Below are 922,746 nucleotides of genomic sequence, written 5' to 3'. Positions count from 1 at the left end.
GGCAATGATCACGGACTTCATGGCGCAGGGTCATTTTTCCCGGCACCTGCGCAAGATGCGTACGCTTTACGCCGCCCGGCGCGGCTACGTGGTGGATGCCCTGGCCGAGGTGCTCGGTGACCGGCTGTACGTACAGCCGCAAGCGGGCGGTATCCACATCCTTGCGCATTTGAAGGGGCGGGAGAGCGACCGGCGCCTCACGGCGGCGGCCGCCGCGAAGGGCATGGCCATCCGCGCACTGAGCGACTGGCGTGTCGGCAAGGCAGCGCATGGCGGGTTGTTGTTGGGATTTGCTAACTTCATGCATGCCGACGCGGCGGCGGAAGCCGTGCGGCGCCTGCGCGAGATATGGCCGGCGCGATAAATGCCGGGCCCTTTCGCGGCCCCATTCGAGTGCGCGCTAACCATCTTGGTACAGCGAACATGCGCAAAGTTGGTCCTTTTGCAGCGCAAATGCCGGGCCCATCCTGCTGTGCTCCCCTTCCCCGGCGCTGCCCCGATGGCCCAACCATGTCGCATCGCGTTGTCTGGCGTTACCGCCGCGACGCTCCTCCTACTCGCCGCGTGCCACCCTTCAGCCAACGGGCCAGCGGCATCGGCACCGCCTGACGTTGGCATCGCCTCGCTGGTCACCCGCCCCATAAGGGCTGCGGATGAATTCAACGGCCGGCTCGAGGCAATCCAGTCAGTCGAGATACGCCCGCGGGTCAGCGGGTACATCGATCGCATCGCGTACACCGAAGGCGCCGAGGTGAAGGCCGGCGACCTGCTGTTTGTGATCGACCCGCGCCCTTACCGCGATGCGTTGAGTACCGCACAGGCTCAGCTGGAAAGCGCACGCGCCGCATCGCGACTCGCGCAGAGCCGGTTCGCACGGGCCAGCAAGCTCGTGGAAACGCACTACATCTCCCGCGAGGATTTCGACACAAGCAAGGCCACGCTGGATCAGTCCTCGGCGGATGTGCACAGCGCCGAAGCCGCCGTGGCCACGGCGAGCCTCAACCTTGCGTTCACCCAGGTGCGTGCACCGGTTGCGGGCCGCGCGGGTCGCGCCCTGCTCACGCTGGGCAACCTCGCCCGGGTCGACGACAGTCTGCTCACCACCGTGGTATCGCAGGACGAGATGTACGTTTACTTCGATTGCGACGAGCACAGCTACCTGCGCTACGGCAGCGGTACCGACCATTCGGCCACCGCGCACATCGCACTGGCCGACGAGGATGGCTTCCCGCGCACGGCCAGGGTCGATTTCCTGGATAACCGCCTTGACCCGGCCACCGGTACGATCCGTGCGCGCGCGATCGTTCCCAACCCGGGCCACACGCTCACCCCCGGCCTGTTTGCCCGCGTGCGTTTTGAAAGCGGCGCACCTGTCGATACGCGGCTGATCGACGAGAAAGCGGTACTCACCGACCAGGACCGCCGTTACGTGTACGTGGTCGATGGCAAAGGCCAGGCCGTGCGCAAGGAAATCACGATTGGGCGAGCCATCGCAGGCATGCGTGTAGTGACTGCGGGCCTGGACGATACGGACAAGGTGATCGTCACGGGCGCACAAAAGGTGTTTTATTCCGGCATGCCTGTGCATGCGGTGCCCACTCCGCCTGTGGCACCCGCGGCGGATGCCACGGCGCTCGCGACGCACGAGGCACACTGACGATGGACTTCTCCAAGTTTTTCATCGACCGGCCGATCTTCGCCATCGTCCTCTCCGTGATCATTTTTGCCGCCGGCCTCATTGCCATTCCCTTGTTGCCCGCCGGCGAATACCCCGAGGTGGTGCCCACCAGCGTGGTGGTTCGAGCCACCTACCCGGGCGCCAACCCCAAGGAGATTGCCGACTCGGTGGCCGTACCGCTGGAGGAGGCCATCAACGGCGTCGAGGGCATCATGTACATGAAGTCCGTCGCCAGCTCGGATGGCAGCCTGCAGCTGACGGTCACGTTTAATCCCGGCATTGATGGCGATACGGCCGCGGTCCGCGTGCAGAACCGTGTCGCGCAGGCGCAGAGTCGCTTGCCCGACGATGTCCGCCTGTTCGGCGTCACCACGCAGAAGCAATCACCCACGCCGCTCATGTACGTGAGCGTGGAATCGACCGACCGCCGCTTCGATCGGTTATATCTCCGCAACTACCTGACCCTGCACGTCAAGGATGAACTCTCACGTCTTCCCGGCATTGGCGATGTCGGTCTCTACGGGTCCGGCGATTACGCCATGCGCCTGTGGCTGGACCCGCGCAAACTCGCCGCCCGTGGGCTCACCGCCAGCGATGTGGTCAACGCGGTGCGCGAACAGAACGTGCAGGTATCCGCGGGGCAGCTCGGCGCGGAGCCTTCGCCGAAGAAGAGCGACTTCCTGGTGTCGATCAACGTCCGGGGCCGGCTGCGCAGCCCCGAAGAGTTTGGCGACGTCGTCCTGAAGAACGATGACCAGGGCCGTGTCGTTCGCATCGCCGACGTGGCCCGCGTGGAGCTGGGCTCGAGCGACTATACGACGCGGACCAGTGTCGACGGCCACGAGAGCACCAGCGTCGGCATCTTCCTGACGCCGGGCGCCAACTCGCTGGCGGTGGCCAGCGCCGTGTATGCGAAGTTCAATGAGCTCGCGAAGTCGTTCCCGCCGGGTGTCACCTGGCGGCCGGTGTGGGATCCCACGGTGTTCGTCCGCGAATCCATCGATGCGGTGGGCCATACCTTGCTGGAAGCAGTATTGCTGGTCGTCCTTGTCGTCATTCTCTTCCTGCAGAGTTGGCGCGCATCGATCATCCCGCTGGTCGCCGTGCCGGTATCGATCGTCGGTACGTTCGCCTGGCTCCTGCTGCTCGGCTACTCCATCAATACGCTGACGTTGTTTGGGTTGGTCCTCGCCATTGGCATCGTGGTCGACGATGCGATCGTCGTGGTCGAGAACGTGGAGCGCTACATCGAACAAGGCATGTCGCCGCGTGATGCCGCGCATCAAGCCATGCGCGAGGTATCGGGCCCCATCATCGCGATCGCCCTGGTGCTCTGTGCGGTGTTCGTGCCGATGGCGTTCCTCTCGGGTGTCACCGGCGAGTTTTACAAGCAGTTCGCGGTCACCATCGCCATCTCCACCGTGATCTCGGCCATCAACTCACTCACGTTGTCACCGGCCCTGGCCGCCAAGCTGCTCCGCGGCCACGATGCGCCAAAGGATGGGCTGACCCGTGGCATGGATCGCGTGCTGGGCGGGTTCTTCCGCGGGTTCAACCGGTTCTTCGCCCGTTCGTCAGAGGGCTACCACGGCGTTGTCGGGCGTACGCTCGGCCGGCGCGGCGTCATCTTTGCCGTGTACGCCGCGCTGCTCTTCGCGGCCGGCGTGCTGTTCCAGGTCGTGCCCGGCGGTTTTATACCGACCCAGGACAAGCTGTACCTGTTCGCCGGCGCGAAGCTTCCCGAGGGGGCATCGCTCGCCCGCACGGCCGACGTCACCAAAACCATCAGCGACCTCGCCAGTAGTGTCGATGGCGTGTTGATGACGAACGGGTACGCGGGCTTGAACGCGCTGCAGGCCACCAACACCCCGAACCAGACCGCCTCGTACGTCATCCTGAAACCGTTCGGCGAACGTACGCGCTCTGCCGCGGCTATTGCGGCAGAGCTCTCGGGCAAGCTCGCCAGCATCAAGGATGGGTTCGCCTACGCGTTGCAGCCACCGCCCATCCAGGGCCTCGGCAACGGTTCGGGCTATTCGCTGTACCTGGAGGATCGTGGCGGGCTGGGCTACGGCGCACTACAGGAGGCCGTGAACGCCTTCCAGGCCGAGGTCGCCAAGACGCCAGGCATGACGTTCCCCGTGACCAGCTACCAGGCCAACATCCCCCAGCTGGAGGTGAAGGTCGATCGGCAGAAGGCCAAGGCGCAGGGCGTCGCGCTCACCGACCTGTTCGATACCTTGCAGGTTTACCTGGGTTCCGCGTACATCAACGACTTCAACCTCTATGGCCGCGTGTACCGCGTGATGGCGCAGGCCGACGCGGAGTTCCGCCAGCAGACGGCGGATATTGGCAACCTGTACACGCGTAACAACGCCGGTGGCATGGTGCCCATCAGCTCCATGGTGACAGTCACCCCTACCTACGGCCCCGATCCGGTCATTCGCTACAACGGCTACCCGGCGGCGGACATCATAGGCGATACCGACCCACGAATCCTTTCGTCGGGCCAGGCCATCGCCACGCTGCAGGCGATCGCCAGCAAGGTGCTACCGCGCGGCATCACGCTCGAATGGACCGACCTTAGCTACCAGCAGGTGACCCAGGGCCATGCGGCGGCCGTGGTGTTCCCGGTCTCGATCCTGCTGGTGTTCCTTGTGCTGGCCTCGCTCTACGAGAGCTGGACGCTGCCGTTGGCGGTGATCCTGATCGTGCCGGTGTGCCTGTGTGCCGCGCTGTTCGGTGTGTGGCTCACCGGCGGCGATAACAACGTGTTCGTGCAGGTCGGCCTGGTGGTGCTGATGGGCCTGGCCTGCAAGAACGCCATCCTTATCGTGGAGTTCGCCCGCGAACTGGAGATCCACGGGGCCAGCACGGTCGATGCGGCGCTGGAAGCATGCAAGCTCCGCCTGCGGCCCATCGTCATGACCTCCATCGCGTTTATCGCGGGCTCGGTACCGCTTCTGCTTGGCCACGGCGCCGGCAGCGAGGTGCGCGCAGCGACGGGCGTCACGGTGTTCGCCGGCATGCTTGGCGTCACGTTGTTCGGGTTGTTCCTGACGCCGGTGTTTTACGTGGCTTTGCGTAAGGTTGCCGGAACGACGCCCGCAACCTGGGTGGAGCTTGAACAGCACTAAGCTCGCGTGTGGTGACTGGCGGGAGCCCGAAAGGGCTCCCGCCGCAGCGCTTCAATGTACCCGCGGCGGCAGGATCAACATCGCATCGCCATAGCTGAAGAAGCGATACCGCTGCAGGACCGCGTAGCGGTATGCATCGAGGATCACTTCCTTGCCGGCCAGTGCGGAGACCAGCATGAGCAGGGTCGATTGCGGCAGGTGGAAGTTGGTGACCAGCGCATCGACGCTGGTGATCTTGTAGCCGGGGAAGATGAAGATCTGGGTTTCGCCGGCGAACGGGCGCAGCACGCCCTCAACGGTGGCGCTTTCCAGCGCGCGCACGACGGTGGTGCCCACCGCGATGACACGACCACCGGCGGCGCGGGTGGCGCGAATCTTTTCAACCAGCTCCGCACCCACGTTCAGCCACTCGCGGTGCATGACGTGGTCCTGCACGTTCTCCGCGCGCATGGGCTGGAAGGTGCCTGCGCCGACGTGCAACGTGACGTAGCCGAAATCCACGCCCTTGTTGCGCAGCTTTTCCAGCAGCGCTTCATCGAAATGCAGGCCGGCGGTGGGTGCGGCAACCGCGCCAGGCTCGCGCGCGAACACAGTCTGGTAGCGCTCCATGTCCGAGGCATCGGCACCACGCTCGATGTACGGCGGCAGCGGCATCTCGCCCAGGCGGCTGAGCAGGCGTTCCAGCGGCTCCTCGATCTCGAAGCGCAGCATGAAGAATTCGCCGTCGCGGCCCATCACGGTGATGTGGGTGCCGTCGGCCAGCTCGATGATGCCGCCCTCCTTCGGCTTCTTGCTGACGCCCAGCTGGGCGCGCGCCTCGCGAGCGCCGGTGACGCGCTCGATCAGGATCTCGACCGCGCCGCCGGTGTCCTTGCGGCCGTACAGGCGCGCGGGCAGCACGCGGGTGTCGTTGAACACCAGCAGGTCGCCGGGCTGGATCAGGTCCGGCAGGTCGTAGAACTTCCGGTTCGCCTTCGAGCGCGCTTCCACATCCACCACCAGCAGCCGGCTGCCCGAGCGCCGCTCGAGCGGCGCCTGGGCGATCAGGTCGGGTGGTAGATCGAAGTCAAAATCGGATTTCTTCACGTCACTGGCCGGGGGAACAGACGGGGGCCTGGGATTATGGCGCAATCCGGCCCCGGCGGCGCCGGATGACCACCCAGGCCAGCCCGCCCACGACGGCCAGGCCCAGGCCGATCTCCAGCGGCAGCCAGCGGCGGATGACGTGTTTCACGGCCGCCGCCTGATGGGCCCGCTTCAGGGTCCGGGCCCGGTCAAAGTCGGGTTCCTCGCAGCTCCAGCCGAAATCCCCGGCCCATTCGACGTACGGACCCTGCTTCACGTACCGCTCGTAGTACTGCCCGGCGCGGCGCTGGCGTTCGTTGGGCGCCTTGCCCTCCTCGCCATCGGCGGCCTGGTTGTAGTCCGGCGGGCCCTCGAGCATCCAGTGCGTGGCCTGGCACAGCGTGGCGGCGAAGGCCTGGGAACGGGGTGGCAACAGGTCGGCCGCCGACACGGCCTTGTCGGCGGCTAGGTAGCGGTAGTGCAGGCGGTAATCCGGGCTGGATACGCTCGCGTTGAAGCGCTGGCGTTCGCCATCGGTAACGTCGGGGCCTTTCAGGGATTCGGCAGTCTGCCCGCTTCCGCCCTGGTAGCTGCCGCCGTTATCAAAGAAATCGGGGCTTTGTTCGTACCCCAGCAACTCCATGCCGTCGTCGCGGGCGATCTTCGCGGCGGCATAGCGTGCCTGGGCTTTGCCGATGTCCGTCCAGGCGCTGTCGCTCTCGTGTATCGCGTCGGCATAGGCTTTCGCCCTGGCCGCCAGGTCGACATCGCCGAAGCGCTTGTCGCCCGCCGCGGGGAAATAGGGATACGCATCGTCATACCGCCCAGCGCGCATGAGCCGGCGGGCGAGCAGATAGCGCAGGCGGTCGTCGATGCCCGTGGTGGCATACGCCGATCGCTGGTCGTTAGCCGCCGGTGCTGGCGAATACGCCGGCGCGTGTCCATCGACGAAGGTCTTCAGCTCATCGACGGTGAGTACGCGTTCAGCGACGTAAGCAGCATCGTTGCCATAGCCGATGCCCGAACCGCTGAGTTCTTCGTAGGTGTTGCCATCGCCGCCCACGGCCTTCGCCGCTTCGTACAGCCGCGTCATCGCCTCGGTGTACTCCCCGCGCGAAAGCGCCAACACACCGCGCTCGCCCATCAGCAGATGGACATTGCCGGCCTCCAGCGGGGCCTTCGGATCATCGGCCTTCGGGAAGGCCTTCGCGGCCGCAGCGTACGCATCGGCCGCGGCCGCACGGTCACCCTTACGCAGCGCCAGCTTGGCACGCACCCAGCTCGCCAGCGGGCCATCGGCCTTCGCCAGCAGTTTCTCGGCATCGTCGTAACGGCCAAGCTCATAGCTCAGCGAGGCCAGGCGATCGGCGGACGCGACCTTGTCGGTGCCGTTGGCCAGGATCGCGTCGACCAGTTGGGTGAGCGCAGGCATCGGTTTGCCATCACCGGTCTGTGGCGCCACGCGGGCAAGCGCATAAGCCACCAGCAGGCGCTGCGACACCGGGCCATCGATGATCGCCGCGGCCTGCCCGTCGTTGGAAAGCACGGAGGCAGCGATGGCGGAAAGCGAATCCACCGCCTGGCCTGAGCCATGCCCTGCCTGCGCGGCATAAAGCGCGATAGCGTGTTTGAGATCGGCCGGTGCCACATCGGCGGTGCATGCGTCGTTGCGGGCGAACGCGACCCAGCCGCATAGCATCTTATCGACAAAAAGGCTTAACCGTGCTTCCTCACCAAAGCTTGCGACACCCAATCCCTGCGCATCCGTGGCGCCCGCAAGAACGCGGGCGCGGGTTTGCTGGAAGGCCTTCGCCGCGGCCTCGCGCGCACCCGCAAACGCAGGCGTCCCCGCAGCCTTGATCGCACGCAACGCCTGCACCTTGCCCAGCATGTAAGCCGCCCACGCGCCGCGCGCCTTCGACTGTTCCGGCGGCAGCGCCAGCACTTGTTCGAAGCTGGCCTGCGCGGCATCGAGCGACACCGTATCGAAGGTCGTGCACACGGGATGTTCGGTGGGTTCACCCGAGTCGTTATCGTCCGGCGTAGGTGGGCATGCCGCCGTGGCCAGGGTGTAGTCCACCGCTCCAGCGGTGTAGCGCCGCACATCCTCAGGCAAGCCCTCGCCTGCCGCGTACGCGGCACTGCCCGAGGCGGAACCCATCACGCTCTTCACCCTGGCCGCCTGGCCGGCCGGCAAGTCCGGCCGTACGGGTGCATCGCCCCAGCGTGGCGTTTCCACCGCCTCCAGCGCGTCTGCACCTGGCAGCAGATGCTGCGCCTCGAAGGTGAAGGTGTTCTGGGGCGCGGCCTTGAGCGTCCCTGCGCGGTCATCCAGCAGCTGCGTTGGGAATTCCGGACCGCAGGCCCAGGCCACGGCACCGATGGCGGCAAGGGCAAGGCCGGCGGCGAGCGCGTTGTGCTTCATCATGAAACTTGGGTTCCCTGCAGGGTGAGCGTAGTGAAGGTGCCGGGGCGGCAGCGGGCCCAGCCGATGGCGCGCGTCGTATGCGCACGCAACGGCCGGGCCAGGGCGGCCACCAGGATCGGTGTGGTGCTGTTCGGTTCGAGGCGGTAGCCATCGATGCCGTCGGCGAGTTCGCAGCCAGCGGGCAAGGCCACGCGCGCGGGTGCCGCCGCGTCGGCGGCAGCGGGATTCTCCAGCAGCACATCGCTTGCGCCGTTACCCGCATCGCGCAGGTGCAGGCGAAGTGGCGCGCGATCCAGCTGATTGGTGACGACACCACGCCATGTGGCCAGGCTCCACGCGCGCGTATCGTCTGTGGTCGGCAGGCGGAACCAGACGATGCCGGCAAGCCCGCGCGGCCGGTCGGCGGAGAGGTGCTGCACGAACGCAAGCACCGTATCCGCCGACGCATAGAGCTCGGAGGACACAGCGCCCGCCGCAAGCGCGGCCTGTTCGCTTTCCACCGCGAGCAGCGTGCCGTCCTCGTTCCAGCTCACCCGCGATCCGTAGGTAGGCAACGCCACGCGGAATGGCTTGTGCGTGTGCCTGGCGTAGTTCGATACCCAGTTCGCTGCGACATCGGCGTTGAACAGGCCCGCTTGCGGGGCCTGCACGGCGTGTACCTGCAACACCGATTCATCGGGAATGGCGAGCACGGCGTCCAGCTCGGACGAGCCGATCCATGTAGGCAACGCCGTGATCGAAAGCGGCGTCTTGCCCAAGGCAGGTTTCAGGTCGCGCAGGAATGCCGCATACGCAGGCAGGCGCGCCGTCGGGCAGTCGTAATCAATCTCCACGCCCGCCGCTTGCGGCCAGTCCGCGGCGATGCGGGCAATGCGCTCGCGCAAGGCCGCGGCGTCGAACGTCGCCAGCCGTCCATCGATACGCACCACGAGGATGAGGGGCCGCCCCGAGGCCGCCAGGCTCTCCCGATCAGGGGCGAACACCTGGAAGCGGCCATCGCGTGATGCCTGTGCCACCAGCACCCGCCAGTCGCGGACGACATCGTGGGAGGCATCGACCGCGCTGCGCAATGAAGGCGTCCATTGGCGCTGCCAGATGTATGCATCGTGGGTGAGCGGCGCAGGCGCGCGGCCGCAGGCTATGAGCAGCGCGATCGCGAACGCCAGTGCTGAAAAACGAACGATGGGCGCCAATCCGGTGGCCTTACGGGTATAGGTGATCGCACAGGAGCATCGCGCGCAAGCGCGCTACCACAGGGGCGTGGTGGCGCGATTATAGCCAGCCTTTCTGGCGGGCCAGGCGGTAGGCCTCGATGCGGTTGGCAGCGCCGAGCTTGCCGATGGCCTCGGAGAGGTAGTTGCGTACGGTGCCGTGCGAGAGGTTGAGCTGGGTGCCGATGTCGCTGGCGGACTGCCCTTCCCCGGCAAGGCGCAGCACCTGGCGCTCACGGTCGTTCAGGGGGTCTGCTTCGGACCATGCTTCCAGTGCGAGCTGCGGATCGATCGCGCGGCCACCGCGGTGGACCAGGCGCAGCGATTCGGCGAGGTTTTCGGCCGGGGCATCCTTGAGCAGGTAGCCACTAACGCCCGCATCCAGCGCGCGGCGCAGGAAGCCCGGGCGGGCGAAGGTCGTGACGATCACCACCTTGATCTGCAACTCGTGGCGGTGCACGCGCTGGGCGATCTCCAGCCCGGTGAGGCCCGGCATTTCGATATCGGTGACCAGCACGTCCGGCTTCAGGCGCTGCAGTTCGCGCCAGGCGGATTCACCATCGGCCGCGGAGCCCAGCACTTCGATATCCGATTCCAGGTTGAGCAGCGCAGAGAGTGCACCGCGCACCATGGCTTGATCTTCAGCCAGAAGGACGCGGATCATGCGGAACGCTCCGTCAACGCGGGCACGAGGGCCAGCGCAATCTGCAACTGCGTACCCTGCTTCACGGGTGATTCGATGGCGAGACGCCCGCCGATCTGACTGACTCGCTCGCGCATGCCCGATACCCCGTTGCCATGCGCGGCGAGGCCGCCGCATCCGTTATCCGTGATTCGCATCGAGAAATCCTGTCCGTTTCGGGTAATGGTGACGCACGCCTCGGTGGCACGCGAGTGGCGATGGATGTTGGTGACGGCTTCGCGGAGTACCAGGGCGAGCGCAGCTTCGGCCTTGGGCGGCAGCTCCATGCGTTCGGGTGTCACGACGCTGAGGGAAATGCCCGATGCTTCGAGCATAAGCCGCGCAGAAATAAGCTCACTGTTGAGGTCGCCGGCGCGCATGCCGGTCACGGCGCTGCGCACCTCACCCAGCGTGTGGCGAGCGACTCGCTCTACTTCTTCCATTTCCTGCTGGGCACGCGCGGGGTCAGCCAAGGCAAGGCGCCGGGCCAGCTCCGACTTGAGGGTGATCAGCGACAACGTGTGGCCCAGCAGGTCATGCAGGTCGCGGCCGATGCGCTCACGCTCGGCCATGCGGGCCAGCCGGCTCACTTCGGCCTGGCTCAGGCGCAGCTGCACATCGCGGCGCGCGCCACGCACGTAAAGGAAGTTGCTGAAGCCTGCCGCAAGACCACCACCGGCGATGATCGCCGCGTGGATCAGCGGCACGTTGAACAGATAGGCCCAGGCGAGGGCGGCCAGCGTGGCGACGACGAGACCGATCAGCCAGACGCGCACGCGCTGGGCATAGGCCAGCAAGGTCACGCCGATCACGACGTAACCCAGGGCCAGCGGATTCACCGGCCACAGGACGAAGCCTACGGCGATGATCGCGCCAGCGTGAAACGGCAGGCGGTTGAGGGGCTGTATGTACACGCCGATATACGCCACCAGATACACCGCGATGGAGATGAGGGTCGGCCCGAACCATGACCAATCAAAACCCTTCAACGCCAGCGGCGCCTGGATGAGCGCGATCAACCAGAACACCTGCAGCCCTGCCTGCCAGCGCAGGTAGGTCGGCGAACGCAGGGTGCCCAGCAGGGAATCGGGCCGTGGGGTCCACCACGCGCTCACGAGGCAAGCCTCCGTGGCTCCTCGGGCAACTCACGCCGGTCGTCGGCCGTCAGCGGTACGCGGATAAGCACCTTGGTGCCCTTGCCCTTTACCGATTCGAAATTCATGGTGCCACCCAGGCCGCGTACACGTTCGCGCATGCCGCACAGGCCATTGCCTTCCGCGCCAGCGGTGCCCCGGCCGTTATCGGCGATACACAAGGTGAGCTCGTTACCCACGACCTGCACCTTCGCATCGGCGGCGGTGGCCTCAGCGTGGCGGTGGATGTTAGTGACGGCTTCACGCAGCACCAGCGCCAGCTGGTTCTCCATGCGTGCGGGAAGTACGGGAACTTCCGTGATGTAATCAAAAGCGATGGATGACGAACCAAGAAGCAGACGCGCAGAAGCCAGTTCCGCTGCAAGGCCGGTGGCACGAATGCCGGTGACCGCGGAGCGCACCTCGGCCAGGGCGTGCCGCGCGACACGCTCGGCCTCCTCCATCTCGCGACGGGCCGCTTCCGTATCGCGATCGAGCAGGCGGCGCGACAATTCCAGTTTCAACGTAATCAGCGAGAGGGTGTGGCCCAGCAGGTCGTGCAGGTCCCGGCCGATACGTTCGCGCTCGGCAGTCGCTGCCAGCCTGCGCACCTCATCGTGGGAGAGTTTGAGTTCCCATTCCTTCTGCCCGTTGATCCGCCAGAGCAGGTTCGCGATGGCGACGAACAGGTACACCATGCCGAGGATGAGCGTCGGCTGCCAGCCCCAGTCGCGCAGGACATTGGCAGCAACAATATAGCCAACAAGTACCGCGACGACACGCGCCACGCACGCCCGGGGCGAACCGGAAAACGCCATGAAGGAACCGGCGAAGATAACGTACGACGTGCCGCCGGCGGAGTTCACGCCCAACGTCGCGTAGCCCAGGAGCGCCATCGCCAGCCCGTACCACGGGGTGTGCCGGCAGGGCCGGATGTACGCCAGTGTGTAGAGCGCCAGGAATGCCGTGAACGAAACGAGGGTGACCCACCACCAGTCACCACTCGTGTTGCCATTGAAGCCGACATCGGCAAACGCCCAGACCACCCACACCAGGTTGAACAGTGAGGCAATGCGCGCCTTGCCCCGGCCTTCCAGGCGACGCCAGAGCGAATCAGGGGCCGGCCTAAACCACGAGGTGGACATGCGCGCTTCCGGGAGGGGGCTGGCAACCATGCTACTTCAACCGTGGCGAGCCAGACGACGGGCCGCGAGGGTGAGGAACGCCGCCGTGAAGGCCGCCAGTGCCACCACGTGGATCCAGTCCCCGCCCTGCCCCATGCCGATCGCCGAGAGCGCCAGCTGGTCCAGGTGGTAGGCCGGCCACAGGGGTGCAATGGCCTGGATGAACTTCGGCATGACCGAGAGCGGGAACCAGAGGCCGGAGAGGAAGGCCATGGGCAGGTACACCAGGTTCACCAGGCCCGGCGCCGACTGCCCCTTGGCCAGCGTACCCAGCAGCAGACCCAGCGAGCAGAAAGCGAGGACACCCAACACCTCGGTCACGAAGAACGTGGCCACCTGGCCCGCGGTGAGTTGCACACCACCACCGAACCGGGCAAGGCAAAGCATGAGCATGGTGACCACCGCAGCCATCATCAGGGCCATGCACATCTTGCCAACAAGGTAGGCGCCGGGCGGCATCGGCAGCGCGCGCTTCAGCGTGAGCAACCCATGCTCACGATCGATAGCCAGCGACACACCGAAGCCGAACAGGCCCGGCGCCATGACCCCGAACGTGCCGTACGACGCCAGCAGGAAGCGAGCCCCATCCGGTGAGTTCTGGTGCGCCAGGATGATGCCGAACATCAGGTAGAACACCGACGGGAACAGCATGGTCGGCAACAGGAAGCCTGGAAGGCGCAGGTAACGCAGCACTTCCGCACGTGCTTCCTGCACATAGGCGTTGAACACCTGGCCCGTGCTCATCACCGGCGTGGCGGTGCTTTCGATGATGTTCATGCGGCCTCCTGCGCGGCATCGGCCGCTTCGCTATCGCGGGTGATTTCAGTGAAGGCTTCGGCCAGGCCGGCACGCTGCACTTCCAGTTCGGCCAGGTCGGCATCGATCGCGAGCAACCGACGCACGACCGCTTCGGCCTGCTGCGTGGCGATCACCATGTGGCCCTGTTGCAGCGAAGCCGTGTCCACTTCCGGCCATGCCGCGATGGATTCAGCTGGCACGCTGGTGATGCAGCGGATCCGTCGCACAGAGACATGGGCACGCAAGGCATCCACCGTGCCTTCGGAGATAACGCGACCACGCGCGATCACACAGACGCGATCGGCCAGGGCCTCAGCTTCTTCGAGGTAATGCGTGGTGAGCACCACCGACGACCCGCTGGCCACCAGGCTGCGAATCGATGCCCAGAGCGCCTGGCGTGCGGAAAGATCGAGCCCGACCGTCGGCTCATCGAGGAACAGGAGTTCCGGGTTGCCTGCCAGCGCCATGGCGAACTGCACGCGGCGCTGCTGCCCACCGGAAAGTGCCGCGTAACGGCGATCGAGCAAATCAGTGATGCCGGCGATCGTCGCGCACTCGGCGACGGACCGCGGGTTCGGATAGTAGCTGGCGGTGACGCGGATCAACTCACGCACCTTCAGCGTTGGCGGCAGGTTGGCCGACTGCAGCATCACGCCGATGCGACGGCGCGCGTCGATGTCCTGCGGATCCTTGCCGAACAGGGAAACGGTTCCCTGGTCGGCGCGGTGCAGCCCGAGCAACAGGCTGATGCTGGTCGTCTTGCCGGCGCCGTTCGGCCCCAGCAGTGCCAGCAGTTCACCGCGATGAATGGTGAGGTTGATCCCGTCCAGCGCGTTAACTGCGCCGTAACGCTTGTGTACGCCTTCAAGGCGGGCGATGCAGGTGTCGTGGCTCATGGTGTCCTCCCTTGCGTCGCAACATAAACGGGCGCAACCCCTTGGCGGCAGTCGTTTGCGTCATTGTGCGGATGTGACAAGCGTCACCCGGGGGTTACGGGGCCAAAATGCGCATGCTATGCTCGGCCAATAATCCCTTTAAAGATAGATAGTTAGGGATATATCGAAGGATATGGGCCATGCCGGATCGCGCCGTCGCGCGCTCCAGAAATACACGGCGGCGATGCCGCTACCACTGTTAGGGCGAGGAAGCTTTATGCACGTCATCGGTACCCTGCGCGAGATGCGCGACTTCGGCGGCAAGGCCCGCACCACCGGCCTGCCCGATGCCACCATCGAGCGCTTTGCCGCCCATGACGCCAGCCTGCGCCAGGCCATCGAAGAAGCCGCCGCTTACCACAAGGGCCTGCAGGCCGAGATGGGCGATTTCCTCCGCATGGATGAAGACGCACAGATCCACCACCTGCAGTGCGGCCTGGTGAACTTCTACCCCGATGACGGCGTGAATCCGTATGTGCCCGCCGCAGCGCGTGGCCCGTGGGTCGTGACGCTGAAGGGCGCCGTGCTGCATGACGATGGCGGCTACGGCATGCTCGGCTTTGGCCACAACCCGGAGCACATCATTGAAGCGATGTCGCGGCCGCAGGTCATGGCCAACGTGATGACCGCGAACGTCTCGCAACTGCGCCTGTGCGAAGCACTGCGCAAGGAGCTGGGCCACACCCGTGGTGGCAGCCCCTACTCGCATTTCCTCTGTCTGAATTCCGGTTCGGAATCGGTGACGCTCGCCGGCCGCATCGCCGACGTCAATGCACGCCTGATGACCGATCCGGGCGCACGCCATGCCGGCCGCACCATTAAACGCCTGGCCGTGAAGGGTGCCTTCCACGGTCGCACCGAGCGCCCGGCCATCTATTCGGATTCATCGCGCCGTAACTACCAGCAGCACCTGGCCAGCTTCCGTAACGAGGACACGCTGATCACGGTTGAGCCGTACAACGTCGCCTCGCTCAAGGCCGCGTTTGCCGAAGCCGATCGCAATGGCTGGTTCATCGAAGCCATGTTCCTCGAGCCGGTCATGGGCGAAGGCGACCCGGGCCGTGCGGTGACGCCGGAGTTCTACGCCGCCGCCCGCGAGCTCACCCGCGAACACGGCACCCTGCTCCTGGTCGATTCGATCCAGGCCGGCCTGCGTGCCCACGGCGTGCTTTCGATCATTGATTACCCCGGCTTCGAAAAGCTGGATGCACCGGATCTGGAGACCTTCTCCAAGGCGCTCAACGCCGGCCAGTACCCGCTGTCCGTGCTCGCCGTTTCCGAGCGCGTGGCCGGCCTGTATCGCAAGGGCATCTACGGCAACACCATGACCGCCAACCCGCGCGCGCTGGATGTGGCCGTGGCGACCATGGCCGAACTCACCGACGACGTGCGCAAGAACATCCGCGAGCGTGGCAAGGAGTTCCTGCAGAAGCTCGAGGGCCTGAAGAACGAACTGGGCGGACTGATCACCAAGGTGCAGGGCACCGGCTTGCTCTTCTCGTGCGAACTGGCGCCGGAGTTCAAGTGCTACGGCGAAGGCTCCACTGAGGAATACATGCGTGAGCGCGGCATCGGCGTGATCCACGGCGGCGCCAACTCGCTGCGTTTCACCCCGCACTTCCGTGTCACCAGCGCCGAAGTGGACCTGATTATCGACGAGGTCCGCCACGCCCTTAAGGAAGGCCCGCGCCGCGCGACCGAACAAGCAGCATAAGCCCCCGCATTGCGTAGGAGCCCACCCTGTGGGCGACGCTTTTCGTACATTCGCCACAGGGCTTGTGAGCTCTCCGCGAAAAGCGTCGCCCACAGGGTGGGCTCCTACGGGTTGAGAAAAAGCGTAAGCTGGCCCGCGCCGGGATGGCCGGCGTCACGTAGGGGTTCGCCATGCGCGTGCAGTTTCGTGTCCTTGCCGTTTCCGCCCTCCTCGTTTTCGCCGGCTCCGCCCTTGCGGCAGGCCAGGCCAAGAAAGAGCTGACGCCGCAGCAACAGCGGATGTCCACCTGCAACACCCAGGCCACCGGCAAAAAGGGTGATGAGCGCAAAGCGTTCATGTCCAGCTGCCTGAAAGGCGAGCAGCCAGCGGCTCCGGCCAAGATGACCCAGCAGGACAAGATGAAGGCCTGTAACGCCGACCCGAAGGCCAAGACCCTGAAGGGCGATGAGCGCAAGGCGTTCATGAGTTCGTGCCTCAAGGGCTGACCAACACACGCCGGTGTAGGAGCCCACCCTGTGGGCGACGCCGTTCGCAAAGCGTATCAGGGCCTGCGGCTCTGTCGCGAAAGATGTCGCCCACAAGGTGGGCTCCTACAATGCGGCGCTGCGCGATGCGACAATGGCGTATCGCCAACCAATATCGTCCGTGCCCATGAAAATCGTCGAAGTCCGCCACCCCCTCATCCAGCACAAGCTTGGCCTGATGCGCGCTGCCGGCATCAGCACCAAGGAGTTCCGTGGACTCGCCTCCGAAGTCGCCGCCCTGCTCACCTACGAGGCCACGGCGGATATGGAAACCGAGTGCAAGATGATCCAGGGCTGGGCCGGCCCGGTCGAAGTCACCCACATCAAGGGCAAGAAGGTCACCATCGTCCCCATCCTGCGCGCGGGCCTGGGCATGCTCAGCGGCGTGCTGGAAATGATCCCCGCGGCCAAGGTGAGCGTGGTGGGTCTGCAGCGTGATGAAGAAACCCTGCAACCGGTGGCGTACTACGAAAAGCTCAGCGGCCGCATGGATGAGCGCACCGCCATCATCGTCGACCCCATGCTGGCCACCGCCGGCACGCTGGTCGCGACCGTCGACATGCTGAAGGCGGCGGGTGCCAAGCGGATCAAGGGTCTGTTCCTGGTCGCCGCGCCGGAAGGCCTGAAGCGGATCGAGGCGGCCCACCCGGATATCGAGATCTATGTCGCCTCCATCGACGATCACCTGAACGAGCTGGGCTACATCCTGCCGGGCCTGGGCGATGCCGGTGACAAGATCTTCGGCACGAAGCAAAAACCCGAATAACCCCCCGTAGGAGCAACTGTCTTTAGGCAGTCCTCCACTCGGCCTGATCACGGACCATCGCATTGATGGCCGTGATTAGCTGTCGCATGCAGGCCACGACCGCCACTTTTGCGACTTTCCCACGCGCTCGTAGCGCGTCGTAGCGGAGCTTAAGAGGGCTGTTCGTGGCGTTGATAGCCGCCCAGGTGGCCATGTAGAGCACTCGCCTGACGATCCAGCGGCCGGCGCGTACGCGTCGGGGGCCGTTGCGATGGCCACTTTGATCAACGTACGGCGCGACGCCGACCAGAGCAGCGACCTGCTTGCGGTCCAGCTGGCCCAGTTCCGGTAGGTATGCGATGAGCGTGGCCGCGGTCACCGGTCCGATGCCCGGGACGCTGCACAGGCGGGAGTGCGGATCGACCGCCTGCATGGCTGGCTTGATCGCCTGATCCATGGCCGCGATCTGCGCCTTCGCCGCCTCGATCATCGCTTGGAGAGCGCGTTGCGCGGCGGGTAACGTCGCCTGAGCCAGCCGGCGGCGATTGTCATCGCGCTGGCTCACCAACTGCTGGCGGCAACGTACCAGATCGGCCAGTTGCGCCCGTTCGGGCGGTGTCGGCTGGTAGGGCTCCGGATCGATGGTCTTGGCCATGCGGGCCAACGTTAAGGCATCGATCTTATCGTTCTTGGCGAGGTTTCCAAGCGCTGCGGCATATGCCCTGGACCGGTGCGACGCCAGGCGCGTCACCTGGTAGCCGGCTGCCGCCAAGGCTTCCACGATGGCCCGTTCGTAGCCTCCTGTCGCCTCCAGCACGATGTGCTCAACGGCACTGGGAGACAACACCTTCAGCAGCCTTTCCCGGCCCACCGGCGTATTGGCGAAGCGCTCGTGACGCCTGGTCGATAACCAGACCACATCCAGTGTGGCCTTTCCCACATCAACACCGATATGCATGCCCATGGCGTCTCTCCGGAGTAGGATCGGGAGTGAGAGCACCTCCACCAGCCCCGGCTTGTGAATTCGAGGTAGGACTCGAGCAACTGTTCGGGCTTGGTGAAGGGAGTGCGGCAGCCCTTGCTCCTACACGTGCTCCTGGCACCGGCCATCATCGGCTTGCCGCACTCCGCTCTCACCCATCAGCCTACGCCGCGGCAAAGACACAAGGCCACCCTGTGGCCGACATCTTTCGCAGGAACGCCACAGGTCCTGCCGCCTCCTTGCAAAAGATGTCGCCCACAGGGTGGGCTCCTACCGCGAGGGGTGATAGCGCGGGAGTGGGGTTCGTCACACCGGCTGTCACAAACTTGCGGCAGAATCCTGCGGCGGACCTGACAGGGGGAGCGCCGCCGCAGGGGATTGCGGGCGTCTTGGGTCGCGTACAACTCAACGACTCGAGGGGATTTTCGAATGCGTTCGACCAAACAGCAGCGCGCCCTGTGGGCGGCGCTTGCCGGCCTTATGGCCGCTTCGTCGCTTCAGGCGGCAGACCTTTCCATCACCCAGTTCCGCGTCCGCGGCCCCGCTGGCGGCAACGACGAATTCGTCGAAGTCCAGAACAGCGGCACCGCCCCGCTGGATGTGTCGGGCTACAAGCTCAACGCCTCCAACAACGCGGGCACCACGGGTACCCGTTTCACGTTCCCGGCCGGCGTCACTATCGCCCCCGGCTGCTACCTGCTGCTGGCCAATACGGCAAGCTCGGGCTATTCCGGCAGCGTGGCGTTCGACCAGAAGTATTCGACCGGCGTGACCGATGACGGCGGCCTCGCGCTGCTGGATGCCTCCGGCACGGTGATCGACCAGGTCGGCCTGAGCGCCGGCTCGGCCTACAAGCTCGGCACGCCGCTGGCGAGCCTGGGCAGCACCAATGGCGACCAGGGCTACAGCCGCAAGACCAACGCCGCGGGCTTCCCGCAGAGCACCGGCGATAACTCCGCCGATTGGGTGAAGGTCGCCCCCACCACCCCGCACAACAGCGCCAGCACCTGCGTTGCGCAGGGCCCGAGCCTGTCGATCGCCGACTCGTCCGTCAGCCTGCGTAACGCGGATGACGTGCCGATGCCGTTCACCGTGACGCTGAGCCAGGCTGGTGCCGCGGACGTGACCGTGCACGCGGCCACCGCCGACGATACGGCTACCGTGGCCGCGGGCGATTACGACGCGGTGGATGCCGACGTCACCATCCCGGCCGGCCAGACCACGGCCACCGTCACGGTCAACGTACACGGCGCCAAGGCCGCCGGCCCCGACAAGGCATTCAAGGTCAACCTGACCAATGCCTCGGGCGGCGTCGCGCTGGCCAAGGCCACGGCCGTGGGCGCGATCCTCAACGAGATCCCGGTCGCCGCCGAAATCTGGCAGATCACCGGCCACGACCAGGTCTCGCCGTTGCTCGGCAAGCGCGTGGCAACCAAGGGCAACATCGTCACGGCGGTGGGCCCGGCGGGCTTCACCATCCAGACCCCGGACGCGCGCGCCGATAGCGACCCGCTGACCTCCAACGGCATCTACGTGTTCACCAGCAGCGCACCGACCGTGAAGGCCGGCGACCAGGTGGATGTGGAAGCCACGGTCGACAACTACTTCAACCTGCCGGAACTGAAGAACGCCACCATCACCACCACGATGCACGGCGCACGCCTGCCGGCGGCGGTGGTGTTCAACGACAAGGTGCCGTCGAACGATCCGAACGCCCTCTCCTGCGGCACGACGAACTTCCAGTGCTTCGTGGGCATGCGCGTCACGATCAACAGCGGCATGATCACCACCGGCAACCTGCGCTTCAGCAACGAGCCGTTCGCCGAGGTGTACATCACCGCCAACGGCCAGCGCTCGCTGCGCAAGCCGGGCGTGCGTTACACCGTGCCGGTGCCCGATGGCGTGAACCTGCCGAACTGGTCGGGTAACCCCGAAGTGCTGAAGATGAACACGGCCGACTTCGGTGCCGTGGCCGCGAACACCCCGTTCAACGCCGGCACCACGTTCAAGGCCGAAGGTGTCATCTCGTACGCGTTCGGTGCGTACACCTTCATCCCGAGCAAGATCACCATCACCAAGGCCAACCCGCTTCCGCGGCCGGTCGACAACAAGCCGTTCTACGCCGTGCGCGTCGGTGCGTTCAACATGGAGCGCTTCTGCGATTCGGACTTCAACACCACGTTCACCTGCAGCGGCGGCAGCACCGAGCCGACGCCGGACGAAGTGAAGCTGAAGACCCAGCGCCTCTCCGCGTATGTCGGTAGCGTGCTGAAGCTGCCGGATATCCTTTCGGTAGAAGAAGTGAAGAGCCTCGCCGTGCTGCAAGGCCTGGCCAAGCAGCTGGGTGATGATTACCCGGCCCAGTACGAAGCGTTCCTGCAGCCGGGCCACGACCCGAGCGGCATCAACGTCGGCTTCCTGGTCCGTACCGATCGCGTCCGCGTGGTCGATGTGCGCCAGCTTGATGCGGATGCCATGTGGGACGATGGCGGTACGCAGTCGTACCTGCACGACCACCCGCCGCTGCTGCTCACGGCCGATGTGCCGTCGATCATCGGCCGCATGCGCATCAACGTGATCTCGGTGCACCCGAAGGCACGCCAGAACGTGGACAAGACCGGCACCACTGCCGATCGCGACCGCCAGAAGCGTTTCCTCCAGGCCCAGTCGCTCGCGAAGCAGGTGCAGTTGCTGCAGACCGACCGGAAGAACCTGCTCACCCCGATCATGGTGGTGGGTGATTTCAACTCGTACCAGTTCAGCGATGGCTTCACCGATGTGGTGGGCCTGATCTCGGGCAAGTACGACGATAGCCAGAACCTGCTGAAGCTCGGCAAGAACATCGTGAAGCCGGCCCTGTGGAACGCCGTGGACTCGGTGCCCGCCCAGGATCGCTACTCGTTCCTGTTCACCGAGAACTTCGGCAACATCCAGGGCCAGGCCCCGCGCTCGGTGCCCACGCACCAGGTGCTGGACCACGCGCTGCTGAACACCGTGGCCCGTGGCCTGTTCCTGCAGATGCAGTACGGCCGGGGCAACCTGGATGCCCCGGTGCAGACGCTGGATGATGCTGCCAAGGAAACCGGCGTGAAGAAGGCGCTCGGTTCGTCCGACCACGATGGTTTCGTGGTGGACCTGCTGACGCTGCCGTCGATCCTGTTCTAAGCGAGAAACAAAAAGGGCGCCCGGCTAACCCCGGGCGCCCTTTTTTGTGCGTTCCTGTAGGAGCCCACCCTGTGGGCGACGCTGTTCGCGAAAGGCAACAGGCCCTGTTGCGACGTGGCGAAAGATGTCGCCCACAGGGTGGGCTCCTACCTGGGTAAGGTTATGCGCTGAACTGATCGGTGGCGCGGACCAGCTCACGGGTGATGCCCGGCTCGAACGCCGAATGCCCGGCATCCTGCACCACGCGCAGCTCGGCTTCCGGGAACGCACGGTGCAGATCCCATGCGCTACGCATCGGGCACACCACGTCGTAACGGCCCTGCACGATCACCGTGGGGATGTGGCGGATCTTGCCCACGTCACGCAACAACTGACCATCCACTTCGAAGAAACCGGCGTTGACGAAGTAATGGCATTCGATGCGGGCGAACGCGAGCGCAAACTCGTCTTCGCCGCTGGAGGCCATGTGGCCTTCATCCTGGTAGAGATAGCTGGTCGCCGCTTCCCACACCGACCATGCACGCGCCGCGGCAACGCGCGTCGCGGCATCCGGGCTGGTCAGGCGGCGGTGGTAGGCACTGATCAGGTCGCCGTGCTCGGCCTGCGGAATGGCCGAGAGATAGGTCTCCCACGCATCCGGGTAGAGCTGGTCGCAACCGGACTGGTAGAACCACTCCAGCTCGCTGCGGCGGAGCATGAAGATGCCACGCAGCACCAGCTCGCTCACCTGTTCGGGATGCGTCTGGGCATAGGCCAAGGCCAGCGTGGAACCCCACGAACCGCCGAACACCTGCCACTTGTCGATGCCCAGGTGCTTGCGCAGGCGCTCGATATCGGCCACCAGGTCCCAGGTGGTGTTGTCAGTGAGTTCGGCATGCGGCGTGGATTTGCCACAGCCACGCTGGTCGAACAGCACGATGCGGTACTTCTTCGGATCGAAGAACCGGCGGCAACGCGGGTTGGTGCCACCGCCCGGGCCGCCGTGCAGGAACACCACCGGCTTGCCGTTCGGGTTACCGCTCTGCTCGTAGTAGAGGGTGTGCAGGTCGGAAACCTTGAGCGAACCGGTCTCGTACGGCTCGATCGCGGGGTACAGGTCGGGGGATTCCTGGGCCATGGTGGGGTGGTGCCTTGGGGGATAGGGGGACGATAAGGGTAACGCCTGAGGGAAGCCTGTTGCGAGCCGGGGCCCCGGAGGCCCGGAGGCCCGGAGGCTAAAGCAGCTTCCCGGGGTTCATCACCCCATTCGGATCCAGGACCGCCTTGATCCCGCGCATCAATGCAATCTCCTCGGTGGAACGCACGCTCCCCAGCCAGGGCTTCTTCACCAACCCAATCCCATGCTCCGCCGAAATGCTTCCCTCGTGCCGTTCCAGCGTCTCCACCAGCAACGTCGTCACGTGCTCGCACTGCTCCACAAACGCCGCGTAATCCAGCCCTTCCGGCTTCAGCACGTTGATGTGCAGGTTGCCATCGCCGATGTGGCCGAACCACACCACATCGACATCCGGGTAGCCCTCGGCCAGCAATGCCTGCATCTCCGCCATGAACGCCGGAACCCGCGAAATGCGCACCGATACGTCGTTCTTGTACGGCTTGTACTTCGCCAGGCTCTCCGTGATGCCCTCGCGCAGGCGCCACAACGCCGCGGCCTGTGCATCGGAGGACGAGATCACGCCATCCACCACCCAGCCCTGCGCCAGGCAGGCCTCGAAGAAGGCCAGCGCATTCGCCTCGGCCGTTTCATCGGCCGCATCGAATTCGGTGACCACATAAAACGGATAGGTCTCATCGAACGGGGCCTGCGCACCATGCGCCAGCACGTGGTGCAAAGCGCGATCGGTGAAGAACTCAAAGGCCTCCAGACGCAGCTTGCCCTGGGCCTCGGCAAACACCTTCATCAATGCATCCATGGCCGGCACCGCCAGCAGCATCACCTGCGAGGCCGGCGGCGGTGACGTGAGCGCAAGGGTTGCCTCGACCACGATGCCCAGCGTGCCTTCCGAACCGATCACGAGATGGCGCAGGTCGTAGCCCGAGGCGTTCTTGATGAGGCCCTTGTTGAGGTCCAGCAGCTCGCCGCTGCCCGTGACCACCTTGAGCCCTGCGACCCATTGCCGCGTGTTGCCGTAGCGAATAACCCGGATGCCGCCAGCGTTCGTGGCGATGTTGCCGCCGATCTGGCACGAGCCGCGCGCGGCGAAATCTACCGGGTAAATGAGCCCGTGCTCGCGCGCCGCGTTGTGCACCGCCTCCAGCGCGATGCCCGGCTGCACGGTCAACGTGCGGTCCACGTCGTTGAACGCCAGCACCTTGTTCATCCGGTCCAGGCTGACCACCAGTTCACCGTTCGCAGCCACGGCACCGCCGGAAAGCCCGGTGCGGCCGCCCGAAGGCACCACCGCCACGCCATGCCTATTTGCCCAACGGACGATCCCCTGCACCTCCGCGATATCGCCCGGAAAGGCGATCGCCAGCGGCGCCGGCGTCCAGCGCCGGGTCCAGTCACGGCCGTGGTGCTCCAGGTCGCCCGGGTCAGTGGAAAGCTTCAGCCCGGGTAGCTGGCTGGCAAGGTCGGTGAGGCGTGGATCGCTCATGGGGCTCTCGGATAAGGGGCCCCCCGAGGGTGCCAGCGCCGCCGCCAGCCGTCCACTGCACTGCAACATCCCGTCGCCGTTCTGGCATAGTGGGGGTTCGTTGAATCGCCAGAACGGGCAAGCCATGAAGCGCACGTCGTACCCCAAAGAGGATATCAAGGTGCTGCTCCTGGAGGGCGTCAGCCGCAGCGCGCTGGATACCTTCCGCCAGGCGGGCTACACCCAGATCGAGTTCCACGAGAAGTCCCTGCCCGAGGACGAGCTGCGCGAACGTATCGCCGACGCGCACATCGTGGGCATCCGTTCGCGGACGCACCTCACCGCCGAGGTGCTGGCCGAGGCGCGCCGGCTGATCGCCGTGGGTTGCTTCTGCATCGGTACCAACCAGGTGGATACGGCCGAAGCCGAACGCCTGGGCGTACCCGTGTTCAACGCGCCCTACTCCAACACGCGCAGCGTGGCCGAACTGGTGATCGCCGAAGCGATCATGCTGATGCGCCGCATCCCCGAGAAGAACGCCCAGTGCCACCGCGGCGGCTGGTCCAAGTCGGCTGCGGGCAGCTTCGAAGTGCGCGACAAGGTGCTCGGTATCGTCGGCTACGGCCACATCGGCACTCAGGTGGGCGTGCTCGCCGAATCGCTGGGCATGCGGGTGATCTTCCACGATATCGAAGCCAAGCTTTCTCTTGGCAACGCGCGCCCTGCGTCGAGCCTGGAAGACCTGCTCGAGCGTGCCGACGTGGTGACGCTGCATGTTCCCGAGACTCCGCAGACCAAGCTGATGATCGGTGCGGCCGAGATCGCACGCATGCACCCCGGCAGCATGCTGATCAACGCCTCGCGCGGCACGGTGGTCGATATCGATGCGCTGGCGGCCGCTTTGCAGTCCAAGCACCTGGCCGGTGCCGCGATCGATGTCTTCCCCGTCGAACCCAAGGGCAACGACGATCCCTTCGTCTCGCCACTGGTCGGCATGGATAACGTGATCCTCACCCCGCACGTCGGTGGCAGCACCGGCGAGGCACAGGAAAACATCGGAATCGAAGTCGCCTCGAAGCTGGTGCGCTACAGCGATAACGGCAGCACGCTCTCGGCGGTGAACTTCCCCGAGGTCTCGCTGCCCGGCCATCCGACCAGCCGCCGCCTGCTGCACATCCACCGCAACATTCCCGGCGTGCTTTCACGCGTGAACGATGTGTTCTCGCGCGCGGCGGTGAATATCGATGGCCAGTACCTGCAGACCTCCGGCCAGGTGGGCTACGTGGTGATCGATGTGAGCACCACGGAAGAACACGCTGCCGCGTTGCGCAACGAGCTGGCCGCGATTGAGGGCACGCTGCGCGCACGCGCACTTTACTGAGGTTTGCTCGCAGGAACTTGCCGGTTCAATTCGGCCCCCGCCCTGCACTACCCTGCGGAAAATCCAAAGGGAAGTGAACATGGCTGTTCTGTTGAAGTGGTCGCTCGCGCTCGCCATCGGCAGCGCCTTCGCCACGGCCGCCTCCGCGGCCACGCTCGATCCAGCGCTGTTGCCCAAGGTACGTGCGGCAACTTTTGAAGTCGTCGCGGCGAAAGCCGATGACAGCAAGGTGACGTATGAGAAGCCGTTGCCGCTGGACCAGCTGCCGTTCCAGGAACGCAACGACCACTACAGCTCCCTGGGCACGGCCTTCGCGATCGGCGATGGCCGTTATGTCACCGCGTTCCATGTCTTCATGGAGGGCGTGGATAGCCTGCAGGGCCCGCTCATGCTGCGCGATGAGCAAGGCCACGTCTATGCGATCAACCAGATCCTCCGCGCATCGCCACAGCAGGACTTCGTCGAGTTCAGCCTGACCAAGGGCCCCACCGTCGATCCACTTCCTGTCGAGCGCGCGCCTGCCGTCAATGAAGCGGTTTTCGCCGTAGGCAATGCGCTGGGCACGGGCGTGGTATTGCGCGATGGCTTGTACACATCCGACACCCCCGAGGAAGTGGACGGCCGCTGGAAGTGGCTGCGCTTCTCCGCCCCGGCATCGCCCGGCAACAGCGGCGGCCCGCTGGTCGATGACAAGGGCAAGGTCATCGGTGTCGTCCTGCGTAAGTCGCCGAACGAGAACCTTAACTTCGCCCTGCCGATCGGGCAGGTGCTCGATGCATCGGATCACAGCGCGACCGTCGATGTGCCCGAACACTTTTCCGTGCCCTTCAGCCACGAGACCCGTAACAGCCGGCTGAAGGCCACGGTGCCGCTGCCGATGGCGTACGCGGACTTCACCCAGCGCATCGGCGAAACCTTCGACAATTGGGCGCATACCGAAGCGCAGGCGTGGATGAACGGCCATAACGGCACGCTGTTCCCCGAGGGCAAGGCCTCACACGACCTGCTCACCCGTGGCCCGTGGACCGACAGCCTACCCGCCATGGTGACCCAGGACAGCGATGGCAACTGGGTGCGCAAGCAGCCCGCGCGCAAGCGCACGCCCACCGCCGACCAGGGGTTCGTCGAAGAAACCGCGTACGACCAGACCGTGGTCTGGCACATCCATGCCAACGCGGATAAGCCCGCACTTGGCGCTGGCGGCCGTGCCGTCATGGACCTGTTGCTCACCCAGGGCCTGCTCCGCCGCGACGTGGGCCCGGACAAGGTAAGGGTGACCTCGCTCGGGGCGCCCTACGCCACCGAGACGATCACTGATCGTCAGGGCCGCACGTGGACGATGCAGACCTTCGGCCTGCCTTTCATGAACGGCTGCCTGGTGCTGGCCAGCACGCCCACGCCCGACGGGGCCGTGGGCATGTTCCGTTTCGCCATGGCGCGTGACGCACGGCAGATCGCGCTGCAGCTGCGACTCATGGCCGACATGGAAGACATCGCATTCCACGGAAGCGTGCCCCAGTGGCAGGCCTTCCTCGCCAACGGCGCGCCGGCCACGGTGCTACGTGACGCAACGGTACGCCGGGAAGGCAACGTCGTGACCGTGGCCGCCGATGGCATGAAGGCCACCTGGCCTGCCGACCTTGTGCCGCTCGAGGGCCGTGCTGAAGTGGCCATCGAGCCAAGCTGGACCTACGAGGACAGCAAGCCGGCGCTGCACGTACGCACGCTGGTGCTGCAGCAACGCGATACGCCCGAGCCGCTGGTCAAGCTGGACCGCTACGAGCGCTATTTCGAGGACTCACAACCCCAGGCGCAAAGCCTATGGCACGACCTGATGACCCACGCACACCCGCGCGACGGGCAGCCGGTGGACAAGGACGACCGGCGCTTCATCGTCCAGGTATACGACCCGGCCCATCCGGACCGAGCCCAGCACGCGTTCGTGCTGACCTACGCCGTGGGTGGCAAGGCCAGCGACGATGACATGCGGGCGCGGCTGAAACAGGCGGCGGCCGGGGTGACCGTGCCCGACGCGAAGCCTTCGGCACCCTAGCCAGGGTAGCCGCCACCGGGCGCCATCACGGCGCCCGCAACCCGTCTTCAAATCGCCCCCATGGGTCGCGTACGCTGTAGCGACCAACCAGGGGAAACGAACATGGCTGTTCTGATGAAACGGACTATCGCCGCCGCGGTGGCGCTTGCCTGTGCTGCCACCGCCGCCCACGCGGCCACGCTGGATGCGGCCCTGCTGCCCAGGGTAAAGGCGGCCACCTTCGAGGTCGTCGCGGCCAAGGCCGATGACGGCAAGGTGGCCTACGAGAAGCCCCTGCCGCTCGACCAGATGCCGTACCAGGAGCGGACCGACAAGTACCAGTCGATCGGCACCGCCTTCGCGATTGGTGATAACCGCTTCGTCACGGCCTGGCACGTGTTCGCCAGCGGCGTGGGCAGCGTACGCGGCCCGCTCTCCTTACGCGATGAGCAGGGCCACGTGTTTGCCGTGGACAAGGTGGTGAAATTCTCGCCCCAGCAGGATTTCGTCGAGTTCAGCCTGAAGCAGGCGCCCACCGTGCAGCCGCTTGAGGTCGAACGCGCCCCCGCGATCAACGAAAACGTGATTGCCGTGGGCAATGCGCTGGGTACCGGCGTGGTGTTGCGCGATGGCTTGTACACCTCCGATACGCCCGAAGAAGTGGACGGCCGCTGGAAGTGGATGCGCTTCTCCGCCCCCGCCTCACCGGGTAACAGCGGTGGCCCGCTGATCGATGACAAGGGCAAGGTGATCGGCGTCGTACTGCGCAAATCGCCCAGCGAGAACCTCAACTTCGCCCTGCCGATCAGTGCCGTGCTCGATGCCTCGGAAAAGGCTGCCAGCATCGACCTTTCCATGGATTTCGGCACCACCTACAGCCCGCAGACCCGGCACAGCCGCCTGCGTGAGCAAATGCCGCTGCCGCTTAGCCAGGCGGAGTTCTACACGCGCATTGCCGCTGTCTCCGATAACGCGCTGGCGAAGGAGTCGCAGGCATGGCTCAAGGAGCGCACCGATTCGCTCTGGCCGCAGGGTGAGAAATCACACGAACTCCTGACCCACAGCCCATGGAGCGGCGGCGTGCCCGCGCTGGTGGTGCAGGACAACGGCGGTGTGTGGATGCGCACGGACAAGGATGATTCCCAACGTTCGCAGCTACCGAACAAGGGCTACATCGACCGCTCGACGCTGAACGACACCGCGCTGTGGCACATCCACTCCGAAGCCGACAAGCCGGCACTGACCGGCGGCCGCGCCGTCGGTGACACGCTGCTGACCCTGGGTTTCATCACACGCAAGGTCGGGCGCGAGAGCATCAAGGTCACCTCGCTGGGCGAACCCGCTTCGACAGAATCCTTCACCGACCGCCAGGGCCGTACCTGGCGCGTGGACGCGTTCACCATCCCCTACTTCGATATGTCGCTGCTGACCGCGACGACGCCGACGCCCGACGGTGCGGTCGGCATGATCCGCATGGCCGGCGCGGGCGATATCTTCGAGGAGACCCTGAAGATGCGCATGATGGCCGACATGGAGGACATCGCGTACACCGGCACGCTCGCGCAGTGGCAGGCATTCCTCGCCCACGGCCCGCGCCCGCTCATGCTGCGCGATGCGGTGTTCGGCCAGGATGCCAAGGGCGTGACCCTGTCCGTCGATGGCGTGAAGGCCGGCTGGCCGGGCAGCATCGTCCCCTATGGCGGCCGTTCGGAAGTGTTCGTGGCAGGTGGCTGGAGCGTGGAAGACGGCAAGCCCGTCGTGCGCATGCAGCACCTGAGCCTGAGCCAGCAGGAAGCACCGAACGCCATGGTCTACATCGATCGCTTCCAGCGCCCATTTGCCGACTCCTCTCAAGACGCCAACAACCTGTGGGATGAACTGGGCAGGCATGCCCATCCGCGCGACGGCAAACCCTTCGAAAGCGACGAATGGCGCCTGATCAGCCGCGTGTACGATCCGGCCCAGCCAAAGACCGCCAGCTACATCTACACGGTGAGCTACGCCGTCCGCGACAAGGCGGCCGACGACGACATGCAGAAACGCCTCGCGGATGTCGTCCACGGCACATCGTTGCCAGGTGCATCCCCCGCAGGTGATGCCACGGCGACAGCGGCAGCAACCAAGGCGCCTGCTGGCCCTTGATACCTGAAGATCGAGAGATGAGCGGTTCATTCGCGTTCGCGAATGCATGTTTTTAGCGGCTTGCGCCGCCTACGGCGTGGTGGGTTGAGGAAGCTGCGGGTGGGCAGGCCCTTGGGTCCGCCAGTCGCGGACCTTCGGACCGGGCCGTAGGCGCCCTCTTCGCTAACCGCGAATCGCCCGGCGGCCCTCCGCTCATGTCGGCCCCAAGGGCCTGCCCACCCGCGCACCCCACGTCGAGGTTTGTGGTCGGAGAGCCACACGCGTGCGGTCCACCACCTATAGGAGCGCGCTCGCGCGCGATAGCCCACGCAGCGATGACGCCGCAGAGCTACATCGCTCCCTCGATCGGCGCAAGACACGAACGACGGGGCGGTAATGACAGCGCTGGACGCCTGGATTCAACACCGCGTTCGGCATCGCCGCTTCGTGAGCTGATCGTGCGCAAGCGCGCTCCTACAGGGAGGTGAGCGGCGTCGTGCGAGCTTGTGCCACACCAAACGAGACGTAGGGATTCGGTGGCGGGCAGGCCCCTGGGGCCGACATGAGCGGAGGGCCGCCCGAGCTAACGATGATCGCGAGGGCGGTGCCTACGGCCCGGTCCGCAGGTCCGCGACTGGCGGACCCAGGGGCCTGCCCGCCGCCGATGGCGACTCCCACCCAGCCTAAGGCGGCGCTAGCCGCTAAACACATGCGTTCGCGAACGCGAATGAACCGACGACGTGGCGCGATGAAGCATGTGCTCACGGAAATCCGTGAAGAACCTTTTCTTTAGGCTGACGTTCGGACACTTCGGGCAATGCTTTCGCGGTTACCAACGGCACATCACATTACCGCGTCATGGATCTCTAAAACGCGGTTCTTCGAGAAAAGCAGCAATCGCGTCAGCGGCTTCGACGACCTCTGCCATGCCGCCGTATGCGAACAAGGATTCCTGCTGTGCCTCTGGAATGTGCTGCTTCGTAAACTCAATGCTGGCACGAGCGGCAATCAGGAACGCCTCCAGCGCCTCTCTTGATTCGGGAGAAAGCGTCGCCCGAGGCGCGACATACGGTACCTGCATTTCTTTCGGATTTAGACGCGGATTTGCATCCCAGATTGGCTTGAGGACATTGGTGAAGCTATTGCCGACGAACCTTCCGACGAGCTTGCCATAGACATTGACCTGGCCGAGGCTCTGGTGGGACATAACGACCCGAAGTGATGCTTCGCATTGCGCGGACGCATCAATGAAACGGCGTGATATTTCTTGAGCGACGTCTTCGGGAAGCATCGGTGTGGTCCTTGATCGAAAACTGGCGGCGAACGAGGTATGCGGCCAGTCGCGACATGGAATTAGCCCTCGGCGACGACGCGATGGCGCCCGCGTTCCTTCGCCTTGTACAACCGGGCATCAGCCACGCCGATGAACGGTAGCACGCTGTCGCCCTCGCCGGGCACCAGCGTGTTCACACCCGCGCTGAGGGTCAACCGTTTGTCGTGGCCCACGCCGGCGTGCGGAATCAGTGCCTTGTCGACCAGATCCAGGCAGCGCCAGGCCATGGCCATGGCGGCGGCTTCATCGGTGTTGGGCAACAACAGCACGAATTCCTCGCCGCCGAAGCGGCACAGGAGATCGTCGGGGCTACGCACGCTCCCGGACAGTGCACGAGCCACGCGCTTCAGGCACTCATCGCCTTCCAGGTGGCCGTAGTGATCGTTGTACTGCTTGAAGTAATCGATATCGAGCACGACCACCGATAGCGGCTGACGGTTCTGGCGCGCATCGCGCCAGCGGGCATCTACCACGTTATCGAAGCGGCGGCGGTTGGCCACGCCGGTCAGGCCGTCCTTGAAGGACAGCTCTTCCAGCTCGCGCTGCATGTCGAGAAGCTTTTCTTCAGTGCGCTTGCGCTCGCTGATATCGAACATGAAACCGATCAGCGCGTTTGGCGTACCGTCCTCGTTGCGCACCACGTGCACCACATCGCGAATCCAGACGAATTCGCCATCCTTGCGCAGCGCGCGGTAGTCGGCTTCATGGTCGATGCCAGCCTGCGATTGCGATACGCAGAAGTTGAACACCCACTCGCGGTCCTCGGGGTGCATGCGGTCGGCCCAGTCCTGCACGGTCTGCCACGATTGCGGCGACCAGCCCAGCAGCTCTTCGATCTGCGGGCCGATGTAGGCAAAGCGCAGCGTCGCCCACTCGATCTTCCACGGGATGGCACGGGTCGATTCCAGCAAGGTCTTGTAGACCCCGATGTCCTTGGCAAGGATCGCGTCGTCAATACTCATGTTGGTGCCCGTGGTGACAGCGTCTGGTACGTCTTCGGCCAGGGCCACGCCTTCCAGCGGCAGCCCGGCCAGCAGCTCGAGGATAGCCAGTGTTTCCTCCGGCGCTTCCGCCAGGGCCGCACAGCCATCGGGTACATGGATGTAGATGCGAGGCGCCCCACCCTTCTCGCCGCGGACATTCTCCATGAGCCACATGACGCTCTCGGGGAGGCTACGGCGCAAGGTCTCGTGGTCGTAACGGCCACGCATCCCCGCCCCGGCAAGGTACACCTCTTTCACGATGCTGGGCACTTCCAGGCCACGCAGGGCTTCCTGGCAGGGGCTGGGGGTGTAGAACCCTGCCGCGTCCAGGCGGCCCACGGCAGTCACCGCATGGTCCGGCCCAGCCCATGCGCCTTCCGGGGCCTCGCCCAGGGAGAGGTCCAGGAAGAACGGGTCGACGTGCTTGAGACTGGCCACCCTGGCCTTGGCCTGGGCAAGCGCCTCGCGGGCGCGTTGCCGTGCTTCCGTACCTGACATTGTGAAACCCCCATGGCCGGCGGCCATGCCCAGTTGCGTCTTCCCTTATCGGCCGGAACGGGGGCGTCTTGAGAACTTCGTCACATTTTGCCCCGGTCCGCGGGGTGAAGGCCGGACTGCCGACCCGCCTGGGGGCAGCAAATCCACCGATTTACAGGGGAGGACTGGCAGGGGTAACGTCACCAGACCCGACCCCGGTTGCATGGAGAGATCTCATGGCTTTCGGCAGGACCTGCGCACTGGCCCTCGTGGCCGCCCTTTGCCTTTCCCCCCTGGCCGCCACGGCCCAGACAGGGGTTGGCGCGCGGCTCAACTACGCGGAAAAGCAGCTGCACAACAAGTTCGTCCTGGCCGACAAGGACAAGGATGGCTTCGTGACCAAGGAGGAAGCCGAGGCCGGCAACATGCCAGCCACGGCCAAGAACTTCGATGCGATCGATACCACCAAGCGCGGCAAGGTCTCCGAAAAGGAAATCCAGCAGTTCATGCTGAAGCACATGGCCGACAAGGCCGCCACGCCGCCCAAGTAACGGCTCAGTGCAGCCCGGCGAAGCGGAACGGCTTCGCCGCGGCGAACTGGCCCGAGACCTCGCCGGCGAACGTATTCCTCTGGTCCGGCCCCAGGTCGAGCTTGCGCACCCCGGCGGCCTCCGCGAAATCGATCTTCTTCAGGTCCACCCAGAAGGTGTTGGGCGTGATCGTCGATTCGAACAGATACAGCCGGCGCTTGTGATCGAACACCGTGCGCCAGCGGGTCGACGAGATATTGGGCTGGTCGGGCGTGGTGATCCCCAGAGGCACCGAGGCATTTCTGATCACGGAGAAAACGCTTGCCAGGGCGAGGTCCGGGTCTTCGCTCTTCGGGATGGCGTTGATGTAGAACGATGCGCGGGCGAAGCGATCGGCCGAGCGGTTCGTACCCGGTAGCATCACCGTGCCCCCTATGCCCTCCCAGTAGGTATTCAGCGCTAGCTGCTCATCGAACGTCGGTGAGTTGGTCATCACCTGGTATTTGCGATCGTGGTGGATCACCTGCTTGCCACCGATGTATTCGACAATGGCGCTATCGCCGCTCGCATCGGACATGGATAAATGCAACGTCGCCAGGCGTGGCTCGCCGGGCACCTCGTCCGTAATCACGACGAAGGGCTCCTTTTCCAGCGCCTTCACCGCCTCATCCACCGTCGCAAAGTTATCCAGCACGTACTGCGCCCACATGGCGATGCTCAGCGTATGGTCGCCGCGCCGGGGCGTCGGGTAGGTCGATTCCACGAGCCATAGCACGTTGGCCATCAAGCCCTTCTCGTTCGCACCATCGGTGGTCGAGACGTCGTACCCGCTGGCGATGACGCTGCCGTACTTCGCGGTCCACGCCACCGAACCCGGGCCGGCTTCGCCCGTTCGCTTCATGCCCCGAGGGAAAATCCACAGGTTGGTGCCGACATCCACCTTCCAGTCCATGGAGCGGGCGGTAATGACATCGTCGTTCGCGCCGAGGTAGACGACGCGCGTGCAGGCATCCGCCACCATGGGCGCCGCGAACATCGCCAGGGCGGCAGCGCCCAGCCCGTGGAGTACAAAGCGCTTCAATGCATTCATGGTCGTCACCTCACGTATCCTGTTTGAGCACTTCGACGACGTAGTGCTGGCTGCCGTCGTGGTCGTATTCCACCAACAGGCCATGCACGTCGGATTCAAAGCCGCGGAAATGGTGGTTCTGGTCGCGGGCCAGGGCCAGCGATTCCGTTTCGCGAAGAACGTCATGTTTTCCGGCATGGTGCCATGGGCGTGCATGCATGCGGTTAGGAAAAATTACCTAGGGACTGCGCGGTCGGTCCGATCTGGCTGGCATCGAACCTGCTGTCGGTCTGACGCCTGGCACTGGAATCGGGCACGGTACGGGCGCCGTGCAACACGAATTCGTGAAACGGGAAAGCTGGACCTTGAGACTCTACGTAAAGTGAAACGCGCGTTCGCGGCGTTACTCGAGATCTCGCCCGCAACATTCAAGGATGAAGGCCTGAGAGCGGAAGTTGCTGAAGTTCTGACGAATTCCGGCATCGAGCCACTACCCCGGCCTTCTCACCCGGAGCCCTGAACAGCGAAACTCATTGACGCTCGCGAAAGCGCATCGATAGGATCGATCCTGTCGGGAACAATCGACCTGCGAGTCTGCAACGAGGGGCCTCCAGGCCCGGCAGTTGCAGCAGGTGGAGCTCGCGATGACAAGCACTCCCAACCTTGCCCCATAGCCTGAAAGCGAAAGCTTTCTTCGGCCCTGTCCTTGGAAGCCCCTGCGTTTATGCGTGGGGGCTTCGTCGTTTCAGGACGATGCGGTGCTACGGCAGCATCGCCCTCACGAGGCTTCGCTGATGGCCAGTGCCGCTTCCTCACGCTTGAAGCGGCGCAATGCCATAGCGCCACGTACCGCGTTGATGAAGGCAAGCAAGATGGCCGCGGCGAGTGCCAGGCCGGTCAGGCTCTTGGGCTGCGTCGTCCACTGGTAGATCTTTTCCAGCGAGAAGAAGGCGAGTCCCACCCACGCACCGATGAACGAATAGCGCCAGATGCTTATGCCGATCACGGCGAAGATGACGCCATCGATCATGGCGGCGCCGGTGAGGCCGACCGACTTTCCTAATCCGGGCGCGGCGAACATGATCAGTGCACCGATGCCGATGTTGATAGCCGCTACGAACCAGGCAGCGAACGCGCCGCCCTTCATGGCTTTCTGTGCATCGGCGCGGTTGGTCAGCTCCGAAAGCCAGTAATGCTTGTTGCTACCCTTGCTTGCCATCTCGCTCCCCCCAATCCATGTGCGGACGCATGCAGCGGCACGTTGCGCGCCACCAGGTGGTGTCCGATCGCCCCCTTGGGCGCCATGCCGGCGCCAGCTGCCGCAGCATAGGCGGAACGCAGGCAAAGAAAAAGGCGCCCCAGTGGGACGCCTTTTCGAATAATGGTCGGGGTGGCGAGATTCGAACTCGCGACCACTACACCCCCAGCGTAGTGCGCTACCAGGCTGCGCTACACCCCGACGAGCTAACGATTGTAGCAGCTTCGCCCTGCCCTGCGGAAGCAGGATCAGCGGCGGAGCAGCGTAAGTACTTCTTCCAGTTCCAGGCGAACCTGGCGCACGATCTGGTGCGACATGCTGGCTTCCACGCGGGCCTGGGGGCCCTCGAGACGGGCGCGGGCGCCCGTGATGGTGAAGCCTTCGTCGTACAGCAACGAGCGAATCTGGCGGATCATGAGCACATCGTGGCGCTGGTAATAGCGGCGGTTGCCGCGGCGCTTGACGGGCTTGAGGGCGGGAAACTCCTGCTCCCAGTAGCGAAGTACGTGCGGCTTGACGCCGCAAAGCTCGCTGACCTCACCAATGGTGAAGTAGCGCTTCGCCGGAATGGCGGGGAGTTCGGTGTTATTCCCTGGATCCAGCATAGCCCTCGACTCTTACCTTGAGTTTCTGGCCAGGACGGAAAGTGACAACCCGCCGGGCCGAGATGGGGATTTCCTCGCCGGTCTTCGGATTACGACCGGGCCGCTGATTCTTCTGCCGCAGATCGAAATTGCCGAAGCCCGACAATTTCACCTGTTCACCCCGTTCAAGGGCTTCGCGGACGACCTCGAAATAGGCGTCTACGAATTCCTTGGCCTCACGCTTGTTGAGGCCCACGTCGAGGAAAAGCCGCTCGGCCATTTCCGCCTTGGTCAGCGCCATCTTATCCTCGCAATCTCGCCTTGCATGTTTGCTCCAATGCCTTCACCGCGTCTGCCACGCAAGCGTCGGCATCGTCGTCGGTAAGGGTGCGTGAAGCGTCCTGTAAAATCAAGCCCATAGCGAGACTCTTTCGCCCTTCCTCGACGCCCTTGCCCACGTAGCGGTCGAACAGGCGAACCTCCTTCAGGACCTCGCCCAGGGCGGCGCGCACGGCACCCTCAACGCTTGCCCAGGCCACGTCTTCGGGCAGGTCCATGGCGATATCGCGGCGAACCGCCGGGAAACGTGCCACGCGGGAGGCGCTGGGCATGCGCCGCGACAGGATCGGCGCCAGCGCCAGTTCCATCACGTACACATCCGGACCCAGGTCCAGGGCCTTGGCCAGGGCCGGGTGCAGCGCGCCCAGGAAACCGGCGGACTGGCCATCGCGCAGCACGCGGGCGCTACGGCCCGGGTGCAGCCACGCTGGCAGGCCCTCGGCATCCACCGACCACAGCGGGGCCTCGCCCGTGTGGGCGATGAGCGCATCCAGGTCACCCTTCAGGTCGAAGAAATCGACCGGGCGCGTGACTTCGCCCCACTGCTCCGCGCGGGCGCTGCCGGAGGCGACGACGGCCACGCGGCCGATCTCGTCCGGGGCACCGCCGGTAGCGTGGAAGCTCCGCGCCACTTCGAACAGACGTACGCGGTCCTGCTGGCGCGCGCGGTTATGTCGCAGGGCCTCGACCAGGCCCGGCAGCAGCGAGGTGCGCATCACGGCCAGGTCCGCCGAAAGCGGGTTGGCCAACGGCACCCAGCCGGCATCCAGGTGCCAGGTCTTGAGCAGGTCGGCGCTGACAAACGAAAGCGTCACCGCCTCGAAGTAGCCCCGGGCCGCGAGCTGGTCGCGCAGGGCCATCTCCGGCAGGCGCGCCTCGGCCACCGGCTCCAGCGCGATCTTGCCCGCCGGCGTGGTGGTCGGGATGCGCTCGTAGCCGTGGATACGGGCCACTTCCTCGATCAGGTCCTCTTCGATCTCGATATCGAAGCGGCTGCTCGGCGGGGTGACCTTCCAGCCATCCGCGATCTCTTCGACGCCCATACCGAGGGCGGTGAAGATGCGAGTGACCTCGGACGCGGCGACGTCGATACCCAGCACGCGACGCAGGCGGGCATGACGCAGCAGCACCGGTGCGTGTTCGCGCAGGTCTTCGCCACGCTCGGCCACGACCACTGGGCCAGCGTTGCCGCCGGCGATCTGGATCAGCAACTCGGTGGCGCGCTCGATCGCACGCTTGGGCAGCGCCGGATCCACGCCACGCTCGAAACGGTGCGAGGCGTCGGTGTGCATGCCGAGCTTGCGGGCACGGCCCATGATGGCGGCCGGCGCGAAGTGCGCGGCCTCCAGGAATACGTTGCGGGTGGCATCGGTCACGCGCGAATCGAAGCCGCCCATGACGCCCGCGACGGCGAGGGCCTTGCCTTCATCGGCGATGACGACGAACGAGGGATCGAGCTTCGCTTCGCTGCCATCGAGCAGCTTGAGCGTTTCACCCTGCTCTGCGTGGCGCACGACGACCGAGCCGGCGAGCTGGTCGTTGTCGAACGCGTGCAGCGGCTGGCCCAGCTCCATCATCACGTAGTTGGTGACATCGACGACCGGGCTGATCGGGCGCAGGCCCGAACGACGCAGGCGCTCAGCCATCCACAGCGGCGTCGCCGCGGTGGTGTCGACGCCTTCGATAATGCGGCCGAGGTAGCGCGGGGCATCGGCACCCGCTTCAAGCTTCACGCCACGCGTGCTGCCGATGGTTGCGGCCACTTCGGTCGTACCGGTCGCCTGCACATGGCTGCCGAACAGCGCGGCCACGTCATGGGCCAGGCCGTTGAGGCCAAGCACGTCAGGGCGGTTCGGGGTGATCTTCAGCTCGATGCTGGCGTCGGGCAGGCCCAGGTACTCGGCAAGCGCCTTGCCCACCGGCGCATCGGCCGGGAGCTCGAGCAGGCCCGACGCATCGGCATCGATACCCAGCTCCTTCGCGGAGCAGAGCATGCCGAACGATTCCACGCCACGCAGCTTGGCCGCCTTGATGGCGATGCCGCCCGGCAGGCTGGCACCGACGGTGGCCAGGGGCACCCGGATACCGACGCGGGCATTCGGCGCGCCGCAGACGATCTGCAGCAACTCGCCCTGCCCTGCATCCACCTTGCATACCTGCAGGCGGTCGGCTTCGGGGTGCTTGGTGGCTTCGACGATCTCGGCAACGACCACGCCGCCGAGGCCATCGCCCAGGGCGGTGACCTCTTCGACTTCCAGGCCCGACATGGTCAGCGCATGCACCAGCGCCGCGCGATCCGCGTCGATGCTTACCAGTTCACGCAGCCAGTTTTCAGAGAATTTCATGGGAGCGACTCGTATGCGTTAAGGGCAGCGTGGGATCAGGCGAACTGGCGCAGGAAGCGCAGGTCGTTCTCGAAGAACGCACGCAGGTCGCTGACGCCGTAGCGCAGCATGGCGAAACGTTCGACGCCCAGGCCGAACGCGAAGCCGCTGTAACGCTCCGGATCGATGCCGCAGTTCTTCAGCACGGTGGGGTGCACCATGCCGCAGCCCAACACCTCGAGCCAACGGGTACTGCCGTCTTCGGCATCCCAGCGGATATCCACTTCGGCCGAGGGCTCGGTGAAGGGGAAGTAGCTGGGGCGGAAGCGCATCTCGAAATCGCGCTCGAAGAAGGCACGGATGAATTCGGCCAGCGTGCCCTTCAGGTCGGCGAAGCTGGAGGTCTCATCGACCAGCAGGCCTTCGATCTGATGGAACATGGGCGAGTGGGTCTGGTCGGAATCGCTGCGGTACACCTTGCCCGGCGCAATGATGCGGATCGGCGGCTGCCGCCCCTGCATCGAGCGGATCTGCACCGGCGAGGTATGCGTGCGCAGCAGGCGGCCGTCACCGAAATAGAAGGTGTCGTGCATGGCGCGCGCCGGGTGGTGCGGCGGGAAGTTCAGCGCTTCGAAGTTGTGCCAGTCGTCCTCGATTTCCGGGCCATCGGCGCGCTGGTAACCCAGGCGGCCGAAGATGTCGGAAATGCGCTCGAGGGCACGGGTGATGGGGTGGATGCCACCGTATTCGCCATCGCGGCCCGGCAGGGTCACGTCGATGCGTTCGGAAGCCAGGCGGCGGTCAAGCTCGGCCTGTTCCAGCGCCTGCTTGCGGGCGCCGATCGCATCCATCAGGCGTTCCTTGACCCGGTTCACCTCGGCGCCGCGCGTTTTGCGCTCTTCGCCGGTGAGCTGGCCCAGGGCCTTGAGGGCGGCGGTGACCGCGCCGTTCTTGCCCAGCAGGGCGACACGCACGGTATCCAGCGCCTCGAGCGAGGCTGCCGATTCGATATCGCGCAGGGAGGCGTCGACGTTCTCGATCGATTCCATCGGTTTTCCTGGAGTGCAAAAAGAAATGGGGAGAAGGCAAGGCCTTCTCCCCACGTCATCCATCATCGCGCGATAAAGCTACCGCGCGTGGTAAAGCGGATTACGCAGCCAGACTGGCCTTGGCCTTCTCTGCGATAGCGCCAAACGCCTTGATATCGTGCACGGCGAGGTCGGCGAGGACCTTGCGGTCGACCGAGATGTTCGCCTTGGCCAGACCATTGATCAGGCGGCTGTACGACAGGCCGAACTGGCGGGCTGCTGCGTTGATACGGACGATCCACAGCGCGCGGAACTGACGCTTGCGCTGCTTGCGGCCGATGTAGGCGTACTGACCGGCCTTGATGACGGCCTGGTTAGCTACGCGGAATACCTTGCGGCGGGCGTTGTAGTAGCCCTTCGCACGGCCGATGATCTTCTTGTGACGACGACGGGCGGTAACGCCGCGCTTAACACGTGCCATGACTTAGTCTCCCTTAGAGATACGGCAGCATCCGAGCCACACCCTTGGTGTCGCACGGCTTGACGTGGTTGGGAGCGCGCAGGCCGCGCTTACGCTTGGTCGACTTCTTGGTCAGGATGTGCGACTTGAAGGCGTGACCGGCCTTGAACTTGCCGGATGCGGTCTTGCGAAAACGCTTCGCAGCCGCCCGGTTGGTCTTGATCTTGGGCATCGGAATGCTCCCTTTTCAGGTTTCTGACTGATCCGGCGGCGGGCCCAGGGGCCAGCGCTTTCCTTCCTGCCGGGGACGGTTCACGGCCCATCCATACGGGCCGAGCCGACGATGATACGTGCGTAAAGCGTGAAGCGTCAACCGTCAGACGGCGGGCACCGCCCTGTCCTGGCGATTCGCAGGCCGGGCAGCGGCCGGCTCACAGGCCCGGCGCAGCCGGGCCGACTAACAAAAAGGGCGCCGGAGCGCCCTTTTCGTGATCAGACCTTTTTCTTCGGGCCGATCATCATGACCATCTGGCGGCCTTCCAGGCGGGGGAAGGACTCCACCACGCCGTCTTCGCCGATATCGGTCTGGATCTTCTTGGCCAGGTTCTGGCCCAGGTCCTGGTGGGACATTTCGCGGCCACGGAAACGGATCGTGACCTTGACCTTGTCGCCCTCCTCAAGGAACTCGCGCATCTTGCGGAGCTTGATGTCGTAATCGCCCACGTCGGTGACCGGGCGGAACTTCACTTCCTTGATTTCAACCTGCTTTTGCTTCTTCTTGGCAGCCGAGGCCTTCTTCTGGGCTTCGAACTTGAACTTGCCGTAATCCATGATCTTGCAGACCGGCGGATCGCCGTTCGGCTGGATTTCGACGAGATCGAGACCGTCCTCCTCGGCGCGGCGGATGGCTTCACGGGTATCCATGATGCCCAGCTGCTCGCCCTCAGGACCCAGTACGCGCACTTTCGGCACGCGGATCTCATTGTTCTTGCGATTGCCCTTGTTATCGGTCGTAGCGATACCGCTATCCTCCAGAAGAATTATCTCAATACCGGACCCGCGGCCTAGCGGCGGGTCTCGGCTTCCAAACGTTCGGCGAACTGGGCCACGGTCATGTTGCCCAGGTCCTCTCCGCCGCGGGTGCGTACCGATATGGTACCCGTTTCCTTCTCGCGATCGCCGACCACGATGAGATACGGCACCCTCTGTAGCGTGTGCTCGCGGATTTTATATCCGACCTTTTCGTTGCGCAAATCAGAGTTCACCCTGAAACCTTGTCCGCCAAGGGCTTGCGCTACGTCTTGCACGTAATCGGCCTGCGCGTCGGTGATGCTGAACGCCACGGCCTGAATGGGGGCGAGCCAGGTGGGAAGCAAGCCGGCGTGGTGCTCGATCAGGATGCCGATGAAGCGCTCCATGGAGCCCACGATCGCCCGGTGCAGCATGACCGGGTGCTGGCGCTGGCTGTTTTCATCCACATACTCGGCGCCCAGGCGCTCGGGCATCATGAAATCCACCTGCATGGTGCCCACCTGCCAGGCCCGGCCGATCGAGTCCTTCATGTGGTACTCGATCTTGGGGCCGTAGAAAGCGCCCTCGCCCGGCAGCTCTTCCCACTCCACGCCGGCGGCGGAGAGGGCCTTGCGCAGCGCATCCTCCGCCTTGTCCCACACCTCGTCCTTGCCGATGCGCTTTTCCGGGCGCAGGGCGATCTTCATGGCGATGTCGTTGAACCCGAAGTCCTCATAGACCTTCATCGCCTGGGCGTGGAATGCCGCCACTTCGCCCTCGATCTGGCCGGGGGTGCAGAAGATGTGGCCATCGTCCTGGGTGAATGCACGCACGCGCATGATGCCGTGCAGCGCGCCCGAGGGCTCGTTGCGGTGGCAGCCACCGAACTCGCCGTAACGAATCGGCAGGTCGCGGTAGCTATGCAGGTTGGTGTTGAAGATCTGGATGTGGCCAGGGCAGTTCATCGGCTTCAGCGCATACGTGCGCTTTTCCGACTCGGTGAAGAACATGTTCTCGTGGTAGTTATCCCAGTGGCCGGATTTCTTCCACAGGCTCACGTCCATGATCTGGGGGCCGCGCACTTCCTGGTAGCCACTCTTCTTGTACACGCCGCGGACGTACTGCTCCACGGCCTGCCAGATGGCCCAGCCCTTGGGGTGCCAGAAAATCATGCCCGGCGCTTCTTCCTGCATATGGAACAGGTCGAGCTGCTTGCCGATGCGGCGGTGGTCGCGCTTTTCGGCCTCTTCGAGCTGGTGCAGGTAGGCCTTGAGGTCCTTGTCGTTCAGCCACGAGGTGCCGTAGATGCGGGTGAGCATCTCGTTGTTGGAATCGCCACGCCAGTAGGCGCCGGCCACCTTCATCAGCTTGAACGCGCGCAGCTTGCCCGTGTTGGCCACATGCGGGCCGCGGCACAGGTCGGTGAACTCACCCTGGGTGTAGAGCGAGAGCTCTTCGTTCGCCGGGATGCTTTCAATGATCTGGGCCTTGTATTCCTCGCCCATGTTGCGGAAGAACGTGATCGCCTCATCGCGGCTCTTCACCGAGCGCGTGACGGGGATCTGCTCTTTCACGATCTTTTCCATCTCCGCCTGGATGGCCTCGAGGTCATCCGGGGTGAAGGGCCGCTCGTACGCGAAGTCGTAGTAAAAGCCATTGTCGATCACCGGGCCGATCGTGACCTGCGCGCCGGGAAACAGGCGCTGCACGGCCTGGCCCAGCAGGTGGGCCGTGGAATGGCGCAGGATATCGAGTGCCTCGGGGCTCTTCTCGGTGATGATCTCGAGCTTCGCGTCGTGGTCGATGCTGAAGCTGGAGTCCACGAGCTTGCCATCGACCTTGCCGGCCAGGGTGGCCTTGGCGAGGCCGGCGCCAATCGAGGCGGCGACATCCTGTACGGAAACGGGGTGGTCGAACGGCCGCTGGCTGCCGTCGGGTAGCGTGATCTGGATCATGGGAGCGAATTCCGGGCAAACAAAAAGGGCGCCATGCGCCCTTCGGGTATCAACGAAGACGTGGCGGGGGCTCAGGTTGGAAAGCGCGTAGTCCGCATGTCGCACACTCGGCCGGCGTTACCGCGGGCCACCTTTTCGTTGGGGTTACTGCCTTAAAACTAAGTCTTGCAGGGGCAACTGTCAAATAAGAGATGTAGGAGCGCGCTTGCGCGCGATAGGCTCACCCCAGCCTGCCCAGCAACCCCGAAGCCCGCTTCGTCTTCCGCCCCACCGCATACGCCAGGATGTCGGCCGCCGCCAGCAGCGTGAAATGGCGCCGCGCGCGAGTGACGCCGGTATACACCAGTTCGCGGGTAAGCACGGGCGAGGGCTCCGGCGGCAGGGCCAGCGCCGCGTGCTCGAACTCGGAGCCCTGCGATTTGTGCACCGACATGGCGTACACCGTTTCAATGGCCGTGAGCCGGCTGGGTGTGACGAAACGGAGCCGTTCACCGCCCGTGTCGTCCATGACGAGGAACGCAACGCGCAGCACGTTGCCGCCCTGCCCGTCCGGCAGCGCCAGCGTGACGCCAATATCGCCGTTCATCAGGCCCAGCGCGTAATCGTTGCGAGCCACGATAACGGGCCGCCCCTCGAACCACCCACCCAGGGCCGCCGGAATGAGCTGCCGCTCGAACAATCCCTGCACAATGCGCTCGTTCTGGCCCGCTACGCCAAGATCACCCTGGCGCGTCGCGCAAAGCAGCTGGAACCGGCCGTAGGCTTGCAGCGCGCCCCGGCCCCACGCGGCATGGGCGTCATCACCGGCACCGGCGGCCGGCCGGTTCGCCTTGATCCACTCCAGGTAGTGCCGGTACCCCGGGGCGTCGCCGCGCCCATCGATGGCGAGGGCGGCTACACCTGCCGCCGTGGCCCCAAGCCGGGCGATGTCGGCGAAACGGCCGTCGAACGCCGTGGCCACCGCCCGGGCATCGCCCTGGTTGATCGCGGTCGCCAAGGCGCCGATACCACTATCGCTACCGAAACGCCGGCTGTGGCGAAGCATCGTGACCCGCTGGTCGAGGCGCCACGCCGAGGCGTCGTCCGTCCATGCCTCGACATCGGCACCCGCCACCTCGCGAAGCCACGCACGCGTCCCAGCGTCGTAATGGCCTGCTTCGGCGCGGGCACAGAGATCGCCGAGCACCGCACCCGCCTCCACCGACGAGAGCTGGTCCTTGTCGCCCAGCAGGATAAGCCGGGCGCCCCGCGGCAGCGCCTCGAATGTCGCGGCCATCATCTCGAGATCGATCATCGAGGCCTCATCGATGACGAGCACATCCAGATGCAACGGGTTGTCGGCGTTGTAATGGAAGGTACGTGTGTCGGGCCGGCTGCCAAGCAGGCGATGCAGCGTCGTGACCTCTGCCGGGATGCCTTCGCGCACCGTCGCGTCGACATCCAGCTCAGCCACCTGCGCGGCAATGGATGCGTTGAGGCGAGCTGCCGCCTTGCCCGTGGGGGCGGCCAGGCGGATACGCAGGCGTGGTTCACCACCCTTCGCCGCCAAGGTCTGCAACAAACCGAGCAAGCGCACGACGGTGGTCGTCTTACCCGTGCCCGGGCCGCCCGTGATCACGGCAAAGGCACTGCGCACGGCGATGGCGCAGGCCACCTTCTGCCAGTCGATGCTCTTCTCGCCGCTAGCGAACAGGCGATCCAGTTCGCCGCGCAGGCCGGGCAGGTCCGGTAGCGGCGTGAGGCGATCAAGAATGGCCTCCGCCACGCGTGCTTCATCACGCCAGAAGCGGCGCAGGTAGAGCAACGTGCCATCAAGCACGAGGGGCGCCGCGGTGTCGCCGGCGGGCGAGGCGACCAGGGGCGTACCCGCGAGCCACGCTTCGGCGTCGGCGAGGCCTGGCTCACGTTCTCCCAGGGTCGCGATATCGACGCAGATATGCCCGTCGGCAAGTTCGCGGCTGAGCAGCGCCGCCGCAGCGAGGACGCGCGCATCGACGTTCGGGTCAAGCGTGCCAAGAAAACGCGCGAAAGCACGGTCCATCGGCCGCAACACGCCGTTGCCGGTGGCTTCGTCGAGCCAGGCATGGATGTCGGCGATCATGCGCCACCTCCCTGGAACAGGCGATCCATGGCCTCGATCATCACCTTTGGCGGACGCTCCACGTGCACGCCATGGCCGTGGCCATCGACGCCGCGAAGATAAAGGTACACGGCACCGCCGATATGAATGTCGTAGTCGTAAACCGGACCTAGACGCGTGCGCAGCAAACGATGCAACGCGAGCAGGTAAAGCGCGTATTGCAGCTCGTAGCGCGCATCGAGAATCGAGGCGCGCATCGCCTCCGGCGTATAGGCGTGCTCGTCCGGCCCCAGCCAGTTTGATTTGTAGTCGGCGACATACCAGCGACCGTCATGCTCGATGATGAGATCGATGAAGCCCTTGAGCATGCCGTTGAGTGTGTCGCTGGCGAGTGCGGGGCGCGGGGCGCCATCAAGCGTGTACTCACGCACGATGCGATCGAGCGCCAGGGCATCGACGCGACGGGCTTCGAACAGGAACTCGAGCTCCGCGCGATAGCGCGCCGGATCAGCGAGCTCACTGAGCGCGACCGCCTTGCCATCGGGCAGCGCCATGGGCGTGCGGAGCAACACGAGCAGCCAGTCGGTGAGCAGATCGATCGATCCCTCCCAGCCGCGTCGCTCGCAGCGGCGCGCGACGGTATCGCGCAAGCGCGCGGGATCGTACGCGATGGCGGCGAAGCCTTCCTCGGCGATCCACTCGAGCAAGTCGTGCAGGAAGGTGCCCGCATCGGCGCCACGATGGAAGGCGTGGATGCTGGACGGATCGGCGATGAGCGCCACCGGCTCGGCCACATACTCGACGATGACATCATCCGTGGCGGTTTCCGGCGCAGGTGCTTCCGCTTCCGGCTCGCTCTCCTCATAGCGCAGGCCGCTATAGCTGGCGATACGCCATGGCTCGGCCCGCGGCAGGTGGGGCTCGCGCGGCGGCAACAATGCGTCGTGTCGCGCCGGCGGCGTGTAATGCGCATCGTCCGGCGCCGGCATGTAGGCCACGTCAATCGATGCGTTGCCGCGCGCGAGTGCCGAGAGCAGGCCGGCCAGCTCGCCGTTGGTGATGGCTTTGCCGCCCTTCAGCAGATGGCCGAACGCGCTGCGATGCACCTGCGGTTCTTTCACTCGCCCCGTATCCGCGACGGGCGCGATACCGAGCCAGCACGCATGCCGCGCACGGGTCAATGCCACGTAGAGCAGGCGCAGGTCCTCCTGCAGGGCGGCGCGCTCCGCGGATTCCTTGGCCTTTGCCGCCGCATCGCCACCGGCTGAGGCGCTCACGAGTTCAAGCGCCATGCCTTCGCCATCGTGGTAGCGGTAGCCCTGCCCGGGCCGGGCCTTGCCGACCGCGGCGATGAACGGCAGGAAGACCAGCGGGTATTCCAGGCCTTTCGACTTATGGATGGTGATGACCTTCACCAGGTCGTCATCGCTCTCCAGCCGCACCACCTGATCATCACCATGGTGCGTGGCGGTGTCGGCGATGCGCTCGGCCAGGTAGCGGATAAGCGCCTGCTCGCCATCGAGCGTGGCCGCCGCCTGCTGGAGCAGCTCGGCAAGGTGCAGCACGTTGGTGAGTGCGCGCTCACCGTGCGAAGCGGATGCAAGCAACCGCGCCGGCAGGTCGAATACGTGCAACAAGCGGTGCAACATCGCGAGCACGCCCGCGTGGCGCCATGCCTCGCGCAGTGCGAAGAACTGCTGTCCACGCGTTTCCCAGTGGCGCTCATCGGCGTTAAGCCGCTCGAGTTCGCCGAACCCCAGGTGGAGCGTGCGCGTGGCAAGCGCCGCACGCATGGCGGTATCCGACGAGGGTTCCGCCACGGCACGCAACCAGAACAGCAAATCACTGGCCTCCGCGCTCTCCCAAACCGAATCACGGTCGGACAGGAACACGCTGCGGACGCGACGCTCCGATAGCGCGGCGCGAAACGCCGCCGCCTCCGCGTGGCTGCGCACGAGCACCGCGATATCGGCAGGCCTCAGGGTGCGCATGGCACCACCGGCGTCAGTGAACCCGGCATCGCCCCGAGACGCTTCGTCCAGCAGGCGCACGATTTCGCTGGCGCAGGCGGCGGCCATCTCGGTGCGGTACATGCGCACGCCCACGGGCGTATCGTTATCGAGGAGCCATAGGTGCATGGCGGGCTGGGCCACGCCAGCGCGAACGAAGTGCTCGGCGCGCCCTCGCGCAAGCACAGGGGAGAATGGCAACCCGCCATCGGCAAAATGGAAGGCGCCTTCGGGGTGGCCTTCGCCATGCACGAATAGCGCGTTCACGGCATCGACCATGCCCTGCGTGGAGCGGAAGTTCGTATCGAGGCTGTAATGCGGTGCCACGGCCTCGGCGCGCGCCGCGAGGTAAGTGTGGATATCTGCGCCGCGAAACGCGTAGATGGCCTGCTTCGGATCACCGATTAGCAGGAGCGCGGTTTCCGGCGCCGCAAGGTAAACCGCGCGAAAGATACGGTACTGCAGGGGATCGGTGTCCTGGAACTCATCGATGAGCGCCAGCGGATACTGGCGCCGGATGGTCGCGGCCAGCTCACCGCCGGAGGGGCTGGCCAGCGCGCGATCGAGCCGCAGCAGCAGGTCGTCAAAGCCGATCTGGGCGCGGCGGCGCTTCTGCGTCGCGAAGCGATCCCTTACCCATGCCACGGCATCCGCCAGGATGGCATGGCGCACCGGCACCGCGGTCGCCTGCCATTCGCTCCAGTGCTCCAGGGCCCCAAAAGCCGGGTGCTCGGGGCGCACTTTGTTCTTGCTGGTGCCCTTGGTAAGCCGGCTTGTCGAATAGCGGGCGATGTCGAAACCCGCCACGTCGCCCGACCATGCCCAACGCCGCATCGCCGCCATATCGGCAGGCATGCGGTCGGGCTTGTACGAATTGTTGTTCAGCGCCTTCGATACCGACGCCTCGACCAGCATGGCACTGATGGCATCCGCATCGTCGCGCCACGCACCCGCGGCGTCGGTGAGGCGCCGCGCGTCTTCTTCGTACCAGGCACGGCGGGCAGCCAGGATCGCGCCGATGCCGTCGCCAGCTACAAGCGGCTCGCCATCTACGCGCAGCGTCGCTTCGCCACCGGAGAGCAAGGGCATGAGTGAGCGAAGCAACGCATCGGGCGTGCGCCACTCCGCCTGCACGGCGGCGAGCATGGCTTCGTCGAGCGGATAGAACGCCTGGCGCCAGTAGTCGCGCACGCACTCGGCAAGGAGCTCACTTTCGTCCGGCTCCAGGGTTTGCGCAAACGCGTGGCCACTTCCGAACGCATGCTGCGTGAGCATGCGCTGGCTCCAGCCATGGATGGTGAAGATAGCGGCCTCGTCCATCCACTGGGCCGCCAGTTCAAGGCGCCGGGCGCAAGCCGGCTGTTGGTCGGCCGGGTACGTCGCGATGAGTTCACCGAGCAGCGGTTCACTCGAACTGCCGGCCCGGAACGCCACCGCAGCTTCGACGAGGCGTGACCGGATACGCTCACGCAGCTCCTGCGTGGCGGCCTCGGTGAACGTCACGACGAGGATCTGCGGCGGTAAGAGGGGCTGCGGCAGGCCGTGCCCGAGCACGGCGCGCACGTAAAGCGCAGCGATGGTCCATGTCTTGCCCGTGCCGGCGCTCGCCTCGATAAGGCGAACACCCTCAAGCGGAAGAGCCAGCGGGCGCAGGGGTTCGATGGCGTGGCTCATGCCTTCTCCACCTCGAGCGCGCGCGCGAGATCCTCGTACGGCGCCAGGTGCCGGGCGAAGCCCGCCGCCAGCATGGCGTCGAAATCGGGCCACGCACGGGCGAGGTAGGGATCGCCATCGATCTCCCCGCGGCTGAAATCGTCACCCGGCCCGTACACCCGACGGGCGCTGGTCTCCGCATCGCCGAACCATTCGCCCATCCATCCAAACGCGGCCTTCATCGCCACGGGCAAGGGCTGCTGCATACCCGTGCGCCATGCGCGCACCAGCGTGCCCAGCGCAGCGCGCGCATCCGACTGGGCCATGGGCCGGATGACAATGGTGGCATCGGGGCCGATATAGCGGGTTTCAATCGCGTGGCCTGCCGCCTGGGCCACGAGGTGGTCCACCCAAGGCATGACGACGCGGTGGGCCAACGGGCGCTCCTTGTCATCGAGCACCGCGGTCGGCGATACCAGCAAGGCCGCGAGTTGGCCCTGCCCGTTCGCGCGGAGACCCGCGAGCCAATCCTCGATGACGATGCCTTCGCATTCGACCCGCACTTCGTACTTGCCGGCTTCTACCGGCCAGCGCCCGCGCTCGACCACGACGCGCTCGTACACGGCGGAGGCGGATTTCTGGAGGTCGCGCTTCACCGGCGCCGCGAAGCCGCCCATGGGCAGCACGCCGCTGCGTTGCAGACGCGCGGTGGCGGCGCCCATGGCGGCCTCAGCGGATGGCTCATCACGAAGAGCAGCCCTGATCAGCGCATCGGTCATCGCGAAACGATCGAGGCCGCCGATGGCGAACGGCTCGAGCGCCTCGCTGGCGACATCGGGCATATCGAAACGGACACCCAGCCGGGCCTGGAAGAATTCGCGCACGGGATGGCGAAGAAAGCGGCGCAACGTCGCAAGACCGATTGGACGATCGACGGGCCAGGGCGGCAACGCATCGTCCACGGCCAACCCTTCCCTGCCGTGGATATGCCGCCACTCATTTGCGTACGTGAACAAGCGTGCATCGCCCGCACGGAAATACACCGGACTGAACGGTTGCAGCGGATGTTCAACCGTGAGCCGTTCAAGCAATGCCCCGCCATCCGCATCAGCCCACGCCGCGTGCAGGTAATCGCGCAACTGGCCAACCAGCACGGACGGCGCGCGTTCGGCGTTATCGCGTGCGCTTCGGCCTACCCAGCCGATGTGTAGCGCATCCCGCGCCGACAGCAGGGCCTCGAGGAACAGGTAGCGGTCATCTTCCCGGCGCGAACGGTCGCCTGGGCGCCACGCGCCAGCACGCGCCATCAGGTCAAAATCCATCGGCGGCCGCGCGCGCGGGTACGCGCCATCGTTCATGCCCAGCAGGCACACGAGGCGAAACGGAATGGCGCGCATGGGCATCAGTGTGCCGAAGCTGACGGCCCCCGCAAGAAAGCGCTTCGACAGGCCACCATCGTCGATCTGGCCCAGCCATGCTTCACGCACGACATCGACCGGCACCGGTTCATCGAATCCCGCTTCGAAGCAGGCGCGCTCCCATGCATCGAGCGCATCGAGCAGCCGCTGTTCGCGCATGCGGTCGTCGGGATCGGTGGCGTCGAAAAAATCGCGCATAAGCGCACGGAGGCGCTCACCCCACGCAGCGGCCGGTACCGGCACGGCCATCGCGCGCCAATGCGCCCCCAACCGCTCGAGAAGATCGGCCAGGGGCCCGATCAGCGCGGCATCGAGGCCACCCACCTCGCCGTAGGGCTCGATATCGCCCCACGCCTCACCCTGCCCCACGGCGTAGCCGAGCAGCATGCGGCGGAGGCCAAAGAGCCACGTGTTCTGTTCCAGTGCGGGCAGCCCCAACGATGCGCGTTGCTCAGCATCGAGCCCCCAACGGATACCTGCCCCCTCGACCCAACGGTGGAGCAACGGTAGGTCGTCCTCAGCCAAACCGAAGCGCTGGCGTAACGCAGGTACATCGAGCAGATCAGCGAGGTCGCCCGCACCGAAGCGGGATTCCGTCATGCCCAGCAGCATGTCGAGCGCCATGACCAGCGGTACCGTGCCACGCGACGCGCGGTCAGCGATGCTATAGGGGATGTAACGCGGATCGTCGCGCGGCACCCGGCCAAACACGGCATCGATGTGCGGCGCATAGGTATCGATATCCGGCACCATCACGATGACGTCGCGGGGCAGGATAGGTTGGCCCGTGCGCCCGGAGGCCTCAAAGCGCGCCAGTAACTGGTCGTGGAGTATCTCGACCTCCCGCTGGGGCCCATGGGCAACATGGAACGCGATGGAATCATCGTCGGCAGCCACCGGCGCGCCCTGCGCGGGCAACGGATCGAGATCAAGGATGGCGGCCTGGACCTGGCCCAGCAGCGACGTTGTGTCGGGCTCTTCGAAGAAATCGATGCGCTCATCCCACGCGGTGAAGCGCTTGCGGTACGAATCCGGGTGATCGAACTCATCGAGCATGCGGATGTAGTCGCGGCCCTGCTTGCCCCAGGCAGCGAGCAATGGGTTGGCGTAGAGGTGCAGATCGGCCTCGGCCGGCAACGGCGGCATGCCGGGCTTGGCCGCCTGGCGGCGGCGCTCCGCGCGCAATAGCTCGCGGTCGTCGACAATATCGGCCCAGTAGTGGCGGCACGGGTTCAGCACCACGAGTACGACTTGCGACCAGCGCGATAGCGCGGAAAGAGCCTCAAGCGTTTGCCGCGGCAGCGACGACATACCGAAGACGACGATGCGTCGCGCCAGCGCGCGCGGCCGCTCGGGCGCAGCGGCGGCGGCTTCCAGGAAACGGGCATGCACGGCGGCGCGGTGCCCATGGGCTTCGGCCGGGCCAACGTCGCCGAGAAGGCGGCGCCACAGGGCCGCCTGCCAGCGATCGTTTTCAGCCATCGCGGATTCGCCACCACGCGCATCGCGCATCACGTCGCGACCGGCCGCCCAGTCATCAAGCCAGTCGGCGCGATACACCTGGTAGCCGTCATAAAGGTCAGCCAGCCGCTCGGCCAGCTGGTGGCATTTGCGTGCATCGCTGCCATCGCCGAGGAAGGCAGCCAGCGGTTCAAACACGGGTTCCCGCGCGAGCGCTGGCAGCAGGCGCATCAGGCGCCAGATGAGCCGTGATTTATCGAACGGCGATTCGGGCGGCACGGCGTCGCGCCCCAGTACGGCGCGATAGGCGTCCCATAGGAAACGCCCGGGCAGCTCGACGTTTACCGATGCGGCGATGCCCAGGCCGCCTTCCGATTCGGCACGCGCCAGCGCCAGCCGGAACCACTGCGCAATGCCATTGGATTGGACGAGGATGCGCTCGTCTTCGAGCGGGCGCAGCGGTGCCTGGCTCAGCCACCCCACCAGGATGTCGCGCAGATCTTCCAGGCGGTTGCCGTGCAGGACCATGAGGCCCGGCTCGATGGGGTGCGTATCGCTCAAGCGCCAGCTCCGTCGGTGAGGTGGATGACACGGCGAATCATGGCGGGTCGTGGTCTCACGCGGAGAGACCTCAGAAAGGCTTCGCGACCACGAGGTAGACGATGGCCAGCAGAACCAGCACCGGTAGCTCGTTGCCGATACGCAAGGCCTTCGACGATGGCAACGCGCCGCCAGCCATGCTGCGCTTCAACGCCCTGCCCGCCCAGATGTAATAAGCCAGCATGAACGCCACCAGCGTCAACTTGGCATGCAACCAGCCGCCGGTGATCCCGAAGTACAGCCAAAGTGCAAGGCCGAACAGGAATGCCAGGCCGAACATGGTGTGGCCGAACTTGTAGAGGCGGCGACCCATAAGCTCCAGGCGCGCCTTGACGGCGGCGGGCTCACCCTCGGCTTCCTTGATGTTGACGAGGATACGCGGCAGGTAGAACACCGTGGCCATCCAGGCGATGACAAACACGATGTGCAGGGACTTGGTCAGCAGGTAAGCCATGGGCACCACATCCTTGGAAAGGCCTGAGTGTAGCTGGAGTGGCCGCCCGCCGAGATGCGGCAGGGAGCCTCACAAGACGTGCGAGATCCGGTAGAAGGCCTGTGCGCCGGCAAACCCCACGGTGCCGCCCAAGGCAGCAATAGCGGTGATCATGCCCCACAGGCGGTGGCGGTAACGGATAAGATCCTGGACATCGCCCTCGACAACCCGCAGCCGCTTGTCGATCGTTTCAACATCACGGTGCACGATGCTCACGGATTGTTCGACATCACCGACGCGCTTTTCGAGCCGCTCCAGGCGGCAATCGATGCGCTGAAAGCTCTCGCTGGTGCGGGAAGCGTGTTCATCGAAGCGGGATACGAAGGCATCGAAGCGGGCATCGGAGCGTGCCATGCGCTCCTGCAGGGACGTCCAGTCGGCGGCAGACAGGGTCCAATCAGTCATGGTCAGGGCACTCAAAGGAAGGAGTACCCAGCATCCGCTAAGCACCCAACCGCATACAGTCTGCGCCGCTCAACAGATGGCGTAAGGAAAGGCCTACAGGATCAAAAGCGGTCGGACGTCGCGAGATAACGCCACTGGCCCGGCTCGAGCCGCCCCATGGGAATGCGCCCGACACGAAGCCGCTTCATGCCCAGCACGGTCAACCCCACCTCGGCGCACATGCGCACCACCGTCTCGGGCGAGACTCGCTTCATCGCGAAACGGAGGTGCTTCTCGTTCTGCCAGCTCACCTTGATCGGCGGCAGCGCGTAGTTATCGAGAACGAGCCCGTGGTTGAGCAAAGCCAGGCCGTAGGGTTTCAGTTCACCCGATACCTCGACGACCAGCTCCTGCTCGATGCGGTCGATATCCTCTTGCAGGCGACGCTTTACCCGCCAGTCCTGGCTGAAAACCAGCATGCCGCTCGCCGACTCGGGCAGGCCGAGCGCGGGCTCCAGCTTTGCAAAGTGCCGATGCAGCAGGCGAATTCCCGAGGGGTCGTCATCCACGTGGTTTTCGACCCGGATCAAAGCTCGGGCCGCCTCGACCGAAAGCCCTGCCGGCTTGTGCAGGACCATCGAGGCCGGCTCGGGGGGCGTCAGCCTGGCAGCCGGGTCGATCTCGATGCGCTGATCCTGCACCTTGAACTGCGGCTGCTCGACGACCACGCCATCAACGCGTACCCAGCCGCCTTCGATATACATCTCCGCCTCACGACGCGAGCACGGCACGATGGCGGCAATACGTTTGGCGAGGCGCTCGGGTTCGGTCATCAGCGTGGCCTGAGGGTTGAACCGTGCCGAAAGGCAAGAAAAAAGGAGCCTGCGGGCTCCTTAGTCGTTTTCTTCAATGCCACTGCCCTATTGAAGGAAGTGGTGGGCGGTACAAGGATCGAACTTGTGACCCCTACCATGTCAAGGTAGTGCTCTACCGCTGAGCTAACCGCCCGAAGAGCTGCGCAGTTTACCGATGACCGGGGGCTGGCGCAAGAGGGGCCGGATAAATCGCATCCCGCCCCTCCCCGGCTCACCGGAGCGCCCGTTCGCGCAGGCGGTGGATCTCGTCGCGGACCTTGCCGGCCTCCTCGAATTCGAGGTTCTGGGCGTGCTTGTACATGCGCGCCTCCAGCTTCTTGATCATCGAACCCACCTGCTCCGGGTTGAGGGCACTGTAGTCCGCCGCGGCTTCGGCCACCTTCTTCGCTTCCTTGCCCTTCTTGCCCTTGCCGCGCGAGCCCAGGTCCGATCGCGCCCCCTCCATGATGTCGGCGATACGCCGCACGACCGTCTTTGGCGTAATGCCGTTGGCCTCGTTGTAGGCGATCTGGCGCTCACGGCGGCGTGCCGTCTCGTCCATCGCCTCCTTCATCGACCCAGTGATCTCATCGGCATACAGAATGGCCTTGCCACGCACATTTCGCGCCGCGCGGCCAATGGTCTGGATGAGCGATCGGGTAGAACGCAGGAAGCCTTCCTTGTCCGCATCCAACACCGCGACGAGCGACACCTCGGGCATATCCAGGCCTTCGCGCAGCAGGTTAATGCCGACCAGTACGTCGAATTCGCCCAGGCGCAGGTCACGGATAATTTCCGTACGCTCCACGGTCTCGATATCCGAGTGCAGGTAGCGCACTTTCACGTCGTGTTCGGCGAGGTAATCCGTTAGGTTCTCGGACATGCGCTTGGTGAGCGTCGTGACCAGTACGCGATCGCCCATGGCGATGCGCTTGCGGATCTCGCCAAGGAGGTCGTCCACCTGGGTGCGGACGGGCCGCACTTCCACTTCCGGATCAATCAGGCCCGTCGGGCGCACCACGAGTTCAACGATGTTGTCGTCCGAATGCTCCAGTTCGTACTTCGCGGGGGTCGCCGAGACATAAATGGCACGCGGCGCCCGGCGCTCCCACTCATCGAACTTGAGCGGGCGGTTATCCATGGCCGATGGCAGGCGGAAGCCGAACTCGACCAGGGTCTCCTTGCGGGAACGGTCGCCCTTGTACATGGCACCAAGCTGCGGCACGGTGACGTGCGATTCATCGACCACCATCAGGGCATCCGGCGGCAGGTAATCGAATAACGTGGGCGGCGGTTCGCCTGGCCCGCGCCGGGTCATGTGCCGGGAGTAGTTCTCGATGCCCTGGCAGAACCCCACCTCGGCCATCATCTCCAGATCGAAGCGAGTACGCTGTTCCAGGCGCTGGGCCTCGACCAGTTTGTTATCCCGATAAAGCTGCTCCAGCCGCTCGGAGAGCTCGACCTTGATGGTTTCCATCGCGTTGAGCACGCTTTGCCGCGTCGTCGCGTAATGCGTTTTCGGATACACCGTCCAGCGAGGCACCTTGCGCAGCACTTCGCCGGTCAGCGGATCGAACAGCGACAGGTTTTCCACATCGCCGTCGAAGAGCTCGATACGCAGCGCTTCCGCTTCCGACTCCGCCGGAAAAACATCGATGACTTCGCCGCGCACACGGTAGGTACCGCGTCGCAGCTCCATCTCGTTGCGGACGTACTGAAGCTCGGTGAGCTGGCGAATCAGCGCGCGCTGGTCCACATGATCACCGCGCGACAGGATGAGCCGGAGGCTCATGTAATCTTCCGGGTCGCCCAGGCCATAAATCGCCGATACCGTGGCAACGATCAATGCATCCTTGCGCGACAGCAAGGCCTTGGTCGCTGCCAGGCGCATCTGTTCGATGTGATCATTAATGCTCGAATCCTTCTCGATGAAGGTATCCGACGCCACCACATACGCCTCGGGCTGGTAGTAATCGTAGTAGCTGACGAAATACTCCACCGCGTTGTTCGGGAAGAATTCCTTGAACTCGCCATAAAGCTGCGCGGCCAGGGTCTTGTTCGGCGCAAGGACGATCGTCGGCTTCTGGATTTTCTCGATCACGTTGGCGATCGTGAACGTCTTTCCCGAGCCGGTCACGCCGAGGAGTGTCTGGGAGGCCAGGCCGGCTTCGAAGCCATCGGTCAGGCGGCGAATGGCCTCGGGCTGGTCACCGGAGGGCTGGTACGGTGAGACGAGCTGGAAACGGTCAGTCATGGCCGACAATATGCTGGCGAAAGCGTTGAGTTTAAAGGCACTGCGCCTACACGGCGTGAGGTGGAAACCTGACATACCAGGCGAGTTCGTGGCGCCATCCTCGGCCCTCCTCCCTGGGCCGCCTCATGCATCGCTCCCAACGCGCCTTCACCCTGACCGAACTCGCGGCCACGGCCCTCATTCTCGCCCTGGCGGCCATGGTGGCCGTGCCCTCACTCGCGAGCGTCATCGCCCACGCCCGGCTGCGCACCGCGGCCGAAGCCCTGGCGGATGACCTGTCTGCGGCACGGCGGGCCGCCATCACGCGCGGCGGCGGCGTCACGCTCTGCCCCAGCCGCGACGGCCACCATTGCTCACATCGCGGCCGCTGGGAGCAGGGGTGGATCATCCAGCATGGCAGCGTCGTGCTCTCGGCCCATGATGCCCTCGCCCATTCCCTTGCCATCCACGCGTCAGAGTCGCGCGACCGCATCGGCTTCGACGCTGGCGGCAGGTCGCCCGGCACCAATGCCACCATCACCCTGTGCGTGCGAAAACGGCCCGCCACGGCGATTTCCGTGGTCAATTCGGCAGCAGGCCGCATCCACTCGGGGCCCGCCGAAGCCGCCTCCGCAGCCGCCTGCAGCCGGTCGCGTGAAAACAATCGTTAAGAATGCTTGACAGCCCCCGGCAACATACACAAAATACGTGGCTCCCCGCCCGAATAGCTCAGCCGGTTAGAGCACTTGACTGTTAATCAGGGGGTCGTTGGTTCGAGTCCAACTTCGGGCGCCAGATTTGAAAGGCCTTGCAGCGATGCAAGGCCTTTTTCTTTGCTCACGACAGCAGCCGTCCCGTCACGGCTTAGCCGCCGTTGCACCGCTGGATGCGACCGCAGCCGTGGCTGCCCCGGTGTTGGCATCGAGAAACCGGAGCAGGTGGGCGTAGAAGTCCTCCAGGTGCGCCTGGCTCACCAGCCCATGCCCTTCGTACGGGTATTCCAGGTAGATGGGCGGGTGCCCCGCTTTCACGAGCGCATCGCGCATCGCCTTCGCATGCTCGATCGGCACGCGACCATCCAGCGTGCCGTGGGCAAGCATGACCGGGATGGTGATGGACGATGCCATCGCCACCGGTGAGCGCCCCGCCAACTCGGCCTTGTCCGTTCCGATAACCCGGCGCAAATAGTTCACGCCGTACTTGTAGCGGTGCGTATCGCCCCACGAATACATCTTGCCCAGGTCATACACGCCAGCCTCGCCCACGGCGCAGCGGTAAAGGCCAGGCTCCCGTGCCGCGCCCATGAGGGCCGCGTAGCCGCCGTAACTGCCGCCAAAGATGCAGACGCGCCGGCCATCGACCAGCTTGTTATCGATAGCCCAATGCGTGGCGTCCGTCACATCATCCTGCATAGCGCCGCCCCACTGCCGGTAGCCGCGCTGCTGGAAATCCAGGCCGAAACCACTGGAACCCCTGAAGTTCACCCGCAGCACCGCATAGCCGTGCTGCGCCAGCACCTGGACGTCGCGGTCGTAGCTCCAGTCATCGCGTTCGTAGTACGGACCACCATGAACCATCACCACCATCGGCGGAAGCTGTGCGCCGGGCGCCGGCATGGTCAGGAAGCCGGTAAGCGGCAACCCATCCCTCGCTTTGAATGAAAACTCGTCCGTGCCGCGCTGGCTGGATGCATCGATCCACGGCTTGCCATGGAAAAGCAGCTGCGCATGCTTGGTGGATTTGTCGAACAGGTAGAACGAACCAGGGTCACGATCGCTGGTGGTTTCGATCACCAGCCAGTTCCCGTCAGCGGTCGAACTCACGACTGTTTCCATACTGTCGGGAAAGGCTGCGTTGAGCGCGATGCGCCACTGGCTGTCAGTCTGCTTCGGGTCGAAAAAGTGCTGTACCGGGCGCCCCGGGCCAAAGTTGGCGCCGATAGGTTCGATCTGGTCCAGGCTGGCAACGATGGAGAGCGGATCCGAGCGGGTGTCGCTGAGCACCACCTGGCGCGAACCGTCGCCCAGGTCGTAACGCTCAAGCACGTTCGTGCCCTGCGGCTTCTCGCTGATCAGGTACGCGTAGCGATTATCGCGGCTAACGCCGACGGGCTGGCTGAAGAAGTGTGCATCCTTGTCATTGCCCACCTTCTCCCACCCGCCTTCACCACGGCGCACGTAAAGCTGCTCCTCATTATCTTCCGTCACCGCCCAGGCAAAACGAGGCTGGCCCGTGTGGTCGATCAGGAAATCGGTACCCCCTTCAATGGGAGAAATAGCGACCGATTCGCCCGTGCCTGTCAGGTGTGTGATATCGAGCTTGACGAGTTCCATGTGGCATTTGCCATCAATGGTCTTACAACGCTCGACGAGCACGTGCTTGTCATCACCCTCGATCGTTCCGACGAAGTTGCTGGACAGCAGCTTGGGATGCTTCTCGTGGATATTCAGCAGGTAGAGCTGCGGCATGACCGTGGGCGAGGCATAGTCGCCACTCACTCGATTCGCCGAAATGATGAGCTGCTCCGGCCCCAGCCAGTCAAGCACCTGTACCTCGGCGCGCTCGCCGGGATCCACCTGGCTCACAGCCTTGAGCGTCTTCCGGTCGAGAAGCGTCACCAGCGTCCCGTCGTTTTCGCGATGAGCGATCGCGAGATACGCCCCATCGGGTGAAATGGCCACCTGCTCGTACTGCGCCCGGCGCAACAAGCCCTTCGTCACCTCATCCGCCGCGACCGCATCGCCTTGCACACTGCCGCCGAGCGCAAGGCCCAGCCACATCACTGCAAACATGGGATTCCCCTCCCCTGAAGGTGCCGAAACTATGCGGCAGGCGCGGCGTGCCGCGCAACGTGCCCGCTACGCCTGGGCTAGCTCTCGAGCTGGGTAATGGACGCTACCTTCCCGTCGATGATTTCGACCTGGACGCTTTTCCCGCCCTGGAAATACTCCAGGCGGTACCCCTTGAGGCCACCTCTACCGGTTTCGATGGGCGTTTCGCGATCGGGCTTGCCCGCCACCTGGCGAAGGCGCCCTTCGCTATCGCCCGTACTGACGACCTGGGAATGGACGCGCCAGGTATCCGAGGCGGCTGCAGGGAGGGCGAGGGCTGCGAGAAACAGCCCGACGATGACTCGCTTCATGCGTATCTCCTTGTCATGGTGAGGGGGAGCCTACGCCGCCCACTCGGCAGCAACAAGTTGCGAAGGTATCACCGCCACAGGTGGCGTTCAGCCCGCTCGCCGCACTTGCAGCACATGACGCCGTAATCTGCTTTCACCTAGATTGGCCAGGTGTCATCCCCCGGGAGAGCCCTCGCATGCCGATTCGCCCCCTTGGCCGGACCGCCCTCATCGCCGCCCTGGCGTGCGCAGTTGCGGACATCGCGGCGGCGGCCACCGTACCCACCGACAACCCGCGAATCACCGCCATGGATAACGCCGTGGACGCCGCGGCGGCGAGCTTTTTCAGTAGTCGCTGCCACGCGGGCCTGTCCATCGCCGTAGTCACGAAAGATGGCAGCCATGTTTATAACTACGGGGTTGCGAACCGCGAAACCGGAACGCTCCCACGGGCCGATAGCGTGTATGAGATTGCCTCGGTCACCAAGAGCTTCACGGCGACACTCGCGGCCTATGCCGTGCACAGCGGCAAGATGTCGCTCGACGGCGATTTTCGCGGTTATCTTGCAAGCCCCTACCCCAACCTGGCCCGCGACGGGCACCCCATTACGCTGGCAACGCTGCTTACGCACCGATCAGGCATGCCACGGGACATCCCCGATACGGACGCGGTTTTCGCCGCCAAGAATCCACGCACCCTTCCCGCGGCGCTCATTCAGCTCGCCCAGGGGCAGGATGAAAGGACGTTTCTCAGCGCGCTGCGGAAGATGCCCTTGCGCAGCACACCGGGTACGGCCGAACAATACTCAAACGCAGGCTTTCTTCTGATTGGCGCTGGCCTTGAACATGTCTATGGCATGCCCTACGAAACACTGCTCAGGAAACGGATTCTTGAACCGCTGGGCATGGCATCCACCACGCTAACGCTTGCTCCGGCCTTGAAGGCGCGCGAGGTGACTGGCTATGACATGTTCGGCCAGCCCACGCCCGATCATCCTGCGAACGCGGGGGCCGCCTGGGGGCTCTGGTCTACGCCCGAGGACCTGGCCCGGTACGTTCGCTGGCAGCTGGACAGCGCAAACCCGGTGGTCACCCTCTCCCACCGGGCGCTCGTCCACGGCGCCGATGAGGATGTCGCCATGGCCTGGCACCTTGAACAGGCGAAGGGTGAACCCGTCGTTTCACACGGCGGGGGAAGCTTCGGCACATCGAGCCAGGTGGTACTGTTCCCCCGCAGCGGGCAAGGCTTTGCGTTGCTAGCCAACGACACATGCAAAGGCACCGAAGGTGCCCTGAAGACACTGGCGATCGACGCTCATTCTGGCGCCGCGCCGTGAGACCACGGGCACCGCCTACGCGCAAAGCCAGCGAAAGCTGACATACGCAAGGCAGCGAATTTCCTACGCTTCCAGCATGGAAATTCGCTATGACCAGGCCAAGCACGGCCGCAACCTCAGGGAACGAGGCCTCTCATTCGACGACGTGGCTCAATTCGATTTCTCAACTGCGCTCGTGCGTCGCGACGCCCGTATGGACTATGGTGAGGAGCGCTTCGTCGCCCTCGGTCTCATCGACATACGCGTTCACGTCGTTGTATTTACCCGCTCCTTCCGTGGGATACGTGTGATCAGTTTCCGCAAGGCCAACAAACGTGAGGTACGCCACTATGAAAACAACCAAGCCTTTGACAACGCGCGAGGGTGAGCTGCGCGAAAACCTTACCGACTACGAGCTTTCTCTCTTCAAACCAGCGGCTGAGGTACTCCCGCCGGATCTTCAGAAACTACTTGGCGTCACATCCTCCGTGCTCACCTCCTGAGCTAAGCCTCAGGGCTTCGATACATTGGGGTTCCCGGCGATGTACCACCGCCACAGCAGGTCGGTACCCTCGCGGATTCCAATGCGTGCCGAGCCCGGGACGTTCTCCGGTGCCGGCGTCCCGTCATCGAGCACGGTGTAACCATCGCGTGCGCGAACAAGATCGATGCCATTCTGCTCGCCCGTGATGCCAAGTGCCTGGGTGAGCCTCGCCGGCCCGCTGCACAGGTCCTTGTCGCGACGGATCTTCGGCCGGGCAGCACGCATCAGTTCGATACCCGCGATGGGCTCCAGCGCGCGAATGAGCACGCCATTACCCTCCCCCTCGTCGCCACACACGGTGTTGGCACACCAGTGCATGCCGTAGGTGAAGTACACATACATGTGCCCGGCGGGGCCGAACATCACTTCGTTACGCTTCGTCTTGCCACGAAACGTGTGAGCCGCCGGATCAATCGCACCCACGTACGCTTCGACTTCAACAATGCGCCCGGCTCGGCCATCCGCGCACGCAAGCACCTTGTTCAACAGCTGCGGCCCCACCTCGCGGGCATCGCGCTCGAAGAAGGAACGAGGAAGGATCTCGCCAGGCCAGGCCGTACGACGCCGCGCCATCAGGTTTCCGGCGCCTCGCCGTCGGTATCGGGCTCGGGCCCGGGGCGCTCCACCGGTTCGTGGTCGTACGGCGGTGGCGCGGTGCCTGGAAGCGGCAGATCGGTATCGGGTACGGGGCGGTGGGGTCGCGGCATGGGGTCCTCCTCGCGCCGCCACCGGGGCGCCGCGCATCCCACCATGCTACCCAAGGATGCGCGGCAGCGTGAGCGGGCGTCAGAAGACGCCGAGCAACCAGCAGATCAGGATGATGGCGAGAATGACGCCGATGCCGCCGCTGGGGCCATAACCCCACGAGCGCGAATAGCCCCAGGTCGGCAGGCCGCCAATCAGGGCAAGGATGAGGATAACGAGCAGGACGGTGACGAGCATGGGCGCCTCCAGGTAGCTTGGGTGCCTGCATCCTCACCCGCGACCCCGTCTAGGCCCTGTGACGTTCACAGGGGCGCCTGTGTCACGTTCAGCTAATGGCAGGGCGGCGTTGCGCCGCCCTGCCCTGTGTGTCACGTACGAACGACGTAGCAGGGCTCGTAGGCCGTGCCACCGGGGAGCTTCATGCGGTGCTGCTCGACGAACGCCTTAAGCAGGTCGTCGAGGGCACGCATGATCTCCGGCTCGCCATCGATCACGAACGGGCCGTGCTCGGCGATGGCGCGCACGCCCTCCGGCTTGACGTTACCGGCCACGATGCCCGAGAACGCGCGGCGCAGGTCGGCCGCCAGTTCGTGGCGCGGGCGATCGCGATGCAGGGCCAGGCCCGACATGGCGTTGTGCGTCGGCGGGAACGGCTGCTGGAACGGCAGCGGGATATCCAGCGCCCAGTTGAAGAAGAACGCGTCCTTGTTGTCCAGGCGGTGGTTGCGCACCTTGTCGATGCCCGAGACCATCGCATGCGCGACCGCCGCCGGATCATCGATGATGATCTTATAGTGCTCAGCCACCGAATCGCCCAGGCACAGGCGAAGGAAGCGATCGATCTGCTCGAAGTACGGCGCCGAATTGCGCGGGCCGGTGAAAATGAGCGGGAACGGGATGCCCTTGTTCTTCGGCAGCAACAGGATGCCGAGCATGTACAGGATCTCTTCCGCCGTACCGACGCCACCCGGGAACACGATGATGCCGTGGCCCAGACGGACAAACGCCTCGAGGCGCTTCTCGATGTCCGGCATGATCACCAGGTTGTTGACGATCGGGTTGGGCGACTCGGCCGCGATGATGCCCGGCTCGGTCACGCCGATGTAGCGGTTGCCCTTGCGGCGCTGCTTGGCGTGGGCAATGGTCGCGCCCTTCATCGGGCCCTTCATGGCACCCGGGCCGCAACCCGTACAGATATCCAGGCTGCGCAGGCCCAGCTGGTAACCCACGCGCTTGGTGTACTCGTACTCATCGCGCGAGATGGAATGACCGCCCCAGCAGACCACGAGGTTCGGATCGACCTGCGGGCGCAGGATGCGCGAGTTACGCAGGATCTCGAACACGCTGTGGGTGATGCCCACGCTATCGTCCAGATCAAACGCACCCGCTTCGAGCTGGGTCGACACGTAAACGATATCGCGCACGACGGCGACGAGCAGCTCGTTGATACCGCGGATGATGCGGCCATCGACGAACGCCTGCTCCGGCGCATTCTTCAGCTCGATCTTGATGCCGCGATCTTCCTGCAGCACCTGGATATCGAAATCCGGGTACTGCTCGAACATCGAGCCCGGATCATCGGAAAGGTTGCCCGAGGTGAGCACCGCCAGCGCACAGCGGCGCAGGAGCTGGTGCAGGCCCGACCCGCTGGCATCGCGCAGACGCGCCACTTCGTTACGGGAGAGGATATCGAGGCCGCCGGCCGGCGAAACACGAGCGCTGACCGTCTTGCCGGTGATCGGCTCCCCGAAATGCTGAGCATTCATTGACTTACATGTCCTTCTGACCGCGAATTAGCGGCGAACCCCGCTCCGGAAAGGGAGCGGACTGCCTAGGATCACGCGGGGCATTGGCGGGGGTCAAGTCCGCCGTGGACCCCACAAAAAAACCGGCACCCTTTCGGATGCCGGTTTTCCGGTTCCTCGTAAGGCCTAAGCCCTGCTTAGAACGTGTAACGCACCGTCAGCGTGGCGGACCAACGCGAGACCGGGTTCAGCTTGGTCGCGCTGTTGTCGGTCGGCGCGTCGTAGACGGCCTTCGCACCCGGCTGGTAGTTGCCCTGCGCGTCGGTCGGCAGCTGGTAGATGTACTCGCCCTGGGCGTTCACGCCGCCGAAGTTGGCCAGCGTACGGGTGTACGGGAAGCCGACATACGACTGCTGGCCCCAATCCTTGTTCACCAGGTTCAGGAAGTTGTAAACGTCGAGGCGGATCTCGCCCTTGTTGCCCTTGAAGATGCCCGGGATTTCCTGGCTCAGGCTCAGGTCGAGCTGGTTCACCCAGGCCGAGACCGCATCGTTGCGACGAGCCACCTTGCCCTGGTTCTTGCGCAGGTTGCTATCGTTCTGAATGTAATCGTAGAACTGGTTGACGAGAGCCTGCGAAGCCGCCGCGCCGGACGTGGTGGTGAACACCGTGCCGTCGTTACGGGTCGGGATGTAAGCCAGGTCGCGCGAGTACGAGTCACCATTTGCATCGTTACCGAACACCCAGCTATACGGCACGCCGGAGTGGCCGTCGTAGAACGCGCTGATCGTGGTGGCGTAATCGCCGAAGAAGTTGTGCTGCCACGCGATCGAGGCGTTGAGGCGCCGTGCGATGTTGGTGTTGGAGGTGGACGCCACGTCTTCGTTCGGGTTGTACCAGGCATTGTTCGAGTAGTTCGACGACGCCTGGCTGCTCGTGCCCGGGTTCACTTCCGTCGCATGGCTACCGGTAGCCGCGATGCTCCACGACCAGCCGTTTTCCATCGGCTTGGTGAACGACAGGGTCACCGTGTCCGCACCACCCTTGTGGGTGTTGGTCAGATAGGTGACGGCCTGGGCGAAGCGGCCATCCGCGCGGTAGCGGTTGCGGTTGGTGCTGGCAGCCGTACCCGTCGGATTCGTACCGCAGGCGCTCGTGTTCGCACCGCCCACCGGGGTCGAGCCGCCGATGCAACCGTAATACGTGAAGCGGCCATCCGGCATGATGCCCGTGGCGTCGCCGATGTTCAGGTTCTGGTAGAAGATCCCATCCTGCACATCGAGGTGCTGGTACTCGATCGTGCCGATGATGCCCTGCCACGGCAGCTCGCGATCAAACGCGATCGACGACTTCCAGACGCTCGGCAGCTTGAAGTTCTTGTCGACGGTATCGACAGCCATCTGCGGCTGGGTACCCGCGCCGCTGGTCGGCTGGTTGAACGGGTCGGCGCTGAACTGCGGGCACGCAACGGTCTGGCTGCCGAGGCGGCAGTTCGGGCCGTTCACCGTGGTGCGGTCGTACGAGTAGGTGACGATGTTGATACCGTTGTTCTGGTACGGGTTCGTCATCCACACCGTCGGCGGATCGGACTGGAACAGGCCAACGCCACCGCGCAGCTGGGTCTTGTACTCGCTGTCGAAGGTGTAGTTGAACGACAGGCGCGGCTCGACGAGCTTGCTACCGTTGATCGTGGCCGCATTGCTGAAGCCGTACTTCTGCTCAAACGTCGCGTTATAGAGCGGCTTGTCGTCGGTCAGGTACTTGTTCACGCGGAAACCGAACTGCACCGACAGGTTGTCGGTCGGCTGCCAGGTATCCTGCAGGAAGAACGTGTGGCGACGCAGCTCCCACTGGGCAGCGATGTCGTTCAGGCTATAACCCTTCGCCGGCTGGTACAGCGAATAGTTGCTGTACAGGCCATTGGCGAAGCTGTCGATGCCGTTGCCGAAGGTGTACGCACCGAACTCGGTGCGGCCGAACAGGTTATAGATGCGGGTACGCTCCCACTCCAGGCCACCCTTGATGGTGTGGTCGTCGAGGTACAGCGTGCCGACCCACAGCGCGTTCAGGGTCTTCACCGACGCGGCGTTGTAGTGCGAGAACTGGTCTTCACCCAGGTTGATCGTCGGGCCAGTGTTGCTGGTGGCCGTGGTGCCGCTGTTGACGCGCACACCAATCTGCGGCTGCTGGGTATCGACCGAGCGGGCCAGGCTGTAATCGCTGTAGCCGACCTTCGTCTCCGACGAGAACACGTCGTTCCAGTCGTCAAACGACTGCAGGGTGTAGTTCTTGATATCGGTGTTGACGGTGTACCAGTAGCTGGAAAGGCCGATGGTGGAAGCGCCGTTACCCTGCGGGTTGGGCTTCACTTCCTTGGTACGCGAGTACGCAAGGTTCATGCGGTGGCCGTCGGTGATGTTCCAGTCGAGCTTGCCGGTGTAACGCTTGTCGGTCAGCGTGCCGCCGTTCGCGCCGAGCGAACCCGGCACCAGGCCCAGGCCCGTGGCCGCTGCGATCGTGCGATCGAGATCCGCCTGCGAGACCTTGTTGTTGGTCGAAGCGGCGAGCGAGGGGTCGAGGCCGTTCACGGCGCCCGAGCTCAGGCCGGTCACTTCTTCCTTCTCGTAGCTGGCGAAGAAGAACAGCTTGTCCTTGATGATCGGGCCGCCGATCGTGGCACCGGCCTTCCAGTTACGGTCGAACTCGGTGTAATCGCGGTTGGCGCCGTTATTGATCCAGCCGGCATCGCCGACCATGCTCGAGGCGTTCTTGAAGCCATAGTAAGCCGTACCGTGGAACTCGTTGGTACCCGACTTGGTGACGGCGTTGATTTCAGCGCCGATCGTGTCGGAGCTGGCATCGTAGTTGGCGGTCGAGATGTTGTACGAATCGATCGTGTCCATGGCGACCGGCGAACCGACGGTCGGCAGGCCCGTGCCGTTCAGGCCGAACGGGTCGCCCACGCCAAGGCCATCGACCTTGATGCTGTTCATGCGGGCGTTCTGGCCGTTGGCCGAGATGGCGCCGGTGCCGTGGTCGACGTTCACGCGCGGGTCGAGGCGCGCGATGTCGGCGATGTTGCCGCTCGGCGTCGGGGTGGCCTTCAGCTGCGCCTGCGAAATGTTGGTGCCCAGGCCCTTGTTCTCCGACGAGAACTGGCCCGACACGGCGGACACGGTGACGGCACCGAGCGCGGTGGCTTCAGCGGCGTTGGCCGCGGCGCCCGCGGTGAGGTTCACGGCGGTATCGGCGCCGAGCTGCAGGTAGACCTGGTCCTGGCGAGCCGACGGCTGGCCGTCCTTCGTGGCGGTCACGTCGAACGGACCGCCGACACGCAGGCCCTGGGCCGCGTAACGGCCGTTGGCGTCCGTGGTCGTCGTCTTGGTGGTGCCCGACGGCTCGTGGACGATGACGACGGTGGCGTTGGCAACCGGCTGGCCGGCGCTATCAAGGACACGGCCGCTGATCGTCGACGACGTCTCCTGGGCGAAGGCGGCGGGCGACGCGATAAGCGACGCGATGGCCAACGGCAGGAGTTTGGCGCGGATACGCTTCTGCATGTAACGAACCTCACAATTTCGCGAGAAAAAAAGCTGGAAAGAAGGGCGTCGCAACACGCCCAACCTCTGGAAGGCAACAACGATTCTTCGGTTTTCCCCTGACCCTCAGGCGTCGCCCAGCGGTCGCGGATGGCACTAATGGGGTGTCGCAGGATGCTGCGACCCCGTAAACATTAGATGAAGTTTATTACATCGGCGTAACAAGTTGCGATAGGAAAAGGTCGGGGTCGCGACCATCCCCCGCCATTACTTAGATCGATCAATAGCTTATAACTTCATGATTTTGCGAGATATCGTGATCTTGCGAGTCCCGCAAGCGACGGCCTGCCGGCGGGCCTGCGTCGCGTGTCATATGAGATCTGGACGTTAAAAAAAAGCGCCCCTCCTTGCGGAGGGGCGCCTTATCAGGCCAGGCCTGGATCGGTGCGCTTAGAAGAACGAGGCGCCGAAGGTCACCATGACCGTACGCTCCGGGAGCACCGAGTAATACGGGGCCGAGGCGTAAAGGACCACGCCATTCGGATCCTTGATCTTGCCCGGGTTCGACGCGAGCGAGGACGTGGCGTTCGAGGCGTAGGTCAGCGCCTTCTTGTCGGTCAGGTTGTACACGTTGAGCTTGATGTACGGCTTGCGGAACAGGGCCGAGAAGTCGTCGAAGTTCCAGCCGGCATCCAGGTTGAAGGTGGTGTAGCCACCCACGCGCTCGGTGTTGGACCAGTCACCCCAGATCGAACCCTGGTACTTGGCGTTGATCGCGGCCCAGAACGGACCATTGTCGTAATTGAAGCTGACGTAGCCGGCATTACGCGGGGCGTTGATCAGGGTCTTGCCCTTCGTGTAGTAGATGCCGTCGCCCAGCGTGTTCAGGTCATCCTGCATGCGCGACTGCAGGTACACGTAGTTCGCGTAGAGCTTGAAGTGCTCATCGAACTTGTAGCTGCCTTCCAGGCTCAGGCCGCGGTTATGCACCTTGCCCAGCTGGGTGTACACGGTAAGGCCGGTGGCCTCGTCGTAGCCCGACACCTGCTTGTTGTTGAAGTTGGCAGCGAAGGCGTCGACGCTGAACGACGCGTTGTCGCCGTAGAAGCGCCAGCCGAGGTCGGCCGAGGTCGAGGTTTCCGGCTTGTTCGGCAGCGGGTTGGCGTTGTTCGAGCCGGTGCCGTACAGGGCATTGCTCAGCACCGCGCCGTTGATCGGGGCGCGGAAGGTCTTGCCGATGCCGAAGTACAGCTGGTTCTCGTCGTTGATCTGGTACTTGGCACCGAACGACGGCGTCCACTTGTGGAACGTGCCGGTCGGCGATGCGCCGTAGGCCGCGCTCTTGGTGCTGGTCTTGCCGGCGGTGGTGATCGTGCCATCCGAGTTCGGGAACTCGACGATGTCGCCATCGCGCTTGGACCACACGTAGGCCACGCTACCGGTCAGGGTCAGGGCATCGGTCGGGTTCCAGTTATCCGACACGAACGCCTTTTCGTTGGTCGTGGTCGTGTACTGCTGGTACGACATCTGCGGGGTGCCATCCGGGTACGTGATACGCGAACCCTTGCGTGCCCAGATGTCGTACGGGATGCCGGTGCTGTAATCGGTCGGGATGAACGCCTGGTTCTGCTGCTGGCGCGGACGCTCGGCCCACACGCCGTATTCCAGGCTGTTGGTGTCGCTCAGGTCCTGGTTGAACTTAATGACGATACCCGGGCGGTAGGTAACCGAGGTGCTGTACGAGTTGACCAGCGCGGTGCCGCCGACCTTGCCGTCACCGTTCACGTCATACGGCACGGTCTTGTAGTAGTTGCCACCGGTCGCACCGGCGTATTCGGTGAACGTGGTGCCCGAGCCGCCACCGCCGAAGCCGTACTGGAAGTACGGGATCACCGACAGGTGCAGGTCGTTGGACAGGCTGAACTCGCCGTCCAGGCTGGCCAGGTAGTTACGGAACGGGTTCTGGTGGAGCATGTAGAAGTTGGTGTCATTGCTGCCCGGCTTGTAGATGCCGGTGTAGCTCTGCTTGTACTCCGCCGCCGCCTGCGCCTTGGTGAGCGACTCGTAGTTCGTCTTCACTTCGCGGTTGTACTGCACCGAAGCCGTGATCGAATCCTTGTCGTCGATCTGCCAGACCGACTTCGCATCGATCTTGGTGACCTTCGAGGTGCCGCGACCGCGCCACAGGTGGGTTTCGTTATTGGAGTACGAGATCCACGAGCGCACCGGGCCGGTGTCGCCGGTGTTCAGGCGGAAGAAGGTGCGGTGGTAGCTGTTGCTGCCCAGCGACTGGCTGAAATCCAGGCCGGCGGTGTGCGACGGATCGAGCGTGACCCACGCGATCGAGCCACCGGCGGCACCCGGGATCGGCGCGCTGTTGTCCGGGTAGCCCTGCTGCACGGTGACGTCACCCATGTTTTCGGTGTCGCCGTACTCGGTCGGGTAGATCTTGTAGTTGCCGCTGTCGTTGATGGGCACGCCGTTCACGGTCACGCCCACTTCGTCGAGCGGGAAGCCGCGCACGGTGGCGTTACCGTCGTTGGTACCGGTGTAATCGTCCGTGGACGAGATGACGCCCGGGATCGATTCGATGATCTGGGTGAAGTTGGCGCCCGGCGCCGCCTGCACGATGGCATCACGGGAAATGGTCGAAACGGCCTTCGGCGCGTCCTGGATGGTCATCAGGCCGCCGCCGAGCGACAGCGAGCTCGCCTTCACCTGCACGGCGCTCATCTGCTCGGCGTCACGGCGCGTGGCGTTGGCGTTGGAGGTGTTCGAGGTGGTCGTGACGGTGGCGCGCTGCGTGTTGGCAGTGGCCTGGTCCTGGCTATCCTGTGCGGCGACGCCGCCGGCCACGAGGCAAAGCGAAAGAGCAATCGCTGCCGAAAGGGAATTGCGATTCATCGACTGGTTTCCTGGTGTGATGCAAGTTGTTGGTAACGGGTAAATCGAAAAATATTTCTAATGTCGCTATTAATTGCGATTAATTGGACTTCGTTAGTTATTACGTTGGCGCAAGAAAAAACGCTTTCTCCGGACGCAGCAATGCGCTCGGTACGCGTACCGAGCACAAAAGGTCCTTGTTAGCGCCGCCCGCTGCGGCAACCCTGGTTGAAAAGCGGGAGGTCCCTGCCCTGAGATAATCAATAGGCTAGCATCACACAATGACAATTTGTCGAAACGTTGATGCTTTTTTCATGCGGAGCGATTCGGCTTTTCCTACGCCCACGAGATAATCGGTTTCTTGCTTCCGGCTGGCTCGCCTTCGGCTTTGCGCTGGTGAATCAGTTCATTCGCTGGCGCGAATGCGTGTTCTTAGCGGCATCCGCCGCCTCGCTCTTGTGGGCGCGAGGCCGAGAGCCGTCGGTGCCCACCCTCGCTGCTCAGACAGGTCCTCCGCGTTCGTACCGGAGTGCGCCTGCGGCGCAGATGTACTTAATTGGCCTACGGCCGCTCTCTTGTGCGGAACTCGCCTCGAGGGTGGGCACCGACGACTCTCTTCACCCATGAGGCTTCATGGGGGCGAGCTCGTATCTTGTGTGGCCATGCCCTTGTAGGAGCAACTGTCTTTAGGCAGTCCTCCACTCGGCCTGATCACGGACCATCGCATTGATGGCCGTGATTAGCTGTCGCATGCAGGCCACGACCGCCACTTTTGCGACTTTCCCACGCGCTCGTAGCGCGTCGTAGCGGAGCTTAAGAGGGCTGTTCGTGGCGTTGATAGCCGCCCAGGTGGCCATGTAGAGCACTCGCCTGACGATCCAGCGGCCGGCGCGTACGCGTCGGGGGCCGTTGCGATGGCCACTTTGATCAACGTACGGCGCGACGCCGACCAGAGCAGCGACCTGCTTGCGGTCCAGCTGGCCCAGTTCCGGTAGGTATGCGATGAGCGTGGCCGCGGTCACCGGTCCGATGCCCGGGACGCTGCACAGGCGGGAGTGCGGATCGACCGCCTGCATGGCTGGCTTGATCGCCTGATCCATGGCCGCGATCTGCGCCTTCGCCGCCTCGATCATCGCTTGGAGAGCGCGTTGCGCGGCGGGTAACGTCGCCTGAGCCAGCCGGCGGCGATTGTCATCGCGCTGGCTCACCAACTGCTGGCGGCAACGTACCAGATCGGCCAGTTGCGCCCGTTCGGGCGGTGTCGGCTGGTAGGGCTCCGGATCGATGGTCTTGGCCATGCGGGCCAACGTTAAGGCATCGATCTTATCGTTCTTGGCGAGGTTTCCAAGCGCTGCGGCATATGCCCTGGACCGGTGCGACGCCAGGCGCGTCACCTGGTAGCCGGCTGCCGCCAAGGCTTCCACGATGGCCCGTTCGTAGCCTCCTGTCGCCTCCAGCACGATGTGCTCAACGGCACTGGGAGACAACACCTTCAGCAGCCTTTCCCGGCCCACCGGCGTATTGGCGAAGCGCTCGTGACGCCTGGTCGATAACCAGACCACATCCAGTGTGGCCTTTCCCACATCAACACCGATATGCATGCCCATGGCGTCTCTCCGGAGTAGGATCGGGAGTGAGAGCACCTCCACCAGCCCCGGCTTGTGAATTCGAGGTAGGACTCGAGCAACTGTTCGGGCTTGGTGAAGGGAGTGCGGCAGCCCTTGCTCCTACACGTGCTCCTGGCACCGGCCATCATCGGCTTGCCGCACTCCGCTCTCACCCATCAGCCTACGCCGCGGCAAAGACACAAGGCCACCCTGTGGCCGACAGCTTTCGCGATACTGCCGCAGGGCCTGTGCGCTCGGCGAAAAGATGTCGCCCACAGGGTGGGCTCCTACAAGATGTGCCACGAATTAATGAATGAACACGCACGGCTCGTGTAGGAGCGTGCTTGCACGCGATCAGCCGACGCAGCGGTGACGCCATAACGCATCACCGCGCGACGATCGGCAAACGCTGCCACAACACCGCGCTTGCTGATGCACGCCACACAGCTACCCCCTGTCCGCAGACGAAGCAGCTGTCCGCCCACGCATGCCCGAACGCACCAATCTGCCCGCAGACAACGCCGTGGCTCTCCACTCACCCAACCTCATGGGTCAAGAGAGCCGTCGGTGCCCACCCTCGAGGCGAGTTCCGCACAAGAGAGCGGCCGTAGGCCAGCCTTACATAGTGCTGGCCCATGGCTCGCTAACGGGGCGGCGGTTGTAGGAGCGCACCTTGTGCGCGAATCAAAGGCACGGCGGCGCAGCCGCAGCATCCGACGCGAGGGTGGGCACCGACGGCTCTCGGCCTCGCGCCCTCAAGAGCAAGGCGGCGGATGCCGCTAAGAACATGCATTCGCGCTAGCGAATGAACCGCATAAGAAAGGCCGCGATTGCTCGCGGCCTTTTCCCTGCTTCGTTGGCTTATCGCGTGCAAGCACGCTCCTACAGGTGCACGGGCGTTCGCGACGCCTTAGTCCTGCTTGCCCAGGTAGCGTGCGCGCTTGGCCGGCTTCAGGCTCAGCAGGTCCAGCATCACCAGGCCATCCACGCAGCCCGCGAAATCCGGATCCTCGCCAAACGCCAGGAACTGCACGCCCTCCGGATCCACCAGATCCACATACTGGCGATACAACACCGGCAGCGTCACACCCAGCGCATCCAGCCGGTTCTTCAGCTTACCCAGGCCACCCGCTGCATCGAGCCCCTCAAGCTCCGCACGCACCTGCGCTAGCGTCTCCTGCGGGATCACGAACGGCTGGCGAGCCGCCGCCAGGCCCTGCACGCCAAAGAAATGCTGGTGCGCCGCCGCGATCCATTCACGGCCCTCGCGCGGAATCGCCGCCGACATGCTCACCGGGCCGAACAGGTAACGGACATCCTTATGCCGCTGCAGATACAGGCCAATGCCCTGCCACAGTTGATCCAGCGCGCGCGACCAGCGCCAGTAAGCCGGGGCGATAAAGCTGCGGCCCAGCTCAAGGCCCTGAGCCAAACGCGATTCCAGCGCCGGCGAATAATCAAACAGGCTCGAGGTATACAACGAGCTCATGCCACGCTCGGCGATCAGCTTGCCGCCATGGCCGAAGCGATACGCACCGACGATGCGCAGTGCCTTCTCGTCCCACAGCACCAGGTGCTCGTAATACGGATCGTAGGCGTCGAGGTCGCGACGCTTGCCGGTGCCTTCGCCTACCCGGCGGAAGGTCAGCTCACGCAGGCGGCCGATCTCGCGCAGCACCGCGCTATCGCTGGAACCCTGCACCAGCAAGGCCTTCTTGCCGCCGCCCAGCTCAGCCAGCACTTCAGCATTGGCTAGCTCGGCGACCACACGCTCGATCGGTTCCGGATGAGCAAGCGGTGTCTGCCCACCGAAGACCAGGCCACGCTGCTGGCCCACGCGGTACACGTGGCGGCGCATCAGCTTGGCAGCGCGCTCGGAGGAACCGCCGCTGACCTGCTTCAATTCGTCGGCATCGACGAGCTTGCCGATGCGGATGCCCAGGCGCTGCTTGCCCGAGGTGGCCTCGCGCGGAAGCATGGCCGTGCTCAGCGGCTTGGCCAGCATGGAGAGGCCATAGAACGCGACGGAGTTACGTGCGTTGATATGCACGGGCAACACCGGGATCCCGGCCTTCGCCGCGATACGGGCGAAGCCATCGGACCACTTGCCATCGCGCACGCCGCTGGCGCGCACGCGGGAAACTTCACCCGCCGGGAACATCACCAGCACTTCGCCCGCCTCGATGCTGCGGAACAAAGCGCGCATGCGCGAGGTGGCACCCTTGCCGAAGATATCGACGGGCAGCAACAGCGGTTCCATCTGCGGCACGGCGGCCAGCACATCGTTGCCAAGGATGCGGATGTCGCGGCGCACCGAGGCGATGAGCTGGACCAGAGCCATGGCATCGACCATGCCCAGCGGGTGGTTGGCCACGACGATCAGCGGGCCTTCCACGGGAATGTTCTCGCGCTCGCGCTCGGTGACCCGGCAGCTGACGCCCAGGTGCTCAAGCACGCGCTCGGCGAACTCAATGCCCTGGGTATCGCGCAGCGCCTCGAGCACGCCGTTGAAGCGTTGTTCGTGGGCCAGCGTACCGAGCAACCCGGTCAGCGGCTTGCGCAGCTTGGGGTGCTGGGCCAGCCATGGCATGCGTTCCTGCAGGGTGCGATCGATGCTCAGCATGATGTGGCTCCCTTAGACGTCGGACGGTACGGGCCGTGCGGGCGTGGTGCGGAGTCGTGGTTTGTCATAGTGCCTTTGAACACCCTTCGTGGCCCCATCCCGGGGCTTTGCCCATGCCCGGGGCCGGGTCAGTCCCGGCCTCGCCCATGCTCGCGGGCAATTATGACAGTTACCCTACCGCCACGTATGTTCATACGGCAATGTGCAAATAGGACGAGAGCCCGCCCAGGAACATCTGCACCGAAAGGGCGATGAGCAGCATGCCCATCAGGCGCTCCATGGCGGTCAGCACGCTTTCACCCAACCATTTGAACAGGAAGGTGGAACTGAGCAGGATGATCGACGTGGTGAGCCACGCCAGGAACAGCGCGATACCCCACTCCGCCGTGCGGCCCGGCTGGGAATTGGTGAGCAGGAGCAGTGCCGCCATGGCGGACGGGCCGGCGACGCCGGGAATGGCCATGGGCACGATGAACGGCTCGCCCTCGCCCGGCTTGCCAAACACCCCGCCTTCCACCGGCGGGAACACCATGCGGATACCGATCAGGAACAGCACGATACCGCCACCGATGCTGACCGACTCCTGGCGCAGCTGCAGCAGCTTGAGGATGAACTGGCCACCCAGCAGGAAGGCCACCAGCACGCCCAGTGCGATCAACAGCTCGCGGATCATCACCTTGCGGCGCCGCTGCGGCGGTACGTCCTTCAGCAGGGCAAGGAAGAGCGGGATGTTGCCCAGCGGATCCATGATCAGGAACAGCAGGATGCCCGCGGATAACGTCGTCATCTGCGTTTCCATGGGGACGTACTCCTAAAAGCGGTGAATCAGTGGGTGTGGCGGATATCCAGGACCGTGCCTCGCGCATCCGCGCCAGCACCTGAAAGCAGATACACGATGGCTTCGGCCGATGCCGTGGGCAGAGGCCGTTCGAGGGTGTTCTCGCCGTAGTAGGCGGCGCGGCGCAGCGCGGTACGCATGGGCGGCGGCAACAGGGCATGCACGCGCATGGCGCCGCCACGGTGCTCGGCATGCAGCACGGCCGCCATGCGCTCCACGGCCGCCTTGGAGACGCCGTAGCCACCCCAGTGCGCGCGGGAGACCAGCTCCGGATCATCGAAGACAAACACCACGGCACTGTCGTCGCCGCGGGTAAGCAGCGGCATGCAGGCCTGGGTCAGTGCGAACGGCGCCGAGACATTGACCTGCATGGCGCGCAGCCAGTCATCCGGCTTGTGCATGGCCATGGGGGTGAGTTCGTTGAAATGGGCCGCGGCGTGGATCACGCCATCGAGCCGGCCGAACTCCGCTTCGAGGCCATCGGCCAGTGCGGCGAAGACCGCGGGCGTGGCGCTCTCCAGATCGAGTGGATGGATGACCGGTTCCGGGCCGCCCAGGGCGACCAGGTCGTCGTACAGTTTTTCGAGCGGGCGAACCTTTCGGCCGGTGATGACCACCGTGCCGCCGGCACGCACGATGGCGCGCGCGGTTTCACCGCCCAGCCCGCCCGTGGCGCCGGTCAGCAGGAATACCCTGCCAGCGAGCACGCCCGGCGCGAGCGCCCAGCCCTCGGGCAGGCGTGCGGAAGGCAGCATGCTCACGATTCGGCCCCGGCCACATCCGCGGCCATGCGCTTGAGTTCACCCGCCGCATGCAAGTCTTCGACGATGTCGCAACCGCCGATGAACTCCCCTAGCAGGAACAACTGCGGGAACGTGGGCCAGTTCGAGTAGTGCGGCAGGCCGGCGCGGATGCGCGGATCGGCCAGCACGTTCACCGGATGGAACGTCGCGCCCGCCGCCTCCAGCGCTTTCACCGCACGATCGGAGAAGCCGCAGGTGGGGAATTCGGGCGTGCCCTTCATGAAAAGCACGATCGGATGTGCCGCCACGATGGCCTTGATCTCGTCTACGACGTCCATAGGTCGGGTTTCATCATTAGAATGCTGAATGTTTCATAGTGTAGCAGCCGCGCGGGCCGCGCCCTGCTTCATCCCTTTTCCCCCAGCCACCGCTAAGGAGCCCAGACATGGCGTTCGAACTTCCCCCGCTTCCGTATGAGAAGAATGCCCTGGAGCCGCACATCTCCGCCGAAACCCTCGAGTTTCACTACGGCAAGCACCACCAGACCTATGTCACGAACCTCAATAACCTGGTCAAGGACACCGAGTTCGAGGGCAAGAGCCTGGAAGACATCGTGAAGACCTCCTCGGGCGGCATCTTCAACAATGCCGCGCAGATCTGGAACCACACCTTCTACTGGCACTCGATGCGCCCGGCCTCGCAGCAGGCCGAGCCGCCGGCGAAGCTGGCCGATGCGCTGACCAAGGCGTTCGGCTCGGTGGACGCGTTCAAGGCAGAGTTCAGCAAGCAGGCCGCCGGCAACTTCGGTTCGGGCTGGACCTGGCTGGTGCAGCGCCCGGATGGCGCCCTGGCCATCGTGAACACCTCCAACGCCGCCACGCCGATCACCGGCAGCGACAAGCCGCTGTTCACGGCGGACGTGTGGGAGCACGCGTATTACATCGATTACCGCAATGCCCGCCCGAAGTACCTTGAGAACTTCTGGGCCATCGTGAACTGGGAATTTGCCGCCAAGAACATGGCATAAACCCGTTTACGTACAAAAAAAGGCCGGGCACGTCGCCCGGCCTTTTTTGTAGGAGCCCACCCTGTGGGCGACGCTGTTCGCGAAACGCAACAGGGCCTGCTGCCTCGCGACAAAAGATATCGCCCACAGGGTGGGCTCCTACATGGGTGATGTCGCCCACAGGGTGGGCTCCTACATGGGTCAGGCCAGTGCGTCGATCGCGGGCTGGACCTGGCTTTCGCGGCCCAGGCCCTTGCCAGCCGCCGCCAACTTCTCGCGCAGGCTGCCGGCATCCGGGGCGCACACGGTGGCATGGCCTACCTTGCGGCCCGGGCGGGCTTCCTTCCCGTAGTCGTGCCAGTGGCCGTCGGCCACCGTCAGCACCGGCGCCGGATCGGGCATCTCGCCAATCCAGTTAAGCATGGCGCTGGGGCCGCGCACGCCGGTATCGCCCAGGGGCAGGCCCAGCACGGCTCTTACGTGGTTCTCGAACTGGCTGGTGTGCGCGCCTTCGATGGTCCAATGGCCGGAGTTATGCACCCGCGGCGCCATCTCGTTGCCGAGCAGGCGGCCATTGCACACGAACAGTTCCAGGGCAAACACGCCCACGTAATCGAGCGTTTCGGCCACCTTGCGGGCATGGGCGTTGGCCTCACGCTCCAGCTCATCGGTGGAACCCGGCGCGGGGGCCAGGCTCAGCGACAGCACGCCATCGACGTGCCAGTTGCGGGTGAGCGGCCAGCTACGGAACGAACCATCGCGGCCACGCACCGCCACGACCGAGACTTCGCGATCGAACGGCACGAAGGCTTCAAGGATCAGGCCCACCTTCCCCGCCGCCTCACCCAGGGCCGCCCAGGCCGCGTCGATATCGGCGGCGGTCTTCAGCCGGAACTGGCCCTTGCCGTCATAACCCAGCCGGCGGGTCTTCAGCACGGCAGGAGCGCCAATGCGCTCCACGGCGCGGACCAGTTCCTCGCGGGTATCCACCGGTTCGAAATCGGGGGTGCCGAGGCCGCATTCGCGGAACAAGTTCTTCTCGCTCAGGCGATCCTGGGCCACGGCGAGCGCACGCGGGCCCGGGAACACGGGGACCTTGGCGGCCAGGCGCTCGGCGACCGCCGCGGGGACGTTCTCGAAATCGAAGGTGACGACATCCACCCGCTGCGCGAACGCGTCCAGGGCCGCGTCGTCGAACCAATCGGCCACCACCAGCTCGGTGACCTGGCCGGCGCAGGCATCCGCGCTGCCATCGACCACGAGCGTACGCACGCCCAGCGGCGCGGCGGCGAGGGAAAGCATGCGGGCCAGCTGCCCGCCACCGAGGATGCCGACGGTGGGGAGCTTGCGGTTCACGTGCGCGGATCCGGGTTATCGAGGACGGTGTTGGTCTGTTCGGCGCGGAAGGCATCCAGCGCCTGGGCCACGGCCGGGTCGTGCAGGGCCAGCACCGAGGCGGCCAGCAGGGCGGCATTGGTGGCGCCCGCACGGCCGATGGCCAGCGTGCCGACCGGAATGCCGGCCGGCATCTGGGCGATGGAGAGCAGGGAATCCATGCCATTCAAGGCCTTGGACTGCACGGGCACGCCGAACACCGGCAGCGCCGTCTTCGCGGCGAGCATGCCCGGCAGGTGCGCCGCGCCACCGGCGCCGGCGATGATCACCTGGATGCCACGGCCGCGGGCGCCGTCGGCGTAATCGAACAATAGATCGGGGGTGCGGTGGGCGGAGACGACGCGCACCTCGTGGACGATGCCCATGCGGGTCAGCATCGAGGAGGCGTGCTCCATCGTTTCCCAGTCCGAACGCGAACCCATTACCACGCCGACGCGCGGTCCGGAGGCTTCGCTACCCTTGTTGGCAGTCATGGCCGGAGCACCCAAAAGTCGTTATTGTACGTACATTCGATTTAATAAGGTTGGCCCACCCGGGCCGCATCCATGGACAAGCGTCTCATCGACATCCTCTGCTGCCCTGTCAGCAAGCGCCCCCTGCGCCCCCTCACCGCCGCCGAGCGTGACCAGCTCAACACCGCTATCAAGGCCGGATCGGTCGATACGGTGGCGGGTGAAAAGGTGGCCGAGCCCCTCTCCGAAGGGCTGATCACCACCGACGGCCAGGTGGTCTACCGCGTCGACGATGGCATCCCGGTCATGCTGCCCGAATCCGGCATTGGCACCACGCAGCTGGCAGGGTTTGCGGCAGACGCAGGTCGCGCGCACAATCCGTGACGAAGGTCACACTTTGAGGCCCTAGTTCCCGCACAATGATTCCCTCAGGCGGGGGCCTAAGTTTTTTCCAGGATGCGCGATGAGTAACGCGAGCGAACCGTCGAACGTGGTCGATCTTAGCCAGCGCCTGGACCCGCGCAGCGACCGCGTGGGCGCGCTCCTGGCAACGGTTCGCGGCCTGGCGACCAAGCGCCTGCACGCGCTGGCCAGCAACATGTTCGAGAACATCGACGACGCCCTGTTCGATCTGGCTGAAAAGGCAGAGAACAACGCGGCGCAAACGCAGTTCTTCGATGGCATGCGCGAAGTGCGCAAGAAACGGGCGATCGTCGAGCGCACCTTCCTCGGCCAGGTCGCACGCGATCTGGCCGATTTTTCGGCGGGACGCCTGCGTGCCCCCGAGACGGATTCGCATACCCGCCCCCTGGCCAACATCGAACTCAGCCTGGTCGGTGAAAACGAGCTGGAAGAATCGCTCGCCGTCACCTCCATGGTGGGCAAGAACGAGCAGCGCCTGGCGCGCGCCCTGTTCGCCGTGAACCAGCGCCTGTCGGTAATCTGCGGCGGCAACAAGATGGATGACGCCAGCAACCCGGTGGGCCCGGCGTCGCTGGCCAACGCCTTCCGCCAGGCCTTGCGCGAGCTGCTGGTGGAAGTTCGCGTCAAGCTCATCATCTACAAGCTGTTCGATCGGTACGTGCTCGCCGGCATCGACGAGCTCTACGACGACATCAACAACGAACTGGCCGCAGCCGGCGTCCTGCCGCAGCTGCGCCACGAGATTTCTACGCGGCGCAGCGATGCGCCGGCACCCACCGGCCCGGATTCCACGGCGACGCCTGTAGCGCACGGGCCGGCCGCACCGGTCACCGATGCGGCGGCGGCGGAGTTCATGCACTCGTTGCATGCCCTGTTCTCCGCACGGCGCGGTGCCATGCCAGCCGATATGTCCGGTGCGGGCGTAGCGGCCTCCGGCGTGCCGATTCCCCTGGGCCCCCTTCCGAGCCCGGCGGAACTGCTCGGAGCGCTCACGCTCCTGCAGAGCCAGATTTCGGTATTGCCGGCCAGTGCAGCGCACCTTGCCAGCCAGGGCGAGATGGCCCGCGACGTGGCCCAGCTCAAAGAGCAGCTGCTGACGCAGATCGGCCAGTTGCGTGGGCAGCACACCGCGCACGTCTCCGGCGTGGATGAAGACACGATTGACCTGGTGGGCATGCTCTTCGAGTTCATCCTCGAAGACCGCAACCTGCCGGCCGAAATGCAGGTGCTGCTTGCCCGCCTGCAGATTCCTTACCTCAAGGTCGCCCTGCTCGATCGCCGGATGTTCGCGCACAAGTCGCACCCGGCGCGCCAGTTGCTCGATGCGCTGGCCGATGCGGCCAAGGGCTGGTCGGCCGAGGGCGACCGTGATGGGCGCCTGTTCGACAAGGTGAAATCGATCGTCGAGCGACTGTTGCACGAGTTCGATGACGACATCGCGATCTTCGATCGCCTTGCCGCCGAGCTGCAGGAATTCCTCGATGTCGCCCGCAAGCGCGCCGAGCTTGCCGAGCAGCGCGTCGCCGAGTCGACGCGCGGCCGCGAAAAACTGGAACAGGCACGCCGGCGCGCCGCGCAGGAAATCGTGGGCCGCACGGCCGGCGCGAACCTGCCTCCGCTGATCTATGGCGTGCTCACCCGCGCGTGGGCCAACTACGTCGTACTCACCCTGCTCCGCCAGGGCGAAGAATCCACCGAGTTCGCCGATTCGCTTCGCTTCATCGATCACTTCGTCGCCAGCGCACGGCCGGTGCACGATACGAACAGCCGCCGCGACCTGCGCGCCTTGCTCCCCGGTATCGAGCGCTCGCTGCGCCGCGGCCTGGCATCGGTCGCGTTCCAGGAAGCCGATACCGAACAGCTGCTCGCCCAGTTGCACGCGTTCTACCGCACGCAGCTTGGCGAAACCGCACCGGAGACGGAAAGCGGCACGCTGGTCGCCAGCGTCATGCCCTTGCCCGAAGCCATCCAGGCCATCGAAGAGCCGGTGCTCGAGCCCGAGCCGGAAGACGAAGGCGAAGTGCTGGCCGACGAGGCCTTCGATGAGCGTTACCTCTCGCAGGCACGCGAACTCAAGGTAGGCCAGTGGCTGGAATTCACGGCCGACGATGGCACTACGGATCGCGCCAAGCTGTCGTGGGTCAGCCCGATCAGCGGCCGCTTCCTGTTCGTGAACCGCCGCGGCCTGAAGGTCGCCGACCATAGCCTCGCCGGCCTCGCCCAGGCGTTTGCCCAGGGCACGGCCCGCGTGCTCGATTCCACGCTGCTGTTCGATCGCGCCATGGATGCCATCGTCGAGCGGCTGCGCACCCCAGAAAACGCTTGAGCCGATGACCCCTCCGAACCTCGCCGGCGCGTTGCCGCCGGCTAGCGAGATCCTCGCCGATATCGACCGCGCCTTCGCCGAAGATATCGGCCCGGGCGATGCCACCGCCGACCTGCTCGACCCAAACGCCAGCGCTACCGCGGTGCTCACGTGTCGTGAGGACGCCGTACTGTGCGGCACGGCATGGTTCGATGCCGCCTTTCGCAAGCTCGATCCTGCCGTGCAGATCGAATGGCTGGCGGCCGATGGCGACCGCATCGCCGCCGGCTCGGCTATCTGCCACATCGCCGGCAAGGCACGCGCACTGGTCACCGCCGAGCGCTCCGCCCTGAACTTCCTGCAGTTGCTCTCGGCCACGGCCACGGTGACGTCGCGCTACGCTGATGCCATCGCAGGCACGAAGGCGCGCGTGCTCGATACCCGCAAGACGATCCCCGGCCTGCGCCGCGCCCAGAAGTACGCCGTGCTGTGCGGTGGCGGCACCAATCATCGCATCGGCCTGTTCGATGCCATGATGCTGAAGGAAAACCACATCATCGCCGCCGGTGGCATTCCCGCCGCCGTGCGCGATGCGCGCCGCATCCACCCTTCCCTTCCGCTGATCGTGGAAGTGGAGACGCTCGACGAGCTGGCCCAGGCCCTACAGGCCGGCGCCGATCGCGCGCTGCTGGATAACTTCACCCCGGCCATGCTCAAGGAGGCGGTGGAATTCACCGCGGGCCGCATGCCGCTGGAGGTTTCCGGCAACGTGGAGATCGATACGATCCGCGCGATCGCCGAAACCGGTGTCGATTTCATCTCAAGCGGCGCGCTGACCAAGAACGTACGCGCCATCGACCTGTCGCTGCGCCTTAACCTGTAATAGCGCCAGCGGGCCACTTGTGGTGCGCGCGCTCCGGCCACACACTGGCCCCATGAATTCTGTATCCGATCTTTTCTGGCTGCTGGGTCTGGCTGCGTTGATCGCGAGCTGGTATCGGCTGACGCGGGCACGTGAAGTGGCCGTGCGCGCAGCGACGGCACTGTGCAAAAGGCATGGATTACAGCTACTTGATCAATCCGTTGGCCTGCGCGCCATTCGCCTGCAAGGCGTGGATGGCGGCCGCCGGCTCGAACGCTGCTATGCGTTCGAGGTGAGCGAGGATGGGCAAAGTCGGCAGGCCGCGAAAATCTGGATGGCTGGCGACGAAGTGGCCAGCTACTCCCTGCCCCACTCGGGGAACCCGGAGCTGGAGACCGTAGTGGCAACGGAAACCGGGTTGCCGGGCAATGTGATCTCCCTGGCGGACCGCCGCCGACTGCACTGATGAAAAAGGCCGCCCTGGGGCGGCCTTTTCGTTACTTCACCACCCGCAGGTGCGGGGCGCCGCGCTTGGGCCGGTCATCGTCGCCGCCCGTAGCCGGGGTTTCGGCGGCTTCGTCGGAAGCCTCCACCGCCGCGGCCGCGGCATCGTTCTCATCGGCCGGGAACATCATGCCCTGGCCGTTTTCCTGGGCATAAAGCGCCAGCACGGCAGCAACCGGAATCACGATGTTCTGGCTGACGCCCGAGAAACGGGCCTGGAAGGCAATGCGATCGTTGCCAAGATCGAGGTTGGCCACGGCGCGCATGGCCAGGTTCAGCACGACCTGGCCGTTTTTCACCACGTGCGAAGGCACCTTCACGCCCGGCTGGCCGGCATCCACCAACACGTACGGGGTCAGGCCGTTATCGCTGATCCAGTCGTAGATGGCACGCAGCAGGTAAGGGCGATTGGAAGTCATGCCCTGGGTTTCGTTCGTATCCATTACAGCATCCTCGTCGTACCCGCCGGTTGGTCGGGGGAACACCCAGGCCCCGGCAGGGCAAGGTTTCGATGAGAGTTTAAGGGATACGGCCGGTCAGGGCTAACCGGGATTGAAATCGAAGTCCGGCCGCATGGCCCGCTCTTCCGGGGTGAGGCTCCGCGCGAAGCCCTGGCTATGGAACAGCCGCTCACCGTAATCGACGATGGCCTTGCCGCTGGGGCCCAGGTCGACACCCAGTGACGGGAGCCGCCAGACCACCGGCGCGACCAGGCAATCGATGAGACTCATCTCAGGATTCAGGAAGAACTTGGAGGCCTTGAACAGCTCCGCAGCCAGCAGCAGGTGCTCGCGCAGGCGCTTGCGTGCCGCGGGGGCATCGCGGCCGCCCTCCTGGATCGTCTCGATTTCGGGCAGCCAGTCGTTCTCGATACGCCAGGTGGCCAGGCGCAACCGGGCCCGCGAGAGCGGATCGATCGGCATCAACGGAGGGTGCGGGTACCGCTCATCCAGGTACTCCACCACGATCAGGGTGTCGTACACGGTCAGGTCGCGGTCCACGAGGGTGGGCAGCGTCCCGTAGGGATTCAGCTCAAGGAGATCCGGCGTGGGCTCATCCGGTTTCAGGATGATCCGGTCATACGCGACGCCTTTGGCGGCCAGCACCAGGCGCGTACGGTGGCAATGGATATCGTCTGCGCTCGTGTAGAGCGTCAGCGCCGTGCGCGAACGAGCATTCTGAACCATGCTTTCGATCTCCCTCCCTTCTTCGCCGAAACGGAACGGGGCGACCCTGCGGCCGCCCCGGGGACATCAATCAGTGACTCTCGTGGACGTCCTTCCAGTATTCATGCTTCAGAAGGTACAGCAGGAAGGTCAGGCCGGCCAAGAACAGCAGCACCCAGATGCCGACGGACTGGCGCTCCAGGGCGGCCGGCTCGGCGGTGTACTCGAGGAACGCCGTGAGGTCGCGGGTAGCCGCCTGGAACTCTTCCGGGGTCATGCTGCCCTTGGTGTGCAGTTCGAGGCGTTCCACCGGGGCATCGGCGCCGGCCTTGCCCTCGGCGTGCACCGCCACCTGCAGACCCTGCAGCTCCCACAGGGGGTTGGGCATGGAGGCGTTCGGGAACACCGTGTTGTTCCAGCCCACCGGGCGGCTCGGGTCCAGGTAAAACGAGTTCAGGTAGTTGTAGATGAAGTCCGGGCCCTTGGCGCGGGCTTCCAGGGTGAGGTCCGGCGGCTCCTTGCCGAACCAGCCCTTGGCGCTTTCCGCAGGCATGTGCGAGATCACCGTCTCGCCGAACTTGGCGCCCGTGAAGTTGAGGTTCTTCATCACCTCGTCTTCGGTCAGGCCCAGGTCGGTGGCCAGGCGTGAATAACGCACGTACTTCAGCGAGTGGCAGCCCACGCAGTAATTGAAGAACAGCTTGGCGCCCCGCTGCAGGGAGGCCTGGTCGTACACGTTCGCGCCCGACGGCGGAAGGTCTTCACCTTCGGCGGCAAGGGCAGGAACGGCAACGGCGGCAAGGCCCAGCGCAAGGGCAAGGGAAGAGAGGTAGCGCTTAATCATGCGTCGTCACCCGTTCCGGAACCGGCTTGGTCTTCTCGAAACCAAAGCGCGTGTAGATCCATACGAACACGAAGAAGCCGAAGTAGCCGAGCACCATGAGCCGACCGAACGCGTTTTCCCACGTCGTGACATCCACGCCCGGGAACCATTCGGGGATGAGTTCGGCGGTGACGCCCGCACCGACCAGGCCCAGGGCCAGGAACGAGATGACCAGCACGGCCAGGGCGATGCGGAAACCGAACCCGCGGTACCGCACGGAGCGCACCTCGCCCTTGTCGATCCACGGCAGCAGGCCCAGCAGCAGGATGGCGCCGAACATGCCGAGCACACCCCAGATGGCCGTGCCGAAGAACGACGGGATCATGCGCAGGATTGCGTAGAACGGCGTGAAGTACCACGACGGCTTGATGTGGCTGGGCGTGACCAGGTTGTTCGCCGGCGTGAAGTTATCGTGCTCCAGGAACCAGCCGCCGAACGTGGGCGCGAAGAAGATGATGAACGCGGCGATCATCAGGAAGAAGCCGACGCCAAACGAGTCCTTCACCGTGTAGTACGGGTGGAACGGAATGGCATCCTTCGGCTTGTCGGGCGACCAGCGGTTGCCCTTCGGGCCATGCTTCACATCCACGCCATCGGGGTTGTTCGAACCCACCTCGTGCAATGCGGCGAGGTGCAGCACGACCAGCAGCAACAGCACCAGCGGCAGCGCGATCACGTGCAGTGCGAAGAAACGGTTCAGCGTGGAATCGGCCGGCAGGTAGTCACCCATGATCCACTGCACCAGCGTATCGCCGATGAAGGGAATGGTGCCGAACAGCGAAATGATGACCTTGGCGCCCCAGAACGACATGTTGCCCCAGGGCAGCACGTAGCCCATGAAGGCCTCGGCCATGAGCACCAGGAAGATGAGCATGCCCAGCACCCACACCAGCTCGCGGGGCTTCTTGAACGAGCCGTACATGATGCCGCGGAACATGTGCAGGAACACCACGACGAAGAACAGCGAGGCGCCGGTGGAGTGCATGTAGCGGATGAGCCAGCCCCACTCCACGTCACGCATGATGTACTCAACCGAGTTGAAGGCTTCCGCCGCACTCGTCTTGTAGTTCATGGTGAGGAAGATGCCGGTGACGATCTGGTTGACCAGCACCAGCAGGGCGAGCGAACCGAAGTAGTACCAGAGATTGAAGTTCTTCGGTGCGTAGTACTCGGTCATGTGCTTCCGGTACATCGGCATGAAGCCCGGGGCACGCTCGTTGAACCAGTTCCCAAGACGCGACAATGTGCTGGCCATCAGCTCTTCCCCTCCGGATCCACGCCGATCTGGATGTGCGTGTCGTCAATGAAGTGATACGGCGGCACCGGGAGGTTCTTCGGAGCCGGAACACCACTGAACACGCGGCCGGACAGGTCGTAACGGGATTTATGGCAGGGGCAGTAGAAGCCGCCCTTCCAGTTCGCGTCGAAGGGCTCGGGCTTGATATCGGGCACGAAATCGGGAACGCAGCCCAGATGGGTGCACAGGCCGATGACGACCAGCCACTCGGGCTTGATGGAACGGGTTTCGTTCTTCGCGTACTCCGGCTGCTGGCCGGCATCGGAAGAGGATGGATCGAGCAACCGGGGTTCGAGGCCCTTGAGCTGGGCCAGCTGGTCCTTTGTACGGTTGACGACGAAGACGGGAAGGCTGCGCCACGCGAAGGTGACTTTCTGCCCAGCGTCGATCGCGCTGATGTCTACCGTGACAGGCGCCCCCGCCGCCTTGGCTCTTGCAGATGGTTCCCACGACTTGATGAAGGGCACGATCGCCGCAACCACCCCCACGCCACCGACAACGGCCGTCGTCGTGGTAAGGAAGCGACGGCGCCCGTGATCGACGACTTCTTCGTTCGCCATCAGGCTCTCCGGAACTTTGCCATTGAGGTTTGCGGACCCCTATCGCCGGTTCGTTCGGAAATCGGCTTCCGCAAAATTACGTCAGTGTAACGTCAGCACCAGCCACGTACAATAAAGTGAACAAACCCCTGCCGGATGTAAAGACTTGGCAGCTAACTCCCCGCCAGGACGCGGAAAATTCGGCCACTCATGAACCAAGCTGCCCGCACGTTCACCTTCGTCGCCCGCTTCGTCGTGCTTGGCCTTGCCATCGCCTTCGTCATTGGCCTGTTCTGGCCAGGCAGCGGCGCGTTCTTGCGGCAGCGCATCGCGGGGCATGAAGAATCGGCCACGCCGGCAGCCATCGCGCCGGTGTCGTATGCCGACGCCGTGGCGCAGGCGGCGCCTTCCGTCGTGAACATTTACGCGAACAAGCTGGTCACCGAGCAGCCCCGCCAGCTCTATTCCGATCCCGTGTTGCAGCGCATCTTCAGCGTCCCGACGGGCCCGGTGCGGACGCGGCGCCAGCAGAACCTCGGTTCGGGCGTTATCGTCAGCGATGATGGTTATGTTTTGACCAACAACCATGTCATCGCCAATGCCGATGACATCCAGCTGCTGCTCTACGACGGCCGCGTGGCAAGCGCCAAGGTGGTGGGTTCCGACGATGAAACGGACCTGGCGGTGCTGAAGGTGGATGCCGGCAACCTTCCGGCCATCAAGATGACCGATGCCGATAGCCGTCCCCGCGTGGGCGATGTGGTGCTCGCCATCGGCAACCCGTTCGGCATTGGCCAGACCGTGACCATGGGCATCGTCAGCGCGATCGGCCGCCAGCTCAACCTGTCCAGCCTGGAAAGCCTCATCCAGACCGATGCGGCCATCAACTTCGGCAACTCAGGCGGCGCCCTGGTCAACGCGCATGGCGAGCTGGTGGGCATCAACACCTCGCTGATCGGGCAGGCCGTGGGTGCCGAAGGCATTGGCTTTGCCATTCCGGTACAGAGTGCCCGCGATGTGCTCGACCAGATCATCAAGACCGGCCACGTGGTGCGCGGGTGGATCGGCGCCGATTACGGCCCGGTGCCCGTCTCGGCCGAGAGCGGCCTGCCGTCGGCAGCGCGTGGCGTGGTGGTGAACGATGTCTCGCCAGGCGGCCCCGCTGCGCTGGCCGGTATCGAGCAGCGCGATGTGCTGTTGAAGATCGGCGACGAGGACATCCTGGATGCCTCGGACCTGCGGCGGCATGAGGCGTCGCTGAAGCCCGGCGTCGCCGTGGAGGTTTCCGGGTTGCGCAATGGGCAGCGATTTGCCCTATCGGTGGTGCCGACACAACGGCCGCCGACGTCGCCGGTGCAGACCCAAGCCCCCGGCACCCCGTAGGAGCCCACCCTGTGGGCGACATCTTTTCGCGAGAGAGCACCAGGGCCTGTGACGCGATGGCGAACGGCGTCGCCCACAGGGTGGGCTCCTACGGGGCGATCAGCATGACGCGTCGTGGAGGTGGTGCTCAGGACCCCCGCTCAGCCAACGGAACCCCGGTACCCAGCCGCCTCAGGCCTTCTGTATAGCGCTTGCGCAACAACCCCACGCGCTCGACGTACACCTGGGTTTCATCGTACGGCGGCACGCCGTTGTAGCGCTGCACCGCCCCCGGCCCCGCGTTGTACGCCGCGGCGGCCAGCCGCTCGTTGCCGTTGAACGTCTGCAGCAGGATGGCCAGATAACGCGCGCCGCCGCGAATGTTCTGCGCCGGATCGAACACGTCCTGCACGCCCATGTCGCGGGCCGTTCCGGGGATCAGCTGCATGAGGCCCTGCGCGCCGGCAATGGAAAGCGCCCGAGGATTGAAGCCGCTCTCCGCGTGGATCACCGCGCGGAGCAGCGCTTCATCCACGTGATATTCCAGGCTGGCCGAGCGAATCACATCGCCGAATGACGTGAGGTTCAGTGCCACGCTGTTGAAGTCGATCCGCGAATGGACATCGCAGGCCACGCAGGTGGCGATATAGGTGAAGAGCATCTTCACGCTCTTACCTGCCCCGCCCGCCTGCGGAATATTGGTGTACTCCACCCCGCCATCGGCCCGTGTGATCCGGTACACCGCGCCGCGCAGTACGCGGGAGCCCTTCGGTGCTTCCGGTGCAGGGGCGGCGGCCAGGTCGGCCGATGCGGATTCCTTGTAGTCCCAACTGCCCTTGGGTGCCGTGATGGCTGGCAGGGCCGCCTTCGCCGCTTCGGCCCGCGCCTCGGCATCGGTCACGACGCCTCCTGTCACGCCCGCGAGCGAGGTCACGGGCTCGTCCGGGCCGACCACACCGCCCGACACGCCTTTGAACGAAGGGGCCACCGGTCCGGCACCCGTGGCGACAGCAACCGACGGAACCGCCGACGCCAGCGGCAGATCCGACCCGGGCGCGGGTGCGGCGGAGCGCGCCGGAGCGGTGGCGCCATTCGAACCCGCCGGCCGCGCGGGGCGAGCCCCGGGGGTACTGCCGATGCGCTTGCAGTCCTTGTAACCGGCCGTGCTGCCCGAAAACACCGTTTCGCCCGTGCTGCCCGTGCACCGGTACAGGCTGCCCGCGAAGGCAGGGGCACTGGCCAGCCCCGAAAGCAGGATGCAGAACGCCGCGGCCCTTCTCAGGACCGGCACTAAGGCAAGGAAACGGCGGGCGTGATGGCCGGCGCTTTCCCCTGGCGTCGCGTCGTCAACCATGGCCGCGATTGTCCGCCACGGCCGGGCCGCCAGCAAGGGTGAAAGACGTGATGTTCTTCACGCAAGTCATTGATCCTCCGCCGCCATCTGGCGCCTGCCCCGCCCCCGGCGTAAACTGCGCGGTTCGGTAATAGGCCACGCAACACGGTACCCAAGCCCCATGAGCGGCAAGCTTTTCATCAAGACCCACGGCTGCCAGATGAACGAGTACGACTCGGCCAAGATGGCCGATGTACTGCGCGCGTCCCACGGCCTGGAGTTGACCCAGGACGAATCGGAAGCCGATGTCATCCTGGTCAACACCTGCTCCATCCGCGAGAAGGCCCAGGAAAAGGTCTTCAGCCAACTCGGCAAGTGGAAGGAACACAAGAAGAACGGCAAGCCCGTGCTCATTGGCGTGGGTGGCTGCGTCGCCTCGCAGGAAGGCGATGCCATCCTGAAGCGCGCACCGTATGTGGACCTGGTCTTCGGCCCGCAAACCCTGCACCGCCTGCCCGAGATGATCGAGGCCAAGCGTGCCAGCGGCAAGGCGCAGGTCGATATCAGCTTCCCGGAAATCGAAAAGTTCGACCGCCTGCCGGAACCCCGCGCCGAAGGCCCCACCGCCTTCGTATCGATCATGGAAGGCTGCTCGAAGTACTGCTCGTACTGCGTGGTGCCCTACACCCGCGGCGAAGAGATCAGCCGCCCGTTCGACGATGTGATCGTCGAAGTGGCCCAGCTCGCCGAACAGGGCGTGCGCGAAGTGAACCTGCTCGGCCAGAACGTCAACGCGTACCGTGGCCCCATGCACGATGGCAGCGTGGCGGATCTGGCGGTGCTCATCCACGCCATCGCCCAGATCGATGGCATTGGCCGTATCCGCTTCACCACCTCGCACCCGCTGGAGTTCTCCGATTCGCTGATCGAGGCGTACGGCAGCGTGCCGCAGCTGGCCAACTACCTGCACCTGCCGGTGCAGGCCGGCTCGGATCGCATCCTGTCGGCCATGAAGCGCGGCTACACCGCACTTGAGTTCAAGCAGAAGATCCGCAAGCTGCGCGCCGTGCGCCCGGATATCTGCATCTCTTCCGACTTCATCGTGGGCTTCCCGGGTGAAACCGAGGATGATTTCCAGAAGACCATGAAGCTGATCGACGATATCGGCTTCGACCAGAGCTTCTCCTTCATCTTCTCGTCGCGCCCCGGCACGCCGGCGGCCAACCTTGCCGATGAAACGCCGGCCGAGGAAAAGCACGCCCGCCTTACGCGCCTGCAGGCTGCGATCAACGAAAACGCACGCAAGATCAACGAGGCGATGGTCGGCACCGTGCAGCGTGTGCTGGTGGAAAAGCCGAGCCGCAAGAACCCGAACGAAATGACCGGCCGCACCGAGAACATGCGTTACGTGAACTTTCCCGGCCATCCGCGGATGATCGGGCAGTTCGTCGACGTCGTGATCACCGAGGCCATGAGCAACTCCTTGCGTGGCCGCGTCCGCCTCGATGATGAGGTCGCTCTCGCTTCGTAGGAGCCCACCCTGTGGGCGACGCCGTTCGCGACGGCGCCACAGGGCCTGTTCCGCCGAGGCGAAAGATGTCGCCCACAGGGTGGGCTCCTACGAAGCCACCGATCAGCCATAAATCTCCAGGGCTCTATGAATCCAGGTCTTTCCCAACGCGATTTCGCCCTCGATCCCGAGGACAATGCCCGTCTCGCCAACCTGTGCGGCCCCCTCGATGAGCACATCCGCCAGATCGAGCTGCGGCTCGGCATCGAGATCGACCACCGGGGTGCCCTGTTCCGCGTCATCGGTGACGAGGCGGCAGCGAAGGCCGGCGAGCAGGTCCTCCGCGCGCTCTACGCCGCGACCGAGAACGAGACCCTGAATGGCCAGGTGATCAACATGCACCTGGCCGAGTCCGGCATCGACGCGCTCAACGAGCAGGCGGCCGAGTCGGCGCAGGAAGTGGTGATCAAGGTCAAGCGCGGCGTGATCAAGGGTCGCGGCCCCAACCAGGCCCGCTACCTGCACGCCATCAACACCCACGACATCAATTTCGGCGTGGGCCCGGCCGGCACCGGCAAGACCTACCTGGCCGTCGCCAGCGCCGTCGAGGCGCTGGAAGCCAACCGCGTGCAGCGCGTGCTGCTGGTACGCCCTGCCGTGGAAGCCGGCGAAAAGCTCGGTTTCCTGCCGGGCGATCTCAGCCAGAAGATCGATCCGTACCTGCGCCCGCTGTACGACGCGCTGTACGAGATGGTCGGTTTCGAGAAGGTCGCCAAGCTGATCGAACGCAACGTGATCGAGATCGCGCCGCTGGCGTATATGCGCGGCCGCACGCTCAATGATTCGTACGTCATCCTCGACGAAGCCCAGAACACGACCGTGGAACAGATGAAGATGTTCCTCACCCGCATCGGCTTCGGCTCGGTGGCGGTGATCACGGGCGACGTCTCGCAGGTGGACCTGCCCCGCCACATCCGCTCGGGCCTGCGTCATGCCATCGAGGTGCTGCGCGGCGTCGATGGCATCAGCTTCACCTTCTTCACCTCCCGCGACGTGGTCCGTCACCCGCTGGTGGCCAAGATCGTGCGTGCCTACGAGGCATTTGAAGACAAGCAGGACGAGCGCCAGTGAGCCAGGTGGATGTCGCGGTGGGCTACGCCACCGCCTCGCGCAAGGGCATCCCTGCCCCGGCCAGCTTCCGCCGCTGGGTGGAGGCCGCGCTCAAGGGAGCGCGCCGGCGCAAGGCCACCGAGGTGGCCATCCGTATCGTCGATGCCGAGGAAGGCCAGGCCCTGAACCTGCAGTACCGAGGCCGCGATTACGCCACCAACGTGCTCTCGTTCGAGGCCGACCTGCCGCCCGGCGTGGACCTGCCCCTGATCGGCGACCTGGTGATCTGCGCCCCCGTGGTGGCCCGCGAGGCCGCCGAACAGGGCAAGAAGGCCAACGACCACTGGGCCCACCTCACCATCCACGGCACCCTGCACCTGCTGGGCTACGACCACATCGTGGATGCCGAGGCCGAGGCGATGGAGGCCCTGGAGACCCGCGTCCTGGCCGGCCTGGGCATCGCCGACCCCTACACGGTCCCCTGAACCGTCATGGAAATTCCAGTAGACTGACCCTTCCGCCCGGTTTGGGCCGAACATCAAAGAGTAATGAACGAGGACCCTGGTAGTACCAACGGCCCGGCTCACCGATCGTGGTGGGACCGACTGGGCCATCTGTTTTCCAGCGAGCCGCGCAACCGCGGTGAACTGATCGAGGAGCTGCGTACCGCACAGGTCAATGGCCTCCTCTCCAACGACACCCTGACCATGGTCGAGGGTGCGATCAAGGTGACCGAACTCAGCGTTGACGATGTCATGGTGCCGCGCGCCCAGATCGTCAGCCTCCCAGTCGATGCTCCCCTCCCCGATATCCTCGCCGCCGTGGTCGAGTCCGGCCATTCGCGCTTCCCCGTGCATGGCGAAGACAAGGATGAAGTGCTGGGCATCCTGCTCGCCAAGGACCTGCTGAAGTACTTCGGCAAGGCCGAGTGCAACGATATCCGTGGCCTGCTCCGCCCCGCGGTGCTCATCCCCGAATCCATGCGCCTGAACGTGCTGCTGGCGGAGTTCCGCCTTACGCGCAACCACATGGCGCTGGTGGTCGATGAATACGGTGGCGTGGCTGGCCTCATCACGATTGAAGACGTGCTGGAGCAGATCGTCGGCGAAATCGACGACGAGCACGATGACGAAGAAGATCCCGTGCTGGTGCAGCCGCTGGATAACGGTGCGCTCACCGTCAGCGCGCTCACGCCCATCGCGGATTTCAACGAAGAGACCGGTGCACATTTCTCCGACGAGGAATACGACACCATCGGCGGCATGATCACCTCCGAGTTCGGCCACCTGCCCTCCGTGGGCGAGGAGATCGGCGTGGGTGAATTCCTGTTCCGCGTCACCGAAGCCGACGACCGGCGCGTGCAGCAGTTCCATGTGACGCGAGTCAACGGCGCAGCCTGATGCAAGATCCCGTAGGAGCCCACCCTGAGGGCGACATCTTTCGCGAACGAGCTGCAGGTCCTGTCGCTTTCCCGCGAAAAATGTCGCGCACAGGGTGCGCTCCTACCATCGATTGATCACCGGACATTTGACGCACGATGCGCCACGCCCTGCTCTTCCTCCTCGCCCTTTGCCTCGTCCCCTCACTGGCCCGCGCCGGCATCGTCGACGCGCCCGCGTCGAACATCGAGGTCTCGCTGCTTACTTATGGCCCGGGCGATATCTACTGGGAGCGCTTCGGCCACGATGCGTTGGAAGTGCGTGACACGGCGAGCGGCGAAGCCATCGCCTTCAACTACGGCGTGTTCGATTTCGACCAGGATGGCTTCATCCTGAATTTCGCCCGCGGCATCATGGCGTACCGCATGGATGCCGAAACCACGGCCTCCGATGTGCAGTTCTACAAGGGCGAAGGCCGTTACGTGCACCGGCAGGTGCTGGCGCTGGACGAGCCGCAAAAAGAAGAGCTTCGCCGCTTCCTGCTGTGGAACATCCGCCCGGAAAACGCGGGCTACAACTACGATTACTACCTGGACAACTGCACCACGCGCGTCCGCGATGCGCTGGATGCCGCGCTGGGCGGCGCGCTGCACCGCCAGTGGAGTGCACAGCCGGGCGGCATGACCTACCGCGAGCAGACCTCGCGGCTGATGAGCAACCAGGCGTGGCTCATGCTCGGCATGGACCTCGGCCTCGGCCCGTTCGCCGACCAGCCGATGACGTCATGGCGCGATGCCTTCCTGCCGATGGAACTGGAAGCCCTGGTTCGCACGACCCAGGTGAATGGCAAGCCCTTGGTGCTGAAGGAAGAAACCCTGGCCGACGCCACACTGGTGCCGCCGCCGGACAAGGCGCCTGACCTGCGCTGGCCACTGCTGATCGCCGGCATCGTGCTCGCCATCCCGCTCGCCCTGCCCGCCGTGACGCGCCACCGCGGTGCCCGCGGCGTGTTCGTCGCCGCGGGCACCCTCTTCACCGTGTTCGCCGGCGTGGCGGGCCTGTTCATGCTGGGCCTGTGGACACTGACCCTGCACCGCTCGGCCTGGGGCAACTTCAACCTGCTTGCCTACCAGCCGTTCGCGCTGCTGATCATCCCGGGCATCTGGCGCCTGCGCCGCGCGGGCCGTCCGATGAGCCGGCTGGCCTCGCGTGTCACCGGCAGCTCGTTCGCCGCTTGCGTCATCGGCTTGCTTCTACACCTCTGGCCGGATTTCCCGCAGCGGAACATGCCCTGGCTGCTCTTCGCGCTGCCGTGCTGGGCCGCCCTTTTCGCCAGCCTGTGCCGGCGGCACGATTGATCACACCTTCGCGGGTTTGATCAGTTCGGCCACCAGTTTGTCGGCGCTGGTAAAGCTGTACGCCGTTTCCTCCAGATAGGAGGAACCCCAGCCCTTTAGGTGATCAATGTAGGCCACACCCTTGTCGAAGTTTTGTTGGCTAATCACCTCACCCTCATTGCTGAACATGCAAAGCATGCGCATCTTGTCGCCGCACACGCCGCTATTGAGTGTCAGTACAGGGATCGCTGGCACACGCATCGCCGTCTTGCGATACCAGCGGTTGAACGCATAAGGCTGCCTGTGTAGCGAGTTTGGCTTTTCGCGCTGTGCCCATAAGGCTTTCGCATCGGTCAGGAACAGGCGGATTCGGTAAAAGTCGTGCACCTTCCTCGCGAAGGCGACCAGCACTTCGATCGCGGAAAACGCGATTCCCGCGATCGCTCCCGCGACCCCTGCGGTCAGCCCTTCCAGCGCCAGCGCTGTGCCGCCCTTCAGCACGTTATAGACCTCGCCCGCGAGCGATAGATCCATGCCACGCTTGATGCCATCGATCGTAGTGGTGGGCACGCCCGGAACCAGGGTTACGCCCTTTCCGCGAGCATGAACCACGAAGCGTTCGCCGCCGACTTTAACCGCCGTCACGAGCCCCTGGGTCGCTGCCACGCCATTGGCAAGGAATGGCGATATCTGGTCCATGACCTTCTCAGCGATGTGATCGCAGACGGTCTGCAATCCGCCGGGAATCGCCTTCCAGATCGCTTCAGTCTTGGTACCTTCACCGTCATCCTCGCCGTTAGCCCGCTGGGTGAATATGGCCTGTGTAACCGAGGCGGCGATGCCCTTGAGCGCGTTTGAAACCTGTTGGCGCTTCGCCGTGCGTTCGGCTGACCCAGCGGCGTAGGGCGTGAAACACGTCCCCGCGTCGGTCGTACGCTTTACCGCCGTGCCGAGCGTTCCGGAGCCCTTGCCGGCCATATCGATCAGGCCGTTGGTAATGATCCGGTACTTGCCCTCATCGCAAGCAAGGTTGCCAAACAGATACAGGATGCCAAGGCGAGCGTTGACCATGCCCTCGCTCATGAAATCGGGGATACCAAAACCCTTATCGGTATCGCCCGCACCCTGGATGGCGTTGTAGAGCGCGGTGATCGTGAGCTTCTTGTTACGGTCGCTCTTCTTCCAGGCACCGGCGCCACCGCTCTTGTCCTTGTAGCTGGTCCAGTCCAGCAACGCGTTTCGCATGGCCGTGAGGGACGCCTGCGATGGTTTCGCGGTGTACGCCTCCACGGCTTTATCGAGAACGGCGAATTTCGCCTTCCCGGTGGGATCGGTGATGGACACGGTGAGGTTCGTGTCCTTTTTCCACGTGGCGTAGGTGAACGGGAGGGTCGGCAGGGCCGGGCTTTGCGGTGCCATGGGTTCGTTCCTTGAGTTGGGGTCCTTGGTCGCGGTGCTGTACGGGTCGTAATTTCCTGCCCGTCACAAAACGCACCACCCCACTACGGTATATAAACCCGCGAATGGGCCCTATCGGGCCGCGTCCCAGCTGTTTCGTGGGGCTACGCTTACGTCCATCGGCATTTGTCCGATATGGCGTTGCCGCCTTCATCCACCCACGGCATCATCTCCTCATGGCTACCCTCTCCCTGATCCCCGAACCCACGCCCGTCGACCACGCCGGCGGCATGATCGTTAACTGCGTCGCTTACCGAACCAACGGCAAGCGTATCGGCGATATCTCGATCGACGCCATCAGCGATGTCTTGAAGGAGCCCGATACGTTCGTGTGGGTCGGGCTGCATGAGCCTGATGAGGCGCTACTCCTCAAGTTGCAGGAAGAATTTGATCTTCACGACCTGGCGATCGAGGATGCGCAGCTTGCGCACCAACGCACCAAGATCGAAACGTACGGTGATTCACTGTTCATCGTGGCGCAGACGGCCCAGCTGGTCGGCGGCAATATCGCGTTCGGTGAAACGCAGATCTTCCTGGGCCGCCGTTACTTCATGACGGTGCGCCACGGCGCGTCGCTTTCGTACGCTCCTGCGCGGCGCAGCTGCGAACAGACACCTGAGCTACTGGCCATGGGGCCGAGCTATGCGCTCTACGCCGTACTCGATTTCATCGTGGATAACTTCCTGCCGATCGTGCGCGATTTCCGGGAAGAGCTACACGAACTCGAAACCGATATCTTCGCGGAAACGTACAACAGGCAGACGATCAAGCGCCTGTACGACATGCAGCGCGAACTGATGACGCTGCGCCTGGCAGTCGTGCCGCTTCAAGATATCGTGGCGCAGCTTACGCGGCTGCATCCGCACCTTATCCACGATGAGTTGCGCGCCTATTTCCGCGATATCTACGATCACGTTTTCCGCGTCAACGAATCGATTTCCGCCATGCGTGAAATGCTGGGTGCAGCGATCGGTGTGAACCTTGCATTGGTCACCTTCGGCCAGAACGAAGTGATGAAAAAGCTGGCTGGCTGGGCCGCCATGCTCGCCGCGCCGACGCTGATCACCAGCTGGTATGGCATGAACTTCGCGCACATGCCGGAGCTGGACAAGCCGTGGGCGTATCCTGCCATTACCTGCCTTGTGGCGTGTATCGTCGGCGGTATATTTATCGCCCTGAAGCGCAACCGCTGGTTCTAGCACCCGACGAAACCCCTCCCCACCGCGCAAAGGTTCCGGTTCACCATGAAGAAGATCATCAACGATCCGCGCCATGTCGTCCGTGAAATGCTTGAAGGTTCGGTCGCGCGTTCGCCGGGACAAGCATTGCTTTCGAACCAGAACGTGGTGGTGCGCAAGCAGCATGACGGGAACGCCACCGTGGCGATCCTTTCCGGCGGCGGGAGCGGCCACGAGCCGGCGCACGCGGGCTATGTCGGCGAGGGCCTGCTGGCCGCGGCCATCGCGGGTGATGTCTTCACCTCACCCAGTGTCGACGCGGTGCTCGCCGCGATTCGCACGGTGGGTGGCAAGGCTGGCGCCGTGCTGGTGGTGAAGAACTACACCGGCGACCGGCTCAACTTCGGCTTGGCCGCCGAGATGGCGCGCAGTGAAGGCATTCCTGTCGAGATCGTGACGGTGGCCGATGACGTTGCGCTGCGCGATACCGTGGCACCCGATCGCCGCCGCGGCATCGCGGGAACGGTGCTTATCCACAAGGTGGTCGGCGCCGCTGCGGCGGCGGGCAAGTCGGTAACCGCCGTCGCCGAACTGGGCCGCCGCGCTGCGACGGGCCTGGGTTCCATGGGCGTGGCGCTCGGCTCGTGTACGGTGCCCGCCGCCGGCCACCCGGGTTTCGAGCTGGGTGACACCGAAATTGAATATGGCCTGGGTATCCACGGCGAGCCGGGCGTGCGCAAAGGCCCCATCGCCCCCGCGGATGGCCTGGCCGAGACGGTGCTCGCCACGATCGTGGAGGATCTGGCACTTACGAGCGGCCAGCGCGTGGCCCTGCTGGTGAATGGCCTGGGCGCCACGCCGCCCATGGAGCTCGATATCCTGCTGCGCGGCGCCCTGAACAACCTCAGGGCCCGCGGCATCGAGGTGGTCCGCGCATGGTGTGGAAACTTCCTCACCGCGCTGGATATGCCCGGCGCCTCGCTCTCCGTGTTGAAGGTGGATGACGAACTGCTCGCGCTCCTCGATGCCCCCGCCAGTGCGCCAGCGTGGCACGGCGGTGGCGAGCTCAACGATGCGCCGATCAAGGACGTACCTGCGGCACCGGGCGAAGCCACTACGACCGGATCACCCACACCGGCAGGCGATGCCGTGCGCCGCGCAGCCCATGCCGCCGCCCAGGCCCTGCTCCAGGCCGAGGATGAGCTCACCGAGCTGGATGCCAAGGCAGGTGATGGCGACCTGGGGGCCAGCCTGCGCCGCGGCGCCGAGGCCGTGCTCACCCTGCCCGACCACGCCTGGCACACTCCGGAAAGCGCCTTGCGCCACATGGCCGATGCGATGCGGCAGGCGATCGGCGGCAGTTCCGGGCCGTTCTACGCCACCGGCTTGATGCGCGCCGCCCGCGATCTCAACGGCGTGGCCGATCCGACCCCGCGGCAATGGCATGCGGCGCTGGTGGCCGCCGCCGATGCCATCGCCAACCTCGGTGGCGCCAAAGCCGGGGACCGCACCATGCTGGATGCGCTCTACCCCGCTGCCGATGCCTACAAGGCTGCGCTCGACGCCAACATGGCGCCGTTCGAAGCGCTGGAAGCACTGCACCTGGCGGCCACCCGCGGTGCCGAAGAAACCGCGACGCTCAAGGCCCGGGCGGGACGTGCCGCCTACCTGGGCGACCGCGCGCTGGGCATCGCCGACGGCGGTGCAGTCGCCGTGGCCATCTGGATGGGCGCCCTGCGCTAAAGCCGTTCGAATCAGAAACAAACACTGCTTTCTGGAAAGACCCACATGCCCGCGCCCCGGACCATAAGCACGCCGGCCATTCCGGCCGGGGCTTATCTCCAAAGGGCACACCATGAAAGCGAATACCTTCCTCGCGGGCGCGCTGTTCGGCGCGGTCATCTCCGTCGGCTGCGCGGCCGTTGCGCAAGAGCGCCCGTACGTCGATATCGGCGAACGCCACGGCAACCTGCGCGATGCGCAGCAGCACATCGTCGCCGCGTGGCAGGCGCTCAGCCGTGGCCAGCAGGCCAATAACGACGAGCTGGGCGGCCACGCCGGGCGTGCCAAGGAGCTGTTGAGCCAGGCCGATACCGAGGTGCGCCTCGCGGCCGATGTGGCCAACGAACATAACCGCAACTGGTAATGATCGCGATCGCTGCCCCTGTAGGAGCGCGCTTGCGCGCGATAGGCCGTGCCGCGGCCTCGATCGCGCGCAAGTGCGCTCCTACACGAGCGTGGCTGGTTTTGCTTTGGGTTGCGGGTGCTGCACACGCGACGGAACTGCGCGAGCCGAAGCAGTACACCTATGGCGCGGATGGCGTTACCACCGTGACGCTTACCGCCGCCGAGACCAAGGTGATGGTGGGCGATACACCGTACACATCGCTGGTATTCAACGGCGATTACGATGCGCCGCTCATTCGCACGCGGCCGGGCGGCACGATTCGCCTGACGCTCGATAACCAGATGGATGAGCTTACGAACCTGCATTTCCACGGCATGCAGGTCTCGCCGCTGGATGAAGGCGACAGCATTTTCAGGGATACCGATCCGCACACCAAGGGCCGGTACGTGCTGCGCCTTCCGGATGATCATTCGCCCGGCCCTTACTGGTACCACAGCCATTTCCATCGCGGGGCCGAGCGCCAGGTATCGGGTGGCCTTTCGGGCCCCATCCTCGTGGATGGCCTGAAAGACCAGTTCCCGGAGTTGCGCCCGGTACGCGAGCGCATCCTCGTGCTACGCAATTTCCAGAAGACCTTTACCGGCCGGCTCGCCAGCGAAATCGTCACCGGCTCGCCGTCCATCCGTACGATCAACGGGCAGTTCCAGCCGGATATCTCGATCAAGCCCGGCGAGACGCAGCTGTGGCATATCTTCAACGTGGATGCGAACCAGTACTTCCGCATGCACCTCGCCGGCCTGCGCGTGCAATTGCTGTCGCAAGATGCGGATACCGTCGTCAAGGATGTGACCATCGACGAAATGCTGGTGGGGCCATCGGCGCGCATCAGCATCCTTGTAACGGGACCGGCCCCTGGCCGATACCCGCTGACGATGAGTGCCGCGAATACCGGCCCGGCGGGCGATACCTATGCTGCAACCACGCTCGGCACCCTCGTTTCTACCGGCGATAGCGTGCCCACCGTACGCATCACCAGCGCTTACCCGCAGGCGCGCGACCTACGGCAGGATCCCATCGCAGCCAGCCGCCGTTTTGTGTTCCAGGACGCCGAGGACGACGGCAACGCGTTCTTCATCAACGGCCGCCGCTTCGATCCCGGCCGCGTGGATACCACGGTGAAGCTGGGCGATACCGAGGAGTGGACGCTGTTCAATCCAAGCCAGGAGCTGCATCAGTTCCACATCCACCAGCTCGATTTCCAGGTCACCAAGATCAACGGCAAGCCAGTGGATTTCATTGGCTACCGCGATAACGTGTTCATTCCCGCACTCGGCTCGATCACGCTGCGCATTCCGTTCACCGACCCGGTGATCCTGGGCAAGTTCGTTTACCACTGCCACATCATGGAGCACGAAGACGGCGGCATGATGCAGGTGATCCAGGTCGTCAAGCCGGAGGATTACGCGCAGGCGGTGAAGCTGGAACCGCTGGGTGGCATCTATGGCGATAACCAGACGTGTGCGTACCTGCGCAACACCGGGCGTGAGGCGATCGACAAGACGGCGCCGGTGAATGCGCGGCCGCTGGGGGGTGCGCAGTGAAGGTTTCGGCGAGCACCCATCGCGCGCGAGCGCGCTCCTACAGGGGCCCGCGCGTTCATGTAGGAGCGCGCTTGCGCGCGATAGTCGGAGCGACCGCGTTGCTACTGTGCGGTACCGCCACCGCCTCCAGCGGCCGCTACCCCGGCTTCGGCATCGATTACGGCACGGCCATCCAGTACGACTTCAGTGGCCTGAAGGCGCAGGATCAATCAAACAAGGTCACCACCAACGGCTACTTCGATATCACCAACGACCTGCATTTCCGCTTCAACACGAATAACGAAATCTGGCTGAGCACGGAAATCAGCCCGGTCACCTCGGCGCGCCCCGGCGAACGCCGCTGGCTGGGTGGCACCGGCCTGCAGGTGGCCGACCTCAACTGGTATCACCAGGGCGAAGAAGATACCTGGCGGCTGGGCAAGCTCGACCTGCCCTACGGCCGGGCGCAAACGGCCGCACCGGGCCTGTACACCGGTGGGTTCGTGGCCCCCTATGCCTTAGGCGGCGTGATCGGGGGCAGCTACGCCCGGCGCTTCTCGTCGTACACACTCGGTACGCTGGCGCCCAGCATCAGCGTCTATGCCGCCGATACCTCGATTCTCAGCACGGCGTTCTTCCGGCCCTCGACCCAGGCACGCCGCTCCGATGGTGGCGCCACCAATACCGGCAAGCCCAATAACGTGGCGGCGGTATTGAACTGGCGCGCGCCCGCCGCGCTCCCGTATATCGAAGTGCAGCTGGGCTACATGGCCAACCATAAGGGCGATACCAGCGCGGCGAACCCCACCGCGGCGAACGAACAGTCGCGCACGGCATCGATCCGCTACCTCATCCCCATTCCGGAAACGACGTTGCTTTCGCCCACACTGGCGGCGCGCTACGTGGACCTTGTGCCCTTCGTGGAATACGTCCGCACGAACAATGAAAACGGCGTGCCCGGTTACGACACGTCCTATCTCACCACCTCGCTCACCCTGGACACGGGGCGTTTTGCCTGGGGCCTGACCCACACCAACCGGCACATCTCGCCCGCGGGCAGCGGCAGCAGCACCGAATACCTCACCGAAGCCAGTGTGGTGTACCACCTGACCGGGTTGATCGATGTCGCGCTCTCCGGTGGCCGCTCGCGGCAGGCGGGGCAGACCTCGAACCTGCTGGGTGTGCAGCTCGTTTTGAACGGAGCGTTCTGATGACCCGCTGGCTCGCCTTTTTTGGCCTGCTTTCCGCCATGCCCGCGCTTGCCGCGGATATCGATGTAGGTGGCCCCTTCCACCTGCTCGACCAGGATGGGCACGCGGTCTCTGACCAGACGTATCGCGGGCAACCGCTATTGATGTACTTCGGTTACACGTCGTGCCCGGATGTCTGCCCGGTGGATGTCGCGAAGATCGTCCAGGTCGCGCGCCGTGTTCGCGGAAGCACGGGTATTGCGGTAACCCCTGTTTTCGTCACCGTGGATCCGGCGCGTGATAACGCCGCGCGCATGAAGGCGTACGTGCGCGCCTTCGGGCCCGAGGTGGTTGGCCTCACTGGTTCCGAATCGCAAATCAGGCAAGTGACGGATGCGTACCACGTCTATTTCAACAAGGTGCCCGCGGAAGGCGGTTACCTGATGGATCACTCCACCGTGCTGTATCTGGTAGGCGCTGACGGCACCTTACTGGATCACTACGGACGCAAGCTTCCCGAACAGGATGTGGCAGCCCGCGTGGCGGCCACGCTTGAGGCGCACCGGTAACCGCGCCACACCCCTGCCGGCCGCGCCGGCGCAACCACGTACCAGGAGCCACCCATGTTCACGTCACCGCGCTACACCCTACTCGCCCTCGCCCTGGCCGGCGCCACCGCATTCACCACCGCAGCGCTTGCTGATGGAAGCAAGGATTACCCTTCGTTTGCGTCCATTTCCAAGGGCCAGAAGATGATTGATCGCGATGCGATCACGCCAGCGCTCGAGAAGAAGTACCCGCGCCTGGAGGGGATGAAGATGCACTGGGACGACGCGGACCTTGACCACGACGGCAAGCTCAACCAGGCCGAGTACGACGCGTACGCATCGCAACAGCACTGACGCGTGATGCGTGCGGGTGGGTGCGCCGGGTATCCCCCGATAGCCGGCCGCCCGCCTCCGATTCGCCTTCACAATCGCAAAGGGGCATGATCTTGCGGTTTCGGCAAATCCGTGGCTACTATTTCGACAGGATGACGCCAGCCGTCACTTCGCGGGGATGCGCGAAGGCTGGCAGCCAGATCCAGGGGGTCAACGGTCTCGCCTAGAGGGAGAGCGGCCGTGGCGATGCGTCGTGTCGAAAATCACAGAGATGGCCTGGAAGGTTGTTTCACGGATGACACAGACCCTGTTACACCCCTTCCCGTTGTCCAACGGGAACTGGCATGGCGCATGCCTTCTGTACCCCGACGGTGCACTGAACCGGTCATTGCCTCGCGCTGGACCTCGCCGCCCGTGGGTGGGCTCATCGCGACCACACCGCCTGGTGCGCATGTCGTTGCCATCTTCCTGAGGGCCACGCGCGGCGTCATTTGCGTCGATGGGCGTCCGTGGCACGCGGGAGCGATCCCTGCGGGGACGGCCGTCGTGACGGCACCCGAGCAGCAGGTCGCCGCCGAGTTCTTCGAACCGGTGGATAGCCTGCACCTGCGCATGGAAAACGCGTTTGTAGCGGCCGACGCTGAGCTTGCCCGCGAGATCGCCGCCACGCCGTTGCAGGCGGGCATCTACCGCGATGAAGCCGTCGACAAGCTCGCCCGTGCCCTGCTCGCTACGCATGATGCGGGATGCATGACGCGATGTGCGGAATCCCTCGGCAAGCCCATCGTGGCGCGCCTTCGCCACCTCAGCGCCAATGGTTCTCGACGACACCCGGACCAGCACCGAGGCATGCTGCAGAACTGGCGGCTCGTCAAGGTTACCCACTACGTGGATGCGAATCTCGGCAAGCGCATCACACTGGCGGATATTGCGCGTTCCGCCGGGCTATCGCCGATGCACTTTGCGGCGCGCTTCCGTGCCGCCACCGGGCATAAACCGCATGAGTACCTGCAGCTATGCCGCATAGAACGTGCGAAGCGGTTGCTGGCGGAAGGCAACCGCTCACTGATCGACATAGCGATGGAAGTAGGCTTCCGTACACAGGCGCACTTCACCACTGTGTTCAAACGCTTCGCCGGACGCACACCCCACTCCTGGCGCACAGGCCTGCACGACTAACCCGCTCTTCGTAGGAGCGCGCTTGCGCGCGATCCAAAATTACGAAACATCGGATTGCAAAGCGAACACGCCGCACGCTACGCTTCTCCACGGAGCCGCCGCAAGGACGCTCCTAAAGGAATCATCAAGCCGGTGAAAGATGATTCCCGCCCCCTTCCATGAAGGGCCCGACCAGGAGTGGGTATAAAGAGCCGCCGGTGTGCGAAAAGAAGAGGGCCCCGCTTCAAGCGGGGCCCTCTTTCTATGCATCGTTATAGATGGCGGAGGACAATCGCCGTGAGCGATTCCTTGCGTTGATGCGTAGGTAAGCGCTGATCGCACTGCCTTACAAACGATGTCCGTCATTCTTACAGACATCACCGCAGCAATTTGCTACGGTCGTTTCGTTGCCCGCGCGCGCTCATCATGCATACCGCGGAGGCAACCATCGCCCTCAGGCGATGAAAGCGCGGGCCAGGGGTGTTAGACCACCCCTGACCCACTAGCCACAACCAACTAATCAGGAGTTGATGATGGGTGTTACCGATCATACGGCACTCGCTCGCCCGCTGGATCCCCCCGGCGGCACCTCGATGGTGAACGGGCCGCCTGCGTAGCCTGCAGGCACGGTTGAAGAACCGCTGCGGCACCATCGCTTGAGGAAATTCTTGATCGAATGAGGCAGGCGTTGCGCCTGGAACGCCTCATGGATGGTTGTCGCCGCGACTACGTCGTCAATCACGCCGCCCGGTGCCCGGTCTCGGGTAGCCGGAGGAATCGCGATCCTTATGGTCCGCGGTATGGCAGGTGTTTGCCTGTTGTGCCGCGTCAGGGCACGTCGCGGCGAAACAAGGGAAGTCGTTATGCAATCGATGAACGCACTATGGAAGGCACAACACACCGGCGATACCGGCGCGCTCGTTATCGCTATCCGCCGCCAGCGTCCCGGCCCAGATCTCCAAAACATACTCAGCCCAGATTCTTGACCGGCTCATCGGGCAGTGGGATGTGGTCAATCAGGACGGGGAGTCCAATCCGGCTCGAATAGACGGGGATGCCGCGTGATGTCACCTGCGCCTGGATCAGCGCTATCAGCTCGTCGACGCTGTCGTAATCGCCGCGGAACGCCAGCCGCCAGGAGCTCATCCTTGTGTCGGTGCAGACGCGGTATTCCCTTGCACGGAACCGGCCCATGTCGAGGCAACGTATGCAGGTAATGTCACTCCAGGCGATGTACCCGGAACGAAATCCGTAATACTGTCGCGCCAAACCGTCGGCCGTCACAACGATGGAGGGAAACAGGAAGATCGCCGGAACCACGTAGGCCGCGACGAAACCCATGGCGATGGCATAGGTGCCGAGGCGATGCGCCCAATCATCCGATGGGCGAATTTCATGGCCCGCAAAGACGAGGGCCATGATCAGGACGCAGAGCGCGAGCATCCACATGATGACCCTATCGCCTGTTTTGAATACCCATTCGTCGCGTTGCATGGCTCCCCCGGCCCCACCCCGGCACGGACGCGTGGTCGGGTTCGCGAATTTTAGCGATACGGCTCACCTGAGTCTGTAGGATTTCACCTATGTGGATTCAGCTTTGATGATGCCGAACAAGCTGCCTCGGGCAGGCCCTAGGTATCCGGGATGCGGGAATCGTGACCGTTGTGCACGATGAGCACCGGCACGCGCCAGTCCTTCACGCGGTTGATCGGGTCGAAGCGTCCGTACTTAACCGGGTGATCGTACTGGGTGCCACCGCTTTCCTTTTCTTCGAACCAAAGTTTTTCAGTTTGGACTTCTTATTTGGCAGCAGAACGTAATGGATCGAATCCCAGCACCCCATCCGTGCCCTGAAAACGGGAACGTTCCGACGTAGCATTCCGGTGCAGAGAACGCTAAGAAGGCCTTCGATCCAACGTAATCGTTGCGCAGCGTCATGCCTGGCCACCGGTCGTACGTTTTTGCCCGTACAGCAGTTAACACCAAGCTCTGCTACCGCCCCCATCGAAAAATCGCGAACGTCCAGATGATAAGTCCATCTACCGGTCTTAATCTGCGCATCGTCAGTGGACGGTCAATGACGGTGATCGGCATTCGTAGGCACGCCCCGCTTTTGCGACCAGCACAGTCACCTTCAACGGCCGAGGCATACCTTCCATGCTGAATAGAGTGCTAAAGCCCGAGTTGAGCAGCGACAGGCCATACAACTTCGCCACGTCGCTCCTCGGTACGGTGCGCGCATGGACTAAATGACGAACGCCAGATTCATCGATGACCATTAGCGCTGCCGCGTCGGCCGGCATGCCGCCCGCCTTACTCATCGCAAAAGTCCCTGTCAGCGCGATAGTGCTGCCCGCGGCCACGATGGAGTCACCTCGAAGCGGATCACCATTAAACGTTTGAATAACGCAATCACCACCGCCTTCGAAATGAGCTGACGTTATTTCTGCCTCATCAAGGAAGGACGCCTTGGCGGTGCTTTCTGGAATGCGAAGCCGATGAATGCTTATCTCGAAATAATCCTCGAACCACATCGCTCCATCATCGACATCGATGGCAATGCGCTCCGGCACACGGCGCTTGGATGTCGCCGCGAAGCCATTGGCGAGGAAGGACAGCAGCTCGCTAGTACTTCCAATCGTTGGTGAAAGCAAAAAGCCGGTTTCCATCATGCCAGGAACGACCCGATAACTGACGGTGTACTCAGGGTACATAGCAATCAGATGAACCGAAGGCTGCTTGAAAACGATTGAACGCAGCCGTCCAAGCCAGGACGACTTGAGCTTGATTGTTACCCACAGGGGCGAATCGTCTGGAAGCGTAATCAACTCCCCCAGCGCCGGACGCGCCTTGATGACTTCGGCACCCAGGGATAACTCCGCCGCCTGCCCGGTGCGCTCAAGAACGACGAAATCAGATACCCGGTCAACGGGCCGGTAGGCGCCGAGGAGCCATCGCCAGCTTGCGCCGTCGTCGAGCGATGGATAGTGCGAATCAATGGTGTTGATTTGCCAGTAGACCCTTTCCGGACCGCCCTTCTTCAGGTGCTCCACGTTGCGCCAGATAAGCGACGGCGTATAGGCCGAGTAGCTCTGGATGACCGGCCTTGGGGACCACCGCTCTCCACTTAGCGGCACCAGCGATGCACCCACGCTGTAGACGTCCGCAGACAGTCCATCGGACTGAATTCCGGAGAGGCTGTTTATGAGCCCGATAGCACGACGATATTGAAGCTTCAAGAGCGGCGAACCGTTCAGCCGATCGATCCCCATGGCCGCTGAATCAATTATTGCATTCGCGGTGCGGCCGATAATGGCCTGTGGCGACATCGGCTCCAAACGAGCGAATACCGCGATCGCGAGTGACCCAGCCAGCATCGCCGCCGCGCGCCATGGCCACGAGCGCATCACAGAGACAACATATATGGCGACGAGAAGCACCGAGGCCGCTGCAATAGCCGAGTGTAAGTCGTCATGACGAACGAGGCCCGCCTTCAGCCCGATGAATAGCGTCAACATCGCACCGAGCCAGATGTGCAGGCGCGGCCGCTCTGCACCCAGGTACGCGATACAGAGCAACCCCGAGGCAATGGCGAGAAGTACCATGTCGGCCACGGGGCCCGAAATGGACATGGCGTCGCCGTAGCCGGCGATAATCTCTGCCTGCGATGCAAAATACGACGGGAGCGCGCCTAACGGCTGCCCAGCGATGCACCACGCACACGCGATTCCTACAAAAAAAGCCAACGGCAACAGGATCGCGTGCAAGCGCCCCGTGCGGCGGACGACCAACGCCGCCATGACAACTCCAGCCACCGCTGGAATAGTGAAGCTTGCCTTTATCAAGGGCAGCAATGCGCTGGCAACCACCACTGCATACAGCAATGTGATCCAGGCTCGGCGATCGCAGGATTGACCACCCGACGCCAGGAGGACGAGCAGCCATGGCATGCCGATGAAAAGCGCATCACTCATGCCGGGCATCGCCCCGATCACAGGTAGGCCGAGCAGCCATAACCGATGATGGCTTGGCACGCTGACAACCACGGCCCCGAGCATTGGCAGTGCAAGGCAGCATGCGCCCGCCAACGCCAGATGATCCGTATCGGGCGAATACATGCGCGTGTAAATCGCGGCATAGGGGCCCGTCGTAAAGACGAAGTCTTGTCCAAAGACCAGCTCGCGCGCCGTAGCCGCATTGCTCGCGATGCGCCACGCGCCATCAATCGTGAGATCGGGCATGATCGGAGCGAGCGGCAATAAGATCAAAAGACCGCCGGCCACTGCGAAGACTACCGCGATCCATTGCGCTAGGCGCGCCAGATCGTTACTCCCCTGTTTCACGTCACTCCTTAGCCAGGCACACACAAGAACGGCGGCCCAGCGGGCCGCCGTTCGGCGGAACAACTGCAAATTTACTGCGCAACTCCAGCAGTAGATGTCCACTGCTTAAGCCACGCATTCACCGTCTCATGCCACTGCACGCTGTTCTGCGGCTTGAGCACCCAGTGGTTCTCATCCGGGAAGTGCAGCAGCTTGCTGGGGATACCACGACGCTGGAGCGCCGTGAAGGCGCCCAGGCCCTGGGTATCCGGGATGCGGAAATCGTGACCGCTATGCACGATGAGCATCGGCACGCGCCAGTCCTTCACGTGGTTGATCGGGTTGAAGCGCTCGTAGTTTTCCGGGTGATCGTACTGCGTGCCACCGTTTTCTTTTTCTTCAAACCAGAGCTCTTCGGTGTCGTAGTACATGGCGCGTGCATCGAAGACGCCATCGTGGTCGACGAAGCACTTCCACGGCTGGTTCCAGTTGCCGGCCATCCAGTAGACCATGTAGCCGCCGTAGCTGGCGCCGAGGGCGCACGCACGGTTGCCGTCGAGGAAGCTGTACTTCTGCAGGGCGGCGCTCCAGCCGGCCTTCAGGTCTTCGAGCGGCTTACCGCCCCAGTCACCCGAAATCGCATCGGTGAAAGCCTGACCGTAACCGGTGGAACCGTGGAAGTTGACCGTGACCACGGCAAAGCCCTGGCCGGCGTAGGTCTGCGCGTTCCAGCGGTAGCTCCAGCTATTGGTCATGGCACCCTGCGGGCCGCCATGGATGATGAAGGCGACCGGGTAGGTCTTGCCCTTCTTGTAGCCGACCGGCTTGACCACGTAGCCCTGCACGGTTTCGTTGTTCCAGCCCATGAAGGTGAAGAACTCGGGCTCGCCGACCTGGGCGGCCTTCATGCGCTTGGCGTTGTAGTGGGTGATCTGCTTGAGACCCTTGCCCTTCAGGTCCGCCGTGTAGAGATCGGCCGGGCGCTTCAGGTCATCGCGCGAGAGCAGGATCCTCTTGTCGCCGATGGCGAAGGCGCTGACGCTGCCATCGGTGACCAGGGTTGTGACCTTGCCGGTGGCGGCATCGATGGCGAACAGCGGGTGCTGGCCGTTGTCATCGGTGGTTGTGTAGAGGGTCTTGCCGTCGGCAGAGATCTGCAGGGTGCCAGCGGAGCGGTCCCACTGCGGGTCCACTTCGTGCTTGCTACCGCTGGCCAGGTCAAGGGCCCAGATACCGAAGCGGTCGGCTTCCGAACCCGGCTCCTTCATGGCCGTGTAGTAGAGGGTCTTGCCATCGGGCGAGACCAGTGGGTTGGCGTCCCAGGCCTGGTTTTCAGCGGTGAGGTTGGTGGGGTTGGCCGAGCCATCCGCGGGCACGCTGAAGATATCGAAGTTGGTGGACCAGGGTTCGGTCTTGCCGGCGATGCGGGCATCGAAGAACACGGTCTTGCCATCGGGCGAGAAGGTGAACTCATCTTCGCTGCCGAACGGCTTGCTCGGCACGTCGCCATCGATGCCCTTGCTCAGCAGTACGGGCTGCGAGGTGGCCTTGGCGTCGGCGATGTAGAGCTGGGCGCGGCGGCCGTCAGCCCAGGTATCCCAGTGGCGAACGAACAGCTTGTCGTAGACGGTGCCGGTGGACTTGTCCTTTTCACGGCCGTCCAGGCGCTCTTTCGTGCAGCTGAGGTCGGCGCAGTCGGTGAAGACCTCGTAGCTCAGGAGGATCTTCGAGCCATCGGGGGAGACCTTGTAGGCGTTCACATCCAGCGGTGCATCGGTGATGGCATCGCCCGCCGCCACGGTCAAGGCCAGACCCTTGCCGCCCTGTCCCGCATCAAAGGCGCGGTGGAACACCTGCGCGGTGCCATCCTTAGGCGCCACGTAGTAGATGGATCTACCATCAGGCGCCCAACGAGCAGATGACCCCTTCTCGATGACCTTGACCGCCTGGGGCGGCTTATCCAGGTCCATGACATACAGGGAGGTCACGCCCTTGTTCGCCGCGTAATCGGTGGCGCGCACCGCGAATAGCGCATAGCGGCCATCCGGCGAAAGCTGCGGGTCGCCCACCCGGTCCATCATGACCAGGTCGCGGATGGAGAAAGGGTGGGTGGCCGTGGTGTCGGCATCGGCCGCCACCACGGGGCCGGCGGCCAACGCGAGCGCAAGCGCGGCAAAGCGGAGTTTCATGAAAGCGTTCCTTGGGTGAGTCGCATGGCGACGGTACGGGCACGGCCGCGCGGGCGCAACCATGCCGGAGGGGTACGCTAGACTCGGCGGTACGCCAAAGGGGAAAGCCGTTGAACGAGACACGCACCGCCACCCGCCGCCCATGGGGCGAAGCCGGGGTACTCCTGATCGTCGCCGTGGCCGCTTTTCTGATCCGGATCTGGTACGCCAATACCACCATCGTCGAGGATCCGCTGCGCGGTGATGCCCTGCAGTACTTCAAGTACGCGGTGAACCTGGTGCAGCACCACGTCTTCTCTGGCGCGCCGACCAACGTACCGATGCCGCCGCCGGATACCTTCCGCGACCCAGGCTACCCCGCGCTTATGGCCGCCACCGGCGCGGCCCTCGGATGGGGCGAGCCCTTCTATCACGCCATGCTCCTGATCCAGGCCGCGCTTTCAGCGGCCACGGTGTATTTCTACGGCGCCCTGGCGCGGCGCCGGCTTTCGTTCCGTGCCGGGCTGGCTGTCGCCGTCGCGGTGGCGTTGTGGCCACACCTGATCAGCATGTCGGGCTACCTGCTCAGCGAGACGCTCACGGGCTTCTTCATCGGCGCGGCCTGCTACACGCTGGAGATTGCGCTGCGCAAGCAGCGCCCCATGCCAGGCCTGCTTGCGGGTGCAAGTTTCGCCGGTGCAGCGCTCACCAATGCCGTATTCGCGCCGTTTGCCCCGCTGCTGGCGTTGTTTGCCCTGTGGCGGATGCCCACACAACGGCGGCTGTGGCTTTGCCTGCTGGTCGCCTCGGTATTGCCCGTGGCCGGCTGGATGGTGCGCAACGCCACGGTGCCCGGCAGCACGACGGCGACAAGCCGCGTGGCCATGAACTTCGTGCAGGGCTCCTGGCCCGAATATCACGAGCAGTACGCCGCCATGACCATCGACGCCGACGCCGCCGAGACCATGCGGACCATCGATGCGGAGTTCCGGCTGGTGGCCAGGTCCCCGGCGGAGGGCCTGCGTGCCGTGGGTGGCCGGCTTGCCGCCGCGCCCGGCCATTACACCGCCTGGTACCTGCGTAAACCGGTTGAATTGTGGGGCTGGAACATTGGCATCGGCCAGGGTGATGTGTACGTGTTCGCCACGACGCACTCCCTCCTGGCCGTCAATCCAGTGCTCCGTGCAACCAGCGGCGTCTTTTTCGTGGCCTCCCCGCTGATCATGCTGGCGGCGCTGGTGGGGGCGATCCTTGCCCTGCTGCGGGGGATTCGCTGCGAACCCATGCTGTTCGCGGTGGCCAGCCTGGCCGGTTATGCCACGCTCGTTTACACCCTGCTTCAGGCAGATGCCCGCTACGCCACGCCACTGCGCGGAGTGGAGGTGTTGCTTGCCGCGAGCGCGGTGATCGCCGCATGCCAGGCCCTTAAGGCACGGCAAGGAAAGCTGAATCCTCGCGAAGAAAGTGCCCCATAACGTCACATGCTGACCATGGGCGTCACTTGAACAAGGGTGCCTGTGACCGGATCGCCAGTTGCGATGATTTGCAGTTGCAAGCCGCGCCAGCCTGTGCAGAATCGGCCTCGCTCGCATACTGCGGGTCGCCTCCACCATGGCATGTTTAGTGCTTTCAGTGGGGTGAGCTTCCTGGTCAACCTCGAACGATGATGAGGGGGAAACCGGATCAGCCTAGGAGATCCGGCGCTAGAGCTCAGGGGGCATCACACAACAAATGGTTAGCTAACCAATTTCGAGGAAGTTCCATGAAGAACATTCAGAAAGGCTTTACCCTGATCGAACTGATGATCGTGGTTGCGATCATCGCGATCCTTGCCGCTATCGCTATCCCGCAGTACCAGGACTACACCAAGCGCTCGAAGGTGTCGGAAGGCCTGGTCCTGGCAGACGCCGCCAAGCTTGCTGTCGCTGAAACCTACCAGTCGAAGGGCGGCTGGCCGGCCACCAGCGCAGCTGCTGGCTACCAGACCGCGAAAACAACGTACGTTTCTGAGCTCAAGGTCGACACCAAGGGCGTGGTCACCATCACCTACCAGCACATTGATGCTGCCGGCATCGACGGCAAGACCATCCTCCTGACGCCGACGGCCTCTCAGGGCGCGGTCCAGTGGGATTGCAACGGCGCCGCTGGCCTGGGCGGCGGTTCGGGCACCGTCATTTCCAAGTACCTGCCGGCCAACTGCCGCAAGTAATCGCGTTAACGCGTCAATCGTCGCTACGAACCTTTATGGATCGTAGCGGCCATGGAAGGCTCCTTCGGGAGCCTTCTTTTTATCGGACAGTGCGTGCCTTACAGGGGGCATGACAGGGGAGCAGACCATGGGCAAATTGCCGAAAGGCTTCACTCTCGTCGAATTGATGATAGTGGTGGCGATCATCGCCATCCTGGCTGCGATCGCCATTCCGCAATATCAGGATTACACAAAGCGAGCCAAAGTGTCCGAGGGGCTCCTGCTGGCCGATGGAGCGAAGTGGGCTGTCGCCGAGACGTATGGCTCGAAGGGCGTGTTCCCGTCAACGAGCAATGGAGCAGGCTACCAGACGGGTAGCAGCACTTACGTCAGCCAGGTGGCGGTCATGGCAGGCGGCGTCATTGAGGTCACCTACCGTCATATCGACAGCGATGTTGATGGTAAAACCTTTACGCTGACGCCAACCGCGAGCAATGGCATCATCTTATGGAGTTGCAACGGCCTAGGCGGCTTCGGCACGCCAGGCACCCTGAGCGCCAAGTTCCTGCCCGCTACATGTCGTAGCTGATCCACCGGCTCCGGCGGATCGCACCATACCGGAGACCACTTGTCCATTCTGAAAGCCACTGAAGCCTCATCGCTGCGTCTACGTATTGCCGCAGCCTTCCTTGCTTCCCTTCTGCTAACCGTCGCGATCTACGCCTCGGGCTTACATGGCCCCTTCCTGCTGGACGACATTGGCAACCTCGAGCCGCTGAAGCGCTGGACTGACGGTCAACTGGGCTGGCAGGGCGTTGTGTATGGCAACCGCTCGGGCCCCGGTGGCCGCCCTTTGAGCATGCTGACATTCCTTGTCAACGCCTGGTTCGATCGCTCTCTCGATACGTTTGCCTTCAAAGCCACCAATCTCGGCATTCATCTCGGATGCGGCCTCCTGGCGTTCGTCCTTGCCCGGTTGATCGTCCTGAAGACAGGCATCGAACGATCCACCGCAAACTGGTTGGCGGCATTTATCGCCGTCGCGTGGCTTTGGCTGCCAATTCAGGCCAGTACGGTGCTGTACATCATTCAGCGCATGGCGCAACTGGCCGTGCTACTCGTGTTTGCCACGCTGATCGTATTCATGATCGCGCGTCCGCGCATCGAATCCGGATCGCGCCTCGCCATGGCGGCGCTCTGGCTTGCCGTACCTGCCCTGACCCTGCTGGCTGGCGCAGCCAAGGAAACGGGCGTCCTCGCCGCTCCGCTTGCGGCCGCACTGGAGTACATCCTGTTTACCCGCAGCACTCGGCCCGCACAGGTCAGGCTGTTCTTTGCGCTCACAGTCATCCTGCCGCTCCTGCTCGGGGCAGCCTTCGTGGTAATGCGACCGGACTGGATCACCGGGGGCTACGCTGCACGCGACTTTGACTTGCCACAGAGGCTGATGACTGAGCCCAGGATATTATGGAGCTACCTGCAGGCGAGCTTCTTCCCAATTGGCGCGCGGATGGGTCTGTTCCACGACAATTTTCCAATTTCGACGAGTCTATGGACACCCGCGTCGACCGCAATAGCCTTGCTGGGCTGGATGGCCGCTCTCGCCTGCGCATGGCTGCTGCGCCGGCGCGCTCCGTTGTTCACCCTCGGCGTGGCAGGCTTCCTGATCAGCCACTCTATCGAAGGCGGCCCGATCGGACTGGAGCTCTATTTTGATCATCGCAACTATGGCGCCTCATTTTTTGCGTTGCTGGCCGTTATTGGGCTTATCCGGCTTGCAGTAGGCACCAGTGCAATCAAACCACGCGTCCGCCGCGCGCTTTCTGCCTGTGCCGTCGGGTGCGTCGCCATCTACGGTCTGGGTGCCTGGAATCAAGCCCAGGGTTGGAGCGATGAAACGACGTTCTATGCAGTTCAGTATGGATACAATCCAACCTCGGCACGCCTGCTCTCCAACCTCACCGGCCGAGCCATGATGGCGCATGATCTGGACGGCGCGCTCCACTTCATCAACGAGGGCGAGCGGAACAGCCCGCCTACGGAACGGGCTACGTCAACGATCTGGCGTCTGCTCGCCTACTGCGAAGTCAACAGCGAGTCCGCGCCGGACACCTTGTATCAGGAGTTTGCGCAGCGGGCGAACGGCCGCATAAGCAACTACGCGATGACCGGGTGGGAGCTACTCGCAACCCGGATTTCCCAGGGCTGCAGCGCGGTCGATGCGGCGCGCATCGCGGCGACAGCCTCCGCATGGCTCGCCGAGACTCCACAACCTGGTAACGCTCAGGCGGTGTGGCGCACACGCTACAACACGGGCCACATGCTTGCCGATCTCAACCGGATCGAAGAAGCTCGTGCCATGGTTCGCCAGGCATGGCGGGACAGCGAGCACAACAACGGCATCGGTGTCCTTCTTTTCCAGCTAGATGCCTCGCTCGGCGACGTAGCCGGCTGCCAGGAGGTACTGACCGCGCTCGAAAAATCCGAGGGGGGTCCCGACCACCGGCTCGACGAAGCCATTCACACCTTCCGTAGAGCGCTGCAGAATGGCGAGATCGGGCGAACTGCGCCGTGAGTCAGTGGGCCCGATTTGCAAAGACGCGATGGACGCTGCTCACGCTGCTTGTCCTTACCTGCGTCACGGCCATCGTATACGTACCGGGCCTTGGCGGGGGATTCTTGTTCGATGACTACCCGAACATCGCAGACAACCCAGCGGTGCAACCCGAAGAGATCTCGGTGGCTTCCCTCGCCCGCGCGGCGATGTCCTCGCCTTCGAGCGAGTTGAAGCGCCCCTTGTCGTCACTCACCTTTGCAATGGACTACCTGAGAGCAGGCGAACTCTCGCCGTCTGCCATGAAGGCGACCAATATCGTCATTCACGTTCTGAACGGGATCCTGCTGTATTTCCTGATCGCGCTGCTGCTTCACCATCAAGCCGGCTGTTCCGATTGCCATAATGGTGAACGCAGCATTGCATGGCATGCGGGATTGCTCGCATTGGCTTGGTTGCTGCTGCCGATCAACGTGACATCAGTGCTGTACATCGTGCAGCGCATGGAATCTTTGGCCAACCTGTTCGTTCTTGCCGGACTGGTGGGCTATGTAAAGACGCGCTTGCGTATGGACCGCGGCGTTCGTCATTTTGCAGTGGCGTGCGCATGGGCGACGCTGCCTGCCGGTCTTGGCGTACTTGCCAAAGAAACTGCGGTATTGCTGCCGCTCTATGCGTTTTGTGTCGAGGCGCTCGTCTTCCGATTTCGATCAGGAACCTCATCCGCGGCCATCGATCGTCGTCTCGTCGGGTTTTACATGGTGGCGCTGGGAGCTCCAATCCTGGCCGGCCTCGCATGGATCGGACCAAGCCTTCTCGATCCGCGCACCTGGGCCACTCGCGACTTCACCCTGCACACGCGCTTGCTCAGCGAAGCGCGCATCGTTCTCGACTACCTTCACTGGACAATCGCACCCGGCCCTGGCGACCTCAGCTTCTACCACGACGATTTCGTCGCAAGCAGCGGCTGGCTTACGCCACCGTCGACACTTTTCAGCGCGCTAGGCCTGCTGGCCCTGGTCGTCACCGCGTGGTGCATTCGCCGCGCGCTGCCCTTAGCTTCGCTTGGTATCGCATGGTTCTTTGCGTGTCACACCCTGACAGGCACGGTATTACCGCTTGAACTGATTTACGAACACCGCAACTACTTCGCCAGCATCGGCGTCGTTCTCGCGGTCACTGAACTAGTTCGCTACGTTGAACAAGTCGTTCGCTTGCGAACGCCGAGCGCCCGCCTAGTCTGGGCTATGCCGCGCATCGCGGGAGCAGGTCTCCTGGCTTGGTCTGCAGGGCTGACGGCATACACTGCAATCGCCTGGCGTACTCCGCTCTCAACAGCGGAAGAGCTCGGCGCGCGCGGCCCTTACTCGCCGCGAGGGCAATACGAACTCGGTCGCGCGTATCTCATTGCCTCGCGCTACCGCCCAGGTTCAGTACTGGTTCTGAAGGCGGAACGTGCACTTGAGCGCGCGGCCGCCCTGCCCGATTCGCCGATCCTCGCGGAGCAGGCACTCGTGTTTATGAACGGGCACATGAAGGTGCCGGCAAAGCATGCGTGGTGGGAGAGCATGCGCAACAAGCTTGCGTCACGCCCCGTCACCGTGCAGGACGATAGTGCGCTCATCTCACTCGCCAGCTGCCTGGAACAAGAAGCATGTGACTTCGACGCCGGGGAGCTGGACAAGACCTTCCGCATTGCCTTGAACAAGCGCACCGCCAGTCCGCGCCTGAAGGCCTCCTACTCTGATTTCGTCGCATCGATCCTGAAGGATGATGCGCTCGCACTGCGCATGATGCAGGCTGCCTCGGCTCAGGCGCCCCAGGAGCCGGCATATCATATCCGCGTGGCCCACATGCTAATCGCTCATGGCGACGTGGAAGGCGCCCAAGCGGAAGTCAGCGCATTGCATGACCTCAACGTTGGTGGACGATTTGATACCGAGCTTCGTAAGCTAGATCAATCGATGTCACGGGCCACAAGCCAGAAGCAGCCATGACCCTCGCCTCGCGCCTGCGAGCCCTCGTCCCTTCCGCTTCGGTGCTGCGCACCTCGATGGCGACATCCGCCGTGCTGACCGCCAGGCTGTTTACCCAAGCAGCCACCCTTGTGCTGTTAACGCGAGCGTTGGGCCCATCGGGCTACGGCGCCTTTGCATCCGCCGCTGCCATCGCAGTCATGCTCGGCATCCTCCCTGGCGCAGGGGCGGGCTACGTCCTGCTATCTCGCATCGAGCACGATGACACAGCACCCCGTGATGTATGGAGCTATTCCTGGCCAATCATCGGCATTGTCGGCACCCTGCTCACCCCAATCTTTGTCGGTCTCGCCCACCTGGCTGCAGGGGACGCCTGTCTCTCGGCTGGCCTGCTCGTACTGATGGCGATGAGCGAGCTGCTGGCCAATCCCTTCATTCTCACGCTTAGCTTTGTAATGCAGGCTCGCGGACGCGTTACCTTGAGCCAGGTAATGCAATGGCTGCCACTGGCACTCCGTGTCGCAGCGGTGGCGATCGCAATGAGATTCGCTGCACCCGACAGGCTAGCCGCCTACCTCACGCTCCAGTTTGCCGGTTCGCTAGCCTGTGCATGGATGGCGTGGCGGGTGGCGCGACTGATGGGCGACCTGCATTGGCGCCCCCGCCGCGCTCGCGGTAGTGAAATGCGCCAAGGCGCGTCGTACGCGCTGATGAACCTGATTGCTCTCAACCCGGCCGAGCTGGATAAGGTGATCACCCTGCGCGTGCTGGGTGCGCATGATGCCGGCATATATGCAGCGACCGCACGCATTGTCGGCGCCATGGTAACCCCAGTTACAGCTCTCTTGCTGTCTGTACAGACGCGCCTGTTCGGCCGAAGCGCGGAGCGCATGGGCGACCGGCACCGCATGATTGCCCAGGTTGCCGTAGCAGCCCTCGTCTGGGGCGCAGTCAGCATGGGGATCCTTGAAGCATCGAGCCCTTGGCTTCCGCGACTCTTCGGCGCTCCCTACCTGGCCATTGCGCAGCTGATGCACTGGCTCGCCCTTGCCGCCCCGCTGATCTCGCTGCGCATCAGCGCGGGCACCATCCTCGTATCCCTCGGGCGTCCGCTCCACCGGATCTGCTTCGAGGTCGGCGGCGTGGCCGTACTGTGCGCCGCCATGGCGTGGCTCGCTGCGCGTCACGGTGCCACGGGTGCGGCGATCGCGCTAATTATCGCCGAAGGGGCGATGAGTCTAATTGGCTGGGGGATGGTCGCGAGATTGATTGCTGTCCACCGCCGTGAGCGCGCGCTGGCCGAGGGCCCAGCCATCTGACAGCGCTCGCCAGGGAACCCATGATCGATAGCGCAGCGACCGTAACGAGGCGCGCAGGGTAAGAAATACCACCCGACCTGAGAGGAATATTCCACGCTCAAATCCACGTCGCGCAAGCCGGCGAGCGAGGATGACGTGTGCAGCGACCATGTGCGTTTCATAGAAGACGCTGCCGAGCCCGGAGGCACCGGCGCCTACGTGATCAACCTGCGCACCGGCAGCAAATGCGACCGGACGGCCATGCCGGGCAAGCCGGTAGCTAAACTCAACATCCTCGCCGTACATGAAAAATGTTTCGTCGAAGACATCACTGGCAGCTGTCTGTGACGACAGCAACATGCAGCAACCACTCACATACGGAAAGCTACCCGCGAGAGGTGACGGAGACAGCAAGCCCGTCGCCCGCTGGTAATAAACCAGCGTCAGCGATTTACCGGCGTGGCAAATCTCCGGATAGGCCAACGCTGCGCGTGGCTCCAAATCCAGGGTGCGCCCCAACGAGGCAAGCGCGCCAGGTACTAACGTCGCGTCGTTGTTGATCAGGAGGACCCGTCCCCGCCATGCTTCTTCGCGAAGCAGCGCAAGCCCACCGTTTACCCCACGAGCGAAACCGAGATTGGTCGGGTTGACATGCACGAGTACCCTGGCGTCACCAACGAATGCCTCGCGCAAGCGCGCCGCACTTTCACCGCCATCTTCCGAATTATCGACTACGAGTACGCGTGCGACACCTTCGGCGAGCATTGCACGGACGCAACGCACAGTCCTTGACGGGCTGCGGAATTCCAGCGTGATCGCGGCCACTGGCGTGCTCACCGAGGCTTCCTTGCCGTTATCACCAGTTCTTCGGCTCCTGTTGCCCATATAGAGGCAATCAGGTCAATCAGTATCGAGGGCAAGCCAATCCGCGACACTCCGCGGCGGCGGGCGGTCAATTTTGATTGATCGAGGATGTATCGCGCGCCCCTGCCCCGCCTGAGGAAACGAATGTCGACGAACCCCGCTTCATGAAGCACGGTACACAGGGCCTTCGCGGTAAAAACTATAGTGTGCCGAGGTACTTCCAGGCCACGCCAGTCGCGTCCGTACCAACGGCGCCCTGGCGCCTTGGCATTGGGCGTGGCGATCCACAACATACCGTCGGGGGCAAGCATTCCATGCGCATGCCGCAGTGCACTAAGCGGATCGGCCACGTGCTCGATCACGTGGGACAATGTCATCGCATCGAAGGAGCGGCTAGTGCGGTACGCCTCGAATGACGAGGTCACGACATCGCAGCCCGCCGTGCGCGACACGTTCGCGGCGGTGGCATCGGGTTCAACGCCATAGGCGTCCCATCCTGCGCGCGTCGCGCGACGCAGGAACTCTCCGTTTCCACTACCCACGTCGAGCAAAAGCCCGTGGCGACTAGGGAGATGTCGAAGGAAATAGTCCAGTTGCTGACGGAGCGGCGGCAGCAGGCGGAAGACCGCATACCCCCAGCGATTACCTCTGCCGTCGGGCCGCGCAAAGCGGCGATCAAGATAACCCTCGACCATGCTTGCAAGCCCGGAGGCCGGTCGCTCCGGCGCACGGACCACAGGGGCTTCGTGCGTGTAATAGGTGGCGTAGGCCAACGCCAGTCCGCTGCCGGCCGGGCGGGGATCCAGGAACAGCGATGAGCAGCGTGGGCATTCGCGCATCCGCCATGTACCCGGTACCCCGCCGAGCACGTCTTCCACGTCATCGAACACAATTTTCGCGGGAGCCCGCTCCGCGCAGGCGGGACAGGCAGGCACGGGTTCGAGCGCATCGCCCGGCCACCCGTTTCCCGCTATGATCTGACCCGTCATCGTTGACCTTCCGGCTGTGGGTGTAACGATAGTGAAGTTTAGCAAGAGCCGCCTAGTCCACAACGCCGATGCCCTTCATTACCGCGATCATTCCCGTCTACAAGGAGCCCACCCGGGCGCTTAGGACAGTGCTTGGCCTGCTTGCCTGCGATCGGGGTCCGCACGAGCTGGAAATCGTTGTGGTGGACGACGGCTCGGGCGACGACACCGCCGAGCAACTCCGGGTCGATCTGAAGGGCCGGGCGCGTGTTGTCGCACACAACTCCAACCGTGGACGCGTAGAGGCACGCAATACCGGCATGCGCGAAGCCCAGGGCGAGCTGCTGCTTTTCTTGGATGCCGATTGCGTGCCCGTGGATCGCGGCTATCTCATCGCCCATGCCGCACAGGTCGGGCCTGGGCGCTGCTCTTCCGGGGTGGTCCGCACGACGGGCACTGATTTCTGGGCTAAGTACCAGCGCCGAGCTGCGGCCCGTCGACTGCGCGCCGCGGGCGTCGCCACGTTTACCAGCGCCAATGTCATGATGGCACGCGACGACGCGATGGCGGTGGGTGGGTTCGACCCGGCTTACAGGGGCTATGGCTTCGAGGACCGTGATTTTGCCCTGCGGCTGACCGCGGCAGGTGTCAACATCGCGTTCAACACCGGCGCCGTCGTCACGCATGAAGCTCCCCTGGATCTTTCAACGGTCTGCGCGAAGATGGCCGATGCGGGCGGGGCCAATTCGCGCCTCTTTTCGCAGCGTCACCCAGCGCCTTACGCCGCTCTCGGTTACGCCAGCCTCGACGCAAGGATGCACCCTTGGCTGCGAGCAATCCATCCGTTCACAGAACCAGTGCGTCGTTTCGTCCTGCGCCGCGGTGATGGGCTGCTGCAGACGAGTCGGCTTCCGTTTCGACTGCGCGCACTGCTGGCCGGCATCATGTCAGGCCTGAGCTTTCTTCATGGCTCGGCGGACGATGCGTCGCGTATCGCCAGCAACGCATCACGGTAACGAGCAGTCACCGCCTCCCAGTCAAAACGATCAAGCAACGCCTGGCGCCCGGCAACAGCATCAGGAAGCGAAGGCGACTCGAGGCGCCGCATGATCTCGCTAGCTAGCGCGTCGGCATCTCCGGGAACCACCCTGCTTGCGCCCGGCATCTCTGCGAGTACGTCGCGCGCTGCAGGCACGTCCGACGCGACCACCCCTAACCCACAACCGAGTGCCTCTACCAGCACGAGTCCCAAGCCTTCCTGGTCACCCGATGTCGCCGGACGAAACGGCGCGACGAAAAGTGATGCACGCCGATACATATCGACTAGCGCCCGCCCGGCCAGCGGGCCGGCGAAATCGACGGCGCCAGCGATACCGAGTTCCTCGGCTAGCGCGCGTAACTGGGCCATCAGCGGGCCGTGGCCTACGATTGTAAGGCGAGTAGCGGCTCGTTCGGCGATAACACGTGGAAGGGCGTGCAACAAGATATCGATGCCCTTCTTTTCCACGAGGCGACCGACGAACAACAGGTGGTCTTTATCGCGGACCAACGATAGATCCGGCGTAAAGCGCGCTTGCAAATCGGCTCCCATGGGTGACACAGTCACCTCAGGCACGCCAAGCTGACGAACGGCTTCGTCGGCCATAGCGTTACTCACCACCGCAAACCTGCGTGCTCCGAGCGCAACCCAACGCTTTAGCCGCACTGCCAGCGGTGCTCGTAGCGCGAAGAGGTCTGCGCCGTGAGAGGTTAGTAAATAAGGCGCACCGAGGCAGCGTGCGATCGCCCCCGGCGATACCAGCCAATGCGCATGCACGATTGTGCCGGGACGCAACAGCCGCCGCGCAGCAAGCCATTGCCCCATTGCGAAACTGGGCACGAGCAGCCACTTCCAAGGAGCCCGGCGCAAATTGGTGACAATTCCGCCATCATTGACCAGCGTTTCGAAAGCGGCCGGTGCATAGCGGTAGCGCACGACATCCACGCCATCGAGAATCTCACGCACCGCAGCACCCGGCGCGTGCGGGACTACCGCCACGACATCGAAGCTGCTCGTCAGACGCCGCGCAAGTTCATGAACAAAGGACGGCTCATGGTCATCCTTCCAACGGGGGTACGTGGACGCCAATACGATCAGCTGCGGACGCACCGGCCGTTCATTCATCACGACGATACGTCAACGACGTTATCTGCTCCGATACCAGTCCAATAAGGAAAACGATGACTGCGGCGCTCCACATGAGTGCACTGCCGTTTGTCAGCCGCCCATCGAGCAGGTAGGTTCGGGCGTAATTAGCCGTACCCAGCATGAAGAACACGACACTTACCGGGCCAAACAGTTTTAATGGCGAATAAAGCGTCGCAATCTTGAAAATGATCAGGAGAAAGCGGATGCCATCCTTGAATGGACGAATATGACTCTTGCCGACGCGCTCGGCCGCCTTGATGGGCTCATAGGCAACACCATAGGCACTTCGGAAGAACGCCATGGTGCTCGTGGTCGGATAAGAGAAACCATTCGGCAGCAGATGAATGAATTCGCGGAAGCGGGCCGCTCGGGCTACCCTGAAACCAGATGTGAGATCCGCCACGACGTGCCCCGTCATCCGGCTGGCCAGCCAGTTGTATAAGGTGTTGGCCACCCCGCGGCCGACACCCGCCTGGCTTTCCCAGGAGCGGGCACCCACGACCATGTCGAAGCCTTCCTCCATGCGACTGACTAGCCTCCGGACATCGGCCGGATCATGCTGCCCGTCACCGTCCATGAACACCAGGATGTCGCCCGACGCGGCGCGTGCGCCGCGCTTGATGGCCGCACCGTTGCCCATTGAGTAAGGCGAGGACAGGCAGGTCACGCCGGTGCGCTCGCAAACCGCGCGGGTATCGTCGGTCGAGCCGTCGTCCACCACGATAATCTCGGCTTCTGGCTGGGCGGCAGCAAGGCGCGGCAAGAGGTCTTTTAGGGCCGCCGCCTCGTTCTTTGCGGGCAGGATAATGCTGATACGACTCAAGATATGTCCCCGTTGGCCGACGCATAATAAGGCAAAGGTCGCGCCGAGAGGCCATGCGCCCTCAAGAAATCTTGGATTTCACGGGTTCGACGTGACCCTCATCATATTCTGGAGTAGATTCAGCGCCATACCCTGGGGACCGGACCGACCATGGCAACACAGATGCACCAGCCCACGCTCGCGGGCCTGACCGGCATGGCCCGACGGCTCGTGACCGAAGGCGTCCTTGGCGAAGCCGAGGTTCGCAAGGCCGTTCAGGATGCCGCCGACAAGCGCACGTCGCTTTCGGCGTGGCTGGTCGACCACCACCTGGTCGACAGCGCCAAGCTCTCCCAGGTGGCGTCGGCCGAGTTCGGCATGCCCCTCATGGATATCGGGAACATGGTCCCGGGTAATATGCCCATGGATCTGGTCACCGAGGCCCTGATCACCAAGCACCAGGCCCTGCCCCTGTTCAAGCGGGGAAAGCGCCTGTTCGTCGGCATCGCCGACCCCATGCAGTCGCATGCCCTTGATGAAATCAAGTTCCACTCCAACCACATGGTGGAGCCGGTACTGGTTGAGCGCGGCCAACTCCGCCGCATCATCGATAGCGCGCTTTCCGCGGCGAATGCCAGCGTACCCGCCTTTGATACCGGCGAGTTCGACGAACTATCGCTGGACGCCGGCCCGGACGATGGCGATGGCACCACGGGCATCGATGCGAATGCGAACGACGATGCGCCCGTCGTCAAGTTCGTCAACAAGATCCTGGTGGATGCGATCAAGCGCGGCGCGTCCGATATCCATTTCGAACCGTTCGAATCCGTTTACCGCGTGCGCCTGCGCATGGACGGCATCCTCAGGATCGTCGCCTCGGCCCCTATCAAGCTGGGTAGCCGCTTTGCTTCCCGCCTGAAGGTAATGAGCGGCCTGGATATCGCCGAACGCCGGGTGCCGCAGGATGGCCGCATCAAGCTCAACCTGACCAAGACCCGCGCTATCGATTTCCGCGTCAGCACCCTCCCTACGCTGTTCGGTGAGAAGATCGTGCTCCGCGTGCTCGATGGGTCCTCGGCCAAGCTGGGCATCGACAAGCTCGGCTACGAGGAAATCCAGAAAAACCTCTACCTCGATGCCATCGAAAAGCCTTACGGCATGGTGCTCGTCACCGGCCCCACCGGCTCAGGCAAAACCGTATCGCTGTATACGGCGCTGAATATCCTGAATACGGAAGGGCGCAACATTTCGACGGTAGAGGACCCGGTCGAAATCCGCGTCGAGGGTATCAACCAGGTACAGCAGAACGTCAAGCGCGGCATGACCTTCGCCGCAGCGCTACGCTCGTTCCTGCGCCAGGATCCGGACGTGATCATGGTCGGCGAAATCCGTGACCTTGAAACCGCGGAGATCGCGGTAAAGGCCGCCCAGACCGGTCACATGGTGCTTTCCACCCTGCACACCAACGATGCGCCGCAGACCATCGCCCGCCTGATGAACATGGGTATCGCGCCCTACAACATCATCTCGTCGGTGACCCTGATCATTGCCCAGCGCCTGGCCCGCCGCCTGCACGACTGCAAGCGCGAGATCACCCTTCCGCCTACCGCCCTGCTCGCCGAGGGCTACACGCAGGAGGAGATCGACGCGGGCATGACGATCTACGAGGCCGTGGGTTGCGATGGCTGCAACGAGGGCTACAAGGGGCGCGTCGGCATCTACCAGGTCATGCCGATGGTCGAGGATATCCAGAAGATCGTGCTTGAGGGCGGAAACGCCATGCAAATCGCGGAGGTCGCCCGCCGGGCGGGTATCAACGATCTTCGCGCCTCGGCACTGCTCAAGGTGAAGAACGGCGTCACCAGCCTGACCGAAATCAACCGCGTCACCAAGGACTGACACCCGCTGGCGGCATCCGGCGCACTGATCTTGTGCGCCAGACGGCAGAAAGGCTTCCACCAAAGCTTCACACTATAATAAAAGTCAGGGGCGCCAGCCGGGGCTGGCGGCCTGGAATATCACCCGGGGGGAACACCGCGTCATGGCAACCGCCACCGCTACCAAGAACGCGCGCGCCGTTGGCGCGTCACGTGCTGCCGTCAACCAGCTGACCACGTACGACTGGACCGCACTGGACAAGCGCGGCAAGCGCATGAAAGGCGAGATGCAGGCGAAGAATGCCTCGCTCGTCAAGGCGGAATTGCGCCGGCAGGGCATGAACCCCCAGCAGGTTCGCGAACGCAGCAAACCGCTGTTCGGCGGTAGCGGCAAGACCGTCACGCCCAGGGATGTGGCGATCTTCAGCCGCCAGATCGCCACGATGATGGCGTCGGGCGTGCCCATGGTCCAGGCCTTCGACATCATCGCGAATGGCCAGAAGAATATCCGCTTCAAGAACATGCTGACCGAGGTGAAGACGAGCATCGAAGGCGGCGCCGCCCTGCACGAAGCCCTTGCGCTCTACCCCGTGCAGTTCGATGAGCTGTACCGCAACCTGGTCCACGCAGGTGAGTCGGCGGGTGTGCTCGATACCGTGCTCGATACCGTCGCGACCTACAAAGAGCGCATGGAGAGCATCAAGTCCAAGATCAAAAAAGCGCTGTTCTACCCGATCATGGTGCTGGTCGTGGCGCTGCTGGTGTCTATCATCCTGCTGCTCTTTGTCGTACCTGTGTTCGAGCAGACCTTCGCGGATGCAAAGACATCGCTACCCGCCCCCACCCAGTTCGTGGTGTCTGCATCGCGCTTCATGCAGTCGTACTGGTGGGCAGTAATCGGCATTATCGTCGGCTCTGTGTTCTCGCTGATCTTCTTCAAGAAGCGGTCGCAGAAATTCGCGCATTTCCTTGATCGCTTCTCGCTGAAGTTGCCAGTTATCGGCGATCTTCTGCACAAATCTGCGATCGCGCGTTTCGCCCGAACCCTGGGTGTTACGTTTCACGCTGGCGTGCCGCTAGTGGAAGCGCTGGATGCCGTCTCTGGTGCCACCGGTAGCGTGGTTTACGGCGATGCCGTGAAGCAGATGCGCGATGACATCTCGGTGGGTCACCAGTTGCAGCTGTCCATGCGCCAGGTGAACCTGTTCCCGAACATGGTGGTGCAGATGACCGCCATCGGCGAAGAATCCGGTGCGCTGGACCACATGCTGTTCAAGGTGGCCGAGTTCTACGAGGAAGAGGTGAACACCGCGGTGGATACGCTCAGCAGCCTGCTCGAGCCGTTCATCATGGTGATCCTCGGCGTCCTCGTCGGCGGCATGGTGATTTCGCTGTACCTGCCCATCTTCAAGCTGGCCGGCACGGTCTAAGCGCTCCGCCGCCTAAGCAAGGCACAATAGGAACCCTTCGCCCCCGGGCGGAGGGTTTTTTCTTGGGATTACGGACTTTTCATGCCTGATTTGCCCCTCGCCCTCTGGGTGGCCTTCGCCGGTGCCCTCGGCCTGCTCGTCGGCAGCTTCCTCAATGTGGTGATCCTGCGCGTTCCCGCGCGCATGCAGGCCGATTGGCGCCGCCAGGCCCGCGAGGTGCTGGAACTGCCCGAGGTGGATGAACCGCGGCCGCCCGGCGTGGTGGTGCAGGGTTCGCACTGCCCCAAGTGCAAGCACCCGCTCGCTGCCCACGACAACATCCCTGTGCTGGGCTGGTTGTTGCTACGGGGGCGCTGCCGTTACTGCAAAGAGCCCATCTCAAAGCAGTACCCGCTGGTGGAACTGCTCTCGGGCCTCGCCAGCGCGGCCATCGTGTGGCGGTTCGGCCCTACGGCAGGGGCCCTCGCCGGGCTGGTGTTCACCTGGTTCCTGATTGCGCTGGCGGGCATCGACGCACGCACGCAGCTGCTCCCGGATGAGCTCAACTACCCGCTGCTCTGGATCGGCCTGGGCCTTACCCTGCTCCCGGGCTGGCAGCCGCTGCCGGTGGCGCCGTCGTCGGCCATCCTGGCGGCGTTGATCGGCTACCTCAGCCTGTGGAGCGTCTACCAGGCGTTCCGCCTACTCACCGGCAAGGAAGGCATGGGCTACGGCGATTTCAAACTGCTCGCCGCGCTGGGCGCGTGGATGGGGCCGATCGCCCTGCTCCCGATCATCATGCTCTCCTCGCTGATCGGTGCGCTGGTGGGCGGTTCCATGATGCTGTTCTTCAAGCACCAGCGCGATGTGCCCATTCCGTTTGGCCCGTACATCGCGGCGGCGGGCTGGGTGTGGCTCATGGGTGGCAATCGCATCCTGGGCGCGTACATGCACCTCACCGGCCTGCAATGAGCCGCTTCGTCGTCGCGCTGACCGGGGGTGTCGCCGCGGGCAAGAGCGCGGTGGAGCGCTGCTTCGAGGCGCTCGGCGTGCGCGCTTACGATGCCGACGTGGCCGCGCGGGCGGTGGTGGAACCGGGCTCGGAAGCACTGGCGGAAGTGGCCCGTGTGTTTGGCGCCAATGCCCTGGACAACGAGGGCCGCCTTGACCGCGCCGCCATGCGCCAGCGGGTGTTTGATGACCCCGGGGCACGGACGACGTTGGAAGGCATCCTGCACCCGCGTATCCGGACGTGGCTGCGCGAGGCCGCGGAGGCCGACACCGGCCCGTACTGCCTGCTTTCGATTCCGCTGCTGGTGGAGAACCGCGCGCACTATGCGTGGGTGAACCGCGTGCTGGTGGTGGATGCGCCGGAAGATGTGCGCATGGCCCGGCTTATGCGCCGCGACGGCATCGATGAAGCGCTGGCCAGGAAGATGATCGCGGTGCAGGCCACGCGCGAGGCACGGTTGGCGATCGCGGATGATGTGATCGAGAACCATGGGGATGAGGCGGAGCTGGCGGCGCGCGTGGGCGCGTTGCACGCACGTTACCTGGCGCTCAGCCTGTAGGAGCCCACCCTGTGGGCGACGCCGTTCGCGAGCCCGCTACAGGTCCTGCGTCGTTATCGCGAGAAGATGTCGCCCACAGGGTGGGCTCCTACGGTCGCCAACCGCTGGGCCACGAACTCCTCGGCCGGCATCGGGTGGCCGATGTGGTAGCCCTGCACCATGTCGCAATTCATCGCTTCGAGGCGCTTCAGCGTCTCTTCGTTCTCCACGCCTTCAGCCACGGCTTCGAGCCCCAGGCGGTGGGCCACTTCGATCATGGCCCGCACCACCTGCTCGGTACGCGCATCGCTCACCATCGCATCCACGAAGGTGCGATCGATCTTGAGTTCCGTGGCCGGGAAATGGCGCAGGTAGGCGAACGAGGCATAGCCGGTGCCGAAATCATCGATGGCGACGCGGATGCCACGATCACGCAGGCGGCGCAGCACGCGCACGCTCATGTCCAGGTCGGTCAGCAACGCGGTCTCGGTGATCTCCACGATCACCGAATCGGCTGGCACGCCCCAGATATCCAGCGCACCGAGCAACTGCTCGGCAAAGCCCTGCTCGGCGAACACGCGCGGTGAAAGATTCACCGCCACATCGAGCGGGCGACCACCACGATGCAACGCCGCCGCATGGCGGAGCGACGCGTTGAGGCTCCACCGGGTGAGCGGAACAATGAGGTCGCTGCGCTCGGCGAAGGGCACGAAATCCGACGGCGGCACTTCGCCATAGGCAGAGGTCTTCCAGCGCGCCAGCGATTCCACGCTGACCACCTTGCCACGGCGCAGGTCGTACAGCGGCTGGAACATCACGTCGAGCTTGTTGGCGGCGATATCGTCGCGCAGCTCGCCGTACAGGATTTCCACCGGCGTGGATTCGGGCTCGTAGCAGGCGAACGGCTCGCCGATGCGCACCGCCTCGTCGTGGGCCAGCTCGGCGCGGCGGAACAGCAGCTCCGCATCGGTGCCATGCGGCGGGCACAGCGCCACGCCCACCACCGCGCGCCCGTGCCAGTTGCGGTCGCCGTGGACAAGCGGGGTATCGTCGATGGCGCCAACGATACGCGTGGCCGCCAGCAGCGCGTGGGTGCGGTTGCGCACGGTCGGCAGCACGATAAGGAAGCTGTCATCGGTGGCGAGGTACACCAGGTCGACGTGGCGCACGACACCGACGATGCGCTCGCGTGCCGCCAACATGATCTCATCGCCAAATTCATAGCCATGCCGCAGCTGCGCTTCGCGCATGCCACGCAGGCGCACCACCAGCACGGCGCATAACCCCGGCTCCTGGCGGGCGCGATCGATGCGCGCCTGGACGGCGGGCAGGAGATGGGCTAACTCACTCATGCCAGGAAGTACTCAGAAGGATCAATGCCATAGCTGCCGGCCGGCAGCGTGCGCTGGATTTCGCGGTGGACGCCCTCGGCCTGGCGCATCAGGTCGACAATGCGGAAATCGTCGAGCTCCACCTTGTCGGCGCCCGTCAGGATCGCCACGCGCGGTTGCAGGCGGCGGGACTGGTTCTGGACCATCACCACCGCGACCTCGCCGGTGTTCAGCTCCACCAGTGAGCCCGTCGGGTAGACGCCAAGGCAGGCCTGGAACTGTTCCACCAGCTCGCCCTGGTACTCGCGATCGCGGCCCTGGTACAGCTGGCGCAGCGCGAGGTGTTGGGACACCGCCGGCCGGTACGGGCGCGGCGTACACATAGCGTGATAGGTATCGATGATGGCGGCCATGCGGCCGACTAGGGGAATGGCCGTCCCGGCCAGGCCATCCGGGTAACCGGTGCCGTCAAAGCGTTCGTGGTGGGTCAGCACCATGTCGCGCACTTCCGGGTCGGTTACCCCCGAGGCATCGAGAATGGCCCCGCCCTCTTCCACGTGGTGGCGGGCCAGGTCCCATTCCATGTCATTCAGTGGGCCCTCGCGCTCCAGGATCTCGCGGGGGAGCTGGGCCTTGCCCACATCCATCAGCAGGCCGCCCGCCGCCAGGCTCACGATGGCATCGCCGTTGAAGCCCATATGCCGGCCAAACGAGGCGGCCAGGGTGCTGCAGCCCACGGCGTGGCGGAACGTGTAGCTGTCGTGGCGGCGCAGGCTCTCAATCCAGAAGAAGGCATCGCCGCTGCGCAGCACGCTGGCCACCATGGGCCTCACGGCGTCATCCAGCGCTTGCGGATCGATCGACTTGCCGGCGTGGATATCGGCGACCAGCTGTTCGGCGAATTTCGACACCGTCTCGAACGCCTCGCGGGCCCGGGGCATCTCGTCGTCGAAGGAAGCGGTATCGGTGTAGGCGTGCTGGGTGACCAGGCGCGTATTCAGCGGCACGCGGGCCGTTGGTGCCACCACCGCCGCGGGCTTGACCACGGAAGGCGGCATGAGCCGGGACGGCGTGACCTGCCGCTGGGTATCGACAAAGACGTACTTGCAGAATTTTGCGAGGTTATCGATATCCTCGCGCGAGGTGATCGGCACCCCCTGCAAAGGGAACGGGGTATCCGACCACTCACAATCCAGGCGACTGACGAACATGCCGATCTGCAGATCGGACACGAACACGCGTCGCTCCACCAGGTCGTACGCCACCTTCCCTTGCCTCCTTCTCGCTGGGAATCCCCACGCCGTTCGGTATGTATCGGCCAGGGGGCGGCGTACTGTAGGGGTAGCCGCGTAATAAAACCATGCCACCCCCGGTCTATTGGCTTGTCCCCTGCCGGAGAACCGCCATGCGCCGCCCGATCCTGCTACCGCTCGTGCTTGCCGCCCTCACCGCCTGCTCGGCCGCCGCGGCCCGCGACGAGGGCCTGAAACTGCCCGCGCCCGCCGTGGATGCGGCCCGCGCGCCCGGCGAGGCCACCGCGGTATTCGCCGGCGGCTGCTTCTGGGGCGTCGAGGGTGTATTCCAGCATGTCCGCGGCGTGAAAAGTGTGCGCGCCGGCTACTCTGGCGGTGATGCGGCCCATGCCAACTACGATGACGTCAGCGATGGCGACACCGGCCATGCGGAATCCGTGCGCGTGGTGTACGACCCCGCGCAGGTGACCTACGGCCAGCTCCTGCAGGTGTTCTTCTCCGTGGCCATGGACCCCACGACGTTGAACCGCCAGGGCCCCGACAGCGGCACGCAGTACCGCTCCGCGATTTTTTACGCCACGCCGGAACAGGAAAAACTGGCGAAGGCCTACATGGCCCAGCTGACGGCCGCGAAGGCCTTCAACGGACCGATCGTGACCCAGGTGGTGCCGCTCAAGGGCTTCTGGAACGCCGAGGATGAGCACCAGGATTACATGCGCCTGAACCCCGACGCGATGTACATCGCCATCAACGACCGACCGAAGGTGCTGGCCCTGCAGCGCATTTACCCGGACATGTACACGCCCGCATGGGCCAACGGGCGATAAAACCTATGTAGGAGCCCACCCTGTGGGCGACGCCGTTCGCGGAAGAGCGGCAGGCCCTCTCCCCGTGGTGACATCGCGAAAAGATGTCGCCCACAGGGTGGGCTCCTACCGCGGCAGGTGGTGTTGCGTCAGCGCTGCATCGGCAGGTCGAGGCCCTGCTCTTTCGCGCAGGCGATGGCGTCGTCGTAGCCGGCATCCGCGTGGCGCATCACGCCCGTCGCGGGATCGTTCCAGAGCACGCGCGCAATGCGCTTGTCGGCTTCTTCGCTGCCATCGCACACGATGACCACGCCGCTGTGCTGGCTGTAACCCATGCCCACGCCACCGCCGTGGTGCAGGCTGACCCAGGTGGCGCCACCGGCCACGTTGAGCATGGCGTTCAGCAGCGGCCAGTCGCTCACGGCATCGCTGCCATCGCGCATGGCTTCCGTTTCACGATTGGGGCTGGCCACCGAGCCGGAATCCAGGTGATCGCGGCCGATCACGACCGGCGCCTTGAGCTCGCCGTTGCGAACCATCTCGTTGAACGCCAGGCCCAGCTTGTGGCGCAGGCCCAGGCCTACCCAGCAGATGCGCGCCGGCAAGCCCTGGAAGCTGATGCGCTCGCGGGCCATGTCCAGCCAGCGGTGCAGGTGCGGATCGTCGGCGATCAGTTCCTTCACCTTGGCGTCGGTCTTGTAGATGTCTTCCGGATCGCCCGAGAGCGCCACCCAACGGAACGGACCGACACCGCGGCAGAACAGCGGGCGCACGAATGCCGGTACGAAGCCCGGGAATGCGAAGGCATCGGTGAGGCCTTCATCCTTGGCCATCTGGCGAATGTTGTTGCCGTAATCGAAGGTCGGCACGCCCTGCGCGTGGAACGCGAGCATGGCCTCCACGTGCTTGCGCATCGAGGCTTTGGCCGCTTTCGAGGTACCGGTGGGGTCGCTCTTGCGGCGCTCGAACCACTCATCCACGGTCCAGCCCGACGGCAGGTAGCCGTTCACCGGATCGTGCGCGCTGGTCTGGTCGGTGACGGCATCGGGGCGAACGCCGCGGCGCACGAGCTCCGGCAGCACATCCGCCGCGTTGCCAAGCAGCGCGACCGACACAGCACGGCCCTCGGCGGTGTAGCGGGCGATACGCGCCAGCGCATCATCCAGATCGGTGGCCTGCTCATCGACGTAGCGGGTCTTGATGCGGAAATCGATGCGGCTCTGCTGGCATTCGATGGTGAGCGAGCTGGCACCGGCCAGGCTCGCGGCCAGGGGCTGCGCGCCACCCATGCCACCCAGGCCTGCGGTGAGCACCCAGCGCCCAGCCAGGTTGCCGTTGTAATGCTGGCGGCCCATTTCCACGAACGTTTCGTACGTGCCCTGCACGATGCCCTGCGAGCCAATGTAGATCCACGAGCCCGCGGTCATCTGGCCGTACATCATCAGGCCCTTGCGGTCGAGCTCGTTGAAGTGCTCCCAGTTCGCCCACGCGGGTACGAGGTTGGAATTGGCGATGAGCACACGCGGTGCATCCGGGTGCGAGGGGAACACGCCCACCGGCTTGCCCGATTGCACGAGCAGGGTCTGGTCATCGCGCAGTTCACGCAGGCTGCGCAGGATGGCGTCGAAGCATTCCCAGTTGCGCGCCGCGCGGCCAATGCCGCCGTAGACCACGAGCTCGGCCGGGTTTTCGGCGACGTCCGGGTCAAGGTTGTTCTGCAGCATGCGGAACGGCGCTTCGGTCTGCCAGCTCTTGCAGGTGAGTTCAGCGCCGCGCGGTGCGCGGACGGTGCGAGTGGTATCGATGCGCGTGAAGGCCGACATCGGGGGCTCCGTGGGGGTGTGGAAGCGAATTCCCGATTATGGTCTGCCCGCCGCCACGGGGCCATCTGCGTCGCAGCACGTTAATACACGCGGGTTACGGGCGGGTGGTGGCGTTCGCGGGCTGGGTGGCCTGCTTGTCCTGGTACCGGCGGGCCGCTGCATCCTGGCGGGCGCGGTATTGCTGCTGCTGTGACTGGTCGGCGTTATCGAGCTGGTTGCGCAGGGCCGGGTCGGTGGCGCTGTTGCGCTGCTGGTTCAGGTTGTTCTGGCGCAGTTGCTCCTGCACGGCGTTCTGGTTCTGCCGGTTGATGAGTTGCTGCTGGTTGGCCTGCTGCTGCCACCGCTGGCTCGGTGACGCCACCGGGGTGTAGACCTTGGGCCGCGGCGCCGGTTTGGCCGCCGGCGCCGGTGGCGTCGCGGCCTGGGCAAAGGCGGCCAGCGGAAGCGCCGCGAGCAGGAAGAGCATGAACTTGCGTGATGCGTTGGTCATCTGACTCGTCCATCATGGAAGGATTGTCGTTAGAACCAGAGCCTAAGCCTCCCCCCATGAATGCCATGTTTTCCCGCCTGCCGCGCCTCTTCACGGCGCTGATGCTGGTGGCCCTGGCCGGGTGCGCCACGCGCCCCGCGAGCCCGGCCACGGCCCCTGCCCACCCTGTCCTGCTGGTATCGATCGACGCTTTCCGCGCCGATTACCTGGACCGCCACCTGACCCCTACCCTGCAGGCCATGGCCGATGACGGCGCACACGCGCCTTACATGCTGCCGTCCTTCCCCTCGCTCACATTCCCCAACCACTACACGCTGGTGACCGGTCGCGTGCCGGACCGCAACGGCATCGTGAACAACACCATGCGCGACCCCGCGCTGGGCAAGTTCAGCCTGGGCAACCGTGCCGCGACCAGCGATGGCCGTTGGTGGGCCGAAGCCGAGCCGATCTGGGTCACCGCGCAGAAGCAGGGCCTGCACACCGCGACGATGTTCTGGCCCGGCACCGAGGCCGAGATCCACGGCGTGCGCCCGGATCACTGGATCCCGTTCGACGATTCGCTCACCTCGAAGGCGCGCGTGGACCAGCTGCTTGCGTGGATCGATGCGCCCGGCCCGAAGCCCGCGTTCGAAACCCTCTACTTCGATGCGGTGGACCATGCCGGCCACGAGCACGGCCCGGATTCGCCGGAAGTCGATGCCGCGTTGCGCGAGGTGGATGACGCCATGGCCTACCTGGTGGCGCAGCTGCGCCAACGTGGCCTGTACGACCGCATGAACATCGTGGTGGTGTCCGACCACGGCATGGCCGACGTGCCCAAGGGCAATATCGTCTTCTCCGATGAAGCGACCGACCTGGGTGCGCTCGATACCGTGTCGTACGGCGTGATGGCGACGTTCGCCCCGCGCGAGGGCCACGATGCAACGGCCGCCGTGGCCCGCCTGCTCGCCCCGCACGAACACATGCATTGCTACCGCAAGGAAGACCTGCCGGCACGCCTGGATTACGGCCACAACCCGCGAGTTCCGCCTTACCTGTGCCTGGCCGATGTGGGCTGGTCGATCATCAGCCACGCCGACCTTGCGAAGCGCAAGGACCCGATGTCACGCGGTGAGCACGGTTACGACAACCAGGACCCGAGCATGCGCGCCCTGTTTATCGCCCACGGCCCGGCGATCGCCCGCGGCGCCAGCGTGCCGCCGTTCCAGAACGTGGATGTCTACCCGCTGCTGGCCCATCTGCTCGGGATCGCCCCGCTGCCGAACGATGGCCACCTGGCGGATGTGAAGGCCGCGTTGGTTTCGCCCTAGCGGCACCATGGCGGGGGGATGCCGTAGAATCGGGCCATGCGCCAGATCTATACCTCTCCCCGCCAGGACAATATCGACCGGGTCGTCGCGTTGCTCACCGAGCACGCGATCGAAACCACGGTGACCAACCGGTCGACGTGGAACCGGCCCACGTACCAGCGCTTCAGCTATTCGGAGCGCCACAACGATCGCGATAGCTGGCCGCAGGTGTGGGTCAAGCATGCCGACGACTTCACCAAGGCCCGCGCCCTGCTGAAGGACATCGGCATCGACCCTGTCGTGCGCTTCCAGGAAGAACTGCGCGTGCACCGCACGCCCGACCGCCGGCCACCGCAGCAGCGCACCGCCGCGCGCTACCGCCTGATGATCCTTGCCATCGTGGCCGGGGTGATGCTCATGGTGGTACTGAAGGCCACCCAGGTCCTCTGAATGGACGGCGCCGCCGCCCACCTTCCCGCCCACCGCCTGTTGCGCGAACGCACCCGCGCCGCCCACGACGCCGCCGAAGCCACGGCGGGCATGCAAGCCCTGATGTCGGGGGCGATGGACGACGCCGGTTATGCGGAGCTGCTGGCGGCGCAGCGGCGGTTGTTCCGCGAGTGGGAAGGTGAACGCGCGGCGGCTATCGCTGCGATTGCCACGGTGTGGCCCTACGAGTCACGCATCCCCGCCCTCGACAACGACATCGCCGCACCGGGTGGTGTCCTTGCAGGAGCGACCTTGGGCGCGATTACAGGTCCCGAAACCGCCACAGATCCTGTGGCGCCCTGCGAAAAGATGTCGCGCGCAGGGCGCGCTCCTACAGGGGGGTGCGGTGTGGACGCGGGGGGTGGGGATGACGCGGCGGCCGAGGTAGTCGCTGTGTTCTGGGGCGAGCTTTATGTCATCGAAGGCTCGGCCCTGGGCGGCCAGGTGATCGTGCGCCATCTTCGCCAGCGCTTTCCCGCGCGGCCCCATCACTATTACGGCCTGGGCGAACACGCCCCGGGCCGCTGGCGGCGGTTCCAGGATGCACTGGACCGCGCGCTGCCCGATACCGCCAGCCAACAGCTTGCCCTCGCCGGCGCGCAGCGTATGTTCGCGCGCTTCCAACGCACGCTCCAGGATCCCGGCCACCATGTCTGACCTGCCCGACCTCACTGCTTGCGACCGCGAACCCATCCACATCCCCGGCTCCGTGCAACCGCACGGCGTACTCCTCGTGGTCGATGCCACCTCGCAACGCGTGCTACAGGCAAGCGAGAACGCCGTGGATTTGCTTGGCGTGGATCTCGATGCGCTGCTCAATGCGCCGCTGCGCGATGTGGTGACGCTGCCCTCGCAGCTGTTTGATGACGACGAGCGTCCCGCCCATACACCGTGGTCGCCCGTGAGTTTCCCGCGCGGCCACCGCAGCGGTAACTGGCGCGCCTCCGTGCACGCCTACGACACGCGATGGCTGATCGAGATCGAGCCACGCGAGGCGTATTTCGAAGACGATCCGATCCGCGTTGCCTACGACCTCACGCACAAACTGGAGAACGACGCGACGGTGGAGCGTGCCTCGCAGCGCGTCGCACGGGCCGTACGCAACCTGCTCGGCTACGACCGGGTCATGGTGTATCGCTTTGACCACGACTGGCATGGCGAGGTCGTGGGCGAAGCGCGCAACGACGAGCTCGAAGCCTACCTCGGCCTGCACTACCCCTCGACCGATATCCCCGTGCAGGCGCGGGCGCTGTACCTGCGCAACCGCGTGCGCCAGATCAGTGATTGCAAATACGTCCCCTCGCCCATCGCGCCCGCGCACGATCCGCAAACCGGCGAGGCAACGGACCTGTCAGACGTCTCGCTGCGCAGCGTGTCGCCCGTGCACCTGGAGTACCTGGGCAACATGGGGGTCACCGGCACGCTGGTTGCGTCCATCATCACCAGCGGCCGCTTGTGGGGCCTAATCGCGTGCCACCACTACAGCCCGTTCTTCGCCGACCACCAGATGCGCGAGGTGGCCGATGCCGTGGCGCGCGCGTTCGCGTCGCGTGTGTCGGCGATCGAGGAGCTGGCCAAGATCGAAGTCGAATCCACCCTGCTTACCGTCCGCGAAAAACTCATCACGGCGTTCAACGAGAGCGAACGGATCGATGCGGAACTGCTCGCATCGCTCGCACCGGAGCTGCTCGAGGTGGTGGATGCCGATGGCATCGCCGTGTTTGCCGGTGACCGGGTCATGCGCCACGGTAACCTGCCCGATGCCGCGGCGCTGCTGCGCATCCGCGACACGATCGGCGCGCACGAGCATGCCAGCTCCCCCGATGGCATCGCCGGCGTGGTGCATACCGACGAGATCAGCAAGGCGTTCCCCGCGCTGGATGATCCGGCCGTGACGGCGCTCGCCGCCGGCGTGATCTTCATGCCGCTGCAAGCCGATGCCCACAACGCCGTCGTCTGGATGCGTGCCGAGCAGGTACGCAACGTGCGCTGGGCGGGCAACCCGGCGCTGGCCAAGCTGGAAAACATTCCCGGCGCCCGCCTGTCGCCCCGGCAGAGCTTCGCCTCATGGCAGGAAACGGTGCGCGGCCGCTCCCGGCCCTGGTCGCGCCAGCACCTTGATTCGGCGCGCAGCCTGCGCGTGCTGATCGAAATGATGGAGCGCAAGCACTACCAGCAGCAGTTCGAAACCTTGCGCGCATCGCTGGATAGTTCACCGGGGAAGTGATCCACGCGGACGCGGACCCGGCAGGCGAGCTATAACATGACGCCATGACCGACCGTGTCCGCCTGTTCCAGACCCTGCCGCACGCCTGCGGCTACTTCGCCGAGAGGACGGCGCAGAACCTCGTGGTCGATCCGGGCGCACCCAACCTCGATAAGCTTTACGGCCCGGCGCTGGCCAAGGGCTTCCGCCGCGCCGGCGGCCACCTGTACCTGCCGCAGTGCGCCGCATGCCAGGCCTGCGTGCCGTGCCGGGTGGATGCCGACCGTTTCAAACCCGACCGAAGCCAACGCCGCTGCCTGGCGCGCAATGCCGACCTCACCGTGGTGGAGGCCGCGCCGGGGTTCACCCACGAGCGCCACGCACTGTACGAGCGGTACCTGCACGCCAGGCACAGCGGCGGCGGCATGGATGCGGCCGATGCGGACGATTTCCAGCGCTTCCTGGCGGCACCCTGGAGCCCCACCCTGTTCCTGGAGTTCCGCAAGGGTGAGCGCCTGCTCGGTGTCGCTGTCACCGATGTGGCGCTTGCCGGTGTCTCCGCCGTGTACACCTTCTACGATCCCGATGAGATGGAGCGTGGCCTCGGCACCTGGGGCATCCTGCAGCAGGTGGAGCTGGCGCGCCGCCGCGGCATCCCCTACGTGTATCTGGGTTTCTGGATCGCGGGCCACCCGAAGATGGATTACAAGCGCCGCTTCCACCCGCTGGAAGTGCGCCGCCATGGCCGTTGGATCGAAATGCCCTGAACGGCGACAATCGCGGGCTCCCCCGCCCGCCTGGAATGCCATGGGTCCGCGTCGCATCGTCTGCCTTACCGAAGAGCCCACCGAGACCCTGTACCTGCTGGGCGAGCAGGACCGGATCGTGGGCATCAGCGGGTTCACCGTACGGCCCCCGCAGGCGCGGAAGGACAAGCCCAAGGTCAGCGCGTTCACCAGCGCCAAGGTTGATCGCATCCTCGAGCTCAAGCCCGATATCGCCATCGGCTTCTCCGATATCCAGGCCGATATCGCCCAGGCCCTGATCAAGGCGGGCGTGGAGGTCTGGATTTCCAACCACCGCAGCGTCGAGCAGATCCTCGATTACATCCGCCGGCTGGGCGCGCTCGTGGGCGTGCCGGCCAAGGCCGACACCCTGGCCGATACGCTGGCCCGCGGGCTGGATACGGTGCGCGAGGCGTCGTCGCGGCTGTCGCGGCGGCCCACGGTGTATTTCGAGGAATGGGATGAGCCGCTTATCTCCGGTATCCGCTGGGTTTCCGAGCTGATCGAGATCGCCGGTGGCGACGAGGCGTTGCCGCATCGTGCGGTGCAGGGGCTGGCGCGGGACCGGATCATTGCCGACCCCGCCGAGGTGATTGCCACGGCACCGGACGTCATCATCGGCTCGTGGTGCGGCAAGCGCTTCCGCCCGGAACAGGTGGCGGCGCGCCCAGGCTGGGCGGCCGTACCGGCCGTTCGCGACGGCGAAATCCACGAGGTGAAATCGCCGCTGATCCTGCAGCCAGGGCCGGCCGCGCTGACCGATGGCCTGGGCGAACTGGTCAGGATCGTGCACGGCTGGGCTGCGCGCCACGCGTAATCGGCATATACAGCCTTCACATTTGTGAAAGTGTGACGCGAATCACGATTATTGCCGGCTTTGTGCATGCCGCGCACCGTATAGTCGTCGCGGGATGCCGGAGGGGGCTTCCCCGGCTTCACCACAAGCCGTCCCGGAAGCACACCCACTGGCGACGCGGGAGGTACCGTGGCGGACATCCCGGCGTACTCGACGCGCAGCCTCACTGTGTGGTGTGGCGGTGTGTTCGCGGGCGTGTCCCTGGCCCAGGTGCTGTCGGCCGCCCTATGGAACCATCAGTACGGCACGCACATCGTCTGGTTCCCCGGCGCGGTCTTGCTGGGCGCCCTGCTCGCCAATGCATGGCGCCGATGGGCGGCCCTTTCCCTGAGCGCGATGGTCGGCCTGGTCGCCACTGGTGCCGCGTTCGGGCTGCCGTTGGGTGACACCACGCTGGTCATCGCGGCTGCGTTGCTGCTTGTACCGGTCGCCGCGTGGCTGCTGCGGCACATACCCGATGGCCTCACCCGCCTGGATGATTTCTACCGGCTAGCCGCGCTCGTACTCGTCGCGGTCGCGGCATTGCCGACATGCAGCGCCGCGCTGGTGGAGCATGCCAGCCGCTACACCTCCTTCCGCGGCACCGTGCTCAGCGATTTCTCCAACATCGCGATGGCGCATTCGCTGGGCTACGTGCTGTACCTCCCCGTGTGGATCAGCTTGCGCAACCCCGATGCCGCCGTGCGGCACTCCGGCCCCATCTCGGTATTTTTCATCGTGTTCATGGCGTTGTGCTTGGCATTGCTCGGGGCCATCTGGTTCACCCTGGGCGGCCGGCCTGGCCTGGTGCCGGTGATGTGCCTGGCACCGGCACCGGTGGTGATCTTCGCCATCGTGCGTGCGCAGATGACCGGCAGCTCCATCACCATTTTCATCATCGCGTTGCTGGCGGCGCACCTGAGCGTGCATGGGTATGGCCCGTATATCGCCGACACCGCGCCCAACAGTACGCTGGCCGTGCAGCTCTGGAGCTTGCTGGCGGCGCTTTGCGCATTGATTCTTTCGGTAGTGGTGGAGCAACGCTATTCCAGCCGCCGCGCGCTGGGCCGTGCGCACGCTGACCTGCGTGAACTCGCCGGCCGCCTGATCGCGACGCAGGAACAGGAGCGTGCACGCCTCGCACGCGACCTGCACGATGACATCAACCAGCGCCTGGCCGCTTCGTCCATCGGCTTGTCGGCACTGCGCCGGCAGGTCGATCCTGCGTTGCACGGCGAGGTAAATCACCTGCGTGAATTGCTGGTATCGCTCTCGGAAGACGTGCGCCAACTTTCCCGCCAGCTGCACCCCAGCGTGCTCGAACATGCCGGCCTGCGCGATGCGCTGGAAGCGCTTTGCCACGCGCCGCGCCGCGTAAACACGCTGGAAATCGTGCTGATCGCCGATCGCGGCGTGGACCGGCTGCCCAACGATGTGGCGCTGTGCTTCTACCGCGTGACGCAGGAGGCCATCGCCAACGCGCTGCGCCACGCCTCGGCCACCCGGCTGACCGTCAAGGCCTCGGTGGACGTGGAAGGTGCATCGCTGTGGATCTTCGATAATGGCCGCGGGTTCGACACGGAGGAAGGCGCGCACGCGCGCCCCGGCCTGGGCTTGATCAGCATGAACGAACGCGCCAAGCTCCTCGGCGGCCGGTTTGAACTACGCAGCGCACCCGGCAAGGGCGTGGACCTCTGGATGCATATACCGCTGGATCCGCCATGACGACTGAAGCACTCCCCCGCGTCGTATACGCCGATGACCACCGCATGGTGGCCGAAGGTATCGAGCGCCTGCTGGCCGGCACCTGCGAACTGGTGGCCATCAGCCAGGATGGCCCGGGGCTGCTGGACCTGGTGCGCAGTGAAAAGCCCGACCTGATCCTGTCCGACGTGAACATGCCCGGCGGCAGTGGGCTGGATGTGCTGAAAACGCTGCGCGCCGAAGGCGACCGCACACCCTTCGTGTTCCTCACCATGCACGCCGAACCCGCGCTTGCGGCCACGGCCATGCGCGCTGGCGCGAACGGTTATGTGCTGAAAGTGTCGGCCGGCGAAGAATTGTTGACAGCGCTACGACACGTTTTTGCCGGATCCACGTATGTCACGCCGTCGCTCGGCACGCATTACCTGCATGCCGATACGCTGGGCATGCAGGAACTGACACCCAAGCAACTGGAAGTGCTGCGGCTGGTGGGCGGTGGCTTGCGCTCGAAGCAGATTGCCGAGCGCCTGGGGCTGTCGGTGCGCACGGTGGAGGCGCACAAGTACACGATCATGCAGATCCTGGATGTGCACAGCACGCTGGAGCTTGTACGCAGGGCCGAGGATCTCGGGCTGCTGTTCTAAGCGGTTAAACGGCGTGCGCGGGCCGTAGATGTACTGATGCGGCCGCCGCGATGTGGCGCGAGGATACAGGTGAGCGTTTACCCCGCCCGCCGCGCTACGGACATCCCTGGCCCACCACCACCCCCGGTGGCCACCACGGCGGGCGGGCTTCTTTTCATGCCCGCTCAGTGCCCGGTAACCGTCACCGTGATCTTGCGCTGGTGCGCCTCGTGGCGGTGCTCGTAAAGAAACACCCCTTGCCACGTGCCGAGCAACGGCTTGCCGTTATGGACGGGTACCGAGAGCGACACCCCCGTGAGCACCGACCGGACATGCGCAGGCATGTCGTCCGGGCCTTCATCCTGGTGGCGGAACAGCGGATCGCCATCGGGCACGAGCCGGGCGAAGAACCGTTCGAGATCGGCAACCACCGTGGGATCGGCGTTTTCGCCAATCAGCAGCGAGGCGCTGGTGTGCTGCACGAACACGTTGGCCAGGCCCGTACCCACACCGCTGGCCGCCACGGCCTCCGCCACGCGGCCGGTCACTTCGCTGAGCGAACGCCCGCGCGTGTGCACCGTGAAGGTGGTCTGGGCGATGTGCTGCACGGGTTGGGCACGGCTCATGGCAACCTCAGGGATAGAGCAGGCGGGTGGTCCAGCTTGTACCGTGGTCGCTGTGCACGATGCGTTCGTGCAGGCGGAACGTGGCGCCATACCAGAATTCGATGCGGTCGGGCGCTACGACATAGCCGCCCCAGTGATCCGGGCGCGGTACGTCGCGGCCGGCGAATTCCTTCTCGAAGTGCGCCACGCGGTCTTCGAACGTCTGCCGGTCCGGCAGCTCCTGGCTCTGCTTCGATGCCCATGCGCCGATCTGGCTGCCGCGGGGGCGGCTGGCGAAATAGGCATCGGAAACCTCGGCCGAGGTTTTCGTCACCCGGCCCTCGAAGCGCACCTGGATCCCCTCGCGAATCTGCTTCCAGTGGAAGCACAACGCGACCTGGTCGTGCGCCGCGATCTGTGCCGCCTTGTCGCTTTCGTAATTGGTGAAGAACTGCAGCCCGTGTTCGTCGATGGCCTTGAGCAACACGATGCGCGAATGCACGCGACCGGTGCTGTCGACCGTGGCCAGGTTCATCGCCGTGGGTTCACGGTCCCCGCTGGCCTTCGCTTCATCGAGCAGGCCGCGGAAGGTGGTGAGGATCTCTGGGGTCAGCATGAGGGTGGGGTAAGCTCGTGCACCATGGAATCCAACGATGCTAGCACGCTGGCCGAGGCGGTCCTCGGGCGTTTCGCCGCAGCGATCGCGCAGGCGGCGCAGCCCTTTATCCTCGGTATCTCGGGCCTGCAAGGCAGCGGCAAGAGCACGCTCGGCGCGGGCCTGATCGCGGCCGCCGGCCGGCGTGGCTGGGGCGCGGTCACCGTGTCGCTGGATGATGTGTACCTGACCCACGCGGAGCGGCTCGCGCTGTCGGATGCCGTGCATCCGTTGCTGCGCACCCGCGGCGTGCCGGGCACGCACGATCTCCCCCTGCTCGCCTCCACGCTGGATGCGCTGGGCAAGGCCTCGCCCGAGCGACCGGTGGCCGTGCCGCGCTTCGAGAAGGGGCGCGACGATCGCTACGACGAGGCGCTTTGGCCCACCGAGGCCGAGGTACCCAGGCTTGTCGTACTCGAAGGCTGGTGCCTTGGCGTGGAACCGCAGGATGGCGCGGCACTGGTTGAGCCGGTGAACGCGCTGGAGCGCGACGAGGATCCCGACGGCACCTGGCGGCGCTGGGTCAACGCGCAGCTGGCAGGCTACCTGCCGCTCTGGCGGCGGATCGATGCCCTTGTCGTCCTCGCCGCGCCGTCCTGGGATGTGGTGGCGCGCTGGCGCGGCGAGGCCGAGGAGCCCCTGCGCGCCCGGGGTGAACCACGCGCGATGGATACCGCCGCCCTCGCCCGCTTCCTGCAGCACTACGAGCGGCTGAGCCGCCACGCGCTTGCCACCCTGCCGGCGAAGGCCGACCTGCTGATCCCCCTGGCGGCGGACCGCACGCCCGCCCTGCATGCGCCCTGGAGCACCCTCCGGTAGAAGCCCACCCTGTGGGCGACAGCGTTTCGCGAAAGAGCCACGTGATCTGGTGTCTCGATGCGAAAAGATGTCGCCCACGGGGTGGGCTCCTACACGAGGGCGGCGTAGCCTTCGCGGGCGTCGGGCCAGGTGCAGCGAAAGCCGCTGGCGCGAAGGCGCGCATTGCTCAGGCGCTTGTTGCCGACACCGGCCGGGGGTGGGCCATCGGGCGGCGGCGGGCTGCCGACCAGCGTGGCCAGGTCGCCGTAAAGCACATCGATCGGCAGGGGCGTGTCATCGACGCCCAGGTACACCGGCGCGGGATCGGCCAACCGCGCCACGTGGACCAGCGCGGCCGCGGCATCGTCGACATGGATACGGTTGGCATAGACGCCCTGCCCGCGCGGCACGGCCGCCTTGCCCTCGCGAAGGCGATCCAGCAACTGGGTGCGGCCAGGTCCGTACAGCCCGGCCAGCCGAACGGAGACACCGCCTACACTCGCTGTTCCGAGCCAGTGCTCGGCCTCCAGCAGGATCCGGCCGTTGAAGCCTGGCGGATCCGGGGGCGTGTCTTCATCCACCCAATCGCCGCCATGCTCACCGTAGACCGCGGTGGAGGACGCAAAGACGGTTCGCGCCGGGGCAGCGGGCAACGCCTCGACAAGATGGCGCAGGCCATCGGGAAAGATGGCGCGATACGCGGCCTCATCGCGCGCGGCGGGCGTCGGCGCGTAAACCACCGTGGCCACCTTCGGCAGGGCCGCCAGGGAGCCCGGATCCGTGAGGTCGCCACGAACCCATGTCACTCCGGGAGGCGCAGCGCCCGGCGGGTGGCGGCGCAGCGCGAACACCGGGTGGCCCAGCGCCGCGAAGCGGCTGGCTACGCGCATGCCGACATCGCCGGCACCGGCAATGAGCACGGCGGCATGCATGGGTGTCGAGCTTGTTGCTAGCATGGGAGCGATGAATCCTTCGCCTAACCTGTTCCTGATCGGCCCCACGGGCGCCGGCAAAACCACGATCGGCCAGCGCCTCGCGGCGCATTACGGCCTGCCCTTCGTCGACCTGGATGTGGAGATCGAGAAGCGCTACGGCGTCACGATCAGCCACATGTTCGAAACGCAGGGCGAGGCTACCTTTCGTGCGCGGGAAACGGCGCACCTGGATGAGTTTAGCCTTCACCAGGGCGTCGTGCTCGCGACAGGCGCAGGGGCGGTCATGGCGGGCGTGAACCGGGAAACGCTGATGACCCGCGGCACCGTGCTCATGCTGGCGGTGGATGTGGACGAGCAACTGGACCGGCTTGAGCACGACACCGTGCGTCCCATGATCGCCGGCGGTGATCGCCGCGGCCGCCTGGAATCCCTGGCCGGCACGCGCAACCACGTTTACGAAGAAGTGGCCGACCTGATCTTCCACGGCCGCCACGAAAGCGTCGACGACGCCCTGCCCCGCGCTATCGCGCTGCTCGATCGCCACTGGAGGCGCGCCTGATGCAAACCGTGAATGTGGAACTGGCCGGCCGCGACTACCCGGTGTGGATTGGCCCCGGGCTGCTTACCGACAGTGCGCGCTGGCGTGCACGCATCCGTGGCCGCCACGTGCTGGTGGTGAGCAATACCACCGTGGCGCCACACTACCTTGGCATGCTGGAAAAAGGCCTCGATGGGCTGACGTGGTCGGTGCACCTGCTCGATGACGGCGAAACCCATAAGACCTTCGCCAACATGGGCAAGGTGCTCGATGCACTGGCCGCGCTCGGTGCCACGCGCGACGCCTGCGTGGTCGCGCTGGGCGGTGGTGTCGTCGGCGACCTGGCCGGCTTTGCCGCCGCGTGCTGGATGCGTGGCATCGATTTCATCCAGGTGCCGACGACGCTGCTGGCGATGGTGGATTCGTCCGTGGGCGGCAAGACCGGCGTCAACCTGCCCGCCGGCAAGAACCTGGTCGGCGCGTTCCACCAGCCACGTGCCGTCGTCGCCGATATCGATGTATTGCGGACGCTCCCGCAGCGCGAGTACCTGGCCGGCGTCGCGGAAATCGTAAAGGGTGCGGCGATCGGCGACGAGCCGTTCTTCGCCTGGCTCGAAGCCAACGCCGATGCCCTCGCCGCCCGCGAACCGGGCGTGCTGGTCGAAGCGATCGCACGCAAATGCCGCTACAAGGCGGGCGTCGTCGCGCGCGATGAAACCGAACAAGGCGAGCGCGCGCTGCTCAACCTGGGCCACACGTTCGGGCATGCGCTGGAAACGGCCGGTGGGTACAGCGAGATCCTGCACGGCGAAGGCGTCGCGATCGGCATGGTGCTGGCCGCACGGCTTTCAGCGCAGTTGGGCATGGCCCCGGCGGCGGATACCGCGCGGTTGCTGGCGTTACTGCAGCGCCTCGGCCTGCCCACCGAACCTTCGCGTGCACACGAAGCCAGCCGCATCCTCGACCTGATGCGGCTCGACAAGAAGAACACGGCGGGCACGCTGCGGCTCATCCTGTGGCGTGGCGTGGGCAAGGCGGAGATCGTGGCGGGCGTGGCCGACAGCGACGTGCTCGGCGTGCTGGCAGCTGCCGCCGGCTGATCGCGCGCAGGCGCAACGGCCGGCTGGGGCCGCGCCGCCGTGTACAGGAATCGCGCGCAAGCGCGCTCCTGCAGACGCAGGCCCGCGGCCACGGCGCATTGGCGCCCCCATGAATCGCCTACAATGGCGGTTTCCTGCGTCATCCCAGGTCGGTGCAATGCGGATTTACATGCAAACCATGCCCGCGGCAGGTGCCGAAGCACCCCGCTACGTCCAGATCACGCTGGAGCAGGACCTGCTCGGCGGCTGGACCCTGTACCGCGAAAGCGGCACCCAGGGCGGCAAGGCCACGCTGAAGCGCGATGTGTACCTGGAGCGCGATGCCGCGCTGGCCGCCTTCGAGAAGGCGCGCGACGCCCAGATCAAAAAGGGATTCAAAGTGATGTTCAGCCAGGGTCAGGAGTCGGCGCATGGCCGCTGAGCTCCGTAACGATCGCTTCCTTCGCGCATTGCGCCGCCAGCACACCGATACGACGCCGATCTGGGTCATGCGCCAGGCGGGCCGCTACTTGCCGGAGTACCGCGAAACGCGCGCCCGTGCCGGCAGCTTCATGGGCCTGGCGACCAACCCCGAATACGCGTGCGAAGTCACGCTGCAGCCACTTGAGCGCTTTGACCTCGACGCCGCGATCCTGTTCTCGGACATCCTGACCATCCCCGATGCGATGGGCCTGGGCCTGTCGTTCGAAGCCGGCGAAGGCCCGCGCTTCGCGCGCCCGGTGCGGGATGCCGCGGGCATCCACGCGCTGGCCGTGCCCGACATGGATGGCGAGCTGCGCTACGTCATGGATGCCGTGCGCCTCATCCGCCAGGAACTGGGTGGCCGCGTGCCGCTCATCGGCTTCTCGGGCAGCCCGTGGACGTTGGCCTGTTACATGGTCGAAGGCGAAGGCTCACGCGATTTCGCCAGGGTGAAGGCGCTGGCCTGGAACGAGCCCGCGCTGGCCCACAAGCTGCTGGATACCGTGGCCCGTTCGGTCGCCGCGTACCTCATCGCCCAGGCGCGCGCCGGCGCGCAGGCACTCATGGTGTTCGATACCTGGGGCGGCCTGCTGGGCCCTGCCCCGTTCCGCGAGTTCTCGCTGCACTACATGGCCCAGGTGGTCGATGCGGTGAAGGCCGACCCCGCGTGCAACGGCATCCCGGTCATCCTGTTCTCCAAGGGCGCCCGCGGGCAGCTCGAGGCGTTGGCCGATACCGGCTGCGATGGCCTGGGTGTCGACTGGACCATCGATATCGGCGAAGCGCGCAAGCGCGTGGGCGACCAGGTGGCCCTGCAAGGCAACCTCGACCCGGCCGTGCTGCGTGCCTCGCCGGAAATCGTCGCGCGCGAAGCCCGCGCTGTCCTGGATAGCTTCGGCGATCACCCGGGCCACGTGTTCAACCTGGGCCACGGCATCACACCGGAAGTGGACCCGGAAAACGTGAAGGTGCTGGTCGACACCGTGCACGCGCACGGCCGCAAGATCCGCGGGGGCTAAGCGAAGGCAACACACAACGTAGGAGCCCACCCTGTGGGCGACAGCCTTTCGCCGGACGGCCGCACGACCTGTGGCGCTGTCACCTGTGGCGCTGTCACGAAAAGATGTCGCCCACAGGGTGGGCTCCTACATCGTTATGTGCAGACGGGTCAGTAGCGGTTGGGGCCCGCGATGTGGCACTTGCCCAGCTCCGTGCGCGCTGCCATGGCGCCGGTCTGGTCGCCGGCCTGCATGCGCATTTCGTAAATCGTCTGCTGGTTGCGGGCGCACAGGCTGCCCGATTTCGGGCCCATCTCGAAGGACTGCTTCGCCAGCTTTTCCGCCGCCGGGTAATCCTGCTTGCGCACGGCGATTTCGGCGCGGTCCTGGATCAGTTCCGGCGCCTCGGGCGCCATCTTCAGGGCCTGCACGAGCTTGGCATCGGCATCGTCGTACTTGCCGGCGCGCTCGTCGGCCTGCGCGGATTGTTCGAGCCCCTTGACGCCCGGATCGCGCAGCGGCGCGACCTCGATAGCCGATTTCTCGCGCTCACCCGCGGCGCGGATCTGGGCGACGATATCGTAGGTGGGCTGGCTGGGGCGGGTGGCCTGCGGCGGGGCGGGCTGGCTGCATGCGGCGACAAGCGCGGCAGCGGTAAGGGCGCAATAACGAAGGCGAAGCATGGTCAATCCGTAGGATTACTGGGAACGGGCGGCTGGGCCGGAGGCTGCTGGCTGTCGCCGCCGCCGAACATACCCTTGAATTGCTGCCAGAAACAGCCCTGTTCTTCTTCGGGCATGTAGTCCTTCATGAACGGGAACTGCCGGGCCCCTTCACAGGTGGGCTCGGTGCGCTTGCCGGTCTGCGTGTTCATCCACGCCATCTCCAGGCCATCGCCGGGCTGGGCGGCAAGCGGCGTGGTCGGCAGCTTGCGGAACAACTCCTGCCACACCCGCATGCTACCGGTGGCGCCGTACAGCCCAGTGGGCTTGTTATCGTCGCGACCCATCCAGACCACCGCCAGGTGCTCCCCGGTAAACCCGGCAAACCAGCTATCGCGCTGGCTATCGCTGGTGCCGGTCTTGCCGGCGGCATGCAGCGAGCCCAGGCTGGAGTTGCCAATGGCCGCCGCCGTGCCGCTGGTCACTACCTGCTGCATGGCCCAGCGGATAAGGCGGGTCGGCTCCTGGTACTCGCCCGGGCCGGGCTTCACGTCGTAACGCTTGATCGCCTGGCCCTTGTTGTCCATCACGCCGCGCACCGCGACGAGCGGCAACGCATGGCCATCGGCCGCGATGTATTCGTACATCTGCGCGACCTGAAGCGGTGACAGATCCACCGCGCCCAGCAGCAGCGACGGGCTCGGGTTCACATTCTCCAGGCCAAACGATTCGAGGAAGCCCTTGATGCGGGGCAAGCCCACGTCCAGGCCCAGATGCACCGTGGCGAGGTTCCACGAATGCACCAGCGCATCGAGCATCGGCACCTGGCCATGGATTTCGTGATCGTCGTTCTGCGGCGTCCACATCGTGCCATCGGGCTGGCGCATGCTGATCGGCGTGTCATCCACGATCGTCGCCAGCGACCACTTCGACGGCTGCGACAACGCCACGAGGTACACGAACGGCTTGACCAGCGAACCGATGGAGCGGCGCGCATCGAGCGCACGATTGAAGCCCTGCTCGCCCGGCTCACGCGAGCCGACCACGGCCAGCACGCTGCCATCGGTGGTATCGGTGACCACGGCAGCGGCCTGCGAGGCGGCACCGCGCTTACCCAGGGCCTTGGTGGTCGTGATAATCGCCTGCTCGGTATACAGCTGCGCGGCGGGGTCGAGCGTCGTGAAGATGCTCAGGCTGCCGTTGCGCAGCGCGTCTTCATCGAAGTCGGCCAGGATCTGCGAACGCACCAGCTGCATGAACGCCGGGAAGCGGTTGTGCGGCAGCTGTGCGTTGACCGCAATGCCCAAGGGTGTGGCCTGCGCGGCCTTGGTGGCCGCATCGTCCATCAGCCCCGTTTCGTTGAACTGCTGCAACACCAGGTTACGGCGTTGCAGCGCGCGCTCGGGGTAGCGGCGCGGGTCGTAGTAGCTGGGGCCCTTCACCAGGCCGATAAGCAACGCGATCTCCTGCGGGCGCAGCTCTTCCATGCGCCGGCCGAAGAAGAATTCGGCGCCCGCCGCAAAGCCGTGCACCGCCTGGTTGCCTTGCTGGCCAAGGAACACTTCGTTGACGTACGCCTCGAGGATCCGGTGCTTCGGGTAGTGCGCTTCCATCAGCAGCGAGAGGATGGCCTCGTTCACCTTGCGCAGGTAGTTCTGGCTGCGGTCCAGGAACAGGTTGCGCACCAGCTGCTGGGTGAGCGTCGACCCACCCTGCACGGTGTGGCCCGCGCGGATATTGGCGAACGTCGCGCGCGCGATCGCGGAGAAATCCAGGCCGATGTGGTGGTTGAAATCACGATCCTCGACGGCCTGCAGGCCCTGCACCAGCAGCGGTGGCACGTTCTCCAGCCGCACGATGCGGCGCTCTTCCTGGTCCGCGCCGTAGAAGGTGGCAATGCGGGCCGGATCCAGGTGGATGGCCTTGATCGGCTTGCCGTTGGCATCGTCGGTGACCGAGGCGATCTGGCCATCGGCCAGCGAAACGCGCAGGCGATGGGCGAGCTCGCCGCCATCGGGGCCTGCGTAGCCGCGCGAATTGATGATGAAGCGCGAGCCGTTCTTCGAATAGCTCCCCTGGACCTTGCCTGCACCATCCGGCGTATAGCCGGCAAACGTGAGCTCCAGTTCAAGCGCCGCCGGCGTCATCGCCCGCCCCGGCTCCAGCATGAGCGGGCGCGCGTACACGCGCGTGGGCACCGCGAACACCAGGTCGTTGAAACGATCCTGCAGGCGTGCGTTGAGGATGAGCGTGTACGGCAGCAGGAACCCGAACAGCAGGCCCATGACAAGCCAGAAGGGAATGCGCAGCCAAGGCCAGCTGGCACGCAGGAGGGAGCCTAGACGGTGCAGGAATGCCAACGCGGGGAGATCCTGGGGAAAGGGACGTCACCGGATGATAGGGGCATGTGCCCGGCGGACATCTGAACGGATGCTGGCAAAGCGATGGCTACGCGCCGCTTTGCCAGGTGGCGGGCACCGGGTGGAACGGCCGCGGGTGGATACCCAGCACGGATTCCAGCTCGGCATTGTCGGCGATCAGGTCGCTATCGAGCCGGTCCACGGCCCCACGCAGCGCCGGGCGCAGGGCGCCCGCCAGATCGAGCACCACGCGCGGCACCGGTGCGGGGATCGTGCTGACGCCCGCGCTCCGGCGCATGCGGCGGAACATCTCCCCGGCGGTGAGACGCTCACCCCCGCCGATCGGGAAGGTCTTACCCCTGGCCCGCGCGTTGCCCAGCGCGGCCACGAAGGCTGCGGCGATATCGTCCGCGTGCACCGGCTGGCGCTGCCCGCGCGCGGCCGGCAAGGGGAACACGCGGCGGCGGATGGCGGCGCGCACGATGGGGCTGATGCTCTGGTCCATGCCGGCACCATAAACCAGCGTCGGCCGGAACAGCGTCCAGGGCATGCCCCGCGACGCGCAGAACGCGATCAGCCGGGTCTCGGCATCACGCAGGCGCAACGAAAGCTCACGCTCGTATGGCACATCGGAATCGCGCTTGGTTTCGGCGCTCATGGAGGAGGTGGCGATGACGTGCGGCGTGCCCTCGAGCCGCGCCTGGGTGAGCCAGGTCGCGAGGCCATCGAGCGGTCCGGAGGACAGGATCGCGGAAAGCGGGGGCAACGTCGGCATGGCTTCCGGCAGGTGGCCGCGTACCCAGCGCGGATCATCGGCCGGCGCGTTCCGGCTCAAGCCCAGCCATTCGCAACCGATGGCGTCGAGGCGCGGCAGGAGGAAATGCCCCACCTGGCTTGACGCGCCGATGACCAGGACCGTCATGCGCCGTCAGCGCCCCGTGGCAATGCGCTCGTAGGCGCTTTGCAGGCGGGGATCATCCGGTGCATACCGGCGTGCGCGGTCAAGCGCCTGGAACGCACCCTGGCGATCGCCCTGCGATGCGCGCTGCAGCGCGTTATCGATCCACGCGCTGCCCAGCTTGTGCCGCAGATCGCCCTGCGAGGCATCGCCCGGGGCAAGATCGGAGAGCGTGGCGTAGAGGTCTTCGGCACGCTTCACGTTGCCGCTGGCCACGGCCTGCTGCATCTGGGTTTCCACCTGGCCCGGCAGGCCCTGCAGCCCGGCCCGGGCGGAGGCATCGTTGCCATCGATGGAAAGTGCGTTGCGGTACAGGTCGTAGGCGCTGTCCCCGGGCGGATCCATGATGTCGCCGCGCGCGGCGGCCTGCTGGGCGCGGCGCACGAGGGCAGCCACACGGGCTTTCTGCTCCGGGCTCACATCCAGCGACGCCTGTGCCGGTGCGTCATCGCCCGCCACCGGCGAGGAACGCCCGCCCGTTGCCACGGTGGGCAACGCCTTGCCGCCGCCCGCGATACGCGCGCGCGCCGCGGCCAGCTCTGCCGATTTCGGCGCCAGCTTCGCCGCCTGGTCGAGCAAGCGGTTCGCCTGGTCATCGTCCTCGCTATCGATAGCCGCGTTCGCCTGCACGATCAGCGCCTGGGCGACCTGCCCCAGCCCGGCCTTCGCATCGGCGTTGTCCGGATCGGCGGCGAGCGCCGCACGAAACCGCGCGAGCGCATTGTCATCGCCATCACCGGTAAAGCGGCCGGCACGCATGGCTTCGTTGCCCTGTTGCACGAGGGTCGCGACCGCCTGGTCATCCTGCTTGCGATTTTCGGCGAGCGCGGCACGCAGCGAGGGCAGATCACCGTAGCCCGGTACCAGGATGGCGATGCGATCGACAATGGCATTGGCCTTGGCGCGATCGTTATCGGCGATGGCCTGGCGCGCCTGAGCCGCCAAACCATCGCCCACCTTGTCGAGACCACGCGCGGCGACCGCGTTCGTGCGATCGGCATCGAGGACGCGGCGGTAGAGGGCACCGGCACCGTCATCGCCATCCAGCTTTCCGGCGGCCAGGGCCTGCTGTGCCTGGTCGATCAGCGATTCAGTCTGCTTTTGCGGGTTACGCGCCTGCGACAGCCGTTGCGAGAGCTGCTCCACGTCGTTGCCGCCACCCAAAAGTTCACGGGCGACGTTGAGCGCGGCCTCGGCCTCATCGAGCCGGCCGGCGGTGAGCGCCGCGTCAGCGCGGCTGACCTCGGCCTGGCCGACGCGGCGCAAACCATCGCGGGCCTGGTCGCTGTCGGGCTGCTGGTCGCGCGCCTTCTCGAACAGTTCGCGGGCGCTGTCGCCGTCGGTGCCGTCGAGCTTGCCCGCTTCAAGGGCTGCATTGGCCTGGGTAAGCGTGTCGTTGAGCTCGGTGCTGGGCACCAGGTTGCGCAGGCGATCCTGCTGCAGGTAAAGCGCGGTAGCCACACCGATAAGCACGAGGACCAGCACCGGGATAAGCCAGCCACGCTTGCGGGGCTGGCGCGGCCCGCGCGAGCGTGGCGGTGGTACGGCACCACCTCGGCGTGGTTCATCCACGATGATGTGCGGCAAGCCGTCATCGACCGGCGGCGCCGGCTTGTCCAGGTCATCCAGGCGACCGAGCGTGGGTTCGGTGCGTTCGTGGTGGTCGCGGCGTCCGCTCATGGCCATTTATCGTCCATAGGAGCGGGCCAGCTTAACATTCAGGCGTGAACGGACGTTGTAGGCCGTTACAGCTCGACGCGGATACGGCTGGCGGCACGCTTCGCTTTTTCCAGCGCCTCATCCACTGTCCCGGCCCGGGCCAGGGTCACCGCCATGCGCCGGCGGCCACGCACCTCGGGCTTGCCGAAGATCCGCAACATCGTGCCGGTTTCGGCGAGGGCATCGGCAATGCCGTGGTAGGTCGGTGCATGGCCTTCGCCCTCCACCAGCACGGCGCACGACGCGGCGGGGGCGAACAGGTGGATCTCGGGTACCGGCAGGCCGAGAATGGCCCGCGCGTGCAGGGCAAACTCGGAAAGATCCTGCGAAATGAGGGTCACCAGGCCGGTATCGTGCGGCCGCGGGCTCACTTCCGAGAAGATCACTTCATCGCCGCGCACGAAGAACTCCACGCCGAACACGCCCCAGCCACCCAGCGCGCTGGTGATGGCATCGGCCTGCTGCTCGGCGGACTGGCGAGCCTTATCGCTCATGGGCTGCGGCTGCCAGGATTCGCGGTAATCACCGTCTTCCTGGCGGTGGCCGATGGGCGCACAGAACGAAACGCCGTCGCGATGGCGCACCGTCAGCAGCGTGATCTCGTAGTCGAAATCGATGAAGCCTTCCACGATGACGCGGCCCTTGCCTGCGCGGCCACCGGATTGGGCGTAGTCCCACGCATGGCCCGCATCGGCCGGCGTGCGTACCACGCTCTGGCCCTTGCCGGATGAGCTCATCACCGGCTTCACCACGCACGGCGTACCCAGCTCAGCGATCGCCTGGTCGAAGGCTTCGCGGGTATCGCAGAAGCGGTAGGGCGATGTCGGCAGGCGGAGCTCTTCCGCCGCCAGCCGGCGGATACCTTCGCGGTCCATCGTGAGCCAGGCCGCCTTCGCGGTCGGAATGACCTTCAGGCCCTCCTGCTCCATCGCCACCAGTGTGGGCGTATGGATGGCCTCGATCTCCGGCACCACCAGGTGCGGTTTCTCTTTCTCGATCAGCGCGCGCAGGGCCGCCCCATCCAGCATGTCGATCACGTGGCTGCGGTGGGCCACCTGCATGGCCGGCGCATTGGCGTAACGATCCACCGCGATCACCTCGACGGCAAAGCGCTGCAGTTCGATCGCCACTTCCTTGCCCAGCTCGCCGGAGCCCAGCAGGAGCACCCTCAGGGCGGTATGCGATTGGGGGGTGCCGAAGGTTTTCATGAGGGCGGGGTTCCAGGCGGGAAAGCGCCCATTCTACCGGGGTGGGCCCCTAACGAATGGGGGGCTTGACTCAGCCGATGAACGTGGTGTGATGCAGCTGTCCCCGACAATCCGGAAGTACGCCCATGAGACGCTCACGCGCTGTTCTCGCCGTACTGCTGTGCCTGGTCCCGGCTTACGCGCTGGCCACGGAAACCTGGATGACCGTCATGCTCGACGGCCGCAAGGTGGGCAAGCTGAAAATCGACCGCGAGGCGGGGCCGGACAAGGTCACGACCACGCAGGTGCTCGATTTCCGCCTTACCCGGATCAAGACCCCGCTGGAAATGCGCACCGAGCTGAAATCGGTGGAGTCGGCCGGGGGCTCCCCGCTCGCGTTCTACGCGAAATCGTCCATGTCATCGCAGGACAATCTGGTGCAGGGCGAAGTGCGTGACGACGGCGCCTTCCAGGTGGCGAACACCGTAGGCGGCCAGTCGCGGGTGAACCTGCTGATATGGCCTACCGGTGCCGCCCTCGTCGAAGGCCAGCGCCTGACCATGGTGCGCAACGGTTTCCGCCCAGGCACGAGCTACCAGACGCGCAACTTCGACCCGGTGAAACAACAGGTCGCGACCGTCGATGTGGTAGTCGTGGGCGACGAGGCCGTGGACCTGCCGCAAGGCAGGGAGACGCTACACCACCTGAAGCAGACCCTCGCCGGATCCAACGGCACGCAGTACGTGGATGTGTGGGTAAACGACCACGGCGATGTCCGCCGCGGTATCGCGCCGCTGCTGGGCTTCCGCATGGAAATGGCGGCCTGCGATGCAACGTGTGCCAACGCGCCCGACCAGGATGTGGACTTGCTGCGGGCCGCCATGGTCGAAGCGCCACGGCCCATGGCCAACATGCGCCCCGCCCCCGTCCGCTACCTGATCAGCATACGCGGCAACCATACCAATCCGTTCATTGAAACGGATGAGCAGCACGTGCATGAGATGGGCGACAACCTTTACCAGGTCGATGTGGGCTTTGCCGTACCGCGCAGCGACGAACCCGGCCCAGGCACGGAAGACACCGCCGCGAACCCCTGGGTGCAATCGGATTCGCCGGATATCCAGGCCCTGGCAAAGCGCGTCGTCGGCGACGCGCCCACCGACCTCCAGCGCATGCGCCGGTTGCGTTCGTTCCTTTCCGACTACATCAACGAGAAGGGGCTGGACGTGGGTTACGCCTCGGCACTGGAAACGATCCGGAGTCGGCGGGGCGATTGCACCGAGCATGCCGTGTTGCTCACCGCGCTTGCCCGTTCCCTGGGTATCCCCGCGCGTGTCGTTACAGGCATCGTTTACGTCGACCGGTTCGGCGGTGCATCGCGCGTATTCATCCCGCACGCATGGACCCAGGCGTGGCTCGGCAACCGCTGGGTCAGTTTCGATTCCGCCCAGCGTCGCTTTGACTCCACGCACATCGCATTGGGCACCGGTAGCGGCGACCCCTGGCGCTTCTTCCGTTCGATGAGCGTGCTCAGCAGCATCCGGATCGAACGGGCAACGCCCGCATCCGCGCTGATGGATATGCCGCTGCCCAGTTCTGGCGACGGTGCGGGCGTGGGTGGAGGCGGCAAGGGCGCGGCTGGGGCGGATTGACTTCTGATATCACTTAGATATCATCCGCCCCACACTCCCAGGGGCCGCCACCATGAACGAACGTCCTGCCGCGTCACTTCCCGGCATTCCGTCGCTTGTCGTCCTGATCCTGGCCGGCCTCGCCGCCGTGGCATTCGTGCTCAAGGGGGCCGACATGCACGGCGCGCCCCTGATGCCCTTTGGCGGCGCCCTCGTGCTCGGCTTCCTGGCGTTTCTTGCGAAGGGTTTTTTCCAGGTCCAGCCCAACCAGGGCCAGGTCATGCAGCTGTTCGGCCGCTATAGCGGCACCGAGCGCCGCGAGGGCCTGCGCTGGACCAATCCGTTCTATTCGCGCCGCCCCGTCAGCTTGCGCGTGCGCAACTTCGAAAGCAGCCGGTTGAAGGTCAACGACAACGACGGCAACCCGATCGAAATCGCGGCCATCGTCGTGTGGCAGGTGGTGGATACCGCCGAGGCCGTGTTCTGCGTCAACGACTACGAAAACTTCGTGCAGATCCAGAGCGAATCGGCCCTGCGCCAGATGGCGCAAAGCTACGCGTACGACACGCATGACGATGGCCGCCCTTCGCTGCGTAGCCACGGCGATGAGGTGAACAACCACCTGGGCCGCGAAGTTGAAGCACGCCTGATGAAAGCGGGCGTCCAGGTCGTCGAAGCACGGATCAGCCACCTGGCCTACGCCCAGGAAATCGCCCAGGCCATGCTGCAGCGCCAGCAGGCCAGCGCGATCGTCGCCGCACGCAATCGCATCGTCGAAGGCGCGGTCGGCATGGTGGCCATGGCGCTGGAGCAGCTGCGCGCGCAGGGCGTTGTTGAACTCGATGAAGAGCGCAAGGCGGCCATGGTCTCCAACCTGCTCGTCGTGCTTTGCGGTGACCGCTCAACCCAGCCGGTGGTGAACACCGGATCGCTGTATAGCTGACGCGTGGCGGCGGAGAAAAAAGCCTATCCGCTGCGCATCAGCGCAGCCGTGCTCGAGGCCATGCAGAAGTGGTCCGACGATGAGCTGCGTTCGGTAAACGCGCAGATCGAATACGTACTGCGCGACGCACTGCGCCGCGCAGGCCGCCTGAAGGCACCCTCCGAAGATTCGGAAGACCCCCCGTAGGAGCCCACCCTGTGGGCGACATCTTTCGCGAAGGAGCAACAAGACCTGTCACGACAAGGCGAAACGCCGTCGCCCACAGGGTTGTAATGGCCGGCCTATTCTGGACCACCCACTAGGAGCGGATAGCCGCCCGCCGTTCGAATTCGGCGGGCGGAAGATAGTCGAGCGTGGAGTGTAGCCGCTCGTGGTTGTAGTACCGGGCCACGAAGTCGATCACGTCGGCCCGAACCTCATCCCTGGATAGGACGTCCTCCTCAAGCCACTCATGCTTGAGGGACCGGAATATCCGTTCCACGACGGCGTTGTCCCAGCAATTGCCCTTCCTGCTCATGCTTTGGATCGTGCCGCGTGCGGCCAGGTGCGAGACGAACGCATCGGACGTGTACTGACAGCCCTGATCGGTATGAAAAATCAGGCCAGGCGCGGGCTCGCGCGATGCGAAAGCCAAATGACTCGCTTCCAGCGCCAGTCGCGTGTCGGCCACGGTGCTGGTCGCCCAGCCGATGATTCGGCGGGAAAAGAGGTCAACGACAATCGCGAGGTACAGCCACCCCTGCCTGGTGGGGATGAACGTGATGTCCCCGGCCCAGACGACATTGGCGTGGGCAGGATCAAACTGCTGAGCCAGGACGTTGCCAGCCGGTGCGGGTTTGGTGTTGCGGGCATAGTGCTTGAAGCGCCTTTTTCGCCGAGGCAGATCCAGGCGACGCATGAGCGTTGCCGCCTTTTCCCGTCCCAGATCAAAGCCCTTCTCACGCAGGTGCTTGGACATCATTCGTGCGCCCAGGTGGCCGCGGCTCGCGCGATGAATCCTGCGCGCGGCCTTGGCCAGCGCGTGACTCACGGGTGCCGGAGGCCTGGGCTTGGCGTAAAAACTGCTGCGCGGCCAGCCCAGAATCGCCAGCGTGCGTCGAATCGACAGCGTCCCTCTCACCTTCTTGATGACCTGCGCGGCTTCAAGATTTTTGCGAGGTGAGAGGGCAACTGTTTTTTTAGGACATCGCGCTCCTCGGCAAGGACCTCGCGCGCTCTTTCTGAAGCCGCCAGTTGCTCCCTGAGCTCTTCGATGAGGAGCGCCTGGGCGGCTGTCGTGGCCGGGATCGCGGCCTGCTGCTGTCGCCACTCCTCCACCCAGCGCCTTAACGCTGTGGGACCCACACCGGTTATTTGCGCGGCCTGAGGCGCGCTATAGCCCGCCTCAACCACCAGTCGAATAGCCTCAGCCTTGATGGCCGGCGAAATTATCTTGAAACCCATGGATCACCTCGCAGGAAATTTTGCTCCTACTGGGTGGTCCAGAAAAGGCCGGCCATCACAGGTGGGCTCCTACAAAGGCCGTCGTAATGCGAAGGCGGCGGCGATCCACCCTGCGATAAACGCCACGCCACCGATGGGCGTGATCGCGCCGAACCAGCGCGGCGCGCCAAGCGCCAACGCGTAAAGGCTGCCTGAAAACACCACGATGCCGGCGCCGAACAACACGACCGCAGCCCTTCGCGCACGCCCTTCCGGCAAGCCAAGGACGGCAGCGAACAGCGCGAGCGCGTGCCAGAAGTGGTACTCCACGCCGGTGTGCCAGATAGCGAGGCCATCGGCATCGATCACGCCGCGCAGGGCATGTGCGCCGAAGGCACCAAAGGCCACCGCACTGGCGCCGGCAAGGCCGACAGAGAAAGCGGTGGAGGCGTTGACAGGTTGTCGCATTCGGGCAGTTCCCAGGGGCCGCCCTGCCGTCAGCGCAGCAGGGTGGCGTATGCTTCGGCGGATTGTTCCCCGGAGTGTCGCATGAAGCCGTCCCTGTGCCGCCGGGCCTTGCTGGCCCTGCTCGCCCTCGCCGCCCTGCTGCCCCTGGCTGCCTGCCAGCGCGAGCCGCAGCCGGAATGGCGGCTCAATGATGTGGCCGGCCACCTGCCCGATCTGGATTTCCGCCTGACCGACGACAACGGCAAGGCCGTTACCGGCGCGGATTTCCGCGGCAAGGTAGCCATCATGTATTTCGGCTACACGCATTGCCCGGATGTCTGCCCGTTGACCCTCACCCAACTGCACGTGGTGCTGGATCGCCTGGGCGCACCGGCCGACAAGGTCCGGATCCTGTTCGTCAGCGTCGATCCGGCACGCGACACGCCGCAGGTCATGCACGCGTACGTCAACGCGTTCGACAAGCGCGCCGTGGGCCTGGTGGGTTCACAAGGGGATGTGGAAGCACTGGCGAAACGTTACCGCTCGGCGTTCACCCGCGAGCCGGACCGTGGCGATGGCAACTACGAAGTGAGCCACAGCTCCGCGATCTATATTTTCGATGGCAACGGCAAGGCACGCCTTCTCGCCACGCCGTCGGCCTCCCAGGACGATATCGTCCACGACCTCCACCTCCTCACCGCCACGGAGCCTTGACCGTGATGATGCGCACGCTGCTCGTTACTGCCCTGCTCGCCACCAGTGCCGCGAATGCGGCCGATACCACCGCGGTCAAGGCTAGCGGCGCCTGGATCAGGGTGTTGCCGGGCGGCCTGCCCGCCGGCGGCTATGTCACGCTGGAAAACAGCTCGGACAAGGGTGTGGCCGTGACCGGCGCCGAAAGCGCCGACTACGGTGACGCCATGATCCACAAGAGCAGCACGGAAACCGGCATGGGCCGCATGGAAATGGTCGATAAGGTACCTGTGCCCGCGAAGGGCAAGGTCGCCTTCGCACCGGGTGGCTACCACGTCATGCTGATGCAGCCGAAACACCCGGTGAACCCGGGCGACAAGGTCGTCGTCACGTTCTCGCTCTCCGACGGCACGACGCTGCCGGTGACGTTCGAGGCGAAGCCCGCGAACGCCACGGGGCCGTAAGACAGCTACTTCGTGAGGAAATCGGTCGGCACGTCGTGCACACCAATCTCCTCGCGGAACAATTCCTCGACCGTGGCCGTGGGCGGCCCATCGTGCAGCCACACCTCAAACTGGTCGATGGCCGCAGCCGGACCGTAGGCCACCACCTCCACGCTGCCATCGATCATGTTGCGGGCATGCCCGGTGAGCTTGAGCTTCACGGCCTCCTCGCGCGCCGATGCACGAAAGAAAACGCCCTGCACCTTGCCCCTCACGATGAAGCGCGCAGCGTTCATTCTCATTTCCCCTTGGCAATCGCCTCATTGAGTTTCGCGGCATCCACCGGGCCCACGAAGCGCTTGGCCACGTGGCCATCCGGCGCGATGAGGAACGTGGTCGGTAGGCCCTTCGGGCTATCGAAATCCTTGGGCGGTGCCATCACGTCGACCTGGGCGATGGGATACACCACGGTGTGTTTGGCAAGGAACGCGCGAATATCCTTCGCATCGGTGTCCTCGAAAGCCAGGCCAATGGCGACGACATCCTTGCGCGACTGCACGAAGGCCGAGATATCCGGCATTTCCTTGATGCAGGGCACGCACCAGGTAGCCCAGTAATTCACGATCACCCACTTGCCGCGCTGCGCGGCCAGGTCGAACGGCTTGCCGTCCAGCGTAGTGACCTTCAGTTCGGGTGTGGTGGTGGACGCCATGGCGGGCGCGGCAACGGCAAGCGCCAGGGCGGCGATAAGACGCGGGATCATGCGGTGACATCCTCGTTGGGGACGGTAGGCGGTGGGAAGAGTTCATCGAGCCGGGCGCCCAGCGTGGCATCGAGTGCCACGGCGAGCTGGTCCAGCAGCACCATCAGGTCGGGCGGCAGGCGGATGCCCAGCCGGTCGACCTGCTCGCGTGGGTGCAGCGGCAGGCGGTATTGGGTGCAACGGTAGACGCGCATCAGTTCGGTGGCATCCAGGCTGCGGCTAAGCATCCAGCCACCGGATTCGCAGCGCTGGATCATGTCCGCCCGCTGCAGGTCCTCGAAATAACACGCGATCGCGTTGCTCGGCAGGTAGGGTTCGTTGAGCCGGACGGTCGCCGGGTCCACGCTATCGCCGGTGCGCTGGGCGTTGACGAAATGCTGCAGCACCACCAGCAAGCCGATGAACTCGGCCCCCTCCGGCAACGCATCATGCGGTCGCGTGTATTCGAAGGCGGAGATGGACGCGGCGATGGATGCCCCGAGGATCACGATGATCCACGACAGGTAGATCCACAGGAGGAAAATGGGGATGGCTGCCAGTGCGCCGTAGATCTCTTCATACGTCGGTGCATTGCGGATGAATTCCGTGAAGCCCCAGCGCGCGAACTCGAACAGGATGGCGCCAAGCAACGCACCGATCGCCGCGTGCCGCCACGAGACGCGGCGGTTCGGCACCATGGTGTACATGAGTACCAGGGTGATGAACGTGATGACGAAGGGCAGCAGGTTCAGCAAGCCGCCCTGCGTGGCGATCTGGTCCGCCGCCTCGTGCAGCATGGGCAACGCGGTGAGGTACGACGACAGCACGAGGCCACCGACCACCAGGATGGGGCCGAGCGTCAGTGCCGCCCAATACAGCAAGAGGCGCGAACCCCACCCACGCGGCTTGCGCACGCGCCAGATCCGGTTGAGGCGATCCTCAATGCTGACCATCATCGAGACGGCGCTGAACAGCATCACCAGGATGGAAATGCCGGTGAGCTGGCTGGCCTTGTCGGCGAACGCCAGCATGTATTCCTGGATCTTGATGCCCGTGGCGGGCACGAAGTTCTGGAATGCATAGTTGGCCAGGCTACCGCGCCATTCGGCGAACACCGGAAACGCAGAGAGGATGGCGAACACGGCCACGGTGAGAGGCACCAGCGATACCAGCGTGGTGTACGACAGCGCGCCAGCCGTCTCGAAGCACTTGTCGTCAACAAAGCGCAGCCAGGTGAAACGGGTGAAGCTCAAGGCGCGGTCGCGATCGAAGCGCGGCATGGGCATCCTTTGTAGGTCCCGGAAGATTGGGAACGTCCTCGTAGTTCTGCGAGACTAGCGCCTTCCAAAAGGCGCCCGTCCATGTCTCACGACATCCTCGTACTCTACTACAGCCGTTCCGGCCACACGGCCCAGCTCGCCCGCCTTGTCGCCCGCGGCATCGAGGAGGTGCCCGGCATGCGCGCCCGCCTGCGCCAGGTGCCGCCGGTGGCGCCCGTGACGGAGACGGCCATGCCACCCGAGCCCGACGAAGGTGCGCCGTACGTGACCCGGGCCGACCTGGTGGAGTGCGTGGGCCTTGCCATCGGCAGCCCGACACGCTTCGGCAATATGGCGGCGCCGCTCAAGTACTTCCTCGACACCACGGGTGCCGAGTGGGCCTCGGGCGCACTGGCAGGCAAGCCGGCGGCGATGTTCACCTCGACCAGCACCATGCATGGCGGCCAGGAGGCGACCCTGATCTCGATGGCACTGCCCCTGCTCCACCACGGCATGCTGATCGTCGGCATTCCCTACACCGAGCCCCTTCTTTCCACCACGACCAGCGGTGGCACGCCGTATGGCGCAAGCCACGTGGCCGGGCACCGCGGCGATAACGACATCAGCGAAGACGAGCGCCAGCTCGCCCGCGCGCTGGGCAAGCGCCTGGCCGACGTGGCCCGCCGCCTTGGCACTCCGGCATGACGCATGGCGTGACGGGCCTGCAGAAGGCCGGCCTTGGTGCGTGGGCGGCTTTGCTGGGCGTGCAGCTGCTTTGGTACACGGCCTACCCGCCCGTTTCCATCCCGGTCTGGGTCGCGCTGCTGATCACGGTGCCGCCACTGCTGCTGCCCTTGCTGGCGTTGCGCAATGTCACCAGGGCCCTGTTGTGGGTGGGCATCCTGGCCTTGTTCTACTTCTGCCACGGCGTCTCCGAGGCGTGGAGTTCCACGGGTGATCGCTGGCTGGCGTTCGTGGAGATCGTGCTGTGCCTGCTGTTGATCGGGACGCTCGGCGCCGGCGTACGTCGCCGGTAGCCCCGCCGTCCGATGCTGCGCAGCGTATCGACGTACGCGCCCGCACGGTGCACCCTAGGGCGGTCTGCCAATGGAGAGGTGCCACGATGGGTTTCCTGCAGGACGCGCCGCGGCTGGCGCACCCGTTTCGCGAAGATCGCGTGTTGGATGCATGGCTTGGCAACGTCTTGCCGGTCGATCGGCTTGCCGCGTGCGCGCCCGACCTGGATGCCCTGGGTGATTACGCACTCGATGCCTACGACCGACGCCAGCGCACGCCCCGCACCGAACCCGTATTGACCCAATGGGACGCCTGGGGTGCGCGCGTGGATCGCATCGCCCTCACGCCCGCGTGGGAAGAAGGCCCGGGCATGACCACGCGGCACGCCGTACTGGCTTCCGGCCATGGCGAATCGCCCTGGTCGCGCGTGGAAGAATTCGCGCGCGTGTATCTTTATCACCCCGCCAGCGAGTTCTACTGCTGCCCGTTGGCCATGACCGATGGCGCGGCGACGGCGTTGAAAGCCTCGGGTAACCAGGCCGTGATCGAACGCGCGTTACCGCATTTTCTTAGCCGCGATGCATCGACCTTCTGGCTTTCGGGCCAGTGGATGACAGAGACACCCGGTGGCTCCGACGTGGGCCGCACTGAAACCATCGCGCGCCAGGATGCCAGTGGCCAGTGGCGCCTGCACGGACGCAAGTGGTTCAGCTCGGCCGTGGTCGGCGAGGCCGCGCTGGCCCTGGCACGCCCGGAGGGCGCGGGCACCGGCACATCGGCGTTGGCATTGTTCTATGTGGAAACAAAGGGTGAGGACGGTGCCTGGCAGGGCATCACGATCGACCGCCTGAAAAAGAAACTGGGCACCCACGAACTGCCTACCGCGGAGATCCATCTGGACGGCCTGCCCGCCACCCCGGTCGGTAGCCTCGAGCATGGCGTGCGCCAGGTAGCACCGATGCTCAACGTGACACGTACGTGGAATGCCGTATGCGCCGTCGCCAGCATGGCCCGCGCCATCGCGCTCGCACGCGACTACGCCACGAGGCGCAGTGCCTTCGGCCTGCGCCTGATCGACCAGCCGCTGCATGCGCGAACCCTCGCCGACATGCAGGCCACCTTCGAAGGGGCGTTCTCGCTCGCGTTCTATGTCGCTGAACTGCTCGGGCGCACCGAGCGTAACGAGGGCGAGGTGCACGAGCATGCCCTGCTTCGCCTGCTCACGCCGCTGGCGAAACTGTGGACCGCGAAGGCATCGATCGGCGTGGTCTCCGAAGCGCTTGAGTGCTTCGGCGGCGCAGGCTATATCGAAGACACCGGCCTGCCCCAGTTGCTGCGCGACGCGCAGGTCTATGCGATCTGGGAAGGCACCACCAACGTGCTGTCGCTGGATATGCTGCGCGCGCTGGGCGCCAGCGGCGTCGCCCCGCTCCGAACCGCGGTGCAACAGCTGCTTCCTGGGGATTCGGCCGAACGCCAGATGATCCTGGCGACGCTCGATACCACCGAAGCCCTGCTGGGGGACGTGGTAGGCGACCGGGCATCGCTGGAGGCCTCGGCCCGCGGCATCGCCTTCACCCTGGCGCGCTGCATGGCCGCGGCCCTCCTGGCCCGTTCGGCCGGCTGGGGACATGCGGCAGGCGATTCACGCCCCGCTGCCGCGTGCCGCCGGTTCATGGCGCGGGGCCTCGATCGCCTCGCCCTGCCCGCCAACGACGACGATATCCTGCTCGCCACGGGCGCGCCTGCCACGTAAACCCCGCCGGGGCGGTAGAATGGCCGCCCGCTTCGCCACGCTTCCCAGGTCAGTCCATGCAGCATCTCACCATCGTCACCACCGGCGGCACCATCGACAAGGTCTACTTCGATGACAAGTCGGATTACCAGATCGGCTCCCCGCAGATCGGCGAGATCCTGACCCAGCTGGGCGTGGCGTTCCGTTTCGACGTGATCCCCATCCTGCGCAAGGACAGCCTGCACGTCACCGACGAAGATCGCGCGCTCATGCGCAGCACCATCGAAGCCCAGCCGCACCGCCACGTGCTGGTCACCCATGGCACCGACACGATGGTCGAGACGGCCGCCGTGCTCGAGGGTATCCCGGGCAAGGTGATCGTCCTCACCGGTGCGCTGAACCCCGCGCGCTTCCAGGGCTCCGATGCCGTGTTCAACATCGGCTGCGCCGTCGGCGCCGTGCAGTCGCTGGAGGATGGCGTGTACATCGCCATGAACGGCCGCGTGTGGGATCCGAAGAAAGTACGCAAGAATCGCGACGCGAACCGCTTCGAAGCCGTCTAACGGCGCGCTCGCTCCTCCGCAACGGCATCCAGTGTCGCGCCGGCATCCAGCATGCCCGCACCGCAGGTGTGCGGGCAGCGTGCCGGCCGCGCGTTATCGACCAGATGCCTGGTGAGGGCCGCCACATCGAGCGCGGGGTCGGCCGAGCGCATCAACGCCACCACGCCGCTGACCAACGGCGCGGCCATCGATGTTCCTGCCATGTAGCCGAACACACCACGCCAGTGGGTACGCGAGCCCTGGTCGATGGCTGAAATGAGATCGTCGGTGCGCAGGCCGCTCAGGGATCCGCCCGGTGCAGCCAACGTCACGCTGTCACCGTGGTTCGAATACCACGCCAACGATGCGTGGCGATCCAGCCCGGCCACGGTAATCACCCCGGGGCAGTTCGCGGGCGCGAAGGCGGCAGCGGCTACGCCTTCGTTACCCGCGGCCACGACCACAGCGACGCCTCGTGCTCGCGCCTGCGCCAGCGCATCCGCGAGCGCTTCGCCACACGCTCCCGCCGTGCTCAGGCTCAGGTTGATGACATCCGGGCGGCGCAGCAATGCGGGCACGCCGCGGACCTCGCCACCAGAGGCCCATGACAACGCATCGATCATGTCCGAAAGGCGGCCGCCACAATGACCCAGTACGCGCACGGGAATTATCTTCGCCTCCGGCGCCACGCCGACGATGCCCAGGCGGTTCCCGCGTCGCGCGCCGGCCAGTGCCATGACATGCGTGCCGTGCCATGACGAGCGGGCGCCAATACGACGCCCACAATCGCCGGGATCTTCCCAGTCGCCTTCATCCGTAGGGTCGGCATCCCGCCCATCGCCATCGCGCGCACGTGCCTCGTCGCTGATGAAGTCGTAGCCCGGGAGCAGTTGACCATCGAGGTCCGGGTGCGGCGTACTCCCGGTATCCAGGACGGCGATGACGGCACCCTCGCCGCGCGTGTATTTCCAGGCGACCTCGGCATCGATGCCTGCCTTGGGATCATGCAATGACCACTGGCGTGAGTAGAGCGGATCGGGCAACGCGGCGGGACGGATGATGCGATCCTCTTCCACGCTGACGATACCGGGGAGTCGCGCGAAGTGCGCGGGGTTGCCATCCTCGATATCGAAGACGTCGGCGCCCGTTGCGAGCGTGGCGATATGCCTGGGCTGGCCGGCATCGATCGCGCGTTTGTGGCGTGTCGTGGGTTCGTCGGATTGGCGCGCTGCCGCGGCGGATGCGGAATCGGCGAAGCGTACGATGAATTGCGTGGCGCTGGCAGGCACCGTGACAAGCATGGCGAGGGTGAGCAGAAGACAACGTCGGTACATGGGGTGGGCTCCGTGGGGCGGAGGTACCACGGTAGGCATCGGCCTTGGCCCGGCGTAGATGATGGCGCCCGTTTCCATGTGTAGGCTTGCACCGTTCGTGTGCTGCGCATCTCGCGATCGGCGCCGTGCTTTCATGCCCTGCCTCGCGTTAGCGAAGCGGTTCATTCGCTTTCGCGAATGCATGTGACCAGCGGCTTGCGCCGCCTCGCTCTTGTGGGCTTGAGGCGAAGAGCCGTCGGTGCCCACCCTCGCGTCGGATGCTGCGGCTGCGCCGCCGCGCCTTTGATTCGCGCACAAGGTGCGCTCCTACAACCGCCGCCCCGTTAGCGAGCCATGGGCCAGCCCGATGTAAGGCTGGCCTACGGCCGCTCTCTTGTGCGGAACTCGCCTCGAGGGTGGGCACCGACGGCTCTTTTGACTCATGAGGTTGAGTGGTGGGAGAGCCGCGGCGTTGTCTGCGGGCAGATTGGTGCGTTCGGACAGGTATGAGCGGACAGCGGCTTCGTCCGCGGACAGGCGTGGTTGTGTGGCGTGGATCGGCGGAAACGGCGTCGTGGCGCCGTTTGTGGGTTGTGGTTTGGGTTGGCACGGCGGATGCAACGTCTCGGGTAACGGGGCCTGGCCCCACCTTATCCACCTCACGGAGCATTGCCATGAAAGCTGAAACCTTCCTGCTCAAGTCCTTCTTCGTTGCTGCCGTGCTGACCTGCGTGTTGGCGATGGGGTCGTTTGTCACGGCCAGCCCGTCGCAGCTGCCGGCGAACGTGGTGGCCGTCGCGCGTTGATGGGTTGCGGCGTCATCGCCGCGTCGGTTGATCGCGTGCAAGCACGCGCCTGCACGAGCAGGGCGCATCCGTTCCGCAAATCGCGGTACCCCATGTAGGAGCCCACCCAGTGGGCGACATCTTTTCGCCGAGCGCGCAGGCCCTGCGGCGGTATCTCGAAAGCTGTCGGCCACAGGGTGGCCTTGTGTCTTTGCCGCGGCGTAGGCTGATGGGTGAGAGCGGAGTGCGGCAAGCCGATGATGGCCGGTGCCAGGAGCACGTGTAGGAGCAAGGGCTGCCGCACTCCCTTCACCAAGCCCGAACAGTTGCTCGAGTCCTACCTCGAATTCACAAGCCGGGGCTGGTGGAGGTGCTCTCACTCCCGATCCTACTCCGGAGAGACGCCATGGGCATGCATATCGGTGTTGATGTGGGAAAGGCCACACTGGATGTGGTCTGGTTATCGACCAGGCGTCACGAGCGCTTCGCCAATACGCCGGTGGGCCGGGAAAGGCTGCTGAAGGTGTTGTCTCCCAGTGCCGTTGAGCACATCGTGCTGGAGGCGACAGGAGGCTACGAACGGGCCATCGTGGAAGCCTTGGCGGCAGCCGGCTACCAGGTGACGCGCCTGGCGTCGCACCGGTCCAGGGCATATGCCGCAGCGCTTGGAAACCTCGCCAAGAACGATAAGATCGATGCCTTAACGTTGGCCCGCATGGCCAAGACCATCGATCCGGAGCCCTACCAGCCGACACCGCCCGAACGGGCGCAACTGGCCGATCTGGTACGTTGCCGCCAGCAGTTGGTGAGCCAGCGCGATGACAATCGCCGCCGGCTGGCTCAGGCGACGTTACCCGCCGCGCAACGCGCTCTCCAAGCGATGATCGAGGCGGCGAAGGCGCAGATCGCGGCCATGGATCAGGCGATCAAGCCAGCCATGCAGGCGGTCGATCCGCACTCCCGCCTGTGCAGCGTCCCGGGCATCGGACCGGTGACCGCGGCCACGCTCATCGCATACCTACCGGAGCTGGGCCAGCTGGACCGCAAGCAGGTCGCTGCTCTGGTCGGCGTCGCGCCGTACGTTGATCAAAGTGGCCATCGCAACGGCCCCCGACGCGTACGCGCCGGCCGCTGGATCGTCAGGCGAGTGCTCTACATGGCCACCTGGGCGGCTATCAACGCCACGAACAGCCCTCTTAAGCTCCGCTACGACGCGCTACGAGCGCGTGGGAAAGTCGCAAAAGTGGCGGTCGTGGCCTGCATGCGACAGCTAATCACGGCCATCAATGCGATGGTCCGTGATCAGGCCGAGTGGAGGACTGCCTAAAGACAGTTGCTCCTACAACGGCATGGCGTCACGAGATACGAGCTCGCCCATCACGCCACCTCATGGGTGAAGAGAGCCGTCGGGGCCCACCCTCGAGGCGAGTTTCGGAGGCGAGGCCGACGGGAGGGAATAGCCCGCAGGGGGACGGCCATGGATGGCCGTTCCTCTTTGACAAGACAGGACGTCTCGTCGAAAAGCCCCTCACGGCGGCCGGTTCGCGGCCGTAGGCCAATTAAGTACATGGCCGCGTAGCGGCATCCTTGTCGAACGCTGGAGACTTGTCTGAGCAGCGAGGGTGGGCACCGACGGCTCTCGGCCTCAAAACCTCAAGAGCGAGGCGGCGCAAGCCGCTAGAAACATGCATTCGCGAAAGCGAATGAACCGATTCACTAGCGCGAAGCCGAAGGCGAGCCCAAAAGAAAAGGGCCAGGACAAAGTCTGGCCCTTTTCCCGGGAGTGACACGTTTGCTGTGGGGCTTACGGCGTCCAGGTCGCCTTGAGCGAAACGCCCGAGAACGACGAGTAACCACGCACCTTCACGTAGTACGTGCCCGCCTGCGTCGTCGCAAAGCTGCACGACTCCGCATTACCCGTCTTATACGGGCGGCAGTTATAGCTCGACGTCGTCGGGGCCGAACCGAACTTCACATACAGGTCCGCATCGCCCGTGCCACCGCTCGTCGCGATCACCAGGTTCTTTGCACCCGCCGCCACCGTCACGGTATAGCTCAGCTCCTGGCCCGACGTACCCGAAAGGCCCGTCTTCGCCGTACCGTTCTGCAGCGCCGTGCCCGTACCGCCACCACCACCGGTGGAGCACGCCACACCCACGCCATTGAACGCCGCGACCACATCAGCCGCTGCATAGCCCAGGTCGGTCGCCGCACTGGCCACACCGCAGGCGCCGGTGTTAAAGGTCGACGTCGCCGTCCAGTACACGGCGTTCGCGCGAGCAAACGCCTTGAACGCCTTCACCGTATCCCAGCCGCTGGTCTTCGCCAGCAGGCAGAACGCCTTGTTGTACACACCCGACGAGTAGTGCACATCCAGGCCGTTGTAGTAATCCGATGCGTTGCCGATCGAACCACCATCCTGCGGCGGGTTACACATATAGCGAAGCGCCGTACCGATGCCCGCACTGCTCTTCACGATATCGGCGCCCACGAGGAAATCGTTGGTGCCGCGGTCGTAGTACTCCGCCGCTTCACCCGCGATATCCGAGTACGCCTCGTTCATGCCGCCCGACTGCCCGTCGTACTCCAGGTTGGAGTGCTGCTCGGTGTAGCCGTGGCTGATTTCGTGCGAGGTGACATCCAGCGCCACCAGCGGATAGAACGTGCTGGCCCCATCGCCGAACGTCATCGAACTGCCATCCCAGAAGGCATTCTCATAGCTCGAGCCGTAGTGCACCTTCATGATCAGCACCTGGTTGAGCGGCGGCGCACCCGTGTACGAGTTGTACATGTCGTGCACCACGCCACCGAAGTGGTGGGCATCGTTGATCGGGCCATAGCCTCCGTTCACCGCATCGCCACTGGAGGTGGGACAGGTGAAGCTCCACAGCGTGCCGCTGCCGGAGGTCGCCTTCTTCATGTTGTAGGTTTTGACGTTGGTGTTCTGCATCGTGCACGTGGTGCCCGACTGGGTCACGTTCAACGCCGGCAAGCCATTGGCGCCCCATGTGTACTGGCCAGTCTTGCCGTTACCACCCGGGCCCGTGGCATCGGCGTAGGTCAGGCCATCCCACTGCTTGATCACTTCACCGGTGTTCGCATCCACGATCGCGGTGGGGCGCGACGGGTGGTCACCGCCGTTGAAGAACGAGGTGAGGTACACCAGGCGTGCCGGCGCGCCATCGCCCGGGTAGACATAGAGGTCTGCCTTGGCGTTTTCCGGCTTGACCGCCGCGCTGCGCAAGGTCGTCGCCTGCCGGGTCAGCACGGCCACCGCCGCGGCCTGGTCCAGCTTCGGTGCCACCGAGGCCAGGTCCACCTGCAAATCCGACGAGACGACGCCGTCGGCGACCAGCGCGTTGCCCTGCGCATCCTGCTCCACGGCAATGCTGCGGCCGTAGACCGGTACGCCCTTGAAGGTCTGCTGCATGCGCACGGTCTGCGTACCCTTTACCGTAGGCAATGCGTTCTTCGCAACGAACGCATTGTCGGCGGAAAGGCCAAGCTTCGTGGCCAGTTGGCTGGCCGGCGCGGCTCCCAGGTTCTGCGCGCGCAGCGCCTGCTCGGTCGCCGCGGAAGCGGCCGAGGTGGCGGCGATGCCGACGGCAACCGCCAGGAGTTTCAAGCGAACATGACTTGCCATTACGTTCCTCCTCCGGGAATGGGCAACACGAAGCCATTGCGGCCGTGGTGGACCACATTCCGAACGATGATGATTTCGCGCCGCAGCGCGAATGCCCGTGTGACTTGCGATCCCCCCAGACCGAAAGTCCTTGTCAACGTATCGCAAGATATAGCGGTCGACTACCTAGGGGTTTCCCTAGGTCGTGAAAAAACGCGATGCTATGCACGAAACGGAAGGGGCGCACCGGCGCTGCCGTTATAAGGGGAACCACGATGGCCAGCACCATGCTCGATATCGACGCCGACCTCGCCTTGCGCACGCCGGTGGTGAGCGCCTCGTTCCGTCTTACCTCGGAACGGCACGTGCTCGACCATCTCGTACGTGAATTCCAGATCGAAGGCGGCCAATGCTGGCAAAAAGGCGATGCCGAGGAAGGCACCGACGTGGCCCGGCGGGCCTACGGCTGGAGCGTCACCCTGCCGCCGCAGCGCACCTACTCCGTGGATACGGCGATCAGCGAGTTACTGCTGCGCCTGGCGCCGGAGCGGGACACGATCGTGCAGCTTGTCCGGATGATGGAACTGGACGCGCACGTCTGCCTTGAAGTGAAACTGGCCCCAGGGCACTTGCCGGTTTTGCATGCTTCACCGGCGACCATCGCCGCGATGGCCGCGTACAACGCGGCATGCAGCGTGGAACTTCTCGAGCTCTGAGCGGGGCTCAGAGCATCCCGGTTTCGAGCTTCGCGGCGTCCGACATCATCGACTGGTTCCAGGGCGGATCGAACACCAGGTCGACGTCGGCTTCCATCACCGTCGGGATCAGTTCAAGCTTGGTGCGCACGTCATCCACGAGGATGTCGCCCATGCCGCACCCGGGCGCGGTCAGCGTCATCTTCACGTACGCCTTGCGGCTGCCTTCGTCACTGGTTTCCAGGCTGACGTCATACACCAGCCCGAGCTCCACCACATTGATGGGGATCTCCGGATCGAAACACGTGCGCAATTGCTGCCACACCAGTTTTTCGACGTCTTCGTCGGAGGCATCCGCTGGCAGCTCGATGGCGCGCGGCGGCTCCTTACCGAGCGCATCGGCATCGTTGCCGGCGATACGGAACAGATTGCCCTCCACGTACACGGTGAAGCTGCCGCCAAGGGCCTGGGTGATGTAGCCGATCTGGCCGGCCGGGAGCGTCACCGTCTCACCTTGCGGCACCATGACCGCCTGGCAGTCACGTTCGAGGGTGAAGGGCTCGCTGCTGAGGCTGAAACCGCTCATGGGTGTCCTGTGGGGGCGGCCCCGGGGCCGCAAAGTCGTCAATTATGCGCCCGCCGGGGCCCGGCGGTCAGCATCCACCCTGCAAGGTTTGGGCGGCAGGTGCCGCCCTCAAGAGCGCGTAAGGCCCCGGCCCGCTATCATGCGGGCGTTTCCCCTGCCCCGGTTCCCATGCGCCTTCCGATTCCCTGCCATGGTGGCTAGCCCCATCCGCCGCCTCATCAATGTCGTCTCTGGCCTGCTCGGCGCCGTCCTGTTCGGCTTTGCCGCCGGTGCGACGTGGATGGTCCCCTCCATGATGTTTGGCCGCGCCCTGCCCGCGCTGGCCTTGCCCGTGGGATGGGCCCTGGGCTATGTCGTACGCCGCTGGCTCCGGTTCGAAGGCGTCCCGGGCGCCATCCTGGCCGCCGGCGCCACGCTCCTCGCCTCCGCATACGTCGGCTGCCTCGTGGCTGCCGCAACCATCGCCGGCATGATGGGGGTGGGCTTCGCGCGGGCCATATCCGATGCGGGGCCGGCCATGCTGGTGTCCCTCGCCCGCCTGGCCCAGGGGCCGGCCGACCTTGGCCTGTACGTGGCCGGTGCGATCCTCGCCGCCCTGGTGGCCTGGCCGCTGGGCCGCCGCCGTGGCTGACTTCACCCGCGGTAAATGCCTACGTTGGAAGATACCCAGCCATGGCACGTCAACCAGCGGTCGCCGACCGCGTTTAGCAGGGTGAAACCAGGCCGTATGGAGCACGAGGATGGCAAGACCGACGACGCGGAGAAAGCCGTGAACGGCTCGCTCGCGCTCGACAGTGCCCCCCTCGAGGACCTGCGCGATATCCCGGCCAGCATGGATGCGTTCCTGGCCGCGATCGAGCGCCGGGCGTGGCGCATGGCCGAGATCCATCTTGGTAACCGCGATGACGCGCTGGATGCGGTTCAGGACGCGATGCTACGACTGGTAAGGCATTACGGCGAAAAGCCCGCGCAGGAATGGACACCGCTGTTCTGGGGCATCCTCCGCCGGCGCATTGTCGATTTGCAGCGCCGCCGCAAGGTTCGCTCGATCGTCGTGGGCTGGATCGGTGGCGGCGTCGACGACGATGGAGCGGAGCTTCCCGCCTGGGAACCGGCCGATGACGCGCCCGACCCGTCGGTAAGGCTGCAGGATTCGCAAGCCTACGGCGATATCGTCGAAGCGGTTCGCAAATTACCGCGACGCCAGCGCGAGGCGTTTACCTTGCGCATCATGGAAGGCCTGGATGTCGCCGAAACCGCCCAGGCCATGGGCTGCTCGGACGGTAGTGTAAAGACACATCTTTCGCGCGCGATGCATGCGCTGCGCGAGCAACTGGAGGCATGGCGATGAGCCAGCACGATCGTGAACTTGAACGCCGGGCCAGGGATCTTTACCTGCGCGCCAGCCGTGACGTGGACCCGGCCATGGCCGGGCGGCTGCGCGCTGCACGGCGCACGGCGCTGTCCAGCCCTGCCCAGCACACCACTGCCCGCCGTATCCTGATCCCCGCCAGCGCGTTCGCCGTTGTCGCCCTTGCCACCCTCATGGTGTGGCAGCCGCTTGGTGGCTCGTCGTCGGCTCCGCCCGCCGCCCTTCAGGCCATGGACGCCACCGACCCGACCGATCTGCCACCGGACGCCGATAACACCGACCCGGCGCTTTACCAGGACCTGCAGTTCTACAGCTGGCTTGCGTATAACGACACCGGTAGCCAGGCCCGGAACAACAAGTGAGCACCATGCGCCGCCTCGCTCTTCCCCTTGCCATGCTGCTCATGCTCGGCACGCCGTTGGCCGCCAGCGCGCAGGCCGCCCCTCCGCCGCCATCAAACGACTGGCAAGGGCCGGATGACCACCATCCGTTGCCGCCACCGCGCCCGTGGAGCCAGCTGTCTGCGGACGAAAAGGACATTCTCTCGCCACTGGCGAAGGACTGGGATACGTTCCCGCCCCAGCGGCAATCACGCATGCTGGATAAGGCCCAGCGCTGGCGCGGGTTGCCGCCCGAGCGGCGCGCGGAAATCCGCGACCGCATCGCGCACTGGCAGCAGATGACGCCGGAAGAACGCGCGCAGGCGCGCCGCAACCAGCAGAAGTTCAACGATCTTTCGCCCGACCAGCGGCAGAAGCTGCATGAGGCCTTCGAGCGTTTCCGTACCCTGCCGCCCGACCAGCGTCGCGCCCTGGTGGAACAGTGGCGCAACCAGACCCCGGAACAGCGCCGCCAGGCGCTGGATCACCTGGGCCCGAACGACGCCCTGCCGCCGCCCCCGCCCCCTCGCGACCGCTAACCCGGTCTTCTGGATACATGGGTGCAGGAGCGGGTGGTAAAATGGGCGGATGAACCAGCCCAACCTGGATAGTCTTAACGCCCGCCGTTCCGTGCCCTCGCGCCAGCTCGGCGAACCCGCTCCCGACGACGCCACCCTGCACCGCCTGATCGAGGCCGCGATCCGCGTCCCTGATCACGGCAAGCTCGAGCCATTCCGTATCCGCATCCTGCGCGGCGATGCCAAGCGCAGCTTCGGTAACACGCTGGCGAACATGGCGATCGCCGCCAATCCCGATCTTTCCGAATCCAAGCGCGAGAAGGAACAGCGCCGCTACGAGCATGCGCCCCTGGTGCTCGTGGTTTCCGCCCGGATCGACGCCGACAGCAAGGTGCCCGAACTCGAGCAGAACCTTACCGCGGGCTGCGTCGCCTACAACCTGCTGCTGGGGGCGCAGGCCCTCGGCTACGGGGCGCAGTGGCTCACGGGTTGGGCCGCCTACGACCGCGATGTGGCAAAGCTGCTCGGCATGAAAAAGAACGAGCACGTCATTGGCTTCATCCACGTGGGTACGCCCGGCATGGAAGCGCCGGAACGCGATCGCCCGGCCTACGACGATATCGTGAGCGCATGGCAGCCGTGACCGGCAGCGATACCGTCCACCTCGTGGATGGCAGCCTGTATGTATTCCGGGCATGGCATTCCATGCCCGATGAATTCCATGACCACGAGGGTGAGCCGGTCAACGCCGTACACGGCTTCACCCGTTTCCTGTGTGAGTTGCTCGAACGCAGCCGCGCCGAGCACATCGCCGTCGCGTTCGATGCCTCGCTGACCACCTCGTTCCGTAACGCGATCTACCCGGCTTACAAGGCCAACCGCGAGCTGCCGCCGCCCCAGCTCGTGCGCCAGTTTGCACTGTGCCGTGAGATATCCGCGGCGCTGGGCATCACGGTCCTCAACGATCACCAGTACGAAGCCGATGACCTGATCGGCAGCGCCCTGTGGGGCCTGCGCGTGCATGGGTTCCGCGGCGTGATCGTGTCGGCCGACAAGGATTTTGGCCAGTTGCTGGGCGAACACGACCAGCAGTGGGATTTCGCCAAGGATGTTCGTTGGGGCGCGGCTGGTGTGTTCGACAAGCTGGGTGTGCACCCGCACCAGGTTGCCGATTACCTGGCCCTGTGTGGCGATGCGGTCGATAACATCCCGGGCGTACCGGGCATCGGCGGCAAAACGGCCGCCGCCCTGCTTGCACACTTCGGCAGCCTGGATGCGTTGCTCGAACGTATCGATGAAGTGCCCTACCTGCGCATTCGGGGCGCGGCGGCGTGCGCCGCCCGGCTGCGCGAACATGGCGAACTGGCGCTGCTTTACCGCCGGCTCACGCGTATCGCGCTGGACGTAGCGGTGGCCGAAACCGCCGATGCGCTAAGCCGCCGCCAGGGCGATGCCTCGGCCGTGGATGAGCTCTGCGAGCGCATCCGCTTTGGCCCCATGACCCGAAGCCGCCTGCGCGCCCTGCTTTAAGACTGAAGGAGCGCGCCGCGGGCGTCACACGGCCGAGATCGTTTTTCGACGATACTTGCCGGATTGCCCAAGGAGCCCGCCATGCAGACCAGCCCGCTGCCCCACGCCTCGCCCATCCCTGATGACGCCAGCCTGCCTGAAGAGACGTTGTACACGGGCAAGTGGCTGACCCTGAAGAAGCGCGGCCGGTGGGAATACGCAGCGCGGAACAATCCGGGTGGTGCGGTGATCATCCTGGCGGTGACGCCCGACGACAAGGTGATCTTCGTCGAGCAGTACCGCGTATCGATCCTGGCCAACACCATCGAGATGCCCGCAGGCCTGGTCGGTGACCTGGAAGGTGCCGAGGACGAGGACGTCTTGCTGGCGGCGGAGCGCGAACTCGAAGAAGAAACCGGCTACCGCTGTGGCCGCATCGAGTTCGTGCATGAAGGCCCGTCGTCATCGGGCATGAGTACCGAGATGATCGCGTTCGCCCGGGCGTGGGACCTGGAGAAGGTCGGGGCCGGTGGCGGCGACGACACCGAGAACATCATCGTGCATGAAGTGCCGCGCGCCGAAGCCGGCAAGTGGCTGTTCGATCGCGCGGCGGAGGGCTTTTCCATTGACGCCAAGCTGTTCGCCGGCCTGTGGTTCATCGACCACCCTGAGGCGCACACGCGCTGACGCCAGACGGCTTACGACTGGGTCGGATAGATGCTGAACTCCACATCCTTGATCCTGATCGCCGCCCCGTTGTCGATGGCGGGATCGGCGTAGGCGTTACCGAGCGCAGCGAAGCTGACGTATACGTAGTGCGGCTGGTAGCCGGTCTTCCTGCCCGGCGCCTCGACGGTGATATAGCCCATGCCATGGCGATCGACCGAGAGCTGGACCTCGCGTAACGCCATGGCATGCTGGTTCTTGTCATCCGCGAGCCAGACCTTCACCGTCAGGTTGTTGTCGAACAAACCCTGGCCCCGCTCCATGCGTGCGTTGAATTTCACCGCGTACGTCAGTCGGGACCCTTCGGTCGACGCATCGAGCGGCACGATGGCGCGGGCCGTGGCGGCCTGGCGCCGGGTGACGACCAGCGGCTCCTTCGAGGGGATGCCCCCCGCGCCACCCCCGTACCACGTACCGCGCATGTAGCACCCGGTTGCCAGGTGGGCGCCAATGGAGGTTGTGCAGCCCGGCAACGGTGCATGGGGTGGCGTGGCGTTCGCGGTGGGTGCGAACGCGGCAGCGCTCAACAGGGGCAGGAGCGCGGCGAGATATCGCTTGGACATGGGGAAGTTCCTTCTCGGGTGGGGACACCGGCCGTCCAGCCAGCGGGGCGTCACAACGTAGCCCGACCCATTTGTAGCCGAATACGCGGATGGGATTACTACCGGCGGCCGCTGCCGCGGCAATGCCCTACACGACATCGCGGCTTCCGCCGTCACGGGCCCGGCCACTGCACCGCACGGCCGTTTTCCCGCCTGTCAATTCTTGTTCCCACCCCCACTCCCGGTTAGCCTTTCCCATGGCCTGAACCGGCACCCCGCATGACCGTCCGCTTTGCCCACCTCCACCTCCACAGCGAATACTCGCTGGTCGACTCGACGATCCGCATCAAGCAGCTGATCGCCGCGTGCGTGCGCGCCGGCGTGCCGGCCGTCGCACTGACCGACGAGAACAACATGTTCGGGCTGGTGAAGTTCTACAAGCAGTGCGTGGCGGCGGGTATCAAGCCCATCGGCGGTTGCGATATCTGGGTTTCCAGCCCGGATGACCCGCGCCCGTGGCGCCTTACCCTGATCTGCCAGGACCGCGATGGGTACCTCAACCTGTCGCGGCTGGTCTCACGCGCCTGGCGTGAAGGCCAGGGCAGCGGCCGTGCGCTGGTCGATGCCAACTGGCTCACCGCCGAAGCGGTGACCGGCCTGATCGCGTTCGCAGGCCGCGAAAGCGAGGTCGCGCGCATCGCCCTTTCCGCCGGGTTGCCGGCCGCCGGTGCGCGGTTGGGCTTGCTTGAGCACCTGTTCCCCCAGCGCCTGTACCTGGAACTGACCCGAACCGGTCGCGAAAACGAAGAAAACTGGGTGCGCGCCGCCATGGCCCTGGCCGGCGAGCGGAGCTTGCCGGTCATCGCCAGCAACGATGTGCGCTTCCTCGAGCGCTCGGGCTTCGAGTCGCACGAGGCGCGTACCTGCATCAACCAGGGCCGTGTGCTGGCCGACCCCAAGCGCCCGCGTTTCTACAGCGAAGAGCAATACTTCAAGTCGGCCGAGGAAATGGCCGAACTGTTCGCCGATATTCCCGAGGCGCTCGAGAACACGATCGAGCTGGCCAAGCGCTGCAACCTGGAACTCACCTTCGGCACGTATTACCTGCCCGATTTCCCGGTGCCCGAAGGCCACACGCTCGACACCTACATCCGCGAGCAGGCCCAGAAGGGCCTTGAGGAGCGGCTGGCGGTGAATCCGCTCGCGCCGGGCAAGACCCTGGAGGATTACCAGGCGCGCCTCGATCGCGAAGTGGATGTCATCATCCGCATGGGGTTCCCCGGTTACTTCCTGATCGTGGCGGACTTCATTGGCTGGGGTAAGGATAACGGGATCCCCGTCGGCCCGGGCCGTGGTTCCGGCGCGGGTTCGCTCGTCGCATGGGTTCTCAAGATCACCGACCTGGATCCGCTCCAGTTCGAGCTGCTGTTTGAGCGCTTCCTCAACCCCGAACGCGTGTCGATGCCCGACTTCGACATCGACTTCTGCATGGATCGCCGCGATGAGGTGATCGACTACGTCGCACGCAAGTACGGCCGCGACCACGTCAGCCAGATCATCACCTACGGCTCGATGGCTGCGAAGGCGGTGCTGCGCGATTCCGGCCGTGTGCTCGGCATGGGCTACGGCCAGGTCGACCGCCACGCCAAGCTCATTCCCGCCCGCCCGCTCGACCTCACCCTGGGCGATGCCCTGGGCCGCACCGAGAAGTCGAAGAAAGAACCCGAGCGCGTGGTGAAGGAGTTCTGCGACATCTATGAAACCGAGGAAGAGTCGCGCACGCTGATCGACCTGGCGTTGAGCCTGGAAGGCCTCACCCGCAATGCTGGCAAGCACGCCGGCGGCGTGGTGATCGCGCCCACCCCGCTCACCGATTTCGCCCCGCTGTACTGCGAACCGAGCGGCGAAGGCGTGGTGACGCAGTACGACAAGGACGACGTCGAAGCCGTGGGCCTGGTGAAGTTCGACTTCCTCGGCCTGCGCACGCTCACCATCATCGACTGGGCCGTGAAGGCCATCAACAAGCGCCGTGCCACCGAAGGCACCGAGCCGCTGAACATCGATACCCTGCCGCTCGATGACCCCAAGGTCTACGACCTGCTGAAGAAGGCGCAGACCGTCGCCGTCTTCCAGCTCGAATCGCGCGGCATGCAGGGCATGCTGAAAGAGGCTCAGGCGGACCGTTTCGAGGACATCATCGCGCTGGTGGCACTGTACCGCCCGGGCCCGATGGACCTGATCCCCAGCTTCTGCGCCCGTAAGCATGGCAAGGAAGCCGTGGAGTATCCGGACCCGCGCGTCGAGCCCATCCTGAAAGAGACCTACGGCATCATGGTCTACCAGGAGCAGGTGATGCAGATGGCGCAGATCGTGGGGGGTTACACCCTCGGCGGCGCCGACTTGCTCCGCCGCGCCATGGGTAAGAAGAAAGCCGAGGAAATGGTGAAGCACCGCGCGACATTCCGCGAAGGTGCCGCCAAGGACGGGATCGACGGTGACAAGGCCGATTCGATCTTCGACCTCATGGAGAAGTTCGCCGGCTACGGCTTCAATAAATCGCACGCGGCCGCCTATGCGCTCGTGTCCTACCAGACCGCGTGGCTGAAGGCGCACTACCCCGCCGAGTTCATGGCCGCGACGATCTCGTCGGACATGGATAACACCGAGAAGGCCGTCACCTTCCTCGATGAAACGCGTGCGATCGGTATCAAGGTGCTACCGCCGGACGTCAACGCATCGGAGTGGATGTTCGAAGCCGTTGAGCCGCGTGTGGTGCGTTACGGCCTGGGCGCGATCAAGGGCGTGGGCCAGGGCATCTGCGAGGAAATCGCCGCCGAACGCAAGGCACGTGGCCCGTTCAAGGGCCTGGTGGACTTCTGCCAGCGCATCGGTTCTAACAAGCTCAACAAGCGTGTGATGGAAGCGCTGGTGCAATCCGGTGCGCTCGATGCCCTGGGCGAGAACCGGGCCACGCTGGTGTCGCACATCCCCGAAGCCATGCGCGCTGCCGACCAGGAGGCGAAGAATCGTGCCTCCGGCCAGGTGGATATCTTCGGCAACGCCTTCGGCGATGCCGAAGCACCGAGCATCATCGAGCTTTCCGGCTCCGTGCCGGAATGGCCGCTGGAGCAATTGCTGCAGGGTGAGCACGATACGCTTGGCCATTATCTGTCCGGCCACCCGACCGACCCGTGGACAACGGAGCTTTCGCAGCTATCCAGTTGCCCGATCGGCGAAATCCCGCACCGCTACCAGCCGCCCAAGCCACGCCGCAACGATGACGAGGAAGGCAGCCGCTTCCGGCGCAGCCCGGAAACGCCGTGGACGGTGGCCGGCATGGTCGTGGGCATGCGCAAGCGCGGCGATAGCGACGCCTTCGTGCAGATCGAAGATGCCACGGGCCTGCTCGAAACCAGTTTCTTCCGCGAAGTATTCACCGATGCGGCGCCGCTGCTCACCCGCGGCAACATCATCGTGGTGGAAGGCGGCCTGCGCATCGACGATTTCGCCGGAGGGTACCAACTGCGCGCACGCAAGGCCTACTCGCTTTCGGACGCCATGGAGCACTTCGGCCGCCTGCTGACGTTGAAGCTCAACGGTGTCGATGAGGAGTTCCCAAAGCACCTGAAACACGCGCTGATGGGTTTCCGCGGCGGCCGTACGCCACTAATGCTCGCGGGCTATCGCAATAGCGTGGGCCAGGCCAGTCTGGAGCTGGGCGACGAATGGCGGGTGCGTGCCCTGCCCGACCTGATGCGAACGCTACGCGGCTTGCCGGGTGTCCTCAGCACCGAGCTGCGCCTGGTGCGGCCCGCGGACTAACGATGCGGCGCCGGTCCTGGGCCCGGCGCCGCATCCGCCGTCATCGTCACCAGCGCGGCGTTACCTCAGGCAAGGGATCATCGGGGGTGGCGCGCACGATCACCACATCGGCAACAGGTGTGCGTCCCAACCCATCTTCAGCAGTGATCCGTATATCCATCGCGGACATGTCCTGCCCCCGCGGCGCCTCGATCCATGCCATCAGTTCGGACCGTGGATCATCGGTGACCTGGGCGACCTGCACGGCGCGGTTTGCCTGCGCCACTACCTTGTCGCCCGATCTCAACGCAACGTCCATCCGAACGCGGGTGCTGCCTGTCCACGTGCCGACATGAGCGTGCACGCCGTAGACGACGGGTTCGCCCGAGCCTGTCGAAGGCAACGTGACTCGTTGCTCCACGCCATCACCCGACTGCAGCAGCACAAACTGCTCACCGGCCTGAGCCTGGCCACCACCACGTCGGCCGGGATCAATGTAGCGCCACGGCGTGATGTGTTCGGCGACCGAATGGGGCGGAGCGAACGATGGAAACGAATAACCGTGGGAATGGCTATCGCCCTCAGGACCGCCAAAATCCCCGTTAGGCACGCTGATGAGGCAGGCATCCTTCCACGTCGCGTGCCTGCATTCGGGCAGGCCGCCGAACGGTGCGTGCCCCGGAATGGTGAGCGCGAACGCGGGCGCCGCCACGCCCATGGCGATGCCGAGCCCCAGGGCATGTATCGCCAGAGGCCACGCCGCCTTCCTGATACGTATTGAACGGTTCATGTCATTACCTTCCATGGGAACCAACGGGGTTCTCGATCAGCGATTCTTCTTCGTCTGGGTCAGGACGACTTCATCGATATATATGGGATGACCTTCTCCCGAGGGGCGCTCGAACTCCACGCGCAGCGATGCCGGAACGCTGAAAGGGGATGCCTTCATAGTGAATGGTTCCATGCGATCACCTTCCGGCTGGCTAGTGATGTTTGCAAGCACCACCTCCTGCCCCGTGACCATGATGCCAATCAGGCGCGCGGTCATGGGGCCACGCGCAGCGTAGCCAAGGCTTGATGCTTCGAACGAAAGCTCATAGGTCGGTAGCGCGGCACCGAATGTGTTGGCCGGCTGCGGGGCATGCACCGTTTGCCGGACGAAGGCGCCCGGCTCTACACCGATGGCAATGCCCGTGTATTGACGATTCACCCAGGTGCCTATCACCGGCACCGGGCCGCTGGTTTCCCAACCGGACACACGCGGGAACACCGTCATCTGCGTGTGATAACCCGGCGGCTTGGTCTGAAAGTCGTGATTCTGCAGCTCAATCTCGCAGTTCTCGTAGCCGAGTGGCGGCATGCTTGCCGGGCAACGGACCAGTTCGTCGCTGCCTCCCGCAAACACCGGCGTGATGCTGGCGCACAACAGGGTCGCAACCAGCGAGGCACGGGACACGCGAATAACCAATGATGTGCTCATGACGATCTTCCTTGAATGTGATTGAAAGCGGCATCTTCTGACACCGGCGGGAGTCGAACCCGCAGCTCGATCGGAACACAACATGTGCGTGGGTGGAGCGAGGCCTACACCCGAAGCGACAATCTCCTACACAAGCGCGCGGAATTTCCCCACAACGAAGCGACCCAACGGGGTCGCTTCGTTGTGGGGAAATTCCGCGGTAGGGACTAGCGCTGGCGAATCACCTGCACGTCATCGATATACACGGTGGCGCCCGCATTGCTGTCCTTGCGCACGATCTGAATCACCATAGCCGTGGCGGGACCGCGTGACGCGTCGAAGCCACCGGATGGCCGCGACCACACCCCTCCGACCGTGTAGGCGCGCGAAAAAGCCTCGTACGCCCCGTCAGCGCCCACGAGCATCACCGACACCTCGATGCCTGCGTCGCCCCCTTCCGAGCGTGCGAACAGTGAGGGGATGAAATAGGGAGCGCGTTCCATATCGTCGTTGCCGCCTGAGAGCGGTACGACCTGACTGACCGAACCACCCGGCGCCAATACCAGCTTGGGATTGGCGGTGTCGTCGATGCTCACGGTGTGCGGGTTGAACAGGTTGGGCATCCAGTTGACGAGCGAGCCTTCGCCATCGAACCCTGCATTCAGGATACTGACCAGACACTCCGTGGGCTGGCTGCCGGATGATGGGCACACGGGCAGGTCGTCGCCGTGGGGCGTGGTTGCCGAGGCGGGTAAGGTGATGAGCGCGGTGGCGAACGCCAGCGCACGTGCGGTTATACGAAACACGGGAAGACTCCTTGTCGTGAACCAGGGCCGGTCCATCCGGCCCATCTGTTGGGGCCTGAGCAGGGTACGCGGGACTCACTGGCCTCAGCGGCCCACCTACGCGCTTAGCTCCCAACTCCCACGGCAATTGACGGCATTCGCCTACACGAGGGGTACACCGAGTCAACGAAGCCTTCGGATTCATAGGGTTACGACCGAAGGCGTCACCGTACGTGAGCGCACGCCACCTACCGCGCAGCCCGGCTATAATGCTCAGTCTTGCCCGGATGCTTCGTACTCCATGAATCCTAACTTCCTCGATTTCGAACAACCCATCGCCGAACTGGAAGCGAAGATCGAAGAACTTCGCCACGCCAGCAGTGGCCAGGCGTTCAACATCGACGAGGAAGTGGGCCGCCTGCGTGAGAAGCTGAAGATCAAGACAGCTGAGATCTTCCGCAACCTTACGCCGTGGCAGGTCAGCCAGGTGTCGCGCCACCCGGCGCGCCCGTACACGCTGGATTACATCCAGGGCATGTGTGAGGAATTCCACGAACTGAAGGGCGACCGCATGTTTGCGGATGACCAGGCCATCGTAGGTGGCCTGGCCCGTATCAACGGCCGTTCCATCATGATCGTGGGCCACCAGAAGGGCCGCGACACCAAGACCAAGGTGAAGCGTAACTTCGGCATGCCGCGCCCAGAGGGCTATCGCAAGGCGCTGCGCCTGTTCAAGCTGGCCGAGCGCTTCAACATGCCGGTGTTCACCTTTATCGACACGGCAGGCGCATGGCCGGGCATCAACGCGGAAGAGCGCGGCCAGTCCGAGGCGATCGCCCGCAACCTGCTCGAAATGGCTGAACTGCGTGTTCCGGTCATCTGCACGGTCACGGGTGAAGGCGGCTCGGGCGGTGCGCTGGCTATCGGCGTAGGCGATCGGGTCAACATGCTCCAGTACTCCACCTACTCCGTCATCACGCCGGAAGGCTGCGCCTCCATCCTCTGGAAGAGCGCTGACAAGGCGAAGGATGCCGCCGAGGTGATGGGCCTTACCGCGCCGCGCATCCTCGAGAATGGCCTGATCGACAAGATCGTGCGCGAGCCGCTGGGCGGTGCCCACCGCAATCCGCAATCCATGGCCACCCGCCTGAAGGCAGTCCTGCTGAACCAGCTCGATGAGCTTGAAAAGCTTCCCGTCGACGAGTTGCTCGAAAAGCGCTACCAGCGCCTGCGCGGCTTCGGGGCCTACACCGAGTAACCAGCCCCCGGGCTGCGCGCACGCCGATGTCACGGCGGCGCGCTACCATGGCCGCTCGCCACCAGGGAGCCGGCCATGGCCAACGATGTCACCCACAAGCTAGCCGTCCTGATCGACGCCGACAATGCGCGGCCAGCCATCGTGGATGGCCTGCTCGCCGAGGTGGCCAAATACGGCACGGCCCACGTCAAGCGCATCTACGGCGACTGGACCGGGCCCAATCTCAATGGGTGGAAGGCCGCCCTGCTCGATCACTCCATCCAGCCCATCCAGCAGTTCGCCTATACCTCGGGCAAGAACGCCACGGATTCGGCCATGATCATCGATGCGATGGACCTGTTGTACGCCGAACGCTTCGACGGCTTTTGCATCGTATCCAGCGATAGCGATTTCACCCGGCTCGCCTCACGCATCCGCGAGGCCGGCCTCATCGTCTATGGCTTCGGGGAACTGAAAACACCGAAGGCGTTCGTCTCGGCATGTGACAAGTTCATCTACACCGAAGTACTGGTCAGCGCGGACGACGATGATGACGACAAGGCCATCAAGGCTCCGCTCTCGGTTAGCGAGCTGCGGGGTGACACAAAGCTTCTCAACGCCGTGCGCAACGCTATCAAGGATGCGTCGGATGAGAACGGGTGGGCTGCGCTGGGTGGCGTCGGCAGTATCCTGAGCAAGCGCATGCCTGATTTCGATTCGCGCAACTACGGCTATGCCAAGCTAAGCGGCCTGATCCACGGTATTGGCCTGTTCGACGTGGAAGAACGCCAGCACGGCAGCGCCAAGCACGTTTACGTCAAGCTACGCGCCAAGGGCAAATGAGCATCGCGCTTTCCGACCACCTCTCCGCCGCGCTGGCGGACCTGGACGACACGCCGCTCGTCGTCGCCTATAGCGGCGGTCCGGATTCCACCGCACTGCTGCATGCGCTGGCGATGCACGCGCCCCGTCCTGTCATGCGGGCGCTGCATATCGATCATGGCCTGCATGCCGAAAGCGGGGCGTGGGCCGTGCATTGCCGTCGCTTCTGCGAATCCCTGGACGTGCCGTTCGAATCGGTGCGTGTCAGCGTGGACCTGAGCCGGGGTGAAGGTGTGGAGGGCGCAGCGCGCCGTGCACGCCGCGCTGCGTTCGCCGCATCGCTGCGCCCGGGTGAACGCATGGTGCTGGCGCACCACCACGATGACCAGGTCGAAACCGTACTGCTCAAGCTCATGCGCGGCGCGGGCCCGGAAGGCCTCGCGGGTATGCGCGAACGGCGCGCCATGGGCGCAGGCGAGCAGTGGCGGCCGCTGCTGGGGCTACCCCGCGACGCCTTGCTGGACCATATCGCCCTGCATGCCCTCCATACGATTCACGATCCCTCAAACGACGATCCGCGTGTCGCGCGTGCGTGGTTGCGCAGTACGGTATTGCCCGCCCTGCGTGAGCACTGGCCGCATGCGGGCCAAAGCATCGTCCACAGCGCGCGGCTGTGCGGCGAGGCTGCGGCCTGCCTGCGCGATGGCTGGATGGAAGCCTACGGCCGCCTGCGCGGGCCGGATGGCAGTCTCGATGCCCCTGGCTGGCTCGCGTTGCCCGACGCGTGGCGCGGCCCCCTGCTGGACCAGTGGCTGCATGCGGCTGGCCTGTCGGCGCCCACGACCGCCCAGCGTGACACGCTCGAGCGGCAAGCACGCGAAGCGGCGGCCGAGCGGCTCCCGCTGGTCGGCTGGCTGGATACGGAAGTCCGCGTATGGCGTGGCAAGCTGTGGGCCATGCCCCGGCAGAAGCCGTTTGATACGGCCTGGTCATCGCCGTGGCGTGGGGAACCACTGGCCCTTCCCGGCGGCGGCTCACTGACACTTGGGGGCCGGCGGTTGCCAGCGGCGGTCACCGTCCGTTACCGGCAGGGTGGCGAATCGCTCAAGCCGGCGGGCGATCGCCACACCCGGGAGCTCCGCGACCTGCTCCAGCGCGGCGGGGTGCCCCCTTGGGAGCGTCCGCGCATGCCGCTGGTCGTCGATGGCGATACCGTCCTGGCCGTGGCGGACCGGTGGCTCAGCGAAGCGGGGAAACCCCTGTTCGATGCCGCTGGCGCCCTCCCCCTGTGGCATCGCGGCGATTGATCGAAACGCCCATGTGAGCTAGTTTTGCCGCCATGCCGAAGTCCCCTGCCGCCGCCGTTCCCGCCTCGTCCATCGCCGAGTTCGAGCATTCGCTCGATGAACTCGAGCAGTTGGTCACGCGCATGGAAGGGGGCGAGCTGAGCCTGGACGATTCGCTGAAATCCTTCGAGCGCGGCATCGGCCTTTACCGGCAATGCCAGACCGCGCTGGAGCAGGCCGAACTCCGTGTCCGCCTGCTGCTCGATCCCGAAGCCCCCGATACCGCCGAACCCTTTGACTCCCGCAACGACTGACCTGCCGGCGCCGCTCAAGGCGCTGGCCGGCCGGGCTGATGACGCGCTGGCGCGCGTGCTGCCCGGCGATGACCTGCCCCCCGTCGAACTCCACGGTGCCATGCGCTATGCGGTACTTGGCGGCGGCAAGCGCCTGCGCCCGTTGCTGGTGTATGCGGCCGGCCACGCGCTGGGCAATGACGGCCCGGTCCTCGATGCCCCGGCCTGCGCGGTCGAAATCATCCATGCCTATTCACTGGTCCACGACGACCTGCCGGCCATGGACGACGACGACCTGCGCCGCGGCCGGCCTACGTGCCACATCGTGTACGGCGAAGCCATGGCCATCCTGGCGGGCGATGCCCTGCAGGCCCTGGCCTTCGAAATCCTGGCGGAAACGCCTGAGGGCGATGACCCGGTCCAGCGCATCGCCATGCTGCGCACGCTCGGCGCGGCCTGTGGCGCCGAGGGCATGGCCGGTGGGCAGGCGTTCGACCTTTCCGCCGTCGGCCGCAAGCTGACGCTGGAGGAACTGGAGCGCATGCATGCCTACAAAACGGGCGCGCTGATCAGGGCGTCAGTACGTTTGGGCGCGCTCGCCGCCGGTTGCCGTGATACGGCACTCCTGGAACGGCTCGACCGCTACGGCCATGCCGTGGGGCTGGCCTTCCAGGTACGGGACGACATCCTGGATATCGAAGGCGAATCGGCGGTGATCGGCAAGACGGCCGGAAAGGATGCCGCGGCGGATAAGCCGACATTCCCGTCGATCATTGGCCTCGAAGCTTCGCGCGCCCGTCTCGCGGCATTGGTCAACGAGGCGCTGGATGCCATTGCGCCCCTCGGCGAACGCGGTGAATGGCTTGCTGAACTAGCGAGATATTCCGCGCATCGCGGGCATTGATCACGCTGCTTCATGGCAATATGCGCACATCGCGCGCAAGCGCGCCCCATCAGGGGGGCGCGAACATGCTTAGAGAACGTAGCGTGGCTTGCTCAGGTACGCATTTAAGCAGGGACGCCACGCTTCTGTATGGAGGCGCTCACCAACAAAAAAGGCCCGCTTCTGCGGGCCCTTTCTGATGCGTTGTAGGCAGAATTCAGTTGATCAGCCGCAACGTATACGGATACCGGTACGTGTTATCCGAACTCACCTTCAGCGCGGCGACGATGCAGAACACCACGTTCGCGATCCACGCCAGGAAGACGATCAGACCACCGATCAGGATGATCGTAAGAATGCCGCCAATGAAGTAGGCCAGCACGATAGTGATCTGGAAGTTCAGCGCTTCCTTCGCCTCGCGCACGAGGTACTGCTTGTCCTCGCGATCCTTGAAGACCAGCCAGACGATGAGCGGGACGATCACGTGGAACACCAGGCCCGACAGATGCGTCAGCATCGCGATGTTCTTGTCGTCGGAACTGGGAGCCGCCACCGGTGGCGGTACCGGATCGTACGGCGGCGGGGCGGGCGGCGGTGGAACCTGATCGGACGGGGTACTCATGGCACGACTCCCTGGGCGATGTCGGCTCCACTCTCCCTTTGCCCCGTGCCCATGTCAACAAGACTTGCGGCACGGGGGCTGGAAGTCATGCCCCGCGGCGGCCCCTTTACTCGCCCGCGATCGTCATGTTTTCGATGAGCCATGAGCCGGTGAGGATGTGCGAGCGATAATCCACGTCGCCCCCCACCGCCACGAGGTTCGCGTACATGTCGCGCAGGTTCGCGGCGATGGTGATTTCTTCCACCGGATATGCAATTTCGCCGTTTTCCACCCAGAAACCCGAGGCGCCACGGGAATAATCGCCCGTGATGATCGACACGCCCTGCCCCATCACCTCGGTAACCAGCAGGCCGGTGCCAAGCTTTTTAAGCATGCCCTCGAAGCTTTCGCCGCCATGGCCCACCAGCAGGTTATGGACACCGCCCGCGTTACCGGTGGACTGCAGGCCCAGCTTGCGGGCGGAGTAGCTACCCAGGATGTAGCGGGAAAGCACGCCATCGACGATGAGCGGCGCATCCACGGTGGCCACACCTTCGGCATCGAATACCGAGGAGCCCAGGCCCCGCAGAATGAGGGGTTTCTCATCAATGGTTAGCCACGACGGGAGGACCTGCTTGCCCACGTGATCGAGCAGGAAGCTGGAGCGGCGGTAAAGCGACCCGCCGCTCACGGCGCCCAGCAGGTGGCCGATGAGGGAGCGGGCGATCTCCGGGGCGAACAGGACGGGTGCCTGGCGAGTGCTGAGGCGGCGGGCGCCCAGGCGCGACAGGGTACGCTCGGCAGCCTTCCGGCCCAGCGCCGCGGCATCCATGAACTGGGTGGCATCACGTTGGCTGTCGTACCAGTAATCGCGCTGCATGCCCTCGTCGTCGCCGGCGATCAGGGCCACCGACAGCGAGTGCCGGGTGCCGCGCTCGCGGCCCAGGAAACCGTGCGAGTTGGCGTACACCGACAGGCTCTGGCCAGCATTGACGCTGGCGCCATCGGAGTTGGTGATCCCATCCATGTCACGGCCAGCGTTCTCGATATCGCAGCCGAGCGCGATGGCGGCATCCACGTCGATATCCCAGGGATGCCACAGGTCCAGGTCCGGGAACACGGTGGCCATGCGGTCCGCATCGGCCAGACCGGCCGCCGGGTCTTCCTCGGTGAAGCGGGCGATGGCGCAGGCCTGGTCGATCGTGGCCTGGATCGAATCCGGGTTCAGGTCGGCCGTACTGGCCGAGCCCTTGCGCTTGCCGAAAAACACCGTGAGGGCGAAGCCCCGGTCGCGGGTGTGCTCGACGGTTTCCACCTCGCCCAGGCGCACGTTCACGTTCAGGCCTACATCCACGCTGGCCGAGACCTCGGCCTGGGTGGCGCCCGCGGCGCGCGCCCGGCGGATCGTATCCTCGGCCAGGCTGGCGAGGCGGTCGAGGTCCTGGTGGCTGGTGTCGCGGGTGGAAACTTGGCTCACGTGGGCTTCCCGGGGGCTGGCGGTTAGAATGGCAGGCCGCAGGCGGCCAATATCCCTTAATGGGGTCGCGCCGCCCGAATCCAAAGCAACGCACCGCCCATGGTGCCATGGAAACCTTATGAGCATCCGTGTCGGCTATTACCGCCACTTCAAGGGCATGCCCTACCGCGTGCTGGGCACCGCCCGGCACAGCGAAACCATGGAGGAGCTGGTGGTGTACCAGGCTCTGTATGGCGAACACGGCCTGTGGGTGCGCCCCGCGGCCATGTTCGCGGAAACCGTAGAACACGAGGGCCGCGTGCAGCCGCGCTTTGCCTTCGAAGGTGAGGAGGCAACGCCATGAGGCCCTGGGACGATCGCCCGCAGAAGGATGACGAGGAAGATTTCGGCCCGAGCCGCAGCGAACAGCGCCGCAATGCGCTGGATATGCTGAAGCTGGCCAACCAGTTGGTGGAGCTACCGCCCTCGCGCATCCCCAAGCTGAACCTGCCCGAAGACATCATCGACGAGATTGGCCGTACGCGTAAGGTCACGGCGCACATCGCGCGCAAGCGGCAGATGGCGTACCTGGCCAAGATGATGCGCCGGCATGGCGATGAGGCATTTACCGATGCACGCGCCGCGCTCGGCGAGGATCGCGACCGCCAGCGTCAGGAAGCAGCACACGTGCACCGCCTGGAAGCGGCACGCGAAAAGCTGCTGGAAGGTGGCGATGCCGCACTGGGCGAGCTGTTCGACAAGCACCCGGAACTGGACCGCCAGCACCTGCGCTCACTGGTGCGCCAGGCCCGCGCCGAACGCGAAGCCAACAAGCCGCTGCATGCATTCCGCGAGATCTACCGGATCCTGAAGGAACTGGAAGCCTCCGAGGAATGATGTAGGAGCCCACCCTGTGGGCGACGCTGTTCGCGAATAAGCCACAGGGCCTGTAAGGCATCGCGAGAGATGTCGCCCACAGGGTGGGCTCCTACGACAACAGCCACGAAAAAGGGCGGTGGGTTTCCCCACCGCCCTTTCGTTTTACCTGACGCTCGTTACCAGCCAATCCCGAGTTCGAGATGTTCCGGCTGCGGCTCAATCAGCGTTGAGCTCTGGTCGGACACATCGTCGTACGCGAAACCGTACGCCTTGCCGTTCACGCCATGCAGGTGCCAGAACCGCGAATAGTAGTTCGCCGGCGACTGCTGGTAGAACGACGCGGGGTCCTTCCACTCGGTGTTGTCTTCCATGACGTGGCGGTTGAACGCCGCGCAGATCTGCGCTTCGAGCTGGCCTTCGACGCCCCAGGGGTCGTTCGAGCGGGCCAGTGCGCCCTTGCCTTCCAGCACATCCTGCGTGGTCGGCTTCTGCACGTTGAACAGCATGCCTTCGGCTTCGTTGGCTTCCTTCGTATCCGCCCAGTTGGTGTGGCGGAACGTGAGGACGCCATCCACCACGGTGCCTTCGAACTGCTTGGCACCGATGGTCATCTCAAGCACATGGGACTGGTAGTAGGTCCAGGCGCTGTCGATATACGCGTCGAAGTAGTGCTCCTGCGGCTGGCCCACGTCGAACTGCGCCTTGCCCGGGGCAAGTATGCGGATCGGGTCGGCATCGGCCAGCTGGAACTCGGCCGGCACTTCCTGGTTGTACGCCGCGAAGATCTCGGCGCGGGTCTGGGTGATGCCCGAGTTCACATGGCGCGTCTTGTTACCGCCATACACATCCAGCGACAGCGGGATGGAGAACTGGTCGACCTGCGTCGTGTTGATGAAGATCGCGTCGTTGTTCCAGGTGAACTCGTACCAATCGTAGTACACGCCGATGTTCGGGTCGGTGGCGTTCAACGGGTTGGGACCCGCAAACCCGATCGTATCGTCGGCAGCTTTCAGGATCTTGATGTACATCGGCTCGCCGACGGACACGAAGATGCGGCCCGAATCCATCTTCGGCAACTTCAACAACTTCGCCTGGGCCAGCGTGAAGAAGTAATTCGGGTAGTTCTGGCCATTCTTGGTGAGATGGCCGGCACCGTCGTTGTCCTCCACCTTCGCGGGCGTCAGCGTGCCATCCGGCTTCACCCACGAGAACACCTGGGTAACCGGATCGCGGCCGATGACAGCGACATAGACCTGGTCGTCGCGCCACTTGCCGTTGGTTGCGTTACGCAGCTGGGTACCGATGAAGCCGGGGTACGTGTCGTAGTTGAAGCCTTCCGACGGATCGTTCCCGACCGGCTGCTGCGGCTGCGTCGGATCGGTGCCATCCACCGTGCCGTACACTTCCATTTCCCACAACGAGTAGCCGTACTGCGTGTTGCGGGTCTGGCCGTGCATGCGCACATAGCGTGCCGAAACCGGCGTAAAGGTCAGCGTCTCGACGCCACCGTTGCTGCCGATCTTTGCATCCGCCACCTGCCACGACTGCCCATCGAGCGAGACCTCGATCAGGTAGTTCACGGCATGGGCGTTCTCCCACGTCAGCACCACCTTGTTCACCGTCTTCACGGCGCCAAGGTCCACGCGCACCCACTCATCATCCGTGAACAGCGAAGACCAACGCGTACCGGTGTCGCCATCGGTCAGGTTGGCGGCCTTGAACGCGACCGGGTTCTCCTCCGAGGAGGCGAGCACCGGCTGGTGCAGGGCCAGGTTGGTGTCGGACGACACCGGCGGCGGGGCCTGCTGGGCAGGCTGCTGCACGGCGAGCGTCGCGGGCTGGCTGGTCGCACTGTGGCCAGCCGCATCGGTCACCACCACGTCATAGCTGCCCGCGTTGGCGAGCGAGGCCGTGAACGAGTACGTGGCCTGGTTGGCGCCACCCACGGCGGCACCGTTACGACGCCACTGGTAGCCCACGTTGCCGTTGGCCTTGACGCTGACCGCGAAGGTCACCGGCTGGCCGGCGGTCACGGACTGCGCTTGCGGCTGGCTCACGAAGGTGGGCGCAGCAGCGGCATACACTTCGAACTCGTACAGCGAGACGCCGTAATCGGTGTTCTTCGCCAGGCTGGTCATGCGCACGTACTGTGCGGTGACCGCGGAGAAGTCCACGCGTTCCACGCCACCCTTGCCGGCGACCGGCTGCGGGGTGACCGCGGTGTAGTTCACGTCGTCGTTCGACACTTCGACGATGTACGACGTCGAATGCGCGCGTTCCCAACGCAGGAGCACGTGGTCGAAGGTTTTCTGCGAGCCCAGGTCCAGGCGGATCCACGCCGTCGGCGTGAACTTGGAACCCCAACGCGTGGTGAAGTCGCCGTCCACGGCGCCCTTCGGGCCGAGGTAACCGTCGTCTTCATTGCCACTGGACGTGGCGCCCGCGCCCACGGCGATATTCACGCCGCCCTGGCCATCACCCGGCGTACCCGGGCCATCGGGGTTATCCGGCTGGCCCGGATCGTCACCGCCATTACCCGGCTGCGTGGCCGTGCCCTGCTGCCATGCCGGCGGGTCGAAGCCATCGGTGGAGTTATCCACGCTGATGGTGGCGAACTTGCTCTGGGTCGTGAGGCCCTTCGCGCTCACCACGCGCACCATGTACTGCGTGCCGTTATCCGCCGCGGCGAGTGCCGGGGTGGCGTAGTTGCCATCGGTCGTCGACGAGGCAAGCTCATCCACGAACGTGCCATCGGCCTGCGGCAGGTGGCGGTACCAGTTGTAGGCCAGCGGGCCATCACCGGTCGCCGTCACGCTGAGGTGTGCCGAGCGGCCCACACCCGCCTTCTGCGCCGCCGGGTCCGCCGTGATCGCCGGGGCCACCACCGTGGTACCGGTAACGCACAGCGCGTGCGACGGGTTGTTCTCCGCCACGAGGCGGAACACCGAACCATCCGAAGCCACCTGGTACGCGTACTGCGTGTCGGTCGGGTCGTTGGTCGAGGTCCAGATCGTCCACGCCTGCGGGAACGCATTCGTCGACAGGTTCTGGCCGGCCACGGCCAGCGCCTCATCCAGGGTCGGCAGGCGTGCGGTAGCGGCCTTGCAGTCCGCGGCCGCATTCGACTGCTTGTACTGTGCGCCCTGGTCGGCCAGGCCACGCTGGGCACGCTCCCAGGTCAGGCCACTGAAGTGGTCCACGACATGGTTGGTGTCCTGCACGGCATAGCGATCACCATCCTGGCAGCAGGTCGGCGAGTCATACACTTCGAACTCGTAGAACGAGTAACCGTAGTCCGTGGCACGCTTGATACCCTGCATGCGCACATAACGAGCCGAAACGCGCTTGTCCGTCATGTCCTCGGTGCCACCGAGGCTGGTGTCGTTCTCGACCCAATCCTGGTAACCCGTGTCCTTGTCGTTCGAGTACTGGATTTTGTACTGAGCGGCGTGGGCATTTTCCCACTTGATCACCACGCGGTTGAACGAACGCACGGCGCCGAGATCGACGATGAAGTACGCCGCATCGTTCTTCTGTTCCGACGCGAATCGCGTGCCCTTGTCGTCGCCATCGACGGCATTGGCAGGCGCGGTGCCCTTCGGATCTTCTGCACCGCTGGCGTAGGTCACCTTCTGGCGGGCCAGGTTCGCACCCGGCGGGGCCAGGGTCAGTGCGGCGGCATTGCTGGTCGCGGCGGAAGCGTCACCGAGGATATTGGTGACCACCACCGTGTAGTTGCCAACATCGCTGAGGCTCACATTGGACACCGTGAGCGTGGCGCTGTCGTCGCCCACCGGCTGGCCATCATGCGACCACTTGTAGTGGAACGGCGACGAACCGGCGACGGACACCGTGAACTGGGCGCTCTGGCCCGGGTTCGCGCGCACATTGCCCGGCTGCCCGGTAATGACCGGCGGACGCGCGGCATTCACCGTGAGGTGGGCCGGCGTAGACGGGACATCGCCCAGCGGGTTGGAAACCACGACGGCATAGTCGACGTTGCCGTCGGCCGCGGTCAGCACCGGGGTGTCGTACGTGGGGCCGTTGGCGCCGGCGATGGCCGTGTTTCCGCGCATCCACTGGTACGTCACCTTCGGCGAACCGTTGGCGCTGACCGCGAAGTGCGCCTGCTGGCCCACGTCCACGCTCTGTGCCTGCGGCTGCTGGCTGATCACCACATGCTGCGCCGTGAACACCTTCAGGAGCGCAGGGGTCGATTCCTGGTCACCCTTGGCGTTATGCACCACCACCGTGTAAGCCGCGCCATCGTCGGTCATCGCCGCATTCGGCGTGGTGTACGTGGCCGCATTGGCGCCCGGGATTTCCTGGCCGTTACGCTTCCAGGTGAAGCTGAGCGGGGCTTCGCCCGTGGCGGTCACCGAGAAATGGCCCGGGAAACCCTGGGTCACATCGTCCTCGATCGGGTTGGCGATGATCGCCGGCGGACCCGACGCGCCCTGCGATGCCTTCGGCACGGCCTGGACGTTGAACGACGCCGTGCCTGGCAACAGGCCTGCGGCCGTCGCGGTGACGGTCACGGTGCCCGTGTCGAACTTCGTACGCAGCGCGATCTTCTGCAGGCCACCTTCGAACTTCAGTTCGTGATCGCCCGGGGCATGGTAGCCGTGGATCGGCTCTTCCGTGCCATCACCGTTCATGGTGTGGCCACCGGCCCAGTCCACCAGCTGCTGCGTGCCACCCTGGTAGGTGACCAGCGAGGCACCGCCGGTGACTTCGAAGTTCACGTTGACATCGGCACCCTCCGGCACGGTGTTGCCATCCTTGTCGACCACGCGGGCGACAATGAAGGCGGCATCCGAACCGTTGGCGGTGACGGCGAACGCCGTACCATCCGGCTTCACCAGTTCCGGCACCACGCTCAGTGCGATGTGGTCGGCCTTGCCGGCAGTCGTCAGCGTGTCCTGCACCGGCGAGCCGTTGGCGTCATCAACCACGGCACCCAGTGCATCGATGCACTGCGCGGTCGCGGTACCCGCCTGCCACGTGAGGTTCCAATGCACCTGGCCCGGAAGACCGGTGGTCTTCTGCGCCTGTGCCGAACCCTTGATATGGCCCGTATCCGGATCCTTGCCCGAGTTCTCGACGTCGTAACTGGCCTGGTCGATCGAATCCCAGTTGTTGGGCTTCTGGTCGCTACCCTGCGGCACGCCATTCACCAGCAGGCGCACGGCCGGGCAGTTACTGAACGCGTTCACCTGGATATCGCCAGCGCGATTCCAGTGGTGCGCCAGCTTCACTACCGGCTTCACTTCGAACGGCGTCCACACCGACTGGTAGATGTAATACATCATGCGGGGGAAGCGGTTCTGGTCGACCATGGAGCTGCCGATCGAACGCACGTTGTGCACGAACTGCTTCTCGCCGGTGTCCTTGGCGATGGTGAAGTGCGTGGCGTCCTCGGTGCCCTCATCGAACTCGATGGTTTCACCCGGGGTATCGGCGAAATACCACTGGGCCATGCCGAAGGTGCCTGCCTTGCGGCCCTTCGAGTACGGCACCAGGTAATTCAGCGCGTACGACAGCTCGTAATCGAACGCGTGGCGCTGCGAACCGATGCCCCAGTATTCCGCGCCCCATGCAGGCTTGTTCGGGTACTGCTGGTGAACGCCCTCTTCGCACCCGGCCTTGCTGCAGCTCAGGATGTCGCCGTTGGCCGGGTCCGGCGAACGGTCGGCGGCGGCGCGCGGCGCAATGCTGTCCCAGTTACGGGCCATCGTGCGCAGTTCCACCGCGAAGTTGGTGTCCATCTTGCCGTTGTTGGATTCCCAGGCAAGGATCGACGGATGGTTGCGGTCGCGGATCACCAGGTCGCGATGCAGTTCGCGCTTGATGTTCCACATGTTCACGCAGGCGTCGTCGCCGGCGGTGCAACGGTTGGAGAAACCGTTCTCACCATCGCCGCTGGGCTGCACGATGAACACACCCAGCGCATCCGCGGCCTCGACAAACTCGGGACTGGACGGCGAATGGCCCGGGCGCCACAGGTTGCCACCGGCGGCAGCAAGCTGCTGCAGGTCACGCCACTGCTGCTCCTCCGGCACGGACGAGCCGAGCGCCGGGTAGTCGTAGCGGCCGGAGGCGCCCCAGGTGTATTGCTTCTTGCCGTTGACGTACGGGAAATCCTTGTCCCACGTGATCACGCGAATACCCAGCGGGCTCTGCTTCGCGTCGACCACGGTACCGTCGATGCTGACCGTGTGCAGCACCTTGTACATGTACGGCTTGCCGTAGATGCTGTTGTTCGGATACCACAGCGTCGGGTTGCTCACCGTCAGCTTTTCGTCGAACACCGGTGTCGTATCGGCCGGTGCCACGTGCGGCGCCAGCTGCTTCTGCTGCTGGTCGGTGGCGACCACGTTACCCGCCGCATCCACGATCTGCGTGGTGAGCGTTACCGTGACCGGTACCTCGCGATCGTTGACCACGTTGGTCTGCACGCGTACCACGGCGCTCTTGTGGTCATCGCTGAGCGATTCGGTGCCGACGTAGGTGCCCCAGGTGTTCTGGCCGGCGTAGACGTTTTCCGGGATATGCACGAGGTTGGTGACGTGCAGCTTTACCGGGCGGAACAGGCCGGCTTCGGCCTGGCCGAAACGGAACGAACCCGAGAAGCCCGGGTCCTGGAAGAAACCGCCGCCGCTACGGCTTACCTTCACCGCGATCACATCGGTACCGTCGTACTTGAGGTACGGCGTCAGGTCGACGATGTGCGGAATGAAGCCGATGACGTGGGTGGCGTTGGCATCCACCTGGCCATCCTGGTTGAGCGCGCCCGTGCCCTTGATGAAGTGGCCGTTGACGTACACGCGGTCGCCCGTGTGCGCACCTTCGAACTCCACCATCACCTTGCGGCCGGCGTAGCTTGCGCTGTCCTTCAGGGTGGTGCGGTACCAGCTGGTTTCGCCATCGAGGCTACCCTGGCCACCGCCGGATTCCTGGTTGATGAAGGTGGTGAAGTCGTTCGCGGCATGGGGAATGCCGACGGTTTCCCACTTCGAATCATCGAAGTTGATGGCTGCGCCATCATCACCGTTCGGGACCTGTGCGTGGCCCGTCTGGTCCTGGTACTGCTTGATGTATTTCCACGGCTGCGCGCCGAGGTTCACATCCACGCGATCGGATGGCGCGAGGGTCACGGCGTGTGCCGTCACCGTCGCGCTCAGGCATAACGCAGCGAGTACCGCGGATAACCGCGCTCGCTTCGCATGCCCCGGGGGTGCTGCGGGGTGCATTGTCATGGAGGAGAGTCCCCTGTGGATTGGCCCGTTTGCAGCGGCGTTCCACGCACGCACGACACCGCCGGCCGGCGCATGCGCCAGCCGTACTTCGTCGTTTCGTGATAAGGGTGGGAGTCAAATTCCCGCCACGCGCCAAGGGCCCGTGGCTATTGGATATTTGGCCGTCCATACGCCGTCTGCGGGCGGATCATCGCGCCGCAGCAATGACGATCACAATACTAAAGTGCGCTCTAATTGAAGCTTTTCGTACCGTACGCTCGCGTTCCGTGACGTGAGTCGCGCTTGTCATACAAATGCACGTTTCGTCCTAGACCCTTAAAAAACGTGTAGGAGCCCACCCTGTGGGCGACGTCTCTCGCGAAGGGCAGCAGGACCTGTTACGTCTCGCGAAAGATGACGCCCACAGGGTGGGCTCCTACCAGGGATGGGCGCTTAAGCGGCGGTGCCGCCCACGGTCATGCCATCCACGCGCAGCGTCGGCTGGCCAACGCCTACTGGCACGCTCTGGCCATCCTTGCCGCACACGCCCACGCCTTCATCCAGCGCGAGATCGTTGCCGATCATCGAGACACGCGTGAGCACTTCAGGACCGGCACCCACCAGCGTCGCGCCCTTCACCGGACGCGTCACCTTGCCATCTTCGATGAGGTAGGCCTCGCTCGCGGAGAAGACGAACTTGCCGTTGGTGATATCGACCTGGCCACCACCGAAGTTCACCGCGTAAAGGCCACGCTTTACCGAACGGATGATCTCTTCCGGTTCACGATTGCCCGCAAGCATGTAGGTATTGGTCATGCGCGGCATTGGCAGCTGTGCGAACGATTCGCGGCGGCCGTTGCCGGTGGACTTCACGCCCATCAGGCGTGCATTGAGCTTGTCCTGCATGTAGCCCTTGAGGATGCCGTTCTCGATCAGCGTGGTGCACTCGGTCGGCGTGCCTTCGTCATCGATGCTGAGCGAGCCGCGGCGACCCGGTAACGTGCCGTCATCCACCACGGTGACACCTTCTGCCGCCACACGCTGGCCGATACGGCCGGCGAACGCCGAACTGCCCTTGCGGTTGAAGTCACCTTCCAGGCCGTGGCCGATGGCTTCGTGCAGCAGCACGCCGGGCCAACCGGGGCCAAGCACCACGGTCATGCTGCCGGCGGGTGCATCCACGGCCTCGAGGTTAACCAGTGCCTGGCGGACGGCCTCCTCGGCGAACGCCAGGGCACGGCCGTTCTCCATGAGCTCTCGGTAACCATAGCGGCCACCGCCGCCGGAATGGCCCTGCTCACGACGGGTACCCTGCTCGGCGATCACCTGCACGTTCAGGCGCACCAGCGGGCGCACATCGGCGGCCAGCGTGCCATCGGAGCCGGCGACCAGGATGGTATCCATGGTCGCCGCGATGCTCACCACCACCTGCTTGACGCGCGGGTCGCGCGAGCGGGCATAGGCATCCACCTCGCGCAGCAGCGCGATCTTGTCTTCATTGGGCAGGCTTTCGACCGGGTCGATGGCCGGGTACAGGCCACGGCCTGTGGCCAGGGCCAGCGGCTTTCCGGCACCGGCACCGCCCTGGGCGATCGCGCGGGCGGCGCGTGAGGCCTCGAGCAGCTGCGGCAGCACGATTTCATCGGAATACGAGAAGCCGGTGCGCTCGCCGGAAATGGCGCGCACGCCCACGCCCTGTTCGATCGAGTGGCTGCCATCCTTCACGATGCCCTCTTCCAGCACCCAGGATTCGCTGCGCGAATGCTGGAAGTACAGGTCCGCCGCATCGATGGAGGGGCCCATCAGTTGCGAGAAGACGCGGTCGAGGTCGGAGGAAGCGAGGCCGCCCGGGGCGAGCAGGCGCCGTTCGGCGAGGGTGATCAGGGAATCCATCAGGGCTGCCGGTGGTTAAACGAGTAGGTCCCCAGAATGGGGGCTAAGGCAGGCAGCTTAAACCCCGGGGGCTGGGCTGGCGAATCCGGTACCCGCGCGGCCAGGGGTACCGGCCGGCGAATGGTAGGATGAGGGCCGCATACCAACGGTAAGGAAAGCCGATGAGTCAGGGGAAAAAACGGGCTGTGGCCCGACGTGTTGCCACGGCGCCGGCGCGCCGTGCGGAAGCCGTGGTCGACGAAACGGTCGAGCTGCTTCACGCCAGCGGGTCGCTGGATCCGGGCAAGGCCATGGTCAGCACGGCCATCGCCATCTCACTGGCCTTCCTGTCGTTGCTGGCGGTCATCGCCTTTCATTTCCCGCAGTACCTGACCACGCCCGACCTGCGCCACAAGTACTCGGTCGATGTGCTCCGCCAGTTGCTGCTGGGTGCCTTGCTGGTATCCGGCGGACTATCGCTTGCGAACGTGATCCTCGGCCGGCGTCGCAACCTGAACATCGGCGCGTTCGTACTGGTGTTGGCCGCTGTCGCACTGGGTGGCGCCCGCGTGCCCGTCGGCAGCTTCCCCGATCACACGCCCTACATCGGCCTGGACTGGTTCATCCTCGACCTGCTCGGGTCCACCCTGGTTTTCGTGGTGCTCGAAAAGCTCTTCCCGCTCTATCGCGGCCAGTCGGTGTTCCGGTTCGAGTGGCAGACCGACATGAAGCACTTCGCGGTGAACCACTTCATCGTCGGGCTCGCGCTGCTGATCGTGAACTTCCTGATCCACCACGCGTTCGGCTGGCTGGTGAACAGCGACTTCCAGCGCATGGTGGCGTCGATCTACTTCGTGCCGCAGTTGCTGCTGTGCATCCTCGTGGCGGACATGGCCCAGTACTGGACCCACCGCGCCTACCACGAGGTGCCGTTCCTATGGCGATTCCACGCCGTGCACCACAGCGTGAAAACCATGGACTGGCTCGCCGGTTCCCGCCAGCACATGCTCGAATTGATCTTCACCCGCGTCTGCGTACTCGCCCCGCTGTACGTGCTGGGCTTCAGCGAAGCGGTGATGAACGCGTACATCATCGTGGTCGGCTTCCAGGCCGTGTTCAACCACGCCAACGTGCACCTGCCGTGGGGACCGCTGCGCTACCTCATCGTCACGCCGGACTTCCACCACTGGCACCACGCCTCCGATGACGAGGCGATCGACAAGAACTACGCCGCGCACTACGCGTTCCTCGATAACCTGTTCGGTACCGCGGTGAAGTCGAAAAAGGTGTTCCCTGAGAAGTACGGCGTCGTCGGCGATTACATGCCCGATGGATTCGTGAAGCAGCAGATGTTTCCGTTCCGCAAGCAGAAGATGTAACCGGGCGGATCGCGCGCAAGCGCGCTCCTACGGGGGCGCGCGTATCGCTTGGGCGGTAGGAAGGATGAGTTCGCGCCAGCGAACGAACCGCCTAGGGGGCGGGCTGGCGCGGAGGCGTCGCCGTTGAAGGCAGCCCCTTGTCGATTGGCGTAAACACCGGTTTATCCCACGTGCCGGTCACGTGGTAGCGCTTGCGCGCTGCCTGGTTCAGGCCATGACCCAGGATGCCCTGCACCGCCAGGCCCGCCGCCGCACCCACGGGGCCACCCGCGAGCGCGCCCACGATAGGCAGGCTGTTACCCACGTGCGGTACCACCAGCACTTCCTGGTCGTAATCGCGCGCCTTCAACCCCGCGCGGCCCGTGATCGAAATCTCCGCGGCAGGGGCGCGAATCTTCAGGTTCTGCGTACTGGCATTGCCATTGGCGAAATTGAAATCGCCCGTGATCGAATCAAAGCCGAAACCCTTGCCAAGCACATCACCGAAATCCAGCGCCATGCGCCGCGGTAGTTCCGTGATCGATACCAGGCCAAACAGGCGGCCCACGCCCGGTTGCACCTCGAGAATGCGGCCGTTGGCGACATTGATCTTCAGCGTGCCATCCATGTTGGCCAACGCCAGCGCCGAAGGGCCACCCGGCCACGTCGCATCCAGGCGCGCCTCGGTACGCCCACCGGACATGATGCCGGCGAACCCGAGCGCATCGAGCATGCGCGCCACGTCTTCGGAGGCGAAATCCATCGACAGGTGCGTGTGGCTCGTCTTTTCGTCACCGTTCCAGTCACCCGTGGCGGTGATCTGGACGTTCTTGGATTGCGCGCGCAACTGGTCGATGTGCAGGCCTTCGTCGGTCGGCCACGTTTCCAGGCGCGCTTCACCGAGCCGCGCCTTGCCCAGGCGCATGTCGCTCACCTGCAGGTGCAGCGGCGGCAAGCTCGATGGAGCAACGCCCGCTTCGTTCGTGTCAGCGGGTGGCTTGCCGTTCTTGTCCTTGGCTTCTTCCGCATGCGCCACGGTGACGGCCGCCGTCGCGACCTGCCCCGCTGTCGCACGCCCCTTCTTCGCCGCATCAGCCGCATCATCCGCCGAGGGCCAGTAGATCCGGTCCATGCGCGCGGTGATGCCACGCCGGCGCAGGTCGTCGTTCGGCACCGTCATGGCGCCGGCAAGGCCATCGCTATCGACGCGCAAGCTGAGCTCACGCGAACCCGGGCGAGCGACGATATGCATGTTGCTGAAGTGCTGGCCGAATACTTCGGCATCGTCGGTGACCAGGTCGAGGCCGGTCAGGCCAGGGCCCGCCGATCCTGTCGACAGGCCGACCACATACTGGGTCCACCCCGAGACATCGAGCTTCTCGGCGTGGCCACTGAACAGGTACCCCTGCGCGGGCATGACCTGCGGCGGCGTGGTGCCCAGGTTGAACGCGGCCGCGAGCGGCATGTTGTTCTGGGAGTTCGCCAGGCGCAGGCGGCCACGCACGATGTCACCCAGGGCGATGTCCAGCCGTGCACCATCGATGGGCAGCGCGAGGCGAACGGAAAGCGGCTGCACCTGCGCCGCGGGTTTCTTCACCGGCGTCGGCATCAGCATTTCAACGCCACGCAGGTCGGAATCCACCGCCAGCACCTGGCTGAGCTCGCCCTTGTCACCCGCATGGGCCAGGTCGAAACCCACGCGGAAATTGCCGCGGCCCTTAGCGATATCGGCCAGCCATTTCAGGTCGGGATAATCGGAAACCATCTCCTCCACGGTGAACGCGCCGGTGACGGCCGCACTCAGCACCTTCGCCGGGTCCCCCGTGCCACCGGCAATCGCAAGGTCCAGGTTGGCCGGCTGCCCGTGGAACTGCGTCTTCAGGCCGGTCGCCGTGAAGCCCTTGCCATCGAACGCCATGGACCCGGTGATCTTGTCCAGGCGAAGCTTCCACGCCTCCGCGACGAGATCCGCATCCTTGATGCTGGCCTTGCCCTCCAGCGTGAAGTCCTTTGCTTCCTTCAGCGGCATGAGCAGGTTGAAACCGAACTCACCCGTGCCACCCAGCTTCAGCTTGTCGAGCTCCTCGCGACTACTGCTCGCGATGGGGCTGTTCTTGATGAAGTCCATGAAGCTGCCGCCCGTACCCGCGCCACTCACACGCAGGTCGAGCACGCCATCGGCGAAATCAGGAATGGCGGCCGTGGCCGAGCTTACCGCCGTGCCGAGCGAATGGCCTTCGCTGGCTTCGACAAACATGCCGTTATCGACGAACGTCGCCGTCGCCGTAAGGCCCTCGGCCCTGGGCCAGCCCGTGCCGTAGTCGAGCACGGTATCGTCGATCAACGCGCGTGCCTCGAACCGCCCTTCCTGGTTCTTGAACGGGAAATCGCGCACGTTGCCGCGGATCATCGCGGAGCCGCCGACGATGTGGCCCGATACGAGCCCACGGTTGAGCCAGTTCTGCGCGCTCTCGGACATCGAATGGATAGGCCAGAACAGCTTCGCCGCCGGCACCTCGCCTTCGCCCAGGGCCACGTACATGTCCATGAACAGGCCGGTGTCGTTAGCGGGCACCACCATCTCGCCACGTGCCTGGCCACCGTAGCCTTCGCCGCGGAAATCCAGCGCATCCACGCCGATGTGCCAGCCGGCATCGTCGTTGAAAACCGCGATATCGCCACCTAGCGCCGACATGACGAACGGCTTGCGGAACACGCCGGTGGCATCGACCGTCGTGGCTTGTTTGGGTAGCGAGAGCACGATGGCCTCGTTATCGCCGAACACCTCGCCGCTCAGCGTGCTCAGGCCTGGCAACTTGCCACTGGCATCGATGCCGAGGCCGGAGAACGCGGCGTGCGCGAAGCGCAGGCCATCGACGGAATTCCAATCGGCGCGCAGCTGGTCGAAGCGGCCACGTGGCTTGCCACCGCCGAGCCAGCGCGCAAGGGCCGGTGACACCTGCGGCAGCAGCCCGGCCCAGGGCGCCAGCGGCGCCAGGTCGAGCTTGCGGGCCACCAGCGTCCCCTCGCTGTGATCGCCGTTGGTACGCAGCACGATGGCCGCATCGCTGCCATCACGGCCCATCCAGTCGATGCGCTGGCCGTTCGCAAAACGGTGCAGGTCGACGATACCGTGCAGGCCGGCGGTACTGACCGTACGTGCCGGGCCACGTACGGCGAGGTTATCCAGGTCGATACTGGACGTGGCGCGGACCACGTGCGCATCGCGCCAGTCCAGCCAGGTTTCGAAGCGGCCCTTGCCGCCGGCCAGCGCGTAGCCGCCCGCGACGAAGTCTCCGGTCAATGCCGCGAAATCGACATTGGCGCCTTTGACGTACACCTTGCCACTCGAACCATCCGCGGCGAAGCGCCCTGCGGCCGTCAACAGGCCCGCGGCGTTTTCACGGCGCAGGCTACCGCCCACGCGGACCACCTGCCCCTGCAGGCTCAGGCGAAGCTGATCGGCGACCAGGCCGAAATCGTGGTGGGTGGTTTCATCCGCGATATCGATGTGCGTGTTGGTGAGCCACAGGTCCACCGACATGTTGCCGAACGATACTTTCTGGGTCGTGCCGCCCGCGGCGAAGCCATCGATGCTCCAGCGTCCATCCGGCGCACGGCGAAGGCCGAGCCGCAAATCCTGCAGACGAAGGTTGATGAGGTGGCGCGACGGCAGCACCAGCCCGCCAAAATCAAGCTTCACCGCGGCCTGCGGCAGACGCAGCGGCGGCGAACCGGGATCACCACCGATGGTGACATCGCGCATCACGAACAGCGGACCGGTCGGGCGCCAGAACCCCTCCAGCGACGCAAACTGCACCGGCTTGTGCACCTTTTCGCTCAGCATCGCCGCAATACGCGCGGGGTACCGCGCCGCGAGCGGCAGCAAAAGCTGGCCAAGCGCCATCACGATCGCGAGCGCGACCAGCACGCTTGCGACCAACCCTATGAGGAAAAACCGCAGGCGTCGTGCGCGATGGCGCCAGGCCGGATTCACCGGCCCGCCCGTGAACCAACGGGCGGGCGGCCAGGGACCGGCCGTTGCCCATCACGGCCAGGGCCGCTGCTACAGGAGAACGACATCGAACTGTTCCTGCGAGTAGTGCTCTTCCGCCTGGAAGCGGATGCTCTTGGCGATGAATTCCTCGAGTTCCGCCACGGCCGCCGATTCCTCCTCGAGGATACGGCCCACCACTTTCGGGCTTGCCATCACCAGCAGCTTTTGCGCGTTGAACTGTCGTACTGCGCGCGTGATCTCACGGAAAATCTCATAGATGACGGTTTCGGCCGTCTTCAGCGTGCCGCGGCCGCTGCACGCGGGGCACGGCTCGCACAACTGGCGCTCCAGGCTTTCGGTAGTGCGCTTGCGGGTCATCTCCACGAGGCCCAGGGCCGACATGGGGTAGACCGTGGTCTTGGCATGGTCGCGGGATAACCCCTTCTCGAGCATGCGAAGGACCTGGCGCTTGTGCTCGTCGTCCACCATATCGATGAAATCGATGATGATGATGCCGCCCAGGTTGCGCAGGCGCAGTTGGCGGGCAGCCGCCTGCGCCGCCTCCAGGTTGGTGCGGTAGACCGTTTCCTCGAGGTTGCGGGTACCGAGGTAACCGCCTGTATTCACATCGATGGTGGTCATGGCTTCGGTCTGGTCCACGATGAGGTAACCGCCCGACTTCAGCGGCACCTCCTTGCGCAGCGCGCGCTGGATCTCGTCTTCCACGCCGTACAGGTCGAAGATCGGCCGCTCGCCCGAGTAATGTTCCACGCGGTCGGAAAGCACAGGCATGAATTTCTGGACGAATTTGACCGTTTTCTCGTAGGTCTCGCGTGAATCCACGCGCACCTTCTCGATGCCGTCGTTCAGCGAATCGCGCAGCGAGCGCAGCGGGAGCGAAAGCTCCTCGTACACCCGCTCGCCGACCTTCGCCTTCTGGATGTTCTCCTGCACCACGCGCCATACCTTGCCCAGGTAGGTCACGTCGAACGCCAGCGATTCTTCCGACTGCCCTTCCGCATTGGTGCGGACGATATAGCCCAGGTGGTTCTCGCCGATGAGTGGCGTGATGATGTCCTTCAGGCGCTGGCGCTCGGCCTCTTCCTCGATGCGCACCGAAACGCCCAGCGTGCGCGAATGCGGCAGCAGCACGAGGTAGCGTGACGGGATCGAGAGGTGGGTGGAAAGCCGGGCGCCCTTGCTGCCGATCGGGTCCTTGACGACCTGCACGACGATTTCCTGGCCTTCATGCACCAGTTCGCTGATCGGCGGTACCGGGCCGTGGCCATTCGATTTGCCACCGTCAGGCGCATCGGTCGGTGGCAACGACGGGCGCACGATATCGGACGCGTGCAGGAACGCGGCGCGCTCGAGGCCGATCTCGACAAAGACCGCCTGCATGCCGGGCATGACGCGCTGCACGCGCCCCTTGTAGACATTCCCCACGTAGCCGCGCTTGGTCGCCCGCTCTACGTGCACTTCCTGGAGCATGCCGTTTTCGACGATCGCCACCCGCGTCTCACGCGGCGTGACATTGATCAGGATTTCCTCGCTCACCGGCACCCCTTTTCCTTAAGCCATCGCGCTTTATAGCTGCGTGGCGGCAACATGTCACTGACCCCGCAAGAGCTGCGAAGTTTCGTAGAGCGGCAGCCCCATGACGCCAGAATAGCTGCCGGAGAGGTGTTCGATGAAAGCGGCGGCGCGGCCCTGGATCGCATACGCGCCCGCCTTGCCCATGCACTCGCCGGTGGCGACATACGCGGCGATGGTGGCGTCATCCAACGCGGCGAAACGTACGGTGGATACCGAGGTAGCGGTGCGTTCCGTGCCCGGCTGCACCAGCCAGGCAACCGACACCACGCGGTGCTCACGGCCCGCGAGGCGGCGGAGCATGTCGGCGGCATCGGCGGCATCGCGCGGTTTGCCGAACACCTCGTCGCCCAGGATGACCTCGGTATCGGCGCCAAGCACGCGTGCGCCTGGCTCACCCGCGACCAGCGCAAGGCCCGCCAGCGCCTTGTCGCGCGCTACGCGGCTCACATACGCCTCGGGTGGCTCCCCGGGCTGGCGAACCTCCTCGACATCCACGTTGAGCGTGCCGTGGTCCTCGCCAAGCTGATCGAGCAGTTCACGGCGGCGTGGGGATTGCGAGGCAAGGTAGAGCACTAAGCGATCCCTCAGGCGCGATGGTAGGGGTGGCCGGCCACCAGCGTCGTGGCGCGGTACAACTGCTCGGCCAGCACCAGCCTGACCAGCATGTGCGGCAAGGTAAGCGGGCCAAGTGACCAGCGTTGGTCAGCACGCGCGAGCACCTCCGGCGCGTGCCCATCGGGGCCACCAATGAGGAAGGCCAGGTCGCGCCCACCCATGCGCCACTGCTCCAGCTGTACGCCCAGCTCCTCGCTGGACCACAGCTTGCCGCGGCCATCGAGGGCAATGACGTGGATATCGCGCGGCAACGCCGCAAGGATGGCGGCGCCTTCATCCACGATCGCACGCGCATCATCGCGGCCCTTGCCGCGGACGCCCGGCTTGATCTCGATGAGCTCCAGCGGCAGTTCGTGCGACAGCCGCTTGCGGTATTCGGCGAAGCCTTCCGCCACCCAGGCGGGCATGCGTTCGCCGACCGCGATAAGGCGCGCCTTCACGGCGCGATCAATCGTTGGCGGCGGCGTCGGGGGCGTCGTCGCCCACCGTCCACAGGCGCTCGAGGCCGTAGAACTCGCGAATACGCGGGAGCATGACGTGGACGATGATGTCGCCCAGGTCGACCAGCACCCATTCGGCTTCGGTCTGGCCTTCGACGCCCAGCGGCATGACGCCGGCTTCCTTCGCGAACTTCACCACCTCGTCGGCGATGGATTTCACGTGGCGGGCCGAGGTGCCGGAGGCGATGAACAGGGTGTCGGCGATGGAGGTCTTGCCACGAACGTCGATTTCTCGGACGTCCTTGGCCTTGAGGTCTTCAAGGGCCGCGATCACGCGCTTGCGGAGAACTTCGTTGCTGGCGGCGGACTTGGCCTTGCGGGATGCGGACGAACTCAAGATACGGAAACCTCGTGCGGCGGAATGCCGGGGTGGCGCCAGTATACCCCCGGGCGGGCCAGGCTGCGTGTAGGAGCGTGCTTGCACGCGATGCAACCTTGCGGCAAGCCCCGATTGCGCTCAAGCGCGCGCCTACAGGAGGCGGGCGATTACAGGGCCAGGGCGCGATACGGCTCGAGGAGGGCCGGGTCGCTGAAGCAGGTCTCGGGCATCAGGAAGCGGGGCTCGTTGCCCGCGGCAAAGGCTTCGCGGATCGCCGTGGCGGCGATATCGAGCGGGGTGATGGCGATATCGATCACCTGGCCCGCCGGGCCATGCAGCCGGGTGACCCGGCGGCCTTCGACGAAGGCGGCCAGTTCTGCCGGAAGTGCGTGGTCGCTGCCCGGGCGCGTCAGCACGCCGATGTGGGCCAGGGTGAAAAGCTCATGCCACAGGTGCCATGCGGCCAGGCCGGCGAAGGCATCGGCACCCACCAGCAGGACCAACGGCCGCTCCGGCCCTATCTCGGCGCGCAGGGAGGCCAGCGTGTCCACGGTGTAGGACGGGCCGTCACGATCCAGTTCACGGGTATCGATGGCAAGCCGCGATTGCCCCTTCAGTGCCGCGTGCAGCAAGGCGACGCGCCCTGCAGCGTCGGCAATGGGGGGCGGCCGGTGCGGCGGCGTGCGCGCGGGCACCATCCGCACCTCCGCATCGAGCGCCTCCGCCGCCTCCCAGGCCGCCCGGAGGTGGCCGTTGTGCACCGGATCGAAGGTACCGCCAAGGATGGCGAGCGGACGCGTATGGCTCATGCGAACGCAGCCGCGGCGCGGGGCTCGGCAATCGCGGCGATGAGCCGTTCGGCTTCCAGCCACGGATCGCCTTGCTCACGCCCCTTGGCCATGCGGTCGATCCGGGCGGCGCGGGCCAGGCAGGCCAGCCAATGCTCGCGCGGTGCACGGCGCAGCGCCTTGCGGAACAACTGCTCGCGCGCCGGCCACAGCCGCTCCACCTTGGCCTGGGCCGCGAAATCGCGGGCATTGGCCAGGCGCAGCGCCAGCTGCAGCTGATTGACCAGCCAGCCCATCAGCGCGATCAGCTCATCGCCTTCGGCGTGCAGCCCGGCAAGGATGCGCAGGGCGCGCCCACCATCACCGGCGAACGCGGCATCGGTGAGTTTGAACGCATCGAAGCGCGCGCTGTCGGCCACCAGGCTCTCCAGCGTCGCGGCATCGAGCCGGCGGTCCCCGGCCAGCACCACCAGCTTGTCGATCTCCTGCGCGGCGGCGAGGAGGTTGCCTTCCACCCGTTCCGCCAGCATGGCGACGGCATCGGGCGTGGCTTGCAGCCCACGGGAAGACAGCCGCTGGCCGATCCATTGAGCCCATTCATTCGGGCGGGGCGCGTTGAAAACGACCTGGATACCGCCCTGGTCCACGGTCTTGGTCCAGGCGGCTTCGTGTTTGCTACTCCACTCCGTGGCAGAGATCAGCAACGTGGTATCCGGCGGCGGGTTATCGACAAAGGCCGTGATAGCGGCACCGCCGTCCTTGCCCGCGCGGCCACCCGCCAGGCGCAGGTCGAGGAGACGCTGCGTCGCAAACAGGGAAAGTCCCGCGGACGAACGGGCGAGGTCATCCCAATCAAAGCGGCTATCGGCTTCGAGCACTTCGCGCTCGCTGTAGCCAAGCCGGCGGGCCATGGCGCGCAGGGCGTCGGCGGCTTCCAGCACCAGCAGCTCCTCGCCCACCAGCAGGTACACCGGCGCCATCCGGTCGCCGGCAAGGTGCTTATGCCACTGGGCGGGCTGCATGGGCACCGCGCGTCCGCCCTTTACTGAGCGGACGGCGCCGGAGCCGCATCGACCACCGGCGGGTGGTTGCGGGCGGCCTGCAGGCGGAACAGGATCGACTGGACCATGTCGCCGATCAGGCTGCGCTGCAGCTCTTCGGTCTGCGCGGCCGTGCCGATCGTGTTGGTCGCGTCGTAGCTGAACTCGCGCGACATATCGACCTGCTGCGGGGCCACCAACAGCGTGCCATCCGGGCCCTTGGCGTTGAATTCAACGTGGTAACGCACGGCGTATTCCGTGACGCGCGCCGTTCCACTAACCGTAAGCGAATCGGTGCGGAACGAGTTCTGGGTGATTGCCAGCTCGGCGATGCCAGCGCCCGGCTTGTCCACCACCGTGGCGTTGGAGTTCTCCAGCGCACGCGACAGCTCACGTTCAAGGCGGCCACCCCCGACCACGGTGAGGTGTACCTTCTCCATGCCCGCGGGCAAGGCCGCCGACTGGCGCAGGTGGAATCCGCACGCGCCCAGCAGGGCGGTAGCGGCGACGACCAGGGCGATACGGAGAACGTTCGGGCTCATGGTTATCCTGCGACGATGTTGACGATCTTGCCGGGCACGACGATCACCTTGCGCACGGTCAGGCCTTCCAGCTGGGCCGCCACGGCAGGCACGGCCCGCGCCATGGCTTCGGCCTCGTCCTTCGAAGCGGCAGCGGGCACGTCGATGGTAGCGCGAAGCTTGCCATTTACCTGCACCGCATAGGTCAGCGAATCGCGGACCAGGGCGGCCGGGTCGACGGCCGGCCAGCCGGCGTCTTCGACCAGCGCCTCGCCGTGGCCCAGCGCCTGCCACAGGGCATGCGACACGTGCGGGGTGAACGGGTTGATCAACTGCACCACGGCCGTAAAGGCTTCCTGGCGCAGGGCAACGCCCTCTTCGCTCGTGTCATCGAACTTGTTCAGCGCATTCAGCAGTTCCATCAGCGCGGCGATCGCCGTGTTGAAGGACTGGCGGCGGCCGATATCGTCGGTGACCTTCTGGATGGTCTCGTGCAACTGGCGGCGCAGCGTCTTGCGCGCGGCCTCGCCGGCCGGGTTCGCGCCCTGCCCCTTGCCACCTTCGGCATGGGTGGTCACATCGCGCCACAGGCGGCGCAGGAAGCGGGCCATGCCTTCCACGCCCGCCTCATTCCATTCCAGCGACTGATCGGGCGGCGCCGCGAACATGGAGAACAAGCGAACCGTATCGGCGCCGTACTTGCCGATCATCGCCTGCGGATCCACGCCGTTGTTCTTCGACTTGGCCATTTTCTCGATGCCGCCGATCTCCACCGGCTTGCCATCCGAACGCAGCGTGGCACCGACGATGCGTGCCTTTTCATCGCGCTGTACATCGACGTCGGCCGGGTTGAACCAGGTGAACTGGCCGTCGGCTTCCTTACGGAAATAGGTCTCGGCAATCACCATGCCCTGGCACAGCAGGTTGGTGGCCGGCTCGTCGCTCGCGACCAGGCCTTCATCGCGCATGAGCTTGTGATAGAAGCGGAAATACAGCAGGTGCAGGATCGCGTGCTCGATGCCACCGATGTACTGGTCCACCGGGGTCCAGTACTTCGCGCGGTCATCGACCTGGGCGTTCGCACCCGGGCTGGTGTAGCGCGCGTAGTACCAGCTCGATTCCATGAAGGTATCGAAGGTATCGGTTTCGCGCTCGGCCGGCCCACCGCAGTTCGGGCACGTGGTCTTGCGCCATGCCGGGTCGGCCTTGATCGGCGACTGCACGCCGGAGAACTCCACGTCCTCGGGCAGTACGACCGGCAACTGGTCTTCCGGCACCGGCACCGCATCGCACTGCGGGCAGTAGATGACCGGGATGGGGCAGCCCCAGTAACGCTGGCGGCTGACGCCCCAGTCGCGGATGCGCCAGTTCACCCGGCGCTCGCCACGACCGGCGGCTTCCAGCTTCGCGGCAATGGCGTTGAACGCCTCGTCGAAATCCAGGCCGTCGAACTCGCCGGAGTTCACGAGATAGCCGTGCTCCGTATAGGCACCGGCCTCCTGGATGCCGGCCTCGAAGGCCTTGACCGTTTCCACGGCAGCCGACGGCGCATAGGCGTCGGTGCGGCCGCCTTCCAGCGCGTGCTGGGTGGCGTCGGTACCTTCGCCCTTGGCCAGATCGCGCTTTAGCTCGGCCAGGGCATCGACCACGCCACGATCCACGACCACCATCTTGATCGGCAGCGAGTACTTCTGGGCGAACTCCCAGTCACGCTCATCGTGGCCCGGCACGGCCATGACCGCACCCGTGCCGTAGCCCATCAGCACGAAGTTGGCCACCCAGACGGGTACCTTTTCGCCGGTGATCGGGTGCACCGCATCGACGCCGGTGTAGTAACCGCGCTTTTCCTGGGTTTCCAGCTCGGCCTCGGACACACCGCCGGCCTTGCAGCTTTCGATGAATTCAGCGAGGCCGGGGTTGCCTTCGGCAGCACGCGCGGCGATCGGGTGCTCGGCGGCCACGGCCACGTACGAGACGCCCAGCAGGGTGTCGGGGCGGGTGGTGAATACCTTGAGCGGCTCGGCCTGGCCTTCCACGTCGAAGGTGATCTCCAGGCCCTCGGAGCGGCCCAGCCAGTTGCGCTGCATGGTCTTCACGGCATCCGGCCAGCCCGGCAGGGTATCCAGGCCGTCGAGCAGTTCCTGCGCATAAGCGGTGATCTTGAGGAACCACTGCGGGATCTCGCGCTTTTCGACCACGGCGCCCGAGCGCCAGCCCTTGCCGTCGATGACCTGCTCGTTGGCAAGCACGGTCTGGTCGACCGGATCCCAGTTGACGACGCTGTTCTTGCGGTAGACCAGGCCCTTTTTCATGAGCCGGGTGAACATCTGCTGCTCCCACTGGTAGTACTCGGGGCGGCAGGTGGTGACTTCGCGGGTCCAGTCGTAGGCGAAGCCCATGCGCTTGAGCTGCTCGCGCATGTGGTCGATGTTCTTGTAGGTCCACTTGGCGGGCGCGGTCTTGTTCTTGATCGCGGCGTTTTCGGCGGGCAGGCCGAAGGCATCCCAACCCATGGGCTGGAGGACGTTCTTGCCCTGCTGGCGCTGGAAACGGCTGATGACGTCGCCGATGGTGTAGTTGCGGACGTGGCCCATGTGGAGGGCGCCCGAGGGGTACGGGAGCATCGAGAGGCAGTAGTACTTGGGCTTGCCGGTGTCTTCGGTGACTTCGAAGGCACGGGTGTCGCTCCAGTAGCGCTGGGCGGCGGTTTCTACGGCGTCGGGGGCGTAACCGCCCTGCTCGCGCGTGGCCTGGTCGTTGCTGTCCTGCATGGTGTCTGGTACCGGATGGGTGCTCGGGTGGCCGGCGCGGGAACGCGGCGCTCAATCGCGGGAGACTATCCCACGGGATATTGGGGGGCAACCTCGGGTTGCTGTCCAGCGGCATTTCAAGGGGTTCATTCGCTTTCGCGAATGCATGTGACCAGCGGCTTACGCCGCCTCGCTCTTGTGGGCTTGAGGCGAAGAACCGTCGGTGCCCACCCTCGCGTCGGATGCTGCGGCTGCGCCGCCGCGCCTTTGATTCGCGCACAAGGTGCGCTCCTACAACCGCCGCCCCGTTAGCGAGCCATGGGCCAGCCCGATGTAAGGCTGGCCTACGGCCGCTCTCTTGTGCGGAACTCGCCTCGAGGGTGGGCACCGACGGCTCTTCGCCTCAGCCCCACCAGAGCGAGGCGGCGGATGCCGCTCAACACACGCATTCGCGAAAGCGAATGAACCGATGCACTAGCGCGAAGCCAAAGGCGAGCCTTACCGGCAGGTACCCGGTTGGCCGGCGGCAAGCGAGCGGCTGGCGGTGGCGATCTGGTCGGCGAGCTGGCTGATGGCGCGCTGGTGGGCATCCACCAGCGTGTCGTAGCTGCCGCCCGCCGGTTCCACCACGCGCGACGCGCAGTTCGCCGACTGCTCACCTGATCGCACCGACCACGACGCCTCGAGCGTCGCGTTGCCGCCCAGTTCCGAATCGAAGCGGCGCACATCCACCTGCACCGCCACCACCTTCGCATCCTTCGCCCGCGGCAAGCCGTGGATATCGTGCGTACCCAGGCGCGACGACAGGTCCGCCGCCAGCGCCGAGCGGATCTCATCGCCCAGCGGCGAGGCCCAGCGCTCGCCATCCAGCACGCTCACCGACGAACTGCCCGAGCGCAACACCATCGACGGCTGATCCACCTGCGGCGGTACGCCCACCGCCAGCACATCGATCGCAAACGGCGCCGAGGACGCCACGGCCGCGGTGGCCGGCGGCACCAGCGTGTGGAAATGCACCGGTGCCGACGAACACGCCGCCAGCGTCGCAACAATGAGCGCCGAAGCGGCGAAACGGGTGAACGTCATCATGGCTGTCCTTCCTTGCCCTGCTTCGTAGACGGCGGCGCACTGGCCGGCGGCGGTGCATCGGCGCCACGGCCGCGCAACAGCGCCTCCGGGTGGCGGCCCAGGTAATCAGTGAACGCACGCACCGAGCGGACCGTGCGCTGCAGTTCTTCCAGCGTATTGGCGATGTTCTGCTGCAACGGCGAGTTCTCGCTCAAGGCATCGTTCGCGGTGCCCACCGTTCGGTTCACACCCTGCAAGGTCTTCTTCGCCTCGGGCAACAGCTCGGTATTCACCTGGTGCAGCGTGCCGTTCAGCTCCTTCAGGCTGCCATCCACGTTCTTGCCGATCGAATCGAACGGGATCTTCGAGATCTTGTCCACGATGCTCGACAGCTGCTCCTGCAAGTGATCGAAATCACCCGGCACGGTCGGCACTTCCAACGGCTTGCCGTTCGCATCGAAAGGCACCTTGGCGGCCTTCGGATCCACGTCCATCGCGATGTAGAGCTGGCCGGTGAGCAGGTTGCCCGAGCGCGCCTGCGCACGCAGACCGTGCTCGACCAGGCCCTTCATGATCCGCGGGAACAGCGTTTCCGGATCCCCGCCCAGCACCTGGGCCAGCTTTTCGTGGGCCTTGCCCAACCGCTGCGGGTAAACCAGCGCGCCCACCACCACCGGGAAGCTGTGCTTCTCCGGGTCGTAATCGAGGTTCACCGAAACGACCTTGCCCACCTTCACGCCGAGCAACTCGACCGGGGCATCCACGTTCAGCCCCCGGAGCGAGTGTTCGAAGCGCATGCGGATATAGCGCGGCTTGCCGTCTGGCGGCGCCAGGGCCGTGCCCTGGTCGGCAAACAGGGTGTACTCGCTCATTTCCGGTGCCGGGGTCTCGTCATGCGGCCCGAGCGGATCCTGGAACGCGACGCCACCCGCGATCACCGTAGCAAGTGACTGCGTGTTCAGTTTAAGGCCATCGGCACCCAGCGATACGTCCACGCCGCTGGCATTCCAGAAGCGCGAATCCTTGGTGACGAAGCGATCGTTCGGGCCATCCACGAACAACTGGAGCGAAACACCCTTGCCGTCCTTGTCCAGCTCGTACGACACGATGCGGCCCACCTGGATACGGCGGAAATACACCGGCGAACCGATATCCAGCGAGCCGAGGTCGGCCGTATGCAACTGGAAGCGGCGGCCCGGCGCCCCGTGGGTGACCGCAGGTGGGGTCTCCAGGCCCGTGAAGTCGCTCTGGTCCTCCTCCGAGGTGCCCGTATCGGCACCGATGAACGCGCCGGAAAGCAACGTGTCGAAGCCGGATACGCCGCCGGCACCAATGCGTGGGCGTACCACCCAGTAGCGCGTGCCCTTGGTGGCAAACTCCGACGCGTTCTTCTCCAGGTCGATCTGCACCCGGACATGGGTACGGTCTTTCGACAGCCGCATGCTGGTGACCTTGCCGATCACCACGTTCTTGTACTTGACCTGGGTCTTGCCGATCTCGATACCTTCGCCCGTCTGGAACGTCACCTCGATCTGCGGCCCGGCCGAGATGAAGTGGTTGACCAGCAGCGAAATGCCCACCAGCGCGGCAATGATCGGCACCAGCCAGATCAGCGACACGCCCATTTTCGAGCGGCGCACTTCGGGCTGGGGCAGGTCTTCGCCTTCCGGCGTGTTCCCTTCTTGCATGTGGCTCATTTCGCCTTCCTTTTGTCCCATATCAGGCGGGGATCGAAACTCATCGCCGCCAGCATCGTCAGCACCACGACGATGCCGAAATAAATCACGCCCGGCAGCGGCTCAACGCGCGAGAGCACCTTGAAATGCACCAGCGCGGAAAGGATCGCGACCACGAACACATCCAGCATGGACCAGTAGCCCACCAGCTCCACGAAACGGTACAGCTTGGCGCGCTGGCGCGGCCCGTAATCGCTGGCGCGCTGCACGGATACGAGCAGGTAGCCCATGATGCAGAACTTCAGCACGGGCACCACGATAGACGCCGTGAAGACGATGATCGCCAGGTCCGGCGAACCGTTCCGCCACAGCTCGAACACGCCACTCAGGATGGTGTTGTCATCCTTGCTGAACAGGCTCTGCGTCCGCATGATCGGGAACAGGTTGGCCGGCAGGTAAAAGATGGCGGCCGCGACCAGGAACGCCCAGGCGCGGGAGATACTGCCGGTCTTCCGTGCATGCAGCGGGTTATGGCAACGCGGGCAGCGCGCATGCGGGTCATCGGTGTAGGTGGTGACCAGCCGGCACACATGGCACCCCATGATGCCCAGGTCCTTCGCGCGTAACAGTTCGCTCACCGCCGCACCTCACGGGTGACATCCCACAAGTTGCGCGGATCGTGGCTGGCGAAGACCGTGATCAGCACCGTGAGGAACCCAAAGGCCCACACGCCGATACCGGGGACCACATCGAAATACGTGTGCGCCTTCACCACCGCCACCAGCACGCCCAGCATGAACACTTCGATCATGCTCCACGGCTTGATGTGGACCAGGGTGGACATGGCCAGCCCGAAGCCCGGCGCCCGCCAGCCCCGGCGACCATAGGCCAGTACCCAGCCAAACAGCGCGATCTGCACCAAAGGAAAGAAAAACAGCGTGAGCGCCGTAAGCGCCGCCACGATCTGCGCGCCGTCGTTCCACATGGCGATGACCGCACCCCACAAGGTGGTATCGGCAACCATGCCGGAGAAACCCAGGGTGACGATGGGCGAAACATTGGCGATCACGAACACAATGGCAGCCGCCACGATCAGGGCGTACTGGGCATCCAGGCCGAGCCACTGGTGGCGTTCGAGCACGGCGCCGCAGTTCACGCACTGCGCCACCTCGCCGCGCGCCAGATGGCGCCGCTGGTAAACGGTATCGCAGTGTTCGCAAATAATGAGGTCAGGAGCTTTTTGCATGCACGCCGGCGCGGTAAGGCCGGTATGGCCCGGCGATATGATCGCAAATCCGCGTAAACGGCGCATGACGGACCCATAGGGCATGCTCCTAAAGGGCCACACGACCTTGATATGCTGCCGAACTTCCCCGATTTAGGGGACATCTTTCCCCATTCCGCAGGAGCCCACCGTGAGCAGCGCCCAGACCCATAGCGACCACGTCTTCGACGCAACCACGGCCAGCTTCGAGAACGACGTCATCCAGGCCTCGCTGCAGACCCCCATCCTGGTCGACCTGTGGGCCGAATGGTGCGGCCCCTGCAAAACCCTGGGCCCCATGCTGGAAAAACTGGCCGCCGAGTACAACGGCGCGTTCCGGCTGGCCAAGATCGATGTGGACGCCGAGCAGCAGCTTGCCGCCATGTTTGGCGTGCGCAGCATCCCCACCGTCATCCTGATCAAGGATGGGCAGATGGCCGATGGCTTTGCCGGCGCCCTGCCCGAGGGCCAGCTCCGCGAATTCCTGACCCGCAACGGCATCGCGCCGGCAACGGGTGATGAGGCCGCCGAGGCCGATGCCGTGGAAGCCGCGCCGGAAACCGCCGAGGAGGCGATCAACCGCCTGCAGCAGGCCATCGCCGCCGATCCGGCCCGGGCCGAGCTGAAGCTCGACCTGGCCCTGGCCCTGCTTCGTGCCGGCCAGGTGGAACCGGCCCAGGCCGAACTGGATGCCCTGCCCGCCAACCTGGCCACCGATGCCCGGGCCGTGCGCCTGCGCAACCAGCTCGACCTCGCCCGCGCACTCGCAGGGGCCCCTTCCCTGGCCGACCTGCGCCAACGGGTCTCGGCCAACGGCGATGACTGGGAGGCGCGCGACCTGCTGGGCGTCCGCCTGTTGATCGAGGGCGATGCCGCGGCTGGCCTCGACCAGTTCCTCGACATCCTCAAGCGCCAGCGCGACTGGAAGGACGGCCAGGCAAAGAAGCGCCTCCTGGCCGCCTTCGCCACGCTGGATGATGCCGAGTTGGTCGGCACCTACCGCCGGAAGATGGCGTCGCTCGTTTTCTAAGCGCCGGGGTCAATCGACCGCGAACGCCGCCTGGGCCTGCTTCTCCAGGTCCAGGTACTGGTCCTTGCCCACGCTGACGCCCACGCCAAGGATGGTGCCGCCAGTGAACGCACCTGGCGAGGTGTACTCCTGGCTGACGTTGTCACCGCTATCGCAACCGACGCATAAGCCATCGCCGGAGAGCGTGAACTTGCCCGGTTGGGTCCGCATGGGACCTTCGGCGACGACCTTTTCGTTGACGTACAGCTTTGCGTGACCAATCGATTCGCCGTACTTGCCCGCCTTCTCGCGGATGAACTCGGCACCCAGGGTGTATTTACCCGGCTTGAGCTCACCCGAGACCAGTTGCTGCTCCGGTTTGATGCCGAGGAAGTTGTAGACGTAGTACAGCTTCTTGTCCTTGATAAAGAGCGCATGGCCACCGAAGCGCGAGCCATGCGCGAACAGCACGCCGGATGCCCTGGCATCGTCGATCTGCACATCGGCCAGGATCTTGAAGGAGCGCCCGCGGGTGTTCACCGCCACGCCTTCCGGTACCGGCGAGGTGCCCGGGTAGTAGATGTACGTGTCGCGCGGTGGTTCCGCCTGGGGCCGTTCAATCCCCAGCAATTCCACCGCACTGCGGTCATCCAGGGGCAGCACCTTGTTCGCATCCGCCTCATCGAACCACGCCTTGATCAGGGCCTTGAGCTTGTCAGGGTGCTCGCTGGCCAGGTCCTTTGATTCGGAGCGGTCCTCGTCGACGTGGTAAAGCTGCCACACGTCCTTGTCGAAATGACCTGCGCTGGAAAGCGGGGCATGGATGGCAACTGCCTTCCAGCCATCCTCCCATAGCCCGCGCGTACCGAGCATGGCGTAGTACTGCCGCTTCTTCGTCGTCGGCGCATCGGGTTTGCTATCGAACGAATAGCGCATGGACACGCCCGAAAGCGGGTATTGCTCGACACCCCGGTATACCTTGGGGAATGTGAGGCCGCATACATCAAGAATGGTAGGCACGATATCCACGCTATGGTGGTACTGGTGGCGGATTTCGCCGCGCGCCTTGATGCCTTTCGGCCAGGAGATGATCAACGGATCGCACGTGCCGCCGGCGTAGTTCGAATACCGCTTGAACATCTGGAACGGCGTGGAGAAGGCAGTGGCCCACCCCGTGGCGTAGTGGTTGTAGGTATCGGGGCCACCAAGCACATCGAGGTATTTCATGTTCTCCGACAATTCATCGGGGAAACCATTGAAGAACTTGTTCTCGTTGACCGATCCATTGGGTCCACCCTCGCCGGAGGCACCGTTGTCCGCGCAATACATGACAAGGGTGTTATCCAGTTGGCCGCTCTGCTCGAGGTAATCGATGATGCGGCCGACCTGGACATCGGTGTACTCGGAGAACCCGGCATACACCTCGGCCATCCGGGCGAATAGCTTCTTCTCATCGCCATTAAGCTCACTCCACGGTCGCACGGCATCCGCATCGGGCAGTACATCGGCCGGCAATGGGTTGATCGGCGTCATCTGCGTCCCCTTGGGCATGACACCTTTTTCGATCATGCGTTTGAGCACCCAATCGCGATAGGCCTCGTAACCGTCATCGAACTGGCCCTTGTACTTGTCCGCATACTCCTTCGGCGAGTGGTGCGGCGCGTGATTGGCGCCGGGGCAGAACCACATGTACCAAGGCTTTGAGGGGTTGCTCGCCTTTTGATCGCGCAGCATGCCGATCGCCTTGTCGGCGAGGTCCTTCGAAAGGTGATAACCCTCGTCCGGGCTATAGGGCTGCTCGATAAAATGATTGTCTTCGACCAGGTCCGGATACCACTGGTTGGTTTCGCCGCCAAGAAAACCGTAAAAGCGATCGAACCCCTTTTGCACCGGCCACTCGCTGCGGCTACCGCCGGAGGCGATGTCCTGTTCGGGCACGTTGTGATCCTTACCCAGCCAGAACGTACTGAAACCATTTTCCTGAAGCACCTGCCCGATGGTGGCGCATTCGGCGGGCAGCCGGCCGGAATAGCCCGGAAAGCCATTGGCCGCTTCGGTGATCGCCCCCATGCCATTTAAGTTGTGGTTGCGCCCGGTCAGGAATGTCGAGCGCGTCGGCGAGCAGAGCGCGGTGGTATGCCACTGTGAATACATCAGGCCGTTATCGGCCAGGCGCTGGGCCGTCGGCATGTTGATCTTGCCACCATACGGTGACCACGCCGCCATGCCAGTGTCGTCGTAGAGGATCACCAGTACGTTCGGCGCACCCTCAGGTGCTTTCGCAAGGTCGAAGGGCGCCCAATCGGCCTTCGAGCTACGGACATCCAGATCAATCTTTCCGCTGAACTTCTTTGCCATGGCGTGCTCCTCGGGATGGGACTACCGGTCCGGCAAAGTTTCCGCAGGGCCACCCATCCGTGCGTCCGTAGATCCACCCACTCACCCATACGCCATTTACGAAGCGCGTGGGCCGACGCCTTCCACCGAAGGCCACTAGGTAGTTTTGCGGACAGGGGTTACGCACATCTGCGCTTCCGGCCGCGTGGGTGCGGCCGGATGCTGCAACCGACATCGGCACTGGAGACGTCCCGTGAGCAAACGACTGTTCGCGATACTGCTGCGCAACGTGGTCGTTGCCATGCTGGCATGGAGCGCGCTGGCTGCAAGCGCTCAAAATTCGGGCGCGCAGGCCGCCGGGAGCACGTTCCCGAAGGAACAGCTCGATCAGTTCATGGCACCGGTGGCGCTCTACCCGGATGCCCTGTTGTCGCAGATCCTCATGGCGTGCACCTATCCAGCGGATGTCGCCGACGCCGCTGCGTGGTCGAAACAGAACCCCAAGGCCACGGGCGATGCCGCCGTCAAGCAGGTGGCGTCCAAGCCCTGGGACCCGAGCGTGCAATCGCTGGTCGCGTTCCCGCAGGTGCTGGCACAAATGGGCGCGCAGCCGGATTGGGTGCGCAACGTGGGCGATGCGTTCCTTGGCCAGCCCGATGACGTGATGGCATCCGTGCAACGGCTCCGCGCACAGGCGCAAAAAGCCGGTTCGTTGCAATCCAACGAGCAGCAAAAGGTCATCGTGCAACAGGCGACACCGCAAACCACGGTGATCCAGATCGAGCCGACGAATCCCCAGGTGGTCTACGTGCCGACGTACAACCCCACGGTGGTGTACGGCGCGTGGGCGTACCCCTCCTACCCACCACCGTACTGGCCACCGCCGCCCGGGTATCAGTATCCCGTCGGGACGGCGCTTGCGCGTGGCCTCGCGTTTGGTACCGGCGTCGCGATCGCCAACTCGCTGTGGGGCGGGTTCGATTGGGGCCACAACGACGTGCACATCAACGTCAACCGTTACAACAACATCAACGTGAATAACCGCATCAGCGGTAACGGCAACGTCAACTGGAACCACAACCCGGCGAACCGTCGCGGCACGCCGTATCGCAACCCGGCAACCCAGGCGCGCTTCAACCAGGGCGTGGGTGGCGCGCAACAACGCCAGGCCTTCCGGGGCAACGACGCTGCACGCAACGCAAACCGCGACCAGGCCCTGCAGAGCTTCAACCGTTCCACCGGTGGCGGCGCATCGCCCGCGCTCAAACGCGGTGACGCAGGAAACCTCGGAAACCGGGGCGCGGCGTCCGCCAACCTGGGCAACCGTGAGGGTGCCGCGGGCAACCTTGCCAACCGTGACAACCGCGGCGCCAACGCTGGCAACCGGGATCTTGGTAACCGTGGCGCAACCGATCGCTCACCGGGTAACCGCCCGGGTGCCAGCGGCGGTGGCGTACAGCGCCAGGGCGGCGGCGAGGCCCGCGCCAACGCATTCTCCGGTGTCCGCTCGCCCGGTGATGCCGGCGCCGCACGTCAACGCGGCCAGTCCAGCCTGCAGCACAGCGCAGGCGGCCGCCCCGGTGCCGGCGCGGGTGCCGCGCATCCCGTCAATCGCCAGGTGCCCAACCGCGCCGGCGGATTCCATCGCCGCTAGGAGCTCGCCATGACCATGACTGGCAAAACCCTCGCCCGTACGCTGCTTGCCGCCAGCCTGTTGGCCTGTGCCGGCGCATGGGCCGCCGCGGCAAGCTACCCCACCGCCGATGCCGCGGCCGATGCGCTTGTCGCCGCGCTGAAGGACCACGACGACGCCGCGCTCGCAAAGGTGCTGGGCAACGACTGGCGTACCTACATACCGACCGACGGCGTGGAGCGCGCCGATGTCGATGCCTTTGTCGATGACTACGCGAGCAGCCACCGCCTGGCGACCGAAGGCGGCACCACGCACATCACGGTAGGCGCCTCCGGGTGGCAGTTGCCCATTCCCCTGGTAAAGGATGCGCAGGGCTGGCACTTCGATGTGGCCGCGGGCCACGAGGAAATCGTCGCCCGCCAGGTGGGGCACAACGAGATGGCCGTCACCAAGGTATTGCTCGCCTACTACGACGCACAGCGCGAGTACGCGGCCAGCCTGCACGACAAGGACACGATCCCGCATTACGCCGCGAAGCTGCGGAGTACGCCCGGCCAGCACGATGGCCTGTACTGGCCACCCGAGCAGGGCCAGCCCGAAAGCCCGCTCGGGCCCTACCTGGCACCGGACAAGGTCGCCGGCGAAACCTACTACGGCTACCGCTACAAGATACTGACGGCGCAAGGGCCCTCCGCACCCGGCGGCGCGTACGACTACATGACGGGCAAGACGATGGCCAACGGTTTCGCGCTTGTGGCGTGGCCGGCCCACTACGGTGAAACCGGCGTCATGACCTTCGAGATCAGCCACGACGGCCAGGTGTTCCAGAAGGATCTTGGCAAGGACACCGACGCTGCCATCGCGCGGCTGACCCGGTTCGATCCGGATTCCAGCTGGACCGAAGTACCGGTAACCCCCTGAGCCCATGAACCGCAGCAGGCACGCCATGCAACGCCAGCCACTCGACTATTCGTTCGAGATCGCCACCATTCGCCACGTTGGCGACAACGATGCGGCGTGCTTCACGGCCGATGCCATCGTGCGTGATGCCGCCGGCAACGAACTGGTTCGCCTTCCCGGCAAACGGATGCACAGCTACGTGGAAGCCGCCGAGGATGATGCCGTCGATGCGGCACGCCAGGCGATACGGCGCTTGCGCAAGGGCGAACCGCCCGGCAGGGCATGACGGGCGTGCATGATGAGGCCGTGCGCCGCGTTATCCATCCTGGCCGGATTCGCGGTCGCGTGCATCGCCCCGATAGTGCGCGCCGGGGATGACACGGCACCGCCCAGGGAGAGCTACTGGCAGCTCATCCACGACCGTGACGATCACGCCATCGATCTGTCGCGCTGGCTGCTGCAGCACAAGGGTGCATTGATCGTCCCCATCGTGATCACCGAACCGGCGGTGGGGAATGGTGGAGGTGCTGCCGCCGTGTTCTTCCAGCCGGCGAAGCAATCCGATACGTCCAGGGCGGATGGAGAGCGCATTCCACCCAACATGTACGGGTTCGGTGCGGCGAAAACCGAGAACGGAACGTACGGCGCCGTCGCGGCGGGCGAGTTCCATTTTCGCGACGACCAGTGGCGGTACAAGGGGGCGGTGGGCAAGGTATCTGCCAACCTCGATTTCTACACGAAGGGCTTGTTCACTGGCCCACGGAAGATCGGTTACAACCTCGATGGCTGGTTCTCCTTCCAGCAGGTGCAACGGCGTATCGGCAAGCTGCCGTTTTATATCGGTGCGCGCTGGCTCTATGTCGACCTGGATAGCAGCCTGAATGTGGAAGGCAACCGCCAGTTCTTCAAGCCACGCGACTTTGCCAGCCGTTCGTCAGGGGTTGGCCCGGTGTTCGAGCTGGATACGCGCGACAACACCCTGACCCCATCGCGCGGCACGCTGGCCATGCTGGAGGGTACGTACTACGCCTCGGCGATCGGCAGCGATACGACGTTCCATGCCTGGCGCGCGCATGTGCTCAATTACACGCCCGTGGGCGAGCGCTTCATCCTGGGCCTGCGTGCCGATTACCGCACCACGTCGGGGAGCACCCCGTTCTACCAGTTGCCGTCAATCGACCTGCGTGGCATCTCGTACGGGCGCTACCAGGACCGCACCGTTGGCATGGTGGAAGCGGAGTGGCGCTGGAACGTGACCCGGCGCTGGGCCGCCCTGGTGTTCGGCGGCGCCGGCCGCGCATGGGGCCAGCGCGCCAGTTTTGGCGATGCCACGACCGAGACCACCCGGGGCGTTGGCTTTCGCTACCTCATAGCACGCGCGCTTGGCCTGTACGCCGGCGTGGATTGGGCGTGGTCGCACGATGACCACGCCTGGTACCTGCAGGTGGGCAGCGCCTGGCGCTGATGCCCCGGAGAATACGATGAGCAACGACACTGAGAAATTCGTTTACGTCCCCGCCTCGCTCCTGGGCGATCGCCCGGACCCGGCCGTGGAGCTCTCGGCGCGGCGCACCGGCATGTCGTTCCAGCGCACGCGCATGAGCACGGACCGCACGCTCATGTCGATCATGCGCACATCGGTGTCGCTGATCAGCTTCGGCTTTACCATCGCGCAGTTCTTCCAGCACCTGCGCAGTGCGAAGCTCCTGCCCGAGGACAGCAGCGCGCCCCGTCACTTCGGTATCGCGCTGGTTTCGCTGGGTGTATTGATGCTGGTGCTTGGCATCGCCTATCACATCCACTACATGAACTACCTGCGCCGCGAACGCACGGCCATGGCCCATGAGGGCCTTATCCACGGCGAATCACCCTACCCGGTCTCGCTCACGCTGCTGGTGTGCTTCGTGTTGCTGGTGATCGGTGTGCTCGCGGTCATCAGCCTGGCCGGGCACGTGGGTCCGTTCGGTTAGGTACCGCGTTTCACAAGCCTGGCCGCAGCAGCGAACCAAAGGTGAGGTAGACCGCGGTGTGCCCGCCCGCGGCGTGGCCCACGCCAAGGAACACAGGCCCCAACGGCGACTGCAGACCGGCGAAGATGCTGCCGGCATAAATGAGCGAATCCAGCCGCACATCGTTCTTGTCGCGCCACGTGTTGCCTGCCTCCAGGCTCATGCCGATGTAGATGGGCGTCGAGAAAATCGCATCCAGATTGCCGGTGCGCCGGTACAGGACAGCGCGGCCCAGTGCCGCCTGGGTGCCGTAGAGCGAACGCTCGCCGTAGCCGGACAGGTTGAGGAACCCGCCCAGGAAGGCCTGCGATTCGAAGAAGTTGGTGTTATCCAGCGCGCTCGATGCGCGCAGCCCCAGCAACAGGTGGTAGCGGCCCGTGCTTAGCCCCCAGTCGGGGATCCAGTCGGCGACCAGCCGGGCAACATCGCCATCCACCTTGCCCCCCATGAAGGTGCGGAAGCTGGTGTAGCGGAAATTAAGATGGCTCCCTCGTGTTGGAAACTGCGCGTTATCAAGGCTATCCCAATCCAGGCCGAGGCCCAGCGAGGCGTAGTCGGACGTGCCATTGGGGAAGGTGGAGGGCTCCCCCACGCGCAAATCACCCGAATCGCGCCCCCTGGCCACCGATGCGGAAATGCGCCAGTACGAGCGCGGCGTCCAGCCCAGTTCGAGTTCGCCCGCACGCCGACGGATCTGGTATTCCGCCAGTTGCTTGTCGCCCTTGCCGTCAAAGACCGGCACCTCTTCGTTGCGCGCGGTGAGCGTGGGCATGACGTACACCGAAGAACCCTGGCCGAACGGCTGGAAGAACTCCGAGCGAATGCCGCCGATGCGGCCGCTCCATAAGGTATTGCGCCACTCACCCCCACTGTCGTTGAGGTTGGTCGCGGTGATCTCGGCCGAGAGCAGGTACTCACTGCGACCGTTGAAGTCGTCATCAAGCTGGAAACCCATCTTCCCGTAGATCGGTCCCCAGGCCTTGTCGACCGGGGTCAGCCGGATGCCGCGGTCACCGTCGCGTTCCACCAGGTGGTAATCCACCTGCTGGTAGCTGCCCTGGCCGTAGATCGTGCCAATGCGGGCTTCGACATCCTTGGGGTCGAAGGTCTTGCCGACCTCGGGCTGCAGCTGGTTGCCGGCGAACATGCCGCTGTGGGTGTGGCGGTCATCGACATCGATGAAGGCCACCAGTTTCGGGTCGAAGTTGCGCTGCCGGTGGCTTTCGACGAACGCCTGCCACGCCTGGGGTGATGCGGAGAGCGCGCGTAGCCGGGGTAGTGCCGCCTCGGCGGCCGCCCGGCCAATCGCAATCGCTTCCTCGGCGCGGTTGAATTCACCCGCGCCCAGCTTGCCGAGCGCGGGTCGGATCAGGATGTCCTGGCTGGAAAGTGCTTTGAGTTGCCGGTCGGTCTTTTCCGCCATAAGGGCGCTGACCATCTGGTTCAGCAGCGCCACCGGATTGCTGAGCTGCGACTCTTCAGCCAAGGGCGAGCCCACATCGACCACGATCAGCCGGTCCGCGCCCATGTCGCGAACCACATCGATGGGCACGTTATCCATCAAGCCACCATCGACCAGGAGCCGGCCCTCCACGTTTGTCGGCGCGAATGCGCCCGGCACCGACATGCTGGAACGGATGGCCAGTGGCAGGTCGCCGCTGGCAAACACCACCGGCTTACCGATGACGATATCCGTGGCGACCGCGCGGAACGGAATCGAAAGATCGTTGAAGTCGTGCACGTTCCATGTGGATATCAACAGGCGCCGCAGGAGCAGCAACAGCTTTTGACCCTGCACCACCCCGGCGGGGGTCACGATGTGGCCATTCTTGTAACCCACCTCGAAGTTCAGCAGGTAGCGGTAATCCGCATCCTTGCGGTGCATGGGTTCTTCAGCGCGATCGGGGTCATCGGAGAACAGATCCTTCCAGTCGAGCTGCCCGATCACACGCGCCATTTCATCGGCGTTATAGCCGGCGGCATATAGTCCGCCCACGATCGATCCCATGCTCGTGCCGGCGACCCTGCAGATGGGGATGTGCTCACGCTCAAGCACCTGGATGACCCCGATGTGAGCCGCGCCGCGTGCGCCACCCCCGCCGAGCACCAGGCCGATACAGGGCGAAGGCTGTAGCGATGCCGCATGCACCGTCGTCACGGACGTGAAGGCAATGAATGCAGCGACCGCCAGCCGTGACCTGCGCATGTGCGCTTCTCCACCCGGGAATTACCGCAGTTTCCATCGGGGAAGCAGGCCAGGGCAGCGAAGAAAAAGCCGGTACGGCTACGCAGAACTACTTAGTAAAAACTGCGACTTACAACGAAGTTTGCCCTTTTCGAACATCCTTGCACTCGCTAGTATCCATCAAGGCGACGCAGGGGCCGCCAGTGGAACATCACACCGAAAAAGGAAGTGCGCCTCACGGCGTGCGGGAGCGACGGTGATGGCAACACGGGCATCCGACCACCGGCAGGTTGCCACCTGGTGCGCGATCACATGCGCCGGGGTTGTCGCCGCGCAACTAGTTTCCACCGCACTGTGGGACCACCAGAACGGTACGCACGTCGTCTGGTTTCCAGGTGCGGTCCTGCTGGGCGTACTGCTGGCCACCCCACGAGCGATGTGGATCGCCTTGCTCGCCTCGGGCTACGCGGGCCTGGTCGCCACGGTAAGTGCCTTCGGCTGGCCCCTGCCCGATGTCGCCCTGGTGGCGTTGCCCAACGTCGCCCTCATCCCGGTTGTCGCATGGTGCATGCGGAAGGTTCCACGGCGCATGCCACCACTTCAGGATTTTCGCATGCTGGTAGTGTTCACCCTGCTGGCGATCATCGCGCTGCCCGCCGCCGCGGTAGCGTTGACCACCCTGCTGGCCCGGTTTACCGCATTGAGCGAGATGCTGCTTTCCGGGTGGGAGAACCTGATTACGGCGCAGGCGCTTGGCTACGCCCTGTACGTCCCGGCATGGTGTAGCTTGCGCGCGCGGGAATCGGCGCTGCGTGATAGTGGTGGCGTCGATATTGGCTTCCTCATCCTGCTGGTGCTCGCCATCGTCATGCTGGTCATTCTCTGGTACGCCTATGGCGACCAGGAACAACTCCGGCCGCTGCTGTGCGTGGCCCCAACACCCATCGTGATCGCCGCCATCTTCTTTGCCCAGATGCCCGGCAGCTCGCTGACCATGTTCAGCATTGCGGTGATCGCTGCGCACATGACATCGCGTGGGCACGGCCCGTTCACCATCGATTCCGCCCAGGGCACTACGCTGGCGCTTCAGCTATGGACGTTGCTGGCATCCATTTCCGCGCTCGCCGTCGCGGTGCTCGTGGAACAGCGCTTCGCGGGGCGGCGCTCGCTGGTTGCCGCCCATATCGAACTGCGCGAGCTGGCGGGGCGCCTCATCGCCACGCAGGAGCAGGAGCGCGCCCACCTTGCGCGCGACCTGCACGATGACATCAACCAGCGGCTGGCCGCGGCATCTATCGATCTTTCGACGCTGCGCAAGCGCCTGGCACCGGAGTACACCGAGGATGTAAGCGGCTTGCAGGACCGGATCGTGGCGCTATGCGATGACGTGCGCCAGCTTTCCCATCAGCTGCACCCCAGCTGCCTGCAGCACGTGGGCCTGCGCAGCGCGCTGGAGAACCTGTGCAGGCACCCCAGCGGCCATGCATGGCCGCGGGTGCGCGTACTGGCCGATGATGCCGTCAACGAGCTCGGACCTGACATTGCCCTGTGCTTCTACCGTGTCGCGCAGGAGGCGCTGGCCAACGCCGTACGCCACGCCGGTGCCAGCGAGATCACGCTACGGGCGATGGTCGATGAAGGGATCGCCACGCTGCAGGTCCTCGACGATGGCCAGGGCTTTTCCGCACCATCTTGCCCCGCGGCACGCACGGGCATCGGCATTACCAGCATGAATGAACGGGCGAAGCTGCTGGGGGGCAGCTTTGATATATCCAGCGCACCTGGGAAGGGAGTAGATGTATGTATCCGGATTCCGACGACAACGATGTGATGTGTGCGACGCGAGCGCGCGTCGTCTTCGCCGATGACCACCGCATGGTGGCCGAAGGCATCACACGCCTGCTGGACGAACGCTACGATCTTGCGGCACTGGCCCAGGATGGCCACGCCCTGCTTGCCCATGTGCGTAGCGAGGATCCGGACCTGGTCCTTTCCGATATCAACATGCCCGGGTGCAACGGGCTGGATGTGCTGAAGATCCTGCGCGCCGAAGGCAATACGGTGCCTTTCGTCTTCCTCACCATGCATGCCGAGCCCGCGCTGGCAGCGGCAGCCATGCGCTCCGGTGCCAATGGCTATGTACTGAAACTCGCCGCAGGCGAGGAACTGCTGCTGGCCCTGCAGCAGGTGCTGGAGGGCCGTAGCTACGTCACGCCATCGCTGGGGGCGCGCTACCTGCGTGGCCACCTGGGCGAACTGCACGAGCTGACGCCCAAGCAACGCGAAGTACTGCGGCTGGTGGGCACCGGGCTGCGCTCCAAGCAGATCGCCGCGCAGCTGGGCCTTTCCGTGCGCACGGTGGAGGCACACAAGTACACGATCATGCAGATCCTGGACGTGCATAGCACACTGGAACTGGTGCGGCGATCGGAAGAGTTGGGGCTGTTTTTCTAGGTCTCAATGCGCGTAGATCTACGCAGTGGGTTGCGCGTGCGTTTACGCTGTCGGCGGCCATGGCATGCCGCCACAGTCGGGCCATGGAAGCCCGTGCCGCGCCTGCCCGCCGCCCTACCCTCGTGCTGGCGGAAGACCACCCGACGATCGCTCGCGTGATCGCCGGGTTGCTGGCGGCCGAGTTCGATCTCCTCGCCGCCGTCACCGATGGCGAATCGCTGGTCACGCTTGCCTCGCGGCTGCGCCCGGACGTGGTCGTCACCGACATCGGCATGCCGGGCATGGATGGCATCGAGGCCGCCAGCCACCTGGTTCGCTCACTGCCGGGCTTGCCCGTGGTATTCGTCAGCGTCCACGACGACCCTGAGATCGTCCGCCATGCGCTGGCCGTGGGGCGGGGCTTCGTCATCAAGGCAGCAGCGGGCGATGAGCTGGTGGACGCCGTACACGCGGCGCTGCGCGGTGAGGCGTTCGTCTCCCGCTGGCTCGGGCGGTAAGCCAGGCCTGTGTTGATGGCGTACCGCGGTTCATCGCTTCCTGCAGGAGCGCGCTTGCGCGCGATGGGTGCTCGCGGCGACGTCCATCGCGCGCAAGCGCGCTCCTGCAAGAGCGGCGGTTATGCCAGTGGGGGGAAGGCGGTGATACGCAGTTTCGCGCCCGCGTAAGGCACCAGTTTCAACGTCGTTTCCGGTTCGTCGGTGACCACCACTTTCTCAGGTACGGGATCCGCAGCCCCCTCCTCTGCCTTCCACGCCACCGGCCTGCCACGCACGCTCAATGTGACGGCCGGTGATGCGCCTGCGAACGGACGCGCGCCAATCGGGTGTTCCTCGGCCTTCGCTTCAACGCCTACGCCGTAGTTCCACGCGGTGGTGGGATAGACCTGCCAGTCGTTGGTCAGGCCACGCGGGCGCCACTTCACCCACGCCTCGCCGATAGGCAGCGAAAACACCAAAGGACCCCGGGTGAACGTCACCGCCTGATTGAAACCGCGCTCGGTGATTACCTCAGCCGGGAACGACAAGGCGATCCGGTCACCCCGCCTCCAGGTGCGCTCGATCGTGTGGAACCCCGCGTCGGCCTTCACCGCGACGGCTTCGCCGTTCACCGAGATGGATGGCTTTTTACACCACGCGGGAATCCGCAGGCGGAGAGGAAACGCCAGCGGGTGCTCCGGCGTGAGCGTGATCGCTATATCCCCGCGGAACGGGTAATCGGTCGCCTGATCGATCGCCACCGGCACATCGCGCACGACCGTCGAAACATGGCACGGCGCGTAAACCGTGGCGGCCAGCCCGCGATCGCTGGTCGCCATCCACAGGGAGGCTGTCAGCTTCGGCCAGCCCTGGTGGAAGTTCGCGGTGCAGCAGCCGAAGTGCGGATCGAGGCCGAAGATATTGGCCTCGGGACCATTCGTGGTCCACGGGCGGCGGTGCAGGCTTACCTCCACCTGGTTGGGCTGCTGGTCGTACTGGTGGGCCCACATGTCGTCGGTAAAGGTGCCGGGCAGCGCGTTGTACGCGATGCGTTCAATGCGATCGCCAAGCGTGGCATCGCCCGTGATCGCCAGCGACATCTCCAGCGAGTACATCGCCTCGACCACGGTGCAGAGTTCCACGCCCTGCGACGGACTGCGCCCGGCAAGGTGTTCGTCGCACGAGAACATGCCATTCGGCAGGCCGTGGTAGGTATCGAGCATCGCGAGCTGGTGATGGATGGCGGCGCGATCGTCCGCGCTGCGCGATACCAGCGACCATACCGGCGACGCTTTCAGCGCCTGGCCGTTGTTCACGCCATGCACCTGCAGCCCGTCGTCGACCATGAACACGTCGCCGCCGTTATGCATCTTCGCTTCCAGCGCCTTCACGTCCACCTTCTCCTTGAACGGAAAGTTGGCGAACATGCCCTGCCAGTCGTAGCCCTGCTTCTTCAGCAGGTGCGCCAGCTCCAGCAGCTTCGGGTCCTGCGTGCGTGTGTAGAGCCACAGCACCACGGCCACTTCGTCCTGCCAGCGCATGCGGCCCCAATCGCGCAGGGGGCGCTCGGGCATGGCCTGGAGCTGGTAATGGAAGTAGTTCGTCATGAACGGCATGACCCGGGCATCGCCGGTGAGCTCCTGGTACTGCGCGAGCACCTTCAGCATCACCATGCGCGGCCACCAGTCGTTGTTGCTGCGCGGGCCGAACATGCCGTTGGGCTGCGCGCTACCGAGCGTCCAGTCGATGAAGCGCTGCGCCTTGGCTTTCAGCGGCGCTGAATCGAGCTGCCAGGCCAGCGGGAGCAGGCCATCGAGAAAGTACGGGCCACGTTCCCACGATTCGCCCTTGCCGCCGAGCCAACCGCTCTCGGGGCCAAGATCGGGCCAGGTCTCGTCAACATGGCCACCAAGGCCATCGGCCTGGACCTGTAACTGGCGGCGGAGCCAACCCGCCGGTGCGATCGAGCCGGCGGGGAGGAGCTGCAGCGGCTGGGGCGCCAGCGGCGCTGGCGGGAACATCGGCGCGGCAGGCGCGACCTTGCCGGGCGTTGCTCCGCCTGTCGTGCGCGGGGTGCCTGGGGCGCCCGAGGCCGCGGCCAGCGGTACGAAAGAGGCCAGCGTGCCCATGGCGGAAGCGCGCAGGAAGGCGCGGCGGCTCGTTACGGCGTCACCCATCGATCGATATCCCGTGGTTGTCCCGGTCATCGATACTGGCAGGCGCAAGGGCTTACGTCACCCCTTGGGCTTCTTCTTCCTCACATACAACTGCTTGCGCACCGTGGCGATGAGCTCGCCCGACGCCGTCCGGATATCGGTATCGAACCAGCGCAGGTGCTTCTGCCCATCCGCGCACTCGGCACGGATCTCTTCGAGCATGGCGTCTTCCACGCGGAATTCCGCATAGACGTCTTCACGGCCAGGTGCCACGAAGCGGATCTCGCCGGCCTGGTCCCACACGATGTAGTCGTTACCCAGGCTCTTCAGCACCATGATCATCCAGAACGGATCGGTCATGGAAAACAGGTTGCCGCCAAACTGGGTCCGCACGTAATTGCGGTTATACCAGGCGAGCTTGAGCTTCACCTTCGCGTAGCGGTAATCGTCGAACCGCACGACGCGGATGCCGGCAAACAGGAAGGGCGGCCAGGCGTTGAGGATGCGCCGGAGGGTGGGAGCTTTCATGCCTGCCATCGTAGCGGCGCGGAGGCCCCCGCCGAAGCCCCCCGTTTCAAACGCCCGTGACCTCTGGCATATACGTCGCCGGTGCCAGCCGTTCCACCATCGGGGCTTCATCCGCCGCCGGGATCCGCCCCATGCGTCTTGCCCTTCGCCGTGCCTCGCTCGCCTCCGCCCTTGCGCTCGCTATCGCCGCCCCTTCCGCGTTCGCGCAGGATCTTCCCGCCCCGGTGAACCAGCCCTACAAGGGCAACCTGTCCGTCACCGTGGACCTGACCGACCAGGCCCGGCACCTGCTGCATGTGAAGGAGAGCATCCCGGTTTCCGCGGGCCATGCCATCCTGTATTACCCGAAATGGATCCCGGGCGAGCACGGCCCCAGCGGCCCGTTGGCCAATGTGGCCGGCCTGCAGATCACCGCGAATGGCAAGAAGATCCTGTGGCGCCGCGACCTGAAAGAGATGTTCGCGTTCCACGTCGACGTGCCCGAGGGCGTGGACAAGCTCGACCTGAGCTTCGATTACCTGGACTCGGCCACGCCGCATTACATCCCGCTGGAGTTCAACGAGGTCTCGTTCTACCCCGCCGGCTACTACACCAGCCAGATCATGATCGAGCCGACGGTGAAGCTGCCTGCCGGCTGGAAGTTCGCCACTGCGCTGGAGACCGCATCGCAGGATGGCGACACGGTTAAGTTCAAGCCGGTGAGCTACGAGAACTTCGTGGATTCGCCGCTGATCGCCGGCCAGTACTTCAACCGGGTAGACCTTGCGCCCGGCCAGTCCGTACCGGTGCACCTGGATATCGTCGGCGAGACCGCGGAAAGCGTGAAGATCACTGACAAGCAGATCGCGCCGCAGCGTAACCTGGTAGTGCAGGCGAACAAGCTGTTCGGTGCGCACCACTATGGCCACTATGATTTCCTGCTGGTCGTGTCGGACCACACGGGCCACTTCGGCCTTGAGCACCACCAGTCCAGCGACGATCGCCTGTTCGCGAACTTCCTGACCGACCCGAAGGTGCACGCTGCCGCGGGCACGCTGCTGCCCCACGAATACATCCATTCGTGGAACGGCAAGTTCCGCCGACCTGCCGATCTGTGGACCCCGACGTTCACCGAGCCGATGCAGGACGACCTGCTGTGGGTGTACGAAGGCATGACGGATTACTGGGCGGGCGTGCTCACCGCGCGCTCGGGCATCTGGACCACCGACCAGTGGCGTGATTCGCTCGCATCGATCGCGGCGGACATGGGCGCACGCACCGGCCGCCAGTGGCGTTCGCTGCAGGATACGGCCGATGGCATCCCGCTCTCGTCGCGTGGCTCGTCCGGTTGGGTCAACTTCCGCCGTAGTTCGGATTACTACCCGGAAGGCCAGATGCTGTGGCTGGACGTGGATACGAAGATCCGCGACCTTTCCGGCGGCAAGCACACGCTGGATGAGTTCGCCAAGGCCTTCTTCGGCATGGATAGCGGCAGCTATGTACCCAAGACCTACACCTTCGACGACGTGGTGAAGACGCTCAACGACGTGCAGCCGTACGACTGGGCGAAGTTCCTGCGTGAACGCCTGGATTACACGGGCGATACCATGCCGGAGAAGGGTATCGAAGGCGGCGGGTGGAAGCTGGCGTTCGATGACAAGCCGAGCGAGTTCGCGAAGACCCAGGAATCCCTGCGCAAGGCGATCAACCTTGCCTACTCGCTCGGCATTACCGTATCGGACAAGGGTGAAGTGCGCGATGCGCAGTGGGAAGGCGTCGCCGCGAAGGCAGGCCTCGTCCCGGGTGTCACCATCGTCGCCGTGAACGGCAAGGACTTCTCGGGCCAGGTGCTGAAGGATGCCGTGGCCGATGCGAAGAACACGACCACGCCGATCGAGTTCCTGGTGAAGAACGTGGATGACTACCAGACCGTGAAGGTGGATTACCACGGCGGCCTGAAGTATCCCCACCTCGTGCGCGGCGAAGGCAAGGATCTGATCGGCGCCATCGCCACGCCCAGGAAATAAAAGACATGTAGGAGCCCACCCTGTGGGCGACATCTTTCGCCTCTCCGCATCATGGCCTGCAGCCTTGTCGCGAAAGATGTCGCCCACAGGGTGGGCTCCTACCGGCTTCAGCCCTGCACGGGGAGCGTCACGACCACCCGCAGGCCACGCCCCGCGTCGCGATCGAGCAGCTCGACCGAGGCGCCATGCAATTCCGCTGCGCGCTGCACGATGGACAGGCCAAGGCCGTAGCCCGTGCCGTGCGTATCCGCGCCCCGCTGAAAACGACCGAACATGCCGGCGCGGCGCTCCGCGGGAATGCCCGGGCCATCGTCCACCACCTCCACCACCGCGTGGCCATCGCGGCGCTCGATGCTTAGCGCGACCTGGCCCCCTGCCGGGACATGGCGGAACGCATTGTCGAGCAGGTTGCGCAGCAAGGCACCCAGCGCCACCGGGTAACCCTCGACCACCAGGCCATCGTCCAGCCGCTCGATCGAAAGCTCGACATTCCCGCGCGCGATGATCGGGGAGAGTTCCTCGACTACGTCGAGAGCCAGCGCGGCCAGTTCCACGCGGGCCCTCGGGCCCGATGCCGCGCCCGCTTCCAGGCGCGCAAGCGCCAGCAACTGCTCCGTACGGCGCGCGAGCGACACCAGGCACTCACGCGCAGCCTCGAGCGCCGCCTGGGCCTCGTCGGGGCGCGCGGAAGCAAGCGCGTTCTCGAGGTTGATCATCGTCGACGCCAGCGGCGTCCGCAGTTCGTGCGCGACATCCGCGCTGAACCGCCGCTCACGTTCCAGCGCGCTCTCCAGCCGGAAGATCTGGTCGTTCAACGCCGCCATCACCGGCTTCAGTTCTTCCGGCGCATCGGCGAGGTGGATGGGCTCCCGGCTCCCCGGTTCGCGCTCGGCGAGCGCGCGGGCCAGGTCCTCCAGCGGGCCGAGGCCGCGGCGGATGGCCCACCCCACCAACAGGGCAAGCAGGGGCAGGCCCAGCAGCGTGGGCAGGCCATGCTCCAGCCACAAGGCGTGGGTGATCTCGTGGCGGCTATCGTAACGTTCGCCCGCGCGTATCGTGATGCCCTGCTCTTCCATGATCAGCGTGAAGACCCGCCAGGTGTAGCGGCCATGGTTAATGTCTTCAAACTGGCCATCGGGCACGTGGGTGCGCGGCACGCCCGAAAGGTTCTCCGTCGCCATGAGCAAGGTGCCATCGCGGTCGAACACCTGGAACCCGACTTCGGATTCATAGGTGCGCCCCTGCACCATCAGTTCGGGCGGATGGTTGGAGACACTGGGGACCAGCAGGCGCGCCGTGCGTTGCTCACGCAACTGCTCCACGCCAATGCGGTTGACCAGCACCTCGAGCGTCCGCGCCGCCTGGGCGAGGCGGCCGTCCGATAGTTCATCCACCTCTTCGAGCGTGCGTTGTGCGCTCAGGATGCCGAGCGGCAGTAACACCGCGGCGAGCACGCCGATGATGAGCAGCAGCAAACGCGAACGGAGGCTCAGTGACCTCACGTCGGTTCCCGCGGCACCATGTAGCCGAAGCCACGCACAGTCTGGATTGCTTCAGGGCTCAGCTTGCGGCGCAACGCGTGGACCAGCACCTCGAGGGCACTGGTGCTCACCGCGTTATCGGGGCCATAGAGCGTGGTTTCCAAGGCTTCGCGGCGAACGATCCGCCCTGCCCGTTCCATCAGGGCCTGCAGCAAGGCGAACTCGCGCCGCGTCAGGTCGACCTTGCCACCACGCCAGGTTACGTCGAACGTGCCGAGGTCGAGGCTGAGCGCGCCCGCCTCAAGCCGGTTCACCGCCTCGCCGCGCGCGCGGCGGGACAGCGAGCGGATGCGTGCCGCCAGTTCATCCAGGTGGAACGGCTTGACCAGGTAATCGTCCGCGCCCGCATCCAGCACCTGGATGCGCGCATCGAGCTGGTCGCGCGCGGACATCACGATCACCGGCGTGGTCACGCGCAGGCGGCGTGCCTCGGTCAGCACATCCAGCCCGTCGCGGCCGGGGAGGCCCAGGTCCAGCAGTACGAGGTCGGCCTCCTGCTCACGCAGCGCCACCAGCGCTTCCTCGCCATCGCGCAGCCAGGTAATGGTGTGTGCCAGCCGCTCCAGCGCACGGCGGATGGCATCACCCAGCTGGGCATCGTCTTCGACGAGGAGGATGTGCACGCGGGCATGGCCTTGGAATGAGGGACGCTGCAGATTATCGATAGGGCCAGCTTAGCGCCTCCTTACACGGGGCCACCGTCCGTGAAACGGGCAAGCTCCTCGAGCCGCTCACCGGCCCGCCGCACCGAACCGCCTTCGGGCGCCTTGATATACCGGGAAAGGAAGAGGAAGCCGCCAAGGCAAAGGAACCCCGCCAACACATTGAACGCCATGAAGACAGGGCGCGCAGCCACGATATCCACGCCCAGCCATGCAAACCCCCAGACCAGCATCGGCACCCACATGAAACACCCCACGACGCCAAACCAATAGCCCTCGCGAATCCGCCAGGCCCGCAGTTCGGCCACCCGCTTCTGCAGCGTGAGCACCGGTGCGGTCTCGGTGGCGCGGGCGGCAAGCACCAGGTTGCGCGCTGCCGCCACGATCATGGCGATGCCATAGGCATGCAAAAGCAGCCCGGCCACCAGCGGCCCTGTGGCATCGCGGTTATCGACCCAGAACGATCCGGCTGCCAGGGCCAAGCCGGCTCCCAGTACGGCCTGCATGGCCTGGCCCCAGCGCAGCGGACGCAGCTCCGAACGCACGCCGGAGACGGCCCGCCCGGCAACCAGCGAGACCTCCAGCGCCGACAGGCGCCGATCCAGGATCGCCCAACCCTCTTTCAGTTCATCAAGTTCCATGCGGCACTCCCTTTTCAACCGGCGCCGGGCCGGCAAGCTGCCGGCACAGGCGCTGCTTCAGGCGCGCGATACGCGTACCCACGTTGGTTTCGCTAAGGCCCAGCACGGCAGCGATCTCGGCGTAAGGCAGCTCCTCCAGGTACAACAGGGCCAGTGCGCGTTCCAACGGCTCCAGTGCCTCGATCGCCCGGGCCAGTTGCGCCAGGCGCTCGTCCGGCTCGGTGATGGGCATGCCGCCTTCCAGGGCATCGAGTGCGTCGGCGCCCAGCATGGCCGGCTTCTCCCGTTCGCGCCGCGCGTGCGACAGGCCAACGTTCAACGCCACCCGGTACATCCACGTCGCGAACGGGCGCGCCGGGTCATAGCTGCCGAACGAGCGCCACACCTGCAATGCGATGTCCTGCGCAAGGTCCTGCCGGTCATCGGCGTCACGCGCGTAGACGGCCGCCACCTTGAACACGATCCGCCGGTGCTCGTGCAGCAAGGCCTCACATTGTCGTCGGCGTCCTTCGTCGCTCATGGCCCCTCCTCTTTCCCCCATGATTCGCCCGGCGCGGAAAAAAATCACACAATGGCCGGATTCCCCGTCCCGGAAGGTTCCATGCGCGCCACACGCCTTTTCCTTGCCCTGCTCGCCGCCGCCCCTTTCACGCTCCACGCGAAGGATGCCTGGATCACCCCGGCCGAGGCTTCGGGCTTCCACACCACGCCCTCCTACGCCGATACCCTGGCCTACCTGCACCGGGTAGTCGATGCTTCGCACGGCACCGTCACCATGCAGACCTTCGGCACCACGCCGGAAGGCCGGCCCATGACCGTCGTGGTCGCGGCAAAGGATGGCGACCTGACGCCGGAGAAGGCACACGCCGCCGGCAAGCCCATCGTGCTGCTGCAGGCGGGCATCCACCCGGGTGAGATCGAGGGCAAGGATGCGGGGCTGATGCTGCTGCGTGACTTTGCCGTGACCGGCAAGCTGGCCCACCTGCTCGACCACGCCGTGCTCGTGTTCATCCCGGTGTACAGCGTGGATGGCCACGAGAACTCCGGCCCTTACTTCCGCATCAACCAGAACGGCCCGGATGAGATGGGGTTCCGCGGGCAGTCGCAGTACCTCAACCTCAACCGCGATTACGTGAAAGCCGATGCGCCGGAGACGCGCGCCTGGCTGCAACTGTGGAATACCTGGCAGCCCGACCTGCTCATCGATATCCACACCACCGATGGTGCCGACTACCAGTACGACTTGACCTACTACACCGAGGACGCGCACAAGCTGCCGCCCTCCGTCACGGCGTGGCAGAAGGCCGTGATCGAAGGCGAAGCAATCCCGGCCTACGAGAAGATGGGCCACCTCGCGTCGCCCTACCTGGAATTCAAGGACGGCCGGGATCCGACCCAGGGCATCGAGAACTTCGGCTCCGGCCCGCGCTTCTCCACCGGCTACGCGGCGATCCGCAATCGCGCGGGCCTGTTGATCGAGACGCACATGCTTAAGCCGTACCAGGTTCGCGTGCAGGGTACGTACGATGTGGTGCGCGCGGTACTCGGCAACATCAACAAGGACCCCGCCGCGCTGCTGAAGGCGTCGAAGGACGCCGACACTTGGGCGTCGTCACTCGCCGCCCATGCCGATGCCTCTGTACCGGTCACGTTCAAGGCCGATCCGACGCCCAAGCCGTTCACGCTGAAGGGCTTTGCCTTCACCCAGACGAAGAGCGATATCTCCGGCGATACATGGATCCAGTACGACCCGACAGAGAAAAAGACCTACGCGATCCAGAGCTGGCTGGACCTGCAGCCCGATGTGGCCGCACCACTCCCTGCGGCGTGGGCCATCCCGGCGCAGTGGACCGAGGTCATTGCCCGGCTCGATGCTCACCATATCCCGTACACGACGACGCATGCCGCCGTGAAGGTAGCCGCCACGCAGGACACGCTTACCAACCCTACGTGGGCGGAAAAGCCGTTCGAAGGCCGCCACATGTTGCGCGATGTCACCATCACGCCCGCGACCACGGCGATGACCCTGCCCGCGGGCACCGTCATCGTGCGCGCCGATAATGCGGACGCCGTGCTGGCCGCGAACCTGCTGGATGCGCGGGCGCCCGATTCGATGTTGCGCTGGGGATACCTCGATGCGATCTTCGAACCGAAGGAATACGGCGAGCCGCGGGTGATGGAAGCCCTCGCGCGCAAGATGATCGCGCAGGACCCGGCCCTGAAGACCGAGTTCGATGCAAAGGTAGCGGCCGACCCTGCCTTTGCCAAAAGCCCGCGTGCACGCCTGTCGTTCTTCTTCGAACGCAGCCCGTGGTACACCGCGCAGAAGGTAGGCGCCTACCCCATACTGCGCCTCGACAACGCCGCGCTACAGCAGATCAAATAGCCCGTGTAGGAGCCCACCCTGTGGGCGACAGCTTTCGCATTGCGGCAGCAGGGCCTGATGCCTTTTCGCGAAAGCTGTCGCCCACAGGGTGGGCTCCTACGGTTACGGTCCTCGTCAGGCAACCACCTCGAACGGCCGCATCATCTCGTTGGCCTCGTGCTCGGCCAGGTGGCAGTGCCACGCGTAGCGCCCCGCGTAGCCATCGAACGTCGCCACGATGCGCGTCACCATGCCGGGGTAGGCCTGCACCACATCCTTCCAGCCCTGCTCGTGCGGCGGCGGGGGCTGCGCGGGCCCGACATAACGAATGGTTTTCTTTTCCATGTACTCGTCGACGTCGTAAGGGCGCCGGTCGAGGATCTGGAAGCGCACCAGGTGCAGGTGCACCGGGTGGGTATCCTCGGTCAGGTTCACCAGGTTCCACATCTCGGTGGCGCCCAGCTTCACCGTCTCGGTCACCGGATCCTGCCAGCGCTTGCCGTTGAGCAGCATCAGCATGGGTGTAGCGACGCAATCGCTGTACTCGTCCAGCGTCATCTCGCGCGTCTTCGCCGCACTCGCCTCAGTGAAGCGCGTGACGTCGCGCAGCGCATCCGGCACGCGGCTATCGTCCTTCACCTGGCCCTGCCCCACTGCGAAGCGCATCAGCGGCAGCGCATCGTTCATCAGCTCCACCGTGCCGCCACGCGTCGTGGCGAAATCGACCACGATATCGGCGCGTTCGCCCGGGGCAAGGAAGATGGCGCGCAGCGTGGCCGGCGCAGCGAGCAGGCCCTGGTCGGAGCCAATCACCTGGAATGGCCGGCCATCCTTGAAACGCAGATGGTAGAAGCGCCCGTTCGCCGCGTTGACGACGCGCAGGCGGTAGCGGCGCGGCTGCACATCGGCACGCGGGAGGATCGCACCGTTGACCAGGGTCAGGTTGCCGAACACTTCCGGCACCCACGGTGCGCTGGCGTCGCCGGAATCGGGGTAATACAGCCGGCCATCCTCACGCAGCCAGCGGTCGGCGATCACCAGGGGTAATTCGAACTCGCCCGAAGGCAGGCCGAGCGAGCGTTCGTGCTCATCGCGCAGCAGGTACAGGCCCATGAGGCCGGCGTACATGTTCAGCCGGTTAATGCCCATCGCATGGTCGTGATACCAAAGCGTAGCTGCCTCCTGCGCATTCGGGTAATGGTGGCGACGGGATTTCCCCGGCACGTACCAATCCTCCGGGTAGCCATCATCCTTGCGCGGCACCTTCGCGCCATGCAGGTGGGTGATCGCACGGACGAGGGGCTTGTCGGCTTCCGCGCCGCAGATGTTGTGATCCACCGGCAGGAAGTGTTTCGTGGGCAGTGCGTTGTCCCATGCCACATCGAAGGCCTGGCCACTGCGCGCCTCGATCGTCGGGCCCGGGTAGCTGCCGTTGTACGTCCACAGTTCGGTGGGCGGCAGGTCGCGATGCAGCTTCTGGCTGCTCGCAGCCATGCGCACGGTGAGCAGCTTGCCCGGCTCGGGGCGCAACACCGGCGGGATGGGCAGTGGATCGACAAAGGCCGCCAGCTTCGCCGGATCGACCAGGCCCGGCATGTGCGTGCTATCGCCCATGGCATGCATGCACAGGTCGTTACCAACCTTTCCCGCCGGAGCGGCCTGCATATGCTTCATGTCGTGTGCAAAAAGCCGCGACGGGATCCATCCCGCCGCAGCCGCGCAACCCACCGTCTTCAGGAAACGACGGCGATCAGCCATGCTTGTTTCCGTACGGCCACCCGGCAGGCTGGCCGGTCTTCTCGTCCAGGATCAGCTTGCGCTCGAACAGGCGCGGCAGGAAGAAATCGAACATCGAGTCGATACGGCCTGCCGTGGCATCGCTGGAACCGCCACCCAGGCGCTTGCCTTCGAGCCAGTTGTCCTCGATGAAGCGGGTGATCGAACTCTGGTCCGTCACGCTGTGGTCCACGAAGTTGTCGCGGGCCCACGGCGAGACCACCAGCAACGGCAGGCGCGGACCAAAGCCGCAGCGGCCCATCGCCGGCGTCTTGCCATCGATGCCCGGCAGTACGGTGCGGCCCTTGCAGACGCCATCGCCGTCGAGCGCATCCGTGGTACCCGTCGAGCCGTGCACGTGCGGCGGATCCTGGTGGTCGTACCAGCCATCGGAGTCGTCATACGCGATGACCACGGCGGTGTCCTTCCACTCGCCGCTCTGCTGCAGGGCGTTGATCACCTTTACTACGAAAGCCTGTTCATCCAGCGGATCGGAGTAACCCGCGTGGCCGTCCTGATACGCAGAGGCCTTCAGGAAGCTCACCGCCGGCAGGTTGCCCGCATCCAGCGCATCGTAGAAATCCTCGATGTCATACTGGTGGTTCGCGGCATCGGTCTTGCCGATCGTCGCCACCGAGGTCGGGCGGGCATGGGTCGGGTTGGCCGTCGACGGGTAGTACTGGAACGGCTGGTGGTGCGGGCTGTAGTCGTTCGAATTGGTGTTGGTCACCGCCGAGAGCGTGCGACGCGCACAACCCGTGCTGCCATCGGCATTGGTGCGGGTGAGGTCAAAGCCACCCTGAAACCAGCCCCAGGTGATGTTGCGATCGTTCAAAAGGTCGCCAATGTTGCGGCCGCCCATGGTCGCCTGGTTCGATGTCGGCGACGAGCACACGTCACCGATCGGGTCCGGATCGCCGATCATCGTCAGGCCACCGTGGCCATCATCGGTTTCTGCGCCGGTGCCGTTGAGCGTATCGATCACGCCGGCGGTCTGGCCGGAAACCAGGTTGATCGCACCTGGCGAGGACGGGCCGAATACCGTGCCGTAGCTGTTATCGCTCATGGCGAAATGCTGGGCATAGTTCCAGAAGGCGGTGACGGTGTTGCCGTCGTAGTAGCCCATGACCTGGCCCTTGCCCTCTTCCGAGGCCTCACCGCCCGGCAGCGCTTCACCGTGGCCGGTGTAGAGCGGGAACAGGTCCATCTTGCCGCCGTGGAAGGCGCGCTGCTCCGAGGTGTAGCCGTGGTCCTGGTCGGCCGTGGCCGCCTGCGCGCGGGTCAGCCGGAACGGGTTGATGGCCGCATCGGCATTGGCGCTGTTCTTCGCGTTCGGGTTATTGGTCAGCAGCTTGCGGTCCAGCCCGTTGATACCCGGAGTGAACGGGCGGGCATAGAACGTCGGTTCGCCACGCCCGTTGGCGGCATACGGATACGTTCCGAAGTAGTGATCGAAGGAGACGTTCTCCTGGAAGATCACCACGATGTGCTTGATGGGCGTGGCGGTGCGCGGGTCGTTGCCGTGCCCGCCGTGGCCCCAGCCAAACCCGAGCGCGCTGCTTGCGGCGTCCGCCGGGGAATTTTGCTGGGCGACCACCAACGTGGCGGCCGATAGGGACAGCACGCAGGCGATGCCTGCGGCCAGGATCTTGCGCATGACAGTGGCTCCTCGGTGGTTGTAACGCCGACTGGCTAGAGGCCGCATCCCCTGTCATGCGGTCAGGGGGAGCGTAGGAACCTGTTATGACAGGCGCAGGACAAAACGACCCCTCTGCTGAGTTTTTTCTCAAACCATGACTTTCGTCACGGTCGGCCCCTTCCGGGCCGCGCAGGGACTATCCTCGGGCGGGGGCGGCGCCGGGGAGTGCCGTTTGATGACCATCCACTGAGGGATATCCATGACCAAGCAGTACCTGAAGCCGCTCGCGCTGGCGCTGAGCGTCGCGCTCGCCGGCACCGCCTGCAGCAAGCAAAACGATGCCGACACCGCCGCACCGGCTGCGAACACGCCCGCTGCCGCCAGCACCGCCCCGGCCGCGGCCGCCGCGCCGGCCAAGCCCAGCTTCGACATTGCCGACCTGGATACCGGCATCAACGCCTGCGACGACTTCAACGGCTTCGTCAACAGCAAGTGGGTTGCCGCCAACCCGATCCCGGAAGACCGCACCCGTTGGGGCGCGTTCGACCAGCTGGCTGAAAACAGCCTCAACACCCAGCACGACATCGTCGATGCCGCCGACAAGGGCGCCGATAGCGCCAAGGCTGGCTCGATCGAGCAGAAAATCGGCCTGATCTACCGCTCGGGCATGGACGAGGCCGCCATCGAGAAGGCGGGCGTCGATCCGCTCAAGCCGGAACTGGCCAAGATCGATGCGCTGAAGACCCCGCAGGACATCGCCGATTTCCTGGATGCCAGCTTCAACGACGGCAATGGCTACGTGTTCGGCTTTGGCTCGGGCGCGGATTTCCAGAACGCCAAGGTCCAGATCGGCTACGCGCAGCAGGATGGCCTGGGCCTGCCGACCAAGGATTACTACACCGACCCCAAGCAGGCGGATAACCGCAAGGCTTACGTCGATTACATCGCCAAGACCCTCTCGCTCGCCGGCGTCGCCGATGCCGATGCGAAGAAGCAGGCCGATGACATCATGAAGTTCGAAACCCAGCTGGCCGCGGCCTCGCTGGCACCGGTGGAACTGCGTGCGCCGGAAAACCAGTACCACTTCGTTTCCGTGAAGGACGCGGACAAGATCACCCCGCACTTCAACTGGGAGAAGTTCTTCGCCGCCCAGGGCGTGACGATCGACAAGGGCTTCTCGCTGTCGCAGCCGAAGTTCTTTGCCCAGTTCGACAAGATGCTGGCCAGCACCCCGGTCAGCACGTGGCAGGCGTACCTGCGCTTCCACGCCATCGACAGCGCCTCCCCCTACCTGTCGAAGAACTTCCAGGACAACAAGTTCGATTTCTACGGCAAGACCCTTGCCGGCCAGCCGCAGCAGAAGCCGCGCTGGAAGCGCGTGCTGGGCACCGTGAACTCGTCGATGGGTGAGGGCCTGGGCCAGCTGTACGTGGCCAAGGTGTTCAAGCCGGAAGCGAAGCAGCGCGCGAACGAGCTGGTCGACAACGTGCGCAACGCCCTCAAGGCGCGCATCGAGAAGCTCGACTGGATGAGCGACGAGACCAAGCAGAAGGCCATCGCCAAGTGGAACACTTTCCTGCCGAAGATCGGCTACCCGGACAAGTGGCGCGACTGGTCGGGCCTGGAAGTGTCGGGCACCAATTACTTCGGTAACGTGGAAGCGGCCAGCAAGTTCAACTACCACTACGACATCGCGAAGATCGGCAAGCCGACCGACCGCCTGGATTGGGGCATGACCCCGCAGACGGTGAACGCGTACTACAACCCGACCGACAACACGATCAACTTCCCTGCCGCGATCCTGCAGCCGCCGTTCTTCGATGCCAACGGTGATGACGCGATCAACTACGGCGGTATCGGCGCGGTGATCGGCCATGAAGCCAGCCATGGCTTCGATGACGAGGGCAGCCAGTTCGATGGCGAAGGTAACAACAAGAACTGGTGGAGCAAGGAAGACCGCACCAAGTTCGATGAGCGCACCGCGAAGCTGGTCAACCAGTTCAACGAGTACGCGCCGATCAAGGACAAGCCGGACCTGCACGTGAACGGCAAGCTGACCCTGGGCGAGAACATCGCTGACCTGGGCGGCCTGAACGTGGCGTACGACGCGCTGCAGGAGGCGCTGAAGAAGAACCCGCAGGAAGCGAACGAGAAGATCGACGGCTATACGCAGGACCAGCGCTTCTTCCTGAACTGGGCACGCGTGTGGCGCGGCAGCGTCCGCGAGAAGCAGGCGATGCTGTACCTGAACGTGGATCCGCACGCACCGGCATCGCTGCGCGCGATCGGCGCCCCGTCGAACATGGAGTCGTTCGCGACGGCGTTCCAGTGCAAGCCTGGTTCGAAGATGATCCGCGAGGGCGACAAGCAGGTGAAGATCTGGTAACTCGCGTTAGCGAACCAGCTCTGCGTTAAACCAAGGCGCCGCATGCGAATGCGGCGCCTTTTTCGTTGTTGCGTTCAGGCGGGCTCGCCTTCGGCCTCGCGCTAGCGAATCGGTTCATTCGCTTTCGCGAATGCATGTAACTAGCGGCTTACGCCGCCTCACCCGTGTGAGCGTGAGGCCGAGAGCCGTCGGTGCCCACCCTCGCTGCTCAGACAGGTCCTCCGCGTTCGTACCGGAGTGCGCCTCCGGCGCATATGTACCTATTTGGCCTACGGCCGCTCTCTTGTGCGGAACTCGCCTCGAGGGTGGGCACCGACGGCTCTCTTCACCCATGAGATGGCGTGCGGGCGAACTCGCATTTTGTGCGGCCATGCCCTTGTAGGAGGCCACCCTGTGGCCGACAGCTTTCGCGACACCGCCGCAGGGCCTGCGCGCCTGGCGACAAGATGTCGCCCACAGGGTGGGCTCCTACCGGGCGGTATCGCAATCGTATGAATGGATGGACCAGGCTCGTGTGGGAGCGTGCTTGCACGCGATCAACCTACGCAGCGGTGACGCCATAACGCATCACCGCGCGACGATCGGCAAACGCTGCCACAACACCGCGTTTGCCGATGCACGCCACACGACTGCCCCTGTCAGCGGACGAAGCCGCTGTCCGCCCGCACATGCCCGACCGCACCGATCAACCCGCAGACAACGCACCGGCTCTCCCACCACCCAACCTCATGGGTCAAAAGAGCCGTCGGTGCCCACCCTCGAGGCGAGTTCCGCACAAGAGAGCGGCCGTAGGCCAATTAAGTACATATGCGCCGCAGGCGCACTCCGGTACGAACGCGGAGGACCTGTCTGAGCAGCGAGGGTGGGCACCGACGGCTCTCGGCCTCACGCCCACCAGCACGAGGCGGCGCAAGCCGCTGGTCACATGCATTCGCGAAAGCGAATGAACCGCTTCACTGGCGCGAGGCCGAAGGCGAGCTGCTTCCCCGCTCCGTCGGCTTATCGCGCGCAAGCGCGCTCCTGCACATCCCATCGATGATATACACGAAGTAATTGCAACTCGTTCTCATTCTCTTTACGATACGCGTTCTGTAGGTGTCGCACCCTGCGTTTACTAGGGACAACCCGAGCCACTTCCCACCGCGGGCCACCGGCCTGCGCGGGTCCGCTCGTGCCTGCGGCAGCCCAAACCTTTTCCAAATGCCCCTCCAAGGAAAGCGTCCATGGCCCACATCAAGAGCCGCAAGCACCCCGTGCCCGCCGCGCGCACCGTCGGTGCCGCCGTCCTCCTCACCCTCGCCCACACCGCTGCTGCCGCCGATGCGCCGCCCCAGCAAGCCAAGGTGAACGACGCCCAGGCCCTCCCCGGCATGCAGGTCGAAGCCGACCGCTCCTCGGACTACCGCGTCGAAAAAGTCTCCTCGCCCAAGTTCACCCAGTCCCTGCTCGATACCACCCAGAGCATCCAGGTGATCGGCAAGGAACTCATCCAGCAGCAAGGCGCCACCACCCTCACCGAAGCCCTGCGCAACAGCCCGGGCGTTGGCACCTTCTACGTCGGCGAGAACGGCACCACCAACACCGGTGATGCCATCTACATGCGCGGCTTCGACACCTCCGGCAGCATCTTCGTCGATGGCGTGCGCGATCTGGGCACCGTCTCCCGCGATGTGTTCAACATCGAACAGGTCGAAGTCACCAAGGGTCCGGACGGCACCGAGTACGGCCGCACGGCCCCCACCGGCGCTATCAACCTCGTCACTAAGCAGCCCGTGCTCGGCAACGGCATCAGCGGCAGCGTGCAGGGCGGCAGCGGTTCGCGTGAGCGCGCCACCGCCGACCTCAACCGCCAGATGGGCGATACCGGTGCCTTCCGCCTCAACGTGCTGAAGCAGAACAGCGGCGTCGCCGGCCGCGACCAGGTGGAGCAGAACCGCTGGGGCATCGCACCCTCGCTCGCGTTCGGCCTGGGCACGCCCACCCGCGTGTACCTCGATTACCTGCACGTGAAGCAGCGCAACACACCCGATGGCGGCATCCCCACCATCGGCCTGCCGGGCTACACCTCCCCGGACACCCGCGCATTCCTCAACGATGCCCCGAAGGTCGATACCGATAACTTCTACGGCACAGCGCAGGACCACGACAACAACACCCAGGACCTGTTCACCGTCATCGTCGAGCACGATTTCAACGACAAGGTCGCCATCCACAACACCTCGCGCTGGGGCCGTACGCAGCAGGATTACCTGCTGACCTCGTTCATGGGCAGCACCGCCAACCTGCTCACGCCCAACCCGACCGATCCCTCCACCTGGACGATCGCGCGCAGCTCGCCGACCTTCAAGCACCAGTCCAACCGCATCGCCACCAACCAGACCAACGTCACGGCGTCGATCGGTGATGGCCCGGTCACGCATGACATCAGCGCCGGTATCGAGCTCACCCAGGAAGTGGCCAAGACCGTCGGTATCGCCGCACTCACCGGTAGCACCTGGCCGGCCGCCAACCTGTACAAGCCGTACTCCGACGTACGTGGCCTGCGCTACGCCGAGAATGGCGCCAGCAGCTACGGCAAGACCAACACGGCTGCGGCGTACTTCTTCGACACGATCAAGTTCGGCGAACAGTGGCAGGTGAATGCGGGTGTTCGCCTGGATCACTACAAGACCGACTTCAACAGCCTGGTCGTCTGCGGCGCGCGCAACGGGCCGACCTGCGGTCGCCTGCCCACGGGCAGCATCGTGCCGGGCGTGGATGCCAAGACCAGCGACAACCTGAAGAACTACAAGCTCGGCATCCTCTACAAGCCGGCGGCGAACGGCAGCATCTACGCGAACTTCGCACAGTCGCAGCAGCCCCCGGGCGGCAATACGCTCACGCTCTCCAGCTCGACCAACAGCGCCGATAACCCGAGCTTCGATCCGCAGAAGGCGCGGACCGCCGAAGTGGGTACGAAGTGGGACCTGTTGGGTTCCAAGCTGCTGCTGACCGGCGCGCTGTACCGCACCACCGTCACCAACGACCTGGTGCAGGATCCGACCGACCTGCTGTACTACCAGATCGGAAAGAAGCGCGTGACCGGCGTGGAAATCACGGCCGTGGGCAAGATCACCGACGACTGGGCGATCAGCGCCGGCTTCACCACCATGAATGCGAAGGTGGAGACGGGTACCAACGTTTCGCAGGACGGCAGCTCCGACCTCGCTTACACGCCGAAGCAGGCGTTCACGCTGTGGAGCACCTACCACTTGCCATTCAACCTGACGGTCGGCGGTGGTGCGCGTTACAACGGCGAGATGAAGCGCGGCACCGACGGTGCCGTGGGTACGCCGGACCATACCGAGAGCTACTGGGTGTTCGATGCGATGGCCAGCTACCCGGTCAACCGCAACTTCGACCTGCAGCTCAACGTGTACAACCTGTTCGACAAGAACTACGTGGCGGCGATCAACAAGAGCGGTTATCGCTACACTCCGGGTACGCCGCGTTCGGCCATGCTGAGCGCCAACTTCCGGTTCTGATCGCCCCGAGGGTTATCCATCATGCTCCTGCACATTCCCGACGTGCTCACCTCAGAAGAGGTCGCAGGGATGCGAAAGCAGATGGACGGTGCCGGGTGGACCGATGGCAGGGAAACTGTCGGTCCGCAGGGCGCCAGGGTTAAGCGGAACCTGCAGCTTCCGCAAGCGTCGCCGTTGCGCAAGGCGCTCGGTGACCAGGTGGTGGCGGCACTTGGCCGCCACCCGCTCTACCACGCGGCGGTGCTTCCGCTGCGTACGCTCTCGCCCCGTTTCAACCGCTACGAAGGCGGCGGCGAATACGGGTTCCACATCGATGGCGCGGTGATGGCGGTCGATGGGGAAGCCCATGTGCGCAGCGATGTCTCCTGCACCGTGTTCCTCGCTGATCCCGACGAATACGACGGCGGCGAACTCATCATCAGCGACCTGTACGGCGAGCACGAGGTAAAGCTGCCCGCAGGCGATGCGGTGGTCTACCCCTCATCCAGCCTGCATCGCGTCACGCCGGTAACACGTGGCGCGCGCATTGCGTCGTTCTTCTGGGTGCAGAGCCTGGTGCGTGACGACAGCGCACGCCGCCTGCTGCTTGAGATGGATACGGCCATTCGCAAGCTCTCCACGGATGGCGCCGACCAGGCATCGATCCTGCAATTGACGGGCGTTTACCACAATTTGCTGCGTCGCTGGGCAGAAACGTGAGCCAACGGGCCGTTTTCGTCCCGGCTTAACGAAAAGGTAGGCATGCGGCCCCCGGGGCGGGATAATCGTCCGCCCCACCCAAGCCGTACCCCAATCAAGCATGTTCCAACCCGGTCAACGCTGGATCTCCTCCGCCGAACCCGAGCTCGGTCTCGGCACCATCCTCCGCGTCGAAGGGCGTGGCGTGCAGGTTCTGTTCGCCAAAGCGGGCGTTTTGCGCCCCTATGCCGTCGACAGCGCCCCGCTTGTTCGCGCTGAATTCCGCGCCGGTCAGCGCGTATCCGGCAAGGGCATCGCTTTCCTGGTGGAACGCGTGGAAACCCGCGAAGGCCTGCTCGTCTACCGCGGCGAAGGCCGTGAGCTGGAAGAAGGCCAGCTGGATGACGAACAGGCCATGTCCCAGGCGGATGACCGCCTGATCGGCGGCCGCACCGATACCAACGACAAGTTCGATCTGCGCGCGGAAGGCCTTCGCCGCCGTGCGGAGGCGCGCAAGGCCGCCTCGTGGGGCCTGGAGTCATCGCGCATTGGCCTGGTGCCGCACCAGCTGCGCGTGGCCGGCATCGCGGCGGCACGCCGGCCGCCCCGCGTGCTGCTGGCGGATGAAGTGGGCCTGGGCAAGACCATCGAGGCGGGCATGATCCTGGCCCGCCAGCTTGCCGCCGGCCGTGCCGAGCGCGTGCTGGTACTGCTGCCGGAAACCCTGGTGTACCAGTGGTTCGTGGAGTTGCTGCGCCGCTTCAACCTGTCGTTCTCCATCTTCGATGAAGAACGCTGCGAAGCGATCGAGCAAGGCAACGATGGCCGTAATCCGTTCGAAGACGAACAGCTCGTCATCGCCGATTTCGCCTTCCTGGAAAGCGCCCCCAAGCGTGCGCGCCAGCTGATCGAGGCCGGCTGGGACCTGATGGTGGTGGATGAAGCGCACCACCTGGAGTGGACGCCGGAAGGCGCCAGCCCGCGCTACCAGCTCGTGGAAGAACTGGCCGTGGCCACCCCGGGTGTCATCCTGCTCACCGCCACGCCGGAGCAGCTCGGCCGCTCGGGGCATTTCGCCCGCCTGCGCCTGCTCGATCCGCAGCGCTACAGCGATCTCGATTCGTACCTCGCGGAATCCGCGGATTTCGCGCCCATCTCCGAACTGGCTTCCACGCTGGCGGACGGGCGGCCGCTGGATCCGGCGCAGCGCACCCTCATCAGCGAACGCTTCAAGGGCGATCGTGAAATGGCCGCCCTGCTCGATCGGCCGAATGGCAGCGCCGCGCTGCTTGCCGCGCTCATTGATCGCCACGGCACCGGCCGCGCCATGTTCCGCAACCGCCGCGCCGGCATCGGCGGCTTCCCGCGCCGAGTGCCCGAACTGCTCGAAATCGACCCGGGCACGCTGGTGCCTGGCCGCCGCGAGGCCCTGCTGGCCGAATTCCGCTCGGATATCCAGCAGCCGCCCGCACCGCTCGAGGTCGATTACGCCGACGATCCGCGCATCACGGAGCTGATCGGCCTGCTCGACGCGCACCCCGACGACAAGTTCCTGCTGCTCTGCCGCAGCCAGGGCAAGGTCATGGCGATCGAAGATGCCCTGCGTACGCGCAGTGGCGTCGGCGTGGCCCGCTTCCATGAAGGCCTCGGCATCGTGCAGCGCGACCGCAATGCCGCGTTCTTCGCCCAGCCCGATGGCGCTCGCCTGCTGATCTGTTCGGAAATCGGCTCCGAAGGCCGCAATTTCCAGTTCGCGCACCGCCTGGTCATGTGGGACCTGCCGCTCGACCCGGATCTGCTCGAACAGCGCATCGGCCGCCTCGATCGCATTGGGCAGAAACACGACATCGTGATCCACGTGCCCGTGGTGTCGGAAAGTGCGCAGCACATCCTTGCCCGCTGGTACGACGAAGGCCTGGATGCGTTCCGCACCAGCCCTGCGGACGGCCGCGAACTGCTCCGTCGTTTTGGCCCGCTGCTTGCCACGTTGGCGGATGAGCACGCGCGCGAGGACGACAACCGCGACCAGGAGCTCGATGCCCTCATCGCCGAGACGCGGGGCGCGCACGAAGAACTCTCCGCGCTGATCCACGCCGGTCGCGACCATCTGCTGGAACTGGCCGCCAGCCGCGATCCGCACGCCGATGAACTCGCCAGCAGCTTCGCCCGCGACGACAACGATCCGTCGCGCGATGCCTTCATCCAGCGCCTGTTCGAAATGTACGGCGTGCATGCCGAAGAGCTGGCGAAGGACATCACCCTGCTCGATCCGCAGTACCTCTCGACCGATGGCTTGCCTGGCTTCGCCGAGGGTCCGCTCTCGGTGACGTTCTCGCGCGATACCGCGCTGGCCCGCGAAGACCTGCCGCTGCTGCGCCTGGACCACCCGATGGTGCTGGCCGCGGTCGACCTGCTGGTCTCCGGCGAAACCGGCAATGCCGCGTTCCTCGTCGATGACAACCTGCCGGTACGCACCGCGCTGCTGCAGTCGGTTTACGTCCTGGAAGTGGTTGCCGATCGCAAACTCGATGCCGGCCGCTTCCTGCCGACCACCCCGCTGATGATTTCGGTGGACACCAAGCTCACCGAGCGTCCGAACTTCCGCCCCAGTGACGTGGCGTTGCGCCGTGCGGCCGATCGCAATATCGACGTGGCCCGCTATCGCAAGTTCCTGTCGAAGCTGGTTCCGCCGATGCTTGAGCACGCGAAGGACCTGGCGGAAGGCCGTGCTGAAGTGCTGAAGATTGAAGCGGTCGAGATGGCCACTGCCGTGCTGGATGGCGAGTTCAGCCGCCTCCTCGCCCTGCGTAGCGTGAACCCTTCGATCACCGAAGCGGAGATCCAGGCCGTCGCGGCCGAACGCAGCGCCCTGCTCGATGCCCTGCCCGAGGCGCGCCTGCGCCTGGATGCGGTGCGTTTCGTGGTAAGCCCGGACTTCCTCGCGCTGCGCTAGGCCGGATCAATAACCAGGGCGTGGCGGCCTGACGCCCCACGCCCACAGCAGCACCAGGCCAGCCACCAGGCCGCCCAGGTGTGCGAAATGCGCGATACCCGCCAACGTACCGGTGACGCCGAAGAACAATTCGGCGGCACCGTACAGCGTGACGAAAAGCCATGCAGGGATACCCACCGGGATGGGAATAAGCATGAGCTTTTCCTTCGGAAACAACATGGCGAACGCCGCCAGCAGGCCGAAGATGGCGCCTGACGCGCCGACCGTCGGGTACATCTTGTCAGGCTGGAAGAAGTACAACACCGCCAGTTGCGCCACGCCCGCCGCCACCAGGCACACGAAGTAGTAAATCGTGAAGCGGCGCGCGCCCATCACGCGCTCAAGCAGGCCGCCAAACATGTACAACGCGTACATGTTCAGCACGATGTGCATGACACCGCCGTGCAGGAACGCATAGGTGACCAGCTGCCAGGGCCGGAAGCCCAGCCCCAGCACGTTGCCGCCCACGTTCACCGCGATATCGTGGCCCACCGGCCACAACGCGAGCCACTGCGTGACCGCCAGCGTGTTGTCGTCGTCAAGCAGTTGCTGCAGGACAAACAACACGATATTGGCGATCAGCAGGTTACGGGTAACCGGTGGCAAGCGCGGGGACATGGGAGCTCCGAGGGGTGATGCTGGATCAGGCCGACAACGGGGTCGGCTGCAGGATTTCGATCCAGTATTCGTCCGGGTCGCGGATAAACGCAATGTGGCGCATGCGGCCGTCGGTCAGGCGCTTCTGGAACGTGACGCCCAGGGCCTCGAAGCGGGCACAGGCCGCGTTCACATCCGGCACGCTGACGCACAGGTGGCCAAAGCCGCGCGGCTCGGTGTTGCCGTTGTGGTACGGGGTGGTCGGTTCGTTCTCGGTGCCGTGGTTGTGGGTGAGCTCCAGCACGCCCGGCTGGCCCAGCACCCAGCGCTTGCGCTCCTCATCGTCATCGGGAATGACCGAGCGATCGCCGACGAGCACCAGGTAGACGATGGTGAACTTCGCCTCCTCGAACACGTTCTTGTACACGGGCGTGAAACCGAGCACGCGGGTGTAGAAATCCAGCGACACGTCCAGGTCGCGCACGCGGATCATGGTGTGGTTGAAGACATACCGGCGGGTGGCGATATCCGGCGATTCCGTGACGCCCGGCAACGAGGTCAGATCGGAAAGGGGCATGGGGAGAGGCTCCTTGGGGGACAAACTCCAAGGGTGGCCGCACCGCCCGCCCAATTCAAGCGCGGCAAAGCGCCGCTACACAAATAAGGCGAATACCTACACGGCCGCGCGGGCGCCGCCTTCACGAATCGACAGGGCCACAAGTACTGCGGCCAAGGCCGCATACGCGCCGACAAACTGCCACACCAGCGATCGCGACATCGGATCGAGCAGCCACGGCAGGTACACAGCGCCGATGGGCTGCACGGAATGAATAATGCCGAAGGCGGTAAGCACGCCGCCCAAAGCGACGATGCCGGCGGCCTTGCGCACATGGCCGTCGATCATCGCCACGACAAAGCTGGCCCACACCATCGAGGTGATGATGAAGCCGTTGCCGAGTATCACGATGGTGGCCATGGCGGATACGCCATGCGATCCATCGGCATACAACGCCGCGAAGTGCGCGGGGTCCACGATGGATGGATCGCCGAGCTTGATCGCGACCATGCGTGCGATGGCCGGAAAGAAACTGAACACCACGGCGGCCGCGTAACGTAGCGGCACCGCTTCGAACGCCTGCACCGTGATGCCGATGGCGACGAACACCAGGATAGGGGCCAGCACGGCGACCGGCAGCAATTCGACCAGGTTGGACAGGTAACCAAAGATGCCGCCGAGACCGATGATGAGCCCCGTGACCAGCGTGTACCCGGTACGTGCGCCCATTGCCTTGTAGGCCGGCTGGCCAATGTAGGGCGTGGTCTGCGCCACGCCACCGCACACACCAGCGACCAGCGTCGCCAATGCCTCGACCAGCAGGATGTCACGCGTGGGGTAATCATCACCGGCAGCCCGGGCGCTTTCCGTCACGTTGATACCGCCGACGACCATCAGCAAGCCGAACGGCAGGATCAAGGGCAGATACGGCACCGTGGCAGGCAGCCCCGCGATAAAACCCAGCGACGGCCACGGGAAACCGAGGCGCCACTCCCACGCGGCCGGGGCGTGATAACCGGTGCCGAGCAGGCCGAGTGGCCCCAGCGAGTAATACAGCGCGACCGCCACGACACCTGCGGCCAGCACACCCGGCGTGCCGAACGGCAACCGGCGCTTCGCGACGAGTGCATAGAGCACGATGCCAAGACCGGCAAAGCCCACCACCGGCACGCGCAGGATTTCGACCAGCGGCAGGAAGCCCATCAGCACAAGCGCGATACCGGCGATAGAGCCCAGCAAGCCGGCACGCGGGACATTGCGCTGCACCCACGCACCAAAGAACGACAGAATGAACTTCAGCACGCCCATGACCACCAGCGACGCCATGCCAAGCCGCCAGGTGGCCTCACCTGCGGTGGCCGGATCCATGCCCGCCGCACGATAGCCAGCGAAGGCCGGCCCCAGCACCAGCAAGGCCATGGCGATGCTGGTGGGCGCATCTAGCCCCAGCGGCATGGCGGTGACATCCGCCCTACCCGTCCTGGCGGCCAGGCGTCGGGCCATCCAGGTGTACGCAAGGTTCCCCAGCAGCACGCCCAGGGCTGTCCCCGGGAACATGCGCCGGTAAACGATATCCGCGGGCATGCCGAAGATGCCGATCAACGCGGTGGCGAGGAACGCCAGGATGGAGAGGTTATCGACGACGAGGCCAAGGACACCGTTGAGGTCGCCACCGCCGAATGCGCGGCGACGGGCAGGAGCGCTGGACGCGACCATCAGAACGACACCTCTGCAGGCTGGGTCACGCGCAGCACCGACTGATCGCCGGTCTTCGCTTTCCAGGCGGCGCGGATCGCTTCGATAGCCGCGCGATGCGCGGGGGTATCGGCGTAGAGCAACACCAGGAGCTTCGACCGCAGCCGCTCAGGCTCGGCCTGGTCCTTGCCCTGCCACTGGCCGTAGGCGTCTACCACGGTAAGCCCATCGGGGAACCGCGGCGTCACGTCGTGATCGAGGAAAGCCCGCCAGCCGGATTCGTCGACACCGCCATTCGCCCCCTCCATCCCCAGCCCGAAATAGAGTTCGGTACGTAACCAGCCCGTCGTGCTGCCCGGGTGGGCGGCGTCGCCTGCCAGCGTGGCCGAGGCTGCGACATGCCCGCTGCCAGGGGGAGAGGACGTTGCGCAGCCTGCAAGGAGCAGCAGCGCGACGAAGGCAAGACCTGCGATCGATTTCATGCGGGTTCCGGGTAGGCCGTGGTCATGGCCATCCAGAAGGCCAGACATCCGTGCGGTCGGCACAGCCTACACTGCGATGCAACAAATGTCGCATCGGCCGCCTGATGCGCGCCGCGCTCCTCAGAACGCCCAGGACAGGGTCAGGCTGGGCCCGCTCAGGCGGGTATCACGCAGGAACGCCAGGGCACCATGCTCGTGATATTCGAGATCCCGATAGGCCAGTGACACATCGCCCCAGCGAAAGGCATAGCCGATGCCGGCCATGTATTGCTGGGTACGGTCGGAACTCCCCTTGCCGATGTCGAAGTAGTACGGAATGAACACCGCGCGATTCGGGAAAGGTGTCCAGCGGCCACGGATACCGATGACCGCGTCGGTGACATGGGTCTGCCGGTTGAGGTGGCCGCTATCGGAAAGACCATACCGGCCTCCCGTGCCCGCTATGCCGAAGTTCCAGCCCACGTTACCCTTCAGCCATAAATAGCGCGTGCCCAACAGCACATCCGCATAGCCCTGGCTGCTGTGCCCCAGGGTATACAGGCCGGCCAGTGTCACCAGGCCGCCCTTCGCGTTCCAGCGTGTATCCAGGTGCGCATCAGCACCGATCCAGCGCCCGTTGACCTGCGCGATGCGCCCGTTCTCGTCGGAGAACTTCGCCCAATCCACATCGGCATAAACACCCCAGCGGCCCTTGCGTACGGTCATGTCCATCATGAACGCGCCACTGAGCTTGCTCAGCAAGCTGCTGCCGGAGCGATTGATGAACGTACCGCCGTTCGGCAAGCGGTAACGCATGCTTGCGGAGATGCCCGGCAGCCAGCCGTACACCGACACGGTGGTGTGCCAGGAGCCATCCCATAGGTCGGTATCCGACGCGAGGCTGGCCGTGGGCCATGCCAGCAGCGCCATGCACGTGGCGGCCACGGTGAACGAAAAGCGCAGGCGCATGCTCACGGGCGAACTCCTGGCCACGAAGGGCTCGCGGGATACCAGCGTGTGCATTGTCCTGACCACGGCTTGCACGGACAGCGCACTTCTGCCCACGACAGGTACGGGAAAACTACCTAAGCAGCCACACGCGCCGCCCGTACATCTACGCAGGTACGGCCGCGTACCCTTTCGCTGGGGCATGTCGACACAGCCTCCTAGCCTTTAGCCTCGCGCGGCACCCGCGCCCTGTGAGGAGCGCTTGACCATGGCAACGGAACGATCCCCCCACGCAGCGACCCCGGCCGATCCCCACGCGGGCGAACCGCTATCCAACATCTTCGCCCGCGGCCGTACGCACATGGCGAACGAACGTACGCACCTGGCGTATCTGCGCACGACGGTCTCGTTGATCGGATTCGGCATCACGATAAATCGCTTCAGCACCTACCTGATCCAGAACAACCAGGCACCCACCGGCGGACGGCCCATGCTCCGCGATGCAAGCAATGCGGGCTACGGGATGGTCCTGCTTGGCCTCGCGCTGTTGATCTGGTCGCTGTTGCGTTACTGGCATGTCAGCAAGGAAATCGAGAGCGGCCACATGAAGCCCCGCCATCGCGCCACCAGCCTGTTTACGCTGGGCCTTCTGCTGATGGGCGGCTTCACCGCGCTTTGGTTGTTCTCCGATACGAAGTAGGTAGAAGTACTCACCGGCCAAGGGAGCGAATTACGATTGTTCAACGGTAGTGGCGCGCGCCAGCATGAGCTTCCCTCGTGCCCATCGAACCAGGAGCGTGCCGTGGCTGAGAAGAAAGCGAAAGCAAAGAGCGGTGACAAGCCGAATATCCTTGTCATCTTCGGTGATGACATTGGTATCCCGCAGATCAGTGCTTACACGCGCGGGTTGATGGGATACCAGACGCCTAACATCGACCGAATCGCCAACGAAGGTGCAATTTTCACTGACTCGTATGGTCAACAAAGTTGCACGGCTGGCCGCGCATCATTCATCCTCGGCCAGGAGCCATTCCGTACGGGTCTGCTCACCATCGGCATGCCAGGTGACCCACACGGTATCGCTGACTGGATGCCGACGATTGCCGATGTAATGAAGACCGCTGGCTACACCACGGGGCAGTTCGGCAAGAATCACCTGGGTGACCAGGATCAACATCTTCCCACCAACCACGGCTTCGACGAATTCTTCGGTAACCTCTACCACCTGAACGCGGAAGAAGAACCGGAAGGTTATTTCTACCCGAAGGACCCACAGTTCAAGAAGAAGTTTGGTCCACGCGGGGTGATTCACTCAACCGCCGGCGGGAAGATCGAAGACACGGGCCCGTTGAACAAGGCACGCATGCCCACGGTCGACGAAGAGTTCCTCAAATCGGCCAAAGGTTTTATAGAGAAGAGCGTGAAGTCGGATACCCCCTTCTTCGTGTGGTTCAACACCACGCGCATGCACATCTTCACCCACCTGAAGAAGGAATCCGTGGGCAAGACAGGCATGGGTCTGCATGCGGACGGCATGGCGGAGCACGATGGCCATGTCGGCCAGCTACTCGATCTTCTGGACAAGCTGGACATCGCCGAAAACACGATCGTGCTTTACACGACCGATAACGGTGCCGAAATCGCCATGTGGCCGGATGGCGCAATGACGCCATTCCGCGGCGAGAAGGGGACGACGTGGGAAGGCGGCATGCGCATTCCCATGATGGTGCGCTGGCCAGGCGTCATCAAGCCCGGGACAGCCTATAACGATGTCATTTCTCTGATCGACTGGTTCCCCACCTTGTGTGCGGCGGCGGGCGTCGACGATGTCGTGGGCAAGATGAAGAAGGGATTCAAGGCCGGTGCCAAGACCTTCAAGGTGCATCTGGATGGGTACGACTTCGGACCCTATTTCCGCGGTGATGAAAAGCGCGGACCGCGTCACGCCCTTTACTACTTCGACCAGGGCGGCAACCTCAACGCCGTTCGCTATGACGACTGGAAGGTGAGCTTCGCTGTAGCCAGCCACGGCAACATCGCCACCGCCAAGCGCGAAACACCCTCCTGGGCACTGATTACCAACCTTCGCATGGACCCGTACGAACGCGGCATGGAAGAAGGCGGCAAGGCCCTGGAATTCTTTGGCCAACAGATGTGGCTTCTCGTTCCCATCCAGGCCCAGATCAAGCAGTTCTTCTCCGATTTCGCCGACTATCCGTATCAACCAGGCTCCTCACTCAACCCAAGCGGTATCAACTACAGCCTGCTCCAGAAGGAAGCGGCGCTGAAACGCTTGAAGGAGCTCGAGACCATGCGGACCAACTGAGCGTGCTGCTTGCGAGGAGGCTTACCAGCCTCCTCGCGTTGCCGGGATGCATGGCATGGCGACCTTTTCATCAACTCGGGTGATCGGCGTGGTGGCCTTTACGGTGGCGCTACTTTTCAGTGCCACCGGCTGCGGCATTCGCCAGGCTGTATATGCACCGCAGGGTTACCAGGCGGTCGAGGAAGATGGCTCGTTCTTCCACGACGAGTCGGGCGTCACCATCCGGATGCCGATGCTTGTGGTGAACAAGAGCGACATCACCTTGCATCCGGCGATCACCATCCAGCCCCATGACCATGATGTGCGCGTGATCTCGGCAAGCTGGCTTATGGATGGCAAGGAACTGGCCCCGGTAACGCGAGTGGACAGCAGCAAGCCGGTCAGTGCCCGCGAACCGCTCGACCTGCACTGGAACATAAAGGCCATGGGCAAAGCCGTGCCGACGCTGGGCGATACGTCGTCGATCCGGTTGGTCCTGCGTATTGATGGCCAACCACACGAGCTGCGGATCAAACTGAAACGGCGCGATCGTATCTAGGCATCACGGAGGCCATCATGTGGCGCAGGCTGCTTTACCCATTCGCCATCCTGCTCTTCCCCGCCGCGGCGCTGGGACAGTCAGCATCCGCGGGGAACGACGCCGCCGACCTCGCCCAGAAGCTGTCAAACCCGGTCGCCTCCCTCATCAGCGTGCCGTTCCAGTTCAACTATGACCAGGGCCTCGGGCCTGGCCAGAATGGCCACCGGCTGACCATGAACCTTCAGCCCGTCGTTCCCGTATCGATCAGTGACGACTGGAACATGATCTCCCGCACCATCCTGCCGGTGGATCGACAGGTCGGCGTATCGGGCCGCGGCGAAGACCAGTTCGGCCTGGGCGATACCACGCAGAGCCTGTTCTTCTCACCCAAGGCGCCCACCGCGGGTGGCACCATCTGGGGGATTGGGCCGGCTTTTCTTCTGCCCACGGCCACCGACGACAAGATTGGCAGCAAGAAATGGGGTGCGGGACCTACCGCGGTCGTACTGCGGCAATCGCATGGCATCACGTATGGCTTTCTCGCCAACCAGATATGGTCGGTCGCCAGCGTGGGTGGATACCGCGATCGCCCGCCGCTGAGCAGCCTGTTCCTGCAGCCGTTTATCTCGTACACCACGCCCAGCGCGTGGACCTATGGCGCCAACCTGGAATCGACGTACGACTGGCACGCACGCCAGGCGTCGGTGCCCATCAACCTGACGGTCGCCAAGCTCACCAAGGGCGCCGGCATGCCTATCAGCCTTACCGGCGGCGTTCGCTACTGGCTGCACGGCGCCGATGCGGGGCCGCATGGCTGGGGTTTCCGCGCCGTGGTCACCCTGCTCTTTCCCAAGTGACCCGGGGCGCCCATGTCGACCTGCCGCTCCCGCCTCGCCACGTTGCTCGTCGCATGGTGCATGGCCGTGTCGATGGGCACCGCATTCGCGCAGGAACCCGCCGCCGCTGCATCGGTTACGCCCGCCGCCGCATCATCGTCCGCCACGGTCGAGCAGCCGCCTCCCGCGCCGATCATGGTGTGGAACCGCAAGATCATCGACCTGCACGCACCGTTCCACGGCACGCCGGCACAGGAACGGGCACGTGGCGCCAGCAACCGCATCAATGCCCTGTTGGACGCGCTACACCCCGATGAGCTGACCGTGGGCTGGACCGAGATCGGCGCCGAACACGGTGCCGTGGTGCGGGGAAACAACGTGGTGCTGTTCGCGGTATTGCCCGGCGATGTGGAAAGCGATGACCGCCCGACCATGGAAGCGGCGGCAAACGACGCGTTGAACCGCCTGCGTGGCGTGCTGGCCGAGCGCGACGAAGCGCGCCGCCCGCAGCAACTCGTCCGCGCCATCGCCCTGGCAATCGCCGCGAGCGCCGCCCTCGTCCTGGTCTGCTGGGGCCTTGGCTGGATCAACCGGCGCGTACAGGCCACACTCATTCGCATTGCACAGGCGCGGTTGAAGCTGAGCTTTGGCGGCTACGATCTACGCCCGCTGATGTGGTCGTTGCTGCGCCGGACGGCAGGCTTGCTGCACTTGCTCCTGGTCCTGTTCGTGGGCTACCTGTGGCTTAGCTTCGTACTGCGCCAGTTCCCCTACAGCCGCCCGTGGGGCACCCGCCTTGGCGGTTACCTGGTGGACGTGGGCGCGGGTGTCGCCACCGCGTTCGTCAGCCAGATTCCCAACCTCATCACGCTGGTGGTGATCTTCCTGGTGACCCGAGGCGTCGTCCGTATCGCCGGCGCCTGGTTCCGCGCCGTGGAGGCGGGCACCGTGCAGGTGCATTGGCTCGAGGCACCGACGGCCGCGGTGACGCGCCGCCTCGTTGGCTTTTTCATCTGGCTGTTCGCGCTTATCGTCGCCTACCCCTACATACCTGGCGCACACACCGACGCGTTCAAGGGCGTCAGCGTGTTCCTCGGCCTGATGCTGTCGCTGGGTTCCGCCGGCATCGTGAACCAGGTGATGAGCGGCCTGGTCGTGCTGTATTCCCGCGCCGTGCGCGCAGGCGATTTCATCCGCATCGGCGACCATGAAGGGACCGTGCTTGCCCTTGGCGCGCTGTCGCTGAAACTGGTGACGCGCAAGCGCGAGGAAATCACCGTGCCCAACTCGGTGCTCTCATCGTCGTCGCTGCAGAACCTGACCAGGCAATCGGGCAAGGATGGCCTGATTCTCACGACATCGGTCACGATTGGCTACGACACGCCGTGGCGCCAGGTGGTGGCCTTGCTGGAGCTGGCCGCGTCACGCACCGAAGGCCTCCTCGCGGCCCAGCGGCCGTTCGTGCTGCAAACCTCGCTTTCGGATTACTACATCGAATACCAGCTCAACGTCGCCACGATGCAACCATCGCTTCATCTCAAGACCGAGTCGGCGTTGAACCGCAACATCATTGATGCCTTCAACGAGTTCGGCGTGCAGATCATGTCGCCGCACTTCCACCACCAGCCTGACGAGAAGGTATGGGTCCCCGCAGGACAGTGGCATGCGCCACCGGCGGGACCTGCGCAGGGAGGCCGCGATGAAGCATGAGGCATGGGCCCGAACCCTCGTCGCCGCCGGCATGATGTGCTGCGCATACCACTGTGCCGCCGCCGACGGCCAGATCGTCAACGCGGCCGACGCCAGGCTGCAGAAACGTGCCAGTGGCGTCATGGCCTTGATGGGTTATTCGCAGACACCGGATGTCACCTCCGGTGCGCTGTCGATCAAGAATACCGCGACCGGCAATCCGTCCTTCAACAACACCTCGCTCGGCGGTGGCTTCACCATCAGCGATAGCGTGCCGTTATACATGGAAGGAACGCTGGGCTGGGCGCGGTACGATCCCAAGTTCGTCGCCACCCAGGGCTCCGACTCGCGGGTCATCCCGACCAAGTGGAACAGTGCGATCGCCACGGTCGGCGTGGGTTGGGATTTCCGCCTGGCCGAGCATCTCGTGCTTCGGCCGATCGTCAATGGCAGCTATGGCCGGGTACGCAGCGACATATCCATCGGCAGCGAGGTCATCACCAACCGCACGGACGTGAACCTGGATTTCCTGGCCCACGGGCACCTTGACGCCGCTGGCATGGGCGGTTCCATGATGCTCGACTACGAGAACTACCAACCGAAGCACGAGATCGACGTCGAGCTTCGTTACACGGATATCCAGCTGCACAGCGTCAACAATTCCTACCGCGCGGTCAGCGGCCACGCACGTAACCAGAATGCAAGCCTGTGGGCACGCTGGCGTGCCCCCATCGATGGCTGGCACGCGCTCGGCCGGCCTTTCCGCTACGTGCTGGAGTTCGCGCATACCACCTACCTTGGCGACGAAACCGATGTGGTCGGCATCAACCACCTCACCTCGTTCGGCGTAGGCGTGGAGCTGGATAGCAGCAAGTACAACCCCCTATGGATCTCGCGTACGCGCGCGGTGGTGCGGTACGTCTATGGCCAGAACGTCCATGGTGTCTCGCTGGGCATCGCGGTGACGTTCGATTGAGTGCCGCCGGCTAGAAGCCACTCTCGCGCAGGAAGGCAGCCGCGACGCGTGTCACACCTTCGCCGAGCAGGCTGCGCCGCTCACCCTCGATCCGCAGGCGCCCTCGCCATTCACGCGTACCGGGTGGCGCCCGCTCCAGGGCCACCACGACGTGGAAGACCGGCACGGTCGGTACCAGCTTGTCATTTTCGCGCGAGGTGGCGAGTGGCCCGCCGTACCGCGCCGAGAGCATCGGTTGCCCCAGCGACGAGACACGCGTCGTGGCTATGGCGGTCACCGTGCCCCGGATGGGCGATACCTCCCCATCCGGGAAGAACAGTGCAGGCGCACCCTCCCGGATGCGCTGGACATCGTCCTGGCGGACATAGGCATCCACTTCCCAGTGATGCGTATCCACCAGAACGCCCAGCGGCAAGCGCGTGCCAACCCACTGCCCGCTGCGCCACTCCGGGCTCACATCCAGCCAGCGCCCCGCGAAAGGTGCGGTCAGCGTCATTCGGTGGATCTCCGCGCGCGCGGCCTGCGCCTCATCCACTTGCACGCCCAGGCGCTGCAAGACGGGGGCACGCTCACCCGCGCCGTCGGGCGCGGCCATGAGCCCGGCAAGCTGCGCCTCCAGCACCGCAGCCCCTGCCTCGCTGCTGGCCAGGCGCAAGCCGATGTCGGGCTGTTCAAGCACCACCAGCGCATCGCCCTGCACCACGCTGCCCACGGGGCGCACCGACGATAAGCGCGCGGGAAACGGGGCGAATACCTTCAACTGGTGCGCCGTACGGGCCACGCCATAAGCAGGCACGTGGCTGTTCCACGGCAGTACCAGTGCAATGACCGCCAGCAGGGCCACGCCGGCGGCGATACGGCGGCGCGACCGGCGCACGCGGTGGCGTTGGGACCACGCATAGCGCACCTCGCTGGCGATGGGCCGCGCGATGAACCAGGTGACCTCCACCACGAAAAGCACGATCCCCAGCGCCTTGAACACCATGAGGTAAACGGCGACGGCGATGGCAAGGAACAACGCAAAGCGATATACCCACGTCACCCAGGCAAAAGCGATCAGGAAGCGCCGCCGAGCAGGCGGGAACGGTTCGGGCCACGCCTCATCCAGGCCGAGCAGGCCGCGGCGAAGCGCGGTTCGCGCCAACGCCGATGAGCGTTCGTGCAGGTTGGGCATATCGAGCAGATCGGACAGGATGAAGTACCCGTCGAACCGGGTGAAGGGACTGGCGTTGAGGGTGAGCGACAGCACCCAGCCGGTGGTGGCCAGGTAAAGCAGGCCGCTACGGAGTGCGCCCGGTTCACACAAGGCCCAACCCAGCGTGGCAAGGCCCGCCAGGGCCATCTCGGTCACGATGCCTGCGCTGGCCACTGCGAGTCGCTGCCGTGCGGTGGGCAGCTTCCACGCTTCGCTGGTATCGGTGTACAGCATGGGCCACATCACCACGAACGCTACGCCCATGTGCGCCACGCGCAGGCCAAGGCGCGTGGCGACGATAGCGTGGCCCAGCTCATGCATCGTCTTGCCAACCACCAATGCGCCAGCGAAGCCGAGCAGGCCTTCGGCGGAAAACGCGTCGGCGACCGCCGCACGGAACGTATCCCACTGGTGCGCCACCATGACCAGCCCGGCCAGCGTCGCCACGATAAGCACCAGGGCCACCCACGGCGTGAACAGCCAGCCAAGCTGCCGGGCCAGCCAGCGCAGCGGTACCGCAGGGCGCACCAGCGGAATCCGGAAGAACAGGTAGTGGTGCAACCACCAACGCCAGGTCAGCCACTGCACGCCTTCGCTCGCCGCAGCCATTCGCCGCACGGCATCGGGCCCGGGACGCACCAGGTGGTGGTTTTCGAGGAAGCGGCGCAGCGCCTCCACTTGCCGCGCATCGACGGCCAGCGACGTTTCCCGGGCCACCCGCTCGGCCACCGCGCGGGCCGACGCCCCCCAGCGCAAGAGGCATTCGAACTCGAGCCAGCCGATACGGTAGAAGCGGTTCACCACCGGGTCCAGGATCATCCACGCGGGCTCGCCGCTCGCACCGCTCGACGCTTCGCTAAGGCTCAGGTCGTCACGCAAGGGCGGCAACGGCAGGTCAGCGAGCGTCTCCATCACCACCCTGTCCATGCACGCAACGCCGAGATGGGGCGCCGCAGGAGGTAATAGCCCAGCACGACGCGTTGCCCGTACAGCTTGGCGGTGCCGTGCAGACCTAACCGTGCATGCGCGGGTAAGGGCGCATCATCGATGCTCGCCAGCAACCGGTAGGCGACGACACTGTCATCCGTGGGCCTGGCTTCGTAGCTGGTCTCGACGATGTGGCCATGCAGGGGTGCAAGCGGATACGCCGAGAGGTACAGGGTGATGCGCGCACCGGGTTCGAGTGAGATGGCATCCGCGACGGGAAGCTGCACCACGACCCCGGGAATTCGAGGATCGGCCACTTGCAGCACGCGCTCGCCCGTTGTCACCGGCCGGCCCAGCCAGTCGTTGGGATCCGCGTAGACGGCCACCCCGGCACGTGGCGCCCGTGCCACTGTACGTTTCAGCTGAGCGGTCACTTCCCCCAGCTCCGCACGGCGCTGCTGCGCGCGGCCCTGTAACAAGGTGAGCTGGCTCTTGCTTTGCGGGCTGTCGAACGCCTGCTGTGTCGCCGCGGCGAGTTCGGCGTCGGCTACATCCACTTCGCGCGAGAGCACGGTCGCACGGCTGCGTAACGTCGTTTCGTCCAGCGCGAACAGCGGGGTGCCTGCCGCTACTGGCTGGTTGGGCCGCACGAGCATGCGGGCGATGACGCCATCGATCGGTGCGCTGATGACATCGGCCTCGCGGGAGATGATTTCGGCAGGCGCGAGTGCGGTCTGCCGCACCGGTACCAGCATGAGCAAGGCCAGCAGCCCCGCCGCGATCACCCACTGGCGGCGTGAGATCCGGCGCCGGCGCCGGTGCCGCCCCGCGAGAGCCTCCCAGCAGTACGCGAAGGTGCGCCATACACCGCGCAGCACATCGGTCAGCGGCAACGCGGGTGGCGCATCGAGCAGGAAAACCAACATGCCCATGCGCGACCCATCGCGCGCGTGCATCGGCACCACGAACGCACCCGCGGGCCACCATTCGCGCCAGCCTTCATCCACGCGCGGCGTCGCCACCACCGCATCGCGGGCGATCCATACCGGCTGCCAGCCATTGGCCTGTGTCGCGAGCCAGGGAACGGCCGCACCCAACCAGACCAGGTAGGGCGAATCCTCCACCGGCGTCGCCAGGCCCGATACGCAGAGCATGCGCCACGCATCACCGCGGTGCTCGAAGACCAGTGCCTGATGGAACGGCAGCAACGGGTACAGCTCGTTGGCCATGACGAACGCCAGCGCGTTAAGGGTCTGCGCATCCATGGCGTGGTCGCGCAGGCTATCCAGGTCCAGCAGAAGGCGCGCTGGGGATAGTGGCGCCGTCACGGCGGCGTGCCCGGCAACTGTGCCACCCCGCTCATGCCGGGCCGTACCTCCGCATGCGGTTCATCGAAACGCGCCTCGAGTTCGATGGTCTGCGCCACCGCATCGACGCGGGCGTTGATCGCGCTGATATGCGCTGGATAGGTCTTGCCGGTCTCCAGCAGGCGCACGTGGATCGGCAGGTCTTCCTTCAGCCGCGCCAGCCATGGCGACGGCACGTTCAGGCGAATCTTCAGGTCGCCATCACTGACGAGGTCGAACAGCGGCGTTCCCTCCGCCACGGTCTGGAAAGGCTTGACGTACACCTTGGCGATGCGTGCCGCGAAGGGTGCACGCACCTGGCAATAGCCCGCCTGGGTCGTGGCCAGGCTACGGGCACCCGTGGCCTTCTCCACATCCGTTTCGGCCTGGGCCACCTCGACGTCACCCACTGCATTGAGCTTGCGCATGCCCTGCTTCGCGGTGAGGTTCTGCCGGGCCATACCCAGTTCGGCGACAGCAACCTTCGCCCTTGCCTGTGCCTCGGCGCAATCGAACTGGGCCAGCAGGGCACGGCGCTCCACGCGCGTACCGAGCGAGGTGCGGAGGTCGCCGAGCGTACCGGCCATCTGTGACGAGAGCGTCGTCTCCAGCGCCGCGGTCACCAGGACGCGAATATCACCGGGCGATGGCGGCGGGGCATCCGCCGCAACGGCACAAGGCGAGACGACCGCCAGCACGGCGACGACCGCCAGGCGGCCGGCCTCATGGCGTGGCGGGCGCACGGGGCGTCTCCACAGGTGGCTGGAGCACCTCGCTACGCTCATACTGCGCCATGGTCTGCTGGATCGCGGCAGCCACGGTCTTGATGTCGTGATCACGGATCGCTTCGGGGAATACATCGAGGCCGACGGAGTTGTACAAGCGCCCCCAGGCGGCCTGCGCATCCGCGTAGGCCGCCTCGCGCTGGTAGCGCGAGAGCAGGTAACGACCTTCGGCGCGGATCACTTCCAGGTCCGACCCGAGGGCCGTGCCGCGTGCCGCCTTCGCGTAGTCGTAGAGCCGGCCATCAACACGCAGGCTCTCCTCGGCGAACGCCATCTCCTGGCGCGCTAGGTCGTAACGCAGTACGCCGACGCGTACCTGGGTAAGCACCGCCATGGATAGCGCGATGCGACGCATGTCACTGGCCTGTTCCTGCGATGCCTGCGCACGGTTCAGCGATGGCAGCTGCAACAGGCGTAACAGGTTGAGCGAGACCTGCAGGCCGGTCTCCGACCAATGGTTGTTGTACAGGTACTTGTTGGAATCGTATTGCGCGGAGGCTGTCACGCTGACATTCGGCCAAAGCTGTGCCTTGGCGATGGCGATATCGTTCAGGTCCACGCGTTTGCGATACCACTCTTCCATGATCTCGGGACGCTGTTCCAACGCCACCTGCTCGAGCTGGGCGGTATCGGCCACGGCGCCGGGTAACGGAGCGTCCGGCGTATCGGCCAGCGCCATGGGCGAACCGGGTGGCAGCGACATCAGCGCGGCGAGTTCGGCCTGTGCGAATTCCAGGTCCTGGCGCCGCTCGGTCAGCAGGTACACCGCATCGAGCAGCGACCGCTGGTAGGCCAGCACCTGTTCCCGTGGCGCGAGCCCTTTGGTCTCGGCCTCGCGCGCCTGGGCCAGCGCCTGTTGCGTGCGCGCCAGCAACCCATCCACTTCCGGTAGCAGGCGCTGCGCACCCAGGGCGCGCCAGTACGCGTTACGCACATCCTGCAACACGTTCTGCGCCACCTTGCGCCGGCGCTCTTCGGCCATCTGGATCTGATCGGCCTTCTGCTGCGTGCGGTAATACGCGACGCCAAAATCGAGCAGGCTCCAGGTGAGGCCCAGGCTATCGAGCGTTCGGTAACGCTCTTCCGACGTCGATGCGCGCAGGCTCTCCTGGCGGTCCTCGATCCCGATGGAGGTGCCCCCCGAATCGTTGCTGCGGCCGACGTAACCGGCCGACGCCACCAGCCGCGGCAACATCTCGTGGCTGGAGACATCACGCAGGTCGGCGGCCAGCGCGCTTTCCATCAACTTCAAACGGTAATCGAGGTTGTACTTCAGTGCGCGGGCAGCTGCCTCGTAAAAGGTGATGGGGCCGGTGACGGGCTCCTGGCCTGCGTACATCACCTGCTGGTCGGCCGCGATCCGTGCCTTCATGTCGTCCGCGGTGTAGGGGCGAGGCTGCGTGCCCGCGCACCCGGCCACGAACACGGCCAGCGCCACCACGGCAAGCGGCACGCACGGCCATCGCGGCGCACGATCGTTCGCCGCATGGCTCTCAATGGGTGAATGACTGGCGCGCACGCGCGGCCTCCTTTAGCTGGCGCGGGAAGCTTTCCGCTGTGTTCCGGTCCTGTGCGGCGGGCCATGCCACATCGCGCCCCCACAGGCCTTCCGCGGTGCGCGCGAATAGCGAGGGATCCGAGAGCAGGCCGTCCGCGCTCAGGCTCACCCTGCCGTGGCGGCTGAGGAACCGGGCCAGGTCGACATCACTGCGCTCCTGGCTCTGGCGTACGGCGTGCCCGACGTACTGGCCAGCGACATGGCCCAGCCCGGCACCGATCGATGCGCTGCGCCCGCGCTCCACGCGAAGCTGCACGAAGTCGCCCGCGGTATCGGGCAGGGCGATGCCCTGGAAGATGGCATCCCGCTCGACCGCCGGCCCGACATAGACAATCGGATCGACATCCGGGAGTCCCTCGCCACTGAATCGCTGGCCATCCCTTTCGCCGGGGTTCGGCCCGATCGGCCCGAACACGGGATGATACGGCGGCGGTATGTACGGCGCAGCGATATCCAGGTCGATGGTAAGCAGCGCCTGGGCATCCGCACCGGCAAGGTCGCGCGCGGTGTAGATGAACGTATCGTGCAGTACGCGGCCCAGGCCCGCCGCGGCGAGCACCTCGGTATTGGTCATGTCGATGGTGTAGGTGTAACTACCGTCGGCCTGCAGTACCAACGTGCCATAGCGCCCAGCCAACGTTTGCCCTGGCATGGCGGACGCACCTGCCGCCGCGTCGTCGCCTGCTCGTACGGCCACCACCTGCCGGCTGTCACCGGCATCGACATCGCTATCGTTGGACAGGACATTCCCGCGGGTTTGCGGCGCCGGGACCTGATCGTCCGCTATACCGTGGTCATCGCGTGCCACCGGGTTATCGTTCGCGCCGCGAATCGTCACGACCAGCCGCGCCACCGACGTCGCGCCAGCGGTATCGCGCATGGTGTACGTGAATGACTCATCGAGTGTCTCCGCGCTCGTCCGTAACGCCTGTACCGCAGCGTTATCGTTATCCACGTCATAGAGGTAGGAGCCATCGGCCTGAAGCGTCAGCCAGCCATAGCGCCCCACCAGCCGCTCGCCCGCCGCAGCGGCACTACCCGCCTGGCTGACGACGCTGATGACCGTGCGGGATTCACCGAGGGCAACGCTATCCACATCCGTGTCGTTATCGAGCACGTTGCCGGTCGGTGATACGCCCGGTGACTGGTTGGCCACGCCGCCTGCTTCCACTGCCGTCGCCACATCATCGTGCGCTACCGGCGTGTCATTGCTGCCATTCACGGTGATAACCAGCTCGGCCGTGGCCGAGGCGCCCCAGAAATCCACCACGGTGTAGGTAAACGTATCCACCAGGTGCTGGTCAGCGGTGCGCAGGGCCTGCACGGCAGGCAAGCTATTATCAAGGACGTAATGCCAGGTACCGTCGGCGGCCAGGCTAAGGTCGCCGTACTGGCCACGCAGGCTCGTGCCGATCACACCCGCCTGGCCCGCATCATCGGCGCCGCCGGTGCGCACGGCCGTGACCTTGAGGGCATCGCCTTCCCTGTCGGTGTCGTTGCCAAGGACATTGCCGCTGGGATCAAGCCCGGGCGTCGCATTTTCGATACCCCCCGCCTCGATGGCGGTGGCCGCATCGTCATGCGGGGTGGGAGCACTGTTCGTCCCGCGCACGAGTATGGTGAGCTGGCCAAGATCCGTCAGGCCACCCAGGTCGCCGACCCGATAGGTAAAAACGTCGGTGACGAACTGCAAGGGTCCGAGCGCCTGCAACACCGGATTCGATACATCGACGAGATACTGATACGTGCCGTCGGCGCCGATACGCAATGTGCCGTACAAGCCCGTAACCACGGTGCCATCGCTTTGCCCTGTACCGGGTATCACGCCGGCGAGCGCACCTGCGGCGCCTTCATTCCCCGCACGCACCCCGGTCACGGTCAGGATGTCCTGGGCATCGACATCGCTATCGTTCGCCAGCACGGTGCCCGTGGGATCGCGACCGGTGCCACCCGGGTTGGGGGCTACCGCGTACGCCAGGTCATTGCGTGCCACGGGCGCGTCCCATGCGCCGGTGATCGTCAGGGTAAGCTGCGCGGTGTCCAGGGCGCCCTGCCCGTCACGCATCTGGTACGTGAAGGTTTCCTGCAGCGATTGGCCCGGCCGCAGCGCCTGGACAATGGCTAGCGAGTTATCGACGGTGTAGTGCCAGGTGCCATTGGCATCCACGCTCCACGTACCGTACGTGCCGGCCACCTGCGTCACGCCACTCACTGCCATGAGCGTACCGCCATCGCCCTCGGCACCGGCGCGCGCACCGACCACCGTGCGCGCGTCACCCGCATCGACATCCGTATCGTTGGCCAACACATTACCCGTGGGGTCCACGCCCGGATCGGCATTGGCCGTGCCACCGGCTTCCGCCGCCTGGGCCGTGTCATCCACCGCCACGGGTGCGTCGTTGCGACCGTGGATGGTGATGATCACCGTAGCCGTACTGACGGATCCCGCGGCATCCCGCACGGTGTACGTGAAGGTATCGACGAGTTGGTCGCTATCCAGCCGCAGGGCCTGCACTTGCGCGTTGGTGTTATCCACCGTGTAGTGGAAGTTACCATCGGCGGCGAGCGTGAGCGTGCCGTAGCTGCCCGCGATGCTGCCCCCCGCCGAAACCGTGTTGGCACCATGCGCCACCTGGGTCACTACCAGGGTATCGCCTGGATCCGGATCGCTATCGTTTGCCAGCACGTTACCGGAAGGATCCACGCCCGGCGTGCCATTGGCGATCCCTCCCGCTTCGATCGCATCCGCAGGGTCGTCAACAGGTGTCGGTGCATCGTTCGCGCCGTGGATCGTGACCACCAGTTGGGCACGGTCCGTCAGGCCACGCGTATCGGTCACCTCATAGGTGAAGGTTTCCGTGATGGTGGCACCGGCGGGCAATGTCCTCACCGTGGCATTGGTGCTATCGGCATCGTAACGGTAGGTACCATCCGCGCCGATGTGCAACGTGCCGTACAGGCCGGTGATGAGCGTGCCATTGGCCGCGGATGTACTCGCCCCGACGACGGACCAGGCACCTGGCGCGCTCTCGGGCCCTGTACCGATATGCGTCACCGTGAGCGCGCCGGCCACCTGGTCCGGCACGTCCACATCCGTGTCGATCCCGTTACCGCCCGGCTGCGTGGGCGTGCCGGGCCGACTCGCCACGTGCAACACGTCGCCTGTCGCGGCCACGGCCGGCGTCGTGCCATCATCCGACCCCGCCTGCGCGTTACCCACGTCATCGCTCGCCACGGGGTTATCGTTGCTGCCTTCGATGGTGACCGCGAGGTTCGCCAGGTCATCGAGCCCGCCGGTATCCGTCACGCGGTAGCTGAAGGTTTCCTGCAAGGTGTCGCCCGCGACCAGGCCCTGGACGATCGCGTTGTTGTTGTCGACCACGTAACGCCACGAGCCGTCTGCGCCGATGACCAGCGTGCCGTATAGGCCGGTTACCGATGTACCGTTGCCACTGGTCGTACCGGCGGCAACGTCGACGAACCGGCCTACGTCCGTCTCCGGTTCGGCACGAATGCCGGTCACCGTGCGCGTCTCGCCCAGCGCCACGCTATCCACGTCGGTATCGTTGGCAAGCACGTTACCCGTACCGTCGCTGCCACCGCTGGCATTGGCAACCCCGCCCGCCTCCACCGCGACGCCGGCATCATCCTGGGCGACGGGGGTGTCGTTGGCGCCGTGGATCGTGACGGTCAATGTAGCCGCACTCTTCGCCCCCGCCAGATCGGCCACGGTGTAGTCGAAGACATCGGCCAGAACCTGGTCTGGCAAGCGCAGCGCCTGCACCGCAGCGTTGTCGTTATCCACCACGTAGCGGTAGCTGCCGTCGGCGGCGATGAAAAGCGTGCCGTACCGGCCAACGATCGCCACGGGCGTGTCGCCACCTGGCACGACACCCGTCGACGCTCCCTGCGCCCTGACGCCGGCGACGAGGAGCACATCGCCATTGGTGGCGATATCCACGTCGGTGTCATTCGCCAGCACGTTGCCGGCCGGGTCCACGCCCGGTGTACCGTTCGCGTTGCCGCCCGCTTCGGTAGCGTCATCCGTATCGGCTACGGCCACCGGTGCATCGTTTACCGGCGTCAGCGTGATCTGCAGGCTATCGGTGTCGCTTAATTCATCGGCGGGTTGGCTGGGAATACCGTCACCGTTCGCATCACCGGTGTTGCCACGGTCGCGCGTCTGCACGGTGAGGGTATCGTTGCCGTTGTAGTCCGTGTTCCCGAGGTAAACCAGGCTTGCAAGCGCCGCATTGAGCATGTCCAGCGTACCGCTGAGCGTGACCGACGCGGAACCATTGGCGCCGACGACCAGTCCCGCTGGCAGGTTAGTTACCGTCAGCGTGCCATGCAGCACGGTGATCACGACGTCCAGCGTGCCAGCGCCGGCATCCACGTCACTTACGCGAATGGGCGCGATAGCCAGTGGCGTATCCTCCAGGCCGGCTTGCGCGCCGGGCAGGTCATTCACCGGCGCATCGTTCTGCTGCACGAAGCCGGCATCGGCCGTGGCCGACGCGGCCTCGCCCAGCGATACGCCCACCGTACCCACGGGCGTCGCGGCATCGCTATCGATTCGGACGCGGAGCCCACCCAGCGCCGCATCGGTAATCGTCCCCGCAGGTACATCAATGCGGTACACACCCGCGGGCAGCACGCCGAAGGCATAACGGCCATTCAGCCCCGTGGTGGTCGTGAATACCTCGTTGTCGCCGGTTGTCGCCAGGTCGCCGTCCGCGCCCGCCCAGGTGAGTGTCACGTTCTGGCCCGCCAGCGGCGTTCCATCGGGCGTTGCGTCTTGCGTGGGGCTGAAGGTGTCGTCCCATAAGGTGCCCTGGATCAGGCCAAGGCCCGCGCCTTCGTTGCGCCTGTACGTATTGGGGCCGACGCCACTGCCTGTGCGTTCGCCATCCGCCGCGCCGTCGGCGCCCACCGCCGACCCCGCATAGGACGTGAAGGATTCGGGCAGGCTGCTCCATGTCAGCGTCGCATCGGTATCCGGTGTCGTGACGTTGTTCGGCAGCGCCAGGTGGTAGTTCACCTGCACGGCCACGCCCGGATCCAGGCGATCGAAGGTCACGACGATGCCATTCACGGGATCGACCGTGACCTGCACGCCCGCGGGAAGGCTGGCCACATCGCCGTATGTGCTGCCGCCGATCGTGATGCTGTCGAACACGTACCCACTCCCTCCCGGAAATGCGTCGACCAGCCGCACGTCGTACGCCGGGGCACTTCCGGCCTGGGTGAAACGAATCGCAATCGCGGCCGTGCCGGTACTGCCACCCGGGTTGGGATCAAACGCCGTAATGCGTTTATCCAGGTTGTTGAAGGCGGCTTCCACGATGCGCTCGTGGATGGTCGTGGAGGTCGCCAACACGGTGCTGCCCGCCCGCTCGGTGGCCGTCGCACCGAGCACCGCACCAGCCACGACGGACGCCTGGTTCGCCACGCGCGCATTGAACTCGATGACGACACCTTCCAGGTCCGCATCGGAATCGCTGTTGGTGAGGGTCCCCAGGTGGAAGGTCACCACGGTGTTGCCCTGGGCATCCGTGGTTACCTCGTATTGAACGCGGCTGAGCACCCCCGTAAGCGTATCGTTCGAGAGGCTGGCCGTGAGCGGCAGCGACACATCGCTGTCCTCGTTGCCGACGATCTGCAACATTCCACCGGTAACCAGCGCGGTGATGGTCGTAGTAATGCCGTTGTTGGATACGAACGCAATCCGTACCGTACCGTCATCGATGAACGACAAGCCATTCTGTAACGTCACCGAGACACTGTAGTCGGCCGTCGTACCTTCGCCGATCGCCGAGACGGCACGATAACGGATGACCTCGCCCACCGTGACGTCTTCGCTATCGGCATTGGTGGGGTTGGCTGGGAGCGTGCTATCGAGGCCGCCGACCCGGGAAAGAAACACCCCACGCGCCACCGGAACAGCACTGACAGCGTCGCTGCTGTAATCATTAAGCACGCCGCTACCCAGGGTGCCATCGGTGCCGGTGCGCTCGCCCGCATCACTACCATCCAGGCTGGTCCAGCGTACCGAGGCGGTGTTATCGATGGCATTGCCATTGACCGCATCGGCCGTGACCTGGCCGCTGAAGCGCAGCACGATGCTGCCACCCTTCGGGATGTCGATCACCGAACCATCGGCATTCCGCAGCACGCCATTGACGATGACAAAGCCGGCATCGGGTGCGCTACTGCCATCATGCGTGGCGCCCCCCGCATAGGTGACACCCAGCAGGACGATACCCTGCAATGTCGTCGGCAACGTGTCACTGAAGGTAATGTCATAAGCGTTGAAATCGCTCGCGCCTGTGCCATTACTCAGGGTGATTTCGTAGGTGAGCGTATCGCCTTCGTCCACGCCGATCTGGGGAACGGGGCCGGCAGTCTGCGAGATGACCACGGTAGGCTCGCGTACCGTCACCGTCGGCAATGTCCCGGTGGCCGCGACCTGGCGCTCCGTGGCCGAACCACCCACGACATCCCCATCCGGATCGGTGTACGCCAGCTGGGCATTGGTTTGCAACACGCGACCTGCCTGGTTATCCAGCGTATTGCTCGCCACCAGGCGCACGCGGATGACGAACTGGTTATTGCCCTCCACGTTGTCGCCTGCCGCCGAGCTCGCACTGAACATGAAGCGGCCGCTCACGCCATCGGCACCCGGTGTTCCGCCAACACCGCTGAAACTCGCCAGCGTGACCGTGCCGTTGAAATCGGCAAGCAGCGCCTGGCTTCCACTGCGCGTGGTGATAATGAGGTACCCGGTGCCGTTGAATGACGTATCCAGGCGCATGCCCGCCGGGATCAGGCTATCGATATCGAGACTGGCCGTGGTGCCTTCGGGCAGGGTCACCACGATGTCGTAGAGCATCGATTCGCCAATGACGAGGTCGCTGCCCGTGGTATGCGCCGCACTGGAATCCGTGTCATCCAGCGTGCCACCCGCGTAAACGACTCCGAGGGAGGGTGCCGCCACCTGCTCGATGGCGTTGTCCGAGAGATCGACCGGGGTGAAGTCGGCGCCACCATCGACGCTCGCGTAATGGGTAAGCGTCGCCGTGCTCCCCAAGGTGCTGCTGGCTGGCACGTTGCCATCCACGACCGCGTCGTAGGTAATGACGATCACGTTGGCGCCCGTGCTATCGGCCGCTGTCCCAGGGCGACCGGCGGTTAGCGTCGCCACGCCCCCGGCATCCAGGAACGTGATGGTGTTGCCCGTCACGCTGTAGTCGATCCCAAGCGTGAGCAGCGTGCCGTCGCCGCGATAGACGCTGAGGTTCGCCGCCCCCAACGAGCCACCGACGAACTGCATGCCCGCCGGAAGTACGATCGACGTGACGACATCGAACGCATCGCCCCCGCCCGTATTCTCCAGCGCTGTGGCCATGCGCAGGACATCACCGGCATCGATGCCGTTGGCGTCACCCTCTACCGCCGTCGTATCGATGACGGATCCACTGAACGGCACCCCGGTGCTCCCCGGCGCTGCCCACGTACCGCTTCCCCCATCCACCGTGCCGTGGCTCGTCGACACCACCCCATGGCCGATCGATACCACCGGTTCGGCGATTGATTGAATCGAGGCCACATCCGACGAGAGCAGATGGTTGGCGGCGATCGTCGTCAGCTGGTCGGATTGCGCGAGCACGCTGAGTGAACGCTGGTCGGCGAACGCCTGGTCGCCAACGCGCAACGTGAAGGTCAGCACGATGCGGCTTCCGCCTATCGCGCTGGTGGTGTAATCGCCGAAATCAAACACCACGGCATTACCGGCCGCACTCGTGACGGTCACGCTCGTATCGCCGTTCGTGTTGCCCGTGGCGAACTGCCACTGGCCCACCCCCGTGCCCTGGCTCCAGGTTATGCCGGTGATATCGAACAGGGGCAACGGCATGTAACCCGTCAACCGGAACTGCTCGTAATCACCCGTGGTGAGGTCGTAGCTGAGTTGAAAGGTCACCACATCACCGGGATGAAGATCGCCGGATGACGGTGTCGTGCCGTTGACCGAAACCAGTTCGATATCCACCGTGGAGGTGGGTACGGTGGCCACCGAGGCATCCTGGTCAGTCACCGTGGCACCGGAAAGGTTGACGTCGTCCACCAACACGGTCGCGTTGAGCGTCGCGTTGTTACCCACGCTATCGCCTTCGTTGATTTCACTCTGCCGGTAAGCCGATACGTATGCCTGGCCGACCAGCGCCAGGTAGGTGACCTGGAGCTGGGTGGCGCCCTGCAGCGCCTCCTCGAACGCCAGGTCGCCCGCCAGCGCGCCGGTATCCAGCCCCGCGGCCCGCAGCGATTGACCTATATCGAAGATGAGCGACGTGCTGCCATCGGCATTCGTCGTGCGTAACGTGATCACCCCGACGGTGTAGGTCGCGCCGGCAAAGGTCACCGTCATCGTCGGTGTGCCGACCAGGGTCTGGCCGTCGCCCAGCGCATCGCGCACGGTGAACTGCCCTTCGCCTATGCTGTTCTGGCCCAGTGCGAAATAATCCGATAACTGCACCTGCACCGTGTAACTCAACGTATCACCCGGCGTGGGCCCGGCCGAACCGGTATCGGTTTGCACCGTCACCTGCTTGTAGAGCGCGGCCGCCTCGACCAGGAATTGTCCGCTTGTACCGGTGCCGCTGAGGTCCACCGGGGTGCCATCGGCCTGCCGGTCGCGCGGATCCAGTGGCTGCCATTCGCCGGTCGCCGAACCACCGGCGACGGCGACCTCGTGCGGCGCCGCGGTCTCCGGATCAATCACCGGATTGCCGTCGGCATCCGCTTGCGGCACATAGAAGCGCACGGTGGTGTCCACTGCACCGGTGAGGGACGCGTAGCTCACGGTAAACGAATCAATGGCAGCCCCGGCGGTGAGCGTCGCCTGGATCGCGGCCGCCGAGGTCAACACGCGCCCGCCATGCAACGTCACCGATTCGACGGTACCGCCAGCGCCTGGTGTGATCGCGGTCACCCGCATCTCAACAGGAATATCCTGGGTGATCACGACATCGGAGAGGCTTTGCCCCGGGGCCGCCGTGGCGGTTAGCGTAAAGCTGCGCTCATAGTTCGGGCCGGTCACCGTCTTGCCATCGGGAACATCCAGCACCTGAGTGAGTGTCACGACCGTGGGGTGCACGGCCAGGTCATGTAACTGCGCTTCGATCAGGCTCGGATCCACCGTGGGATTGTTTGCTGCATCGTTGCCAAGCTCGAACCCACCCCGCGCCCGCAGTACCAGATCGGGGGAGCCATCGGAGAAGCTGGTATCGGCCAGGTCGCTCACGTGCACGGTCACCTGGATATCGACGGCCGGCAGGTCAGGTGAAATATCCGCGTAGGGCAGCTGCACGACGATCACCTGGTCACCGGCGCGCATGCCGTAATCGCTGGCGTGCAGGATCACCGCCTTACCCGTCGCATCCAGGGCAAGCGGATGCGTGGCGTTGCCGCTGGCATCAAACGTCAGTGTGTAGGTCTTGACCGCCTGCCCGAGGTACGTGGCGGAAACGAAGGACAGGCCATCGTCGCCATCACGGCCCGTCGCCGGCAGGAACAGATCAATATAGGGCGCGTAGCCGACCTGCGCGCTGGTGTTATCGAACGAGGCCGTGAAGGTGACGTTGCCCCCCAAAAGGGCATCGGTGGCTGCTTCGGAGAGGGTGACGGTGGGTGCAGCGCCAGGCGCGGCGGCCACGGCGAGCGGACGGGCCGCGCTATCGGCCTTTTCGCTGGGGCTATCCGGCGACCGCGGCGCCGCCGCGGCGGCGTGCGTGGTGGTATCGCCCTGCCCCGCCGGCACCGCCCTGGAAACCGCCTCTGCGGCTCCGACGGTAGCGGCGGGCGCGGCGTCATGACTGGCGGCGTGTTGATGATCGGCCGCGACGGCCGCCGCGCCATCAAACATGATGCGCGGCTCAAGGGCCAATGCATGGGAACGTGGCAGTAAGCGCTCCATGCGAGGATGGTTGCGCTAAGCCGGGCCGCCGGAATCCGTAAAAAGGCGGACCCGACCTGCGCAGAATTCCCGAAAACTACACCAACATCCCCACGATGTGATCCACGACCGAATGGAACGGCACCGCGGCCAGCCACAGCGGGGCGAAGGGGAACACGCTGGCCAGCGCCAGCGCCACGAGCGTGGGGTAATCCACCAGCAACAGCTTCATCTCGAAGGCGTTGGCGGCAATGCCGTACAGATCGGTGGTCGCCGAAAAATCCGGCCGCTCCAGCGTGGTCATATCCACCGGCGTGCGCCGGCCGAGCCAGCGTTGCTCGAACACCAACCCCATGTTCCGGCATAGCTCACCGTACTCAAGCAGCCCTTCATGGCGTGCAGCGACCAGCACCCGGGCAAACAGCAACGGTGGGCTCGCGAATACGGCGATCGCGAGGCCCGCCGTGATCAGCGGCGTGGCCTCGTGGCCAATCGCGGTGACGCCTTCCAGGACCAACGAATGGCCGAGGGTGGCGGCCACGACCACCGCCAGCGGGATGACCACGGGAATGAACATGCGCGGTGAATCGGCCAGGAAGCCGAGCCCTGCCGCCCCATCAGGGTGCGCGGGCACGAGCACCAGGCCCACGCGCGCCAGCCACCAGAGCAGGCGCACCCAAAGCAACCAGCGCCACGCCCAGCTCAATATCAGCCCCAGCAGGATGGGCAGGCTCACCAGCAGGTGCCACCACCCCGCCAGCGAGAATGCGCCTGTCCCCGCCTGGCGCTGCCAAGGAGCCCACTGCGGTGCGGGCAGCACGAGGTACATGGCGACCATGGTGACGTAGACCACGGCGGCGATGCCCAACGTGGGGATGAGACCGGCGCTTCGCCGACGCGTCGCCACGGCGATCTCGCGGTAAGCGTCGCGCATGGAAGGTGGCAGTAGCGATGACTCGAGGAAATACCGCCCCAGGGCATCCGCGCGCGGGAGCACGATGTAGTCGGCGATCACCAGCAACGGTACCGCGACCAGGTACCTCACCTGGGCCGTGATATCCCGGAAGAACAACGCTGCCGCACCGTGCTGGGTCATGACCAGCAGCGCCAGCGGCAACCACGCCAGGCCGACCAGGAACACGCAGCGCCGCACCGCCTCGTGGCGATCCTCCGCCCGGATGAGCCGAGCCCGTCGCATCAGGCTGACGTGCATGGCCTCGGCGAAAAGCAGTGTCGACGTCATGATCCACTCCGCTCAGGGCGCGACGTTTGCCACGTTCGCAGGCTCCGGTGGTGGCGCCGGCACCTTGATCGCGGGATCGAACACGGTTTGCCAGTCGTTCTTCATGCTCACCACCTGGAAGTGGTAGCGCGCCGCCGCGGCCAGCGATTCCCCGCCCTTTTCCGCGTACGCGAACTCGCGGCCCGCATCGTCATGGTTGATCAACAGCGCGAACGACGGCCCTCCACGGTCCATGGCATAGCGCATCATCGCGACATCGCCCACGCCACCGACGTTGCCTGCGACGAACACCGGATGCCGCCCCAGTGCGAGGTTGATGACGGGCGGCTTGCCTTCGCGATCCGTCACGTGTTCGACCTTCCCGGTGTAGGCAAGCACCACCTTGCCGTCGCGTTCCTCCAGGCGGGTCTGCAGCGCGCTGCCCATGACCCGCTCGGGCGGTATGCCGAAGATCTCGCGCGACATGCCGCGCGTGTACGCGATGGGTGATCCGCTGCAGATCCATGTCTGGAAGCCATTGGCTTCCAGGTAGCGAAGCAGCTCCACCATGGGCCGGTACGCGAGCCGCGTATAGGGCACGTGGTAGCGGGCATTGGGTAGCGCACGCTCCTCGCTGGCCATGGCGGCCGCCACCTGATCGGCATCGCGCCCGTCGATGGCCGCCGCGACCACCTGCGCCAGGCCGCTTTCACCCTGGGCCAGAACGCCATGCAGATCGCCCTTGAGCAGCGCGGCCACGGCGGGCTCGTTGCCCAACTCCGGATGCTTCGCCACGGCCGCGCGCACGTCGGCCACCACGGGCAGGACAGCGCCCGGCGCGGGCCGTTCGGTCATGAGCGTCCCATCCATGTCGAACACCGCGATGCGCGCTTCAGGCGGGATAAAACCCGCGCCACCCTGTTGGGTCGCCGCGGTGACAAAGGCGACGATGGCATGCCGCGCCGGCCCGTCGTTCCATGAGGGCAAGACGTCGGCCGCCGTCTCGACGTGGGCGCGCCCCGACGTAGCCAGGACAACCAGCAGCACGGCGGAGGCCACCGTATGACGCAATTCCCAGCGGTAACCGATCATGAGAGCCTCTCCGCCCGCGCGTCAGCGAATGATCCCGTCCGCCTTCATCTTGGGAATCAAGGTGGATGAAAGCTGTTGTGTCGTACGCGGTATATCGGTGCTCAACACACCACGTGTCGTCACGGTCCAGATCAACTTGTCCGCGCGCGGATCCCAGACGCTGGTCTCCAGCGTAACGAGTGTCGTCTGCGTGACCTCGGGCGTGCTCGCCCACGCGCCGCCATACCAACCGTAGAACCCGCCATAGCCAGGGCCGGTCGGCGTGACATTGATCCGGTCTTCCACGCGCTGCACGCGCGTCACCAGCACGGCATCGCTGCCGGTGCTCTTCACCACATCACCCAGCTTTGCCGAGCCGCTATCGCCGGGAGGGATAGACGCATAGCTTGCCGAGGCGCGCACGCCCGCGGCGGTCAGGTCACGGACGAACGTATCCTCGAACAGGCGCCGTGTCGTATCGCTGCGCGATACACCAATGACAAGCACGTTCGTCGCTGGCGGGCCCGACCAGGCGGGATCCTTCCACTCATTGGTAATGCTTACCGACGCGCAGGCGGCGACCACCAGCGAAAGAGCGAGTGCGGCAACGGCTTTCATGGAATCCTCCCTTTCGATCACTCAGGTATGCGACGTCGGCCCCGGCGATATCTCGCTGATCAGGCCAACCCGGATGGCTTCGCGCACGAGCGCGACGCCGCTATGCACATGGAACAAATCAAGCAACGACTGGCGGTGGCTCTCGACCGTGCGCACCGAGATCGCGAGATCCGCAGCGATCTCACTGGCACGCATCCCGCGGGCCATGCGTTCAAGCACCTGGCGCTGGCGTGGCGTGAGCCGGTGGGCGGGGGCAGGCGCATTGAGCAGCGCGGCCATCAACCCAGGGCTGGCGTAGCGCAGGCCGCGAGCGACCTCACCCACCGCATCGAGCAATTCGTTGCGAGGCGATTGCTTCTGTACATAGCCCCAGGCGCCCGATTGCATTGCATCCTGCACGATCAGCGGCTCCTCATGCGCCGAAAGCACGATGAAGCGAATGCCGCCACGCGCCTGCAGGCGTCGCAACGGTTCAAGGCCCGGCATGTCGGGCAGGTCGATATCGCCGACCACGATGTCGCCGTTTTCCACCAGCTCGAACAGGCGTTCCGCGGAATGCACGACCTTGACGCTCAGGACGTGCGGTTCAAGCAGCGCCGCGACGCCTTCGGCCACCATGCGGTGGTGGTCGGCCACCACGACGTGGATGGGGAGGCGTTCGTGATCGAGCGAAGACATGGCGGCCGACACGCGCGCGTTACAAGGCAAACGCGACGTTCAGGACCAGCGGCTCGCCCTTGAGCCGGTTCTTGACGTCGAATTCCTTCACCCAGCGAAGGGTGAAATCGATGCTGCTCTCCTTGCTGAAGGATTTTTTGAAGGCGAGCGCCGGACCCACGCCGATCGAATGGCCTGAGAAACCGCCGAGGCGGTCCGCGGTTGGGCCCTTGTCATCCTCGAGCTGCTGGATCCACCCTGCCACCGCACCAAAGCCCCAGCCCGATGGGGTTCGCTGCATGAGCATCAGGTCAAGGCGAAACACGGCACCGTTCTTGTAATCGGTGGCGTGGTTCTTCGAATAGAAATCCACGCCCGCCAGGCCGCTGAATTCGAGCGAGGCCTTGTTGAAGAGGTGCGTGTACCCCACCGCGGGTGAGTACGTCCAGATATTCAGGCCCTTGTTCGCCAGCCGGCCCTTCTCGTAATCCGCGGTAGGTGCGTAAACGTAAACACCGAACGACCAGTGCTCCACTTCGCTCACGTGGTAGCTCGCGATAACAGGGGCGAAGTAAAGATCAAACAGGCCCGAAGCCCGGTCGTTCACCGTACGCTGCGCCGCGCCGACGGCAAGCGAGGCGCTGGCGGTAGGGCGAATGTACGGGACGGTAAACATGCTGGCGTAGTTCCAGCGCCCTTTCCCGGTATCCCATATGTACGCGAACGTGGCGGCGTACAAATCGATCTTGGCGTGGAGATCAAGCGCGGCGACGCCGGCGATGGGCACTTGCCGGCTACGCCCGATATCGCCGTCATAGTTGATGTAACTCACCGAGACATTCAGCCCGGGGGTCGGCGGGATGATGCCGACATACGGTGTGATTTGCGCGGCCGAGATGGAGCGGCCCATGGCGCCTTCGGTGGCATGCGTACCACCCACTGCAAGGAGCGCGATCGTTGCGCAGGCGACTCGAGCCTTCATGGTGGCATTCCGCGCGGTTGGCAAGTTCTTGCAGAGTGCGTTCCGCGAACGGCGGCGTTAAGCGAATTTCCACCCAGTAGCGGTAGGTAAAACTACGCGGCGATGGACCATGCCGGCGAAATGCCGTGCCGCGCATTCGTGCACGGCGTTGCCGGTGCTCCGTAGATCTACCAGTGTCGTTGCCGTAGATCCTCGGTCGCAGCTACCGGCGGCCCATTTCACCATGGCCATGGGCCGCCACCGGTGGCGGGCGATCACCGAGGGCACGGGCATGGACTTCACCGAGCAGGCGCATGCGTGGATCGAGATGGCCGCGCTGGGCGTCGAACTACTGGCCACCGTGCTGATCATCGTCGCCATCCTCGCCGCCACGGCGATGTACCTGGCCACGCTGGTTCGCGATGGACTGGATCACCCCACCGAATACACCCAGTACAAACAGCGCCTGGGCCGCGCGCTGCTGCTGTGCCTCGAGATCCTGGTGGCCGCCGACATCGTCCGCACCATCGCCCTGGATAGCACGCTCATCAGCGTGCTGGCCCTTGGCCTGCTCGTCGTCGTTCGCACCTTCCTGAGCTGGTCACTCATCCTGGAAGTGGAAGGCCGCTGGCCCTGGGAGGGAGAGGCGAAGAAGGACAAGGATGAAGCCCGCCCTACACCGCCTTACCCACCCTGAGGAACTGCCATGTCCCTTGTACTCCCGGCCCGCCCGCGTGACACCGCGACAGCCCACGAAGGCATGCTCCGGATCGAAGGCGGCACCTACCGCATGGGTTCGGAGAACTTCTACCCGGAAGAGAAGCCCGTGCACCGCGTGCGTGTGGATACCTTTCTGATCGACCACACGCCGGTGACCAATGCGCAGTTCGCCCGCTTCGTGGCCGCGACGGGGCACGTCACGAGCGCCGAGATCGCACCGCGCGCCGAGGACTACCCGGGCGCACTTCCGGAGATGCTTCAACCGGCGTCCCTGGTCTTCGTGAAGCCGGACGGCCCCGTGCCCATGCAGCTGGGCCACTGGTGGCGTTACGTGTTCGGTGCCGACTGGCGCCACCCCACCGGGCCCGGCAGCAACCTCGATGGGCTGGAGGAGCACCCTGTGGTGCACGTGGCGGCGGCGGATGCCGAGGCCTACGCCGCGTGGGCGGGCAAGCGCCTGCCCACCGAGGCCGAGTGGGAATATGCCGCGCGGGGTGGCCTGGATGGCGAGGACTACGCCTGGGGCAGCGAGCTGGCGCCCGGCGGCCGCATGCTGGCCAATACCTGGCAAGGCCGCTTCCCGTACGAGAACACCGCCGAGGATGGCTTCGAGCGCACCTCGCCCGTCGGTACGTATCCCGCGAACGGCTACGGGCTGCACGACATGATCGGCAATACCTGGGAGTGGATGTCGGACTGGTATAGCGCCCGCCACGCGGATGAGGTGGCACGCGCCTGCTGCGTCCCGGCCAACCCGCGCGGCGGGTGCATGGAAAACAGCCACGACCCGCGGCCCGGCGAGCTGGTCATACCGCGCCGGGTACTGAAAGGCGGCTCGCACTTGTGCGCGCCCAATTACTGCCAACGCTACCGGCCCGCGGCCCGCTACCCCCACCCGGTCGATACCTCGACCAGCCATATCGGCTTCCGCTGCGTGGCCGACCTGCCCAAGGCGCCTATGCCATGACTACCGTGCTTGCGTTACTCCAGGACGCCATTCCCGCCGTGACGGCGCCGCCGGCGCAGCAGGCTCTGAACCTGATGCAGGCGTTTATCCTGCTGTTCGTCGTGATGGGGCCGCCGCTGAAGACACCGCTGGTGTATCACCTGCGCATGATGCCGTTCGATCACGCCACCCGGCGCAGCATGGCGATCAAGACCGCCATCCTCGCGGCCGTGGCGGTCCTCATCGGCGGGTTCCTGGGGCAGCTACTGCAGAAGAACTGGCAGATATCGCCCGCGGCCATGTTGTTCGCCGGGGGTTTGATCTTCCTGATTGTGTCGCTGCGGACCGTGCTTGAGCAGTACAGCGCACCCGCCCACCCCCAGCCCGTCGCACCTGGCAGCGTGCCGCCCAAGCCAGAGGTGCCTAGCGCATTCGAGCTGGCCGTACCCATGATCGTGACGCCCTACGGGCTGGCCGGCCTGATCACGCTGCTGTCGTACAGCCACTCGACGGAGCGCACGATCGCGATCGTGCTGCTCGTGTTGCTGGTCATCTTCCTGCACCTGCTGGCCATGCTGTTCGCGGGCCCGATCGTGCGAACGGTCGGCCCGATGCCCTTCCGCCTGTTCGGCGTGGTGATCGGCTCGCTGACGGTGGGGCTATCGGTACAGATGCTGATCCTGGCCTACCACACACTGGCCGCCGCCCCGCCATCCTGAGTGTCCCGCACAGGCGACAAAAAAAGAGCCCGGCTTTCGCCGGGCTCTTTTGTGTTGCCACCGATCAGGAACGGATTACTGCTGAACCTGCAGTTCCGTGCGACGGTTACGAGCGCGGCCTTCGGCCGTGTCGTTCGTGTCGATCGGGTTGTTCTCGCCGTGGCCGATCGGGCCTTCCAGGCGATCGGCAGCGATGCCGTGCGAGGTCAGGTAATCGAACACGATCTTGGCGCGACGCTCGGAGAGCGACTGGTTGTAAGCATCCTTACCGACGCTATCCGTGTAACCGGCAACCGTGACCTTGACCTGCGGGTAACGCTGCAGGGTGTCGACAGCCTGGTCGAGGACGCCCAGCGACTCGCTGGTCGGCTCCTGCAGGGCCGGGCCGATGTTCGTCTCGCCCTTCTTCGGACGGTCGAACTTGAAGTTGACGCCGCGCAGGTCGATGACGACCTTCTGCGGGCAACCGTCCGGACCGACGATCGTGCCAGCCGGGGTGGCCGGGCACTTGTCGTCGCAATCGTTCACACCGTCGCCATCGCTGTCGAGGGTGGAGCAATCCGGGGCAGCCGGGGGCGGAGCAGCGGCCGGGGCCGGAGCTGCCGGCGGCTCGCCGAAGCGCGAGACGATCGAGAAGCCGAGGAACCAGTCGCCGTAGCCGTTCTCGCTATCCTGGGTCTTGTCGTCGAAGTCGTAGCGGTAGCCAGCTTCCACGCGGAAGTCGGAGCTGTCGGTCAGGGTCTTGGACACGCCAACGCCCAGTTCAGCCGCCGGCGACCAGCCCTTGTCGGACGGGTTGTGGTGGTACGAACCCATCACGCCAGCGAGCAGGTACGGACGCCAGCTGTCCCACGCACCAGCGTAGAAGCGAGCGGCAACGCCGTAGCTGTTGTTCGACCAGTGGCCGGTACCGTCGTTATCGCGCTTGGTGCGATCAGCGAAGATATCGATCGACGCGTTGCTGGAGATGAACTTGCCGACGCCGAGGCCGTAGTAGACCTGGCGGCTGTTGGTGTTGCGGTCGGTGTCGTTGTAGTAACCGCCAACCGTCGGGGCGATGTACCAGCGGCCGTCATAGCCGTTACCCGCGTCAGCGGATTCCTGCGCATGGACGGCACCCACGCCGCCCAGGGCCAAGCCGATCAGCAAAAACAAGCCCTTACGTTTCATCGGTGTCTCCTCATTATTGGTATTCGCGTCCGCGCTCCACCCCAGACGGAAATCGCGCGTCAAAACTCTTGTCGAATCCGGGGACTTCTGCTGTCCCTCGCTTTGTTACCCCTTCAACGGGCGGCGGCAGTTTAGCAAAAATCCAACAATTGGGCGCATGCCGCCGCCAGCCGTTCATACTTGAGTCACGGCCATTATCAAGCCGTGAAGAGCGTCATGAACTCGTGAATGGGCATGGCATCGAGTTTTTCGGGGTTCTGGGTGACGTTAAGAACCTTCTCAACCCGCTCCGCCGGCCACTCGGCACGGAGGGCGGCCTCGAATTTCTTGAGGAGAACGGGAATGCCTTCGGCCCGGCGATTACGGTGCCCGATCGGGAAGTCGATCGAGATTTTTTGCGTGCTCGTGCCGTCCTTGAAGAAAACCTGCACCGAATTGCCGATGTAACGCTTTTCAGGGTCGAAATAATCCTTGGTGAACTGCGGATTTTCGACCACAGTCATTTTCTCGCGAAGGGCATCGATTCGCGGATCGGCGGCAATATTATCGTTGTAATCATCAGCCATGAGACGGCCAAAAATCAGGGGCACGGCGACCATGTACTGGATGCAGTGGTCACGGTCGGCGTAGTTGGCCAGCGGGCCGGTCTTGTCGATGATGCGGACGCCGGCTTCCTGGGTCTCGATTACGACCTTTTCGACCTGGTCGATGCGCGAGCCGACCTCGGCGTGCAGCTTCATGGCGCACTCGACGGCGGTCTGGGCGTGGAACTCGGCCGGGAAGCTGATCTTGAACAGCACGTTCTCCATCACATAGCTGCCGAACGGGCGCTCGAACTCGAACGCGTTGCCCTTGAAGGCCACGTCGTAATAGCCCCAGGTCTTGGCCGACAGGGCCGAGGGGTAGCCGACCACGTTGCGGTACACCGCGTTGATGGCGTGGGTAACGGCACGGCGGCAGGCGTCGCCGGCGGCCCAGCTCTTGCGCGGGCCGGTGTTCGGCGCGTGGCGGTAGGTGCGCAGGGCGCCATTATCGATCCAGCTGTGCGAGACCGCCGTGGTGATCTGCTCCTTGTTGCCGCCCAGCATGGCCGTGGTGACCGCCGTGGAGGCCAGGCGCACCAGGATGACGTGATCCTGGCCGACGCGGTTGTAGCTGTTCTTGAGGGCGTAGCAGCCCTGGATCTCGTGGGCCTTGATGGCGTAGCCGAGCACATCGCGCACGGTCAGGGCCTTGCCGCCTTCCTTCACTGCCTTGCGCGAAAGGTAATCGGCCACCGAGAGGATGGCGCCGAGGTTATCGGAGGGGTGGCCCCATTCGGCCGCCAGCCAGGTGTCATTGAAATCGAGGTAGCGGACCTGTGTGCCGATGGCGAACGCGGCCTGCACCGGGTCGAGGACGTGCGAGGTGAACGGCACGCGCACGCCGTCTTCCATGCTGGCACCCGGCACGATGGGACCCAGGTGCTTCACGCAATCCGGGAACTTCATGGCCAGCGCCGAGCAGGCCAGCGAATCGAGCAGCATGTAGCGCGCGGTGTCGTAGGCCTCCTGCGAGTCGATCTGGTAATCGGCCACGTAGTTGGCGATGTCCACCATCGGCTGGTCCGGGTCGGGACGCGTGGCGGAACGGATATCGTGTGCGCTCATGGGCTTCACTCGCGAGGGGGTGGTTGGGAAAGCCGGTGATTTTAACCGGTCACCCCCCGGGGGTGTCTTGCCGCGCCGCAGCTGAAACGGGAGAATGCCCCCACTACAACCCAAAAGGGAGTAGTTCCGCGGGGCAGTCCGGCCCCGTGCGCGACGTATCGTCAATACGGGTGCCACAGCACCCCGGGCGTCGCGGCGGCTCACGCTTTACGCCGGGAACGAGACTTTTGTGGTGACGGCGGGCGCGCGTGCCCGCCGCCGCCGCATTGGTCCGCCCACCACGCGCTAAGGCAGCCCCATGGATTTCCTCACCCCCGAATTTTTCTCCGGCCTGGCGGCCATCATCCTGCTGGACCTGGTCCTGGCGGGCGATAACGCCATCGTCATCGCGCTGGCCGCGCGCAACCTGCCCCGCGACCTGCAGAAGAAGGCCGTGTTCTGGGGCACCTTCGGCGCCGTGGCCATCCGTATCCTGCTCACGTTCGCGGTGATCTGGCTGCTCAAGCTGCCCGGCCTGATGCTGGCGGGCGGCATCCTGCTGGTGCCGATCGCCTGGAAGCTGCTGAAGCACGACGACCACGACCCCGATATCGCGCCCGCCAAGGGCTTCTGGGCAGCGATACGGACCATCGTGGTGGCTGATGCCCTGATGGGCCTGGATAACGTCCTGGCGATCGCTGGCGCGGCCAAGGGCCACATGGTGCTGGTGGTGCTGGGCCTGGCGATCAGCGTCCCCCTGGTGGTCTGGGGTTCCACACTCATCCTGCGCCTGATCGAGCGCTTCCCTATCGTGATCTACATTGGCGCCGCCGCCATCGCGTGGACCGCAGCCCGCATGATCGCCCACGACCAGCTGCTGGCCCCGTGGTTCGACGCACGCCCCTGGGCCCCGTGGACCCTCGATGCGCTGCTCGTCATCGGCGTGGTCGCCCTCGGCTGGCTGGCCCAGCGCAAACGCCCGGCCACCGTGTAGGAGCGCGCTTGCGCGCGATGAAAAAAGGCCGCCCGAAGGCGGCCTTGGATTCCCCCCGGCAAGGGCGGCAGGCCATGCGGCCTGCCGCCAACCGGCTGGTCAGAACCGGAAACGCACGTAGGCGGCCGGTCCGTTGAGCTTCATGTCCAGGTCGAGATCGTAACGCCCCTTGTCCTGGTGGAGCTTGATGCGGGTGTAGGCGTATTCGGCGCCGAAGCCGACGTTCTGCCACGGGAACCATTCCAGGCCAACGGCCGTGTCATAGATGTGGCCGTTGAGCTGGCCACCGTTCTTCTTCACGCCCGAGGCGTTGATGTACATGCGCCACTGATCATTGAACGCATGACGCCAGCCGAGCTGGAGGTTGGGCGCCCACGCATCGAGGTCGGTGGATGAACTCTGCGATTCGGTCTGGCCCAACGCGGTCACCGACGCATCGATGCTGCCCCGGACCTTGTAGTACGCGGCACCCAGACCAACGCCGAACACATCGTCACCGGTCCCGAACCACCACTTGTAGGCGGCGCTGCCGAAACTGAACTTCAGGTCGCCCTTGGCGAAGGCCGATGCCGTAACCGGCTGGCCGAGTACGTTCACGGACTCATTGAACGTCTTGGAGTGCGAGCGATCCACCTCGTACCAATCGAAGGCGAAGCCCTGGTGTTCCCCGATCAGGAAGTCCAGGCGCACGCGCGGCACCGTCTTGTGTTTCTTGAAATCCAGATCGTCTTCGAGGTTCACGTCACCACTGCTGTTCAGGATACGGGTCTGACCGCCAAGCGTGGTGTCATTGCTGGTGTAGTAACCACCCACCCACACACTGATGTTATCGAGCGCGGGTGACTGGGATTTCTTCGTGCTGTCCTGCGCATGCGCGGCGACACCGACGAAGGCGAGCGAAGCAAGTGCGAGGCCCGTAGCGGCCTTGCCGTAGCGGAATGTGCGAATGCGCATGTAAGAAAAACTCCCTGCCATTTCTGTCGTTAAGTAAAACCCCCGTTTGAAAGCTTAACGATCCCTTGTGTGTGCAGGGCGTGCATGGGAACTCCTGAATGTTTGAAACGTGTTCAGGATCACATCAATGAACATGTCGTGAAAAAAGCATCGGCGACAGGGCCGGACCCACCAGACAAAAAGGCCAGGATGCGAGGATCCTGGCCCTTCTGCATGCTCCCCTGGTGAGAGCGACCCTGTCGGCGATGCTCTGCCTACAAGGTAATCGGCACACGCACCGTCACCGTGGTGTCAGGCGTGTCGCGCGTCACACCCACGCCAAGCGTGATGTTGAGTGTTTCCTTTTCATTGAAACGATACGAGCCACCGATCAACAGCGAGCCCAGCGTAGCGCGGGCGGAGCCCGGCAGCGGGTGGCCATCCTGTTGCGTGCGGCCAACGAAGGCCTGGTCGTAGCCGATACTGATCGATGCCTTCTCGTTCAGCGAAAGGCCCATGCCGACGCTGATATCCGCGATGTCACCGGCCTTGATATCGCCCAGGAACTGCTTGCCCGCGCCAAGGACGTTGCGGCTGACATCCTTGCGTTCAAAGTTGTGCAGGTAGCTGAAGTTGCCGAAAAACACGACCGGGTCGGATGGGTACAGCCATGTCAGGCCGAGCTGTGCAGAGTAGAAGCCCGTGCCTGTCGGGTTCTTCAACGGCAAGCCGGTACCGGTGTAGTTCGCCACGCAGCGCGTCACGCAATCGCTGGTCACCTCGAACGGGTCTTCACCGGTGCGCGATTTGGCACGGAACCATCCAATGTAATACGGCTTGTCGGCACCGCCATCGTTCAGCTGGTAGCGCAACGTGGCTTCCACGTCGCCGATGCCCTTGCCACTGGTGGTGAACAGCCGGTCTTGCGCCGTGCCGGTGAAGATCTCGCGGCTGATCGTATCGGTGTGCGAATCCACATAGGGCACGCGCACTTCCAGTTCCATGCGGTTGGTCAAGCCGTAGCGGAATGCCAGCGCACCGGTCTGCGTGGTCTGCTTCACCTGGCGCACGTCGACCAGGCCGATCAGGATGGCCGGGATCACCGTGTACCCGACGAGGGCGACGCGATCGCTCGACGAATAGCCGTACTGGTACGACGGCTCGATGATCAGCTTGTTGCGCGGCGTGAGCACGCCGGGCTGGTCGAAGATCGGCGCCACCTCGGGCGGACGCTCATCCTGTTCGGGCCGCTTGCCCACGGGTTGCGTGGCGGCCACGGGCTGGGAAACCGGCGCGGCGGGCGCGCCGGGTGCTGGCGTACCCGCCGGCACCTGGTCCTGCGGCGGCGCTGCCGCCTGCGAGCCTGCGCCTGGCGAGCCCGCTGCCCTCGCCTCCTCCAGCGCGGTCATGCCGACCGCCTTGCGCAGCTCGTTGTACTGAAGTTCCTGTGAAGCGAGTTCGCGCTTCATCTGCTCCAGCTCGGCGAGCTGCTCGGCCATGCGGCTGCGCATCGCATCGATCTTGCGGCCCTGCGACTCGATCTTCTCGCGCAGGGCCGGATCGACCGTCGCGGATTCCTGCGCCAGGCACGCGCCGATCCACATGGGCAGCACCGCTAACGAAAGCGCGCCCACACATGTCTTTGCCTGCATCACCCTGCCATTGCGATACATGCTTTAGTTCCCCCGGAACTGGATCACCGCATCCTTTATGGCTTCATCGACACGAATGTTCTGCAACATGTGCGCGGTGTTGACGGATGCATCGATCGTGGTGGTGGCCGTAATGGCCTGGTTGTCCAAACTGTTCTGTATCACCAGCCCCGGGGCGGCCGAATTACCTGGCAGCACGGCGGTCGCGACCGTCGACGGGAGCCCGACCACCTGGCTCGACGAGGCGGCCTGGGATGTATTCGAGGCGCTGGCAGAAACCGGCACGGTGATCGCCGCCTGGGACGCCGCCGCGCTGTTGGCCGCGCTATCGCTGGCCGTGGTCACCGGGTTGATCGACACCACGGTCGTGCGCAACGCATCGGCAAGGGCATTCGCCTGGTCGACGCTCATCTGCGCAACATTGGGAATGTTGATCGACGTGCGGATGGCCTCGACACCGTTCACCAGCACGGTGCGCTCCAGCGCGAATGACGCGCGCAGGTTATCGCCGTAATCGAAGCCGCCCCTGATGGTGTCCAGCCGCGCATCGGACACGGCATAGTTCACCGGAAAGTCTGCTGCGTGGAGGGATCCGGAGGCGCCGCACAGGATGGCGGCTGCAATCAGAAGTTTTCGGGTGCTCATATATCCCCCGGTCCGCGCTTGGGCATCACGATGGGTCCAAGGCCATTGCGCTCTATGCCTTCGGCCATCGGTGCCGCGGGCGCGACTGCCCAGTCGCGCGGACTGTTGAAGATGGCGCGGTCGCGTTCGTTGTGAATGACGAAGACAATGTGGTTCTTCCACATGTCGTCGAAGCGCCGCCTGGACATGGACCGCGTGCCGCGTGCGGGATCGCCGATCAGTACACGGTCGTTCTTGTAGCCCTTCACGACCACGAAGTGGTGGTACCCACGCTCATCGATGAGAACGATGGCGGGAATGCCCTCTTCATCCAGCTTCTCTAGCGGGACCTGGAACCCGTCGGCTTCGAAGCCGCGTGATGCCAGGAAGCGCTTGATGTCGAGTAGCGAGAAGCCTTCGCGGTTGATCTTGCGCCGGTCGCCGTTCGAGTACATGACATCGAAGGCCGACTGCTCATCGACCGGGTAGGCATACTGGTACGTAAGCAACGTCGCAACAGCGGCCGATCCGCAGCTGAAATCGTACTTCTGCCGGATCGTGTTGCGAAAGCGGGCCTCTTTCAGGCTCGTCAGCTTCATCGGGTACGACGTACCCGGGCTGGTCTGCACCTCCGCCTTGCTGGCCATCGCGAACGGGCTCGCCAGGGCGAGGAAGACGGCAAGGGCGCAGGCTGCCTTCATCAGTTCATCTTCACGTTGACGATCGTGCTGTTCTGGATCAGCACGTTGTTTCCGGTGTTCTGGACGGCGGTATTAATACCGGCGGCGTTACTGAACGCGCTGCCGCCAATGCTCGGATCGCCATTGCCGATGCTGAAGTTGGTGTTGTTGCCTACGGTGCCCGTGGTCTCCTGGTCGGTAATGTTGTTGACATGGGTATCGGTACCGCCCGTCATGTCCTTCAGGGCTTCGACGGGAGTGGCCGCTCCGAACGATGGCGGCGGCTGGTCGCCGGGGGGCGTCGCGTACACCGCTCCGGTGCCGAACGCAGCGACGAACAGGGCAAGTGCCACGTTCGCTTTGTGGGGTCGAAACAACGGCATGGGTATTCTCCTGCAGGCTGGGGATCCCCTTCGGGTACCACGGGGTGCCTAGCGGCACCCCGTGGCTCCGTCGCTACCTTTTTCTGCCAGTTACGGCGAGCTACCCACGCTGAGGTTGGCCTGCACGTTCACGCCCTGCTGGATAAGCGCGTTCGCACCGGAGTTCTGTGCGAAGTTGCCGATACCGGCAAGCGTTGCGCCTGCGCCGTCCATCGACTGGTGAGCATCGAAGGCACCGGTGCTGACCATGTTGGAGCCGCCTGCACCACCCGCACCGCCTGCACCACCGGCGTTGCTTCCGCCCGTGCCACTGCCGCCAGCGCCCGCGGCGCCGCCGTCACCGGACATGGCCGTCGCCGTGCCGCCTGCACCACCCGTGGAGGATCCGCCCGTGGAGGTCGGGGACGAATCACCAGAGGCGTTGGAGCCGCCCGTGCTGGCGGATGCGCCGCCGGTGCTGGCCGTTGAGCCACCCGTGGACGTATCCGCGCCGCGACCGTTGGCACGCGAGTTCGCATTGCCACGTCCCGCGTTGCCGCCATCGCCACTGGTGTCGCCGCCCCAGGCAAGGCTCTTGCCGGATGCATCACCACTGGAGGTGTCGGCATCGCCGCCGACCGCGCCATGCGCGCTCGCACGACCACTGTTGCCGCCGTCGCCGCCGCTGCCGCCGCGACCACTGGCGCCCCAGGCGTCGCCGCCCGATCCACCGCGTGCACCGTTGGCATTACCGGTATTGGCGGCGATGTTGCCGAAGTTGTACGTGCTGTTTCCCGACACTTCACCACTGAGGGTTACGTACGACACGGCATTGGTCGTGTTGAACGAATTGGCGGTCGTGTTGGTCGTCGTATTGGTACTGGTGTTGGTTGAGTTGTCGTTAGCGCTATCGGTCCAGGTCTTGGCAACCGAATGACGCTGTGCCGAAGAGCCTGCGCCTCCGGTCTGGGTATCGTCGGCCATGGCCGGCAACGCAAATCCGATAGCTAGGCAGATCGCCGAAGCGATGAGGGTCTTACGCATGGGAGAATCTCCTGTGAGCGAGCGACGTGAACCCCTGTTTCTTTCCGGAAACCCAGTCGTCCTGCCAACGCGCCGGGTCACAGGAGGGAGCAAGTTGCGTGCCTTCGGTCTTTCATAGGGCGAGATCGCGTCGCAGCGCGGTTTGCGCGGTTTTCGCAAACTGAATGGATCGATGCCCTTGTAAAGGGCCTGATACAGCCCGTAACGCCGGTGGGGCGCACTTCGCTGGTGCCTGCCGCGGCAGCCTTTGCTGCGCCAGCCCTTGCCCTGCGGCCCGTCAACGCGGATCATTCGAACGATCGTTTGAACCGGAGCCGCCGCCCGTGTCCTACCCGCACCTCCTCGCCCCGCTCGACCTCGGTTTCACCACCCTGCGCAACCGCGTGCTCATGGGTTCGATGCATACCGGGCTGGAGGACAAGGCGGCCGATTTCGACAAGCTGGCCGCCTACTTCGCCGAGCGGGCGGCCGGTGGGGTCGGCCTGATCGTCACCGGGGGTATCGCACCCAACCTGCGCGGCTGGCTGAAACCCATGTCAGGCACCCTGGCCATGCCCTGGCAGGTGGCCCGCCACCGCAAGGTGACCCAGGCCGTGCACGCCGAAGGCGGCAAGATCTGCATGCAGATCCTGCATGCAGGCCGCTATGGCTACCACCCGCTCTCCGTGGCGCCCTCGGCGATCAAATCGCCGATTACCCCGTTCACCCCGCGCGCCCTGAGCGCCGGCGGCGTGGAGCGCACCATCAACGCGTTCGTACGCAGTGCGAAGCTTGCCCGTGATGCCGGCTACGACGGCGTCGAGGTGATGGGTTCGGAGGGCTACCTGATCAATCAGTTCCTCACCACGCGCACCAACCAGCGCACCGACCGGTGGGGCGGCAGCGCGGAAAACCGCATGCGCTTCCCCATCGAGATCGTGCGGCGCATGCGCGAGGCGGTGGGCAAGGACTTCATCATCATCTACCGCCTGTCCATGCTCGATCTGGTGGATAACGCCCAACCATGGGACGACATTGTCACCCTCGGCCAGAAGATCGAAACAGCGGGTGCCACCATCATCAACACGGGCATCGGCTGGCACGAGGCCCGTGTGCCAACCATCGTCACCAGCGTGCCGCGCGGCGCCTTCACCTGGGTGACCCAGCGCATGAAGGGCAACGTGGGCATTCCGCTGGTGACCACCAACCGCATCAACATGCCGGACGTGGCCGAACGCATCCTGGCCCAGGGCGATGCCGATATGGTCTCCATGGCGCGTCCGCTGCTGGCCGATCCGCAGTGGGTCAACAAGGCGGCCGCGAACCAGGCGGTCACCATCAACACCTGCATCGCCTGCAACCAGGCCTGCCTTGATCATGTGTTCGCGAACCGCAAAGCCTCGTGCCTGGTGAACCCGCGTGCGTGCAACGAGACCGAACTGAAGATTCTTCCCACTTCAGCGAAGAAACGCGTGGCCGTCGTCGGTGCGGGCCCCGCCGGGCTCGCCGCCGCCACCACGCTGGCCGAACGCGGCCACGCGGTCACGTTGTTTGATCGCGCCACGGAGATCGGCGGGCAGTTCAACATGGCGAAGCGGATCCCCGGCAAGGAAGAATTCCATGAAACGCTGCGCTACTTCGGCCACCGGCTCGATGCGACGGGCGTGGAGCAGCGGCTGGCCACCGAGGTGACGGTGGATTCGCTGGCGGCTGGCGGCTTCGACACGGTGCTACTCGCTACGGGTGTCACGCCGCGCGCACTGGGTATCGAGGGTGCGTCGCATCCAACGGTCTTGTCGTACCTGGATGTCCTGCACGGTAACAAGCCGGTGGGTGCGAAGGTCGCGATCATCGGCGCGGGTGGTATCGGCTTTGACGTGGCGGAGTTCCTGACCGAAGCAGCACCCTCCCCTACCACTGACGTGGCGCGCTGGTCGAAGGAATGGGGCGTGGATATGTCCATGGCGACGCCAGGCGGTTTGATGCCGGCGACGCCGGAGAAACCCGAGCGCCAGGTGTGGCTGCTACAGCGTACGGAAGGCCGCCCTGGCGGGCGCCTGAACAAGACGTCAGGCTGGGTGCATCGCGCGACGCTGAAGAACAAGAAGGTACAGATGTTCGGCGGCGTGTCGTACGAGCGCATCGATGATCAAGGCCTGCATGTGACGATGGCTGGCGAGAAGCACGTGTTGCCGGTGGATAACGTGATCGTGTGTGCGGGCCAGGAGCCGAACCGTGCGTTGCATGATGGTCTGGTGGCGCGTGGCGTAAATGTGCACTTGATCGGCGGCGCAGATGTAGCGGCCGAGCTGGATGCGAAGCGCGCGATCGACCAGGCAACGCGATTGGCCGCTGCCCTCTGACGACAGGCTCGCCTTTGGCTTCGCTTCAGTGAATCGGATCATTCGCTACTGGCGAATGCGTGTTCTTAGCGGCATCCGCCGCCTCGCTCTTGAGGGCTCGAGGCCGAGAGCCGTCGGTGCCCACCCTCGCGTCGGATGCTGCGGCTGCGCCGCCGTGCCTTTGATTCGCGCACAAGGTGCGCTCCTACAACCGCCGCCCCGTTAGCGAGCCATCGGCCAGCACTATGTAAGGCTGGCCCACGGCCGCTCTCTTGTGCGGAACTCGCCTCGAGGGTGGGCACCGACGACTCTTTTGACCCATGAGGTTGGGGGTTGGGAGAGCCGCGGCGTTGTCTGCGGGGAGATCGGTGCGTTCGGGCATGCGTGGGCGGACAGCTGCTTCGTCTGCTGACAGGAGCGGTCGTGCGGCGCGCATCGGCAAACGCGGCGTCGTGGTGGTGTCTGCTGCTCGTCGCGCGGTGATGGGTTACGGCGTCATCGCTGCGTGGGTTGTTCGCGTGCAAGCACGCTCGTACACGATCCCTGCGTGTCCATTCATTAATTCGCGGCACATCTTGTAGGAGCCCACCCTGTGGGCGACATCTTTTCGCCGAGCACGCAAGCCCTGCGGCGGTACCGCGAAAGCTGTCGGCCACAGGGTGGCCTCCTACAACGGCATGGCGTCACGAGTTACGAGCTCGCCCATCACGCCACCTCATGGGTGAAGAGAGCCGTCGGGGCCCACCCTCGAGGCGAGTTTCGGAGGCGAGGCCGACGGGAGGGAATAGCCCGCAGGGGGACGGCCATGGATGGCCGTTCCTTTTTGACGAGACAGGACGTCTCGTCGAAAAGCCCCTCACGGCGGCCGGTTCGCGGCCGTAGGCCAATTAAGTACATGGCCGCGTAGCGGCATCCTTGTCGAACGCTGGAGACTTGTCTGAGCAGCGAGGGTGGGCACCGACGGCTCTCGGCCTCACGCTCACACGGGTGAGGCGGCGTAAGCCGCTAGTTACATGCATTCGCGAAAGCGAATGAACCGCTTCACTAGCGCAAGGCCGAAGGCGAGCCATAAAAAAACGGCCCCGCGAGGGGCCGTCTTCATCATTACCGATCAGCGCTTCTCGATCGGTACGTACGTCTGGTCTTCCGGACCCGTGTAATTCGCGCTCGGGCGGATGATCTTGCCATCCTGGCGCTGCTCGATCACGTGCGCGCTCCAGCCGGATGTGCGCGCCATCACGAACAGTGGCGTGAACATCGCCGTCGGCACGCCCATCATGTGATACGCCGATGCCGAATACCAATCCAGGTTCGGGAACATCTTCTTCTGTTCCCACATCAGCTTCTCGATCTTCTCCGACACCTCGAACAGGCGCGGATTGCCGCCGTCCGTGCACAGCTTGCGCGCGATTTCCTTGATGATCTCGTTGCGCGGATCGGACACCGTGTAAACCGGATGACCAAAGCCAATGATGATCTCCTTGCGCTCCACGCGCGCACGGATATCGGCTTCCGCCTCGGCAGCATCGCGATAGCGCGCGATAATTTCCATCGCTACTTCGTTCGCACCACCATGCTTCGGACCACGCAGCGCGCCAATGGCGCCGGTGATGCACGAGTAGATATCCGAGCCCGTGCCGGCAATGACGCGCGCCGTGAACGTGCTGGCGTTGAACTCGTGCTCGGCGTACAGCACCAGCGAGCGATCCAGCGAATGCGAATGCAGGTCGCTCGGCTTCTTGCCGTGCAGCAGGTGCAGGAAATGCGCGGCGATCGATTCGTCGTCCGTCTCCGTTTCGATGCGCTTGCCGTTATGGCTGAAGTGGTACCAGTACAGGAGCATGGAACCGAAGCTGGCCATCAGGCGATCAGCGATGTCGCGCGCACCGGTGAGGTTGTGGTCGTCCTTCTCCGGCAGCACCGTACCGAGCACCGATGCGCCCGTGCGCATCACGTCCATCGGGTGGGTGGCGGCGGGCAGCAGTTCCAGCGCGCTCTTCACGGGGGCCGGCAGGCCACGCAGGCGCTTGAGCTTCGCGCGGTAGGCATTCAGCTCCATCCAGTTCGGCAGCACGCCGTGGACGAGCAGGTAGGCCACTTCCTCGAACGAGCCCTTCGCGGCCAGGTCGTGGATATCGTAACCACGGTAATGCAGATCGTTGCCACTGCGGCCGACCGTGCACAGCGCGGTATTGCCCGCCGCGACGCCGGAGAGCGCGACGGACTTCTTCGGCTTCGGGCCGGTGGTAGTGGTTGCGGTGTCGCTCATGCGTGACTCTCCTTAACCCTTCTGCGAGAACAATGCGTCGAGACGACGCTCGTATTCGTGGTAGCCGATGCGGTCGTACAGTTCCTCGCGCGTCTGCATCGTATCGATGACGTTGCGCTGGTGGCCGTCGCGGCGGATGGCGGTGTACACGTTCTCGGCGGCCTTGTTCATGGCGCGGAACGCGGAAAGCGGATACAGCACGATGCCCACGCCGACGCTGCCGAGCTCCTCGGTGCTGAACAGCGGGGTCTGGCCGAATTCCGTGATGTTGGCGAGCACCGGCACGTTCAGCGCGTCTGTGAAACGCTTGTAGGTCGGCAGGTCATAAGCGGCCTCGGCGAAGATCGCATCGGCGCCCGCTTCGGCGCAGGCGATGGCACGCTCGATGGCGGCGTCGACGCCATCCACGGCGATCGCATCGGTGCGGGCGATGAGGAAGAAATCGGGATCGGTCTTCGCATCGGCTGCGGCCTTGACCCGATCGACCATCTCGCCCGCCGTAACGATCTCCTTGCCCGGGCGATGACCGCAGCGCTTGGCGCCGATCTGGTCTTCGATATGGCACGCCGCCGCGCCGAACTTGATCAGGCTCTTGACCGTACGGGCGATGTTGAACGCACTGGGGCCGAAGCCGGTATCGATATCGACCATGAGCGGCAGGTCGCACACATCGGTGATGCGGCGGACATCGGTCAGCACGTCATCGAGGGTATTGATGCCCAGGTCGGGGAGCCCGAGGGAACCTGCGGCCACGCCGCCGCCCGAGAGGTAGATGGCGCGGAATCCGGCGCGCTTGGCCAGCAGGGCATGGTTGGCGTTGATGGCACCGATGACCTGCAGGGGCTTTTCAGCCGCCAGGGCGGCCCGGAAGCGGGCGCCGGCCGAGGGGGGCAAGGGCATGGAAAGTCTCCGCGTAAAGACCGCCATTTTAGCGCGGGCGCCCGGTAAAGGATTGTTGCGCTGCGGTGGCGGCCCCTGAGCCCCGCCATGCTCCAGGCGGCGTTGCCCTGCAGGAGCGCGCTTGCGCGCGATAGGCCTAGCCCAGCCGGCGCCCGCAATCCGGCCCGCGCGCAATGGCCCGCCGAATCTCCTCCAGCGCGTTGGGATCATCCAGGGTAGAGAGGTCCCCCGGATCCGTTCCCTGCATCAGCGCCTGCAACGAGCGCCTCAGCAGCTTCCCCGAGCGCGTCTTCGGCAATGCCCCCACGACGTATACGCACCCGGGCCGCGCCAGCGCACCGAGCAGCTCGACCACCCTTCGTTCCATCGCCTTCGCGACATCCTCCGGGTGATCGGTCACGCCCTGCTTCAATGTGGCGAAGACGGCGGGCAACTGGCCCTTCAGTTCATCCGCCACACCCACCACCGCAACTTCAGCCACGGCGCCCAGCGTCGCCACGGATTCCTCGATCTCGCGCGTGCCAAGACGATGACCGGCCACGTTGATCACATCATCGGTACGGCCGAGGATGAACGTGTAGCCATCGGCATCGCGCACCGCCCAGTCGAGCGAGCTGTACAGCAGCTCCTTGAAGTGACCGAAATAGCTGCGCTTGTAACGTTCGTCGTCGCGCCAGATGGTGGTGAGGCAACCGGGCGGCAGGGGTGGCTCGATCACCAGCACACCCTTCTCGCCTGCAGGCTTGTCGTCGCCGGTCGCATCATCGATCACGCGCATGCGATAGCCAAAGGTGGGAAATCCGGGCGAGCCCGGCTTCACCCGCTTCATGTCCAGGCCCGGCATCAGCGAAAGCGCGGGCCAGCCGGTCTCGGTCTGCCAATAGTTATCGATCACGGCCTTGCCGGTGCCACCGGTCAGCCACTCGTAGGTCGGCTGGTCCAGCGGCTCACCCGCCAGGAAAATCCATCGCAGCGCCGACAGGTCGTACTTACCCAGCCACGACGCATCCTGCTTCTTCAGCATGCGGATGCCCGTGGGCGAGGAGAACATCGTGCGTACGCCGTACTGTTCGCACAGCTTCCACCAGATGCCGGGATCGGGAAGGATCGGCGTGCCTTCGTAGAGGATGGCCGTGCAGCCACCGATCAAGGGGCCGTAGACGTTGTACGAGTGGCCGACCGCCCAGCCGACATCGGAGGTGCACAGGATGGTCTGGCCGGGTTGCAGGTCGAAGATGCTGGTCATCGATAGTGCCAGCGCGACGGCGTAGCCGCCCACGTCACGCTGGACACCCTTGGGCTTGCCTGTCGTGCCCGACGTGTACAGCAGGTAGCTCGGCTCGTTGGATTCGAGCCACACGACGGGAACCGCGGTGCCCAGGCGGCCCGCACGACGCGTGGCGTAGTCGACGTCGCGGCCGTCCACCCAGGCCATATCCGGGTCGAGGCCGCGGTTGACGACAAGGACGTGTGGCGGGGGCGCCGTGGCCTCGCGCAGCGCGGCGTCCACCAACGGCTTATACGGAATCACCTTGCCGGCACGCATGCCGGCGTCCGCGCAGATCAGCAGTTTCGGCTCGGCGTCATCGATACGCAGGGCAAGGTTGTGCGCAGCAAACCCGCCGAACACAACGGAGTGAATGGCACCGATGCGCGCGCAGGCGAGCATGGCGAACACGGCTTCGGCGATGTTGGGCAGGTAGATCACCACGCGTTCGCCCTTGCCCACGCCCAGGTCGGTGAGCACGCCGGCGAAGGCATTCACTTCCGCATGCAGCTCGCGGTAGGTGATCTCGCGCGTGGTCGCGGTTTCCGTGGAGACCGCGACGATGGCGAGCTGGTCGCCACGTGCGGCGAGGTGACGGTCGATCGCGTTGTGGCAAAGGTTGGTGGTGCCACCGACGAACCAGCGGCGGAACGGCGGGTTCGCCTGGTCGAGGATGCGCTGGGGCGGTGTGCGCCAGTCGATGAGCCTGGCCTGCTCGCCCCAGAAGGCCTCAGGCTCATCGACCGAGCGGCGCCAGCTTTCCTCGTAGCCCATGTACGTGCCTCCGGTGGGTTACCCGAGGGTAAACGACTGGGGCCCGGTGGGCGCTGCTACGTTGGTCGTAGGGTGGATCAATGTGCCGGCAAGCGCCCCTGCGGCTTGCCCTGCCCCGGCCGCGCCGTTTCATACATCTCCCAGGCGATCTTTTTCAGCAATGCCTGGCGGTCGTCGCCTTCCGTGTACAGGTCGAAATGCGTCTTGCCGGGCAGGAACTCGATATCGCTCTTCGCTTCCAGCTTATCCAGCGTGTCTTTGAGTAATTTCGCAGAACCGTCGAGGTAGAACGTATCGGCGGTACCCACGATCAGGTGGATCTTCCCATCGAGGTCCGGCTTCAGCGTGGGCCACTGCGTGCGCAGGCGCTGGGCGATGTCGTAATGGTCGCGCCAGTAGGCCACGACGTTCGCATCCACCGCACCCGTGTCGCGGTTGAACATTTGCATGGGGCGGCCATCCGCACCGCGTGGCGAGAACACCCACTCAAACGAGGCCAGCTGGCCGCCGTAGGCACCGAGCACGCGCTCCAGGCGGGCGAACGTTTCGAACGTGGATATCACCTCGCCCTTGTCGCGCACCAACGGGATATCGGTGCCATCCGCATGCTTGTAGGCGTTGGCGTTCGGCGCGTACAGGTCGATGCCGGTGAAGTCGTGGAAATCGCTGGGATCCGGCGAAGTCGACCACGTGCCACCAAAGATCTTCGGGTAACGGGTCTGCAGCCACAGCGTGGCCCAACCGCCCGACGAGTGGCCGTTCAGGAAACGGCCGCTGGTTTTGCCGTCCATGCGGTAACGGGTTTCCAGCCACGGGATGTACTCCGTGGTGAGCGCCAGGCCCCACGGGCCGTTGTTTACCGAATCGGCGAATTCGTGGGTGCCTGTCGGGCCCGACTCATCCAGCAGCACCCAGATCATGGGTGGCATCTGGTTCTTTGACATGGCATCCCAAAGCGTCGCGATCGTGCCGGCGAAGCGATCGAAGCCGCCGCTAAACCCGTGGGTGAGGTACACCACCGGGTATTTCGCATTGCCCTGTTCGTAGCCCGGCGGCGTGACCACCCAGGCGCGAATCGATAGCGGGCGGCCCGCGAACGCGGTAAGCGCCTTGCTTTCCAGTATCTCGGCGTGGGCGTGCTTGCGCGCCTCCGGCAGTGCATCGCGCACGGCCTGGGGTGCCGAAGGCGGCAGCTGCCATACATCGCGCTCGGGCACGACCTTGCTCAGCTTCAGCGTCGGAATGCTCCCGCCCGCGGTGATCTTCACTGGCGTGACGTCGCTGATCAGGTCACCGCCCTTGCGGCCGCTGTAGTTGTAATCGTGGCCCACATCCAGCACGGCCTGGAACAGGTAGTCGCCGGGCGGCAAGCTGGAGAACCCCGAAGGGAACGCCTCGCCATCCGCATCGACATCGACCGACTGGCCCGGTGCGATCCAGGTCACTTCACGCCCGGCGACGGACACCGCCTTGGGCTGGAAGGGGTTGGTATCGACGGCCTCGACCTTGCCATCCTTCGCGGCCGCCTTGGCTTTGTCGGCCGGCGCGGCAAAGATGAGCAGGCGACCCGAAGTGCCCTTATCGGTCGCGCCATCCAGGCTGACACGGACGATACGGTGTGCAAGCGGCGCACTATCCGCATGGGCGGCAGCGCCGCAGGCGAGGAGCGCCAGCGCGAAGGCGGCGCGAACGGGCGTGTGCTTCATCAAGGGTTCCCCTCTTCCAGCCGCGACGCGGCGACGGGTTCGATCCTGCCACGGGCCCCCATGGTGAGGAAATGCCGGATGGCATGCCCCGCCAGCCGGCGTGTCATCCCGTGGCAACATGGGCCCACCGCCACCACCGAGGGACCCTGCCCCCATGGATGCCGATTGGATCAGCCGCCACGCGCTCTCGATATGGGGCGTATTGCTCGCCGCAGCGCTGCTGGGTGCCGACGTGACCTGGCGCCGTGCGGTACAGCGGCGCGAGGGCCTGGACCCCGCGGCGCGGAGCTTCCTGCGGCCCATGACGGCGACGGCCGTCTTCGTCGCCATGCTGGTCATCGCCACGGTGATCGCCGTGGAAGTACGCGAGCAGGCGGGGCTGACCGTGTTCGATGCATCGCTGGCCAGCGACCTGCGCGCCAACCTGCCCGTTCCCGTCCTGCGCGCGATCGCGTGGCTCACTCAACTGGGCAATTCCACCGTGCTCGCCATCGTCTCGGTCATCGTCGCCGTGGCGCTTGCCCTTCGCCGCCATGGGCGCCTGGCCATGACGTGGCTATTCACGCTGGCCGGCACGGTACTCATCAACACCGCGCTGAAGGGGTGGTTCCAGCGCGAGCGCCCGTTGCACGATCACGGCTTCGTGGTGGAGCGCAGCTATAGCTTCCCGAGTGGCCATGCCTCTGGCTCCATGGTGTTCTACGGCATGCTCGCCTACGTGCTGCTGGTGGTATGCCCGCCGCGCCTGCACCGTCCCATTGTCGTCGCCGCGGTTGCCGTGATCACACTGGTCGGGATCAGCCGCATCCTGCTCCAGGTGCATTATTTCAGCGATGTGATGGCGGGCTACGCCACCGGCCTGGCATGGCTCACGCTATGCGTCGGCGGCGCCGAGTACTTCAGGCTACGCGATGGCCGCGCTGCCGCCCGGTAATTTCATGCGATCAACACGTGGTCAATGCTGTCGTTGGCGCCATGCCCAACGACCTACCCCTGTCGATCGTGATGAATGCCGGCTCAGGCCGTGGCGATAGCGACGCCGCGCGCGAGGTGATCCGCGGCACGCTCGAAGCCGCGCGCCGACCGCACCAGTTCTTCCTGATTGACGATGACAACCCGATCGACGACGTGATCGCCAGGGCGACCGCGCACGCGAAGCAGCAAGGCGGCGCATTGGTGGCATCGGGTGGCGACGGCACCATCAACGGCGTGGCCGGTTCGGCATGGCGCGAACAGTTGCCCATGGGCGTGCTGCCGCAAGGTACGTTCAATTTCTTCGGCCGCACCCACAACATTCCCGCCGATCCGCGCGAGGCCACCGAGGGGTTGCTACGAGGCACCCCGCGCAATGTGCAGGTGGGCATGGTAAATGACCGGCTGTTCCTGGTGAATGGCAGTCTCGGGCTGTACCCGCAGGTGCTCGAGGATCGCGAAGCCTGGAAGCAGCGCTTTGGCCGCCACCGGCTGGTGGCGCTGTGGTCCGGGCTTGCCACGATGATGCGCGGTTACCGCTCGCTGCGCATCGAAGTGAGCGATGGCTCGCGCACGCGCCATGTGCGCACGCCCACGTTATTTGTCGGGAACAACGCGTTGCAGCTGGAAAAGATCGGCCTGCCCGAGGCGGCCGACGTGTTCCGTAACGATGGCACGCTGGCAGGCCTGGTACTGAAGCCCATCGGTAAACTGACCATGCTCGGGCTGATCCTGCGCGGTGCGTTGGGTAAGCTCGGTGATGCCGAGAACGCGGTCAGTTTTCCGTTCCGCGAGATCACGGTGACGCCAAAGCATCGCCGCGAGCCCTTCAAGGTGGCCGTCGATGGCGAGATTATCCAGCTCGATCCGCCGATCGTCTTTCGTTCCGCACCGCGCCCCCTGGTGCTGATCACCGAGGGATCGCGCCAGCCCGGGGAGGACCCGGGTTGAGCCTGCTCATCCAGATCTCGGATCCGCACTTCGGCACGGAGCGGCCCGATGTCGTGGCCGCGCTTAATACACTGATCACGTCGATGGCGCCCGATCTGGTGATCCTTTCCGGCGATGTAACGCAACGTGCCCGACGAGCGCAATTCGATGCCGCGCACCGCTTCATCGCCAGCTACGACCGCCCCACGCTAGCCATACCGGGCAACCACGATGTGCCGCTGCTCAATGTGTTCGCGCGCGTCTTCAATCCCTTTGCTGGCTATCGGCGGGTGTTCGGCAACGACCTTGAGCCGGTTCACGCCAACGCGGATGCGCTCGTGATCGGCGTGAACACCGTGCGCGCACGCCGGCACAAGAACGGCGAGGTGTCCGGTGCGCAGATCGAACGCGTGTCCGCGCGCCTTCGCTCCGCTGATGCGGGGCAGTTGCGCATCGTGGTCACGCACCAGCCGGTGCATGTGATCCGCGAAAAGGACATCGCCAACCTGCTGATCAACCACGAGGCCGCCATCAAAGCGTGGGCCGCCGCCGGTGCCGACCTTGTGCTCGGCGGGCATATCCACCTGCCCTACGTGCGGCCGCTTAACAATGGCACGCGCCAGTTGGCGCGTGAGCTGTGGTCGGTACAGGCAGGCACGGCTACGTCAACGCGCATCCGCGAGGGCATCAGCAATTCCGTGCACGTGATCCGCCACGATGCGGCGGCGGACAGGGCCGCATGCGTCGTCGAGCAATGGGATTTCGATGAAGGTGCCCTGGCGTTCAAGCCCGGCCCCATGACCACCATTCCCCTGGATCGACACCTGTAGGGGCGCGCTTGCGCGCGATAGGGGTTCTCGCAAGCACCCATCGCGCGCAAGCGCTCCTACACGTACTGCATTTTTCTCGAGATGCCGCCATCCACCGTGAAATTTTCACCGGTGATGAACCCGGCCTGCGACGACAGCAGGAAGACGGCGAGCGCGCCGATATCCGGTGGCACGCCGGCGCGCCCGACCGGGTGCTGCGCGTGATCGGTGGCGGAGAGCTTCGGCTTCTTCCGTAGCGATGGCTTCTTCCAGTCATCCACCACGATCCAGCCTGGGTTGATGGCATTCACCCGTACGGGCCCGGCACTTATCGCCAGCGCATGGGTAAAGGCGAGCATGCCGCCCTTGCTTGCCGCATAGGCTTCACTGTGGGGTTCCGACTGGTGCGCGCGGGTCGAGGCGATATTGACAATGGCCCCGTTGGCTTTCGTCAACGCCGGCAGCGCGTGCTTGCAGCAAAGGAACACGCCGCCGAGATTGGTCTCGATGCGGTGCTTCCAGTCCGCCCAATCCATCGCTTCGATGGGCTTGTTGTGCGGATCGGCGATGCCCGCGTTGTTCACCAGCCCGTCGATGCGGCCGAAGCGGCGCAACGCGCCAGCGACGAAACGCTTCACGCTCGCTTCCTTCGAGACATCCAGGGCCAGGAATGCGGCGCGGTCACGCACGTTCCATTCCTTCAGGCACGCGGCGCCGGCTTCGGCATCCAGGTCGCCGATCACCACGCGGCCGCCCGCCGCCAGCACCGCCTGGGCAATGCCCTTGCCCACGCCCTGCGCACCACCGGTGACCAGGACAACCTTGCCGGGCCATTCACTGGCGCCTGCAACGGGCAACGGGGCGGCGTGCGTGGGATCGACCATGGCATGGCTCCGGACAAGGGGACGACGTGCACTCTATACCGGCAGCCACATGCACGTTACGTCGAGCGGTAGTAATCCACGACCGGGTAGCGACGCGCATACAGGCCAAACGCCAGGGCCGCGATGCCGGCGAACGCGGCGAAGAAGAACATCTGGAAGGCGGTCGCGCCCATGCCCGTGTGGGCAATGCCCGCCAGTACCGCATCGTTGCGCACACCCGCGTTGGCCAGCAGCACCCAGAGATTGCCGACGGTCACGCTGAGGGTCCAGAAGCTCATGAGCGTCCCCTTCATCGATGGTGGTGCCTGGCTATAGGCGAATTCCAGGCCCGTGGCAGAGACCAGCACCTCGCCCATCGTGAGGAATACGTACGGGAGGATTTGCCATGCGATATGCACGGGGCTACCGCCATCCAGCGCGAGCTGCAATGCACCGACCACGACCCATGCGATGGCCGAGAACACGATGCCCGCAGTCATCCGCCGCAGCGCGGTGGGCTCGATGCCGAGCCGGCGCAACAGCGGATACAGCACGAGGTTGTTGAACGGGATCAGCAACAACACCAGCGCAGGGTTCACCGCCTGCATCTGCGCGGGATGCAGCCACGAGGGCGCCTGCATGGCGTTGGCCTGTAGTACCCATGTCGAGGCCTTCTGATCGAACAACGACCAGAACGGCGTGACCAGTGCAAACACCACCAGCACACGGAGCACGACAGCCACGCCATCGATCGCTTCGGCAGGGTGCATGCCGCGTACTCGCTCCAGCTGGAGCCGGGTACCGATGACCATGCCTGCCAGCAGCAGCACCAGTGCGACGCATAGCGTGGCAACGATACCGAGCGTGGGCATGAGCGCCAGCGAGGCCAGCGCCAGCGCGACCGACGCGGCCGCGACGATCAGCCCCGGGCGGCCCTGTCCCGGCGCGTGCGCAAGCAAGGCGCTCTTCACGACTTGCGCGAACCCATGGGGATCATGGCGCGTAGGTGGCAGCATCACGTAGTGCTTGCGGCCCATCCAGAACACGATCGTAGCGATGAACATGAGCACGCCAGGCAGGCCGAACGCGACCTTCGCGCCGTACTCGCGCAGGAAAAACGGCATCAGCAGCGAGGCGAGGAACGAGCCAACGTTGATGATCCAGTAGAAGGCATCGAACACCACCTTCGCGAGCTGGCGGTTGCTCTCATCGAACTGGTCACCCACGAACGCGGCGACGCAGGGCTTGATGCCACCCGCGCCTAACGCGATAAGGCCCAGCCCCGTGTAGAAGCCCGCCACGCTGTGCTCAAACAGGGCCAGGTAGAGGTGGCCCACGCAGTACACCAGGCTCAGCCACAGCACGGTGCGGTATTTGCCAAGGAACCGGTCGGCCAGCCAGCCGCCCAGCAGCGGGAAGAAGTACACGCCGATCACGAAGGCATGGAACACATCCTTCGCCGCTCCCGCCCGGGCCGCTTCGGGCAGGTAAAGCAGGAGCGAGGTCACCAGGAAGGGCGTGAGGATGTTGCGCATCCCGTAGAAGCTGAAGCGCTCGCAGCCCTCGTTACCGATGATGAAAGGCACCTGGCGGGGCAGGCGTGCCCGGGGGGCGGCTTCGATTTCCAGAGCACTCATGGACTTACCGGGCGATGGCCACAAAGGGCAGGATCCTAAACGAAACACTGAGGCCGGCCGCGTTACCCTTGGGGCCTGACCACGCCCGGAGCGACCATGCACCCCATCCCCACCGGTCTCATTGGCTACGGCACGGCAGGCGCTTTCTTCCATGCGCCGCTTATCGCGGCCGCGGAAGGCCTCCGCCTGGCGGCGATCGGCAGCCGTCGTGTCGACGAGATTTCCCGTGACTTCCCGGAGGCACGGGCGTACGAAAATCCTCAAGATTTGATCAGCGACCCCACGATCGAGCTGGTCGTCATCGCCTCACCCAACGATACGCACGCAGCCCTCGCCCGCGCGGCGCTCGACGCGGGCAAGCACGTGGTGGTGGACAAACCATTCACCCTCAATGCGGCGGAAGCCGAAGCGCTCATCGCCCTGGCCGCCGAGAAGCGCCGGTTGATCTCGGTGTTCCAGAACCGCCGCTGGGATAACGATTTCCTGACCGTGCGCCGCCTTGTCGAGGATGGCCGGCTGGGTGACGTGGTCTATTTCGAGGCGCACTTCGATCGTTTCCGCCCGGAGATCAAGCAAGGCTGGCGGGAAACCGAGGTACCGGGTTCAGGCCTTCTCTATGATCTGGGCGCCCACCTAATCGACCAGGCCCTGGTGCTGTTCGGGATACCGCGTGCCGTCACGGCCGATGTCACCCGCCAGCGCGCCGCCGCCAAAGTGGATGATTACTTCCACGTCGTGCTCGATTACGGCCACCGCCGCGCCGTGCTGCACGCCTCGGTGCTGGTGCGCGATCCTGGCCCGCGCTACCTCGTGCACGGCGATGGCGGCAGCTTCGTGAAGTACGGTATCGATGGCCAGGAAGCCGCGCTACGCGAAGGCAAGCGACCGGGCGGCCCCGGCTGGGGCGAGGATGATCCCGCGTTGTTCGGGCGCTTTACCGATGCCGACGGGACGACTACCACGATCGATACGCTGCCCGGACGTTACACGGCGTATTACGACGGCGTGGCAGCGGCGATTCGCGGGGAGCAGGAATTGCCCGTGCTTGCGCATGAGGCGCGTGATGTGATTCGCGTGATTGAAGCGGCGCAGATTTCAGCGCGCGACCGCCGGACCGTTTCGCTCTGATCGAGATGACGCCGGCTCAATGATCCCCGGTGGCAACCGCGCGTGACTGATCGGCCACCCACCCGGACCACGAGGGTGCGAACAGGCGTGAGCCGCATAGCCCGGCGTATTCCATGGCCAGCAGGTTGTGGCATGCGGTAACACCGGAGCCGCACATGTGCACCACCTCGTCCGCCTTATGCGGGCCGATGATCGCTTCGAAGGCCTTGTGCAGCTCTTCCGGCCGGCGGAAGAAGCCGTGGCCATCGAGGTTATCGGCGAAGGGCCGGTTGCGGGCGCCCGGCACGTGGCCCGCGACCGGATCGAGCGGTTCGACCTCGCCGCGGTAACGCGGCGTCGCGCGCGCATCGAGCAGCACGATGCGGCCACTGGCGAGCCCGGTGGTCAGTTCGTCCACTGTTGCGGTCCCGGCCGGGTCAAAGCGGAGCTCCACGCTGGTTGGCGCACGCGTGGGCACGACGCTATCCACCGGCAATTTCGCCGCGATCCACGCGGGCCAGCCGCCATCCAGCACGGCGACGTTATCGAGCCCTGCCAGCCGCGCGAGCCACCAGAATCGTGCGGCGGCCAGCGCACCACCGGCGCCATCGTAGGCAACGACCTGCACATCGGGGCGCCAGCCGATGCGCGACAGGAAGGCCTCGAATGCATCGCGGTCCGGCAGCGGATGGCGCCCGCGTTCATCCACGGGCGTCGGCGTCGGCATATCGGCCAGTTCGCGATCCAGGTCAGCGCGTACGGCGCCCGGGATGTGCGACTCGGCGTAGTCGCGGTCGCCCTTCGCGGCATCCACGAGATCAAAGCGGCAATCGACGAAGAGCACTTCATCGGGTGGGAGGTTCGCGGCCGTCGCCGCATCAATCAGGGTGCGCGAAATCAACATGGCTGGTGGCCCATTCGCTTAAGCAGGTTGAACAGCATGGCCGCGGTGGCACCCCAGATGCGGTAGCCCGCGTGCAGGAACTCGACCATCTCGCGGTTATGCCCGCGGAAATCCATCCGGTAGCGGCGCAGGTTCGCCGGATCGGTGAAGAAGGCGAACGGCACTTCAAAGACCTCCGCCACCTCACCGGGATCCGGCTTCAGCGGCGCATCCGCCGCGATGCGCGCGACCACCGGCGTCACGCTGAAACCGCTGATGGTTTCCATGGCCTCCAGGTAACCCAGCGGGGTGACGAAGCGCTCTTCCAGCCCGATTTCTTCGCGGCTTTCGCGCAAGGCCGTGGCGATCACATCGGCATCCTCGGCCTCGACGCGCCCACCCGGGAAGGCCACCTGCCCGGCGTGTTGCTGCAAGGTATCGGTACGCAGCGTAAACAGCACGTTCTGCTCGCGATCATCACGAATGCCAATCAGCACCGCGGCGCGCCGCCGGGGTACATCGCCGATCAGGCGCACCATGTCATCGTGATTCCAGCCGTGCGGGCCCGGGGGCGCTTCCAGCGGAAGCAACGCACCGTGCAAGCGCGCCAGAAGCTCGTCCATCAGCCCGCCTGCCGGTGCGGTAGCACCTCGTCCATGATCCACAGCTTCTGCTCATCGCTGAGCGTGCGCCACGCGGCGATCTCACCGCCCGTGCGCAGGCAGCCCTCGCACAGGCCGCGCGCATCCAGCCGGCACACACCGGTGCAGGGCGTCAGGGGCAGGCTGGTGGGCGGCGGGGGAAGCATGGCCATATCGGCGGCCATTCTAGCGCGAGCGGCCTACTGGCGGATGTCGACCAGTTCGATCTCGAACACGAGGGCTTCGTTGGGGCCGATACGCGGCAACTCACCGCGCTCGCCATAGGCCAGCTGCGGCGGAATCACGACCTTCCATTTATCGCCCACGTGCATGCGCGGGATCACATCCTGCCAACCGGGGATCACGCGGTTGACGGTAAACGTGACGGGCTTGCCGTGCGCGTAGGAGCTGTCGAATTCCGTGCCGTCGATCAGTGCACCGCGGTAATTGACCACGACCGTGCTGGTGACCTGGGCCTGCGGACCGCGCCCCTTGGCCAGCACGTTGTACTGGATGCCCGAGGGCAACGTGACCACGCCAGGCTTGACCTTGTTCTTCGCGAGGAAATCCGTGCTGCGCTGCGCATTGGCATTGGCCACGCGGCGGAACTCCACCATGGAATCACGCTGCACCTTGGCGTCGAAATTCACCAGCTGCTGTTGCATGACATCGATGGGAACGCCTGGCGCGCGCTTGGCATAACCGTCCTGCAATGCTTTCACCAGGATGGCGATATCCACGTCGGGCTGGGCGCTGTTCGCGAACTGGGTACCGATCTGGTAGCCAATGGCGTAAGAAAGCTTGGTCTTGTCGATCGCCGGCGCACCCGAGGCCGGCGCCGGGGGCGCAGACTGGGCAATGGCCGTGCCGCAGCACAAGCCCATGGCGATGACAAACAGACGCGAGGGTGACATCCCAATCTCCGTGGACCCGGATCCCCGGGCACGCGTGGAGGATAGTCCATTGGCGCGGCCCGGTGCCCGTTAGGGGTAAGACGCCATTCGGGGGGCAAGAGTTCCCCTGCTACCATCCGCGGTTTCCCCCCACGCCGGAATTCACCATGGCCTTCCGCACCCTCGCTACCGCCGATCGTGGCGCCGTCCGCACCATCACCATCAACCGTCCCGAAAAGCTCAACGCCCTCAACCGCGAGACGATCGGTGAGCTGTCCCTGGCGTTCCGCCAGGCCCAGCAGGACGATGCGGTGCGCGTGGTGGTGCTGGCGGGCGCAGGCGAGAAGGCGTTCGTGGCGGGCGCCGACATCTCCGAGATGACCGCATGGTCACCCGTCCAGGCGCAGGCCGCCTCGCGCGCAGGCCAGGAACTGATGTCGTCGATCGAGCGCCTGGGCAAGCCCGTCATCGCGAGGATCCAGGGCTTCGCCCTCGGTGGTGGCATGGAACTGGCCATGGCCTGCCACCTGCGCGTGGCGAGCGAGAAGGCGAAGTTCGGCCAGCCGGAGATCGGCCTGGGCCTCATCCCGGGCTTCGGTGGCACGCAGCGCCTCACGCGCCTTACCGGTCGCGGCGTCGCGCTGGAGTTGTGCCTGCTGGGCCAGCAGATCGACGCGGCACGGGCCGAGCGCCTGGGCATTGTCACCCGCGTGGTGCCCGCCGATGAACTGGATACCGCGGTCGATGCCATGGCCGATCAGCTGGCCGCTGCCGCACCGCTCGCGCTGAAGGGCATCCTGGAGGCGGTGATCGAGGGTGGCGAGTGTGCCATCGATCAAGGCCTGGCGTTTGAAACGCAGGGCTTTGCCATTGCGTTCTCGACCGAGGATATGCGCGAGGGGACATCGGCGTTCCTCGAGCGCCGCAAGGCGGCGTTCAAGGGGCGCTAAGCGTCAGGGATGCCCGCGGTAATTCTTTTCGCCCGCTGTAATGCGCACATCCAGCCGGTTTTCCGGCGGCGCCAGCGGGCAGGTCGCATACGGCGTGAACGCGCACGGCGGGTTGCGGGCTTCGTTGAAATCGAGCACCAGCTTGCCATCCTTCGCCAGCGGCGTATCGAGGAAGCGTGCGGCGCCGTAGGTCTCCTTGCCGCTGGTGCGATCGGCAAACACGAAGAACAGCGAGTTCGGCTCTTCCTGGATCGGATAGAGCTCGAAGGTCTGGCCGTCGCGGGTAAATACCGCCTTGCCCGGCACCTTCTCCTTGTCGATCGTGCCCAACACCGAACCGATCTCCAGTTCGTGCGGGGGATCGAACGGCACCCAGTCGGCGACGACACGCCACGACGGATCGATCGCGAAGTAATCCAGGCCGAGGAAGTGCGTGCGCGTTTCCGCGTTCTCGTCCTTCACGCGTAGCGCCTTGCGCCCATCGCGAGCGATCACGAAGAACTGGGCGGAGCCGAAACGCACTTCCGTGGGCTTGTGGCCCGGGGAATCGTCGACCAGCGTGGCGCGTTCCACCTCACGGCCATCGACCAGCGCCCCGCTGTTCTTTGCCAGCTCGATCGTCGCGTTGCCGGTATCGTCCAGCGTTATGGTGCCAAGGTGGGCGGGGCCGGCCTTCAGCACGATGTCGTTATCCGCGGCGCTGCCGATGCGGTTGGCACCGGGCTGCAACCATTCCAGGCCAATGAGGCTCAGCCAGCCATCCGGGGCGGTGAGGGCTGCGAGGCGTGCGGCGCGGGCTTTCTCGACCGAGGCCGTCAAGGATTCAGCAGCGGGGACTTGGGTCGTGGTCATGGCGAATACGGTGGCAAGGGCTAATGTGCGGATCATAACGACCTCAAGTCTCCTACAGGGTCGTGAATCAGCGACCGCGCAGGAAGAGTTTGTCGAGTTCGGCGAGGGAGAGTTGTACCCACGTTGGCCGCCCATGGTTGCACTGGCCGCTGCGTTCGGTGGCTTCCATTTCGCGCAGCAACGCGTTCATTTCCGGCACGCCCAGGCGCCGGCCAGCACGCACCGAGCCGTGGCAGGCCATCGTCGATAGCAGTTCGTTTTCCAGTTCTTCAAGGCGGCGCGAGCTGCCGTGCTGCGCCAGCTCGCTCAGCACATCGCGCGTGAGCTGCGCCACATCCGCGCCTTCCAGCAGCGAAGGAATACGGCGCACGACGACACCGGACGGACCACTACGCGAAAGCTCCAGGCCCCAATCGGCCAGTGCTTCAGCGTGCTCTTCCGCTGCCGCGGCTTCCTTCGCACTTACCGCGATCGACAACGGCACGAGCAACATCTGCGAACGCAGGTTCGCCGTGACACGGCCGCTCTTCAGCTTCTCGTAGGTAATACGTTCGTGCGCGGCATGCATATCGACGAGCACCAGCCCATGCGCGTTCTCCGCGAGCACGTAGATGTTCTTCAGCTGCGCGATCGCATAGCCCAGCGGCGGTACGTCATCGCCCTGCTCCGGATCCTGCGCCAGCGTAGGCGACCACGATGTGGACGGCCGCGGTGCGAACGCGGTGGGCGCACCATGGCCAGCGCCGCCCATCAACGTGGCGTAATCCGCCAACGGTTCTTCGCGCACGCCGAGGTTCAGCCGCGACTGGCTGGCCTGTTGCGGCCACGCCGGCATGGATGGCATCGGCTGCGATGTACGCACGTCGTAGGCACCCGACGCCGCGGCAGCCACCGGCATCGGTGCCTCGTGCGCCGCCGCGCCAGCGCGCGTCTGTGACAGCGCTTCATGCAAGGTACGGAACAGGAAATCGTGGATGAGGCGCTGCTCGCGGAAGCGCACTTCGCTTTTTGCGGGGTGCACGTTGACGTCGACGCCTGCCGGATCGACATCAAGGAACAGGACGAAGACCGGATGCCGGCCGTGGAATAGCACGTCCGCATACGCCTGGCGCACGGCGTGGGCCACGATGCGATCACGAACCAGGCGGCCATTCACATAAAAGTACTGCTGATCCGCCTGCGAACGCGACGCGGTCGGCAGGCCCACCCAACCACTCAGGCGCATGCCCGCCGCCTCGTGCTCGACGCGTAGCGCCTGGCTCGGGAACTCGGGGCCAAGCACTTCGGCGACACGCGCCAACGCGGCGTGTTCATCGCGCGCGGGCTTGAGCAAGCGCACCGGCTTGCCGTTGTGGGTCAGCCGGATGTCGACGCCTTCGCGTGCCAGCGCCAGCGACTTGAGCAGGTCATCGATGTGCGCGAACTCCGTGCGCTCTGCACGGAGGAACTTACGCCGGGCGGGCACGTTGTAGAACAGGTCGCGCACTTCAATCGTGGTGCCGGGCGGATGCTGCGCCGGGCGTGCATCGGTATACCTGCCGCCGTCCACTTCGATACGCCACGCCGCATCCTGCCCGGCGTGCCGGGAGGTGAGCGAGAAGCGGGCCACCGACGACACCGACGCGAGCGCCTCGCCGCGGAAGCCCATGCTGGCCACCCGCTCGAGGTCATCGAAACTGGCGATCTTGCTGGTGGCGTGGGAGGCCACGGCCAGTGGCAGTTCCTCGCGCGGAATGCCGCCACCGTCGTCGCGCACGCGGATGAGCCGCACGCCGCCTTGCTCGATATCGACCTCGATGCGGCGCGCGCCGGCATCGATGCTGTTCTCCACGAGTTCCTTCACCACCGAGGCGGGACGCTCGATGACTTCACCCGCCGCGATCTGGTTGATCAGCTCGGGAGGAAGGGGACGGATGGGCATGGGCGTGGCCTGGCTATCACTTACAAGCCAGAAGGATAGCCCAACGGGGACCCCGGCCGCTTAGCCGGACGGGATCACCATGACGGAGCCGACGCGCACCGTGTTGTCGTTCATTTTGTTGGCGAGCTTGAGCGCGCCCACGGAGACACCGTACTGCTGGGCGATCCCCGTCAGTGTTTCGCCACGGCCCACACGGTGCAGGTCGCGGATGTTCTCGTCGGCACGACCGCTGCTGCCCTTCTTCGCCGGGGCATCGGCCTTGGCCACCACCTTCGAGGGTTTATCGGGCGCGGCCGGGGCCCTGGCTACCGACTTCGCCGACGTCTTCGCCGGTGCCCTGATATCGCTGCTGTCGTCGCTGCCATCGCCGGATTCCACCGGGGCGGGCGTGGACGCCACGTAGGTACCGTTGCGGCGCGCCGCCTGGGCGGCGAACCACGTGCCCGGCGGCGGCATCGATTCGAAATAGTTACGCACACCACCGAGCACGGCGCTGGCCAGCTCCTGGCGGTGGCCTTCGTTGCGCAGGCGGGTTTCCTCGGACGGGTTCGTGATGAACGCGGTTTCCACGAGGATCGACGGCACATCGGGCGAGCGCAGCACCACGAAGTTGGCGCGCTCCACGTAGCCACGGTGCGTGGGACCCAGCCGGCCCAACGCCTTCAGCACGTTACCGGCGATCTGCTCCGAGGCCTGCATGGCGTAGCCCTGCTGCAGGTCGAGCAGCACGGCGGCCAGCGAATCATCCTTGTCATCCAGCGAGACGCCGCCAACCAGGTCGGCGCGGTTTTCGCGATCGGCCAGCCAGCGCGCGGCCTCGGAGGTTTTGCCGCGCGGGGAAAGGACCCACACGGAAGAACCCTTGGCGTCGCTGTTCTTGAAGGCATCCGCGTGGATCGACACGAACATGTCCGCGTTGTGCTCGCGGGCGATCTGGTAGCGGCGCTTCAACGGGATGAAGTAATCGCCGTTGCGGGTCAGCACGGCCTGCATGCCCGGCTGGCGGTTGATCTGGTCGGCCAGCTCACGCGCCACCATCAGGGTGACATCCTTCTCGCGCAGGCCCGTGGCGCCCCTGGCGCCCGGATCTTCGCCGCCGTGGCCGGCATCGATCGCCACGACCACCTTGCGGCCGCCGCCCGCCATGGGCGGCACGCCGGCGGGGGGTGTCTTGGCGTTGCGGCTCTTTGACGATGTCACGGTCGCGACCGGCGCATCAGCCGGTGCATCGGCCACGGCCTTCGCCGCGGCCGGGGTATCGTCATCGCCTGGGGCGTTATCGCCCGGATCGGCCTGCCCACCCGGATACAGATCGAGCACCAGGCGGTAGCCGTAATCGCCGGCTGGCTTGAGCAGGAAGCTCTTGGGTTTGGCCTTTGGATCGACCATGGCGGTCATGCGGGCGGCGGCGCCCTGCTTGCCGGTACTCATGGACTTGAACAGGCCCTGCCCGCCCGGCGCCGAAAAATCGGGTGCCACGGCGCTGCCGGCAATATCCAGCACGACGCTGCCCGGGGTATCGCCCTGGGACATCTTGTAAGTAGCCGGACCGGAAAGGTCGAAGACGACGCGCGTGTATTCAGGGCCAGCCCAGACGCGTGCCGCCTTCACATCCGCCGCCTGCGAGGCGGCAGGCGCCAGCGTCGCGACGGCGGTCACGCACGCAAGGAGCCCAAGTTTGTTAGTGATTCCCCTCATATGGCCCGGATTGAACTCCATGCGCCCGCGGATTGCAAGATTTTTTCCCTTGCTAATCCATAACCTGCGAACACTTCGTCAACGTTCGTACAGGAATGCGCGGCAAGCGATGAGATTTATCGCGATATGTAGGAGCGCGCTCGCGCGCGATGGGTGCTCGCGGCACGGCGCATCGCGCGCAAGCGCGCTCCTACAGGAGGGTATCGACGACGCGTCGGCCCGTGGCGGTGCGGGCTAGAAAGCTGACGGCGCGGCCAGTGCCGTCGTGGCGGAAGCTGAGTTCCAGATCGACCGGCGGCAGCGCGCCGGCGCCGCGTTCGGGCCACTCCACCAGCACCACGGCCCCCGGCTCAGCCAGGCTGTCCAGGCCGAGCCATTCGAGTTCGCCCGGGTCAGCGATGCGGTACAGGTCCAGGTGGAACGCCTGGCGATCGCCGAGCTCGTAGCCCTCGACCAGGCTGTAGGTCGGGCTTTTCACCCGTTCGCCCACGCCAAGCGCCTGCAGGAACGCACGGGCGAACGTGGTCTTGCCCGCGCCCAGATCGCCATGCAGGAACGCCACCAGCCCACCGGGCAAGGTGGCTGCCAGGCGGCGGCCAAGGGCGATGGTCGCGGCTTCATCAGGTAGAGCGAGTTCCATCAGGCCTCCAGGCCGTTCACGAGGCGGCGCAATGGTTCGAGCAGATCGCCAGCCAGCAGGCCACGTTCGCCGCCCCTGGCCGCGACATCAGCAGCACGCGCATGCAGGCCGACACCCAGGCACGCGGCCTCGAAAGGCACGCAACCCTGCGCGAGCAGGCCCGCGATGATGCCGGTAAGGGTATCGCCCATGCCACCACTGGCCATGCCCGGATTCCCCCAGGGGCACACGGCGACTTCGCCTTCCGGCGAGGCAATGAGGCTGCCGTTGCCCTTCAGGACCACGACGGCTTCGAAGCGCCGGGCGAGCAAGCGCACGGCGGCGAAACGGTCCGCTTGCACCTCCGCGGTCGACACGCCCAGGAGGCGGCCGGCCTCGCCCGGGTGCGGGGTGAGCACGATGCGGGCGGGCAGGATGCGCTTCTCGGCGTGCAGAAGATTCAGGCCATCCGCATCGAGCACGGTAGGCTTGCCGGCATCGAGCGCGGTGGTCCACAGGGCATGGCCCCACGCGGCCTGGCCCAGACCGGGGCCCAGCGCGACCACCGAGGCCTTATCCAGCATGGGCTGGAGTGTCTGCGGGCCATCGACGGCATGCGCCATGAGTTCGGGACGCGCCGCGTTCATCGCCAGCACGTTCTGCTCGCGGGTGGCCACGCTGACCAGGCCTGCGCCGGTGCGCGCCGCCGCCTCGGCCGCCATGCGCACCGCACCGCCGGTGCCATGATCACCACCTACGGCCAGCACATGACCGTTCGTGCCCTTGTGTGAGTCGCGTGGCCGCGGCGGCAGGCCGCGCGGCGTCAGGATCGTGGCATCGGGTGGCTCCAGGATCCCTTCGGGCAACCCAAGGGTATGCAGCACAATCCCGCCGGCGATCTCCGCCAGGTGGGTATGCAAACCACGCTTGTGAACGATGAAGGTGGCCGTGGCGCTGGCACGCACCGCCACGCCCGGGCACCCGCCGGTGTCCGCCGATAGCCCGGAGGGGATATCCAGCGCGAGTACCGGCAGGCCCGCCGCGTTGATTGCCTCGATGGCACGCTTCGCTTCGCGTTCGGGTGCACGGTTCAGGCCGGTCCCGTAGATCGCGTCCACAATGACATCGGGACTCGCAAGCGCGTCGTCGTCCTCGGAGAGCGTGACCACGCCGCCGGCATCCACGAAGGCCTGGCGCGCCCGGGCGGCATCACCGCCCTCCTTCGGTACACCTAGCGCGACCACATCCGCGTGCAGCCCAGCCGCCAGCGCGTCGCGTGCCACCAGGTAACCATCGCCGCCGTTGTTGCCCGCACCGCATACGACACGAACCCTCCGGGCCTCGGGCCAGTGCCGGCGCAGCTGGGCAAAGGCCGCCGCGGCGGCGCGCGACATCAGTTCGAAGCCGGGAATACCCAGCTCATCGATCGCACGCCGGTCGATGGCGCGCGACTGCGCGGACGTGAACAGGGCGGTATCGCGGTGTGGGGCGCTCATCGTAGGGATTATAGGTGGGCCAAGTAGAATGGAGGCATGCCCGTTTCCACCGACATCGATTACGCCGCCCTCGCCAGCGACATCAAGCGCTGGGCGGGTGAACTCGGCTTCGCGGATGCCGGGATAGCGGGCACCGAACTGGGCCACGACGAGGCTTACCTCGAACGCTGGCTGGCCGATGGCCACCATGGCGAGATGGACTATATGGCCCGCCACGGCACCCGGCGCAGCCGGCCCGCCGAGCTGGAACCCGGCACCCTGCGCGTCATCTCGGTGCGCATGGATTACATCCCGCCCGGCACGGCAAATGCCTGGGATGTCATCAACGATGGCGACAAGGCGTACATCGCCCGCTACGCCCTGGGCCGGGATTACCACAAGGTCATGCGCAACCGGCTGCAGAAGCTGGCCTCGCGCATCACCGAGCGCATCGGCGAATTCGCTTACCGCGCCTACGTGGATTCCGCCCCCGTGCTGGAGAAAGCCCTTGCACGCAACGCGGGGCTCGGCTGGATCGGCAAGCACACCGTCGTGATCAACAAGCGTGCCGGCTCCTACTTCTTCCTGGGCGAGCTTTACACCGACCTGCCCCTGCCCGTGGATGAACCCGCCTCAGCGCACTGTGGCAGCTGCCGCAAATGCATCGATATCTGCCCAACGCAGGCCATCGTCGCGCCGTATCGGCTGGATGCGCGCAAATGCATTTCGTATCTCACGATCGAGCTCAGGGGCAGTATTCCGGAAGAACTCCGCGCACCGATGGGCAATCGTGTGTTTGGCTGCGACGACTGCCAGCTGATCTGCCCGTGGAACAAGTTTGCACAGGATGCGACCGAGCCTGATTTCGCGCCGCGACACAGCCTGGATGGGCCGAAGCTGGTGGAACTGTTCGCATGGAGCGAGGAGGAATTCCTCTCTCGCACCGAGGGGATGGCGATTCGCCGCACGGGGTACGAGGGCTGGTTACGCAACCTTGCCGTAGGCCTCGGAAACGCGCCCACCACGGATGAGGTGGTGGACGCCTTGCTGGCGCGAGCCAATAACGACTCGGCCGTGGTGCGTGAGCACGTGGCGTGGGCGTTAGGCCGCCACGGCCGTTGACGTGGGGCCAGGAGGCCCCGCCGTTCACTCAGGGGCCCGGCATGGCATGCGACATCGCCGGCGCCTGTGGCTGCGCCGGTGGCTGCTGCGTCGCCTGTTGCTGTGATGCGGACTGCTGTTGCACGACCTGCTGGTGGCTGGCCTGTTGTGCGCGTTCGGCGACCGCCTGCCACGCGACGCTGCTTTGCTCGATCGGCGTGTTGACCGCCTGCTGCGTCGATGCCTCGGCGATACGCTTGTGCGGCGAATCCAGCTGACCTTCCACGGCATAGGCTTTCGACGCATCCGCATTGAGCACCACGTGATCGACTGATGTCAGGCCCTGCTCCCGGGCCGCGACGGTCAATGCGCCCGCCAGGTTTTCGCTCTGCTGGTCGGGCACCCTGCCATGCTGCGCATCGAGCCGATGCACGGCACCCTGCGCCTGCTTGAATAGCGCATGGTCCGGGTGATCGCTGTGATCCAGCGTGACAGGTGCCGAACCGGGAACGACCGGCTGATAGACATGCGACGTTGCCGAGTCGCGGAAGTTACGCGCTGTCGGTGGCTGCGTGCTGGTGTCCAGATAAGGCATGGCGTTGTGGTTCACGCCAAGGTTAATACCGTTCTGCGCCATGATGCCGGGATCCAGATGAAGCGACTTCAGGTCGAGCGCCATGGGCGCCTGCCCATTCCCGTAGTGGCGCTCGTACTGCACGGCGACGCCCGCGGCCCAGGCGCCGTAGTAGTTCGCATACGACGAGTTGCCGTTGTGTCCAAGCGTCGATGACCGGTCGAAATAATTCTTGCCCATGCCTTCAATATTGGCCGGCGTGGACGGCATGGTCAGGTCGGCATTCACCGTGAGGTTGGAGCGCATGCTGTACGTCGCGGGCAGCTGGCTGCGATCGACGTGGATGAAATCATCCATGCGCCCCGGGTTGCGCTTGTAGATGTCTTCCAGCGTGGGCGCGGGCGCATGGTTCTTCTGCGCTTCCAGACGCGCGGCGCTGACTGTCGCGTTCCATCCGGAGATTTCCGCACCAGCCTCGTCACGGCGGCTCGCAGCGATCACATCGCCCACGGGCTTCGTATAGTCGTGGGGCGTGGTTTTTGATTGCGCCACGGCCTGCAGATCATGCGTGAACTGCGTGTTGGCCTTCGCGATATCAGCCGCGTTGAACCCGTGCTGCAGTTCGTGGCCAAGCACGAAGGTGGCCTCCGATGCGTCGAACTTGCCGCCGGTTGGCGTGGAAAGGCTCGTGAGCGGCAAGCGCATCTCATGGGCGCCAGCGTTGTATTCACCGCCTGCATGCGGATTGTTCAGGGCGACGATGCGCTGGAGGTGACCCGCATCGACCGCGCGGTTCACCTCGTCGACGAGCGCCGGCGAGGCATTGATCGTCTCCGTCAGGTTCTTCAGCTGATCCGGCGTGACACCGGGTTCTTTTCCGAAGGCCTGCAGGACCGCTTCCGCTTTGGCATTGAGTGGCATGGCCTGCCCCCTCAGCGCACCAGGACCATCTGCACGCAGGCGCCCGCGGCGTCCGCCCCCTCGGCGACCAGCGGGTATACCTCAACATGCTGGCCAGGCCGGTCGAAGGCGTCGTATGTCCAGCGCCCATGTTCGCCGTGCGCGCTCTGGCGCTTGAAACCCATGCGCTCCAGCTCCTGCGTAAAGTGGCCGAAGTCAGGCGTACAAATGGGTGTCGCAGCCGGGCGATCCTCACCCACGGGGGAGAAGATCAGATCGATGCGCGGCCCCATCGAACCGACCTGCTGCCGCTCGACGCTGAAGGCCCAACCGCCGGAAAGCGGCTGCGCGTAGCCAAAGTGATCCGTGCTGAGGCGCTTGATCGGCAGCCCCAGGCATTCGCCCATCGCTTCGGGCGTGAGTTCCGCCACCGAGGGCGTCGTGCGGATCAATTCCAGCATGCCGTGCATCGCCTGCTCGGCGGTCACGTGGGCGGCAGACGCATTCATGCGGGGTGTCTCCTTCGCTTCGGTAGCGTGCGTTAGCGTGGCCGTGGCGGCCAACAGGGTGGCGAGGGCCGCTCGCGTGGGGCGGCGGAACGAACCGGGGTAGCGCAAGCGTTGCCGGGGCATCGCGACTCCTTCCTTGGCCGCCAGGACGCGGCCCTCCCGAGCGTAACAAAAGGCCGCCCGCGATTCCGGCACGGTGTCCCGTTTTGCCCAGGCCCGGCCACGACCTGCGGCAGGTTGCCATACCACCTTGGTCGCATGGGCCATCGCGTCGACGGAATGGGAAAATGGGCGGTCCCCTCCGCAACACCGGCTCGCCCATGTCTTCCGACCGCATCCGCTCCTCCCTCCTGCGCGACCGCGTGGTCAGCGCGGAGGCCGCCGCCGCCCTTATCCAGCCCGGCGAGACCGTGGCAATGAGCGGCTTCACCGGCTCCGGGTACCCCAAGGCCGTGCCGCTGGCGCTGGCCCGGCGCATCGAAGATGCCCATGTGGCGGGTGAGGCCTTCCGCATCCGCCTGATGACCGGTGCGTCCACGGCCCCGGAACTCGACGGTGCCCTGGCGAAGGCCGATGGCATCGCGCTGCGCATGCCGTTCCAGACCGACCCGGATGCACGCCAGCGCATCAACGCCGGCACGCTGGATTACATCGATATCCACCTGAGCCATGTGGCACAGCATGTGTGGTTTGGCTTCTACGGCGATATCGATACTGCTGTCGTCGAAGTGGCCGGCATTCGCGAGGATGGCTCGCTGATTCCCTCGACGTCCATCGGCAATAACAAGACCTGGCTCGACCTCGCGAAGAAAGTGATCATCGAGGTCAACGACTGGCAGCCCGAAGGCATCGACGGCATGCACGATGTGTACTACGGCACTGCCCTGCCCCCGCATCGCAAGCCCATTCCGCTGGTGCACGCGGATGACCGTATCGGCGAGACCTCGTTGCGTGTGGATCCGGACAAGGTCGTGGCCGTGGTGCGCACGCATGGCCCGGATCGCAACAGCCCGTTTTCGCCGGCGGACGACACGAGCAAGCGCATTGCGGGGCACCTCATTGAGTTCCTGCAGCATGAAGTGAAGAAGGGGCGCCTGCCGGCGAACCTGCTGCCGCTGCAGTCGGGCGTGGGCAATATTCCCAACGCCGTGCTGGCTGGGCTCTCGGAGAGCGGCTTCCGCGATCTTTCGGCGTTCACCGAGGTGATCCAGGACGGCATGCTCGACATGCTGCGCGATGGCGTGCTCCGCGTTGCGTCATGCACGGGCTTTGCGTTGAGTCCTGCGGCGAACGAGGAGTTCAAGCGCAATATCGATTTCTACCGCGAGCGCATCATCATGCGCACGCAGGAGATTTCGAATCATCCGGAGCTCGTGCGGCGCCTTGGCTGCATTGCGATGAACGGCATGATCGAGGCGGATCTGTACGGCAACGTGAATTCGACCCACGTGATGGGCAGCCGGATCATGAATGGCATCGGCGGCTCGGGCGATTTCGCGCGTAACAGCTTCCTGTCGATCTTCCTGAGCCCAAGCACGGCGAAGAACGGCAGCATCTCGGCGCTGGTGCCGATTGTGAGCCACGTGGACCATACGGAGCACGATGTGTCGATCATCGTGACGGAGCATGGCCTGGCCGATCTGCGCGGGTTGCCGCCGCGGCATCGTGCGAGGCAGATCCTGGATCACTGTGTGGATCCGTCGTACCGTGCACAGCTTGAGGATTACTTCGATCGAGCCTCGCGCGTGAGCTTTGGCAAGCACACGCCGCATCTGCTGCCGGAGGCGCTGTCGTGGCACCAGCGGTGGCTCGATACCGGGACGATGCTGTCCTGACGTTGCTGGCTCGCCTTTGGCTTCGCGCTAGTGGAGCAGTTCATTCGCTTTTGCGAATGCGTGTGTTGAGCGGCATCCGCCGCATCGCTCTTGTGGGGTTGAGGCCGAGAGCCGCCGGTGCCCACCCTCGCTGCTCAGACAGGTCCTCCGCGTTCGGTGCGGAATGCCGCTGCGCGGCATGATTTATCTATGTGGCCTACGGCCGCTCTCTTGTGCGGAACTCGCCTCGAGGGTGGGCACCGACGGCTCTTTTGACCCATGAGGTTGGGTGGATGGAGAGCCGCGGCGTTGTCTGCGGGTAGATGGGCGCGTTCGGGCATGCGTGGGCGGACAGCTGCTTCGTCCGCTGACAGGGGTGGTCGTGTGGCGTGCATCGGCAAACGCGACGTTGTGGCAGCGTTTGCCGATCGTCGCGTGGTGATGCGATATAGCGTCATCGCTGCGTGGGTTGATCGCGTGCAAGCACGCTACTACACAAGCCTGGCGCATTCATTCATCGAATAGCGCCCCCCGTTGTAGGAGCCCACCCTGTGGGCGACATCGTTTCGCCGAGCGCGCAGGCCCAGCGACGGTATCGCGAAAGCTGTCGGCCACAGGGTGGCCTCCTACAACGGCATGGCGTCACGAGATACGAGCTCGCCCATCACGCCACCTCATGGGTGAAGAGAGTCGTCGGTGCCCACCCTCGAGGCGAGTTTCGGAGGCGAGGCCGACGGGAGGGAATAGCCCGCAGGGGGACGGCCATGGATGGCCGTTCCTTTTTGACGAGACACGGATGTCTCGTCGAAAAGCCCCTCACGGCGGCCGGTTCGCGGCCGTAGGCCAAATAAGTACATGGCCGCGTAGCGGCATCCTTGTCGAACGCTGGAGACTTGTCTGAGCAGCGAGGGTGGGCACCGACGGCTCTCGGCCCCAAGCCCACCAGCACGAGGCGGCGTAAGCCGCTGGTTACATGCATTCGCGAAAGCGAATGAACCGCTTCACTAGCGCAAGGCCGAAGGCGAGCGTGGCAAAAAGAAACCCCGCCGAAGCGGGGTTTCTTTGTCACACCATGCCGCCTGATTTCCTCACGATCAGCATCGCCAGTTCCAGCGACTGCTCGTAGTTCAGGCGTGGGTCCACCATCGACTTGTACGCGCGATCGAGATCCTGCTCCACCAGGCCACGCGCGCCACCCAGGCACTCGGTCACGTTCTCGCCCGTCAGCTCCAGGTGCACACCGCCAAGGCGTGTACCGGCCGCCGCGTGGATATCGAACGCCTGATCCAACTCGCCCGCGATATTCGCGAAACGGCGAGTCTTGTAACCGTTGCTCGTGCTCTCGGTGTTGCCGTGCATCGGGTCGGCTACCCATAGCACGCGGCGGCCATCGCGCTTCACTGCCTCCAGCAACGGCTGCAGCTGCGTCGCGATCTTGTCGTTGCCCATGCGGTGGATCAGGGTCAGGCGGCCCGGCTCGTCGTTCGGGTTGAGCACGTCGATCAGGCGCAGCAGGTCATCCGGTTGCACCGTCGGGCCGACCTTCACCGCAATCGGGTTGCGGATGCCGCGGAAGTATTCGGTGTGCGCGCCATCCAGTGCCGCCGTGCGCATGCCGATCCACGGGAAGTGCGTGGACAGGTTGAACCAGCCATCCTGGCGCGGCACCTGACGCGTCAGCGCCTCTTCGTAGTGCAGCAGCAGCGCTTCGTGCGACGTGTAGAAATCCACGCGCGAGTAGCTGGAGATCGACTGGCCGGCCAGCGTCTCCATGAAGCGCAGCGAATCGCCAATGCTGGCCACCATGCGCTTGTACTCGGCCGCGAGCGGCGAATGCTCCACCCATGCCAGGTCCCAGTACTCCGGATGATGCAGGTCGGCAAACCCGCCATCGATCAGCGCACGGACGAAATTCATGGTCATCGCCGAGCGTGCGTGCGCCTTGATCAGGCGCTGCGGATCCGCGCGACGCGCTTCGGGGGTGAACTCGGGGCTGTTGACCAGATCGCCTCGGAACGCGGGCAGCGTGACGCCATCGCGGGTTTCCGAATCCGCCGAGCGCGGCTTGGCGTACTGGCCAGCAAAGCGACCCACGCGCAGCACGGGCTTCTTCAGGCCGTGCACGAGCACGAGGCTCATCTGCAGCAGGACCTTCAGCCGGTTCGAAATGATCGGGCTGGTGCAGTCAGCGAAGCTCTCGGCGCAATCGCCACCCTGGAGGAGGAAGCGCTCGCCCTCCTGGGCTTCAGCGATGCGCTGCTTGAGCGTGTTGATCTCCCAGGACGTGACGAGCGGTGGCAACTGGCCCAACTGGGCGAGCGACGCGTTCAGTTCGTCCTGGTTCTCATACGTGGGCTGCTGCAACGCGGTCCGCGAACGCCAGGTGCCCGGCGCCCAGTTGGCGGTCGGGGGAGGAACGGCTTTGAGGGAGTGCGGCATGACAGCGGGGCCTACGTGGTTGCGCTTTGGACAGCGCGGGAAGACGGGGAACGGGTGGTGCTGCGCAGGGCCAGCCAGGCCCATACGGTGAGGACAATGAAGAAGATCAGGGTCCATGCCGGCATCGGCAGGCCCAGGATCGGCTCGATCTTGGCGCACTCACCGGAACCGGTGAATGCGAGCTTGAGCATTTTCAGGAATGGGAACGCGTCGAACAGGTAGCCGAGCCCGGGCCCGCATGCGGGCACCTGGTCGGCGGGAAGGCTCTGCAGCCAGAGATGGCGGCCGGCAGTGGCGATACCCCACGCGCCGCCCAGCGTGATCAGGACAGCGTAGACCGTGCGGGCGCCCTTCTTCACCGGCCCGTGCAGTGCACCCACCAGGAAGAACAAACCCATGACGCATACGGCAATGCGCTGGAAGATGCACAGGGGGCACGGGTCCAGATGCATCTGGTACTGCGCATAAAGCGCGAAGCCCATAAGGCCGGCACAGACGAGGAAACCAGCGAGATATCGCGAGCGGTACGACCAGGTAAGAGGGTTCATTCGGGGATGGTGCGGTGCGGGGATGCCCACGTTAACGCTTTGTGCCCCGGTTTGTCAGTAGGTGGAAGAAGTTTCGTTTGTAACCACGTCAAGGACTTAGCGCTGCGGCACGCCCGATCGCGCGCACGCGCGCTCCTGCAGGCGACGGCGCCCCCTTGTTCGCCCGGAACCCAAGGATTCGGCCAAAAGAAAAGCCCCGGCTGATTGCTCAGCCGGGGCTTCGGTATTACGCGTAGCGAAGGACGCTTACTCGGCGTCGACCGCTTCGGACGTCGCCGGGCGATCGACCAGCTCGACGTACGCCATCGGGGCGTTGTCGCCCGGGCGGAAGCCGCACTTGAGGATGCGCAGGTAGCCGCCGGGACGCTCGCGGTAACGCGGGCCGAGCTCGACGAACAGCTTGCCCACGGCCTGCTTGTCGCGCAGGCGCGAGAAAGCGAGGCGGCGGTTGGCAACGCCATCGGTCTTCGCGAGCGTGATGAGCGGCTCGGCGACGCGACGGAGTTCCTTGGCCTTCGGCAGGGTGGTGCGGATCAGCTCGTGCTTGATCAGCGACGCGGCCATGTTCTTGAACATGGCTTCGCGGTGGCTGCTCGTGCGGTTGAGCTTGCGACCGGATTTCTGGTGGCGCATGGCGATTACTCTCTATAGGTCTGTTGTTATGAAAAGTCGGCCAGGAGGGCCGGCTTCCCGCGGTTGCCCGCTATTCGAGGCTGTCAAAACGCCCCGTTATAAGAGCACGGCCTCTGTGGACCGCTTGGGTAACCCGGTGGAAGTGCGCGTGGCATCCGCCGGTTGACGCAAAGAACCGGGGCGATCAAGTGATCGCCCCGGGGTATATCAGCCCAGCTGCATGCCGTGGGAAAGACCCGGCGGCGGCCAGTTTTCGAGCTTCATGCCGAGGGCGAGACCGCGACCGCCAAGGACATCCTTGATTTCGGTCAGGGACTTCTTGCCCAGGTTCGGGGTCTTGAGCAGCTCCACTTCGGTCTTCTGAACCAGATCGCCGATGTAGTAGATGCTCTCCGCCTTCAGGCAGTTCGCCGAACGGACCGTCAGTTCGAGGTCGTCGATCGGACGGAGCAGCAGCGGATCGAAACCGCCCTTCTCCGCCTTGGTCGAATCGGACTCGCGGCGCGAGAAATCGCCGAAAACCGACAGCTGGTCGTTGATGATTTCAGCCGCCTTGCGGACAGCGTCTTCAGCACCGATCGTGCCGTTCGTCTCGATGTCGAGCACGAGCTTGTCGAGGTTGGTGCGCTGCTCAACGCGAGCGGCGTCCACTTCGTAAGCCACGCGCAGCACCGGCGCGAACGACGCGTCAAGCTGCAGACGGCCGATCGGCCGCGTCTCGTCATCCGGATGCTGGCGCGCGCTGGCGGGCTGGTAGCCGACGCCCTTGCGAACCTTCAGACGCATGTTCAGTGCCACATCCTTGGTGAGGTGGCAGATCACATGATCCGGGTTGACGATTTCAACAGTGTGGTCGACGGCGATATCGCCCGCCGTGACCACGCCCTTGCCCTTCTTCGAGAGCGTCAGGGTGACTTCGTCACCGCTGTGCTGGCGAATGGCGACGTCCTTGAGGTTCAGGAGAACCTCAATGACATCTTCCTGAAGGCCTTCCAGGGTGGTGTACTCGTGCAGCACGCCGTCGATTTCGACTTCGACGATGGCGCTGCCCGGAATCGAAGAGAGCAGCACGCGGCGCAGCGCGTTGCCCAGGGTGTGGCCAAAACCACGCTCGAGCGGCTCTACCACTACCTTAGCGCGGTTGGCGCCAAGCTGCTCGACGCTGAGGCCACGAGGCCGCAGCACACTAGTTGACGATACTGCCATGCAAGGCTCCGGTGGATTACTTCGAGTAAAGCTCGACGATCAGGGCTTCGTTGATATCGGCCGGCAGATCACCACGATCCGGGACGGCCTTGAACGTGCCTGCGAACTTCTTGCTGTCGACCTCGACCCACGACGGACGGAGATCCATCGTGTCGTAGATCGTCGCCGCTTCCTGCACACGCAGCTGGGTGCGGGCCTTTTCGGTCAGCGAAACCTCGTCGCCCGGACGGACGTGGTACGAGGGAACGTTGACCTTCTTGCCGTTGACCGTCACCGACTTATGGGCGACGAGCTGGCGGGCCTGGGCGCGGGTGACCGCGAAACCCATGCGATAGACGACGTTGTCGAGACGGCTTTCCAGGAGGCGAAGCAGGTTTTCACCCGTGTTGCCCTTCTGGGTCGAAGCCTTGGTGTAGTAGTTGCTGAACTGACGCTCAAGCACGCCGTAGATGCGCTTGACCTTCTGCTTCTCACGCAGCTGCACTGCGTAGTCGGACAGACGGGCGCGCTTGTTGGCGCCATGCTGACCGGGCTTGTTTTCGAGCTTGCACTTGGAATCAAGCGCGCGGGCCGGGCTCTTCAGACCGAGGTCGGCACCTTCACGACGCGCAAGTTTGCAGGTAGCTCCACGATAACGGGCCATGGGTATGCTCCTTAGACGCGACGCTTCTTGGGGGGACGGCAGCCGTTATGCGGAATCGGCGTGACGTCAATAATGTTGAGCACCTTGTAGCCCAACGCATTCAGGGAACGCACGGCCGACTCGCGGCCCGGGCCTGGGCCCTTGATGCGAACTTCCACGGTCTTCACACCGTAGTCGCCGGCAGCGCGGCCAGCCTTTTCGGCGGCAACCTGGGCAGCGAACGGGGTCGACTTGCGGGAGCCGCGGAAACCCGCGCCGCCTGCGGTCGCCCACGACAGGGCGTTGCCCTGGCGATCGGTGATCGTGACGATGGTGTTGTTGAAGGAAGCCTGCACGTGCGCCACGGCATCCGTGACAACGCGCTTGATCTTCTTCTTGGTCTTAACCGGCTTAGCCATAATCGGTATCCGTTACTTCTTGATCGGACGACGCGGACCCTTACGGGTACGGGCGTTGGTACGCGTGCGCTGGCCGCGCACCGGCAGGCCACGACGGTGGCGCAGGCCACGGTAGCAACCCAGGTCCATCAGACGCTTGACTGCCATGCCGATTTCGCGGCGGAGGTCGCCCTCGACCGTGTACTTAGCGACTTCGGCGCGGATCTTTTCGACCTCGCCTTCGCTCAACGACTTGATCTGGGTGGTCGGAACCACGCCAGCGTCAGAACAGACCTTCTTCGCCCGCGAACGGCCGATTCCGTAAATGCTCTGCAGGCCAACCCAGACATGCTTCTGGACCGGCAAATTGACACCCGCGATGCGCGCCATGATGTACTGTCTCCAATGTGCTTCGAGCGCGGTAAACGCGCAATTCTAACCTTGTTTAACCTAAACGGGAAGTCCTGCGGCGCCAGGGCGCCGCGGCCTCCCCTACTCGGGGACTTCCAGTCTAATCTCAGCCGCGGCGGAGATTAGACTTTTTAAGCAGACTCTCGTACTGGTGGCTCACAAGATGGGCCTGGACCTGAGCCGTAAAGTCCATCACCACCACCACCACGATCAGCAGCGAAGTGCCGCCGAAATAGAACGGGACTTGCCAGGCGCTCTGCATGAACGACGGCACCAGGCAGACCAGGACGATGTAGAGCGCGCCAACACCCGTAAGACGAGTCATGACGCCATCGATGTAGTCCGCCGTGGCCCGACCCGGACGGATGCCCGGAATCAGTGCGCCCGAACGCTTGAGGTTATCGGCCGTTTCCTGCGAGTTGAACACGATCGCCGTATAGAAGAAGGCGAAGCCGATGACCAGGACCGCGAAAACGATGTCGTAAACCGGCTCACCCGGGGTCAGCGCAGTGGTGAGCCACTGGAGCCAACGCATCTGGTGGGCCGAGCCGAACATGTTGGCCGCGGTCGCCGGGAACAACAGCAGGCTGCTCGCAAAGATCGGCGGAATGACGCCCGCCATGTTGATCTTGAGCGGCAGGTGCGAGGTCTGGCGCTGGAACTGACGCTGGTTGCCCTGCTTCGCGTAGTTCACGGTGATGCGACGCTGCGCACGCTCCATGAACACCACGAACGCCGTGACACCCAGGATCACCACCACGACCATCAGCAGCTTCAGCACCGTCAGCTGGCCGTTGTCGGCCATCGAGAGCGTGTGCACCACCGCTGCGGGCAGGCCAGCCACGATACCGGCGAAGATCAGCATGGAAATGCCGTTGCCGATGCCGCGCTCGGTGATCTGCTCACCCAGCCACATCAGGAACATGGTGCCCGCCGTGAGGCCAACCACCGATGCCATGATGAAGCCCGCGCCCGGCATGTACACCACCGGACCATGGGCACCCGTCTGTCCCTGGAGGTTGATCGCGATACCGAAGGCCTGGAAGGCTGCGAGGCCCACCGTGCCGAAACGGGTATACGTGGTCATCTTCCGGCGACCCGACTCGCCTTCCTTGCGCAGTGCCATCAGCGACGGAATGACCGAACCCATCATCTGGATCACGATCGACGCCGAAATGTAGGGCACCACGCCCAGCGCGAATACCGAGAAGCGGGACAGCGAACCACCCGAGAACATGTTGACCATGTTCAGCAGGCCGCCGCCGCCCTCAACCAGGCTCGTCATCGCCTCGGGGTTCACGCCCGGAACGGGAATGAACGAACCGAGGCGGAAGACGATCAACGCACCAATCAGGAAAAAGATGCGCTGACGCAGTTCCGTCAGTTTGCCCAGCGAGCCGAGCGTATTGCCCTGCGCTCCAGCCACTGGATTACTCCACGCTGCCGCCGGCGGCTTCGATGGCGGCCTTGGCACCGGCCGTCACGAGCACACCCTGCAGCTTGATGGCGCGGCTGATCTCGCCCTTCAGCACGATCTTGATCTTCTTGGCGCGGCTGGTGACGAGACCGGCAGCGTGCAGAGCGATCGGATCGATGGTGTCGGCCTGGACCGACGCCAGCTGGTACAGCATGACCTGCTCGGTGTCCGCCTTCTTCAGCGAGCGGAAACCCACCTTCGGCAGGCGGCGCTGCAGCGGCATCTGGCCGCCTTCGAAACCAACGCGATGGGTGTTACCAGCGCGGGCGTGCTGACCCTTGTGGCCGCGGCCGGCGGTCTTGCCGAGGCCGGAACCGATACCGCGGGCGACGCGGGTGCGGGTCTTGCGGGCGCCCTTGCCGGGCTTGATGTCGTTAAGACGCATGATTGCTTACTCCTCGACCCGAACCAGGTAGTAGACCGTGTTGATAAGGCCACGGACCTGCGGGGAATCCTTCAGTTCGCGCACATCGTTGAGCTTGTTGAGGCCCAGGGCCTTCACGCTCAGACGATGACGACCCTGCACACCGCGGAGGCCCTTGACCAGGCGCACGCGGACGGTGCCGGCGGTTTCGTTGTTCTTAGCCATTGCCCAGCACCTCTTCGATCGTCTTGCCACGCTTGGCGGCGATACGCTTCGGCGAGGCGACGGCCTGCAGACCCTTGATCGTCGCGCGGACGAGGTTGATCGGGTTGCGCGAGCCGACGGCCTTGGCCAGCACGTCCTTCACGCCGACCACTTCGAGGACAGCGCGCATGGCGCCGCCGGCGATGACGCCGGTACCCTGGGAAGCGGGCTGCATGAAGACGCGGGCCGCACCATGGTTAGCCTTCACGGCGTACCACAGCGTGCCATTGTTCAGTTCAATGCTCACCATGTTGCGGCGGGCGCGCTCCATGGCCTTGGAGATGGCAACCGGCACTTCACGGGCCTTGCCATAACCAAAACCGACGCGACCTTCGCCATCACCGACCACGGTCAGTGCGGTGAAGCTCATCTGGCGGCCACCCTTGACGGTCTTGGCCACGCGGTTGACGGCGATCAGCTTTTCCAGCATGCCGTCCGAATTTTCGCGATCTGTCGAGGACATCTCTTTTCCTGGTCGCCCGGATATTCCCGGGACTCGTGTTTACGGCTTGGTCGCCGCTTGGAGTTGTAGGTACATCGCGGATGCCGGCCCACGAGGGACCGGCACCCATGCCAGGCCTTAGAACTTCAGGCCGGCCTCACGAGCCGCTTCGGCGAGAGCCTTGATGCGACCGTGGTAACGGAAACCCGAGCGATCGAACGCGACGGCTTCGATACCGGCGGCCTTGGCGCGCTCGGCAACGATGCGGCCAACCGTGGTAGCGGCTTCGACGTTCTTCTTGCTCTTGAGGCCTTCGGCAACCGACTTCTGCACGGTCGAGGCAGCAGCCACGACGGTACCGTTCGGTGCAAAGACCTGGGCGTAAATGTGCTGACCGGTGCGGTGCACGCTCAGGCGGGCGACAGCGAGCTCACGGATGTGGGCGCGGGTCGACTTGGCGCGGCGCAGGCGGGATTCGTTCTTGTTCATCGTCTCGTCTCCAGGAAGCGGATAGGCCGATTAGGCCTTCTTGGCTTCCTTCAGGATGATCGTCTCGCCGGCATAACGGACGCCCTTGCCCTTGTAGGGCTCCGGCGAACGGAAAGCGCGGATCTTGGCTGCCACCTGGCCCACCAGCTGCTTGTCGGCACCCTTGATAAGGATTTCCGTCTGCGTCGGGACTTCGATGGTGATGCCTTCCGGCGCGTCGAAGACGACCGGGTGCGAGAAACCGAGGGACAGGTTAACGGCCTTGCCCTGCAGCTGCGCGCGGTAACCCACGCCGACCAGCTCGAGCTTCTTCTCGAAGCCGTTGGCAACGCCGGCAACCATGTTCGCGACGATCGCGCGAGCGGTACCGCCGAACTTGTCGTCAGCGCCATCGGCCAGAACGACCGTGGCCACGCCGTTTTCCTGCGAGAACGAAACGCCCGGCAGTTCGTGGGTGGTCAGGGTGCCCTTCGGGCCCTTGACGGAGACGGTGCCGTTGGCGACCGTGATTTCAACGCCCTTCGGGAGGGTGATGGGCTTCTTGGCTACACGTGACATGTCGGGACTCCTTACGCCACCTGGCCGATGACTTCGCCACCCAGACCCTTGGCGCGGGCCTGCGCGTCGGTCAGCAGACCGGCGGAGGTGGAGATGATCGAAATACCCAGGCCACCGAGGACCTTCGGCAGCTCGTCCTTGCCGCGGTAGACGCGGAGACCCGAACGGCTGACACGGGAAATGGATTCGATGGCCGGACGGCCTTCGAAGTACTTCAGCTTGATTTCGAGAACCGGCTTGCCGTTTTCATCGGCGACGCGGGCGTCCAGAACGTAGCCTTCGTTCTGCAGCAGCTGGGCAACGGCCAGCTTCATCTTCGACGACGGCATACGGACAACCGACTTGCCAGTGGCCTGGCTATTGCGGATGCGCGTAAACAGATCGGCGATGGGATCAGTCATGCTCATAGAAAAAACCCTTGAGAGTGCACCGATATCCGAATTACCGGAGATCTTTAAATTGTAAAGCCGACAAGACGTCGGTCTGCATTGCGCAGACCAACGACTATATCAGGCTGGAGCGGGTTGGGCAACTTCTGCCCAACCCCGACCCTGCCCCACCCTTCCGGGCGGGTACCGGGCTTATTACCAGCTGGCCTTGCGCAGGCCCGGGACGTCACCACGCATGGTGGCTTCGCGCAGCTTGTTGCGGCCGAGGCCGAACTTGCTGTACACGCCACGGGGACGACCGGTCAGGGCGCAGCGGTTGCGCTGACGCGACGGCGAAGCGTCACGCGGCAGCTTCTGCAGCTTGGTCTGGGCTTCCATCTTCTCGTCATACGAGGCGGTGGCGCTCAGGACGATCGCCTTCAGTTCGGCGCGCTTGGCGGCGTACTTCTTGGCGAGCTTGGAGCGCTTGAGGTCGCGCTCGATCATCGAGGTCTTAGCCATGTTCTACCTGGTAATCAGTTGCGGAACGGGAAGCTGAAGGCTTCCAGCAGTGCCTTGGCTTCTTCGTCGGACTTCGCAGTGGTGGTGATGGAGATATCCATACCGCGCAGCGCGTCGACCTGGTCGAAGTCGATTTCCGGGAAGATGATCTGTTCCTTGATGCCGAAGTTGTAGTTACCACGGCCATCGAATGCACGGCCCGACACGCCACGGAAGTCGCGGGTACGCGGCAGCGAGACGTTGATCAGGCGATCCAGGAACTCCCACATCTGGGCACGGCGCAGGGTGACCTTGCAACCGATCGGCCAGCCGTCGCGGATCTTGAACGATGCGACGGAGACGCGAGCCTTCGTGGTGACCGGCTTCTGGCCGGAGATCTTGGCCATGTCGGCCACGGCATTCTCGAGGATCTTCTTGTTACCGGCGGCTTCGCCGACGCCCATGTTGAGCGTGATCTTCGTGATGCGCGGGACCTGCATGACATTCTGGTAACCGAAGCGCTCAGTGAGCTTCTGCATTACCGACTCTTTGTAAAACGTTTCAAGACGGGTCATGACTTCGGTTCCTTACGCGTCGACAACTTCGCCCGAGACGAACACGCGCACCTTGCGCCCGTCTTCGAGCGTCTTGGTGCCCACGCGCTCGCCCTTGTTCGCGGCGGCGTTGAAGAGCTGGACGTTGGAGATATGGATCGCAGCTTCACGCTCGACGATACCGCCAGGCTGGTTGGCCTGGGGGTTCGGCTTGGTGTGACGCTTGACGAGGTTCACGTTCGAGACGACCACACGGTCGCCATCGACACGCAGCACATCGCCGCGCTGACCCTTGTTCTTGCCGGTGATCACGACGACGTGGTCACCCTTGCGGATACGGTTCATGGTCTGGCCTCCGCTCAGAGCACTTCGGGCGCGAGCGAGACGATCTTCATGAACTTCTCGCTGCGCAGCTCGCGGGTAACCGGCCCGAAGATACGGGTACCGATCGGCTCGAGCTTGTTGTTGAGGATGACGGCCGCGTTACCGTCGAAACGGATCACCGAGCCATCGGGGCGACGCACACCCTTGGCGGTACGAACCACCACGGCGTTGTAGACCTCACCCTTCTTGACCTTGCCGCGAGGAATGGCGTCCTTGATGGTCACCTTGATGACATCACCGACGCTGGCGTAACGGCGCTTCGAGCCGCCCAGCACCTTGATGCACATCATTTCCTTCGCACCGCTGTTATCAGCCGCGGAAAGCATGCTCTGTACTTGGATCATGGCAGCTCTCCTTAGACTTCAGCGCGCGTGACGATTTCGACCACGCGGTGATGCTTGGTCTTCGACAGCGGGCGGCACTCCGCGATACGCACCACGTCGCCCTCGTTCGCACCGGTCTCGTCATGTGCGTGGAGCTTGGTGGAGCGGCGGATGATCTTGCCCAGGAGCGGATGCTGCACCTGGCGCTCGATCAGCACCGTGACCGTGTTGGCCATCTTGTTGCTGGTGACGCGACCGACAAGGGTACGCGCCGCTTTCGTGTTATCGCTCATATCAGCCGTCCCTTACTTCTTCGCGCCGAGCACGAACTTCGTGCGGGCGATGTCGCGCCGAACGCGGCGCAGCTGGTGCGGCTGGGTGAGCTGGCCGGAGCCCTTCTGCATGCGCAGGTTGAACTGCTCCTTGCGAAGGTCCAGCAGATGCTGATTCAGCTCTTCCGCCGACTTGTCTTTGATTTCTTTGATGGCCATTACATCACCGCCCTGGACACGAACTGGGTCTGGACCGAGAGCTTGGCAGCGGCAAGGCGCATGGCCTCGCGTGCGGTCGCTTCGTCGACACCTTCGATTTCATAAAGCATGCGGCCCGGCTGGATCTCGGCGACCCAGAACTCGACGCCACCCTTACCGGCACCCATTCGGACTTCGATGGGCTTACGGGTGATCGGCTTGTCCGGGAACACGCGGATCCACAACTTGCCGCCGCGCTTGACGAAGCGGGTGATGCAACGACGGGCCGCTTCGATCTGGCGCGCGGTCAGCTGACCGTGCGTCGTCGCCTTGAGGCCGTATTCGCCGAAGCTCACGACGTTCGAGGTAAACGCCAGGCCGTCGTTGCGGCCCTTAAACATCTTGCGGAACTTGGTACGCTTTGGTTGCAACATGGCAACGCTCCTTACTTGGCAGAGCGCTCGCCACGCTCGCGGCGGTTTTCACCACCCTCGCGACGCGACGACTGCTGCGGCTGCTGATCTTCCTTCGACGCCTCGGCCGTGGCGGCCGCGAGGTCGAAGATCTCGCCCTTGTAGACCCACACCTTCACACCGATGATGCCGTACTGGGTCTTCGCTTCGGCGGTGCCGTAGTCGATATCAGCGCGGAGGGTGTGGAGCGGCACGCGACCTTCACGAGCCCACTCGGAGCGCGCGATCTCGGCGCCGTTCAGACGGCCGGAGACGTTGATCTTGATGCCCAGGGCGCCGAGGCGCATGGCGTTGCCAACCGAACGCTTCATGGCACGACGGAACATGATGCGGCGCTCGAGCTGCTGCGCGATCGACTCGGCAACCAGCTGTGCGTCGAGTTCCGGCTTGCGGACTTCGCTGACGTTGATGTGCGTCGGGACGCCCATCATGTCGGTGACTTCCTTACGAAGCTTCTCGATGTCTTCACCCTTCTTGCCGATCACCACGCCCGGACGGGCGGTGTGGATCGTCACGCGGGCGGTCTTGGCCGGGCGCTCGATCTGGATCTTCGAGATACCCGCGGCGGCGAGCTTCTTGCGCAGCATCTCGCGGACCTTGAGGTCGGCAGCGAGGTACTGGGCGTACTCACCCTTATTGGCGTACCACTTCGAGTTCCAGTCCTTGGCAATGCCGAGGCGGATACCGGTGGGATGAACTTTATGACCCATCGTCTCTTACCCCAGTCAGTTACCAACAACCACAGTGATGTGGCTGGTGCGCTTCAGGATGCGCGAACCGCGGCCTTTGGCGCGGGCGTACATGCGCTTCATCGCCTGACCTTCGTCGACGAAAATGCGCGTGACCTTCAGCTCATCCACGTCGGCGCCGAGATTGTTCTCAGCGTTGGCGACGGCGGACAGCAGCACCTTGCGGACAAGGTGGGCGGCCTTCTTGTTGGTGTAGGCAAGCGTGTCGCTGGCCCGGCCGACGGGCATGCCGCGGACCAGGTCTGCCACCAGGCGTGCCTTCTGCGCCGAGATGCGGGCGCCACGCAGGATCGCTTTGGCTTCAGTGCTCATCACTTGCCCTTCTTATCGCCGGCGTGGCCCTTGTAGGTGCGGGTCACCGCGAACTCGCCGAGCTTGTGCCCGACCATGTTCTCGTTGATAAGCACCGGCACGTGCTGGCGGCCGTTGTGGATGGCGATGGTCAGACCGACCATCTCCGGCAGGATCATCGAGCGACGCGACCAGGTCTTGATCGGACGCTTGTTATTGGCGGAAACGGCGGCTTCCACCTTCTTTACGAGGTGCAGGTCAACGAACGGACCTTTCTTTAGAGAGCGCGGCATGATCGTTTCCTAATTACTTGCGACGACGCACGATGAACTGCTGGGTGCGCTTGTTGTTGCGCGTCTTGTAACCCTTGGTCGGCGTGCCCCACGGGCTGACCGGATGACGGCCGCCGGAGGTACGGCCTTCACCACCGCCGTGCGGATGGTCGACCGGGTTCATGACAACGCCGCGGACGGTCGGACGGATGCCCTTCCAACGCTTAGCACCGGCCTTGCCGAGCTTGCGGAGGCTGTGCTCCGAATTGCCGACTTCACCGATGGTGGCGCGGCATTCGACCGGGACGCGGCGCATTTCGCCGGAGCGAAGACGCAGCGTGGCGTAACCCTGCTCGCGAGCGACCAGCTGGACCGAAGCGCCGGCCGAACGCGCGATCTGCGCACCCTTGCCCGGCTTCATTTCGATGCAGTGGATCGTCGAACCGACCGGGATCGAACGAAGCGGCAGGCAGTTGCCCGGCTTGATCGGCGAGTCGGAACCCGACACGAGACGGTCGCCCACCGCCACGCCCTTCGGCGCGATGATGTAGCGGCGCTCGCCATCGGCGTAGCACAGCAGCGCGATGTGCGCGGTGCGGTTCGGATCGTATTCCAGGCGCTCGACAACGGCGGCAATGCCTTCCTTGTCACGCTTGAAATCGATGATGCGGTAAGCCTGCTTGTGACCGCCGCCGCGATGACGCGTGGTGATGCGACCAAAATGGTTGCGACCGCCGGTCTTCGACTGCGATTCGGTCAGGGCGGCGTACGGCGCGCCCTTGTGCAGACCCTCGGTCCGCACGCTGACTGCGTCGCGGCGGCCCGGGGAGGTCGGCTTGTGAGTGATCAGTGCCATCTCAATTCAACTCCTGGCTCAGGCCTTGGCCGACACGTCGATCGTGTGGCCATCGGCGAGGCGCACGTAAGCCTTACGCTTGCCCTGGCGGTTGCCAGTGCGGAAGCGGAACGACTTCACCTTGCCCTTGGTGTTCACGAGGTTCACGTCCACGACCTTGACGTCGAAGAGCTGCTCGACCGCGGCTGCCACGTCGGCCTTGGTGGCCTCCGGAGCAACGATGAACACATACTGGTTGTGCTCTGCGAGGCGGGCCGCTTTCTCGGAGATATGCGGCGCGCGAAGCGTGTTGAGCGTGCGTTCGGTGGTCATGCGAGCCACTCCTCGACCTTCTTGACCGCGTCCACCGTCATGACGACGTAGTCGCTACCGACCAGGCTGACCGGGTTCAGGGCCAGCACGTCGACGACGTGGATGTACGGAATGTTGCGGGCGGACAGGTACAGCGCCTCGGTGGCGTCTTCCGACACCAGCAGGACACGACCCTTGACTTCGAGCTCGGCCAGCTTGGCGATCATCGCCTTGGTGCTTGCCTTCTCGATCGACAGTTCGGAGACGACCTTCAGGCGATCCTGACGGTTCAGCTCGGCAATGATCGAACGGATCGCAACGCGATAAGCCTTGCGGTTGACCTTCTGCTCGAAGCTGCGCGGCTTGGCCGCGAACGTCACACCGCCGCCGACAAAGATCGGAGCACGGTAGTCGCCGTGACGGGCGCCGCCGCCCTTCTGCTTCTTGAACTTCTTCGTGGTACCCGACAGTTCACCGCGCGACAGCTGCGCCTTGGTGCCTGCACGACCGCCAGCCTGGTAGGCAGTGACGACCTGGTGCACGAGGGCCTTCTTGTACTCGCCGCCGAACACTTCGTCCGAGACGGTGAGCGACTTGGCGCCAATAACGTTAAGTTCCATGGCGTCTCTCCTCAACCCTTGGTCGTCGGACGGATCACGACGTCGCCACCCGGCGCGCCCGGGACGGCGCCCTTGATCGCGATGAGGTGACGTTCGGCGTCGACCTTGACCACTTCGAGGCCCTGCACGGTGCGGTTGACCGCGCCCATGTGGCCCGCCATCTTCTTGCCAGGGAACACGCGGCCCGGCGTCTGACGCTGGCCGATCGAGCCCGGGGCGCGATGCGACAGCGAGTTACCGTGCGTGGCGTCGCCCATCTTGAAGTGGTGACGCTTGATGGTGCCCTGGAAGCCCTTGCCCTTCGAGACGCCAGCGACGTCGACGGTCTGGCCCACAGCGAACACCGCTTCCGCGGTCAGCTCGGCGCCAACTTCGTACTTGCCAGCTTCGTCCGCGTTCAGGCGGAATTCCCACAGACCACGGCCCGGCTCAACCTTGGCCTTGGCGTAGTGACCCTTTTCCGGGTTCGTCAGCAGCGAAGCGCGCTTGGCGCCAGCCGTGACCTGGACGGCGTTGTAGCCGTCAACTTCGACCGTCTTCACCTGGGTCACACGATTCGGGGTCGCTTCAATCAGCGTCACCGGAATCGAACGACCATCTTCAGTGAAGAGACGGCTCATGCCGCACTTGCGGCCAACCAGTCCGATACTCATCTTCGTATCCTTTTATCCGCTCAGCCCAGCTTGATCTGCACGTCGACGCCGGCAGCAAGATCGAGCTTCATGAGCGCGTCCACGGTCTTGTCATTCGGGTCGACGATGTCCAGAACGCGCTTGTGCGTACGGGTCTCGTACTGGTCGCGGGCATCTTTGTCGACGTGCGGCGACACCAGAATGGTGTAGCGCTCAATCTTGGTCGGCAGCGGGATCGGGCCGAGGACCGTAGCGCCAGTGCGCTTGGCCGTCTCGACGATTTCGCTGGCCGAACGATCGATCAGGCGATGATCGAACGCCTTGAGCCGGATGCGAATCTTTTGGTTCGCCATAAAACCGTGTCCTGTTATCGAAAGAACGTTCTTGTGATTCGGAATGGCTTCTCGCCACTCCGCACAACCCAGGTATTGCGTGTTACAGGTGCCGCAACGGGCCGCCCGGAAACGCCGCGAAGCGCCCTGAACGACCCGAAATAGTCAGGCAGGCCGCAAAAACGACCCGCCAAGACGAAAAAGTATAGAACGCACAACGCAGTAGGTCAACAGAGCTCGCGCCCCGTGGCCCATGGTGTGGCATCCTATCCGGCTTCCCTGCCTGCGAACTCGAAGCGCATTCCATGCACCTCATTTCGCGTGGTCCTGGCGCCGAGAAGGCACTCAGGGGATATAGCCCGACGAGTATAGCCGGGCAGTTTTGAAATAGGAAGCCCTTCTGGCTAAAAATTAGCCAAAAAAAAGCGGGGGCTTTCGCCCCCGCCTTTATTACCCCTAAGGGTAAGCAGCTTACGCCGTGACCTTCGAGACCACGCCGGCGCCGACGGTGCGGCCGCCTTCGCGGATAGCGAAGCGCAGGCCTTCGTCCATGGCGATCGGGTGGATCAGCGTGACAGCCATCTTCACGTTGTCGCCCGGCATCACCATCTCAACGCCTTCCGGCAGCTTGATCGCGCCGGTGACGTCGGTGGTACGGAAGTAGAACTGCGGACGGTAGTTGTTGAAGAACGGGGTGTGACGGCCACCTTCGTCCTTCGACAGCACGTACACCTCGGCTTCGAACTGGGTGTGCGGCTTGATCGTGCCCGGCTTGGCCAGCACCTGGCCGCGCTGCACGTCGTCACGCTTCAGGCCACGGAGCAGGAGACCGGCGTTGTCGCCAGCCTGACCCTGGTCAAGCAGCTTGCGGAACATTTCGACGCCCGTGACCGTGGTCTTCTGGGTATCGCGGATGCCGACGACTTCGATTTCTTCGCCGACCTTGATGACGCCGCGCTCGATACGACCGGTCACGACGGTGCCGCGGCCCGAGATCGAGAACACGTCTTCGACCGGCATCAGGAAGGTCTTGTCGACGTCACGCTCCGGGGTCGGGATCCAGGTGTCGAGCGCATCAACCAGGTTGATGATCGCCGGCACGCCGATTTCCGACTGGTCGCCTTCGAGCGCGAGACGGGCCGAGCCCTTCACGATCGGGGTTTCGTCGCCCGGGAAGTCGTACTTCGACAGCAGTTCGCGAACTTCCATCTCGACGAGCTCCATAAGCTCGGCGTCGTCGACCATGTCGGCCTTGTTCAGGAACACCAGGATGTACGGCACGCCGACCTGACGCGAGAGCAGGATGTGCTCACGGGTCTGCGGCATCGGGCCGTCAGCGGCCGAGCACACCAGGATCGCGCCGTCCATCTGGGCGGCACCGGTGATCATGTTCTTGACGTAGTCAGCGTGGCCCGGGCAATCGACGTGCGCGTAGTGACGCGTGGCCGATTCGTATTCCACGTGGGCGGTCGAGATCGTGATGCCACGAGCCTTCTCTTCCGGAGCCGCGTCGATCTGGTCGTAGCCCTTGAACTCGCCACCGAAGCGCTCGGCGCCGATCTTGGTGAGAGCGGCGGTCAGCGTGGTCTTGCCGTGGTCGACGTGGCCGATGGTGCCGACGTTGACGTGCGGCTTGTTACGCTCAAACTTACCCTTTGCCATGACTTGGAACCTCTAAAGAACGTTGAATGGGGGGAATGAAGAAGCCCTATCAGGACTTCTTCATGACCTCGTCGGCGATGTTCTTCGGCGCCGGCTCGTAGTGGTCGAATTCCATGGTGAACGTGGCGCGGCCCTGGGTCTGCGAACGCAGCGACGTGGCGTAACCGAACATTTCACCCAGCGGGATCATCGCGTTGACGGTCTTGCCCGACGGGGTTTCTTCCTGGCCCGTGAGCATGCCGCGACGACGGCTGATATCGCCCATGACGTCACCGACGTAGTCTTCCGGCGTCACGACTTCGACCTTCATGATCGGCTCGAGCAGCACCGGCTGCGCCTTCGAGAAGCCCTGCTTGAAGGCCATCGATGCGGCGAGCTTGAACGCCATTTCCGACGAGTCAACGTCGTGGTACGAACCGAAGACGAGCTTGACCTTCACGCCCACCACCGGGAAGCCGGCAAGCGGACCCGCGGTGATCGTTTCGCGGAGGCCCTTTTCAACCGACGGGATGAATTCCTTCGGAATCACACCACCCGTGATGTCATTGATGAACAGGAAGTCGTCCTTGATACCAGCGGCGATCTTCTCGTCCGCACGATCGGCATCCGAGATCGGTGACATTTCGATCACGACGTGACCGTACTGACCCTTACCACCCGACTGCTTGGCGTGCTTGTAGTCCGACTTGACGTCCGAAGCCTGGATCGTTTCGCGGTAAGCCACCTGCGGCTTGCCCACGTTGGCTTCGACGTTGAACTCGCGCTTCATGCGGTCCACCAGGATGTCCAGGTGAAGCTCGCCCATGCCCGAGATGATGGTCTGGCCCGATTCTTCGTCCGTACGGACGCGGAACGACGGATCTTCCGCAGCCAGACGGCCGAGGGCGATACCCATCTTTTCCTGGTCCGACTTGGTCTTCGGCTCCACCGCCATCGAGATCACCGGCTCCGGGAACGACATGCGCTCGAGGGTGATGATGTGATCCTGGGCGCAAAGCGTGTCACCGGTCGTGACGTCCTTCAGGCCGACCGCCGCGGCGATATCGCCAGCGCGGACTTCCTTCAGCTCGTGACGCTCGTTGGCATGCATCTGCAGGATGCGGCCGATGCGCTCCTTCTTCGACTTGACCGGGTTGTACACCTGGTCACCGGCGTTCAGCGTGCCCGAGTAGACACGGAAGAACGTCAGCGCGCCGACGAACGGGTCGGTCATGATCTTGAACGCCAGGGCGGAGAACGGCGCGTCATCCTTGGCCGGACGGGTATCCGGCTGCTCGTCTTCGTTCACACCTTCGACCGGCGGGCGGTCGATGGGCGACGGGAGCAGGTTGACGACGGCGTCGAGCATCGCCTGGACGCCCTTGTTCTTGAACGCGGTACCGCAGAACACCGGGATGATCTCGCTGCGCAGGGTACGCAGGCGCAGACCTTCGATGATCTCGGCCTCGGTCAGCTCTTCGCCGCCCAGGTACTTGTCCATCATCTCTTCCGTGGCTTCAGCCGCGGCTTCGATCATGGCGGTACGGTCGGCTTCAGCCTTCTCGACCAGGTCGGCCGGGATATCGACGTACTCGAACTTCATGCCCTGGGACTCCATGTCCCACTTGATGGCCTTCATCTTGAGCAGATCGACCACGCCTTCGAAGTTGTCTTCGGCGCCGATCGGCACCTGCATCGGCACCGGGTTGGCGGCGAGGCGCGACTTCAGCTGGTCGACGACCTTGTAGAAGTTGGCACCCGTGCGGTCCATCTTGTTGACGAACGCAAGGCGCGGCACCTTGTAACGGTTAGCCTGGCGCCAGACGGTTTCCGACTGCGGCTGCACACCACCCACCGCGCAGAGCACGAACACCGCACCATCGAGCACGCGGAGCGAACGCTCCACTTCGATGGTGAAGTCCACGTGTCCCGGGGTGTCGATGATGTTGAAACGGTGCTCGGGCAGCGAACGGTCCATACCCTTCCAGAACGCCGTGGTGGCGGCGGAAGTGATGGTGATACCGCGTTCCTGCTCCTGCTCCATCCAGTCCATCGTCGCAGCGCCGTCGTGCACCTCGCCAATCTTGTGACTGACACCGGTGTAGAACAGGATGCGCTCCGTCGTGGTGGTCTTGCCGGCATCGATGTGAGCCATGATGCCGAAGTTGCGGTAGCGCTCGATGGGAGTGGTGCGTGCCACGGTCTTTCCTCAGATCTTTGAAGCTGGGGGGATTACCAGCGGTAATGCGAGAAGGCCTTGTTGGCCTCTGCCATGCGGTGCGTTTCTTCGCGCTTCTTGACGGCGCCGCCGCGGGACTCGGAAGCCTCCAGCAGCTCGGCAGCCAGCTTGCGCGGCATCGAGGTTTCGCCACGCTTGCGGGCGGCATCGATGACCCAGCGCATGGCAAGCGCCATACGACGGCCCGGACGGACTTCGACCGGCACCTGGTACGTAGCACCGCCGACGCGGCGGGACTTCACTTCGACGGCCGGGGCGATATTGCCCAGGGCCTTTTCGACCAGCTGGACCGGCTCGGCGTGCTTCTCGCCAATGTGCTGGAGGGCACCGTAGACGATGGATTCAGCGACCGACTTCTTGCCGGATTTCATCACCATGTTGATGAAACGGGCGATCAGCTGGCTTCCGTGCTTCGGGTCCGGGAGGACGACACGGGCGGGATGGGAACCTTTACGCGACATATTCTGTGTCCTTCACTTAGCCTTTCGGGCGCTTGGCGCCGTACTTCGAGCGCGACTTGCGACGCTTGGTCACGCCCGCGCAGTCGAGGCTGCCGCGAACCGTGTGATAACGCACACCGGGGAGATCCTTGACGCGACCGCCACGGATCAGGACCACCGAGTGCTCCTGGAGGTTGTGACCTTCGCCACCGATGTAGCTGATGACTTCGAAACCGTTGGTGAGGCGCACCTTGGCAACCTTACGCAGCGCCGAGTTCGGCTTCTTCGGGGTGGTCGTATAAACGCGCGTGCAAACACCGCGGCGCTGCGGGCTGCTCTGCAGGGCCGGCGAGGCGCTCTTGTACGCCTTGGGGCTGCGGGATTTGCGCACCAACTGGTTGACTGTCGTCATGCGAAGCTATTCCTGAGAAACATAAAGGCAGACCGAAGACTCGGCCCGCCGTGTAAGCGATTTTGACGTGCGCCGCCGCGTTATGCGGCCGGCACCCATCGTCCTTGAATCCGAACACGAGGCGCATCCGTGCGCCTCATTTCGTATGTACGGGCGAAGCCCGTACGGGGCCTCACTCGGCGCTATCGTTGGACCCGGCGGGAGCCTCTTCGAACGAGACGGAGGAGCCCGAGCCCTGGAGGGTCTGCAGGTCCGCATCCGTCAGGCCGCTCTGGCTACGACGCGCAGCGTGGTAGGCCAGACCCGTACCCGCAGGGATTAGCCGCCCAACAATAACATTTTCCTTGAGGCCACGCAACGTATCACGGGTGCCGCGAACGGCCGCCTCGGTGAGGACGCGGGTGGTCTCCTGGAACGAGGCCGCCGAGATGAACGACTCGGTGGCGAGCGAGGCCTTGGTGATGCCGAGCAGGACCGATTCAAACTCGGTCGGACGCTCGCCACGCTTCTCGGCGCGCTCGTTCTCCTCGTTGATCCGGACGCGCTCCACCTGCTCACCGCGCAGGTAGGTGCTGTCGCCCGCTTCCGTGATCTCGACCTTGCGGAGCATCTGGCGAATGATCGCTTCGATGTGCTTGTCGTTGATCTTCACACCCTGGAGGCGGTAGACGTCCTGGATTTCCTTGACCAGGTAGCTGGCCAGCGGCTCGACACCCAGCAGGCGCAGGATGTCATGCGGATTCGGCTCGCCGTCCACGACGGTTTCGCCCTTCTCCACGTGCTCGCCTTCGAACACGATGACCTGGCGCCACTTGGGAATCAGCTCTTCGTGCTCGTTGCCGTCCGCATCCTTGATGATGAGACGCTGCTTGCCCTTGGTGTCCTTGCCGAAGCTCACGATACCCGAGCGCTCGGCGAGGATCGCCGGCTCCTTGGGCTTGCGGGCTTCGAACAGATCGGCCACGCGGGGCAGACCACCGGTGATGTCGCGGGTCTTCGAGGTTTCCTGCGGGATACGGGCAACCACGTCGCCCACGCCCACTTCGGCACCGTTCTGGATCGACACGATGGCGCCTGCCGGCAGGAAGTACTGGGCCGCGATGTCCGTACCCGGCAGCTTGAGCTCGCGGCCCTTGCTGTCTTCCAGGCGGACGATCGGGCGCAGATCCTTGGCCTGCGTACCACGACGCTTCGGATCGGTCACCACCGCCGACTCGAGGCCGGTCAGTTCGTCGGTCTGCGACTGGACGGTCACGCCATCGATGAAATCGATGAAGCGGACCACACCGGCCACTTCCGTGACGATCGGGTGGGTGTGCGGATCCCAGTTCGCGACGGTCTGGCCGGCCTTCACCGGGTCGCCGTCCTTCACTGCGATGGTCGCACCGTAAGGCACCTTGTAACGCTCGCGCTCGCGACCGTTGACGTCGATCACGCTGACTTCGCCCGAACGCGACACGGCCACGAGGTGACCGGCCGAGTGCTCGACCGACTTCAGGTTGTTGAACTTCAGCGAACCGGTGGTGCGGACGGTGACGTTATCCACGGCAGCGGCACGGGAAGCCGCACCACCGATATGGAACGTACGCATCGTCAGCTGGGTACCCGGCTCACCGATGGACTGTGCGGCGACCACGCCCACGGCCTCACCCATGTTCACCAGGTGACCACGGGCCAGGTCGCGGCCGTAGCACAGGGCGCACACGCCATGGCTGGCACGGCAGGTGATCGGCGAGCGCACCTTGATCAGCTGCACGCCAGCCTTGTCGAGCTTCTCGACCAGGCCTTCGTCAAGCAGCGTATCGCGGGTGACGATCGGCTCGTCGCCTTCGCCCGGGGCGTAGACGTCCTCGACGACCACGCGGCCCAGCACGCGCTCGCGCAGCGGCTCGACCACGTCACCGCCTTCAACGATCGGCGACATCATCACGCCATCTTCCGTGCCGCAATCGTGCTCGGTGATGACCACGTCCTGCGCCACGTCCACGAGACGGCGGGTCAGGTAACCCGAGTTCGCGGTCTTCAGCGCCGTATCCGCCAGGCCCTTACGGGCACCGTGGGTGGAGTTGAAGTACTGCAGCACGTTCAGGCCTTCGCGGAAGTTCGCCTTGATCGGCGTCTCGATGATCGAGCCGTCCGGGCGAGCCATGAGGCCGCGCATACCTGCCAGCTGGCGAATCTGGGCCGCGCTACCACGCGCACCCGAGTCGGCCATGATGTACAGCGAGTTCATGGACTTCTGGCTGACCTGCTTGCCTTCGGCATCGGTCACCTTCTCGGTACCGATACCGTCGATCATGGCCTTCGCGACGAGTTCGTTCGTACGCGACCAGATGTCGACGACCTTGTTGTAGCGCTCGCCGGCGGTCACGAGACCCGACTGGTACTGCTCCTGGATCTCGACGACTTCCTTCTCGGCTTCCTCGAGGATCGCCTTCTTCTCGCCCGGGATCTTCATGTCGTCGATACCGATGGAGATGCCGGCGCGCGTCGCGAAGCGGAAGCCGGTGTACATCAGCTTATCCGCGAACACGACCGATTCCTTGAGACCAAGCAGGCGGTAGCTCTGGTTGATCAGGCGCGAGATGTTCTTCTTGGTCAGCTCGACGTTCACCAGGGCGAACGGCAGGCCTTCCGGGATGATCTCGGCGAGCAGCGCACGGCCGACCGTGGTATCCACGATCTGCGTGCTGGCCGAACGGGTGCCGTCCTCGGCCAGCTCGAAGATGCGCACGCGCACCTTGACCTTGGCGTGGAGTTCGACCGCACGGTTGTCGTACGCACGGCGCACTTCACCGAGGTTCGCGAACACCATGCCTGCGCCCTTGGCATTCACCAGTTCGCGGGTCATGTAGTACAGGCCGAGCACGACGTCCTGCGACGGCACGATGATCGGCTCGCCGTTCGCCGGCGACAGCACGTTGTTCGACGACATCATGAGGGCACGGGCTTCGAGCTGCGCCTCGATCGAGAGCGGCACGTGGACGGCCATCTGGTCACCGTCGAAGTCGGCGTTGAATGCCGTACAGACGAGCGGGTGCAGCTGGATCGCCTTGCCTTCGATGAGGACCGGCTCGAACGCCTGGATGCCGAGACGGTGCAGCGTGGGCGCACGGTTCAGCATGACCGGATGTTCGCGGATCACCTCTTCCAGGATGTCCCACACCTGCGACTCTTCGCGCTCGACCAGCTTCTTGGCAGCCTTGATCGTGGTCGCTTCGCCGCGGGCCTGGAGCTTGGCGAAGATGAAGGGCTTGAACAGCTCAAGCGCCATCTTCTTCGGCAGGCCGCACTGGTGCAGGCGCAGGGTCGGGCCGACCACGATGACCGAACGGCCCGAGTAGTCGACGCGCTTGCCGAGCAGGTTCTGGCGGAAGCGGCCCTGCTTGCCCTTGATCATGTCGGCCAGCGACTTCAGCGCGCGCTTGTTCGTGCCGGTGATGGCACGGCCGCGGCGGCCGTTGTCGAGCAGCGCATCGACCGATTCCTGCAGCATGCGCTTCTCGTTGCGGACGATGATGTCCGGCGCAGCGAGTTCGAGCAGGCGCTTCAGGCGGTTGTTACGGTTGATGACGCGGCGGTACAGGTCGTTCAGGTCGGAGGTGGCGAAACGGCCACCATCCAGCGGGACGAGCGGACGCAGATCCGGCGGGAGCACCGGAAGCACGGTCAGCACCATCCACTCCGGCTTGTTGCCGGATTCCAGGAACGCTTCGATCAGCTTCACGCGCTTGGTGAGGCGCTTCAGCTTGGTTTCCGAATTGGTCGAGGCGATCTCTTCCTTCAGGCGAATGACTTCGCCCGGCAGGTCGAGGCTCTTCAGCAGCTCGTAGACGGCCTCGGCACCCATGCGGGCATCGAACTCGTCGCCGTGCTCTTCGGTGGCTTCCAGGTACTGGTCTTCGCTGAGCAGCTGGCCGCGCTCAAGCGCGGTCAGGCCCGGATCGATCACGACGAACGCTTCGAAGTACAGGATGCGCTCGATGTCACGCAGCGTCATGTCCAGCATGAGGCCGATGCGCGACGGCAGCGACTTCAGGAACCAGATGTGCGCGGTGGGGCTGGCCAGCTCGATGTGGCCCATGCGCTCACGACGGACCTTGGCCAGGGTGACCTCGGTACCGCACTTTTCGCACACGACGCCACGGTGCTTCATGCGCTTGTACTTGCCGCACAGGCACTCGTAGTCCTTGATCGGGCCAAAGATAGCCGCGCAGAACAGACCGTCACGCTCAGGCTTGAACGTGCGGTAGTTGATCGTTTCCGGCTTCTTCACTTCGCCGTACGACCAGGAACGGATCAGCTCCGGCGAAGCCAGGGCGATCTTGATCGCGTCGAAGTCCAGCGTCTGTCGCTGCTGGTTGAACAGATTGAGCAGGTCTTTCATGCGTAATCTCCGATAGCCGCGACGATCACTTGTGGAGCTCTTCGAGCTCGATGTCGATACCGAGCGAGCGGATTTCCTTCACGAGCACGTTGAAGGATTCCGGCATGCCCGCAGCCATTTCGTGGTTGCCGTCGACGATGTTCTTGTACATCTGGTTGCGGCCCTGCACGTCATCCGACTTGACCGTCAGCATTTCCTGCAGGGTGTACGCCGCGCCGTAAGCTTCCAGCGCCCAGACTTCCATTTCGCCGAAGCGCTGGCCGCCGAACTGCGCCTTGCCGCCCAGCGGCTGCTGGGTAACGAGCGAGTACGGACCGGTCGAACGCGCGTGCATCTTGTCGTCGACGAGGTGGTTCAGCTTCAGCATGTGCATGTAGCCGACGGTGACCGGGCGATCGAACGCCTCGCCGGTACGGCCATCGAACAGCACGGTCTGGCCGGATTCCGGCAGGCCTGCCAGCTTCAGCATGTGCTTGATTTCGGTTTCTTCGGCACCGTCGAACACCGGGGTGGCCATCGGCACGCCGTCGCGCAGGTTGTCGGCAAGCTGGACGATCTCGGCATCCGACATCGAGGCGAGATCGACGTGGCGAACCGCGCCTTCCGCACCGGCGTTGCCGTGGTTGTACACCTCGTCGAGGAACTCGCGCAGCTTGGCCGGCTTCTCGTTCGCTTCGATCATGGCCGTGATCTTGTGGCCCAGGCCCTTGGCGGCCCAGCCCAGGTGAACCTCAAGAATCTGACCGATGTTCATACGTGAAGGCACGCCCAGCGGGTTCAGGCAGATGTCGACCGGACGACCGTCGGCGGAGAACGGCATGTCCTCAACCGGCACGATCATCGACACGACACCCTTGTTGCCGTGGCGGCCTGCCATCTTGTCACCCGGCTGGATGCGGCGCTTAACGGCCAGGTAGACCTTGACCATCTTGAGCACGCCCGGTGCGAGGTCGTCGCCCTGGGTGATCTTGCCCTGCTTCTCCTTGAAGCGCTTGTCGAAGTTCTCCTTGTGGCGCTTGACCTGCTCGGCCGCGCGCTCAAGGAACTCGGAGACTTCCTCTTCCTTGACGTTGATCTTGAACCAGTCGTCCTTCTTCAGGCCATCGAGGTAGGCGTCGTCGATCACGGCGCCACGCTTCAGGCCGGCCGGGCCGCTCATCGCGGTCTTGCCGACGAGCTGCGCACGCATACGGGCGTAGATCGCGCCTTCGAGGATGCGGAACTGGTCGTCAAGATCCTTGCGGATACGCTTCAGTTCGGTCTCTTCGATCTGCTTGGCGCGCTTGTCCTTCTCGATGCCGTCACGGGTGAAGACCTGCACGTCGATGACGTTGCCGTCCATGCCCGGGGGCACGCGCAGCGAGCTGTCCTTAACGTCCGAGGCCTTCTCGCCGAAGATGGCGCGCAGGAGCTTTTCTTCCGGCGTGAGCTGGCTCTCGCCCTTCGGCGTAACCTTGCCGACGAGGATGTCGCCCGCCTTCACTTCCGCACCGATGTAGACGATGCCGCTTTCGTCGAGGCGGGCCAGGGCCTGCTCGCCGACGTTCGGGATGTCCGCGGTGATTTCCTCGGCGCCCAGCTTCGTGTCACGGGCGATGCAGGTCATTTCCTCGATGTGGATCGAGGTGTAACGATCTTCCTGCACGACGCGCTCGGAGATGAGGATCGAGTCTTCGAAGTTGTAGCCGTTCCACGGCATGAACGCGACGAGCATGTTCTGGCCGAGCGCGAGCTCGCCCAGGTCGGTCGACGAACCGTCGGCCAGCGTGTCGCCCACGGCCACCACGTCACCCACGTTCACCAGCGGGCGCTGGTTGAGGTTGGTGTTCTGGTTGGAACGGGTGTACTTGGTCAGCGTGTAGATATCGACGCCGGCATCATCGTCGCCCACTTCGGCTTCGTTGACGCGCACGACGATACGGGCGGCATCGACCTGGTCGATGACACCACCACGCTTGGCGGCCACGGTGACGCCCGAATCACGCGCCACGGCGCGCTCGATGCCCGTGCCGACGAGCGGCTTCTGGCTGCGCAGGGTCGGAACGGCCTGGCGCTGCATGTTCGCGCCCATGAGTGCGCGGTTCGCGTCATCGTGCTCGAGGAACGGCACGAGCGCCGCTGCCACCGACACCGTCTGCATGGGCGAGACGTCCATGTAGTTGATCTCGGCCGACGGACGCAGCTCGGACTCGCCACGGAAGCGGCAGGAGACGAAGTCTTCGAGGAACTTGCCTTCCTTCGACAGCGGCGAGTTCGCCTGCGCGATGACGTGGTCGCCCTCTTCGATCGCGGAGAGGTAATCGACCTTGTCGGTGACCTTGCCGTTCTCGACCTTGCGGTACGGCGTCTCGAGGAAGCCGTAGGCGTTGGTGCGGGCGTACACGGCCAGCGAGTTGATCAGGCCGATGTTCGGGCCTTCCGGCGTTTCGATGGTGCAGACGCGACCGTAATGGGTCGGGTGCACGTCGCGGACTTCAAAGCCGGCGCGCTCACGGGTAAGACCACCCGGGCCAAGGGCCGAAACACGGCGCTTGTGGGTGACTTCCGACAGCGGGTTGTTCTGGTCCATGAACTGCGAAAGCTGCGACGAACCGAAGAACTCCTTCACCGCGGCCGCGACCGGCTTGGCGTTGATCAGTTCCTGCGGGGTCAGGCCTTCGGATTCAGCCAGCGACAGGCGCTCGCGCACCGCGCGCTCGACGCGGACGAGACCGATGCGGAAGGTGTTCTCCGCCATTTCGCCGACCGAACGCACGCGACGGTTACCGAGGTGGTCGATATCGTCGACCGTTCCGATGCCGTTGCGGATATCGATGAGCACGCGCAGGACATCGAGGACGTCCGACGTTTCGCCCTGCTCGGCGAGGATGCGCTGGGCTTCCTCTTCCTTGCGCTCGCTGAAGTACTTGTGGTCGTAAAGCACGCCCGGGCCGATGACGTCCTTGCGGCCGACACGGCGGTTGAACTTCATGCGGCCCACGGCCGACAGGTCGTAGCGATCGAAGGTGAAGAACAGGTTGTAGAACAGGTTCTGCGCGGCATCCTTGGTCGGCGGCTCGCCCGGACGCATCATCCGGTAGATTTCGACCAGGGCTTCCAGCTGCGTACGGGTGTTGTCGATGCGCAGCGTGTTCGAGATGTACGCACCGCGATCGAGATCGTTCACGTACAGCGTCGGCACGGTTTCGATACCGGCCTTGCGGAAGTGCTCGAGGTGCTCGAGGGTGAGCTCATCGTTGGCAGCGGCGATGACTTCGCCGGTGTCCTTGTCGATCATGTCGATCGCGACGATGCGGCCGACCGGGTAGTCGTCCGGCACTTCGAGCGTGGCGATCTTCTCGTTGGCCAGCTGGCGAACGTGGCGCGCAGTGATGCGCTTGCCGGCTTCCACCAGCACCTTGCCATCGACCACCAGGTCGAACGAGAGGGTTTCACCGCGCAGGCGCTCGGCGACGAGGTCAAGCGTGACCGCGCCCTTCTTGCCCAGGTGGAACACGTTGTGCTCGAAGAAGATGCTGAGCATCTCTTCGTTGTTGTAGCCCAGCGCGCGCAGCAGCACCGTGACCGGCAGCTTGCGGCGGCGGTCGATACGGGTGAACAGCGCATCCTTCGGGTCGAACTCGAAATCGAGCCACGAACCACGATAAGGAATGACGCGCGCGGAGAACAGCAGCTTGCCCGAGCTGTGGGTCTTGCCACGGTCGTGATCGAAGAACACGCCCGGCGAACGGTGCAGCTGCGAGACGATGACGCGCTCGGTGCCGTTGATGATGAAGGTGCCGGTATCGGTCATGAGCGGAATTTCGCCCATGTAGACCTCCTGCTCCTTCACGTACTTCACGGCCTTCTTCGATGCCGGGCTGTCCTTGTCGTAGATGACCAGGCGCACGGTGGCACGCAGCGGCGCGCCGAAGGTCATGCCACGGTTGCGGCACTCACGCTCATCGAACGCCGGCTCACCAAGGCGATAGTCGACGTATTCCAGCGCGGCATTGCCGGAGTAGCTGGAGATCGGGAACACCGACTTGAGGGCCGCGTGGAGGCCTTTTTCCTCACGCGCCTTCGGGTTGGTGTGCTCCTGGAGGAATTCCTTGTACGAGTCGGTCTGGATCGTCAGCAGGTTGGGCACGCCCAGCACGGGGGGCCGCTTGCCGAAATCCTTGCGGATGCGCTTCTTCTCGGTAAACGAGTAGGTCATGGGTGTTACCGCCTCGGTCTTGGTAGTGCCACCGCTTTACGCGGCGGCTAAAGGTGAATCGAAAATCGGAGATCGGGATTCGAACCGCGGAGCCCGCTGTAGGCAGCTCTCGAATCGCGATGTCCCATTTCCGACGGGATGGAACAGGTACAACGACACACAGGTTCTGGAACGGCCAAAGCCCGGGGGCTTACGCCCCCAGGCCTGGCTTGACGCTAGATCAAACTCGGTGCGCGCAAGGCGCCAATTACTTGAGTTCGACCGTGGCGCCGGCAGCTTCGAGGTCCTTCTTGAACTTCGCAGCGTCTTCCTTCGAAGCAGCTTCCTTCACGACGCCACCGGCTTCGGTGAGGTCCTTGGCTTCCTTCAGGCCCAGGCCGGTGATGGCGCGGACGGCCTTGATCACGTCGACCTTCTTGTCGCCGGCGGACTTCAGGATCACGTCGAACTCGGTCTGCTCTTCAGCAGCGGCAGCGGCCGGACCGGCAGCGGCAACGGCAACCGGAGCGGCAGCCGAGACGCCGAAGGTGTCTTCGATCGACTTCACCAGTTCCATGATTTCCGTCAGGGACTTGGCCTTGATGGCTTCAACGATCTGTTCGGTGGTCAGGGTGGACATTGTTTCTTACCTTCTGAAATGGGTTTCGATGAAAAGAGTCAGCGAGATCAGGCTTCAGCCGGGGCTTCGGCGGCAACTTCGCCACCACCCTGCTTGTCCGCCACGGCCTTGATGGCGCGCGCGAACATCGTGACCGGCTCGGCAAGCACGCGGGCCAGCATGGCCAGGGCTTCTTCGCGGGTCGGCAGCGAGGCCAGCACGTCGACGTGCTTGGCATCGAACAGCTTGCCTTCGATGGAAACGACCTTCGGCTTGAGCTTGTCGTTGGTCTTCGCGAATTCCTTGATCAGGCGGCCAGCGGCGCCCGGTTCCTCGGTCGAAAACGCGTACAGCAGCGGACCGGTCAGGGCGTCAGCGACGACCTCGAACTCGGTACCGGCAACAGCGCGTGCAGCCAGGGTGTTCTTGACAACTTTCAGGAACACGCCCGACTCGCGAGCCTTCTTACGCATCGCGGTCATCTGCGAGACCGTGGTGCCTGCGTATTCGGCAGCGACCAAGGAGTGTGCCTTCGCGGCAACCTCAGCGAGCTCTGCGACTACTTCTTGCTTCTGAGAAAGATTGAGAGCCATTGCACTCCTCCAATTTAATTCCGCTTACGACTCCTGCCGCTTGCGGTCCTGGGCGACATCATCCTGACGTCGGGGACGGGCTACGTCCCGGGGGTGGTGGCCATTCCAGGTTCGAAACGAATCCAGAAGGGGCTGCACCATCTACGCCGGCTGGGCCTTGGGACCCGATTAAGCGAACCCGCTAGCGATGACGGCGGTTCCTTGCCAACACGAGCTCCCTGCTCGTCGCCATCGCGCGCTGATCGCGCCTGCGGTCTTTGACGGCTGCCCGGCATTGCAACCGGGCTGCCCTCAAAAACGTGCCCCCGCCGGCAAGCCGGCGAGGGTCGTAACACTGATTACTTGGCCGAGGTGTTCACGGTCGAGGTATCGACCGGCACGCCCACGCCCATGGTGCTCGACAGCGCAACCTTCTGGATGTACTGGCCCTTCGCGGCAGCCGGCTTGGCCTTCACGAGGTCGCCCAGCAGGGCATTCAGGTTGTCGGCAAGCTGGGCAGCATCGAAGCTGGCCTTGCCGATGGTGGCGTGGATGATGCCACCCTTGTCGTTGCGGAACTTGACCTGGCCGGCCTTGGCGTTCTTGACGGCCGTGGCGACGTCGGCGGTGACCGAGCCATCCTTCGGGTTCGGCATCAGGCCACGGGGACCGAGCACCTGGCCGAGCTTACCGACGACGCGCATGGCGTCCGGCGTAGCAATGACGCGGCCGTAGTTCAGGTCGCCAGCGGCCATCTTCTCGGCCAGGTCGTCCATACCGACGGCGTCGGCGCCAGCGGCGAGCGCGGCATCGGCCTTCTCACCGGCCGGCACGAACACGGCGACGCGAACGGTCTTGCCGGTGCCGTGCGGCAGCAGCGAGGAACCACGAACGCCCTGGTCGGACTTCTTGGCGTCGATGCCGAGGCGGATGGACACGTCCACCGACTCAGCGAACTTGGCCTTGGCGTTGTCCTTGACGATCTTGAGAGCTTCGTCGAGGCCGTAGGTCTTGCCCGGCTGGACGGCGGCCGAAGCGGCCTTCATACGCTTGGTGATCTTTGCCATGTCTTAACCCTCTACCACCAGACCCATGGAACGCGCGCTGCCTGCGATCGTACGCACGGCGGCATCGAGATCAGCAGCCGTGAGATCCGGCTCCTTCTGCTTCGCGATTTCCTCGAGCTGGGCGCGGGTGACCTTGCCCACCTTGTCGGTGTTCGGCTTCTGCGAGCCCTTGGCCACGCCCGTGATCTTCTTGAGGAGGATCGAGGCCGGCGGGGTCTTCGTGATGAAGGTGAAGGTACGGTCCGAGTAGGCCGTGATCACGACCGGGATCGGGAGACCCGGCTCGAGCTTCTGCGTGGCAGCGTTGAACGCCTTGCAGAACTCCATGATGTTCAGGCCGCGCTGGCCGAGGGCGGGACCCACCGGCGGCGACGGGTTGGCCTGACCGGCCTTCACCTGCAACTTGATGTAACCAATGACTTTCTTTGCCATTTCTTATTTCCTCGCGAGTACTGGCGCCTTGCGGCTCCTCGCTGTAGGCCATCCCTGGGGGTGATGGGGCCGCGCTTGCGGACCCCTTAAACACGGGCACGCCGGAGCACAAGGCTCCAGCGTGAACCGGGCATTATAGGCACTTCACACGGCTTATGCAAACGCCGTGCCGGAAGGCTGAAGGACGGGCCTCAGGCCTTCTCGACCTGGCCGAACTCGAGCTCGACCGGGGTGGAACGACCGAAAATGAGCACCGCGACACGCAGGCGGCTCTTTTCGTAGTTAACTTCTTCGACCACGCCGTTAAAGTCGTTGAACGGGCCGTCAGTAACGCGGACCATTTCGCCCGGCTCGAAGAGGACCTTCGGACGGGGCTTCTCAACGCCCTCACGGACGCGGCTCAGGATGGCGTCGGCTTCGGAATCGCGGATCGGGTGCGGGCGATCGGCGGTGCCGCCGATGAAACCCATGACCTTCGGCGTTTCCTTGACCAGGTGCCAGCACTCGTCGTCGATACGCGGCGTCTTGCCGTTGGTATCGGTTTCGATCTGGACCAGGACATAACCCGGGAAGAACTTGCGCTCGCTGCGGCGCTTCTGGCCGCCGCGCATCTCGATGACTTCCTCGGTCGGAACCAGGATCTCACCGAACTTTTCTTCCATGCCCTCGCGCACAACGCGCTCTGCCAGGGCCTTGCGAACCTGCTGTTCGAACCCCGAATAGGCGTGAACCACGTACCAGCGTTTGCTCATGCCTTACCTCAATGTCCGAGCTTGAGCAGCCAATCGAGCACCACCGACTTCAACAGCCAGTCGATGAGCCCCATCAGCAGCGAAAGAATGATGACGACCACGATGATGATACCGGTGGTCTTCAGCGTTTCGTCGCGCGACGGCCAGACGACCTTGCGCAACTCGAACTGCGATTCCGAAAGGAACCCACGCAGCTTACGGCCCGGAGCCGTAAAAGCGCCGATCGCCAGTGCGGCGGCGACGGCTACGATAACGCCAACGCCACGGGCGAGGCCCGGCACATTCGGGTTATCGGAGAAATAGTAGAAACCGGTGATACCGGCGGCGAGCACGATGAAGGCAAGCAGCAGCTTACCGATGTCGGCCGGGCTAGTGCCCTTTGCTTCTTGTGCCTTCGTGTTCATGCGCGCTCGGAAGTGGCACGCCAGGAGGGACTCGAACCCCCAACCTGCGGTTTTGGAGACCGCTGCTCTGCCAATTGAGCTACTGGCGTACAGGTGAAACGTTAAACCGCGAGGGCGGACGACCTTCAGATCGACCGCCCCGCGACAGGGTGCCGCCCCGCAAGGGGGCGGCATCACTTATCTTACTTGAAGATCTTCGACACCACGCCGGCGCCGACGGTGCGGCCACCTTCGCGGATCGCGAAACGCAGACCTTCGTCCATGGCGATCGGGAAGCCCAGCTCAACCGTGATCTTCACGTTGTCGCCCGGCATCACCATCTCGGTGCCTTCCGGCAGCTTGATGGAGCCCGTCACGTCCGTGGTACGGAAGTAGAACTGCGGACGGTAGTTGCTGAAGAACGGGGTGTGGCGGCCGCCCTCGTCCTTCGAAAGCACGTAGATCTCGCCTTCGAAGTGGGTGTGCGGGGTCACGGAACCCGGCTTGGCCAGCACCTGGCCGCGCTCGACGTCTTCACGCTTCAGACCGCGGACCAGCACGCCGACGTTGTCGCCAGCCTGACCCTGGTCGAGCAGCTTGCGGAACATTTCGACACCGGTGACGGTGGTGTTCTGCGTGGCCTTCAGACCGACGACTTCAGCCGCGTCGCCCACCTTGACGATGCCGCGCTCGACACGACCGGTCAGCACGGTACCGCGACCCGAGATCGAGAACACGTCTTCGACCGGCAGCAGGAACGGCTTGTCGATTTCGCGCTGCGGCTCCGGGATCCACGAGTCAAGCGCGTCAACGAGCTTGATGATTGCCGGCACGCCGATGTCGGACTGGTCGCCGTCGAGGGCCAGACGAGCCGAACCCGCGATGATCGGGGTGTCGTCGCCCGGGAACTCGTACTTCGACAGCAGTTCGCGAACTTCCATTTCGACGAGCTCGAGGAGCTCGGCGTCGTCGACCATGTCGGCCTTGTTCAGGAACACGACGATGTACGGCACGCCGACCTGACGCGAGAGCAGGATGTGCTCACGGGTCTGCGGCATCGGGCCGTCAGCGGCCGAGCACACCAGGATCGCGCCGTCCATCTGGGCGGCACCGGTGATCATGTTCTTGACGTAGTCAGCATGGCCCGGGCAATCGACGTGACCGTAGTGACGGGTCGGCGATTCGTATTCCACGTGGGCGGTCGAGATCGTGATGCCGCGCGCCTTCTCTTCCGGCGCTGCGTCGATCGAACCGTAGTCCTTGAACTCACCACCGAAACGCTCTGCACCGACCTTCGTCAGTGCGGCGGTCAGCGTGGTCTTGCCGTGGTCGACGTGACCGATGGTGCCGACGTTGACGTGCGGCTTGGTGCGCTCGAACTTACCCTTTGCCATGAGACCTAAACTCCCGTTGGAGTCAAATTGAAGAAAAAAAGGAACCGTCGCGAACGACGAGAATGGTGCTCATGACTGGAATCGAACCAGCGACCTCTTCCTTACCAAGGAAGTGCTCTACCGACTGAGCTACATGAGCACATGACGCAGCGCGCGGAGGATCAATGGAGCGGGAGACGGGAATCGAACCCGCACAATCAGCTTGGAAGGCTGAAGTTCTACCATTGAACTACTCCCGCACTGCGCGGAACTCGTATGGTGGAGGAAGGTGGATTCGAACCACCGAAGGCGTAAGCCAGCAGATTTACAGTCTGCCCCCGTTGGCCGCTTGGGTATTCCTCCAACAAAGAACGCCTATTGTCGCGAGCACCCCCGAAACTGTCAACAACTTCCGCACGCTACGAACACATGCGATGACCGCTTCGGGAAGCCCGGACACACCGCCAGTACGGGTGGCTGGCAGGTGGGCCGCGCACTATACCGTGGTGTCGCGGGGTTGTGAAGCATCGCGCACTCAGATCTCCCGGGTCTTCTGAACCAATGGCTCCATGGCGCGGGACATTTCCATCAGTTTCAGGGCGTACTCCTGCAGGCGCAGGTCGCGCTCCTCCACCGGAACCCAGGCGGGCACCGGGGTCGGCTTGCCGCCATCGGGCTTATCCATGGCCACGAACACCATGACGCAGCTGGTGGCCAGCCGCGGCTCGCCGCTACGCAGGTCCTTCGCGAGGACATCCACCGCGAGGTGCATGCTGGAGGTGCCGGTATGGATCAAGCGGGCCCGCACCGTGACCAGGTCGCCGATCAGGATGGGCGCGAGGAACTGGATGCCGCTGACCGATACCGTGACGCAATACGCCCCGCTCCAGCCCACCGCGCAGGCGTAGCCGGCCTGGTCGATCCACTTCATCACCATGCCGCCGTGCACCTTGCCACCGAAATTCACATCGGTGGGCTGGGCCAGGAAACGGAATTCAACATCACGCTGGGAGCCGGGCATGCCCTTACCTTGCTGGGGAACAACGCACATTATGGCGCCCGGGCGGCTTGTCGCCACGCCCCGGGCGGCATAGATTCGGTGTAACCCTCCCCTGGAGCCACCCCATGGTCCTTCGCAGCATCGCCTCGCGACTGGCCCTGGGCGTCCTGGTGGGCTCGGCTATCGTGCTGATCGTCACCGGCGGCCTGCTCCTGAGCCACACACGCGGGCAGATGCTGCGGCAGGCCCAGAGCGAGGCGGCCGCCGTGTCAGACGCGGCGGCGACCCGCATCCAGGGCCGCATCGATGCGGTGGCCAAGGTCGCCCAGGTGGTGGCCGGCGTGCTCAGCACCCGCCGCGACCAGGCCCCGGGCGTGATCCACGACATACTGGCCGTCAACCCGGAACTGGTGGATATCAGCGCGGCCTTCGTGCCACGCGATGTGAACCACCTGCGGCCCGAAGACGCCCCCGTGGCCCGCCGCGACGGCGACGGGCGCCTCGTGGCGGCGGACCGGCTTTCCGATCCGGAGCCTTACTGGAGCTCACCCTGGTTCGTGCGCGGCCTCAACTGTGACCATGGCTGCTGGCAACCCCCTTTCCGCTCGGCGGCCCGTGAAGAGACCTTGATCGGCTATTCCGTCGCCATCCCGGGCAAGGACGTGCCGGTGATCGGGGTGGCGGATGCCACGATCAGCCTGGGCTGGTTGCAGCAACTGCTCGGCGAGCTGGCCAAGCCGGAACACGCATCGGCGTTCGTCGCGGATGCCAACGGGGATTTCCTCGCCCATGACTGGCGCTCGTACATCGGCACCCGTGGGAGCAAACCGCTGCTGCAGGCCATCGCGAACAAGCAGAACCCGGTGCGCATCACCCCCGAGGACGGTGGCCGCGTCAGCGAGCCGGTATGGGTGTATTTCGTACCCATTCGCGGTACCCGGTGGACGTTCGGGCTCTCGATGCCCGAGCGCCAGGTGCTCGCCGACCTGCGCCACACCTACTACATCGACGTACTGCTGGGCGTGCTCGCCTTGATGGGCGTATCGCTCATCACCCTTGTAATCACCCGCCGCCTGATGGCGCCGCTTACGGTGCTTGCCGACCGCGCCGAGAACGTATCGCGCGGCGACCTGGATTTCGTCCTGCCTGAAGTGCGCCGCAACGATGACGTAGGCCGGCTTACCCGCGCCTTCGACCAGATGCGCCACCAGCTCGCCGGCCATATCGATACCGCGCAGCGGATTGCCCGCGACCAGGCGCGCATGACCAGCGAGCTCGAGATCGCCGGGCAGATCCAGCTAGCGCTCATTCCCGATCCGCACTGGATCACGGATGACGGCAGCCTTGAGGTACACGCCGCACTGCGCCCTGCCAGCGCCGTCGGCGGCGATTTGTACATGTATTTCCCGCTGGGTACGCGCCACGTCTGCGTCATGGTGGGTGATGTCTCCGACAAGGGCATCCCTGCCGCACTGTTCATGGCGCGCACCATCACACTGGCCCGCACGATCGCCACGCATGCGCGATCGCCCAGCGACATCCTTGGCACGCTCAATCGCGAACTGTGCAAGGGCAACGACACCTGCATGTTCGTGACGCTGCTCTGCGGTGTCATCGAAACCGAAACCGGCTTGCTCTCGCTCGCCAGCGCGGGCCACGAGCAACCGGTGTTGCATGCGGGCGGTAGCGCCATCCTTGTCGATGTGGAGACCGGCCCTGCACTCGGCCTTGATCGCGAAGCGGAGTACCCTGTACGCGTACTTTCGCTGTTAGGGGGCGATACGTTGCTGATGTACACCGATGGCGTCAGCGAGGCGCATGCAGGCAATCAGCGCCTGTACGGCACTCACGCCCTGCTCGATAGCGTGGGGCGGATCGACGAAGGGGCCAGCCCGGAGACCTATGTTGACCGGGTCCTGGAGGACGTGGACGCCTACACGGCGGGTGCACCCGCGTACGACGATATCGCGCTGCTCGTGCTGACCTGGCATGACACCGGCGCTGAGGGGGCGCGGATCCATGCGGTTGTGCATTCCTAACCGGCTGGAGGATGTGTTCCAGGCCCTGGAGCACGCCGAAACCGTCCTCGATCACGCCGACGTCCACGACGCCTGCCGCGCCGACGTGCGCCTGGTGCTCGAAGAATTGCTGGTAAACACGGTGCGCCACGGGTACCCCGACGGCCGGCACGGCACGATCGAGATCAAGCTCGAGGCCTGCATCAGCGCCGTGCGGCTGGAGCTGCGCGATGACGGCAAACCGTTCAACCCCCTGAAGCATGACCCACCCGACCTGCCCGGCGACCTGGCCGACCGCGAGATCGGCGGCCTGGGCCTGCACCTGGCGCGTAGCATCGCTACCGATTTTGAGTATGCACGCGACGCACACGGCAATCGTGTCGTTATTCGCTTTGATCCCACCTTGTCCGACGAGTCTTCCCCATGACCCTGATCGTCCGCAGCGAAAGCCCCACTCCCGAGCGCAGCACCGTCTGGCTCGAAGGGCGCCTCGATGCCAATACGTTTACCGATCTGGATGATGCCCTGCGCGATATCACGCCGATGGTCGACAACAACGGCACACTGGTGCTCGACCTCTCGCAGCTGGAATACATCAGCAGCGCCGGCCTGCGCAGCCTGGCCCAGCTACGCAAGCAGATGCACGACCGCGGCGGTCGCACGCTGCTGCTCAACCCGCAGCCGCAGGTGAAGAAGGTGTTCGATATCGTGAAGGCCGTGCCGGTGAAAGAGGTGTTCGCCAGCGTCGCGGAGCTGGATCAGTATCTCGATCACATCCAGCGCACGGTTTCCGGGCAGAACTGAGCGATACCGATCGCGAAGCGGCGATGCGGGAACTTACGAGCCAGCCGAATCCGCCAGATTCCCGCGCAACATCTCCAACTGGCGCTTCAGGCTAACCAGCGTCTCGACATCACATCCGCTCGCGCAGAACACGCCGGTGGGCACGTCGCCGGCTTTCGACTGCAGCGCCCTGCCCTCGTCGGTCAGCGTCACGATCACCTGGCGCTCGTCCAGCGTGCTTCGGGTCCGGGCCACGAGGCCCGCTGTCTGCAACCGCTTCAACAGCGGCGTCAACGTCGCCGAATCCAGGAATAGCCGCTCGCCCAGCTCCGATACCGTGATGCCATCCCGCTCCCAAAGCACCAGCATGACCAGGTACTGCGGGTACGTCAGGTCCAGCTTCGCCAGCAACTGGCGGTACACCTTGCCCATGGCCAGGTTGGCCGAGTAGAGGGCAAAGCACAGCTGCCCGTCGAGCGTGCGCGGGGGCTGGAGGCCTTCAGTGGATGATTCGGCGGTCATGACCCGAATGTAGGGTCGGGCTTATTCGATTGCAAGCGATTGAATTGCGCGACCACTCGACCTGCGATGGCGAGCCCCGGCTTCATCCGTATCGGCTGGCCTGGTCCAATCACGCCTGGGCGGCGAATCTGGCAACATCTCACGAGGAGGAACGCCTGCATGCACTGGCTCGACGGACTTTTCGGCTGGACAGACGTCATTGATCTGGTGCACACAGTGGTACGGTCGATCCCCGCAGCCCTGATGTTCCCGGTCGTGTTTATCATCGTGCAGGGGCTGATGACCGTTGGCGATGCCCATGACATGGGTAACGCCGCGGCCATCCGTGCCGCCCTCCACGGATCGCATTGCGACGCGCACGGCTTGTCGTGGTCGCTCGGGGTAGCGCTGGTATTTACCCTATGGGGCGTCATGGCGCGCAAGGTATACAACGGCTGACGGCGACGTCGCAGGACGTGATCGCGCGCGAGCCAAAAAAAACCCCGCCAGGGCGGGGTTTCTTCATTCAGACGTTGAAGCGGAAGTGGAGTACGTCGCCTTCCTTCACGATGTAATCCTTACCTTCCAGCCTGAGGCGGCCGGCTTCCTTCGCGCCCTGCTCGCCCTTGTACTTGATGTAATCGTCGTAGGCGACGGTTTCGGCGCGGATGAAGCCGCGCTCGAAGTCGGTATGGATGACGCCGGCGGCCTGCGGCGCGGTCGAACCCGCACGCACCTGCCATGCGCGAACTTCCTTCTCGCCGGCGGTGAAGTAGGTCTGCAGGCCCAGCAGCTTGTAGCCGGCGCGGATGACGCGGTTCAGGCCCGGCTCTTCCAGGCCCATGCTCTGCAGGAATTCGTCACGCTCCGCATCTTCCAGCTGCGACAGCTCTTCCTCGATAGCGGCACACACCGGCACCACCTCGGCGCCCTCTTCCACCGCGCGAGCGCGGACGGCATCGAGGTGCGGGTTATTTTCGAAGCCATCTTCCGCCACGTTGGCGATGTACATCAGCGGCTTCATGGTGATGAGGAACATGTCGCGCACGAGCGCCTTTTCCTCGGCATCGAGGCCGGCGGCGCGGGCGCTCTTGCCCTGGTCCAGTGCCTTGGCGAGCTTCTCGAGCACCGGCTTGCGGGCGAGCGCGTCCTTGTCGTTGGCCTTGGCCGAGCGCGTGGCGCGGTCCAGTGCCTTCAGCACGGATTCCAGGTCGGCCAGCGCCAGCTCGGTATCGATGGTTTCGATGTCGGCAATCGGATCGACCTTGTTGGCGACGTGGATGATGTTGCCATCCTCGAAGCAGCGCACGACGTGCGCGATCGCGTCCGTCTCGCGGATGTGCGCAAGGAACTTGTTGCCCAGGCCTTCACCCTTCGAGGCGCCAGCCACCAGGCCGGCGATATCCACGAATTCCATGGTGGTCGGGATGATCTTCTGCGGCTTCACGATATCCGACAGCGCGCCCAGGCGCGGATCGGGCACCGGGACGATGCCGGTGTTCGGCTCGATCGTGCAGAACGGGAAGTTGGCCGACGCGATGCCCGCCTTGGTCAGCGCATTGAACAGGGTGGACTTGCCGACGTTAGGCAGGCCGACGATGCCGCATTTGATGCCCATGGAGCGATGCTCTCACTTTGGTTCGCAATGATGAGGCTTACGGAGCATCGCTCGGTAAGTCGGGCCTTCGGCCCTTGTAGGTCGGCCGCTCCGCGGCCTGTGAATCGTCAGGGTGAGAGCCTTCGTGAGGCTGGGCCCTGACACTTCACGATTTACGATTTACGTCCTCACGCTTCACGCCGGCGTGTGCAGCCGTTTCATGGCTTCCTCGAACTTGCCTGACAGCGCCAAAGGCAGCACGTCGAAAGCACGTCCCAAGCCGGCCATGATGGCGTCTTCGTCAGCCGCGCCAGGGCGGCCGAGCACCCACGAGGTGACCTTGTCCTTGTGCCCCGGATGGCCGATGCCGATCCGCAGGCGATGGAATTTGCCGTGCCCCAGGTGGGCCACGATATCGCGCAAGCCGTTCTGGCCGCCGTGGCCGCCATCGAACTTCATGCGGACGGTGCCGGGCGGAAGATCGAGCTCGTCGTGGGCGACGAGGCATTCTTCCGGCGCGATCTTGTAGTAGCGCAGCGCCGAGGCGACCGCGATGCCACTCTTGTTCATGAACGTGGCGGGTTTCAGGAGCCAGACCGCCTCGCCGCCGATGCGCACCTTGCAGGTTTCCCCATGCAACTTGCCATCGAACGACCAGCGTTCCCCCTGGTCCATGGCCAGGGCATCCACACACCAAAACCCGGCGTTATGCCGGGTCCTGACGTATTCGGCCCCGGGGTTACCGAGGCCGACGATAAGACGGATCGAAGCCATCTGCCGTAACGGAACGTCCCGCGGCGCGGTGCGCCGCAGGACGTAAGCCGATTACTTCTTCTCTTCGCCCGAAGCGTCGCCAGCGGCGCCTTCGGCCGTCGGGTCGACTTCTTCCTGGATCGAGGCGACGGTGACGACGGCAACGTCGTGCTCCTTGCCCAGGCCCAGTTCCGGCACTTCCACGCCCTTCGGCAGCTTCAGGTCCGAGAGGTGGACGATGTCGCCGGCCTTCAGGTTGGCGAGGTCGAGTTCGATGAACTCCGGCAGGTCCTTCGGCAGGCACGACACGGTGACTTCCGTGAGGTTGTGCGAAATGACCAGGCCAGCGGTCTTGCCAGCCGGGCTCTTTTCCTGGTTCAGGAAGTGCACCGGCACGGCGACGCGAACGGCTTCGTTCTCGTTAACGCGCTGGAAATCCATGTGCAGCATGAGCTGCTTGAACGGGTGCTTCTGCCAGTCCTTGATCAGGACCTTCTGAGCCTTGCCGTCGACGGTCAGGTCGATCACCGACGAGTAGAACGACTCAAAACGCGAGCCGAGCAGGATGTCGTTGTGAAGGATCTGGATCGCCTGCGGTTCGGCGCCAGCGCCGTACACGATAGCCGGCACGTAGCCCGCGGTACGAAGGCGGCGGCTCGCACCCTTCCCTTCGATCTTGCGGCTCGTGGCGGTGAGCTTGTGGTTGGTAGCCATGGTGTTGCCTCAAGTAATACCGCCTCGCGGCGGTAGGTAAAGGACTCCCCCGCGACCAGGGGAGCCCGAAAAACGGTGGATCAGTCGATGTAGAGCGAGCTCACCGATTCGCCATAGGCGATGCGGCGGATCGTCTCCGCGAGCAGTTCCGCGACCGACAACTGGCGGATTTTCGCACAGTTACGGGCGTTGTCGCGCAGCGGCAGCGTATTGGTCACGACCAGCTGGTCGAGCTGGGAGTTCTCAATGTTGTCGATCGCGGCGCCCGAAAGCACCGGGTGCACGCAGTACGCGACGACCTTGCGGGCGCCCTTTTCCTTCAGCGCCGCCGCAGCGGCGCAGAGCGTGCCGGCGGTGTCGACAATGTCGTCCACCAGTACGCAGGTCTTGCCTTCCACGTCACCGATGATGTTCATGACCGTAGCCACGTTCGCCTTCGGGCGGCGCTTGTCGATGATGGCCAGGTCGGCGTCGTCCAGGCGCTTGGCGAGCGCACGCGCACGCACCACACCGCCGACATCCGGGCTGACCACGATCAGGTCATCCATGCTGTGGTGACGCCAGATGTCGGCCAGGAGCACCGGCGAGGCATACACGTTATCGACCGGGATATCGAAAAAGCCCTGGATCTGGTCCGCGTGCAGATCGATCGTGAGCACGCGATCCGCACCCGCGGTCGCAATCATCTTGGCGGCCAGCTTCGCCGTGATCGGCACACGCGCGGAGCGCGGGCGGCGATCCTGGCGGGCGTAGCCGAAATACGGCATCACCGCGGTCACACTACCGGCCGAGGCGCGCTTGAGCGCATCCACCAGCACCAGCAGGTCGAACAGGTTTTCCGCGCTGGGAGCGCCCGTCGGCTGGATGACGAACACTTCCTGCTTACGTACGTTTTCTTCGATCTCGATCTGGGCTTCGCCATCGCTGAAGCGGCCGATCAGGGCCTTGCCCAGCGGAATGCCGAGGCGTGCGGCGACATCGTCGGCAAGCGCACGGTGCGCATTACCTGAGAAAAGCATCGGGGTGGACGTGTCCACGGAGACTCCTGGATGAGAACAGTTAGGTTGAATCAGCGCAGTGCCACCGGTGAGGGTGGCTGGGGCGGCAGGATTCGAACCTGCGCATGCGGGAATCAAAATCCCGTGCCTTAACCAGCTTGGCGACGCCCCAACAATTCGTGTGCTTTGCCGCAGCCCGCGGCCCTTTCCGTCCTTAAGCGAAGCCCCTTGCCCCGATCCGCGCGCGCGCCAACAGCAGCGGCGATGGATCGACACCCGCCGCCACATGGGCGGTGAAAGCCCCGGGGCAGCGCGAGGCGACCGCGAGGGCCGCTTCGAAGGTTCTTGTTTCCAGGAAAACGCAGCCGCCACTACCGGAAAGCCGGGCGTGGCCGAAGCCCCCAAGCCAGTCCAGCGCCGCGGCCACCCGCGGGTGGCGCGCACGGACTACCGGTTCAAAGGCGTTCTCCGCCGAAGTCCCGGAAACAAAGGACGAAATTGTCGCCCGAGGGGCATTTCGAGTCAATTCGGGGGCGGCGAACAGGGCCGGGGTGGGCACGTGCTCGGCGGGATCCAGCACCACGTACCAGCGGCGCGGCAACGAGATGGGCTCAAGCAGCTCCCCCACCCCTTCCGCCCAGGCCGAGCGGCCACGGATGAACACCGGCACGTCGGCGCCCAGCGCCAGGCCCAACGCCGCCAGGGCATCCTCGTCCAACCCCGTGTCCCACAGGGTGTTGAGACCGACCAGTACGGTCGCGGCATCCGAGCTGCCGCCGCCCAGCCCACCGCCCATGGGGATGCGCTTGGTGACCTCGATCTCGGCGCCCAGGCGGGTGCCCGTCGCCTCGGCCAGCAGGCGGGCTGCGCGAACCGTCAGGTCGCTGGCTTCGGCCACGCCCGGGATGTCTTTCGGCCGGGTAACCACCCCATCCTCGCGAACGCGCAGGCGGACGTGGTCGCCCCAATCGAGCAGGCGGAACACCGTCTGTAACTCGTGGTAGCCATCCGCGCGGCGGCCGACGATGCGCAGGAACAGGTTGAGCTTGGCCGGGGCCGGCCATGTGGTCCAGTCACCCCGCGCGAGGGGTGCCAGAGCCCGGCTCATGAACACCCGCAGGTGATCAGGGAAGCCGTTCTCGCGGTCGCGTGCGAGGGCCTCGGCGAATTCGGGGGCGCGTTTGTCGACCACCGCGAAGCCGTGTTTCGCGTAAAACGGCGCGTTCCACGGCACGTCGGCCAGGGTGCCCAGGTCGACCCGGGCGTAGCCCGCCTCTCGGGCCCACGCGCAGGCGTGTTCGAGCAGGGCGGCACCGATACCGCGGCCACCGAACGCGGGAAGGACATCGATCTCGGCAATGCCAATGGCGTTGGGGTTGCCATCCGTGTCGAGGCAGACGAAGCCCACGACCTCGCTTTCGACCACGGCGACCCAGCACAGGCCGCGGGTGATGAGCTGGCGGACGATATCCGGTGGCAGCGCCATGCCGGAATAGGATGGCCACGCCTCGTGCCCACGGAACAGCTCAACCGCCGCGCGCTCGATGGCACACAGGCGCTCGGCGTCGTCGGGGTGGGCGCGGGTAATCGTGAAATGCATCGCGGAGGCCGATGTCAGCGCGAAAGGCGCGGATTATCGGCGATGTGGGCTGCGGCGTCACCCGCAAATATCGTGCGCAGGAGCGCGCTCGCGCGCGATTCCTACAAGGCGATTACTTGCCCAGCTGCCACGACTCGATGGCCAGGCGCACCTTGAACGGTGGCTTCTCGGCGAACACCTTGCTCGGCATCGCCGGCGTCTTCGTGGCATCCCAGGCTTTGTAATCCACCGTCCAGCCATCCTGCACCAGCTGCGAGGGCAGCTGGTCGTCGCCGAAACGGATATCCGCCCCGCCAGTATCGGCACGCAGGCCCAACACCCAGCGTTTCAGTTCGGCCATCGGTATCTGCCAACCGACCGCCTCGGCCATCAGCGTTTCGGCATCGGGTCCGCGGCGCGTGCCACCATCCAGCCCTTCCAGCTGGGCGCCCTCGGGGCCGCCCGTCAGGCGGAAGCTGCGGCCGGTGATCGGCCCACGGATGGTGAAATCGTAGCGATCGCCATCCTGTTTCCAGGTCAGGGTGCCGTTACCCGAATCCTTGTCGCTCGATACCGACAGCTTGCCCTGCAAAGTCCAGTGCGACGTATCCGCCAGCGCCTGCTCGCGCTGCTCCTGCTGGCCCATCGTGACGACGGTGCCTTCATGGTGTGCGGTAGGACGCGTGGGTGCGCACGCCGCGAGCAGCAAGAGCGATGCAACGGGAAGGAACCGAAAAAGACGAACCATGCAGGATAAATCCATGTAGGAGCGCGCTTGCGCGCGATAAACCTATGAAACGGGGTAGCGGACACATTCGCGAGCACCCATCGCGCGCAAGCGCGCTCCTGCAGGGAGCGCGCTTACGGCTTCAGCTTTTGCTCGGTTTTCTTCAGCGAAGGGTTTTTCGGATCGATGCGGCGCACTTCGTTCAGTACCTTGCGCGCCTCATCGTGTTCGCCGCGCTGCCACAGCACCTCGGCCAGGTGCACACCGATATCGCCGTCCTTCTGCTTCGCCCACGCGCCGCGCAACGTGGTCTCGGCCTGGTCGAGCTGGCCCTGGCGGAACTTCAGCCAGCCCCACGAATCGGCGACGGATGGGTCATCCGGGCGTGCCGAGCGCGCCGCCTGCAGCAGCGATTGCGCCTCGGAAAGATCGCGGTCGTTATCGGCCAGCGTGTAGCCCAGCGCATTGCTCGCTTCGATATCGCCCGGCTTGATCTCAAGCACGCGGCGGAAATCCGCCACGGCCTGGTCGATCCGACCCGCTTCCGCGTACGCCAGGCCGCGGGCGTAGAGCATGTCGGTGTCATCCGGTTTCACGCGCAGCGCCTTGTCGTACGAGGCCGCGGCGGCATCGAACTGCCGCGCATCCATGTACAGCTCCGCATCCACCGCAAACGCCTTCTGCAAGGCGTCGGGACGATCGGCGTAAGACGTCTGCAGGTCCGCGACGATCTGGTGCGCGTCATCGTCCTTGCCCTGCAGGTGCAGGATCACGGCACTGCGCACGGAGGCATCGAAAATGTGCGGATCGTCGTCGCCGACGGCGGCATACCAGTCGAGCGCGTCTTCCTTCTTGTCCAGCAGTTCGGCGATCTGGCCAAGGGTGAAGGCGTTATCGGTCTGGACATCATCCGGCCGGTGGCGCATTTCGTCGTAAAGGCGGCGCAGCGCCGCCTTGTCGGCCGAACGTGCCGCCAGGGTCATGCGCAGGCTGTAGGTATCCGCATCCTGTGGGCCGGTCGACAGCACCGCCGTGGCACCCTTCTCATCACCGCCCTGGGCCAGCAGCGTGGCGTAGGCCAGGCGCAGGCGCGGGTTCTTCGGATCCTTGGCCACGGCCTTGGCGAACAGTTGCTTTGCCCCGGCCTTGTCGCCCGCGCGGTACTTCTGCTGGGCGGCCCAGGCGTAGGTGGCGCCATCGTGGAACCGCTTCTGCGCTTCATCCCCGGTGCGCTGGGCATAGTCGTGGCGGCCCAGGTTCTCGCCCAGTTCGGCCATGGCCAGCCAGGCAGTCGCTTCGTTGGGCAGGCGCTGCGGGGTGGCGATGCGCTCCAGCAACGTGCCCGCCTGGGCGGCGTCACGGGCCTGCACCAGGGTGCGGCCGAAGGCGCGCCAGGCGTCCGGGTCGCCGGAGCCTACAAGGATCTCGAGCTGCCGCTGGGCCTCGACGGTATCACCCCGGTCGAGGGCCATGCGCGCCCTGCCCTCGGCCAGCTCGGCCGGCTTGGCCCCCAGCGCGGCCCAACGCTCCAGCGCCTTGCTGGCAGCCTCTTGGTCGTGGATGGCCAGGGCCAGCTCCGCGGCCCGGCTGGCCACGGTCGGGTCGTTGCTCAGCCACGCTGCACGGCCATACGCGTCTGACGCGGCCTTGAGATCGTTCGCGGCGATGGCGAAATCGCCCGCCATGACCTGTGCCTCGAGATCGCGCTCGGGCGGCACGATAGCCACCTGCAGGCGGTCCAGCGGCTGCACACCGGTACGGACCTGCTTCGGTTGTTGCCCGGCGGGCGGGGTGGTGGTGGCGCAACCCGCGAGGACCGCGGCGGCACCCATGACGACCACATATTGCCGCACTTGCTTGAACTTGGACCAAGCGGTCAGCACACTACTCTCCGTTGTTTTTCCGCTACGGACAGGCCCGTGCAAGCGCCCGGGGCCCTGTCAGCGCACAATGCGCCCTTAGCTTAGCCGACGCCACCCCTGCCGAGCGCAGCCGCCGACATGCCACTCATCGCCCTCGGGCTCAACCACCTCACCGCGCCGGTCAGCCTGCGCGAGCAGGTTGCGTTCGACGCCACGGTGGCCCCCGAGGCGCTGGGGGACCTTACCCGCCAGCCCGGCGTGGAAGAGGCGATGATCCTCTCCACCTGCAACCGCACCGAGCTGTATGTGAGCGTGGCCGAGGGGTTCGAGGCCGTGCCGGGCCAGTGGCTTTCCCGGCAACACCGGTTGACCCCGCAGAGGCTGGATGAGTTCCTTTACAGCCATGCGGAACAGGAAGCCGTGCGGCACATGTTCCGCGTGGCGACCGGCCTGGATTCCATGGTGCTGGGCGAGCCCCAGATCCTGGGCCAGGTGAAGGAGGCCTACCAGCAGGCGCGCGGCGCCAATGCGCTGAAGGCGCCGATGGAGCGCCTGCTCCAGCACACCTTCGCCGTCGCCAAGCGCGTCCGCACGGATACCCGGATCGGCGCCCATACGGTTTCCGTGGCCTATACCGCCGTACGCCTGGCCGAGCAGGTGTTCACCGACCTGCGCCAGGCCTGCGTGCTGCTGATCGGCGCCGGCGAGACCATCGAACTGGCGGCCCGGCACCTGGCCGACAAGCAGGTACGCCGGCTCATCGTCGCCAACCGCACCCTCGAAAACGCCCAGGAACTGGCCGGCCGCTACAGCGGCTATGCCATCGCCCTGGCCGACCTGCCCCGCCATCTGGCCGAGGCGGACATCGTGATCAGCTCCACTGCCTCGCGCCTGCCCGTGGTCACCAAGGCCATGGTCGCCGATGCGATCACCCAGCGCCGGCGCCGGCCCATGTTCATGGTGGATATCGCCGTGCCACGCGATATCGAGGCCGGTGTCGCCCAGCTGGACGACGTCTACCTCTACGGCATCGATGACCTGAAACAGGTGATCGATGAAAACCGCCGCTCCCGCGAACTGGCCGCCCGCGAGGCCGATGCCATCATCGACCTGCAGGTGGAGCGGTACATGTCCTGGCGGCGCGCCCTGAACCTGCGCAACCCCGCCGTCGATATCCGCGTGGCCGCCGAGGCCCAGCGTGACGAGGTGCTGGCCAAGGCCCAGGCCATGCTGGCCAAGGGCCGTAGCGCCGAGGAAGCGCTCGCCTTCCTCGCCAACACCCTCACCAACAAACTGCTGCACGCCCCCAGTTCGCGCCTGCGCGACGCCGCCCTTTCCGGCGACCTTGACCTGCTCCACGCGGCCGGCCGCCTCTACGGACTGGACCCGGACGACGACGTTTCCGCATGATGTACGGCTTGAGCCGCCCTTCGTGCCCCTAAATGACCCCGTCGATCCGCCGCAAACTCGAAGCCCTCGCCGAACGCCATGAAGAGGTGGGCCTGCTGCTGGCCCAACCCGAGGTGCTGGCCGATGGCAACCGCTTCCGGGACCTTTCGCGTGAATACGCGCAGCTGGAGCCCGTCGCCGCTTCGTTGAAGGAGCACGACGCCGCCGAGCGCGAGCTGGTGGAAACCAAAGCCATGCTCGATGACCCCGATATGCGCGAGATGGCCGCGGACGATATCGAGCGGATCGAAAATCGCCTGGTGGAGCTCGATGGCGAGCTGCAGATCCTGTTGCTACCCAAGGATCCGCGCGACGAAGGCAACCTGTTCCTCGAGGTGCGCGCGGGCACCGGCGGCGACGAGGCGGCGATCTTCGCCGGCGATTTGTTCCGCATGTACGCCCGCTACGCCGAACGGCAGCGCTGGCATGTGGAAATCCTCAACGCCAACGAAGGCGAGCACGGCGGCTATAAGGAAATCGTCGCCCGTATCGAAGGCCGCGGCGCGTATTCCCGGCTGAAGTTCGAATCGGGCACACATCGCGTGCAACGCGTGCCGGACACCGAATCCCAGGGCCGCATCCACACCTCCGCCGCCACCGTGGCGATCCTGCCCGAGCAGGATGAGGTGGGCGAGATCGAGATCCGCGATGGCGACCTGAAGGTCGACACCTTCCGCGCCTCCGGCGCGGGTGGCCAGCACGTGAACAAGACCGATTCGGCGATCCGCATTACCCACCTGCCCACGGGCACGGTGGTGGAATGCCAGGACGAGCGCAGCCAGCACAAGAACCGTGCGCGTGCCATGAGCCTGCTGAAGGCCCGCCTGCTCGATGCCGAGCGCAGCAAGCAGAGCGCCGCCCAGGCCGAAGAACGCCGCCTGCAGGTGGGCTCGGGCGATCGCAGCCAGCGCATCCGCACGTACAACTTCCCGCAGGGCCGCATCACCGATCACCGCATCAACCTCACCCTGTACCGCCTCACCGAGGTGATGCAGGGCGACCTGGATGAGCTGGTCGATACGCTCACCCGCGAGAACCAGGCCGATGAGCTGCAGAGCCTGACGGCGAACAGCTGACCGTGGCGGAAGATACCGCCACGAAGCGATGACGCATCGCGTGGCATTCTTGGGCCCAAACCACCCAAGGACCCCGCCCCATGGGCAAAAAGAAGAAAGCTTACGAACACGCGCTCGAAGACCTTCAGATCGAACTCGTGGGCCTCACCCGCTGGCTGCGCCGTACCGGCAAGCGCATGGTCGTGATCTTCGAAGGCCGCGATGCCGCCGGCAAGGGCGGCACCATCAAGGCCATCACTGACAAGCTCGATACCCGCGCCGCCCGCGTCGTCGCGCTGGGCAAACCCTCCTCCGAGGAGGAAAGCCAGTGGTACTTCCAGCGCTACGTACCGCACCTGCCTGCGGCCGGTGAACTCGTGCTGTTCGATCGCAGCTGGTACAACCGCGCGGTAGTGGAACCGGCGATGGGTTTCTGCACCGAAGAACAGTACGACGCCTTCATGAAGGCCTGCCCCGCCTTCGAAAAGCTTCTCACCGATGACGGGATCATCCTGCTGAAGTACTGGCTCGCCGTGGACCAGGCCGAGCAGGAGGAACGCTTTGCCGAGCGCGCGGCCGATCCCCTGAAGCGCTGGAAGCTTTCGCCTGTGGACCTGAAGGGCCGGCAAAAGTACGAGGAAATGGGCGATCTTCGCGATGCGATGATCCAGCACACGCACACCGATGATGCCCCCTGGTTTGTCGCCGACTTCAACGACCAGAAGGCCGGGCGGCTCAACCTCATCCGCCACATGCTCGACGAAATCCCGGACAAGCTGTGCCCCGATGAAGAACTGGACCTGCCCAAACTGAAAGGCAAGCCGCAGAAGGAACACGTCACCGCGAAGGCGGTAAAGGTACCGAAGGTCTACTGACCCGGCGCACCGGCGGCGGCCGCTTCGGCAGCCGCCCCGTGCGCGACAGGCGCAACCACTGGCGCATGGCCAGCAGGCCGCCGATCGATTCGATGATCGCCGCCGGCACCCACATGATGACGCCACCGATGAGCTGGCCGGTCAGCACGTTCATGGTGAAGGCACGACCGCAGATCTCGAAGATCGGGTAAAGGTCGGATTTCGAGAAGGTCACGATCGCGCCCGCGATGATCTGCGGGGTCATCGTGATCGCGGGTGACAACACGCGGATACCTGGGGTCATGCGGCCGGGCGGCTTCGGACGGTGATCGAGCACGAGCCACCAATAAGCCAGCCCCGACAGGATCATCGACCAGTTCATGAAGCGATAGATGCGCCAGTCCAGCATGGCCAGCGTCTGCATGTCCGGGATAAGCCAGACCAGGATCAACGCGACGAACGACAGGGTGACAAACGCGGGGTTCAACAGGATGGCAGCGACCACCCTGCACACCACGCCGCGGCCAACCCGGCGCAACCGCACGCGCCAGCGCAGGGGCAACCCGGCCCGCAACACCGTGCCCGGGTACGAGGCGATCAGCAGCAGAGGCGCCAGGTGGTGCAGCAACACCTGCTGGATGCGGTGCATGAAGAACTCATGCTCGAAGAAGTAATCGAGGTACGTGTGCAGGGACACGTACACGATCGCCATGCCGGTCCAGAACGCAGCCTGGCGCGACAGGGGCACACGCAGCCGCCGGGATCCCACGACATAGAGCCACGCTGCTCCGATGAACAGCACGAGGAAGCTCCAGGAGAACTCCCACGGCACGATCCACTTCAGCAGCCCCCCGGCCATCGCGCTACAGCTCCCGACGCACGCGGCGCGTACGCCGCCAACCGAATACCAGGCCGAAGACAGCCACCAGCACCGGTACCAGGATGATGTTGATGAACTTCAGGCGCAGGCCCAGCGCATCGATCTCCGCGTTGAGCTGGTGCTGCACATCACGCAGCTCCTTGCCGATGGCCAGCTTCCGCTGCAGGTACTGCTCCACTTCCTTGCGCTGCTGCGCCGTTACGGTGTTGGCACTGGCCGCGCCCTTCGCAGGCTGCAGTTCGGACAAGCGGCGCTGGGTCTCGTAGAGCTCGTTCTCGAGTTCACGTTTCTTGACCAGGAACTTACGGTCGGCCGCTGCCTGCAGGGCGCGCACGCGCGTGAAGGGGCGCTGCAGGTTCGCGCGGCCGCGGATCGACAGCAGGGCCGTTGAGCCACCGAGGTTATCCACGATGTTGGCGACGAAATCGCCGTTGTTCGCGAACGGTGTCAGTTGCTGTTGCCCCAGCAGCGGCTGCGAATCGATCCACAACCGGTCGGAGAGCAGATCGGTATCGGCGATAAGAATCACCTCGCCCGCTGCCGCCGCCACGTCCAGGTGGCCCTTGCCCTTACGCTCGGGGAAGGCGCTATGGAACGTGTCGCGCAGGCGCGCCGCCAGCACGTAGCGATCATGGCCCGGTTCGTAGCTCTCCAGCAGCGTCGAGGGATCCGTGGCGGCATCGCGCACCTTCTGCGCAGGCACTACCATGGATTCATCCGAGGTCTGCACCAGCGGCAGCATGCGTGCCTTGGTATTCGGCGCCAGTTCGAAGAACCCGGCCGTGGAGAAGTTGATCCGCTGCAGGCTGGCCGTTACCACGTCGTCGTGGTTCAGGTCCTGCATGGAAAGGCCGAGCATGGCCGGGTGCGACACGCTGCTGCCATTCAGGTCGATGGTAAGCGCCTGCGACCGGTCCAGGACCACCTTCGTGGGGTCGTACACCACGCCCCACGCCTCGAACAGCCGGCGCAGGTCGGAATCATGATCATCCACGGTGCCATTCGAATCGATGAGCGGCGCCGTATCCATCTCGGCATCCGGATCGACGAACACCACCAAGTGGCCGCCGTGCAGTACGTACTGGTCGATTGCGTACTGCGCATCCTCCGGTAGTTTCTTCGGGTGGATCAGCAGGAGCACATCGATGGAGGGGTCAACCTGCTTCAGCCCGTCGGCATCCAGGCTGGTGACGTTCGCCAGTTGGTCAAGTTGGCGCAACACCGTCCACGGTTGCTCGCCAATCACCATGTTGCCCTCTACCGGCAACGTGCTCAGCACGCCGATCTTCGGCTTGCGCGGCGCCCCGAGTTCATAGAGCAGCTTGGCGATGTCGTATTCCACGAACGCCTCGCGGGCGGGATCGAAGAACGGGATAGCCTGCGAACTGACGGCGTCGCCGGTACCGGTGGTACCCACCAGGCCGAAGAACACCCGCTCACCGTTGCTGCCACCGCTGGCGGGCGTAAGCCCGTAGCTCTCGGCCGCATCTTCATCATCGGAATACGGCACCGGATCGATCACGCGAAAGCGGATGCGCCCATGCGCACGGACCGCGATCTCGCGCAGCATTTCCTGCACCCGCTGCTCGTAGCTGCGCAGCTGGGGCAGATCGCGGGTCGCGTGGTCGGAAAAATACAGCGTGACCGTCAGCGGCTTGCCCAGGCTATCCACGATGCTTTGCGTGCCCGGTGTCAGCGTGTAAATACGATCCTCGGTCAGGTCCATGCGCGCCGTACGCAAGGACATGGAGCTGAAGCCGATCACGACGAGGAACAGGGCAGCGATAGCCAGCAGGCCAAGGCGAAGCAGGTTGGCGCGCGAGAGCGTGAGCGACGGCAGCTTCATCAGCGCGTCCTCTTCAGATCGAGCACCACCACGGCTGCGCCCAGCCACGCGACGATGGTGGCGCCGAAGTACATCAGGTCACGCAGGTCGAGCACGCCGCGCGCAATCGCATTGGCATGGCGGACGATGGAAAGCTGGCCCATGGCGCCAATGAGCTTGGGCGGCAACGAATCCTGGAAGAAATCGAGCACCTGCGGCTGCCCGATCAGCAGCAGCACGAAGCAGACCGATGCCGTGAGGATGAACGCGATCACCTGGCTGCGCGTCGCCGTGGACATGCAAGCACCAATGGCGAGGAAGGCGCCCGCCATCAGCCAGCTGCCGATATAGCCGGCCATCACCACGCCGTTATCGGGTTCGCCCAGGTAGTTGACCGTGATCCAGATCGGGAACGTGAGCACCAGGCAAATGCCGATGAACGCCCACGCCGCCAGGAACTTACCCAGCACGGCCTGCGAGATCGTGACCGGCAGCGAGAACAGCAGCTCCAGCGTGCCCGAGGCGCGCTCCTCGGCCCACATCGACATCGTAACGGCCGGCACGAGCACCAGGTAGAGCCACGGATGCATGTCGAAGAACGGCTGCAGGTCGGCCAGGCCACGGTCGTAGAAATCGCCCGTGTAGAACGTGAGCACGCCGGCCAGGACCAGGAAGATCACCATGAACACGTACGCCACCGGAGTGACGAAGTACGAACGCAGCTCGCGGCGGGCGATGGCGGACACGGCGCTCATGGGTTACCCCCACGCGGTGCCGTCGTAATCTGCCGGAACACCTCGTCGAGGCGCCCCTGCTCAAGCTGGATTTCGGTGATACGCAGGTTCTGTTCACGCAGCAGGGCCTGCACATCATCCAGGATGGCCTGGCCCGGCTTGGGGAACACGGTGACGCGGCCATCCAGCGGATCGACCTCGGTCATGGATACGCCGGGAATACGCGCCAGCATCTCGCGCGACACCCCGCTGCCCTGCGCGCTGAAGGACACCGCGCCGTGGTAGCGGCTGCGCGCCTCCAGCTCGGCCGGCGTGGCATCGGCCAGCAGCTTGCCGTTGGCGATGATGGCCACGCGGTTGCACAGGGCGTGCACTTCCTCGAGCAGGTGGGTGGAGATGAGGATGGTGCGCTCGCGCGCCATGGCGTCGATAAGCATGCGCACGGAGTGTTTCTGGTTGGGATCCAGGCCGTCGGTGGGCTCGTCGAGCATGAGCACGGGTGGATCGTGCAGGATGGCCTGGGCGAGGCCGACGCGGCGGCGCAGGCCCTTGGAGAGCGTGCCGATCGTCACTTCGAGGACATCCTCGAGTTCGAGCCGCATGATGACCTCGTCGAAACGGCGCCGGGCCACCTCACGATCGAGTCCGCGGACGCGGATCATGAAGGTGAGGAATTCACGGACGGTCATTTCGGCGTAGCTGGGGGCACCTTCGGGCAGGTAGCCAAGGGCCCGCTTGGCGGCGAGGGGTTCACGGCGGATGTCGTGGCCGCAGACCCTGGCGGTGCCGGAGGTGGGGGTGAGGAAGCCGGCGATCATGCGCATGGCGGTGGATTTGCCGGCGCCGTTGGGCCCCAACAGCCCGACGACCTGGCCTGGCTCGGCGCGCAGGGTCAGCGAATCGACCGCGGTCAGCGGGCCATAGCAACGGGTGAGTCGGTCGGTTTCGATCATGTCCCCTAATTAACGCACGGGGTGCTTTTGGTATCCACCCTGCGACTAGGCGCGCCTTCGGCTTCGCGGGGGGGCTCGGCTTCGCCATCGCGCTCCACACTTGAGCCTTGAGGCGTAGAGCCCTCGGTGCCCACCCTCGCTGCTCAGACAAGTCTCCAGCGTTCGAAAAGGATGCCGCTACGCGGCCATGTATTTAATTGGCCTACGGCCGCGAACCGGCCGCCGTGAGGGGCTTTTCGACGAGACATCCGTGTCTCGTCAAAAAGGAACGGCCATCCATGGCCGTCCCCCTGCGGGCTATTCCCTCCCGTCGGCCTCGCCTCCGAAACTCGCCTCGAGGGTGGGCACCGAGGGCTCTTTTGACCCATGAGGTGGGTTGATGGGCGAGCCGGTACACCTGGCGCGGTGGCACGACACACCTTGTCTCGGCATACGTTCACGCGGTGCACCGTTCGTTGCGCAAAGCCAGTGCCTACGGCAATCCGAGGCCATGCGATGACCTGCTCTGTGTAGGAGCGCGCCCTGCGCGCGACAGCTTTCGCCTCACCGCAGCAGGGCCTGTGGCGTGCTCGCTAAAAGATGTCGCCCACAGGGTGGGCTCCTACAGGGCGTTGCGTGGTGGCTGGCGGGGCAAGGCATCGAGCCACACCCTCGCTCTCCTGCCAATTCACCTCAGTGACCAAACGAGTCTTCGGCGCCCACCCTCGAGGCGAGTTTCGGAGGCGAGGGGGACGGGAGGGAACAGCCCCGCAGGGGGGACGGCCATGGATGGCCGTTCCTTTTTGACGAGACACGGATGTCTCGTCGAAAAGCCCCTCACGGCACCCGGTTCGCGGCCGCAGGCCAATTAAATACATGGCCGCGTAGCGGCTTCCTTTGCGAACGCTGGAGACTTGTCTGAGCAGCGAGGGTGGGCGCCGGAGGCTCGCTGACTCGAGGTTCAAGTGTAGAACGCGATGGCGTAAGCCGAGCCCGGCGAGGCCGAAGGCGAGCCATCTCGAGCTCGCCAAAAGAAAAAGGCCGCGATTGCTCGCGGCCTTTCTCGTATCAGCGTCCGTTGCGGCGTCGCCGCTTCGTTGGCTTTTCGCGTGCGAGCACGCTCCTACAGGTAGGCCGCTTTGCGGCTTACTGTGCAGCCGCCGTGCTGGCCGGGGCCGGGGCGGTGCCTGCCGGGGCCGGGGCCGAGGACGAACCGGCCGGAGCGGCTTCTTCCAGGCCAGGCTGCTTCATGCCGGCTTCCTGCTCCGGGGTCTGGTCCGGGAGGTTGTCGCCCTGCAGCGGCAGGTAGATCTCGAACTTCTGCTCGTCGTAACCCTCGATCGTGCCCTTGTTGTTCACCGGGGCCTTCGTCTGGATGTCGTAAGCGCGGTACACGACGTCGTCGTACTTGTAGCCGTGGGTCTGCGAGTAGGCGGCCAGCATCTGGCGCGTCTGCGGCAGGCCGGCACCGGTGCCGTTCCACTCGGCCTTGAGGGCCTTGCCACCGAAGGCCAGCACAGCCTTCACGTTGCCATCGACCACGACGCGGCCGAACTTGTCCTTGCTGCCCGGGGTGCCCGCATCAGCGGCGGCCGGGGCGGCCGAGGTCGAAGCTTCTGCCGGCGCCGAAGCGTCCAGCGTCGGGCGCTGGGCGGCGGTCAGCTCGACATCCTGGCCGTTGATCTTCAGCGTGGTGGCGTCGATTTCGGCGGCCACGTCGAAGGTGTAGTTCTGGTCGCCCCAGTTCGTGGTGAACGTGATGCGCGGGCTCACGATGTTCACACCGAGCTTCTTGGCGGCGGCCTGGATCTCGGCCATGGCCTTGTCCGACGCGGTGTCGACATCGTCGAGCGTGCGCGGGGCCGTGGTGGAGACGAACAGGATGGGCTTGGCCGGCTGCTCAACGATCGACGGAACCATCTTGCTGTAGTCGATGTTGGGGATCGACGCCATCAGGTTCTGCAGGTTCGACAGGCTGAACTGGATGAGCGAATCCGGGTCGCCGTGGATGTAGAGGTTGCTGAAGCGATCCACGAGGTTGAAGCCGTACGAGACGTCGTAGGCCCAGTTCACCTTCACGAGCTTCTGGCTGCGGCCAGTGCGCTCGAGGTTGATGGTGAACTTCTTGTCGTGGCCACGCCAGGAGTTCTCGAGGTTCCAGACGATGGTGCCCTTGCCGGCATCGGTGATCTGGGCGAAGCCCGGATCGATCGAAGCGATTTCGAGCGAGCCATCACCCACCTTCGGGTCGTTGGCCTTCCAGGAGATCTTCGAGCCCGGGCCGTAGGCCTTGCCCGACAGTTCGAACTGGAGCTTCGGATCGAACGTACGCAGGACCGAATATTCCGGGAACCGACGGAAGTTGCTGAAAACGTCGTAAACCTGGCGCAGATCCTTGCTGATAAGCATTTCGCGCTCGACGTGTCCGGTCGAGGGCATGGCCACGCCAACGACGACGCCAAGGACGGCGACGATGACGATAGCAACAATGAATTCTAACAGACGCGTCATTCCACGGTTCTCCGAACGTCTTTGAACAGGCAGCCCCCGGCTGTGGAGTCCGCGCGGCCGCCCCTGAAGAATCGGCCCGTGACATGGGCATGCCAGTGCCGAAAGAACCGATGGTAGCCGGTCATGGCGCCGAGCGCCATTGGGTCCCCTGCCCTTTTTCGCAAGCGGGCACAACCCGAAAAATTCCGGGTGTGCCCCGGCCGGTCAGGCGGCCGTCAGACGATCCCCAGCTCCAGGGCCTTGAGTACCGCGCGGGTGCGGTCGCGGACGCCCAGCTTGGAAAGGATGTTGGACACGTGGTTCTTCACCGTGCCCTCGGCCACGCGCAGGGAATTGGCGATTTCCTTGTTGCTGTAGCCGCCGGAGAGCAGGCGCAGGATCTCGGTCTCCCGCTCGGTGAGCGGATCGGGCTGCTCCAGGCTCGAAAACTGGTTCTGGATGCGGCCCACGCCCGCCAGCAGGCGCTGGGTCACCATGGGTGCGACCAGCGAGCCGCCAGCGGCCACCGTCCGCACGGCCTCCACCAGCTGGTCCAGCGACACATCCTTCAGCAGGTAGCCACGGGCGCCGGCCTTCAGGCCCGACAGGACCAGCTGGTCGTCGTCGAACGTGGTCAGGATGATGGTCGGCGGCAGCTCGTTACGCCCGCCCAGGGCCTGGAGCACCTCCAGCCCGCTCATATTGGGCATGCGCAGGTCCAGCAGGACCACATCGGGGCGGATCTGCGGGATGGTCTGCACGGCCTGGGCGCCATCGGCGCATTCGGCGACCACCCGGATATCCCCGGCAAGGTCGAGCAGTGAGCGTATGCCCTGGCGAACCAGGTTCTGATCGTCAACGAGGCAGACGGAGATCATGAAGGATCCTCGGAAGGAACGGGGATGGTGGCATGGGGAGGCGCCAGCGGGCTATCGGTCAATGGCTGACGCGTCGGTGCATGGGCCAGCGCCTGGGCCTCGCCCAATGGCAGGCGGGCGGTCAGGGCGAAGCCACCTTCGGGCATGTCGCGAAAGGTCACTTCGCCGCCAAATTCCGCCAGGCGCTCGCGCATGCCGTTCAGGCCATTGCCCGGCCGGAAGGCGCCGGCCGCGCCGGAGGTGCCGCGGCCATCATCGCGGGCATCCAGGCAAAGCTCGTCCGGGCCCGTGTGGCGGAACGTCAGCCACAGGTGGCGCGCATTGGCGTGGCGCACGGTGTTGGTCAGGATCTCCTGGACGCAGCGCAGCAGCATCTGGGCCCGGCGCGGATCCTCCACGCCGAAGCGCGGAGGGATGGCCAGGTGCACCGCGAGGCCGGGCACGCCCTCGGTCAGGCTGCGCAGGGCCTGCGTGAGGTCGATGGCATCGTCCTGGCGCAACTCGCTGACCACCTCGCGCACATCCGCCAGCAGCTGCTTGGCCGTGGTCTGCGCCTTCAGCACGTGCTCGCGGGCGGTATCGTTGGTCAGGTGGCTGGCCACCTCGAGGTTCAGGCTGAGCGCGGTCAGGTGGTGGCCGACCAGGTCGTGCAGATCGCGAGCAATACGCATGCGCTCGGCGATGCGGGTGGATTCGGCCAGCAGCGCTCGCGTCGCCCGCAATTCGGAGTTCAGCCGGCGCAGCTCCTCGCGCTCGTCGGCCTGCTGGCTGGCGACCATGGAGGTGATGAACATCAGCGCGGAAAAGCCGAAATACAGGCACGCCTGCATGATGGCGAGCAGCAGGTTGTAGGTAGGCAGCTGCATCATCACCGGCACGAGGGCCAGGTGCGCCACCACCATCCAGGCCATGCCCACCGGCAGGCTCACCAGCCATGGCACCACGGCCGCCACGATCACCAGCAATAGCGCTGAAAGGCCGCTCTTGCTGAGTACGCCGATCGCCAGCGCCGTGCCGGTCAGGATCACCAGCACCGTGACCCGCGTCGGGCCATCGACACGGGAGCCGAGGCTGCGTGTCAGCAGCCAGTACACCAGGCCGAACAGGAGGTAGCAGCCGGTCCACGCGAGCAGGGCCACGTCGGGGATCTGCCCGGGCTCCGAGCCCGCGCGCTGCAGCGAAAGCGGCAAGCCCACGCACAGGAAGACAAAGTACGTCGCGTACCGGAGCAGGCGGACATGGTTGAACTGGACCTTTGACATGCCCGCATCATAGGCCTTCGCGGCCCGCGCACCACCTGACTGAAGTCATGAGGGCGCTAACGGCAAGCGCTGGCTTTACAACGGTTTTACATCCGCATGCGCGCTCCCCCGCGGGTGCCGGGCGTGCCATAATGCCGCGCATCGGGCGGCCCGGGGGCTGCCTTCTTTCGAAACACCTGGATCGGAGTACCGAATGGCCCTTGCCATCCGCGACGTGCGTGAGCACGACCTGGATGCCGTGCTGGCGCTTAATAATGAAGCGGGCACGGGCATCCTCGCCACCGATCGCAGCCGGCTGCGCCACCTGTACGAGATCGCCCACTATTTCCGCGTCGCCGAGCAGGATGGCCGCATTGTTGGCTTTCTCATCGCCATGCGCCCGGATGCCGATTACCAGAGCCCGAATTTCCGCTGGTTCCAGGCCCATTACGAATCGTTCGTTTATATCGATCGCATCGTGATCGAACAGTCCATGCGCGGACATGGCCTGGGCCGCATTTTTTACTGTGATGTGCAAAGTTATGCCGAGGTACGCGTGCCGCTTTTGACCTGCGAAGTCTTCCTTGAACCCCGTAACGACCAGACGGTGCTCTTCCACGGCACCATGGGTTTCCAGGAAGTGGGCCAGCAGCGCATGGGCGCGAACGGCCCGAACGTGAGCCTGCTCGCCCGCGAACTACCCAGCTTCCCGTTCGTCCGCGAACGCTACCTCGAACAGGATGGCCTGCCCGACGTGCCCTGGCTCGCCGAACGCGTGCGCCCGGGCAGCAACCGCGGGGTGGCCGCATGAACGCCCGCGCCGAATCCCTCGAAGCCGCCTGTGACCTGCGCTTTGGCCAGGTAGGCATTGCCTGCGTGCGCGTGCGCCGCGTCGATGCCGCCGCATTGGTCGACGAACTGGAACGCCGCGTGCGCTCCGCGCCGCAGATGTTCACCCGCGCTGCCGTGGTGCTCGATCTGTCGCACCTGCCCAAGCTGCCGGACGACGGCATGGTCGATGCCCTGCTCGAAGCGATCCGTAGCGCAGGCATGCTGCCGGTAGGCATCGCTTACGGCACGAGCGAGACGGAAGCCCTCGCCGAGCGGATGAACCTGCCGCTCATCGCCAAGTTCCGGGCGCAGTACGAGCCCGGCCAGGCGGAGACCGCGGCCGCCGCGCCGGCCCCTGCCCCCGTGGCGGCCCGCCGCGAGCAGGCCGCCGACGCCGTTGAAACCGGCACCACCATCACGGCCCAGCAGCACACCGGCAGCACCGTTCGCTCGGGCCAGCAGGTGTACGCACGCGAACGCGATCTCGTCGTCGCCGCGACGGTGGCCAATGGCGCCGAAGTCATCGCCGATGGCTCGATCCATGTTTACGGCACGCTGCGTGGCCGCGCCATGGCCGGCGCACAGGGTGATGAGACAGCCCGCATTTTCTGCTCCGATTTCCGCGCCGAACTGGTGGCGATCGCGGGGCACTACCGCGTGTTCGAGGACATGCCCAAGGAATTCGAAGGCCAGGCCGTGCAATGCTGGCTCGATAATGGAAAACTCATGATCGCGCGCCTCTGACGCCGGTCCCAACCGTTTTTTGCGGAGACATCTCTTGACTGAAATCATCGTCGTTACCTCCGGCAAGGGCGGAGTCGGCAAGACCACCACCAGTGCCTCTCTCGCGACCGGCCTCGCCATCGAGGGCAAGAAGGTCGCGGTCATCGACTTCGACGTCGGCCTGCGTAACCTCGACCTGATCATGGGCTGCGAGCGCCGCGTGGTGTACGACTTCGTGAACGTCGTGCACGGCGAGGCCACGCTCAAGCAGGCCCTGATCAAAGACAAGCGCCACGAGAACCTGTACGTGCTCGCCGCGTCGCAGACGCGCGACAAGGACGCCCTCACCCAGGAAGGCGTCGAAAAGGTCCTCGAAGAGCTCAAGAACGAGAACTTCGATTTCGTCGTGTGCGATTCGCCCGCCGGTATCGAAAAGGGCGCGCACCTGGCCATGTACTTCGCCGACCACGCTGTCGTCGTCGTGAACCCGGAGGTTTCCTCCGTGCGCGATTCCGACCGCATCCTGGGCCTGCTCTCGAGCAAGACCCGCCGCGCCGAAAAGGGCGAAGCGCCGATCAAGCAGCACCTGCTGCTCACGCGCTACAACCCGAACCGCGTGGAAGCCGGTGAAATGCTCAGCGTGAAGGACGTCGAGGAAATCCTCGGCATCTCGGTCGTTGGCGTCATCCCGGAATCGGAGAACGTGCTGGCCGCGTCCAACGCGGGCGTGCCGGTCATCCTCGATGACAACTCCAACGCTGGCCACGCCTACAAGGACACCGTCGCCCGCATCCTGGGCAACGAGCGCCCGCTGCGTTTCATCGAGCCGGTGAAGAAGGGCTTCCTCAAGCGCGTCTTCGGAGGTTGAGCATGGGTATCCTCGATTTCCTGAAGCGCAAACCCGAGCCGAGTGCTGGCGTCGCCCGCGAGCGCCTGCGCATTATCGTCGCCCAGGAGCGCTCGACGCGCGGCGGCCCCGACTACCTGCCGCTACTGCGTAACGAGCTGCTCGAAGTCATCCGCAAGTACGTGAACGTCGATGTCGAGGCCGTGAACATCAACCTCGAGCGCGACAGCGGCCACGAGGTGCTGGAACTCTCGGTCGCCCTGCCCGACGGCAAGCCCGCGTCGGCATGAGCACGCCCGATCCCGCCGACGCGGTGCTCCGCGTCGGCGCCATCGGCTTCGACGAACCCCGCGCCCTGCTCGCCCAACATGGCCTCGCGCTGATCGCGGTGGCGGATGGCGAGCCGATCCCCGGAAGCTTCTGGGGCGATACCGAAGCGGGCATCATTGGTACGACGGTGTATGCACGGGCGGATACGCCGGTGCATTCGCTGTTGCACGAGGCCTGCCACCTGATCGTGCTGCCGGAAGAGAAGCGCGCGCTGGTGCATACGGATGCGACGGATTCCATCGAGGAAGAAGACGCGACCTGCTACCTGCAGATCGTGTTGGCGGGGCATTTGCCGTCGGTGGGTTCGCAGCGGTTGATGGAGGATATGGACCGCTGGGGCTATACGTACCGGCTACGTTCAACACGCGCGTGGTTCGAGCAGGATGCGCCTGAGGCGCGTGCGTTCCTTCTGGCCCGCGGGCTTCCTGTCGCCTGATTCGCTAGTTAAGCGGTTCATTCGCTGGCGCGAATGCGTGTAACCAGCGGCTTCGCCGCCTTGCTCTTGTGGTTTTGAGGCCGAGAGCCGTCGGTGCCCACCCTCGCGTCGATGCTGCGGCTACGCCGCCATGTCTTTGATTCGCGCACAAGGTGCGCTCCTACAACCGCCGCCCCGTTAGCGAGCCATGGGCCAGCACTATGTAAGGCTGGCCTACGGCCGCTCTCTTGTGCGGAACTCGCCTCGAGGGTGGGCACCGACGGCTCTCTTTACCCATGAGGTGGCGTGCGGGCGAGCTCGCTGCTGGTGCGCAATACCGTCGTAGGAGGCCACCCTGTGGCCGACAGCTTTCGCGACACCGCCGCAGGGCTTGGGTGCTCGGCGAGAAGATGTCGCCCACAGGGTGGGCTCCTACGAGGGGTGCCGCGATCTGGTGAATGGATGCGCCGGGCTCGTGTGGGAGCGTGCTTGCACGCGATCAGCCTACGCAGCGATGACGCCGTAACCCATCACTGCGCGGCAGCTACCACAGTCGCCGGCAGATGCGCGGGACTGGCCGTGATAAACGAACCCATGGCCAACACGCAAGTCAGCACGGCAGCAACGAAGAAGGACTTGAGCAGGAAGGTTTCAGCTTTCATGGCGATGCTCCGTGAGGTGGGGCGATTGGGGCCAGGCCCCGTCACCCGAGACGTTGCATCCGCCGTGCCAACCCAAACCACAACCCACAAACGGCGCCACGACGGCGTTTGCGTCGAACCACGCCACACGATCACGACTGTCCGCGGACGAAGCCGCTGTCCGCCAGTACGTGTCCGAACGCACCGCTCTGCCCGCAGACAACGCCGCGGCTCTCCCAACACCCAACCTCATGGGTCAAAAGAGTCGTCGGTGCCCACCCTCGAGGCGAGTTCCGCACAAGAGAGCGGCCGTAGGCCATATAGGTAAACCATGCCGCGCAGCGGCATTCCGCACCGAACGCGGAGGACCTGTCTGAGCAGCGAGGGTGGGCACCGACGGCTCTCGGCCTCACGCCCACAAGAGCAAGGCGGCGGATGCCGCTAGAAACATGCATTCGCGAAAGCGAATGAACCGCTTCACCAGAGCGAAGCCGAAGGCGGGCCGTTAGCCCGGTTCGTTGCGCTCGATTTGCGATACCACCTCGGTGGCGGCCGCGGCCGAGGCGCGGGACAGGCGGCGGCGTTCCATCGAGCCGTACCACAGCCATGCCGCCAGGCCTGTCAGGCACAGCGACGTCGCGCCCAAGGCCAGGTACAGCATGCTCGACGACAGCAGCGGCGACAGCACGCCCGCGATAAACGCCGTCGTGATCAGGCTGCCAAACGCCTGCACCGACGATACCCCGCCGCGCTGGTTCGGGAACCGGTCCAGCAACAGGATCGTCAGCGTCGGGAACGCCATTTGCACACCGCAGCCATACAGCGCCAGCGGCACTGTCGACCACGGCACGCGCGGCGCATCCAGCACCAGCGCAAAGAACAGGCTGAACGCGCAGCTCGAAAGCATCGCGGCATAACCCCAGCCCACCGTCTTCGCCGCGCTCACCCGCCCCGCCACGCGCCCCGAGATAAACGCGCCCGTGACCATGCCCGTCACCGTCGGCACGAACAACCACGGGAAACCATCGGCACCCAGGTGCAACACATCGCGGATCAGGTGCGGTGCCGAAGCGATATACAAGAACAGACCCGAGAAATTCACCGAGCTCGCGATCGCCAGCGGCCAGAACGGTAGATCCCGCGCGATCGCCACATAACCGCGCAGCAATGGCCGCGGCTGGAACACCGTTCGCTTCTCCACCGGGTGCGATTCCACCAGGAAGCGCGTGATACCCAGCACCAGCAGCACGGTGAACGCCGTAAGCGCCCAGAAAATACCGCGCCAGCCATCGATCCCCAGCAGCCATGCACCCACGATCGGTGCGATCGCCGGCGCGATGCCGAAGATCATCATCACCTTCGACATCATCCGCTGCGCTTCTTCACCGTGCATGGTGTCGCGGACGATGGCGCGGCCGACCACGATACCCGCGCCGCCGCACAAGCCCTGCACGATGCGGCAACCCAGCAGGAAACCGAAGCCCGGCGCCAGCGCCGCGCCCGCCGAAGCCAACGCGTAGATACCCATGGCCACCACGATCACCGGCTTGCGCCCGTACGCATCGGAGATGGCACCGTGGAACAGGCTCATGACCGCGTAGGCCAGCAGGTACACACTGAGCAGCTGTTGCAGGGCTACCTCGCCCACCCCGAAGGTGTGGCCGATGTCCGGGAAGCCCGGGAAGATGGCATCGATCGAGAACGGCCCGATCATGCTGAGGGCCGCGAGCAACAACGGAAGGTGGCGCCGCGGATCGCGGGTCGCGGAGGTCATGGACCGTCAATCTGTACCGGGGGATGCAAACAGTATAGCTGTAAGTCGTGCTTGCCCTGAGCCCACGGCCGGTGCCCATAATCAGCCACGGAGGTAGCGCCACGCCGCGCGGGGCGGCGAGCAGGGTCACCGGAACCCATCCATGAGCCACGATACCGCTTCGTTGAAAGCACGCGCACAAGGCCTGCTGGAGCAGGCCGGCATCACGATCAACGGCCACCGGCCAACCGATATCACCGTCCACGACGAACGCACCTACACCAGCGTATTCGCCCACGGATCCCTGGGCCTGGGCGAGGCCTACATGGATGGCTGGTGGGATTGCCCTGACCTTGCGGGCTTCATGACCCGCGTGCTCAACGCCCACCTCGATGACTCCCTGCGTACGCTGGATACCCTGGTCGCCCACCTGAAGGCCCGGTTCCTCAACCTGCAGCGCGGTGACCACGCATGGGAGGTGGGCCGCCAGCATTACGACCTGGGCAACGACCTGTTCGAGGCCATGCTGGGCAAGCGCCTGGTGTATTCCTGCGCCTACTGGGCCAATGCCTGGAACCTCGATGATGCCCAGGAAGCCAAGCTCGACCTGATCTGCCGCAAGCTCCAGCTCACGCCGGGCCAGCGTATCCTCGATATCGGCTGCGGCTGGGGTGAGGCGCTGAAGTTCGCTGCGGAACGCTACGGCGTCAGCGGCGTCGGCATCACGATCTCAAAGGAGCAGGCCGAGTACGCTCGCGAGCTATGCCGCGGGCTACCCATCGAGATCCGCCTGCAGGATTACCACGAGGTCGACGAGCGTTTCGATGCGGTGCTGTCCGTCGGCATGTTCGAGCATGTGGGGGGAAAGAATTACCGCCCCTGGTTCGAAGTCGCCCGGCGCTGCGTCAGGCCGGATGGACTGGTGCTCCTGCATTGCATCGGCAGCAACGGCCCGGCCGGACGGCCCGATCCCTGGATCGAGAAGTACATCTTCCCCAACTCGGTCATCCCCTCGATGGCCCAGGTATCCAGTGCGCTGGAAAGCCTGTTCGTGGTCGAGGACTGGCACAACTTCGGTACGGACTACGACCGGACGCTGGTTGCCTGGCAGGCGAATTTCGATGCGGCCTGGCCACGGTTATCGTCGAACTACGATGAGCGGTTCCGCCGTATGTGGCACTTCTACCTCGGCTGTTCCGCCGGCGTGTTCCGCAGCCGGCGCGACCAGCTGTGGCAGCTTACGCTGTCGCCACGTGGCGTACCCGGCGGCGTTCGGGTGCCGCGATAAGCCTGACGGCCATCCCCGCATGCACGTGCAGGGGATAATCACCGCCGGCTAGGGCACCGCCCTGGGCACGTGCGCATCATGGGTTTGGGTGGCGGGCCGGTCGAAGCGTTTGCGCACCATGCCCGCGATGGCGTGTAGTGCCGGCTTGGGATCGTCCATCCGGAAAACATGCAGATCGGCATGCAGCCACTGGCCGGCGATCTCGGCCACGCCGCTCCGCCGCCGCCGCAAACTGGCCATATCGTGGTACAGGTCCACGCAGAAGCGCCCGGCGGGATACTGGCGCGGCGCCCGCGGTACAGGCAGCTCCTGCGCATCGTGCCAGGCCATGTCGCACACGTTCACCCCACGGCGCGCGGCAAACTCCACATACGTCCACGCCCGGGTGTTCACCTCGATGATGCGGTATTCACCATCGCGCGGGTCGCGCTTGAACTCGGCACTGAAGATGCCCCGGTAATCCAGCCCGTCCAGCAGGCGGCGGATGTGCCGTTCCGCTTCGGGGACGGCATCCAGCGGGATGGCGCACGAGCAGGAGCTGTTGCCAAAGTCCGGTGGCGACATGCGCAGCCGGCGCCGGGCGAAAAGGCCAGGGTAGGCACCGTTGGCGTCCCGGAACCCGTCGATGAAGTAGTGCTCCGTCGCGGGGCCCGGAACGTACTCCTGGGCCATGACGGAAAAACCCTGCGCGTGGAAGCGTGCCCATGCGTCGCGCAATCCGTCGAGCGAGTCGACCCAGACACCCTTCGCGCCGACCACGTCACTGAAGCGCTGCGAATTCACCGGCTTGATGAAGACGCGATCGAGTTGGTGCATGGGCACCTCGGCGACATCGGCGAGCGTCGTGAGACGAAATGTCCTGGGGTGTGGAATGTGGGCGGCCGCCACGAAACCCGCAAACACCGACTTGTCCTGCAGCAGTGCCTGCGCGGTACGGGTCGAGCTGCACACGAGGAACCGGGAACCGAGATCACTCGACGGCAAATGGGTGAGCCACATGGCCGCATCGTCTGCGCCGGGGATGATCACGGCGCGCTCGAGCGGCATGGCGCGCAGGGTATCCAGCGCCTGCGGGCCCGGCGTGCCATCCCACGCGGCCCCCGGCGTAGGCCGGTACCAGCGTGAGCGGGTCGCCATGTCCCCGGGAGGGCAGGCCACGTAGGCGGGAATGCCCGCCATCACCAGGCTGCGCAGGATACCGATGGCCGTGGGACCTCGCCCCATGACGATGGCCGGCACACGGCCCGCTGCGACCTTACCCATGGAGAATCCCCTGCCAGGAAGCGGCCGCGACGGCGGCCACGCAGGCCTATATCAACGCACGGGCCGGGCGGGGGATAGTCGACCTCTCGGCCTATGCGCTTTGCAGGCCCACGGCGAAAGGCACGCGAAAGTTCACGCGCCGTCCTGCCCACGCTGCTCGGCGAGCGCGGCGTCGATGGCGGCATCCATCGACAAGGCATTGGCCCGCGCCGCCGCGTTATCGAGCATGTCGAGCACGTTGGCCACCGCCGCATCCGCCACGGGTACGGCCGCGACCGGCACCGCGGCCGGCGGTGCCTGGAGCGCATCGGCGCTCATTTCCGCCGCGTACTTCACGATCTTCACCGGGCGGCCATCCGCGTCAAAGATCGGGTTGTACGTTGCCTGGATCCACACCACGCATTCGCCCTTGCCTAGCCGGCGATACAAACCGGCATCGTGCAGGCCCGAGCGCAGGCGCCGCCAGAATCCGATGTACGCATCGGAACGGCTTTCACGCTCATCAACGAACAGGCTGTGATGGCGGCCCTGGATCTCATCCAGCCGGTAGCCCACGATTTTCAGGTAAGCGGGGTTGGCGGTCAGGACCATGCCATCCAGGGAGAACTCGATCACGCCCTGCGTTTCGTCGACGACGTGCTGGCGCTGTCCCAGGTTGGCGGCCCGCCCGACCTGCGCGGTGACATCCGCGCCGTAAACCACGACAGAAGCGAGGCGGTTGCCACGGCCCATGCGCGGCACGTAAACCGCCTGCATCCACCCCTCCTGCCCGGCGCCGGTCACCCGGACCAGGTCGGCCACTTCCTCGCCCCGCGAGAGGGCGCGCCACAGGTGCTCCGCGTCATCCACGGCGAACACGGCCTGGAACGGTTGGCCCGCCAGGGTATCGGTGCTCGCGCCAAGGATGGACTGGAAGGCCTTGTTGCTGGACAGGATGACGCCATCCGCGCCCAGTTCCACCACGGCAAAGCGACGGCCCAATGCCGCCAGCGTCGATCGCGCCTCACGGGCATCGCGCCCGCTCCAGAAACCCATGCCCATCGAGGCACCCTGCCCTTCATCGAATTCGAACTGGTTTATCGGCCAGGCAAGGGCCGGGCTTTAGTCCGGGCGAAACCTGCGTCACGCCTTTTTCTTCACGGCCCGGCTAAACTTGTGCCACGCAATCGTTTTGTTATCAGGGGAATACTGGCCGTGCAGGCACGCAATTTTGAAGTTTCCGTCGTCCACCCGAACGGCAAGGCCGCGGTCGAGATCACGTTCAACGAAAAGGTGCATGGCCTGTCGGGCGATACGCTGTGGCTGTCACTCGATGATAGCGCCAGCGTCGACGACGCCGAGGCACTGCGCGTCCTGCTCGAGCGCGTAGGTCACCGCATCACGGTCACCAACGTCCGCTGAGTCAGCGGGCACCCCTCACGCCTGGGCCGGTGCTGTCGGGCACCGCCACCTGCAGGGGCACGACGCGCCCCGTGACATGGTGGTTCACCCCATGCACCTTGCCGCAGCCAAGGCACGGCCTGACACGGCCCAGCCCGCCGCGACCGGTACGAGCCGGTGCCAGCAGGCACCCGCAGACGTAGCACGACGCAAGGGCGCCGCGCTCCCAGAGGCGGATGCGCAGGGCCTGGATGCCGACAATGGCAACGCCTGCGCACACACCCGCCGCCAGCAGCCAGCGCGGTAGGTGCGAATAGAGAAGGAAGTTACCCAGCTCGCCCGGGAGCGCCTCGGCCGCACGCAACGCAGCGGCGGCAACGGCGCCCGTGCCGAGTGCCAGCAGGCCCGGCATGAACATGCGCAGATGCATGCGACCAACGTAAGACATGGCAACTCCCCTCCCCTGGCCGGCGCACCCGGCAGGGGAAGGTTGTCGGGGCGAGGGTCTAGCCGCCGTGAATAGGTCGCGCGCCACCCGTTTCAGAAGGTGACGTTAAGCGACAGGCGGCCGCCATGGTCCGAGGCTTTGCCGGCGAACTGGCCGGTGTAGCTGGCATCCATGTGCACTGCCGGGGCAAGACGAACCACCAGGCCCGCATCGACCACGCCTGCGTTGCGCGCCAGAGGCGCCCCGGCCGTCGTGAATCCAGGGCCACCTTCGGCGAAGCGCAGGCGCGCCTCGGGTACGGTATCGCCCCATGCACGCTGCCAGGCCAGGGTGGCCTGCAGGCCAAACCGCGCATCGCCATCCAGCGCGGCACCCAGGTGTACGCCTGCCCGGCCAGTGGTCACATGCGCATCGTCGCCACTTACCACCACCGTACCGGTGCCACCGTGCTCAGTGGCTTTATCGCCGCTCCAGCGGACGGTGGAAGCCTGGAAGAACGGTTCGGCCCGCCACCGCCCCGCGGCACCAAAGCGGTAGCCGAGCTCCGCGAAACCCTGCGTGGTATCGGCATCACGGCTCGCGTAGCCGCGCATCGTTTCGGCACCGATCGTGATGTCACGGCGGGTATCGATGTCGTGGTGCGCTTGCACCAGCCCTCCCGAAAGGTGCAGTGCATCGAACCCCACGTCGCCATAAATGCCGAACTGGGTGCCCTTTACGTCGGCACTTCCACGCGACGAACGCTCGTGGATGTTCTGCGTGACGTGGCCAAGCACGGCGCCGATGCGGCCGCCCTCCCCTACGGCTAGGTCCGCGCCAAACAGCACGCCGCTGTCACTCGTATCGACCTTCGCGGCATTGGCATCACCATCGTAATCCGCATCGCGGCCGAGCACGCTGACCCACGTGGACACGCGGCCCTCATCGGCACGCTGCCCGCCGGGCAGGTCGGCATCGGCCAGGTGGCGGGTCACTGCATCGCGTACCTGGCGCTGGTTATCCACCACCGCGCCCTGCGCGCTGGCATGCAGCGTGCCGGAGAGCGACGTGAACGCCGTGCGTGCCGAGGCGGCATCCAGGGCCACCAGGCGGTCGTAGACTGCGGACCCCGCGCCCAGCACGCCTGCGGCAACGGCGACGGCACGCTGATTAGGGGTGACCGCCGCATCCTCCAGCGCCGCCGCGTTACGCCGAAGGATGAGGCTGATGTTGCCACTCTCGCTATACGCGATAAGCGTATTGAGGAAGGCAAAATTGCCGTTGATGGATGCAAAGGTGCCGGTCGTACCACCGGCGGCGGTCAACACATCGTATTTTGTATCAGCCACCCATTGGGCCCCCTGCGCGTCGATGACGAGCCGGGCCCCTTGCTCGATCGTGGCATGCCCACCGACGGCAAGGGAGCTGGCACTGTCCGTGCGCGCCATGATGGCCAGGGTGCTGTCGGCGCTGAACGTGACATCACCTGCGATGATGAGCCGGCCCGTTGCCTGGCCGTGCAACACATCGCCCGGCATGATGTAGCCATGGCTGAGGACATCGCCAAGGACCGTGCCGGTACCGGAGAGAACAGCCCGGCTGGCCACATACACATTGCCGCCGAGCAGGCCCGGCGCCACGCCGGAGACAGCGGCCGGCGATCCGACCTGCAGCGTGCCTTCCTCGATCACGGTGTTACCTGTGAACAAGCTCTGTCCTTCCATCCCGAAGCTACCAGAGCCCGTCTTGATGAACGTTCCATTGCCATCGGTATCACCCGTGGTGCGGCCGATACCCTCCTGGGCGATGATGATCGTGCCGTCGTTCGTGATGTCGCCACGAATCGATGCGGCATCGCCGACCAGCGTGCCTTCACTCACCACCGTGGGGCCGACATACGTATTGGCGGCGGCGAGCACCAGCGTACCGGGCCCCATCTTATGCAGGCCTCCCGTCCCCGTGATCGGGCGGGCGATCGTCAGGCTGTTGGTCGGGTCAGTAATGTCGATGCCACCGGCCAACGCTCGTGCGTCGAGACGGATATCTCGCGCGAGCGGCCCCCAGCCCCACGACTCGATCGCAAGAGTGCCGCCATCGAGCGTGATATCGCCCCTGGGAGCGCCCAGCGCATAGTCCGCCCAGGTTTCGAGGCGACCTCCCGAAATCGTCAAGCCGCCGGTCCATGTGTTGACACCGTTGAGCGCCAGCGTGCCGTAATCCGCTTTGACGAGCCGCGTGTTGCCGGTCAAGCCGGAAAGGATGCTGGCATACATGTAGCTGCTGGTCGTGCTGCCATCGCCAACGCGCACGACGGTCTGGCCATTGGCATCGGCGACCAGCGCCAGCTTGTCGCCGCTCACGATCCAGCCCGAGCTACCGAATTGGATACCTTTCGTGCTGACCTGGCCGGCGCCATCGTCGACCGTCACCAGGTTCGCATCGCCATCGAAGATAGCGAAACCTGGCTGAGGCAACATGGGCCCGGTCACCAGTGCATCGACGTCACTCCAGTTGGGCGCCGTCAATGACCACACGCCAGGGCCACCGCCGCCACGCAACCCGTGCTTTTGACCATCGGCATTCCAGAACTGCAGGGTCATGCCCTGGGCATTGAATAGATCGATCCGCCGGTTTATCACATCGCGCGCGAGCCACATCTGCGCGCCGGACGGCTGGGCCACCAGTGTCAGCTGGCCTGCGGATTCATCGAGCTGGCCGCCCCAGGAAAGGATCCTGTAAAGACCCGCGCCCATGTTGCCCGCGTTGGCTACGTTAAGCGCCACGCTACCTTCGAACCGCACGTCGCCATCCACCTGCACGGCATCCGCACTGCCCGGCGTCGCGAAGTTCGGCCCCGGCGTGCCCACATCCATCAGCAAACGGCCGCCGTTGCGCATGAGCAGTGAGCCGACATGCAAGGTACCGATACCGTCGCCCGGCGCAAGCGTGCCGTTGGTTTCCACGGTGACGGCACCGGCGATTCGCCCGGTGCCCCCGAGCGTGGCGGCGCCAGCCACGGACACCGGGCCATCCTGTACCGCGGATGCGTGGGCCGCATCGCCCACCAGTAGCGTGCCCCACGCCGCTCGAACACCGGCCGCGTTGCTACCGTGCCCGTTCAGTGCAAGCGTACCAGCACCGGCTTGCGTTACCAGCCCATTGCCACTCACATCGCCGGCGAACACCGCGCGATCGCTGCGATTGAAAAGCAGGCTGCTGTTATCCAGCCGGATGTCGCCCGCGAGCGATCCTGTCGTACCGCCGTTACCGATCCACAGGCGGGTGTTGAGCAGTTGGGTGGCCGGCGTGGTTACCTGGCCCATGGCGATGTAAGCGCGCGGATCGAAATCGCCCACGCCAATCAGCGACAGGTTCGATGCAGCATCAATCCGGCCAAGCCGGGTTGGCGAAGTGAATGAGGCGTAACGGACGTGATCGCCGTCGAGGTTCACCAGGCCGCCGACCTGGTTGACCTGCGAGCTCGTTGGCTGGGTCCATCCGCCCAGATCGATGTCATGTCCATTCGCATCGATCGAGAGGTCACCCCCCACGGTGAGCGTGACGATCTGATCCTGCCGCACGTCCCCGTTGGCCGAGAGCGAGATGGAGCCCGTGGCTGCATTCCTCGTGCCCAGGTAAATGGCGTCATCGGACACCACCGTGGCGTTACGTACATCCAGCCCATCGAGCCGTATCGGGGCGCGCGAGGCCAACTGGAGATCGCGCGCCTGTGCGGCGAAGGCCCCGGTGAATACGTTACCGGGGCCGGTGGCGTCGATATCATGCCCGGGGGCGTCGATGCGGGCGAAGCTGCCCACCAAGGTATCGCGAATCGTCGTGTCCACCGTGTTGGACATGGCGAAAGTCCCGGCGACGGCCAGGTGATCGACCAGGCCAATGCGGTTGGCATCGCTGTAGGGGCCGCCCGATATGTGCAACCCGCCATCGACCGTTCCGGTCATGGTGTTCACGATGAGAGGGCCGGTGACAAACCCCACGCTCGCGTTTGCGGGCGTATCAAGGACCAGGCGGTTCGCCGTCACCGGCGCTTCAAGTGTGACGGTAGGGGCCCTGAGGATCAGATCGCCGGATGTCGTGATGGATCCCGACGAGCTGGAGGAGATCGAGCGAGCGGATGAAAGCGTGATGTCGCCGTCTGCGATGAAAGGCGCTTCGAACCACATGACGTCGGTGGAATACAGGTTGGCCTTGCCGGCGACATGCACGCTCCCCCGCATCCACAGCGATGCACCGCTGTCGATATCGACGTGGCCACCCGCACCGGTGATGGTCGCCGCGGCCACCTGCCCCATGCCCGAGCCGCCGTACGTACCATCGGGGAGCAGATGGGAATCAATGGTCGTCACCAGTTGCAGGTCCTGGCCGGTTGCCAGATGCAAGGTGCCGCGCCTCGCCGGCGTCGAACCGCTCACGTCGATATGGCCGGACACCTCGAGGTAACGATCTCCCTGCAGCCACACATCGCCGCCGGCCGCCGCACCTGCACCGTGGACATCGATGGATGCGCCGGGAAGCATGGCAAACGTCTGTGCGGTCGTAAGGTGCAACGCGCCACCAGGCGACTGGTACGCGCCCGTGAAAACGATGCCGTTATCGTTACCGAGGGAAACATCCCCACCCGCTTCCCAGCGGCCATCGAGCCGTGAGACGGTGTTACCGCTGACCACATGCGTGGACGATTGGCCCATGGCCTGGATGAAACGTAGCGTCCCGCCCGCTCCGATGGAAAACGAACTCCAGTCCACGGCCAGATCGGGGCTTAACTGAGCGACGACCAGCAGGTTGGGGGCGCTGTCGTCGAAAGCCGCGTTGCCGGCCTGGATCGAGGGGTCCGCAGGCAAAACCGCCTGTGCGCTGGCGGGATTGCCAAGGGCGGCGGAAAGCGCCACCGCTAGTGCGGTAACGGCCATGGCGGAACGACGCGACCGCCGCAAATGCACGGGGCGGCGTGCTTTTGTCGCTTCCGATGCCACCTGCACGACGCGCAGCGCCGCGTTCCAGACAAGCTGGTACGTCCTGTTCATCCCGGCTGTTCCCCCGTACCGTCATCCGTGGCGGGGGAATCCTCGCCCTCCCTGACGGTCCGCGGAAGACCTTACCGAAAGCCGCAAGTTCTTGCTACAGGTCTTCGTTGTGCGGCGCCGCAGGTCAGAGGTGGCGGGGCGGGCATGTGCCCGCCCCTTGCTCTCAGATCAGGCTTTGGCCAACGCGCCAAAGCTCGGCGGGCGGTCTTCCGGCGCCTTGCCGTAGGCCTCGTTCGGCTCGGCGCCCATCGTGAACACCAGGGTGCCGCCGGCGGTGAGGTCCTTGTGGCTGATCCAGGTCTTCGTCCAGGGCTGGCCGTTCCAGGTCACGGACTGGATGTACGGCTTGCCGTCGCCGTTACCCTGGGTCTCGATCGTCAGCACCTTGCCGCCGCCGACATGGACCTGGGCGCGATCGAGGATGGGGCTGCCGAACACGTAGTTCGTGCTGATCGGGTCCACCGCGTACAGGCCCATGGCGCTCATGACGTACCAGGCGCTCATCTGGCCGCAATCCTCGTTACCCGGCAGGCCATCCGGCTCCGGCAGGTACATCGTATCCAGCATGAGGCGGACCTTGGCGGCCGTCTTGTGGTGCGAGCCGGTGTACGCATAGAGGTACGGCATGTGGTGGCACGGCTCGTTGCCGAATGCGCACTGGCCGACCATGCCGGCGATATCCGGCGGGGCGTTATCGGGCAGGGTCGGGTTGGCGTTGAACAGGGCATCCAGCTTCTTTTCGAAGCCCTGCACGCCGCCGAACAGGTCCATGTAGTTGTACACGTCGTGCTGGTTCAGGAACGTCGCCTGCCAGGCGTTCGATTCGGTGAAGTCGCGCCACTTCTTCGAGTGGCCAATGGAGATCGGATCGAACGGCTGCAGCCACTGACCGTCATCGCCCTTCGGGCGCATGAACTGCGTGTCCTTGTCGAACACGTTGCGGTAGTTCTGCGAGCGCGCACGCAGTGCCTTGGCCTCGTCGGCGTGGCCCAGGTGCTCGGCCATGCTGGCCATCGCCCAGTCGTCGTAGGCGTATTCGAGGGTCTTGCTGACTGCCTCGCCTTCCTTGTCGCTGGGGATATAGCCCTTGGCGCGGTAGTACGGCAGGCCGAAGTAATCATCCTGCATGGCGCGGCGGCGGAACACCGGCCAGCCCTTCTGGTAATCGATGCCGGTGAAGCCCTTGGCCTGCGCCTCGGCGACGACCACGGCCGAGTGATAGCCGATCATGCACACGGTCTCGATACCCTGCAGCGGCCACACCGGTGCGCCACTCGGGCTCTCGGCGGCCAGGCGGACGATACCGTCGACCAGGTCGGGCACGCGGTCCGGCTGGTACAGCGTGTACAGCGGGTGTGCAGCGCGATAGGTATCCCACAGCGAATACGTGCTGTAGTTGTGGCGATCGGCCGGCAGCGTGTGCACGGCTTTGTCCATGCCGCGGTAACGGCCATCGATATCGCTGAACACGGTGGGTGCCAGCATGGTGTGGTACAGCGAGCTGTAGAACGTGCGCTTGATCTTGTCCGACGTGCTGTCGATCTGGATCTTCGACAGCTCACCCGCCCACTCGGCCTCGGCCGAGGCGCGCACGCCATCGAAATCCCATGCCGGGATTTCGCCATCGAGGTTGCGCATGGCGCCGTCGATATCGACGCCGGAGATACCGACCTTCACCAGCAGCGGTTCGCTGCTGGCCTTGTCCAGGTGCACGGCGGCCTTCAGGTGGTTGCCCTTGGCTTCCGTGGTGCCGGCCGGCAGTGCCTTGTCTTCGTCGTACAGCGTGATCGACGACGCGGGGCGCGACAGCTTCATGGCGAAGTAGATGACGCGGCCCGATGCCCACTGCCATACGCGACGGCCGCCGACGATCGTGTCGTTGCCGACGACACGCACTTCGGCATCGGTCACCCGGCACGGCTCCTTCGGGTTGTCCTGATAACCGTGGGCAAGGTCGAGAAGCAGGTGCGCATCGCCTTCCTTGCCGAAGGTGTAACGGTGGATACCGGCGCGCAGCGTGGCGGTGAGTTCCGCCAGGATGTCGTGCTGGGTCAGCTTCACCCGGTAGTAGCCCGGGTGGGCCTGCTCACCGGTGTAGTGCGAGCGGTAGCCCTTCACGCCGGTCTTGTAGCCCTTGGGGGCCTTCTCGCCGCTGACCTTCTTCGCATCGAAGCGCGATACGTAGTTCACGCCGTCGTAATCGCGATCGCCCGGCTGCAGCAGCACGGGGCCCATGGTGGGCATCACCAGGAAATCGAGCATATCGGCGGCGCCGGTGCCCGAGAGGTGCGTGTGCGAGAAGCCCATGATCGAACCATCGCCCTGGTGGTAACCGGACGAACCGTCCCACTCGGCGTTGTACGTATCGGGGCTGAGCTGCACCATGCCGAACGGCCGCGTCGCACCCGGGTAGGTGTGGCCGTGGCCGCCGGTACCGACAAAAACGTCGACGTAGCGCAGGACGCCATCCGGGGCGGTGCCGCCGCCCGTGGTTGGCGCTTCAAGACCGTGCTTGACGCCCGCGGCCATCGCGGAGAGGGAGCCGAGCTGACCGACAGCCGTTGCGGCGGCCATGCCCTGCAGGAAACGTCGACGTGTGACCATGAATTACTCCGGCAAGCGGCGGGTTCAGACCCGGCGCAGTGAATCAGGATTCTTTTCGGCGAGGTGGATCACCAGCTCGCCGAACAAGGTGTTGGCCCAGGCAAACCACGAACGGGTGAAGTTCTTCGGATCGTCCTGGTCAAAGGCTTCGTGCATGAAGCCGGTGCCGCCATGGGTGGTCTTCAGCATGTGCAGGCACTGGCGCTGCTCGGCCACATCCGTGGTCGTGAACGCCTTCATCATGATCGACATGGGCCAGATGTAGCGCAGGCCTTCGTGCGGACCACCGATGCCTTCGCCCGCCGTGCCCTTGAAGAAGTACGGGTTCTTGTTGCTCCACACCAGCTCGCGGGTGCGTGCATAACGCTTGTCGTACGCCGTGGTCTCGAGGTACGGCAGGGCAAGCAGGCTGGGGACGTTCGCGTCATCCATGAACAGCTGGTTGCCGTAACCATCCACTTCATACGCCCAGTATTCGTCCTGGCCGTTGCGGATCACGCCGTACTGCTCCGTGGCGGCGGCCACTTCATCGGCCAGCGCGTTGCACTCGGCCACGAAGCCCTGGTCGCCGTAGAAGGTGCCGTGCATCTGCGCCAGGCGGCGCAGGGTCACCACCGCGAACAGGTTGCCCGGGATGTTGAACGGCAGCGTGGTGGCGTCATCGGACGGGCGGAACTCCTGCACGATCATGCCGATCGGCTTGGCCGGTGCGCCGAAGCCGTGCAGCATCTGGCTATCGGTAGGGTTCAACGCCGGGCGCTGGAAATGGTACGGGCCCAGGCCATCCTTGCGCTGCTGTTCCTTGAACGTCTTGACGATGAGCTGGGTCGCGGCGCGCCAGCTGTCGTCGAACGGTTCGCGGTCGCCCGTGGCCTGCCAGTAACCGTGCGCCAGGCGCACCGGGTAGCACAGCGAATCGATCTCCCACTTACGCTCGGCCACGCCGGGCTTCATGTCGGTCTGGTCCTGCTGCGACCAGTCCATGTTGCTCTTGGCTTTCGGGTCGGGCATGAACGCGTTGGCGTACGGATCGATGCTGATGCAACGTGCCTGGCGGCGGATCAGGCCGCGGAACAGCTTGCGCAGCGCTTCGTCCTTGGCCACCAGCGGCAGGTACGGCCACACCTGGGCGGAGGAATCGCGCAGCCACATGGCATCGATATCGCCAGTGACCACGAAGGTATCTTCGAAACCATCCAGACGGCCCACTTCGACCGTGGTATCCAGCGTGTTCGGGAAGCAGTTCTCGAACAGCCAGGCCAGCTCGGGATCAGCGATCTTCTTCTTGGTGGAGGCCAGCAGCTTCTCCACCGCCGGGCTGGTGAACTTGCGCTTGCCTACCGGCGGGCGCTTGCTCTCGAAACGCGGCGCAGCCAGGGCGGCGGTGCTGAGGCCACCGGCCACGGCGAGGCCAGGTGCCAGGGACAGCCACTTGATGAGGTTGCGGCGGCTCGGGTTCACGGGTGGGTCTCCTTCAGTGCATCGACCAGCGAGGTTACCGACACGGCCTTGTGCAGCGTCGCCGCATCGGCCTTACCGGTAACAAGGATGTCGCGGCTCTCACCCGGCAACAGGTCGAAAGCGTTGTCCGCAAGGCGTACGTCCAGGTCGCCGGTATCCACCCACACCGCACGCGCCAGGCGCTTCGCGGTCACGGTAATCACCAGGCCACCGGCCGTCTCATGGATGTTCGTGGTGAGCTCGGGCTTTGCCGGCAGTGCAATATCCTTCGCCGCGCCGAAGTACAGCAGGTGGCTGGCCACCGGCTTGCCCTGCTCCATCAGGTCGAACGCCACCACGGTCTTCTTCGGGTCGGCGCCCTTCAGCAGGGTGGCGTCATCCGCCTTCAACACGGAAGTGCTCGAGAGTGCCGCGGCCTTCACCGGCTGGCTGCTGTCGCGCAGCAGCTTGCCGTCCATCGCGTACACGCGGGTGCGCAGGGTGGCGTCGAAATCCTTCACCCGATCGGAGACGGCGAACACTTCCGTCTGCCCGTTTCGGCGAAGCGGCACCACGTCCACCGGCGCATAGAAGCGCTTCGCATGGAACTGCAGGGCCTTCCAGCGGTTGAAGTAATCCACGCTGGCCCACGAGGCGCCGGGCCACACGTCGTTGAGCTGCCAATACAACGTGCCCATGTTGCGCGGGCGCGCGCTGCGCAGGTGCTCGGCCGCCAGTTCGATGCCCTCGGCCTGCATGACCTGGCTGAGGTACACGAACGACGGGAAATCCTTCGGCTCGCCGTAGCCCGCACGGATATACAGCAGCAGGCGCTGGTTACCGTCGCCATTGGCGAACTTCTGGTGGGCGCGCATCACCTTCGATTCCGGCTGCATATCACCGGGTTCGGCAAAGGCCTTGATCGTGGCCATGACCGGGAACGACTGCAGGCCGTACTCGCTCTGGAAGCGCGGGGTCATGTCCAGGTAGTGGTCGATCGGCTCGGAGCCGGACCACACCTTCCAGTAATGGAAATCGCCATCGTTCTCGACGTTGGCCGGGCCCTCGTAATCCGTGCTGGGCGAGCTGGCCCAGTACGGCACGTTGGGCGAAAGGTCCTTCACGACGCCACGCAGCGTCTTGCCGAACAGCTCGCGCATGCCGTCGTCGATCTTCTTCACTTCATCGGCGTTGACGAACTTGCGGAAGTCCTGGCGATCCGGCCAGTCATCCCAGCCGGTCTGCACTTCGTTGTTACCCGCCCACAGCACGATCGAGGGGTGGTCGCGCAGGCGGGTGACCTGCTCGATCGCCTCGATGCGCGCGGTCTCGTTGAAGGCCTTGTCGTACGGTGTAATGGCACCGCCGTACATGAAGTCCTGCCACACCATGATGCCCATGCGATCGGCCAGGGCGTAGAAGGCATCGGGCTGGTAGGTGCCGCCGCCCCACATGCGCAACATGTTCATGTTGGCGTCGCGGGCGGAGGTGAGGATGGCTTCCATCTTCGCGGTGGTGACGCGGGTGGGGAAGCTATCGAACGGAATGAGGTTGGCACCCTTGGCGAAAATGGGCACGCCGTTCACGACAAAGGCAAAGCCCCTGCCCCACTGATCCTTCTCCCGGCGCAGCTCGACGCTGCGCAGGCCGGTGTCCTTGTCGGCGCTGGCGACGGCTGCGCCATTGGCCACGACATCGGCATGGAAATGATAGAGGTTGGCGTCGCCGTAGCCCACGGGCCACCAGCGTTGCGGGTGCGCGATATCCACCGGCACGGCGAGATGGTTCTCGCCCTTCGCCAGCGTGACGTTGCGTTCTTCATGGCCCTTGGTGCCATCGGGCGCGGTCCAGTCGACCTTCAGCGTGGCGGCACCGGCCTTGTCGGCGCGCAGGTCGAACGCGGCCTGCAGCTTCGCTGCATCGGCATCGACGTGATCCTGGGCCACATGGAAATCGTTGAGGCGCAGGTCGTCCCACGCCTGCAGGCGCACCGGCTGCCAGATGCCGGCGGTGAGGTAGCGCGGGCCCCAGTCCCAGCCGTACTGGTAGTTGGACTTGCGCACGTAGTTGGAGGTCTGCTTGCCCTTCGGCTCATCGCCAAAGGCCGAATCGAACTCGCCGGGCAACGAGTATGGCTGCTTCATCAGCCACGGCAGCAGCTTGCCCACGGGCGAGGCGAACCGGACATCCAGGGTGTTCTTGCCCTGCTTCAGGGCGGCCTTCGCGGGCAGGCGCCACTGGCGGAACATGTTGTCCGCGCTCAGCACCTTCTTCCCGTTGAGGGTGACGTCCGCGAACGTATCGAGGCCGTCGAACACCAGGTCGACGTGGCCGCGCGCCAGCATGGCCGCATCCACGTCGAAATCCAGGTGGTAATCCCAGTCAGCCAGCCCGATCCACTGCAGGCTGGCTTCGTTATCGCGCCAGAACGGATCCTGCACCCGCCCCAGGGCGAGCAGATCGGTCTGGACGGCACCCGGCACGGTGGCCGGCTGCCAATCTTTCACTTCGGGGTGCGCATCGCTGGCCGCCGCCCCGGGGGCGAGGCGGAACCGCCAGCCGGCGGAGAGGTCTTTCTCCGTAGGCGTTGCGGCACTGGCCGCTCCCGCGGCGAGCAGGAGGGCCAGGGCCAGCGACGCGCGGGCCGTCACAGCTTGAAGCCCAGGGTCACGGTGAAGGTACGACCGTTCTTGTAGGCGTTGAGCGGCTCAGCCGGGGTGTTGTTGTACACGAAGTAGGTCTCGTTCAGCAGGTTGGTGGCATCCAGCGAGACACGCATGTGGTCATTGATCTGGTAACCCAGCGATGCGTCCAGTTCACGGAAGATGCCGGTGATCTGCTGCGACTGCAACTGGGCGATCGAGGTGAAGTACGACGAACGCCAGCTGTAGGTCACGCGGGCGCTGTACGGGCCCTGCTCATAGAACGGCGAAATGGTGAACGCATTCTTGGAGTTGTACGGCAGCGGGAAATCGTTGCTGGTCGTCGCATCCGAGTAGGTGTAGTTCGCCAGCATGCCGAAGCCGTACTTGAAGTTCTGCTGGTAGCTGATCGAGGCACCCTTCACCTTGGCCACGCCGGCGTTGATCGGCACCTGCATCTGGTACACGTCGTCACGCAGGTTGGTCAGGTTGTAGTGGGTCTCTTCCACGTTGGTGTTGAGGATGTAACCCGAGATGCGGCGGAAGAAGAGCTCCGCGGCCAGCACGCTGTTCTCCGAGAAGTACCACTCGGCCGAGGCATCGTAGTTGGTCGACTTGTACGGGCCCAGGTCGGTGTTGCCACGCGAACCGGTGAGCGTGCGGTCATCCAGCGCCACGTACGGGGTCATCTGCTGGTAGCGCGGGCGGGCCATGGTCTGCGCGGCGGCAAAGCGCAGCGTCAGGGCATCGGTGGCGTCATAGGCGATGTTGAACGACGGCAGCCAGTCATGGTACGTGCTGCGCTTGTTCACCGGGGCGTACTGGTTATCGCCAACGAACTGGTAGCCGTTCACCGTATCGCGGGTGCGGTAGTAGCGAACGCCCAGGTTGCCGCGGTAGTCGTCACCGGAGAAATCGCCCTGGATGTAGAACGCGCGGTTCTGCTCGGCGACGCTGTAGGTGGCCTTCGGATCGAGCGAGACGTGGCCATCTTTGATGCTCTGGATGTACGCCTTCATCAGGCCCGGATCGATCGTGGTCCAGTCGCCCATGTTGCCGGCGGCGTTCAGGCCATTGAGGAAGCCACCCGGCGTACCGCCGTTGGCGAAGTCAGCCAGCGAGAGGCCATTGCCATCCTGGCTGGGCAGCTGTGCCGAGTAGGCGTCCTGGCCATCCAGGTGGTTGGTGGCCTTGATGCCCACTTCGATCTGGTTCAGCGGGCCCCACTGCACGTCGTGCGAGAAGTCCGCCTGGAAGTAGCGCTCGCGGTCATAGCTCGGGGCGTAGCTGTAGCCAGCACCGTGGGCGAGCATCGCCGACGGGTTGTCACCGGCGTTGTAGTTGATCTGCGGGTGCTGGCCATCAAGGTTGTAGTTGAAGCCGCCGAAGCCCTGGAACTGCATGTTGTAGATGCCGTCCGAACCACCGGTGGAACCGGTGTAGCCGATCTGCGACGACGCGGTCCAGCCATCACCGAACCAATCGGCGCGCAGCTGGGCGACGCCCGTGTTCACGGTCGAATCGCGCTCGTAGCCGTCGAGGTAGGTGCTGGTGTTGGCGTTGTAGCTACCGCTGGTGGCGACGCCGTTCTGGAAGTTCAGCGCGGTGGCGTTGGCGGCGGAACCCGACCATTCGCCGTAGTGGCTCTGGTTGAAGTTGTTGAACTTCTCGGTGACGTACAGGCCGGTGAAATTCAGCTCGAACGCTTCGTTCGGCTTCCACTGCAGGCCGGTGGACACGCCATCACGCGTACGGCGCTGCTGGAACCACGCGGTGTTCACGGCGGTCGGGTACACACCCTTCGCGTCCGTCGGGACGACGGCCGGGTTGAACTGGTGATCCGGGTTGGTATCGGTCGGATCGTTGACGCGCTGGTAGCCGAAGATTTCGGTGCCCTGGCGATCGATGATGCGATCGGAGTGCATGAGCGAGCCGATCACGCCGAAGGTGCTGTCCTTGTTCTTCCAGCTGTAGAGCACGGAAGCGTTCGGCTTGCCCTTGTCGGCGCTGTCGTTGTAGCCGTAGCTGACGCTACCGGTGAGCGTGTTGGCCGGCAGGTCGAGCGGGCGGCGGGTGTTCACGATCACGGTGCCGCCGATCGAACCTTCATCGATGTTCGCCTGCGGGGTCTTGTAGACCTGGGCGTTACCGATGATTTCCGAAGCGAGCAGGCTGTAGTTGAACGAGCGGCTATCCGGGTTGTTCGGATCGGAGGTCCAGTTGGTCGAGGCGACGGTCTGGCCGTTGAGCATCAGGCGGTTCAGTGCCGGGTCGGTACCCAGGATGCTGACCTTGTCGCCTTCGCCGAAGTTACGGTCCACCGACAGGCCCGGCAGGTGCGAGAGCGATTCGGCGACGTTGGTGTCCGGGAACTTGCCCACGTCTTCGGCCGAGATGGCATCGACGATGGAATCGGAGTTGCGCTTGAGGTCGAGCGACTTCTGCAAGGAAGCGCGGATACCGGTAACGGTCACGCCCTGCAGGTTGGCGGCGTCCTGGGCGTTGGCTTCGGTCTGGGCGGCATCGGCCTTCTTGGCGGGCGCCGGCGGGGTCGCCGCGTCCTGCGCCATGACGGTACCCGAGGCGAACAGCCCGGCCAGGATGGCCATGGAAAGTGCGCTGAAACGGTGGTTCATATCGTTTTCCTGGGGAGGGGGTTTTCGCAGGACGAACGCCACCGCACGGGCTTGCGCCCGCGTTCGTGATCGTTCGGCCTTCGGTGTTTTTTTGTTGCCCTGCGCCTCGACGCGGCGGCGGTAGTGGTTAACCGCGAGGGGACCGTGTCGTGGTGGCTGTTGCAGCGGTATTACTGCGTCGATTTTTAGGGGGCAGTGACAACGATGTCAACGCTTTTTTTAACTCGATCTAAAGGCAACCATTTCGCCTTACATTGTTGTTTTTTCGATATTTTTCTGAAAAACCAGTTTCGTGCAGTGCGGAAAATTCTCAACCCAATTTGGATCGATCCACTACCCTGCAAGGCGAGCCGCGCTTGCGGCTAACTCACGCTGCCACCGGCAATTTTTTCCTTGCGCCCGCCAGCGACCCGTTCGCGCCGCCACCCGCGCCACGCTTTGCTGCACCGCAACGTAAAAACCCACAAACAACCCCTGTAGGAGCGCGCTTGCGCGCGATGCCCCCAGCGCCCAGGCCACCACACCAGGCGGCTCATTCACCGGCACCGCGCGCAAGGTCTTGCGAAGTCCAACGCGCAGGTAAACGCGAACGATAAGAACCCGTTGCAGACAGCGCGCAGTCACCCGATCCGCGTGAAGCTGAATCCACACACCCAAGGAAAGGCATCCCCGATGTCACGAACGTTCCGCGACGTTTCCCTGAAGACCCTTCTCTCGGCCGCCGTCGTGACGGCCCTTGCCGCGTGCAACCGCGAGCCCCCTGCCCAGGCGGCCGATACGCCCGTGGCCGCGGCAAGCGCGCCGGCGCCCGATGTCCAGGCCGCGCCCTATCAGCGCCCGACCGCCGAACAGCTCTATGCGCTCGTTGCCCCCATCGCCCTGTTCCCCGATAACCTCGTCGCGCAGACGCTCGCCGCATCGACGCATCCCGACCAGGTCGATGATGCCCGCCAGTTCGTCCAGGGCCACCGCGATCTCACCGGTGCCGCGCTGATTGATGCGGCAGATAGCCAACCGTGGGATCCCAGCGTGAAATCGCTGGTCGCCTTCCCCGCCGTGCTCGACCAGATGGCGAACAACGGCGAATGGACCGATGCGCTCGGCCAGGCCTATGCGAACGAGCCCTCCGATGTGATGAACGCGATCCAGGTGATGCGTTCGCGCGCGCAGGCCAAGGGCAACCTGAAGAGCACCTCGCAACAGAAAGTGCAGGTCGTGGATCGCGGCGAGCCCGTGTCGCAGACGGTGGTGGAGCAGGACGAAATCGTCGGCCCGCCCGCACAAACCATCGAGATCGAACCGGCGGATCCGGGTGTCGTGTATGTCCCCGAGTACGATCCTGATGTCGTGTACGGTGAGCCGGTGTATTCCACCGTGTACGAAACCCGCTACGTCGAACCCTCTTACGGCTATCGGGATGCCGCTATCGCAGGCGTGGTCGCGTTCGGCGCCGGTATCGTCGTCGGCGAACTGTTCGCCCACCATGACCACCACGACCGCCCCTGGGGCTGGGATAGCTGGCACACCTCGTGGGGTGGACACCGCGATGGCGGCCGCCCGGCCGTGGTGTACGACAACCACCCGTATGTCGTGAACCGCACGGTGGTGAACAACCGCTTCGTCGATCGCTCGGTGCACATCGATAACCGTCACAACTTCAACAACACCTTCAACCGACCCGGTGAACCACCGCGTGGACCGCAAGGCCCGGGCGCCCCGCCGCCGCGCCCCGCGCAACCTGATTACGCGCATATGCAGCGGCCGAACTTCACCCCGGGCGCGATGCATGCCACCGCGCCCAATGCGCGGCCAGCGATTTCTGCGCCGCGCCCGGGCGAGCATGGCTTTGACGGCCGGGGCGGTTCGCCCATCGGACGGGAGGCCGCGGCAACGCAAGCGGCGGCGCCTGGCCAGCCGCCCCACCCGACGGCGCACATGCCTCAGGCGCCTCGCGAGATTCCGTCACAACCCAGGCAGCAGCCGGTTCATGCTCAACCGCAGGTACAGGCCCAGCCGCAGGTTGCCCATGCACCGCCAATGCCTCGCAACAACGAACCGTCGCCACAACGTAACGAGCCGCAGCGCTTCGATCCTCAGCGCGCCGAACGACCGCGCGACATGCCGCGCCCGGAGCAAACCGAGCAACATTTCCAGGCACCGCGCCCGGCACCGCAACCCGAGCAGCACTTCCAGGCGCCGCGCCCGGCACCACAACCCGAGCAGCACTTCCAGGCCCCCCGCGAGATGCCGCGCCCTGAACCGAGGCAGCCGCAGCAGCAGCCACGCCCGCAGCCCCAGCCGCAGGAGCACCACGAGCAAGCGCGGCCGGCGCCCCAGCAACAACACCACGACGACCACAAGAAGCATGACTAGCTGGCGCCCTTGCACCGCAGCACGCCTTGAAATGATAATTATTCTTATCTAAGGGGCGCTAAGGCGGGCAAGGTGGGGGGTGAAGCCGGGTATCAGGAGGATGTAACAGCGGTGCAGGGCCCTGCACCACTGTTGCGGGTCCTGCAGAACCATTACGAACCCCTGCGCCGCTTCGTGGAGCGGCGCATGCGTTCGCCGGAAACCGCCGCCGACATCGTCCAGGAAACCTACGTCAAGGTGGCCATGCTCGATGAGGCCACGGTGGTGCGAAATCCGCTGGCCTTCCTTTACCGCATCGCCGGGAACCTCTCCCTCGACTGGCTGCGTGAGCGCGAAGTGCGCGAGCGCCATTTCGAAAGCGGCGAGCTGCCCGAGGTGGCCGATGGCGCGCCGGATAGCGAGGCCCATATCGCGGGGCATCAGCGCCTGCAGATTCTTGCCGATGCCGTCGCCGAGTTACCGCCCCGCTGCAGCGAAGTCTTCCGCCTGCGCAAGCTGGAGCACATGGAGCCGCAGCAGATTGCCGACCAGTTGGGCATCAGCCGCAACATGGTGGAGAAGCACCTGCGCAAGGCGCTAACCCATTGCCAGGCACGACTCGACGAGGCAGGGGCATAATGCGCGCTCGTCGCCACCGGCTCGCCGAACCCGCCATGCCGCAGCAACCCACCTACAACGCGAATGCCCGCCAGCAGGCCGCAGGATGGGTCGTCCGGCTCGATGCCGGCAGCCTGAGCGATGCCGAGCGCTTGGCATTGCAGGCATGGCTGGACGAAAACCCGGCGCATGCCGAGGCCTTGGAGCGGGCGCAGGCGACGTGGCGCGAACTCGATATGGTGGGTGCCCCGCGTGCCGCAGCAGGGCCGCGCCCGCGCGCCGCGCACGCGGGCCCACGCGGGCAACAGCAAAAGCGCCGCTACCGCCCTGCCCTCGCCGCGGCATGCGTTGCTGCGCTACTTATCGCCCTGGGCGTTTGGCAGTACCCACGCGCGGATATCGCACTGCGCGCCGATGCGCGCACCGCCACCGGCGAAACGCAGAGCCTGGCGCTCGCGGGTGGGAGCGCGGCCCAGCTCGATACGGGCAGCGCCCTCCGCATTGGTGACGATGCGGCATGGCGTGATGTGCAGGTGCTCACAGGCACGGTCTCGTTCAACGTGGGCCACAACGACCCACGCCCCTTCCGGGTGCATGCCGGCCAGGTGGTCGTCACGGATATCGGCACCACGTTCCAGTTGAAGCGTGACGGCAATACCACGCAGGTGGTCGTGGCCAGCGGCCTGGTAGAGCTCGCGGCGCCAGGTGGCAAAGCGCTCGTGCATGCGGGCGAAAGCGCCACGCTGGTCGACGACGACCGCATCCCGACCGTCGCCGCGGTGGACGCGGATGCCGCCATGGCTTGGACCCGCGGCCGCCTCGTCTTCGTCGACCGCCCGCTCAGCGACGTGGTAGCCGAACTCAACCGCTATTACAGCGGACGCATTGTGCTCCTGGGCGACGGGGCCGCGTCGCGGCGGGTAAGCGGTGTGTTCCGGACCAACGACCCGCTTGCGGCACTCCGTGTCATCGAGGCCAACCTTGGCTTGCGCGCCACCCATCTCGGGCTTGGCCTCGTCATCCTCCGCGGCCGAGCGCAAAAATAATTCCGCCGACGACATCCTCATGCGCCGTCCTCATCCGTCTTAAATGAGATTGATGCTCATTTCTCCTTGATGGATGGTCCGATGCCCGCTGCTGTTCCACGTCCGCTCGCCTCTTCTACCCCGCGCCTGCGTGTGCGCTACCGGTGCCTGGCGCTAGGCCTTGCCTGGGCCGGCGCTGGCGTCGCCGCCCCGCAGGCGGCGCTCGAAGCGGCCCGAGACTTCCACATCGACGCCGGCCCGTTGGCTCAGGCACTGAACCGCTTTGCCGAACAGAGCGATACCGTGCTGGTGTATGACGCCTCGCTTACCACCGGCCTGGAAGCGCCCGCCGTGGATGGCCACCTGGCGACCGCCGATGCGCTCAAGCGCTTGCTGGCCCACTCCGGTATCGATTACCGCCTGGGCGATGACGGTTCGGTGCGTTTGCAACGCGTTGGCGCGCCGACGCCGATGAAGACCACACCGAAGGCCGCCGGCGCACCCGCGACCGCCTCGCAAGCCGCGCGCCGTCGCGCAGGCAACAAGGTCGAAGACCTCGAAGGCGTCAACGTGCATGGCGTCACCGAGGGTTACGCCGCGAACGAGGTGTCGTTCGGGAAGCTGGCACTCTCGCCGCGCGAGATGCCGAGCTCCATCTCCGTCGTGACCCGCCAGCGCATGGATGACCAGAACATGGTCAGCGTGTACGACGTGCTCAACCGCACCACCGGCATCACCGCCGTGCTTTACGGTGTCGGCACGTCGTATTTCCAGTCGCGCGGCTACCAGCCCGATGTGCAGTTCGACGGCATTGCCGCGAACAACGGCCTGCAGTACCAGTCGCAGTTCGACCTGGCCATGTACGACCGCCTGGAGATCTTTCGCGGCCCCGCGGGCATCCTGCAAGGCCAGGGCAGCCCGGGCGGCACGGTGAACCTGGTGCGCAAGCGCCCGCTTGAAGAAGCCGGCTGGGGTGGCAGTGTGTCGGCGGGCTCGTGGAATACCTACCAGGCCACGCTGGATGGCAGCTCGCCGCTCAACAGCGATGGCACCATCCGCGGCCGCGCAGTGATCTCCACGCAGGACCACGATTACTTTTACGACAAGGCCAACTCACGCCACCAGTTTTTCTACGGTGTGGTGGAGTTCGACCTGTCGCCTTCGACGATGCTGACCTTGTCAGCCGCGTACCAGCACGAACGCAACAACCCGCTCGATTGGGGCCAGTCGGTGTATGCGATCCCGCCCCACGGCCAGGCGCTGGATGCACCGCGCTCGCAGTTCTATGGCACCGACTGGAGCTACGACAAGCCCACGCTAAACGATTACTACGCCGAGCTCGACCACGACTTCGGCAACGACTGGCACGGCAAGATCAACATCGACCGCCGCTCGACCACCGATGCGTCGAAGTACGGTTACATCGATGGCCTGGTGCAGCCAGATAACCACGCTGATTACTGGCTGCAACGCCAGTACACGGACGGTAGCTGGACCGGCGCCGATATGAATATCTCGGGTCCGTTCGAGCTCTGGGGGCGGCCGCAGCAGCTAATCGTCGGTTTCAACTACGCACGACAGACGGCGGACAGCTGGAGCGGTGGTTTCGATGTCGACGGCGGCGTGGACGTCATGGATCTGACCGGGATCCCGCGACCGGAGATTCCTTTCACCAGCCGCAGCCTGACCGAGACCACGCAGTACGGGTTGTACGCCGCGCTGCGCCTTAAGCCGGCAGACGACTGGAGCGTACTGCTGGGCAGCCAGTTCACCAACTACCGCAGCAAGACGAAGGCCGGTTCGCCCACGCCGCTGGGCGAGTGGGTCGACGCGCCGGATGTCGATCACAAGGCCTCGCCCTACGTGGGCGTTGTCTACGACATCAACAGCTGGCTCTCGGCCTACGCGAGCTACACCACCGTGTTCGTGCCGCAGAACAACCTGACCTTCTCCGGCACGGCCCTGAAGCCGCGCACGGGCAAGCAGTACGAGACCGGACTGAAGGGCGAGTTCCTGGATGGCAGGCTCACCGCCTCGTTCGCGGCGTTCCGCCTGCGCGACCAGAACCGCGCGTACGACGACCCGGAGCACCCGAACTACTACATCGCCGCCGGCAAGGCGCAGAGCCAGGGTTGGGAAACCGAAGTGAGCGGCCGGCTCGCGGCGGGCTGGGACCTGCAGGCGGGCTACACCTACTTGCTCACCCGCTACCTGAAAGACGCCACCAACGCGGGCCAGGTGTTCGATTCGGAAGAACCGAAGAAGACCTTCAAACTGTGGAGTGTCTACCGCTTTGAAGGGGATACGCCGCACGGGTTCCGCGTGGGTGGCGGTACGCGCATCCTGAGCAGCACGACGCGCGGCACGATCACCCAGAGCGGCTACGCGGTGTTCGACGGGCAGGTGGGTTACCAGTTCGATCGCGACTGGCTGCTGACCCTGACCGTGAACAACATCTTTGATCGCAAGTACTTCGCCCGTGTGCCGGCATCGTACTTCGGCATCTACGGTGATCCGCGCAACACGATGCTCACGATCCGCAAATCGTTGTGAGCGCAACGCGTCCGGGACTATCCGCTACCGCGCTGCGGCGGTGGCGCGCGGTGCATACGTGGTCAAGCCTCGTGTGCACCGTGTTCCTGCTCGTGCTTTGCCTGACCGGGCTACCGCTGATCTTCCAGGACGAGATCAGCGATGCGCTGGGCACGCCGCACTCCGCCGAGGCCGCGCCGGGGGCGCCGCTGCTCTCGCTGGATCACCTACTGGCTTCGGCACAGGCCCGCTATCCGGGTGATGCCACGAACTTCATCAGCCTGCCCGATGACGACGAGGGCATGGCGACGATCGGGCTGATCGACAAGGCCAGCGCTTATCACTGGGTAAAGTACGACCGGCACACAGGTGCCTTGCTCGATGACCAGCGCCAGGCGGGCACGCAGCGCATCTCTTTCATGGATGTGATGCTCGCGGTGCACGGGAGCCTCACGCTCGGCCTGCCCGGCACCTTGCTACTCGGCCTCATGGGATTGCTGTTCGTCGCCGCACTCGTATCCGGCGTGGTGCTCTATCCACCGTTCACACCGCGCGGCGGGGCTGGCACGTTGCGCCTGCGTGGCAATACGCGGCTACGCTGGCTGGATCTGCACAACGTACTTGGCATGGTGCTGCTGGCATGGTTCGGCGTGGTTGGCCTGACCGGTGTGATGAACACCCTTGAGAAACCCTTGTTCGGTTTGTGGCAAGCCACGGATGTCGCACGCATGCTCGCCGGGCAGCCGGGTACGCCTGGCCCCTCTCGCACGCCTGACACGACAACCAGGATCGCCGTCCAGTTCGCCATGGACGAGGCCTTGCGTCGCCACCCCCACGAGACCGTCGCCAGTATCCTTTTCCCCAGCGAGGCGCGGCACCAGCCTCATCACTACCTGGTATGGCTGCATGGCGATACGCCGCTTCGTCGCGAACTGCTGACGCCTGTCCTCATCCATGCCAGCACCGGCGAGGTCATCGACGGTGAGCAGTTGCCCTGGTACCTCTCCATGCTCGAGGTCTCGCGACCGCTGCATTTCGGCGATTACGGCGGCCTGCCGCTCAAGCTTCTGTGGCTGTTGTTCGATATCGGCGCGATCGTTGTGCTGGTGAGTGGCATCTACCTTTGGATCAGCCGACGCCGTCGTCGCGTCGCCCCGATGACGGAAGTGATCACATGAGCCGGCCTAGCCAACGGCCTCGCGGCCTGATCGCGCTCCCCGTGGCGATGGCAGCCTGCGTGCTCGCCGGCCTGTTCATCGCGCTGTTAGCCAGCCCGGCTTGGCAGCCCGCTGCATGGCTGCTGCTGGCGGTTCCAATCGCGATATTCGTGGTGCTGTTGCGCCGCGCTTTGTAGGAGCGCGCTCGCGCGCGATCGACGCTGCCGCGAGCACCCATCGCGCGCAAGCGCGCTCCTACAGGTTAGCCGTCGGTCGATACAGTCAGGCGTTCCCACTCACTGATCGATGCGTCGAACGAGGCGAGCTTGTCACGCACCAGCTTCAACGCATCGCTGCCCAGTAGCAGATGCGCCGGTGGGTTCGCGGCGTCGATCACCGCCAGCATGGCCCGCGCCGCCTTCACCGGGTCACCCAGTTGCTTACCGCTCTTCTCCTCGCGCGCCTTGCGGATCGGATCGAAGATGGCGTCGTAATCGCTGATGGTGCGCGCCGTGCGGACCATGGAGCGGCCTGCCCAATCGGTGCGGAAGGATCCCGGCGCCACCGCCGTCACATGAATCCCCAGCGCGGCGACTTCCTTGCCCAGCGCCTCGGAAATGCCCTCCAGCGCGAACTTGCTGCCGCAGTAATAGGTAATACCGGGCATCGTGATGTGGCCGCCCATCGAGGTGATGTTGAGGATGTGGCCACGGCGGCGTTCGCGCATGTAGGGCAGCACAGCCTTCATCATGGCCACGGCGCCGAACACGTTCACGTCGAACTGCCGACGAAGATCCGCCATCGGCGATTCCTCCATGATGCCTTCGTGGCCGTAGCCGGCGTTGTTGACCAGCACGTCGATCGGGCCCGTGCTTGCCTCGAGTTCGGCCACAACGCCTTCAATCGCATCGAAATCGGTAACGTCGAGGATGCGGCCCACCGCTTGGGCGTGCAGCGATTCGAACTCGCGCCGGGCATCTTCGCTGCGGACGGTGCCCACGACCGTGTGGCCAGCGGCCAGCGCCTCCTGCGCCAGCGCCCGGCCGAAGCCGCTGCTTACACCGGTAATGAGAAGGGTCTTTTTGCTCGTCATGTCGCGTCTCCACTGAGGTGCCTTGGGATGCATAATGAACTCGGCAGACCTCCTCCATAAGCTGAAATTCGCTACTTTTCTTGCCTATTCCTATGAGAAAGCGCCCCGTCACCCCGAAGTACACGACGCCACGCAGCCCCACCCGGGAGCGCACGGTGGCGCTCCTTCATGCGCTAGGCCCGGAGGAGGGCTACAACCTCACCGCCATCCCCAGCGTCCGCATTCTGCGCTCCGACCGCCCGCTCGCCCGCACCCCGGTGCTCTACGACCCCGGCATCGTCATCGTCTGCCAGGGCCGCAAGCGCGGCTACTTCGGCGACCAGGTGTACGTGTACGACGAAGACCACTACTTGGCCGTATCGGTGCCCGTCCCCTTCACCATGGAAACGGATGCGACCCCGGAGCATCCCCTGCTCGCGCTATACCTGCATCTTGACTTCGCGCTGGCAGCCGAACTCGCCGACCAGATCGATGCATCTGGCGATGTCACAACGGCGCAGGCACCGCGAAGCATGTTGTCCACGCGCATGGACGGAGCCATGCAGGACACCGTCCTGCGCTTCCTCGAAGCCATGCACAAGCCGCTCGATGCCGCGGTGCTCGGCCCAGGTTTATTGCGCGAGATCTACTACCGAGTACTCACCGGTGCCCAGGGTGCCTCCATGCGCGAAGCCCTGGCCACGCGCGGCCAGTTCGGCAAGATCAGCCGCTCGCTGCGACTCATCCATGCCGAGTACCCGCGCCCGCTCGATGTCGCCGAGCTAGCCGAAGAAGCCGGCATGAGCGCACCCAGCTTCCACAGTCATTTCAAGGCGATTACGAATGTATCGCCCATGCAATACGTGAAGTCGACACGCCTGCACCAGGCGCGTCTGCTCATGGTGCGCCAGGGCATGACGGCAGAGGCCGCGAGCCACGCGGTAGGCTACACCAGCCCGTCGCAATTCAGCCGCGAGTTCAAGCGCCTGTTTGGTTCATCACCCTCCGCCGAAGCACGACGGATGCGCAACAGCTTCGCATTACCCGAAGCCTTCGCCGACTCGGCGTTTGTTTCCTCACACTAACAAACATCCTTGTAGGAGCGCGCTCGCGCGCGGTGTGTGCTTGCGGCAGACCGGATCGCCCACAAGCGCGCTCCTACAAAAGATGAGGGGCCCCGGAGGGCCCCTTTTTATCAACGCTTTGTGGTGCGTTTCTTTGTCGCTGCCTTGCGGGCCGTTGTCTTCCTGGCCGGTGCTTTCTTCACGGCCACCTTCTTCACGGCCGCTTTCTTTGCAGGCGCCGCCTTCTTCACCGACGCAGCGCGAAGCACCTTCTTCGCCGCCGCACGCTTGCGTGCCGTCGGCTTCGCCGGTTCTTTCGCCGCCAGTGCGGCGCCACCGGCTTCGGCCTTCTGGCGAGCCGCACGGCGTGCCGGTTCCGTGCCGGTGTTCAGCGGACGCCACGAACGGCCACCCATGGCCAGCAACGTATCCGACGAAGCCGGGCCGGCGCTGCCCGAGGCGTAGTTCGGGAAATCCGCCGGGGTGCGCTGTGCCCAGTCATCCAGCACCGGCTGCACGGCGCGCCAGCAGGCCTCGACCATGTCGGCGCGCTGGAACAGCGTCGCATCGCCGGTCATGCAATCGTAAAGCAGCGTTTCGTAACCCACGTTTGGTTCGGCGCGGAACCAGTCGGCGTACTTGAAATCCATGCGCACGGGGGCGAGCTCCACGCGCGGGCCGGGGCGCTTCACGTCGAACTGCAGCGAGATACCTTCGTCCGGCTGGATCTGCAGCACCAGCCAATCGGGGCCGAACGCATCCATGCCGGTGCCGCGGAACGGCGCCATGGGCGCGCTCTTGAAGCGGATGGCGATCTCGGTGGTGCGGCGGCCCATGTGCTTGCCGGTGCGCAGGTAGAACGGCACGCCCGACCAGCGCCAGGTATCGATGGAGAGCTTCATGGCCACGAACGTTTCCGTGACCGAATCCGGCGCCACGTCCGGCTCATCGCGGTATGCGCGGGCCAGCTCGCTGTTCACCGCGCCCGGGCCGTACTGGCCACGCACGGCATCTTCCGGCGAGATCGGGCGGATCGCCTCGATCACCTCGGCCTTGCGGGTGCGCACCGCCTCGGCATCAAACGAGGTCGGCGGCTCCATGGCCACCATGGCCAGCAGCTGGAACAGGTGGTTCGGCACCATGTCACGCATGGCACCGGTCTGCTCGTAAAACGAGCCGCGACGTTCCACGCCGACGGTTTCGGCCACGGTGATCTGCACGTGGTCGATACGGTCACGGTTCCAGATCGGTTCGAACAGGCCATTCGCAAAGCGGAAGGCCATGATGTTCTGCACCGTTTCCTTACCAAGGAAGTGGTCGATGCGATAGATCTGGTCCTCGCGCAGCACCTTCAGGATGCGTGCGTTCAGCGCGTTGGCCGAGGCCAGGTCGTGGCCAAACGGCTTTTCGATAATGACGCGGCGCCAGTGATCGCCGTCCACGCCACCATCCTGGGTGAGGCCGGCATCGCGCAGTTGCTCGATCACATCGCCAAAGAAGCGCTCGGGCGTGGCCAGGTAGAACAGCACGTTGCCCTGGGTGCCGCGCTTGCGGTCGATGTCCTTCAACTTGGTCGCCAGGGCCTGGAACGACGAGGCATCGTCAAAATCGCCCGAGAAATACGTCATCTGGCTGCTCAGCCAGCCCCAGGCCTCTTCATCCAGGCGCTGGCCGGCGCCGGAGACATAACGCTCCAGCGATTTGTGCAGGTTGCCCTTCCAGGCGTTGTCCGACATCTTGCCGTGGTTGAAACCCACGATCGCAAAGTTATCGGCCAGCAAGCCGGTACGGCGCATGTTGTACAGCGCGGGGACGACCAGGCGGCTGGTGAGGTCGCCGGCGGCGCCGAAGATTACAACGGTACACGGGTCGGCCGGATGAGCGCGGGAGGTCGCGCGCTTCGGTTGGGCTTGGCTCATGCACTGACTCCTTGGGGAACGGTGGATTCGGGGGTAGCGTGGATGTCGGCTGTCGCGCTGTAACCATTCGCCAGACTAAAGGCGGCATTAACCAACGCGACATGCGAAAAGGCTTGTGGGAAATTGCCCAAGAGACGTTTCGTCCGGGGATCGTACTCCTCCGCGAGCAGGCCGAGGTCGTTCGTGAGTGCGATAAGGCGCTCAAACATGGCCCGGGCCTCGTCCATCCGGCCCAGCATCACGTAATTTTCGACCAGCCAGAAGCTGCACGGCAGGAACTCGCCCTCGCCCGGCGGCAAGCCATCGACACCCGAGCGGGTGTCGTAGCGGCGCACGAAGCCGCCCACGATCAGGTCCTCCTCGATCGCCTTGACCGTGGCCACGATGCGCGGATCATCCGGCGGCAGGAAATCGGTCAGCGTCACCAGCAGCAGGCTCGCATCGAGCTCGGTGGATCCGTAGGACTGGGTAAGGCAGCCGCGCACCGGGTCCACGCCCTTGGCCAGGATATCGGCCTTGATCTCGTCGGCGATGCTGCGCCAGCGCTTCACGTAATGCGGATCGATCCCGTCGCGCTTCTGCTCGGCCGCCTTTGCGAAGGCCAGCCACGCCATGACCTTGGAGTGGACGAAGTGCCGGGGCTCGCCGCGAATCTCCCAGATGCCTTCATCGGGATGGCGCCATATCGCCGCCAGATGGTCGAGGAACACGGCCTGGACGTTATCGGCCTCGGGGTGGAGCACCACGCCGTGTTTCATCGCGTGCGAAAACGCGCCGATCAGCTCGCCAAAGATATCCAGCTGGAACTGGTTCGAGGCCGCGTTGCCCACGCGCACGGGGCGCGCGCCCTCGTAGCCGTTCAGCCAGGTGATCTCGTATTCCTCCAGGCGGCGCTCACCGGCCAGGCCGTACAGCACCTGCAATTGCCCAGGCGAGCCCGCCACGGCGCGACGGACCCAGTCGCGCCACGCGCTGGCCTCATCGTGGTAGCCCGCATTGACCAGCGCGGAAAGCACGAACGTGGCGTCGCGTGCCCAGCAGAACCGGTAATCCCAGTTGCGCTCGCCACCGAACTGTTCCGGCAGGGAGGTGGTGGGCGCGGCCACGATACCGCCGGTGGGCTCGTAGCTAAGGCCCTTGAGCACGATGAGCGAGCGGCGGACGATATCGCTCCACTCGCCACTGCCGTTGCAGCGATTCGACCAGCCTTCCCAGTAGTCCAGGGAATCCTTCAACGCCCGGGCGGGATCCAGCGGTTCGGGCGGCGCGAGGTGTGACGGGCCCCACGCCATGACAAACGGCGTCGCATCGCCCTTGCCGACACTGAACCGGCCGACGCTTTCCATGCCCTCGCCCTCCATTTCGACGGGCGTACGCAGCACCAGCATGTCGGGGCCGGCGATGGCCGTTAGCGACCCGTCATCGTGGGAATTCACCCATGGCAGCGCATTGCCATAGTCGAAGCGCACCGTGAGGTGGCTCTCGAAATCCACCCGGCCCTCGATGCCCTCGACGATACGGGTAATGCCGACCTGCTCACCGGCGAACGGCATGAAATCGATCACCCGGGCCTTGCCCGTGGCGGTGGTCCAGGTGGTTTCGAGCACCAGGCTGCCATCGAGGTACTGGCGGGTGCAGGTGGCATCGGGATCGGCCGGGGCCAGCGCCCAGCGGCCGTTGTTTTCATCGCCCAGCAGCGCCGCGAAGCACGCCGGGGAATCGAATCGCGGCAGGCATAACCAGTCGATTGAGCCGTTGCGCGCCACCAGTGCCGCACTTCGGCAGTTGCCGAGCATGGCGTAATCTTCGATCCGGGATGCCATCTTGCCTCCGTTTCGCTTGGCTAACCTGTTTACGTTAGCCAGCGAAACGTTAGGGCAGTGTGTCCGGCAGTGTCTTGCGAATGCGTGCGCTTGCCTGGATCTGGCCATGCAGAAAGGAGGTTGCCCAATGGAAGGCTATCGGTGAGCAACTATCGTGTGAAAGAACGCCTCTTCAGGGACTGGCCAAAAGTCGGGCGCGACACCCTACGGCGCCAGCCAAAGTTACCAAGACGACGAGGGCGTTACCCACCCAATGTATCGTCCGTCCCCACTGAAGCGGCATGCTCACGTAACTGTCCGAGGGCGCTAGCCCATGAAACCTTCTTGAAAGCCGCGAGGCGACCGAAGGGGCGTAGCGGAACAATCTCATCGCTACTGCCCGGCGGCAGGTGGAGCCATATTGCTTCGAAGTTCAGTGCGGGCACCCTGAGAAGCCGCACATCAACTTCGTAGTCACCTTCGGCACCGGCGAAATCGACTGCCAATGCCGCGTCGAGGGCATGTCGTACGCTCCGAATATGGCTCTCTGAACCGGATACAGAGGTCACCCTAGGGTTATTCGGATCTTGGAGGTCGACGTCATAGTAGGCCTGCGGGTTCCCATCGCTAATCTCATATACCCGAAGTCCAACCGAAACCGCAGCGCTCGGCGCGTTGTGCAACAGTGAATCAAGGCCCAGCGCATAGATCTCCAAGGCGGATCCAACCTCGATTTCAGAAGCATCGGCACGCCCGGGTCGATCGGCATCACTCGTCGGCCGATCCAGCTCCAGCAATGGACGCGCATGCCAGATCGCGTTGATGGTTCGAACATCTGGGAGTGTTACCTTAAATTTCATGCCTACGAAACTCTCGGTGAAATAGGTGTGTGTCCAAGATCCTGAGCCTTGATACCGAACTTTGAAGTCCTCAATCGAAAGCACGCTCGTGCCGTAGATGGGATCGGCAAGGTAAAAATAATTTGAGACACCTTCCGTTGCATAGCCGTAAACAACGAGAAAGTGCCCGCCACCTCCAGCCCATTGCGTCCGGAGGCCTACGGGCCTTCCCGCATTGATCTCCGTTTGGATCTGCGCGAACGTAACTTGGCCGGTCATCTGTCGAAAATTGCGTGTGCGTCGCAGAGCCCGATCGAGATACCAGGTAACGTTACACTGACTCGGAACGCTGCTATCGCAACAATCGCTTCTGCCAAGCTCGGCACCCGCGACACTGCATTGTGTCCATGTGCTCGTGCGCCAGTAGAAGTGGGAGACGCTCTTCGATGTCGCTGCCCAGCACCAATTGGTCTGAGGCTGGTATTCCATTGTGAATGGAAGGCTGCTCGAGTTGAACAGGCGCCCGTATATTTCTTGCGTCAGCAACCTAGACCGCAACGGCCGCGCAGTAGCAGTGACGAAATCCTTGATCGACATGTGCCTCTCCAACGTCATGGCCGGGCCAGCCCCGGCATCTAGAGAACTTCTACAACCTGCACATGGCGTCGTTCAAGATGACAAGAAGCACAACAAATCACAATATAACAAGTACTTACGATATATTAAGCCAAATTTAGGCTGTGATTCTGAGCGCTCCATTGGCGGAGAATTCCAACAATGGAGCATGCACGCAGTTGCGCCACGTAACGGCGACACTGACCCGGAATTCCACAATGCGGTGACGCATGCTAACCGCAGGAGCGACTCCTGACGTTGGTCAATTGGCTAACCTGTTTACGTTAGCCAGCGAAACGTTAGGGCAGTGTGTCCGGCAGTGTCTTGCGAATGCGTGCGCTGGGCCTTGTTCAGTGGCCGCTTGTCGCCGCGGGCTTCGGGCGGCAGGCCTCGAACATGCTGTGCGCAAGTTCCTGCTCACCGTAGACGACCTCGCTGGCGCCCAGGCCCGCCAGGTGGTTCACGCACTCCTCGGAATGGGCACGGGCGACGATGGGCAGATCGGCCCGCAGTGCCCGGGCGGCACGCACCACCTGCCCCGCTTCGAACGGATCCGGCACCGCCACGACCAGGGCCCGCGCCGCCGCGAGGTTCGCTTCGGCGAGCACGGGCGCCGCGGCCGCATTGCCGATGACGACATCGGCCGTGCCCTGCTCGCGGAGTTCACGCACCGCATCCTCATCGGTTTCGATCACCAGGATGGGCGCGCCGGTGGCGCGCAGGTCGGAGAACACCCTGCGGCCGACCCAGCCGAAACCGACAAGCACCGTGTGCCCGCGCATATCGGGATGCTCATCAGGTGCATCCGAATCATGCTTCGCCACCCACTTGTCCAGCGCCACGAACAGCAGCGGGTTCACCAGGATGGACACGATGGCGGCCGCCAGCAGGATGTCGCGCGCTTCTTCACTGAGCAGGCCGAGCGATACACCCAGGCCGGCCAGGATGAAAGAGAACTCGCCAATCTGCGCCAGGCTGGTGGCAATGGTGAGCGCGGTCTTGGTCGGGCGGCCAAACATGCGCACGATGACGAAGGCGGCGACCGATTTACCCACGATGATGATGAGGCAAGCCGCCAGCACCAGCCACGGGTGCTGCACCAGCACGTGCGGGTTGAACAGCATGCCGATCGAAACAAAGAACAACACGGCGAACGCATCTCGCAACGGCAGCGTTTCCTCGGCGGCCTGCTGCGAGAGCTTGGATTCACCCATCATCATGCCGGCGAAGAACGCGCCGAGTTCGAACGACACATCGAACAGATGCGCGGCACCGAACGCCACGCCCAACGCGATGGCAAGCACGGCCAGGCGGAACAGCTCGCGCGATCCGGTGCCGGAGACGGCCTGCAGCATCCAGGGGATGGCGCGCTTGCCGATGATCAGCATGACAGCGACGAACAGCACAACCTTGCCGATGGTGATGGCCACCGTCTGCACCAGTTCGCCCATGCCCGGCGCATCACCCTTCCCATCGCCGAGGAACCCGGCCAGCGCAGGCAACAGCACCAGCGCCAGCACCATGGCGAGGTCTTCCACGATGAGCCAGCCGACGGCGATGCGGCCGCGGTCGCTATCGAGCAGGCGGCGCTCTTCCATCGCACGCAGCAGCACCACCGTACTCGCCACCGAAAGGGCCAGGCCGAAGACGAAACCCTGCGCGACGGGCCAGCCCAGCGCCCAGCCAAGCAGCATGCCCAGGCCCGTCGCGACGCCCATCTGCACGGCGGCCCCGGGGATCGAGATGCTCTTTACCGCGAGCAGGTCCTTTAGCGAGAAGTGCAGGCCCACGCCGAACATAAGCAGGATGACGCCGAGATCCGCGAGTTCCTGCGCGATATGCGCATCGGCGACGTAGCCAGGTGTAAATGGGCCGGCGACCACGCCAGCGACCAGGTAGCCCGCGATCACCGGAAGCCGTATGCGATTGGCAATGGCGCCAAAAATGAAGGCGAGGACAAGGCCACCGACGATGGTGGCAATGAGTGGCGTGGCGTCGTGCATGGGCGGCTCCCCGAGTCGTCGTTGGCCGCGGCGGCGTGCCACGGCATGCACCCTCGTCTCGTCACGTCGTCGAACGTATCGATGTGGGGCTAGCCCCTAAGGTTTGGGGACAAACCCTTCACGATGCAAGCGCGCCGACCGGATTTTTTTCAACGCTGGCACGGGCTTGAGAATACTCTCAATCCTGATCAGGATGCTGCCGTCAGCACGGCAAGGAAATCCTTGCCGTAGCGCTTGAGCTTGCTTTCGCCCACGCCACTGATGGCCGAGAGTTCATCCTCGTCCTGCGGCAACGCACGCAACATGGCGAGCAACGTGGCGTCGTGGAAGATGACGTAGGCCGGCACGCCGTGCGCCTTGGCAAGCTCGGCGCGAACGCGACGCAGGTCATTCCACAACGGTTCCTCGGTCGCCTCGATGCCCAGCGTGCTCCCGGCGGCCGGCGCGGTGCCGCGCGTGCGCCGGCCCTTCGCTGGCCGCGCGTCCTCGCGCAGCTGCACTTTGCGCTCGCCCTTCAGCACCGGCCCGCTTTGCGCAGAAAGGCGCAACGTGCCGTAGCCCTCCGGGTCGGCCTCGACCAGGCCGGCGGCGAGCAGTTGGCGGAACACCGAGCGCCACTGCGTGGCATCCATGTCGGCACCGACACCGAACACACTGAGCTTGTCGTGGTTGAGTTCGCGTACGCGATCGCCCGCTTCCCCACGCAGGATTTCGATGAGGTGACCGGCGCCGTAGCGCTGGCCGCTGCGGTAGATGGCCGACATGGCTTTCTGTGCGGCGAGGGTCGCATCCCAGGTCTTGGGTGGCACCAGGCAGTTATCGCAGTTCCCACAGTTTCCGTCGTGCGGCTCCGCGAAGGCCTCGAGTAACAACTGGCGCCGGCAACGAGTGGCCTCAGCGTAGCCAAGCAAGGCATCGAGCTTGAGCCGCTCGATGCGCTTGCGGTCATCGCCCGATTCGGACTGCGCGATCATCTGGCTCATGGTGACCACGTCACCCAGGCCGTAGACCATCCACGCTTCCGCCGGCAGGCCATCACGGCCCGCACGGCCAGTTTCCTGGTAATAGCCCTCCATGCTGCGCGGCAGGTCGAGGTGGGCGACGAAGCGCACATCCGGTTTATCGATGCCCATGCCGAACGCGACGGTGGCGACCATCACAATGCCATCCTCGCGCAGGAAACGCTGCTGGTGTCGCTGGCGCGTATCCGGATCCAGCCCGGCATGGTATGGCAGCGCATCGATACCGGCTTCGGCGAGCCACGCGGCCGTTTCATCCACCTTGCGCCGGCTCAGGCAATACACGATGCCCGCATCGCCGCGGTGCGCATCGAGGAAATCGAGCAGCTGGCGGCGCGCGTTCTGCCGTGGCGCCACGCGGTAGCGAATGTTCGGCCGGTCGAAGCTGGAGACGAAGCGCTTTGCCTCACCCAGCCGCAAGCGATCGACGATTTCCTCGCGGGTGCGGTCATCTGCCGTGGCGGTGAGCGCGATGCGCGGCACTTCCGGGAAGCGCTCGTGCAGCAGCGTGAGCTCGCGATACTCCGGGCGGAAATCGTGGCCCCATTGTGAGACGCAATGGGCCTCATCGATCGCGAACAGCGCGATGGGAATGCGATCGAGCAATGCAAGGAAACGGCCGGTGAGCAAGCGCTCCGGCGCCACATAGAGCATATCCAGCTCGCCGGCGAGTAATTGATCCTCCACCTCGCGCTGGGTGAGCGCGTCGAGACTGGAATTCAGATAACGGGCCTTCACGCCGGCTTCAACCAGCGCATCGACCTGATCCTGCATGAGCGCGATCAAGGGCGACACCACGATGCCCGTGCCGTAACGCATGAGCGCGGGGATCTGATAGCACAGCGATTTGCCGCCGCCCGTGGGCATCAGCACCAGCGCGTCGCCGCCGCCGGCGACTTCGTCGACGATGGCCTGCTGCTGGCCGCGAAAGGCGGGATAGCCGAAAACGGAATGAAGGATGTCGAGCGCGGAAGACTGCATCCGCACATGCTAGCAAACGGGGCTCTCATCCCTGAACGGCGAAACACCCAAATCAGCGTAGGCCTACACCATATTCAGCCGCCAGCGCTTGTCCCGTGTTCGCGTCCGGGAGCGTAATAACCCCGGGCTCAGGCCCATGCGTGGCCGGCGCTACCGGCCCATGCCAAGGGGGTTACCGCCATGCGACACGCACTGCTAATGCTCGTATCCGCGTTCGCTGTCACGCCGGCGCTGGCCGGTGGCGGCACCATCGCCTTTACCGGCGATATCCGCGAACCGACCTGCCCGATGGACGACGCGCAACCTGCCTGCACACGCGCAGCCCGCTTCGAGGTGCAGAAGGCCGCGCCACGCGATCTGCCTCAAGTGCGCTTATTGGCCTATGTCCTGGCGCGGGCACCGGGCGTGCGCTGGCACGCGATGAATATCGTGTACCGCTAGCCCCCGGGGAAACCCCAGATGGCACGGTCGAGGTCGTGATCCAGGCCGAACGCGCTCATGGGTACCCGGCCATTCTTCACGACTACCCCTTCCGCCTTTAGCCGCTTGCACTGTTCGCGGTAGCCATTGGTGCCGGCAGGGATACCGATGTGCCCATCGGCTCGCAGCACCCGGTGCCACGGCAGGTCCAGGCGGTTGGGCGCGTCGCCCAGTACCCGTCCTATCAACCGCGCCCGGCCGGGGTAGCCCGCGCGGGCCGCGATCGCCCCGTAGCTGGCCACGCGGCCACGGGGTATGGCGGCCACCGCCGCGATAATGCGCTGCGCACGCAGGGCACGTGCTTCATCGTCATCCAGTTCATCAGTCATGGTCAGTTCGTGCATGCCAAACGAAACACGACGAGCGTACCATCGGGGGTCTGCTAGCGAGCCCAGGGCAAGGCCATGCGTCACTTCGAAGCGATCCGCTCCCATGTCGGGGGCATCCACAAGCTGCGGCAGAACGAGCCGTACATCATCAGCTTCGACCTGGAGCTGCCCGACGGGCGCCACCAGGGGATTTACCTGGCGGAACTGGAAGACCCCGATGGCCAGCGTTTCCTGCGCCTGTCCACGCCGATCGGCCCCCTCTCGGGCGTGGATGCCCGGCGCTGCCTGCGCTTCAACTGGGAGCAGCGCACGGGCTACCTGGCCGAGGCGGACCTGGACGGCTCGCCGTACCTGCATTTGTGCGAAAACCGGCCGTATGACTACCTGGACGAGCGCGAACTGGCCCGGCTGATCGAGGAGCTTGGCGCCACGGGCGACCAGCTCGAGCAGGTGGTGAACGGCGAGGCCGACGCTCTTTGACGCGGAGGCGCCTCGCAAGGGCGCGACCCGCCTTAGAACAGGTGCCCTAGCTTCACCAGCGCGTAGCCGATGCCAGCGGTGATCGGCAGGGTCAGGATCCAGGCCCACACCATGCGCTCCACCACCGACCAGCGGATGGCGTTGAAGCGCTTGGCCGCGCCCACGCCCATGATCGATGCCGACACGTTGTGCGTGGTGGACACCGGAATGCCCAGTACCGATGCGGTCAGGATCACCGCCGCCGAGCTGCCTTCCGCCGCGAACCCGTTGATCGGGTGCAGCTTCACCATCTTGTGGCCCAGCGTCTTGATGATGCGCCAGCCGCCACCGGCCGTACCACCGGCCATGGTCAGGGCACAAACCACCTTCACCCACACGGGGATCGGGAAACCACCCGCCGCGGCCGGGTCATGCGGGATGCGCAGGAACGAGAGGAACTCGGGCAGGTGATCGAACTGGCCAGCCGCCGTGGCGCCCGCAAGCGCCAGGGCGATGATGCCCATGCTCTTCTGCGCATCGTTCATGCCGTGGGACAGGCCCATGGCGCTGGCCGACACGATCTGCGCCTTGCCGAAGAAGCTGTTGACGAAGGGGGTGCGGCCGAACCGGTGCAGGTAGCCCTTCTGGCTGGAGAACCAGCCGAGCAGCGCGTACAGCGCGCCCATCAGCAGGAAGCCGATGACGAAGCCGAGGAACGGCGACACGATCATCGGGACGATGACCTTGGGCACCACGCCCTTGCCCAGCCACCAGTGTGCGCCGCCCTGCCACCAGATGATCGAGTGGATGTTTTCCTGCGATGCCGCCAGCGCGGCGCCGCACAGGCCACCCACCAGGGCATGGCTGGAACTGGAAGGCAGGCCCAGCCACCAGGTGATCAGGTTCCAGATCGTGGCACCCAGCAGCGCGCTGATGAGGAGCTGCGAACCGACCTCGACCACGCCCGTATCGATCAGGCCCGAGGCGATGGTGGCCGCCACGGCGGTACCCCAGAGGGCACCGGCCAGGTTGGTGACCGCCGCCAGCAGGACGGCCTGGCCCGGCGTCAGCACCTTGGTGGCGACCACGGTGGCAATGGAGTTCGCCGTATCGTGGAAGCCGTTGATGTAGGTGAACGCAAGGGCGATCAGGACGACCGCGATAACCATGCTCATGGGACGCCCGTCCTCAGGAGTTCTTGAGGACGATGGCGTAGACGACGTTGCCGACATCGCGGCACTTGTCGACGGCCTTCTCGATCAGCTCGAAAAGGTCCTTCGCGAGGATGGCCCGGAGCGGATCCGAGGCCTCGGCGTAGAGTGTGCGATAGGGGTCCAGCAGAAGGCGGTCGGCCTCGGCTTCGAGGGCGTGCAGCTGGTCGCGCAGCTTCTTCACCGGACCGATCTTCAGGCCGTGGCGGAGCTGGGCGATCATTTCGACGACCACATCGGCCGACTGCTGCAGGAGCACCGCGCGCTGGGCAAAATCCACGCCCTGCAGGCGATCGGCGACGATCACGTAGCGTTCGGCGAACTTTTCGATCGTCTTGGGAATCTTGTAGAGCGCCGAGTTCAGCGCCTCGATGTCTTCGCGGTCCAGGGCGGTGACGAAGGTGTTCACCAGCTCCTCGCCGATCTGGGCGTGGAGGGCCTTCTCGCGGGCGCGGGTGGTGGTGAACGCGGCCATGACCGGGGAGCGATCGGCGCGGGTCACCAGCTCGTGCATGGCCTTGGCGCTCTCGCGGGCGGCTTCGGCGCTCTCTTCGAGCAGGCCGTAGAACTTGTCGCCCTTACCGAACATGGTCTGGAGTGAAAACATGGGGTTGCCTGGGGAATCATCGGGGATATGACGCTTATGTTACCGGACCTCGCACCGACCTTGGTGTATCCGGCCGGCAAGACCTTACCGGCCGCGTCTGGTATATAGCCCTGCACATGCTCACCGAACTCCTGCTGGTCTTCCTCCTTTCCCTCGCTAACGGGTTCTTCGCCTTGTCGGAGATGTCCGTGGTGGCCTCGCGCAAGAGCCGCCTGAAGCACATGGCGCGGGATAGCCGGCGGGCCCGGGTGGCCCTGCAACTGGCTGAATCGCCTGAGCACTTCCTGTCGACGGTCCAGGTCGGCATGACCCTGATCATCCTGGTCACCGGCGCCCTGGCGGGCGACCAGCTGGCCGAGCATTTCGCCGAGCTGATCCACGGCGACGGCCCGGCCTGGCTCGAACCGTACATGCGGGTTCTGGGCTGGCTGGCCGGTTTCCTGCTGATGTCGCTGGTCCAGATCATCATCGGCGAGCTGGTCCCCAAGCGCGCCGCCCTGACGGCCCCGGAGAAGATCGCCAGCCAGATCGCCATGCCCATGCTCGTGATCTCACGGATCACCCTGCCCCTGGTCTGGCTGCTCAACCACGTCTCCACCGGCATCCTGAAGGTACTGGGCCTGCACCGCCGGGGCGCCAACGCGGCCACGGAAGAAGAGATCCGCCTGCTGGTAGCCGAAAGCGCCGAACAGGGCATCCTGGATAGCGATGAACGGAACATGGTGAACCGCGTGCTGCGCCTGGGCGACCGCACGGTCGGCTCGGTCATGACGCCACGCATGAAGATCGCTTGGCTGGATATCGCGGCGCCGCGCGAGGACAACATGGAAGTACTCCGGCAGACGCCGTTCTCGCGCTACCCGGTTTACCGCCGCGACGAGAGCGAAGTGGTGGGCACGGTCGAGGTGAAATCGCTGATCCGCTCGCTGGAGATCGGAGAGATCGACCTGTTCGCCCATGTGGGCCGCCCACTCTTCGTGCCGGCCACTGCCCGCGCGCTCGACCTGCTGGAGGCGTTCCGTGATGCCGACACCCAGCTGGCCCTGGCCGTGGACGAGTACGGCGATATCGAGGGCCTGGTGACCCTGAACGACCTCCTCTCCGCCGTGGTGGGCGCTACGGCACCCTCCGCCGACGACGCCACGCACGACGGCCCTATCGTCCGCCGCGACGATGGTAGCTGGCTGGTGGATGGCTCGCTCCCCGCCGACGACCTGCGCGAACTGCTCCAGTTGGATCGCTTGCCCAATGAGGAAGAGCACGATTTCCGTACCGTCGCCGGCATGGTGACGACCGGGTTCGGCCATATCCCGCACGCCGGGCAGTCGTTCGAGTGGGACGGGCTCCGCTTCGAAGTGGTCGACATGGATGGGGCGCGCATCGACAAGGTGCTGGTGAGCCGGCTGCCGGACGAGCCCGACACCGACGTATAAGCGCCGCCACTCATCCCCGGTTCAAGGCGCGCTGGCGACGCTGGCCGCATGAACGTCAGTGAAGCCCGCGAAGACAAGACCGCCGCCCTCCTCCGGGCGGCCGCCGTGTCCGCGCCGGAGGACCGGATCACGGTTGAACAGCTGCTGGAACCGCTCAAGCGCCGCGCGTTCGGCTTCCTGCTGCTCCTGCTGGCCATCCCCAATTTCATCCCCGTCCCGCTCGGCATCGGCGGCGTCATGGGCGTGCTCGTGGTGGCTCTGGGCCTGGAGATGTTGATCGGCCTGGAGCATCCCTGGATTCCGGGATTCCTCAAACGGCGAACCATGTCACGCGAGGGCCTGCTGCGTTTCCTCGACCGGATCACGCCGATCACCCGCCGCATCGAGAAGGTGTGCAAGCCGCGCCTTCAACGCCTGACCCGCCGCCCTTTCACCTTCGTCTCGGGTGCGGTCATGATCCTGATAGGCATCCTGCTGGCGCTGCCTATCCCGTTCACCAACTACCTGTTCGGCGCCATGCTCATCGCCTTCGCCATTGCGCTGATCGAGCGCGATGGCGTCCTGGTGCTGGCGGTGTGGATCGCAACGGGCGCCATGGTCGCCCTCTCGGCCACCTTCAGCCACGCCCTGCTCAAATTCTTCCGCGACATCCTGTAGGAGCCCACCCTGTGGGCGACAGTTTTTCGCGAGCACGAACAGGTCCTGTCGCGCTGCCGTGAAAAACTGTCGCCCACAGGGTGGGCTCCTACGCATTTTTTATTCGCGCTTTTTGGCCAGGCCAGCCATGCGCTGCGCATCGGCCAGGATGCCGTGCAGGATGCGCAGTTCGCGGAGCTCGGGGCGGGCGCGCAGGAAGAGCTTGCGCAGCTTCAGCATGATCGTGACCGGCGAGCGGCCCTTATGGAACTCGATATCGTCCAGGGTCTCGCCCAAGTGGGTGAAGAACCGCTCCACCTGCTCCGCATCGGCGGGCACTTCATCCGGGTCCACCTCGCCCTCGGCCTGCGCCGGGGCCGGCGTGGCCGCCGCCTCGTCCGCGAGCAGGGCCGTACGAATCTCGTACGCGACCACCTGCACGGCCTGCGACAGGTTCAGCGAGCTGAAATCGTCCACGCTGGGGATGCGGACCATGGCGTGGCAACGCGAGAGCTCGTCGTTTTCCAGACCCGTACGCTCGTTGCCAAACACCAGGGCGACGTTTTCGCCCCTGCGGGCGGCGGCGATGGCCTGGGCGGCACCTTCGCGCGGATCGAGCTCGGGCAGGTTCACGCCACGGCGGCGGGCCGACAAGCCCAGGGCGAAAGTGGTGCCCGCCAGGCCGGCCACCAGATCGTCCACCACCGCGGCCTGGCCGAGTACGTCATCCGCACCCGCCGCCAGGGCGGTGGCTTCCGGGTCCGGAAAGCGGTGCGGGGCGACCAGGGTCAGGCGATCGAAGCCCATGGTCCGGATGGCGCGGGCCGCCGAGCCGATATTGCCCGAGTGGGAGGTCCTGACCAGGACAAAGCGGAAGCGGTCGTGGAGGGGCGGCAGGGCCATGGACAGGGGGAGCCGGTTCTTTAGGGACCGGAAAGTCTACACCGGCCCGTGACTTGGGCGAACGCGCCCCCGGTGTTAAACTGCCCGACCGACGCGGCTTTCGACCGCTTCCCCTGTTCTTTTGCCAAGCCGATCCCCATGCCAAGACCCGCCGTCAACGTCGCGGCGCGCGCCGCGCGCTCTGCAGGAAACATCATCCTGCGCTACATGAATCGCATCGAAGGCCTTTCGGTCGTCGAGAAGCAGCGGATGGACTTCGCCTCCGAGGTCGATCGCCTCGCCGAAGCCGAGATCGTCAAGGAACTCCGCCGCGCCTACCCCACCCACGCGATCATGGCCGAGGAATCGGGCCAGATCGGCAAGGGCCCGCTCACCTGGGTGATCGATCCGCTGGACGGCACGCATAACTACCTGCGCGGCATCCCGCACTTCTCCGTCTCCATTGCCCTGGTCGAAAAGGGTGAGCCGGTGTACGGCGTCGTCTTCGATCCGCTGCGCGATGAACTGTTCACCGCCAGCAAGGGCGATGGCGCCTACCTCAACGATCGCCGCATCCGCGTCGGCCGCCGCGATGGCATCGCCGGTGCGCTGCTCGGCACGGGCTACCCGTACCGCGTGCGCAACCACCTCGAATCGCAGCTGCAGATCACCCAGGCCCTGCTCCAGGAGGCGGAAGATATCCGTCGCATGGGCTCGGCCGCGCTCGACCTGGCCTACGTGGCCGCGGGCCGCCTGGATGGTTACTTCGAGCCGGGCCTGCAGCCGTGGGACATGGCTGCCGGTGCGCTGCTCGTGCGCGAGGCAGGCGGCGTCTACAACGATTTTGCCGGCCGTGAAGGCCTGCCGGAGAACGGCAATATCGTCGCCGGAAACCATAAGGTGGCTGCCGCGATGACCGAAGTCATCAGCGCCAACGCCACGCCACGCCTGCTCGGCGTCTGATCGCGCTGTAGGTGTTCGCTTACATGGAATGAGGGCATTGCCCTCATTCCATCTCGGCCATTCCCTCGCTAACGTGTCATTCGCGGCCGACGCCGCGCTCCCCCAATGACACAAGGAATGTGCCATGTCCCCGATTCGCCTGGCCCTGTTCGCGGCCACCCTGTTCACTGCCGCAGCGCAGGCTGAAACGCCTGAGCGCATGGTGGTCACGTCCGATCCGCAGTACCCCTGGACGGACGTCACCGACAACGGCGGCGACACCGACCCCGTGCTGGCCGAAAAGCTCGTCCGCGAGCAGTACGAAAGCATCGCGGCATACCGCCGTGCGCACCCGCTGCAGGCCATCCCCGTCATCATCAACGGCGATCTCACGTCCAACGGCATCGTGTTCGAGCACCAAGTGATGTACGACCTGTTCGGCATCCTTGGCAAGAATTACTACTTCGGCCTGGGCAATCACGATTACGAAAACAACCTGACGGTCCACAGCGCGTGCCGCCTCGCCTACTGCGCCACCGGCTCGCTCGACCTGCTGACCCAGCATGTAAAAAGCCTTGGCGACCGCGTTCTCGCCTTCGATCTGCGAACGCGCGCCGAAGGCAACCGGGTGATCAACGAAGGAAGCTGGGCGTATGCGTTCAAGGCGGATGGCTGGAAAAACACCGTCCACCTTCAGCTCAACAACGCACACGATTACGCCGTGGACATGTCGACGTATGGCGGCCTGTTGCAGCCTAAGAGCTACAACGTGACGCCCTCCACCCAATGGGTGCTGGAACAGTCACGCAAGGCGATCGAGAGCGGGCGGGCGCGCTTCACCTTCGTCCACGTTCACAAGCCCGAAGGCTGGCGTGCGCCCTGGCGCGATGCAGCGAATTCTCTGGCGGCCAAGGCCGCTGCCGCAGGCGTAAAAGCCATCTTCTCGGGGCACTATCACAAGGATATGGGCGTGGAACACATCCGCACCGGTGGGGCGAGCTACGTGCCTCACTTCACCAGCGGCTCGGCATCGCAGCGCACCTACCTGATCGTCGAGCACTGGCGTGAGGCCGGCAAGGTGAAGGTGTACGGCGTGCGCAACAACGATCCGTCGCAGATGACGCTGCTGGACGAGATCGACGTTTAGTCGGTTTTGAGAAGGTTCTTCAGAAACGGCACGGTCACGCGGCGCTGGGCCGCCAGCGTCGCGCGATCGAGTGTATCGAGCAGGTCCAGCAGCGCGCCAAGGTCGCGCGCGTGGTGGGCGAACAGCCAGTCGAGCACGGTGTCGTCGAGTTCGATGGCCCGATCCGCGGCGTGGGCGCGCAATGCCTGGCGGCGTTCCGCATCGCTCAATGGTTTCAACACCGCCTGCGTCAGCGAGCCCAGCCGCGAGCGGAGGTCGGGCAAGACGATGCCAAGCGCGGCAGGCGCCACGTTGGCGGCGAACAACAACGTGCGGTGCTCCGCCTTGTAGCTGTTGAAGGTATCGAACAGCGCATGCTCGCCATCCGGATCGCCCGCGATGGCATCCAGGTCGTCGATAGCAAGAAGGTCGCTGCCGGCCATGCCGCGGATCGCCGCGGCGCGCGTGCCATGCAGTCCCGCGAGCGGGAGGTACTGGGCGCTGAGGCCCGCATCGATGGCCGCCTGGCAGGCGGCTACCAACAGGTGCGTGCGGCCACTGCCCAACGGGCCCGACACAAACACCCACGGCGCGCTCGCATCAGCGGCGGCAGCACGCACGGCCTCGACCGCCGCCGCGTTCTCGCCAGCATGGAAATGTTCGAAGCGCTGGCGACGTGGCCAGCGCAGGGCGAGGGGCAACTGCGTACTCATGGGCGGTCGTCAGGAAGCGGCGGCTTGCCCCGGTGTTCGTTCACAACCACGTCGACGTCCACTTCGACATCGAGCGTCTGTGGACCATCCGGCGTGGCGGGCTCCCTGTACAGGTCGCTTTCGCGATACCGGGCGAAGACGTAACGCAACAGCACGACCACGACCGAGGCCGCCGGCAACGCCAGCAGCACGCCAAGGAAGCCGAACAAGTGGCCACCCGCGAGCACGGCAAAGATGACCGCGACCGGATGCAGGCCGATCTTGCCGCCCACCAGGCGGGGCACCAGCACGTAGCCCTCCAGCAACTGGCCAATGGTGAACACCACGCCCACCAGGATCACGTGGGTCCAGTCGCCGTACTGCACCAGCGCAGCCACCAGCGCGGCCACGAAGCCGATCATGAAACCGAGGTACGGTACGAAGCTGAGCAGGCCCGCGATCATGCCGATGAGCGGGCCGATCGAGACGCCGACAAGGGTAAGGGCCAGGCCGTAGAACACGCCCAGGGCCAGCATCACCAGCAACTGGCCGCGGACGAAGGCGCCGAGCACCTGGTCCGACTCGCGCGACAGGCGCACCACGGTCGGTTCCACCGAGCGCGGGATAAGGCGCTGGATGTGCGCGATCATCGTGTCCCAATCGCGCAGCAGGTAGAACGCGACGACCGGGATCAGCACCGCGTTGGTCATCCAGGTGATGATGCCCATGCCCGATTGGGTCACACGGGTGATGGCACGCGCGGCAATGCTGCCGATCGAGCCGATGTGCTCACGGATGGCCGCCAGGACCTTGTCCGTATCGAACGTATCCGGCTCCAGGTGCAGGCGCTGCTGTACCCATGGCAGCGCCACGGTACGCGCCCACTCCACGTAATGCGGCAGGTTATCGATCAGGTTGGACACCTGGCGCTGGATAAGCGGAACCAGCAACAGCATGACGCCGACGAAAATGATGATGATGACCGTGAACACGATGCTCACCGCCCAGGTACGGCCCATGCCGAGCCGCTGCAGGCGATCGGCGAGGGGATCGCCCAGGTAAGCCAGCATCGCGGCGAGGGCGAACGGCATGAGTACCGGTGCCAGCAGCCAGATCACGAAAATGACGAGGCCGACCAGCGCCAGCATCTGCCAGCGGCGCGAATTATCGTGGGTCATGCGTCAGGGCACCCAGCGAACGGCAAGGTCGGCGCCGTCGTGCGCATCCGCTGCCAGCACATGGCCGCCGGCGGCGTAACCGGCCACCAGGCGGGCCAGCGGGGCGCTGGCGCTCACGCTGAAAAGCACGCCATCGGCCGTCGCACCGACCGGCACGACGGTCTTCACCGATGGATCGTTGGTGAAGGTGGCCAGCAGGCCCGCATAGTCGGACGCCGAGCGCAGCCCGGACACCCATACCTTGCCGCTGGTGCTGCCGCCCGCATTGGCCGCGAACGAACGGTCGAGCTTGTCGGCCATGGCGTTGGCGCCGTTGCTTAGCAGCGCCGCGCGGGCTTCACCGCTGTCGGACCAGTTGGCGACGCGGCCGGCATTCACCAGGGTCCAGTCCGTGCCGTCATCGCGCACCGTGCCGACCAGCACCGTGGCCGTGTTGTATTGGCGCGCTACCCCGGCCACCGCAGAGGTATCGCCCGCGGCGATCCCCTTGGCGTCCACCGGCGTATCGGCCTTGGGCGTCACGATCTGGTAGCCGCGGGCATCGGCCATCTGGGCCAGCGGAGCCAGGTCCTGCAGGTTCAGCAGCTTGCCTGCCGCGTCGTGGGCAATCACAAGGACCGGGGGCTTCGGGGCGGCTGCGGCCGCATCACCCACGGCCAGGACCCGGCGGATGGCGCCCGGGTCGAAGGTGATCTCCAGCGCCAGCGGGGCGCCATTGGCACCCCCCGTGCGCTGGTACTGGTACTGCTGGACGAGGCCGCCCGGCTGCTTCATGGCATCGGCGTAACCCGGCTTGGTACGCGGGTCCGCGCCGTTGGTCGCCCGGGCCAGGACCTGGGTCAGGCCGTTGGCGAATGCCTGGTCGCGCACCGACGCGCTGGTGTCCGGCACCGGTACGGATACCGTGTACATCGCGGTCTGAGCCACTGCCGGACCGACGGCGGCCAGCAGGAGAAGCATCAGGAAGGCGAGTGAACGGGCTGCGCGCATAGTCATGGCATCGCTGCTGGGGAGGCGGGAAGTCTGCCCAAACCTTGGCATGGCGTCCATCCAAAGCGCGTGCAGGGCCCAATCCGGGGGCCGGCTTGCTGCTATCATTGCGCGTTTCCATCAGTGCCGGAACCGCTTATGTCCTCCGACCAGGGCTCCCTCACCTACCGCGATGCGGGTGTCGATATCGACGCCGGCAATGCCCTTGTCGAGCGCATCAAGCCGATGGTCAAGCGCACGTTCCGCCCGGAGGTCATGGGCGGGCTGGGCGGCTTTGGCGGCCTGTTCGACCTTTCCGGCCGCTATAAGGAGCCCGTGCTGGTCTCCGGTACCGATGGCGTGGGCACCAAGCTGAAGCTGGCCCAGCAGCTGGGCCGCCACGACACCATCGGCATCGACCTCGTCGGCATGTGCGTCAACGATGTGCTGGTCCAGGGTGCCGAGCCGCTGTTCTTCCTTGACTACTTCGCCACCGGCAAGCTCGATGTCGATACCGCCGCCTCCGTGGTCGGTGGCATCGCCCGCGGTTGCGAGCTGGCAGGCTGCGCGCTGATCGGCGGCGAAACCGCCGAAATGCCGGACATGTACGCGCCGGGCGAGTATGACCTGGCCGGCTTCACGGTCGCCGCCGTCGAGAAATCGGCGATGAACGATGGCTCGAAGATCGTGGCCGGCGACGTGATCCTGGGCGTGGCTTCGTCCGGTCCGCACTCCAATGGGTATTCGCTGATCCGCCGTATCCTGGAGCGCGCGGGTTCGCCGCTGGATACCGACGTGGGCGGCGTGAAGCTCGTCGATGCGCTCATGGCCCCGACCACCCTTTACGTCAAGCCGATCCTCGAGCTGCTTGGCAAGGTCGATGTGCACGGCATGGCCCACATCACCGGCGGTGGGCTGAAGGAAAACATCATCCGCGTCGTGCCGGATGGCCTCGGCCTCTCCATCGACGCCGCGTCGTGGGAACTGCCGCCGGTGTTCCAGTGGCTGCAGCGCGAAGGCAACGTGGCCCGCGAAGAAATGTGGCGCACCTTCAACTGCGGTATCGGCTTCACCGTGCTGCTCGACAAGGGCCAGGTGGAGGCCGCCAAGGCCGCCCTGGCCGCCCATGGCCTCTCGTCGTGGGTCATCGGCTCGGTCGTTGCCGCCAGCGGCGACGAGCGCGTCCATATCGCCTGAGCCAGCTCGTGGATCGCCCCCTGCGCGTCGCCGCGCTCGCCTCCGGGCGCGGCAGCAACCTGGCCGCGCTCATCGCGGCGCAGCTGCCGATCGAGATGGTCCTGGTGGGCAGCGACAAGGCAAAGGCCGGTGCGTTGCAGGTGGCGCGTGATGCGGGCATCCCCACGGTCTCGATGAGCCCGAAGGATCATGCGGATCGCGTGTCCTTTGATCGCGCGCTGTTCGGCGCGGTGGCGGCGGCGAAGCCCGATCTGCTCGTGCTCGCCGGCTACATGCGCATCATCGATGCCGCCGTGGTCGCCGATTGGGAAGGCCGGGCGATCAACATCCACCCTTCCCTGCTGCCGAAGTACCAGGGTTTGCACACGCACCGCCGTTGCCTCGAAGCCGGCGATACCGAGCACGGCGCCAGCGTGCATTACGTCACCGCCGAACTCGATGGCGGCCCCGTCGTCGCACAGGCACGCATTGCCGTCGGCCCCGCGGATACCGAAGAAACCCTCGCCCAGCGACTGCTGGTCGAAGAACACACGCTGCTGCCCGCCGTGGTCCGCGCCATCGCCACCGGCCGCCTGCGCTGGAATGGCCAGCCCATCTTCGATGGCACGCCCCTGACCACACCGCTGGACATCACCGCCCTGTAGGAGCCCACCCTGTGGGCGACATCTTTCGCGATGTCGTCACAGGACCTGCAGCGGGGTCGCGAACGGCGTCGCCCACAGGGTGGGCTCCTACAGGGGCGAGGTATCTGGGGGGGCATCGGGCGCACGCACAGGTGACCCCGCGTTCAGCCGCCCGGTTTAAACTCGGGTGCATGAAGACCACCCTCCTCCGCGCCAGCCTTGGCCTGGCCCTCGCCCTGCCCGCCGCCGCGTTCGCCGCGGATGTGCCGCAGTCGTTCACCGCCACCTACAACGTGCTGCAGGGCGGCTCGCCGCTGGGCAATGCCACGCTCACACTCAAATCGGCTGGCAATCGCCAGTTCGAATACACCAACACCACCCAGGGCACCTCGGGCCTCGCCGCCGCGCTCGGTGCGAACAGTTCGGAAGTGTCGCGCTTCACCTGGGCCGGCAAGGTACCGCAGGCGGTGTCGTACAAGTACAAGCTGAGCGCGTTCAAGGAAAAGACCCGCGAACTCACGGTGAATGGCAACGCGGTCACCGTGGTCGATAACGGCAGCAAGACCTTCAACTACACCGCTCCGGCGGGCATGGTCGAGCGCAACACGCTGCCCCTCGCCCTGGGCGTGGCGCTGCACGGTGGCGCAAAGGACGCAACGTTCCCCGTTGGCGTGAAGCAATCCGTCGAAACGCAGTCGTTCAAGGTCGCGGCCAGCGAGAAGATCACGGTCCCTGCCGGCACGTTCCAGGCGACGCGCGTGGATCGCACCGATCAGGACCGCGGTTTCAGCGCGTGGTACGTACCCGCCAAGTATCCGGTGCCGGTGAAGCTGGCACAGAAGGATGGTGGCGACCTCACGCTTGAGCTGGTGAAGTTCGAAGGCAAGTAAAAAGAAACCCGCCGATCGGCGGGTTTCTTTTTACGTAGGAGCTCACCCTGTGAGCGATGCCTTTCGCGAAAGAGCCATAGGCTCTGCTACCTCATCGCGAAAGATGTCGCCCACAGGGTGGGCGCCTACGAACGGTCAGCTCGGCAGGCGGCGGATGCGCGCGCCGAGCACGCCGAGCTTTTCCTCGATGTTCTCGTAGCCGCGATCGATGTGGTACACGCGGTCGACCGTGGTATCGCCTTCAGCCACCAGGCCGGCCAGCACCAGGCACGCCGAGGCGCGCAGGTCGGTGGCCATGATCGGTGCGCCGCTCATCTTCGGCACGCCCGTGATGATCGCGGTGTTGCCTTCCAGGCGGATATCGGCACCCAGGCGCTGCAGTTCCAGCGCGTGCATGAAGCGGTTCTCGAACACCGTCTCGGTGATGACACCCACGCCCTCGGCCACGCAGTTCAGCGCGGTGAACTGCGCCTGCATGTCGGTCGGGAATGCCGGGTACGGCGCCGTCACCAGGTTGATCGCCTTCGGGCGGCGGCCCTGCATGTCCAGCTCGATCCAGTCCTTGCCGGTGCTGATGTGCGCGCCGGATTCCTCCAGCTTCTGCAGCACGGCATCCAGCGTATCGGCACGCGCGCCGCGCGCACGCACCTTGCCACCGGTCATGGCGGCGCCGACGAGGAACGTGCCGGTTTCGATGCGGTCGGGCAGCACTTCGTAGTGCGCACCGTGCAGGCGCTCCACGCCTTCCACGATCAGCGTGGAGGTGCCGATGCCATCGATCTTCGCGCCCATGGCGATCAGGCAGTGGGCCAGATCGACCACTTCCGGTTCCTGCGCGGCGTTCTCAATGATGGTGGTACCCGACGCGAGCGTCGCCGCCATCAGGATGTTCTCGGTACCCGTCACGGTGACCATATCCATGACGATGCGGGCGCCCTTCAGGCGGCCGGCCTTCGCCTTGATGAAACCGTTCTCGACCGTGATCTCGGCGCCCAGCGCCTGCAGGCCACGGATGTGCTGATCAACCGGACGCGAGCCAATGGCGCAGCCACCCGGCAGGGACACTTCGGCCTTGCCATAGCGTGCGACCAGCGGGCCCAGCACGAGGATCGAGGCGCGCATGGTGCGCACCAGCTCGTACGGGGCCACGCAGGAATTTTCCGGGCGCGGGTCGATGTGCATCTTCATGCGGTCATCGAGAACCACGCGCACACCCATGCGGCCCAGCAGTTCAATAAAGGTGGTGACATCGTGCAGGTGCGGCACGTTGCCGATGCTGACCGGCTCATCGGCCAGCAGGCAGGAAGCGAGGATGGGCAGCACGGCGTTCTTCGCGCCGCTGATGCTCACCTCACCGTTAAGCGGCTGGCCGCCGCTGATAAGGATCTTTGCCATGAATGGTTTTGCCTTTCTAAAGAGGGAAGCGCGGCGCGATCAGGGGCGGCCGGCGGCTTCTTCCGGGGTAAGGGTTTTCAGGCCCAGCGCGTGGATGGCACCGCCCATGAGGTCGCCAAGGGTGGCGTAAACAAGGCGGTGGCGGGCGAGCGGCAGCTTGCCGGCGAACTGGGCCGAGATGACCTCGGCTTCAAAATGAACGCCGTCATCGCCGCGCACGTCCACCCGGGCGCCGGGCAGGCCGGCTTCAATCAATGCCTGGATGCGGGCAGCGTCCATGGATTCTCCGTGGGGAAGGGGTCGCCGCGGGCCAGGGGTTCCGAAACGGTCCCTGAATCACTGGTCGATCCCAGCGACGATAAAATGAGAATATGTAATGGTAATGGAAATCCGGTGTCGCAGAAATGGACATCCCGGGTTGCCCAGGGACAGCCCCCAGCCCGGACCCAAGGCCGAATGAACGCCCGCACCGCTCCGCCCACCAGCCACGCCTTCGTGAACGCCGATACCGTCGTGCGCAGCGCGCGTACCGTCATCGCCACTGAGGCGGCCGCCATCCGGGCGCTGGAAAGCCGGGTGGATGCCACCTTCGTCCAGGCCTGCGAGATGATCCTGGCCTGCAAGGGGCGTGTGGTGGTTTCGGGCATGGGCAAATCGGGCCATATCGCCCGCAAGATCGCCGCCACACTCGCCTCCACCGGCACCCCGTCGTTCTTCGTGCACCCGGGCGAGGCCAGCCACGGCGACCTGGGCATGATCCAGCCGGACGATATCGTGCTGGCCATCTCCTACTCGGGCGAGACCGACGAGCTGCTGTTCATCCTGCCCGCCATCAAGCGCCAGGGCATCCGGCTGATCTCGATCACGGGCAACCCCAAGTCATCGCTGGCCAGCCAGGCCGATGTGAACATCGACGGGAACGTCGCCTCCGAGGCGTGCCCCCACGGGCTGGCGCCCACGACGAGCACTACCGCGGCCCTGGTGATGGGCGATGCCCTCGCCATCGCCCTGCTCGAGGCCCGCGGCTTCACCTCGGATGATTTCGCCCGTTCGCACCCGGCCGGCAGCCTGGGCCGCCGCCTGTTGCTGCACATCGCCGATGTGATGCACAGCGGCGACGATGTGCCCCGCGTGCCGGTGACCGCCACGCTCAGCGAGGCGCTGGTGGAAATGACCCGCAAGCACCTGGGCATGACCGCCGTCGTGGAGCCGGATGGCCGCCTGATCGGCGTGTTCACCGACGGTGACCTGCGCCGTGCGCTGGATGACGACGGCGTGGACCTGCGCGGCGCCACCGTAGCCCAACTGATGACCCGGGGCCCCAAGACCATCGGCTCGGACAAGCTTGCCGTCGAGGCCGCCCAGCTGATGGAAAAACACCAGATCCACGCCCTGCTGGTCACCGATGCCGACGGCCGCGTGGTTGGCGCCCTGAACATCCACGACCTGCTCCGCGCCCGCGTCGTCTGAGCGCGCCCCACGGGCGCGTCCCCACCGCGCCGGACCCGCCCCTACCTCTTCAAGCCATGGCCTACACGCACTACTTCGAGATTCCCACCGACATCGCCGAGCGCGCCGCCCGTATCCGCGTGGTCGTATTCGACGTGGATGGCACGCTCACCGACGGGCGCCTGTGGTATGCGGAAGATGGCCGCGAAACCAAGGTGTTCCATGTGCACGACGGCCTCGGCCTGAAACGCCTGCAGGAAAACGGCATCAAGGTCGCGATCATTACGGCGCGGATCAGCCACCCGGTCTCGCTGCGCGCCGAGGAACTGGGTATCCAGCATGTGTACCAGGGCCAGAAGGACAAACGGGCCACGCTCAACGCCCTGCTCGAAGCCCTGCACCTTGAACCGGAACAGGCCGCCTTTGTCGGCGATGACCTGCCCGACCTGCCCGCCATGGGTATCAGCGGCCTGGCCGTGGCCGTGGCCAACGCCCACCCCTGGGTAGCCGAGCGTGCCCACTGGCGCACCCGCCTTTCCGGCGGCTATGGCGCCGCCCGCGAGGTGGCCGACCTGATCCTCGCCGCGCAAGGCAAGGCCGAAGCCGAGCGGGATCGCTGGCTGTGAGTGTCCTCAACCTGTTCAAGGACCGCAGTACGGCTGGGGTCGTCGGCATGCTGGCGGTCGCGCTGGGCGTCAGCGTCCTCTTCTATTACTGGGTCGCCCCCGAGAAAAAGGTCGATGATTTCATCGGCCCGCCACGCTCCGGCTACGTGCTTACCACCTTCGACCTCGATTCCTACAACGAGGAAGGCAAGCCCGCCTTCAAGCTGATTGCGCCCCACCTGGAGCGCCGCGAAGGCGACGAATCGCTGTATATCAACGCCCCGAACTTCGTGCTGCCCTCCACCAAGGAGACCAACGTACCGCCCTGGACCGGGCATTCGGAGTACGGCTGGGTGAACAAGGACGGCACGATGCTGAAGCTGCAGGGCCTGGTGCACATGGACCGCATCGCGTTCGACACCAACCCGCCGGCCAGCATCGATACCTCCGAGGTAACGGCGTGGCCCAAGGAGAACCGGCTGGAGACCGCCGAGGCCGCCCGGATCGTTCAGGGAAGCTCTACAATGAACGGCATCGGCATGCGTGCCAACCTCGACACCAAGCACCTGGAGCTCCTCGATGCAGTCCACACCACGTACCAGCCACGCAAGCGCTAAGGCACTGTTCGCGGCCTGCGGCGTGGCGCTCCTTGCGCTCGCCGCGCCGGCCATGGCGAAGAAGTCCGATCGTAACGAAGTCGTCCACGTCGACTCCAAGACCTTCGATGGCTCGCAGCAGCCGCAGGGTATCGTCATCTACACCACCAAGGTGGTGATCACCCAGGGCACGCTGAAGATCACCGGCGACAAGGCCACGGTGTACCTCAACGACGATAACTCGGTGAAGCGCGCCGTGATCGATGGCACGCCGGCCACGGTGCAGCAGCAGGATGAGCAAGGCAACTGGATGCACGGCCGCGCCAGCAACATCGATTACAACAACGAAACCAGCATCGCGATCCTGACGGGCAACGCCCACATCGACCAGCCCAACAAGGGCACGTCCGATGGCGACAAGCTCACATACAACACCGACGACAGCACGATGAAGGGCGAGAGCAATGGCTCTTCCACCATCCATATGACGTTCCAGCCGAAGAACCAGCAGGGCGCCGCTCCTGCTGCGGCCCCGGCCGACACCACGAAGAAGCCCTGACACGATGCTTTCAGCCCAAGGCCTGCAGAAGCGGTTCCGCGCCCGCCAGGTAGTGCGTGATTTCGCCTTCTCCATCCGCGAAGGTGAGGTGGTGGGCCTGCTCGGCCCCAACGGCGCCGGCAAGACCACCTGCTTCTACATGGTGGTGGGCCTGATCCCCGCCGATGGCGGCCAGATCAAGCTCGACCAGCAGGACATTACCGGCCTGCCCATGCATGCGCGTGCCAAGCTCGGCATCGGCTACCTGCCGCAGGAAGCCTCGGTGTTCCGCCGCCTCAGCGTCGCCGACAACATCCTCGCCGTGCTCGAACTGCGCGAGAACATGACGCAGAAGCAGCGCGAAGACGAACTGGAAAGCCTGCTGGATGAACTGAAGATCGCGCACATCGCCGAGCAGAAAGGCATCAGCCTTTCCGGTGGCGAGCGCCGCCGCGTGGAGATCGCGCGCGCACTCGCCGCCCGCCCGCGCTACATGCTGCTCGACGAACCGTTCGCCGGCGTCGATCCGATTTCGGTAGGTGAAATCCAGCGCATCGTGCGCCACCTGAAGGAACGCGGCATCGGCGTGCTCATCACCGACCACAACGTCCGCGAAACCCTGGGTATCTGCGACCGCGCGTACATTCTCAACGATGGCGAAGTGCTCTCTCGCGGCACGCCCCAACACATCCTGGCGGACGAAAAGGTCCGCGAGGTGTATCTGGGCCGTGAATTCCGGATCTGAGGCGGCTTACGCGGTACACGAAATCGGCCAGCCGGCCTAGGCATCCGGCCCGCTGGTTTCGGGGGGCCGCGTGGGGTTAGGATGGCTCGGTAACCCGATCTTGCGAAGGTAATGAAACCCGGACTTCAGTTTCGCCTGCATCAGCAGCTCACGCTGACGCCACAGCTCCAGCAGGCCATCCGCCTGCTCCAGTTGTCGCAGCTGGAGCTTGAGGCCGAACTCCGCCAGATAGCGGAAAGTAACCCGCTGCTCGAGTTCGCCGAAGATGCCGAATCCGAAGCGGATGGCGCCGAGGAAAGCACCAGCTTCGACGAGGCCATGGAATACCGCGCGCGCGACGAGCAGCCCGTCAAGGCCACGCGCGAAGAAGAATCCACCGCATCCCCTTCCGAAGAGCTCGCTCCCGAGTGGGACGACGACCGCTTCCACGGCGAGGCCGGCGATTACGCGGGCGGGCCCTCGCGCAATGGCAGCGGCGACGAAGAAGGCTTCGAGCCGCAGAACGCCGCCCCGGAAAGCCTGCAGCAGCACCTGGAGTGGCAGCTCAACCTGTCCCAGTTCACGCCGCGTGATCACGCGATCGCGACCGCCATCATCCACGTGCTTGATGAGGACGGTTACCTGCGTGACGGCCTGGACGCGGTGCAGGCGGCCCTGCGGGAGTTCCACGCCGATCTCGACGAGATCGAGGCCGTTCGCAAGCGGATCCAGCGTTTCGATCCCACGGGCATCGCCAGCCTGGACCTGCGTGACTGCCTGCTGTGCCAGCTCAGCCAGTTTGCCGAAGAAACGCCGCAGCGCGGGCTCGCCATCCGCATCGTTACCGATGAAATCGAACTGCTGGCGCGCAACGACACCGGCAAGATCGCCCGGCGGCTGAAGGCGGCCGAGGCCGACGTGGCGGTGGCCGCATCGCTCATCCGCAGCCTGGACCCACGCCCCGGCGCGGCCCTGGATGCCACCCCGGTGGAGTACGTCGCACCCGATGTCTACGCCCGCCGTGAGAGCGGCCGGTGGAAGGTAAGCCTGAACCCGGATGCGCAGCCCCGGCTGGGCCTGAACCAGCATTACTGCAACCTCATCGCCCGCGCCCGTGGCGATGACGCCACCTGGATGAAGGGCCAGCTGCAGGAGGCCCGATGGCTCCTGAAGAGCCTGCAATCCCGCGCCGAAACCCTGACCAAGGTGGCCGAGGTGATCGTCCGCCGGCAGAGCGCCTTCCTCGATTACGGCCCCGAGGCCATGCACCCGCTGGTGCTGCGCGAGGTGGCCGAAGAGGTGGGCATGCACGAATCGACCATTTCCAGGGTCACCACGCGCAAGTACATGCACACGCCGCGCGGTACCTTCGAGCTGAAGCACTTTTTCTCGAGCGGCGTGGCCACGGAAGACGGCGGCAGCGCGTCCGCGACGGCCATCCAGGCCATGTTGCGCAAGCTGATCACGGCGGAAGATCCGCGTCGCCCGCTGTCCGACCAGGCCCTCGCGGAGGAACTCCATCGACGCGGTATTCAGGTAGCCCGCCGTACGGTAGCCAAGTACCGGGAAGCGATGCGCATCCCCAGCTCCAGTGAACGCGTGCGCGCCGGCTAAGCGGCGCGGAACCCCATCGGAGGATCACGGTCCCACGTACAACGGTTCAGGAGTGGCACACGGCCATTCCCATCTCGCCGCCACCGAACGGCGGCACCCTCAGCAAGAAGGAGGCGTCATGCAAATCCAGATCAGCGGCCAGCACATCCAGATCACCCCTGCCCTGCGCGAGCGCGTGGAACAGCAAATCGGCCGCTTCGAACGCCTTTTCGACAACATAACGGCCCTGGATGTCGTGCTATCGGTGGATAAGGCCGAGCACAAGGCGGGCGGCACCCTGCACTGTTCGGGCACCCGGCTCCATGCGGAAGGCCTGGCGAGCCAGCAGGACGGCACGATCGGTGACCGCATGTATGCCGCCATCGACGAGATGATCACCAAGCTCGCCGACCAGCTGAAGAAGCACAAGGAAAAGCTCAAGGACCACCACAACAATGAGGTCCGCGAGGCCCGTGCCGCCAGCTAAAGCCCGCCAGCGGGCCTGTGGCACAATATAAGCAAGCCGGCACCCCCGTGTGCCGGCTTTCTTTTTGACAGGAACCCCCGCGTGGATCGGCTCACAGCCCGACAACTCTTCGACGGCGTCCATGAACGGATGGCCCTGCGCTGGATCGCGGGCATGCGGGGCGAAGCCCGTGTGCTGGAGCCCAACGCCAAGCTGAGCCGCCGCCCGTCCCTGGTGGGCTATCTCAACGTCATCTATCCCAACAAGATCCAGATCATCGGCACCGAGGAGCTCAACTACCTCGATGGCCTGGATTCGCGCCAGCGCTGGGAGGCCATCCACAAGATCGCCGCCTACCAGCCGGCCGCGCTCATTGTCACGAAGGACCAGGCCATCCCGCCCGACCTGCGTGAAGTGGCCGAGGAAACCGATACGCCCCTGTGGCAGAGCACCAAGCGCGGGCACGAACTGCTCACCTACCTGCAGTACCACCTGGCGCGCACGCTCGCGCCGCGGGTCACGTTGCATGGCGTGTTCCTCGAGGTGTTCTCCATCGGCGTGCTGATCACCGGCGACCCGGGCTCGGGCAAGAGCGAGCTGGCCCTGGAACTGATCAGCCGCGGCCACCGCCTGGTGGCCGATGACGCCACCGAGTTCACCCTGATCGCACCGGATGTGATCGACGGCGCCTGCCCCGAACTGCTGCAGGACCTGCTCGAAGTGCGCGGCCTGGGTGTGCTCAACATCCGCGAGATGTTCGGCCATACCGCCGTGAAGCCTTCGAAGTACCTGCGCCTGGTGATCCACCTCAAGCCGCTGAAGGATGGCGAGGAAACGGATGCCATGACCCGCCTGACCGGCGATGTCAGCCGCCGCAACGTGCTGGACGTGGACGTGCCCAAGATCACCATCCCGGTCGCCCCAGGTCGCAACCTTGCGGTGCTTGTGGAAGCGGCCGTGCGCAACCATGTATTGAAGAGCAAGGGCATTGATCCCGCCCAGACTTTCATCGACCGCCAGGCGCACCAGATGCGCCGGTTCTCCCCGTGGTGACCCGGTGAACGACGACCTTCTCATCAGCCCCATCATCGAACCCGACGCCATCCACCTGGTCGTGCTCACCGGCATGTCCGGTGGCGGCAAGACCGTGGCCCTGCGTGCGCTCGAGGACCTGGAGTTTTACTGCGTCGATAACATGCCGGCGGAGCTCATCCCGCAGCTGGTCGCCGCGGTGAGCCAGGGTGAGCACGGGCCACGCCGGCGCATTGCCGTGGGCGTGGACGTGCGTAACCGCCGCTCCGACCTGGAGCGCATGCCGCATGTGCTGTCGGAGCTTTCCAGCGCCGGGGTGCACGTGCACCTCATCTTCCTGGATAGCCGCGACGACGTCCTGATCAAGCGCTACTCGGAAACCCGGCGCCGCCACCCGCTGGCCGCCGAGCGCCTTTCCCTGGCCGACTCCATCGCAGAGGAGCGCCGCCTGCTCCGGCCGCTGGTGTCCATCGCCGAAAAGGTGATCGACAGCTCCGACCTCAACGTGCACCAGCTGCGCCGCCTGTTTGCCACCGGCTATGCCGCGGCCAGCGACGGCACGACCCTGCTGTTCGAGTCGTTCGCCTACCGCCGGGGCCTGCCCTCGGATGCGGATTTCGTCTTCGACGCCCGCTGCCTGCCGAACCCGCACTGGGACCCGCGGCTGCGCCCGTTCTCGGGCAAGGACCAGCCAGTGCGCGAATACCTCGACGCGCAGCCCATCGTCGGCGAATACTATGACGACGTGGCGCGTTGGCTGGATACCTGGCTGCCACGCTTCGAAGGCGAGGACCGCAGCTACGTCACGGTCTCCATCGGCTGTACCGGCGGCCGCCACCGCTCGGTGTACCTGGTGGAGCGCCTTGCCCGGCACTTTCGCAAGGAACGCGGCAACGTACTGACATTCCACCGTGAGCTCGAATGAGCAACCTGACCCGATCCACCCACCTGCGGAGCCTCCCATGAGCGTTGGCGTGCTCCTGATGACGCACGAGGCCGTTGGCCAGGCGCTGGTTTCGGCCGCGCGCCATGTCATGCCCAAGCTGCCGCTCACGGTGGATGCCGTGGAGGTCCCGCCCGGGGCCGATCCCGATGTGATGCGTTCGCTGACCGCGAAGCATGCACGCGAGCTCGACCAGGGCGAGGGTGTACTCGTGCTTGCCGACCTTTATGGCGCCACGCCGTGCAACATCGGCCTCTCGCTGGGCGCGCTGGGCGTGAAGCTCCGCTGCGTGTCCGGCCTGAACCTGCCCATGCTGCTGCGCGTTCTCAACTATTCGGAAAAATCGCTGCCCGAACTGGCGGAAATCGCCGCCACCGGGGGCCGCGGAGGGATCTTCATCGATCATGCTTGAACAGGAAATCACGGTTTCGAACCGTCTTGGGCTGCACGCCCGCGCGTCAGCCAAGCTGGTCCAGCTGGTGTCCACATTCAAGGCCACCGTGCACCTGGTGAGCAAGGGACGCGAAGTGAACGCGCAAAGCATCATGGGAGTGATGATGCTGGCCGCCGGCATGGGCACCAGCCTGGTGGTCCGCGCCGAGGGCGAGGATGAACAGGCCGCCGTGGCGGCTGTCATCGATCTCTTCAACCGCAAGTTCGACGAAGGGCAGTAACGCATGGGCGCCAGGGGGGCGAATCACGCATGAGGTACCAGCTGACCGGCACCGCCGCATCCCGGGGCATGGCCCTCGGGCGGGCGCGTCTGGTCCAGCCCAGCCTGTACACGGCTGATATGCGCATGCTCGAGGATGCCGAGATCGGCCCCGAGCTCGACCGCCTGCACAAAGCCCTGGACCATGCCCGTGCCGAGCTGCGCGAACTGCGCGGCAAACTGCATGGCGCGCTGGCCCGCGAAGTGGGCGACTTCATCGATGCGCACAGCCTGCTCCTCGATGACGAAGAATTGCTGCGCGGCCTCGACGAACTGATTTCCGTCGGCCACTACACGGCCAGCGCCGCGCTGAAAATGCAGCGCGACCGCCTGGCCGCCGTGTTCGATGCGATGAACGACCCGTACCTGAAGAGCCGTGGTGAGGATATCGACCAGGTCATCGGCCGGGTCATGTCCGCCCTCTTCCAGCATTCCAGCCGCGAGGAGCGCAAGCTCGCCGCGCGCGTGGGCGAGATCATCGTCAGCGATACCGTGGCCCCAGCCGACATGGCCAGCCTGGCCGGCCAGGGCATGCTTGGCGTGGTCGCCAGCGCCGGCAGCGTGTACTCGCACAGCGCCATCCTGGCCCGCAGCTTCAACCTGCCCATGCTCGTGGGCACGAAGGATGCGCTGGCCACCATCAACGATGACGACCTGGTCCTGATCGATGCCGAACACGGCGAGGTCATCGTCCACCCCACTGCGCAGGACCTGGCCCGCTACCGGCAGTGGCAGCGCCAGGCCGCCGCCGAAGGGCGCCGCCTGGCCGCGCTGGCCTCCGCCCCGACGCACACGCGCGATGGCTTCCACGTGCGCCTGTACGCCAACGCGGAGCTCGCCGGTGACGTGACACTGGCGCGGGCGCGCGGCGCCGACGGCGTTGGGCTGTACCGTTCCGAATTCCTGTTCCTGCGCCAGCGCGGCCTGCCCAGCGAAGACGAACAGTTCGCCGCATACCGCGATGTCGTCCTCGGCATGGGCGGCCTGCCGGTCACCATTCGCACGCTCGATCTCGGCGCCGACAAGGCCGATGCGGCCGGCCTCGCCATTCGTGGCGAAGATAACCCGGCGCTGGGCGTGCGCGGCATCCGCCTGTCGCTGCGCTACCCCGATATCTTCCTCGTGCAGCTGCGCGCCATCCTGCGCGCCGCCTGCTACGGCCCCGTGCGCGTGCTCGTACCGATGATCACGCACATGGGCGAGTTGACCGAAGTGCGCCGGCTGATCAAGAAGGCCCGCGAGCAGCTGTCGCTGGAAGGCCAGGAGCTGCCGGAGCGCCTCGACATCGGTGCGATGATCGAAGTCCCTGCCGCCGCCATCGGCGTCACCTCGATCCTGCAGAAAGCCGACTTCCTCGCCATCGGCACCAACGACCTCGCCCAGTACACCCTGGCCGCCGACCGCAACAACGATGCGCTCGAGGGGATCTACGACCCGCTGCAGCCGGCCTTCCTGCGCCTGATCGCGCACGTGATCGCCGCCGCCCGCCGCGCGAAGAAGCCGGTAAGCCTCTGCGGCGAAATCGCAGGCGACACACAGTTCACCGCGTTGCTGCTGGCCATGGGCCTCGAAGAGTTCTCGATGCACCCGGGCCAGCTGCTGCAGGTACGCGACCGCCTGACCCAGCTCGATTGCGCTGCCTTGCGCCGCGCCGCACCACATCTGTTCCGTGCGCATACGCGCGATCAGGTGGAAGAGCGGTTGATGGCTGTGGTCGCAAAACAGGACGGCTGCGCTGGCGCGGCCTGACGCTATCGCGCTGTGCGCGCCAATCCTTGTATTTTCCGTGAAAGTAAACCCCGTGCCCCGGAGAGATGACCAGTAGAGGGCGCGGATCCGCTTCACGCCTCACCCGCATTGCGGCGGGCGGCTCGCTCATGAGGGTGGGGTATTCACGCACCGCCTCGCGGCCGCCGTAAAGAAACTTCAGCCCTGTTGCCTCGCCGATTCTTTGTAAGAGGGGCCAGAGCACGTCGAGCATGTAATCGCTCAGATCTTCGGTTTCGGCAGTATCGGCATAAGCCATCAGCCGCGGATCGATGTCAATCGTGATGAGGTTATCTTTCTCATCGAGCCCCACCATCGCACCGAGTGGCCAAGGAAATTCTTCAAAGAACTGCCTCCCAACGATATTCTCGTCCAACTTACGCTGCATCTCCGAGAGGAGTGCATCCCGCTCTTCCGGGTTCATCATGGCGATCGTCTTCGGAGACGAAACGTCGTCCGGCGAGCCATGCGCCATTGCGATGCATGGGTTGCACGCGGCCACCAACAGTCCAAATTTCAACGCATATCGTTTCATTTCATCGCTTCCGCCAGACCGCATAGCGCGGCATAGGAATGATCCAAAACGAGGCGCCATGCCCTCAGTGGACGGAGCCCTCTTCGTCACGAAGGCAATCCTTGGCTAGCCGTGTCAGCATCACCTGACAGAGTCATTCGATTATCGCAGCACGAACTGCTGACGGGTCGCCCTTGCTCGCTTCGGAAATGGACCCCGCGCCCAAGCGCCACAACGGCTACCGGCCGGTCATCGGCGTTACGCTTCCTGCGCCCTGAAGTCGCGTGCGGTATTGCGTCGATCCCAGGCATCCCCGACCAGTATTCTTCTTCGTGACCTCCATACAGGAACCGGACGCCTGTGGACCCATCAATCCGCTCTAGAAACGGCCAAAGCCGATTGAAGATGTAGTCACCCATGTCCTCACTCTCGGACAGCGACGTGTAGTCAAGAATCCGCCGATCAAGATCAACGACGATGACGTTATCGGCCTCGCTCAGGCTGACCGTGGCGACAATCGGCCACGGATAGTCCTCGATGAAATGCTTTCCCGAAAGCGCCTCATCCAGCGCGATTTGCATCCCTGCAACCATCACCTGGCGTTCATCGGTCGTCATCAGCTCAATGGTCTTGGGCTTGACGTCCTCACAGCTTGCAACTTCGGTGAACGCAAGAAACGCGCCGAATACCGTTGTGAACAGGCTCCGCCTATGTTGACTTCGCTTCATCGATACACTCTTCAAGCGTCGCCGATCGCGACGAGGGAATGATTCGTTTCCGCAACACGTCTGCGAATTGGATGCAGCTCAGAAGCTCACGAAGGCGAATTCCATCACCATATGTAAGCGAAGTGCCACCCCTCCTAATCATCCTCACGCCCCCGAAAAGACATCGTAGGACCGCGGTTGCGTTCGTCATCTCAAGCAACGTGATTAGCTCGATATGTGCGTAATGACACACACTCGTGTCATCAGGCACGTCGAATTCTTCCAGGCGACTGTCGAATTCAAGAACCATCTCGTTCTTCTCTTCGTCGAGGGTCAATTCCGCAACGATGGGCCACGGGTAGCCGTCGACCTTATGTTCCGCCAGCATGGCATCCACTTGCAGCCGCATGGCATCTAACATGGCTTGGCGCGCCGCGGGTGCCATCATGACTAGCGTTCGGGGAGGCGATTCTTCGGCCTGCACACGCTTGACCACGACCAGGCATCCAGCGGCCACGATCAAAGACACCCACTTTCTAAACAGTGCACGCTTCACTCTGTCGCACCATCCAAGATCGATGGTGCCTTGCTAAATGGGCGCTCCCAGCACTCGCATAAAGGTGTAGTCGACCACTGAATATCAGCCACAACTCGTATCTCGTCCGCGCCCTCGAGCGGTGGAAAAATCTCGGAGAGCTCTCGAACGCCCCACGAGAATGGCCCGACCAGGGGCGCCCGGGCAAGATCATTGAGCGCAGCACGAGCTGCTGATGGGTCACCCTTGCTCTCTTCAAGGCACGTGAGCAAATACCTGATCTGTTCGATCTCGGTATCGAGGTGAAGCACGGGGTCCCACTGCGTAAACATCGCGTCCATCGACGATCCTTTTCGTAAGGGGTGCTTACGATAGGGCTTCGGCGGATCGCGAACGGTGGCGCCTACAGCGGTCGCGACGATCCCCTACAGAAGGATCGTCCAAGGAGAAGCGCGACAGTGCGCGCGCGATGAGCGCATGCACACTTCAGCGTGACGGCGTGCGTCATCTTTGCATCGTAGGCCTATCGCGCGCGAGCGCGCTCCTATAGGGGGTGTGGTTGGGCTAGCCACGCGGTGGCGCTGTCCAGCGCGGCGGCATCGTCTATCTGGTCGTCGGGGATCACCTGCTTGCCGAAGGCTACGCCGTTGCGATCGACGTCGATGAATGCCTTTACCACGAGGAGACTGCCGTCCTTGAGAACCATGGTTTCGTTGCTGTTCGCCTGGCCGGATGTCGGTGCACCGAACGAACGCGTCGCGGGGCGGCCGTGAAAGGCCACCGCGACGGCCTCGCCCGCACTGGACGTGTGCGGACCCATAAGAACTGCGACGGGCGACGCACTGAGATCCAGTGTATTGGGCTTTGCGCCCATCGAAAGGCCGACGCCCGCGTACCAGTGCGCATCGTCGGCGCCCGGCTTCCGGAATGCACCGATTTCGCCGTCGCCCAACAGCGAATGCACTGCAGCCAGCATAGGCCACATGGTACCGCCCGAATCCTGGCGCAGGTCGATTACCCACCCATGCCTTACCTCGGGTGCCAATCGGCTCATCGCCGATGCAATGGTGTCTATGTAACGCGTCTCTGCGTCCGCGGGGCCCGTGAAGCCTGGCAATGCTACGTAGCCGATGCCACCAGGAAGCAGGTGCACATCCGGGGCGAAGTGCGTGCCGTCGTTGAGAGCCTCGGCCCAGGCGGAATCAGCGTCGATAAAACGGCTGTGGCCATCGTCAAGCCTGTGCACGGCATCGCGAATGGCGGGATACGCGGCGCTGGCTGGCTGTCCTTGCGCCAGATGTGACTGCGCGTCGTGCAGGAAGGTGTCCCAATCGACGTTGCCAGCAGCGAGAGCGTTCTCGCGCAATTCTCCCACGGCCTGTTGAAGCAGCACGCCAGCACCGACATGCGTGGGTTCCTCCCGATAGACAAGATTGAGGTGGGTCACGCGGGCGGTACCACCACCCTTCAACGCGACGCCCACTACAACTGACATCGCGTCGGCCGGCACCGTGATACGGATGCGCCGCATGACTGGAGCACTGCCGGTAGCAACGGGATACGGCTCGGTCGTCTGGAACACATGCCCTGCGTGTGCAGGACCTTCGGCGGACATCCACAATGCGGCATTTGTCGCTGAACCGGTGGTCTCAATGAGGCCGGTCAGTTCGACGATCTTCCCGGCCGCCAGGTGGGTGTCTATACGGGATCCAGCGATACCCGTGGCGTCATCCGCGTCGTCCAGCCTGCTTAGCGTGACGCTCGCGCCACTGGCGAGGCATGCGTCGCCCGAACCTGTCACGGTGAACGCGCTGGTTGGCCTGGCCATGAACCAACGCAGTTCTTCGGCTACGGCATGGAAGGTTACCGGCATGAGGACGAGCATCGTCAATGTCGATCGCACTAACCATCGCGTGAGCTTGTGCATGTCGCTACCATCCGCTTGTTGCTGTCGTTTAAAGCAGTGCGAGCGCTATGTCACTGTCGTGAGAGATAGACACGCCACTGAACAGACTTCTTTCAATGCTTCACCGCCTCGATACGAGGTGAGAGCGGCCGTGTATCGTGCGCAAGCACGCTCCTACAAGGGCGGCTGCTGAGTCAGCCAGGCTGTTGCGTGGTCCAGCGCGGCGTCGCCTTCCACGCGTTCGTCGGGTTGCACTTCCTTGCTGAATTCCTGGCCGTTGCGGTCGAGTTCGGTGGCGGTTACCAGAGCGATGACGCTGCCGTCTTTCAGGCGGAAGATTGAGTTTGCGTTCGCGTGGCCGGAGGTTGGCAGGCCGAAGGAACGGGTGGCGGGGCGGCCGTGGAAAGCAATGGCGACCGCTTCACCGGCACTCGCGGTGTGTGGGCCGAGGAGGACCGCGACGCGGGCGTTCGCAAGATCGATGGGAGGTTTCACGCCTTCGGGCAGACCACGCCCTGCGTGCCACGGTGCATCGGGCGTGCCGGGACGGCGGAACGCGCCGAGTGAATCATCGCCAAGCAGGGAATGTACGGCGCCCAGCATCGGCCACATGTTGCCACCGCTGTTATTGCGCAGGTCCACGACCCAGCCGTGGGTTACCTCCGGTGCGATATGCGCCATCGCCGTGGCGACGGAGTCCACATAGTGAAGCTGTGCATCCTTCGGACCGCTGAAGCCGGGCAGCGCCACGTAACCCATACCACCCGGCAGCACGCGCACATCAAACGGCGCCTTCGTGCCATCGGTGACCGAAGCGGCCCATTCCGCGTCGGCATTGATGAAATGGCTATGCCCATCATTGAGCTTGCCGAGTGCCGTGCGGATGAACGGATACGCCAGATTCGCGGCTTCGCCGCTGCGCAGGCTGGCGTGGGCATCCGCCAGGAAGGCATTCCAGTCCACCGTGCCTGCCGCCAGCGCCTTGTCGCGAATCAGTGCGACCGCCTCGTCGAGCAGCGCAGGTGCATCGACGCTCGCGGCCGGCGTATCGGCCACTGCCAGGTGGAAGTGATCCACGCGGACTGCCCCGCCTCCCATCAAAGCCACCCCCAGACGGAGGCCCACCGCTTCGATCGGGACGCTGATCCGGATGCTCCGGGGTACGGGCGATTCGCCACTGTGCACAGGGAATGGCTCCGTGCTCTGGAAGGCCCGTGCGCCTGGGCCACTCCCATCCGTTCGCAGCCACATTGAGGCATTCGATGCCGTTCCCGTGGTGGACAGCTCGCCGGTGAGCGTTACTGTCTTACCCAGTACCCGATCCAGGTTGATGCCGGTGATGGCACCGCCGTTCTTGTCGGTGGCGCCTTCCACCCGGGTGACAATGATCGTCGCGCCCTTATCGGACCAGGGATCGCCTTTGGCCGACACCTTGAAGGCCGGGTTTTCGTTCACCGAGACCCATTGCAGATCCTTGCTGGATGCCGCGGCGATGGCTGGCACCAAACCCACCAGCAGCCACGACAGCGACGTCAGAAGCCAACGCGTCTTACCCATGTCCCCGCCCTCGAATCGCCACCCTCACGGCCCTCGCGGATGCTATGTCGGTTATTCGAGAAAGTCTGTAGGCGTTGGCCTACATAAGATTTTACGAATGCTGACGAGGAGACAGGTGGCGGCGACCTTGGATCGCGCGCAAGCGCACTCCTACAGGGGACATACGCTCGCGCTACGTTAGCAACCTGCCTTCTCGGCGCGTTGCCAATGCCATTGTGCGTGGGCCTGTCCGACCAGGTCAGTGCCCAAATGGGTGATCGCGGCAATCGCTTCCATGGATAACGCGACCTGCTTGCCATCCACCTCATCGGCTTCGTGGATCAGATCGGCCAGCAGGCTAGTTACGCCACGCGCGTACTGCAGCCATTGCGTCGCTTCGTTCAGTAGTTCATGCGCCGAAGGTTCACACCCGGCCTTATCACCGGCATGCCTGACCGGCCACGTATCGTTTACAGCATTCATCACTCGCTTCCTTGAAGGGTTACTTCCCGCGCATCGCTAACGTGGCACGACAGTCAGAACGACCTGCCATGCCACGGACCATACGATCGCGGATACACCGGTGGCCCGTGACCGGACCCCGGGTGACTTGATTGACGACATGGTGCGACGACGACCGCCCGTGAGGCATGCCAGGCGCGAACGCCTGCCTCATTCGATCAAGAATTGCCTCAAAAGAAAGCCTCGTCGCGGTCCTTCAACCGTGCCTGCAGCCTAGGCAGGCGGCCCGTGAGCCGGTGAGATGCCACCGGGGGGATCCGGCGGGCGAGCGTGTGCCGTATGATCGGGGGTACCCATGATCAACTCTCTAGTCAGTTGGTTGTGGATAGCGAGTCGGGTGTGTGCTACCACGCCCGGCTCGCGACTCTCACCGCACAAAGCGGTGGTTGCCTGCACGGTATGCATCAACGTGCGTGCGGGCAACGGAAACGACCGTATCAAATTGATCCGCCGATGTCTGTAAGAACAACGGACATCGTGTGTAGGAGTGCGCTTGCGCGCGATCAAGTTTGCGGTGGCGTGGTCGCGCGCGAGCGCGCTCCTACAAGAGCCGCGTTTCGGCGTGATGGCTTTTGCTACACGTAACGAGATGCATGGACTCGGGGGCGGGCAGGCCCTTGGGGCCGACATGAGCGGAGGGCCGCCTGACGCAACGATTCTCGCGATACGGGAGCTACGGCCCGGTCCGCAGGTCCGCGACTGGCGGCCCCAAGGGCCTGCCCGCCCCCGACCTCGACAGCTATCCAGCCTAAGGCGGCGCAAGCCGCTAAAAACATGCATTCGCGCTAGCGAATGAACCGATAGCGAAGCGCGACGCGGCAAATAAAAAAAGGCCGGCAAAAATGCCGGCCCTTTCATCGCTAAACCATCGAAGGCGATCAAGCCGCCCGCGACGCCTCCATCTTTTCGGCCTTCGCGGCGATGCCAGCCTTCAGCTCATCGCTGTCGAAATCATCCACCGAGATGAACTCGGCGACGGCATCGCGCACGCGCTGCAGCAGCTCACGCTCGGCCGACGTAATCGCGCCCAGCTTCTCAGCCTCCACCAGCTGCTCGTTATATGTGTGCGCATGCAGCTGGCCGCTCTTGAACGCCTTGAGGAACTTACGCTCCACCGGCTCCGCCGCGATCACATCCGGGAGCACCGCGTTCATGCGGCCCACGGTGTTATTCGCCGTGGGGGTCAGGTACGTCCACGTCGTCAGGCGATCGCGTGCCTCGCTCGGCGCCGTGATCAGCGCCGCCACGCGGCGACCCAGGCGATCCGACGGCGGCACTTCACGGCGGCCGAACGGGAACACCAGCGCGCGAAGCAGCCACGCCACCGGGCGTACCGGGAAGTTACGGATCACGCCATCCAGCGCCATCTGCATGCGCCACACGCACTCGTGGAACGCCCAGGCCAGCAGCGGACGATCCGCTTCCGGACGACCCGTATCCTCATAACGCTTCAGCATCGCGCTGGCGATATACAGGAACGACAGCGTATCGCCCAGGCGAGCCGAGAGCTTCTCCTTGAACTTCAGCTTGCCACCCAACACGCCCATCGAAACGTCGGCGCAAAGCGCCAGCGCCGCCGAGTAACGGTTGAGCTTGCGGTAGTAACGGCGGGTGTACGCATCGCCCGGCGCATCACCGATGCGCGCCGCGGTAATACCCAGCACGAAGCTGCGCACCGCGTTCGAGAAGCCAAAACCGATGTGACCGAACAGGGCCTTGTCGAAGGTCTTCAGGCGCTCACGGTAATCCGAGATGTTCAGCGCCTGCATTTCCTTCAGCACATAAGGATGGCAACGGATCGCACCCTGGCCAAAGATCATCAGGCTGCGCGTCATGATGTTCGCGCCTTCCACCGTGATCGCGATCGGCACGCTCTGCCAGCCGCGGCCCATGTAGTTCTTCGGGCCCAGGATCACGCCCTTGCCGCCGTGCACGTCCATCGCATCGGAAGCGATCTGGCGGCACCATTCGGTGGCGTGGTACTTCGCAATGGCCGACGGCACGGCCGGCTTCTCACCGCGATCCACCGCAGCAGCCGTGGAGCGGGACAACGCCTGCGTGGCGTAGGTCAGGCCGCCGATGCGGGCCAGTGCTTCCTCCACACCCTCGAAGCGACCGATGGCCAGGCCGAACTGCTTGCGCATGCGTGCATAAGCGCCGGTGGCGGCCACGGCCATGCGCGAGGCGCCGGTAGCGTTCGACGGCAGCGAAATAGCACGGCCCACCGACAGGCACTCGACCAGCATGCGCCAGCCCTGCCCTGCCATGTGCGGACCGCCGATCAGCACGGACAGCGGAACGAACATGTCCTTGGCGTGGATCGGGCCGTTCTGGAACGGCGTGTTCAGCGGGAAGTGGCGGCGGCCGATTTCCATCCCCGGCGTTTCGCGCGGCAGCAGCGCCAGCGTGATGCCCAGGTCTTCCTTGTCACCCAGCAGCTTGTCCGGATCGTACATGCGGAACGCGAGGCCGACGATCGTGGCGACCGGCGCGAGCGTGATGTAGCGCTTATCGAAGGTGAGGCGGATACCGACGGTTTCTTCGCCGTTCCACATACCCTTCGTGACGATGCCGAAGTCCGGGATCGAGGTGGCATCCGAACCGGCGTACGGGCCGGTCAGGGCGAAGCACGGCACCTCGCGGCCATCGGCCAGGCGCGGCAGGAAGTGGTTTTTCTGCTCATCGCTGCCGTAGTGCATCAGCAGCTCGCCCGGGCCGAGCGAGTTGGGCACGGCCACGGTGGAGGCCAGCGTCTGCGACATGCTGGAGAGCTTCTGCAGCACGGCCGAGTGGGCCAGCGCGGAGAAGCCCAGGCCACCATAGCTCTTCGGAATGATCATGCCGAAGAACTTGTTCTTCTTGATGAAGTCCCAGACCTCCGGCGGCAGGTCGGCCAGCTCGTGGGTGATCTTCCAGTCATCGATCATGCCGCACAGTTCTTCGACGGGGCCGTCGAGGAAGGCCTGCTCTTCCACCGAGAGCTCCGGCTTGGGCTGCTTCAGCAGCTCCGACCACTTCGGCATGCCCGAGAACAGCTCGCCTTCGAAACCGACCGTGCCGGCCTCAAGCGCGGTCTGTTCGGTTTCCGAGAGCTTGGGCGTGACCTTGGCGAACATGGAGAGCAGCGGCGCGCTGATCTTCTTGCGGCGGAAATCCACCATCAGAAGCGGCACGGCCACCAGGGCCAGGAGGATGAGGAGCACGACGGTGGTGACCGGCGCGCCCGCAAGGAAGCCCACGACGACCGTCGTGACGCCCGTGGCGATGGCCCACGTCTTCAGGGACGTGCGGTGGTAAGCACATGCACCAGAGGCAATCAGTGCCGCCAGTACAACCAGGATCGCAGACATGGGTATCACCTCGTAACGTCGTGTTGCTTTGAAGGGTGGGACTTAAAGGGTTTGCATGAACGCTGCGATTTCGCGTGTGAACGCGTCGTTCGCATCGCCGGCCACCATGTGCGTGGCATCGGCGAGCGATACGTGGCGCGCATGCGGGACCAGGCGGAGGAATTCTTCAACGGTATGGCTGGAGACGACATCGCTGCGCGCTCCGGAGAGGAGTAGCACAGGGACCTGCACGTTGGCGGCGGCGGCGAACAGGCGCGGCTGGTAACGCTCGCTTTCTTCCACCAGGCCATCGAGCAGGGCGGGATCCCAGTGCCAGCGCAGGCGGCCATCATCGCCCTGGCGCAGCAACGGCTTCAGCTGGCTTTCCGTTTTGCGCTCGCGGCGCTGCGGCAGGTACGCCTCGATCGCCGAGGCCGCCTCGTCATAGCTCGCAAAGCCATCGGGGTGGGCGCGCATGAAGCCGAGGATACGTTCGACACCGCGGGTTTCCCACCGCGGGGTGATATCCACCAGGATGAGTGCCGAGAACGGGCATTCGCCACCGGCTTCGCCCGCGGCGACCAGCGCCAGCAGGCCACCCATCGAGGCGCCGACCACCACCGGGCGCGGCCCGCCCGCCGGCGTGGCCGCCTCGGCCATGGCGGTCAGGTCGGCCACGAACTGCTCCATGTGGTACTCGCCACGCGGCACATGTTCGCTTTCGCCGTGGCCGCGGGCATCGAACGTGACCGCGGGGAAGCCCTGCGCGGCAAGCGCGCGGGCGCTCCCGGTCCAGGCCAGCCGGGTCTGGCCGAAGCCATGCGCGAACAGCAGCGCGGGCCGGTTTCCACCCTCCCAGCGTTCGCCGGCCAACAGCAGGCCATCCAGCGCGGTAAGCCGGAACGGCGTGGAAAGGGCAGTAGTGGGCTCAGCAACCATACGGGCGAGTATGTGTGCCCGAAAGGCCTGCGTCAATACGGCAGCGTACGGTCACGTAACAGCCGGAAAGTCAAGGTCTTACGCAACACGTACGGCAGCGGATGGATTGCAAACGGGCGTATTCCAGCTACCATGCGCCGATGAACGATGCCAAGAATGAACGAGTCCGCCTTTCTGCTGAAGATTGGGAGGACGGCGCGCTCGCGTTGATCGCCGAACAAGGCGTGGGTGCGCTGGCCGTCGAGGCCCTCGCCCGCCGCCTTGGCGTAACCAAGGGCAGCTTTTACTGGCATTTCCGCACCCGCGAGGCACTGCTCCAGGCCGCGCTGGAACGCTGGGAAGAATACGGCGAACGCGAAGTGCTGGCCGAGATCGAGCGCATCGCCGATCCGCGCAAGCGCCTGCCCGAGCTGTTCCGCCGCGTCGCCCACGAACTGCAGCCGCACCGCGTATACGCCGCGCTGCTGAAGGCGCTGGACCACCCGCAGGTGGTACCTGTCATGGCACGCGTTTCCCAGCGGCGCATGGATTTCCTGACCCGCATGTACCAGGAAGCCGGGCTCGAACCGATCGTGGCCCTGCATCGCGCGCGCCTTACTTATGCGGCCTACGTCGGTTTCCTCCAGCTCAACTTCACCCTGGGCTTGCCGCGCCTGTCGCACGACGAGTTCGATGCGTACGTCGAGCACGTGATCAGCACGCTGACCCCGGCCAAGCCCGAGGAATGACCTGAACGGCGCCTGCAAATTGCTGCGCCGTGCCTTGTAAATACCACGATCCGCAAACTACTGTCTCTACAGGCATTTACCTGGAGACCACACCGGATGGGTTCGCAAGGCAGTTCGTTGGAAGCACTGAATCGATGGGTTGACGATGTGGCACGCCTGACGGAGCCCGCCTCCGTCGTGTGGTGCGATGGCTCGGACGCGGAATACGCACGTCTCGTCGAAACCATGCTCGCCAGCGGTGATCTTCTCCCGCTCAACGAGAAGACCAACCCACGCAGCTACCTGCACCGTTCGCATCCCTCGGATGTGGCCCGCGTGGAGCACCTCACCTTCGTGTGCACGCCGGAGGAAGAGGATGCCGGCCCGAACAACCACTGGATGGCGCCGGCCGACGCCCACGCGAAGATCGACGCCTTGTTCGAAGGCGCCATGCGTGGGCGCACCATGTACGTCATCCCCTACTGCATGGGCCCGATCGATTCGCCGATCGCACGCTGCGGCGTGGAGATCACCGATAGCCCGTACGTCGTCGCCAACATGCGCATCATGACGCGGATGGGCGCGGCGGCGCTCAAGCGCATCGAGCGCGAAGGCGTGTTCGTGAAGGGCCTGCACTCCACGGGCGACCTGGACCCGGAACGCCGTTTCATCATGCATTTCCCCGACGAGCTGGCGATCAAGTCGATCGGCTCGGGCTACGGCGGCAACGCCCTCCTCGGCAAGAAGTGCCACGCGCTGCGCATCGCCAGCCACCAGGCGCGCCGCGAAGGCTGGCTCGCCGAGCACATGCTCATCGTTGGCATCGAGAACCCCAAGGGCGAGAAGCACTACATCGCCGCGGCGTTCCCTTCGGCCTGCGGCAAGACCAACCTGGCCATGCTCATCCCCACCGAGGGCTACCGCGAGGCCGGTTGGAAGGTCTGGACCGTAGGCGATGACATTTGCTGGATGACCCCGGGCGCCGATGGCCGCCTGTGGGCGATCAACCCTGAAGCGGGTTACTTCGGCGTGGCGCCGGGCACGGGTGCAAACACCAACCCGGCCGCGCTGGCGACCCTCGGCCACGATGCGATCTTCACCAACACCGCCGTCACCGCCGATGGCCAGCCGTGGTGGGAAGGCCTGGGCGAAGGCGAGCCCGTGACCGATTGGCAAGGCCGCGCGTTTGATCCTGCCAACGGCCCCGCAGCCCATCCGAACTCGCGCTTCACCGTCTCGGCCAGGCAGTGCCCCAGCTGGGCGCCTGAATCGGAGGACGCCGCCGGTGTGCCGATCTCAGCCATCGTCTTCGGTGGCCGCCGCCCGTCGCTCGTGCCGCTCGTGTTCGAAGCGAAGGATTGGGCGCACGGCGTGCTCGTCGGCGCAGCGATGGGTTCTGAGACGACCGCTGCCGCGACCGGGGCCGTGGGCGTGCTCCGCCGTGATTCCATGGCGATGAAGCCGTTCTGCGGCTACAACTTCGCCGACTACTTCGCCCACTGGCTGTCGTTCGACAAGCCCGGTGCGAGGCTGCCGCACATCTTCCACGTGAACTGGTTCCGCAAGGATGCCGATGGCCGCTTCATGTGGCCCGGCTACGGCGAAAACCTGCGCGTGCTCGACTGGATGATCCAGCGCGTGGAAGGCAAGGCCACTGGCCACGACACACCCATCGGCACCGTGCCCGCCGCAGGCGAGCTCAATACCGCGGGCTTGGATATCGCCCCGGCCACCGTCGATGAGCTGCTCCATGTGGATATCGATGGCTGGGTGGAAGAGCTCAACGCCATCGGCACGTACCTGGAAGGCTTCGGTGCCCGCATGCCCGAGCGGCTGAAAGCCGAACAGGCCCGCGTGAGCAAGGCACTGGAAGCCGCCGTGGAGCGCCGGGCCGAACGGGTGGCCTGACCACCCGTCACATGTAGGAGCCCACCCTGTGGGCGACATCTCTTCGCGACGGCGTTTCAGGACCTGTGCCGTGGTCGCGAAAAGCTGTCGCCCACAGGGTGGGCTCCTACGGGTTCGGGGTGTTAAACCGTTTGTCCCCAGCCGGCATCCAAGCTGGCAAGATGAACGCCCTATGCCTCGCCGCCACTTCCTTCATGCAGCCTGAGCTGCCCGCCGCCGTGTCGGATGACGACACCGTGCGCGCCGCCATGGCGGGCGACCGCAAGGCGTTCGAAGTGCTGTACCGCCGCCATGCCGATCGGGTGTATGGCGCCATCCTCCGCCTGGCCGGGTTCGACCACGCCCGGGCGGAAGATCTCACCCAGGAAGCCTTCATCCGCGCGTGGCAGAAGCTGGAAAGCTTCCGCTTCGAGAGCGCGTTCGGCACCTGGGTCTACCGCCTGGCGGTGAACGTGGCGCTGATGTCCATACGCGCCCGCAACGCCGATCCGGTCAGCATCGTCGATGACGAACACCTGCCGGAAATCACCGATACCGATAATCCGCTGCGCTCGATCGAGCGCGACGAACTGGAAAAGGCCATCTCGGGTTTGCCCCCGAGGGCCCGTGCCGTCCTCGTGCTGCACGACGTGGAAGGTTGGAAACACGAGGAGATCGCCGTCGAATTGCAGATGGCGGTGGGCTCCTCCAAAGCACAGTTGCACCGTGCGCGCGGCCTGCTCCGCCGCGTGCTGGGAGAAAGGTCATGAACGAACTCGATTACCTGCGCCAGATGCGCTCGCTCAACCGCCCCGTCGCGCCCCGGCGCGATCTGTGGGCCGGCATTGAAGCCCAGCTGGATGCCGCCCCGCTCGCCGCGGCGCCGCGCCACCGACGGGCCCAGCCCTGGCTGATGGCGGCTGCCATCGCCGCGGTGGCCGTACTCAGCGGCGGCATCGGCCTGCACCTGGCACCCGGTGGCAGCGATGCCGTGGCCGAGGCACACACGACCTGGAAGCCGACCGATCCGCGCCTCACCGGCGCCGCGGTGGAACTGGATGCCGCCCGCATGGAACTTACCCAGGCCATGCAGGATTCCCCGCAGTCCGAAGCGCTCCAGCGCCTGCTGCAGAAAACCGAACGCCAGCGTGACCGCCTGCGCAGCATCGATAAGCAGGCCGGCTAAAACCGCGACAACCGCCAGGATCCATCCCATGAAAACGCTCTACATCACTCCCCTGCTGCTGGCGCTGTCGATCGGTCAGGCGTACGCCTCGACACCGATCAACCTGTCGAAAGACATCCGGCCCACGGCAAAGATCACGATCGACAACACCAAGGGTGAAGTCACCGTTACCGCCTGGGACAAGAACCAGGTGCAGGTCACCGGCACCCTGGCCGATGGTGCCAAGCCGCTCGAACTCGAAGGCGATGCCAACAACGTGGATATCCATGTCGAGGCGAACGGCGGCAAGAACGGCTGGTTCGGCGGCTGGGGCAACGACACCCGCATGGGCAGCACGGTATTGAACGTGCGCGTGCCGAAGTCGGTGCAGCTTGAAGTCAACGTCGTCAGCGCCCCGGTCAGCATCGATGGCCTCGATGGCGGCAAGGTCGAGGTCGATTCGGTCAGCGGCCGCATTCGCGCCAGCGTGCGTTCGCCGGAGGTGAGCATGCAGACGGTCAGCGGCACGATCGACCTGGCCGGTAGTGCCGGCAACGCCGATCTGCAGACCGTGTCGGGCGATATCACGGCCCCGGCCATCGCCGACAAGATCGAGGCGCAGACGGTATCGGGCCGCATGACGATCGGTGGTGGCCCGTGGAAGGATGCGAACTTCAGCACGGTATCGGGTGATACCAAGATCCAGGGCGGGATTGCCGATGGCGGCAAGCTCACCGTGGATTCGATGAGCGGCGATGTGGAACTGGGTCTACCCGGCAATACGTCGGCGCGCCTGGAGGCCTCCACCTTCAGTGGCGACCTGCGCAGCGATTTCGGCAACCCGACCAAGGGTGATGATGGCCCGGGCAAGGAACTGAAGACCACGATCGGCTCGGGTGCCGGCCACATCCACCTGGAAGCCTTCAGCGGTGATGTGAAGATCCGCCGCGGCGGGAACTGACACGCTCACGGCGTAGGAGCCCACCCTGTGGGCGACATGTTTTCGCGAGACGTAACAGGCCCTGTAGCTCCTTCGCAAAACATGTCGCCCACAGGGTGGGCTCCTACGGAAACGGAAAAGGCCGCGATCATCGCGGCCTTTTTCTTACAGATCCTGGTGGTATTGCACGTACGGCGTACGTGACTGATCTGGCTCACGCAGGTTGGGCCCGCTGGGGGCCTCGCCCGAACCGGACGACCACACGTTCTGCGCACCCACGGAGAGTTCACCGCGCCACGGCAGGCGGAAGGTGACGCCCAGATCGATGGCGTTCCAGCGGCGGTCGCCATTGAGCGCGTTCACCGCGCCGGCTTCCGGCTGCATGGTGCGGCCGGTGATGGCACCGTAGAGCGGGCCACGGTCCACGCCCAGGCTCAACGATTTCTGATCGACCGCGCCCACACCGAGCAGGTTGCCCGGGGTAAGACGGACACGGCCCACGCTGGCACCCAGATCGATGCCACTGCGCCCGCCGAGTTCAAGGCGGCCGTGGGCGTTCAGTTCGGTGCTGGACGACAATGCGCTGAAGGGCAGGCCCGACGCGGTATTGAGGCCCGATACGACACGCGGCAGCGCGACGTTGGCCGAGCTGGGACGTGCCGAACCCAGGCCAATGCCCACGCTATAACCGGAACCGTTGAAGGTGGCGCCCACTTCGCTGCCGACGATACGCGGCGGCGCGCCCGGCGAACTGCAGCGGCCATCGCTACGTGCAGCGGCGGCAGGCGTGCCGCACGATTCGGCGGAATTGATCCAGCCCTGGCCGCTGACGTTGGCGTGCGCGGAAACGCGCGGGCCGAGGTCGTACTGCAGGCCACTGGAGAGGAACGGCCCCGACTGGACCGGGCTGACCGCCAGCGTGCTGGAAGGGTTGACGCGATCATCGGAGGTGGCGGAAAGCGCGCGGCCATCCTGGCTGCGCCACAGCGGCACGGCCGTCTGGCCGCCATCGCCCTCGATGGGCGCCGCCAGAAGGCGGGCCGGCGAGGTATCCGAACCCACCGGCACGACCTGCCCTGCCGCGACGAGCGGCACGAACAGAAGCGTGGTGAGCAAGGACTTACGCATGATGACCATTTCAGGCAAGTGGCTGGCTTTCCCCGTCCCCCCCGCACCAGCCTTGGCGGGGAGTTAGGAGCATACTCCATTTTACTTTTTACTAACACCCCGGGAGGGGCCACTTAAGAAAAAAGATTACCTGCCGTTTATGACTAAACACGGGGGTGTTCTATTGATAGCAGGCGCAAGGCGCGTGAGACTGGCGCCCCGTGGGCCCGTCGCGCCCCGGCCTGATCGCATATAGACTGAACCGACCACGACCGGAAACCATGCAGGCGATGACCATCGCTCCATCACAAAGCCCCTCGTTGCAGGCGCCCGGTTCTGGCGAGATCGAGCCCCTGCACGATGCCGTGGAGCGCCTGCTGCGGGCGGCCGACGCCGAGAGCGTTCGCAACGAATGCGAGGCTTTCGCGCGGTGCCTGTTGCCAGAGGCCCGGATCGCCTGGCGCGATGCCACGGCGGAGCCGGAGCATGGGCCGCATGTGGTCGAACTCGGCAGCGATCCGCAGACCGAGCGATATCTCGAATTGCACACCAGCGAGCAGGATGCGGCCCCGTGGGCTGACATGACCGGCTGGCTGGGGCGGCTTGCGTCGGCGCGGTTGCGCCAGCTTGCCGAGACCGCCAATCTTTACGAGGCCATCTCGCGCCTCGCGCTCGCCGAACGACTGCAGCGTGCGCTCTACGCCATTGCCGAACAGGCGGGCGCCGAGCACAACATGAACGACATGATGAGCGCGCTCCACGGCATCGTGGGCAGCCTCATGTACGCCGAGAACTTCTTCATCGTGTTGTACGACGCGCAGAACCGCACGGTGCGCTTCCCGTACTTCGTCGATTCGGTCGATCCGGATATCCCGGACCCGGAAGGTATCCGCCCCATCGAGGCGATCGAGAACACGCTCACGTGGCATGTGCTCAAGAGCGGCAAGTCGATGATGGGTGCCAGCACCGATCTGGAAAAGAACCTGCCCGGCCCGCGTGTACCCATTGGCCCACCCAGCGATGACTGGCTGGGCGTGCCGATGAAGCGCGGCGACGATGTGGTCGGCGCGCTGGTGGTGCAGAGCTACCGCCCGGATACCCGCTACACGCAGAACGACCGCGAACTGCTCACCTACGTGGCGCAGCACGTCCAGACGGCGCTGGAGCGCCGCCAGGCGCACGAAGAGCTGGAGCGCCGTGTCACGACGCGCACCGCCGCGCTGCGCGAAGCCAACCGGGTGCTGCGCCAGCAGGTGCTGCAGCGCCAGCGCGGCGAACGCCTGCAGGCGGCGCTGTTCCGCATTGCTGAGCTCGCGAACACCTCCGACAGCATCGAGAATTTCTACGCTGCCGTGCACCGGGTGATCGGTGGCCTGCTCTATGCGCGCAATTTCTATATCGCGCTGCTTTCCGAAGACCAGAACAAGCTGACGTTCCCGTACTCGGTGGATGAGCTGGACGGCGTACGCGAACCGCGCGAACTCGGCCGCGGCCTCACCGAATACGTCCTGCGTAACGGCAAGGCCCTGCTCGCCGATCGCGAGGAAATCGATCGCCTTAACCGCGACCAGGTGCTCTCCACCAGCGGCGCGCGCTCGCTGCACTGGCTGGGCGTACCGCTCATCTGGAACGAGAAATCGATGGGCGTGCTGGCAGTGCAAAGCTACACGCCGGAACATACGTACAGCGCACGCGACCAGGAGCTGCTCACCTTCGTGAGCTACCACATCGCCAACGCGCTGCAGCGCAAGTACACCACCGAGTCGCTGAAACAGGCTTACGCCAGCCTGGAACGGCGCGTCACCGAGCGTACCCGTGCGCTCGCCCTCGCCAACCGCGACCTGCGCGAGCAGATCGCCGAACGCGAGCGTGTCGAGCGCCGGCTGAAATACGAAACCCTGCACGATTCGCTCACCGGCCTGCCTAACCGCACGCTGTTGCTGCAGCGACTCGAGCAGGCGCTGAACCATTTCCGCGAGACACCCACGGATCTATTCGCCGTGCTGTTCATCGACCTTGACCGGTTCAAGGTGATCAACGATTCCGTGGGCCACCTGGTGGGCGACGATCTGCTCTTCCAGGTCGGTGGCCGCGTCCGCGCCTGCCTGAAGACGCGCGATGTCGTGGCCCGCCTCGGCGGCGATGAGTTCGCGGTGCTGGTGGAGGGCATCACCGACCCGCAGGCCGCCACGCATATCGCCGAGCGCATCATCGCGCAGCTGCAGACGCCGTTCCGTCTGGGAGCGAAGGAGATCTTCACCTCCGCCTCCATCGGTATCGCCCTGCCGACACAGGATTACACCCGGCCGGAGGAACTGCTCCGCGACGCGGATTCGGCCATGTATCGCGCGAAGGCCGAAGGCCGCCACCGCGCCGCCGTGTTCGATGACCGCCTGCGCCGCGAGGCCCTGCTGCTGCTCGAGCTGGAAGGCGACCTGCGCCGCGCCATCGCGCGCAATGAATTCGTACCGTTCTTCCAGCCCATCGTGGATCTGGAAGATACCCGCGTGGTCGGCTACGAAGCGCTGCTGCGCTGGCGCCACCCCGAGCGCGGCCTGCTCCCGCCGGCCGAGTTCCTTGCCGTGGCCGAGGATACCGGCTGTGCCGAGGCCATCGACTGGCAGATCTTCGAACAGGTGGCTCGCCAGGCCCGCGCGCTCACGCGCGATGAAGGCTTTATCAGCATCAACGTCTCGGGCAGCCACTTCCGCTCGCCGAACCTGGACCAGCGCCTGCTCGACCTGTTCGCCGAGCATGAAGTACCGGCCCGCTGCATCCGCGTGGAAGTGACCGAGCGCGCCCTGCTGGAAAATCCGGCGCAGGTGAAACGCATCCTGGAAAACCTGCGCCAGCATGGCGTCGGCGTGGCCCTGGATGATTTCGGCACCGGCTATTCGTCGCTGAGCTACCTGCACCAGTACCCGATCGAGACGCTGAAGATCGACCGCTCGTTCGTTATCGAGTTGCCCGCCGAGGAAAGCGAGGGCCACAGCACCGCCGTGGTCCGCGCGATCCAGGCACTGGCCAATTCGCTGCGCATGCAGGTCATCGCCGAAGGCATCGAAACCGAAGCGCAGATGCGTGCCCTGCGCCGCATCGGCTGCCGCTTTGGCCAGGGCTTCCTGTTTGCGCAGCCCGCGCCGGCCAGCAAGTGGCTGGGGTCGCCGTTGTCGCTCGACGCCTGACCGCCAGCACGTAAAAAACGTGTAGGAGCGCACCCTGTGCGCGACAGCTTTTCGCCATTAAGCCACAGGCCTGTTGCCGGGTCGCGAAAAGCTGTCGCGCACAGGGTGCGCTCCTACGGTTTATTGCAGGGTGTGGGGCGCCGGCGGGTTGTCGGTGCTGGATAGAACCTGCTCCGCATCCACCCGGTCGAACGTGTAGCGCGTAGCGCAAAACTCGCAGACCACTTCGATCTCGCCGCCGCGATCTTCCAGCGTAGCCTCCACCTCGTCGCGGCCCAACGCCCGCAGCATGCCTTCCACACGCTCACGCGAGCAGGTGCAGCCGAACGCCAGGGCGCGCGGATCGTACATACCTACCGATTCCTCGTGGTACAGCCGGTAAAGCAGCTGCTCCGGCGAGGTTTCCAGCATTTCCCTCGCACCCAGCGTGGCCGTGAGCTGGCCCACGCGGTTCCACGCATCGTCATCGGCTTCGGCCGCGCTATGGCCGCCTTCGCCCGGCACGGGCTGGAGCATCAGGCCCACGGCATGCGTCCCGTTGGCGGCCAGCAGGATGCGCGCGGGCAACTGCTCGGAGCGCTCGAAATAGCTCTCCAGCGCCTCGCTGATCGATGCATTCTCGTCCAGCGTCACGACGCCCTGGTAGCGGCCCTTTTCCGCATGGCCCACGGTGATGGCGAGCATCGGCTCGTCGAGTGCGCCCAGCTTCAGGGAAGCGCCTGCAGCGGTCTCGTCCAGCGTCTCGGCATTGAAGCGGGCAATGCCGCGGACCCGGCCCTGGTCGGTGCATTCAGCGAACAACAGGCGCACGGCACCCTGGCTCTTGAACTCGAGCGACAGCGAGCCTTCGAACTTGATGTTGCCGGTAAGCAACGCGCTGGCCGCCACGGCCTGGCCCAGCGTATCGCGCAGCCCTTGCGGATATTCCACACGCGAGGCGATTTCCTGCCAGCTGTGGCCCAGCCGCACGAGTACGCCGCGCACGCCCGCCTTCTCAAGCATGAAGCGGTGCAGCACGTCGTCAGAAACAAGGGTTTCGACAAGGGAATCGGTCACGATGGCCTCCTGGTGATCCGACGGAAGATGGGGGCAGTGGCCGCGGGCGACAAGCCCGGCGCCATTGGCCCTTATACTGCGCCATCCTTCGTCATCGCGCCGCCATGCCCCCGACGCCCCGCTCGCTGCTACGCCGCATCGTCCGCCTCGTCGCCTTGCTTGCCATCGCCTGGCTGGCGTTGTCGTGGCTGGTGGTGCTGGTACTGCGCTTCGTACCGCCCTGGACCAGCGCCTTCATGATGGAGCGCCGCGCCGAGGCCCTGTTTACCGGTGAGAAGGGCTTCACCCTGCACCACCGCTGGGTACCGTGGGACGAAATCTCGCCCCAGGTGGGCATCGCCATGGTGGCAGGTGAGGACCAGAAATTCCCCTACCACCACGGCTTTGACGTGGATGCGATCCAGGATGCGATCGATGCGGCCGATGAAGGCAAACGCCTGCGTGGCGCCAGCACGATCAGCCAGCAGACGGCGAAAAATCTTTTCCTGTGGAACGGGCGCAGCTTCGTCCGCAAGGGCCTGGAGGCGTACTTCACCGTGCTGATCGAAGCGACCTGGCCGAAGCGGCGGATCCTCGAGGTGTACATGAACACCGTAGAGCTCGGCGACGGCGTGTACGGCGTTGGCGCGGCCAGCGATGTGTTTTTCCACACGGCGCCCTCGCGCCTGGGCGTGGCCCAGGCCGCGCGCCTGGCCGCGGTGCTGCCCAACCCGCGCCGCTTGCGCGTGGATGCACCCAGCGCGTACGTGATGCGGCGTACCGCGTGGATCTCGCAGCAGATGGCCCAGCTGGGCGGCCCGTCGTACCTTACCCGCCCTGCTCCCGTCTCAGGCCGCGTCCGTTGAGCACCGCCATGCCACCCTCCCTTGCCGTTATCGTGCCGGCCTACAACGAAACGGAAGTGCTTGAGCGCTTCCACGCCCGCCTTGCCGCCGTGCTCGATGGCATGCAGGCGGTCGCTTCCGTGATCTACATCGATGACGGCAGCGCCGACGACACGTGGGCGATCATCGATCGCCTGTCGCAAGCGGACCCACGGGTCGTCGGGCTGCGGTTGTCGCGCAACTTCGGCAAGGAGGCGGCCATGACCGCCGGCCTCGATGCCGCGGATGCCGATGCCGTCGTGCTGATCGATGCCGACCTGCAGGATCCGCCGGAACTGATTCCCGACCTCGTCGCGCGCCTGCACGAGGGAAACGACGTGGTCTACGCCACCCGGGCGGACCGGGCAGGCGAAACACGCCTGAAGCGCTTCACCTCGGCCGCGTTCTACCGGGTGATGGAGCGGCTTTCCGATAACCCCATGCCGCGCGACACGGGCGATTTCCGCGTGCTTTCGCGGCGGGCCGTGGCGGCGTTGCGCGAACTGCGCGAGCGCCAGCGCTTCATGAAAGGGCTGTTCGCCTGGATCGGCTACCGCCAGGTGTCGTTCCGCTACCACCGCGATGCGCGCCTGGCCGGCGACACCAAATGGAACTACTGGCGCCTGACCAACCTCGCTATCGAGGGCATCACCTCGTTCTCGGTCGCACCCCTGCGCCTGGCGACGTGGCTGGGGATGTCCGCCGCGGGCGTCGCCTTCCTGTACGGCCTGTGGGTGATCCTGAAGGTGCTTGTCTGGGGCGACCCGGTGCGCGGTTACCCCACGTTGCTGGTCGTCATCCTGTTCATGGGCGGCGCCCAACTGATGGGGCTGGGCATCATCGGCGAGTACGTGGGCCGCACCTACGCCGAGACCAAGCGCCGGCCGCTGTATTACGTGGAGGACCGGCGCGGCACCCGCCACCCTTCACCCGGCCATGACCCCCACGGCCCCGGGCAGGCGTAAACTCAAGCCATCGCGGCGATGCGCGCCGCGCCCATCCGGGGAGTCGAGCATGCAGCAGGTCAAGCATCTCCTGGGAGCGAAAGGCAAGGAAGTCTTCGCGGTAGCGCCCGATGCATCGGTCTTCGAGGCCGTGCAGCAGATGGCCGAAAAAAATGTCGGTGCCCTGGTGGTGATCAAGGGCAGCGAGCTGGTCGGCATCATCTCCGAACGCGATTACGCCCGAAAGGTCATCCTGAAAGACCGTTCATCGCGAGACACGCCCGTGGCCGACATCATGACCGCCAGCGTGATTACCGTGGCGACCGATGCCACGGTGGAAGATTGCATGCGGTTATGCACCGATAACCGCCTGCGCCACCTGCCCGTCCTGGATGGCGGCCGCGTGGTCGGCGTCGTGTCCATCGGCGACCTGGTCAAGGCGACGATCGACGAGCAGAAAGAAACGATCAACCAGCTCGAGGCCTACATCACGAGCTAACGGTCGCGATCTTCCGGCAGCAGGTCGGGCGAGGTGGCGGCGCGCCGCGCGATTTCCGTGGCGATGGCGGCGATACCGGCACAGACCAGGCCGATGGTCGAGATACCCACGCCCGCCATGCGGGCGGCGGTGAGCGCGCTCGTGACCGCGAGGTCACCGAACCGCCACACGGCGGTTTCGATGAAATTCTTGCCCTTGTAGCGCGCCTCGCGCGGCATGCGGGTGTAGAGCGAATCCGAGGCCGGCTTGATCATGCCGTAGGTCATACCGCGGCTGCCGATCATCACCACGGCGATCAGCGGCACCGTGAAGCCCATCACGCCGATGTCCGCCGGGCCGAACACCACAAGCAGCGCAAGCAGCGCGAAATTCACCAGTGACGGCACCACCATCGCCCATACCGCACCCAGCCCGCGCAGGAGCAGTGGGGTCAGGGTCAGTTGCATGACGGCGCCCAGGCCGTTCACCCACAGATCGAGGCTGGCGTAAAACGCGGTGCGGTCGGCGTTGTCGATGAAGTGGGCCTTGGCGTAGTCCGCCACCAGCGCGTAGGCCATGGTGCCGATGCCGTCACTGAGCAGCATCAGGATCGCCATATAGCGCAGGAACGGCTGCGTGAATGCCGACTTCGCACCCTCGAGGATGGAGCCGCCTACCGCCTCGCCATGCCCCGCCGCGGCTTCGCCACGGCGTGAGGACAGCGCCATCAGCGCGCAAAGGGCGGCGAACAGCGTCACCGCCGAGATCAGCAACATGGACGGCACGCCAATACGCTCCACCAGCAGCCGCGTAATCAACGGACCCAGAAGCGCACCGCCCATGCCACCGAACGCGATGAATGGAAAAACCAGGCGCGCCTGGCGGCTGCGGAAGATATCCGCCATGAAGCTCCAGAACAGCGACACGACGAACAGGTTGAAGACGCTCACCCAGACAAAGAACACGACGCCCAGCGTCTTCGCGCCGATCGTGTCCTGCGCGACGAACGCCGGGATGAACACGACCATGCAGGCGATGAAGGCAAGGTAGCTCGTGGCCACGACCCGCCTGCCCGGGAAGCGCGCGACGAGCCAGCCAAACACCGGCGTCAGCGCCAGCATGGTGACCAGCACGACCGCGTAGAACCAGGGCAGCGAGGATGAGCCCACCGCGCCGACGAGCTGGTCGCGCAGGGGGCGCAGCACGTAGTACGAGGTCATCACGAAGAAGAAGGCGATGATCGCGAGCGCCAGGGTGGCGCCCTCGCCCAGCGGGGATCGGCGAACGTTCACGGTGGCCGGCGGTTCCGGTGGAGGCCGTGAAAGCCTAGCACGTGCCTTATGCGCCGCGTGCCTCGTCCACGAACTCCGGCGGGAGCGGGCACCCCAGGCTGGCGCAGATGGCGCGCAGGCATTCTGCCTCGGCCACCGTCACCACGCCGTCGGCGGCGATGGCCAGCCACAGGCCGCGGACCACCAGTTCTTTCGATGCGGGGTTGCAACGCGACAGCTCGATCACCGCGCCATCGAAGGCCATGCGCCAGTCGGCCACGGCTGGTATGGCGGCGCCCGGCTCGCCAAAGGCTTCACGCTGCGCCAGTTGCCACGCACGCTGCGCCGCCACTGGATCCGCGTTGCCAAACGTGGCCACCACGGCACACAGGCGGCTGTATGCGTCGCGCGCGTCCCGCAGCTTGCGCTCACCGGGGCGCGCGGCGGCGCGCGGATCGCCCATGCCCACCAGCCGCGCGCGCAACAGGCGTGACAGCGCGTACTCGAAGAGATCTACCTGACGGTCCGCCATGACGAATTCGCGAACGAGGGTCAGCAAGGCCTCGCGATCATTCGTGGCCAATGTGCGTAACGCAGGTGCGGCGATATCGACCAGGGGAAGGCGTACCGCGGGCGCGAGCACGGCCGTCAGCGGCTGGAGTTCAATGAGCCGCGCTACGTCGGCCTCGCCGAGCACGACGCGCAATGCGTTGACCTGTTGGCCGCGGACCTCCGCCTGGCTGGCCGGCGCCAATAGCATGGCCAGTACGAGGGCGCGTGCCCTCGCCGGATCGTGCGCCGCTTCCACAAGCGCAGGCGGAAGGGCTGCGCGCACCTGGCCTGCGTGTTCCAGATCGCGTGGCTCGGCCGTGCCGACGCGACTGGCGACCGCGGTGGCGTAGGCGACGCCGCCGGCACCGGCGAAGCCACGGGTGGCTGACTGCGCGTCATCGTCGGGCGCATCGGCATCGGTACGCGCCGCCGCGGCCACCACATCGGCGAGATCGGCTTCACGGAAAGCAGGATCGAGGGCCTTGATCCGCTCGATGATGGGTGGATGCGTAGCGAACCATGAGGTGACCGTCGACGCATCGCCGAACAGCATGTGCGCGACTTCGGCGCGCTTTGGCGAGGTGAGCGTCGATCCACCAGGCAGCCCGGCGATCTTCTTGAGGGCGCCCACGAGCCCCTGCGTCTGCCGCGTGAACTGCACGGCGGATGCATCCGCCAACGACTCGCGCGAGCGCGAGACGCCCGCCTGGATCAGCCGCGCGAAGAACAAGCCGATCGACCCGATCAGCCACAGGCCCAGGCCAAGCAACGCCACCATGCGCACCGAATTATCCCGTCCGCGCCCGGTGAAGCTCATGACCTCGCGCCCGATCACCGAGAGCACGAGTATCCCGAACAGCAACCCCATCAGCCGGATATTCAGCCGCATGTCGCCATTGAGGATGTGGCTGAACTCATGGCCGATGACACCCTGCAGCTCGTCACGGTTGAGCTGATCCAGGCACCCGCGCGTGACGCAGATAGCGGCATCGTCTGGCCCATAGCCCGCGGCGAACGCGTTGATGGATGCCTCGCCCTCCATGACGAACAGGCGCGGAACCGGCACACCGGCGGCGATCGCGGTCTCTTCGACGACGTTGCGCAGGCGCCGCAGCGCGGGATCGGCGGTCGCCGGATCCACCGGGACGCCACCGAGATCGCTGGCCACGACGGCGCCACCCGCCGAGAGGCTACCCATGCGCCATGCCATGGCGACACCGATCACGAGCAGCACCGCCGGCGTGGCCCAGGCGGCCCAGAACCACGGCGGCGTCTGCTTGCGGAAGAGCATGCCGGCGATGTACGCCACGGCGTCCACGGCGAGTACCGTGCCGAGCACCGCCAGGATGAACAGCACGACGAGCCAGCGCCCCATTCGGCGCGACTGCTCCTGGCGCTGGAAGAAATCCATCCGCGCGCGCCGCCCTTACGTGAACGACACCTTCGGTGCCTCGCGCATGGCGGGCTGTTCGATCTGCAGCGGTTCGGCGGCGGCAAAACCACCGGCCACAAGGGAGTTAGGGAACGTCTCGCGGCGGTTGTTATAGGTCATCACGGCGTCGTTGTAGGCCTGCCGGGCGAACGCGACGCGGTTCTCGGTCGATGCAAGTTCTTCCGAAAGCTGCATCATGGTCTGGTTGGCCTTCAGGTCCGGGTAGGCTTCCTGAAGCGCGAACAACCGCCCAAGGGTCTGGCCGAGGGCATTCTCACTTTCCGCCACTCGCTGCATCGCAGCAGCCTCGCCAGGATGCCCCTTGGCAGCCGCCAGGCCCGCCACGGCGGCGTTTCGCGCCTGCACCACGGCTTCCAGCGTGCCGCGCTCGTGGGCGAGGTAGCCCTTGGCGGTTTCCACCAGGTTGGGAATGAGGTCGTGGCGCCGTGTTAGCTGAACGTCAATCTGCGCAAAAGCATTCTTGTAGCCGTTACGCGCCGTCACCAGTCCGTTGTAGATGCCGATGAAGTACACGACAATGCCAATCACGATGATCAGCAACACGATCAGTGCCATGGTCCCCTTCCCTCCGCGGCGTGCCCCCACGCCTGATGTGCCGCGAGAATAGCATGCCGTTTCGTTCCGCCTCCCTGCTCGCCTGCGCGCTAGCCGCTGCCCTTGCCGTCCCCGCCGCCTTCGCGGCACCGCCGCCGAAACCACCCGTCGTCCATGTCGATCCGGAAGCGGCGAAGATTCCCGCCGACCGCGTCAAGCAGACCGTCGAAGACTACAAGCGCTGGCTCGATGCCGCCGAAGCGCGCGATGCCGCACCCGCCATCGTCACCGCCATCATCGTGGACGACAAGGTCGTCTACGAGCGCGCCATCGGCTACGCCAACGCCAAGACCAAGGAGCCGGCCACGCCGGAAACCGTCTTCCGCCTGGCATCGCTCTCCAAGGCCTTCGCGACCGGCGTCACCGCCGTGCTGGTACGCGATGGCTTCCTGAACTGGGATACCAAGCTCACCGATACCCTGCCGTACTTCAAACTGAAGGATGTGCAGGCGGCGCAGCAGGCCACCGTGCGCGACATCCTGGGCCAGCGCCTGGGCCTGCCGCGCAACACATACGATGCGATGCTCGAAGCGGATGCGCCGTATGAAGAGCTGGTGCGCAAGCTCGACGAGGTGGATCTCTCGTGCAAGGTCGGTGCGTGCTACGGCTACCAGAACGTCGCCTTCAGCATGATCGGCGATGTGATCTACGCCACCACGGGCGATTACTTCTTCCGCCAGGTGGAGCGCCGCATCTTCGCGCCGCTCGGCATGACCACCGCGAGCTACGGCCGCGATGCCCTGGAGGCCAGCAAGAGCTGGGCGCGCCCGCACCGCGGCGGCCCGCACAACTGGATTCCGTACGAGCCCAACGACGCGTATTACCGTGTGGCCCCCGCCGCCGGCGTGAACGCCAGCCTGCGCGACATGGAACAGTGGCTGATGGCGCAGATGGGCGGCCGCCCGGATGTGCTGCCCACGCCGTCGCTCGATGTGCTGCATGCACCGGGTGTCGCCACCCCGTCGGAAGAGCATTCGCAGCCCTGGCGCCGCGCCCGCGTGACCGATGCGCACTACGCCCTGGGCTGGCGCGTCTTCACGTATGCGAACGAAGAGCTCGTTTACCACGCGGGTGCCGTATCCGGTTACCGCACGATGATCGGCTTCTTCCCGAAGTACCACGCGGGTGTGGTCACGATGTGGAACGCGGCGGCGCCGATTCCCGCCGGCCTGATGCCCATGGTGTTCGACGACCTGCTGGGCCTGCCGCACGTGGATTGGGCGGGTGTCGAAGGTAATGTGCACACGGCGCCCGTTGCCAAGGCCCCGGCAAAGGCGGCCACGAAGACGAAGGCCGCGCCGGCCAAGAAGAAAGCCACCCCCAAGAAAAAGAAGTGATGCCCTTGTAGGAGCGCGCTCCTACAGGAAACGATGCCCGGTGAACGTGGGCGCAAAAAAAAGGCCCCCTGCGAAGGGGCCCCTTTTTTTGAATCGCTGTTTCGTTAGCGGCCCAGGTTGAACTGCAACCGGCGGCGCAGGGTCACGGTCATCGGCTCGCCATTACGCATGGCCGGCTTGAACTCCCAGCGGCTCACGGCATCGATCGCGGAGCGGTCGAAGATGTGCTTCGGTTGGGCATCCACGACGTTCACATTGCTCACGGTGCCATCCGTGCCGACGGTGAGCTCCACGTCTACCCAGCCTTCCTGGTTCGAGCGCATGGCGGCCGTCGGGTAACGCGGATTCACCTGGCGCACCAGCACGGCATCGGTGATGGCTTCCGCATCCGCTGTGCGCGTCGGTGCTGCCGGGCGGGCCACGGGCTGCTGCTGCGCCGCCTGCTGCTGCTGCGCCACGCGCGCCGCCTGGTCACGAGCGGCCTGCACACGCTGGGCTTCCGCAGCCGCGGCCGCCTGCTGCTCGGCCTGTGCCTTCGCGGTGGCGGCGGCGTTCTGCTGGGCGAGCTGCGCCTTCTGCGCGTCCTGGGCCTGCTGCTGCTCACGATCCAGGGTCTTGCGCTGCGCATCGAGCTTGGAGCGCAGGATGGTCAGCGTGTAGTTCGCCGGGTCGGCCTTGGCAAGCAGGTCGATCTCGCGCTGGGCCTCGTTGAAGTCGCGGGCGTTGATCGTCTGCTCGGTGGCGGCGGCGCCGTACGAGAACGTTTCACGCAGCGCATCGGCGGCCACGGCATTGCCGGGCTGCTTCTGCAGCACCTTCATATAGAACTCGAACGCGTTGTTACCTGCCGGGGCGACCAGGCGCTGGTCGTTCATGGCGGTACGTGCTTCGGCCAGGAGCTGGTCGACGCTCAGTGCATCGACGTTGGCCGGCGGCGCCTCGCGTGACGCGCCCGGCTTGGTCGCGTTTGCCGCGCCCTGCTGGGTGAGGTCCACGTTGGCATCGTGGTACGGCTTAATAATGAGGAAATACGCAGCGACGCCCAACACCACCACGATGATGAGGACGGCAAGCGTGACGGGATTGATGGCACCGCGCATGCGGTGGCGCACCGGTAGGCGACGACGGGTATCCATGGCGGCGGGACTGGACTCCGGAATGAACGCGCGCCCCCTGATGGCTTGACGCATGGGACCCCCCGTCCCACGCAGCGCGTGGCCTGAAAGGTAACCGTAATGGATGCGTGAATCCAGTCCGGAGGCCTAGGAGCTTTTCCGGGGGCAGGAAGATACGGCCTCGCCGGAAATGAATAACCCCGGCCAGGCCGGGGTCAATGTTCGAAGTGGCTCCCCGCGCTGGGCACCGCGGGGAGCTAATTCGCAAACAGCTTTCTTATTAGAAGGTGGTGCTTTGCTTAGGCAGCCTTCGGAGCCTTGGGGGCCTTCGGAGCCTTGGGGGCCTTGGCCGCCTTGGTCGCACGAGGGGCCTTGGCAGCGGCAACCTTCTTAGCAGCAGCCTTGCGCGGGGCAGCCTTGCGGGCAACCTTCTTCGCGGCGGCCTTACGGACGGTCTTCTTCGCTGCAGCCTTCTTCGGCGCAGCCTTGCGGACGGCCTTCTTGACGGCCTTCTTGGCAGCGACCTTACGGGTCGAAGCCTTCTTCACCGCCGACTTGCGGGCGGTCTTCTTGACCGCAGCCTTGCGGGCGGTCTTCTTCACCGCAGCCTTACGGGCCGCAGTCTTCTTCGCCGGTGCCTTGCGGGCAGCCGTGCGCTTGGTGGTGGACTTCTTGGTCGCCTTTTTGGCGGCCGACTTCTTGGCAGTGGCTTTCTTGGCAGTGGCCATGGTTCGTCTCAGCTCCTCATCAGTTGGCAGTGGTTGCCCAGTAAAAGCATGTAGGAACGCTTCAACCAGCAAATCGCTGTTCGTCGCGTGCCTTAAATTGTTGACCTGTCGGCGGGTGCGTTCATCAGAAAGCAGGCGGAGGATGTGCAGCGGAATCGATACTGTGATCTTGCGTACCGACCCTGCTTTTGAACCATGCTCCACATACGGACGGATGAAATTATCTGTTTCCATTTCCGGGTTCCCCGTCAATTGACGCAAAAGCTATTCCTGAACAAATCCGCTGTCAATAAATTTTGGCTCTAGATTGAAGACCTTGCGGGTTGATCACACGCCCCCGAAGGTCATCGGCAGATAACCGGCGGGCGGTTTGCCGACCTCGCTCAATCGATTTTCCGCATCGCCCTGAATCATTTTCAACGATTCGCGTGTTTACAAAAACGCCTTGAATAAAGGCATTTCGTGAACCGTTTTGTGAATCGCGTATGCGCGAACCCCGTGTCGTTGCACGGCTGCCCGGCATGCGGCCGAGCGACCTCGGAGGGTGGTTTGCGGGGATGAACGGAAGTCGACTGGCGGCCAAAAAAAATTTTCCCCAAAGGGGCGCCGCGGACAAAAAAATGCCGGTCGAGGACGACCGGCACCTGGTTGAAGCCTTCCGAGCGACCGTCAGTGATCTTCGTTTTCGATCAGTTCGGCATACGCGTCGGGCGTCAAAAGTTCGTCGACTTCGTTCCGGTCGCTGTACTTGATCTTGAAGATCCAGCCACCCTCGTACGGTTCCGAGTTGATGGTTTCGGGTGCATCGGACAGCGCCTCGTTCACGGCGACGACTTCGCCCGACATCGGCGAGTAGATATCCGACGCGGCCTTCACGGATTCGACCACCGCGACGCCCTTGCCCTCACCCGCTTCGACGGTGCTGCCCACTTCCGGCAACTCGACGTACACCAGATCGCCCAGCGCACCCTGCGCGTGGTCGGAAATGCCGACCGTGGCGGTGCCGTCATCGTTGATGCGCACCCACTCGTGGGACTTGAGGAAATGCAGGTCGCCTGGGATTTCGTTGCTCATGGGGTAGGCCTCGTAAGGGAGTGGGCGGTGGTGACCGGGTGATTGTACCGGTCCGCGCGCGGCACGTAAGCCTGTCTTCCGTGACAGACCGCGCCTTAGGACTATCGGCGACAAACCGATGCAAGTAGCGGCGCATGCCCACGGGCCGTGTAGGCGGCTAACGACAGCCCAGGTCAGCGTCGCTCCATACCCTTGTTCAGACCGGTGCCAGGGCTGGTGCCGGATTCCCCATCGATAAAGGATCCCCCATGAAGCGCTCCCACCTCGCCACTGCGGACAATACCCAGGCCGACCTGACCGCCGCCGAGAGCAGTGAAGACATCCTCAGCCGTGTGCAGCGCGTGCTCCGCGACTGGCTCGCCGAAGGTTCGCTGGCCGACGCGGCGCGCACCGCCACGGCAAACGGCCCCGCCCCACTCGTTGTCCTGCTGAGCGAGTTCGCCAGCGAGAACGCTCAGGACGACGCCACCCAGCTTGCCAGCCTCATCGCCGATGCCGAGCGCCGTATCGCCAGCGTCATGGGTATCGACGCCGCAGGCACCCCCATCCTTATTGTTAAGCGCGATGGCCAGGCGCATCAGGAACTGCGCATCGCCCTCGATGGCAGGGCGGTGATGCAGGCCGGCGTCGCCGTGATGAACGACGCACTGGCGAAAGCCGACCTGTATGGGACGAAGCCCACGCTCCGACGCCAGGCATTCAGCGCGGCGGCCTCGCGTGCCCCGCAGGAACTGAGCATGCTGCGCAAGATCCGGGTCGAGGACAACAAGGAAAACTGGTTCAAGGGGGATGCCGAGATTTTCGCGATCACCACCGGTTTCGGTGCCGACAACCAGCCGTTCGTGAAGACCCAGCTGATGCCGTTCCTGGCGAAGTCGAAGGTGGACTACACGCCGAACATGGATCTGGTGAACTGGGCCGAATGCTCCGCGCCGTATGTGAACCTGCAGCTGTTCGACAAGGATGGCGACGTCAATTTCCAGAACCTGGCCGTGAGCCTGGTGAAGGCCGTGGGCGAAGGCCTGAAACTCAACCCCGCCACCGCACCCTACGCGGCCGTATCCGAATTGGGCGCCGCGGTACTCAATGCCATGGATTCGACCTGGTTCAAGAACGATCCGGACTATGTGGATTCGTTCTACGTCCTTGAGCGCGGCAAGACATACACCCAGCACAAGGGGGCGGCGAACAACGCCACCATCACGATCGAGCCGTACACCGTGGGCTGATGAAACGACGAGGGCGGCCCGTGGCCGCCCTCGTTACCCATCTATATATAGGTGTGGGATCAGCCGGTGATGCCTTCCATCGGCTTGCCGTCGCGCACGAAGGGGAACTTCACCACGCGCACCGGCACTTCCTTGCCGCGGATATCGACACGGACGTCACCCGGCTCGCCGGCGGGAATGCGGGCGAAGGCAATGGACTTGCCAAGGGTCGGCGCGAAACCGCCAGAGAGGATCTCACCCTCGCCATTAGCAGTGAGAACTTTCTGGCCGTGGCGGAGCACGCCCTTGTCATCCATCACCAGGCCGACCATCACGCGCTTCACGCCATCGGCCTTGTGCTGTTCCAGCGCGGCACGGCCGATGAAGTCACGGCCCTCGTCCAGCGAGATGGTCCAGGCGAGCGCAGCTTCCCACGGCGACACGGATTCATCCATGTCCTGGCCGTAGAGGTTCATGCCGGCCTCGAGGCGGAGCGTATCGCGCGCACCCAGGCCGGCCGGGGCCACGCCTGCTTCGTGCAGGCGCTTCCACAGCTCGACCACACGGCTGTTCGGCACCACCACTTCGAAACCATCCTCACCGGTATAGCCGGTGCGCGCCAGGAACAGCGGCATGCCATCGGGGCCTTCGGTTTCCAGCGCGGCGAACTTGCCGAGCTTGCGCGCCTTCTCCTGCGCCTCCGCCGGCAGCAGGCCGATCAGCTTCTCGCGGGCGTTCGGACCCTGCACCGCGATCATGCCGAACTCCGGGCGCTCGCGGACGGCGACGCCGAAGGCGGCAGCCTGCTTTTCGATCCAGGCGAGATCCTTGGCGCGCGTGGCGGCATTCACCACCAGGCGGAAGAAATCTTCACGCAGGAAGTAGACGATCAGGTCGTCGATGACGCCGCCGGTCTCATCCAGCATGCAGGTGTAGAGCGCCTTGCCCGGCTTGGCCAGCTTGTCGACGTTGTTGGCGACCAGCTTGCGGAGGAAATCGCGGGTCTTCTCGCCCGTCAGGTCCACCACGGTCATGTGCGACACATCGAACATGCCGGCGTCCTTGCGGACGGCGTGGTGCTCTTCGATCTGCGAGCCGTAGGCGATGGGCATGTCCCAGCCGCCAAAGTCGACCATGCGGGCACCGAGCTCGCGGTGGGTGGCGTTGAGTTCGGTCTTGTCGGTCATCGTCTTACCTTCAGGGGAGTGGGCATGGGGCCAGCCAGGCATTATCCCGGCAGCGAGCGTCAAGTCCAAGCGCGCCGCAACATCTTCCTGCTAGCCTTCGGCTCCATGGATACCCCCACGCTGCCCGGCACGGTCACCCTTACCCGCGATAGTGGCGGTGAGCGTCTCGTGCTCCGTGGCGACTGGACCCTGCCGTTCTACGAGGCACTGCAAAAGCGGGCCAACGACCTGGCCGGGTCGATCGGCACCGGGGTGCAGGTGGATATCCACGATGTGCATGCCATGGATACCTCCGGGGCGTTCGTGATCGCCGAACTGCTGGGCAGTTCGCGCACCCAGGCACTTGCCCAGGACGAGGCCCTGCCCGCGGCGCGGCGCGCGCTGCTGAAAACCGTGGGCGATGCGATCGATACCTACTGCAAGGGCGTGCCGCGGAAGCGGGATGCCGGCTTCGTGGTGATGCTGGAGCGTATCGGCCGGGCCGTCGCCTCGTTCTGGAAACAGACGGCGAAGTTGCTGGGGTTCATCGGCATCACCTTGCAGGGATTCGCCACCACGGTATGGCGGCCCAGCCGCTGGCGGGTGACTTCGCTGGTGTCGCACCTGGAACAGACCGGCCTGGATGCCGTGCCGATCCTCGCCCTGCTCTCCTTCATGGTCGGCGCTGTCGTCGCCTTCCTTGGTTCGACGGCGCTTGCCGCTTACGGCGCCAGTGTCTTCACGGTCGACCTGGTGGGCTTTGCCTTCCTTCGCGAATTCGGCGTGCTGCTCACCGCCATTCTGCTGGCCGGCCGCACGGCCAGCGCCTTCACGGCGCAGATCGGCTCGATGAAGGCCCGTGAAGAAATCGACGCCATCCGCACGCTGGGCCTGGATCCGGTGGAGCTGCTGGTGCTGCCGCGCGTACTGGCATTGCTCATCGCCCTGCCCCTGCTCACCTTCGTCGCGATGATCGCCGGCATCGTGGGCGGCGGCGTGGTCTGCCTGGCCACGCTGAAGATGTCGCCCTCGATGTTCCTCACCATGTTCCAGGAGGATATGCAGCTGCGCCAGTTCCTGGTCGGTATCGCCAAGGCCCCTGTGTTCGCCTTCATGATCTCGGTCATCGGCTGCATGGAGGGCTTCAAGGTGTCAGGCAGCGCGCAGTCGGTCGGCGAACACACGACATCGGCGGTGGTCCAGTCCATCTTCGTGGTGATCCTGCTCGATGCGGTCGCCGCCCTCTTCTATATGGAGATGGGCTGGTGAGCGCTGAAACCGTCATCGAGGTGCGCGGCCTCACCAACCGCTTTGGCACGCAGACCGTCCACGAGAACCTGGACCTGGACGTGCGCCGGGGCGAGATCATCGGCATCGTGGGTGGTTCGGGTACGGGCAAATCGGTACTGCTGCGCACGATCATCGGCCTGGTGCGGCCGGTGGCGGGCGAGGTACGCGTGTTCGGCGAGAACCTGCTGTCGCTCCCCGAGGAGAAGCGCTCACTGGTCGAGCGCCGATTCGGGGTGCTGTTCCAGAGTGGCGCGCTGTTCTCGTCGCTGACCGTCGCCGAGAACGTGGCGCTGCCCATGGTGGAACACGCCAAGCTCGACCGCGCGGACGCCACCCGCCTGGCCGGCGTGAAGCTCGCGCTTTCCGGCCTGCCCGTGGACGCGGGGCGCAAATGGCCCGCCCAACTCTCCGGCGGCATGATCAAACGCGCGGCACTAGCCCGCGCCCTCGCGCTCGATCCGGAAATCGTGTTCCTCGACGAACCGACGGCGGGCCTCGATCCGATCAGCGCCGCCGCCTTTGATAGCCTGATCGTGACCCTGCGCGATGCGCTGGGGCTCACCGTGTTCCTGGTGACCCACGACCTGGACACTTTGTATTCCACCTGCGACCGCGTCGCGGTGCTGTCCCAGCGCCGCGTGCTCGCCGTAGGCCCGATCGATGAAGTGGCCCGCACCGATGATCCGTGGGTGCAGGCCTATTTCAACGGACCGCGCGGCCGCGCGGCCACCTTCGCCGCCCGCCAAGGCAAGGACTGAGTTATGGAAACCCGCGCGCACCACATATTGATCGGCGTCTTCACCCTCGTCATCGTCATCGGCGGCCTGCTGTTCGGTGTCTGGCTGGCCAAGGCGCACTCCGACCAGGAGTGGAACTACTACGACGTGGTGTTCAACGAAGCGGTGACCGGCCTGTCGCGAGGTTCCGCCGTGCAGTACAACGGCATTCGCCTGGGCGATGTGAACCAACTTCGCCTGGATCCGAACGATCCGCGCCGGGTGCTCGCACGTATCCGGGTGAGTGGCGACACGCCGCTGCGCAAGGATACGCACGCCAAGCTTGCGCTGACCGGTGTCACCGGCGTGGCGATCATCCAGCTCTCGGGTGGTTCGCCTGGCAGCCCGCTGCTGGTGGGGCACGATGGCGAGGTACCCATCATCAATGCGGATACCTCGCAGCTGGCCAAGCTGCTTTCCAACAGCGAAGACCTCATCACCAACATCAACCAGGCGGCAGCGCACGCCAGCGAATTGTTGTCGCCAGAAAACGTGCACCGGATCGAGCGCACGCTGGATCACCTGGACAAGACCACGGGCGTCATCGCCGATGAGCGCGAGGACATCCGCTCGCTGATCAAGCAGCTCGACGTGGCCACGAAACAGGCCAACGAAACTTTGGCCGAGAGCAAGGACCTGGTGCACAACGCCAACGGCCTGGTCCAGGGCCAGGGCAAGGCCACGCTGGAAAGTGCACAGCGCGCCATGGCGTCGCTCGAGCATTCCATGGCCTCGATCGACCGGCTGATCAACGACAACAGCGATGCACTGAACGGCGGTGCCGCCAGCCTGGGCGACCTGGCACCGGCGCTGCGCGAACTGCGCGACACCCTGTCCTCGCTGCGGTCGATTACACGGCGCCTGGATGAAAACCCCAGCGGCTACCTGTTCGGGCGCGAGAAAACCAAGGAGTTCACCCCATGAGCCGTATGCGGTTCACCCTTCCTGTTCTTATGCTGGCCGCGCTCGCTGGCTGCTCCATTTTGCCGAAGGCGGAGCAGCCGAGTGTTTATACGTTGCCGGCGGCGCCGGGCGCCCGGCCTACCGCCGCCGCTGCCGCACCCGTGGCCTGGGCATTGCGCGTGGCCACGCCAAACGCGCCGCGCTCGCTGGATAACTCGCGCATCGCCGTGGTGCCGTCAGATAACACGATCACCGTGTATGCCGGCGCGCGCTGGAACGACAGCGCGCCGCACCTGTTCCGCGACCGCCTGGCCGATGCGTTCCGGGATAGCGGACGGGTCACGGCGCTGAGCACGGATGACAGCAACCTGGCCGCCGACTACGAGCTGGGCGGGAACCTTTCTGATTTCCAGACGGACTACGCCGGCGGCAAGCCGGAGGTGGTCATCCGCTTTGACGCCATGCTGGCGAACTCGCACAAGCACCAGATCGTGGCGAGCCAGCGCTTTGAAGTGCGTGAGCCGGTGGATGGCAAGGAGGTGCCGCAGGTGGTGCAGGCGTTCGGTCGGGCGATGGACAAGCTCTCCCGCGATGTCGTGACCTGGACCTACCAGGCCGCCCCCACCAAATAACGGTAGGAGCCCACCCTTTGGGCGACATCTTTTCGCGATACCACCCATGAACTCCTGCGGCGCCGTCGCGAACGGCGTCGCCCACAGGGTGGGCTCCTACAATTAGCGGGGCTCGACGGGGTACGCCGGCTCGGCATCGAGCGACGAGGCACACACCGCCGCCAGTTCGAGCAGCCGCAGATCCGAACCGCGCGCACCCACCAGCTGCATGCCGATCGGCATGCCGTTCGGCAACGTGCCCATCGGGATGCTCACCGAAGGACAGCCCGCCAGGCTCGCGAAACTGCACAGGTCGGCCTGCGATGCGGGGGCTGGCTGATCCAGCGGGAAAGCACCCTGCGATGTGGTGGGCATGACCAGCACGTCGACCTGGGCAAACAGGCGGCGCATTTTCAGCGTGGCAGCATCGAGCACCAGATCCGCCGCGACATAGTCGGCAGCCGATTTCTTCGCCGCGAAATCCACCATCTGGCGGAAGCCGGGCGATACCGGGTAGGCCTCGTCCGCCAACTCCTCGGCGAACGTATGCAGCATTTCCGCTTCCATCAGGAGCAGGCCGGCACGGCGCGTGCGGGCGAAATCCCAGTCGGAAAAATCCACGGCGCGGCGTTCGCCCAACTCGCCCTTCAATTGGGAGAGTGCGTTGTCGAACACGTCGATGACGTCGCGCTCAACACCGACGGCCGCCAGATCCGGGAGGAAACCGGTACGCAGGTTGCCAGGCTCCCAATCCGGCGGCTGGAACGCCACGCGGCGGCGGCGCGAACGAGCGTCGTCGGCGTCGTAGCCCGCCAGGGTCTGCAGGAGCACGGTCAGGTCATCCACGCCGCGGGCGAGCAGGCCCACGGCATCCAGGCGCCTGGCCGCGGGCACGAGGCCGCGCGCGGAGATTTCACCGTGGGTGGGCTTCAGCGCGTAGACGCCGCAATAGCTGGCGGGGACGCGGATGGAGCCGAGCGTGTCGGAACCGATGGCGGCGACCGCCATGCCCGCCGCCACCGCGGCAGCGGCGCCGCCGGATGAACCGCCGGCCGTGTAGCCCAGGCGGTGCGGATTGTGCGTTGCGCCATAAAACGGATTATTCGTGGTGAGGCCCAGGGCGCCTTCATCCATATTGGTCTTGCCCAGCAGCACCGCGCCTGAGGCGCGCAACCGGGCGATCGCGTGCGCGTCCTGTTCCGGCACCACGGTGCGCCGCCGCATACCGGCGCGCGTGGGGACGCCGGCCACGTCGAAGTTATCCTTGATGGCGATCGGCAGGCCGTCCAGCCGGCCCATGACCCCATCGCGCCGGCGCCGGTCGGCGGCCAGCGCCTGCTCCTGGATAAGCGATACGCTCACGTCTGTGTAGGCGTTCAGGACCGGGTTCAGGCGCTCGATGGCGTCCTGGTAGGCGTCGGAAAGGGCCTGCGGCTGGGCCCGGCCAATGGCCAGCCAGTGCATGATTTGCAGCAGCGAGGCCCGGCGCATATCCGTGGCAGACACAGGCAACATCGTATTCATGGAATCTCCTTCATCTGGAGACGACTATAACCTCCGTTTGTGAAGACCATGCAACCCTGCCAGCCCGTTTCAAACGGCGATTTGCCCGGTTTGTGGGGAAACGGGACAATACCTGTTTGACCCTGCCAGCCAGATTCGAGAGCCAGCGATGAGCGAACGCGAAACCATGGAATACGACCTCGTCGTCGTCGGGGCAGGCCCCGCCGGCCTCGCGTTCGCGATTCGTACGAAACAGCTCAATCCGGAGGTCTCGGTCTGCGTGATCGAGAAGGCATCCACCATCGGTGCACAGATCCTCTCGGGCGCCGTGATCGAAACCGCCCCGCTCGACCGCCTGCTGCCGGAATGGCGCAAGGCGCCGCCGCCCATTTGCGTGCCGGTGACCAAGGACGAGTTCTGGTGGTTGAAGGACCATCAGTCGGGCATCAAGGCACCGATTGCCCCGCCGCAGATGAACAACCACGGCAACGTGATCGTCAGCCTGGGCGCGCTGTGCGCGTGGCTGGCCCCGCAGGCCGAGGCGCTAGGCGTGGATGTATTCCCGGGTTACGCCGCCGCCGAAGCCCTGTTCGATGAGAGCGGTGCCGTGAATGGCGTCCGCATTGGTGACATGGGCATTGCGCGCGATGGCACGCACAAGCCGGGTTACACCGAGGGCATCGATATCCGCGCCAAGGTGACCGTGCTTGCCGAGGGCTGCCGCGGCCACATCAGCAAGACGCTGATCAAGAGGTTCGACCTGGACGCCGACAGCGATCCGCAGACCTATGGCATCGGCATCAAGGAGCTGTGGCAGCTTGCGCCTGGACGCGGCGAGCCGGGCAAGGTGGTGCATACCACTGGCTGGCCGCTTGCCAACGATACGTACGGCGGCAGCTTCCTGTATCACCTCGACAACGACCGTGTCGCGGTCGGCTTCGTGGTCGGTCTGGATTACCCGGATCCGAACTTCTCGCCGTTCGAGGCCTTCCAGCAGTTCAAGCACCACCCGAACGTGAAGGGCCTGCTCGAGGGCGGCACGATCGTTTCGGCCGGTGCGCGCGCCATTATCGAAGGCGGCTTCCAGTCGCTGCCGAAGGTGGAGATGCCGGGGGCGATCCTCATTGGCGACTCCGCGGGCCTCGTGAACGTGCCGAAGATCAAGGGCACCCACCAGGCGATCGCCTCGGGCATGCTGGCTGCGGAGCACCTGGTGGCTTCGCAGTTGAATCCTGCCGGGTGGGATGCTGCGCTGCGCGGCTCGGCGGTCGTCGCTGAACTCAAGAAGGTGCGCAATATCCGCCCGGGCTTCAACAAGGGGCTGTGGCGTGGGCTTATCAACGCTGCTTGGGAAACGCTTACCGGCGGTACCTCGCCGTGGACGCTGAAGAACCACGCTGACTGGTCGTCGCTGGAGAAGCTGGGCCAGTACGAGGCGCCGAAGAAGGATTATGTGGATCGGACGCTGGCTCCGCGCGATCGGTTGGCGTCGGTGTATTTCGCCGCCACCGAGCACGACGAGGACCAGCCGGTTCATTTGAAGGTGGCTGATACGTCTATTTGTATCGAGCGGTGCACCACGGAATACGGCAATCCGTGCCAGCGGTTCTGCCCCGCGGGTGTCTATGAGATCGTGAACGACGAAGCGGGCAAGCGGTTGCAGATCAACTCGGCCAACTGCGTGCATTGCAAGACGTGCGATATCAAGGATCCGTACCAGATCATTACCTGGGTCACGCCTGAGGGCGGGTCTGGGCCGAATTATCAGAACTTGTAACGGACCCTATAGCCAGCTGTGTCGAATCAACTTTCCTGGCGCTACCGCCGCTTCCGCTCGCTGGTCCAGCGCATGCGCACCAGCGTTGCCCTGCGTGGTTGGCGCGGCACGTTTGCACGCATATCCCAGGGGTTGGTCCGTCGACCGGCAGAGGACGATAGCCTCGCGTTACTGCCCCTCGGTATCGTCACCGGGCCGCTTATCCTGCCGACTTCCGCAGCGCCAGTGGTATCCATTGTTATCCCCGTGTACGGCAAGCTCGAGTACACGTTGACTTGCCTGCAATCCATTGCCGCAAGGCCCCCCGGCATGGCGTTCGAGGTTATCGTCGTCGACGATGCATCCCCCGACGAAAGCGCGAATGTCCTACGCAACGTTGCTGGCCTACGGCTGTTGCAGAACGAAGCAAACCTCGGCTTCGTCGGTTCATGTAACGCGGGTGCCGCGGCCGCGCGTGGCAGCGTCCTCATTTTCCTGAACAACGATACGCAAGTAACGACAGGATGGGCCGAGGCCCTCGTGCAAACGTTTGAGCTTTTCCCAGGGACGGGCGTCGCCGGTAGCCAGCTCGTCTACCCCGACGGTCGCCTCCAGGAAGCAGGTGCCTGGGTGTTTTCGGATGCGTCTGCGTGGAACATCGGTCGCTTCGCCCAGCGCAACGACCCGGCGTACCGCTACGCACGAGAAGTGGACTATGTATCGGGTGCGTCGCTGGCCATCCCTGCGGACCTGTTCAACGACATCGGTGGGTTCGACCCGGCCTTCGCCCCGGGTTACTACGAAGATACCGACCTTGCATTCGCCGTGAGGTCGCGTGGCTACGCAGTTCGTTATGTACCGGGCAGTGTCGTTGTGCATGCGGAGGGCATCAGCTCGGCGGCGGCGCCCGAATCGGGCATGAAGCGGTTCCAGGCCATCAACCTGCACAAGCTCGCTGACAAATGGAGCGAGGTGCTCGTGCGCCAGCCGCTTCCAGGCACACCCTTGGCGACCATCGACCGTCAGCGACGACGGGGTACGGTGCTGGTCGTCGATATCAGCACGCCTGATGCGTCGCGCGACTCCGGTTCGGTGCGCCTGATCGCGATGATGCGCCTGCTGGTTGCCGAAGGATGGCATGTCGTTTTCGCACCGGATGATGGCCGCGCCTCAGAACGCGACATCACGGCATTAGGCAGTCTCGGCGTCGAGGTAGCTGCCCGGCCGTGGCATGCAAGCGTTCCGGCATGGATCGGCGCCCATGGCGATGACTTGCACGCGGTCGTCCTTTGCCGGCACCCCGTGGCGATGCAATACGCCAGCTTTGTCCGTAAGCAGGTTCCTGGCGCGAAAATTATCTTCGACACGGTCGATCTGCACTTCCTGCGTGAAGAGCGCGCTGCCGAACAAGCGGCGAGTGCAAGCCTGTCGCGCCACGCGCAGACGACGCGAAGGCAGGAACTCGATCTGATCGCGTCGTCCGATGCAACGTTCGTCGTGAGCGCGTTCGAGCGTGACTTGCTCACCAGCCTCGTGCCATCCGCCCACGTACTGCTGCTGTCCAATATCCACGAGGCGGTCGGCCGCACGAAGGGTTACGCGGGGCGACGCGACCTGCTATTTATCGGCGGCCACGGCCATCCGCCCAATGCGGATGCCATGCAGTGGATGGCCGGCGATATCCTGCCTGCATTGCGCAGGATCGATCCTTCGATCCGAATCTTTGTGGCCGGCGACGTTCCTGACGATGTGAAGGCCAGCCTCTCTTCCGCTGGACTGGACATGCTCGGCCGCATCGATGACCTGGAGCCGCTGATGGCACAGTGCCTCGCCTCCATCGCGCCGTTGCGATTTGGGGCCGGAGTCAAGGGCAAGGTGAACATGGCGATGAGCCATGGCTTGCCGGTGATTGGCAGTCCGGTCGCAACGGAAGGCATGCAACTGGCGAACGGCGTGGATGTCCTCGTTGCGCACGCACCGGATGACTACGCCATGGCGTACCGCCGGCTCGCCAGCGATGAAGCGCTGTGGCTGGCCCTGTCTGCACATGGGCTCGAGAACATACGGAACCACTTTTCGGCGAACGCCGCGCGCGACGCGCTTCGCCAGGCCATTACCTGACCATGTCCGCTCCCGCCTTACGCGCCCTTCTTTTCCGCGCACTCCGTGCCGGCTTTCGGCTGACGCCCATGCCAGTGGCGACACGTGACCGACTGCGCCAGCGCTTTCTGGCGCGGCACGCTGACCTCGTGCCTACGGGGCCTACAGGAAAAGCCGCCGCACCTTCGCCCCACCGCTCGCTCGACCACGCTGGCCATCGGCTGCTCGGGCATGTGGGCCTTACGCGGGCAGCGTTGCCATCACCCCTGCCCGCCACGATCGTCGCGTTTTACCTGCCCCAATTCCATCCCACGCCGGAAAACGATGCCTGGTGGGGCAAGGGCTTTACCGAATGGCGCAACGTCACGCGTGCACTTCCCCAATTCGAGGGGCACGCACAGCCGCGACTGCCGGGCGACCTTGGCTACTATGATCTCCGCGTGCCCGGCACCATGCGCGACCAGGTCGATATTGCGAAGGCTTACGGCGTAAGTGCGTTCGCCACGTATTTCTACTGGTTTGCGGGAAAGACACTGCTCGAGGAGCCGCTACGGCACTGGCTGGATGATCGCTCGATCGATTTCCCGCTCGCCCTTTGCTGGGCGAACGAGAACTGGTCGCGCCGGTGGGATGGCCGTGCGAACGATGTGTTGATCGGGCAGGCACACAGCCCGGATGACGACCTGGCCTTCATCGAATACGTCGCACCTTACCTGCGCGACCCGCGTTACCTCCGCGTTGATGGAAAACCGGTGCTCATGGTCTACCGGCCTGGCCTGCTGCCAGATGCACGGGCGACAGCCGCACGCTGGCGGACCTGGTGCCGCGATCACGGCATTGGCGACCTTCACCTCGTTTACGTCCAGAGCTTCGACAACGTCGATCCAGCAAGCATCGGATTCGATGCGGCCGCTGGCTTTCCGCCCAACAACACAAGCCTTTCGCCCATCACCGCGGCGCACCGGCTCATCAACCCGGCGTACGCGGGCGAGATCCTTGACTGGCGGGCGTTGGCACGCCAGGCCATGTCTGCCGACGCCCCCGGCTATACGCTCTACCCCGGCATCAATCCCGGCTGGGACAACGAGGCGCGGCGGAGTGGGCGCGGTCGCACCTACGTACATGCCACGCCACGCGCGTTCGAGGTTTGGGCCCGGCATGCCATCGGACAGGCGCAAAAGCGTTCGCCCAAGGCTCCCCTGGTCTTCGTCAACGCATGGAATGAATGGGCCGAGGGCGCGGTGCTCGAGCCCGACGCACGCTACGGGTATGCGTGGCTGGAAGCTATCCGGCGTGCTTTCGGGGCCCCGCGCACGTTGTCGGCGCGCCCGTGTGCCGTGATCCACGTGTGGTACCCGGAACTGCTCGAGGAACTGGTCGTGGCACTGCGTGCGACGGGAAAGGACTTCCGCGTCGTCCTGACCGTTCCTTCCGAAAAAGAAGCCGCGGTGCGCGCCGAGGTTGCCAGGCTCAGCCTCAAGGCCGATCTGTTCGTCACCCCCAACCGGGGCCGCGACATCCTACCCTTCCTTCGCGTGGCCAGGCAGCTGCTCGATGAGGGCGAAGACCTTGTCGTGAAACTGCACACCAAGCGCTCGGTGCATCGCGATGATGGGGCCGCATGGCGTGCGGAGCTTGTCGGCCGGCTCATCGCCCCCGAACGCACCGCGGCGGCCCTGGAGGCCTTCGCGTCACGACCCGAGCTGGGCACTGTGGCACCCGAAGGTCACGTCCAGCCGCTGGGCTTCTATTGGGGTGCCAACGAGGCGAACGTTGATTACCTCTGTTCGCTCATGGGCATAGCACAGCCCGACGTCCGCACTGACACATTCATAGCCGGCAGCATGTTCTGGTGCCGCCTGGCGGCCCTCGTACCACTCCTGGATGCCCCGCTCGCCGAGGCGGATTTCAGCCCCGAGGCTGGGCAAGTGGACGGGACGATGGCCCATGCCGTGGAACGCGTGGTGACGCTTGCCGCTGCGCATGGGGGGTTTCTCAACGTGACAGCGGCCTCGCTGGTTGGGCAGCCCGACGCGCCCCCTGCCCCCTACGCCTACGCGCAACGCGGGTAGGCGCCTACCCTGCCGCGATGCGGCAGGAGGCCAGGGGCAAGATTCGCTATGATGACGGGCCCATTTTTGACGTCCGTTCGCTGAACGGGCATTCACACAGGAACCGAGAATGAAGATTCTGGTCGGCTACAAGCGCGTCGTGGACTACAACGTCCGCATTCAGGTCAAGCCCGACGGTACCGGCGTCGTCACCGATGGCGTGAAGCTCTCCGCCAACCCGTTTGACGATATCGCCCTCGAGGAGGCCCTGCGCCTGCGTGAGAAGGGCGTGGCTGAGGAAGTGATCGTGGTCGGTATCGGCCCGGCGGACCTCACCGCCCACCTGCGCAACGGCCTGGCCATGGGTGCCAACCGCGCCATCCACGTGCAGACCGCCGATGCCGTCTCGCCCCTGACGGCCGCCCGCACGTTCCTGAAGCTGGTGGAAACGGAACAGCCGGGCCTGGTCATCCTGGGCAAGCAGGCCATCGACGACGATGCCAACCAGACCGGCCAGATGCTGGCCGCTCTGTGGGACCGCCCCCAGGCTACGTTCGCCAGCAAGGTCGAGATTGCCGATGGCAAGGCCACGGTGACCCGCGAGGTGGACGCCGGCCTGGAAACGATCGAAGCCGACCTGCCCGCAGTCATCACCACCGACCTGCGCCTGAACGAGCCGCGCTTCATCAAGCTGCCGGACATCATGAAGGCCAAGTCCAAGCCGATCGACGTGATCGAACTGGGCTCGCTCGGCGTGGATGCCGCTGACCACATCAAGACCACCCACTTCGCCGCCCCGCCCAAGCGCAGCAAGGGCGTGATGGTGAACGATGCCGCCGAGCTGGTCGCGGCCCTCAAGCAGAAGGGCCTGCTGTAAAGCAGCCGGACAGGAGCACATACCATGAGCAAGATCCTCGTTATTGCCGAGCACCTGGGTGGCAAGTTGAACGCCGCGACCGCGCGCGCCGCGAGCGCCGCTGCTGCGGTGAAGCCGGAAGCCATCGATGTCATCGTCCTCTCCGACGCCCCGGACGCCATCGCCGCTGAAGCGGCGAAGATCGACGGTGTCAGCAAGGTGCTGACCGTGGCCCGTGCCGAGAACGCCCACGCGCTCGCCGCCATCCTCGCGCCGCAGGTGGCCAAGGCCGCTGCTGGCTACACCCACGTCTTCGCCCCCTCCACCACCTTTGGCAAGGACCTCGCCCCGCGCGTGGCCGCCCTTCTGGGCGTCTCGCAGGTCAGCGACGTCATGACCGTGGAAGGCCCGCACAGCTTCAAGCGCCCGATCTACGCTGGCAACGCCATCGTTACCGTCGAAGTGGATGCCGCCTCCACCGTGGTCGCCACCATCCGTACGGCCTCCTGGCCGGCGGCGGCCAGCACCGGCAACGCGCCCGTCGAAGCACTGGCACTGGATGTCGCCCTGCCCTCGCACACCCGCTTCGTGAACCTGCAGCAGGGCAAGAGCGACCGCCCCGATCTGCAGGGCGCGGCCAAGGTCGTGTCTGGCGGCCGTGGCGTCGGCTCGAAGGAGAACTTCGAGGTGATCTACCGCTTCGCCGACAAGATCGGTGCAGGTGTCGGCGCCTCGCGCGCGGCCGTCGATGCCGGCTACGTCCCGAACGAAATGCAGGTCGGCCAGACCGGCAAGATCATCGCGCCGGAGCTGTATATCGCCGTGGGGATCTCGGGCGCTATCCAGCACCTGACGGGCATTAAGGATGCCGGCACCATCGTCGCCATTAACAAGGATGGGGAAGCGCCGATTTTTGAGATTGCCGATATCGGACTTGTGGGCGATCTGTTCAAGATCCTGCCTGAGCTGGAAGCGGCGCTGGGTTAATGGAAAGCCCGCCACCATTCCGGTGGCGGGTCGTAGAGAAGGGGAACATGGCGGTGAATCTAGAAAATGCAGCCGAGGCGGACGCACCGCTTTGCGTCGATCTCGACGGCACGCTAATCCGGTCCGACCTGCTGGTTGAATCGGCCCTGGCGCTGCTTGCCAGGCAACCGCTATCGATCTTTCCTATGCTCGCGTGGCTGCTGCGTGGTAAGGCGTATCTCAAGAAGCAGATCGCGCTACGCATCGATATCGATCCGGCTTCGCTCCCTTACAACCGGGATGTCCTGGATTGGCTGGACCAACAGCGCGCGCAACGCCAGATCTTCCTGTGCACGGCGTCGGACGTGAAACTGGCCGAACCTGTTGCTGCGCACGCAGCGCTGTTCGATGATGTTATAGCGAGCGATGGCGACGTAAACCTCTCAGGCTCTAACAAGGGCGCCGCCCTCGTCGAACGCTTCGGCGAGAAGGGCTTCGATTACATCGGCAATGCACCGGTCGACCTCGCTGTGTGGAAACACGCGCGCAACGCACTCGTAGTCGAACATGGCCACGCGCTTTCCACGGCGGCCGGCCGCGTCACCCACGTGAGCAAGCGTTTCGTCGTGACGCGCGGCGGCGCTCGGGCATGGGCCAAGGCTCTGCGCCTCCATCAGTGGATCAAGAATACCCTGGTCTTCCTGCCGCTGCTTGCGGCACATCGCGTACTGGATGTGGATGCCGTCGCGACCACGATCCTTGCCTTCCTGTGTTTCGGCCTGTGCGCTTCGAGCGTATACCTGACCAACGACCTGCTCGACCTCCCCTCGGACCGACAGCATCACCGCAAGCGGCATCGCCCGTTCGCAGCAGGCACGCTACCGTTGATTGCAGGACCGATCGTCGCCGCGCTCCTGCTCGTGGCCGGCTTTGGCCTGGCGTTCGTGGTATCGCATCAGTTCGTGGCGGTCCTTTTGGGCTATTTCGTACTGACGACCGCTTATTCATTCCAGCTCAAGCGCATCATGATGCTGGATGTCGTCGTACTCGCCACGCTCTATACCACTCGCATCCTGGCGGGAACAGCGGCGTTGCATACAAAGCCGTCGTTCTGGCTACTCGCGTTCTCAATGTTCATCTTCCTCAGCCTGGCCATGGTCAAGCGTTACGTGGAGCTCCTCACGCTCCAGTCGAGCGGGAAGGTGAAGGCTAGCGGGCGCGGTTATGATGTCGACGATATCCCGCTCATTCAGTCGCTTGGCGGCTCCAGCGGCTATCTCGCCGTGCTGGTGCTCGCGCTATATGTCGACAGCACCGCGAGCATGAAACTGTACGAACACCCCCATTACCTGTGGATGCTTTGCCCCTTACTGCTGTACTGGATCAGCCGGACGTGGGCCATCGCGCATCGCGGGGTCATGCATGACGACCCGGTGGTATTTGCGGTCATGGACCGGACCAGCCGCATCATTGGTGTTATCGCGGCCATCATCGTAGCGCTCGCCATCTGATGGCCCGGACAGGTCGCTCATGGGGGCGCTACCCGGTGACGCGGGAAGTAGTGATCCCGCTCTCCGACCGAGGGGCACCACTTCCGACTGGTGGCAAGCTCATGCTCCCGATCGGGAACGCACGCAGCTACGGGGACAGTTGCCTCAATGACGACGGGATCCTCCTGGCCGCGCGCGGGCTCGATCATTTCATCGCATTCGACCCCGTGACCGGCGTGCTCACCTGCGAGGCAGGCGTTCTCTTCTCGGAGATACTGGACCTCGCCGTACCGCAGGGCTGGTTCCTGCCGGTGACGCCGGGCACTCGATTCGTCACCGTGGGCGGGGCCATCGCCAACGACGTCCATGGGAAGAACCACCACCGCGCTGGAACATTCGGACATCATGTCCTCGCATTTGAACTGGTACGTACGGACGGCACGAGGATGCGCTGCGCGCCTGACGAGCATCCGGATTGGTTCCGTGCAACCATCGGGGGGCTCGGGCTGACCGGCGTCATCACCTGGGCTTCGATCCAGCTCCGGCGTGTACAAGGGCCATGGATGTCCGCGGAGTCTCACAAGTTCGGCAATCTGGATGGCTTCTTCGCGCTGTCCGCCGCGTCCGACCGTGACTATGAATACACGGTGGCCTGGATCGATTGCGTTGCCAGGGGAAAAGCGCTCGGCCGGGGATTATTTAGCAGGGCCAACCACGCGCCGGCGAGACCCGATCGCCGCCCTGGCGCACCCGCGCGGACCTTGTCCATGCCGGTCACGCCGCCGCTTTCCCTGATCAATAGCCTTTCGCTGCGCGCGTTCAATCAGCTCTACTTCCACAAGCAACGCAAGCCCGTGACGCATGCGACGTCTCATTACCAGCCATTTTTCTACCCCCTGGACGGCATTGCCCACTGGAACCGCATGTACGGGCCCAAAGGGTTCCTCCAGTACCAATGCGTGGTCCCGCCTATCGGCGCGGACGAGGCCGTGCGCGACCTTATCAAGGCTATCGCCGACTCAGGCACAGGCTCATTCCTGGCCGTTCTGAAACAATTCGGCGACCGCACTTCTCCCGGCATGCTCTCCTTCGCACGCCCCGGTGCAACGCTCGCCCTGGACTTTCCGTTCCAAGGCACCGCAACGCTTCGACTGCTTGATCGCCTCGATGAGATCACCGTGGCAGCGGGAGGTGCCGTCTATCCCGCGAAGGATGCGCGCATGTCCGGCGACAACTTCCGACGCTACTTTCCCGCCCATGAGGCGTTCGCCGCCTATATTGACCCTGGCCTCTCATCCAGCTTCTGGCGTCGCGTCCAGGCATGATTCCGCGACTGAGGGTTTCCTCCCGAACCATCCTGACGCTTGGCGTTGCCCTGTGCTTCATCGGCCTGCTGATCACTGGCATCGTTCGCGCATACAGCCCCGTGCCGTTCTGGGATGCTTGGGATGGTGAAGTCGCCTTCTTCCTGCGCGCACGCGATGGTGACGCAAGCGCCTGGTGGGAGTTCCATAATGAGCACCGGATCGTGCTCACCCGGCTGTTCTTTTATGCCGATATGGCGTGGGGACATGGCATTGGCATACTGCCCCTTGTTGCGAATGTCGTGCTTGCCGCGCTCGCCGCCGCGTGCGTCTGCTTCGCGGTACGCAGGCTGACCCCAGCGTGGTCGGCAGGCGAGCGAATTCCGTGGTACGCGCTCGTTATCGGCCTGCTTTCGTTCTGGTCCCAAGCACAAAACTTTACCTGGGCCTTCCAACCTCAGTTTTTCCTTGCCTGCCTCTTGCCTCTCACGGCATGTATCGGCACGGCGGCCACCGTTACGGCCACCCGCCCCGCCATGCCGTTCGCGCTGGCATGCGCCAGCGCGGTGCTCGCTGCCGGAAGCATGGCGAATGGTGTTCTCGCGGCACCCATGATTGCGGCACTGGCGATCTGCCTTCGCATGCGCTGGCGCTACACAGTCACCGCCCTGGCACTTGCCGGCGCGGCCCTCATCACGGCGAGGCTCGGCTATCACGGCGCGAGCGGCGGCTCGCTGGTCGCGGCACGTGCACATCCCGCCTTGGTCGGAGAGTTTCTTCTTCTCTATCTTGGAAGCCCCGTCGGCGCCATGCTGGAAGTCAGCCGAACATCGCTGGTGATCTCGATGCTCGTTGGTCTAGCCACGCTCGTGGCAGTGACCTTCGCCAGCGCGCGCGCCTGGCAGGTAAGACATGATGAGCCGCTTAGGCTCGCCCTGGCGATGTTCGCGCTATTTGTCTGTGCGTCGGCTCTCGCCGCCGCCGTCGGCCGTATCGATCTGGGCCCGGTCAGCGCCCTGTCTGGGCGCTACACGACGCCCGTCCTCACTGCCTGGGCGGGGACCATCGCCGCTCTCCTCCCCCGATTTGCGCCTCGCGGCGCACCTGCGTGGGTACCCATGGCCGTCCTAGTAGCGGGGCTACCCGCGCAGGTGACTGCCGTCCGCCCGCAATCCACGGTCTTGCACGAGCGAGAACTCGCTGCACTCGCCCTGGAGTTGCAGATCCACGATCCGGCCACGCTGGTCGCTATCTACCCCAGGCCGGTCGAGGTCCTCGGCACCGCGCTTGCGGCGCGCGACGCGGGGCTCGGTGTCTTTGGGTACGGGGCGCTTGCAGGCCTGCACTCCCTGATGGGTCAGGTCATCGAGCGCTCCCGGTGCTTCGCACCGGCAAGCATCGTGCCGGGCCAAGGGGCGAGCCCGGTGCTGCGCTTGGCGGTGATGCCCGCACTCAGCCCGATGCCCTCGCTCATATTGCTGGCCAATCGGCGCGGTACAATCATCGGCGCAGCCATCCGCGCCCGCGCGCCACAGACCGAGTCCGATTTGCCTGTCGATTACGATGGTTACGTCGTGAATAGCCCTGCCGGCGCCATGTCGGCGTGCAGCCCACCGAATCCCGTCAAGACCCGTCCGGAATAATCATGCAGCGAGTACTCATCATCGGCGCCACCTCGGCCATTGCAGAGGCCACGGCGCGAATTTACGCCGAACGAGGTTCACGCCTGCACCTTGTCGCGCGCACCCCGGCGCGCCTGGATACGGTCGTCGAGGACCTGCGCATACGAGGCGCGGCCGATGTCGGCCGGGATGCCCTCGATATGAACGACCTCGGCCGCCACGAGGCCGTGCTGGACTCGGCCTGGGCCGCGCTTGGCGACGTTGACGTTGTCCTTGTCGCGCACGGGACGCTCCCGGACCAGAAGGCCTGCGAAGCCTCGGTCGAGACGGCGATGGCCGAGTTCGCCACCAACGCTACATCCACCATCGCCTTGCTCACCTTGATCGCCAACCGCATGGAGAGGGCCGGTCGCGGTAGCATCGCGGTGATCTCGTCGGTCGCCGGCGATCGTGGCCGCGCGAGCAACTACCTTTACGGCTCGGCCAAGGCCGCCGTCAGCACCTTCATGAGCGGGCTGCGCCAGCGCCTCTCAAAGCGTGGCGTGGACGTCGTGACGATCAAGCCCGGCTTTGTCGATACGCCCATGACCCGCGATTTCAAGAAGGGTACGCTGTGGGCCAAGCCCGACGCGGTCGCCGCAGGCATCGTCAAGGCCGTGGATAAGGGCGCGCCAGTCGCCTACCTGCCATGGTTCTGGTTCGTCATTATGACGATCATCCGCGCCGTCCCCGAATTGATCTTCAAGCGAGTCAGTCTCTAAGCCATGCCTGCCAAGCACGAAAAAATCGTCCTGACCGGTGCGGCCGGACTCGTCGGCCAGAACCTCATCGTCGAACTGAAGTCGCAGGGCTTCACCAACCTGGTCGCCATCGACAAGCACACTTACAATATGGAGATCCTGCGCCAGCTGCATCCCGATGTCGTCGCCATCGAGGCCGATGTCGCCGAGCACGGTGAATGGGAGGGAGCGCTCGAGGGCGCTGCCTGCGTCGTTCAGCTGCACGCGCAGATCACTAGCAAGTTCACGGCCGAGTTCGTCCGCAACAACATCGATGCCACGAAGATCGTGCTGGAAGCCATCAAGCGCCACGCCGTTCCCTATCTGGTGCATATCAGCTCATCGGTCGTGGTGTCCGTCGCGAACGACGATTACACCAACACCAAGAAGGCGCAGGAAAAGCTCGTGGTGGAGTCCGGCATTCGCCACACCGTGCTTCGCCCGACGCTGATGTTCGGCTGGTTCGACCCGAAGCACTTTGGCTGGCTGTCGCGCTTCATGGCGAAGACGCCGGTATTCCCAATTCCGGGCGATGGCCGCTACATGCGCCAGCCGCTCTACGAGCGGGATTTCTGCCGTTGCATCGCGGACTGCATCGTCCGCGAGCGCAACGGTGAAGTCTACGACGTCGTAGGCGATACCCGCATCGACTACGTCGACATCATCCACACCATCAAGAAGGCCAAGGGGCTGCGCACGCTGATCGTGCATATACCTTATGGCTTCTTCGGATTCCTGCTCCGCGTGTACGCGTTGTTCAGCGGCAAGCCCCCGTTCACAGCCGACCAGTTGAAGGCACTCAGCGCGGGTGATGATTTCAAGGGCGTAGATACCGAGGCCGTCTTCGGTGTAAAGCAGACGCCTTTCGCTGATGCCGTCCGCGAGAGCTACTGCGATCCCAGCTACTCCCACATCGTACTCAAGCGATAACACGCTTTCATATTGAAGCGGGTACTGACGATTCAGGTCGGCCCAGCGAAACAAAGACACGCCAATGAATGACACGCCCATGATTAATTCGTCGAAGCAGCGCATCGCAGTCCTCGGCGCCGGCCCCATGGGCCTGGCTGTCGCTTACCAGCTGGCACGTGATGGCCACCAGCCGGTGATCTTCGAAGCCGACGATCGCGTCGGCGGCATGACCGCATGCTTCGATTTCAATGGGCTTAGCATCGAGCGCTACTACCACTTTCACTGCATCTCCGATGCCGGCTTCCTGACCATGCTCGATGAACTCGGCCTGGCCGATCGCATGCGCTGGACCGAAACGAAGATGGGGTACTGGTACAACAAGCGCCTGCAACCGTGGGGCAACCCCATGGCCCTGCTGAAGTTCAAGGGCCTGGGCATGGTCGCGAAGGTGCGCTACGGGCTCCACGCGTTCCTCTCCACCAAGCGCAAGCGTGAAGACTGGCGCCCGCTCGACCACATCGAAGCCACCGGCTGGATCCGGCGCTGGGTGGGCGAGGAAGCCTGGCGCGTGCTGTGGAAGCGCCTGTTCGATTACAAGTTCTACGACTACAGCGACAACCTCTCCGCCGCCTGGATCTGGAGCCGGATCCGCCGCATTGGCACCTCCCGCTACAGCATGTTCCGGGAGAAGCTGGGTTACCTCGAGGGTGGCTCGGATACCCTGCTGCATGGCATGAAGAGCTGGATCGAGGCAAATGGGGGCGAGATCCGCCTGTCGACGCCCGTGCGCAAGGTCGTCCTGGAAAACGGCGCGGTGAAGGGCGTCGAGACCACCAATGGCGTCGAGGGGTTCGACAAGGTCATCAGCACCATTCCCCTCCCCTTCGTACCCCGTCTGATTCCTGATCTTCCCGCCGATATAAACGCGAAGTTTGCCGCATTGAAGAACGTGGCCGTTGTCTGCGTCATCGCCAAGCTGAAGAAGCCGGTCACGGAGAACTTCTGGCTGAACACCAACGATGACGACATGGATATCCCGGGCCTCGTGGAGTACACGAATCTCCGGCCCATGGACCATCACGTGGTCTACGTTCCGTTCTATATGCCGGGCGAGCATCCCAAGTACGGCGACAGCGATGACGTGTTCACCGACAAGGTGCGCCGCTACCTCAAGATGATCAATCCGTCGCTCACCGATGCTGATTTCATCGACGTTCGCGCCAACCGGTACCGTTATGCGCAGCCGATCTGCCCGCCGGGTTACATGGAGAGCATTCCGCCGCGCAAGCTGCCTGTCGATGGGCTCTGGGTTGCTGACACGTCGCACTATTATCCGGAAGATCGTGGCATCTCGGAAAGCATCGATTTCGGGCGCATGATGGCCCGCGAGGCGGAATAGTCAATGGATCTTCAGACGTTGTACCGCGGTCGCTTTCCTGAAGCGGATCTAGCGAAAAAGAACGCCATCTGGCGAGTGATCTGTCGCACGTTCCTCTGTCGCTTCGTCAGTACCACCGACACTGTCGTGGATGTCGGCGCGGGCTATTGCGAGTTCATCAACAACATTGATGCAGCCAGTAAGATCGCAGTCGACCTGAACCCCGATGTACGCCGCTTTGCCAGCGCCGACGTCACTGTGATCAACGAGAGCTGCACGTCAATTGCTACGCTTCAGGCTGCATCAGTTGACGTAGTCTTCATGAGTAATTTTCTTGAGCACCTTCCGGACAAGCAGCTGGTACTGGACACGTTTATCGAGGCTCACCGCATTCTTCGCGCAGGTGGCCGCATTCTTATCCTCCAACCCAACATCCGTTTCGTGGGTGGCGAGTACTGGGATTTTTTTGATCATCACACCCCGCTGACCGATCGGAGTCTGGTCGAAGCACTACAGATGACCGGCTTCCGCGTCACGACGTGCATCCCGCAGTTCCTTCCTTACACGACACGAAGTGCTCTTCCGCAACATCCGCTGCTCGTCAAACTGTATCTTCATGTCCCTTTCATCTGGCGACTGCTTGGCAAGCAAGCCTTCGTAATAGGAACTGTCGAGACATCCGTATGAAAGCCCTGCCATCTCAACGCGCCGACATTGGACCACTGCTTCGATCGCAGTTCGCGCTTTTCGTTCTTGTGGGTGGCACGGCAGCTGTCGTCAACTTCGGCTCCCGCATCCTGTTCAGTATGTGGACGAGCTACTCCCTTGCGATCCTGCTCGCCTACTTGCTAGGCATGGCAACTGCCTTCTGCCTCAACCGACTGTTCGTATTTCGTGAGACGACGATCGCCCTCCACCACCAGATGGCATGGTTTGTGGTCGTGAACCTGTTCGCTGCCTTGCAAACCCTGGCCATCAGCTTGCTCCTGGTACGGTGGCTTCTTCCAATGGTCGGCTGGTCCTGGCAACCCGAGCTGTGCGCCCACGCCGTCGGCGTTATCGTTCCCGTTCTAACCAGCTATATCGGACACAAGAAATTTTCGTTCCGCTAATCACCGCACGCAGACGATGGCCGCGTCAGGGGAGGCGCACGTGAGAAGCTGGGCACTCGTAATACGTCATGCCATCCGTGGTTACCACAGCCAGACCGATCGGCCTGACGAGACCGCTAACGTCAAGTACGGCTTCAAAACCGGCGTCGGATAGCGACTTTTGCTTGAACACAGCAGCGACATCGGCCCTGGGCATATTGCGAACGCGAACGAGCTTGCGATTGCCGGCCGAATCGCTCAGCTCGACATACGTTGCGCGGCTAGTCTTACCCGATGGCGCGTCCAGCGCGGCCCACCCCGCAAGTAACAGGCGAGATGCCGCTTTTGTCGGCAATAGGCCGTCCTTGATGGGCAGACCGTTCGCGGTCTCGAGCGTGCAGCTGCCGCCAGGCACCATGAAGGCTGGCGCGGCTTCGACAGGGTCGAGCGTGTTTTGAGGCGCCGCGACGCCAGGGATGAAAATGCGTGACACGTTCACATCGTAGTGCGCAGCGAACCACATTCTGCCTTGCGTAGATGTGTCAATTCGCATTTCCACTGGCACGCGGGCCGCAGGGGAAGACGGAAACCCCTCTGTCCAAAGCTTGAGTAGGTCTTCGGTGGATCGGACCGTGGGAGAGATTAGGAAGCCGGTTTCCATCATCCCAGGAATGACGCGGTATCGCGCCACAGTGCCATCGGCATAACGCAAGGAGATCGAGATGGGGGGCAGTTTGTACGCGGCGCCACCTACCCGCCCGAGCAGAGATTTTTGCAGCTCGACGCGCGCCCACAGTGCCGTATCTCTGGGGAGCGACACAGGCTCACCCAACCTGGCGGTAGTGTGGACGACAACCGGTCCCTCCCGTAAGGCCTGTGGCGCAGCCAGGCGATCGAGCTGAAGGTAGTCACCGATATAGCCTGTCGGTCGATATCCTCCAAGTAGCCAGAGCCAGCTCTCGCCGTCCTCGAGTGAGGGATAGCGATTGTCAATCGTCTGCACACGCCAGAAAATTCGTTGTGGCCCCATCTGCCGAAGGTGGGCCGCATTTCGGTCCAGGAGCGTCGGCGTGAATGCCGCATAGCTCTGGAAGACAGGGCGAGGCGCCCATCGACCATCACTGACCACCACGGCACTTGCTTCACTTGTGTACAGGTCGACTGTTTTTCCAGCCGCATCGAGCGGAAGCGCTGACCGAATGCGGTCAGTGGCGCGCTCATACGCTTCGGTGTAGGACGATCGTCCGGTGATGGCTGCCGCCGATGTGGTGACCGCACCAGCCAACTCCTGGCTTACTCGTGACAGTACGCCCGCGGGGGAAAGATCGGCGTAACTCGAAAGGACAATGCATCCCAGTGCGGCAGCAACCACCGAAGCAGCCCTTGCAGCCCAGCCATAGCTGGCCGCCACGAAATAGACCGCCATCATCATCACGGATACGGCCGACAAGGCGACATGTCCATCGTGACGAACAACTCCGGCCTTGAAATCAACGAACAGTACGAGCGATGTTGCCAAAACCACCGGCCACGTCGGTCGAGCGCTGACGCGAAACGAGCAAAGGAACAGAAGTGCGCACGCCACTACAAGGGCGATGACATCGCCGGCCGGGCCGCTGACGCTCATGGCATCGCCATAACCAGCGATTACTTCGGCCTGCGTCGTAAAATACGCGGACAAGGCACTCATCGGCTGTCCACTGCCGATCCACCCTGCTAGCAGCGCAACACCGAACGTAGTCGGCACCGCGACGAGGTGGATCCGACGGCGCGACGCCAGCGCGATAGCTGCCAGAGCGATGCATGCAACGGCTGCGAGCGTGAAGCTTCCCTTGATCAGCGGCAAGAGCGCGCAAGTCGCTACGAGACTATATATGCCGGCCAGCTGCACCGCCCGGCGGTGGTGGCCGCTGTGCAGCACCACGAGTACGAGAAGGAAAGGCAAGTTGAGGAAGACGGCGTCGCGCATGCCCGGCAACGTGAGAACGACGGGCACCAGGAGCAGCCACGGCCATCGCCTACGAGGCGTCAAGATGGTCAGGGCCGCGATGACGACGAGACCAACCCATGCCGCGCCCGCCCACATCACCCACATCGTCGCAGGCAAAAGCTGGCGCGTGTAGATTGAAAGCAGGGGACCGCCCGTGAACACGATGTCCCGGCCAAAGACGAAGTGCTGAGCGGCTGCCGTATTCATGGCAAGAGGCCAGGAAGCATCCTGGTCTATCCGTGGCAAATCTGGGTGCAACGGAATGATGATCAGCAAGGCACATATGAGCGATAACGCCACCGTGATGGTGCCAATCCAATGAGGTAGCCGCCGCGAGCCCTGATCCACGCCATTCTCCTTAAGTAGTGCCCACGTTGCGACCTCGACGCCCGTCAATCCGCATCCGTCGAAGGGGCTCCCAAAGCGGGCAACGCAGGCCACCGATGTTACCCTATGGCGACTACGCCTATGCCTTGGCCGGCAATCCGGACTGGCCGGGTTGAGCGCTTCGCCTTCTATCGAACGGTGCCCTGTGAACCTTATCGAACACCGCACAAGAGTCTTCCCGGCCTTTCTTCTGGCCTTCCTTGTGCTCGCATTCAAGTCGAACGACGCCTTGACTCTGCCGCAGTTCTTTGCTGAGGATGTTTCGATCTTCTTCAAAGGGCAGCTGGGACATTCACTCCCACAGCTTTGGGTGCCGTACGCGGGCTATTTGCACGTCATGCCACGATTGATCGCCTGGATCGGTACGTGGTTCGGTATAGCCAAAGCGCCTCTCGTCTACAACCTCGCCGCGACTCTTCTGGACGCTGCCGCGGTCGCATATACCTGCCACAGGCTACGGTCAGTAGTCCCCTTTCCGCTCGCCATGCTCACGTTCATGGCCGTCCCGGTCAGCGGCGAAATCCTCGGGACGATCACCAATGCCCAATGGTTCCTCCAATTCGCTTTGGCTGCAGCGTGCTTCACAGAAGCCGAGAACTCGCCAGGTTGGCCGCTGTGGGTGCGAGATCTCGCACTATTCCTCCTCGCAGTCACAGGGCCGTTTTCAATCTTTGTGATGCTTGTTGTAGGCGGACTCGCGGCGGCGTCATGGCTCGATCGGCGCCTGCGAATGGGCCTGTTTGAGGGCTACCTTGCGACCTTTTCGCGAAGGTTCGAACCACGGGTCATCGCCTCAATCGGGGCGGGTGCCGTCATTCAGGTCATGGTGCTCCTCACGCATGCACCCGAAAGCAGTGGCGAACACCAGAGCATGTTCCATCTGTTGCGTATCGCATTTACCGAACTCGCCCCTATACACGTCTTCGGTGCCGATTTCCTTACCGGCAATGGCTGGCTCGTCGTCTATGCGCTACTCTTCTGGGGATTGATCGCAGGCAAGCACGTTGACGGTGGGAAGCGCCTCGTCGTGCTTGCCATGCTCGTATTCGCCAGCGCCGAGATGTTCGCGCCGATAAGCATGCGCGATGTTACCCCCGTCTACCAGTTCATGCTTGCTGACCGATACTTCTACGTTTTCAAGGTGGTGTTCTGGTGGGCCGTCTTCACCGCCGTAGTAGCGAAGGGCTCGCTGTCACGTCATGAAGCGGCACTCACGGTCGCCACATTCATCGGTCTGGTCGCCGTGACAAACCCCGACCACCTCCGTCGACGCCCTTTCGTCGACTATCACTGGAAGCAGACGGCGAGGGAACTGCAGGAACCGGGCCCTCACACCGTCTATTCCAACCCACCGGGCTGGGGCGTCGTCATCGAGACCCCAGCACGGGAAACACCTTAACGTGTAGAGGCCTCGTCGACGAGCCGCTGGAGGGCCGCGTATCGATCAGCGACCCCTGAGCTGAACAACCCGGCGACATCGCGTTTGTGAGCGGCAGCCGAGACGCGCCGACGCAATGCCGAGTCGGTTATAAGTGCATCGAGGGTATTCAGCCAGCTAGCCGTGTCGTCAGCCACGAGGAAGCCATCGGTTCCATGAGCCACCATGTCGTGATAAGGCTCAAGATCGGAGACAACTGGGACGATGCCTAGTGCGGAGTAATCGAGCACTTTGATTTCGCTCTTGCATTGGTTGAACGACGTCGCACGCAGGGGCGAAATGCCGATATCGAAGCGTTGCTCCACCAGCCACGCAACGAACGCAGGGTACGATGCACCGACGGTCGCCGGCGGAGACAACGAACGAAGGTGCCCATCTTCGCCATCGGCGTCGCGAACCCCAACCACGATTATCTCGACCCTTGCACCGTGACGACGTTTCAGCTCCTTGAGCGCTCCGTCCACCATGGCGAGATCATCTCCATGAGTACGGGTGCCCATATAGACAATGCGAACAGGGTCCGCCGCAGAATACTCGACGAAATCGTGCACCAACGCTCGCCTCCACAGCGCCGGATCGAGCTGATTACGGTGAACCATGACCCGGCGCCCACCCACATCGCGCAAACGGGCGGCTAGCGTCGGCGTAGATGCCCACAGCTCGTCAGCTCGCTCGACGAATGTATGCACCACATCGAGCAACGCGTGATATTTCCCGCCCTCCGCCAATGGATCGAGATCGTAGAGGTTGTCGTCAAGATCATAGATAAGCGGAACACGTCTCGCAGCAGCCGCGTCGCATAGCGCACGGGCCTCGTCCGCCGTCGCCACCGGAACACGGTGGGTGATGATCACATCCGCATCGTAAAGATCTACTTCCTGCGGAGCGATGTACCGCACCGAAATAATCCCTTGTGCGTGCATGGCGTCAAAGAACGGGACGAGGCGAATGTGCGCGCAAGGGCTTGGGACATCACCGTGATTCTCAAGAACGGCGAGTACGTTGAGCCGGGCGGGGGGCGTCATGCGGGCGATCGCACGCGCCGGTCCAGCGTAGCCTTCATCCGGCCCCAGGCTCGCCACCGATCCAGGAGCACTACTGGCTCGCGCTGGCGCCGGGGCACCTTCGACGAAATGGTCAGCACGTATTGCGGCGAGGTGCTCTGCCATGGCGTTGCCAGATATCGCGGCGGGAAATATAAACGACCACGGGCGGCCGTCGATACGCTCGCCAAATGCACCCATATCCGGAACCATTACGGGAAGCTGCGCATCGAACGCTGCACTCAGCGTGTAACTGTAGGTCTCCGGAGACCGCGACGCGAACAGCACGAGGTCAGGCCGCTCCTGTGCCAGGATTCCCTGCAGCTCGGCCTCTTTGTAGCGTCCCGTCGTTCGGATCGCTGCCAGTGATGATGGCGGCAGTTCGCCAAAAGGGTCACCGATCACGACAAACTCTAGTGGCAGCCCCTTGGAACGGGCATGCATCGCCGCTTCGATAACAAGGTCGCGACCCTTGTTCGGCGCGAGCACACCAATAATGGCGATACGCAGTGCCTCATCGGATGCTAGACGACGCCGCTCAGGGACCTCACCCCATTTAGCAGGGGCGGCTTCGTGCCGGATAGCAACCGTATGCGCTTCCGGTGCATACCGCGCGATGCGCATGGATGCATCAACGCTCGGTGTAATCACACGTTGAGCATCGCGGAGGACCCACTCGTGCCCGTGCCGCCATGAACGAATATCCCTGGCGCCCATTTTCGGGGAGGCCAGAATGCATGCGTTACATCCATCCTCACCCGGCTCACCACAGTAGTCGACACCATTTGTCGTAAACCCAACCTGCGGACATACAGTGAAGAAGTCGTGGGCGGTAAAATCAAATGGAATACGCGAACGCCGGATGGCTGCGCCCAGCTCCGGACCGAATCCGAAAAGGTGGTGCACGTGAATCCGGCTAATGGGAAATGCACTGAAGAGCTTTAGCAGGCCGACCTCGTCAGTGGCGTCGAGATTGACAGAGAATGCGTCATAGTCATCCACAGACTGCAGGGCAACTCCTGCACTCGCAAACGTCCCCGACGGACGAAGAACGAGCACCCTTGCGTCCCTCGCGTAACGCGCAGCGAGTTCTTTCACGTGGCGTTCGGTCCCGCCGCCCAGACTGTGCGTCACCAAAAGAATGACCGGGCGCTCACCAGCGCGCCATAGCTGCGCGGTAATCGCCGCCCGATAGGCGCGACCAGGATCCTCGGAGATATGCGCCGCCACGTCCAGCAGGTACCGCGGGTGCTTCGCAAGGAGCGCTTCTGTACCGCGCGACTTGCCAGCGGAGCTATCCGCCGCGAAGCTCACTTCACCCGCGTGATAAACGAACGTATCAAGGGTGAGGATATTCTCCCATCGTTGCTTTGCCGCACGCATACAGAAATCGTTCTCTTCCCCGTAGCCCTTCCCGAAGGCCTCGGCGTCAAACAGACCCAGTTCGTTTAGCGCTGCGCGGCGAATCAGCATGCAGAAGCCGACGCCCGTTGGAACTCCGACATAGCGACCACGATTCGCTGTCGCACAGACGGCGTCCATTTCGTGCAGCGATACGCCCGGCGAAAGCGTCCGCCGCCCTTGAAAATCAGGGTAACTGCAGATCGTCGCGTTATTGGACAACGGCGTCACCGTAGCGATGCGATCTCTGGCATAAGCTTGGGCAACCATGCGGTCGAGCCAATCATTCGCGACTTCGGTATCGCTGTTCAACAGCAACACGTCATTCGAGTCCGAAAGCGCCATCGCACGATTCACCGTACCCACGAAGCCGAGGTTCTCTTCGTTGACGAGAAGCGTGAACCCATGCCGGATGGCGGCATCTTCCAGATAGCCGTGCATCGCAGGCTCGGGCGAACAGTCGTTGATAACGATAAGCCGGAACGGAACGGTATATCGCGCGCTATATACACTCTCAATGCACCGGGAGGTCTCCTCGATGCCCCGGTAGACCGGGATGATCACATCGATGACCGGAACATCGCTGGGTGCAACCAAATGTAGTGTGGACGGCAATAGCTCTCCGACGCGGTGGCGGCTCACCGGTTGTGCGCGCTGCTCAGCAGCACCTGCTCGCAGGAAGTGTTCGAGCGGGTCGATGTTTGCGCTAGCGATGTCAGGATGTTCTGCCAAATAGCGTTCGCTATCGAACGCCGGCCCTGGCTTGTATCCCTTCCGCCAGCCTTCTGATGCGTAGTGTTCGAGAGGATTCCTTCCCTGCGCTGCGACCTCCGGGTACCGCGACAGGTACCAGGCGCTACTGAAATATGGGTTCGGATCACGCCCTTCGTACGCACCGGATTCAAGGTAATGCACGAGGGGATTAAGGCCCGCCGTCGCAACATCTTGATACTCCGTAAGATAGAAAAGGCTTGAAAAGAGCGCGCACGGATCGCGGCGCTCAGCCATACCTTGCTGGAGGAAGTGTGCGAGCGGCACGATACCGCTGGCGGATACGTCAGGGTACACACCGACATACCAGAGCGAATCGAACAGGGCGCTCGGGCGCCTGCCCTCACGCCAACCGAACCGTATGTAATGCGCAAGGGCATTCGTGCCAAGCGCCGCGACATCCGTCGCGTGCTTCAAATACCAGGGCGTGTCGAAGAGCGCGTTCGGCCAGTACCCAAGCCGATGACCATGCTTCATGAAGTGAGACAGCGGATCCATGCCAACAGGCACGACCTCACCGTAGCGCGCCATGTAGAACACGCTATCGAAGCAACCGCTAACCCGGACCATTCTAGTGTCACGCGCAGTGGAGCGCAGAAGACCGATGACAAGGTGACTCATCGCGATTACCCGCCAACGCAGGCGTCGCAAGGCAAAATAGATCGTTCGTGCTGTCGGTGAGCGCGACGCGCGCCGCCGAACCCTCATCAACAGCAGAGCTGTTTGGCGCTCCAGTCCGGCTTTATCCCAAATCATATCTTCTCTGCCCGATCCACACGATCTTCACCCCATCTCCCCCTTACCTTTGCCAGAACCGTCGTCGCAATCGCTCAAGAATCTCGGCTATCTCACTTTTCATTTCGCGCAGTGACACATCATCCGCGGCTACAGAAGCACCCATCTGCTGCAGTTCCGCCTGGATGCCGTCCACGGACTGTCGCATTCCCGAGAGATCCACGGCTGTCAAATGCTGCTCGATGTGCGCCAGGCGATCGCGCAGGTCAGCAAAGCCGAATACAGACTCATGCTTTCCATCACTGAGGTGGAAGCGAACTTCGAATACCGCCGACTGCTCTTCCCCAACGGCGCCTGCAAACAGGTCGTCCACTGACAGCTCCACGAAGGGATCGTTGCCGCTCGCCAGCACCTTCACGGGGACCCTGCCCGGCTCGGAGAACAAGCGATCCCCACACGCCAGGACCCTGATACCCATGTCATAGAGTGGGTTCAGCGGATAATGTGACGTAAGTGATTCATTTGCGGAAATCGAACCCCATCCCGAGGCCGTGAAGACGTAAGTCCCTTCCGTCGACGCAGGGTCGAAGCGCAGTGCGACAGGGCGTACCCCTACGGGAAGTCGAAACCGGGCTACCCGGGAGTCCCCATCGCGGACGGGCATGCATGCAACCACCCGTTCTTCGGAGAAGTGTTCGCCTTCACTACGGAAGTAGAGCTTGGAAACACCAACCGGCTCCGCTCCGGTGTGCCGATAGCGATCGAGCAAGACACCCACGGAGTCTGTGCTAGTGACGAACGTGCGGATAGCCTCGCTCCCCAACTCATTCAAAACCTTCCCTGCATAGCCCGTTACGTGACGCGCTAGGATATCTTGCTCAGATGGCCCGGAGATGCGGAAACGAATGTAATCAGCGGTAAATACCTCATCAAACGGCACGAGGTAGCCGAAGAGGTAGAAGGCCATTCGGCGCAGACGCTCACGCTCGTCGGTGGCAGCAGCGATGAACGCGTACGAGCTGTCGCCCAGCACTTCCACCGGCACACCATACAGAAGTGCCTCAAGGCCAACGCTTGAGTTGATCGTCATGACTCGGCCGCATCGCTGCACAAACGCCGCGCTGTTTGGCGAGTTATCGACGAGGACGGTAGGATCAGCAAGGGCGAACCGGCTTCCAGGATGTGTCCTGACAAGGATGTCCCCACGCCCGGAACCTACAATGGCCCGAGTGAGTAACGCCGTATTGTCGAATCCATTGCTATAACTGAGCAGGTTCGAATCGTCTTCTACCTGCAGGACCACGCCGACGCTCCCATGGTGTCGATCAGGATCTGCGGGCACGTCGTCCTGAGAGAAGCTGCGACGCAAGGTCTCGAGCGCTAGATTTTCTGGCAGGCAACCGGCCTCCATTGCCTCATACCGAGAATGGGCCTCGGTATGGCCGTTGACGCCGCGGAAGTCGAAATAGGCAGTGCTGCGATAGAGCGGCCCGCGCAAGGGACCCAATTCAAGATAGGCGACGCGCGTTCCACAGGCGTGGGCAGCCGCGGCAAGCGAGGGACAATTCGACCAAGAAAGAATTACCTCCGGGACCTCCGGCAAGCTCCGCAGATGTGATTCCAGCTCCGCACGCAGCTCAGGAATCTCATCCTCCAGAAAGGCGCGGAAAAATGCCAGAGGATTGCCTTGATAGCGGGGGAGCAGGGCATGCATCAAGCCGCTGTCCATCAGGCGATATTGATGGCGCTCCAGTGACGAAGCGTCTGGAGTGACATAACCAAGTGCACGCTGCCGGGACAGATCGAGTTCGGGCCGCCCCTGCGCCTCCAGGCTTGCGCTCGTCGCGAGGTAATCCGACGAGAGCAGAAACGCCATTGGTTCACCGATTGAATGCAGCAACCGATAGAACACCCATAGATAGGGTGCGGGCAAACCGCGAAACGAATATGGGGGCAGGAACGCCGCGATCATGCAGCGCCCTCAGAAACGGTCACCGGCGCGAATACCACGCCAACCTGCTCGCGCGCTGACCAGAATTTCAACGACTGGATCGGGCGACGCTGGTCAAGCTCCTCTCGCGAGCCATTTTGGATGCACGACAGCCCGCAATGCACAAGATAATCGCCCGCGCTAATCGGAAGCTTTGCCGTGTACTCGAACACCTGGCGGCCCGGCCGCAACGTGATCGGCAAACCGGCACGAATATTGTTGTCGCCCCAGACGTCGCCGCCTTGTGTACGCGAGATCGAAATGCCTAGCGCGACGTCGTCGATGACCTCCGCCGACGCGATTGTGAATCGGAAGCGAACCTCTTCACCCGAGCGCAATACGGGCCGCTCCTCCAGCGTGGTGCCATCGGGCCGAAGGACCTGCATCGATTCGATAATGGCCCGCGCCGATCCAAAGCGCTTTTCGGACATATCGACGTTTGTCGTACTAGCCTGGATAGCGAGCAACTGCTGGACGTCGACCGTTTCGCCAAGCTCGATTGCCGCGACTTCTGGTGGCTTCGGGCGTGAAGCCATCATGCCCTTTTCATACATAAGGACAGCCGCAAGCACGTCATTCGTATCGGTGGTGATGCGGCCGCCGTCAAGAATGATGCACCGATCGGCATAGTCGAGGATATTGCCGGTGGAGTGGGTGACCATCAGGATGGTGACACCGCGGCGTCGCAACTCCTCCATTCGCTTGAAGCACTTGTACTGGAAGCCAATGTCACCGACCGAAAGGGCCTCATCGACAATCAGGATTTCAGGGTCCACGCAGGCCTGCACGGCGAATGCGAGGCGCACGTACATGCCGCTTGAGTACGTCTTGACTGGCTGATCGATAAATTCGCCGATACCTGCAAACTCTTCGATCTCAGCGAATCGCTTCTTCATCTCCTCACGCGACAGACCGAGCAGTTCACCGTTGAGAAACACGTTCTCGCGTCCAGTGAAGTCCGCATTGAAACCGGCGCCGAGTTCAAGCAATGCCGCAACCCGTCCGCTGACTTCGATAGATCCATGCGATGCCGCTAGGGTTCCACAGATGATCTGCAACAACGTCGACTTGCCAGCGCCGTTACGACCAATGATGCCGACGGTCTCACCCTTCGAGAGCGTGAACGACACACCGCCCAGAGCGTGGAACTCACGGTAGTAGCGGCGAGGAACACCACCGAAGAGCTTCTGCAGCCTCGGAAGGAAGAATTGCTTCAGCCGATCGCGTGGCGATTCATAGATTTCAAAGGTCTTGGTGACACCTTCGACGCGAATAGCGATCTCAGAGGACATCGGCAAATCCTTTCCTGGTCTTCTGGAACCACGAGTAGCCAAGCCATGCCACGAGCATGGAACCAGCCAGTTGGATCAGGTAGCTATGCCACGCCGGAACGATGCCCGCGATCAACACGCTGCGCACCTGCTCAATTACATGCGTCATTGGATTGAGGCTCATGATCGCCTGATAGCGTTCCGGCAACGCCGAGGCCGGATAGAAGATCGGCGAAAGGAACATGAGCGCGGTGACCAGGAGGCCTACGAACTGAGAGACGTCGCGCAGGTACACCCCCAACGACGCGAGAAACCATCCAAGCCCCAGTAGCAGGAACATCAAGGGGAGGAGGATGAACGGAAACAGCCATGCAGTTACTGGTGGCAGGCCGAAAAACGTCACGTAGAACACGAACCACACCACGAAGCTCACCATTCCGTGGAACACTGCAGCTCCCTGCGAGACGACAGGAAGGATCTCAAGTGGAAAAACCACCTTCTTGACGTAGTTGAAGTTCATCAAGATCAGCGTTGGCGCTCGGGTGAGGCACTCGGAGAACACGTTGAACACGAGCAAGCCGGAGAACAGCACCATTGCGAATTCGGTCTTGGAGCCGCTACCACCCTTCCACCGCGCCTGGAAGACGACGCTGAATACAAAGGTATAGATCAGGAGCATCAGTAGCGGGTTGAAGAACGACCACAGGGTGCCGAGCACGGAACCACGATAGCGTCCGATGACCTCGCGCCGGATTAGCGACATGGCAAGCGACCGGTGCTGCACCAGGGATCGCACCATCGATATGGGAGATATGCTGAAGTCTTTCATTTTCACTCGCAGATCAGGCGCACCCGGCGGACCGGCAGGATGCGCGAATGCATCAGGCCGTCAGGGCAACGTCAAGCTCTCGGCGCAGATCGACGATGTCTTCAACGCCCACTGACAACCGTATAAGTCCATCACTGATGCCCAACGCGGCCCGGGTACTGGCCGGGATGGAGGCGTGGGTCATGATTGCGGGATGTTCGATAAGACTTTCGACGCCCCCCAGCGACTCCGCGAGGGCGAAGAGGGAACAGCGCTCGAGCATCCGGGTCGCCGGTGCGAGGCCACCACGGACAACCGCACTGATGATGCCGCCAAAGCCAGCCATCTGGCGAGCCGCAAGCTCGTGCTGCGGATGCGATTGCAGGCCCGGGTAGATAACGCGCTCGATGGCCGGATGCGCTTCAAGCCATCTCGCGAGTTCGAGTGCGCCTTCGCAATGGGCACGCATGCGCAGGTGCAGGGTTTTGAGACCTCGCATGGCGAGGAAACTATCAAACGGCCCCGCGATTGCGCCGACCGAATTCTGCAGGAAGGCCATCTGGTCCGCGACCTCCTGCGTCGCCGCGACCACGATGCCGCCGACAATGTCCGAATGCCCGTTTAGGTACTTCGTGGCCGAGTGCAGCACCAGGTCCGCGCCGTGGCTGATAGGACGCTGCAGGATCGGCGAACAGAAGGTGTTGTCCACGACCAGGAGAATGTCGCGCTCGCGCGCGAAGCGACCCAAACGCTCCAGATCCACCAGCTTGAGCATGGGGTTGGTGGGGGTCTCCGCCCAGATCATCCGGGTTTTGGGGGTGACCGCCGCGCTAAGCGCCGCTTCGTCGTTCAGATCCAGGAAGCTGAAATCGAGGCCAGCGGAGCGACGACGTACCTTGTCGAACAGCCGGTAGGTGCCACCGTACAAATCGTCCATCGCGATGACGTGGCTACCTGAATCGAGCATTTCGAGGACAGTGGCCGCTGCAGCAAGGCCGGAGGCGAACGCAAACCCGGCTATACCCCCTTCGAGATCGGCCACGCATCCCTCGTACGCCATGCGAGTGGGATTCTGGGTACGCGAATACTCGAAGCCCTGATGCACGCCTGGACTCGACTGGACGTACGTCGAAGTCGCATAGATCGGCGTCATGATCGCACCGGTCGACGGGTCGGGATGCTGACCGGCGTGGATCGCTCGGGTCCCCAACCCAAGCTCGCCCACATTATCCTTTGAAATCATAACGTTATTAGCTCCACACACATTTACGGGGACCCCGGCGCACGCGGGACAGGCGACCGCACATAATACACGCTCGACTGAATCTGGCCCCGATACCCGGCCTGCGCAGTCCGGCGTCCTTGTTCAGGTTCGATGGGGCTCAAATCCCGCCCCTCGGGGCCGCTGACATGACACAATCTACGTTTCGACGAAGGAACTCCCGTCAACATGCAGACCTTGTTAGTAACCGGCGGTGCCGGGTTCATTGGCGCAAATTTCGTGCTCCGGACCATCGGACGCGGGGCGACGGTCGTCAACCTCGACAAGCTGACGTACGCCGGGAACCTCCAGACGCTCGCATCCCTGGACGGGAACCCCCGCCACCACTTTGTACAGGGCGACATCGGTGATCGGGCGCTGGTGGCCTCCCTTCTTGCAGCGCACAGGCCGGACGCCGTAGTGAATTTCGCGGCCGAATCCCACGTCGATCGTTCGATCGACGGCCCGGCGGCGTTTATCGAGACTAACGTCGTGGGTACGCTTGGCCTGCTCGAGGCGACCCGCGATCACTGGCGCTCGCTGGAACCGGATGCGGCCTCGACTTTCCGCTTCCTCCATGTTTCTACCGACGAGGTCTACGGCTCCCTCGGTGAGACCGGCCTCTTCACAGAGACCACGCCCTACGCCCCCAATTCGCCATACTCCGCCTCCAAGGCGGCGTCCGACCACCTTGTCCGTGCCTTTCATCACACCTACGGCCTCCCCGTACTTACGACGAACTGTTCGAACAACTATGGCCCCTACCAGTTTCCCGAAAAGCTGATTCCCCTCGTCATTCAGAAGGCCCTCGCAGGGGAGCCCCTTCCTATCTACGGCGATGGCATGAACGTGCGCGACTGGCTCTTCGTGGAAGACCACTGCAGTGCCATCAGCCGCGTACTCGACGCTGGCCGCCTGGGCGAAACCTATAACGTGGGCGGCAATTCCGAGCGCGCGAATATCGTGGTGGTCAAGACGATTTGCGCCATCCTCGACGATGTCGCGCCTCGGGCGGACGGAATGAAATACGAATCGCTCATCACCTTCGTCCGCGACCGTCCTGGTCATGACCGTCGCTATGCGATCGATGCCAGCAAACTTAAAGATGAGTTGGGCTGGACCCCTGGCCACACATTCGAGACCGGCATCCGTGCCACGGTGCAGTGGTACCTCGATAACTCCGCCTGGGTGCGCGGCATCCTCGATGGCAGCTACAAACTGGAGCGACTCGGCGCATGACCACGAAGGGCATCATCCTCGCCGGCGGCTCCGGCACACGGCTGTATCCCATCACGCAGGCCGTGAGCAAGCAGCTCCTGCCGGTGTACGACAAGCCCATGATCTACTACCCGCTTGCGACGTTGATGCTAGCGGGCATTCGCGATGTGCTCGTCATCAACACGCCGCACGAACAGGCGCTGTTCCAGCGCTTGCTCGGCGATGGCAGCCAGTGGGGCGTGAACATCACATATGCCGCTCAACCCTCACCCGATGGATTGGCGCAAGCCTTTCTCATCGGCGAGGATTTCATTGGCAATGACCCTAGCTGCCTGGTTCTGGGCGACAATATCTTCTACGGTGTCGGTCTCACTGAGCGGATGAAGCGGGCAGCGTCGCGCGAGCGCGGCGCCACGGTCTTTGGTTATTGGGTGCGAGATCCCGAGCGCTATGGCGTTGCCGAGTTCGATGCGAGCGGCAAGGTCGTGGGCCTCGAGGAGAAGCCCACCGCACCGAAGTCGAATTATGCGGTGACGGGCCTCTACTTCTATGATAACCGCGCCGTTGATTTCGCTAAGGCACTCAAGCCATCACCGCGTGGTGAGCTTGAGATCACCGATCTTAATCGCTGCTACCTGGATGATAATTCGCTGCACCTTGAGCAGCTGGGCCGTGGCTACGCCTGGCTCGATACTGGCACGCATGAATCACTCATGGAGGCAGGCGAGTACATCCAGACGATTGAGAACCGCCAGGGCCTGAAGGTCTGCTGCCCAGAAGAAATCGCCTATGTGAACAAGTGGATTGACGCCGAGCAATTGCTTCGCCTTGCGCAGCCACTTGCAAAGACTGGCTACGGTCAGTACCTGCAAAACCTGATCAAGCAAGGCTACGTCGGATGAAGTTCATCAGCACGACCCTACCCGGCTGCATCGTTATCGAACCGCAGGTATTCGGTGATTCTCGTGGCTTTTTCTACGAAAGCTACAACGAAGCGAAGTACAAGGCTGCAGGTATCGATCGCACGTTCGTCCAATCAAACGTATCGCGCTCAGCGCGAGGCGTGCTCCGGGGCCTGCATTTCCAATGGCCCAATCCTCAGGGCAAGCTGGTGAGCGTCGTCGAGGGCGAAGTGTACGATGTCGCAGTCGATATCCGCCGCGGTTCGCCGACCTTTGGCGAGTGGACGGGTGTCATGCTCACTGCCGAGAACCATCGCCACTTCTGGATTCCCGAAGGATTCGCCCACGGGTTCTGCGTGGTCTCCGAACACGCAACGTTCTCGTATCAGTGCACCGCTCTTTACGACGCCAAAGCGGACGGTTCCGTGCGCTGGGATGATCCAGCCATAGGCATCGACTGGCCGCTGTCGTCGCCGCTACTCTCCGAAAAGGACACCAAGGCGCCACTCCTGGCCGATATGCCGGATGAGCGGCTTCCGGAGTTCGAAGCGTGAAGATCCTCCTGCTTGGCGCGAATGGCCAGCTCGGTCGGAAATTCATCGCTGAAGGTAGTCTCGCTCGCCTGGGTGAACTGGTCGCCGCGTCGCGCGACGGCTCGGTACCCCAAGGCATTCGTGGCGTCGTTGGTGACCTCGCGGACAGTCCGGCACTCGAAGCGCTGCTCGACGCGGAACGTCCCGACATTATCGTGAACGCTGCAGCCTACACGGCTGTCGATAAGGCAGAGGCTGAGGAAGACGCGGCCAATGTCGTAAATGGTGAGGCGCCAGGCCTACTAGGTCGCTGGGCGGCTCGCCATGAGGCGCTGGTCGTACACTTCTCCACGGACTACGTGTTCCCCGGCGACGCATCAGCGCCCTACGGCACCGATGCAGCCGTCGACCCACAAGGCGCGTATGGGCGTAGCAAGCTCGCAGGTGAAGTGAACCTTCGCGCGAGTGGTGCGCGGCACTTCATTTTGCGCACCGCCTGGGTATATTCCGATGTGGGCCACAACTTCCTGAAAACCATGCTTCGCCTGGGCGCGGAGCGTGACGAATTGCGCGTGGTCGCCGACCAGCGCGGGACTCCGACGACCGCCGCGCTCATCGTGGCGGGCACAATGGCCGTCCTAGAACATTACACGAAGGATTCGGCCCTTCCGCTCTCGGGCACATGGCATCTCACAGCGGGTGGCGAGACGACATGGCATGGCTTCGCCGAAGCTATTTTTGATGAAGCCGTTGCTACCGGGTTGCTCTCACGGCGGCCACGCGTACATGCAATTGCCACGGCCGAGTTCCCCACACCGGCACGCCGCCCAGCCTATTCCGTCCTCGATAACCGCTCGTTCTCGGCCACTTTCTCCTGCTCGCTACCTGATTGGCGAGTAGGTCTCCGCGAAACGATTCACGCTCTCTCCGCGCATTGAGGTAGTTATGCTGATTCCACTGATCCTCAGCGGCGGCAGCGGCACACGCCTTTGGCCAATCTCTCGCAGGAACCTGCCCAAGCAGTTCCTCTCGCTTGCAGGCGACGAGACGCTGTTCCAGCAGACGGCGCGCCGGGGGCTCTCGCTACCGGATGCCGCAGCACCCATCGTTGTCGCTGCGGATGATCACAGGTTCCTCGCGGCGGAGCAGCTGCAGGAAATTGGGATCACGGGTGCCGACATCCTCCTCGAGCCGGTGGCGCGCAACACCGCACCAGCCATCGCTGTAGGTGCGTTGCAAGCCCAGCGGCGCGACGCCGATGCCCTGCTCCTCGTACTTCCTGCCGACCACCTTATCGGCGACGCCGCAAGTTTTACAGATGCGGTGGCGCGCGCTCGCGAAGCCGCTAATGCAGGCTCCCTGGTTACTTTTGGCATTCACCCCGATCGCGCGGAGACCGGCTTCGGCTACATACGTCGCGGTGACGCCCTGGATGAGTCAGCATTTCGCGTCGGAGAATTCGTCGAGAAGCCACTGCTCGACGTAGCCAGGCGCTATGTCGATAGTGGGCTGTACGACTGGAACTCCGGCATGTTCCTTTTTCGCGCCGATCGGTACTTGGAAGAGTTGGGGCAGCACTCGCCCGCCATGCTCGCTGCGGCGCGCGCCGCCTTCGAGAACGCCAACGTCGATCTCGATTTTATTCGCCTGGACGCGGAGGCCTTCGCCGCCGCCCCAAGCGATTCGATCGATTACGCGGTTATGGAGAAAACCGCTCACGCCGCCGTAGTACCCGTCACGTGCGACTGGTCGGACATTGGGTCTTGGGACGCCCTGTGGCTTGCAGCGGACAAGGATGGCGACGGCAACCACCTCGAAGGCGATGTCATCGCACTGGATACCCATGACTCCCTTGTTCGCTCACACGACCGACACCTGATCGCAACGATCGGGCTGAAGGATGTGGTGGTAGTCACGACGCCCGATGCGACCCTCGTGACTCATCGCGACCGATCGCAAGACGTCAAAGCGATCGTCGACAGGCTCAAGGCCGCCGGGCGAACGGAACACGACCTACACCGAGTGGTACGTCGCCCGTGGGGCCTCTATGATTCGCTGGAATCCGGGGACCGCTTTCAGGTGAAGCGTATCGTCGTTAAACCCGGCGCCGCACTAAGCTTGCAGATGCACCACCACCGCGCCGAACACTGGATCGTCGTAAAAGGCGTCGCCGAAGTGACTTGCGACGATAAGATTTTCCTGTTGTCAGAAAACCAGAGTACCTATCTCCCTTTGGGGAGCCGTCACCGTCTGCGCAACCCTGGCAAGGTCCCCGTCGAACTTATCGAAGTGCAATCAGGCAGTTATCTTGGGGAAGACGATATCGTTCGCTTCGATGACGCGTACGGGAGAGCCTGACGCGAGGTGACCACGTCGCCATTCCGGTGCCCGAGACGCTCCCCATAACGGCGTTTATCGGCCGGCCGTGGGGTCCGGTATCTCGAGATCAGTGTTGGTCAGCAGACGCTTGCAGTCGGCAATGATTGCGTCTTCGCGAGCGCTGCGTCCGCAGAGCTCCGCAAGAACGCGACCGCGCTCGAGAACTAGCGCAGTCCAGGCCCACCCGTTCAGGTCACGGCGGGCCGTGACTGCGACAGATCGCAGCCGCCCGGGCGAACCCGGCCAATCAAATGCAATATGAGTTTCCAAGCGCTGCCCTCGCCACCCTTCACCCTTATGCCGAATATGCGGGGATTTCGCAAGATCCTTGAGGTGAAGACGCTGGAATTAGCCGGCGCCGTGATCAGGCTACACGCTTCAGCGGCGGGACTTTTCGAGCCACGTGAATGAGAGCCAGCGCCGTACAGAAAACCACCAGCCACACAACAGGGATCTTCAACCAGGTTGAGTGAATGGAATCGCCGAGATGCAGGCGGTCCTGGTAGAACGATAAAAGAATTGGGTGAAGGCAATAGATTCCCAGCGATGAGTCCGCAATGACTCGGACGGCCGCACCAGGAAACCGCGGCAGGCTACGTATGCTGGTAAGCCACACGAAACCAGCGATCGAGGCAACCGCGACCAACGGCGTCTGATACACAAAGAACGACTGATCGGGCCGGCCCATCCGCAGCGAATACGCGATCGTCGCGAGCGCGACCCCAGTGGTCGAAAGCGCAAATACCCACAGGCTTGGCCAGCCGCCAATCCACGACAAAACCGACTCACGCTGGAGATACGCACCCAGCACGAAGAATCCAAGATAGCCCGAGAACAGCTGGCCACCAAAAAGCGTCGGCACGTCCGACGACATCACCGAAAGCAACCTGACCTGGTTGAGAACACACGACACAGAGAACCAGAGGCCGAGAAACACAAGAATTTCTCGATCCGAAGATGCTCGTAGGATCATCCCGAGGTAAGGCGCCGAAAGGTACAAGCCGAGGGCAGCATAGAAATACCAGAGATGCCCATACGGCGTGACCAGATAGTGCACGAAGTGATCGAACAACGAGATTGAATGGTCACCGAACGCGAATACATAGACCGCCGTCCAAAACGTCAGGGGAAGCAGGACCCGAACCACACGCCTTCGGTAGAACGAAAAAATCGGCTCGTGCTTCCGGAGGAGCAACGCGCCGGAGAGCATAAAGAACATAGGGACCGCGCCCCTGCCCAATGCGTCAAATACAACCGCGGGCACCCAGAGCGGCCCGAATGCATAGAAATAGCTTGCGCCGCTATGCAGGAGCACCACTAGCGCGCATGCCGTGGCGCGAGCGACATCCATTCCCAGCGATCGCTCTCCTACGCGGTCCGGGCTCATTGACGTCACGATGTATATTGCCGCAGCTCTTCGGCAACCGGACCGCGTCGAGTCTTCCTGCGCAGGCACCTTGCCTCCACTCCGTACCATGACGCCGCCCCAGCCAGCCAGACGACGGGAATGGATGCACCCATCAGCGAGTACGGCCCGAGGCCAGGAAACAGAGCACCAAGCACTTGTTGTAATGGGAATCCGTACAGATAGATGCCATACGAGTAGTCATTCACCCAGTTAGGGAGCCGCAATGGCGGCAGGAACGCAGCGTAAATCGTTGCATACGCCGTAGCCACAAGGAACAAGGCAATGCCTACAGGCTGATCACGGCAAACCCACCAGGCGATGAGCAGCCCTCCGGCTATGCCCCCATGCATGGGCAACCAGGCGCGTGTCGCATACATCACCGATCCCAAAGCGAACGCCCATGCCAGACGATACCCGTCTTCATTGGGCACGATCCAGCTCATATCGAAGCACGCGGCTAGTAAAATCAAGGCAAGAACTGGCACCAGCGCCGGCGCTCGAGTCACCCGTACGACGACTCCCGCCACCAATGCCAGGACGTAGAGTCTCACTTCTAGTGGAATGGTCCAGAGGCTCCCATTCACCCCGCGGCCATGTGCAGTGGCCGTGAAGACCACGCCGGGCAGCTCAAAAGGGGCATGCCTGAAGTACAGGACTATCTTCCCGAGATACTCATAAACGCCGCTGCTCGCGAGGTAATCCCGAAGGGACAAGCTCGTGAAGGCGGGCCCCAAAACGAAGGCCGTAAGCAGGGCGCAGATCATAAGTGCAGGCGCGACGCGTAACAGACGGGAGCGAAGGTACGAAGCAACATCGTGTTTGAGCGCGCTCCGCAAGATCAGGAATCCACTGATCGTGAAGAACACAAGGACACCGAGGCCATTGATGGGCACCGGGCCACCGGCGGCCTTCAAAGGCTCCTTGCAGGTTTCGCAGTGAAGAGGTGCTAACGCGTATGCATGCCCAACGAGAACTGACGTCGCGGCCAACAGGCGGATAAGGAGGAAATTATTCTCTCCATCCCGATCCCGCCCTTCCATACGCTGCGCGAGCGACGCCACCACAGGCAACTTCATACGGTGAGGATGCGTGCAATTTCACGCGTACGCGCCTCAAGAAGCGCCGGATCACCACGCGACTCCACATTTAGCCTGAGCAAAGGCTCCGTGTTAGACGAACGTACGTTGAAGCGCCATGCCCCGAAATCCGCGCTGACCCCATCAATATGGTCAAGAATGGGGTTCTGATTTGCATAGAACGCCAGAACGCGCTCAATGGCTGCCTTAGCATCGTCCACGACAAAGTTGATTTCGCCACTGCATGGGTAAGCCTTGACGCGCTCAGCCAGCATGCTCGCAAGCGAGGCGTTTGATTTGGACACACGCTCGGCGATCAATAGCCATGGAATCATCCCGGAATCGCAGTAGGCGAATTCACGGAAGTAATGGTGGGCACTCATCTCGCCACCGTAGACGGCATCTTCCGCGCGCATGCGCTCCTTGATGAAGGCGTGGCCCGTCTTGCTTTCAATGGGCACGCCGCCGGCTTGCTTCACCATGTCAATGGTGTTCCAGGTAAGCCTTGGATCGTGAATGACCCTGGCGCCAGGGTTTCTCTCCAGCAGCTGCGCGGCCAACAACCCCACAATGTAATAGCCTTCGATGAATTCGCCATCGGCATCAAAGAGGAAGCAACGGTCAAAGTCACCATCCCAGGCGATGCCGAAGTCCGCACCGTGCTCGCGCACCGCATTCGCCGTCGCCGCCCGGTTGCCCGGGAGCAACGGATTGGGGATGCCATTGGGGAACGAGCCATCGGGCTCGTGATTGACGCGAATGAATTCCAGCGGCAGATGCGGAGCCAGAAGATCGACGATGGCGCCAGCACCACCGTTACCGGCATTAACCACAACTTTTAAGGGCGCGAACCGGCTGGGATCGACGTAGCCGAGCAGGTGCTCGACATACGCGGACTTATCGTGGTCTCGCTCGACGCGCCCACGCACCGGCGCGGGCGCACCGAACGCATCCGATTCGACCAGCCGTTCGATATCGCGCAGGCCCGTATCGCCACTGATGGGGCGCGCGCCTTCGCGAACGAGCTTCATGCCGTTGTAATCAATAGGGTTGTGGCTGGCAGTAACCATGATGCCCCCCGCAACCTGGCGGTGAAATACCTGAAAATAGACCTCCTCGGTTCCACACAACCCAATGTCGATCGCGTCACGGCCTTCATCGCCCAGACCGCGCACGATCGCTGCGGCAAAGGCAGGACTGTCCTTACGAATGTCGTACCCCACGACGACTTTTCCAGGCCCAACCCAACGGGCAAAAGCCCTGCCCAGGCGGTAGGCGACTTCTTCGTTCAACTCATCCGGGACGCGGCCACGAATGTCGTAGGCCTTGAAGCACTTCATGAGGCATCCCTTCGATGGAAAGGACACTATTCTCGTCGCTGCGGGGACTGGACTCAACTTGGCCAAGCCCCCTACCGGCCCTCCCCCCGTCCACCCGCGGATCGCCCGAGCCTCGCCAGCATGCCGCTAACGTGGGCGAAAAACCCAGAACTTCGCGCCTGCGAAGTTCACCAGCATGCCGGCGGCCGACCCGGCGGCGACCGCCAGCAGGGGCTTCACGCCAGCGGGCGGCATGAAGACGACAACAGCGCTGTAAGCGAGGTAGTTCACCACGCCGCCCAGGCTCATGGCGGCGAGATAGTGCCACCACTCCCTCCAGGCAGAGCGTTGCCTGCTGTCGGCGAAAGCGAACCGCCGGTTCACCTGCCACGTGGCGAATACGGCCAACAGGAAGGAAACAACCCGGCCGGCGAAGTAACCGAGGCCCATCCATAACGCGATGTAAAGCACAGTGGCATCGACGACGAAGCCGACCACGCCCGCCACGGAGAAAAGGATGGCCTGGCGTCTCATCCAACGCATCCCATTGCCGACAGACGTCCCCAGAGGAGCGGCCGGTGTCCCCGCATCATGCACCCAGCCGGCGCATGTCAGCGTCTACCATCATGGAGATGAGCTGCTCCATGGATGTCCTGGGCTCCCACCCGAGCGCGGCTTTTGCCTTGGCAGGGTTACCCAACAGCACATCGACCTCTGCCGGGCGGATGAACTTCGGATCGATCAACACGTAATCTTCGTAGTTCAGACCGACATGGCCGAAGGCCAGCTTGCACATATCGCGCACGCTCACGGTTATACCGGTTGCGACCACGAAGTCATCGGCCACCGCCTGCTGGGTCATGAGCCACATGGCTTCGACATAATCGCCAGCGAAGCCCCAGTCGCGCTTGCTGTCGATGTTACCCAAGCGAAGCTCTTTCTGCAGGCCAAGCTTGATCGACGCCACGGCATTGGTCACCTTGCGCGTCACGAACTCAATGCCGCGCAGTGGCGACTCGTGGTTGAACAGAATACCGCTCGACGCATGCATGCCGTAGCTTTCGCGGTAATTCACGGTAGCCCAGTGGGCCATCATCTTTGCGACGCCGTAGGGGCTGCGCGGATGAAACGGCGTATTCTCGTCCTGACGTTCCGCCTTGATCAGGCCGAACATTTCACTGGTCGACGCTTGGTAGAAGTGCGCCTCGCGATTGACGATGCGCGTAGCCTCGAGCATGCGCATGGCGCCTGTGCCATCAATATCGGCCGTCAAGAGGGGCTGCTGCCACGAGGTACCCACGAAGCTCTGCGCGCCAAGGTTGTACACCTCATCGGCACGCGACTGCTCCATCGCGCGGATCAGTGACGATAGATCCGCCAGATCGCCATCGATCATGTGAACATCGTCCAGGATGCCGAGCTCGCGCAGGCGCCATGACGTATCGGTGCTACGACGCGGAGCGAGTCCGTGGACGCGATAGCCCTTGCCGAGCAACAGCTGCGCCAAGTAGGCACCGTCCTGCCCCGTAATGCCGGTGATCAGGGCCGATCGTTGGCCATTGCTCATGCTCTGCCTCTTGCGTCGTTCAATACTGCATTCAAAGTGTCGCGGATCGGAATCAAGGGTTCCCATCCCGTGTGTTCTTTCAGCAAGGCGGCGTTGGCCACCATGCGGCGCTGCTCCGCCGGTCGCATCCGTGCCGGATCCTGCTCGAGGGTTACCTCGACACCGGCCAGTTCGCACATCATCTCAATCAGCGTGCGCATGCGGTACTCGCGCCCACTGCCGATGATATAGCGCTGCCCGGGACGCCCGGCGCGCAACAGGGCATTGTAAGCGGCAACGACGTCCCGGACATCGGTGAAGTCACGGGTCGTATCGATGTCACCGGTGCGCATGACCCGTTCCGCCCCTCGCTCGATAGCCACGATCTGCGACGCGAACGAGGGTACGGCGAACTGGGCGCCCTGCCCCGGCCCGATATGGTTGAACGGACGGGCGATCACCGCATCCAGGCCGAAGGTCCGATGCCACATCAGCACCAGCTCCTCTGCAGCAACCTTCGAAACGGCGTACGGATTACGCGGCTGCGCGAGACGGTGCTCATCCACGGGGAGGTCCGCGTCGGGTACCAGGCCGTACACATCACCGGAACTGACGTAGACAAAACGCCCCGTGAAGCCCGCGGCGGACAAGGCCTGCAAGAGGTGGAGCGTCCCACCCACATTGATATCAAAGGTCTCGCCGGGCGCCTCGAAGGACCGTGGCACAAAGCCCTGGGCAGCCAGATGAAGCACGCCATCCGGCTGCACCCCCTCGACCCACGCGCGCACGGCATCGCCGTTGCGTAGATCCAGGTCCGCTGGTGCTGCCTCGAGGTCCCAGTCGCCGAAGCGGCCGGCAGCCGCTTCGGCACGGATGGTGGAGCCGACAAAGCCGCCGGCTCCCGTGAGAAGGAGCCGCCTCATTCCACCGTCACGGACTTCGCCAGATTACGCGGCTGGTCGACGTCGGTGCCGCGGAGAACCGCCACATGGTAGGCCAGCAACTGCATCGGCACCGTAAACACCGCCGGCGCGATCAGATCGCCACCGCCATCGACCAACACCGTCGCCAGGCGCTCGGTATCGGTATCCATTTCCACCCGCTCATCCGCAAAGACGATGAGCTCGCCGCCACGCGCCCGCACTTCCTGCAGGTTCGACTTCAGCTTATCGAGCAGCGGGCCATTAGGCGCCACGGCCACGATCGGCATGTTCTCGTCCACCAGCGCCAGCGGGCCGTGCTTTAGCTCACCGGCCGGGTAAGCCTCGGCGTGGATGTAGGAGATTTCCTTGAGCTTGAGCGAGCCTTCCAGCGCGACCGGGTACTGCGCACCACGGCCGAGGAAAAGGGCGTGCTGCTTGTTGATGAAGTGGTCGGCGATCCGGATGATCTCCTCCTCACTCTTCAACGCGTTCTCGATATAACGCGGCAGCGACTGCAGTTCCTGGCAATGATCCAGGTAGGTCTGGTGGTTCAGACCGCGGCGGCGGCCCAGGTCCAGCGCCAGCAGCGCGAACGCCGCCAGCTGCGTGGTAAATGCCTTGGTCGAGGCCACGCCGATTTCCGGGCCCGCGCGGGTCATCAGGCGCAGGTCGGATTCGCGCACCACCGAGGATTCGGGCACGTTGCAGATGGCGAACGTGGCCAGGTAGCCGCGGCGGCGCGATTCGCGCATGGCCGCCAGGGTATCGGCGGTTTCGCCGGACTGCGAGACGGCGACGAATAGCGTGTCCTGCGGCACCACCACGTCGCGGTAGCGATACTCGCTCGCCACTTCCACGACGACCGGAATACGGGCGAGCTCTTCGATCCAGTACTTCGCCACCATGCCGGCGTGGTAGCTGGTGCCACAGGCCACGATGTGGACAGCACGGGTCTTGTCCAGGATCGGATCCGCATCGATGCCGAAGATGTTGGGCAGCACGCCGTGCGGACCAATGCGGCCTTCCAGCGTATCGGCCACCGCCCGCGGCTGCTCGAAGATTTCCTTCTGCATGTAGTGGCGGTACTCGCCACGCTCCACGGCATCGGCGCTGATTTCGCTTTCGTGCGCGGCGCGATCGACGGGATTGCCCTGGATATCGAACACCTCGACGCCACTGCGGGTGATCTCGACGATGTCGTCCTCTTCCAGGTACATCATCCGGTTCGTGACCTTGATGAGCGCCTGCGCATCGGAACCGAGGAAGTGCTCGCCAATACCGATGCCGACCAGCAGCGGGCAGCCACGGCGGGCGCCCACAATGCGGCCCGGCTCATCCAGGCTCATGACGGCAATGGCGTAGGCGCCTTCGAGCTCACGCACGGCGGCGGTGACGGCATCGCGCAGGGATTTACCCGCCTGCACATGCTCGTCGATAACCGCACCCATGACTTCGGTGTCCGTCTGCGAATGGAAGGTACGGCCCTTACCCTGCAGGCTTTCACGCAGGCTGGCGTAGTTCTCGATGATGCCGTTGTGCACGATGGCGATACGGCCCTGCACATGCGGGTGGGCATTCACTTCGCTGGGCACACCGTGGGTAGCCCAGCGGGTATGTGCGATACCCGTACCACCCGGGATCGGATCGGCGTCGTACAGCGCCTCCATCTCGCGCACCTTGCCCTTGGCTCGGACGCGGCGAATTTCGCCCTCGTCGGCGATAGCCATGCCCGCGGAATCGTACCCGCGGTATTCCAGGGCCTTCAGGCCCGCGATAAGGATAGGCGCAATATCACGCTGAGCGACGGCAGCAACAATTCCACACATGGTCTTTCCCCTTAGTCCTTAATTGACCTTGCGACGCAGGTAGTTAAGCAGGTCGATACGCGTGATCAACCCAAGGAACTGCTCCCCGTCGACCACGATGGCCACGTGGCCTTTCTCGAATACCGACATCAGCGATTCGATCGACGAGGTCACCTGGATCATTTCAGGCGACGCGATCATCGCGGTGGATACCGGATCACGGAATTTCGTTTCATCGGCATGCACGTGCAGCAGCACGTCGGATTCATCGAGGATGCCGACGATGCGGTCGCCCTCCATCACCGGCAGCTGCGACACGTCGTAGAGTTTCATGCGGTTATAGGCGGTAACCAGCATGTCTTCCGGCTTGACCACGACCGTATCGCGCCGCGCATACGGGCGCAGGATCAGGTCACGCAGATCGCCGTAATGCTCGCGCTCGATAAAGCCGTTATCGAGCATCCAGTAATCGTTGTACATCTTCGACAGGTACTTGTTGCCCGTATCGCAGACCAGCGTGACAACGCGCTTGGGTTCGGTCTGTTCGCGGCAGTATTTCAGCGCGGCGGACAGCAAGGTACCGGTCGACGAGCCGCCGAGGACACCTTCCTTCGCCAGCAATTCGCGAGCGGCCACGAAGCTTTCCTTATCGGTAATGGCAAAGGCCTTCTCCACCATCGAGAAATCGCTGATGGACGGCAGGAAATCCTCGCCGATGCCCTCGACCATCCACGAACCGGATTTCTCCGACAGGGTGCCTTCGTTGATGTACTGGGCCAGGATGGAACCGACCGGATCAGCAAGGATGATTTTCGTATGGGGCGAGTGCTCACGCAGGTAGGCAGTGAGACCGCTCATGGTGCCCGAGGAACCGCAGCCCACCACGATCGCATCGACCTTGCCATCAAGCTGGTCGAGGATTTCCGGACCGGTGGTCTGCACGTGAGCCAACGGGTTATCCGGGTTGCCGAACTGGTTGATGAAGTACGCCCCCGGCGTTTCGCGCGCAATGCGCTCAGCCATGTCCTGGTAGTACTCCGGGTGGCCCTTGGCCACGTCCGAACGGGTCAGCACCACTTCGGCGCCCATGGCCTTCAGGTTGAAGATCTTCTCGCGGCTCATCTTGTCGGGCACGACCAGGATCAGGCGGTAGCCCTTCTGCTGCGCGACCAGCGCCAGCCCCAGGCCGGTGTTGCCTGCGGTGCCCTCGACCAGCGTATCGCCCGGCTTGATCTTCCCGGCGCGCTCGGCGCCTTCGATCATGGACATGCCGATGCGGTCCTTCACCGAGCCACCCGGGTTGGCGCTTTCCAGCTTCAGAAACAGCTCACAGCGACCGGTGTCGAGGTGCTGGGCGCGCACCATGGGGGTGCGGCCGATCAGATCGAGGACGCTGTCATGAACCTTCATTGGAACTCCGTGATGGTGTGCTGGCGGGGCCCCTTCGACCCTGCCCGATGGGCGCCCATTCTAGTGGCTGACGCGGCTGTTCGATCCCCCGCTGTTCAGGCTACGGCGAAACGATGTATGCGAGACCGCTCATTCGGCATCCGGTTGCTTTTATGCGGCGCAACAAAAAGGGCGCGACATGCGCGCCCTTTCATGTACCGGTTGTCAGCCTCAGTGTGGTCCGGAGGCCTGCCAGGATTCCCACATTCGTTCGAGCTTCTCTTTGGCGTGCAGCTTATCCCGCTTCATCTGGGTGAGGTCCCGGTCGCTTAGCGGTAGACAACCGCGGCCGGCTTCCTCGAGCTTCTTGTTCAGTTCCTGATGTTGGGAATAGAGACGACGGGTCTCGGCATTGGCATGGATGAACTTCTCGACGTCGTCACGCTGCTGGTTTTCGAACATTGCAGATCTCCTCGCGGTGGGGCCGACCCGTGGCACGGGGCGGTCGTGAGGGGAGCCATGCGGGCACAGTGCTGCATCGGGTAACGGATGTTCGCGATGGCGTGCCTGGTGAACTTCAACGCATGCTCCGGCAGGAACCCGCCTCGTGTTTTTCACGTGACGGGAAGTTCAACCTACTCCCCTGTTCCGGGGGCTGCAAGAGCGAAAATTCGCAAAAAGGCGCGCAAAAACGGTTGCATGAGCAACGGTTTACGCGGCAGGGAAATAGCCCTCCGCGAGCGCCTGAAGGGCGGCGGCCGTTGGCCGCCATTGCGTGCGAGCACGCTTCTACGGAATCGCCGCCACCCTGCAGGAGCGCGCTTGCGCGCGATCACCTACAGGGTGGCGAGGCGTCGGCCTTAGTTACCGCCCGACGACTTCTTCTTCGACGAACCGGTCGCCGGCGTATTGGCCGGCGCACCACCGTCGGACGAGTTCATGTCGCGCATGGCGCGCGCAGCGGCCTCGGCCAGGGCAGCCTGCTTCTTGGCAGCGTTGGCCACCTTGGCCTGGGCGGCGGCGACCTGCCGGGCCTTGTCGCCCTCGGCCTTGGCCTGTTCCAGCGCCTGGGAATACTCCACGCCCTGCTGCTGCAGGCGGGCGGCCTCTTCCTGAATCATCTGGTTCTGCTGGCGCTGCTGCTCCAGCTGGCGGCGGGCCATCTCGGTATCGAGGCGGCTGGCTTCCAGCAGGATGGCGTCGTGCTCGCGATCGAGCTGCGCGCCCTTGGCCTGCGCATCCTGGAACTGGGCCATGGCCTTGGCGATATCCACCCGGCGCTCGGCCACGTACAGGTAGTGTGCGTGCTCCTTGTCCTTGGGCTTGAACTGGGCCATCTGGCTGATGGCCTCGCGGGCACGCGCCTGCTCGGCCTGGGCGTAGTTGCCGATGACCGGATCGGCCGAGAGCTGGTCCAGGCTGGCGTTCAGGCGGCGAACGTCCAGATCGTCCGTGGCGGCCACGGCGGTGCCCGCCGAGACGGCCAGGGCCAGGGCGGAGAGGAGGATCGTGTAGCGCTTCATCACTGGCCTCCCTGGTTGTTCGGCTGCTGCTGGTCGTTTTGCGGCTGGATATAACCGTTGCCGTTGTCGTTCAGCGGCTGGGTCTGGCCGCCCACGGGCGGCGGAGTGGTATCCGTGGCTTCGGGCAGGACGGATTCGGTCTCCTGCACGTTGTTCGGGATGGGCACCGTATCGTTCTGGTGGTTATCGATCATCTCGACGCGCATCTGCGCGTTTTCCTTGCTCTTGGCCGAGTTCTGGGCGCGGGCGGCGCCGAGGCGCGATTTGGCGCGGGCCAGTTCGCTATCCGCACGCGACTCGTCGGCGAGCACCGAGGCCTCGTCGTACTTCTTCGAAGCCATGGCCGCCTGCGCCTGGCGGAACTTGCTTTGGGCATAATCAAGGTCCACCGGCGCGTAATCGGCAGCGCCGGCATCGCGAGCGGCCTGTAGCTGGGCCAGGGCCTGGTTCATGGAGCCATCCGGCGGGGGGGTGCTTGCGCAGCCCGCCAGGGTGGCGAAAGCCAGGGCCAGAGCGGCCTGGGCAAGGAGCCGGCGGCCCTTGAACAGGGCGTTCGACGGCAAGTTGTGCACCATCACTCGTTCCTCTTACAGCTTTGCGAGATATTGTCGATATAGAAGGTCGGGAGACCGTCGTCTCGATTGTAATGCGAACCAACGGGGGTTTAGGTGGATATCGGTTATTTCCTGAAACTGATGGTGGACAAGGGCGCGTCGGACATGTTCCTGACGACCGGTGCCCCCGTGAACATCAAGGTGGAAGGCAAGCTTTACCCGCTTGGTAACACGGGCCTGCCCAGCGGCATGGTCAAGAAGATCGCCTATTCCCTCATGGACGAAGGCCAGGTGCCGCAGTTCGAGCGCGACCTTGAGCTGAATATGGCCCTGGCCGTGAAGGAAGCCGGCCGCTTCCGTATTAACGTTTTCAAGCAGCGCGGCGAGATCGGCATGGTCATCCGTGCGATCAAGAGCGAGATCCCCTCGCTGGAAGAGCTGCAGCTGCCGGGCATTTTCCGCGAGCTGATCATGGAGCCGCGCGGCCTCATCCTGGTCGTCGGCGCCACCGGCTCGGGCAAGTCCACCACCCTGGCGGCCATGCTCGACCACCGCAACACCAATAGCTCGGGCCATATCCTCACCATCGAGGACCCGATCGAATACCTGCACCGGCACAAACGTTCCATCGTGAACCAGCGTGAGGTGGGCCTGGACACCCACAGCTATCACGAGGCGCTGAAGAACGCGATGCGCGAGGCGCCGGATGTGATCATGATCGGCGAAATTCGCGACACGGAGACCATGGAAGCGGCCATTTCCTTCTCGGAAACCGGCCACCTCTGCCTGGCCACCCTGCACTCGAACAATGCCGACCAGACCCTTGAGCGCATCCTGAACTTCTTCCCGGAATCGGCACACAAGAACGTGCTGATGAACCTGGCCCTGAACCTGCGCTCGGTGATCAGCCAGCGTCTGGTGCTGGGCAAGGATGGCCGCCGCATGCCGGCCACCGAAGTACTGCTCAACACCCCGCTGATCCGCGACATGATCCGCCGCGGCCAGATCCACGAGGTGAAGGACGCCATGGACCGCAGCCTGCAGGAAGGCATGCAGACCTTCGACCAGTCGCTCTATCGCCTGTACAAGGAAGGCAAGATCACGCTCGAGGAGTGCCTTAACAAGGCCGATTCGCGTGATGGCCTGGCGCTGAAGATCCGCCTGTCGGAAGGCGCGACGGGCAATGAGTTTGCCTCGAGCGATCCGTACGGCATCGGCGTCTAACCCCTAACGCCCGTACAAACATGTAGGAGCCCACCCTGTGGGCGACGCTGTTCGCGAAAGAGCCGCAGGAAGGGCGGCCTTGTCGCGAAAGCTGTCGCCCACAGGGTGGGCTCCTACATTTCACATCGGCGCGTCTGGCTGTACCTCGGGGGCCGCGGCCTGGAAGGCCTCGAGCGCCTGGCAGTTCGCCACCACGTGGCGAATGATCGGGTACGGACCCAGGTCCAGCTCCCAGCGCACCGCGTTGTAGAACTGCGGCACCAGGCAAACATCGGCGATGGTCGGCTTGTCGCCCCAGCAAAAGCCACCGCGCTGGCCCTGCGCCAATAGCGCCTCGATACCGTCGAAGCCCTGTCCTATCCACCGACGGCACCAGGCCGCCTTGGCCGCCTGGTCGGCGCCGAAGCGCCCTTCGATTTCCTTCAGCACCCGCAGGTTACCCAGCGGGTGGATATCGGTGCTTACCGCCAGCGCCAGCTCACGGACACGTGCCCGGTGGCGCGGATCGGCGGGCAGCAACGCCGGCGTCGGCCGGGTCTCTTCCAGGTATTCGAGGATCGCCATGGACTGGCGGACCACGAAGTCCCCATCCACGAGGGTCGGCAACTGGCCCTGCGGCGATAGCTCGCGGTATCCCGCTTTCAGGTGCTCGCCGCCGTCATGAATCAGGCTCACGGGGCGCGTCTCGTAGGCCAAACCCTTCAGATTCAGGGCGATACGAACACGATAGGCGGCGCTGGAGCGCCAGTAGCTATAGAGGGCGAGGGCCATGCGAGTTCCTTCGTTGGTCCGCCGATTCTAGCCGGGACGTTACAATTGCGGTTTCCCCGCCATCACAGCTGGAGCCCCACCGTGTCCGTCATCCGCATGCAAGACCTCGACCTGCGCGGCAAGCGCGTCCTGATCCGCGAAGACCTGAACGTGCCGGTCGAGAACGGCAAGATCACGTCCACCCAGCGCCTGGATGCCTCCCTGCCCACCATCGTCGCCGCCCGCGACGCCGGCGCGAAGGTCATGGTCATCTCGCACCTGGGCCGCCCGAAGGAAGGCGAGTTCGATGAAGCCTCCTCGCTGAAGCCCGTTGCGAAATGGCTGGGCCAGAAGCTCGGCAAGGACGTCCGCCTCGTGCGCGATTACCTCGATGGCGTCGATGTCGCCGATGGCGAGGTCGTGGTGCTGGAGAACTGCCGCATGAACGTCGGCGAGGGCAAGGATGACGAGGCCCTGTCGAAGAAGTACGCGGCCCTGTGCGATGTGTTCGTCATGGATGCGTTCGGCACGGCCCACCGCGCGCAGGCTTCGACCCATGGCGTGATTCGCTTCGCCCCCGTCGCGGCCGCCGGCCCGCTGCTTGCCAAGGAACTCGATGCGCTGGGCAAGGCACTGGAGAACCCGACCAAGCCGCTGCTCGCGATCGTCGCCGGCTCCAAGGTCTCCACCAAGCTCGAGCTACTGCAGAACCTGGTTGGCCGCGTCGATCAGCTGATTGTCGGCGGCGGCATCGCCAACACCTTCATCCTGGCCGAAGGCCACAAGGTCGGTAAGTCGCTGGTCGAAGCCGACCTGCTCGATACCGCGAAGAAAATCATGGCCGACGCGAAGGCCCGCGGCGCGGAAGTGCCGGTGCCGACCGACGTGGTCGTCGCCAGCGAGTTCTCGGCGAGCGCGAAGGCCACCGTCAAGGCGGTGGACCAGGTGGGCGACGACGACATGATCCTCGACATCGGCCCGGATACGGCCAAGCGCTATGCCGAGCTGATCGCCAAGGCCGGTACCGTGGTGTGGAACGGCCCGGTCGGCGTCTTCGAGTTCGATGCATTCGGCAAGGGTACGGAGACGTTGGCCCGCGCTATCGCGGCATCGAAGGGCTTCTCGATCGCCGGTGGCGGCGACACCCTGGCCGCCGTCGACAAGTACGGTATCGAAGATGGCGTGTCGTACATCTCCACCGGTGGCGGCGCGTTCCTCGAATTCCTCGAAGGCAAGGAACTGCCGGCCGTAGCGGCACTCAAGGCACGGGCGGACACGAAGTAATGCTTTTCCTCTTCGACCTTGATGGCACGATCATTGACTCCGAGGTCGGCATCTTCGCCGGCATCCGCCACTCCATGGCGGCTGTCGGCGCGGAAGCGCCCGACCATGCCACGATGCGCTCGTGGATCGGCCCGCCGCTGCGCGTGAGCTTTGGCGAAGTGCTCAACGGCGATGTCGAGCGTGTCGAGGCTGCCGTTGCCGCCTACACCGAACGCTTCCACGAGATCGGCTGGTCCGAGCACCAGGTGTACGAGGGCATCCCGGAAGCCATCGCCGCCCTCGCCGCCCGTGGTGATCGGCTAGCCGTAGTCACCAGCAAGACCCGCTCCCACGCCGAGCGCATCATTGAGCACCTGCCCTTCGGCAAGGCGTTCGATCGCGTCTATGCGCCCGGCCCGGAAAGCGCCCACAGCGAAAAGGCGGCGATGGTCGCCGCTGCCCTGGCTGACTTCGCTCACCCCGAGGGCGACACCTTCATGATCGGCGACCGCCGCTATGACATGGAAGGCGCCGTCGCCAACCAGGTGCGTGGCGTAGGCGTGCTGTGGGGCTTCGGCGATCGCGCCGAGCTCGAGCAGGCCGGTGCGTGGACCATCGTGGAAAAGCCGGGCGACCTTCTCGGCTTGGCCTGACGCAACAACCAGGGCGTATCCACACGGAATGTGGATACGCCCTGCATAAGGGTGTGGATAAGTCACAACCGTCCTTATGACGCAGCTACTTATCTCTCGCTGGTTATTCCCTGCCCATTCGGTGCGACGGCCTTGCGCACGGCTTCCGTAAACGGCGCCAGCAGCAACCGATTGCCGGCGGCACTGACATGGTCGCCATCGAAAAACAGAGGCTTACCATCCATGTAGCCATCGCATGTGGCGCCTTGCGGGCAGAGGATGGGGAATGGATCAAAGACGCTGGCGGTGGGGATACCCACTTCTGCCGACTTGATCGTCGCGAGTACGGGCTCCCGCAGACGCTCCAACTGCTCGCGATCGACCGCTGCGCCTGCACGGCATATGGGATTCGTGCGCGTCCACGGATCGGCGCAACGATAAAGCGGAGCATTCAGCAGCAGATTGGGTGCCTCGATCACCACCGATGCACCATTTGCCGTCATCCGCGTGAGCAGAGCACGAGCCTGCGCCGAATCGTGCTGACGAAACGCGGTGGCGTCGGCAGAAAACCACGCCTTCTCAACCTCGTCCCGGGGGTAGCGCGCCCACTGGTCGACAAGGCGCGGCATACGCAACGACGGCAGAAATACGACGTCACCCGCCTTCAGTCGGGGCACCATGTCCGCCAGCACCACGGCGATACTCGCCTCGCAGCGTGGTGTCGATTCAGCACCTTCACGGAAGCTAAGGAACGCACAGCCCGCGTTGTTGTAAAGGGTCACCGGCGCGCCCGTGTCGCGTACGTAATCCGCAAACAACGAGCCAAACGCCATGGCATGCGAATCACCCACCGCGTAGACGTGCGGCGCGGTCACCGGCCGATCACATGCCGCTCGCACGTATTCGATACGAACACCCTCCCCTACGGCACTAACCGCAGGCGCGCCCACCCCACACGGTGGCGGCGCACTGCGAGCAGGCAGCTTTGACGGGTACCAGTCATCGGCATGCCGCGCCACCGTGCTCAGGGACCACTCCGGTTGCTTACGGTCGATGGCTCGAAAGGCGTGCAGCCCGGCATACAGCGCAAGCAACCCGCAGGCAACCACGGCAATGCGCGGGAGGTTACGCAAGCGCGTGGAGCCGCGAATCGGGTTTTCGACGAAGCGCCACGACAAGGCAGCCAGGGCCAGCGAGATCGCCACGGCCAGCGCCTGGTGCAGCGGCTGGTCAAGGCCGATCGTCCAGCGGAACAGCACCACCACGGGCCAGTGCCAAAGATAAAGTGAGTACGACACGGCACCGATCGCCCTGACCGGCCGCCATGTAAGCACCCGGACGAGCGGCGATGCGACGGGCTGCTGATGAAGGGCAGCGAGCACCAGCAACGTGCCGGCTACAGCGGCAAAGGCATCGGGAATGGGAAACCGCGGGACGGTAGCCGTGACAAGGCTGTAGGCGATGAGCGCCACGCCTACGAAAGCGAGCCCTGTCCGTCGCCAGTCGTGGTGCTGGGTGTCCTGGTAATCGAAACGGCTGCCGGCATACGCCATGCCCTGGTAAAGAAGCACGCCTGCGCCCAACTCCCACAATCGAGCTGGCAAGAGGTAGAACGCGGCAAGCGGGTCAACAGCCTGGGCACGGAAGGCATACGCAAGCGACACCACGGCCGCCAGCGCGATGAGGCCCGTGGATACGCGGCGCCATCGGCCACCGAGCGTCCACGCCCAGAACAGCAGCGGGAACAGCAGGTAGAACTGTTCCTCCACGCCAAGCGACCACGTGTGCGTGTAGGGGTTGTACTCAGCCGTGGGTGAGAAATAGCTGTTCGCGTTCCTCGCCAAGATCAGGTTACTGAAGCCAAAGAACGCATAGCGCGCCGTCTGCTGGCTGTTCTCGCTCAGCCACGCATCAGGGATAAACAGCGTAGCCGCCAGGCAGGTCACGAGCAGGCAAACCAGTAAGGCCGGCGCAATGCGCTGGAAACGCCGTGACAGGAAGTACAGATAGAACTGATGCAGCGGGCCGCCCTTGCGACGCCCCACCGATGCGCTGACCACGAATCCCGAAATGACGAAGAACACGTCGACGCCTGCGAAGCCGCCAGGCAGAAGCGCACCGTTGAGGTGATAGGCCAGCACGGAAAGGACGGCGATGGCCCGCAACCCATCGATGTACGGGAAGTAGGCGTGCTTTTCGCGCTGCGGGGCTGTCATCGAACCGGGGCCATCCTTGAAAAACGCAAGGGTAGCAGAGGGGTAACGGGCCCCTACGGCGTTTATCCACACCCCATGTGGATACGCGCTGCATAAGGGTGTGGACAACTCCGAAGCACCCTTTCAGGGCAATCACTTAGCTTGCGCTGGTTACATTCTGCGCAGGCAACCACACAGATTTAGGATTTCCCCTACGCCAGGCAAGTGGCATGCCTGACGCCACGCGGCGACCGGCCCCTCTAAGCCCTTTCCCTCGCGATCATTAGGCTTCTCGCACACCAATCCCGGTGCCAAGGAAGACACCCCCACGATGAACTTACGCAAGAAGTCGGCCCCCCGATCTGGTCCACCCCCACGCGCGGCCGCCACCGCGTCTTCGGCCTCACCGCCTGGGGCACCGCCGTCGTGATCAACGCGCGCAAATGGAAGCCGCGCGACAAGCGCGCCGAACCGATCGTGGAACAGATGCTCACCCGGCGGGCAAAGCTCGACTGGCAGTCGCCTGCTGCGGACAGCCCGGCGATACGCCGCCGCCAGGCGCAGGCAAGGGAGAAAGCTTCGCGCATTGGGATGAAACGCGCACCTCGCCCCGCCGAAGATCGTTCTGCCTCGGCTCGCTGAGAAAACTCAGCCGCCGCCGCAGATCGTTTCAATTCAACACATCCCTAAAGCAGAAGGCCCCAAGGCAAAACCTTGGGGCCTTCTGCTTTAACACGTGAGCTGAGCGTTACTTCACAACCGCCTTAACCGCATCAATCACCGCATGGCTGGTGATGCCAAAGTGCTCGTAGAGCACCTTGATCGGCGCCGACGCACCGAAGGTGGTCATGCCGATGATCTTGCCGTCGATGCCGACGTACTTGTACCAGAAGTCCACGGCAGCGGCTTCGACCGCCACGCGGGCGCGGCACCACGACGGCAGCACGCCTTCGCGGTATTCCGGCGACTGAGCATCGAACTCTTCCGTGCAGGGCATGGAGACCACGCGGGTCGGGGTGCCCTGGTCGCCCAGCGCCTTGGCCGCTTCCACTGCGAGGCCCACTTCCGAACCGGTGGCAATGATGATCGCCTTGAACTTCTCGGCCGGCTCGAACAGGACGTAGCCGCCCTTCTCGATGTTGGCGAGCTGCTCGTCGGTACGCGGGTTATGTTCGAGGTTCTGGCGCGAGAAGATCAGCACCGACGGGTTGCCCGCGCGCTCGATCGCCTTCTTCCACGACACGGCGGATTCCACGGCATCGGCCGGGCGCCACACGCGGTTGTTCGGGATAAGACGCAGCGAGGCCAGGTGCTCGACCGGCTGATGCGTCGGGCCATCTTCGCCCAGGCCGATCGAATCGTGCGTGTACACGTGGATCGCATGGGCCGGAATCAGGCACGACATGCGCACCGCGTTGCGGGCGTAATCGGAGAACACCAGGAACGTCGCGTCGTACGGGATGAAGCCACCGTGCAGCGCAATGCCGTTCGAGATGGCCGACATGCCGAACTCGCGCACGCCGTAGTGGATGTAGTTGCCTTCGGCACCGCCAGTGGCGATGTTCTTGGAACCCTTCCAGATGGTGAGGTTCGACGGCGCAAGGTCAGCCGAGCCACCGATCAGTTCCGGCAGCAGCGGGCCGAACGCATCGAGCGACATCTGCGAGGCCTTACGCGAAGCGACGACCGGGCCGTCGGCCTGCAGCTTCTTGATGAAGGCGGCGGCGCCGTCCTTCCAGTTAGCCGGCAGTTCGCCCGAGAGGCGGCGCTTCAGTTCGGCGGCGAGTTCCGGGAACTCCTTCGCGTACGCATCGAACTTGTCGTTCCAGGCCTTCTCGGCCTTGGTGCCGGCATCCTTCGCGTTCCACGAGCTGTAGATCTCTTCCGGGATCACGAAAGCCGGGTAGTTCCAGCCCAGACGCTCACGGGTGAGCTTGATCTCTTCCACGCCCAGAGCGGCGCCGTGGGACTCTTCTTTGCCTTCCTTGTTCGGCGAGCCGAAGCCAATGATGGTCTTGCAGATCACCAGGCTCGGCTTCTCGCTCTGCGACGTGGCCGAGGCGATGGCTGTCTTGATCGCTTCCGGGTCGTGGCCGTCGACGGGCTTGCCGTCGGTGCCGACCACCACGTTCCAGCCGTAGGCGCGGAAGCGCTCGGCGGTGTCGTCAGTGAACCAGTCGTGCACTTCACCGTCGATCGAGATGCCGTTGTCATCGTAAATGGCGACAAGCTTGCCGAGCTTCAGCGTGCCGGCGAGCGACGACACTTCGTGCGAGATGCCTTCCATGAGGCAGCCATCGCCCACGAACACGTAGGTGTGGTGGTTGACGATGTCGTGGCCGGGGCGGTTGAAGCGTGCGGCGAGCACTTCTTCAGCGATGGCGAAGCCCACGGCATTGGCCAGGCCCTGGCCTAGCGGGCCGGTGGTGGTCTCGACGCCCGGGGTGTGGCCGAATTCCGGATGGCCCGCGGTGTGGTGGTCGAGCTGGCGGAAATTCTTGATGTCTTCGATCGGCAGGTTGTAACCGGTCAGGTGCAGCAGTGCGTACTGCAGCATCGAGCCGTGGCCGTTGGAGAGGATGAAACGATCGCGGTTCGGCCAATGCGGGTTGGCCGGATTGTGGTGGAGGAAATCACCCCACAGCACCTCAGCGATATCGGCCATGCCCATGGGCATGCCCGGGTGGCCCGAGTTCGCAGCTTGCACGGCATCCATGGCCAGGGCGCGGATCGCATTGGCGCGTTCGCGGCGTGTCGTCATCGGCGTTCTCCAATTCAGAGGGCAGTGAAAGCGCCCATTGTCGCTGATCGCGTATCACGTTGTCGTGGACATTCATGCCGCGTCCGGGAAGTTAACCCCGGCTTAATCTTTTGACCCCGATTTTTGAATCTCTTCAGGTTGAGGTCGCTCTAATCGACCACGGCCACCGACCTTCCCCCACCCCCACCGGTCGGTGGCCGCCCCGAAAATAAGAGGAACACTCCCATGAAAAAGGCAGCTCTTGCCCTTGCAGTTTCTTGCGCCTCGTTTATGGCCATTCCGGCCTTCGCACAGGACAACACCGCGGTCTCCGGCAACTACCAGCCGAGCCAGTCGGTGGGCAGCGGTAACTGGTTCATTGGCGCCAACGTGGGCCGTACCAACGGCAGCGACACCGGCGGCTTCGGCAGCGATACCAGCGGTTTCAACTTCCTGCACGGCGAAAAGGGCCGTCGCACCGGTTATGGCGTACTCGGCGGCTACCGCTGGAAAGTAGGTCCCGACCTGGGCCTGGGCCTTGAAGCCGGCTACACCGACCTCGGCAACTACCGGGTCAAGAACGTTTTCGAATCGGGCCAGGATGTGGACCAGAAGAGCGAGCGTGATGCGCTGCGCGGCTGGATGCTTGGCGCGAACATGAAGCTCAACCTCGTGCCGCAGTGGTACATCACCATGCACGGCGGTTACTTCCGCTCCAACGACAACAGCCACAACTACAACAACTCGCTGGGCCAGGACCTTGGCCTGTCGAGCGGCGGCCGCCCGAACCGTGGCAGCTGGTACGCCGGCATCGGCACCGGCTGGGATATCAACGAGCACTTTGGTGTCGGCGTGAGCTACGACTACTTCCACGCCAACGCCGGCAAGCTGGTCGACAACACCACCGGCGCGACGCAGCCGGACCTGAAGCGCTCCACCGGCCTGCTGTCGCTGGCGGGTGAGTACCGCTTCTAAGCAAGCGCCCCCGTAGGAGCCCACCCTGTGGGCGACATCTTCTCGCCCCGACGCAACAGGCCCTGCCTCCGCGAGGCAAAGAGCATCGCCCACAGGGTGGGCTCCTACACAAAGCCCCTCCTTCAACGGCTAAGTCTCGGCACCCCAGGTGCCGAGACTTAACTCGGGCTTAATACTGAACTAAGCGGTATTGAATCTATCCCGAGGGGCCCTATCTAAGTCCGTGAGCACGACATCCCCGCCGTGCGGAGCTCAAGGCCGATCCCCCCATGCGGCCTGGGCCACAAAAATAAAAAGCAGGAGAGTTCCACCATGAAGAAGACCCTTATCGCCCTTGCCCTGGTTGCCGCTGGCGTCGTTGCCGCCCCGGCCTTTGCGCAGGACGTGAACCCGGCCGCAGGCTGGTTCGTGAATGGCAACGTTGGCCGTACTTCGGTCGACAAGGGCAAGTACGACGGTCATGACACCGGCTACGCGCTCAACGGTGGTTACCGCTGGGGCGTGACCCCGTGGGCCGCGCTGGGTGTTGAGGTCGGCTACAACGACCTGGGTAACATCCACGCCAAGAATTTCTTCAACAACGACCGCGTGGTGGATCGCCGCAAGTCCGAGCTTCATGGTTGGACCGCTGGCGTGAACGGCAAGTTCAACATCGATCCGCAGTGGTACATCAGCGCACGCGGTGGCCTGTACGCATGGAAGGGCCACGGCACCAGCAACGATGACATCACCCGCACCAGCCTGGACAAGACCAGCTGGTACGCCGGTGTGGGCGTGGGCTACGACTTCACGAACAACTGGAGCCTCGGCCTGAACTACGACCACTACGATGCGAAGAAGGATCAGCTGGACCTGTCGACCAACATGACCTCGGTCTCGGTTGAATACCGGTTCTAATCAGGGCAATGTAGGAGCGTGCTTGCACGCGATAAGCCTACAAGGCGGTGATGCCTATTCCGCCCGTAAAATGTAGCAACGAAAAAGCCGGGCGCCGTGAGGCGTCCGGCTTTTTACTGGTTAGTTGGGCTGGAACTCCCAACGCTGGTGATCGTTCCCAAGGCATTGCCAAAGCTGGGTACGCGCGCCATTCGATGTCCCACCCGCGGGGTCATCCAGACAGAGATTGCTGCCAACGCCACGTACCTCGCCGCGCAAACGCCATTTCTGATGGGCACCACCATTACAGGCCCACATGCGCACCTGCGTACCGTTGCCCTGCCCGCCATTCGCCGCTTCAAGGCAGTTGCCGCCATAGCCGATGAATGTGCCGCCAGCGGACAGTTTGAATGTCTGATTTGCGGCGCCGGTGCAATCCCATATCTGAACCGGTGTGCCGTTGACAGCACTGAAGTTCTGCACGTCCAGGCATCGGCCTGCCGAATTAGTGATTCGCCCAGAACGCGGATCAAAGGTCCATCGCTGGTTCACGGACCTGCTATCGTCCCACAGCTGAATGAGTGTGCCGTTGCCCGTTCCGAAACCCACGCCATCAAGCACACGGCCGCCATTGGCCACGACCGCAGTATTCGTAAACAGCCAAGCCTGGTTGGTTGCACCTGAAGCCGAATAAAGCTGCAGCGGCGTGCCGTTGGCTGTCCCATATCCGACGGCATCCAGCGCTAGTGACGTATCCTTGTTCTGTAGCGCAGCGGTTGGCGAGTTTTCGCCCCACTGCTGCTGACGCAGGCCGTTGCAAGCCCACATCTGGATCGGCGTGCCGTTCGACACCCCACCGTCGGCCGCATCCACGCAGCGTCCCAGACCGTTGGCGAGTATGAGCTGGCCAGGCTGTGCACCGTTCGGAAGCGCAGTCGATGCCCTGAAAGCCGATGCCAGGAACATGGTTTCACGAAACGTACGTGCAACATCGGCGTCGTTCGCTACGCCGCAAGGCAGGCTTTTGCAAATGGAGACGCCCGGCGAAGAGTAGACCAGCTCATCTTCCTGGCCCGCCAAGCCGTACGCCATGATGTCGTAAAAGGCCGCGCTATCGTTCCGATATCCGTAGGAGTAGGTGTAGAGGCCACCCGTCGGGCTTTGCTGTTTGTTGTGCTGTGCACCCAGGTTATGACCCATCTCGTGGGCCATCGACGTGTCGGGGCAATACGAATACGAGCCGTTGCCCAGGTCATACATACCATCACCCACAACCGACCAGGTCTGGTTCGGGCCGGTGGATGCGTAGGGCTGCTGCGGGATGTAGGCAAGCCCGCACCCATTCTGACCGGGCACGTAGCGGCGGATGAACGAGACAAGGTCCGCGCCGTACGTGCCGCGCGCATTGCGGACGGCGGCGAACGCCGCACCGCTTGCCAGATCGGTCAGCGCCGTACCGTTGTCTGAGTTATCCGCATAGTCGACCTGCATGGTCCCGACCAGACGGAACGAGATATTCGTGATGTTCGTATTTGTCAGCGCCCGGTTTGCCACGGCGACAAGGTTCGTGATTGCCGTAGTCGCTGCGGAAGCACTGCCTCTGTACGTCGCATAGCCGCTGCTGAAGGCAGCCAGCACGTCCACAGTGGCGCCGGTAGCTGCCGCTGCGGAAGCTGTGATCGTGCCTTCCGGCGTGTACGCCGTAACCGAGCCGTCGGCCGAGCGAACCACGGTATCGCCGCCCGCGCGAATCCCACGCTGCAATTGGCTGAGTGCTGCCGATGCCATGTAAGTCCGGCCACCGATCGTCGTGATCTGCAACAACTGCCCGTTTACCGAGGGCAACGTACCTGCCACGGCGTCGGGACCGAAGGTAATCACTGCGTCCTGGCCAACATCGCCGCCCTGTTTGCGGCCCAGCCATGTCCAATTGCCATCACCCTGATTGATATGGCGATCGTAGGCCAGCGCAATGCGCGTCCCGTCGGGTGCCGTCAGCGTGAGATGACCTGAAAGGGCCGATGCCAGGGCATCGTCGACACTTATATCGATGGGATAGTAGGTGTATGCCCCTTCCCGGCGCGGTGCCTCCGTCGAGGAGTAGCTGAAGAGCTCGCCATCAGTGGTGGGCGCCCCCGCCGTCGCGGCAACGGCGGGAACACCGTAGCGCGCTACATGAGCGGGCAACGGCGTCGATGTCACCGCCGTTTCGGGTAGGGCCGCGCCCGCTCGTGAGGCGTCGCGCGAGACGTGCACCGTACCGGGGCTGACACCGTGGTCCCGAGCTACACCCCAGGCTAGTGCCGCCATGGCCACGCAGCCGCCCACTAATAAAACCTTGCGGTACTTCATGATCTGCCCTCGCGTGGCCCCCAACGGCACGCACCCGCCATGAGACCTCGCGATCGAGTCCCCGTGCAAGCCTCAGTAAATGAAAATCCGGCATGCGGCACATCTTTGTGTGCCGGAAACGCACCGGGCCCCTAGGAAGGGGCCCGGTGGGTGGCTCTTTGAGCTTATTTCGGTGACCGGCGTCTGGCGCTTCCCCACTTTGCAGGCAATCGCGCGCAAGCGCGCTCCTACAGCGCGCTCCCGCGGTGCGGGAAGCGCGCGGCGTGGATTAGCGCTTCTTCCAGGTGCCCTTGGCGGCTTCGCTGTTTTCCTTGGCGCGCTCGACGACCGTCTTCTGGGCGGCGTCGTAGTTGGCCTTCTGGTCCTTGGCCCAGGTTTCGAGGGCGGCGGACACCAGGGCGCGGCCGTACGAGAAGCTGATCGGCCACGGGTGCGGGCCGAGCTTGTTGATCTCGTTGAGGTTCTCGGTAGCCTGCTGGTCACCCTGGCCACCGGAGAGGAACACGATACCGGCGACAGCGGCGGGCACGGCGTACTGGAACACCGAGACCGTGGCGTTGGCGATGTCTTCCGCGTCGGCCTGGTCTTCCTTCGGGGCGAACTTGCCCGGGATGACCATGCTGACCTTCAGGATGAGGGCCTTGAGTTCGACGTTGTTGAGCTCGAGCTGGCCGAACAGGCTCTGCAGCACTTCCTTATGGACCGCGAAGCTGGTGTCCAGATCCTGCACGCTCGACGGATCGTCCATCAGGATTTCCGGCTCGACCATCGGGACGAGGCCCGCTTCCTGGCAGAGCGCGGCGTAGCGGGCCAGCGCATGCGTGTTGGCTTCCACCGCCGCAGAGGTCGGCGTGTCGTCGGTGATCTTGATCACCGCGCGCCACTTGGCGAACTTCGCGCCGAGCTTGGCGTATTCCTGCAGGCGCTCGCGCAGGCCGTCGAGGCCTTCGGTCACGACTTCATCGGGAAAACCGGCCAGCGGGTGCGTACCCTTGTCCACCTTGATGCCCGGGATGATGCCGGCGGCGTTCATGGCCTCGACCATGCTGCGGCCATCGTCGGTCTTCTGGCGGATGGTTTCGTCGAACAGGATGGCGCCGGAGATGTACTGGCCCAGGCCCGGTGCCGTCAGCAGCAGCTGGCGGTACTTGCGGCGGTTTTCCTCGTTGTTCTCCAGGCCCACGGCCTCGATGCGCTTCTTGATGGTCGTGGCCGATTCGTCGACGGCGATGATGCCCTTACCCGGGGCGACCATCGCCTGCGCGATCTGTTCGAGGTCTTCGATGCTCATGGGAACTCCAATGGAAGTAGTGGTATTGCCCCGCTACGTGGGCGGGGCTAGTGCGAAAACCGGCGGAGTATAGGGGTATAGCCCGCGAAAGCCGTTGTGCGGCGCGGTCAGCCGATCAAGTGGTCTGGTAGCCCGGCAGTGCGCACTGCTTGTAGATCGCGGCCTTTTTAGCGGGATCTTCCGGCATATTGAAGCCGACGACGTAGTACGTCAGCACCGGCTCGGCGGCGCGGTTGACGCCCGACGGGGCGTATTTGAAGTCCTTCACGATGCTCACGCCGACCTGGGCGAGATCGCCGGCCGGAATGGTTTTGGCCGCCACGACGTTCTGCGGCAGGCCGTTGGAGCCGATCATGTAGGTCACCGCGACGCAGCCGGGCTGGTCGAGGTTCTTGCCCGTGTTCGGCACGTCGGCGTTGACCTGGGTATTGGTCAGGGTCCAGTACGCCGGCAGGCGCTCAGGGGCGACCTTGCGGGTGTTCTGGGCCGCGGCGGGGCCGGCGGCGAGGAGGAGGACGGCGGCGGCGATAGCGCCGGCGTGGAAGGATGTGCGGATCATGACGCCCTCGTTGGTTTGCCAGGGCTGTGAGTTTAACTCCCTATGGCATTCAGGGCGTGTGGATTCGTGCCGTATCGGAACAGGGGCGTCGCGGCGTCGCGCCGCGTTTGCTCGCCCCGGCCGGGGGACTACAATCGGCGGCTACGGCGCCCCCGCCGAACCGCACTAAGGACCTCCATGAAAGTCACGATCTTCGGCACCGGGTACGTTGGCCTCGTCACCGGCACCTGCCTCGCGGAGATGGGTAACCACGTGGTGTGTGTCGATGTGGACGCGGGCAAGGTGGAACGGCTGAAGCAGGGCGAGATCCCCATTTACGAGCCGGGCCTGGAGCCCATGGTGCTGCGCAACCATGCCGAAGGCCGGCTGGATTTCACGACCGATGCGGCGCCTGCCGTCGGCCATGGCGACCTGGTATTCATCGCCGTCGGCACCCCGCCGGACGAGGATGGCAGCGCCGACCTGAAGTACGTGCTCGCGGTGGCACGCACGATCGGCGATCACATCGACCGCTACACCGTAGTGGTCAACAAATCGACGGTTCCCGTCGGCACCGCCGACCGCGTGCGTGCCGCCGTGGCCGAGCGCCTGGCGGCACGTGGCATCGATGTGCCGTTCGACGTCGTTTCCAATCCCGAATTCCTGAAGGAAGGCGATGCCGTCGAGGACTGCATGCGCCCCGACCGCATCATCGTCGGCGCCTCGAGCCAGCGCGCGATCGGCGTGCTGCGCAAGCTCTACGCCCCGTTCAACCGCAACCACGATCGCATGGTGGTGATGGATGAGCGCTCCGCCGAACTGACCAAGTACGCCGCGAACGCCATGCTGGCGACCAAGATCAGCTTCATGAACGAGATCGCCAACATCGCCGAGCACGTGGGCGCGGATGTGGAACTGGTACGCCAGGGCATCGGTGCGGATCCGCGCATCGGCTACCACTTCATCTACCCGGGCGCGGGCTACGGCGGCTCGTGCTTCCCGAAGGATGTGCAGGCGTTGGCGCGCACAGCCCATGCCGTGGGTTATGACGCGAAGCTGCTGAACTCGGTCGAAGCCGTGAACGACGCGCAGAAATCGCGCCTGTTCGCGCTGATTTCCCGGCATTTCGATGGCCAGCTGAAGGGTCGCACCATCGCGCTGTGGGGCCTGGCATTCAAGCCGAATACCGATGACATGCGCGAGGCATCCAGCCGGCGTCTGATGGAGCAGCTTTGGGAGGCCGGTGCAAAAGTCCGCGCCTTCGATCCGGAGGCGGCGGAAGAGACCCATCGTATTTATGGCGACCGCCCTGACCTTGCGCTGGTGGGCCGTCCCTTCGAAGCGCTCGAGGGCGCCGATGCGCTGGCGATCGTCACCGAGTGGAAGGCGTTCCGTGCGCCGGATTTTGCGCGCGTGAAGGCGCTGCTGGGCACACCAGTGATTTTCGACGGCCGTAACCTGTACGACCCCGCTACGGTGGAAGAAGCCGGCCTGGCCTATTACGGCATCGGCCGCGGCCGCAGCCTGGTTCGGCCCTAGTCCCGAACCTGTAGGAGCGACGGACATAAAAAAAGGGCCTGCGGTGTGCAGGCCCTTTTTTATTGCCAGTCGTTCTATTACAGATCGCGCAGGCTATCCGCGATGCCGTCGTCGCCGATCACCAGCAACTTCAGCGTGTTGGTGCCGCCGTGGCTGCCGATGTGGTCGCCGTGGGTCAGGATCACGCGATCGCCCTTGCCGAGCTTGCCCAGCGCGAACAGGTGCTGGAGCGCCGCGCGGGCGGTGTGGGCCGGATCGAGCTTGCCGGTTTCGAAGGCCACCGGCTGCACGTCGCGCAGCATGAGCATGCGGCGGCGGGCGGCGCCCGACGGCGACATGGCATAGATGGGCACGGCGAAGCGGTAGCGCGACAGCCACTGGGCGGTGGCGCCGGATTCGGTCAGCGACACGATGGCACGGACGCCCACCTGCGAAGCCAACAGCATGGCGGCCAGCGCGATGGCCTGGTCCGAACGATCCAGCGAGTGCGTGCCCGGGCGCAGGTCGTCGCGCGGCTCGAACTGGCGCTCGGCGCCGAGGCAGATGCGGCGCATGGCGGCCACGGCCTTGTCCGGGTGGGCACCGGCGGCGCTTTCTTCCGAGAGCATCACGGCATCGGTACCGTCGATGACGGCGTTCGCGACGTCGAGCACTTCCGCGCGGGTCGGGATCGGCGCACGCACCATCGACTGCAGCATCTGCGTGGCGGTGATCACCGAGCGGTTACGCATGACCGATTCGCGGATGATCTTCTTCTGCAGGCCCGGCAGCTCGGCATCGCCGATTTCCACGCCCAGGTCACCGCGGGCCACCATCACCACGTCGGACGCATCGATGATTTCGCCGAGGACCGGGATCGCGTCGGCGCGCTCGATCTTCGACACGATGGCGGCATCGCCACCCGCTTCGCGCAGAAGACGGCGGGCTTCGTGCAGGTCGGCCGCCGAGCGGACGAAGGACACGGCAAGGAAGTCGGCGCCCATCTCGGCGGCCAGCTTGATGTCGTTGCGATCCTTGTCGGACAGCGCCGATACGGAGAGACCGCCACCCTGGCGGTTCAGGCCCTTGCGGTTCGAAAGACGGCCGCCGATGACGACGCGCGTATGGATTTCCGAACCGACGACGTCGAGCACGGCAAGCGCGACAAGGCCATCATCGAGCAGCAGCACGTCACCCGCGACCACATCCTTGGGCAGGTCGTAGTAGCTGACGCCCACGCGGGTCTGGTCACCGGCCGGTGCATCCGGGCGGCAATCGAGCACGAAGCTGTCGCCGGGCAGCAGGTCGATCGGGCCGTCCGCGAACTTTTCGATGCGGATCTTCGGGCCCTGCAGGTCGGCCAGGATGCCGACTTCGCGGCCAACGGCATCCGCGGCGGCGCGGACGGCATTGGCGCGGGCGCGGTGGTCATCCGGGGTGCCGTGCGACAGGTTCAGGCGAACGATATCCACGCCCTCCTCCAGGATCTTCTCGAGCATGCCCGGCACATCGGTGGCGGGGCCGAGGGTGGCAACGATCTTGGTGCGGCGTACCTGGGTATCGGTCATCTGTCTTTACCTTGTGTCTGTGTTCTCGAATGAGGGCGTGCGCTGGGGGGTTAGTCCAGCGTCTTGTTCAGCAGGTCGGCCAGGCGCTTGCCCGCTTCGCGCAGGCGCAGTTCGGCGACCGGGAGGTTCTTCGCCACGTAGGCGTCGTCGATCTTGTGGCTATCGGGGTAGAAGCCCGGCTGCGCCACCACCTGGCAGGATTCCTCGGCCCACTGGGCGTAGGGGTTATCCAGCGGGGCGATGGGCTTGGGCAGCTTCACCGGGCCTTCGGCGGCAAGGCGGTCGGCGTAGGCATCCCATTTCAGGTCGCGGGTGTAGAGCAGCTTCGAATCCCACACGCTGTGCAGGTTCGTGCCCTTGCCATCGAACTGGACCTGGTACTCGTTGCCGCCCTTGTCGTCGCGGTTGCCGGCATGGAGCGGCTGGTGCACGTCACCCACGAAGTGGACGACGAACTTCAGGGCTTCGGCGCGCTCGGCATTGGATTTGTGGCGGTCGCCCAGGATGGCGACGTACTTTTCCAGGCCGCCAACCACGCACTTGCCATCGGCGCAATCGACCGGCGGGTCGTAATGGCACTTCGGGTCGTGGAAATCAGCGTAGTGGAGCATGCTGGTCGCCTTGCCCAGCTCCCTGGTCTCCGGGTTATCGCGCAGGCGGTCGGGCCAGCTGGCGATATCGGGAAGCGAATCGTCCCCGTCGGCCTTCAGCAGGCGCTCGACCTCGGCCTTGGCCGAGGGATCCAGCTGGTTCCAGGCCAGTTGGGCGACGATGCGGTGGCCAATATCGCCCCAGGCAGCGGCGGTGCCGGCAACGGTGGGAAGGACAAGGGCCAGCAGGGTGGCGATGGTGCGGCGCTTATGGTGCGTCTTCATGGGGCAGTAAACGTTTCCGTCGCGGGCGAACGGCCAAGTGTGCCACACCCGGGCTGAGGCACGAATGACAATATCGCTGCGACGCAACATCCTGCGATTCCCCAGGCAGCCCCGCCGGACGGTCGATCCAACACCCCGGCTCCTCGCTTCGGGGCGCAAAGCTGGCTCGCGTCGGCCCATTCCGTGGCGAATCGTCCCAGCCCGGCGCGGCGCCCGTTTTGGGCGGCACCCTCTGCGGGTGTTCCGCTATGATGCGGGTTTGTGCCACTTGCATTGGCTTCATCCGCCCTATCCACCCGGAGGTTTGCAATGACCATCAAGGTCGCCATCAACGGTTACGGTCGTATCGGTCGCAACGTGCTGCGTTCGCTCTACGAATCGAAGAAGAATGGCCAGGATATCCAGATCGTCGCGGTCAACGATCTCGGCGATGCCGAGACCAACGCGCACCTGACCCAGTACGACACGGCCCACGGCCGCTTCCCGGGCGAGGTCTCGGTGGACGGTGGCGACCTGATCGTCAACGGCGACCGCATCAAGGTCTGCGCCGAGCGCGACCCGTCGAAGCTGCCCTGGGGCGAGCTGGGCGTGGACGTGGTGCTTGAGTGCACCGGCTTCTTCACCTCCAAGGCCAAGGCCAGCGCGCACATCACCGCCGGCGCCAAGAAGGTGATCATCTCGGCCCCGGGCGACAAGGACGTGGACGGCACCTTCGTCATCGGCGTGAACGATGACAAGCTGCACGCCGGCCTGCAGGTCATCTCGAACGCCTCGTGCACCACCAACTGCCTGGCGCCGCTGGCCAAGGTGCTCCACGAGAAGGTCGGCATCGTGCACGGCCTGATGACCACGATCCACGCCTACACGAACGACCAGGTGCTGACGGACGTCTACCACTCCGACCTGCGCCGCGCCCGTAGCGCCACGCACAGCCAGATCCCGACCAAGACCGGCGCCGCCGCCGCGGTGGGCCTGGTGCTGCCGGAGCTCAACGGCAAGCTCGATGGTTTCGCCATGCGCGTGCCGACCATCAACGTGTCGGTGGTCGACCTGACCTTCACCGCCGCGCGTGAGACGACCAAGGAAGAGATCGACGCCGCCATCAACGAAGCCGCCAACGGCAAGCTGAAGGGCATCCTGGGCGTGAACACCAAGCCGCTGGTGTCGATCGACTTCAACCACAACCCGCACTCGTCGATCTACGACGCGACGCAGACCCGCGTCATGGGCGGCACGCTGGTGAAGGTCCTCTCGTGGTACGACAACGAGTGGGGCTTCTCCAACCGCATGCTCGACATGGCCAAGGCGCTGATGGCTGCCAAGTAAGCAGCGCTCCGTTCCTGACCTAAAAAAAGCCCGCGCCTCGCAGCGCGGGTTTTTTTGTAGGAGCGCACCCTGTGCGCGACGCCTTTCGCCTCAACGCCACAGGGCCTGCGACATCGTCGCGAGAGCTGTCGCGCACAGGGTGCGCTCCTACAGCGACGGCGACAGCGATCGTCATCGCGATCCGGGTTACGCCTTCTGGATCATCTGCTCGATCGAACCGAAGATCGACTTGCCCGCCTTATCGGTCACGTCGATGCGCACGCTATCGCCGAACTTCAGGAACGGCGTGGCCGGCTTTCCGTCGCGCAGGGTTTCCACCGTGCGCTGCTCGGCGAGGCACGAGGCGCCCTTGCTGGTGTCTTCGTTGGCGATCGTGCCCGAACCGACGATCGTGCCTGCGGTGAGCGGGCGCGTCTTCGCCGCGTGGGCCACCAGCTGCGCGAAGTTGAACTGCATATCGACGCCGCACTCGGCTTCGCCGAACCAGTGGCTGTTGATCCACGTGCGCATCGGCAGGTGCAGCTTGTCGCCTTCCCAGGCATCGCCCAGTTCATCCGGTGTCACGAACACCGGCGAGAGTGCGGAGCGCGGCTTGGACTGCAGGAAGCCGAAGCCCTTGGCCAGCTCGGCCGGGATGAGGCCACGGAGCGACACATCGTTGACCAGGCCCACGAGCTGGATGTGGCTTGATGCGGCTTCCGCGGAGGGCGCCATCGGTACGTCATCGGTGATGACCACGACCTCAGCCTCAAGGTCGATGCCGTATTCCTCGCTGGGCACTACGACCGGATCGCGCGGGCCAAGGAAGCCGGCGCTGGTGGCCTGGTACATCAGCGGGTCCGAGTAGAACGACGCCGGCACCTCGGCACCGCGGGCGCGGCGGACGCGCTCCACGTGCGGCAGGTAAGCGCTGCCATCCACGAATTCGTAGGCGCGCGGCAACGGCGCAGCGAGTGCGGCCATGTCGAGCGCGAACGCGCCGGCGGCCTTGTCAGCTTCCAGATCTTCCGCCAGCGCGTTGAGGCGCGGTGCGGCCACGTGCCAATCATCCAGTGCCGCCTGCATGGTTGCGGCGATACCGGTGGCCTTCACGGCCTGGGTGAGATCACGGCTGACGACCACCAAGGTGCCGTCGCGGCCGCCTTCCTTCAGCGAAGCGAGTTTCATGTGTGTCCTTGTCGATCAGGCGTTCGGGTCGAAGTGTTTCTTCAACCCGCGCCAGCATTCGTAATAGTTGCCCTGCAACGCCCTGGATTCCAGCGCCTGCTTGCTCGCATGGATCACCTTGCGGGTCTCGAACATGAAGGCCATCGTACCGGTGATGTGGTCTGCCTTCGAGACATCGGCCTCGGAGGCCTTCTCGAAGCTCGCGTTATCCGGGCCGTGGCCGCTCATGCAGTTATGCAGGCTGGCACCGCCCGGCACGAAACCGCCAGCCTTCGCATCATAGGCGCCCGTGATCAGGCCCATGAACTCGCTGGCCACGTTGCGGTGGAAGTACGGCGGACGGAACGTGTGCTCGGCCACCAGCCAGCGCGGCGGGAAGATCACGAAATCCATGTTGGCCACACCCGGCGTATCGCTGGCGGAGGTCAGCACGGTGAAGATGCTCGGATCCGGGTGGTCCACCGCGATCGATCCGATGGTGTTGAAGCGGCGCAGGTCGTACTTGTAGGGCGTGTAGTTGCCGTGCCACGCGACGACATCGAGCGGCGAATGATCGATATCGGCCTGCCACAGCGTGCCCTGGAATTTGGCGATGAGCGCGAAATCGCCATCGACATCTTCGTAGGCCGCGACTGGCGCCAGGAAATCACGTGGATGCGCGAGGCCATTGGCACCGATCGGCCCAAGGTCAGGCAGGTGCAGCGTCGCGCCGAAGTTTTCGGCCACGTAACCGCGCGCCTCGCCATCGGGCAGCTCCACGAGGAAGCGGATGCCGCGCGGCACGACGGCGATTTCCAGCGGCTCCACATCCAGCACGCCAAGCTCGGTGCGGATGCGCAGCCGGCCGTGCTGCGGGACGATCAGCAGCTCGCCATCGGCGTTGTAGAAGTAACGGCCTTCCATGGAGCGGTTGGCGAGGTACTGGTGGATACCCACCCCACCCTGCTCCGCCGGTCCACCGTTGCCACCCATGGTGAACAGGCCATCGAGGAAATCGGTGCCCGCCGCCGGCATGGGCAACGGGTCCCAGCGCATCTGGTTCGGCGTGGGCGGCGCATCGTTGAAGCGGTTGTGGAACGTGGCGTGCCCCAACTCGCGGAACGGCGAATGCTGCGCGGCCGGGCGGATGCGATACAGCCAGCTACGCTGGTTGCGGTGCCGCGGCGCGGTGAACGCGCTGCCGGAAAGCTGCTCCGCGTAGAGGCCCTTCGCCACGCGCTGCGGCGAGTTCTGGCCCGTGGGCAGCACGCCCGGCACCGCCTCCGTGGCGAACTCGTTGCCGAAGCCGGTCTGGTAGCCATGGGTGTCGTCGGTGTGGCTCATCGTAGATCCTGGGGCGATGTCAGCCTGATTGCATGGTAGGAGCCCACCCTGTGGGCGACATCTTTCGCCGGGTAGCCATATGACTGGCTGCTCCTCGCGAAAAGCGGTCGCGCACAGGGTGCGCTCCTACCGATTGAACCGCAATTACAGGACGCCGCGGCGTTCCTGGTCGCGCTCGATCGATTCGAACAGGGCCTGGAAGTTGCCGTTGCCGAAGCCCTCGTTGCCCTTGCGCTGGATGATCTCGAAGAAGATCGGGCCGATGTTGTTCTGGGTGAAGATCTGCAGCAGCAGCTTCTTCTTGGTCTCCGGGTCCGCATCGATCAGCAGCTTGTTCTTCTGCAGGCGCGGCACGTCTTCGCCGTGGTCCGGGATACGGATATCGATCACTTCGAAATACGTATCCGGCGTATCGAGGAAAGCAACGTTCTGCGCGCGCATGGCTTCCACCGAGTCGTAGATGTTGTCGGTGAACAGCGCGATGTGCTGGATGCCTTCGCCGTTGTACTCGCGGATGTACTCGTTGATCTGCGACTTCTCGTCCGACGATTCATTTAGCGGAATGCGGACCATGCCGTCCGGCGCGGTCATCGCCTTGGACACCAGGCCGGTCTTGGCACCCTTGATGTCGAAGTAGCGGATCTCGCGGAAGTTGAACAGGCGCTCGTAGTAATCCGACCACTTCTGCATGTTGCCGAAGTGCAGGTTGTGGGTCAGGTGGTCGATAAAGGTGAGGCCAAAGCCCTTCGGGTGACGGTCCACGCCCGGGAAGAAATCGTACTCGGCCTCGAAACAATCACCCTTGGCGCCGTACTGGTCGATCAGGTACAGGCACGCATCGCCGATGCCCTTGATGGTGGGCACGTTCAGGGCGAGGGTATCGGTCAGGGTCTCCAGCTTCTCGGCGCCGTTCGACAGCGCGGTGGCCTGCACGTCGGTCGCGGGGCGGTTGAAGCGGATGGCGAAGCCGCAGGCACTGGGGCCGTGCTTCGATACGAAATCGGCCGCGAACGAGTTCGGCTCCTCGTTCACGAGGAAATTGCACTCGCCCTGGCGGTACAGGGTGATGGCCTTGCTCTTATGCTTGGCGACGGCGGTAAAGCCGAGGCGGGGGAACAGGTCGTGGAGCAGCTTCGCGTCCGGCGCGGCAAACTCAACGAACTCGAAGCCATCCACACCCTGGGGGTTTTCGAACGTGGTGACTTCCATACCGATATTGGGCTGGGCGCTCATAAGCGATACTCCTGGCTGCGGGCACGGCTTGCGCCGTCTACCGCCACCTTATAGTTTCACTTGTAACCATTTGCAAGGATCGGCGCAGCATGACCCTCGATATCGTCCCCGCCCACGCCCCGCTGGAGCTGGAGCACTTCCTGCCCTATCGGCTTTCGATCCTGTCGAACACGGTCAGCCAGTCGATCGCGGACGAGTACCAGGGGCGATTCCAACTCAGCATGACGGAATGGCGCGTGATGACGATCCTGGCCCGGTTCCCGGCCAGTTCGGCCACCCAGGTGGTGGAGCGCACCCGCATGGACAAGGTGGCGGTGAGCCGCGCCGTGGCGCGGCTGGTCGAAGCGGGCCGGGTGGACAGGGGCACCGCCGATGGCGACAAGCGCCGCTCGGTGCTCCAGCTCTCCGAAGCCGGCTGGGCCATTCACGATGAGGTGGCCCCGCTGGCGCGCGCCCATGAGCGCGAGTTGCTGGAAAAGCTCAGCGAGGACGAGAAGGCCTGGCTGGAAAAGATCCTGGACAAATTGCTGGGCTAGGATTCACAAATACTCATATATGACAAGTTAACGTTCATTGACGGTCATATATGACTATAACTTGAGCGCAAGCATCGATTGATCGTTAACAAATGCCGCCCGGTAGGCAGCCTGCACCGCGCCGGTCACACCGACGCCACGTAGCGCGTCTTGCCAGTGCGCGTCGATGATTCGCGCAGTGCTTCGGATGATGTCGCGCGCATCATCGGCGTGCAGTTCAAAAAAACGGCACGCATCGAGCGCCAGTCGAATGGAACGCTCATGTCCCCCGCCTTCAACGATCGCCGTCTCCAATTGCGGCTCTCGATCGGGCGCAGGGTTTACATCAAACATCGGCGAGAGCCGCCAGCGACCGGAGCCAACGTAGAGGAAGCCATGGTTCTGCAGATGGTCATCCTTGTTCGACACCAGGATCGTGAAAACGACTCGACGGAACAACTCGCGGAAGTCTTCGCCCGGCGAGGGCGCGAATGCCCGCATGAAGTCGATGATTTCGGTGTAAGCACCCAACGCGCCTCCCGCCTTATCCAGCGCTGTCCGCGCCGAAATGTAGGGAATGCGCGCGTCGCCGCGCCGGTCGAAGCGTTTGATCAGCGCGACCGGAAATGGCGTATCTGCCAGTTCCAGTCGAACCTCCGGCGTGCGGATGCCGCAACGTTGCGCGAGCTTTAGCGTTGCCACTTCTACACGTTCGATAGGGCGCTGATCGTGAAGTGACGTGAACTTCGCAAGCCATAATGCGCGATCGTTCGTTACGTTCGCCTTGGGCCGCGCCCCGCCCGATGCACCTGCCCCGGCCAGCGCCATAAGGTCTTCGTACGCCAGATCATCGCCCTGCTCATAGTGGCGGGCAATGGCGGTGATCTCCTCGAGCTGGAGAAGACGCGGTACCTCGGTGCCCGCATTGCCGCGCAAGACGTCGCCGCGCTCGTCGAGGAATCGCAGGGCGCCCTGGCGGCATCGATCATCTGACAGAGTGAGGTAATCAAATTCGGACAGCCCACTCCCGTAGGCGCGTTCAAGGAGGCGCCGCCCCCAACTATCCGGCGCTGCGTCGGTGAAGGCGCCAGCAAGCGCCTCGCGAGAATCCCCCGCTTTGGCACTGTTGAAGAAGGGCGCTTCGGTTAATGGCATCGACGGTTGGATGGCAAACGCACGCGAAGCGCCCAGCCACGTGGTGTCATACGAAAACGCTGAGAACTGCCGCGATCCATGTCGCGTGAAACGAAGCCTGCCGACATCGACCAGGCCTTCACCCAAAGCCACCCTGGCAGCCGATTCGGACATCAGAATGCGGCGCCATCCGGATCAATCGCGTCATCGCCCTGCTTTTCGGCGGCTTTGCGCTTTTGAGCCCGAATACGTGCGTCATAGGAGCGCCCGCGCTTGGGCAAACGTTCATCTGCAAGCGCCAAGCCAACATCGTCGGTCCGGATATCCACAAGATCCGCCAGACGCGCTTGCAAACCAAGCGCGACGAGCACATCGGCGAGCGTCCCTACACCGACGCCCGCGTCGCCTTTCTCGAGCCGTGTCAAAGTGCTGGCTGATGTCCCGGAACGAACGGCCAACTCCGCGGCACTCATGCCCCTACGGAGTCGAGCACGCCTAATGTCCTCGCCAAGCTGGGCCAGGATCGGGCGAGATTTTGGTGATCCCATAAAATTGGCCAGATATAGTGATTTACCAATCGTATATCACCATATCTGACCAATTGCCAAGCAAATTCACTTGATCCCGTGCATCAGCTTGTTGATCAGCGGCGCGATCAGGAACAGTACGATGCCGGCGCCGATCAGCAGTTCGAAGCTGAAGGTGAAGCCGGAGAGCGCCGAGGCCACGGTCATGCCGCTTTCGCCGCTGATGTGGCCGGCGAGCAGGCCGGAAAGGTTGTTGCCAATGGCGGTGGAGAGGAACCAGCCGCCCATGGCCAGGCCCACCACGCGGATCGGGGCGAGCTTGGTCACCATGGAAAGGCCGATCGGCGAAAGGCACAGCTCGCCGATGGTCTGGGCCACGTAGCACGCGGCCAGCGGCCAGAACGGGATCAGGCCGCGGCCATCCACCAGGCTCTTCAGGGCGTACATCAGCACCAGGAAGCCCAGGGCGTTGAAGATCAGGCCCAAGCCGAACTTGCGGGGGATCGACGGCTCCGCGCGGCGCTTTGCCAGCCAGGCCCAAACGATAGCCACCGGGGGCGCGAACACCAGGATGGCGGCGGAGTTCACCGACTGGAACCAGCCGACGGGGAACTCCCAGCCGAACATAAGGCGATCGACCAGGTTTTGCGCCAGGAAGTTGAAGGAACTGCCGGCCTGCTCGAAGAACATCCAGAACAGCACGTTGAACGCGAAAAGCACCAGCATCGCGATGACGCGGTGGATCTGGATCGTGTCGTGGCGCACGGCCTCGATCACGAGCATGGCCGCGACACCCACGAACAACGCGCCAAGCAGCCAGGCAATGAAGATGGCGCCGGCCTTGGCCATGAGCAGGTAGACCAGCGGCACCGCGATGACGATGCCGATGATGACGGCCAAGAGGCTCTTGCCCTCATGCCGTTCCGGCGGCGGCACGCCTACGCCCTTCAGCTGCTTGCGGCCGACCAGGAACCAGATGAAGCAGATGACCATGCCGATGCCGGTAGAAGCAAACACGGCGCGGTAATTCTCCTGCAGCGGCGTATCGGTCATGACCGCCGCGATCCAGCCGGTGACCAGCGGAGCCAGGAAGCCACCCAGGTTGATGCCCATGTAGAACAGGGTGAAGCCGCGATCACGGCGATCATCACCCACCGGGTAGATCTGCCCCACCAGCGAGGAGATGTTGGGCTTGAACAGGCCGTTGCCGACGATGACCGTGGCCAGGCCCGCCAGGAAAATATCCTGCTGCGGCACCATCACCATGAACAGGCCCAGGCCCATCACGGCGGCACCCACGAGGATGGAGCGCTGGTAGCCGAGGATCCGATCGGCCACGTAACCGCCGAAGATCGCCGAGGCATAGACCAGCGCCAGATACGCGCCATAGGTGCGGCTCGCGTACCCCTGCCCCGAGGCATCGCCATGGAAGAATTCGGCCACGATGTACAGGGCCAGCGCCCAGCGCATGCCGTAGAACGCGAAGCGCTCCCAGAACTCCGTCATGAACAACATCCACAACGGACGCGGGTGGCCCATGATCTGCGGGTAATCGGGCACGGGCTGTGCCTGGCTGGGGGCGGTTGGAGTCATGGCTTCCCTTGGCGGTAAATCGATGAGCGTGTTTAGCCGGACCGGCCCGGCGCGTCAAATATTGCGCCCGCAGCACGCACGCCCAAAAAAGCGCGCCGCCCCTGTAGGAGCAAGGCACCAAAACAGGATGCGGGTCAGGTACCGAGGATGGTGCGGACTTCGATCAGCTCGGGGAAAAAGCTCTGCTCCAGCGCCTTGCGCAGGAACGCCACGCCCGAAGAACCGCCCGTGCCGGGCCGGAAGCCGATGATCCGCTCCACGGTTTTCATATGGCGGAACCGCCAGAGCTGGAAGTTTTCCTCGATATCGACCAGCAGCTCGCTCAGATGATACTCAGACCAATACGTCGCCGTGTCTTCGTAAACCCGCTTGAAGATGGGTAGCAGCGCCGGCTGGGTGTGCCAGGGCTGGGTGAAATCACGGTTCAGGACTTCGACCGGAACCGGATGCCCCTTGCGAGCAAGGAAACGCAGGTATTCGTCGTAAAGGCCCGGCGCTTCAAATACCGCCCGAAGGCGCGCGTGGTCCGCCGGATCGTGTTCGAACACGCGGAGCATGTCGGCGTGCTTGTTCCCCAGGAGGAATTCCACGATGCGGTATTGCAGCGACTGGAACCCGGAAGACGGCCCCAACACGTCGCGGAATTGCAGGTATTCGGCTGGGGTGAGCGTTTCCAGCACGCCCCACTGTTCGTAAAGCTGGCGCTGGATCTGCTTGACCCGGGCAAGCACTTTCTGGGTACCGCCCAGGTCATCGGCGCGCAGGCGCGCCAGGGCCGAATCCAGCTCGTGGATCATCAGCTTCAGCCACAACTCGGATGTCTGGTGCTGGATGATGAACAGCATCTCGTCATGGTGCTGGGGTTCGCTCAGCGGGTGCTGGGCGGAAAGCACCTGGTCCAGCCGGAGGTACTCGCCGTAGGTCAGCCGCCCGTCCAGGTCGGTGCGGATGCCGGGTTCGAGGTCGCGCTGGGGGTGGGCCATGGGCGTCTTCACATAATGGGGTGGATAGCGTGCGAACCGCGCCACTGAGCCATTTCTGAGCGTAATCGCCCCCGGGCCATGCTGCGGCGTGCCTTGCCGGGCCATAATACCCCTGATATCTAGTCCGGCTCGCAAGACCAGACAAGCTGTTCGCGCCCCGCTGGATGGGCCGTCCGCTTCCCCATTCGTGCGTGTCGTTTCTAACCTTCCCCTGGGAGCGAGTCGTGTCCATCGCCGCCAAGTTTGAAATTGAATACCTGCAGTACCTTGACCAGGATGGCAAGGAAACCGGCAAGGAAATGCCCGCCTTCGCCAAGGATCTCGACCACATGGTCGAGCTCTACAAGCTGATGGTTTCCACCCGCGTGTTCGACGCCAAGTCGATCGCCCTGCAGCGCACCGGCAAGCTGGGCACCTACGCCTCCTGCCTGGGCCACGAGGCCGCGCACGTGGGTATCGGCAGCGCCATGCGCCGCGAGGATTCGCTGGCCGTGTCGTACCGCGAGTACGGCGCCCAGCTGTACCGTGGCGTGAAGCCGCGCGAGGTCTACACCTACTGGGGTGGCGACGAGCGCGGTAACGACTTCAAGGACGCCCCGGCGCACGATTTCGCCTGGTGCGTGCCCATCGGTACGCAGTGCCTGCACGCCGCCGGTTCCGCCCTTGCGTTCAAGATCCGCAAGGAGCCGCGCGTGGCCGTGTGCACGATCGGTGACGGCGGTTCGTCGAAGGGTGACTTCTACGGCGCCATCAACGTGGCCGGCGCGCAGCAGCTGCCGCTGGTCGCCGTGATCGTGAACAACCAGTGGGCCATCTCGGTCCCCCGCCGCATCCAGAGCGGTTCCGGCACGCTGGCCCAGAAGGGCATCGCGGCCGGCCTGTTCTGCATCCAGGTGGATGGCAACGACATCATCGCCGTGCGCAAGGCCATGGAAGACGCGCTCGAGCGCGCCCGTTCCGGCCAGGGCGGCACGGTGATCGAGGCGGTGACCTACCGCCTGGGCGACCACACCACCGCCGACGATGCGCGCCGCTACCGTGGCGAGCAGGAAGTGAAGGATGCCTGGGAGCGTGACCCGGTGCCGCGCCTGCGCAAGTGGCTCGAAGCCAAGGGCAAGTGGGACGACGCCAAGGAAGAGGCCTGGAAGGCCGAGTGCGACGACTGGATGGACAACGAAGTGAACGCGTACCTGGAAACGAAGAACCAGCCGGCGACGGCCATGTTCGATTACCTGTACGCCGAAGTCCCGGCCGACCTCGAAGCGCAGCGCGAGCTCGTCGCTTCCCTCGATCGCAAGTCGTAAGGAATTCTTCCCATGGCACAAATCACTCTTATTGAAGCGGTGACCCAGGCGCTCGCCTACGAGATGCGCAACGACGACAGCGTCGTGGTGCTCGGCGAAGACGTCGGCGTCAACGGCGGCGTGTTCCGCGCCACCCAGGGCCTGCAGGAACAGTTCGGCGAAGAGCGCGTCATCGACACGCCGCTGGATGAAGGCACCATCGCCGGCCTGACCATCGGTCTCGCCGTGCAGGGCATGAAACCTGTCGCGGAAGCGCAGTTCGAAGGCTTCATCTACCCGATGATGGAGCACATCGCCTGCCACGCCGCCCGCATGCGTAACCGCACGCGTGGCCGCATGACCGTTCCCGCAGTATGGCGCGCCCCGTGGGGCGGCGGTATCCGTGCGCCGGAGCATCACTCCGAGGCAAACGAGCACCTGTTCACCAACATCCCGGGCCTGCGCGTGGTCATGCCGTCGTCGCCGGCGCGTGCCTACGGCCTGCTGCTCGCCGCCATCCGCGATCCGGATCCGGTGATCTTCTTCGAGCCCAAGCGCATCTACCGCCAGTACAAGGAAGAAGTGCCCGATGACGGCGAGGCACTGCCGCTCGATGTGTGCTTCGTGCTGCGCGATGGCACTGACGTGACCCTGGTGACCTGGGGTGCGCAGGTGAAGGAATGCCTCGAAGCCGCGGACGAACTCGCCACGAAGGGCATCAGCGCCGAAGTGATCGACGTCGCCACGCTGACCCCGCTCGACTTCGACACGATCGCCGAATCGGTCACCAAGACCGGCCGTTGCGTCATCGTGCACGAAGCGCCGAAGACCGCCGGTTTCGGTGCGGAAATTGCCGCCCGCCTGTCCGAAGAGTGCCTGTACAGCCTGCTCGCCCCGGTGGAGCGCGTGACCGGCTTCGATACCCACATCCCGCTGTTCCGCCTGGAAATGAAGTACCTCCCCAGCGTCGAACGCATTGTCGAGGCCGCCGAGCGCACGCTCGCGGCATCCTGAGGAAGCGATCCCCATGGCCGATATCAAGACCTTTTTCCTGCCGGACCTCGGCGAAGGCCTTCCCGACGCGACCGTCGTGGAATGGCACGTCAAGGAAGGCGACACGATCAAACTCGATGCCCCGCTGGTATCGATGGAAACCGCGAAGGCCGTCGTCGACGTGCCTTCGCCCTACTCCGGCACCGTGAAGAAGCTGCACGGCGCCACCGGTGACATCATCGAAACCGGCGCCGCCCTGGCCGATTTCGAGATCGACCCGAACGCGCGCCAGCGCGCCGAAGCCGAATCGACCGGCCACCACCACGGCCCGAAGAAGGGCGTGGGTTCGCCGGCCACTGATGATCCGTCGAAGGTCGTGGCCTCCGATGACGGCGGCGAGATCGATCCGCCCAAGGCCTCGGCCGATCGCGAAGACGAAGGCACCGTCGTCGGCGCCATGGTCAGCGGCAATGCCGTGCACACCGAGCAGGTCTCCAGCGCCGGCGGCGTGAAGGCCGTGCCGGCGGTGCGTGCGCTCGCCAAGAAGATGAAGATCGACCTCACCCGCGTGCAGCCGACCGGCGCCGGTGGTGTCATCACCATGCAGGACGTGAAGAACGCGGCCGCCAACGGCAGCGCCGCCGTGGGTTCCGCTCCGGCGCGCCCCGCCGCCGCACAGCACCTCGCACCGACGCTGCCGGAGCCGGGCCCCGCCCCGACCCGTACGCCGGTGTCGCTGGCTGGCAAGGCCGTCCGCACCGCGCCCCCGGGCAAGGAAGCGATGGGTCAGCCGGAACAGCTGAAGGGCGTTCGCCGCAACATGGCGCGCGTGATGGCCGATGCCCACGCCCAGGTCGTGCCGACCACCTTGGTGGACGATGCCGACCTGCACGCCTGGATCGGCAAGCAGGACATCACCGCCCGCCTGATCCGCGCGATCGTGGTGGCCTGCAAGACCGTGCCGGCGCTCAACGCCTGGTTCAACGGCAAGGACCTGACCCGCACGCTGCATCCGCACGTGGATATCGGCATCGCCGTGGATACCGAAGACGGCCTGTTCGTCCCGGCCCTGCGAAATGCCGATGTGCTGGACGGCGCGGGCATCCGTGCCGCGATCAAGCGCCTGCGTACCTCGGTGGAAGACCGCAGCATCCCGGCCTCGGAGCTCTCCGGCTACACCATCAGCCTGAGCAACTTCGGCATGTTTGCTGGCCGCTATGCCACCCCGGTCGTGGTGCCGCCGACCGTCGCCATCATCGGCGCCGGCAAGCTCAGCCACGATGTGGTGGCCGTGATGGGCGGTATCGAAGTGCACCGCCGCATGCCGCTGTCGCTCACGTTCGATCACCGTGCCGCCACCGGCGGTGAGGCCGCGCGCTTCCTGAAGGCGATGATCGACGACCTGGGCCTGCCGAATTAAGGGTGAGCTCCTTGTAGGAGCTCACCCTGTGAGCGACGCTGTTCGCGACACTGCAACACATGCTGTTGCTCTTTCGCGAAAAATGTCGCCCACAGGGTGGGCTCCTACATAAAACGAACGCCGCCCTGCAGGGCGGCGTTCGTTTTTTCCGTTTGGGGGTATCCTACGCACATGCTTAACAACGATACCCTCCGCAGCATCCGCTACATGCTCGACCTGGGCGACGTGCACGTCGTCGATATCCTCGCGCTCACCGGCTTCAAGGCCACCCGTGAAGAGGTCGAGGCCTGGCTGAAGAAAGACGAGAACGAACCCGGCTTCGCCGCCATGCCCGACGTGGCCATGGCGCACTTCCTCGATGGCCTGATCGTCCACCGCCGTGGCCGCGATGAAAGCCAGCCGCCGCGACCGGTCGAAACCCGGATCAACAACAACACCGTGCTGAAGAAGCTGCGCGTCGCCTTCGAACTGAAGGAAGACGACATCCTCGCAATCATGGGCGAAGCGGGCTTTCGCGTTTCCAAGGGCGAAGTGAACGCCCTCTTCCGCCAGCCCAAGCACAGCAACTTCCGCCTTTGCGGCGATCAGTTCCTGCGCAATTTCCTCAAGGGCCTGACGTTGCGCTTGCGCGGCAAGTAAGCCGCAAGCGCGCTCCTACACAGGGCGGCTGCGTTTGCGGGGGTTCCAGATGAGGTGGCGGATGATTAGCGCCACCGCGAGCACGGCGACAAAGGCGCCGTAGCCATAGAGCGCCGGCACCACCTGCTGCCAGATGGCGCCGCTCTTGGGGCCGAACTGATCTGCGGCCGGGAGTTCCACGGCATCGTAGGCGATCAATGCGGCCTGGATGGAAAGCACCACGGCCGCGACCAGCGCCAATGCGTCAAAGGCACGCCGCGCAAAGCGGCGTGGCAGTGATTTCGGGTAAGCCCAATAGGCCCAGCCAAGCACGATGAGCCAGGGCGCCAGCAACATCAGTGCAAGGTAGCGCATGGGCGTTATTCCTCGGTGGCAGCCAGGGCGTCGAGCGCCGAACGCAAGCGCAGGACAGCGGCAGCGCGGGCCACTTCGTCAGGATACGGGGCACCGTTCGCGACGACCTGCCCATCGATGGACAGCGCGACATGGTCGCCCTGCGACTCGAGAACGGCCGTGGCACCGCCGACGGAGGAAAGCGCCTGGCGGACTTGCCCCGCCGCTTTCGGATCCGCGAACGGCACCGACAGCAGCAATTCCTCGCCATCGGCACCGAACAGGCGGAAGCGGAAGCTGCCATCGTCCTCGCGGAAGCTGGCAAAGCGCGGCGGCTTCGCTTTCGCGACGGCCTTTTCAACCACGGCTTCGGCCTTCGCCGCAGGGCGGAACGTGCGCAGGCCTACCGCATCGCGTAGCTGTTCCAGCAGCGGCACGGCAATCGCACGCGCCTTCGCGGCACCGGCGAGCAGGATGTCTTCCATATCGTCCGGGCGCGCCATGAGCGAGTCATAGCGCTCGCGCATCGGCGCAACATCGGCCTCGATGCGCTCGAACAGCACCTGCTTCGCTTCACCCCAGCCAATGCCGCCGTGGAGCGCATCGGCGAATGCCGCGGTTTCGGCGGGCGAGGCAAACGCCTTGAAGATGGTGAACAGAGCCGAATCGTCCGTGTCCTTCGGCTCGCCCGGCGCGCGCGAATCGGTGACGATCTTCATGATCGCCTCGCGCAGCGCCTTCGAGCCGCCATCGAACAGCGGGATGGTGTTGTCGTAGCTCTTCGACATCTTGCGGCCGTCGAGGCCTGGCAGCGTGGCCACCTGCTCTTCGATCTGCACCTCCGGCAACACGAAGTAGTCGCGGCCGTAGATGTGGTTGAAGCGCTGCGCGATATCGCGCGCCATCTCGATGTGCTGGATCTGGTCGCGGCCGACCGGCACCTTGTTCGCATTGAATGCCAGGATGTCGGCGGCCATCAGCACGGGGTACATGTAGAGGCCTGCCGTCACGCCGGCATCGGCGTCTTCCTGTTCGGCCACGTTCTTGTCCACCGCGGCCTTGTAGGCGTGGGCGCGGTTGAGCAGGCCCTTGGCAGTGACGCAGGTCAGCAGCCACATCAATTCCGGCACTTCCGGGATATCAGACTGGCGGTAGATGGTCGCCGTGTTCGGGTCCAGGCCGCCGGCCAGCCAGGTCGCGGTGATCTTCATGCGCGACGCTGCCACGCGGTCGGCGTCATCGGCCTTGATCAGCGCGTGGTAGTCGGCCATGAAATAGAAGGCATCCACATTGGGATCCCTGCTGGCGACGATGGCGGGACGGATCGCCCCGGCGTAATTGCCGAGGTGGGGCGTGCCGGTGGTGGTAATACCGGTAAGGACACGGGTACGCATGGGGGCCTTGATACGTAACGGACGGAAACCGTTTGAGTGTAGCCCGCAGCCCCCACCCCGGGCGACCCCACCCTGCGACACGGTGCCGCAAGGGGCTACCGCATCAGGGTGGACTTACCAAACAGCGACTCGACCAGCTCCACCGCCAGCTTCGCCGTCTGGTTCCGCTTATCAAACGCCGGGTTCAACTCCACGATATCCAGCGAACCCACCCGCCCGGTGTCGGCAATCATTTCCATCACCAACTGGGCCTCGCGGTAGTTGGGGCCGCCCCGGACGGTCGTGCCCACGCCCGGGGCGATGGTCGGGTCCAGGAAATCCACGTCGAAACTGACATGGAGGTGGGTATCCTCATCCACATCGGCCAGTGCCTCTTCCATGGCCGCCTTGATGCCGATTTCGTCGATATAGCGCATGTCGTAGATATCGATGCCCACCTCGTGGACCAGGCGCTTTTCGCCCTCATCGACCGAACGAATACCGATCTGGCGGATCACGTCCGGCGTAATAGCCGGCACGGTGCCGCCGATACGGGTGAGCTCATCCGGGCCGTGCCCGCACAGGCAAGCCACCGGCATGCCGTGGATATTCCCGGAGGGCGTGATATTGCTGGTGTTGAAGTCGGCATGCGCATCCAGCCACAGCACGCGCAGCTTCTTGCCCTTCTCGCGGCAATGCCGGGCGACGGCGGAAATGGAACCGATGGCCAGGCAATGGTCGCCGCCCAGCATGATCGGCAGATGACCGTCGCTGAGCGCCGCGTAGATCGCCTCGTGGGTGGCTGTGTTCCAGGCCACTGCCTCGGGCAGGTGGCGGTAGCCATTGGTCGGCGGCTGCCACGGGTTCAGCGGGCCGGAAACATTGCCGCGATCGACTACCAGCATGCCGCGCTTGGAAAGGCGCTCGGCGAGGCGGGCAACGCGCAGGGCTTCGGGGCCCATGGAGCTGCCGCGGTGGCCGGCGCCGATATCGGTGGGGACGCCGACGAGGGCGACCGAACGGGTGGTAGGGCTCATGGTCAGGCTCAGTGGTCAGGGCTTTCGTGCACCAGGGGGCGGCCGTCGGCGCGCCACGCATCGGCGCTGCCTTCCAGCAGGTGCACGTTGGTGTAGCCCAGGGATTGCAGGGTGTCGCGGGCACGCGCGGCGCGCTTACCCGATTTGCAGTAGACGACCAGTTCCTGGTCACGCTTGATGCCCAGGGCGCCGCTGCGAGCGGCCACGTCGTCTACCGGGATGTTGAGAGCCTCCGCGAGGTGCCCTTCGCGGTATTCGGCTGGCGTGCGTACATCCAGCAGCGCTGGCGCGTCATGCGAGGCCATGCGCCCCGCGAGCTGATCACGGGAGACGTCCTGCGCCCACACCGCAAGCGGCAGGGAAACCAGGGCGAACACCAGCGACACGCGGAAAGTTCTCATTCCGGAAGTTTACACCGGGGGGTGTCACAGCCACGTTGCAGTGCGGCAGGCGCCAGTCGGACTACACACCCCGTTACTTTCGCCCTACAAAGTTGCGAGGGCGCCGACCATCCCCTGTAAACTATAATTTTTATAGGCTATGATCTTTCGCGCCCGGACTGAATTCATGGCCAACAGGAGGATCGTTCCGATTCGGCTTTCGGCGACGAAGGCACTGAGTCGACTGCGAAGTATCGCGACCGATCCGGCGAACGTGGCGATCACTCGCCATGCCGAGAGCAGGATGATTGAACGCGGCATTAGCAGTGAGCAGATGCTCCATTGCTTGCGCAGGGGGCACCTGAGTGGGTCGCCGGTTGTCGACGAGCACGACAACTGGAAATTCGGCGTTGAGCTGTACATCGCGGGCGATCATTTGTGCTTCGTCGTCGCGGTGAATCCGCTCGATCCCCAGGTACTCGTCATTACCGCCTTTTGGGTTTCGTAATCATGCACCACTATCTCACCAGCGGACTCGACAACATCTGGCTTGCGAACGGTTACCGATACGGCGAAAGCCCCTACGGCCCGACCGTCGCGATCGCGGATATCCCCGGGCTGAGCAAGGCTATCGCGACGGCCCTGGTCACGAAGCCCTCCGCATTGAGCGGAGCCGAGATCCGTTTTCTTCGTAAGCACATGGAACTCTCGCAGGACTCGCTCGCGTCACTCATTGGAATCGGCGTGCAATCGATTGCGCTTTGGGAAAAAAGTCGCTCCGCCATGCCGCGACCATCAGAGAAATTGCTACGCCTTATTGTGCTCGGCTTCTGCAACGGCCATACCACCATCCGTAGAGCGATCGAAGAGATCAACATTGACGATGCCGTAAAACAGGGCGATCGGCTCATGTTCCGCGAGCACGGGAACAGATGGGAACGCATGGGCTGAGCAACCGTTTCGTCCGGTACCCGGCACCACCTACCTCGTCGCCAGGGCCCTGCACATCTCAGGCGACGACAAAATAGTGTTATGCCCCGCGTCAACATGAACCCACTCAACCGGCGGCTGCGGTAGTGCACGAACCAGCGCCTCCGTGCGCGCGGCTGGCACGATCTCATCGTGGTTCGCCTGCAGCACGATGATCGGCACCCCGGTGAGCTGACGCGCTGCCGCTTCGCTATCGAAGGGGTCGCGCATGATTAGCCCGACAGGCAGACCGTGCATGTTGTCGTTCGCGACACGCGTCATGGTGTCGTAGGGCGTCACGAGCCAGAGCATGTCCGGCTTGCGGGCGAGCGCGACCTGGGTGGCCACGCCGGTGCCGATGCTTATGCCCAGGATGCCAACGCGTGCATGCGTTTTCCGGACCTCATCGACCAGTGCGATCCCATCCGCTACAAAGGCCCGCTCACCCGGCTTGCCGGCCTGCCCTTCGTACCCGCGATAGGGCATCAGATAAATCGCCCGCTTGGTGCACGCTTCCAGGCGCGGCGCATAGCGTGACAGGCTCATTCCGTTGCCGCCGAATACGACCAGGGCGTCCTCGGCCTCCGGGTGCAGGATCCACCCACGCATGACGATATCCGGCCGGCTGACTTGCAGATTACCCAGCGGCTGCGTCGCATCCGCACCGGGGTACAGGAGCCGGTCCTGCATCGCATAGAGGGATACGGTGGCCGCGATAGCGGTAAGAACCACAAACGCGATGAGCAACAACACCCAGCGGGTCATGCGTTTCATGTTCAAGGCGGGCATCCGGTGACGTGAGCCTGCTAAACAAAAAAGCCTGCATCACTGCAGGCTTTTCGTCGTTTTGGTGCCGGCACCCGGATTCGAACTGGGGACCTACCGCTTACAAGGCGGTTGCTCTACCAACTGAGCTATGCCGGCGAAGGCGGGGAGTTTATCAGAAGCAGCCCGTGGGTCGAGCCGTTGCGGGGGCGCGGATGGCCTTGCGGACGTCATTGCTTGCATCGTCGGGCACGACGACATCCAGCCACCACACCGGGGTGGTCTCGGTGCGCTCGCTCATGCGGGCCGGAAAGCCGGCGGCGATCACTTCGTCGCGGCGCTTGCGCGCATTGGCCGGGTCATGGAACAGGCCCAGCGCGACGGAGTTCTGCAGTTCGCCCTGCGCCGTGACCACGAAGTAATCCTTGATGCCCTTGGCTTCCAGGCGCTTGGCCTGGGCGAGGGCCTGGTCACGTGTGGCCTGGGCGGGCAGGAAGACGCGCCAGCCGTGCGATTCGGTGGTCTGTTCCTGGCGCTGGCGGCTGCGGACCGTGCGCGAACCCAATGCCGTACGCGCGGTGCGCAGATCCACCTGGGTGGCGAACGGGCCGACGGCCAGGCAGCGGTAGCTGCGCTTGGCGCTCGTGGGAACCGTAGCCGGCGGTGCCGGCGCATCGGCCACAGCCTTTTCAGCCTCAGGTGCCGCCGCTGGCGGCGTTGGGGCCGGGTGGGTGGCAGGGGTGACGGGGGGCGTGGCGACGGCGGCAGCCGGCTTTTCGTTGGCAGCACCAACAGGAGCTTTGGCCGGCGCCGCGGAACCTGCCGCCGAAGGGGCCACCGAAAGGGCGGCGGACGAGGTCACAGGTAGCGCCGTGCTCGATGCCACCGGCAACTCCGTCAGCAGCTTCAGCTCGGGCACGCCCTTGTCCGAAGGCTCCACGGCGTGCGTGCTGCTTTCACCCAGCAACAGCCAGGCGGCCACCGCAATATTGAGGGCGATCAGCAGTACGAACAGCAAACGCAGCAGCATGGTGGCCTTACGTGGTGAAGTGGGCCTGCGCGCGTTCCCCTGTAAGAACCGGCAGCGACTGGATTCTAGGGGATTTTCAGCCGGTCAGGCGTGTGTCCGGGCCCAGACGGCAAGGCCACGCAACACGGCGTCGGGCACGATGCTGACGGCATGTTCCAGCAAGGGTGCCAGCAACTCGGCATCCCCTCCGCCCAGGGTGATGGTGGGCGTGCCGCCGAGCTGCGGTGCTGCCCGGCGAACAAACCGGTCGACCAGCGCCGCACTCGCCTGCCAGCAGCCGGAAGCGAGGCCATCGGCGGTGTTATCGGCCAGATCGCGCACGGCACCGGCCTGGGTCGGTCGGACCTGCACCGTCGCACCCAGGACCGACTGCTGCATCAACAGCGGCCCGGGGGCGATCCACCCGCCGAGGTGGCGTCCTTCGGCATCCAGCGCGTCGAGCGTGAGCGCGGTGCCCACACTGGCGAGGACGCAAGGCGCCCTGCCCGCATCCCATGCATCGACCAGGGCGAGGAAGCGATCCACGCCAAGGCGTTGTGGTTCGGCGTACGCATTTCGCACCCCGCACGCTTCGGCCGGCGTGCGAACCCAGGTGGGCTCGCGTCCAAAGACTTTCGCCGCAGCCACGGCCACTGCGGTCTCGCGCGCACCATCGACCACGGAGGCGCCAACCACGCGCTCGGGCCGGGGCCACGTGGCCCACAACGTCGCGAGCTCATGGGCGATATCCGCGTCCCAGCCGAAGGCGCCGCGATGGGTGAAGTCGCCGCCATCGCACAACGCGAATTTCAGGCGCGTGTTGCCGAGGTCCAGCAGCAGGATCATGGGGTGCTCCTGCGCACGGAAACCTCGGCGCTATCCACGGTGACCAGCTCGCCTTCCGGCTTGCGCACGCGCAACGCACCGCGCTCATCGATGCCTTCGCCCGTGGCAACGTACTCACCGCGCGGATCGATCACGCGCAACGGCTGCCCGTGCAGCAGGTCGCTGGCGGCGTATTCCTTCGCGAACGCCGCGAAGCCCTGGCGCTCGAACGAGCGCAGGCCTTCGGCAAGCGAACTGATGACCGCGGCGGCGACCTGGTTCCGATCGGGTGGCTGGCCACCGGTAAGGGCGGCCAGGTCGGTGATCGGCTGGCCCGCGCGCTCGTGCAGGCTATCGGGCAGGCGGATGTTGAGGCCCACCCCGATCACTGCGGCGCAGGGGCCGGAGTATTCGCCCGAAAGCTCGACCAGGATGCCGGCCAGTTTGGCGTTCCCGGCAAGCACATCGTTCGGCCACTTCAAGCCAGCGGTACGAATGCCGACCTCATCGAGCGCACGCAGCAACATCACGCCCACGGCCAGCGAAAGACCCGAAAGCGATGCGAAGCCGCCATCGAAGCGCTTCAGCACCGACATGTAGAGGTTCATGCCGGGTGGCGACAGCCAGGTGCGGCCACGGCGGCCGCGCCCGGCCGACTGGGTTTCCGCCAGCACGAACGCCAGGTCATCCAGCACCGGGTTACGCCGGGCCAGCTCACTGGAGGTGGAATCGATATCCCAATGCACCTCGAGCATACCGATATGCGGCAAGGCCGCTGGCGAGCAACTGGCACGGATGGCCTGGGCATCCAGCAGCTGGGTCGGCCATGGCAAGCGGTAGCCACCGCCCACTTTGGCCTCCACCGGTACGCCTTTCAGGCGCAGGGCTTCCATCTGCTTCCAGACGGCGGCACGGGTTACCCCCGCCTGGCGGGCGAGGGAGGCGCCGGACACGGCGTCGCCGCCGGCAAGGGCTTCGAGAAGGTCGCGTGCGAGCATGGGTGCCGTCGGGCCGTCAGGCGGCCCCTGCCGGGGGTTGGGGAAACGGGGACATCCGCTGATTCTAGGGCAGGCGAAAGGTTTTCGCCCGGGTCACCCGCCACAGGGCCCCAGCGCCGACGAACCACACTGGCGCCCCCGTGAATTTTCTGCGAGGATCGGTCGTCCCCCCGTATTGTCCGGGGGCCTTGGGGTTTACCGATGAACGCCAGACCGTACATCTTCGGATGTCTGTGCCTCGTCGGTGCCACCGGCACCGCCGCCGCTTCTGACATCGACCCATCCGCCGGCCTGTTTTCCATGGGCGGGGCGGCCGCGTCGTCGTCGTTCGAAGGTTCTTCCGGCCGGTCGCAAGGTAGTGCTCCCCACGACGCCTCCACCGGGGGCGACATGATGTCGACCCGGACCGGTAGTGGCAGCCGCTCCAGCGGCGGTTCCTCGGCATCCTCGTCGCCCACCGTCGATCCGGACGATGCGAACCGCGACGGCGCTGCCCCCAGCCGGGCGCCCGCACCGAGCTGGCAGTCGCTGCTCCCGGGGTCCATGCTCTGATCTTTCGTGGTTGGTCGTCGTTCCTGGCGCGTTTCCGCGCGCCGCTACCCCCCATCGATGACGCTCGCTGGAAAGAAGCCGTGGCGCGGGTGCCGCTCGCCCGCACGCTCGATGCGCCGCGACTGCATTACCTGCGCCAGCTCACCGCCCTGTTCCTGCATACCAAGCGCTTTCACGCGCTGGCCGGGGCCCAGCTCGATCCGTTCTGGACCCTGGTGATCGCCATGCAAGCCAGCCTGCCTGCCCTGCCCCGTGGGCCAAAAGCCTTCAAGGGCTGGACCAACGTGCTGGTGTATCCCGGTGAGTTCAACGTGCGGCGCAACCACCGCGATGCGCACAGCGGCGTGATCACTGAAAGCGATGACACGCTGATCGGCGAGGCCTGGGATCGCGGGCCCATGGTGCTTTCACTGGCCGATGTGAAGCTCGATATCGAAGCGCCGTGGGACGGCTTCAACGTGGTGATCCACGAGATGGCGCACAAGCTGGATATGCTCGCCGCCCCCGCAAACGGCGTACCGCCGCTACTGGCGGGAATGAACCGTCGTGAGTGGATCAACACGATGCAGGCTGCGTTCGACCGGCAGGTGAAGCTCGTGGAGCGCGGCCGGGAGACGGCGATTGATCCGTATGCGGCCGAAGCACCCGAAGAGTTTTTCGCGGTGGCCAGTGAGCTGCATTTTTCGCAGCCTGCGGTGTTGCGGGCGGCGGAGCCGAAGGTAGCAAAGCTGCTCGCCGATTTTTATGGGCCGTCGCCTGCACCGTAGGGTGATCGCGAGCAAGCGCGCTCCTACAAAAACGTTGGCCCTGGTATCAGGCGGGCGGGATGGTTACGCGGAAGCGGGCGCCACCCAGTTCTTCGGAGTGATCCACGTGCAGCGTGCCCTGGTAGGCCTTGATGATGTCCTGCACGATCGACAGGCCGATGCCGTGGCCTTGCACCTTCTCGTCGCCACGCACGCCGCGCTGGAGGATTTTTTCGATCTTCTCGTCGGGAATGCCGGGACCGTCGTCTTCCACGATCAGCTCGAGGCCGTTACGCCCACCCCTGCCCTGGCGCTGCGCGCGCGCCGTTAGCAGCACACGGTGCGAGGCCCACTTGAAGGCGTTCTCGACAAGGTTACCCATGAGTTCGAGCAGGTCGCCCTGCTCGCCCGGGAACGCCACGCCATCTTCGAGTTCAAACTCGCACAGCACGTTCTTTGCGGCGTAGACCTTCTCCAGGCTTTGCACCAGGTCTTCCGCGTGGCCTGCGATGGGTTCTTCCGCGGCAATGGTGCGCCGGCCCGAGGTCGCCGCGCGCGATAACTGGTACGCGACGATCTCGTCCATCTTGCGCACCTGGTCGAGGATATCGCCGCGCAGGCTGCGTGCGTCGCCATCGGTTTCCAGCTGCGAGCGGATCACGGCCAGCGGGGTTTTCAGGCTGTGCGCCAGGTCGGCCAGCGTGTCGCGGTAACGCGTGCGCTGTTCGCGTTCGCTGTCGATGAAGGCGTTGAGGCGGCGGGTGAGCACCGTCAGCTCCACCGGGTACGGACCATCCAGGTGATCGCGTGCGCCACGTTCGATATGGGCCAGATCGCTCGACACACGGCGCAGCGGCAGCAGGCTCCAGCGCAGCAGGAACAGCTGCAGCAGCATCAGCATCATGCCGAGCATGGCCAGCCACAGGAACTGCGTACGCCGGTACGTCGCCACCTGGCGTTCGAACTGGTCTTCGGTTTGCGCGACGGCAAAGGTCAGCGGGACGCTGCGCTTGTCCGTGCTATCCAGCGATACGCCGTAGCTGAAGACGTACAACTTGCCGCTACGGGTTTCCACCGGCTCGAACGCGGTTTCGCCCGGCGACAGCATGCGCACGAAATCGAAGTCGCGGCCCAGCGCCGATGACGATTCCCAACGGAACCCGTCGTTGCCCACGATGATCGCGTAAAGGCCGGAGCCGGGCCGCGAGAAATCGGGGTTGGGCTGGCTATCGGGCGTGGTGACCTTGCCGGCGCGGGTGATGTCCGTGCCGGTGATGTACGCGATGGCGTAGTTATGCAGCCGGTCGTGCATGGCCGACAGCTCGGACGCGTAGTTCGCCTTGTTCTGGGCAAGGCCCGTCAGGCCAAGAAACGCCGCCAGCGCGAAGCCGGTGGCGAGCGCCGCACGCGCGGCCAGCGACAAGGGCCGGCGTTTGGTCGAAGAAGCGTTTTCCATGCTTCGCAAATGCCTTCACGGCGGCGCGGCATCGTGCCACGCCGCCGCGATGTTCTTAGTCTTCGTCCGCCTCGTTACGCGGGATCGCGAAACGGTAGCCACGGCCGCGCACGGTTTCGATGGGCTTGAGCGCACTTTCCGGATCGAGCTTGCGGCGCAGGCGGCCAATGAACACTTCCAGCACGTTCGAATCGCGATCGAAATCCTGCTGGTAGATGTGTTCGGTGAGGTCGGCCTTGGAGACCAGCTCGCCCGCATGGAGCATGAGGTACTCAAGCACCTTGTACTCGTAGCTGGTGAGGTCCACCTGGCGGCCTTCGACGGTCACGGTCTGGGCCGTGGTATCCAGCTTGATCGGGCCGCAGGCCAGCACCGGCTTGGACCAGCCGCTCGCGCGGCGGACCAGCGCGTTGATGCGCGCCAGCAGCTCTTCCACGTGAAAGGGCTTGACCAGGTAATCGTCGGCGCCGTGCTTCAGGCCTTCCACCTTGTCCTGCCAGCTGCCGCGGGCGGTAAGGATCAGGATGGGGTAGCGCTGGCCGTGCTCGCGCAGGGCCTTCACCAGGTCCATGCCCGACAGCTTGGGCAGGCCGAGGTCGATGATGGCGAGATCGAACGGGACCTCGCGGCCAAGGTAGAGGCCTTCTTCGCCATCCTGGGCGGCATCGACGGCGAAGCCATCGCGCTTCAGGCGCGCCGCGAGGGTTTCGCGCAGCGGGGCTTCGTCCTCAACGAGCAGGATTCGCATTAATGTCTCTCCTTGTTATCCCCGGCGCTGGCGTCCAGGGGCTTGGCAGTTTCGGTTCGAAGGGGCACCACTTTCACGTGCCCGTCCAGTGTGAGGACCTTGACCCGGTATTCGGTGATGCGGCCGCGCTCGACCAGACGGGTGTCCGCCGAAAGCACCTTCCCCCCGGTATCTTTCTGCACCTTCGCTACCGCCTGCTCCAGCGTCATCGACTGCTGGGCCAGGGCGGCGAAGGGTGCGCCGGCGCAGATGGCGGCGAAAATTAGCGGACGGAACGTGATTTTCATGTCTGGCGCGGTGGCATGCGATTCGCGCCGATCATGCCGAGCGCCGCCCGGCCTGAAGCTGAACGAAACTTAGGCCGCCCGGCGCAGGGGGGCCATGGCCGACGCGATCAGGCCCCAATCGGCCCCCGGGAGATGGGCGCCCTCCGACAGCTGGCGGCGGAAACCCCGGGCGCCCGGCTCGCCCTGGTACAGGCCGAGGATGTGCCGGGTGATGTGCTTCAGGGCCGTGCCACGGGCCAGTTCGGCCTCGATGTAGATGCGCATCCGCTCCAGCACATCGGCCCGATCCGCCAGCGGCGCACCGTACAGGGCAGTTTCCAGCTGGGCCAGGATAAATGGGTCGTGGTAGGCCGCCCGGCCCAGCATGACCCCATCCACGTGGGCCAGATGCTCCTGCACCGCCTCAACGCTGGTGATACCGCCATTGATGACGATGGTGAGGTCGGGGAATGCCTGCTTCAGCCGGTAGACCCGGCCGTAGTCGAGCGGCGGGATTTCCCGATTCTCCTTGGGGCTGAGCCCCTCCAGCCAGGCCTTGCGGGCGTGGACCACCAGGATCTTGACCCCGGCCTGCACCATCACCTGGGTGAAGTGCTGCAGGTCGGCGTACTCGTCCTGGTCATCGACGCCAATACGGCACTTCACCGTCACCGGCACATCCACCACCTCGGCCATCGCCCGGACGCACTCACCCACCAGCTCCGGCTCACGCATCAGGCAGGCGCCGAACTTGCCAGACTGCACCCGATCGGATGGGCAACCCACGTTGAGGTTGATTTCGTCGTACCCGGCCCGGGCGCCCAGGATCGCGGCCTGGGCCAGTTCCGCCGGGTCGCTGCCGCCCAGCTGCAGGGCGACCGGATGCTCCTCGTGGCTGTGCTCAAGCAGGCGCAGCTGCCCGCCGCGTACCAGCGCGGCGCTGGTCACCATCTCGGTATACAGGCGGGCATGCGGCGACAGCAGACGGTGGAAGTACCGGCAGTGCCGGTCCGTCCAGTCCATCATGGGGGCGACGGTAAGGCGAAAGGCTGAAGGGTCAATGGGTTGCATCGGGGTATTTTAGCAACCCGGACGCGCCAGCGGGACCGATGGCTGGCGTCGGACAGCAGCGACCTAATCCAGCCCCCGGCCAACCGCGCGGCCCAGCGGTTTCGAGATGGCCACAACCAGAAGTCCCAGGACGATGTACCCCAGGTTGCCTATCACCGTGTGGGCAGGATAGTGCTGCACCTCAACGCCGAACGCCGCTTCTACCAGGTAAAGGCCCCATACAAAGGTAATGAACAACGTCCAGAGGGAGCCCAGAAGGCGGAGGACCAGCACGGCGATTCGTTGATAGCTCGTCATAGTCGATCTCATATCGTCACATGTAGCTCAATCGCTGGCGCTGCTCCATCAACGAAGGTCGTCGCGCACCTTGATCGCCCCATCTTCAGTGACGACCACGAACTTCCTGGAGACAACCCCGGAGGTGAACCCTTTCGAAAGCATGATGTAAAGGGTGCGCCCGCCGAGCTCTTCGTATCCCTCCTCATACGAAATTTGCATTCCGTTAAAGTGAAAGCCGTGGAGCTTATCTAGCAGAGCCGCATCAAGCTCCATGTGCTTGCCAAAAGCGCTGACCAGCAATCTGGAAACACCATGCGTGTCTTGCGATCCCGACACCGCCACCGGACCAGAGGCACCGATTCCAGGAGAACGGGCCTCGAACGCATCCAGTGTGAGCATGCCTTCTTCTGAGGCTTGCACGGGCGCATTGACCACTCCGAGGGCTAAGGCCGCGACTATGCCTGTGAGCCGCCACCTGAGGGCACGGCTCACTTAGCCACCGCCAGCCACTTCAGTAATGCCGCGGAAAGCTCGGTACGTTTATCGGAGTACGCGTGGTCGGTAGCAAGGTGCAACGTCGTCACCTGCGCACTGCCGGCCTTCCTCAATGTATCGGCAAACGCGTTATCCGCTTGGGCAAGCCCGTCATCGGATGTAATGACGAACACGGGCCGCGTCTTCAACGCATCGACTTTCGAACGGAATGACCATGTCGCTGCATGGTCGGCTACCTGTTGCGCAAGGCTCTCTGGCGTGCAGCCACTCAACGGTGCCATGCCTTCCTTGGCCAGGCCTGCAGCCATGGCCTTTACCGCCTCTGGTTTGCTGCCTTTGAGCTGCCCGAACATCTCGGCGAAATCGGCGCCGGAGATCATCGCGATGCCCTTGATGGCCGGATCGGCCGCCGCACCCTGCACGGCCATGAAGCCGCCCATGCTATGGCCGACCAAGACGATCCGTGACGGATCTGCCCGCAGGCGCTTTGCGTTGCTGGGCGTGCGCACGTAGGCGATCGCCGAGGCTACGTCTTCAATCGAATGGGCAAAGGAGAAATCGCCGGTCGAACCCCACGAGCCACGGTAATTGAAGAACAGCACATCCCAGCCAGCGCGCCGCATGTCCTGTGCGAGATCCAGGTTTCGTTCGTTGCCGGGGAAACCATGCAGCAGGATGACCACGGGGTGCGGCCCTTCACCGGCCGCTATGTAAACCAGCGCGTTCATCAGCCCGCCGTGGCTGGGAATCTGCATAGTTTCCATCGAGGCTTTTGCTGTTGCCGCCTGGGCGGCTGCGGCGCTCTCGTCGGCATTCGCGGGAACCACGGTGGCGAGCAGGTACAGACCTAAGGCAAACAACCACGTTCGGGACTTCATTTCCCACTCCCCTGGATGATCGAACCGGCGCCCCTGCGCGGGGACTCACTAATCGTAGCCCAAGGCCGCCCGGCCCGCAGGGCCGCCCAGGCCCGCCTTACCAACGCCCGAACCAGACGATACGATCGCGGGGCGCCACGGTAGCCACAGCGGCGTCGAGGCGCCACGAGGAACAGATAACGGAGGGCACCCGATCGTGCCCAGGCAGTTCAATGAAAGGAATGTCATGGCAACTGGAACAGTGAAAGTTGGGGGTAGTTCCAAAGCTCGTCGTTCGTCCGCGATTCTTGTCCGAAGCGCATTGCCCCTGGCATTGGCGATGGCGATGCCCGCACTCGCGTTCGCGCATAACAATCACGCGTATGTGGCGAACCACAAATCGGCCGATGTCACGGTGATCGACATGGTGACGAATACGGTCACCGCGACCGTACCGGTAGGCAGGATCCCGGATGCGATAACGATTGCGCCGGACGGAATGACTGTCTATGTCGCCAACGGTGGCGATAACACGGTCTCGGTCATCGATACCGATTCGAACACGGTGATCGCGACCATTCCGGTGGGTAAGACTCCGGCAGCGATCTCGGCAAATCCGAACGGTGGTGAGGTGTATGTCGCCAACACCAACGACAGTACGATTTCCGCGATCGACACCACGAGCAACACGGTCGTCTCGACCATCCCGGTAGGCAACCTGCCCATCGCCATGGCATTCGGACCCGGCGGGCGTCGGCTATATACGGCAAACGCGGGCGACAATTCGGCGACGGCCGTTGACACCACGACGCGCACGGTAACGGCGTCCATCCCTGTGGGTGAGCTCCCCTACGGTATCGCCGTAGGCCCGCTGGGCGCCCGCGTCTATGTGGGCAACTACGTCACGAACGATGTCAGCGTGATCGACACCCGGTCAAACGATGTCGTCGCGACGCTTCCGGCAGGCAACGGTCCGGATGCCGTGGCGGTCAGCCCCATCGGAATCCCCGTGTATGTGGCGAACGATGTCGACGGCACCGTCTCGGTCATCAACCCCATCACGCGGCGCACGATCGCCACCGTGCCTGTCGGCGAGAACCCAGGTGCCCTCGCCGTCAACCGGCTGGGCCGGGTCTACGTCGCGAACGTGTCTTCAAACACGGTATCGGTGATCGATCCGCTCACCAACAAGGTCATCAGCACGGTGGCAACCGGCCAATGGCCCAGCGCCATCGCGATCCAGCCTCGCGACTGACCGGCGTATTGACGTGCGGCCACCGGTCCGGGTGGCTGCACCCTGCTCCCTCCGTGCAATGCCCGTGCAACATCCAGCGTCACGCCCGGGGAAACAGCCGGTAACGAGCTTTCGATAACGTGACGCCGCTCAACGACGATGTCGCTGTGAGCCGGCTCCAGCCAGGCGCGGGCACCGAGCAACGAGACTCGACATGCCCGCACCCTCGGGCGTGGCGGGCGAAGTATTGCGCCCCCTTCCACTACCGAGGCATTCCAGGATGAATAAGCAACTGACGCTCAAGGCCGCTCGTGCCGCCCTTCCCTTGCTGATGATCGCCGTGGCTCTTCCCGCCGCCGCCTTCAACAAGAACGCCTATGTGGCGAACCAGAACGACAATACCGTGTCGGTGATCGATACGACCCGCAATGCCGTCACGGCGTCCATCCCGGTGGGCAATTCGCCGCTCGGTATCGCTGTCAGCCCCGATGGCGGCAAGGTTTACGTGACCAATGCCAGTGACAACACGGTATCCGTCATCAAGGCCGCCACCAATACGGTCATCGCTTCCATCGCAGTGGGCAACTTTCCCTTCGGCGTAACGGTCAGCCCGGACGGTCGCTCAGCGTACGTCACCAATGCCAATGACAATACGGTCTCCGTGATCGATACGGCCAGCTACAAGGTGGTTGATTCGCTGCCCGTCGGCAGCCTGCCGTTCGGCGTAGCCACGGGCCCGGGCGGCAAGTACCTGTATACCGCCAACGTTGTCGAAAACACGGTATCGGTGCTCGATACCCGCACGAAGCAGCTCGTGGCGACCGTGCCGGTCGGCACCTCCCCCACCGGCCTGGATGTCGGCCCGTTCGGTGCCCGCGTGTACGTGGCCAACCAGGGTTCGAGCAACGTGTCGGTGATCGATACCTCGACCAACCAGGTGAAGTACACGATCGCTACCGGCAATAACTCGGATGCCGTTGCCGCCAGCCTGTTCGGCACGCGCGCCTATGTATCCAACCTTTCCGATAGCACGGTGTCGGTGATCGACGCGACCAGCAACAAGGTGATCGCGACCGTGCCGGTCGGTGCGGCACCGGGCCCCCTCGCTGTGAGCCTTCCGCTCGGCCGCGTATTCGTCACGAATGCTGGCTCGAACACGGTGTCGGTGATCAATCCGATCAACAACAAGGTGGTTGCCACGGTCAACGTCGGCAACAACCCGTCGGCTATCGCTGTGCAGCCTGAGATCTGAGCCAGGGAAGATTCGCGATCTGGACGACATGGACACGTTCGGCAACGGCCACCGCGAGGTGGCCGTTGCATTTGGAGCTCCGTCTTACTGCCCCTCGGGCGGCTCCCACAGTTCGACCTTGTTCCCTTCCGGGTCGATCACCCAGCCGAACTTGCCGTATTCGGAATCGTCCACTTTATCCAGCACGTTGCAGCCTTCCTCCCGAAGCACCTTCACCAGCGCGTGCAAGTCGGCGACACGGTAATTGATGGTGAAGGGTTGCCCTTCGGGCACCTGGCCGTCATTGCCCGATGATATGGACCAGATGGTGGTGCCGGCATACGGCTTTCCCTCGCTGTCGGTCCAGGTAAATGCCGCACCGCCCCAGGCCTGCACGTCGATCCCGAGGTGCTTTTGATACCAGGCCCGCAAGGCGGGAGCATCCTTCGCTTTGAAGAAAATACCGCCGATACCGGTAACTCGTTGCATACAGACCTCCGGGGTGGACAAGGGACGGGCGTGTGGCGCAAGCCACCGAAGCATGGCGCATCGTGCGCCTGTCCGAAAGCGGCTGGCCGCCTTCTCCATCGATCCGATACGTTGGTGCAATCGAACGAACGGATCGCCTGATGTAATTCTTGTCCCGACCCACCCCGGAGTCTGGCCATGAAACACATCCTTCCCTTCGCGCTGCTCAGCGCCGCCCTGGCCGCCGGCCTGGCCATGCCGGTCCGCGCGGCCGCCGTCGCGCCTTTCGACGGAGCGACCGGTTGGCTCAATACGAGGCCATTTACCGACGCCGATCTCCGCGGCAAAGTCATCGTGGTTAACTTCTGGACTTACTCCTGTATCAATTCCCTGCGCCAGGTTCCCTATGTGCGCGCGTGGGCGGATAAGTACAAAAGCCAGGGCCTGGTCGTCATTGGCGTCCATTCCCCGGAATTTGGTTTCGAGCGTGATGCGACGAATATCCAGCGCGCCGTGAAGGAATACGACGTGAACTACCCGGTCGCTATCGACAGCGATCATCGCGTGTGGGACACGTTCAACAACGAGTACTGGCCGGCGCTCTATTTCATCGATGCCAAGGGCACGGTGCGTCATGCCGAATTTGGTGAAGGCAACTATGACAAGTCCGAGCTGCTGATCCGCCAGCTGCTTGCCGAGGCGGGCAATAAGCCCATGGAAGGCGCCCTCGTCGACCCGGCGGGCCAGGGCGCGGAAGCACCAGCAGATACCGACGACGAACGCTCCCCCGAGACCTACACGGGCTACGGGCGCACCGAGCAGTTCGCGTCAGCCGGTGGCGTGGTGCAGGACCAGATGAACGCCTATTCGGCACCCAAAGCCCTACAGCTGAACCACTGGGCATTGGCCGGCAACTGGCGCATGGGGCGCGAGTACGCCACATCAGGTGGCGCGGGGAGCAAGATCGTGTATCGCTTCCACGCCCGTGACCTGCACCTGGTGCTTGGGCCGTCGGTGAACGGAGCGAGCGTCCGCTTCCGCGTCACCATCGATGGCAAGGCACCGGGGAGCGCCCATGGTGTGGATACGGATGCCCAAGGCAGTGGCACGATTGACCAGCCACGGATGTACCAGCTGATCCGCCAGACACTCCCCATTACCGATCACGTGTTCACGATCGAATTCCTCGATCCGGGCGCACAGGCGTATTCGTTTACGTTTGGCTGATCGGCACGACGAATTGTTATAATGTTTCACTTTACGAAGTGGAGCACACCGTGTCGTCGTTCTCCGATCCCCAGGCCGTCGCCCGCTACGCGGAAGGCCCCGTGCGTCAGGTTCCCGGTTTCCATGGTATGCAGCAGATGGCTGCCATCCTCCTTGCCGAGGTGGTGCCACCCGGGGGCACGGTGCTTGTACTCGGCGCCGGTGGTGGCCTCGAACTGAAGGCATTTGCTGAGGCGCAGCCCGGTTGGACGTTTGTGGGGGTCGATCCTTCCGCCGAGATGCTCAGGCTCGCGCATTCAACCCTTGGCGCCCTCTCGTCGCGCACCGAGCTCCATGAAGGCTATATCGATACGGCCCCGGGCGGGCCGTTCGATGGCGCAACCTGCCTGCTCACCCTGCACTTCCTCAATGCCGATGAGCGACTGCATACCCTGCAGGAGCTTCGCAGCCGACTGCGCCCCGGCGCGCCACTGGTCGTGGCCCACCATAGCTTTCCGCTTGATGATGGCGCGAGGGAGCGCTGGCTGGCTCGCTACGCCGCCTTTGCGACCGTATCCGGCGTTCCAGCGAAGGACGCACAGAACGCATCGGCCGCGATCAGCACCCGCCTGCCGCTGCTTCCACCGGAACAAGACGAGGCGCTATTGCGTGACGCCGGATTCGAACGGATCGAACAGTTCTACTCAGGTTTCACGTTCCGTGGCTGGGTCGCCTACAACCGATCCACGTGAAGCGGGCCGGCGGCTACGAGGCGTCGCCCTGTCCATGGAGGCCCTTTGCGTGTTTCCATGGGTACCTCCGGTCACCTGAGCGTGCCCTCTCCACTGCGATGCAACCTGCCCATGTACGTGCCTGCCCTCTTCACCGAATCGGATCCCGCGGTCCTGCACGGCTTCATGCGCGAGCATCCGCTCGGCACGCTGGTAACCCACACCTCCGCCGGCCTGGATGCGAACCACGTTCCGTTCCTGCTCGATGAGGCGCGTGGTGAATCAGGTGTCCTCGTGGCGCATGTCGCTCGCGCAAACGCAGTGTGGCGCGATGTGACCGATGGTGATGATGTTCTGGTCGTTTTCCGTGGTGCCCATGGTTACATCTCGCCCAACTGGTACCCGAGCAAGCAGGAAACCCACCGCCACGTACCCACATGGAACTACGAAGTGGTGAATGTCCATGGCCGCATCCGCGTCATTGATGACGAGAAGTTCGTACGCGGCGTCGTGGCAAGGTTAACCCGTGAACACGAGGCACGGTTGCCGGAGCCATGGACGATGAGCGACGCACCCGCCGATTACCTGGCCGAACAACTCGCCCATATTGTCGGCATCGAAGTCGAGATCACCCGCCTCGAAGGAAAGCGAAAGCTGTCGCAGAACCGTACGCCCGGCGATTTCGAGGGCGCAGTGAACGGTGTGGAAGGCAGCGGTAACCCGGCGCTCGCCGCCGCCATGCGTGCGTCGCGCAAACCAGTGGTCTAACGCTTCCGCCCGGCCTTCTTCGTCGCGTTATGCGCCGCCGCGGCTTTCACCAGCGCCTTGAACTTCGTGGCATCCGGCTTCTCGCCCTTGCCGATATCCAGGGCGCGACGCACGTTGCCATCGAGGCTTGAATTGAAGAGCTTGGCCGGATCTGCCAGCGCAGCGCCCTTCGCGAAGGTCAGCTTGATCTTGTCCTTGTAGCTCTCACCGGTACAGATGATGCCGTTGTGCTCCCACACCGGCGTACCCATCCACTTCCAGGTCTCGACGACATCGGGCAGCGCTTCATGGATCAACTTGCGCACGCGCGCGAGCGCATCGCCACGCCAGTCGCCAAGGCTGGCGATGCGCTCATCGATCAGGGCCGACGCATCAACCACTGGTGCGGAATCCTTGCTTGCTGTCATGGTGGCTCCCGTGTAAGTCCCGCCATTGACCGTACGGGAAACATGGCCGAGTGTCGCGCTGCTTTGCGGTAACGGTGATGTCAAGGCCCGCCGGTCGCTGCACATGAGACCCGCAGGCACTAGAATGCGCGGCCGCCTGTCCACCATTCCGCGCCCTGCCCATGCATATCGTCGTCAACGAAGACCTCAAGGCTTACATCGATCCGCTCACCCCGGATGAGCACGAATCGCTGGAGCGGAGCCTGCTTACCGAGGGCTGCCGCGATGCGCTGGTGCTGTGGGGCGATACCCTGGTGGATGGGCACAACCGCTACGGCATCTGCCGCAAGCACGATATCCCGTTCAAGACAGTGCAGAACGAGCGTTTCCAGTCCATGGATGACGTGCACCTGTGGATGATCGAGCAGCACCTGGGCCGGCGCAGCGTCTCGGATTTCCAGCGCGGCGTGCTGGCCTTGCGCAAGCGCGAGATCCTGGCGGCGCGGCGGGAAGCCGAAGAGCCGGCCAAGGCGGACGAGAACGACCTGCCGTTCGACGCGACCGGCTCGGAGCCCGCACGACCCAAGGCCCCGCGCCCCAACCCGGCCGATAGCCGCAAGGAAATCGCCCGCGAGGCCCGGATCAGTGCCAACCAGGTGGGCATGATCGAAAAGATCCGCAAGGAGGCCGCCCCCGAGGTGGTCGCCGCGGTCAAGTCCGGCACCCTCTCCATCAGCGCGGGCGCCGCCGTGGCCTCGCTGCCCGAGGACGAGCAGCGGGCCGCCGCCACGGCCGGCGACCAGGAGCTGAAGCAGGCCGCCAAGCGCGTACGCGAATCCAAGCGCAAGCCTCGCGAAAAGCCCTCGGGGGATGTGCTGGCCCTGCAGGAACAGGTCGCCGAACTGGAAGCCGAGAACCGCAACCTGCGCCGTGAGATCGACACCCTGCGCGCCCGCCTGGGCGAGCCGCCCCTCGAAGCTCCCGAAGAGGGCTGAAGGGCGTTACTGTGTAGAGGCGCGCTTGCGCGCGATGGGGCGGCCAGGGAACTCCCGGTTGCCCGGATGTTCCAACCCCCGTACACCGGACGCTCCCCCAGGCGTTCTATGGCAGGTCCCCCGGAGCGTTCCATGAAAGCCATCCTCGTCGTTACCGCCCTTTCCCTGCTCGCCGGCACCGCCGTCGCGCAGGATGCGGGCAAGCCGCTCAACCTCAACCTGCCCCCGAATTACGCGCCAGCGGCCGCCAGCAGCGCCCCGGCGCCTGCCGCGGCCTCATCGGTGGCCGCCACCGGCTCCAAGAACGGCAAGGAAAGCGTTGCCGTGACGCCGGCGCACCCCAAGGACCCGCCGGGCACCTACTACGGTGATACCAGTGGCCGCATGGCCGGCGCGGATGTGGTGGAAGATGATGGCCCCCACTGTGACGACGCCACTTACAACAAGCCCCAGGTCCACGGCAGCGTTTCCACCGGTGTGGTCAGCGCCAGCCATGGCGGCAGCGGCAGCTACCAGGGCGGGGCGGTTAGCCTTTCCCAGGCGTTTGGCAGCTGCGAGCACCCGACAGGTGGCGTCAGCATCTCGGTGGGCGGGGCGACGGGGCGGTTTCACGGGCGCTGAAGCGCTGCCCTGCACTACCGCTATCGCGCGCAAGCGCGCTCCTACCGGGGCGTAAAGAGGACTACGCGGTCGGTGGCTTCGGGATGGGCATCCTTCGTCTGCAGCCAGGGCTGACGGGCGAAAGTGCGCGTGCATGGGCCGAGGGCGACGATCTGAACAGGTCGTTTTTGCGCCTCCGCTTCCAGGCGTGCCACGACATCGCGTAGCACGGGGCCAATAAACGGTGTGAACAGGTAGAACACGTTCGCCCTTGAGTAGTCGGCGTCCCGTGCGTCACCGCATGCGAACGCCACCTCCGGCAGCCCCAGCGCCGTGGCTGCGTTCCGCGCACTGTCGACATACGCAGGCTCACGATCCAGGCCGGATACGGCCGCGCCGCTCAGGATGCGGGCCAGCAGCGGAACGTGACCAAGGCCCGAGCCCAGGTCCAGCAAATGATCCGCGGGCGACAGGGCCGTACGCCGCACTGCATCGACGATATGCCGGGCAGGCGTGGGCTGGTAGAAGACCATGTCGGCCGGCGGCCGCGGGTCATCCAACACGGGCTCGTCGATGGCAAGCACACCGGCAAGCAGCACATCGAGCGCATCGTAATGCGCACCCACCGGCTCGCCCACATCAAGCCACGGTGCGAGCGCTGCCTTTCCTTCGCCCGCGATGATCGCGGCGCGCAACTCACGGAAGAGGGCGTCATCGGCAGCGGACATGGCCTCCAACAACGATTCGGCGCGCTGGCGTTGCGTGTCGTCCGTCATCGCCACCAGCAACAGGTCGAGCTGGTCGGCCGCATCCGCACGCCATCGGAAGGCACCGGGCTCACGCCACGTGGTGTCGGTTTCAAGCAGGTGGAGGAAGGCACAAGGGGCATCGGTCATGCCGTGCATGGTAACGGGCGCAGCCGTTGACGCGGTTCTCACGGCCGACACGTCTTCCTTGAGCGGTCACGCGGCGCTGTGGAATGCTCGGCGCCCGGCACGCCTGCCCAGGAGCTCCCATGAAGACGTCGCATTGCCTCGCTGCCCTTACCGCCCTCGTGGCCATGCCCGCCTTTGCGACGCCACCCCTGGCCACCGTGGTGTTCCACGACGGCGGACGCCCGGTGTTGAGCATCACGGATCCGCAGGGCGCGGCACTGGTGGATGCCACCCTGGGCCTGCGCACCGCTGGCAGTGACCTGACCCATGACTTGCGCCTGATCGGCACCACCCAGCGCAACCTCACCGAAAACTACCGGATGACCACCGGCAAACGGCTGGTGCGCAGCGCCAACCTCGCCGAGACACGTTATGCCCTGCAGAACGACAAGGGCGAAAAACTCGATGTGGTGGTTCGCGTGGCGAACGATGGCGTGGCATTCCGCTACGAATTGCCCGGGACGACACAGGCCACGGTAACCGGCGAAGCGACCAGCTACACGCTGCCCGCCGATGCGCGCGCATGGCTGCTGCCATACGACCCAAGCAACGAGAAGGAACGTATCCAGACCAGCGCCGCGGCCGCGCCATCCGGTGACTACGGTTATCCATCCCTGTTCCTGACCGGCCAGCGCTATGTATTGATCACCGAGGCCAACGCGGATGGCCGTTACGACGGCAGCAGGCTATCCCACGTCGCCAACGCGCCCCGCTACGGGCTGGTCCTTGCCGACAGCCGCGTCGAAAGTACCGGTGTAACGCCCTGGCGCACCGTCATCACGGGTGACCTGCCCACCGTTACCGAATCCACCCTGGTGGATGATCTCGCCGATCCCTCGAAGCTCACGGACACGACCTGGGTGAAGCCCGGCCGCGTCGCGTGGTCCTGGATCAGCGACCACGATAGCCCGAAGGACTTTGAGCGGCAGAAGGTGTTCGTGGACTTTGCCGCGGCCAACCGCATGCCCTTCGTGCTGCTCGACGAGGGCTGGAGCGATAGCTGGGCGCCGCAGCTCATCCGCTATGCCAATGCAAAACACGTGGACGTGCTGATGTGGTTTCCGTGGACGAAACTGGATACGCCGGCGAAGCGCGAGGCATGGTTCAGCCGCATCAAGGGCTGGGGCGCGAAAGGCGTGAAGATCGACTTCATGGGCTCCGATAGCCAGGCGCGCTTCCGTTGGTACGACGACACCCTCGCCGATACGGCGCGCTTCCAGCTCATGGTGAATTTCCACGGTGGCACCATCCCGCACGGTCTCGCGCGCACGTGGCCACACCTGATGACCATGGAAGGGGTGCGCGGCGCGGAGAACGATCCGCCCGCCGTGGGTAACACGATCCAGCCGTTCACCCGCAACGTCGTGGGCTCGATGGATTACACACCGGTGGCTCTCGATGTCGGCAAGAAGGAGGCCAGCATCGCCCACGAGATCGCCCTGCCCATCGTGTTCGAATCGGGCTGGACACACCTGGCCGATAGCCCCGAAGCCTACCAGCGCCGGCCGAACGCACTGATGTTCCTGGACCAGATTCCAACGGTGTGGGATGAAACCAGGCTGATCGCGGGCACCCCGGGCGAAGACGCCATCTTCGCCCGCCGCAGCGGCGATCGCTGGTTCATCGGCGCCATCGCCGCCGGCCCGGCACGCCGGCTAAGCGTTCCGCTTTCGTCGCTTGGCGTCGGCCCGTGGCGCGCCGATATCGTGCGCGATGGCATGGGCCGTGGCGATGTCGCCCGTGAATCACAAAACGTGACCGCCGACGGCACCCTTTCGTTCGATGTACCGGCCAATGGGGGCTTCGCCGCCATCCTTTGCCCTGCGGCGAAAGGTCAGTTCAAGTACGGCTGCTATCGCTGAGCGCCGGGCAGCCAGCGCTGCCACCACGCAGGAACCGGCATAACCCGGGCGAGTGGCACGCGAATGACAACGCGCGTGCCACCACCCGGTGAGGATGTGATGAGCGCCTTGCCACCGATGCTCTGGGCACGCTCCTGCATACCACGCAGGCCCCAATGCCCGGGCCGTCCTGACGCCAGGATGCCTGGCTCAATGCCCCCTCCATCATCGTAAACAGCAAGCATCACCTCGGCACCCTCACGCTGCAGGGTGACATCAATGCGCGTCGCTTCCGCATGGGCAATGGCGTTGTGCACGGCCTCGCGGGCGATGGCGTAGAGCTCATCCCGCGCGAGCGGATCCATGCCGCGCCATGGCGGCGACGCTTCGACGGTCACGGGAACGGCGTGCTCCTCCGCGTAGGCGCGTGCCAGTTCAAGCAGGCCGACATCCAGGGGCACCATGTCGCCCAGGTGATCGCGCAGGTCACGGACGCGGTCGCGCGCCTCCACGATCGCGAGCTCGGCGCGGTCCAGCGCCTTTTCCATGGAGGTGCGTAAGGGATCGCCGGGCGGCACGCGATTGGCGACTGCCTGGAAACGCATCATGAGGCCCTGGATGCTTTGCAGCAGCGTGTCGTGCAGCTCGCGCGCGATGCGCTCGCGTTCGATGTGCCGCTCGTGCAGGCGCTCACGCAGCTGCGTCTCCATCCGCCGCATGCGCAGCAGGACGAGGAACCACACCAGCGCGGCGCAGAGCACCGCCACGATCACGGCGAACCACGCGGTCTGGTAGAACGCCGGCGCCACATCGATCGCCAGCGATGCGCCCTGCTCGTTCCACACGCCATCTTCATTGGCGGCGGAAACGCGGAACACGTAATGCCCCGGCGGCGGATCCGTGTACACCGCCTCGCGATCCGTGCCCGCATCGCGCCAGCGTGTATCGAGACCATCCATGCGGTAGCGGAAACGCACGCGCTCCGGCATCGAAAGGCTCGTCGCGGTATACACGATGCGCAGGCGTTCGGTTTTCGCGGGCAAGTGAATCCGACCCGGCCCATCGAACCAACCCATGTCGGTGGCGATACCCCGGATGGAGACCGGTGGCGGAATCGAATTGCGTGGGACGCTTTCCGGATCGATCGAGACGACGCCACTGGTGGTCGCGAACCACAACCGCCCGTCATCCGCTGCGACGGCCGTGGGCAATGGGCGGAACTGCGCGGGTGTGCCCGGCAGGCCATCCAACGAATCAAACACCGTGACCGGGACGTGGAACGTCCGGTCGGCGCGCGCGTGCGTCACGTCACTACCGCGTATGCGCACGATGCCCTGTGATGCGTTGGCCCAGTAGTCACCGGCGCGATCGCGCACGATCCCGGACACGCCATGCAAGTCCATCTGCAGTGACAACGGCATCACGTGGCCGCCTTCCACGAGGTTGATGCCACGTTCGCCACCGACCCACATGGTATCGCCATCGGCGAGGAGCGCCGTCACGTTGCCCACATCCAGGCCATCGCGCGCACCCAGCACCGTGTCGTGCCCCGTTTCGTCGCGAACGATGATCGTGTCGCGTGCGAAGCCCATCCATAACCGGTTCGCGCGGTCGCGCATCAGCACCAGCGGCGAGGGATCATTGGCGACGGCGGGCAGCAGCTCGCGGTGCCAGCCACCTTGCGTGTAGTGATAGACGCCTGGCCGGTTGATGGATACCCAGACCCCGCCACGGCCATCGCCGACGATGGCCTGCACCCCCGTGAAATCCTCCACCGGCAACGTGGCAAAGAGACGCGGCGTATCGCCGTCCATCGTCCACACGCCATTGGGGCCGCCAAGCCAGGTGGCCTGCGCATCGCGTGCCGCGGCCGTGATCGCTTCGGGGAACGCCACCGTGTGGGTACCCAGCGCCTGCACCTGCATCAGCGGGCGGTTCTTCGTGCCAATCCAGATGCCGCCCCTGGCGGCAGGCACGATAGCGAAATCCGTCGCACCCGAAGGGGTGGGTGCAGGCAGCAGCCGGCTGGCCCGGAAGCGATCCAGCCCCCGGCTGCCGCCGACCCACACATTGCCTTCCCGATCCTGGATCACGGCGGTGATGTAATCGGAGGTAAGCCCATCGCGCTCGACGAATCGCTGCGCCGCACCGCTATCGGCATCGATCACCTGCCCCGCCAGCGTCTCCACGTGCGGCACGCGGCGCATGCCTTCGCCCTGGGTAGGTACCCACAGCGCGCCATCACGATCGAACAGCAGGCCCGAGGAGGACAAACGCAGCGTGGGGCCCGCCGTGGCCGGGGCGCTGGCGCCCTGCCAGACGGGGAGCACACCGCGATCGACATCGGCGACCCAGACCGCGCCGTCGGGCGCTTCCGCAATACGGTTGATCTTGCCCACGTCACGCGTGGCGATAACAAAGTGATCGCCACCGGGCGGCAACCAGCCCAGCGCCACATCCGACGCAACCCACAGCCGGCCCTCGCGATCGACGGTCAGGTTGCGCGCGCGGTTTCCCGGCAGGCCCATCACGGGGCCGACCAAGTGCCATTGCTTGCCGCGCAGCTCCACCAGGCCGTTGAACGTGGCACCCCACAACCGTCCGTCCGGCGTACCGGCGATGGCGTAGATGGTCGCCGTGGGCAATCCGGATGCGGCGCCATAGTGCGTCGCCTTGTCACCATCCACGAAGCTGGCAAAGCCGTAGCGAAAGCCCACCCACAAACCGCCATCGGGTGGCGCGTAAAGCGAGGCGACGGTGGATGCAGGGAAATCGCCACCGCTGCGTGGCCGGTACCGCTCGAAGTGCACGCCGTCGAAGCGGTACAGCCCCGTCTGCGTACCCAGCCAAAGAAACCCGTCGGCCGTTTGGGCAAGCGCGGTCACCTGCCCGGGCGCGCCTTCGCGCACGGTCCAGGCCGTGTGATAGAACTGGCCGATGGTGCGGTCGCGGGTATCCGTGCCCCAGGCGGCGCCAGCCAGCACCATCCAGCCGGCCAACGCCAGCGCTACCGCTCGCATCGCTGCGATCGCGAATTGGAAACGCACTCCCCACCCCATGAGATCCACACCGCAACGATAGCGGTTACCTCGGCCCACGTCGCCTTGACCTATGGCCGATGCTCGGCGAGGAACGCGAGCGCATCGGCGAGCACGCGTTCCGCGGCAGGCGAACGGTTCGGGTTCGCAAGAACGTGGGCCGCATGGGTGTAGCTGACGAAACGCCGCGCCGACGCGGGCGTACCCAGCCAGGTAAAGGCCTCACGCATCGCGGCTACCGAGGTGAGCGTGTCGCTGTCACCCACGCCACCATCCCATGCGCCCATCAGCACCGGGCAGGTGACCCTGGCCAGGTTCGCCGGCTGCATGCGCTCAACAAACAAGCGCGCGATGGCGCGATACGCATCGGAGTGCACCACGGAAGACCAGTACTGCCGCTGGTATGGCGTGCGGTCACCCGGTGGCACGACCGGCCCTTCCAGCAGCGTCGCGGCTCGCAGCTGTTCTTCATCGAACACGCGGATGCCAGGTGACCAGGCAACCAGCGCAGCCACCTTGTCGGGGTACGTAGCGGCCAGATCGAGCGCCAGCGAACCGCCCATGGAGGTAGCCACGAGCACGACGCGCTCGCCTAGCGCGAGCCCCACCTGGAGGGCCGCATCGGCGTCGTCTCGCCAGGCTTGCGGTGTCGCGCCCGCCATCGCCATGGGCTCATCGGAACCGTGGTCATGCAAGCGGTTGAGGTACAGGTGGGCCCCGCACGCCTGCGCGAGTGCACGGTGCGCCGGGTCGCCTTCCGCCTGGCTAGCGGTGAAGCCGTGCAGGTACACCAGTGCCAACGGGCGGCGCTCACGAGGCGCCCCTTCGAGAAAAACGACACGCGCCTGGTTATCAGGCTTCAATCCCGGCGCGGCGCGTTCGCGTTCGTCGATTTCGCTCGCCAGCGCCTCGAGGGATGTCACGCCGCGGTACCTGCCGTGGCGCCCGCCTGGCGGCGCTGCATGGTGACGTAATGGCCGACAGAGCGGCACAGCGTATCCAGTTCGACCACGGCAGGACGCATGTCGCCGCCGGCGTCGATCAGCACGCCAAGGTCATCGCACACCCGGTTTGCACCGGGCACGCCCAGGTTACCCAGGACGTTGCGCAAGGCATGCAGCGATTCCGACGCCGATGCGATATCGCCCGCCAGCATGGCCTCGCGCAGGGTGTCGACATGGCCATCGGACGCGGACGAGCACAGGTCGAGGAAGCTGGCGAATTCCGAGGGGCTGGCGAGCGCGCGCATTTCGTCCAGCGGTGTGGTGTGGCCGTGGCGCGGCTCGATGCCAGGCAACTCCGGCTGCCATGCCTTCGCCGCTGTCGCCAGCGAACGCTCCGCGGCGATCGTCTCGATGATGTCGAGCAGGCGCTGCGCGGCGATCGGCTTGGTCAGGTAGGCGCGGGCGCCGGCCTTGAAGGCGATACGTACCGCATCCTGGCTGGAATCCGCGCTGAGCATCACGATCGGAGGAACCGCCTGCGTACGGCGCAGCACTTCGATCCGCCCCAGCACATCCCACCCTGAGCTACCGGGCATGTGCAGGTCCATGAAAATAAGGTCGAACGCATCCTGGTCCATGCGTGCCAGGGCCTCGTCACCGCTCGCGCTGAACACGCAGCGGTGCCCCGCGCGCTCGAGGATCCGGCCAACGATTTCGCGGTTGGCGGCGTTGTCGTCCACTACCAGGCACGACTGTGGCGGCACGCGCGCGCTGTGCGCATCGAGCAGATCGACCAGCGGGATATCCGCCATGCTCCTTGCGCCCTGTGCGGCGCGTGGCATGGGGAAGCGCCAGGTGAACACCGAACCGCCCAGCGGGTTATCCGATACCTCGAGATGGCCATTCATCTGGCCCGATACGTTCCGCACGATGTACAGGCCCAGGCCGACGCCCTCCTGGCGGCGGCTTTCGCCGACGCTTACCTGCTGGAATGGATCGAAGATGCGCTGCTTGTCGACATCGGCGATACCGATGCCCGTATCGATCACCGTGCAGGTGATGATTGGATCACGGCCACCTACGCCCTCGGTCAGCTCGACGCGCACGTCCACCGTGCCGCCCGGCGGTGTGAACTTCAGGGCGTTGGATGCCAGGTTGGACAGCACCTGCTCGATGCGCCCGGGGTCGCCAGTGAAAATGCCTTCCACCGACGCATCGCGGGCCACGCTGAAGGCGATGCGCTTGTCGGCAGCCGAAGGCCGGCACACCGCGCCGACGGTCGCAAGCACTTCATCAAAGGCGAACGGCTGCTGGCGAAGCGTAAAGCTGCCCCCGGCAAACGAGGCCACGTCGAGCACGGCGTTCACCCGGTGCAGCAGCGCGTTCGCACTGGTCGAGAGCAGCGCCACCAGGCGGCGCTGGTCGTCGTTCATGACGGCGGTATCGATCAGCGAGGCCGCGTGGATCACGGTACTGAGCGGCGTACGCATCTCGTGGCTCATCATGGAGATGAACCGGTGCTGGGCCTCACGCGAGGCGATGGCTTCAGCGGAGACCTCGCGCAGCGCATCGATCATGCGGTACAGCGTCATCGGCAGCACGACGGTAAGCGCCAGCGCGTACAGGGCGTAGGCCGGCCGGTTCACCCAATACCCATCGGGCGCCGCCACGCCAAGGATCGCCACCGAGGCCACCACGCTGGCGGCGAAGGCCCGGCGGCTATAGCGCATGCCCACGGCCACGGAGAGGAACGGCAACACGGCGGTCACCGTGATGACGAGCATGAAGCCCGATTTCAACAGCGCGGCGGCCATGGCGAAGTTCGCCACCTGGCCGATCGCATCAAGCCGGGCCGTGACCTTGAGCCAACCCGCACGAATGAACAGCATCCAGAAGGTGCTGGTGACGAATAGCGTCAGGGCGAGTGGGAAGGCATGGTGGGATTCGAGCGCCATGGGCGTCGGGCCATTCAGCCACGCGGCCGTCCATACCACGATGAAGCCAAGCAGCACGGTGCGCACGAGCGACACGTGGTGCTCGCGGAAGCTCGCCACGATGCGGTCGATGCGCGGATTGCGCAACCGCTCGGCGACCTCGCTGAGCATCACCGGCCCGGCACGCTTGCCGCTACCGCGATCGATCTTCATGCCAGGCTGACTTCCACCACTCCCCCGATACCCGCCTAGTCTATGTTCTGCCGCGACGCTGGCAAGTGGCTCATTTCGTTCGCTTTCGATTCCCTGGCAAGGACTTGCATCGCCTTGCGCTCCCCGTCGATCCAGGCCTTACAGCGGTCTGCATGCTTTCGGATCGTTGACGAAGCGCATTTTACGACGAATTCCGGTCGGATTTTTCGCCGTCCGTGCTCGCGTCAACGCTATTTTACCCGGCGATAAATCGGGTCGTCGCAGCTCGCTTGAGAATTCGCACGATCCAAATGCGCGTGAGACCTGGGCTAAGGGCGCATCTGGTTGAGGTTTTTCGAAAGAAACTTTCGGCTTTTTCGAGGCGTTTGCGTAATCGTTTACGTAACCCGTGGATGGCAGCATGAAAACGCACAAATACCCATAGTTACACGCGTTTCTGCTGCGCCGCATCAATGCGTTCAGACGGCTATACGGCCAGGCGTGCACACCCGAAAGATGCTGGACAACATCGCAAGCCTGCTGTACACCTTGCCTAGCAGTCCATTTGGATCGAGGCAAATGGATTATTTGCGACGGAGCGCGGGGAGGGGCTCTTCATAGCTCCAGCAATCGAAAGCGGCGGGCATGCACCCGCGGCTCCGTCCCCGTGTTGCCGTTATTTTCGGCATTGACCATTCGGGGAACGCATGAAGTACCAGTTTCTGTTTCGCAGGACCGCTCTGGCGCTAGCCATGGGTACCTGTCTGGGCGGCATCAGCACCGCCTACGCGCAGTCGACCACCGGTAACCTCAACGGTTCCGTCCCGGCCGGCGGCAACCAGACCATCGTCGTGGACAGCACCAACGGCCTGCACCGCGAAGTCGCGGTCGACGAGCGTGGCCACTACTCCATCACCCAGCTGCCGCTCGGCACGTACACCGTCACGCTCATGCGCGACGGTGCCGTGGTCGATACGCGCAAGAACATCCCGCTGCGCGTCGGCGCCAGCACCGATGTGTCGTTCGCTGCCCCGGCCGCTGCCACGGCCGCTGACGCGACTTCGCTCAGCGGTGTCACCGTCACCGGCACGGCCATCCCGCCGATCGACGTGACCTCGGTCGACTCGCGCACCGTCATCACCTCCGAACAGCTTGCCAAGCTGCCGCTCGGCCGTAGCGCTGAAGCCGTGGCTCGCCTGGCGCCGGGCGTCGTGAATAACGGCGGCGGTTTCAAGAGCGATACCGGTCGTTCGCTCGCCAGCTTCGGCGGCGCCGCTTCCAACGAGAATGCGTACTACGTCAACGGCTTCAACACCACCGATCCGCTGAATGCGGCCGGCGGCATCCAGTTGCCGTACGGCGCGATCGACCAGCAGGAAATCTACACCGGTGGCTACAGCGCCAAGTACGGCCGCTCCGATGGTGGCGTGATCAACCAGGTCGGTAAGCGCGGCACGAACGAGTGGCACTTCGGCGCGCAGATCCTGTGGGAGCCGAACTGGGCGCGCGCATCGGGCCCGAACATCCACTATGTGAACACGCCTTCCTCGGCACCGGCTGGCGACCTGTACCAGCCCAAGAGCCAGAACGACCAGTGGGCAACGACGGTCAGCGCCTATGCCGGCGGCCCGCTCGTGAAGGACAAGCTGTTCTTCTTCGTGGCGGCCGAGTTCGAAAAGGACGGCCAGCGCAACGTCAACGCCGTCGATAGCAGCACCCCGGCCTCGACGAACACGTTCGAGAACCCGCGCTGGTACACCAAGCTCGACTGGAACATCACCGACAACCACATCCTCGAATTCACCGATGTGGGTGACAAGCGCTCGGGTAGCGGCACGCGCTACGGCTACGACTACGTGAACATGTCACGCACCAACACCATTGGCCCGGTGAACAACACCAAGGTCGGCGGTGATTTCTGGAACGCGAAGTACACCGGCTACATCACGGACAACCTGACCATCAGCGCGCAGTACGGCAAGATGTCGGTGAAGAACTATGACCAGGCGGGTAACTATGACCCGGACCTGGCGCGTGTCGACAGCTCGGGCAACCAGAACCCGCTGCTCAACGGCGGCAGCGCGATCAAGAACACCCAGGTCGCTGACATCAGCTCGCCGGGTCGTGGCAATAAGTCGAACAACCTTCGTTTTGACGTGCAGTACGTCGCCGGCGACCACACGCTTTCGGCAGGTATCGATAACGTCAAGTCGCAGGTACTGGACTTCGGTACGTTCAGCCCCGGCCCGGGCTACAGCTGGAGCTATGGTTTCCAGCAGGACCCTAACGAGGCGATCGATAACACCCCGGGTCGCAACTTCGTGCCGGCACCGGCGCTGTTCCCGAACGGTCAGTCCGGTTACTACGTCAGCAAGAACGTCAACTACAACCTCGTCAACGTGCGCTCGGACCAGAAGGCCCAGTACATCGAAGACAAGTGGCAGGTCAATGATCGCTGGCTCGTGACGGTCGGCCTGCGCAACGATCAGTTCACCGACTACAACCAGTTCAGCCAGCCGTTCATCAAGCAGACCCGTCCGCAGTGGGCGCCGCGCCTTGGCGCCGCATGGGACGTGAATGGCGATGGCAGCTTCAAGGTGTATGCGAACGCCGGCCGTTACTACCTGGGCCTGCCGCTCAACCCGGCGACGGGTGCTGCCGCGGGTTACACCGCCACGCAGCAGTTCTACACCTACTCGGGTATCGCCGCCGACGGCACGCCGACCGGCCTGACCCAGATGAGCGGCGTGGTCTCGGGCAACAACTCGTACGGCATCCCGCCTGACCCGCGCACCGTCGCCGGCAAGAACCTGAAGGCCGAAAACCAGGACGAGTACATCCTCGGTTTCGACAAGCTGCTGGGTGACAACTGGTCGTACGGCGCCAAGGCAACGCTGCGCAAGCTCAACACCGTTATCGACGATTTCTGCGATATCGACCTGGTCACCTCCAAGGCCGAAGCCGAAGGCCACACCGTCGGCTCGACCAACAGCTGCTACCTGGTCAATGGCGGCCACGGCAACACCTTCACCCTGCTCGATCCGTCCGGCAACCCGTTCACGGTGGACCTTTCGCGCAAGGAAATGGGCATGCCCGCGACCAAGCGTAAGTACTACAGCCTGGAGCTCTACATGGAGCACCAGTTCGACGGCACGTGGTACGGCAAGTTCGATTACGTGTTCTCGCGCTCGTACGGCAACACCGAAGGCCAGTCGCGCACCGACTCGCGCCAGAACGGCGCGGCCGGCAGCATGGACTGGGATAACAGCTATGTGATGGATTACGCGAACGGCCCGCTGGGCAACGATCACCCGCACGTGTTCAAGGCGTTCGGTTACTGGCAGTTCGCGCCGGAATGGCAGCTCTCGAGCAACTTCCAGATCGCCGCGGGCGCACCGGAAGTCTGCCTGGGCTACTACGGCCCGGACCAGACGGACCCGGCGCACTACGGTTCGGCGTACCACTGGTGTGACGGCCAGCCGTCGCCCCCGGGTGACAAGGGCCGCCTGCCGTGGACGTACCAGTGGGACCTGGGCCTGACCTACCGCCCGACGTGGGGTGGCGATCGCCTGGCGTTCTCGGCCAACGTGTTCAACGTGACCAACCAGCAGCGCGCCGTCTTCCGTTATCCGACGGAATGGCAGTCGCGTGGCACGCCGCACCCGTTGTACCGCGCACCGCTGATCACGCAGGACCCGCGTTACGCGCGCCTGTCGGTCTCGTACGACTTCTAAAACCGCTTTACCCAATCCCTGTGTGACGCTTGCGCCCGCCTCCCGAAACCAGCACCTCCCCTGCTGGTTTCGGGAGGACCGGGCGCTCTTTTTTGGTTCATCGCGCGTTTCCGGGGTACGGCAGGTGCATGCGTCGCTCCTGCATCGGTTCATTCGCGTTCGCGAATGAACCGATGAAGAGGTGCGATGAAACAGCGCCGACGGGAATCCGTAATGAAACTTTCTATTGGGTGGCGGATACGACGGGTTTGCCGTCCTTAAGTTCAAAGCGAAACGCATAGTCCAGGCTGAAGGGTGCCGTGCTTCGGGTTTCGCTGAAGTTGCCGCGTGCGTCTTCATGTTCCTGCACGATCGTCATGGGCGTGTAGGTCCAGCGCATGGCCGCATCGTGCGTGGCGGCGAAGAAGGCCTTGTGACTGGCATCTACAGCCGCGGTGTCGAGGTCGCGCACATCCGATACCTTGCCGTTGCCATCGACGATGACCTTGGCGCGCACCACGATCGGCGGAAGGTTCGTCGCTATCAGCGACGACGGATACGCAGGTGGATCGTTCGTTATAGCCTGGGCACCGAACGAGCTCTGCCCTTCCTCCATGTGGTATTCACCGGCGCCGCCGGCCGGAATCACTTCGTAGCTGACCTTTCCATCGCGCGGCGGGGGCGCTGGCCGCGCCGGTTTCGCGGACGGCGTGTGGGCGCAGGCGGCGAGCAGGACGGAGGCAAGGCAAGCCAGGACGCTCCGCGCCATCAGACCTCTCCCGACGCCGCGATGACCATCTCGATATAGCCGAGGATCTCGCTGACCGGGATATCGAAGATGCCGGCATCGCCGTTGTCGTACGCCTGGCGCCACACGGCGTAGCCGTCCATCCAGGTCTCGTCGTCATCGCCGTCGCCCTCGTAGTTCAGCAGGCTCTGGTCCAGCGTGGTCCGGGCCACCGCGGCGTGGTGCATGGCAGGCTGCAGGCCGCCAGGCAACCGGTGGTTGCGCAGCTTCACGCCCAGGATGGAGATATGGAAAACCTCGCCATCCTCCGGCTCGATGTCCTTCTTGCGGATGATGATCCGCGAGGCTTCCTCACCCGGACGGGTGCGATAGGTCCAGGCCTGGCCCGGGGCGAACTCGGGTCGAGTCATTGGGAGCTTCCTTGGGGGGACGGCCCGATCTTAGACCAGGACGAGACGGGATAGGCCACCCCGGCGGCGACAAGGCCCCGGATGCCGTATCCTTATAGCCTTGAGCCCGCACCCACCCCACGGGGGAGCGGCGCCACGCGCCAGGCAGCGCGGCCCGCGGGCCGCTTCCCCAGCTGATTCCAAGGCTTGCCGCGCGGGGCGCGGTGGCTTCGTCCCTATTTGTTCAGAGGCAACGCACACCATGGTGGCACTGGCGACCGAGCACGTCATCGACGTACATCACTGGAACGATTCGCTTTTCAGCTTCCGCACCACGCGCGATCCGGGCTTCCGCTTTGAAAGCGGTCACTTCGTGATGATCGGGCTGGAAGTGGATGGCCGCCCGCTCATGCGCGCGTATTCCATTGCCAGTGCGCATTACGAGGAACACCTGGAGTTCTTCAGTATCAAGGTGCAGGACGGCCCGCTCACCTCGCGCCTGCAGCACCTGAAGCCGGGCGACCCGGTGATCGTGAGCCGCAAGCCCACCGGCACGCTGGTGCTGAACGACCTGAAGCCGGGCAAGCGCCTTTACCTGCTGGGCACTGGCACCGGCCTCGCGCCGTTCATGTCCATCATCCGCGATCCGGAAACGTACGATCGCTTCGACAAGATCATCCTGGCCCACGGCGTGCGCCACGTGAACGACCTGGCTTACTCGAATTACATCGAGAACGAGCTGCCGAACCACGAATACCTGGGCGAGCTGGTCCGCGAAAAGCTGGTGTATTACCCCACAGTCACCCGTGAGGAATTTCGTAACCGCGGTCGCATCACGGATGCGATCGCCGACGGCGAAATGGCCCGCGCCACCGGCCTGCCCCAGCTGAACCCGGCCGAAGACCGCGTGATGCTCTGTGGCAGCCCCTCGATGCTGGAAGACATCTGCGTGCTGCTCGATGGTGAAGGCTTCCAGGCCTCGCCGCGCACCCGTGAGCCGGGCGACTACGTGATTGAGCGCGCGTTCGTCGAGAAATAAACGGGCCGCCCCGAATAGCCTTTCGTAGGAGCCCACCCTGTGGGCGATGCCGTTCGCGATCGCGCGTCAGGCCCTGTTGCCCCGGCGCGAACGATGTCGCCCACAGGGTGGGCTCCTACCGGATGCGGCCCTGCCCTTCGTTATCCCAATAACCGAAGATTCGCCGGGCGATGAGCTTGTAAAGGCGCTTGCCCGTCGCCCGCCACAGCCGCGAATGCGGTGCGGGCTGGGCCAGGATCGCCTTCTGGCGCACGCTGAGCCGATCGGCTACGTACGTCCGCTTGTGCTTCAGCAGGTGGCGCAGGTCCTCACGCGCAAGCAGGCGGAACAGCGTGCCGCGGCGGCCGCGGGTCCAGGCGATTTGGAAATCCACGAGCCCGGGGCTGCCGTCCTCGCGCACCAGCCAGTTGGGCTCCTTGGCCAGGTCGTTGTGGACGATGCCACGCCGGTGCAGCACGGCCAGCAGGCGCAGGGCATCGCGGTAATACGCCGCATCCAGTGGCCGGCCCACCTGCATGGGCTGGCCGGCCATATAGCTGCGTTCCAGCACCCGGCCATTCCACGCGAGCAGGCGTGGCACCCCATCCACGCCATCCAGCCGCTGCAGGGCCCGCGCCTCGCGTGCCGCGGCGCGGCGGGCAAACGCGCGCGCCCACCAGCGGGCCGCGGCGATATCACGGCGAATGAGTACCACGCCGTCGCGCTCGACACGTTCGATGCGGCCGAGCTCATCGGCCTTCAGCAGGGTGACGGTTTCCGTCATCGCGTTGTGCACGCTGTTCCTTCGTTACGTTGACGCCCTCTGCGCCATGCGGTGTCTACGCTAAGATGCGAGCCTCGCAGGGAGAGATTGCCGAAATGCTGGTGCGACACATCCTGTCGCTGGTCATCGCCACCGCCGGGCTTGCTGCCTGCCGCGAAGGCGCCGACCAGACGAACGGCGGACACACGGCGCCGCCCGCGCAGGCGAGTGCCGATAAGGATACCCGTTCCGGCCAGGAGGGCCTCTATACCATGGAGCTTTCGCTCCCCAAGCTGCCGCCGAAGGCGGATCCGCTGCGCCATGCGATCGATCGTTTTGTCGATGGGCAGAAGCGCGCGTTCCTGGATAGCCTCGACGCCCCCGGGGCCCGCGAACAGGCGCGCGAGATGCCCTGGGACCTGAACCTGGATATCGCCGTTTCGGCACGAACCGATCGCTTCATCAACGTGCAGGTGGATGGGCAGGCCTTCACCGGCGGCGCCCATCCGGCCCCCATCGTCGATAGCTTCACCTTCGACAAGGATACCGACCGCGTCGTGGGCATCCGCGAGCTGTTCACCGATCCGGACGCGGCCGAGCACGTCTTTGCCTCCGAGGCCCGGCGCCAGCTGATCACCCAGCTGGATGACCAGGATGAGCCGCTAGCGTCGGATACCCGCCAGATCGAGGAAGGCACCGCGCCAGGCAAGGATCACTACCGCGTGTTCAACCTGCTCACGGGGCCGGACGACAAGGTGCACGGGCTCACTTTCATCTTCCCGCCCTACCAGGTGGCCGCCTATGCGGCGGGCCCGCAGGCGGTGGATGTGCCCAGCGAAGTGTTTTTCTCCTACCTGAAGCCGGAATACCGCGAGGCCTTCCGCTGATGGACCTCGCCCTGTACCTGCTCGCCGCCGCGCTCATCGTCGGCGGCATCGCAGGTGCCATCCTGCCGGTGCTGCCCGGCATCCCCATGATCTTCGGCGGCATATGGCTGGCCGCCGCGGTGGATGAGTACCAGCATCTCGGCTGGGGCTGGCTGGTGGCCATCGGCATCGTCGGTGCCGTGGGCGTGGCGCTGGACTTCATATCCGCATCGCTCGGGGCCAAGAAGATAGGTGCCACGCCGAGGGCCTTATGGGGCGCGGGCGTGGGGACGACCGTCGGCATGTTCTTCGGTATTCCCGGCCTCATCATCGGCCCCTTCGCCGGTGCCGTGGTGGGTGAGCTGTCCTCGGGCAAAAGCATCCTGCGCTCGGCGCACGTAGGCGTAAGCACCTGGGTCGGCATGCTGGTGGGCATGCTGGCCAAGGTGGTCATCTCCTTCCTGATGCTGGGCATGGCGGGCGTCGCGCTGCTGCTTGCCTGACCCATCCGGTGGCACATGGCGCCCCCCTGCCGTCCCGGCTAGTCTCCGGGCACTCACCCGGGGAGATGCCCATGTTCCGACGCCTTACCCTCGCCGCCGCGGTTACGTTTGCCGTGGGCAGCCTGCACGCCGAAGCCGCACAGCCGGCCTGGATCGCCCGCAGCAATGCCGATGCGCAGCTGCTGCTCGATGTCACCGCAAAGTTCAGTCCCGAGTCCGCCACCGATATCGGTGTGAAGGGCTACGACGAAAAGACCGCCGACCTCGGGCCGGATATCGACAAGCGCCAGCGTGCCGCGCTGGTCGAGGTGCGCGAGAAGCTGCAGAAGCGGCTTGCCGAAGAAAAAGACCCCAACGTCCACCAGGACCTGCAGATCCTGGTCAAGCAGATCGATGGCAACATCAAGGGTATCGACCTCAACGACAAATACATGCTGCCGTGGTTCGATGCGGGGCAGATGATCTTCAGTGGTGAGTTCTCGCTGCTCAATGCCGAGAGCACGCCGGAGCAGAACAAGGCCGCACTCGGCCGTCTCAACTGCTACATCGGTGCGACCAAGGGCTGCACGGCGTTGGTTGACCAGGCCAAGGCGCGCACCACCGAAAAACTGGGCGACAAGCAGCTGCTCGGTCCGGTGAAGGCGGATATCGAGCAGAAGCTCGGCAATACCGATCGCTACGTGGATGGCATCCGCAAGCTGTTTGCCGAGAAGAAGATCGCCGGCAGTGAAGCCGCGATGGCCACGCTCGACAAGCAATTGAAGGACTACAACGCGTGGCTGAAGAAGACCGTGCTGCCGCGTGCGCGCACCGATTTCCGCCTGCCCGAACCGATGTACGCCTACAACCTGGAACAGGTGGGCCTGGATATCGCGCCGCGTGACCTTATCGGCCGCGCCGAGCTCGAGTTCATGGAGACCTCGTACGCGCTGCAGCAACTCGCCCCCGTGGTGGCGAAGGCCGAAGGCCTGCCCGAGGGCGATTACCGCGATGTGCTGAAAGCACTGAAGAAGAAGCAGCTTGCCAAGGACCAGGTGGTGCCGACCTACCACACGGTTATCGGCAAGATCGAAGATACGATCCGCAAGCAGCGCATCGTGGAGCTGCCGAAGCGCGAACTGGCCATGCGCCTGGCCTCCGAAGCTGAGAACGCACGTACGCCGGCACCGCACATGGATCCGCCGCCGTTCATCAACAACACCGGGCAGCGTGGCACGTTCGTGCTCACGACCGGCAACCCGCCGGCCAATGGCGATGCGTCGCAGATGTACGACGATTTCACCTTTGAAGCCGCGGCTTGGACGCTCACGGCACACGAAGGCCGCCCCGGCCACGAGCTTCAGTTCGCGGCGATGGTGGAACAGGGTGTCTCGCTGACTCGCAGCCTGTTCGCCTTCAACAGCGTGAACGTGGAAGGCTGGGCCCTTTACGCCGAAGCGGAGATGGTGCCCTACGAGCCGCCGGCAGGTCAGTTCATCGCCCTGCAGTTCCGCCTGCTGCGCGCCGCCCGCGCGTTCCTGGATCCGATGCTCAACCTCGGCCTGGTCGATCGCGACCGTGCGCACGATATCCTCGTGAACGACGTCGGCCTCTCCGAGCCCATGGCACGCCAGGAACTGGACCGCTACACGCTGAACTCACCCGGCCAGGCCACCGCGTATTTCTATGGTTACTCGCGGATCCTGCAGCTGCGTGCGGAAACCCAGGTGAAGCTCGGCAAGAAGTTCGACCGCAAGGCGTTCAACGATTTCCTGATCGCCCAGGGCCTGCTCCCGCCCGACCTGCTGGCCGAGGCCGTGCGCACCCGCTTCATCCCCGAGCAGCTAAAGAAATAAATAAGAACAGGTAGGAGCCCACCCTGTGGGCGACATCTTTTCGCGATACCGCTACAGGACCAGCGGCTCTATCGCGAAAAGCGTCGCCCACAGGGTGGGCTCCTACCGATGCACTCAACGCGGCGCATCAGGAATGACATAAAGCAAAATCGCGAGGTAGTGCAGCACGCTGCCCGCCAGCACGAAGAAGTGCCAGATCGCGTGCCCATACGGCATACGCCGCGACACATAGAACGGCACGCCCGCGGTGTATGCGATACCACCGGCAAACAACAACACCAGCCCACCGGTTTCGACGTTCTCGCGAAGCGGCTCGATAGCGACGACCGCCACCCAGCCCATCAGCACATACATCACCACGGCGGCCTTGCGGTAACGCTTGAGCAAGCCCAGCTCCGCGGCACTCCCCAGGATGGCGAGGCCCCAGATCGTGCCGAACAGGCCCCAGCCCCATGCGCCCGGCAACGCCAGCAGCGTGAATGGCGTATAGGTGCCCGCGATCAGGAGGAAAATGGCGATGTGGTCCAGCGTGCGGAACGTGCGCTTGGCGACGCCACCCGGTGGAACCGAGTGGTAGAGCGTCGATGCGGTGTAAAGCAGGATAAGCGTCGCACCGAATACGGAACTTGCCACCACCGTGCGTGTTCCGCCGTACATGGCGGAAAAGGCGACCAGTACGGCGAGGCCAATAATGCTGAGCACGATGCCCAGGCCGTGTATCAGGCTGCTCGCAAGTTCTTCGCCAAAGCCGTAGCGCGGCTGGGCGCTTTCGAGGGACATGCTCTTTCCGCGGTGCACAAAGTGACCTCCGAGGGTACTCCAAGCCGCCGCCCGATGCGAAAGGTTCGCAACTGGGGCTTGCCTCGGGCCACCGGGCGGTGTTCCATGCAGGCATGACCCTCGAACTTCTCCTGAGTGTTCCGCGCCTGCCCCTGCAAGGGGCCGGCCTGCGTGCCGCGCTGGCCATGGCGGCACGCATCGATGCCCGCCTCGATGGCATGCACGTCGTCGACATGCCGGCCGCCGCATTCACCGTCCCCGAGGCGGTGCCCATGCAACTGGATGCCGTAAGGCAAAGGGCGACCGAAGCTCGTGCGGTGGCTGCCGACTGGACCGACCTGCTCAGCTCGCACGGCCTGAAGGGCAAATGGCGGGTGGGCAACGGCGATACGGTCACCCTTCTGACGCATGCCTCGGCGGGTTACGACCTGGTGGTGATGGAGCGCTCCTCCACCATGCGCGGCGATGCGCCCATCGGTTTCGGCGTGGTATCGCGCACCGTGTTCGGCGCAAGCCGTGGCGTACTCGTGGTGCCCGACACGGCGCCGGTCGAGACACTGGGGGAGAACGTACTGGTCGCGTGGAGCGGCAGCCGGGAGTCCGCGCTTGCGCTCCGCTCGGCCCTGCCCCTGCTGCGCAAGACCGGCAAGGTCACTGTGATCGACGGCAGCCGTGATGAGGAAATCGGCACCTGCGCCCTGCCCGATACCGATATCTGCGGGTGGCTGGATACGCACGGCGTGAAGGCCGATGTGCGCAAGCTCGATGAGGCGGCGTTGTCGTCGCCGGGGCCCGAACTGCTGAAGATCGCCCACGAGGCCGGGGCGGACCTGATCGTGATGGGCGCCTGGGGCCGCTCGCGGCTTTCAGAGCTGGTGCTGGGTGGCACCACCCGGTACCTGTTCATGCAGTCCGACATCCCAATGCTCGTCGCGCACTAAGGCGCCGGGTGCTGTAGGAGCCCACCCTGTGGGCGACATCTTCTCGCGATACCCCCACAGGACCGGCGGCTCTATCGCGAACAGCGTCGCCCACAGGGTGGGCTCCTACCGTATCGCGAATCGGTCAGGGCTAACCGAAATAGCCATCCAAATGAAACTATTGCAACTGCCTGCAAACCCTGCCTAATCTGAACCCGGACCTGAACACGATCCCCGCCGGTCCCCACCGGCCGTGTTTGGCGCCACGCAGTACGAACTATGCAACGCCTTCACCCACATCGAAGGAGGTGGCTCATGTCGTTCGCCCGTCCGCAGGCCCTATCCGGCATTCACCCGGATGCTGTCCGTATCGCCGCCATGAGTGCGGCCATCGCACTCAACGCCGCCGCACTCATCGCCGTCATGCGGCCAATGATGGCGGAGATCGTCACGTTCAAACCGATAGCGCAGACCATCACGCTGATCGACCATCCGACGCCGCCCAAGCCGGTGCCGGTTCCCGACATCAAGCTTCAACCCTTGATCAAGGCCACGCCGGTTACCGTGCCGAAACCACACGAGGCACCGCAGCCCCCGGTAGTCATCAGCACGCCCACGGACGAAGGCTCGATCCAGGCGCCACCGGTGACGCAGGCACCCGCGACACCGGCACCTGCCGTCGAGGCGGCACCGGTAGAGACGACGCTGGCTTATGTGGCGGCGCCCGCGCCGAAATACCCGACGCAGGCGATCCGCGGACGCATGCAGGGCACGGTCACGCTACGTGTGCTGGTGGATGAGAGCGGGAAACCGCTCGATGTGGTCGTGGAAAGCAGCAGCGGCCACCAGGTACTCGATGACGCGGCACGCAAGCAGGTGCTGTCGAGCTGGCGGTTCCAGCCGGCGGTGCAGAACGGGCAGCATGTGAAAGCGTGGGCGCGAATCCCCGTTACCTTCGACCTACGCAGCCTCTAAAAGGAACTGTAGGAGCTCACCCTGTGAGCGACGCCGTTCGCGAATGGCCTGCAGGACGTGTGGCCCTATCGCGAAAGATGTCGCCCACAGGGTGGGCTCCTACTGTATGTGGCCCTATCGCGGAAGATGTCGCCCACAGGGTGGGCTCCTACCGTATTTGGCGCTGGCGTGGCGTATGGGGTGGCGGACCTTAACGCGGCGCGGGCATCACCACCACATCGGGCTTGCGGGTGGCGCGTGCGATCAGCCAGACGAGGGCGACCACGAAGGCCACCGGGATGAGGACCGGCAGCAGGGCCAGCGCAACCACGGGGGCGATGGCCAGCATGAGCACGCCGCCGAGCAGCGCGCCCACCAGGCTGGCGACGATATGGAAGACGCCGCCAATAATGCCGAAGACCAGCTTGAGCAAGGCGCCCACCAGGGCGAAGGCAAGCCAGAAGCCAGCGAACAGGACGACGAGTGAAGTCAGGACGATCATGGTGTGTCTCCGTGCGACGGCCGCCCCATGGGCGGTGCGAAGGTTCGATGCGGCCTCCCGGCAAACGGTTTAAAGGGGCTACGAAAGTTCGGGGTTACGCCTGTTTAACAGGCGCCATGGTCCACTTGCGCCAGTCGATTTGCCGGGGCGGCCCGTTCCATGGGTAAGCGTTCTTCCATCATCAAAACCTTGCGGGACATCGCGTTCGACCATTCGGACAGCGGTGCCCCGGATCTCGCTGCCATGGCGCGGGAGTTAGGCAGTGCCCTGCATGCCCGGCATGACGACGTCACCGAGGCACTGGGAGCGCTGCGCGAGCGCCGGCGCGGTTTTGAGCGCTGGATGCTCGCCGAGCGCGCCAAACCCGCCGTCAGTGTCCTGGTGCTGGCCTGGCCTCCGGGTTATGCCACCCCCGTGCACGACCACGGCGGCCTCTGGGGCCTGGAAGCGACGATCGCCGGTGCCCTCGAGGTTGAGTCCTTCCTCAAAGATGGCACCGCCGAAACGCTGCGCAGCGTCGGCCGTACCTGGCTAGGCCCTGGCGATGCCACGTGGTTCGAAGGCGCCGAGGAGCACGCCCATCGCTGCCGCAATTTGTCGCGGCACGATACGGCGCTCACGCTTCACGTGTACGGTGGCGATCTGGCACAGTACCTCGCGTACGAGCAGCCAGGTCCTTCTGGACACTGGATCGCACGACCGAGGCAATCGATCATTGCGGGACGCCTGACGGCCTGACGGTCTCACGGCCCTCCACCCCAACCTACGGGCGAAGGACCAACACATGTTTCAAAAGGTCGCCATCATCGGCGGTGGCGCGGCAGCGGCGACGCTGGTGAGTGAACTGCTGGAGCGCAGGACACCCAGGCCCTTGCACCTCACCTGGTTCGCGGGCAGCGCACAGCCCGGCCGCGGCGTGGCCTATGGCACGCCCTCCGATCGCCACCTGCTCAATGTCCGCGCGGCATCCATGGGCATGTTCGTCAGCAAGCCGGGCGGGTTCCTCGAGTACGCCCAGGCCAGCAACCCGGCGGTCAAGGGCTCGGATTTCCTCCCGCGCAAGCTGTACGGCGATTTCCTGCAGTCGCGCGTGGATGCTGCCATCAAGAACGCCGGCCAGCTTGGCCACGATATCAATGTCATTCCGTTCGCCGCCGAATCGTTGGTGCCCTCCAGCGAGGGTGTGACCGTGGGCTACGGCGATGAAGAGGCCCATGCGCAGGCCGCCGTGCTCGCCATTGGCTCGCTCCCGCCGCGCCCGCTGCCCGGCATCCAGGATGCGGCGATCGCCAGCGGCCGTTACGTCACCCATCCGTGGCCCTATCTGGCGGCCGCGGAAAGCGACGACCGCCCGTTGCGCGTGCTGGTGATCGGCCTCGGCCTCACCGCCGTCGATGTGGTGCTCGAGTTGTCGGCGCGCTGGCCCAATGCGAACTTCACCGCGCTCTCGCGCCATGGCCACCTGCCTGAGCCGCACCTCGCCGCCGCGTCGGCGCCGGGCGACGACGGCAACGACCTGGCCGATCAGATGGCGGATGACCCGAATATCCGTGTCTGGTTGCACCGCCTGCGTGAGGCGACGGAGAGCGCGGAAGATTGGCGCACCGTGGTCGACGGCATGCGCCCGCACACGCAAGGCTTGTGGCAGCAGTTGCCCGCGTCGGAACGCGCACGTTTCCTCCGCCACGCCCGCTGGGCGTGGGAGCGCGCACGCCACCGCATGCCGCCGCAGGTCAACAAGAAGATCCACGAGCTGGAAGCCGCGGGCAAACTGCATCGGCTACGCGGCCGCATGCAGTCGGTATCGCTGCGCATGGATGGCGACCTGGATGTCGTTCGCCGTTTCACCGGTAAGGACGACGTGGTCACCGAAACCTACGACATCGTCATCCAGACCGTTGGCCTGAACACCGATACGCTGCGCACCGATCACACGCTCATGCGCCAGCTCGTCATCGATGGCCTTGTCACGCCCGACCGCCAGGGCCTGGGCCTCTCGGCGCAGCCCGATGGCCACCTGCTCGATGGCGACGGCAAACCCCGTGGCAACCTGTTTGCCATCGGCAGCCTGCTGCGTGGGGCACTATGGGAATCCACCGCCATCCCGGAAATCCGCAAGCAAGCACAGTCCCTTGCAACCATGCTGGCTACGTGATCTCAAAGATCAGCGTACGTGAGGAAAAGCCGGCGAAATCCGGCTCTTCGTGCAAAAGAACAAGCCTAGGCCTTTGTAACTACTTAGTCGTGTTGCCATCAGCGATCGGCGCTATCGTATCCACGGGTTTGCTCCTAATCGGCGCACCCCAACCGTCGTAGGTCACAGTAAACAACGCTGCGATGCATTGCATAAAACCAGAAACCGAAAGGATCTCTTGCTGCTCCACAGGCATAGCGATCGTCGCAACAATACGGAACTCGCCGTCGACGGCCGATATTGCAGTCTCCGCAAATCGATAATCAGAAAGAAATCCCGCGACCGAGGCGGCTTGCCGTTCGTCGCCAGATCGAAACGTAAAATCGACGGGCCGACGAATCGCAAACACATCTCCTTGTGTATCGCGCACGCGCAAGAGAGCAATATCGGCGTTCGCCGAATCTATCAGTTCTTTAACGATGCTCACGTCTGCCTCGCTTACTGGTTCAGGTTAGAACTTGCGTATCGTGAAACCCGGACGGGAATTCAATCAGCAACTTGCCTCACGCTCGGCAATGCCAATGATTCTATCGCGTACGACACGCGTTTCCCATGACGAAGGACGCAATGCACCGAGAAAACTTCCGCCGATCTACCCTCCCCCAAACTCGGATCGCGCCGCGTTAATGTACACCTGTATTTTATTGTTCTGGGGGCTTACGCCGTTAATTTCGTTCCCAGAGCTTCCGCCACCTCGTCGCGCGCCTCCGTTGCTTTCTATCAGGATTTGTTCCTGACCGCGGATCGCGTCGCTATTAGTCGACGTGTACTGTAAAACAGCTGGGCCGAATCCGTTCGCCGTCATGTGATGCGACGAATCCCGCCTCGCAACGTTCTGTTCGGGTCCATTGGTTCCACTGGTTCGTCCCGTGTAGACCTCGCCGGTCTCCGGGTTGGTTTTTGTGTAAACCTCATACGTCTTAGTAAGTTCTGACCTAGATGAAGGAAGGTTCTCCCCGACTACCGGCGTCGGCTCAAGGCCAAGGTTCTGCGCGACGACATGATCCGTAAAAGTTTCCGGAATAAAGCCCGGAGCCGGGGTGATCGGCGCGACATAGCCGGGTAAAGCCATGTTTGGACCAAGTGGAGGGTTGACACGCGCCATCTGTTCGCGCGTCTCAATATCTAGCTCCTCGGCGTCTACCTCCTGCGCCCCATCCGGATCCACCATCCTTATCGGATTGTTGCTGGTATACGTGAACCGACCGAAATGCAGAATATCACCCGTGACCTCAATCGCGGGGTCAACCGACAAGAACCTTCCTGTGCTCGGATCGTAATAACGTGCTTGCATATACACGAGATCCGTATCCGCGTCGTTCACGTGTCCGGTGTAACCCGGACCATCTTCTGGCGTTCCTCGGGCAAGCGGGCCGTAGGGACGATAGTCCGAGGTACTCAGAATGTTCCCAGAGCTATCCGCTGTAGAAAGAACTGTGCCTTGCTGATCAGTGTAGTAGTACGTAACTGCGTCTGAGGCGGCCGCACTATTAAAGGAAAAAAGCAGAACAAGCAGAATCGCAATGGCTTTTGTCGCAGTTGTTCTATTCATCACAGCGTCCTCGAATAAGCAGAGCAACCCACCGCGCTACAAGCACGAATCGCATAGGTGTACTTGAGGTCATACGGTTCGAAGCCGCTCTCGACCTGGAAGGTCGTGCCGCTCCCGCTATAGACGGTGACCCCGGCCGGGTAACGGATGATCTGGTAGCTCGTTGCGTACGCCTCCGCCGCCCATTGCAGCGTGTAGGTTTCCAGCTTTCCCTTCTGGGCGTGATTCATGCCAATGTTGGTGGGTACGGCAGGAATGTGCGCCACGGTGATCGCCACCTGGTTGCTCCAGCCGGTACACGCCGTCGCATTGCATGCCTGCACCATGTAGGCGTAGGTGCCGTCGGGCCTATCGCCAATGGACCAGCTCTGCGCTGCGTTGTTCTGAATGCCAGTCCAACCGCCACCGTTGGCACTTTCGACAAGGTTGTAGCTGGCCGCATCGGTAGACCCGCTCCAGCTCACGCCATACGCGCCGGAATTCGTCGTGCCACCGCCTGACAAGGTCGGGGTCGGCGAAGGTGGTAGAAGGATGGTCGTGCCACCACTGGCCACGTAGTCGCCACATCCGTTCGCATTACATGCGCGGACCCGATAGAACCACGCTCCCGAATGAGACTCGTTGAACGTTGCCGACGTGGCCGGACCGTTGTAGACCGTGGACCAGCTGCTGTCGTAATGATCGACCTGGTAAGACGTCGCGTAGGTCGTGGCGCTCCAGCTCACGGGAACGCTGCCTGTCGACGTAGCGGGAGCCGAAATGGCTGCCACCTTCGCCGGAACATGCAGGAGATTGAGCTGCGCAGTCTCGGCGTAAACACTGCATCCGCTATCGTTGCATGCGCGGACTTCGTACACATACGGACCGTCCGCCGGCGTCGATGCAACCGCACTGAGTGCCCCGCCTGTGTACAGCGAGGCCCAGGCGCCGTTATGCACCTGCCAAACCTCGTAACGAGCCGCGCGGGCGGCTGCCGTCCAGGTCACGGTAACGGCCGATTTGTCGGCGTTGGCGGCTGCCGTCGCCGGCGCGGGCGCGGGTGGTGCGTTAGGCGAACGCGGCATGGCGTACAGGCCGGAGCCCGTAACGAGGTCATTCGTCCCGCCCACGGGCGAGATACCGTGAACGTAAAGCGCCTGACCGTAGTACGTCACCTTGTCGGCTTCCAGCAGTGGAATCGAGAACCGGTAAGCCGATCCGCTGCCATGACACGCCTGCTGGATGGCCGACTCGCTAGCGAGGTTGGCCGTTACAGCGCGCAGGAATGCGCCTGAACCAGCCGGTCCGCCCACGTAGAGATGGACATCGATTGACTGCGACAGGCCAGTCGAGCATGCCCAGCCATTAATACTGTTGTTGTCGGCTGCGATGCCATCAATGTTGCCGATGACTTTGGAGATAGTGCCTTTCTTGCTGGCGACCAGTTTCTTGCCGAGGTAGATGTAGCTGGTGCCGTTCGTCGTGGCGGCATCGTATTCCCACATCAGCTGGCCCGCTGCGTTGTAGCCGTAGTAAGTCGTGCCATCGGGCGTCACCTTTTTGACCCGGCGTCCCGCCGCGTCATAGGTGTACACGCCTTTACCGGGAATCGAGGTAAGGCGGTTCGCCAGGTCGAACGACAAGGCCTGGCCATCCTTGCTGATCGTGTTACCACGCCCGTCGTACTGGAAACCATGCACTTGGGTGCCGGCATTCGTGATCGAGGTCAGCTGGTTACTGCCGTTGTAGTTATACGTATTCGCGCCGGTGCCGTTGGTGAGGGTCCGAATGTTGTTGAGCGTGTCGTAGGTATAGCTCTCCGTTCCCCAGAGCTGGCCCGCGGTAGCGGACACCAGCCGATTGAGGCCGTCGTAACTCATCGTCTTGCTGCGCTGGTTCGCGGGGGATTCATCCGTGATCGCACTAACGTTGCCATTGGCATCGTAGGCCAGGTCCTCACTCACCTGGGGCACGCCACCCTTGCCGAACGTAAAGTTGCTCAGAAGATTTCGTGCATTCTTGTCCGCGGAATAGATTGCACCGTTACCCAGTGTGTACGCGCTTATGTCGCCATCCGGGTAATAGCTGACGCCCGTCGCATAGCTGCCCGCTTGCGTCGGCTGCATGAGCCCGTTCGGCGCATAAGCAACGCTGGCGCCGTCCGGATACGTCACCGAACTGAGCGCGGCCCTGTTGCCATAGCCATAGCCGATGCCCCAGCTCCAACCATCCACCGAGAGCACCTCGCTGGTCAGCAGGCCCAGTCGGTTGCGGCCAAAGGTCCAGCTGACCATACCGGCCGTGGCGGTCGCAGGGTTGCCCCGCGGGTCGTAGGTGAAGGTGCTCGGATCGGTACCCGCCGGGTAAATGACTGACGTCAGCCGGTTCATCGCGTCGTAGCCGCGCTGGGTTTTCAGCGCATCGGTTACCTGGTCCTGGCCACAACCGGTGTCGTTGAACGAGGCACCGGATACGCTCCATGCCACGTTGTCCGCAGCATCGTAGGCCGTGATCTCGCTACCGGACTCGGGCTCCCAGGTGCGACACAGGCGGTGCTGGCCATCGTAGGTAAGCGTCTTGCTAACCGACTGGCCGAGCCCACCCTGGGTGATCATCACCGGATTGCCGTATGTATCGCGCTGAATGGTCTGCACCACCCCCTCGGGTGCCTGCACACTCACGACGTCGTCGTAGGCAGGAGCATCAAACGCCTCGAAATGACTGGTGGTGACGTTGCCCTTCGGGTCGGTGACCTGGCGCCCGATGCCCTGCGGATAGCTAGTTGAGGTCAGCAGATCGCCCAACTCGGTGTGCTGGAACTGCTGGGTCGGTCGACCGAGCACGTCGTACCGCGTTGACACGCCCAGGTTCATACCGTTGAGGTCAGGCGCACCATCTACGGGGTACGACTGGAACGTCTTGCGGCCCTCCCAGTCGTAATCCGTCCGCGAAGACACATAGCCCGCGCCGGTACCCGCCTCGGAGGTGCCGAGCGCCACGGGGCGCATCATCACGTCGTAATCGGTGCGTCGGCTCCAGCTTCCCTGCGTATCCACGCGCACCCAATGTGCCCCCCCGAGCCCTCGTGCGTCGCCGATGTAGCTGTACTGGAAAGTCTTCGGAGCCCAGGCCACGGCATCGCCGGCAGGGTAGTCGATGCGCGCGAGCCGGCCGATGGCGTCGTAGCCATATTGGGTGACGGCACCGGTCTGGTCGGCGATGGCCGTGACCTGGCCAAAGCCATCGACGGATACGGTCTGGCCGGTACCGTCCGGGTAATTGATCTGGCTGGGAATGCCAAACGCATACGACGGAATGGAGGTCGTGTGCCCATTACCATCGGTGAATGACGCGAGCTGCCCTTGTGCGTTGAAGGCGTAGCCCATCACCTTGTTGCCGAAGCGGTATCGCTCGGAAAGCGTCAGGCTGTTCGGGTCGTACACGTTGCGGCTGACGGTTTCGCCCGCAGTCAGGTTATCCGACTGCAGGGGAAGGCCGAGCACCCAGTGCGCATAATCGTCCTGGTAGGTGCTCTGCTCGGTGACGCAGAACGGCGCACTCTGGTAGATCTTGGCGTCTGGCTGGCAGTAGCTCGTGCTGCTGTAGCGCTGGACCTGATGAGGCCGTGCCCAGTTATCGAACGCCGTGACAGTCCAGCTGAAGGCATCATTGTCGACGTAAGTGACGCGCGACCCCAGGGGCGCCAGCAGATTCACCTGGTCGGTGTTGACGCGCGGCGCGAGTGTGTAGCCGAGTAGCTTGGGATAGGCGCCCGAGCGGGGATCGGACGCTGGGGCGACATACCCGTATTGCACCAGCTTCCGCCGACTGGTGGTATCAGCCGCGCCATCGAAGGTCTCTTCCGTAAGCAACTGGCTTTCGGTCCAGTCGTAGCGGTTGCTAAACGTGCTCCGCTCGGCGTGACCATCCGGATAGGTCACGGTCGTCCACACCGTGCCCGTGCATGTGCTGTTGCAGTTCTGCTTCCAACTCTCATTGGAGGGCGAGTAGGCGTAGCTCCACGTTTGCGTACCTATGCCGGCGCCGGATCGCTGCTCCTGCTGGATCGCCATGCTGTAGGACGCATCGGGATTATCGGACCACGTCCCGGTCGCGGTTGGATTGGTCGTATCGAGGTTCGGACCATTCTCACAGACACGATACACGTTGGATCGCCCGCGTCGCACGGGGTGCACGGTGAAAGATCCTGTCAGGCCAGAGGGGTGAGTCATCTGGCCGGTGAAGGAGGGGTAAGTCGCGGCTAGCGTTCCGAGCGCATCGCAGGTGCTCGGGCTACCGCGCATGTCGACGAAGGCACCGTTGAGGCCATCCATGTTCAACGTCCACGCGGAACCGTCCGGCTGAGTGACGCTCGTCAGCGAATCCACAAGCGTCTGAGCGGAATGCGTGTAGCCGTAGCTCCAGGTGCGCTGCCCCGCCGCACCGCCCTGTACGGTGATGCTGCTGATTCGCGAGGTGTTCGGAATGTAAGCAAAGCTGACGTGGCGACCATCGCTTGCCGTGATGTCGGTCACGTTGTCGCCGCTGTACGCATAGGCAATCCAATTACCGAAGCGGTCCTCGATCCGGGTGGCCAGCATGCGCCCCTGGCGACGAGTCAGGTTATCAGTGGTCGCGGCAAGCACATGGAACGGGCTAGCTGCCAGCGCCACCGGCGATGAACCAAGCGGCCGCGTCATGCCGGGCATGTACCGGTAAGAAAGATGATCCAGCCAGTACTTGGTGCCGTCGGGCGCAACCGCCAGGAATGCCTGCGTGGTCGCGTCATTGCTTGCCTGGCTCAGGCAGCCGACGACCCAGTTTTGCTTGGTGATTATGGGGTACGTGAGCCCGGCTACTCCCGGCGTCGGCGTGCTGGTGGTGTCACGATGGAGCAGCTCCTGGCTACCGACCCCTGGTACGTTCAGCTGGTAGCCGTTCCACCACGAGCTGGTTTCCCAGTCGCTGCGCTTTGTATCGCCCGCCGGTGGCGCTACAGGTGGTGGCGAGCCGAAGCTCGTGCAGATATTGGTCTTCGCGTCGGTATCGACAACCCAGCCCTTGACGTTGTTCTGGTTCGCGGTGACCGTGTCGATCTGCGGCAGGTCAAGATCCCATTCGCCAAACGCGCGATTCTGCAGATCGAAACGATCGCCGAACGAAGGCATGGTAAATACACGGCCGACGCTAATGGTCGGGCCGGTACCGGGCACCGTAATATCCACCTGGCGGAACGACAGGCTACCGTCGTAAAGCCCTATGCGCTCACCGAAGGGTGTATCGCCAAGTGGCTGGATATCTTCGTTGACCTTGATGAGCTTCTTGTACTCATCCTCGGGGTTCACCGTGGTCTGCGCGTGGGCTACACCGAGTGGCAGCGCCATCGTCAGGAGAACGACCAGCATGCGCGAGGCGCGCGCACGAACCCGCACGCCCCGTGAGGGCGTGTACTGCACCTGCGACATAATCCCTGTTCCTTGTGCACCGGCTTCGCCGGAATCGGCGGCAAGACTAGGGCGGCAGAATGTTGCCCGTCAACGCGCAGGATTTTGCGATGGCAGGACGTTGGTAGGAGCACGCTTGCGCGCGATGCACGTCTGCGAGATGCCCCATCGCGCGCCAGCGCGCTCCTACAGGAAGCCTTCCAGGGCCACCTTGCCGATGGTCGTTCCGCTTTCCAGTAGCTGGTGGGCATTGCGTAGGTTCGCCGCGTCGATCTTGCCCAGATTCTTGCGCAACGTGGTGCGGATTACGCCAGCATCCACGAGGTTCGCGACCTCATCCAGGATATGCCCTTGCTCACCCATGTCATCGGTATGGAATGCCGAGCGGGTGAACATGGATTCCCAATGCAGCGCGATGCTCTTCACCTTGAGCAGGCGCACGTCGATCGGCTCGGCGGGATCGTCGATCAGACCGATCGCACCTTGCGGCTTCATCAGTTTTGGAAACGCGGCGAAGTGCTGCTCGGTTTTGGTCAGGCTCAGCACGTAGTCCACGCCATCCGGTGCAACGGCGAGCACTTCCGCGTCCAGCGCCTTGGAATGGTCTACGACATGGTGCGCACCCATCGCCTTCACCCATTCCCGTGTTTCTTCGCGCGACGCCGTCCCGATCACGGTGAGCCCCGTAAGACGACGTGCCAGCTGCACCGCCATGGAGCCCATGCCACCGGCCGCACCGACCACCAACAGCGTGGCGGGCTTGCCTTGCGTGCCATGCGGGATGCCGATGCGATCGAACATCAGCTCCCACGCCGTGATGGCGGTGAGCGGCATGGCCGCCGCCTCCGCCATATCGAGCGTAGACGGCTTGCGCCCGACCAGGCGCTCATCCACCAGGTGGAACTCGCTGTTGGCACCCGGCCGGTTGCGATCGCCGGCGTACCACACCGCATCGCCGACCTTGAACCGGCGCACCTCCGGGCCAACCGCGGCCACCGTACCGGCCACATCCCATCCGAGCACGTGATCGGCACCGTTGGGATCCACGCGCTGGCGAACCTTGGTATCCACGGGGTTGACCGAGATCGCTTCCACCTTCACCAGTAGATCGCGCCCCGTCGCCACCGGCCGTGGCAACTCGACATCGATAAGGCTCTGGGCATCAGCGATGGGCAAGGCGTGGCGGTAGGCGACAGCTTTCATGGGCGCGGCTCCGGCAAGGGAATCAGACGCACTCGGTAGCGATGCCCGCGGGGCGGCGGCGCTCCAGTGCCACACTGGCCATCGTAGCAACCAGCCCGGCCACCGTCACAGGAGCACCGGCCAGGCTCACCACCGGGAATGCATAGCCGGCGGCGATGACGGCACCACCCAACCACGCGCCACCGGCATTGCCGAGGTTGAAGGCGGCGATATTCAGGGTGGACGCGAGGTTCGGCGCATCGCCGGCCACGTGCACCACGCGGGACTGCAGCGGCGCGACGGTGGCGAACGAGGCAATGCCCCAGACGAAGACGGTCACGATCGAGGCGATGGTGCTGTGCATCGTCCAGGCGAAGGCGGCCATGAGCAGCGCGAGCACGACCAGGATACCCATCAGGGAGGGCATCAGGCGCCAGTCGGCCAGACGTCCGCCGAGCATGTTGCCGATGGTGGTACCCAGGCCGAACAGCACCAGCACGGCGCCGGTCCAGTGCGGGCTTATGCCGGATACGTCCTGCAGGATCGGGGCGATGTAGGTGAACACGGTAAACACGCCGCCGAAGCCCAGCACGGTCATACCCAGCGCGATCAGCACCTGCGGTTCACGCAGCACGCGCAGCTCCGTGCCCATGTGCGGCGCCTTGAGGTTCGGCAGCGCCGGGACAAAGCGCGCCACGGCGATCGCCGCGACGACCCCCAGGGCGGTCACCGCCCAGAAGGTGGAGCGCCAGCCGGCCCACTGGCCAAGGAAGGTGCCGAACGGCACGCCCAGCACGTTGGCCAGGGTGAGCCCGGCGAACATCAGGGCGATGGCGCGGGCACGCTGGTTGGCCGGGACCAGATGGGCCGCGACCACGGCGCCAATACCGAAGAACGAACCGTGACAGAAGGCGGCGACTACGCGGGCCACCATCAGCACGTCGTAGTTCCAGGCGACGGCACACAAGGCGTTGCCGATAATAAAGAAGCCCATGAGCAGCAACAGGGCGCGCTTGCGTTCAAGTCTTGCGGTGAGCGCCGCCAGCAGCGGCGCACCCACGGCCACGCCCAGCGCGTAGCCCGAGACCAGCATGCCGGCGGCCGGGATGCCCACGTGCAGGTCCGCCGCCACCTCCGGCAGCAGGCCCATGATCACGAACTCGGTGGTGCCAATGGCAAAGGCTGCCACGGCAAGTGCCAGCAAGGGCAGACGGGAGGATGACGAACCCATAGGATAGGCTCCGAAGAAGGAGAGAATGCGTGCATTTTCCCGCCCTGCCCGCCCGGCGAAAACGCCCCGGCGCGACAAAGACTCTTGCCGCAAACTTGAATATCGGAGCGCCCCCGGCATGATCGCCACGCTGATCGCCATCGCCGCCCTCGCCCTGCACGCTGCCGGCGTGCTGGCGGCCATGCACGCGGTGATGAATACCCGTACCGCCCAGGGCGCCTTCGCCTGGGTGCTGGGGCTGGTGCTGGTACCTTATGTCACCCTGGTGCCCTACCTGTTCCTGGGTGCCAGCCGCTTCGGTGGCTATGTGGACCTGCACCGCCAGCGCCAGGCCCGCTTCTTCATGCTCCACGCCGAAGCCGAGCACCCGGCCCGCCCGGGCGTGGCCCCGCATCCGCAGCCCGTGCACGATCCGCGCTACAGCGCGATCGGCCGCATGCTTAAGACGCCGATGCACGCAGGGAACAACCTTTCGCTACATATCGACGGCGAGGCGGCGTTCCAGGCGATGTTCGCCGCCATGGCCCGTGCCGAACACTACGTGCTCGTGCAGTTCTTCATCATCCACGACGATGGCCTGGGTGGCCGCCTTCGCGACGCGTTGCTCGCTTGCGCGGCGCGCGGGGTCCGGGTGTGCCTGTTGTACGACAGCATTGGCAGCCACGCTCTCCCCGATGCGTATGTGGAGACACTGCGCAAAGGTGGCGTCGATGTACGCCGCTTCGCCACGCGCCGCTTCCGCAACCGCTTCCAGCTGAACTTCCGCAACCACCGCAAGGTGGTCGTCGTGGATGGTGAACGCGGCTTCGTGGGTGGATTGAACGCAGGCGATGAATACCTTGGCCTGAAACCGCCGCTGGCACCGTGGCGCGACACGCACATGCAGATTGAAGGCCCTGCCGTCGCCGATCTACAGCGCGTGTTCGGAGAAGACTGGTATTGGGTCTCCGGCGAACGACCGCCTTCCATGCCACCGCCGGAACGTTGCGGGCGGGCGAACACCATGATCGTCGCCACCGGCCCGGCCGACCGCCAGGAAAGCTGCTCACTGTTCTTCACCCAGGCCATCCACGCGGCAAAGAAACGCGTCTGGATCACCAGCCCCTACTTCGTCCCCGACCAGGCGGTGTTCGGTGCACTGCGGCTGGCCGTGTTCCGTGGCGTCGACGTGCGCATCCTCATTCCGTCGCGGCCGGACCACCGCACCGTGTTCGCGGCATCCACCTTGTACGCCCACGAGGCCACGCTGGCCGGCGTTCGGATGTTCCGCTACCTGCCCGGCTTCATCCACCAGAAGGTGATGTTGGTCGACAGCGACACGGCCGTCGTGGGCAGCATGAACCTGGATAACCGCAGCTTCCGCCTGAACTTCGAAATCTCGGCGTTGAACGTGGATCCGGCGTTTGCGACCGAGGTGGAAACCATGCTGAAGGCGGACTTCGCCCAGGCCTATGAAGTAAACCCGAACGATTACCGCCGGCTGCCGTACCTGCGCCGTGTGGCACTGCATGTGGCCCGGCTGTTCGATCCCGTGCTTTAAGGCCCTTGCTGTAACGTGGTTACTGCGCTCAACTCCGGGCATACGGGCACACTCACGTGGCCCGCGCTCCTACACCAGCCCTGGGAGATCTCGGCGCATGCTCCGTACCCTCGCTTTCCTCACCGCCGCTGTCGTCGGCACCGCCTCGGCCGCACCGGCACAGTTCGCCGAACGCTCGATCGATGTGCACGGCAAGACCTATCGGTATCAGGTGTTCATCCCCGCCGATGTGAAGTCGCACCCCGCCGTGGTGCTGTTCCTGCACGGCAGTGGCGAGCGCGGCGACGATAACCAGAAGCAGATGTCGCAGGGCCTGCCGCCGTGGCTGAAGGAGCACATGGATTTCCCGGCCGTGGTCGTGATTCCCCAGGCGCCGGATGACACGGAATGGACGGACAAGGCGGATGCGGATTTCGCCATGGCCGCGCTGGAAAAGAGCGTCAAGGAATTCGATGGCGATCGTAAGCGCCTGTACCTCACCGGCCTGTCCATGGGCGGCTACGGCTCGTGGCAACTGGCGGCCGACCACCCGGATACGTTCGCCGCGGCCGCGATCATCTGCGGCGGCATCGTCCCGCTGCCCGATCCCGAAGGCCGCCAGCTCTATGTGCACGGCGTGCCGAAGGGCCAGGACCCGTACACCTGGGTGGCGCAGAAGATCGGCAAGACGCCGGTGTGGATCTTCCACGGCGGCGACGACAACGTGGTGCCGACCGAGGAATCGCGGAAGATGAATGCGGCGCTGGTGAAGCGCGGCGCCGTCGTGAAATACAGCGAGTTCCCGGGCGTGAACCACGGATCGTGGATGAAGGCGTATGCCACGCCGGATCTGTGGGAGTGGATGTTCGCCCACACCCGTTAAAAAGCACGCGCCAACACAAACGCGTCGCGCCACCGTAGGAGCCCACCCTGTGGGCGACGCCGTTCGCGAAAGACCCGCAAGGCCCCCACCACGAGGCGAAAGATGTCGCCCACAGGGTGGGCTCCTACGGCAATGCGTTTACGGGTTGCGGATGTGGTGAATCAGGTCTTTCAGGCCACCCGAGAACGCGGCCCAGCCGATGCTCGCGCCCACCAGGGCGCCCAGCATCTCGAACAACACGCGCAGGCCCATCGAATCCGGGTCGTGCACCGCGGCCAGCTTCACCCGCAGCAGCTGCGGTGACTGGATGGGCACGAAGTTGAAGTAGAACGAGTTCCAGATGTCCTCGCCGCCAGCGAGGAAGAAGGCGAGCAGCACCGCGATCGTGAGCTCCATGCCGGTGCTCCAGCCATTGGCCTTGCCGAACAGGTGCACCAGCAGGTAGACGACGATGCCGGCCAGCAGCGCGATGCCGCCGACCTCCAGGGCACCTTCGATGCCGTAACCCATCCAGCTGCGATCGTAGGGCATGGTGCCGACTCGTGAGGGATCAGGCGGGCATTATGCCCGCGCGTCGGCGGTTTCGGTGCGCGGCGGGCGCCCGTGGCGCATATACAGTGCGAACGAGAGGAACACCGCCGCCAGCGATGCGGCGCTGGCCGCAAGGAAGATGGCCGGGTAATCGTAAAGTCCCGCGATCCAGCCGCCCACCGGGCCGGTTAGGCCGAGTGCCACATCGAGGAACACCGAGTACGCACCCAATGCCGCGCCACGGTTGTGATTGCTCACGCGACTCACCGCTTCCACGCCCAGCGCCGGGAACACGAGGGCGAAACCCGAACCCGTGAGGGCGGCGCCGGCCAGCGACGCGTGCGGCGTGGTGCCGAACCACAGCAGCAGTAGGCCAAGGCACTCCACCGCCAGCGAAACGATCGCCACGCGGTAGCCACCGAACTTGTCGATGGCGTTGCCGAAGATCAGGCGAATGCCGATGAAGCAACCGCCGAACAGCGAGAGCGAAAGCGCGGCGTCCTGCCAGCCGCGGCTCGCGTAGTACAGCGCGACGAAGGTGGAGAGTGAGCCGAAGCCGATGGAACCGAGGGCGAGGCCAATACCGTAGGCCGATACACGGGAAAGCACGCTTTTGAACGGAAGGCGTTCGCCATGCGTCGGCACGACGCGGGCTTTCAGCATCGCGAACGGCAACGCCACGGCACCGAGCAGGAAACCCACCACGCCCAGCGAGAGGAAACCAAAATGCTGCGACAGGGCCACACCCAACGGCGCACCGAGGGCGATGCCGCCGTAGGTCGCGATGCCGTTCCAGGAAATGACCCGGGCGGTGTGTTCACCGCCAATGCCGCCGATGCCCCACGTGATCGCGCCCGTGCTGACCCAGCTTTCGGCGAAACCCAGGCCAAGGCGGCTCATGAGGATGAGCGCCAGCGACAGGACCGGCATGCCGGGTGCCAATGCACCCAGCGCCAGGAACAACCCGGAGAGCGCGAGGACGATCAGGCCCGCCACCACGGTGCGTTTCGGCCCCATCGCATCCGCCATGCGCCCCGCATGCGGCCGGCTCAGCAGCGTCGCAAGATACTGCGCACTGACGGCAAGCCCGGCGAGCACGGTGGAATAGCCAAGGTCGTTATGTACATAGCCCGGCAGCACCGCCAGCGGGATACCGATGCTGAGGTAGCAAAGGAATGAGAAGACGACCGCGGAAAGAATCCGCGCGGTGACGGCAAAACGCCGTCCGCGATGGGGAACGAGGGATGGGAGCGACATGGCGGCCTCATTATAAGGGCTAATGCTGCGCTGCGACATCGCACCGCATGAAGCCTTTTTCATCGAGCCAAAGCCCCATGCGCGTTTGGGGCGTGCACCGCGCTGCGGCTATGGGGCGTGCACCGCCCTGCGGCTATGGGGCGGACCCAGCCCTCCGGTATGGGGCGTACCCCGCACGTTGTAGGAGCGCGCTTGCGCGCGATGGGTGCTTGCGGCGAAGCCGGATCGCGCGCAAGCGCGCTCCTACATGAGTCGGGCTAATCCAGCAGGACCGGCTGGCCGGATTGCTGCGATTCGCGCAGCGCGATCGCGATGCGCGTGGCCTCCACCGCATCGTCCATGGTCAGGTCGAACGGGGTGTCATCGAGTACGGCATCCACGAAGTGCCGTGCCTGGGTCACGAAGGCCGGGGCGAAGCGCTCGTAGAACGACGGCAGCACCGTGTTGCGCACGCCGGCGGCATCGGCGATCTCCACGCGATCGGCGCGCGGGTTGCGGCCGACGCTCACCTTACCGGCCGTACCAGTCACGTCAGTGTGCGTGTCGTGGCCGTGCGCCTGCGTGCGCGACGCATAGAACATCGCCATCTGCCCGCCTTCGAACTCGACGATGGCGATGCCGTTGTCCACATCGTTGATAGCTTCCAGCGGGGGATACATCGCGACGGTGCCCGTGGCATACACCTTCTTCGCCTTGGGCCGGCCCAACAACCAACGTGCCAGATCCACGTCATGCACGCTGCAATCCAGGAAGATGCCACCGCTGGTCGGGGCGAACTTCAGGAAAGCGCCCGTGGGATCGGCCAGATCGGTCGTCTGCGAATACACCAGGAACGGCCGGCCAATGCCGCCCGCCTCGATATGCATGAATGCGTGGCGGTAGCTTTCGTCGAAGCGGCGCACGAAACCGACCATGGCGCGCTTCGACGCCTTGGCCGCGTGCGCGGCAGCGCGGCGGCAATCCTCCAGTTCCAGCGAGAGCGGCTTCTCGCAAAACACGTGCTTGCCCGCATCGAGCGCCTGCTCGATCTGCGCCGCGTGCAGCGACGTGGGCGTGACCAGCACCACGGCATCGACCGATGGATCGGCGAGCATTTGTTCGTAGGTGTCATGGATGGTGGGCACGCCCAGCGTGTCGCGCGCCCAGGCACGTTCGCTTTCCACGGGGCTGCACACCGCCACCAGTTCCGCCCGAGGTACCGCCCGGGCGAGGTTTTCGGCATAGCGCTGGCCGAGCCGGCCCAGGCCGGCCAGGCCGATACGAAGCTTGGTCATGGCGTGAACTCCCTTAGATGTTCACGGCCACGGCCTGGCCCTCGCGCCACGAACGTGCGGCGGCTTCGGCGAGTTCCAGTGCCTTGATGCCATCGGCAATCGTCGTGCGCACCGGCGTGCCCGCAGCCAGCGCGTCGAAGAAATGCGCTATCTCTGCCGCATAGGCTTCGCGGTAGCGTTCGAGGAAGAAATGCTCCGGCAGATCGTGCGCAATGTTCTTCGCGGTATGCGAGACCACTTGGGTAGGCGTCACGTTGCCGGCCTGAAGCATGCCCTTGCTGCCCAGCACCTCGAAGCGCTGGTCGTAGCCATAAGCTGCCCGGCGCGACGTGTTGATCTGGCACAGCTTGCCGCTCTTCGTGCGGATGGTGACTGCCGTCGTATCGATATCGCCCGCACCTTCAATGGCGGGATCGGTCAGGCAGCTTCCCGCGGCGTGCACGCTCACCGCTTCTTCGCCAAGGATCCAGCGGAAGATGTCGAAATCATGGATCAGCATGTCCTTGAACACGCCACCCGAGCTCTTGATGTAGTTCACCGGCGGCGCGCCCGGGTCGCGGCTCGTCACGATCAACACTTCCGGCGTACCCACCTCTCCCTCGTCAAGCCGCTTCTTCAGCGACGAGAACGTGGGATCGAAGCGGCGCTGGAACGCGATCATGCAGACCACGCCAGCCTTCTCGACGGCGGCCTGGCACGAGCGCGCGCGCTCCACATCCAGATCCACGGGCTTCTCGCAGAAAATGGCCTTGCCGGCGGCGGCTGCGCGGTGGATCAAATCGGCGTGTGTATCCGTGCTCGATCCGATCACTACCGCGCCGACCGCCGGGTCATTCAACGCTTCCTCGACACTGGCCACCTTCGCACCATGTTTGTCGGCCAGTTCCTTTGCCGAGGGCTCATGCACATCCACCACGTAGCGCAGGCGCGCCTCGGGGTGGCGGGCGACGTTGCCCGCGTGGATCTTGCCGATGCGACCGGCACCAAAGATCGCGACTTCAATCATCGTATTCTCCTCGGGGAAGCGTTTCTTCGACGGTTAGTTCGAGCTTGTAAGCGAGCGCGACGAACAGGGCCTGGCACAGGCACATCGTGCTGGTGAGGCCGCGGAAGGCGAACGCACTGCCCTCCTTCACCTTCAAAAGCACATCGGAGTGGCGCGCCAGGGGGCCCAGGTCGCTTTCGGTAATGGCCAGCACTTTCGCGTGGTGTTGCTGCGCGACGCGCATGGCGTAGAGGGTTTCCTTGCCGAACGGCGGGAAGCTGATAGCGATGAGCGCATCGCCCTTGCCCATGCTGCGCAGCTGTTCGCGGAACATGCCACCCAGCCCGCTTACCAGATGCACGCGCTTTTGCGTGTGCTGCAGGGCGTAGGCGATGTATGTAGCGATGGCGAACGAGCGGCGCACGCCCATGACGTAAATGTTTTCGGCCGCGGCCAGCGTATCCACCGCCTTCTGGAAGCGGACTTCATCGATCTCGGCCGCCAGCTCGTCCAGGCCCATGCGGCTCGCATCGATGAAGCGCGAGGCAATCTCGGCCGCCGCCATGCCGCCGGAACGGTTTTCGATCACGCTGCGGATGCGCTGCTGGTAGCTGCGTGAGGGCGCCGCCTGGGCGGTGAAGGCATCGCGGAACACCGCCTGCATTTCGCTGAAGCCGGTATAGCCGAAGCGCTGGGCGAAACGAACCACCGCCGATGCATGCACACCTGCGCCTTCGGCGATCTCACCGACGCGCTGGACCATGATCGAACTGCGATGTTCCTCAAGGTACCGGGCCACCCCCTGTAACTGGCGCGGGAGTGCCTCGAAATCCTCGGCGATGCGGCTCATCAGGGCATCGGCTTCGCTGCGTTTGGCCATCGGTGGCTCCAACAAGGGTCCGGCGGCATTGAAGCACCCATGGAATAGATTTTCCATTTATTTCGATGTTGCAATGCAAGTTGCAACCGTGGAACGGCCGGTCCATGCTCGGTCCGCTTTCGGCAAAACAGCGGCCGCAAGGCCGTTATCGCTTCGTTAGTCACCCATCCCGGCCGGGGAACCCGGTCATAAGTGGAGGCAATATGCGATTCAAACCGTTCCACGCCACGCTGGCAGCCGCCCTCGCCCTGGGCCTCGGCCTTGCCGCCCCCGCCTCCCAGGCAGCCCCCGGCGACCGCTACGTCCTCGTCACCCACGCCGCCGATTCCGATTCCTGGTGGAACACCATCAAGAACTCGATCAAGCAGGCGGGCGAAGACTTCGGCGTTGCCGTCGATTACCGCGGTTCGGGCAATGGTGACCTGGCCGAAATGGCCCGCCAGCTCGAATCCGCCGCCGCCCGCAACTACAAGGGCGTGGCGTTCGATATCGCCAATTACGACCAGCTGAAAGATCCTGCGGCCAAGGTCGCGGCCAAGGGCATTCCCATCGTCACGATCAACTCCGGCACGCCGGAGGAAAGCAAGAAGATCGGCGCGATCATGCACGTGGGCCAGGGCGAGTACGACGCGGGCAAGGCCGCTGGTGAACGCGCCAAGGCTGCCGGCATCAAGAGCTTCGTGTGCGTGAACCACTACGCCACCAACAACGCATCATTCGAGCGTTGCCAGGGCTATGCCGATGCGATCGGCGTGAAGGACTGGCGCTCCACCTCCATGATCGATACCGGCATGGACCCTACGGTGGTCTCGTCCAAGCTCACCGCTTACCTGCGTGCCCACCCGAAGACCCAGGCCATCCTGGCCCTTGGCCCGAACGCGGCCGAACCGGCCATCAAGGTGGTCGAGGACCTGCACCTGAAGGGCGCCATCAACTTCGGCACGTTCGATCTGTCACCCGCGATCATCGCGGGGATCAAGTCCGGCACCATCCAGTATGCGATCGACCAGCAGCCCTACCTGCAGGGTTACATGGGCATCGCCGCGCTGGTGATCGCGCACGACAAGAACACCAAGGACCCGGCCACGATCATCGCCGCGCTCAAGGCCAACCCGAAGTTCCAGGCGCGCCTGAAGGAATACGACCTCAAGCCCATCTACACCGCCAATGGCGTGAGCTCGGGCCCGGCCTTCGTCACGAAGGATAACGTCGCCACTGTCGAGAAGTACGCCGGCCAGTACCGCTGACCGACGGGAGAAACCCATGAGCGCCATCAACGAGAGCGTTACCAACATGATCCAGCGTCAGCGCGCGAATGCGCAGGAAGCACCGAAACCCACGGATGAACGCGTACGGAAGATATCCCCGTGGCGCGTATTGCTCGATCGGCCCGAACTGGGCTCCATCGCCGGCACCATTCTGGTCTTTGTGTTCTTTGCCATTACCGCGGGTGACTCGGGCATGTTCGCGCTCGATGGCGTCATCAACTGGGCAAAGGTCGCGGCGTACCTCGGCATCCTGGCCGTAGGCGCCTGCCTCCTCATGATCGCCGGCGAATTCGATCTTTCCATTGGCTCCATGATCGGCTTCGCCGGCGTCGTCGTCGCCATCCCGCCCATGTACTTGGGCTGGCCGTTGTGGGCCTCGGTCATCGCGGCGTTCGCCGTATGCATGGCACTGGGCTGGCTCAACGGCTACCTGGTCATGCGCACCAAGCTGCCATCGTTCATCGTCACCCTCGCCTTCATGTTCGTATTGCGTGGCCTCACCCTGGTGCTCTCCACCACCTTCGCCAACAGCACCATCGTGAGTGGCGTCGGCAGCAAGTTCGATGAAGCGCCGTTCGTATCGGCCCTGTTCTCCGGCACCACCCTGCATGGCCTGTTCACGTTCCTGGCCTCGCACGGCATCATCGAGTCCTTCCCCAACGGCGAGCCCGTGGTCGGCGGCATTCCCAAGGTGCTGCTGTGGTGGATCGCCCTGGCCGTCGTCGCGGGCTTCGTGCTGGCCCGCACCCGCTTCGGCAACTGGATCTATACCGTGGGTGGCGATGCCAACGCCGCCAAGAACGTGGGCGTGCCGGTGCGCCGGGTGAAGATCTCCCTGTTCGTGCTCACGGCGTTCTGCGCCTGCCTGTTCGGCGTCCTGCAGGTTGCCGAGTTCGGCTCCGCTGCGTCCGATCGCGGCCTCCAGAAAGAGTTCGAGGCCATCATCGCCGTGGTGATCGGCGGCACGCTGCTTACCGGCGGCTTCGGTTCGGTCATCGGCGCGTGTTTCGGCGCCATCATCTTTGGTGTCGTGCAGATCGGCATTTCCTACACCAACATCGATTCGGATTGGTATCGCGTGTTCCTCGGCGGCATGCTGCTTATCGCGGTGCTGTTCAACCACTACATCCGCAGCCGTGCTGCGAGCACGAAGTGAGGGCCCAGGCCATGGCAAGCGATTACATCCTTGAGCTCGACAACGTCAGCAAGTTCTTCGGCACCGTCATCGCCCTGCAGGGCGTCACGCTGAAGCTGAAGCGTGGCGAGGTCCACTGCCTGCTTGGCGACAACGGCGCCGGCAAGTCCACCCTGATCAAGACCCTGGCGGGCGTGCACCAGCCCAGCCAGGGTGAGTACCGCGTGGACGGTGAGGCGGTGAAGTTCAACTCACCCCGCGAGGCACTGGATCGCGGCATCGCCACGGTTTACCAGGATCTCGCCCTGGTCCCGCTCATGAGCGTGGCGCGCAACTTCTTCGCCGGCCGTGAGCCACGCCGGCGCATGTTCGGCGTGATCAACGTGCTCGACATGCGCTACGCGAACGAGACCGCGCGCGACAAGCTGGCCGAGATGGGCATCCACGTGCGTGATGCCAGCCAGCCGGTGGGCACCATGTCCGGTGGCGAGCGCCAGTGCCTGGCCATTGCGCGCGCCATCCACTTCGGTGCCAAGGTGCTGATCCTGGATGAGCCGACCGCAGCGCTTGGCGTCAAGCAGAGCTGCAACGTGCTCAAACTGATCCACAAGGCGCGCGAGCGCGGCATCTCGGTGATCTTCATCACCCACAACGTGCACCACGCCTACCCCATCGCCGACAGCTTCACGCTGCTCAACCGGGGCCAGTCCATGGGCACGTTTGCCAAGAGCGATATCACGAAGGAAGAGGTGCTCGACATGATGGCCGGCGGCACCGAGATCCAGAGCCTGGTCGATGAACTGGAAGGCCGTGCGGCCTGAAGAACACATATACCTATGCGTAATCCCCTGCCCCGTTCCACCTCCCGCCCCATTGACGTCGCCTGCCTCGGCCGGCTCGCAGTGGATCTTTATGCCCAGCAGATCGGCGCACGCCTGGAAGACGTAACCAGCTTCGCCAAATACCTTGGCGGGTCCTCCGCGAACGTCGCGTTCGGCACCGCCCGGCTGGGCCTGCATTCGGCCATGCTCTCGCGCGTGGGCGATGACCAGATGGGCACGTTCCTGCTTGAAACACTCACCAACGAAGGCTGCGATACCAGCCAGGTGAAGGTCGACCCGGAACGCCTGACGGCACTCGCCATCCTCGGCATCAAGGACAGCACCAGCTTCCCGCTGCTGTTCTACCGCGAGAACTGCGCCGACATGGCGCTACAGCCGGCTGATATCGACGAAGCGTTCATCGCCCGCTGCCGTGCGCTGGCCATCACTGGCACGCACCTGTCACAGCCGGGCGTTCTCGCGGCCAGCCAGCGTGCACTGGAGCTGGCGCGCAAGCACGACGTGCGCACGGTGCTCGATATCGACTACCGCCCCGTACTCTGGGGCCTTACCGGTCGCGGCAATGGCGAACAGCGATTTGTCGCCGCCGACCATGTCACGAAGCACCTGCAGGCCATCCTGCCTTCCTTCGACCTGATCGTCGGCACGGAGGAAGAGTTCCACATCGCCGGCGGCAGCGAGGACCTGATGGCCGCCCTGCACGCCGTACGCGGTGCGACCGATGCCACGCTGGTGGTGAAGCGAGGCCCGCTTGGCTGCTCCATCGTCGATGGCCCGATCCCGGCGCACATCGATGATGCTCCCACCTACCGCGGTGCACGCGTCGAGGTCCTCAATGTGTTGGGTGCGGGCGATGCCTTCCTGTCCGGGTTCCTCGCCGGCTGGCTGGGTGGCGAATCGATCGAGCGCGCCTGCGCCTGGGCGAACGCATGCGGCGCCATCGTGGTGTCGCGGCACGCGTGCGCACCGGCGATGCCCGGCCGTGCGGAACTGGATGCCTTCCTCACTCGCGAGGGCGGCATTACCCGGCCGGACCTCGATGCCGAGCTTTCGCACCTGCACCGCACGGCTGTGCCGCGCAAGGCGTGGAATGAGTTGTACGTCTTCGCGTTCGACCACCGCACGCCGTTCTTCGAACTTGCCCGCGAAGCCGGTGCCGATGAATCGCGCATTCCCAAACTGAAAACGTTGCTGGTGGAGGCCGTGGCGGCCACCGAGCGGGCTAACCAGCTGCAGGGGCACGTGGGCCTGCTGCTCGATGACCGCTACGGCCAGGATGCGCTTAATGCCGCGACGGGTCGTGGCTGGTGGATCGGCCGCCCCGTGGAAGTGCCGGGCTCCAACCCGCTCGAATTCGAACGCGGCCGCTCCATTGGCAGCCAACTGGTGAGCTGGCCCCGCGAGCACGTGATCAAGTGCCTCGTGCAGTTCGATCCCGATGCCGATCCCCTGCACCGCGTGGAGCAGGAAACCCAGCTGCTTGCGCTGTACGATGCCGCGCGCCTCAGTGGCCATGAGCTCCTGCTGGAAGTCATCCCGCCGGGCTGCACCAGCCAGGCCCAGCGCGACGAGCGCGTACTCCGTTCGCTCAAGCGCATCTATAACCTCGGCATCCGTCCCGACTGGTGGAAGCTATGCCCGCCCAGCCGCGATGCATGGGCCGCCATCGATGCGCTCATTGAAGAGCGCGATCCGTTCTGCCGCGGCGTGCTGCTGCTTGGCCTCAACGCGCCGGCGGAATCCCTCGCCGCCGGTTTCGTGGACGCAGCCAACAGCAGCACCTGCCGCGGTTTCGCGGTGGGCCGTACGTTGTTCAGCGAGCCGGCGAAGGCCTGGCTGGCAGGTCGTATCGACGATGACGCACTGATCAGCGAGGCAAAGGCGGCGTTCGAAGCCATGATCCATGCGTGGCAGCGGGGCGTACGCCGGGAACCCGCCCGCCCGGTCACGGAAGGCGCCGCCGCATGAGCGAGACGATCCGCCTAACCACCGCGCAGGCCCTGGTCCGCTACCTGCAGGCGCTCTACGCACGCGATGTGGACTCGGAAGAGGCCGAGCCGCTGTTCGGCGGCGTCTTCGCCATCTTCGGCCACGGCAACGTGGCCGGCCTTGGCGAGGCGCTGCATGAGGTGCGCGAGACGTTCCCCACGTTCCGCGCACACAACGAGCAGGCGATGGCACATGCCGCCATTGCGTATGCCAAAGCCAACATGCGCCGGAGCATGATGGCAGTCACCACCTCGATCGGCCCCGGTGCGACCAACCTGGTCACCGCTGCGGCGCTGGCCCACGTGAACCGGCTGCCGGTCCTGCTCCTCCCGGGCGATATCTTTGTGTCCCGCGCACCGGACCCCGTGCTGCAACAGCTGGAGGATTTCAGCGACGGCACGGTGTCGGTCAACGACTGCTTCCGTCCGGTGTCGCGCTACTTCGATCGCATCGTGCGACCCGAGCAACTCCTCACTGCGCTACCACGCGCCGTGCGTGCACTGACCGACCCGGCGCTATGTGGACCCGTGACGCTCGCGCTGCCGCAGGATGTCCAGGCCGAAGCCTACGACTTCCCCGTGTCGTTCTTCGAACCGCGCGAGATCGTGTTCCGCGCACCGCAGCCGACCGACGATGAACTGATGGTAGCCCTCGACGCCATCGAAGCGTCGGAACGGCCGGTGATCATCGCCGGCGGCGGCGCGTTGTATGCGAAGGCCACGCCGGAGCTCCTGGCCTTCGCCGACAAGCATGGCGTGCCTATCTGCGAGACGCAGGCCGGCAAGGGCGCTGTGCCATGGAATCATCCGCTGCAGCTGGGTCCCGCCGGCGTCTGCGGTTCGACAGCGGCAAATGCGCTGCTGCGCGACGCGGACCTCATCATCGCCGTCGGCACCCGCCTGCAGGATTTTACGACCGGTTCCAATGCGCTGTTCCGGCACATCCCCATCCTGTCGGTGAACGTGAACAGCTTCGACGCCCTCAAGGGCGACGGGCTCGAAGTGATCGGCGATGCCGCGCAAGTGCTCGATGACCTGAGTTTCGGCCTGGAAGACTGGGCCGCACCGGAAAGCTGGAGCACGCGGGCCCGCGAAGCAGCGACGGCGTGGGTGGATATCGTGTCCCGGATCACCGGCCAGCGCAGCCCGCCACCGGGCCGCCTGCCTTACGAAGGCGAAGTGATCGGCGCCGTGCAACGTTCCTCCACGAACTCGGCGCAGAGCGACATCGTGGTCTGCGCTGCAGGCACGCTCCCCGCCGAGCTGGAAAAGCTCTGGCGCACGGAAACGGCCGGCGGCTACCACATGGAGTACGGCTACTCGTGCATGGGCTACGAGATCGCCGGTGGCCTGGGCGTGAAAATGGCCCAGCCCGATCGCGAAGTCATCGTCATGGTGGGCGATGGCAGCTACCTGATGATGAACTCCGAGATCGCCACTTCGGTGATGCTCGATGCGAAGCTGATCATCGTGTTGCTCGATAACCGCGGCTACGGCTGCATCAACCGGCTGCAGCAGGCCACGGGCGGCGCTCCATTCAACAACATGTTCGACGATTGCGTGCAGGGGAGCCATGGTGCGCCCCGTATCGATTTCGCCGCGCACGCTCGCGCCCTGGGCGCCATCGCCGAGCACGTCGCCGATATCGCCGGGCTGGAAGCCGCGATGGAACGCGCCCGTGCCGCCGATCGCACCTATCTCATCAGCATCGATACAGACCACACGCGCACCACCGATGAAGGCGGCGTATGGTGGGATGTGGCGGTGCCGGAAGTCTCCACGCGGGAAGCCGTGCGCGATGCGCGCGCCGGCTATGAAACCGCCATCGTGGGCCGCAAGGCCGGGAACACGCCAGCATGAAGAACGATCCCATCCGCATCGGCATCAACCCGATCTCATGGAGCAACGACGACCTGCCCTCCCTGGGTGGCGAGACGCCTTTGTCCACCGCGCTCAGCGAGGGCAAGGCCATCGGTTATGAGGGCTTCGAGCTTGGCAACAAGTTTCCGAAGGAACCTGCGGAACTGCGCGACCTGATGGCCGGCTACGGCCTCGATGTGGTCAGCGGCTGGTACTCGGGCCGCGCCGCTGCCCGCCCGGCCAGCGAGGAGATCGTTGCCGTCGGCAAGCACTTGCGCTTGCTGGCCGAGAACGGCTGCAAGGTCATGGTATACGGCGAGGTCGCCAACGCCATCCAGGGCGAGCCGCAGCCGCTGTACAAGCGCCCGCGCTTCCGCACGCCCGACGAGTGGAAGCGCTACGGCGAAAACCTCACCGAGTTCGCGAAGTTCACCTTGTCACACGGTGTGCGCCTGGCCTACCACCATCACATGGGCGCCTACGTGGAATCCCCGGATGATGTCGATCAGCTCATGGCGAACACCGGCGACGAAGTGGGCCTGCTGTTTGATAGCGGCCATACCTACTTCGGCGGCGGCGATCCGGTGGCGGTGCTGGATAAACACATCGACCGCATCTGCCACGTGCACTGCAAGGACGTGCGCCCAGGCGTGATCCGGCTTGCGCGCAACCGGCACTGGACGTTCCTCGAATCGGTACTCAACGGTGCGTTCACCGTCCCGGGCGATGGCATCATCGATTTCGCCGGCATCATCCAGCGCCTGAAAGCCCACGGCTACAAGGGTTGGCTGGTGGTCGAGGCCGAGCAGGATCCTTCGGTCGCGCCGAGCTATGCCTATGCGGAGAAGGGCTACCAGACGCTGCGCTCGCTGCTGGACTGCCAGCCGGTGAAGGAGGTCGCATGAGCCTGCTGGTAAAGGCCGCCGCGCAAGGCGAAGCCATCGTCAAGGTCACGCCCGAATCCGCCCACTGGAAGCATGTGGGTTTCGAGGCACGCCGCCTGAAAGCCGGTGAAACCGCCACGCTCGCGCTGCCGGACGATCGTGAGGGCTGCCTGGTCGTATTGACGGGAACCGTCGACGTTCGCGTCGCGAACCAGAGCTGGCAGAACCTGGGGGGCCGCGCCAGCGTGTTCGACGAGCGCTCGCCGCATGCGGTGTATGCCCCGCCCTCCTCCACCTACACCGTGACCGCACACGACGATGCCGAACTCGCGCTGGCCTCGGCGCCAGCCACGGGGCGCTTCGAAGCCCGCCTGATCGAACCGACGACGATGAAGCGTTCGGTGCGCGGCACCGGCGCGAACACACGCTACGTCTGCGACATCCTCCCACAGACCGAACCCGCCGAGTCGCTGCTCGTCGTCGAAGTGCTCACCCCCGCCGGCCACTCCTCGAGCTATCCGCCACACAAGCACGATACCGACAACCTCCCCGAGGAGAGCGTGCTGGAAGAAACCTACTATCACCGCATCGATCCGCCGCAGGGCTTCGCCTTCCAGCGCGTGTATACCGACGCGCGCGATATCGATGAATCGATGGCCGTGGGCGATCACGATGTGGTGATGGTGCCGCGCGGCTACCACCCCGTCGTCATGCCGCACGGCTACCGCGGTTACTACCTGAATGTCATGGCGGGCCCACGCCGCGAATGGCACTTCCGCAACGATCCTGCCCACGAATGGATGATCGCGCGTTAAGCGCGCGACCGGAGACGTACGCCCCATGTCCGCACAGCCTGAAACCCTCGCCCCGTACCGTATCGGCCACTACATCGGCGGCAAGCCACACGCCGGCTCGCCCATCGGTACCGCTCCCGTCTACAACCCCGCCAGCGGCCGCGTGGCCGCCGAAGTCGACCTCGCCTCCGTGCAGGATATCGACACGGCCGTGCAATCCGCCCAGAGCGCGTTCCGCGCCTGGTCCGAAACGCCGCCGCTCAAGCGCGCACGCGTCATGTTCCGATTCAAGGAACTGATCGAACGCGATATGGACAAGCTTGCACGCATCATCGTCGCCGAACACGGCAAGGTGCTCTCCGATGCGAAAGGCGAAATTATCCGCGGACTTGAAGTGGTCGAATACGCCTGCGGCATTCCTGAACTGCTCAAGGGTGAATACACCGAGCAAATCGCCAACGGTATCGATGCATGGACCATGCGCCAGGCCATCGGTGTATGCGCCGGCATCACACCGTTCAATTTCCCGGCGATGGTGCCCATGTGGATGTTCCCCATGGCGATCGCTTGCGGCAATACATTCGTTCTCAAGCCCTCCGAACGTGATCCCTCGCTCGCCGTCGAACTAGCGATGCTGCTGAAAGAAGCAGGCATCCCCGATGGCGTATTCAACGTCGTGCATGGCGACAAGACCGCCGTGGATGCTCTCCTTGATCACCCACTCGTTCGTGCCGTCAGTTTTGTTGGCTCCACGCCCATCGCCGAGTACATCTACGCGCGTGGCACCGCCAAGGGTAAGCGCGTACAAGCCTTGGGTGGGGCCAAGAATCATATGATCGTCATGCCCGATGCCGACATCGACAAGACGGCGGATGCACTGATGGGAGCGGGCTATGGCGCAGCGGGCGAACGCTGCATGGCCATTTCGGTCGCTGTCGCCGTGGGCGAAGCGACGGCCGATGCACTGGTTGCCCGGCTCAAGCCTCGCGTCGAAGCGCTGCGAATCGGGCAAGGGCTGGATGAATCGGCCGAGATGGGCCCGGTGGTGACAGGTGCACATCGTGATCGCATCACCGGCTACATCGATGATGGCGAAGCCGCAGGTGCGGAACTCGTTGTGGATGGCCGCGGCTACCAGGTGCCGGGGTGCGAACAAGGCTTTTTTGTCGGCGGCACGTTGTTCGATCGCGTGACGCCAGCGATGCGAATCTACAAGGAAGAAATCTTTGGTCCCGTCCTTTGCGTGGTTCGCGTCCCCGATTTCGCGACTGCGTTGAAGCTTGTCGACGAGCATGAATATGGCAACGGCACCGCCATCTTCACGCGGGATGGACAGGTGGCGCGCGAATTTGCGCACCGGGTTCAGGTAGGCATGATCGGCATCAACGTGCCAATTCCTGTACCGATGGCATTTCATAGTTTTGGCGGATGGAAGAAAAGCCTCATGGGCGATCACCATGCCCATGGCCCGGAATCCGTACGTTTCTACACACGACAGAAGGCTGTAACCCAGCGTTGGCTGAACCAAGACGAAAGCGCGGGCGCCGAATTTGCCATGCCCACCCATTAGTCCGACAAAAACGTATACGCTTCGCCGGTTGTGAGCACAGAAAACATGGTGCGACGCAACTGAGATAAACAAAAACGAAGTACGAAAAAGCTTAATTTTTTTTCAGGGAGAAAGGTTCATGCTTACGAATCTTATCAAGCGTCCTCTCGCCGGCATGATGCTGGTGGGTCTCGCGTTCGCCGGCACTGCCCATGCCGACGACGCAGCAAACACCGGCTCAAGCAGCCTGGCTACGAGCAAATATCTCTTCGGTGACTGGGGCGGGGAGCGCTCGCGTCTCGCTGACAAGGGCATCACGTTCGATTTCGGCTACGGCTTCGAAGCCGCGCACAATTACTCGGGCGGCACGAAGAGCATCACGCGCTACACCGACCAGTGGAAGTTCGGCGCGGCGTTCGATCTTGAGAAGCTCTGGGGCTGGGACGGTGCGAAGTTCAACGTCATGATCACCGATCGTAACGGCCGCGATATCGGTGCCGATGCACACATCGGCAACAACCAGCTCATCCAGGAAGTCTACGGTCGTGGCCAGACCTGGCATCTCACCATCTTCGCCCTCGAGCAGAAGTTCTTCGATGGCAAGCTCACGTGGAAAGTCGGCCGTCTGCCGGTGGGCGAAGACGTGAACTCGTTCTCGTGTGATTTCCAGAACCTGAACTTCTGTGGCGCCCAGCCTGGCAACATCGTGGGCGATTACTGGGCGAACTGGCCGACGAGCCAGTGGGCCACGGTGCTCAAGCTCAATACGAGCAGCGATACGTGGGTGCAGCTTGCCGCGTATCAGATGAACCCGAAGTACGTGGATGACAGCTACGCACGGCATAACGGCTGGAAGTTGGGCTTCCCGAGTGGTACGACGGGCGCGCTCATCCCGCTGGAATTCGGCTGGAAGCCGATGGTGAACGGGCTGCCGGGTTCGTACCGTGCCGGCGTCTGGTACAACACCTCCAATGGCGACGATCTCTACCTCAACGAGCAACACCAGCCGCTCGCAGAGTTCGGTGGCGAGCCGTTGCAGCATGATTCGCGCCGCGGTGCGTGGATCACATTCCAGCAGCAGGTCACCGGCGAGGCCGGCGGCAAGGGTGCCACGGTGTTCCTGAACTACACCGCGGCCGACCATGCCACCTCGGCAACGAACAACCAGTATGCCGTCGGTATGGAGTACAAGGGCATGTTCGATCGCCCGAACGACTTCATCGGCGTGGCCTTTGGTGGCTCGCACGCCAACGGCTATGCCGCGAAGAACCAGCGCCTGATCAATGCGCTGAACCCCGATGTCACCCCCGGTATCGTGAACGATGGCTATGAGCGCGTGACTGAAGTGTTCTACAGCTGGTCGCCGATTCCCTCGATCGCGATCCGCCCGAACCTGCAGTACATCAAGGATCCAGGCGGCAGCAAGCAGAACGACGATGCGTTCGTGCTTGGCCTGAAGACCAGCGTGGCGTTCTAACCAAAAAGGCCCGGCTCACCACCGGGCCTTTTTTTGGGCTCTTCGCGCAATTCAACCGTCGTTTTCGGCTGTCGCGGTCAGGTCGAATGTGTCATCGCCCTCATCCACCACCAGCCGCATCACGATCGGGCGGCAACACACCTGGCAATCCTCGGTGTAGGTCTGGCTACCGGCCGAGGTATCCACGGCCACTTCGATGGTTTCCCCGCAGTAGGGGCAGGAGATATCAGTGAATTCGTACATGGCGCTATCCTAGCGCGGTACGCTCCAAGAGATTTCCCTCCATGATCGAACTGATCGGCTTCGACGGCGATGACACCCTGTGGCACAGCCAGGAGTTCTACGACCGGGCCCAGGATGCCTTTGAAGCCATCCTCGGCAAGTACATCGACCTCGACGGCGGTGGCCTGCGGGACAGCCTGCTGGCCACGGAACGCGGCAATATCGCCCTGTTCGGCTACGGCGCCAAGGGCATGACCCTGTCGATGATCGAATCGGCGATCGAGCTCACCGATGGCCGGATCGAAGCCCGGGATATCCACCAGATCGTGCGGCTGGGCAAGGAAGTACTGGCCCACCCGGTCGAGCTGCTCCCGGGTATCCGCGATGCTGTCCAGCAGGTGGCTGAGACGCACCGGGTGGTGCTCATCACCAAGGGCGACCTCTTCCACCAGGAATACAAGGTGGCCCGGTGCGGCCTGGCCGATGTGTTCCACCGGATCGAGATCGTCTCCGAGAAGGACCCCGCGGCCTACGAGCGCCTGTTCCGCGAGTTCGAGGTCAGCCCGGACCGGTTCGCCATGGTGGGCAACTCGCTTAAGTCCGACATCGCCCCGGTGGTGGAGCTGGGTGGCTGGGGGGTGTACATGCCCTACCACAGCACCTGGGCCCACGAGGTGGTCACGGGTTTCAGCATGACCGACCGCGTGATCGAGGTCCATGGCGCCGATGGCATCCCTTCCGCCATCGAACGCATGGACCTCGCGGCCTGAGGGCCGGGCTGGCCAGCCTCAGGGCTGGCTGTTTGCCTTGATCGTCGCCTCGTTGATGGCCCGCACGCGGGCCTCATCCACCTTCTCGACCTTGCGGTCATAGGTGTACAGGCCGTTGTGCTCGCCTTCCACGTCGGTGATCTGGGTGTAAACGCTACCCGACACGCCGATGGCGGGCGCCTTGTCGCGTAGCACGGCAGTATTGGCGACGTAGCCATCGTTCAGGGCCGCCTGGTCCTTCACATCGCCGTAGGGGTTGATCGCGGTGTTGGGCCACACGTGGCCCGGCACGCCGAGGGTCAGGCCACCGTGTTCGCCATCCATGGAGGCGCGGGTGGCATCCGGGGCCGGCAGGCCGGGGCCCTGGTAATCATGCACATCGATCATGTCGCCCGCATGCGTATCGCCCTTGGTATCGCAGCAGTTGTAACCACTGCGCGCGTTCACCAGCCGGCTGCCATCGAGCTTCTTGATCTGCGCCGCGAGTTCGCCGCCGGCCGCGATGCTCCACTGGCCCCAGCCTTCGTTGAAGGGGATCCAGCCGATGATCGAGGTTTCGCCCTTGAGCTGCTCGACGATGGCGGTGACATCCTTGCGGAAGCCGGCCTTGTCCGCCTCGCTGATCTTGTCGTTGTGTCCATTGGGCATGGCCGGCATGTCCTGCCACACCATCAGGCCGATACGGTCGGCCCAGTAATACCAGCGCGCCGGCTCCACCTTGATGTGCTTGCGGATGGTGTTGAAGCCGAAATCCTTGGTTTTCTGGATATCGAACTTAAGCGCCTCGTCGGTGGGCGCGGTGTGGATGCCATCGGGCCAGTACCCCTGGTCCAGCGTCGCGAGCAGGAACGTCGGCTTGCCGTTCAGCACAATGCGATTGTGGCCATCCACCTTCTTGATACCAATGGTGCGCAAGCCCGCGTAGCTGGTCACGTCGTCGTGCTGGCTGCCCTGGGCCAGGCTGGCCTTGAAGGTGTAGAGGAACGGATCTTGCGGGCTCCACAGGTGGGGGGCCGTGATCGCGAGCTTCAGCGGCTTGCCGGCGGGCCCGCTGGCTTCGCCCACCGCCTTGCCATCCGCATAGGCGGTCACATGCAAGGTCGCACCCGCGGCACTGCCCTGCACTTTCGCGTTCACGGTGAACGCATCCAGGCTGGCAGCCGGCATGAAGTCCAGCTGCGCCAGGCGCGTGGCCGGCACCGGCTCGATCCATACGGATTGCCAGATACCCGAGGCCGGGGTGTAGAAGATGCCCTCCGGCTTCAGGCGCTGCTTGCCGACCATCACGTTGGCGCCATCCACCGGCGCGTGCACGGCCACCACGATCTCCTGCGGGCCCTGCGGCTTCAACGCCGGCGTGATGTCAGCGCTGAATGAGGTATAGCCACCGACATGGCGTGCGACTTCCTTGCCGTTGACGTACACGGTGGCGTCCTGCGCCACCGCACCGAAGTTGAGCTGCACGTGCTGGCCGTTCGCAGTGAACGCTGCGGGCACATCCACCATGCGGCGGTAGAGCATGTCATCGGCGTGCTGCTGGATACCGGAGAGCACCGACTCGATCGGGTACGGCACCAGTACCTTTTCCTTCAGGGCCTGGCCGAACGCCGGCTTGCCCTTTCCATCGGTGGCGGCGTATTCCCACAAGCCGTTGAGGCTCAGCCACTGGGGGTGGTCCAGCGAAGGACGGGCTAGCTGCGGGCGCGGGTATTCCGGCAGCGCGTTGGCGGGGCTCACCGCGGCGGTCCACGGGGTGGCCAGGGGCGCGACCTTGCCGCTCCAGGTATCCGGTTTGTCGGCGGCGGTCGCGGCGAACGGGGCGAGGACAGCGGCCAGGGCCAGGGCGAGGGGCGCGGGGCGCAGGAGGGTGGTGCGGGTCATGAATCATCCTTCGGGGCGTTTTCGCGAGTGGCGATCGCGCGCAAGCGCGCTCCTACAAGGGCGCGCCTGCGCGCGCCCTTGTCGCTTTATGGTTTTGACATGGAGGGCGGAGCATCGGCCGGGGCGGCACCCCAGCTCATGTTGGGCTCGGGACCCATGGTGAGCTCCAGCGTTGCGCCGTTCACGATGTCGGCGTGGCTGAACCAGGGCTTCGTCCATGGCTTGCCGTTGAGCGTGGCGGACTGGATGTACTGATTCTTCGCCGAGTTGTTGCGGGCGACGATCTCGAACACCTTGCCGTTGCCCAGGCGCAGACGGACATGATCGAAGATCGGGCTACCGATGATGTACTCGGGGCGCGACGGATCCACCGGGTAGAAGCCCATGGCGCTCAACGCGTACCAGGACGACGTCGAACCCTGGTCATCCATGCCAGGGTAGCCGTAGCCCGTGGCATCGCTGCCGTACAGGTCGGCGAGGATCCGGCGGGTGAGCGCCTGGGTCTTCCAGGGCTGGCCGCTCCACGCATACAGGTACGCCGCGTGCTGGTCGGGCTGGTTGCCCTGCACGTACTGGCCGATCAGGCCCGTGCAGTCACGGCAGATGCCCTTCGCCGTATAAGGCGTGGAGAAGAACGCATCGAGCTTGGCGTTGAATGCATCACGGCCGCCCAGCAGGTTCATCAGGCCCTGCACATCGTGCGGTACCAGCCACAGCGTGGACCAGCCCGAGCCTTCCTTCATCATGAAGTTGTAGTACGGCTCACCCGGATCAAACGGCGAGATCCATTTGCCATCGTCCGTACGGCCGCGGAAGAAGCCCGTCGATTTGTCGAACACATTGCGATAGTTCGATGCGCGGCGTTCGAACATATCCGCATCGTCGGTCTTGCCCAGGCGGCGGGCGAAATCGGCCAGCGCATGGTCATCCCATGCGTATTCCAGCGTGGTGGCGACACCCGCCTTACCGCCGGCGTACGGCGGGCTCGGGTTACCTTCCGGCACGATGTCGGAGATCCAGCCCTGCTTGTCGTACTCGGCGAGGTAACCGCGCGGGCCCCTCGGATCGGTCGCGTTCTTGCGCAGCACGTCGTACACGGCGGCGTAATCGAAATCGATGCCACGCTGCCACGCGCCGTCGTACAGGAACACGGCATGGTCGCCGTGGAACGAGGTGTTCATATAACCGCGTTCGTGCGCGCGATCCATCTCCGAACGCATGATGTCCTGCACGACCGCCGGCTGCAGCAACATGAGCAGAGCAATCTGGTTGCGGCCCGTGTCCCAATACGGCACCGGGCCGTAGTGATCGTAAGCGGCGACCTGGTCCTTGCCATCGCTATCGGTGTAGTGCTCGCCCTTGCGCGCGATCATGCGTGGGCTCGCGAACGAGTGGTACAGCGTCGAATAAAACAGCATGCGCTGCTTCGGCGTGCCGCCGGTGACCTGGATCCGGTCGAACAGCTCGGCCCACTTCGCGCGTGCCTTGGCGTGCACGCTGTCGAAATCCGTATCGCTATCCTGCGCCTTCAGGCGCTGGTCCGCTTCCGCGGCACTGTGGCCGTGGGCGATGCGCACGACCACCTGCTCGCCCGCCTTCGTATGGAATGTGAGGTAGGCACCCGCGTAGTCACCCGAAACCTGGCGACGGCCGGCCTGGATATCTTCATGGCCGAGGCCTTCGCCTTTGGCGGTGACTTCGGAATGGAACGTGCCAAAGCTCGCGAACGGCCGCGAAAACTCCGCCACGAAGAACGGGCCATCGGCATCACGGTCGCGACGGCCGGCGGTAGCCACGCCACGTACGGTGTGATCGTCGACCACTTCCACGTCGCCACCGGCACGGCGCAGGTTGATCACTACGTTCGAGCGCTGGCTCTCCGGGAAGGTGAAGCGCATCAGGCTGGTCCACTGCGTCGCGGTCAGCTCGACCTTGGTGTGGAACGTCGCGAGGTCCACCGCGTAGTAGCCCGGCGAGGCCTTTTCCGTGGACTTGTCGTAATACGAAGTCATGTAATCCGGCGGCACCGTCCAGTCCCCAACGACGGGCATGACGATAGGCGCGCCACGCGCACCATACGTCGAACCGCCGCCGGAAAACCCGATCATCGCCGGGCGGCGGTAGTCGTACGCCACCGGGACGCCGGTGGCAAAGCTGAGATCGGCGTTGATGTTGACGGGCGCGGCTTCGGTCGCGCTCTCGGGCAGGCTCGCACCAGGTGTCGTCATGCCGGTGTAGAGCGGCTCGCCAGGCGGCGGCGAGTTGCCGATGAAGGCCTGGTTATCCAGCGGGGCGGTGCCGACCAGCGGGTTGGCTTCGTCGACTGATGACTTTGCCGCGGCAGCGGGTTTCGTATCTTTCGCATAACCCGCACCAATGGAGCCAACGGCGATAAGCGAAAGCGCGATGACGAGAGCACGGCGGGGAACACGTGCCATGGATGAATTCATGAGGGTTTCCTGGACGGAGTGGGGACGCATCCGTTGAAACGAAGACGGGGCCAGGCGATGTGCCTGGCCCCGTCGATTTTCTTACTTGGCTTCCGGACCACCGAACTTGTAGGTCACACCCACGTAGTACTGACGGCCCGGGTACAGCAGCTGGACCAGTCGTGCACGGGTGTCGCCACCCAGGTACGTGTGCGGTGTTGCCTTGTTGAAGTTGATGATCGACGCGGTAACCATGAAGTGCTTGTTGAATTCATAGTCGCCGTTGAGGTCGATCTGGTGGTACGGCTGTGCGTAGATCGGCAGGCCCGAGGCCAGGCCGGTCATGGTACGGCCGGTCCAGTTGTCGCTCGCACGCAGCAGCAGGCCATTCTTTTCATAGAACAGCGAGACGTTGGCGGCGTACTTCGCGCTACCGATGAGCTCGGCCTTGCCCACCTGCGTATCACCCAGCGACACCGCGGTTTCATTGGTGTGGTTGAGCGTGTAGTTCAGGATGTAGCCGAAGCCCGAATCCCAGGTGTGCTGGTTGTAGATTTCCACACCCTTCGACGTACCCGAACGACCGTTGGCGTTGGTGCTGTACTGCAGGAAGTTGGTCGGCGTACCGCCCACGTCGACATTGATGTTGTTGACGGTGACCGGAACGACGAAGTTCTTGACCTTCTTCTGGAACAGATCGACGCCGACGACCGAATGCGGGCCGTAGTACCACTCGCCGGCCAGGTCGAACTGGGTAGCCGTGAACGGCTTCAGGTCGGCGTTGGCACCGGAACCGTACCAGCCCGGCAGCGGAGCGCCGAACTGCTTGCGGTCGTTATAGTACTCCTGCGTGTTGTTGGTCAGCTGGCCGAGCTGGGCCAGGTCGGTGTAGTTCGCGCGAGCCATGGCCTGCGAGCCGGCGGCGCGCAGGATGAAGTCATCGGCGATCGTCCACGCGATATTGAAGCTGGGCAGGAACTTGTTGTAACGCTTCTGCGTGGTGGAGTTGGTGAAGTTCTCAACCACCGACACTTCGCGCGGCAGGTACTGGAAATCGCCCGGTGCGCACGCACCGCCACCCGCGTTCACGCCCGATGCCGGGCAGATCAGGATGTTGCCCTGCGGATCGTGGTAGTACACCGCGTTGTTCGTGGTGACCTGGTTGGCGACGGTGAGGTCCTGCTTCGTGGTGACGAAGCGCACGCCGACGTTACCGCGGATGGTGCCGGTATCGAAGTTCGCCTGCACGTAGGCCGCGGCGATCTTCTCGCCGATCGACGACTTGTTCTGCGGCTTGTTGTAGAGGACGCGATCGTAGGTCGAGTTCAGGTAGTTGTAGTACGCCGGGAAGTTGATCGCCGGGAAGATGTCATCGCCGTAGGCGTGGTTCACGCCGTTCAGGTTGTTCGCCAACAGGAAGCCGGCCGGCAGCTGGCCTGCGTTTGGATCGCAGGTCTGGAACTGCAGCTCGGTGCCCTTGCAGTACCAGCGCACTTCGTTGCTCTGCTGTTCGGCATTGGCATCGGTGTACTTGCCGCCGAACTGGATGGACTGCAGCCAGGTCGAATCGAGCGACCAGGTGAAGTCAGCCTGCGCGAAGTTCTGCGAGTTCGAGGTGTTGACCATGTTCGAACCGGTGGAACCCAGGTCGACCTGGCCCGCACCGTTGATCATGTTCTGCAGCACTCCCTGCTCGGCACTGATGCCCGGCTTGCTGCTGACATCGCTGCCGGAGGTGGTCCACGAAGCACCGGTACTGCCATCGACCCACTGGCCGTTCACGAAGTTACGCGGCTTGGCAGCCATGCCCAGCTCGATCGAGGGGCCGCCCTTGGCCCAGGTGCGGCCGACGTTGAACGAACCGCTCAGCGAACCGCCGTTGTCCCACTCGCCTTCCAGGTTGAGGGTCTGCGAGGTGGCCTTCTCAACCGAGTAGTTACCGTTCAGCCAGGGGATTTCGGTGGAGCACACGTCCACGGCCTGGCGGGCCGCGCCGGTCACCGGGTTGGTGGCGGAGTTACAACCCACGCCAGCGGCCGGGAGCTGGTAGTTCGCGCCGGTCACGATGGTGTGCGACGGATCGAAGGTCAGGCCGTTCGGTGCCAGCAGGCGGCCGTTCTGGTCGGCGTAGTTCGAGTTGTTCGGCAGGCCCCACTCGGGGATTTCCAGCGTGTTGGTGATCTGGGTCTGCTGGCGCTCGAAGCGGAAGTAGTTACCCGTCAGCAGGAAGTGATCGCTCGGCTTGAACTGCATCGTGGCCTGCGCGCCCTTGGTCTTCAGGGTCAGGTCGTTGCGGCTCGTAGCGAACTGCTGCGGCATCCAGAAACCGTTGGAGACGTTGCCGGCCTGGTCGACCACGCCGTTGCCCCACAGGTCGATATTGTTGTTGACCGCGGAATCGTACGGGTTGCCGTGGACGTCCACCGGTGCCTGGGTACAGGTCGTGTGGTCCTTGCAGCTGTCAGACCACCAGTGCCAGCTGGACGCATCGGCTTCATACGTGGTCGCCTGGCGCTTCTGGTACGAACCGGCGACGAGGACGCCGAAGGTCTCGTCCTTGTTCTTCCACGACCACAGGGCCGCACCCTGCGGCTCGGTCTTCGAGCTCGTGTCGGAGCTTGCGGCGGTACCGGTCACGAAGCCTTCGTTGGCTTCCATTTCCAGCGGACGGCGCGTACGCAGATCGACGTTGCCGCCGATGCCGCCTTCATCCAGGCGTGCCTCAAGGCTCTTGTAGAGCTTGATGTCCGAGAACATGTTGGCCGGGAACAGCGTGTAGTTGAACGAACGCGTCAGGCCGGCCGAGGTATCGGCCGAGGCGACGTAGTTGCCGTTCAGTTCGGTGTAGGTGAGTTCGGGGGCCAGGCCGCGGATGCTCACGGTCTTGCCTTCGCCGGATTCGCGGCTGATGACGACGCCAGGCACGTGGGCCAGCGCGTCGGCGATGTTCTTCGCCGGGAACTGCGCGATGTTCTGCGCGTTGATCACTTCGACGATGGAGTTCGCTTCGCGCTTGTCGGTGACGTTCTGGTCGATCGACTGGCGGTAGCTCGTCACAACCACGGTATCGAGGTTGATCGGGCTCTGTTCCTTCTTGTCCTTATCTGCCTTCTTGGCATCCTTCTTCGCCTGGGCATCATCGGTCGACTGCGCCTGCGGAGCGGGTGAGGGTGCGGCCGCAGGTGCGGCGGCGGCGGGTGAAGGCGTCTCCGCGAAGGCGGCGGCAGGCACCCCGATGAAACCGGCGACGGACAAGGTCGCCGTGGCGAGCGCGGCGTACAGCGGCTTGCGCTTAAGCATGTTTGGCAGATAAGTCATTGTTCTTTACTTCCCTCAGTAATGTGCGCGCCTGCTGAGCTGGCGCGTTGATCCCCCGTTTCATCACTGCTGCTACGGCGCTAGTGCTGCACGGCCCCTCCTTCCCCTGAACTTGGATCGATCTAAATTTTTAGGTACCAAAGGCCCCCCGGCCCATTGGCGCTCAGTACTTACATGAAGCTGGTGTTTCCCACGCCGCGGCAGGCGCGGCGAGAGCAGCGGCACTCAGGCACGCTGCGGGTGGCGATCCTCACGCACGCGGATACACGCGCGGCGCGAAGGCCGGCTTGAATGGAATTCGGGCGCTTGTTGGTTTCATGTGTCAGCTTCCCATCCCCTCAGCGATCTGGCGGGTGGCAGCGTTACCCTGGGCGGCGCTTTTCACGCTTGCCCCTGCCCTCCCACCCCGGTTAAAGCCCTTCAGACCCGCAGGCACGTCGTGACCCGGATCCTGTTTGACTTGAATCGATCTAACTCCCCGGGGCGAATTAAGACGCCGAAGTGACAAGCTGTCACGCTGCGGTGCAAAAACTACGTTTTTTTCGCGACTTACCCCTCACCCTGTCCCTCGTCCGGACGAAAGGAGCCCCCGTGGATCGCAGGATCAATCTCGGTTTGCAGGTGGTGAAGACCACCGCGAAAGGTTTTAGCGACGACGAGCTGATGACCCGGGCGGCGGCCCTGGCCTTCTACTCGGCCCTCTCCTTCGCGCCCTTGCTTGTCCTCCTGCTGTGGGTCGTGGCGTCGCTCCGCCCGGAATGGCAGGCCCAGTTGGTCGACGGGCTGAACGGGCTGGTGGGCGCGCGGGCATCCGATGCGGTGAAGCTGGTGATCGAAAACGCCAAGCAACGCCCGAGCGTGGGCAGCATGGCCGGCCTGATCGGCCTGGGGATCACCCTGATCGGCGCCTCGGCGGTGTTTGCCCAGTTACAGGGCGCGCTGAACCGGGTGTGGAGCCTGCAGCCCCGCCCCGGCAACACCAGCCGCGCCATCCTGGGCTGGCTGCGTGCCAGGCTGCATGCGTTGGGCTTGCTGCTTTCCCTCGCCTTCCTGCTGGTTATTTCGTTCTCGGCCAGCGCACTTATCGCCGTGTTTGTGCGGGGTGGCACGCTGGGTTGGCACGTTCTGGAGATGGTCATCTCGTTCGGCGTGTTCATCCTTATCTTCGGGGCGATCTACAAGGTCCTGCCCGACGCCATCATCGAATGGCGTGATGCGTTCATCGGCGCCTCGCTCACCGCCCTGCTCTTCGTCATTGGCAAGTACGCCATCGGCATTTATCTCGAGCGCAGTAATGTCGGTGGCCCCTATGGGCCCGCCGGCGGCGTCGTGGTGTTGCTGGTGTGGGTGTACTACTCGGCGCTCATCCTGCTGCTGGGGGCTGAATTGACCGAGGCCGTGGCCGAGGCGCGCGGTACGCCAATTAAACCGCGGCCATACGCCATGTCGATCCGGCACACGAAAACGGTGCCTGTTGACCCCTCCATCACGACGGCGGCGGTATCCCTGAAATCCGTCGATAAGGAGGACCCGTCATGAAGAAGCCACTGATCGCCCTGGCCACCCTGGCCGTTGCGCTGGGCGCCGCGGCACCGGCCATGGCCCGTCACCAGGTCTGCGAGGACGTACAGGTCAAGCAGATCAATTCGAAGGACGACAACCGCCTGATCGGCACCGGCGTGGGCGCCGTCGCCGGCGGCCTGCTGGGCCACCAGGTGGGCGGCGGCAAGGGCAAGACCCTGGCCACCGTGGGTGGCGCCGTCGCTGGCGGCTACGTGGGCAACCAGGTGCAGAAGAACCACCAGGACAAGAACGCCACGTATACGACCGAGCGGCGGTGTCATTGGGTGGATGATTGAGGGCCGTGTAAGGGTTGAGGTGTCTGGCCGGTCTGGTTGGAAGGGTGCCGCCTGGCGCCCTTTTCCGCTTCCGGAGGTCCCATGCGTACCGATCCTGATCGCCGCCGCTTCCTCGCCGTCTTCGCGGCCACGGCCGCCGCGTCGGTCTCCCTGCCCTTTATCTTCAAGGCCACGCAACCGGCCATGGCCGCCGATGCGCCCAAGCCGCTGCAGCCCGGCAACGTCACGCTGGATTGTTTTGCGCCGGACAAGAAGCCGCTGGGCCAGTGCGTCGAGGCAAAGGTCGTCCTGACCGATGAACAGTGGCGGGCGAAGCTTGATTCGCGCTCGTACTACGTTACCCGCCATGAAGGTACCGAGCCGCCCTATACAGGCCCCGGCTGGAACCGCCATGACAACGGGCTCTACCGTTGCATCGGCTGCGATACGGCGTTGTTCGATTCGGCGACGAAGTTTGATTCGGGCACGGGCTGGCCCAGCTTCTGGCAACCGCTTTCGAAGCGGAACATCGTGCAGACCGATGACAAGAGTTTGATGGAGGACCGCACCGCGGTCAGCTGCGCCCGTTGCGGTGCGCACCTGGGGCATGTGTTCGATGATGGCCCGGACCCGACCGGGCTGCGTTACTGCATGAATGCGGTGGCCATGCACTTCGTGCCGGTCCCCGGCGTGCACATCACCCTGTCCTGACCACGGAACACATGTAGGAGCTCACCCTGTGAGCGACGCCTTTCGCGATGAGCGCAATCGCCTGTGGCTTTATCGCGAAAGATGTCGCCCACAGGGTGGGCTCCTACCGGATGGGCCGGGCGCATTCGGCGCCCGGCATCGTGCTTAGCGGTTCATGTCCAGCGGCGTTAGCTTGAATTCCTTCGGCGGGGTTTCGCCCTTCAGGTAGCGCACGAAGTAATCCCAGCGGCGACGCGTCATGTACTGCGTGGCGGCACCGTAGCCGTGGTGGGCGTTGGGGATCATGACCAGGTCGAAATCCTTGTTGGCCTTGATCAGCGCATCCACCACCAGCAGCGTCTCGTACGGCGGCACGTTATCGTCCGAGGTGCCGTGCGCCATCATCAGGTGGCCCTTCAAACCATCCACCCACTTCTGGTTCGCCTGGTCGTCGTAGTTGGACTTGCCGTCCTTATCGGTGACCAGCAGGCCCTGCCACTTCTCCGCCCAATCGTCTTCGTAGTTGCGGTTGTCGTGGTTGCCCGATTCGGAGATGCCCACCTTGAAGGTGTCGCCATAACGGAACATGGCCGTGGCCGTGGCGTTGCCGCCGCCGGAGTGGCCCCAGATACCCACGCGATCGCCATCGATCCATGCGTTCTGCTTCACCAGCTGCTTCACGGCCGCGACCTGGTCGGGCAGCGTGTTGTCGCCGATGTTCTGGAAGTACGCATCGTGGAACGCCTTGGAGCGCAGCGGCGTACCCATGCCATCCACGGCGACGACGACAAAGCCCAGTTCGGCCAGCGCCTGGTTATCGCCATGCGAGGGTGCAAAGCTGCGGGTACGCACCGAACCCACCTGCGGGCCCGGGTAGATGTACACCACGAGCGGGTACTTCTTCGAGGCATCGAAGTGCGACGGCTTGAACATCTGGCCATACAGGTCGGTCTTGCCGTCGCGCGCCTTCACGGTGAACGAGGTCGGCGCGACCCAGCCGGCCGCCTTCAGGCGCGAGATATCGGCGCGGGCGAACTCCTTCACCGTGGCACCGGTGGCCGCGTTGCGCACGACGGCGACCGGCGGCGTATCGATCGTGGAATACGAATCGACGAAGTACGTGCCGTCCTTCGACATCGATACGGTGTGGTCGGCGTTTTCCGGCGTAAGCAGGGTCAGGCCCTTGCCGTCGAAGCCCACCTTGTAGAACTGCTGGTAGTACGGATCCACGCCCTTCTCGCGGCCTACGCCACGGAACCAGATCGTCTTCGTCTTCGGATCGATATGCAGCACCTGGGTGACGTTCCAGTCGCCCTTGGTGATCTCGTGCTCGAGCTTGCCCGTCTTCAGGCTGTACATGTACAGGTGGCCCCAGTTGCTCCGCTCGGAGAACCAGATCACCTCATCGGTTTCGGGGACGTACTGCCAGTTCGCGTTCTCGAAACCACCTTCAAAATAGGTCTTGGCCTTTTCGTCGAACACCGTGCGCACGTCACCCGTTTCCGGGTTGGCCACGCGCAGCCATTCATGCGTATGGTCACGCGCCGTGGATACAAAGGCGATGCTCTTGCCATCGGCCGACCAGCGCACGTCATCCCACACGCCCGGGCTGCAGGACACGTCATCGCATACGGTGGAGCGGTGCTGGTCCGGCTGCATCTTGAAGCGAACCATCTTCTTTGATGGCACGTCGATCACGACGCGCTCGATCATGGTCACGTCCTTGTCGCCCGGCAGCGGGTACTTCCACGTATCCACCTTGGGGTGGCCCACGTTGACGCTGACCAGGGTCATCTCGCCGGTCTTGCGCTGGTCTTGTTGGAAGGTAGCTACCTTCTTCGAATCCGGCGACCACACGAGGATCGCGTCGTCGGTGTGCTTCCAGCCAGCGTTGTCGGTCGCGTAGCCGTAATCCTTGATGCCGTCGGTCGTGAGCTGCGTCTCCGCGCCCGTCACCACGTCGCGCACCCACAGGTTCCAGTCACGTACGAATGCTTCGGATTTGCCGTCGGGCGACTTCAGGCCCGGCTCGGTGCCATAGGCCTTGCCGCTGGCATCCTTTTTCGCTGCGACGAGCTCGCACTTGTCGGCGGCCTTGTCGCACGCGTAGTGCTTGCCACCGGATGTGAGGTCCAGGCCGCCATCGGCGCGCACCGTAAAGTCGGACACGGGCACCTTGGCCGGGTCGATCTTCTTGCCGGTGGCATCGGAGAGGGCCTTGGCCACCTTGTCGCGATCGAACGCGCGCGTGGCCTGGCCAGTGGCCGCATCCACCGTGAGGAACTGGTCGCCATCCTTGTCGTGGTCGCGGTACCAGAAGTGACCGTCATCGATCCACTTCACGCGCTGGACGGCATGGTCCACCAGCGGCATGGTGTTGTTCGCCAGCATCGCATCGGCGCGGCGGTAATCGTCGACGCTGACCGTCTGGGCGGAAGCGGCCCCGGCGAGGCCGAGGAGGATGGCACCGGCCAGGGCCGGGTAGTGCTTGGACATGGGGAACCCCTTGGCGGAACGTGTCGGCACCGGGAGGCGCCGCGAACCGGACGAGGCTAGCCCCCGGCACCGTTACGGGCGTATGCCAGAGGTCATGGTCACCCCTGGGGGCCCTGGGTGGCCGCCCCGTGAACCCGGAACCGCCGGCCCTGGCGTTCCGTCAGCTTCAGGCCCACGGCATCCGGGAGCAGCTTGAACAACGCCTTGATCACCCGGTTCACCCGCCCGTTCACGTACACGGGGGTGCCGGCTTCCACGGCATCAACGCCCTGGCGCGCCACCGTGGCGGCATCCATCCACATGAAGGCAGGCATCTTCGAGACCAACGGGCGGGCGCCGTTCACGTCGTGGAATTCCGAATACGTGAAGCCCGGGCACAGCGCTGTCACATGAACGCCCGTGCCTTTGGTCTCCAGCGCCAGCGATTGCGAAAACTTGATGAGATAGGCCTTGGAGGCGGCATACAGGGTATGGCCCGCCGAGCCCGGCACGTGCCCGGCAAGGGAGGCCACGTTGATGATGCGGCCGTAGCCGCGGGCCTTCATGCCGGGCAATAGACGCCAGGCAAGTTCCGTGGGCGCGGTCATCAGCACCTGGATAAAGGCGGCGTGGGCCTCCCAGGGCTGCTCATCCAGGTAGCCGGTAAGACCGTAGCCGGCGTTGTTCACCAGCACGTCGATGTGCAGGCCCTGGTCGGCCAGTGCGCCGACGAGCGCTTCCGGTCCATCCGGCCGGGCGAGATCGAGCGGTGCCACGATGGCTTCAATTGCATGGCGCTCGCGCAGTTCGGTCGCAAGCGTTTCGAGACGTTCGGTGCGGCGGGCGGTGAGTACCACGTCGAATCCCCGTCGTGCGTACTCGCGGGCGAACGCTTCGCCGATACCGGCGGATGCGCCGGTGATAAGCGCGCGACGATTGGATGCCATGGACAGTTCTCCTGCAACGAAACGTGATGGCCGAGTATGCCTGTGCCAGGGATGAACGCGCGCCCCGTGTGGTGATGAACCCTACGCGACGTTCACGGAATGCAGCCGCACCCGAAAGCGATGCTGGCCCTCCCCACGAAGGAGCCACGCCCATGACCGCGACTACCGAACACGACATCAAGATCCTCAACAACCTGATCGAGACGACCATCGATAGTGCCGAGGGTTACGGCGAAGCGGCGAAGGACGCGCATAACACGCGCTATGCCGCATCGTTCCAGCAGCGCGCCTCCGAGCGCCGCCAGGTGGCGCAGCGCCTGCAGCAGCAGGTGCGTTCGCTGGGCGGCAATCCGGAGGACGATGGCACCGTGCTTGCCAAGGCGCACCGCATGTTCGTCGAACTACGCGCCAAGATGAGCTCGAAGGATGACACGGCCATCGTTGACGAAGTGGAACGTGGCGAAGACCACATCAAGGCGAAGTACGAGGATGCATTGAAGGATACCGACGTCACCGCCGGCACGCGTTCACTGATCAACGAGGCCTTCGTGTCGGTGAAGAGCGGGCATGACCAGATGCGTGACCTGAAGCATGCGTTGCATGGTACGCATTGACCGGTAGCCCTTGAAAAAAAAGCCCCGGCACGTTGCCGGGGCTTTTTTTGACGCGCTCCTACACTTCCTTATTTTTGGGCCGCGTCGTCGTCGGCCATCAGCTGGTTGATCTGGGCCTTGTGCGACTCGTAGAAAGCGACGTTCTTCTGGTTCACCTTCGACTGGTCGACGTACTGCGCCATCTGCGGGTTGTTCTTCGCTTCCGAGGCGATGGCGGCGTTGGTCAGTGCGAGGTTGGCGAGCATGAAATCGCGCGGGGTGAATCCGTTCTTCTGGATCAGCGGCCCGATGCGGGGATCCGAATCGGTGACCGTCTTGGCCAGGTCGTCCAGCGAGTGGATCTTCGAGAAATCGGTCTGCGCATCCTTGGGCTTGATGCCCTGGGCTTTGGCCTGCTGGGATACAGCGACCAGGCGCTTGAAGACGTCATCGTTGAGGTTGTAGTTCTGGATGGCGGCGCGATCCGATGCCGGGATCTGCGAGGCGGGGTTACCCGCCGGGGCTGCTTGCTGGGCCGGCGCGGCCTGCTGGGCGAACACGGCCGGTGCGATCGAAGCGGTAGCCAGCAGCGCGGCGAGGATGTAACGAGACTTCACGGGCATCTCCTTGGGTGCGGTCCGTGGCTGGACGGTGCGCCAGCATAAAGGGCCAAATGTTAGCTATGTGTCTGCGTGGTCACGTTTTCTTCAGGAACCTTGGGCACGTTCCAACCCAATGCGTTGTACACGTGGTAGCGCCACACGCCGACGTATTCATGCAGCGCGAAATCCGCGAAGAACAGGTTTTCGGTGCCGGGGAGCCAGTCGTAGCGCGCGCGGACATAGTCCCCGCGTACCGCTTCGGCGCGAATGCCGAAGTGCGCGAAATACAGGGCCGCGCGCTTCAGGTGGATCGCCGATGACACCAGCACGATCTTGTCGGCATGGTAGGCATCGAGCAGCGGCTTGCTGTTCTGCGCGTTCTGGAACGTATTCATGCTGCGCGATTCCAGGATCATGTCCCCGCGCGGCACGCCCAGCCGGTCCAGCGTGATGGCGTAGGTATCGGCTTCCGCGTGCCCGTTATGCATCGCATCGCCGCCGCTCACTTCCACCTTGCAGTCGCTACCGGTGGCCTTGCAGCTGCGGTAAAGCTCCGCCGTGCGCAAGATGCGCCCGTCCGCGTAGAGGCTCGGCTCGACACTGCCGACCCCGCTACGTACCGTGCCCGCACCCAGCAGGATGATGACGTTGCGCTGGCCCCACCCGGTGACATCCGGGGCAAACCCCGATTGCACGTTATCGAGCAGCACATCGGTCAGCGGCCCACAGCCCGCGATGAATAACCAGGCGAAGGCAAGGACGGCGAAACCACGCCCCGTACGGCGACGGCGGCGCCAGCCACACAGGCAGGCGATGAGCAGCAGGATGAGAAACAGGCTCAGGATCATGGGGCCGGAGCGTATCAGACCCGGATGGAAACCACGCTACCGAACGGCCAGCGCACGCTCCAGGCAGCTCACCAGGGCGTCACCGGCGAACGGTTTGCCCAGGTAGCAGAATGCCCCCGCCGCCATGACGCTATCGCGCACCGTCTCATCGAGGAACCCCGACACGAAAACGATGGGATAGGTGCGGCCACGCGCCAGCAAGCGCTGCTGCAGGTCGGTGCCGTCCATACCCGGCATGTGCACGTCGGTAACGAGGCAATCGACGCCCTCATCGCTGCCAGGGCGGAGGTAATCTTCAGCGGAGGCGAACCCCCGTGCTTCGTGTCCCAGCGACCGGACCAGGCTCACGGTGGCCTGGCGCACCGCGTCGTCATCGTCAACGATCGCCACAATCCTGTTCGCAGCCAAACCTGTATTCCTCTTCACGCGCGTATATCGGCGTGGGGCTACAGTGCGCCCCCGCCCTCCCCTTGGGAATCATACGGAGGTGTGCGGTGCGGTTTTTTGTTCAGGCCTGGTCGCCAAGGGCCTCGGCCTGGCGCACCAGATCGGCCAGCGAACGCACGCCCATCTTGCGCATGACGTTGCCTCGGTGGATTTTCACCGTAATCTCAGAGAGCCCGAGAAGCGCGCCTACCTGCTTGTTCATCAGGCCGGCCGTCACGTGGCGCATGACTTCGCGCTCGCGGGGCGTGAGCGAGCTGTACGCCGTGCGCACGGTGGACAAGGCATCGGCATCCCGCCGGCTCGCCGCGTCACGCTCGATCGCGGCGGCCACGGCATCGAGCATGTCCTGGTCGCGGAAAGGCTTGGCGAGGAAATCCAGCGCGCCCGCCTTCATGGCCCGCACGGACATGGGAATGTCGCCGTGCCCGGTCATGAAAACGATCGGCAGGCTGTTGTCCATGCTGGAGAGCTGGGCCTGGAAATCCAGCCCGCTCACCCCCGGTAAGCGCACATCGAGCACCAGGCAGCCCGGCGCGCCGGGGTTTTCCCGGGCCAGGAAATCGGAGGTGCTGCCGAACGTGGCCACGGAAAGGCCCACCGAGCGGAATAACGAACCCAGTGCCTCGCGCACGGCCTGGTCATCATCCACGACGCAGACGATGGGGGCCTGGGCAACGGCGGGCATTGGACGGTTCATGCGCGTGCCTCCTCGGCCACCGTGACCGGCAGCGTGAAATGGAAGGTCGCTCCCCCCTCAGGGCGATTGGTCGCCCAAAGGCGCCCGCCATGAGATTCCACGGTAGAGCGGCAGATGGCAAGCCCCATGCCCATGCCGCCCCCGCGGCTGGTCACGAACGCGTCGAACAGGTTCGCCGCGATGTCGTCCGGAATGCCCGTCCCGGTATCTTCCACTTCGATAAGCAAGGTGTCGTTGGGCGCCTGCCGTGCCCGCAAGGTGAGTTCGCGCCGCCCCGGTACGCTGCCCATGGCACGGATGGCGTTGCCCATCAGGTTCACGACCACCTGCTGCAACTGCACGCGATCGCCCCTGGGCAGGGGCGCCTCGCGTTCAATATCGATGACCAGGCTCACGCGGTGCCGGGCCATCTCACCATCCAGCAGCAAGGCACACTCATCCGCAAGGGCCCGCAGGTCGAAACGTACATGCTGGCGTGGCTCCTTGCTGGCCACGCTGCGCACCCGGTTCACCACATCGCTGGCACGCCGTGCATCGCGTACCAGGCGCTCGATCCCATCGCAGGCTTCGGCCAGGTCGGGCTGGTCGCGGCGCAACCAGCGCAGCGCGGCCTCGCCGTGGGTCACGATCGCGGCGAGCGGCTGGTTCACTTCGTGTGCGATCGTGGCGCTCATCTCGCCCAGCGCGGTGACCCGGGCGGCCTGCGCCAGCTCGGCCTGCATCGCCATCAGGGCGTGCTCGGCACGCTTGCGGTCGGTGATGTCGACCACGCTGACCAGCACGCGGTCATAGCGCGCGGGGCCCAGCGGCATGCTCAGTGCGAACAGCACGTTGAGCCGCTCGCCTTTCAGGTTCACCAGGTTGGTCTCGCCTTCGGCGGTACCGGTACCCTCGAACACCGTGAGCAGCACCTGGGCAAACGTACGGTCGCTACCCGGCAGGAAACGATCCAGCGGGCCCAGCAGATCTTCGCGCCGCTGCGCGCCCAGCAGGCGCACGGTCGAGGCATTCACGTCGGTCACCATGGTGAGCGAACAGGCATCACGAACGAACGACGGATGCTTTTCCATATACGCGGCAAGGTCGACCACGCCCTGCGCGCGAAGCACGGCGATGCGCTCCATCACCAGCGTGTAATCCTCCTCCCAAAAGGAAAAGCGTGCGCTTTCGAAAATGGCACGGTAGCGGCGCTCGCTTTCAGCCAGCGCGGCATCGGCGGCACGGCGGGCAGTGATGTCGGTGCTCGCCTCCAGGATCTGCTGCGCGCGCCCGGCCGAATCGCGCAGCAGCGCGCAACGTGCCTCGACCAGCACGATCCGCCCGTCGCGGTGTTGCTGGATCAGTTCCCCTTCCCAGCGCCCTTCGGAAAAAAGCTCGGCATCCATGTCAGCGCGATTACCGACGAAGGCCGTGGCCAGCAGCTCGCTGGCACGACGCCCGATCGCTTCGCGCGCGGTCCATCCGTAGAGCACTTCGGCACCGCCGTTCCACTCCACGATGACGTCATCGGTATCGCGGACGTAGATGGAATCGTGGGTGAGGCTGATGAGGCTGGCCTGGCGGATGATCGTCGCCATGCGGTCGCGCGCCCGCAGCGCCAGCACGCCGGTGACCACGATGGCGGCCAGGCTGACGACGCAGCGCAGGAGGGCGGCGTCGGGCTCGGGCCAGCCGTGGCCACGTACGTACGACGCTATGGTGAGCAGGCTGCAGCCCGCCACGGCCCCGATGATGGCGGTGCGGCTCCCCGCTGCGGCCACCAGCAGCACCACGACGAGGTAGACCACCGCGACCGCGCCCTGCAGGGGGGTAAAGGTATCCACGATGAATACCGCCACGGCAAGCAACGCGCCCGCGCTCGACAACCAGCTGGACGCGACACGGCGCGGCCCGATAAGGGTCCCGGCAGACGCGTGGCTAGAAGGTGTCGTTCGATGCATCGGTGGCTCGCGCTTGGGCTGTCTTATACAGATTCGGCCAGAATCGTGTCTAAACCCGTCATGGCAGTCTTGCACGCCGGTGATGGTTTTTGACCGTTACGGCACGACGGTTACAAGAAAGGTGTCAAAGTTCCAAATCATCCTTAGGTATGGGCCCCCAGAGCCCAACGTAGAATTCTTTCGCCCCCCGTCCCGCGCATAGGCTGCAAGCATGGGCGCACTGCCCATGTCCCCACCCCTGACGTGGAGCCATACCATGCGCTACGAATCGAATGCCTATGCAACGCCCGGCCCCGCGGCCGAGGCCGTGCATGCCCTGAACACGTTCGCGACAACCGCGCCCCAGGATGAGCCGACCGTGGCGCGCCTGCTGGAGCAGGCCCTCACCGCGGTTGAAACCGACCTCGCAACGACGCGCGCCTGTGTTGCCCGGGTCGCCGCACTGCTGGAGCATGCCGAAACACCGCCCGCGCCTGCGCAGGTTGTCGCCCGCCGCCGTGTCGGCGCGGGGCTCGCCCCGTGGCAGGCGCGTCGGGTGGCGGCCCACGTGGACGAGAACCTGGGCTTCCCCATCACCATCGATCATCTGTCCACCCTGGCCGGCCTTTCCAGCAGCTATTTTTGCCGGGCCTTCAAGGACACGTTCGGTGAGCCGCCGCATGCGTTCATCATGCGCAAGCGCGTGGAGCGCGCCCAGCAACTGATGCTGCAAACCCGCGAACCGCTGAGCCAGATCGCACTGGCCTGCGGGCTTTCCGACCAGGCCCACCTCTGCAATCTGTTCCGCCGCCTGGTCGGGCAAAGCCCGAGCCACTGGCGCCGTTCGCAATGGCAGGAAGCTTGAGTCAGCGCTAACCAAAACACGCCGTGCGCGCCGTGCCTTCCGGCACACGCCAGGGGACGCGCCGGTGCCTACCCTTTTCGGTGAAAGGACCGAGACAGGGAACGCAGGCAGTTTGCTATCGAGGTCATGTGTGGCCGTCACCCCAGGCGGCCGCCACGTCGAGGTTACCCGTATGTCGTACGCCCCGATCATCGCATTCCGTTCCGCCACCCCGGCGCCCCCGAGCAAGGCGCACGCCTGGCAGGTACTGCGCGAAGCGTCCCGTATCGAACCGGATGAATCCGCGCGCATCGCGTGGTACCGCAACGAACCGATCGCCACGCTCGATCGTCATACCGCTGAAACCCTGGTGGCGATGGGCCGGTATTCCGATGTGCTGGAATTCCTGCGCCGCGTGCGCGAAGACCTCGGCCTGGAACCTTCGCGGGGCTTCGGCGCCTTCTGATCGGGTGCGTTATCCTGCGGCGGTCACCGTAAGGCGCCGCCTGTGTCCATCGAAGAAGCCCTGCTCCCCGATAGCGACGAGAAGCTGAGCGCTGAACGCGCCTACGAGCTCTACTGGGCCGAACTGCTCGGCGATGATCCGCGCTTTCACTGCGTGGGCACCGGGTGCCATGCGCCGCTCACCTGCGCCTGCCTGAAAAAGCCGGAACAAACCCTGCTCATCCGCCCCTACTTTCGCTCGTTCCGGCTCGAAGATCATGCGGCCACCTGCGAGGTGATCAACGCGCCCGGCGCATCGAAAAGGCCGAAGACCCCCGACATCTTCGAGGCCGAACGCCCCGCCAACCATTTCACCCCCACCACGCCCCCTGTAGGAGCGCGCCTGCGCGCGAAAAGCCAACAGCGCGGCGACGCAACACCCCCGGCGCACGCCCATGCACCCCCACAGGGCCGCACGGCAAGCCACTACTACCGCCTGTCCTCGCTCGTACAAAAGTTCCTCGAACACCGCCGCGACAACGACCTGGCCGAAGCCGAGGTCACCATCGGCGGCGAAACCACCACCTATGCGGCCCTGTTCCGCAACGTGTACCGGCAGAAGGTCGCCGACTATTTGCAAACGCGTGCGGTGTGGTGGGGCACGGCATCGCTGCGTGCCACGAAGGACGGCGGCTACTACCTGCGTTTCTCGCGCCCGTTCCGCCATGGCGACGAGCTGCTGAAGCCGACCATGACGCTCACGAGCAAGGACATCGACGCGTACCCCGTGCGCAAACTGCTGCGTGCACGCCTGGACAAGCTCATCGCCGAGCACGATGGCTACTGCGTGGTATTCGCCTGGGCCAAACCGTGGATGCCCAAGGATGCGGACAAGCCATTCGTGCGGTTCTACCTGGATAATCTCGACCATATCGACGTGCGCAGCCCCGAGATCCTCGAGGAACTGAAGAACACCTCGCGCATTGCCACCGCTGACCACTGACCGTTGCCATGCCCCGCAATCGACGCCTGCGCCTGCCCTTCGTTCGCCACCCGCGCGATGCATCGCACGAATTCGACGATGCCAGCTATGACGGTGGGGTTTCCGGTGGTGCGTATACCCGGCATATCGTGCTGTTCGTCATTGCCGCGATCGTATTTGCGGCGGTGCTGCGCTGGCTGCTCTGACTCGCCACCCCTCGTCCAAATTTGAGTAATTTGACGACGGACCGGATTTGTCCGAGACAAAATGCAATCGATTGCACATTTCACATGGTGTATACCCCTTTAGGGGGTAGGCGCAGGTCCTTGCGTGCGCAATGCTTCGATCCTCATCCGATATGGAGAGGGTCGGCCATGTACCGCGCCGAGACAGCCTGTCCCGTCAGAATCCCGCAGACGCCTACGCTGGTCATCGACCTCGCGCAGCGTTCGGCCGCGCTCGACAGGCCATCGGAAGGCATCCAGGTACAGGCGCTGCGCGATCGTCTGGCACTGACGGAAATCGTCTTGGGCCCGGACGATGGTGCCGGCGATGACCTGCTGCTGGTCTACAGGACCGTCGGCCCGGCTGATCCGGGGGCAGGTGCCATCCTGTTCCGCCGCGCACTGACCGACACCGATATCGTGCACCCGCCCGCCGTTCGCAGCCTGGCCCAGGTGTTGTTCGATACCCTGCGGACAGAGCAGCCCAATGCCCCGCTGATGGCCCACGTAGCCATGGCGCTGCGTGCCATCGTGCCCGCCCCCTCGCGCGAAGATACCGGCGCGGTCCGCGGTGGCCTGGCCAACTGGCAGGAACGCCGCGCGCTCGCCTTCATGGAACAGCGGCTGGACCAGAGCTTCCCGGTCTCCGACGTGGCGGATGCCTGCGGGCTCTCGGTCAACCACTTTTCCCGCGCGTTCCGGCGCAGCCTGGGCAAGCCGCCGCACCGCTGGCTGCTGGACCGGCGCATTGCCCGGGCGAGGGAGCTGCTGCAGACCACGGAATTATCGCTGGCGGATATCGCCCTGGCCTGTGGCTTCGCCGAGCAGAGCCATTTCACCCGGGTATTCACCCGGCTGGTCGGCATGCCCCCCGGCGCCTGGCGGCGGGCTGCGGAGTAAAAATTCCAAACGCGGCCGGTTATTTGCAAAGACACCCGGTTTCAGTCAATTCCCTCTGGCCGCAGGCTGCGTATGATGGCCGCCATATTATCGCGGCAGGACCCATCCCATGAGCGCGGAAACCGCAAGCCAATGAGCGGCGAACCCACCACACCCGCCGCGACCCTGCACCTGGGCCGGGACCTGATGCTCGCCGGATCGCGCCTGCGCGACGCGGTGGGCCGCCGCGCCCAGCGCGAGTTCGGCATCACCGCCCTGCAAGGCGACATGTTGCTGCTCCTGGCCGCCCACGGCAGCATGATTTCGACCGAGCTGGCGACCACGTGCGGGGTCAACGCCAGCACGGTGACCCACGCCGTGGATGCCGGTATCGAACGTGGCCTGATGAAGCGCACCCGCAACGAGGCCGACCGGCGCCTCGTGGATATCGGCCTGACCCCTGCTGGCAAGCGCATGGCGGAGCGCGTACGTGCCCTCATCGCCGACGTGGCCCGGAACGCGCTTGAGGGAGTCGGTGCGCCGCACCTGCTGGTCCTGGCGGAAAGCCTCGCCCAGGTCAGCAAGAACCTCGACCGCGACTAGACGGCGCGGCGGCCCAGGATCAGGTGCAGGCCGAACAGGGTGAAGATCGCCCCGGCCCCACCATCGATCCAGCGGCTGGCCCGCACGTAGCCGCGGCGCATTGCCGGCAGCGCGAAGATGGCCGCCACCACGCCGAACCACAGCGCCGTCTCGATCGTCACCATGGCCCACAGCCCCCAACGGGCCCCCGCGGTTACGCCCTCGCCGATAAAGGCCGAGAAGATCGAGGCAAAGTAAATGGCTGCCTTGGGGTTGGCCAGGTTGGTCAGCAGCCCACGCAGCAGCGCGCGGCCCGGGCTGGAATCACGCACATCCACGACGGGGACGGCGGCATCCGGCTTGGCCTTCCAGGAGGCACGGAGCATCTGGATGCCCATCCAGCACAGGTAGGCACCGCCCGCGATGGCGATACCGCGCTCCAGCCAGGCCAACCGGTGCAGCAACAGCTGGAGCCCCAGCAGGGCCAGCGCGGCCCACACAGCCACACCCAGGGCGATGCCGACGACCCCGGCCGCAGCCTCGCGCCGTGACCGGCTGGCGGCCAACTGGCTGACGAAGAAGAAATCCGGCCCAGGCGTCACAAGCGCCACCAGCTGGACCACCGCCAAGGTAAGAAAGATGTGTCCCATACCCCCATTCTATGTATGGGCGCGCTTGCGCGCGAGCGCGCCCCTTCAGGGGGTGCGGGCTTTTTTGGCGGTGCGCCTTGCCCCCACGCCCCTGCTCCCGTAACCTCGCGTTTTTTAAAGCGGTCACGGGGCTACCCCCGGCCTTTGAAGGGGTACGTCACGATGCTGGGTCTGCTGGGCCACGTTCTGTTTGGCCTGTTCGGTTTGGCGGTGCTCGTGGGCATCGCGTTCTGCTTCTCCAACAACAAGCGCTCGGTGGACTGGAAACTGGTCGCCACCGGTATCGCCCTGCAGATCGCCTTCGCCGCCGTCGTGCTGAAGGTGCCGCTGGGCCGCGATGTGTTCGATGCCATCGCTACCGGTTTCGTGCGCCTGCTCGATTACGTGGAAGTGGGCTCGCGCTTCATCTTCGGCAGCCTGCTCGATACCGACAAGTTCGGCGTCATCTTTGCCGTGAAGGTGCTGCCCACCATCATCTTCTTCGCCGCCCTCACCGGCGTGCTGTACCACCTGGGCGTGATGCAGCAGATCGTGAAGGGCATGGCCTGGGTGATCACCAAGGTCATGCGCGTCTCCGGCGCGGAAACCACCAGCGTCTGCGCCAGCGTGTTCATTGGCCAGACCGAGGCACCGCTCACCATCAAGCCGTACATCGAGCGGATGACCCAGGCCGAACTCATGACGGTCATGATCGGCGGCATGGCGCACATCGCCGGCTCCGTCATGGCCGCTTACGTGGCCATGCTGGGTGGTGATGACCCGGCCTCGCGCATGTTCTACGCCAAGCACCTGCTTACCGCATCGGTTATGGCCGCGCCGGCCACCATGGTGCTGGCCAAGATCCTCGTGCCCGAAACCCAGGAGCCGCTCACCCGCGGCACCGTGAAGATCGATGTGGAGAAGACCACGGCCAACGTGATCGATGCGGCCGCCACGGGCGCCGGCGACGGCCTGAAGCTCGCGCTGAACGTCGGCGCCATGTTGCTGGCCTTCATCGCCCTTATCGCGCTGATCAACGGCCCGGTGCAGTGGGTGGGTACGATCGGCGGCGAACACAGCATCAACGCGTGGCTCTCGGCCAACGCGGGCCACCCGGTCACCTTCAGCCTCGAAACGATCTTCGGCTGGGTGCTGGCGCCTGTCGCGTGGCTTATCGGCGTGCCCTGGCATGACGCGACCATCGTCGGCAGCTTCATCGGTGAGAAGGTCGTCATCAACGAGTTTGTCGCGTACGCCGACCTGGCCAAGCACCTGCCTGACCTGATGCCGGAAAGCCGCCTGATCGCGACCTACGCGTTGTGCGGCTTCGCCAACTTCTCGTCCATCGCCATCCAGATCGGCGGCATCGGCGGCCTGGCCCCGAACCGCCGCGCCGACCTGGCCCGCCTCGGCCTGCGCGCCGTGCTCGGCGGCTCCATCGCCACCTTCATGACCGCCACCATCGCTGGCGTGCTGGAGCGCTTCTGATCCATGGCCGGCATCCGCCTGCTGGTGGTTGGCGGATATAGCGAGGAGGAGCGCTGGCGCGTGCCGCGCCTTCCTCGCGCAGGCGAACCGGTTCATGCCGAAAGCTTCGAACGCCGCCCCGGGGGCAAGGCGTTCCATCAGGCGGTGGCTGCGGCCCACGCGGGCACTGCTACCGGCCTGATCGCCGCGATCGGCGATGACGTGATTGATCCCGCCGGGTTGCCACCGCTCGTGGATTCGCGCTGGCAGGTCGTCGCCGGCATGCGCACGGGGCGCACGGGACTGTTTGAGGATCCGCGTGGGCAGACGTTGGCCGTGCTCTCCTCCGGCGCCAACGATCATCTTGATGCGGCGTTCGTGGCCGCGCAGGGCGATCTGTTCGAGGATGCGTCCGTGCTGCTCGCCTCGGCGGAGGCCAACATCGATACCGTGGCTGCTGCGCTGGAGTTTGCTGGCGCCCGGCGCCTCCTGCGCGTCTTCGATCCTGGCCCGCTACCGCCGCGGCTATCGGTGCGTGAGTTCGCCAGCACCGATGTGCTGCTGCTTGGCCTGCACGAGTTCGCACAGGCCTGCGGGCGCTTCCTCAATATCGATATCACCGCCCAGGCCGTCACCGGCATGGACGATACGACCATCAACGCCCTCGCCCGCCGCCTCTGCGCCGGCACGGTGGTGGTCTCGCTCGACAGGAGCTGCCTGGTCTCCCACGGTGCGGACCGGCATGACGACCATGCGGATGTTTACCGCGTGCCTTCGTGCGGCCACGGTGACGCGTTCAAGGGCACGCTGGCGGCACGCCTGACCATGCCCGGCGCATTCCGCGATGCGCTCACCGCTGCCTGCGAACGCTCCCTGTAGGAGCGCGCCCGTGCACGTCAGGGCTTGATCTTGATCTCGTAGAGGTTCGCCCAGCGCTTGCCGGTGACGAACAGGCGGTCGTGCTTCTCGTCGTAGGCGATGCCATTGAGTACCGCGTCCGGGTCGTTGCCGACGTGTTGCTGTGCGACCAGCGGTGCCAGTTCGATCCAGTCGATGACATGGCCGGTCTTCGGATCGATGCGCGCGATACGGCTGGTCTGCCACACGTTGGCGTAAATCACGCCTTTCACCCACTCCAGCTCATTGACCTGCTGCACGGGCTCGCCGTGGTCGGTCACCGTGATGCTGCCTGTCGGCTGGAACGTCTCCGGGTCGAGCACACGGATCACCGGCGTGCCGTCGCTCATGTAGAGGTGCTTGGCGTCCCGCGTCAGTGCCCAGCCTTCGCCGGGGTAACGTAGCGTGCCCTTCAGTTCGAAGGACGTGCGGTCATAGAGGAAGCCCACGCCCTGCTGCCAGGTGAGCTGGAGCAGATAGGGCCCGGCGAAGATGATGCCTTCGCCGAAGTAGCCCTTGGGCACCTCGCGTTGCTGCACGATCTCGCCTGTCTCCAGGCGCACCTTGCGTACGCCGGCGCCTTCGTACTCACCGGTCGCTTCGTAAAGGTACCCGTCGTCGTAGAACAGGCCCTCGGTGAAGGCCTTCGGATCGTGCGGGTAGCGATGGACCACCGTATAGCCGCGCACTGGCGTGGAGTCTTTCGCGCAGGCCGAAAGCGGAGCGGCCGCTGCGATGGCGAATGCCACCGCAAGATGTATCGATGTCAGGGTCGTTCGCATTCGAAAGCCGTTCTGTAGGAGCGCGCTTGCGCGCGATGGAGGGTGAGGCAAGATCCCATCGCGTGCAAGCACGCTCCTACAACGGGCCAGGGCGGGGTACACCCTGACCTTACGGGCTTAGCCGTTCTTCTTCAGCCATGCATCCACGGCCGGCAGGCGCTGGTCGCGAACCATCACGCGGTAGCGGATGTTCGCCACCGTGGTCTCGGCATCGCGGCGTGAGCCTTCGGCAATGTACTTCGTGGCGAACGCCTGCACCTTGTCGATCATCTTCAGGTCCAGCGCGCTGGTAGCGATCGCCGGGTAGTAGCGGGCGGTGGAGGTCGAATCGACGAACTTGTCGACCTGATCCTTGTGCGCCACGGCGAAGTCGAAGGCCAGCTCCGGATGCAGGCGCGATACGCCGCGGATCAGCGCGGCGCTGTTGGTCGCACCCGGCTCGTCGGTCAGCGAAAGATCCAGCGCGCGCTTGGCCAGGGCTTCGTCGCGGGCCGCCGACAGCATGCCGTACAAGCGGTCCTTCACAAGCGGGGTCTTCTCCGCCTTGGCCTGTTCGTGCAGCTTGTCCCAGGTGGCGCTGTCGGCGTTCGTGGCCACCACGCCCAGGATCACCTTGCGCAGCTCGGGCGGCATGGTGTTCTTGGTGTAGCGGTCACGCGCCTCGGCCACGACCTTCGCATCGCCCAGGAAACCCAGGGTGCCGATCAGGTGCGAGCGCAGGATAGCGACCGGGGCTTCTTCACCCTGCTTCGCTTCCCAGCCGATCTGGTCGAGCTTGGGCGAGAGACGGCTGATGGCGTACTTGCGGAACGCCGCCTGGCGCTTCGCATCGCCTTCGTAATACGCATCGAGGCTCGACAGATCGGTGGCGATTTCATCCCACAGCTGCGGCGTAGCGTCCAGCGGCGCGGCCTTGATCAGGTCGAGCACATCGGAGGTCGGCTGCAAGCCCACCATGCCTTCGGCCCACGTATCGCCCATGACGCCCAGCTGGTCGATCGGCTCGAGCTTGGCAAACGCGGCCTGCAACTGCTTCGTCTGCGCCGGTGCATACAGCGTGCGGTAGTAACCGGTCTGGCCGGCGTTGACGATCACCGGGCCGCAACCGGCGACGGTCAGCGTGCCCTTGCCATCGAGCAGCGTGGAAGCGGCGGCGCCGCCCACGGTCTTGGCGATGACCGGCACGTGCCACGCCAGCGGCTTCTTGTCCGGGCGATCGCGGGTGAACTCACCCTGCGACAGGGTCAGCGTGGTCGAGCCGTTGGCGCAGGACACCGATTCCACCTTCACCAGCGGGATGCCCGGCTGAAGGGTGAAATCGTGGGCGATCTGCGTCACCGGTTTGCCAGCGGCCGCTTCGATTTCCTTCCACAGATCATCCGACACCGTGTTGCCGTAAGCGTGGGCCTTGATGTACGCCTGCACGCCCTTGCGCCATGCATCCGGGCCGACATAGGCCTCGAGCATGCGGATGACGGATTCGCCCTTGGCGTAGGTGATCGCATCGAAGGCCTGGCTGGCCTGCTCCACCGTTTCCACGTGCTGCACCACCGGGTGCGTGGTGGCGATGGCGTCGCGGCTCATCGCACCCTCGCGCGTATCCACGGCGTCGAGGTTGGTGTGCCATTCCGGGTGAAGGCGCTCGGTGGTGCGCGAAGCCAGCCACGAGGCAAAGCCTTCGTTCAACCACAGGTCATCCCACCAGCGCATGGTGACGAGGTCGCCAAACCACTGGTGCGCCATTTCATGCGCCGCGGTGTTGAAGACTTCCTGCTTGTCGGCCTGCGTGGAAATGCTCGGGTCGAGCAGCAGCGCGTATTCGAAGGTATAGATCGCGCCCCAGTTCTCCATCGCGGCGAAGAACTGGCTCTGGCCCGGGCTGGCGATGTTATCCAGCTTCGGCAGCGGATACGGCACGCCGAAGTAATCGTTGTATTCCTTCAGCACGGCACTGCCGGAGTCCAGCGTGAACTGCGCCTGGGAGGTGAGGCCCTTCTGCGTGATGACGCCGATCTCGACGCCTTCGCTCTTGGTGGTGATGCGATCGAACTCGCCGGCACCGAAGAACACCAGGTACGTGGACATCTTCGGCGACTGGTTGAAGGTCCACTTCACCAGGCCGTTGCCGACATCCTTCTTCGAGGCGGCCGGCATGTTGCTCACCGCCATGTCTTGCGACGGCACCGTGGCATCCAGCGTGAACGTGGCCTTGTAGTTCGGCTCATCCCACGACGGGATGAAGCGGCGGGCATCGGAGTTTTCGAACTGCGTGTACAGCGCGCGCTTCTTGCCCGAGGCCTTGGTGTCGTAATCGATCGCGAACAGGCCGTTGGCCTGCGTACCGATCTTGCCCGTGTAATCCATCGACAGGCGGTAAGCACCCGCCGGCAGCGGCTTGTCGAAGGTGAACGTCGCCGTCTGGTTTTCGGCATCGATCGAGACCTTCGGCGCGCCGAACGCGCCCTTACCCTTCGCGGGGGCGAGCTTCACGTTGGCGAAGGTCATGTCGATCGCGTTCAGCGTGATCGTCGCGGTGGGTTCGAGCACATCGATGCTGATGGCGACCTTGCCATCGAAGGCGAGCTTGTCGGCATGCGGCACCACGGAGACGTCGTAGTGCGACGGGCGCACGGTACGCGGCAACTGGGTGGGGGCCTGCTGGGCGTCGGCGGCGCCGGCGAGGGTGGAAAGGCCGGCGAGCGCAAAGGCGATCGCGCTGACGAGAGTTTTACGCATGGGGAACCCCTGGTGGTGGACCGTGCGATGGTCAGCCCAAACCCGGGGATTTAGTAGCGCCGGAAGTCATGTTCGCAGATTAATGCGAATGGATAGCGGGGTGGGGAATGCCCTTTACCAGAACCGCCACCACCGCCGTTTCTCCAGCTTTTTCAGCGCCTTGAGGTGCCCCCTCGCCGACGCCTTCCGATACCACGCGCGGGCAATGGCCGCATTCCGCGGTACCCCATCGCCGTTATCGTGCAGCACGCCCAGCTCGTACTGGGCCTCCGGCAGGCCCTGGCCCGCCGCGAGCCGTAACAGCCGCAGCACTTCCTCGATGTTGCGTGGCACGCCACGCCCCCCATCGATCATGCGGGCCAGCGCGTACTGCGCCTGCGGGTGGCCCCGTTCGGCCGCCAGCGCCAGCCAGCGCACGGCATCCGGATCGTTGCGGGCCACGCCATCGCCGGTGGCCAGGCGCATGCCCAGCTGGTACTGGCCGGCGGCGTCCTGTGGGCCCGTGGCGGCCTGGCGGGCAGATACCTCCGGGTTGGCGGCCTCTGCATCCAGTTCAGCCAGGCGCTGTTTGGCTTCGTTATCGCCCTGCTCCGCGGCACGGCCAAACCAATAGCGGGCCTGCTCGCGATCGGCGGCCAGGCCACTGGCTTCCAGGTACATCTTGCCCAGGGTGAACTGGGCGATGCTGTTGCCCAGCTCGGCCGCACGCCGGTAATGGTGTGCCCCCATCGCCGCATCGCGCGGTACGCCCACGCCATCGACGTACATGTGCGCGATGCTGCACAGGGCATCGGCGTAGCCCCGGGTGGCCGGGTCGCCGCGCTCGATCGCCTTGTTGTAGAAGGCGAACGCCAGCTCCGCATCACGCGGGACGCCGCGGCCGAAATAGTGCGACACACCCAGGTTCACGCAGGCCTGGGCATGGCCCTGGTCGGCCGCCATGCCCCACCAGTGCAGGGCCTGCTCGCGGTCGGCAGTGACCCCGTGGCCGCGCGCGTAGAGGGTGCCAAGGGCGCACTGGGCTTCGGCATGGCCCGCATCGGCAGCGCGGCGCAACCATTCGGCGGCTTCGCCCGTATCGCGCAGCACGCCATGGCCTTCCGCATACTGCATGGCCAGGCGGAACTGGCCATCGAGGTGGCCCTGTTCGGCGGCACGGCGCAGCCAGTGGGCCGACCGGGTACGGTCCTGCGCCACGTGTTCGCCATCGAAATACATGACGCCGACGCGAAACTGCGCCTTCGCATCGCCAAGCTGGGCTTCTTTTTCCAGCCTGCCGAATTTTTGCAGCGCGTCCATTTCCGCGACGAACCGATGGTCGCCGAGCGCGCCGCCCCTTGTGCATTCCGACATCCCGTTCCCCTGCAAAACGCCTGTCGTCGTTGTGGGGGCATCATAAGTGGTTGGAGGGCATTGGGATATCGGCAATTTCGGATAGCCTGTGGCGTCCCGTGCCGCCCCGCGCGGTGCCCGTGTCCACGGCGCCTTCACGGGGCGCGCGTTATTTGCCTCGCCGATCCACTTATGAACCTGAGCCATGCCTACTGATCCCCTGGTCGTACTCCTTGTCGAGGACGACGACGCCATCCGCGAAATCTCCGCCATGATCCTGGAGGGCGAGGGGATTACCGTGCATACCGCCCAGAATGGCGATGAGGCCGAACGCTGGCTGGAGACCGGTACCGCCGACATCCTGTTTACCGACGTGCGCATGCCCGGCACGGTGTCCGGCCAGGAACTGGCGATGCGGCATGCCGACATGCGCGTGCTGGTGAGTTCGGGCGAATTGCGCGAGCAGCACGACTGGCTGCTGCCGCGCATGGAGTACCTGGCGAAGCCGTATGACCGGAAGACGTTGCTGGCGACGTTGGCGAGGTTGGCGGCGAGCTGAGGGGAGCGGATCGCGCGCAAGCGCGCTCCTGCAGGGGGCCGGGGCCAGGGTCAGGCGCGGTCGATCACCTTGTTGATCTTGCCGTTGGCGAAGCCGAATTCGGTGGTGCCCTGCATCTCGATGATCGTGCCCGCGCGCGGACCCTCGGGGATGTCTTCGGCGATCTCGCCGCGGAAATCGATCGTGGCGACCAGGTCGCTGCCACGCTCTTCAACGGAAACGATGGTCTGCTCGCGCGCGGCGAACAGTTGCGCGCCCACGCGGGCCAGCTTCTCCAGATCCGCCTTGCCATTGGTGGCCACGCTCAGTTCGCCGCCCTGGTGGTGCTCGAAGCGCACGTCATCGGTCAGCGCCGCGAGCATGGCGGGAATATCGAAGTGGTTGTACGCGGCAAGGTAGATCTCGATCAGTTGCCGGCGTGCGGTATCGATCATGACGGTCTCCGTGGGCGCTTACATGGCGTGGCGCCGGCGCAGGAAATCGATGAAGACGCGCAACTTCCTGGGCATGTGCACACGGCTGGGATAGTACAGGTGGAACGCGCCAAAGGTAGGCCAATAGTCCGTTAGTACCGGTACCAGCGTTCCATTCGCGAGATCGCCCGCCACGATACCCTCGAGATGACAGCACACGCCCAGGCCCTCGCGGGCCGTGGCCAGCAGCAGGTCGCCATCGTTGCTGATGATGGCCGGCCGGGCCTCCACTTCAATGATCCTTCCGTCCATGGCGTACTCCCAGCGCTCCGGGCTGCGGTCGTGATCAAGCCGGATGCAGGCGCAGCGGTGTCTCAGCAGATCGGCGGGCGTCTGCGGCGCGCCATGGGCGGCGACGTATGCCGGTGAGGCGAATGTTGCCACCCGCTGCGGCGGGCCGATGGGTACCGCCACCACATCATTGGCCAGGCTCTCGCCCAGGCGGAATCCCGCATCGAAACCCATGGCCACCAGGTCGATGAAGCGGTTCTCACAGTGCATCTCCACCACGACATCCGGGTAGGCGCGCGCGAAATCGGCCAGGTGCGGCACCACCACGATGTCGGCCACGACCTTGGGCAGGTTCAGGCGCAGCACGCCGGCCGGCGCCTCGCGTGAATCGTTCACCGCATCGACCGCGCGCTCGATGGCGCCCAGCCCGGCCCGGGCCTCTTCGAGGAACCGCTGGCCGATCTCGGTGACACCCACGCGGCGAGTACTCCGGTCGAGCAACCTCACCCCCAGGCGGCCTTCCAGCGCGCGGACGCTCTGTGACAATGCCGAGGGCGACACCCCCAGCTCACGGGCCGCGCGAGTAAAGCTGGCGTGGTGGGCCACACGGGCAAACGCCGCGATGGCGGGCAGGAGGTCGTTCGGCACCGTTGGCACTCCATTGTGAAGCCAGGCTTCAAAGCGTATGCGCGCAAGATCCGTATATCCAGCACTATCGAAGCGCCTAAGGTGTGCACATTCCCCCACACCCGAGGCACCCGATGGCTCTGCAACTCGATAGCTACACCACCCTGGGCCGCTCCGGCCTGCGCGTCAGCCCGGTGTCGCTCGGCACCATGACCTTCGGCGAGGGCTGGGGCTGGGGCGCCGGCGAGTCCGAATCCCGCACCATGCTCGATACGTACCTGGAGCGCGGCGGTAACTTCATCGATACCGCCAACTTCTATACCGGCGGCACGTCCGAGACGCTGCTGGGCAAGTTCCTGGAAGGCCGCCGCGATCGCGCGGTGATCGCCACCAAGTACAGCCTCAACACCGAACCGGGCAACGTGAACGCGGGCGGCAACCACCGCCGCAACATGGTCCGCGCGGTGGAGGCCAGCCTGAAGCGCCTGGGTACCGATTACATCGACCTGTACTACCTGCACGTCTGGGACTACACCACGCCCGTCGAAGAGATCATGCGTGGCTTCGACGACCTCGTGCGTTCAGGCAAGATCGTCTACGCCGGTATCTCCGATGCGCCGGCGTGGCAGGTCTCGCGCATGCAGATGCTCGCCGAGCTTCGTGGCTGGGCTCCGTTCGTCGCGTTGCAGATCGAGTACAGCCTGATTGAACGCACCGTCGAACATGATCTGTTGCCGATGGCCGACGCCCTGGGCCTTGGCGTCCTGGCGTGGTCGCCGCTGGGCAGCGGCGTGCTCACGGGCAAGTACAGCCGCGCGGATATCGAAGCCAACAAGGGCAAGGACATGTTCAACGGCGGCCGCGCGGCGGTGGCCGCGAACATGGGCGCGCTCAGCGAGCACAACCTCGATATCGTGGAAGTGCTGAAGGAAGTGGCCGAGGACGTGGGGCATTCACCCGCGCAGACGGCGATCGCGTGGCTTCTTGCGAAGAAAGCACCGCGCGTGATCCCGATCCTTGGTGCGCGCACCGCGAAGCAGTTTGAAGAAAACCTGGCGGCGCTCGATGTCACGTTCACGCCGGCGCAGATGCAACGGCTTGATGAGGCAAGCGCGATCGATCCGATCTTCCCGCACCGCTTCCTGCCGATCGTGCAGGCATCGGTCAGCGGTGGCGCCTCGATCGAGCGCGGCTGGTAAGCCAAAGTGTCCGGCCGGTGTCCGCGGACACCGGCCGTGCTACCGCGGGCCGCAATGCAACGTGCTGGCCCGCGCCTTGCAATGGCGATATCCGGATCACTACGGAGACGCCACGCATGGCACACGTTCCACGGATGCTCGTACTTGCCTCACTCGTCGCCACCGCTACGATGGCTCACGCCGATGAGCCGCCACCGTTGCGTTACACCATCACCCCGGTGCTGGTGAAGGATCAGCTCACGGCGCTCGATATATCGCTTGATACCGAGGCCGTCGCCGATGGACAGCTGCTGCTGCGAATCGGCACACCCGCGCGGGACGTGCGAGCCAACACGGCGGCGGATACCACGACCCGTGGCTACATCAAGCTGACCGCCACGGCGCGCGCGCCCATCAGCCTCCGCTATCGCATCGCCGGCAACGCCAACCTGGCGGGAGACCGGGAGGACGGCGCGTACCTCACCGCGGACTGGAGCAACAACCCCTGCCCGGCCATCCTTGCCGTGCCGGATGCATGGGTTCCGCGACGGATCGCGTTGGAATGGAAGCTGCCCGAGGGCTGGCGCGGGTTGTCCAGCCTGCCCGCGGACCGGCCCGTGGATGCAGAGTCCCTCGCTAATGCGGCGTGCCTGGTGGGCCGCCATATCGTCGATATCACGCGACCGCTGGGCCGTTCGGCGACATTGCACGCCTACACCACCGATGCCGCCGGTTCGGCACGACTGATCGATGCAGCGGCGGCAGCCCTGCGCCCGTTCGCGATAGCCGCGGGCGGCGACGCCATCGATTTCCCGATGTATATAAGCACCGTTCCAGTCAGCGGGCATGTGTTTAGCGCCTGGAGCAGCGGTCCTTTCATGCTCGTCGTACAGCAGCGTGATGCCCCCGGCACAGAGCTCGCCGATCCGCTGATTGAAGATTACATCCGTGCGCTCGCACCGAAAGACGCCCGCCCGGCGCAGGCCTGGTACACGGATGGGCTACGCACCTATCTCGCGCTGAGCGAGGCCTCGACAGCGCAGGCCCTGCCCCGGAAAGAACTGGCGGCCTACCTCGACCGGATGAGCGCCGACTATGGCAACTCGCCGTTCCGCCGCGCCAGCAACGCGCAAATCACGGCGGACTGGCAGCGCGCCCCGCCTATCCAGGCCATCCCGCACCAACGCGGCCTGCTGTTCGGTTGGCTGCTCGATGACCGGCTGCGCGCCGACACGGGTGGCAAAACGAGCATGGCCGACGTGCTGCGCGGGATGAACCCGGAGGAGCCCGACCCGATGGGTGCGCTGATTGCCGCAGTCAGGGCGGCTGGCGGTGGCGACATCACCCCGCTGGTCGACAAATACATCGTTCGCGGCGAACTGCTGCAATTGCCACCCGATGCGCTGGGGCCGTGCATGTCGGTCACCACCCAGGCCGATATGTACGGCTGGCAGGTACAGCACATCGCCGATACCTGCACCCCATGATCATCGCCACGCCATCGAACCGGTAGGAGCCCACCCTGTGGGCGACGCCTTTCGCGAGAGCGCCGCAGGACCTGTCGCCGTATCGCGAAGAGCGTCGCCCACAGGGTGGGCTCCTACTGGTAGGCGCGGTCGTAACCTGGTCTGGTTTGCCGGAATCCGGTAACGCGACTATGGTGCAGCCTTCCGTCCCGTCCCGAGCACCTCGATGAGCCAAACGCAGGAATCCAGCCCCGACCACCTCCGGCGCAGCCTTTCCAACCGCCACCTGCAGCTCATCGCCATCGGCGGCGCCATCGGCACCGGGTTGTTCATGGGCTCGGGCAAGACCATCAGCCTGGCGGGCCCATCCATCCTGTTCGTGTACCTCATCATCGGCGTCATGCTGTTCTTCGTCATGCGCGCCATGGGCGAGCTGCTGCTCTCCAACCTCAATTACAAATCGTTCATCGATTTCTCGACCGATCTGCTCGGCCCCTGGGCCGGTTTCTTCTGTGGGTGGACGTACTGGTTCTGCTGGATCATCACCGCCATCGCAGATGTGATCGCCATCGCGAACTACGCGCAGTTCTGGTTCCCATCGCTGGCACCGTGGATACCGGCGGTGCTTTGCGTGCTGTTGCTGCTCGCGCTCAACCTCACCACCGTGCGCCTGTTCGGTGAGCTGGAGTTCTGGTTCGCCTTGATCAAGATCATCGCCATCTGCGCGCTGGTGGTCACCGGCTTTGGCATGGTGGCGTGGGCGTTCCACTCGCCGGATGGCCATGTCGCCTCGCTGGCCAACCTGTGGAACGACGGCGGCATGTTCCCCATGGGCATCAACGGGTTCTTCGCCGGGTTCCAGATCGCGGTGTTCGCCTTCGTCGGCATCGAGCTGGTCGGCACCACGGCGGCGGAAACCGCCGACCCGGAACGCAACCTGCCCAAGGCGATCAACTCGATCCCCGTGCGCATCATCATTTTCTACGTACTCGCGCTCGTGGTGATCATGTCGGTCACACCGTGGCGCCAGGTGCTGCCGGGCAAGAGCCCGTTCGTGGAATTGTTCGTGCTCGCCGGCATCCCGGCCGCCGCGAGCCTGATCAACTTCGTCGTGCTCACCTCGGCGACCTCGTCGGCGAACAGCGGCATCTTCTCGACCAGCCGCATGCTTTACGGCCTGGCCGAAGAAGACCACGCACCGTCGGCGTTCAAGCGCCTCTCGAAGGCGGCGGTACCCTCGCGTGGCCTGCTATTCTCGTGCGTCTGCCTGCTGGGCGGCGCGATGCTCGTCTACGTCGTGCCGAACCTGGTCACCGCCTTCACCCTGGTGACCACGCTCTCCGCCATTCTCTTCATGTTCGTCTGGTCGCTGATCCTTTGCTCGTACATGGCGTACCGGAAGAAGCGCCCCGAACTGCACGCGGTGTCGTCGTACAAGATGCCCGGCGGTGTGTTCATGTGCTGGGTGTGCCTCGCGTTCTTCGCCTTCGTGCTGGTGTTGCTCACGCTGGAATCGGATACCCGCCAGGCGCTGATCGCCAGCCCGGTGTGGTTCGCGATCCTTGGCATCGCGTATTTCCTTCGCCGGAAACGCGTACGCGCATAACCCTGTCATGTAGGAGCGCACCCTGTGCGCGACACGTTTCGCATAGGCGCTGCAGGCCCTGAGCGCATCGCGAAAGCTGTCGCGCACAGGGTGCGCTCCTACACATACGTGAAGGGCCCGGGCAAGTCTTCACACCCCGTGGCACGTGCATTGCTGCTTTCCCGCAACGGGAAGCAGTGCGTCGGCTTCCCGCCGCCTCATGCCCGGGAACCCAGCGCCCATGCCCTCTCCGCCACCTGCCGCGTCGCGGCCAAAAGTGCCCCTGTTTGCCGCCCTTTGCGCGGCGGCGTGCCTGTGCGTCGCGTTGCCGGCATCCGCCGCGGGACCGCTGGACGGGTCCCAGCCGGCCTTTCGGCCCGCCAACCCGCTGGATGACAGCCAGCCGTATCGCACCTCGGTGCTACCCGATGCACTGGTCCAGGACCGCAGCGTGCTGCGCACCTGGGGCAAGGGCAGCTACCACCTTTCGGTATCGCGGGTGGCCACCGCGCCTGGCCTGTTCGGCGGCGGGGCACGGGACCAGGCCTTGCGGGTGAGCGTCGCCATCAAGTGGTAACGGCCAGGTGGCTCAGTTCGACAGCACGGCACCTTCGGCCACCGCGGCGGCCACGAAGGCTTGCGGATCATCCGGCGATACGATGACCTTGCGGCCACTGGGTGGCTGGATCACGACCCCATGGTCACGGTGGCGCGCGGCCACCTTCACCATGCCCAGCTGGCGCGAATAGAACAGGCCATCGAAGGCGAAGAAGCCGCCATTGCCGAACACACGGACCAGGCCCTTGAAGGCATCCTTGTCCTCGCGAATGATCGCGCCACGCAACTCCACGGTAGAACGGCCCACCTGCCGCCGGATGACCAGGCGGCCACCGCCCATTTCATAGCGCAGCGGGGAGATCGCGTAGGCCAGTGCAAGCGCAAGGGTGAGGATGCCAGCGAGCGGCACGCCCAGGGTGGCCGGTGCATCGCGGCTCATCACGATGGCGATGGCGGCGAGCACGATCATCACCGTGGAGATGCCAATCCATCGCACCGAATTCGACATGCTTGTGGCGAAGGTTTTCATGCGGCGTGGCGTCTCAGTGGGTCTCGGGTGGCGGTGCCGGTACCGGCGCGGCCAGGAGAAGCTTCGCACGGTTAACCGCGATATAAGCGGAGGCCACCGGTTCCAGCTTGCCCGCTTTCAAGCGCCATGCAGACACCATCCAGTCGTTGTTCTCGCGCCAGCCGACGTGGCCGTGATCGATCAGGCCCAGCAGTGTCTCGCCGCGGAATACGACGGGAAAGGGCTGTGCGTCGTGGCTGTAGAAGGTCATGCGGCCGCCAGCGTCGTCGAGCAACGGCAGCTCGGGTGACTCGCTGTCCTTGTCGAGCGGGCCATTCGCACCGCGTGCAGCTTTGAGTTGTGCGGCATACGCCGCCTTATCGACAGACGCGAACGCCGTATCCAGCGTGCCCGGCTGGGGGCTGCGGTCGTAACGCGTCGCGGCGGTCAACGCCACCGTCGCGAACTCATCGCAGGGGCTTTTGCCGGGCGCACAGGCGCTCGCGACCTGGCTGAGCGCGTGATCGAAACGGAAGACCAGCATGTGATCGGCCGCGAACGTCTTGCCATCCCATACCGATGTCTCGAACGTCACTTCATCGGCCGAACCATCACCCACCACGTAGGCGACGATGTCACCCGCGATACGAGCCATGCCATGGTCGGTCATGCAATCGCCGCCGCTCCAGGCAGCGGGTGCTTCCACGGCGATGGCCTGCTTGCCTTCGATACGGAACGGCGTTTCCGTCCAGCAGTGCGCGGTGCCCCCCATGGACCACAATGAACTGATCGGCGAACCCTCAAGCTTGCGGTAGCCGGCATAGCTGTCCATGTCCTTCAGCGCTTCGCGGAGCGTGGCATCGGGTTGCCACGGGAACGCTTTCGCGTCGGGCAGCTGCACATCCTCGCTCAGCGTGATCGACACGCCTGTCTTCGCGAAATCCGCGGGCACCTTTGCGTTGCTGGTGGGCAGCTTCGCGAGCACTGGGCGCAGTGCAGCGTACGGCTTGGGCCACGACGCGGCATCCAGGCCCTTCAGGAAATCGATGCGTGATTTATAGAGCGACAACACGCTGCTTTCGGCTTCCTTGATCGACGAGTACGTCGACAGCGCCGCATCGCGTGAGGCCAGCCAGTGGCGCTGATCCAGCTTGAGCGCGTCGGCCAGCTCCGGGTGGCCTTTCAACGCCGCCTTGAAGGCCTCGCCCAGTTGGCCATCTGCGGCGGACACCTTCGGTGCCGCGCAAATCGCCTTCTCCACCGCCGTGCCCGCCTTCGCACAATCGAAACCCGCACCGTGTGCCCAGGGCGCCAGCACCGCCAGCGCCAACCCGAGCCCTGCCTGCCACTTCCTCACGCTGTTCTCCTTTCCCGCCGCTCGCCGGCGGGTGGCACACATTGTACGAAGCCAGCCCTTTCCCGAGCCTGTTTTCACAATTCCTTCGCGATGTCGGTCACTTACCGCGAATGTGTAGGCGTAGGACTACAGCAAAGCCTGCAAAGACACGCTAAATTCCAGCGTCCGGTCTGGACCGTCGCGGGGGCGTCGGCAGCCGGGTTTCAGGGGAATCGACATGGCTGTTGTCCTGGGTGCCCGTGGGCGCCGCGTTCCACTCGTTATCCATCCACCGGCGCGCTTCCGTTGAGCGCGGCGTTCAAGCCCGTGCGGCATCCGTATGAGGATGCGCTGGCGCGGCTTTCCTGGCTGGATTTCCAGCAGCGCATCGCTTCGCACTTCGAGGGCCTTGGGTATTTCGTGGAATGCACGCGTGCCGGCGATCCGGTGGAGCGCGGATTCGACCTCATTCTTTCCCGCGGTGACGAAACGCTGGTGGCGACCTGCAGGCATTGGGTGGCGTTCCAGGTACCGCACGACGATGTGCACCGCCTGATCGGCCAGCTGCCCACGGCGGGTGCTACCGGCGCCCTGTTGATCACCTCGGGGGAGTTCACCCGCTCGGCGATCGATGCGGCTGCACGCTTCCGCCATGTCCGCCTGGTGGATGGCCGGGCACTGCGGGCCATGCTGGGACCGATCGAGGAGCCGCATGGCTTCCGGCTGCCGCCGGCGGATTCGCCGATCTGGGCACCGGTGAACACGGGCCGCCCGGTCCACCGCCAGGCCACCAGCCGGGGCGCCAGCCGCGCTGCCGCTATTGCCGCCGTCGCGGCCGTCCTGGTCATGGCCCTGGCCATGCTCACGCTGTACACGTGGTACATCCGCGATATCCATACCGACCAGGGCGGCGACGTGGCGCGGGCCAGGGCCGTGTACCGCCATGCCGGGGTCGCCCCGGCACCGCCGCCATTCGCCCCGCCGCCGCGCCCGCCGGGCACTGGCGCCACGCCCTGAAGCCACCTAGGATCCGCAGTGTCCGCCATAGCGGGCCACAGGGGAAAAACGTATGGACAGCCAGCGCACCGAAGCGCAGAACACGGATCGCCCGGCTGCCGGCCATCCACGGCTAGGCCGTTTCCGCCGCGCGCGCGCTGAACGCGCCCACCCGGAACACAGCACGCCGCGTCGCCATCGCCATCTGTCCGCCAAGGTCCGCCGCTATCTCTGGTATACGGCCGGCGCCATCGCCCTGTACCTGGCCAGCCTGGCCTATGCCCATCTCGACCAGGCCTCCCACGCCGCCGTCCAGGCCACCAACACCCACCCCCTGTAGGAGCGCGCATGCGCGCGACCGGGGGCGCCACAGGCATTCATGCGAAACTAGGCCATGAACGCCTTCAACGAACTCGCCCTTTCCCCCGCCCTCCTCGCCGCGATCGATACGATCGGCTACACCGAGATGACCCCGGTGCAGCGCGAAAGCCTGCCGCCCATCCTGGCCGGCCGCGATGTGATGGCCGAGGCCCGCACGGGCAGCGGCAAGACCGCCGCCTTCGGCCTGGGCCTGCTCCAGCGTCTGGACCCGTCGGAGATCCGGCTGCAGGCGCTCGTGCTCTGCCCCACCCGCGAACTGGCCGACCAGGTCGCCAAGTCCATCCGCCGGCTGGCCGTGAACATCCCCAACGTGAAGCTGCTTACCCTGTGCGGTGGCATGCCGCTCGGCCCGCAGCTCGCATCGCTCGAACACGATCCGCATATCGTCGTCGGCACGCCGGGCCGCGTGCAGGAGCACCTGAAGCGCGGCAGCCTGCACGGTGGTGGCATCACCACGTTCGTGCTTGATGAAGCCGACCGCATGCTCGACATGGGCTTCGAGGAAGCCATCGACGACATCATCAAGCGCATCTCCAAGCACCACCAGACGTTGCTGTTCTCGGCCACCTACCCCGATGAAATCCGCGCCGTCAGCGGCCGTGTGCAGAAGGACCCGGTCATCGTCACCATCGATGAACCGCACAACGAAACCACGATCGAACAGCGCGTGGTGGAAGTGGAGCCGCCGCTGAAGACCGATGTGCTTGCGCGCATCCTCAACCATGAGAAGCCGGAATCCGCGCTGGTGTTCTGCAACATGCGCAAGGACACCGACGAGCTGGCCGCCGCGCTGGACAAGCTCGGCTTCAGCGCCATCGCCATCCATGGCGACCTGGACCAGCGTGACCGCGACGAAGCGCTCGTGCGCTTCGCCAACCGCAGTTGCAACGTGCTGGTCGCCACCGATGTCGCCGCCCGCGGCCTCGATATCGCCGGCCTGCCCATGGTGGTGAGCTACGACGTGGCCCACGATCCCGATACCCACACCCACCGCAGCGGCCGTACCGGTCGCGCCGGCGCCAGCGGCCTCTCGATCACGCTGGCCGGCTCGCGCGAACTCAACAAGGTGCGCGCCATCGAAGAGCGCCTGGGCAAGCCCCTGGCCCGCTACCCGGCCAAGCCCGGTGATGGCCGCAAGGTGCTGAACCTCGCGCCCATGAAAACCCTGGTGATCGATGCCGGCCGCAAGGACAAGCTGCGCCCCGGCGATATCCTCGGCGCCCTCACCGGCGATGCCGGCCTCAACGCCAACGACATCGGCAAGATCGACGTCTACGCCACCCGCGCCTACGTCGCGATCAAGCGCGACCTCGCCAACAAGGCCTTGAACCGCCTGCGCGACGGCAAGATCAAAGGCCGCAACTTCCGCGTCCGCTCGATCTGATCACCGCCTGCGGTTGACCACGGCCGGCGTTGAGCCCCGTGCTTGTGTAGGAGCGTGCTTGCACGCGATCGGCCTTACCTCAACGCCGATCGCGTGCAAGCACGCTCCTACACAAGGTTGATCACTGCTTAACCAGCACGACGCAACCCATTGACCAGGCTTGGCGGCGCCGACTTATCCACATGGTTATGCATTCGGTATCCACACAGGCTGTGGATTAACCCGAGCGCACCGGTCAATGAATGACCAGCGAGACGCAAGTCGTTGATGTCGCTTGGCGACACGCACTTATCCACACGCTTATGCATGTGCTGTCCACACCGTGTGTGGATAACGGAGACGGAGTCAGGCGTTCGCGAGGCGCTCGGCAGCTTCGAGCGATGCCTTGTCGCGGTTGATGGTGGCGACGGCCAGTTCGCGGCCGGCTTTCTTGTAGCGAATCTCCGCGACCTTCGCTTCGATGGAGCCGAGCACTTCGATCTCATCCCACTCCAGTGCATGGCCGACGTAACGGATGCTGGTGTCGTAATGCACGCTCCAGAAGAACGGGGCTTCGTTGTAGATCTCATCGAAACCGAGCATGGCGGCGGCGGCGACCTGGCCATGGCGTTCGGCGACGACCCAGTGTTCGACGCGTTGGCGGGAATCATCCAGGCCGGGGAAGCGGGCGATATCGCCAGCGGCGTAGATATCCTCGTTGGAGGTGCGCATGGTGGCGTCCACCAGCACGCCGTTGTCGAGATCGAGGCCGGCGGCCTCGGCCAGAGCGATGCGCGGGCGGACGCCAATACCCAGCACCACGTGCCTGGCCTCGACGGCGCTTCCGTCATCAAGGGTGACCGCGCCATCCACATAGCCGGTGGCTTTGCGGCCAAGGTGGAAGATGACGCCATGCGCCTCGTGCAGTGCGCGGATCATCGTTCCCACGTCATCGCCGAGTACGCGTTTCAGCGGTACGGCTTCGGGGCCGATCACGTGCACCTCCACCTTGCGCTCACGTAACGACGCGGCGACTTCCATCCCGATGAAACTGCTGCCGAGCACGGCGACCGGCCCACCCCCATCAATCGCGGCGATGATCGCCTGGGCATCCTGCATGGTGCGCACGGTGAACACACGCGAGTCGTCGAAACCGGGGCCGTCGGGGCGGATGGGTTCGGCACCGGTGCACAGGAGCAGTGTGTCGTAATCGAGGCGCTCGCCCGAATCGAGCGTGACGGTGCAGTGCTCACCATCCACGTGGTCGACGGTAACGTCCACGCGAAGATCGATGTGGTTCTCCTCGTAGAAGCGTTTGTCCTTGAGCGGCATCCATTCCGGCTGCGCGGTACCGGCCAGGTAATCCTTCGAGACATTCGGCCGGTCGTAGGGTGCATCGGGATCGTCACTGATCATCGTAATGCGGCCATCGAAGCCGAGGTCACGCAGTCGCTGCGCGGCAGCGAACCCTGCGGCGCCACCACCGATGATGACGATGTTCCGCTCGGGTGTGTCGGTCGGTTCCGCGGGGTCGGGGGCCGGGAGCTTTTCGGTGATGAAGACCTTTCCGTCGCGCTCATCGACCTTCCAGCGATCCACGGGCGACAGCGCCGGCGCGCGAAGCGCTCGGCCCGTGGCCAGGTCAAAGCAGGCGTGGTGCAGCGGGCAGTGCACGGTATCGCCCACGCGCAGGCCATCCGCGAGCGCGCCGCCATAGTGGCTGCACGTGCCGGTGATCGCCGACAGTCCCTCGGCGGTTCGTCCGATGATCACGACATCGTCGCCGACGTGGCCGGCCAGCACCCCGCCCTCCGGAATCGACCCGATCGGCACCCCCTGGGTGAAGTCGGGGCCGGTGGGTTTCTCGGATGACTCGGACATGGCGGGCTCCTGGGGCAGCGCGGGGACGCTCGAAGCAGCTGGTGTCGAAAAAAAGACGGCGCCGCCGAGTCTGGCTGTGGACGGGGCGCCGGGGATTGAAGGAATCCGGTACCGATGATGGCCGGATCCGCGTGTGCGATGTGTTATCGCCCCGCTGGGCCGCGCGATCCAGGCGTCAAAGGACGATGCAGGTGTTCCGCCCGGCGCGCTTGGCGGCATATAGGGCACGGTCGGCACGATCGAAGGCCGTGGCGGCACGCTCTTCGGCACCGAAACGGGTGAGTCCACCCGACATGGTGACCTTCACAGGTTTCTGGCTCGCGTGGAAAGCCAGCCCCTCCACCGTGGCGCAAAGTTCGCGGGCCACCACCAGCGCGTCCTCGGCGCTATAGCCGGCGAACACCACGGCGAACTCCTCGCCGCCGTAGCGGGCGACAAAGGCGCGGCCCTCCAGCGCCCTGGCCAGCGTGTTGCCGACGATGCGCAGCACGGCATCACCCGCGGCGTGGCCGAAGGTGTCGTTGATCGTCTTGAAGTGATCGATATCGAAGGCACCCACGCACGCGGTGACCCTGCCTTCGCGTACATCGGCTTCAAGCTGGGCCATCTGCCGCTCGTAGGCGAGCCGGTTGGGCAGCCCGGTGAGCGGATCGGTCAAAGCGAGCTCATGTTCGCGGCGCAGGGAATCCTGCAGCGACGTGGCCTGGGTCTCCAGTTCCTCCACGCGATCGCGCATGCGTTCCGCACGTTCACGGTACGTGGCCAGCCGTGCGTCCTCGCGTTCCCGGTAATCGCGGAAATGCTGGTCGATCACGGCCAGGCGTGCGGTGACCTGGTCGCGTAATGCCGTGACATCGCTGGCCTCGAGCGTCTGTTCCGCCAGCAGGCGCATTTCCTCGCTGACCTGTTCGCCCAGCGTCCGGCCCGGATCGTTACCTGCCGTCGCATCTTCCAGTTCAGCCACGAGGTAGCGGGTCATGTCGCCCAGCCGGCCGCTCACTTCGGCCAGCAGATCCTGCAGCTTCGCCACATCGGCGCGCAGGGCCGCCACGGCCGCGGTGTCATCGGAGGCGGCGGCCGTCGCAGCCGTTTCGACCGGCTCGCTGGTCTCGGCGGGTTCTCGCATGGCCGCCTCACCCGCTACGCGCGCATCCAGTGCCGCCACGGCCTCGGCCAGCCCATCGAGCAGCGGCTCGAGTTCGGCCGGGGATGCCGCGTGCTTCAGCCCATCGCCGAGCTGGTCGAGCAGGCGGTCGGCGGCTTCGCTCTGGCCGCGGGCCAGTGCGGAGAGGCGCAATACGAGCCGGCGCAGGCTCTCCTCGATGGCGCGGAAGTCACGCTCGTCGCGTTCCATCCGCTCCAGGGCGAGGTTGTATTTGCGCTCCCAGATGTCCTGCTCCACGCGATGCCCCAAGCTTGATCAGGTGGTGCGGGCGGCTGCCCGCACGGCCACGATAGACGGTGTGCGGTCAGTACAACAACCGCGCCAGCAACTGCACCTGGTTGCCCCGCTCGCGCGGGCCCAGGCCAAAATCGGTGCGCTCCGCGCGGGTGGCATCCACATGCAGCCATTCGGCCGTGAGCCGCAGCCAGTCCAGCGGCCGCCAGTTGAGCGCGGCGGTGAGTGCGTGGCCGCGCTCGCCATCGGGCCAGGTGCGGAACGTTTCGTAGCGCAGCGTGGGTCGCCAGGCCCCACGGTTCCACCCGGCAAGCAGGAAGCCCGACTGGTAACGCATGCGAAAACAGCCACCCGGCGGGCAGATTTCCGTATCCCCGTCCATGCCCTGCGCGATCCAGGTAACCGGGCCGGTTTCCAGCTGGCTGCCAAGCGACCAGAAGCGGGTGCGCCAGGCGAATATCCGTTCATCGCCGTCGTACACATGGAAGGCGGAGGGATCAGCACGGTTGTCGTAGCGCAGCGCGCGCAGCTCGAAACCCTGCGGCGATTTCCAGCCCGCATCGGCATACCACCCCGTGCGCCCGCCAATCGACGAGAACGGCGAATAGCTTTCATGCTCACCGTCCGCCGACGGTTCGGGGAGTTTTCCGCCCAGGCCAATCGTGACGTCGCTGAGCGACCAGCCCCGCTTCGCCAGCACCCGGCCCGCCACATCGTTGTGCCTGACCAGGCCGCCGCCGAAGGTGGCCGTGCCGCTTTCGCCACGCCATTCCTCGCGGAGATCCGCGCCGATGCCACGGATCTCCTCGCCCACCCAGCTGTTCAACGCGGAAGGCGTGATCGTCCACGGGCTGGTCCAACCGATGCCATCGTTTTCCAGCGAGATGGGCAGGAAGTACACGCCGCCCTTCAGCGCCAGGCGCCATGCGGAAAGTGACATGGGCCGGTAGCGCACGTACGCCTCCGGCACCTGCCAGTCGTTATGGTCGGTGCGCTGGACCTGCACATCCGCCAGTGCGAATACGGACGGCGTCAGTTGCGCGGTGGCGACAATCCCGGCCTCACCGAAGCGGGCGCCATGGGCATCACCGCCGTAACGGGTCCGGCCTGGGCCGCCATCGATAAAGCTCTCGTCGGAAGGGGCATCCACCAGCCGGGCGTCGGCGAACGCATGCACCTTCACCTCCTGCGCGTTGACGAAGGCGGGGACCGTGCATGCAAGGGCGAACGCGAACCAACGTCGCCGCGTCACGCCCCACCTGGGCCCTGCGCCCCAAGGCGCGCCACGAAGGAAGCAAAATCCATCGGGCGGCCGACGTGGTATCCCTGAGCGTGGTCGCATCCCGCCGTAGCGAGAAAGGCCATGCTTTCCGCATCCTCGACGCCCTCAGCCGTCACCTGGTACCCCAGGCGGTGGCCAAGCTCCACCAGCGAACGCACGATGGTCCGGTCGGTAGGGTCGGTGGCGAGGTGCTGGACGAACATCTTGTCGATTTTCAGTTCACGAACGGGCAGCCGGCGAAGGTAGGCGAACGATGTCTGGCCCATGCCGAAATCATCGATCGCCATCTCGATACCCATATCGGCCAGGCGGCGGAGGACTTGAAGCGCGGCCTCCGGCTCGCCGATCACCGCACTCTCGGTGACCTCCAGTGCGATGGCCGACGCGGGCACGCCGTGGGCATGCAGCAGTTCGCCCACCCTGTCCGGCAACGTGGGGTCGCCGATATCCCGGGCGGAGAGGTTCAGCGACACCTTCACCGCGTGGCCGGCGTGCGCCAGTTCGGCCGCGTGGGCGATGCCATGTGCCAGTACCCAGCGGGTAAGCCGGCCGATGTTGCCGGTCTCTTCGGCCACCGTGATGAACAGGTCGGTCGGCACCATGCCGCGGCCGGGCCGGTGCCAGCGGACGAGCGCCTCGGCCGCATCGGTCTGCCCATCGGCCAGCCGCAACTTGGGCTGGAACCATAGCTCCAGCGCGTCGGCTTCGATCGCCGCGCGCAGTTCACTCATAAGCGCCAGGCGCTCGGGCCGGTGGGGATCCGATTGCGGATCGTACACATCCACGCCGCGCGTCGATTTCAGCGCCGCGAACTCGGCCACCTCCGCGCGGCGCAGGAGCGGAGCGGCGCGCTCGCCGTGCGCGGGCGCCAGCGCGATACCTACCGCCGCGCCCATGTCGATACTTACGTCGGCCTCCTGGTACGGCTGGCCTAACGCATCCACCATGCGGAAGGCCGCGGCGATCGCCTCGGCACGATCGGCACCGTGCAGCCACACCGCGAATTGCGTATCGGTGGCGCGCCCGACGAAGTGCTGGCCGGCGGCGTGGCACAGGCGCTGGCCGGCATCGTGCATCAGCCGGTCGGCCAGCGCGTGGCCCACGGTCTTCACGATGTCCGGCAACCGGCTGACCCCGACGATCAGCAACGCACCGGTCTGTCCCGATGCGGCGGCGAGGTCGCCATCGATCGCATCCTCCGCCGCGGCCCGGTTCGGCAGGCCGGTGACCGTGTCGTGCATGGCCTGGTAGCGGATGTGCTGCTCGCGCTCGCGCACCGCGTCGCCCATGGTCCGGAACGCCGTCGCCAGCTCGCCAATCTCGTCGTTGCGGCGTACTTCGGGTGCGTCGTGGTAGTCGCCGCCAGCAATGCGCCGTGCGGATTCAGCGAGCGCTTCGACCGGCCGCGACACTCCGCGTGCAACAAGCCACGCGACGAGGAAACCCGCCACCAGGGCAAGCACCAATAGTGCGAGCCACGCATTCCACACCGGCTGGAACGGCTTCAGTGCATCATCCAGCGAGTAGCCGAGTACGGCGTACACCGCGCTACCGCCCTGCGGTTGCGTCAACGGCTGGGCCAGCACGAGGTATTCGCGCCCCGCGATGCGGAGCAGGCTCGGTTGCGCGGGAAGGTGCGCGCCACCTTCGAACTGCGCCGTGAGCTCGGAATGCGAGCTGCCCCGTGCGATCACCGCGTAACCTTGCTTGACCGGCGTCGCCAGCTCCACATCACGGGGCAACGCCGAGAGCTGCTGCATATGGGCGATGAGCGCATCGTCCACCGGGATACTGGCGACCACCAGGCCGACAGGCTGCGGCGCGTAGATCGGCACCACGACCATCCATGAGGCCTTGCCATCGGTCACCGCGATGGCCGCGGTACGTTCATCGTAGGCACGCGCCAGCAGATCGGGCCATGCGAACGGCTTGCCTTCATCGCTGCCGGCGGTATCCACCTGCACGGTGCCATCCAGGTGCAGCAGCTGCATGCGTGACGCGCCCACGCGACGGCCATGGTTGCGCAATACGGAAAGAATGGTGCCGCGATCACTGGCCGCGATCGCGGAGCGCAGGCCGTAGTCCAGCGACATGATCTGCACGCCGCCGGCCACGCTGGCCGAAAGGTCATTCATCTGCGCCACGAACGCGTGCGCATTGGCGGCCAACTGGCGGCCGCCTTCCTCCACCAGCTCGCGGCGCGCCACGTTGTAACCGAGCACGGCGGTGACGCCCTGCACGAACACCAGCGTGGCGACGAAGAACAGCGCCAGCCGCGTGCGGAAGCCGGGTGCGCGCATGGGCGCTTAGTACCCGACGTGCTCGCGATCCATCGGCCCGCGCGGGTTGGGCAGCAGCGCGAGCACGAAACGCAGCGTGGTGGGATCGCCCTCAGCCACCGTCACGCCCTGGATCGGCAGGGTGACGCCGGGGCGCAACTGCGGATGCCACGCGTGCGCCTTGTACTGTCCCGCCGCCACACCATCGATCATCGCCCTGCCCTTCGCATCGGTCACTGCCATCTCCGGGTCCTTCGTGACGTAGAGGTACGTGAGCATGTAGTCGTGGATGTTGCAGCCGACCGCCGCATTGCCCGGGTTCTTCATCACGAGCGGTGCGGAGCTTTCGCCCGGCGCCAGCATGTCCTCGAACTTCACCAGTTCCGAAAACGAGTACACGTGGTGGCGCGTGATGTCGCTGTTGCGGAACACCACGCTATCGCCCACGCGCAACGCCGTGACGTAGGGAATGAAGGTTTCGTCCTTCTGGTCGACATAGCGCGTTTCCGCCGCAGGTGTACGCGCGGGCGTGCCGGGCTGGGGCGCCAGCGTGACCACCGCATCGGGAATGGGCTTGCCTGCCGGGTCGACGACTTCGATGGCGACGCGGCCGGCCAGCGCAGGGCCCGCGGTAAGCATGGATAGCGTTGCGATGGCGAACAGGCAGCGCATGAGGACTCCCCAGGTGGCGGGGCCCTAGCCTAGCCCAGTTGCATGCTTAACCTCTAACGGGGCGCAGCATGCGGCAGATACCCGCGATGGGGCGATACGGACCGCATGGGTCGCTATGCCACGGATCGGGCCGGTGACGTGCTGCCACCGTGTCGAACGAGGGCTGGCCCACGCCACCGGCGGCGCCACAGGCCAGCGCGAGCGCCAGTCCCGCGAAGAGTGTGCTGATCGTGCGCCTGTTTGCCATGGTGGCGGTCCCCCCGCTGTCGTCGGCATTGACGTTAGGCCGGCCAGCGTGAAGGAACAATAGTCCGAATGGGCTGGCTGGCCTGGACCATGGCACGATTCCCGACCACACGCACCTGTATGTTCGCCAGCGCGGCCACGGCCTCGCGGTGGGACACCACCACGATCACCGCGTGCGGCAGGCTGTCCTTCACGCCGCGCAGCACGGCCATCTCGGAGGCCGCATCCAGTGCGCTGGTGGCTTCATCCAGCACCGCCAGCACCGGGCGGCGCAGGATCACCTGGGCCAGCATCAACCGCTGCAGTTCACCACCGGAAAGGCGGCTGCCGGTTCCGTGCAGTTCCAGGTCCAGGCCCCCCGCCGCGGCATCCACGCGCTGATGAAGGCCCACCGTACGCAGCGCGTCGTGCAGGTCCGCCTCTGCAGCGGCAGGATCAGCCCAGAGGAGCACCTCGCGCACGGTGCGTTGCCAGGGCCGGGCAGCCTGGCTGACATAAGCACCGCGCGAGACATGCGCCCGCCATTCGGCAAAGGTCATTGGCACGCCGTCCCGGCGGGCCGTGAAGGCCTGCGGCGGCGCCATGCCAGCCAGCACATCCACGAGACTGCTCTTGCCAATGCCGGAATCGCCGGTGACCAGCACGAGTTCACCGGGGCGCAGCACAAGATGCTCCAACGTCACGCCATCACGCGGCGGCTTCACGCACAGGTGATCAATCACGACCTCGTCGGCCGCCTCCGTGCTGATGGGCGTCGCGGCCTGCGTATCCAACGCCATGGTGCGCCGCCATAGTGCAAGCGCCGGTTCAGCGGATCGCAGTTGCTGGATGCCTTGCCGTGTGGAGATGAGATAGGGAAGCAGGCGCCCGAGGAGCAGGCCGATCGCGACGAGCGCCGCACCGTCCACGCCATGCCAGCGATCAGCCAGCACGAACACCAGCGGGATGCCGAGCGCCGCGCCCATTTCAAGCACAAGGCGGCTGGACGAGATCAGTTCGAGCTGGCGGCGATAGCCCTCACCGAGCCGGCGCGATACGTCGCCGTAGCTCGCGCGCTCGGCGGCCTCCCGTCCAAACGAACGGACGTGCCGCAGGCGCCGGGGAAAATCCTCGCTATGCCAGAACAGCCCGGTCATGTCCGCCACATAGCGGCGGCTCACCTCGGCGTGCTCGCGTCCCGCAACACGGGACGTGAATACGATGAGCAACAACAGCACGGGAGTCGCAAGCATGAGCACCGGTGAAATCCAGAACGCGAACGCCAGGGTCACCAGCGAGGTCAGCACCGCCACCGCCAATTGCTGCATGGCGCTGAAGCCCTGCACCAGCGTCTCGCCGTTGTAGGTGAGCACATTGGCGATTTCCGCGGAGCTGGTGCCAGCCAGTGCCGGCATGGGTACCTGCAGGAGATGCGCGTGGACATCGCCACGCAGGCGCACCGCGAAACGCGCAACCTGCGCCGCACCGAGTCGCGCGGATTGCCAGCGCAGCAGCGCGAACGCGATGCCGCTGAGTGCGAACCACGCGGCATTGATCACCACGTCACGGCTTGCGAAAGGCAGTGCGTGCCCGGGCTGGACCAGCGGCACGAGCAACACGGCCGACACGCTTCCGGTCACGGCCGCCCCCGCGGAGAGCAGCGCATACATCGATAGCGACACCCGCTCCGCTCGCGGAAGGAGCGTCAGCAAGCCACGCCATGCCGGCGGTACGCGCATGGCTAGCCTACGGCTTCCTGCAGCGTGAGCCACGGCGCCAGCGCATCCAGCGTTGCCCGTGGCGTGGGCCCACGGCGGAGTACCCACGCACCGCGCATCAGCGCGGTATCGACGAAGCGCCGCCAGCCCGGCTGGCGTGCGGCATACGGCTGATCCGCGGCCAGGCGGACCATCGCATCGTCACGTGCAAGCGGCTCCAGCAGGGGGCCATCGGTGCGCTGGGGCGAAAGCATGATCGTGGCGACGATATCGAGCGGCTGGGGCGCCGGGCGAAACAGACCGGAGCGCAGATCGATCTCGAACTTCTCGACGCCACTTCGGCGACGGATACGCGGAAAGGCGGTAACGGCACGCCGCGACGGGCCATCGAGCCAAACAAGGCTATCGTCCGTCACATGCAGGTAGTTCGGAACGCCCGTCGCGCGCAGGTGGCGCGGATCCACGAAAACGCCATCCTCGGCCATTACGTCGTAGCCATCGAGCGCCGCCTGCAGCGTCAGCGTGGATTTGCCGGCACCCGATGGGCCAAGCAGCAACACGCCGCGACCTTCGCCGCCCAGGCACGCGGCGTGCAGTGAGACCAGGTCCTGTCCCCGTGCGGCCAACAGGTACACCGCGAACTCAATCAGTTCGTAGCGGACGTGGTACGCGTTCGCGAGGCGGTCTTCCGACACGGTGACCACGGCGCGACGCTGCGCCGGCGAGACCACTACATGGTTGGAGGCGTCGACGATGCCCACCAGCATGCCGCCACCCGAGGACGTACGTACCGGCGGTGGCTCGCCCGCCTGGCCGCCCCCGCCGGGCACGAGCCTCAGTTCAACGTGAAACACCGGCGGGACCGCGCCCAGGCGGTGCGCCGGCAGGCCGTCGTACGCCACCGCGGCCAACGCCAGCAGGGCTTCGCTGTTGCTGGCGAACACAAACGACGCGCCCAGCACGGGCCAGCTGCGGGCGTAGGGCAGCCGCATCCGTTCATTGAACGGATCGGCGAACTCGTGTGCCTCGAAGGATTCAGTCGTCGCCATCGTCACGTTCGCCCGGATAACCGGCGTAGGTGCCGTGGCCGGCCCGGAAGGTTGTGCGCAGCCGCCCGGCAACCTGCCCGGGGGCCCGGGGCACTCACGCCTATCCCGCATGACGCGAAAGGCGTTCACCCCATGCTGAACATCCAGGTTGGCCACTCCTACTTCCTGCGTTACGACCGCAAGCAGTGGGAGCGCGGCAAGCCCTACCCGCCGCTCGCCACCCTGCATATCGCCGCCCTGTTGCGGCGCATGGGCCATGCGGTGGGCCTGTTCGATGCCATGCTCGCGGAAGGCGTGGAGGATTACGCGCCGACCCTGCATGCGCAGCGGCCCTCCCTGGTCGTCTTCTACGAGGACAACTTCAACTTCCTGACCAAGATGTGCCTGGGCAACATGCGCGATGCGGCCTGCCGCATGATCGGTGAAGCCAAGGCCGATGGCGCACGGGTGCTGGTAGCCGGCTCCGACGCCTCGGATCACCCGGAAGCCTTCCTCGCCGCCGGTGCCGACGCGGTGCTGACCGGCGAGGGCATCGGCGCGCTGATGGAACTGGTGAACCGCCTGGAGCGCGATCCCCTGATCGACCCGGACGCGTGGACCGACGGCGTGCCGGGCATCGCGACGCGCTCCCCCACCGGCACCCGGGTGACCCGGCTCGGCGTGGTGCCACCCGATCCGCGCATCACCGGCCTGCCCGCCTGGGATCTGGTCGATATGCCGCGTTACCGCGCGCTGTGGATGGAACGGCACGGCTATTTCAGCCTGAACATGGCGGCCTCGCGTGGCTGCCCGTTCCGCTGCAACTGGTGCGCCAAGCCGATCTGGGGCAACCACTATAACCAGCGTTCGCCACAGGACGTGGCAGCGGAGATGACCTACCTGAAGCGCACGTTCGCCCCCGACCATATCTGGATGGCGGACGACATCTTCGGCTTCCATGTCGATTGGGTGAGTGAACTGGCGCGCGAGCTGCAGGCCACCGACGGTTCCATTCCCTTCATGATCCAGACCCGCGCCGATCTCTCCAGCGAACGCATGGCCACCGCCCTGGCCGCGGCCGGTTGCGTGGAGGCCTGGATTGGGGCGGAAAGCGGCAGCCAGCGCGTGCTCGATCGCATGACCAAGGGCACCAAGGTGCCCGATCTGATCGCCGCACGGCAGCGCCTTGGCGCGCACGGTATCCGCGTGGGCTTCTTCATCCAGCTGGGTTACCTGGGTGAAGAACTCGAGGACCTGCTGGCGACGCGGACGCTGGTACAGGCTGCGGCACCCGACGACATCGGCGTCAGCGTGTCGTACCCGCTGCCGGGCACGAAGTTCTTCGAAGAAGTACGCGCGCAACTGGGGCGCAAGACGCACTGGGACGATAGCGACGACCTGGCCATGATGTTCCGTGGCGCGTACGACACGGCGTTCTACCGTGAGGTGCGTGACCTGCTGCATCGTGAGGTGACGGCGCCCGGCGCGGCACTGGATGACGACTGGGCTGAACTGCTTGCGCGTGAAGAACAGCACCGCCACGACGAGCCCACACCGGCCGCATGGGCGCGCCGGGCGACAGGTGCATGAGCATGCTGCCGCCCCTGCCCATCCTGAAGCGCGGCCTGGCCCTCACCACCGAGGCGCTGGCGAACGAACTGGCGCTTGCGCGCTCCGGCACGGCCATGCCTGCATGGAGCGAGCTGGAATGGCGCCTGGCGGGAGCGGCTGCGGTGGCGCATGGTGTGTCACCATTGCTTGCCGGCTTTTCGACGTGGGCGCCTGCGGGTTGGCAGGATTTCCTGGCGACGCAGCGTGAACATGTGGAGATCAGGCAGCAGCGTATCGCCGCGCTTATCCTGCGTATCGATGCGCGCGCTCGCGAAATGGCCTTGCCGCTCGTGGCATTGAAGGGCGCGGCGTTACACGGCCTTGGCATTTACGTGGCCGGCGAACGGCCCATGGCCGATATCGATCTGCTCGTGCGCCAGCGTGATGTGCCCGTGGTGCGCGCGTTGCTGGAAGAAATCGGCTATGACGAATCGTTCCGCCAGTGGAAACACCTGGTGTTCAAGCCACGCACGGGTGAAAGCATTCGCGGATTGGGTGAGCACCGCGATACCCCGGTAAACATCGAGGTGCACACGCGCATCCACGAACGCCTGCCTATCCGCACCGTCGATATCACCGAGACGGTGTGGCCGGCCGATGCACGGCCGGGCATCAACCCGTACCCGTCGCGTGGTGCGTTGATGGCACATCTTCTGCTGCACGCCGCAGGCAATATCTGTGGCCGCAGCCTGCGCCTTCTACACCTGCACGACATCGCCCAACTCGCCCGGCGCATGCCTCGCGAAGAGTGGGCCGCACTCTGGGATGGCCCCATGCCGCCATGGTGGGCGTGGCCGGCACTGCGTCTCGCTGCGCACTACTTCCCCGGCACCGTGCCGCGCGCGATCCTCGATCGGCTGCGCCAGGATTGCCCCCGCCTGCTCCGCCTTGCCGCAAGCCGGCAGACGCTGACCAGCGTTTCATGCTCGCAGCTATGGCTGAACCTCCTCCCCGGTGCCGAGTGGGCACGCACGCCCGGCGACATCACCCGCCTGCTGATGAACCGCGTGCGGCCCACGCGGGAAAGCCGCGAAGAACGCGCCGACATGCTGCGCACGCAGGTGTGGCTGCAAGGGCAAACCTGGGTCCGCCGCGGCCACCTCACCCGCCTCATCACCGGCCTGACCCGCCCGGTACCACGCATGGACACCCTTTACGTCGTCCGCGCCGCCTTAGGCGAACTCGCCTGACGATAGGTCACGGCCCAACCCGCTCGCGGCACCATCTGCTCGGTGCTCCTACAGGATCATCGCCGAGTATTGGTGGTTGAAGGCGTGGGCGGTGGCATCCGCATCTTCACGAAGGGCCAGATGTTGAGCCTCGGCGGCTATTCGTTGACGGAGTGATTCATCGGCGGCGAGGGCCGCAATGGCGGCCGCGAGGCCGGCGGCGTCGCCGGGTGGCGCGGTCAGCGCCGCGTTGGTTGACCATTCGGCGAAGTGGCCTACCGCGGTGCCGGCGGCGGGAACGCCAACGACGGCGGCCTCGAGCAGAACGAGCGGGCCGGCTTCGTGGCGTGAGGACATCACGAGCAGATCGGCGGCGGCAAGGATCGGCCTTAGCTCGGCTTGCGTGCGGAAACCCAGGAATCGGATCCGGTCGGCGATGCACAACGCCTGCGCAAGGGTCTCGATGCGACCACCGAGTGTGTCGACGCCAACGACGTCCATTTCGAATGCGATGCCCTGCTTCGCCATGAGCGCCAGCGCGTGAAGCAACGTGATCTGATCTTTCACAGGATTGAGGCTAGCAACGTGGATCAGCCGAAGCCTGCCGCCATTTCGCGGGCGCGGTGGCAACGATGGCCAGCGGTCGAGGTCCACGCCGAGCGGGACGCGCGTCGCATCAACACCGATGGCCTGGAGGGATTCAATGATAGGGGCACTGGCGGCGGTGACACTCGCCGCGCCGCGGAGCACGACTGCTTCGCTCAACCGGCTGCGCCACCGGCGGCGGCCGCCGTAGCCGATGTCGTCGAGCGCCACGAGTTCGCCGCCCGCGATGTGTACGGCGTAGGGGATGCGCAGGAGGGTGGCGGCGATGGCGGCGACTTGGCCGCAGGTGCCGGAGAATAGGGATTGAAGGGCATCGAAAGGGGCAACCCGGTGTTCGGCGAGAATGGCGCGGGTGGTGCGTAGGCGGAGCCAGGCGTGGTGGCGTCGCCGCGTTGCAGGTTTTTCGCGCGCAAGCGCGCTCCTACAGGGGGTAGCCGCGCTGGTGCGGAAATCGCCGATGTTGTGGATGTGGGCGCCACGGAGCATCCAGCGCGCGGGATGGGGTTCCTGGTGGAAGACGAAGACATGGACATCGTGGGTACGGGCGAGGCGCTCGATAAGGGCGAGGAAGGCGGGGATGACGCGCTCTTCGCCGCTGCGGTCGACACCACCGGGGAGGATGATGCCAAGCTTCATGCGCGTCGCCGCCGTGCTGTGTGCAGCTCCGCGTAGGCCGCGGCCCAGCGGCGCCCAAGCGCCGGGAACGCGAGCCGTGCCTGGAAGTGCTCACGCACGAGCTCGCGTGGGGCGCGCTTGCGGGCCGCACTGATCAGGGCCGCGCCGCAGCGGGCGGCATCACCCACGGGGTAGAGCCTGCCCACGGCGCCGTTACCGGTGAGTTCGCGGAAGGAAGGGATATCGGTGACGACGGGCGTCAGGCCGCACGCCATGGCCTCAAGCAAGGCAAAGCCACAGCTCTCGGCGCGGCTGCCGCTCACGAACAGATCGGCGGCGCGCATCAGCGTTTCCACCTGTGCGTGCGGGACCCTTCCGAGCAGGTGAACACGATCGCGCAGGCGATCATCCGAGGCGATGCGTGTCTTCACGGCATCGCCCAGCGGCGCGCTGCCAAATACGCAGTACAACCGGGCATCGGGCAATACTTCGGCAAGTGCAGCGAATCCTTCCAACATCGTGACCGGATCCTTGTTCTCGTTCAGATGCCCTACCCACACTACGGCCGGCGATCCTGTTACGCCCGTGGACGCGCGCGCAGGTTCCGCCGGTCCCGGCGTGAAGCGACTGCTCGACTCGGGAATGGCGAACACGCGCAGCGTCGGCGGAAACAAACCCGCCGCCTCGAAGCGATGTGCGAGCGCAGGCGCGGTGAAGGCCACCGCATCTACGCTGCGCATCCAGCGCCGCCACACCGGCCGGCGCCACCACGAGGGCGCGCGATCAGCATGATCCTGGAGCACGATCGGCAACGACGGCAGCAGCTGCGCGATCGCGTACGCTTCCTCGGCACAGGCGAGGCTGTGGATGTGCAGCACGTCGGGCATGTGTCCGCGTAGCAGGGATGCCACGTGACGCCCTCGCGCCCGCGGCGATGTGTACTCGCGAAGATCCACGAAACGGTAGTCGATGCCGTGACGAACGAGCCTCGTGTCGTAGTCGGCGGCCTGCAACACGCTCACGCGTGGACCACCGGCGGCGACCGCCTCGGGAATATCCGCCAACGTGGGCCAGCGCAGGAATAGCTCGGCCGGTGTAACACCGGCTGGCGCGGGGTGCAGGTTAAGCTGGACGACGCGCATGCGCAGCGCCGCCTAGATGCCGGAGACCTGCGGCAGGCGCAACTTCACCAGCCGGTTGGCGAGGTTCAGTTCCCACGGCTTGTCGTAACGGCGGCGGTGGTAGCGCCATGCAGCCAATGCACTCAGGCTGCGCTTGGCCCACGACGGCGAACGCATGTCCTGCACCGTGGGGAACCGGCAGCGCAGCACGGTGACGAAATCCTGGATATGCCGGCGCAGGTCATCGGTAAGCCACGGTGCATCGGCGTGGCAGGCGTAATCCACCCAACGCTTTTCGGTCCATTCCTCCGGCGAGGACGGAAACACCATCGGTTCACCGTGCAGATCCAGCAAGGGCATCGAGGCGCGCTTGCCACGATCCTTCTCGTGCTTGCTGCTCTCCGGCAACGGCGTGTAGATGTACACGATGATTTCCGAGGCCGGATTGATCCGCTTCAGCTCGCGGATGAACTCGAACGTATGCTCGGTTTCTTCCTCGGTGTTCTCCGGCGGCGCGACCATGAACGAAAGTTCCGGAATCACCCCGTGCCGGCGGCAAAGCTCCGCCACTTCGAGGGTCTGGTCCGGCCGCGTGCCCTTGCGGATCTCCTTCAGCATCGCACCGCTCGGCGATTCCGCACCGATATAGGCCATTTTGAGCCGGCTCTTGCGCACGAGCTTCCAGCTGCTCTCGGAGAGTTTCAGCAGCGCATCGGAACGGGCATAGCACCACCACGGCAGTTCCATCTTCGCCATCACTTCCAGCAACGGCACCATGTCCTCTTCGCGGTCGAAGAAGTTGTGGTCGAAATACTGGATGGAGTCCGCACCGAGCTCGTACTTCAGGTACGAAAGGTCACGTTCGAGCCGTGCGGCCGCCGGCAACTGCGTGGTGCCGCCGAACATGGCCGCCACGCCGCAGAACGTGCAGCGGAAGCGGCAGCCGATCGCCGCCTGGTGCGCGGCCGTACGCCGACCGAGGAACGTACGCGCCAGATACCGGCGGGGATCGCCCAGCTTCTCGTACGGCAGCACGATGCCAGGGTCATCAAGGTGGAACTTGCGGTTCGGGTTATGCACGACGTGGCCATCGCCGTCTTTCCACGACATGCCGGCGATGCGCGACACATCGCGGCCGGGCCGGGTCAACGCGGCGATCAGATCCGGCATGGTCTCTTCGCCCTGCCCGCGTACCGCGTAATCCACGTAAGGGGCGGATAGCGCCGTATCGGTATAGAGCGTGGGGAAATAGCCACCCCAGATGATCGGCAGGTGCGGGTGATGCTCGCGGACCGCTTTCGATACCGCGATGGAGGGCGCCATCTGCGGGCCGCCCATGACGCTGATGCCGACCGCGTCCACGGGATGTTGTGCGATGGCGCGCAGCGTCGCATCGACCACGTCGCGATCGACATTTCCGTCAACGATCGTGCTTTCGCCATGGCGATCGAGCGCCGCCGAGAGGTTCAGCAACGCCAGCGGAAACCGCGCGCCCTGGCGGGAGGTAATCGTCGGGTTGACCAGTAGGGTGTGGGGCATGGGAGCTTTGTCAGGTCGCAAGGCGGCGCAGGCGCATCACGAGCGCCACCGGAACATCGAGTGCCACCGGATCGAAGCGTGCGCCGGCCGGGATATCGGCCGGATCGAGCATCGGCTCGGCCACCGCATCGATGACCAGGCCGGCGCGCAGGCATGCGGCGTGCCAGTGGCTGTAGTAGTGAGTGGTGTGGCGCACGGCATAACGTTGCCCGCCCGCCTGGAAATTCCGCTGCCAGCCCAACGCCGCGCCCACCGGGTGGAAATCGCTGATGACCAACGTGGCCCCCGGGCGGGACACCCGGGCGAACTCGTACAGCACGCTCGCCAGATCGACCACATGGCCCACGGCAAGGCCGCATAACAGAAGGTCGGCGCTGCCCTCTGGTAACGGCAACGCCGCCAGGTCCCCTTGGGCCAGCGCCATACGTGCACCCGGGGGCGCATCGTCGAACAACGCAGCGGCCCGCGTGAGCATGGGGGCGGAAAGATCCACGCCAACCAGCGTCATCGCGCCCCGTTGCATGGCATGGCGCAGGTAACGGCCACTACCGCAGCCGGCATCCACCACGTGCAGTCCATCCAACCGCGTAGGCATGAGGGCAAGCATGGCCCGCTCTTCCGCCTGCATCAGCGGGTTGTGCGCATGCGCCGGATACGAGGCGGCCCACAAGGCATAAGCGGGTGCGGGGTCGAGCACAGGCGCGGCGAACATCAGTGCATCCTCCCCGCGCGCTCGAAGCCGGGCTCCAACGCCATGACCTCGGGATCGGCCAGCCGCGCATCCACCAGTTTCGGCCGGCCATCCAGGGTGACGGGCACCGTATCGATGCCGGCCGCGTCAAACCAATGGGCGAAGTCCGGGTCCGCGATACACGGGCGTCCCTCGTGGACGACGGCGCGCAAATCGGCGCGGCGAATGCCGTCCAGCGCGGAAGCGTCAGCACCACCCCGAGTAGCAATCACCATGAAGTTGGCGCACGCGCCTTCAGCGAGGGAACCGTGCGACGGCAGGCCAAAGATGCGCGCCGCATCCGTCGTGACGGTACCGAGCAAGGCAGGTGCCGGGAGCTCGTCGCGCTCGCGGATACCGCACATCTCATCGAGCAGGTCGCGCGCACCGGAGAGCCGTGAATCGCTGCCGAGCGCGAGGCGCCCCGCAGCGACCAGCACCCGTGGATCGAGCGTGGTGCCAAGCAGGTTGCGATTGCTCGCCGGGCACCACACCACCGCGGCACCGCGTGCCACGACCCGGGCCATGCCCTCCTCACCGAGCCCCACGCCGTGCACCAGCACGCTGTTCGCCGCGAAACACCCGAGGGCCTCCAACGCGTCCAGCTCACCGCGCGCGGTGGTATCACTGCCTTCGGCAAGATGGATGATCCACGGTCGATCGGATGGCGTAGCGGCATAGCTTTCGCGTACCGGCGGGCCGTACGACGGGCCACCCAGCGCATAGCTCCAGCCATGACCGCGCAACAGGCTCACGGGGAAATCCACCGCGTCCAGCGCGTCATGCCATGGATCGTGGTGCACCACGCACGTGGTCCCGGCAAGCAGGTTCTTCAGCGCGCCATGGCGGAGCCGTACGGCTTTCGGCACGGCGAGCGCGGCTTTCACCGCGGGCGCCTCGAAATGGGCCTGGAATGCGTCGATCCATGCATAACTGTTGGGGAAGACCGTGCCCCCCGGGAGCGGTGGTACGCAGTTCACCTGCAGGTGCTCATGGCCGTTGATCAGGCCGGGCACCACGATGTGCCCGCGCAGGTCGATCTCCACCGCGCGGCGCGGTGGACGCGCGGCGAAATGCGCGCCCGAGAGCGCTGGTGCGTGTCGCGATACCCCCTGCGCGGTGACGGATAGTGCACCACGCAATACCGCACCCGTGGCATGCCGCGCGCTCAACGGCGGTGCATCACGATCAGGAAGTGGTCGCCCATGTCACGCAACAGCGGCAAGCCGCCCAGGCGGTCATCCATCCGGCCCAGCCGTTCGTAGAACGCGGGCCGGCGGCGCGTGCGCTCCACCATGTACGGCGGGGGCAGGAACAGGCTCAGCGCGCGGTAGCGGCTCAGGGCGAAATGCGCCGCGAAGGCCTGGTAGAACTCGCGGGGAAAGTAGTAATACGTCCAGATGGTATGGCGGTTCATGCCCACCGGCGTCACGCCACGCGAGCCGCGCACGAGCGCACGGCGGAATCGCCCGCGTGCCGCGTAGTGGCCCACTTCCCACGGGCACACCCGGCCGATCACCGAGAACACAAGCGTGCCGCCCGGGCGAACCAGCCGCGCGCATTGTGCCGCGACCTGTGCCAGGTCAGGCGCGCAGTTCAGGGGACCGAAGTTCGAGTAAATGCCATCGAACTCACCTTCGAGCTTGTCGAGCTCCTGCACGCCAACATGCACGGCGTTCAAGCGCTCGGTCACGCCCGCCGCCTCGGCGCGGTCACGTGCGCGTTCCACCATCCGCGGCGACCAGTCGCTGGCGGTGACATGGAAGCGGCTGCGCGCGAACTCCACGGCGTCGATGCCGGTCCCGCAACCCAGGTCGAGCAGGCGCGAACCGGCAGGAAGTTCCTGGCGCACGGTGGCCCACAGGGTGTGGCGCATGCGCTGGATCAGTTCATTGTTACCACGCGGACCGTCGTAGTCGGCCGCCACGCTATCGAACGCCTCCTGCGTCTCGCGCAGGCGGATATCAAGCGGCGTCGGCGTTGCCAGGTCGTGCCTCGTACTCATCGTGTTCTCCGCCGTGCCGGTTACCTGCCCAGTGAGTGCCGACCTTGGGCTCCGGGGTTGAACGGCGCCGCGCATCGGCGGCGATAGCCGCCAGCACGCCGAGGAACAGGCCCCCGAGCACGCCCAGGCCGCCCACCAGCGGGATCATCGGTGCCACGGGGAAATCGGACACGTGGACAGGCCACGGCATGGAGGTCTCATACGTGTAGTTCCTGGCCAGGCGCGTGCTGATCTCGTTACGTGCCTGCTGCAGATCGCGGATCCCCTCATCGGTACCGGCCAGCGAGAAACTCGCGAGCGCGCCCTCGCCGTGCGCGCCGGACAATTCCGTACGCAGGCGCTCGCGATCGGCCAGGGCGGCCTTCAGCTCGCCATCGATCTCGGCCAGGCGCTGGTGCGCACCCGCGAACAACGCCGCGCCAATCGCCTGGTGGATCGCCTGCAGATGCGTCACCGTGGCGAGCGCGAGCTGGCGGGCATCACTGGGCGAGTAGGCCCGCACCGTTACGTGCAGCAGGTTGGCGTAGGGCTGTGGATCGAACTTCATGCTCGACCGGTACAACCTGGCCTCTGGCCCTTTCAACGGCAGGCCGATAGCGGTGAGTACTTCATCCTTGAAGGCGTCCGTCTTCATGCGTTCCATGACACGCAGGAGCGACTCCACCTTGGGATCCTGACCGGTGGGCGCCGAGCCCACCTGGCCGATCTGGATCCACGCATCCACTTCCCACTGCCGCTTCGCGGTGGCCAGGTAACCGACCACCAGGGCAAGCACGATCGTGAACACGCCGATGAACCACCAGCGCTGCCGGCGCAGTAGCCGCCACATATCGATCAGGTAGACCTCGTCGTTTTGCATGCTATGCCGCCATCAATGGGAGAAGGAAAAGGGGAACCGGCGACTCGGCAGCCATGCCGCCACGAGTTGCAACACCAGGCACAACCCGATGAAGCCGAAGTTCATCCAGATAAACGCCTGCGGCGCGAATGGCGCCATGAGGCAGACATAGGCCATGCGCAGGAAAACAAGCAACGCGAACAGCGAGCGCGACGCGGCGATCCGGCGCACGCTCCAGCGCATCAGCAGGTACAACGCCAACAGGGCCGCCATGGCGCCCAGCGGCCCCCAGGCGAGCAGGAACGGCAGGAACTCCGTCCCGACGTTCACGTTGGAGGCGTCGAGGGGGATATCGGTGCCCATGGTCGCGATGGACCCCTGCAGCGGCACGAGCTGGTTCATGAGGAAATCGGGGTTGTGGTAGCCCTTTGCCACCATGGAGGCAAAGTTGTACGGCCCGGCGCTGATGTACAGCAGCAGCCACTGGATGCCGGCGGGTGCCGCCTTGTAGACATCGCCGAACGGCAACGCCACTGTCGCCACGGAGCCCGAGCGCAGCATGCCCAGCAACGAAAACGCCGTCACCCCAATGACGCCCAGCAGTGCCACGCCCCGCCACGGCAAAGGCCTGGCCGGGTCACGGCGAAAGATCATCACCAGCGCGAGCGCCACCACGCCCGCAAAGATGCGGTTGCGGTCAACCACCAGCACGGGGAACAACAGGCCGCAGGCGACCAGCGCGTAACGTACCGGCCGGTTGTGCGTGCAGAGCATGCCGATCACGGGCAGGATCCAGCACAGATCGGAAATGCGGCGGATATGTTCGTGGCCGCCCTCCATGGTCGCGTACATCGACGGATCGTGGATCAGCGCCACGGGGAACAGCGCGAGGTCCAGTGCGCAAAAAAATAGCACACCGCCGGCAAACGCCAGGCCAAGGAATCCATCGCGGGTGTGCGCGTAGTCGCGCTCACGCAGCGCCTGCCATGCGGGGAGGCGATCGTGGCCGATGGCATCGCAGACGATGAGGCACACCGCACCCAGCACCAACAGCACCACCCCGGGCCCATAGCCTTCGGGCAGGTCAAAGATCGACCCAGTCACCGCGCAGGCCAGCAGTAACGGCCACGCGATATACGTGGATGGCATGCGCAACAGGGCCCTCATGCTTCCTCCGGGCGCGGGTGCACCGCCGTGGGCCGCACGGCCGCCCAGCCGCGCAGCAAGGCATAACAGCCGAGGCGCAGTGCGACCCGACCGGGCTTGCCCTGGAGAAAAGCCACCTTCGCGCCGATGTAATGGATCTGTGCGCGCAGCAAGGTTCGGCATGGCTCGTCGAACAGGCCCAGCCGGCGGATGGCTACCTCGCGTGACTCTTCCAGGTTCACGATGCGCGTAGCCCGATGGCGGGTCTTGCTCAGGTTGGCACCGTGCAAGCGATAAGCGCACACCGGGGTATCGATAAAGCCCAGCGCATCGCTCGCTGCGAGCCGCAGGAACAGATCCCAGTCGTCGATGCGCAACCCTTCCGTCCAGCGCGCCACCGTTTCCAGCGCGCTACGCCGGAGCAGCGCGACGGGGCCACCAATGGCCCAGCGCGTGATCACCGCACGGCGGATACCCTGGTCCGTCGCATACAGGCGCTTGTCAGCGCCATGCAGGTCCCTCATCCCGCTGGCGTGCAATTGCCGCCCCTCGCGGTCCACCACGACGGAGTCACCGATCACGGCCCCCTTGCGGGGATGCCTCGACAGATACCGGACCTGTGCTTCCAGGCCACCCGGCAACAGGTAGTCATCGCTCGCACCCAAACGGTAAAACTCGCCATGCGCACGGGCGGCAAGTTCATTGAGCGTCGCGGTAATGCCTTTGTTTGCGCGCTGGGCGAATTCGATGGTCACCTCGTGGCCGTGCCGTGCGATCCAGGCCTGGATCCGCTCACTGGTCTTGTCGGTGGAGCCATCGTCGATGATCACGATCTCCTTGGCAGGGTACGGGTCTTCCAGCACGCTATCCAGGCAACGTTCCACAAAGTCTTCGTGGTTGTACGCCGGGATGAGGATGGAGACGAGCGGCAACGTGCTCATGCAGGCAGCCTCCCCAGGTAACGGCGCACCACCACCAGGTTGAACAGCAGGTAGGCAACGTAGTTGAGGGCGAAGGCAACCATCGCCCCCGGCAAGCCAAGGCGCGCCGTGCACAGGTACACGAGCACCAGGTAGCTGGCGGCGAAGACGCACTCCGAGATAACGAACAGGCGGGTCATCGCCTTGGCCAGCGTCATGTACGAGAGTACGAACGCGGCGATCTTCACGACATCGCCCAGCAGTTGCGCCGCGTAAAGGTCGTTCGCAGGTGCAAAGTCCGTACTGAACAGCAGCCGGGTCACCCAGTCGCGCAGCACGTATATCAATGCGGCGCTCGCTGCCACTGCGGGCAGAAGGATACGTGCCGCCCCCTGTAGCTCCGCCGCGAGCGCCGCGCGGTCCTGCGTCGAGGCGAGCTTGGGCAGATAGTAAATATTGATCGCCGTGGTGAAGAACAGCAGGTACGCATCGGATACCCGGGTGACCGCCTGCCAGTACCCGACCTGCTCCCAGCCATAGGCACCGGCAAGGTGGTCACGCACGGCAATGTTGACCAGCGGCGGCAGCAGGGCCGACGAGAGGCTCATAAGGGAGAACATTGCCAGCCGCCGGGTCATCTCGGGATCGAAGCGCATGCGCAGCATGCCGCGCTGGAAATAGGGGCTGCGCCACCACGCCGGCAAGCCGACCAGCAACCAGAACAGCTGGCCCAGCACCACCGCGAGCAACGCGCCATAAAGCGCGAGCCAGCGTGCCAGGCACAGCGCGAGCGCCACGCTGAGCAGCGAACCAAGCACCTGCACGAGCGCTAGCCGGCGCACATCCATGAAGCCATTGATCACCGCCAGCACGTAGTTCACCAGGGCGATCCCAAGCTGGGCGACGGCCAGCACGCGGATCAGGCTACCGTACGACGGATCACCCAACAGCCACGCTGCCAGCGGGCGCGCGAACAACAGCGCTGCGCAAGCCATCGTGCACGAGGCGGCCATGGCGTAACCCAGGGCCGATGCCAGCAGACGCGATAACCGCTCCGGGTCATCACGGTACTCGGCGACGTACTTCACGATCCCGGCACTGATCCCGCCACCGGCCAGCACCGCAAGCAGCGACATCAGGCTCATGAACTGGCCCAGCTTGCCGACACCGACGGGCCCGGCCAGCCACGCCACGAGCTTGACCAGCACCAGCGCAGCGCCCAGCCGGGCCGCGGTGCCGATGGCCGACCAGGCGCCCGCGCGTACGATGTTCATGCGGCCTCCGCGAACGCGCGGCAGGCGGCGATCACATGGGCGACCTGCGCATCGGTGAGCACCGGGCTCAACGGGAGGCTCAACACGTCACCCGCCAGTTGATCCGTCACCGGCAGGTGCAGGTGGGCCAGGTCGGCGTAGGCGGCCTGACGGTGCGGCGGCACCGGATAGTGGATCTGGCTTTGGATGCCGAGCGCGTGCAAGTGGCGTTGCAGCGCATCGCGCCAGCTGCAGCGCACGACAAACAGGTGCCACGCGTGCGCCTCTTCACGCACGACCTCCGGCAGGATGATCCCCGGGTGGCGGATACCATCGCGGTACCGGGTCGCAATGGCACGCCGGCGGGTGGTATCCGCATCGACGTGACCGAGCTTCACCCGCAACATCGCCGCCTGCATGTCGTCCAGGCGCGAGTTGATGCCGCGCATGGGATGGTCGTACTTCACCTCCGAACCGTAGTTGCGTAAGGCAGCCACGTATGCCGCCAACTGGTCATCATCGGTCACGACCGCGCCGCCATCGCCCAACGCGCCCAGGTTCTTGGTGGGAAAGAAGCTGAAAGCTGCCGCATGGCCAAACGCGCCTGCACGGGTGCCGCGGCTTACCGCGCCGTGTGCCTGCGCAGCGTCCTCGAGCAACAGCAAGCCACGGCGGCCGGCGATGTCCGCCAGCGCGGTCATGTCCGCCAGTTGTCCGTAGAGGTGCACCGGCATGATCACGCGCGTGCGCGGACCAATCGCCGCCTCCACCCGGGCGGGATCGATGTTGAAGGTGTGCGGGTCGGGGTCCACGGGCACCGGGCGCAAACCGTTTTCCGTGATGGCGAGGAAGCTGGCAATGAAGGTGTTGGCCGGCACGATCACTTCGTCGCCTTCCACCAGCTCACCCATCTCGCGCCAGGCGCGCAACACCAGCGACAGCGCGTCCAGCCCGTTGCCACAGCCGACGGCATGCCGGACCCCACAGTACGCGGCGAATTCCCGCTCGAACGCCGCGAGTTCCTCGCCGAGGATGTACCACCCCGCATCGATGACCCGCGCGGCGGCGGCCTTCAACGCGTCCGCGTCGCGACGGTTGACTTCACGCAGGCTCAGGAAAGGCACGTCCATCACAACACCCACTCGTAGCGGTCATGCACCACCGCCCTGGCGCCAAAGGATTCCTTCTGCGCGACCAGGCCAGCGTTGAGTACCTTGCCCTCGTCTTCCGTCGATATGCCGAAGCTGAAGCGCGGGCGTTGCGCGTACACGCCGCCCACCAGCTCGGCCAGCAGGAAACTCAAGGCGCCGCCATCGCGGCCTGCCGCGGATGCGGCGAGGTACTGGCTGTGCACGGTATGCCCGAAGTCATAAATCACCACGCCCGCCAGCAGCTCATCACCGCGGTGTGCTTCGTGCAGCACGATCTGCCCGGGGAAGCGTGAGCGCAGCAGGTCCAGTTCCGCCAGGCTATGCGTCGGTACGGCGTCGTGACGGCGCAACACATCGGCCAGCATGGCGTGGAACGGCGCCATGTCGGTGCCGATACGCGTGACAACACCGGCCGCACGCGCCTTTGCCACGGCACGGCGACGCATCGTGTTCATGGCCGGCGCATCGCCAAGCGCCAGCACCGACGAAAGGTCACGCCGGGTCAGCGATGCGCCGAGGCGGTGCAGCGCGTAGAGGTCTTCCTCTGCCGGCCACGTGTGGAACACGTGCGGCACAGGCTTGTAGATGAAGCGGCGGACGCCGTCACGACGGTAATGCTCGCCGATCCGCCCGAACGCCTCGAGCGTGCCTTCCGCGCGCAATGAACGCAGCGCCACCAACCCACCATAAGTCAGGCCAGCGTGGCTGCACACCGTGTCACCGTCGCGATTGGCGGCCAGCACGGCCACCACCTCGCCGTCGTTCTCAAGCACAAGGGAGGCATCGGTGAAACGGTCCGCGTGGTAGTCCATATAGGCACGGCTGTGCAGGAACGTACCGTTGCGCGACTGGGCCACCACGGCGTCCCAGCGCGGCGCGTCAGCCGGTGTATAGGGCCGGACGCTAAGCACGGTACGCCTCCGCGAGGCCAAAGCCATCCACGCCCATGTCGTTGCCGTTGTAGAACATGAGTGTGCGCTCGCCATCATCGAGCAACGCCGGATAGCAGATCGTGCGGGAATCCCAGCCACGCTCGGAAAGCGCCAGCCCGAACCGCTCGTCGTGCCGCTCCCAATGGATGCCGTCCGCACTCGTGGCGCAGCCGGGGAAATAACCGCCTTTGGTATCGCCACGCGTGAAGTACATCAGGTAGCCGTCGCCGTCACGGTAAACACGCGGTCGGCCGATACGGTATTCCTGGCCCTGCGGCAGCAGGCACACCTCGTCGCGCGCGGGCTGGCCATGCAGGTCATCCGTTTCCCGGTAGCGAATGTGGTACCGGGGAAACGGCTGGCCGCCGATCATTTCCCAGCCATCGCCCGCGGCATACCAAAGCCGCCAGCGGCCACCCTCGTACCTGGCCGAATGAATCGCCGCGATGCTGCTCCGCCCCGGGCCACGATCGAGCACCGGCGTTTCCTGCACCCGCGCAAACGTGTCGCCACCGTCGGTGGAAAGGGCAAGCCCGGTGAATGCCAGGAACTTGGCACGCGCCACACGCTGGAACCCCACGTAAAACAGGTGCAGGCCGCCCGGCGCTTCGACCAGGTCGCCAAGGATCATCCCGTTGTCATCGAAACAACCGCCACGCCCGACATCGAGCACCGGCCGTGCGCTCACGCGCACCACCTCCCCCGGCCGCTCGGCGTCCATGTCCACATAGCCGATCCGGCCGATGCCTTCGTCATCGCGAAAGCTCGCGTAGACGCGGATCGTGCCGTCATTGCGCCGCCACGGCGTGGGCGTGAGCGCGGAATGACGCATCCAGCCGCCGACGCCCTGGCGAAGCGTATCGAACACCAACCCGCGTTTGGTCCATGCCGTCATACGCATCCCCTAGAGCGCCACATCCAGGCTGCGCTTGCCTGGCAGGGGTTTCGCCGGTGACCCGACATAGACGAGGCCAGGCTCGGTATCGCGCACGACGAGCGCGCCTGAGCCAATGATGTTGTCCGATGCCACGCGCACTTTGTCGTTGAACGTGCTATTGACGCCGATGAAACTGTGCTCACCGATCTCGCAGTAACCCGACACCACGGCATGCGAGGCCATGAACACGTGATCGCGGATCACCGTGCGGTGGCCGATGTGGTTCCCACTCCACAGGATGCAGTTATCACCGATCGTGACGAACGGCTGGATGACGTTGCCTTCGAAGATGAAACAGTTGTCGCCCACCGTGGCATTTCGCCACACAAACGCGCGCGAACTGATGTAGCGGGCGAAGCGATAGCCGCGTGCCTTCAGGTCACGGTAGAACCGGGCACGCAGCCGATTGAGGCCGCTGGCCGGGATGGCGACGAAAACGTCGACATCGTCGGGCGGATAAATCGCCTCGATATCCTCGTACGCGACAACCGGCGTGCCATCGATAGCATCGCGATCCAGCCATGCACGTTCGACGACGAAGGCCACGACCTCGCGGCCGGCGTCGTGGGTAAAGTATTCACGGGCGATCAAGGCGAACTCGCCCGCACCGATAAGGACTAACGGCCGGGCCATGCGGCGGCCACTCCCGGAAAGGCGTGCGCGTTGGCTTCGCCCAGGAACTGCTCGTAGTCGGCGATGTAATCGGTGGGGTCGTAGGCCTGGTCGGCAAGTACCATCACCACGCAGTCGTCGCTGAAATGGTGCAGCTCGCGCCACACCATGGGCCCGATGAGCACCCCGCTGGCAGGGTCATCCAGCGTCACTTCCGCCGGCCCCGTACCGTCGTCGAGCAGGAAGGTCACGGAACCGCGGACCGCCACGGCCAGCTGGGTCAGCGTGCGGTGGGCATGTTGCCCGCGCCGCACGCCATCGACCGTGGCGAAGATGTAATAGACGCGGCGGATATCGAAAGGCACATCGCGCATGCCCTCGAGCGCCACGAGCATGCCGCGGCTATCGCCGTGGATCTGGAAGGGTATGCGAGCTATATCCATGGCGAATCCCGGCGTGTCGCGGTGGTCTTCGAATGAGTGCAGGGCCCGGCGCGAAAGGTTGCGGGCGCCAGGGCGCAACCTTTCCGTGCCACGGCTGGCACTCATGGCCATGCGTCGCCCGGCTGGCGGGCGCCGGAGGGGATTGCCCTGCATGGCCTGGAACACCCAAGACCAACGACCCGTACCGTGGCCCCGGCCCTTGCGCGTGCTGCACTGGCTCACCGTGGTATGTGTCGTTTGCGCGGCGGCGCTCATCCTGTTGCGTGATGAGGTATCCGGGCGAAGCCTGCGCATGTGGTTGCTGGAAGGCCACCGGCACTTCGGCCTGCTGGTGCTCGTGTTGTTCGCCGTACGCGTCGTGCTGCGCCTGCGCGCCGCGCGCCTGCCGCCCATCCCCATGCCGAGGATCATGCATGCGGCCGCCGCAGCGACCCACGTCGCGCTTTACCTGTTGCTGCTGGGCATGCCGCTGATCGGCTGGGCCATGAGCAGCGCGGGTGACCACGATGTGCATTTCTTCGGCCTGACGCTGCCACGCCTGGTGGCGCCAGATGACGACCTGGCCGATCGCTTGCAGGCACTGCACATCGATGCGGCCTGGGTGCTGCTCGCCCTGGTCTGCCTGCATATCGGCGCCGCCCTTTTCCACCACTTCGGCCGTCGTGACGGCCTGCTGCACCGGATGTGGCCGCGCAAGGGCGCGTAAGCGTCCGCCTGCCCCCAAACCACAAGGAGTTCCGCCCCATGCCACCGTTACCGTTTCGACGTCGACCGCGCACTCCCGGCCACGCCGCGTGGTGGGCGGCCCTTGCGCTGGTGCTTTCGCTGGTGAGCCACACCGCCCAGGCCATTCCCGCGTACGCACGGCAGACGGGCTCGGCCTGCGCCGATTGCCACGCGGGGGCTTATGGCCCGGCGCTCACGCCTTACGGCATGCGCTTCAAGCTGAATGGCTATACCGATACCGACGGCCAGGGCACCAAAATACCGGTCGCCGCGCAGATCACTGCGAGCCACGTGAACCCGAAGACCGGCCCCAGCGATACCACGCTGACCGAAGGCGATCTGTACCTGGCGGGCAGGCTTACCGACAACGTCGGCGGCTACATCAAGGTGGAAGCCGACCATACCGGCCACGACACTTACAACACGCGGCTCAGCAATATCGACCTGCGCTACGTCGCGAAGGAACTGAAGATCGCGGGCAAGGACACGACGATCGGCGTAACCGTCAACAACAGCCCAGGCTTCCAGGACCCGATCGGCGCCCTGCCAAACGCGTCGTTCCTCGCGCCGGGCGGGGCCACGGGCACGTTGTTGAGCCCGGGTGCACCGAATGCGCTGACCAACCGCGTGATCGGCGCGAGCGTGTACGCGCTTTACGACAAGGTCTGGTACGCCGAAGCCGGCACCTACCGTTCGCTGCAGCGAAGCACGCAGGATGACCTCGGCTACAACGTCGGCGGCGACCCCGGCAAGCTGAGCGATACGGGTTACTTTCGCTTTGCGTACATGAAGGACATGCGCAAGCAGTTCTTCTCCGCAGGCGTCGTGGCACTCACCACCAAGCGTGAATTGCCGCGTGGCGCGTCGAAGGACGATATCGACGACTTCGGCTACGACCTCACCTACCAGTACCTGGGCAACCGCGAGCACATCGTGCAGGCCAGCTACGTGAACATCTACGAGCGGCGCAAGTACGGTACCGCGTTACCCAATCCATTCGTCCCCGGTGCACTCGAATCGAACCGCGGGTCCGCGCGCGACCAGGTCGCATCGGTGACGTACACGTTCAGGCAAACCTACGGCATCCAGGTATCGCAGCTGAAGAGCACCGGTAGTGCGAGTGATGTGCGCTACCCGCCGTTCGGCGATCCGGATAGCACGATCAACCTGTTCACCCTCACGTGGGCGCCGTTCGGCAAGGACGATAGCTGGATCACCAAGGGCAACCTGAAGCTCGCCGCCACGTGGTTCCGGGTCACCCGCTTCAACGGGCGCGGCTCCAACATCTTCGGTGCGCCACCCGGCGTGCGCGGTGTGGACGCCTCCGACCTGAATGCCTTCACCGTTTCCGCAAGCATCGCCTTCTAGCCCGACAGGAATACGACGCGTGACTCCCCCAAACCACCCCACCCTGCCCGCGCGCCTGTTGGCCGCGGGCTTTATCGCAAGCTCCCTGCTGGCATCGCTTCCAGCGGCGGCCGGCAACGCGAAGGCAGGCCAGGACGTGTTCAAGTCCGAGTGCGCCGAGTGCCACGCCGTGGCCCAGGGCCGCAACAAGAAAGGCCCCAGCCTGTTTGGCATCGTGGGCCGTAAATCGGGCAGCCTGCCCGATTACAACTATTCCGATGCGCTGAAGAACATCGGCTGGACCTGGACGCCCGAACAGTTACATACGTACCTATCCCAGCCAGCGAAACAGGCCAACCCCGGCACCAAGATGAAATACGATGGCCTCGACAATGCGAAGGACCTGGACGACCTGCTTGCCTACCTCGCCACCTTGCACTGAGGCGGAAGCAGACGCCGGAACCACGCCACGGGGCGGGCCAAGTAAAAGATGACGTGATGTCGGACAACCTGACCCAAGCCAGGCCAGGCAAGCCCATGGTCCGCCGCGACGCACTCCCGCCGCGGTGGCGCCTTGCCGTGGCCGTGGTGGCGTGCGGCCTGGCACCCCTGCAGGCCTGGGCTGGCGACTGGGGTGGCACCCTGGCGGTCAGCTCGCAGCTGGTCGATCGCGGCGTCGCCGTGACCCCGCCTGCGCCCATCGTGCAGGGGGGCGTCAGCTGGGTGACCCGCGATGGCTGGTCCGTCGGTGCGTCGGCCAGCTACCAGACCCGCTCCCCCGGCCGCATCGCCGAGACCCTGGCCCAGGTCGCGAAATCCTGGTCGCTCAGCGATGACTGGCAGCTCCAGGCCGGCCTGCTCGATTACCGTTACCCGGGCAGCGCCAGCGGCACCCGCACCTACGACCGCACCGAACTGGGCGTGAGCGTGCTCTGGCGTGATGTGCTGACCATGAGCGCCTCGGCCATCCAGCTGGCCCACCGCGGCGGCGGCCCGCGCGGCGCGGCCGACGTGGGCTTCCGCTGGCCCCTGGCCTGGCACGTCTCCGCCACCGGCGGCGTGGGCCTCGCGCAATATCTCGTGCCGCCCTACCGGTACTATCACGGGCAGTATCATCGGGAGACCCAGTCCAGCCGCTACACCTACGGCCACGCGGGCCTGGTATGGCAAAACGGCGCCTGGCGGGTGGAACTCATGCATGTCTTCACAAACCGCGAGCGCAGCCAGGGCGAACAGCGGGTTTCGCCCTGGGTAGCCACCCTGGCCCGCACCTTCTGATGCCATGGCAACCATTGGGCCCGCCGCACGCACTTACGGTCCAGGTACCCCACGCAAGCCACAGCCATGACCCAGGCCGATACCGACGCCAATGACCGCCTGCTCCTCCAGCGGATGTCCGCGGGCGACCGTGCCGCGCTAACGGTGATGTACCGGGCGTACCACGGCCGGCTCACCCGTTTCCTGGCCCGCCTGACCCGCCGGGCCGACATCATCGAGGAAGTGATCAACGACTGCTTCTGGATCGTGTGGCAGAAGGCGGCCAGCTTCCAGGGCGAATCGCGCGTCTCCACCTGGATCATGGGTATCGCCTACCGCTGCGGCCTCAAATCGCTGCGCCAGCACGGCAGCGAACCGGTCGATGAAGACAGCGTGCCAGAGGACCGCATTCCCTCGCACGATCCCGGTGATGACCGCGAACTGCGCGACTGGCTAGGCCGCGGCATGGAGCGGCTCTCGGCCGACCAGCGCGTGGTGGTGGAACTCGTATACGGTATCGGCCATTCGCTCGACGACGTGGCGGCGATCATGCAATGCCCCGTCGGCACCGTGAAGGCTCGCCTTTTCCATGCGCGCGTGAAGCTGCGCAACGTACTACCGGGCCTGGCCGGCGAAACGGCCACGTCCAAGGAGAAACTGCCATGACCCGCCCCACCCCAGCCGGCAGGGAGTGTGCCCGCGCGTGGGAAGCGATGCCCTGGATCCTCCAGGCCACCGCCAGCCATGAACAGGCCGCGTGGCTCGAAAGCCACCTTGCCACCTGCGACGATTGCCGCGGCGAATTCGAGCAGCAACGCAAGCTCGCGCGCGCCGTGCAACTGCCGCCCAACGTAACCCTGGATCCCGAGCAGGGCCTGCAGCGCCTGTTCGCCCGCCTGGATGTGGATGACCCGCAGCAGTCCGCGCCCGAAGCGCCCGCCGCCAGCCATGGCTGGTTGCTGCGTACGCTGGCCGCCGCCGTGGTGTTGCAGGCGATCGGCCTGGGCGCGCTGGGCCTGAAACTGTGGTCCACCGATACGCCCGTGGGTGCTTACCGGACGCTCAGCGATGCCGCCCCGGCCACGCCCGCAGGAGCGATCCACGTAGTGCCGGACAAGAGCATGAACATGTCCGCCTGGAATGCGCTGCTGCAGGCCCAGCACCTGCGCGTGGTCGATGGCCCGAATGGCGTGGGTGCCTACACCGTGGTCCCGGAAGACGCTGCCGTGAATGCGAAGCAGGCTTCCGACCGCCTGCGTAGCACCACGGGTATCCGCTTTGCGGAACCGGTCGCCGGGAATCCATGAAACACCGCGTACTCCTGCTGCTTGCAACGGCCCTGGCCCTCGCAGGGTGCGCGGCGACGCGCCCGTCCGGCGCTGCGCTGACCGCACCCGCATCGGCACCGGCAAGCGGCGATACCAGCGTGGCGGCGGGCATGGATAGCTCACGTGACATCGTGCTTGCCGTCTCCAACCCGCTGGAGCCCGCCGCCACGCATGCAGGCTCCAGCCTGCTCGGCTATGCACCGGCACCTAACTACGGCGCAGGCCAGCGTGCGCGCTCGCTGCTTTCCGATCTGCGCCGCCAGTACGGCTGGAATGAAGTGGGCGGCTGGCCCATCCGCGCGCTCGGCGTGTACTGCATCGTGCTTCGCCCGCCCGCCGGCATGGACCGCGACGCGCTGATTGCCGCGCTGGCGAAAGACCAACGCGTGGAACTGGCGCAACCGCTGCAGGAATACGCTGTTTATTCCGACCAGGACGAAGCGCACTACAACGATCCCTATACCGACCTGCAACGCGGCTTCGTGGAAACGCACGCCGCGGAAGCGCACACGGTGACCCAGGGCGATGGCGTGCACGTGGCCGTGGTCGATACGGGCGTGGATCTCTCGCACCCTGACCTGAAAGGCCATATCGCCGATACCCGCGATGAGGTCTCCGACCACGACAACGCCTTCGCCACCGATCGCCACGGCACCGAAGTGGCCGGCATCATCGCGGCCGTAGGGAACAACCACCAGGGCATGGTGGGCATGGCGCCCAAGGCCGAAGTCAGCGTGTACAAGGCCTGCTGGTACGCGGATGCGAAAAGCGGCGCGCGCTGTAATTCCTTTACGCTGGCCAAGGCACTGGCCGCCGTCAACGACACCGATGCACGGATCATCAACCTGAGCCTCGGCGGCCCGGCGGATCCCCTGCTCGGCAAGCTGCTCGACCAGCTCCTTTCCCAAGGCCGCATCGTCATCGCTGCGCTGCCGCCCAATGGCGATCCGCGTGGCTTTCCCGATAGCGCGCCCGGCGTAATCGTTGTCCGCACCACCGCGACAGGCCCTGCCCCGCCTGGGGTCGTCAGCGCTCCCGGCAACGACATCCTCACCACCCAGCCCGGCGGCGGTTACGACTTCACCTCGGGTTCGTCCATGGCCACGGCCCATGTCAGCGGCATCGTCGCCTTGCTGCTGTCCGTCTCCCCCGGCCTGGATGCCCGCGCCGTCCACGACATCCTGCTGCGCACCAGCGCGCCTACCAACGGCCTGGTGCAGGTCGATGCCGCGGCTGCCGTCGATGCCGTACCCAAAAAGGCCATCGCTCGACGTTGAAGCCCGGAGTCAATGCGATCATTCTGATTTTTCGCGCCGCTCATCGGATATGTGAATCGCATCGCGCTCTGCAACGATACATCGGTCTTTTCAGAATCCTTCCATATCGTTTCGGCGCCCCGTCGTAAATCCTGAGTCCTCGTGCCATCACTGCCGAGACTCATGAAACGCGTAACCTTGCTTGCGATCTGGCTTGCCTCATTCGCTCCACTTCCCGCGCTGGCTTCGGACCAGCTCGTCGTTTCGTTGCACCCACCCGCAACCGCCGGGAAGGGGAGCGTGAAAGTGAGCGTCGAGTTCACCAATTCGGGCGACCAGCCCGCCTTCGTTTATCGACCAGAATCACCCTTCGGTCGAGAGGACAACGTACCTTCCTCAGATTTTCTTCGCGTCTTTGATTCATCCGGAAATCCCGTTCGCTACACGGGATCACGGGACCACTGGGGCGCGATTAGCGATTCGCATTTCAGGCGAATCGAGCCAGGCGAAACCGTCGTCAAAGAAGTAGACATCTCTCATGCCTACGATTTCGGGAACGGTGGTGTTTTCACCGTGCAGTACGTTGCCGCTCGCCGTGACATCAGCATGCGACCAGCCGCACACCGTTTTACGATCGATACCACTGAAGCGCAGACGCTCAAGTCCAACGAGATGGTTATCTCCGTAGGAGGACCCAGCGAGCGCGAAACACGACCATCATTGACTACATCCACGTGCAGTTCTGAACAAATTTATGATTGCGGGACAATCTCGAGTTCTTCGTAGTGGACACGACACCGTACGACGAAGCGGCGCCCGTCATGGCACCGCGTGCGCTTCCTCCAAGCTGCCAATAGCTGGCAAGGTCCGGGAGTAGATGGGCCAGCGCCCGAGATAGGCTAAAATGCCGTCCATGCGCATCGGCCCCTACGCCATCGCGCCCGCCGTGGTCCTCGCGCCCATGGCCGGCGTCACCGACAAGCCGTTCCGGCTCCTCTGCAAACGCATGGGGGCCGGTCTCGCCGTGTCTGAGATGACGACCGCCGATCCGCGCCTGTGGAACACCCGCAAGTCGCTGCGCCGCATGGATCACGATGGCGAGCCGGAGCCGGTAAGCGTGCAGATCGCCGGCTACGATCCCGGCATGCTGGCCGAGGCCGCGCGCTACAACGCCGATAACGGCGCGCAGATCGTCGATATCAACATGGGTTGCCCGGCCAAGAAGGTGTGCAACGTATGGTCCGGCTCGGCGCTGCTGCAGGATGAGCCGCTGGTCGGCCGCATCCTCAACGCGGTGGTCAAGGCGGTGGATATTCCCGTCACACTGAAGATCCGTACCGGCTGGGATCGCGAAAACCGCAATGCGTTGACCATCGCGCGCATCGCCGAGGATGCCGGTATCGCCGCACTGGCCATGCATGGGCGCACCCGTGCCGACAAATACGAAGGCGAGGCAGAGTTCGCCACCATCGCCGCCGTAAAGGCCAGCGTCTCGCTTCCCGTATTGGCGAACGGCGATATCACCACGCCCGACCGCGCACGCGAAGTGCTCGCGCTGACCGGCGCCGATGCGGTGATGATCGGCCGTGGCGCGCAGGGGCGGCCGTGGATCTTCCGCGAGATCGCCCATCATCTCGAAACGGGCGGTTACCTACCCGAGCCGACGCCTGCGGAAGTGCGCGATATCCTGATCGGCCACCTCGAACACCTCTACGCCTTCTACGGCGAAGTGATGGGTGTACGCATCGCACGCAAGCACCTTGGCTGGTACGCGAAGGATCGCCCAGAGAACGCGGCGTTCCGCCATGTCGTGAACCGCGCGGAAGATGCCGCGACGCAGCTTCGCCTCACGCGCGAGTATTTCGACGCATTGGCTGCGGGCGTGTCGCTCGCGGCGTAGCGGCATGCGCGGCGGTTGCGCGCGTTAGCGATGCACCGCCGTGACGCGTGCTGTCCGCTCGCCAGCGCGTGGGCGTGGTCCCGGCGATCTTGCGGAACACCGTGCTGAAGTGTGCCTGCGTGCTGAAGCCGACGCTGAGCGCGACGTCATACAGCGGATACGCCGTCTCAGCCATCAGCTGCTTGGCGCGCTGGATGCGCTGCTCGAGCAAATAGTCGTGCGGACGCATGCCGGTTGCCGCGCGGAATTGCGCCGCGAAGTGCATGGGTGAGAGCCCCGCCGCGCGCGCCATATCCGACAACGAAATCGGTCCAGCCAGATGGGCCTGGACGAAGTCCCGCGTGCGGGCCAGGCGATGCGCTGGCAAGGGCAGCTGTTCGCGCGCCGCGTCGGTAGCGACACGTGCCGCCGTACACGCCAGGACACCACGCATGAGGATCGCTTCGATCAGCGACGCGACGAAGAACGCTTCGCCCTTGTCGAGCATCGTGCGCGCCAGCAGCTGGAGAAGTTGCTGGAGGACAGGATCGTCGTGCTTGCGAGCCAGCCCCGACGCGGCGAAGGTTCGCATGCGCGGCGTCACGTGTTCGCCCCAGCACGCATCCGGCACCATCAGCACCACTTCCTCGCCATCGCTCAGCCATTCGGAGCGGGCCGGGACGCCGGGGCGCCCCACATGCGCATACCCGGCCGCCGCCTCGCCACACGGCATCCACCGTCCTTCCGCGTGCACGGAAATACGGCAACGCCCGAACGGAAAGCGCAGGGCGATGGCGCCCTGGGGCGCCTCCAGCGGTGCGCCCACGTCACCGGCGGTATAGCGGGCCACGAAGGCGGATGCGGATGCGGACGCGGGATGACCTTGATGGTAGACAGCAGGGGACACGATCGCTCTCCTCCCGGACGCGCGGCCGGGCCTATGGATTCGGTGATGAGTGATCGCCGTGGTGCGCCCCTGTGCACACCTTCTTGACGGCGTAAAGATAGGATGCATCCGCACGAAACACCCTGTCAAGATTTATTTTTACGCTGACAAGATATCCCGTCTCCCCCGTGATGAGATTTTGCGTTGGCCGCTTCACGCCGAGCCCACCGTGCGATTGCGATCAAGGGAGCGCGATCCCGCAAACGCACACCCGAGGCCGCCTGCACCATGCGCGCATGAACAGCCAGCCACCCCGCTCCCGCCGCTTCCGTACCGCGTACATCGTGGCCGCGGTGACGGCCGTCTATCTCGTCGTGCTGGTGGTGGCCGTGCGCGAGGCGCTGGTCCGGCAAGCGGGCGAGAAGCCGCCCATCTTCCACGTGCGCCTGGATCACCCGGCGTCCGGCCCGGTCTCCGGCCGACTGCTGTTGTTCGTGACCCCGGCGAAGCCCGCACTTGCCGCCGCCAAAGGCCATGCCGTCGGCGAGGTCGATACCGATGCGTGGCATCCGGATAAGGCTGCCGTAGCCGCACGCGAGGTTTTCCGGCTTACACCCGGGGCCACCGTGGAGATCGACACCGATGCGCTCGCCTTCCCCACCGGCTTCTCGAAGCTGCCACCCGGCGAGTACCTCGCCCAGGCCGTGCTCGACCAGGACCACAACTACAACTACAGCGGGCGTGACACCGGTGACCTCGTCAGCGGCATCATCCCGGTCACGCTGCCGACGCTGAAGCCGCCCGTACTCACCCTCAACGAGGTCAAGGCCGACCGGCAACCCTGGAAACTGGCGTGGGAAACACCCGAGGTGCAAGCCGATGCCGGGCCGGCGCGGAAGGACGCCGTGCGGATCGAAGAACCCAGTGCTGCACTCACTGCCTTCTGGGGGCGGCCCACCACGCTGCGCGGTTGGGTGCTGGTACCGCCGGGGTACCGCGAGCAGGGCGACACGCGCTACCCCACCGTGTACTTCACGCATGGCTACGGTGGTGACGAGGATTCACTGGTCGATGATCTGGTCAACGTGCACCTGGCCATGCAGCGCGGGGAGATGCCGCCGATGATCTGGGTGTTCCTCGACCAATCGACGCCGACGGGCACACACGAGTTCGCTGACTCCGTGAACAACGGACCGTGGGGCGAGGCGCTGACGCGTGAGCTCATTCCCTGGCTGGAAACGCGTTACCGCATGGATGCCCGTGAAGCGGGGCGCTTCCTTACCGGCCACTCCTCCGGTGGGTGGGCCACGCTGTGGCTACAGACTCACTACGCCGATCTATTCGGCGGCACATGGTCAACCTCACCCGACCCCGTTGATTTCCATGACTTCTCGGGCGTGGATCTGTATGCGCCCAAGGCGAACATGTACAGGAGGCCGAATGGCACGCCATGGCCGATCGACCGGGTCCGCTTCAAGGCGGAAGGCACATTCGCGAATGCGGCCCGGCTTGAGGCCGTGCTCGGTCCCTATGGCGGCCAGCTCTCATCGTACGAGTGGGTGTTTTCGCCGCGTGGTCCCAGCGGCTCACCCATGCCACTGTTTGATCGCGCCACCGGCGATGTGGATCCCGCGGTGCGTGATTACTGGGTGGCCCACTACGACATCAGCCGCTATGTCACTACCCATTGGAATACATTGAAGCCACATCTGGACGGCAAGATCCACATCACCGTGGGTACGGACGACACGTGGTACCTGGACGGCGCCGTGCATCGTTTCAAGGTGGCACTGGATGGCCTGGGCGCGCGTTCCGAGATTCGCTTCCTACCGGGGAAGGCGCACATGGATCTGTACGCGCGCAACGGCGATCCGCATGCCTTGCTGAAAGAGATGGCCTGGGAGATGTACGCCGTTGCACGGCCCGATGCGCCCAGGCCTGTCGTGCAGCGCTAGGTCACTGGGTACCCGGCCAGCCATAACGCGATGTTTTCTGCGTAGCGCCGGATCGACCGGCGGGCTTCCGCGGATCCCGCTAACCCGTCACCCGGCGCTTCGCTCACGAAGCTCGGCGAACCCAGGGCGGGGTCCCAGTTGTAGTCGGCGAAATGGTGGAACGTGGACTCCGCGACGGCCGGGCCGGTACGGCCGTGTGGTTCAAAGGCTACCGCGATGTTGAACGTGCGCCCGGTAAGTTCGCTGCGGCCGGTTGCGATGATTCGCGCCGTGGAATCGCCCGCCGGCTGGCCGACCGCACCCTCGTGTGGGTGCGCGGGCAGGAAGCGGAGCGCGCCATCCGGCGCATCCGGGTCATGCAGCACGGGATGCAACGGCAACACGGGCTCGATCGTCTGGTAATCACCGTTCGCGCCCGAGTGGTAGTTTGGCCACTGGATGCTCGTGGTGATGGTGTCGTCGTTCTGGTGCCGGCTGGTATCCGGGTCCGGGTTCTTCGAATGGAAGAAGTGCGCCGCGCCCACGCCACCGAGGGTACACACCGAGCTACCCAGGTCCATGTGGTCACGCGCGACCAGCATGCCGCCGCCCCGCTCACGGAACCGGCCAATCGCCTCGCAATCCTCAGGAGCCAGCCCGTCGCCGACATCGACGGCGAACAGCCAAAGCTGGTCGTAGTCCGAGGTATCCAGCCTCGACAGCACGCTGTCAGGCGCGCCCACCGGATCGCGATCCCGCGCGGTCACCTCGAACAACGGCTGGCCGTCGGCACCCTCCATGGAGGACAGGGTCTCCTTCAGCAGCGAGAACCGGCCGATATGCCAGTCATCGTCCGTGGGCGGGATGGTGCTCTGCAGGAGGATGCGCTTCATGGGGTCGTCTCGTCACCAATTTGCCCGAGCGTACTCGGAACGGCGCAGCCACGTATTGAACGGCATGGTGCAACAGCGCGCCTCCGCCCTGGGTACCAATGAGCCATCGTCGAGCAGCGCACCGAAGTAAGGCGCGCCCGGGTCGGTAACGACATCGAATGGCGATTCCATATCACCCACGAAGCGCCGCACGAGGTCGGACATGCGTTCCCGCTCGGGCCCAGCCAGCTCCAGCGTGGCATTGAAGGGCTCACCCACCGCGATCGCAGCCATGGCCTCCGCCACATCCGAGGAGGCGACGGGCTGGATGAGCGCCGGTGACAACCTCAGGACCTGGTCTGCGATCGCCGCCTCGACGATCGCCAGCAGGAATTCGTAGAAGTGCGTGGCATGCAGGATCGTATAAGGCACGCCTGAGGCCCGGATCATGGCCTCCGCGTGGGCCTTGCCGCGAAAATAGGGGCTGCTCTCCAGCCGGTCGGTACCCACCACCGAGATCGAAACGTGGTGCTTTACGCCCGCCCGCTGCTCGGCATCCAGCAGATGGCGCGCGCCTGTCGTGAAGAAGGCATACGACGGCTCGCCGTAGGGCGGCTCCGCGTTGCTGGCATCCACGACGACATGGGCACCCGCCAGGACGTCATCCAGACCCGCACCGGTGACGATATCCACGCCCGTCACACGCGATGCCGCAGTCACATTGTGTCCGTCGTTGCGCAGCAGCGCGGCGACCTGCCGCCCCACCAGGCCATGGCCGCCAATCACCACGATATTCATGGGGCACCTCGCAATCACCACGCTTCTGTGGTGACGATGCTAGGCCTGCCCTAAGAGCTCCGGAAGTAGCGACACCGGCGATGGCGCGTTGCCTTGTACGCACCAATCGCCCAGGAAAGCTCACCTTTACGATTTTTTGAGGGCAGTCGCGAGTTTTGTGCGGTCCAGCTCCTTTTCCCACGCGCAGACCACGATCGCCGCGACGCCGTTGCCGACCAGGTTGGTCATGGCCAGGCCGGTGCCGAGGAAGCGGTGGATGCCGAGGATCAGGACCATGCCGGCCACGGGCACGACCGGGACCACGCTGAGCGTGGAGGCCAGCATCACCAGCGCCGCGCCGGCCACGCCAGAGGCACCCTTCGATGTGAGCATGCCCACGATCGCCACGGTAATCTGCTGCTCGATCGTGAGGTCGATGTTCAGCGCCTGGGCGATGAACAGGATCGCCATGGTGAGGTAGATGTTGGTGCCGTCGAGGTTGAACGAGTAACCCGTCGGAACGACCAGGCCCACGGTCTCCTTCGGGCAACCCGCCTCTTCCATCTTGCGCATCAGCGGCGCGAGCACGACTTCGGATGAGCTGGTGCCGAGCACGATCAGCAGCTCATCCTTGATGTACCCACAGAAGCGAATGATGCTGAACCCACACAGCCGGCCGACGATGCCAAGGATCAGTACCACGAAGATGATGCAGACCAGGTAGAAGCTGCCAATCAGCTCCATGAGCGGCACCAGGGCCACCACGCCGTACTTGCCGATGGTGAAGGCAATCGCACCGAACGCGCCGATCGACGACACGGCGGTGATGTAGTGCACGATCTTGAAGAAGACCTGCGCGCCAGCCTCGATCACATCGTAGACCGGCTTGCCGCGCTCACCGGTTGCCGCCAGCGCGCAGCCGAACAGTACCGAGATGAGCAGGATGGAAAGCACATCGCCCTTGGCGAAGGCATTCACGAACGTCGTGGGGATGATCGACAGCAGGAAGTCGATCGATTCGATGTTGTGGCCCTGGGCCACGAACGAGGCTACCTCGTTCGCCTTGAGGCTGGCCGGATCCACATTGAAGCCGGTACCCGGGTGGAAGATGTGCCCCGCCACCAGGCCGAAGAACAACGCCACCGTCGAGATGATCTCGAAATACAGGAGCGCCTTGCCGCCGACACGGCCGACCTTGCGCATGTCGCGCATGCCGGCGATGCCGGTCACCACGGTGCAGAAGATGATTGGCCCGATCACCATGCGGATGAGCGCGATGAACGCGTCGCCGAACGGCTTCATGGCCACGGCGTACTTCGGCGAGAGGTAACCGAGGATGACGCCCAATACCACCGCCACCAGCACCTGCACATACAGCTGGCGGTAGAACGGCTTGCGCGGACGCGCTGGCGGGAGGGTGGTGGTATCGGGCATGGTCACGCTCTTCAGGCGAAGTCGTACAGGCGCGCGGGGTTATCCACGAGCAGGCGATGGCGCAGGGCCTCATCGGGGCAGAAGCGGAACATGAGGTCCACCAGGCCGCCGTCGTTGGGCATGTCCTTCGAGATGTTCGGGTGCGGGAAATCCGTACCCCACAGCACGCGATCGGGTGCGGTTTCGATCAGCGCGTGCGCAAACGGAATCGCGTCGTCAAACGGGCGCTTGCCGACCGAGACGCGTTCGGCACCGCAGACCTTCACCCACGCCAGCGGATTATCGCGCATCAGCGCCAGCAGCAGGCGGAACGGTTCCTGTTCAACGCCCTTCGCGGCCTGCACGCGGCCCATGTGGTCGATGACGAACGGCACGCGGATCTTTGCGAGCACATCCTGCAGTTCCACGATGTCCTGGGCATCCAGGTGGAGCACCACGTGCCAGCCCATCTCGGTGACGCGATCCAGTACGCGCCAGAACACATTCATGTCCGGGCGGCCGCCAAGGTGCTGCACGAAGTTGAAGCGAACAGCGCGCACGCTACCGTCATTCAATATCGCCAGGCCTTTTTCGTCGATGCCGTCATCCACGATCGCCACGCCACGGTAGCGGCCGTTGCTGCGCGCAATGGCATCGAGCATGGCGGTGTTATCGGTACCATGGCAGCTCGCCTGCACGATCACACCACGATCGAACCCCAGGAAGTCGTGCAGGGCCACGAGGTGTTCGTACGGTGCATCCGGCGGCGTGTAGCTGCGATCGGGCGCGTACGGAAAGCGGTCCGCCGGGCCAAATACATGGCAATGCGCATCGCATGATTTCGCGGGCATCGCCTGCAGCGGCTTCGTGGGGTTCGGGTCGGGCGGCAGGCAGCCCTTGAGCGGGTTATTCATTCGGCAGATCGTCCACATAGCGCAGCCCGGCTTCCGCCAGGCGCGGGCGCATATCGTAAATATCCAGGCCAAGCTCGCCCGCCGCAAGGCGTTCGCGCTTGGCTTCTTCGTTCAGTACGCGCTTGCGCGAGGCGGCAATCGCCGACTCCACGGAGGCATGCGGTACAACGACCACACCATCATCATCGGCGACGATCGCATCGCCGGCCTTCACCAGCTGACCACCAATCACCACGGGCACGTTCACCGAGCCGAGCGTAGCCTTCACGGTGCCGCGCGCGTGCACGGCTTTTGCCCACACCGGGAAGCCCACGCGGCGCAGTTCGGCGCTATCGCGCACGCCCGCGTCAATCACCAGCCCTACGACACCGCGCGCCATGAGCGAGGTGGCGAGCAGGTCGCCAAACATCCCATCGGTATTCTCGGTGGTGCAGGCGACGACCAGCACATCACCTGGACGGCATTGCTCCACGGCCACGTGCAGCATCCAGTTATCGCCGGGCTGCGCCAGCACGGTCACGGCCGAGCCCGCGATCGCACGATCCCGCTGGATCGGCTGGATCGGCGGCAGGAACAGGCCAACGCGGCCCTGCGCCTCGTGCACGGTGGCTACACCCATCGAGGCGAGGGTTTCGGCCTGGTCAGGTGTGATGGAGGGGCGATTGCGGACCACGACGCCCATCATGCCAGCGTGCCCTGGGTCACGTGCGGGAAGACGCGCTGGAAGGCTTCGGCGTACTTGATCTTGAAATCGGAGTTGCGCGAAGCCTGCGCGCCGCGCTGCAGGCCGACGCGGGTGTAGTACTCCCACAGGTGCTCCTGCGCGGCCATGGTCTCGAAGGCGGCCTGCTTCTTTTCCCACACCGACGAAATGTCGAGGAACAGTTCCGGCTTCCACTCGCACTGCTCCGGCTGGTGCGGTTCGAACAGGAACACCGGCGGCGCGCCGATCACGGGTACCGCCGGCTCATGGCCATGGGCCTGTGCCACCACGCGTGCTTCTTGCGCCACATGGGTGGCCAGCGGGTGGTCGAAGTTGTACGGGTCCTTCAACGAATGGCTGAGCACGAACGACGGGCGCAGCTCGCGGTAGACCTTGGCGAGGTGGAACACCACGTCCAGATCAGCGCGCATCGGGTAATCGCCGATATCCAGGAACTCGACGCTGGCGCCGAGGATGGCGGCGGCCGCTTCGGCTTCCCGGCGGCGGTCGGTCTTCACCTTTTCCATCGTCATGCCGGGCACGCGCCACAGCTTGGCGGATTCACCGCGCTCGCCGAACGAGAGGCATACGATGTGTACTTTCCAGCCCTTTTCGGCGTGCAGCGCGATGGCACCGCCGGCACGCCACACGAAGTCGGCGGAATGGGCGCTTACGATCAGCGCGGTCTTGTTCTCAGACATGGGGGGCTCCGTGGGATGGGATCAGCCGGCCGCGGGGCCGGGCCAGATCGAAGATGAAACCGGCACGCTGCCGCGCATCAGCAGGCGTGCGGTACGTAGCAACGCGGCGCGAACGACACGGCCGTTGGCAAGGCCGAGCTCCACGCTGAATTCGCCGGTGGGGTGTTCGATGGAAAGCGTGCGCGACTCGCCCTGCCCCGGCTCGGCGACATCCGCGGCCACGGTGCCCGGCATCACCGCCGCGGTGGCGACGGTGACGGCACCAAGCACGCCGATGGACGTATGGCAGTCGTGCGGAATGAAGGTTCGCGTGCCCAGCGCGCCGCCATGGCGCGGCTTCGACACCAGGGTGATCTTCGGCACCGGCTTGGCCGAGACATCGCCTAGGTTCATGAGCGGACCGGCCTTCAGGCGCAGTGCTTCGATGCGCGCTTTCAACGCGGTGTTCGCGTCCAGCGCATCGGGGCGCTCGTCGCCATTCACACCCAGGTCCGCAGCGGCAATCAGCATCACCGGCATGCCGTTATCGATCAGGGTGACCTCAACGCCATCGATGGTGTCGCGCAGGTTGCCGGTGGGCAGCAGTGAGCCCGACAGGGATCCTTCGGTGTCGAGAAAACCGCAGGTGACCGGCGCCGAAGGGCGCGGCACACCGTCGATGCGCGCGTCGCCATCGTAAGCAGGGCGGCGGCCCGGGGTCTGGATCGTGATCTCCGCGATGACGCCCGTATTCACGGTACGCACGCGACGCGTGGTGGTGCCTTCATCCGCGGTGACCAGGCCCGCCTCGATCGCAGCGGGGAGCGCCGCGGCGAGCATGTTGCCGCAGTTCGGGGTGGTGTCGACCCGGCCCTCGGCGATGCCCACCTGGCCGAACAGGAAATCGAGATCGGCCGCGCCGTCGGTGGGCAGCGAAAGAATGCCGGTCTTGCTGGTCAGGGGCTTGGCGCCACCCAGCCCATCGATCTGGCGCTCATCGGGCGAGCCCATCGCGGCCAGGATCACGGCATCGCGGGTGGCGGTGTCAGCGGGGAGATCGCGGGCGAGGAAGAACGGCCCCTTGGAGGTGCCACCACGCATATACCAGCAGGGGATTTCGTACGACATCGGCGAGTGCGCCACGGTATTCCAGGACCGGGACGATGGTCGCCATCCCGGCCGGACCGAACAACGCGATACGACGCTTATCTGCTATGCACGAATTGCATGTCTTTGCTTACGGCATGCAGATGTTGCATTGCACAACTCAGCGGCCAGCGTCCAGCCGGCCCTCGGCGATGAGTTCGTCGACGATCTCCAGGGCCTTTTCCGTGATCGGGCTGGTCGGGCGCTGGGTGGGCGTGGCCACGACCAGCCGCGTGGTGATCTGTGGCATCACGATGGGTGCCGCACGCAAGGCGTGCTCGCCGCGACGGGAGAGCAAGGCATTGCGCGATAGCACGCCGTAGCCAACGCCACGCTCCACCAGATCGAGCAGCGACCGTACCGAATCGATCTCCAGGCGGATATCCAGCCCGACACCGTAACGCGCCGCATCCGTTTCGATCAGCTGGCGCACCGAATGCAGCGGCGACGGGATGATCAGCGGGTACTGGCCCAACGTGGCCAACGGCACGGAATCGGGCACGGTGTGGCCATCGCGCGTGCTGCCAATCAGGTTGAGTTCTTCGGAATGCACATGGCGAAAGCGCATGTTCGCGTTCACCGCGGGGTTGTACAGCAACGCGCAATCGAGCCGCCCCAGTTGCAGCCACTCGAGCAGGCTGGCGCTGAGCGCTTCCACCACGCTGATCTGCGCCTGTGGGTAGCGCTCGCGGAAGCGCATCACCAGTTCGACCGTGAGCGTTGAGCCCACGCTGGGTGGCAAGCCGATGGCGAGCTTACCGGCGTACACACCGCGGCTTTGGCCCAGGGACAACCGGGCGACCTCGACCTGGCGCAGGATGCCGCGGCCGTGTTCCACCAGTTCGCGGCCGGCATCCGTGGGGACCACCCCGCGGCCGTTGCGCTCCAGCAGGTGCGTGCCCAGCTCGATCTCCAGCTGGCGCACCTGGCGGCTGAGCAGGGACTGCGAGACATCGAGCGTCGCCGCGGCGCGGGTCAGGCTGCCGAATTCGACGATGCGGATGAAGCTTTGCAGGTGTTTCAGATCCAAGGTCACGGTGCGCGGTTGCCTGTGGTAGCGGCATTATGGGCCGTTTACTGGCTGCCGGGGCCGCCCATGTTCACCATGACGCGCAGGCCGATGACGATGGCATTGGCGGGCACCTTGCGTACACCGACCGTGTTGCCGAGCACATCGGGGTGCACGATGTACTGCAGGTTCGGCACCAGGCTCACCACCGGGAACAGCTTGTAGCTGTAGTTGAGCTCGGTCATGAGCTCATCGCGCTTGAAGTGGCCGTCACCCTTATTCTTGGTGATCAGGTCGTCTTCGTAGCCCACGGCCTTCTTGCTGAAGCGAAACCAGGTGGCCTGGAATCCTAGTGAATCGTTCGGCCGTGCACGCGACAGCCCCGTCCACAGGAAACCACCGGTGGATTGCAGCGTGTAGTTTTCCGCGTTATCCAGAGGGCCGGTGAGCGAACCGAACACCGCAAGGTTGCGTGTATTGCTGTTGGCGTCGGGCTTCCAGATCACCTTGTCGGCAAGCACGTAGAGGCCATAACGGCCACCGTCATAGTTGCGTGCCGTACCGCCCGCGAGCGCGCGGTGCAGCCCCTTGGTATTGAGTTCCGGATCGGTGAAGGGCGCGGAGTTGTACCAGCCGCCGATCTTCAGGTGTTTCGGGTACGGATCCGTGGCGAAGCTGGTCTCGTAACCGACTTCCACCGGAATCATCACGCCAGTGGAATCGTTGAGGCCCCAGTTCAGGCCGTTGTTGTTTCGGCGCTCGGGGTTCACTTCGAATGCGCCGATCGATACGTAGCGCGCATCCGGCTGGTATTTCACGCGCGCGCCCCAGTTCACGTAGGGGAAGCCGCTGAAGCCACCCGATGTGTTCGTGAGCTGGTACGGGCAATCGGGCGCGCTGACGAAACGGCAGCCATACGTGGAACGCGCGAACTGCCAGGTCGCATTGATCCGGCCTGCCAGTACATTGATGTGGCTATCCTTGAACTGCTGTTCCCAGCTCAGCTGGGCCAGTTCCCACTGGCGTTTCGGGTACCAGTAGCCCTGGATCTTCTGCAGCACGCCGATATCGTCGGCCGCCACGCTGTGGCCGTAGTAACGGGCGAACGTGATGTGCATCTTGCCGCCTTCAATGCCGGCGAGCTTGCCCATGTCGAGATCCGCGCCACCCACGGCGCCGCCGCCATTGGTAGCGCCCAGGCGCTCACCGCCACGTACGCTCGCCGCCCAGTCGTTGGCCCATACGAAGCGCAGGGAAATGCCCATGTCGCGCAGGCGATCCACCGGGCCGCCATCGTCTTTCGGCTTCGCTGGCGTGGTCTGCCGCGGCGGCTGGGCATCGGTCGTGGTCTGCGCGCTCGCGGCCGTGACGGCCAGCGTGGCGAAAAGGGCGAACATGGAGCGGCGAAGCATCATTGAAAAATCCCCGGTGCCGAAAGAACGGCGAAAGCGGGGGCGATGCTGGCCGCCCCGGCCCTGGGGAACAACGCGATGAACGATCTTTCAGGTATGCAATTGATGCATGTCTTCGCTTACGCCATGCGTTTTGTGCATTGCAGCACGGGATCTTGCGCCTCAGCGGCCCGGCGCAGGTCATCGGCCAGCCCCAGTGTGCCGTAGCGCAGCACATACGCATCCAGCGTCTGCAGGAACGGTTCGTCGAAGGACCAGCGACCGCGGCTGGCCCCCTCACGCCCCTCTTCGTACACCTGGGCCAACAGTGAGGCGCACTCATTCCGGTAGCCGAGGGCAAGGAAGGCTTCCGCGGCGCGGGTGGCTTCGCCGAGCGAGGCATGGGCGAAACCCGCTACACCGGGCTCAGCGGCATAGAGCGAGCCCGCACCGAAGGCGAGCTTCAGTGTCAGCGCCTCGCGCAGGCGGGCATCGAAGTCCTCGCTCTTGTAGCGGCAGCGATCGCTCCACCAGGTCCAGTAATGAATCGTTTCGCCCAAGGCATGCAGGGCGTTGGCCGCAAGCGCAGGGCCGCCCTGGAGCGGGGCATCCCCGATCATGAACGACACGCTTTGACCCGCTTTCAGGCGCACATGCGCGATCCCCGCCTCCGAGCCCGTGCCCATGGGCCGTGAGCATGCGAAGTACCAGGCCCCTGGAGCGAGCGCGTCATGGGTGCCTCCAGGCATGGCCGGCGTGGCGCACTCCAGCCGGAACGAGGCCTCGCCTTCCGTGCAGGTCACGATACGCACGAAGCGGCCCGCCGGCACGGCTTCCGCCTGGCCCGGGCGCCCTTCCGCCACGGCCATGAAATCGACCACGCGAAGCTCGGCGCCTTGGGCGTGCCCCACCGTCTCGAGCACGTTGGTCCCTGGCACGTAGGCCGACACCCACTGCACATCACCGTCGAGTTGCAGGCTCAGCAAGGGGCGCTCGGGCGAGGAGGTGCGCAGGCAGCCTGCCGCTCGCCATAGCGCCAGCGACACCAGGGCGGCATCGGCCGAAACGCGGCCATAGCCACGCATATCGCCAATGGTGAGGCCGGCCGGTGATAGGCCGTGGGGGGGCGCGGCCGCAAGCCGGAGCTGTGGCATGGACATAAAAACGATCCTTGCGGCGCCTGGGGAGGGACGCCGAGCGGCGCGGAGGTTGGGGGTTTGCCCGACAAATCGGCGTGAAACTTTCGTTCGTAGCTGACGTGGCCGTTTATTTCGGGAAAGGTGGGCAGCGTAGAATGGCGCCCAATCCCAGAACTTCTTGCGAATCAGCCCCATGAGCGACCAGCGTGTTCCCGGCATCGACGAGTACGACGGCCCGGCGGGTGGCTGGGGCGCACTGGGTGCCGTTGCACGCGCGCTGAGCGGCCAGATGGCCCTGGCCCGCGAATCCATCGCACTGCACAAGGTGAACCAGCCGCACGGGTTCGATTGCCCGGGCTGCGCGTGGCCGGACCCCAAGGAGACCTCGTCGTTCGAGTTCTGCGAGAACGGCGCCAAGGCCGTGTCCTGGGAGGCGACCGCCAAGCGCGTACGCCCGGAATTCTTCGCGAAGAACACCGTGGCTGACCTGTGGAAGCTCAGCGACTACACGCTGGAGGGGCTGGGCCGCCTGACCCACCCGATGGCCTACGACGCGGGCAGCGACACCTTCAAGCCCATTGCGTGGGAGGAGGCCTTCCGCCGGATCGGCGCCGCCCTGCGCGCCCTGCCCGATCCGAACATGGCGGAGTTCTACACCTCGGGCCGCGCTTCGAACGAAGCCGCGTTTCTCTACCAGCTGTTCGTCCGCGAGTTTGGAACGAACAACTTCCCCGATTGCTCGAACATGTGCCACGAAGCGACCAGCGTGGGGCTGCCGCAGTCGATCGGCTCGGGCAAGGGCACCGTCCTGCTCGAGGATTTCGACCACTGCGATGCCATCTTCTGTATCGGGCACAACCCGGGGACGAATCACCCGCGCATGCTTTCCACCCTGCGCGAAGCGTCCCTGCGCGGCGTGCCTATCGTCGTCATGAACCCCATGCCCGAACGCGGCCTGGAGCGTTTCACCTCGCCGCAGCACGCCTCGGAAATGCTCACCGGTAAATCGGTGCGTATCGCCTCCACCTATTACAAGGTGAAGATTGGCGGTGATGTCGCCGTGCTCAAGGGCATGATGAAGTACCTGGTGGAAGAAGATGCCATCGCGCGCGACGCAGGACGGCCGCCCGTGATCGACCATGCGTTCATCGCGCAGAACACCGAAGGCTTCGAAGCCCTCGTGCAGGATGTCAGTGCGACGAGCTGGGCTGACATCGAGCGCAAGAGCGGCCTGTCGCGTGGTGAGATCGAGTACGCCGCTTCGATCTATGCCAAGGCCAAAGCGGTCATCGTCTGCTACGGCATGGGCATTACCCAGCACCAGCACGGTACCGAGAACGTGCAGCAGATCGCCAACCTCCTGCTCATGCGCGGCAATATCGGCCGCCAGGGCGCCGGCATCTGCCCGCTGCGCGGCCACAGCAACGTGCAGGGTGATCGCACCGTGGGCATCACCGAGAAGCCCAATGCGGATCTCAACGAAGGTATCCGCCGTACGTATGGTTTCGAGCCGCCAGTAGACCACGGCCACGATGCGGTGGCGTCGCTGCTCGCCATCCGTGACGGCCGCTCGAAGGCCATGATCGCCCTGGGCGGCAACCTCGCCGTGGCCATGCCGGATACCGACGAAACCTTCGAGGCGATGCGCAAGCTCGATCTTGCCGTGCACGTCGCGACCAAGCTCAATCGCTCGCATCTGCTCCTGGCGAAGGAATCGTTCATCTTGCCCTGCCTTGGCCGCACCGAGCTGGACGAGCAAGCCACCGGGCCACAAGCGGTGACGGTGGAAGATTCGATGTCGATGGTGCACGCCTCCGCGGGCACGTTGACGCCTGCCTCGGAACACTTGCGGTCGGAGCCGTGGATCGTCGCGGGCATCGCCAAGGCCACGTTGCCCAACACCAAGGTGAACTGGGATCGTCTGGTCGGCGACTACAACCTCATCCGCGACGATATCGAGAGCGTGTTTCCGATCTTCTTCGACTTCAACAAGCGCGTGAACGTGCCCGGTGGTTTCCGCTTGCGCGTTGCCGCGAGTGAGCGCGACTGGGCCACGCCGAGCAAGCGCGCCCGGTTCCTGCTGGCACGCGGGCTGGATGAAGATGACCGCGTGGAAGAAGGTGGCCTGATGCTCACCACCATCCGCTCGCACGATCAGTACAACACCACGATCTATGGCTTGAACGATCGCTACCGCGGTGTAACGGGCCGGCGCGATGTGGTGTTCATGCACGCCAACGATCTAGCCGCGCGCGGACTGAAGCACGGCGACCGCATCGATATCTTCGCCACCGGCCGGAACATCGCCGACGGCCGCCAGCGTGCCGTGCGCAGTTTCACCGCCGTGGCATACGACATAGCCGAAGGCTCGGTCGCCATGTATTACCCCGAAGGGAACGCGCTCATCTCGCTGGAAAACCACGACAGCCACTCGGGCACACCCACTTACAAATCGGTGCCCGTACGCATCGAGGCCGCCACCGGCCCGGCACCCGCCACCCGCCGCAAGAAGGCAACCCATGCGGCATGAACTGCTTCCCCCGGCGGGTAGCGCCACCCGTCCCGTCACCCGCTACGAGCGCGGGCGGGCGACCAACGATGATGACCGTCTCGCCGAGGAGGTGCCTGTCGCTGTGCACATCAATGGCAAGCCGTTTGCCGTGATGATGGCCTCACCGGTCGACCTCGAAGACTTCGCGCGTGGCTTCGCGCTCACCGAGAACCGGGTCGGCGATGCGCGCGACATTGAATCCATCGAGGTGCAGGAGATGCTCGAGGGCATCACGATCGACGTGCGCACGCGGGAGGCTGCGACGGTCACGCCGGCTGCCACGGTGGCCGAGTTGGCTTCGGCCGATGCCGCGCCTGCTGGCCCGCTGGGTGAGCGCGAGATCGTCGGTCGCAGTGGCTGCGGCATTTGCGGCACGCGTGAACTGGAAGACGTGATCCGCCGTCCGCGCCCCGTGGCCGCGGGCACTAACGTGGCGCCAGATGCTATCGAGCGCGCGCTCGAGGCCCTTCGCGCCGAGCAGCCGATCAACGCGTTTACCGGCTCGGTACACGCCGCGGCGTGGGCGCGCGCCGATGGCTCGCTGATGGTGGTGCGTGAGGACGTGGGCCGGCACAACGCGCTGGATAAGCTGATCGGTGCAATGACCCGGCGCGGGATCGACCCGCGTGAGGGCTTCGCGCTCATTACCAGCCGCGCGAGCTACGAGATGGTGACCAAGGCGGCCGTCGCCGGCATCACCGTGCTGGTCGCCATCTCGGCCCCGACGGCACTGGCGGTGGCGCTGGCCGATGAATGCGGCCTCACGCTGGTCGGTTTCGCCCGCCCCGGCCGCTTCAATGTCTACAACCGTCCCGAGCGAATCCACAACCCCGGCCCATAAGCGGATCGTGCCGTTGTAGGGGCGCGCATGAGGCGGGCTCAGGAGCGGCGGCGTTTGATGCTGTCTTTAACATCCACGTCGAACAGGACCGTCGTCGCCACCGTATCGTGGCCGGCGATGTCGAAAACCAGGCCATCTTTGCTCGGTAGGCGTGCCTTCAGCTCGAGCAGTTGGGTGCGCGGCACCAGCAGGCGCCATTCGTGCGCGTTGCCTTCCAGCTCGCAGGTGGCCGCCTCGATGGCATCCACCGAATAGCGCATGATGAAGGCCCGACCAAAGGCCGTGGAGCCGAGCAGCGCCACGTCATCCAGCAGCTCACCCAGTTCATCCTCATCGATCCGCACCCGGATCGTGTCGTTTTCCAGCTGCACCCTCATGCGTTCGCCTCGCGCCATTCATCGGGAGTATTGCAGTTCGCCAGCGCGCGCGGATTGGCCCGATCTACCGAGAGCACGGCCATGCCCACGCGGACCTGCAGGGCGGCCACGGAGCAAGCGCGCCCATCCAGGCCGATAAGTTCAGCCAATGTCGCCCGGGTGTGCGCGTCGAGCGTGAGCCGCATGGGCAGCGGGTGGCCCGCCCAGCGGGTGGCGCGCATGCGCCGCTCGTCGCGCAGGGGCGCGAGCGTGGCGGCATCGATGCGTGGCATATCGACCGGCACTACAAGGAGTTCGCCGTCATCGAGCTCAGCCGCCACGCTGGCAATACCGCCGATGGGCCCTTTTTCTGCCCAGCGATCTGCGATGCCGCCTGGCCGTGAGCCACTGATCACGACACGTTCCGCGCCGGCCTCGACCAGCACATCGCGGGTACGGTCCAGCAGCGTCCGGCCATCGATGCTCAGCAGGGCTTTGTCTTCGCCCATGCGTGATGACAGCCCACCGGCCAGGATGACGCCGATCATGGCGCGTGCGCCGGATCCAGCGGCCAGGCATCGACCACGTCGCCAAACGCATCATCGGCAGTCAGCCATGCGTTGGCCTGGGTGAACGGCAGTATGCGATACGCCGCCTGGTTGCGCTGCGCGCGCGCGACCTCCCGGCCGTCGATGTCCGCCCCGACGCAACCCAGGGCGAAATGATGCAAGCCGGGTCGCACCTCGTAACCTTCGCCAAGCCGCACGCGACGTGGGCTCTCGGGTGGCAGACCGGCCATACCCCGCAGTACCGGCGCCACGAAGAAGCGAAAGCCCACGGCCACAGCGATCGGATTGCCAGGCAAGCCCAGCACAAGCGGGCCGCCGTCGAACCGTGCAGCGAGCAATGGCTTGCCGGGGCGGATGGCGACCTTGTGGAACAGCTCGCTGGCGCCCATCGCCGCCAGGGCCGTCGGCACGAAATCGAACCGCCCGGCGGATACCGCCCCCGTCGTGACGATCAGGTCGGCACCCGCGCGCCTCGCATCGTCCACCGCACGGCCGAATGCATCACCGGTATCGGGAACGCGGGAACGCGCAAGCAGCTCCACGCCCCACGAGGCAAGCGCCGCCTCGAGGTACGGCCCGTTCGAGTCGTGGATGCCACCTTCCGGCAAGGGGCCGCTGGCATGCAGTTCGCTGCCCGTATTGATGATGGCGACGCGGGGCCTGCGCGCGACCGCGATGGTTTCGACGCCGAGCGCGGCCAGCAACATGACAGCCGCGGCGTCAATCCGGCGCCCCGCAGGTAGCGCGGCATCGCCGTGGCGGATGTCGCCACCAGCGCGCCGGATGTTCTGGCCACGCTTTTCGTCTTGAGCAATGCGCACTTGCTCGCCGTCGCGCTCACAGCGCTCGACGGGGATGACGGTATCGAAGCCATCGGGCAGGCGTGCGCCGGTTGCAATCTCGCAAGCGTCAGCGCCGGGGTAAGCGGTCGTGTCATCGCCGGCGGCTTGCATGCCTTCGACCTTGAACAGCGACCCAGAGGGAATATCGCCCTCGCCGCGCCGGATCGCGTAACCATCCATCGCCGAGTTATCGAACGAGGGCAGCGACAGCGGACTGGAGACGGGCTGGGCCAGGATGCGGCCCATGGCAACGGAAAGGCCCACCCGCTCGGTATCGAGCGGGTGGGTTTCCTTCAACAGCAAGGCCAGGGCATCAGCGTAGGTAAGCATGGGTGAAGCCTACCTTGGTCAGGCCTGCTTGCGGGCCTCCTGCACCGTGGCCGGTCGGTAGGCGTGGAACGCCACCGTGGCGGAAGCGCGGCCCTGGCTCAGGCTGCGCAGTGCGGTGCTGTACCCGTCGAGCTGGGCCAGCGGTACATCGGCTTCGATCTCCGTGCGCTCCTGCTTGTCGGTGAGGTTCACGATCTGCCCACCGCGACGCTGCAGGTCACCCAGTACATCGCCCACCGCCACGCCCGGCGCCGAAACCGACACGCGCATCACCGGTTCGAGCAGGACGGTACCGGTGGCTTCGAGCGCCGCCCGCACCGCGATCTGCGCGGCACGGTGGAACGCGGCTTCGTTCGAATCCACGGCGTGCGCCTGGCCGTCGAGCACCAGGACCTCGGCACCCACCACCGGGAAGCCACGCGGACCTTCCAGCAACGCCTGTTCCGCGCCTTTCTGTACGGAACCCTGGAACTGCTTGGGGATGACGCCGCCCGTCGTACGGTCCTCGTAGCGGTTCGCATCGCCTTCGATCGGCGAAACGGACAACACCACGCGGGCGTACTGACCGCTGCCGCCGGTCTGCTTGGCGAGCTTGCCTTCGATCGGGCCCGAGGCCTTGGCCGGGGTCTCCTGGTAGGCCACGCGCGGCGAGCCGGTGCGGACCTGTACGCCCCATTCGCGGCGCAGGCGTTCCACCATCACTTCCAGGTGAAGTTCGCCCATGCCCCAGACCAGGGTTTCGCCGGTTTCCGGATCGGTACTCACGCGGAACGACGGATCCTCCTGGGCCAGGCGCGCCAGCCCGTTGCCGAGCTTGAGCAGGTCGGCCGAACGCTCCGGTGAAAGTCGCCACGACAGCACCGCCGGCTGCGCCTGGATGGTTTCCAGCCGCAGGTGGTGATGCTGGTCGGCCAGCGTTTCACCGGTCGCCACGTCCTTCCAGCCCATGATCGCCACGATGTCACCCGCCTCGGCGACTTCCACCGCTTCCGTATCGTCGGCACGCACCACCGCCAGGCGGCCAATGCGCTGGACGCGATCAGTGCCGCTACGCCATACCGCGTCGCCCACTCGCAGCCGGCCCGAGTACAGGCGAATAAAGGCCAGCGGACCATGCGACTGGTTCACTACCTTGAACACCAGCGCCGAAAGCGGTGCATCAGCGTCCGGCGCCACCTGTACGTCGCCGTGATCGGTGTGCGCCACCACGGACGGGCGATCGAGCGGGGACGGCAGATAGGCGACCATGGCATCCAGCAACGGCTCGATACCGACGTTACGGAACGCCGAACCCGGCAAGACGGGCTGGCCCATGCCGGCCAGCGTGCCACGGCGCAGCGCCGCGGTCAGCGCCGCTGCGTCCACGGGTTGGTCTGCCAGCCACAGTTCCGCCAGCGCCTCGTCCTTGTCGGCCACGGCCGCGACGAGTTCCGCGCGCGCATTCGCATGCGCCGCGCGCTCCTCGTCGGTCCACGGTGTGATCGCGGGTGCGCCCTTCTCGTCGAACAGCCACGTGCGCTCACCCACCAGGTCCACGAGACCCACGATGTGCTCACCTTCGATCACCGGCTGCGCGACCACCCAGGGGTTCGCCCCGAGCTTTTCACGCATCTGCACGAGCGTCGCATCGAAGTCCGCCCCAGGGCGGTCCATCTTGTTGACGAACGCCATCAGCGGCACGCCATGGCGACGCGCCTGGTGCCACACGGTTTCCGATTGCGGCTGCACACCGGCCACGCCGGAGAACACCACGACCGCGCCGTCGAGCACGCGCAGCGAACGCTCCACCTCGATGGCGAAGTCGATGTGTCCCGGGGTGTCGATCAGGGTAAGGCGATGCGGCAGGCCACCTTCCGGCGTCCAGCTGGCGCGCACGGCTGCGGCGCCGATCGTGATACCACGCTCGCGCTCGAGTTCCATATGGTCGGTGGTGGTCGCGCCATCGTGCACCTCGCCGGTGCGATGGATCGTGCCGGTCTTGTAGAGCAGGCGCTCGGTGAGCGTGGTTTTACCCGCGTCGACGTGCGCGATGATGCCGAGGTTGCGCCAACGGCCGACGGGGATGGTGGTATCGCGGGTACTCATGGTTGAACAGTTCCATTCAGGGCGCCAGGGGCTCGATACGCTTCGAGCGAGGCATTCCCCGAGGCTTCACCGTCGCCCCTGGCGTGGGTAGGACGGTTCAGGATCGGGGATCGCGGCAGTTCTTCATGGCACGGTGCTCCGGGTAAGGGCTTGGAAAATTCAGGGCTTGGAAAAAACGAGGGCGAAAAAAAAGCACCCTCGCGGGTGCTTTTGGTAAACGTTCGAGACCGTGCGCCTTACGGCGTAGGGCCTGCCATGGCACGCGCGCACCCGCGACGCGCCCATGGGGCGATCGTTGGCAGGTGGCTCAATGCGTGCTTGCAGGCAAACATGGTTCGGACTCGATGGATTGGGGGCGGATCGTACGCCTGCCCACGTGGGTGGGCAAGCGGCTGGCACCTAACGTAGGGGCGGACAGGACCGTTTCAAGCCCCCAGGAGACCCCGTGCTGCCAGCGCGAGCGTTGGGCTCCCCGGCCTGAAGTAGTCAACCTTGACGGTCGAAGCCTTGCCTACCCGAATGACGACGAAATCCCCAGAGATCGATGTCCAGGGGTCCGGCTCCTCGTGCCCCAGCGGCAGTGGCTTCCGCATGGTGGTCTCAAGGACCACGCGCTCCAACTCGCCGCTACGATCCAAAGCATAGTCGCGCAAGATCCCCGTATAGAGGAAGGTCGTGCCACTCAGGTCAACATCAAGCGTCAGGCCAACGAATTCGACACCCAGAGGCGACAGGACCCTGCCCCACACCGCCGCGTCACCTCGTCCACGGATTCGAGCGCGGATGAGTCGGGCGAATGTTCCGAATGCGCCACCGAACATGGTAAGCGCGCAGAAATAGGCAGCGATCCGTAAGGGGTATCGGCCTACGTCGTGTATGGCGCGTTCCGCGCGCGGCACATTCCCTCCACTGGCAAGCGCGAGGAAACCGGATGCATCCGGCAATGGGAGCGCGAGGCCTTCGCATATCCGCCACCAAACGCCATACCAGAGAGCATTCAAGGCGATGGCGGCTACCACGGCCTTTGCTAAGGTTTCCGATACCTGCCCATCCAGAGGCGATTGCCTCGCCTGCGGTGCGTCACGCTGGAAGGCGAATACGAAAGCTGCGCCGGGAAGCAAGAAGACGACCGCGGCCAGTACCGCGACGCTAAGGCCCACGGATGAATTCTTTCACGAATCGGGCGAGCCGGGATCCTGTCACCGGGCGCGGCCCGCGAACGTACGTCCTGCCGTTGTAGGTGAATGAGTCCTTTCCCTCACTAACGGCTTTGTGCATGGCAATGATGCCGCCATGCTTGCCATCGGGGCCGGCGGAGAGCTCCTTCACAACTTCCTCGGAATACGCTGCGCGGTAAGACCATACCTTGCTCATGCCACCTCCTAATCGTCCGAAAAGTGTAAACGGAGCCAAGTAGAGAATGGCTCGTCACGCCGTGTAAGGCATGCACGACGCGCTGCGTAAGCTGACTACCCACGCAGAGGTAGGACCGATCATCAGAGAATATTCGTAGAAGAAGGCGCGGCCGTTGAGGTGACCTCAGCTGGTGATTGCCACGACAGCTAATCCATGCTGTCCTATCGGTCGATCAACCCTTTGTACGATGAGGAACTTTTCATGCGGTACGTGAAACTGGGCAAGACTGGCCTCGAGATCTCACCCGTGATCCTGGGCTGCATGACGTACGGTGAGCCCAAGCGCGGCAATCATCTCTGGACACTGGACGAAGAGCAGAGCCGGCCGTTCATTCGCAAGGCGCTCGACCTGGGCATCAATACGTTTGATACGGCGAATGCTTACTCCGATGGCACGTCGGAAGAAATCGTGGGCCGCGCGCTGAAAGATTTTGCGCGACGCGACGAGATCGTCATCGCGACGAAGACCTTCTTCCGCTGGCACAAGGGCCCCAACGGGGGAGGCCTGTCGCGCAAGGCCATCTTCCAGTCGGTTGACGATTCGCTCGGTCGCCTTGGCACCGACTACATCGACCTGCTGCAGATCCATCGCTTCGACTACGGCGTTCCCATCGAGGAAACACTCGAAGCACTGCACGACGTGGTGAAGGCGGGCAAGGCACGTTACATCGGCGCATCCTCGATGCATGCGTGGCAGTTCGCGAAGATGATCTATACCTCGCGCCTGCATGGCTGGACCGAGTTCGTGAGCATGCAGGATCACTACAACCTCATCCAGCGCGAGGAAGAGCGGGAGATGATTCCGTTCTGCGTCGACCAGGGTATTGGCGTGATCCCGTGGAGCCCGCTGGCGCGCGGCCGCCTCACGCGTGACTGGGACGTCACCAGCGACCGTCAGGAAAAGGATGTGTTCGGCGGTACGCTGTACAACGCGACGGAAGCGTCCGACAAAGCGATTGTCGCGGCGGTGAAGGATGTGGCCGAAGAGCGTGGCGTACCGCGCGCGCAGGTGGCGCTGGCATGGGTGGCGCAGCGGCCGGGCATCACGGCACCCATCGTGGGGGCGTCGAAACCACACCATCTCGACGATGCCGTAGCCGCGATCGACCTGAAACTCAGCGATGAAGAGATGAAGAAGCTGGAAGCGGCGTACGGTCCGCATCCGGTCGCTGGTTTCGAGTAACTAGGCCTCCTGTAGGAGCGCGCTTGCGCGCGATCTGACCTCGCTGCAAGCACCCATCGCGCGCAAGCGCGCTCCTACACAGAGCGGCGTTCGATTGCAGCCTCGATGACATCGGCGGCTACGCGCGCGCCTTGCTCTTGCTTCATCCTTCGGGCGACTTCCTCGGCGCGCGCACGTAGCGGCGCGTCTTCAAGTAACAGGGCGAGCTTCGCCGCCGCACGGTCGGCACGGTAGCGCGTGGCGGGCAGCACCTCGCCTACGCCCAGCCGCTTCACCCTGGCCGCGTTATCCGGTTGATCGAAGCCGTGCGGCACCACCAGCGATGGGCGACCCGCACGCATCGATTCCTGCGTGGTGCCTACGCCACCGTGGTGCACGACCACGGCGGCGCGAGCGAACAGCGCACCATGCGGCGCGTAGTCGGCCGCGAAGACGTTATCGTCCTTGATGGCGAGGCGCTCGCGCAGCGCAGGCGAGCCCGTCAGAAGCACGGCGCGACAGCCCAACCGCCTGGCCGCATCCACGCTCTCCCGCAGGAAGCCCTCGCTCGCGTGTACAGCCGCCGAGCCCAACGTGAACACGATGGGCGGCGTGCCCGCGTCAAGCCAGCGCAGCAATGCGCCGTCCAGCACATCATCGAATGGAAGGTAGCGGGCCTGGCCGGTGAGCACCGTGTTCGCAGGCGCGTCAGGCGGCAGGCCACCCAGCAACGGTGAATACATCGCGAGCACGCCGTCACGCCCGTGCTGGCCACGGTGGAACGGATCGCCTGCGAACGCGATCGGTGCAAGGCCCAGACGACTGCGGAACGCGCGTACCGGTGCGGTCCATGGATAGGTCAGCCGCTCCACCGCGCGTGTCAGCCAGCGCGCGCGGCGGGGCGAGGCGCGGAGCCATCGATCGAGCCCATCGATGCCCGTCGCGGGCGGATCGAACGGCGAAAGGAATACCGACGGCGACAGCACCGCGGAGAGCCACGCTACGCGCAGCGTTTCGCCAAGGATCTGCCCGGCGAACGCGAGCGTGGTGGTGACCACCGCATCGGCTTCCCTGCAAAAGGTTTTGAGCGCGTGGTAGCTCGCCGCAACGTCGGCGGCGGCAAGATCGCGGACCACGAAGCGCGGTCCCTTCCACGGATGGAACGCCTTCGCCGCAAATGCCGCCTTGTCCTCCGGCTCATCGATGCCACTGGCCATGACGAAATCGAGCCCTGCATCCAGGACCGCATCGCGATGGATGGCATGGGCACCGACGGTCACCCGGTGGCCGCGCGAGACCAGCTCACGGCCCACGGCGAGCAGCGGGAACAGGTCACCCTGCGATCCCACCGTCGCAAACACGATGTGCCGTTCCGCCATCACCGCCTCCGTACTTCGCCAGGGCTCCATCGTCGCGCATTTGACTTCGGCCGTCCGGACGGCTAATTTCGCCGTCGCCAGCGGTCTTTATCTCTTTATTCGAATATAGAGATAAAGCTAAGAGGGAAGCCGGTGTGAATCCGGCGCTGCCCCGCAGCGGTATGAGGAGACGACGTCCGTCACACGCACTGGGCCATCAAGCCCGGGAAGCGACGGTCCAAGGCGGTACGCTCACCGGCGTGCCACATCCCCGAGCCCGAAGACCTGCCGCCAGCCGGTGCCCGTACCCCGTCATGGGGGCGTGGGCACTGCCCGACCTGACGGGCCGCCCCCACGGTGGCCCGGCGGTTCGCCCGCGGGGGCGAAGGTCGACGGTCAGCCCGCATGACGCTCAACCTGCCCGCGCGGTGTGCCGTGGTGGTTCGAGGTCGTCTGCGTGCGCCGCCCTTCCCTCCTCTTTCATCAAAGAGGAATCTTTCCATGCCACACGTTACCTACCTCGGTTTTCCCCGCATTGGCCGCCGCCGCGAACTCAAGCGCGCGCTGGAGGCTTACTGGAAGGGAGAAAGCGCCGCCACTGAGCTGATCGACACCGCAGCCTCCCTGCGCCAGCGTCACTGGCAACTCGCCCGCGACGCCGGCGCCGACAGCGTCCCGGTTAACGACTTCTCGCTGTACGACCACGTGCTCGACGCCGCGGTCGCGCTCGATGCCATCCCGGCACGCTATCGCACCCTGCACGATGCCGACCCGCTGGCGGGTTACTTCGCCATGGCACGCGGCCACCAGCGAGGCGGCCACGACTTGCGTGCGCTCGAGATGACCAAGTGGTTCGATACCAACTACCACTACATCGTGCCTGAGCTACATGCGGGCCAGGTGTTCCATGCGCGGCCGGAGAAGCCGGTGGCGGAATACCGCCAGGCGGTCGCTGCCGGCCACGTCGCGCGCCCCGTGCTGCTCGGTCCGGTGACCTTCCTGCTGCTTTCCAAAACCGTCGATGGGAGCCACCCCCTCGGGCTGCTCGATGCGCTGCTCCCCGCGTGGCTTGGCCTTGTCGATGCCCTGGTCGCCGAGGGTGCGGACTGGATCCAGGTCGACGAACCGGCGCTGGTGCTCGATCTGGAGGTGGGTGCGCGCGATGCATTCCGCCGCGTCTACGAGACGCTGGCCGCCCATTCGCCGGCAAGCATCCTGCTGGCTACGTACTTCGGTGGGCTTGAATCGAACCTTGGCCTCGCCACGTCGCTCCCCGTTGCGGGCCTGCATGTCGATTTCGCACGCGCCCCGGCGCAACTCGATGCGGTACTCGATGCCCTCCCCGATGGCCGGGTGCTCTCCGCCGGCCTTGTCGATGGCCGCAATATATGGCTCAGCGATCCGGCTACACTTCTCCCGCGCCTGGAGACCCTGCGCGCACGCGTTGCCGACGGACGCCTGTGGATCGCGCCGTCGTGTTCGCTGCTGCATGTGCCCATCGATGCGGCGGAAGAAAAGCAACTGCCGGGCGATCTCGCACAATGGCTGTCGTTCGCGCGGCAAAAAATCGCCGAGCTCCGCCATTACGCCGACGCGGTCGCTGGAAACGCATCCGCCGTGCAGCACCTGGCACGCCAACATGAAGTCGTCGCGCAACGGCTAACGTCGCCCGACGTCGTGCGTGCCGACGTACGTGCGCGCGTGCGCGGCCTTACCCCGCAATTCAGCCAGCGCCGATCGGGTTTCGCACACCGCGCCGCCGTGCAGCGCGAACGCTTTGGCTTGCCGGCCCTGCCCACGACAACGATCGGTTCCTTCCCGCAAACCGATGACCTGCGCAACGCACGTGCCGCGTTTCGATCGGGCAAGCTGGATGCCGCTGCCTACGAGGAGCGCCTGCGCGATGAAGTACGCCGCGCCGTCAGCTTCCAGGAAGAAGCCGGCCTGGATGTACTCGTGCATGGCGAGCCCGAGCGCAACGACATGGTCGAGTACTTTGGTGAGCAGCTATCCGGCTACGCCTTTACGAAATACGGCTGGGTGCAGAGCTACGGCTCGCGCTGCGTAAAGCCGCCCATCATCTACGGCGATGTGGCCCGCCCCACACCCATGACCGTGGCATGGTCGAGCTTCGCGCAATCGCTCACCGAGCGCCCGATGAAGGGCATGCTCACCGGCCCGGTGACCATGTTGCAGTGGTCGTTCGTGCGCGATGACCTGCCCCGCGCTGACGTGTGCCGGCAGATCGCCCTCGCCTTGCGCGACGAAGTGCACGACCTGGAACGCGCCGGCATCGGCATCGTGCAGATCGACGAGCCAGCCCTTCGCGAAGGATTGCCGCTGCGCCGTGCCGACTGGCAGGCCTACCTGGCCTGGGCGGTGGATGCGTTCCGGATCACGGCGGGTGGCACCAGCGACAGCACCCAGGTGCACACCCACATGTGCTATTCGGAGTTCAACGACATCATCGAGGCCGTCGCGGCCATGGATGCGGATGTGATCTCGATTGAGACCAGCCGCTCACGCATGGAGCTGCTGGAGGCCTTCACCCGGTTCCGCTACCCCAACGGCATTGGCCCAGGCGTGTACGACATCCATTCCCCGCGGGTGCCCGCCGAGGCCGAGATGGCCGACCTGGTGGCCCGGGCCCTACAGGTCCTCGAACCCGACCAGCTCTGGATCAACCCCGATTGCGGGCTGAAGACCCGGGGGTGGAAGGAGGTAGGGGAGGCCCTGAGGGGCATGGTGGCGGTGGCCAGGGCCGCCCGGGAGCGCCTTCCCGCGTAAATGTTGCACCCGCCCCGGGGCTGAATGTCCATGCAATCGTCACCCCCGGGGCGTACCCTTGCCGCTGCAAACCGGCACAAGGGCGTGTATCATGGCGCGCCCTTTTATCTCTTTATCCGTAAAGAAGGATATATCCCCGCGATGAGCAGCTACCTCTTCACCTCCGAGTCGGTCTCCGAAGGCCACCCGGATAAAATCGCCGACCAGATCTCCGACGCCGTTCTGGACGCCATCCTGGCCCAGGATCCGCGCGCACGCGTGGCCTGCGAAACGCTGGTGAAGACCGGCGTTGCCATCGTCGCGGGTGAAATCACCACCAGCGCCTGGATCGACCTGGAAGCCCTGACCCGCAAGGTCATCCTCGATATCGGCTACGACTCCTCGGAAGTCGGCTTCGATGGCGAGACCTGCGGCGTGCTGAACCTGATCGGCAAGCAGTCGCCGGATATCAACCAGGGCGTGGACCGCAAGAAGCCCGAAGAACAGGGCGCTGGCGACCAGGGCCTGATGTTCGGTTACGCCACCAACGAAACCAGCGAATACATGCCGGCGGCGATCCACTACGCCCACCGCCTGGTTGAGCAGCAGACCAAGGTCCGCAAGAAGAAGAACTCGCCGCTGCCGTGGCTGCGCCCGGATGCGAAGAGCCAGGTCACCCTGCGCTACAACGAGGCCGGCGAAGCCGTGGCCATCGACGCCGTCGTGCTCTCCACCCAGCACGATCCGGGCGTGAAGCAGAAGGACCTGATCGAAGGCGTGCGCGAGCTGATCCTGAAGCCCGTGCTGCCGGCGAAGCTCCTGCACAAGGACACCAAGTTCCACATCAACCCGACCGGCAAGTTCGTGATCGGTGGCCCGGTGGGCGATTGCGGCCTGACCGGCCGCAAGATCATCGTCGACACCTACGGCGGCTGGGCCCGTCACGGTGGTGGCGCGTTCTCGGGCAAGGATCCGTCCAAGGTTGACCGTTCGGCTGCTTACGCTGCCCGCTACGTCGCCAAGAACATCGTCGCTGCCGGCCTGGCCGACCGTTGCGAAATCCAGGTCAGCTACGCCATTGGCGTGGCCGAGCCGACCTCGATCTCGGTCACCACCTTCGGCACCGGCAAGATCCCCGATGAGAAGATCGAAAAGCTGATCCGCAAGCACTTCGATCTGCGCCCGTACGGCATCATCAAGATGCTCGACCTGGTGCACCCGATCTACCAGCCGACCGCTTCGAATGGTCACTTCGGCCGCAAGCCGTACGAGATCACCGGCGCCGACGGCAGCAAGTACACCGCGTTCTCGTGGGAAAAGACCGACAAGGCCGACATCCTGCGCGATGCCGCCGGCCTGAACGGCAAGGTCGCCCGCCGCTAAGCGACGGCTGCCTTGTTCGATCAAGAAGGGCGCCCCACGGGGCGCGTTTTTTTTGCGCCGCCGAATCCAGGGGGCGTGTGGTCGTTGCGTAGCCGCCAGGGTCACGGCGGTTTCATCGCGTGAGTGAGACACCAAGGGCAGCTAAAACGGAGACGCCCCCATGACGACGCCCCTTCGCCCCCTGCTGCTCGCCGCCGGCCTGGCCCTCGCCCTGCCCTTCACCGCGACCGCCGCGCAGGAAAAAGACAGCCAGGGCGGTACGCCCACCGACGCCGGCTTCTACCAGAACGCCACCGGCGCCAACGTGGCCGAGATCGAGCTGAGCCAACTTGCGCTGAAGCAGGCCTCGTCCGCGAAGGTGAAACAGTTCGCCCAGCACATGGTGGATGACCACACCAAGGCGAACGAGAAGCTGGAAAGCCTGCGCAACGGCGACAAGGGTTACTCGACCACCACCGCGCCGCCGCCGGATGACCAGAAAGACATCAATGCGCTGAAGCTACTCAACGGAAAGGAGTTCGACAGCCAGTACGCGAAGGTGATGGTAGCCGGCCATGAGAAGGCCGTGGCGATGTTCGAGGTGGAGGCCGAGAAGGGCTCCAACCCAGCGATGAAAGCCTTCGCGAAGGAAACGCTGCCAACCATCCGGCAGCACCTGAAGATGGCCAAGGCCCTGCCCAAGTAACGCAGATCTGTAGGAGCCCACCCTGTGGGCGACGCTGTTTGCGAGGAGCCGCGGGTCATGCGGCCTCTTCGTGAAAGCTGTCGCCCACAGGGTGGGCTCCTACGCTGGTCTACGCTGCGGCGAGATGGCGATCAGGCGTTGCGGTTGCTGCCGGAGAGCACGTCGACCCACACGGCCAGCACCAGGATCACGCCCTTGATGATCATCTGCCAGGAGTTGTCGACGTCCATCAGCTGCATGCCGCTATCCAGGCTGGCCATGACCAGGGCGCCGATCAGCGCGCCGTAGACCGTGCCGGAACCGCCACGCATGGAGGTGCCACCGATGAAACAGGCCGAGATGGCATCCAGCTCGCCGCCGGTACCCGCAGAGGGTGAGCCCGAGCCCGTACGGGCCACGGTGATGATGCCGGCGAACGCGCACATCAGGCCCATGATCGCGAACACCACCAGCTTCACACGGCCGACGTTCACGCCCGAAAGGCGGGTCGCCTCCATGTTGCCGCCGACGGCGTAGATGTGGCGGCCGAACACGGTTTGCGTCGAGACATAGGTGAATACCGCGAGCAGCGCCAGAAGGATCATCACCGGGATGGGAATGCCGTTCGCATCATTCAGCATGCGGATGAAGCCAAAGATCACCGCGCCAATCACGACGAGACGGGCGATATCGATCCACAGCGCGGCTTGCTGCAGGCCCAGCTTCGCCCGGCGCATGCGGCGGCGGACCGTGAGGCCAATCATGGCGACGAAGATGATGAGGCCAACCCACTGCGAGAGCGCCACGGGCACAAAGCCCTGGCCCAGTTGCACCAGGTCATCCGGCGCCGGCGCAATCGTGGAACTACCGGTCACGTAGAGCACGATGCCGCGGAAGGCGAGCATGCCACCCAGGCCCACGATAAATGACGGCACCCGCATCTTCGTGACGATGAAGCCGTTGAACGCACCAATCAGCATGCCGAGAACGAGCACCGCGCCGATCGAAGGCCATGTGCCCCAGCCCATGTTCACGGTAAGGATGGCCACCACGCCGCCCAGCAGGCCGAGTTGGGAGCCAATCGAAAGATCGATTTCACCGGCAATGATGATGAACACCATGCCGCACGCGAGCATGCCGGTGATCGCCATCTGCCGGAACAGGTTGGAGAGGTTGTTGGGCGTGATGAACGCCTGGTCCGTCTTCACGTGGAAGAACACCCAGATCACCGCCACCGCGATAAGCAGCGCGAGGATCTTGTACCGGACGAAGAGTTGCTGGACTTTCTGGGACTGCATGGAAGGCTTCCCTGGTAACGCTGTTGAATAGTGGTAAAGGTCAGGCCGCGTGCGCGGGCCCTTCGGCGGCGTGCGAAATCGCGGCAGCGAGGACCTGCTCCTGGGTCAGGCCAACATTCTTGAAATCGCCCCGCAGTTTGCCTTCGCCCACCACGAGCACACGATCGCTCACGCCCAGTACCTCGGGCATTTCGGACGAGACCATGATGATGGCCACGCCCTTGGCGGCCAGCTCGAACATGAGCGTGTAGATGTCGTACTTGGAACCGACATCGACGCCGCGGGTCGGCTCATCGAGGATCAGCACCTTCGGTTCGGGCAACAGCATCTTGGTCAGGACGGCCTTCTGCTGGTTACCGCCCGACAGACCCTGGATCGCGAGCTCGGGGCTCGCCGTCTTCACGCGCAGCCGCTTGATCTCGGCATCGACCACCTGCATTTCGGCCTGGCGATCGATCTGGCCGGCATGCGCGTAGTGCGAGAGGGTGGCAAGGGTGATGTTATCGCCCACCCCTAGGAGGGGAACGATGCCCTGGCGCTTGCGGTCTTCCGGGACCAGCGAAAGGCCGGCCTTGATCGCCTGCTCTGGGTTCTTCACCTTGATCGGCTTGCCTTCAAGGATCAGCTCGGCCTCGTAACGGCCGGGGTATGCGCCGAAGATGGCCGAGACCAGCTCCGTGCGCCCCGCACCCACCAGCCCGGCGATACCCACGATCTCGCCGCGGCGAACTTCAAACGAGATATCGTCCACGCGCTTGCGATTAGGGTTGGCCACATCCCAGCACGTGACGTGCTTCGCCTCGAAGATGACTTCGCCGATGTCGTGTTCCATCTTCGGGAACAGGTTCTCGATTTCGCGCCCCACCATCGCGGTGATGATGGAGTGCGTGGTCATTTCGCTCATCGGCTTGGTGACAATGTGCTTGCCATCGCGAATGACCGTGACGGTATCGCACACGCGCGCCACTTCGTCGAGTTTGTGCGAAATGTAGACGCAGGCGACGCCATCGCGCTTCAGGTCCTCGATGATGGACAGCAACGTGTCCGTCTCGGCCGAGGTGAGCGACGACGAAGGTTCATCCAGGATCAGCAGGCGCGCGTTCTTCACCAGCGCCTTGGCGATCTCGAACAGCTGCTGGTAACCGCCGCCGTAGTTCATCACGGGGGCGGCCACGTTCACATCCTTCAGCTTGAGGCGCGCCAGCAGCGCTTCGGCCTTGGCATACATGGCGTCGTAATCCATGACACCGCCGAACTTGCGGATCTCATTACCGAGGAAGATGTTTTCCGCCACGGAAAGCTGCGGCACCAGCATCAGTTCCTGGTGGATGATGACGATGCCTGCATCTTCGCTGTCACGCACTGAATGTGCCTTCAGCGGCTTGCCATCGAACAGGATCTCGCCTTCCCACGTGCCGTAGGGATACACGCCGGACAACACTTTCATGAGGGTGGACTTGCCGGCGCCATTTTCGCCACACAGGCCCACGCACTCACCCGGCCGCACGGCCAGGTTGATGCCATTGAGCGCGCGCACGCCGGAGAACTCCTTGACGATGTTGCGCATCTCGAACAGGTATTCGCTCACCTTGGAACCTTCCTCATGCATGGCAGCCGCGGCGACGGCCGATGTAGGAGCCCACCCCGTGGGCGACGCTGTCTGCGATGTGTCGCAGGCCCTGATGCCGTTCGCGAAAGGATGTCGCCCACAGGGTGGGCTCCTACGGGGGTGGCGCGATGGGTTTACGGGCCAACCTGCGCCTGGGTGTAGAAGCCATCCTTCACCACCAGGTCGACGTTCTGCTTGGTGAGCAGGGTCGGGGTGAGCAGGATGGTATTCACGTCGATCTTGCCGTTGTTGAGCTTGGAGGTGAAGTTAGGGGTTTCACCCTTGGCGAACTGCACGGCGAGCTCGGCGGCATCGGTGGCGATGGTCTTGATCGGCTTGTACACCGTCATGGTCTGCGTGCCGGCCTTGATGCGCTTGATCGCGGCCAGGTCGGCATCCTGGCCGGAGACGGCCACCTTGCCGGCCAGCTTCTGGCCATTCAGCGCGGCGATGGCGCCACCGGCGGTACCGTCGTTCGATGCCACGATGCCCTGGATATTGTTCTTGTTCGCGGTAAGTGCGTTTTCAATGATGGACTGCGCGTTCGACGCCAGCCATTCATTCGTCCACTGCTGGCCCACGATCTTGATGTCGCCCTTGTCCACCAGCGGCTTCAGCACCTTCATCTGGCCTTCGCGCAGGATCTTCGCGTTGTTATCGGTCGGTGCGCCGCCGAGCAGGAAGTAATTACCCTTCGGCGCGGCATTGACGACGCCCTGCGCCTGCATCTGGCCAACCTTGTCGTTGTCGAACGAGATATACGCATCGACATCGGCATTGAGGATCAGGCGGTCGTAAGAAATCACCTTGATGCCGGCTTTCTTCGCTTCGGCCACGACCGTGGTCAGGGTCTTCGCGTTGAACGGTACGATGACAATGACATCGACCTTGCGCGAGATCAGGTTCTCGATCTGCTGGATCTGCTTTTGCTCATTGGCATCGGCGGACTGGATGGATACGGTGCCACCCTTGGCCTCGACGGCCGCCTTGAAGTAATCACGATCCTTCGTCCAGCGCTCGACGCGGAGATCGTCGATGGAGAAGCCGATGACCGGCTTATCCTTGCTTGCGTGCGCCTGCGGTGCGAAAACGCCTGCGGCCACCATCGATACGGCCAGCAACGTGTGTAGGGCCTTCTGCTTCATGCTGTTCTCCATCTTCTTATGGAATCGCCCTTTCAGGACGGGCGGAAATCGTCGCCACGGGCGGCGTCTAAATACAGCGGCTTGAGTTGCTCGTAGGAGCGGCGGAACAAAGGGTGGCGCGTTTGAAGGAAATAAGCATGACGCGCTGCATCGGGCTCGCGGACCGCCGTGACCGGGGGCATCGGGCAAACCTCGTCCAGCGAGGCCCCCGGCTGCACCGCCAGGCGGGCCAGCCGGGCCGCGCCCAGCGCGGGGCCGACCTCGCCACCGGCACGCAGTACCAGCGGCTTGCCGAGGATGTCGGCAAGCATCTGGGTCCAGTACGCGCTACGCGAACCACCACCGATGACGGTGATTTCCTCCGACACCAGGCCCGTACCTTCGACCGCCAGCAAACCATCGAGCAGGCCGAGGCCGACACCTTCGAGCGCGGCATTGGCCAGATCGGCGCGCGCCGTATCCGGGCCGAGGTTCGTGAACGAGCCGCGGGCGTGTGGATTGTTGTGTGGCGTGCGCTCACCGGTCAGGTAGGGCAGGAAGAGCGGGCCGCCCTTCTTCCACCCGGTGTGCTCCGCGTCGGCCAACAGGGCGGCCACGTCCGGATAACCGGTTAGGCGTCCCGTGAAGTCCAGGCAACTTGCCGCATTGAGCATCACCGACATGAGATGCCAGGTGTCCGGCAACGCATGGCAGAAGCTGTGGACCGCGGTTTCCGGGCTGGAGCGATAGCCATCGGAAACCGCGAAGTACACCCCGGAGGTGCCCAATGAGAGCATGGCCTGGCCATTGCGGACGATGCCCACACCAACGGCGCCGGCAGCGTTATCACCACCGCCGGCCGCGACCGGCACGGTCTTCATGCCCCAGCGATCGGCGAGTTCCTTGCGCAGGCGCCCCGCAGGCTGGCTTCCTTCAAACACCTCCGGCATGTGCGAGCGATCCAGTCCCGTGGCGGCCAGCATGGCGTCGCTCCACTGGCGCTTACGCACATCCAGCCACAGCGTGCCCGCTGCGTCCGAGGCGTCGGTCATGTAGTCGCCGGTGAGCCGAAGGCGCAGGTAATCCTTGGGCAGAAGCACCTTGGCCACGCGGGCGAAGGTCTCCGGCTCGTGCTTGCGCACCCAGGCTAGCTTGGGTGCCGTGAAGCCTGGCATGGCCAGATTGCCGGTGACCTCACGGAAACCAGGCACCTTTTCGAGTTCGGCGCACTCCACATCGGAGCGGCCATCGTTCCAGAGGATGGCCGGCCGCAGGATGTTGTCCGACTTATCGAGCAGCGTGGCGCCGTGCATCTGGCCGGACAGGCCGATGGCGGCGACACGGTGGCCATCCACGCGTTGCAACACATCGCCGACCGCGGCTTCCGTGGCAGACCACCACGCCGCTGGATCCTGCTCCGACCAGCGCGGCCTGGGGTGGGATACGGTGAGCGGGCTGGACGCACTGGCGCGCACGGCGCCAGCGTCGTCGATGAGGACGGCCTTGACCGACGACGTGCCCAGGTCAATGCCGAGGTACAGCGGTGCCGATGCTTCCATGTCGGGTTTCATATCACCCATAGATATAGCGGTTGACGATATTTTCGAGCAACTCCTGGTGGCCGGAAGCGTGCTTCGGGTGCAGGTCGCGCGCGATGGCTTCGTCGGATAGCGAAGCAAGCGTGAAGCCGCCGTTGAGGATCTTCGTACCAAAATCCGCATCCCAGCCCGCGTAGCGCTTCGCCTTCAGTTCGGCCAGGGTGTCCTTTTCGATCATCTTCACCGCACGCTCAAGACCGAGGGCGAGCGTATCGATCGCACCAATATGGCCATGGAAGAGATCGGCGGCCTCGTGGCTCTGGCGGCGCACCTTGGTATCGAAATTGAAACCACCCGTGGTGAAACCACCTGCCTTCAGGATTTCGTAGGTGACCAGGGTCATCTCTTCCACGCTGTTCGGGAACTGGTCGGTATCCCAGCCATTCTGCGGATCGCCACGATTGGCATCGATGGAACCGAACAGGCCAAGCGCAATGGAGGTGGCCACCTCGTGCTGGAACGAATGGCCGGCGAGCGTGGCGTGGTTCGCTTCCAGGTTGGTTTTCACTTCGTTCTCGAGGCCGAAATCCTTGAGGAAGCCGTACACCGTGGCGCTGTCGTAATCGTACTGGTGCTTGGTGGGCTCCTGCGGCTTGGGCTCGATGAGAATGGTGCCCTTGAAGCCGAGCTTGTGCTTATGCTCCACCACCATCTGGAAGAAGCGACCCAGCTGTGCGCGCTCACGCTTCAGGTCGGTATTGAGCAGGGTTTCGTAGCCCTCGCGGCCGCCCCACAGCACATAGTTCTCACCGCCCAGGCGGTGGGTGGCTTCCATGGCGTGGCGCACCTGGGTGGCCGCGTAGGCGAACACGTCCGGCTGCGGGTTGGTGGCGGCGCCTGCAGCATAACGCGGATTGCTGAATACGTTGGCCGTACCCCAAAGCAGCTTGACGCCGGTCTCGGCCTGTTTTTTCTCCAGCACATCGACCATGGCCGCGAAGTTGTTGCGGTACTCGGCCAGACTGTTGCCCTCGGGCGCCACGTCGGTGTCGTGGAACGTGTAGAACGGGGTGCCCAGGCGGGTGAAGAAATCGAATGCGGCATCGGCCTTTTCCCGCGCCTTCGCCATCGGCTCGCCCGCCTGCTGCCAGGGCCGGTCGAACGTGCCCGCGCCAAATACATCAGAGCCAGGCCAGACGAACGTGTGCCAATAGCACACCGCCAGGCGCAGATGCTCGGCCATCGTCTTGCCCAGCAGCTTGCGGTTGGCATCGTAATGATGGAACGCCAGCGGGTTATCGGAACCCGGGCCTTCGAAGGTGATTTTCGGAATGCTGGAGAAGTACGACATAACAATTCCTTGACGAACGTGGGGACGAATCCTACCGATGCTCGCTATCGGGGCGTTTGGGTGCAATTGCGATTTCCATTAACCCCTTCTGCCTTTTTCCTGCCGCGCTGCGTCATGGCCTCCGGGCGCGTTCCCTGCTAGTTTTCTCGTTCATGGCACCGCATCGCATCGCACTGTTGTTCAATGCCAACAAGGTCTATGACCGCCAGGTCATCGCGGGCATTGGGCATTACCTCAACAGCACCCGCGTCGAGTGGGATCTCTTCCTCGAAGAAGATTTCCGCAGCCGCATGCGCGACATCCACCAGTTCAAGGGCGATGGCGTCATTGCCGACTTCGACGACCCGGAGGCCGAGGAGGCGCTGCGCGAGTTGCACATCCCCGTGGTCGCCGTGGGCGGCTCCTACCAGGATCCGACGCATTACCCGGCGGGCGTACCCTACATCGCCACGGACAACGCGCGTCTTGTACGGCTTGCTTACGATCACCTGATCGAGCAGGGGCTGTCTCGCTTTGCCCTCTACGGGATCCCGGCCACCACCAGCAGCCGCTGGGCACAGGAGCGCGAGCATGCGTTCCGGGCCATCGTGGCGGCGGAAAACGTGGAAGGCATCGTGTACGAGGGCTCGCCCACCAGCGCGGGCGGCTGGGGTGAAGCGGTGGAACACCTGGTGGAATGGCTGGCCAGCCTGCCCAAGCCCATCGGCATCATCGCCGTCACCGATGCGCGTGCCCGCCAGCTGCTGCAGGCCTGCGTCATCGGTGGCATTGCGGTCCCGGAGCAGGTGGCGATCGTGGGTATCGATAACGACCCCATGGCGCAGCTGCTGAACCGCATACCGCTGACCTCCGTGATCCAGGGCGCGGAAGAAATGGGCCGCACTGCGGCGCACGTGTTGCACCAGATGCTACGTGGCATGGATTGCTCGACCACCCGCGTAATTGTCCCGCCCGTGGGAATCAACGTGCAGGTATCGAGCCGCTTCCAGCCCATGCGCAGCCCGCACGTCATGCGCGCCAGCCATTACATTCGCCAATACGGTTGCTTGGGCATCAAGACCGAACAGGTCGCCGATTACGTGGGCGTATCGCGCACGGTGCTCGAGGAACACTTCAAGCGCGAGCTGAAGCAGACCGTGCACCAGGCCATCCTGAAGCACAAGCTCGATACGGCCTGCGACCTGATCATCAACGGCGATACCACACTCGCGGATATCGCCATCCGCTGCGGCTTCACGTCGCTGCAATACATGTATGCGGTATTCCGCCGTGAGTATGACTGCACGCCGCGCCAATACCTCGAATCCCACCGCAAGACGGCCACCTCCTGAAGGTCGCCGGCACGGACCGTTCTCCCCGATGCCTATTTCCGAACCCACCGCCTGGGGCACCCTGCCCGACGGACGCTCCCTCCATCGCTGGACGTTGCGCAACGCGCGCGGCGCGCGGGTCGATATCAGCGACCTGGGCGCTACCCTGCTCTCGTGGCAATCACCCGACCGGCAAGGCCAGCTCGGCGAGGTACTGCTGGGCCACCCCGACGCCGCGCACTATCTCTCTGCCAGTGCCTATATGGGCGGTATCGTCGGCCGCTGGGCCAACCGTCTCCGCGGCGGCCGTTTCCAGCTCGATGGGATCGAGCACAAGGTGGACCGCAACGATGGCGACAATCATCTCCACGGCGGCCACGATGGTTTCCACCTGCGGCGCTGGGATGTCGAGCGGGATGGCGACGCACTGTTGTTCCGCCTGGTTTCGGCGGAAGGCGACGGCGGCTTCCCGGGCGAAGTGCGGGTGCAGCTGCGCGTCGCGCTTGACGACGATGGGGCGCTGGAGCTCGATTACGAAGCGACCGCGGACGCGCCAACCCCCTTCAGCGTGACGGCCCATCCCTATTTCAACCTCAACGACCGCCGCCCGGATATTCGCGACCACGTGATCCGCATCGACGCGGAAGAGTTCCTTGCGACGGATGAGCAGGCCATTCCGATCGAGCGCAGGCATGTCTCCGGTACAGCGTTCGATTTCCGCGAAGCGGCGCCTATTGGGTCACGCCTGCACTGGCCGGATGCGCAATTGCGCGTGGCCGGTGGCTTCGATCATTGCTATGTCCCGTACGGCACGGCCCCGGGCACGCCACGCGTGGTCGCCGTGGTCACCGAACCCTCGAGCGGACGCCGTCTCACCGTGGAAACAGACCGCGCGGGGCTTCAGTTCTACAGCGGCCAGAAGCTCACCGGGCAGATGAACCGGGAGGGCCACCCCTATGCGGCGTTCGCCGGGTTCGCCCTTGAGGCACAGGCGTTCCCCGACCAGGTGAATACCCCCCTGGCCGAAGGCGCCATCCTGCGCCCCGGCACCACCTACCGCCAGCTCACCCGCTACCGCCTCGACACCCTGTAGGGCCCGGCTGGCCCCGGGGCCAGCTACAATAGGCGGATGTCTCTCATCCAAATCCTTGGCCTCGACTACAGCGTCGGCGGCCCCCTCCTGCTTGAACAGGTCGATCTTTCGCTCGACCTGGGTGAGCGCGTCTGTATCGTCGGCCGCAACGGCGCTGGCAAATCCACGCTGATGAAGCTCATCGCAGGTGAGCTGAAGCCCGATGATGGGGAGATCCGCCTGCAGGGTGGCACGCGCGTGGCGCGGCTGACCCAGGAAGTGCCGCAGGACACGTCGGGCAGTGTGTTCGATGTGGTGGCCGATGGGCTGGGCGAGCTGGGCCACCTGCTGGCCCGCTATCACCACCTGCTGGAAGAAGGCGACATGGATGGCCTGGGCGATGTCCAGGCGCAGATCGAGGCGAACAATGCCTGGGATCTGGATGCCCGCGTACAAAACGTCATTGAACGCCTGGAACTGCCTGAGCACGCCGATTTCGCCGATCTGTCCGGCGGCATGAAGCGTCGCGTGCTACTGGGCCAGGCCCTGGTCCGCGACCCGAACCTGCTGCTGCTCGATGAGCCCACCAACCACCTGGATATCGAAGCGATCGCGTGGCTGGAAGGCTTCCTGAAGGGCTTTGCCGGCGCCATCGTCTTCATCACCCACGACCGTAGCTTCCTGCGCTCGCTGGCCACGCGCATTGTCGAGATCGACCGCGGCCAGGTGAGCAGCTGGCCGGGCGATTACGATAATTACCTGCGCCGCCGCGAAGAGCGCCTGCACGCCGAGGCCCAGGCCATCGCGCATTTCGATCGCAAGCTGGCCCAGGAAGAAGTGTGGATCCGCCAGGGCATCAAGGCGCGCCGCACCCGCAATGAAGGCCGCGTGCGCGCGCTGAAGGCCATGCGCCGCGAACGCTCGGAACGCCGCGAGGGCACGGGCAACGCCAAGATGACCATGGCCAATGCGCAGGCCTCCGGCCGCAAGGTCGTGGAGACGAAGCATGTCACCCAGGCCTACGATGGCCGCACGCTGATCCGCGATTTCTCGACGACGATCATGCGCGGCGACCGTGTTGGCATCATGGGGCCGAACGGCGCCGGCAAATCCACCCTGCTGAAGATCATGCTGGGCCAGCTCGCCCCGCAGGAAGGCACCGTGGTACTCGGCACGGGCCTGGAGATCGCCTACTTCGACCAGCACCGCATCGCGCTGGACGATCGCCTGAATGCACTGGATAACGTGGCCGAAGGCCGCGAGTACATCGAGCTGAACGGGCAGCGCAAGCACATCATCGGCTACCTGCAGGATTTCCTGTTCTCGCCTGAGCGCGCCCGCGCGCCGATCACCCGCCTGTCGGGCGGCGAACGCAACCGCCTGCTCCTGGCCAAACTGTTCGCGCAACCGTCCAACCTGCTCGTGATGGACGAACCGACCAACGACCTGGATGTCGAAACGCTGGAACTGCTCGAAGAACTGCTGGGCGAATACACCGGCACGCTGCTGCTCGTCTCCCACGATCGCGACTTCATCGATAACGTCGTCACCAGCACGCTGGTGCTTGAAGGCGATGGCGAGATCGGCGAATACGTCGGCGGATACAGCGATTGGCTGCGTCAGAAGCCGATCGTGGCCGCCGCGAAGGCCGCCGCAGCGGCCACCGCCAAGCCGACGCCAGCAGCACCGGCGGCTGCACCGGCACCGACGCCGGCTGCCGCGAAGAAGAAGCTCTCGTTCAAGGAGCAGCGTGAGCTGGACCTGCTGCCTGCGAAGCTGGAAGAGCTGGAAACCGCCATCGCAAAGCGCACCGAAGCGATGAACGATCCGAAGTACTACCAGCAGGATGCCGCTGCGATCACGCGGGGCAATGAAGAGCTGGCAAAGCTGCAGGCCGAACTGGATACGGCGTTTGCGCGGTGGGAAGAGCTGGAGGGGTAACCCTCCAGCCTAGAGCCGGAACACCTCGACGACCCGCGCCAGTTCCGCGGCCTGGTCTTCGAGGCTTTTGGCCGCCGCCGCGGCCTCTTCCACCAGCGCCGAATTCTGCTGGGTGGAATCATCCATGCGCGAGACCGCATGATTGATCTGGCCGATCTGTTCGGACTGTGCGGTGGATGCGCGGCTGATATCGCCCATCAGCTCAGCCACGTCACGGATGCGGCCGATCACCGCCTGCATGTTGTGGCCCGCCTCGGTCACGAGGCCGTGGCCAGCATCCACCTGGGCGACCGACTCGGTAATCAGCGCCTCGATTTCCTTCGCTGCCTTGGCACTGCGTTGCGCGAGGTTGCGCACCTCCTCCGCCACCACTGCAAAGCCCTTACCCTGCTCGCCTGCACGCGCCGCTTCCACGGCGGCATTCAGCGCCAGGATATTCGTCTGGAATGCAATGCCGTTGATGATGCCGATGACATCGGCGATACGCTGGGCTGACGCCTGGATACCGTTCATCGATGCGACGGCTTCGGCCATCGCGCCGGCTTCCTGCTGCACGGCGACGCTGGCACCCTCCGCCAGCGTGCTGGCGCGCGCCGCATTACCCGCGTTGTCGCGTACGGTACGGGTCAGCAGATCGAGGCTCGCCGCCGTCATCTGAAGTTCCGCTGCCTGGCGCTCCGTACGCATGGAAAGATCCGTGTTGCCCGCCGCGATCTCCGAGGTGCTCCCCGCCATGCTGGCCGTCGCCCGCCGCACCGATTGCGCAATCGAGCCCAGGCCATCGCCAATACCATCGATGGCGTTCATGAGCTGGCCAATTTCATCACCACGCGTGGAACCCAGGCGCGCCGTAAGGTCACCTTCGGCCAGGCGGCTGGCGGCCTGGACGGCCGACGAAAGCGGCCGCGTGATCCGCACACGGATCGCGATAAACAGCAGCACGCAAAGTACGGCAATGATGACGAGGCTGCTGCCGATCGCCATGTTGCGCAGGTGGCGTACCGGCGCATAAAGCTCATCCATGTCGACCGTACCGGTCACCATCCAGTGCCACGACGGGTCGGTCTCGTAAACCGCCAGGCGCTCCATGTCGTGCCCACCCACGGCGACGCGATAACGCGTTTCTCCCTTGCCAGCGGACAGCATGCGGCCATAGAACGACTGGCCGTCGGTATCGAGCACCTTCAGCGCCGCGCCATCGGCCTTGCCTTCGGCATCGTTGAGCGCCGGGTCCACGATATACGAGCCATAGCGCTTGCCAGGGCTCGCATCGATCACCGAATAGTGGCCCGTCTCGCCGATGCGGATCGACGAAATCTGCGCCTGCAGCGCGGCCATTTCCTGGCTGATCTCCACGCCGACGAACCATGCACCGATCACGTTGCCAGCCGCGTCACGGATGGGTTCGTAACGGGTGATGTAGGGCTTGTCGAACAGGATCGCCGGGCCACCGTAGCCCTTGCCGGAAAGCAGGAGGGGGAAGGCCGGATGGGCGTGATCGATGGATGTACCCACCGCGCGCGAACCGTCCTGCTTTTTCAGCGAGGTGGTAACGCGGATGAAATCCTGGCCATCGCGCACGAACATGGTGGCGACAACATGGGCCCGGTCGGAGAACTCATCGACCGTCGTGAAATCACCATTGATCGCCTTGCCGCCCATCGCCATGACCGGCACCGTACGGTCACCCATCTTCACCCGCTTCAGGGGATCGACGGCGAGCGTACCCGCAGGAAAATAGCTCTCGAATACGGTGAGGAAGCGGTCGGATTCGGCGAGGAGCGCACCGCTGAAGGTGTTCACCATCGCGATGATGGCGTGGTTGCCGCGGGCCAGGTCATCGCGGGAGCGCGTCTCCAGCTCCCTTGAGACCATGGTCGTGACGAGCAGGGTCAACAAGGCGATGCCAAGCGAGACAATGGCCACGACCAGCAGCGTGAGGCGCGCGCCCACGCTCAGGCCGCGCCAGCGGGCACGACGGAGGGTGTCTTTCATGAGGAACCTGCAGAAAAGGTGACCTGTCGCAATTTATGCGGCATGTAACGTCGTTTTCGGCAGGGTTCGAGCCAGCTTTAGCCGCAAAGCCGCTGAGACTGTGCCGCCGTGTAGGAGCCCACCCTGTGGGCGACGCTGTTCGCGATCGGGCTGCAGGGGCTGCTGCCTGATCGCGAAAAGATGTCGCCCACAGGGTGGGCTCCTACGGGGCGGGGTGCGTCAACCGGTGTTCTGCAGGCCTTGCGACACACCGTTGACGCAGGCAACGAGGGCATTCAACAGCGCATCGTCCTTCCCACCCGTGGCGCGCCAGCGCTTGAGCAGGTCGACCTGGAGCAGGCTCATCGGGTCCACGTACGGGTTGCGCAGGCGGATGGAAGTGGCCAGGCGTGGCTCCCGCTGGAGCAGTTCGTTCGCGCCCTTCAGGCGCAGCACCCACGCTACCGTGCGTTCGAACTCTTCACGCACCTTCGGGAAGAACTTTGCGTGCAACGGTCCGGCCAGTTCAGAGAACGCCTCGGCGATATCGATATCGGCCTTGGCCAGCACCATCTCCACATCATCCAGCATGGTGGCAAAGAAGGCCCACTCCTTCGCCATGCGCCCGAGGGTCTCCTCACCGCATTCCTTCGCCACGGTCTCCAGCGCGCTACCCAGCCCGTACCAGCCGGTGAGCACCGCACGGCACTGCGTCCACGAGAACACCCACGGGATGGCGCGCAGGTCTTCCACGCCCTTCATGCTGCGACGGCGTGCGGGGCGCGAACCGAGCGTCATCCGTTCGATGACATCGATGGGCGTGGCGCCACGGAAGTAGTCGACGAAGCCTTCCATGTCGACGAACGCGCGGTACGCCTTGCGGCTCTCGTCCGAGAGGCGAACCATCACATCCTTCCAGCCCGATTCACGCACTTCCGCCACGCGCGGGCGCAGCGATGCGCGCATGACCGCGCCGAGCGTCTGTTCCAGGTTACGCACGGCGAGGGCACGGATACCGTACTTGCGGTGGATCACCTCGCCCTGCTCGGTCACGCGCAGCACACCGCCCACAGAACCGCGCGGCGAGGCCATGAGTGCAGGGGTAATGCGCGACCCACCGCGGCTGGCGGAACCACCACGGCCGTGGAAAAACGCCACGCGGATGCCGGCCTTCGCCGCCACTTCGAGCAACTCCACCTGGGCGCGCTGCAGGCTCCACTTGGAGGCGACGGTGCCGCCATCCTTGCCGCTATCGGAGTAACCAAGCATCACCCACTGGCGATCACCGCGTGCCTTGAGGTGTGCGCGGTATACCGGGTCATCGAGCAATGCCTGCAGCGTGGCCGGGCCGCCCTTGAGGTCATCGATGGTTTCGAACAGTGGCGCGACATCCAGCGGTACGCGGCCGCCTTCCAGCAGGCCGCCGCGGCGCGCGAGCGCCAACACGGCAAGGACATCGGCCGCGGTCTCGGCCATGCTGATGATGTAGAGGCCCGTGGCCTCGGTGCCGTAGCGCTTGCGCGACTCGGCCAGCGTGGCGAATACGTTGCGCAGCATGCCCGCGGCATCGTGGTCATCCCCCGCGACGAAACTGCGCTCGCCCGCCGCGTAAGGACGCAATGTCTTTACCCGTGCATCGGCCTCGCGATCAGCCCAGCCGGCATCATCAAGCAGCGCGGAAAGCGCTTCGTCATGCACGCGCGCATCCTGGCGCACATCCAGCCGTGCCAGGTGGAAGCCAAACGTGCGCGCCCGCCAGAGCAGCCTGCCGACGGCATAGGCGCCGGCGTGGCGGCCACCGTGGTTCAGCAGGCTCTTCTCCACCAGTGCAATGTCGTCAATGAACTCGCCGGCCGAGGCATAGGCGTCATCGCCTTCATGCAAGGTGGCCTCCAGCCGCTCGGCGACGAAGGTAAGAAACGCGCGGTACGGCATATCCGCGTGGCGCGGGCGGATGCGCGAGGCCGCGGCGGGCATCTGTTCGCGGTAATCGTCCAGGCGGCGACCGAGCTTATCGTCCAGGGACACGCGATCGTCGGTCTGGCTAAGCAGCCGGCCCAGTTCGTTCACACCCTCCACGTAGCGCTCGAGCACCAGCGATCGCTGGGCAGCCAGCGTCGCGGCGATCGTATCGGCATTGACGTTGGGGTTGCCGTCCATGTCGCCACCCACCCACGTGGCGAAGCGCAGGACGCGTGGCACCACCACACCCTCGCTGTAGTGCTCGGCAATCGCCTGTTCCAGCGACTCATACAGGGCCGGCAGTACACGGTAGATCGGCCGGGAAAGATAGAACCCCACGTGGTCGAACTCATCCGAGACGCTGGGCCGTACCGGCGAGGCTTCGGCCGTCTGCCACCCCGCCGAGAGCGCCATCAGGATGCGCGCATCGTCATCGCGCAATTCCTGCGGAGTGCGGGTCGGGTCAAACTCGTCGACAAGGGCGCGGACGATCTCCTGCTCTTTCTCCAGCAGCGAACGGCGCACCGCTTCGGTGGGATGGGCCGTGAACACGGGCTCCACATCGAGCTTGCCCAGCAGCGTGGTCAGCTCCTCGGCGGTCACACCCTCGTTTTTCAGCTGGCCCACCACGGCCGCCAGCGATTCCGGCTGCGGCGCCCCGCCCTCGCGCTGGTAATCGCGGCGACGGCGGATGCGGTGCACGCGCTCGGCGGTATTCACCGCCTGGAAATAGGTGGCGAAGGCCCGGGCCAGCGCCTCGGCGTCGTCGGCGCCCAGCCCCGTCAGGGTGCCGGCCAGGGCATCCACGGCGGCCCCGCTACGGCGGCGGTGGATGGCGGCGGTACGGACCGCCTCCACCCGTTCAAAGAAGGCCTGCCCGCCCTGCTCAGCCAGCATCTGGCCTACCAGGGCGCCAAGGCGGCGTACGTCCTCGCGCAGGGGGCCGTCATGGGGGAGGAATTCGGGATCGCGTGCAGCTTCCATCAGTCACTCAGGTCGGGGGCGAACCCCGAGAGTACATAAAAAAGTGTATTCATCTGATCATCCGGATTCCGCGATATAATCGGCGACTGATCTTGCCCGCCGAGGGGCGCTGCGACCGGAGGGGGTTTTTTGCCCCGATGGCCAGGCTCGGCGCGGTTTCCCGTGCAAACGGCGCCCCCGTAACCATCCGGAGCTACGCCACCATGAACGCTGTCACCAAAGACAACGCCACCCAGGACTTCAAGGTCCGTGATATCTCGCTCGCTGACCTCGGCCGCCGCCGCATCCGCATGGCGGAAGAGGAAATGCCGGGCCTGATGCAGATCCGCGCCCGCTACGCCAAGGAAAAGCCGCTGAAGGGCGTGCGCCTCTCCGGCTCGCTGCATGTCACCAAGGAAACCGCCGTGCTGGCGGAGACCCTGCGCGAGCTGGGCGCTTCGGTTCGCTGGGCCTCGTGCAACATTTTCTCCACCCAGGATGACGTCGCTGCCGCCCTGGCCGCCGGCGGCCTGCCGGTGTTTGCCTGGAAGGGCGAATCGCTGGAGGAATATTGGGACTGCACGCTCGACATGCTGACCCACCCGGGTGAGCTCGGCCCGCAGCTCATCGTGGACGACGGTGGCGACGCCACCCTGTTCATCCACAAGGGCGTGGAGCTGGAAGACGGTTCCGACTGGGTGAACACCCCCAGCGGCAACCACGAAGAGCAGGTCATCAAGGATCTGGTCAAGAAGACCGCCGCCGCCCGTCCCGGCTGGTTCAAGAAGATCGCCGCCGAGTGGAAGGGCGTTTCGGAAGAGACCACCACCGGCGTGCACCGTCTGTACCAGCTGGCCGAAGCCGGCAAGTTGCTGGTCCCGGCCATCAACGTCAACGACTCGGTCACAAAGTCGAAGTTCGACAACCTCTACGGCTGCCGCGAATCGCTGGCTGACGGCATCAAGCGTGCGACCGACCTGATGGTCGCCGGCAAGGTCGCCGTGGTCTGCGGTTACGGTGATGTGGGCAAGGGTTGCGCGCACTCGCTGAAGGGCTTCGGCGCTCGCGTGATCGTGACCGAGATCGACCCGATCAACGCCCTGCAGGCCGCGATGGAAGGCTTCCAGGTCACCACGATCGAAGAGACCCTCGGCCTCGGCGATATCTACGTGACCACCACGGGCAACAAGGACATCATCACGCTGGAACACATGGCGAAGATGAAGAACAACGCCCTGGTCTGCAACATCGGCCACTTCGATAACGAGATCCAGATGGATCGCCTGAACGCATCGAAGGATGCGACCCGCGAGAACATCAAGCCGCAGGTGGATCGCTACACCTTCGCTTCGACCGGCAACAGCATCTACATGCTGGCCGAAGGCCGCCTGGTGAACCTCGGCTGCGCCCACGGCCACCCGAGCTTCGTCATGTCGAACAGCTTCTCGAACCAGACCCTCGCCCAGCTCGACCTGTGGGCGAACAAGGACAAGTACGAGAACACCGTGTACCGCCTGCCGAAGAAGCTGGACGAGGAAGTGGCGCGCCTGCACCTGGAGCAGATCGGCGTGAAGCTCACCGTGCTGACCCAGGACCAGGCCGATTACATCGGCGTGCCGGTGGAAGGCCCGTACAAGCCGGATCATTACCGCTACTGATCAGCGGTGGTTCTGCGGTAACGAAGGAGGCGCCCGATGAGGGCGCCTCTTTTTTTTGCGTCAGGTATTCCTCGTCAACGGCGATTGTTCAAATGCGACAGGCTGCCCGCTTTCACCACACAGGTGCCCTGTGATTCCCGTGGCCAGCACCTGATTGCCCATGCGCACCTCCACGCGCGCCGCATCGACGCAACGCCCGTTGTCATACACATCGCCCGATACCCAGCGCAGCGATGCCCGCGCGCTCGCGCCCGGTTCCAGCCGCAACGGCACCACCACCGGACCTGGGTGCATCCCCACGGGCGCCTGCCGTTTCATCGGCAGCACCAAGCCCTTCGCATCCTTCATCGATACCGATGGCAAGCCGAGCAGCGTGCAGGCCTGCCCGCTCTTGTTGGTCAGCACCAGGTACGTGCCAGCGTGGGACATGCCGTTGAGATCGCCACCGCGGTCATCGGTAGCCAGCGTGATCATCTCGGCCGTACACGGCGGGACGTTGGGCGTGAATGCGGGCATGGCGCGGTCTCCGGAGCGGGAAATAGGCACGCACCATCTTGCCCGAACTGCGTGAACCCGTAATTAGCCATCTTTCCATCTGGATGGAAAGATATATACTCAGCGTATCGCTTCCAGGTGCTAACCCATGCCCGCTGTCAGCTTCGAATTCTTCCCGCCCAAGACCGACGAACAGCGCGACCAGCTGGACAAGGCCGTTGAACGGTTGAAGGACCACTCGCCCGACTACGTCTCGGTGACGTTCGGCGCCGGTGGTTCGACGCTCAGCTACACCGGCGACACCGTGAAGCGCCTGCGCGCCACCCACGGCCTTTCGGTGGCCCCCCACCTCTCCTGCATGGGCGGCACGAAAGCCGAGATCCGTGCCCTGCTGGACGAGTACAAGGAACGCGGCTGCCGGCGCATCGTGGCGCTGCGCGGCGACCTGCCCTCCGGTATGGCCACCCCGGGCGATTTCCGCTACGCCGCCGAGCTGGTCGCCTACATCCGCGAGCACAGCGGGGATCACTTCCACATCGAAGTGGCCGCTTACCCCGAGACCCACCCGCAGGCCGAGAACGCGCTGGACGACCTGCGCCACTTCAAGGCCAAGTGCGATGCCGGCGCCAATGGGGCGATCACCCAGTACTTCTTCAACCCCGACGCCTACTTCCGCTTCGTGGATGACGTGACCCGGTTGGGCGTAAATCTGCCCATCGTCCCGGGCATCATGCCCATCGCCAACTTCAGCCAGCTGCGCCGGTTCTCCGAACAGTGCGGCGCGGAGATCCCCCGTTGGATCGTCAAGCGCATGCAGGCGCATGGGGACGATGCGGCCGCGGTCCGCGAACTGGGCGCCGATGTGGTGGCCGAGCTGTGCCGCCGCCTGCTCGATGGCGGCGCCCCCGGCCTGCACTTCTATACGATCAACCGGGCCCGGGCGACCACGGCGGTGCTTGAGCGTCTGGCGTGAACGCGTGATGGCAAACGTGCGCGCCGTCACCATGCGCTAAGCCACGGTCGCGGATGATGGCGCCTCCTGTGCCACCAAAGCGCCCTCCCGTGATCCGCGCCACCCTCCTGCTCATCTCGCTCTTGCTGCTGTTCGCCGCCACCCCCGCTGCCGCACAGACCGAGGTCCACCGCTGCGTGGGCAAGGACGGCGGCCCGGTGTACACGGACCAGCCCTGCACCAACCTGGGCGCGCGCTCGATCGCACCCCCATCCGCCTCCAGCACGGCTGCCCCCGAAGGCTCGGCGCCTTCCACCGGGCTGCTCTGCGCCCAGGACATGGCGACCCTGCGCGTGGCGGTCGCCCAGGCCTTCAACCGCCGCGATGCCAACCGCATCGGTGGACTCACCCTGTGGACTGGGTACGGCAGTGGCGGGGCGGTCGACAACATCCGCAGCCTGGATAGCGTGGTGAAGCAGACCCTGCTCTCGCTGGAGGGCGACGAGGCCGATGGCATTGATGCCGTCACCCGGATCCCCGGTGCCGGGGAAGCCTCGCACCACGTACATTTCGGCGTTGTCCGCGAATCGGGCTGCCTCTGGCTGCGGCCGCCCGCGTAAGACCGGATGGCGCGGCGCGCCATGTGAACCCCCTCCCCAACCGTTATCATGGGCGGTCCCCTCCGGAGCGCTCCCATGTCGCAGAACTACCCTGAATGGATCTGGCAGAACGGGCAGATCAAGCCCTGGCGCGATGCCACCGCGCACGTCATGTCCCACGCCCTTCATTACGGCTCGTCCGTCTTCGAAGGTATCCGCAGCTACGAGACGCCGGATGGCGCGGCGATCTTTCGCCTCACCGACCACCTGAAGCGCCTGTTCCTGTCGGCCAAGATCTACGACATGGAACTGCCGTACACCCTCGATGAGCTGGCGGAAGCCTGCCGCGCGGTGATCAAGAAGAACGAGCAGCGCGCTTCGTACCTGCGCCCGGTGGCCTACCGTGGCCTGGGCGGCTTTGGCCTTTCTGCCGAAACCCCGATCGACGTAGCCGTGGCCACGTGGCCGATGGGCCCGTACCTCGGTCCCGAGGCCCTCGAGAACGGTATCGATGCGTGCGTGTCGAGCTGGCAGCGTTTCGCCCCCAACACCATCCCGGCGGGCGCCAAGGCCGGCGGCAACTACCTCTCCGGCCAGCTGATCGCGCGTGAGGCGCGCCGCCTTGGTTTCGGCGAGGGCATCGCCCTGGCCTCCACTGGCCTGCTGAGCGAAGGTGCCGGCGAGAACCTGTTCCTCGTGTTCGACGGCGCGCTGCACACCACGCCCGCCAGCGCATCGATCCTCACCGGTATCACCCGCCACACGCTCATCACGCTGGCGCGCGAGGAAGGCATCGAGGTCATCGAGCGTGACCTGCCGCGCGAGTACCTGTACCTCGCCGATGAGATCCTGATGTGCGGTACCGCCGCCGAAGTGACCCCGATCCGCTCGGTGGACAGCAAGAAGGTCGGCACCGGCAAGGCTGGCCCGATCACCCGCCGCCTGCAGGAACTGTACTTCGGCCTGTTCAACGGCAAGACCCAGGACCGCTGGGGCTGGCTCGAACCGGTCTAAAGCCCCACTTGTAGGAGCGTGCTTGCACGCGATGGGGCTTGCGGCACGCCCCATCGCGCGAGCGCGCTCCTACATGTACCTATTAGTTGCAGAACCCGTTGGGGTAGCTGGACGACTTGTACGCGTAGAGCCAGCTGGTCTTGCCGCCATCGTTGGCGATGTTCCAGTTGTTGCCGATCGAGCCGATGGCCTGGTTCAACACCTGCGAGCGCTGCAGCACCGGCGTGGTGAAGTACTTGTCTTCGTCTGCTTCCACGCGGAACGACAGCTCGGCCAGCGTCGGCGTCGTCGCGCCATCCACGTACCACAACGTCAGCGTGAACTCGGCGATCGACTGGCCCAGGTCCGAGGTGGGGCCATCGTATTCCTGCTGGGTCACGGTCACGCCAGCCACCTTCGACAGCGCGCTGCCGGAGATGTCGGACAGAGCCGACGCACCCGGGAACTGCTTGATGAGGTCCGCCACCGTCGAGGGCGTCGTGGTCGCATCCTGCTTGGTCGAGTGCGCCAGCACCAGGTTGCCCGGCGTCACATCCGTTTCAAGCTTGGTTTCCTTGTTCTTGCCAGCACCCGAGACATCGGTCCAGTACGAAAGCTCTTCATCCGCGTGGCGGAACTTGAACTGGATATCCGAATGGTCACCCGCACGCGTACGCACCGAGTAACCGCGGCTCATCAGCTGGCAGGTGTGCGGCGTATCGATATAGGTGAGCGTATCGCGATCACCCGCACTGAAGCTGCCAGCAATCGTCTTGTCGAAGCCGAGCGTGGAAAGCCGTGCGGAGAGGTTGCTCAGCAGCGTGGCCGCGGCGCTGGAAGGATTCGACGCAAAGCGCGAGGGATCGATGAGCGCCTTGTATTCCTTGCTATCCACATACGCCGGCGAGTTGGCGTGTACAGAGGCAGCGCCAAGCAACAGCGCGACAGCAACCAGGGATGACAGCTTACGTTTCATCATGCGCGAAACCCTTCTAGTGGTGGGGGGCGGTGGTGGAACGCATGCCCGGCAAGGTGAGCCGGTACACGAGGATGCGGTTGTCGTTATCGATGGGCGAATCGCAGGCCTGGCCTTCCATCACGCAGTGCTTCGCGATGAAGTCGTTGTCGTTGCCGACCAGAAGGAACCAGTCGTCCGGATGGCCTGGATCCAATGCGGGGAGAAGGTCCATCGCCTCCCATTTCTCTGAAAGCTGGGCCAGGCCTTCGTGGCCCGGCTCGAGTGCCAGCCCAGCGCGTGCAAGGTCACGGGGATCGAGCATGTTCACCAGCGGCTTCCAGGCTGCGGTGTGGATGTCGGCGCGCAAGGCACCGTCACGGCCGATCACCGGTGTCGCTCCGGTCTCATAGCGCGAGCCGGCAAGGTTCGTTGCACCGTCGGTATCGACGATGACCACACTCTTGAACACGATCGGCTTGCCACCTTCCGCGCCCCAGCCGCTGCCATCACGCGACAGCATGATGAAGCGGTGGTTATCCAGCACGCGGATCTCGCTCTGGGCCGCGGTGCGATTGGGCGCGCCACCCGCACCACGATCGTCATAGGTGGGCAGCTGCACGACGTAGTGCCCCACCGGCTTTGACGGAACGTTGCGTCGCGAGACGTCGTAAACGAGGACGCGGGTCAGCGCACGGCCCGAGGCCTCGGCGCCGGACGAATCCTGCAGCAACGCGCTTTGCAGCATCACGAACAACCGGCTGCCATCAGGCGAAAGCGCCATGCCCTCTACGCCCTGGTTATTGCGGCGGCCGGTCGCGGGCGGCTTCAACGACGTGAAGTAGGGCTTGCCATCCTTGTCGACAGGGCGCACGGCATTCGGCGGGACAAGCACGCCATTGAGCTTGCCCTTTGCGTCGAAACGATAGACGTTCGCGGCGTACTCATCGCCGATGTAGAAACCACCGCCGGGGATGAACTGGAGCGATTCGGCATCGAGAGAAATCTTGCCGACGCCGATACCGGTAGCGGGCGCAGGAAGAACGACGTCGCGCTGGGTCAGTGTGCCCGCGCCAGGCTCGGCACCGGTGAATGGCTTGCCGGTGAAATCCTTCAGTTCGATGCCGCCATCGGGCGTCAATGTGACCGTGCCGAAGCTCCGCCTGGGCGACACCGTCATGCTGAACCGAATCCGATTCACCCGCCCGGCGTAATCGAAGAACAGGTTGTGCTCAGGATCGTTCCGCCCGCGATCGGGCAGCGTCCACAACACGCCGCTGTACGTATCCCCTTCCCGCTTCCACGTGCCAGGCTCAATCGCGAGCGACGAGAACGAGCCCAGCGTATCGCCCAGGAAATCGATGGTCGCCGCCGGCAGTGAACCGGCGGCGACCAATCCCTGGTCGACGTACGTCGTACCACCCACCTCGACGCTACGTGGCAGCGCCGAGGTGATGATGTCCGGATGACGCACCTCGAGGGACTGCGCGGCGGCGCACCCTGCCAGGCACGCCGCGATGAGCCCCGCGAGACGCGCGCGCATCAGAACCGGACATCCAGGTTGGCGAAGTACTGGCGCGGCGCCGAGGCGTGGAACACGTAAATCGTGCCGGTCGGGTCGCTGGGCGCGAACACGCTGGAATCGAAGTTGCTGGCGTAGCGCTTGTCGCCCAGGTTGGTAACGTTCACCGAAAGGCGGATGTCCTTGGCGAACCAGGCCGAGCCGAAGTCGTAGCCGCCGGATACGTCCCACACGGTGAAGCCGCCGAAGCCGCGATCGTTCGTGTACGTGTAGTAGCGCTTGCCGGTGTACTTGCCACGCAGCGAGGCAAACCAGGGCCCCTGGTTCCAATCGATCTGCGTGGCGAACATCTTGGTTGGCGTATCGGTCTGGATCTTGCCCTTCGTGTACTGCACCACACCGGCCTGGGTGTAATTGCTGGCATACGTGGAGCGGTTGTACGACGCGGAGTTGAACCAGCGCAGGCTATCGATCGGCGACCACACCAGGGTCAGCTCCACACCGTGGCTATCCACGCCACCCACGTTGTAGAAGCGGTTACCGCAGGTCGGGCCGACCGGGCTACGAGAGTCGCACGGGTTGTACTGCAGCAGGCGGTTGTCGAAACGCACCTTGTACGCAGCCGCCGATGCGGCGATGGTGCCAACTTCAAGGCGGTAACCCGCCTCAAGGCTGCGCGACTTCTCAGGCTTGAGCGAGCCTTGCGAATCCCAGGTGGCCTGGCTCACCGCCTGCGGACCGAGCTTGAAACCACCCTGGAACATGGCGATGTTCTTGGCGAAGCTGGCAAACACTTCCTGGGTGTCATCCAGCTTGTAGCGAACGCCTGCCTGCGGCAGCAACGCCTTGCTGGCACTGAGCTTGCCCGTGGCGAACTGGTTGTTCGAGTTCGCGGGGATAGGCTTCACCGCATCACCCGGCAACGCCGTGGCATCGGAGGTGACGTGCGGGCTTTTCACACCCACATCCACCGTAAGGCGGTTATCCAGGAAATTCATGGTGTCCTGCAGGAACGCCTGGCGGGTGTTCCACACGGTGCGCTGGTCGAATACACCCAGGTCAGGCGTGGCATCGATCGGCGCGCTCAGGTCACGCGGGCCGGTGACGTAGCTGCTGTAGCGCGATGCGGACGAGATGTTGTGCTCGTACCAGACACCGCCTTCGATGTGGTGGTTATCGAGATCCCAGCCAGCGGAAAGCAGCGCGCCGCTGCGGTTGATCGTGTACAGCGTGTTGCGGAAGATGATCGGTAGCTGCTGCGGCGTGCCCGGGTAGGAATAGGTGCCGCTGTTCCAGTTGTGGCCTTCGCCCGCATCCTCATGGTGGTACACCATCGCGTGGATGGTCACCGCATCGCTGGGAAAGAAATCGCCCGCCAGGTAGTACAGGTCGTCATTACGCAGGATCTGGCCGGCCGTGAAGGCGCCATCGGCATCGGTATCGGCACCCGAGCGGTCGCAGAGCTTCGCGTTGAACGTGCCGGCGTTGCAATACGCCTTGCCGATCGCCTTGTTCCAGTCCGGCGCCGAACCGCCCCAGTCCCAACCGAGACCGCGGGCCATCTCACTCTTCGACAGGTAGAAATAATCCGCCTGCGAGGTACGGGAGGTGTCGGCGAACCCAGTGATACGCGCCCAGTCGAAATCCCACACGGCCTTGCCATTGAACTGCTTGGTGGTGGACTTGTTGTAGGCGGACTGGTTGTTCCACAGGTCCGATTCGGTGCGCGCACCGGACAGGTACATGGAAAAGCCGTTGTATTCGCCCGTGTCGAAGCGCGCGAACGTGCGGCGATTCTGGTCGCTGCCGAACGTCTGCACCACGCGGCCGCCCATCGTCTTCAGCGGATCATTGGACGTGTAGGCAATCGTGCCGCCGAGGTTGCTGGTCGAGGGCGTGCCGAGGTTGCCGATGCCTTCGGAGAGCTCCGCGCCCGCGAAATTCTCGGAGATCAGCGCGCGGTTGATCGAGAGGCCGTTGTAGTTGTTGTAGGCGCTATCGCCAAGCGGCATGCCGTCGAGCGTGTAACCCAGGCGCGTGCCGCTGAACCCACGCAGGCTCAGCGTCATGGATTGTTCGTTGGAGCCCAGCGCATCGACGGACTGCGCGTTCACGCCGGGGAGCGTGTTCAGCACTTTCTGCAGGCTGGTGCCTGGCGGCAACGCCTTCTGGTCCTGGGGGCGCGAGCGCTGCACCTGGCGCGATTCGCCGGTACCGATCACCGACACGGCATCGAGATCCTGGGCCTTCTCGCGCTTGCTCGCTGTGCTGGTATCCGCCGTATCGGTGGCCACCGTGTCCGTCGCATGCACGACGGGAGAGAGGACCAGGGCAAGCGCCGTGGCCAGGAGGGTCTGCTTCAACAAGGGCCTGCATCCTTTCATCGCAGGCGCGTGGCAGCCAGCCTCCCCTGAGGCGACCCATCACGCGCCGTAAGAGCCTGCGATAGTCGGACGTCTAAATGAAATCTTGATGACAGGTGAGACTACAGCGTTTGAAACTGTGTGCTCCGGCGCGATGCTCTTCCGCTTCAGCGGAAATCGATGGTGGAAATGGCACCCGCCATTTCCGGACGCGGCCGCAGCGACACGTCCCAACCGTACAGCTCGCACAGGCGGCGCACGATGGCCAGGCCAAGGCCTGCACCACCGCCCGTGGCGCTTTCGCCACGGATGCCACGCTGGAACAGCTTCTCGGCATCCTCGGGTTTGATACCCGGGCCGGTGTCGATCACATCGATGCGGCCATCCAGCACGCGCACGGTGACCTGGCCTTCCATCGTGTACTTGATGGCGTTACCGATGAGGTTGGTGAGCGCCACCGAGAGCACGGAAGCCGGCGCATTCACGGCAACGGTGCCGTCCGAGATGAGTTCAATCTCAATCGGCTTGCCACCCATCTGCGGTCGCTGGCTTTCGATGACATCGCTCGCCACCTTGGCCACATCCGTGACTTCGCCACGCGTCGGCCCACGCCGCTCGGCGCGCGAGAGCAACAGCAGCGCTTCAATCAGCTCGGTGGCCTGGCGCGACGCACGCTCGATGCGTTTCAGGCGTTCACGCAGCTTGTCGGTAAGGTCCGGCGAGCCCTGCAGCAGTTCCGTGGTGCTGGCGATCACCGCGAGCGGCGTACGCAACTCGTGGCTCACGTCGGAGTTGAATTCCCGATCGCGTTCAACCACGGCGGTGAGACGAGTCGCGTATTCATCCAGCGCGACGGCCAGCTCACCCACCTCGTCGTCGGCGAAATGCGGGGCCAGGGCCTCGGCCTTGCCGACGCGACGGAAATCGCGCAGGCGGCGGGCCAGGTCCGTCACCGGGCGAAGCACGCGCGACGATAACCACACGCCCAGTACGAGCGAGAGCAGGCCGAACAGGAACACCGCAGCGATCACGCTCGTCATGAGCTGGCGCTTGCCCAGTTCATCGCGCGATACATCGAACTCAAGGAAGCTGATGATCCCGCCTTCCTTGCGCACCGCTACCTTGTAATGGTGCTGCTTGCCGTCGCTGCCCTGGTCGAAGATATCGTGGACGCCGGTGTCCAGGTTCTGCCAGGGCAGCGGTGCCTTGTAAATGGTACGGTCGCTGAAGGTGGCGCCCTTGAGGATCTCAAAGGACACCGGCTGCTTGTTCAGCACCTTCTGGTTGAGCGAATCGACCTCGTCCTGCAAGGCCGAGTTGATCAGCTGCTCTTCGACACGCGTGCGAATGTTGAGCGCGGCGAATGCGAAGAGCGCACTCAGGCCGAACCCAAACAGCGTGAACGTGACGATCAGGCGGAAACGGAGCTTACGTCGGGACCGCATCCGGATCGACCATGCGGTATCCGATGCCGTGGCGCGTGTGGATCAACGGCTTCTCGAAGGGTTTATCAATAGCGGCACGCAGGCCGTGGATATGGACGCGCAGCGAATCCGAGTCGGGCAGCTCCTCGCCCCACACGCGCTGCTCCAGGTCCTGGCGCGTCACGACGGACGGGCTGGCTTCCATGAGCGCCTGCAGCAGCTTCAGCCCGATCGGGTTCAGCTGGATGGATTTGCCTTCGCGGGTGACCGTGAGGGTATCCAGGTTGTAGGTAAGGCCGCCGACCTTCAGCACTCGGCTCTGCGGGCCCTTGCCACGGCGCGCCAGGACTTCCAGGCGAGCGGCCAGTTCCTGCAGGGCGAACGGCTTGGTCATGTAATCGTCCGCGCCGGATTCAAAACCGGTGAGCTTGTGCTCCAGCGAATCGCGGGCGGTGAGCATGAGTACCGGGGTCTGCTTGTGGGCTTCGTGGCGCAGTTTCTTCGCGACATCGAGCCCATCCATACCCGGCAGGGTAAGGTCGAGCACGATCACGTCGAAATCGTGGACCACGGCCAGGTGCAGGCCGGTGACGCCGTCGCCGGCAAAATCGACGACATGGCCACGGTCCTCGAGGTAATCCCCGATGTTGGTGGCGATGTCGGTGTTGTCTTCGATGACCAGGACGCGCATTTGCGGCACTCCGTTGTGCTGTCGCAAGAGTATTGCGACAACAAGCTTAACGGGGATTCTGTGAACCGGACAGCATTAAAAGAAAGGCCCGGACGGAAACCCGCCCGGGCCGAAAGAACTACTGCCCCGATACCGTCACTCCGACTCGCGGAATCACAGTGGGTTCTTTATAGGGGGTAGCCGTTTAAATCGCTGTTAACCCCTTGGGGGACCTGGCCCGGCGGACCTTCGGGACGGCCGGGCGGGCGGCATGGCGGGCCTCGCAGTGGGCAATGATGGCCCCGGCCACGTCCACGCCGGTGCTGCCTTCGATGCCCTCCAGGCCCGGCGACGCGTTCACTTCCAGCAGCAGGGGGCCGCGCGACGAGCGCAGCAGGTCCACGCCGGCCACCTCCAGCCCCAGGGCCGAGGCGGCCTCGATCGCCACCCGGCGCTCCTCGTCGGAAAGCTCCACGGCAGCCGCGCTACCACCCCGGTGCAGGTTGGCCCGGAACTCACCCGGGGCCGACGACCGCTGCATCGATGCCACGACCTCATTGCCCACGACGAAGCAGCGCAGATCGCTGCCGTTGGCCTCGCGGATGAACTCCTGGACGAGGAAGTTGGCGTAAAGGCCGCGGAAGGCCTCGATGACGCTCTGCGAGGCCGAGCGCTTCTCGGCCAGCACCACGCCGGCGCCCTGGGTACCTTCGTTCAGCTTGATGATGTGCGGCGGGTCACCCAGCATCGCCAGCAGATCGCTGGTGTCGTCGGGGTTATCGCCGAAGGCCGTCACCGGCATGTCGATGCCGCGGGAGGCCAGCAACTGCAGGCAGCGCAGCTTGTCGCGGGCGCGCAGCACGGCATCGGATGGGTTGGGCGTGAGCACGCCCATCAGCTCGAGCTGGCGCAGCACCGCCGTGCCATAGAAGGTACTGGAGGCGCCAATGCGCGGGATCACGCAATCCAGGGGCCCCAAGGGCTTGCCCTTGAAGTGGATGGCGAACGACTGCGGGGCAATGCTCATGTAGCAGCGCAGCGGGTCCAGCACCTTGACCGTGTGCTTGCGCTTGCGCGCCGCCTCGACCAGGCGCTGCGTGGAGTACAGCCGCGCATTGCGCGACAGGATGGCGATCTTCATGTGGGTTCCCGGACGGCGCGGCGCGGCGTCTGCGAGTAGGAAAGCGAGGGATCGACGCGGAACCGGCCCAGCAGGGCGGTCCGGCCAAGTAGTAAGGGGAACAGCATGTGCCGGCGGTCGGTCAGGTTCACCTCGGCGGTGAACCGCTGCCCGGCCAGCTCGATCTCGGCCTCGATGAACCAGCGCTCGGTGGTGTGGCCACCCGAATCGGTCACGGCGCGGCGGCCCAGGGCACGGGCCTCGCAGGGCGAGGATAGCCCGCCCCGGCGCGTGGTGCGCACCTGGAAGCGCAGCCAGGTACCGTCCGCACGCTCCTCTACTTCCAGCCACTCCACGTGCAGCGACGACGAGCGCGCGCCCGTGTCGAGCTTGGCTTTGAGGATGGCGACGCCGAGCGACGGGAGTGCAAGCCGTTCGCGCCAGCCTAGGGTGATGACGTCAGTCATGGGTCTGGAGCGAAGGTGGGGTGTGGGGACGGCAAGGCCGTTGGGGAACCGGCCGGTAGTTAGCGAAAGCATGCCGAAGGCAGGGGCGCGATTGCAACAAGAACGGGGCCGCCCGCGAGGGCCGCCCCGTCACACCGATGAAAAGGCCGTGAAGCCTCCCCCGGATTCAGCGCTGGTAGAAGGCCCGGCGGGTTACCAGCAGGTAAATGGCGCACCCCACGCCAACCAGCGATACCGCGCCGACGTAATGGGCAGGACCCATGCCTCCGGCCGTCTTGGCCAGGAACCCGACGAGCAGCGGCGTGGCCGCGCCGCAGATGGCGTACGCGACGTTGTAGGACAGGGAGATGCCGGAAAACCTGATCGCGGGTGGGAAGGCCGCCACCAGGATGGCCGGGATGATGCCGGCCACGCCGGCGAACAGCCCGGCCAGCGGATACAGCAGCATGAGGTTCGTACCGCCCGCGTGCAGGTCGAAGTACAGCAGGTAGGTGCTTGCGGCGAGACCGACCGAGCCGATCAACATGGCCAGGCCGCGACCCACCCGATCGACCAGCAGGCCGCCGAAGAAACAGCCGAAGCACAGGGCCAGCGCGGCGAGGCTTCCACCGCTGAAGGCACGCGCCTGCTCGATCTTGAACGCGGTCTGCATCAGCGTGGGCGTCATGAGGATATCGACCACGATGGCGGCCGTGAGCACCCAGGTGACCAGCATCGAAAGAACAACGCCGGCACGGTGGTCACGCAGCACCACCCAGGCCGGGAGCTCCGCGCTCAATTCCTTGCGCTCGCGCATGCGGGCAAAGACCGGGGTTTCGCTAAGCCAGCGGCGCACGTACACCGCGAAGAACCCGAAGACGCCCCCCAGGATGAACGCGATGCGCCAGCCGTAGGCAAGCATATCGGCCTCGGGCAGGCGCGCACTCAGGCCAGCGGCCACCAGCGATCCCATGAGGATGCCGGCGGTGAGGCCCGAGGTGAGCGCGGCGCAGGCCAGGCCCACGCGGTTCGAAGGCACGTGTTCCGCGACGAACACCCACGCGCCCGGGATTTCGCCACCGATGGCCAGGCCCTGCACGATGCGGAACAACGTGAGCAGGACGGGCGCAAGCAGGCCAATGCTCGCGTAGGTGGGGAGCAGGCCAATGAGCAAGGTCGGCACGGCCATCATGAACACGCTGAGCGTGAACATGCGCTTGCGGCCGACGCGATCGCCGAAGTGCGCCATGACGATGCCGCCCAGCGGCCGCGCGAGATAGGCCACCGCGAACAAGCCAAAACCCTGCAGCTGCGCAACGAAATCCGAGGCGCCCGCGGGAAAGAACAAGTGACCAATGGTCTTCGCAAAGTAGACGAAGATCACAAAATCATAGAACTCGAGGGCACCACCCAGGGCGGCAAGAACGAGTGTTTTAGCGTCGCTACGGCCCAGTGGGCGGTGATCGACCAAGTCGGTATCGAGGGTTGCGCTCATGGGTGCGAAATAAGAAACCTGCGTGGATGGGCCGGCTATTGGACCAAGGTATAAGAATTCGGACGTCCAGACGGCCTTGCATGAAATATAGCTGTCATGGCTAGAATGCAGTCAAGTTTTCTTCGGAACATCTGATGCATTCACGTTGTCGCTTGCTTGCCATGGTGTCGTTCGCGGCGCTCTTGTCCCCTGCCCTGCATGCCACGGACTTTACGCTTGCAGGCGGCGAGGTGAAAGGAACCCTGAAGACACGTGTGGTGGCAGGTGCCGGCGTACGCCTGAATGATCCTTCAAAACACCTGGTCGGCAAGGGTTTCCGTTCCGATGGTAAGCCCAAGGGCGGCGATGGCGCGGATACCGCCGACGATGGCAACCTGAACTACGGCAAGGGCGACGTGTACTCCAGCCTGTTCAAGGTAGTGAGTTCGCTGGATCTGTCGTACCGCAACGTCGGTATCGTCGCCAGCGCCCGAACGTGGTACGACCACACGCTGGAAAACAAGAACGTGCCCCAGGGCAGCGGGGCCAGCGCCTTCGCGGCCAACCAGCCGCTCGACGACCACGGCCTGTCGAAGTCCAACCACTTCTCCGGCTTCATGTGGCTCAACGCGTACGCCTACGGCCATTTCGCCATGGGCGATGCCAGCGCCCTGGATCTTCGCGTCGGCAAGCAGACCGTGAAATGGGGTGAAGGCCTGTTCCTCCAGGGCATCAACCAGGTAAACCCCACGGATTACACCACCCTGCACCGGCCCGGCACCGATCCGGTGACCGAGGCGCAACTTCCTGTGGAAATGCTCTGGGGCAAGGTAACGTTCAATGAGCACTGGAGCGCCGAGGCGTTCTGGCAGTGGAAGTGGCGGCCGTCGGAACTCGATCCCTGCGGTACCTTCTTCTCGGGCACTGACCTGGGCATCGACCCCGGTTGCGGCGGCATCGAGAGCAATGCGTACTACCCGATAAATGCTTACAGCCCCGGTGCGGGCCAATGGCTGAGCGACGGGTACCAGTATGCCGTGGGCGGCGTGTTGCCGCGCTACGCCAATATCCAGGGCAAGAACAGCGGCCAATACGGCGCGACCTTGCGCTACACCTTCGACAAGCCCGCGACCTACCTGGCTGCGTATTACCTGCGTTACAACTCACGCAACCCCATCCTCGATGCCACCACGATCGACCCCGCGCTGCAGAACAACAACCTGGTGCCGGTCCTGGTCGCAGCAGGCGCGCCATTGAGCGATGCGCAGCTTTCAGCCCGCCTGTCGTCCATTCATGTGCTGTGGGAATACCCGAATGACATCCGTCTATGGGGTATCTCGGGCAGCACCATGCTTGGCGGGTGGAAGGTTGGCGGCGAGCTGAGCTACACGCAGGACCTGCCGGTACAGATCAACACGGCCGATATGTTCGCGGCACTGACTCGCAGCGGTGGCCCGATCGGCGTACGCAACACGCTGACCGCTCCCGGCGGCATCCTGTATGGGTACGACCGCTACGACCGCACGCAGCTGCTGCTCAACACCACGCACGCATTCAAGGATGTGCTCGGCGCCGACACGGCGACGCTGGCCGCCGAGGCCGTGTTCAATCACACGGACCTGCCCAGCCTGGCGGACGTGCGTTATGGCCGCGGCTTCCACTGGGGCTTTTCCACCGAACTGAATGGCGGCGGTTGCCCAGCCGTGCAGAACCCGGCGGGCTGCCGCAACGGCGGCTTCTATTCGCGCGACGCCTGGGGCTGGCGTGCCAAGGGCACGCTGAACTATGCGGTGGGCCGCTGGGCACTAAGCCCTTCCCTGGGCCTGGGCCAGGATGTCCACGGCTATTCCGTGGACGGCCAGTTGGTGGGTGGCCGCAAGCAGGCCAGCGTGGGGTTCAACGCCACGCTGGATAAAACGTGGTTCGCCAACCTCACCTACACCAATTACCTGGGCCACCAGACGTACGACAACCTGGCCGATCATGACTTCGCGACGCTATCGTTCGGGGCGAATTTCTAGTCCTTAGGCGCCGCTCGCCATCAGGCTTTCAGCACCTGGGCGAGCAACGAGAGCTCGGGCAGCAGGGGCGGTGATGCGGGTTCAATGAGGTCCTCGCCAATCTTGGCGATGAGCGCCTTGGTGAGGTCGGTGCGGTTCAACCCCGTCCGCGCCATGGCGGCTTCGAGCAGCTTTACCGCCGATACCGAGAACTTGAACGACAGGCGGCGCGTGGGCATGCCCGGCCGCGCACCCACATCCTTGGTGAGGATCGCATTCAGCTCGTGCATGCGGTCCTCCTCGCGAACGTAGCGGGCCAGGTAATACACCAGTACGCGCTTACGCATTTCGGCATTGGATTCAGGATCGACGCGAAAGACAGCGGCGTCGATCATGTCCACGTAAATCGCAGGCAGGTTCAGCTCAACCGATGCGACGGCTCGCTGGCGCGCATCGCGGATGGCGGGCGTGCTCTGGTGTGGGATGCCAATGGTCTGGTCACAGACGTCGCAGACGCTGACCAGGACGTTCCGCACCACGCCGAGGCCATCTTCGAGTTCGTGGTCCCGATAGCGCAGTGTCGCGCGCACACGGCCATCGTCCTCGCACAGGCCATCAATCTTCTCGTTTTCGTGAAACAGCTTCACGGCTCACTCCTGTGCACACTGAGAAATTCCACGTGATCGTCCAGCAGCACGAACTTGAGGTACCAACCGGCACTCCGCAGTACGTGCACCATCGTGGACGTATCCCGATGATGGGGTGAGCAGGCGTGCTCGTTTCCACGCGCCTTTTGCACGATGTCCACGACATCGTTGGTGCAGAGCACGCCCATATCGAGCAGGTTCTTCGCCTGCCGGTCACGGCGAAACGCGTGGATAACACGACCGCTATGCAGCGCATCGAGCACGCGCTGCCGTACATCCCTGAAGCCAAGCTTCGCCTCCATGCTATACGACACCTCTCGTATCAATCAACCCCATCCGGCTGGGTGGGGCGGATACGTTAGGTTCGCCGGGCGCCGCTAGCTGTCGTCGTAGCGCCCGAGCATGTGTCGGCGAATGCCGTCAGAGAAAAACGTGGCAGAACGTTGCCATTAGCGCGTACGGAATTCCGGTGTCAGGAATCCAGGAGGTCGGCGACGGAGTTGAGGATCTCGGCCGGGCGGAAGGGGTAGAGCTCGACGTCTTCGCGCGTGGCGATGCCGCTGAGTACCAGCACGGTATGCAAACCAGCCTCGATGCCCGCGACCACGTCGGTATCCATGCGGTCACCGATCATGCCGGTGTTGTGCGAATGGGCACCCAGCTTGTTCATGGCCGAGCGGAACATCATGGGGTTCGGCTTGCCCACCACGTAGGGCTCGCGGCCCGTGCACTTGGTGATCAACGCGGCCACGGCGCCGGTGGCCGGCAGCGGGCCTTCGGAGCTGGGGCTGGTCGCGTCGGGGTTGGTGCAGATGAAGCGCGCGCCGTTGCCAATCAGGCGGATGGCCTTGGTGATGGCGGCGAACGAATAGGTCCGGGTCTCGCCCAGCACCACGTAGTCCGGCGCGGTGTCGGTCATGATGAAACCGGCCTCGTGCATGGCCGTGGTGAGGCCCGCCTCGCCCATGACAAACGCGGAGCCACCCGGTGACTGGTCCTTCAGGAAGGCGGCCGTGGCCAACGCTGAAGTCCACAGTTGGTTCTCAGGCACGTCCAGGCCCGAACGGCGCAGGCGCGCGCTCAGGTCGCGCGGGGTGAAGATCGAGTTGTTGGTCAGGACGAGGAACGGGGTATCGCGCTCGCGCCATTGCCGGATCAGCTCGGGGGCACCCGGGAGCGCCTTGTTTTCATGGACGAGCACGCCGTCCATGTCCGTCAGCCAGCAGGCGATGTCGTTGCGGTCGACCACGGGAACTCCTCGGGGTTACAGGGGGATGCCTGGCAGGCAAGCATAACGCCATTGCCTATGGTCGGCCTTGGCCGGATCGGTCCTTGCACACGAAAAGATTCCTCCTGTGGTACACGTTACCCACGCGGCCCACGGGGGAACCGCGAGAATGGCTCGCTGCCACGGCGGGTTGCGGACCGAGCAGGGGCTTCATGGCAGATCTTCCGTCGCGCCAATCCATTCGCCTGATTCGCACGGCGGGCATCATCGTGGGCATCGCCCTGGGCGCCGTGCTGGCCGTCGTACTCATGCATGACTACTCCCGGCGCGCCGCCGGGGCGCGTAGCCAGGGGCACGCCCTTGCCCGTGGCGCCCAGCGCCTGCTCGATGCGCAGTTGCATGGCTTGCAGCGCGCCCTGCAGGGAATCGTGCGTGATGTGCAGGATATCGACAGTACCGCGCCGGCACTGGCCAGCGAGCTGATCGCAAAGAACATCGCCGGCGTGGGCGAGCGCAAAACCGAACTCCGTGACCTGATGCTGGTGGATGCCACGGGCCGGGCGATCACAAGCGGCACGCCGGATCCCCACCTTCGCGAGTGGGCGACCACGCGCCCCGGCGATGCCGCAGCGCTGGCGCTGGGGCCGTTGGCAAGGGGCCCGGATGGCCGCTGGAACATGCCCGTCGCCCTGCCGATGCCCCGCGGGGGCTGGGTGTTCGCCCGTGTCAGCCAGGCGCAGTTCCAGGATGTCGTGGACCACATCGACGCCGGGCGACACGGGGTCACGGCGATCACCGATCGTTTTGCGATCATCGTGGCGCGCACGGGCTCAGGCGACGACGTGGCGGGCCAGCCGGTTTCCGTGCTCTGGGCGCCTGGCCGTCTCGGCGGCGATGTCGGGCTGAGCAAGCTCGACAACACCGAGCGCCTGGTCGCATCGAACGATCCTGCGATGTACCCGCTCGGCGTCGGTGTAGGCATTGCGGTCCGCGACTACATGGGCCCCTGGTACAACTTCCTGGGCGTGAGCATCGCCGTGTGGGTGCTGTACTGGCTTGGCTTCGCGTTCCTCTACCGGCGTGTCGCCGAGGCCGACGTGGCCCAGCGCCACCACGTATCGGAACTAACTGAGGCGACCGAACGCTGGCGGCAAGCGCAGCGGCTCGGCCACACCGGCACGTGGCGCGCCGATGCCCGGCGCAACCGGCTCACATGGGACACGCAGGTGGAAGGCATGCTCGGTGTCGCCGCCACCGGCGACGGCATCGACGATGCGACGTTCTACAACTACATCCACCCGGAGGATGTCGAGCGCTCACGCGACGCGTTCGTGCATGCGTGGAAGACCGGCGCCACCCTGAATCTCGATTTCCGCTGGCTACGCCCCGACGGCACGCAGCGCTGGATTTCAGGCACCGGGGCCATCGTCGATATCGATGGTGAAAAAGCGATGACCGGCACGGTGGTGGATGCCACCAGCCGCATCGAGACCCAGCGCCAGCTCGCGGAAGCCGAACAGCGCTTCCGCCTGATGTTTGAGCGTACGCCCCTGCCCGCCTGGGTCTTCGACCTGGATAGCCTGGAGTTCCTGGAGGTGAACGCGGCCGCCATGCGTAATTACGGCTATACCCGCGCCGAGTTCCTGCGCATGGCCGTGATCGATATCCGTCCCGAATCGGAGGTCGCCCCACTCCAGCACGCCCTGGCCACGCAGGATGTCGCCACGATGATGGGCCGCACGTGGGTGCACCGGCGAAAGGATGGCAGCCTGCTCGATGTGCGCATCCACACGACGGCCCTGGAATTCATGGGCCACCACGCGCGACTGGTGCTGGCCGAGGATGTAACCGAACGAAGCCGTGCCGAGCGCGACCTTGCCTGGCGCGCTTCGCACGACATGCTCACGGGCCTCGCCAACACAGAAGCACTTACCGATTTCCTCGACAGGCGCTTCGGTACGCGGCGTTGGTACGAGGTGATTTACGTGCACCTGCGTGGACTCGACCTGATTTCCGACACCTACGGACTGGAGGCCGGCCGCACTGTGTTGCAGCAGGTGGGCCGTCGCTTTGCGACTCTTGGCACGGACTTCGGCATGGCGGCGCACCGGCCGAGCGAACGATTCCTGCTCGCGGTAATGCAGCCGGACAAGCGCGAGCGGGCGATTGAAGCGCTGACATCTGCCGTAAGCGAGCCCGTGCTTCTGGATGGCACCTGGCACGCGCTGGATCCCGAGATCGGCGTAGCCACGCACCCGGCCGATGGCACGAGTGCCGAGCAGATCATTGCCGCCGCTGCGATGGCCGCGCACTTCCATGGTGAAACCTCCGGCCTGCCCCGCCCGTTTGACGCATCGATGGCCGAGCGTTCGATCGAGCGCCTGCGCATGGCGTCGCGCATTCGCCAGGCCATCGACCAGAACGAATTCATCCTGCATTTCCAGCCCATCCTCGATGCGACCACCGGGGCGGTAGAGAAGCTCGAGGCGTTGCTTCGCTGGCCCGCGGCGGACGGTACCTTCGTGTCGCCCGAGGACTTCATCCCCCTCAGCGAAGAGACCGGGCTCATCGTCGAGATCGGCCGCTGGGTATTCGAAGAAGCCGCGCAATGCCACGTCGCGCTGGCGCGCGCCGGCCACGGTGCGCTGACCATTGCCGTCAATGTCTCTGCCGTGCAGTTCCAGCGTACCGATGTGGCTACCGATGTGGGTAACGCGATCACCCGCTTTGAATTACCGCGCGGCGCCCTGGCTATCGAGCTCACCGAAAGCAGCCTGATGGCGAACCGCCGTTCGGCAATGGCCGCCATGCGCCGCCTTAGCGCCCAAGGCACCCACGTCTCGCTCGATGATTTCGGCACCGGCTTCTCGAGCATGGCGTACCTGCGCGACCTGCCGATCGATTCGTTGAAGATCGATCGCGTGTTTGTCAGCGATGTATCCACGAACGAACGTTCCGCATCGATCTGCCGCGCGATCATCACGCTGGCGCACACGCTGGGCATGACGGTGGTTGCTGAAGGCGTGGAAACCCAGGCCCAACTGGCTTGGCTGGTTGCTGCCGGGTGTGACAGTGTGCAGGGGTTTCATCGGGCAAGGCCGATGGCGTTTGATGCGCTGGTGGATTTTCTGGGAACACAGCCGGCGGGTGATGTCGTCCTGCAGCACTGATCAGGCTTTCAACGACGCCGTCATGACCCGGTTCCGACCCGAGCGCTTAGCCAGGTAGAGCGCGGCATCGGCGTCCTTACGTAGCTGGTGCAGGTCGTGGCCCGAATCACGGGTCGATGCAACGCCGGCACTGGTTGAGTACTCGACGACCAGCCCATCGATCGATACCGGTGTCGACGCCATCGCCGCGCGGATGGCGTCCGCGATCGCCGCAGCGTCCGGCAGTTCGCGCCCAGGCAGCAGTACACCAAATTCCTCGCCGCCCAGGCGACCAAACAAGTCTGACGGCCCAAGGATCTGTTGGCAGGTGGCGACCGCCCGCTGAAGCACGGCGTCGCCGACGGCATGGCCGTAGGTGTCGTTCACATCCTTGAAGTGATCGAGGTCGAGAAGGACAAGGCATGCGGTGGAGCGCCGCAGTTTCATCTCGCCTAAGGCCGCTTCCAGCTCATCCATGAAGTGCTGGTGGTTGAAAATACCCGTGAGGCCATCGTTCTGGGAAAGCAGGCGAAAGCGCCGCTGCGAACGCTGTATGCGGAACGTCCAGGCCAGCACGGTAACGAGCACGACACCCAGGAGAACGACGTGGAGGCGGCTGGTTTCCGTCGCCTTCTTCGCCAGGGCATTCTCCAACTGAAGCACCTGGTTCTGCCGCTCGAGACGGTCGGCTTCGGCTTTCTGCATCAGGGAGTGCTGCTGCACTGCCTGGTAAGCCAGCTCGCGCGCCGACACATCGTCAAGATACGCGCGATCCTGGACCGCGAATTCCTGGTAGTACCCGAGTGCAGCCGTCGTGTTGCCAGCACGCTTTTCAATCCGGTAAAGCATCTCGTAGATATCGCGCAGGAAGATATCCGTCTCGCCTGGCTTGAACATGGCAAGCACTGCCAGCCCAGTCTTCCGGGCCTCATCATCGCGCCCCATCTGTTCGGCGATCTGTGCGCGGAGCAGCCCATAGGAAGCCTGGCCCGATTGGTAGCCGTTGCGTTCGATCGACGCCGCGATGCGATCGAGAATGACCGCCGCGGCCTGTGGTTGATGCGCCTCGACCATCAAGGTGGCCTGGTTCAGCCAGATAGAGTTGCCGTAGACGAGTTCGCCGCCCGCCTCACAAAGCTTGGCCGCGGCGGGAAATTCCGGGCTATCCCAGCGCACCGTCTTCAGGTTGTATCGCGCGGCGAGCTCAAGCGCGAGGGGTTCGCACAACGTGCCGCCCGGGGGAAGGCTTTCCTTCATCATCCGCGCGTATTGGAGCGCAACTGAAGGATTTCCCGCGATGTTCAGCTCCTGCGAGAGGTGGCTAAGCAGCGAAAAACGGGCCTTGGGATCATCCAGTGTCGGAAGAAGCTCCGCCGCCTGCTTCGCTAGCGTGAACGTCTCCTTGAAACGGTGCGTGGCTGAATAGCCATACAAGAGCTGCGCCATGGCCTTGGCGACAAGGGCCTTCGAGCCGGAATGCGCGACGATGTCGTGCAGCTTCGGCTCTGCCTCGTAGCTTCGTGCCTCATACTCAAGTTCCCACGCCTCCAGGTACCGTACCCGCCACTGCTGGTGCGTATCCAGTGAAGGCATCATCGTCTTCAGCTGTGCAAGCATCCCAAGGAACCGGGGATGGTCCGCCAGGGCGATGGATTCGGCTTGCTTGAGGAAGGCTTCGTTGCTATCGAGATTGGCCGCAGGTGTGGGCAATACCTGTGTGAAGGCCATTATCGAGAGTACGATGCACGCGAACGCGCGATGCGACCACCAGCCCATCACTCGGCGAATCGCACGGCAAATCAAACGACTCGGCACAGCGAGCCACCCATATAACGTCTCACTGGCTTCGCGGGTGTCAACGTTGCCTCTATGGCCGCTGCCGAGCTTCTAAGCACCAACGAGCCCATCGCCCAAAAGGTCGGTCATGACACGATTGCGGCCGGCACCCTTGGCTCGGTATAGCGCTGCGTCCGCCTCTCGCCTCAGGCTTTGCAACCCATAGCCCGAGATCATCGTGCACGCGACGCCTATGCTCGTGGAATACTTCACGATGAGACCATCAATGGTCACTGGTGTTGCTTCAATGGCCGCACGGATACAGTTGGCGATGACCAGCCCCTGCTCAGGGTGGCACTCATGCAAAAGAATCCCGAATTCTTCACCGCCAAGCCGGCCGAAGATGTCTGCGCGACGTAGTTGTTGACCACACGTTGCCGTAGCCCGTTTGAGTACGGCATCACCGATCGCGTGGCCGTATGTATCGTTAACGTGTTTGAAGTGATCAAGATCAAGAAGTACGAGGCAGGCGGGCGCATTTCGTCGTTCTAGATCATGCAATGCACGCTCGAGTTCAGACATGAAATGCTGGTGATTCAGGACGCCGGTAAGCCCGTCGTGATGAGACATATACCTGAACCGGAGTTGCGATCGCTTGGTACGAAACAGCCAAAAGATGACCGATCCAAGGAGGATGGCCAGGAGGGCAATGTACAGACGACTGGTTTCAACCGCCTTGACCGATAAAGCCTTCTCGAGCTTCAGCGCATTATTTTGTTCGGCAAGCTTGTCGGCTTCGAGGCCCTGTAGCAGCGCGCGTTGCTGAACGGCTTCGTATGCGAGCGTACGCGCACTAAGGTCATCGACGTTTCGACGTTCGAGGTCTGCGAACTTTTGATACCAGAGAAGCGCGATCGCGTCTTTTCGATCACGCTTCGCGAGTTCGTACAGGACGTGATAAGCGTCCATGAGGAAATTATCCTGTGCGCCCGGCTTGAACAGCGCAACGGTCGCCTCGGCGGCCCTTCTGGCATCATCGTTACGATTGAGGGCCAGATAGGCATTCCCTCGCTGGCTGTAAAGCGAAGCACGCCCAGCAAAATAACCAACGCGCTCGACCGATGGCGCAATACGATCAAGAACAGCCAGGCCAGCATCCGGCTGCCCCTCTTCGATTAGCAAAGTGCTCTTGGTAAGCCACATCATGTTCGCAAGAACAGGAGACCCCGAAGCGGTGCACGCCTCAATCGCCCTGCCGAGATCCCGGCTATCTGATCTCAGATCCTTTTGCGTATAGCGCGCAGCCATTTCAAGCGCCATGGCGCTGCACGGGGATTCACCTGCCGGAAGATCAGCCGCGATCATCCGCGCGTACTGGATCGCGGTCTCGGGATGCCCTGCAAAATTTAATGTCTGCGACAGGTTACTGAGCAAGGACTGCCTGGCCTGCGGATCCCGGAGCCCCGGCAGGACGCCCACGGCGCGGCGCGCTACGGTGTAGGCATCCTCATAGCGCCTGCCGAAGGAGTAATTCGACATCAACAGGCCCATGGCACGCGCAGCCAGTCCAGCGTGCCCCGAGTGGTCCATGACATCTCGCAGACCAGCTTCTGCCTCTGCGTAACGCCCCATGTACTGCGCCTCTGAGGCCTCGAGGAACCGCAAACGCCACCGCTGCCCCACTGTCATTTCAGAGACTTCTGGGCGAAGTTGCGCCAGCAAGGTTATGACGCGCGCATTGTCTGTCCGAATGGCAGAATCCGCTTCGTCGAGGAGCGCAGTGACATCAACCCTGGGGGATGTCGCCCATGCATCACCCGCCACACAAGCGAGCATCGCTCCAATGAGCCATGCCCTCGCGATTCCATGCAGGCGGGCTAGCATCATGGCTCCCCTAGTGGGTGTTAGCTGCGGCGGAAAGAGCTTGCTGTCCGCCATCCGACCCATCCGCGTCCTCTTCCTCGTCCTGCGAGGGCGTCTGCAGTGGCGGCGTGGGTGCGTCGCGGAATGGGAAGTGGCCTGAATTTGGCTCTTGCATGACGCGCGTACCGAATTCTTTGCTGAGCGGACCACCATCGCGCTGAATTGCCGCGCACGCAAGTGCCTCAGAGGCACCTGCGGCCCGGAGGCGGATGGCGAGCTCATTGGGTGGCAGGTGGCGCAGTGATGCGTCGCCGCCGACGGCTTCGAGCAAATCGATCGAATCGGACATTGTTGTAGTTCCCCTTGAACGCGGAAGGCCCCCGCCCCCCTTGCGCTTTGCCGATTATGTCACGACTGCGTGACGGTTCTCGCCTCCGCGTCCAGCTCCTTCACGCGTGCCCAAGCTTCCAGGTTCGGCTTCATCTCCCGTGCCGGCGGCAGGATGACCGTTTCCGCCACCGTCACGGACGCACCCGGCAGATCCCGCAAGGTAATGCGATCAATACGCGCATCGTGGATCGGCAAGGTGGCACAGCGGTAAATAATCACTTCGTGGTCGAGCGGATAATCCCTACTGAGGCGGTCGACGAGCACCTGGCGATACTCTGCGCCAGTCGCGAAGCGCGCGAGGGTCGTATCGCCCACTAGCCCGATCTGCCAAAGGACGACATACCCGGCGTTGTCGATCTGACGGTCGTATAGCATCAGCTGGCTGGCCTCGAAATGCTGGCAACCAAATCGTCCCGGATCGATACCCAGATCGGCGTAAAGGCAATCCTCGGCAGAGACACCTGCCTCCATATGCGCCGGGTAACCCTCCGCCCGAGCGGCCGCGATCGCCATATGGGGCGTCCAGGCGAAGATTCCCGGATGGCCATAGAACACAGCGCATACCTGCTTACCGGCGCGCACTTCGGCCATGATCACGTCGAGCCATTCCCGATAGGTCACCATGCGCGACTTGCCTTCGGCGTAGTAGCCCTGAAGGCTGCGTACATCGGGGTTCATGCGCTTCAGCCACTCCTCGACCAGGTTGTCCGAGAGAGCGGCGAACACGACATCTGCCTGTTCGATGTGGCTGCGGGAGATCGGGGTGAGGTGGGAACCCAGGGTCATGCCCATGCCGACCAGGGCGAGGCTTCCGGGTTTCGACGATAAGTGGGGGGCGTTTTCCATCCGCGGATCGTAGGGCAAATCCGGCCGCAGCCCCATAGTCCTTTTACATAGTCCATTTTACCGGGCGGACCCCGCCTGGGGCAGGCCTGCCTCTGGATGACTACGACCGAAAATGCTTTTTGTTCATGGGCTTGCGACGAACCCACTGTCTTTCACGGGGGGCGGAGGCCGGGGGCGCGCCTTCCGGTGGCGGGAGAGCATCGCGCGCAAGCGCGCTCCTACAGATGAACCAGCGCCTGGGACGCGGTTTTGTAGGAGCGCGCTGGCGCGCGATCCGGCACTACATCAATCAGAAGAACTTGAAGTTGAACGATACCGTCCAGGTGGAGCCCGGCGCGTAGTACAGGTTGCTGGCGTCGTCGAGCACGTAGTATTTGCGGTTTAGCAGGTTGTCGCCGTTGAACTGGACCGATGCGTGGTCGTTGAAGGCGTAGCGGGCCATGGCGCTGACCAGCGTCTGCGACGACTGGTACAGGCGGACCACGCCGTAGCCGTCGTCGATATCGGCCTTGGAGGGGCCCTGCCAGTTCACGCCACCACCCACGGTCAGGCCGCTCCATTCGCCCGGGAGGGTGTAGGTGGTGAACACGCGGATAAGCGTGCGCGGCAGCGACGGGCGCAGCGCGCCGCCATCGGGCGACTTCACGTTGAAGTGCGACCAGCCAAAGGTGCCGTTCCAGTTGCTCGACAGCGCGCCAGAGGCTTCGAACTCATAGCCGCGCGACGTGGTGCCATCCACCGAGCGGTAGGCCTGGGTGATGCCATCGGGCAGGTACACGCCCGGCAGCGCATCGGCGACGTGATCCTGCTTGGTCTCGAAGAACACCAGCGAGGTGTTCAGGGCGCCATCGAAGTGGCGGCCCTTGATACCCACCTCGCGGCTGGTCCCGAGCACGGGCTCCAGGTAGCTGCCATCTTCCTTGCGGTTGTTCTGCGGATCGAAGATCTGCGTGTAGCTGGCGAACGCCGAGTAGTTCGGAGTGATGTCGTAGATCAGGCCGGCGTACGGGATCGTCTTGCTGGCGGTCTCGTGGTAAATGCCCGCGGTGCTGTCGTTGGTGTCGTTCTTCCAGCGGGAATAGCGCGCACCCACGATCAGCTTCAGGGGATCGGCCAGCTGCAGGCGCGCCGCCGCGTAGGCGCCGCTTTGTTCGGTACGAGCGATCGACACGCGATCGGCCGTAGACGAGAAATCCGGATACGGGTAATCACCGGTCCACTGCAGGAAGTTACCGATATCCGGCAGGTAATCGCCGTGCGGGTACTCGAAGTAATCAGTGCGGTAGTGCGAATCGGTGAGGCCCACCACCAGTTCATGCTCACGGCCGAAGGCCTGGAACGGCCCCGAGGCGTAAAGGTCGAGATTGTTCTGGCTGCCGCGCTGGAAGCTCTTATAGGCGTACGGAATCAGGCCTTCGCCGGTCTCGCGATCAGGCGCGCCGTACACGTAGAACAGGGACGAATCCGCATCCGTCTTGCGGTGGCTCGCCATGGCGTGCAGCTGCCAGCCGTTATCGAAGCTGTGCTTCAGGTCGGCGAACGCCGTCTGCGTGGTGTTGTTCCAATGCGTCCAGTCAGCCGCCGAGGAAAAGCCGCGTGGCCATTTGATAATGCCACCGTCTTGATACAGCACCGGGTACGAACCCCAGGTCACACCCGTCGGGCGCGTTTTCTGCCAGTCGTAACCCACGCTCAGCGTGGTGTTCTCGTCCAGGTCGGCATCGATCACGCCGTAAGCCACGTTCTTCTGGTTGTGGTAACGGTCGATGTACGAATCGCCATCCTCATGGGCCGCGACGAAGCGGCCACGGATCGTGCCCGACGCATTCAGCGGCGTCTGTGCATCCACGGTCTCGCGCTGGGTATTCCACGAACCATAGCTGACCGATACATCGGCCTCGGCCGTGCGGCTATCGGCATGCTTGCGCACGAAGTTGATATTAGCCGAGGGGCTGCCCGCGCCGCTAAGCAGGCCGGTGGCGCCGCGGATCACTTCGATGCGCTCGTAGATCGATGGATCGAGCGACGAATCGGCCGAGCTGACATTCAGGCTCGATGCGATCGGCACCCCATCGTAAGACATGTTTTCGATCTGGAAACCGCGCGACCAGAACACCACGCGCTCGGAATCGTAGGCCGTGGAGTTCACGCCGGTCGTGTTATCGAGCACGGCACGCAAACTGGTGAGATTCTGATCCTTGATGCGCTGATCGGTAATCACGCTGATCGACTGCGGCGTGTCCTGCAGGGTGAGCGGCAGGCGCGTGGTCGAGGCCGACTGGTCGGTGGTGTACGTGGATACCGCCTGCCCCTGTACGTTCACCGCATCCAGGGTGGTGGCCTTCTTATTCACTTTCTTCTCGCCGGTATCCGTACCGTCGGCGGTCTGGGCATGCAGCCCAACAGGAAGAAGCGCGGCGAGCGCCAGCCACAGCAATGAATACCGGGATACACCAGTGGGATTTGACACAGTGGGACCTCTAGATCGGGAACGGGTAATGCGCCGGGAATGCTTAAGGAGTGCGCGTAAGCGGCCCCTAAGCTCCGCATTACCCAATCTTAACACTAATTGCGAATGGTTCGCATCCGCATATTAGTGCAGGTTCCACTCTGCGGATAATCGATAGACGCAGCCTCTTGTCATCATAAGATCAATCAATTTCTGCAATATTCAGCTCGCTCCTATAGTCCAGCTATTGCGTTAGTCACGAGGTGGGTTCCTGCCCCATCTCCGAAGCCAACCCACGAGGGAGAAACGCGATGTCGAACGAATCGAAATGCCCGTTCCACCATGCCGCGGGCGGCGGCCAGACCAACCAGGACTGGTGGCCCAACCGGCTACGGGTCGATCTGCTTAACCAGCATTCGCAACGATCCAATCCCCTGGACGAGGATTTCGATTACGCCAAGGCGTTCAACTCGCTCGATTACAAAGCGCTGAAGAAGGACCTCGAAGCGCTGATGACCGATTCACAGCCTTGGTGGCCTGCCGACTTCGGCCACTACGGCGGCCTGTTTATCCGCATGGCCTGGCACAGCGCCGGCACCTACCGCATCGGCGATGGCCGTGGCGGCGGTGGGCGCGGCCAGCAACGTTTTGCACCGCTGAACAGCTGGCCCGATAACGTCAGCCTGGATAAGGCACGCCGCCTGCTGTGGCCGATCAAGCAGAAGTACGGCAACAAGATCTCCTGGGCCGACCTGCTCATCCTTACCGGCAACGTCGCCCTGGAAAGCATGGGCTTCAAGACGTTCGGCTTTGCTGGCGGTCGCGAAGACACCTGGGAACCCGACCAGGACGTTTACTGGGGCGCGGAAACCGAATGGCTGGGCGGCGATAACCGCTACGGCAAGGTTACCCCCAAGGATGACGGCGTGCTCGTCGCCGATCCGCATCTGCATGGCAAGGAAGAGGACCGCACCGAAGGCGGCCGCAACCTCGAAAACCCGCTCGGCGCCGTGCAGATGGGCCTGATCTACGTGAACCCGGAAGGCCCCGAAGGCAACCCGGACCCCGTGGCCGCCGCGCACGATATCCGCGAGACCTTTGGCCGCATGGCCATGAACGATGAAGAGACCGTGGCGCTGATCGCCGGCGGCCATTCGTTCGGAAAAACGCACGGCGCGGGTGATGCGAAGAACGTACAGGTCGAGCCGGAAGCCGGTTACCTGGAACAACAGGGCCTGGGCTGGCATAACGAACTGCGCAGCGGCGTGGGCGCGGACGCCATTACCAGCGGCCTGGAAGTGACCTGGACGCAGACGCCAACGAAGTGGAGCAACCTGTTCTTCGAAAACCTGTTCGGGTTCGAGTGGGAACTGACCAAGAGCCCCGCTGGTGCGAACCAGTGGGTGGCCAAGGGCGCGGAGCCTTCCGTGCCGCTGGCGTTCGACAAGACGAAAAAGCAGCTGCCCACCATGCTCACGACCGACCTGTCGCTGCGCATGGATCCGGCCTACGAAAAAATCTCGCGCCGGTTCCTCGAGAACCCCGATCAGTTCGCCGATGCGTTTGCGCGCGCGTGGTTCAAGCTGACCCACCGCGACATGGGCCCGCGTGCCCGCTACCTCGGCCCGGAAGTGCCGAAGGAAGTGCTGATCTGGCAGGACCCGCTGCCGGAAGCCGACCACGCGCCCATTTCCGATGCCGATGCCAAGGCGCTGAAGGACAAGGTGCTCGCCTCCGGCCTTTCCGTCGCCGAACTGGTCGCGACCGCATGGGGTTCTGCCTCGTCGTTCCGCGGTGGCGACAAGCGTGGCGGCGCCAACGGCGCGCGTATCCGCCTTGCGCCACAGAAGGAGTGGAAGGCGAACAATCCGGCGCAGCTCGCAAAGGTGCTGGAAAAGCTCGAAAGCATCCGCGGCGAATTCAACAACGGCGGAAAGAAGGTATCGCTTGCCGACCTGATCGTATTGGCAGGTGGCGCCGCCATCGAGAAGGCGGCGAAGGATGCAGGCCACGACGTGAGCGTGCCTTTCACGCCCGGTCGCACCGATGCCACGCAGGAACAGACCGATGTTGCGTCGTTCGAATCCATGGAGCCCATCGCGGATGGTTTCCGCAACTACATCAAGGGCCATTACAGCGTACCGGCCGAGCACCTGCTGATCGACAAGGCCCAGTTGCTCACGCTCACGGCACCGGAAATGACCGCACTGGTTGGTGGCATGCGCGTGCTAGGTGCCAACTTCGACGGCAGCAGCACGGGCGTGCTCACCGATCGCCCAGGCAAGCTCACCAACGACTTCTTCCGTAACCTGCTCGATATGCGATACGAGTGGAAGCCGACGTCGCCGGCCCGGCATGCGTTTGAAGCCAGCAAGCGTGGTGGTGGCAAGACCGCGTGGACGGCAAGCCGCGTTGATCTGGTCTTCGGTTCCAATTCGGTCTTGCGCGCCCTGTCGGAGGTCTATGCCCAGGATGACAACGAGAAGAAGTTCGTGAACGATTTCGTCGCGGCATGGGCGAAGGTGATGAACCTCGATCGTTACGACGTAAAGCGCCACTAAGGGGTCATCGCGTCATGAAGGCCACCTGGTCCGCCGACCGGGTGGCCTTTTTCTTGAAGCGGCCAGCGGCCTCAGGCCATGGTCACGCGATCGCGCCCTTCCCGCTTCGACCGGTACAGCGCGGCATCGGCGCGCGCGAGTGCGGCATCGAGCGATTCGCCGGCATGCAAGGTCGCAATGCCGAAACTCGAGGTCACGCGATCAAGCCGGTCGTCACTGGAGAACGCCGCAGGCACGCTGATCCGCAACAGCTCCATGCGCGCGAGGGCACCATGCACATCGCACCCGGGCAGCAGGATCACGAACTCCTCACCGCCGGTCCGCCCCACCACCTCGCCCGCCTGCACGCTGGCAAGCAAATGGCTGGCAAAGCGGCACAGCACGTCGTCACCCCCGGCGTGCCCCAGGCGATCATTTACGTCCTTGAAGTGATCCAGGTCCGCGATCACCACGACCACCGGCTGGCCGCACGTGCGTAGCCGGGCCACCGCCTCGTCGATACCCCGGCGGTTGAGCAGCCCGGTCAGCGCATCGCTGTTTGCCTGCGTATGCAGGCCTTTCATGATGTCGGCCACGACGATAAGCAGGGTCATCACACCGGTACCGATCATGCCGGTGGGTGTGCCGATCGACAGGACCGCGATGAAGGCCTCGTTGCTGATGACCCCGCCTGGGCGGGCCAGCCCGGCGGCGACCGCCACGCCCACGATGTACACCCCGAACAGGGCCATGGCCCAGCGCGCGACGGCACCCGGGCCGCGCTTGTGCCACAAGGTCGCCACGACCCAGGCCACCATGTAGGCATCGGCGGCAGCGGTGATGAACCGCGAGGTGGCCCGCCAGGCGGCCCCGTGGTCAACCCAGGCCCAGATGAGAATTATCGTAGCCACACCCCAGCCAGCGAGGACCGCACGGGCGGTCGCCTGCTCCCGCAACCGAAAGCCCCAGGCCAGCAACGTGAAGCCCCCGACGGAGGCATGGCAGGCCAGCATGGCGAACAGCACATCCTGGGCCGGCCACAGGGCCCCACCCGTGCGCAGCCCATGGCCCAGCGCGGCCGCGGTGAACGAGCCGGCCCACAGGGCCACGTGCCGGGGGAGCCTGTAGTGCCACCACACGACCAGCAGCGCACAGCCAAACAGCAGGCTGATAACGACAATGCTGCTAGAGATGATCAGGTTTGATAGCACGGCCTACCCTCTGTGGGGTCATTGTAGCCCCGCCGGGGCGCTAAACCGGCAGGGTGGGCGCATAATCGGCAAGGCGCTCACAAAGGGCGGGAACCGAAGGTCTGGCGAAAGATTTTTCGCCCGGCTTCATGGCACGCTACGCCCACACCGACATTCACGGGGAGACGGCGTGAACGGAAGCACGGCCAACAGGGCAACCTGGACACAGCAGTTCGCGATCGCCGCGGCTTACGCGGCGTGCTACGAGCTTGCCCGTTATTTGTCCTTTTCCCATTGGATGCTCACCGCCGGCCTTCGCCTTGCCTGCCTGCTGCTTGTGCCCGTTCGCTTCTGGCCGGCCCTCATCCTGGGTGAGGCCCTGCCCGCCTTCGAGAACGCCCTGCTCAACGAGCCGCAGTTCGGTGGCGCGTGGGCACTCTCCGCCGCCGTGCCCATGGTGCTGCTGTGGATCCCGGTAGTGCGGCCCCTGCGGCAGCGCTGGCCGCTGTATGACGCCAGCGGTTCGATTCGCATCGGCACGCTGCTGACAGCCACGCTCGGCTGCACCCTGGTCAACGCGGTCGCCACCTGCATGACCCTCGAAGCCGCCTTGCTTTCCAACGCCGGAAAGTGGCCCGAGATCTCGGTGGGCACCTACTTCTGGGCGTACATGCTGGGTGGCTACCTGGGTGCGCTCACCCTGACACCGACGATCCTCGCGCTGCACGCACGGGCGGCGTCGACCACGAACATAACCTTCGCCAGCGTGTGGCATAGCCGCCTTGCACGCGACCTGGTCGCGTGGGCCCTGCCGGTGTGTGGCGGCCTGGCCTGGGTGGCCCTAGCCACGGATGACGAACTGCTGCGACAGCTGGCGCGCCTTGCGCTCCTGCTTCCCGTGTTCGCCCTCGCGGTGCGCCACGGCTGGCACGGCACGGCGGTGGGCGGCATGCTGGCCAGCGTTGCCCTGGCCGCGACGGGCACGACACTGCTCGACCCGGCCATGATTCGCTGCCAGGCGGTGTTGGCCCTGTGCATCTCGGGCACGCTGCTGATAGGTGGCCGCGTGGCCCGTCACGCCACCCACGCACCACCGGCCGCACGCGCAAGCCGGTGATGCACAGGCTGCTTCCGCCTTAGCGGAACTTGACGCTGCACTCCGCCGGGTTCTTGCAGTTCACCGGCACAAACGCCTGCACCGCATGATTCGCATGGCCCAGCGAGGCACCCTGCGTGGTGACCGCCATGGCGGAGACGCTCGCGAACGACAGGGCGATGGCAACGAAAGCAACAGCCGAACGAATGAAAGTACGCATGGTGGTTCTCCGCAGTGGTGGTTGGAGTCCCTAGCGTAGCTCTCGATTTGCGCAGAAAGTGCTCAAGTCATGCCGCGTAACATGAGCGTATTCGGCACGCGAGCGATCAGGTGTCGCGGCAGCCGCGCGGCGGTTCTAAGTAGTTATGCTTAGGAAACGCAGGCATTACTTCCTAGGAAAGGCACATCGCTTTCGCCGCATACGCGCGGATCCGGCAAACGTTTCCCAAAGTGTGGCGTGGGTCGCATCACGCAAGGATTTTGCGGAGCGGTTCATGGCACGCTTGGAGCAATACCGACTTACGAGGGAGCAGGCGTGAACGGAGGCACGGCTTTCAGGGCCACCTGGGCACAGCAGTTCGCTATCGCAGGCGCCTACGCCGCCTGCTACGAACTCGCTCGCCATGTTTCGTTTTCGCACTGGATCCTTCCCGCGGGCCTTCGCCTCGCCTGCATGCTGCTCATGCCACGCCGCTACTGGGTAGCCCTGGCGATGGGCGAAACGCTGCCCGTCGTCGAAAGCGCGCTGATGAGCGAGTCGACCTTCGGCGCGGCGTGGGCGCTTTCCGCTTCCACGCCGATCATGCTGCTGTGCATGGCATGGATGCTGCCGCTCAGGCGTCGTTGGCATATCCACGATGACCACGGCCATGTGCGCATGGGCCTGATGATGACGGCTACGCTCGGCTGTGCCCTGATCACCGCCGTGGCGACCACGCTCACGTTGGTTACGGCCTTGACTGCCAACCCGGGCAAATGGCCCGAGATATCCGTAGCCACTTACTTCTGGGCGTATCTGCTTGGCGCCTACCTGGGTGCGCTGACACTCACGCCGTGCCTCCTCGCCCTGCGCGAACGGGCCGATACCGTAAAGGTGCTGACCGTCGCGTCGATCTGGCGCAGCCGCCTGCTCCGCGACCTGACGGGGTGGGCCGTGCCCATGCTGGGTGGCCTGGCGTGGCTTGCCATGGCAACCCAAAACGATGGCGTACGCCAGTTGGCCCGGCTGGCCATACTCCTGCCGGTGCTCGCCATGACCGTTCGCCATGGCTGGCACGGGAGCGCTATCGGCGGCATGTTCGCCAGCATCGCCCTGGCGGCCACCGGCACCGCGCTGCTGGATCCCGCCATGATCCGCAGCCAGGTCATGCTCGCCCTGCTTATCTCAGGGTGCTTGCTGACCGGCGCGCGGATAACCCGCCACGCCGGCCAGGCGGCATCTGCCGCCGCACTCAAACACTAAGGATCACGGGCCGCGAACGCTGCATTCCGCGGGGTTCTTGCAATCCACGGGTACCGCCAGGAGGCTCACCGTACCCGTGGGGCTCTTCGACGCGGTGACCGTCACCGTGTCATCGCTGTAGACCTGCTCGCCCGCCGGCTGCGCGGGATCGAGCGTGCCCTCGGTCGGCGTCACGACGTTCGCGGAATCCGAGCCAATCGGCAGGCCGGAGATCGCGGTGGTATCGGGATTGCCCGTGGCGGTGTACTGCACGGCCGCCCGAACCACACCGGCGGCATCGTTCACCTGCACGTAGCGAACACCATGGCGCTCAAAAACGTACACGTGGTAGTTCGGGCTGGTACTGGCATCGACCGCGTTGGGCCATGCCTGGCCCAGGCCGGTGGATGGCGGGGTGGCCGCCATGGCCGCACCGCAGCCGAAGGACAATGCAAGGCCAGCAACTGCCAAGGCAAAACGAATGGGCGAACGCATAGCTAACTCCGCTTCGGTTGGGTGGAGGCCGTAGCGTAGCGCCGTCGTTGGTCAGAAAGTGAGCAGCCGCATGACGTGGTCATGAGCGTATTCGGCATGCCCGGCCGAGCAGCCTGTTCCGATTCATGAGAATCGCCTAGGCCGGAACCACCGCCACCAGTGGGGTCACGGCGACGACCTGCCCTGCGTCGAGCTTCACCACGCGATCCGCCACGTTGAAATAACGATCGTCATGGCTTATGGCAATCACCGTTTTCCCCCTTTTTTTAAGCTCCGGAAGCAGCGTGCGGTAGAAGTAGTCGCGAAACAGTACATCCTGGTCGGCGGCCCATTCGTCGAAGAAGAAGATCTCCCGGTCCTCCGCGTAGCACTGCAGCAAGGCCAGGCGTTTGCGCTGCCCGGTCGAAAGCGTAAGTTTTGACAGTTCGCCGGCATGAACGCTCACCTGAGCGCCCAGGCCCAGGGTGTGAAGCAAGGCCGTGATCCGTTCATCCGGTAACGGCACGCCCTGGTTATCAAGTACGTGCGGGAACAGGAAGAAATCGCCAAATGCTCCGGTAAAGCGCTGCCTGTGCGCGGCACGCTGGGTGGCGACAGGCATGCCATCCATGACCACGTCCCCCGTACGCGGCGAAAGTAGCGACGCGAGGATGAGCAACAAGGTGGATTTGCCACTGCCGTTGCCGCCCACGATGAAAAGCAACTCGCCGCGGTGAATCTCCAGATCGACCGGTCCCAACGCGATACGCCCCTCGCCCTCGCCGGGATACGCATAGCTCACGTTCCTCAGTGCCAGGGTTTGCCATGGCGGCGCGGCGACGTGCGGTGCTTCACCCACCTCAACCTCGTCATCGCCCAGATCGAGACCTACTTTCTGCAGATGGCGAAGGCTGGCCGTGCCCACCCCCACCTGGCGTGCCGCGCTGGTAATGAACGCGATGGGTCCGCCCAGAAACAAGGCGCCGATGACAAACCGCGTTACGGTTTCCGCAGGCAGCGACAGCGCGGCGTAGCCCACGTAGACAATCACGAACACCGATCCGTAGACGACCGCGGACGACCACGCCTCGTTGAATCCCAGGCCGGCATGGACCTGGATCATGAGCCGCCGGGCCCGGCCAATGGCGGGGCGCATGAGCGCATCCGCCACATGCCGCGCGCGCGCCGCGTTCAAGGCCATTTCTTTCTTTCCCTCGCTCAGGTAGCGGAAGTATTCGAAGAGTTTTTCGTTGGCCTCGCGCAATGCATCGAAACGTTGTCGCAGGAATCGCTCCAACAGGATCGATGCGGTGGCACTGGCGAAGAGAAAGCCGGCAAGTATTCCCAGCAGCGACGCCGATACGCTCGAAAGATACGCCGCGTACAAGATCACCAGTAATACGTTGTACGCGAGCATGGGGGCGACAAGCACCAGTGGCGCGATGGCGGCGACGTCTTCAATCAACGAACCGAAGATGGCGTGCTTCTCGTTCGCCAGCGCCTCGTACTCGAGCTTGATGAAGCGCCGCGACAAATCCATACGCAGCTGCGCGACCAGGTCGCCGCCAAGGCGCGCAAGGATCGCCTGCGATGCCGCACCGGCGAGCAGCACGGCCGCTAGCCATGCAAGACCACCGGCCAGTGCCGGCGTTCCATGCGCCGTGCCACTGGCCGCGATGCGATTGATATGCGCGAGGAGCGACATCGTGCATACCGCGCTGACGCAAGAAAGTGCGATGGCGGCCGTAACCAGTCCACGGTGCCGGTAAATGAAACGCCTGACGATCATCGACGCGCCCTTCGCTCCGTGCATGCCGGTAACGTGCATCGTGCCAGACGAACAGCACACATGCGTCATGCGTTCTCAACGCAAAAACGGCAGTGCTCGGTAAATCACGTGCCGCCGGGCGCAGAATCGCCCAGCGCCGTCGCGGACGCGCCCGCTGCGAATGGCGATACACCCACGGGCGCATACCCGTTACACACCAAGGAGTGTTCCATGCAGACCGACAAGATTCTGGCCGGGTGGCTGAGTGGTGCGGATAGCGTAGGTGGGTATGACAACCCGGCTGGCTCCCTCTATACCGAGGGCCAGACGCAGACGATGGCCGCGATGGTGAACGCCGAGATGGCGCTGGCCTCGAACTGCAGCTCGTGTACGGCCTCCCGGCCGGGTCTCTGCTGCTAACAGCTAGCGGCAGTACCGATAGCCGTGGCCGACCACCACGGCTATCTCTCCTCATTCCTTTGCATGACCACGGACTTTCGGGATCCGCCCCATGGATGTTTCGGCATCGCAGAATGCTTTCGCTCCTGTCATTGCGTTTGTTATTGCCGATACACGGCACCGCCTCGCGGCAGCCATCAACGATCAGCCCGGATTGAGCGATGCCGAACGGCGCCACGTCGCCGCGACGGCCGACCAGGCGCTGGTCGAGAATGCTTCCCGCAAGCTCAACCGTGTGCTTCTTCTGGAGCTGCACGCCGCCCGGCTCGGTGGCGAGCTACCGGCTGATGAAGAGGCAGGCTTCGCGGTCTTCGTTCAGCACGCGACCACACCCGCATTCATTGCTGCGCTCCAGGGCCGCTATCCCGCGCTTTTCCCACGCCTTACGCGCGCACTAGGCCAGCAATGCGACGCCATCACCACACTGCTTGCCCGCCTGGCCAGCGATCGTGAGGCACTTGCCGTGTTCGCAGGCACCGCCCTGGGCAATCTCGTTGCGCTGGACCTTGGCGAGGGCGATGTGCACGAAGGTGGCCAATCCGTCGCCCGGCTGTCCTTTGCCGGCGGCACCCTGATGTACAAACCGAGGTCGCTGCGCGTGGATGCCGCGCTCGATGATTTCCTGGAGGCCCTGATGCCGGGCGATGCCTGCCGCATCCGGGTCCCTGCCGTACTCGATCGTGGCGACTACGGCTGGGCTCGTCATGTCGCCCATATCCATTGCGTGGATGATATTGAGCTGGGCATGTTCTACCAGAACATCGGTCGCTGGCTCGCCGTGATGCGCCTGCTGGGCGGCACTGACATCCATTACGAAAACCTTATCGCATCGTCCGTCGTGCCCTACGTGGTCGATGTGGAAAGCCTGTTTGTCACTGAGGTACCAACGCCGCCCACCGGCAAGGGCCAGGCCGTGGACCTCGCGCAGGCACTGATTCGCTCCTCCGTGCTGCGCACCGGCCTGGTGCCGTTCCGCGCCCCGGTGCTTGGCCTCGATGGCGTCGATATCTCTGCCATCGGCGCCCTGCAGGGCGAGCAGCCAAAGATCCGCGTGCCCGAGATTATCGATGGCGGCACGACGCGGGCCCGCGTCGGCCTGGTCAGCGTGGATATCGACATCGGCAAGAACCACCCCTGCACGAACCCGGACATTTCGCGTTTCTGGGAGGACATCGTCGCGGGCTTTCGCACGATGACGGATAACCTGATGCACCGCTATCACGAAGGCACCCTGCTGGCGTTGATGCAGCCCTTCGTCGGGTGCCGCATCCGTCGAATCCGCCGGCCCACGCAGGCCTACGTGGAAGTGATGCGAATGCTGTGGCACCCCGCCTCGCTGCACGACGAGCCTGCGGCGATCGAGCGCGCCCGCGACCTGCTGGCACGAAATGCCGAAGCCCAACCCATCGCGCCTTCCGATCCTGTCGTGATCGCGGGTGAAATCGACGATTTGCGCTACGGCGATGTGCCTGTGTTCGTGAACATCCTGGCGCAACCCCAGCTTGATGAGGTGTTCCAGGCGTGGGTGGATATGCGCATGGAACTGGAGGAGCTGACGATTCGTGGCGCGCTGGTGACAGCCCATCTCAACGTGCGCCTCAACGACGACAAGCGCTCACCCTACGATCTCTCAGCCAGGCGGCCCTATGCCGACGACGTGGATCTGCGGCGCCGACTGATGGCACGAGAGACCGTGGAGCAGTTACTGAAGCTCTCCGTGCGCGGCGACGACGGCACCATGACCTGGATCAGCCCGATCCTGGGACGTGGCGGCTGGACCATGCGCACCCTGCAACCCAACCTGTATGTCGGCCTGGGCGGGATCGCCCTGGCCCTTGCCGGCTATGCCGAGGAGATGCGCCACGATCGCGTGGATGAAGTCGATGGTGTGGTCGATGCCCTGCACGGCGTGTTGCGTGTGATGCGCACCGCCGAGGATACCGACGAGCCCGAGGCCATCGGCGGCTTCATCGGCCTCGCATCGCAGGTGCAGATGTGGCTCACGCTGGATCACCTGCGACCGGGGGAAGGCTTCCTCGATAACGCGGTGCGCCAGGCCGAACGCATGGAGGCGTGGGATATCGAGAACGAACGCGTGCTCGACATCCTCGAGGGCGTGGGCGGCGCCATCGTGCCGCTGATCAATCTGGCGGAGGCGAGCGGCGATCTCCGATGGCTCGCCCTCGCGCGCAGGGCGGGTTTGCGGCTCGAAGCGTCGGCCATCGTCGATCACCTCGGCGCCCGCTGGCCGGCATCCATTTTTGATGAGCCCATCGGCGGGTTCGCTCACGGAGCCACGGGTACCGGTTGGGCGTTAACGCGGCTGGGCCTCAGTGACGCGGGCGACGCCGTGGACCGCCACCGCTGGCTCGATCTCGCGGAACGCGCTTTTGATTTCGAGGAATCCTTGTTCCTTGCCGAAGAAGGCAACTGGACGGATGTGCGCAAGCCGGAGAGCCGGGACTTCGCCGATACGTGGTGTCACGGCAGCGTGGGGATCGGCTTCGCTGCGGCAGACCTCTACGAGCGCACGCACCACCCGCGCCACCTCGATACCCTGCGCCGCGCGGTCGATGCCGCCGCACGCGGTGGCTGGGGCCATAGCCACACGCTCTGCCACGGTGACTTGAGCACGTGGGAACTAATGGCCCGCGCAGCACGTGTCGCACCGGGCATCGTCCCGGAGAGCACACCCGATGGCATCCCGCTCATTCTTTCGAGCATCGAGGAACACGGCATCGTGGGCGGCCTGGCGCGCGATGCGTTCACGCCTGGGCTCATGAGCGGCGTTTCCGGCTCCATCGTGCAGCTGTGCCGGATGCACCCGGCATGCCGGCTGCCGTCGTCGTTGCTGATGGAGTATTGCCGGGCGGCTTAGTCTGATAGGTTCCCCCAGGCAGGGGGACAATCTGTCGTGAGGGGTGGCTATGGCTGTCACGCTTGGGCTGAGTCGCAAGTTATTGCGGCTCGCGACTGCGCTCGTACTTCCGTCGTTCTTCACCGTGGCCGCGTCCGCGGCTACCGCACCTGGGTTCGTGCCAGGCTCCGCCAATGTCGCCGTGGCGGATCCCACGGTGCCGAGGCCGCCAGGCCGTTCATGCGTCGTCCCGTTGTTCAACGGCTTCCAGTTCACCGATTTCTCTAACCACCCTTACACCTATGCACCGCCCACGGGCTGCGGCCGCGCCTGGTCGAAGGTGGTACTGGAAGCCGATTTCGCGGTGACCGCAGGTCGGCAGTTCGACCGCACGGCCTCGCTCTGGCTGGGTGGTGCGAATATCTACTTCGGTACGACCCAGGAACCGTCGGCCACCGTGGCGCCCACCTGGCACATCGAACGCGATGTCAGTGACTTTGCGAGCCTGCTGGCCAATCCCCAGAGTGGCCAGGCCATCCTGGGCAACATCGTCGATGGCACGTATACCGGTGTGATCAGCGGATCGGCGCGGCTGGTGTTCTACCCGGCCAACATCCTTGCCCCGAAGGTGGACGCACCCGACGCGGTATTCCCGCTCTCCGATGGCAGCGCCGGCGGCCCCGTCACGCTGAATACCGGAACCGACACGTTGTCGCGCACCTTCACCCTGCCAACCAACATCGAGCGTGCCTATATCGATGTGTTCGCCCAGGGCCAAGGCGGTGATGAGTTCTGGTACTCGTGCGTGCCGGATGACCTGGCCGATGAACTGCAAAGCTGCGGCGGCGGTGCGTTCCGCGAAACGCAGGTTGCCATCGACGGACAGGCCGCGGGCGTGGCGCCGGTGTATCCGTGGATTTTTACGGGCGGTATCGATCCGTACATGTGGCGACCGACGCCAGGCGTGCAGACGCTCAACTTCCTGCCCTATCGTGTGGACCTGACCCCGTTTGCCGCACTGCTCAACGACGGTGCACCGCACACCGTCACCCTGACCGTGACGGGCGCCCATAGGTACTTCGCCGTTACCGGCAACCTGTTCGTCTACCAGGACCAGGGGCGCAAAAAGCTCACCGGCGCGCTGACCACGAACACCCTGCAAGGCCAGGCCGCCGCCGCGACCGTCGAAAACACGGTGACGGATGCCAACGGGGTGGTCGGCGGCAAGGTCACGACTAGCGCAACGCGCACGTTCCACACGGCGGGCTATCTCGATACATCGCACGGCCGCATCACCACGGATGTCGCGCAGACGGTGGCCTTCACGAACGCGCAGGATTTCACCATCGATGCGACGCAGTACGTGCAGGCCATCGACCAACGCGCGTCCGTTGCCAGCACGACCAGGACGCGCGTAGGTGCCTTCGGTCTCGGCACCACGATGGAGGCCAGGTACGACTTCCCGCTATCGGCGCGCTTTGCCTATGCGTTTGATGCGGACGGTAATATCGTGTCGTCGCCGAGCCATGTCACGCAGGGCTTTACGCGGCACGTCACGAAGAAGCTGGGCGCCCTGACGCTGTATCGGAGCGATGTGGATAACCACATCGACACGGGCGATACGCTCGCCTTCTCCGGCGGCGCAGTCACCGGACACACCGGCCAGGCCAGCACCCAGTCGTTCCGTTTCAGCGATAACCTGGGTAGTTGCTACAGCCGCGACATCGTCACGACCACCGGCACGCTGACATCCGCGACCGATGGCGTTGGCTGCACGCGTGGGCGTAATACGTTGCCTTGGTTCACCCACCCGGATGGTTCGCCCGATACGTCGCGCACGGAGGATCCGGGTTCGTTCTGATCTTACGAATGGCAAGTGGTTGCCCCGGGGAGGGAAACACCCCGGGGCAACGCATGCGGTCAGTTACTTTCGACGAAGCTGATGTGCGGCGAGCTGCCGCCCGTCGCGGTGCAGCTACCCAGGGTCAGGTTGTTCTGCTCGTACGTGGTGCCGGCACTGCCCAGGCAGGTCGGTGCCGAGGTGCTGCCATCGTTCACGGCCAGGTTCACCGTGACGTGCGATCCCTTGTTGAACGACACCACCGGGTTATCGCTACCGTTGCCGAAGATATTGAACTCCGACTGGTTCCAGATGCGGTTGATGTTCAACGTGGTGGCCGTCTGGCTCACGCTGTGCGCTGAGCCGCTGACCGAGAAGGTCACCGTATCCACACCGCCCGAGGTGGCCGAACCGGTGAGTTGGATCGTGCCGATGTTCGACACGGCGACCAGCGGCACGCTCACGGCGTTGCTGTTGCGGTAGCAGGCGTACTGCGCCGGATACGAATACCAGCCCGATGGGCAGCCTACCGAGTTGTACTGCGACTGGCTTCCGGCGAAGAACCAATCCTGGATAAAGGCGACCGGCGTGCGGCCGTTGGCCGAGTTGCCGTCGCTATCCGTGGAATAGATGAACTGCTCCCACGTCTGGCACGAGGAATAGCCGAACTGGCTGCATGTGGTGGGGTTGCTGCCGATGTTGGTGTTGATCTGCAGCGAGTAATCCGCCGTGCCCGTGGTTACGCCGGTCACGGTCGGAAAGGTGCCCACGGCCGATTTCGTGAGGCTGCCCGTGCGCGCGGCGTAATCGTTGCCGTTACCCACGGTGAAGATGCTTTCACTGCGCGCGGTGGTGGTCAGGCCATTGCCATTCGTGACCGGCGGCACGGACACGAAAGACGGCGGCGCTTCACAGCGTTCCGCCTGCCACCCCGCGCTGGGGAACGAGGCGTGGAAGCACCCTTCCACGTTCGGCGCTTGTTGCCTGATGGTCTCGTTCCATGACGACACCGCCTGGGCTTGCGCCGCGGCAGCGATATCGAACGATTGCTCTGCCGCCGATGCGATCGACAGTGAGCCAGTGGTGATCAACGCTGCCAGGACGCCCGTCGTTAGCAGATACTTCTTCATAGAAGCCATGCAACTCCCCTTTCCTAAAAGGTTGAGTGCGGTCAGCCTCGATTCCCGTCCATGGGTAATAGCACTACGAAATTTCTCAAGCGTGGGCGGGGGTCACAGTTTGCGGATGCACGAATTCGGTAAACGAAAGGGCGCAACGTTTCCGCTGCGCCCTTTCGTGGTCATTTATTCGCATATCGTGTGTGCTGCGCGATCAGAATCCACCGCGCATACGCGATACCGCCGCCTGCGCGTTGTAGCGGCGCGATGCGTCCGCCATCTCCACGCTGACGATCGTCTTGCCGATCGGCGCCAGCGCGATGCCGGCGAGCTTCAGGTGCTGAATGCCGAACGGAATACCGATGATGGTGATGCAGCACGCAATCGCCGACATTACATGACCGATCGCGAGCCACAGGCCGGCGAACAGAAACCAGACTACGTTGCCGATAAAGCCTAGTCCGCTGGTCCCGATGTCGTGGCGACCGGAGTACTCCGCCCGGTTGATCGCTTCCTTACCAAACGGGAAGAAGGCGAACTGGCCAATCACGAAGCAGGCGCGTGCCCAGGGGATACCCACGATCGTGATCATGCACAGCAGGCCGGCAAGCCACCAGCCCACACCCATCACAAAGCCACCCAAGACAAACCACAGCAGGTTGAAAAGCATTCTCATGGTGTACTCCCTGTTTACCCGGGTGAGAAATTACTTAGATCGCGCCAGGGGAGACAGTGCTGGAAGGCCTAGGACCGGCAACAAAGCCAACACTCATTCCCACGAGGGCTTGCCGCACATCCGAGACCTTTTGGTCGTTCGTCATCGGCCCGATTCACAACGCGACCAGATCATCGGACTAGAGGGTTATCGTTTGTAGGACACCCGCGGGGTCGTAAACCTGTAAGTCAGATGCCGGGCGCTCAGAACTTCGGTAGACGACGAGGTTCCGTCCTCCCGGATGCGCTTGAGATGGGAAGATGATGCCGTCCAGACCGGCCGCGACAACGTCATCAGACATGTACCAAGTGGGCGGCTCAACATGACTGCCGAACCACTCGCTTCGCCAATCGATAGCAAAGTCCGCCCAAAGAGGTGGCCAATGCGCTGCTTCATAGCCCGCGCTCAGATCGGCGAGATTCATATTGTTCAGGAAGAACGTACAAATCGTGCCCGGAGGCAGCCAGGGATTGTCCTGCTTGTATTCCGCCAGAGCAGTGGCTTCATCGAGAGCGAGATAAAGCGCTTCCTGACCTGGCCGATTGAAGCGCCCACCCTTCCGGGCGGCCCCCATCCCTGAACGTGGCGTGGTCGCGTAGCGCGGAGCTATGACGCGATAGCACGCAAGGAGCGATCCTGCTCCGACGTTTGCAATGATCATCCAGCAGCACCACCTGCCATCGATTCAAGATATCCAATAACGTCGTCGGTCCTGCCGTCCTGGATCAGCATGTCGGCCGTCTTGTAGCCGAACGCGCGAAGTGGCTCGTTACGGACAAGAAATGCCGCGCGGTCAATGTCACCAGTCATCTCGGCTGCCGCCGCCAGAACGCGAACCATGTCCTGCAGATATTTCTGGAGTTGAGGAGCCTGCGGGCGCGACGTAGGCGTATTTCGGTGGACATGGGCCCGCTCAGCCAGCTCCTGCACCCGGAACCCAAAAAACTCCCCCACCTTGGCAGGCGAAAGGTACGGAGTATCCGACTCGCGGAAACGCTCGATCAACGGCGGTTGGAACACGGCGACCATGGCGACCTCGCATCGTTCATGCACTTATTATGCACCTCCTACGCAGCCAAGAGCAAGTTTCGCCCATCCATCCGCTGCAAGGGGCGCGCGATGGTTACAGCTCAACCGGCTGCGTGGTGCGAGAAATCAGAGGGTTACAACCTGACGCGTTCATCCGAACGTCCTTATGTAAGATCTCTTTCATAAGACCGGCCTTAATGTAAGAGCTCTTTCATAAGAGCCGACCATTCCGGAGGAATCACCCATGGCTCGCGCGACCGGAACCTACGTGACGACCACAGCAGGCGACGAGAACGTCCGAGCATTCGTACCGCTAGCGCTCCCTCCGGAGGATCCAGTGCTCGATGCGAATGCCTACGTCGAACGGAATCGCTGCGCCGAGCTGGCCCTGGCTCGCCTCTCGGCCTTGAGTGGCTTCGCGGCATCCAGCGAATGGATCACCTACAGCGCCATCCGAAAGGAGGCACTTCTGACCTCTCAACTCGAAGGTATCCAGGTAACTCTTACCGATATCCTTGATGTGGAGGCGGGCATCAAAGTACCCAGCGCCGAACACGCCGAGGAGGTTGCCAACTACATTCGAGCCGTTAGATCCGCACGCGCTCAGCTCGCCGATCCGAAGGGCCTGTCCTTGTCGCTTCGCCTGCTCACAGAGGCCCACCGCGTGCTGATGTCCGGTGTTCGCGGCGCAACGAAGCAACCAGGTGCCATCAGGACCAGTCAGAACTGGATCGGCGGCACACGCCCGGGGAACGCGAGCTTCGTACCGCCACCGGCTAACGAGGTTCCCGGCGCACTCAGCGACCTGGAGCGGTACATCCATGCGCCATCCCCCACGCTCCCGCCCTTGGTCCGAACAGCGCTCGTGCACGCGCAGTTCGAGACCATCCATCCGTTCCTGGATGGCAATGGCCGCATCGGCCGATTGCTGATCGCCATGCTGCTCGAAGAGTGGAAGCTTCTACCGGAGCCGCTGCTTTACGTGTCCGGCTATCTGAAGGCGAATCAGCGCACCTACTACGATCGCCTTACTGCCGTTCGGCGCGACGGCGACTGGGAAGGATGGGTGTCCTTCTTTCTCGAAGGTGTCGAGGCGGCGGCCGAAGATGCCCAAAGGAACATCGTCGCCATCGCCGCACTGATCGCGGAAGACCGCAAACGCCTCCTGGCGAATGGCACCGGCACTCTGGTGACGTTACGTCTTTTTGAGTTACTTCCTACGATGCCCAAACTCACGGTAGATCGCGCGGTGCAGGCGCTCGACGTATCCCACCCGACAGCATCAAAGGCGATCGAAGTGCTACGTAGCATCGATGTCCTCCGCGAAACCACGGGCAAGCCACGCGCACAGCGGTTCGAGTACAAGCGTTACGTCGACTTGCTGCGAGAGTAAGACGCGCCGCAGCCCTACAGACAAGGTGATCGCGATTTGCTACGGTCATCTCGTTGCTCGCGCCTCCGCCCTTAGCGCTACGCGAGCAACCACCGCCACGGCGGTGAGAGTCGCAGGCCAGAGGTGTTAGCGCACCGCCTGGCCTGCTAACCACAACCAACTGAAGTGGAGTCGATAGTGGCTGTCCCTGATCATACGGTACTCGTCCGCCCGCCGGATCCCCCCGGCGACACCTCACCGGTTAACGGGCCGTCTGCATAATCCGCAGGCGCGGTTGAAGAACCGCTGCGACCGCCGTTTTGAGGCAATTCTTGATCGAATGAGGCAGGCATAACGCCTGGCAAGCCTCACGGGCGGATGTCGCTGCAAACCACTTCATCAATCAAGCCGCCCGGCGCCTGGATAGGGCAGCCGGTGAACCCGCGATCCTATGGTCCGTGGCACGGCAGGTCGTGTTGACTGTCGTGCCACGTTAGAGCGCGGTTGGCTCCGAAAAGGAAATGAGCATGAACGAGTTCATGATGACCTCCAACCGATCTACAGAATCGGAAGACAATGAACCCTCGCCGCACGAGCTTCTAAACGAAGCCACCGAATGGCTTCAATACTCACGTGGCGTCACCGCCACCCTGTCCGACCTCGTACACGAAGCGGATAGCGTCGATTGCAGGCAGATGTCGCTATCACTGGATGCCATTTCCGCGATGACGCAGGCAGCGTTGCATCTCGTTAGCGAAGCGCATGCGCAATTGCATGCGTTACGTGGCCGCACCACCTCGTCTGCAACGCCCTGAACGGAATGTACGCACGCGGGCAAGCAGCACAGAGCAGGCCCGCGTAGCCTTGACGCTCAGTCGGAGCTATTTTCGATCAGGTCGGTGATTCGATCGGGATACGGCGACGAAGGCCTCCGCGCATCCATATTGTCTACGGCATCGATGACAGGACTTATCGATGGCACGAAGCCCTCTAACTGAAGGCTTCTCATGTAGTTGGCGCCACGAACCCTGGCGTAGTAAGCGCGCCTCTCGGCCATCGTTGAAGTCATAAGAAGGCGCTCTCGTAAGAAGAGATCCACGGCGACGCGATCGCCTAAAGTTGAACTACGGAAGAGCCATGGCGAGACGATCCGTCAGAAGGAAAAGGGCCGCCCTTTGCACTCCTCTAATGAGGTCGTGTGGCAGCCCGTGACACCCCTTTGTATCGGATGCCATGGGACGGTTGCAACCGGCAATCGACGTTTAATCATGTCGATCCATTGCTCAGAGCTTCAACTCGCACGTCGCTAAGCACTTTTCGTCAATAGCATCAATGTGATACCTACAATCTCGCTCCGACTTATGGTGGCAGCCCGGTAACCAACGCCTGCGGGCATCACGCTTCTGAGATGACACTACGAATCATTGTTCGATACGAATTCACGTAGTGTGACGCATGCCGATCCACTTCATTGCGCCGCGCCCCCAACCTCGCGCTGAGTAGCCGTGAGCCTAGCCTTGAAGCTTTCCATCGGTCGTAATCGATGCCGAACTCTTGATCCAAGGGTGTTCTAAGCGACGACTTCGGCTTGCGACCGCGCAACGTCAATAGAGATAGTCTCCCCACTCAACGTCTCGCAGCGTCAAACGGCTCGTGATGCGTGTAAGAAAGATGAGGAAATGCGCAAAGGCCACCGCCGGATCCGCCAATGTTACGAATGCAGCGCCGTCCTCGCCTGGAATCAGGCCGCTGGTCCTGCGCACCAACATACCCTGACCGAGGTCTAAATAAACGTCAGGCCACTCCACCTCCGGACGCATCAGGATCGCACCCTGGATGCTCTGAAGCGATGATCCACCATACGTCACGACAGCACTAAAGATCTGACTTTCATCCCAGCTAAAGCCGAGATCTCCCATGACCGCCGAATCCTTACTACTTGGCGTCAAGGCCCGTACCGAGGCTATGTTTGGGCCAATCGTTCTTCTCCAGTCGGCCGCTGTGATGACCGTCTTCACTTCGATGGTCGCGATAACGCCCTCTACGTAGATCAGATCACTGCCACTGACAAACGGGAGACGTGGAAACGACTTAAGTACAAATACGATGTCTTGTTGCTTGGAGAAGCGATCGTTAGCATCGAAAATAACGCCACTCATTGCGGTAGACATATTCGGTAAGTGAGCGACCAGAAAATCACGAAGTACCGCCTCACGCGCGGCCCCAGCGGTGACGCTATGCGAAATCACCTTGGTCATTTGATACTGCGCACGAAGCGCATCAAGAGCGCCATCGGCGTAGTTAACTAGGAGCTTTTTCTGCTTTGCCACGTTGCATCCTTGGGAGCGCTGGCTAGTCACGGGTCGAGGTACAGTCAATTTCACAAGGTGTCCAAACACCAATGCATAGCGACTAGACAACCCATATCGCCAAACACGAACGCATTAGAGGGGAACCTCAAAGCACCATGCCTGTTACTTCCAAAGGCGATCGACCCTAAGGCAGCCGGCTCTGAAGGCGACTCTTGCGATCGAACGACAGTGGGCATCCCCGGACCCGCTCCGCGGCCTGCGTCATGTCCAGCGAGGTGCTGGCTGGGCAAACCGGGTAACAGCCAGTCGCCGCTCGAAGCCAAACGCTCAGCGCGCCAACCATCGTGCCTCACGGCGACGAATGATTCGACACCACCACACCTCGTACCGAAGCGTTTGCGAACACGGCAATGCCAGACTCGACCGTCATGCCGATCATGTTGCCACCACGGACTTGAATGCATAGGTCACGGGTCTCGCTGTGAAGGTCATACCCTTCCGCCGGCCCGGGATCAGCACCCACAGCCGCGCGTTTGGGGGCGGCCATGGCGAAGTAGGTGTAATAAACGTGGCGTCTTGGCCTCACAGTCGCCGCCGAGACGTCACTGACCAGCGACGGGGGAGGCGGCCCTGCAAGGAGGGATGACGACATAATGTCTCGAACTAGGTGCCCGTCGGTGCACAGTGACTCGTTCACGGAGACGTGCATCTGCTTGCCTGCCGCAACATCCAAATAGTTGTCGTCGCTGGAGAACGTCAGCAGCATCCACGCCTCATTGTCTTTGCGGCTATGCATGTCGGCGCGGTCGGCCAGAGGAATCTCCGATCCAGCAATGACGCGCAAATTGCCCGGTGTGATCGGACCCAGGTTCGTGGCGCATCCCACGAATGAGAGGGCGCTTGCGGCGACAAACACCACTTTTAGAAGACACAACGGGTAACCCCTTGGCATCCGATCCGCCCTCATACTTCACCTGACTGCACAGGACCCCGTACGGAAAGCCATGCCATGTGTGGTGCTGTTGCACTTTAGGCGAATGGTCCCTAGTCGGGTGTCTCAATCGCCACACGGATTCGGACAACTGAAAGCGAAAACGGCGACCCGGCGCAGGCCAGCGCCCGACTGACGTCAACCGTCTTGGTCGCGACTTGCGGGACACCATCAACAAGCAGTTGGTCAAGAAGTATTTACGGCTGGATGAGCGCAAGGCGGGGGGGCTTGCTCGTAACCGTTGGACGTGAGCGGCACTGGGATCATCCTGATAGAGGGGAGCGCCTCGACATCGATGGGCTTCGTGCCCTGTTGGCTACCGAAGCACAGCGCGTGGAACGCCTGATGCTCGGGGAGTCCGCTTGATGACCCATGTCATGTGTCTGCTGCCTCCGTTGCCTCGGGAGCGAAAGACCGAGTGATGAGTGGCGTGCGGCTGAAGCGCCATTGCCCCCAACACTCAGGACCGCTGCCACCAGCCACTTCCGTTCACCCGCCGTTGCGGCGGACGACGGTTTTGGCACATAAGTCGCCCTAGCCACGGTCACAGCACGGCGCTGAGAGTTCAGCTGTGATGTCGATCGAGGAAAAGAAGAAAGCCCTTGAGGGCCATTTTTTGAACCAGATAAATCGGGTCCGAGTCCTCTTACCTAGCGATTGCTAGACCAACGTACATTGGTGGGCGGCTCCTCCCATCGGCTAGGGAGCCTCATAACCAGGATGAGAGACAACGGCCTCCCAAAATGGAGCGGGTGAAGGGAATCGAACCCTCGTCAGTAGCTTGGGAAGCTACAGCTCTACCATTGAGCTACACCCGCATCGAGCCGCGATGTTAATACGACATGCAGCCCAGGGGAAAGGTGGCGGCCGACTGAACGGGCCAGAATCGCCTCACGCCGGGCGCACGGCCCGGGCGCATAATCGTGCCGGGGAATTCTTACGAGGACCGCCGCCATGCGCCTTTCCACGTTATCCATCGCCGTTGTGCTTACGCTCGGGGCCGGATCGGCGCTGGCGCAGTCGCGGACGGTTTCCACGGCCAACATGCCGAAGCCAGGCGTGAGCTATATCGCAGGCCCCAGCGCGCCTGAGCGCCGTGAAACGGTCAGCACCGGTACGTTGCCCACCCCGGCGAAGCTCTATGTCGGCGGCCAGGTCACGACCGGCAACTACGATTCCTCAAGCTCCCAGGTGGGCGGCGCCTACGTCGACGGCGGCTATTACGGCGGTGGCGGCTACTACGGTGGCTATCCCGGCGCGGGGAACTACCCGGGCGGCGGCTATCCCGGCCATGGCGGCTACCCCGGCGGTGGCCGTCCCGGTAACGGCCACGACAACGGCCATGGCCACGACCACGATGGCGGCAACGGCCGCCCCAACCCCGGCAATACGGTGGTCGTGGGCGGCACCTCCAACCCCAACCGTGACAACACCCGCTTCAACGTCGCCCCCGTGCGCGACAACAACGGCCGCGACCAGGGCCGGGGCGGCTGGAACAATGGTTACGGCGGCAACGGGTACGGGAACAACGGCTACGGCCACGGCAACAACGGCGTCCGACCTGTGGTCATGGAGCCCCCGCCGCGCCCCTACTCCCCCGGCAGCGGCCAGAGCAGCGTCCCGCTCTACCAGCAGCCCGGCTCCGGTCCGCCGCCACAGATCCCGCGCGGCGCCAGCACGCCCCAGCCCGGCCGGGGGCGTGGGTACTAGCCAGCCCCTGCGGCTACAATGGGCGGATGCACATCACCCTTAATGGCGATGCGCGCGATTGCGCGCCTGGCACCTCGATATCGTCCCTGCTCGACGCGGCGGGCTACGCGGGTAAACGCGTGGCCGTCGAGGTGAACCTCGAGATCGTGCCGCGCAGCGCGCACGCCACCCACCTGCTCGCCGAGGGCGACAAGGTGGAAATCGTCCATGCCATCGGCGGCGGCTAAGCCGCGCCCTTCGACGGAAGACCCCGCATGAACCACTTCTCCCCCGCTGGCGACGACCCGCTGATCGTCGCAGGCCGCACCTTCCACTCGCGCCTGCTCACCGGTACCGGCAAGTACAAGGATTTTGACGAGACCCGCCGCGCCACTGACGCCGCCGGCGCGCAGATCGTCACCCTGGCCATCCGCCGCGTGAACATCGGCCAGGATGCCAGCCAGCCGAACCTGCTGGAGGCCTTGCCGCCGGATCGCTTCACCCTGCTGCCCAACACTGCCGGCTGCTATACCGCCGACGAGGCCGTGCGCACCTGCCGCCTGGCCCGCGAGCTGCTGGATGGGCACAACCTGGTGAAGCTCGAAGTGCTGGGCGACCAGCGCACGCTCTACCCCGATGTGGTGCAGACCCTGGTCGCCGCCGAAAAACTCGTGGCCGATGGCTTCGATGTCATGGTCTACACCTCCGATGACCCGATCCTGGCCCGCCGCCTGGAAGAGATCGGTTGCGCCGCGATCATGCCGCTGGCCGCACCGATCGGCTCGGGCCTGGGCATCCAGAACCGCTACAACCTGCTCGAGATCGTCGAGAACGCCAAGGTCCCGGTCATCGTCGATGCGGGCGTCGGTACCGCCTCAGATGCCTCCATCGCGATGGAACTGGGTTGCGACGGCGTGCTGATGAACACCGCTATCGCCGGTGCAAAAGATCCTGTGCTGATGGCGCACGCGATGAAGCTGGCCGTGGAAGCAGGCCGTGCGGCGTTCCGCGCCGGCCGTATTCCGCGCAAGCGTTTCGCCTCGGCATCGAGCCCGGTGGAAGGACTGGTCGGTTAAGCAGCATGGCCCACGACAACGACAACACCACGGGCGACGACGCCCCGTTCCACCGCCGCATCCGCAGCTTCGTACTGCGCGAAGGCCGCATGACCCCGGCGCAGCAGCGCGCGTTCGATGACCACTGGGCGCGCTTTGGCCTTGATTACAAAGCCGAGGCCCGCGACCTGCCCGCCACGTTTGGCCGCGAAGCACCACGCGTGCTCGAGATCGGCTTCGGCAACGGCGAGGCGCTGGCCTGGGCCTCCGAGCACGACCTCGCACGCGACTACATTGGCGTCGAAGTACACGGCCCCGGCGTGGGCCGCCTGATGAACGCGCTGGCCGCACGCGATGCGAGCAACGTGCGCCTGTACAAGCACGATGCCGTCGAAGTACTGGAAAACGAGATTCCTCCCGGCAGCCTCTCCGAAGTGCGCATCTGGTTCCCGGACCCGTGGCACAAGAAGAAGCACAACAAGCGCCGCATCGTGCAGCCGGCCTTCGTGGCGCTGCTTGCCTCGCGCATGGCACCCGGTGGCCTGCTGCACCTGGCCACCGATTGGGAAGCCTACGCCGAGCACATGCGCGAGGTGATGGAAGCCGCACCCGGTTGGCGTAACCGCGTGGGCCCGGGCGCCACGGCCGAGCGTCCCGAATGGCGCATCGAGACCCATTTCGAGCGCCGCGGCATCCGTCTTGGCCATGGCGTCTGGGATTTCCTCTACGAATGGCACGGTTAGACAAGCCGTAGATCCAGAAATCGGCATCATCGGGCTTCGTGTCCCCCACGGAGCCCCGCATGTCCATTTCCACCCTGGCCGACCTGTTCGCAGAAACCCTCGAACAGGCCGGCGTACGCCGCATCTACGGCGTGGTCGGCGATAGCCTCAACGCCATCACCGAAGCCCTCCGCGAGCGCCAGCACATCGATTGGGTGCACGTTCGCCATGAAGAAGCCGCCGCGTTCGCCGCCGGTGGCGAAGCCCAGCTCACTGGTGAGCTCGCCGTCTGCGCGGGCAGTTGCGGCCCCGGCAACCTGCACCTCATCAACGGCCTGTTCGATTGCCACCGCACGCGCACGCCGGTGCTGGCGATCGCCGCGCATATTCCCAGTGCCGAGATCGGCAGCGGTTATTTCCAGGAAACCCACCCCACCGAGCTGTTCCGCGAGTGCAGCGTGTACTGCGAGATGGTCTCGGATCCGGCGCAGATGCCACACGTGCTCGATTCCGCCATTCGCGCGGCCGTGGGCCAGCGTGGCGTGGCCGTGGTCGTCATCCCGGGCGACGTGGCCATGAAGAAGGCTGTGGTGAAGAAGGTGACACCGGTCGCCGGGCTGCTGCCGCCCGCGCCCAAGGTCATCCCCGCAGAGCGCGAACTCGATGCACTCGCGGCGCTGCTCAACGCCGGCAAGCGTGTCACGTTGCTGTGCGGCCGCGGTACTGCCGGTGCGCACGCCGAACTGATCGCGCTCGCCGATGCGCTCAAGTCGCCGATCGTGCATGCGCTCGGCGGCAAGGAGTACGTGGAGTACGACAACCCGTTCGACGTGGGCATGACCGGCCTGATCGGTTTCAGCTCCGGCTACCACGCGATGGAGGATTGCGACACGCTACTGATACTGGGCACCGACTTCCCCTACCGTCAGTTCTACCCCGAAGACGCGAAGATCGCGCAGGTGGACATCCGCCCGGCCAACCTCGGCCGCCGCTGCCGCCTGGACCTCGGCGTGGTGGGTGATGTGGGCGAAACCCTGCGTGCCCTGCTCCCGCGCATCGAGCCCAAGCGCGTGCGCGGGCATCTCGATCGTTGCCTGGCCCATTACGCCCGCACCCGCGAGGACCTGGATGAACTGGCCGCGATCCGCGAAGGCCATGACCTGATCCATCCGCAGCAGGTCACCCACCTGGTGAGCGAGCTGGCCGAGGACGATGCGGTGTTCACCGTGGATGTGGGCACGCCCACGATCTGGGCGGCCCGCTACCTCAAGATGAATGGCAAGCGCCGGCTGGTCGGCTCCTTCGTGCACGGCTCCATGGCCAATGCGATGCCGCAGGCCATCGGTATCCAGGCTGCCTTCCCCGACAGGCAGGTGGTCTCGCTCTCGGGCGATGGTGGCTTCACCATGATGATGGGCGACTTCATCACGCTAGCCCAGGAGAAGCTGCCCGTGAAGATCATCGTGCTCAACAACGGCACGCTGGGCTTCGTGGAGCTGGAGATGAAGGCAGCCGGCCTGGTCGAAACCGGGGTCGAGCTGCGTAACCCGGATTTCGCGGCGATGGCCAACGCCATGGGCATCCACGGCCGCCGGGTGACCCGGGCCTCGGACCTGCCCGCGGCCATTGCCGAAGTGCTCTCGCACGAAGGCCCGGCCCTGCTCGATGTGGTGAGCAACCGCCTGGAGCTTTCCATGCCACCCAAGATCAGCGCCGAGCAGGTGAAGGGTTTCAGCCTGTATGCGCTGAAGGCGGTGATGAGCGGGCGCGGGGACACCATCGTGGACCTGGCCGTTTCCAACCTGAGCCGCTAACCGCGCCGCTTCTGGTAGGAGCCCACCCTGTGGGCGACGCTGTTCGCGAAGGCGCTACAGGCCTGTGGCGCTATCGCGAAAGATGTCGCCCACAGGGTGGGCTCCTACGTTGGCGGGGTTCGTGCGCTGGGCAGAAAAACTGGTTTGCTTCAGCCTCTAGCCACCCCTACCGCGTATACTCATCCGCCATCGACAGCAGCCTGGCGCAACGATGCCACCGCATGCCCCCATCGACCGGAACGGGACTGCCGGCTAGTGGCACTCACACTCACGCCTGAAATGATCCTCGTGCTGGGCCTGGTGGGCTTCACCATGCTCATGCTCGTGCTGGAGTGGATCCGGGCGGATATGGTGGCGTTGCTGGTGGTGGTCACCATCGGCCTCACGGGCCTGATCCCCGGCGAACAGGTATTCAACGGCTTCGCCGGTAACGCCGTTATCGCGATCATCGCCATCATGATCATGGGCGCCGGCCTGGACCGCGCCGGCGTGCTGAACCTCACCGCCTCCTTCGTCATGCGCATGGCGCGTGGCATGGAATCGCGCCTGGGCGTGGTGGTGAACAGCGTCACCAGCCTGTTCAGCGCGGTGATCCCCAGCCAGGCCCTCGCGGCCCTGATGATCCCGGTGACCTCGCGCCTCTCCGCCCGCACGGGCGTGCCCATGTCGCGGCTGCTGCTGCCCATGGCCTTCTGCATCCTGACGGCTACCAACACCACGCTGATCGCGAACTCGCCGCTGATCGTCCTCAACGACCTGATCGCCAGCGCCAACAGCAACCTGCCCCCCGGCGCACACACCATCCCGAAGTTCGGGCTGTTCAGCGTGACCCCAGTGGGCCTGATCCTGGCCCTGCTCGGCATCGGCTTCTTCTGGCTGTTCTCGAAGAAGCTGCTGCCGGAACGGGAAGATGAGCGCCTGAAGGTGACCCCGGGCCGTACCGAGAGCTACTTCGCCGATACCTATGGCATCGCGGGCGAGATCGCCGAGCTCACCGTCACCGCCGAGAGCCCGCTGGTAGGCATGAGCATCGGCGAGGTCGAGCAGCTCCATGGCGCCCCGCTTATCCTCGCGATCAAGAACGGCAACGAAAGCCGCGTGGCACCGCCTTCGGACCAGATGATCTGGGTGGGTACCGTGCTCGGCGTGCTGGCCCCCAAGGATGCGATCAACGCGTTCGCCAACAACCAGCTCTGCCGCGTCTCGATGCGCATGCGCCAGCTGGGCGAGCAGTTCAACACCACGCGGGCCGGTATTTCCGAGGCCGTGATCCCGCCGAGCTCGCGCTTCATCAAGCAAAGCGTGGGCGAGCTACGTCTGCGCAAGCGCTTCGGCATCTCGGTGCTGGCGGTGAACCGTGGCGATGAAGTGTTCCGCGAGGACGTGCGCGCGGTGACCCTGCGTGCGGGCGACACGCTGGTGCTGCACAGCAAGTGGCGCGACCTCATGCTGGCCGAGGAAGACCGCGATATCGTCGTGGTCACCGATATTCCCAAGGAAGAGCAGCGCCCCGGCAAGATCTGGCAGGCCGTCGGCTTCTTCGTGCTGGCCAAGTGCCTGGCCCTGTTCACCCACCTGGACCTGTCGGTGGCGATGATGACCGGCGCGGTGGGCATGCTGCTCACCGGCGTGCTGAACATGGACGAGGCCTACAAGGCCATCAACTGGAAGACCATCTTCGTCACCGCCTGCCTGATTCCGCTGGGCTGGTCGATGGATTCCACGGGTACGGCCAGCTGGATCGCGCAGGAAGTACTGGCGGTGCTGGGCCACGCGCCGCAGTGGACCCTGCAGCTCTCCATCGCCGTGCTCACCCTGCTTTTCTCGCAAGTCATGTCGAACGTGGGCGCCACGGTGATGATGGTGCCGATCGCGATCAGCGTGGCGGTTACCACGGGCGGCAACCCCTCGGCCTATGCGCTGATCGTGGCGGTATCGTCCTCGAACACGTTCCTGCTTTCGTCGGGCCACCCGGCGCTGATGATGGTGGCCGGCCCCGGCGGCTACCGCGCCACGGATTTCCTCCGCGTGGGTATCCCGCTGACGATCCTCATGCTAGTGGTGACCCTGGTGGCCATCAACCTGATGTACCGCTGAGGCACGCGGCACTGCCCCGTAGGAGCCCACCCTGTGGGCGACATCTTTTCGCGAAGCATCGCCAGGGCCTGGACCCATGAGGCGATGGTTGTCGCCCACAGGGTGGGCTCCTACAGAAAAATCTCAGGCCAGGTGGACGGTGCCGTTGGTGACCGAAACGGCCACGGCACGCAGCCGATCACCCTTGCACGGCCCCGTCTGGCAGTTCCCATCCCCGGCCGTGAAGGTAGCCCCATGGGCGGCGCAGATGATCAGGCCATTGCGCACCAGGAACCGCCCCGGGGCGTAATCCAGTCGGCGGCCCGCATGGGGGCACACGTTGTAGAAGGCGCTCACCTGGCCGCCATCGCGGTAGACCAGCAGGGATTCGAGCTCGCCGGCGACCATGGCCTCCACTTCGATGGCATTGCCATCGGGAATGTCATCGAGCTGGCAGAGAGGGGCGGTATCGGTGCTGGTCGTCATGGCACTTGTCTATGAGGGTCGGATGCCCCAAGGTAAAGAGGCTCACACGTATGTCATTGTGCCACACGGAATTTTAACCCATGCGCTTCGTCTTCCCGCCCATCCGCCGCTCGCGTAACCCGCTGGTCCGCGCCCTGTCCCTGATGGCGGGCCTGGCCGTGCTCGGTGTGCTGCTCGTCTTCGGTGTGGTCGTGATCGGCGTGCTCGTGGCCGGCGGCCTGGTGTTCCTGGCCGTGCGCCAGTGGAAGCTGGCGGCCGCACGCGCGAACGGCACCGCCGCCCCGCAGCCGGCTGCCGCCCGCCCGAAGGACCCCGAGGTCCTCGAAGGCGAGTTCGTGGTCATCCAGCAGGGCCGCCCGGTCCACCATTAAGCGGCGGCGCAAGGTCCGGATAGCCGGGCCCGAGCGGCCACCTTACGCTGGCTTCCCATGAAGGAGGCCACCATGAACCGTCCCGCCCTCGCCATGCCCCACACCGATGACGCCCTGGAACGCGTGCGCCTTGCCCTTGAGCAAGACGACACCCCGGCCGACCTGGCCAGCCTGGCCACGATCGCGGGCCTTAGCCCCACCCACCTGCAGCGGGTATTCCGCCGTCGCTACGGCGTAAGCCCGGCGGAATACGCGCGCTCGCGCCGTTTTGGCCAGCTGCGCGAAGCACTGCGCGGCGGTGCGGCGGTAACCGATGCCGTGTACGACGCAGGCTTCGGTTCCGGCAGCCGCGTTTACGAAGAGAGCGACCGTCGCCTGGGCATGACCCCGGCCAGCTACCGCGCCGGCGGCGCGGGCGCGTCCATCCGCTACACCACCACAAACACGCCGCTGGGTCAGCTCCTGGTCGCCACCACGGCACGCGGCATCTGTGCCGTCACGCTAGGCGCCGACGACGCCGAGCTTGAAGACCGGCTGGCGGCCGAGTTCCCGCTCGCCGAACGCGAACGGGTCGATGCCGGGCGCGAAGAGTGGCTGGACGCCGTGATCGCGCGCGTGACCCACGACCTGGGTTGGAGCGATAGCGCGGCGCCCGCGATGCCGCCGCTGGATGTCGCGGCCACGGCGTTCCAATGGCGGGTGTGGGATGCCCTCACCCGCATTCCGCTGGGCGAAACGCTGAGCTATGGCGAGCTGGCTGCAAAGCTGGGCGTGCCGAAGGCCGCACGCGCCATCGGCCGTGCATGCGGCAGCAACAAGCTCGCGTTGCTGGTGCCGTGCCACCGCATCATCCGCGAGGATGGCAGCCTGGGCGGCTGGCGCTGGGGCATGGAGATCAAGCGGCAACTGCTGGCCACCGAACATGCCATGAGCGCCGCTAAAGGCTGACCCGCATAGGTTTCGCTACCGCCCGCGACACACGGGCGATATCGTTTCGGTTTGGCGCCACGCGTTCGTGGCGCGCCTTGCCCTGGTTCGCCCTGCCATGTCCGACGCTGCCTGCCCCGCCACCCCCGCCACCACGACCGAGTCGCGCTGGCTTGTACCGCTGTCGCTGTTCGCGCTGTACGTCATCTGGGGTTCGACCTACCTGGGCATTCGCTATGCGCTGGTGAGCTATCCGCCGTTCCTGCTGGCGGCGTTGCGCTTCGCCATTGCCGGCGTGCTGTTGTTCGCCGTATTGCGCCTGCGCGGTGCCGCGCTGCCAACGGGCCGCCAGTGGCGTAACGCCGCCATCGTCGGCACGCTGCTGCTGGCCGGCGGCAATGGCCTGGTGTGCTACGCCGAACAATCGGTGAGTTCCGGCATCGCTGCGGTGGCCGTGGCGAGCATGCCCTTGTTCGCTGCCGTGTTTGGCGGGCTCTACGGTGAATGGCCCTCGCGCGCGGAAACGGCCGGCCTCGTGCTTGGTTTTATCGGCGTCATCGTGCTGAACCTGGGTGCGGGACTTTCCGGTTCGCCCCTCGGTGCGATCGCGCTGATCGTGGCGGCCTCGTCGTGGGCGTTCGGCTCGGTATGGTCCAAGCGCCAGGACATGCCGAAGGGCCCCATGAACGTGGCCGCACAGATGCTCTGCGCCAGCGTCGCCCTGGGCCTTATCGCCCTGCTGCATGGCGAGCGACTGCCGGCCCATCCGCAGGCGTCGGCCACGGCGGCCCTGCTCTACCTGGTGGTGTTCGGCTCGCTCATCGCCTTCAGCGCCTACCTGTTCGTACTGAAGACCGTGCGCCCCGCCCTGGCTACCAGCTACGCGTACGTGAATCCGCCGGTGGCCGTGCTGTTCGGGGTGGCGCTTGCCGGTGAGCACGTCGGCCCGTTCGATCTGGCAGGCATGGCCATCATCCTGGTGGGCGTGGGCATCATCACCATGATGCGCCAACGGAAGGCTTGACCCGGACAAGTGTGACGCACGTCGCACTTTGGGAGGGCCTTCACGCTTTTTCAGAATTGTTCGATTTTCGCGGGCCATACCGGCGCCCTAGGCTTTCCTGCCGCCTCGCTGGAGAGCCCCATGGATGGCCGAGCCTGCCTCCGCCACCGCTCGCAACGCCTGCGCCTTTGCGGCGCACGCCTGGCAACGCTGCTGTGCATCGCCATCGCGGCGCTGGCCTCGTGCCAGCCGTTCCGCGATGACGATGCCGTCTTCTCAGCACCCGTCACCGACTTCGCCGACTACGACGCGTGCGTCGACCGCGGCGGCCGCTGGCTGTTGCAGGCGCACCGCTGCAAGGAACCCCGCGCCAGTGGTGCCAGCGAAGCATCGCCGGCACCACCCTGAGCGGATTACAGCTCGCGCAATGCGGTCGTGACCGGGACACGCGCCGCGCGAAGGGCCGGGAACAGGCCGCCAATGAAACCGATGGCCAGCGCCCATTTCAGCCCGGTCCACAACAACGCTGGCCCCACCTGGAGCTGGAATACCACCTGGCTGAAGTTCGCGCCGAGTGTGGATGCGGTGTAGTGATGGAAGATGATCCACACCAGCCCCGCACCAATCACACCGCCCAGCAAGGCCAGCAGCATGGTCTCCAGCAGGACCGATACCACCACGGGCACACCACGAAAGCCGATGGCACGCAGCGTGGCGATTTCCCGGGCACGCGCCTGGATCGCGGCAAACATGGTGTTCAACGCGCCGAATACCGCACCGATCGCCATGATGATGCCCACCGTGATGCCCACGATGCGCAACGTCTTGGTCAATGCCTCGGACTGCTTGCTGAAGTAGGCCTGCGTGGTGCTGACATCCACTTTCAGCCGCGGATCGGCCGCGAGGCTGGCCTTGAACTGGTCGAACGCCTGCGGTGAATCGAGCAGTACGGTGACCGATGCGACGCTACTGCCGCGGCGGTAGGCCGATGCGACGCTCTTCGTATCGCCCCACAGCTCCGACTCCAGCGCATCGTGGGATTCGAACTCGCCCACGACGGTCCAGGCCTGCCCGGCCAGCCGGATCGATTTGCCGACCTCCAGGCCAGCGAACTGCCCCTCGGCGCCCTTGCCGACGATCAACTCACGCAGGCCCGGCGTGAATTTCCGACCCGCAATGATTTTCACGTTATCGCGTAATGCCCACACATCATCGCTCACGCCACGGATGGGCACGTTGGAATCGCTGTTGGGGTCGCCCTTGCGCGGCAGGTTCGCGACGACAACCAGCTCGCCGGATGCGATCGGCCGCCCTTCAGGACCCTTCTTCACACCCGGTGCCTGCATCACCACGTTCGCGCTATCGCGATCAAGCACGGAGTTCAGTTCGGCCTGAGAGCCGCCACGCAACACGATAGCCGTGTGGTCGTTACCGGACGCACGCAAGGTTTCGGCGAAGCCTTCGCTCATGGCGAGCATGGCCACGAGCACACCCACGACGCCGGCGATACCAACCACCACGACCGACGATGAGCCCAGCCGCTGCGTCACCGTGGAAAGGCCGACACGGGTCACCTGCCAGGTCTGTCGGCCACGGCGCGTCGTTGCCATCCACACGGCAAGCAACACGGCCAGCACCACCACACCCTGCCACGGCATCGCGGTCCACACCACGAGGAACAGCACGATGATCGCGAGCAGCAGGAGGCCACCGAGGAATTTTTTGAAAGTCTTCATGGCTATTCCTCAGCGCCCGGCGAGCGCATCGACAATGTTGAGGCGCATGGCACGGATCGCAGGCAACGCACCCACGATGGCGCCGATCACAAGCATGAGCACCAGTCCAAGGATCCAGGTCTGCGAGCCCACGGGTGGCAGGTTCAACATGCCACCGCTGCCCTTGGCCACGATGGGGACGAAGGCACCAGCAAGGAGCAGGCCTAGCACGCCGCCGATCACCAGCAACAACACGCTCTCGGCCAGCACCATGTACAGCACGCTGTGGCTGGAGAAGCCAATGGTCTTCAGTACCGCCAGCTCGCTGGTGCGCTCACGCACCGCCTGCGCCATGGTGTTCCCCGTGAGCAAGATGAGGGTGAAGAACACCGCGCCCATGATCGCGCTCACGATGAGGCCGATATCGCCGATCTGCTTGGCGAAGGAGGCGTTGAACGCCTGCTCGGTCTGCGTCTTGGTCTCGTGATCCGAGTTCGCCGAGAGCGCGTCCACCGCCTTCGCCACGCGGTCCGCATCGTTGGCGGAATTCAGCCGCAACGCATACCAGCCCACAGTCGTGCCGATGCTCTGGAACGCATTGGCATCCTCGAAATACTTGTGGTGGAAGAAGAACTGCTGATCCGTACCGTTGGCGGCACCGGGTGCGGCCGTGTAAATGCCGACGATATCGAACGGCCAGGTCTTGTCGCCGTTGCGCTGCGGGAAGATCGTGGACTGCAGCGGGATCTTGTCACCCACCTTCCAGCCGAAGCGCTTGGCCAGCGCCTCACCGACGATGGCCCCGGTGCGCGTCGTCTCGTAGGCCTTGCGCTGCTCCGGCGAAAGCTGGATCTCGTGGTAGATATCGAAGTAGTTATCGCTGACGGCAAAGCTCAGCACGAAGTTCTTCGGGTCCTGGTAGATGCCACCGAACCAGTTGGAATAGCCCACATCCTTCACGCCCGGAATCGCCTTCATCTGCGTTTCAAGGCTCACCGGCAGCGAGGTGATGATCGAATAGCGCGAGGTCGTGATCAGTCGATCCACGCCAATCACGCTGTCGCCCGAATCAAAGGCCTTGCGCGTCGCATCGAGCATGCCGAACAGCAGGAATGCCGCCAGGATGGAGATGAGGGTGAAGAACGTACGCGCCTTACGCCGGAACAGCGCTGCCCATATGAGATGAAAGTATTTCATCGCGCCGCCCCCTTACGCTGCCGTCTGTTCGACAAGCGTGCCCTTGTCGAGGTGCAGCGTGTGGTTGGCGTACTCGGCGGCCTTCGGGTCATGCGTCACCATGACAATCGTCTTGCCGTGCTCGCGGTTCAGTTCACGCAACAGGCCCAGGATATCCTCCGCTGACTGGCGATCGAGGTCACCCGTCGGCTCATCGCAGACCAGCAGCGTAGGATCGGAAACGATCGCACGGGCGATGGCCACGCGCTGCTGCTGGCCGCCGGAGAGCTCCGAGGGCTTGTGCGATGCGCGATCGGCGAGGCCCACCAGCTGCAAGGCGATGGCCGCGTTCTGCGCGCGCTGCTTGCCGGAGAGCTTGGTGAGCAGCAGCGGCAGCTCCACGTTACGTTGCGCGCTGAGCATGGGCATGAGGTTGTAGAACTGGAACACAAAACCGACGTGGGCCGCGCGCCAGCGGGCAAGCTGGCCGGCGCCGAGCGTATCGATGCGCTCACCGCCGACGCTGATGCTGCCGCCAGTCGGCGTATCCAGCCCGCCGATCAGGTTCAGCAAGGTGGTCTTGCCGGAGCCCGAAGGGCCCATCAATGCGAGGAAATCCCCTTCCTCGATCTTCAGGTCCACGCCGTGCAACACCTCGACCTTCTGCCGGCCGCGCTCGTAGACCTTGGACAAATCCTGGATGTCGATCAGGGTAGCCATGCTATGTATCTCCGTAGGGCGGTCAGGGGGTGGGCTGGGTGACACGGACGGCGGTGCCATCCATGACGGTGTCGGGTGGCGTAGTTATGACGGTTTCCCCGGCGCTGACGCCGGCGGTGACAAGCCGTACATCGTTATTGGCGGCCTTGGCGGCGGTAACCTCACGGCGGTGCGCTTTCTCATCGCTCACGACAAACGCCACGTCATGGCCGTCGCGCTGCACGATGGCGCTGGCCGGCACCATCGCGCCTTTGGGCACCTCGGCCCGTGCAGCAGCGCGCTGTTCCAGGAACGACACGCGGACGCCCATGTCGGGCACGATGCGGCCATCCTTCTGTTCGATGGCAACACGCACCTTCACCGTGGCCTTGCCGCGGTCGGCTGCGGGGACGATCGCAATCACATGGGCCGGGATTCGCCAGTCGGGGTAGGCATCGAGCACCGCCTCCGCGGCCATGTTCGGCTGGACACGACCGATGTAGGCCTCGTTGACGTCCACGTCGATCTCAAGCGAATCCATGTCGACGATGGTGCCGACGCCGGTACGGGTGAAGCCGCCACCGGCCGAGAGGGGTGACACGATTTCGCCGACCTGCGCCGCCTTGTCCGTGATCACGCCATCGAAGGGCGCACGTACGACGGTGTAGTCGAGGTTGACCTGGGCGACACCGACCTGCGAATCCGCCGCCTGCGCCTGGCGCCGCGAGGTGTTCAGCTGCGCACGGTAGGTATTGGCCTGGGTACGGCTCTGCTCCGCCAGCTGCTTTGACACAAGCCCGCGCCCCACCAGGGCCTCCTGGCGCGTGGCATCGCGCAGGGCCTGGTCGAGCTGGGCTTCGTTCTGTTCGACGCTGGCGTGGGCCGCCGCCGCTTGTGCCTGCGCCGATTGCAGGCTGGCCCGCAGCGCGTTGTCTTCAAGCCGCGCAAGGACCTGCCCCTTGGCGACACGGTCGCCTTCTTCGATCAGTACCTCGGTCAGCGTGCCGGTGATCTGCGCGGAGACCGTGGCCTGCCGGCGGGCGGTGACGTAGCCCGTGGCCTGCAGCACCGCACCTGCTTCACTGGCGGACGCAGGTGCCACCGCCGTGGCGGTCTGCACATCGACCGGGCGCCGGCCCAGGAAGGCCCATGCCCCGGCACCGATGGCGGCCAACAGCACGAGCACGCCCGCGATCACCGCGATACGTCCCCAGGGCGGTCCGCCACCAGGCGCTTCCTTGTGCGATTTATCGATCTTCAGCTGCTTCAGCAGCTCGGTGTTCGAGTTCATGTCCCCTCACGTCCCCCTGGGCGGTGTCGACCAAGATCATGCGAATCTCGCGGACCGTGCGCTATTCGGGGCCATCAGTCATCTGCCGTGACAGGTGTCACCTGCTAGGCTTAGCCCATGAATACCGTCATCCCCATGCCGGCCCAGCCGAGCCTCCCCGTCGCCGGCCAGTCCGGCCGTTTCCCCGTCCGCCGCATCTTCTGCATCGGCCGCAACTATGCCGATCATGCCAAGGAAATGGGCGCCAGCGTCGACAAGGCGAACCCCATGTTCTTCACCAAGCCGGCCGACGCGGTCGTGACCGATGGTGCGGACGTGCCCTACCCCTCCGCCACGAACGACCTGCACCACGAGGTGGAAATGGTCGTGGCACTAGGGGCTGGTGGCTCGAATCTTTCGCCCGAACAGGCCCAGGCGCTGATCTGGGGCTACGGCGTTGGCCTGGACCTGACCCGCCGCGACCTGCAGGCGCAGGCCAAGGCAAAGGGCGCCCCGTGGGATGTCGCCAAGGGCTTCGACCACTCCGCGCCGGTATCTGCCCTGGTCCCGGCCAGCGAAGCGACGCCGTCGGCCAGCACGCAGATCACCCTCGAGGTAAATGGCCAGGTGCGCCAGCACGCGACGCTGGGCGAGATGGTGCTCGACGTTGGCGAGATCCTCGCGGCACTATCCACCCTGTTCGAGCTGAAGGCGGGGGATCTCGTTTTCACCGGCACACCGGCGGGTGTATCGGCGCTGCAACGTGGCGACACGTTCAAGGCGACGCTGGAGGGTATCGCGTCGTTCGAAGGCAAGGTGGTGTGAATTCGCGCGATCCTTACATGGGGATCGCTAGGTTTGATAGTTCGACGCGACGCAACGAGGAGTGCATTCGATGGGCATGATCGCAGAGTTCAAGAAATTCGCCCTGCGCGGCAACGTGGTCGACCTGGCGGTCGGTGTGGTGATCGGCGCGGCGTTCGGCAAGATCGTGACGTCTCTGGTTGATAACATCATCATGCCGCCCATCGGCATGTTGATTGGTGGCATCGATTTTTCCGAATGGAAGTGGGTGCTGAAGCCGGCGGATGCGGCGACGAAGACGGCCGAAGTCGCCATCCAGTACGGCGTGTTCATCAACGTGCTGATCCAGTTCATCATCATCGCGTTCGCGATTTTCGTGGTGGTGAAGGCGATCAACAAGCTGACCCGCCACGAGGACGCCCCGGCTGCGACGCCGCCGGATGTGGTGGTTCTGCAGGAAATCCGCGATCTGCTGAAGCAGCAGAAGAATATTCCGTAAGGTGACCATGCGAGCGGGCGTTGTGCCCGCTCGCTGCGTGGTTCATTCGCTACCGCGAATGAACCGATTAACTAGCGCGAGGCCGAAGGCGAGCCCACATCGCAAAAAAAATGGCCGCCGGTCGGGAAGAGCACGGCGGCCTATCTGGGGAGATTGGCGCCCGGGAGATGAGCCTCACGGCTCGGGCGCCTTATTGTTGGTATAGGGTTTGAAGCAGGTGCTTCTTAGAAGTCGTACGTGATTCCGAAGCGAACGTAACGCGGCGTGCTGTAGTACGTGACGCGGCCATAGTTCGTGTTCGGAGCCGCCGTCGTGCCATACAGCGCATACGACGCCGTTGCCTTCGACTCATTCAACACGTTGTAGACCATCACATTGAACGCAAGTTTCTGGTCAGCCCACACCGGGCGGTACTCGGCCGACAGCGAGATGATGTGCTGCCACGGCTGGCGGCCCGCCGAACCCGGAGGCGACGCCTCACCACCGCAGTAGTGGTAGTAGCTGCCGTAGCCAACCGGATTGGTCTCATCCGCACCGTAGTAACCTAGGCAGGTCTTCGGCGTACCCGACATGATCAGGATGTTGCCCGAGAGCATCCACTCCTTCGCCACCTGCCACGAACCGTACGCCTTGAACTGGTGCTTGCGATCGTTCGACAGCAGGCCGTTGGAATACTCCATGAGCTTGCCGTAGTCCCAGTCCACCGTCGCCGAGACGTCGGTCTGGCCGATATCCGAACGAACCTGGCCTTCGGTGTTGCCGTAGCTCTTCGAGTACAGGTAATCGATCTTGCCGGTCCAGGTACCATCGAACGGATGCTCGAGGTAGGTCTCCAGCGAGTAGTAGTTGCGCTTGGCCTTCGGCATGCCGAAGTCGGCCGCCGATACATCCACGCTGTAGTAACCACCAGCGCCATTGGAGATGCGGTAGGTGTTCGTTCGGCCCGGGTTCGAAAGGTAGCAACCATTCATGTTGGCTGCATCCACGTCGTAACCGAGCGATGCAGCCTTGGCGGCGATCGTATCGGTATCGCAGATGTCATCCAGGATGTTACGCAGGCGACGCACCTGGCCCTTCATGCCCCACACCCAGTCGGTGTTGATCTGGTGATCGAAGCCAAGCTGGAACTCGTCCTGGTATTCGGACTTGATGTTGCTGGACGCCACCGTCTTCGCATCCGGCGACTGGCCGTACTCGTTGTTAGCCGACACAGCGCCGCCCGTCGACGACGCCAGTTGGGTCAGGCCGGTCGGGTAACCATTCGCATCAATACCGGTGTAGGTGTAGTACTCGTTCGTGTAGAGCGAGCCTGCCGCAGCGCGCAGGGCCACCGATGCCGGCATGGCGAGGTAGTAACGGCCCGCGTTGGCATACACCTTCAGCGACGAATCGCCATTCACGTCCCAGGCGGCGCCCAGGCGCGGTGCCCACTGCGGCTTGGTCAGGCGAAGGTACGCATCGCCACTGGGGTTGTAGTTGGTGAACTGGTCATTGCGGAGGCCGATCTTCACGAGCCAGCGGTCATCCACCTGCCAGCTGTCTTCCAGGTACTGCGCACGCTGCTTCACGCGCACAGAAGCCGATGTCGTGTAGATGTACTTGCTGACGTAGTAGCCCGTCTCGCCGCCTGCACCACTGTTCGGCGCGGCCACGTACGGCGCATCGCTGATCGCGGTGCCCGCATCGCCGTAACCGTACTGCCAGGCCACTGCGTTCGTGCCGTCATCAACGTCATGCGAATCGAGGTTATCGATACCGCCGGTGATCGTGTGGTCACCAATCTTCCAGGACAGGTCGAGGCGAAGGTTTCGCGTCGTCGCACGGTGATCGGGGTTGTCGATCGTCAGTGCCGACTGACCGTTGTTGATGGTACCGCCGCCGGTGAGCGCCGGGTTCTCGAGCTCAGGATGGAGGATGTACGTAAGCGATGAATCGTAACCCGGGGTCTCGCTGAAGTACGTCATCTTCTGCTTGCCATACAGAGCAGTCAGCGTGATGTCATCCGTAATGTAGCTGGTGTACTTGGCGATATAGACACGCGCGTCGTTCTTGATCGACGTATCGCGGCTATTCAACGCACCGGTCTGGCCGGTGTCGTAATCGTAGTCGTAGTAGTTGCCCTTGTACTGAGTCTTGGCGCCTGCGGCGGTCAGTTCAAGAATGTTGTTGTCGTTGATGTTCCAGTCGATCTTCCCGTAGAACTTCGGGTTGTGGTACTCGTACTTGTCATTGAGGCCCGTGGTTACCGGCTGCACGGAGTTCGCCGACTGCTTTTGCTGTTCAACGGCCGCAAAGAAGAACAACTTGTCCTTGATCAGCGGGCCGCCCACGTAGGCGCTTTCCGTTGCCGACCAGGAGTTGTTCTGCGAATACCGGCGATAGATCTGGCCTTCCTTCGAGCCGGTCAGGTAGTAGGAGTTGGGGCTGGTGCCACGCGCGAAGGCCGGCTCCCACAGTACCTGTGCACCGAAGTGCCATTCATTGGTACCGCGCTTGCCGCTCTGGCTGATAACGCCACCGTCGGAGCGGCCATATGCGGCGCCGTAGCCACCGCCCAGGATTTCCTGCTGGTCAATCGCGCCGTACGGCAGCGAGATGCCACCAAATCCGCTCAGCGGATCAGTGGTGTTGACGCCGTTGAGGTAGTAGGCGTTTTCCGTGACCGACGAACCACCGATCGACACAAGGGTCTGCCCGACGTTGGTGGTGCCGGTGAAGCCGCTATAACCCGGGACGACGCCCGGCGCGAGCAATGCGATGGCCTCGGCGCTACGTGCAAGCGGGAGCTTGGCGAGCTGCTCGGAGGTGATGACGGTGCGGGAATCGACGCTGGATACGTCGACCGGCGGCAAGGTGTTCGCTGAAACCGTCACCGAACCCAGGCTCGTTGCCGACTCTGCGCTCGCACCGGCGGCAAACGACACTTCCGTACCGGAACCGACACGCAGGCTCACGTCATTGCGGGAATCGACGGCCTTGCCACCCTGCATGAGGCTGACCGTGTAGCTGCCCAGCGGCAGCGAACCGATGGTGTAACGGCCGTCGGCACCGACCGTCACTTCACGGGATACGCCGTTGGCGCTGCGCGCCACGACCGTTTCACCTTCGGCAGCCGGCGCCTGGCCGAAGATGCTACCGGTGGTGGACTGGGCAAAGGTGGCGCCGGCTCCCAGAGCCAGGGCGAGCGCCAGACTGATCCGGCTGAGCCGGACCTTGGGTGATGGATGCTTTGACACTACGGGACTCTCCCCAAAGATGAATTAGATGGCCATACCACCGGCGCAACGCCTGGCGTGCGCCATCCCCACTGCACCGGGGTAAGGCTGCGGGCTCTGCGTTATCTGCGCAGTGACCGCACTAGCAATGTAGTGTTAAATCCCTGTAGCCACGTGCAGCGAAACTCCGCCATCGCTCGGCATTTCCTTGGCGGTTTGGACGTCCATACGCGAAGACTGGCGCCACGCGCGCGGCGATACGCCGTAGGCTTCGCGGAAGCTGCGGCCGAAGTGCGTCATGTCGCCAAAGCCCCACGCCTGCGCAATATGCGCGATGCTGCGATACCGCAATGAAGCGTCCGCAAGTTCTCGCCGGCACCGGGCGAGGCGCTCGGCGCGTACCCAGCGCATGAGCGTCATGTCCTCGTCGGCGAACAGCTCGAACAGATAACTGGTGGATAGCCCCACGCCCTTGCCGATCATTTCGGCGCACAGGCCGGGATCGGCGAGGTGTTCACGTACATACCTGCGCACCTGCTCCTTGTGGTGCTGTCGCAGCTGCGATGGCGGTGGCGCGACATCGCCCACCGATACGGTCGCGGCCGCCAGCATGTGCGGGATCGCTTCCACCAGCCGGTCCGCCACGGCTTCGGTCATGTCCTCGGCGTGGTCGAATAGCTCGCGGTACAGGCTGCGCAGGAAGGTGGCTGCCGCGACGTGGCCATGCAGGTTGATCGCAGCGATCTGCTCGATCCGTGGCACGGCGTCGCGCAGCACGGAGAGCGGAAGGTAGGCCGCCTGGATCAGCGAGCGGCCGGTATCCACCCGAAACGGCCGGGATAGATCGATGAGGCAGAAATCGCCCGGGGCGATCGTGCTGCGCCGGCCATGTTGCTCCACGCGGCTTTCGCCTTCCAGTTGCAGCACGAGCAACGCCGCGTGGCGGTGTTCGCGGGGCAGGTGGTCGCTGCTGAACACATGGGGTTTGTGGCTGAACGTGGCGAAGCGCAGGCGGTTGCCGGCGTAGCCGTCCAGCAGCACGGTCTGGCCGGGCTGGCGGGCCGATCCCTGGCCGAATTCGTCCCAGAAGGCCTGGGCGGCCACGAGGTGCTCACGCGGGGCGGCCAGGGGTTGCGGCGAGCGCAAGGCGGTTTGCGAATACGGCATGACGTGTTTCCTTGATCTCAGGGGCCGGCGAACGGATCGCCGCCGTCGTCGTCATCGCCCAGGGGTGCCCCATACGGCGGGCGCGGGGGCGGGGGCGGCGGCCCCATGTGGTGCGGCGGCGGAAAGCCCTTCGAGGCCATGCACTCCGCCATCATGTCCGGTGGTACCGGGTCATCAGGTTCCCCGCCGTATTCCACCCAGCAATCGTCCATGGCCGCTTCAAACTTCGGATCGTGCGGCGGGGGGCGCGGAGGGTCACGGTCTTGGGCGTAGGCGGCCGCGGCGGCCGTCATGGCGAACGCGAAGAGCGTGGTGGACCAGCGGGGAAAAACGAACATCGGGCAGAAACCTGCGTAACGACGGATGCGTGACAGGCTACCGGCCGCTCGTCACCCGCCGTTGTCGGCGTGTGTCCGCTTTGTGTCAGCCCCGTGCCAGCCCGGTCACGCGCCGTGGCCCGGTTTCTGCTATCAAACGCACCATGGCCATGGATACCAACGCCCTCATCCTGGTGGTCGATGATGACCCCGAACTCCGCAACCTGATTGCCGGCTTCCTGAGCGGCCATGGCTACCGCGTGCAGGCCGCGGAAAATGTTGCGCAGATGGACCTTGCGATCGCGCGCGAGCAACCGGACCTCGTGGTGCTGGATGTGATGATGCCGGGCGAAGATGGCCTGTCGGCGGCCCGGCGCCTTGCCGCCGAGAAGGGGCCGCCGATCATCATCCTGAGCGCGCTGGGCGGGGATACCGACCGGATCATCGGGCTTGAGGTGGGTGCGGATGATTACCTCGCCAAGCCGTGCAACCCGCGCGAGCTGCTGGCCCGGGTCCGGGCCATCCTGCGCCGCATGAGCTCCACCGATGCCGCTGTTGCGGACGATGGGCGCCCCTACCTGTTTGCTGGCTGGCGCTTTGACATGACCCGGCGCGACCTGCGCGACCCCACCGGCATCTTCATCAACCTTTCCGACGGGGAGTTCGCGTTGTTGCGCGCGTTTGTCGACCATCCCCAGCGCATCCTCAGCCGGGACCAGTTGCTGGATCTGGTCCATGGGGGCCGCACCGAAGTGTACGACCGTGCCATCGATACCCAGATCAGCCGCCTGCGCCGCAAGTTGAACGACCGAGCGTCCATGGAAATGATCCGCACGGTACGCAACGAGGGCTACATGCTGGTACCGAAGGTGGCGCGGCCATGATCCACATTCCCCGCCTGTCGATCTTCGCGCGCAGCTTCCTGATGATCGTCTGCGCGCTGCTGGTGGCCGAAGCCGTCGGCTTCCTCGTATTCACGCTCAAGCCACCCAAGCCCATTCCTTCGGCCGGCTTCTTCGACATCGTGACCGCCCTGCGGCCGGAGCTGGAAGCGTTTGGCCATCCCTTCGATGGCGGCCGGCCGTTCGATGGCGGGCATGCGTTCGATGCGGGCCGCCCTCCGGGCGACGCCGGCATGCCCGGAGGGTTCGGCCCACCCCATGGTTCCGACCTCGATGTAGGTACCCAGGCCGATGCGCCCAAGGCCCCCGGTGATTACGACAGCAACGTGTCCTCGCATCTTGCGGAGCGCCTGGCCGGCGCCCTGAACACCGATCGCGACCACCTGCGCGTCTTCATCTCGCTCGATGGCCTGGGCCCCATGGTGATGCCCATGCGAACCGTCGCCGGGCCCGGCTCGGTCGTGGGCCTCAAGCTCAATGACGGTTCGTGGCGTGTCGTATCCGTGCCACAGCCGGCCTTTGCCGATACCGTGCCGGCCCGCTTGTTATGGATGCTGGGCCTGGGTGTCCTGGTGATGTTGCCGCTGGCCGGCCTTTTTGCGCGCGCCCTTTCCGCCCCCATCCGCCGTTTCGCCGAGGCAGCCCATCGCCTTGGCAGCGATACCAACGCGGCGCCCGTGCCCCGCGAAGGCCCCACGGAGATGCGCATGGCCGTGGATGCGTTCAACGCCATGCAGGCGCGCATCAACCGCATGGTGCATGAGCGCACCCAGATGATCGGCGCCATCGCCCACGATCTGCGCACGCCGCTCACCCGGTTGTCGTTCCGCCTGGATGGCCTCCCCGCGCCGCTGGGCGAGAAGGTGGATGCCGATATCCAGGAAATGAAGACGATGATCTCCGCCGCACTGGATTTCATCCGTGACCGTGCATCGGGGCCGAACCGGCAACCGCTGGATTTCCGCCTGCTCGTGGAGAGCGTGGCGGATGATCTTGTCGACGTGGGCCACGATGTCTCCGTGCAGGCGGGCCAGGCCGTGACCGTCAATGGCGACCCGGTCGCGCTGCGCCGCGTGGTGGATAACCTGGTCGACAACGGCCTGAAGTACGGCGAACGGGTGCGCATGCGCCTGCGTTTCCAGGGTGAGGCCTGCGTGCTGGAAGTGGATGACGACGGCCCGGGTATTCCCGAGAGCATGCAGCGCCAGGTCTTCGAGCCCTTCTTCCGCCTGGAGGCCTCGCGCAACCGGGATACCGGTGGTATCGGCCTGGGCCTGGCCAGCGTGCGCGCCATCGTCTCCGAGCACGGCGGCAGCGTGGATGTGCGGAACCGCCGCGAGGGCGGCCTGCGCGCTTCAGTCATCCTGCCCGCGCAGCGGCATACATGACTTCCTACCTAGGCGCCCGCCCCCGCTGAGGGGTCCATAATCGGGGTTTCCGTCCCCAGGGGTTCCCCAATGCGTTCAGCCTTCCGTTTCCACGCGCTCGCCGCGTGCATTGCGCTTGCCTGCTCCGCCCACGCGGCCGACAAGGCCACCACCATCCCGGCCAAGGCCGTGGCCGCCGCGACCGAACTGCGCGACAAGGCGATGGCGGATAACACCGGTTACGAGTTCGTGTCCGGACTGACCACGGAAGTGGGTCCCCGCCTTGCGGGTAGCGAAGCCGACAAGCGCGGCGTCGAATGGACCGTGGCGAAGTTCAAGGCCATGGGCTTCGACAAGGTATACACCGAGAAGGTGAGCTACCCGCTGTGGGAACGCCACAGCGAGCACGCGGCCATCGTGGCACCCTTCCCCCAGCCGCTTGCGCTCACCGCGCTCGGGTATTCCGCAGGCACGCCGGCCGGTGGCCTCACCGCCGAGGTCGTGGCGTTCGATACGCTCGAGGCGTTTAAGGCTGCTGATCCCGCGACGGTAAAGGGCAAGATCGTGTACGTCAGCACGCACATGACCCAGCAGAAGGATGGCCACGACTACGGCATGGGTTCCGCCACGCGCACGCGCGGCCCCGTGCTGGCCGCAAAGATGGGCGCCGCTGCGTACCTGTTGCGCTCGGCCGGCACCGACCCGCACAGCCGCACGCCGCATACCGGCGTCACCGGCTTCACCGATCCGAAGGATGCGATCCCTGCCGCCGCGCTGTCGCTGCCGGATGCGGACCAGCTCGAGCGCATCCTGAAGGAAGGCAAGCCGGTCACCCTGAAGCTCGACCTCGATGTCGGTTTCAAGGGCACCTATGAAGGCGCGAACGTCATTGCCGAAGTGACCGGCCGCACGAAGCCCAACGAGGTGGTTGCGATCGGCGGCCACCTGGATTCGTGGGACCTCGGCACCGGCGCCATCGATGACGGTGCCGGCGTGGCGATCGCAGCCGCCGCGGCGAAGCTGATCAAGGACATGCCGCAGCGCCCGGACCGCACCATCCGCGTCATCGCGTTCGCGAACGAGGAAATGGGCCTGTGGGGCGGCCGCGCCTACGCCGAGGCGCATGCGAAGGACGTCGCGAAGTTCCAGCTGGGCACGGAATCGGATTTCGGCGCGGGCCGCATCTGGCGCATGTCTGCATCGGTGAAGCCCGAAGCGCGCGGCGCCATCGAACAGATCGCCAAGGTGATCGAGCCGATCGGCGTGGCTTACGATGCGCAGAAGCCAGGTGGCGGCGGTTCCGACCTCTCGCAGATGCATGCGAAGGGCATGGCCGCGCTGTCGCTCACGCAGGACGGCACCGATTACTTCGATTACCACCACAACGCCAACGATACGCTCGACAAGATCGACCCGAAGGCGCTCGCACAGAACGTGGCGGTGTACGCCACCTTCGCCTACATGGCGGCGATGGCCGATGGCAACTTCGGCTCCGCACCGGGCGCGTTCGCCAAAGACGGCGCGCACGATTGATGTAGTACCTCGCGGGCGGGGCGCGAACCCTTCGGGAACGCGCCCCGCCTCGCGCATGCACCAGCCCCTGTAGGAGCGCGCTCGCGCGCGATAAGCCAACGAAGCGGAAACGCCACGCCCGTAGTGCGTGTCAGTGCCCGGTCACGGGCTCGCCGATCTGCTTCGGTGCCACGCGATCCTGCAGGCGATTCATGTACAGGTAGATCACCGGCGTGAGGTAAAGCGTCAGGATCTGCGACACCACCAGGCCACCGACGACGGCCAGGCCCAGCGGGCGGCGCGTCTCGGCGCCAGCGCCAATGCCCAGCGCAATGGGCAGCGTGCCGGCGAACGCCGCCATCGTCGTCATCATGATGGGGCGGAAACGCACGCGGCACGCCTCGAAGATCGCATCGAAGGGCGCCATGCCTTCGTCTCGCTGACGCTCCAGCGCGAAGTCGATCATCATGATCGCGTTCTTCTTCACGATGCCCACCAGCATCACGATGCCCACGAACGCAAACAGATCCAGCGATGCGTTGAAAATCACCAGCGTAAGGAGTGCACCGACTGCCGCGGCCGGCAGGCCGGAAAGAATGGTGAGCGGGTGGATGAAGCTCTCGTACAGGATGCCAAGCACGAGGTAGATCACGAACACGGCCAGCAGCAACAGCAGGCCCATGCCCTTGATCGAATCCTGAAACGCCTGCGCCGTGCCCTGCACGCTGCCGCTCAGTGTTGCGGGCAGTTTCAGTTCGGTCGTCGCGCGGTCGATGCTCGCCACGGCATCGCTGAGCGACACGCCGGGCGCCAGGTTGAACGACACGGTGACGGCGGGCAGCTGGCCCTGGTGGTTCACCGTCAATACCTGCGGCTTGCGCTCGAACCGCGCCACGGTATTCAACGGAATGAGCTTGCCGGAGTCCCCGGTGACGTAAAGCTTGGACAGCACCGCGGGATCATCCTGCATGCCGCGGTCCACCTGCAGGATCACCCAGTACTGCGTGGCCGAACCGTAAATGGTTGAAATCTGGTTCTCGCCAAAAGCCGTACCGAGCGCGGTCTGCACCTGGTCCATGGTGAGGCCCATGGGCGCGAGCTTGTCGCGATTGACCTCGACCACCATGGATGGGCTGTTGAGGTCCAGGTCGGTGGTGACATCCTGAAACCCGGGCAGCTTCTGGAATGCGGTAACCAGCTTGCCCGACCAAGCGTAAAGCGCCTGCAGGTCGGTCGATTGCACCGTGTACTGGTACTGCGCCTTGGATTGGCGCCCGCCGACCTGGATAGCCGGCGGATTCTGGATATAGGTGCGGATGCCCGGCACCTGGGCGAACTTATGCCGGAGCTCCTGGATGATCTCGTCAGGCGTGGTATGGCCGCGCTCGGCTGCCGGGCGCAAGGTCAGCAGGATGGAACCCGAGTTGATCGTGGCGCGTGCACCACCCGCGCCGACGCTGGACATATAGCCGCCGATATTCGGATCCTTGCCGGCGATTTCCGCCAGCGCCTGTTGGCGCGCGGACATGGCGGCGAACGAGATATCGGTCGGGCCTTCCGTGGTGACACGCAGCTGGCCGCTATCGCCGGCCGGGATGAAATCCTTGGGCGTGACGGCGAACAGTACGCCTGTGGCGCCCAGGCTAAGCGCGAACACGAGTAGCACGACACGCGGATGGCGCATGCACCACGCCAGCGTGCTGGTGTAGCCGGATGTCACTGCACTGAACCCCGCATCGAACCACACGACGATGCGGCTGCGCTTGTCGTGGTCGTGTGCCTTGACGAAACGACTGCACAGCATGGGGGTGAGCGTGATTGATACGAAGCCGGAAATCAGGATCGATACGCTGATCACCACCGCGAATTCATGGAACAGCCGGCCGACGATGCCACCCATGAACATGACCGGGATGAACACGGCGACGAGCGATAAGGTCATCGAGAAGATGGTGAAGCCGATCTCGTTGGCGCCCTTCACGGCCGCATCGAACGGCTTCTCGCCCATTTCGATGTGGCGCATGATGTTCTCCAGCATCACGATCGCATCGTCCACGACGAAGCCGACCGCCAGCGTGAGCGCCAGCAACGAGAGGTTATCCAGGCTGTATCCCAACGCGAACATCGCACCGAACGTACCGAGCACGGAGATGGGCAAGGCCACCGCGGGAATCAGCGTGGCCGATGCATTGCCGAGGAACAGATAGATCACCAGCACCACCAGGATGCCCGCGAGCACCAGGGTGAACTGCACGTCGTGCACGGAATCGCGGATCGATACCGAGCGGTCGTACATGACGTTGAGCTTGACCGACGGCGGCAAGGTCGCTTCGAACCCAGGCAGCAGTGCGAGGATGCGATCGACGGTTTCCACGGTGTTCGCGCCCGGCTGGCGCTGAATCGCGAGGGTAATGGCGCGCTTGCCGTTGAACCAGCTCGCCTTCTGGTCATCCTGCACGCTATCGCGCGGCGTGGCGATATCCGAGAGGCGAACCGGCGCGCCGTTGCGGTAGGCGAGTACTACCTGGTTGTAGTCAGCGGCGCGCATCAACTGCCCGTCCGATCGGATGGACAGCAGCTGACGGCTGCCATTGAGCGAACCTGTCGCCTTGTTGACGTTTGCCGCGGCGATCGCGCTGGCCATCTGGTCCACGCCGATGCCCGTGGCCGCGAGACGATCGGGATTCACCGCGATGCGCACGGCGTACTTCTGCGAGCCGTACACGTTGACCTGCGCGACGCCCTCCACCATGGAGAGGCGCTGGGCCAGCTCCGTCTCTGCGTAGTCATCCACCGTGGATAGCGGCAGCGTGGACGATTGCATGGTGAGGAACAGGATGGGCGCGTCGGCCGGGTTGACCTTGCGGTAGGTCGGCGGCGTCGGCATGTCCTGCGGCAGCTGGCGCTGTGCCGCCGAGATGGCCGCCTGCACATCCTGCGCGGCGCCATCGATGCTGCGATCCAGCGCGAACGTCACGGTGATGGTCGTCGAACCCAGTGAACTGGATGACGTGAGCGAATCGATACCGGCGATGGTCGACAACTGCGCTTCCAGCGGTGTCGCTACCGATGACGCCATGGTCTCCGGTGAGGCGCCAGGCAGGCTTGCGCTGATGTTGATCGTGGGGAAATCGACGTTGGGCAGCTCGTTGACCGGGAGCTTGGGGTACGCCGCGATGCCGAAGATCACCAGCGCCGCCATCAGCAGCGTGGTCATCACCGGGCGGCGGATACACAGTTCAGGCAGGTTCACGCCGCGGCCTCCTCAGCCCTTGTCGATGCGGACGCGCGCGCCATCCACCAGGAGCATCTGGCCCTCGGTCACCACGCGCTCGCCTTCGGCCAGGCCCTTGTCGATGACTACGCGCGTCGCCGTGCTGGCACCCGTGGTGACGCTGCGCTGCTCCACGGTCTGGTCGGGCTTGACCACGAACACGAACGTGCCCGACGTGGAACTCTGCAGGGCGATGACGGGAATACTCACGGCATCGGTCAGGCGTGTCGTAGGCAACGTGACCTCGGCGAACTGCCCAGCCGTCAGGCGGCCATCCGCGTTCGCGAAGCGCCCTTTCAATACGATGGTGCCGGTGGTGGCATCCACCGCGTTATCGACGAACTCCAGCTCGCCCTTCAGCGGGCCGCCCGTATCGCCGGGAATCTTTGCTTCCACCGGCAACGCGCCCCGGCGCTGGCTGGCGCGCACCGCCGACAGGCTATCTTCCGGAATAGCGAAGGCCACGCGGATCGGATCGACTTCGTTGAGGACCACGATGTCGGTGGTGTCCGCGGTGAGGGTCGCACCGGGGTACGCAAGCGGCGCACCGGTAATGCCATCGAACGGCGCCGTGATCGTCGTGAAATCGAGCTGCACCTGCGCGGCACGGGCCGCGGCCCGATCACTCTCCAGCGCCGCGCGAGCTACACCGAGATTGGCCTTGTAAAGATCGAAATCGGCGCGGCTGACGAAACCTTTGCCGAGCATGTTCTGATACCGCGCGAGATCCGCCTCGGCCTTGGTGAGCTGGGCCTGGTCGCTGGCCACCTTGCCTTGCGCTTCATCGAGCGCGGCCCTCAGCGGGCGCGGATCGACCTGGGCAAGCAGCTGGCCCCTGGTGACGTGCGCACCCGGCGTGAACGCCAGCGTTTCCAGCTGCCCGTTCACGCGCGAGCGGATGTTCACCGTGGAATAGGCTTCGGCACGGCCAATGATCTTGAGCGAAAGATCGATTTCGCCGCGCGTAGCGACCGCGGTGGTGACCGGGGTGCCAGCCGCGGGGGCCGCCCTGGAGGGCTTTTGTGCATCCTTCCCGTCCGCGCCGTGCCGCCACACGCCAACGCCTATGGCAGCGAGCACGACCAATCCGGTGATGAGGACGAGTTTCTTCCCTGGGGAACGTTGCATGGCTACTCCGGCCGAAACCGTGGGGTTCGGTCGCCGCGCCGGGGATAGCGCGGACATGGGTTTAGTCGGGACATCCATGTAGGAAACGCAGGTCCCCGTGATGCGTTGACACCCGCTCAGTCTTCCCCGGCAGGCTCATCCAGCGCCTGGAGGTTTTCCTTGATGCGCTCCAGTACGGCGAGCATCTTTTCCAGGTCGTCGTAGGCAATGCCCTGGGTGGCGTCGCGGCGCAGGCCGCGGGAGATATCTTCCATGTCATCGATGACACTACGTGCCTGCTCGGTATCGTGCAGGCGCCAGGCCCGGCGATCCTTCGGGTCGGGGCGGCGCTCCACGAACCCGGCCGCCTGGAGGCGGTCGATCACGCGGCCCACGGCGATGGGCTCCATGTCCAGTTGCTCGGCCAGCTCGTTCTGGCGCATGCCGGGCCGGCGATGCAGCCACTTCAGGGCCCGCCACTGTGCACGGGTCAGCCCGAAGGTCACCGCCCGCCGGTCGAAGTGCTTCCGGAAAAGCAGCGTGACATCGTTGAGCAGGTAACCAAACGAGATATCTTCGACTTTGAGCTGGTCGGCCATGGCGGGAGTGGTCGTCGGCTTTTCTTGCGGTTGGGCTCGCATCGTATCCATCTGTGCCCACCCGTCACAAGCGAGGATGCAGCATGACCCCGGAAGTCGTCGTGGCCGACCTGACCACCCTGGCCGTCGACGCCATCGTCAACGCCGCCAACGAGTCCCTGCTGGGTGGGGGTGGCGTGGACGGGGCGATCCACCGGGCAGCGGGCCCAGCCCTGCTGGCTGCGTGCCGGGCCCTGCCGGAAACGCGCGCCGGGGTGCGCTGCCCCACCGGGGAAGCACGGATCACCCCCGGTTTCCGCCTGCCTGCGGCATGGGTCATCCATACCGTCGGACCCGTGTGGCATGGCGGTGGAAGGGGTGAACCGGCGTTGCTCGGTGCTTGCTACCGCCAAAGCCTGGCGCTGGCCCGCGAGCAGGGCCTGGCCAGCGTCGCCTTCCCGGCGATCAGCGCCGGCGTGTACGGCTACCCCGCGAACCTGGCGGCGCGTATAGCGGTGGATAGCGTGCGCGAGGCCGCATGGGTACCCGCGCGGCTCGTGTTTTGTGCATTCAGCCCGGCAATGGCTGGGCATTACCGGGATGCCCTGGGTAGCTAGCGCGGGTACAGCGGCGGCAGCCCGCCGTTATCCGCAGGCCCGGCGGGCGGCGCCCAGTCGAACCCGGTGTCGAAGACCTCGCGCCAGCGGGACGTATCCAGCGCGCCGCCGCCGAAGCGAGCCCGCTGCAGGGCCGAAATAGCGTCGCGCTGCTCACCCGGGCGGAGTGCCTTGGCGAGATCGCCCAGAATGCGGACTTCGGGGCGGATGGAACGCGCCCAGCTCAGTAGCGCGCGCTCGATGGTGATGACGTCCCCGCTCGCGAGTGACCTGAGAAAATCCTCACGTGCCGCACGCGGGCGAACGGGGTCTGCCTGCGCGGCAACGGGAGCTTCGGCACGGACACGACGCCTGTGCTTCGCCGACACCACCCAGATGGCCACCGTCAGCAGCCAGAGAATGGCCATGCCTGCGGCGATCGCCGGCCAGGGTAAACCCGTGACTGCCGCACGTTCGGTGGCGACAGGCGTCGCGGGGCTGGCCTGGGGCTGCATGGCAGGTGTGCCGGGCGAGGTCACGGGCGCACCGCCGATAGCGGGCGCCACCTCGATATCACGGGCAGGCACGACAGCGGTCTCGGGCTTGTCGGTGGTGACATTCCACCAGTGCAACGTGGTTTCTGGAATGTGCAGCCTGCCAGCGTGCGTCGGCACCACGGCAAAGCCCTGCTGCCGGCGGCCGGTGATCCACGGCCCGTTGGTACTGCTGCCGGTCACGGCCTTATCGGGATAGACGTCCGCGCCGTCAAGCTTCGGCAGTGATAACGCGGGCAGCGCCTCGAACGGCAGGCCCGTGGCATCCAGGCGCATCGCCAGGGTCATGGGCTGGCCGACACGGGCTTTGCCATCGGCGGGAAAACCATCCAGCGACAGCGTGAGCGACCGCGCGGGCAGCCACGCGCCATCGGGCGCGCTCGCTGGCCGGCTCTGCACCTCGACGCTAACGGGCTGCGCCACGGCGTTCACCGGTTCACCGGCACCGAAGAACGAATTCACGTCGGTCGGGTCGACCGCCGTACCCTGGAAACCGGGCGGCTTAATCTCCAACGAACCGGCGTGCTGCGGAATGATGGCGTAGTGCCGCTCAACCACGTTGAAACGGCGGCCTCCGCGTTCGGTCTGGAAATTGGCATCGGAGCCGATGCGGCGAATCTCGGCGCCTTCCGCCGAGGGATCACCCAACTGGCCATCGGCCAGGTTCACCGCAAAGTAAAGGCGAAGGGTGTAATCGAACTGCTGCCCCACGTAGCCAGTCGCAGGATCAACCTTGCCTTCGAGCACCACCGGGCGGTTGGCGGCATCGGCAGGCGAATGGCTGGTGGCCTCGACGGAAAGCGGCAAGGGCTGGGTAAGCTGGCCGCCGATCGACAACGCCGGCACGGTCACCTGGCCTTCGTGCTTCGGGCGCAACGCAATACCCAGGATGGTGTGCGCTTCACGCTTGCCGTTGACGATGCTCAACGAGTGATTCGTGGATGTACCCAGTACGAAGAAATCCGCCGCCAGCGGCGATAGATCGGGATTACCCAGGTTATCGTCCGCCACCTCGATATTGAGCGTCACCGTTTCGCTGACGCCAACGCGGGTGCGATCGAGCGATGCCACGGGTGCCACGGGCTGCGCATGCGCAACCGCCACCACCAGTGACAGGGCGAGGGCCAGCCATGCCTGGCGCATCATCATTCCTCCGGTTCCGCGCCATGGCGGCGCTGGTATTCAAGCATGAACTTCCGGCGCAGCAAGCCACCCGGATCATCCGGCACGCGCAGCAGTTGCCTGCGCACATCGGGCGGGAGCTTCGAGGACGATTCGGACTCGGACAACTGGCCCAGGTCATGCTGCTCGTCCTTGCCCTCGCCCTTGTCCTTGCCTGCGAGCGCCGCATCCATCTTCTGCTTTAGCGCCTGCTGGGCCTGCGCCGCCTGGGCGCGTTCGTCGGCCGATTTGCTGTTCGCATCACCTTGCGGCGGTTGTGCCTTACCGGCGTCGGTCGCCTTGTCCTTGCCTTCGCCTTCGCCGGCCTGGCCGGGCGCGCCCTGTTGCTCCTTCTGATCCTGGCCGCCCGCGGACTGGCCGCCCTGCTGACCTTTCGACGGATCATCCTGTTGGCCTTGCTGGCCCTGCTGGTCCTTGCCCTGGTCGCCGGGCTTTTTGTCGGGCTGGCCGTCCTGCTTGCCCTTGGGGCCCTGGTCGTCTTTCTTGTCTTTTTGCTGCTGCTTCAGGAAATCTTCGACCGCCTTGCGGTTCGCTGCAGCGTCCGCATTGGCCGGGTTCGCTTTCAACGCCCGGTCGTAGGCTGCGATTGCCTCGTCGTAGTGCTGTTGCTTTGCAAGTGCGTTACCCAGGTTGTACTGGCCATCGCTATCGGTCGCGTGGGCCAAAGCATCCTGCGCGGCGGCGTAATCACCCGCGCGGTACGCGGCGGCGCCACGCATCGCCGCACTTTCCGCCACGCCCTGGGCTTTCTTTGCATCGCCGGCTGCGAGCGCAGCGGCGGCCTGCTGGTCGCGCGTGCGGAAGGCATCGCGCACTGACGCGGCGTGCGACGGCGCGGCAGGAAGCAGCGCCAGCGCAAGCACCAGCAACCAGCCGCGACGAAAGCCCAACGCCACCAGAGGCAACAGCGGCAGCAGGAACCACGGGCCACGGTCTTCCCACTGCGTGGCCGTCGCGCCATCGGTGGCTTTCGCGGTACTCGCATCGCGCAAGGCCGCCGCCATCGCCTGTATGTCGCCGCGGTCATCCGACGCGACGGCATAGGCGCCACCGCCCGCCGTGGCGAGCGCGCGCAACGAGTCATCATCGCGCGGTGCCATCACGATGCGGCCCTGCTCATCCTTGAGGAACTGGCCATCATCCGTGGTGATGGGTCCACCGCGCGGCGTGCCGATGCCAAGGACGGAAACACGATCGCCGGCCGCCAGGGCGCGGCGCGCTGCCGCCACGGCCGCCGCGTCGGCGCGATCGGTTACGACGACGATGGACCCGCCACGTACGTCGGCATGGTGGATAAGGTCCACCGCCTGGTCGATCGCTTTGCCGGGATCATCGCCGCCCACCGGCATCGTGTCTGGCGCCAGCGCCGCGAGCAGATCGTCGACGCTGTGCGCATCGGTGGTGAGTGGCGCGACAGTGAACGATTCACCGGTGTAGGCCACCAGCGCGTTCATGCCGTCGCTGTTTGCGCTGTAAAGCTCGCGCACCTTGTAGCGCGCACGACTCAGGCGATCGGGCACCACATCGCGTGCCAGCATGCGTGGCGACATGGATACCACGACAACCTGTGCAGCCCGCTCACTGAAGAGCTGTTCCGACGCCCTGCTCCACGATGGCCCCGCCAGGGCGATGATTGCCAGTACCGCGGCCGACGCCACGGCCCACGCTGGGATGCGTGACGATCGCGGCGCGCCATCGAGCAAGTAGGGCAGCAATGACGGGTCGGCAAGGCGGGCCAGGACGCGAACTTCCGGCGAGCGGCGCAGCATCGCCCAGGCCAGCAGCGGCACGAACAGCAACAGCCAGAGCCAGTTGGGCTGCAGGAAATGAAAGTGGTTGAACAGCGTATTCATGGCGTCGCCCTGCCCGGCAACCAGCGTGGCAACAACGCTGCGACAAGCAAGGCGAGGCTCACAAGCAGTGGCCAGCGGAACAGCTCATCGCGCGGTCGCAGGGTAGCTCCCTGCTGCGGCACGGGCTCGAGCTGGTCGATCTGGCGATACGCCTGCGCGAGCTCATCCGTATCCGTCGCCCTGAAAAACCGGCCACCCGTCTGGTTCGCAATATCGGTCAGCATGCCCACGTCGAGGTCCGCCGACGGGTTCTCGATGCGCGATCCGAAGAAGTCCGGCACGCGCATGGCTGTCGCGCCGATGCCGATCGTATAAACGCGTACACCGGCGGCCTTCGCAGCACGCGCCGCCTCACGCGGCGTGATCGAGCCTGCGTTGTTCACGCCATCGGTAAGCAGGACGAGTACCCGAGCCTGCTGCGGTAGATCGGCCAGGCGTTTGACGGCGACAGCGATGGCGTCGCCGATCGCGGTTTCGCGCCCCGGCAAACCTACGACGGCGTCGTGCAGTTGGGCGCGCACGGCATCCAGGTCGTAGGTGAGTGGCGTCACCAGGTAAGCCTGCGAACCAAACAGCACCAGGCCAAGCTCATCGCCGGCGCGCCGGTCGATGAAGTCACCCGCGATGGCCTCCACGGCGGCGAAGCGCGTGACCTGCCGCCCAGCCAGCTGCATGTCATCGAGTGACATGCTTCCCGACAGATCCACCGCGAGCATGGTGGCGCGACCGCTGCGTTTCTGCGGCTCGGGCGGCCCGAGGTGTTGTGGGCGTGCGGCCGCCACGACCAGGCACATCCAGGCCAATACCATGACCGCTGATGCAGCGAATGAAGCGCGGTTGGCCGATGCCGGCATCAACGTGATGCCGGGCTGTGGCAGGTTCAGCGCCTGCGCGGGGCGTACCGGACGCAAAACACGGCGTAGCAGCCAGGGCAATGGCAGCGCCAGGAACAGCCACGGCCATGCAAACTCAGGAAGGTGCATGCGACCTCCCCCGGGCAGGCTTGCCGGCGCGTGCAAGGACATCGCGCACCCATCCATCCACATCCGCGGTAACGGCATCGATATCCAGCGGCGCACGCGGGCGATACATGACATCGCCCAGCGTGGCCAGCCGCGAGACATCACGCTTCGGCGCCATGGCGGCAAGCGCGGCCCGCCATGCCTCTGCAGCAAACGTGACGCTTTGCGCATCGCGGGCGCGCGCGACACGGCGAACCAGCTGATGCGCACTTGCCGCGAAGGCAGCGTTATCGCCGTCGACATCGTGGCGGGCTCGCGCTGCATACAACTCCGCCAGCACATGATTGATATAGCGGCGTCGCCGCACGCGGCGGTGCCAGGCCCATGCGGCGAGCATGAGCAACGCAACCACCAGCACAAGGAGTACCCACGAACCCGGCGCAAGAGGCCACCAGGGCACGTGCGGTACGTGGATGTCGCGAAGCTCGGGACCCTGTGGCGGCATCAGCGCGCCCTCTGCGGGCCGAGCAAGTCGATGACGGCGTTGAGCGGGTCTGCCGTCGTATCGATGGTGCGCTTGAGCAGGCCAAGCTGGCTCGCGAGTGCCGTGAGGCGTTCGCGCCCTTCACCGAGCGCACGGGCGAAGTCAGCACGCTGGCGCTCACCATGCAGTGCGATGTCGTAGTGCACGCCATCATGTGCGAACGGATACCGGCCGGCCGGCGGCTCGGCCATCTCAAGCGGATCGGCCACGGTGAGGATGCGGACCTCGGCCTTGTTGACCAGGCTCAGCATGCGGCCGTAGGCGGGCGGATCCACGGCAAAGCCATCGCTCACAAGCAGGACCCTCGACGCGCCATGCATGAGGCGCCCGGCGCGCTGCAAGGCGGCCGACAGACTCTCGTCGGCACCCGGCGGCATGGCATCCCACGCCGCGAGTGCACCGCATACCGCCAGCGCACCGCGCGGGCCACCTTGCGGGCGCAATAAGCGTTGCTGGCCACCGAATGCCAGCACACCCACTCGATCGCCACCGCGGATGGCGTACCACGCCGCGGTCGCCGCCGCGCGCGCAGCCTGCACCGACTTGAAGCGTGCACGCGTACCAAAGCGCATGCTGGTGTTCGTATCCAGCAACACAAGCAGGCGACCTTCGCGCTCTTCCTGGAAGAGCTTGGTGTGGGCGACACCGCTGCGCGCCGTAAGGCGCCAATCCATGCGGCGCACATCGTCACCCGCCTGGTAGACACGTGATTCGGCGTAATCCATGCCGCGTCCGTGCAGCCGCCCGGGGCGCTGGCCACTGCGCGGTGCGCGCGAGACCACCGGCGGAGGCGCGGCACGCATGACCCGCGAGCGAAGTGCCAGGAGTTCGGGCAGCGCGACGTTTACGCGGGGATCCGCGACGTGGGGAACGGCGCTCACGGCAGCGGCACGAGATCCAGCAGGCGGTCGATCACCGTATCCACCCGAACGCCTTCCGCCTCGGCTTCGTAACTGGGTAGCACACGGTGGCGGAGCACTTCGTGGGCAATGGCGTGGACGTCTTCCGGCAACGCGTAATCCCGGCCGGCCAGCCACGCATGGGCGCGGGCGCAGCGATCGAGCGCGATGCTTGCGCGCGGGCTCGCGCCCCACGCGATCCAGCGCGCAAGCTCCGCGCCATAACGGCCCGCGTCACGCGTGGCGACGACCAACTGCGTGATGTAAAGCTCGAGCGGCGCGGCCATGTGCACGGCCATCACGGCGTCGCGTGCCGCGAAGACGTCGGCCGGGCGCAGCATGTGCGCGGGGGGCGTGACCGGATGCATGGCTTCGCGCGCCTGCTCGCGGGCCAGGCGCAGGATAGCCAGTTCGGCATCGGCATCGGGATACCCGATGGTGACGTGCATGAGGAAGCGATCCAGCTGCGCTTCGGGGAGCGCGAACGTTCCTTCCTGCTCGATGGGGTTCTGCGTGGCCATCACCATGAACAACTCAGGGAGCGGCCAGGTTCGGCGACCTATCGTGATCTGCCGCTCCGCCATGGCTTCGAGCAAGGCCGATTGAACCTTCGCCGGGGCGCGGTTGATTTCATCGGCAAGGACGATGTTGTGGAACAGCGGGCCCCGTTCGAATTCGAACGTGCCGGTCTGTGGCCGGAAAATGTCCGTGCCGGTCAAGTCCGCCGGTAGTAGGTCCGGGGTGAACTGGATCCGGTGGAAATCCGCTTCGACCCGGGTAGCCAGGGCCTTGATGGCGGTGGTCTTGGCCAGGCCCGGCGCGCCCTCCACCAGCAGGTGGCCATCGGCGAGCAGGGCAATAAGGAGGCACTCCACCAGGTGAGGCTGGCCGATGATTCCACGGGATAACTCGCTACGCAGGCGGACGAACGCCTCCTGGAGGGGCGTCGTGGCGGCGGGCAGGGTCTCGGGCATGGCGGTGGCTCATAAAACGGACGACAGGCCCGATGAGACCACAGCGGGGCCGTAAAGTTTAGGGCCGGAAGGGGGGGATAAAAAAAGGGCGGCCTTGCGGCCGCCCTCGGGTACTGCCGGAAATGCGAGTTACTGCAGCGTGTTACTCAGGATACGCGGCGTAACGAAGATGAGCAGTTCGGCCTTGTCGTTCTGGCGGGACGTGTTGCGGAAGAGGACGCCGATACCCGGGATATCGCCCAGACCCGGCACCTTTTTGGTGGTGTTGGCCTTGGTGATCTCGTAGATGCCACCCAGGACCACAGTCTGCCCATTGTCGACCAGCACCGAGGTGTTGATCTCGCGGGTGTCGATCGACGGGACGAAGCCACCGCCCGGCGACGGCGTGTTGCCGGCGAGAGCATCCTTCTTCACGTTGATCTTCAGGTAGACGCGGCTGTCAGCGGTGATCGTCGGGGTGACGCGCAGCTCGAGCACGGCATCCTTGAACTGCACCGTCGCATTCGATGCGCCACCACCCGTGCTGGAAGCCTGGTAGGTAACGTAACCAATCTCGGTACCCTGCTTGATCACGGCCTCCTGCTGGTTGGCCGTAATAACGCGCGGGCTCGAGATGACTTCGCTGCGGCCCTCGGTTTGCGCTGCCGAGAGTTCCAGGTCGACCAGGTAGTTCGAGCCAAGGATCGCCAGACCCAGGCTACCGGCCGGGTTCGTGACCGGCAGGTTGACGTTGTAGCCACCCGGGTAGGTGATGGTGCTCTGCGTCCCTGCGGCAGCATGGTTAGCATTCCATACCTGGGTCGCCAGCCCAGCTGTGCCCTGGTTCGGCGCATCACCGCTCGTGAGATCAGGCGTGGTACCGATCACCTGGCCGCTCGAGTTGGTCTGTGTGGCCTGGACACCCCAGCGAACGCCGAGATCGCGGGTGAATGTGTCGGTGGCGACCACAATACGCGACTCGATCAGCACCTGCTGCACCGGGCGGTCCAGCGTGCCGATGAGTTCACGCAGGTCGCGAATCTTCTCCGGCGTATCGTTGATCAGCAGGGTGTTGGTACGGTCGTCGAACGAAACGCTGCCGCGCGCCGACAGGAAGCCGCGCGCCGTGTTGCCGGTCGTGCCGCCGCCCGTGCTCTGCATGCTGCCCGAGGTCAGCAGCTTGGCGATGTCTTCCGCCTTGCCGTAGCTGATCGGGATGTAGTCCGCGACGAGCTCGGCGTTGTCCTCGGCCTTCTGGCGTGCATCGGCCAGGCTCTGTTCGTAGGTGGCCAGTTCCTGCTGCGGCGCGATCCAGATGACGTTGCCACTACGGCGCTTGTCGAGGCCCTTGGCACGCAGGATCACGTCGAGCGCCTGGTCCCATGGGGTGTTGACCAGGCGGAGCGTCACGCTGCCACCCACGCTATCGGACGCCACCAGGTTGAGCTTGGCTTCGTCGGCGATGAGCTGCAGGGCGGAACGGACCGGGATATCCTGGAAATTGAAGGTCAGGCGGGAACCCGAATAGGTCGGTTCCTGACCCTTCGCGGCCTTACCGGTCACCGGAGCGGCCTTCTTCGGCGCCACTTCGATCACGTACTCGGTGCCGCTCTGGTAGGCCGAGACGTCCGTCTCACCCTTCGTGCGGATCTCCATGCGCGTGCCACCAGGCACTGACGACGACTGGATCGACTGGACCGGCGTCGCGAAGTCGAGCACATCCAGGCGCTGGGCAAGCTTCGGCGGAAGCGTCGCACCGGTGAAGCTGACGAGCACCTTATCGCTCTCGCGACGCATTTCCGGCGTGGTGCCTTCGCTGCCAAGCGTAACCACCACACGGCCTTCGCCGTTCTGTCCGCGGCGGAAATCGATATTCGACAGCGGGGTGCCTGCGCTGGACGGCAGGGCCTTGGTCGGATCGGACACGATGGCCGTGGTGGTCGTGGCACCCGACGGCCCGTTATTCACGGTCACGATCAGGTTGTTGCCATCCACACGGGTCTTGTAGGCCGAATCGCGGAACAGTTCGACCGTAACGCGGGTACGGCCGCCGGCGGCCACCACGGACACCCCCGACGTCGACCCGGTGCCCACGTCCAGGTGGCGCGTGGAGAACGCGTTGGTGGTATCCGGCAGGTCGATGGCGATGCGCGGCGGATTCGAGGTCGTGAAGACCTTCGGTTCCGGTGCATGACCGGAGAAGGCGAGCGTCAGCTCGACGCGGCCGCCAGGCTGCGCATCGTACGTGACGTTCTTCAGCGCCGTCTCGGCCGCCGCGCTGCCGGCGAACCCGAACGCCGCGACCAGCGCGACGCCGAGGGTCCAGCGCCGCGTGCGGTGACGCGCGCTACCCGGCAGATGATTGGAATTGGTCGTCATGTGCTTCATCCCCGAGTTCTTATTTGTCGCCGACCGCGATGCTTGCCGGACGCTCCATCCAGCCGCCGGTGCCGTTGGGCACCAGTTCGACCAGATCGATGCGGTCTTCCCCCACGGCCGTGACGCGACCGTACGACTGCCCCATGTACTCATTGCGATGGATCCGATGGATCACGCCGCCGGGATCCTTGACGAGCGCTTCCAGGCTGGAACCTGCACCTACCGTGCCAACCATCTTCAGGGTATCCAGGGAGAACATCTCCAGTGGCTCCTTCGGACGGTTCTCATCCGGACGGGGGCCGGTGCTGGCGGAGTTATCCATTTCGGCCGTGCTCGGGCTGAACGGATCGCGCGCAGTCTGGTCCTGGTACGCAAAGGTCTCGAAAGTACGGATCACAGGCAGCGGCGGGATCGGCTCGCCCTTTTTGTGCTTCTCTGCATCGACCCAATCGCGTAGGTCCGACTGGCCTTTCGTGCAGCCTGCCAAGGTCACGACGACCAGGCCGACCGCCAGAAGGCGGAGGTGAGAGTGACGGACGCTGGTCACTGGGCACCCCCTGCTTTGACGTTGCTCTGCTGGGCCGCGGCCTCGTCATCTTCGAGGTACCGGTAGGTCTTCACCGTTCCCTGCAACACGAGCTGCCCGGATCCGCCCCCCTTCTTGTCCTCGTCCTTGGGCTTCAGCGACACATCGTGAAGCGTCAGGATCACGACGCGGGGCAGCGAGGCGACGCCACTGATGAACGTACCGAACTGGTGGTAAGTACCCACCATGCGCAACGTGATTGGCTTCTCGGCGTAGAAGTCCTTCGGCGTTTCCGGACCTGGCTGGAACAGGTCGGACTCCAGACCTGCGGCCAGGGCTGTCTGTGAAATATCGACCAGCAGCTCCGGCATCTCAGTCTTACTAGGCAGCTGGCGCAACAACTGGCGCAGCATGTCCTGCATTTCTGCCAACTGCTGTTCGAGCGCCTCCAGATTGGCGGACTTCGCCTGCTTTTGGGAGAACTCGCTCTTCAGCGACTCCTCCTGCGACTCAGCGCCGGCCAGTTCGTCTTGCTGGGAGCTAATCTCTACATACCAGCCCACGGCCATGACGATGACAAATACCAGGCCCGTGAAGAAGATCTTAATCGACTTGGGCCAACCGCCGACGTTATTGCGGTCAAGGTTGCGCAGGTCATCCAAGAAGCTCATGGCTTGCCTCCTGCCGGAGCGGCTGCAGTCGATGGCGTTGCGGCAGGCGGAGCCGGAGCGGGCGTTGCGGCGGTAGCAGGGGGCGCCACGACGGCGGGCGCGGCGCCCGCGGCCGCTGGCATCGCCGCTGTGGAGGATGAGGCGGGGGCATCGGCGCTGGGCGTATTCAGCTTGACGTCGAGGCCGAAGGCGTACGGCATGCGTGAATCGTCGTGGGTATTTTCCGTCTTGCGAAGGTCGGCATGGCCCATCCAGGGCGATGCCTCGATGTTGCGCATGTACTCGGCCACGCTGGAGTTGGATTGAGCCACGCCATCCAGCGACATGGAGTCGCCCGACTGCTTCATGGAACCGAGGCGGGCGCTTGCCGGGATCGTCTTCACCAGTTCATCGAACAGGTGGACCATCTGCGAGCGGTTCGCCTGCAGCTGCTCGATGATCTGCTTGCGCTGGAGCAGGCCGGCGCGGACCTTTTCCAGGTCCTTGATCTTCGCGATGCGATCATCCAGCTGCTTGATCTCGCCCTGCAGGTAGGTATTGCGCTCGCCCTGGTTATCGATCCGCGCACCCATCCAGTACGACCAGCCGATCAGCACCACCAGGGCTGCCGCGAAGGCAACACCCAGCTGCATGTAGAACTCACGCTCGCGCTGCTTGCGGCGCTCTGCGCGCCAGGGAAGTAGGTTGATCCGTGCCATCAGTCGAAGCTCCGCATGGCCAGGCCGACGGCGATCATCAGTGCCGGGGCATCCTGGGCGAGGGTCTGGGCCTGGACCTTGCTGGACAGGGACATGCGAGCCAGCGGGTTGGCGACCACGCAAGGCACGCCAAGCTGCTGCTCGAGGATTTCGGTAATGCCTTCGATCGAAGCGCAACCGCCGGCCAGGACCACCTGGTCGACGCGGCTGTATTCGCTACCGGCGAAGAAGAACTGGAGCAGGCGACTGACCTGCTGGACCAGCGATTCCTTGAACGGCTCGAGGGCTTCCATCTCGTACGATTCGGGCAGGCCACCCTTGCGCTTGGCGCGACCGGCTTCTTCGTACGACAGGCCATACCGCCGCATGATCTCGTCGGTGAGCTGCTTGCCACCGAACACCTGCTCACGGGAGTAAATGGTCCGCTGGTTCTTCAGCACGGCCAGCGTCGTCATCGTGGCACCGATATCGACCACGGCCACCAGGGCATCCCTGGAGACGGCAAGCTGGTCGGCCACCATGGCGAAGGCGTTCTCCATGGCGAACGCCTCGACGTCGATCACCCTGGCGGTCAATCCGCCGAGGTCGAGCGCAGCGATCCGCATGTCAACGTTTTCGGTGCGCGAGGCGGCCAGGAGGATGTTATTCATCTCCGGGTTGTCGCGTACGGGCCCCAAAACCTCGAAATCGAGGCTAACTTCCTCGATCGGGTAAGGAATGTACTGGTTGGCCTCAACCTGGATCTGGCCCTCGAGGTCGTCCTCGGAGAGGTCGGCCGACATAGGAATGATCCGGGTGATAACCGCCGACCCCGCGACTGCCGCCGCGGCGTGCTTCACCTTGGCGCCGGAACGGGCCAGAGCGCGACGGATCGCCTCGCCGACGGCCTCGACCTCGACGATGTTCTTTTCGACGACGGCGTTGGGCGGCAACGGCTCAACGGCATAGTGTTCGACGCGATAGCGCCCACCTGCCTCGCTGAGCTGCAGCAGCTTTACTGCGGTCGAACTGATGTCGACACCGATCAACGGCGCCGCCTTGGGTGTAAAGAGCCCCACTGTGTCCCCCTTCCCCGCGCCTTGTCGGAATTTGGTCTTCGGCGCGAAGGCATTAGATCTAAAACTTAACGGATAAGCAACGGCCCGTCAGGGCCCTTATCGGCACTAATTCACAAATCCTGACGATGGGTTAGCGTCCCCCCTTCATACCGGGTCGAACCTCGCCCACCCCTTCCCGGGGGTGTCGAGGCTCTATACTCCGCCACGACCTATATGGCGGTGACCCCTCCCCTTCATGCGAATCCTCAAGCGTCTGCTGCGTTACGCGCTGTACCTGGCCCTGGCCGGCATCCTGTTCGTGGCGGGCGCCATTGGCGTCGCCTACTGGCTCCTGGCGCCCCGCCTGCCTTCCGTGGCGGTGTTGCGCGATTACCACATGCAGGTTCCCCTACGCGTCCTCAGCTCCGATGGGAAGCTGATCGCATCGTTCGGCGAGACCCGACGCATTCCCGTGCGCATCGCCGACGTGCCGGCGCGCCTCAAGAATGCTGTCTTATCGGCCGAGGATGGCGATTTCTATAGCCATCCTGGCATCGACTGGCACGGCATCGCCCGTGCGGGTATCCACGTCATCGTCTCGGGCGGGGACAAGGGGCCCGGCGGCTCCACCATTACCCAGCAGGTCGCGCGCAACTTCTTCCTCAGCCCCGAGAAGCTGTATTCGCGCAAACTGACAGAAATGTTCATCGCGCTGCGTATGGAGAACGAGCTCAGCAAGGACCAGATCCTCGAGCTCTACCTCAATAAGATGTTCCTTGGGCACCGCGCCTATGGCGTCGCCGCCGCCGCTTCGTATTACTACGGCAAGACCCTGGACCAGCTCACCGTCGCGCAGTGCGCCACGATCGCCTCGACGTTCCAGCTCCCGTCCGTGGTCAACCCGCTGAACAACCCCAAGCGAATGATCGCCCGCCGCGACTGGGTTCTCGGCCAGATGCTTTCGAACCGCTTCATCACCCAGGCCGAATACGACGAGGCGATCAAGGAACCGAACGACGCGTTCCCGCACGAACAGCAGATCGAGGTGGATGCGCCCTATCTTGCTGAGATGGTGCGCCAGCAGACGCTGGAGAAACTCGGCAACGACGCCCTGACCGAGGGCTACGTGGTGCACACCACGGTGCCGAGCGAGAGCCAGGCCGCGGCGAACGATGCACTGCGCGGGCGCCTTTCCGCGTACGACCGCCGTCATGGGTATCGTGGGCCCGAGGGCCATGAGGAGCTACCAGCGGGTGCCGGTCCCGAGGACTTCGATCGCGTTCTCGCCAGCTACACGCCGGTGGCGGGCATGATGCCAGCCATCGTCACGGCGACCGGTGCCAAGGAGGCCACGGTGTACCTCAACGAGAAGGAATCGGCGACGCTGAGCCTGGAGTCCATTACCTGGGCCCGGCCGTACGTCAATGAGGGCCGCGCGGGCGCGGCACCCACGCGCGTCGATGCCGTCCTCAAGCGCGGTGATGTCGTCCGCCTTATCCGCAGCGAGAAGGACGATATTTCTGAAGATGCCAAGGCCTCCGATACGGCGGCCACCACGACGGAAGGCAAGCCCGATTCGAACAAGGGGCCGTGGCGCCTGACCCAGATCCCGGCCGTGCAGGCTGCGCTGGTCTCCGTCGATCCCGAAGATGGCGCCGTACGCGCACTGGTCGGTGGCTTCAGCTTCGCCCGTTCCAAGTTCAACCGTGCCGTCATGGCAGCGCGCCAGCCGGGCTCCAGCTTCAAGCCCTATCTGTATTCATCCGCCTTCGAACGGGGTTTCACGCCCGCATCGATCGTGAACGACGCGCCTGTCGCCTTCCCGGATCCGAGCCGCCCGGATGGCGTCTGGACCCCTTCCAATGACGACGGCAAGTTCAGTGGCCCGATGCGCCTTCGCGAAGCGCTGGTGCAGTCCAAGAACCTGGTGTCCGTGCGCCTGCTCGATGCGATTGGCGTCCGCTACGCTCGCGATTACATGACGCGCTTCGGTTTTACGCCGGATGCGTTGCCGCAGAACCTGTCGCTTGCCCTCGGCACCGCATCGGTGTCGCCCATGAGCATGGCACGCGGGTATGCCGTATTCGCCAACGGCGGTTACCTCGTCACGCCCTACTTCATCTCGCGTATCGACGATCGCGATGGCAACCCGGTGTATGTGGCCAACCCCGAGCGCGCCTGCGCGGATTGCCAGGAACGGCTGCTCAACCCGACCCCGCCCGGGCCGCCCAATCAACCGAGCACGGCGCTGATTCCGGCGAAGCCCGCTTCCTCGGCCAGCGCCGGAATCGCCGCAACCGGCGACGCCGTGCTGCCCGCCGATGCACATGACAATGCGGCGCAAGCCCCGAAGCTCGCGCCCCACGTTATCGACGTACGCAACGACTACCTCGTGACCTCGCTGATGCAGGATGTGGTCAAGCGCGGTACCGGCTCGGCGGCAAAGGCGCTGGGCCGGGACGATATCGCCGGCAAGACCGGTTCCACGAACGATCACCGCGATGCGTGGTTCGTCGGCTTCAACGGCGATGTATCGACGGCCGTATGGGTGGGCTTCGACGACTTCAGCTCGCTGGGCAAGGGCGAATTCGGCGCCAAGGCGGCACTGCCGATCTGGATGGATTACATGGGCGCCGTACTGAAGGACAAGCCCTCGCATACGCTGGCCATGCCGCCGGGTATCGCCACCGTACAGATCGACCCTGGTTCAGGCTTGCCCTCGCCGGGCGGCATGAATGAAATCATGAAGGTGGAGGACGTCGACCGCCTCCGCGAACAGGCACAGCAGAAGCAGCAGGAGGAACAGCAGGACCACGCCTACGACATCTTCTGACGCGCGGCACGGAACAAAGCCGTGAGTCCATTGGCAACGCTTATCACTATATGGGGGTGAGTCATGGCACGAGGCGAACACCACAGGATCCATGCCCAGGACAAGACGCAGCGTAACCGTGTCCTGGTAGCCCAGGAGGCGGCACGCCTGATGAGCGAGCATGGCATTCGTGACTTCCACCACGCGAAACTGAAAGCCGCCGAACGGCTTGGCATCGTCGATACACAGGCCCTGCCCCGCAACCAGGAAATCGAGGATGCGCTGCGCGAACACCAGCGCATCTTCCACGGGGATACGCAACCGCAAGCCTTACGCGCTCGACGCGAGGCCGCCGTGGAAGCCATGCGCTTCCTGCGCAGCTTTGATTCACGACTGGTCGGCGCGGTACTGGAAGGTACTGCCGACGAACACTCCGCGGTCTGCCTGCATGTTTACAGCGACGATCCGGAGGCACCGGGCCTGTTCCTGCAGGAACAAGGCATCCCGCTTGAAACGCAGACCCGCCGTTTGCGCTGGTCGAACAGCGAGCAGAGCGAGCACCCCGTGCTCCTGTTCGGTGCCGATGGCATCCCGTTTGATATCACCGTCCTGCCACTCGATGCATTGCGCCAGGCGCCGCTGGATCGCGTCGATGAACGACCGATGCGCCGAGCAACGCGCGCGATGATCCAGGACCTGCTAGCCGAAGAAGATATCGCGGCCTTCAGCAGCTAAGGAGAAATGTAGGAGCGCAAGCGCGCTCCTGCACAGAACTCAATACCAGCGTCTCAATGAGCAGCCAAAAAAAAGCCCGCTTTCGCGGGCTTTCTTCTTTTAGCGCTTGTCGCTCGAAACGTAATCGCGAACATCCGCACCGGTGTAGATCTGGCGCGGGCGGCCGATGCGCGACCCCGGGGTTTCGTGCTGTTCGATCCAGTGCGAGATCCAGCCGGACGTGCGCGCAATGGCGAACATGACGGTGAACATCTCGGTCGGGATGCCCAGGGCCTTGTAGATGATGCCCGAGTAGAAGTCGACGTTCGGGTACAGCTTGCGCTCGACGAAGTACTCGTCCTTCAGCGCAGCCTCTTCCAGCTTCATGGCGACTTCGAGGAGCGGATCGTTCACGCCGAGCTCGTTGAGCACGTTGTGGCACGCCTCGCGGATGATCTTGGCGCGCGGATCGAAGTTCTTGTACACGCGGTGGCCGAAGCCCATGAGACGGAACGAATCGTTCTTGTCCTTGGCACGCTTGACCGCGTTCTCGACCTTGTCGGCCGTGCCGATTTCTTCGAGCTGCAGCAGCACGGCTTCGTTCGCGCCGCCGTGGGCCGGACCCCAGAGCGCGGTGATGCCGGCGGCGACCGACGCGTACGGGTTGGCACCGGTGGAGCCCACCAGGCGAACCGTCGACGTCGAGGCATTCTGCTCGTGGTCGGCGTGGAGGATGAACAGCAGGTCGAGCGCCTTGGCCACGACCGGGTTCACGTGATACGTCTCGCTCGGCACCTCGAACATGGTGTGCAGGAAGCGGGTGACGTACTCAAGGTTGTTGCGCGGGTAGCGGTTCGGCCAGCCGATCGAGTGGCGGTAGATCGCCGAAGCGATGGTCGGCATCTTCGCGATGAGGCGGATGGCGGCCAGCTTGCGGTCTTCCGGGTTCTCGACATTCAGGTTGTCGTGGTAGAACGCCGACAGCGACGCGACCGACGCAGCCAGCATGGCCATCGGGTGCGCGTTGTGGTGGAAGCCCTTCAGGAAGTCCTTCAGGTTCTCGTGCATCATCGAGTGGTGCGTGATGTCGTTCGAGAACTTCTCGAACTGCGGCTTGGACGGCAGCTCGCCGTTGAGCAGCAGGTACGAGGTTTCGAGGAAGGTGGACTTCTCAGCCAGCTGCTCGATCGGGTAGCCGCGGTACAGCAGGACACCCTTGTCGCCGTCGATGTAGGTGATGGCGCTCTTGGTGCTGGCCGTGCTGCCGTAGCCCGGGTCGTAGGTGAAGTAACCGGTGTCCTTGTACAGGGTGCCGATGTCAACGCACTCTGCACCCAGCGTGCCGCCGATGACCGGCAGTTCGCTTACGGGCTTGTTGGATTCATCGACCAATTTGACGGTTTTGGCGTCGGACACGGCGAGCTCCTCTATCACTCTTTCGGACCACGCCACCCGGGGAGGGCGGCGCTTGGGATGTGGATGAAACGAGGGCGTGGGGAAGCCCCCGTACCGGCCGCCGGCGGCGACCGAAGTTCCCCATTATCGCACATCCCCTGCTCGAACGACCGTTCGACCAAAGTGAAAGACACGCACGCAAAAAGACACGGGGCAAGCCATGGGCTCGCCCCGTGTCCGTCTATCCTCGCGAAACGCCACCCCGCAGGCGGCGCGCGGATCGCTTACGGCTTACTTCTTGCCGTAGCGCTGGCGGAACTTGTCGACGCGGCCGCCCACGTCGAGGGTCTTCTGCTTACCCGTGTAGAACGGGTGCGAGTGGCTGGTGATATCCAGCTTGATGACCGGGTATTCGTTACCGTCTTCCCACTTCACGGTTTCCTTCGAGGACATGGTCGAGCGCGTCAGGAACGCGAAATCCGACGACAGGTCCTGGAAAACGACCGGCTGGTACTTCGGGTGGATGTTCTCTTTCATGATCGTGACTTCTTGAATGGCGGGGTGAAAAGAGCGGCATTGTAGCCGGGGGCTGGTCACTTAGCAACCAACCCCCAGCCAGCACCGCCCCCCGGTCAGGCCGGGTTGCCTAGGGCGTTCGCGATCAGCTGGCCGAACCGGGCCTGGTCCACGTCGAGGACGATGCGGGCGTTCGGGCGGCCGCCCAGGCGCTTGTGCCAGTCGACGACGGTGGCGCCGCGGGTCAGCCGGCCATCGAGCTCAACCGCCACATGGCGGGTCTCGGCGCGGGTGATCATGCCCGGATCCAGTGCCACGGCCATGGCCAGCGCATCGGCCACGATGAAACCCGTGCGCTCGTGCTCGGCATTGAAGCGGCGCGCCGTGGCGAACACGTCATGGAAGAAGGCGGCACGCTTGTCGCCCTTGGCCACCCAGCCTTCATAGATGTCATCAGGGAACGCGTGGCGAACCGTCGCCTCCCAGTCGACGAGGTCAAACATCTCGAAAGCCTCGAACACCACGTGCGCGGCTTCCGGATCGAACCCGATGTTGAACTCGGCGGGTACCTTGCCGGTGTTGCCGTGGCCCGTGACCGCCCCGCCCATGATGACCAGGCGCTTCACGCGCTGCGGGAACGACGGATCCAGCCGAACAGCCAGGGCGAGGTTGGTCAGGGGCCCGAGCGCCACCAGGGTCAACTCGCCCGGACGCTCGTTCGTGAGGCGGATGAGCGCCAGCGCGGCATGCTCGGCCTCGGCTTTGTGCTTTGGCTCGGGGAAGCCCACGTCACCGAAACCATCTTCGCCATGGACAAAGGCGGCATCTTCTTCGGGGGCTCGCACCAGGGGCGACGGGCACCCCGCGAATACCGGGGTCGTCGCCCCGACCAGATCCACCAGCGTGCGCGCATTGCGCACCGTGTGCTTCAGGCCGACATTGCCGGCGGCCACCGTCAGGGCGGCCACGTCGGTATGCGCATGCGCCATGAGGATGGCGAGGGCGTCATCCACGCCCGGGTCGGTATCGATCAGCAGCGGCAGTCGTGTCATCTTGCGGTTGCATCCATGGATGGCCGGACAGCATAGCGCCGCTTCGTGCGTTCAGACAGCCTTGGCTTCCACGGCAGCGCCCGCACCGAAATCGAAGCCCAGCTCGCCGATGACCCGCTCCACGGCAGCGCACAGCGCTTCCAGCTGTGCCGTGCGTGCCGCTACGCGCGGACGCAGGTCCAGCGTGCAGGTAAGGCCCATCTGCAAAAGGTCGGCATGGGCGACATGCAGGGTATCCGCCTGGGCCTGCGTAAACAGGCCCGCCGCACGGATTTCGTCGATGAGCACGCTGTTGGCCGTGGTCTCCAGAATGCCCGGGTATTCGGCCGCATGCGCCAGCACCAGGCCCTGCAGCACGAACTCGATATCGATGAGCGCTCCCCTGCCCTGCTTGAGGTCGATGTGGGCCGCATCGGAGCGATCACGCTCCGCGCGCCAGCGTGCACGCATCGCACCTACTTCGGCGAGCACGCGCGCCTTGTCGCGAACCGTAGCGAGGATATCCCTGCGCACGGCTTCGAGCATGGCGCCAACTGCTGCATCACCCGCGACAAAACGCGCGCGCTGCAGCGCCTGGTGTTCCCAGGTCCACGCACGATCGCGCTGGTAAGCCTCGAAGGCATCGACGCTCGCCACGAGCAAACCCTTCGAACCATCCGGGCGCAGGCGCGTATCCACATCGTAAAGACTGCCCGCGTGCGTTTGCGCACCAAGCCAGTGCATCACGCGTTGCGCCAGGCGCTGGTACCACCGCGTTCCGTCCACCGGCCGCGCACCATCGCTCATGGCGTTGGCACGCTTGCCATCATAGACGAACACAAGATCCAGATCCGACGCGAAACCAAGCTCTTCGCCACCGAGGCTGCCGTAGCCGAGCACCGCGAAGCCGATCCCATTTCCTGGGATACGACCATGCTGCGCAGTCATCTCGCGTACGGCAAGCGCAAGCACGGCACCGATAACCGCTTCAGCCAGCCCCGCAAGGCGGCGCGCTGTCGCTGGCGCATCCGCACGGCCATCGCTGAACGCGAGGCCCAGCCGGAACGCGATGCTGGAGCGAAATTCATTTATGCGCTCGAGTTCGCGCTCGGCATCGCGTTCATCGAGCGTACCTAGCGAACGAACGATCTCGGCCGCGATATCCGCACGCTTCAACGGCAACTGGTCAATGCGGGGGTCAAGCACGTCATCGAGCAACAGTGGCTGCGCGATAACGCGCTCGGCGAGAAACGCACTTTCGGCGAACACGCTGGCCACGCGTCGACGCGCGCTCGGCTGCTCGTCGAGCAAGGCAAGGTAAGACGAACGGCGCGCGACCGCCTGCACCAGGCGGACCATGCGCAAGAGGCTTGGAACAGGTGACGCGCTCGCGCGCGCCGCGGCAATGAGCTGCGGCATCAGCCGCTCGAGGCGCTCGCCCGAGCGGGCGGACATGGAGCGCACGGACGCTGCGCGGGGCAGCTTGCCAAGCTCGTCCGCGGCCTCATGCCCGGGCACAAAGCCCGAGGCAGCCATGGTTTCCGCGGTAAGGGTTTCGTCGCGTGCCGCCTGCCACAGCTCGACGTCCGCTGCAGGCGCACTTGCCGTCTGCCCGGCCTGCGGAACCAACACCGCGGCGAACTCCGCGGATACCGCCGTACGGTGCCTGCCAAGATCAACCGCCAGCGCATCCCACGAGGCGTAATCGAGTCCGAGCGCGAGGCGCTCGCGCGATAAAGCATCGTCGGGAATATCGTGCGTCTGCGCGTCACGCAGCATCTGCACGCGATTTTCCAGTCGACGAAGGAAAACATAGGCATCGCGAAGCAGCTTCGCACGCGCCTTGGGAATGTAGCCACGTGATTCGCATGCGCGCAGGGCCGGCAACAGGCCGCGCACACGCAGGGCGGGGTCGCGCCCTCCGCGGATCATCTGCGTGAGCTGCACCACGAACTCGATCTCGCGGATGCCACCCGGGCCAAGCTTGAGGTTCCCCGCCAGGTCCTTGCGCGCCACCTCCGCATCGATCAGCGCCTTCATCTCGCGCAAGCCCGCGAACGCCGTGTAATCCAGGTAGCGGCGGTAGACGAAGGGGCGCAGCATATCCTGCAATTCACGGCCTGCCGTGCGGTCACCCGCGACGGGACGCGCCTTGATCCATGCGTAGCGCTCCCAGTCGCGGCCTTCGCGCTGGTAGTACTGCTCCATGGCGGCGAAAGGCAGCGCGAGGCGGCCCGCATTGCCGAAGGGACGCAGACGCAAATCTACGCGCGCGCAGATGCCATCAACCGTCGGCTCCGCCAGCAACCGTACCAGCTGGCGTCCTTCGCGCACGAAGTATTCGCCGTTATCGAGCGGCCGCGATCCATCGGTCTCGCCGCCCGAGGAATACGCCAGTACCAGGTCGATATCGGAAGAGAAATTCAGTTCGTTGCCACCGAGCTTGCCGAAGCCAAGCACCACCATGCGCTGCTCTTTCCCGGCCGCATCACGAGGCATGCCGTAGCGCGCGTGCATGGCGTTCTCCGACCAGCGCAATGCCACCGCCAGCAACGTTTCGTACAGGGCGCTGGTGGAGGACAGCGTTTCGTCGATGTCATCGAGGCCGTTGACATCGCGGAACACGAGGCGAACGGCCTCTGCATGGCGAAAGCGGCGCAGCACCGTCATGCAACGCTCTTCGTCCGCGGGCAGCTCAAGGGTCGCCCCACGCGTCGAGGCATCGGTGTTCGCACGCAACCGCTCAAGACCCGCCGGCGCGAGCAACTCCGGCTGGCGACGCAGGACGTCGTAGGCGAAGTCGGATGCCAGCAAGGTGCGGCGCACGCGCTCAGCCACGCCGGCATCATCGTGAAGAGGAATCCGGGCGGCTCGGCATGCGGCCATAACATCCGCGTAACGCTGATCGATCAGGGCACGGAGGTCGGCGCTTTCGCGCGGGGTGGCGTTGGAATCATTCATTGGGCAGTCATTGTGCCTGACTCCGGCGTAAGCGCGCTGCGACGCCCTTTGCAGACAATTCCGGCAGAAGCGTACGAAAAATCGTATGCAAAAGAGGGGTTTTCCCTGACAACCGGTTCATGTCCGCTTCGTTACAGTTCGTGTCCCCTCGCGACAGGGGCGTGACATGAGGGATTTTATGAAAGGTAATTCAACGGGTTGGCGCGAGACCCTGGGCCGGATCATCCTCCCGGTGAGCCTGGCGCTGGCGTTCGTGCTTTATACCGGCTTCCTTGATGGCAACCCCGGCGTGGCCACGTCCGAGTGGGCGGAGCGACCCTGGCACCTGTTCGCCAATGCGTTTCCCGGCCTGCTCTGCGCCACCCTGCTGCTCGTGCTTACCCGCCGGGCGGTCCTGTCATTCGCGCTCGCGTTCCTGGCCCAGGGCATCGTGCTGGCGGTAAGCGCCATCAAGATGAAGAACCTCGGCTCACCCCTTTTGCCGGCTGACTTCCGCATGGTGGGCCAACTCAAGAACGGCGGCCTGCATTTGCTGGGCGGCTACTTGCCCGCCAACCCTCTCCCCTATCTCGCGATCGCCATCACCATCGCCCTGATCGTGGCGCTCGCCCGCTACGAGCCGCCACTGTTCGCGCGCCGCACGCATGGGCGCCGCCTTGTCAGCGGCGTGGCGCTGGTTGCATTGATGGCGACATTGTTTGCGGGCATGCCCGCGTGGTCGCACATGTACGACAAGGACCGCCTGGGCATGCAGCCCTGGTCTGCGTCTGCCAACGCCGGCTACAACGGCGTGGTCACCACACTCATGCAGTTCCGCCTGCAGAACGCGGGCAAGCAGACGAAGCCGGATCCGGCCGAGGCCAACCGTTTCATCAGCGCCAGCGACGCGAGCCTGCGCCAACACATGGCGCGGGCCGCAACGAATACGCGCCAGACGCCCGATATCGTGGTGATCCAGAGTGAGTCGTTCTTCGATCCCTCGGTTATCAAAGGGCTGGAGCATGCCGATCTCGCACCGAACCTGCACCGGCTTGCCGAACACGCCAGCTCGGGCCAGCTGCACGTACCGACCTACGGTGGCGGCACCATCCGCACCGAATTCGAAGTGTTGACGGGCTTGTCCCTGCGCTACTTCCCCACCATGCAGTTCCCTTATCTGCAGATGCATGCGAGCGTCATGCCTGGCATGGTGCGCGCGCTGCGCTCACACGGCTATGAAACCATCGCCGTGCACGGTAACGACCCCGGCTTCTGGAACCGCACCTCCGCATTCCGTTCGCTTGGCTTTGATCGCTTCATATCGCAGAAGGATTTCCCGGCAGGCGCGACGAAGAACGGCGAATACATGCCCGACAGCGCCATGACCGACGAAATCATGTCGCAACTGAGGAACGATGGCCCACCGCGCTTTGTCTTTGCGATCAGCATGGAAGCGCATGGCCCGTACGATAAGTCGACGATCGCCGATACGGCCGAGCGCAATGCCATTCCCGTGCCCGAGGGCATCAGCGATGATGCGAAGCTGCAGCTGCGCAACTACATCTATCATATGCGCCACGCCGATGCGGAACTGGGCCGCCTGGCTGACCTGCTCAAGCATCGTGAACGCCCGACGTTGCTGCTCTTCTACGGCGACCACCTGCCGGCCCTTACCGAGACGTATGCGAAGGCAGGCTTCGCTAACGGCAGCGACATGCTCACGCAAACCGTGCCTTATATCCTGATCGATGCGCATGGTGACGGCCCCGCACCGCGCAATGGCGATCTCGCCGCGTGGATGCTTCCCGGCCGACTAATGGAAGATGCGGGCATTCACGACGATGCGTATTTCGCACTCACGCAGCTGGTTGCGACGCCGAAGCTGGCCGCACTGACGCATGCACCGGATGCGCCCGCGGCCCCCGAGGATAGCCAGCTGAAGTACACCGACGTCTCCATGGGCAACGTCGCGATGCTGAGGATCAAACGGAAACTTGATCCGTTGGTCGCGCAGTTCACGACGCCCGATCCAGCGCTCGTTGCACGCCAGGCAGGCTCCGCAGAAGAAGATGCCGCTGCGGGCGCAGGCCAGTAGCGCACAGGCGGCAGGAACGCCGCTAACGCCACACGCGTCACAGTTCTCGCGAGAACACGCCACTAGCCTTCGTTCTTCCACTCGCTAACCGGGTGGCGGAACGGGGGCGCGTGCTGGCCGGGGTCGGCTGGCACTTCATGGACTCTACCCATCAAGGCAGGAGTCACACGCATGAAGAGATTCGCTTCACTGGGCAAGGCCACGGCACGTGTCGGCGCCATCGTTGCCATGCTCGTCTTCGCCGCAGCCGTGCAGGCTGCCGACCAGCGCGCCAGCGCTCCCACGCCCGAACTCACGCGAGTCGGGAGCATGTCCACGCAAGCGAAGCCATCGGGCGTGCCCGATGATTACGTCGTAACGCCCAACGGGTACTTCTCGCCCGATTGCGTCGCAACGATTCACCAGGGGGACGAATTGCAGGCCAGCGGCTTGATCCGTCGTGCCTCGGGCGTGAGCGAGAAAGCGCCTGCCTGCGGCAAAGCAAACTTCTCGCTGCAGGGCGAACGCATTGAGCCGAATGGACGGCGCAGCCTCACGGCCACACCGCCGCCGGAGCAAAGCGGTTGGGTGCAGGCAGCGAATTACTCGAGCTCAAAGCCCATTGGTCGCATCGTCGCGACCTGGACCGTACCAACGGCGCCGTCGACGAAGGACGACCAGGTGATCTATTTCTTCCCGGGCCTCGAACAGCTTCCCACCGTGCAATCGATCCTTCAGCCGGTGCTCGGCTGGAATGGGTACGGCGACAAGGCCTGGACACTCGCCAGCTGGAATTGCTGCGTCGATGGCACGACGTTCCACAGCGATCCTGTTGCGGCGAAAGCAGGCGATGTCGTTGTGGGCGACACCTATTCGACCTGCGCCGCTGGGCAGGCGTGTTCGACCTGGAAGATCGATTCGCGGAATACGACGACCGGCCAGACCAGCTCGCTGACGACGAACCCGTACGCCGACCTCACGTGGGTCTTCGGAGGGGTCCTGGAGGTCTACAACGTATCGACCTGCGGAGAGTATCCCGGCGGACCCATCACCTTCCGCAATATCCAGGTGTACGACCGCAACAATACGCGGGTTTCGAACCCGCCGTGGCAGGGGAGCGATACGTCCGGCATCGACCCGCAGTGCAATTACGGGCTTAGCACGACGGCGACATCGGCGACGATTTCTTACTGAGGCCGATCGCGCAGGTGCGCTCCCGCGGATGCCTGCGGTCAACAAAAAAAGCCCCGCTTTCGCGGGGCTTTTTTCGTAAAGCGAACAGGTAAACCAGGACTTAGAAGTCCATGCCACCCATGCCGCCCATGCCACCCGGGGCACCGTGGCCAGCGCCGTCGTCCTTCTTCGGCACTTCGGTCACGGCGGCTTCGGTGGTGATGATCGAACCGGCGACCGAGGCAGCGAACTGCAGGGCCGAACGGGTGACCTTGGTCGGATCCAGGATGCCGAAGGCGATCATGTCACCGAACTCACCATTGGCAGCGTTGTAACCGAAGTTACCGTTGCCTTCCTTCACCTTGTTCACCACGACCGAGGCTTCTTCGCCGGCGTTCGTGACGATGGCGCGCAGCGGGGCTTCCAGCGTGCGACGGGTGATGGCGATGCCGAGGTCCTGGTCCTGGTTGGCACCCTTCAGGCCTTCGAGGGCCTTGAGCGCACGGATCAGGGCGACGCCGCCGCCCGGGACCACGCCTTCTTCGACGGCTGCGCGCGTGGCGTGCAGGGCGTCTTCGACGCGGGCCTTCTTTTCCTTCATTTCGACTTCGGTAGCGGCACCGACCTTGATGACAGCAACGCCGCCGGCCAGCTTGGCCACGCGCTCCTGCAGCTTCTCACGGTCGTAATCCGACGAGGTCTCTTCGATCTGCGCCTTGATCTGGCCGATGCGGGCCTGGATCTTCTCGCCTTCGCCGGCACCATCGATGATCGTGGTGTTTTCCTTGGTGATGACGACGCGCTTGGCGCGGCCCAGATCGTTGATCGTGGCCTTGTCGAGCTGCAGGCCCACTTCCTCGGAGATGACGACGCCGTTGGTCAGCGTGGCGATATCTTCCAGGATGGCCTTGCGGCGATCACCGAAGCCCGGCGCCTTGACGGCGGCGACCTTGACGATGCCACGGATGGTGTTGACGACGAGGGTAGCGAGGGCTTCGCCTTCCACTTCTTCAGCCACGATCAGCAGCGGCTTGCCGGCCTTCGCGACGGCTTCGAGCGCCGGGAGGAGTTCGCGGACGTTCGAGATCTTCTTGTCGTGGATGAGGATGAACGGGTCGTCCAGTTCAACCTGCTGCGACTGCTGGTTGTTGATGAAGTACGGCGACAGGTAGCCGCGATCGAACTGCATGCCTTCGACGACGTCGAGTTCGTTCTCGAGGCCCGAGCCTTCTTCGACCGTGATCACGCCTTCCTTGCCGACCTTCTTCATCGCGGTAGCGATGATGTCGCCGATGTTGGCATCGGAGTTGGCCGAGATGGTGCCGACCTGGGCAATGGCCTTGTCGTCAGCGGTGGGCTTCGACAGCGACTTCAGCTCGCCGACGGCGGCCACGACGGCCTGGTCGATACCGCGCTTGAGGTCCATCGGGTTGATGCCGGCGGCGACGGCCTTGAGGCCTTCCTGGATGAACGCCTGGGCGAGGACGGTGGCCGTCGTGGTGCCGTCACCGGCCACGTCGGAGGTCTTCGAGGCGGCTTCCTTCACGATCTGGGCGCCGATGTTCTCGTACTTGTCAGCCAGTTCGATTTCCTTGGCGACCGAGACACCGTCCTTCGTGACGGTCGGGGTGCCGAAGCTCTTCTCGAGCACGACGTTGCGGCCCTTCGGGCCCAGGGTGACCTTGACGGCATTGGCGAGGGTGTTCACACCCTTCAGCATGCGGGCGCGGACGTCTTCGCCGAAGCGAACTTCTTTCGATGCCATGGGAAAAATCCTTAGGTAAAGAGTAAATAGATAAGCGGAAGCAGGGGCGGGGTGCGAAAACGGAGCGTCGGCAGCTAACTACTGACGCGTCACGCTTTACCCTTCGATAACCGCCACGATGTCGTCTTCCTTCAGGAAGACCAGCTCTTCGCCGTCGATCTTGATTTCCTGGCCGGCGTACTTGCCGAACAGGACGGTGTCACCTTCCTTCACCGACATCGGACGGACCTTGCCGTCTTCCTGGATGCGGCCGTTACCGGCGGCGATGACCTTGCCGCGGGTGGGCTTTTCGGTGGCGCTATCCGGAATGACGATACCGCCGGCGGAGACGCGCTCCTCTTCCAGACGCTTGACGATGACGCGATCGTGCAACGGGCGCAGCTTGCTCATGGTAACTCCAAGCAGGTGGTTGATATGAATAAGAAAATGGCCACCCCGTTAGCACTTGGCCAGGGTGAGTGCCAGAATTCTAGCCAAAGCACGCCCTCAATCGGAAGAGCTTTGGATGGCCGAGACATGGCGGCGCTACGAAACGGTTCAAGGTCTCCGGGTTCAAAAAAAGCCAGTTCGGCCCTGCGGCAACGCCGCTGCAAGCTAATCCGCACTCACCCGGTCATAATCATCGACGCCCTTGCGGTTCGTCGCCGCACCGATCCGATCCATGGAGACACCATGCCGTCGTTCGCCCGCCTGATCCGGAGCCTGGCCGCCCTGGCCAGCCTCAGCCTGTTCGCCCTGCCCGCCCTGGCGCAGGATGATGACAACCTGCTGCCGGTCACCCAGGCCTTCCATCTCACCACCGATGCCAGCCAGCCGGGTGTGGTGAAGCTGCACTGGCGCATCGCCCCGGACTACTACCTGTACCGTGGCCGGATCAAGATCAAGGCGGCTGATCCCGCCACGGTGAAGCTCGGCGAGCCGGCCCTGCCCGATGGCATCAAGAAGCACGACGAGTACCTGGGTGACGTCGAGATCTACCACGGGGACATCGAGGCCACGCTGCCTTACACCCTGGCCGATGCGGCGAACAAGACACTGGCCCTCGATGTGCAGTACCAGGGCTGCCACGAGGTGGAGCCGAAGATCTGCTACCCGCCGAACACCGAGCACCTGAAGCTCACCATCGGCGGCCCATCGACGATTCCCGGCGACACGGGCCCTGCGGCGCCAGCGGCAAAGGGCAACGGCGCCGCGCTGCTCGGCTCCCCGGCGGCCACCCCGGGTACCGACGCGCAAGCGCTCCCGGCCGACCAGGCGTTCCGCTTCGAAGCCCTTGCGAAGGACGGCAAGAGCCTGCTCCTGCGCTGGACGATGCCCAAGGATTACTACCTCTACCGCGACAAGACCGAGATCAAGGTCACCTCGCCAGCGGGCGTAAGCGCAGGCGAGCCGGACTGGCCCAGCGGCATCGCCCACCACGACGAGCACTTCGGCGACACCATCGTGTATTTCGACCAGGTGGAAGTGCCGGTGCCACTGACGGGCGCGGATGCGTCGAAGAAGGTGGAGCTGGACATCGCCTACCAGGGCTGCCTGGAGAATGGCATTTGCTACCCGGTCATGACCCGTCACTTGAGCGCGGACCTCGCCTCGGGCGCTGTCACCGTGAGCAACACCGCCGAATCGGCCCCGGCCACCGCGACGCCCGCCGAGGTCGCCCCCACGCCGCCACCCGCCGACTTGATGCCCGGTGGCGAAGCGAAGGTCGGCTTTATCGCCGCGATCGGCCTGGCCCTGCTGGGCGGCCTCATCCTCAACCTGATGCCCTGCGTGCTGCCGGTGCTGTCGCTGAAGGCGATCACGGTGCTGGAAAGCGGTGAAAGCCCCGCGGCCGCCCGTAAGCATGCCCTTTGGTACACGGCGGGCGTCATGTTGGCGTTCACGCTGCTGGGCCTTGTCGTGGTCGGTATCCGTGCGGCCGGGCACGGCCTGCAGTGGGGTGCCCAGTTCCAGCAGCCCGTGATCGTCGGCGCGCTCGTCTACGTCATGCTCGCGATCGGCCTTTCCATGTCGGGCGTGTTCGAGGTGGGTGGCTCCCTGGGTAACGTGGGTAGCGGCCTGGCGTCGCGCTCGGGCCCCACCGGCGATTTCTTCACCGGCGTACTGGCCGTGGTCGTCGCCAGCCCGTGCACCGCGCCGTTCATGGGCTCGGCCATAGCGTTCGCCTTTGCCGCGCCGCTCTACGTGGCCTTCCTTATTTTCGTGGCCCTGGGGCTGGGCCTGGCGCTGCCCTTCCTGCTAATGGGCTTCGTGCCCGCCGTGGCGCGCATGTTGCCCCGCCCGGGCCGTTGGATGGAGACGCTGAAGCAAGCGCTCGCATTCCCGATGTACCTCACGGCCGTGTGGCTGCTGTGGGTGCTGGCCAAGCAGCGCGGTGCGGATGCCGCGGCACTCGTGCTGGGTGGCGGCGTCCTGCTGGCCATGGCCCTGTGGTGGTACGGGCGCAGCCGTGGCGGGCGGATTGCCTGGGTGTTCACGGCGGTGCTCGGTATCGGTGCGGTGGCCGCCCTCTGGACCGTGCACGGCCTGCCCGCGCCGACGACCACGCAGGTGGCCTCGGATGGCTCCGTGCCGTATTCACCGGCGAAACTCGCCGAGCTTCGCGCGGCCGGCACACCGGTGCTCGTCGACATGACCGCTGACTGGTGCATCACCTGCAAGGCCAATGAGCGCGCCGTGCTGGATACCGATGCTTTCCGCGACCTGCTCAAGCGCACCGGCACCGTCTATATGAAAGGCGACTGGACCGATGTGAACACCACGATTGCGGCCTTCCTGGAGCAGTGGCATTCCGTCGGCGTCCCGCTCTACGTCGTGTACCCCAAGGGCGGTGGCGAAGGTAAGAAGCTCTCGACCGTGCTGACCCAGGACACCGTCCGGCAGGCGCTGGATACCGCATCCGGGTCATGAGGCGCGGCCCCACCTTCTGGATCGTTTTGCTCGCCGTAGCGGCGGCAGCGCTGGGCCTGTGGCTTGAATACAGGCGCCAGCATCCGTCGCAAATCGACGGGGTGACGATCGCGGTGGTGGGTGACATGGCACCTGACGCGACGTGGCTCAGCACCGACGGCAAGCCGCGGCCGCTCAAGGATTGGCGCGGCAAGAAGGTGCTGATCAACTTCTGGGCCACCTGGTGCGGCCCGTGCCGGCAGGAAATGCCGCTGCTGAGCGCCGCAGCCAAGGGTGCCAGCGACCATGGCGTGATGATCCTCGGCGTTGCCGAGGACATTGCGCCGGCCGTTCGTGCCCACCTGCTCAAGGACCCCGTGGCGTACCCCATTGTCATCGGCGCCAGCGATGCCCCCGGCGGCTCGCTCTCGTTCGGTAATACCCGGCAGGTGTTGCCTTACAGCGTCCTGGTCGGCGCAGATGGGCGTATCCTCCGCCGCAAGATGGGTACGTTCAGCGAAGCAGAGCTCGCCGAATGGCTCGCGCCCTGAGTCTTTAGGAACCCCCATGGATACCCTGCCCTCGCATGAGGAAGCCATCGACGCGACGCGAACGTGGCTCGAACGTGCCGTTATCGGCCTCAATCTCTGCCCCTTCGCCAAAGCCGTGCATAAGAAGGGCCAGGTGCGTTACGTGGTGAGCGATGCCACCCAGCCCCTGCAACTCCACGAGGACCTTGTCCGTGAGCTCGAGCTGCTGCGCGATACCGACCCGGAACAGGTCGACACGACGCTGCTGATCCACCCGGGCGTACTGGCCGATTTCATGGACTTCAATGAGTTCCTCGAAGTAGCGGACGATACCGTCGCCGATCTCGACCTGGAGGGCGAGATCCAGGTCGCCAGCTTCCACCCGGATTTCCAGTTCGAGGGCACCGGCAGCGACGACATCACCAATTACACCAATCGCTCGCCGTTTCCGACGTTGCACCTGTTGCGGGAGGCCAGCATAGACCGGGCCGTCGCCGCCTTCCCGGATGCCTCGACGATCTTCGAGGCGAACATGGAAACGCTCGACAAGCTCGGGATCGAGGGCTGGAAGAAACTCTTCTCCATGTAGGAGCGGGCCTCTCCACCATACGGCCGCGTGTGGAATGTTGCGATCTACCGCGAACTGCGGCGATCTCCACCGAACTGGACAACGCGGGCGGACAGGCGCACACTGCGCGGCGTTCCGGCATTCCGGACCACAGGCACAGGTGAACAGTGGCCAGGATCCTCGTCCTGCACGGACCCAACCTCAATCTTCTGGGCGTACGCGAGCCGTCGGTGTATGGGCGCGAAACGCTGAACGACATCAACGCGTCGCTGCTGGCCCGAGCCCAGGCGGCGGGTCACGACCTGACGTACTACCAGTCCAACGCCGAGTACGAGCTGATCAACCGGATCCATCAGGCGCGCGACGAAGGCACGGCCTGGATCCTGATCAACCCGGCCGCGTTCACGCACACCTCGGTGGCCCTGCGCGATGCGCTGGCCGGCGTGGCGATCCCGTTCATCGAGATCCACCTCTCCAACCCGCATGCCCGCGAGCCGTTCCGGCACCACTCGTATATGTCTGACCTGGCCAGCGGCGTGATCTGCGGCTTCGGTGGCGACAGCTACCGGCTGGCCCTGGAAGCCGCGCTGCTGCGCCTGGCCGTCCCGGCCGCCTGAATTCCCTTTCGTGGCGCCCACGGCGCCCGCCCCACCACCAAAAAGGTTTGTCCCATGGACCTGCGCAAGATCAAGAAGCTCATCGACCTGCTCGAGGAATCGAACCTCGCCGAGCTGGAAATCAAGGAAGGCGAAGAAGTGGTCCGCCTGTCGCGCGTGCCCAAGGGCGGCGTGGCCGTGGCCGCCCCGCAGGTCTACGCCGCACCGGCAGCCCCCGCGGCTGTGGCGGCCCCCGTTGCCGCCGCGCCTGCCGCGCCGGCGGCTGAGCCCGGCCTGCCGGCAGGCCACACCGTGAAGGCCCCGATGGTCGGTACGTTCTACGCCGCTTCCACCCCGGGTGCACCGGCATTCGCCACCGTGGGCCAGCAGGTGAAGGCTGGCGAGACGATCGGCATCATCGAGGCGATGAAGATGTTCAACCAGATCGAGGCCGACGTGTCGGGTACGGTCGTTGCGATCCTGGTCGAGAACGGCCAGCCGGTGGAATTCGACGAACCGATGTTCGTCATCGCCTGAGGCGCCCGTCATGCTCGAGAAGGTCGTCATTGCCAACCGCGGCGAAATCGCGCTGCGGGTGCTGCGCGCGTGCCACGCGCTCGGCATCAAGACGGTCGCGGTGCACTCCACCGTCGATCGCAACCTGAAGCACGTCGGCCTGGCCGATGAATCGGTATGCATCGGCCCGGGTCCCTCGGCCGGTAGCTACCTCAATATCCCGGCGATCATCGCGGCCGCCGAAATCACCGATGCCGGCGCGATCCACCCGGGGTACGGCTTCCTCTCGGAAAACGCCAACTTCGCCGAACAGGTGGAGAAGTCGGGCTTCGTGTTCATCGGCCCGACCGCTGATGTCATCCGCCTCATGGGTGACAAGGTGGAAGCCATCCGCGCCATGAAGGCTGCCGGCGTGCCGTGCGTGCCCGGCTCGGGCGGCCCGCTGGGCGATGATGTGGACGAGAACATCCGCATTGCCCGCGAGATCGGTTACCCGGTCATCATCAAGGCCGCCGGTGGCGGTGGCGGCCGCGGCATGCGCGTCGTGCGCACCGAAGCCCACCTCGCCAACTCCATCGTGATGACCAAACAGGAAGCCAAGGCGGCTTTCAGCAACGATCAGGTCTACATGGAGAAGTTCCTGGAGAACCCGCGCCACGTGGAAATCCAGGTGCTGGCCGATGGCCAGGGCAACGCCATCCACCTCGGTGAGCGCGACTGCTCCATGCAGCGTCGCCACCAGAAGGTGGTGGAAGAAGCGCCGGCACCAGGCATCACCCCGGAACTGCGTGCCGAGATCGGCAAGGTCTGCGTGGATGCGTGCATCCGCATCGGCTACCGCGGCGCGGGTACGTTCGAGTTCCTGTTCGAAAATGGCCGCTTCTACTTCATCGAGATGAACACCCGTATCCAGGTGGAACATCCGGTGACGGAGCTGATCACCGGCATCGACCTGGTCCGCGAGCAGCTGCTGATCGCCAGCGGCCACAAGCTCTCGATCCGCCAGGAAGATATCGTGCTCACCGGCCATGCCATCGAGTGCCGCGTCAACGCCGAGGATCCCGATACCTTCATGCCGAGCCCTGGCACGGTGAAGCGCTTCGAGGCACCGGGCGGCCCGGGCGTTCGCGTCGATACGCATCTTTATGATGGCTACCGTATCCCGCCGAACTACGACTCGATGATCGGCAAGATCATCGTGCACGGCCCGGATCGCGCCACCGCCATCGCGCGTATGCGCATGGCGCTGAACGAGACGGTGATCGAGGGCGTGAAGTGCAATATTCCGCTTCAGCAGCGCATCATGGCTGACGTGGGCTTCCAGCAGGGTGGGCAGAACATCCACTACCTGGAAAAGCGCATGGCGGAGCAGAAAGAAAAAGAAGCACCGCACGCCGAATAAAAAAAATCCCGCCGAAAGGCGGGATTTTTTTTCAGGCGCTCTTGCGCCGGCCGCTGATGCGCACCCAGTCTTCCAGCGTGCGCACTTCCAGGTCTTCGAACCACTCGGCATAACGCACGAGCAGCTCTTCGTGCTGGCCGAACAGGACCCCAGAGAGCGCAAACGGCGCACCCGGCTTCACGGCGGCCGCGAACGTAGGCGCAAGTTCGCCCAGCGGGCCAGCCAGGATGTTGGCGACCAGCACATCGGCGAGCTCGGTGGGCGCCTCGCCCGGAAGGTACACGTCGAGCGACGCGGATACACCATTGCGTTCGGCGTTGTCATGCGATGCGATCAGCGCCTGCGGATCGTTATCGATACCTACCGCCCGCGCGGCGCCGCACTTGAGCGCCGCGATGGCCAGGATGCCCGAGCCACAGCCGTAATCGAGCACCAGCTGCCCCGCCATCTGCTGGCCATCCAGCCACTCCAGGCACATGGCCGTGGTGGGATGCGTGCCGGTGCCGAACGCCAGGCCCGGATCCAGCCGCACCACTACGATGCCGCCATCCTCCGGCGGATCGATGTTCCACGGGTACACCCACAAGCGGCGGCCAAACGGCATCGGCTTGAACTGGTCCATCCATGCACGCTCCCAGTCCTGGTCTTCCACTTCGCGCCAGGTGATCTGCGCGGGCTCGATAAACGGCAGGTCGTCCGCGATGGCGGCCGTGAGCCCCCGGCGGTCCGCGTCAATATCGAACAGGGCATTCAGCACGATCTGGTTCCACAGGGGGATTTCACCCACGCCCGGCTCGAAGATCGCCTCCTCATCAGGGGTCTCAGCATCGGCATCCTGCAGTGTGACGGACAGCGCGCCGAGGTCTTCGAGCGCGGCTTCGACGCGCGGCTGTTCCGCGGCGCGGATCGTCAGGGAAAGTTCGAGCCAGGGCATCGTCGGGCCAGGGTGAGGAGTGGGACTGACGATTCTACCGGGCGCGCACGCTATGATCGAACGATGTACACCCAGTGCCCCGAGTGCCTCACCGTCTATAAAGTGGAAGCCGAACTGCTGGTGCCGGCCTGCGGCTGCCTGCGCTGCAGCCATTGCGGCAGCATCTTCAACGCATTGGGGACACTGGCTGCCAACCTGCCGCCGGAGCCGTTCACCCGCCTGGTGGAGCACGCGCTGGACCAGGATCCGCCTGTCGCCGATATCGCCGTGTTCAGGCCACGCCAGCCACCCGAGGCCCCGGCATTCGAACCCCCACAGGCGCTGGTGGTGGAGGACGCCGCCGAACTCACGGAACCCACGGCGGCGGTCGGCGAAGATTTCTCCCAGCTCACCTTCACGCCCAAGTTCGCACGTGCGGCGAAGCGGCGCTCGTGGCGTAGTGCGGCGTGGGTAACGGTATGCGCCCTGCTCGTGCTCGGGCTCGGTGCACAGCTCGCCTGGGCCAAGCGCGATTCCCTGGTGGCCGATCCCACCTTTGGCCCGGTGCTGCAAACCGGCTGCGCGGTGCTGGGATGCCAGCTGCCGCTGGTCGCCGCGCCGGCGGAACTGCGCCTGATGGCCCGCGATGTGGAGCAGCACCCTTCGGTGCCCGATGGCCTGTTGATCACGGCCAGCGTGCACAACGATGCCCGCTTCGCGCAGCCCTACCCTGTCGTCACCATCGTGCTTTCCGATGGCAACGGCCAGCGCCTGGCCATGCGCCGCTTTCAGCCCGAGGACTACGTGGGCGACGCGGCCGCGCGCGCCCACGGCCTGGCCGGCGGTGCCACGACCGCCATGGTGTTCGAGGTGCAAGACCCAGGCCAGCACGCGGTCGCTTTCGCATTCAGCTTTGAGTGACCATTCGAAAAAATTTCTTTTTGCAAGCCTGCACTTCGACCCGGCAGGCGAGTACACTCAATCCCCTTCGCGACTTCCGGCCAGCCTTGCGCGGCGCCCGCGTCGCATTCGCGATCACGAGAACACGAACCGTCCGGCGCCCTGGCTCCGGCGTGCGAGAGGGACATGCCTTGAACGCTGTGAGACTTACTGCCGCCGAGGCCGCCAACGAAACCTCCATGCAGAGTGCTCTCAGCGAATGCGTCAGCCGTACCGTACGCCGCTATCTTGCGGACATCGGTGACACCGAAGGCGGTGAAGGCCTGCACGCGCTGGTCATCCGCGAGGTCGAAGGCCCCCTGCTCCGCGAAGTCCTGGCGTTCCATGAAGGCAACCAGAGCCGGGCTGCGGCCGCGCTTGGCATCAACCGTGCCACGCTGCGCAAAAAGCTGGCTGCCCACGGTATTTCCTGATCCATCCGGCCGCCCGGCCTTTGGGCGGCTATAATGGCGCGCTTTCCCCTCCCGGAAAGTGTCCATGTCCACGCCCGACCTCGTCCCCGTCCGCCGCGCGCTTATCAGCGTCTCCGATAAGAACGGCCTGACCGACCTCGCCCGCCGCCTCGCCGCGGCCAACGTCGAAATCCTCTCCACGGGCGGCTCCGCCAAGGCATTGCGCGATGCGGGCATTCCCGTGCGCGACGTGGGTGATCTCACGGGCTTCCCCGAGATCATGGATGGCCGCGTGAAGACCCTGCACCCGAAAGTGCATGGTGGCCTGCTGGGTCGCCGTGGCAAGGATGATGTCGTGATGGCCGAGCACGGCATCGTGCCGATCGATCTGCTGGTACTGAACCTGTACCCCTTCGAGCGCACCGTGGCCAACCCTGAATGCACGCTGGAGGACGCGATCGAAAACATCGATATCGGCGGCCCGGCCATGCTGCGTGCAGCGGCAAAGAACTGGAACGACGTGAGCGTACTGACCGATCCTGCGCAGTACGACGCCGCGCTCGCCGAGATCGAAGCGAAGGGCGGTCTCTCGCGTGCGTCGCGCTTCGCGTTTTCCGTCGCCGCCTTCAATCGCGTATCGAATTACGACGCAGCGATCAGCGATTACCTCTCGGGTGTCACGCTGGATGACACGCATACGGCCGTCGCGGGCCATAGTGAATTCCCGGCGCAGTCGAATGGCCGCTTCGTGAAGGTGATGGACCTGCGCTACGGCGAGAACCCGCACCAGGCCGGTGCGTTCTATCGCGACCTGTACCCCGCCGCTGGCACGCTGGCCACATTCCGCCAGTTGCAGGGCAAGGAACTCTCGTTCAACAACATCGCCGATGCCGATGCGGCATGGGAGTGCGTGCGCCAGTTCGATGCACCGGCCTGCGTGATCGTGAAGCACGCGAACCCGTGCGGCGTCGCTGTCGCGGCCGATCCGCTCGCGGCGTATGAACTGGCCTATGCGACCGACCCGACGTCGGCGTTTGGCGGCATCATCGCGTTCAATCGTCCGCTCGATGCGGAGACCGCAAAGGTGATCCTGAAGCGCCAGTTCGTGGAAGTGCTGATCGCCCCGGTCGTTGAAGCCGGCGCGGTGGACGAAGCCGCGAAGAAGGCGAACGTGCGCGTGCTCGAGATCCCGATGGGCGATGGCCGCAACACGCACGACATCAAGCGCGTCGGTTCCGGCCTGCTGGTGCAGACCGCCGACCACCGCCAGGTAACCCGCGACGAACTCAAGGTCGTCAGCAAGGTGCAGCCCACCGCCGCCCAGCTCGATGACCTGCTGTTCGCCTGGCGCGTGGCCAAGATGGTGAAGTCCAACGCCATCGTTTACGCAAAGGACCAGCGCACGATCGGCGTGGGCGCCGGCCAGATGAGCCGCGTGGTCAGCGCGAAGATCGCTGGCCTGAAGGCCGAGGAAGCCGGCCTGGTGGTACCGGGTAGCGTCATGGCCTCCGATGCGTTCTTCCCGTTCCGTGATGGCATTGATGCGGCGGCAGCGGCAGGCATCGCGGCAGTGATCCAGCCAGGCGGCTCCATGCGCGATAACGAAGTGATTGCCGCGGCCGATGAGCACGGCATGGCGATGGTGTTCACCGGCATCCGCCACTTCCGCCACTAAAAAGAAAGGCCGCCCATCTGGCGGCCTTTTTTCTGGCGATGCGCTTGCAGGAGCGCGCCTGCGCGCGATCGGTGACGCGGTGAAAACCGGTTATCGCCGCGTCACCGGTCGCGCGCAAGGCGCGCTCCTACAGGGGTGTTCGCAACGTTTTTCCGCACCGCATACTTCCGCGCCAGCACCGCACACGTCATCAGCTGGATCTGGTGAAACAGCATGATCGGCAGGACGATCAGGCCGAGCGGGTGGCCGGCAAAGAGTACCTTCGCCATCGGCACGCCCGATGCGAGGCTCTTCTTCGAACCGCAGAACACAATCGTGATTTCATCTTCGGTATCGAAACCGAGGGCACGCGCGCCGTACCGCGTCGCCAGCAACGCCAGTGCGAGCAACACCGCATTAACCACTACCAGGCCACCCAGTACCGGCAATGGCAACTCGTGCCACAGGCCCTGCAGCACGGCGGCGCTGAAAGCGGTGTACACCACCAGCAGGATCGAGCCGCGATCGACGAACGTGAGCAGCACGGCGTGCTTGCGCACCCAACCGCCGATCCAGCGCTGGGCCACCTGGCCGGCCACGAACGGCACGAACAGCTGCACGACGATCGCGCCGATCGAATGCCATGACAGCGCACCCTGCCCTGAACCGGCAATCATCAGGCCCACGAGTAGCGGCGTGATAAAGATGCCCAGCAGGCTGGACGCCGACGCGGACACGATGGCCGCCGGCACGTTGCCCCGGGCAATCGAGGTGAAGGCGATCGACGACTGCACCGTGGACGGCAACGTGCAAAGGAACAGGATGCCGAGATAGAGGTCCGGCGAGACCAGCGGCGAAAGGACGGGCTTCAGCAGCAGCCCCAGCAGCGGGAACAGCACGAACGTGCTGGCCAGGACCGTCAGGTGCAGGCGCCAGTTCGTCATGCCAGAGACCACGGCATCGCGTGACAGCTTCGCGCCGTGCAGGAAGAACAGCAGGGCGATGGCGATATCGGTCAGTGCGCCGAATCCCTGGGCGACAACGCCACGGCAGGGCAGGAAGCTGGCCAGCAGCACCGTGGCGACCAGGGAAAGGGTGAAACCATCGGGCAGGAAGCGGCGCATGGCGAAGTCAGGCAGCGTGGGTGAGGTGCTTATTGCACCGCCATCTCGTTGATAAGGCAATTCGTTTTATCTTATCCAGTGATACGATATTCACATGAATGTCTCGTTGCGCCAGCTTCGCGCCTTCCTCGCCGTGGCGGGCCACCGGCATTTCCGCCGTGCCGCCGAGGCGCTCCATCTCACGCAGCCCGCCGTCAGCCGGCTCATCGCCGACCTGGAGGCCGAACTGGATGTGCGCCTGTTCGATCGGAGCACGCGCGAGGTTATCCCCACGGAAGCGGGGCGCTATCTCGAGCAGGCCCTGGCACGGGTCCTGGATGAACTCGATGGGGTGCTGAGCCACGCCCGAACCCAGGCGGATCCCTTCAGGGGCCGCGTCCGTCTGGCTGCCGTGCCCACCTTGTCGGCCGGCTTGGTGCCCGCGGGTATCGCCCGGTGTGCGGCCGAAGCCCCGTCCATCGAGATCATCCTGCGCGACCAGAACCAGGCACAGGTGCTTGATGCGGTGCGCGGTGGCGAAGTGGACTTCGGCCTGACGGTCGAGCCGGCAACCCATGAAGAATTCGACGCGGAGACGATTCTTCGTGACCCGTTCCTTTTGGTATGCCGCGATGACCACCGCTTTGCAAACGGCCCATCGCTGGCATGGCCTGCGCTATCGGGCGAGCCGCTGATCCTCCTCGACCATGCCTCGGGCAGCCGCCGGCTGATCGATGCCGCCCTTGCCCGGCAAGGTGTCGACGCAAGCGTGGCCATTGAAGTCGGCCATCCTCACACGGCGTTCCGCATGGTGGAGGCGGGCCTGGGCATCACCATTACACCGGCACTCTCTCTGGATGCCTTGCGCCCCGGCCTTGTAGCGCTGGATCTCACGCCGGAGGAGCACCGCAACGTCACGCTGTTGCGCCGACGCGCACGGTCACTATCGCCGCCCGCCCAGACGGTATGGAACGCCTTCCGCGACATCGCGCTCACGCTGGCTTGAACGCAGCGCCGCGATCCTTGCCACCTTCCGGCAAGGAGATCGCGCATGGCTTACCAGCTTTACTACTGGACCGGCATCCAGGGCCGCGGGGAATTCGTCCGTCTCGCCCTTGAGGATGCTGGGGCGGCGTACGTCGATGTGGCGCGTGAGGAAGGCGACGGCGTGTTGACGCCGTGGCTCGATGGGCAGCACGACGGCGCGCTGCCATACGCACCGCCGTTCCTGAAGTCAGGACGGCTCGTTATCGCCCAGGTCGCCAACATCCTGCAGTATCTGGCGCCGCGCCACGGGCTGGTTCCGGAAACGGAGTCGAAACGGATCTACGCCCACCAGTTGCAGCTGACCATCGCCGACCTGGTTGCCGAGGCGCACGATGTCCACCACCCGGTGGGCGCCGGGCTGTACTACGAGGACCAGAAGGACGAGGCGAAGCGCCGTGCGAAAGAATTCCGCGACTCGCGGATTCCCAAGTTCCTGCATTATTTCGAGAACGTCGTGGAACGCAATGGCGGTAAACACGCGCTGCGCGAATTCACCTATGTGGATCTGTCGCTATTCCAGGTCATGTCGGGCCTGACGTATGCGTTCCCGAAGTGCATGGCGCGACAGAAGCTGCCGTTGCTCAGGGACGTGGCCAGGCGCGTGGAAGCGCGGCCTAACATCGCGGCGTATCTCTCATCGAACCGCCGCATACCGCACAGCGAAGACGGCATCTTCCGCCACTACGCCGAACTCGATGGCTAACATCGATGCGGCTATGCGCCGTTGTAGGAGCGCGCTCGCGCGCTCCTACAGGAGCAGGGCCATGACGGATCAGTCAGAACCAGCCGGCTTGGGCGCCGCGCCCCACTCGTAAACCTTGAAGTAGACCGGGTCCACCTTGGAGACGCCCGGGTCACGCACCAGCTTGCCATCGGGGTTGGCCATGACCTGGTAGGGCACGCCGTTTTTCGGGGTGACGCGGATCATGGTGAGCTTGCCGCCCGTGCGGTATTCCTCAACCGTATCCGTGCCCTCGGTGTGCACCGTCACCTGCGGCGCCGGGTTGCCGTTGCCGTCGAGCGGCGTGCCATCGTCACGCATGGCCGGCAGGTTGGCCGCCGTCACCTTGCTGCCCTGGGCATCGGAGGTGGCCGGGGTCGACTGGGTCTCCTGCGCCTGGTCGTAAGGCACGGGCCGCTCGACCGGCTTCTGGCCTGAGCGGTCGGGCTCGCCCGCCTTTACGCCAGGATCGTTCAGGCCCGGGGGCGGAAGTGCCTTCAGCTGCTTCGGGTCCTGCGTGGTCTGTGCCGCGGCGGGCAGGGACAGGGCCAGGAGCAGTGCCGCGGCCAGGGCATGCGTGCGTTTCATGGGAGATCTCCATCCGGGGGTAGCGAGCATAGCAAGCCATGGGACCCACGCCACGTGAACAGGCACCCCCGGGCGCCCCGTGAGAGAATCGGTGCATGCCTACGCTCACCCTTATCGACGGGTCCTCGTACCTGTACCGCGCGTTCCACGCGCTGCCGCCCCTGACCAACGCGCACGGCGAACCGACCGGCGCCTTGTTCGGCATCGTCAACATGCTGCGCACCACCATGAAGGCCGGTTCCGATTACGTCGCCTTCGTGTGCGATGCCCCGGGGCGTACCTTCCGCGACGACCTGTACCCTGAGTACAAGGCCAATCGCCCGTCCATGCCCGATGACCTGCGCGCACAGATCGAGCCGATGATGAAGATCGTGGGCGCCCTTGGCTTCCCCATTCTCTGCGTCACTGGCGTCGAGGCCGATGACGTCATCGGCACGCTTGCCCGGCAGGCCAGCGCCGCCGGCATCCACACCATCATCTCGACGGGCGACAAGGATTTCGCCCAGCTGGTCGGCCCGGATATCCAGCTGATCAACACGATGACGAACACCACGATGGATACGGACGGTGTCATCGCGAAGTTCGGCGTTCGCCCGGAACAGATCGTGGATTACCTCACGCTGATGGGCGACAGCATCGACAACGTGCCCGGCGTCGAAAAATGCGGCCCGAAGACGGCCGCGAAATGGCTGGCGGAATACCCGAACCTCGATGCACTGATCGCCAGCGCCGACAAGATCGGCGGCAAGATCGGCGAGAACCTGCGCGCGGCCATTCCCCGTCTTCCGCTGTCGCGAGAGCTGGTCACGATCCGCACTGACGTGCCGCTTGATCAGGCGCCAACCGACCTGGCCATGCGCCCGCGTGATGTGGATGCCCTGCGTGAACTCTATGCGCGCTACGACTTCAAGGCGGCGCTGAAGGAGCTCGATAGCGGTACCGATACGCCTGCCGCCGCGGCACCCGTCGTGGCCGCCGCGCCGGCGCCTGCCGTGGTGACCGATGTATACAGCGGCCCCGGCGACTACGAGCTGGTGCTCACCGAGGATCGCCTCGCCGCGTGGCTGGAAAAGCTCGAAACCGCGCCGTTGATCGCGTTCGATACCGAGACCACCAGCATTGATTCCATGCTGGCCGAGATCGTGGGCGTATCCCTTGCCGTCGAACAGGGCAAGGCGTGCTACATCCCCGTGGCGCACGATTACCCCGGTGCCCCGGCGCAGCTATCCCGAGAGCACGTGCTCGGTGCGCTCAAGCCCATCCTTGAAGATGCCTCGCGGCCCAAGGTCGGCCAGCATGGCAAGTACGATATCAACGTGCTGTCGCACTACGGCATCGCCGTGAAGGGCCTTGCGCACGACACGATGCTTGAGTCGTACATCTTCAATGCCACCGCCACGCGCCATGACATGGATTCGTTGGCCCAGCGTTACCTTGGTTACACCACGGTGAAGTACGAAGAGATCTGCGGCAAGGGCGCCAAGCAGATCTCGTTCTCGCAGGTGGATATTGAAACCGCGGGCAAGTACGCCGCCGAGGATGCGGACATCACGCTGCGCCTGCACCACACGCTATGGCCGAGGCTGGAAGCCGAGCCGTCGCTGCGCTCGGTGTACCTGGATATCGAAATCCCGGTCGTGCCCGTGCTTGCGAAGATGGAACAAACCGGCGTCCTGATTGATGCCAATGAGCTGCGCATGCAAAGCCAGGAGCTGGGCAAGCGCATGCTGGAATTGCAGCAGAAGGCCTACGCCGCGGCCGGGCACGAGTTCAACATGGATTCGCCCAAGCAGCTGCAGACCGTGCTGTTCGAAGAACTCGGTCTGCCGGCGAAGCTCAAGACGCCGACGGGCCAACCGTCGACGAATGAGGAGGCGCTCGAAGCGCTCGCCGATTCGCACGAACTGCCGCGGGTAATCCTGGATTACCGCGGCCTGGCCAAGCTGCGCTCCACGTACACCGACAAGCTCGCCGGCATCGTGAACCCGCGGACCGGCCGCGTGCACACCAGTTACCACCAGGGTGCCGTCGCAACGGGGCGCATCAGCTCGTCCGATCCCAACCTGCAGAACATCCCCGTGCGCACCGAGGAAGGCCGGCGCATCCGCCAGGCATTCGTGGCACCGCCTGGCTGGCGCATCGTCGCGGCAGATTACTCGCAGATCGAACTGCGCATCATGGCCCACCTCTCCGGTGACGAAGGCCTTGTACGCGCCTTCTCCGAAGGGGGTGACGTACACCGCGCGACCGCTGCTGAAGTCTTCGGCGTGCCGCCCGAGGAGGTCACCAGCAACCAGCGCCGTGCCGCCAAGGCGATCAACTTTGGCCTCATGTACGGTATGAGTGCGTTCGGCCTCGCCCGCCAGCTCGGGGTGGACCGGGGTGAAGCCTCCGACTACATGGCGCGCTACTTCTCCCGCTTCGCGGGCGTACGTGCCTTCATGGATGCCACCCGTGAACAGGCCCATCAGGTCGGTTACGTCGAAACACTGTTTGGCCGCCGCCTTTACCTGGAGAACCTGAAGTCACGAAACCAGGCGTTGCGTGCCGGCGCCGAGCGTGCCGCCATCAACGCGCCCATGCAGGGCACGGCGGCCGACATCATCAAGCGCGCCATGATCGCCGTGGCCGCCTGGATCGAAGGACGGGACGATGTGCGCCTGCTCATGCAGGTACACGACGAACTCGTACTGGAAGTGCGCGAGGACGCCGTTGAGGCTTTAAAGGTTGCGATTGAAACCAAGATGAGCGGCGCGGCCACACTGAGTGTCCCGCTGCAGGTGTCCGTTGGCGTCGGCGCGAACTGGGATGAGGCGCACTGACCCGGCATTTAGACGTCTAAATCGTAATAATTTCGTTTACCGGTACCCGAAGACGTGATGCAAGTCACTGATTTTGATAGCCATGAACGAAGCCTGAGTTTTTTTCGAAATTCATTGCAACTTCTGGCCCTGTTAGCCGTCTATATCTACGGACGCACGCAACGGCGTCCCATCGGTGGGCCCCACCTCCCTGGGGCCACCTCCGTGGATGGCGAATCTTCCCCTGGGTTCGCCATCCCACCCCGCCCCGGCAGCTCCCCTGGCTGCCGGGGTTTTTTTTCGTCCGGCATCAGGGATCCAGGCGCACCCAGCGCTTATCGACCTTGGCGCATACGTGCTCACCACCGCCCGGACATGGCGCAAGCCGTCCCGCGGCCTGCGCCGCATTGATCTGACGAACCCAACGGGTTTCGCGCAAGCTGTGCTGTGCTTCCCATATGGCATAACCCGCCGTACCGATCACGGCGAACGATCCGATCGTCGAGGCGATGAATGCCTTCCAGGCGAAGGCCGTTTGCAAACGCCCACCGGACACCATCCGTGCTTCCAGCCGGGAAGCCGCATCTTCCAACCGGATTTCCGATGCGCGGATCACCTCGCCGAATCGCACGATGGCATCCGTCGTGCCCTGATCCAGCGCTTCGCTAGCGGCCTGACGCAGATCCGTGGAAACCTGAGCCGATGCCGAGAGCGCGTGCTGCACCTGATGACCCATCGCCTGGCTCGCCTGCAGGGTCTGCTTCGCCACAGCATCCAGGCGCTTTTCGATTCGCCCTGTCACCGCCGCCAGCTTCACCGTCAGCGACTTCACATCTTCTTCGTCCATGGGCCTTGCTCCTTACATCGCCATCGCCATCGAAGGCGCCTGTTGTTGGTCTTGCTGTTGTTGGTCTTGCTGTTGTTGGTCTTGCTGTTGTTGCTGCTGTTGGGCCAGCATCTGTTCGGCCAGCGCTTGCTGGTGGTTATGCTCGAGACCGGTCTGCAGGAAATCCTGGCCTTCGTATGACTGGAGGTAGTCGCTACCTACTTCATCGAACGCCTTGTCGTTCCCCGTTTGCGCCGCCGCGACGAGTCGATCAAACGGATCACCCTGGTCGATCAGGGGCCGATGCTGCGCCTCGCTCAACGGGATCTGCCACCACGCCATGTCCGGCAGCCGGTTCGTTGTTTCTTTATTCAACTCGCTACCGGGCATGGGATCGCGAATCGTGCGTATATCACCTGGCGCATGCGAGGGCAGGTAGTTGAGCTTGCCATCGACACCCTTGGCTTCTGCTGTGCCGAAGCGCCGATCAGTCCGCTGAATACCCGCGTGGTTCAGTGCGGCCCACGTGTAGTCGACGCAGTTATTTCTGAAATCCTTGTATGTCAGATCGAAGCCATAGCGATCGGGATTGGGGCCGAATTCATTGAGCTTGTCGAACTGCACCTTCGATATCTCGAGAGTACGCGCATACATAGGATCCTGGTATGTGTCAGCATCATTTGTCTGCGGCTCGCCTGGTCCGTAAATATCGCCATGTTCTGCTGGCGCAAAGCCCCAGCTGCGCTTCTGCTCGCCATCGTCGGTCTGATAATAGACATGCCCCGGCACCGACCGAGTCAGATGTTCCTTACCGTGAATATCAAACTCGCGCATTACGGTCCCCGGAGCCGCCACATAGACGGTGACTGTGTATCGTTTGGCGTCCATGTCGTGTCCTTACTTAAAGTGCCTGTACTCACGCTCGACGGTTAACCACGACACGATCGGTTCGAATATCTCAGCGTCGTCTAACGTCTCGACGTCGAAGCGGTACCGTCCGTAATCCGGCGGCATGAACCTAACCACTTCCATGTGTGCCACCCGGCCGTCTGTGCCACTCATCGACACATTCGCGATATCTGTTCCTCGTTCCTCCATGCTCACCGGATAGCAGTACATTTTTCGGGCGGGGTCGTATTCCTGTGCGTGATCATTCACGGACACCAGCTCCTCGTTCCCATGCGCGTCTATACGGAACAACCTGACCTTGAGGTAGAGCCGCGAGGTTGGGGGGCGGCTCCAAAAGGACTGAAGCGGGTCCCCTGTTTCGGGCCTGACGTACTTGAACGCCAGCATGTAGCTCTCTCGGATTTCGACGTTGGTCGGGACGCTGAAGGGCACGCTTATGGTGTTTCCCTTACGCGCGACCGAGAACGGCGCGCTCGCAAACGGCGGCGCAGCTTTCTCCGCACAAGCGCCCAGCGCGACACACACGGCCATCGATGCCACCACCTCCGCTCGCATTCCATCCTCCGCTACCGAAGGGCGCAGCATGCGTGTCGAAAAGCCCCATGTAAACACCTAACTGATTGAGATATATAGCAAATGAGAACCGCCTCATGAGAATTTCGCGCATTTAGGTAGCTGTTGCGGCATGACTTGACACCGGTGTCAGTCCGTTACACCCTGATGACGAATCCGGTGCGGGGGCACCTTGGATGGCGTGATCCACCCTTTGGGTCGAAGCGTTGGGGAAAAACGGGGATGCTCTTTCTCGCGGGCGATATTGGCGGTACCAACGGCCACGTGGCGCTCATGCGCGCGGCCGACGATCGCCCCGGTCACATCGAGACGCTGGCGTACCGCGTGTACCCCTGCGCGGCGTTCCCGTCGCTCGCCGAGCTGATCCGGACCTTCATCGATAGCGAGGTACGTGCGCCGGTATCGCACTGCGTGCTCGCGTGCGCCGGCCAGGTGATGGGCGATGAGGTCGCAAACGACAACCTTGCATGGCCAATCCTGCCCGCCGCGTTGCGCGCGACGCTGGGCCTGGCCGATGTCGCGATTCTCAACGATTTCGAGGCACTCGGGTACGCCATCGACGGGCCGCTCGCGGAGAGTGGCCGGCATCTGTGCGGCCCCCAACTTCGCGGCGTGGGGCCATCGCTCGTGGTTGGCCCCGGTACGGGCCTCGGCGCCGCGATCTACGTGCCCCACGCCACCGGGGGGACGGTGCTGACGACGGAAGCCGGGCAGATGGACTTCGCTCCGCATTCGGTGCGTGAGCGCGATGTGCTCGCGTGGCTGGCACCTGAAGGCGGCTACGTGCCCGTTGAACTCATTGTCTCCGGGCCGGGCCTGCTGACGGCCTATGAAGCGCTGTGCGCGCTGGATGGCGTGATGCCTGCGCTGGCGACGCCGAAGGCGGTGACGGCGGCGGCCGCGGAGGAAAGCGACAGCCGTGCCGTGGAAGCGGTGGCGCTGTTTTGTGCGGCGCTGGGCAGCTTCACGGGCAACCTGGCCATGAGCTACCTGCCTACGGGTGGCATCTTCCTCGCCGGCGGATTTCTTTCCTCCATCTTTGATCTGCTCAAGCAAAGCGCCTTCGAAGAGCGCTTCCTGCACGGGCGAAGTGTCCGCGCCATGCTGGCGCAGGTGCCGGTGTGGGTTACCGAGCACGGTAGCCACGGCGTGCAGGGTGCCGCCCGGTGGTACATGCACCACCGCGAAGCGACGCGTACCGCCTTCGCCGAAGGTGCCGTCGCATGACAGGGCGCGCGCCACTGCCGGGGCTTCGGCGATGTATCGCGGCCAGCGTTGCCGTCGCGATCGGTACGCTGGCGGCGGCCGCCTGCGCGGCCGACGTGGCGCCGTCCGGGTGGTCGTTACTGCCGATGCCAGCCCTCGCAAGACCGCTTGGGTCCGGTGTGGTCACCATCGCCGGGGGCGCTACAGTTGCCGTACGTGGTGACGATTCGGCAGCCTTGAAGGCCGTCGTGGGCAACTTCGCACAGCGCGTGGCGAGCGTACGCGGGCTACCGCTACGCACCACCGCAAGCGGTGACGGCACCGCCACGATCACGTTTGAGATCAAGGCCGACGCGTCCGTGGTCGGTGATGAAGGCTACGCAATAACCATCGACAAGGCCGGCATCCTCGTCACCGCGCGTACCGTTCGCGGTGCCTTCAACGGCAGCGCCACCGTATGGCAATTGCTCACGCCCCCGGGATGGACACGCGGCGCCGTGGCGCAGGTGCCCTACGGCAGCATCGAGGACCACCCCCGGTTCGCATGGCGCGCCCTGTTGCTTGATTCCAGTCGGCACTACCAAAGTGCTGACGAGATCAAAAAGCTGATCGACTGGATGTCGCTCGACAAGCTCAACGTCCTCGTCTGGCACATCACGGACGACCAGGGCTGGCGCCTGCCCGTTCCAAAATACCCCGAGCTGGCCACCAAAGGTGGTTGCCGGGAGGCGGTCGGGAACGACAGCGAGGTTTCGGGTGGCCGTGACACCCCCTATTGCAAGGTGTACACGGCTGCGGAGATCGGCGACATCGTGCGCTACGCCGCCGAACGCAACGTCGAGATCGTGCCGGAGATCGATCTACCTGGTCATTCGCAAGCCACGATCGCCGCCTACCCGTGGCTGGGCGTGACAGGCAAGCGCCCGCCTGTCTGGACCGACTGGGGCGTCAGCCCCTGGTTGCTTAACCCGAACGCGAAGACCTTGCAGTTCGTCAACGACGTGATGGACGAGGTCATGCGCCTGTTCCCGTCGCGCTATGTCTCCATCGGTGGTGACGAGGCGGACAAGCAGCAGTGGAATGCCTCGCCCGAGGTCAACGCGCAGATGAAGGCATTGAAGCTCGCGAGCATGGATGAGCTGCAAGGCTGGTTCATGCGGCAGGTGGCTTCGTACCTGGTGGCTCACGGGCGTACGCCGGTGGGCTGGGATGACGAAGTGGATGCCGGCGTCGCGCTACCCCGCGAGCAGGTAGTGATGTCCTGGCACGGGGACCACGATGAACGCGTCGCCCTCGCCGCGCTTCGCCAGGGCCACGATGTCGTCATGACGCCGCAGGAGTCGCTGTACTTCGATCACCTGCAATCCACGCATCCAGGCGAATGGGCCGGGCCGCCGCCGGTCGTGTCGCTGCGCCAGGCGTATGACACCCAGCTCATCCCTCCTGGCACCACGCCCGAGGAGGCGACGCACATCATCGGCGTGCAGGCCGGGCTGTGGGCCGAGCAATTGCTGACATTCGCAAACCACCAACACGCGACCTTCCCTCGCATCGCCGCACTGGCCGAGCTTGGCTGGTCGCCCGCCGCCAGCCACGACTGGAGCGGCTTCCTGGGGCGCCTGCCTGCCGAGTTACGACGTTACCGCGTATTGGGCATCGCGAGCGCGGACACGGCGTTTGCCGCTACGTTCGATGTATCGCCCGAGGCCTCGGGTGGCTTCCGTGTCACGCTCGCCAACCAGGCCGTTGGCGGCGACATTCGTTACACGACGGACGGCACCGAGCCAGGCGTTCATTCCCCGCTATACACACAACCCTTTACGCAGCCCGCTGGCACGACGATGCGGGCCGCCGTCTATGCCGCCGACGGCACCCTGCTCGCCGCCGCCCGGTCGATTCGGCTGGATGACACCACGCGATACAGCCGTGAAAGCACCGCACTGCAGACCTGTTCCGGCGAACCGGCATCGCGCCTCCAGGGCGCGAAATCCGCTGGGGGCACCCGTCCGGTTTATTCGGTGGAGATTGGCAACGCATGCTGGCTGTGGCCCCAGGCAAACGTAGAGGGCGCCACGCGTGTCACAGTGACCGCGGAACGGCTGCCATGGCGATACGGCGACGAAGCCCGCGGTGCGATCGTGCGCGATCGCCACGGGCGGGGTGATGCCATCGAGATCCATGTGAACGGCTGCGACGGCCCGCCACTTGCGACCGCGCCGCTGGCAGCCACCGCGCCATCGGGAGGCCAGGTGCGCAGAGAGGCAAAGCTCTCTACACCCATCGGTGCTGATGCGAAGGCTTTGTGCGTTTTTGTAACGGGCGATCCACGCGAGGGGCAGTGGGCGCTGGGGACCATTTCGTTTTCTAAGTAGGGCGGCGCGCAGGGGCGCGTCGCGGGTTGGGGAAAACCAGATAGCACCACCACGGCGTGCGCCCCCGGGCGCGGCCGGGCATGACGCGTTTGCTCAAAAAAAGCTCCCGAGTTCCGACAGGCACCAGTCACGAGGTCACGGCCCATGTCCACAGCACTTCGCAAGCATCCCTTGTCGTTCGCCATCACGGTCACCCTGCTGGCCGTCGTATCGACGTCCACCGCGGCGTCTACCTTTTTCGATGTGCAGCAGGATGGGCAACCGGCCCAGGCCGCGTCCGCGCAAACCACGCCACCGACGCCGCCAGCGAAGAAAGCTGACGGCAAGGACAGCGACGGGAATACGGCGAAGAACGCCGTGGATCTTTCGGGGGTAACGGTCACCGGCGTTCGCGCATCGCAGATGAAGGCGATCGACGTGAAGCGTGATGCCGACAAGATCCAGGACAGCATCACCGCCGAGAACATCGGCGCACTGCCCGATACGACGATCACCGATTCGCTCCAGCGCATCACCGGCGTCCAGATCAACCGTGATGCGGGCGTCGGCACCTCCGTGGATGTACGCGGCCTCCCACAGGTCGGCACCATGCTCAATGGTGAAGTGTTCATCACGGCCGACCAGATCGATTCCCAGCAGCCCGATTTCAGCATGCTGCCCTCAACGCTGTTTCATGGCGCCGACGTGGTCAAATCCGCCACCGCCGATGAGACCGATGCGGGCATCAGCGGCGCGATCGACCTGCACACCTACCGGCCCTGGGACTTGCCCTCCGGCTTCACGTACAGCTACTCGGCCAACGGCGAGCGCGGCTCCACGACCAAGCACACGGGGCCCGAAGCCAACGGCCTGTTCTCGTACAACGACAACGGGCGTTGGGGTTTCCTGATCTCCGGCGACTACTCCGATACCCGGCGCATGAATTCCACCGAGGGCCTGGACCAGTACGGCGTCGTGCTCAACGGCGAGAATGCCGCAAGTGCGGGTGGCTACAACGGCTTCCTCACCCCGTGGAACGGCGCGCCCATCCCGTCGCAGATCGTGCAGAACGCCGATGGCAGCGTGGATGTGAACGGCGACGGCAAATCCAACGGCGTGTTCATGGGTAGCCAGAACTTCGGCATCAACCAGATCATCACCGAGCGCAAGCGCAAGTCGGCCAACGCCTCGTTCCAGTTCGACATCGGCAATGGCTTCAGCCTGACCAGCGATTACTTCTACTCACAGCAGCACGAGTTCGATCGCAACGTCGGCATCCAGTTCAACTCGACCAACTGGCAGGGTGCCACCTACGTACCGCTGCAATCCCAGGACACGGGCAAGCCCGCGCTAGGCTCCTACGGTACGCCTGAACCCGGCTGGGAAGGCTCGAACATCTACACCACGCAGGTGTACCAGAAGTGGCCCGGCGACGTGGAATCGTACTCGCAGATGATCCGCAAGTTCTCCGACGCCAAGAACCTCAACCTGCAGCTCGATTATGACGACGGTGGCCCCTTCACCGCGTCGTTGCGTGGCATCCACGACACGGCCTCGCAACATCTGCAAGAGACCGACGTCAACATCTCCGACTCCGATGGTGCGCTGTGGCCGAACGTGCTGGCCGATGGCGTGCCCGACGATGCCGTCCCTCCCGGCACCTACGTGTACCCGGCCGAGCTGGGTGGCAACCGGGTATTCAATCCCACGGGCATTCCACAGAACACCATCCCCATCACCGCGGACTTCCGCGGGCGGTATCTGAAGATCGGCACACCTGCTGAACTGGCCGCCGCCTTTGCCGACCCCAACGCCTGGACCTTCAAGACGCTTGAATCATCAGGCAACTACGACCGCAAGGTGGCCCTCAACGCCCTGCGGTTCGATGGCAAATTCGAGTTCAGCGAAGGGTTCAAGCTCAAGTTCGGCGTTCGTAACAGCATTCGCACGGCCGATAACAAGGGCTATACCTTTGAAACGCCCGTGTACGCGGGCATGGGGGCATCCGATCCGGGTGGCTGCCTGGTTCGCTACGTGGGCGCCGACGTGGTGCTCAACAGCGGCTCGTGTACCGCGGGGAATGAGCAGGGTTACTTCCGCGCCGGCCCGCTCTCGGCCATCTCCATGCCGAACACGGCCTCGCCACTGGCGGACAACTTCAAGGCCTATAACAACCTGCTGGGCTCGGGCATCAATTTCTGGGCGGTCGATCCCAATGCCATGAAGAACCCCGAAGACTTTTGGAAATCGCTGTATCCCGACACCGTCTCGGTCGGTGAACCCGGTACCACCTGGGGCGTGCGCCTGAAGGAGCTGACGGGATACCTGCAGGGCGATTTCAACGGCATGATCGGTGACATGCCCTATAGCGGCAACGTGGGCGTACGCCTGATCCGTAGCCACCTGGACGTGACCCAGCACCTCAGCGGCGACCCGGGCGCGTACGGCGACGAGCCGGAAGACGTGGGCACGGAGATCACCAAGCGGCGCTACCAGGATGTGCTGCCGTCCGCGAACTTTGCGCTGGACGTCACCGATAGCGTGAAGGTGCGCCTGGCGTACTCGAAGAACATGATGCCCCTGGACCTGAGCACCTGGGCGGGTGGCCTGCAGTTGAATTACTCGCTTTCCGAGACGCCCGACGGCCCGATCTTCCGCGTCGCCAACGGCACGTCGTCGGGCAACCCGAACCTGGATCCGTGGCGGTCGACCAACTTTGGCGCGTCCGCCGAGTGGTATATCAACCCGTCAAGCATGGTCAGCCTGGCGCTGTTCCGCATCAACGTGGATAGCTTCATCAAGAACGGCAGCGTCACCAACTGCACCCTGCCCGACGAAGATGGCGTGGTGCGCGACCATTGCATCGTCATCACGCAGCCGGTCCAGGGTACGGGCAACAGCATCAAGGGCGCCGAACTGGACTACCGGCAGGCGTTCACGTTCCTGCCCGGCATCTTCTCGAAGACCGGCATGGAGGTGAACGGCACGTACGCACCCAGCAACTCGGGCGAGAGGGACCTGGCAGGCAAGAAGATCCCGTTCCAGGACAACTCCACCAAGTCCGGCAACTTCATCCTGTGGTACCAGGATGACCGCTTCCAGGCGCGCGTGGCGTACAACTACCGCTCACGCCGCGCTGTCATGGATAGTGTCGGCGGCATCACCGGCATGGAGATGTACGAAGCCCCGCAGAAGTACATCGATGCCTCGGTCTCGTACAAATTCACCAAGCAGCTCGAAGTGTTCCTCAACGGTACGAACCTCACCAACGAGTACCAGAAGTACTATCTGGTCTTTCCGAACCAGCCCGGGCACTCGACATTCTCCGAGCGCATGTTCATGTTCGGCATTCGTGGCCAGTGGTAGGGGACCCCATGAGCGAGCGTAGTTTCCACCGATCGATCGGCGTGTTCTCGGGCACCGCCATCAACATGACGCAGATGTGCGGGATCGGCCCGTTCATCACCATTCCGTTGATGGTGGCGGCCATGGGCGGACCGCAGGCGATCGTGGGCTGGATCGTCGGCGCGCTGCTGGCGATGGCCGATGGCCTGGTCTGGGCGGAGCTGGGCGCCGCCATGCCCGGCTCCGGGGGGACCTATGTGTACCTCCGCCGGGCGTTCCAGGCGCGCACGGGCAAACTCATGCCGTTCCTCTTCATCTGGACGATGCTGCTGGCGATCCCGTTGCTGATGTCGACCGGCATCATCGGCATGGTGGAGTACCTGCAGTTCTTTTTCCCGGGCATGGGCTGGTGGACCACGCACATCGTCGGGGTGCTCGCCACCGCGCTCGTGACGTGGATGCTGTATCGCCGGATTGAATCCGTGCGGGTCATCACCATTGCCTTGTGGGTGATCATGCTGGTCTCGATCATCGGCGTGGCCGCAGCCGGGTTCTCACATTTCGATGCCCACCGCGCGTTTGATTTCGCCCCCGATGCATTCGGGCCGCGCTTCTTCACCGGGCTGGGCGCCGGCCTCATCATCGGCGTCTACGATTACCTGGGCTACAACACCACGGCGTATATCGGAGATGAGCTGCGTGATCCTGGCCGGACCATGCCCCGCTCCATCATCATCTCGATCACGGCCATGATGGTGGTCTACCTCCTGCTCAACATCAGCGTGCTGGGCGTGGCGCCATGGCAGGAGATCGCGCAGTCCAAATCGGTTGCGTCGCTGGTGGTGGAGCGCAGCTGGGGCCACGCGGCCGCCGCGGTGATGACCACCCTCATCATCGTCACGGCGCTGGCCTCGGTTTTCACCGGCCTGCTCGGCGGTTCACGCGTGCCCTTCGAGGCTGCGCGGGACAAGGTCTTCCTGTCGACCTTTGGCCGCCTTCACGCAAAACATGGCTTCCCACACATCGCGCTGCTGACGATGGGCGTGGTCACGGCCATCGGCACGTTCTTCGACCTGACCGATGTAATCAACATGCTGCTGACGGCGACGATCCTGGTGCAGTCGATCGCCCAGGTAGTGGCCCTGGTGGTATTGCGCCGGCGCGAACCGGGGATGCCGCGCCCGTACAGGCAGTGGCTGTATCCCCTGCCCTGCATCATCGCGCTGGTTGGCTGGGTCTACGTCTATATCTCCGCATCGACCCTGTCGCTCATGCTTTCCGGCGTGTGGATCGTCGCCGGGCTTATCGTCTTCGCGGTCTGGGCGCGGGTAAACGCCGCGTGGCCCTTCGCCCCGCTTGAAACCCCTCACCCTGCCGCCGGGGAACCGTAACGCCATGCAGAACCCCGTCCAGACCGCTTTCGCCGCCGTCATCCTGGCCAGCTTCGCTTGCGGCTCACAGGCGATGGCCAGCACTACCTACGCCGATACGCGCGTTGCGGCGGAGGCCGGCACTGTCAGCCCAATCAGTCGCTGGCAGATCCAGGACAGCGCGAAGGCGCAGCAAGGCGGCGCGGCCATCTCGGCCAGCGGCTTCGCCACCACCGAGTGGTTCCCGGTCACCGGGCGTGCCACGGTCATGGCCGGCCTGCTCGAGAACCAGGTGTTCAAGGGCGACGTCTTCCACAGCGACAACCTGCGCGCTGTCCAGGTACCGGACGCGAGCGGAAACCTGTTCGTGACGCCATGGTGGTATCGCGCCGGCTTCAGCCTGGCAAAGGCCGGTAGCGGGCGACATACGTTGTTTCGCACGCACGGCATCATCGCCAGCGCGGATCTGTGGGTGAATGGCAAACAGGTCGCCGACCACACCAACCTCGCGGGTGCCTACCCCGTGCGCGATATTGACGTCACACGCTGGGTACGTGCTGGCAGCAACGCGTTGGCCCTGAAGGTCTATCCCGGCGATCCGCGGATGAGCCTGTCCATCGGCTGGGTGGACTGGAACCCTACGCCGCCCGACAACAATATGGGCCCGTGGCGTGGCGTGGATATCATCCAGACGGGGCCCGTGGCCTTGAGTGCGCCACTCGTGTTGCCGACGCTCTCGGCCGACCTGAAGCAGGCGACGCTGTCCGTGAAGGTCACGGCAACGAACCTGGATAGCGTGGCGCACGACGCGACGCTCACGGGCACGGTCGCGGATAAGCCCGTCAAGCAGACCGTGCACCTCGCTCCCGGCGAAGTAAAGGTGGTGTCGTTCGCTGCAGGCAGCACGCCCGCCGCCACACTGGATAACCCCAAGGTCTGGTGGCCCATCGGCATGGGCGACCACCCGCTTTACGACATGGCGGTCAGCGCCACGGTGGATGGCGTGGCATCCGATCGCGCGGCCACGCGGTTCGGTGTGCGGCGCGTCGAATCCACCCTTACCCACCAGGGCTATCGCCAGTTCACGATCAACGGCCAGCCCCTGCTGATTCGCGGCGGCGGCTGGGCACCTGACATGTTCCTGCGCGATGACCCCGCACGCATGGATGCCGAGTTCAGCTATGTGGTGAATCTTGGCATCAACACCATTCGCAGCGAGGGCAAGCTGGAAAACCAGCGGTTCTACGATCTTGCTGACCAACACGGGATCCTGATCCTGGCCGGCTGGGAATGCTGCGACAAGTGGGAGGCAGCGGCGAAGACGGGCGGCGAGCCGTGGAACGACGCCGACATGCGCGTGGCGCAGGCATCGATGGCCAGTGAGGCACGCCTGCTCCGCAACCACCCATCGGTGATCGGCTTCTTCATCGGTAGCGACCATGCGCCCCCACCGGCGCTCGCCAAAATGTACACGGATACCTTGCGCGCGGAAGACTGGTCGTTACCGGTTATCTCGGCGGCGGTGGATGAGAAGACCGCCGAAGCAGGTCCCTCGGGCATGAAAATGGCGGGACCCTACGATTGGATCCCCCCGTCGTACTGGTATGCAGACAAGCTGGGCGGCGCGTTCGGCTTCGACTCGGAAGTGAGCGCTGGCGCGACGATTCCGCGCCTCGAGGATGTACAACGCATGCTCTCTGTGCAGGAGCAGGAGGCATTGTGGAAGTACCCCGAGGCCCGGCAGTACCACGCCTCGGCGGACTGGTCGACATTTGCTGTGCTTACCCCCTTCGACACTGCGCTGGCCCGGCGCTACGGAGCACCCACCGGGCTCGCTGACTATGTGGCGAAAGCCCAGCTCGATAACTACGACAACGTGCGCGCACAGTTCGAAGCGTTCAATGCACGCATGGGGGCCGACAACCCGGCTACCGGCGTCATCTACTGGATGCTCAACAACGCCTGGCCGTCACTGCACTGGCACCTCTACGACTACTACATGAACCCGGCCGGTGCCTACTACGGCGCGAAGAAAGCCAACGAGCCCGTGCACATCCAGTACTCGTATGACTCGCGCAGCGTGGTGGTCGTGAACCATACCCTGGCCGATCAGCATGCACTGACGGCGACGGTCAGGGTACGTAATCTCGATGGCAGCGTGCGCTTCCAGAAACAAGTGCAGGGTATCGACCTGCCTGGCAACCGCACGCAGGCGGTGCTCGACCTGCCTGCAGTAACGGACCTCTCCACGGTCTACTTTGTTGAGCTGGATCTTGCGGCAGCCGATGGCAAGGCCATCAGCCGCAATGTCTACTGGCTTTCCACCCGGGCCGATACGCTGGATTGGGCGAAGTCGAACTGGTACCTCACGCCGCTGACGCAGTACGGTGATTTCACTGCGCTGGCGACCTTGCCGAGAGCGACGCGTGAGGTCCGCGTATCAACCACCCGCGAGGGCAGCGACGATGTCACGACGGTCACCCTTTCCGTGCCCTCGACATCACCGGCGGCCGCCGTGCAGGAACATCTGTCCATACGCCGCGGGCCGAAGGGTGAGCTTGCGCTGCCCGTGACGTGGTCTGACAATGACGTCACGCTCTGGCCCGGCGAATCGATCGTGCTCACCGCACGCTACCCGGCAGGGGGCGCTGTAGGCACGGTGGTCGAAGTGGAGGGTTGGAACGCCCCCGTGGCGCAGTTCACGGCGGGGGTTACCCAGGGAACGAAGCATTGAAGAGGCCTTCATGTCGCGCGTGACCATTAACGATGTGGCTCGTGCATCCGATACGTCGAAGAAGACCGTGTCACGCGTGCTCAACCAGGAGCCCGGCGTGCGCAAGGAAGTGCGCGATCGCGTGATGGCGGCCGTCGCCGAGCTGAACTACCGGCCGCTCACCTCGGCACGCAGCCTCGCCTCCAACCGCTCCTTCATGATCGGGTTGCTTTACGACAACCTGTCGCCCAGCTACGTCATGGAGGTGCAGGCTGGCGTCCAGGAGGCATGCGAGGCGCACCAGTACAGCATGATGGTGCAGCCGCTGGACTCCACCGCCCCGGATTTCATGGAGCGCGTGGAAGGCATCCTGTGGCGCCACCGCCCCGATGGCCTGGTCCTCACGCCGCCGATCACCGATCACCCGGCCCTGCTCGCGCACCTGCGCGCCGCGGGGTTACCGTTTACCTCCATCGCCCCTCGCAAGCCCAAGGGCATCGCTGGCGTGATTCTGCGCGAGCGCGAGGCGGCCGCGGCGATGGTCGCGCACCTGGTTGAACTGGGGCACCGCCGGATCGCGCACATCATCGGTGATCCCAAGCACGGCGCTGGCGTATGGCGCCTGGCAGGTTTTCGCGACGGCATGAAGCGCGCCGGGTTGGTTGAGCGCCCCGATTACATGGTGCAAGGCCGCTTTTCGTTCGAATCGGGTGTCAACGCTGCCCGCCAGCTGCTGCGTTTGAAGCAACGGCCGACGGCCATCTTCGCCGCGGACGACGACATGGCCGTCGGCGCCATCTGGGCCGCGGCCGAAGCGGGCGTCTCCGTACCCGGCGATATATCCATCTGCGGCTTTGACGATACGACGATCGCGACCCAGGTGTGGCCGTTGCTGACCACGGTGCACCAGCCCGTCCGTGACATGGGCAAGCGCGCCACCGAGGAGCTGTTGCTGGGGCTCCTGGGCAAGGGCGAGCCGCGCATGGTCGAGGTCGAATACCAAATGCGCCTGCGCGCATCCACGGCGCCCGTGCGCTGATCTACTGCTCCACTACCGTCCCGAGGAAGCACCGTATGTCCGTGACGCCCGATGCCCCGAATACCCAGCGCCGGTTTCATTTCATCTCGGGGCTGCCACGCGCGGGCACCACGTTGCTGGCGGCTATCCTGAACCAGAACCCGCGGTTCCGCGCCGGCATGACCAGCCCGGTCGCCGACATCATGGGCGTGGTCATTGCCGAGGCCAGCAGCAGGAACGATTTTGCGTTCGACGTCACCGATGACCAACGCACCGCCATGCTGCGCGGCCTGGTCGAGAATTTTTACTCGGTCGACTCCCGCCCCGAGGCGATTTTCGACATGAGCCGCTTGTGGTGCAGCCGCATGGGCTTGCTCAATGCACTGTTCCCGGGTGTGAAGGTCATTGCCTGCGTGCGCCAGCTGGCCTGGGTGCTCGACAGCATGGAGCGGCTGGTACTCAAGCAGCCTGTGAGCGTCAGCAAGGTGTTCCGCTATGACACGAACACCACCGTGTATTCCCGCGTCGAAGCACTGACCGATCCACGCGGCATGGTCGGCTTCGCCTACCAGGCGGTGAAGGAAGCGTTCTACGGTGCGCACGCCCGGGACCACCTGTTGCTGCTCACCTACGAAAGCCTGGTGCGAGACCCCGAAGCGGCGCTGCGCGCCGTGTATGCCTTCCTTGGCGAGCCGTGGTTTGCACATGACTTCGACAACATCGAATACAGCGCCGACGAGTTCGACGCGCGCGTGGGCATGCCCGGCCTGCATTCGGTGCGCGCGAAGGTCGAGGCCGTGGAACGCACACCCGTTCTTCCGCGCGAGGTGTTCGGGCGTTTCGCCAACGAGGCGTTCTGGGCCGATCCGAAGAACAATATCCAGCAGGTCACCATCGTCTGACGCGGGCCGGGCGGCGCTTACGTCACGCTCACATTCGTCAACGCATGCTCCCGCCACCGATCCACACAGGGGCACCCCCATGCGAGCAGGACTCATCATCGTCGGCGTCATCCTTATCGGCCTGGGCATCTGGGTCGTCGCCGGCAATGGCAGCTATAAGAAGACCGATACGCTGGTCCAGATCGGCTCGGCCAAGGTCGAAGCCACCCATGACAAGGCACTGCCGCAGTGGGTGGGCATTGCAGGTATCGTGATCGGCGGCATCGTGGCCGTGGCGGGCATTTCCCGGAAGGGCTAAGACCGCCCCGCCAAGGGCTCCGGGCAGGTCCCGGAGCCCCCTCTCCGCTACAATGGGCGGATGGACGTATCCCATCTTCTCGACGGCCTGAACGACGCGCAGCGCGAGGCCGTCAGCGCCCCTCCAGGCCATTACCTGATCCTCGCGGGCGCCGGCTCCGGCAAGACCCGCGTACTCACGCACCGCATCGGCTGGCTCACCCAGGTCGAGGGCGTGCCGCCGTGGGCTATCCTCTCGGTCACGTTCACCAACAAGGCTGCGGGCGAGATGCGCTCGCGCCTGGATGGCATCGTGCCGGGTGGTACCCAGGGCCTCACCGTGGGCACGTTCCACGGCATTGCCCACCGCCTGCTGCGCCGTCACTGGCGCGAGGCCGGCCTGGTCGAGGGCTTCCAGATCCTGGATTCCGACGACCAGCAACGGCTGATCAAGCGCGTGATCGCTGGCATGGGCCTGGACGAGGCCCGCTATCCGCCGCGCCAGGCCGCGTGGCAGATCAACCAGTGGAAGGATGAAGGCAAGCGCCCCGACAGCATCGAGCACCGCGACCACCCGGTCACGCGAACCTTCGTCGAGGTGTACAAGGCGTACGAACAGCAGTGCCAGCGCGCCGGCCTGGTCGATTTCGCGGAACTGCTGCTGCGCGCACACGAATTGTGGCTGAAGGATCCTTACGTCCTGAAGCACTACCAGGACCGCTGGCGTTACCTGCTGATCGATGAGTTCCAGGACACGAACACGCTGCAATATGCGTGGATCCGCGTGCTTGCCGGCGCCACCGGCCAGGTCTTCGTGGTCGGCGACGACGACCAGGCGATCTACGGCTGGCGCGGCGCGAAAGTGGAAAACGTCCAGCAGTTCCTGCGCGATTTCCCGGGCGCGAAGACCATCCGCCTGGAGCAGAACTACCGTTCCACTTCCACGATCCTGAACGCGGCGAACGCGGTCATCGCCCGCAACGGTGGCCGCCTTGGCAAGCAGCTGTGGACCGATGGCGACGAAGGCGACCGCATCGCGTTGTACGCCGCGTACAACGAACAGGATGAAGCGCGGTTCGTCATCGAGCGCATTCGCGAATACATCGCCGAGCACGGTAACGCGCGCGATTGCGCGATCCTCTACCGCTCGAATGCGCAGTCGCGTAACTTCGAAGAACAGCTGATCCAGCGCGACCTGCCCTACCGCGTGTACGGCGGCCTGCGCTTCTTCGAACGCGCGGAAATCAAGGATGCCCTGGCGTATCTTCGCCTCGCATCGAACCGCCACGACGATGCGGCCTTCGAGCGCGCCGTGAACACGCCACCGCGCGGCATTGGCGATCGTACGCTGGATGAGCTGCGCCGGCGCGCCCGTAGCGAAGGCAGTTCCATGTGGGAGGCGTCGCTCAACGAGATCGCCATGGGCTCGCTGGCCGGCCGCGCGAAGAATGCCGTGAAGGCCTTCCTGGCGTTGATCGACGAGATGCACCGGACGTTCCGTGGCGGCGACGCCGAGGGTGACGATGCGCCGTCCGCCCTGGACCTGGCCGAACAGATCGAGCACGCCATCACGCATACCGGCCTGCGCGATTTCTACGAGAACGACAAGCGGGGGAATGGCGAGGCCCGGGTGGAGAACCTGGACGAGCTCGTGAACGTCGCCAGCCGCTTCGAAATGACCCCGGAAGATACCGACGCGGGCCTCAATGAGCTTTCCGCGTTCCTCTCCCACGCCGCGCTCGAAGCGGGCGAGGGCCAGGGCGAGGCCTGGGACGATTGCGTGCAGCTGATGACGCTGCATTCGGCCAAGGGCCTGGAATTCCCGGTGGTATTCCTGGTGGGTATGGAGGAAGGCCTGTTCCCCAGCCAGCGCTCCACCGAAGAGGACAACCGGCTGGAGGAAGAACGCCGCCTGGCCTATGTGGGCATCACCCGCGCTCGCGTGAAGCTGTACGTCTCGCACGCCGAATCCCGCCGCATGCACGGCACCGAGATGCTGGCGCGACCCTCGCGGTTCCTGGGCGAGATACCCCCTGAGCTGATCGACGAGCTGCGGCCGCGGGTGCAGGTCTCACGCCCGGCGTATGCCGATCGCTTCGCCGGCGGGGGCAGCAGCCTGGCGGAGCCCATGCCGGTGAAGCTTGGCCAGCGGGTGAGCCACCCGAAATTCGGCGAGGGCACGATCGTGAGCGCCGAAGGCGCCGGGGCCCACATGCGGGTCCAGGTGAACTTCGAGGATGAAGGTTCCAAGTGGCTGGTTTACGCTTATGCGAACCTGACCGCGCTGTAAGGGGACGCCATCGCGGCGGTACGGGGGCTAAAGGCAGGGGCCGCGCCTGCCGCTAACGGGGATTTGGGCGCCGCGCGCGCCCTGGTTGGGGTGACATGACCGTCGTACTTCGGCACGGACGCAGCGCATGACGATACCTTGGTTCCTTGCCCACCTTGGGCTGGATGCATCCGCTGGCGAGCGCGATGTACGGCGGGCGTACGCCCTGCAATTGAAGGCCATCGACCAGGCGGGGGACCCCGCGGCGTTCGATCGCCTGCGCCAGGCTTACGAGGTGGCGCGCAGCTTTGTCGCCGGTGGCGGGGCCGTGGGCGACATCGCCCCGCCGGAGGAGCTTCCCGCGCCAGGCACCACCCCGGCCCCCTCCCCGGCTGCGGCCCCCGTAGCGACCGCAGCACGCGAGGAGACGGCTCTGGTCATCGGCCACCGGGCCCTCGATCGCTTCTGCGCGCGGGTGCACGAGGGCACCGACGCCGACATCGCCAGCGAGCTAACCGCCTGCCTCACCGCATTGCGGCTTCAGCGTGCGGATGCGGCAACGGTCTTCGAGGCAGGGCTGATCGAGCGTCTGGCCGTGGGCGGCATGCGCCAACGCGCCGCCATCTTCCGCATCGCACTTGAGCAGTTCGGCTGGAACGATGTCAGCCACTTCCGTCAGCTAGGTGCGGAAGGCCGCTGGGTGGAGACGATCGAGCGTCAGCGCCACGAGCTGTCAAAGACGTGGGATGGCCCACGCCTGCTCAACACGCTCGAGGCGCTGGCACGTGGCGCACCGCTGCAGGCCCACGTGGCACTGTGGCCCGCGGCACGCGAGGCCATGAACCACCAACGCGACTTCATGGCGCTGCACCTGACGGCGCAGCAGGCTGGCGCCTGGGAGCAACTGCACGAGCAACGAGCGCTCGTAACCGCCGGCGAAAAGCCACCGCGAGGGCTGGCGTACTGGTTTCAGTGGATCTTCCTTGGCCTCATCGCCCTCTGCCTCTTGAGTTCGTTCTTCCATTAACCCACGGTGCCGGGCGGCTGGTTCAAGGCCACCCTACGCCTGCCGCTAAACAACGGATAGCGCGCCAGCATGGCGCACGGATGTCAGGGACACGCATGATCGTCGGTATTGACCTTGGTACGACCAACAGCCTGGTTGCCGTGTGGAAAGACGGCGGCCCGCGCCTGGTGCCGAACGCACTGGGTAGTTTCCTGACGCCATCGTGCGTGGGGATCGATGCCGATGGGCACGTCCTTGTGGGCGAGGCCGCGCGGGAACGGCTGCAAACGCACCCCGGCCTGAGCGCGGCACTGTTCAAGCGCTACATGGGCAGCGCGCGGCTCATGCGGCTGGGCGACCGTGATTTCCGGCCGGAAGAGCTTTCCGCGCTGGTACTCCGGGCACTGAAGGACGACGCCGAGGCGTTCCTGGGTGAGCCCGTGACCGAGGCGATCATCACGGTCCCTGCGTACTTCTCGGATGCGCAGCGCAAGGCAACGCGCGTGGCCGGTGAGCTCGCCGGGCTCAAGGTGGAGCGCCTGCTGAACGAACCGACCGCGGCGGCACTTGCCTACGGCATGCACGAAGGCCAGCGTGAAACCCAGTTCCTGGTATTCGACCTGGGCGGCGGCACGTTCGACGTATCGATCCTGGAAATGTTCGAAGGCGTCATGGAGGTGCGCGCCAGCGCCGGCGACAACATGCTCGGCGGGGAGGATTTCGCCACCCTTATCGCCGACCTCGCCTTCGCCCGCGGTATCCGGGAAGCGGCACGCATGGACGCCGGCTTCATGCAGCGGCTGGCCGCGCGGGCCGAGTCGGCCAAGCGTGAACTCGGCATGCACGGCAAGGCCTCGTTCGAGATCCAGTGGCAAGACCAGCACGCGAACGTGGAACTGGATGCCAATGCGTTCGAGAAAATGGCGGAGCCACTGTTGAACCGGCTGTGGCGCCCGATCGAGCGCGCGCTGCGCGATGCACGGATACGCGCCGCCGACCTGGATAACGTCGTGCTTGCCGGTGGTGCGACGCGCATGCCGATGATCCGTGCGCTGGCCACCCGGATGTTTGGCCGCTTCCCCGCCGTGGGGCTCAACCCGGACGAAGTCGTCGCTTTGGGTGCCGCCGTCCAGGCAGGGTTGAAGATGAAGGACAAGGCGCTCGACGAAACCGTCATGACGGATGTTTGCCCGTATACGCTGGGAACCGAAGTCGTGCGGGCGCTCGAGAAAGGGCAAATGGCCGAGGGCTACTACGCGCCGATCATTGAACGAAACACGGTCGTACCCGTCAGCAAAGTGGAGCGCTTCTATCCCGCCCACGCCCAGCAGCGCGAGATCCTGATCCGGGTATACCAAGGCGAATCACGCATGGTGCGTGACAATATTCGCCTGGGCGAGATCAAGATCCCTATCGAACCCGGTCCCGCGCATGCCAACGGGGTCGATGTTCGCTTTACCTACGACGTCAATGGACTTCTCGAGGTGGAAGTGCGCGTCGTCGCCACTGGCGAAGCGCGCCGCCTTGTCGTCGAAAGTGGCCAGGCGCACATGTCACCGCAGGAGATCGCCAGGCGGCTCGATGCCCTGTCAGCACTCAAGATCCATCCCCGCGATACCCTGGAAAACCGAACCCTGCTGGCCAGGGCGGAACGCCTTTACGAGCAACTGCTAGGCTCGGCCCGCGAGTTCGTCGGCCAAATGATCAGCCGCTTCGAACAGGTACTCGCCACCCAGGATCCCCGGCTCATCGCACGGGATGCCATTCAGTTCCGTGACGCCCTGAAGGCCATCGAAGCGGACAGCCATTTCGCGCCAGACCGGGGCGAATGAGCGATCATGCTGACGCTCAGGTTCCCGGCGCTCCTTGCGGTCCGCGACTGCCGGGTATTCATGATGCGAATTGGGCAAAGTGCCCGCGTTCGCGACTGATGACGACGGGCCGCCGAACGCATGGTTGACGACACCTGGCACATGGACGCCCTGGGCCTGCCGGCGCACGCGGATATCCTGGCAGTTCGCCGGGCTTACGCCGCACGCCTCCGTGGCATGGACGCGGAGATGGATCCTGCCGGATTCCAGCGGTTACGACACGCCTACGAGGCAGCGCTCGCGTGGTGCGAGGCTCATGCGGCTGACACCGACGCGGGCGACATCGCCACGCCCCCGACGCCTGCGGCGCCGGTAGCTGACGAGTCGCCGGGAGTGGAGGTCACGACCGACACGAGCGCAGCGGACGCGCTAGGTAAGCTTTCATTGGCGCTGGCGGGCGCGAGCACCGAGACCGTGCCTACCTTACTGGACGGCGTCGTCGCCTCGCTGCGCCACGGCTATATCGATGCGCCAGGGCAGTTCGAAGACCTCCTGATCGATGCGCTGCAGGCCTGCGCGATCCCGCGTCGGCATGCCTTGTTCGATGCCGCCACCCACGCCTTTCATTGGCACGAAGTGGGCCGCTTGCGCGCCAGCGACCCACGCGCCACATGGATCGCCCGCGTGCTTTCCCAGGCAGAAGATTGGCTTTCACTCGACGCAGGATGGCGTTCGACCTGGCTCGCCCTGCTTGAACGGGCCCAGGGTGGTGTCGACGACTACACGGCGCGGCGCTGGCCTGATATTGGCCGGTTGCGAGAGCGGATACCTGATTGGCTCACACTCCACCTCACGCCGGCGCAGTTGCGCACGTGGCAAGACGCGTTCGAGCGATTGCCGCGGTCTACGCGCGAGGAGTACCTGCAACGCGCCGCGCCCGACGCAGCGATATACCCTCGCCGCAGTGCAGGCACGCGACGCCGCGATCGCTTCCGCCTACCGCCGCTTGCGTGGGCGATCACCTGGTTTGCGTTGATGCTGTTCTACCTCATCGCAAACGGCATCTTTACGGCGAACAAGAACCACCAGGGCGAGCCATTGCCCGATTTCAGCGACAAGCCGCTCACGCCACGCGAATGCATGGCGCTCTATGCGCGGCTCGACGCACCGGATGCCTTTGCCGGCATGCCCGCCAACGATGTGGTGCAAGCCAAGCGGCGCGCGCAGCGCTGCGCGCTGGATGGGCACTGGCGCGCACCGGGCGGCATCAATGGCGCGCCACGCCCTTAAGCTCCGCGTTACGGTGAAAGCCGCGGCACGCCGTGCTGGTCGCGCTCTTCCACCGCCGTCACCCGCGTATCGATGCGACCCATGCGCAGCTCGGGCAGGCTCTCCGCCGCCTCTCCGCGTGCAAGTGCGAACGCATTTCGATAGCAACGCTGCGCCAGCTCGGGCTGTTGTTCGCCGACGTACACATCGCCGAGCGCTTCCCATGCGACTGCGCTGGGCGCAATGGCCAGCGCGCGCTCGAGGTACGGCCTTGCCTTGCCCCACAGGTGCATGCGCACGCACATGCGGCCGACGGCCGTCAGGAGCACGGCATCATTCGGGTGCGTGTCGACCCATGCCTCCGCGCGGCGTACACGCTGCTCCAGGTCTTCCGCACCCATGCCGCCATACGTGGCCACCAGTTCGGGCGACCATTCGCGACGGAGCGCGGATTCGATCTCATCCATCGCCGCCATCGACTGGCCGTAGCGCATGGCCTGGCGTGCATAGGCATCGATGGCCGCTGGCAGGCGGCGCTGGCCCTTCGGCAACTGCGACCAGAAGGCGGACAGTGACGCGCCATCGGGCTGTGCGACGATCGCCGCGGTGACCACGCGCGATTCGAGTTCATTGAAAGCTGACGCACCCAGCTCGCCACTCTTTCGCAGCGGCTCCAGGGCACGCATGGCGTTCCGTGCGTCACCACTGGCGAGCGAGGCCTCGGCGAACTCCACCCAGCCGGCAGGCGTGAGCGCGCCACTGTTGGCCTCGGGCGCCAGCAACGCGGCGCCTTCGGCGGCGCGCCCGGTGCGGCGCATGAGCCTTGCGCGAAGCACGCGCGCGGCACGCGGCGTCTCCTGGGCGGCGAGGTCGAGCGTCTCTATCGCGCGCGAGGATTCACCATGGCGTTCCGCGGCCTCGGCAGCGGCAAGCAATGCCGGCCCACGGACCGAGGGGTAACGCGCGGCGCGGTTGAGGTCGCGCTCGGCCTCGCCGTGGCGCCCCTCGATCAGTGCGACAAGGCCGTCGGCGAGGCGCTGTCGGCTCAGGCGGCGATGGCGGCTGTTCATGGCGCCGAACGGCCAGCGAATGAGCGCGACGAGGAACGCGATGGCCGCCCATGCCACCAGCAGCAGCACAACGGCCGTCACCACCGTCATCTGCAGCGTCGTACCGCGCAGATGGATCATGACGTAACCCGGGTCGTCGGCCACCCAGTGCCAGGCGAACGCCGCGATCACCGCAACGAGGATAAGCCCTACGATCCAGCGCCAGAGCTTCATGGCGTTGCCTTCGCTGCGGACGATGCCGCGGCAGGCGCGGCCGCCGGCGCCGAAGCCGCATGAGCGGGCGATGCCGTTGCCGTCCCGGCGTTCGCCTTCAATGCGTGCACCGAGCGCAGGTTGCGCAGTTCTTCCAGCGCGGCCCCGAGCTTGGGCTCGCCACCCTTCGCCTGGCTGGCGAGCAGCGTGGCGATACGCTGGCGCGCGGTCTGCACCGAGGGCGCCTGGACGTTGAAGTGCGCGACGAGCGTGGCGTCCACGCGCTTGAGCGCATCGGCACGTGCGCGGTCATCGTAGGCCAGCACCGCCGCCTCGGCGTGCGCGACATCGAGCGCCGCCAGCTCGCGCGCCAGGCGATCATCCGCCAGGCCGAGTGGCGTGCCTTCATCGTGGCTGATGCGCACGATGCTACCGAGGGCGTTGCCCGCGCGCTGCCAGAACGTCCGTTCTTCGTCGGCGCCTGCCTGGCTGTCGATAGTCTTCAGCGGCAAGGTCGGAATCTGCGCGCGCAGGTCGGCCAGAGTGGCCAGGTCATTGGCGCGCGCCCTCGGCTGCACGGCTTCCAATGCTTCCCGCTCTGCCGTCAGGTTCTGGCGAACGGCGGCGAACGCGCTGTCGTTCACACCGGCAAGCGTCTTGTCCGCCAGATCGTACGCGGACAGCGCGCCGCTGGCATCGCCGAACAGCGCGAAGCGCTCTTTCGCCATCCGCAGCAGCGACTCCGCCTCGTCCAGCAACATGGCGTCGTGGCCACTCAGGCTTCGTTCGGAGAGATTGGCGACGGCGTCTTCGAGATTCTTGGTGCGCTCGGCCATGCCGAGGACTTCTTCGCGCGCCGAGCGGTTTACGCCATCCGCATCGCTGAGCCGGCGGCGCAGGTTCGCGTTGTCATCGCGAAGCCCATCCACGGCGGTCTGCAGCGTATCGACCTGGCCCTTGAGGCCATTGGCCGCGCCCAGGTCCTGGCGCATGTTCCATACCGTCCACGCGGTGTAACCCGCCGCTCCTGCCGCGGCGAGCGCGAGCAAGATGGCCAGGGCCAGGCCACCGCCGCCCCGTCGAGGCGCGGGATCGGGCGCACGGCGCGTGCCCGCTGGCGGGATGGGAGCGGCCGGGGCTGGGTTGGCCGGGGCGGATTCGGTCATGGGCGTCTCGGTCGTCATGCCGGGCATGCTAGCAGGCCATACGCAAACGCACGGAATACATCGTTCAACGGCGCGTGAACGACACCTCGGCGGCGGCGGCCAGCAGATCGGCCGGCAGCGCGGACGAGGCGACCACCACCCGCTCGAAGCCCATGCCCAGCGCCACCACCCGCAAGCGTTCGCTGCTCACCACGGCAACCGCCTGGACAAGGCGCCGCCAGGCCGGCGCGATGAGCGCCCGATGCAGGTGATCGAGGGCCTCGGCGCTGGAAAGCAGGACCGCGGAACGGCGGGTGAGCTTCAGCAGCGGATCGATATGGCGGCGATCGATGCGCGGGGCGACCCGGTGGTAAACATGCACTTCATCCAGCACAGCCCCACGGGCCGCCAGTTGCTCGCGCAACACGCCGCGGCCGCCGGGAGCACCGATCAGGGCAACCCGTCGCCCCGCCAGCCTAGCCAGCTCGGGCAACGCGAGGACCCCTTCGCTATCTTGCGACGTTTCGGGGTACAGCACGTTGGCGACGCCCACGGTCCTGAGCGCGCGCGCCGTGCCACGGCCGACGGCTGCCACCGTGGCGCGCGTGGCCAGGGGCAGCACATCGGCAGCGAACCGCACAGCCGCGGGGCTGGTAAAGATCAGCAGATCGCCTTGCAGGGCCCGGCGCAGCGAGGCATCCACCGCACTGGCATCCTCGGTCGCGCGCAGCGACAGGCCCGGCACGCTCACGGGTATGCCGCCCAGCTTGCGCACGCGGCGGGCGAGCGGGCCCGCCGTCCCGGCGGGGCGGGTGATAACAACGGTAACGTTGCGTAGCGGCTGCGAACGACTCACGGGGTGCTTCCTGCAGGGGGGACCGACGCGGGGGACACGCGAGCATAGAAAACGCGGAGGACACCCGACCAATGCCGAAGGTTGGGGCAAGCCGTACGGATGCGAACGGTTGGGCGCGTTACGTAGACTCCCGCGTCTATGACCACGCCCGACCCGACTTTCGCCACCCTCGAACGCTTCATTCTCGACAGTATCCCCCTGGCGCGCGCCATGGGCATCCACATACCGGGCTGCGATGGCGAGCGCCTGGTGATGACCGCGCCCTTGCAGCCCAACATCAATGACAAGGGGTGCGCATTCGGCGGCAGCCTGGCCAGCCTGATGACGCTGGCGTGCTGGGCCCTGGTGGAAGCCAACCTGCGCCGTCGTGGCGACGATTGCGACCTGTTCGTCGGCGACTCGTCGATCCGTTATCTCGACCCGGTATGGGACGACCTCCGCGCCGAGGCCAGCCTGGCCGTGGGCGGCAGCTGGAAAACGTTCTTCACCACGCTCGATGCCCGTGGCAGGGCCCGGGCCGATCTGTCCTGCGTGGTTCCGGGGACGGGCGACAAGCCGGCCGCGACCCTGTCGGCACGCTTCGTGGCCAAACGCCGGGCATAATGCCCGCCGACGCCACGTTGGAAACTGCCATGCGCCGCTTCGCCCTGCCCTTCCTCGCCATTGCCTGTGCCGCCGCGCTGGGCGGTTGCGCCAGCGATGTACGCAACGATTCACTGACCCGCACGCTGAACCAGTACGCCTCGGCCATCCGCTGGGGCGACTACAACGTGGCGCAGTCCTTCGTGGACAAGGATTACGCCAAGGATCACCCCATGAGCTCACTGGAGCAGAGCCGGCTTGGCCAGCTCAGGGTGACCGGTTATGACGAAGGCGGCGGCCCGCGCCCGGATGGCGACGACGAGGTGGTCCAGACCGTCCAGATCAACGTGGTGAACGTGAATACCCAGGCGGAACGGAGCTTTGTCGACCAGCAGCGCTGGCACTACGACAAGGAGAAGAACCGCTGGACCCTGATGACCGGCCTGCCGGACTTCTCCCCGCACTGATCGCTATATAATCGACGGTTGACCCACGGGACGAGCAAGGACCCGATGAACGACGTACTGCACAAGTTGCCCGAGTTTGCGAGCAACCACCTGGCCCTCGTCGGCCTGTTCGTGGCCATCCTGGTGGCGCTGCTCGCCACGGAAGTCGGCACCCTCTTCCGCAAGTGGAAGGGCCTGACCCCGGCCGGGCTCACCCAGCTGATCAACCGCGACAACCCGCTGATCATCGATCTGTCGGCCAGCGCGGATTTCGAGAAGGCTCATGTCCCAGGCGCGAAGAACGTGGCCATGAGCCAGTTCGACCCGGAGCACAAGGACCTCGCCAAGGCGAAGGACCTGCCGGTGGTGCTGATCGACAAGGACGGCCGCACGCTGTCGAAGCCCGCCAGCCGTCTGGTCAAGGCCGGTTTCACCCGCGTGTTCGTGCTCGATGGCGGCACCTACGCCTGGCAGAACGCCCAGCTGCCCACCGCGAAGGGCAAGAAATAAGAAACGCCCCCTACAGGCCGTGAATCCCGGCACGGCCACGCAGGATGGCGGCCAATACATCCGGCGCCACGTCGAACGAGTCGTAGAACAGCCTGTCCTCGGGCAACTTTGCGTCGAGGAAAAGGTCCCGGCCGGCGGCGATCATGGCCGGTGGGCCACTCATGTAGAGGTCGAAGCCGGAAAGGTCGGGGTGATCGGCCAGCAAGGCCTCGTGGACCAGCCCCTCGCGCAGCCCCGCCGCCCGCGCCGCATCCGCATCGGATAGCACGGGCGTAAACGTGATCCAGGGCCGCTCAGCGGCCCAGCCGCGGGCCAGCTCGCCCAGGTACAGGTCTTCCGTGGTCCGCACGCCCCAATACAGGTGCATGGGCCGGCGCGTACCGAGCGCGATGAAATGCTCGACCACCGCCTTCACCGGGGCAAACCCGGTGCCACCCGCCATGAACAGCATGGGCCGCTCGGAATCCTCGCGCGGCACGAAGGTACCCAGCGGCGCTTCGATCATCAGGTGATCGCCCACCTTGAGGGCGTCGTACACCCACGAGGTGAAGCCGCCGCCCGGGACATGCCGCACGTGCAATTCCACCAGGCCATCGGGCCGCGGTCCACTGGCAATGGAAAACGGGCGGTGCTTGCCGTTTTCCAGCACCACATCGAGGTACTGGCCGGGAAGCCAGCGCAACGGCTCGCCCAGTGGTCGCAACCACAAGCCCACGACATCAGGCGCCAGCATGCGCCGCTCGGCCACTTCCGTTTCCACGCGCCTGTGCGGAATGTCCTCTACGGAAGCGATCTCGCGTGCCTGGATGGCGATATCGCCACACGGCACGGCCTGGCACATGAGGATGCCGTGGTGCTCCCGCGCCGAGGCCGACAGGCCCACCGGGGGGTTGTACGGATAGGCGCACTCGCCCGCAACAAGGGTGGCCTTGCAGCTGCCGCAGACACCGCCACGGCATGAGTACGGGAGAGCGATTCCCGCGCGCTGGGCGGCTTCGAGAACGGTTTCGTCGGCGGCCGCGTCAAAGCGCTTGCCGGAGGCGATCAGGGTTACGGTAGGCACCCGCCCATTGTAGGACAATGGGGGCTTTCCCATGGAACCGCGCCCACGATGGCCATCTGGAAGCAACCGCTCAACCTGGACCGCATCAACGGCTGGAGCCGGAACACGATGATGGAGACGCTGGATATCCGCTTCACGGCGTTCGGCGACGACTGGCTGCGCGGCACCATGCCGGTGGACCATCGCACGCAGCAGCCGTTCGGCCTGCTGCACGGCGGCGCATCGGTCGTACTGGCGGAAACCCTCGGCAGTTCAGCCGCCCTGCTCACGCTGGATGTGGAGAAGGAAATCGCGGTGGGGCTGGATATCAACGCCAACCATATTCGCGGCGTGC

General features: G+C 64.7%; 798 protein-coding genes, 10 tRNA genes and 2 riboswitches (2 of these 810 running past the window's edge). Of the genes, 345 read left to right on the top strand and 463 right to left on the bottom strand.

Going from position 1 to position 922,746, the window contains the following annotated elements:
- From pdxR to L2Y97_RS06580, 3 genes are all read left to right on the top strand, one after another.
- A protein-coding gene (gene pdxR / locus L2Y97_RS06590; RefSeq protein WP_247434550.1) for a MocR-like pyridoxine biosynthesis transcription factor PdxR crosses the window boundary here: on the top strand, positions 1 to 364 show its end. It extends 1,079 nt beyond the left edge of the window; only the last 364 of its 1,443 coding nucleotides appear in the window; its start codon lies beyond the left edge, outside the window; its stop codon occupies positions 362 to 364.
- Positions 365 to 499: 135 nt separating this feature from the next.
- Entirely contained in the window at positions 500 to 1,657 is a 1,158-nt protein-coding gene (locus L2Y97_RS06585) for an efflux RND transporter periplasmic adaptor subunit (protein WP_247434547.1), read from the top strand.
- A gap of 2 nt (positions 1,658 to 1,659) precedes the next feature.
- Positions 1,660 to 4,815, top strand: coding sequence for an efflux RND transporter permease subunit (locus L2Y97_RS06580; RefSeq protein WP_247434544.1), 3,156 nt, complete (start codon positions 1,660 to 1,662; stop codon positions 4,813 to 4,815).
- A 51-nt stretch (positions 4,816 to 4,866) separates the two neighbouring features.
- Here the strand turns inward: L2Y97_RS06580 and queA are convergent, their stop codons facing one another.
- The 8 genes from queA to L2Y97_RS06540 all read right to left on the bottom strand — a co-directional run bounded on the left by queA (position 4,867) and on the right by L2Y97_RS06540 (position 14,212).
- Positions 4,867 to 5,901 carry a tRNA preQ1(34) S-adenosylmethionine ribosyltransferase-isomerase QueA gene (gene queA, locus L2Y97_RS06575; RefSeq protein ID WP_247434542.1) on the bottom strand — a complete coding sequence of 345 codons (1,035 nt, stop codon included), beginning with the start codon at positions 5,899 to 5,901 and terminating at the stop codon, positions 4,867 to 4,869.
- A 34-nt stretch (positions 5,902 to 5,935) separates the two neighbouring features.
- Positions 5,936 to 8,308, bottom strand: a complete 2,373-nt coding sequence (locus L2Y97_RS06570; protein WP_247434539.1) for a hypothetical protein — start codon at positions 8,306 to 8,308, stop codon at positions 5,936 to 5,938.
- Positions 8,305 to 9,501: a DUF3142 domain-containing protein gene (locus L2Y97_RS06565; RefSeq protein ID WP_247434536.1), complete on the bottom strand. Its 1,197-nt coding sequence runs from the start codon at positions 9,499 to 9,501 to the stop codon at positions 8,305 to 8,307. Before L2Y97_RS06565 ends, L2Y97_RS06570 begins: the two co-directional genes overlap by 4 nt.
- Positions 9,502 to 9,580: 79 nt before the next feature.
- The gene (locus L2Y97_RS06560; RefSeq protein ID WP_247434534.1) at positions 9,581 to 10,183 is read right to left on the bottom strand and encodes a response regulator transcription factor; all 603 of its coding nucleotides are present in this window, start codon (positions 10,181 to 10,183) and stop codon (positions 9,581 to 9,583) included.
- The gene (locus L2Y97_RS06555; protein WP_247434531.1) at positions 10,180 to 11,316 is read right to left on the bottom strand and encodes a sensor histidine kinase; all 1,137 of its coding nucleotides are present in this window, start codon (positions 11,314 to 11,316) and stop codon (positions 10,180 to 10,182) included. Before L2Y97_RS06555 ends, L2Y97_RS06560 begins: the two co-directional genes overlap by 4 nt.
- Complete coding sequence (locus tag L2Y97_RS06550) at positions 11,313 to 12,479, bottom strand: sensor histidine kinase (RefSeq protein ID WP_247434529.1); 1,167 nt, start codon at positions 12,477 to 12,479, stop codon at positions 11,313 to 11,315. Before L2Y97_RS06550 ends, L2Y97_RS06555 begins: the two co-directional genes overlap by 4 nt.
- A 36-nt stretch (positions 12,480 to 12,515) precedes the next feature.
- Complete coding sequence (locus tag L2Y97_RS06545; protein ID WP_247434526.1) at positions 12,516 to 13,295, bottom strand: ABC transporter permease; 780 nt, start codon at positions 13,293 to 13,295, stop codon at positions 12,516 to 12,518.
- Positions 13,292 to 14,212 (bottom strand): ABC transporter ATP-binding protein, encoded by a 921-nt coding sequence (locus L2Y97_RS06540; protein WP_247434523.1) that lies wholly within the window; start codon positions 14,210 to 14,212, stop codon positions 13,292 to 13,294. Before L2Y97_RS06540 ends, L2Y97_RS06545 begins: the two co-directional genes overlap by 4 nt.
- A 256-nt stretch (positions 14,213 to 14,468) precedes the next feature.
- Between L2Y97_RS06540 and L2Y97_RS06535 the strand changes: the two genes are divergently transcribed.
- The 3 genes from L2Y97_RS06535 (at position 14,469) to upp (ending at position 17,255) form a co-directional block, all read left to right on the top strand.
- Positions 14,469 to 15,965 carry an aminotransferase class III-fold pyridoxal phosphate-dependent enzyme gene (locus L2Y97_RS06535; RefSeq protein ID WP_247434520.1) on the top strand — a complete coding sequence of 499 codons (1,497 nt, stop codon included), beginning with the start codon at positions 14,469 to 14,471 and terminating at the stop codon, positions 15,963 to 15,965.
- A gap of 170 nt (positions 15,966 to 16,135) precedes the next feature.
- The gene (locus L2Y97_RS06530) at positions 16,136 to 16,450 is read left to right on the top strand and encodes a PsiF family protein (RefSeq protein WP_247434519.1); all 315 of its coding nucleotides are present in this window, start codon (positions 16,136 to 16,138) and stop codon (positions 16,448 to 16,450) included.
- Positions 16,451 to 16,616: 166 nt separating this feature from the next.
- Positions 16,617 to 17,255, top strand: coding sequence for a uracil phosphoribosyltransferase (upp, locus tag L2Y97_RS06525; protein WP_247434516.1), 639 nt, complete (start codon positions 16,617 to 16,619; stop codon positions 17,253 to 17,255).
- Between the two features lie 22 nt (positions 17,256 to 17,277).
- On the opposite strand, the gene L2Y97_RS06520 is transcribed toward upp, so the two are convergent.
- Positions 17,278 to 18,198 (bottom strand): IS110 family transposase, encoded by a 921-nt coding sequence (locus L2Y97_RS06520; RefSeq protein WP_247427771.1) that lies wholly within the window; start codon positions 18,196 to 18,198, stop codon positions 17,278 to 17,280.
- A gap of 447 nt (positions 18,199 to 18,645) precedes the next feature.
- On the opposite strand from L2Y97_RS06520, the gene L2Y97_RS06515 reads away from it, so the two are divergent.
- Complete coding sequence (locus tag L2Y97_RS06515; RefSeq protein WP_247434514.1) at positions 18,646 to 21,381, top strand: lamin tail domain-containing protein; 2,736 nt, start codon at positions 18,646 to 18,648, stop codon at positions 21,379 to 21,381.
- A gap of 160 nt (positions 21,382 to 21,541) precedes the next feature.
- Here L2Y97_RS06515 and pip read toward each other — a convergent pair whose 3' ends face one another.
- Together pip and L2Y97_RS06505 are read right to left on the bottom strand one after the other, a co-directional pair.
- On the bottom strand, positions 21,542 to 22,498 hold the full coding sequence (gene pip, locus L2Y97_RS06510; protein WP_247434511.1) for a prolyl aminopeptidase: 957 nt from the start codon (positions 22,496 to 22,498) through the stop codon (positions 21,542 to 21,544).
- A 97-nt stretch (positions 22,499 to 22,595) separates the two neighbouring features.
- Positions 22,596 to 23,978, bottom strand: coding sequence for an FAD-binding oxidoreductase (locus L2Y97_RS06505; protein WP_247434509.1), 1,383 nt, complete (start codon positions 23,976 to 23,978; stop codon positions 22,596 to 22,598).
- A gap of 124 nt (positions 23,979 to 24,102) precedes the next feature.
- On the opposite strand from L2Y97_RS06505, the gene serA reads away from it, so the two are divergent.
- The 3 genes from serA to L2Y97_RS06490 all read left to right on the top strand — a co-directional run bounded on the left by serA (position 24,103) and on the right by L2Y97_RS06490 (position 29,512).
- Complete coding sequence (serA, locus tag L2Y97_RS06500) at positions 24,103 to 25,338, top strand: phosphoglycerate dehydrogenase (RefSeq protein ID WP_247434506.1); 1,236 nt, start codon at positions 24,103 to 24,105, stop codon at positions 25,336 to 25,338.
- A gap of 79 nt (positions 25,339 to 25,417) precedes the next feature.
- A complete protein-coding gene (locus tag L2Y97_RS06495) occupies positions 25,418 to 27,391 on the top strand; it encodes a S1 family peptidase (protein WP_247434503.1) in 1,974 nt (657 codons plus the stop codon).
- Between the two features lie 114 nt (positions 27,392 to 27,505).
- On the top strand, positions 27,506 to 29,512 hold the full coding sequence (locus tag L2Y97_RS06490; RefSeq protein WP_247434501.1) for a S1 family peptidase: 2,007 nt from the start codon (positions 27,506 to 27,508) through the stop codon (positions 29,510 to 29,512).
- An 835-nt stretch (positions 29,513 to 30,347) separates the two neighbouring features.
- Here the strand turns inward: L2Y97_RS06490 and L2Y97_RS06485 are convergent.
- Complete coding sequence (locus tag L2Y97_RS06485; RefSeq protein WP_247434498.1) at positions 30,348 to 30,782, bottom strand: hypothetical protein; 435 nt, start codon at positions 30,780 to 30,782, stop codon at positions 30,348 to 30,350.
- A gap of 62 nt (positions 30,783 to 30,844) precedes the next feature.
- Complete coding sequence (locus L2Y97_RS06480; protein WP_247434495.1) at positions 30,845 to 32,305, bottom strand: GGDEF domain-containing protein; 1,461 nt, start codon at positions 32,303 to 32,305, stop codon at positions 30,845 to 30,847.
- A gap of 215 nt (positions 32,306 to 32,520) precedes the next feature.
- Here L2Y97_RS06480 and L2Y97_RS06475 point away from each other — a divergent pair, with 215 nt between their 5' ends.
- A complete protein-coding gene (locus L2Y97_RS06475) occupies positions 32,521 to 32,835 on the top strand; it encodes an EF-hand domain-containing protein (protein ID WP_247434492.1) in 315 nt (104 codons plus the stop codon).
- A gap of 4 nt (positions 32,836 to 32,839) precedes the next feature.
- Here L2Y97_RS06475 and L2Y97_RS06470 read toward each other — a convergent pair whose 3' ends face one another.
- The 20 genes from L2Y97_RS06470 to uvrB all read right to left on the bottom strand — a co-directional run bounded on the left by L2Y97_RS06470 (position 32,840) and on the right by uvrB (position 56,048).
- The gene (locus tag L2Y97_RS06470) at positions 32,840 to 33,850 is read right to left on the bottom strand and encodes a linear amide C-N hydrolase (protein WP_425492849.1); all 1,011 of its coding nucleotides are present in this window, start codon (positions 33,848 to 33,850) and stop codon (positions 32,840 to 32,842) included.
- A 64-nt stretch (positions 33,851 to 33,914) separates the two neighbouring features.
- Positions 33,915 to 34,103 (bottom strand): hypothetical protein, encoded by a 189-nt coding sequence (locus L2Y97_RS06465; RefSeq protein ID WP_247434486.1) that lies wholly within the window; start codon positions 34,101 to 34,103, stop codon positions 33,915 to 33,917.
- A 558-nt stretch (positions 34,104 to 34,661) separates the two neighbouring features.
- A complete protein-coding gene (locus L2Y97_RS06460; RefSeq protein WP_247434483.1) occupies positions 34,662 to 35,102 on the bottom strand; it encodes a hypothetical protein in 441 nt (146 codons plus the stop codon).
- Positions 35,103 to 35,265: 163 nt separating this feature from the next.
- Positions 35,266 to 35,342, bottom strand: a tRNA-Pro gene (locus tag L2Y97_RS06455).
- Between the two features lie 47 nt (positions 35,343 to 35,389).
- On the bottom strand, positions 35,390 to 35,746 hold the full coding sequence (locus tag L2Y97_RS06450) for a MerR family transcriptional regulator (protein WP_247434481.1): 357 nt from the start codon (positions 35,744 to 35,746) through the stop codon (positions 35,390 to 35,392).
- Complete coding sequence (ihfA, locus tag L2Y97_RS06445) at positions 35,727 to 36,026, bottom strand: integration host factor subunit alpha (protein ID WP_036114917.1); 300 nt, start codon at positions 36,024 to 36,026, stop codon at positions 35,727 to 35,729. Before ihfA ends, L2Y97_RS06450 begins: the two co-directional genes overlap by 20 nt.
- 1 nt (position 36,027) lies before the next feature.
- Entirely contained in the window at positions 36,028 to 38,409 is a 2,382-nt protein-coding gene (gene pheT / locus L2Y97_RS06440) for a phenylalanine--tRNA ligase subunit beta (RefSeq protein ID WP_247434478.1), read from the bottom strand.
- Between the two features lie 35 nt (positions 38,410 to 38,444).
- Entirely contained in the window at positions 38,445 to 39,437 is a 993-nt protein-coding gene (gene pheS, locus L2Y97_RS06435; RefSeq protein WP_247434476.1) for a phenylalanine--tRNA ligase subunit alpha, read from the bottom strand.
- 100 nt (positions 39,438 to 39,537) lie between these two features.
- Positions 39,538 to 39,897 (bottom strand): 50S ribosomal protein L20, encoded by a 360-nt coding sequence (gene rplT, locus L2Y97_RS06430; RefSeq protein ID WP_072322974.1) that lies wholly within the window; start codon positions 39,895 to 39,897, stop codon positions 39,538 to 39,540.
- A gap of 13 nt (positions 39,898 to 39,910) precedes the next feature.
- Entirely contained in the window at positions 39,911 to 40,108 is a 198-nt protein-coding gene (rpmI, locus tag L2Y97_RS06425; protein ID WP_045831437.1) for a 50S ribosomal protein L35, read from the bottom strand.
- 260 nt (positions 40,109 to 40,368) lie between these two features.
- The gene (gene infC / locus L2Y97_RS06420; RefSeq protein WP_247436726.1) at positions 40,369 to 40,911 is read right to left on the bottom strand and encodes a translation initiation factor IF-3; all 543 of its coding nucleotides are present in this window, start codon (positions 40,909 to 40,911) and stop codon (positions 40,369 to 40,371) included.
- A gap of 29 nt (positions 40,912 to 40,940) precedes the next feature.
- Positions 40,941 to 42,842 (bottom strand): threonine--tRNA ligase, encoded by a 1,902-nt coding sequence (thrS, locus tag L2Y97_RS06415; RefSeq protein ID WP_247434473.1) that lies wholly within the window; start codon positions 42,840 to 42,842, stop codon positions 40,941 to 40,943.
- A gap of 220 nt (positions 42,843 to 43,062) precedes the next feature.
- Positions 43,063 to 44,943: an exodeoxyribonuclease V subunit alpha gene (gene recD, locus L2Y97_RS06410; RefSeq protein ID WP_247434470.1), complete on the bottom strand. Its 1,881-nt coding sequence runs from the start codon at positions 44,941 to 44,943 to the stop codon at positions 43,063 to 43,065.
- A complete protein-coding gene (recB, locus tag L2Y97_RS06405) occupies positions 44,940 to 48,605 on the bottom strand; it encodes an exodeoxyribonuclease V subunit beta (RefSeq protein WP_247434467.1) in 3,666 nt (1,221 codons plus the stop codon). Before recB ends, recD begins: the two co-directional genes overlap by 4 nt.
- Positions 48,602 to 52,024 (bottom strand): exodeoxyribonuclease V subunit gamma, encoded by a 3,423-nt coding sequence (gene recC / locus L2Y97_RS06400; protein ID WP_247434464.1) that lies wholly within the window; start codon positions 52,022 to 52,024, stop codon positions 48,602 to 48,604. Before recC ends, recB begins: the two co-directional genes overlap by 4 nt.
- 70 nt (positions 52,025 to 52,094) lie before the next feature.
- Positions 52,095 to 52,517, bottom strand: coding sequence for a CopD family protein (locus L2Y97_RS06395; protein ID WP_247434461.1), 423 nt, complete (start codon positions 52,515 to 52,517; stop codon positions 52,095 to 52,097).
- Positions 52,518 to 52,586: 69 nt separating this feature from the next.
- Entirely contained in the window at positions 52,587 to 52,961 is a 375-nt protein-coding gene (locus L2Y97_RS06390) for a hypothetical protein (RefSeq protein WP_247434458.1), read from the bottom strand.
- Between the two features lie 101 nt (positions 52,962 to 53,062).
- Positions 53,063 to 53,773: an rRNA pseudouridine synthase gene (locus L2Y97_RS06385; RefSeq protein WP_247434456.1), complete on the bottom strand. Its 711-nt coding sequence runs from the start codon at positions 53,771 to 53,773 to the stop codon at positions 53,063 to 53,065.
- Between the two features lie 100 nt (positions 53,774 to 53,873).
- Positions 53,874 to 53,948: transfer RNA gene (locus tag L2Y97_RS06380), tRNA-Val, on the bottom strand.
- A gap of 78 nt (positions 53,949 to 54,026) precedes the next feature.
- A complete protein-coding gene (gene uvrB, locus L2Y97_RS06375; protein ID WP_247434453.1) occupies positions 54,027 to 56,048 on the bottom strand; it encodes an excinuclease ABC subunit UvrB in 2,022 nt (673 codons plus the stop codon).
- Positions 56,049 to 56,173: 125 nt separating this feature from the next.
- On the opposite strand from uvrB, the gene L2Y97_RS06370 reads away from it, so the two are divergent.
- Positions 56,174 to 56,698, top strand: coding sequence for a GspH/FimT family pseudopilin (locus L2Y97_RS06370; RefSeq protein WP_247434450.1), 525 nt, complete (start codon positions 56,174 to 56,176; stop codon positions 56,696 to 56,698).
- Between the two features lie 47 nt (positions 56,699 to 56,745).
- Positions 56,746 to 56,822, top strand: a tRNA-Asn gene (locus L2Y97_RS06365).
- 62 nt (positions 56,823 to 56,884) lie between these two features.
- Here the strand turns inward: L2Y97_RS06365 and L2Y97_RS06360 are convergent.
- Both L2Y97_RS06360 and L2Y97_RS06355 read right to left on the bottom strand, forming a co-directional pair.
- Positions 56,885 to 58,819: an alpha/beta hydrolase family protein gene (locus tag L2Y97_RS06360; RefSeq protein WP_247434448.1), complete on the bottom strand. Its 1,935-nt coding sequence runs from the start codon at positions 58,817 to 58,819 to the stop codon at positions 56,885 to 56,887.
- A 77-nt stretch (positions 58,820 to 58,896) separates the two neighbouring features.
- The gene (locus L2Y97_RS06355) at positions 58,897 to 59,169 is read right to left on the bottom strand and encodes a DUF2845 domain-containing protein (RefSeq protein ID WP_247434445.1); all 273 of its coding nucleotides are present in this window, start codon (positions 59,167 to 59,169) and stop codon (positions 58,897 to 58,899) included.
- 80 nt (positions 59,170 to 59,249) lie between these two features.
- On the opposite strand from L2Y97_RS06355, the gene L2Y97_RS06350 reads away from it, so the two are divergent.
- Together L2Y97_RS06350 and L2Y97_RS06345 are read left to right on the top strand one after the other, a co-directional pair.
- A complete protein-coding gene (locus tag L2Y97_RS06350; RefSeq protein ID WP_247434442.1) occupies positions 59,250 to 60,485 on the top strand; it encodes a serine hydrolase domain-containing protein in 1,236 nt (411 codons plus the stop codon).
- A gap of 76 nt (positions 60,486 to 60,561) precedes the next feature.
- On the top strand, positions 60,562 to 60,852 hold the full coding sequence (locus tag L2Y97_RS06345; RefSeq protein ID WP_247434439.1) for a BrnT family toxin: 291 nt from the start codon (positions 60,562 to 60,564) through the stop codon (positions 60,850 to 60,852).
- A gap of 123 nt (positions 60,853 to 60,975) precedes the next feature.
- On the opposite strand, the gene L2Y97_RS06340 is transcribed toward L2Y97_RS06345, so the two are convergent.
- The 11 genes from L2Y97_RS06340 to grxD form a co-directional block, all read right to left on the bottom strand.
- Positions 60,976 to 61,581, bottom strand: a complete 606-nt coding sequence (locus L2Y97_RS06340) for a DNA-3-methyladenine glycosylase (RefSeq protein WP_247434437.1) — start codon at positions 61,579 to 61,581, stop codon at positions 60,976 to 60,978.
- Complete coding sequence (locus tag L2Y97_RS22345; protein ID WP_256452079.1) at positions 61,581 to 61,715, bottom strand: hypothetical protein; 135 nt, start codon at positions 61,713 to 61,715, stop codon at positions 61,581 to 61,583. Before L2Y97_RS22345 ends, L2Y97_RS06340 begins: the two co-directional genes overlap by 1 nt.
- A 79-nt stretch (positions 61,716 to 61,794) precedes the next feature.
- Positions 61,795 to 61,950, bottom strand: coding sequence for a DUF3309 family protein (locus L2Y97_RS06335; protein ID WP_247434434.1), 156 nt, complete (start codon positions 61,948 to 61,950; stop codon positions 61,795 to 61,797).
- 131 nt (positions 61,951 to 62,081) lie between these two features.
- Positions 62,082 to 63,479, bottom strand: a complete 1,398-nt coding sequence (gene ppnN, locus L2Y97_RS06330) for a nucleotide 5'-monophosphate nucleosidase PpnN (protein ID WP_247434431.1) — start codon at positions 63,477 to 63,479, stop codon at positions 62,082 to 62,084.
- A 176-nt stretch (positions 63,480 to 63,655) separates the two neighbouring features.
- Positions 63,656 to 67,018 (bottom strand): TonB-dependent receptor, encoded by a 3,363-nt coding sequence (locus tag L2Y97_RS06325; protein ID WP_247434428.1) that lies wholly within the window; start codon positions 67,016 to 67,018, stop codon positions 63,656 to 63,658.
- A 429-nt stretch (positions 67,019 to 67,447) separates the two neighbouring features.
- Positions 67,448 to 69,901 carry a TonB-dependent receptor gene (locus L2Y97_RS06320; RefSeq protein WP_247434425.1) on the bottom strand — a complete coding sequence of 818 codons (2,454 nt, stop codon included), beginning with the start codon at positions 69,899 to 69,901 and terminating at the stop codon, positions 67,448 to 67,450.
- A 665-nt stretch (positions 69,902 to 70,566) separates the two neighbouring features.
- Positions 70,567 to 71,487 carry an IS110 family transposase gene (locus L2Y97_RS06315; protein WP_247427771.1) on the bottom strand — a complete coding sequence of 307 codons (921 nt, stop codon included), beginning with the start codon at positions 71,485 to 71,487 and terminating at the stop codon, positions 70,567 to 70,569.
- A gap of 910 nt (positions 71,488 to 72,397) precedes the next feature.
- Positions 72,398 to 74,110: a bifunctional ornithine lipid synthase OlsF gene (olsF, locus tag L2Y97_RS06310; protein WP_247434422.1), complete on the bottom strand. Its 1,713-nt coding sequence runs from the start codon at positions 74,108 to 74,110 to the stop codon at positions 72,398 to 72,400.
- A gap of 190 nt (positions 74,111 to 74,300) precedes the next feature.
- Complete coding sequence (locus L2Y97_RS06305) at positions 74,301 to 74,909, bottom strand: YhgN family NAAT transporter (RefSeq protein WP_425492828.1); 609 nt, start codon at positions 74,907 to 74,909, stop codon at positions 74,301 to 74,303.
- 26 nt (positions 74,910 to 74,935) lie between these two features.
- The gene (locus L2Y97_RS06300) at positions 74,936 to 75,703 is read right to left on the bottom strand and encodes an SDR family NAD(P)-dependent oxidoreductase (protein WP_425492848.1); all 768 of its coding nucleotides are present in this window, start codon (positions 75,701 to 75,703) and stop codon (positions 74,936 to 74,938) included.
- A 2-nt stretch (positions 75,704 to 75,705) separates the two neighbouring features.
- Positions 75,706 to 76,029 (bottom strand): Grx4 family monothiol glutaredoxin, encoded by a 324-nt coding sequence (grxD, locus tag L2Y97_RS06295; RefSeq protein WP_247434416.1) that lies wholly within the window; start codon positions 76,027 to 76,029, stop codon positions 75,706 to 75,708.
- Positions 76,030 to 76,136: 107 nt separating this feature from the next.
- On the opposite strand from grxD, the gene L2Y97_RS06290 reads away from it, so the two are divergent.
- Positions 76,137 to 76,718 (top strand): Fe-Mn family superoxide dismutase, encoded by a 582-nt coding sequence (locus tag L2Y97_RS06290; RefSeq protein WP_247434413.1) that lies wholly within the window; start codon positions 76,137 to 76,139, stop codon positions 76,716 to 76,718.
- Between the two features lie 180 nt (positions 76,719 to 76,898).
- On the opposite strand, the gene L2Y97_RS06285 is transcribed toward L2Y97_RS06290, so the two are convergent.
- Positions 76,899 to 78,053: a 5-(carboxyamino)imidazole ribonucleotide synthase gene (locus L2Y97_RS06285; protein WP_256452078.1), complete on the bottom strand. Its 1,155-nt coding sequence runs from the start codon at positions 78,051 to 78,053 to the stop codon at positions 76,899 to 76,901.
- On the bottom strand, positions 78,050 to 78,565 hold the full coding sequence (gene purE / locus L2Y97_RS06280; protein ID WP_247434411.1) for a 5-(carboxyamino)imidazole ribonucleotide mutase: 516 nt from the start codon (positions 78,563 to 78,565) through the stop codon (positions 78,050 to 78,052). Before purE ends, L2Y97_RS06285 begins: the two co-directional genes overlap by 4 nt.
- A 72-nt stretch (positions 78,566 to 78,637) precedes the next feature.
- Here purE and L2Y97_RS06275 point away from each other — a divergent pair, with 72 nt between their 5' ends.
- The 4 genes from L2Y97_RS06275 (at position 78,638) to L2Y97_RS06260 (ending at position 82,600) form a co-directional block, all read left to right on the top strand.
- A complete protein-coding gene (locus L2Y97_RS06275) occupies positions 78,638 to 78,928 on the top strand; it encodes a Trm112 family protein (RefSeq protein ID WP_247434408.1) in 291 nt (96 codons plus the stop codon).
- A 79-nt stretch (positions 78,929 to 79,007) separates the two neighbouring features.
- On the top strand, positions 79,008 to 81,293 hold the full coding sequence (locus tag L2Y97_RS06270; protein ID WP_247434406.1) for a DUF1631 domain-containing protein: 2,286 nt from the start codon (positions 79,008 to 79,010) through the stop codon (positions 81,291 to 81,293).
- A 4-nt stretch (positions 81,294 to 81,297) separates the two neighbouring features.
- Positions 81,298 to 82,155 (top strand): carboxylating nicotinate-nucleotide diphosphorylase, encoded by an 858-nt coding sequence (nadC, locus tag L2Y97_RS06265; RefSeq protein ID WP_247434404.1) that lies wholly within the window; start codon positions 81,298 to 81,300, stop codon positions 82,153 to 82,155.
- 52 nt (positions 82,156 to 82,207) lie between these two features.
- Entirely contained in the window at positions 82,208 to 82,600 is a 393-nt protein-coding gene (locus L2Y97_RS06260) for a DUF3301 domain-containing protein (protein WP_247434401.1), read from the top strand.
- 31 nt (positions 82,601 to 82,631) lie between these two features.
- On the opposite strand, the gene L2Y97_RS06255 is transcribed toward L2Y97_RS06260, so the two are convergent.
- The 5 genes from L2Y97_RS06255 to petA all read right to left on the bottom strand — a co-directional run bounded on the left by L2Y97_RS06255 (position 82,632) and on the right by petA (position 86,544).
- Positions 82,632 to 83,057, bottom strand: coding sequence for a ClpXP protease specificity-enhancing factor (locus tag L2Y97_RS06255; RefSeq protein WP_247436720.1), 426 nt, complete (start codon positions 83,055 to 83,057; stop codon positions 82,632 to 82,634).
- Between the two features lie 123 nt (positions 83,058 to 83,180).
- Positions 83,181 to 83,825, bottom strand: coding sequence for a glutathione S-transferase N-terminal domain-containing protein (locus tag L2Y97_RS06250; RefSeq protein ID WP_247434398.1), 645 nt, complete (start codon positions 83,823 to 83,825; stop codon positions 83,181 to 83,183).
- 70 nt (positions 83,826 to 83,895) lie between these two features.
- Complete coding sequence (locus tag L2Y97_RS06245; protein ID WP_247434396.1) at positions 83,896 to 84,648, bottom strand: cytochrome c1; 753 nt, start codon at positions 84,646 to 84,648, stop codon at positions 83,896 to 83,898.
- A complete protein-coding gene (locus L2Y97_RS06240) occupies positions 84,641 to 85,942 on the bottom strand; it encodes a cytochrome b (RefSeq protein ID WP_247434393.1) in 1,302 nt (433 codons plus the stop codon). Before L2Y97_RS06240 ends, L2Y97_RS06245 begins: the two co-directional genes overlap by 8 nt.
- Positions 85,942 to 86,544 (bottom strand): ubiquinol-cytochrome c reductase iron-sulfur subunit, encoded by a 603-nt coding sequence (petA, locus tag L2Y97_RS06235; protein ID WP_247434390.1) that lies wholly within the window; start codon positions 86,542 to 86,544, stop codon positions 85,942 to 85,944. Before petA ends, L2Y97_RS06240 begins: the two co-directional genes overlap by 1 nt.
- A 189-nt stretch (positions 86,545 to 86,733) precedes the next feature.
- Between petA and L2Y97_RS06230 the strand changes: the two genes are divergently transcribed.
- Positions 86,734 to 87,906, top strand: a complete 1,173-nt coding sequence (locus L2Y97_RS06230) for a S1C family serine protease (protein WP_247434388.1) — start codon at positions 86,734 to 86,736, stop codon at positions 87,904 to 87,906.
- A gap of 127 nt (positions 87,907 to 88,033) precedes the next feature.
- Here L2Y97_RS06230 and L2Y97_RS06225 read toward each other — a convergent pair whose 3' ends face one another.
- Positions 88,034 to 89,239 (bottom strand): lytic transglycosylase domain-containing protein, encoded by a 1,206-nt coding sequence (locus L2Y97_RS06225; protein ID WP_247434385.1) that lies wholly within the window; start codon positions 89,237 to 89,239, stop codon positions 88,034 to 88,036.
- Between the two features lie 160 nt (positions 89,240 to 89,399).
- Here L2Y97_RS06225 and miaB point away from each other — a divergent pair, with 160 nt between their 5' ends.
- The 5 genes from miaB to L2Y97_RS06200 all read left to right on the top strand — a co-directional run bounded on the left by miaB (position 89,400) and on the right by L2Y97_RS06200 (position 94,575).
- A complete protein-coding gene (miaB, locus tag L2Y97_RS06220; protein WP_247434382.1) occupies positions 89,400 to 90,749 on the top strand; it encodes a tRNA (N6-isopentenyl adenosine(37)-C2)-methylthiotransferase MiaB in 1,350 nt (449 codons plus the stop codon).
- A 126-nt stretch (positions 90,750 to 90,875) separates the two neighbouring features.
- Positions 90,876 to 91,859 (top strand): PhoH family protein, encoded by a 984-nt coding sequence (locus L2Y97_RS06215; RefSeq protein WP_247434379.1) that lies wholly within the window; start codon positions 90,876 to 90,878, stop codon positions 91,857 to 91,859.
- Positions 91,856 to 92,323: an rRNA maturation RNase YbeY gene (ybeY, locus tag L2Y97_RS06210; RefSeq protein ID WP_247434376.1), complete on the top strand. Its 468-nt coding sequence runs from the start codon at positions 91,856 to 91,858 to the stop codon at positions 92,321 to 92,323. The genes L2Y97_RS06215 and ybeY overlap by 4 nt, the downstream gene beginning before the upstream one ends.
- Before the next feature lie 63 nt (positions 92,324 to 92,386).
- Entirely contained in the window at positions 92,387 to 93,238 is an 852-nt protein-coding gene (locus L2Y97_RS06205) for a CorC family transporter (protein ID WP_247434373.1), read from the top strand.
- Positions 93,239 to 93,375: 137 nt separating this feature from the next.
- Positions 93,376 to 94,575 (top strand): lipoprotein N-acyltransferase Lnb domain-containing protein, encoded by a 1,200-nt coding sequence (locus L2Y97_RS06200; RefSeq protein WP_247434371.1) that lies wholly within the window; start codon positions 93,376 to 93,378, stop codon positions 94,573 to 94,575.
- Here the strand turns inward: L2Y97_RS06200 and L2Y97_RS06195 are convergent, their stop codons facing one another.
- Positions 94,576 to 95,973 (bottom strand): hypothetical protein, encoded by a 1,398-nt coding sequence (locus L2Y97_RS06195; RefSeq protein ID WP_247434368.1) that lies wholly within the window; start codon positions 95,971 to 95,973, stop codon positions 94,576 to 94,578.
- Positions 95,974 to 96,188: 215 nt separating this feature from the next.
- Here L2Y97_RS06195 and L2Y97_RS06190 point away from each other — a divergent pair, with 215 nt between their 5' ends.
- The 8 genes from L2Y97_RS06190 (at position 96,189) to L2Y97_RS06155 (ending at position 104,148) form a co-directional block, all read left to right on the top strand.
- Positions 96,189 to 97,211, top strand: a complete 1,023-nt coding sequence (locus tag L2Y97_RS06190; RefSeq protein WP_247434366.1) for a magnesium and cobalt transport protein CorA — start codon at positions 96,189 to 96,191, stop codon at positions 97,209 to 97,211.
- Positions 97,212 to 97,256: 45 nt separating this feature from the next.
- Complete coding sequence (locus tag L2Y97_RS06185) at positions 97,257 to 98,933, top strand: dihydroxyacetone kinase family protein (RefSeq protein ID WP_247434363.1); 1,677 nt, start codon at positions 97,257 to 97,259, stop codon at positions 98,931 to 98,933.
- Between the two features lie 112 nt (positions 98,934 to 99,045).
- Complete coding sequence (locus L2Y97_RS06180) at positions 99,046 to 99,336, top strand: hypothetical protein (RefSeq protein WP_247434361.1); 291 nt, start codon at positions 99,046 to 99,048, stop codon at positions 99,334 to 99,336.
- A gap of 101 nt (positions 99,337 to 99,437) precedes the next feature.
- Positions 99,438 to 100,919 (top strand): multicopper oxidase family protein, encoded by a 1,482-nt coding sequence (locus tag L2Y97_RS06175; RefSeq protein WP_247434358.1) that lies wholly within the window; start codon positions 99,438 to 99,440, stop codon positions 100,917 to 100,919.
- Between the two features lie 71 nt (positions 100,920 to 100,990).
- On the top strand, positions 100,991 to 102,109 hold the full coding sequence (locus tag L2Y97_RS06170) for a hypothetical protein (RefSeq protein WP_247434355.1): 1,119 nt from the start codon (positions 100,991 to 100,993) through the stop codon (positions 102,107 to 102,109).
- The gene (locus L2Y97_RS06165; protein ID WP_247434352.1) at positions 102,109 to 102,657 is read left to right on the top strand and encodes an SCO family protein; all 549 of its coding nucleotides are present in this window, start codon (positions 102,109 to 102,111) and stop codon (positions 102,655 to 102,657) included. The genes L2Y97_RS06170 and L2Y97_RS06165 overlap by 1 nt, the downstream gene beginning before the upstream one ends.
- Positions 102,658 to 102,711: 54 nt before the next feature.
- A complete protein-coding gene (locus tag L2Y97_RS06160; protein WP_247434349.1) occupies positions 102,712 to 102,990 on the top strand; it encodes a hypothetical protein in 279 nt (92 codons plus the stop codon).
- A gap of 330 nt (positions 102,991 to 103,320) precedes the next feature.
- Entirely contained in the window at positions 103,321 to 104,148 is an 828-nt protein-coding gene (locus L2Y97_RS06155; protein ID WP_247434346.1) for an AraC family transcriptional regulator, read from the top strand.
- Positions 104,149 to 105,096: 948 nt separating this feature from the next.
- On the opposite strand, the gene L2Y97_RS06150 is transcribed toward L2Y97_RS06155, so the two are convergent.
- The 3 genes from L2Y97_RS06150 to L2Y97_RS06140 form a co-directional block, all read right to left on the bottom strand.
- Positions 105,097 to 105,621 carry a hypothetical protein gene (locus L2Y97_RS06150; RefSeq protein ID WP_247434343.1) on the bottom strand — a complete coding sequence of 175 codons (525 nt, stop codon included), beginning with the start codon at positions 105,619 to 105,621 and terminating at the stop codon, positions 105,097 to 105,099.
- Positions 105,622 to 106,190: 569 nt separating this feature from the next.
- Entirely contained in the window at positions 106,191 to 108,470 is a 2,280-nt protein-coding gene (locus L2Y97_RS06145) for a DUF2339 domain-containing protein (RefSeq protein WP_247434340.1), read from the bottom strand.
- 71 nt (positions 108,471 to 108,541) lie between these two features.
- Entirely contained in the window at positions 108,542 to 110,638 is a 2,097-nt protein-coding gene (locus L2Y97_RS06140) for a S9 family peptidase (protein WP_247434338.1), read from the bottom strand.
- 110 nt (positions 110,639 to 110,748) lie between these two features.
- Between L2Y97_RS06140 and L2Y97_RS06135 the strand changes: the two genes are divergently transcribed.
- The 6 genes from L2Y97_RS06135 to L2Y97_RS06110 all read left to right on the top strand — a co-directional run bounded on the left by L2Y97_RS06135 (position 110,749) and on the right by L2Y97_RS06110 (position 118,654).
- Positions 110,749 to 112,092 carry an ArnT family glycosyltransferase gene (locus tag L2Y97_RS06135; RefSeq protein WP_247434335.1) on the top strand — a complete coding sequence of 448 codons (1,344 nt, stop codon included), beginning with the start codon at positions 110,749 to 110,751 and terminating at the stop codon, positions 112,090 to 112,092.
- A gap of 287 nt (positions 112,093 to 112,379) precedes the next feature.
- Positions 112,380 to 112,826 carry a pilin gene (locus L2Y97_RS06130; protein ID WP_247434332.1) on the top strand — a complete coding sequence of 149 codons (447 nt, stop codon included), beginning with the start codon at positions 112,380 to 112,382 and terminating at the stop codon, positions 112,824 to 112,826.
- Between the two features lie 127 nt (positions 112,827 to 112,953).
- Entirely contained in the window at positions 112,954 to 113,394 is a 441-nt protein-coding gene (locus tag L2Y97_RS06125; RefSeq protein ID WP_247434329.1) for a pilin, read from the top strand.
- A 39-nt stretch (positions 113,395 to 113,433) separates the two neighbouring features.
- Positions 113,434 to 115,380: a hypothetical protein gene (locus L2Y97_RS06120; RefSeq protein ID WP_247434326.1), complete on the top strand. Its 1,947-nt coding sequence runs from the start codon at positions 113,434 to 113,436 to the stop codon at positions 115,378 to 115,380.
- A 104-nt stretch (positions 115,381 to 115,484) separates the two neighbouring features.
- A complete protein-coding gene (locus tag L2Y97_RS06115; protein WP_247434323.1) occupies positions 115,485 to 117,356 on the top strand; it encodes a hypothetical protein in 1,872 nt (623 codons plus the stop codon).
- A complete protein-coding gene (locus L2Y97_RS06110) occupies positions 117,353 to 118,654 on the top strand; it encodes a lipopolysaccharide biosynthesis protein (protein ID WP_247434320.1) in 1,302 nt (433 codons plus the stop codon). Before L2Y97_RS06115 ends, L2Y97_RS06110 begins: the two co-directional genes overlap by 4 nt.
- Here L2Y97_RS06110 and L2Y97_RS06105 read toward each other — a convergent pair.
- Together L2Y97_RS06105 and L2Y97_RS06100 are read right to left on the bottom strand one after the other, a co-directional pair.
- Positions 118,574 to 119,470 (bottom strand): glycosyltransferase, encoded by an 897-nt coding sequence (locus L2Y97_RS06105; protein ID WP_247434317.1) that lies wholly within the window; start codon positions 119,468 to 119,470, stop codon positions 118,574 to 118,576. The two genes, L2Y97_RS06110 and L2Y97_RS06105, sit on opposite strands and share 81 nt — an antisense overlap.
- The gene (locus tag L2Y97_RS06100) at positions 119,467 to 120,486 is read right to left on the bottom strand and encodes a class I SAM-dependent methyltransferase (RefSeq protein WP_247434315.1); all 1,020 of its coding nucleotides are present in this window, start codon (positions 120,484 to 120,486) and stop codon (positions 119,467 to 119,469) included. Before L2Y97_RS06100 ends, L2Y97_RS06105 begins: the two co-directional genes overlap by 4 nt.
- 68 nt (positions 120,487 to 120,554) lie before the next feature.
- Here L2Y97_RS06100 and L2Y97_RS06095 point away from each other — a divergent pair, with 68 nt between their 5' ends.
- Complete coding sequence (locus tag L2Y97_RS06095; protein ID WP_247434313.1) at positions 120,555 to 121,481, top strand: glycosyltransferase family 2 protein; 927 nt, start codon at positions 120,555 to 120,557, stop codon at positions 121,479 to 121,481.
- Here the strand turns inward: L2Y97_RS06095 and L2Y97_RS06090 are convergent.
- Together L2Y97_RS06090 and L2Y97_RS06085 are read right to left on the bottom strand one after the other, a co-directional pair.
- Entirely contained in the window at positions 121,430 to 122,629 is a 1,200-nt protein-coding gene (locus tag L2Y97_RS06090; RefSeq protein ID WP_247434310.1) for a glycosyltransferase, read from the bottom strand. The two genes, L2Y97_RS06095 and L2Y97_RS06090, sit on opposite strands and share 52 nt — an antisense overlap.
- Positions 122,622 to 123,476: a glycosyltransferase family 2 protein gene (locus tag L2Y97_RS06085; protein WP_247434307.1), complete on the bottom strand. Its 855-nt coding sequence runs from the start codon at positions 123,474 to 123,476 to the stop codon at positions 122,622 to 122,624. Before L2Y97_RS06085 ends, L2Y97_RS06090 begins: the two co-directional genes overlap by 8 nt.
- A 150-nt stretch (positions 123,477 to 123,626) precedes the next feature.
- Here L2Y97_RS06085 and pilB point away from each other — a divergent pair, with 150 nt between their 5' ends.
- The 4 genes from pilB to coaE all read left to right on the top strand — a co-directional run bounded on the left by pilB (position 123,627) and on the right by coaE (position 128,312).
- Positions 123,627 to 125,354 (top strand): type IV-A pilus assembly ATPase PilB, encoded by a 1,728-nt coding sequence (gene pilB / locus L2Y97_RS06080; RefSeq protein WP_247434305.1) that lies wholly within the window; start codon positions 123,627 to 123,629, stop codon positions 125,352 to 125,354.
- A 142-nt stretch (positions 125,355 to 125,496) separates the two neighbouring features.
- Entirely contained in the window at positions 125,497 to 126,762 is a 1,266-nt protein-coding gene (locus L2Y97_RS06075) for a type II secretion system F family protein (protein WP_247434302.1), read from the top strand.
- An 81-nt stretch (positions 126,763 to 126,843) separates the two neighbouring features.
- Positions 126,844 to 127,713: a prepilin peptidase gene (locus L2Y97_RS06070; RefSeq protein WP_247434300.1), complete on the top strand. Its 870-nt coding sequence runs from the start codon at positions 126,844 to 126,846 to the stop codon at positions 127,711 to 127,713.
- The gene (gene coaE / locus L2Y97_RS06065; protein WP_247434297.1) at positions 127,710 to 128,312 is read left to right on the top strand and encodes a dephospho-CoA kinase; all 603 of its coding nucleotides are present in this window, start codon (positions 127,710 to 127,712) and stop codon (positions 128,310 to 128,312) included. Before L2Y97_RS06070 ends, coaE begins: the two co-directional genes overlap by 4 nt.
- Before the next feature lie 53 nt (positions 128,313 to 128,365).
- Here coaE and L2Y97_RS06060 read toward each other — a convergent pair whose 3' ends face one another.
- Positions 128,366 to 129,643, bottom strand: coding sequence for a putative bifunctional diguanylate cyclase/phosphodiesterase (locus tag L2Y97_RS06060; protein ID WP_247434294.1), 1,278 nt, complete (start codon positions 129,641 to 129,643; stop codon positions 128,366 to 128,368).
- Positions 129,640 to 130,887 carry a cyclic di-GMP phosphodiesterase gene (locus L2Y97_RS06055; RefSeq protein WP_247434292.1) on the bottom strand — a complete coding sequence of 416 codons (1,248 nt, stop codon included), beginning with the start codon at positions 130,885 to 130,887 and terminating at the stop codon, positions 129,640 to 129,642. The genes L2Y97_RS06060 and L2Y97_RS06055 overlap by 4 nt, the downstream gene beginning before the upstream one ends.
- 140 nt (positions 130,888 to 131,027) lie before the next feature.
- Between L2Y97_RS06055 and msrA the strand changes: the two genes are divergently transcribed.
- Positions 131,028 to 131,702: a peptide-methionine (S)-S-oxide reductase MsrA gene (gene msrA / locus L2Y97_RS06050; RefSeq protein WP_247434289.1), complete on the top strand. Its 675-nt coding sequence runs from the start codon at positions 131,028 to 131,030 to the stop codon at positions 131,700 to 131,702.
- Between the two features lie 128 nt (positions 131,703 to 131,830).
- On the opposite strand, the gene hutU is transcribed toward msrA, so the two are convergent.
- Both hutU and L2Y97_RS06040 read right to left on the bottom strand, forming a co-directional pair.
- Entirely contained in the window at positions 131,831 to 133,504 is a 1,674-nt protein-coding gene (gene hutU / locus L2Y97_RS06045) for a urocanate hydratase (RefSeq protein WP_247434286.1), read from the bottom strand.
- Positions 133,505 to 133,598: 94 nt separating this feature from the next.
- The gene (locus L2Y97_RS06040; protein WP_247434283.1) at positions 133,599 to 133,994 is read right to left on the bottom strand and encodes a hypothetical protein; all 396 of its coding nucleotides are present in this window, start codon (positions 133,992 to 133,994) and stop codon (positions 133,599 to 133,601) included.
- A gap of 56 nt (positions 133,995 to 134,050) precedes the next feature.
- Between L2Y97_RS06040 and L2Y97_RS06035 the strand changes: the two genes are divergently transcribed.
- From L2Y97_RS06035 to L2Y97_RS06000, 8 genes are all read left to right on the top strand, one after another.
- A complete protein-coding gene (locus L2Y97_RS06035; protein ID WP_247434280.1) occupies positions 134,051 to 135,304 on the top strand; it encodes an alkaline phosphatase family protein in 1,254 nt (417 codons plus the stop codon).
- A 36-nt stretch (positions 135,305 to 135,340) separates the two neighbouring features.
- On the top strand, positions 135,341 to 135,733 hold the full coding sequence (locus L2Y97_RS06030; protein ID WP_247434278.1) for a hypothetical protein: 393 nt from the start codon (positions 135,341 to 135,343) through the stop codon (positions 135,731 to 135,733).
- Complete coding sequence (locus L2Y97_RS06025) at positions 135,734 to 136,429, top strand: biliverdin-producing heme oxygenase (RefSeq protein ID WP_247434275.1); 696 nt, start codon at positions 135,734 to 135,736, stop codon at positions 136,427 to 136,429.
- Positions 136,422 to 137,999 carry a GAF domain-containing protein gene (locus L2Y97_RS06020; RefSeq protein ID WP_247434272.1) on the top strand — a complete coding sequence of 526 codons (1,578 nt, stop codon included), beginning with the start codon at positions 136,422 to 136,424 and terminating at the stop codon, positions 137,997 to 137,999. Before L2Y97_RS06025 ends, L2Y97_RS06020 begins: the two co-directional genes overlap by 8 nt.
- Before the next feature lie 44 nt (positions 138,000 to 138,043).
- Positions 138,044 to 138,745 carry an arginyltransferase gene (locus tag L2Y97_RS06015; RefSeq protein ID WP_247434269.1) on the top strand — a complete coding sequence of 234 codons (702 nt, stop codon included), beginning with the start codon at positions 138,044 to 138,046 and terminating at the stop codon, positions 138,743 to 138,745.
- A gap of 40 nt (positions 138,746 to 138,785) precedes the next feature.
- Entirely contained in the window at positions 138,786 to 139,580 is a 795-nt protein-coding gene (locus L2Y97_RS06010; RefSeq protein WP_247434266.1) for a cobalamin-binding protein, read from the top strand.
- A gap of 168 nt (positions 139,581 to 139,748) precedes the next feature.
- Entirely contained in the window at positions 139,749 to 141,323 is a 1,575-nt protein-coding gene (locus L2Y97_RS06005) for a sensor histidine kinase (RefSeq protein WP_247434264.1), read from the top strand.
- Positions 141,320 to 141,946 (top strand): response regulator, encoded by a 627-nt coding sequence (locus L2Y97_RS06000; protein ID WP_247434261.1) that lies wholly within the window; start codon positions 141,320 to 141,322, stop codon positions 141,944 to 141,946. The genes L2Y97_RS06005 and L2Y97_RS06000 overlap by 4 nt, the downstream gene beginning before the upstream one ends.
- A gap of 164 nt (positions 141,947 to 142,110) precedes the next feature.
- On the opposite strand, the gene L2Y97_RS05995 is transcribed toward L2Y97_RS06000, so the two are convergent.
- Positions 142,111 to 142,551 (bottom strand): secondary thiamine-phosphate synthase enzyme YjbQ, encoded by a 441-nt coding sequence (locus L2Y97_RS05995; protein WP_247434258.1) that lies wholly within the window; start codon positions 142,549 to 142,551, stop codon positions 142,111 to 142,113.
- 7 nt (positions 142,552 to 142,558) lie between these two features.
- The gene (pdxH, locus tag L2Y97_RS05990; protein ID WP_247434255.1) at positions 142,559 to 143,146 is read right to left on the bottom strand and encodes a pyridoxamine 5'-phosphate oxidase; all 588 of its coding nucleotides are present in this window, start codon (positions 143,144 to 143,146) and stop codon (positions 142,559 to 142,561) included.
- A 24-nt stretch (positions 143,147 to 143,170) separates the two neighbouring features.
- Between pdxH and L2Y97_RS05985 the strand changes: the two genes are divergently transcribed.
- A complete protein-coding gene (locus L2Y97_RS05985) occupies positions 143,171 to 144,004 on the top strand; it encodes a kinase (RefSeq protein WP_247434253.1) in 834 nt (277 codons plus the stop codon).
- 89 nt (positions 144,005 to 144,093) lie between these two features.
- Here L2Y97_RS05985 and L2Y97_RS05980 read toward each other — a convergent pair whose 3' ends face one another.
- Positions 144,094 to 144,939, bottom strand: coding sequence for an NAD-dependent epimerase/dehydratase family protein (locus tag L2Y97_RS05980; protein WP_343218390.1), 846 nt, complete (start codon positions 144,937 to 144,939; stop codon positions 144,094 to 144,096).
- Between the two features lie 7 nt (positions 144,940 to 144,946).
- Between L2Y97_RS05980 and L2Y97_RS05975 the strand changes: the two genes are divergently transcribed.
- The 4 genes from L2Y97_RS05975 (at position 144,947) to hemE (ending at position 148,037) form a co-directional block, all read left to right on the top strand.
- A complete protein-coding gene (locus tag L2Y97_RS05975) occupies positions 144,947 to 145,477 on the top strand; it encodes a shikimate kinase (RefSeq protein ID WP_247434250.1) in 531 nt (176 codons plus the stop codon).
- Positions 145,477 to 146,556, top strand: coding sequence for a 3-dehydroquinate synthase (gene aroB, locus L2Y97_RS05970; RefSeq protein ID WP_247434247.1), 1,080 nt, complete (start codon positions 145,477 to 145,479; stop codon positions 146,554 to 146,556). The genes L2Y97_RS05975 and aroB overlap by 1 nt, the downstream gene beginning before the upstream one ends.
- Positions 146,557 to 146,713: 157 nt before the next feature.
- Positions 146,714 to 146,977, top strand: a complete 264-nt coding sequence (locus tag L2Y97_RS05965; RefSeq protein WP_247434244.1) for a WGR domain-containing protein — start codon at positions 146,714 to 146,716, stop codon at positions 146,975 to 146,977.
- A complete protein-coding gene (hemE, locus tag L2Y97_RS05960; RefSeq protein ID WP_247434241.1) occupies positions 146,967 to 148,037 on the top strand; it encodes a uroporphyrinogen decarboxylase in 1,071 nt (356 codons plus the stop codon). Before L2Y97_RS05965 ends, hemE begins: the two co-directional genes overlap by 11 nt.
- 149 nt (positions 148,038 to 148,186) lie before the next feature.
- Here hemE and L2Y97_RS05955 read toward each other — a convergent pair whose 3' ends face one another.
- The 5 genes from L2Y97_RS05955 to purT all read right to left on the bottom strand — a co-directional run bounded on the left by L2Y97_RS05955 (position 148,187) and on the right by purT (position 154,923).
- Positions 148,187 to 148,699, bottom strand: a complete 513-nt coding sequence (locus L2Y97_RS05955) for a tetratricopeptide repeat protein (RefSeq protein WP_247434238.1) — start codon at positions 148,697 to 148,699, stop codon at positions 148,187 to 148,189.
- Between the two features lie 2 nt (positions 148,700 to 148,701).
- Entirely contained in the window at positions 148,702 to 151,038 is a 2,337-nt protein-coding gene (gene mrcB, locus L2Y97_RS05950; protein WP_247434236.1) for a penicillin-binding protein 1B, read from the bottom strand.
- Between the two features lie 88 nt (positions 151,039 to 151,126).
- A complete protein-coding gene (locus tag L2Y97_RS05945) occupies positions 151,127 to 151,960 on the bottom strand; it encodes an NAD-dependent epimerase/dehydratase family protein (protein ID WP_247434233.1) in 834 nt (277 codons plus the stop codon).
- A 6-nt stretch (positions 151,961 to 151,966) separates the two neighbouring features.
- Entirely contained in the window at positions 151,967 to 153,676 is a 1,710-nt protein-coding gene (locus L2Y97_RS05940) for a tetratricopeptide repeat protein (protein ID WP_247434230.1), read from the bottom strand.
- Between the two features lie 65 nt (positions 153,677 to 153,741).
- Positions 153,742 to 154,923: a formate-dependent phosphoribosylglycinamide formyltransferase gene (purT, locus tag L2Y97_RS05935; RefSeq protein WP_247434228.1), complete on the bottom strand. Its 1,182-nt coding sequence runs from the start codon at positions 154,921 to 154,923 to the stop codon at positions 153,742 to 153,744.
- A gap of 125 nt (positions 154,924 to 155,048) precedes the next feature.
- On the opposite strand from purT, the gene L2Y97_RS05930 reads away from it, so the two are divergent.
- The 3 genes from L2Y97_RS05930 to L2Y97_RS05920 are packed head-to-tail and all read left to right on the top strand — an operon-like array spanning position 155,049 to position 157,662.
- Positions 155,049 to 156,554, top strand: coding sequence for a transglutaminase-like domain-containing protein (locus tag L2Y97_RS05930; protein ID WP_247434225.1), 1,506 nt, complete (start codon positions 155,049 to 155,051; stop codon positions 156,552 to 156,554).
- Between the two features lie 52 nt (positions 156,555 to 156,606).
- Positions 156,607 to 157,476, top strand: a complete 870-nt coding sequence (locus tag L2Y97_RS05925; RefSeq protein ID WP_247434223.1) for an SPFH domain-containing protein — start codon at positions 156,607 to 156,609, stop codon at positions 157,474 to 157,476.
- Between the two features lie 3 nt (positions 157,477 to 157,479).
- Positions 157,480 to 157,662 (top strand): type II toxin-antitoxin system antitoxin, encoded by a 183-nt coding sequence (locus L2Y97_RS05920; protein WP_247434221.1) that lies wholly within the window; start codon positions 157,480 to 157,482, stop codon positions 157,660 to 157,662.
- Between the two features lie 112 nt (positions 157,663 to 157,774).
- Here L2Y97_RS05920 and L2Y97_RS05915 read toward each other — a convergent pair whose 3' ends face one another.
- The 3 genes from L2Y97_RS05915 to L2Y97_RS05905 form a co-directional block, all read right to left on the bottom strand.
- A complete protein-coding gene (locus tag L2Y97_RS05915; RefSeq protein WP_247429573.1) occupies positions 157,775 to 158,596 on the bottom strand; it encodes an IS3 family transposase in 822 nt (273 codons plus the stop codon).
- Positions 158,593 to 158,919: a transposase gene (locus L2Y97_RS05910; RefSeq protein ID WP_247429570.1), complete on the bottom strand. Its 327-nt coding sequence runs from the start codon at positions 158,917 to 158,919 to the stop codon at positions 158,593 to 158,595. The genes L2Y97_RS05915 and L2Y97_RS05910 overlap by 4 nt, the downstream gene beginning before the upstream one ends.
- 69 nt (positions 158,920 to 158,988) lie before the next feature.
- Positions 158,989 to 159,366: a DUF423 domain-containing protein gene (locus tag L2Y97_RS05905; RefSeq protein ID WP_247434218.1), complete on the bottom strand. Its 378-nt coding sequence runs from the start codon at positions 159,364 to 159,366 to the stop codon at positions 158,989 to 158,991.
- 81 nt (positions 159,367 to 159,447) lie between these two features.
- Between L2Y97_RS05905 and L2Y97_RS05900 the strand changes: the two genes are divergently transcribed.
- Both L2Y97_RS05900 and L2Y97_RS05895 read left to right on the top strand, forming a co-directional pair.
- Positions 159,448 to 160,059 carry an SCO family protein gene (locus L2Y97_RS05900; RefSeq protein WP_247434215.1) on the top strand — a complete coding sequence of 204 codons (612 nt, stop codon included), beginning with the start codon at positions 159,448 to 159,450 and terminating at the stop codon, positions 160,057 to 160,059.
- A 5-nt stretch (positions 160,060 to 160,064) separates the two neighbouring features.
- Positions 160,065 to 160,502 (top strand): copper chaperone PCu(A)C, encoded by a 438-nt coding sequence (locus tag L2Y97_RS05895; protein WP_247436717.1) that lies wholly within the window; start codon positions 160,065 to 160,067, stop codon positions 160,500 to 160,502.
- Between the two features lie 5 nt (positions 160,503 to 160,507).
- Here the strand turns inward: L2Y97_RS05895 and L2Y97_RS05890 are convergent, their stop codons facing one another.
- The 3 genes from L2Y97_RS05890 to L2Y97_RS05880 are packed head-to-tail and all read right to left on the bottom strand — an operon-like array spanning position 160,508 to position 162,503.
- Positions 160,508 to 160,777 carry an acylphosphatase gene (locus tag L2Y97_RS05890; protein WP_247434212.1) on the bottom strand — a complete coding sequence of 90 codons (270 nt, stop codon included), beginning with the start codon at positions 160,775 to 160,777 and terminating at the stop codon, positions 160,508 to 160,510.
- A 2-nt stretch (positions 160,778 to 160,779) separates the two neighbouring features.
- Positions 160,780 to 161,244, bottom strand: coding sequence for a TlpA family protein disulfide reductase (locus tag L2Y97_RS05885; RefSeq protein WP_247434210.1), 465 nt, complete (start codon positions 161,242 to 161,244; stop codon positions 160,780 to 160,782).
- Positions 161,241 to 162,503, bottom strand: coding sequence for a YihY family inner membrane protein (locus L2Y97_RS05880; protein ID WP_425492827.1), 1,263 nt, complete (start codon positions 162,501 to 162,503; stop codon positions 161,241 to 161,243). The genes L2Y97_RS05885 and L2Y97_RS05880 overlap by 4 nt, the downstream gene beginning before the upstream one ends.
- An 81-nt stretch (positions 162,504 to 162,584) precedes the next feature.
- Here L2Y97_RS05880 and wrbA point away from each other — a divergent pair, with 81 nt between their 5' ends.
- The 4 genes from wrbA (at position 162,585) to L2Y97_RS05860 (ending at position 165,797) form a co-directional block, all read left to right on the top strand.
- Positions 162,585 to 163,187, top strand: coding sequence for an NAD(P)H:quinone oxidoreductase (gene wrbA / locus L2Y97_RS05875; RefSeq protein WP_247434204.1), 603 nt, complete (start codon positions 162,585 to 162,587; stop codon positions 163,185 to 163,187).
- Entirely contained in the window at positions 163,184 to 163,519 is a 336-nt protein-coding gene (locus tag L2Y97_RS05870) for a DUF2069 domain-containing protein (protein ID WP_247434202.1), read from the top strand. The genes wrbA and L2Y97_RS05870 overlap by 4 nt, the downstream gene beginning before the upstream one ends.
- An 86-nt stretch (positions 163,520 to 163,605) precedes the next feature.
- Positions 163,606 to 165,255 carry an acyl-CoA dehydrogenase family protein gene (locus L2Y97_RS05865; RefSeq protein WP_247434199.1) on the top strand — a complete coding sequence of 550 codons (1,650 nt, stop codon included), beginning with the start codon at positions 163,606 to 163,608 and terminating at the stop codon, positions 165,253 to 165,255.
- Positions 165,256 to 165,311: 56 nt separating this feature from the next.
- A complete protein-coding gene (locus L2Y97_RS05860; protein ID WP_247434197.1) occupies positions 165,312 to 165,797 on the top strand; it encodes an asparaginase domain-containing protein in 486 nt (161 codons plus the stop codon).
- On the opposite strand, the gene L2Y97_RS05855 is transcribed toward L2Y97_RS05860, so the two are convergent.
- Entirely contained in the window at positions 165,794 to 167,110 is a 1,317-nt protein-coding gene (locus tag L2Y97_RS05855; RefSeq protein WP_247434194.1) for a S8 family serine peptidase, read from the bottom strand. The genes L2Y97_RS05860 and L2Y97_RS05855 overlap by 4 nt on opposite strands.
- Positions 167,111 to 167,763: 653 nt before the next feature.
- Between L2Y97_RS05855 and L2Y97_RS22340 the strand changes: the two genes are divergently transcribed.
- Complete coding sequence (locus tag L2Y97_RS22340; protein ID WP_256452057.1) at positions 167,764 to 167,895, top strand: hypothetical protein; 132 nt, start codon at positions 167,764 to 167,766, stop codon at positions 167,893 to 167,895.
- 385 nt (positions 167,896 to 168,280) lie between these two features.
- On the top strand, positions 168,281 to 169,201 hold the full coding sequence (locus L2Y97_RS05850; protein WP_247427771.1) for an IS110 family transposase: 921 nt from the start codon (positions 168,281 to 168,283) through the stop codon (positions 169,199 to 169,201).
- A 477-nt stretch (positions 169,202 to 169,678) separates the two neighbouring features.
- Here the strand turns inward: L2Y97_RS05850 and L2Y97_RS05845 are convergent, their stop codons facing one another.
- Positions 169,679 to 171,517 carry a M4 family metallopeptidase gene (locus L2Y97_RS05845; protein WP_247434192.1) on the bottom strand — a complete coding sequence of 613 codons (1,839 nt, stop codon included), beginning with the start codon at positions 171,515 to 171,517 and terminating at the stop codon, positions 169,679 to 169,681.
- Between the two features lie 254 nt (positions 171,518 to 171,771).
- On the opposite strand from L2Y97_RS05845, the gene L2Y97_RS05840 reads away from it, so the two are divergent.
- On the top strand, positions 171,772 to 172,212 hold the full coding sequence (locus tag L2Y97_RS05840; protein ID WP_247434189.1) for a DUF4279 domain-containing protein: 441 nt from the start codon (positions 171,772 to 171,774) through the stop codon (positions 172,210 to 172,212).
- A gap of 7 nt (positions 172,213 to 172,219) precedes the next feature.
- Here L2Y97_RS05840 and sufT read toward each other — a convergent pair whose 3' ends face one another.
- The gene (gene sufT / locus L2Y97_RS05835) at positions 172,220 to 172,777 is read right to left on the bottom strand and encodes a putative Fe-S cluster assembly protein SufT (RefSeq protein ID WP_247434186.1); all 558 of its coding nucleotides are present in this window, start codon (positions 172,775 to 172,777) and stop codon (positions 172,220 to 172,222) included.
- Between the two features lie 190 nt (positions 172,778 to 172,967).
- Between sufT and L2Y97_RS05830 the strand changes: the two genes are divergently transcribed.
- The 7 genes from L2Y97_RS05830 (at position 172,968) to L2Y97_RS05800 (ending at position 177,243) form a co-directional block, all read left to right on the top strand.
- Positions 172,968 to 173,408 carry a hypothetical protein gene (locus tag L2Y97_RS05830; RefSeq protein ID WP_247434184.1) on the top strand — a complete coding sequence of 147 codons (441 nt, stop codon included), beginning with the start codon at positions 172,968 to 172,970 and terminating at the stop codon, positions 173,406 to 173,408.
- Between the two features lie 96 nt (positions 173,409 to 173,504).
- Positions 173,505 to 174,128 carry an RNA polymerase sigma factor gene (locus L2Y97_RS05825; protein WP_425492826.1) on the top strand — a complete coding sequence of 208 codons (624 nt, stop codon included), beginning with the start codon at positions 173,505 to 173,507 and terminating at the stop codon, positions 174,126 to 174,128.
- Positions 174,125 to 174,511 carry a hypothetical protein gene (locus L2Y97_RS05820; protein ID WP_247434181.1) on the top strand — a complete coding sequence of 129 codons (387 nt, stop codon included), beginning with the start codon at positions 174,125 to 174,127 and terminating at the stop codon, positions 174,509 to 174,511. The genes L2Y97_RS05825 and L2Y97_RS05820 overlap by 4 nt, the downstream gene beginning before the upstream one ends.
- A 5-nt stretch (positions 174,512 to 174,516) precedes the next feature.
- Positions 174,517 to 175,068 (top strand): DUF3106 domain-containing protein, encoded by a 552-nt coding sequence (locus L2Y97_RS05815; RefSeq protein ID WP_247436713.1) that lies wholly within the window; start codon positions 174,517 to 174,519, stop codon positions 175,066 to 175,068.
- A 49-nt stretch (positions 175,069 to 175,117) separates the two neighbouring features.
- Positions 175,118 to 175,690: a nitroreductase family protein gene (locus tag L2Y97_RS05810; RefSeq protein ID WP_247434178.1), complete on the top strand. Its 573-nt coding sequence runs from the start codon at positions 175,118 to 175,120 to the stop codon at positions 175,688 to 175,690.
- Positions 175,678 to 176,577 (top strand): 5'-3' exonuclease, encoded by a 900-nt coding sequence (locus L2Y97_RS05805; RefSeq protein ID WP_247434175.1) that lies wholly within the window; start codon positions 175,678 to 175,680, stop codon positions 176,575 to 176,577. The genes L2Y97_RS05810 and L2Y97_RS05805 overlap by 13 nt, the downstream gene beginning before the upstream one ends.
- An 81-nt stretch (positions 176,578 to 176,658) precedes the next feature.
- On the top strand, positions 176,659 to 177,243 hold the full coding sequence (locus L2Y97_RS05800) for an NUDIX hydrolase (protein WP_247434172.1): 585 nt from the start codon (positions 176,659 to 176,661) through the stop codon (positions 177,241 to 177,243).
- Between the two features lie 11 nt (positions 177,244 to 177,254).
- Here the strand turns inward: L2Y97_RS05800 and L2Y97_RS05795 are convergent, their stop codons facing one another.
- A complete protein-coding gene (locus tag L2Y97_RS05795) occupies positions 177,255 to 177,845 on the bottom strand; it encodes a hypothetical protein (RefSeq protein ID WP_247434168.1) in 591 nt (196 codons plus the stop codon).
- Between the two features lie 258 nt (positions 177,846 to 178,103).
- On the opposite strand from L2Y97_RS05795, the gene dnaE reads away from it, so the two are divergent.
- Complete coding sequence (gene dnaE / locus L2Y97_RS05790; RefSeq protein WP_247434165.1) at positions 178,104 to 181,646, top strand: DNA polymerase III subunit alpha; 3,543 nt, start codon at positions 178,104 to 178,106, stop codon at positions 181,644 to 181,646.
- A 46-nt stretch (positions 181,647 to 181,692) separates the two neighbouring features.
- On the opposite strand, the gene L2Y97_RS05785 is transcribed toward dnaE, so the two are convergent.
- The 3 genes from L2Y97_RS05785 to L2Y97_RS05775 all read right to left on the bottom strand — a co-directional run bounded on the left by L2Y97_RS05785 (position 181,693) and on the right by L2Y97_RS05775 (position 183,890).
- A complete protein-coding gene (locus tag L2Y97_RS05785) occupies positions 181,693 to 182,415 on the bottom strand; it encodes a hypothetical protein (RefSeq protein WP_247434162.1) in 723 nt (240 codons plus the stop codon).
- Between the two features lie 36 nt (positions 182,416 to 182,451).
- Positions 182,452 to 183,105 carry a hypothetical protein gene (locus tag L2Y97_RS05780; RefSeq protein ID WP_247434160.1) on the bottom strand — a complete coding sequence of 218 codons (654 nt, stop codon included), beginning with the start codon at positions 183,103 to 183,105 and terminating at the stop codon, positions 182,452 to 182,454.
- A 206-nt stretch (positions 183,106 to 183,311) separates the two neighbouring features.
- Positions 183,312 to 183,890 carry a hypothetical protein gene (locus L2Y97_RS05775; protein ID WP_247434157.1) on the bottom strand — a complete coding sequence of 193 codons (579 nt, stop codon included), beginning with the start codon at positions 183,888 to 183,890 and terminating at the stop codon, positions 183,312 to 183,314.
- Between the two features lie 280 nt (positions 183,891 to 184,170).
- Between L2Y97_RS05775 and L2Y97_RS05770 the strand changes: the two genes are divergently transcribed.
- From L2Y97_RS05770 to ispA, 5 genes are all read left to right on the top strand, one after another.
- Complete coding sequence (locus L2Y97_RS05770) at positions 184,171 to 185,127, top strand: acetyl-CoA carboxylase carboxyltransferase subunit alpha (protein WP_247434154.1); 957 nt, start codon at positions 184,171 to 184,173, stop codon at positions 185,125 to 185,127.
- A gap of 75 nt (positions 185,128 to 185,202) precedes the next feature.
- Positions 185,203 to 185,949, top strand: coding sequence for an NYN domain-containing protein (locus L2Y97_RS05765; protein ID WP_247434152.1), 747 nt, complete (start codon positions 185,203 to 185,205; stop codon positions 185,947 to 185,949).
- Positions 185,946 to 187,235 carry a tRNA lysidine(34) synthetase TilS gene (gene tilS, locus L2Y97_RS05760; RefSeq protein ID WP_247434150.1) on the top strand — a complete coding sequence of 430 codons (1,290 nt, stop codon included), beginning with the start codon at positions 185,946 to 185,948 and terminating at the stop codon, positions 187,233 to 187,235. The genes L2Y97_RS05765 and tilS overlap by 4 nt, the downstream gene beginning before the upstream one ends.
- Positions 187,236 to 187,267: 32 nt before the next feature.
- A complete protein-coding gene (locus L2Y97_RS05755) occupies positions 187,268 to 187,528 on the top strand; it encodes an exodeoxyribonuclease VII small subunit (protein WP_247434148.1) in 261 nt (86 codons plus the stop codon).
- A complete protein-coding gene (ispA, locus tag L2Y97_RS05750; protein ID WP_247434146.1) occupies positions 187,509 to 188,411 on the top strand; it encodes a (2E,6E)-farnesyl diphosphate synthase in 903 nt (300 codons plus the stop codon). Before L2Y97_RS05755 ends, ispA begins: the two co-directional genes overlap by 20 nt.
- A gap of 196 nt (positions 188,412 to 188,607) precedes the next feature.
- On the opposite strand, the gene L2Y97_RS05745 is transcribed toward ispA, so the two are convergent.
- Both L2Y97_RS05745 and pmbA read right to left on the bottom strand, forming a co-directional pair.
- Positions 188,608 to 189,012 carry a DUF4870 domain-containing protein gene (locus tag L2Y97_RS05745; RefSeq protein WP_247434143.1) on the bottom strand — a complete coding sequence of 135 codons (405 nt, stop codon included), beginning with the start codon at positions 189,010 to 189,012 and terminating at the stop codon, positions 188,608 to 188,610.
- A 106-nt stretch (positions 189,013 to 189,118) separates the two neighbouring features.
- Positions 189,119 to 190,468, bottom strand: a complete 1,350-nt coding sequence (pmbA, locus tag L2Y97_RS05740; RefSeq protein WP_247434140.1) for a metalloprotease PmbA — start codon at positions 190,466 to 190,468, stop codon at positions 189,119 to 189,121.
- Between the two features lie 118 nt (positions 190,469 to 190,586).
- On the opposite strand from pmbA, the gene L2Y97_RS05735 reads away from it, so the two are divergent.
- Entirely contained in the window at positions 190,587 to 190,811 is a 225-nt protein-coding gene (locus L2Y97_RS05735) for a DUF1653 domain-containing protein (RefSeq protein WP_247434137.1), read from the top strand.
- Positions 190,808 to 191,344 carry a ribosome biogenesis factor YjgA gene (yjgA, locus tag L2Y97_RS05730; protein ID WP_247434134.1) on the top strand — a complete coding sequence of 179 codons (537 nt, stop codon included), beginning with the start codon at positions 190,808 to 190,810 and terminating at the stop codon, positions 191,342 to 191,344. Before L2Y97_RS05735 ends, yjgA begins: the two co-directional genes overlap by 4 nt.
- A gap of 158 nt (positions 191,345 to 191,502) precedes the next feature.
- Here yjgA and L2Y97_RS05725 read toward each other — a convergent pair whose 3' ends face one another.
- Positions 191,503 to 198,585 (bottom strand): beta-1,3-glucanase family protein, encoded by a 7,083-nt coding sequence (locus L2Y97_RS05725; protein WP_247434131.1) that lies wholly within the window; start codon positions 198,583 to 198,585, stop codon positions 191,503 to 191,505.
- 432 nt (positions 198,586 to 199,017) lie between these two features.
- The gene (gene tldD, locus L2Y97_RS05720) at positions 199,018 to 200,457 is read right to left on the bottom strand and encodes a metalloprotease TldD (RefSeq protein ID WP_425492825.1); all 1,440 of its coding nucleotides are present in this window, start codon (positions 200,455 to 200,457) and stop codon (positions 199,018 to 199,020) included.
- Positions 200,458 to 200,642: 185 nt separating this feature from the next.
- On the opposite strand from tldD, the gene L2Y97_RS05715 reads away from it, so the two are divergent.
- Positions 200,643 to 201,815, top strand: coding sequence for a sterol desaturase family protein (locus L2Y97_RS05715; RefSeq protein ID WP_247434128.1), 1,173 nt, complete (start codon positions 200,643 to 200,645; stop codon positions 201,813 to 201,815).
- 91 nt (positions 201,816 to 201,906) lie between these two features.
- On the opposite strand, the gene L2Y97_RS05710 is transcribed toward L2Y97_RS05715, so the two are convergent.
- From L2Y97_RS05710 to L2Y97_RS05650, 13 genes are all read right to left on the bottom strand, one after another.
- Positions 201,907 to 205,725: a YhdP family protein gene (locus L2Y97_RS05710; RefSeq protein ID WP_247434126.1), complete on the bottom strand. Its 3,819-nt coding sequence runs from the start codon at positions 205,723 to 205,725 to the stop codon at positions 201,907 to 201,909.
- Positions 205,726 to 205,860: 135 nt separating this feature from the next.
- Entirely contained in the window at positions 205,861 to 207,348 is a 1,488-nt protein-coding gene (gene rng / locus L2Y97_RS05705; RefSeq protein ID WP_247434123.1) for a ribonuclease G, read from the bottom strand.
- Between the two features lie 54 nt (positions 207,349 to 207,402).
- Positions 207,403 to 207,960 carry a Maf family protein gene (locus tag L2Y97_RS05700; RefSeq protein WP_247434120.1) on the bottom strand — a complete coding sequence of 186 codons (558 nt, stop codon included), beginning with the start codon at positions 207,958 to 207,960 and terminating at the stop codon, positions 207,403 to 207,405.
- Between the two features lie 11 nt (positions 207,961 to 207,971).
- Positions 207,972 to 208,442 (bottom strand): 23S rRNA (pseudouridine(1915)-N(3))-methyltransferase RlmH, encoded by a 471-nt coding sequence (gene rlmH / locus L2Y97_RS05695; RefSeq protein WP_247434117.1) that lies wholly within the window; start codon positions 208,440 to 208,442, stop codon positions 207,972 to 207,974.
- 7 nt (positions 208,443 to 208,449) lie between these two features.
- On the bottom strand, positions 208,450 to 208,839 hold the full coding sequence (gene rsfS, locus L2Y97_RS05690; protein ID WP_247434114.1) for a ribosome silencing factor: 390 nt from the start codon (positions 208,837 to 208,839) through the stop codon (positions 208,450 to 208,452).
- Positions 208,840 to 208,988: 149 nt separating this feature from the next.
- Entirely contained in the window at positions 208,989 to 209,630 is a 642-nt protein-coding gene (gene nadD / locus L2Y97_RS05685) for a nicotinate-nucleotide adenylyltransferase (protein ID WP_247434111.1), read from the bottom strand.
- Positions 209,627 to 210,637 (bottom strand): DNA polymerase III subunit delta, encoded by a 1,011-nt coding sequence (holA, locus tag L2Y97_RS05680; RefSeq protein ID WP_425492824.1) that lies wholly within the window; start codon positions 210,635 to 210,637, stop codon positions 209,627 to 209,629. The genes nadD and holA overlap by 4 nt, the downstream gene beginning before the upstream one ends.
- Before the next feature lie 14 nt (positions 210,638 to 210,651).
- Complete coding sequence (locus L2Y97_RS05675) at positions 210,652 to 211,191, bottom strand: LPS-assembly lipoprotein LptE (protein ID WP_247434105.1); 540 nt, start codon at positions 211,189 to 211,191, stop codon at positions 210,652 to 210,654.
- 2 nt (positions 211,192 to 211,193) lie between these two features.
- Positions 211,194 to 213,941, bottom strand: a complete 2,748-nt coding sequence (gene leuS / locus L2Y97_RS05670) for a leucine--tRNA ligase (RefSeq protein WP_247434102.1) — start codon at positions 213,939 to 213,941, stop codon at positions 211,194 to 211,196.
- Between the two features lie 477 nt (positions 213,942 to 214,418).
- The gene (locus L2Y97_RS05665) at positions 214,419 to 215,009 is read right to left on the bottom strand and encodes a PqiC family protein (protein ID WP_247434099.1); all 591 of its coding nucleotides are present in this window, start codon (positions 215,007 to 215,009) and stop codon (positions 214,419 to 214,421) included.
- Positions 215,006 to 216,685, bottom strand: a complete 1,680-nt coding sequence (locus L2Y97_RS05660; protein WP_247434096.1) for a PqiB family protein — start codon at positions 216,683 to 216,685, stop codon at positions 215,006 to 215,008. The genes L2Y97_RS05665 and L2Y97_RS05660 overlap by 4 nt, the downstream gene beginning before the upstream one ends.
- Entirely contained in the window at positions 216,682 to 217,302 is a 621-nt protein-coding gene (locus tag L2Y97_RS05655; protein ID WP_247434093.1) for a paraquat-inducible protein A, read from the bottom strand. The genes L2Y97_RS05660 and L2Y97_RS05655 overlap by 4 nt, the downstream gene beginning before the upstream one ends.
- The gene (locus L2Y97_RS05650; protein WP_247434090.1) at positions 217,299 to 217,910 is read right to left on the bottom strand and encodes a paraquat-inducible protein A; all 612 of its coding nucleotides are present in this window, start codon (positions 217,908 to 217,910) and stop codon (positions 217,299 to 217,301) included. Before L2Y97_RS05650 ends, L2Y97_RS05655 begins: the two co-directional genes overlap by 4 nt.
- A 169-nt stretch (positions 217,911 to 218,079) precedes the next feature.
- On the opposite strand from L2Y97_RS05650, the gene trxA reads away from it, so the two are divergent.
- Positions 218,080 to 218,958 (top strand): thioredoxin, encoded by an 879-nt coding sequence (gene trxA / locus L2Y97_RS05645; RefSeq protein ID WP_247434087.1) that lies wholly within the window; start codon positions 218,080 to 218,082, stop codon positions 218,956 to 218,958.
- 9 nt (positions 218,959 to 218,967) lie between these two features.
- Here trxA and L2Y97_RS05640 read toward each other — a convergent pair whose 3' ends face one another.
- The gene (locus L2Y97_RS05640) at positions 218,968 to 221,295 is read right to left on the bottom strand and encodes an arylsulfatase (protein WP_247434084.1); all 2,328 of its coding nucleotides are present in this window, start codon (positions 221,293 to 221,295) and stop codon (positions 218,968 to 218,970) included.
- Between the two features lie 232 nt (positions 221,296 to 221,527).
- On the opposite strand from L2Y97_RS05640, the gene L2Y97_RS05635 reads away from it, so the two are divergent.
- The 5 genes from L2Y97_RS05635 to L2Y97_RS05615 are packed head-to-tail and all read left to right on the top strand — an operon-like array spanning position 221,528 to position 225,777.
- Positions 221,528 to 222,928 (top strand): DUF3300 domain-containing protein, encoded by a 1,401-nt coding sequence (locus L2Y97_RS05635; RefSeq protein WP_247434082.1) that lies wholly within the window; start codon positions 221,528 to 221,530, stop codon positions 222,926 to 222,928.
- 9 nt (positions 222,929 to 222,937) lie between these two features.
- Positions 222,938 to 223,828 (top strand): DUF2950 domain-containing protein, encoded by an 891-nt coding sequence (locus L2Y97_RS05630; RefSeq protein WP_247434079.1) that lies wholly within the window; start codon positions 222,938 to 222,940, stop codon positions 223,826 to 223,828.
- A 25-nt stretch (positions 223,829 to 223,853) separates the two neighbouring features.
- Positions 223,854 to 224,093, top strand: coding sequence for a hypothetical protein (locus L2Y97_RS05625; RefSeq protein WP_247434076.1), 240 nt, complete (start codon positions 223,854 to 223,856; stop codon positions 224,091 to 224,093).
- 9 nt (positions 224,094 to 224,102) lie between these two features.
- Complete coding sequence (locus tag L2Y97_RS05620) at positions 224,103 to 225,272, top strand: BamA/TamA family outer membrane protein (protein ID WP_247434073.1); 1,170 nt, start codon at positions 224,103 to 224,105, stop codon at positions 225,270 to 225,272.
- Between the two features lie 16 nt (positions 225,273 to 225,288).
- Complete coding sequence (locus L2Y97_RS05615; RefSeq protein ID WP_247434071.1) at positions 225,289 to 225,777, top strand: YidH family protein; 489 nt, start codon at positions 225,289 to 225,291, stop codon at positions 225,775 to 225,777.
- Positions 225,778 to 225,787: 10 nt separating this feature from the next.
- On the opposite strand, the gene L2Y97_RS05610 is transcribed toward L2Y97_RS05615, so the two are convergent.
- Entirely contained in the window at positions 225,788 to 228,022 is a 2,235-nt protein-coding gene (locus L2Y97_RS05610) for a patatin-like phospholipase family protein (protein WP_247434068.1), read from the bottom strand.
- A gap of 238 nt (positions 228,023 to 228,260) precedes the next feature.
- Here L2Y97_RS05610 and L2Y97_RS05605 point away from each other — a divergent pair, with 238 nt between their 5' ends.
- The 3 genes from L2Y97_RS05605 (at position 228,261) to L2Y97_RS05595 (ending at position 230,952) form a co-directional block, all read left to right on the top strand.
- Complete coding sequence (locus tag L2Y97_RS05605; protein WP_247434065.1) at positions 228,261 to 229,832, top strand: MASE1 domain-containing protein; 1,572 nt, start codon at positions 228,261 to 228,263, stop codon at positions 229,830 to 229,832.
- Entirely contained in the window at positions 229,802 to 230,455 is a 654-nt protein-coding gene (locus tag L2Y97_RS05600) for a response regulator (protein WP_247434062.1), read from the top strand. The genes L2Y97_RS05605 and L2Y97_RS05600 overlap by 31 nt, the downstream gene beginning before the upstream one ends.
- An 83-nt stretch (positions 230,456 to 230,538) precedes the next feature.
- Positions 230,539 to 230,952 (top strand): response regulator, encoded by a 414-nt coding sequence (locus L2Y97_RS05595; protein WP_247434059.1) that lies wholly within the window; start codon positions 230,539 to 230,541, stop codon positions 230,950 to 230,952.
- 119 nt (positions 230,953 to 231,071) lie between these two features.
- Here the strand turns inward: L2Y97_RS05595 and L2Y97_RS05590 are convergent, their stop codons facing one another.
- Complete coding sequence (locus tag L2Y97_RS05590; protein WP_247434056.1) at positions 231,072 to 233,108, bottom strand: glycoside hydrolase family protein; 2,037 nt, start codon at positions 233,106 to 233,108, stop codon at positions 231,072 to 231,074.
- A 57-nt stretch (positions 233,109 to 233,165) separates the two neighbouring features.
- Positions 233,166 to 233,615 carry a DUF4442 domain-containing protein gene (locus L2Y97_RS05585; RefSeq protein ID WP_247434054.1) on the bottom strand — a complete coding sequence of 150 codons (450 nt, stop codon included), beginning with the start codon at positions 233,613 to 233,615 and terminating at the stop codon, positions 233,166 to 233,168.
- 131 nt (positions 233,616 to 233,746) lie between these two features.
- Here L2Y97_RS05585 and L2Y97_RS05580 point away from each other — a divergent pair, with 131 nt between their 5' ends.
- On the top strand, positions 233,747 to 235,621 hold the full coding sequence (locus L2Y97_RS05580) for a M61 family metallopeptidase (RefSeq protein WP_247434051.1): 1,875 nt from the start codon (positions 233,747 to 233,749) through the stop codon (positions 235,619 to 235,621).
- Positions 235,622 to 235,728: 107 nt separating this feature from the next.
- Here L2Y97_RS05580 and L2Y97_RS05575 read toward each other — a convergent pair whose 3' ends face one another.
- From L2Y97_RS05575 to L2Y97_RS05560, 4 genes are all read right to left on the bottom strand, one after another.
- Positions 235,729 to 237,123 carry a sensor histidine kinase gene (locus L2Y97_RS05575; protein WP_247434050.1) on the bottom strand — a complete coding sequence of 465 codons (1,395 nt, stop codon included), beginning with the start codon at positions 237,121 to 237,123 and terminating at the stop codon, positions 235,729 to 235,731.
- Positions 237,120 to 237,785, bottom strand: a complete 666-nt coding sequence (locus L2Y97_RS05570; protein ID WP_247434047.1) for a response regulator — start codon at positions 237,783 to 237,785, stop codon at positions 237,120 to 237,122. Before L2Y97_RS05570 ends, L2Y97_RS05575 begins: the two co-directional genes overlap by 4 nt.
- Before the next feature lie 62 nt (positions 237,786 to 237,847).
- A complete protein-coding gene (locus L2Y97_RS05565; protein ID WP_247434044.1) occupies positions 237,848 to 238,465 on the bottom strand; it encodes a hypothetical protein in 618 nt (205 codons plus the stop codon).
- Positions 238,455 to 238,985 carry an RNA polymerase sigma factor gene (locus L2Y97_RS05560; RefSeq protein WP_247434042.1) on the bottom strand — a complete coding sequence of 177 codons (531 nt, stop codon included), beginning with the start codon at positions 238,983 to 238,985 and terminating at the stop codon, positions 238,455 to 238,457. Before L2Y97_RS05560 ends, L2Y97_RS05565 begins: the two co-directional genes overlap by 11 nt.
- A gap of 81 nt (positions 238,986 to 239,066) precedes the next feature.
- Here L2Y97_RS05560 and L2Y97_RS05555 point away from each other — a divergent pair, with 81 nt between their 5' ends.
- Complete coding sequence (locus L2Y97_RS05555; protein WP_247434040.1) at positions 239,067 to 240,851, top strand: M14 family metallopeptidase; 1,785 nt, start codon at positions 239,067 to 239,069, stop codon at positions 240,849 to 240,851.
- A gap of 114 nt (positions 240,852 to 240,965) precedes the next feature.
- Here L2Y97_RS05555 and L2Y97_RS05550 read toward each other — a convergent pair whose 3' ends face one another.
- Positions 240,966 to 242,588 carry a multicopper oxidase family protein gene (locus L2Y97_RS05550; protein WP_247434038.1) on the bottom strand — a complete coding sequence of 541 codons (1,623 nt, stop codon included), beginning with the start codon at positions 242,586 to 242,588 and terminating at the stop codon, positions 240,966 to 240,968.
- The gene (locus tag L2Y97_RS05545) at positions 242,581 to 244,263 is read right to left on the bottom strand and encodes a phospholipase C (protein WP_247434036.1); all 1,683 of its coding nucleotides are present in this window, start codon (positions 244,261 to 244,263) and stop codon (positions 242,581 to 242,583) included. The genes L2Y97_RS05550 and L2Y97_RS05545 overlap by 8 nt, the downstream gene beginning before the upstream one ends.
- Before the next feature lie 241 nt (positions 244,264 to 244,504).
- Between L2Y97_RS05545 and L2Y97_RS05540 the strand changes: the two genes are divergently transcribed.
- The 4 genes from L2Y97_RS05540 (at position 244,505) to rapA (ending at position 253,786) form a co-directional block, all read left to right on the top strand.
- Entirely contained in the window at positions 244,505 to 246,631 is a 2,127-nt protein-coding gene (locus L2Y97_RS05540) for a M13 family metallopeptidase (RefSeq protein ID WP_247434033.1), read from the top strand.
- A 1,223-nt stretch (positions 246,632 to 247,854) separates the two neighbouring features.
- Positions 247,855 to 250,155 carry a catecholate siderophore receptor Fiu gene (locus tag L2Y97_RS05535; RefSeq protein ID WP_247434030.1) on the top strand — a complete coding sequence of 767 codons (2,301 nt, stop codon included), beginning with the start codon at positions 247,855 to 247,857 and terminating at the stop codon, positions 250,153 to 250,155.
- 21 nt (positions 250,156 to 250,176) lie between these two features.
- The gene (locus L2Y97_RS05530) at positions 250,177 to 250,854 is read left to right on the top strand and encodes a Fe2+-dependent dioxygenase (protein ID WP_247434026.1); all 678 of its coding nucleotides are present in this window, start codon (positions 250,177 to 250,179) and stop codon (positions 250,852 to 250,854) included.
- A 100-nt stretch (positions 250,855 to 250,954) separates the two neighbouring features.
- Complete coding sequence (gene rapA / locus L2Y97_RS05525; RefSeq protein ID WP_247434024.1) at positions 250,955 to 253,786, top strand: RNA polymerase-associated protein RapA; 2,832 nt, start codon at positions 250,955 to 250,957, stop codon at positions 253,784 to 253,786.
- 6 nt (positions 253,787 to 253,792) lie between these two features.
- Here rapA and L2Y97_RS05520 read toward each other — a convergent pair whose 3' ends face one another.
- From L2Y97_RS05520 to L2Y97_RS05500, 5 genes are all read right to left on the bottom strand, one after another.
- Positions 253,793 to 254,443: a rhomboid family intramembrane serine protease gene (locus L2Y97_RS05520; protein ID WP_247434021.1), complete on the bottom strand. Its 651-nt coding sequence runs from the start codon at positions 254,441 to 254,443 to the stop codon at positions 253,793 to 253,795.
- Between the two features lie 25 nt (positions 254,444 to 254,468).
- Positions 254,469 to 254,999, bottom strand: a complete 531-nt coding sequence (gene gloA, locus L2Y97_RS05515) for a lactoylglutathione lyase (protein ID WP_247434019.1) — start codon at positions 254,997 to 254,999, stop codon at positions 254,469 to 254,471.
- A gap of 96 nt (positions 255,000 to 255,095) precedes the next feature.
- A complete protein-coding gene (locus L2Y97_RS05510; protein WP_247434016.1) occupies positions 255,096 to 256,694 on the bottom strand; it encodes a hypothetical protein in 1,599 nt (532 codons plus the stop codon).
- A complete protein-coding gene (locus L2Y97_RS05505; RefSeq protein ID WP_247434014.1) occupies positions 256,694 to 257,155 on the bottom strand; it encodes a DUF3574 domain-containing protein in 462 nt (153 codons plus the stop codon). The genes L2Y97_RS05510 and L2Y97_RS05505 overlap by 1 nt, the downstream gene beginning before the upstream one ends.
- A 120-nt stretch (positions 257,156 to 257,275) precedes the next feature.
- Positions 257,276 to 258,109, bottom strand: a complete 834-nt coding sequence (locus L2Y97_RS05500) for a hypothetical protein (protein WP_247434011.1) — start codon at positions 258,107 to 258,109, stop codon at positions 257,276 to 257,278.
- A 241-nt stretch (positions 258,110 to 258,350) separates the two neighbouring features.
- On the opposite strand from L2Y97_RS05500, the gene L2Y97_RS05495 reads away from it, so the two are divergent.
- The 6 genes from L2Y97_RS05495 (at position 258,351) to L2Y97_RS05470 (ending at position 264,429) form a co-directional block, all read left to right on the top strand.
- Positions 258,351 to 258,782 (top strand): YidH family protein, encoded by a 432-nt coding sequence (locus tag L2Y97_RS05495; protein WP_247434008.1) that lies wholly within the window; start codon positions 258,351 to 258,353, stop codon positions 258,780 to 258,782.
- Positions 258,783 to 258,884: 102 nt separating this feature from the next.
- Positions 258,885 to 260,408, top strand: coding sequence for an arylsulfatase (locus L2Y97_RS05490; protein WP_247434006.1), 1,524 nt, complete (start codon positions 258,885 to 258,887; stop codon positions 260,406 to 260,408).
- A gap of 55 nt (positions 260,409 to 260,463) precedes the next feature.
- On the top strand, positions 260,464 to 260,946 hold the full coding sequence (locus L2Y97_RS05485) for a hypothetical protein (RefSeq protein ID WP_247434003.1): 483 nt from the start codon (positions 260,464 to 260,466) through the stop codon (positions 260,944 to 260,946).
- A gap of 17 nt (positions 260,947 to 260,963) precedes the next feature.
- Positions 260,964 to 261,785 carry a transporter gene (locus L2Y97_RS05480; protein ID WP_247434001.1) on the top strand — a complete coding sequence of 274 codons (822 nt, stop codon included), beginning with the start codon at positions 260,964 to 260,966 and terminating at the stop codon, positions 261,783 to 261,785.
- 12 nt (positions 261,786 to 261,797) lie between these two features.
- Positions 261,798 to 263,474: a mechanosensitive ion channel family protein gene (locus tag L2Y97_RS05475; RefSeq protein WP_247433999.1), complete on the top strand. Its 1,677-nt coding sequence runs from the start codon at positions 261,798 to 261,800 to the stop codon at positions 263,472 to 263,474.
- Positions 263,464 to 264,429, top strand: a complete 966-nt coding sequence (locus L2Y97_RS05470) for a hypothetical protein (RefSeq protein WP_247433996.1) — start codon at positions 263,464 to 263,466, stop codon at positions 264,427 to 264,429. Before L2Y97_RS05475 ends, L2Y97_RS05470 begins: the two co-directional genes overlap by 11 nt.
- A 10-nt stretch (positions 264,430 to 264,439) precedes the next feature.
- Here the strand turns inward: L2Y97_RS05470 and L2Y97_RS05465 are convergent, their stop codons facing one another.
- The 10 genes from L2Y97_RS05465 to L2Y97_RS05420 form a co-directional block, all read right to left on the bottom strand.
- Positions 264,440 to 266,536 carry a site-2 protease family protein gene (locus L2Y97_RS05465; RefSeq protein WP_247433993.1) on the bottom strand — a complete coding sequence of 699 codons (2,097 nt, stop codon included), beginning with the start codon at positions 266,534 to 266,536 and terminating at the stop codon, positions 264,440 to 264,442.
- On the bottom strand, positions 266,536 to 267,879 hold the full coding sequence (locus L2Y97_RS05460) for an efflux RND transporter periplasmic adaptor subunit (RefSeq protein WP_247433990.1): 1,344 nt from the start codon (positions 267,877 to 267,879) through the stop codon (positions 266,536 to 266,538). Before L2Y97_RS05460 ends, L2Y97_RS05465 begins: the two co-directional genes overlap by 1 nt.
- The gene (locus tag L2Y97_RS05455) at positions 267,876 to 268,640 is read right to left on the bottom strand and encodes an efflux RND transporter periplasmic adaptor subunit (RefSeq protein ID WP_247433987.1); all 765 of its coding nucleotides are present in this window, start codon (positions 268,638 to 268,640) and stop codon (positions 267,876 to 267,878) included. The genes L2Y97_RS05460 and L2Y97_RS05455 overlap by 4 nt, the downstream gene beginning before the upstream one ends.
- On the bottom strand, positions 268,621 to 270,201 hold the full coding sequence (locus L2Y97_RS05450; RefSeq protein WP_247433984.1) for a TolC family protein: 1,581 nt from the start codon (positions 270,199 to 270,201) through the stop codon (positions 268,621 to 268,623). Before L2Y97_RS05450 ends, L2Y97_RS05455 begins: the two co-directional genes overlap by 20 nt.
- The gene (locus tag L2Y97_RS05445) at positions 270,176 to 280,213 is read right to left on the bottom strand and encodes a VCBS domain-containing protein (RefSeq protein ID WP_247433981.1); all 10,038 of its coding nucleotides are present in this window, start codon (positions 280,211 to 280,213) and stop codon (positions 270,176 to 270,178) included. Before L2Y97_RS05445 ends, L2Y97_RS05450 begins: the two co-directional genes overlap by 26 nt.
- Before the next feature lie 76 nt (positions 280,214 to 280,289).
- Complete coding sequence (locus L2Y97_RS05440) at positions 280,290 to 281,435, bottom strand: hypothetical protein (protein ID WP_247433978.1); 1,146 nt, start codon at positions 281,433 to 281,435, stop codon at positions 280,290 to 280,292.
- 12 nt (positions 281,436 to 281,447) lie between these two features.
- Positions 281,448 to 282,506 carry an HAD family hydrolase gene (locus L2Y97_RS05435; protein ID WP_247433976.1) on the bottom strand — a complete coding sequence of 353 codons (1,059 nt, stop codon included), beginning with the start codon at positions 282,504 to 282,506 and terminating at the stop codon, positions 281,448 to 281,450.
- A 21-nt stretch (positions 282,507 to 282,527) separates the two neighbouring features.
- Positions 282,528 to 283,103: a hypothetical protein gene (locus L2Y97_RS05430; protein ID WP_247433973.1), complete on the bottom strand. Its 576-nt coding sequence runs from the start codon at positions 283,101 to 283,103 to the stop codon at positions 282,528 to 282,530.
- Positions 283,104 to 283,124: 21 nt separating this feature from the next.
- On the bottom strand, positions 283,125 to 283,781 hold the full coding sequence (locus tag L2Y97_RS05425; protein WP_247433970.1) for a response regulator: 657 nt from the start codon (positions 283,779 to 283,781) through the stop codon (positions 283,125 to 283,127).
- 19 nt (positions 283,782 to 283,800) lie between these two features.
- Entirely contained in the window at positions 283,801 to 284,742 is a 942-nt protein-coding gene (locus tag L2Y97_RS05420; RefSeq protein ID WP_247433967.1) for a SphA family protein, read from the bottom strand.
- 223 nt (positions 284,743 to 284,965) lie between these two features.
- Here L2Y97_RS05420 and L2Y97_RS05415 point away from each other — a divergent pair, with 223 nt between their 5' ends.
- From L2Y97_RS05415 to L2Y97_RS05405, 3 genes are read left to right on the top strand one after another with little or no spacing between them, the layout of a single operon-like run.
- Positions 284,966 to 285,418: a DUF1622 domain-containing protein gene (locus L2Y97_RS05415; RefSeq protein WP_247433964.1), complete on the top strand. Its 453-nt coding sequence runs from the start codon at positions 284,966 to 284,968 to the stop codon at positions 285,416 to 285,418.
- Positions 285,419 to 285,427: 9 nt separating this feature from the next.
- Positions 285,428 to 286,408: a formylglycine-generating enzyme family protein gene (locus L2Y97_RS05410; RefSeq protein WP_247433960.1), complete on the top strand. Its 981-nt coding sequence runs from the start codon at positions 285,428 to 285,430 to the stop codon at positions 286,406 to 286,408.
- Positions 286,405 to 287,106, top strand: coding sequence for a MarC family protein (locus L2Y97_RS05405; RefSeq protein WP_247433957.1), 702 nt, complete (start codon positions 286,405 to 286,407; stop codon positions 287,104 to 287,106). The genes L2Y97_RS05410 and L2Y97_RS05405 overlap by 4 nt, the downstream gene beginning before the upstream one ends.
- A 75-nt stretch (positions 287,107 to 287,181) precedes the next feature.
- Here the strand turns inward: L2Y97_RS05405 and L2Y97_RS05400 are convergent, their stop codons facing one another.
- The gene (locus L2Y97_RS05400; protein ID WP_247433954.1) at positions 287,182 to 288,276 is read right to left on the bottom strand and encodes an OmpA family protein; all 1,095 of its coding nucleotides are present in this window, start codon (positions 288,274 to 288,276) and stop codon (positions 287,182 to 287,184) included.
- 197 nt (positions 288,277 to 288,473) lie between these two features.
- Positions 288,474 to 289,925, bottom strand: coding sequence for a bifunctional 2-methylcitrate dehydratase/aconitate hydratase (locus L2Y97_RS05395; protein ID WP_247433952.1), 1,452 nt, complete (start codon positions 289,923 to 289,925; stop codon positions 288,474 to 288,476).
- Between the two features lie 298 nt (positions 289,926 to 290,223).
- On the opposite strand from L2Y97_RS05395, the gene L2Y97_RS05390 reads away from it, so the two are divergent.
- Positions 290,224 to 290,898, top strand: a complete 675-nt coding sequence (locus L2Y97_RS05390; RefSeq protein WP_247433949.1) for a TerC family protein — start codon at positions 290,224 to 290,226, stop codon at positions 290,896 to 290,898.
- A 99-nt stretch (positions 290,899 to 290,997) separates the two neighbouring features.
- Here the strand turns inward: L2Y97_RS05390 and L2Y97_RS05385 are convergent, their stop codons facing one another.
- The 6 genes from L2Y97_RS05385 to L2Y97_RS05360 form a co-directional block, all read right to left on the bottom strand.
- Positions 290,998 to 291,852 (bottom strand): outer membrane protein, encoded by an 855-nt coding sequence (locus L2Y97_RS05385; protein ID WP_247433946.1) that lies wholly within the window; start codon positions 291,850 to 291,852, stop codon positions 290,998 to 291,000.
- Positions 291,853 to 292,106: 254 nt separating this feature from the next.
- Positions 292,107 to 293,504, bottom strand: a complete 1,398-nt coding sequence (locus L2Y97_RS05380; RefSeq protein WP_247433943.1) for an acetate kinase — start codon at positions 293,502 to 293,504, stop codon at positions 292,107 to 292,109.
- A gap of 3 nt (positions 293,505 to 293,507) precedes the next feature.
- Positions 293,508 to 294,128, bottom strand: coding sequence for a hypothetical protein (locus L2Y97_RS05375; protein ID WP_247433941.1), 621 nt, complete (start codon positions 294,126 to 294,128; stop codon positions 293,508 to 293,510).
- Complete coding sequence (locus L2Y97_RS05370) at positions 294,125 to 294,808, bottom strand: C39 family peptidase (RefSeq protein ID WP_247433938.1); 684 nt, start codon at positions 294,806 to 294,808, stop codon at positions 294,125 to 294,127. Before L2Y97_RS05370 ends, L2Y97_RS05375 begins: the two co-directional genes overlap by 4 nt.
- Complete coding sequence (locus L2Y97_RS05365; RefSeq protein WP_247433936.1) at positions 294,808 to 295,170, bottom strand: hypothetical protein; 363 nt, start codon at positions 295,168 to 295,170, stop codon at positions 294,808 to 294,810. Before L2Y97_RS05365 ends, L2Y97_RS05370 begins: the two co-directional genes overlap by 1 nt.
- Positions 295,171 to 295,260: 90 nt before the next feature.
- Positions 295,261 to 296,193: a hypothetical protein gene (locus tag L2Y97_RS05360; protein ID WP_247433933.1), complete on the bottom strand. Its 933-nt coding sequence runs from the start codon at positions 296,191 to 296,193 to the stop codon at positions 295,261 to 295,263.
- A 323-nt stretch (positions 296,194 to 296,516) separates the two neighbouring features.
- Here L2Y97_RS05360 and L2Y97_RS05355 point away from each other — a divergent pair, with 323 nt between their 5' ends.
- A complete protein-coding gene (locus tag L2Y97_RS05355; RefSeq protein WP_247433930.1) occupies positions 296,517 to 298,535 on the top strand; it encodes an NADPH-dependent 2,4-dienoyl-CoA reductase in 2,019 nt (672 codons plus the stop codon).
- A gap of 1,090 nt (positions 298,536 to 299,625) precedes the next feature.
- Here the strand turns inward: L2Y97_RS05355 and prpC are convergent.
- From prpC to L2Y97_RS05335, 4 genes are all read right to left on the bottom strand, one after another.
- The gene (gene prpC / locus L2Y97_RS05350; RefSeq protein ID WP_247433928.1) at positions 299,626 to 300,783 is read right to left on the bottom strand and encodes a bifunctional 2-methylcitrate synthase/citrate synthase; all 1,158 of its coding nucleotides are present in this window, start codon (positions 300,781 to 300,783) and stop codon (positions 299,626 to 299,628) included.
- 12 nt (positions 300,784 to 300,795) lie between these two features.
- Positions 300,796 to 301,683: a methylisocitrate lyase gene (gene prpB, locus L2Y97_RS05345; RefSeq protein WP_247433925.1), complete on the bottom strand. Its 888-nt coding sequence runs from the start codon at positions 301,681 to 301,683 to the stop codon at positions 300,796 to 300,798.
- 136 nt (positions 301,684 to 301,819) lie between these two features.
- Positions 301,820 to 303,724, bottom strand: a complete 1,905-nt coding sequence (gene prpE, locus L2Y97_RS05340) for a propionate--CoA ligase (protein ID WP_247433922.1) — start codon at positions 303,722 to 303,724, stop codon at positions 301,820 to 301,822.
- Positions 303,725 to 303,801: 77 nt separating this feature from the next.
- A complete protein-coding gene (locus tag L2Y97_RS05335) occupies positions 303,802 to 305,430 on the bottom strand; it encodes an alpha/beta hydrolase (protein WP_247433920.1) in 1,629 nt (542 codons plus the stop codon).
- Between the two features lie 154 nt (positions 305,431 to 305,584).
- Between L2Y97_RS05335 and L2Y97_RS05330 the strand changes: the two genes are divergently transcribed.
- The 3 genes from L2Y97_RS05330 to L2Y97_RS05320 are packed head-to-tail and all read left to right on the top strand — an operon-like array spanning position 305,585 to position 308,162.
- Entirely contained in the window at positions 305,585 to 306,364 is a 780-nt protein-coding gene (locus L2Y97_RS05330; protein ID WP_247433917.1) for a phosphatase PAP2 family protein, read from the top strand.
- Between the two features lie 41 nt (positions 306,365 to 306,405).
- Complete coding sequence (locus tag L2Y97_RS05325; RefSeq protein WP_247433914.1) at positions 306,406 to 307,353, top strand: diacylglycerol/lipid kinase family protein; 948 nt, start codon at positions 306,406 to 306,408, stop codon at positions 307,351 to 307,353.
- Positions 307,350 to 308,162, top strand: a complete 813-nt coding sequence (locus L2Y97_RS05320) for a metallophosphoesterase family protein (protein ID WP_247433912.1) — start codon at positions 307,350 to 307,352, stop codon at positions 308,160 to 308,162. The genes L2Y97_RS05325 and L2Y97_RS05320 overlap by 4 nt, the downstream gene beginning before the upstream one ends.
- 56 nt (positions 308,163 to 308,218) lie before the next feature.
- Here L2Y97_RS05320 and L2Y97_RS05315 read toward each other — a convergent pair whose 3' ends face one another.
- Positions 308,219 to 309,025: an SDR family oxidoreductase gene (locus L2Y97_RS05315; protein WP_247433909.1), complete on the bottom strand. Its 807-nt coding sequence runs from the start codon at positions 309,023 to 309,025 to the stop codon at positions 308,219 to 308,221.
- Positions 309,026 to 309,081: 56 nt separating this feature from the next.
- Positions 309,082 to 310,641: a POT-type proton-dependent oligopeptide transporter gene (locus L2Y97_RS05310; RefSeq protein ID WP_247433906.1), complete on the bottom strand. Its 1,560-nt coding sequence runs from the start codon at positions 310,639 to 310,641 to the stop codon at positions 309,082 to 309,084.
- A gap of 96 nt (positions 310,642 to 310,737) precedes the next feature.
- On the opposite strand from L2Y97_RS05310, the gene L2Y97_RS05305 reads away from it, so the two are divergent.
- Positions 310,738 to 311,769, top strand: coding sequence for an oxidoreductase (locus tag L2Y97_RS05305; RefSeq protein WP_247433904.1), 1,032 nt, complete (start codon positions 310,738 to 310,740; stop codon positions 311,767 to 311,769).
- 16 nt (positions 311,770 to 311,785) lie between these two features.
- On the opposite strand, the gene L2Y97_RS05300 is transcribed toward L2Y97_RS05305, so the two are convergent.
- The 4 genes from L2Y97_RS05300 to bamJ are packed head-to-tail and all read right to left on the bottom strand — an operon-like array spanning position 311,786 to position 314,186.
- Positions 311,786 to 312,652 carry a sulfurtransferase gene (locus tag L2Y97_RS05300; RefSeq protein ID WP_247433901.1) on the bottom strand — a complete coding sequence of 289 codons (867 nt, stop codon included), beginning with the start codon at positions 312,650 to 312,652 and terminating at the stop codon, positions 311,786 to 311,788.
- Positions 312,646 to 313,254, bottom strand: coding sequence for a CoA pyrophosphatase (locus L2Y97_RS05295; protein ID WP_425492822.1), 609 nt, complete (start codon positions 313,252 to 313,254; stop codon positions 312,646 to 312,648). Before L2Y97_RS05295 ends, L2Y97_RS05300 begins: the two co-directional genes overlap by 7 nt.
- The gene (locus tag L2Y97_RS22495) at positions 313,254 to 313,445 is read right to left on the bottom strand and encodes a DUF1289 domain-containing protein (protein ID WP_425492821.1); all 192 of its coding nucleotides are present in this window, start codon (positions 313,443 to 313,445) and stop codon (positions 313,254 to 313,256) included. Before L2Y97_RS22495 ends, L2Y97_RS05295 begins: the two co-directional genes overlap by 1 nt.
- A 27-nt stretch (positions 313,446 to 313,472) precedes the next feature.
- The gene (gene bamJ, locus L2Y97_RS05290; protein ID WP_247433898.1) at positions 313,473 to 314,186 is read right to left on the bottom strand and encodes a BamJ family beta-barrel-assembly machinery protein; all 714 of its coding nucleotides are present in this window, start codon (positions 314,184 to 314,186) and stop codon (positions 313,473 to 313,475) included.
- A gap of 146 nt (positions 314,187 to 314,332) precedes the next feature.
- Between bamJ and L2Y97_RS05285 the strand changes: the two genes are divergently transcribed.
- Positions 314,333 to 315,115: an enoyl-CoA hydratase/isomerase family protein gene (locus L2Y97_RS05285; protein ID WP_247433895.1), complete on the top strand. Its 783-nt coding sequence runs from the start codon at positions 314,333 to 314,335 to the stop codon at positions 315,113 to 315,115.
- Between the two features lie 3 nt (positions 315,116 to 315,118).
- On the opposite strand, the gene L2Y97_RS05280 is transcribed toward L2Y97_RS05285, so the two are convergent.
- The 5 genes from L2Y97_RS05280 to L2Y97_RS05260 all read right to left on the bottom strand — a co-directional run bounded on the left by L2Y97_RS05280 (position 315,119) and on the right by L2Y97_RS05260 (position 321,701).
- Entirely contained in the window at positions 315,119 to 315,967 is an 849-nt protein-coding gene (locus tag L2Y97_RS05280; protein ID WP_247433892.1) for a DUF1684 domain-containing protein, read from the bottom strand.
- Between the two features lie 67 nt (positions 315,968 to 316,034).
- A complete protein-coding gene (mutL, locus tag L2Y97_RS05275) occupies positions 316,035 to 317,888 on the bottom strand; it encodes a DNA mismatch repair endonuclease MutL (protein WP_247433889.1) in 1,854 nt (617 codons plus the stop codon).
- 60 nt (positions 317,889 to 317,948) lie between these two features.
- A complete protein-coding gene (locus L2Y97_RS05270; RefSeq protein WP_247433886.1) occupies positions 317,949 to 319,586 on the bottom strand; it encodes an N-acetylmuramoyl-L-alanine amidase in 1,638 nt (545 codons plus the stop codon).
- A gap of 190 nt (positions 319,587 to 319,776) precedes the next feature.
- Positions 319,777 to 320,226 carry a tRNA (adenosine(37)-N6)-threonylcarbamoyltransferase complex ATPase subunit type 1 TsaE gene (tsaE, locus tag L2Y97_RS05265; RefSeq protein WP_247433884.1) on the bottom strand — a complete coding sequence of 150 codons (450 nt, stop codon included), beginning with the start codon at positions 320,224 to 320,226 and terminating at the stop codon, positions 319,777 to 319,779.
- Complete coding sequence (locus L2Y97_RS05260) at positions 320,226 to 321,701, bottom strand: NAD(P)H-hydrate dehydratase (protein ID WP_247433881.1); 1,476 nt, start codon at positions 321,699 to 321,701, stop codon at positions 320,226 to 320,228. Before L2Y97_RS05260 ends, tsaE begins: the two co-directional genes overlap by 1 nt.
- A gap of 36 nt (positions 321,702 to 321,737) precedes the next feature.
- Between L2Y97_RS05260 and queG the strand changes: the two genes are divergently transcribed.
- Positions 321,738 to 322,802 (top strand): tRNA epoxyqueuosine(34) reductase QueG, encoded by a 1,065-nt coding sequence (gene queG, locus L2Y97_RS05255; RefSeq protein ID WP_247433878.1) that lies wholly within the window; start codon positions 321,738 to 321,740, stop codon positions 322,800 to 322,802.
- A 28-nt stretch (positions 322,803 to 322,830) separates the two neighbouring features.
- On the opposite strand, the gene L2Y97_RS05250 is transcribed toward queG, so the two are convergent.
- Together L2Y97_RS05250 and L2Y97_RS05245 are read right to left on the bottom strand one after the other, a co-directional pair.
- A complete protein-coding gene (locus L2Y97_RS05250; protein ID WP_247433876.1) occupies positions 322,831 to 324,276 on the bottom strand; it encodes an XVIPCD domain-containing protein in 1,446 nt (481 codons plus the stop codon).
- Between the two features lie 11 nt (positions 324,277 to 324,287).
- On the bottom strand, positions 324,288 to 324,887 hold the full coding sequence (locus tag L2Y97_RS05245; RefSeq protein ID WP_247433873.1) for a hypothetical protein: 600 nt from the start codon (positions 324,885 to 324,887) through the stop codon (positions 324,288 to 324,290).
- Positions 324,888 to 325,084: 197 nt separating this feature from the next.
- Between L2Y97_RS05245 and scpC the strand changes: the two genes are divergently transcribed.
- Positions 325,085 to 326,599 (top strand): succinyl-CoA:acetate CoA-transferase ScpC, encoded by a 1,515-nt coding sequence (gene scpC / locus L2Y97_RS05240; RefSeq protein WP_247436708.1) that lies wholly within the window; start codon positions 325,085 to 325,087, stop codon positions 326,597 to 326,599.
- A gap of 1,044 nt (positions 326,600 to 327,643) precedes the next feature.
- On the opposite strand, the gene L2Y97_RS05235 is transcribed toward scpC, so the two are convergent.
- The 47 genes from L2Y97_RS05235 to L2Y97_RS05005 form a co-directional block, all read right to left on the bottom strand.
- Complete coding sequence (locus L2Y97_RS05235; protein ID WP_247433870.1) at positions 327,644 to 329,017, bottom strand: class II 3-deoxy-7-phosphoheptulonate synthase; 1,374 nt, start codon at positions 329,015 to 329,017, stop codon at positions 327,644 to 327,646.
- Positions 329,018 to 329,028: 11 nt separating this feature from the next.
- Complete coding sequence (locus tag L2Y97_RS05230; RefSeq protein WP_247433869.1) at positions 329,029 to 329,565, bottom strand: disulfide bond formation protein B; 537 nt, start codon at positions 329,563 to 329,565, stop codon at positions 329,029 to 329,031.
- A gap of 246 nt (positions 329,566 to 329,811) precedes the next feature.
- Positions 329,812 to 330,198 carry a 50S ribosomal protein L17 gene (rplQ, locus tag L2Y97_RS05225; protein ID WP_247433866.1) on the bottom strand — a complete coding sequence of 129 codons (387 nt, stop codon included), beginning with the start codon at positions 330,196 to 330,198 and terminating at the stop codon, positions 329,812 to 329,814.
- Positions 330,199 to 330,405: 207 nt separating this feature from the next.
- The gene (locus tag L2Y97_RS05220) at positions 330,406 to 331,404 is read right to left on the bottom strand and encodes a DNA-directed RNA polymerase subunit alpha (RefSeq protein WP_045831144.1); all 999 of its coding nucleotides are present in this window, start codon (positions 331,402 to 331,404) and stop codon (positions 330,406 to 330,408) included.
- Between the two features lie 16 nt (positions 331,405 to 331,420).
- Complete coding sequence (rpsD, locus tag L2Y97_RS05215) at positions 331,421 to 332,047, bottom strand: 30S ribosomal protein S4 (RefSeq protein WP_029213873.1); 627 nt, start codon at positions 332,045 to 332,047, stop codon at positions 331,421 to 331,423.
- A gap of 11 nt (positions 332,048 to 332,058) precedes the next feature.
- Positions 332,059 to 332,445 (bottom strand): 30S ribosomal protein S11, encoded by a 387-nt coding sequence (gene rpsK / locus L2Y97_RS05210; protein ID WP_007513384.1) that lies wholly within the window; start codon positions 332,443 to 332,445, stop codon positions 332,059 to 332,061.
- A gap of 12 nt (positions 332,446 to 332,457) precedes the next feature.
- A complete protein-coding gene (gene rpsM, locus L2Y97_RS05205; RefSeq protein WP_247433863.1) occupies positions 332,458 to 332,814 on the bottom strand; it encodes a 30S ribosomal protein S13 in 357 nt (118 codons plus the stop codon).
- 127 nt (positions 332,815 to 332,941) lie between these two features.
- The gene (gene secY / locus L2Y97_RS05200) at positions 332,942 to 334,261 is read right to left on the bottom strand and encodes a preprotein translocase subunit SecY (protein ID WP_247433860.1); all 1,320 of its coding nucleotides are present in this window, start codon (positions 334,259 to 334,261) and stop codon (positions 332,942 to 332,944) included.
- A gap of 4 nt (positions 334,262 to 334,265) precedes the next feature.
- A complete protein-coding gene (rplO, locus tag L2Y97_RS05195) occupies positions 334,266 to 334,697 on the bottom strand; it encodes a 50S ribosomal protein L15 (RefSeq protein WP_247433857.1) in 432 nt (143 codons plus the stop codon).
- Positions 334,698 to 334,703: 6 nt separating this feature from the next.
- Positions 334,704 to 334,901 (bottom strand): 50S ribosomal protein L30, encoded by a 198-nt coding sequence (gene rpmD / locus L2Y97_RS05190; RefSeq protein ID WP_045831139.1) that lies wholly within the window; start codon positions 334,899 to 334,901, stop codon positions 334,704 to 334,706.
- Positions 334,894 to 335,403, bottom strand: coding sequence for a 30S ribosomal protein S5 (gene rpsE / locus L2Y97_RS05185; RefSeq protein ID WP_247433854.1), 510 nt, complete (start codon positions 335,401 to 335,403; stop codon positions 334,894 to 334,896). The genes rpmD and rpsE overlap by 8 nt, the downstream gene beginning before the upstream one ends.
- Before the next feature lie 117 nt (positions 335,404 to 335,520).
- Entirely contained in the window at positions 335,521 to 335,871 is a 351-nt protein-coding gene (gene rplR / locus L2Y97_RS05180; protein ID WP_247433851.1) for a 50S ribosomal protein L18, read from the bottom strand.
- A gap of 30 nt (positions 335,872 to 335,901) precedes the next feature.
- A complete protein-coding gene (gene rplF / locus L2Y97_RS05175) occupies positions 335,902 to 336,429 on the bottom strand; it encodes a 50S ribosomal protein L6 (protein WP_247433848.1) in 528 nt (175 codons plus the stop codon).
- Between the two features lie 11 nt (positions 336,430 to 336,440).
- Complete coding sequence (gene rpsH / locus L2Y97_RS05170; protein ID WP_247433845.1) at positions 336,441 to 336,836, bottom strand: 30S ribosomal protein S8; 396 nt, start codon at positions 336,834 to 336,836, stop codon at positions 336,441 to 336,443.
- Positions 336,837 to 337,013: 177 nt separating this feature from the next.
- The gene (rpsN, locus tag L2Y97_RS05165) at positions 337,014 to 337,319 is read right to left on the bottom strand and encodes a 30S ribosomal protein S14 (RefSeq protein ID WP_247433841.1); all 306 of its coding nucleotides are present in this window, start codon (positions 337,317 to 337,319) and stop codon (positions 337,014 to 337,016) included.
- 14 nt (positions 337,320 to 337,333) lie between these two features.
- Positions 337,334 to 337,873 (bottom strand): 50S ribosomal protein L5, encoded by a 540-nt coding sequence (gene rplE, locus L2Y97_RS05160; protein ID WP_247433838.1) that lies wholly within the window; start codon positions 337,871 to 337,873, stop codon positions 337,334 to 337,336.
- A gap of 12 nt (positions 337,874 to 337,885) precedes the next feature.
- Positions 337,886 to 338,197 (bottom strand): 50S ribosomal protein L24, encoded by a 312-nt coding sequence (gene rplX, locus L2Y97_RS05155; RefSeq protein WP_247433835.1) that lies wholly within the window; start codon positions 338,195 to 338,197, stop codon positions 337,886 to 337,888.
- A 14-nt stretch (positions 338,198 to 338,211) separates the two neighbouring features.
- The gene (gene rplN, locus L2Y97_RS05150) at positions 338,212 to 338,580 is read right to left on the bottom strand and encodes a 50S ribosomal protein L14 (RefSeq protein ID WP_029213886.1); all 369 of its coding nucleotides are present in this window, start codon (positions 338,578 to 338,580) and stop codon (positions 338,212 to 338,214) included.
- An 11-nt stretch (positions 338,581 to 338,591) separates the two neighbouring features.
- Complete coding sequence (rpsQ, locus tag L2Y97_RS05145) at positions 338,592 to 338,852, bottom strand: 30S ribosomal protein S17 (RefSeq protein ID WP_247433832.1); 261 nt, start codon at positions 338,850 to 338,852, stop codon at positions 338,592 to 338,594.
- A 12-nt stretch (positions 338,853 to 338,864) separates the two neighbouring features.
- Positions 338,865 to 339,050 (bottom strand): 50S ribosomal protein L29, encoded by a 186-nt coding sequence (rpmC, locus tag L2Y97_RS05140; protein ID WP_167022098.1) that lies wholly within the window; start codon positions 339,048 to 339,050, stop codon positions 338,865 to 338,867.
- Positions 339,050 to 339,463: a 50S ribosomal protein L16 gene (gene rplP, locus L2Y97_RS05135; protein WP_247333719.1), complete on the bottom strand. Its 414-nt coding sequence runs from the start codon at positions 339,461 to 339,463 to the stop codon at positions 339,050 to 339,052. The genes rpmC and rplP overlap by 1 nt, the downstream gene beginning before the upstream one ends.
- Positions 339,464 to 339,474: 11 nt before the next feature.
- On the bottom strand, positions 339,475 to 340,212 hold the full coding sequence (gene rpsC, locus L2Y97_RS05130) for a 30S ribosomal protein S3 (protein ID WP_247433830.1): 738 nt from the start codon (positions 340,210 to 340,212) through the stop codon (positions 339,475 to 339,477).
- A gap of 15 nt (positions 340,213 to 340,227) precedes the next feature.
- Complete coding sequence (gene rplV, locus L2Y97_RS05125; RefSeq protein WP_045831128.1) at positions 340,228 to 340,563, bottom strand: 50S ribosomal protein L22; 336 nt, start codon at positions 340,561 to 340,563, stop codon at positions 340,228 to 340,230.
- Positions 340,563 to 340,835 carry a 30S ribosomal protein S19 gene (gene rpsS, locus L2Y97_RS05120; protein ID WP_029213892.1) on the bottom strand — a complete coding sequence of 91 codons (273 nt, stop codon included), beginning with the start codon at positions 340,833 to 340,835 and terminating at the stop codon, positions 340,563 to 340,565. The genes rplV and rpsS overlap by 1 nt, the downstream gene beginning before the upstream one ends.
- 13 nt (positions 340,836 to 340,848) lie before the next feature.
- On the bottom strand, positions 340,849 to 341,670 hold the full coding sequence (rplB, locus tag L2Y97_RS05115; protein ID WP_247433827.1) for a 50S ribosomal protein L2: 822 nt from the start codon (positions 341,668 to 341,670) through the stop codon (positions 340,849 to 340,851).
- An 18-nt stretch (positions 341,671 to 341,688) separates the two neighbouring features.
- Positions 341,689 to 341,982, bottom strand: a complete 294-nt coding sequence (gene rplW / locus L2Y97_RS05110) for a 50S ribosomal protein L23 (RefSeq protein WP_247433825.1) — start codon at positions 341,980 to 341,982, stop codon at positions 341,689 to 341,691.
- Complete coding sequence (gene rplD, locus L2Y97_RS05105) at positions 341,979 to 342,581, bottom strand: 50S ribosomal protein L4 (RefSeq protein ID WP_247433822.1); 603 nt, start codon at positions 342,579 to 342,581, stop codon at positions 341,979 to 341,981. Before rplD ends, rplW begins: the two co-directional genes overlap by 4 nt.
- An 11-nt stretch (positions 342,582 to 342,592) precedes the next feature.
- Complete coding sequence (rplC, locus tag L2Y97_RS05100; protein ID WP_247433819.1) at positions 342,593 to 343,234, bottom strand: 50S ribosomal protein L3; 642 nt, start codon at positions 343,232 to 343,234, stop codon at positions 342,593 to 342,595.
- Between the two features lie 20 nt (positions 343,235 to 343,254).
- The gene (gene rpsJ, locus L2Y97_RS05095; RefSeq protein ID WP_014402136.1) at positions 343,255 to 343,566 is read right to left on the bottom strand and encodes a 30S ribosomal protein S10; all 312 of its coding nucleotides are present in this window, start codon (positions 343,564 to 343,566) and stop codon (positions 343,255 to 343,257) included.
- A gap of 450 nt (positions 343,567 to 344,016) precedes the next feature.
- On the bottom strand, positions 344,017 to 345,207 hold the full coding sequence (gene tuf, locus L2Y97_RS05090; RefSeq protein ID WP_247433817.1) for an elongation factor Tu: 1,191 nt from the start codon (positions 345,205 to 345,207) through the stop codon (positions 344,017 to 344,019).
- A 49-nt stretch (positions 345,208 to 345,256) separates the two neighbouring features.
- On the bottom strand, positions 345,257 to 347,386 hold the full coding sequence (fusA, locus tag L2Y97_RS05085) for an elongation factor G (protein WP_247433815.1): 2,130 nt from the start codon (positions 347,384 to 347,386) through the stop codon (positions 345,257 to 345,259).
- A 32-nt stretch (positions 347,387 to 347,418) separates the two neighbouring features.
- Positions 347,419 to 347,886, bottom strand: a complete 468-nt coding sequence (gene rpsG / locus L2Y97_RS05080) for a 30S ribosomal protein S7 (protein ID WP_036115503.1) — start codon at positions 347,884 to 347,886, stop codon at positions 347,419 to 347,421.
- 16 nt (positions 347,887 to 347,902) lie between these two features.
- A complete protein-coding gene (rpsL, locus tag L2Y97_RS05075; RefSeq protein WP_045829438.1) occupies positions 347,903 to 348,277 on the bottom strand; it encodes a 30S ribosomal protein S12 in 375 nt (124 codons plus the stop codon).
- A 172-nt stretch (positions 348,278 to 348,449) separates the two neighbouring features.
- Complete coding sequence (gene rpoC / locus L2Y97_RS05070; protein ID WP_247433813.1) at positions 348,450 to 352,664, bottom strand: DNA-directed RNA polymerase subunit beta'; 4,215 nt, start codon at positions 352,662 to 352,664, stop codon at positions 348,450 to 348,452.
- A gap of 25 nt (positions 352,665 to 352,689) precedes the next feature.
- Positions 352,690 to 356,862, bottom strand: a complete 4,173-nt coding sequence (rpoB, locus tag L2Y97_RS05065) for a DNA-directed RNA polymerase subunit beta (protein WP_247433810.1) — start codon at positions 356,860 to 356,862, stop codon at positions 352,690 to 352,692.
- 247 nt (positions 356,863 to 357,109) lie between these two features.
- A complete protein-coding gene (gene rplL, locus L2Y97_RS05060; RefSeq protein ID WP_144917075.1) occupies positions 357,110 to 357,481 on the bottom strand; it encodes a 50S ribosomal protein L7/L12 in 372 nt (123 codons plus the stop codon).
- A 47-nt stretch (positions 357,482 to 357,528) separates the two neighbouring features.
- The gene (gene rplJ / locus L2Y97_RS05055) at positions 357,529 to 358,053 is read right to left on the bottom strand and encodes a 50S ribosomal protein L10 (protein ID WP_247433808.1); all 525 of its coding nucleotides are present in this window, start codon (positions 358,051 to 358,053) and stop codon (positions 357,529 to 357,531) included.
- A gap of 338 nt (positions 358,054 to 358,391) precedes the next feature.
- Positions 358,392 to 359,099, bottom strand: a complete 708-nt coding sequence (rplA, locus tag L2Y97_RS05050) for a 50S ribosomal protein L1 (RefSeq protein ID WP_247333636.1) — start codon at positions 359,097 to 359,099, stop codon at positions 358,392 to 358,394.
- 3 nt (positions 359,100 to 359,102) lie between these two features.
- Entirely contained in the window at positions 359,103 to 359,531 is a 429-nt protein-coding gene (gene rplK, locus L2Y97_RS05045) for a 50S ribosomal protein L11 (protein ID WP_045829444.1), read from the bottom strand.
- Between the two features lie 191 nt (positions 359,532 to 359,722).
- Positions 359,723 to 360,283, bottom strand: a complete 561-nt coding sequence (gene nusG / locus L2Y97_RS05040; protein ID WP_247433805.1) for a transcription termination/antitermination protein NusG — start codon at positions 360,281 to 360,283, stop codon at positions 359,723 to 359,725.
- Positions 360,284 to 360,291: 8 nt separating this feature from the next.
- Positions 360,292 to 360,687 carry a preprotein translocase subunit SecE gene (gene secE / locus L2Y97_RS05035; protein ID WP_247433802.1) on the bottom strand — a complete coding sequence of 132 codons (396 nt, stop codon included), beginning with the start codon at positions 360,685 to 360,687 and terminating at the stop codon, positions 360,292 to 360,294.
- 13 nt (positions 360,688 to 360,700) lie between these two features.
- Positions 360,701 to 360,776, bottom strand: a tRNA-Trp gene (locus L2Y97_RS05030).
- A gap of 93 nt (positions 360,777 to 360,869) precedes the next feature.
- A complete protein-coding gene (gene tuf / locus L2Y97_RS05025) occupies positions 360,870 to 362,060 on the bottom strand; it encodes an elongation factor Tu (RefSeq protein ID WP_247433799.1) in 1,191 nt (396 codons plus the stop codon).
- A gap of 63 nt (positions 362,061 to 362,123) precedes the next feature.
- Positions 362,124 to 362,199, bottom strand: a tRNA-Thr gene (locus L2Y97_RS05020).
- A gap of 26 nt (positions 362,200 to 362,225) precedes the next feature.
- Positions 362,226 to 362,299 (bottom strand) — tRNA-Gly (locus L2Y97_RS05015).
- A gap of 17 nt (positions 362,300 to 362,316) precedes the next feature.
- Positions 362,317 to 362,402, bottom strand: a tRNA-Tyr gene (locus tag L2Y97_RS05010).
- 172 nt (positions 362,403 to 362,574) lie between these two features.
- The gene (locus tag L2Y97_RS05005) at positions 362,575 to 363,060 is read right to left on the bottom strand and encodes an acyl-CoA thioesterase (protein ID WP_247433796.1); all 486 of its coding nucleotides are present in this window, start codon (positions 363,058 to 363,060) and stop codon (positions 362,575 to 362,577) included.
- Between the two features lie 104 nt (positions 363,061 to 363,164).
- On the opposite strand from L2Y97_RS05005, the gene L2Y97_RS05000 reads away from it, so the two are divergent.
- From L2Y97_RS05000 to L2Y97_RS04990, 3 genes are read left to right on the top strand one after another with little or no spacing between them, the layout of a single operon-like run.
- A complete protein-coding gene (locus tag L2Y97_RS05000) occupies positions 363,165 to 365,078 on the top strand; it encodes a SpoIIE family protein phosphatase (RefSeq protein WP_247433793.1) in 1,914 nt (637 codons plus the stop codon).
- Entirely contained in the window at positions 365,059 to 365,484 is a 426-nt protein-coding gene (locus tag L2Y97_RS04995; protein WP_247433790.1) for an ATP-binding protein, read from the top strand. Before L2Y97_RS05000 ends, L2Y97_RS04995 begins: the two co-directional genes overlap by 20 nt.
- Complete coding sequence (locus L2Y97_RS04990) at positions 365,481 to 365,861, top strand: STAS domain-containing protein (protein WP_247433787.1); 381 nt, start codon at positions 365,481 to 365,483, stop codon at positions 365,859 to 365,861. The genes L2Y97_RS04995 and L2Y97_RS04990 overlap by 4 nt, the downstream gene beginning before the upstream one ends.
- 33 nt (positions 365,862 to 365,894) lie before the next feature.
- Here the strand turns inward: L2Y97_RS04990 and L2Y97_RS04985 are convergent, their stop codons facing one another.
- On the bottom strand, positions 365,895 to 366,362 hold the full coding sequence (locus tag L2Y97_RS04985; protein WP_247433784.1) for a MarR family winged helix-turn-helix transcriptional regulator: 468 nt from the start codon (positions 366,360 to 366,362) through the stop codon (positions 365,895 to 365,897).
- A gap of 159 nt (positions 366,363 to 366,521) precedes the next feature.
- On the opposite strand from L2Y97_RS04985, the gene L2Y97_RS04980 reads away from it, so the two are divergent.
- On the top strand, positions 366,522 to 366,800 hold the full coding sequence (locus L2Y97_RS04980) for a hypothetical protein (protein ID WP_247433781.1): 279 nt from the start codon (positions 366,522 to 366,524) through the stop codon (positions 366,798 to 366,800).
- Between the two features lie 67 nt (positions 366,801 to 366,867).
- Here the strand turns inward: L2Y97_RS04980 and ychF are convergent, their stop codons facing one another.
- The 8 genes from ychF to L2Y97_RS04940 form a co-directional block, all read right to left on the bottom strand.
- Complete coding sequence (ychF, locus tag L2Y97_RS04975; RefSeq protein ID WP_247433779.1) at positions 366,868 to 367,959, bottom strand: redox-regulated ATPase YchF; 1,092 nt, start codon at positions 367,957 to 367,959, stop codon at positions 366,868 to 366,870.
- A gap of 174 nt (positions 367,960 to 368,133) precedes the next feature.
- A complete protein-coding gene (gene pth, locus L2Y97_RS04970) occupies positions 368,134 to 368,712 on the bottom strand; it encodes an aminoacyl-tRNA hydrolase (RefSeq protein WP_247433776.1) in 579 nt (192 codons plus the stop codon).
- Positions 368,713 to 368,763: 51 nt separating this feature from the next.
- Entirely contained in the window at positions 368,764 to 369,405 is a 642-nt protein-coding gene (locus L2Y97_RS04965; RefSeq protein ID WP_247433773.1) for a 50S ribosomal protein L25/general stress protein Ctc, read from the bottom strand.
- 80 nt (positions 369,406 to 369,485) lie between these two features.
- Positions 369,486 to 370,424 carry a ribose-phosphate diphosphokinase gene (locus L2Y97_RS04960; protein WP_247436705.1) on the bottom strand — a complete coding sequence of 313 codons (939 nt, stop codon included), beginning with the start codon at positions 370,422 to 370,424 and terminating at the stop codon, positions 369,486 to 369,488.
- A gap of 74 nt (positions 370,425 to 370,498) precedes the next feature.
- Positions 370,499 to 370,575 (bottom strand) — tRNA-Gln (locus tag L2Y97_RS04955).
- 42 nt (positions 370,576 to 370,617) lie between these two features.
- The gene (gene ispE / locus L2Y97_RS04950) at positions 370,618 to 372,003 is read right to left on the bottom strand and encodes a 4-(cytidine 5'-diphospho)-2-C-methyl-D-erythritol kinase (RefSeq protein ID WP_247433770.1); all 1,386 of its coding nucleotides are present in this window, start codon (positions 372,001 to 372,003) and stop codon (positions 370,618 to 370,620) included.
- 112 nt (positions 372,004 to 372,115) lie between these two features.
- The gene (gene lolB / locus L2Y97_RS04945) at positions 372,116 to 372,730 is read right to left on the bottom strand and encodes a lipoprotein insertase outer membrane protein LolB (RefSeq protein ID WP_247433768.1); all 615 of its coding nucleotides are present in this window, start codon (positions 372,728 to 372,730) and stop codon (positions 372,116 to 372,118) included.
- Positions 372,731 to 372,843: 113 nt separating this feature from the next.
- The gene (locus L2Y97_RS04940) at positions 372,844 to 374,592 is read right to left on the bottom strand and encodes a tetratricopeptide repeat protein (protein ID WP_247433765.1); all 1,749 of its coding nucleotides are present in this window, start codon (positions 374,590 to 374,592) and stop codon (positions 372,844 to 372,846) included.
- 117 nt (positions 374,593 to 374,709) lie between these two features.
- Between L2Y97_RS04940 and hemA the strand changes: the two genes are divergently transcribed.
- The 3 genes from hemA to ppk2 all read left to right on the top strand — a co-directional run bounded on the left by hemA (position 374,710) and on the right by ppk2 (position 377,950).
- A complete protein-coding gene (gene hemA, locus L2Y97_RS04935) occupies positions 374,710 to 375,981 on the top strand; it encodes a glutamyl-tRNA reductase (protein ID WP_247433763.1) in 1,272 nt (423 codons plus the stop codon).
- A gap of 32 nt (positions 375,982 to 376,013) precedes the next feature.
- Positions 376,014 to 377,096, top strand: a complete 1,083-nt coding sequence (prfA, locus tag L2Y97_RS04930) for a peptide chain release factor 1 (protein WP_247433760.1) — start codon at positions 376,014 to 376,016, stop codon at positions 377,094 to 377,096.
- Positions 377,097 to 377,176: 80 nt separating this feature from the next.
- Positions 377,177 to 377,950, top strand: coding sequence for a polyphosphate kinase 2 (gene ppk2 / locus L2Y97_RS04925; protein WP_247433757.1), 774 nt, complete (start codon positions 377,177 to 377,179; stop codon positions 377,948 to 377,950).
- On the opposite strand, the gene L2Y97_RS04920 is transcribed toward ppk2, so the two are convergent.
- The 7 genes from L2Y97_RS04920 to L2Y97_RS04890 form a co-directional block, all read right to left on the bottom strand.
- Positions 377,913 to 378,788 (bottom strand): cytochrome c oxidase assembly protein, encoded by an 876-nt coding sequence (locus tag L2Y97_RS04920; RefSeq protein ID WP_247433754.1) that lies wholly within the window; start codon positions 378,786 to 378,788, stop codon positions 377,913 to 377,915. The genes ppk2 and L2Y97_RS04920 overlap by 38 nt on opposite strands.
- A 4-nt stretch (positions 378,789 to 378,792) precedes the next feature.
- Positions 378,793 to 380,655: a GldG family protein gene (locus tag L2Y97_RS04915; RefSeq protein ID WP_247433752.1), complete on the bottom strand. Its 1,863-nt coding sequence runs from the start codon at positions 380,653 to 380,655 to the stop codon at positions 378,793 to 378,795.
- Positions 380,655 to 381,389 (bottom strand): ABC transporter permease subunit, encoded by a 735-nt coding sequence (locus tag L2Y97_RS04910; protein ID WP_247433751.1) that lies wholly within the window; start codon positions 381,387 to 381,389, stop codon positions 380,655 to 380,657. The genes L2Y97_RS04915 and L2Y97_RS04910 overlap by 1 nt, the downstream gene beginning before the upstream one ends.
- Complete coding sequence (locus L2Y97_RS04905) at positions 381,386 to 382,321, bottom strand: ABC transporter ATP-binding protein (protein WP_247433748.1); 936 nt, start codon at positions 382,319 to 382,321, stop codon at positions 381,386 to 381,388. The genes L2Y97_RS04910 and L2Y97_RS04905 overlap by 4 nt, the downstream gene beginning before the upstream one ends.
- A gap of 1,125 nt (positions 382,322 to 383,446) precedes the next feature.
- On the bottom strand, positions 383,447 to 384,811 hold the full coding sequence (locus L2Y97_RS04900; protein ID WP_247433745.1) for an SRPBCC family protein: 1,365 nt from the start codon (positions 384,809 to 384,811) through the stop codon (positions 383,447 to 383,449).
- Positions 384,812 to 385,026: 215 nt separating this feature from the next.
- On the bottom strand, positions 385,027 to 385,668 hold the full coding sequence (locus tag L2Y97_RS04895; RefSeq protein ID WP_072322753.1) for a response regulator: 642 nt from the start codon (positions 385,666 to 385,668) through the stop codon (positions 385,027 to 385,029).
- A complete protein-coding gene (locus L2Y97_RS04890; RefSeq protein ID WP_247433743.1) occupies positions 385,665 to 386,930 on the bottom strand; it encodes a sensor histidine kinase in 1,266 nt (421 codons plus the stop codon). Before L2Y97_RS04890 ends, L2Y97_RS04895 begins: the two co-directional genes overlap by 4 nt.
- A gap of 193 nt (positions 386,931 to 387,123) precedes the next feature.
- Between L2Y97_RS04890 and L2Y97_RS04885 the strand changes: the two genes are divergently transcribed.
- The 5 genes from L2Y97_RS04885 to L2Y97_RS04865 are packed head-to-tail and all read left to right on the top strand — an operon-like array spanning position 387,124 to position 390,076.
- Entirely contained in the window at positions 387,124 to 387,720 is a 597-nt protein-coding gene (locus tag L2Y97_RS04885) for a GNAT family N-acetyltransferase (RefSeq protein WP_247433740.1), read from the top strand.
- A complete protein-coding gene (gene minC, locus L2Y97_RS04880; protein WP_247433737.1) occupies positions 387,717 to 388,484 on the top strand; it encodes a septum site-determining protein MinC in 768 nt (255 codons plus the stop codon). Before L2Y97_RS04885 ends, minC begins: the two co-directional genes overlap by 4 nt.
- Positions 388,485 to 388,518: 34 nt before the next feature.
- Positions 388,519 to 389,331, top strand: coding sequence for a septum site-determining protein MinD (gene minD, locus L2Y97_RS04875; RefSeq protein ID WP_247433734.1), 813 nt, complete (start codon positions 388,519 to 388,521; stop codon positions 389,329 to 389,331).
- A 2-nt stretch (positions 389,332 to 389,333) separates the two neighbouring features.
- Positions 389,334 to 389,600, top strand: coding sequence for a cell division topological specificity factor MinE (gene minE / locus L2Y97_RS04870; RefSeq protein WP_139980217.1), 267 nt, complete (start codon positions 389,334 to 389,336; stop codon positions 389,598 to 389,600).
- The gene (locus tag L2Y97_RS04865; RefSeq protein WP_247433731.1) at positions 389,597 to 390,076 is read left to right on the top strand and encodes a hypothetical protein; all 480 of its coding nucleotides are present in this window, start codon (positions 389,597 to 389,599) and stop codon (positions 390,074 to 390,076) included. Before minE ends, L2Y97_RS04865 begins: the two co-directional genes overlap by 4 nt.
- A 509-nt stretch (positions 390,077 to 390,585) precedes the next feature.
- Here the strand turns inward: L2Y97_RS04865 and L2Y97_RS22335 are convergent.
- Positions 390,586 to 390,717, bottom strand: coding sequence for a hypothetical protein (locus tag L2Y97_RS22335; RefSeq protein ID WP_256452077.1), 132 nt, complete (start codon positions 390,715 to 390,717; stop codon positions 390,586 to 390,588).
- Between the two features lie 484 nt (positions 390,718 to 391,201).
- The gene (locus L2Y97_RS04860; RefSeq protein ID WP_247433729.1) at positions 391,202 to 392,470 is read right to left on the bottom strand and encodes a multidrug effflux MFS transporter; all 1,269 of its coding nucleotides are present in this window, start codon (positions 392,468 to 392,470) and stop codon (positions 391,202 to 391,204) included.
- A 142-nt stretch (positions 392,471 to 392,612) separates the two neighbouring features.
- Here L2Y97_RS04860 and cfa point away from each other — a divergent pair, with 142 nt between their 5' ends.
- On the top strand, positions 392,613 to 393,737 hold the full coding sequence (gene cfa / locus L2Y97_RS04855) for a cyclopropane fatty acyl phospholipid synthase (protein ID WP_247433726.1): 1,125 nt from the start codon (positions 392,613 to 392,615) through the stop codon (positions 393,735 to 393,737).
- A 48-nt stretch (positions 393,738 to 393,785) separates the two neighbouring features.
- Here cfa and L2Y97_RS04850 read toward each other — a convergent pair whose 3' ends face one another.
- Positions 393,786 to 395,000, bottom strand: a complete 1,215-nt coding sequence (locus L2Y97_RS04850; RefSeq protein WP_247433723.1) for a carboxylate--amine ligase — start codon at positions 394,998 to 395,000, stop codon at positions 393,786 to 393,788.
- 132 nt (positions 395,001 to 395,132) lie between these two features.
- Positions 395,133 to 396,035 carry a PAS domain-containing protein gene (locus L2Y97_RS04845; protein ID WP_247433720.1) on the bottom strand — a complete coding sequence of 301 codons (903 nt, stop codon included), beginning with the start codon at positions 396,033 to 396,035 and terminating at the stop codon, positions 395,133 to 395,135.
- Positions 396,036 to 396,194: 159 nt separating this feature from the next.
- Here L2Y97_RS04845 and L2Y97_RS04840 point away from each other — a divergent pair, with 159 nt between their 5' ends.
- Positions 396,195 to 396,401 carry a hypothetical protein gene (locus tag L2Y97_RS04840; protein ID WP_247433717.1) on the top strand — a complete coding sequence of 69 codons (207 nt, stop codon included), beginning with the start codon at positions 396,195 to 396,197 and terminating at the stop codon, positions 396,399 to 396,401.
- 1 nt (position 396,402) lies between these two features.
- On the opposite strand, the gene L2Y97_RS04835 is transcribed toward L2Y97_RS04840, so the two are convergent.
- The 6 genes from L2Y97_RS04835 to L2Y97_RS04810 all read right to left on the bottom strand — a co-directional run bounded on the left by L2Y97_RS04835 (position 396,403) and on the right by L2Y97_RS04810 (position 411,147).
- Positions 396,403 to 396,828, bottom strand: a complete 426-nt coding sequence (locus L2Y97_RS04835; RefSeq protein ID WP_247433714.1) for a hypothetical protein — start codon at positions 396,826 to 396,828, stop codon at positions 396,403 to 396,405.
- Between the two features lie 92 nt (positions 396,829 to 396,920).
- Positions 396,921 to 401,852: an autotransporter domain-containing protein gene (locus L2Y97_RS04830; protein ID WP_247433712.1), complete on the bottom strand. Its 4,932-nt coding sequence runs from the start codon at positions 401,850 to 401,852 to the stop codon at positions 396,921 to 396,923.
- 168 nt (positions 401,853 to 402,020) lie between these two features.
- On the bottom strand, positions 402,021 to 404,456 hold the full coding sequence (locus tag L2Y97_RS04825) for a GH92 family glycosyl hydrolase (protein WP_247433709.1): 2,436 nt from the start codon (positions 404,454 to 404,456) through the stop codon (positions 402,021 to 402,023).
- 24 nt (positions 404,457 to 404,480) lie between these two features.
- On the bottom strand, positions 404,481 to 405,917 hold the full coding sequence (locus L2Y97_RS04820) for a glycoside hydrolase family 125 protein (protein ID WP_425492820.1): 1,437 nt from the start codon (positions 405,915 to 405,917) through the stop codon (positions 404,481 to 404,483).
- Positions 405,914 to 408,547, bottom strand: coding sequence for a beta-mannosidase (locus L2Y97_RS04815; protein ID WP_247433706.1), 2,634 nt, complete (start codon positions 408,545 to 408,547; stop codon positions 405,914 to 405,916). The genes L2Y97_RS04820 and L2Y97_RS04815 overlap by 4 nt, the downstream gene beginning before the upstream one ends.
- Positions 408,544 to 411,147, bottom strand: coding sequence for a TonB-dependent receptor (locus L2Y97_RS04810; protein WP_425492847.1), 2,604 nt, complete (start codon positions 411,145 to 411,147; stop codon positions 408,544 to 408,546). Before L2Y97_RS04810 ends, L2Y97_RS04815 begins: the two co-directional genes overlap by 4 nt.
- A 699-nt stretch (positions 411,148 to 411,846) precedes the next feature.
- On the opposite strand from L2Y97_RS04810, the gene L2Y97_RS04805 reads away from it, so the two are divergent.
- The 6 genes from L2Y97_RS04805 (at position 411,847) to L2Y97_RS04780 (ending at position 419,055) form a co-directional block, all read left to right on the top strand.
- Complete coding sequence (locus tag L2Y97_RS04805) at positions 411,847 to 413,547, top strand: DUF3300 domain-containing protein (protein WP_247433700.1); 1,701 nt, start codon at positions 411,847 to 411,849, stop codon at positions 413,545 to 413,547.
- Positions 413,548 to 413,658: 111 nt separating this feature from the next.
- Complete coding sequence (locus L2Y97_RS04800; RefSeq protein ID WP_247433697.1) at positions 413,659 to 414,165, top strand: RNA polymerase sigma factor; 507 nt, start codon at positions 413,659 to 413,661, stop codon at positions 414,163 to 414,165.
- Positions 414,165 to 415,190, top strand: coding sequence for a FecR family protein (locus L2Y97_RS04795; protein ID WP_247433694.1), 1,026 nt, complete (start codon positions 414,165 to 414,167; stop codon positions 415,188 to 415,190). The genes L2Y97_RS04800 and L2Y97_RS04795 overlap by 1 nt, the downstream gene beginning before the upstream one ends.
- 81 nt (positions 415,191 to 415,271) lie before the next feature.
- Positions 415,272 to 417,722, top strand: coding sequence for a TonB-dependent siderophore receptor (locus L2Y97_RS04790; RefSeq protein ID WP_247433691.1), 2,451 nt, complete (start codon positions 415,272 to 415,274; stop codon positions 417,720 to 417,722).
- 71 nt (positions 417,723 to 417,793) lie between these two features.
- Positions 417,794 to 418,879: a PepSY-associated TM helix domain-containing protein gene (locus tag L2Y97_RS04785; protein WP_247433688.1), complete on the top strand. Its 1,086-nt coding sequence runs from the start codon at positions 417,794 to 417,796 to the stop codon at positions 418,877 to 418,879.
- Positions 418,876 to 419,055 (top strand): hypothetical protein, encoded by a 180-nt coding sequence (locus L2Y97_RS04780; protein WP_247433686.1) that lies wholly within the window; start codon positions 418,876 to 418,878, stop codon positions 419,053 to 419,055. Before L2Y97_RS04785 ends, L2Y97_RS04780 begins: the two co-directional genes overlap by 4 nt.
- 65 nt (positions 419,056 to 419,120) lie before the next feature.
- Here the strand turns inward: L2Y97_RS04780 and L2Y97_RS04775 are convergent, their stop codons facing one another.
- A complete protein-coding gene (locus L2Y97_RS04775; RefSeq protein ID WP_247433684.1) occupies positions 419,121 to 419,951 on the bottom strand; it encodes an oxidoreductase in 831 nt (276 codons plus the stop codon).
- Between the two features lie 92 nt (positions 419,952 to 420,043).
- Between L2Y97_RS04775 and L2Y97_RS04770 the strand changes: the two genes are divergently transcribed.
- Positions 420,044 to 421,015, top strand: coding sequence for an AraC family transcriptional regulator (locus L2Y97_RS04770; RefSeq protein ID WP_247433681.1), 972 nt, complete (start codon positions 420,044 to 420,046; stop codon positions 421,013 to 421,015).
- Between the two features lie 110 nt (positions 421,016 to 421,125).
- Here the strand turns inward: L2Y97_RS04770 and zwf are convergent, their stop codons facing one another.
- The 5 genes from zwf to recQ form a co-directional block, all read right to left on the bottom strand.
- Positions 421,126 to 422,913 carry a glucose-6-phosphate dehydrogenase gene (gene zwf / locus L2Y97_RS04765; RefSeq protein ID WP_247433678.1) on the bottom strand — a complete coding sequence of 596 codons (1,788 nt, stop codon included), beginning with the start codon at positions 422,911 to 422,913 and terminating at the stop codon, positions 421,126 to 421,128.
- Positions 422,910 to 424,736, bottom strand: a complete 1,827-nt coding sequence (locus tag L2Y97_RS04760; RefSeq protein WP_247433676.1) for a glycoside hydrolase family 15 protein — start codon at positions 424,734 to 424,736, stop codon at positions 422,910 to 422,912. Before L2Y97_RS04760 ends, zwf begins: the two co-directional genes overlap by 4 nt.
- A 242-nt stretch (positions 424,737 to 424,978) precedes the next feature.
- On the bottom strand, positions 424,979 to 426,043 hold the full coding sequence (locus L2Y97_RS04755) for a papain-like cysteine protease family protein (RefSeq protein ID WP_247436700.1): 1,065 nt from the start codon (positions 426,041 to 426,043) through the stop codon (positions 424,979 to 424,981).
- Between the two features lie 476 nt (positions 426,044 to 426,519).
- The gene (ybaL, locus tag L2Y97_RS04750; RefSeq protein WP_247433673.1) at positions 426,520 to 428,172 is read right to left on the bottom strand and encodes a YbaL family putative K(+) efflux transporter; all 1,653 of its coding nucleotides are present in this window, start codon (positions 428,170 to 428,172) and stop codon (positions 426,520 to 426,522) included.
- A 188-nt stretch (positions 428,173 to 428,360) separates the two neighbouring features.
- Positions 428,361 to 430,172 (bottom strand): DNA helicase RecQ, encoded by a 1,812-nt coding sequence (recQ, locus tag L2Y97_RS04745; protein WP_247433670.1) that lies wholly within the window; start codon positions 430,170 to 430,172, stop codon positions 428,361 to 428,363.
- Positions 430,173 to 430,352: 180 nt separating this feature from the next.
- Here recQ and L2Y97_RS04740 point away from each other — a divergent pair, with 180 nt between their 5' ends.
- Positions 430,353 to 430,613: a hypothetical protein gene (locus L2Y97_RS04740; protein WP_247433667.1), complete on the top strand. Its 261-nt coding sequence runs from the start codon at positions 430,353 to 430,355 to the stop codon at positions 430,611 to 430,613.
- On the opposite strand, the gene L2Y97_RS04735 is transcribed toward L2Y97_RS04740, so the two are convergent.
- Positions 430,610 to 430,981: an MGMT family protein gene (locus L2Y97_RS04735; RefSeq protein WP_247433664.1), complete on the bottom strand. Its 372-nt coding sequence runs from the start codon at positions 430,979 to 430,981 to the stop codon at positions 430,610 to 430,612. The genes L2Y97_RS04740 and L2Y97_RS04735 overlap by 4 nt on opposite strands.
- 75 nt (positions 430,982 to 431,056) lie before the next feature.
- On the opposite strand from L2Y97_RS04735, the gene L2Y97_RS04730 reads away from it, so the two are divergent.
- Positions 431,057 to 431,461: a hypothetical protein gene (locus L2Y97_RS04730; protein WP_247433661.1), complete on the top strand. Its 405-nt coding sequence runs from the start codon at positions 431,057 to 431,059 to the stop codon at positions 431,459 to 431,461.
- Positions 431,462 to 431,493: 32 nt separating this feature from the next.
- On the opposite strand, the gene L2Y97_RS04725 is transcribed toward L2Y97_RS04730, so the two are convergent.
- Together L2Y97_RS04725 and L2Y97_RS04720 are read right to left on the bottom strand one after the other, a co-directional pair.
- The gene (locus tag L2Y97_RS04725; protein ID WP_247433658.1) at positions 431,494 to 432,615 is read right to left on the bottom strand and encodes an inorganic phosphate transporter; all 1,122 of its coding nucleotides are present in this window, start codon (positions 432,613 to 432,615) and stop codon (positions 431,494 to 431,496) included.
- A gap of 13 nt (positions 432,616 to 432,628) precedes the next feature.
- Positions 432,629 to 433,258, bottom strand: a complete 630-nt coding sequence (locus L2Y97_RS04720) for a DUF47 domain-containing protein (RefSeq protein ID WP_247433656.1) — start codon at positions 433,256 to 433,258, stop codon at positions 432,629 to 432,631.
- A gap of 116 nt (positions 433,259 to 433,374) precedes the next feature.
- On the opposite strand from L2Y97_RS04720, the gene L2Y97_RS04715 reads away from it, so the two are divergent.
- Together L2Y97_RS04715 and L2Y97_RS04710 are read left to right on the top strand one after the other, a co-directional pair.
- Complete coding sequence (locus L2Y97_RS04715; RefSeq protein ID WP_247433651.1) at positions 433,375 to 434,691, top strand: hemolysin family protein; 1,317 nt, start codon at positions 433,375 to 433,377, stop codon at positions 434,689 to 434,691.
- A gap of 48 nt (positions 434,692 to 434,739) precedes the next feature.
- A complete protein-coding gene (locus tag L2Y97_RS04710; RefSeq protein ID WP_247433647.1) occupies positions 434,740 to 435,348 on the top strand; it encodes an exopolysaccharide biosynthesis protein in 609 nt (202 codons plus the stop codon).
- Positions 435,349 to 435,447: 99 nt separating this feature from the next.
- Here L2Y97_RS04710 and L2Y97_RS04705 read toward each other — a convergent pair whose 3' ends face one another.
- Positions 435,448 to 436,230 carry an RNA methyltransferase gene (locus tag L2Y97_RS04705; protein ID WP_247433644.1) on the bottom strand — a complete coding sequence of 261 codons (783 nt, stop codon included), beginning with the start codon at positions 436,228 to 436,230 and terminating at the stop codon, positions 435,448 to 435,450.
- A 138-nt stretch (positions 436,231 to 436,368) separates the two neighbouring features.
- Here L2Y97_RS04705 and L2Y97_RS04700 point away from each other — a divergent pair, with 138 nt between their 5' ends.
- Both L2Y97_RS04700 and L2Y97_RS04695 read left to right on the top strand, forming a co-directional pair.
- Positions 436,369 to 437,172: an inositol monophosphatase family protein gene (locus tag L2Y97_RS04700; protein ID WP_247433641.1), complete on the top strand. Its 804-nt coding sequence runs from the start codon at positions 436,369 to 436,371 to the stop codon at positions 437,170 to 437,172.
- A gap of 124 nt (positions 437,173 to 437,296) precedes the next feature.
- Positions 437,297 to 438,298 carry a metallophosphoesterase gene (locus L2Y97_RS04695; RefSeq protein WP_247433639.1) on the top strand — a complete coding sequence of 334 codons (1,002 nt, stop codon included), beginning with the start codon at positions 437,297 to 437,299 and terminating at the stop codon, positions 438,296 to 438,298.
- Here L2Y97_RS04695 and hda read toward each other — a convergent pair.
- The 3 genes from hda to L2Y97_RS04680 are packed head-to-tail and all read right to left on the bottom strand — an operon-like array spanning position 438,295 to position 441,143.
- Positions 438,295 to 438,990, bottom strand: a complete 696-nt coding sequence (hda, locus tag L2Y97_RS04690; RefSeq protein WP_247433637.1) for a DnaA regulatory inactivator Hda — start codon at positions 438,988 to 438,990, stop codon at positions 438,295 to 438,297. The two genes, L2Y97_RS04695 and hda, sit on opposite strands and share 4 nt — an antisense overlap.
- On the bottom strand, positions 438,987 to 440,147 hold the full coding sequence (locus L2Y97_RS04685) for an AI-2E family transporter (RefSeq protein ID WP_247433634.1): 1,161 nt from the start codon (positions 440,145 to 440,147) through the stop codon (positions 438,987 to 438,989). The genes hda and L2Y97_RS04685 overlap by 4 nt, the downstream gene beginning before the upstream one ends.
- Before the next feature lie 3 nt (positions 440,148 to 440,150).
- On the bottom strand, positions 440,151 to 441,143 hold the full coding sequence (locus tag L2Y97_RS04680) for a DUF2066 domain-containing protein (protein ID WP_247433632.1): 993 nt from the start codon (positions 441,141 to 441,143) through the stop codon (positions 440,151 to 440,153).
- 132 nt (positions 441,144 to 441,275) lie between these two features.
- On the opposite strand from L2Y97_RS04680, the gene purM reads away from it, so the two are divergent.
- From purM to L2Y97_RS04665, 3 genes are all read left to right on the top strand, one after another.
- Positions 441,276 to 442,313, top strand: a complete 1,038-nt coding sequence (purM, locus tag L2Y97_RS04675) for a phosphoribosylformylglycinamidine cyclo-ligase (RefSeq protein ID WP_247433629.1) — start codon at positions 441,276 to 441,278, stop codon at positions 442,311 to 442,313.
- An 8-nt stretch (positions 442,314 to 442,321) separates the two neighbouring features.
- Positions 442,322 to 442,957: a phosphoribosylglycinamide formyltransferase gene (gene purN / locus L2Y97_RS04670; RefSeq protein ID WP_247433626.1), complete on the top strand. Its 636-nt coding sequence runs from the start codon at positions 442,322 to 442,324 to the stop codon at positions 442,955 to 442,957.
- 170 nt (positions 442,958 to 443,127) lie between these two features.
- Positions 443,128 to 443,826 carry a DUF3108 domain-containing protein gene (locus tag L2Y97_RS04665; protein WP_247433624.1) on the top strand — a complete coding sequence of 233 codons (699 nt, stop codon included), beginning with the start codon at positions 443,128 to 443,130 and terminating at the stop codon, positions 443,824 to 443,826.
- 135 nt (positions 443,827 to 443,961) lie between these two features.
- Here L2Y97_RS04665 and murA read toward each other — a convergent pair whose 3' ends face one another.
- Together murA and L2Y97_RS04655 are read right to left on the bottom strand one after the other, a co-directional pair.
- Complete coding sequence (gene murA / locus L2Y97_RS04660; RefSeq protein ID WP_247433621.1) at positions 443,962 to 445,221, bottom strand: UDP-N-acetylglucosamine 1-carboxyvinyltransferase; 1,260 nt, start codon at positions 445,219 to 445,221, stop codon at positions 443,962 to 443,964.
- A gap of 39 nt (positions 445,222 to 445,260) precedes the next feature.
- Positions 445,261 to 445,500, bottom strand: a complete 240-nt coding sequence (locus L2Y97_RS04655; protein ID WP_247333343.1) for a BolA family protein — start codon at positions 445,498 to 445,500, stop codon at positions 445,261 to 445,263.
- Between the two features lie 177 nt (positions 445,501 to 445,677).
- On the opposite strand from L2Y97_RS04655, the gene L2Y97_RS04650 reads away from it, so the two are divergent.
- The 12 genes from L2Y97_RS04650 to ptsP all read left to right on the top strand — a co-directional run bounded on the left by L2Y97_RS04650 (position 445,678) and on the right by ptsP (position 455,628).
- Positions 445,678 to 446,691, top strand: a complete 1,014-nt coding sequence (locus tag L2Y97_RS04650; protein WP_247433618.1) for a KpsF/GutQ family sugar-phosphate isomerase — start codon at positions 445,678 to 445,680, stop codon at positions 446,689 to 446,691.
- Between the two features lie 56 nt (positions 446,692 to 446,747).
- Positions 446,748 to 447,296 (top strand): KdsC family phosphatase, encoded by a 549-nt coding sequence (locus L2Y97_RS04645; protein WP_247433615.1) that lies wholly within the window; start codon positions 446,748 to 446,750, stop codon positions 447,294 to 447,296.
- A complete protein-coding gene (gene lptC, locus L2Y97_RS04640; protein WP_247433614.1) occupies positions 447,293 to 447,892 on the top strand; it encodes an LPS export ABC transporter periplasmic protein LptC in 600 nt (199 codons plus the stop codon). Before L2Y97_RS04645 ends, lptC begins: the two co-directional genes overlap by 4 nt.
- Positions 447,855 to 448,430 (top strand): lipopolysaccharide transport periplasmic protein LptA, encoded by a 576-nt coding sequence (gene lptA / locus L2Y97_RS04635; RefSeq protein ID WP_247433611.1) that lies wholly within the window; start codon positions 447,855 to 447,857, stop codon positions 448,428 to 448,430. The genes lptC and lptA overlap by 38 nt, the downstream gene beginning before the upstream one ends.
- Positions 448,431 to 448,434: 4 nt before the next feature.
- Positions 448,435 to 449,154 carry an LPS export ABC transporter ATP-binding protein gene (lptB, locus tag L2Y97_RS04630; RefSeq protein ID WP_247433608.1) on the top strand — a complete coding sequence of 240 codons (720 nt, stop codon included), beginning with the start codon at positions 448,435 to 448,437 and terminating at the stop codon, positions 449,152 to 449,154.
- Between the two features lie 111 nt (positions 449,155 to 449,265).
- Positions 449,266 to 450,747: an RNA polymerase factor sigma-54 gene (locus tag L2Y97_RS04625; RefSeq protein WP_247433605.1), complete on the top strand. Its 1,482-nt coding sequence runs from the start codon at positions 449,266 to 449,268 to the stop codon at positions 450,745 to 450,747.
- Between the two features lie 118 nt (positions 450,748 to 450,865).
- Positions 450,866 to 451,213, top strand: coding sequence for a ribosome hibernation-promoting factor, HPF/YfiA family (hpf, locus tag L2Y97_RS04620; protein ID WP_247433602.1), 348 nt, complete (start codon positions 450,866 to 450,868; stop codon positions 451,211 to 451,213).
- Positions 451,214 to 451,342: 129 nt separating this feature from the next.
- Entirely contained in the window at positions 451,343 to 452,245 is a 903-nt protein-coding gene (gene hprK / locus L2Y97_RS04615) for an HPr(Ser) kinase/phosphatase (protein ID WP_247436697.1), read from the top strand.
- A gap of 73 nt (positions 452,246 to 452,318) precedes the next feature.
- Positions 452,319 to 453,149, top strand: coding sequence for an RNase adapter RapZ (gene rapZ / locus L2Y97_RS04610; protein WP_247436695.1), 831 nt, complete (start codon positions 452,319 to 452,321; stop codon positions 453,147 to 453,149).
- A gap of 37 nt (positions 453,150 to 453,186) precedes the next feature.
- Entirely contained in the window at positions 453,187 to 453,579 is a 393-nt protein-coding gene (locus tag L2Y97_RS04605; protein WP_247433600.1) for a PTS sugar transporter subunit IIA, read from the top strand.
- A complete protein-coding gene (locus tag L2Y97_RS04600) occupies positions 453,572 to 453,841 on the top strand; it encodes an HPr family phosphocarrier protein (RefSeq protein ID WP_247433597.1) in 270 nt (89 codons plus the stop codon). The genes L2Y97_RS04605 and L2Y97_RS04600 overlap by 8 nt, the downstream gene beginning before the upstream one ends.
- 29 nt (positions 453,842 to 453,870) lie before the next feature.
- Entirely contained in the window at positions 453,871 to 455,628 is a 1,758-nt protein-coding gene (gene ptsP / locus L2Y97_RS04595) for a phosphoenolpyruvate--protein phosphotransferase (protein ID WP_247433594.1), read from the top strand.
- Positions 455,629 to 456,267: 639 nt separating this feature from the next.
- Here ptsP and L2Y97_RS04590 read toward each other — a convergent pair.
- The 8 genes from L2Y97_RS04590 to L2Y97_RS04555 all read right to left on the bottom strand — a co-directional run bounded on the left by L2Y97_RS04590 (position 456,268) and on the right by L2Y97_RS04555 (position 465,634).
- Positions 456,268 to 456,888 (bottom strand): hypothetical protein, encoded by a 621-nt coding sequence (locus L2Y97_RS04590; RefSeq protein WP_247433591.1) that lies wholly within the window; start codon positions 456,886 to 456,888, stop codon positions 456,268 to 456,270.
- Entirely contained in the window at positions 456,869 to 457,423 is a 555-nt protein-coding gene (locus L2Y97_RS04585) for a hypothetical protein (protein ID WP_247433588.1), read from the bottom strand. The genes L2Y97_RS04590 and L2Y97_RS04585 overlap by 20 nt, the downstream gene beginning before the upstream one ends.
- Positions 457,420 to 457,743, bottom strand: coding sequence for a helix-turn-helix domain-containing protein (locus L2Y97_RS04580; protein ID WP_247433585.1), 324 nt, complete (start codon positions 457,741 to 457,743; stop codon positions 457,420 to 457,422). Before L2Y97_RS04580 ends, L2Y97_RS04585 begins: the two co-directional genes overlap by 4 nt.
- 203 nt (positions 457,744 to 457,946) lie before the next feature.
- Positions 457,947 to 459,287, bottom strand: coding sequence for a S41 family peptidase (locus tag L2Y97_RS04575; protein WP_247433583.1), 1,341 nt, complete (start codon positions 459,285 to 459,287; stop codon positions 457,947 to 457,949).
- Between the two features lie 195 nt (positions 459,288 to 459,482).
- Positions 459,483 to 460,865, bottom strand: coding sequence for a S41 family peptidase (locus tag L2Y97_RS04570; protein WP_247433580.1), 1,383 nt, complete (start codon positions 460,863 to 460,865; stop codon positions 459,483 to 459,485).
- Between the two features lie 177 nt (positions 460,866 to 461,042).
- Positions 461,043 to 461,327: a hypothetical protein gene (locus tag L2Y97_RS04565; protein WP_247433577.1), complete on the bottom strand. Its 285-nt coding sequence runs from the start codon at positions 461,325 to 461,327 to the stop codon at positions 461,043 to 461,045.
- Between the two features lie 917 nt (positions 461,328 to 462,244).
- A complete protein-coding gene (locus L2Y97_RS04560; protein ID WP_247433574.1) occupies positions 462,245 to 464,716 on the bottom strand; it encodes an acyl-CoA dehydrogenase in 2,472 nt (823 codons plus the stop codon).
- A 42-nt stretch (positions 464,717 to 464,758) separates the two neighbouring features.
- Positions 464,759 to 465,634 (bottom strand): alpha/beta hydrolase, encoded by an 876-nt coding sequence (locus L2Y97_RS04555; protein WP_247433571.1) that lies wholly within the window; start codon positions 465,632 to 465,634, stop codon positions 464,759 to 464,761.
- A 140-nt stretch (positions 465,635 to 465,774) separates the two neighbouring features.
- On the opposite strand from L2Y97_RS04555, the gene L2Y97_RS04550 reads away from it, so the two are divergent.
- The 5 genes from L2Y97_RS04550 to L2Y97_RS04530 all read left to right on the top strand — a co-directional run bounded on the left by L2Y97_RS04550 (position 465,775) and on the right by L2Y97_RS04530 (position 470,354).
- Complete coding sequence (locus L2Y97_RS04550) at positions 465,775 to 466,362, top strand: TetR/AcrR family transcriptional regulator (RefSeq protein ID WP_247433568.1); 588 nt, start codon at positions 465,775 to 465,777, stop codon at positions 466,360 to 466,362.
- A 96-nt stretch (positions 466,363 to 466,458) separates the two neighbouring features.
- The gene (locus L2Y97_RS04545) at positions 466,459 to 468,249 is read left to right on the top strand and encodes a phosphoenolpyruvate carboxykinase (GTP) (protein WP_247433565.1); all 1,791 of its coding nucleotides are present in this window, start codon (positions 466,459 to 466,461) and stop codon (positions 468,247 to 468,249) included.
- A 161-nt stretch (positions 468,250 to 468,410) separates the two neighbouring features.
- Positions 468,411 to 468,998 (top strand): RNA polymerase sigma factor, encoded by a 588-nt coding sequence (locus tag L2Y97_RS04540; protein ID WP_425492819.1) that lies wholly within the window; start codon positions 468,411 to 468,413, stop codon positions 468,996 to 468,998.
- Positions 468,995 to 469,414 carry a hypothetical protein gene (locus L2Y97_RS04535; RefSeq protein ID WP_247433562.1) on the top strand — a complete coding sequence of 140 codons (420 nt, stop codon included), beginning with the start codon at positions 468,995 to 468,997 and terminating at the stop codon, positions 469,412 to 469,414. Before L2Y97_RS04540 ends, L2Y97_RS04535 begins: the two co-directional genes overlap by 4 nt.
- Positions 469,415 to 469,442: 28 nt before the next feature.
- On the top strand, positions 469,443 to 470,354 hold the full coding sequence (locus L2Y97_RS04530) for a DUF4097 family beta strand repeat-containing protein (protein WP_247433559.1): 912 nt from the start codon (positions 469,443 to 469,445) through the stop codon (positions 470,352 to 470,354).
- 144 nt (positions 470,355 to 470,498) lie between these two features.
- Here L2Y97_RS04530 and L2Y97_RS04525 read toward each other — a convergent pair whose 3' ends face one another.
- Positions 470,499 to 471,461, bottom strand: a complete 963-nt coding sequence (locus L2Y97_RS04525) for a hypothetical protein (RefSeq protein ID WP_247433556.1) — start codon at positions 471,459 to 471,461, stop codon at positions 470,499 to 470,501.
- A gap of 269 nt (positions 471,462 to 471,730) precedes the next feature.
- Here L2Y97_RS04525 and L2Y97_RS04520 point away from each other — a divergent pair, with 269 nt between their 5' ends.
- Complete coding sequence (locus L2Y97_RS04520; protein ID WP_247436689.1) at positions 471,731 to 474,625, top strand: bifunctional diguanylate cyclase/phosphodiesterase; 2,895 nt, start codon at positions 471,731 to 471,733, stop codon at positions 474,623 to 474,625.
- Between the two features lie 120 nt (positions 474,626 to 474,745).
- Here the strand turns inward: L2Y97_RS04520 and hslO are convergent, their stop codons facing one another.
- Positions 474,746 to 475,627: an Hsp33 family molecular chaperone HslO gene (gene hslO, locus L2Y97_RS04515; protein WP_247436687.1), complete on the bottom strand. Its 882-nt coding sequence runs from the start codon at positions 475,625 to 475,627 to the stop codon at positions 474,746 to 474,748.
- A 158-nt stretch (positions 475,628 to 475,785) separates the two neighbouring features.
- Here hslO and mtgA point away from each other — a divergent pair, with 158 nt between their 5' ends.
- Genes mtgA through L2Y97_RS04500 form a run of 3 tightly spaced genes read left to right on the top strand, consistent with a single transcriptional unit; the run spans position 475,786 to position 477,987 of the window.
- A complete protein-coding gene (mtgA, locus tag L2Y97_RS04510; RefSeq protein ID WP_247433553.1) occupies positions 475,786 to 476,526 on the top strand; it encodes a monofunctional biosynthetic peptidoglycan transglycosylase in 741 nt (246 codons plus the stop codon).
- Between the two features lie 8 nt (positions 476,527 to 476,534).
- A complete protein-coding gene (locus tag L2Y97_RS04505; protein ID WP_247433551.1) occupies positions 476,535 to 477,509 on the top strand; it encodes a glycosyltransferase family 2 protein in 975 nt (324 codons plus the stop codon).
- A gap of 49 nt (positions 477,510 to 477,558) precedes the next feature.
- Positions 477,559 to 477,987 carry a CBS domain-containing protein gene (locus L2Y97_RS04500; protein WP_247433548.1) on the top strand — a complete coding sequence of 143 codons (429 nt, stop codon included), beginning with the start codon at positions 477,559 to 477,561 and terminating at the stop codon, positions 477,985 to 477,987.
- Here the strand turns inward: L2Y97_RS04500 and L2Y97_RS04495 are convergent.
- The 3 genes from L2Y97_RS04495 to L2Y97_RS04485 are packed head-to-tail and all read right to left on the bottom strand — an operon-like array spanning position 477,984 to position 481,797.
- Positions 477,984 to 479,258, bottom strand: a complete 1,275-nt coding sequence (locus L2Y97_RS04495) for an NTP/NDP exchange transporter (RefSeq protein ID WP_247433546.1) — start codon at positions 479,256 to 479,258, stop codon at positions 477,984 to 477,986. The genes L2Y97_RS04500 and L2Y97_RS04495 overlap by 4 nt on opposite strands.
- 46 nt (positions 479,259 to 479,304) lie before the next feature.
- Positions 479,305 to 481,200: a M48 family metallopeptidase gene (locus tag L2Y97_RS04490; protein WP_247433544.1), complete on the bottom strand. Its 1,896-nt coding sequence runs from the start codon at positions 481,198 to 481,200 to the stop codon at positions 479,305 to 479,307.
- Between the two features lie 15 nt (positions 481,201 to 481,215).
- On the bottom strand, positions 481,216 to 481,797 hold the full coding sequence (locus tag L2Y97_RS04485) for a LemA family protein (RefSeq protein WP_247433541.1): 582 nt from the start codon (positions 481,795 to 481,797) through the stop codon (positions 481,216 to 481,218).
- Positions 481,798 to 481,850: 53 nt separating this feature from the next.
- On the opposite strand from L2Y97_RS04485, the gene L2Y97_RS04480 reads away from it, so the two are divergent.
- The gene (locus L2Y97_RS04480; RefSeq protein ID WP_247433538.1) at positions 481,851 to 483,173 is read left to right on the top strand and encodes a serine hydrolase domain-containing protein; all 1,323 of its coding nucleotides are present in this window, start codon (positions 481,851 to 481,853) and stop codon (positions 483,171 to 483,173) included.
- 104 nt (positions 483,174 to 483,277) lie between these two features.
- On the opposite strand, the gene L2Y97_RS04475 is transcribed toward L2Y97_RS04480, so the two are convergent.
- The 3 genes from L2Y97_RS04475 to gcvH form a co-directional block, all read right to left on the bottom strand.
- The gene (locus L2Y97_RS04475; RefSeq protein ID WP_247433535.1) at positions 483,278 to 484,363 is read right to left on the bottom strand and encodes an energy transducer TonB; all 1,086 of its coding nucleotides are present in this window, start codon (positions 484,361 to 484,363) and stop codon (positions 483,278 to 483,280) included.
- Positions 484,364 to 484,587: 224 nt separating this feature from the next.
- Complete coding sequence (metJ, locus tag L2Y97_RS22490) at positions 484,588 to 485,250, bottom strand: met regulon transcriptional regulator MetJ (RefSeq protein ID WP_425492818.1); 663 nt, start codon at positions 485,248 to 485,250, stop codon at positions 484,588 to 484,590.
- 435 nt (positions 485,251 to 485,685) lie between these two features.
- Entirely contained in the window at positions 485,686 to 486,090 is a 405-nt protein-coding gene (gene gcvH / locus L2Y97_RS04460; protein ID WP_247433533.1) for a glycine cleavage system protein GcvH, read from the bottom strand.
- A 248-nt stretch (positions 486,091 to 486,338) separates the two neighbouring features.
- On the opposite strand from gcvH, the gene L2Y97_RS04455 reads away from it, so the two are divergent.
- A complete protein-coding gene (locus tag L2Y97_RS04455) occupies positions 486,339 to 487,319 on the top strand; it encodes a DUF3103 family protein (protein ID WP_247433530.1) in 981 nt (326 codons plus the stop codon).
- Between the two features lie 59 nt (positions 487,320 to 487,378).
- On the opposite strand, the gene gcvT is transcribed toward L2Y97_RS04455, so the two are convergent.
- Entirely contained in the window at positions 487,379 to 488,485 is a 1,107-nt protein-coding gene (gene gcvT / locus L2Y97_RS04450) for a glycine cleavage system aminomethyltransferase GcvT (protein WP_247433528.1), read from the bottom strand.
- Positions 488,486 to 488,590: 105 nt separating this feature from the next.
- On the opposite strand from gcvT, the gene L2Y97_RS04445 reads away from it, so the two are divergent.
- From L2Y97_RS04445 to L2Y97_RS04430, 4 genes are read left to right on the top strand one after another with little or no spacing between them, the layout of a single operon-like run.
- Complete coding sequence (locus tag L2Y97_RS04445) at positions 488,591 to 489,733, top strand: MlaE family ABC transporter permease (RefSeq protein ID WP_247433525.1); 1,143 nt, start codon at positions 488,591 to 488,593, stop codon at positions 489,731 to 489,733.
- Positions 489,730 to 490,512, top strand: a complete 783-nt coding sequence (locus L2Y97_RS04440; protein WP_247433522.1) for an ABC transporter ATP-binding protein — start codon at positions 489,730 to 489,732, stop codon at positions 490,510 to 490,512. Before L2Y97_RS04445 ends, L2Y97_RS04440 begins: the two co-directional genes overlap by 4 nt.
- 3 nt (positions 490,513 to 490,515) lie before the next feature.
- Positions 490,516 to 491,454, top strand: coding sequence for an MlaD family protein (locus L2Y97_RS04435; protein WP_247433519.1), 939 nt, complete (start codon positions 490,516 to 490,518; stop codon positions 491,452 to 491,454).
- Positions 491,451 to 492,065, top strand: coding sequence for an ABC-type transport auxiliary lipoprotein family protein (locus tag L2Y97_RS04430; protein WP_247433516.1), 615 nt, complete (start codon positions 491,451 to 491,453; stop codon positions 492,063 to 492,065). The genes L2Y97_RS04435 and L2Y97_RS04430 overlap by 4 nt, the downstream gene beginning before the upstream one ends.
- A gap of 102 nt (positions 492,066 to 492,167) precedes the next feature.
- Here L2Y97_RS04430 and L2Y97_RS04425 read toward each other — a convergent pair whose 3' ends face one another.
- Positions 492,168 to 493,568, bottom strand: coding sequence for an amidase (locus L2Y97_RS04425; protein WP_247433514.1), 1,401 nt, complete (start codon positions 493,566 to 493,568; stop codon positions 492,168 to 492,170).
- A 148-nt stretch (positions 493,569 to 493,716) separates the two neighbouring features.
- On the opposite strand from L2Y97_RS04425, the gene L2Y97_RS04420 reads away from it, so the two are divergent.
- From L2Y97_RS04420 to L2Y97_RS04360, 13 genes are all read left to right on the top strand, one after another.
- A complete protein-coding gene (locus L2Y97_RS04420; protein WP_247433511.1) occupies positions 493,717 to 495,324 on the top strand; it encodes an electron transfer flavoprotein-ubiquinone oxidoreductase in 1,608 nt (535 codons plus the stop codon).
- A gap of 18 nt (positions 495,325 to 495,342) precedes the next feature.
- Positions 495,343 to 497,424, top strand: coding sequence for a glycosyltransferase (locus tag L2Y97_RS04415; protein ID WP_247433509.1), 2,082 nt, complete (start codon positions 495,343 to 495,345; stop codon positions 497,422 to 497,424).
- A gap of 2 nt (positions 497,425 to 497,426) precedes the next feature.
- Positions 497,427 to 499,475, top strand: a complete 2,049-nt coding sequence (locus L2Y97_RS04410) for a glycoside hydrolase family 99-like domain-containing protein (RefSeq protein ID WP_247433506.1) — start codon at positions 497,427 to 497,429, stop codon at positions 499,473 to 499,475.
- Between the two features lie 109 nt (positions 499,476 to 499,584).
- Complete coding sequence (locus L2Y97_RS04405; protein ID WP_247433503.1) at positions 499,585 to 500,331, top strand: electron transfer flavoprotein subunit beta/FixA family protein; 747 nt, start codon at positions 499,585 to 499,587, stop codon at positions 500,329 to 500,331.
- A 24-nt stretch (positions 500,332 to 500,355) separates the two neighbouring features.
- On the top strand, positions 500,356 to 501,297 hold the full coding sequence (locus L2Y97_RS04400) for an electron transfer flavoprotein subunit alpha/FixB family protein (RefSeq protein WP_247433500.1): 942 nt from the start codon (positions 500,356 to 500,358) through the stop codon (positions 501,295 to 501,297).
- Between the two features lie 47 nt (positions 501,298 to 501,344).
- Positions 501,345 to 502,787, top strand: a complete 1,443-nt coding sequence (locus L2Y97_RS04395) for a UbiA family prenyltransferase (protein WP_247436684.1) — start codon at positions 501,345 to 501,347, stop codon at positions 502,785 to 502,787.
- On the top strand, positions 502,787 to 504,091 hold the full coding sequence (locus L2Y97_RS04390) for an FAD-binding oxidoreductase (protein WP_247433497.1): 1,305 nt from the start codon (positions 502,787 to 502,789) through the stop codon (positions 504,089 to 504,091). Before L2Y97_RS04395 ends, L2Y97_RS04390 begins: the two co-directional genes overlap by 1 nt.
- 101 nt (positions 504,092 to 504,192) lie before the next feature.
- Positions 504,193 to 505,713 carry a hypothetical protein gene (locus L2Y97_RS04385; RefSeq protein ID WP_247433494.1) on the top strand — a complete coding sequence of 507 codons (1,521 nt, stop codon included), beginning with the start codon at positions 504,193 to 504,195 and terminating at the stop codon, positions 505,711 to 505,713.
- A 2-nt stretch (positions 505,714 to 505,715) separates the two neighbouring features.
- Positions 505,716 to 506,453 carry an SDR family oxidoreductase gene (locus L2Y97_RS04380; protein ID WP_247433491.1) on the top strand — a complete coding sequence of 246 codons (738 nt, stop codon included), beginning with the start codon at positions 505,716 to 505,718 and terminating at the stop codon, positions 506,451 to 506,453.
- Between the two features lie 3 nt (positions 506,454 to 506,456).
- Positions 506,457 to 507,401 carry an NAD-dependent epimerase/dehydratase family protein gene (locus L2Y97_RS04375; protein ID WP_247433488.1) on the top strand — a complete coding sequence of 315 codons (945 nt, stop codon included), beginning with the start codon at positions 506,457 to 506,459 and terminating at the stop codon, positions 507,399 to 507,401.
- A 79-nt stretch (positions 507,402 to 507,480) separates the two neighbouring features.
- The gene (locus L2Y97_RS04370; RefSeq protein ID WP_247433485.1) at positions 507,481 to 508,782 is read left to right on the top strand and encodes an NAD(P)/FAD-dependent oxidoreductase; all 1,302 of its coding nucleotides are present in this window, start codon (positions 507,481 to 507,483) and stop codon (positions 508,780 to 508,782) included.
- Between the two features lie 3 nt (positions 508,783 to 508,785).
- Positions 508,786 to 509,448, top strand: a complete 663-nt coding sequence (locus L2Y97_RS04365) for a class I SAM-dependent methyltransferase (protein WP_247433483.1) — start codon at positions 508,786 to 508,788, stop codon at positions 509,446 to 509,448.
- A gap of 35 nt (positions 509,449 to 509,483) precedes the next feature.
- Positions 509,484 to 509,873 carry a GtrA family protein gene (locus L2Y97_RS04360; RefSeq protein ID WP_247436682.1) on the top strand — a complete coding sequence of 130 codons (390 nt, stop codon included), beginning with the start codon at positions 509,484 to 509,486 and terminating at the stop codon, positions 509,871 to 509,873.
- A gap of 25 nt (positions 509,874 to 509,898) precedes the next feature.
- Here the strand turns inward: L2Y97_RS04360 and L2Y97_RS04355 are convergent, their stop codons facing one another.
- Complete coding sequence (locus L2Y97_RS04355) at positions 509,899 to 512,190, bottom strand: hypothetical protein (RefSeq protein ID WP_247433481.1); 2,292 nt, start codon at positions 512,188 to 512,190, stop codon at positions 509,899 to 509,901.
- Between the two features lie 184 nt (positions 512,191 to 512,374).
- Between L2Y97_RS04355 and L2Y97_RS04350 the strand changes: the two genes are divergently transcribed.
- Complete coding sequence (locus L2Y97_RS04350; protein WP_247433478.1) at positions 512,375 to 513,628, top strand: hypothetical protein; 1,254 nt, start codon at positions 512,375 to 512,377, stop codon at positions 513,626 to 513,628.
- Here L2Y97_RS04350 and L2Y97_RS04345 read toward each other — a convergent pair.
- Genes L2Y97_RS04345 through L2Y97_RS04325 form a run of 5 tightly spaced genes read right to left on the bottom strand, consistent with a single transcriptional unit; the run spans position 513,625 to position 522,929 of the window.
- Positions 513,625 to 517,638: a glycosyltransferase gene (locus L2Y97_RS04345; protein ID WP_247433475.1), complete on the bottom strand. Its 4,014-nt coding sequence runs from the start codon at positions 517,636 to 517,638 to the stop codon at positions 513,625 to 513,627. The genes L2Y97_RS04350 and L2Y97_RS04345 overlap by 4 nt on opposite strands.
- Positions 517,639 to 517,681: 43 nt before the next feature.
- Positions 517,682 to 519,589, bottom strand: coding sequence for a GT99 family glycosyltransferase N-terminal domain-containing protein (locus L2Y97_RS04340; protein WP_247433472.1), 1,908 nt, complete (start codon positions 519,587 to 519,589; stop codon positions 517,682 to 517,684).
- Positions 519,586 to 520,899: an ABC transporter ATP-binding protein gene (locus L2Y97_RS04335; protein ID WP_247433470.1), complete on the bottom strand. Its 1,314-nt coding sequence runs from the start codon at positions 520,897 to 520,899 to the stop codon at positions 519,586 to 519,588. Before L2Y97_RS04335 ends, L2Y97_RS04340 begins: the two co-directional genes overlap by 4 nt.
- Complete coding sequence (locus L2Y97_RS04330) at positions 520,889 to 521,707, bottom strand: ABC transporter permease (protein ID WP_247433467.1); 819 nt, start codon at positions 521,705 to 521,707, stop codon at positions 520,889 to 520,891. The genes L2Y97_RS04335 and L2Y97_RS04330 overlap by 11 nt, the downstream gene beginning before the upstream one ends.
- Before the next feature lie 52 nt (positions 521,708 to 521,759).
- Positions 521,760 to 522,929 carry a trans-sulfuration enzyme family protein gene (locus tag L2Y97_RS04325; protein ID WP_247433465.1) on the bottom strand — a complete coding sequence of 390 codons (1,170 nt, stop codon included), beginning with the start codon at positions 522,927 to 522,929 and terminating at the stop codon, positions 521,760 to 521,762.
- A gap of 207 nt (positions 522,930 to 523,136) precedes the next feature.
- Between L2Y97_RS04325 and rfbB the strand changes: the two genes are divergently transcribed.
- From rfbB to L2Y97_RS04300, 5 genes are read left to right on the top strand one after another with little or no spacing between them, the layout of a single operon-like run.
- Positions 523,137 to 524,186, top strand: coding sequence for a dTDP-glucose 4,6-dehydratase (gene rfbB, locus L2Y97_RS04320; protein ID WP_247433463.1), 1,050 nt, complete (start codon positions 523,137 to 523,139; stop codon positions 524,184 to 524,186).
- Positions 524,183 to 525,067, top strand: coding sequence for a glucose-1-phosphate thymidylyltransferase RfbA (gene rfbA, locus L2Y97_RS04315; RefSeq protein ID WP_247433460.1), 885 nt, complete (start codon positions 524,183 to 524,185; stop codon positions 525,065 to 525,067). Before rfbB ends, rfbA begins: the two co-directional genes overlap by 4 nt.
- Positions 525,064 to 525,621 carry a dTDP-4-dehydrorhamnose 3,5-epimerase gene (gene rfbC, locus L2Y97_RS04310; protein WP_247433457.1) on the top strand — a complete coding sequence of 186 codons (558 nt, stop codon included), beginning with the start codon at positions 525,064 to 525,066 and terminating at the stop codon, positions 525,619 to 525,621. Before rfbA ends, rfbC begins: the two co-directional genes overlap by 4 nt.
- Entirely contained in the window at positions 525,618 to 526,538 is a 921-nt protein-coding gene (gene rfbD, locus L2Y97_RS04305) for a dTDP-4-dehydrorhamnose reductase (protein ID WP_247433454.1), read from the top strand. Before rfbC ends, rfbD begins: the two co-directional genes overlap by 4 nt.
- A 7-nt stretch (positions 526,539 to 526,545) precedes the next feature.
- Complete coding sequence (locus L2Y97_RS04300) at positions 526,546 to 527,958, top strand: mannose-1-phosphate guanylyltransferase/mannose-6-phosphate isomerase (RefSeq protein WP_247433452.1); 1,413 nt, start codon at positions 526,546 to 526,548, stop codon at positions 527,956 to 527,958.
- Between the two features lie 385 nt (positions 527,959 to 528,343).
- Here the strand turns inward: L2Y97_RS04300 and L2Y97_RS04295 are convergent, their stop codons facing one another.
- The 11 genes from L2Y97_RS04295 to L2Y97_RS04245 all read right to left on the bottom strand — a co-directional run bounded on the left by L2Y97_RS04295 (position 528,344) and on the right by L2Y97_RS04245 (position 539,543).
- Positions 528,344 to 529,330: an acyltransferase gene (locus L2Y97_RS04295; protein ID WP_247433449.1), complete on the bottom strand. Its 987-nt coding sequence runs from the start codon at positions 529,328 to 529,330 to the stop codon at positions 528,344 to 528,346.
- A 41-nt stretch (positions 529,331 to 529,371) separates the two neighbouring features.
- The gene (locus L2Y97_RS04290; RefSeq protein WP_247433446.1) at positions 529,372 to 530,463 is read right to left on the bottom strand and encodes an acyltransferase family protein; all 1,092 of its coding nucleotides are present in this window, start codon (positions 530,461 to 530,463) and stop codon (positions 529,372 to 529,374) included.
- On the bottom strand, positions 530,460 to 531,803 hold the full coding sequence (locus L2Y97_RS04285) for a phosphohexomutase domain-containing protein (RefSeq protein WP_247433443.1): 1,344 nt from the start codon (positions 531,801 to 531,803) through the stop codon (positions 530,460 to 530,462). Before L2Y97_RS04285 ends, L2Y97_RS04290 begins: the two co-directional genes overlap by 4 nt.
- Positions 531,804 to 531,929: 126 nt before the next feature.
- Positions 531,930 to 532,316: a GtrA family protein gene (locus L2Y97_RS04280; RefSeq protein ID WP_247433440.1), complete on the bottom strand. Its 387-nt coding sequence runs from the start codon at positions 532,314 to 532,316 to the stop codon at positions 531,930 to 531,932.
- A gap of 55 nt (positions 532,317 to 532,371) precedes the next feature.
- Entirely contained in the window at positions 532,372 to 533,349 is a 978-nt protein-coding gene (locus L2Y97_RS04275; protein WP_247433438.1) for a GDP-mannose 4,6-dehydratase, read from the bottom strand.
- A complete protein-coding gene (locus L2Y97_RS04270; protein ID WP_247433435.1) occupies positions 533,346 to 534,251 on the bottom strand; it encodes a GDP-mannose 4,6-dehydratase in 906 nt (301 codons plus the stop codon). The genes L2Y97_RS04275 and L2Y97_RS04270 overlap by 4 nt, the downstream gene beginning before the upstream one ends.
- Positions 534,248 to 536,077: a glutamine--fructose-6-phosphate transaminase (isomerizing) gene (gene glmS / locus L2Y97_RS04265; RefSeq protein WP_247433432.1), complete on the bottom strand. Its 1,830-nt coding sequence runs from the start codon at positions 536,075 to 536,077 to the stop codon at positions 534,248 to 534,250. The genes L2Y97_RS04270 and glmS overlap by 4 nt, the downstream gene beginning before the upstream one ends.
- 18 nt (positions 536,078 to 536,095) lie before the next feature.
- A complete protein-coding gene (locus tag L2Y97_RS04260; RefSeq protein ID WP_247433429.1) occupies positions 536,096 to 537,466 on the bottom strand; it encodes a pyridoxal-phosphate dependent enzyme in 1,371 nt (456 codons plus the stop codon).
- A gap of 210 nt (positions 537,467 to 537,676) precedes the next feature.
- A complete protein-coding gene (locus L2Y97_RS04255) occupies positions 537,677 to 537,907 on the bottom strand; it encodes an HP1242/YdcH family protein (protein ID WP_247433427.1) in 231 nt (76 codons plus the stop codon).
- Positions 537,908 to 538,305: 398 nt separating this feature from the next.
- Positions 538,306 to 538,968 (bottom strand): DUF4398 domain-containing protein, encoded by a 663-nt coding sequence (locus L2Y97_RS04250; RefSeq protein WP_247433426.1) that lies wholly within the window; start codon positions 538,966 to 538,968, stop codon positions 538,306 to 538,308.
- Positions 538,968 to 539,543: a DUF4398 domain-containing protein gene (locus tag L2Y97_RS04245; protein ID WP_247433423.1), complete on the bottom strand. Its 576-nt coding sequence runs from the start codon at positions 539,541 to 539,543 to the stop codon at positions 538,968 to 538,970. The genes L2Y97_RS04250 and L2Y97_RS04245 overlap by 1 nt, the downstream gene beginning before the upstream one ends.
- A 93-nt stretch (positions 539,544 to 539,636) precedes the next feature.
- On the opposite strand from L2Y97_RS04245, the gene L2Y97_RS04240 reads away from it, so the two are divergent.
- Positions 539,637 to 540,746: a PilT/PilU family type 4a pilus ATPase gene (locus L2Y97_RS04240; RefSeq protein WP_283248300.1), complete on the top strand. Its 1,110-nt coding sequence runs from the start codon at positions 539,637 to 539,639 to the stop codon at positions 540,744 to 540,746.
- 120 nt (positions 540,747 to 540,866) lie between these two features.
- Here the strand turns inward: L2Y97_RS04240 and maiA are convergent, their stop codons facing one another.
- Positions 540,867 to 541,517 (bottom strand): maleylacetoacetate isomerase, encoded by a 651-nt coding sequence (gene maiA / locus L2Y97_RS04235; protein WP_247433420.1) that lies wholly within the window; start codon positions 541,515 to 541,517, stop codon positions 540,867 to 540,869.
- A gap of 81 nt (positions 541,518 to 541,598) precedes the next feature.
- On the opposite strand from maiA, the gene L2Y97_RS04230 reads away from it, so the two are divergent.
- On the top strand, positions 541,599 to 542,780 hold the full coding sequence (locus L2Y97_RS04230) for a phosphoglycerate kinase (protein ID WP_247433417.1): 1,182 nt from the start codon (positions 541,599 to 541,601) through the stop codon (positions 542,778 to 542,780).
- Positions 542,780 to 543,412: an HAD hydrolase-like protein gene (locus L2Y97_RS04225; protein ID WP_247433414.1), complete on the top strand. Its 633-nt coding sequence runs from the start codon at positions 542,780 to 542,782 to the stop codon at positions 543,410 to 543,412. Before L2Y97_RS04230 ends, L2Y97_RS04225 begins: the two co-directional genes overlap by 1 nt.
- An 89-nt stretch (positions 543,413 to 543,501) precedes the next feature.
- Here L2Y97_RS04225 and L2Y97_RS04220 read toward each other — a convergent pair whose 3' ends face one another.
- Positions 543,502 to 545,607: an acyltransferase family protein gene (locus tag L2Y97_RS04220; RefSeq protein WP_247433411.1), complete on the bottom strand. Its 2,106-nt coding sequence runs from the start codon at positions 545,605 to 545,607 to the stop codon at positions 543,502 to 543,504.
- Positions 545,608 to 546,012: 405 nt separating this feature from the next.
- Between L2Y97_RS04220 and L2Y97_RS04215 the strand changes: the two genes are divergently transcribed.
- Complete coding sequence (locus tag L2Y97_RS04215) at positions 546,013 to 546,228, top strand: hypothetical protein (protein ID WP_247433408.1); 216 nt, start codon at positions 546,013 to 546,015, stop codon at positions 546,226 to 546,228.
- A gap of 106 nt (positions 546,229 to 546,334) precedes the next feature.
- Here L2Y97_RS04215 and tkt read toward each other — a convergent pair whose 3' ends face one another.
- Positions 546,335 to 548,347 (bottom strand): transketolase, encoded by a 2,013-nt coding sequence (gene tkt / locus L2Y97_RS04210; RefSeq protein ID WP_247433405.1) that lies wholly within the window; start codon positions 548,345 to 548,347, stop codon positions 546,335 to 546,337.
- 225 nt (positions 548,348 to 548,572) lie between these two features.
- Here tkt and L2Y97_RS04205 point away from each other — a divergent pair, with 225 nt between their 5' ends.
- Complete coding sequence (locus L2Y97_RS04205; RefSeq protein ID WP_247433403.1) at positions 548,573 to 549,301, top strand: outer membrane beta-barrel protein; 729 nt, start codon at positions 548,573 to 548,575, stop codon at positions 549,299 to 549,301.
- A 312-nt stretch (positions 549,302 to 549,613) separates the two neighbouring features.
- Positions 549,614 to 550,198 (top strand): porin family protein, encoded by a 585-nt coding sequence (locus tag L2Y97_RS04200; protein ID WP_247433400.1) that lies wholly within the window; start codon positions 549,614 to 549,616, stop codon positions 550,196 to 550,198.
- 120 nt (positions 550,199 to 550,318) lie between these two features.
- Here the strand turns inward: L2Y97_RS04200 and L2Y97_RS04195 are convergent, their stop codons facing one another.
- The 3 genes from L2Y97_RS04195 to L2Y97_RS04185 all read right to left on the bottom strand — a co-directional run bounded on the left by L2Y97_RS04195 (position 550,319) and on the right by L2Y97_RS04185 (position 554,379).
- The gene (locus L2Y97_RS04195; protein WP_247433398.1) at positions 550,319 to 552,529 is read right to left on the bottom strand and encodes a ricin-type beta-trefoil lectin domain protein; all 2,211 of its coding nucleotides are present in this window, start codon (positions 552,527 to 552,529) and stop codon (positions 550,319 to 550,321) included.
- Positions 552,530 to 552,797: 268 nt separating this feature from the next.
- Entirely contained in the window at positions 552,798 to 553,820 is a 1,023-nt protein-coding gene (locus tag L2Y97_RS04190) for a class I fructose-bisphosphate aldolase (protein WP_247433395.1), read from the bottom strand.
- Positions 553,821 to 553,935: 115 nt separating this feature from the next.
- Positions 553,936 to 554,379 (bottom strand): energy transducer TonB, encoded by a 444-nt coding sequence (locus L2Y97_RS04185; protein ID WP_247433393.1) that lies wholly within the window; start codon positions 554,377 to 554,379, stop codon positions 553,936 to 553,938.
- A 177-nt stretch (positions 554,380 to 554,556) separates the two neighbouring features.
- Here L2Y97_RS04185 and L2Y97_RS04180 point away from each other — a divergent pair, with 177 nt between their 5' ends.
- Positions 554,557 to 555,897 carry a UDP-glucose dehydrogenase family protein gene (locus L2Y97_RS04180; RefSeq protein WP_247433391.1) on the top strand — a complete coding sequence of 447 codons (1,341 nt, stop codon included), beginning with the start codon at positions 554,557 to 554,559 and terminating at the stop codon, positions 555,895 to 555,897.
- A 77-nt stretch (positions 555,898 to 555,974) separates the two neighbouring features.
- Here the strand turns inward: L2Y97_RS04180 and pyk are convergent, their stop codons facing one another.
- A complete protein-coding gene (pyk, locus tag L2Y97_RS04175; RefSeq protein ID WP_247433388.1) occupies positions 555,975 to 557,444 on the bottom strand; it encodes a pyruvate kinase in 1,470 nt (489 codons plus the stop codon).
- Positions 557,445 to 557,494: 50 nt separating this feature from the next.
- On the bottom strand, positions 557,495 to 558,319 hold the full coding sequence (locus L2Y97_RS04170) for a S1/P1 nuclease (protein WP_247433385.1): 825 nt from the start codon (positions 558,317 to 558,319) through the stop codon (positions 557,495 to 557,497).
- Positions 558,320 to 558,628: 309 nt separating this feature from the next.
- On the opposite strand from L2Y97_RS04170, the gene gap reads away from it, so the two are divergent.
- Positions 558,629 to 559,645: a type I glyceraldehyde-3-phosphate dehydrogenase gene (gene gap / locus L2Y97_RS04165; RefSeq protein ID WP_247433382.1), complete on the top strand. Its 1,017-nt coding sequence runs from the start codon at positions 558,629 to 558,631 to the stop codon at positions 559,643 to 559,645.
- A 186-nt stretch (positions 559,646 to 559,831) separates the two neighbouring features.
- On the opposite strand, the gene L2Y97_RS04160 is transcribed toward gap, so the two are convergent.
- From L2Y97_RS04160 to hppD, 3 genes are all read right to left on the bottom strand, one after another.
- A complete protein-coding gene (locus L2Y97_RS04160; protein WP_247433379.1) occupies positions 559,832 to 560,812 on the bottom strand; it encodes a fumarylacetoacetate hydrolase family protein in 981 nt (326 codons plus the stop codon).
- A 15-nt stretch (positions 560,813 to 560,827) separates the two neighbouring features.
- Positions 560,828 to 562,135, bottom strand: a complete 1,308-nt coding sequence (gene hmgA, locus L2Y97_RS04155) for a homogentisate 1,2-dioxygenase (protein WP_247433376.1) — start codon at positions 562,133 to 562,135, stop codon at positions 560,828 to 560,830.
- Between the two features lie 144 nt (positions 562,136 to 562,279).
- On the bottom strand, positions 562,280 to 563,368 hold the full coding sequence (hppD, locus tag L2Y97_RS04150; RefSeq protein ID WP_247433374.1) for a 4-hydroxyphenylpyruvate dioxygenase: 1,089 nt from the start codon (positions 563,366 to 563,368) through the stop codon (positions 562,280 to 562,282).
- Between the two features lie 89 nt (positions 563,369 to 563,457).
- Here hppD and L2Y97_RS04145 point away from each other — a divergent pair, with 89 nt between their 5' ends.
- A complete protein-coding gene (locus L2Y97_RS04145) occupies positions 563,458 to 563,904 on the top strand; it encodes a MarR family winged helix-turn-helix transcriptional regulator (RefSeq protein WP_247433371.1) in 447 nt (148 codons plus the stop codon).
- A 54-nt stretch (positions 563,905 to 563,958) separates the two neighbouring features.
- Here L2Y97_RS04145 and L2Y97_RS04140 read toward each other — a convergent pair whose 3' ends face one another.
- The 4 genes from L2Y97_RS04140 to L2Y97_RS04125 form a co-directional block, all read right to left on the bottom strand.
- A complete protein-coding gene (locus L2Y97_RS04140) occupies positions 563,959 to 565,191 on the bottom strand; it encodes a type II toxin-antitoxin system HipA family toxin (RefSeq protein ID WP_247433369.1) in 1,233 nt (410 codons plus the stop codon).
- The gene (locus tag L2Y97_RS04135) at positions 565,191 to 565,565 is read right to left on the bottom strand and encodes a helix-turn-helix domain-containing protein (protein ID WP_256452072.1); all 375 of its coding nucleotides are present in this window, start codon (positions 565,563 to 565,565) and stop codon (positions 565,191 to 565,193) included. The genes L2Y97_RS04140 and L2Y97_RS04135 overlap by 1 nt, the downstream gene beginning before the upstream one ends.
- Before the next feature lie 66 nt (positions 565,566 to 565,631).
- Positions 565,632 to 567,137 carry a peptide MFS transporter gene (locus L2Y97_RS04130; RefSeq protein WP_247433364.1) on the bottom strand — a complete coding sequence of 502 codons (1,506 nt, stop codon included), beginning with the start codon at positions 567,135 to 567,137 and terminating at the stop codon, positions 565,632 to 565,634.
- Between the two features lie 134 nt (positions 567,138 to 567,271).
- Positions 567,272 to 568,120, bottom strand: coding sequence for a tryptophan 2,3-dioxygenase (locus L2Y97_RS04125; protein ID WP_247433361.1), 849 nt, complete (start codon positions 568,118 to 568,120; stop codon positions 567,272 to 567,274).
- A gap of 224 nt (positions 568,121 to 568,344) precedes the next feature.
- On the opposite strand from L2Y97_RS04125, the gene pdhA reads away from it, so the two are divergent.
- The 4 genes from pdhA (at position 568,345) to L2Y97_RS04105 (ending at position 572,455) form a co-directional block, all read left to right on the top strand.
- A complete protein-coding gene (gene pdhA, locus L2Y97_RS04120; protein WP_247433358.1) occupies positions 568,345 to 569,424 on the top strand; it encodes a pyruvate dehydrogenase (acetyl-transferring) E1 component subunit alpha in 1,080 nt (359 codons plus the stop codon).
- A 12-nt stretch (positions 569,425 to 569,436) separates the two neighbouring features.
- The gene (locus tag L2Y97_RS04115; RefSeq protein ID WP_247433355.1) at positions 569,437 to 570,417 is read left to right on the top strand and encodes an alpha-ketoacid dehydrogenase subunit beta; all 981 of its coding nucleotides are present in this window, start codon (positions 569,437 to 569,439) and stop codon (positions 570,415 to 570,417) included.
- Between the two features lie 13 nt (positions 570,418 to 570,430).
- Entirely contained in the window at positions 570,431 to 571,816 is a 1,386-nt protein-coding gene (locus L2Y97_RS04110) for a dihydrolipoamide acetyltransferase family protein (protein WP_247433353.1), read from the top strand.
- Between the two features lie 171 nt (positions 571,817 to 571,987).
- The gene (locus L2Y97_RS04105) at positions 571,988 to 572,455 is read left to right on the top strand and encodes a YehS family protein (protein ID WP_247433350.1); all 468 of its coding nucleotides are present in this window, start codon (positions 571,988 to 571,990) and stop codon (positions 572,453 to 572,455) included.
- A gap of 15 nt (positions 572,456 to 572,470) precedes the next feature.
- Here L2Y97_RS04105 and L2Y97_RS04100 read toward each other — a convergent pair whose 3' ends face one another.
- The 4 genes from L2Y97_RS04100 to L2Y97_RS04085 all read right to left on the bottom strand — a co-directional run bounded on the left by L2Y97_RS04100 (position 572,471) and on the right by L2Y97_RS04085 (position 575,599).
- Positions 572,471 to 572,809, bottom strand: a complete 339-nt coding sequence (locus L2Y97_RS04100) for a hypothetical protein (RefSeq protein ID WP_247433347.1) — start codon at positions 572,807 to 572,809, stop codon at positions 572,471 to 572,473.
- A gap of 5 nt (positions 572,810 to 572,814) precedes the next feature.
- Positions 572,815 to 574,182 carry a tryptophan--tRNA ligase gene (locus tag L2Y97_RS04095; RefSeq protein ID WP_247433344.1) on the bottom strand — a complete coding sequence of 456 codons (1,368 nt, stop codon included), beginning with the start codon at positions 574,180 to 574,182 and terminating at the stop codon, positions 572,815 to 572,817.
- A 95-nt stretch (positions 574,183 to 574,277) separates the two neighbouring features.
- The gene (gene rocF, locus L2Y97_RS04090; protein WP_247433341.1) at positions 574,278 to 575,198 is read right to left on the bottom strand and encodes an arginase; all 921 of its coding nucleotides are present in this window, start codon (positions 575,196 to 575,198) and stop codon (positions 574,278 to 574,280) included.
- An 8-nt stretch (positions 575,199 to 575,206) separates the two neighbouring features.
- Positions 575,207 to 575,599, bottom strand: coding sequence for a rhodanese-like domain-containing protein (locus tag L2Y97_RS04085; protein WP_247433338.1), 393 nt, complete (start codon positions 575,597 to 575,599; stop codon positions 575,207 to 575,209).
- 166 nt (positions 575,600 to 575,765) lie between these two features.
- Here L2Y97_RS04085 and L2Y97_RS04080 point away from each other — a divergent pair, with 166 nt between their 5' ends.
- Together L2Y97_RS04080 and L2Y97_RS04075 are read left to right on the top strand one after the other, a co-directional pair.
- Complete coding sequence (locus L2Y97_RS04080; RefSeq protein ID WP_247433335.1) at positions 575,766 to 576,086, top strand: DUF4258 domain-containing protein; 321 nt, start codon at positions 575,766 to 575,768, stop codon at positions 576,084 to 576,086.
- Between the two features lie 2 nt (positions 576,087 to 576,088).
- Positions 576,089 to 576,529, top strand: a complete 441-nt coding sequence (locus tag L2Y97_RS04075; protein WP_247433333.1) for a transcriptional regulator — start codon at positions 576,089 to 576,091, stop codon at positions 576,527 to 576,529.
- A 30-nt stretch (positions 576,530 to 576,559) separates the two neighbouring features.
- On the opposite strand, the gene L2Y97_RS04070 is transcribed toward L2Y97_RS04075, so the two are convergent.
- The 5 genes from L2Y97_RS04070 to L2Y97_RS04050 all read right to left on the bottom strand — a co-directional run bounded on the left by L2Y97_RS04070 (position 576,560) and on the right by L2Y97_RS04050 (position 580,144).
- Complete coding sequence (locus tag L2Y97_RS04070) at positions 576,560 to 577,321, bottom strand: alpha/beta hydrolase (protein WP_247433330.1); 762 nt, start codon at positions 577,319 to 577,321, stop codon at positions 576,560 to 576,562.
- A gap of 74 nt (positions 577,322 to 577,395) precedes the next feature.
- A tRNA-Thr gene (locus L2Y97_RS04065) sits at positions 577,396 to 577,471 on the bottom strand.
- Between the two features lie 16 nt (positions 577,472 to 577,487).
- On the bottom strand, positions 577,488 to 578,342 hold the full coding sequence (locus L2Y97_RS04060) for an SPOR domain-containing protein (RefSeq protein ID WP_247433327.1): 855 nt from the start codon (positions 578,340 to 578,342) through the stop codon (positions 577,488 to 577,490).
- A gap of 84 nt (positions 578,343 to 578,426) precedes the next feature.
- Complete coding sequence (locus L2Y97_RS04055) at positions 578,427 to 579,167, bottom strand: type III pantothenate kinase (protein WP_247433324.1); 741 nt, start codon at positions 579,165 to 579,167, stop codon at positions 578,427 to 578,429.
- Positions 579,164 to 580,144: a biotin--[acetyl-CoA-carboxylase] ligase gene (locus L2Y97_RS04050; protein ID WP_247433320.1), complete on the bottom strand. Its 981-nt coding sequence runs from the start codon at positions 580,142 to 580,144 to the stop codon at positions 579,164 to 579,166. Before L2Y97_RS04050 ends, L2Y97_RS04055 begins: the two co-directional genes overlap by 4 nt.
- Before the next feature lie 201 nt (positions 580,145 to 580,345).
- On the opposite strand from L2Y97_RS04050, the gene L2Y97_RS04045 reads away from it, so the two are divergent.
- Both L2Y97_RS04045 and L2Y97_RS04040 read left to right on the top strand, forming a co-directional pair.
- On the top strand, positions 580,346 to 580,696 hold the full coding sequence (locus L2Y97_RS04045; RefSeq protein WP_247433317.1) for a hypothetical protein: 351 nt from the start codon (positions 580,346 to 580,348) through the stop codon (positions 580,694 to 580,696).
- An 80-nt stretch (positions 580,697 to 580,776) separates the two neighbouring features.
- A complete protein-coding gene (locus L2Y97_RS04040; RefSeq protein ID WP_247433314.1) occupies positions 580,777 to 581,463 on the top strand; it encodes a M90 family metallopeptidase in 687 nt (228 codons plus the stop codon).
- A 46-nt stretch (positions 581,464 to 581,509) separates the two neighbouring features.
- Here L2Y97_RS04040 and L2Y97_RS04035 read toward each other — a convergent pair whose 3' ends face one another.
- From L2Y97_RS04035 to L2Y97_RS04005, 7 genes are all read right to left on the bottom strand, one after another.
- Entirely contained in the window at positions 581,510 to 582,898 is a 1,389-nt protein-coding gene (locus L2Y97_RS04035; protein WP_247433312.1) for an ATP-binding protein, read from the bottom strand.
- Between the two features lie 55 nt (positions 582,899 to 582,953).
- Positions 582,954 to 583,646, bottom strand: a complete 693-nt coding sequence (locus tag L2Y97_RS04030) for a response regulator transcription factor (protein WP_036115892.1) — start codon at positions 583,644 to 583,646, stop codon at positions 582,954 to 582,956.
- Positions 583,646 to 583,933 (bottom strand): PepSY domain-containing protein, encoded by a 288-nt coding sequence (locus tag L2Y97_RS04025; protein ID WP_247433309.1) that lies wholly within the window; start codon positions 583,931 to 583,933, stop codon positions 583,646 to 583,648. The genes L2Y97_RS04030 and L2Y97_RS04025 overlap by 1 nt, the downstream gene beginning before the upstream one ends.
- Before the next feature lie 69 nt (positions 583,934 to 584,002).
- Entirely contained in the window at positions 584,003 to 584,983 is a 981-nt protein-coding gene (gene dusA / locus L2Y97_RS04020) for a tRNA dihydrouridine(20/20a) synthase DusA (RefSeq protein WP_247433306.1), read from the bottom strand.
- A gap of 63 nt (positions 584,984 to 585,046) precedes the next feature.
- Positions 585,047 to 585,280: a hypothetical protein gene (locus L2Y97_RS04015; protein ID WP_247433303.1), complete on the bottom strand. Its 234-nt coding sequence runs from the start codon at positions 585,278 to 585,280 to the stop codon at positions 585,047 to 585,049.
- 48 nt (positions 585,281 to 585,328) lie between these two features.
- Entirely contained in the window at positions 585,329 to 585,661 is a 333-nt protein-coding gene (locus L2Y97_RS04010; RefSeq protein WP_247433300.1) for a hypothetical protein, read from the bottom strand.
- A gap of 89 nt (positions 585,662 to 585,750) precedes the next feature.
- Positions 585,751 to 586,635, bottom strand: coding sequence for an alpha/beta hydrolase family protein (locus L2Y97_RS04005; protein WP_247433298.1), 885 nt, complete (start codon positions 586,633 to 586,635; stop codon positions 585,751 to 585,753).
- A gap of 319 nt (positions 586,636 to 586,954) precedes the next feature.
- Here L2Y97_RS04005 and L2Y97_RS04000 point away from each other — a divergent pair, with 319 nt between their 5' ends.
- Together L2Y97_RS04000 and L2Y97_RS03995 are read left to right on the top strand one after the other, a co-directional pair.
- Positions 586,955 to 587,869, top strand: coding sequence for a YVTN family beta-propeller repeat protein (locus L2Y97_RS04000; RefSeq protein ID WP_247433295.1), 915 nt, complete (start codon positions 586,955 to 586,957; stop codon positions 587,867 to 587,869).
- 259 nt (positions 587,870 to 588,128) lie between these two features.
- A complete protein-coding gene (locus tag L2Y97_RS03995; protein WP_247433293.1) occupies positions 588,129 to 589,100 on the top strand; it encodes a YVTN family beta-propeller repeat protein in 972 nt (323 codons plus the stop codon).
- 84 nt (positions 589,101 to 589,184) lie between these two features.
- Here L2Y97_RS03995 and L2Y97_RS03990 read toward each other — a convergent pair whose 3' ends face one another.
- Positions 589,185 to 589,568 (bottom strand): VOC family protein, encoded by a 384-nt coding sequence (locus L2Y97_RS03990; protein ID WP_247433290.1) that lies wholly within the window; start codon positions 589,566 to 589,568, stop codon positions 589,185 to 589,187.
- Between the two features lie 177 nt (positions 589,569 to 589,745).
- On the opposite strand from L2Y97_RS03990, the gene L2Y97_RS03985 reads away from it, so the two are divergent.
- The 3 genes from L2Y97_RS03985 (at position 589,746) to L2Y97_RS03975 (ending at position 592,252) form a co-directional block, all read left to right on the top strand.
- A complete protein-coding gene (locus L2Y97_RS03985; protein WP_247433288.1) occupies positions 589,746 to 590,774 on the top strand; it encodes a thioredoxin family protein in 1,029 nt (342 codons plus the stop codon).
- Positions 590,775 to 590,824: 50 nt separating this feature from the next.
- The gene (locus tag L2Y97_RS03980; protein ID WP_247433285.1) at positions 590,825 to 591,505 is read left to right on the top strand and encodes a class I SAM-dependent methyltransferase; all 681 of its coding nucleotides are present in this window, start codon (positions 590,825 to 590,827) and stop codon (positions 591,503 to 591,505) included.
- A gap of 111 nt (positions 591,506 to 591,616) precedes the next feature.
- On the top strand, positions 591,617 to 592,252 hold the full coding sequence (locus tag L2Y97_RS03975; protein WP_247433282.1) for an FMN-binding negative transcriptional regulator: 636 nt from the start codon (positions 591,617 to 591,619) through the stop codon (positions 592,250 to 592,252).
- Here L2Y97_RS03975 and L2Y97_RS03970 read toward each other — a convergent pair.
- Positions 592,249 to 592,659, bottom strand: coding sequence for a DUF1801 domain-containing protein (locus tag L2Y97_RS03970; protein ID WP_247433280.1), 411 nt, complete (start codon positions 592,657 to 592,659; stop codon positions 592,249 to 592,251). The two genes, L2Y97_RS03975 and L2Y97_RS03970, sit on opposite strands and share 4 nt — an antisense overlap.
- Positions 592,660 to 592,820: 161 nt before the next feature.
- On the opposite strand from L2Y97_RS03970, the gene L2Y97_RS03965 reads away from it, so the two are divergent.
- Complete coding sequence (locus tag L2Y97_RS03965; protein ID WP_247433277.1) at positions 592,821 to 593,633, top strand: ParB N-terminal domain-containing protein; 813 nt, start codon at positions 592,821 to 592,823, stop codon at positions 593,631 to 593,633.
- 132 nt (positions 593,634 to 593,765) lie between these two features.
- Positions 593,766 to 594,254, top strand: coding sequence for a hypothetical protein (locus L2Y97_RS03960; protein WP_247433274.1), 489 nt, complete (start codon positions 593,766 to 593,768; stop codon positions 594,252 to 594,254).
- Positions 594,255 to 594,295: 41 nt separating this feature from the next.
- Here the strand turns inward: L2Y97_RS03960 and L2Y97_RS03955 are convergent, their stop codons facing one another.
- On the bottom strand, positions 594,296 to 595,171 hold the full coding sequence (locus tag L2Y97_RS03955) for a methyltransferase domain-containing protein (protein ID WP_247433272.1): 876 nt from the start codon (positions 595,169 to 595,171) through the stop codon (positions 594,296 to 594,298).
- 77 nt (positions 595,172 to 595,248) lie between these two features.
- On the opposite strand from L2Y97_RS03955, the gene L2Y97_RS03950 reads away from it, so the two are divergent.
- On the top strand, positions 595,249 to 597,030 hold the full coding sequence (locus tag L2Y97_RS03950) for a glycoside hydrolase family 97 protein (protein WP_247433269.1): 1,782 nt from the start codon (positions 595,249 to 595,251) through the stop codon (positions 597,028 to 597,030).
- Here L2Y97_RS03950 and L2Y97_RS03945 read toward each other — a convergent pair.
- From L2Y97_RS03945 to L2Y97_RS03935, 3 genes are all read right to left on the bottom strand, one after another.
- On the bottom strand, positions 597,021 to 600,056 hold the full coding sequence (locus tag L2Y97_RS03945) for a sensor histidine kinase (RefSeq protein WP_247433266.1): 3,036 nt from the start codon (positions 600,054 to 600,056) through the stop codon (positions 597,021 to 597,023). The two genes, L2Y97_RS03950 and L2Y97_RS03945, sit on opposite strands and share 10 nt — an antisense overlap.
- 62 nt (positions 600,057 to 600,118) lie before the next feature.
- Positions 600,119 to 600,970, bottom strand: coding sequence for an alpha/beta hydrolase (locus L2Y97_RS03940; protein WP_247433263.1), 852 nt, complete (start codon positions 600,968 to 600,970; stop codon positions 600,119 to 600,121).
- Complete coding sequence (locus L2Y97_RS03935) at positions 600,967 to 603,138, bottom strand: hybrid sensor histidine kinase/response regulator (protein ID WP_247433260.1); 2,172 nt, start codon at positions 603,136 to 603,138, stop codon at positions 600,967 to 600,969. The genes L2Y97_RS03940 and L2Y97_RS03935 overlap by 4 nt, the downstream gene beginning before the upstream one ends.
- A 731-nt stretch (positions 603,139 to 603,869) precedes the next feature.
- On the opposite strand from L2Y97_RS03935, the gene L2Y97_RS03930 reads away from it, so the two are divergent.
- Positions 603,870 to 606,851 carry a TonB-dependent receptor gene (locus L2Y97_RS03930; protein WP_247433258.1) on the top strand — a complete coding sequence of 994 codons (2,982 nt, stop codon included), beginning with the start codon at positions 603,870 to 603,872 and terminating at the stop codon, positions 606,849 to 606,851.
- A 223-nt stretch (positions 606,852 to 607,074) separates the two neighbouring features.
- On the opposite strand, the gene L2Y97_RS03925 is transcribed toward L2Y97_RS03930, so the two are convergent.
- Together L2Y97_RS03925 and L2Y97_RS03920 are read right to left on the bottom strand one after the other, a co-directional pair.
- A complete protein-coding gene (locus L2Y97_RS03925; RefSeq protein WP_247433255.1) occupies positions 607,075 to 607,599 on the bottom strand; it encodes an energy transducer TonB in 525 nt (174 codons plus the stop codon).
- Positions 607,599 to 607,988, bottom strand: coding sequence for a hypothetical protein (locus L2Y97_RS03920; protein ID WP_247433253.1), 390 nt, complete (start codon positions 607,986 to 607,988; stop codon positions 607,599 to 607,601). Before L2Y97_RS03920 ends, L2Y97_RS03925 begins: the two co-directional genes overlap by 1 nt.
- Positions 607,989 to 608,229: 241 nt before the next feature.
- Between L2Y97_RS03920 and L2Y97_RS03915 the strand changes: the two genes are divergently transcribed.
- The gene (locus L2Y97_RS03915; RefSeq protein WP_247433250.1) at positions 608,230 to 609,006 is read left to right on the top strand and encodes a ferredoxin--NADP reductase; all 777 of its coding nucleotides are present in this window, start codon (positions 608,230 to 608,232) and stop codon (positions 609,004 to 609,006) included.
- 115 nt (positions 609,007 to 609,121) lie between these two features.
- Here the strand turns inward: L2Y97_RS03915 and L2Y97_RS03910 are convergent, their stop codons facing one another.
- On the bottom strand, positions 609,122 to 609,769 hold the full coding sequence (locus L2Y97_RS03910) for an RIO1 family regulatory kinase/ATPase domain-containing protein (protein WP_247436677.1): 648 nt from the start codon (positions 609,767 to 609,769) through the stop codon (positions 609,122 to 609,124).
- A 95-nt stretch (positions 609,770 to 609,864) separates the two neighbouring features.
- Here L2Y97_RS03910 and L2Y97_RS03905 point away from each other — a divergent pair, with 95 nt between their 5' ends.
- From L2Y97_RS03905 to L2Y97_RS03895, 3 genes are all read left to right on the top strand, one after another.
- Positions 609,865 to 610,635: a DUF3298 and DUF4163 domain-containing protein gene (locus L2Y97_RS03905; protein ID WP_247433247.1), complete on the top strand. Its 771-nt coding sequence runs from the start codon at positions 609,865 to 609,867 to the stop codon at positions 610,633 to 610,635.
- Positions 610,635 to 611,117, top strand: a complete 483-nt coding sequence (locus tag L2Y97_RS03900) for a DUF456 domain-containing protein (protein WP_247433245.1) — start codon at positions 610,635 to 610,637, stop codon at positions 611,115 to 611,117. Before L2Y97_RS03905 ends, L2Y97_RS03900 begins: the two co-directional genes overlap by 1 nt.
- A 71-nt stretch (positions 611,118 to 611,188) precedes the next feature.
- Positions 611,189 to 612,952 carry a DUF885 domain-containing protein gene (locus L2Y97_RS03895; protein ID WP_247433243.1) on the top strand — a complete coding sequence of 588 codons (1,764 nt, stop codon included), beginning with the start codon at positions 611,189 to 611,191 and terminating at the stop codon, positions 612,950 to 612,952.
- A 114-nt stretch (positions 612,953 to 613,066) separates the two neighbouring features.
- Here the strand turns inward: L2Y97_RS03895 and trhA are convergent, their stop codons facing one another.
- Complete coding sequence (trhA, locus tag L2Y97_RS03890; protein WP_247433240.1) at positions 613,067 to 613,732, bottom strand: PAQR family membrane homeostasis protein TrhA; 666 nt, start codon at positions 613,730 to 613,732, stop codon at positions 613,067 to 613,069.
- 113 nt (positions 613,733 to 613,845) lie between these two features.
- On the opposite strand from trhA, the gene L2Y97_RS03885 reads away from it, so the two are divergent.
- Both L2Y97_RS03885 and L2Y97_RS03880 read left to right on the top strand, forming a co-directional pair.
- Positions 613,846 to 614,673 carry a universal stress protein gene (locus L2Y97_RS03885; RefSeq protein WP_247433237.1) on the top strand — a complete coding sequence of 276 codons (828 nt, stop codon included), beginning with the start codon at positions 613,846 to 613,848 and terminating at the stop codon, positions 614,671 to 614,673.
- 294 nt (positions 614,674 to 614,967) lie between these two features.
- A complete protein-coding gene (locus tag L2Y97_RS03880) occupies positions 614,968 to 615,627 on the top strand; it encodes an energy transducer TonB (protein WP_247433235.1) in 660 nt (219 codons plus the stop codon).
- Positions 615,628 to 615,817: 190 nt separating this feature from the next.
- Here L2Y97_RS03880 and L2Y97_RS03875 read toward each other — a convergent pair whose 3' ends face one another.
- A complete protein-coding gene (locus tag L2Y97_RS03875; protein WP_247433232.1) occupies positions 615,818 to 616,108 on the bottom strand; it encodes a hypothetical protein in 291 nt (96 codons plus the stop codon).
- Positions 616,109 to 616,267: 159 nt separating this feature from the next.
- On the opposite strand from L2Y97_RS03875, the gene L2Y97_RS03870 reads away from it, so the two are divergent.
- Together L2Y97_RS03870 and L2Y97_RS03865 are read left to right on the top strand one after the other, a co-directional pair.
- Complete coding sequence (locus L2Y97_RS03870) at positions 616,268 to 616,846, top strand: cysteine dioxygenase (RefSeq protein ID WP_247433229.1); 579 nt, start codon at positions 616,268 to 616,270, stop codon at positions 616,844 to 616,846.
- 46 nt (positions 616,847 to 616,892) lie between these two features.
- Complete coding sequence (locus tag L2Y97_RS03865; RefSeq protein WP_247433226.1) at positions 616,893 to 618,263, top strand: FAD/NAD(P)-binding protein; 1,371 nt, start codon at positions 616,893 to 616,895, stop codon at positions 618,261 to 618,263.
- Positions 618,264 to 618,342: 79 nt separating this feature from the next.
- On the opposite strand, the gene L2Y97_RS03860 is transcribed toward L2Y97_RS03865, so the two are convergent.
- From L2Y97_RS03860 to L2Y97_RS03840, 5 genes are all read right to left on the bottom strand, one after another.
- Positions 618,343 to 618,729: a ribonuclease E inhibitor RraB gene (locus tag L2Y97_RS03860; protein WP_247433223.1), complete on the bottom strand. Its 387-nt coding sequence runs from the start codon at positions 618,727 to 618,729 to the stop codon at positions 618,343 to 618,345.
- Between the two features lie 165 nt (positions 618,730 to 618,894).
- The gene (locus tag L2Y97_RS03855; RefSeq protein ID WP_247433220.1) at positions 618,895 to 619,854 is read right to left on the bottom strand and encodes an RHS repeat-associated core domain-containing protein; all 960 of its coding nucleotides are present in this window, start codon (positions 619,852 to 619,854) and stop codon (positions 618,895 to 618,897) included.
- Positions 619,854 to 625,298, bottom strand: coding sequence for a hypothetical protein (locus L2Y97_RS03850; protein WP_247433217.1), 5,445 nt, complete (start codon positions 625,296 to 625,298; stop codon positions 619,854 to 619,856). Before L2Y97_RS03850 ends, L2Y97_RS03855 begins: the two co-directional genes overlap by 1 nt.
- A 165-nt stretch (positions 625,299 to 625,463) precedes the next feature.
- Positions 625,464 to 626,480, bottom strand: a complete 1,017-nt coding sequence (locus L2Y97_RS03845) for a zinc-binding alcohol dehydrogenase family protein (RefSeq protein WP_247433215.1) — start codon at positions 626,478 to 626,480, stop codon at positions 625,464 to 625,466.
- Positions 626,481 to 626,502: 22 nt separating this feature from the next.
- Entirely contained in the window at positions 626,503 to 627,690 is a 1,188-nt protein-coding gene (locus L2Y97_RS03840) for an MFS transporter (RefSeq protein ID WP_247433213.1), read from the bottom strand.
- Positions 627,691 to 627,808: 118 nt separating this feature from the next.
- On the opposite strand from L2Y97_RS03840, the gene cls reads away from it, so the two are divergent.
- Both cls and L2Y97_RS03830 read left to right on the top strand, forming a co-directional pair.
- On the top strand, positions 627,809 to 629,230 hold the full coding sequence (gene cls / locus L2Y97_RS03835; RefSeq protein ID WP_247433211.1) for a cardiolipin synthase: 1,422 nt from the start codon (positions 627,809 to 627,811) through the stop codon (positions 629,228 to 629,230).
- Positions 629,231 to 629,327: 97 nt separating this feature from the next.
- The gene (locus L2Y97_RS03830) at positions 629,328 to 630,092 is read left to right on the top strand and encodes a carboxylesterase family protein (RefSeq protein ID WP_247433208.1); all 765 of its coding nucleotides are present in this window, start codon (positions 629,328 to 629,330) and stop codon (positions 630,090 to 630,092) included.
- Between the two features lie 138 nt (positions 630,093 to 630,230).
- On the opposite strand, the gene L2Y97_RS03825 is transcribed toward L2Y97_RS03830, so the two are convergent.
- The 5 genes from L2Y97_RS03825 to L2Y97_RS03805 form a co-directional block, all read right to left on the bottom strand.
- On the bottom strand, positions 630,231 to 630,623 hold the full coding sequence (locus tag L2Y97_RS03825; RefSeq protein WP_247433206.1) for a hypothetical protein: 393 nt from the start codon (positions 630,621 to 630,623) through the stop codon (positions 630,231 to 630,233).
- A 30-nt stretch (positions 630,624 to 630,653) separates the two neighbouring features.
- On the bottom strand, positions 630,654 to 631,880 hold the full coding sequence (locus L2Y97_RS03820) for an MFS transporter (RefSeq protein WP_247433203.1): 1,227 nt from the start codon (positions 631,878 to 631,880) through the stop codon (positions 630,654 to 630,656).
- A 257-nt stretch (positions 631,881 to 632,137) separates the two neighbouring features.
- Positions 632,138 to 633,154: a Gfo/Idh/MocA family oxidoreductase gene (locus L2Y97_RS03815; RefSeq protein ID WP_247433201.1), complete on the bottom strand. Its 1,017-nt coding sequence runs from the start codon at positions 633,152 to 633,154 to the stop codon at positions 632,138 to 632,140.
- A gap of 13 nt (positions 633,155 to 633,167) precedes the next feature.
- Entirely contained in the window at positions 633,168 to 634,160 is a 993-nt protein-coding gene (gene iolG / locus L2Y97_RS03810) for an inositol 2-dehydrogenase (protein WP_247433198.1), read from the bottom strand.
- Positions 634,153 to 635,019, bottom strand: a complete 867-nt coding sequence (locus L2Y97_RS03805) for a MurR/RpiR family transcriptional regulator (RefSeq protein ID WP_247433195.1) — start codon at positions 635,017 to 635,019, stop codon at positions 634,153 to 634,155. The genes iolG and L2Y97_RS03805 overlap by 8 nt, the downstream gene beginning before the upstream one ends.
- A gap of 203 nt (positions 635,020 to 635,222) precedes the next feature.
- Between L2Y97_RS03805 and L2Y97_RS03800 the strand changes: the two genes are divergently transcribed.
- From L2Y97_RS03800 to L2Y97_RS03760, 9 genes are all read left to right on the top strand, one after another.
- On the top strand, positions 635,223 to 636,266 hold the full coding sequence (locus L2Y97_RS03800) for a sugar ABC transporter substrate-binding protein (RefSeq protein WP_247433192.1): 1,044 nt from the start codon (positions 635,223 to 635,225) through the stop codon (positions 636,264 to 636,266).
- A 16-nt stretch (positions 636,267 to 636,282) separates the two neighbouring features.
- Entirely contained in the window at positions 636,283 to 637,443 is a 1,161-nt protein-coding gene (locus L2Y97_RS03795; RefSeq protein ID WP_247433190.1) for an ABC transporter permease, read from the top strand.
- An 11-nt stretch (positions 637,444 to 637,454) separates the two neighbouring features.
- Positions 637,455 to 638,243 (top strand): ATP-binding cassette domain-containing protein, encoded by a 789-nt coding sequence (locus tag L2Y97_RS03790; RefSeq protein WP_247433187.1) that lies wholly within the window; start codon positions 637,455 to 637,457, stop codon positions 638,241 to 638,243.
- Between the two features lie 15 nt (positions 638,244 to 638,258).
- A complete protein-coding gene (locus L2Y97_RS03785) occupies positions 638,259 to 640,232 on the top strand; it encodes a bifunctional 5-dehydro-2-deoxygluconokinase/5-dehydro-2-deoxyphosphogluconate aldolase (RefSeq protein WP_247433185.1) in 1,974 nt (657 codons plus the stop codon).
- On the top strand, positions 640,229 to 642,112 hold the full coding sequence (iolD, locus tag L2Y97_RS03780; RefSeq protein WP_247433182.1) for a 3D-(3,5/4)-trihydroxycyclohexane-1,2-dione acylhydrolase (decyclizing): 1,884 nt from the start codon (positions 640,229 to 640,231) through the stop codon (positions 642,110 to 642,112). Before L2Y97_RS03785 ends, iolD begins: the two co-directional genes overlap by 4 nt.
- Positions 642,109 to 643,017: a myo-inosose-2 dehydratase gene (gene iolE / locus L2Y97_RS03775; protein ID WP_247433180.1), complete on the top strand. Its 909-nt coding sequence runs from the start codon at positions 642,109 to 642,111 to the stop codon at positions 643,015 to 643,017. The genes iolD and iolE overlap by 4 nt, the downstream gene beginning before the upstream one ends.
- Positions 643,014 to 643,811 carry a 5-deoxy-glucuronate isomerase gene (gene iolB / locus L2Y97_RS03770; protein ID WP_247433177.1) on the top strand — a complete coding sequence of 266 codons (798 nt, stop codon included), beginning with the start codon at positions 643,014 to 643,016 and terminating at the stop codon, positions 643,809 to 643,811. The genes iolE and iolB overlap by 4 nt, the downstream gene beginning before the upstream one ends.
- 25 nt (positions 643,812 to 643,836) lie before the next feature.
- Positions 643,837 to 645,360, top strand: coding sequence for a CoA-acylating methylmalonate-semialdehyde dehydrogenase (locus L2Y97_RS03765; RefSeq protein ID WP_247433174.1), 1,524 nt, complete (start codon positions 643,837 to 643,839; stop codon positions 645,358 to 645,360).
- Between the two features lie 118 nt (positions 645,361 to 645,478).
- Positions 645,479 to 646,816 (top strand): carbohydrate porin, encoded by a 1,338-nt coding sequence (locus tag L2Y97_RS03760; protein ID WP_247433172.1) that lies wholly within the window; start codon positions 645,479 to 645,481, stop codon positions 646,814 to 646,816.
- A 51-nt stretch (positions 646,817 to 646,867) separates the two neighbouring features.
- Here the strand turns inward: L2Y97_RS03760 and L2Y97_RS03755 are convergent, their stop codons facing one another.
- Positions 646,868 to 647,059, bottom strand: a complete 192-nt coding sequence (locus tag L2Y97_RS03755) for a CPXCG motif-containing cysteine-rich protein (RefSeq protein WP_247433170.1) — start codon at positions 647,057 to 647,059, stop codon at positions 646,868 to 646,870.
- A 41-nt stretch (positions 647,060 to 647,100) separates the two neighbouring features.
- Between L2Y97_RS03755 and L2Y97_RS03750 the strand changes: the two genes are divergently transcribed.
- Positions 647,101 to 647,808: an HAD family hydrolase gene (locus tag L2Y97_RS03750; RefSeq protein WP_247433167.1), complete on the top strand. Its 708-nt coding sequence runs from the start codon at positions 647,101 to 647,103 to the stop codon at positions 647,806 to 647,808.
- An 18-nt stretch (positions 647,809 to 647,826) separates the two neighbouring features.
- Here the strand turns inward: L2Y97_RS03750 and L2Y97_RS03745 are convergent, their stop codons facing one another.
- From L2Y97_RS03745 to L2Y97_RS03735, 3 genes are all read right to left on the bottom strand, one after another.
- Complete coding sequence (locus tag L2Y97_RS03745) at positions 647,827 to 649,689, bottom strand: glycoside hydrolase family 2 protein (RefSeq protein ID WP_247433164.1); 1,863 nt, start codon at positions 649,687 to 649,689, stop codon at positions 647,827 to 647,829.
- 86 nt (positions 649,690 to 649,775) lie between these two features.
- Positions 649,776 to 652,139 (bottom strand): GH92 family glycosyl hydrolase, encoded by a 2,364-nt coding sequence (locus L2Y97_RS03740; RefSeq protein WP_247433161.1) that lies wholly within the window; start codon positions 652,137 to 652,139, stop codon positions 649,776 to 649,778.
- Positions 652,140 to 652,220: 81 nt separating this feature from the next.
- The gene (locus L2Y97_RS03735; protein WP_247433158.1) at positions 652,221 to 655,436 is read right to left on the bottom strand and encodes a TonB-dependent receptor; all 3,216 of its coding nucleotides are present in this window, start codon (positions 655,434 to 655,436) and stop codon (positions 652,221 to 652,223) included.
- Between the two features lie 591 nt (positions 655,437 to 656,027).
- On the opposite strand from L2Y97_RS03735, the gene L2Y97_RS03730 reads away from it, so the two are divergent.
- The 3 genes from L2Y97_RS03730 to msrB all read left to right on the top strand — a co-directional run bounded on the left by L2Y97_RS03730 (position 656,028) and on the right by msrB (position 657,985).
- Positions 656,028 to 656,975, top strand: coding sequence for a YihY/virulence factor BrkB family protein (locus tag L2Y97_RS03730; protein WP_247433155.1), 948 nt, complete (start codon positions 656,028 to 656,030; stop codon positions 656,973 to 656,975).
- Positions 656,972 to 657,295, top strand: coding sequence for a glycine zipper 2TM domain-containing protein (locus L2Y97_RS03725; RefSeq protein ID WP_247433153.1), 324 nt, complete (start codon positions 656,972 to 656,974; stop codon positions 657,293 to 657,295). Before L2Y97_RS03730 ends, L2Y97_RS03725 begins: the two co-directional genes overlap by 4 nt.
- 81 nt (positions 657,296 to 657,376) lie before the next feature.
- Positions 657,377 to 657,985 carry a peptide-methionine (R)-S-oxide reductase MsrB gene (msrB, locus tag L2Y97_RS03720; RefSeq protein WP_247433150.1) on the top strand — a complete coding sequence of 203 codons (609 nt, stop codon included), beginning with the start codon at positions 657,377 to 657,379 and terminating at the stop codon, positions 657,983 to 657,985.
- Between the two features lie 144 nt (positions 657,986 to 658,129).
- Here the strand turns inward: msrB and L2Y97_RS03715 are convergent, their stop codons facing one another.
- Both L2Y97_RS03715 and L2Y97_RS03710 read right to left on the bottom strand, forming a co-directional pair.
- On the bottom strand, positions 658,130 to 660,460 hold the full coding sequence (locus tag L2Y97_RS03715; RefSeq protein WP_247433147.1) for a S9 family peptidase: 2,331 nt from the start codon (positions 660,458 to 660,460) through the stop codon (positions 658,130 to 658,132).
- Between the two features lie 98 nt (positions 660,461 to 660,558).
- Positions 660,559 to 661,386 (bottom strand): SDR family NAD(P)-dependent oxidoreductase, encoded by an 828-nt coding sequence (locus L2Y97_RS03710; protein ID WP_247433145.1) that lies wholly within the window; start codon positions 661,384 to 661,386, stop codon positions 660,559 to 660,561.
- 152 nt (positions 661,387 to 661,538) lie between these two features.
- On the opposite strand from L2Y97_RS03710, the gene L2Y97_RS03705 reads away from it, so the two are divergent.
- Positions 661,539 to 662,000 carry a PA2169 family four-helix-bundle protein gene (locus tag L2Y97_RS03705; RefSeq protein ID WP_247433142.1) on the top strand — a complete coding sequence of 154 codons (462 nt, stop codon included), beginning with the start codon at positions 661,539 to 661,541 and terminating at the stop codon, positions 661,998 to 662,000.
- 68 nt (positions 662,001 to 662,068) lie between these two features.
- On the opposite strand, the gene L2Y97_RS03700 is transcribed toward L2Y97_RS03705, so the two are convergent.
- The 5 genes from L2Y97_RS03700 to L2Y97_RS03680 form a co-directional block, all read right to left on the bottom strand.
- Positions 662,069 to 662,596 carry a hypothetical protein gene (locus tag L2Y97_RS03700; protein ID WP_247433141.1) on the bottom strand — a complete coding sequence of 176 codons (528 nt, stop codon included), beginning with the start codon at positions 662,594 to 662,596 and terminating at the stop codon, positions 662,069 to 662,071.
- Positions 662,597 to 662,655: 59 nt separating this feature from the next.
- Entirely contained in the window at positions 662,656 to 663,429 is a 774-nt protein-coding gene (locus L2Y97_RS03695) for a YdcF family protein (protein WP_247433138.1), read from the bottom strand.
- A 36-nt stretch (positions 663,430 to 663,465) separates the two neighbouring features.
- On the bottom strand, positions 663,466 to 663,819 hold the full coding sequence (locus tag L2Y97_RS03690; protein WP_247433135.1) for a response regulator transcription factor: 354 nt from the start codon (positions 663,817 to 663,819) through the stop codon (positions 663,466 to 663,468).
- A 118-nt stretch (positions 663,820 to 663,937) separates the two neighbouring features.
- Positions 663,938 to 664,573, bottom strand: coding sequence for a response regulator transcription factor (locus L2Y97_RS03685; protein ID WP_247433132.1), 636 nt, complete (start codon positions 664,571 to 664,573; stop codon positions 663,938 to 663,940).
- The gene (locus L2Y97_RS03680) at positions 664,570 to 666,513 is read right to left on the bottom strand and encodes a PAS domain-containing sensor histidine kinase (protein ID WP_247433131.1); all 1,944 of its coding nucleotides are present in this window, start codon (positions 666,511 to 666,513) and stop codon (positions 664,570 to 664,572) included. The genes L2Y97_RS03685 and L2Y97_RS03680 overlap by 4 nt, the downstream gene beginning before the upstream one ends.
- A gap of 256 nt (positions 666,514 to 666,769) precedes the next feature.
- Here L2Y97_RS03680 and L2Y97_RS03675 point away from each other — a divergent pair, with 256 nt between their 5' ends.
- From L2Y97_RS03675 to L2Y97_RS03650, 6 genes are all read left to right on the top strand, one after another.
- Complete coding sequence (locus tag L2Y97_RS03675) at positions 666,770 to 667,357, top strand: helix-turn-helix transcriptional regulator (protein WP_247433128.1); 588 nt, start codon at positions 666,770 to 666,772, stop codon at positions 667,355 to 667,357.
- A gap of 172 nt (positions 667,358 to 667,529) precedes the next feature.
- Positions 667,530 to 667,802, top strand: a complete 273-nt coding sequence (locus tag L2Y97_RS03670) for a hypothetical protein (protein WP_247433126.1) — start codon at positions 667,530 to 667,532, stop codon at positions 667,800 to 667,802.
- A 42-nt stretch (positions 667,803 to 667,844) separates the two neighbouring features.
- Complete coding sequence (locus L2Y97_RS03665) at positions 667,845 to 668,783, top strand: hypothetical protein (RefSeq protein ID WP_247433124.1); 939 nt, start codon at positions 667,845 to 667,847, stop codon at positions 668,781 to 668,783.
- Between the two features lie 8 nt (positions 668,784 to 668,791).
- Positions 668,792 to 668,968 carry a hypothetical protein gene (locus L2Y97_RS03660; RefSeq protein WP_247433122.1) on the top strand — a complete coding sequence of 59 codons (177 nt, stop codon included), beginning with the start codon at positions 668,792 to 668,794 and terminating at the stop codon, positions 668,966 to 668,968.
- Between the two features lie 168 nt (positions 668,969 to 669,136).
- Positions 669,137 to 669,886: a helix-turn-helix domain-containing protein gene (locus L2Y97_RS03655; RefSeq protein ID WP_247433119.1), complete on the top strand. Its 750-nt coding sequence runs from the start codon at positions 669,137 to 669,139 to the stop codon at positions 669,884 to 669,886.
- A 132-nt stretch (positions 669,887 to 670,018) separates the two neighbouring features.
- Positions 670,019 to 670,468: a MarR family winged helix-turn-helix transcriptional regulator gene (locus L2Y97_RS03650; protein ID WP_247433116.1), complete on the top strand. Its 450-nt coding sequence runs from the start codon at positions 670,019 to 670,021 to the stop codon at positions 670,466 to 670,468.
- Here L2Y97_RS03650 and L2Y97_RS03645 read toward each other — a convergent pair.
- Entirely contained in the window at positions 670,465 to 671,097 is a 633-nt protein-coding gene (locus L2Y97_RS03645; RefSeq protein ID WP_247433113.1) for a homoserine/threonine efflux transporter, read from the bottom strand. The two genes, L2Y97_RS03650 and L2Y97_RS03645, sit on opposite strands and share 4 nt — an antisense overlap.
- 162 nt (positions 671,098 to 671,259) lie before the next feature.
- Here L2Y97_RS03645 and L2Y97_RS03640 point away from each other — a divergent pair, with 162 nt between their 5' ends.
- Together L2Y97_RS03640 and L2Y97_RS03635 are read left to right on the top strand one after the other, a co-directional pair.
- Positions 671,260 to 672,564: a NupC/NupG family nucleoside CNT transporter gene (locus L2Y97_RS03640; RefSeq protein WP_247433110.1), complete on the top strand. Its 1,305-nt coding sequence runs from the start codon at positions 671,260 to 671,262 to the stop codon at positions 672,562 to 672,564.
- 3 nt (positions 672,565 to 672,567) lie between these two features.
- Positions 672,568 to 673,422, top strand: coding sequence for a PfkB family carbohydrate kinase (locus tag L2Y97_RS03635; protein ID WP_247433107.1), 855 nt, complete (start codon positions 672,568 to 672,570; stop codon positions 673,420 to 673,422).
- A gap of 17 nt (positions 673,423 to 673,439) precedes the next feature.
- On the opposite strand, the gene L2Y97_RS03630 is transcribed toward L2Y97_RS03635, so the two are convergent.
- From L2Y97_RS03630 to L2Y97_RS03620, 3 genes are all read right to left on the bottom strand, one after another.
- Entirely contained in the window at positions 673,440 to 674,222 is a 783-nt protein-coding gene (locus L2Y97_RS03630; protein WP_247433104.1) for a glutaminyl-peptide cyclotransferase, read from the bottom strand.
- Positions 674,223 to 674,339: 117 nt separating this feature from the next.
- Positions 674,340 to 676,958: a M1 family metallopeptidase gene (locus tag L2Y97_RS03625; RefSeq protein ID WP_247433102.1), complete on the bottom strand. Its 2,619-nt coding sequence runs from the start codon at positions 676,956 to 676,958 to the stop codon at positions 674,340 to 674,342.
- Positions 676,959 to 677,072: 114 nt separating this feature from the next.
- Entirely contained in the window at positions 677,073 to 678,311 is a 1,239-nt protein-coding gene (locus L2Y97_RS03620) for a tetratricopeptide repeat protein (RefSeq protein WP_247433099.1), read from the bottom strand.
- A 184-nt stretch (positions 678,312 to 678,495) separates the two neighbouring features.
- Here L2Y97_RS03620 and L2Y97_RS03615 point away from each other — a divergent pair, with 184 nt between their 5' ends.
- Positions 678,496 to 678,849 (top strand): response regulator, encoded by a 354-nt coding sequence (locus tag L2Y97_RS03615; protein WP_247433096.1) that lies wholly within the window; start codon positions 678,496 to 678,498, stop codon positions 678,847 to 678,849.
- Between the two features lie 50 nt (positions 678,850 to 678,899).
- Here L2Y97_RS03615 and L2Y97_RS03610 read toward each other — a convergent pair whose 3' ends face one another.
- A complete protein-coding gene (locus L2Y97_RS03610; RefSeq protein WP_247433093.1) occupies positions 678,900 to 679,283 on the bottom strand; it encodes a nuclear transport factor 2 family protein in 384 nt (127 codons plus the stop codon).
- A gap of 18 nt (positions 679,284 to 679,301) precedes the next feature.
- A complete protein-coding gene (locus tag L2Y97_RS03605) occupies positions 679,302 to 680,201 on the bottom strand; it encodes a LysR substrate-binding domain-containing protein (protein WP_247433090.1) in 900 nt (299 codons plus the stop codon).
- 113 nt (positions 680,202 to 680,314) lie between these two features.
- Here L2Y97_RS03605 and L2Y97_RS03600 point away from each other — a divergent pair, with 113 nt between their 5' ends.
- From L2Y97_RS03600 to L2Y97_RS03585, 4 genes are all read left to right on the top strand, one after another.
- Positions 680,315 to 681,379 (top strand): aldo/keto reductase, encoded by a 1,065-nt coding sequence (locus L2Y97_RS03600; RefSeq protein ID WP_247433089.1) that lies wholly within the window; start codon positions 680,315 to 680,317, stop codon positions 681,377 to 681,379.
- 116 nt (positions 681,380 to 681,495) lie between these two features.
- The gene (locus tag L2Y97_RS03595; RefSeq protein WP_247433086.1) at positions 681,496 to 682,845 is read left to right on the top strand and encodes a hypothetical protein; all 1,350 of its coding nucleotides are present in this window, start codon (positions 681,496 to 681,498) and stop codon (positions 682,843 to 682,845) included.
- Between the two features lie 205 nt (positions 682,846 to 683,050).
- A complete protein-coding gene (gene cycA / locus L2Y97_RS03590; RefSeq protein WP_247433084.1) occupies positions 683,051 to 684,430 on the top strand; it encodes a D-serine/D-alanine/glycine transporter in 1,380 nt (459 codons plus the stop codon).
- A 220-nt stretch (positions 684,431 to 684,650) separates the two neighbouring features.
- Positions 684,651 to 684,986, top strand: coding sequence for a hypothetical protein (locus tag L2Y97_RS03585; protein WP_247433081.1), 336 nt, complete (start codon positions 684,651 to 684,653; stop codon positions 684,984 to 684,986).
- A gap of 12 nt (positions 684,987 to 684,998) precedes the next feature.
- Here the strand turns inward: L2Y97_RS03585 and L2Y97_RS03580 are convergent, their stop codons facing one another.
- Positions 684,999 to 685,496 carry a PH domain-containing protein gene (locus tag L2Y97_RS03580; RefSeq protein ID WP_247433078.1) on the bottom strand — a complete coding sequence of 166 codons (498 nt, stop codon included), beginning with the start codon at positions 685,494 to 685,496 and terminating at the stop codon, positions 684,999 to 685,001.
- Between the two features lie 13 nt (positions 685,497 to 685,509).
- Positions 685,510 to 686,832, bottom strand: a complete 1,323-nt coding sequence (locus L2Y97_RS03575; RefSeq protein WP_247433075.1) for a lysozyme inhibitor LprI family protein — start codon at positions 686,830 to 686,832, stop codon at positions 685,510 to 685,512.
- A gap of 285 nt (positions 686,833 to 687,117) precedes the next feature.
- Here L2Y97_RS03575 and L2Y97_RS03570 point away from each other — a divergent pair, with 285 nt between their 5' ends.
- From L2Y97_RS03570 to dbpA, 3 genes are read left to right on the top strand one after another with little or no spacing between them, the layout of a single operon-like run.
- Entirely contained in the window at positions 687,118 to 687,828 is a 711-nt protein-coding gene (locus L2Y97_RS03570; RefSeq protein ID WP_247433072.1) for a restriction endonuclease, read from the top strand.
- Positions 687,829 to 687,880: 52 nt separating this feature from the next.
- Entirely contained in the window at positions 687,881 to 688,147 is a 267-nt protein-coding gene (locus tag L2Y97_RS03565; RefSeq protein ID WP_247433069.1) for a hypothetical protein, read from the top strand.
- 54 nt (positions 688,148 to 688,201) lie between these two features.
- Positions 688,202 to 689,572, top strand: a complete 1,371-nt coding sequence (gene dbpA, locus L2Y97_RS03560; protein WP_247433067.1) for an ATP-dependent RNA helicase DbpA — start codon at positions 688,202 to 688,204, stop codon at positions 689,570 to 689,572.
- Between the two features lie 345 nt (positions 689,573 to 689,917).
- On the opposite strand, the gene L2Y97_RS03555 is transcribed toward dbpA, so the two are convergent.
- The 8 genes from L2Y97_RS03555 to L2Y97_RS03520 all read right to left on the bottom strand — a co-directional run bounded on the left by L2Y97_RS03555 (position 689,918) and on the right by L2Y97_RS03520 (position 700,056).
- Positions 689,918 to 691,432 (bottom strand): FAD-dependent oxidoreductase, encoded by a 1,515-nt coding sequence (locus L2Y97_RS03555; protein ID WP_247433064.1) that lies wholly within the window; start codon positions 691,430 to 691,432, stop codon positions 689,918 to 689,920.
- 175 nt (positions 691,433 to 691,607) lie between these two features.
- Positions 691,608 to 692,834, bottom strand: a complete 1,227-nt coding sequence (locus tag L2Y97_RS03550) for a GGDEF domain-containing protein (RefSeq protein WP_247433061.1) — start codon at positions 692,832 to 692,834, stop codon at positions 691,608 to 691,610.
- A 67-nt stretch (positions 692,835 to 692,901) separates the two neighbouring features.
- Positions 692,902 to 694,083 carry a hypothetical protein gene (locus L2Y97_RS03545; RefSeq protein ID WP_247433058.1) on the bottom strand — a complete coding sequence of 394 codons (1,182 nt, stop codon included), beginning with the start codon at positions 694,081 to 694,083 and terminating at the stop codon, positions 692,902 to 692,904.
- On the bottom strand, positions 694,080 to 696,413 hold the full coding sequence (locus L2Y97_RS03540; RefSeq protein ID WP_247433055.1) for a putative bifunctional diguanylate cyclase/phosphodiesterase: 2,334 nt from the start codon (positions 696,411 to 696,413) through the stop codon (positions 694,080 to 694,082). Before L2Y97_RS03540 ends, L2Y97_RS03545 begins: the two co-directional genes overlap by 4 nt.
- Positions 696,414 to 696,419: 6 nt before the next feature.
- Positions 696,420 to 697,064: a carboxypeptidase regulatory-like domain-containing protein gene (locus L2Y97_RS03535; RefSeq protein ID WP_247433052.1), complete on the bottom strand. Its 645-nt coding sequence runs from the start codon at positions 697,062 to 697,064 to the stop codon at positions 696,420 to 696,422.
- Positions 697,065 to 697,110: 46 nt separating this feature from the next.
- Positions 697,111 to 697,311: a hypothetical protein gene (locus tag L2Y97_RS03530; RefSeq protein WP_247433049.1), complete on the bottom strand. Its 201-nt coding sequence runs from the start codon at positions 697,309 to 697,311 to the stop codon at positions 697,111 to 697,113.
- A gap of 34 nt (positions 697,312 to 697,345) precedes the next feature.
- Entirely contained in the window at positions 697,346 to 699,028 is a 1,683-nt protein-coding gene (locus L2Y97_RS03525) for an ATP-binding cassette domain-containing protein (protein ID WP_247433048.1), read from the bottom strand.
- 2 nt (positions 699,029 to 699,030) lie between these two features.
- Complete coding sequence (locus L2Y97_RS03520; protein ID WP_247433045.1) at positions 699,031 to 700,056, bottom strand: serine kinase; 1,026 nt, start codon at positions 700,054 to 700,056, stop codon at positions 699,031 to 699,033.
- Positions 700,057 to 700,188: 132 nt separating this feature from the next.
- On the opposite strand from L2Y97_RS03520, the gene L2Y97_RS03515 reads away from it, so the two are divergent.
- Both L2Y97_RS03515 and L2Y97_RS03510 read left to right on the top strand, forming a co-directional pair.
- On the top strand, positions 700,189 to 701,625 hold the full coding sequence (locus L2Y97_RS03515; protein WP_247433042.1) for a B12-binding domain-containing radical SAM protein: 1,437 nt from the start codon (positions 700,189 to 700,191) through the stop codon (positions 701,623 to 701,625).
- 2 nt (positions 701,626 to 701,627) lie between these two features.
- Positions 701,628 to 702,836 carry a nucleotidyltransferase family protein gene (locus L2Y97_RS03510; RefSeq protein WP_247436674.1) on the top strand — a complete coding sequence of 403 codons (1,209 nt, stop codon included), beginning with the start codon at positions 701,628 to 701,630 and terminating at the stop codon, positions 702,834 to 702,836.
- 48 nt (positions 702,837 to 702,884) lie between these two features.
- On the opposite strand, the gene L2Y97_RS03505 is transcribed toward L2Y97_RS03510, so the two are convergent.
- From L2Y97_RS03505 to L2Y97_RS03435, 15 genes are read right to left on the bottom strand one after another with little or no spacing between them, the layout of a single operon-like run.
- Positions 702,885 to 704,057 carry a glycosyltransferase gene (locus tag L2Y97_RS03505; protein ID WP_247433039.1) on the bottom strand — a complete coding sequence of 391 codons (1,173 nt, stop codon included), beginning with the start codon at positions 704,055 to 704,057 and terminating at the stop codon, positions 702,885 to 702,887.
- Entirely contained in the window at positions 704,054 to 705,184 is a 1,131-nt protein-coding gene (locus L2Y97_RS03500) for a glycosyltransferase family 4 protein (protein WP_425492846.1), read from the bottom strand. Before L2Y97_RS03500 ends, L2Y97_RS03505 begins: the two co-directional genes overlap by 4 nt.
- A 6-nt stretch (positions 705,185 to 705,190) precedes the next feature.
- A complete protein-coding gene (locus L2Y97_RS03495) occupies positions 705,191 to 706,696 on the bottom strand; it encodes a B12-binding domain-containing radical SAM protein (RefSeq protein WP_247433034.1) in 1,506 nt (501 codons plus the stop codon).
- A 10-nt stretch (positions 706,697 to 706,706) separates the two neighbouring features.
- Positions 706,707 to 707,408, bottom strand: coding sequence for a class I SAM-dependent methyltransferase (locus L2Y97_RS03490; protein WP_247433031.1), 702 nt, complete (start codon positions 707,406 to 707,408; stop codon positions 706,707 to 706,709).
- Positions 707,408 to 708,598, bottom strand: a complete 1,191-nt coding sequence (locus L2Y97_RS03485; RefSeq protein WP_247433028.1) for an amidohydrolase family protein — start codon at positions 708,596 to 708,598, stop codon at positions 707,408 to 707,410. Before L2Y97_RS03485 ends, L2Y97_RS03490 begins: the two co-directional genes overlap by 1 nt.
- The gene (locus L2Y97_RS03480) at positions 708,595 to 709,431 is read right to left on the bottom strand and encodes a class I SAM-dependent methyltransferase (protein ID WP_247433025.1); all 837 of its coding nucleotides are present in this window, start codon (positions 709,429 to 709,431) and stop codon (positions 708,595 to 708,597) included. The genes L2Y97_RS03485 and L2Y97_RS03480 overlap by 4 nt, the downstream gene beginning before the upstream one ends.
- Positions 709,391 to 710,290: a Wzz/FepE/Etk N-terminal domain-containing protein gene (locus L2Y97_RS03475; RefSeq protein ID WP_247433022.1), complete on the bottom strand. Its 900-nt coding sequence runs from the start codon at positions 710,288 to 710,290 to the stop codon at positions 709,391 to 709,393. The genes L2Y97_RS03480 and L2Y97_RS03475 overlap by 41 nt, the downstream gene beginning before the upstream one ends.
- 12 nt (positions 710,291 to 710,302) lie before the next feature.
- Complete coding sequence (locus tag L2Y97_RS03470) at positions 710,303 to 711,436, bottom strand: hypothetical protein (RefSeq protein WP_247433020.1); 1,134 nt, start codon at positions 711,434 to 711,436, stop codon at positions 710,303 to 710,305.
- Complete coding sequence (locus tag L2Y97_RS03465) at positions 711,433 to 712,356, bottom strand: glycosyltransferase (protein WP_247433017.1); 924 nt, start codon at positions 712,354 to 712,356, stop codon at positions 711,433 to 711,435. Before L2Y97_RS03465 ends, L2Y97_RS03470 begins: the two co-directional genes overlap by 4 nt.
- Positions 712,353 to 713,609, bottom strand: a complete 1,257-nt coding sequence (locus tag L2Y97_RS03460; RefSeq protein WP_247433014.1) for an O-antigen translocase — start codon at positions 713,607 to 713,609, stop codon at positions 712,353 to 712,355. Before L2Y97_RS03460 ends, L2Y97_RS03465 begins: the two co-directional genes overlap by 4 nt.
- The gene (locus tag L2Y97_RS03455) at positions 713,606 to 714,718 is read right to left on the bottom strand and encodes a DegT/DnrJ/EryC1/StrS family aminotransferase (RefSeq protein WP_247433012.1); all 1,113 of its coding nucleotides are present in this window, start codon (positions 714,716 to 714,718) and stop codon (positions 713,606 to 713,608) included. The genes L2Y97_RS03460 and L2Y97_RS03455 overlap by 4 nt, the downstream gene beginning before the upstream one ends.
- A complete protein-coding gene (locus tag L2Y97_RS03450) occupies positions 714,718 to 715,650 on the bottom strand; it encodes a GNAT family N-acetyltransferase (RefSeq protein ID WP_247433009.1) in 933 nt (310 codons plus the stop codon). Before L2Y97_RS03450 ends, L2Y97_RS03455 begins: the two co-directional genes overlap by 1 nt.
- Positions 715,643 to 716,566, bottom strand: a complete 924-nt coding sequence (locus L2Y97_RS03445) for a glycoside hydrolase family protein (protein WP_247433006.1) — start codon at positions 716,564 to 716,566, stop codon at positions 715,643 to 715,645. Before L2Y97_RS03445 ends, L2Y97_RS03450 begins: the two co-directional genes overlap by 8 nt.
- 9 nt (positions 716,567 to 716,575) lie before the next feature.
- Positions 716,576 to 717,241, bottom strand: coding sequence for an acetyltransferase (locus tag L2Y97_RS03440; RefSeq protein WP_247433003.1), 666 nt, complete (start codon positions 717,239 to 717,241; stop codon positions 716,576 to 716,578).
- Complete coding sequence (locus L2Y97_RS03435; protein WP_247433000.1) at positions 717,226 to 717,663, bottom strand: sugar 3,4-ketoisomerase; 438 nt, start codon at positions 717,661 to 717,663, stop codon at positions 717,226 to 717,228. The genes L2Y97_RS03440 and L2Y97_RS03435 overlap by 16 nt, the downstream gene beginning before the upstream one ends.
- Before the next feature lie 151 nt (positions 717,664 to 717,814).
- Here L2Y97_RS03435 and L2Y97_RS03430 point away from each other — a divergent pair, with 151 nt between their 5' ends.
- The 9 genes from L2Y97_RS03430 to dusB all read left to right on the top strand — a co-directional run bounded on the left by L2Y97_RS03430 (position 717,815) and on the right by dusB (position 725,477).
- Entirely contained in the window at positions 717,815 to 718,369 is a 555-nt protein-coding gene (locus tag L2Y97_RS03430) for a cytochrome b (RefSeq protein ID WP_247432999.1), read from the top strand.
- A gap of 38 nt (positions 718,370 to 718,407) precedes the next feature.
- Positions 718,408 to 719,757, top strand: coding sequence for a cytochrome C (locus tag L2Y97_RS03425; protein ID WP_247432996.1), 1,350 nt, complete (start codon positions 718,408 to 718,410; stop codon positions 719,755 to 719,757).
- A 73-nt stretch (positions 719,758 to 719,830) separates the two neighbouring features.
- Positions 719,831 to 720,178, top strand: a complete 348-nt coding sequence (locus L2Y97_RS03420) for a c-type cytochrome (protein WP_425492845.1) — start codon at positions 719,831 to 719,833, stop codon at positions 720,176 to 720,178.
- Between the two features lie 56 nt (positions 720,179 to 720,234).
- Complete coding sequence (locus tag L2Y97_RS03415) at positions 720,235 to 721,014, top strand: TorF family putative porin (protein WP_247432990.1); 780 nt, start codon at positions 720,235 to 720,237, stop codon at positions 721,012 to 721,014.
- A 66-nt stretch (positions 721,015 to 721,080) separates the two neighbouring features.
- Complete coding sequence (locus L2Y97_RS03410) at positions 721,081 to 721,659, top strand: RNA polymerase sigma factor (RefSeq protein WP_247432988.1); 579 nt, start codon at positions 721,081 to 721,083, stop codon at positions 721,657 to 721,659.
- On the top strand, positions 721,656 to 722,300 hold the full coding sequence (locus L2Y97_RS03405) for a zf-HC2 domain-containing protein (RefSeq protein WP_247432985.1): 645 nt from the start codon (positions 721,656 to 721,658) through the stop codon (positions 722,298 to 722,300). Before L2Y97_RS03410 ends, L2Y97_RS03405 begins: the two co-directional genes overlap by 4 nt.
- Positions 722,297 to 723,598 (top strand): S8 family serine peptidase, encoded by a 1,302-nt coding sequence (locus L2Y97_RS03400; RefSeq protein WP_247432983.1) that lies wholly within the window; start codon positions 722,297 to 722,299, stop codon positions 723,596 to 723,598. The genes L2Y97_RS03405 and L2Y97_RS03400 overlap by 4 nt, the downstream gene beginning before the upstream one ends.
- Positions 723,599 to 723,760: 162 nt before the next feature.
- Positions 723,761 to 724,363 (top strand): hypothetical protein, encoded by a 603-nt coding sequence (locus L2Y97_RS03395; RefSeq protein WP_247432980.1) that lies wholly within the window; start codon positions 723,761 to 723,763, stop codon positions 724,361 to 724,363.
- A gap of 127 nt (positions 724,364 to 724,490) precedes the next feature.
- Entirely contained in the window at positions 724,491 to 725,477 is a 987-nt protein-coding gene (gene dusB, locus L2Y97_RS03390) for a tRNA dihydrouridine synthase DusB (RefSeq protein ID WP_247432977.1), read from the top strand.
- On the opposite strand, the gene L2Y97_RS03385 is transcribed toward dusB, so the two are convergent.
- Positions 725,425 to 726,306 carry a helix-turn-helix domain-containing protein gene (locus tag L2Y97_RS03385; protein ID WP_247432975.1) on the bottom strand — a complete coding sequence of 294 codons (882 nt, stop codon included), beginning with the start codon at positions 726,304 to 726,306 and terminating at the stop codon, positions 725,425 to 725,427. The two genes, dusB and L2Y97_RS03385, sit on opposite strands and share 53 nt — an antisense overlap.
- 332 nt (positions 726,307 to 726,638) lie before the next feature.
- On the opposite strand from L2Y97_RS03385, the gene L2Y97_RS03380 reads away from it, so the two are divergent.
- Positions 726,639 to 728,297: an alpha/beta hydrolase gene (locus L2Y97_RS03380; RefSeq protein ID WP_247432972.1), complete on the top strand. Its 1,659-nt coding sequence runs from the start codon at positions 726,639 to 726,641 to the stop codon at positions 728,295 to 728,297.
- On the opposite strand, the gene L2Y97_RS03375 is transcribed toward L2Y97_RS03380, so the two are convergent.
- The 10 genes from L2Y97_RS03375 to L2Y97_RS03330 all read right to left on the bottom strand — a co-directional run bounded on the left by L2Y97_RS03375 (position 728,294) and on the right by L2Y97_RS03330 (position 738,341).
- Entirely contained in the window at positions 728,294 to 729,169 is an 876-nt protein-coding gene (locus tag L2Y97_RS03375) for a hypothetical protein (protein ID WP_247432970.1), read from the bottom strand. The genes L2Y97_RS03380 and L2Y97_RS03375 overlap by 4 nt on opposite strands.
- A 12-nt stretch (positions 729,170 to 729,181) precedes the next feature.
- On the bottom strand, positions 729,182 to 729,946 hold the full coding sequence (locus tag L2Y97_RS03370) for an SDR family oxidoreductase (protein WP_247432968.1): 765 nt from the start codon (positions 729,944 to 729,946) through the stop codon (positions 729,182 to 729,184).
- Positions 729,947 to 730,072: 126 nt separating this feature from the next.
- The gene (locus L2Y97_RS03365) at positions 730,073 to 731,359 is read right to left on the bottom strand and encodes a dicarboxylate/amino acid:cation symporter (protein ID WP_247432965.1); all 1,287 of its coding nucleotides are present in this window, start codon (positions 731,357 to 731,359) and stop codon (positions 730,073 to 730,075) included.
- Positions 731,360 to 731,370: 11 nt separating this feature from the next.
- Positions 731,371 to 732,252: an amidohydrolase family protein gene (locus L2Y97_RS03360; protein WP_247432962.1), complete on the bottom strand. Its 882-nt coding sequence runs from the start codon at positions 732,250 to 732,252 to the stop codon at positions 731,371 to 731,373.
- Positions 732,245 to 732,934 carry a 4-carboxy-4-hydroxy-2-oxoadipate aldolase/oxaloacetate decarboxylase gene (locus L2Y97_RS03355; RefSeq protein ID WP_425492844.1) on the bottom strand — a complete coding sequence of 230 codons (690 nt, stop codon included), beginning with the start codon at positions 732,932 to 732,934 and terminating at the stop codon, positions 732,245 to 732,247. Before L2Y97_RS03355 ends, L2Y97_RS03360 begins: the two co-directional genes overlap by 8 nt.
- Positions 732,934 to 733,656 (bottom strand): PIG-L deacetylase family protein, encoded by a 723-nt coding sequence (locus L2Y97_RS03350; RefSeq protein WP_247432957.1) that lies wholly within the window; start codon positions 733,654 to 733,656, stop codon positions 732,934 to 732,936. The genes L2Y97_RS03355 and L2Y97_RS03350 overlap by 1 nt, the downstream gene beginning before the upstream one ends.
- A gap of 21 nt (positions 733,657 to 733,677) precedes the next feature.
- Positions 733,678 to 734,763 (bottom strand): 4-oxalomesaconate tautomerase, encoded by a 1,086-nt coding sequence (locus L2Y97_RS03345; RefSeq protein WP_247432955.1) that lies wholly within the window; start codon positions 734,761 to 734,763, stop codon positions 733,678 to 733,680.
- A 139-nt stretch (positions 734,764 to 734,902) separates the two neighbouring features.
- Complete coding sequence (locus L2Y97_RS03340) at positions 734,903 to 735,817, bottom strand: LysR substrate-binding domain-containing protein (RefSeq protein WP_247432952.1); 915 nt, start codon at positions 735,815 to 735,817, stop codon at positions 734,903 to 734,905.
- 38 nt (positions 735,818 to 735,855) lie between these two features.
- Positions 735,856 to 737,205 carry a carbohydrate porin gene (locus L2Y97_RS03335; protein ID WP_247432949.1) on the bottom strand — a complete coding sequence of 450 codons (1,350 nt, stop codon included), beginning with the start codon at positions 737,203 to 737,205 and terminating at the stop codon, positions 735,856 to 735,858.
- A gap of 116 nt (positions 737,206 to 737,321) precedes the next feature.
- Positions 737,322 to 738,341 (bottom strand): glycoside hydrolase family 15 protein, encoded by a 1,020-nt coding sequence (locus L2Y97_RS03330; protein WP_247432947.1) that lies wholly within the window; start codon positions 738,339 to 738,341, stop codon positions 737,322 to 737,324.
- A gap of 172 nt (positions 738,342 to 738,513) precedes the next feature.
- Between L2Y97_RS03330 and L2Y97_RS03325 the strand changes: the two genes are divergently transcribed.
- Positions 738,514 to 740,850, top strand: a complete 2,337-nt coding sequence (locus tag L2Y97_RS03325) for an FdhF/YdeP family oxidoreductase (protein ID WP_247432944.1) — start codon at positions 738,514 to 738,516, stop codon at positions 740,848 to 740,850.
- Positions 740,840 to 741,712: a formate dehydrogenase accessory sulfurtransferase FdhD gene (fdhD, locus tag L2Y97_RS03320; protein ID WP_247432941.1), complete on the top strand. Its 873-nt coding sequence runs from the start codon at positions 740,840 to 740,842 to the stop codon at positions 741,710 to 741,712. The genes L2Y97_RS03325 and fdhD overlap by 11 nt, the downstream gene beginning before the upstream one ends.
- Before the next feature lie 38 nt (positions 741,713 to 741,750).
- Here the strand turns inward: fdhD and L2Y97_RS03315 are convergent, their stop codons facing one another.
- From L2Y97_RS03315 to L2Y97_RS03290, 6 genes are all read right to left on the bottom strand, one after another.
- A complete protein-coding gene (locus L2Y97_RS03315) occupies positions 741,751 to 742,089 on the bottom strand; it encodes a hypothetical protein (RefSeq protein ID WP_247432939.1) in 339 nt (112 codons plus the stop codon).
- Complete coding sequence (gene mobA, locus L2Y97_RS03310) at positions 742,086 to 742,616, bottom strand: molybdenum cofactor guanylyltransferase (RefSeq protein ID WP_247432937.1); 531 nt, start codon at positions 742,614 to 742,616, stop codon at positions 742,086 to 742,088. Before mobA ends, L2Y97_RS03315 begins: the two co-directional genes overlap by 4 nt.
- Positions 742,613 to 743,809, bottom strand: coding sequence for a molybdopterin molybdotransferase MoeA (locus L2Y97_RS03305; RefSeq protein WP_247432936.1), 1,197 nt, complete (start codon positions 743,807 to 743,809; stop codon positions 742,613 to 742,615). Before L2Y97_RS03305 ends, mobA begins: the two co-directional genes overlap by 4 nt.
- Positions 743,810 to 743,827: 18 nt before the next feature.
- A complete protein-coding gene (fusA, locus tag L2Y97_RS03300; RefSeq protein WP_247432934.1) occupies positions 743,828 to 745,894 on the bottom strand; it encodes an elongation factor G in 2,067 nt (688 codons plus the stop codon).
- A 425-nt stretch (positions 745,895 to 746,319) separates the two neighbouring features.
- Positions 746,320 to 747,054: a hypothetical protein gene (locus L2Y97_RS03295; protein ID WP_247432932.1), complete on the bottom strand. Its 735-nt coding sequence runs from the start codon at positions 747,052 to 747,054 to the stop codon at positions 746,320 to 746,322.
- Positions 747,044 to 747,268 carry a hypothetical protein gene (locus L2Y97_RS03290; RefSeq protein ID WP_247432930.1) on the bottom strand — a complete coding sequence of 75 codons (225 nt, stop codon included), beginning with the start codon at positions 747,266 to 747,268 and terminating at the stop codon, positions 747,044 to 747,046. Before L2Y97_RS03290 ends, L2Y97_RS03295 begins: the two co-directional genes overlap by 11 nt.
- 243 nt (positions 747,269 to 747,511) lie before the next feature.
- Here L2Y97_RS03290 and L2Y97_RS03285 point away from each other — a divergent pair, with 243 nt between their 5' ends.
- On the top strand, positions 747,512 to 748,492 hold the full coding sequence (locus L2Y97_RS03285) for an aldo/keto reductase (protein WP_247432928.1): 981 nt from the start codon (positions 747,512 to 747,514) through the stop codon (positions 748,490 to 748,492).
- A 74-nt stretch (positions 748,493 to 748,566) separates the two neighbouring features.
- Here the strand turns inward: L2Y97_RS03285 and L2Y97_RS03280 are convergent, their stop codons facing one another.
- Positions 748,567 to 749,850, bottom strand: a complete 1,284-nt coding sequence (locus L2Y97_RS03280; RefSeq protein WP_247432927.1) for a glycosyltransferase — start codon at positions 749,848 to 749,850, stop codon at positions 748,567 to 748,569.
- A 64-nt stretch (positions 749,851 to 749,914) separates the two neighbouring features.
- Positions 749,915 to 750,136, top strand: a riboswitch (cobalamin riboswitch).
- A gap of 194 nt (positions 750,137 to 750,330) precedes the next feature.
- On the opposite strand from L2Y97_RS03280, the gene metE reads away from it, so the two are divergent.
- From metE to L2Y97_RS03265, 3 genes are all read left to right on the top strand, one after another.
- Entirely contained in the window at positions 750,331 to 752,616 is a 2,286-nt protein-coding gene (gene metE / locus L2Y97_RS03275) for a 5-methyltetrahydropteroyltriglutamate--homocysteine S-methyltransferase (protein WP_247432925.1), read from the top strand.
- Between the two features lie 141 nt (positions 752,617 to 752,757).
- On the top strand, positions 752,758 to 753,978 hold the full coding sequence (gene metK, locus L2Y97_RS03270) for a methionine adenosyltransferase (protein ID WP_247432923.1): 1,221 nt from the start codon (positions 752,758 to 752,760) through the stop codon (positions 753,976 to 753,978).
- Between the two features lie 160 nt (positions 753,979 to 754,138).
- Positions 754,139 to 754,663 (top strand): DUF4142 domain-containing protein, encoded by a 525-nt coding sequence (locus tag L2Y97_RS03265; protein ID WP_247432921.1) that lies wholly within the window; start codon positions 754,139 to 754,141, stop codon positions 754,661 to 754,663.
- Positions 754,664 to 754,794: 131 nt separating this feature from the next.
- Here L2Y97_RS03265 and L2Y97_RS03260 read toward each other — a convergent pair whose 3' ends face one another.
- From L2Y97_RS03260 to xylA, 5 genes are all read right to left on the bottom strand, one after another.
- The gene (locus L2Y97_RS03260; protein WP_247432919.1) at positions 754,795 to 755,940 is read right to left on the bottom strand and encodes a sugar ABC transporter permease; all 1,146 of its coding nucleotides are present in this window, start codon (positions 755,938 to 755,940) and stop codon (positions 754,795 to 754,797) included.
- Between the two features lie 40 nt (positions 755,941 to 755,980).
- Complete coding sequence (locus L2Y97_RS03255; RefSeq protein ID WP_247432917.1) at positions 755,981 to 757,549, bottom strand: xylose ABC transporter ATP-binding protein; 1,569 nt, start codon at positions 757,547 to 757,549, stop codon at positions 755,981 to 755,983.
- A 134-nt stretch (positions 757,550 to 757,683) separates the two neighbouring features.
- The gene (gene xylF / locus L2Y97_RS03250; RefSeq protein WP_247432915.1) at positions 757,684 to 758,694 is read right to left on the bottom strand and encodes a D-xylose ABC transporter substrate-binding protein; all 1,011 of its coding nucleotides are present in this window, start codon (positions 758,692 to 758,694) and stop codon (positions 757,684 to 757,686) included.
- A 32-nt stretch (positions 758,695 to 758,726) separates the two neighbouring features.
- Positions 758,727 to 760,232, bottom strand: a complete 1,506-nt coding sequence (gene xylB / locus L2Y97_RS03245; protein WP_343218387.1) for a xylulokinase — start codon at positions 760,230 to 760,232, stop codon at positions 758,727 to 758,729.
- A 13-nt stretch (positions 760,233 to 760,245) separates the two neighbouring features.
- Positions 760,246 to 761,562 carry a xylose isomerase gene (gene xylA, locus L2Y97_RS03240; protein ID WP_247432913.1) on the bottom strand — a complete coding sequence of 439 codons (1,317 nt, stop codon included), beginning with the start codon at positions 761,560 to 761,562 and terminating at the stop codon, positions 760,246 to 760,248.
- A 152-nt stretch (positions 761,563 to 761,714) separates the two neighbouring features.
- Here xylA and L2Y97_RS03235 point away from each other — a divergent pair, with 152 nt between their 5' ends.
- From L2Y97_RS03235 to L2Y97_RS03225, 3 genes are read left to right on the top strand one after another with little or no spacing between them, the layout of a single operon-like run.
- Positions 761,715 to 762,893 (top strand): XylR family transcriptional regulator, encoded by a 1,179-nt coding sequence (locus L2Y97_RS03235; protein ID WP_247432912.1) that lies wholly within the window; start codon positions 761,715 to 761,717, stop codon positions 762,891 to 762,893.
- A gap of 28 nt (positions 762,894 to 762,921) precedes the next feature.
- Complete coding sequence (locus tag L2Y97_RS03230) at positions 762,922 to 763,965, top strand: aldose epimerase family protein (RefSeq protein ID WP_247432910.1); 1,044 nt, start codon at positions 762,922 to 762,924, stop codon at positions 763,963 to 763,965.
- Positions 763,966 to 764,001: 36 nt separating this feature from the next.
- Complete coding sequence (locus L2Y97_RS03225) at positions 764,002 to 765,885, top strand: ATP-binding cassette domain-containing protein (protein WP_247432908.1); 1,884 nt, start codon at positions 764,002 to 764,004, stop codon at positions 765,883 to 765,885.
- A 9-nt stretch (positions 765,886 to 765,894) separates the two neighbouring features.
- Here the strand turns inward: L2Y97_RS03225 and L2Y97_RS03220 are convergent, their stop codons facing one another.
- Together L2Y97_RS03220 and ppc are read right to left on the bottom strand one after the other, a co-directional pair.
- Positions 765,895 to 767,880: a methyl-accepting chemotaxis protein gene (locus tag L2Y97_RS03220; RefSeq protein ID WP_247432906.1), complete on the bottom strand. Its 1,986-nt coding sequence runs from the start codon at positions 767,878 to 767,880 to the stop codon at positions 765,895 to 765,897.
- Positions 767,881 to 768,099: 219 nt separating this feature from the next.
- Complete coding sequence (gene ppc / locus L2Y97_RS03215) at positions 768,100 to 770,805, bottom strand: phosphoenolpyruvate carboxylase (RefSeq protein ID WP_247432903.1); 2,706 nt, start codon at positions 770,803 to 770,805, stop codon at positions 768,100 to 768,102.
- 95 nt (positions 770,806 to 770,900) lie between these two features.
- Positions 770,901 to 770,989, top strand: a riboswitch (S-adenosyl-L-homocysteine riboswitch).
- 19 nt (positions 770,990 to 771,008) lie between these two features.
- On the opposite strand from ppc, the gene ahcY reads away from it, so the two are divergent.
- Positions 771,009 to 772,442: an adenosylhomocysteinase gene (gene ahcY / locus L2Y97_RS03210; protein ID WP_247432900.1), complete on the top strand. Its 1,434-nt coding sequence runs from the start codon at positions 771,009 to 771,011 to the stop codon at positions 772,440 to 772,442.
- 60 nt (positions 772,443 to 772,502) lie between these two features.
- On the opposite strand, the gene L2Y97_RS03205 is transcribed toward ahcY, so the two are convergent.
- On the bottom strand, positions 772,503 to 772,958 hold the full coding sequence (locus tag L2Y97_RS03205) for a DUF4232 domain-containing protein (protein WP_247432897.1): 456 nt from the start codon (positions 772,956 to 772,958) through the stop codon (positions 772,503 to 772,505).
- Positions 772,959 to 773,085: 127 nt separating this feature from the next.
- Between L2Y97_RS03205 and metF the strand changes: the two genes are divergently transcribed.
- From metF to L2Y97_RS03190, 3 genes are all read left to right on the top strand, one after another.
- On the top strand, positions 773,086 to 773,910 hold the full coding sequence (metF, locus tag L2Y97_RS03200) for a methylenetetrahydrofolate reductase [NAD(P)H] (protein WP_247432895.1): 825 nt from the start codon (positions 773,086 to 773,088) through the stop codon (positions 773,908 to 773,910).
- 89 nt (positions 773,911 to 773,999) lie between these two features.
- Positions 774,000 to 774,509, top strand: a complete 510-nt coding sequence (locus L2Y97_RS03195; RefSeq protein ID WP_247432892.1) for a DUF4124 domain-containing protein — start codon at positions 774,000 to 774,002, stop codon at positions 774,507 to 774,509.
- Between the two features lie 75 nt (positions 774,510 to 774,584).
- On the top strand, positions 774,585 to 775,502 hold the full coding sequence (locus tag L2Y97_RS03190; protein ID WP_247432889.1) for a branched-chain amino acid transaminase: 918 nt from the start codon (positions 774,585 to 774,587) through the stop codon (positions 775,500 to 775,502).
- Positions 775,503 to 775,584: 82 nt separating this feature from the next.
- Here L2Y97_RS03190 and L2Y97_RS03185 read toward each other — a convergent pair whose 3' ends face one another.
- The 8 genes from L2Y97_RS03185 to L2Y97_RS03150 all read right to left on the bottom strand — a co-directional run bounded on the left by L2Y97_RS03185 (position 775,585) and on the right by L2Y97_RS03150 (position 785,476).
- Positions 775,585 to 776,460 (bottom strand): hypothetical protein, encoded by an 876-nt coding sequence (locus tag L2Y97_RS03185; protein WP_247432886.1) that lies wholly within the window; start codon positions 776,458 to 776,460, stop codon positions 775,585 to 775,587.
- Between the two features lie 13 nt (positions 776,461 to 776,473).
- Entirely contained in the window at positions 776,474 to 777,979 is a 1,506-nt protein-coding gene (locus L2Y97_RS03180; RefSeq protein WP_247432883.1) for an esterase-like activity of phytase family protein, read from the bottom strand.
- Positions 777,979 to 780,342: a TonB-dependent receptor gene (locus L2Y97_RS03175; protein WP_247432880.1), complete on the bottom strand. Its 2,364-nt coding sequence runs from the start codon at positions 780,340 to 780,342 to the stop codon at positions 777,979 to 777,981. The genes L2Y97_RS03180 and L2Y97_RS03175 overlap by 1 nt, the downstream gene beginning before the upstream one ends.
- Before the next feature lie 146 nt (positions 780,343 to 780,488).
- Positions 780,489 to 781,766, bottom strand: a complete 1,278-nt coding sequence (locus L2Y97_RS03170; protein ID WP_247432877.1) for a sensor histidine kinase — start codon at positions 781,764 to 781,766, stop codon at positions 780,489 to 780,491.
- Positions 781,750 to 782,436: a response regulator transcription factor gene (locus L2Y97_RS03165; RefSeq protein WP_089975032.1), complete on the bottom strand. Its 687-nt coding sequence runs from the start codon at positions 782,434 to 782,436 to the stop codon at positions 781,750 to 781,752. The genes L2Y97_RS03170 and L2Y97_RS03165 overlap by 17 nt, the downstream gene beginning before the upstream one ends.
- A gap of 184 nt (positions 782,437 to 782,620) precedes the next feature.
- Positions 782,621 to 783,556, bottom strand: coding sequence for a 30S ribosomal protein S6--L-glutamate ligase (rimK, locus tag L2Y97_RS03160; RefSeq protein WP_247432875.1), 936 nt, complete (start codon positions 783,554 to 783,556; stop codon positions 782,621 to 782,623).
- Positions 783,553 to 784,002, bottom strand: a complete 450-nt coding sequence (locus tag L2Y97_RS03155) for an ATP-dependent zinc protease family protein (RefSeq protein WP_247432873.1) — start codon at positions 784,000 to 784,002, stop codon at positions 783,553 to 783,555. Before L2Y97_RS03155 ends, rimK begins: the two co-directional genes overlap by 4 nt.
- A 166-nt stretch (positions 784,003 to 784,168) precedes the next feature.
- Positions 784,169 to 785,476, bottom strand: coding sequence for an MFS transporter (locus L2Y97_RS03150; protein WP_247432871.1), 1,308 nt, complete (start codon positions 785,474 to 785,476; stop codon positions 784,169 to 784,171).
- 134 nt (positions 785,477 to 785,610) lie between these two features.
- On the opposite strand from L2Y97_RS03150, the gene L2Y97_RS03145 reads away from it, so the two are divergent.
- Positions 785,611 to 787,476, top strand: coding sequence for a DUF1302 domain-containing protein (locus L2Y97_RS03145; protein ID WP_247432868.1), 1,866 nt, complete (start codon positions 785,611 to 785,613; stop codon positions 787,474 to 787,476).
- 20 nt (positions 787,477 to 787,496) lie between these two features.
- On the opposite strand, the gene L2Y97_RS03140 is transcribed toward L2Y97_RS03145, so the two are convergent.
- The 3 genes from L2Y97_RS03140 to L2Y97_RS03130 all read right to left on the bottom strand — a co-directional run bounded on the left by L2Y97_RS03140 (position 787,497) and on the right by L2Y97_RS03130 (position 789,351).
- On the bottom strand, positions 787,497 to 788,102 hold the full coding sequence (locus L2Y97_RS03140) for a hypothetical protein (protein ID WP_247432866.1): 606 nt from the start codon (positions 788,100 to 788,102) through the stop codon (positions 787,497 to 787,499).
- Positions 788,099 to 788,404, bottom strand: a complete 306-nt coding sequence (locus L2Y97_RS03135; protein WP_247432863.1) for a hypothetical protein — start codon at positions 788,402 to 788,404, stop codon at positions 788,099 to 788,101. Before L2Y97_RS03135 ends, L2Y97_RS03140 begins: the two co-directional genes overlap by 4 nt.
- A gap of 170 nt (positions 788,405 to 788,574) precedes the next feature.
- Positions 788,575 to 789,351 carry an HAD-IIA family hydrolase gene (locus tag L2Y97_RS03130; protein WP_247432860.1) on the bottom strand — a complete coding sequence of 259 codons (777 nt, stop codon included), beginning with the start codon at positions 789,349 to 789,351 and terminating at the stop codon, positions 788,575 to 788,577.
- 191 nt (positions 789,352 to 789,542) lie between these two features.
- On the opposite strand from L2Y97_RS03130, the gene L2Y97_RS03125 reads away from it, so the two are divergent.
- A complete protein-coding gene (locus L2Y97_RS03125; RefSeq protein ID WP_247432857.1) occupies positions 789,543 to 792,500 on the top strand; it encodes a bifunctional diguanylate cyclase/phosphodiesterase in 2,958 nt (985 codons plus the stop codon).
- On the opposite strand, the gene L2Y97_RS03120 is transcribed toward L2Y97_RS03125, so the two are convergent.
- From L2Y97_RS03120 to L2Y97_RS03100, 5 genes are all read right to left on the bottom strand, one after another.
- Positions 792,501 to 794,207, bottom strand: a complete 1,707-nt coding sequence (locus tag L2Y97_RS03120) for a sensor domain-containing diguanylate cyclase (protein WP_247432854.1) — start codon at positions 794,205 to 794,207, stop codon at positions 792,501 to 792,503.
- Between the two features lie 159 nt (positions 794,208 to 794,366).
- On the bottom strand, positions 794,367 to 796,142 hold the full coding sequence (locus L2Y97_RS03115; protein ID WP_247432851.1) for a diguanylate cyclase: 1,776 nt from the start codon (positions 796,140 to 796,142) through the stop codon (positions 794,367 to 794,369).
- A 7-nt stretch (positions 796,143 to 796,149) separates the two neighbouring features.
- Positions 796,150 to 796,467 (bottom strand): hypothetical protein, encoded by a 318-nt coding sequence (locus L2Y97_RS03110; protein WP_247432848.1) that lies wholly within the window; start codon positions 796,465 to 796,467, stop codon positions 796,150 to 796,152.
- A 59-nt stretch (positions 796,468 to 796,526) separates the two neighbouring features.
- Positions 796,527 to 797,354, bottom strand: a complete 828-nt coding sequence (locus L2Y97_RS03105) for an SAM-dependent methyltransferase (RefSeq protein WP_247432845.1) — start codon at positions 797,352 to 797,354, stop codon at positions 796,527 to 796,529.
- Positions 797,355 to 797,643: 289 nt separating this feature from the next.
- Positions 797,644 to 799,824, bottom strand: coding sequence for a TonB-dependent siderophore receptor (locus L2Y97_RS03100; RefSeq protein WP_247432842.1), 2,181 nt, complete (start codon positions 799,822 to 799,824; stop codon positions 797,644 to 797,646).
- Positions 799,825 to 800,114: 290 nt separating this feature from the next.
- On the opposite strand from L2Y97_RS03100, the gene katG reads away from it, so the two are divergent.
- Positions 800,115 to 802,364, top strand: a complete 2,250-nt coding sequence (katG, locus tag L2Y97_RS03095; protein ID WP_247432839.1) for a catalase/peroxidase HPI — start codon at positions 800,115 to 800,117, stop codon at positions 802,362 to 802,364.
- Positions 802,365 to 802,435: 71 nt separating this feature from the next.
- On the opposite strand, the gene L2Y97_RS03090 is transcribed toward katG, so the two are convergent.
- A complete protein-coding gene (locus L2Y97_RS03090) occupies positions 802,436 to 803,554 on the bottom strand; it encodes a GGDEF domain-containing protein (protein ID WP_247432837.1) in 1,119 nt (372 codons plus the stop codon).
- A 169-nt stretch (positions 803,555 to 803,723) separates the two neighbouring features.
- Between L2Y97_RS03090 and L2Y97_RS03085 the strand changes: the two genes are divergently transcribed.
- A complete protein-coding gene (locus L2Y97_RS03085; RefSeq protein ID WP_247432835.1) occupies positions 803,724 to 804,650 on the top strand; it encodes an MASE1 domain-containing protein in 927 nt (308 codons plus the stop codon).
- Positions 804,651 to 804,669: 19 nt separating this feature from the next.
- Here L2Y97_RS03085 and L2Y97_RS03080 read toward each other — a convergent pair whose 3' ends face one another.
- Entirely contained in the window at positions 804,670 to 804,849 is a 180-nt protein-coding gene (locus L2Y97_RS03080; protein WP_247432833.1) for a hypothetical protein, read from the bottom strand.
- 315 nt (positions 804,850 to 805,164) lie between these two features.
- Here L2Y97_RS03080 and L2Y97_RS03075 point away from each other — a divergent pair, with 315 nt between their 5' ends.
- Positions 805,165 to 806,091 (top strand): MASE1 domain-containing protein, encoded by a 927-nt coding sequence (locus L2Y97_RS03075; protein WP_247432830.1) that lies wholly within the window; start codon positions 805,165 to 805,167, stop codon positions 806,089 to 806,091.
- A 3-nt stretch (positions 806,092 to 806,094) separates the two neighbouring features.
- On the opposite strand, the gene L2Y97_RS03070 is transcribed toward L2Y97_RS03075, so the two are convergent.
- A complete protein-coding gene (locus L2Y97_RS03070; protein WP_247432827.1) occupies positions 806,095 to 806,565 on the bottom strand; it encodes a hypothetical protein in 471 nt (156 codons plus the stop codon).
- Positions 806,566 to 806,701: 136 nt separating this feature from the next.
- Positions 806,702 to 808,333, bottom strand: coding sequence for a cyclic peptide export ABC transporter (locus L2Y97_RS03065; protein WP_247432825.1), 1,632 nt, complete (start codon positions 808,331 to 808,333; stop codon positions 806,702 to 806,704).
- Between the two features lie 210 nt (positions 808,334 to 808,543).
- Here L2Y97_RS03065 and L2Y97_RS03060 point away from each other — a divergent pair, with 210 nt between their 5' ends.
- From L2Y97_RS03060 to L2Y97_RS03050, 3 genes are all read left to right on the top strand, one after another.
- The gene (locus tag L2Y97_RS03060; RefSeq protein ID WP_247432822.1) at positions 808,544 to 808,732 is read left to right on the top strand and encodes a DUF6229 family protein; all 189 of its coding nucleotides are present in this window, start codon (positions 808,544 to 808,546) and stop codon (positions 808,730 to 808,732) included.
- A 91-nt stretch (positions 808,733 to 808,823) separates the two neighbouring features.
- On the top strand, positions 808,824 to 811,649 hold the full coding sequence (locus tag L2Y97_RS03055) for a type 2 lanthipeptide synthetase LanM family protein (RefSeq protein WP_247432819.1): 2,826 nt from the start codon (positions 808,824 to 808,826) through the stop codon (positions 811,647 to 811,649).
- A gap of 49 nt (positions 811,650 to 811,698) precedes the next feature.
- Positions 811,699 to 813,489: a peptide-N4-asparagine amidase gene (locus tag L2Y97_RS03050; RefSeq protein ID WP_247432816.1), complete on the top strand. Its 1,791-nt coding sequence runs from the start codon at positions 811,699 to 811,701 to the stop codon at positions 813,487 to 813,489.
- Between the two features lie 59 nt (positions 813,490 to 813,548).
- On the opposite strand, the gene L2Y97_RS03045 is transcribed toward L2Y97_RS03050, so the two are convergent.
- From L2Y97_RS03045 to L2Y97_RS03030, 4 genes are all read right to left on the bottom strand, one after another.
- Positions 813,549 to 814,607 carry a hypothetical protein gene (locus tag L2Y97_RS03045; protein WP_425492813.1) on the bottom strand — a complete coding sequence of 353 codons (1,059 nt, stop codon included), beginning with the start codon at positions 814,605 to 814,607 and terminating at the stop codon, positions 813,549 to 813,551.
- A 193-nt stretch (positions 814,608 to 814,800) separates the two neighbouring features.
- The gene (locus L2Y97_RS03040; RefSeq protein WP_247432813.1) at positions 814,801 to 815,262 is read right to left on the bottom strand and encodes a YccF domain-containing protein; all 462 of its coding nucleotides are present in this window, start codon (positions 815,260 to 815,262) and stop codon (positions 814,801 to 814,803) included.
- A 178-nt stretch (positions 815,263 to 815,440) separates the two neighbouring features.
- A complete protein-coding gene (locus L2Y97_RS03035) occupies positions 815,441 to 815,962 on the bottom strand; it encodes an RES family NAD+ phosphorylase (RefSeq protein ID WP_247432810.1) in 522 nt (173 codons plus the stop codon).
- Entirely contained in the window at positions 815,959 to 816,330 is a 372-nt protein-coding gene (locus L2Y97_RS03030) for a DUF2384 domain-containing protein (RefSeq protein ID WP_247432808.1), read from the bottom strand. Before L2Y97_RS03030 ends, L2Y97_RS03035 begins: the two co-directional genes overlap by 4 nt.
- Positions 816,331 to 816,574: 244 nt before the next feature.
- Here L2Y97_RS03030 and L2Y97_RS03025 point away from each other — a divergent pair, with 244 nt between their 5' ends.
- Positions 816,575 to 817,723 (top strand): Fic family protein, encoded by a 1,149-nt coding sequence (locus tag L2Y97_RS03025; protein ID WP_247432805.1) that lies wholly within the window; start codon positions 816,575 to 816,577, stop codon positions 817,721 to 817,723.
- Positions 817,724 to 818,229: 506 nt separating this feature from the next.
- Positions 818,230 to 818,517 carry a hypothetical protein gene (locus L2Y97_RS03020; protein WP_247432802.1) on the top strand — a complete coding sequence of 96 codons (288 nt, stop codon included), beginning with the start codon at positions 818,230 to 818,232 and terminating at the stop codon, positions 818,515 to 818,517.
- Positions 818,518 to 818,573: 56 nt separating this feature from the next.
- On the opposite strand, the gene L2Y97_RS22485 is transcribed toward L2Y97_RS03020, so the two are convergent.
- The 4 genes from L2Y97_RS22485 to L2Y97_RS03005 all read right to left on the bottom strand — a co-directional run bounded on the left by L2Y97_RS22485 (position 818,574) and on the right by L2Y97_RS03005 (position 821,823).
- The gene (locus L2Y97_RS22485) at positions 818,574 to 818,759 is read right to left on the bottom strand and encodes a YhfG family protein (RefSeq protein ID WP_425492843.1); all 186 of its coding nucleotides are present in this window, start codon (positions 818,757 to 818,759) and stop codon (positions 818,574 to 818,576) included.
- Positions 818,760 to 819,306: 547 nt separating this feature from the next.
- Complete coding sequence (locus tag L2Y97_RS03015) at positions 819,307 to 820,032, bottom strand: DUF6602 domain-containing protein (RefSeq protein ID WP_247432799.1); 726 nt, start codon at positions 820,030 to 820,032, stop codon at positions 819,307 to 819,309.
- 331 nt (positions 820,033 to 820,363) lie between these two features.
- Complete coding sequence (locus tag L2Y97_RS03010; protein WP_247432795.1) at positions 820,364 to 820,948, bottom strand: hypothetical protein; 585 nt, start codon at positions 820,946 to 820,948, stop codon at positions 820,364 to 820,366.
- Positions 820,949 to 821,749: 801 nt separating this feature from the next.
- Positions 821,750 to 821,823: transfer RNA gene (locus L2Y97_RS03005), tRNA-Gly, on the bottom strand.
- 136 nt (positions 821,824 to 821,959) lie between these two features.
- Between L2Y97_RS03005 and L2Y97_RS03000 the strand changes: the two genes are divergently transcribed.
- The 6 genes from L2Y97_RS03000 to L2Y97_RS02975 all read left to right on the top strand — a co-directional run bounded on the left by L2Y97_RS03000 (position 821,960) and on the right by L2Y97_RS02975 (position 828,382).
- Positions 821,960 to 822,715, top strand: coding sequence for a hypothetical protein (locus L2Y97_RS03000; protein WP_247432792.1), 756 nt, complete (start codon positions 821,960 to 821,962; stop codon positions 822,713 to 822,715).
- A gap of 26 nt (positions 822,716 to 822,741) precedes the next feature.
- Complete coding sequence (thiS, locus tag L2Y97_RS02995; RefSeq protein WP_247432789.1) at positions 822,742 to 822,942, top strand: sulfur carrier protein ThiS; 201 nt, start codon at positions 822,742 to 822,744, stop codon at positions 822,940 to 822,942.
- Between the two features lie 27 nt (positions 822,943 to 822,969).
- On the top strand, positions 822,970 to 823,770 hold the full coding sequence (locus tag L2Y97_RS02990) for a thiazole synthase (protein ID WP_247432786.1): 801 nt from the start codon (positions 822,970 to 822,972) through the stop codon (positions 823,768 to 823,770).
- Positions 823,771 to 823,775: 5 nt separating this feature from the next.
- Positions 823,776 to 824,492, top strand: a complete 717-nt coding sequence (gene trmB / locus L2Y97_RS02985) for a tRNA (guanosine(46)-N7)-methyltransferase TrmB (protein WP_247432783.1) — start codon at positions 823,776 to 823,778, stop codon at positions 824,490 to 824,492.
- A gap of 74 nt (positions 824,493 to 824,566) precedes the next feature.
- Positions 824,567 to 826,285, top strand: coding sequence for a ubiquinone-dependent pyruvate dehydrogenase (poxB, locus tag L2Y97_RS02980; RefSeq protein ID WP_247436666.1), 1,719 nt, complete (start codon positions 824,567 to 824,569; stop codon positions 826,283 to 826,285).
- A gap of 279 nt (positions 826,286 to 826,564) precedes the next feature.
- Positions 826,565 to 828,382, top strand: a complete 1,818-nt coding sequence (locus tag L2Y97_RS02975) for an SLC13 family permease (protein WP_247436663.1) — start codon at positions 826,565 to 826,567, stop codon at positions 828,380 to 828,382.
- A gap of 123 nt (positions 828,383 to 828,505) precedes the next feature.
- Here the strand turns inward: L2Y97_RS02975 and L2Y97_RS02970 are convergent, their stop codons facing one another.
- Positions 828,506 to 828,847 carry a Rieske (2Fe-2S) protein gene (locus L2Y97_RS02970; protein WP_247432780.1) on the bottom strand — a complete coding sequence of 114 codons (342 nt, stop codon included), beginning with the start codon at positions 828,845 to 828,847 and terminating at the stop codon, positions 828,506 to 828,508.
- Between the two features lie 80 nt (positions 828,848 to 828,927).
- Here L2Y97_RS02970 and L2Y97_RS02965 point away from each other — a divergent pair, with 80 nt between their 5' ends.
- From L2Y97_RS02965 to L2Y97_RS02950, 4 genes are all read left to right on the top strand, one after another.
- Positions 828,928 to 829,218, top strand: a complete 291-nt coding sequence (locus tag L2Y97_RS02965; RefSeq protein ID WP_247432778.1) for a hypothetical protein — start codon at positions 828,928 to 828,930, stop codon at positions 829,216 to 829,218.
- A gap of 72 nt (positions 829,219 to 829,290) precedes the next feature.
- Positions 829,291 to 830,166, top strand: a complete 876-nt coding sequence (locus tag L2Y97_RS02960) for a methylated-DNA--[protein]-cysteine S-methyltransferase (protein ID WP_247432775.1) — start codon at positions 829,291 to 829,293, stop codon at positions 830,164 to 830,166.
- A 97-nt stretch (positions 830,167 to 830,263) separates the two neighbouring features.
- Positions 830,264 to 831,169, top strand: coding sequence for a drug/metabolite exporter YedA (yedA, locus tag L2Y97_RS02955; RefSeq protein ID WP_247432772.1), 906 nt, complete (start codon positions 830,264 to 830,266; stop codon positions 831,167 to 831,169).
- Positions 831,170 to 831,289: 120 nt separating this feature from the next.
- The gene (locus L2Y97_RS02950; protein WP_247432769.1) at positions 831,290 to 831,556 is read left to right on the top strand and encodes a hypothetical protein; all 267 of its coding nucleotides are present in this window, start codon (positions 831,290 to 831,292) and stop codon (positions 831,554 to 831,556) included.
- A 5-nt stretch (positions 831,557 to 831,561) separates the two neighbouring features.
- On the opposite strand, the gene L2Y97_RS02945 is transcribed toward L2Y97_RS02950, so the two are convergent.
- From L2Y97_RS02945 to L2Y97_RS02930, 4 genes are read right to left on the bottom strand one after another with little or no spacing between them, the layout of a single operon-like run.
- The gene (locus L2Y97_RS02945) at positions 831,562 to 832,884 is read right to left on the bottom strand and encodes an ABC transporter permease (RefSeq protein WP_247432766.1); all 1,323 of its coding nucleotides are present in this window, start codon (positions 832,882 to 832,884) and stop codon (positions 831,562 to 831,564) included.
- A gap of 9 nt (positions 832,885 to 832,893) precedes the next feature.
- Positions 832,894 to 834,060, bottom strand: a complete 1,167-nt coding sequence (locus L2Y97_RS02940) for an ABC transporter permease (RefSeq protein ID WP_247432764.1) — start codon at positions 834,058 to 834,060, stop codon at positions 832,894 to 832,896.
- Between the two features lie 12 nt (positions 834,061 to 834,072).
- The gene (locus tag L2Y97_RS02935; RefSeq protein WP_247432761.1) at positions 834,073 to 834,759 is read right to left on the bottom strand and encodes an ABC transporter ATP-binding protein; all 687 of its coding nucleotides are present in this window, start codon (positions 834,757 to 834,759) and stop codon (positions 834,073 to 834,075) included.
- Positions 834,760 to 834,781: 22 nt separating this feature from the next.
- Positions 834,782 to 836,029 carry an efflux RND transporter periplasmic adaptor subunit gene (locus tag L2Y97_RS02930; RefSeq protein WP_247432758.1) on the bottom strand — a complete coding sequence of 416 codons (1,248 nt, stop codon included), beginning with the start codon at positions 836,027 to 836,029 and terminating at the stop codon, positions 834,782 to 834,784.
- Positions 836,030 to 836,146: 117 nt separating this feature from the next.
- Between L2Y97_RS02930 and L2Y97_RS02925 the strand changes: the two genes are divergently transcribed.
- Both L2Y97_RS02925 and mscL read left to right on the top strand, forming a co-directional pair.
- The gene (locus L2Y97_RS02925; protein WP_247432755.1) at positions 836,147 to 836,833 is read left to right on the top strand and encodes a fumarylacetoacetate hydrolase family protein; all 687 of its coding nucleotides are present in this window, start codon (positions 836,147 to 836,149) and stop codon (positions 836,831 to 836,833) included.
- Between the two features lie 70 nt (positions 836,834 to 836,903).
- The gene (gene mscL, locus L2Y97_RS02920; RefSeq protein ID WP_247432752.1) at positions 836,904 to 837,311 is read left to right on the top strand and encodes a large-conductance mechanosensitive channel protein MscL; all 408 of its coding nucleotides are present in this window, start codon (positions 836,904 to 836,906) and stop codon (positions 837,309 to 837,311) included.
- Positions 837,312 to 837,535: 224 nt separating this feature from the next.
- Here the strand turns inward: mscL and L2Y97_RS02915 are convergent, their stop codons facing one another.
- The 3 genes from L2Y97_RS02915 to L2Y97_RS02905 all read right to left on the bottom strand — a co-directional run bounded on the left by L2Y97_RS02915 (position 837,536) and on the right by L2Y97_RS02905 (position 842,031).
- Complete coding sequence (locus L2Y97_RS02915) at positions 837,536 to 840,547, bottom strand: outer membrane beta-barrel protein (protein WP_247432749.1); 3,012 nt, start codon at positions 840,545 to 840,547, stop codon at positions 837,536 to 837,538.
- A gap of 135 nt (positions 840,548 to 840,682) precedes the next feature.
- Positions 840,683 to 841,693, bottom strand: coding sequence for a helix-turn-helix domain-containing protein (locus L2Y97_RS02910; RefSeq protein ID WP_247432746.1), 1,011 nt, complete (start codon positions 841,691 to 841,693; stop codon positions 840,683 to 840,685).
- Positions 841,694 to 841,710: 17 nt separating this feature from the next.
- Positions 841,711 to 842,031 carry a hypothetical protein gene (locus tag L2Y97_RS02905; RefSeq protein ID WP_247432743.1) on the bottom strand — a complete coding sequence of 107 codons (321 nt, stop codon included), beginning with the start codon at positions 842,029 to 842,031 and terminating at the stop codon, positions 841,711 to 841,713.
- Positions 842,032 to 842,180: 149 nt separating this feature from the next.
- On the opposite strand from L2Y97_RS02905, the gene L2Y97_RS02900 reads away from it, so the two are divergent.
- The 3 genes from L2Y97_RS02900 (at position 842,181) to L2Y97_RS02890 (ending at position 845,812) form a co-directional block, all read left to right on the top strand.
- Positions 842,181 to 842,894 (top strand): response regulator, encoded by a 714-nt coding sequence (locus L2Y97_RS02900; protein ID WP_283248299.1) that lies wholly within the window; start codon positions 842,181 to 842,183, stop codon positions 842,892 to 842,894.
- Positions 842,891 to 844,300, top strand: a complete 1,410-nt coding sequence (locus tag L2Y97_RS02895; RefSeq protein ID WP_247432737.1) for an ATP-binding protein — start codon at positions 842,891 to 842,893, stop codon at positions 844,298 to 844,300. Before L2Y97_RS02900 ends, L2Y97_RS02895 begins: the two co-directional genes overlap by 4 nt.
- A 69-nt stretch (positions 844,301 to 844,369) precedes the next feature.
- Entirely contained in the window at positions 844,370 to 845,812 is a 1,443-nt protein-coding gene (locus L2Y97_RS02890; RefSeq protein WP_247432735.1) for a M20/M25/M40 family metallo-hydrolase, read from the top strand.
- A gap of 130 nt (positions 845,813 to 845,942) precedes the next feature.
- Here the strand turns inward: L2Y97_RS02890 and L2Y97_RS02885 are convergent, their stop codons facing one another.
- The 3 genes from L2Y97_RS02885 to L2Y97_RS02875 all read right to left on the bottom strand — a co-directional run bounded on the left by L2Y97_RS02885 (position 845,943) and on the right by L2Y97_RS02875 (position 850,813).
- On the bottom strand, positions 845,943 to 849,044 hold the full coding sequence (locus L2Y97_RS02885; RefSeq protein ID WP_247432732.1) for an efflux RND transporter permease subunit: 3,102 nt from the start codon (positions 849,042 to 849,044) through the stop codon (positions 845,943 to 845,945).
- 12 nt (positions 849,045 to 849,056) lie between these two features.
- Entirely contained in the window at positions 849,057 to 850,193 is a 1,137-nt protein-coding gene (locus tag L2Y97_RS02880) for an efflux RND transporter periplasmic adaptor subunit (protein WP_247432729.1), read from the bottom strand.
- A 116-nt stretch (positions 850,194 to 850,309) separates the two neighbouring features.
- The gene (locus tag L2Y97_RS02875) at positions 850,310 to 850,813 is read right to left on the bottom strand and encodes a MarR family winged helix-turn-helix transcriptional regulator (protein WP_425492842.1); all 504 of its coding nucleotides are present in this window, start codon (positions 850,811 to 850,813) and stop codon (positions 850,310 to 850,312) included.
- Positions 850,814 to 850,854: 41 nt separating this feature from the next.
- Between L2Y97_RS02875 and L2Y97_RS02870 the strand changes: the two genes are divergently transcribed.
- Positions 850,855 to 851,367: an O-acetyl-ADP-ribose deacetylase gene (locus L2Y97_RS02870; RefSeq protein ID WP_247432726.1), complete on the top strand. Its 513-nt coding sequence runs from the start codon at positions 850,855 to 850,857 to the stop codon at positions 851,365 to 851,367.
- Here the strand turns inward: L2Y97_RS02870 and L2Y97_RS02865 are convergent.
- From L2Y97_RS02865 to L2Y97_RS02815, 11 genes are all read right to left on the bottom strand, one after another.
- Entirely contained in the window at positions 851,364 to 853,049 is a 1,686-nt protein-coding gene (locus L2Y97_RS02865) for a BatD family protein (protein ID WP_247432724.1), read from the bottom strand. The two genes, L2Y97_RS02870 and L2Y97_RS02865, sit on opposite strands and share 4 nt — an antisense overlap.
- Positions 853,046 to 854,935: a tetratricopeptide repeat protein gene (locus L2Y97_RS02860; protein ID WP_247432722.1), complete on the bottom strand. Its 1,890-nt coding sequence runs from the start codon at positions 854,933 to 854,935 to the stop codon at positions 853,046 to 853,048. Before L2Y97_RS02860 ends, L2Y97_RS02865 begins: the two co-directional genes overlap by 4 nt.
- Entirely contained in the window at positions 854,932 to 855,918 is a 987-nt protein-coding gene (locus L2Y97_RS02855) for a VWA domain-containing protein (RefSeq protein ID WP_247432720.1), read from the bottom strand. Before L2Y97_RS02855 ends, L2Y97_RS02860 begins: the two co-directional genes overlap by 4 nt.
- On the bottom strand, positions 855,905 to 856,402 hold the full coding sequence (locus tag L2Y97_RS02850) for a DUF4381 family protein (RefSeq protein WP_247432718.1): 498 nt from the start codon (positions 856,400 to 856,402) through the stop codon (positions 855,905 to 855,907). Before L2Y97_RS02850 ends, L2Y97_RS02855 begins: the two co-directional genes overlap by 14 nt.
- Complete coding sequence (locus L2Y97_RS02845; RefSeq protein ID WP_247432716.1) at positions 856,402 to 857,322, bottom strand: DUF58 domain-containing protein; 921 nt, start codon at positions 857,320 to 857,322, stop codon at positions 856,402 to 856,404. Before L2Y97_RS02845 ends, L2Y97_RS02850 begins: the two co-directional genes overlap by 1 nt.
- Positions 857,319 to 858,314: an AAA family ATPase gene (locus L2Y97_RS02840; RefSeq protein WP_247432714.1), complete on the bottom strand. Its 996-nt coding sequence runs from the start codon at positions 858,312 to 858,314 to the stop codon at positions 857,319 to 857,321. Before L2Y97_RS02840 ends, L2Y97_RS02845 begins: the two co-directional genes overlap by 4 nt.
- Positions 858,315 to 858,443: 129 nt before the next feature.
- The gene (locus tag L2Y97_RS02835) at positions 858,444 to 860,672 is read right to left on the bottom strand and encodes a type IV pilus secretin PilQ (RefSeq protein ID WP_247432713.1); all 2,229 of its coding nucleotides are present in this window, start codon (positions 860,670 to 860,672) and stop codon (positions 858,444 to 858,446) included.
- 19 nt (positions 860,673 to 860,691) lie between these two features.
- Positions 860,692 to 861,219, bottom strand: a complete 528-nt coding sequence (locus L2Y97_RS02830) for a pilus assembly protein PilP (RefSeq protein ID WP_247432711.1) — start codon at positions 861,217 to 861,219, stop codon at positions 860,692 to 860,694.
- Positions 861,216 to 861,869, bottom strand: coding sequence for a type IV pilus inner membrane component PilO (locus tag L2Y97_RS02825; RefSeq protein ID WP_247432709.1), 654 nt, complete (start codon positions 861,867 to 861,869; stop codon positions 861,216 to 861,218). Before L2Y97_RS02825 ends, L2Y97_RS02830 begins: the two co-directional genes overlap by 4 nt.
- Positions 861,866 to 862,567: a PilN domain-containing protein gene (locus L2Y97_RS02820; protein WP_247432708.1), complete on the bottom strand. Its 702-nt coding sequence runs from the start codon at positions 862,565 to 862,567 to the stop codon at positions 861,866 to 861,868. Before L2Y97_RS02820 ends, L2Y97_RS02825 begins: the two co-directional genes overlap by 4 nt.
- Positions 862,567 to 863,625: a pilus assembly protein PilM gene (locus L2Y97_RS02815; RefSeq protein ID WP_247432706.1), complete on the bottom strand. Its 1,059-nt coding sequence runs from the start codon at positions 863,623 to 863,625 to the stop codon at positions 862,567 to 862,569. Before L2Y97_RS02815 ends, L2Y97_RS02820 begins: the two co-directional genes overlap by 1 nt.
- A gap of 235 nt (positions 863,626 to 863,860) precedes the next feature.
- Here L2Y97_RS02815 and L2Y97_RS02810 point away from each other — a divergent pair, with 235 nt between their 5' ends.
- Positions 863,861 to 866,437, top strand: a complete 2,577-nt coding sequence (locus L2Y97_RS02810; protein WP_247432704.1) for a penicillin-binding protein 1A — start codon at positions 863,861 to 863,863, stop codon at positions 866,435 to 866,437.
- A 63-nt stretch (positions 866,438 to 866,500) separates the two neighbouring features.
- The gene (locus L2Y97_RS02805) at positions 866,501 to 867,151 is read left to right on the top strand and encodes a hypothetical protein (RefSeq protein WP_247432702.1); all 651 of its coding nucleotides are present in this window, start codon (positions 866,501 to 866,503) and stop codon (positions 867,149 to 867,151) included.
- Between the two features lie 99 nt (positions 867,152 to 867,250).
- On the opposite strand, the gene L2Y97_RS02800 is transcribed toward L2Y97_RS02805, so the two are convergent.
- The 4 genes from L2Y97_RS02800 to glnE all read right to left on the bottom strand — a co-directional run bounded on the left by L2Y97_RS02800 (position 867,251) and on the right by glnE (position 873,033).
- The gene (locus tag L2Y97_RS02800; RefSeq protein WP_247432700.1) at positions 867,251 to 868,546 is read right to left on the bottom strand and encodes a citrate synthase; all 1,296 of its coding nucleotides are present in this window, start codon (positions 868,544 to 868,546) and stop codon (positions 867,251 to 867,253) included.
- A gap of 270 nt (positions 868,547 to 868,816) precedes the next feature.
- A complete protein-coding gene (locus L2Y97_RS02795) occupies positions 868,817 to 869,062 on the bottom strand; it encodes a type B 50S ribosomal protein L31 (RefSeq protein ID WP_045827588.1) in 246 nt (81 codons plus the stop codon).
- A gap of 95 nt (positions 869,063 to 869,157) precedes the next feature.
- Entirely contained in the window at positions 869,158 to 870,093 is a 936-nt protein-coding gene (locus L2Y97_RS02790) for a nucleoside hydrolase (protein WP_247432698.1), read from the bottom strand.
- A gap of 51 nt (positions 870,094 to 870,144) precedes the next feature.
- Complete coding sequence (gene glnE, locus L2Y97_RS02785) at positions 870,145 to 873,033, bottom strand: bifunctional [glutamate--ammonia ligase]-adenylyl-L-tyrosine phosphorylase/[glutamate--ammonia-ligase] adenylyltransferase (protein ID WP_247432695.1); 2,889 nt, start codon at positions 873,031 to 873,033, stop codon at positions 870,145 to 870,147.
- A gap of 178 nt (positions 873,034 to 873,211) precedes the next feature.
- Between glnE and L2Y97_RS02780 the strand changes: the two genes are divergently transcribed.
- Together L2Y97_RS02780 and L2Y97_RS02775 are read left to right on the top strand one after the other, a co-directional pair.
- Positions 873,212 to 875,107 carry an LTA synthase family protein gene (locus L2Y97_RS02780; protein WP_247432693.1) on the top strand — a complete coding sequence of 632 codons (1,896 nt, stop codon included), beginning with the start codon at positions 873,212 to 873,214 and terminating at the stop codon, positions 875,105 to 875,107.
- A 171-nt stretch (positions 875,108 to 875,278) separates the two neighbouring features.
- Positions 875,279 to 876,280 (top strand): hypothetical protein, encoded by a 1,002-nt coding sequence (locus L2Y97_RS02775; protein WP_247432691.1) that lies wholly within the window; start codon positions 875,279 to 875,281, stop codon positions 876,278 to 876,280.
- Between the two features lie 100 nt (positions 876,281 to 876,380).
- Here L2Y97_RS02775 and groL read toward each other — a convergent pair whose 3' ends face one another.
- Both groL and groES read right to left on the bottom strand, forming a co-directional pair.
- Entirely contained in the window at positions 876,381 to 878,024 is a 1,644-nt protein-coding gene (groL, locus tag L2Y97_RS02770) for a chaperonin GroEL (protein ID WP_247432688.1), read from the bottom strand.
- Between the two features lie 96 nt (positions 878,025 to 878,120).
- Positions 878,121 to 878,414, bottom strand: a complete 294-nt coding sequence (groES, locus tag L2Y97_RS02765; protein ID WP_139979471.1) for a co-chaperone GroES — start codon at positions 878,412 to 878,414, stop codon at positions 878,121 to 878,123.
- A 282-nt stretch (positions 878,415 to 878,696) separates the two neighbouring features.
- On the opposite strand from groES, the gene L2Y97_RS02760 reads away from it, so the two are divergent.
- From L2Y97_RS02760 to accC, 6 genes are all read left to right on the top strand, one after another.
- Entirely contained in the window at positions 878,697 to 880,934 is a 2,238-nt protein-coding gene (locus tag L2Y97_RS02760; RefSeq protein ID WP_247432685.1) for a protein-disulfide reductase DsbD family protein, read from the top strand.
- Entirely contained in the window at positions 880,931 to 881,464 is a 534-nt protein-coding gene (locus tag L2Y97_RS02755) for a TlpA family protein disulfide reductase (protein ID WP_247432683.1), read from the top strand. The genes L2Y97_RS02760 and L2Y97_RS02755 overlap by 4 nt, the downstream gene beginning before the upstream one ends.
- A gap of 16 nt (positions 881,465 to 881,480) precedes the next feature.
- Complete coding sequence (locus tag L2Y97_RS02750; protein ID WP_247432680.1) at positions 881,481 to 882,032, top strand: DUF1415 domain-containing protein; 552 nt, start codon at positions 881,481 to 881,483, stop codon at positions 882,030 to 882,032.
- Positions 882,033 to 882,178: 146 nt separating this feature from the next.
- Positions 882,179 to 882,628 (top strand): type II 3-dehydroquinate dehydratase, encoded by a 450-nt coding sequence (aroQ, locus tag L2Y97_RS02745; RefSeq protein ID WP_247432677.1) that lies wholly within the window; start codon positions 882,179 to 882,181, stop codon positions 882,626 to 882,628.
- Positions 882,629 to 882,682: 54 nt separating this feature from the next.
- A complete protein-coding gene (gene accB / locus L2Y97_RS02740) occupies positions 882,683 to 883,144 on the top strand; it encodes an acetyl-CoA carboxylase biotin carboxyl carrier protein (RefSeq protein WP_247432674.1) in 462 nt (153 codons plus the stop codon).
- A gap of 10 nt (positions 883,145 to 883,154) precedes the next feature.
- On the top strand, positions 883,155 to 884,525 hold the full coding sequence (accC, locus tag L2Y97_RS02735; RefSeq protein WP_247432671.1) for an acetyl-CoA carboxylase biotin carboxylase subunit: 1,371 nt from the start codon (positions 883,155 to 883,157) through the stop codon (positions 884,523 to 884,525).
- A 31-nt stretch (positions 884,526 to 884,556) separates the two neighbouring features.
- Here accC and prmA read toward each other — a convergent pair whose 3' ends face one another.
- On the bottom strand, positions 884,557 to 885,459 hold the full coding sequence (gene prmA / locus L2Y97_RS02730; protein ID WP_247432669.1) for a 50S ribosomal protein L11 methyltransferase: 903 nt from the start codon (positions 885,457 to 885,459) through the stop codon (positions 884,557 to 884,559).
- Between the two features lie 63 nt (positions 885,460 to 885,522).
- Between prmA and L2Y97_RS02725 the strand changes: the two genes are divergently transcribed.
- The 3 genes from L2Y97_RS02725 to purH all read left to right on the top strand — a co-directional run bounded on the left by L2Y97_RS02725 (position 885,523) and on the right by purH (position 888,465).
- The gene (locus L2Y97_RS02725) at positions 885,523 to 886,359 is read left to right on the top strand and encodes a zinc-ribbon and DUF3426 domain-containing protein (RefSeq protein WP_247432667.1); all 837 of its coding nucleotides are present in this window, start codon (positions 885,523 to 885,525) and stop codon (positions 886,357 to 886,359) included.
- A 218-nt stretch (positions 886,360 to 886,577) separates the two neighbouring features.
- Entirely contained in the window at positions 886,578 to 886,811 is a 234-nt protein-coding gene (locus tag L2Y97_RS02720) for a helix-turn-helix domain-containing protein (protein ID WP_247331966.1), read from the top strand.
- Positions 886,812 to 886,875: 64 nt separating this feature from the next.
- The gene (purH, locus tag L2Y97_RS02715; protein WP_247432664.1) at positions 886,876 to 888,465 is read left to right on the top strand and encodes a bifunctional phosphoribosylaminoimidazolecarboxamide formyltransferase/IMP cyclohydrolase; all 1,590 of its coding nucleotides are present in this window, start codon (positions 886,876 to 886,878) and stop codon (positions 888,463 to 888,465) included.
- Between the two features lie 101 nt (positions 888,466 to 888,566).
- On the opposite strand, the gene L2Y97_RS02710 is transcribed toward purH, so the two are convergent.
- A complete protein-coding gene (locus L2Y97_RS02710) occupies positions 888,567 to 889,568 on the bottom strand; it encodes a bile acid:sodium symporter family protein (RefSeq protein WP_247436657.1) in 1,002 nt (333 codons plus the stop codon).
- A gap of 94 nt (positions 889,569 to 889,662) precedes the next feature.
- On the opposite strand from L2Y97_RS02710, the gene L2Y97_RS02705 reads away from it, so the two are divergent.
- Positions 889,663 to 890,553: a LysR family transcriptional regulator gene (locus L2Y97_RS02705; protein ID WP_247432661.1), complete on the top strand. Its 891-nt coding sequence runs from the start codon at positions 889,663 to 889,665 to the stop codon at positions 890,551 to 890,553.
- A gap of 45 nt (positions 890,554 to 890,598) precedes the next feature.
- Positions 890,599 to 891,297 (top strand): glutathione S-transferase, encoded by a 699-nt coding sequence (locus L2Y97_RS02700; RefSeq protein ID WP_247432658.1) that lies wholly within the window; start codon positions 890,599 to 890,601, stop codon positions 891,295 to 891,297.
- Between the two features lie 69 nt (positions 891,298 to 891,366).
- Here L2Y97_RS02700 and L2Y97_RS02695 read toward each other — a convergent pair whose 3' ends face one another.
- On the bottom strand, positions 891,367 to 891,903 hold the full coding sequence (locus L2Y97_RS02695) for a DUF2782 domain-containing protein (protein ID WP_247432655.1): 537 nt from the start codon (positions 891,901 to 891,903) through the stop codon (positions 891,367 to 891,369).
- Between the two features lie 95 nt (positions 891,904 to 891,998).
- Here L2Y97_RS02695 and polA point away from each other — a divergent pair, with 95 nt between their 5' ends.
- The gene (gene polA, locus L2Y97_RS02690; protein ID WP_247432652.1) at positions 891,999 to 894,725 is read left to right on the top strand and encodes a DNA polymerase I; all 2,727 of its coding nucleotides are present in this window, start codon (positions 891,999 to 892,001) and stop codon (positions 894,723 to 894,725) included.
- A gap of 289 nt (positions 894,726 to 895,014) precedes the next feature.
- Here polA and L2Y97_RS02685 read toward each other — a convergent pair whose 3' ends face one another.
- Genes L2Y97_RS02685 through L2Y97_RS02675 form a run of 3 tightly spaced genes read right to left on the bottom strand, consistent with a single transcriptional unit; the run spans position 895,015 to position 896,994 of the window.
- The gene (locus L2Y97_RS02685) at positions 895,015 to 895,551 is read right to left on the bottom strand and encodes a hypothetical protein (RefSeq protein WP_247432649.1); all 537 of its coding nucleotides are present in this window, start codon (positions 895,549 to 895,551) and stop codon (positions 895,015 to 895,017) included.
- Positions 895,552 to 895,563: 12 nt separating this feature from the next.
- Positions 895,564 to 896,418, bottom strand: a complete 855-nt coding sequence (locus tag L2Y97_RS02680; RefSeq protein WP_247432646.1) for a hypothetical protein — start codon at positions 896,416 to 896,418, stop codon at positions 895,564 to 895,566.
- A gap of 9 nt (positions 896,419 to 896,427) precedes the next feature.
- A complete protein-coding gene (locus tag L2Y97_RS02675) occupies positions 896,428 to 896,994 on the bottom strand; it encodes a hypothetical protein (protein WP_247432644.1) in 567 nt (188 codons plus the stop codon).
- Positions 896,995 to 897,234: 240 nt separating this feature from the next.
- On the opposite strand from L2Y97_RS02675, the gene L2Y97_RS02670 reads away from it, so the two are divergent.
- From L2Y97_RS02670 to L2Y97_RS02615, 12 genes are all read left to right on the top strand, one after another.
- Positions 897,235 to 898,239 carry a glucokinase gene (locus L2Y97_RS02670; RefSeq protein ID WP_247432641.1) on the top strand — a complete coding sequence of 335 codons (1,005 nt, stop codon included), beginning with the start codon at positions 897,235 to 897,237 and terminating at the stop codon, positions 898,237 to 898,239.
- Positions 898,236 to 900,590: a beta-N-acetylhexosaminidase gene (locus L2Y97_RS02665; protein WP_247432638.1), complete on the top strand. Its 2,355-nt coding sequence runs from the start codon at positions 898,236 to 898,238 to the stop codon at positions 900,588 to 900,590. Before L2Y97_RS02670 ends, L2Y97_RS02665 begins: the two co-directional genes overlap by 4 nt.
- Before the next feature lie 144 nt (positions 900,591 to 900,734).
- Complete coding sequence (locus L2Y97_RS02660) at positions 900,735 to 903,935, top strand: TonB-dependent receptor (RefSeq protein ID WP_247432635.1); 3,201 nt, start codon at positions 900,735 to 900,737, stop codon at positions 903,933 to 903,935.
- 8 nt (positions 903,936 to 903,943) lie between these two features.
- Positions 903,944 to 905,305 carry an APC family permease gene (locus tag L2Y97_RS02655; RefSeq protein ID WP_247432633.1) on the top strand — a complete coding sequence of 454 codons (1,362 nt, stop codon included), beginning with the start codon at positions 903,944 to 903,946 and terminating at the stop codon, positions 905,303 to 905,305.
- A gap of 4 nt (positions 905,306 to 905,309) precedes the next feature.
- Positions 905,310 to 908,018: a glycoside hydrolase family 2 protein gene (locus L2Y97_RS02650; protein WP_247432630.1), complete on the top strand. Its 2,709-nt coding sequence runs from the start codon at positions 905,310 to 905,312 to the stop codon at positions 908,016 to 908,018.
- 10 nt (positions 908,019 to 908,028) lie between these two features.
- Complete coding sequence (locus tag L2Y97_RS02645; protein WP_247432628.1) at positions 908,029 to 909,036, top strand: LacI family DNA-binding transcriptional regulator; 1,008 nt, start codon at positions 908,029 to 908,031, stop codon at positions 909,034 to 909,036.
- A gap of 35 nt (positions 909,037 to 909,071) precedes the next feature.
- Complete coding sequence (locus L2Y97_RS02640; protein WP_247432625.1) at positions 909,072 to 909,917, top strand: sulfotransferase family protein; 846 nt, start codon at positions 909,072 to 909,074, stop codon at positions 909,915 to 909,917.
- A gap of 79 nt (positions 909,918 to 909,996) precedes the next feature.
- Entirely contained in the window at positions 909,997 to 910,215 is a 219-nt protein-coding gene (locus L2Y97_RS02635; protein ID WP_247432622.1) for a hypothetical protein, read from the top strand.
- 60 nt (positions 910,216 to 910,275) lie between these two features.
- Complete coding sequence (gene uvrD, locus L2Y97_RS02630; RefSeq protein ID WP_247432619.1) at positions 910,276 to 912,483, top strand: DNA helicase II; 2,208 nt, start codon at positions 910,276 to 910,278, stop codon at positions 912,481 to 912,483.
- Between the two features lie 127 nt (positions 912,484 to 912,610).
- Entirely contained in the window at positions 912,611 to 913,489 is an 879-nt protein-coding gene (locus L2Y97_RS02625) for a J domain-containing protein (RefSeq protein WP_247432616.1), read from the top strand.
- Positions 913,490 to 913,584: 95 nt separating this feature from the next.
- On the top strand, positions 913,585 to 915,300 hold the full coding sequence (locus L2Y97_RS02620; RefSeq protein ID WP_247432614.1) for an Hsp70 family protein: 1,716 nt from the start codon (positions 913,585 to 913,587) through the stop codon (positions 915,298 to 915,300).
- Between the two features lie 120 nt (positions 915,301 to 915,420).
- A complete protein-coding gene (locus L2Y97_RS02615) occupies positions 915,421 to 916,569 on the top strand; it encodes a hypothetical protein (RefSeq protein WP_247432611.1) in 1,149 nt (382 codons plus the stop codon).
- A gap of 8 nt (positions 916,570 to 916,577) precedes the next feature.
- Here the strand turns inward: L2Y97_RS02615 and L2Y97_RS02610 are convergent, their stop codons facing one another.
- From L2Y97_RS02610 to L2Y97_RS02600, 3 genes are all read right to left on the bottom strand, one after another.
- The gene (locus L2Y97_RS02610; RefSeq protein ID WP_247432608.1) at positions 916,578 to 917,831 is read right to left on the bottom strand and encodes a heme biosynthesis protein HemY; all 1,254 of its coding nucleotides are present in this window, start codon (positions 917,829 to 917,831) and stop codon (positions 916,578 to 916,580) included.
- A complete protein-coding gene (locus tag L2Y97_RS02605; protein WP_247432605.1) occupies positions 917,828 to 918,976 on the bottom strand; it encodes a uroporphyrinogen-III C-methyltransferase in 1,149 nt (382 codons plus the stop codon). The genes L2Y97_RS02610 and L2Y97_RS02605 overlap by 4 nt, the downstream gene beginning before the upstream one ends.
- A gap of 64 nt (positions 918,977 to 919,040) precedes the next feature.
- Positions 919,041 to 919,811: a uroporphyrinogen-III synthase gene (locus tag L2Y97_RS02600; RefSeq protein WP_247432602.1), complete on the bottom strand. Its 771-nt coding sequence runs from the start codon at positions 919,809 to 919,811 to the stop codon at positions 919,041 to 919,043.
- A gap of 138 nt (positions 919,812 to 919,949) precedes the next feature.
- Between L2Y97_RS02600 and L2Y97_RS02595 the strand changes: the two genes are divergently transcribed.
- Genes L2Y97_RS02595 through L2Y97_RS02585 form a run of 3 tightly spaced genes read left to right on the top strand, consistent with a single transcriptional unit; the run spans position 919,950 to position 921,349 of the window.
- A complete protein-coding gene (locus L2Y97_RS02595; RefSeq protein ID WP_247432600.1) occupies positions 919,950 to 920,414 on the top strand; it encodes a YiiD C-terminal domain-containing protein in 465 nt (154 codons plus the stop codon).
- Positions 920,415 to 920,443: 29 nt separating this feature from the next.
- Positions 920,444 to 920,860 (top strand): hypothetical protein, encoded by a 417-nt coding sequence (locus tag L2Y97_RS02590; RefSeq protein ID WP_247432597.1) that lies wholly within the window; start codon positions 920,444 to 920,446, stop codon positions 920,858 to 920,860.
- A 45-nt stretch (positions 920,861 to 920,905) separates the two neighbouring features.
- On the top strand, positions 920,906 to 921,349 hold the full coding sequence (locus tag L2Y97_RS02585) for a rhodanese-like domain-containing protein (protein WP_247432594.1): 444 nt from the start codon (positions 920,906 to 920,908) through the stop codon (positions 921,347 to 921,349).
- A gap of 10 nt (positions 921,350 to 921,359) precedes the next feature.
- Here the strand turns inward: L2Y97_RS02585 and L2Y97_RS02580 are convergent, their stop codons facing one another.
- A complete protein-coding gene (locus L2Y97_RS02580; RefSeq protein WP_247432591.1) occupies positions 921,360 to 922,412 on the bottom strand; it encodes a 2Fe-2S iron-sulfur cluster-binding protein in 1,053 nt (350 codons plus the stop codon).
- A 48-nt stretch (positions 922,413 to 922,460) separates the two neighbouring features.
- Here L2Y97_RS02580 and L2Y97_RS02575 point away from each other — a divergent pair, with 48 nt between their 5' ends.
- Positions 922,461 to 922,746 carry the 5' portion of a hotdog fold thioesterase gene (locus L2Y97_RS02575; RefSeq protein WP_247432588.1) on the top strand. 167 nt of this gene lie beyond the right edge of the window, so the window shows 286 of its 453 coding nt (coding positions 1-286); it begins with the start codon at positions 922,461 to 922,463; its stop codon lies beyond the right edge, outside the window.

Origin of the sequence: Luteibacter aegosomatissinici (genome assembly GCF_023078495.1) — a bacterium.
In the GTDB taxonomy this organism is placed as follows: Bacteria; Pseudomonadota; Gammaproteobacteria; order Xanthomonadales; family Rhodanobacteraceae; genus Luteibacter; species Luteibacter aegosomatissinici.
The sequence above is the reverse complement of the archived record's forward strand: the minus strand, read 5'-3'. Positions and strand labels throughout refer to the sequence as shown.

Coding starts and splice junctions, on each gene's coding strand:
- L2Y97_RS06585 (WP_247434547.1), top strand. CDS start 500: ATGGCCCAACCATGTCGCATCGCGTTGTCTGGCGTTACCGCCGCGACG.
- L2Y97_RS06580 (WP_247434544.1), top strand. CDS start 1,660: ATGGACTTCTCCAAGTTTTTCATCGACCGGCCGATCTTCGCCATCGTC.
- L2Y97_RS06570 (WP_247434539.1), bottom strand. CDS start 8,308: ATGATGAAGCACAACGCGCTCGCCGCCGGCCTTGCCCTTGCCGCCATC.
- L2Y97_RS06560 (WP_247434534.1), bottom strand. CDS start 10,183: ATGATCCGCGTCCTTCTGGCTGAAGATCAAGCCATGGTGCGCGGTGCA.
- L2Y97_RS06550 (WP_247434529.1), bottom strand. CDS start 12,479: ATGTCCACCTCGTGGTTTAGGCCGGCCCCTGATTCGCTCTGGCGTCGC.
- L2Y97_RS06545 (WP_247434526.1), bottom strand. CDS start 13,295: ATGAACATCATCGAAAGCACCGCCACGCCGGTGATGAGCACGGGCCAG.
- L2Y97_RS06540 (WP_247434523.1), bottom strand. CDS start 14,212: ATGAGCCACGACACCTGCATCGCCCGCCTTGAAGGCGTACACAAGCGT.
- L2Y97_RS06535 (WP_247434520.1), top strand. CDS start 14,469: ATGCACGTCATCGGTACCCTGCGCGAGATGCGCGACTTCGGCGGCAAG.
- L2Y97_RS06530 (WP_247434519.1), top strand. CDS start 16,136: ATGCGCGTGCAGTTTCGTGTCCTTGCCGTTTCCGCCCTCCTCGTTTTC.
- upp (WP_247434516.1), top strand. CDS start 16,617: ATGAAAATCGTCGAAGTCCGCCACCCCCTCATCCAGCACAAGCTTGGC.
- L2Y97_RS06520 (WP_247427771.1), bottom strand. CDS start 18,198: ATGGGCATGCATATCGGTGTTGATGTGGGAAAGGCCACACTGGATGTG.
- L2Y97_RS06515 (WP_247434514.1), top strand. CDS start 18,646: ATGCGTTCGACCAAACAGCAGCGCGCCCTGTGGGCGGCGCTTGCCGGC.
- pip (WP_247434511.1), bottom strand. CDS start 22,498: ATGGCCCAGGAATCCCCCGACCTGTACCCCGCGATCGAGCCGTACGAG.
- L2Y97_RS06505 (WP_247434509.1), bottom strand. CDS start 23,978: ATGAGCGATCCACGCCTCACCGACCTTGCCAGCCAGCTACCCGGGCTG.
- serA (WP_247434506.1), top strand. CDS start 24,103: ATGAAGCGCACGTCGTACCCCAAAGAGGATATCAAGGTGCTGCTCCTG.
- L2Y97_RS06495 (WP_247434503.1), top strand. CDS start 25,418: ATGGCTGTTCTGTTGAAGTGGTCGCTCGCGCTCGCCATCGGCAGCGCC.
- L2Y97_RS06490 (WP_247434501.1), top strand. CDS start 27,506: ATGAAACGGACTATCGCCGCCGCGGTGGCGCTTGCCTGTGCTGCCACC.
- L2Y97_RS06485 (WP_247434498.1), bottom strand. CDS start 30,782: ATGCTTCCCGAAGACGTCGCTCAAGAAATATCACGCCGTTTCATTGAT.
- L2Y97_RS06480 (WP_247434495.1), bottom strand. CDS start 32,305: ATGTCAGGTACGGAAGCACGGCAACGCGCCCGCGAGGCGCTTGCCCAG.
- L2Y97_RS06475 (WP_247434492.1), top strand. CDS start 32,521: ATGGCTTTCGGCAGGACCTGCGCACTGGCCCTCGTGGCCGCCCTTTGC.
- L2Y97_RS06470 (WP_425492849.1), bottom strand. CDS start 33,850: ATGTTCGCGGCGCCCATGGTGGCGGATGCCTGCACGCGCGTCGTCTAC.
- L2Y97_RS06465 (WP_247434486.1), bottom strand. CDS start 34,103: ATGCATGCACGCCCATGGCACCATGCCGGAAAACATGACGTTCTTCGC.
- L2Y97_RS06460 (WP_247434483.1), bottom strand. CDS start 35,102: ATGGCAAGCAAGGGTAGCAACAAGCATTACTGGCTTTCGGAGCTGACC.
- L2Y97_RS06450 (WP_247434481.1), bottom strand. CDS start 35,746: ATGCTGGATCCAGGGAATAACACCGAACTCCCCGCCATTCCGGCGAAG.
- ihfA (WP_036114917.1), bottom strand. CDS start 36,026: ATGGCGCTGACCAAGGCGGAAATGGCCGAGCGGCTTTTCCTCGACGTG.
- pheT (WP_247434478.1), bottom strand. CDS start 38,409: ATGAAATTCTCTGAAAACTGGCTGCGTGAACTGGTAAGCATCGACGCG.
- pheS (WP_247434476.1), bottom strand. CDS start 39,437: ATGGAATCGATCGAGAACGTCGACGCCTCCCTGCGCGATATCGAATCG.
- rplT (WP_072322974.1), bottom strand. CDS start 39,897: ATGGCACGTGTTAAGCGCGGCGTTACCGCCCGTCGTCGTCACAAGAAG.
- rpmI (WP_045831437.1), bottom strand. CDS start 40,108: ATGCCCAAGATCAAGACCAACCGGGCGGCTGCGAAGCGTTTTCGCAAG.
- thrS (WP_247434473.1), bottom strand. CDS start 42,842: ATGATCCAGATCACGCTACCCGACGGCAGCCAGCGGCCGTTCGACCAC.
- recD (WP_247434470.1), bottom strand. CDS start 44,943: ATGATCGCCGACATCCATGCCTGGCTCGACGAAGCCACCGGCAACGGC.
- recB (WP_247434467.1), bottom strand. CDS start 48,605: ATGAGCCACGCCATCGAACCCCTGCGCCCGCTGGCTCTTCCGCTTGAG.
- L2Y97_RS06395 (WP_247434461.1), bottom strand. CDS start 52,517: ATGGCTTACCTGCTGACCAAGTCCCTGCACATCGTGTTTGTCATCGCC.
- L2Y97_RS06390 (WP_247434458.1), bottom strand. CDS start 52,961: ATGACTGATTGGACCCTGTCTGCCGCCGACTGGACGTCCCTGCAGGAG.
- L2Y97_RS06385 (WP_247434456.1), bottom strand. CDS start 53,773: ATGACCGAACCCGAGCGCCTCGCCAAACGTATTGCCGCCATCGTGCCG.
- uvrB (WP_247434453.1), bottom strand. CDS start 56,048: ATGACTGACCGTTTCCAGCTCGTCTCACCGTACCAGCCCTCCGGTGAC.
- L2Y97_RS06370 (WP_247434450.1), top strand. CDS start 56,174: ATGCATCGCTCCCAACGCGCCTTCACCCTGACCGAACTCGCGGCCACG.
- L2Y97_RS06360 (WP_247434448.1), bottom strand. CDS start 58,819: ATGTTTGCAGTGATGTGGCTGGGCCTTGCGCTCGGCGGCAGTGTGCAA.
- L2Y97_RS06355 (WP_247434445.1), bottom strand. CDS start 59,169: ATGAAGCGAGTCATCGTCGGGCTGTTTCTCGCAGCCCTCGCCCTCCCT.
- L2Y97_RS06345 (WP_247434439.1), top strand. CDS start 60,562: ATGGAAATTCGCTATGACCAGGCCAAGCACGGCCGCAACCTCAGGGAA.
- L2Y97_RS06340 (WP_247434437.1), bottom strand. CDS start 61,581: ATGGCGCGGCGTCGTACGGCCTGGCCTGGCGAGATCCTTCCTCGTTCC.
- L2Y97_RS22345 (WP_256452079.1), bottom strand. CDS start 61,715: ATGCCGCGACCCCACCGCCCCGTACCCGATACCGATCTGCCGCTTCCA.
- L2Y97_RS06335 (WP_247434434.1), bottom strand. CDS start 61,950: ATGCTCGTCACCGTCCTGCTCGTTATCCTCATCCTTGCCCTGATTGGC.
- ppnN (WP_247434431.1), bottom strand. CDS start 63,479: ATGAATGCTCAGCATTTCGGGGAGCCGATCACCGGCAAGACGGTCAGC.
- L2Y97_RS06325 (WP_247434428.1), bottom strand. CDS start 67,018: ATGCAGAAGCGTATCCGCGCCAAACTCCTGCCGTTGGCCATCGCGTCG.
- L2Y97_RS06320 (WP_247434425.1), bottom strand. CDS start 69,901: ATGAATCGCAATTCCCTTTCGGCAGCGATTGCTCTTTCGCTTTGCCTC.
- L2Y97_RS06315 (WP_247427771.1), bottom strand. CDS start 71,487: ATGGGCATGCATATCGGTGTTGATGTGGGAAAGGCCACACTGGATGTG.
- olsF (WP_247434422.1), bottom strand. CDS start 74,110: ATGCTGAGCATCGATCGCACCCTGCAGGAACGCATGCCATGGCTGGCC.
- L2Y97_RS06305 (WP_425492828.1), bottom strand. CDS start 74,909: ATGGAAACGCAGATGACGACGTTATCCGCGGGCATCCTGCTGTTCCTG.
- L2Y97_RS06300 (WP_425492848.1), bottom strand. CDS start 75,703: ATGCTGCCTTCCGCACGCCTGCCCGAGGGCTGGGCGCTCGCGCCGGGC.
- grxD (WP_247434416.1), bottom strand. CDS start 76,029: ATGGACGTCGTAGACGAGATCAAGGCCATCGTGGCGGCACATCCGATC.
- L2Y97_RS06290 (WP_247434413.1), top strand. CDS start 76,137: ATGGCGTTCGAACTTCCCCCGCTTCCGTATGAGAAGAATGCCCTGGAG.
- purE (WP_247434411.1), bottom strand. CDS start 78,565: ATGACTGCCAACAAGGGTAGCGAAGCCTCCGGACCGCGCGTCGGCGTG.
- L2Y97_RS06275 (WP_247434408.1), top strand. CDS start 78,638: ATGGACAAGCGTCTCATCGACATCCTCTGCTGCCCTGTCAGCAAGCGC.
- L2Y97_RS06270 (WP_247434406.1), top strand. CDS start 79,008: ATGAGTAACGCGAGCGAACCGTCGAACGTGGTCGATCTTAGCCAGCGC.
- nadC (WP_247434404.1), top strand. CDS start 81,298: ATGACCCCTCCGAACCTCGCCGGCGCGTTGCCGCCGGCTAGCGAGATC.
- L2Y97_RS06260 (WP_247434401.1), top strand. CDS start 82,208: ATGAATTCTGTATCCGATCTTTTCTGGCTGCTGGGTCTGGCTGCGTTG.
- L2Y97_RS06255 (WP_247436720.1), bottom strand. CDS start 83,057: ATGACTTCCAATCGCCCTTACCTGCTGCGTGCCATCTACGACTGGATC.
- L2Y97_RS06250 (WP_247434398.1), bottom strand. CDS start 83,825: ATGGTTCAGAATGCTCGTTCGCGCACGGCGCTGACGCTCTACACGAGC.
- L2Y97_RS06245 (WP_247434396.1), bottom strand. CDS start 84,648: ATGATTAAGCGCTACCTCTCTTCCCTTGCCCTTGCGCTGGGCCTTGCC.
- L2Y97_RS06240 (WP_247434393.1), bottom strand. CDS start 85,942: ATGGCCAGCACATTGTCGCGTCTTGGGAACTGGTTCAACGAGCGTGCC.
- petA (WP_247434390.1), bottom strand. CDS start 86,544: ATGGCGAACGAAGAAGTCGTCGATCACGGGCGCCGTCGCTTCCTTACC.
- L2Y97_RS06230 (WP_247434388.1), top strand. CDS start 86,734: ATGAACCAAGCTGCCCGCACGTTCACCTTCGTCGCCCGCTTCGTCGTG.
- L2Y97_RS06225 (WP_247434385.1), bottom strand. CDS start 89,239: ATGGTTGACGACGCGACGCCAGGGGAAAGCGCCGGCCATCACGCCCGC.
- miaB (WP_247434382.1), top strand. CDS start 89,400: ATGAGCGGCAAGCTTTTCATCAAGACCCACGGCTGCCAGATGAACGAG.
- L2Y97_RS06215 (WP_247434379.1), top strand. CDS start 90,876: ATGAATCCAGGTCTTTCCCAACGCGATTTCGCCCTCGATCCCGAGGAC.
- L2Y97_RS06205 (WP_247434373.1), top strand. CDS start 92,387: ATGAACGAGGACCCTGGTAGTACCAACGGCCCGGCTCACCGATCGTGG.
- L2Y97_RS06200 (WP_247434371.1), top strand. CDS start 93,376: ATGCGCCACGCCCTGCTCTTCCTCCTCGCCCTTTGCCTCGTCCCCTCA.
- L2Y97_RS06195 (WP_247434368.1), bottom strand. CDS start 95,973: ATGGCACCGCAAAGCCCGGCCCTGCCGACCCTCCCGTTCACCTACGCC.
- L2Y97_RS06190 (WP_247434366.1), top strand. CDS start 96,189: ATGGCTACCCTCTCCCTGATCCCCGAACCCACGCCCGTCGACCACGCC.
- L2Y97_RS06185 (WP_247434363.1), top strand. CDS start 97,257: ATGAAGAAGATCATCAACGATCCGCGCCATGTCGTCCGTGAAATGCTT.
- L2Y97_RS06180 (WP_247434361.1), top strand. CDS start 99,046: ATGAAAGCGAATACCTTCCTCGCGGGCGCGCTGTTCGGCGCGGTCATC.
- L2Y97_RS06165 (WP_247434352.1), top strand. CDS start 102,109: ATGACCCGCTGGCTCGCCTTTTTTGGCCTGCTTTCCGCCATGCCCGCG.
- L2Y97_RS06160 (WP_247434349.1), top strand. CDS start 102,712: ATGTTCACGTCACCGCGCTACACCCTACTCGCCCTCGCCCTGGCCGGC.
- L2Y97_RS06155 (WP_247434346.1), top strand. CDS start 103,321: ATGCCTTCTGTACCCCGACGGTGCACTGAACCGGTCATTGCCTCGCGC.
- L2Y97_RS06150 (WP_247434343.1), bottom strand. CDS start 105,621: ATGCAACGCGACGAATGGGTATTCAAAACAGGCGATAGGGTCATCATG.
- L2Y97_RS06140 (WP_247434338.1), bottom strand. CDS start 110,638: ATGAAACTCCGCTTTGCCGCGCTTGCGCTCGCGTTGGCCGCCGGCCCC.
- L2Y97_RS06130 (WP_247434332.1), top strand. CDS start 112,380: ATGAAGAACATTCAGAAAGGCTTTACCCTGATCGAACTGATGATCGTG.
- L2Y97_RS06125 (WP_247434329.1), top strand. CDS start 112,954: ATGGGCAAATTGCCGAAAGGCTTCACTCTCGTCGAATTGATGATAGTG.
- L2Y97_RS06110 (WP_247434320.1), top strand. CDS start 117,353: ATGACCCTCGCCTCGCGCCTGCGAGCCCTCGTCCCTTCCGCTTCGGTG.
- L2Y97_RS06100 (WP_247434315.1), bottom strand. CDS start 120,486: ATGACGGGTCAGATCATAGCGGGAAACGGGTGGCCGGGCGATGCGCTC.
- L2Y97_RS06095 (WP_247434313.1), top strand. CDS start 120,555: ATGCCCTTCATTACCGCGATCATTCCCGTCTACAAGGAGCCCACCCGG.
- L2Y97_RS06090 (WP_247434310.1), bottom strand. CDS start 122,629: ATGAATGAACGGCCGGTGCGTCCGCAGCTGATCGTATTGGCGTCCACG.
- pilB (WP_247434305.1), top strand. CDS start 123,627: ATGGCAACACAGATGCACCAGCCCACGCTCGCGGGCCTGACCGGCATG.
- L2Y97_RS06075 (WP_247434302.1), top strand. CDS start 125,497: ATGGCAACCGCCACCGCTACCAAGAACGCGCGCGCCGTTGGCGCGTCA.
- L2Y97_RS06070 (WP_247434300.1), top strand. CDS start 126,844: ATGCCTGATTTGCCCCTCGCCCTCTGGGTGGCCTTCGCCGGTGCCCTC.
- coaE (WP_247434297.1), top strand. CDS start 127,710: ATGAGCCGCTTCGTCGTCGCGCTGACCGGGGGTGTCGCCGCGGGCAAG.
- L2Y97_RS06060 (WP_247434294.1), bottom strand. CDS start 129,643: ATGAGTGAGTTAGCCCATCTCCTGCCCGCCGTCCAGGCGCGCATCGAT.
- msrA (WP_247434289.1), top strand. CDS start 131,028: ATGCGCCGCCCGATCCTGCTACCGCTCGTGCTTGCCGCCCTCACCGCC.
- hutU (WP_247434286.1), bottom strand. CDS start 133,504: ATGTCGGCCTTCACGCGCATCGATACCACTCGCACCGTCCGCGCACCG.
- L2Y97_RS06040 (WP_247434283.1), bottom strand. CDS start 133,994: ATGACCAACGCATCACGCAAGTTCATGCTCTTCCTGCTCGCGGCGCTT.
- L2Y97_RS06035 (WP_247434280.1), top strand. CDS start 134,051: ATGAATGCCATGTTTTCCCGCCTGCCGCGCCTCTTCACGGCGCTGATG.
- L2Y97_RS06030 (WP_247434278.1), top strand. CDS start 135,341: ATGCGCCAGATCTATACCTCTCCCCGCCAGGACAATATCGACCGGGTC.
- L2Y97_RS06025 (WP_247434275.1), top strand. CDS start 135,734: ATGGACGGCGCCGCCGCCCACCTTCCCGCCCACCGCCTGTTGCGCGAA.
- L2Y97_RS06020 (WP_247434272.1), top strand. CDS start 136,422: ATGTCTGACCTGCCCGACCTCACTGCTTGCGACCGCGAACCCATCCAC.
- L2Y97_RS06015 (WP_247434269.1), top strand. CDS start 138,044: ATGACCGACCGTGTCCGCCTGTTCCAGACCCTGCCGCACGCCTGCGGC.
- L2Y97_RS06010 (WP_247434266.1), top strand. CDS start 138,786: ATGGGTCCGCGTCGCATCGTCTGCCTTACCGAAGAGCCCACCGAGACC.
- L2Y97_RS06000 (WP_247434261.1), top strand. CDS start 141,320: ATGACGACTGAAGCACTCCCCCGCGTCGTATACGCCGATGACCACCGC.
- L2Y97_RS05995 (WP_247434258.1), bottom strand. CDS start 142,551: ATGAGCCGTGCCCAACCCGTGCAGCACATCGCCCAGACCACCTTCACG.
- pdxH (WP_247434255.1), bottom strand. CDS start 143,146: ATGCTGACCCCAGAGATCCTCACCACCTTCCGCGGCCTGCTCGATGAA.
- L2Y97_RS05985 (WP_247434253.1), top strand. CDS start 143,171: ATGGAATCCAACGATGCTAGCACGCTGGCCGAGGCGGTCCTCGGGCGT.
- L2Y97_RS05980 (WP_343218390.1), bottom strand. CDS start 144,939: ATGCTAGCAACAAGCTCGACACCCATGCATGCCGCCGTGCTCATTGCC.
- L2Y97_RS05975 (WP_247434250.1), top strand. CDS start 144,947: ATGAATCCTTCGCCTAACCTGTTCCTGATCGGCCCCACGGGCGCCGGC.
- aroB (WP_247434247.1), top strand. CDS start 145,477: ATGCAAACCGTGAATGTGGAACTGGCCGGCCGCGACTACCCGGTGTGG.
- L2Y97_RS05965 (WP_247434244.1), top strand. CDS start 146,714: ATGCGGATTTACATGCAAACCATGCCCGCGGCAGGTGCCGAAGCACCC.
- hemE (WP_247434241.1), top strand. CDS start 146,967: ATGGCCGCTGAGCTCCGTAACGATCGCTTCCTTCGCGCATTGCGCCGC.
- L2Y97_RS05955 (WP_247434238.1), bottom strand. CDS start 148,699: ATGCTTCGCCTTCGTTATTGCGCCCTTACCGCTGCCGCGCTTGTCGCC.
- L2Y97_RS05945 (WP_247434233.1), bottom strand. CDS start 151,960: ATGACGGTCCTGGTCATCGGCGCGTCAAGCCAGGTGGGGCATTTCCTC.
- L2Y97_RS05940 (WP_247434230.1), bottom strand. CDS start 153,676: ATGAGCGGACGCCGCGACCACCACGAACGCACCGAACCCACGCTCGGT.
- purT (WP_247434228.1), bottom strand. CDS start 154,923: ATGAAAACCTTCGGCACCCCCCAATCGCATACCGCCCTGAGGGTGCTC.
- L2Y97_RS05930 (WP_247434225.1), top strand. CDS start 155,049: ATGAGACGCTCACGCGCTGTTCTCGCCGTACTGCTGTGCCTGGTCCCG.
- L2Y97_RS05925 (WP_247434223.1), top strand. CDS start 156,607: ATGAACGAACGTCCTGCCGCGTCACTTCCCGGCATTCCGTCGCTTGTC.
- L2Y97_RS05910 (WP_247429570.1), bottom strand. CDS start 158,919: ATGGGTTTCAAGATAATTTCGCCGGCCATCAAGGCTGAGGCTATTCGA.
- L2Y97_RS05905 (WP_247434218.1), bottom strand. CDS start 159,366: ATGCGACAACCTGTCAACGCCTCCACCGCTTTCTCTGTCGGCCTTGCC.
- L2Y97_RS05900 (WP_247434215.1), top strand. CDS start 159,448: ATGAAGCCGTCCCTGTGCCGCCGGGCCTTGCTGGCCCTGCTCGCCCTC.
- L2Y97_RS05895 (WP_247436717.1), top strand. CDS start 160,065: ATGATGCGCACGCTGCTCGTTACTGCCCTGCTCGCCACCAGTGCCGCG.
- L2Y97_RS05890 (WP_247434212.1), bottom strand. CDS start 160,777: ATGAACGCTGCGCGCTTCATCGTGAGGGGCAAGGTGCAGGGCGTTTTC.
- L2Y97_RS05885 (WP_247434210.1), bottom strand. CDS start 161,244: ATGATCCCGCGTCTTATCGCCGCCCTGGCGCTTGCCGTTGCCGCGCCC.
- L2Y97_RS05880 (WP_425492827.1), bottom strand. CDS start 162,503: ATGCCGCGCTTCGATCGCGACCGCGCCTTGAGCTTCACCCGTTTCACC.
- wrbA (WP_247434204.1), top strand. CDS start 162,585: ATGTCTCACGACATCCTCGTACTCTACTACAGCCGTTCCGGCCACACG.
- L2Y97_RS05870 (WP_247434202.1), top strand. CDS start 163,184: ATGACGCATGGCGTGACGGGCCTGCAGAAGGCCGGCCTTGGTGCGTGG.
- L2Y97_RS05865 (WP_247434199.1), top strand. CDS start 163,606: ATGGGTTTCCTGCAGGACGCGCCGCGGCTGGCGCACCCGTTTCGCGAA.
- L2Y97_RS05860 (WP_247434197.1), top strand. CDS start 165,312: ATGCAGCATCTCACCATCGTCACCACCGGCGGCACCATCGACAAGGTC.
- L2Y97_RS05855 (WP_247434194.1), bottom strand. CDS start 167,110: ATGTACCGACGTTGTCTTCTGCTCACCCTCGCCATGCTTGTCACGGTG.
- L2Y97_RS22340 (WP_256452057.1), top strand. CDS start 167,764: ATGAAAGCTGAAACCTTCCTGCTCAAGTCCTTCTTCGTTGCTGCCGTG.
- L2Y97_RS05850 (WP_247427771.1), top strand. CDS start 168,281: ATGGGCATGCATATCGGTGTTGATGTGGGAAAGGCCACACTGGATGTG.
- L2Y97_RS05845 (WP_247434192.1), bottom strand. CDS start 171,517: ATGGCAAGTCATGTTCGCTTGAAACTCCTGGCGGTTGCCGTCGGCATC.
- L2Y97_RS05840 (WP_247434189.1), top strand. CDS start 171,772: ATGGCCAGCACCATGCTCGATATCGACGCCGACCTCGCCTTGCGCACG.
- sufT (WP_247434186.1), bottom strand. CDS start 172,777: ATGAGCGGTTTCAGCCTCAGCAGCGAGCCCTTCACCCTCGAACGTGAC.
- L2Y97_RS05830 (WP_247434184.1), top strand. CDS start 172,968: ATGGTGGCTAGCCCCATCCGCCGCCTCATCAATGTCGTCTCTGGCCTG.
- L2Y97_RS05825 (WP_425492826.1), top strand. CDS start 173,505: ATGGAGCACGAGGATGGCAAGACCGACGACGCGGAGAAAGCCGTGAAC.
- L2Y97_RS05820 (WP_247434181.1), top strand. CDS start 174,125: ATGAGCCAGCACGATCGTGAACTTGAACGCCGGGCCAGGGATCTTTAC.
- L2Y97_RS05815 (WP_247436713.1), top strand. CDS start 174,517: ATGCGCCGCCTCGCTCTTCCCCTTGCCATGCTGCTCATGCTCGGCACG.
- L2Y97_RS05810 (WP_247434178.1), top strand. CDS start 175,118: ATGAACCAGCCCAACCTGGATAGTCTTAACGCCCGCCGTTCCGTGCCC.
- L2Y97_RS05805 (WP_247434175.1), top strand. CDS start 175,678: ATGGCAGCCGTGACCGGCAGCGATACCGTCCACCTCGTGGATGGCAGC.
- L2Y97_RS05800 (WP_247434172.1), top strand. CDS start 176,659: ATGCAGACCAGCCCGCTGCCCCACGCCTCGCCCATCCCTGATGACGCC.
- L2Y97_RS05795 (WP_247434168.1), bottom strand. CDS start 177,845: ATGTCCAAGCGATATCTCGCCGCGCTCCTGCCCCTGTTGAGCGCTGCC.
- dnaE (WP_247434165.1), top strand. CDS start 178,104: ATGACCGTCCGCTTTGCCCACCTCCACCTCCACAGCGAATACTCGCTG.
- L2Y97_RS05785 (WP_247434162.1), bottom strand. CDS start 182,415: ATGAACCGTTCAATACGTATCAGGAAGGCGGCGTGGCCTCTGGCGATA.
- L2Y97_RS05780 (WP_247434160.1), bottom strand. CDS start 183,105: ATGAGCACATCATTGGTTATTCGCGTGTCCCGTGCCTCGCTGGTTGCG.
- L2Y97_RS05770 (WP_247434154.1), top strand. CDS start 184,171: ATGAATCCTAACTTCCTCGATTTCGAACAACCCATCGCCGAACTGGAA.
- L2Y97_RS05765 (WP_247434152.1), top strand. CDS start 185,203: ATGGCCAACGATGTCACCCACAAGCTAGCCGTCCTGATCGACGCCGAC.
- tilS (WP_247434150.1), top strand. CDS start 185,946: ATGAGCATCGCGCTTTCCGACCACCTCTCCGCCGCGCTGGCGGACCTG.
- L2Y97_RS05755 (WP_247434148.1), top strand. CDS start 187,268: ATGCCGAAGTCCCCTGCCGCCGCCGTTCCCGCCTCGTCCATCGCCGAG.
- L2Y97_RS05745 (WP_247434143.1), bottom strand. CDS start 189,012: ATGAGTACCCCGTCCGATCAGGTTCCACCGCCGCCCGCCCCGCCGCCG.
- L2Y97_RS05735 (WP_247434137.1), top strand. CDS start 190,587: ATGAGCATCCGTGTCGGCTATTACCGCCACTTCAAGGGCATGCCCTAC.
- yjgA (WP_247434134.1), top strand. CDS start 190,808: ATGAGGCCCTGGGACGATCGCCCGCAGAAGGATGACGAGGAAGATTTC.
- L2Y97_RS05725 (WP_247434131.1), bottom strand. CDS start 198,585: ATGACAATGCACCCCGCAGCACCCCCGGGGCATGCGAAGCGAGCGCGG.
- tldD (WP_425492825.1), bottom strand. CDS start 200,457: ATGGATTCCCTGATCACCCTCGCCGAACGGCGCCTGCTCGCCCCGGGC.
- nadD (WP_247434111.1), bottom strand. CDS start 209,630: ATGAGCCATACGCGTCCGCTCGCCATCCTTGGCGGTACCTTCGATCCG.
- L2Y97_RS05675 (WP_247434105.1), bottom strand. CDS start 211,191: ATGAGCCCGAACGTTCTCCGTATCGCCCTGGTCGTCGCCGCTACCGCC.
- leuS (WP_247434102.1), bottom strand. CDS start 213,941: ATGCAGGACAGCAACGACCAGGCCACGCGCGAGCAGGGCGGTTACGCC.
- L2Y97_RS05665 (WP_247434099.1), bottom strand. CDS start 215,009: ATGATGACGTTCACCCGTTTCGCCGCTTCGGCGCTCATTGTTGCGACG.
- L2Y97_RS05660 (WP_247434096.1), bottom strand. CDS start 216,685: ATGAGCCACATGCAAGAAGGGAACACGCCGGAAGGCGAAGACCTGCCC.
- L2Y97_RS05650 (WP_247434090.1), bottom strand. CDS start 217,910: ATGCAAAAAGCTCCTGACCTCATTATTTGCGAACACTGCGATACCGTT.
- L2Y97_RS05640 (WP_247434084.1), bottom strand. CDS start 221,295: ATGGCAAAGAAGTTCAGCGGAAAGATTGATCTGGATGTCCGTAGCTCG.
- L2Y97_RS05630 (WP_247434079.1), top strand. CDS start 222,938: ATGACCATGACTGGCAAAACCCTCGCCCGTACGCTGCTTGCCGCCAGC.
- L2Y97_RS05625 (WP_247434076.1), top strand. CDS start 223,854: ATGCAACGCCAGCCACTCGACTATTCGTTCGAGATCGCCACCATTCGC.
- L2Y97_RS05620 (WP_247434073.1), top strand. CDS start 224,103: ATGATGAGGCCGTGCGCCGCGTTATCCATCCTGGCCGGATTCGCGGTC.
- L2Y97_RS05615 (WP_247434071.1), top strand. CDS start 225,289: ATGAGCAACGACACTGAGAAATTCGTTTACGTCCCCGCCTCGCTCCTG.
- L2Y97_RS05610 (WP_247434068.1), bottom strand. CDS start 228,022: ATGCGCAGGTCACGGCTGGCGGTCGCTGCATTCATTGCCTTCACGTCC.
- L2Y97_RS05605 (WP_247434065.1), top strand. CDS start 228,261: ATGGCAACACGGGCATCCGACCACCGGCAGGTTGCCACCTGGTGCGCG.
- L2Y97_RS05600 (WP_247434062.1), top strand. CDS start 229,802: ATGTATCCGGATTCCGACGACAACGATGTGATGTGTGCGACGCGAGCG.
- L2Y97_RS05595 (WP_247434059.1), top strand. CDS start 230,539: ATGGAAGCCCGTGCCGCGCCTGCCCGCCGCCCTACCCTCGTGCTGGCG.
- L2Y97_RS05590 (WP_247434056.1), bottom strand. CDS start 233,108: ATGGGTGACGCCGTAACGAGCCGCCGCGCCTTCCTGCGCGCTTCCGCC.
- L2Y97_RS05585 (WP_247434054.1), bottom strand. CDS start 233,615: ATGAAAGCTCCCACCCTCCGGCGCATCCTCAACGCCTGGCCGCCCTTC.
- L2Y97_RS05580 (WP_247434051.1), top strand. CDS start 233,747: ATGCGTCTTGCCCTTCGCCGTGCCTCGCTCGCCTCCGCCCTTGCGCTC.
- L2Y97_RS05565 (WP_247434044.1), bottom strand. CDS start 238,465: ATGGAACTTGATGAACTGAAAGAGGGTTGGGCGATCCTGGATCGGCGC.
- L2Y97_RS05560 (WP_247434042.1), bottom strand. CDS start 238,985: ATGAGCGACGAAGGACGCCGACGACAATGTGAGGCCTTGCTGCACGAG.
- L2Y97_RS05555 (WP_247434040.1), top strand. CDS start 239,067: ATGCGCGCCACACGCCTTTTCCTTGCCCTGCTCGCCGCCGCCCCTTTC.
- L2Y97_RS05550 (WP_247434038.1), bottom strand. CDS start 242,588: ATGGCTGATCGCCGTCGTTTCCTGAAGACGGTGGGTTGCGCGGCTGCG.
- L2Y97_RS05545 (WP_247434036.1), bottom strand. CDS start 244,263: ATGCGCAAGATCCTGGCCGCAGGCATCGCCTGCGTGCTGTCCCTATCG.
- L2Y97_RS05540 (WP_247434033.1), top strand. CDS start 244,505: ATGACCAAGCAGTACCTGAAGCCGCTCGCGCTGGCGCTGAGCGTCGCG.
- L2Y97_RS05535 (WP_247434030.1), top strand. CDS start 247,855: ATGGCCCACATCAAGAGCCGCAAGCACCCCGTGCCCGCCGCGCGCACC.
- L2Y97_RS05530 (WP_247434026.1), top strand. CDS start 250,177: ATGCTCCTGCACATTCCCGACGTGCTCACCTCAGAAGAGGTCGCAGGG.
- rapA (WP_247434024.1), top strand. CDS start 250,955: ATGTTCCAACCCGGTCAACGCTGGATCTCCTCCGCCGAACCCGAGCTC.
- L2Y97_RS05520 (WP_247434021.1), bottom strand. CDS start 254,443: ATGTCCCCGCGCTTGCCACCGGTTACCCGTAACCTGCTGATCGCCAAT.
- gloA (WP_247434019.1), bottom strand. CDS start 254,999: ATGCCCCTTTCCGATCTGACCTCGTTGCCGGGCGTCACGGAATCGCCG.
- L2Y97_RS05510 (WP_247434016.1), bottom strand. CDS start 256,694: ATGGTCGCGTCCAGCGCTCCTGCCCGTCGCCGCGCATTCGGCGGTGGC.
- L2Y97_RS05505 (WP_247434014.1), bottom strand. CDS start 257,155: ATGAAATCGATCGCAGGTCTTGCCTTCGTCGCGCTGCTGCTCCTTGCA.
- L2Y97_RS05495 (WP_247434008.1), top strand. CDS start 258,351: ATGGCAACGGAACGATCCCCCCACGCAGCGACCCCGGCCGATCCCCAC.
- L2Y97_RS05485 (WP_247434003.1), top strand. CDS start 260,464: ATGGCGACCTTTTCATCAACTCGGGTGATCGGCGTGGTGGCCTTTACG.
- L2Y97_RS05480 (WP_247434001.1), top strand. CDS start 260,964: ATGTGGCGCAGGCTGCTTTACCCATTCGCCATCCTGCTCTTCCCCGCC.
- L2Y97_RS05475 (WP_247433999.1), top strand. CDS start 261,798: ATGTCGACCTGCCGCTCCCGCCTCGCCACGTTGCTCGTCGCATGGTGC.
- L2Y97_RS05470 (WP_247433996.1), top strand. CDS start 263,464: ATGAAGCATGAGGCATGGGCCCGAACCCTCGTCGCCGCCGGCATGATG.
- L2Y97_RS05465 (WP_247433993.1), bottom strand. CDS start 266,536: ATGGAGACGCTCGCTGACCTGCCGTTGCCGCCCTTGCGTGACGACCTG.
- L2Y97_RS05445 (WP_247433981.1), bottom strand. CDS start 280,213: ATGGAGCGCTTACTGCCACGTTCCCATGCATTGGCCCTTGAGCCGCGC.
- L2Y97_RS05440 (WP_247433978.1), bottom strand. CDS start 281,435: ATGACGTCGACACTGCTTTTCGCCGAGGCCATGCACGTCAGCCTGATG.
- L2Y97_RS05435 (WP_247433976.1), bottom strand. CDS start 282,506: ATGATCGGTTACCGCTGGGAATTGCGTCATACGGTGGCCTCCGCCGTG.
- L2Y97_RS05430 (WP_247433973.1), bottom strand. CDS start 283,103: ATGAAAGCCGTTGCCGCACTCGCTCTTTCGCTGGTGGTCGCCGCCTGC.
- L2Y97_RS05425 (WP_247433970.1), bottom strand. CDS start 283,781: ATGTCTTCGCTCGATCACGAACGCCTCCCCATCCACGTCGTGGTGGCC.
- L2Y97_RS05420 (WP_247433967.1), bottom strand. CDS start 284,742: ATGAAGGCTCGAGTCGCCTGCGCAACGATCGCGCTCCTTGCAGTGGGT.
- L2Y97_RS05415 (WP_247433964.1), top strand. CDS start 284,966: ATGGCCATGGGCCGCCACCGGTGGCGGGCGATCACCGAGGGCACGGGC.
- L2Y97_RS05410 (WP_247433960.1), top strand. CDS start 285,428: ATGTCCCTTGTACTCCCGGCCCGCCCGCGTGACACCGCGACAGCCCAC.
- L2Y97_RS05405 (WP_247433957.1), top strand. CDS start 286,405: ATGACTACCGTGCTTGCGTTACTCCAGGACGCCATTCCCGCCGTGACG.
- L2Y97_RS05400 (WP_247433954.1), bottom strand. CDS start 288,276: ATGAAACGTAAGGGCTTGTTTTTGCTGATCGGCTTGGCCCTGGGCGGC.
- L2Y97_RS05395 (WP_247433952.1), bottom strand. CDS start 289,925: ATGAGCGCACACGATATCCGTTCCGCCACGCGTCCCGACCCGGACCAG.
- L2Y97_RS05390 (WP_247433949.1), top strand. CDS start 290,224: ATGGATTTCCTCACCCCCGAATTTTTCTCCGGCCTGGCGGCCATCATC.
- L2Y97_RS05385 (WP_247433946.1), bottom strand. CDS start 291,852: ATGCGCATTCGCACATTCCGCTACGGCAAGGCCGCTACGGGCCTCGCA.
- L2Y97_RS05380 (WP_247433943.1), bottom strand. CDS start 293,504: ATGTATCGCAATGGCAGGGTGATGCAGGCAAAGACATGTGTGGGCGCG.
- L2Y97_RS05375 (WP_247433941.1), bottom strand. CDS start 294,128: ATGAGCACCCGAAAACTTCTGATTGCAGCCGCCATCCTGTGCGGCGCC.
- L2Y97_RS05370 (WP_247433938.1), bottom strand. CDS start 294,808: ATGAAGGCAGCCTGCGCCCTTGCCGTCTTCCTCGCCCTGGCGAGCCCG.
- L2Y97_RS05365 (WP_247433936.1), bottom strand. CDS start 295,170: ATGCCGTTGTTTCGACCCCACAAAGCGAACGTGGCACTTGCCCTGTTC.
- L2Y97_RS05360 (WP_247433933.1), bottom strand. CDS start 296,193: ATGCGTAAGACCCTCATCGCTTCGGCGATCTGCCTAGCTATCGGATTT.
- prpC (WP_247433928.1), bottom strand. CDS start 300,783: ATGAGCGACACCGCAACCACTACCACCGGCCCGAAGCCGAAGAAGTCC.
- prpB (WP_247433925.1), bottom strand. CDS start 301,683: ATGCCCTTGCCCCCCTCGGCCGGCGCCCGCTTCCGGGCCGCCCTGGCG.
- prpE (WP_247433922.1), bottom strand. CDS start 303,724: ATGGGCTACGAGGAAAGCTGGCGCCGCTCGGTCGATGAGCCTGAGGCC.
- L2Y97_RS05335 (WP_247433920.1), bottom strand. CDS start 305,430: ATGAAGCACACGCCCGTTCGCGCCGCCTTCGCGCTGGCGCTCCTCGCC.
- L2Y97_RS05330 (WP_247433917.1), top strand. CDS start 305,585: ATGGATGCCGATTGGATCAGCCGCCACGCGCTCTCGATATGGGGCGTA.
- L2Y97_RS05325 (WP_247433914.1), top strand. CDS start 306,406: ATGCCCAACGACCTACCCCTGTCGATCGTGATGAATGCCGGCTCAGGC.
- L2Y97_RS05315 (WP_247433909.1), bottom strand. CDS start 309,025: ATGGTCGATCCCACGCACGCCGCCCCGTTGCCCGTTGCAGGCGCCAGT.
- L2Y97_RS05310 (WP_247433906.1), bottom strand. CDS start 310,641: ATGAGTGCTCTGGAAATCGAAGCCGCCCCCCGGGCACGCCTGCCCCGC.
- L2Y97_RS05305 (WP_247433904.1), top strand. CDS start 310,738: ATGCACCCCATCCCCACCGGTCTCATTGGCTACGGCACGGCAGGCGCT.
- L2Y97_RS05300 (WP_247433901.1), bottom strand. CDS start 312,652: ATGTTGATTTCGCGCACCCTGATTGATGCGGCGACGGCCGCGAACCTC.
- L2Y97_RS05295 (WP_425492822.1), bottom strand. CDS start 313,254: ATGGACGAGCTTCTGGCGCGCTTGCACGGTGCGTTGCTTCCGCTGGAA.
- L2Y97_RS22495 (WP_425492821.1), bottom strand. CDS start 313,445: ATGGCCATGCTTCCCCCGCCGCCCACCAGCCTGCCCCTGACGCCCTGC.
- bamJ (WP_247433898.1), bottom strand. CDS start 314,186: ATGTCACCCTCGCGTCTGTTTGTCATCGCCATGGGCTTGTGCTGCGGC.
- L2Y97_RS05285 (WP_247433895.1), top strand. CDS start 314,333: ATGGCCTTCCGCACCCTCGCTACCGCCGATCGTGGCGCCGTCCGCACC.
- L2Y97_RS05280 (WP_247433892.1), bottom strand. CDS start 315,967: ATGACCACGACCCAAGTCCCCGCTGCTGAATCCTTGACGGCCTCGGTC.
- mutL (WP_247433889.1), bottom strand. CDS start 317,888: ATGCCCATCCGTCCCCTTCCTCCCGAGCTGATCAACCAGATCGCGGCG.
- L2Y97_RS05270 (WP_247433886.1), bottom strand. CDS start 319,586: ATGAGGGGAATCACTAACAAACTTGGGCTCCTTGCGTGCGTGACCGCC.
- tsaE (WP_247433884.1), bottom strand. CDS start 320,226: ATGGAACTCGCTCTACCTGATGAAGCCGCGACCATCGCCCTTGGCCGC.
- L2Y97_RS05260 (WP_247433881.1), bottom strand. CDS start 321,701: ATGAGCGCCCCACACCGCGATACCGCCCTGTTCACGTCCGCGCAGTCG.
- queG (WP_247433878.1), top strand. CDS start 321,738: ATGCCCGTTTCCACCGACATCGATTACGCCGCCCTCGCCAGCGACATC.
- L2Y97_RS05250 (WP_247433876.1), bottom strand. CDS start 324,276: ATGCCACTCAATGCCAAAGCGGAAGCGGTCCTGCAGGCCTTCGGAAAA.
- L2Y97_RS05245 (WP_247433873.1), bottom strand. CDS start 324,887: ATGCCCCGGCAACGCTTGCGCTACCCCGGTTCGTTCCGCCGCCCCACG.
- scpC (WP_247436708.1), top strand. CDS start 325,085: ATGTCTTCCGACCGCATCCGCTCCTCCCTCCTGCGCGACCGCGTGGTC.
- L2Y97_RS05235 (WP_247433870.1), bottom strand. CDS start 329,017: ATGCCGCACTCCCTCAAAGCCGTTCCTCCCCCGACCGCCAACTGGGCG.
- L2Y97_RS05230 (WP_247433869.1), bottom strand. CDS start 329,565: ATGAACCCTCTTACCTGGTCGTACCGCTCGCGATATCTCGCTGGTTTC.
- rplQ (WP_247433866.1), bottom strand. CDS start 330,198: ATGCGCCACCAGAAATCCGGTCGCAAGCTCAACCGCACGAGCAGCCAC.
- L2Y97_RS05220 (WP_045831144.1), bottom strand. CDS start 331,404: ATGGCAGTATCGTCAACTAGTGTGCTGCGGCCTCGTGGCCTCAGCGTC.
- rpsD (WP_029213873.1), bottom strand. CDS start 332,047: ATGGCCCGTTATCGTGGAGCTACCTGCAAACTTGCGCGTCGTGAAGGT.
- rpsK (WP_007513384.1), bottom strand. CDS start 332,445: ATGGCTAAGCCGGTTAAGACCAAGAAGAAGATCAAGCGCGTTGTCACG.
- rpsM (WP_247433863.1), bottom strand. CDS start 332,814: ATGGCGCGCATCGCGGGTGTCAATTTGCCGGTCCAGAAGCATGTCTGG.
- rplO (WP_247433857.1), bottom strand. CDS start 334,697: ATGCGTCTTAACGACATCAAGCCCGGCAAGGGCGCCCGCAAGACCCGC.
- rpmD (WP_045831139.1), bottom strand. CDS start 334,901: ATGGCTAAGAACAACGAAACCGCCGGCACCGTCCGCGTGCGCCTGGTC.
- rpsE (WP_247433854.1), bottom strand. CDS start 335,403: ATGTCCTCGACAGATCGCGAAAATTCGGACGGCATGCTGGAAAAGCTG.
- rplR (WP_247433851.1), bottom strand. CDS start 335,871: ATGAACAAGAACGAATCCCGCCTGCGCCGCGCCAAGTCGACCCGCGCC.
- rplF (WP_247433848.1), bottom strand. CDS start 336,429: ATGTCACGTGTAGCCAAGAAGCCCATCACCCTCCCGAAGGGCGTTGAA.
- rpsH (WP_247433845.1), bottom strand. CDS start 336,836: ATGAGCATGACTGATCCCATCGCCGATCTGTTTACGCGCATCCGCAAT.
- rpsN (WP_247433841.1), bottom strand. CDS start 337,319: ATGGCTAAGACCTCGATGATCGAGCGCGACCTCAAGCGCTCCAAGCTC.
- rplE (WP_247433838.1), bottom strand. CDS start 337,873: ATGACCCGTCTTGAAACGTTTTACAAAGAGTCGGTAATGCAGAAGCTC.
- rplX (WP_247433835.1), bottom strand. CDS start 338,197: ATGAACCGTATCCGCAAGGGTGACCACGTCGTCGTGATCACCGGCAAG.
- rplN (WP_029213886.1), bottom strand. CDS start 338,580: ATGATCCAAGTACAGAGCATGCTTTCCGCGGCTGATAACAGCGGTGCG.
- rpsQ (WP_247433832.1), bottom strand. CDS start 338,852: ATGAGCGATAACACGAAAGCGGCGCGTACCCTTGTCGGTCGCGTCACC.
- rpmC (WP_167022098.1), bottom strand. CDS start 339,050: ATGGCCATCAAAGAAATCAAAGACAAGTCGGCGGAAGAGCTGAATCAG.
- rplP (WP_247333719.1), bottom strand. CDS start 339,463: ATGTTGCAACCAAAGCGTACCAAGTTCCGCAAGATGTTTAAGGGCCGC.
- rpsC (WP_247433830.1), bottom strand. CDS start 340,212: ATGGGTCATAAAGTTCATCCCACCGGTATCCGCCTCGGCATTGCCAAG.
- rplV (WP_045831128.1), bottom strand. CDS start 340,563: ATGAGCACTGAAGCCAAAGCGATCCTGCGTGGCGCCCGCATCTCGGCG.
- rpsS (WP_029213892.1), bottom strand. CDS start 340,835: ATGCCGCGCTCTCTAAAGAAAGGTCCGTTCGTTGACCTGCACCTCGTA.
- rplB (WP_247433827.1), bottom strand. CDS start 341,670: ATGGCACTGATCACTCACAAGCCGACCTCCCCGGGCCGCCGCGACGCA.
- rplW (WP_247433825.1), bottom strand. CDS start 341,982: ATGACCACCGAACGCACGCTCAACACGCTTCGCGCGCCGCATATCTCC.
- rplD (WP_247433822.1), bottom strand. CDS start 342,581: ATGGAACTTAACGTTATTGGCGCCAAGTCGCTCACCGTCTCGGACGAA.
- rplC (WP_247433819.1), bottom strand. CDS start 343,234: ATGAGTATCGGACTGGTTGGCCGCAAGTGCGGCATGAGCCGTCTCTTC.
- rpsJ (WP_014402136.1), bottom strand. CDS start 343,566: ATGGCGAACCAAAAGATTCGCATCCGGCTCAAGGCGTTCGATCATCGC.
- tuf (WP_247433817.1), bottom strand. CDS start 345,207: ATGGCAAAGGGTAAGTTTGAGCGTAACAAGCCGCACGTCAACGTCGGC.
- rpsG (WP_036115503.1), bottom strand. CDS start 347,886: ATGTCGCGTAAAGGTTCCCATCCCGCCCGTGTCGTCCTCCCGGACCCG.
- rpsL (WP_045829438.1), bottom strand. CDS start 348,277: ATGACGACAGTCAACCAGTTGGTGCGCAAATCCCGCAGCCCCAAGGCG.
- rpoC (WP_247433813.1), bottom strand. CDS start 352,664: ATGAAAGACCTGCTCAATCTGTTCAACCAGCAGCGACAGACGCTGGAC.
- rpoB (WP_247433810.1), bottom strand. CDS start 356,862: ATGACCTACTCGTTTACCGAGAAGAAGCGCATCCGCAAGGATTTCGGC.
- rplL (WP_144917075.1), bottom strand. CDS start 357,481: ATGTCCACCCTGACCACCGAACAGATCGTTGAAGCCATCAAGGCCAAG.
- rplJ (WP_247433808.1), bottom strand. CDS start 358,053: ATGGCTCTCAATCTTTCTCAGAAGCAAGAAGTAGTCGCAGAGCTCGCT.
- rplA (WP_247333636.1), bottom strand. CDS start 359,099: ATGGCAAAGATCACCAAGCGTATGAAGGCCGCTTCGGCCGCCGTCCAG.
- rplK (WP_045829444.1), bottom strand. CDS start 359,531: ATGGCAAAGAAAGTCATTGGTTACATCAAGTTGCAGGTGAAGGCCGGT.
- nusG (WP_247433805.1), bottom strand. CDS start 360,283: ATGAGCAAACGCTGGTACGTGGTTCACGCCTATTCGGGGTTCGAACAG.
- secE (WP_247433802.1), bottom strand. CDS start 360,687: ATGAACACGAAGGCACAAGAAGCAAAGGGCACTAGCCCGGCCGACATC.
- tuf (WP_247433799.1), bottom strand. CDS start 362,060: ATGGCAAAGGGTAAGTTCGAGCGCACCAAGCCGCACGTCAACGTCGGC.
- L2Y97_RS05005 (WP_247433796.1), bottom strand. CDS start 363,060: ATGCCCGGCTCCCAGCGTGATGTTGAATTCCGTTTCCTGGCCCAGCCC.
- L2Y97_RS05000 (WP_247433793.1), top strand. CDS start 363,165: ATGGTCCTTCGCAGCATCGCCTCGCGACTGGCCCTGGGCGTCCTGGTG.
- L2Y97_RS04995 (WP_247433790.1), top strand. CDS start 365,059: ATGCGGTTGTGCATTCCTAACCGGCTGGAGGATGTGTTCCAGGCCCTG.
- L2Y97_RS04990 (WP_247433787.1), top strand. CDS start 365,481: ATGACCCTGATCGTCCGCAGCGAAAGCCCCACTCCCGAGCGCAGCACC.
- L2Y97_RS04985 (WP_247433784.1), bottom strand. CDS start 366,362: ATGACCGCCGAATCATCCACTGAAGGCCTCCAGCCCCCGCGCACGCTC.
- L2Y97_RS04980 (WP_247433781.1), top strand. CDS start 366,522: ATGCACTGGCTCGACGGACTTTTCGGCTGGACAGACGTCATTGATCTG.
- ychF (WP_247433779.1), bottom strand. CDS start 367,959: ATGGGCATCAAATGCGGCATCGTCGGCCTGCCTAACGTCGGCAAGTCC.
- pth (WP_247433776.1), bottom strand. CDS start 368,712: ATGGCTTCGATCCGTCTTATCGTCGGCCTCGGTAACCCCGGGGCCGAA.
- L2Y97_RS04965 (WP_247433773.1), bottom strand. CDS start 369,405: ATGGCTACCAACCACAAGCTCACCGCCACGAGCCGCAAGATCGAAGGG.
- L2Y97_RS04960 (WP_247436705.1), bottom strand. CDS start 370,424: ATGCTTTTCTCAGGTAATGCGCACCGTGCGCTTGCCGACGATGTCGCC.
- ispE (WP_247433770.1), bottom strand. CDS start 372,003: ATGCATTTCACGATTACCCGCGCCCACCCCGACGACGCCGAGCGCCTG.
- lolB (WP_247433768.1), bottom strand. CDS start 372,730: ATGGTTCGTCTTTTTCGGTTCCTTCCCGTTGCATCGCTCTTGCTGCTC.
- hemA (WP_247433763.1), top strand. CDS start 374,710: ATGCCACTCATCGCCCTCGGGCTCAACCACCTCACCGCGCCGGTCAGC.
- prfA (WP_247433760.1), top strand. CDS start 376,014: ATGACCCCGTCGATCCGCCGCAAACTCGAAGCCCTCGCCGAACGCCAT.
- ppk2 (WP_247433757.1), top strand. CDS start 377,177: ATGGGCAAAAAGAAGAAAGCTTACGAACACGCGCTCGAAGACCTTCAG.
- L2Y97_RS04920 (WP_247433754.1), bottom strand. CDS start 378,788: ATGGCCGGGGGGCTGCTGAAGTGGATCGTGCCGTGGGAGTTCTCCTGG.
- L2Y97_RS04915 (WP_247433752.1), bottom strand. CDS start 380,655: ATGAAGCTGCCGTCGCTCACGCTCTCGCGCGCCAACCTGCTTCGCCTT.
- L2Y97_RS04910 (WP_247433751.1), bottom strand. CDS start 381,389: ATGAGCGCCGTGTCCGCCATCGCCCGCCGCGAGCTGCGTTCGTACTTC.
- L2Y97_RS04905 (WP_247433748.1), bottom strand. CDS start 382,321: ATGATCGAAACCGACCGACTCACCCGTTGCTATGGCCCGCTGACCGCG.
- L2Y97_RS04900 (WP_247433745.1), bottom strand. CDS start 384,811: ATGACGCGTCTGTTAGAATTCATTGTTGCTATCGTCATCGTCGCCGTC.
- L2Y97_RS04895 (WP_072322753.1), bottom strand. CDS start 385,668: ATGATCTCCGTCTGCCTCGTTGACGATCAGAACCTGGTTCGCCAGGGC.
- L2Y97_RS04890 (WP_247433743.1), bottom strand. CDS start 386,930: ATGTCAAAGGTCCAGTTCAACCATGTCCGCCTGCTCCGGTACGCGACG.
- L2Y97_RS04885 (WP_247433740.1), top strand. CDS start 387,124: ATGGCCCTTGCCATCCGCGACGTGCGTGAGCACGACCTGGATGCCGTG.
- minC (WP_247433737.1), top strand. CDS start 387,717: ATGAACGCCCGCGCCGAATCCCTCGAAGCCGCCTGTGACCTGCGCTTT.
- minE (WP_139980217.1), top strand. CDS start 389,334: ATGGGTATCCTCGATTTCCTGAAGCGCAAACCCGAGCCGAGTGCTGGC.
- L2Y97_RS04865 (WP_247433731.1), top strand. CDS start 389,597: ATGAGCACGCCCGATCCCGCCGACGCGGTGCTCCGCGTCGGCGCCATC.
- L2Y97_RS22335 (WP_256452077.1), bottom strand. CDS start 390,717: ATGAAAGCTGAAACCTTCCTGCTCAAGTCCTTCTTCGTTGCTGCCGTG.
- L2Y97_RS04860 (WP_247433729.1), bottom strand. CDS start 392,470: ATGACCTCCGCGACCCGCGATCCGCGGCGCCACCTTCCGTTGTTGCTC.
- cfa (WP_247433726.1), top strand. CDS start 392,613: ATGAGCCACGATACCGCTTCGTTGAAAGCACGCGCACAAGGCCTGCTG.
- L2Y97_RS04850 (WP_247433723.1), bottom strand. CDS start 395,000: ATGGGTAAGGTCGCAGCGGGCCGTGTGCCGGCCATCGTCATGGGGCGA.
- L2Y97_RS04845 (WP_247433720.1), bottom strand. CDS start 396,035: ATGGGTTTCTGGAGCGGGCGCGATGCCCGTGAGGCGCGATCGACGCTG.
- L2Y97_RS04835 (WP_247433714.1), bottom strand. CDS start 396,828: ATGTCTTACGTTGGTCGCATGCATCTGCGCATGTTCATGCCGGGCCTG.
- L2Y97_RS04830 (WP_247433712.1), bottom strand. CDS start 401,852: ATGAACAGGACGTACCAGCTTGTCTGGAACGCGGCGCTGCGCGTCGTG.
- L2Y97_RS04825 (WP_247433709.1), bottom strand. CDS start 404,456: ATGGTCACACGTCGACGTTTCCTGCAGGGCATGGCCGCCGCAACGGCT.
- L2Y97_RS04810 (WP_425492847.1), bottom strand. CDS start 411,147: ATGGCCATCCTGGCCGGGCTGTTCGCCTCGGGTACCGTCATGGCGCAG.
- L2Y97_RS04805 (WP_247433700.1), top strand. CDS start 411,847: ATGTCACGAACGTTCCGCGACGTTTCCCTGAAGACCCTTCTCTCGGCC.
- L2Y97_RS04795 (WP_247433694.1), top strand. CDS start 414,165: ATGCGCGCTCGTCGCCACCGGCTCGCCGAACCCGCCATGCCGCAGCAA.
- L2Y97_RS04790 (WP_247433691.1), top strand. CDS start 415,272: ATGCCCGCTGCTGTTCCACGTCCGCTCGCCTCTTCTACCCCGCGCCTG.
- L2Y97_RS04780 (WP_247433686.1), top strand. CDS start 418,876: ATGAGCCGGCCTAGCCAACGGCCTCGCGGCCTGATCGCGCTCCCCGTG.
- L2Y97_RS04775 (WP_247433684.1), bottom strand. CDS start 419,951: ATGACGAGCAAAAAGACCCTTCTCATTACCGGTGTAAGCAGCGGCTTC.
- L2Y97_RS04770 (WP_247433681.1), top strand. CDS start 420,044: ATGAGAAAGCGCCCCGTCACCCCGAAGTACACGACGCCACGCAGCCCC.
- zwf (WP_247433678.1), bottom strand. CDS start 422,913: ATGAGCCAAGCCCAACCGAAGCGCGCGACCTCCCGCGCTCATCCGGCC.
- L2Y97_RS04760 (WP_247433676.1), bottom strand. CDS start 424,736: ATGGCATCCCGGATCGAAGATTACGCCATGCTCGGCAACTGCCGAAGT.
- L2Y97_RS04755 (WP_247436700.1), bottom strand. CDS start 426,043: ATGGAATACCAGCCTCAGACCAATTGGTGCTGGGCAGCGACATCGAAG.
- ybaL (WP_247433673.1), bottom strand. CDS start 428,172: ATGCACGACGCCACGCCACTCATTGCCACCATCGTCGGTGGCCTTGTC.
- recQ (WP_247433670.1), bottom strand. CDS start 430,172: ATGCAGTCTTCCGCGCTCGACATCCTTCATTCCGTTTTCGGCTATCCC.
- L2Y97_RS04740 (WP_247433667.1), top strand. CDS start 430,353: ATGCGACACGCACTGCTAATGCTCGTATCCGCGTTCGCTGTCACGCCG.
- L2Y97_RS04735 (WP_247433664.1), bottom strand. CDS start 430,981: ATGACTGATGAACTGGATGACGATGAAGCACGTGCCCTGCGTGCGCAG.
- L2Y97_RS04730 (WP_247433661.1), top strand. CDS start 431,057: ATGCGTCACTTCGAAGCGATCCGCTCCCATGTCGGGGGCATCCACAAG.
- L2Y97_RS04725 (WP_247433658.1), bottom strand. CDS start 432,615: ATGAGCATGGTTATCGCGGTCGTCCTGATCGCCCTTGCGTTCACCTAC.
- L2Y97_RS04720 (WP_247433656.1), bottom strand. CDS start 433,258: ATGTTTTCACTCCAGACCATGTTCGGTAAGGGCGACAAGTTCTACGGC.
- L2Y97_RS04715 (WP_247433651.1), top strand. CDS start 433,375: ATGCTCACCGAACTCCTGCTGGTCTTCCTCCTTTCCCTCGCTAACGGG.
- L2Y97_RS04710 (WP_247433647.1), top strand. CDS start 434,740: ATGAACGTCAGTGAAGCCCGCGAAGACAAGACCGCCGCCCTCCTCCGG.
- L2Y97_RS04705 (WP_247433644.1), bottom strand. CDS start 436,230: ATGGCCCTGCCGCCCCTCCACGACCGCTTCCGCTTTGTCCTGGTCAGG.
- L2Y97_RS04700 (WP_247433641.1), top strand. CDS start 436,369: ATGCCAAGACCCGCCGTCAACGTCGCGGCGCGCGCCGCGCGCTCTGCA.
- L2Y97_RS04695 (WP_247433639.1), top strand. CDS start 437,297: ATGTCCCCGATTCGCCTGGCCCTGTTCGCGGCCACCCTGTTCACTGCC.
- hda (WP_247433637.1), bottom strand. CDS start 438,990: ATGAGTACGCAGTTGCCCCTCGCCCTGCGCTGGCCACGTCGCCAGCGC.
- L2Y97_RS04685 (WP_247433634.1), bottom strand. CDS start 440,147: ATGACCCACGATAATTCGCGCCGCTGGCAGATGCTGGCGCTGGTCGGC.
- L2Y97_RS04680 (WP_247433632.1), bottom strand. CDS start 441,143: ATGACTATGCGCGCAGCCCGTTCACTCGCCTTCCTGATGCTTCTCCTG.
- purM (WP_247433629.1), top strand. CDS start 441,276: ATGTCCTCCGACCAGGGCTCCCTCACCTACCGCGATGCGGGTGTCGAT.
- L2Y97_RS04665 (WP_247433624.1), top strand. CDS start 443,128: ATGAAGACCACCCTCCTCCGCGCCAGCCTTGGCCTGGCCCTCGCCCTG.
- murA (WP_247433621.1), bottom strand. CDS start 445,221: ATGGCAAAGATCCTTATCAGCGGCGGCCAGCCGCTTAACGGTGAGGTG.
- L2Y97_RS04655 (WP_247333343.1), bottom strand. CDS start 445,500: ATGGACGCTGCCCGCATCCAGGCATTGATTGAAGCCGGCCTGCCCGGC.
- L2Y97_RS04650 (WP_247433618.1), top strand. CDS start 445,678: ATGAACGCCCGCACCGCTCCGCCCACCAGCCACGCCTTCGTGAACGCC.
- L2Y97_RS04645 (WP_247433615.1), top strand. CDS start 446,748: ATGGCCTACACGCACTACTTCGAGATTCCCACCGACATCGCCGAGCGC.
- lptA (WP_247433611.1), top strand. CDS start 447,855: ATGCAGTCCACACCACGTACCAGCCACGCAAGCGCTAAGGCACTGTTC.
- lptB (WP_247433608.1), top strand. CDS start 448,435: ATGCTTTCAGCCCAAGGCCTGCAGAAGCGGTTCCGCGCCCGCCAGGTA.
- L2Y97_RS04625 (WP_247433605.1), top strand. CDS start 449,266: ATGAAACCCGGACTTCAGTTTCGCCTGCATCAGCAGCTCACGCTGACG.
- hpf (WP_247433602.1), top strand. CDS start 450,866: ATGCAAATCCAGATCAGCGGCCAGCACATCCAGATCACCCCTGCCCTG.
- hprK (WP_247436697.1), top strand. CDS start 451,343: ATGGCCCTGCGCTGGATCGCGGGCATGCGGGGCGAAGCCCGTGTGCTG.
- rapZ (WP_247436695.1), top strand. CDS start 452,319: ATGTCCGGTGGCGGCAAGACCGTGGCCCTGCGTGCGCTCGAGGACCTG.
- L2Y97_RS04605 (WP_247433600.1), top strand. CDS start 453,187: ATGAGCGTTGGCGTGCTCCTGATGACGCACGAGGCCGTTGGCCAGGCG.
- L2Y97_RS04600 (WP_247433597.1), top strand. CDS start 453,572: ATGCTTGAACAGGAAATCACGGTTTCGAACCGTCTTGGGCTGCACGCC.
- ptsP (WP_247433594.1), top strand. CDS start 453,871: ATGAGGTACCAGCTGACCGGCACCGCCGCATCCCGGGGCATGGCCCTC.
- L2Y97_RS04590 (WP_247433591.1), bottom strand. CDS start 456,888: ATGAAGCGAAGTCAACATAGGCGGAGCCTGTTCACAACGGTATTCGGC.
- L2Y97_RS04580 (WP_247433585.1), bottom strand. CDS start 457,743: ATGGACGCGATGTTTACGCAGTGGGACCCCGTGCTTCACCTCGATACC.
- L2Y97_RS04575 (WP_247433583.1), bottom strand. CDS start 459,287: ATGCTCGTCCTCATGCCGGTAACCTTCCATGCCGTAGCCGAAGAACTG.
- L2Y97_RS04570 (WP_247433580.1), bottom strand. CDS start 460,865: ATGGGTAAGACGCGTTGGCTTCTGACGTCGCTGTCGTGGCTGCTGGTG.
- L2Y97_RS04565 (WP_247433577.1), bottom strand. CDS start 461,327: ATGAATGCTGTAAACGATACGTGGCCGGTCAGGCATGCCGGTGATAAG.
- L2Y97_RS04560 (WP_247433574.1), bottom strand. CDS start 464,716: ATGTCTGCGATCCTGGTTGTACTGGCGGCACTGATTGCCTCTGGTGCA.
- L2Y97_RS04555 (WP_247433571.1), bottom strand. CDS start 465,634: ATGGTTGCTGAGCCCACTACTGCCCTTTCCACGCCGTTCCGGCTTACC.
- L2Y97_RS04550 (WP_247433568.1), top strand. CDS start 465,775: ATGAACGATGCCAAGAATGAACGAGTCCGCCTTTCTGCTGAAGATTGG.
- L2Y97_RS04545 (WP_247433565.1), top strand. CDS start 466,459: ATGGGTTCGCAAGGCAGTTCGTTGGAAGCACTGAATCGATGGGTTGAC.
- L2Y97_RS04540 (WP_425492819.1), top strand. CDS start 468,411: ATGAACGCCCTATGCCTCGCCGCCACTTCCTTCATGCAGCCTGAGCTG.
- L2Y97_RS04535 (WP_247433562.1), top strand. CDS start 468,995: ATGAACGAACTCGATTACCTGCGCCAGATGCGCTCGCTCAACCGCCCC.
- L2Y97_RS04530 (WP_247433559.1), top strand. CDS start 469,443: ATGAAAACGCTCTACATCACTCCCCTGCTGCTGGCGCTGTCGATCGGT.
- L2Y97_RS04525 (WP_247433556.1), bottom strand. CDS start 471,461: ATGCGTAAGTCCTTGCTCACCACGCTTCTGTTCGTGCCGCTCGTCGCG.
- L2Y97_RS04520 (WP_247436689.1), top strand. CDS start 471,731: ATGACCATCGCTCCATCACAAAGCCCCTCGTTGCAGGCGCCCGGTTCT.
- hslO (WP_247436687.1), bottom strand. CDS start 475,627: ATGCTTGAGAAGGCGGGCGTGCGCGGCGTACTCGTGCGGCTGGGCCAC.
- mtgA (WP_247433553.1), top strand. CDS start 475,786: ATGCCCCCGACGCCCCGCTCGCTGCTACGCCGCATCGTCCGCCTCGTC.
- L2Y97_RS04505 (WP_247433551.1), top strand. CDS start 476,535: ATGCCACCCTCCCTTGCCGTTATCGTGCCGGCCTACAACGAAACGGAA.
- L2Y97_RS04500 (WP_247433548.1), top strand. CDS start 477,559: ATGCAGCAGGTCAAGCATCTCCTGGGAGCGAAAGGCAAGGAAGTCTTC.
- L2Y97_RS04490 (WP_247433544.1), bottom strand. CDS start 481,200: ATGGATTTCTTCCAGCGCCAGGAGCAGTCGCGCCGAATGGGGCGCTGG.
- L2Y97_RS04485 (WP_247433541.1), bottom strand. CDS start 481,797: ATGGCACTGATCGTGTTGCTGATCATCGTGATTGGCATTGTCGTGTAC.
- L2Y97_RS04480 (WP_247433538.1), top strand. CDS start 481,851: ATGCCGTTTCGTTCCGCCTCCCTGCTCGCCTGCGCGCTAGCCGCTGCC.
- L2Y97_RS04475 (WP_247433535.1), bottom strand. CDS start 484,363: ATGCGTCAAGCCATCAGGGGGCGCGCGTTCATTCCGGAGTCCAGTCCC.
- metJ (WP_425492818.1), bottom strand. CDS start 485,250: ATGGAAACAGATAATTTCATCCGTCCGTATGTGGAGCATGGTTCAAAA.
- gcvH (WP_247433533.1), bottom strand. CDS start 486,090: ATGAGCAACGAAATCCCAGGCGACCTGCATTTCCTCAAGTCCCACGAG.
- L2Y97_RS04455 (WP_247433530.1), top strand. CDS start 486,339: ATGAAGCGCTCCCACCTCGCCACTGCGGACAATACCCAGGCCGACCTG.
- gcvT (WP_247433528.1), bottom strand. CDS start 488,485: ATGACCGACAAGACCGAACTCAACGCCACCCACCGCGAGCTCGGTGCC.
- L2Y97_RS04445 (WP_247433525.1), top strand. CDS start 488,591: ATGGATACCCCCACGCTGCCCGGCACGGTCACCCTTACCCGCGATAGT.
- L2Y97_RS04435 (WP_247433519.1), top strand. CDS start 490,516: ATGGAAACCCGCGCGCACCACATATTGATCGGCGTCTTCACCCTCGTC.
- L2Y97_RS04430 (WP_247433516.1), top strand. CDS start 491,451: ATGAGCCGTATGCGGTTCACCCTTCCTGTTCTTATGCTGGCCGCGCTC.
- L2Y97_RS04425 (WP_247433514.1), bottom strand. CDS start 493,568: ATGAATACGATGTTGCCTGTGTCTGCCACGGATATGCGCCGGGCCTCG.
- L2Y97_RS04420 (WP_247433511.1), top strand. CDS start 493,717: ATGAGCGAACGCGAAACCATGGAATACGACCTCGTCGTCGTCGGGGCA.
- L2Y97_RS04410 (WP_247433506.1), top strand. CDS start 497,427: ATGTCCGCTCCCGCCTTACGCGCCCTTCTTTTCCGCGCACTCCGTGCC.
- L2Y97_RS04405 (WP_247433503.1), top strand. CDS start 499,585: ATGAAGATTCTGGTCGGCTACAAGCGCGTCGTGGACTACAACGTCCGC.
- L2Y97_RS04400 (WP_247433500.1), top strand. CDS start 500,356: ATGAGCAAGATCCTCGTTATTGCCGAGCACCTGGGTGGCAAGTTGAAC.
- L2Y97_RS04395 (WP_247436684.1), top strand. CDS start 501,345: ATGGCGGTGAATCTAGAAAATGCAGCCGAGGCGGACGCACCGCTTTGC.
- L2Y97_RS04390 (WP_247433497.1), top strand. CDS start 502,787: ATGGCCCGGACAGGTCGCTCATGGGGGCGCTACCCGGTGACGCGGGAA.
- L2Y97_RS04380 (WP_247433491.1), top strand. CDS start 505,716: ATGCAGCGAGTACTCATCATCGGCGCCACCTCGGCCATTGCAGAGGCC.
- L2Y97_RS04375 (WP_247433488.1), top strand. CDS start 506,457: ATGCCTGCCAAGCACGAAAAAATCGTCCTGACCGGTGCGGCCGGACTC.
- L2Y97_RS04370 (WP_247433485.1), top strand. CDS start 507,481: ATGATTAATTCGTCGAAGCAGCGCATCGCAGTCCTCGGCGCCGGCCCC.
- L2Y97_RS04365 (WP_247433483.1), top strand. CDS start 508,786: ATGGATCTTCAGACGTTGTACCGCGGTCGCTTTCCTGAAGCGGATCTA.
- L2Y97_RS04345 (WP_247433475.1), bottom strand. CDS start 517,638: ATGATTTGGGATAAAGCCGGACTGGAGCGCCAAACAGCTCTGCTGTTG.
- L2Y97_RS04340 (WP_247433472.1), bottom strand. CDS start 519,589: ATGATCGCGGCGTTCCTGCCCCCATATTCGTTTCGCGGTTTGCCCGCA.
- L2Y97_RS04335 (WP_247433470.1), bottom strand. CDS start 520,899: ATGTCCTCTGAGATCGCTATTCGCGTCGAAGGTGTCACCAAGACCTTT.
- L2Y97_RS04330 (WP_247433467.1), bottom strand. CDS start 521,707: ATGAAAGACTTCAGCATATCTCCCATATCGATGGTGCGATCCCTGGTG.
- L2Y97_RS04325 (WP_247433465.1), bottom strand. CDS start 522,929: ATGATTTCAAAGGATAATGTGGGCGAGCTTGGGTTGGGGACCCGAGCG.
- rfbB (WP_247433463.1), top strand. CDS start 523,137: ATGCAGACCTTGTTAGTAACCGGCGGTGCCGGGTTCATTGGCGCAAAT.
- rfbA (WP_247433460.1), top strand. CDS start 524,183: ATGACCACGAAGGGCATCATCCTCGCCGGCGGCTCCGGCACACGGCTG.
- rfbC (WP_247433457.1), top strand. CDS start 525,064: ATGAAGTTCATCAGCACGACCCTACCCGGCTGCATCGTTATCGAACCG.
- L2Y97_RS04300 (WP_247433452.1), top strand. CDS start 526,546: ATGCTGATTCCACTGATCCTCAGCGGCGGCAGCGGCACACGCCTTTGG.
- L2Y97_RS04295 (WP_247433449.1), bottom strand. CDS start 529,330: ATGGATGTCGCTCGCGCCACGGCATGCGCGCTAGTGGTGCTCCTGCAT.
- L2Y97_RS04290 (WP_247433446.1), bottom strand. CDS start 530,463: ATGAAGTTGCCTGTGGTGGCGTCGCTCGCGCAGCGTATGGAAGGGCGG.
- L2Y97_RS04285 (WP_247433443.1), bottom strand. CDS start 531,803: ATGAAGTGCTTCAAGGCCTACGACATTCGTGGCCGCGTCCCGGATGAG.
- L2Y97_RS04280 (WP_247433440.1), bottom strand. CDS start 532,316: ATGAGACGCCAGGCCATCCTTTTCTCCGTGGCGGGCGTGGTCGGCTTC.
- L2Y97_RS04275 (WP_247433438.1), bottom strand. CDS start 533,349: ATGAGCAATGGCCAACGATCGGCCCTGATCACCGGCATTACGGGGCAG.
- L2Y97_RS04270 (WP_247433435.1), bottom strand. CDS start 534,251: ATGAGGCGGCTCCTTCTCACGGGAGCCGGCGGCTTTGTCGGCTCCACC.
- glmS (WP_247433432.1), bottom strand. CDS start 536,077: ATGTGTGGAATTGTTGCTGCCGTCGCTCAGCGTGATATTGCGCCTATC.
- L2Y97_RS04260 (WP_247433429.1), bottom strand. CDS start 537,466: ATGAAGGTTCATGACAGCGTCCTCGATCTGATCGGCCGCACCCCCATG.
- L2Y97_RS04255 (WP_247433427.1), bottom strand. CDS start 537,907: ATGTTCGAAAACCAGCAGCGTGACGACGTCGAGAAGTTCATCCATGCC.
- L2Y97_RS04250 (WP_247433426.1), bottom strand. CDS start 538,968: ATGAAGCGCTACACGATCCTCCTCTCCGCCCTGGCCCTGGCCGTCTCG.
- L2Y97_RS04245 (WP_247433423.1), bottom strand. CDS start 539,543: ATGGTGCACAACTTGCCGTCGAACGCCCTGTTCAAGGGCCGCCGGCTC.
- maiA (WP_247433420.1), bottom strand. CDS start 541,517: ATGGCCCTCGCCCTCTATAGCTACTGGCGCTCCAGCGCCGCCTATCGT.
- L2Y97_RS04225 (WP_247433414.1), top strand. CDS start 542,780: ATGCTTTTCCTCTTCGACCTTGATGGCACGATCATTGACTCCGAGGTC.
- L2Y97_RS04220 (WP_247433411.1), bottom strand. CDS start 545,607: ATGACAGCCCCGCAGCGCGAAAAGCACGCCTACTTCCCGTACATCGAT.
- tkt (WP_247433405.1), bottom strand. CDS start 548,347: ATGACGACACGCCGCGAACGCGCCAATGCGATCCGCGCCCTGGCCATG.
- L2Y97_RS04205 (WP_247433403.1), top strand. CDS start 548,573: ATGAAAAAGGCAGCTCTTGCCCTTGCAGTTTCTTGCGCCTCGTTTATG.
- L2Y97_RS04200 (WP_247433400.1), top strand. CDS start 549,614: ATGAAGAAGACCCTTATCGCCCTTGCCCTGGTTGCCGCTGGCGTCGTT.
- L2Y97_RS04195 (WP_247433398.1), bottom strand. CDS start 552,529: ATGAAGTACCGCAAGGTTTTATTAGTGGGCGGCTGCGTGGCCATGGCG.
- L2Y97_RS04190 (WP_247433395.1), bottom strand. CDS start 553,820: ATGAGCATCGAAGACCTCGAACAGATCGCGCAGGCGATGGTCGCCCCG.
- L2Y97_RS04185 (WP_247433393.1), bottom strand. CDS start 554,379: ATGATCCGCACATCCTTCCACGCCGGCGCTATCGCCGCCGCCGTCCTC.
- L2Y97_RS04180 (WP_247433391.1), top strand. CDS start 554,557: ATGAAAGTCACGATCTTCGGCACCGGGTACGTTGGCCTCGTCACCGGC.
- pyk (WP_247433388.1), bottom strand. CDS start 557,444: ATGACCGATACCCAGGTACGCCGCACCAAGATCGTTGCCACCCTCGGC.
- L2Y97_RS04170 (WP_247433385.1), bottom strand. CDS start 558,319: ATGAAGACGCACCATAAGCGCCGCACCATCGCCACCCTGCTGGCCCTT.
- gap (WP_247433382.1), top strand. CDS start 558,629: ATGACCATCAAGGTCGCCATCAACGGTTACGGTCGTATCGGTCGCAAC.
- L2Y97_RS04160 (WP_247433379.1), bottom strand. CDS start 560,812: ATGAAACTCGCTTCGCTGAAGGAAGGCGGCCGCGACGGCACCTTGGTG.
- hmgA (WP_247433376.1), bottom strand. CDS start 562,135: ATGAGCCACACCGACGACACCCATGGCTACCAGACCGGCTTCGGCAAC.
- hppD (WP_247433374.1), bottom strand. CDS start 563,368: ATGAGCGCCCAGCCCAATATCGGTATGGAAGTCACCACGTTCGAAAAC.
- L2Y97_RS04145 (WP_247433371.1), top strand. CDS start 563,458: ATGACCCTCGATATCGTCCCCGCCCACGCCCCGCTGGAGCTGGAGCAC.
- L2Y97_RS04140 (WP_247433369.1), bottom strand. CDS start 565,191: ATGTCCGAATCGGCTGCCAGGGTGGCTTTGGGTGAAGGCCTGGTCGAT.
- L2Y97_RS04135 (WP_256452072.1), bottom strand. CDS start 565,565: ATGGGATCACCAAAATCTCGCCCGATCCTGGCCCAGCTTGGCGAGGAC.
- L2Y97_RS04130 (WP_247433364.1), bottom strand. CDS start 567,137: ATGACTCCAACCGCCCCCAGCCAGGCACAGCCCGTGCCCGATTACCCG.
- L2Y97_RS04125 (WP_247433361.1), bottom strand. CDS start 568,120: ATGGCCCACCCCCAGCGCGACCTCGAACCCGGCATCCGCACCGACCTG.
- L2Y97_RS04115 (WP_247433355.1), top strand. CDS start 569,437: ATGGCACAAATCACTCTTATTGAAGCGGTGACCCAGGCGCTCGCCTAC.
- L2Y97_RS04110 (WP_247433353.1), top strand. CDS start 570,431: ATGGCCGATATCAAGACCTTTTTCCTGCCGGACCTCGGCGAAGGCCTT.
- L2Y97_RS04105 (WP_247433350.1), top strand. CDS start 571,988: ATGCTTAACAACGATACCCTCCGCAGCATCCGCTACATGCTCGACCTG.
- L2Y97_RS04100 (WP_247433347.1), bottom strand. CDS start 572,809: ATGCGCTACCTTGCACTGATGTTGCTGGCGCCCTGGCTCATCGTGCTT.
- L2Y97_RS04095 (WP_247433344.1), bottom strand. CDS start 574,182: ATGCGTACCCGTGTCCTTACCGGTATTACCACCACCGGCACGCCCCAC.
- rocF (WP_247433341.1), bottom strand. CDS start 575,198: ATGAGCCCTACCACCCGTTCGGTCGCCCTCGTCGGCGTCCCCACCGAT.
- L2Y97_RS04085 (WP_247433338.1), bottom strand. CDS start 575,599: ATGAGAACTTTCCGCGTGTCGCTGGTGTTCGCCCTGGTTTCCCTGCCG.
- L2Y97_RS04080 (WP_247433335.1), top strand. CDS start 575,766: ATGGCCAACAGGAGGATCGTTCCGATTCGGCTTTCGGCGACGAAGGCA.
- L2Y97_RS04075 (WP_247433333.1), top strand. CDS start 576,089: ATGCACCACTATCTCACCAGCGGACTCGACAACATCTGGCTTGCGAAC.
- L2Y97_RS04070 (WP_247433330.1), bottom strand. CDS start 577,321: ATGAAACGCATGACCCGCTGGGTGTTGTTGCTCATCGCGTTTGTGGTT.
- L2Y97_RS04060 (WP_247433327.1), bottom strand. CDS start 578,342: ATGCTGCTGCGTTTGCTGTTCGTACTGCTGATCGCCCTCAATATTGCG.
- L2Y97_RS04055 (WP_247433324.1), bottom strand. CDS start 579,167: ATGATCCTGCTGCTGGACCTCGGCAACACGCGCCTGAAATTCGCGTTG.
- L2Y97_RS04050 (WP_247433320.1), bottom strand. CDS start 580,144: ATGCTCGCACGCGACCTTCTCGAAGCCCTTGCCGGCGGCGACGCCGTG.
- L2Y97_RS04045 (WP_247433317.1), top strand. CDS start 580,346: ATGAACGCCAGACCGTACATCTTCGGATGTCTGTGCCTCGTCGGTGCC.
- L2Y97_RS04035 (WP_247433312.1), bottom strand. CDS start 582,898: ATGGAAAACGCTTCTTCGACCAAACGCCGGCCCTTGTCGCTGGCCGCG.
- L2Y97_RS04030 (WP_036115892.1), bottom strand. CDS start 583,646: ATGCGAATCCTGCTCGTTGAGGACGAAGCCCCGCTGCGCGAAACCCTC.
- L2Y97_RS04025 (WP_247433309.1), bottom strand. CDS start 583,933: ATGAAAATCACGTTCCGTCCGCTAATTTTCGCCGCCATCTGCGCCGGC.
- dusA (WP_247433306.1), bottom strand. CDS start 584,983: ATGCAACCCATTGACCCTTCAGCCTTTCGCCTTACCGTCGCCCCCATG.
- L2Y97_RS04015 (WP_247433303.1), bottom strand. CDS start 585,280: ATGACGAGCTATCAACGAATCGCCGTGCTGGTCCTCCGCCTTCTGGGC.
- L2Y97_RS04010 (WP_247433300.1), bottom strand. CDS start 585,661: ATGCTCACACTGGATGCGTTCGAGGCCCGTTCTCCTGGAATCGGTGCC.
- L2Y97_RS04005 (WP_247433298.1), bottom strand. CDS start 586,635: ATGAAGTCCCGAACGTGGTTGTTTGCCTTAGGTCTGTACCTGCTCGCC.
- L2Y97_RS04000 (WP_247433295.1), top strand. CDS start 586,955: ATGGCGATGCCCGCACTCGCGTTCGCGCATAACAATCACGCGTATGTG.
- L2Y97_RS03995 (WP_247433293.1), top strand. CDS start 588,129: ATGAATAAGCAACTGACGCTCAAGGCCGCTCGTGCCGCCCTTCCCTTG.
- L2Y97_RS03990 (WP_247433290.1), bottom strand. CDS start 589,568: ATGCAACGAGTTACCGGTATCGGCGGTATTTTCTTCAAAGCGAAGGAT.
- L2Y97_RS03985 (WP_247433288.1), top strand. CDS start 589,746: ATGAAACACATCCTTCCCTTCGCGCTGCTCAGCGCCGCCCTGGCCGCC.
- L2Y97_RS03975 (WP_247433282.1), top strand. CDS start 591,617: ATGTACGTGCCTGCCCTCTTCACCGAATCGGATCCCGCGGTCCTGCAC.
- L2Y97_RS03970 (WP_247433280.1), bottom strand. CDS start 592,659: ATGACAGCAAGCAAGGATTCCGCACCAGTGGTTGATGCGTCGGCCCTG.
- L2Y97_RS03965 (WP_247433277.1), top strand. CDS start 592,821: ATGCATATCGTCGTCAACGAAGACCTCAAGGCTTACATCGATCCGCTC.
- L2Y97_RS03960 (WP_247433274.1), top strand. CDS start 593,766: ATGAAAGCCATCCTCGTCGTTACCGCCCTTTCCCTGCTCGCCGGCACC.
- L2Y97_RS03950 (WP_247433269.1), top strand. CDS start 595,249: ATGAAGACGTCGCATTGCCTCGCTGCCCTTACCGCCCTCGTGGCCATG.
- L2Y97_RS03935 (WP_247433260.1), bottom strand. CDS start 603,138: ATGAAGATCGATCGCGGTAGCGGCAAGCGTGCCGGGCCGGTGATGCTC.
- L2Y97_RS03930 (WP_247433258.1), top strand. CDS start 603,870: ATGGGTACCTGTCTGGGCGGCATCAGCACCGCCTACGCGCAGTCGACC.
- L2Y97_RS03925 (WP_247433255.1), bottom strand. CDS start 607,599: ATGGCGCGGAGCGTCCTGGCTTGCCTTGCCTCCGTCCTGCTCGCCGCC.
- L2Y97_RS03920 (WP_247433253.1), bottom strand. CDS start 607,988: ATGACTCGACCCGAGTTCGCCCCGGGCCAGGCCTGGACCTATCGCACC.
- L2Y97_RS03915 (WP_247433250.1), top strand. CDS start 608,230: ATGGTGGCACTGGCGACCGAGCACGTCATCGACGTACATCACTGGAAC.
- L2Y97_RS03910 (WP_247436677.1), bottom strand. CDS start 609,769: ATGACGGAAACCGTCACCCTGCTGAAGGCCGATGAGCTCGGCCGCATC.
- L2Y97_RS03905 (WP_247433247.1), top strand. CDS start 609,865: ATGCTGGTGCGACACATCCTGTCGCTGGTCATCGCCACCGCCGGGCTT.
- L2Y97_RS03900 (WP_247433245.1), top strand. CDS start 610,635: ATGGACCTCGCCCTGTACCTGCTCGCCGCCGCGCTCATCGTCGGCGGC.
- L2Y97_RS03895 (WP_247433243.1), top strand. CDS start 611,189: ATGTTCCGACGCCTTACCCTCGCCGCCGCGGTTACGTTTGCCGTGGGC.
- trhA (WP_247433240.1), bottom strand. CDS start 613,732: ATGTCCCTCGAAAGCGCCCAGCCGCGCTACGGCTTTGGCGAAGAACTT.
- L2Y97_RS03885 (WP_247433237.1), top strand. CDS start 613,846: ATGACCCTCGAACTTCTCCTGAGTGTTCCGCGCCTGCCCCTGCAAGGG.
- L2Y97_RS03880 (WP_247433235.1), top strand. CDS start 614,968: ATGTCGTTCGCCCGTCCGCAGGCCCTATCCGGCATTCACCCGGATGCT.
- L2Y97_RS03875 (WP_247433232.1), bottom strand. CDS start 616,108: ATGATCGTCCTGACTTCACTCGTCGTCCTGTTCGCTGGCTTCTGGCTT.
- L2Y97_RS03870 (WP_247433229.1), top strand. CDS start 616,268: ATGGGTAAGCGTTCTTCCATCATCAAAACCTTGCGGGACATCGCGTTC.
- L2Y97_RS03865 (WP_247433226.1), top strand. CDS start 616,893: ATGTTTCAAAAGGTCGCCATCATCGGCGGTGGCGCGGCAGCGGCGACG.
- L2Y97_RS03855 (WP_247433220.1), bottom strand. CDS start 619,854: ATGAATAGAACAACTGCGACAAAAGCCATTGCGATTCTGCTTGTTCTG.
- L2Y97_RS03850 (WP_247433217.1), bottom strand. CDS start 625,298: ATGTCGCAGGTGCAGTACACGCCCTCACGGGGCGTGCGGGTTCGTGCG.
- L2Y97_RS03845 (WP_247433215.1), bottom strand. CDS start 626,480: ATGAAAGCTGTCGCCTACCGCCACGCCTTGCCCATCGCTGATGCCCAG.
- L2Y97_RS03840 (WP_247433213.1), bottom strand. CDS start 627,690: ATGGGTTCGTCATCCTCCCGTCTGCCCTTGCTGGCACTTGCCGTGGCA.
- cls (WP_247433211.1), top strand. CDS start 627,809: ATGATCGCCACGCTGATCGCCATCGCCGCCCTCGCCCTGCACGCTGCC.
- L2Y97_RS03830 (WP_247433208.1), top strand. CDS start 629,328: ATGCTCCGTACCCTCGCTTTCCTCACCGCCGCTGTCGTCGGCACCGCC.
- L2Y97_RS03825 (WP_247433206.1), bottom strand. CDS start 630,623: ATGCCCTACGATCGCAGCTGGATGGGTTACGGCATCGAAGGTGCCCTG.
- L2Y97_RS03820 (WP_247433203.1), bottom strand. CDS start 631,880: ATGTCGCTCCCATCCCTCGTTCCCCATCGCGGACGGCGTTTTGCCGTC.
- L2Y97_RS03815 (WP_247433201.1), bottom strand. CDS start 633,154: ATGACCAAGCTTCGTATCGGCCTGGCCGGCCTGGGCCGGCTCGGCCAG.
- iolG (WP_247433198.1), bottom strand. CDS start 634,160: ATGATTGAAGTCGCGATCTTTGGTGCCGGTCGCATCGGCAAGATCCAC.
- L2Y97_RS03805 (WP_247433195.1), bottom strand. CDS start 635,019: ATGGCCAAACGCAGCGAAGCCGATGCCCTGATGAGCCGCATCGCCGAG.
- L2Y97_RS03800 (WP_247433192.1), top strand. CDS start 635,223: ATGCGATTCAAACCGTTCCACGCCACGCTGGCAGCCGCCCTCGCCCTG.
- L2Y97_RS03795 (WP_247433190.1), top strand. CDS start 636,283: ATGAGCGCCATCAACGAGAGCGTTACCAACATGATCCAGCGTCAGCGC.
- L2Y97_RS03790 (WP_247433187.1), top strand. CDS start 637,455: ATGGCAAGCGATTACATCCTTGAGCTCGACAACGTCAGCAAGTTCTTC.
- L2Y97_RS03785 (WP_247433185.1), top strand. CDS start 638,259: ATGCGTAATCCCCTGCCCCGTTCCACCTCCCGCCCCATTGACGTCGCC.
- iolD (WP_247433182.1), top strand. CDS start 640,229: ATGAGCGAGACGATCCGCCTAACCACCGCGCAGGCCCTGGTCCGCTAC.
- iolE (WP_247433180.1), top strand. CDS start 642,109: ATGAAGAACGATCCCATCCGCATCGGCATCAACCCGATCTCATGGAGC.
- iolB (WP_247433177.1), top strand. CDS start 643,014: ATGAGCCTGCTGGTAAAGGCCGCCGCGCAAGGCGAAGCCATCGTCAAG.
- L2Y97_RS03765 (WP_247433174.1), top strand. CDS start 643,837: ATGTCCGCACAGCCTGAAACCCTCGCCCCGTACCGTATCGGCCACTAC.
- L2Y97_RS03760 (WP_247433172.1), top strand. CDS start 645,479: ATGCTTACGAATCTTATCAAGCGTCCTCTCGCCGGCATGATGCTGGTG.
- L2Y97_RS03755 (WP_247433170.1), bottom strand. CDS start 647,059: ATGTACGAATTCACTGATATCTCCTGCCCCTACTGCGGGGAAACCATC.
- L2Y97_RS03750 (WP_247433167.1), top strand. CDS start 647,101: ATGATCGAACTGATCGGCTTCGACGGCGATGACACCCTGTGGCACAGC.
- L2Y97_RS03745 (WP_247433164.1), bottom strand. CDS start 649,689: ATGACCCGCACCACCCTCCTGCGCCCCGCGCCCCTCGCCCTGGCCCTG.
- L2Y97_RS03740 (WP_247433161.1), bottom strand. CDS start 652,139: ATGAATTCATCCATGGCACGTGTTCCCCGCCGTGCTCTCGTCATCGCG.
- L2Y97_RS03735 (WP_247433158.1), bottom strand. CDS start 655,436: ATGACTTATCTGCCAAACATGCTTAAGCGCAAGCCGCTGTACGCCGCG.
- L2Y97_RS03725 (WP_247433153.1), top strand. CDS start 656,972: ATGAAGAAGCCACTGATCGCCCTGGCCACCCTGGCCGTTGCGCTGGGC.
- msrB (WP_247433150.1), top strand. CDS start 657,377: ATGCGTACCGATCCTGATCGCCGCCGCTTCCTCGCCGTCTTCGCGGCC.
- L2Y97_RS03715 (WP_247433147.1), bottom strand. CDS start 660,460: ATGTCCAAGCACTACCCGGCCCTGGCCGGTGCCATCCTCCTCGGCCTC.
- L2Y97_RS03710 (WP_247433145.1), bottom strand. CDS start 661,386: ATGGCATCCAATCGTCGCGCGCTTATCACCGGCGCATCCGCCGGTATC.
- L2Y97_RS03705 (WP_247433142.1), top strand. CDS start 661,539: ATGACCGCGACTACCGAACACGACATCAAGATCCTCAACAACCTGATC.
- L2Y97_RS03695 (WP_247433138.1), bottom strand. CDS start 663,429: ATGATCCTGAGCCTGTTTCTCATCCTGCTGCTCATCGCCTGCCTGTGT.
- L2Y97_RS03685 (WP_247433132.1), bottom strand. CDS start 664,573: ATGAACCGTCCAATGCCCGCCGTTGCCCAGGCCCCCATCGTCTGCGTC.
- L2Y97_RS03680 (WP_247433131.1), bottom strand. CDS start 666,513: ATGCATCGAACGACACCTTCTAGCCACGCGTCTGCCGGGACCCTTATC.
- L2Y97_RS03675 (WP_247433128.1), top strand. CDS start 666,770: ATGCGCTACGAATCGAATGCCTATGCAACGCCCGGCCCCGCGGCCGAG.
- L2Y97_RS03670 (WP_247433126.1), top strand. CDS start 667,530: ATGTCGTACGCCCCGATCATCGCATTCCGTTCCGCCACCCCGGCGCCC.
- L2Y97_RS03660 (WP_247433122.1), top strand. CDS start 668,792: ATGCCCCGCAATCGACGCCTGCGCCTGCCCTTCGTTCGCCACCCGCGC.
- L2Y97_RS03655 (WP_247433119.1), top strand. CDS start 669,137: ATGTACCGCGCCGAGACAGCCTGTCCCGTCAGAATCCCGCAGACGCCT.
- L2Y97_RS03650 (WP_247433116.1), top strand. CDS start 670,019: ATGAGCGGCGAACCCACCACACCCGCCGCGACCCTGCACCTGGGCCGG.
- L2Y97_RS03645 (WP_247433113.1), bottom strand. CDS start 671,097: ATGGGACACATCTTTCTTACCTTGGCGGTGGTCCAGCTGGTGGCGCTT.
- L2Y97_RS03640 (WP_247433110.1), top strand. CDS start 671,260: ATGCTGGGTCTGCTGGGCCACGTTCTGTTTGGCCTGTTCGGTTTGGCG.
- L2Y97_RS03635 (WP_247433107.1), top strand. CDS start 672,568: ATGGCCGGCATCCGCCTGCTGGTGGTTGGCGGATATAGCGAGGAGGAG.
- L2Y97_RS03630 (WP_247433104.1), bottom strand. CDS start 674,222: ATGCGAACGACCCTGACATCGATACATCTTGCGGTGGCATTCGCCATC.
- L2Y97_RS03625 (WP_247433102.1), bottom strand. CDS start 676,958: ATGCGTAAAACTCTCGTCAGCGCGATCGCCTTTGCGCTCGCCGGCCTT.
- L2Y97_RS03620 (WP_247433099.1), bottom strand. CDS start 678,311: ATGTCGGAATGCACAAGGGGCGGCGCGCTCGGCGACCATCGGTTCGTC.
- L2Y97_RS03615 (WP_247433096.1), top strand. CDS start 678,496: ATGCCTACTGATCCCCTGGTCGTACTCCTTGTCGAGGACGACGACGCC.
- L2Y97_RS03610 (WP_247433093.1), bottom strand. CDS start 679,283: ATGATCGATACCGCACGCCGGCAACTGATCGAGATCTACCTTGCCGCG.
- L2Y97_RS03600 (WP_247433089.1), top strand. CDS start 680,315: ATGGCTCTGCAACTCGATAGCTACACCACCCTGGGCCGCTCCGGCCTG.
- L2Y97_RS03595 (WP_247433086.1), top strand. CDS start 681,496: ATGGCACACGTTCCACGGATGCTCGTACTTGCCTCACTCGTCGCCACC.
- cycA (WP_247433084.1), top strand. CDS start 683,051: ATGAGCCAAACGCAGGAATCCAGCCCCGACCACCTCCGGCGCAGCCTT.
- L2Y97_RS03585 (WP_247433081.1), top strand. CDS start 684,651: ATGCCCTCTCCGCCACCTGCCGCGTCGCGGCCAAAAGTGCCCCTGTTT.
- L2Y97_RS03580 (WP_247433078.1), bottom strand. CDS start 685,496: ATGAAAACCTTCGCCACAAGCATGTCGAATTCGGTGCGATGGATTGGC.
- L2Y97_RS03565 (WP_247433069.1), top strand. CDS start 687,881: ATGGACAGCCAGCGCACCGAAGCGCAGAACACGGATCGCCCGGCTGCC.
- dbpA (WP_247433067.1), top strand. CDS start 688,202: ATGAACGCCTTCAACGAACTCGCCCTTTCCCCCGCCCTCCTCGCCGCG.
- L2Y97_RS03555 (WP_247433064.1), bottom strand. CDS start 691,432: ATGTCCGAGTCATCCGAGAAACCCACCGGCCCCGACTTCACCCAGGGG.
- L2Y97_RS03540 (WP_247433055.1), bottom strand. CDS start 696,413: ATGCGCGCACCCGGCTTCCGCACGCGGCTGGCGCTGTTCTTCGTCGCC.
- L2Y97_RS03535 (WP_247433052.1), bottom strand. CDS start 697,064: ATGCGCTGCCTGTTCGCCATCGCAACGCTATCCATGCTTACCGCGGGC.
- L2Y97_RS03530 (WP_247433049.1), bottom strand. CDS start 697,311: ATGGCAAACAGGCGCACGATCAGCACACTCTTCGCGGGACTGGCGCTC.
- L2Y97_RS03525 (WP_247433048.1), bottom strand. CDS start 699,028: ATGCGCGTACCGCCGGCATGGCGTGGCTTGCTGACGCTCCTTCCGCGA.
- L2Y97_RS03520 (WP_247433045.1), bottom strand. CDS start 700,056: ATGGCGACGACTGAATCCTTCGAGGCACACGAGTTCGCCGATCCGTTC.
- L2Y97_RS03515 (WP_247433042.1), top strand. CDS start 700,189: ATGCTGAACATCCAGGTTGGCCACTCCTACTTCCTGCGTTACGACCGC.
- L2Y97_RS03510 (WP_247436674.1), top strand. CDS start 701,628: ATGCTGCCGCCCCTGCCCATCCTGAAGCGCGGCCTGGCCCTCACCACC.
- L2Y97_RS03505 (WP_247433039.1), bottom strand. CDS start 704,057: ATGAAGCTTGGCATCATCCTCCCCGGTGGTGTCGACCGCAGCGGCGAA.
- L2Y97_RS03495 (WP_247433034.1), bottom strand. CDS start 706,696: ATGCCCCACACCCTACTGGTCAACCCGACGATTACCTCCCGCCAGGGC.
- L2Y97_RS03490 (WP_247433031.1), bottom strand. CDS start 707,408: ATGTTCGCCGCGCCTGTGCTCGACCCCGCACCCGCTTATGCCTTGTGG.
- L2Y97_RS03480 (WP_247433025.1), bottom strand. CDS start 709,431: ATGAGTACGAGGCACGACCTGGCAACGCCGACGCCGCTTGATATCCGC.
- L2Y97_RS03475 (WP_247433022.1), bottom strand. CDS start 710,290: ATGCAAAACGACGAGGTCTACCTGATCGATATGTGGCGGCTACTGCGC.
- L2Y97_RS03470 (WP_247433020.1), bottom strand. CDS start 711,436: ATGAGGGCCCTGTTGCGCATGCCATCCACGTATATCGCGTGGCCGTTA.
- L2Y97_RS03465 (WP_247433017.1), bottom strand. CDS start 712,356: ATGAGCACGTTGCCGCTCGTCTCCATCCTCATCCCGGCGTACAACCAC.
- L2Y97_RS03460 (WP_247433014.1), bottom strand. CDS start 713,609: ATGAACATCGTACGCGCGGGCGCCTGGTCGGCCATCGGCACCGCGGCC.
- L2Y97_RS03455 (WP_247433012.1), bottom strand. CDS start 714,718: ATGGACGTGCCTTTCCTGAGCCTGCGTGAAGTCAACCGTCGCGACGCG.
- L2Y97_RS03445 (WP_247433006.1), bottom strand. CDS start 716,566: ATGACGGCATGGACCAAACGCGGGTTGGTGTTCGATACGCTTCGCCAG.
- L2Y97_RS03440 (WP_247433003.1), bottom strand. CDS start 717,241: ATGGCCCGGCCGTTAGTCCTTATCGGTGCGGGCGAGTTCGCCTTGATC.
- L2Y97_RS03435 (WP_247433000.1), bottom strand. CDS start 717,663: ATGGATATAGCTCGCATACCCTTCCAGATCCACGGCGATAGCCGCGGC.
- L2Y97_RS03430 (WP_247432999.1), top strand. CDS start 717,815: ATGGCCTGGAACACCCAAGACCAACGACCCGTACCGTGGCCCCGGCCC.
- L2Y97_RS03425 (WP_247432996.1), top strand. CDS start 718,408: ATGCCACCGTTACCGTTTCGACGTCGACCGCGCACTCCCGGCCACGCC.
- L2Y97_RS03415 (WP_247432990.1), top strand. CDS start 720,235: ATGTCGGACAACCTGACCCAAGCCAGGCCAGGCAAGCCCATGGTCCGC.
- L2Y97_RS03410 (WP_247432988.1), top strand. CDS start 721,081: ATGACCCAGGCCGATACCGACGCCAATGACCGCCTGCTCCTCCAGCGG.
- L2Y97_RS03405 (WP_247432985.1), top strand. CDS start 721,656: ATGACCCGCCCCACCCCAGCCGGCAGGGAGTGTGCCCGCGCGTGGGAA.
- L2Y97_RS03400 (WP_247432983.1), top strand. CDS start 722,297: ATGAAACACCGCGTACTCCTGCTGCTTGCAACGGCCCTGGCCCTCGCA.
- L2Y97_RS03395 (WP_247432980.1), top strand. CDS start 723,761: ATGAAACGCGTAACCTTGCTTGCGATCTGGCTTGCCTCATTCGCTCCA.
- dusB (WP_247432977.1), top strand. CDS start 724,491: ATGCGCATCGGCCCCTACGCCATCGCGCCCGCCGTGGTCCTCGCGCCC.
- L2Y97_RS03380 (WP_247432972.1), top strand. CDS start 726,639: ATGAACAGCCAGCCACCCCGCTCCCGCCGCTTCCGTACCGCGTACATC.
- L2Y97_RS03375 (WP_247432970.1), bottom strand. CDS start 729,169: ATGAAGCGCATCCTCCTGCAGAGCACCATCCCGCCCACGGACGATGAC.
- L2Y97_RS03370 (WP_247432968.1), bottom strand. CDS start 729,946: ATGAATATCGTGGTGATTGGCGGCCATGGCCTGGTGGGGCGGCAGGTC.
- L2Y97_RS03365 (WP_247432965.1), bottom strand. CDS start 731,359: ATGCCCGATACCACCACCCTCCCGCCAGCGCGTCCGCGCAAGCCGTTC.
- L2Y97_RS03360 (WP_247432962.1), bottom strand. CDS start 732,252: ATGAATAACCCGCTCAAGGGCTGCCTGCCGCCCGACCCGAACCCCACG.
- L2Y97_RS03355 (WP_425492844.1), bottom strand. CDS start 732,934: ATGGGCGTCGTGGTCCGCAATCGCCCCTCCATCACACCTGACCAGGCC.
- L2Y97_RS03350 (WP_247432957.1), bottom strand. CDS start 733,656: ATGTCTGAGAACAAGACCGCGCTGATCGTAAGCGCCCATTCCGCCGAC.
- L2Y97_RS03345 (WP_247432955.1), bottom strand. CDS start 734,763: ATGTCGTACGAAATCCCCTGCTGGTATATGCGTGGTGGCACCTCCAAG.
- L2Y97_RS03335 (WP_247432949.1), bottom strand. CDS start 737,205: ATGATGCTTCGCCGCTCCATGTTCGCCCTTTTCGCCACGCTGGCCGTC.
- L2Y97_RS03330 (WP_247432947.1), bottom strand. CDS start 738,341: ATGTCCATGCCACAGCTCCGGCTTGCGGCCGCGCCCCCCCACGGCCTA.
- L2Y97_RS03325 (WP_247432944.1), top strand. CDS start 738,514: ATGAGCGACCAGCGTGTTCCCGGCATCGACGAGTACGACGGCCCGGCG.
- fdhD (WP_247432941.1), top strand. CDS start 740,840: ATGCGGCATGAACTGCTTCCCCCGGCGGGTAGCGCCACCCGTCCCGTC.
- L2Y97_RS03315 (WP_247432939.1), bottom strand. CDS start 742,089: ATGAGGGTGCAGCTGGAAAACGACACGATCCGGGTGCGGATCGATGAG.
- mobA (WP_247432937.1), bottom strand. CDS start 742,616: ATGATCGGCGTCATCCTGGCCGGTGGGCTGTCATCACGCATGGGCGAA.
- L2Y97_RS03305 (WP_247432936.1), bottom strand. CDS start 743,809: ATGCTTACCTACGCTGATGCCCTGGCCTTGCTGTTGAAGGAAACCCAC.
- fusA (WP_247432934.1), bottom strand. CDS start 745,894: ATGAGTACCCGCGATACCACCATCCCCGTCGGCCGTTGGCGCAACCTC.
- L2Y97_RS03290 (WP_247432930.1), bottom strand. CDS start 747,268: ATGAGCAAGGTATGGTCTTACCGCGCAGCGTATTCCGAGGAAGTTGTG.
- L2Y97_RS03285 (WP_247432928.1), top strand. CDS start 747,512: ATGCGGTACGTGAAACTGGGCAAGACTGGCCTCGAGATCTCACCCGTG.
- L2Y97_RS03280 (WP_247432927.1), bottom strand. CDS start 749,850: ATGGCGGAACGGCACATCGTGTTTGCGACGGTGGGATCGCAGGGTGAC.
- metE (WP_247432925.1), top strand. CDS start 750,331: ATGCCACACGTTACCTACCTCGGTTTTCCCCGCATTGGCCGCCGCCGC.
- metK (WP_247432923.1), top strand. CDS start 752,758: ATGAGCAGCTACCTCTTCACCTCCGAGTCGGTCTCCGAAGGCCACCCG.
- L2Y97_RS03265 (WP_247432921.1), top strand. CDS start 754,139: ATGACGACGCCCCTTCGCCCCCTGCTGCTCGCCGCCGGCCTGGCCCTC.
- L2Y97_RS03260 (WP_247432919.1), bottom strand. CDS start 755,940: ATGCAGTCCCAGAAAGTCCAGCAACTCTTCGTCCGGTACAAGATCCTC.
- L2Y97_RS03255 (WP_247432917.1), bottom strand. CDS start 757,549: ATGCATGAGGAAGGTTCCAAGGTGAGCGAATACCTGTTCGAGATGCGC.
- xylF (WP_247432915.1), bottom strand. CDS start 758,694: ATGAAGCAGAAGGCCCTACACACGTTGCTGGCCGTATCGATGGTGGCC.
- xylB (WP_343218387.1), bottom strand. CDS start 760,232: ATGGAAGCATCGGCACCGCTGTACCTCGGCATTGACCTGGGCACGTCG.
- xylA (WP_247432913.1), bottom strand. CDS start 761,562: ATGTCGTACTTCTCCAGCATTCCGAAAATCACCTTCGAAGGCCCGGGT.
- L2Y97_RS03235 (WP_247432912.1), top strand. CDS start 761,715: ATGGCACCGCATCGCATCGCACTGTTGTTCAATGCCAACAAGGTCTAT.
- L2Y97_RS03230 (WP_247432910.1), top strand. CDS start 762,922: ATGCCTATTTCCGAACCCACCGCCTGGGGCACCCTGCCCGACGGACGC.
- L2Y97_RS03225 (WP_247432908.1), top strand. CDS start 764,002: ATGTCTCTCATCCAAATCCTTGGCCTCGACTACAGCGTCGGCGGCCCC.
- L2Y97_RS03220 (WP_247432906.1), bottom strand. CDS start 767,880: ATGAAAGACACCCTCCGTCGTGCCCGCTGGCGCGGCCTGAGCGTGGGC.
- ppc (WP_247432903.1), bottom strand. CDS start 770,805: ATGGAAGCTGCACGCGATCCCGAATTCCTCCCCCATGACGGCCCCCTG.
- ahcY (WP_247432900.1), top strand. CDS start 771,009: ATGAACGCTGTCACCAAAGACAACGCCACCCAGGACTTCAAGGTCCGT.
- L2Y97_RS03205 (WP_247432897.1), bottom strand. CDS start 772,958: ATGCCCGCATTCACGCCCAACGTCCCGCCGTGTACGGCCGAGATGATC.
- metF (WP_247432895.1), top strand. CDS start 773,086: ATGCCCGCTGTCAGCTTCGAATTCTTCCCGCCCAAGACCGACGAACAG.
- L2Y97_RS03190 (WP_247432889.1), top strand. CDS start 774,585: ATGTCGCAGAACTACCCTGAATGGATCTGGCAGAACGGGCAGATCAAG.
- L2Y97_RS03185 (WP_247432886.1), bottom strand. CDS start 776,460: ATGATGAAACGTAAGCTGTCATCCCTGGTTGCTGTCGCGCTGTTGCTT.
- L2Y97_RS03180 (WP_247432883.1), bottom strand. CDS start 777,979: ATGCGCGCGCGTCTCGCGGGGCTCATCGCGGCGTGCCTGGCAGGGTGC.
- L2Y97_RS03175 (WP_247432880.1), bottom strand. CDS start 780,342: ATGAAAGGATGCAGGCCCTTGTTGAAGCAGACCCTCCTGGCCACGGCG.
- L2Y97_RS03170 (WP_247432877.1), bottom strand. CDS start 781,766: ATGCGGTCCCGACGTAAGCTCCGTTTCCGCCTGATCGTCACGTTCACG.
- L2Y97_RS03165 (WP_089975032.1), bottom strand. CDS start 782,436: ATGCGCGTCCTGGTCATCGAAGACAACACCGACATCGCCACCAACATC.
- rimK (WP_247432875.1), bottom strand. CDS start 783,556: ATGAAGATCGCCATCCTGTCGCGCAATGCGCGGCTGTACTCCACGCAG.
- L2Y97_RS03155 (WP_247432873.1), bottom strand. CDS start 784,002: ATGACTGACGTCATCACCCTAGGCTGGCGCGAACGGCTTGCACTCCCG.
- L2Y97_RS03150 (WP_247432871.1), bottom strand. CDS start 785,476: ATGAGCGCAACCCTCGATACCGACTTGGTCGATCACCGCCCACTGGGC.
- L2Y97_RS03145 (WP_247432868.1), top strand. CDS start 785,611: ATGCATTCACGTTGTCGCTTGCTTGCCATGGTGTCGTTCGCGGCGCTC.
- L2Y97_RS03135 (WP_247432863.1), bottom strand. CDS start 788,404: ATGGAGGCGAAGCTTGGCTTCAGGGATGTACGGCAGCGCGTGCTCGAT.
- L2Y97_RS03125 (WP_247432857.1), top strand. CDS start 789,543: ATGGCAGATCTTCCGTCGCGCCAATCCATTCGCCTGATTCGCACGGCG.
- L2Y97_RS03120 (WP_247432854.1), bottom strand. CDS start 794,207: ATGGCCTTCACACAGGTATTGCCCACACCTGCGGCCAATCTCGATAGC.
- L2Y97_RS03115 (WP_247432851.1), bottom strand. CDS start 796,142: ATGATGCTAGCCCGCCTGCATGGAATCGCGAGGGCATGGCTCATTGGA.
- L2Y97_RS03110 (WP_247432848.1), bottom strand. CDS start 796,467: ATGTCCGATTCGATCGATTTGCTCGAAGCCGTCGGCGGCGACGCATCA.
- L2Y97_RS03105 (WP_247432845.1), bottom strand. CDS start 797,354: ATGGAAAACGCCCCCCACTTATCGTCGAAACCCGGAAGCCTCGCCCTG.
- katG (WP_247432839.1), top strand. CDS start 800,115: ATGTCGAACGAATCGAAATGCCCGTTCCACCATGCCGCGGGCGGCGGC.
- L2Y97_RS03080 (WP_247432833.1), bottom strand. CDS start 804,849: ATGCGTACTTTCATTCGTTCGGCTGTTGCTTTCGTTGCCATCGCCCTG.
- L2Y97_RS03070 (WP_247432827.1), bottom strand. CDS start 806,565: ATGCGTTCGCCCATTCGTTTTGCCTTGGCAGTTGCTGGCCTTGCATTG.
- L2Y97_RS03065 (WP_247432825.1), bottom strand. CDS start 808,333: ATGATCGTCAGGCGTTTCATTTACCGGCACCGTGGACTGGTTACGGCC.
- L2Y97_RS03060 (WP_247432822.1), top strand. CDS start 808,544: ATGCAGACCGACAAGATTCTGGCCGGGTGGCTGAGTGGTGCGGATAGC.
- L2Y97_RS03055 (WP_247432819.1), top strand. CDS start 808,824: ATGGATGTTTCGGCATCGCAGAATGCTTTCGCTCCTGTCATTGCGTTT.
- L2Y97_RS03050 (WP_247432816.1), top strand. CDS start 811,699: ATGGCTGTCACGCTTGGGCTGAGTCGCAAGTTATTGCGGCTCGCGACT.
- L2Y97_RS03045 (WP_425492813.1), bottom strand. CDS start 814,607: ATGGCTTCTATGAAGAAGTATCTGCTAACGACGGGCGTCCTGGCAGCG.
- L2Y97_RS03040 (WP_247432813.1), bottom strand. CDS start 815,262: ATGAGAATGCTTTTCAACCTGCTGTGGTTTGTCTTGGGTGGCTTTGTG.
- L2Y97_RS03035 (WP_247432810.1), bottom strand. CDS start 815,962: ATGATCATTGCAAACGTCGGAGCAGGATCGCTCCTTGCGTGCTATCGC.
- L2Y97_RS03030 (WP_247432808.1), bottom strand. CDS start 816,330: ATGGTCGCCGTGTTCCAACCGCCGTTGATCGAGCGTTTCCGCGAGTCG.
- L2Y97_RS03025 (WP_247432805.1), top strand. CDS start 816,575: ATGGCTCGCGCGACCGGAACCTACGTGACGACCACAGCAGGCGACGAG.
- L2Y97_RS03020 (WP_247432802.1), top strand. CDS start 818,230: ATGAACGAGTTCATGATGACCTCCAACCGATCTACAGAATCGGAAGAC.
- L2Y97_RS22485 (WP_425492843.1), bottom strand. CDS start 818,759: ATGGCCGAGAGGCGCGCTTACTACGCCAGGGTTCGTGGCGCCAACTAC.
- L2Y97_RS03000 (WP_247432792.1), top strand. CDS start 821,960: ATGCGCCTTTCCACGTTATCCATCGCCGTTGTGCTTACGCTCGGGGCC.
- thiS (WP_247432789.1), top strand. CDS start 822,742: ATGCACATCACCCTTAATGGCGATGCGCGCGATTGCGCGCCTGGCACC.
- L2Y97_RS02990 (WP_247432786.1), top strand. CDS start 822,970: ATGAACCACTTCTCCCCCGCTGGCGACGACCCGCTGATCGTCGCAGGC.
- trmB (WP_247432783.1), top strand. CDS start 823,776: ATGGCCCACGACAACGACAACACCACGGGCGACGACGCCCCGTTCCAC.
- L2Y97_RS02975 (WP_247436663.1), top strand. CDS start 826,565: ATGATCCTCGTGCTGGGCCTGGTGGGCTTCACCATGCTCATGCTCGTG.
- L2Y97_RS02970 (WP_247432780.1), bottom strand. CDS start 828,847: ATGACGACCAGCACCGATACCGCCCCTCTCTGCCAGCTCGATGACATT.
- L2Y97_RS02965 (WP_247432778.1), top strand. CDS start 828,928: ATGCGCTTCGTCTTCCCGCCCATCCGCCGCTCGCGTAACCCGCTGGTC.
- L2Y97_RS02960 (WP_247432775.1), top strand. CDS start 829,291: ATGAACCGTCCCGCCCTCGCCATGCCCCACACCGATGACGCCCTGGAA.
- yedA (WP_247432772.1), top strand. CDS start 830,264: ATGTCCGACGCTGCCTGCCCCGCCACCCCCGCCACCACGACCGAGTCG.
- L2Y97_RS02950 (WP_247432769.1), top strand. CDS start 831,290: ATGGATGGCCGAGCCTGCCTCCGCCACCGCTCGCAACGCCTGCGCCTT.
- L2Y97_RS02945 (WP_247432766.1), bottom strand. CDS start 832,884: ATGAAGACTTTCAAAAAATTCCTCGGTGGCCTCCTGCTGCTCGCGATC.
- L2Y97_RS02940 (WP_247432764.1), bottom strand. CDS start 834,060: ATGAAATACTTTCATCTCATATGGGCAGCGCTGTTCCGGCGTAAGGCG.
- L2Y97_RS02935 (WP_247432761.1), bottom strand. CDS start 834,759: ATGGCTACCCTGATCGACATCCAGGATTTGTCCAAGGTCTACGAGCGC.
- L2Y97_RS02930 (WP_247432758.1), bottom strand. CDS start 836,029: ATGAACTCGAACACCGAGCTGCTGAAGCAGCTGAAGATCGATAAATCG.
- L2Y97_RS02925 (WP_247432755.1), top strand. CDS start 836,147: ATGAATACCGTCATCCCCATGCCGGCCCAGCCGAGCCTCCCCGTCGCC.
- mscL (WP_247432752.1), top strand. CDS start 836,904: ATGGGCATGATCGCAGAGTTCAAGAAATTCGCCCTGCGCGGCAACGTG.
- L2Y97_RS02910 (WP_247432746.1), bottom strand. CDS start 841,693: ATGCCGTATTCGCAAACCGCCTTGCGCTCGCCGCAACCCCTGGCCGCC.
- L2Y97_RS02905 (WP_247432743.1), bottom strand. CDS start 842,031: ATGTTCGTTTTTCCCCGCTGGTCCACCACGCTCTTCGCGTTCGCCATG.
- L2Y97_RS02900 (WP_283248299.1), top strand. CDS start 842,181: ATGGATACCAACGCCCTCATCCTGGTGGTCGATGATGACCCCGAACTC.
- L2Y97_RS02895 (WP_247432737.1), top strand. CDS start 842,891: ATGATCCACATTCCCCGCCTGTCGATCTTCGCGCGCAGCTTCCTGATG.
- L2Y97_RS02890 (WP_247432735.1), top strand. CDS start 844,370: ATGCGTTCAGCCTTCCGTTTCCACGCGCTCGCCGCGTGCATTGCGCTT.
- L2Y97_RS02880 (WP_247432729.1), bottom strand. CDS start 850,193: ATGCAACGTTCCCCAGGGAAGAAACTCGTCCTCATCACCGGATTGGTC.
- L2Y97_RS02875 (WP_425492842.1), bottom strand. CDS start 850,813: ATGCGAGCCCAACCGCAAGAAAAGCCGACGACCACTCCCGCCATGGCC.
- L2Y97_RS02870 (WP_247432726.1), top strand. CDS start 850,855: ATGACCCCGGAAGTCGTCGTGGCCGACCTGACCACCCTGGCCGTCGAC.
- L2Y97_RS02865 (WP_247432724.1), bottom strand. CDS start 853,049: ATGATGATGCGCCAGGCATGGCTGGCCCTCGCCCTGTCACTGGTGGTG.
- L2Y97_RS02860 (WP_247432722.1), bottom strand. CDS start 854,935: ATGAATACGCTGTTCAACCACTTTCATTTCCTGCAGCCCAACTGGCTC.
- L2Y97_RS02855 (WP_247432720.1), bottom strand. CDS start 855,918: ATGCACCTTCCTGAGTTTGCATGGCCGTGGCTGTTCCTGGCGCTGCCA.
- L2Y97_RS02850 (WP_247432718.1), bottom strand. CDS start 856,402: ATGCCGCCACAGGGTCCCGAGCTTCGCGACATCCACGTACCGCACGTG.
- L2Y97_RS02840 (WP_247432714.1), bottom strand. CDS start 858,314: ATGCCCGAGACCCTGCCCGCCGCCACGACGCCCCTCCAGGAGGCGTTC.
- L2Y97_RS02835 (WP_247432713.1), bottom strand. CDS start 860,672: ATGACGACCAATTCCAATCATCTGCCGGGTAGCGCGCGTCACCGCACG.
- L2Y97_RS02825 (WP_247432709.1), bottom strand. CDS start 861,869: ATGAGCTTCTTGGATGACCTGCGCAACCTTGACCGCAATAACGTCGGC.
- L2Y97_RS02820 (WP_247432708.1), bottom strand. CDS start 862,567: ATGGCACGGATCAACCTACTTCCCTGGCGCGCAGAGCGCCGCAAGCAG.
- L2Y97_RS02810 (WP_247432704.1), top strand. CDS start 863,861: ATGCGAATCCTCAAGCGTCTGCTGCGTTACGCGCTGTACCTGGCCCTG.
- L2Y97_RS02805 (WP_247432702.1), top strand. CDS start 866,501: ATGGCACGAGGCGAACACCACAGGATCCATGCCCAGGACAAGACGCAG.
- L2Y97_RS02795 (WP_045827588.1), bottom strand. CDS start 869,062: ATGAAAGAGAACATCCACCCGAAGTACCAGCCGGTCGTTTTCCAGGAC.
- L2Y97_RS02790 (WP_247432698.1), bottom strand. CDS start 870,093: ATGACACGACTGCCGCTGCTGATCGATACCGACCCGGGCGTGGATGAC.
- glnE (WP_247432695.1), bottom strand. CDS start 873,033: ATGAATGATTCCAACGCCACCCCGCGCGAAAGCGCCGACCTCCGTGCC.
- L2Y97_RS02780 (WP_247432693.1), top strand. CDS start 873,212: ATGAAAGGTAATTCAACGGGTTGGCGCGAGACCCTGGGCCGGATCATC.
- L2Y97_RS02775 (WP_247432691.1), top strand. CDS start 875,279: ATGAAGAGATTCGCTTCACTGGGCAAGGCCACGGCACGTGTCGGCGCC.
- groL (WP_247432688.1), bottom strand. CDS start 878,024: ATGGCATCGAAAGAAGTTCGCTTCGGCGAAGACGTCCGCGCCCGCATG.
- groES (WP_139979471.1), bottom strand. CDS start 878,414: ATGAGCAAGCTGCGCCCGTTGCACGATCGCGTCATCGTCAAGCGTCTG.
- L2Y97_RS02760 (WP_247432685.1), top strand. CDS start 878,697: ATGCCGTCGTTCGCCCGCCTGATCCGGAGCCTGGCCGCCCTGGCCAGC.
- L2Y97_RS02755 (WP_247432683.1), top strand. CDS start 880,931: ATGAGGCGCGGCCCCACCTTCTGGATCGTTTTGCTCGCCGTAGCGGCG.
- L2Y97_RS02750 (WP_247432680.1), top strand. CDS start 881,481: ATGGATACCCTGCCCTCGCATGAGGAAGCCATCGACGCGACGCGAACG.
- accB (WP_247432674.1), top strand. CDS start 882,683: ATGGACCTGCGCAAGATCAAGAAGCTCATCGACCTGCTCGAGGAATCG.
- accC (WP_247432671.1), top strand. CDS start 883,155: ATGCTCGAGAAGGTCGTCATTGCCAACCGCGGCGAAATCGCGCTGCGG.
- prmA (WP_247432669.1), bottom strand. CDS start 885,459: ATGCCCTGGCTCGAACTTTCCCTGACGATCCGCGCCGCGGAACAGCCG.
- L2Y97_RS02725 (WP_247432667.1), top strand. CDS start 885,523: ATGTACACCCAGTGCCCCGAGTGCCTCACCGTCTATAAAGTGGAAGCC.
- L2Y97_RS02720 (WP_247331966.1), top strand. CDS start 886,578: ATGCAGAGTGCTCTCAGCGAATGCGTCAGCCGTACCGTACGCCGCTAT.
- purH (WP_247432664.1), top strand. CDS start 886,876: ATGTCCACGCCCGACCTCGTCCCCGTCCGCCGCGCGCTTATCAGCGTC.
- L2Y97_RS02710 (WP_247436657.1), bottom strand. CDS start 889,568: ATGCGCCGCTTCCTGCCCGATGGTTTCACCCTTTCCCTGGTCGCCACG.
- L2Y97_RS02705 (WP_247432661.1), top strand. CDS start 889,663: ATGAATGTCTCGTTGCGCCAGCTTCGCGCCTTCCTCGCCGTGGCGGGC.
- L2Y97_RS02700 (WP_247432658.1), top strand. CDS start 890,599: ATGGCTTACCAGCTTTACTACTGGACCGGCATCCAGGGCCGCGGGGAA.
- L2Y97_RS02695 (WP_247432655.1), bottom strand. CDS start 891,903: ATGAAACGCACGCATGCCCTGGCCGCGGCACTGCTCCTGGCCCTGTCC.
- polA (WP_247432652.1), top strand. CDS start 891,999: ATGCCTACGCTCACCCTTATCGACGGGTCCTCGTACCTGTACCGCGCG.
- L2Y97_RS02685 (WP_247432649.1), bottom strand. CDS start 895,551: ATGGACGAAGAAGATGTGAAGTCGCTGACGGTGAAGCTGGCGGCGGTG.
- L2Y97_RS02680 (WP_247432646.1), bottom strand. CDS start 896,418: ATGGACGCCAAACGATACACAGTCACCGTCTATGTGGCGGCTCCGGGG.
- L2Y97_RS02675 (WP_247432644.1), bottom strand. CDS start 896,994: ATGCGAGCGGAGGTGGTGGCATCGATGGCCGTGTGTGTCGCGCTGGGC.
- L2Y97_RS02670 (WP_247432641.1), top strand. CDS start 897,235: ATGCTCTTTCTCGCGGGCGATATTGGCGGTACCAACGGCCACGTGGCG.
- L2Y97_RS02665 (WP_247432638.1), top strand. CDS start 898,236: ATGACAGGGCGCGCGCCACTGCCGGGGCTTCGGCGATGTATCGCGGCC.
- L2Y97_RS02660 (WP_247432635.1), top strand. CDS start 900,735: ATGTCCACAGCACTTCGCAAGCATCCCTTGTCGTTCGCCATCACGGTC.
- L2Y97_RS02655 (WP_247432633.1), top strand. CDS start 903,944: ATGAGCGAGCGTAGTTTCCACCGATCGATCGGCGTGTTCTCGGGCACC.
- L2Y97_RS02650 (WP_247432630.1), top strand. CDS start 905,310: ATGCAGAACCCCGTCCAGACCGCTTTCGCCGCCGTCATCCTGGCCAGC.
- L2Y97_RS02645 (WP_247432628.1), top strand. CDS start 908,029: ATGTCGCGCGTGACCATTAACGATGTGGCTCGTGCATCCGATACGTCG.
- L2Y97_RS02640 (WP_247432625.1), top strand. CDS start 909,072: ATGTCCGTGACGCCCGATGCCCCGAATACCCAGCGCCGGTTTCATTTC.
- L2Y97_RS02635 (WP_247432622.1), top strand. CDS start 909,997: ATGCGAGCAGGACTCATCATCGTCGGCGTCATCCTTATCGGCCTGGGC.
- uvrD (WP_247432619.1), top strand. CDS start 910,276: ATGGACGTATCCCATCTTCTCGACGGCCTGAACGACGCGCAGCGCGAG.
- L2Y97_RS02625 (WP_247432616.1), top strand. CDS start 912,611: ATGACGATACCTTGGTTCCTTGCCCACCTTGGGCTGGATGCATCCGCT.
- L2Y97_RS02620 (WP_247432614.1), top strand. CDS start 913,585: ATGATCGTCGGTATTGACCTTGGTACGACCAACAGCCTGGTTGCCGTG.
- L2Y97_RS02615 (WP_247432611.1), top strand. CDS start 915,421: ATGGTTGACGACACCTGGCACATGGACGCCCTGGGCCTGCCGGCGCAC.
- L2Y97_RS02610 (WP_247432608.1), bottom strand. CDS start 917,831: ATGAAGCTCTGGCGCTGGATCGTAGGGCTTATCCTCGTTGCGGTGATC.
- L2Y97_RS02605 (WP_247432605.1), bottom strand. CDS start 918,976: ATGACCGAATCCGCCCCGGCCAACCCAGCCCCGGCCGCTCCCATCCCG.
- L2Y97_RS02595 (WP_247432600.1), top strand. CDS start 919,950: ATGACCACGCCCGACCCGACTTTCGCCACCCTCGAACGCTTCATTCTC.
- L2Y97_RS02590 (WP_247432597.1), top strand. CDS start 920,444: ATGCGCCGCTTCGCCCTGCCCTTCCTCGCCATTGCCTGTGCCGCCGCG.
- L2Y97_RS02585 (WP_247432594.1), top strand. CDS start 920,906: ATGAACGACGTACTGCACAAGTTGCCCGAGTTTGCGAGCAACCACCTG.